This is a genomic window from Bradyrhizobium sp. NC92 (assembly GCF_025200865.1).
Classification (GTDB): Bacteria; Pseudomonadota; Alphaproteobacteria; order Rhizobiales; family Xanthobacteraceae; genus Bradyrhizobium.
Genome location: NZ_CP104171.1, coordinates 6,110,687 through 7,033,432 on the forward strand (window position 1 = coordinate 6,110,687; position 922,746 = coordinate 7,033,432).

General features: G+C 61.9%; 748 protein-coding genes, 2 tRNA genes, 1 other RNA gene, 45 pseudogenes and 1 riboswitch (2 of these 797 only partly in view). Of the genes and pseudogenes, 323 read left to right on the plus strand and 473 right to left on the minus strand.

The genetic code is table 11. The features are described 5' to 3' along the window. The 5 genes in view from N2602_RS28885 to N2602_RS28905 are tightly spaced (at most 9 nt apart) and all read right to left on the minus strand, a layout consistent with a single transcriptional unit that may run on beyond the window. Positions 1–266, minus strand: partial view of an ABC transporter ATP-binding protein gene (locus N2602_RS28885; RefSeq protein WP_260380191.1) — the beginning only. It extends 1,342 nt beyond the left edge of the window; 266 of the gene's 1,608 nt are visible here — the first part of the coding sequence; the start codon lies at positions 264–266; the stop codon falls past the left edge of the window. After that, on the minus strand, positions 263–1,075 hold the full coding sequence (locus N2602_RS28890) for an ABC transporter permease (RefSeq protein ID WP_260380192.1): 813 nt from the start codon (positions 1,073–1,075) through the stop codon (positions 263–265). Before N2602_RS28890 ends, N2602_RS28885 begins: the two co-directional genes overlap by 4 nt. Next, positions 1,072–2,016 carry an ABC transporter permease gene (locus N2602_RS28895; protein WP_260380193.1) on the minus strand — a complete coding sequence of 315 codons (945 nt, stop codon included), beginning with the start codon at positions 2,014–2,016 and terminating at the stop codon, positions 1,072–1,074. The genes N2602_RS28890 and N2602_RS28895 overlap by 4 nt, the downstream gene beginning before the upstream one ends. Positions 2,017–2,025: 9 nt before the next feature. Next, the gene (locus tag N2602_RS28900) at positions 2,026–3,591 is read right to left on the minus strand and encodes an ABC transporter substrate-binding protein (protein ID WP_260380194.1); all 1,566 of its coding nucleotides are present in this window, start codon (positions 3,589–3,591) and stop codon (positions 2,026–2,028) included. Further along, entirely contained in the window at positions 3,591–4,751 is a 1,161-nt protein-coding gene (locus tag N2602_RS28905; RefSeq protein WP_260380195.1) for a C45 family peptidase, read from the minus strand. The genes N2602_RS28900 and N2602_RS28905 overlap by 1 nt, the downstream gene beginning before the upstream one ends. Positions 4,752–4,818: 67 nt before the next feature. Here N2602_RS28905 and N2602_RS28910 point away from each other — a divergent pair, with 67 nt between their 5' ends. After that, positions 4,819–5,766, plus strand: coding sequence for a GntR family transcriptional regulator (locus tag N2602_RS28910; protein WP_260380196.1), 948 nt, complete (start codon positions 4,819–4,821; stop codon positions 5,764–5,766). 17 nt (positions 5,767–5,783) lie between these two features. Beyond that, complete coding sequence (locus N2602_RS28915) at positions 5,784–7,127, plus strand: aspartate aminotransferase family protein (RefSeq protein ID WP_260380197.1); 1,344 nt, start codon at positions 5,784–5,786, stop codon at positions 7,125–7,127. A gap of 31 nt (positions 7,128–7,158) precedes the next feature. Here the strand turns inward: N2602_RS28915 and N2602_RS28920 are convergent. Further along, positions 7,159–7,260, minus strand: a pseudogene (locus N2602_RS28920) (amino acid ABC transporter substrate-binding protein); the annotation flags it as partial. A 25-nt stretch (positions 7,261–7,285) separates the two neighbouring features. Continuing rightward, a complete protein-coding gene (locus N2602_RS28925; protein WP_260380198.1) occupies positions 7,286–8,368 on the minus strand; it encodes a LysR family transcriptional regulator in 1,083 nt (360 codons plus the stop codon). 317 nt (positions 8,369–8,685) lie between these two features. Here N2602_RS28925 and N2602_RS28930 point away from each other — a divergent pair, with 317 nt between their 5' ends. From N2602_RS28930 to N2602_RS28940, 3 genes are all read left to right on the plus strand, one after another. After that, entirely contained in the window at positions 8,686–9,951 is a 1,266-nt protein-coding gene (locus tag N2602_RS28930) for a D-amino acid dehydrogenase (RefSeq protein ID WP_260380199.1), read from the plus strand. A gap of 189 nt (positions 9,952–10,140) precedes the next feature. Continuing rightward, positions 10,141–11,724 carry an amidohydrolase family protein gene (locus N2602_RS28935; RefSeq protein ID WP_260380200.1) on the plus strand — a complete coding sequence of 528 codons (1,584 nt, stop codon included), beginning with the start codon at positions 10,141–10,143 and terminating at the stop codon, positions 11,722–11,724. 36 nt (positions 11,725–11,760) lie between these two features. Beyond that, complete coding sequence (locus N2602_RS28940; RefSeq protein WP_260380201.1) at positions 11,761–11,919, plus strand: hypothetical protein; 159 nt, start codon at positions 11,761–11,763, stop codon at positions 11,917–11,919. A 76-nt stretch (positions 11,920–11,995) separates the two neighbouring features. On the opposite strand, the gene N2602_RS28945 is transcribed toward N2602_RS28940, so the two are convergent. Next, on the minus strand, positions 11,996–13,222 hold the full coding sequence (locus tag N2602_RS28945) for an aminotransferase class III-fold pyridoxal phosphate-dependent enzyme (RefSeq protein WP_172785637.1): 1,227 nt from the start codon (positions 13,220–13,222) through the stop codon (positions 11,996–11,998). A 166-nt stretch (positions 13,223–13,388) separates the two neighbouring features. Between N2602_RS28945 and N2602_RS28950 the strand changes: the two are divergent. Beyond that, positions 13,389–14,093, plus strand: a pseudogene (locus N2602_RS28950) (GntR family transcriptional regulator); the annotation flags it as partial. A 109-nt stretch (positions 14,094–14,202) separates the two neighbouring features. On the opposite strand, the gene N2602_RS28955 reads toward N2602_RS28950, so the two are convergent. The 10 genes from N2602_RS28955 to otnK all read right to left on the minus strand — a co-directional run bounded on the left by N2602_RS28955 (position 14,203) and on the right by otnK (position 25,351). Further along, a complete protein-coding gene (locus N2602_RS28955) occupies positions 14,203–15,879 on the minus strand; it encodes a N,N-dimethylformamidase beta subunit family domain-containing protein (RefSeq protein ID WP_260380202.1) in 1,677 nt (558 codons plus the stop codon). A 71-nt stretch (positions 15,880–15,950) separates the two neighbouring features. Further along, positions 15,951–18,212: a N,N-dimethylformamidase beta subunit family domain-containing protein gene (locus N2602_RS28960; protein ID WP_172785638.1), complete on the minus strand. Its 2,262-nt coding sequence runs from the start codon at positions 18,210–18,212 to the stop codon at positions 15,951–15,953. Continuing rightward, a complete protein-coding gene (locus tag N2602_RS28965) occupies positions 18,202–18,552 on the minus strand; it encodes a hypothetical protein (RefSeq protein ID WP_172785639.1) in 351 nt (116 codons plus the stop codon). The genes N2602_RS28960 and N2602_RS28965 overlap by 11 nt, the downstream gene beginning before the upstream one ends. A 43-nt stretch (positions 18,553–18,595) precedes the next feature. Continuing rightward, positions 18,596–19,645 carry an ABC transporter substrate-binding protein gene (locus N2602_RS28970; RefSeq protein ID WP_373569538.1) on the minus strand — a complete coding sequence of 350 codons (1,050 nt, stop codon included), beginning with the start codon at positions 19,643–19,645 and terminating at the stop codon, positions 18,596–18,598. Between the two features lie 52 nt (positions 19,646–19,697). Further along, complete coding sequence (locus N2602_RS28975; protein WP_172785641.1) at positions 19,698–20,492, minus strand: ABC transporter permease; 795 nt, start codon at positions 20,490–20,492, stop codon at positions 19,698–19,700. Then, positions 20,489–21,367 carry an ABC transporter permease gene (locus N2602_RS28980; protein ID WP_246570736.1) on the minus strand — a complete coding sequence of 293 codons (879 nt, stop codon included), beginning with the start codon at positions 21,365–21,367 and terminating at the stop codon, positions 20,489–20,491. The genes N2602_RS28975 and N2602_RS28980 overlap by 4 nt, the downstream gene beginning before the upstream one ends. After that, complete coding sequence (locus N2602_RS28985) at positions 21,364–22,473, minus strand: ABC transporter ATP-binding protein (protein ID WP_260383726.1); 1,110 nt, start codon at positions 22,471–22,473, stop codon at positions 21,364–21,366. Before N2602_RS28985 ends, N2602_RS28980 begins: the two co-directional genes overlap by 4 nt. 100 nt (positions 22,474–22,573) lie before the next feature. Continuing rightward, the gene (locus N2602_RS28990) at positions 22,574–23,362 is read right to left on the minus strand and encodes a shikimate dehydrogenase (protein ID WP_260380203.1); all 789 of its coding nucleotides are present in this window, start codon (positions 23,360–23,362) and stop codon (positions 22,574–22,576) included. 13 nt (positions 23,363–23,375) lie between these two features. Next, positions 23,376–24,023 (minus strand): class II aldolase/adducin family protein, encoded by a 648-nt coding sequence (locus tag N2602_RS28995; protein ID WP_260380204.1) that lies wholly within the window; start codon positions 24,021–24,023, stop codon positions 23,376–23,378. Continuing rightward, entirely contained in the window at positions 24,020–25,351 is a 1,332-nt protein-coding gene (otnK, locus tag N2602_RS29000) for a 3-oxo-tetronate kinase (RefSeq protein WP_260380205.1), read from the minus strand. The genes N2602_RS28995 and otnK overlap by 4 nt, the downstream gene beginning before the upstream one ends. 604 nt (positions 25,352–25,955) lie before the next feature. On the opposite strand from otnK, the gene N2602_RS29005 reads away from it, so the two are divergent. Beyond that, on the plus strand, positions 25,956–26,726 hold the full coding sequence (locus N2602_RS29005) for a hypothetical protein (RefSeq protein ID WP_260380206.1): 771 nt from the start codon (positions 25,956–25,958) through the stop codon (positions 26,724–26,726). Positions 26,727–26,763: 37 nt separating this feature from the next. Here N2602_RS29005 and N2602_RS29010 read toward each other — a convergent pair whose 3' ends face one another. From N2602_RS29010 to N2602_RS38815, 15 genes are all read right to left on the minus strand, one after another. Next, positions 26,764–27,300, minus strand: a complete 537-nt coding sequence (locus N2602_RS29010) for a tetratricopeptide repeat protein (RefSeq protein WP_260380207.1) — start codon at positions 27,298–27,300, stop codon at positions 26,764–26,766. A gap of 83 nt (positions 27,301–27,383) precedes the next feature. Then, positions 27,384–27,782: a hypothetical protein gene (locus tag N2602_RS29015; protein ID WP_260372265.1), complete on the minus strand. Its 399-nt coding sequence runs from the start codon at positions 27,780–27,782 to the stop codon at positions 27,384–27,386. A gap of 14 nt (positions 27,783–27,796) precedes the next feature. Further along, positions 27,797–29,461, minus strand: a complete 1,665-nt coding sequence (locus N2602_RS29020) for a type II and III secretion system protein family protein (protein ID WP_260380208.1) — start codon at positions 29,459–29,461, stop codon at positions 27,797–27,799. A gap of 433 nt (positions 29,462–29,894) precedes the next feature. Continuing rightward, the gene (locus N2602_RS29025; protein WP_260380209.1) at positions 29,895–30,311 is read right to left on the minus strand and encodes a TadE family protein; all 417 of its coding nucleotides are present in this window, start codon (positions 30,309–30,311) and stop codon (positions 29,895–29,897) included. Further along, positions 30,311–31,648, minus strand: a complete 1,338-nt coding sequence (locus N2602_RS29030; protein ID WP_260380210.1) for a TadG family pilus assembly protein — start codon at positions 31,646–31,648, stop codon at positions 30,311–30,313. The genes N2602_RS29025 and N2602_RS29030 overlap by 1 nt, the downstream gene beginning before the upstream one ends. 9 nt (positions 31,649–31,657) lie before the next feature. Continuing rightward, a complete protein-coding gene (locus N2602_RS29035; RefSeq protein ID WP_104464028.1) occupies positions 31,658–32,089 on the minus strand; it encodes a hypothetical protein in 432 nt (143 codons plus the stop codon). 43 nt (positions 32,090–32,132) lie between these two features. Continuing rightward, positions 32,133–32,780, minus strand: a complete 648-nt coding sequence (locus N2602_RS29040; RefSeq protein ID WP_212255194.1) for an isoprenylcysteine carboxylmethyltransferase family protein — start codon at positions 32,778–32,780, stop codon at positions 32,133–32,135. 2 nt (positions 32,781–32,782) lie between these two features. Next, positions 32,783–33,691 (minus strand): type II secretion system F family protein, encoded by a 909-nt coding sequence (locus N2602_RS29045; protein ID WP_260380211.1) that lies wholly within the window; start codon positions 33,689–33,691, stop codon positions 32,783–32,785. Further along, positions 33,688–34,620 carry a type II secretion system F family protein gene (locus N2602_RS29050; protein WP_172785653.1) on the minus strand — a complete coding sequence of 311 codons (933 nt, stop codon included), beginning with the start codon at positions 34,618–34,620 and terminating at the stop codon, positions 33,688–33,690. Before N2602_RS29050 ends, N2602_RS29045 begins: the two co-directional genes overlap by 4 nt. After that, complete coding sequence (locus N2602_RS29055; RefSeq protein WP_260380212.1) at positions 34,617–36,062, minus strand: CpaF family protein; 1,446 nt, start codon at positions 36,060–36,062, stop codon at positions 34,617–34,619. Before N2602_RS29055 ends, N2602_RS29050 begins: the two co-directional genes overlap by 4 nt. Next, positions 36,059–37,264, minus strand: a complete 1,206-nt coding sequence (locus N2602_RS29060) for a pilus assembly protein CpaE (RefSeq protein WP_260380213.1) — start codon at positions 37,262–37,264, stop codon at positions 36,059–36,061. Before N2602_RS29060 ends, N2602_RS29055 begins: the two co-directional genes overlap by 4 nt. Continuing rightward, entirely contained in the window at positions 37,264–38,229 is a 966-nt protein-coding gene (cpaB, locus tag N2602_RS29065; RefSeq protein WP_260380214.1) for a Flp pilus assembly protein CpaB, read from the minus strand. The genes N2602_RS29060 and cpaB overlap by 1 nt, the downstream gene beginning before the upstream one ends. Before the next feature lies 1 nt (position 38,230). Further along, positions 38,231–38,737 (minus strand): prepilin peptidase, encoded by a 507-nt coding sequence (locus N2602_RS29070; RefSeq protein WP_172785657.1) that lies wholly within the window; start codon positions 38,735–38,737, stop codon positions 38,231–38,233. Between the two features lie 105 nt (positions 38,738–38,842). After that, entirely contained in the window at positions 38,843–39,058 is a 216-nt protein-coding gene (locus tag N2602_RS29075; RefSeq protein ID WP_018318137.1) for a hypothetical protein, read from the minus strand. Between the two features lie 518 nt (positions 39,059–39,576). Then, a complete protein-coding gene (locus N2602_RS38815) occupies positions 39,577–46,332 on the minus strand; it encodes a VCBS domain-containing protein (protein ID WP_311738575.1) in 6,756 nt (2,251 codons plus the stop codon). Positions 46,333–46,423: 91 nt separating this feature from the next. On the opposite strand from N2602_RS38815, the gene N2602_RS29090 reads away from it, so the two are divergent. Both N2602_RS29090 and N2602_RS29095 read left to right on the plus strand, forming a co-directional pair. Then, a complete protein-coding gene (locus tag N2602_RS29090) occupies positions 46,424–46,900 on the plus strand; it encodes a hypothetical protein (protein ID WP_260380215.1) in 477 nt (158 codons plus the stop codon). Between the two features lie 2,390 nt (positions 46,901–49,290). Beyond that, on the plus strand, positions 49,291–54,795 hold the full coding sequence (locus tag N2602_RS29095) for an AAA family ATPase (protein WP_409241848.1): 5,505 nt from the start codon (positions 49,291–49,293) through the stop codon (positions 54,793–54,795). Positions 54,796–54,867: 72 nt separating this feature from the next. On the opposite strand, the gene N2602_RS29100 is transcribed toward N2602_RS29095, so the two are convergent. From N2602_RS29100 to N2602_RS29150, 12 genes are all read right to left on the minus strand, one after another. Beyond that, positions 54,868–56,412 carry an alpha-N-arabinofuranosidase gene (locus tag N2602_RS29100; RefSeq protein ID WP_260380217.1) on the minus strand — a complete coding sequence of 515 codons (1,545 nt, stop codon included), beginning with the start codon at positions 56,410–56,412 and terminating at the stop codon, positions 54,868–54,870. Positions 56,413–56,459: 47 nt separating this feature from the next. Then, a complete protein-coding gene (locus N2602_RS29105; RefSeq protein WP_260380218.1) occupies positions 56,460–57,272 on the minus strand; it encodes an ABC transporter ATP-binding protein in 813 nt (270 codons plus the stop codon). Further along, the gene (locus N2602_RS29110) at positions 57,269–58,285 is read right to left on the minus strand and encodes an ABC transporter ATP-binding protein (RefSeq protein ID WP_260383727.1); all 1,017 of its coding nucleotides are present in this window, start codon (positions 58,283–58,285) and stop codon (positions 57,269–57,271) included. Before N2602_RS29110 ends, N2602_RS29105 begins: the two co-directional genes overlap by 4 nt. A 14-nt stretch (positions 58,286–58,299) precedes the next feature. Further along, positions 58,300–59,163 (minus strand): ABC transporter permease, encoded by an 864-nt coding sequence (locus tag N2602_RS29115; RefSeq protein ID WP_260380219.1) that lies wholly within the window; start codon positions 59,161–59,163, stop codon positions 58,300–58,302. Next, positions 59,163–60,167 carry an ABC transporter permease gene (locus N2602_RS29120; protein ID WP_212255185.1) on the minus strand — a complete coding sequence of 335 codons (1,005 nt, stop codon included), beginning with the start codon at positions 60,165–60,167 and terminating at the stop codon, positions 59,163–59,165. Before N2602_RS29120 ends, N2602_RS29115 begins: the two co-directional genes overlap by 1 nt. Before the next feature lie 65 nt (positions 60,168–60,232). Next, complete coding sequence (locus tag N2602_RS29125) at positions 60,233–62,134, minus strand: ABC transporter substrate-binding protein (RefSeq protein ID WP_409241849.1); 1,902 nt, start codon at positions 62,132–62,134, stop codon at positions 60,233–60,235. Positions 62,135–62,887: 753 nt separating this feature from the next. After that, complete coding sequence (locus N2602_RS38980; protein WP_409241850.1) at positions 62,888–63,751, minus strand: Crp/Fnr family transcriptional regulator; 864 nt, start codon at positions 63,749–63,751, stop codon at positions 62,888–62,890. A gap of 217 nt (positions 63,752–63,968) precedes the next feature. Next, positions 63,969–64,044, minus strand: a tRNA-Lys gene (locus N2602_RS29130). A gap of 166 nt (positions 64,045–64,210) precedes the next feature. Further along, positions 64,211–64,819 (minus strand): Spy/CpxP family protein refolding chaperone, encoded by a 609-nt coding sequence (locus tag N2602_RS29135; protein ID WP_260383729.1) that lies wholly within the window; start codon positions 64,817–64,819, stop codon positions 64,211–64,213. A gap of 195 nt (positions 64,820–65,014) precedes the next feature. Then, positions 65,015–66,019, minus strand: a complete 1,005-nt coding sequence (locus N2602_RS29140; protein WP_260380220.1) for a TRAP transporter substrate-binding protein — start codon at positions 66,017–66,019, stop codon at positions 65,015–65,017. A 196-nt stretch (positions 66,020–66,215) separates the two neighbouring features. Continuing rightward, entirely contained in the window at positions 66,216–67,778 is a 1,563-nt protein-coding gene (locus N2602_RS29145; RefSeq protein WP_212258301.1) for a 2-isopropylmalate synthase, read from the minus strand. A 472-nt stretch (positions 67,779–68,250) separates the two neighbouring features. Then, on the minus strand, positions 68,251–68,520 hold the full coding sequence (locus N2602_RS29150) for a hypothetical protein (protein ID WP_172787527.1): 270 nt from the start codon (positions 68,518–68,520) through the stop codon (positions 68,251–68,253). 180 nt (positions 68,521–68,700) lie between these two features. On the opposite strand from N2602_RS29150, the gene N2602_RS29155 reads away from it, so the two are divergent. The 4 genes from N2602_RS29155 (at position 68,701) to N2602_RS29170 (ending at position 75,467) form a co-directional block, all read left to right on the plus strand. Beyond that, positions 68,701–69,933, plus strand: a complete 1,233-nt coding sequence (locus N2602_RS29155) for an SMP-30/gluconolactonase/LRE family protein (protein ID WP_260380221.1) — start codon at positions 68,701–68,703, stop codon at positions 69,931–69,933. Positions 69,934–70,149: 216 nt separating this feature from the next. Beyond that, positions 70,150–71,334 (plus strand): calcium-binding protein, encoded by a 1,185-nt coding sequence (locus tag N2602_RS29160; RefSeq protein ID WP_260380222.1) that lies wholly within the window; start codon positions 70,150–70,152, stop codon positions 71,332–71,334. 147 nt (positions 71,335–71,481) lie between these two features. Further along, positions 71,482–73,992 (plus strand): excinuclease ABC subunit UvrA, encoded by a 2,511-nt coding sequence (gene uvrA, locus N2602_RS29165; RefSeq protein ID WP_260380223.1) that lies wholly within the window; start codon positions 71,482–71,484, stop codon positions 73,990–73,992. A gap of 164 nt (positions 73,993–74,156) precedes the next feature. Beyond that, entirely contained in the window at positions 74,157–75,467 is a 1,311-nt protein-coding gene (locus N2602_RS29170) for an ABC transporter substrate-binding protein (protein ID WP_172787386.1), read from the plus strand. 192 nt (positions 75,468–75,659) lie between these two features. Here N2602_RS29170 and N2602_RS29175 read toward each other — a convergent pair whose 3' ends face one another. From N2602_RS29175 to N2602_RS29215, 9 genes are all read right to left on the minus strand, one after another. Continuing rightward, a complete protein-coding gene (locus N2602_RS29175) occupies positions 75,660–76,829 on the minus strand; it encodes a Gfo/Idh/MocA family protein (RefSeq protein ID WP_260380224.1) in 1,170 nt (389 codons plus the stop codon). Positions 76,830–76,873: 44 nt separating this feature from the next. Then, the gene (locus tag N2602_RS29180) at positions 76,874–77,188 is read right to left on the minus strand and encodes a septal ring lytic transglycosylase RlpA family protein (RefSeq protein ID WP_172787388.1); all 315 of its coding nucleotides are present in this window, start codon (positions 77,186–77,188) and stop codon (positions 76,874–76,876) included. Between the two features lie 101 nt (positions 77,189–77,289). Continuing rightward, positions 77,290–78,135 (minus strand): CmcJ/NvfI family oxidoreductase, encoded by an 846-nt coding sequence (locus N2602_RS29185; RefSeq protein WP_260380225.1) that lies wholly within the window; start codon positions 78,133–78,135, stop codon positions 77,290–77,292. 374 nt (positions 78,136–78,509) lie between these two features. Next, entirely contained in the window at positions 78,510–79,448 is a 939-nt protein-coding gene (locus N2602_RS29190) for an ABC transporter substrate-binding protein (RefSeq protein ID WP_260380226.1), read from the minus strand. Further along, positions 79,445–80,545: an LLM class flavin-dependent oxidoreductase gene (locus N2602_RS29195; protein WP_260380227.1), complete on the minus strand. Its 1,101-nt coding sequence runs from the start codon at positions 80,543–80,545 to the stop codon at positions 79,445–79,447. The genes N2602_RS29190 and N2602_RS29195 overlap by 4 nt, the downstream gene beginning before the upstream one ends. Before the next feature lie 20 nt (positions 80,546–80,565). Next, entirely contained in the window at positions 80,566–81,738 is a 1,173-nt protein-coding gene (locus tag N2602_RS29200; RefSeq protein WP_260380228.1) for an acyl-CoA dehydrogenase family protein, read from the minus strand. Further along, positions 81,732–82,529: an ABC transporter ATP-binding protein gene (locus tag N2602_RS29205; protein ID WP_260380230.1), complete on the minus strand. Its 798-nt coding sequence runs from the start codon at positions 82,527–82,529 to the stop codon at positions 81,732–81,734. The genes N2602_RS29200 and N2602_RS29205 overlap by 7 nt, the downstream gene beginning before the upstream one ends. Next, the gene (locus N2602_RS29210) at positions 82,523–83,545 is read right to left on the minus strand and encodes an ABC transporter permease (RefSeq protein WP_260380231.1); all 1,023 of its coding nucleotides are present in this window, start codon (positions 83,543–83,545) and stop codon (positions 82,523–82,525) included. The genes N2602_RS29205 and N2602_RS29210 overlap by 7 nt, the downstream gene beginning before the upstream one ends. Continuing rightward, entirely contained in the window at positions 83,523–84,623 is a 1,101-nt protein-coding gene (locus N2602_RS29215) for an ABC transporter substrate-binding protein (protein ID WP_260380232.1), read from the minus strand. Before N2602_RS29215 ends, N2602_RS29210 begins: the two co-directional genes overlap by 23 nt. 475 nt (positions 84,624–85,098) lie before the next feature. Between N2602_RS29215 and N2602_RS29220 the strand changes: the two genes are divergently transcribed. After that, on the plus strand, positions 85,099–86,079 hold the full coding sequence (locus N2602_RS29220) for an ABC transporter substrate-binding protein (protein WP_172787396.1): 981 nt from the start codon (positions 85,099–85,101) through the stop codon (positions 86,077–86,079). Positions 86,080–86,202: 123 nt separating this feature from the next. Here the strand turns inward: N2602_RS29220 and N2602_RS29225 are convergent, their stop codons facing one another. Continuing rightward, a complete protein-coding gene (locus N2602_RS29225; RefSeq protein WP_172787397.1) occupies positions 86,203–86,643 on the minus strand; it encodes a hypothetical protein in 441 nt (146 codons plus the stop codon). A gap of 340 nt (positions 86,644–86,983) precedes the next feature. Here N2602_RS29225 and glgC point away from each other — a divergent pair, with 340 nt between their 5' ends. From glgC to N2602_RS29240, 3 genes are all read left to right on the plus strand, one after another. Continuing rightward, entirely contained in the window at positions 86,984–88,246 is a 1,263-nt protein-coding gene (gene glgC / locus N2602_RS29230; RefSeq protein ID WP_172787398.1) for a glucose-1-phosphate adenylyltransferase, read from the plus strand. Continuing rightward, a complete protein-coding gene (gene glgA, locus N2602_RS29235; RefSeq protein WP_260380233.1) occupies positions 88,243–89,700 on the plus strand; it encodes a glycogen synthase GlgA in 1,458 nt (485 codons plus the stop codon). Before glgC ends, glgA begins: the two co-directional genes overlap by 4 nt. Positions 89,701–89,825: 125 nt before the next feature. After that, on the plus strand, positions 89,826–90,086 hold the full coding sequence (locus N2602_RS29240) for a SemiSWEET transporter (protein ID WP_172787400.1): 261 nt from the start codon (positions 89,826–89,828) through the stop codon (positions 90,084–90,086). A gap of 42 nt (positions 90,087–90,128) precedes the next feature. Here N2602_RS29240 and N2602_RS29245 read toward each other — a convergent pair whose 3' ends face one another. After that, positions 90,129–90,923, minus strand: coding sequence for a class III extradiol ring-cleavage dioxygenase (locus tag N2602_RS29245; protein WP_260380234.1), 795 nt, complete (start codon positions 90,921–90,923; stop codon positions 90,129–90,131). 156 nt (positions 90,924–91,079) lie between these two features. Between N2602_RS29245 and N2602_RS29250 the strand changes: the two genes are divergently transcribed. Then, entirely contained in the window at positions 91,080–91,259 is a 180-nt protein-coding gene (locus N2602_RS29250) for a hypothetical protein (protein WP_172787402.1), read from the plus strand. 7 nt (positions 91,260–91,266) lie between these two features. Here N2602_RS29250 and N2602_RS29255 read toward each other — a convergent pair whose 3' ends face one another. Next, positions 91,267–92,745: a carboxylesterase/lipase family protein gene (locus N2602_RS29255; RefSeq protein ID WP_260380235.1), complete on the minus strand. Its 1,479-nt coding sequence runs from the start codon at positions 92,743–92,745 to the stop codon at positions 91,267–91,269. 74 nt (positions 92,746–92,819) lie between these two features. Next, entirely contained in the window at positions 92,820–96,824 is a 4,005-nt protein-coding gene (locus tag N2602_RS29260) for a CHAT domain-containing protein (protein WP_260380236.1), read from the minus strand. 262 nt (positions 96,825–97,086) lie between these two features. Here N2602_RS29260 and N2602_RS29265 point away from each other — a divergent pair, with 262 nt between their 5' ends. Further along, positions 97,087–97,566, plus strand: coding sequence for an OmpA family protein (locus N2602_RS29265; protein WP_260380237.1), 480 nt, complete (start codon positions 97,087–97,089; stop codon positions 97,564–97,566). Positions 97,567–97,601: 35 nt separating this feature from the next. Here the strand turns inward: N2602_RS29265 and N2602_RS29270 are convergent, their stop codons facing one another. After that, positions 97,602–97,850 (minus strand): hypothetical protein, encoded by a 249-nt coding sequence (locus tag N2602_RS29270; RefSeq protein WP_172787404.1) that lies wholly within the window; start codon positions 97,848–97,850, stop codon positions 97,602–97,604. A gap of 191 nt (positions 97,851–98,041) precedes the next feature. Here N2602_RS29270 and N2602_RS29275 point away from each other — a divergent pair, with 191 nt between their 5' ends. After that, a complete protein-coding gene (locus N2602_RS29275) occupies positions 98,042–100,726 on the plus strand; it encodes an alpha/beta hydrolase fold domain-containing protein (RefSeq protein ID WP_260380238.1) in 2,685 nt (894 codons plus the stop codon). A gap of 88 nt (positions 100,727–100,814) precedes the next feature. On the opposite strand, the gene N2602_RS29280 is transcribed toward N2602_RS29275, so the two are convergent. Further along, complete coding sequence (locus N2602_RS29280; protein ID WP_260380239.1) at positions 100,815–102,203, minus strand: MFS transporter; 1,389 nt, start codon at positions 102,201–102,203, stop codon at positions 100,815–100,817. A 105-nt stretch (positions 102,204–102,308) separates the two neighbouring features. Here N2602_RS29280 and N2602_RS29285 point away from each other — a divergent pair, with 105 nt between their 5' ends. From N2602_RS29285 to N2602_RS29295, 3 genes are all read left to right on the plus strand, one after another. Beyond that, the gene (locus tag N2602_RS29285) at positions 102,309–103,229 is read left to right on the plus strand and encodes a LysR substrate-binding domain-containing protein (RefSeq protein WP_172787407.1); all 921 of its coding nucleotides are present in this window, start codon (positions 102,309–102,311) and stop codon (positions 103,227–103,229) included. A 141-nt stretch (positions 103,230–103,370) separates the two neighbouring features. Continuing rightward, complete coding sequence (locus N2602_RS29290; RefSeq protein ID WP_172787408.1) at positions 103,371–103,643, plus strand: hypothetical protein; 273 nt, start codon at positions 103,371–103,373, stop codon at positions 103,641–103,643. An 84-nt stretch (positions 103,644–103,727) separates the two neighbouring features. After that, positions 103,728–104,033, plus strand: coding sequence for a hypothetical protein (locus N2602_RS29295; RefSeq protein WP_172787409.1), 306 nt, complete (start codon positions 103,728–103,730; stop codon positions 104,031–104,033). Positions 104,034–104,302: 269 nt separating this feature from the next. On the opposite strand, the gene N2602_RS29300 is transcribed toward N2602_RS29295, so the two are convergent. The 18 genes from N2602_RS29300 to N2602_RS29385 form a co-directional block, all read right to left on the minus strand. Beyond that, complete coding sequence (locus tag N2602_RS29300) at positions 104,303–104,458, minus strand: hypothetical protein (protein ID WP_172787410.1); 156 nt, start codon at positions 104,456–104,458, stop codon at positions 104,303–104,305. 100 nt (positions 104,459–104,558) lie between these two features. Then, complete coding sequence (locus tag N2602_RS29305) at positions 104,559–105,071, minus strand: septal ring lytic transglycosylase RlpA family protein (RefSeq protein WP_172787411.1); 513 nt, start codon at positions 105,069–105,071, stop codon at positions 104,559–104,561. Positions 105,072–105,239: 168 nt separating this feature from the next. Continuing rightward, positions 105,240–106,409: a serine hydrolase gene (locus N2602_RS29310; protein WP_260380240.1), complete on the minus strand. Its 1,170-nt coding sequence runs from the start codon at positions 106,407–106,409 to the stop codon at positions 105,240–105,242. A 175-nt stretch (positions 106,410–106,584) separates the two neighbouring features. Further along, positions 106,585–107,835: a DUF1501 domain-containing protein gene (locus N2602_RS29315; RefSeq protein ID WP_260380241.1), complete on the minus strand. Its 1,251-nt coding sequence runs from the start codon at positions 107,833–107,835 to the stop codon at positions 106,585–106,587. A gap of 2 nt (positions 107,836–107,837) precedes the next feature. Further along, a complete protein-coding gene (locus tag N2602_RS29320) occupies positions 107,838–109,292 on the minus strand; it encodes a DUF1800 family protein (RefSeq protein ID WP_260380242.1) in 1,455 nt (484 codons plus the stop codon). 165 nt (positions 109,293–109,457) lie between these two features. Further along, the gene (locus N2602_RS29325; RefSeq protein WP_260380243.1) at positions 109,458–111,977 is read right to left on the minus strand and encodes a M56 family metallopeptidase; all 2,520 of its coding nucleotides are present in this window, start codon (positions 111,975–111,977) and stop codon (positions 109,458–109,460) included. Continuing rightward, positions 111,974–112,366: a BlaI/MecI/CopY family transcriptional regulator gene (locus N2602_RS29330; RefSeq protein WP_212258346.1), complete on the minus strand. Its 393-nt coding sequence runs from the start codon at positions 112,364–112,366 to the stop codon at positions 111,974–111,976. Before N2602_RS29330 ends, N2602_RS29325 begins: the two co-directional genes overlap by 4 nt. Before the next feature lie 305 nt (positions 112,367–112,671). Continuing rightward, on the minus strand, positions 112,672–114,267 hold the full coding sequence (locus tag N2602_RS29335; protein ID WP_260383730.1) for an NAD-dependent malic enzyme: 1,596 nt from the start codon (positions 114,265–114,267) through the stop codon (positions 112,672–112,674). Positions 114,268–114,732: 465 nt separating this feature from the next. Continuing rightward, entirely contained in the window at positions 114,733–117,057 is a 2,325-nt protein-coding gene (locus tag N2602_RS29340) for a mechanosensitive ion channel domain-containing protein (protein WP_260380244.1), read from the minus strand. Between the two features lie 798 nt (positions 117,058–117,855). Beyond that, positions 117,856–118,893 carry a patatin-like phospholipase family protein gene (locus N2602_RS29345; protein WP_172787418.1) on the minus strand — a complete coding sequence of 346 codons (1,038 nt, stop codon included), beginning with the start codon at positions 118,891–118,893 and terminating at the stop codon, positions 117,856–117,858. Then, positions 118,890–119,819: a polyphosphate kinase 2 family protein gene (locus tag N2602_RS29350; RefSeq protein WP_260380245.1), complete on the minus strand. Its 930-nt coding sequence runs from the start codon at positions 119,817–119,819 to the stop codon at positions 118,890–118,892. The genes N2602_RS29345 and N2602_RS29350 overlap by 4 nt, the downstream gene beginning before the upstream one ends. Further along, positions 119,779–120,798: a branched-chain amino acid ABC transporter permease gene (locus tag N2602_RS29355; RefSeq protein ID WP_172787420.1), complete on the minus strand. Its 1,020-nt coding sequence runs from the start codon at positions 120,796–120,798 to the stop codon at positions 119,779–119,781. The genes N2602_RS29350 and N2602_RS29355 overlap by 41 nt, the downstream gene beginning before the upstream one ends. Next, positions 120,795–121,676: a branched-chain amino acid ABC transporter permease gene (locus N2602_RS29360; RefSeq protein ID WP_212258349.1), complete on the minus strand. Its 882-nt coding sequence runs from the start codon at positions 121,674–121,676 to the stop codon at positions 120,795–120,797. The genes N2602_RS29355 and N2602_RS29360 overlap by 4 nt, the downstream gene beginning before the upstream one ends. A 5-nt stretch (positions 121,677–121,681) precedes the next feature. Then, entirely contained in the window at positions 121,682–122,386 is a 705-nt protein-coding gene (locus N2602_RS29365; protein WP_172787421.1) for an ABC transporter ATP-binding protein, read from the minus strand. Between the two features lie 3 nt (positions 122,387–122,389). Then, on the minus strand, positions 122,390–123,157 hold the full coding sequence (locus tag N2602_RS29370) for an ABC transporter ATP-binding protein (protein WP_036037489.1): 768 nt from the start codon (positions 123,155–123,157) through the stop codon (positions 122,390–122,392). A gap of 12 nt (positions 123,158–123,169) precedes the next feature. Continuing rightward, positions 123,170–124,492, minus strand: a complete 1,323-nt coding sequence (locus N2602_RS29375; RefSeq protein WP_172787423.1) for an ABC transporter substrate-binding protein — start codon at positions 124,490–124,492, stop codon at positions 123,170–123,172. A 93-nt stretch (positions 124,493–124,585) separates the two neighbouring features. Next, positions 124,586–125,290 carry an NUDIX hydrolase gene (locus N2602_RS29380; RefSeq protein WP_260380246.1) on the minus strand — a complete coding sequence of 235 codons (705 nt, stop codon included), beginning with the start codon at positions 125,288–125,290 and terminating at the stop codon, positions 124,586–124,588. A gap of 28 nt (positions 125,291–125,318) precedes the next feature. Then, positions 125,319–126,341: an ABC transporter substrate-binding protein gene (locus N2602_RS29385; protein WP_260380247.1), complete on the minus strand. Its 1,023-nt coding sequence runs from the start codon at positions 126,339–126,341 to the stop codon at positions 125,319–125,321. A gap of 137 nt (positions 126,342–126,478) precedes the next feature. Between N2602_RS29385 and N2602_RS29390 the strand changes: the two genes are divergently transcribed. Further along, complete coding sequence (locus tag N2602_RS29390; RefSeq protein WP_172787426.1) at positions 126,479–126,928, plus strand: cupin domain-containing protein; 450 nt, start codon at positions 126,479–126,481, stop codon at positions 126,926–126,928. A 50-nt stretch (positions 126,929–126,978) separates the two neighbouring features. Here the strand turns inward: N2602_RS29390 and N2602_RS29395 are convergent, their stop codons facing one another. Further along, positions 126,979–127,767: an ABC transporter permease gene (locus N2602_RS29395; RefSeq protein ID WP_212258353.1), complete on the minus strand. Its 789-nt coding sequence runs from the start codon at positions 127,765–127,767 to the stop codon at positions 126,979–126,981. Next, the gene (locus tag N2602_RS29400; protein ID WP_260380248.1) at positions 127,767–128,585 is read right to left on the minus strand and encodes an ABC transporter ATP-binding protein; all 819 of its coding nucleotides are present in this window, start codon (positions 128,583–128,585) and stop codon (positions 127,767–127,769) included. The genes N2602_RS29395 and N2602_RS29400 overlap by 1 nt, the downstream gene beginning before the upstream one ends. Before the next feature lie 279 nt (positions 128,586–128,864). On the opposite strand from N2602_RS29400, the gene N2602_RS29405 reads away from it, so the two are divergent. Next, complete coding sequence (locus N2602_RS29405; RefSeq protein ID WP_260380249.1) at positions 128,865–129,647, plus strand: ATP-binding cassette domain-containing protein; 783 nt, start codon at positions 128,865–128,867, stop codon at positions 129,645–129,647. Beyond that, the gene (locus tag N2602_RS29410; protein ID WP_260380250.1) at positions 129,644–131,203 is read left to right on the plus strand and encodes a glycine betaine ABC transporter substrate-binding protein; all 1,560 of its coding nucleotides are present in this window, start codon (positions 129,644–129,646) and stop codon (positions 131,201–131,203) included. Before N2602_RS29405 ends, N2602_RS29410 begins: the two co-directional genes overlap by 4 nt. Positions 131,204–131,208: 5 nt before the next feature. Here the strand turns inward: N2602_RS29410 and N2602_RS29415 are convergent, their stop codons facing one another. The 9 genes from N2602_RS29415 to miaA all read right to left on the minus strand — a co-directional run bounded on the left by N2602_RS29415 (position 131,209) and on the right by miaA (position 141,567). Beyond that, positions 131,209–132,921, minus strand: a complete 1,713-nt coding sequence (locus N2602_RS29415) for a sulfatase-like hydrolase/transferase (RefSeq protein WP_260380251.1) — start codon at positions 132,919–132,921, stop codon at positions 131,209–131,211. 662 nt (positions 132,922–133,583) lie between these two features. Further along, on the minus strand, positions 133,584–134,603 hold the full coding sequence (ilvC, locus tag N2602_RS29420; RefSeq protein ID WP_027577255.1) for a ketol-acid reductoisomerase: 1,020 nt from the start codon (positions 134,601–134,603) through the stop codon (positions 133,584–133,586). Positions 134,604–134,736: 133 nt separating this feature from the next. Next, on the minus strand, positions 134,737–135,339 hold the full coding sequence (locus tag N2602_RS29425; RefSeq protein WP_172787432.1) for a LysE family translocator: 603 nt from the start codon (positions 135,337–135,339) through the stop codon (positions 134,737–134,739). Between the two features lie 7 nt (positions 135,340–135,346). Next, a complete protein-coding gene (locus N2602_RS29430; RefSeq protein WP_260380252.1) occupies positions 135,347–136,222 on the minus strand; it encodes an EamA family transporter in 876 nt (291 codons plus the stop codon). Positions 136,223–136,268: 46 nt separating this feature from the next. Continuing rightward, positions 136,269–136,964: a class I SAM-dependent methyltransferase gene (locus N2602_RS29435; RefSeq protein WP_036006616.1), complete on the minus strand. Its 696-nt coding sequence runs from the start codon at positions 136,962–136,964 to the stop codon at positions 136,269–136,271. Positions 136,965–136,967: 3 nt separating this feature from the next. Then, positions 136,968–137,510, minus strand: a complete 543-nt coding sequence (ilvN, locus tag N2602_RS29440; RefSeq protein ID WP_018640841.1) for an acetolactate synthase small subunit — start codon at positions 137,508–137,510, stop codon at positions 136,968–136,970. A gap of 23 nt (positions 137,511–137,533) precedes the next feature. Next, positions 137,534–138,517 carry a threonine dehydratase gene (locus N2602_RS29445; protein WP_260380253.1) on the minus strand — a complete coding sequence of 328 codons (984 nt, stop codon included), beginning with the start codon at positions 138,515–138,517 and terminating at the stop codon, positions 137,534–137,536. A gap of 4 nt (positions 138,518–138,521) precedes the next feature. Then, a complete protein-coding gene (locus N2602_RS29450) occupies positions 138,522–140,297 on the minus strand; it encodes an acetolactate synthase 3 large subunit (protein WP_172787435.1) in 1,776 nt (591 codons plus the stop codon). Positions 140,298–140,625: 328 nt separating this feature from the next. Next, positions 140,626–141,567 (minus strand): tRNA (adenosine(37)-N6)-dimethylallyltransferase MiaA, encoded by a 942-nt coding sequence (miaA, locus tag N2602_RS29455; protein WP_260380254.1) that lies wholly within the window; start codon positions 141,565–141,567, stop codon positions 140,626–140,628. An 11-nt stretch (positions 141,568–141,578) separates the two neighbouring features. Here miaA and serB point away from each other — a divergent pair, with 11 nt between their 5' ends. Then, positions 141,579–142,484, plus strand: coding sequence for a phosphoserine phosphatase SerB (gene serB, locus N2602_RS29460; protein ID WP_260380255.1), 906 nt, complete (start codon positions 141,579–141,581; stop codon positions 142,482–142,484). A 132-nt stretch (positions 142,485–142,616) separates the two neighbouring features. Here the strand turns inward: serB and N2602_RS29465 are convergent, their stop codons facing one another. The 10 genes from N2602_RS29465 to N2602_RS29510 form a co-directional block, all read right to left on the minus strand. Beyond that, positions 142,617–144,143, minus strand: a complete 1,527-nt coding sequence (locus N2602_RS29465) for a Do family serine endopeptidase (protein WP_260380256.1) — start codon at positions 144,141–144,143, stop codon at positions 142,617–142,619. A 142-nt stretch (positions 144,144–144,285) separates the two neighbouring features. After that, a complete protein-coding gene (locus N2602_RS29470) occupies positions 144,286–144,492 on the minus strand; it encodes a DUF2065 domain-containing protein (RefSeq protein ID WP_172787439.1) in 207 nt (68 codons plus the stop codon). A gap of 71 nt (positions 144,493–144,563) precedes the next feature. After that, positions 144,564–145,460, minus strand: coding sequence for a protease modulator HflC (gene hflC, locus N2602_RS29475; RefSeq protein ID WP_212259142.1), 897 nt, complete (start codon positions 145,458–145,460; stop codon positions 144,564–144,566). Then, a complete protein-coding gene (gene hflK, locus N2602_RS29480; protein WP_172787441.1) occupies positions 145,457–146,587 on the minus strand; it encodes an FtsH protease activity modulator HflK in 1,131 nt (376 codons plus the stop codon). The genes hflC and hflK overlap by 4 nt, the downstream gene beginning before the upstream one ends. A gap of 153 nt (positions 146,588–146,740) precedes the next feature. Continuing rightward, on the minus strand, positions 146,741–147,250 hold the full coding sequence (locus N2602_RS29485) for a dihydrofolate reductase (RefSeq protein ID WP_260380257.1): 510 nt from the start codon (positions 147,248–147,250) through the stop codon (positions 146,741–146,743). Next, positions 147,250–147,735 carry a GNAT family N-acetyltransferase gene (locus N2602_RS29490; protein WP_212259140.1) on the minus strand — a complete coding sequence of 162 codons (486 nt, stop codon included), beginning with the start codon at positions 147,733–147,735 and terminating at the stop codon, positions 147,250–147,252. Before N2602_RS29490 ends, N2602_RS29485 begins: the two co-directional genes overlap by 1 nt. A gap of 5 nt (positions 147,736–147,740) precedes the next feature. After that, a complete protein-coding gene (locus tag N2602_RS29495; protein WP_172787444.1) occupies positions 147,741–148,535 on the minus strand; it encodes a thymidylate synthase in 795 nt (264 codons plus the stop codon). Between the two features lie 174 nt (positions 148,536–148,709). After that, complete coding sequence (locus N2602_RS29500; protein WP_260380258.1) at positions 148,710–149,690, minus strand: tripartite tricarboxylate transporter substrate binding protein BugD; 981 nt, start codon at positions 149,688–149,690, stop codon at positions 148,710–148,712. A 141-nt stretch (positions 149,691–149,831) separates the two neighbouring features. Beyond that, entirely contained in the window at positions 149,832–151,346 is a 1,515-nt protein-coding gene (locus N2602_RS29505) for a tripartite tricarboxylate transporter permease (protein WP_172787446.1), read from the minus strand. A gap of 7 nt (positions 151,347–151,353) precedes the next feature. Then, positions 151,354–152,115 (minus strand): tripartite tricarboxylate transporter TctB family protein, encoded by a 762-nt coding sequence (locus tag N2602_RS29510; RefSeq protein WP_172787447.1) that lies wholly within the window; start codon positions 152,113–152,115, stop codon positions 151,354–151,356. Between the two features lie 542 nt (positions 152,116–152,657). Between N2602_RS29510 and ssrA the strand changes: the two genes are divergently transcribed. The 10 genes from ssrA to N2602_RS29560 all read left to right on the plus strand — a co-directional run bounded on the left by ssrA (position 152,658) and on the right by N2602_RS29560 (position 162,391). Next, positions 152,658–153,024, plus strand: a transfer-messenger RNA (tmRNA) gene (ssrA, locus tag N2602_RS29515). Positions 153,025–153,140: 116 nt separating this feature from the next. Beyond that, positions 153,141–153,659, plus strand: a complete 519-nt coding sequence (locus tag N2602_RS29520; RefSeq protein WP_172787448.1) for an SspB family protein — start codon at positions 153,141–153,143, stop codon at positions 153,657–153,659. A gap of 89 nt (positions 153,660–153,748) precedes the next feature. After that, the gene (gene fumC / locus N2602_RS29525) at positions 153,749–155,182 is read left to right on the plus strand and encodes a class II fumarate hydratase (RefSeq protein ID WP_260383731.1); all 1,434 of its coding nucleotides are present in this window, start codon (positions 153,749–153,751) and stop codon (positions 155,180–155,182) included. A 276-nt stretch (positions 155,183–155,458) separates the two neighbouring features. After that, entirely contained in the window at positions 155,459–155,647 is a 189-nt protein-coding gene (locus N2602_RS29530; RefSeq protein WP_025038042.1) for a DUF4169 family protein, read from the plus strand. Next, complete coding sequence (locus tag N2602_RS29535; RefSeq protein ID WP_025038043.1) at positions 155,644–155,895, plus strand: ribbon-helix-helix domain-containing protein; 252 nt, start codon at positions 155,644–155,646, stop codon at positions 155,893–155,895. Before N2602_RS29530 ends, N2602_RS29535 begins: the two co-directional genes overlap by 4 nt. A gap of 115 nt (positions 155,896–156,010) precedes the next feature. Next, positions 156,011–156,286, plus strand: a complete 276-nt coding sequence (locus N2602_RS29540; RefSeq protein ID WP_212259137.1) for a FeoA family protein — start codon at positions 156,011–156,013, stop codon at positions 156,284–156,286. A 37-nt stretch (positions 156,287–156,323) separates the two neighbouring features. Continuing rightward, on the plus strand, positions 156,324–158,195 hold the full coding sequence (locus N2602_RS29545) for a ferrous iron transporter B (RefSeq protein WP_260380259.1): 1,872 nt from the start codon (positions 156,324–156,326) through the stop codon (positions 158,193–158,195). Between the two features lie 196 nt (positions 158,196–158,391). Then, positions 158,392–158,889, plus strand: a complete 498-nt coding sequence (locus N2602_RS29550; RefSeq protein WP_260383732.1) for a GNAT family N-acetyltransferase — start codon at positions 158,392–158,394, stop codon at positions 158,887–158,889. 284 nt (positions 158,890–159,173) lie between these two features. Further along, positions 159,174–160,688, plus strand: a complete 1,515-nt coding sequence (locus tag N2602_RS29555; protein WP_260380260.1) for an ATPase domain-containing protein — start codon at positions 159,174–159,176, stop codon at positions 160,686–160,688. Further along, positions 160,685–162,391, plus strand: a complete 1,707-nt coding sequence (locus N2602_RS29560) for a response regulator (protein WP_260380261.1) — start codon at positions 160,685–160,687, stop codon at positions 162,389–162,391. The genes N2602_RS29555 and N2602_RS29560 overlap by 4 nt, the downstream gene beginning before the upstream one ends. Before the next feature lie 56 nt (positions 162,392–162,447). Here N2602_RS29560 and N2602_RS29565 read toward each other — a convergent pair whose 3' ends face one another. The 4 genes from N2602_RS29565 to N2602_RS29580 all read right to left on the minus strand — a co-directional run bounded on the left by N2602_RS29565 (position 162,448) and on the right by N2602_RS29580 (position 169,223). Further along, on the minus strand, positions 162,448–162,690 hold the full coding sequence (locus N2602_RS29565; RefSeq protein ID WP_172787455.1) for a hypothetical protein: 243 nt from the start codon (positions 162,688–162,690) through the stop codon (positions 162,448–162,450). A gap of 31 nt (positions 162,691–162,721) precedes the next feature. After that, positions 162,722–163,840 carry a DUF2336 domain-containing protein gene (locus N2602_RS29570; protein WP_172787456.1) on the minus strand — a complete coding sequence of 373 codons (1,119 nt, stop codon included), beginning with the start codon at positions 163,838–163,840 and terminating at the stop codon, positions 162,722–162,724. Between the two features lie 347 nt (positions 163,841–164,187). Then, on the minus strand, positions 164,188–167,862 hold the full coding sequence (locus N2602_RS29575) for an AsmA-like C-terminal region-containing protein (RefSeq protein ID WP_260380262.1): 3,675 nt from the start codon (positions 167,860–167,862) through the stop codon (positions 164,188–164,190). Positions 167,863–167,993: 131 nt separating this feature from the next. Then, positions 167,994–169,223, minus strand: coding sequence for a cytochrome P450 (locus N2602_RS29580; protein ID WP_260380263.1), 1,230 nt, complete (start codon positions 169,221–169,223; stop codon positions 167,994–167,996). A 130-nt stretch (positions 169,224–169,353) separates the two neighbouring features. Here N2602_RS29580 and N2602_RS29585 point away from each other — a divergent pair, with 130 nt between their 5' ends. Continuing rightward, a complete protein-coding gene (locus tag N2602_RS29585; RefSeq protein ID WP_260380264.1) occupies positions 169,354–169,965 on the plus strand; it encodes a TetR/AcrR family transcriptional regulator in 612 nt (203 codons plus the stop codon). Here the strand turns inward: N2602_RS29585 and N2602_RS29590 are convergent. Together N2602_RS29590 and N2602_RS29595 are read right to left on the minus strand one after the other, a co-directional pair. Next, a complete protein-coding gene (locus N2602_RS29590; protein WP_260380265.1) occupies positions 169,962–170,927 on the minus strand; it encodes a helix-turn-helix domain-containing protein in 966 nt (321 codons plus the stop codon). The genes N2602_RS29585 and N2602_RS29590 overlap by 4 nt on opposite strands. A gap of 353 nt (positions 170,928–171,280) precedes the next feature. Beyond that, positions 171,281–171,607, minus strand: a complete 327-nt coding sequence (locus N2602_RS29595) for a hypothetical protein (protein ID WP_175421736.1) — start codon at positions 171,605–171,607, stop codon at positions 171,281–171,283. Between the two features lie 372 nt (positions 171,608–171,979). On the opposite strand from N2602_RS29595, the gene N2602_RS29600 reads away from it, so the two are divergent. From N2602_RS29600 to N2602_RS29610, 3 genes are all read left to right on the plus strand, one after another. Further along, complete coding sequence (locus N2602_RS29600; RefSeq protein WP_260380266.1) at positions 171,980–172,243, plus strand: hypothetical protein; 264 nt, start codon at positions 171,980–171,982, stop codon at positions 172,241–172,243. Further along, positions 172,240–172,536 (plus strand): hypothetical protein, encoded by a 297-nt coding sequence (locus tag N2602_RS29605; RefSeq protein WP_172787462.1) that lies wholly within the window; start codon positions 172,240–172,242, stop codon positions 172,534–172,536. The genes N2602_RS29600 and N2602_RS29605 overlap by 4 nt, the downstream gene beginning before the upstream one ends. Before the next feature lie 78 nt (positions 172,537–172,614). Further along, a complete protein-coding gene (locus N2602_RS29610) occupies positions 172,615–172,893 on the plus strand; it encodes a DUF1488 domain-containing protein (protein ID WP_172787463.1) in 279 nt (92 codons plus the stop codon). A 101-nt stretch (positions 172,894–172,994) separates the two neighbouring features. Here the strand turns inward: N2602_RS29610 and rpsU are convergent, their stop codons facing one another. The 4 genes from rpsU to N2602_RS29630 form a co-directional block, all read right to left on the minus strand. Continuing rightward, positions 172,995–173,270 carry a 30S ribosomal protein S21 gene (gene rpsU / locus N2602_RS29615; RefSeq protein ID WP_025038058.1) on the minus strand — a complete coding sequence of 92 codons (276 nt, stop codon included), beginning with the start codon at positions 173,268–173,270 and terminating at the stop codon, positions 172,995–172,997. 311 nt (positions 173,271–173,581) lie between these two features. Then, on the minus strand, positions 173,582–176,224 hold the full coding sequence (locus N2602_RS29620) for an EAL domain-containing protein (protein ID WP_260380267.1): 2,643 nt from the start codon (positions 176,222–176,224) through the stop codon (positions 173,582–173,584). 159 nt (positions 176,225–176,383) lie between these two features. Beyond that, positions 176,384–177,679, minus strand: coding sequence for an MFS transporter (locus N2602_RS29625; protein WP_260380268.1), 1,296 nt, complete (start codon positions 177,677–177,679; stop codon positions 176,384–176,386). 88 nt (positions 177,680–177,767) lie between these two features. Beyond that, a complete protein-coding gene (locus N2602_RS29630) occupies positions 177,768–180,197 on the minus strand; it encodes an EAL domain-containing protein (protein ID WP_260380269.1) in 2,430 nt (809 codons plus the stop codon). Positions 180,198–180,484: 287 nt separating this feature from the next. Between N2602_RS29630 and N2602_RS29635 the strand changes: the two genes are divergently transcribed. Beyond that, entirely contained in the window at positions 180,485–181,651 is a 1,167-nt protein-coding gene (locus tag N2602_RS29635) for an ABC transporter substrate-binding protein (protein WP_260380270.1), read from the plus strand. 6 nt (positions 181,652–181,657) lie between these two features. Here the strand turns inward: N2602_RS29635 and N2602_RS29640 are convergent, their stop codons facing one another. Genes N2602_RS29640 through N2602_RS29650 form a run of 3 tightly spaced genes read right to left on the minus strand, consistent with a single transcriptional unit; the run spans position 181,658 to position 185,555 of the window. Beyond that, positions 181,658–182,635, minus strand: coding sequence for a hydroxyacid dehydrogenase (locus N2602_RS29640; RefSeq protein WP_260380271.1), 978 nt, complete (start codon positions 182,633–182,635; stop codon positions 181,658–181,660). Positions 182,636–182,647: 12 nt separating this feature from the next. Next, the gene (locus tag N2602_RS29645; protein ID WP_260380272.1) at positions 182,648–184,501 is read right to left on the minus strand and encodes a TRAP transporter large permease subunit; all 1,854 of its coding nucleotides are present in this window, start codon (positions 184,499–184,501) and stop codon (positions 182,648–182,650) included. Positions 184,502–184,523: 22 nt separating this feature from the next. Further along, a complete protein-coding gene (locus N2602_RS29650; RefSeq protein WP_260380273.1) occupies positions 184,524–185,555 on the minus strand; it encodes a TRAP transporter substrate-binding protein in 1,032 nt (343 codons plus the stop codon). Between the two features lie 423 nt (positions 185,556–185,978). Between N2602_RS29650 and N2602_RS29655 the strand changes: the two genes are divergently transcribed. Further along, positions 185,979–187,454 carry a caspase family protein gene (locus N2602_RS29655; RefSeq protein ID WP_260380274.1) on the plus strand — a complete coding sequence of 492 codons (1,476 nt, stop codon included), beginning with the start codon at positions 185,979–185,981 and terminating at the stop codon, positions 187,452–187,454. A gap of 51 nt (positions 187,455–187,505) precedes the next feature. Here N2602_RS29655 and N2602_RS29660 read toward each other — a convergent pair whose 3' ends face one another. From N2602_RS29660 to N2602_RS29670, 3 genes are all read right to left on the minus strand, one after another. Continuing rightward, positions 187,506–187,871: a hypothetical protein gene (locus N2602_RS29660; RefSeq protein ID WP_172787472.1), complete on the minus strand. Its 366-nt coding sequence runs from the start codon at positions 187,869–187,871 to the stop codon at positions 187,506–187,508. A gap of 34 nt (positions 187,872–187,905) precedes the next feature. Further along, positions 187,906–189,198: a Spy/CpxP family protein refolding chaperone gene (locus N2602_RS29665; RefSeq protein ID WP_260380275.1), complete on the minus strand. Its 1,293-nt coding sequence runs from the start codon at positions 189,196–189,198 to the stop codon at positions 187,906–187,908. Positions 189,199–189,297: 99 nt separating this feature from the next. Then, complete coding sequence (locus N2602_RS29670) at positions 189,298–190,722, minus strand: FAD-binding oxidoreductase (RefSeq protein WP_260380276.1); 1,425 nt, start codon at positions 190,720–190,722, stop codon at positions 189,298–189,300. A gap of 87 nt (positions 190,723–190,809) precedes the next feature. Here N2602_RS29670 and N2602_RS29675 point away from each other — a divergent pair, with 87 nt between their 5' ends. Beyond that, positions 190,810–191,316 (plus strand): thioesterase family protein, encoded by a 507-nt coding sequence (locus tag N2602_RS29675; RefSeq protein ID WP_172787475.1) that lies wholly within the window; start codon positions 190,810–190,812, stop codon positions 191,314–191,316. A 16-nt stretch (positions 191,317–191,332) separates the two neighbouring features. Here N2602_RS29675 and N2602_RS29680 read toward each other — a convergent pair whose 3' ends face one another. Beyond that, complete coding sequence (locus N2602_RS29680) at positions 191,333–191,506, minus strand: DUF1328 domain-containing protein (RefSeq protein ID WP_036006471.1); 174 nt, start codon at positions 191,504–191,506, stop codon at positions 191,333–191,335. Positions 191,507–191,743: 237 nt separating this feature from the next. Here N2602_RS29680 and N2602_RS29685 point away from each other — a divergent pair, with 237 nt between their 5' ends. The 9 genes from N2602_RS29685 (at position 191,744) to N2602_RS29725 (ending at position 200,072) form a co-directional block, all read left to right on the plus strand. Then, positions 191,744–194,311, plus strand: a complete 2,568-nt coding sequence (locus N2602_RS29685; protein ID WP_260380277.1) for an ATP-dependent helicase — start codon at positions 191,744–191,746, stop codon at positions 194,309–194,311. Between the two features lie 8 nt (positions 194,312–194,319). Beyond that, positions 194,320–194,607: a type II toxin-antitoxin system HicB family antitoxin gene (locus N2602_RS29690; protein WP_172787477.1), complete on the plus strand. Its 288-nt coding sequence runs from the start codon at positions 194,320–194,322 to the stop codon at positions 194,605–194,607. A gap of 88 nt (positions 194,608–194,695) precedes the next feature. Then, a complete protein-coding gene (locus N2602_RS29695; protein WP_212259119.1) occupies positions 194,696–195,112 on the plus strand; it encodes a hypothetical protein in 417 nt (138 codons plus the stop codon). Next, positions 195,112–195,780 carry an OmpA family protein gene (locus N2602_RS29700; protein ID WP_260380278.1) on the plus strand — a complete coding sequence of 223 codons (669 nt, stop codon included), beginning with the start codon at positions 195,112–195,114 and terminating at the stop codon, positions 195,778–195,780. Before N2602_RS29695 ends, N2602_RS29700 begins: the two co-directional genes overlap by 1 nt. A gap of 171 nt (positions 195,781–195,951) precedes the next feature. Then, on the plus strand, positions 195,952–196,470 hold the full coding sequence (locus tag N2602_RS29705) for a DUF962 domain-containing protein (RefSeq protein ID WP_260380279.1): 519 nt from the start codon (positions 195,952–195,954) through the stop codon (positions 196,468–196,470). Positions 196,471–196,498: 28 nt separating this feature from the next. Next, positions 196,499–197,530 (plus strand): NAD-dependent epimerase/dehydratase family protein, encoded by a 1,032-nt coding sequence (locus N2602_RS29710; protein ID WP_260380280.1) that lies wholly within the window; start codon positions 196,499–196,501, stop codon positions 197,528–197,530. Between the two features lie 28 nt (positions 197,531–197,558). After that, on the plus strand, positions 197,559–198,185 hold the full coding sequence (locus tag N2602_RS29715; RefSeq protein WP_260380281.1) for an isoprenylcysteine carboxylmethyltransferase family protein: 627 nt from the start codon (positions 197,559–197,561) through the stop codon (positions 198,183–198,185). Positions 198,186–198,419: 234 nt separating this feature from the next. After that, complete coding sequence (locus N2602_RS29720) at positions 198,420–198,629, plus strand: hypothetical protein (protein WP_025038081.1); 210 nt, start codon at positions 198,420–198,422, stop codon at positions 198,627–198,629. Positions 198,630–198,767: 138 nt separating this feature from the next. After that, complete coding sequence (locus N2602_RS29725) at positions 198,768–200,072, plus strand: sorbosone dehydrogenase family protein (protein ID WP_260380282.1); 1,305 nt, start codon at positions 198,768–198,770, stop codon at positions 200,070–200,072. A gap of 4 nt (positions 200,073–200,076) precedes the next feature. Here N2602_RS29725 and N2602_RS29730 read toward each other — a convergent pair whose 3' ends face one another. After that, entirely contained in the window at positions 200,077–200,901 is an 825-nt protein-coding gene (locus N2602_RS29730; protein ID WP_260380283.1) for an aspartate dehydrogenase, read from the minus strand. A 47-nt stretch (positions 200,902–200,948) separates the two neighbouring features. Beyond that, on the minus strand, positions 200,949–201,866 hold the full coding sequence (locus tag N2602_RS29735) for a LysR family transcriptional regulator (protein WP_212259114.1): 918 nt from the start codon (positions 201,864–201,866) through the stop codon (positions 200,949–200,951). Positions 201,867–202,011: 145 nt separating this feature from the next. Between N2602_RS29735 and N2602_RS29740 the strand changes: the two genes are divergently transcribed. Beyond that, positions 202,012–203,085: a tartrate dehydrogenase gene (locus N2602_RS29740; RefSeq protein WP_260380284.1), complete on the plus strand. Its 1,074-nt coding sequence runs from the start codon at positions 202,012–202,014 to the stop codon at positions 203,083–203,085. A 42-nt stretch (positions 203,086–203,127) separates the two neighbouring features. Here N2602_RS29740 and N2602_RS29745 read toward each other — a convergent pair whose 3' ends face one another. Next, positions 203,128–204,069: a LysM peptidoglycan-binding domain-containing protein gene (locus N2602_RS29745; protein ID WP_172787486.1), complete on the minus strand. Its 942-nt coding sequence runs from the start codon at positions 204,067–204,069 to the stop codon at positions 203,128–203,130. Between the two features lie 100 nt (positions 204,070–204,169). Beyond that, complete coding sequence (locus N2602_RS29750) at positions 204,170–204,886, minus strand: hypothetical protein (RefSeq protein ID WP_260380285.1); 717 nt, start codon at positions 204,884–204,886, stop codon at positions 204,170–204,172. A gap of 280 nt (positions 204,887–205,166) precedes the next feature. Here N2602_RS29750 and N2602_RS29755 point away from each other — a divergent pair, with 280 nt between their 5' ends. From N2602_RS29755 to N2602_RS29775, 5 genes are all read left to right on the plus strand, one after another. Beyond that, a complete protein-coding gene (locus N2602_RS29755) occupies positions 205,167–206,090 on the plus strand; it encodes an ABC transporter ATP-binding protein (RefSeq protein WP_172787488.1) in 924 nt (307 codons plus the stop codon). Next, complete coding sequence (locus N2602_RS29760) at positions 206,087–206,848, plus strand: ABC transporter permease (protein ID WP_260372074.1); 762 nt, start codon at positions 206,087–206,089, stop codon at positions 206,846–206,848. Before N2602_RS29755 ends, N2602_RS29760 begins: the two co-directional genes overlap by 4 nt. 162 nt (positions 206,849–207,010) lie before the next feature. Further along, positions 207,011–207,817 (plus strand): L,D-transpeptidase, encoded by an 807-nt coding sequence (locus N2602_RS29765; protein ID WP_260380286.1) that lies wholly within the window; start codon positions 207,011–207,013, stop codon positions 207,815–207,817. Between the two features lie 221 nt (positions 207,818–208,038). Beyond that, positions 208,039–208,293, plus strand: a complete 255-nt coding sequence (locus N2602_RS29770) for an acyl carrier protein (protein ID WP_172787491.1) — start codon at positions 208,039–208,041, stop codon at positions 208,291–208,293. Positions 208,294–208,317: 24 nt separating this feature from the next. Next, entirely contained in the window at positions 208,318–210,018 is a 1,701-nt protein-coding gene (locus tag N2602_RS29775) for a fatty acyl-AMP ligase (protein WP_260380287.1), read from the plus strand. Positions 210,019–210,023: 5 nt separating this feature from the next. Here N2602_RS29775 and N2602_RS29780 read toward each other — a convergent pair whose 3' ends face one another. Genes N2602_RS29780 through N2602_RS29790 form a run of 3 tightly spaced genes read right to left on the minus strand, consistent with a single transcriptional unit; the run spans position 210,024 to position 213,398 of the window. After that, complete coding sequence (locus tag N2602_RS29780) at positions 210,024–211,034, minus strand: hypothetical protein (protein ID WP_260380288.1); 1,011 nt, start codon at positions 211,032–211,034, stop codon at positions 210,024–210,026. Continuing rightward, positions 211,009–212,391: an MBOAT family protein gene (locus N2602_RS29785; protein WP_260380289.1), complete on the minus strand. Its 1,383-nt coding sequence runs from the start codon at positions 212,389–212,391 to the stop codon at positions 211,009–211,011. Before N2602_RS29785 ends, N2602_RS29780 begins: the two co-directional genes overlap by 26 nt. A 47-nt stretch (positions 212,392–212,438) precedes the next feature. Continuing rightward, entirely contained in the window at positions 212,439–213,398 is a 960-nt protein-coding gene (locus N2602_RS29790) for a fatty acid desaturase (RefSeq protein WP_260380290.1), read from the minus strand. Positions 213,399–213,619: 221 nt separating this feature from the next. Here N2602_RS29790 and N2602_RS29795 point away from each other — a divergent pair, with 221 nt between their 5' ends. Continuing rightward, positions 213,620–214,555, plus strand: a complete 936-nt coding sequence (locus tag N2602_RS29795) for a glycerophosphodiester phosphodiesterase (RefSeq protein WP_260380291.1) — start codon at positions 213,620–213,622, stop codon at positions 214,553–214,555. A gap of 164 nt (positions 214,556–214,719) precedes the next feature. Here the strand turns inward: N2602_RS29795 and N2602_RS29800 are convergent, their stop codons facing one another. Next, positions 214,720–216,999 (minus strand): fused MFS/spermidine synthase, encoded by a 2,280-nt coding sequence (locus tag N2602_RS29800; protein ID WP_260380292.1) that lies wholly within the window; start codon positions 216,997–216,999, stop codon positions 214,720–214,722. A gap of 217 nt (positions 217,000–217,216) precedes the next feature. Here N2602_RS29800 and N2602_RS29805 point away from each other — a divergent pair, with 217 nt between their 5' ends. Continuing rightward, a complete protein-coding gene (locus tag N2602_RS29805; RefSeq protein WP_260380293.1) occupies positions 217,217–218,827 on the plus strand; it encodes an NAD(P)/FAD-dependent oxidoreductase in 1,611 nt (536 codons plus the stop codon). Positions 218,828–219,110: 283 nt separating this feature from the next. Here the strand turns inward: N2602_RS29805 and N2602_RS29810 are convergent, their stop codons facing one another. Then, positions 219,111–219,266, minus strand: a complete 156-nt coding sequence (locus N2602_RS29810) for a Flp family type IVb pilin (protein ID WP_085968950.1) — start codon at positions 219,264–219,266, stop codon at positions 219,111–219,113. Between the two features lie 163 nt (positions 219,267–219,429). Between N2602_RS29810 and N2602_RS29815 the strand changes: the two genes are divergently transcribed. Next, entirely contained in the window at positions 219,430–220,317 is an 888-nt protein-coding gene (locus N2602_RS29815) for a 50S ribosomal protein L11 methyltransferase (RefSeq protein WP_260380294.1), read from the plus strand. 147 nt (positions 220,318–220,464) lie between these two features. Here the strand turns inward: N2602_RS29815 and N2602_RS29820 are convergent, their stop codons facing one another. Next, positions 220,465–220,644 carry a hypothetical protein gene (locus tag N2602_RS29820; protein ID WP_172787499.1) on the minus strand — a complete coding sequence of 60 codons (180 nt, stop codon included), beginning with the start codon at positions 220,642–220,644 and terminating at the stop codon, positions 220,465–220,467. A gap of 186 nt (positions 220,645–220,830) precedes the next feature. Between N2602_RS29820 and N2602_RS29825 the strand changes: the two genes are divergently transcribed. Both N2602_RS29825 and N2602_RS29830 read left to right on the plus strand, forming a co-directional pair. Further along, positions 220,831–222,660 carry an aminopeptidase P family protein gene (locus N2602_RS29825; protein WP_260380295.1) on the plus strand — a complete coding sequence of 610 codons (1,830 nt, stop codon included), beginning with the start codon at positions 220,831–220,833 and terminating at the stop codon, positions 222,658–222,660. Between the two features lie 294 nt (positions 222,661–222,954). Next, positions 222,955–224,232, plus strand: coding sequence for a multidrug effflux MFS transporter (locus tag N2602_RS29830; protein ID WP_260380296.1), 1,278 nt, complete (start codon positions 222,955–222,957; stop codon positions 224,230–224,232). Between the two features lie 98 nt (positions 224,233–224,330). Here the strand turns inward: N2602_RS29830 and ppdK are convergent, their stop codons facing one another. Next, the gene (gene ppdK, locus N2602_RS29835; protein WP_172787502.1) at positions 224,331–227,258 is read right to left on the minus strand and encodes a pyruvate, phosphate dikinase; all 2,928 of its coding nucleotides are present in this window, start codon (positions 227,256–227,258) and stop codon (positions 224,331–224,333) included. Between the two features lie 96 nt (positions 227,259–227,354). Continuing rightward, a complete protein-coding gene (locus N2602_RS29840; RefSeq protein WP_008562090.1) occupies positions 227,355–227,510 on the minus strand; it encodes a DUF3096 domain-containing protein in 156 nt (51 codons plus the stop codon). Positions 227,511–227,732: 222 nt separating this feature from the next. Here N2602_RS29840 and N2602_RS29845 point away from each other — a divergent pair, with 222 nt between their 5' ends. After that, the gene (locus tag N2602_RS29845) at positions 227,733–228,086 is read left to right on the plus strand and encodes a DUF1236 domain-containing protein (protein ID WP_172787503.1); all 354 of its coding nucleotides are present in this window, start codon (positions 227,733–227,735) and stop codon (positions 228,084–228,086) included. A gap of 247 nt (positions 228,087–228,333) precedes the next feature. Here the strand turns inward: N2602_RS29845 and glyS are convergent, their stop codons facing one another. The 6 genes from glyS to N2602_RS29875 all read right to left on the minus strand — a co-directional run bounded on the left by glyS (position 228,334) and on the right by N2602_RS29875 (position 234,021). Next, positions 228,334–230,442 (minus strand): glycine--tRNA ligase subunit beta, encoded by a 2,109-nt coding sequence (gene glyS, locus N2602_RS29850; RefSeq protein ID WP_260380297.1) that lies wholly within the window; start codon positions 230,440–230,442, stop codon positions 228,334–228,336. Next, a complete protein-coding gene (locus N2602_RS29855) occupies positions 230,442–231,380 on the minus strand; it encodes a glycine--tRNA ligase subunit alpha (protein WP_172787505.1) in 939 nt (312 codons plus the stop codon). Before N2602_RS29855 ends, glyS begins: the two co-directional genes overlap by 1 nt. A gap of 236 nt (positions 231,381–231,616) precedes the next feature. After that, complete coding sequence (locus N2602_RS29860) at positions 231,617–231,808, minus strand: hypothetical protein (protein WP_260380298.1); 192 nt, start codon at positions 231,806–231,808, stop codon at positions 231,617–231,619. Between the two features lie 104 nt (positions 231,809–231,912). After that, entirely contained in the window at positions 231,913–232,821 is a 909-nt protein-coding gene (locus N2602_RS29865) for a S49 family peptidase (RefSeq protein WP_260380299.1), read from the minus strand. A 215-nt stretch (positions 232,822–233,036) separates the two neighbouring features. Beyond that, a complete protein-coding gene (locus N2602_RS29870; RefSeq protein ID WP_260380300.1) occupies positions 233,037–233,801 on the minus strand; it encodes a tRNA1(Val) (adenine(37)-N6)-methyltransferase in 765 nt (254 codons plus the stop codon). Further along, a complete protein-coding gene (locus tag N2602_RS29875; RefSeq protein WP_008562067.1) occupies positions 233,794–234,021 on the minus strand; it encodes a DUF2007 domain-containing protein in 228 nt (75 codons plus the stop codon). The genes N2602_RS29870 and N2602_RS29875 overlap by 8 nt, the downstream gene beginning before the upstream one ends. A gap of 133 nt (positions 234,022–234,154) precedes the next feature. Here N2602_RS29875 and N2602_RS29880 point away from each other — a divergent pair, with 133 nt between their 5' ends. From N2602_RS29880 to N2602_RS29900, 5 genes are all read left to right on the plus strand, one after another. Beyond that, positions 234,155–235,162: a polyprenyl synthetase family protein gene (locus N2602_RS29880; protein ID WP_260380301.1), complete on the plus strand. Its 1,008-nt coding sequence runs from the start codon at positions 234,155–234,157 to the stop codon at positions 235,160–235,162. Between the two features lie 365 nt (positions 235,163–235,527). After that, entirely contained in the window at positions 235,528–236,043 is a 516-nt protein-coding gene (locus N2602_RS29885; protein WP_260380302.1) for a helix-turn-helix domain-containing protein, read from the plus strand. Position 236,044: 1 nt separating this feature from the next. Next, positions 236,045–237,307 carry a beta-ketoacyl-ACP synthase II gene (gene fabF, locus N2602_RS29890; RefSeq protein WP_260380303.1) on the plus strand — a complete coding sequence of 421 codons (1,263 nt, stop codon included), beginning with the start codon at positions 236,045–236,047 and terminating at the stop codon, positions 237,305–237,307. A 44-nt stretch (positions 237,308–237,351) separates the two neighbouring features. Further along, on the plus strand, positions 237,352–237,984 hold the full coding sequence (locus tag N2602_RS29895) for a LysE family translocator (RefSeq protein WP_172787511.1): 633 nt from the start codon (positions 237,352–237,354) through the stop codon (positions 237,982–237,984). After that, positions 237,977–238,855, plus strand: coding sequence for an alpha/beta fold hydrolase (locus N2602_RS29900; RefSeq protein WP_172787512.1), 879 nt, complete (start codon positions 237,977–237,979; stop codon positions 238,853–238,855). The genes N2602_RS29895 and N2602_RS29900 overlap by 8 nt, the downstream gene beginning before the upstream one ends. A gap of 221 nt (positions 238,856–239,076) precedes the next feature. On the opposite strand, the gene N2602_RS29905 is transcribed toward N2602_RS29900, so the two are convergent. The 3 genes from N2602_RS29905 to N2602_RS29915 form a co-directional block, all read right to left on the minus strand. Continuing rightward, the gene (locus N2602_RS29905; RefSeq protein WP_172787513.1) at positions 239,077–239,961 is read right to left on the minus strand and encodes a 4-(cytidine 5'-diphospho)-2-C-methyl-D-erythritol kinase; all 885 of its coding nucleotides are present in this window, start codon (positions 239,959–239,961) and stop codon (positions 239,077–239,079) included. Positions 239,962–240,046: 85 nt separating this feature from the next. Then, positions 240,047–241,843 (minus strand): tetratricopeptide repeat protein, encoded by a 1,797-nt coding sequence (locus N2602_RS29910; RefSeq protein ID WP_212259089.1) that lies wholly within the window; start codon positions 241,841–241,843, stop codon positions 240,047–240,049. A 288-nt stretch (positions 241,844–242,131) separates the two neighbouring features. Continuing rightward, positions 242,132–243,793, minus strand: coding sequence for an electron transfer flavoprotein-ubiquinone oxidoreductase (locus N2602_RS29915; RefSeq protein ID WP_260380304.1), 1,662 nt, complete (start codon positions 243,791–243,793; stop codon positions 242,132–242,134). A gap of 135 nt (positions 243,794–243,928) precedes the next feature. Here N2602_RS29915 and N2602_RS29920 point away from each other — a divergent pair, with 135 nt between their 5' ends. After that, positions 243,929–244,738 (plus strand): uracil-DNA glycosylase family protein, encoded by an 810-nt coding sequence (locus N2602_RS29920; RefSeq protein WP_260380305.1) that lies wholly within the window; start codon positions 243,929–243,931, stop codon positions 244,736–244,738. Positions 244,739–244,861: 123 nt separating this feature from the next. On the opposite strand, the gene N2602_RS29925 is transcribed toward N2602_RS29920, so the two are convergent. From N2602_RS29925 to N2602_RS29935, 3 genes are all read right to left on the minus strand, one after another. Then, positions 244,862–246,370, minus strand: a complete 1,509-nt coding sequence (locus N2602_RS29925) for a glycosyltransferase family 39 protein (protein WP_260380306.1) — start codon at positions 246,368–246,370, stop codon at positions 244,862–244,864. Between the two features lie 158 nt (positions 246,371–246,528). Beyond that, positions 246,529–247,404, minus strand: coding sequence for a ribonuclease HII (locus N2602_RS29930; protein ID WP_260380307.1), 876 nt, complete (start codon positions 247,402–247,404; stop codon positions 246,529–246,531). Between the two features lie 93 nt (positions 247,405–247,497). Further along, positions 247,498–248,661, minus strand: a complete 1,164-nt coding sequence (locus N2602_RS29935) for a PA0069 family radical SAM protein (RefSeq protein WP_260380308.1) — start codon at positions 248,659–248,661, stop codon at positions 247,498–247,500. Between the two features lie 210 nt (positions 248,662–248,871). Between N2602_RS29935 and N2602_RS29940 the strand changes: the two genes are divergently transcribed. Together N2602_RS29940 and N2602_RS29945 are read left to right on the plus strand one after the other, a co-directional pair. Beyond that, positions 248,872–251,286, plus strand: a complete 2,415-nt coding sequence (locus tag N2602_RS29940) for a phosphoketolase (RefSeq protein ID WP_260380309.1) — start codon at positions 248,872–248,874, stop codon at positions 251,284–251,286. Positions 251,287–251,288: 2 nt separating this feature from the next. Next, positions 251,289–252,470, plus strand: coding sequence for an acetate/propionate family kinase (locus tag N2602_RS29945; RefSeq protein ID WP_260380310.1), 1,182 nt, complete (start codon positions 251,289–251,291; stop codon positions 252,468–252,470). A gap of 301 nt (positions 252,471–252,771) precedes the next feature. Here N2602_RS29945 and N2602_RS29950 read toward each other — a convergent pair whose 3' ends face one another. Continuing rightward, entirely contained in the window at positions 252,772–253,611 is an 840-nt protein-coding gene (locus N2602_RS29950; RefSeq protein WP_172787522.1) for an RMD1 family protein, read from the minus strand. Positions 253,612–253,931: 320 nt separating this feature from the next. On the opposite strand from N2602_RS29950, the gene N2602_RS29955 reads away from it, so the two are divergent. Beyond that, positions 253,932–254,507: a glycosyl transferase gene (locus tag N2602_RS29955; protein WP_172787523.1), complete on the plus strand. Its 576-nt coding sequence runs from the start codon at positions 253,932–253,934 to the stop codon at positions 254,505–254,507. A gap of 63 nt (positions 254,508–254,570) precedes the next feature. Beyond that, on the plus strand, positions 254,571–255,530 hold the full coding sequence (locus N2602_RS29960) for a helix-turn-helix domain-containing GNAT family N-acetyltransferase (RefSeq protein ID WP_260380311.1): 960 nt from the start codon (positions 254,571–254,573) through the stop codon (positions 255,528–255,530). A gap of 197 nt (positions 255,531–255,727) precedes the next feature. Here the strand turns inward: N2602_RS29960 and moaB are convergent, their stop codons facing one another. Continuing rightward, on the minus strand, positions 255,728–256,291 hold the full coding sequence (moaB, locus tag N2602_RS29965) for a molybdenum cofactor biosynthesis protein B (RefSeq protein ID WP_260380312.1): 564 nt from the start codon (positions 256,289–256,291) through the stop codon (positions 255,728–255,730). A gap of 152 nt (positions 256,292–256,443) precedes the next feature. Next, positions 256,444–257,382 carry a neutral zinc metallopeptidase gene (locus tag N2602_RS29970; RefSeq protein WP_260380313.1) on the minus strand — a complete coding sequence of 313 codons (939 nt, stop codon included), beginning with the start codon at positions 257,380–257,382 and terminating at the stop codon, positions 256,444–256,446. Between the two features lie 418 nt (positions 257,383–257,800). Between N2602_RS29970 and N2602_RS29975 the strand changes: the two genes are divergently transcribed. The 3 genes from N2602_RS29975 to N2602_RS29985 all read left to right on the plus strand — a co-directional run bounded on the left by N2602_RS29975 (position 257,801) and on the right by N2602_RS29985 (position 260,167). Next, the gene (locus tag N2602_RS29975; RefSeq protein ID WP_260380314.1) at positions 257,801–258,931 is read left to right on the plus strand and encodes a site-specific DNA-methyltransferase; all 1,131 of its coding nucleotides are present in this window, start codon (positions 257,801–257,803) and stop codon (positions 258,929–258,931) included. Positions 258,932–259,033: 102 nt separating this feature from the next. Further along, complete coding sequence (locus N2602_RS29980) at positions 259,034–259,360, plus strand: hypothetical protein (RefSeq protein ID WP_260380315.1); 327 nt, start codon at positions 259,034–259,036, stop codon at positions 259,358–259,360. Between the two features lie 126 nt (positions 259,361–259,486). Then, a complete protein-coding gene (locus N2602_RS29985; RefSeq protein ID WP_260380316.1) occupies positions 259,487–260,167 on the plus strand; it encodes a glutathione S-transferase family protein in 681 nt (226 codons plus the stop codon). A 59-nt stretch (positions 260,168–260,226) separates the two neighbouring features. On the opposite strand, the gene N2602_RS29990 is transcribed toward N2602_RS29985, so the two are convergent. Beyond that, positions 260,227–262,236 carry a methyl-accepting chemotaxis protein gene (locus tag N2602_RS29990; protein WP_260380317.1) on the minus strand — a complete coding sequence of 670 codons (2,010 nt, stop codon included), beginning with the start codon at positions 262,234–262,236 and terminating at the stop codon, positions 260,227–260,229. Between the two features lie 285 nt (positions 262,237–262,521). After that, positions 262,522–262,965, minus strand: a complete 444-nt coding sequence (locus N2602_RS29995) for a nuclear transport factor 2 family protein (RefSeq protein WP_260380318.1) — start codon at positions 262,963–262,965, stop codon at positions 262,522–262,524. A gap of 92 nt (positions 262,966–263,057) precedes the next feature. On the opposite strand from N2602_RS29995, the gene N2602_RS30000 reads away from it, so the two are divergent. Beyond that, the gene (locus tag N2602_RS30000) at positions 263,058–263,981 is read left to right on the plus strand and encodes a LysR family transcriptional regulator (RefSeq protein WP_260380319.1); all 924 of its coding nucleotides are present in this window, start codon (positions 263,058–263,060) and stop codon (positions 263,979–263,981) included. Between the two features lie 111 nt (positions 263,982–264,092). Here N2602_RS30000 and N2602_RS30005 read toward each other — a convergent pair whose 3' ends face one another. Further along, a complete protein-coding gene (locus N2602_RS30005) occupies positions 264,093–264,713 on the minus strand; it encodes a glutathione S-transferase family protein (protein ID WP_260380320.1) in 621 nt (206 codons plus the stop codon). Positions 264,714–264,839: 126 nt separating this feature from the next. On the opposite strand from N2602_RS30005, the gene N2602_RS30010 reads away from it, so the two are divergent. After that, positions 264,840–266,117: a flavin-dependent oxidoreductase gene (locus tag N2602_RS30010; RefSeq protein WP_260380321.1), complete on the plus strand. Its 1,278-nt coding sequence runs from the start codon at positions 264,840–264,842 to the stop codon at positions 266,115–266,117. 205 nt (positions 266,118–266,322) lie between these two features. Here the strand turns inward: N2602_RS30010 and N2602_RS30015 are convergent, their stop codons facing one another. Both N2602_RS30015 and mutY read right to left on the minus strand, forming a co-directional pair. Then, positions 266,323–266,745 carry a PaaI family thioesterase gene (locus N2602_RS30015; RefSeq protein ID WP_260380322.1) on the minus strand — a complete coding sequence of 141 codons (423 nt, stop codon included), beginning with the start codon at positions 266,743–266,745 and terminating at the stop codon, positions 266,323–266,325. 65 nt (positions 266,746–266,810) lie between these two features. Further along, a complete protein-coding gene (mutY, locus tag N2602_RS30020; protein ID WP_260380323.1) occupies positions 266,811–267,911 on the minus strand; it encodes an A/G-specific adenine glycosylase in 1,101 nt (366 codons plus the stop codon). A 174-nt stretch (positions 267,912–268,085) separates the two neighbouring features. On the opposite strand from mutY, the gene N2602_RS30025 reads away from it, so the two are divergent. From N2602_RS30025 to N2602_RS30075, 11 genes are all read left to right on the plus strand, one after another. Continuing rightward, positions 268,086–268,583 carry a DUF721 domain-containing protein gene (locus tag N2602_RS30025; protein ID WP_260380324.1) on the plus strand — a complete coding sequence of 166 codons (498 nt, stop codon included), beginning with the start codon at positions 268,086–268,088 and terminating at the stop codon, positions 268,581–268,583. A 127-nt stretch (positions 268,584–268,710) separates the two neighbouring features. Further along, positions 268,711–269,367, plus strand: a complete 657-nt coding sequence (locus N2602_RS30030) for a DsbA family protein (RefSeq protein ID WP_260380325.1) — start codon at positions 268,711–268,713, stop codon at positions 269,365–269,367. A gap of 217 nt (positions 269,368–269,584) precedes the next feature. Continuing rightward, positions 269,585–273,049 carry a chromosome segregation protein SMC gene (gene smc / locus N2602_RS30035; RefSeq protein WP_260380326.1) on the plus strand — a complete coding sequence of 1,155 codons (3,465 nt, stop codon included), beginning with the start codon at positions 269,585–269,587 and terminating at the stop codon, positions 273,047–273,049. Positions 273,050–273,195: 146 nt separating this feature from the next. Beyond that, positions 273,196–274,176, plus strand: coding sequence for a small ribosomal subunit Rsm22 family protein (locus N2602_RS30040; protein ID WP_260380327.1), 981 nt, complete (start codon positions 273,196–273,198; stop codon positions 274,174–274,176). 138 nt (positions 274,177–274,314) lie between these two features. Next, positions 274,315–274,875 carry a LemA family protein gene (locus tag N2602_RS30045; protein WP_212259065.1) on the plus strand — a complete coding sequence of 187 codons (561 nt, stop codon included), beginning with the start codon at positions 274,315–274,317 and terminating at the stop codon, positions 274,873–274,875. Positions 274,876–274,907: 32 nt separating this feature from the next. Next, positions 274,908–276,122 carry a M48 family metallopeptidase gene (locus tag N2602_RS30050; protein ID WP_260380328.1) on the plus strand — a complete coding sequence of 405 codons (1,215 nt, stop codon included), beginning with the start codon at positions 274,908–274,910 and terminating at the stop codon, positions 276,120–276,122. 208 nt (positions 276,123–276,330) lie between these two features. Continuing rightward, positions 276,331–277,083 carry a hypothetical protein gene (locus tag N2602_RS30055; protein WP_172785921.1) on the plus strand — a complete coding sequence of 251 codons (753 nt, stop codon included), beginning with the start codon at positions 276,331–276,333 and terminating at the stop codon, positions 277,081–277,083. Between the two features lie 62 nt (positions 277,084–277,145). Further along, a complete protein-coding gene (locus N2602_RS30060; protein ID WP_172785966.1) occupies positions 277,146–277,814 on the plus strand; it encodes a hypothetical protein in 669 nt (222 codons plus the stop codon). An 83-nt stretch (positions 277,815–277,897) separates the two neighbouring features. Further along, positions 277,898–278,230: a GIY-YIG nuclease family protein gene (locus N2602_RS30065; RefSeq protein WP_212259063.1), complete on the plus strand. Its 333-nt coding sequence runs from the start codon at positions 277,898–277,900 to the stop codon at positions 278,228–278,230. A gap of 163 nt (positions 278,231–278,393) precedes the next feature. Beyond that, positions 278,394–279,140, plus strand: a complete 747-nt coding sequence (locus N2602_RS30070) for an SDR family oxidoreductase (RefSeq protein WP_260380329.1) — start codon at positions 278,394–278,396, stop codon at positions 279,138–279,140. A 42-nt stretch (positions 279,141–279,182) separates the two neighbouring features. After that, positions 279,183–280,217, plus strand: a complete 1,035-nt coding sequence (locus N2602_RS30075; RefSeq protein WP_260380330.1) for an RNA polymerase subunit sigma-70 — start codon at positions 279,183–279,185, stop codon at positions 280,215–280,217. Between the two features lie 46 nt (positions 280,218–280,263). Here the strand turns inward: N2602_RS30075 and N2602_RS30080 are convergent, their stop codons facing one another. The 6 genes from N2602_RS30080 to petA all read right to left on the minus strand — a co-directional run bounded on the left by N2602_RS30080 (position 280,264) and on the right by petA (position 288,271). Then, on the minus strand, positions 280,264–280,803 hold the full coding sequence (locus tag N2602_RS30080) for an adenine phosphoribosyltransferase (RefSeq protein ID WP_011085277.1): 540 nt from the start codon (positions 280,801–280,803) through the stop codon (positions 280,264–280,266). Positions 280,804–280,950: 147 nt separating this feature from the next. Next, positions 280,951–283,116 carry an anthranilate synthase component I gene (locus N2602_RS30085; RefSeq protein WP_260380331.1) on the minus strand — a complete coding sequence of 722 codons (2,166 nt, stop codon included), beginning with the start codon at positions 283,114–283,116 and terminating at the stop codon, positions 280,951–280,953. A gap of 254 nt (positions 283,117–283,370) precedes the next feature. Further along, entirely contained in the window at positions 283,371–284,573 is a 1,203-nt protein-coding gene (locus N2602_RS30090) for a DMP19 family protein (RefSeq protein WP_260380332.1), read from the minus strand. Positions 284,574–284,688: 115 nt separating this feature from the next. Continuing rightward, the gene (locus tag N2602_RS30095) at positions 284,689–285,363 is read right to left on the minus strand and encodes a dienelactone hydrolase family protein (protein WP_025038157.1); all 675 of its coding nucleotides are present in this window, start codon (positions 285,361–285,363) and stop codon (positions 284,689–284,691) included. Positions 285,364–285,605: 242 nt separating this feature from the next. Next, entirely contained in the window at positions 285,606–287,678 is a 2,073-nt protein-coding gene (fbcH, locus tag N2602_RS30100; protein WP_172785914.1) for a cytochrome b/c1, read from the minus strand. A 62-nt stretch (positions 287,679–287,740) separates the two neighbouring features. Then, positions 287,741–288,271, minus strand: a complete 531-nt coding sequence (gene petA / locus N2602_RS30105; RefSeq protein WP_172785913.1) for a ubiquinol-cytochrome c reductase iron-sulfur subunit — start codon at positions 288,269–288,271, stop codon at positions 287,741–287,743. Positions 288,272–288,550: 279 nt separating this feature from the next. Here petA and N2602_RS30110 point away from each other — a divergent pair, with 279 nt between their 5' ends. The 4 genes from N2602_RS30110 to N2602_RS30125 all read left to right on the plus strand — a co-directional run bounded on the left by N2602_RS30110 (position 288,551) and on the right by N2602_RS30125 (position 291,422). Further along, complete coding sequence (locus tag N2602_RS30110) at positions 288,551–289,009, plus strand: tRNA (cytidine(34)-2'-O)-methyltransferase (protein ID WP_172785912.1); 459 nt, start codon at positions 288,551–288,553, stop codon at positions 289,007–289,009. Between the two features lie 18 nt (positions 289,010–289,027). Beyond that, positions 289,028–289,660, plus strand: a complete 633-nt coding sequence (queE, locus tag N2602_RS30115) for a 7-carboxy-7-deazaguanine synthase (protein ID WP_172785911.1) — start codon at positions 289,028–289,030, stop codon at positions 289,658–289,660. Positions 289,661–289,794: 134 nt separating this feature from the next. After that, on the plus strand, positions 289,795–290,682 hold the full coding sequence (hemF, locus tag N2602_RS30120; protein WP_260380333.1) for an oxygen-dependent coproporphyrinogen oxidase: 888 nt from the start codon (positions 289,795–289,797) through the stop codon (positions 290,680–290,682). After that, positions 290,679–291,422, plus strand: coding sequence for an HAD family hydrolase (locus tag N2602_RS30125; RefSeq protein ID WP_172785965.1), 744 nt, complete (start codon positions 290,679–290,681; stop codon positions 291,420–291,422). The genes hemF and N2602_RS30125 overlap by 4 nt, the downstream gene beginning before the upstream one ends. A gap of 274 nt (positions 291,423–291,696) precedes the next feature. Here the strand turns inward: N2602_RS30125 and N2602_RS30130 are convergent, their stop codons facing one another. The 5 genes and pseudogenes from N2602_RS30130 to N2602_RS30150 all read right to left on the minus strand — a co-directional run bounded on the left by N2602_RS30130 (position 291,697) and on the right by N2602_RS30150 (position 297,359). Continuing rightward, positions 291,697–292,068 (minus strand): hypothetical protein, encoded by a 372-nt coding sequence (locus N2602_RS30130; RefSeq protein WP_260380334.1) that lies wholly within the window; start codon positions 292,066–292,068, stop codon positions 291,697–291,699. Between the two features lie 29 nt (positions 292,069–292,097). Continuing rightward, a pseudogene (locus tag N2602_RS30135) lies at positions 292,098–295,218 on the minus strand (efflux RND transporter permease subunit). A gap of 6 nt (positions 295,219–295,224) precedes the next feature. Then, entirely contained in the window at positions 295,225–295,455 is a 231-nt protein-coding gene (locus tag N2602_RS30140; protein WP_260380335.1) for a hypothetical protein, read from the minus strand. 5 nt (positions 295,456–295,460) lie between these two features. Continuing rightward, on the minus strand, positions 295,461–296,924 hold the full coding sequence (locus N2602_RS30145) for an efflux RND transporter periplasmic adaptor subunit (RefSeq protein ID WP_260380336.1): 1,464 nt from the start codon (positions 296,922–296,924) through the stop codon (positions 295,461–295,463). Between the two features lie 51 nt (positions 296,925–296,975). Beyond that, positions 296,976–297,359: a hypothetical protein gene (locus N2602_RS30150; RefSeq protein WP_260380337.1), complete on the minus strand. Its 384-nt coding sequence runs from the start codon at positions 297,357–297,359 to the stop codon at positions 296,976–296,978. 268 nt (positions 297,360–297,627) lie between these two features. Between N2602_RS30150 and N2602_RS30155 the strand changes: the two genes are divergently transcribed. Further along, on the plus strand, positions 297,628–298,674 hold the full coding sequence (locus N2602_RS30155; RefSeq protein ID WP_172785907.1) for a hypothetical protein: 1,047 nt from the start codon (positions 297,628–297,630) through the stop codon (positions 298,672–298,674). A gap of 113 nt (positions 298,675–298,787) precedes the next feature. Then, positions 298,788–298,991 (plus strand): YodC family protein, encoded by a 204-nt coding sequence (locus tag N2602_RS30160; protein ID WP_172785906.1) that lies wholly within the window; start codon positions 298,788–298,790, stop codon positions 298,989–298,991. A 63-nt stretch (positions 298,992–299,054) separates the two neighbouring features. Here the strand turns inward: N2602_RS30160 and N2602_RS30165 are convergent, their stop codons facing one another. From N2602_RS30165 to N2602_RS30195, 7 genes are all read right to left on the minus strand, one after another. Further along, positions 299,055–299,408 carry a cupin domain-containing protein gene (locus N2602_RS30165; protein WP_025038166.1) on the minus strand — a complete coding sequence of 118 codons (354 nt, stop codon included), beginning with the start codon at positions 299,406–299,408 and terminating at the stop codon, positions 299,055–299,057. 263 nt (positions 299,409–299,671) lie between these two features. Further along, positions 299,672–300,502, minus strand: coding sequence for an outer membrane protein (locus N2602_RS30170; RefSeq protein ID WP_260380338.1), 831 nt, complete (start codon positions 300,500–300,502; stop codon positions 299,672–299,674). 234 nt (positions 300,503–300,736) lie between these two features. After that, positions 300,737–301,507, minus strand: a complete 771-nt coding sequence (locus N2602_RS30175) for a sulfite exporter TauE/SafE family protein (RefSeq protein ID WP_260380339.1) — start codon at positions 301,505–301,507, stop codon at positions 300,737–300,739. Next, a complete protein-coding gene (locus tag N2602_RS30180; protein ID WP_260380340.1) occupies positions 301,504–302,760 on the minus strand; it encodes a CCA tRNA nucleotidyltransferase in 1,257 nt (418 codons plus the stop codon). The genes N2602_RS30175 and N2602_RS30180 overlap by 4 nt, the downstream gene beginning before the upstream one ends. Positions 302,761–302,770: 10 nt before the next feature. Next, complete coding sequence (locus tag N2602_RS30185) at positions 302,771–303,034, minus strand: DUF6111 family protein (RefSeq protein ID WP_172785901.1); 264 nt, start codon at positions 303,032–303,034, stop codon at positions 302,771–302,773. Beyond that, a complete protein-coding gene (locus N2602_RS30190; protein WP_212259048.1) occupies positions 303,031–303,702 on the minus strand; it encodes a CoA pyrophosphatase in 672 nt (223 codons plus the stop codon). Before N2602_RS30190 ends, N2602_RS30185 begins: the two co-directional genes overlap by 4 nt. A gap of 2 nt (positions 303,703–303,704) precedes the next feature. Continuing rightward, positions 303,705–304,316 carry a DUF1285 domain-containing protein gene (locus N2602_RS30195; protein WP_260380341.1) on the minus strand — a complete coding sequence of 204 codons (612 nt, stop codon included), beginning with the start codon at positions 304,314–304,316 and terminating at the stop codon, positions 303,705–303,707. Between the two features lie 280 nt (positions 304,317–304,596). Between N2602_RS30195 and N2602_RS30200 the strand changes: the two genes are divergently transcribed. The 6 genes from N2602_RS30200 (at position 304,597) to N2602_RS30225 (ending at position 314,501) form a co-directional block, all read left to right on the plus strand. Beyond that, complete coding sequence (locus N2602_RS30200) at positions 304,597–305,595, plus strand: MoxR family ATPase (RefSeq protein WP_025038173.1); 999 nt, start codon at positions 304,597–304,599, stop codon at positions 305,593–305,595. Next, positions 305,595–306,539 (plus strand): DUF58 domain-containing protein, encoded by a 945-nt coding sequence (locus tag N2602_RS30205; protein ID WP_172785897.1) that lies wholly within the window; start codon positions 305,595–305,597, stop codon positions 306,537–306,539. Before N2602_RS30200 ends, N2602_RS30205 begins: the two co-directional genes overlap by 1 nt. Continuing rightward, entirely contained in the window at positions 306,536–309,346 is a 2,811-nt protein-coding gene (locus N2602_RS30210; RefSeq protein ID WP_260380342.1) for a DUF4159 domain-containing protein, read from the plus strand. Before N2602_RS30205 ends, N2602_RS30210 begins: the two co-directional genes overlap by 4 nt. A gap of 7 nt (positions 309,347–309,353) precedes the next feature. Beyond that, the gene (locus N2602_RS30215) at positions 309,354–311,417 is read left to right on the plus strand and encodes a hypothetical protein (RefSeq protein WP_260380343.1); all 2,064 of its coding nucleotides are present in this window, start codon (positions 309,354–309,356) and stop codon (positions 311,415–311,417) included. A 143-nt stretch (positions 311,418–311,560) separates the two neighbouring features. Continuing rightward, a complete protein-coding gene (locus N2602_RS30220) occupies positions 311,561–311,977 on the plus strand; it encodes a DUF2946 domain-containing protein (RefSeq protein WP_260380344.1) in 417 nt (138 codons plus the stop codon). Between the two features lie 145 nt (positions 311,978–312,122). Then, positions 312,123–314,501: a TonB-dependent receptor gene (locus tag N2602_RS30225; protein ID WP_260380345.1), complete on the plus strand. Its 2,379-nt coding sequence runs from the start codon at positions 312,123–312,125 to the stop codon at positions 314,499–314,501. A gap of 272 nt (positions 314,502–314,773) precedes the next feature. Here the strand turns inward: N2602_RS30225 and N2602_RS30230 are convergent, their stop codons facing one another. From N2602_RS30230 to N2602_RS30245, 4 genes are all read right to left on the minus strand, one after another. Then, positions 314,774–315,289, minus strand: coding sequence for a GNAT family N-acetyltransferase (locus tag N2602_RS30230; RefSeq protein WP_260380346.1), 516 nt, complete (start codon positions 315,287–315,289; stop codon positions 314,774–314,776). A 97-nt stretch (positions 315,290–315,386) separates the two neighbouring features. Beyond that, a complete protein-coding gene (locus N2602_RS30235) occupies positions 315,387–316,328 on the minus strand; it encodes a glycosyltransferase family 2 protein (RefSeq protein WP_172785891.1) in 942 nt (313 codons plus the stop codon). Continuing rightward, complete coding sequence (locus N2602_RS30240) at positions 316,325–317,476, minus strand: hypothetical protein (RefSeq protein ID WP_260380347.1); 1,152 nt, start codon at positions 317,474–317,476, stop codon at positions 316,325–316,327. Before N2602_RS30240 ends, N2602_RS30235 begins: the two co-directional genes overlap by 4 nt. 48 nt (positions 317,477–317,524) lie before the next feature. Continuing rightward, positions 317,525–318,016, minus strand: a complete 492-nt coding sequence (locus N2602_RS30245; RefSeq protein ID WP_172785889.1) for an NUDIX domain-containing protein — start codon at positions 318,014–318,016, stop codon at positions 317,525–317,527. Positions 318,017–318,108: 92 nt separating this feature from the next. Between N2602_RS30245 and N2602_RS30250 the strand changes: the two genes are divergently transcribed. Beyond that, positions 318,109–318,993 (plus strand): metallophosphoesterase, encoded by an 885-nt coding sequence (locus N2602_RS30250; RefSeq protein ID WP_172785962.1) that lies wholly within the window; start codon positions 318,109–318,111, stop codon positions 318,991–318,993. Between the two features lie 121 nt (positions 318,994–319,114). Here N2602_RS30250 and N2602_RS30255 read toward each other — a convergent pair whose 3' ends face one another. The 3 genes from N2602_RS30255 to N2602_RS30265 all read right to left on the minus strand — a co-directional run bounded on the left by N2602_RS30255 (position 319,115) and on the right by N2602_RS30265 (position 321,794). Beyond that, positions 319,115–319,669 (minus strand): hypothetical protein, encoded by a 555-nt coding sequence (locus tag N2602_RS30255; RefSeq protein ID WP_260380348.1) that lies wholly within the window; start codon positions 319,667–319,669, stop codon positions 319,115–319,117. Between the two features lie 206 nt (positions 319,670–319,875). Beyond that, positions 319,876–320,088 (minus strand): hypothetical protein, encoded by a 213-nt coding sequence (locus tag N2602_RS30260; protein ID WP_024341447.1) that lies wholly within the window; start codon positions 320,086–320,088, stop codon positions 319,876–319,878. A 71-nt stretch (positions 320,089–320,159) separates the two neighbouring features. Beyond that, a complete protein-coding gene (locus N2602_RS30265; protein ID WP_260380349.1) occupies positions 320,160–321,794 on the minus strand; it encodes an isocitrate lyase in 1,635 nt (544 codons plus the stop codon). Between the two features lie 227 nt (positions 321,795–322,021). On the opposite strand from N2602_RS30265, the gene N2602_RS30270 reads away from it, so the two are divergent. Next, positions 322,022–323,467, plus strand: coding sequence for a short-chain fatty acyl-CoA regulator family protein (locus N2602_RS30270; RefSeq protein WP_260380350.1), 1,446 nt, complete (start codon positions 322,022–322,024; stop codon positions 323,465–323,467). A gap of 139 nt (positions 323,468–323,606) precedes the next feature. Here N2602_RS30270 and N2602_RS30275 read toward each other — a convergent pair whose 3' ends face one another. Next, on the minus strand, positions 323,607–323,900 hold the full coding sequence (locus N2602_RS30275) for an antibiotic biosynthesis monooxygenase (RefSeq protein WP_018648871.1): 294 nt from the start codon (positions 323,898–323,900) through the stop codon (positions 323,607–323,609). 232 nt (positions 323,901–324,132) lie between these two features. On the opposite strand from N2602_RS30275, the gene N2602_RS30280 reads away from it, so the two are divergent. Both N2602_RS30280 and N2602_RS30285 read left to right on the plus strand, forming a co-directional pair. Continuing rightward, positions 324,133–324,933 carry a hypothetical protein gene (locus N2602_RS30280; RefSeq protein ID WP_260380351.1) on the plus strand — a complete coding sequence of 267 codons (801 nt, stop codon included), beginning with the start codon at positions 324,133–324,135 and terminating at the stop codon, positions 324,931–324,933. Positions 324,934–325,097: 164 nt separating this feature from the next. After that, complete coding sequence (locus N2602_RS30285; RefSeq protein WP_260380352.1) at positions 325,098–325,448, plus strand: hypothetical protein; 351 nt, start codon at positions 325,098–325,100, stop codon at positions 325,446–325,448. Positions 325,449–325,762: 314 nt separating this feature from the next. Here the strand turns inward: N2602_RS30285 and N2602_RS38820 are convergent, their stop codons facing one another. The 3 genes from N2602_RS38820 to htpX all read right to left on the minus strand — a co-directional run bounded on the left by N2602_RS38820 (position 325,763) and on the right by htpX (position 328,178). After that, a complete protein-coding gene (locus N2602_RS38820; protein ID WP_212259038.1) occupies positions 325,763–326,155 on the minus strand; it encodes a DUF3551 domain-containing protein in 393 nt (130 codons plus the stop codon). A gap of 296 nt (positions 326,156–326,451) precedes the next feature. Continuing rightward, positions 326,452–327,093: a tetratricopeptide repeat protein gene (locus tag N2602_RS30295; protein WP_212259037.1), complete on the minus strand. Its 642-nt coding sequence runs from the start codon at positions 327,091–327,093 to the stop codon at positions 326,452–326,454. A gap of 137 nt (positions 327,094–327,230) precedes the next feature. Continuing rightward, positions 327,231–328,178, minus strand: coding sequence for a zinc metalloprotease HtpX (htpX, locus tag N2602_RS30300; RefSeq protein WP_260380353.1), 948 nt, complete (start codon positions 328,176–328,178; stop codon positions 327,231–327,233). Positions 328,179–328,467: 289 nt separating this feature from the next. On the opposite strand from htpX, the gene N2602_RS30305 reads away from it, so the two are divergent. The 5 genes from N2602_RS30305 to N2602_RS30325 all read left to right on the plus strand — a co-directional run bounded on the left by N2602_RS30305 (position 328,468) and on the right by N2602_RS30325 (position 335,037). Then, entirely contained in the window at positions 328,468–329,814 is a 1,347-nt protein-coding gene (locus N2602_RS30305; protein ID WP_260380354.1) for an HlyD family secretion protein, read from the plus strand. Beyond that, positions 329,811–331,751 (plus strand): glycosyltransferase, encoded by a 1,941-nt coding sequence (locus tag N2602_RS30310; protein WP_260380355.1) that lies wholly within the window; start codon positions 329,811–329,813, stop codon positions 331,749–331,751. Before N2602_RS30305 ends, N2602_RS30310 begins: the two co-directional genes overlap by 4 nt. A gap of 92 nt (positions 331,752–331,843) precedes the next feature. Continuing rightward, entirely contained in the window at positions 331,844–333,145 is a 1,302-nt protein-coding gene (locus N2602_RS30315) for a lytic murein transglycosylase (protein ID WP_260380356.1), read from the plus strand. A gap of 108 nt (positions 333,146–333,253) precedes the next feature. Then, on the plus strand, positions 333,254–333,757 hold the full coding sequence (locus N2602_RS30320; RefSeq protein WP_260380357.1) for a DUF1993 family protein: 504 nt from the start codon (positions 333,254–333,256) through the stop codon (positions 333,755–333,757). A 179-nt stretch (positions 333,758–333,936) separates the two neighbouring features. Further along, entirely contained in the window at positions 333,937–335,037 is a 1,101-nt protein-coding gene (locus tag N2602_RS30325; RefSeq protein ID WP_260380358.1) for an alkene reductase, read from the plus strand. Between the two features lie 109 nt (positions 335,038–335,146). Here N2602_RS30325 and N2602_RS30330 read toward each other — a convergent pair whose 3' ends face one another. The 15 genes from N2602_RS30330 to glpD form a co-directional block, all read right to left on the minus strand. Next, positions 335,147–336,712: an aldehyde dehydrogenase family protein gene (locus N2602_RS30330; RefSeq protein ID WP_260380359.1), complete on the minus strand. Its 1,566-nt coding sequence runs from the start codon at positions 336,710–336,712 to the stop codon at positions 335,147–335,149. Positions 336,713–336,740: 28 nt separating this feature from the next. After that, a complete protein-coding gene (locus N2602_RS30335) occupies positions 336,741–337,898 on the minus strand; it encodes an alpha-hydroxy acid oxidase (RefSeq protein ID WP_260380360.1) in 1,158 nt (385 codons plus the stop codon). Between the two features lie 6 nt (positions 337,899–337,904). After that, positions 337,905–338,795 (minus strand): IclR family transcriptional regulator, encoded by an 891-nt coding sequence (locus N2602_RS30340; protein ID WP_172785873.1) that lies wholly within the window; start codon positions 338,793–338,795, stop codon positions 337,905–337,907. Between the two features lie 12 nt (positions 338,796–338,807). Next, on the minus strand, positions 338,808–339,713 hold the full coding sequence (gene dapA, locus N2602_RS30345) for a 4-hydroxy-tetrahydrodipicolinate synthase (protein WP_260380361.1): 906 nt from the start codon (positions 339,711–339,713) through the stop codon (positions 338,808–338,810). 33 nt (positions 339,714–339,746) lie between these two features. Beyond that, positions 339,747–341,504, minus strand: coding sequence for an ABC transporter permease subunit (locus N2602_RS30350; protein ID WP_172785871.1), 1,758 nt, complete (start codon positions 341,502–341,504; stop codon positions 339,747–339,749). A gap of 11 nt (positions 341,505–341,515) precedes the next feature. Beyond that, positions 341,516–342,604: an ABC transporter ATP-binding protein gene (locus N2602_RS30355; RefSeq protein ID WP_260383733.1), complete on the minus strand. Its 1,089-nt coding sequence runs from the start codon at positions 342,602–342,604 to the stop codon at positions 341,516–341,518. A 35-nt stretch (positions 342,605–342,639) separates the two neighbouring features. Further along, complete coding sequence (locus N2602_RS30360) at positions 342,640–343,725, minus strand: ABC transporter substrate-binding protein (protein WP_260380362.1); 1,086 nt, start codon at positions 343,723–343,725, stop codon at positions 342,640–342,642. A gap of 13 nt (positions 343,726–343,738) precedes the next feature. Continuing rightward, positions 343,739–345,205: an FAD-binding oxidoreductase gene (locus tag N2602_RS30365; protein WP_260380363.1), complete on the minus strand. Its 1,467-nt coding sequence runs from the start codon at positions 345,203–345,205 to the stop codon at positions 343,739–343,741. Between the two features lie 406 nt (positions 345,206–345,611). Beyond that, entirely contained in the window at positions 345,612–347,354 is a 1,743-nt protein-coding gene (locus tag N2602_RS30370; protein WP_260383734.1) for an ABC transporter substrate-binding protein, read from the minus strand. Between the two features lie 129 nt (positions 347,355–347,483). Continuing rightward, the gene (locus N2602_RS30375; RefSeq protein ID WP_172785867.1) at positions 347,484–347,813 is read right to left on the minus strand and encodes a DUF2160 domain-containing protein; all 330 of its coding nucleotides are present in this window, start codon (positions 347,811–347,813) and stop codon (positions 347,484–347,486) included. A 9-nt stretch (positions 347,814–347,822) separates the two neighbouring features. After that, a complete protein-coding gene (locus N2602_RS30380) occupies positions 347,823–348,629 on the minus strand; it encodes a carbohydrate ABC transporter permease (protein ID WP_172785866.1) in 807 nt (268 codons plus the stop codon). Further along, positions 348,629–349,603, minus strand: coding sequence for a carbohydrate ABC transporter permease (locus N2602_RS30385; protein WP_212259022.1), 975 nt, complete (start codon positions 349,601–349,603; stop codon positions 348,629–348,631). The genes N2602_RS30380 and N2602_RS30385 overlap by 1 nt, the downstream gene beginning before the upstream one ends. After that, positions 349,603–350,688, minus strand: coding sequence for an ABC transporter ATP-binding protein (locus N2602_RS30390; RefSeq protein WP_212259021.1), 1,086 nt, complete (start codon positions 350,686–350,688; stop codon positions 349,603–349,605). Before N2602_RS30390 ends, N2602_RS30385 begins: the two co-directional genes overlap by 1 nt. Positions 350,689–350,702: 14 nt before the next feature. Further along, a complete protein-coding gene (locus N2602_RS30395) occupies positions 350,703–351,779 on the minus strand; it encodes an ABC transporter ATP-binding protein (RefSeq protein WP_212259020.1) in 1,077 nt (358 codons plus the stop codon). Further along, on the minus strand, positions 351,776–353,326 hold the full coding sequence (gene glpD / locus N2602_RS30400) for a glycerol-3-phosphate dehydrogenase (RefSeq protein WP_212259019.1): 1,551 nt from the start codon (positions 353,324–353,326) through the stop codon (positions 351,776–351,778). The genes N2602_RS30395 and glpD overlap by 4 nt, the downstream gene beginning before the upstream one ends. Positions 353,327–353,614: 288 nt before the next feature. On the opposite strand from glpD, the gene N2602_RS30405 reads away from it, so the two are divergent. Together N2602_RS30405 and N2602_RS30410 are read left to right on the plus strand one after the other, a co-directional pair. After that, positions 353,615–353,866, plus strand: a complete 252-nt coding sequence (locus N2602_RS30405; RefSeq protein WP_197949300.1) for a type II toxin-antitoxin system prevent-host-death family antitoxin — start codon at positions 353,615–353,617, stop codon at positions 353,864–353,866. Beyond that, entirely contained in the window at positions 353,866–354,282 is a 417-nt protein-coding gene (locus N2602_RS30410) for a type II toxin-antitoxin system VapC family toxin (protein ID WP_260380364.1), read from the plus strand. Before N2602_RS30405 ends, N2602_RS30410 begins: the two co-directional genes overlap by 1 nt. A 3-nt stretch (positions 354,283–354,285) precedes the next feature. On the opposite strand, the gene N2602_RS30415 is transcribed toward N2602_RS30410, so the two are convergent. Continuing rightward, entirely contained in the window at positions 354,286–355,131 is an 846-nt protein-coding gene (locus tag N2602_RS30415; RefSeq protein ID WP_172785859.1) for a DeoR/GlpR family DNA-binding transcription regulator, read from the minus strand. Positions 355,132–355,237: 106 nt separating this feature from the next. Continuing rightward, positions 355,238–355,924 carry an HAD family phosphatase gene (locus N2602_RS30420; protein WP_260380365.1) on the minus strand — a complete coding sequence of 229 codons (687 nt, stop codon included), beginning with the start codon at positions 355,922–355,924 and terminating at the stop codon, positions 355,238–355,240. 154 nt (positions 355,925–356,078) lie between these two features. On the opposite strand from N2602_RS30420, the gene N2602_RS30425 reads away from it, so the two are divergent. Then, positions 356,079–356,531, plus strand: a complete 453-nt coding sequence (locus N2602_RS30425) for a nuclear transport factor 2 family protein (RefSeq protein ID WP_172785960.1) — start codon at positions 356,079–356,081, stop codon at positions 356,529–356,531. A gap of 227 nt (positions 356,532–356,758) precedes the next feature. Here the strand turns inward: N2602_RS30425 and N2602_RS30430 are convergent, their stop codons facing one another. The 10 genes from N2602_RS30430 to N2602_RS30475 all read right to left on the minus strand — a co-directional run bounded on the left by N2602_RS30430 (position 356,759) and on the right by N2602_RS30475 (position 371,040). Further along, positions 356,759–356,950 carry a hypothetical protein gene (locus tag N2602_RS30430; protein WP_036013862.1) on the minus strand — a complete coding sequence of 64 codons (192 nt, stop codon included), beginning with the start codon at positions 356,948–356,950 and terminating at the stop codon, positions 356,759–356,761. A 221-nt stretch (positions 356,951–357,171) separates the two neighbouring features. After that, the gene (locus N2602_RS30435; RefSeq protein WP_027577195.1) at positions 357,172–357,582 is read right to left on the minus strand and encodes an acyl-CoA thioesterase; all 411 of its coding nucleotides are present in this window, start codon (positions 357,580–357,582) and stop codon (positions 357,172–357,174) included. A gap of 21 nt (positions 357,583–357,603) precedes the next feature. Then, the gene (locus tag N2602_RS30440) at positions 357,604–359,700 is read right to left on the minus strand and encodes a 3-hydroxyacyl-CoA dehydrogenase NAD-binding domain-containing protein (protein WP_260380366.1); all 2,097 of its coding nucleotides are present in this window, start codon (positions 359,698–359,700) and stop codon (positions 357,604–357,606) included. A gap of 2 nt (positions 359,701–359,702) precedes the next feature. Further along, positions 359,703–360,986: an acetyl-CoA C-acetyltransferase gene (locus tag N2602_RS30445; RefSeq protein WP_172785856.1), complete on the minus strand. Its 1,284-nt coding sequence runs from the start codon at positions 360,984–360,986 to the stop codon at positions 359,703–359,705. Next, the gene (locus N2602_RS30450; protein WP_172785855.1) at positions 360,986–363,253 is read right to left on the minus strand and encodes an acyl-CoA dehydrogenase; all 2,268 of its coding nucleotides are present in this window, start codon (positions 363,251–363,253) and stop codon (positions 360,986–360,988) included. The genes N2602_RS30445 and N2602_RS30450 overlap by 1 nt, the downstream gene beginning before the upstream one ends. 224 nt (positions 363,254–363,477) lie before the next feature. After that, the gene (locus N2602_RS30455) at positions 363,478–364,101 is read right to left on the minus strand and encodes a flavin reductase family protein (RefSeq protein ID WP_172785854.1); all 624 of its coding nucleotides are present in this window, start codon (positions 364,099–364,101) and stop codon (positions 363,478–363,480) included. Positions 364,102–364,361: 260 nt separating this feature from the next. Continuing rightward, positions 364,362–364,961: a TetR/AcrR family transcriptional regulator gene (locus tag N2602_RS30460; protein WP_212259013.1), complete on the minus strand. Its 600-nt coding sequence runs from the start codon at positions 364,959–364,961 to the stop codon at positions 364,362–364,364. Positions 364,962–364,994: 33 nt separating this feature from the next. Next, positions 364,995–368,132: an efflux RND transporter permease subunit gene (locus N2602_RS30465; protein WP_260380367.1), complete on the minus strand. Its 3,138-nt coding sequence runs from the start codon at positions 368,130–368,132 to the stop codon at positions 364,995–364,997. 220 nt (positions 368,133–368,352) lie between these two features. Further along, positions 368,353–369,459 carry an efflux RND transporter periplasmic adaptor subunit gene (locus N2602_RS30470; protein ID WP_260380368.1) on the minus strand — a complete coding sequence of 369 codons (1,107 nt, stop codon included), beginning with the start codon at positions 369,457–369,459 and terminating at the stop codon, positions 368,353–368,355. Between the two features lie 243 nt (positions 369,460–369,702). Then, the gene (locus tag N2602_RS30475) at positions 369,703–371,040 is read right to left on the minus strand and encodes an MFS transporter (protein ID WP_260380369.1); all 1,338 of its coding nucleotides are present in this window, start codon (positions 371,038–371,040) and stop codon (positions 369,703–369,705) included. Between the two features lie 80 nt (positions 371,041–371,120). Between N2602_RS30475 and N2602_RS30480 the strand changes: the two genes are divergently transcribed. Next, entirely contained in the window at positions 371,121–371,600 is a 480-nt protein-coding gene (locus N2602_RS30480) for a DUF2809 domain-containing protein (protein WP_172785849.1), read from the plus strand. 38 nt (positions 371,601–371,638) lie between these two features. On the opposite strand, the gene N2602_RS30485 is transcribed toward N2602_RS30480, so the two are convergent. The 3 genes from N2602_RS30485 to N2602_RS30495 form a co-directional block, all read right to left on the minus strand. Further along, on the minus strand, positions 371,639–372,799 hold the full coding sequence (locus tag N2602_RS30485) for a winged helix-turn-helix domain-containing protein (RefSeq protein ID WP_260380370.1): 1,161 nt from the start codon (positions 372,797–372,799) through the stop codon (positions 371,639–371,641). A 122-nt stretch (positions 372,800–372,921) separates the two neighbouring features. Continuing rightward, on the minus strand, positions 372,922–373,167 hold the full coding sequence (locus N2602_RS30490) for a hypothetical protein (RefSeq protein ID WP_260383735.1): 246 nt from the start codon (positions 373,165–373,167) through the stop codon (positions 372,922–372,924). A gap of 98 nt (positions 373,168–373,265) precedes the next feature. Continuing rightward, complete coding sequence (locus N2602_RS30495) at positions 373,266–373,502, minus strand: hypothetical protein (RefSeq protein ID WP_260380371.1); 237 nt, start codon at positions 373,500–373,502, stop codon at positions 373,266–373,268. 373 nt (positions 373,503–373,875) lie between these two features. On the opposite strand from N2602_RS30495, the gene N2602_RS30500 reads away from it, so the two are divergent. Beyond that, positions 373,876–374,517: an OmpA family protein gene (locus N2602_RS30500; protein WP_172785846.1), complete on the plus strand. Its 642-nt coding sequence runs from the start codon at positions 373,876–373,878 to the stop codon at positions 374,515–374,517. A gap of 54 nt (positions 374,518–374,571) precedes the next feature. On the opposite strand, the gene N2602_RS30505 is transcribed toward N2602_RS30500, so the two are convergent. Continuing rightward, complete coding sequence (locus tag N2602_RS30505; protein WP_260380372.1) at positions 374,572–375,852, minus strand: phospholipid carrier-dependent glycosyltransferase; 1,281 nt, start codon at positions 375,850–375,852, stop codon at positions 374,572–374,574. A gap of 200 nt (positions 375,853–376,052) precedes the next feature. Here N2602_RS30505 and N2602_RS30510 point away from each other — a divergent pair, with 200 nt between their 5' ends. Beyond that, a complete protein-coding gene (locus N2602_RS30510) occupies positions 376,053–376,754 on the plus strand; it encodes a FecR domain-containing protein (protein WP_212259494.1) in 702 nt (233 codons plus the stop codon). Positions 376,755–376,756: 2 nt separating this feature from the next. Continuing rightward, a complete protein-coding gene (locus N2602_RS30515; RefSeq protein ID WP_212259493.1) occupies positions 376,757–377,887 on the plus strand; it encodes a hypothetical protein in 1,131 nt (376 codons plus the stop codon). A gap of 141 nt (positions 377,888–378,028) precedes the next feature. Here N2602_RS30515 and N2602_RS30520 read toward each other — a convergent pair whose 3' ends face one another. The 3 genes from N2602_RS30520 to N2602_RS30530 form a co-directional block, all read right to left on the minus strand. Further along, positions 378,029–378,517, minus strand: coding sequence for a VOC family protein (locus N2602_RS30520; RefSeq protein WP_212259492.1), 489 nt, complete (start codon positions 378,515–378,517; stop codon positions 378,029–378,031). Between the two features lie 35 nt (positions 378,518–378,552). Beyond that, positions 378,553–378,981: a VOC family protein gene (locus N2602_RS30525; RefSeq protein ID WP_172785841.1), complete on the minus strand. Its 429-nt coding sequence runs from the start codon at positions 378,979–378,981 to the stop codon at positions 378,553–378,555. Positions 378,982–379,107: 126 nt separating this feature from the next. Continuing rightward, a complete protein-coding gene (locus N2602_RS30530; protein WP_260380373.1) occupies positions 379,108–379,626 on the minus strand; it encodes a cupin domain-containing protein in 519 nt (172 codons plus the stop codon). A gap of 128 nt (positions 379,627–379,754) precedes the next feature. Here N2602_RS30530 and N2602_RS30535 point away from each other — a divergent pair, with 128 nt between their 5' ends. Next, complete coding sequence (locus tag N2602_RS30535) at positions 379,755–379,973, plus strand: CsbD family protein (protein WP_172785840.1); 219 nt, start codon at positions 379,755–379,757, stop codon at positions 379,971–379,973. 58 nt (positions 379,974–380,031) lie between these two features. Here the strand turns inward: N2602_RS30535 and N2602_RS30540 are convergent, their stop codons facing one another. The 5 genes from N2602_RS30540 to ggt form a co-directional block, all read right to left on the minus strand. After that, on the minus strand, positions 380,032–380,496 hold the full coding sequence (locus N2602_RS30540) for an FKBP-type peptidyl-prolyl cis-trans isomerase (protein WP_036013901.1): 465 nt from the start codon (positions 380,494–380,496) through the stop codon (positions 380,032–380,034). 61 nt (positions 380,497–380,557) lie between these two features. Next, positions 380,558–382,849 carry a xanthine dehydrogenase family protein molybdopterin-binding subunit gene (locus N2602_RS30545; RefSeq protein ID WP_260380374.1) on the minus strand — a complete coding sequence of 764 codons (2,292 nt, stop codon included), beginning with the start codon at positions 382,847–382,849 and terminating at the stop codon, positions 380,558–380,560. Between the two features lie 2 nt (positions 382,850–382,851). Then, entirely contained in the window at positions 382,852–383,829 is a 978-nt protein-coding gene (locus N2602_RS30550) for a xanthine dehydrogenase family protein subunit M (RefSeq protein ID WP_260380375.1), read from the minus strand. A gap of 43 nt (positions 383,830–383,872) precedes the next feature. Continuing rightward, entirely contained in the window at positions 383,873–384,487 is a 615-nt protein-coding gene (locus N2602_RS30555) for a (2Fe-2S)-binding protein (protein WP_212259489.1), read from the minus strand. Positions 384,488–384,655: 168 nt separating this feature from the next. Beyond that, positions 384,656–386,242 (minus strand): gamma-glutamyltransferase, encoded by a 1,587-nt coding sequence (gene ggt, locus N2602_RS30560; RefSeq protein WP_172785836.1) that lies wholly within the window; start codon positions 386,240–386,242, stop codon positions 384,656–384,658. Positions 386,243–386,438: 196 nt separating this feature from the next. Here ggt and N2602_RS30565 point away from each other — a divergent pair, with 196 nt between their 5' ends. Next, positions 386,439–387,197, plus strand: coding sequence for a rhodanese-related sulfurtransferase (locus N2602_RS30565; protein ID WP_172785835.1), 759 nt, complete (start codon positions 386,439–386,441; stop codon positions 387,195–387,197). Next, positions 387,187–387,405, plus strand: coding sequence for a SlyX family protein (locus N2602_RS30570; protein WP_260380376.1), 219 nt, complete (start codon positions 387,187–387,189; stop codon positions 387,403–387,405). Before N2602_RS30565 ends, N2602_RS30570 begins: the two co-directional genes overlap by 11 nt. A gap of 5 nt (positions 387,406–387,410) precedes the next feature. Here the strand turns inward: N2602_RS30570 and N2602_RS30575 are convergent, their stop codons facing one another. Together N2602_RS30575 and N2602_RS30580 are read right to left on the minus strand one after the other, a co-directional pair. Beyond that, the gene (locus N2602_RS30575; RefSeq protein WP_260380377.1) at positions 387,411–389,312 is read right to left on the minus strand and encodes a diguanylate cyclase; all 1,902 of its coding nucleotides are present in this window, start codon (positions 389,310–389,312) and stop codon (positions 387,411–387,413) included. Positions 389,313–389,488: 176 nt separating this feature from the next. Then, a complete protein-coding gene (locus N2602_RS30580; protein ID WP_172785832.1) occupies positions 389,489–389,704 on the minus strand; it encodes a hypothetical protein in 216 nt (71 codons plus the stop codon). A gap of 106 nt (positions 389,705–389,810) precedes the next feature. On the opposite strand from N2602_RS30580, the gene hemE reads away from it, so the two are divergent. Continuing rightward, the gene (hemE, locus tag N2602_RS30585) at positions 389,811–390,845 is read left to right on the plus strand and encodes a uroporphyrinogen decarboxylase (RefSeq protein WP_260380378.1); all 1,035 of its coding nucleotides are present in this window, start codon (positions 389,811–389,813) and stop codon (positions 390,843–390,845) included. 247 nt (positions 390,846–391,092) lie between these two features. On the opposite strand, the gene hemC is transcribed toward hemE, so the two are convergent. From hemC to N2602_RS30600, 3 genes are all read right to left on the minus strand, one after another. Next, positions 391,093–392,073, minus strand: coding sequence for a hydroxymethylbilane synthase (gene hemC / locus N2602_RS30590; protein WP_260380379.1), 981 nt, complete (start codon positions 392,071–392,073; stop codon positions 391,093–391,095). A gap of 26 nt (positions 392,074–392,099) precedes the next feature. Further along, entirely contained in the window at positions 392,100–393,725 is a 1,626-nt protein-coding gene (locus tag N2602_RS30595) for a GMC family oxidoreductase (RefSeq protein ID WP_260380380.1), read from the minus strand. 248 nt (positions 393,726–393,973) lie between these two features. Continuing rightward, a complete protein-coding gene (locus tag N2602_RS30600) occupies positions 393,974–394,564 on the minus strand; it encodes a TetR/AcrR family transcriptional regulator (RefSeq protein WP_260380381.1) in 591 nt (196 codons plus the stop codon). Positions 394,565–394,851: 287 nt separating this feature from the next. On the opposite strand from N2602_RS30600, the gene N2602_RS30605 reads away from it, so the two are divergent. Further along, on the plus strand, positions 394,852–395,217 hold the full coding sequence (locus N2602_RS30605; protein ID WP_172785825.1) for a nuclear transport factor 2 family protein: 366 nt from the start codon (positions 394,852–394,854) through the stop codon (positions 395,215–395,217). An 11-nt stretch (positions 395,218–395,228) separates the two neighbouring features. Here N2602_RS30605 and N2602_RS30610 read toward each other — a convergent pair whose 3' ends face one another. Next, positions 395,229–396,173, minus strand: coding sequence for a hypothetical protein (locus tag N2602_RS30610; RefSeq protein WP_260380382.1), 945 nt, complete (start codon positions 396,171–396,173; stop codon positions 395,229–395,231). 378 nt (positions 396,174–396,551) lie between these two features. Between N2602_RS30610 and N2602_RS30615 the strand changes: the two genes are divergently transcribed. Continuing rightward, the gene (locus tag N2602_RS30615; protein WP_260380383.1) at positions 396,552–398,513 is read left to right on the plus strand and encodes a bifunctional diguanylate cyclase/phosphodiesterase; all 1,962 of its coding nucleotides are present in this window, start codon (positions 396,552–396,554) and stop codon (positions 398,511–398,513) included. A gap of 225 nt (positions 398,514–398,738) precedes the next feature. Here N2602_RS30615 and N2602_RS30620 read toward each other — a convergent pair whose 3' ends face one another. The 4 genes from N2602_RS30620 to pgm form a co-directional block, all read right to left on the minus strand. Beyond that, positions 398,739–399,719, minus strand: a complete 981-nt coding sequence (locus N2602_RS30620) for a PDR/VanB family oxidoreductase (protein ID WP_172785822.1) — start codon at positions 399,717–399,719, stop codon at positions 398,739–398,741. A gap of 11 nt (positions 399,720–399,730) precedes the next feature. Beyond that, positions 399,731–400,483 carry a GntR family transcriptional regulator gene (locus N2602_RS30625; protein ID WP_172785821.1) on the minus strand — a complete coding sequence of 251 codons (753 nt, stop codon included), beginning with the start codon at positions 400,481–400,483 and terminating at the stop codon, positions 399,731–399,733. Between the two features lie 3 nt (positions 400,484–400,486). Continuing rightward, positions 400,487–401,536, minus strand: coding sequence for an aromatic ring-hydroxylating dioxygenase subunit alpha (locus N2602_RS30630; protein ID WP_260380384.1), 1,050 nt, complete (start codon positions 401,534–401,536; stop codon positions 400,487–400,489). Between the two features lie 190 nt (positions 401,537–401,726). Next, complete coding sequence (gene pgm / locus N2602_RS30635) at positions 401,727–403,373, minus strand: phosphoglucomutase (alpha-D-glucose-1,6-bisphosphate-dependent) (protein ID WP_172785819.1); 1,647 nt, start codon at positions 403,371–403,373, stop codon at positions 401,727–401,729. Positions 403,374–403,534: 161 nt separating this feature from the next. Between pgm and N2602_RS30640 the strand changes: the two genes are divergently transcribed. Both N2602_RS30640 and N2602_RS30645 read left to right on the plus strand, forming a co-directional pair. Further along, a complete protein-coding gene (locus N2602_RS30640) occupies positions 403,535–404,671 on the plus strand; it encodes a S9 family peptidase (RefSeq protein WP_260380385.1) in 1,137 nt (378 codons plus the stop codon). Between the two features lie 50 nt (positions 404,672–404,721). Continuing rightward, entirely contained in the window at positions 404,722–405,486 is a 765-nt protein-coding gene (locus N2602_RS30645; protein WP_260380386.1) for a lytic transglycosylase domain-containing protein, read from the plus strand. A gap of 17 nt (positions 405,487–405,503) precedes the next feature. Here N2602_RS30645 and N2602_RS30650 read toward each other — a convergent pair whose 3' ends face one another. Next, positions 405,504–406,304, minus strand: coding sequence for a response regulator transcription factor (locus N2602_RS30650; RefSeq protein WP_172785816.1), 801 nt, complete (start codon positions 406,302–406,304; stop codon positions 405,504–405,506). A 246-nt stretch (positions 406,305–406,550) separates the two neighbouring features. On the opposite strand from N2602_RS30650, the gene N2602_RS30655 reads away from it, so the two are divergent. After that, a complete protein-coding gene (locus tag N2602_RS30655) occupies positions 406,551–407,399 on the plus strand; it encodes an MBL fold metallo-hydrolase (RefSeq protein WP_260380387.1) in 849 nt (282 codons plus the stop codon). A 24-nt stretch (positions 407,400–407,423) separates the two neighbouring features. Here the strand turns inward: N2602_RS30655 and N2602_RS30660 are convergent, their stop codons facing one another. Next, a complete protein-coding gene (locus tag N2602_RS30660; protein ID WP_212259470.1) occupies positions 407,424–408,311 on the minus strand; it encodes an aldose 1-epimerase family protein in 888 nt (295 codons plus the stop codon). A gap of 180 nt (positions 408,312–408,491) precedes the next feature. On the opposite strand from N2602_RS30660, the gene N2602_RS30665 reads away from it, so the two are divergent. The 7 genes from N2602_RS30665 to N2602_RS30695 all read left to right on the plus strand — a co-directional run bounded on the left by N2602_RS30665 (position 408,492) and on the right by N2602_RS30695 (position 420,834). Next, positions 408,492–409,595, plus strand: coding sequence for a glycosyltransferase family 1 protein (locus N2602_RS30665; protein WP_260380388.1), 1,104 nt, complete (start codon positions 408,492–408,494; stop codon positions 409,593–409,595). A gap of 253 nt (positions 409,596–409,848) precedes the next feature. Beyond that, a complete protein-coding gene (locus tag N2602_RS30670) occupies positions 409,849–410,988 on the plus strand; it encodes a glycosyltransferase (protein ID WP_260380389.1) in 1,140 nt (379 codons plus the stop codon). Positions 410,989–411,091: 103 nt separating this feature from the next. Continuing rightward, positions 411,092–412,417, plus strand: a complete 1,326-nt coding sequence (locus N2602_RS30675; RefSeq protein ID WP_172785811.1) for a cellulase family glycosylhydrolase — start codon at positions 411,092–411,094, stop codon at positions 412,415–412,417. A gap of 30 nt (positions 412,418–412,447) precedes the next feature. Next, positions 412,448–413,713, plus strand: coding sequence for a glycosyltransferase family 4 protein (locus tag N2602_RS30680; protein ID WP_260380390.1), 1,266 nt, complete (start codon positions 412,448–412,450; stop codon positions 413,711–413,713). Then, on the plus strand, positions 413,710–415,101 hold the full coding sequence (locus tag N2602_RS30685; RefSeq protein WP_260380391.1) for a hypothetical protein: 1,392 nt from the start codon (positions 413,710–413,712) through the stop codon (positions 415,099–415,101). The genes N2602_RS30680 and N2602_RS30685 overlap by 4 nt, the downstream gene beginning before the upstream one ends. A gap of 466 nt (positions 415,102–415,567) precedes the next feature. After that, positions 415,568–419,476 (plus strand): RHS repeat protein, encoded by a 3,909-nt coding sequence (locus tag N2602_RS30690; RefSeq protein WP_260380392.1) that lies wholly within the window; start codon positions 415,568–415,570, stop codon positions 419,474–419,476. A 236-nt stretch (positions 419,477–419,712) separates the two neighbouring features. Next, positions 419,713–420,834, plus strand: a complete 1,122-nt coding sequence (locus N2602_RS30695) for an acyltransferase (protein ID WP_172785807.1) — start codon at positions 419,713–419,715, stop codon at positions 420,832–420,834. A 53-nt stretch (positions 420,835–420,887) separates the two neighbouring features. On the opposite strand, the gene N2602_RS30700 is transcribed toward N2602_RS30695, so the two are convergent. Continuing rightward, complete coding sequence (locus N2602_RS30700) at positions 420,888–422,249, minus strand: polysaccharide pyruvyl transferase family protein (RefSeq protein WP_257187478.1); 1,362 nt, start codon at positions 422,247–422,249, stop codon at positions 420,888–420,890. A gap of 19 nt (positions 422,250–422,268) precedes the next feature. After that, positions 422,269–423,723: a lipopolysaccharide biosynthesis protein gene (locus N2602_RS30705; RefSeq protein WP_172785805.1), complete on the minus strand. Its 1,455-nt coding sequence runs from the start codon at positions 423,721–423,723 to the stop codon at positions 422,269–422,271. A gap of 287 nt (positions 423,724–424,010) precedes the next feature. Between N2602_RS30705 and N2602_RS30710 the strand changes: the two genes are divergently transcribed. Beyond that, positions 424,011–425,108 (plus strand): glycosyltransferase family 4 protein, encoded by a 1,098-nt coding sequence (locus N2602_RS30710; protein ID WP_260380393.1) that lies wholly within the window; start codon positions 424,011–424,013, stop codon positions 425,106–425,108. Positions 425,109–425,123: 15 nt separating this feature from the next. Here N2602_RS30710 and N2602_RS30715 read toward each other — a convergent pair whose 3' ends face one another. Genes N2602_RS30715 through N2602_RS30730 form a run of 4 tightly spaced genes read right to left on the minus strand, consistent with a single transcriptional unit; the run spans position 425,124 to position 429,884 of the window. Next, a complete protein-coding gene (locus tag N2602_RS30715) occupies positions 425,124–426,212 on the minus strand; it encodes an acyltransferase (RefSeq protein WP_172785803.1) in 1,089 nt (362 codons plus the stop codon). After that, entirely contained in the window at positions 426,209–427,315 is a 1,107-nt protein-coding gene (locus tag N2602_RS30720; RefSeq protein ID WP_260380394.1) for an acyltransferase, read from the minus strand. Before N2602_RS30720 ends, N2602_RS30715 begins: the two co-directional genes overlap by 4 nt. 9 nt (positions 427,316–427,324) lie before the next feature. After that, a complete protein-coding gene (locus tag N2602_RS30725) occupies positions 427,325–428,665 on the minus strand; it encodes a hypothetical protein (RefSeq protein ID WP_260380395.1) in 1,341 nt (446 codons plus the stop codon). A gap of 7 nt (positions 428,666–428,672) precedes the next feature. After that, entirely contained in the window at positions 428,673–429,884 is a 1,212-nt protein-coding gene (locus N2602_RS30730; RefSeq protein WP_257187480.1) for an acyltransferase, read from the minus strand. Positions 429,885–430,455: 571 nt separating this feature from the next. Between N2602_RS30730 and N2602_RS30735 the strand changes: the two genes are divergently transcribed. From N2602_RS30735 to N2602_RS30745, 3 genes are all read left to right on the plus strand, one after another. Next, entirely contained in the window at positions 430,456–431,046 is a 591-nt protein-coding gene (locus tag N2602_RS30735) for a hypothetical protein (RefSeq protein WP_260380396.1), read from the plus strand. A gap of 31 nt (positions 431,047–431,077) precedes the next feature. Beyond that, entirely contained in the window at positions 431,078–433,279 is a 2,202-nt protein-coding gene (locus N2602_RS30740) for a Wzz/FepE/Etk N-terminal domain-containing protein (RefSeq protein WP_260380397.1), read from the plus strand. Between the two features lie 376 nt (positions 433,280–433,655). Then, positions 433,656–433,943: a hypothetical protein gene (locus tag N2602_RS30745; RefSeq protein WP_172785799.1), complete on the plus strand. Its 288-nt coding sequence runs from the start codon at positions 433,656–433,658 to the stop codon at positions 433,941–433,943. Between the two features lie 41 nt (positions 433,944–433,984). Here N2602_RS30745 and N2602_RS30750 read toward each other — a convergent pair whose 3' ends face one another. After that, a complete protein-coding gene (locus tag N2602_RS30750; RefSeq protein WP_260380398.1) occupies positions 433,985–435,415 on the minus strand; it encodes an undecaprenyl-phosphate glucose phosphotransferase in 1,431 nt (476 codons plus the stop codon). Positions 435,416–436,029: 614 nt separating this feature from the next. Here N2602_RS30750 and N2602_RS30755 point away from each other — a divergent pair. Beyond that, positions 436,030–436,767, plus strand: a complete 738-nt coding sequence (locus N2602_RS30755) for a metallophosphoesterase (protein ID WP_172785953.1) — start codon at positions 436,030–436,032, stop codon at positions 436,765–436,767. A gap of 67 nt (positions 436,768–436,834) precedes the next feature. On the opposite strand, the gene N2602_RS30760 is transcribed toward N2602_RS30755, so the two are convergent. Further along, a complete protein-coding gene (locus N2602_RS30760) occupies positions 436,835–437,113 on the minus strand; it encodes a hypothetical protein (protein ID WP_172785797.1) in 279 nt (92 codons plus the stop codon). A gap of 617 nt (positions 437,114–437,730) precedes the next feature. Here N2602_RS30760 and N2602_RS30765 point away from each other — a divergent pair. The 5 genes from N2602_RS30765 to N2602_RS30785 all read left to right on the plus strand — a co-directional run bounded on the left by N2602_RS30765 (position 437,731) and on the right by N2602_RS30785 (position 441,445). Beyond that, entirely contained in the window at positions 437,731–437,994 is a 264-nt protein-coding gene (locus tag N2602_RS30765) for a hypothetical protein (protein ID WP_260380399.1), read from the plus strand. Between the two features lie 525 nt (positions 437,995–438,519). Then, a complete protein-coding gene (locus N2602_RS30770) occupies positions 438,520–439,053 on the plus strand; it encodes a hypothetical protein (RefSeq protein ID WP_260380400.1) in 534 nt (177 codons plus the stop codon). Continuing rightward, entirely contained in the window at positions 439,034–439,543 is a 510-nt protein-coding gene (locus tag N2602_RS30775) for a DUF5681 domain-containing protein (protein ID WP_260380401.1), read from the plus strand. Before N2602_RS30770 ends, N2602_RS30775 begins: the two co-directional genes overlap by 20 nt. 21 nt (positions 439,544–439,564) lie before the next feature. Continuing rightward, positions 439,565–440,014, plus strand: a complete 450-nt coding sequence (locus N2602_RS30780; protein ID WP_260380402.1) for a hypothetical protein — start codon at positions 439,565–439,567, stop codon at positions 440,012–440,014. A gap of 75 nt (positions 440,015–440,089) precedes the next feature. After that, a complete protein-coding gene (locus N2602_RS30785; RefSeq protein ID WP_260380403.1) occupies positions 440,090–441,445 on the plus strand; it encodes a DNA methyltransferase in 1,356 nt (451 codons plus the stop codon). A gap of 55 nt (positions 441,446–441,500) precedes the next feature. Here N2602_RS30785 and N2602_RS30790 read toward each other — a convergent pair whose 3' ends face one another. Next, positions 441,501–442,490: a restriction endonuclease gene (locus N2602_RS30790; protein ID WP_260380404.1), complete on the minus strand. Its 990-nt coding sequence runs from the start codon at positions 442,488–442,490 to the stop codon at positions 441,501–441,503. A 172-nt stretch (positions 442,491–442,662) separates the two neighbouring features. Between N2602_RS30790 and N2602_RS30795 the strand changes: the two genes are divergently transcribed. From N2602_RS30795 to N2602_RS30815, 5 genes and pseudogenes are all read left to right on the plus strand, one after another. After that, entirely contained in the window at positions 442,663–442,908 is a 246-nt protein-coding gene (locus N2602_RS30795; RefSeq protein WP_260380405.1) for a helix-turn-helix domain-containing protein, read from the plus strand. Positions 442,909–443,196: 288 nt separating this feature from the next. After that, positions 443,197–444,641: pseudogene (locus N2602_RS30800) on the plus strand (IS1182 family transposase). Between the two features lie 358 nt (positions 444,642–444,999). Continuing rightward, positions 445,000–445,260, plus strand: a complete 261-nt coding sequence (locus N2602_RS30805; protein ID WP_260380406.1) for a hypothetical protein — start codon at positions 445,000–445,002, stop codon at positions 445,258–445,260. A gap of 3 nt (positions 445,261–445,263) precedes the next feature. Beyond that, positions 445,264–445,398, plus strand: a complete 135-nt coding sequence (locus N2602_RS30810) for a hypothetical protein (protein ID WP_260380407.1) — start codon at positions 445,264–445,266, stop codon at positions 445,396–445,398. A gap of 205 nt (positions 445,399–445,603) precedes the next feature. Next, positions 445,604–445,840: a hypothetical protein gene (locus tag N2602_RS30815; protein WP_260380408.1), complete on the plus strand. Its 237-nt coding sequence runs from the start codon at positions 445,604–445,606 to the stop codon at positions 445,838–445,840. 225 nt (positions 445,841–446,065) lie between these two features. Here the strand turns inward: N2602_RS30815 and N2602_RS30820 are convergent. Then, positions 446,066–446,655, minus strand: a pseudogene (locus N2602_RS30820) (RNA ligase family protein). 339 nt (positions 446,656–446,994) lie between these two features. Between N2602_RS30820 and N2602_RS30825 the strand changes: the two are divergent. Beyond that, positions 446,995–447,216, plus strand: a complete 222-nt coding sequence (locus N2602_RS30825) for a hypothetical protein (protein WP_260380409.1) — start codon at positions 446,995–446,997, stop codon at positions 447,214–447,216. Positions 447,217–447,484: 268 nt separating this feature from the next. Further along, entirely contained in the window at positions 447,485–447,712 is a 228-nt protein-coding gene (locus N2602_RS30830; protein ID WP_260380410.1) for a hypothetical protein, read from the plus strand. A gap of 448 nt (positions 447,713–448,160) precedes the next feature. Here the strand turns inward: N2602_RS30830 and N2602_RS30835 are convergent, their stop codons facing one another. The 3 genes from N2602_RS30835 to N2602_RS30845 all read right to left on the minus strand — a co-directional run bounded on the left by N2602_RS30835 (position 448,161) and on the right by N2602_RS30845 (position 450,555). Then, the gene (locus N2602_RS30835) at positions 448,161–448,358 is read right to left on the minus strand and encodes a hypothetical protein (protein WP_260380411.1); all 198 of its coding nucleotides are present in this window, start codon (positions 448,356–448,358) and stop codon (positions 448,161–448,163) included. A gap of 319 nt (positions 448,359–448,677) precedes the next feature. Next, the gene (locus tag N2602_RS30840; RefSeq protein WP_260380412.1) at positions 448,678–449,604 is read right to left on the minus strand and encodes a tetratricopeptide repeat protein; all 927 of its coding nucleotides are present in this window, start codon (positions 449,602–449,604) and stop codon (positions 448,678–448,680) included. Positions 449,605–450,156: 552 nt separating this feature from the next. Next, on the minus strand, positions 450,157–450,555 hold the full coding sequence (locus tag N2602_RS30845) for a hypothetical protein (RefSeq protein WP_260380413.1): 399 nt from the start codon (positions 450,553–450,555) through the stop codon (positions 450,157–450,159). A 285-nt stretch (positions 450,556–450,840) separates the two neighbouring features. Between N2602_RS30845 and N2602_RS30850 the strand changes: the two genes are divergently transcribed. Then, entirely contained in the window at positions 450,841–451,497 is a 657-nt protein-coding gene (locus tag N2602_RS30850) for a hypothetical protein (RefSeq protein ID WP_260380414.1), read from the plus strand. A gap of 159 nt (positions 451,498–451,656) precedes the next feature. Here the strand turns inward: N2602_RS30850 and N2602_RS30855 are convergent, their stop codons facing one another. The 4 genes and pseudogenes from N2602_RS30855 to N2602_RS30870 form a co-directional block, all read right to left on the minus strand. Further along, on the minus strand, positions 451,657–452,205 hold the full coding sequence (locus tag N2602_RS30855) for a hypothetical protein (RefSeq protein WP_260380415.1): 549 nt from the start codon (positions 452,203–452,205) through the stop codon (positions 451,657–451,659). A gap of 138 nt (positions 452,206–452,343) precedes the next feature. Then, complete coding sequence (locus N2602_RS30860; protein ID WP_260380416.1) at positions 452,344–452,622, minus strand: hypothetical protein; 279 nt, start codon at positions 452,620–452,622, stop codon at positions 452,344–452,346. A 149-nt stretch (positions 452,623–452,771) separates the two neighbouring features. Then, positions 452,772–453,402: pseudogene (locus tag N2602_RS30865) on the minus strand (tyrosine-type recombinase/integrase). A 182-nt stretch (positions 453,403–453,584) separates the two neighbouring features. Continuing rightward, complete coding sequence (locus tag N2602_RS30870; protein WP_260380417.1) at positions 453,585–455,495, minus strand: recombinase family protein; 1,911 nt, start codon at positions 455,493–455,495, stop codon at positions 453,585–453,587. 754 nt (positions 455,496–456,249) lie between these two features. Between N2602_RS30870 and N2602_RS30875 the strand changes: the two genes are divergently transcribed. From N2602_RS30875 to gmd, 6 genes are all read left to right on the plus strand, one after another. Further along, on the plus strand, positions 456,250–456,480 hold the full coding sequence (locus tag N2602_RS30875; protein WP_260380418.1) for a hypothetical protein: 231 nt from the start codon (positions 456,250–456,252) through the stop codon (positions 456,478–456,480). Between the two features lie 835 nt (positions 456,481–457,315). After that, positions 457,316–458,179, plus strand: coding sequence for a YqaJ viral recombinase family protein (locus N2602_RS30880; RefSeq protein ID WP_260383736.1), 864 nt, complete (start codon positions 457,316–457,318; stop codon positions 458,177–458,179). Continuing rightward, a complete protein-coding gene (locus N2602_RS30885; protein ID WP_260380419.1) occupies positions 458,163–459,338 on the plus strand; it encodes an ERF family protein in 1,176 nt (391 codons plus the stop codon). The genes N2602_RS30880 and N2602_RS30885 overlap by 17 nt, the downstream gene beginning before the upstream one ends. Further along, a complete protein-coding gene (locus N2602_RS30890) occupies positions 459,335–459,694 on the plus strand; it encodes a hypothetical protein (RefSeq protein ID WP_260380420.1) in 360 nt (119 codons plus the stop codon). Before N2602_RS30885 ends, N2602_RS30890 begins: the two co-directional genes overlap by 4 nt. A gap of 474 nt (positions 459,695–460,168) precedes the next feature. Continuing rightward, positions 460,169–460,735, plus strand: a complete 567-nt coding sequence (locus tag N2602_RS30895; RefSeq protein WP_260380421.1) for a transglutaminase-like cysteine peptidase — start codon at positions 460,169–460,171, stop codon at positions 460,733–460,735. A gap of 265 nt (positions 460,736–461,000) precedes the next feature. Then, positions 461,001–462,092, plus strand: a complete 1,092-nt coding sequence (gene gmd / locus N2602_RS30900; protein ID WP_260380422.1) for a GDP-mannose 4,6-dehydratase — start codon at positions 461,001–461,003, stop codon at positions 462,090–462,092. Positions 462,093–462,196: 104 nt separating this feature from the next. Here the strand turns inward: gmd and N2602_RS30905 are convergent, their stop codons facing one another. From N2602_RS30905 to N2602_RS30920, 4 genes are all read right to left on the minus strand, one after another. Next, positions 462,197–463,504, minus strand: coding sequence for a WcaI family glycosyltransferase (locus tag N2602_RS30905; protein ID WP_260380423.1), 1,308 nt, complete (start codon positions 463,502–463,504; stop codon positions 462,197–462,199). 61 nt (positions 463,505–463,565) lie between these two features. After that, positions 463,566–464,540, minus strand: coding sequence for a GDP-L-fucose synthase (locus N2602_RS30910; protein ID WP_260383737.1), 975 nt, complete (start codon positions 464,538–464,540; stop codon positions 463,566–463,568). A gap of 284 nt (positions 464,541–464,824) precedes the next feature. After that, complete coding sequence (locus tag N2602_RS30915; RefSeq protein WP_260380424.1) at positions 464,825–465,094, minus strand: hypothetical protein; 270 nt, start codon at positions 465,092–465,094, stop codon at positions 464,825–464,827. Positions 465,095–465,303: 209 nt separating this feature from the next. Then, entirely contained in the window at positions 465,304–466,293 is a 990-nt protein-coding gene (locus tag N2602_RS30920) for an ABC transporter substrate-binding protein (RefSeq protein WP_260380425.1), read from the minus strand. Positions 466,294–466,684: 391 nt separating this feature from the next. Here N2602_RS30920 and N2602_RS30925 point away from each other — a divergent pair, with 391 nt between their 5' ends. The 7 genes from N2602_RS30925 (at position 466,685) to N2602_RS30955 (ending at position 475,720) form a co-directional block, all read left to right on the plus strand. Then, positions 466,685–468,052: an undecaprenyl-phosphate glucose phosphotransferase gene (locus N2602_RS30925; RefSeq protein WP_260380426.1), complete on the plus strand. Its 1,368-nt coding sequence runs from the start codon at positions 466,685–466,687 to the stop codon at positions 468,050–468,052. Between the two features lie 83 nt (positions 468,053–468,135). Further along, positions 468,136–469,293 carry an AGE family epimerase/isomerase gene (locus N2602_RS30930; RefSeq protein ID WP_260380427.1) on the plus strand — a complete coding sequence of 386 codons (1,158 nt, stop codon included), beginning with the start codon at positions 468,136–468,138 and terminating at the stop codon, positions 469,291–469,293. Positions 469,294–469,300: 7 nt separating this feature from the next. Further along, positions 469,301–470,767, plus strand: a complete 1,467-nt coding sequence (hldE, locus tag N2602_RS30935) for a bifunctional D-glycero-beta-D-manno-heptose-7-phosphate kinase/D-glycero-beta-D-manno-heptose 1-phosphate adenylyltransferase HldE (protein WP_260380428.1) — start codon at positions 469,301–469,303, stop codon at positions 470,765–470,767. Beyond that, a complete protein-coding gene (rfaD, locus tag N2602_RS30940; RefSeq protein ID WP_260380429.1) occupies positions 470,764–471,750 on the plus strand; it encodes an ADP-glyceromanno-heptose 6-epimerase in 987 nt (328 codons plus the stop codon). The genes hldE and rfaD overlap by 4 nt, the downstream gene beginning before the upstream one ends. Further along, a complete protein-coding gene (locus tag N2602_RS30945) occupies positions 471,747–472,787 on the plus strand; it encodes a glycosyltransferase family 9 protein (protein WP_260380430.1) in 1,041 nt (346 codons plus the stop codon). Before rfaD ends, N2602_RS30945 begins: the two co-directional genes overlap by 4 nt. Beyond that, positions 472,787–474,139, plus strand: coding sequence for a lipopolysaccharide biosynthesis protein (locus N2602_RS30950; RefSeq protein ID WP_260380431.1), 1,353 nt, complete (start codon positions 472,787–472,789; stop codon positions 474,137–474,139). The genes N2602_RS30945 and N2602_RS30950 overlap by 1 nt, the downstream gene beginning before the upstream one ends. 222 nt (positions 474,140–474,361) lie before the next feature. Beyond that, complete coding sequence (locus tag N2602_RS30955; protein WP_260380432.1) at positions 474,362–475,720, plus strand: O-antigen polysaccharide polymerase Wzy family protein; 1,359 nt, start codon at positions 474,362–474,364, stop codon at positions 475,718–475,720. A 153-nt stretch (positions 475,721–475,873) separates the two neighbouring features. Here N2602_RS30955 and N2602_RS30960 read toward each other — a convergent pair whose 3' ends face one another. Continuing rightward, the gene (locus N2602_RS30960; RefSeq protein ID WP_260380433.1) at positions 475,874–477,406 is read right to left on the minus strand and encodes an endo-1,3-alpha-glucanase family glycosylhydrolase; all 1,533 of its coding nucleotides are present in this window, start codon (positions 477,404–477,406) and stop codon (positions 475,874–475,876) included. Positions 477,407–477,470: 64 nt separating this feature from the next. On the opposite strand from N2602_RS30960, the gene N2602_RS30965 reads away from it, so the two are divergent. The 4 genes from N2602_RS30965 to N2602_RS30980 all read left to right on the plus strand — a co-directional run bounded on the left by N2602_RS30965 (position 477,471) and on the right by N2602_RS30980 (position 481,114). Further along, entirely contained in the window at positions 477,471–478,643 is a 1,173-nt protein-coding gene (locus tag N2602_RS30965; protein ID WP_260380434.1) for a glycosyltransferase, read from the plus strand. A gap of 92 nt (positions 478,644–478,735) precedes the next feature. Continuing rightward, complete coding sequence (locus tag N2602_RS38985; RefSeq protein ID WP_409241928.1) at positions 478,736–479,299, plus strand: putative colanic acid biosynthesis acetyltransferase; 564 nt, start codon at positions 478,736–478,738, stop codon at positions 479,297–479,299. A 41-nt stretch (positions 479,300–479,340) separates the two neighbouring features. Further along, positions 479,341–480,165, plus strand: coding sequence for an FkbM family methyltransferase (locus tag N2602_RS30975; protein ID WP_260380435.1), 825 nt, complete (start codon positions 479,341–479,343; stop codon positions 480,163–480,165). A gap of 7 nt (positions 480,166–480,172) precedes the next feature. Beyond that, positions 480,173–481,114 carry a glycosyltransferase family 2 protein gene (locus N2602_RS30980; RefSeq protein WP_260380436.1) on the plus strand — a complete coding sequence of 314 codons (942 nt, stop codon included), beginning with the start codon at positions 480,173–480,175 and terminating at the stop codon, positions 481,112–481,114. A gap of 725 nt (positions 481,115–481,839) precedes the next feature. Here the strand turns inward: N2602_RS30980 and N2602_RS30985 are convergent. The 6 genes from N2602_RS30985 to N2602_RS31010 form a co-directional block, all read right to left on the minus strand. Further along, on the minus strand, positions 481,840–482,586 hold the full coding sequence (locus tag N2602_RS30985) for a hypothetical protein (RefSeq protein ID WP_260380437.1): 747 nt from the start codon (positions 482,584–482,586) through the stop codon (positions 481,840–481,842). Between the two features lie 6 nt (positions 482,587–482,592). After that, a complete protein-coding gene (locus tag N2602_RS30990) occupies positions 482,593–484,845 on the minus strand; it encodes a polysaccharide biosynthesis tyrosine autokinase (RefSeq protein WP_260380438.1) in 2,253 nt (750 codons plus the stop codon). Between the two features lie 284 nt (positions 484,846–485,129). After that, positions 485,130–485,753, minus strand: coding sequence for a hypothetical protein (locus N2602_RS30995; protein ID WP_260380439.1), 624 nt, complete (start codon positions 485,751–485,753; stop codon positions 485,130–485,132). A gap of 144 nt (positions 485,754–485,897) precedes the next feature. Continuing rightward, positions 485,898–487,346: an O-antigen ligase gene (locus N2602_RS31000; RefSeq protein ID WP_260380440.1), complete on the minus strand. Its 1,449-nt coding sequence runs from the start codon at positions 487,344–487,346 to the stop codon at positions 485,898–485,900. 82 nt (positions 487,347–487,428) lie between these two features. After that, positions 487,429–488,010: a hypothetical protein gene (locus tag N2602_RS31005; RefSeq protein ID WP_260380441.1), complete on the minus strand. Its 582-nt coding sequence runs from the start codon at positions 488,008–488,010 to the stop codon at positions 487,429–487,431. 140 nt (positions 488,011–488,150) lie between these two features. Beyond that, positions 488,151–489,353, minus strand: a complete 1,203-nt coding sequence (locus N2602_RS31010) for a polysaccharide biosynthesis/export family protein (RefSeq protein ID WP_260380442.1) — start codon at positions 489,351–489,353, stop codon at positions 488,151–488,153. Between the two features lie 280 nt (positions 489,354–489,633). Here N2602_RS31010 and N2602_RS31015 point away from each other — a divergent pair, with 280 nt between their 5' ends. The 3 genes from N2602_RS31015 (at position 489,634) to N2602_RS31025 (ending at position 491,915) form a co-directional block, all read left to right on the plus strand. Then, entirely contained in the window at positions 489,634–490,206 is a 573-nt protein-coding gene (locus tag N2602_RS31015) for a hypothetical protein (protein ID WP_260380443.1), read from the plus strand. Positions 490,207–490,283: 77 nt separating this feature from the next. Continuing rightward, positions 490,284–490,559 (plus strand): hypothetical protein, encoded by a 276-nt coding sequence (locus N2602_RS31020; RefSeq protein ID WP_260380444.1) that lies wholly within the window; start codon positions 490,284–490,286, stop codon positions 490,557–490,559. An 84-nt stretch (positions 490,560–490,643) separates the two neighbouring features. Next, positions 490,644–491,915, plus strand: coding sequence for a hypothetical protein (locus tag N2602_RS31025; RefSeq protein WP_260380445.1), 1,272 nt, complete (start codon positions 490,644–490,646; stop codon positions 491,913–491,915). Between the two features lie 11 nt (positions 491,916–491,926). On the opposite strand, the gene N2602_RS31030 is transcribed toward N2602_RS31025, so the two are convergent. Then, complete coding sequence (locus N2602_RS31030) at positions 491,927–492,553, minus strand: transglutaminase-like cysteine peptidase (RefSeq protein ID WP_260380446.1); 627 nt, start codon at positions 492,551–492,553, stop codon at positions 491,927–491,929. A gap of 193 nt (positions 492,554–492,746) precedes the next feature. Between N2602_RS31030 and N2602_RS31035 the strand changes: the two genes are divergently transcribed. Both N2602_RS31035 and N2602_RS31040 read left to right on the plus strand, forming a co-directional pair. Next, the gene (locus N2602_RS31035; RefSeq protein ID WP_260380447.1) at positions 492,747–493,484 is read left to right on the plus strand and encodes a metallophosphoesterase family protein; all 738 of its coding nucleotides are present in this window, start codon (positions 492,747–492,749) and stop codon (positions 493,482–493,484) included. A gap of 62 nt (positions 493,485–493,546) precedes the next feature. Further along, positions 493,547–494,209 carry a hypothetical protein gene (locus N2602_RS31040; RefSeq protein ID WP_260380448.1) on the plus strand — a complete coding sequence of 221 codons (663 nt, stop codon included), beginning with the start codon at positions 493,547–493,549 and terminating at the stop codon, positions 494,207–494,209. On the opposite strand, the gene N2602_RS31045 is transcribed toward N2602_RS31040, so the two are convergent. Next, entirely contained in the window at positions 494,210–494,650 is a 441-nt protein-coding gene (locus N2602_RS31045; RefSeq protein WP_260380449.1) for a hypothetical protein, read from the minus strand. A 137-nt stretch (positions 494,651–494,787) separates the two neighbouring features. Between N2602_RS31045 and N2602_RS31050 the strand changes: the two genes are divergently transcribed. After that, the gene (locus N2602_RS31050) at positions 494,788–495,180 is read left to right on the plus strand and encodes a hypothetical protein (RefSeq protein WP_260380450.1); all 393 of its coding nucleotides are present in this window, start codon (positions 494,788–494,790) and stop codon (positions 495,178–495,180) included. A gap of 343 nt (positions 495,181–495,523) precedes the next feature. After that, positions 495,524–495,850, plus strand: coding sequence for a hypothetical protein (locus tag N2602_RS31055; RefSeq protein WP_260380451.1), 327 nt, complete (start codon positions 495,524–495,526; stop codon positions 495,848–495,850). A gap of 134 nt (positions 495,851–495,984) precedes the next feature. Here N2602_RS31055 and N2602_RS31060 read toward each other — a convergent pair whose 3' ends face one another. Beyond that, entirely contained in the window at positions 495,985–496,227 is a 243-nt protein-coding gene (locus N2602_RS31060) for a hypothetical protein (RefSeq protein WP_260380452.1), read from the minus strand. Between the two features lie 69 nt (positions 496,228–496,296). Beyond that, positions 496,297–496,539: a hypothetical protein gene (locus N2602_RS31065; protein ID WP_260380453.1), complete on the minus strand. Its 243-nt coding sequence runs from the start codon at positions 496,537–496,539 to the stop codon at positions 496,297–496,299. A 185-nt stretch (positions 496,540–496,724) separates the two neighbouring features. Between N2602_RS31065 and N2602_RS31070 the strand changes: the two genes are divergently transcribed. Further along, positions 496,725–497,933: a hypothetical protein gene (locus tag N2602_RS31070; RefSeq protein WP_260380454.1), complete on the plus strand. Its 1,209-nt coding sequence runs from the start codon at positions 496,725–496,727 to the stop codon at positions 497,931–497,933. A gap of 15 nt (positions 497,934–497,948) precedes the next feature. Here N2602_RS31070 and N2602_RS31075 read toward each other — a convergent pair whose 3' ends face one another. The 3 genes from N2602_RS31075 to N2602_RS31085 all read right to left on the minus strand — a co-directional run bounded on the left by N2602_RS31075 (position 497,949) and on the right by N2602_RS31085 (position 499,065). After that, on the minus strand, positions 497,949–498,227 hold the full coding sequence (locus N2602_RS31075) for a hypothetical protein (RefSeq protein WP_260380455.1): 279 nt from the start codon (positions 498,225–498,227) through the stop codon (positions 497,949–497,951). 89 nt (positions 498,228–498,316) lie between these two features. Further along, positions 498,317–498,733 carry a hypothetical protein gene (locus N2602_RS31080; RefSeq protein WP_260380456.1) on the minus strand — a complete coding sequence of 139 codons (417 nt, stop codon included), beginning with the start codon at positions 498,731–498,733 and terminating at the stop codon, positions 498,317–498,319. 41 nt (positions 498,734–498,774) lie between these two features. Further along, positions 498,775–499,065, minus strand: a complete 291-nt coding sequence (locus N2602_RS31085; protein WP_260380457.1) for a hypothetical protein — start codon at positions 499,063–499,065, stop codon at positions 498,775–498,777. Positions 499,066–499,469: 404 nt separating this feature from the next. Here N2602_RS31085 and N2602_RS31090 point away from each other — a divergent pair, with 404 nt between their 5' ends. The 4 genes from N2602_RS31090 (at position 499,470) to N2602_RS31105 (ending at position 503,160) form a co-directional block, all read left to right on the plus strand. Further along, positions 499,470–499,886, plus strand: coding sequence for a hypothetical protein (locus N2602_RS31090; RefSeq protein WP_260380458.1), 417 nt, complete (start codon positions 499,470–499,472; stop codon positions 499,884–499,886). A 217-nt stretch (positions 499,887–500,103) separates the two neighbouring features. After that, positions 500,104–500,235 (plus strand): hypothetical protein, encoded by a 132-nt coding sequence (locus N2602_RS31095; RefSeq protein ID WP_260383833.1) that lies wholly within the window; start codon positions 500,104–500,106, stop codon positions 500,233–500,235. Between the two features lie 869 nt (positions 500,236–501,104). After that, a complete protein-coding gene (locus tag N2602_RS31100; protein ID WP_260380459.1) occupies positions 501,105–502,697 on the plus strand; it encodes an EAL domain-containing protein in 1,593 nt (530 codons plus the stop codon). 97 nt (positions 502,698–502,794) lie between these two features. Continuing rightward, positions 502,795–503,160: a VanZ family protein gene (locus N2602_RS31105; protein WP_260380460.1), complete on the plus strand. Its 366-nt coding sequence runs from the start codon at positions 502,795–502,797 to the stop codon at positions 503,158–503,160. 45 nt (positions 503,161–503,205) lie between these two features. Here N2602_RS31105 and N2602_RS31110 read toward each other — a convergent pair whose 3' ends face one another. From N2602_RS31110 to N2602_RS31170, 13 genes are all read right to left on the minus strand, one after another. Next, positions 503,206–503,652, minus strand: coding sequence for a CHRD domain-containing protein (locus tag N2602_RS31110; protein ID WP_260380461.1), 447 nt, complete (start codon positions 503,650–503,652; stop codon positions 503,206–503,208). A gap of 135 nt (positions 503,653–503,787) precedes the next feature. After that, the gene (locus N2602_RS31115) at positions 503,788–504,072 is read right to left on the minus strand and encodes a hypothetical protein (protein ID WP_172785732.1); all 285 of its coding nucleotides are present in this window, start codon (positions 504,070–504,072) and stop codon (positions 503,788–503,790) included. 154 nt (positions 504,073–504,226) lie between these two features. Continuing rightward, complete coding sequence (locus N2602_RS31120; protein WP_260380462.1) at positions 504,227–504,670, minus strand: hypothetical protein; 444 nt, start codon at positions 504,668–504,670, stop codon at positions 504,227–504,229. A gap of 152 nt (positions 504,671–504,822) precedes the next feature. Next, entirely contained in the window at positions 504,823–506,550 is a 1,728-nt protein-coding gene (locus tag N2602_RS31125) for a chemotaxis protein (protein WP_260380463.1), read from the minus strand. Positions 506,551–506,555: 5 nt separating this feature from the next. Continuing rightward, positions 506,556–507,647, minus strand: coding sequence for a chemotaxis response regulator protein-glutamate methylesterase (locus N2602_RS31130; protein WP_260380464.1), 1,092 nt, complete (start codon positions 507,645–507,647; stop codon positions 506,556–506,558). A 16-nt stretch (positions 507,648–507,663) separates the two neighbouring features. Further along, on the minus strand, positions 507,664–508,518 hold the full coding sequence (locus N2602_RS31135) for a protein-glutamate O-methyltransferase CheR (RefSeq protein ID WP_260380465.1): 855 nt from the start codon (positions 508,516–508,518) through the stop codon (positions 507,664–507,666). A gap of 134 nt (positions 508,519–508,652) precedes the next feature. After that, on the minus strand, positions 508,653–510,467 hold the full coding sequence (locus N2602_RS31140) for a methyl-accepting chemotaxis protein (protein ID WP_260380466.1): 1,815 nt from the start codon (positions 510,465–510,467) through the stop codon (positions 508,653–508,655). Positions 510,468–510,527: 60 nt separating this feature from the next. Further along, entirely contained in the window at positions 510,528–511,016 is a 489-nt protein-coding gene (locus tag N2602_RS31145) for a chemotaxis protein CheW (RefSeq protein WP_100231558.1), read from the minus strand. 65 nt (positions 511,017–511,081) lie between these two features. Further along, on the minus strand, positions 511,082–512,779 hold the full coding sequence (locus N2602_RS31150) for a methyl-accepting chemotaxis protein (RefSeq protein WP_260380467.1): 1,698 nt from the start codon (positions 512,777–512,779) through the stop codon (positions 511,082–511,084). Between the two features lie 42 nt (positions 512,780–512,821). Further along, positions 512,822–513,283: a chemotaxis protein CheW gene (locus N2602_RS31155; protein WP_260380468.1), complete on the minus strand. Its 462-nt coding sequence runs from the start codon at positions 513,281–513,283 to the stop codon at positions 512,822–512,824. Next, entirely contained in the window at positions 513,283–515,367 is a 2,085-nt protein-coding gene (locus tag N2602_RS31160; RefSeq protein ID WP_260380469.1) for a chemotaxis protein CheA, read from the minus strand. Before N2602_RS31160 ends, N2602_RS31155 begins: the two co-directional genes overlap by 1 nt. Beyond that, on the minus strand, positions 515,364–515,729 hold the full coding sequence (locus N2602_RS31165; protein WP_100231554.1) for a response regulator: 366 nt from the start codon (positions 515,727–515,729) through the stop codon (positions 515,364–515,366). The genes N2602_RS31160 and N2602_RS31165 overlap by 4 nt, the downstream gene beginning before the upstream one ends. Further along, complete coding sequence (locus N2602_RS31170; RefSeq protein ID WP_260380470.1) at positions 515,729–516,052, minus strand: lipid asymmetry maintenance protein MlaB; 324 nt, start codon at positions 516,050–516,052, stop codon at positions 515,729–515,731. The genes N2602_RS31165 and N2602_RS31170 overlap by 1 nt, the downstream gene beginning before the upstream one ends. 243 nt (positions 516,053–516,295) lie before the next feature. Between N2602_RS31170 and N2602_RS31175 the strand changes: the two genes are divergently transcribed. The 3 genes from N2602_RS31175 (at position 516,296) to N2602_RS31185 (ending at position 520,463) form a co-directional block, all read left to right on the plus strand. Then, a complete protein-coding gene (locus N2602_RS31175) occupies positions 516,296–517,435 on the plus strand; it encodes an HD domain-containing phosphohydrolase (RefSeq protein WP_260380471.1) in 1,140 nt (379 codons plus the stop codon). Between the two features lie 188 nt (positions 517,436–517,623). Continuing rightward, the gene (locus N2602_RS31180) at positions 517,624–518,292 is read left to right on the plus strand and encodes a hypothetical protein (RefSeq protein ID WP_172785721.1); all 669 of its coding nucleotides are present in this window, start codon (positions 517,624–517,626) and stop codon (positions 518,290–518,292) included. 20 nt (positions 518,293–518,312) lie between these two features. Further along, positions 518,313–520,463: an adenylate/guanylate cyclase domain-containing protein gene (locus tag N2602_RS31185; protein ID WP_260380472.1), complete on the plus strand. Its 2,151-nt coding sequence runs from the start codon at positions 518,313–518,315 to the stop codon at positions 520,461–520,463. A 183-nt stretch (positions 520,464–520,646) separates the two neighbouring features. Here the strand turns inward: N2602_RS31185 and pobA are convergent, their stop codons facing one another. Then, the gene (gene pobA / locus N2602_RS31190; protein ID WP_212259204.1) at positions 520,647–521,819 is read right to left on the minus strand and encodes a 4-hydroxybenzoate 3-monooxygenase; all 1,173 of its coding nucleotides are present in this window, start codon (positions 521,817–521,819) and stop codon (positions 520,647–520,649) included. Positions 521,820–521,869: 50 nt separating this feature from the next. Here pobA and N2602_RS31195 point away from each other — a divergent pair, with 50 nt between their 5' ends. After that, the gene (locus N2602_RS31195) at positions 521,870–522,775 is read left to right on the plus strand and encodes a helix-turn-helix domain-containing protein (RefSeq protein WP_260380473.1); all 906 of its coding nucleotides are present in this window, start codon (positions 521,870–521,872) and stop codon (positions 522,773–522,775) included. Between the two features lie 309 nt (positions 522,776–523,084). Beyond that, positions 523,085–523,696: an NYN domain-containing protein gene (locus N2602_RS31200; protein ID WP_260380474.1), complete on the plus strand. Its 612-nt coding sequence runs from the start codon at positions 523,085–523,087 to the stop codon at positions 523,694–523,696. A 24-nt stretch (positions 523,697–523,720) separates the two neighbouring features. Here the strand turns inward: N2602_RS31200 and pcaG are convergent, their stop codons facing one another. Then, positions 523,721–524,347, minus strand: coding sequence for a protocatechuate 3,4-dioxygenase subunit alpha (gene pcaG, locus N2602_RS31205; protein WP_260380475.1), 627 nt, complete (start codon positions 524,345–524,347; stop codon positions 523,721–523,723). Between the two features lie 4 nt (positions 524,348–524,351). Beyond that, positions 524,352–525,140 carry a protocatechuate 3,4-dioxygenase subunit beta gene (gene pcaH / locus N2602_RS31210; protein WP_260380476.1) on the minus strand — a complete coding sequence of 263 codons (789 nt, stop codon included), beginning with the start codon at positions 525,138–525,140 and terminating at the stop codon, positions 524,352–524,354. Between the two features lie 92 nt (positions 525,141–525,232). On the opposite strand from pcaH, the gene N2602_RS31215 reads away from it, so the two are divergent. The 4 genes from N2602_RS31215 (at position 525,233) to N2602_RS31230 (ending at position 532,057) form a co-directional block, all read left to right on the plus strand. Then, positions 525,233–526,162 carry a LysR family transcriptional regulator gene (locus N2602_RS31215; protein ID WP_212259208.1) on the plus strand — a complete coding sequence of 310 codons (930 nt, stop codon included), beginning with the start codon at positions 525,233–525,235 and terminating at the stop codon, positions 526,160–526,162. A gap of 99 nt (positions 526,163–526,261) precedes the next feature. After that, complete coding sequence (pncB, locus tag N2602_RS31220) at positions 526,262–527,566, plus strand: nicotinate phosphoribosyltransferase (protein ID WP_172785713.1); 1,305 nt, start codon at positions 526,262–526,264, stop codon at positions 527,564–527,566. Between the two features lie 244 nt (positions 527,567–527,810). Further along, entirely contained in the window at positions 527,811–529,124 is a 1,314-nt protein-coding gene (locus tag N2602_RS31225) for a GGDEF domain-containing protein (RefSeq protein ID WP_260380477.1), read from the plus strand. A gap of 284 nt (positions 529,125–529,408) precedes the next feature. Continuing rightward, on the plus strand, positions 529,409–532,057 hold the full coding sequence (locus N2602_RS31230; RefSeq protein ID WP_260380478.1) for an autotransporter domain-containing protein: 2,649 nt from the start codon (positions 529,409–529,411) through the stop codon (positions 532,055–532,057). Positions 532,058–532,067: 10 nt separating this feature from the next. On the opposite strand, the gene N2602_RS31235 is transcribed toward N2602_RS31230, so the two are convergent. Then, positions 532,068–532,703, minus strand: coding sequence for a TetR/AcrR family transcriptional regulator (locus N2602_RS31235; RefSeq protein ID WP_172785943.1), 636 nt, complete (start codon positions 532,701–532,703; stop codon positions 532,068–532,070). A gap of 51 nt (positions 532,704–532,754) precedes the next feature. On the opposite strand from N2602_RS31235, the gene N2602_RS31240 reads away from it, so the two are divergent. Next, positions 532,755–533,021, plus strand: a complete 267-nt coding sequence (locus N2602_RS31240) for a hypothetical protein (protein WP_260380479.1) — start codon at positions 532,755–532,757, stop codon at positions 533,019–533,021. On the opposite strand, the gene N2602_RS31245 is transcribed toward N2602_RS31240, so the two are convergent. Next, positions 533,014–533,136, minus strand: coding sequence for a hypothetical protein (locus N2602_RS31245; protein WP_260380480.1), 123 nt, complete (start codon positions 533,134–533,136; stop codon positions 533,014–533,016). The two genes, N2602_RS31240 and N2602_RS31245, sit on opposite strands and share 8 nt — an antisense overlap. Before the next feature lie 237 nt (positions 533,137–533,373). On the opposite strand from N2602_RS31245, the gene N2602_RS31250 reads away from it, so the two are divergent. Then, positions 533,374–536,778, plus strand: coding sequence for an acyl-[ACP]--phospholipid O-acyltransferase (locus tag N2602_RS31250; protein ID WP_260380481.1), 3,405 nt, complete (start codon positions 533,374–533,376; stop codon positions 536,776–536,778). 36 nt (positions 536,779–536,814) lie between these two features. On the opposite strand, the gene tcuB is transcribed toward N2602_RS31250, so the two are convergent. Next, complete coding sequence (gene tcuB, locus N2602_RS31255; RefSeq protein ID WP_260380482.1) at positions 536,815–537,915, minus strand: tricarballylate utilization 4Fe-4S protein TcuB; 1,101 nt, start codon at positions 537,913–537,915, stop codon at positions 536,815–536,817. Continuing rightward, on the minus strand, positions 537,902–539,293 hold the full coding sequence (gene tcuA / locus N2602_RS31260) for an FAD-dependent tricarballylate dehydrogenase TcuA (RefSeq protein ID WP_260380483.1): 1,392 nt from the start codon (positions 539,291–539,293) through the stop codon (positions 537,902–537,904). Before tcuA ends, tcuB begins: the two co-directional genes overlap by 14 nt. Before the next feature lie 148 nt (positions 539,294–539,441). Between tcuA and N2602_RS31265 the strand changes: the two genes are divergently transcribed. Next, positions 539,442–540,125 (plus strand): GntR family transcriptional regulator, encoded by a 684-nt coding sequence (locus N2602_RS31265; protein ID WP_260380484.1) that lies wholly within the window; start codon positions 539,442–539,444, stop codon positions 540,123–540,125. Between the two features lie 13 nt (positions 540,126–540,138). Here the strand turns inward: N2602_RS31265 and N2602_RS31270 are convergent, their stop codons facing one another. The 7 genes from N2602_RS31270 to mobB all read right to left on the minus strand — a co-directional run bounded on the left by N2602_RS31270 (position 540,139) and on the right by mobB (position 548,763). After that, complete coding sequence (locus tag N2602_RS31270) at positions 540,139–541,224, minus strand: HupE/UreJ family protein (RefSeq protein ID WP_260380485.1); 1,086 nt, start codon at positions 541,222–541,224, stop codon at positions 540,139–540,141. Between the two features lie 18 nt (positions 541,225–541,242). After that, on the minus strand, positions 541,243–541,716 hold the full coding sequence (gene ybaK, locus N2602_RS31275) for a Cys-tRNA(Pro) deacylase (protein WP_260380486.1): 474 nt from the start codon (positions 541,714–541,716) through the stop codon (positions 541,243–541,245). A 214-nt stretch (positions 541,717–541,930) separates the two neighbouring features. Then, positions 541,931–544,699 carry a formate dehydrogenase subunit alpha gene (fdhF, locus tag N2602_RS31280; RefSeq protein ID WP_260380487.1) on the minus strand — a complete coding sequence of 923 codons (2,769 nt, stop codon included), beginning with the start codon at positions 544,697–544,699 and terminating at the stop codon, positions 541,931–541,933. Then, positions 544,696–546,402: an NADH-ubiquinone oxidoreductase-F iron-sulfur binding region domain-containing protein gene (locus tag N2602_RS31285; protein WP_172785703.1), complete on the minus strand. Its 1,707-nt coding sequence runs from the start codon at positions 546,400–546,402 to the stop codon at positions 544,696–544,698. The genes fdhF and N2602_RS31285 overlap by 4 nt, the downstream gene beginning before the upstream one ends. 286 nt (positions 546,403–546,688) lie before the next feature. Next, positions 546,689–546,922 (minus strand): sulfurtransferase TusA family protein, encoded by a 234-nt coding sequence (locus N2602_RS31290; protein ID WP_036011410.1) that lies wholly within the window; start codon positions 546,920–546,922, stop codon positions 546,689–546,691. Positions 546,923–546,969: 47 nt separating this feature from the next. After that, a complete protein-coding gene (glp, locus tag N2602_RS31295) occupies positions 546,970–548,226 on the minus strand; it encodes a gephyrin-like molybdotransferase Glp (protein WP_260380488.1) in 1,257 nt (418 codons plus the stop codon). 9 nt (positions 548,227–548,235) lie between these two features. Further along, positions 548,236–548,763 carry a molybdopterin-guanine dinucleotide biosynthesis protein B gene (gene mobB, locus N2602_RS31300; protein ID WP_172785701.1) on the minus strand — a complete coding sequence of 176 codons (528 nt, stop codon included), beginning with the start codon at positions 548,761–548,763 and terminating at the stop codon, positions 548,236–548,238. A gap of 209 nt (positions 548,764–548,972) precedes the next feature. Here mobB and fdhD point away from each other — a divergent pair, with 209 nt between their 5' ends. The 3 genes from fdhD (at position 548,973) to N2602_RS31315 (ending at position 550,814) form a co-directional block, all read left to right on the plus strand. Further along, the gene (fdhD, locus tag N2602_RS31305; protein WP_172785700.1) at positions 548,973–549,863 is read left to right on the plus strand and encodes a formate dehydrogenase accessory sulfurtransferase FdhD; all 891 of its coding nucleotides are present in this window, start codon (positions 548,973–548,975) and stop codon (positions 549,861–549,863) included. 1 nt (position 549,864) lies between these two features. Beyond that, the gene (gene mobA, locus N2602_RS31310) at positions 549,865–550,512 is read left to right on the plus strand and encodes a molybdenum cofactor guanylyltransferase MobA (RefSeq protein ID WP_172785942.1); all 648 of its coding nucleotides are present in this window, start codon (positions 549,865–549,867) and stop codon (positions 550,510–550,512) included. Between the two features lie 65 nt (positions 550,513–550,577). Then, on the plus strand, positions 550,578–550,814 hold the full coding sequence (locus N2602_RS31315; RefSeq protein ID WP_172785699.1) for a hypothetical protein: 237 nt from the start codon (positions 550,578–550,580) through the stop codon (positions 550,812–550,814). 13 nt (positions 550,815–550,827) lie between these two features. On the opposite strand, the gene N2602_RS31320 is transcribed toward N2602_RS31315, so the two are convergent. From N2602_RS31320 to N2602_RS31330, 3 genes are read right to left on the minus strand one after another with little or no spacing between them, the layout of a single operon-like run. Beyond that, a complete protein-coding gene (locus N2602_RS31320; protein ID WP_260380489.1) occupies positions 550,828–552,777 on the minus strand; it encodes a molybdopterin biosynthesis protein in 1,950 nt (649 codons plus the stop codon). Positions 552,778–552,790: 13 nt separating this feature from the next. Further along, positions 552,791–553,897 carry a molybdopterin-binding protein gene (locus N2602_RS31325; RefSeq protein WP_260380490.1) on the minus strand — a complete coding sequence of 369 codons (1,107 nt, stop codon included), beginning with the start codon at positions 553,895–553,897 and terminating at the stop codon, positions 552,791–552,793. Positions 553,898–553,950: 53 nt separating this feature from the next. Further along, positions 553,951–554,778 carry a substrate-binding domain-containing protein gene (locus N2602_RS31330; protein ID WP_172785696.1) on the minus strand — a complete coding sequence of 276 codons (828 nt, stop codon included), beginning with the start codon at positions 554,776–554,778 and terminating at the stop codon, positions 553,951–553,953. A gap of 280 nt (positions 554,779–555,058) precedes the next feature. Here N2602_RS31330 and N2602_RS31335 point away from each other — a divergent pair, with 280 nt between their 5' ends. Both N2602_RS31335 and N2602_RS31340 read left to right on the plus strand, forming a co-directional pair. Beyond that, a complete protein-coding gene (locus N2602_RS31335) occupies positions 555,059–555,952 on the plus strand; it encodes a helix-turn-helix transcriptional regulator (RefSeq protein ID WP_260380491.1) in 894 nt (297 codons plus the stop codon). Between the two features lie 103 nt (positions 555,953–556,055). Further along, positions 556,056–557,270, plus strand: a complete 1,215-nt coding sequence (locus tag N2602_RS31340; protein WP_260380492.1) for an ABC transporter substrate-binding protein — start codon at positions 556,056–556,058, stop codon at positions 557,268–557,270. A gap of 116 nt (positions 557,271–557,386) precedes the next feature. On the opposite strand, the gene N2602_RS31345 is transcribed toward N2602_RS31340, so the two are convergent. After that, a complete protein-coding gene (locus N2602_RS31345) occupies positions 557,387–558,349 on the minus strand; it encodes a TAXI family TRAP transporter solute-binding subunit (protein WP_260380493.1) in 963 nt (320 codons plus the stop codon). 107 nt (positions 558,350–558,456) lie between these two features. Between N2602_RS31345 and N2602_RS31350 the strand changes: the two genes are divergently transcribed. Further along, on the plus strand, positions 558,457–559,431 hold the full coding sequence (locus N2602_RS31350) for a tripartite tricarboxylate transporter substrate binding protein (RefSeq protein ID WP_260380494.1): 975 nt from the start codon (positions 558,457–558,459) through the stop codon (positions 559,429–559,431). Positions 559,432–559,769: 338 nt separating this feature from the next. Further along, positions 559,770–559,845: transfer RNA gene (locus N2602_RS31355), tRNA-Ile, on the plus strand. 14 nt (positions 559,846–559,859) lie between these two features. On the opposite strand, the gene N2602_RS31360 is transcribed toward N2602_RS31355, so the two are convergent. From N2602_RS31360 to N2602_RS31370, 3 genes are all read right to left on the minus strand, one after another. After that, complete coding sequence (locus N2602_RS31360) at positions 559,860–561,113, minus strand: site-specific integrase (protein ID WP_260380495.1); 1,254 nt, start codon at positions 561,111–561,113, stop codon at positions 559,860–559,862. A 744-nt stretch (positions 561,114–561,857) separates the two neighbouring features. Further along, positions 561,858–562,028 carry a hypothetical protein gene (locus tag N2602_RS31365; RefSeq protein ID WP_260380496.1) on the minus strand — a complete coding sequence of 57 codons (171 nt, stop codon included), beginning with the start codon at positions 562,026–562,028 and terminating at the stop codon, positions 561,858–561,860. A 2,275-nt stretch (positions 562,029–564,303) separates the two neighbouring features. Then, positions 564,304–564,486, minus strand: coding sequence for a hypothetical protein (locus N2602_RS31370; RefSeq protein ID WP_260380497.1), 183 nt, complete (start codon positions 564,484–564,486; stop codon positions 564,304–564,306). 1,569 nt (positions 564,487–566,055) lie between these two features. Between N2602_RS31370 and N2602_RS38990 the strand changes: the two genes are divergently transcribed. Then, entirely contained in the window at positions 566,056–566,247 is a 192-nt protein-coding gene (locus tag N2602_RS38990) for a septal ring lytic transglycosylase RlpA family protein (RefSeq protein WP_409241851.1), read from the plus strand. A gap of 142 nt (positions 566,248–566,389) precedes the next feature. Then, entirely contained in the window at positions 566,390–566,644 is a 255-nt protein-coding gene (locus tag N2602_RS31375) for a hypothetical protein (RefSeq protein WP_260380498.1), read from the plus strand. Positions 566,645–567,455: 811 nt separating this feature from the next. Here the strand turns inward: N2602_RS31375 and N2602_RS31380 are convergent. From N2602_RS31380 to N2602_RS31395, 4 genes are all read right to left on the minus strand, one after another. After that, entirely contained in the window at positions 567,456–567,641 is a 186-nt protein-coding gene (locus N2602_RS31380) for a hypothetical protein (RefSeq protein ID WP_157285449.1), read from the minus strand. Positions 567,642–568,782: 1,141 nt separating this feature from the next. Further along, entirely contained in the window at positions 568,783–569,268 is a 486-nt protein-coding gene (locus N2602_RS31385; protein ID WP_260380499.1) for an HPP family protein, read from the minus strand. Positions 569,269–570,099: 831 nt separating this feature from the next. Beyond that, positions 570,100–570,306: a cold-shock protein gene (locus N2602_RS31390; RefSeq protein ID WP_260380500.1), complete on the minus strand. Its 207-nt coding sequence runs from the start codon at positions 570,304–570,306 to the stop codon at positions 570,100–570,102. Between the two features lie 1,250 nt (positions 570,307–571,556). Beyond that, a complete protein-coding gene (locus N2602_RS31395; RefSeq protein WP_260380501.1) occupies positions 571,557–571,745 on the minus strand; it encodes a hypothetical protein in 189 nt (62 codons plus the stop codon). Positions 571,746–572,685: 940 nt separating this feature from the next. Between N2602_RS31395 and N2602_RS31400 the strand changes: the two genes are divergently transcribed. The 10 genes from N2602_RS31400 (at position 572,686) to N2602_RS31445 (ending at position 586,879) form a co-directional block, all read left to right on the plus strand. Then, positions 572,686–574,161: an acetyl/propionyl/methylcrotonyl-CoA carboxylase subunit alpha gene (locus tag N2602_RS31400; protein WP_260380502.1), complete on the plus strand. Its 1,476-nt coding sequence runs from the start codon at positions 572,686–572,688 to the stop codon at positions 574,159–574,161. Between the two features lies 1 nt (position 574,162). Beyond that, on the plus strand, positions 574,163–574,666 hold the full coding sequence (locus N2602_RS31405) for a biotin/lipoyl-containing protein (RefSeq protein WP_260380503.1): 504 nt from the start codon (positions 574,163–574,165) through the stop codon (positions 574,664–574,666). 1 nt (position 574,667) lies between these two features. After that, positions 574,668–576,275, plus strand: a complete 1,608-nt coding sequence (locus tag N2602_RS31410) for an acyl-CoA carboxylase subunit beta (protein ID WP_260380504.1) — start codon at positions 574,668–574,670, stop codon at positions 576,273–576,275. 1,882 nt (positions 576,276–578,157) lie between these two features. Further along, entirely contained in the window at positions 578,158–579,171 is a 1,014-nt protein-coding gene (gene trpD, locus N2602_RS31415; RefSeq protein ID WP_260380505.1) for an anthranilate phosphoribosyltransferase, read from the plus strand. A gap of 14 nt (positions 579,172–579,185) precedes the next feature. Next, positions 579,186–580,004, plus strand: a complete 819-nt coding sequence (gene trpC / locus N2602_RS31420) for an indole-3-glycerol phosphate synthase TrpC (RefSeq protein ID WP_260380506.1) — start codon at positions 579,186–579,188, stop codon at positions 580,002–580,004. A 436-nt stretch (positions 580,005–580,440) separates the two neighbouring features. Beyond that, complete coding sequence (locus N2602_RS31425; protein WP_260383739.1) at positions 580,441–580,896, plus strand: flavin reductase family protein; 456 nt, start codon at positions 580,441–580,443, stop codon at positions 580,894–580,896. A 69-nt stretch (positions 580,897–580,965) separates the two neighbouring features. Next, positions 580,966–581,265, plus strand: coding sequence for a hypothetical protein (locus tag N2602_RS31430; protein WP_157285440.1), 300 nt, complete (start codon positions 580,966–580,968; stop codon positions 581,263–581,265). A gap of 292 nt (positions 581,266–581,557) precedes the next feature. Beyond that, positions 581,558–583,093, plus strand: a complete 1,536-nt coding sequence (locus tag N2602_RS31435) for a class I adenylate-forming enzyme family protein (RefSeq protein WP_260383740.1) — start codon at positions 581,558–581,560, stop codon at positions 583,091–583,093. Between the two features lie 1,468 nt (positions 583,094–584,561). Further along, positions 584,562–585,662, plus strand: a complete 1,101-nt coding sequence (hisC, locus tag N2602_RS31440) for a histidinol-phosphate transaminase (RefSeq protein WP_260380507.1) — start codon at positions 584,562–584,564, stop codon at positions 585,660–585,662. A gap of 188 nt (positions 585,663–585,850) precedes the next feature. Beyond that, complete coding sequence (locus N2602_RS31445) at positions 585,851–586,879, plus strand: LLM class flavin-dependent oxidoreductase (protein WP_260380508.1); 1,029 nt, start codon at positions 585,851–585,853, stop codon at positions 586,877–586,879. A gap of 827 nt (positions 586,880–587,706) precedes the next feature. Here N2602_RS31445 and N2602_RS31450 read toward each other — a convergent pair. Continuing rightward, complete coding sequence (locus N2602_RS31450; protein WP_260380509.1) at positions 587,707–588,330, minus strand: biliverdin-producing heme oxygenase; 624 nt, start codon at positions 588,328–588,330, stop codon at positions 587,707–587,709. 539 nt (positions 588,331–588,869) lie between these two features. Here N2602_RS31450 and N2602_RS31455 point away from each other — a divergent pair. Beyond that, positions 588,870–589,064: pseudogene (locus tag N2602_RS31455) on the plus strand (LrgB family protein); the annotation flags it as partial. Between the two features lie 713 nt (positions 589,065–589,777). On the opposite strand, the gene N2602_RS31460 reads toward N2602_RS31455, so the two are convergent. From N2602_RS31460 to N2602_RS39000, 4 genes and pseudogenes are all read right to left on the minus strand, one after another. Continuing rightward, positions 589,778–590,968 carry an MFS transporter gene (locus N2602_RS31460; protein ID WP_260380510.1) on the minus strand — a complete coding sequence of 397 codons (1,191 nt, stop codon included), beginning with the start codon at positions 590,966–590,968 and terminating at the stop codon, positions 589,778–589,780. A gap of 582 nt (positions 590,969–591,550) precedes the next feature. Beyond that, entirely contained in the window at positions 591,551–591,715 is a 165-nt protein-coding gene (locus N2602_RS31465) for a hypothetical protein (RefSeq protein ID WP_260380511.1), read from the minus strand. 472 nt (positions 591,716–592,187) lie between these two features. Then, complete coding sequence (locus N2602_RS38995) at positions 592,188–592,409, minus strand: GNAT family N-acetyltransferase (RefSeq protein WP_369292608.1); 222 nt, start codon at positions 592,407–592,409, stop codon at positions 592,188–592,190. A 49-nt stretch (positions 592,410–592,458) separates the two neighbouring features. Next, a pseudogene (locus N2602_RS39000) lies at positions 592,459–592,581 on the minus strand (CoA transferase); the annotation flags it as partial. Positions 592,582–592,836: 255 nt separating this feature from the next. Here N2602_RS39000 and N2602_RS31470 point away from each other — a divergent pair. Next, positions 592,837–593,928: a LacI family DNA-binding transcriptional regulator gene (locus N2602_RS31470; RefSeq protein WP_260380512.1), complete on the plus strand. Its 1,092-nt coding sequence runs from the start codon at positions 592,837–592,839 to the stop codon at positions 593,926–593,928. Between the two features lie 243 nt (positions 593,929–594,171). Here N2602_RS31470 and N2602_RS31475 read toward each other — a convergent pair whose 3' ends face one another. Both N2602_RS31475 and N2602_RS31480 read right to left on the minus strand, forming a co-directional pair. Next, positions 594,172–596,805 carry a CehA/McbA family metallohydrolase gene (locus N2602_RS31475; protein WP_260380513.1) on the minus strand — a complete coding sequence of 878 codons (2,634 nt, stop codon included), beginning with the start codon at positions 596,803–596,805 and terminating at the stop codon, positions 594,172–594,174. 181 nt (positions 596,806–596,986) lie between these two features. Continuing rightward, positions 596,987–598,312: an MFS transporter gene (locus N2602_RS31480; protein ID WP_260380514.1), complete on the minus strand. Its 1,326-nt coding sequence runs from the start codon at positions 598,310–598,312 to the stop codon at positions 596,987–596,989. A gap of 691 nt (positions 598,313–599,003) precedes the next feature. Here N2602_RS31480 and N2602_RS31485 point away from each other — a divergent pair. Next, positions 599,004–599,786 (plus strand): enoyl-CoA hydratase-related protein, encoded by a 783-nt coding sequence (locus N2602_RS31485; protein ID WP_157285427.1) that lies wholly within the window; start codon positions 599,004–599,006, stop codon positions 599,784–599,786. Positions 599,787–600,851: 1,065 nt separating this feature from the next. On the opposite strand, the pseudogene N2602_RS31490 reads toward N2602_RS31485, so the two are convergent. The 9 genes and pseudogenes from N2602_RS31490 to N2602_RS31530 form a co-directional block, all read right to left on the minus strand. Further along, positions 600,852–601,047: pseudogene (locus tag N2602_RS31490) on the minus strand (GDCCVxC domain-containing (seleno)protein). A gap of 1,474 nt (positions 601,048–602,521) precedes the next feature. Continuing rightward, entirely contained in the window at positions 602,522–603,151 is a 630-nt protein-coding gene (locus tag N2602_RS31495; RefSeq protein WP_260380515.1) for an FMN-binding negative transcriptional regulator, read from the minus strand. Positions 603,152–603,211: 60 nt separating this feature from the next. After that, complete coding sequence (locus N2602_RS31500) at positions 603,212–604,720, minus strand: PLP-dependent aminotransferase family protein (RefSeq protein ID WP_260380516.1); 1,509 nt, start codon at positions 604,718–604,720, stop codon at positions 603,212–603,214. A gap of 671 nt (positions 604,721–605,391) precedes the next feature. Next, entirely contained in the window at positions 605,392–606,642 is a 1,251-nt protein-coding gene (locus N2602_RS31505) for an amidohydrolase family protein (RefSeq protein WP_260380517.1), read from the minus strand. Positions 606,643–606,725: 83 nt separating this feature from the next. Then, entirely contained in the window at positions 606,726–607,421 is a 696-nt protein-coding gene (locus N2602_RS31510; protein ID WP_260380518.1) for an ABC transporter ATP-binding protein, read from the minus strand. Then, positions 607,414–608,148 (minus strand): ABC transporter ATP-binding protein, encoded by a 735-nt coding sequence (locus N2602_RS31515; protein ID WP_260380519.1) that lies wholly within the window; start codon positions 608,146–608,148, stop codon positions 607,414–607,416. The genes N2602_RS31510 and N2602_RS31515 overlap by 8 nt, the downstream gene beginning before the upstream one ends. After that, positions 608,135–609,099 (minus strand): annotated as a pseudogene (locus tag N2602_RS31520) (branched-chain amino acid ABC transporter permease). The gene N2602_RS31515 and the pseudogene N2602_RS31520 overlap by 14 nt, the downstream one beginning before the upstream one ends. A gap of 126 nt (positions 609,100–609,225) precedes the next feature. Then, complete coding sequence (locus N2602_RS31525; RefSeq protein WP_157285420.1) at positions 609,226–610,446, minus strand: substrate-binding protein; 1,221 nt, start codon at positions 610,444–610,446, stop codon at positions 609,226–609,228. Between the two features lie 3 nt (positions 610,447–610,449). Further along, positions 610,450–611,307, minus strand: coding sequence for a branched-chain amino acid ABC transporter permease (locus N2602_RS31530; protein ID WP_260380520.1), 858 nt, complete (start codon positions 611,305–611,307; stop codon positions 610,450–610,452). A 1,100-nt stretch (positions 611,308–612,407) separates the two neighbouring features. Here N2602_RS31530 and N2602_RS31535 point away from each other — a divergent pair. Continuing rightward, positions 612,408–612,626, plus strand: coding sequence for a hypothetical protein (locus tag N2602_RS31535; protein WP_260383741.1), 219 nt, complete (start codon positions 612,408–612,410; stop codon positions 612,624–612,626). Between the two features lie 717 nt (positions 612,627–613,343). Here N2602_RS31535 and N2602_RS31540 read toward each other — a convergent pair. The 4 genes and pseudogenes from N2602_RS31540 to N2602_RS31555 form a co-directional block, all read right to left on the minus strand. Next, positions 613,344–614,618: a methyl-accepting chemotaxis protein gene (locus N2602_RS31540; RefSeq protein ID WP_260380521.1), complete on the minus strand. Its 1,275-nt coding sequence runs from the start codon at positions 614,616–614,618 to the stop codon at positions 613,344–613,346. Positions 614,619–614,812: 194 nt separating this feature from the next. Continuing rightward, positions 614,813–615,166 (minus strand): hypothetical protein, encoded by a 354-nt coding sequence (locus N2602_RS31545; RefSeq protein ID WP_157285417.1) that lies wholly within the window; start codon positions 615,164–615,166, stop codon positions 614,813–614,815. A 282-nt stretch (positions 615,167–615,448) separates the two neighbouring features. After that, positions 615,449–615,820: pseudogene (locus N2602_RS31550) on the minus strand (EAL domain-containing protein); the annotation flags it as partial. A 60-nt stretch (positions 615,821–615,880) separates the two neighbouring features. Continuing rightward, positions 615,881–616,198: pseudogene (locus N2602_RS31555) on the minus strand (cytochrome-c peroxidase); the annotation flags it as partial. A 1,210-nt stretch (positions 616,199–617,408) separates the two neighbouring features. Between N2602_RS31555 and N2602_RS31560 the strand changes: the two are divergent. The 3 genes from N2602_RS31560 (at position 617,409) to N2602_RS39005 (ending at position 619,636) form a co-directional block, all read left to right on the plus strand. Further along, a complete protein-coding gene (locus tag N2602_RS31560) occupies positions 617,409–617,816 on the plus strand; it encodes a hypothetical protein (RefSeq protein WP_260380522.1) in 408 nt (135 codons plus the stop codon). 1,200 nt (positions 617,817–619,016) lie between these two features. After that, positions 619,017–619,337, plus strand: coding sequence for an integration host factor subunit beta (locus tag N2602_RS31565; RefSeq protein ID WP_260383742.1), 321 nt, complete (start codon positions 619,017–619,019; stop codon positions 619,335–619,337). 224 nt (positions 619,338–619,561) lie between these two features. Continuing rightward, positions 619,562–619,636, plus strand: a complete 75-nt coding sequence (locus N2602_RS39005) for a hypothetical protein (protein ID WP_409241929.1) — start codon at positions 619,562–619,564, stop codon at positions 619,634–619,636. Between the two features lie 253 nt (positions 619,637–619,889). Here N2602_RS39005 and N2602_RS31570 read toward each other — a convergent pair. The 4 genes and pseudogenes from N2602_RS31570 to N2602_RS31585 all read right to left on the minus strand — a co-directional run. Continuing rightward, positions 619,890–621,557 (minus strand): annotated as a pseudogene (locus tag N2602_RS31570) (DPP IV N-terminal domain-containing protein); the annotation flags it as partial. 350 nt (positions 621,558–621,907) lie between these two features. Next, complete coding sequence (locus N2602_RS31575) at positions 621,908–622,726, minus strand: inositol monophosphatase (RefSeq protein ID WP_260380523.1); 819 nt, start codon at positions 622,724–622,726, stop codon at positions 621,908–621,910. Between the two features lie 858 nt (positions 622,727–623,584). After that, positions 623,585–624,106: an IS1096 element passenger TnpR family protein gene (locus N2602_RS31580; RefSeq protein WP_260380524.1), complete on the minus strand. Its 522-nt coding sequence runs from the start codon at positions 624,104–624,106 to the stop codon at positions 623,585–623,587. Beyond that, positions 624,042–624,617 (minus strand): tyrosine-type recombinase/integrase, encoded by a 576-nt coding sequence (locus N2602_RS31585; protein ID WP_260383743.1) that lies wholly within the window; start codon positions 624,615–624,617, stop codon positions 624,042–624,044. The genes N2602_RS31580 and N2602_RS31585 overlap by 65 nt, the downstream gene beginning before the upstream one ends. Positions 624,618–624,897: 280 nt before the next feature. On the opposite strand from N2602_RS31585, the pseudogene N2602_RS31590 reads away from it, so the two are divergent. Continuing rightward, positions 624,898–625,665: pseudogene (locus N2602_RS31590) on the plus strand (IS5 family transposase). A gap of 9 nt (positions 625,666–625,674) precedes the next feature. Here the strand turns inward: N2602_RS31590 and N2602_RS31595 are convergent. After that, positions 625,675–627,930, minus strand: a complete 2,256-nt coding sequence (locus tag N2602_RS31595) for a hypothetical protein (protein ID WP_260380525.1) — start codon at positions 627,928–627,930, stop codon at positions 625,675–625,677. A gap of 554 nt (positions 627,931–628,484) precedes the next feature. Between N2602_RS31595 and N2602_RS31605 the strand changes: the two are divergent. Continuing rightward, positions 628,485–629,032: pseudogene (locus N2602_RS31605) on the plus strand (transposase); the annotation flags it as partial. A 503-nt stretch (positions 629,033–629,535) separates the two neighbouring features. Continuing rightward, positions 629,536–631,125: an ISL3 family transposase gene (locus N2602_RS31610; protein ID WP_260380526.1), complete on the plus strand. Its 1,590-nt coding sequence runs from the start codon at positions 629,536–629,538 to the stop codon at positions 631,123–631,125. 222 nt (positions 631,126–631,347) lie between these two features. On the opposite strand, the gene N2602_RS31615 is transcribed toward N2602_RS31610, so the two are convergent. The 5 genes from N2602_RS31615 to N2602_RS31640 all read right to left on the minus strand — a co-directional run bounded on the left by N2602_RS31615 (position 631,348) and on the right by N2602_RS31640 (position 637,922). Beyond that, positions 631,348–632,862, minus strand: a complete 1,515-nt coding sequence (locus tag N2602_RS31615; protein ID WP_260380527.1) for an ISNCY family transposase — start codon at positions 632,860–632,862, stop codon at positions 631,348–631,350. 719 nt (positions 632,863–633,581) lie between these two features. Further along, the gene (locus tag N2602_RS31625; RefSeq protein WP_260380528.1) at positions 633,582–635,348 is read right to left on the minus strand and encodes an FAD-dependent oxidoreductase; all 1,767 of its coding nucleotides are present in this window, start codon (positions 635,346–635,348) and stop codon (positions 633,582–633,584) included. Between the two features lie 43 nt (positions 635,349–635,391). Further along, the gene (locus N2602_RS31630) at positions 635,392–636,222 is read right to left on the minus strand and encodes a phosphoenolpyruvate hydrolase family protein (protein WP_260383744.1); all 831 of its coding nucleotides are present in this window, start codon (positions 636,220–636,222) and stop codon (positions 635,392–635,394) included. Continuing rightward, positions 636,209–637,453, minus strand: coding sequence for a Tm-1-like ATP-binding domain-containing protein (locus N2602_RS31635; protein ID WP_260380529.1), 1,245 nt, complete (start codon positions 637,451–637,453; stop codon positions 636,209–636,211). Before N2602_RS31635 ends, N2602_RS31630 begins: the two co-directional genes overlap by 14 nt. A 34-nt stretch (positions 637,454–637,487) precedes the next feature. Continuing rightward, positions 637,488–637,922, minus strand: a complete 435-nt coding sequence (locus tag N2602_RS31640) for a hypothetical protein (protein WP_260380530.1) — start codon at positions 637,920–637,922, stop codon at positions 637,488–637,490. 305 nt (positions 637,923–638,227) lie between these two features. On the opposite strand from N2602_RS31640, the gene N2602_RS31645 reads away from it, so the two are divergent. Beyond that, complete coding sequence (locus N2602_RS31645; RefSeq protein WP_260380531.1) at positions 638,228–639,175, plus strand: S1/P1 nuclease; 948 nt, start codon at positions 638,228–638,230, stop codon at positions 639,173–639,175. Between the two features lie 499 nt (positions 639,176–639,674). On the opposite strand, the gene N2602_RS39010 is transcribed toward N2602_RS31645, so the two are convergent. The 3 genes and pseudogenes from N2602_RS39010 to N2602_RS31660 form a co-directional block, all read right to left on the minus strand. Next, on the minus strand, positions 639,675–640,418 hold the full coding sequence (locus tag N2602_RS39010; RefSeq protein WP_409241930.1) for a phosphopantetheine-binding protein: 744 nt from the start codon (positions 640,416–640,418) through the stop codon (positions 639,675–639,677). 3 nt (positions 640,419–640,421) lie between these two features. Continuing rightward, positions 640,422–641,644: pseudogene (locus N2602_RS31655) on the minus strand (amino acid adenylation domain-containing protein); the annotation flags it as partial. Continuing rightward, a complete protein-coding gene (locus tag N2602_RS31660) occupies positions 641,541–643,520 on the minus strand; it encodes a formyltransferase family protein (protein WP_260380533.1) in 1,980 nt (659 codons plus the stop codon). The pseudogene N2602_RS31655 and the gene N2602_RS31660, both read right to left, overlap by 104 nt. A gap of 908 nt (positions 643,521–644,428) precedes the next feature. On the opposite strand from N2602_RS31660, the gene N2602_RS31665 reads away from it, so the two are divergent. The 6 genes from N2602_RS31665 (at position 644,429) to N2602_RS31690 (ending at position 648,482) form a co-directional block, all read left to right on the plus strand. Continuing rightward, positions 644,429–644,872 carry a hypothetical protein gene (locus N2602_RS31665; protein ID WP_260380534.1) on the plus strand — a complete coding sequence of 148 codons (444 nt, stop codon included), beginning with the start codon at positions 644,429–644,431 and terminating at the stop codon, positions 644,870–644,872. Continuing rightward, positions 644,865–645,281 (plus strand): hypothetical protein, encoded by a 417-nt coding sequence (locus N2602_RS31670; protein ID WP_260380535.1) that lies wholly within the window; start codon positions 644,865–644,867, stop codon positions 645,279–645,281. Before N2602_RS31665 ends, N2602_RS31670 begins: the two co-directional genes overlap by 8 nt. A gap of 567 nt (positions 645,282–645,848) precedes the next feature. Beyond that, a complete protein-coding gene (locus N2602_RS31675; protein WP_260380536.1) occupies positions 645,849–646,094 on the plus strand; it encodes a hypothetical protein in 246 nt (81 codons plus the stop codon). Beyond that, positions 646,084–646,623: a recombinase family protein gene (locus N2602_RS31680; RefSeq protein WP_260380537.1), complete on the plus strand. Its 540-nt coding sequence runs from the start codon at positions 646,084–646,086 to the stop codon at positions 646,621–646,623. The genes N2602_RS31675 and N2602_RS31680 overlap by 11 nt, the downstream gene beginning before the upstream one ends. Before the next feature lie 177 nt (positions 646,624–646,800). Continuing rightward, the gene (locus N2602_RS31685; RefSeq protein WP_260383746.1) at positions 646,801–647,145 is read left to right on the plus strand and encodes a recombinase family protein; all 345 of its coding nucleotides are present in this window, start codon (positions 646,801–646,803) and stop codon (positions 647,143–647,145) included. Between the two features lie 53 nt (positions 647,146–647,198). Further along, complete coding sequence (locus N2602_RS31690) at positions 647,199–648,482, plus strand: IS701 family transposase (RefSeq protein WP_260380538.1); 1,284 nt, start codon at positions 647,199–647,201, stop codon at positions 648,480–648,482. 848 nt (positions 648,483–649,330) lie between these two features. On the opposite strand, the gene N2602_RS31695 is transcribed toward N2602_RS31690, so the two are convergent. The 5 genes and pseudogenes from N2602_RS31695 to N2602_RS31715 form a co-directional block, all read right to left on the minus strand. Beyond that, positions 649,331–649,636, minus strand: coding sequence for a hypothetical protein (locus N2602_RS31695; protein ID WP_260380539.1), 306 nt, complete (start codon positions 649,634–649,636; stop codon positions 649,331–649,333). 48 nt (positions 649,637–649,684) lie between these two features. Next, positions 649,685–650,191 carry a hypothetical protein gene (locus N2602_RS31700; RefSeq protein ID WP_260380540.1) on the minus strand — a complete coding sequence of 169 codons (507 nt, stop codon included), beginning with the start codon at positions 650,189–650,191 and terminating at the stop codon, positions 649,685–649,687. Between the two features lie 174 nt (positions 650,192–650,365). Continuing rightward, positions 650,366–651,204, minus strand: a pseudogene (locus tag N2602_RS31705) (tyrosinase family protein). 468 nt (positions 651,205–651,672) lie between these two features. Beyond that, complete coding sequence (locus tag N2602_RS31710) at positions 651,673–652,299, minus strand: J domain-containing protein (protein WP_260383747.1); 627 nt, start codon at positions 652,297–652,299, stop codon at positions 651,673–651,675. 2,408 nt (positions 652,300–654,707) lie between these two features. Further along, a pseudogene (locus N2602_RS31715) lies at positions 654,708–655,853 on the minus strand (TlpA disulfide reductase family protein). A 1,053-nt stretch (positions 655,854–656,906) separates the two neighbouring features. On the opposite strand from N2602_RS31715, the gene N2602_RS31720 reads away from it, so the two are divergent. The 6 genes and pseudogenes from N2602_RS31720 (at position 656,907) to tnpB (N2602_RS39020) (ending at position 659,608) form a co-directional block, all read left to right on the plus strand. Beyond that, positions 656,907–657,038, plus strand: coding sequence for an IS66 family transposase (locus N2602_RS31720; protein WP_260380542.1), 132 nt, complete (start codon positions 656,907–656,909; stop codon positions 657,036–657,038). Positions 657,039–657,082: 44 nt separating this feature from the next. Continuing rightward, positions 657,083–657,241, plus strand: a complete 159-nt coding sequence (locus tag N2602_RS31725) for a transposase domain-containing protein (protein WP_260380543.1) — start codon at positions 657,083–657,085, stop codon at positions 657,239–657,241. Positions 657,242–657,491: 250 nt separating this feature from the next. Beyond that, positions 657,492–657,541, plus strand: a pseudogene (locus tag N2602_RS31730) (hypothetical protein); the annotation flags it as partial. Positions 657,542–657,670: 129 nt separating this feature from the next. Then, complete coding sequence (locus N2602_RS31735; protein ID WP_260383834.1) at positions 657,671–657,940, plus strand: hypothetical protein; 270 nt, start codon at positions 657,671–657,673, stop codon at positions 657,938–657,940. Between the two features lie 797 nt (positions 657,941–658,737). Then, positions 658,738–659,238 (plus strand): IS66 family insertion sequence element accessory protein TnpB, encoded by a 501-nt coding sequence (gene tnpB, locus N2602_RS39015; protein WP_409241931.1) that lies wholly within the window; start codon positions 658,738–658,740, stop codon positions 659,236–659,238. Continuing rightward, the gene (gene tnpB / locus N2602_RS39020) at positions 659,144–659,608 is read left to right on the plus strand and encodes an IS66 family insertion sequence element accessory protein TnpB (RefSeq protein ID WP_409241852.1); all 465 of its coding nucleotides are present in this window, start codon (positions 659,144–659,146) and stop codon (positions 659,606–659,608) included. The genes tnpB (N2602_RS39015) and tnpB (N2602_RS39020) overlap by 95 nt, the downstream gene beginning before the upstream one ends. A 278-nt stretch (positions 659,609–659,886) precedes the next feature. On the opposite strand, the gene N2602_RS31745 is transcribed toward tnpB (N2602_RS39020), so the two are convergent. Beyond that, positions 659,887–660,498, minus strand: a complete 612-nt coding sequence (locus N2602_RS31745) for a VirK family protein (protein ID WP_260380545.1) — start codon at positions 660,496–660,498, stop codon at positions 659,887–659,889. A gap of 3 nt (positions 660,499–660,501) precedes the next feature. On the opposite strand from N2602_RS31745, the gene lptD reads away from it, so the two are divergent. From lptD to N2602_RS31760, 3 genes are all read left to right on the plus strand, one after another. Then, the gene (lptD, locus tag N2602_RS31750; RefSeq protein ID WP_260380546.1) at positions 660,502–661,128 is read left to right on the plus strand and encodes an LPS assembly protein LptD; all 627 of its coding nucleotides are present in this window, start codon (positions 660,502–660,504) and stop codon (positions 661,126–661,128) included. A gap of 274 nt (positions 661,129–661,402) precedes the next feature. After that, complete coding sequence (locus N2602_RS31755; protein ID WP_260380547.1) at positions 661,403–661,708, plus strand: transposase; 306 nt, start codon at positions 661,403–661,405, stop codon at positions 661,706–661,708. A gap of 252 nt (positions 661,709–661,960) precedes the next feature. Then, complete coding sequence (locus N2602_RS31760) at positions 661,961–662,158, plus strand: transposase (RefSeq protein ID WP_260383748.1); 198 nt, start codon at positions 661,961–661,963, stop codon at positions 662,156–662,158. 236 nt (positions 662,159–662,394) lie between these two features. Here the strand turns inward: N2602_RS31760 and N2602_RS31765 are convergent, their stop codons facing one another. From N2602_RS31765 to N2602_RS31815, 11 genes and pseudogenes are all read right to left on the minus strand, one after another. Continuing rightward, complete coding sequence (locus N2602_RS31765) at positions 662,395–664,074, minus strand: phosphoenolpyruvate hydrolase family protein (RefSeq protein WP_260380548.1); 1,680 nt, start codon at positions 664,072–664,074, stop codon at positions 662,395–662,397. Positions 664,075–664,204: 130 nt separating this feature from the next. After that, a pseudogene (locus tag N2602_RS31770) lies at positions 664,205–665,318 on the minus strand (ABC transporter ATP-binding protein). Beyond that, positions 665,318–666,145, minus strand: coding sequence for an HAD-IIA family hydrolase (locus N2602_RS31775; protein ID WP_260380549.1), 828 nt, complete (start codon positions 666,143–666,145; stop codon positions 665,318–665,320). Before N2602_RS31775 ends, N2602_RS31770 begins: the two are co-directional and overlap by 1 nt. Beyond that, positions 666,138–666,908 (minus strand): SDR family NAD(P)-dependent oxidoreductase, encoded by a 771-nt coding sequence (locus N2602_RS31780; protein ID WP_260380550.1) that lies wholly within the window; start codon positions 666,906–666,908, stop codon positions 666,138–666,140. Before N2602_RS31780 ends, N2602_RS31775 begins: the two co-directional genes overlap by 8 nt. Then, positions 666,905–667,846, minus strand: coding sequence for a ribokinase (locus N2602_RS31785; RefSeq protein ID WP_260380551.1), 942 nt, complete (start codon positions 667,844–667,846; stop codon positions 666,905–666,907). The genes N2602_RS31780 and N2602_RS31785 overlap by 4 nt, the downstream gene beginning before the upstream one ends. Beyond that, positions 667,843–668,145 carry an ABC transporter permease subunit gene (locus tag N2602_RS31790; protein ID WP_260380552.1) on the minus strand — a complete coding sequence of 101 codons (303 nt, stop codon included), beginning with the start codon at positions 668,143–668,145 and terminating at the stop codon, positions 667,843–667,845. The genes N2602_RS31785 and N2602_RS31790 overlap by 4 nt, the downstream gene beginning before the upstream one ends. Further along, positions 668,091–668,702, minus strand: coding sequence for a carbohydrate ABC transporter permease (locus N2602_RS31795; RefSeq protein WP_260380553.1), 612 nt, complete (start codon positions 668,700–668,702; stop codon positions 668,091–668,093). The genes N2602_RS31790 and N2602_RS31795 overlap by 55 nt, the downstream gene beginning before the upstream one ends. A 9-nt stretch (positions 668,703–668,711) precedes the next feature. Next, entirely contained in the window at positions 668,712–669,548 is an 837-nt protein-coding gene (locus N2602_RS31800) for a carbohydrate ABC transporter permease (protein ID WP_260380554.1), read from the minus strand. A 174-nt stretch (positions 669,549–669,722) separates the two neighbouring features. Next, positions 669,723–670,211: an extracellular solute-binding protein gene (locus N2602_RS31805; protein WP_260380555.1), complete on the minus strand. Its 489-nt coding sequence runs from the start codon at positions 670,209–670,211 to the stop codon at positions 669,723–669,725. A 107-nt stretch (positions 670,212–670,318) separates the two neighbouring features. Further along, on the minus strand, positions 670,319–671,518 hold the full coding sequence (locus N2602_RS31810; RefSeq protein WP_260380556.1) for an IS256 family transposase: 1,200 nt from the start codon (positions 671,516–671,518) through the stop codon (positions 670,319–670,321). A gap of 129 nt (positions 671,519–671,647) precedes the next feature. Beyond that, positions 671,648–672,541, minus strand: coding sequence for an ABC transporter substrate-binding protein (locus N2602_RS31815; protein ID WP_260380557.1), 894 nt, complete (start codon positions 672,539–672,541; stop codon positions 671,648–671,650). A gap of 717 nt (positions 672,542–673,258) precedes the next feature. Here N2602_RS31815 and N2602_RS31820 point away from each other — a divergent pair. Together N2602_RS31820 and N2602_RS31825 are read left to right on the plus strand one after the other, a co-directional pair. Next, on the plus strand, positions 673,259–673,417 hold the full coding sequence (locus N2602_RS31820; RefSeq protein ID WP_260380558.1) for a hypothetical protein: 159 nt from the start codon (positions 673,259–673,261) through the stop codon (positions 673,415–673,417). Continuing rightward, the gene (locus N2602_RS31825; RefSeq protein WP_260380559.1) at positions 673,414–673,866 is read left to right on the plus strand and encodes a helix-turn-helix domain-containing protein; all 453 of its coding nucleotides are present in this window, start codon (positions 673,414–673,416) and stop codon (positions 673,864–673,866) included. The genes N2602_RS31820 and N2602_RS31825 overlap by 4 nt, the downstream gene beginning before the upstream one ends. 908 nt (positions 673,867–674,774) lie before the next feature. Here N2602_RS31825 and panB read toward each other — a convergent pair. The 3 genes from panB to N2602_RS31840 all read right to left on the minus strand — a co-directional run bounded on the left by panB (position 674,775) and on the right by N2602_RS31840 (position 676,755). Then, positions 674,775–675,647, minus strand: coding sequence for a 3-methyl-2-oxobutanoate hydroxymethyltransferase (gene panB, locus N2602_RS31830; protein ID WP_260380560.1), 873 nt, complete (start codon positions 675,645–675,647; stop codon positions 674,775–674,777). Between the two features lie 319 nt (positions 675,648–675,966). After that, a complete protein-coding gene (locus N2602_RS31835; RefSeq protein ID WP_260380561.1) occupies positions 675,967–676,272 on the minus strand; it encodes a hypothetical protein in 306 nt (101 codons plus the stop codon). A gap of 24 nt (positions 676,273–676,296) precedes the next feature. Continuing rightward, the gene (locus N2602_RS31840; protein WP_260380562.1) at positions 676,297–676,755 is read right to left on the minus strand and encodes a methyl-accepting chemotaxis protein; all 459 of its coding nucleotides are present in this window, start codon (positions 676,753–676,755) and stop codon (positions 676,297–676,299) included. A gap of 769 nt (positions 676,756–677,524) precedes the next feature. On the opposite strand from N2602_RS31840, the gene N2602_RS31845 reads away from it, so the two are divergent. After that, positions 677,525–678,288, plus strand: a protein-coding gene (locus tag N2602_RS31845; RefSeq protein ID WP_260380563.1) for an IS5 family transposase whose coding sequence is annotated in 2 segments (ribosomal slippage) — positions 677,525–677,836 and positions 677,839–678,288 — 762 coding nt in all. Because the reading frame shifts where the segments join, the coding sequence is not laid out codon by codon here. A 38-nt stretch (positions 678,289–678,326) separates the two neighbouring features. On the opposite strand, the gene N2602_RS31850 is transcribed toward N2602_RS31845, so the two are convergent. From N2602_RS31850 to bioB, 5 genes are all read right to left on the minus strand, one after another. Next, the gene (locus N2602_RS31850) at positions 678,327–679,589 is read right to left on the minus strand and encodes an adenosylmethionine--8-amino-7-oxononanoate transaminase (protein WP_260380564.1); all 1,263 of its coding nucleotides are present in this window, start codon (positions 679,587–679,589) and stop codon (positions 678,327–678,329) included. Beyond that, on the minus strand, positions 679,589–680,221 hold the full coding sequence (bioD, locus tag N2602_RS31855) for a dethiobiotin synthase (protein WP_260380565.1): 633 nt from the start codon (positions 680,219–680,221) through the stop codon (positions 679,589–679,591). Before bioD ends, N2602_RS31850 begins: the two co-directional genes overlap by 1 nt. Positions 680,222–680,607: 386 nt before the next feature. Next, positions 680,608–681,744, minus strand: coding sequence for an 8-amino-7-oxononanoate synthase (locus tag N2602_RS31860; RefSeq protein ID WP_260380566.1), 1,137 nt, complete (start codon positions 681,742–681,744; stop codon positions 680,608–680,610). 92 nt (positions 681,745–681,836) lie between these two features. After that, positions 681,837–682,190: an aspartate 1-decarboxylase gene (panD, locus tag N2602_RS31865; RefSeq protein WP_260380567.1), complete on the minus strand. Its 354-nt coding sequence runs from the start codon at positions 682,188–682,190 to the stop codon at positions 681,837–681,839. After that, on the minus strand, positions 682,141–683,235 hold the full coding sequence (bioB, locus tag N2602_RS31870; RefSeq protein ID WP_260380568.1) for a biotin synthase BioB: 1,095 nt from the start codon (positions 683,233–683,235) through the stop codon (positions 682,141–682,143). Before bioB ends, panD begins: the two co-directional genes overlap by 50 nt. Positions 683,236–683,348: 113 nt before the next feature. On the opposite strand from bioB, the gene N2602_RS31875 reads away from it, so the two are divergent. The 5 genes from N2602_RS31875 (at position 683,349) to N2602_RS31895 (ending at position 688,017) form a co-directional block, all read left to right on the plus strand. Then, complete coding sequence (locus tag N2602_RS31875; protein WP_260380569.1) at positions 683,349–683,987, plus strand: GntR family transcriptional regulator; 639 nt, start codon at positions 683,349–683,351, stop codon at positions 683,985–683,987. A gap of 96 nt (positions 683,988–684,083) precedes the next feature. Continuing rightward, on the plus strand, positions 684,084–684,404 hold the full coding sequence (locus tag N2602_RS31880; protein WP_260380570.1) for a Dabb family protein: 321 nt from the start codon (positions 684,084–684,086) through the stop codon (positions 684,402–684,404). 128 nt (positions 684,405–684,532) lie between these two features. After that, a complete protein-coding gene (gene pabB, locus N2602_RS31885) occupies positions 684,533–685,927 on the plus strand; it encodes an aminodeoxychorismate synthase component I (protein ID WP_260380571.1) in 1,395 nt (464 codons plus the stop codon). Further along, the gene (locus N2602_RS31890; protein WP_260380572.1) at positions 685,924–686,508 is read left to right on the plus strand and encodes an aminodeoxychorismate/anthranilate synthase component II; all 585 of its coding nucleotides are present in this window, start codon (positions 685,924–685,926) and stop codon (positions 686,506–686,508) included. Before pabB ends, N2602_RS31890 begins: the two co-directional genes overlap by 4 nt. 450 nt (positions 686,509–686,958) lie before the next feature. Next, a complete protein-coding gene (locus N2602_RS31895; RefSeq protein WP_260380573.1) occupies positions 686,959–688,017 on the plus strand; it encodes a pyridoxal-phosphate dependent enzyme in 1,059 nt (352 codons plus the stop codon). A gap of 81 nt (positions 688,018–688,098) precedes the next feature. Here the strand turns inward: N2602_RS31895 and N2602_RS31900 are convergent, their stop codons facing one another. Further along, positions 688,099–688,617, minus strand: coding sequence for a hypothetical protein (locus N2602_RS31900; protein ID WP_260380574.1), 519 nt, complete (start codon positions 688,615–688,617; stop codon positions 688,099–688,101). Between the two features lie 2,319 nt (positions 688,618–690,936). On the opposite strand from N2602_RS31900, the gene N2602_RS31905 reads away from it, so the two are divergent. Then, positions 690,937–691,866, plus strand: a complete 930-nt coding sequence (locus tag N2602_RS31905; protein WP_260380575.1) for a TauD/TfdA family dioxygenase — start codon at positions 690,937–690,939, stop codon at positions 691,864–691,866. 911 nt (positions 691,867–692,777) lie between these two features. On the opposite strand, the gene N2602_RS31910 is transcribed toward N2602_RS31905, so the two are convergent. Genes N2602_RS31910 through N2602_RS31935 form a run of 6 tightly spaced genes read right to left on the minus strand, consistent with a single transcriptional unit; the run spans position 692,778 to position 700,737 of the window. Continuing rightward, entirely contained in the window at positions 692,778–694,115 is a 1,338-nt protein-coding gene (locus tag N2602_RS31910) for a glutamine synthetase family protein (RefSeq protein ID WP_260380576.1), read from the minus strand. Continuing rightward, the gene (locus tag N2602_RS31915) at positions 694,115–695,401 is read right to left on the minus strand and encodes an ATP-grasp domain-containing protein (RefSeq protein WP_260380577.1); all 1,287 of its coding nucleotides are present in this window, start codon (positions 695,399–695,401) and stop codon (positions 694,115–694,117) included. The genes N2602_RS31910 and N2602_RS31915 overlap by 1 nt, the downstream gene beginning before the upstream one ends. Next, a complete protein-coding gene (locus tag N2602_RS31920; protein WP_260380578.1) occupies positions 695,398–696,411 on the minus strand; it encodes a DMT family transporter in 1,014 nt (337 codons plus the stop codon). The genes N2602_RS31915 and N2602_RS31920 overlap by 4 nt, the downstream gene beginning before the upstream one ends. Beyond that, entirely contained in the window at positions 696,408–697,241 is an 834-nt protein-coding gene (locus N2602_RS31925) for a gamma-glutamyl-gamma-aminobutyrate hydrolase family protein (RefSeq protein ID WP_260380579.1), read from the minus strand. Before N2602_RS31925 ends, N2602_RS31920 begins: the two co-directional genes overlap by 4 nt. Continuing rightward, positions 697,238–698,293 (minus strand): dhydrorhizobitoxine desaturase, encoded by a 1,056-nt coding sequence (gene rtxC / locus N2602_RS31930; RefSeq protein ID WP_157286235.1) that lies wholly within the window; start codon positions 698,291–698,293, stop codon positions 697,238–697,240. The genes N2602_RS31925 and rtxC overlap by 4 nt, the downstream gene beginning before the upstream one ends. A gap of 32 nt (positions 698,294–698,325) precedes the next feature. Next, positions 698,326–700,737: a 2-aminoethylphosphonate--pyruvate transaminase gene (locus N2602_RS31935; protein WP_260380580.1), complete on the minus strand. Its 2,412-nt coding sequence runs from the start codon at positions 700,735–700,737 to the stop codon at positions 698,326–698,328. Between the two features lie 1,652 nt (positions 700,738–702,389). Here N2602_RS31935 and N2602_RS39025 point away from each other — a divergent pair. Continuing rightward, positions 702,390–702,644, plus strand: a complete 255-nt coding sequence (locus N2602_RS39025; protein WP_409241932.1) for an LLM class flavin-dependent oxidoreductase — start codon at positions 702,390–702,392, stop codon at positions 702,642–702,644. 75 nt (positions 702,645–702,719) lie between these two features. Here the strand turns inward: N2602_RS39025 and N2602_RS31940 are convergent, their stop codons facing one another. From N2602_RS31940 to N2602_RS31955, 4 genes are all read right to left on the minus strand, one after another. Then, on the minus strand, positions 702,720–702,920 hold the full coding sequence (locus tag N2602_RS31940; RefSeq protein ID WP_260380581.1) for a hypothetical protein: 201 nt from the start codon (positions 702,918–702,920) through the stop codon (positions 702,720–702,722). 1,242 nt (positions 702,921–704,162) lie between these two features. Further along, positions 704,163–705,995: a sulfate adenylyltransferase subunit CysN gene (gene cysN, locus N2602_RS31945; RefSeq protein ID WP_311738673.1), complete on the minus strand. Its 1,833-nt coding sequence runs from the start codon at positions 705,993–705,995 to the stop codon at positions 704,163–704,165. 53 nt (positions 705,996–706,048) lie between these two features. Further along, on the minus strand, positions 706,049–706,948 hold the full coding sequence (cysD, locus tag N2602_RS31950) for a sulfate adenylyltransferase subunit CysD (protein WP_260380583.1): 900 nt from the start codon (positions 706,946–706,948) through the stop codon (positions 706,049–706,051). A 262-nt stretch (positions 706,949–707,210) separates the two neighbouring features. Continuing rightward, a complete protein-coding gene (locus tag N2602_RS31955) occupies positions 707,211–708,482 on the minus strand; it encodes a sulfotransferase (protein ID WP_260380584.1) in 1,272 nt (423 codons plus the stop codon). Positions 708,483–710,079: 1,597 nt separating this feature from the next. Here N2602_RS31955 and groES point away from each other — a divergent pair. Beyond that, positions 710,080–710,394 (plus strand): co-chaperone GroES, encoded by a 315-nt coding sequence (gene groES, locus N2602_RS31960; RefSeq protein ID WP_260380585.1) that lies wholly within the window; start codon positions 710,080–710,082, stop codon positions 710,392–710,394. 85 nt (positions 710,395–710,479) lie between these two features. Next, positions 710,480–712,120, plus strand: coding sequence for a chaperonin GroEL (gene groL, locus N2602_RS31965; RefSeq protein ID WP_260380586.1), 1,641 nt, complete (start codon positions 710,480–710,482; stop codon positions 712,118–712,120). A gap of 1,521 nt (positions 712,121–713,641) precedes the next feature. Here the strand turns inward: groL and N2602_RS31970 are convergent. Next, positions 713,642–715,759 (minus strand): prolyl oligopeptidase family protein, encoded by a 2,118-nt coding sequence (locus tag N2602_RS31970; RefSeq protein ID WP_260380587.1) that lies wholly within the window; start codon positions 715,757–715,759, stop codon positions 713,642–713,644. 1,002 nt (positions 715,760–716,761) lie between these two features. Here N2602_RS31970 and N2602_RS31975 point away from each other — a divergent pair. Further along, positions 716,762–717,499, plus strand: a complete 738-nt coding sequence (locus N2602_RS31975; RefSeq protein ID WP_157286278.1) for a carbonic anhydrase — start codon at positions 716,762–716,764, stop codon at positions 717,497–717,499. 1,631 nt (positions 717,500–719,130) lie between these two features. Here the strand turns inward: N2602_RS31975 and N2602_RS31980 are convergent. Continuing rightward, a complete protein-coding gene (locus N2602_RS31980) occupies positions 719,131–719,778 on the minus strand; it encodes an FkbM family methyltransferase (RefSeq protein WP_260380588.1) in 648 nt (215 codons plus the stop codon). A 1,504-nt stretch (positions 719,779–721,282) separates the two neighbouring features. Next, positions 721,283–721,468, minus strand: coding sequence for a hypothetical protein (locus N2602_RS31985; RefSeq protein ID WP_157286246.1), 186 nt, complete (start codon positions 721,466–721,468; stop codon positions 721,283–721,285). A gap of 1,934 nt (positions 721,469–723,402) precedes the next feature. Between N2602_RS31985 and N2602_RS31995 the strand changes: the two genes are divergently transcribed. After that, complete coding sequence (locus N2602_RS31995; protein ID WP_260380590.1) at positions 723,403–723,570, plus strand: hypothetical protein; 168 nt, start codon at positions 723,403–723,405, stop codon at positions 723,568–723,570. A gap of 333 nt (positions 723,571–723,903) precedes the next feature. On the opposite strand, the gene N2602_RS32000 is transcribed toward N2602_RS31995, so the two are convergent. Further along, on the minus strand, positions 723,904–724,116 hold the full coding sequence (locus N2602_RS32000) for a hypothetical protein (RefSeq protein WP_157286249.1): 213 nt from the start codon (positions 724,114–724,116) through the stop codon (positions 723,904–723,906). A 2,014-nt stretch (positions 724,117–726,130) separates the two neighbouring features. On the opposite strand from N2602_RS32000, the gene N2602_RS39030 reads away from it, so the two are divergent. The 3 genes from N2602_RS39030 (at position 726,131) to N2602_RS32010 (ending at position 726,748) form a co-directional block, all read left to right on the plus strand. Beyond that, a complete protein-coding gene (locus tag N2602_RS39030; protein WP_409241853.1) occupies positions 726,131–726,319 on the plus strand; it encodes a hypothetical protein in 189 nt (62 codons plus the stop codon). 85 nt (positions 726,320–726,404) lie between these two features. Beyond that, on the plus strand, positions 726,405–726,569 hold the full coding sequence (locus N2602_RS39035; RefSeq protein ID WP_409241933.1) for a hypothetical protein: 165 nt from the start codon (positions 726,405–726,407) through the stop codon (positions 726,567–726,569). Then, on the plus strand, positions 726,566–726,748 hold the full coding sequence (locus tag N2602_RS32010) for a hypothetical protein (protein ID WP_260380591.1): 183 nt from the start codon (positions 726,566–726,568) through the stop codon (positions 726,746–726,748). Before N2602_RS39035 ends, N2602_RS32010 begins: the two co-directional genes overlap by 4 nt. A gap of 2,272 nt (positions 726,749–729,020) precedes the next feature. On the opposite strand, the gene N2602_RS32015 is transcribed toward N2602_RS32010, so the two are convergent. Further along, positions 729,021–729,260: an IS110 family transposase gene (locus N2602_RS32015; RefSeq protein ID WP_260380592.1), complete on the minus strand. Its 240-nt coding sequence runs from the start codon at positions 729,258–729,260 to the stop codon at positions 729,021–729,023. Positions 729,261–729,372: 112 nt separating this feature from the next. Next, positions 729,373–729,849 (minus strand): Lrp/AsnC family transcriptional regulator, encoded by a 477-nt coding sequence (locus N2602_RS32020; protein WP_260383749.1) that lies wholly within the window; start codon positions 729,847–729,849, stop codon positions 729,373–729,375. A gap of 372 nt (positions 729,850–730,221) precedes the next feature. Between N2602_RS32020 and N2602_RS32025 the strand changes: the two genes are divergently transcribed. From N2602_RS32025 to N2602_RS32040, 4 genes are all read left to right on the plus strand, one after another. Then, positions 730,222–731,408, plus strand: a protein-coding gene (locus N2602_RS32025) for an IS3 family transposase (RefSeq protein WP_260380593.1) whose coding sequence is annotated in 2 segments (ribosomal slippage) — positions 730,222–730,474 and positions 730,474–731,408 — 1,188 coding nt in all. Because the reading frame shifts where the segments join, the coding sequence is not laid out codon by codon here. A 1,358-nt stretch (positions 731,409–732,766) separates the two neighbouring features. Beyond that, positions 732,767–733,159 carry a hypothetical protein gene (locus N2602_RS32030; protein ID WP_260380594.1) on the plus strand — a complete coding sequence of 131 codons (393 nt, stop codon included), beginning with the start codon at positions 732,767–732,769 and terminating at the stop codon, positions 733,157–733,159. 569 nt (positions 733,160–733,728) lie between these two features. Further along, positions 733,729–735,312, plus strand: coding sequence for a hypothetical protein (locus tag N2602_RS32035; protein ID WP_260380595.1), 1,584 nt, complete (start codon positions 733,729–733,731; stop codon positions 735,310–735,312). Between the two features lie 14 nt (positions 735,313–735,326). Continuing rightward, the gene (locus N2602_RS32040; RefSeq protein WP_260380596.1) at positions 735,327–736,007 is read left to right on the plus strand and encodes an HAD family hydrolase; all 681 of its coding nucleotides are present in this window, start codon (positions 735,327–735,329) and stop codon (positions 736,005–736,007) included. A 264-nt stretch (positions 736,008–736,271) separates the two neighbouring features. Here the strand turns inward: N2602_RS32040 and N2602_RS32045 are convergent, their stop codons facing one another. The 15 genes from N2602_RS32045 to N2602_RS32115 form a co-directional block, all read right to left on the minus strand. Beyond that, entirely contained in the window at positions 736,272–737,606 is a 1,335-nt protein-coding gene (locus N2602_RS32045; protein ID WP_128266813.1) for an IS5 family transposase, read from the minus strand. A 144-nt stretch (positions 737,607–737,750) separates the two neighbouring features. Then, a complete protein-coding gene (locus tag N2602_RS32050; RefSeq protein WP_260380597.1) occupies positions 737,751–737,927 on the minus strand; it encodes a hypothetical protein in 177 nt (58 codons plus the stop codon). 855 nt (positions 737,928–738,782) lie between these two features. Then, complete coding sequence (locus N2602_RS32055; protein ID WP_260380598.1) at positions 738,783–739,622, minus strand: electron transfer flavoprotein subunit beta/FixA family protein; 840 nt, start codon at positions 739,620–739,622, stop codon at positions 738,783–738,785. 623 nt (positions 739,623–740,245) lie between these two features. Further along, complete coding sequence (gene nifA / locus N2602_RS32060) at positions 740,246–742,000, minus strand: nif-specific transcriptional activator NifA (protein WP_409241934.1); 1,755 nt, start codon at positions 741,998–742,000, stop codon at positions 740,246–740,248. A gap of 239 nt (positions 742,001–742,239) precedes the next feature. Next, complete coding sequence (locus N2602_RS32065) at positions 742,240–743,028, minus strand: SDR family NAD(P)-dependent oxidoreductase (RefSeq protein ID WP_409241935.1); 789 nt, start codon at positions 743,026–743,028, stop codon at positions 742,240–742,242. A gap of 995 nt (positions 743,029–744,023) precedes the next feature. Then, entirely contained in the window at positions 744,024–746,354 is a 2,331-nt protein-coding gene (metE, locus tag N2602_RS32070) for a 5-methyltetrahydropteroyltriglutamate--homocysteine S-methyltransferase (RefSeq protein ID WP_260380600.1), read from the minus strand. Positions 746,355–746,456: 102 nt separating this feature from the next. Next, positions 746,457–746,658, minus strand: a riboswitch (cobalamin riboswitch). A 604-nt stretch (positions 746,659–747,262) separates the two neighbouring features. Further along, a complete protein-coding gene (locus tag N2602_RS32075) occupies positions 747,263–748,252 on the minus strand; it encodes a nodulation protein NodZ (protein ID WP_311738678.1) in 990 nt (329 codons plus the stop codon). 256 nt (positions 748,253–748,508) lie between these two features. Further along, complete coding sequence (locus N2602_RS32080; RefSeq protein WP_260383752.1) at positions 748,509–750,581, minus strand: carbamoyltransferase; 2,073 nt, start codon at positions 750,579–750,581, stop codon at positions 748,509–748,511. A gap of 289 nt (positions 750,582–750,870) precedes the next feature. After that, positions 750,871–751,659 (minus strand): ABC transporter permease, encoded by a 789-nt coding sequence (locus N2602_RS32085; RefSeq protein ID WP_157286262.1) that lies wholly within the window; start codon positions 751,657–751,659, stop codon positions 750,871–750,873. 3 nt (positions 751,660–751,662) lie between these two features. Further along, positions 751,663–752,577, minus strand: a complete 915-nt coding sequence (nodI, locus tag N2602_RS32090) for a nodulation factor ABC transporter ATP-binding protein NodI (RefSeq protein WP_260380601.1) — start codon at positions 752,575–752,577, stop codon at positions 751,663–751,665. 7 nt (positions 752,578–752,584) lie between these two features. Continuing rightward, a complete protein-coding gene (gene nodU / locus N2602_RS32095; RefSeq protein ID WP_260380602.1) occupies positions 752,585–754,294 on the minus strand; it encodes a nodulation protein NodU in 1,710 nt (569 codons plus the stop codon). Between the two features lie 27 nt (positions 754,295–754,321). Beyond that, complete coding sequence (gene nodS, locus N2602_RS32100) at positions 754,322–754,933, minus strand: nodulation methyltransferase NodS (RefSeq protein ID WP_260380603.1); 612 nt, start codon at positions 754,931–754,933, stop codon at positions 754,322–754,324. Positions 754,934–754,963: 30 nt separating this feature from the next. Then, entirely contained in the window at positions 754,964–756,322 is a 1,359-nt protein-coding gene (gene nodC / locus N2602_RS32105) for a chitooligosaccharide synthase NodC (protein ID WP_260380604.1), read from the minus strand. 12 nt (positions 756,323–756,334) lie between these two features. After that, on the minus strand, positions 756,335–756,994 hold the full coding sequence (gene nodB, locus N2602_RS32110; RefSeq protein WP_260380605.1) for a chitooligosaccharide deacetylase NodB: 660 nt from the start codon (positions 756,992–756,994) through the stop codon (positions 756,335–756,337). Further along, a complete protein-coding gene (locus N2602_RS32115) occupies positions 756,991–757,623 on the minus strand; it encodes a NodA family N-acyltransferase (protein WP_311738681.1) in 633 nt (210 codons plus the stop codon). Before N2602_RS32115 ends, nodB begins: the two co-directional genes overlap by 4 nt. Before the next feature lie 684 nt (positions 757,624–758,307). On the opposite strand from N2602_RS32115, the gene nodD1 reads away from it, so the two are divergent. The 5 genes from nodD1 (at position 758,308) to N2602_RS32140 (ending at position 764,303) form a co-directional block, all read left to right on the plus strand. Beyond that, on the plus strand, positions 758,308–759,252 hold the full coding sequence (gene nodD1, locus N2602_RS32120; protein ID WP_260380606.1) for a transcriptional regulator NodD1: 945 nt from the start codon (positions 758,308–758,310) through the stop codon (positions 759,250–759,252). 600 nt (positions 759,253–759,852) lie between these two features. Then, positions 759,853–760,866, plus strand: a complete 1,014-nt coding sequence (locus N2602_RS32125; protein WP_260380607.1) for a LysR family transcriptional regulator — start codon at positions 759,853–759,855, stop codon at positions 760,864–760,866. A gap of 469 nt (positions 760,867–761,335) precedes the next feature. Next, positions 761,336–761,545 carry a hypothetical protein gene (locus N2602_RS32130; RefSeq protein ID WP_157286270.1) on the plus strand — a complete coding sequence of 70 codons (210 nt, stop codon included), beginning with the start codon at positions 761,336–761,338 and terminating at the stop codon, positions 761,543–761,545. Positions 761,546–761,665: 120 nt separating this feature from the next. After that, positions 761,666–762,379: a MerR family transcriptional regulator gene (locus N2602_RS32135; RefSeq protein ID WP_260380608.1), complete on the plus strand. Its 714-nt coding sequence runs from the start codon at positions 761,666–761,668 to the stop codon at positions 762,377–762,379. Positions 762,380–763,835: 1,456 nt separating this feature from the next. Further along, positions 763,836–764,303 carry a NolY gene (locus N2602_RS32140; RefSeq protein ID WP_260380609.1) on the plus strand — a complete coding sequence of 156 codons (468 nt, stop codon included), beginning with the start codon at positions 763,836–763,838 and terminating at the stop codon, positions 764,301–764,303. A 6-nt stretch (positions 764,304–764,309) separates the two neighbouring features. On the opposite strand, the pseudogene N2602_RS32145 reads toward N2602_RS32140, so the two are convergent. Continuing rightward, a pseudogene (locus N2602_RS32145) lies at positions 764,310–765,427 on the minus strand (IS630 family transposase). Positions 765,428–765,623: 196 nt separating this feature from the next. Here N2602_RS32145 and N2602_RS32150 point away from each other — a divergent pair. Both N2602_RS32150 and N2602_RS32155 read left to right on the plus strand, forming a co-directional pair. Next, positions 765,624–766,123, plus strand: a pseudogene (locus tag N2602_RS32150) (IS3 family transposase); the annotation flags it as partial. A gap of 35 nt (positions 766,124–766,158) precedes the next feature. Then, positions 766,159–766,401 (plus strand): annotated as a pseudogene (locus N2602_RS32155) (IS5/IS1182 family transposase); the annotation flags it as partial. A 300-nt stretch (positions 766,402–766,701) separates the two neighbouring features. Here N2602_RS32155 and N2602_RS32160 read toward each other — a convergent pair. Next, positions 766,702–767,442 (minus strand): outer membrane protein, encoded by a 741-nt coding sequence (locus N2602_RS32160; protein ID WP_260383754.1) that lies wholly within the window; start codon positions 767,440–767,442, stop codon positions 766,702–766,704. Between the two features lie 903 nt (positions 767,443–768,345). Here N2602_RS32160 and N2602_RS32165 point away from each other — a divergent pair. Continuing rightward, positions 768,346–769,551: an MFS transporter gene (locus N2602_RS32165; RefSeq protein WP_260380610.1), complete on the plus strand. Its 1,206-nt coding sequence runs from the start codon at positions 768,346–768,348 to the stop codon at positions 769,549–769,551. Positions 769,552–769,881: 330 nt separating this feature from the next. Here N2602_RS32165 and N2602_RS32170 read toward each other — a convergent pair whose 3' ends face one another. Both N2602_RS32170 and N2602_RS32175 read right to left on the minus strand, forming a co-directional pair. Next, positions 769,882–770,625: a LuxR family transcriptional regulator gene (locus tag N2602_RS32170; protein WP_260383755.1), complete on the minus strand. Its 744-nt coding sequence runs from the start codon at positions 770,623–770,625 to the stop codon at positions 769,882–769,884. Between the two features lie 851 nt (positions 770,626–771,476). Continuing rightward, positions 771,477–772,325, minus strand: coding sequence for a hypothetical protein (locus N2602_RS32175; RefSeq protein WP_260380611.1), 849 nt, complete (start codon positions 772,323–772,325; stop codon positions 771,477–771,479). Positions 772,326–772,728: 403 nt separating this feature from the next. On the opposite strand from N2602_RS32175, the gene N2602_RS32180 reads away from it, so the two are divergent. From N2602_RS32180 to N2602_RS32190, 3 genes are all read left to right on the plus strand, one after another. Next, positions 772,729–772,854 carry a hypothetical protein gene (locus tag N2602_RS32180; protein ID WP_260380612.1) on the plus strand — a complete coding sequence of 42 codons (126 nt, stop codon included), beginning with the start codon at positions 772,729–772,731 and terminating at the stop codon, positions 772,852–772,854. Positions 772,855–774,291: 1,437 nt separating this feature from the next. Further along, positions 774,292–775,623, plus strand: a complete 1,332-nt coding sequence (hemN, locus tag N2602_RS32185) for an oxygen-independent coproporphyrinogen III oxidase (RefSeq protein ID WP_260380613.1) — start codon at positions 774,292–774,294, stop codon at positions 775,621–775,623. Positions 775,624–777,169: 1,546 nt separating this feature from the next. Beyond that, positions 777,170–778,474, plus strand: a complete 1,305-nt coding sequence (locus N2602_RS32190; protein ID WP_260380614.1) for a carbohydrate porin — start codon at positions 777,170–777,172, stop codon at positions 778,472–778,474. A 710-nt stretch (positions 778,475–779,184) separates the two neighbouring features. Here the strand turns inward: N2602_RS32190 and N2602_RS32195 are convergent. The 3 genes from N2602_RS32195 to nolL form a co-directional block, all read right to left on the minus strand. Beyond that, positions 779,185–780,177, minus strand: coding sequence for a pectinesterase family protein (locus tag N2602_RS32195; protein ID WP_260380615.1), 993 nt, complete (start codon positions 780,175–780,177; stop codon positions 779,185–779,187). 201 nt (positions 780,178–780,378) lie between these two features. Beyond that, positions 780,379–781,674: a glycoside hydrolase family 28 protein gene (locus N2602_RS32200; RefSeq protein WP_260380616.1), complete on the minus strand. Its 1,296-nt coding sequence runs from the start codon at positions 781,672–781,674 to the stop codon at positions 780,379–780,381. A gap of 779 nt (positions 781,675–782,453) precedes the next feature. Next, positions 782,454–783,575, minus strand: a complete 1,122-nt coding sequence (gene nolL, locus N2602_RS32205) for a nodulation factor fucose acetyltransferase NolL (protein WP_260380617.1) — start codon at positions 783,573–783,575, stop codon at positions 782,454–782,456. Between the two features lie 3,206 nt (positions 783,576–786,781). Here nolL and aepX point away from each other — a divergent pair. The 4 genes from aepX (at position 786,782) to N2602_RS32225 (ending at position 790,703) form a co-directional block, all read left to right on the plus strand. Then, complete coding sequence (aepX, locus tag N2602_RS32210) at positions 786,782–787,660, plus strand: phosphoenolpyruvate mutase (RefSeq protein ID WP_409241936.1); 879 nt, start codon at positions 786,782–786,784, stop codon at positions 787,658–787,660. A 295-nt stretch (positions 787,661–787,955) separates the two neighbouring features. Then, complete coding sequence (locus N2602_RS32215; protein ID WP_260380618.1) at positions 787,956–788,759, plus strand: phosphocholine cytidylyltransferase family protein; 804 nt, start codon at positions 787,956–787,958, stop codon at positions 788,757–788,759. Between the two features lie 7 nt (positions 788,760–788,766). Beyond that, positions 788,767–789,372: a CDP-alcohol phosphatidyltransferase family protein gene (locus N2602_RS32220; protein ID WP_260380619.1), complete on the plus strand. Its 606-nt coding sequence runs from the start codon at positions 788,767–788,769 to the stop codon at positions 789,370–789,372. Between the two features lie 221 nt (positions 789,373–789,593). Continuing rightward, positions 789,594–790,703: a histidinol-phosphate transaminase gene (locus N2602_RS32225; protein WP_260380620.1), complete on the plus strand. Its 1,110-nt coding sequence runs from the start codon at positions 789,594–789,596 to the stop codon at positions 790,701–790,703. Between the two features lie 245 nt (positions 790,704–790,948). On the opposite strand, the gene N2602_RS32230 is transcribed toward N2602_RS32225, so the two are convergent. The 5 genes from N2602_RS32230 to N2602_RS32250 form a co-directional block, all read right to left on the minus strand. After that, positions 790,949–791,425: an Lrp/AsnC family transcriptional regulator gene (locus N2602_RS32230; RefSeq protein WP_260383757.1), complete on the minus strand. Its 477-nt coding sequence runs from the start codon at positions 791,423–791,425 to the stop codon at positions 790,949–790,951. Between the two features lie 574 nt (positions 791,426–791,999). After that, the gene (locus tag N2602_RS32235; RefSeq protein WP_260380621.1) at positions 792,000–793,151 is read right to left on the minus strand and encodes a glycoside hydrolase family 88 protein; all 1,152 of its coding nucleotides are present in this window, start codon (positions 793,149–793,151) and stop codon (positions 792,000–792,002) included. Positions 793,152–793,197: 46 nt separating this feature from the next. Then, positions 793,198–794,544: an MFS transporter gene (locus tag N2602_RS32240; protein ID WP_260380622.1), complete on the minus strand. Its 1,347-nt coding sequence runs from the start codon at positions 794,542–794,544 to the stop codon at positions 793,198–793,200. A gap of 290 nt (positions 794,545–794,834) precedes the next feature. Next, a complete protein-coding gene (locus tag N2602_RS32245; protein WP_260380623.1) occupies positions 794,835–795,617 on the minus strand; it encodes an enoyl-CoA hydratase/isomerase family protein in 783 nt (260 codons plus the stop codon). A 13-nt stretch (positions 795,618–795,630) separates the two neighbouring features. Beyond that, complete coding sequence (locus N2602_RS32250; protein ID WP_260380624.1) at positions 795,631–797,166, minus strand: acyl CoA:acetate/3-ketoacid CoA transferase; 1,536 nt, start codon at positions 797,164–797,166, stop codon at positions 795,631–795,633. Positions 797,167–797,526: 360 nt separating this feature from the next. Here N2602_RS32250 and N2602_RS32255 point away from each other — a divergent pair, with 360 nt between their 5' ends. From N2602_RS32255 to N2602_RS32270, 4 genes and pseudogenes are all read left to right on the plus strand, one after another. Next, positions 797,527–798,576, plus strand: coding sequence for a LacI family DNA-binding transcriptional regulator (locus N2602_RS32255; protein WP_157287413.1), 1,050 nt, complete (start codon positions 797,527–797,529; stop codon positions 798,574–798,576). Between the two features lie 345 nt (positions 798,577–798,921). Next, positions 798,922–799,851, plus strand: a complete 930-nt coding sequence (locus N2602_RS32260) for a dihydrodipicolinate synthase family protein (RefSeq protein ID WP_260380625.1) — start codon at positions 798,922–798,924, stop codon at positions 799,849–799,851. Positions 799,852–799,943: 92 nt separating this feature from the next. Next, positions 799,944–801,298: pseudogene (locus N2602_RS32265) on the plus strand (aldehyde dehydrogenase family protein); the annotation flags it as partial. Positions 801,299–801,476: 178 nt separating this feature from the next. After that, positions 801,477–802,496, plus strand: a complete 1,020-nt coding sequence (locus N2602_RS32270; RefSeq protein ID WP_260380626.1) for a LacI family DNA-binding transcriptional regulator — start codon at positions 801,477–801,479, stop codon at positions 802,494–802,496. A 347-nt stretch (positions 802,497–802,843) separates the two neighbouring features. Here the strand turns inward: N2602_RS32270 and N2602_RS32275 are convergent, their stop codons facing one another. The 5 genes and pseudogenes from N2602_RS32275 to N2602_RS32295 all read right to left on the minus strand — a co-directional run bounded on the left by N2602_RS32275 (position 802,844) and on the right by N2602_RS32295 (position 808,820). Then, complete coding sequence (locus tag N2602_RS32275; protein ID WP_260380627.1) at positions 802,844–803,497, minus strand: hypothetical protein; 654 nt, start codon at positions 803,495–803,497, stop codon at positions 802,844–802,846. Then, the gene (locus tag N2602_RS32280; protein WP_260380628.1) at positions 803,494–804,108 is read right to left on the minus strand and encodes a cytochrome c; all 615 of its coding nucleotides are present in this window, start codon (positions 804,106–804,108) and stop codon (positions 803,494–803,496) included. Before N2602_RS32280 ends, N2602_RS32275 begins: the two co-directional genes overlap by 4 nt. Before the next feature lie 63 nt (positions 804,109–804,171). Then, positions 804,172–805,959 (minus strand): PQQ-dependent dehydrogenase, methanol/ethanol family, encoded by a 1,788-nt coding sequence (locus N2602_RS32285; protein ID WP_311738690.1) that lies wholly within the window; start codon positions 805,957–805,959, stop codon positions 804,172–804,174. A gap of 88 nt (positions 805,960–806,047) precedes the next feature. Further along, a pseudogene (locus N2602_RS32290) lies at positions 806,048–808,365 on the minus strand (molybdopterin cofactor-binding domain-containing protein). 2 nt (positions 808,366–808,367) lie between these two features. Further along, positions 808,368–808,820, minus strand: a complete 453-nt coding sequence (locus N2602_RS32295) for a (2Fe-2S)-binding protein (RefSeq protein ID WP_260380629.1) — start codon at positions 808,818–808,820, stop codon at positions 808,368–808,370. A gap of 1,057 nt (positions 808,821–809,877) precedes the next feature. On the opposite strand from N2602_RS32295, the pseudogene N2602_RS32300 reads away from it, so the two are divergent. Further along, positions 809,878–810,901 (plus strand): annotated as a pseudogene (locus tag N2602_RS32300) (IS5 family transposase). Positions 810,902–810,930: 29 nt separating this feature from the next. Further along, positions 810,931–811,223: pseudogene (locus tag N2602_RS32305) on the plus strand (hypothetical protein). Positions 811,224–811,434: 211 nt separating this feature from the next. On the opposite strand, the pseudogene N2602_RS32310 reads toward N2602_RS32305, so the two are convergent. Both N2602_RS32310 and N2602_RS32315 read right to left on the minus strand, forming a co-directional pair. Then, positions 811,435–812,738 (minus strand): annotated as a pseudogene (locus N2602_RS32310) (IS701 family transposase). Between the two features lie 105 nt (positions 812,739–812,843). Next, positions 812,844–813,965 (minus strand): IS630 family transposase, encoded by a 1,122-nt coding sequence (locus tag N2602_RS32315; RefSeq protein ID WP_260383759.1) that lies wholly within the window; start codon positions 813,963–813,965, stop codon positions 812,844–812,846. A gap of 43 nt (positions 813,966–814,008) precedes the next feature. On the opposite strand from N2602_RS32315, the gene N2602_RS32320 reads away from it, so the two are divergent. Further along, complete coding sequence (locus N2602_RS32320) at positions 814,009–814,266, plus strand: LexA family transcriptional regulator (RefSeq protein ID WP_260380631.1); 258 nt, start codon at positions 814,009–814,011, stop codon at positions 814,264–814,266. Positions 814,267–814,305: 39 nt separating this feature from the next. Here the strand turns inward: N2602_RS32320 and N2602_RS32325 are convergent, their stop codons facing one another. Beyond that, the gene (locus tag N2602_RS32325; protein ID WP_260380632.1) at positions 814,306–815,031 is read right to left on the minus strand and encodes an FkbM family methyltransferase; all 726 of its coding nucleotides are present in this window, start codon (positions 815,029–815,031) and stop codon (positions 814,306–814,308) included. A gap of 865 nt (positions 815,032–815,896) precedes the next feature. After that, entirely contained in the window at positions 815,897–817,624 is a 1,728-nt protein-coding gene (locus N2602_RS32330) for an outer membrane beta-barrel protein (RefSeq protein ID WP_260380633.1), read from the minus strand. Between the two features lie 726 nt (positions 817,625–818,350). On the opposite strand from N2602_RS32330, the pseudogene N2602_RS32335 reads away from it, so the two are divergent. Continuing rightward, positions 818,351–819,446: pseudogene (locus N2602_RS32335) on the plus strand (IS3 family transposase); the annotation flags it as partial. A gap of 571 nt (positions 819,447–820,017) precedes the next feature. On the opposite strand, the gene N2602_RS32340 reads toward N2602_RS32335, so the two are convergent. From N2602_RS32340 to N2602_RS32350, 3 genes are all read right to left on the minus strand, one after another. Then, on the minus strand, positions 820,018–820,734 hold the full coding sequence (locus tag N2602_RS32340; RefSeq protein ID WP_260380634.1) for a Fis family transcriptional regulator: 717 nt from the start codon (positions 820,732–820,734) through the stop codon (positions 820,018–820,020). Then, the gene (locus N2602_RS32345) at positions 820,731–823,817 is read right to left on the minus strand and encodes an SAM-dependent methyltransferase (RefSeq protein WP_260380635.1); all 3,087 of its coding nucleotides are present in this window, start codon (positions 823,815–823,817) and stop codon (positions 820,731–820,733) included. The genes N2602_RS32340 and N2602_RS32345 overlap by 4 nt, the downstream gene beginning before the upstream one ends. A gap of 81 nt (positions 823,818–823,898) precedes the next feature. Further along, entirely contained in the window at positions 823,899–824,258 is a 360-nt protein-coding gene (locus N2602_RS32350) for a hypothetical protein (RefSeq protein WP_260380636.1), read from the minus strand. A gap of 239 nt (positions 824,259–824,497) precedes the next feature. On the opposite strand from N2602_RS32350, the gene N2602_RS39040 reads away from it, so the two are divergent. Further along, complete coding sequence (locus tag N2602_RS39040; RefSeq protein ID WP_409241854.1) at positions 824,498–825,085, plus strand: hypothetical protein; 588 nt, start codon at positions 824,498–824,500, stop codon at positions 825,083–825,085. A 75-nt stretch (positions 825,086–825,160) separates the two neighbouring features. On the opposite strand, the gene N2602_RS32360 is transcribed toward N2602_RS39040, so the two are convergent. The 8 genes from N2602_RS32360 to N2602_RS32395 all read right to left on the minus strand — a co-directional run bounded on the left by N2602_RS32360 (position 825,161) and on the right by N2602_RS32395 (position 833,781). Next, positions 825,161–826,669, minus strand: a complete 1,509-nt coding sequence (locus tag N2602_RS32360; protein WP_260380637.1) for an alkaline phosphatase family protein — start codon at positions 826,667–826,669, stop codon at positions 825,161–825,163. An 888-nt stretch (positions 826,670–827,557) separates the two neighbouring features. Then, a complete protein-coding gene (locus N2602_RS32365; RefSeq protein ID WP_260380638.1) occupies positions 827,558–828,967 on the minus strand; it encodes an MATE family efflux transporter in 1,410 nt (469 codons plus the stop codon). A 570-nt stretch (positions 828,968–829,537) separates the two neighbouring features. Further along, positions 829,538–830,128, minus strand: a complete 591-nt coding sequence (locus N2602_RS32370) for a UPF0149 family protein (protein WP_260380639.1) — start codon at positions 830,126–830,128, stop codon at positions 829,538–829,540. A gap of 29 nt (positions 830,129–830,157) precedes the next feature. Further along, positions 830,158–831,717, minus strand: coding sequence for an IS66 family transposase (tnpC, locus tag N2602_RS32375; protein WP_260380640.1), 1,560 nt, complete (start codon positions 831,715–831,717; stop codon positions 830,158–830,160). A 50-nt stretch (positions 831,718–831,767) separates the two neighbouring features. Then, a complete protein-coding gene (gene tnpB / locus N2602_RS32380) occupies positions 831,768–832,121 on the minus strand; it encodes an IS66 family insertion sequence element accessory protein TnpB (RefSeq protein WP_260383760.1) in 354 nt (117 codons plus the stop codon). Then, positions 832,118–832,579: an IS66-like element accessory protein TnpA gene (tnpA, locus tag N2602_RS32385; RefSeq protein WP_260380641.1), complete on the minus strand. Its 462-nt coding sequence runs from the start codon at positions 832,577–832,579 to the stop codon at positions 832,118–832,120. The genes tnpB (N2602_RS32380) and tnpA overlap by 4 nt, the downstream gene beginning before the upstream one ends. Positions 832,580–832,977: 398 nt before the next feature. After that, the gene (locus N2602_RS32390) at positions 832,978–833,112 is read right to left on the minus strand and encodes a hypothetical protein (protein ID WP_260380642.1); all 135 of its coding nucleotides are present in this window, start codon (positions 833,110–833,112) and stop codon (positions 832,978–832,980) included. A gap of 345 nt (positions 833,113–833,457) precedes the next feature. Next, positions 833,458–833,781: a hypothetical protein gene (locus tag N2602_RS32395; RefSeq protein ID WP_260380643.1), complete on the minus strand. Its 324-nt coding sequence runs from the start codon at positions 833,779–833,781 to the stop codon at positions 833,458–833,460. A gap of 151 nt (positions 833,782–833,932) precedes the next feature. Between N2602_RS32395 and N2602_RS32400 the strand changes: the two genes are divergently transcribed. Continuing rightward, a complete protein-coding gene (locus N2602_RS32400) occupies positions 833,933–834,139 on the plus strand; it encodes a cold-shock protein (RefSeq protein ID WP_260380644.1) in 207 nt (68 codons plus the stop codon). 70 nt (positions 834,140–834,209) lie between these two features. On the opposite strand, the gene N2602_RS32405 is transcribed toward N2602_RS32400, so the two are convergent. The 9 genes from N2602_RS32405 to N2602_RS32445 form a co-directional block, all read right to left on the minus strand. Then, positions 834,210–835,553, minus strand: coding sequence for an IS5 family transposase (locus tag N2602_RS32405; RefSeq protein ID WP_260380645.1), 1,344 nt, complete (start codon positions 835,551–835,553; stop codon positions 834,210–834,212). Between the two features lie 705 nt (positions 835,554–836,258). Continuing rightward, positions 836,259–836,651 carry a type II toxin-antitoxin system HicB family antitoxin gene (locus tag N2602_RS32410; RefSeq protein ID WP_260380646.1) on the minus strand — a complete coding sequence of 131 codons (393 nt, stop codon included), beginning with the start codon at positions 836,649–836,651 and terminating at the stop codon, positions 836,259–836,261. A gap of 52 nt (positions 836,652–836,703) precedes the next feature. Continuing rightward, positions 836,704–836,892, minus strand: a complete 189-nt coding sequence (locus N2602_RS32415; RefSeq protein WP_260380647.1) for a type II toxin-antitoxin system HicA family toxin — start codon at positions 836,890–836,892, stop codon at positions 836,704–836,706. A gap of 435 nt (positions 836,893–837,327) precedes the next feature. Beyond that, complete coding sequence (locus tag N2602_RS32420; RefSeq protein WP_260380648.1) at positions 837,328–838,572, minus strand: MFS transporter; 1,245 nt, start codon at positions 838,570–838,572, stop codon at positions 837,328–837,330. Next, entirely contained in the window at positions 838,569–839,804 is a 1,236-nt protein-coding gene (locus N2602_RS32425) for an ATP-grasp domain-containing protein (protein ID WP_260380649.1), read from the minus strand. The genes N2602_RS32420 and N2602_RS32425 overlap by 4 nt, the downstream gene beginning before the upstream one ends. Beyond that, the gene (locus tag N2602_RS32430) at positions 839,734–840,930 is read right to left on the minus strand and encodes a saccharopine dehydrogenase C-terminal domain-containing protein (protein WP_260380650.1); all 1,197 of its coding nucleotides are present in this window, start codon (positions 840,928–840,930) and stop codon (positions 839,734–839,736) included. Before N2602_RS32430 ends, N2602_RS32425 begins: the two co-directional genes overlap by 71 nt. 3 nt (positions 840,931–840,933) lie before the next feature. Then, positions 840,934–842,172 carry an ATP-grasp domain-containing protein gene (locus tag N2602_RS32435; protein WP_260380651.1) on the minus strand — a complete coding sequence of 413 codons (1,239 nt, stop codon included), beginning with the start codon at positions 842,170–842,172 and terminating at the stop codon, positions 840,934–840,936. Continuing rightward, positions 842,169–844,064 (minus strand): class I tRNA ligase family protein, encoded by a 1,896-nt coding sequence (locus N2602_RS32440; RefSeq protein WP_260380652.1) that lies wholly within the window; start codon positions 844,062–844,064, stop codon positions 842,169–842,171. Before N2602_RS32440 ends, N2602_RS32435 begins: the two co-directional genes overlap by 4 nt. Then, entirely contained in the window at positions 844,061–845,323 is a 1,263-nt protein-coding gene (locus N2602_RS32445) for a lysine N(6)-hydroxylase/L-ornithine N(5)-oxygenase family protein (protein WP_260380653.1), read from the minus strand. The genes N2602_RS32440 and N2602_RS32445 overlap by 4 nt, the downstream gene beginning before the upstream one ends. 549 nt (positions 845,324–845,872) lie before the next feature. Between N2602_RS32445 and N2602_RS32450 the strand changes: the two genes are divergently transcribed. The 3 genes from N2602_RS32450 (at position 845,873) to N2602_RS32460 (ending at position 846,732) form a co-directional block, all read left to right on the plus strand. After that, positions 845,873–846,025: a hypothetical protein gene (locus N2602_RS32450; RefSeq protein WP_260380654.1), complete on the plus strand. Its 153-nt coding sequence runs from the start codon at positions 845,873–845,875 to the stop codon at positions 846,023–846,025. A 73-nt stretch (positions 846,026–846,098) separates the two neighbouring features. After that, the gene (locus N2602_RS32455; protein ID WP_260380655.1) at positions 846,099–846,422 is read left to right on the plus strand and encodes a transposase; all 324 of its coding nucleotides are present in this window, start codon (positions 846,099–846,101) and stop codon (positions 846,420–846,422) included. Further along, positions 846,403–846,732 (plus strand): IS3 family transposase, encoded by a 330-nt coding sequence (locus N2602_RS32460; protein ID WP_260380656.1) that lies wholly within the window; start codon positions 846,403–846,405, stop codon positions 846,730–846,732. Before N2602_RS32455 ends, N2602_RS32460 begins: the two co-directional genes overlap by 20 nt. Positions 846,733–846,796: 64 nt before the next feature. Here the strand turns inward: N2602_RS32460 and N2602_RS32465 are convergent, their stop codons facing one another. Next, a complete protein-coding gene (locus tag N2602_RS32465; RefSeq protein WP_260380657.1) occupies positions 846,797–847,960 on the minus strand; it encodes a HAMP domain-containing protein in 1,164 nt (387 codons plus the stop codon). A gap of 858 nt (positions 847,961–848,818) precedes the next feature. Between N2602_RS32465 and N2602_RS32470 the strand changes: the two genes are divergently transcribed. The 4 genes from N2602_RS32470 to N2602_RS32485 all read left to right on the plus strand — a co-directional run bounded on the left by N2602_RS32470 (position 848,819) and on the right by N2602_RS32485 (position 852,015). After that, positions 848,819–849,757, plus strand: a complete 939-nt coding sequence (locus N2602_RS32470; protein WP_260380658.1) for an IS630 family transposase — start codon at positions 848,819–848,821, stop codon at positions 849,755–849,757. A gap of 158 nt (positions 849,758–849,915) precedes the next feature. After that, a complete protein-coding gene (locus N2602_RS32475; protein WP_260380659.1) occupies positions 849,916–850,038 on the plus strand; it encodes a hypothetical protein in 123 nt (40 codons plus the stop codon). A gap of 134 nt (positions 850,039–850,172) precedes the next feature. Next, positions 850,173–850,355, plus strand: a complete 183-nt coding sequence (locus tag N2602_RS32480; protein WP_260380660.1) for a hypothetical protein — start codon at positions 850,173–850,175, stop codon at positions 850,353–850,355. Between the two features lie 55 nt (positions 850,356–850,410). Further along, complete coding sequence (locus N2602_RS32485; RefSeq protein ID WP_260380661.1) at positions 850,411–852,015, plus strand: hypothetical protein; 1,605 nt, start codon at positions 850,411–850,413, stop codon at positions 852,013–852,015. A 98-nt stretch (positions 852,016–852,113) separates the two neighbouring features. On the opposite strand, the gene N2602_RS32490 is transcribed toward N2602_RS32485, so the two are convergent. Genes N2602_RS32490 through N2602_RS32500 form a run of 3 tightly spaced genes read right to left on the minus strand, consistent with a single transcriptional unit; the run spans position 852,114 to position 854,220 of the window. Next, on the minus strand, positions 852,114–853,496 hold the full coding sequence (locus N2602_RS32490; protein WP_260380662.1) for a ThiF family adenylyltransferase: 1,383 nt from the start codon (positions 853,494–853,496) through the stop codon (positions 852,114–852,116). A 29-nt stretch (positions 853,497–853,525) separates the two neighbouring features. Continuing rightward, positions 853,526–853,918: a hypothetical protein gene (locus N2602_RS32495; RefSeq protein ID WP_260380663.1), complete on the minus strand. Its 393-nt coding sequence runs from the start codon at positions 853,916–853,918 to the stop codon at positions 853,526–853,528. Further along, positions 853,915–854,220: a multiubiquitin domain-containing protein gene (locus tag N2602_RS32500; RefSeq protein ID WP_260380664.1), complete on the minus strand. Its 306-nt coding sequence runs from the start codon at positions 854,218–854,220 to the stop codon at positions 853,915–853,917. Before N2602_RS32500 ends, N2602_RS32495 begins: the two co-directional genes overlap by 4 nt. Before the next feature lie 76 nt (positions 854,221–854,296). On the opposite strand from N2602_RS32500, the gene N2602_RS32505 reads away from it, so the two are divergent. The 5 genes from N2602_RS32505 to acpS all read left to right on the plus strand — a co-directional run bounded on the left by N2602_RS32505 (position 854,297) and on the right by acpS (position 857,581). Further along, on the plus strand, positions 854,297–854,668 hold the full coding sequence (locus N2602_RS32505) for a helix-turn-helix domain-containing protein (protein WP_260380665.1): 372 nt from the start codon (positions 854,297–854,299) through the stop codon (positions 854,666–854,668). 197 nt (positions 854,669–854,865) lie between these two features. Continuing rightward, a complete protein-coding gene (locus N2602_RS32510) occupies positions 854,866–855,117 on the plus strand; it encodes a helix-turn-helix domain-containing protein (RefSeq protein ID WP_161533401.1) in 252 nt (83 codons plus the stop codon). Further along, positions 855,117–856,436, plus strand: coding sequence for a type II toxin-antitoxin system HipA family toxin (locus N2602_RS32515; protein WP_260380666.1), 1,320 nt, complete (start codon positions 855,117–855,119; stop codon positions 856,434–856,436). The genes N2602_RS32510 and N2602_RS32515 overlap by 1 nt, the downstream gene beginning before the upstream one ends. A gap of 137 nt (positions 856,437–856,573) precedes the next feature. Then, entirely contained in the window at positions 856,574–856,999 is a 426-nt protein-coding gene (locus tag N2602_RS32520) for a transposase (protein WP_260380667.1), read from the plus strand. 162 nt (positions 857,000–857,161) lie between these two features. Continuing rightward, positions 857,162–857,581: a holo-ACP synthase gene (acpS, locus tag N2602_RS32525; protein WP_260380668.1), complete on the plus strand. Its 420-nt coding sequence runs from the start codon at positions 857,162–857,164 to the stop codon at positions 857,579–857,581. Here acpS and N2602_RS32530 read toward each other — a convergent pair. The 3 genes and pseudogenes from N2602_RS32530 to N2602_RS32545 all read right to left on the minus strand — a co-directional run bounded on the left by N2602_RS32530 (position 857,548) and on the right by N2602_RS32545 (position 859,858). Further along, complete coding sequence (locus N2602_RS32530) at positions 857,548–858,444, minus strand: nucleoside triphosphate pyrophosphohydrolase family protein (RefSeq protein WP_260380669.1); 897 nt, start codon at positions 858,442–858,444, stop codon at positions 857,548–857,550. The two genes, acpS and N2602_RS32530, sit on opposite strands and share 34 nt — an antisense overlap. A gap of 1 nt (position 858,445) precedes the next feature. Further along, positions 858,446–859,463 (minus strand): annotated as a pseudogene (locus N2602_RS32540) (nucleotide kinase domain-containing protein). 101 nt (positions 859,464–859,564) lie between these two features. Continuing rightward, positions 859,565–859,858: a hypothetical protein gene (locus N2602_RS32545; protein ID WP_260380672.1), complete on the minus strand. Its 294-nt coding sequence runs from the start codon at positions 859,856–859,858 to the stop codon at positions 859,565–859,567. A 105-nt stretch (positions 859,859–859,963) separates the two neighbouring features. Between N2602_RS32545 and N2602_RS32550 the strand changes: the two are divergent. Further along, positions 859,964–860,378, plus strand: a pseudogene (locus N2602_RS32550) (DDE-type integrase/transposase/recombinase); the annotation flags it as partial. Between the two features lie 428 nt (positions 860,379–860,806). Here the strand turns inward: N2602_RS32550 and N2602_RS32555 are convergent. The 6 genes from N2602_RS32555 to N2602_RS32580 form a co-directional block, all read right to left on the minus strand. After that, a complete protein-coding gene (locus N2602_RS32555; protein ID WP_260383761.1) occupies positions 860,807–861,643 on the minus strand; it encodes an ABC transporter permease in 837 nt (278 codons plus the stop codon). Between the two features lie 42 nt (positions 861,644–861,685). Continuing rightward, complete coding sequence (locus N2602_RS32560) at positions 861,686–862,618, minus strand: ABC transporter permease (protein ID WP_260380673.1); 933 nt, start codon at positions 862,616–862,618, stop codon at positions 861,686–861,688. After that, the gene (locus N2602_RS32565) at positions 862,618–863,616 is read right to left on the minus strand and encodes an ABC transporter ATP-binding protein (protein ID WP_260380674.1); all 999 of its coding nucleotides are present in this window, start codon (positions 863,614–863,616) and stop codon (positions 862,618–862,620) included. Before N2602_RS32565 ends, N2602_RS32560 begins: the two co-directional genes overlap by 1 nt. Next, positions 863,613–864,599: an ABC transporter ATP-binding protein gene (locus N2602_RS32570; RefSeq protein WP_260380675.1), complete on the minus strand. Its 987-nt coding sequence runs from the start codon at positions 864,597–864,599 to the stop codon at positions 863,613–863,615. The genes N2602_RS32565 and N2602_RS32570 overlap by 4 nt, the downstream gene beginning before the upstream one ends. Before the next feature lie 65 nt (positions 864,600–864,664). Beyond that, positions 864,665–866,254 carry an ABC transporter substrate-binding protein gene (locus N2602_RS32575; RefSeq protein WP_260380676.1) on the minus strand — a complete coding sequence of 530 codons (1,590 nt, stop codon included), beginning with the start codon at positions 866,252–866,254 and terminating at the stop codon, positions 864,665–864,667. Positions 866,255–866,439: 185 nt separating this feature from the next. After that, positions 866,440–866,610 (minus strand): hypothetical protein, encoded by a 171-nt coding sequence (locus N2602_RS32580; protein ID WP_260380677.1) that lies wholly within the window; start codon positions 866,608–866,610, stop codon positions 866,440–866,442. Between the two features lie 31 nt (positions 866,611–866,641). On the opposite strand from N2602_RS32580, the pseudogene N2602_RS32585 reads away from it, so the two are divergent. The 3 genes and pseudogenes from N2602_RS32585 to N2602_RS32595 all read left to right on the plus strand — a co-directional run bounded on the left by N2602_RS32585 (position 866,642) and on the right by N2602_RS32595 (position 869,993). Next, positions 866,642–867,840, plus strand: a pseudogene (locus N2602_RS32585) (pyridoxal phosphate-dependent aminotransferase). A gap of 12 nt (positions 867,841–867,852) precedes the next feature. Continuing rightward, the gene (locus N2602_RS32590; protein ID WP_260380678.1) at positions 867,853–868,725 is read left to right on the plus strand and encodes an isocitrate lyase/phosphoenolpyruvate mutase family protein; all 873 of its coding nucleotides are present in this window, start codon (positions 867,853–867,855) and stop codon (positions 868,723–868,725) included. A 359-nt stretch (positions 868,726–869,084) separates the two neighbouring features. After that, complete coding sequence (locus N2602_RS32595) at positions 869,085–869,993, plus strand: LysR family transcriptional regulator (protein ID WP_260380679.1); 909 nt, start codon at positions 869,085–869,087, stop codon at positions 869,991–869,993. 223 nt (positions 869,994–870,216) lie between these two features. On the opposite strand, the gene N2602_RS32600 is transcribed toward N2602_RS32595, so the two are convergent. The 3 genes from N2602_RS32600 to N2602_RS32610 all read right to left on the minus strand — a co-directional run bounded on the left by N2602_RS32600 (position 870,217) and on the right by N2602_RS32610 (position 871,449). Beyond that, positions 870,217–870,756: a DUF2285 domain-containing protein gene (locus N2602_RS32600; protein ID WP_260380680.1), complete on the minus strand. Its 540-nt coding sequence runs from the start codon at positions 870,754–870,756 to the stop codon at positions 870,217–870,219. Between the two features lie 46 nt (positions 870,757–870,802). Beyond that, entirely contained in the window at positions 870,803–870,997 is a 195-nt protein-coding gene (locus N2602_RS32605) for a transcriptional regulator domain-containing protein (protein ID WP_260380681.1), read from the minus strand. Between the two features lie 173 nt (positions 870,998–871,170). Then, a complete protein-coding gene (locus N2602_RS32610; protein ID WP_260380682.1) occupies positions 871,171–871,449 on the minus strand; it encodes a DUF2285 domain-containing protein in 279 nt (92 codons plus the stop codon). A 434-nt stretch (positions 871,450–871,883) separates the two neighbouring features. Here N2602_RS32610 and N2602_RS32615 point away from each other — a divergent pair, with 434 nt between their 5' ends. Beyond that, complete coding sequence (locus N2602_RS32615; protein WP_260380683.1) at positions 871,884–872,165, plus strand: helix-turn-helix domain-containing protein; 282 nt, start codon at positions 871,884–871,886, stop codon at positions 872,163–872,165. Between the two features lie 41 nt (positions 872,166–872,206). On the opposite strand, the gene N2602_RS32620 is transcribed toward N2602_RS32615, so the two are convergent. Further along, positions 872,207–872,401, minus strand: coding sequence for a hypothetical protein (locus tag N2602_RS32620; RefSeq protein WP_260380684.1), 195 nt, complete (start codon positions 872,399–872,401; stop codon positions 872,207–872,209). A gap of 1,679 nt (positions 872,402–874,080) precedes the next feature. Here N2602_RS32620 and N2602_RS32625 point away from each other — a divergent pair. The 8 genes from N2602_RS32625 to N2602_RS32660 all read left to right on the plus strand — a co-directional run bounded on the left by N2602_RS32625 (position 874,081) and on the right by N2602_RS32660 (position 884,716). Continuing rightward, a complete protein-coding gene (locus tag N2602_RS32625; RefSeq protein ID WP_260380685.1) occupies positions 874,081–875,049 on the plus strand; it encodes an IS481 family transposase in 969 nt (322 codons plus the stop codon). Between the two features lie 2,215 nt (positions 875,050–877,264). Next, a complete protein-coding gene (locus N2602_RS32630; protein WP_260380686.1) occupies positions 877,265–878,788 on the plus strand; it encodes a class I tRNA ligase family protein in 1,524 nt (507 codons plus the stop codon). 1 nt (position 878,789) lies between these two features. Beyond that, entirely contained in the window at positions 878,790–880,007 is a 1,218-nt protein-coding gene (locus N2602_RS32635) for an MFS transporter (RefSeq protein ID WP_260380687.1), read from the plus strand. Between the two features lie 24 nt (positions 880,008–880,031). Then, positions 880,032–881,390: a lysine N(6)-hydroxylase/L-ornithine N(5)-oxygenase family protein gene (locus N2602_RS32640; RefSeq protein WP_260380688.1), complete on the plus strand. Its 1,359-nt coding sequence runs from the start codon at positions 880,032–880,034 to the stop codon at positions 881,388–881,390. An 8-nt stretch (positions 881,391–881,398) separates the two neighbouring features. Further along, the gene (locus N2602_RS32645; RefSeq protein ID WP_260380689.1) at positions 881,399–881,740 is read left to right on the plus strand and encodes a cupin domain-containing protein; all 342 of its coding nucleotides are present in this window, start codon (positions 881,399–881,401) and stop codon (positions 881,738–881,740) included. Then, on the plus strand, positions 881,737–882,825 hold the full coding sequence (locus tag N2602_RS32650; RefSeq protein ID WP_260380690.1) for an FAD-binding oxidoreductase: 1,089 nt from the start codon (positions 881,737–881,739) through the stop codon (positions 882,823–882,825). Before N2602_RS32645 ends, N2602_RS32650 begins: the two co-directional genes overlap by 4 nt. Positions 882,826–882,836: 11 nt before the next feature. Further along, complete coding sequence (alr, locus tag N2602_RS32655; protein ID WP_260380691.1) at positions 882,837–883,988, plus strand: alanine racemase; 1,152 nt, start codon at positions 882,837–882,839, stop codon at positions 883,986–883,988. An 11-nt stretch (positions 883,989–883,999) separates the two neighbouring features. Next, positions 884,000–884,716: a hypothetical protein gene (locus N2602_RS32660; RefSeq protein WP_260380692.1), complete on the plus strand. Its 717-nt coding sequence runs from the start codon at positions 884,000–884,002 to the stop codon at positions 884,714–884,716. Between the two features lie 159 nt (positions 884,717–884,875). Here the strand turns inward: N2602_RS32660 and N2602_RS32665 are convergent. Beyond that, positions 884,876–886,067 (minus strand): annotated as a pseudogene (locus N2602_RS32665) (IS3 family transposase). A gap of 1,388 nt (positions 886,068–887,455) precedes the next feature. Between N2602_RS32665 and N2602_RS32670 the strand changes: the two are divergent. After that, positions 887,456–887,731 carry a hypothetical protein gene (locus tag N2602_RS32670; RefSeq protein ID WP_311738697.1) on the plus strand — a complete coding sequence of 92 codons (276 nt, stop codon included), beginning with the start codon at positions 887,456–887,458 and terminating at the stop codon, positions 887,729–887,731. A gap of 313 nt (positions 887,732–888,044) precedes the next feature. Here the strand turns inward: N2602_RS32670 and N2602_RS32675 are convergent, their stop codons facing one another. Then, positions 888,045–889,421: an aspartate aminotransferase family protein gene (locus N2602_RS32675; RefSeq protein ID WP_260380693.1), complete on the minus strand. Its 1,377-nt coding sequence runs from the start codon at positions 889,419–889,421 to the stop codon at positions 888,045–888,047. 241 nt (positions 889,422–889,662) lie between these two features. On the opposite strand from N2602_RS32675, the gene N2602_RS32680 reads away from it, so the two are divergent. Further along, positions 889,663–890,426 (plus strand): IS5 family transposase gene (locus tag N2602_RS32680; RefSeq protein WP_260380694.1). Its coding sequence is split into 2 segments (ribosomal slippage): positions 889,663–889,974 and positions 889,977–890,426, totalling 762 coding nucleotides; the frame shifts between segments, so codons are not numbered across the junction. A 1,133-nt stretch (positions 890,427–891,559) separates the two neighbouring features. On the opposite strand, the gene N2602_RS32685 is transcribed toward N2602_RS32680, so the two are convergent. The 5 genes and pseudogenes from N2602_RS32685 to N2602_RS32705 form a co-directional block, all read right to left on the minus strand. Continuing rightward, positions 891,560–892,783, minus strand: a complete 1,224-nt coding sequence (locus N2602_RS32685; protein ID WP_311739363.1) for a CoA transferase — start codon at positions 892,781–892,783, stop codon at positions 891,560–891,562. Further along, a pseudogene (locus N2602_RS32690) lies at positions 892,784–893,769 on the minus strand (CoA transferase); the annotation flags it as partial. Positions 893,770–894,208: 439 nt separating this feature from the next. Beyond that, positions 894,209–894,574: an SDR family oxidoreductase gene (locus tag N2602_RS32695; protein WP_253075617.1), complete on the minus strand. Its 366-nt coding sequence runs from the start codon at positions 894,572–894,574 to the stop codon at positions 894,209–894,211. Positions 894,575–894,695: 121 nt separating this feature from the next. Next, positions 894,696–894,995, minus strand: a pseudogene (locus N2602_RS32700) (SDR family NAD(P)-dependent oxidoreductase); the annotation flags it as partial. A gap of 181 nt (positions 894,996–895,176) precedes the next feature. Then, complete coding sequence (locus N2602_RS32705) at positions 895,177–896,460, minus strand: aminotransferase class I/II-fold pyridoxal phosphate-dependent enzyme (RefSeq protein ID WP_260383764.1); 1,284 nt, start codon at positions 896,458–896,460, stop codon at positions 895,177–895,179. A 319-nt stretch (positions 896,461–896,779) separates the two neighbouring features. Here N2602_RS32705 and N2602_RS32710 point away from each other — a divergent pair. Beyond that, positions 896,780–897,370: pseudogene (locus N2602_RS32710) on the plus strand (transposase); the annotation flags it as partial. A gap of 354 nt (positions 897,371–897,724) precedes the next feature. Here the strand turns inward: N2602_RS32710 and N2602_RS32715 are convergent. Together N2602_RS32715 and N2602_RS32720 are read right to left on the minus strand one after the other, a co-directional pair. Then, positions 897,725–897,889 carry a HipA N-terminal domain-containing protein gene (locus tag N2602_RS32715; protein WP_260380695.1) on the minus strand — a complete coding sequence of 55 codons (165 nt, stop codon included), beginning with the start codon at positions 897,887–897,889 and terminating at the stop codon, positions 897,725–897,727. Further along, complete coding sequence (locus tag N2602_RS32720) at positions 897,864–898,082, minus strand: hypothetical protein (protein ID WP_409241855.1); 219 nt, start codon at positions 898,080–898,082, stop codon at positions 897,864–897,866. The genes N2602_RS32715 and N2602_RS32720 overlap by 26 nt, the downstream gene beginning before the upstream one ends. A 307-nt stretch (positions 898,083–898,389) precedes the next feature. On the opposite strand from N2602_RS32720, the gene N2602_RS32725 reads away from it, so the two are divergent. After that, on the plus strand, positions 898,390–898,794 hold the full coding sequence (locus tag N2602_RS32725; protein WP_260380696.1) for a hypothetical protein: 405 nt from the start codon (positions 898,390–898,392) through the stop codon (positions 898,792–898,794). 701 nt (positions 898,795–899,495) lie between these two features. Here N2602_RS32725 and N2602_RS32730 read toward each other — a convergent pair. The 4 genes and pseudogenes from N2602_RS32730 to N2602_RS32745 all read right to left on the minus strand — a co-directional run. Next, positions 899,496–900,035: a hypothetical protein gene (locus N2602_RS32730; RefSeq protein WP_260380697.1), complete on the minus strand. Its 540-nt coding sequence runs from the start codon at positions 900,033–900,035 to the stop codon at positions 899,496–899,498. An 818-nt stretch (positions 900,036–900,853) separates the two neighbouring features. Then, complete coding sequence (locus tag N2602_RS32735; protein WP_260380698.1) at positions 900,854–901,063, minus strand: response regulator transcription factor; 210 nt, start codon at positions 901,061–901,063, stop codon at positions 900,854–900,856. 752 nt (positions 901,064–901,815) lie between these two features. Further along, positions 901,816–902,551 (minus strand): annotated as a pseudogene (gene istB, locus N2602_RS32740) (IS21-like element helper ATPase IstB). A gap of 11 nt (positions 902,552–902,562) precedes the next feature. Further along, a pseudogene (locus N2602_RS32745) lies at positions 902,563–903,344 on the minus strand (Mu transposase domain-containing protein); the annotation flags it as partial. A 47-nt stretch (positions 903,345–903,391) separates the two neighbouring features. On the opposite strand from N2602_RS32745, the gene N2602_RS32750 reads away from it, so the two are divergent. The 3 genes from N2602_RS32750 to N2602_RS32765 all read left to right on the plus strand — a co-directional run bounded on the left by N2602_RS32750 (position 903,392) and on the right by N2602_RS32765 (position 906,630). After that, a complete protein-coding gene (locus N2602_RS32750; RefSeq protein WP_260380699.1) occupies positions 903,392–903,658 on the plus strand; it encodes a Y4bD/Y4pK family protein in 267 nt (88 codons plus the stop codon). A gap of 164 nt (positions 903,659–903,822) precedes the next feature. Next, positions 903,823–904,800 carry a helix-turn-helix domain-containing protein gene (locus tag N2602_RS39045; RefSeq protein WP_409241856.1) on the plus strand — a complete coding sequence of 326 codons (978 nt, stop codon included), beginning with the start codon at positions 903,823–903,825 and terminating at the stop codon, positions 904,798–904,800. A 30-nt stretch (positions 904,801–904,830) separates the two neighbouring features. Beyond that, the gene (locus tag N2602_RS32765; RefSeq protein WP_260380701.1) at positions 904,831–906,630 is read left to right on the plus strand and encodes a recombinase family protein; all 1,800 of its coding nucleotides are present in this window, start codon (positions 904,831–904,833) and stop codon (positions 906,628–906,630) included. Positions 906,631–906,648: 18 nt separating this feature from the next. Here N2602_RS32765 and N2602_RS32770 read toward each other — a convergent pair. After that, positions 906,649–906,894 (minus strand): annotated as a pseudogene (locus N2602_RS32770) (IS21 family transposase); the annotation flags it as partial. Between the two features lie 32 nt (positions 906,895–906,926). On the opposite strand from N2602_RS32770, the pseudogene N2602_RS32775 reads away from it, so the two are divergent. Together N2602_RS32775 and N2602_RS32780 are read left to right on the plus strand one after the other, a co-directional pair. Next, a pseudogene (locus N2602_RS32775) lies at positions 906,927–907,197 on the plus strand (transposase); the annotation flags it as partial. Positions 907,198–907,305: 108 nt separating this feature from the next. Further along, a pseudogene (locus N2602_RS32780) lies at positions 907,306–908,321 on the plus strand (IS110 family transposase). 450 nt (positions 908,322–908,771) lie between these two features. Here N2602_RS32780 and N2602_RS32785 read toward each other — a convergent pair. Beyond that, a complete protein-coding gene (locus N2602_RS32785; RefSeq protein WP_247903908.1) occupies positions 908,772–908,948 on the minus strand; it encodes a transposase in 177 nt (58 codons plus the stop codon). 68 nt (positions 908,949–909,016) lie between these two features. Beyond that, positions 909,017–909,889: pseudogene (locus N2602_RS32790) on the minus strand (IS5 family transposase); the annotation flags it as partial. Positions 909,890–910,042: 153 nt separating this feature from the next. Between N2602_RS32790 and N2602_RS32795 the strand changes: the two are divergent. Further along, positions 910,043–910,799: pseudogene (locus N2602_RS32795) on the plus strand (DUF72 domain-containing protein). A gap of 2 nt (positions 910,800–910,801) precedes the next feature. Here N2602_RS32795 and N2602_RS32800 read toward each other — a convergent pair. The 5 genes and pseudogenes from N2602_RS32800 to N2602_RS32815 all read right to left on the minus strand — a co-directional run bounded on the left by N2602_RS32800 (position 910,802) and on the right by N2602_RS32815 (position 914,659). Next, positions 910,802–911,989, minus strand: coding sequence for a CaiB/BaiF CoA-transferase family protein (locus tag N2602_RS32800; protein WP_260380702.1), 1,188 nt, complete (start codon positions 911,987–911,989; stop codon positions 910,802–910,804). A 67-nt stretch (positions 911,990–912,056) separates the two neighbouring features. Further along, positions 912,057–912,317, minus strand: a pseudogene (locus tag N2602_RS32805) (copper resistance protein); the annotation flags it as partial. 803 nt (positions 912,318–913,120) lie between these two features. Further along, complete coding sequence (locus N2602_RS32810; RefSeq protein WP_260380704.1) at positions 913,121–913,252, minus strand: hypothetical protein; 132 nt, start codon at positions 913,250–913,252, stop codon at positions 913,121–913,123. Between the two features lie 568 nt (positions 913,253–913,820). After that, positions 913,821–913,973: an NAD(P)-binding domain-containing protein gene (locus N2602_RS39050; protein ID WP_409241937.1), complete on the minus strand. Its 153-nt coding sequence runs from the start codon at positions 913,971–913,973 to the stop codon at positions 913,821–913,823. Positions 913,974–914,158: 185 nt separating this feature from the next. After that, entirely contained in the window at positions 914,159–914,659 is a 501-nt protein-coding gene (locus tag N2602_RS32815; RefSeq protein WP_260383835.1) for a hypothetical protein, read from the minus strand. Between the two features lie 227 nt (positions 914,660–914,886). Between N2602_RS32815 and N2602_RS32825 the strand changes: the two genes are divergently transcribed. Then, entirely contained in the window at positions 914,887–915,033 is a 147-nt protein-coding gene (locus N2602_RS32825) for a transposase (RefSeq protein WP_260380705.1), read from the plus strand. Positions 915,034–915,521: 488 nt separating this feature from the next. Here the strand turns inward: N2602_RS32825 and N2602_RS32830 are convergent, their stop codons facing one another. Both N2602_RS32830 and N2602_RS32835 read right to left on the minus strand, forming a co-directional pair. Continuing rightward, the gene (locus N2602_RS32830) at positions 915,522–917,897 is read right to left on the minus strand and encodes a CoA transferase (RefSeq protein ID WP_260380706.1); all 2,376 of its coding nucleotides are present in this window, start codon (positions 917,895–917,897) and stop codon (positions 915,522–915,524) included. Between the two features lie 345 nt (positions 917,898–918,242). Continuing rightward, positions 918,243–919,540: pseudogene (locus tag N2602_RS32835) on the minus strand (aminotransferase class I/II-fold pyridoxal phosphate-dependent enzyme). Positions 919,541–919,985: 445 nt separating this feature from the next. On the opposite strand from N2602_RS32835, the gene N2602_RS32840 reads away from it, so the two are divergent. Then, the gene (locus N2602_RS32840) at positions 919,986–921,221 is read left to right on the plus strand and encodes an acyl-CoA dehydrogenase family protein (protein WP_260380707.1); all 1,236 of its coding nucleotides are present in this window, start codon (positions 919,986–919,988) and stop codon (positions 921,219–921,221) included. A 156-nt stretch (positions 921,222–921,377) separates the two neighbouring features. Beyond that, complete coding sequence (locus N2602_RS32845) at positions 921,378–922,436, plus strand: phosphotransferase family protein (protein ID WP_260380708.1); 1,059 nt, start codon at positions 921,378–921,380, stop codon at positions 922,434–922,436. A gap of 142 nt (positions 922,437–922,578) precedes the next feature. Here the strand turns inward: N2602_RS32845 and N2602_RS32850 are convergent, their stop codons facing one another. Continuing rightward, on the minus strand, positions 922,579–922,746 hold the 3' portion of the coding sequence (locus N2602_RS32850) for a formyltransferase family protein (RefSeq protein WP_260380709.1). It continues 630 nt past the right edge of the window; 168 of the gene's 798 nt are visible here — the last part of the coding sequence; the start codon falls outside the window, past its right edge; it ends in the stop codon at positions 922,579–922,581.

Below are 922,746 nucleotides of genomic sequence, written 5' to 3' on the forward strand. Positions count from 1 at the left end.
ACAACAGGGCCGCGCAGCGTCCGCATCTGGCGCGCAGAGACATTCGCAAGGTCGATGCCGTCGAGCACGATGCGGCCGCCGGCCGTGCGCAGCCCTGGCGGCAACAGGCCGAGCACGGCGCGCGCCGCCGCCGTCTTGCCGCTGCCGGATTCGCCGACGACGGCGAGGAACTCGCCACGCTCGACGGCAAAGGACAAATCCTCGACGATCGCCCCCTTGCTGGCGGAGGCCTCAATGCGCAGATTCTCGACCGACAGCAGCGTCATCCGTGCGCCATCCTGGGGTCGAGGCGATCACGCAGAGAATCGCCAAGCAGGTTGATGCCGAGCAGCGTCAGCGCAATGCAGAGGCCCGGCGCGATCGAGAGCCAGGCCGCGGTCTCCATGAACGGACGGCTCGCTGCAAGCATGTTGCCCCAGGTCGGCGCCGGCGGCGGCACGCCGAGACCGAGGAAGCTCAGCGCGCTCTCGGCGAGCAGCACCCAGCCGAACATGCTGGTCGCGAGCACCGCAACCGGCGCGATCGCGTTCGGCATCACGTGCCGGAACATCGAATAGACTTCAGAATTGCCGATGACGCGCGAGGCCTCGACATATTCCTTCTCGCGGATCGACAGCACGGTGCCGCGCACGACGCGGACCACCGAGGGGATGTAGGCGAGCCCAAGCGCCAGGATCAGCCCGGCCTTGTTGGCGCCGACCACGATCATCACCGCCAGTGCCAGCAATATGCCGGGGAACGCCAGAAGCGCGTCGTTGACCGCCATGATGATGCGATCGACCCAGCCGCGGATGTAACCGGCCGCACAGCCGATCGCCATGCCGGCGGTCACCGCAAGCAGCACCGTGATCAGGGCAATCACGACACTCGCGCCGGCCCCGACCATGATGCGGCTGAGCACGTCGCGGCCGAACTCGTCCGTCCCGAACCAATGCAGTGACGACGGCGCCTGCAGGCGCGCGCGCAGATTGATGCGGAGCGGGTCGAACGGCGTCCAGAATGCAGCCGTGAGCGCCGCACCGAGCAGGAGCGCGATCAAGCTACCGCCGATCGCGGTGTTGGCGCGCATCCTCATGCCACCGTCACCCTCGGATCGAACAGCGGATAGCAGAGATCGACCACCAGATTGACCACGACATAGATCACCGCCGTGAACAGGAGGCAGCCCTGCACCACGGGATAGTCGCGGGCGAAGATGGAATCGACCAGGAGCCGGCCAAGACCGGGCAGCGTGAACACTGTCTCGATCACGGCGATGCCGCCCAGCAAATGTCCGAGCACGAGGCCGATCAGGGTCCAGGTCGGCGCAAACGCATTGGGCAGCACGTGGCGGGCAAGGACGCGCCATTCCGGCACGCCCTTTGCGCGTGCGTGGGTGACATATTCGAGCCTGAGCACCTCGATCGAGGCGGCGCGCGCCATGCGCGTGAGCACGCCGATCTCCACCATGGTCAGCGTCGCAATCGGCAGCACGATGAAGGTCGCCGCCTGCCAGAAATTCTCCGCGAACGGCACATAGCCGATCACCGGCAGCCATTTCAGCTTGAGGCCGAACAGCAGCAGCAGCAGCAGGCCGAGCCAGAAGCTCGGGATCGACAGCAGCAGCGTGGCGCCGCCGACCACGGAGAGATCGAGCAGGCTGTTCTGCTTCCAGGCGGCGAGGAGGCCGGCCGGGACGGCGATGCAGGCAGCAAGCCCGACCGCCACCAGCACGATGACGGCGCTGACCTGGAAGCGATCGAGGATCAGCGGCAGTACCGCAAGGTTGTTGGTGATGGAGTGGCCGAAATCGCCGGACGCAAGCCTGGCGACCCAGTGCATGAACTGGACCGAGATCGGCTGGTCGAGCCCCAGCTCGGCGCGGAGCTGCGCCGCCTGCGCGGGATCGGCGGCATCGCCCAGCATCACCTGAACGGGATCACCGGGAATGAGCCGGACCAGCGCGAAGACCGCGACGGCGACCAGCAGCAGCGTCGGGATCGTCATGGCCAGCCGTCTTGCGAGGTAACTCAACATCCCGACGCCCTATTCGACCGTGACGCCCCAGAAGCGCGGCTGCGGATAGAGCCAGCCGGCATAGTCCTTGATGCCCTTGCGCAGCGCCGTCAGCTCGGCGCCGTTGAACAGGACGATCATCGGCACATCGGCGATGAAGCGCCTGTGCATCTCGTCGAACAGCGCCTGCCGCTTCGCCGCGTCGTCGATCATCATCGACTGGCGCAGCATCTCCTGGCCCTCCGGATTGTCCCAGACCTTGCGCGGCTGCGCGGCCTTCGGCCCGGTCAGCATCTCGAAGCTCAAGGACGGATCGAGCCGCGCCGAATAGACGAAAGCCATCGACTGGTAGTCGCCGCGATTGTAGCGGTCGAGCTGCGCCGCCCAGTCCATCACCTCGAGCTCGATATTGATCCCGACCGTCTGCGCCATCGCCTGCACCAGCACAGAGGAATCGAACACGAAGCTGTAGCGCTTGTTGGTGATCATCTTGATCGGCTGGCCGCGGTAGCCCGCTTCCGCCAGCAGCTTCTTGGCTTCCGCGATATTCTGCGTGTAGCCGTGCGACTGCGCCTCGCTGTAGAACGGGCTGCCGAGCGGCAAAGCGGAATTGTTCGCCCGCGCGGTGCCCATCATCACGGCGTCGACGATCTGGGCGGTATCGATGGAAAGCGCGATGGCGCGGCGGATCCGCACGTCCTTCAGCAGCGGGTCCTTGGTCTGGAACAGGATGCCGGTGAGGCCGAGCGCGGGCGTGATGCTGAGCTGCACGTCGGAGCGCGATTTAAGCTCCTCCAGATCGGGAATCGACAGGCTCATGATGACGTCGAGCGAGCCGCTGAGCAGCCCAGCCTTCGCCGCAGAGCTGTCCGGGATCACGTTGAAGCGCACGCGGTCGACCTTGACGTCCTTGGCGCCGGTGTAGCCGGTGCGCGGCTCGCTGCGCGAGACATATCCGTCGAATTTAACGACATCGACATATTGTCCGCGCTTCCATTCGCCGAGCTTGAACGGGCCGGTGCCGACAGGGGCGATCCATTTGCCATCGGGTCCGACGGAATCGCGGTGGATGATGGCGGTCTGGCCGCAATCGGGCCGCGCCAGCGTCGGGAGGAACAGTGCCGTCGGCTGATCCAGCGTGATGGCGACGGTGAGCGGATCGGGCGCCTCGATCTTCTCGATGCGCGCAATGCCTGTCGCGCTGAACTCGGAGAGGCAGCGCCATTGCGTCGCCGGGTCGAGCCAGCGCTTCAGCGACCAGACCACGTCGTCCGCCGTCACGGAGGCGCCGTTGTGGAACTTGACGCCCTGGCGCAGGCGGAACGTGTAGGTCCTGCCTTCGTTCGAAACGGTCCAGCTGTCGGCCAGCATCGGGCCGATCGCCGTGTCGTCACGGAAAGCGACAAGACCCTCCACCACATGCGCGATCACGCCGTCGGTGTTGGCGTCGCGATTGGTGCCGGGATCGGTGGAGCGGATGTCGGCGTTGAGCCGCGTCCGCAGCAATGTTTCGGCGCCGGCCCTTTCCGGCATGGCCAGCAAGACCAGCGCGGCCAGACCGACCGCCCATGCCGGCGATGGCTGACGCCGCCACATCACGCAGCCCCCGCGGCGGCAGACCGCTCGAACGCGGCCCGCCCGATCTCGTCGATCTCGAGCCGGTACTCGGTGAACTCGCGGTTGAGCGCCGGCAGCGGCGCCGCCTGCATCAATCCGCTCGCCGGCTCCATCAGGATCATCGCCACGGTGGCGCTGAGATTGTTGCTGAGATTGCGGCGCGGCGGGCGGCAGACCGACCAGGGGTAGGCGAACTCGTCGAACAGGGCGTTCTTGACGGTGTCGAAGGTGATGCTGCCGATGTGCGGCTGGAGCAGATCGCGGACGCGAATGTCGCGGTACAGGCTGTCAGGCGTATTGAAGATGCCGGTGTCCTTCAGCTTGCTGAGCGCGACTGGGCTGAGGAAGTTGTTGGCGTGGACCAAAAGGCCATTCTGCGGATGCACCTGGAAGGTCTCGTCGGGCGCGCACTCGAAATCGATCGCCACGCCCTCGCGATGGCTGACGATCATGTTGTTGGCGGCCGACTTCTTCGTGCAATAGACCGCACGCATCGCCAGCGCGAGATGCTCGTTCTCCAGCACCTTGCGGCGGATCAGCGCCAAGGGCACGCCGGCCTGGCGATAGTCGCGGTCGCTTTCCAGATAGTTCGCGGTGATCGCGATGCCGACGGAATTGAAGCCGCAGCGGCCAAGCGCGCCGGCTTCAGTGAAGGTCATGAGGTCAGGCCCGTCGTCGCGCCGCATCTTCAGCACCACCGCCGTCTCCGCGCATTCGCGCTTCCAGTCCCAGTTCTGGGCGTGGATCAGGCGGCCGCTGGCGGCCGCCTGCGGCATCACAACGACGCCGGTGCAGCCATCGGGATCTTCCGGCGTCTTCAGGCGCGCGCGGATCGCAGGGTTTGCAAGCTTGATGATTTCGGTACGGGCGTTGAGCAGGACGACGTCCTCGAACGGAACGTCGGCGCCCTCGGCGATGCCGCGCATCTCCTCGATATAGCTCGGATCAAAACCCTGGATGACCGGCAGATATTCGCGCACCAGCTCGGCAATTCCCTTGGAGTCGAGCGAGAGCTCCTTCAGCTGCGCGAAGTAATGCGTCGTCCCCTTCTTGATGCGGGCCGCCGCCTTCTGCCCGTACTGACGGCCACGCTCGCGCGGAGGACCGGAGATTTCGATCAGCGGAAAGGGTTCGACCATGGGACGCCAAATTCCTTCTTGAAGTTCCTTTTGCTTTCTCATGAAGGCTAATGTATTTTGTGATGACATGAAACAAAAATCTTTGACCGCGAAATCCGCCGTGGAAAAGGCGGCGCCGAGCCGGCTCCAGCGCGAACTATCGGCCGGGATCATGGACCTGATCCGGAGCGAAGGGCTCGCGCCCGGCACGCGCCTAGCCGAAGTCGCGCTTGCCGAGCGCCTGCAGGTCTCGCGCACGCCTGTGCGCGCCGCGCTGAAGCTGCTCGCGCGGCGCAAGCTCGTGCATGCAGGCGCCAGCCGCGGCTATTTCGTCGCTGAGGCCGCCCCCGCCGCGCACAAGACCCCGCCAAAGCCCAGCCCCGACGATACCGACCGGCTGTTCCTCGCCATCGCGCGCGACCGCCGCGCCGGCCGGCTGCCGGAGGACGTTTCCGAGCGCGACCTCATGCAGCGCTATGACGCGACACGGCCGATCGTGCAGCGCGTACTCAGCAAGCTTGCGGAGGTGGCCGCAGTACAGCGCAAGCCGGGCCATGGCTGGCGCTTCCAGCCGACGCTCGCCGATACGCAGGCGCGCGACGAGAGCTATCGCTATCGCCTCCTGATCGAGCCGGCCGGCCTGCTCGAGCCGGGCTTCAAGCTCGATCCGGCCTGGGCCGCCGAGATGCGCCGCCGTCATCAGGAGATGCTGGCGATGCCATGGAGCGACACCGCCAGCATCGCGCTCTACGAGATGAACGCGGCCTTCCACGAAGGCCTCGCCGCCGCATCGGGCAACCGCTATCTGCTGGTCGCGGTTCAACAGCAGAACCGGCTACGGCGCTTCGGCAACTACGACTGGACCTTCGGCCACGAGCGCGTGATCGTGAACTGCCGCGAGCATCTCGCCATCCTCGACCAGCTCGAAGCCGGCCAGAACGAGGCCGCAGCTGCGCTCCTGCGCCGGCATCTCGAAGGCGCAGCAAAGCTCAAGCGCAGCCCGGCCAATTCCAACACGCCATCCAAAGCCTCCTGACCTTTGCAAGAGTTGCCATGAACATGAATGCCTTCTCCTCCAACAGCCCCCTCACCCGCGAGGCCATGGAGCCGTTCTGGCTGCCGATGACGCCGAACCGCCAGTTCAAGTCGAAGCCGCGCATCTTCGTCAGCGCCGAGGGCATGCACTACATCACCGACGACAACAGGCGCATTCTCGACGGCATGGCGGGGCTGTGGTGCGTGAACGCAGGACATGCGCAAAGGCGCATCGTCGAAGCGATCCAGGCGCAAGCCGCGAAGCTCGACTTCGTCTCCTCGTTCCAGATGAGCCATCCGGCCGCCTTCGAGCTCGCCCGCCGCATCGCCGAGATCGCGCCCGCCGGGCTCGACCACGTCTTCTTCACCAATTCCGGCTCGGAATCGGTCGACACCGCGCTGAAGATCGCACGCGGCTATCACCGCGTCCGCGGTGAAGCCAGCCGCATCCGCTTCATCTCGCGCGCAAAAGCCTATCACGGCATGGGTTGGGGCGGCCTGTCGGTCAGCGGCATCGTCCGCCACCGCAGGGATTTCGGCCCACTGCTGCCCGAGGTCGATCACCTCCCGCACACGCATAGTCCCGAGCACGCGGCGTTCTCGCGCGGGCAGCCGCAATGGGGCGCGCATCTCGCTGACGAGCTGTCAAAGCTGCTGCAGGTGCACGATCCCTCGACCGTCGCCGCCGTCATCGTCGAGCCCGTGACTGGCTCCGGCGGCGTGCTGCCGCCACCGGTCGGCTATCTCGAGCGGCTGCGCCAGATCTGCGATCAGCACGGCATTCTCCTGATCTTCGACGAGGTGATCACGGGCTTCGGCCGCCTGGGCGCAGCGTTTGGCGCCAACGCCTTCGGCGTGACGCCCGACCTCATCACCTGCGCCAAGGGCATGACCAATGCCGCCGTGCCGATGGGGGGCGTCGTCGTCAGCGGCAAGGTCTATGACGCGCTGATGCAGGGGCCGGACAACGCGATCGAGCTGTTCCATGGCTACACCTATTCGGCCCATCCGCTGGCCTGCGCGGCCGGTCTTGCCGCGCTCGACGTCTATCAGGATCTCGGCCTGTTCGACCGGGCGCGCCGCCTCGCGCCGGCGTGGGAGAACCACGCGCACGGCTTGCGTAACCTTCCCCATGTGGTCGATATCCGCAACATTGGGCTGCTCGCCGCAATCGATCTGAAACCGCGCGAGGGTGCGCCGGGCGCGCGCGGCAGCGAATGCGCCAATCGCTGCTATGACGACGGCATCCTGATCCGCGGCAGCGGCGATACGCTGCTGATCTCGCCGCCTCTGATCATCCCCGAGGAACAGATCGCCGATATCTTTGCTGCCATTGGCCGCGCATTGAACAGCATCAGCTGACGGCCGCCGTCCTGCATGAGGGCGCGCTACCCATGGCGTAGCCGATCGGCTTCTGGTTGTCGTCGAGATAGGAGAAGGGGATCGAGGAGTCGCGGAAGCCGAGCGTGATTGCGCCGGTCTCCTTGACGTTCTTCTTTTGGTTATTGACTAACGATACTTCAGCGACTCGATCTCGAAGGCCTGACAGGCGATTTGATCCGTCCTTTCGCAACCTGCCCCGCACGCCCGTCTGCGGCATGGGCCGCATTATTCCCGCACAATTCGGACCAAAAGAGATTTAGCGAGCGCTGGCTATTCGTCCGGTCCTTGAACGCGACTAAAGATAGCGGCAACGCCCATTTGTTGCCCCCGATGGCCGCCAATCCCTTGCGGCCATGCGCCGTGGCGGTGCCTTCCGTAAGCCAGGCGACGCCGCGGCCGGCCAGCGCCATCTCGCACAGCACATCGGACATGTCGCTTTCGATCACCCGCTGGCCGGCGATCGGGGCATTCTCCAGGATGAGATCGACCAGGCGCGCGAAATAGACACCGGGCGAATACATCAGCAGCGGCACCGGATGCGACGCCTTGCCCGGCAGCGATATGCCTCCCTTGGCGGCCAGCGCCTCGCTGACATAGGGCCGCAAATATTCGGTGCCGAGGCTCACGCGCTCGTAGCGGTCCGGATCGAGATGGATCGGCTGCTGGGCGTGGTGATAGCAGATCATCAGGTCCGCGTTGCCCGACACCAGCGAGGTGACGAGATCGTGGATGTTGCCGACCACGACCGAACAGCTCATGCGCCGCTCGGCGGACCAGGCCTGCCACCACTGCGGCAGCTGCGCCGTCGCCATGGCAAAGGGCAGTGCGATCCTGATGTGCTCATGCGAGCGCAGCGGCTTGCCGCCAAGCTCGTCGCGGCTGTCGAGCATCTGCCGCAGCAATTCGCCGGCATGCTCGCGAAAGCGCTCGCCTTGCGGCGTCAATTGCGTCGGATAGACGCTGCGATCGATCAGATCGAAGCCGAGCCAGGCCTCCAGCGACTTGATGCGGCGGCTGAACGCCGCCTGCGACGTGTTGCGCCGCTCGGCCGCACGGGTGAAGTTGCCGGTCTCGGCCACCATCAAAAAATCCTGGAGCCAGCGCAGTTCCATCACGCGACCTGTCTTGATGCGGGACGCTGCGGCAGATCCCCCGCGATACCCTGCTCCCGACGGCGCGGGACGGCGCGCGTCGACCGGCATTGCTTGCTGCCACGGCATTGGTTGCCCCATAGCGCGCAACCTAGCGAAGCGGCATATGGCCTGACCAATGCAAGCCTTGCATCAGGGCCTTCCGACGCCGATCCCCGCCCAATTCGCTTCAAATCCCGGCCTTTCATGCGCCGATCCGCATTCGCCCGATAGCGCCCGACTGCTCCCAGCGTGCTACGGCGGGGCCAATCATGCAAGTTTTGCATGATGCAGACATGGCATCGCCGGCGGCGATCAGGCCGCCCTAGATTGGCGGCCGCAACGCCACTCCTCGTCCCGATCGGCGCTCTTGCAGCATCGGGCGACAGCCCAGAATGAGTCCTGCCATGAAAATCTGCGTCCTCGGCGCCGGCGTCATCGGACTGACGACGGCATGGTGCCTCAGCGAGGCCGGACATGACGTGATCATCGTCGACCGCCATGCCGAGACCGGCGCCGACGCCAGCGCCGCCAACGGCGGCCAGCTGTCCTATGCCTTCGTGACCCCGCTGGCATCGCCTGCGACACTGTTGAAGCTGCCCTCGCTGCTGATCGCCAGAGGCTCGCCGATGCGTATTCGCCCCGGCCTCGATCCGCAGCTGATATCCTGGGGCGTGCGCTTCCTGCTCGCCTGCCGCTCGGCCGCCGTGCGCGACACCGTTGCCGCGCAGCTCGCGCTTGCCGCCATCAGCCGGGACGAATTGACACGCCTGTCGCAGACGCTCGATCTCGCGTTTGGATTGCGAACCGCCGGCAAGCTGGTGCTGTTCCGATCGCCCAGCGAATTCGACGCCGCGCGAAGCGCCGTCACCGGCGAGGCCGGCGCTGATCATGCGCAGCAGGTGCTCACGCCAGCCGAGTGCCTCGCACTGGAGCCCGCGCTCAAGCTCGGAGCACGCGAACTCGCCGGCGGCATTTTCACCGCCTCCGAACAGGTCGGCGATTGCGCCGCGTTCTGCGCCGCGCTTGCCGACCGGCTGACGCAGCGAAACAATGTCGAGTGGCTGCTCGACACGCCTGTGACCGGACCGGTCCGGTCCGGCGGCCGTCTCGTTGGCGTGGACACCGCCAAGGGGCGCGTGCAAGCCGACCGCTTCGTTCTCTGCATGGGAGCATCCTCGAGCGCCTTTGCAAGAGCTTGCGGATTCTACCTGCCGATCTACCCGGTCAAGGGCTACAGCATCACGCTGCAGCCCGCGCGCGACGCCAGCGCGCTTCGCCACAGCGTCACCGACTTCGAACGCAAGCTGGTGTTCGCGCCGCTCGCGCGCGACCAAGGCACGGCGATCCGGGTTGCCGGGATCGCCGATCTCGACGGCAAAGATGCAAGCCTCGATCCGGGCCGTCTCGACATCCTGCGCCGCGCGGCTGCGGAAATGCTGGGGATGGCGACTGGCGGCGACGTCGAGCCATGGTGCGGGCTACGCCCCATGACGCCCGATAGCCGGCCGATCATCGGGTGGTCGCCGCTCTCCGGGCTGTTCATCAATTCGGGCCACGGCATGCTCGGCTGGACGCTGGCCTGCGGCAGCGCCCGCCTCACCGCTGACCTGATCGACGGCAAGCCGGCGGCGATCGAAGCTGGCGCGTTTGCGGTGTGGCGCGCGGCGTGAAGGCTCTGTCAGATACGTTTTCCTTTCTCGCCGAGATCCCAGAACAGGTCCGCCATGAGCGCAAGGGTCGGCTGTTGGCGAGGAAGAACTTCTTGAGTGCGCGGCAGACGCTCCTCCAATGCAAATTTTGCATTGGCTGGCCTGGAGAACGCGAACTAGCCTGCTGCGCGCATGACGGAGACTTTTCAGATGAAATGCCTGCCTGCCCTTCTTGCCGCCATTTGCTTTGGTCTCGTCCCGACTGCCGCTGCGTTCGCCGCCGACACCGCCGATCTCCTCATCAGCGGAGGGACGATCTACACCGGCGCCGACGAGGCGCCGTTCGTCGGCGACGTCGCGGTGAGCGGCGACAAGATCGTCTATGTCGGCCCGCATGCCGGCGCGCCGGCAGCAATGGCCAGCATCGACGCACAAGGCATGATCGTCGCGCCCGGGTTCATCGACGTCCACACCCATCCCGAAAGCTATATCCGCTCGGGCGATGCGGCCAAGCGGCTAAATGCGCCATGGCTGACGCAGGGCGTTTCGACCATCTTCATCGGCGTCGACGGCAGGGGTACGCCCAACGTCGCGGCCGATCAGGCCGAGCTCGAGGCGCAAAAGGTCGGCACCAACATCGTCAGCTATGTCGGCTTCGGTGCGGTCCGCGAGGCGGTGCTGGGCCATGATGCCCGCGCGCCTTCGCCTGATGAACTGGAACGCATGAAGGCGCTGGTTGCCAAAGCGATGTGCGAGGGCGCCATCGGCCTTTCCGCCGGGCTGTTCTACGCGCCGCAGAGTTTTGCCAGGACCGAGGAAGTGGTGGCGGTGGCGAAGGAAGCCGCGCGCCGCGGCGGCATCTACGACACCCACCAGCGCGACGAGAGCTCGTATTCCATTGGTCTGATGAACTCCGCGAAGGAGGTGCTCCAGATTGGCCGTGAGGCGGAGATGCCGGTGCATTTTGCGCATCTGAAGGCGCTCGGCGTCGACCTGCAGGGCCAGGTGCCGGAAGTGATCGGCCTGATCGAGGCGGCGCGCGCGGCGGGCCAGAAGGTGACGGCGGATCAATATCCGTGGCTGGCGTCGAGCACGAGCCTCGATGCGGCGCTGGTGCCGCGCTGGGCGGTCGATGGCGGCTATGCGGCGATGATCAAACGTTTCGACGATGCGGCACAGATGGCGAAAATCCGCGGCGAGATGATCGAGAATTTGCGCCGCCGCGGCGGCCCGGACTCGATCCTGCTGACCAGCGTCGATCGGGAATGGACGGGAAAGCGGCTGTCGGAAATGGCCGAGGCGTGGAAGGTCGAGCCGGTCGACGCCGCGGTGCGCATCCTGCGCGCCAACCCGCGCGACTCGATCGCTTCCTTCAACATGATCGACAGCGATGTCGACCTCGTGATGAAGCAGCCATGGGTCGTCACCGGCTCCGACGGCACCGACGGCCATCCCCGGCAATTCGCCACCTTTCCGCGCAAATACGCCGTCTACGTCAGGGAGCGCCAGGTCATCGATTTGAAGACGTTCATCCGTCAGTCCACCGGGCTGTCGGCCGACATCTTCAAGCTCGACCGCCGCGGCTATCTGCGGCCGGACTATTTCGCCGATGTCGTGGTGTTCGACCCGGCCCGCTACGCGCCGAAGGCGGATTATGTGCGCCCGCGCGAGCTAACCGTCGGTGTGCTGACGCTGTTGGTCAACGGCGCGCCGGCGATCCAGGACGGCCAACTGACGACAGCGGCCAGCGGCCGCGCGCTCAAGCGCACGCCGGCGCCGGGGACTTGTCCTTAGAGACCGCCCGAGGGCCTTTCAAATGACGACCTGATTATGAACGTTGTATCAAAGGAGCGCGACCCTCAGAGGTCCCGGTCGCTGCGCTGCCTTACGAATGATGCGCCGCCGCTGGCGCTGAGCGTAGACCGTCGCGTCGATCAGGATCTCGGCATGTGGCACTTCGACCATGCCGCGGCCGCCATCGGCATCTAGCCGATACGGATGATCGTCAGCGATAGCGAGCATTCGTGCAACGCGCGTCCGAGCTCAGCGGCCTGACCACGTGACATCATAGCGCCGCCACCGTTGCAAAGCCGTGCTCTGCGGCCTCGAGCGCGGCGGCGATGTCGGCCTCGGTATGGGCGGCGCAGAGGAACATGTTGTGCTTGGGGTGGAAGTAGACACCCCTTGCAAGCATCGCGCTGCAGAAGGCCGAACCCTTCCGGTAGTCCGGGTCCGCTTCAAACAAAAGGGTCGGCATTTGCACAGGTCCCGATTGACGGATCGAAAGACCGAACTGACGGGAACGCGTGTCGAGGCCATCGCGCAGCGTTTGCCCGAGCTGCGCGAGGCGGGTCGGAACATCGTCCCTGCGCACGATCTTCAATGTCGCGACGGCAGCAGCCATGGCGACGGCGCCGGCCCAGAATGAGCCCGTGACGAAGACCTGGGACGCGGCACGGCGCAGCCAATCGGCTCCGGTCACAGCCGCCAGGGCATGACCGTTGGCGATCGCCTTGCTCCAGGCCGACAAGTCGGGCCGAACACCAAGGCCTTCCCAGCTACCCGCGGCATTCAGGCGGAAGCCGGCGCGAACTTCGTCGATGAGCAGCGCGGCCCCCTTGCTGTCGCAGATGCGACGCGCCGCACGCGCGAACTCTGCGGTGGGAAGTTCCTGGTCGCACCCGAGATCGTGGCGGAACGCCGAAATCAGGATTCCGGCAAGATCATCGCCCGCCGCCCTGGCCGCCGCCTCGAGGCTCTCGACGTCGTTGAACGTGAAATATCCGAGATGGGCGCGATCCTCCGCGGTCACGCCGAGAAGCGACGGCGAGCACCACGGCACGGCACCATGATAGGCGCCCTTGGCGACGAGGATCTTTCGTCGACCCGTTGCAGCCCTTGCGATCGTGACGCACGTCGTCGTCGCATCGGTGCCGTTCTTCTGAAACTGCGTCCAATCGGCATGTCCCACCATATTGACGACAAGCTCGGCCAACTCGACCATGACTTCGGCCGGACCATTGAGGCAGTCGCCGTCGCGCCGCTGACGCTCGGCGGCTTCCTCCACCTCGGGATGGTGATGGCCAAGCAGGTTGGGACCCCAGCTGCACATGAAGTCGACGTAGCGATGACCATCGACATCCCAGAGCACGCCGCCCTCGCCGCGGCTGAAGAACTGCGGATACGTCTCCGGCAACTTGGCCGCGTGGAGATGTCCCCACATCCCGCCCGGCACAACCTTTTCGGCCCGCGCCCGCAGGGCAGCATCCCTTGTCCTGATCATCTCCGGCATGCTCTCTTCTCCAATTTTGATATATCATATATTATGTTGTCGGATACAAGGGAATTGTTGCTTTGCCGGCCCGGACCCGTAGACCTCGTATCAAAGGCTAGGGTGCGGATCCGCCCCCGTATCGGCGGGGATTGCCGAAACAGCCCAGACCTTGCGGGGACCGAGAATGGCTGACGTTGAACAGAGACATGGCGAGGGCGCTGTGGGCCCGGTGGCTCGCGACAGCCTGACAAGCCTGGTCTACAACAATCTGCGCCAGGCGCTGATGGAAGGCCGGTTCTGGCCGGGCCATCGCTTCAAGATTCGCGACCTTGCTGCGACCATGAACGTGTCGGAGACGCCCATTCGCGAAGCCCTGATGCAGCTCGTGCGCGGCCGCGCGCTCGAGATGCAGGCGGGACGCTCGATCATGGTCGCCCACATGACCGCCAAGCAGTATATCGAGCTCAGGACCGTCAGGCTGTTTCTCGAGGGACTTGCCGCCGAGCACGCAACCACGCGCATCTCGGACGCCGATATCGACAGGATGGAGGCCACTCACCGCGAGCTGATCAGCGCGGAGAAAGAGCACAGATGGTCCGACGCGGTTCGCGCCAACTGGCAATTCCACCGCGGTCTCTATGATGGATCGGGGCTTCCCGAAGTACTCGCCATCCTCGACGATATCTGGATGCGGAACGGACCCTTGTTGAATTTCCATTATCCGCACGCCCCCCCAACCTATCCAAACGAACATCAGCACCTGTCCGTTCTCAAGAATCTGCGGCAGCGCCGGCCAGACAAGGTTCGCGAGTCGATCCAGGCGGACATGATGGAGGGCGGCCAGAATCTCGTTCGGTTGCTGGAAAAGCATGGCGGCACGCGCTTCATGACACCCGAGACGGCCATCGACGAAGACGTCGATATTGAAGCGACGAAGACGCGCGCTGCACCACCTGCCAAGGCAGCACGCGCGAAATCCAGGCGTCGCTGAAAGTTGCTCACGCGGAACGGGGCGCAGTGAAACGATCGAGGATGTTGCGGGTGATCCGCTGCGTGTACGGATCGCCGCGCTTCAGCCCCATCACCCATTCGCAGGTCGCGGCTGTCAGCACCTCGCCCTTGCCGCGGGTCATGTGCACCATCATGCCAGAGCCGTATTTGTAGCGGGCCAGACCCTCGGGCGTGACCTCACCGTTGATGCACTCTACCAGACCTTCGTGGTCGCTATTGCGGATGTAATAGCGGAAGCCCTCACCCTGCGGCTCGTCTTCGGCCAGGACGGCCGGCGCCATCGCCAGAATCTGAATGGTCTCGGGCTGCCCCTCGGCCGGGACTGGAAAAGGAAGCCCGTTGCGGAACGTGTAGTCCAGCCCGTCGACCTCGTAGGCAAAGATGTGCTGCTTGTCGCCGAAGATGTCGGCATAGTGCAGCCCTGTGCCGGCAAATGCCCAATGCTCCGGGCGATAGACCGTAAAGCCTCGTTGGCCGTTCGGCGCGAATCCGCCCCAGGACGCGTAGAGGCCGTGCGCACCGTTCACGCCGACCGTCGAGGCGCCGGGCCAACGGACGTTGCGATCTTCCCAGGCAGACGTCATCAGACGCGCGCGGTCCGTGCCGACGATCGGGTCCTTGTGGATGGCTTTGAACTTGTAGCAGACTTGGCGCTTGCCATCGTCCTCGAGCCGGATCTGCCACAGGAAGTTGGCGCCGAAGCGCGCGAGCCGCCCGCCGCCCTCCACATAGCGCTCGATCGCCTCGCGCATCTCCCATGTCCAGTACTCGTCATGGCCGATGATGGTGACGCAAGGATAGGCCTCGAGCAGCTCGGGCCGGTAGTGAAGATCGGTCTGGGTGATCATGTCGAGGGCGTAGCCTTCCTTCTGCGCCCAGAGCACGAAATGCCGATCGAACTGGGCCCAGCCCGCTGCCGCATAATATTGGCCAAAGCCGTTGGAGAACGCCCACTCCTTCATCTGATAGCGTGGCGCGTCGCCCATCTCGGGCGCGGGATTGGCGCAGATGCGCGGTGCGCCGGGCGGCAGCCAGACCACGCCGCGCGTCCATGGCCGCTGCAGCGACAACACCGGCGACGGCTCGTCCCGCTCAGGACCTTCGACGCCGAAATAATGATTGGCACCGCCGAAATCATTGTAGGCGGTCCAGGTGCCCGTCGGCAGGATCATCAGTATCTTCGCGCGCCGCGTTTTCTCGGTCGGGCGCACGACGAAGAAATGATGCTGGATGAAGCGCGCCCCGTTCGCTCGCTCGCACGACGAGACCACGCGATAAAAGCCCGATCGCAGATCCGGCGGCAACGTCCAGCGATGAGCGACGGGCCAGTTGCAGCCGTTGCGATAGGCATCGGACGGCGTAGCCGCGAACACGCCGTCAAGCGCATCGACCTCATGCACCATCTCGGGCTCGAGACCGTCGCGATAGATCTGCAACCGCCAGGCCTTTGCGGTCGCGGAGGAGCGAAAGACGACTTCGTCTCCCGGGTCGTAAGACATCGCATCGGTGTAGGTGTAGACTTCCGCGACGGCGGGATCGCCGCGCGGAGCCTCATACCAGGGCTGGCTGGCCCAGTGCTCGTCCGCATGCATCGGGCGCGCCTTCCGGGGAGCGACGTTGAAGGATCCCAATTCCGGCGGGTGAAACTCAGGCTTGTCCGACATGACAGCCTCCCTGGTTCGATCTGGCGACGAGACGGCAATTTTGCATGTTGGGCCGAAATCGAGGCCGCAGTCTAGGCTTTGGCAGGCATGACGAACGGCCTTGGATCGAGAAAGCGATTCACGACGTTCAACGTGATGGTGCTGATGTTGTTGTCGTAATTGTTGTGACCCAACGACATGCCGTAGGTGATCGATCCCGTCGCAAAGACGGCGCCGCCATGGGCGGTCTCGAAGAACACCATGTCGGCGCGCACCAGCGCATTCTGCGTGCCGTCGAGTCCGTCGACCACGGTGCGAAACTCCTCCGGCGTGGGCAGCGCGCCCGCGCCCAATCCTTCCGACGTCGCGATCCGCAGCGCATGCGGCGGCGTACCGAGCTCGAGATCGTACCGGTCGATCTCGCTGCCGACGGCACCATTGTAGCGAAATCCAAAATCACCGAACTTCTCGTGACGGCCCGTGCCCTCGAAGATGAACGCGACGCGCGCATCGTCGCTTTCGGCGGTGCGCAGATAGTAGCCGCAGGTATCGTTGATCATGGCCGAGAACCCGACGCCGACCAGCTTTTGCGGCGCAAAGCCCGAATGCCGCCACAGCGAGCCCGGCTCGCCGGTGCCGGCAAGATGCACTTCGCCCGGCTCCGATTCCCAGGTGCGCGTTCCGGCCGTGCCGCGGCGAACTTCCAGCGCGGCGGGCGCGGCCGGATGAAAGCCGCAGCGCCAATAGAATGCGTTGCCTCCCATCGAGATATGCCGCCCGCCCGCATTCTGATAAGCCATGATCGCGTTCATCATGTTGAAGCTGTAATATTCGGGATGGGTCGGCGTCATCATGACCCGGTAAGGGGCGAGTGCCCGCGCTCCTTCCCGGTCAAGCTCGACATCCGTGATCAGATCGTAGGCGATCCCCTTCTCCTCGAGCCAGTCGAGGATGTGGGTGTCGTTGATCAAATTGAACCAGTAGCCGCGCGGACGCATGTTGAGGACGGGCCGCAGCCAGGAGCTGTACGCCCGCCCCGAGCCGTCGACATGGCAATCATAGGTCGACTGGCCGATCTCCGGGTTCTCCTGCATGAAGACGTCATCTTGCGGCAACCACAGAACGTGCTCCATTAGCGTTTCGAAGTGAACCTGATAGAGACGCAGCGCGCTGTTGGCATAAGCCAGATATGTCGCAACCGAAGCGACCAGGACGAGATCCGCGCGTCTGGACGCCTTGCCCGGCGTCACGAAGAAGGTGACGTAGCTTTCGCAGTCCCGGTCGGGATTGTCGCCACCTGACGTCAGCCGGAGCGCATAGACGCCGGATCGCCAGTGGGCCGGCACATCGAGCCTGCAAGTGGTCTGCCACTCGCAATCGTAGATGTCGTCGCTGTGGAAATGAATCGCCGCATATTCCTGCAGCGACAGCCGCCAGTCGTGGACGGAGCCAGACCAGTGAAAGCCGGTGACGCCCCTGCGGGGCAACTGGCGGAGGCTGCCATGCAGGCCGTTCGGCGAAAGGTCCTTGATCGACAGCGACGAGATTCCGTTCGAGAAATCCCAGAAGGCGACAAGCCCGGCATCGCTCGCTCCCGTTCGCTGCCGGCCGTCGAATACCCGCAGCGCCTCTGCGTCCAACCGACACGAAAAGACACGCGGAGCTTCGATCTTGCCGTCGAAGTGCGAGGTATATTGGCAATCCCCATTCGCATGATGGGCCGCGATCAGGAACGGCAGGCCGGAATCGAGCGCGGGCGCGTGCGGCAGCGCGAACGATTTCGAATAGGCAGCGGCCGGCCGAACGCCGTCTGCCGGAACGATCAGCGACAAGGAGGCCGATCCCTGCGCAAGGTCAAGCGCGCACGATACGAATGCCCAGACGCGCTGCCGTAGCTTGACGTCGAGGGCAAAACGCGCCGGCGTACCGCTCACCTGGCCCAGCACCAGGACCAGTTGCCCCTCCTCGTCGAGCTGGAGCGCATAGCCGCGCGCCGAACGCTCGCACCAATTTCCCATCAAGGCCTTGGCATTGTCCGCGATCCGCGTCGGGTACACATAGGCTCCGAAACACCAATGCGCGCCGGTCGGGACCAGTACACCGTCGTGGTCAATGACGGCATTGGATCCCGGGCGGATCGGTTGGTCGAGGCAGGCATGCTCACCGTCAATGGGGCTCGTCATTACCTCATATTTGAAGCCCGGGCCGTTGGTGTCGACATCGCCGCAGCGCAGCCTGAGCACCTCGACCTTCACGCTCGGGCGCTTGCTGCTAAGCTGGAATCTGACGGCCTCGCCTGCCGGGACACTGATGCGATCCGGATAGCCGAGATACTCGTTGGTCTTATAGATCACCGGAAATCTCCGCAGGCAGCGTCGTTCCCGTCATCTCTTGCCAGCGCAGCTTGAAGACATGCCACTCCGCTTCAACAAGTGAGGTGAAGACGCGATCATCGACGAAAGGCATCGGATCGCCCCGACGCTTGGGGATGCGCGACAGCCGCCAGGCCTTGCCAGGCTCGAGCACGATCAGAACAAGCCGCCCTTCCGGCTTGCCCCATCGCATCCGCGCCAACAGCTTGCGAAGTTCCGGACTATGCACGCCGAGCGGACTTGCGCGGAACTCCTTGACGAGATCGAGCCTTCCGGGATCGATCACGTAGCGCAGCGCGCCGGGGTCACTGGTGTGATCCATGGTCGGTCCTCACTTACAAGCGCAAAATGGCAGCTAATGCGGTTTAACGTGTCAGCCAGGCCATCCACCGCTCCCGCAGTTCGTTACGATGTTCGCCGATCCAGGCGAAATCGGGCTTGACCAGCTTTTCGTAGTTCTCCGGCGAGGTCGCGTAGAGATTGCGCTCTTCCGGCTTCAACAGCTCGATGGCCGACTTGCTGGCCGTCGCATAGTTGACAGCGCGCATGAACGGCACGTGCGCGTCGGAGCTTGCATAGAAGAAGTCGAGATAGGCCATGGCGGCATTGAGGTCAGGCGCACCCTTGAGAACAGCCATGTAACCGGTGTCGCGAATGGCCTGGTCCCAAGACATCGCAACCGGGACGCCCTCCTTCACAACGGCGAGCGCGCGGCCTGAATAGCTCATGGCCATGACGACCTCGCGGCTGCGCATGATCTGCTGCACCTGGTCGCCTGTCTTCCACCACACCGCGACATTGGGACGGATCTCGTCCAGCTTCTTGTAAGCGCGATTGATGTCCAGCGGGAAAAGCTGCTCCGGCTTGACGCCGTCGGCGAGGAGCGCGGCCACCGGCACCCACCAATCGCTGTCGCCGGTGTCTGGCAGCCCGCGCGGCCCGGGAAACTGCTTGACGTCCCAGAAGTCGGCCCATGTCTTGGGCGCCTTGTTCTTGAACGTTTCGGTATTGTAGGTGATCAGCATGCCGCCGGTCGTGCGAGCAACGCCGTAGGGCTGACAGGCGTCGGAGACGCCGAACTTCTGGACGCTGGGCAGTTTCGCACAGTCGATCTTCTCGAGCATGTCGGTGCGTCCGACCAGGTCGGGACCCGTCGCCGTGACGATGTCGAACTCCACCTTGCCGGTTCGCTGCATCGCCTTGGCGCGCGCCCACTGGTCGGGGACCTCGATCGCGACCGGGACGATTTCGACATTCTTGGCCTTGTTGAAGGGATCGTAGAAATATTTCGCGAGGGTGTTGCCCATCAGGCCACCGGTCGTGGCAATCACCAATTGGTCTTCCAGTTTTTGAGCGGCAGCCGGCAACGCTCCACAAAGAACCAAACCAAGCACGACAGCTGCCGAATTCCACATCCAACCTGTTTTCAGCATCGACGATCTCCTCTCTCTGGTTCTCACTGGCTCGCTATCGGGTGACGCTGCGGGATCGGAGGACATGGGCCCCCAGCAGAATCAAAATGGATAGGACGATCAGCAGTGTTGCGATCGCGGGAATCACCGGCGTCAGGTTCTGCTCGATGTCCTCGAACATTCGGCGCGGCAGCGTCTTCTGGCGCACACCGGACAGAAAGAACGACACCACCGGCTCGTCGAAGGAGATGATGAAGGCAAACAGCGCACTGCTGGCGAGACTCGGCAGGACGAGTGGCAGCGTGACCAGGCGAAAGGCCTGGAAGCGTGTCGCGCCGCAGCTCATGGCGGCCGCCTCCAGATTGGCATCGACCTTTCCCAGGGCGGCGGCCATCGTGAAAACGACGAACGGCAAGGTGAGCACCGTATGCGCCAGCACGAAGCCTGGAACGGTGCCGGAGAGACCGATCGTCTGAAAAAACAGATAGAGGCCGACGGCGAGCGCGATATGCGGCACAATGACCGGCCCGATCAAAAGGATCTGGAAAGCCGTGACCAGCCGGCTGCGGCCGCGGATCATTGCATAGGTCGCGGCTGTGCCGATGACCGACGCGAAAAGAGCGGTCAGCAAGGCGACCTGCACGCTGAGCCAGGTGGCGGCACGCCATTGCCTGCTGTCAAAATATTCCGCGTACCATTTCAGCGTGAAGCCGGACGGCGGAAATGCCAGATAGTCGTTCTGGCTGAACGACATTGGAATGACGATGACGAGAGGCACGATGATGAAGGCCAGCACGGCATAGACATAGGCCCCCAGCGCAAGCGATCCGCGGTCGGTCGGCGGTTTCACGAGGCATTCCCCATCAGCCGGTCGAACCGCAGCGTCTTGCTGAAGACGATCGCCAGCAGCGTCACGAATACGGTCAGTACCCCGACCAGCGCCGCAGCGAAGGGCCAATCGAGCACCTCACGGATCTGCTTCGAAACGAGCGTCGAGATCATCATCTCCTGCGGCGAGCCAAGCAGGGCGGGCGTGATGAAGAAGCCGATCGCCGTGAGAAACACGAGCAGCGAACCGGAGACGACGCCCGGCAGACTCAGGGGAAGGATGACTTCCAGAAAGGTCCGCAGGCGCGTCGCGCCGAGCACGGCGGCCGCACGCCCATAGTCGTTCGGAATGCTGCGCAATGCGCCGTAGATCGGCAGGATCATGAACGGCAAGAGCACGTGGGTCATGGCGATGACGACGGCGCTCTGGGTGTAAAGCAGCTTGAACGGCTGTGACGTCAGTCCGAGAGACATCAACGCCGAATTGATCAGCCCGTTGCGCTGGAACAGGAATGACCAGGCGGCGGTGCGTACCAGGACGCTCGACCAGAGCGGCAGGATGACACAGACCGCGACAAGGGCGGCGACCGTTCCCTTCGCCCGGCTCATGTAATAGGCGACCGGGAAGCCGAGGATCACCGACAAGGCGGTCACCAGCGTTGCGGTCCAGAGCGTGCGCATCAGGACGCGCATGTGAACCGGATTTTCGACGACGCGCGCGTAATTATCCAAGGTCGGATGCGGCTCGAGGATGCTGATCACCAGGAGCTGCAGGATCGGATAGACGAAGACGAAGGCGATGATGGCGAAGAACGGCAGGAGCAGCAGCAACGTCGACAGGCCGCTCAGCCGGCGGCCGTCGGAATGCCAGAAATGCGATCGCCTCGCCTCCGTCATCGCCGCTTTCCCCGGTAGAGCAGCATCGCCTCAGTAGGGATAGTGAAGGTCGCAACGTCACCCGGGGCCAAGGAGCTGAGCTGCGAGGCGCCGGGGATTCGCGCGCGCATCTCGGTGCCGTCAGGCAGACGTCCGATCAGAAGCAGGGCTGCCCCGGCATAGACGGTGTCGCTCAGCGTCACAGTGATGACTTGCCCGGCGGGATTGGCGCCGAGTTGCAGCCGCTCGGGCCTCACGGCCAGCACCGCCGCCTCGCCGGCTGCAACCGGCTCGACGGCCGCCGTGGCCGGCAGGCGCCATATTTCACCCCAGGGCAGCGCCACAGAGATGCCGTCGCCGACGCTTTGGACGGCAACGTCGACGAAATTCATCTCGCCGATGAAGCCGGCGGTGAAGAGATTCGCGGGCCTTTCGTACAGCTGGCGCGCCGGCCCGATCTGCTGGATCTTGCCATCCCTCAGGACGGCGATCCGGTCGGCCATGGTCAGCGCCTCGCTTTGGTCGTGGGTGACGAAGATGACGGTGATGCCAAGCTCGGCGTGCAATCGCTTGATCTCGAGCTGCATGTCTTCGCGCAGATTCTTGTCGAGCGCACTGAGCGGCTCATCCATCAGGAGGACGCGCGGCTGATAGACGATCGCACGCGCGAGCGCCACGCGCTGCTGCTGACCGCCGGAAAGCTCATTCGGACGACGGTGGCCATAGCCTGCCAGACGCACGGTTGCGAGCGCGGCTTCGGCGCGCGCGTGACGTTCGGCCGTCCGGAGACCGCGCATCTTCAAGGGAAAGGCGACATTGTCGAGAATCGACATGTGCGGGAACAGCGTATAGTTCTGGAACACCATTCCCAGATTGCGTCTGTTCGAAGGAACATAGGTCAGGTCTTCGGAATCGACGTGAATGGTGCCGCTGGTCGGGAATTCGAATCCCGCAACGCTCATCAGGATCGTCGTCTTTCCGGAGCCGCTGGGTCCGAGCAGGGCGATGAACTCACCGGCAGCAATATCGATATCGACGCCATCGACGGCGGACACGGCACCGAAGCGCTTCTCCAAGCGACTGATGCGGATCGATGCGCCCGACGCCGATTGCCTGGCCGATGCAATATTCACGAAGCCTCGCTTCCCTTTCGCCTGCCCTCGGGCGGCCCTTGCACCCAATCCAAAGCCGCCCCAGCGACTTCGATATAATATTTGATATATCAGGCTATCGCGCGATGAACCCTGCGACAAGGGCCATCTGCGCGTCGAGCATAGGCTTTCCGCCGACGACCTTTGCGCCCTGCGCAGCCGCCCTTGCAAGAAGCCGGGTCACTGCAGGATTGACGATAATGTCGCTGACGGTGGCGCCGGGACCGACACCTTCGATGTCGAGCGGAAGCGGATCATCCGGCTTCATGCCGAGCGACGTCGTATTGACGATGAGATCGAATGCGCGCGCCTCTGCGCGGCCGGCGCTGACCTTCGTGGCGGGATAATGCGCCGCCACGGCAGCCGCAAGCGCACGAGCTTTCTCCTCATCCCGGTTCAGGATCGTGAGTTCGCGCGCGCCGGCCTCCGCCAGACCGAATGCAGTGGCGCGTCCCGCGCCACCGGCACCGACCTGGAGCACTTTCCGATCGCGCACCGCAACGTCGTGCTGAGCGAGGCTGGCGATGAATCCCCTTGCATCCAGATTGTCGCCAACGAGGCGCCCTTCCGCCGTCCGCTTGACGAAATTGACCGCACCAATCAACCGTGCCGCCTGCGTCATCTCATCCAGATGTTCGATCACGCAGGTCTTGTGCGGGATGGTGACGCCGAAGCCGAAGACGTTGCGCATGAGCCTGATGCTTGCGACGACCTGGCCAAGATCGCCCGGCAGGACATGGATCGGCGACACCGCCAGATCCTCGCCGATCGATCCGAAATAGGCATTCATGACCGCACTCGCCCGCACATGATCGATCGGGTCGGCGAGCACAAACATGATCTTGGTCTTGCCGGTGATCTCCATGGACTAGTCCTTGTCAGGCCGGCAGAGCAGCGCGGCCGTAACTGCCATAGCGTTCGACCACCCGCGCCATTTCGTCGTCGGCAAGGATCGCGGGTGCGCCGGCCTGACAGGCGAGCAGATACTGCCGGGCAAGGGTTTCGAGCTTCACGGTGAGGTCGAAGGCCGCCTGCAGCCCTTTGCCGACGGCAATCATCCCGTGGTTCGCGAGCAGGCAGGCCTTGCGTTGTTTCAGCGCCGCGACGGCGCCGTCGGCGAGAGCCCTGGTGCCGAACGTGGCGTAGGGTGCGCAAGGCACATCGTTGCCACCAAAACTGGCGACCATGTAGTGGAATGCCGGGATTGGCTTTGCGAGGCAGGACAGCGCGACGCAGCAATCGGCATGGGTGTGCACCACCGCGTTCACTTGCGGATAGGCGTTGAGGATCGCCAGATGCATGTGCCATTCACTGGAGGGCAAGCCGTCTCCAACCACCGTTCCGTCGCGCTTCAAACGGACGAGACCGTCGATGGTGGTGTTGCCGCTATTGCCGCCGGTCGGCGTGATGAGAATGTCTTCTCCGATGCGAGTGCTGACATTTCCGCTGCTGCCGTGGTTGAAGCCCTTGGCTTCAAGGCGCGCCACGATATCCAGCACGGATTGCCTCAGTTCGCGTTCGTTCAATTGACTGCCTCCGGATTCAACATTGCTTCGAGCGTCGTCGCGAACAGGTCGACGGGGCCCAACTTGCCGGACTTGAGACAAAGGGCCAACGGATCCTCATCTTCTGTCACCGCGGTGCCGATGCCGGGTCCGCCATAGGGACCGACCCGCAAACGCCGAATGCCGAGCTGCTCGACGATCGCACCAGAGGTCTCGCCACCGGCCACGACGAAGCGCCGTACGCCGACACTGCGAAGAGAGACAGCGAGTCGACCAAGAATGGCCTCGGCGAGCTTCGCCGCGCCTTCACGACCGTATCGCTCCTGAGCCATCTTGACGGCCTCCGGCGTGTCCGAAGTGGCGAAGCCGATAGGACCGTTCCGCAGCCGCGGCCGCGCCCAGTCGAGCGCATCGCCAACCGTCGCCGCCGCATCTTCAGCGTTCAGAAGATCGATGCGAAGCAATGGATGGCTCTTCTCGAATTCAGCAAGTTGCTCCAACGTCCGCTCGGCGCAACTCCCGGCGAGAACCACGCCGCCGCCACCAACCGCGCGCAAACTGGGCGGTCTCCTGGCCGCGGCGATGAGCCCCCGCGCCTTCCAGATGTCCGGGTAGTGCTGCACGATCGTCGCATTGCCTGTCATCAGCTTCCAATCACAGGTGAGCGTGGCAAGCGTATCGAGATCCCGATCGTAGATCGTGTCCGCAATGAAGTAGCGGATACCCCGAGCCGCCGCTTCCGCGATCGCGCGACCGGCCGAGTCCGCGCCGGCGTTGACCTGCGAATGCGCCAGAAGGCCGACCTTGGCCCGCGTCTGACGCTGCAGAACCCGGACCAGATCGGGATCGGTCATCGGCGTCAGCGGATCATTGCGTTTCGGCGAGTCCGAGATCAGCTTGGTGCCGAGAAACAGATGACCGTTGTAGACGGTTCTTCGAAGGGCGGGAGAAGCCGGGCAAAAGGCGGTGTATTCGGCGCCGGTCAGCTGCATCAGCAGGTCGGAGACCGGGCCGATATTTCCCTGGTCGGTGGAATCGAACGTCGCACAATATTTGAAGAAGATTTGCCTCGCGCCCCGCGCAAGCAGCGCCCGTGCCGCCTTCGCCGTCATGCTGACGGCTTCGCTCGCGGGGATCACCCGCGTCTTCTGCGCGACCACGATAGCCGGCACATCGCCGCAGCCGCGAACCAGATCGGGGTCGGTGACAAATCCGCATTCGATGCCGGCAGCGACCAGCATCGCGGCCGTTTCCATGCCGCCGGTCAAATCGTCCGCCACCACCCCGAAGATAAGCTTCGTCATGCGTCCCGCAGATCTCGAGCAGATAGTCTGCGAACCTTGATACATGATATATCAAATATTGGCAAGACTCCCCGAGGTAAAGGTCCCGGAGTGCGGCTGGCAAGATGGCGGAGAGCGATAGTCGAACCGACGTGTCGCGACCACAGATTTCGGACATGTGAGACCGCGCCGGCTCTCGTCCGCCGCCTGTGCACACACCGCCTCTAACGACGAGCACGTGATCGATCTGCTCAATCGGAAGGGGCGAAAATGATGAAACGAAGGAAGATTCGCACGGCAATCTGGCCGCGGGAAAGGTCGCACGAGAGCCGTTTCGGGCTCGGCAGTTCTTCCCGCAATTTATTGAATAAGACCGCTTTCGCGATGGTGGGCGCACCAGGGCTCGAACCTGGGACTCGCTGATTAAGAGGCAGCCTCGGGTTGAGAACAATCAATGAACTTACTGGTCGCAGCATCCGCGTGGTCGGAGCATCCGCGGGGGTGAACCCTGGCATCTAGTTGGCGGCCTATCTCTTGAAGCTACTCTTAGAGCAGCTCACGGGGCGGTTTGGAGCCTTTTCCGTTCCGATTGATCGAGTCCTCGGGTACCCTATTCGAGCTGGGTCGGCGGAACTGCTGAAGTTGATGGATGGCCGCATGGAGAGCGGAGATGAGCCGGCTCGAGAAGCAGATGGATCCCTTCCACCCTGCCGCTCATCTGACAACGGCGGATCGCGTCCCTGAGAATCGAGGGCTTGAGCAAGTCGACACGGCGTCGGTCGTTGATCCGGCCCGAGAGCAAGCCGCCTCGTCGCCCGCGCAGTTTGGGTCGGGCCAGGCGGCGACCGGCGTAACGGGATCTCCCAATTGGATCGACCGAGCACGTAGCATCTGGCGGCGCCATCTCCAGCGCGATCAACTCCCCCGGACGACCGGAGGGTCGATGGGAAACTTCGAGCGGTGGTTGATCGCACTGCTGAGCGTCGGCTTCGTCGTGAGTTGCGTTTGCGCGATCATTGTCATCATGCAGGTCAACGCGCGCAAATTGGAGATCGCAACACTGCAACGTGATATCATCGCGCTCAAGTTACGCGTAGCCAGGCTCGATCAGATCGCAAGCGCCAATGAGATCCGCGAAAAGGCAAGCAGTGGAACACCCAAGCCGCCGTTGGAGACCCAACATGACCAGGCTCCGCTTGTCCTGTCACGTGAAGAGATTCAGCTTATCCGAGACCATATCAAGCCTGCACCAGTTGCGGGCCCCGCGACTGAGACGATAAGGGTCGGCGATCCCGTCGTGGGAGAAACCGTTCCCTTTCCCTCTCCGATCACGGAGAAGGTGCGGAAACTGCTCGGCGCAAGATTTACCATTCGCAATGGCGTTGTTGTCATCGTCCGCAGCGGCAGCCGTCACGCTGATGCTGTGATCGGGCCAAATTGACGAGAACTGGCCGCGATCGCAGTAGCCGATCGCCCTCTTAAGGCTGGTTGTTTGGTGGTCTTTCAATGAACCGCCGGCTGCCATTGAGAAGCTCGAGGTTATTGGCGATAACCGGGTTGCCTGGATCGAGCGAATAAGCCTTCTCAAACTTTCGGCGCGCCGCACTCAGATTGCCGCGCAGCATGTACGAATATCCCTGGTCATTCAGGACTTGCACCGTTTCGCCGCCGAGCCGGATCGCTCGGGCATAGGCCTGATCGGCCAGGTCGAAACGACGCAGCTTGTCGTAGCTCGCCGCAAGTCCAATCCAGGCCGTGACGTCCTTGGGTGATTTCTCGACGGCGTCCTTGAAATAGCGCTGTGAGAGTCCGTAACTGCCGCGATTGTAATGCTCCAGGCCCAGCCGCACGGGCTCGTCCGACGGGTAGTACTTGACGTCGGTCGGCTCCTGCACGGGGTCTCCGCCCGGTGGCTCGACCGGAGCCACGATGGCAGCCTCCCTCAGCGTCTGATCGCACCCCGCAAGGCCGATCCCCAACCAGCAGCAGGTCAGCATGAAGATGATACGCCGCATAAACCCTAGTCCCCCGCGCGGCCCAGCAGACTCACTGCACCGTTCGTCAAAAAATCACCGCTAATTTTACTTACCAAAACCAATTACCTATTCGCCGCGCCACCAACCGGCACTGATACTCCAGCAGTCGATCCGGCCCCCAATCCTTCTATGTTGACGTTCTGGGTTGGGGCAGTCCGCACGCCCATCTGTTTCGTCGCATCGCCAATGTCGGGAAGCTGATCCACTGGCTGTTTCGTGTTGCCATAGCGCGTTACGGCAGCACCCACGCGGCGAGCGTCGTATGCGATCCTGCGATCACCGACGTTGCGCGGCCACGGATGGATTGTATGGGTGACGGCGTTGACTTCCTTGGCGTTGCCGGCACTCATCGTGATGGTGTCCGAACGCTGGAAATAGCGGTCCACCTCGTCATGACCGGCCACCCCGTAACAGCCCCCGAGCAGTAGCGGTGCGAACAGAGCCAGATACCTGATGGTCATCTCCCGCTTCCTTCTCAGTTGAGCGTCTTCACGACCGGCTCGTTCGCAGCGGCCGGCGCAGGAACGGACAGCCTGACCTCAGGCGCGATGATGTGACCGTACGGGCCCTTCACCTCGCCTCCGGAATTGACGTAATCATTGTAGCGTTTGCGAACTTCCATCTGGCCGTTGAGGAAGAAATCAACGTCGTTGGCCGGCAGGCGCGAGTCGAGCGGCGAAGCCAATTGCTGACCGGGCGCCGCCGGCGCTACCAGGCGCGGCGTCACGATGATCACCAGGTCCGTCTCCTCCTGCTGGTACGACTTGCTGCTGAACAAGGTGCCAATCACCGGTACCGAGCCGATCCACGGCAATTGCGAGACATCCTGGCGATTGCGGGTTTGGAGCAGACCGGCGATTGCAAAGCTCTGGCCGTCGCGCAACTCGACCGTCGTTCGCGCGTCGCGGCGGCTCAGCGCAGGAATGGTTGTGCCGGCAATCTGCACCGCATTAATGAAATCGAGCTCGCTAACGGAAGGTTCAACACGCAGGTTGATCACGCCGCGCGATAGGACTGTGGGAACAAAGCCAAGTTCAACACCGAACTTCTTGAATTCGATGGTGACCGTCGGCAAAGCGCCGGCAACCGGCGTTGAGGCAACTGGCACCGGAAATTCACCACCGGCCAGGAATCGCGCTGAGTCGCCTGAAAGGGCGATCAGATTGGGCTCCGCCAGCCGACGAACCAGCCCTTTGGTCTCCAATGCAGAGATCAGCAGGTCCACTGAGCCGCCGTTGCTGGTCCGGATGACGCTGGTCAACAAACTTCCGAACGGTTGAGGAGCTACAACATTCGCGGCGGTGTTCAGGAGCGTTCCTGCCGTTCCGAGCAGCGGAAGACTACCCGTCGGAGAAGCACCAACAGGAGTCCCGCCGGTATTGCCAATGGGATTTTGGACCGTATTAATACCACCGATTGGGCGTCGGCCCGTCGCGCTTGTTGCACCACCGAGCCCGGTATTCCCGACATTGGTCCCGTTGGCATTGGCGACATACAAGTTCATGCCGAGCTCGCGACCGGCGGTGCGGTCCGCTTCGAGAAAGCGCACCTCAAGCATCACCTGCTGCGGTGCAGCGACGCTCATCGCGTTGACGATTGTCCCCCCTTTGCCAACCGTACTGGTGGCGATCGCCATGGCTCGCTCGGCGGTAACGGCATCGGCTGCGGTCCCGCTCAGCACGACCTGTCCCTCGGAAGCCGACACGCGAATACCGTGGCCACCGGTGCTGGTCCGGATGTTCTGCTGTAGATTTCCGGTATCGATCACGACCTCGACGTCGAGGATCCCGATCTGCTTCATCGATGAATCAAATAGTATGACGTTTGTCGTACCGGTCTGCTTGCCCTGCACGTAAATGAGGTGATCGCTGAGCGATTTCACGTCCACAATATCAGGCGAGCCGGCCACGATGGTTGCGAAAGCAGTATCGACCTTGAAGGTGCGTGACTTGTTGACGACGAGCTTGACCCGCTGGACGTCGTTCATTTCGCTGACGAAGACGCCGCCGGAGGACCCCCGCCGGTCTGCAGCCGTCGCGCGGTCAGGGGTCGCAAAGGAGGCGAGCGCCGCACCAAGACCCATCACGCCAAAGGCGAGAAGCCTCCCTGCAGCCCTACCCGAAACGCGATCACCACCCATTCGAGTCCCCCCACTGTAATCCGCGGCCATCCCCGCAAATCTACGTGCTCGATGCCCTCAACAATTCTCCTCCGCGTACCACGTCGCAGAGCTTACGATCTGTCCCACTACAATTCGTTACTACGTGCTTCCAAGATCATCGTCCTTCATGCAGGCAGCTTGCAAGACGAGATACTTACCGCACAGCCGCAAGCAGAAAGAAAACCCTGCAATGTTGCCAGCGCGCATCATTCTCTCTGGTTGTGGGGAACTATCCCGCGGCGCGACCGCTCTGGGCACGCGCTCCGGTCGTCGCTTTGCGATCGAAGGACGGTCGGTCGCACGCTTGGCGATTCGCTTGGCCGGGTAATTCCGCATCCGCGCGTTTGGCCCACATGCCGCGGCCACGAGGCACTGCCGGGGGAAACATGTCAGACTTGCTGCCATATTTGCGCTAGAAGGGAATCTGGTTGGAGGCGCTCGGCGCATTGAGCGCTGTGCCCCATATGGGCATCAGCATCGTAAAGTTTGCCTGGGAAGCTGTAACACTCAGGCTGTTGCTGGTGGCCCCCACGGTCAACGTTGGCGTCAGACCTCCAAAAAACAGGAAGGGGGCCGCGGTCTGCTTGGCGGCGGTGGACAGGGGATCCCCGGTGCAGCCGGCCGGCGACTGCGGCGGGCTTTGAAGCAAGGCAGGCGTATAGCAGCTAATCATGACCGCACGGGCGCCAGCACTCGCGAGCGTCCGCAAGGATTGCATCGTGATGGCATAGCGTCCGAGATCGAAGATCACGAACATCAATGTGAAAAGCGGCACGACCACCATGATAAACTCAAACGGCGCAGTACCGCGATTGTCGAGCTTTCTCATTACTGCACCAAAGCGACAACTTGGGTGTAAATAATCGTGGCCGGAGCACAGCCTTCCGTGCTGAGGTAGCCGCCACCGCTCATGTCGATGGTTTTGGCGATCACTTGTGAACAGGTCGTATTGGTGCTGGAAGTCGTTCCGGCCCAGCTAACGTCGACCTTGGGGAAGTAGATTGCCCCGCCCAGGCTAACCAGACCGCCACCGTTGATGGTGACCTTGTTGCTGGTCTTGCTCGGAGCCTGATCGTCGATCAGGACGCCATCTAGATCGGAGGAGAACGTGTTAGTGGCAGGTGCGGAAAGATCAGCCGTACCCCCGTTGATGGTAAGCTGCGAGTCTCCGAGCAAGACGAGGGTTACGCCTACGCCTTTCAGTTGTCCGCCAGTCATCTTTATATTTGCTTTGTAGAAGAAGTATGTTCCCGGGTCCAAAACGTACTTGTCGCCGTTCTGCACCGTGAAACTGCCGTAAGCTCCAGTCCCGGCGCTATTTGGCGCGCAATGCTTCCAGCCATCCGCCTGAAGGGTGCATGGCATATTTGTATTGCCCGTCCTGCTGTTGAACGATGCGGTGTCCAGTTTGCTGAGCGGATTGCTGGCGTACGTCATGAAATAGTTGTGCGGCACGCTAAGACCGCTGCAGGTGCCTGACGGGGTGCAGCCACTTACACCATAGACCGCCCATCCCGAGCCGGTGAAAGATGGAGTGCTGGCGAGTTGGACACTCGTATCCGACATCAGCGCGCAGCCAGTTCCGTTGTTGCTGAGATTGCCAGCCAGCTTGAGTGCGCCTGAATCAGGTCCAAGCGCGAGGACGCACGCCTTGGTCGGCTGCTGGACCAGTGCAATGGCTTGGGCGGGGATGTTGACGGTGGTCAAACCCAGCACTGCCGCCAAGTACGCCGGTTGTTGCTGGCTGACCCTGGCGCGAACGGCGTTGCCGGTGCCTGCAGGTGGTGTTGTGAACGTGCCCGCACTGTAGTCGCCGATATCGATCTGCACGGCCCGCGAGATTCCGGTCGGTAGGGTTGTCGGACAGTTTCTGCCCGGATAGCCGGTAGCGTCGTTGGGACTCGAGTTGCAAAATCCGTTCTGTGCCGCGAATTCCTTGCCGCGATAATCCACTGATTGCGTGTCGCAGGCCGCACCCGCCATCGTACATGAAAGCCGCAATGCGCCCGAATAGGCGGCCGAGTCGGCCGCGTTCTGCGCATGCTGGCGGGTGACGTACCACGATCCGGCCTCCGCCCCGAGTGCGACCACTCCGATGAGTGGCACGAGAGCGATGACTGTTGCGAATGCGATGGAGCCACGTTGGGAATGGAGTAGACTACGCATGGAAGCCCCCTACTGGAACCGTTCTGAGTAAGGCAGCGTGTAGGTACAAGTGGTGGGACACAGCACCCCTCTCCACACAATTGGAGCCAAGGTGATGGTTGTCGAGAATGTAATGTACTTGGGAGACTCCAGATTGCCTGGCGAACAGGTGGCCCCTGCGTCTCCGCACAAAACCTGAAGATTGCTGATCGCATGACCGGCGACTGTCGTCTGTAGCCCTGTCTTCCAGCTCACCGTGCCGTCAGGGGCGAGCGGATTAGCGTACTGCACATACTGCCCGAAGGAGCGCAATGCGCTCCATGCGGAGATAAATTGGAAGCCTGCAGCAGCCAAGTCGGCGAGCGGCATGAGCAGGAACGCCACCAAAACTGGATAGACGATCAATGTCTCAAACGCGACGGCGCCGCGTTGATCAACGATGAACGACTTCTTGTGGCTCATGAGCCTACCTCGACCGATACCCGGTCGTCGACCGGAACGGCACTCACCAAACATAGGGGATCACCCTCCAGCGCGACGCTTCGTAACTCGAATACTCAGGGCAGTTGCGCCGAAGCAGGTCCTCTTCATAATGAATTCGGCAAATCTGGACGCCGATATGCAGGACGAGCAGGATGGCTGTCAGCAGCGACGGGTTTTTCAGCACCACACCCAACACCGCGATTTCTTCCGCGAGGTAGAGCGGGTGCTTGATCCACCGATACGGACCCGTTTGCACCACGTTACGCGCCTGTGGCACCAGGCTGAATGACCTGCCGAGATGCCTGATGGTGACCAGCATCATGATCATGCCGATCAACACGCAAGCGGTGGATGCGAGGTTTGGGAGCGCCTGGTCGGTCTTGCCGAAGAGCGCGATCGACCATGGCATGTAAGTGCCGACGAACGCCGCTATTCTCGGGCGAAGACCTTCCGCCTGCGCCTTTGCCGGCGGCCGCGTGATGGTCAACAGAGCCAGCAGTACGTAGAAGACCGCAAGGCACACACTCGACAAGAGCGAGGGCCAGGGATCATCGGGCGACGAGCCAATCTTGAAGGCGACGCCAAGTGCCAGCAACATGAACCACATGCCGCCGAACAGCTGCATCGTCCGATCGTAGGAGGAGGTCTTCGACAGGACAACGGTGCTCATGGCTATTTACCGAAGCTGGCAAATGAACGTACGAGATGCAGAATGGGACTTCCTCCCAAAATGACGAACATGGCTGGAAGCAGGAACAGCACCATGGGAATGGTCAGCTTGGCGCCCAGCTTGTGTGCTCTTTCTTCGAGCTTGGTAATTCGTTCCCGCCGCAGGTCGACGGCGATGCTCCGCAGCGCCTGGCCAATCGGCGTCCCGTATTGCAGGCTTTGGGCGAGCATAGTCCCGAAGCGGCGCAGCCCATCCGACGTAGCTCCCAGCTTCTCGAATGCCTCGCTGCGGCTAGGCAGTATCCGCAGATCATCAAGAAGATTCCTCAAGACTCCAGCCATGGAGGGATTGGTCTCGTTCATTTCCTGCGCAACGCGTGCCAGCCCGCTCTCCAGGCCCATTCCCGCTTCGCTGCACACAACCAGCAAATCGATCATATCCGGCGTGCCCAGACGAATGGCCGCATCAAACCGCCGCTTCAGCATCGCCAGTATCAACCGCGGTCCCACGATTCCGACCGCCACGCCCATCAGTGTGAAGACAAGCACGTCCAGCAGCGGCTTCCCCAAGAGCTGAGCGACCCCTCCGGCAATGATCGGGCATAAGAACATGCTGACGGCCTTGACACCGATCCAGGTCGGCAGGGCTCGACGATGATTGAAACCGGCTGATTGAAGAATCGCTCGTAGCTGATCCAGATTTTCCTCAGCATAGAAACGGCGGTACCGCATGCCGAGCGACGAAAACCAACCGGTCATGTCTTGGAAGGGCGCTGACCGTCCAGCAACGCCCAGCACCGCGTTCGAGACCCGCACGTCCAAAGCGCGAATGTGCATTTCGCGGATGATCAACACGCAGCTCGCGGCACCAGCTGCGAATGCGAGGGCCACCAGACCAAGACCGAGCGTCATAGTGCCGTTTCCCGTCTGACCATCCAACTTATCACCAAGGCCCCGACAAGCACCGAGACCACTGCGTAGGCCAGCAGCTTGTTTCCAACGGGATCAGTGAACAACAGGTCGACCGTTTGCGGATTGGCCGCGTATAGCACCCCGCCCCCAAGCAAGGGCGAGATCGTCAGCGCCCGCGAGGAAAAGATCACCTCTCCTGCCAGCGCCTTGGCCCGAGCAGCCAGTGCAACACGTTGCCTCACGGTGTCTCCCAGGTTCTGTAAGGTCTCCGCAAGGCTACCACCCGACTTCAACTGAACTGCAAGGGTCACCGCGAACATCGCATATTCCGCCACCTGCGTTCGCCGATAGACACTTTGGACGGCGTCCTCCGGAGGTCTTCCAAGGTTCACCTCGCTGCATACGATGGCAAACTGCCCAGCTGTTGGTTGCGGCATGTCGCGCGCGAGGGCGCGAAAAGCTTCGTGCACAGGCAGACCCGATCGAACGGTGCTCGTCACGAGCTGGATCGCATCAGGCAGCTGTCGAAAGAGCTGCCTGGCGAAGCGACGTTGCTGCCATCCGAAGAGGCCTCGCACGACGACGATGGCGGCAATTGCCGCCGCGACCGACACGTAAAGAATGGAGAATCCCAGCAGGCGATTGGTGTAAAGGATTGCTGCTGCTGCGATGGCACCGGCAAGCAGCACATAGATTGGATGCCAGGCGTAAGGAATCTCGCGATTGTAATTGGCCACGCGATGGAGCAACAGCGACGAAGACCCCGCCTCCAACCGGCGAATGGATGGTAGGTTGACTGGATGGGAAGCTGGCAGAGCAACCGCCAGCCGGCGATTGATGCGTCGCTCCCGAGCATCGAGCCACAACGAAATGGCTGCCGCGCACATCGCGAGCGCCAGAAAGGACGCGATTACGGACTCCGGCATCATATCTGCCTCATTGCCTCGGCCCACGCTCCATCCAGCCCGTAATAGACAAGACGGCTCTTGAATTTCGGAGTTGCAAGGTTGCACCTATAGGTGCCCGATAGACGACCCTGCTCATCCTCCTCCTTGTATTCGAAGGCTGCGATGTCATTGGTGGTGATCACCTCCCCTTCGAGGCCGATGACCTCACTGATCTGAACGATACGACGTTGCCCGTCCCGCATGCGTTCGACCTGCACAATGAGATCGAGTGCAGCGACGATCTGAGCTCGAATGGCTCGCGACGGTAGATTGACTTGTCCCATCTGCACCATGTTTTCGATGCGGGTCAGGGCGTCCCGGGTACTATTGGCGTGGACCGTGGAGATCGAACCGTCATGGCCGGTGTTCATCGCCTGGAGCATGTCGAAAGCTTCCGCGCTGCGGACTTCGCCGACCACGATTCGGTCGGGACGCATGCGCAGGGCGTTCACCAGCAGATCGCGTTGCGTCACCTGCCCTGTGCCCTCCAGACTGGGAGGCCGGGTCTCCAGGCTGATCACGTGCGGCTGCTGAAGCTGCAACTCTGCCGCATCCTCGATCGTTACGATGCGTTCGCTGTGATCGATGAATTGACTCATCGCGTTCAGGAGCGTCGTCTTGCCGGATCCGGTACCGCCGGAGACCAGAACATTGAGCCGAGACCGGGCGGCGATCTCCAGCAGTTTTCCGATGGCCGCGGTCATTGAGCCATTTTCGATCAATCCAGCAATGTCCAAACGCCGGGTTGGAAACTTCCGGATGGAGATGCACGGACTATGGATCGCCAGCGGCGGGAGAATGATGTTGACGCGGCTGCCATCCAGCAGGCGGCAGTCCACCATCGGGCTGGATTCGTCGACGCGCCGGCCAACCTGCGCGGCAATCTTCTGAGCGACGGAGGCGATATGATCATTGTCGCGGAATCGCACTGCGATCCGTTCCAGCCTGCCGCTTCGTTCCACGTAGACGTTGCTCGGACCGTTCACCATGATATCGTTGATCGATTGATCGAGCAGCAGCGGACGAAGCGGCCCGTACCCCGTCATGTCGTCGGCAATCTCGTCCGCAAGCTGAAGCTGCTCGCGCCCCGACAACTCGAGCCGCTCCTGGTTGGCAATTTGATGGATGATTTCCTCGATCTGCCGCCGAAGAACTTCGCGCGAGACAGTTGCGGCCACCGCTGGCTCGATCTGCTCGATGACCCGTTCACGCAACGAAGCCGGTATCACCGGGTGGTGGATCGGGGGTTCGTCGCGCCTGGGCGCGGATGCGGGCACGTTTGACACGACTGGAGGCGCGCTTGGCGCAGATGCAGCAACGTTGGGCATCGACAGAGGCAAGCCTGCCGCAGGACCAGGCAGCCCGGTCCCCAACGCAGCTGCAAAAACGGACGCCTCTTCCTCACGCCGACCGAACTTTTTCATCGCAGATGTGCTGTGAGCACCCTCCTCCACCAGCTCTTCCGCTCGGCGCCGACACCGCTGATCTCCCGTACAATCGGCGCCAGGTGACGTCGCAACTTCCTGACGTGCTTCAGAGCCGGAATTCCGAGATTGACCGCCTCGGTCATCCCCTTGCCGAGATCGGGAACGACGATGTCCGGCTCTGCGCCCATCGCCTTGACGACTGCCGCCCTGGGAAGTCCACCGGGACGACCGGCCCGGTTGAGCAAGGTAAAGACCCGATCTTTGCCGGCGATGTTGATGACGGCGGTGCGCAGCGCGTGGGCGTTGCGAAGTCCGGTCACCTCGGCTTCGAGCAGCACCATCACGTGACGGGAAAGCGTAATCACCGGATAGATCGATGGCGGGAACGGGACGGGCACATCGACAACGATGTAGTTGAATCGTTGACGGAGCAGACCCAGCACGTGTCGTACGCCGGCTTCCGTGATTTCGAGCTGCGCATCGAGATCCTCGTCGGCCGAGACCAGACAGACCCGCTCGTTGACTTCGATTGCCGCCCGCTCGAGGAACAGCGTGTCCGCCCGCATCGGATTCTCCAGGGCGATGCGCAGCCCCGGCCCGGGACGGACACCCAACATCACGGCGGCTTCGCCGCCCTGCAGATGAAGGTCAAGCAGCGCCACCTTGGCCTTGGTGGTCTCGGCAAGCTGCAGCGCCAGATTGATCGCGATGCTCGTGGCGCCGGCCCCGCCCTGTGCTCCGCAGATCGAGACCACGTGCCCACCACGATCGATCTGGTTGGCCGCCGTATCGCCCAGCAGCTTGGGGCGCAGCTGGTCCAGCACCAAATCGCGCGTGAGCGGCCGCGGCAGATACTCGGCCAGGCCGAGCTCCAGAAGCTCACGGTAGAAGGTGATCTCCCTGTTCTCGCCAATCACAGCTACACGGACATCGGGCGGACAGAGGCCGGCCAGCCTTTCCAGTTCAGTGAAGGGATCATCGATGCCGCTGATGTCTGTTACCAGCGCGAACAGGTCTGTGTCGGATTCCAGCATCCGTATCGCATTGCGGATCGTGCCGCGCCTGATCGACAGATTGGCGCCTTCGAGGCCCTTGCGCAAAGCCGCGGCGCTGATCTCGTCGTTTACGAAACAGACGATGCGGTTACGCGTGACGATCGATGTCGATTCTTCGGGCGGAGCGGCTATGGCAATGTTCATCAACGTTTCTCCGAAAACCTGTTGGCATGAGCTTCGGCCGTTGCGGTCTGGTGCACAACTTCCGAGGCCCCCTCGCAGCTGACGAGAGCGTCCTCGTCTTGCTTTCTGACCGTATATTGCTTGGTCTCGCCGCCCGAATGAATGACGACTGCCGTTCTCTGACGTGCGATCGCGTACTGACGAGCAAGTTCCGGGGACACATCACAGCTTGACATCGCGCCAGTGTCGGCCTTGTCCCATTGATCGACTGCTGCACGCACGGCCAGAGACAGTGTTCCGAGCTGCTTTGCGACGGTGACTTTCTTGACCTGCTCCTGCGCAAGCTCCAGGGACACGGTTTGCGTTTGCTTGCCTGCCATTCCGCCAATTGGTCGTGCACCCTGCACGATCTCCTGGTCGATCGCGATCACTCGAACGTTGCGCAGAACGGTCTCGCTGAGGGCTCGACGTGCGGTGTCGACCTTCTCGAATACCTGGGTCAATACGACATCCACATGATCACCCGGCCTGATCAGGCCGGAGACGCCCGCCTCCTCGTCGACCTTGATGCTGATGGCACGGCTGTCCGGTGCCAGGACGCTGGCCAGGAAGCCTCGATCCCGCGGACGCAGAATGTCCTGCAACGTCACGGGACTGCCTGCTTCAACGAACCTGCGGATCAGAGAACCGGGAAGTCCGGCCTTGGACTCGGGCGTTTCAAGGATCGCGCCCTGAGGAATGCGCTCCGGTGGCACCGATCGCACCGTGAAATCTTCTTCGCGAGCCAAAGTTCCCTTCGGCAAGGAACGCGCCGCGACGAAGTATCCGGCGGTCGTCGCCGGTGCCGGTGCCGGGGCCGTCTCCGTGACTTGCACCGGGGCCGGAGCGGGCGCCTTCGGCAGGTTCATGTTATAGGCAATAAGCCCGAACGCCGTGGTTGCGAGCAGAAGCACCATGATGATCGACAGACGCAGCGCGGATGACATCTCACAATCCTTTGCTCAAAATCGTCCAGATACCCCCGCACGCTATTGCAACTCCGTAGGGCAGCGGGGCGTGTCGCAAATGGCGCCAACGTTCGATCGCGTAGACCCGGCGCGGGAGTGACGATCTGGCGGGTGCCAGTTTGGGATGAGGCAGGTGGCGCATCATCAGATGCACCAGGGCAAGAACGCCGCCGGCCAGCGCAGTTATGGTCAGGAGCTGAATCTGGCCGGTCACTGGAAACCCGATCGCCAGCGCAGTCAGCAATTTGACATCGCCGCCGCCAATCCCTCCGCGCGCGTAGAGGACGAACAGCAGCAGAAAGAGAATCGCGGCCGATATCAGCGACTCGGCAACTTGCATTGGATTGGGCAATTGACTGGCGATCCCGAGCGCCGCCAGCGCCAGACACATTTCGTTTCGGATCAGGCGCGTCGCGACATCGATCGTTGCGACGTAGAGCAACAACAGGATTTCCAGTATCGAGGCGACGTATGAAACCCAGGTCATGAAAATGCATGCCTCAAAGAGGTGGAAGGCACACTAGGAATGCAGGAAAGAACATTCGAGAGGGGGACACATTCCGATGCCCCCCTCTGGTGTCAAATGGCCGTTTCAGCCAGCGATCGCGGTGGCGAAGGCGGTGGTGATAGCGGTGATCCCGGTCGTCAGGGCGGCCCCGATTTGGCCACCAGCTCCACCGCCGAACACGGCACCTACTGCGCCAACGATGCAAACCGCGACGATGATGTATTCGAATGACACCACGCCGTCCTGGTCCGTCCGCAGACGCTTCAACGCTTCCTTGGTCTCGATGAAATGATGCAACATAGGAGGAAACCCTTCTTTCAAGATGAATTTACAGACACCTCGGCAACTTCAGCGGCTGCGGATTTATTTCCGGCCCCGCCAGCGGTAAACTATCCATTAAATATTTATTATCGTCAACATTTAATGTATTAATGTCTGATTTGAATAACCATCGCAAAACGAGCCCGTCAGGACCATCCAGGAATCGACAAAAACGTCGTAATACAAAGACGATAGCTAACCTAACAACCGAATCCTGGGCAGAGCACTGGCTGGAGTCGGCAAAGAATCACCGGATTATTACGGGTGAACATCGCTATAATAAAATTAATCGATGCTGCGCCCGCTCGGCACGCATGAACCAACTTTCACGACGTGCGAAAAGTCGCAACTGGAGCGGGATTCGCTCAAACCCAACGAGATGCCGGCTACTCAGAACCGGCGGGATGCATCAGGGCAGTCGGCAAGGCGTTAGGATATCCAGGCGAACCAGGTACCGACTTTGCAGTCGGCACCGTTAGCCATTTCCCCGCAACGCGTCAGACTAGATCCGCGTGGTAGCTGATAAGCGTTCCCATGTTCTTATCTGCCTCAGCCTGGAAGCTCGCGGGATCGTACTGGCCCAGCAAGCTGATATTGGCGGTATGAACTCCGTCAGTCACCAAAAGGATTCCGCCAGTGCCGGCCTGATTGGCGACATAACTTGTAGTCGTGCCGTCCCCGAATGCGACGTCGAGCAGATCCAGGTGGTCATCTTCGTTGAACCCGGACACGACGCCGCTGAAGTCGAAGGAGTCATGGAGCACGATTGTCCCGGTGGCCGTGGCATCAAGCGCAACATGCGCAGATGAAGCTGCTCCGAATTCGATCGTAGCCACGCCGTCCATCAGGGCGGTGCCGCTGCCGCTTACGGTGCCATTGAGAGTGATGTTGGCGCCATGGGCCCACAGCAGCCCCGAATTGTCCACGTTGCTGTCGATGACCAGACCGCCGCTGCCGCTGGCCGCAATCGTTCCGGAATTGACGATGATGTTGCTACCGGTGTCAATCTCGAGCGCGTTGGTGCCCGTGGCGTTGATTGTACCTTGGTTGACAAGGCGCAATGTCCCCTCGCCAAGCTGTCCGGCTCCCGAAATGGTGTTATCGATGTTGGTCAGCGTGACGTCTGAAACAGCTCCACTGATAGTATTCTCGCTATTGTCGGACAACAGCACCTGACCGCCACCTTCAAGCAGAATGCCGTGCCCGACAAGTTGGAGGTCGGTCTCCGCGCCGGTCGCGTTCAACGAGATCGTGCCCGTATTGTGGATGTTAACGGACAAAGGCAGCATTGCGCCGTTGCCGATCATCATTGTGGCGGCGTTGTCGACTGTGGGCTCAAAGTCGAACACGAAGTCGTCCGCTGCGAGCGAGGCGGCATCGATGCCATTCAAGGTGATCGTTTGACCATCGGCCAGCGTAATGACGGCATCACCGTCATCGTCGGTAGACAGTTGCGTCTGGATGTCGGCGAACGTCTTGAAGCCGGCGTAGCCGATCAGATCGATCTGATCATGCGCAATGTCGAAATTATAGATGACGTCGTGGCCGATCGGCCGAGAGAATACAAGTAGATCGCTGCCACCTGACGCTGTGAGATAGTCATCGCCGGAAATGGCGATGATGGGGGAGCCCGTTGCAAAAGCTTCAACATTGTCGGCGAATGTCTCGATGACAGCCGAGCCGTCCGGCTGCATCCAAGTCACGGTCACGTCGAGGTGCAAAGCTCCGGCGAAACTGATTGGCGATGTCACCATTAGCGAGCTGACGTCGGTCGTCTCGATCGTCCACTTGCCATCGCCGAGCAGCGTCCCACCATTCAGCGTCCAGCCGGCGGGCATGCTGGCGACAGTGACCGTGGCGAGTTGCCCCTCGTTGGCCGGCGAGTTGGTCAGACCCAGATTGATGGGCTGCCCCGATACGCCCGCAGGAGCAAGCGCCGTTCCAAACGCAAAGTCCGCCGCGCTGAAGGTACCGGTTATGCTGGCCAGAGTGGTCAGATTGTCCAAATCTGCAACGAGTATCGCGCCGCCGGCCACGCTCGGATTGGGATCGTAGTAGACCTGCGCGTGGCCCACTGTCGAATTGTGGAATACGAACAGGGCCCCTGTCGTGATATTCGAGTAACCGTTGATCGTTGATTGAACTGTCGCTGTCGTCACGGATGCGTCTGTTTTGATGCCGACTTCGGTGGTGGCGAGATTTATCGCAGCGTTGTTGCCCGTTCTGACGTTTTCAACACTTGTATCGACATCACCAATGACGAAACGCCCGGCGGTTACCGTGAATTCGAGCTTGTCCCCTGAGGTGCTGAAGTCGGTGATGTGGTCACCGGCGTCGGTGACACGGAGATAGGCGAATGTATCGTTTCCACCACCACCAGTCAGCGCATCTGCGCCACCACCACCCACGATCCGATCCGCACCAGTACCTGCGCCACCGTTGATCGTGTCGTTACTGGAACCGCCCTTGAGGGTATCATCACCGCCGTTTCCCGAACTGCCCATGATGACAAACGATCCAGACGTGACTGCGCTGGCGTCTACGACCAGGTCGCCGTTACCAGTGATGCCAGATCCATCGATCGTGAGCGTTCCTCCGTTTTGGAATGTCGAAAGGAACGTCAAGGCGTCAGTGTGATTTCCGTTGTTGCTGTCACTCAGACTTATTGTCTCGAAATTTGTCAGCCCAATGCTTCCAGCACCATCGCCGAAGGTGAATGGCCCCAAACCGCCGCCACTGATTGCGAGAGTGTCCGTACCGCTTCCCCCAGTCAGCATGTCACCGTTGTTTAGCGTTAGGGGAGATTGCGTGCCGGTCACAGTATTGGTGCCCGATGCATAGATGACCGTATCGGTGCCGGTCGTGAGAGCGAAGGGGCTGGGGCTCGTGACCGAAATGGTCACTGTATCGACATCGGTCAATGCACCACCCGCTCCGGTGTGGCCATTGTCGCTCGTTGTCATCGTCAGAGTGCTCGTTCCGGCAAAGTTCGATGTCGGAACGTAGCTGACCGTCGAGGCCAGCGTGGAATTGATCGCGCTGACTGTTCCGGTCAGCGTCACCGTGGACGTTCCGCTGCCGCTGATCCCTGCGGCACCTCCCGAAACGGTCAAGGTGCCGTCGGTTACGTACAACGTGATCGTTTCAGTGGCGCCGTCCGAGTCGGCATCGAAGATGCTAAGTCCAGTGATCGCCTTTGTGGTGTTGACGTTTGTCGTCTGTGCTCCCGGAACCGTATTCACCGGCGCGTCGTTGACCGGGATGACGGTGACTGTCGAGGTCACGATATTGCTGGCGTGGCTGACCGTCTGGCCGTCGTCAACCTGGTAGCTGATGGTGCGGGTCGCGCCCGACGGATTGTCACCGGAGTTCGAATATGTCACGGAGCGCAGAGCCGCCTGGTAGTTCGCCACACTCGACCAACCCGTCAGGGTCAGCACCCCTGTGCTGGCATTATAGCTACCGGTGATGCCGTTCTGATCGGTAAAACCGAGCACATCCTGGCCGAAGGCGAAGTTGCCGGTGATCGAGACCGTCGCGCCGGTCAGATTCGTGCTGTCAACATCCGACACCATCAGCGCGGTATCGATCGCGGTCGCCGCCTGCCCCTCGGTATAGGACAGTGAACCGCCATTGGCATTCAGCACCGGCGCATCGTTGCTGCCGGTGATGGTCACCGTCACCGTGCCGGTGGCGGTGCCGTCCTGGCTGGTAACCGTGAACTGGTCCTGCACTTGCTCGCCGGCGGTGAGCTCATCGTGGGCACCGTTGCCGGTGTAGCTCCAGGCGCCATTGGCATCGACCGCGAAGTCGCCGTAGGTGCCGTGGACGTTGGTCTGCGCCACGACATGGGCTTCACCTGTATCCGGGTCGGTGATGCTGAGCTGGCCGCTCGTGTTGAGCGCAGCTGCGGTGTCGCCCTCGGTGACCGCCTTCGAATCCGAACTCACGGTCGCGTTGTCGTTGGTGCCGGTGATCGTCACCGTGACGATGCCGCTCGCGGTGCCGTCCTGGCTGGTGACCGTGAACTGGTCCTGCACCTGCTGGCCGGCAGTGAGCTCATTGTGGGCACCATTGCCGGTGTAGCTCCAGGCGCCATTGGCACCGATGGAGAAGTCGCCGTAGGTCCCGTGGACGTTGCTCTGCGCCACGACATGGGCCTCGCCCGTATCGGGATCCACAATCGTCAGCTGGCCGGAGACGTTCAATGCGGCAGCAGCGTCGCCTTCCGTGACGGACTTCGAGTCCGACGAGACCGTGGCCGCATCATTGCTGCCGGTGATGGTGACCGTCACCGTGCCGCTCGCGGTGCCGTCCTGGCTGGTGACCGTGAACTGGTCCTGCACCTGCTGGCCGGCAGTGAGCTCATTGTGGGCACCATTGCCGGTGTAGCTCCAGGCGCCATTGGCACCGATGGAGAAGTCGCCGTAGGTCCCGTGGACGTTCGATTGCGCCACGACATGGGCCTCGCCGGTGTCGGGATCCACAATCGTCAGCTGGCCGGAGGCGTTCAATGCGGCAGCAGCGTCGCCCTCGCTGACGGGCTTCGCCTCGGAAGAGACCGTGGCCACATCATTGCTGCCGGTGATGGTCACCGTCACGGTGCCGCTCGCGGTGCCGTCCTGGCTGGCCACCGTGAACTGGTCCTGCACCTCGTCGCCGGCGGTGAGCTCATTGTGGGCACCGTTGCCGGTATAGCTCCAGGCACCATTGGCATCGACGGTGAAGTCGCCGTAGATCCCGTGGACGTTCGATTGCGCCACGACATGGGCCTCGCCCGTATCCGGGTCGGTGATGCTGAGCTGACCGCTGGTGTTGAGCGCCGCCGCCGTATCGCCCTCGGTGACCGCCTTCGAGTCCGAGCTGACGGTCGCGGCGTCGTTGGTCCCGGTGATGGTCACCGTCACCGTGCCGCTCGCGGTGCCGTCCTGGCTGGTGACCGTGAACTGGTCCTGCACCTGCTGGCCGGCGGTGAGCTCATTGTGCGCACCGTTGCCGGTATAGCTCCAGGCGCCATTGGCATCGACCGCGAAGTCGCCGTAGGTGCCGTGGACGTTGCTCTGCGCCACGACATGGGCTTCGCCGGTGTCGGGATCCACAATCGTCAACTGGCCGGAGGCGTTCAATGCGGCGGCAGTGTCACCTTCCGTGACGGACTTCGAGTCCGACGAGACGGTGGCCGCGTCGTTGGCGCCGGTGATGGTCACCGTCACGGTGCCGCTCGCGGTGCCGTCCTGGCTGGCCACCGTGAACTGGTCCTGCACCTCCTCGCCGGCGGTGAGCTCATTGTGGGCACCGTTGCCGGTGTAGCTCCAGGCCCCATTGGCATCGATACTGAAATCGCCGTAGGTGCCGTGGACGTTGCTTTGCGCCACGACGTGGGCTTCGCCCGTATCCGGGTCGGTGATGCTGAGCTGGCCGGAGGTGTTGAGTGCCGCCGCGGTATCGCCCTCGGTGACGGACTTCGAGTCCGAAGAGACCGTGGCAGTGTCGTTGGTGCCGGTGATGGTCACCGTCACCGTGCCGCTCGCGGTGCCGTCCTGGCTGGTGACCGTGAACTGGTCCTGCACTTGCTGGCCGGCGGTGAGCTCATCGTGGGCACCGTTGCCGGTGTAGCTCCAGGCCCCGTTGGCATCGATCGTGAAGTCCCCATAGGTCCCGTGGACGTTGCTCTGCGCCACGACATGGGCTTCGCCCGTATCCGGGTCGGTGATGCTGAGCTGACCGCTGGTGTTGAGCGCCGCCGCCGTATCGCCCTCGGTGACCGCCTTCGAGTCCGAGCTGACGGTCGCGACGTCGTTGGTCCCGGTGATGGTCACCGTCACGGTACCGCTCGCGGTGCCGTCCTGGCTTGTTACCGTGAATTGGTCCTGGACCTGCTGGCCGGCGGTGAGCTCATCGTGGGCACCGTTGCCGGTGTAGCTCCAGCCCCCGTTGGCATCGATCGTGAAGTCCCCATAGGTCCCGTGGACGTTGGTCTGGGCGACGACATGGGCTTCGCCGGTGTCGGGATCCACAATCGTCAGCTGCCCGGAGGTGTTCAGCGCGGACGCAATGTCGGCCTCCGTCACCGCCTTGGAGTCGGAGCTCACGGTCGCGGCGTCGTTGGTCCCGGTGATCGTCACCGTCACGCTGCCGGTCGCGGTGCCGTCCTGGCTGGTGACCGTGAACTGGTCCTGCACCTGCTGGCCGGCGGTGAGCTCGTTATGGGCGCCATTGCCGGTGTAGCTCCAGGCGCCGTTGGCATCGATCGTGAAGTCGCCGTAGGTCCCGGGAACATTGCTCTGCGCTACGACATGGGCCTGCCCCGTGTCGGGATCCACAATCGTCAGCTGGCCGCTCGTGTTAAGTGCGGCGCCGGCATTGCCCTCGGTAATGGACTTCGCCTCGGATGAGATCGTGGCCGCATCGTTGGTGCCGGTGATCGTGACCGTCACCGTCTGGGTAGCTGTCGAGCCCTGGCCGTCCTCGATCGTCACCACGAAGCTCTCGGTGACGGTCTGGCCCGCAGCGAGGTATTGCGCAGCCGCGTTGTTCAAATTGTAGTGCCACTGCACCGCGCCGTTGGCGGCATTGGCCGCCTCGTTGACGGGATCGAGCGAGAAAGTGCCGAGCGAAGTCGTGTTGGAAGAGGCTGCCGCGAACGAGGCCGAATGCGTGTCGCTGAGATCGGCGTCGTTGAAGCTGATAGTGCCGGCCGCGCTCTGCGATTCCGAGAGATCCGGTGTGGCATTCGCGTCTTCTACCACCGAGCCGCTCTGTGGACTTGATGTGGCGAAGACCGAATCGTTTGCGCCGTTGAACTGGAGTGTCACCGTCGCCCAGCTGAGCGTGCCATTGCCCAGCTGGATCGCGTAGGTGAATGTGTCAGTCAGCGTTTGCCCGACCGCCAGCGCCTGAAGCTGAGCGTTGATGTCGGCCTTGTCGTAATGAATGGTGCCGTCCGACTCGATCCAGATGCGGGCACCGAGCGCGCTGCGGTCACGGGTTCCGGCCATGCCCGCGGCGTCACTGCTGTACGCCACATCCTTGACCAGCAGGTCAGCAGGTGCGTAGCTCTTGGTGGACGCGGAGGCGCTCGTGCCGTCGTCCAGCGAAAACAGCGTCTTGGCCGCGCCCCCGAGGTCATTTGCCAGCACGTTTAAGATGAGAATGTTGCTGGCCTCTTCCGTAAACGAGAAAATGTCCGAGTTGGCTTGCGGAGTATTGCCGAACGAAACCGTGCTGCCGCCGCCCGTTGTCTGCGTCGCCATAGCTCAAATCCTCTGGGTGATGCGCCGCCCGCATTCACGGACCGGCAGAAATTGCACAATGGCGCGGGGATGATCGCCCGTTGGCTTGCCTATGCTGTTGAAGAAAAATGCCCAGCTGCTCAGGATGCCTACCGTCCTGCTCAGCGCTTCGAAAATCTGCCAAGAGAACACGTGCCGCTCAACTCTGCTCGAGGCTAGAGTCGCTCCGAGCCCGCGAGCGGATGTCGTGCGCACGGTCGCGCACCTGACAGCCGCAATGTTTGCAAATCGCAAACTTGGCTGGATCGAAGGATCGCAAATTGACGGTGAAGAATTCGAAACTGCCCGAGCCCCGCCGGACATTGCTACAAAATGCGTGCACGTCATTCGCAACCCTCGTCTGCCAATGCCGAGCAGAGAGCGTCGCCGCAAAATCAATTCACGCAAAACCGATAGCGCTCGCTCGGAGGGTGTTACGTCCACCAGCGACAATCGATCAACTGCTGACAAGTTGCGTGAAAAGATCTGGAGCGGTATCCCCCTGCCCATCGTGATCGGTGCTTGGCCGGTCACGCCTTGGCAATATTGATTCTGCAGTATTCGCGGCTTCAGAAGCGACGACCGTGACTAGGAAGCGCCACGATCATTCAACCTCGATTAAATCGAACCTATTTTGAATTAAAGCCACTGTCCATTTATTTATTTATCTCTTGATTTTTTGATTAATACATCAAATTAATGACAATAAGGCTTTTGCGCCCCTCCTTGCGAGGCCGACAGCGGAATTCTACCGGCTTGTCTCCCAGATGCTTTCGGTTCGCGATCTTTGCTTCGCTGCGACGCGTCGCCGACCAGCCAGACCGGGGTGATCACAACGCTTGAACTAACGCGGCGGCGAGACCGGCCGCCCATTCAGGATCGCGCGTTAGCTCCGACGTTCATTCGACGTTGCACTTCGGAACACCGCTACGAGTCGATCGCCTTCCCAAAGCTCAACGTCGTGCTCGTCATGCATTTGCTCGGCTCGGCGCCTCGCCGTCTGCTCGTCAATGCAGTCGAGCTTGGCAGCGCAGATCACTTGCCGGCTGCCGTCCACCACGAACACCTTGTACCGCATGATGCAGTCCGATCCAAAAGGGTGACCATCATCGTACCCGAATGTCCGGTTAAGGCAGTGCCAAACTAAGTGCGACGCAACGGAACCATTGTACGTGTGGCAGTTCGGCTATACCCATGCTTGGAGGCACGGCCATAGCGCAGTGATGACATCGAGAATCTCAAGCGCGCGATGGCCCGTCTAGTCGCGATACCCTCTGAAGTGCCGCCTGACCGCATTCCACGCCCGAAGAGCTGGAAGGACGACGACGACGAAAAGAACTCTGATTGCAACCGGCGTCATCTCGCGCTTCAGGAGTGGTGGGTCGTGATCGTCCGGGCGACCGGCCGTCCTGTTGATCATCACCGGAGATGGAATTCCTGCGCGCCGAGTAGGTGCCGGTCTGCGCGAGGGCAGGACAACTACAACGAACAGAACGTTCACCAGCAGCCAAATTCCTACCATGAGAAGGAAAGTACGCACGAGAACGACCATCGTTGATCTAATCTGCCGAGCTTACTCTGCCTCGTACCCGGCACGCAGCCGGCAACACTGCGTTCGCGGACGGAGCCGCTTCACCGCAGCCGGCACGTTTAGCATCCGCCGATGCCGTTGGGCCCTGAGCGCTTCGCGAGCGTCCACGATCGTTCGCAGCCTAGTTGGGCGCAACACTCGCGTCTGTCCGCTTTCGAACATTCATGGCCCTTCAGGTATGCTACTCCTATGCATCATCGGGCGAGCGCCGGGCAGAGATGGCTCATCAGCCACGACAGCCGTCCTCAGCCCGCAGTCCCTGAACAGGGGCCGGGTCATGGAAAATATCGCAGCACGATGAGCGGCGAATTTGGCGGTCCGCATAGAACCAGTCTCGAGTTCGGCAGTTGCCTCCCGGTGGATCCGAACAAGCAATCTGATTGCTCGGGCCCAGAATAATTTTAAAAGCTAAGCCGGCACACATGAAGGACCTCCGACGACGTTTGGAAAAGGTTCGCGCTGACGCCAGAGAGTTTACGCTGATGAGTCAGCGGGCGACGGACATAGAAAAGCGCGAGCTGTTTAGGCGCTTGGCGGATGAGCTCGCCTTCGAGGCTCTCGAGCTTGAGCTAATCGTGAAGAAGAATGAGCCACCTGATCCGTGTGACAAGCACGACGTCGTGGAGTTTAAGTCACCCTCTCAGCGAAAGCGCGGCTGACGCGGAAGAGGTTAAGCCGCTAGATCGTGCGTACACAATGAATCTTTGCGCCTGGCTCCGCCAGCGATTGCTGCCGCCTTCGCCGCATGGAATGCGCATTGCGGTTCGGAGGGCTATCCGGAAGCGGTGATGGCATTGTGCGCCGCCGGCTTACGCGATCTCAGTCGCGAAGATGTGCTCGCGGTTGGTCAGTACCACGCGCCGTCCGATGGCGACTTGTCCATCTCGCGGATGATCTCACGGGTCACGGCGAAGCCGTCGTGGCCGACCTCCCTCTGAGGCCGCTCATTTGCTGCAGCGCAAATATGATTGCGGTCGACCCATCGCGCTCCGACAAGATCAAGACAGCGCCTGAATTCGCCCGGCTGACGGAACGGCTCGTCCAAGAGGAGCCGCACTGAGATCTTGACGGTTGTCGAATGCGCCTGACTAGCGGTGCTTGGCTTGCCAGGGCAAGTTGACGGACTTGAGCCTAGTGATACTTTTTGGCTGCGGTAGGCGGTAGCCAGTCGGGCCCCGGAATCAAGACGTGACAGATAGGCCCGTAGTTTCAGGAATTGCGCGCTCTTCGGGATCTCCTCGCCAGCACGCGCAAATAGAAATCTGCTGACGACGCCCCACTCTATGAGGCGACTTCAAGGGGAACGCAACGGCTCCTTCGGCTCGAGGGTGCGCGCATGGTTTACGGAGATGATCCTTCCTTCACTTTTGGGCGCAGGTTGGGCCCATGGACTACAGGTCCTCTGTGAAGAGGATGGAATTCTGTTGTGCCGTGCAGTTCGTGAATGCACTGAGGGCGAGCGCAAGACCGTGCTGGCCGTTCTCCCGGCAGCTGAACATCCGAATCCGCAGAGCATTGATCGCCTCACGCATGAATTCGGATTGATGAACGAGCTGGACGGCACGTGGGCAGCGAAGCCGCTAGAACTCCTGCGGGATCATGCCAAGCCCATTCTTCTGCTTGAAGATTTCGGCGGCGACCCACTCACCAGGCTGATGGAGGCGCCCATGGAGATGGGTGACTTCCTTTGTATAGCCGTTCAAATCGCAGCGGCCTTGGGCAGGGTCCACCAGCGCGGCCTCGTGCACAAGGACATCAAGCCGGCCAACATTCTGGTGAATCACACCAGGACAAACGTGCGGCTCACCGGATTCGGTTTTGCGTCGCGCCGACCGCGCGAACGACAATCTCCGGCGGCTCCCGAATCCATCGCCGGTACACTCGCCTATATGGCACCCGAGCAGACCGGGCGCATGAACCGATCAATCGACTCCCGCAGCGACCTGTACTCGCTCGGCGTCACGCTCTATCAGATGCTGACCGGCTCCCTCCCCTTCACGGCGGCCGACCCCATGGAGTTGGTGCATTGCCATATCGCGAGAAAGCCAACACTGCAAAGCGACAGATCGGAACATGTCCCACCTGCAGTGTTGCGGATCGTCATGAAGCTGCTCGCCAAGATGGCGGAGGAGCGTTATCAAACTGCGGCCGGCGCCGAGCGGGACCTGCAGCGCTGTCTTGCGGAGTGGAAGTGCCAGCGCCGCGTCGACGATTTCCCGCTCGGGCAGCACGACGCTCCCGACCGGCTGCTGATCCCCGAGAAGCTGTACGGAAGGTCGAACCAGGTCGAGACATTGCTCGCCTCCTTCGGCCGCGTCGTCGAGAGCGGCGTACCGGAATTGGTGCTGGTCTCGGGATATTCCGGCGTCGGCAAATCCTCGGTCGTCAATGAACTGCACAAGGTGCAGATCCCCTCACGCGGGCTGTTCGCGTCGGGCAAATTCGACCAGCACAAACGCGACGTCCCCTATGCGACACTCGCGCAGGCGTTCCAGAGTCTCATTCGACCCCTGCTTGGTAAGAACGACGCGGAGCTGAGCGGCTGGCACCGCGCGCTTCTGGAGGCGCTCGGTCCCAATGCACAGCTGATGGTCGAGCTGATCCCGGAGCTCGAGCTCATCATCGGCAAACAGCTTCCGCCTCCGGGGCTTCCGCCGCAGCGGGCGCAAGGCCGCTTCCAAGAGGTATTGAAACGGTTCATCGGCGTGTTCGCCCGCGCCGAACATCCGCTAGTGCTGTTTCTCGACGATCTCCAATGGCTCGATGCTGCGACGCTCGAGCTGCTTGAGGACCTTTTGACGCGGTCAGATCTGAAGCACCTGATGTTGATCGCTGCCTATCGGGACAATGAGGTTGATGCCGATCATCCCCTGACGCGCATGCTCCACGGGGTCAAGCTCGCGGGCGGAACGGTCACCCAGATCACGCTTGCGCCGCTTGGCCGCGAGCACATCGGGCAGTTGCTCGCGGACACGATTCGCTGCGAGCCGGAGCAGGGGGCACCGCTCACCCAGATGGTGCTCGAGAAGACCGGAGGCAATCCGTTCTTTGCTATTCAATTCATCTTCTCGCTAGTCGAAGAAGCATTGCTCACCTTCGACCACTCCGCTGCACGCTGGTCTTGGGATCTCGATGGCATTCACGCCAAGCGATATACCGATAACGTCGTGGATCTCATGCTCGGAAAGCTTACTCGCCTTCCGGCTGCGACACAGGCCGCCCTGCAGCAGATGGCCTGCCTCGGCAACACCGCCGAGACGGCAATGCTTTCGATCGTGCTTGGAATTCCGGAGGAGCAGGTCCATGCCGCGCTATGGCCGTCCGTTCGTCAGGAATTGGTCGAGCCGCAGCCAGGCTCCTATCGGTTCCTCCACGACCGATTTCAGGAGGCGGCCTACGCGCTGATCCCCGAGCACAACCGGCCCGCAGTCCATCTGCGGATCGGCCGACTGCTCGCGGCACGGACGCCACCGGAAGCGATCGAGGAAAACGTCTTCGAAATTGTGAGCCAGCTCAATCGCGGAGCTGACTTGATCACCGATCCGGAGGAGCGGGAAAAATCGGCCGAGTTGAACCTTTTGGCCGGCCGGCGCGCGAAGGCCGCAACCGCCTTCGCCATGGCGCTCGCGCACTTCAGCACCGGTGAGGCGATGTTGTCGGAAGACCGTTGGGGGCGGACTTACGCCCTCAGTTTTGCGCTCGCCTTGCAGCGCGCCGAGTGCGAATTCTTGACCGGCGACCACGCCGCTTCGAAGGCGCGCCTTGCCGAACTGGCGGGCCGTGCCACTACCCTCCCCGATTTGGCTGCCGTTACCCGGCTGCAGATGGAACCAAACGACCGTGACGTCGAAATCGGCCTCGCCTATCTCCGCCGCGTCGGCATCGCATGGCCCGAGCAGCCCACATTGCCGGAGGTCGCGCAGGAATATGAGCGGATGTGGCGGCAAATCGGCCCGCGCAAGATCGAGGCGCTGCTGGATTTGCCCCGGATGACCGACCCGGTTGCGCGTGGCACCATGGACGTCCTCACCGTCCTGGTGTCGCCCGCCTGGTTCATCGACGAGAACCTGCGTCGCCTCATCATCGCGCGCATGGCGAATCTGAGCCTGGAATTCGGCAACTCGGATGCGTCGTGCCTGGCCTATATCCTGCTCGGTACCGTGCTTGGGCCTGACTTTCACGATTACGAGGCGGGTTACCAGTTCACGCAGCTCGGCCTTGACCTGGTCGAAAGAAACGGATTGGACCGCTTCAAATCACGCGTCTACCTCGGCTTCGGCAGCTGGACACGGCATGTCCGGACCGGGCGGCCGCTGCTGCGGCGAGCCTTCGACGCGGCGCAGCAGGATGGCGACTTCAACTATGCGAGCTTCAGCCGCCACCACCTCATCACGCACCTTCTCGCCTGTGGCGATCCGCTCTCCGACGTGCAACGGGAAGCGGAGGCCGGAATCGCGTTCGCGCGGAAGATGCGGGTTGACCTTGCGGTAGACAGAATCACTGGGCAGCTGCAGCTGATCCGGGCGCTCCGCGGCCTGACGACTAAATTCGGCAGCTTCGATGATGCTGATTTCAGCGAAGAGCAGTTCGAACGACGTCTGAAGGCTGACCCGCAGCTGGTGCATGCCGGCTACTGGTACTGGGTCCGCAAGCTGCAGGTGCGCGTCCTTGCCGACGATTCGACGGCGGTCGCGGCGGCGGAGAACGCGGAAGAACTGTTGTGGACCTCCAAGGCCCTGTTCGATCGGGCGGAGCTGCACTTTTATGCCGCGCTGGCGCAGGCAGCTCACGGCGAGTCTGCATCCGCAGAGAAGCGAGCGCTACGTCTTGAAGCGCTGGAACCCCACCGCAATCAGCTGCAGCAATGGGCGAGCATTTGCCCGGAGGATTTCGCGGACCGCGCCGCCCTCGTTGAGGCGGAGGTCGCGCGTATCGAGGGGCGCGAGTTCGATGCAATGCGCGCTTACGATCGGGCTATCGGCGCGGCGCGCGCAAGCGGCTTTGTCCATAACGAGGCTATCGCCAACGAGCTCGCCGGACGGTTCTATTTGGCGAGAGGGTTCGAGAAGATCGCTTATACCTATCTGCGCGACGCACATTATGGATATCTCCGTTGGGGCGCCGATGCCAAGGTGAGGCAGCTCGAGCGGCTTTACCCGCAATTGCACGTGATGGAAGACGATCGCACAGTCGCGAAGGCGGGCGGCTCGGTCCAGCAACTGGACGTCACCGCCGTCGTCAAGGCGTCGCAGGCTGTATCAAGTGAGATCGAGCTGCCGAGGCTCATCGAGTCGTTGATGAAGATCGCGCTGCAAAACGCCGGAGCAGATCGCGGCCTGCTGATTTTGCCGCGCCACGACGACTTCCGGATCGAGGCCGAAGCCCAGTCGAGCGCCGATCAGTTCACCGTGTCGATGCGTGAGGCCCTCGTCTCCGGTCCCGATTGTGCGGAGGCGCTGCTGCGATATGTCATTCGCACGCAAAAACCGGCCATCATCGATGACGCATCGCGGCCCGATTCACTCTGCGACGCCGAATATTTGAACAGCCGGCACCCCAGATCGATCCTCTGCCTGCCACTGATCAAGCAGGCCAAGCTAACCGGTTTGCTCTATTTCGAGAATAGCCTGACCACACACGCATTCACGCCGGATCGTGTCGCGGTGCTGGAAATGCTGGCAGCTCAGGCCGCGATTTCGCTCGAGAACACCCTTCTGTACCGCGACCTGCAGGAGCGCGAGGCCCGCATCCGACGACTCGTCGATTCCAGCATCATCGGAATTCTATTCTGGGATGCTACCGGTAAAATCAGCTACGCCAACAAGGCCTTCCTGAGCATGACCGGCTATTCCAAAGAGGAACTGATGTCAGGAGCGGTGAGCTGGAGGGATATGACGCCGCCAGAATACGAAAATGACGATGCCGAGCGAATTGAGCAACTTCGCCGGTCGGGAGAGGTCGCGCCCCGGGAGAAGGAGTACTTTAGAAAGGACGGCAGCCGGGTTCCGGTGCTGGTCGGCTCGGCCGCAGTGGCCGGATCCTCCGATCAGAGCATCTCTTTCGTACTTGATCTGACAGAACGCAGGCGGGCTGAAGCCGAAGCGCGCGAGAGCGAGCGGCGCTATCAGGAAATGCAGCTCGAGCTGGCGCACGCGAACCGAATCGCAACCATAGGACAGCTCACCTCATCGATCGCCCATGAGGTTAGCCAACCCATCAGCGCTGTTGCCATCAGCGCCGGCGCAGCCTTGAACTGGCTGCGCAGGAGCCCCCCTGCTCTCCAACAAGTGCAAGCTTCATTAGAGGCCATCGCCAATGACGCACAACGCGGCGGCGAAGTGATTAGCCAACTTCGTGCCCTCTACAGGAAGGCGCCGCCACGCAAGGAGCTCCTGAATTTCAATGAGGCGGTCGAAGAGGTGATTGTCCTGATCGGTAGCGAGACGTTCAAAGAGGGGATTTCGGTGAAGACGCAGCTCGCGGACCGTTTGCCTCTCATCAAGGGCGATCGAGTGCAGTTGCAGCAGGTTCTGCTCAACCTCTTTGTCAACGCGATCCAGGCCATGGCCACAACGGCCGATGGAGCACGAGATCTGCTCATTACAACCTGCTTGGCCGAACCTGGCTCCGTGCTCGTGAAGGTCGCTGACACCGGGCCAGGACTCGATCCACAAATGCTCGAAGCTGTTTTCGATGAATATTTCACCACCAAACCTCACGGAATGGGGATGGGTCTAGCAATCTGTCGTTCAATCATCAATGCGCACAATGGACACTTATGGGCGAGCGCCAACCAGCCGCGCGGCGTCGTCTTTCAGTTCACGTTGCCGGCAGGTCCGCAGGACGGAGTCTGACGGGGTCCGGGAAGCGAAAGCAGGCCTGCCGGAGGGGAACGGCGACTTTGCGTAGCGCCATTCGAGACTTGTCTATCGACCCGGGGACAAGTGAACGACATTCCAAGATGCCGGCTTCAGCGTTGCGCGCATCCGCGCGCCGTCGATGGTCACGCCCTGCAGCGGCTCCGGCTTCACGCGCTCGGTTGCGTCCCTGGTGTTGCTCGCCTGGAGATCATCGTGGCGTAACTCGAGCGCCTCGCTCACTGCGAGCGGGCCAAAGCTCCGCGCCTCGAGGCTCACCTCCATCTCCTGCATCAGGTCGCGGTTCAGCATGAACAGCGTAAGAGTGCCGCCTCCTGCAACAGCCGCGATCTTGAGATACGGCACGTTCGGCACCGGAAAACTCAGGTCGTGGGCCCCACGGGGATCGTAATAGAAAGAATCGTAGGCATCCGACTCGACCTGAGTACGCAGCACCTTGCCACGTCCAAGACGGCTCATCTGGGCGAACGGAAAGAAAATGGTCTGGCGCCACGCCCCGCCGCCGGTTTCGGTCATGATCGGCGCAATCGCGTTGACGAGCTGCGCAAGGCAGGCCGCTCTCACCCGATCGGCGTGATTGAGCAGCGAGATGCAGGCGCCCCCGAAAGCGAGCGCGTCCTGCATGGTGTAGATTTCCTCCAGGATCGGCGGCGCCACCGGCCACCCTTCCTTGACACGATCGGCCCGATTGCGGCGGGTTCGATACCAGACATTCCATTCGTCGAAGCTCAGCATCATGCGCTTGTGGGAGCGGCGCTTCGCCGCCACGGCGTCCGCGAGCGCGACAACCTCGTCGATGAAGCGATCCATCAAGTCGGGGCTTGCGAGAAACGATGCCGTATCCTGCCTGTAATTGTTCAGATAGGTGTGGAGCGAAATGTACTCGGCGTGATCGAACGTGTGCTCGATCACCGTGTCTTCCCACTGGCCGAATGTCGGCATGTTTCGTCCGGACGAACCGCATGCCGCGAGCTCGATCGTCGGATCCACCCACCGCATCATCTTGGCGGCTTCGCGCGCGATCGCGCCATAGGCCTCGGCGCTCTTGTGTTCCATCTGCCAGGGACCGTCCATTTCGTTGCCCAGGCACCAGAACCTGACATTGTGCGGCTTCTCCCAGCCATGGGCGCGGCGCAGGTCCGACCACGTCGATCCACCCGGATGATTGCAGTATTCAACCAGGTTGCGCGCGGCGTCCCCGCCCCTGGTGCCGAGATTGACCGCCAACATCGGCTCGACCGCAGCAGCCTTGCACCAGTCCATGAACTCATTGGTGCCGAAGCTGTTCGGTTCGGTGCTGAACCAGGCGAGGTCGAGGCGTACCGGGCGCTTCTCCACCGGGCCGACGCCGTCCTCCCAGTTATACCCGGAAACGAAATTGCCGCCGGGATAGCGGATGATTGTCGGACCGAGCTCCTTGACCAGCGCCAGCACATCGCCACGAAAACCGTTCTTATCCGCGGTGGGATGGCCGGGTTCATAGATGCCGCCGTAGACGCAGCGTCCCAGGTGCTCGACGAAGGCGCCGAACAAACGCGGGTCCGTGTGACCGATGGCGTAATCGCGGTCAATCAGAACGTTTGCTTTTCTCATGTTCGCCTCTCAGGTGCCCTGGAGCTTGTGAGGTAGATCATGCCGACTTAAAGGCCGGCTGCGAAGTCAGGCAATAGCGCGGCCTCGCGCAACTGACGGGAATAGGGATGCTGCGGCGCATTCAACACCGCTCTTGCGTCGCCGCTTTCGACGACGCTGCCTTGCTGCATGATGATGATGCGGTCGCTGACGTAATAGGCGGTCGCCAGATCATGAGTGACGTAGATGATGGAGATACCGAGATCATCGCGCAACGTCTTGAACAGGTTGACGATGGATATGCGCAAGGATGCATCGATCATGGAGACCGGCTCGTCGGCCACGATCAGCTTCGGATTGGCGAGCAGCGCGCGGGCGATCGCGACCCGCTGAAGCTGTCCGCCGGAGAGCTCGTGCGGGTACCTTCGGCTTACCTCTTTCAGCGACAATCCGACCTTGTGCAGCGCCTCGTCAACAGCCATCTCGGGCGCGAGCCTACCATCGGCCGCGATGAAGCGGCGGTGCGTCATGAACAAATAGCGATCGATCCGCTTCAGCGGGTTGAAGGATTCGAACGGGTTCTGGAAGATCGGCTGCACCTTGTGCATGAAGGCTAGGCGGTCGGCGGCGGTGCGGATCGTTGCAAGATCGACACCGTCGAACCGCAATTTGCCGCTGGTGGGCGTGTCAATGTTGAGGATCATCCGAGAAAGCGTGGTCTTGCCGCTGCCGGATTCGCCGATGATCGCAAAGATCTCGGGCCGCCCTGCGGCGAGCCGGAAACTGACGTCCTTGACCGCCGCAACGCGTCGCCCCGTCAGCACCCCTCCCCGGATGAAGGTCTTGCTGACCTGGCAAACCTCGAGCAACAGGTCGCTCATGCCCCACCGCTCCGATTGACGGCAAAGCAGGCGACGCGATGCCCAGGCGCGCTTTCCCGCATGGCGGGGACCTCGTGCCTGCAAATCTCCATCGCCAGCGGGCATCGCGGATGGAAGCGGCACCCGGTCGGCGGATCGGCAAGATTTGGCGGAGTGCCGTCCAGTGCCTTCCGCGGGACGTCATCGCCGATGCGCGGCAGGCTGGAAATGAGATGCCTGGCGTAAGGGTGCAGCGGATGGCGGAAGATCTCCAGCGTTGCGGCCTCTTCGATCAAGCGGCCGGCATACATGATGCCGAGACGATCGGTCACATGCGCATGAACGCCGAGATCATGGCTAACCAGCAGGACCGACGAGCCGATCTCGCGACGGATGGCACTGATCAAGGCGAGCACCTCCTTCTGCACCACGACGTCGAGCGCGGTTGTGGGTTCGTCGGCAAGAATGACATCGGGTCGGCAGATGGTGGCGAGTGCAATGGTGGCGCGTTGCCGCATGCCGCCGGACAGCTCATGCGGATAGGCCTCCAACACCGAGGGGTCGAGCTTGAGCCGCGCCAGATGGGCGACCACCTCCTGCTCGAATTGCCGGCGGCTCTCGTCAATATGCGGATATGCGAAGTCGACGAAGGCTGACCGGAGCCGGCGCACCGGGTTCAACACGTTCATCGAACCCTGCATGATGTAGGACAAGTGCCGCCAGCGGATCCGCGCCACCTCGGCCTCGGGCGCGCAGTGCAGTCCGCCATAGCCTGGCAGGAAGGCGAAATCCACGCGGCCGCCGACCACCTCCAGTGGCGGCCTGACCGCGCCTGCGATCGTCTTGACCAGCGTGGTCTTGCCGGAGGAGGATTCGCCTGCGAGCCCGTAGATCTCGCCGCGGCCGACCACGAAGCTGATGCCGTCGACCGCCTTAACGGCCCGCTTAACCCCGTGGCGCTCGGTCCGGAAGTGGGCCTGCAGGTCGTGCACCGACAGGATCGGCTCCGCCTCCTTGGACGGGTCGCCCTGCATTGTTGCGGCCGGAATCACGGCGCGCCTCCCAAGCTGCCGAGACGGCCGCGCGGATCGATGTAGTCGTTCATCGACACCGCCAGCAAAAACAGCCCAATGAAGGTCATGATGACCGCGATCGTCGGAAAGGCGATCCACCACCAGACTCCCGCAACCATCGCGGTATGCTGGTTGGCCCAATAGATCATGCCACCGATCGTCGGCGTGTTGATGTCGGTGAAGCCGAGCACCGCCAGCGTCACCTCTAGCCCGATCGACCATACCATGTTGTTCATGGTCGTCGAGAACACGATTGGCAAGACATAGGGCAAGTGCTCTTGGACTAGGATCTCGCGCGTGCTCATGCCGGAGAACAGGCTGCTCTGGGTGAATTCACGGGCCCGCAGGCTCATCGCCGCCGAGCGGATCAGACGCGCGTCGTAGGCCCAGCCGAGGCAGGCCATGATCAGCGCCAGCAGCAGCCAGGACATGCGGTCGCGCATCACGAAATAGAACAGCACTAGGATCGGCAGCAGCGGGATGACGATGAAGGTGTCGTTCACCGACATCAGCGCCCGATCGATCCAACCGCCCTTGTAGCCGCTGAGCAGCCCGACCATGAGCGCCAACAGACGGCTGATCAATGCCACGGTGCATCCGAACAGCAGGGTATTGCGAAGGGCAAAGGTCAGCTGCCAGAACACGTCCTGGCCGCGCGATGTGGTGCCGAACCAATAGGTCAGCGCCGGCGGCACATCCGGCGGCACCACATAGACGTCCTGCGGCGAATAGGGCGAGAAGCTCGCCAGCAATGACAACAGCAGCACGATGGCGATGAGCGCGGCCCCGATCCGGAATTCGGCGTGGGAACGCAGGAGGTCACGCAGGATTGCAGTCATCAGCTGACCCTCACCCGGGGATCGAGCAGTGGATACAGCAGATCGATCACGAGCACGCCGGTCGAAACGCCGAGGATGGAGACCGTGGTCACGCCGAGCACGAGCCCGTAGTCCCCCGCATAGACGGCATCGACCAGTAGCGAGCCGACGCCTGGATAGCCGAATACCTTTTCGGTGATGACGGCACCGTTGAAGATTCCGCCAAGCGAGATGGCGAGCCCTGTGAGCTGGGGCGGCAGCGCGTTGCGCATCACGTAGGAAGACAGGATGCGCCCAGACCTGACACCCGCCAGCTCGGCATAGAGCACATAATCCTCGGTCACGACGTTGGACACCAGCGCGCGCATCCCGAGGAACCAGCTGCCCACGCCGATCAGGATCAGCGAAAGCGCGGGCAGGATGGCGTGCTGCAGCACGCTGACGACGAAATCGAATGTCAATGTCTGCGGCAGGTTCATCGCCGAACCGCCGGTGATCGGCAGCACCGGCCAGAGGAAGCCGAACCCGATCAGCAGCACGAGCGCCACGATATAATAAGGGATCGGATGCAGCCCCATCGCGACCAGCCCCATCAGCTTCAGCCCGCGGTTTTTCTGGTAGTAGCCGGCAAGTCCGCCGAGCAGGCTTCCGAGCCCCCAGGCGATGATTGTGGAGATCGCGAGCAGCCCGGCGGTCCAGGGTAGCGCACGGCCAATCAACGTTGAGACCGGCGTTGGAAACGCCGAGAGCGAAGGACCGAAATCGGCGCGCAGGATCCGCTTCCAGAACGCCAGATATTGCTGGGCAGGCGAGCCGCCAAGTCCGTAGAGCTCGCGCAGCGAAGTGCGCATCTGCTCGATTGCATCCGGAGCCGTGTTGCCAAAGGAGGTGACCGCCGAGATCGACTGCTCGACGGGATCGATCGGCGTGGCATGGGTAATCACATAAGCGAGGTTGACGCCGATGAAGACCACGAGCACGAACTGCGCCAGCCGTCGGCCAACATACGCAACATATCCGCTCATCGACACCCCCAGAAGGCCGGACCGCGGCGTTCGGACAGACGCGACCCGCCGCCTTCTCATGACTCCTAGCCGGCAGGCTTGAGCTTGACGAGCATATAGCGCGAATTACCCCAGTTCGGCACCGGATTGGTGTAGGGATTTTCCGACGTGGGATATCCCGTCCAATAGGTCTGGTCCATCGCCGTGAAGACGTTGTACGCCATCAGCGGGATGGTCGGCATCTCCTTCACCGCGAGCTTGATGTAGTCCTTGCCGAGCTCGATCGATTTCGGATCGTCAAAGCCCACCATCCGGATGCTCTCGATGATCTTGTCAAGCACGGGGCTGGACCAGCGCTGCCAGTTGCGCAGCGGTTGCGATTTGCCCGGCTCCGCGACGAACTGCGAATGCCAGCTGTCGAGGAAGTAGGACAGGTCGGGGTGGCCGCCCCAGGTCTCGACACTCCAGCCGATGAATGTGTCGAAATCGCCGGCCGCGCGCCGGGTCGGCAGCGTCCCCTGCGCCACATCGATCCGGGCGTCGATGCCCGCCTGTTTCCATAGCTGCACGATCATGCTGCCGGCCCGCGTCATCACCGGGCGTAGGTCGCCTTCGACCATCACGCGAACGGTGAAGGGCTTGCCATCCGGCCTGATCCAGGCGCCGCCGCGCTTGGTGAAACCAGCCCTCTCGAGCAGTTCCTGCGGGGCCTGCGGATCGACCTTCCACCAGCCCATGCCAAAGGCACGGGCGATCTCCGCGGGATCGGATGGTATCTGCTCGCCCATCGAAGGCCGCAGCATTTCGGCGATCTGCTTGCCGATCGTGGGATCGTACGGCTTGATCTTGCGCTTGCCGGTGTCGATCTCGAAACCCTTGAGCCATTCCTCTATCGGCTGATGGTACGTTGCCGGATGGGCGCCGGTTGGCGGCACGCCGATGGCGGATATGGTGGCGGCGCCGCGGTAGGCCGCCATCGACACCGCCTTGATGTCGATCAACAGCGCGAGCGCCCATCGCACGTCGGGGTTCTTGAACAGCTCGTTCTGCGTGTTGAAGATCACCGCCGGGAGCGTCGGATCGGGATGGGCATAAGGAAATCCCTTGAACCATGCCCGTGTCACCTTGCTTTGCTTGGCGAGGGCAAACATGCCCTCGGGCGCGATGTCATGGACCACATCGAGCTCGTGGTTAAGCTGGGCAATGACCCGCTTGTCTGGCGGGCCGGGATCGATATACGCGAGATATTTCGGCCCGGGCTTGCCGTAGCGGGCGAGCGTGGTGCGCTGCCAGTCGTCGCGCAATTGCCAGATGTACCATTTGCCGTCGGGATCGTAGCTGTACAGCACATAGGCGCCGAGCGAAGCCGGCTTGTTGAAATCGAACTTGGCCGGATCATCCGCCTTCTCGAAAACATGCTTGGGCAATATCCATACCGCGCCCCAGCGCACAGTGAAATTGGCATGGAAGCGCGAGTTGGGTTTCTTGAGCTTGAACACCACCGTATACGGGTCTTGCGCCTCAACGGATGCCACGTTACTCGCGAGCACCGCGCTGAAGCGCATTCCCGGATGCTTGATCTGGATCGTCACCGTCGCGACGACATCATCCGCGGTGAACTCAACACCGTCGCTCCAGAAGATGCCCTTGCGGAGCTTCGCCGTCATCTCGGTAAAATCGGCATTGTATTGCGGCTTGTCGGCGGCCAGCGAGTTGTCCCAAACGCCGTCCACACCACTTTCGGGATCGATGTACCAAAGAGTATCGAGGGCGACCTGTTGCAGCCCGTTCGACTGCGATCCGGCGTTGATGGCCCAGATGTTGAACCATCCGGCGTTCTTGACGGTCCCTTCCGGGTTTTCAAGGATGAGCAGTTGCTTCCTAGGGATGTTCTGTAAAGTGCCCTGCGCGTGGCCCGGGGCCGCCGACAGCAATGCCACCATCACGAGAGCGCACGCAAGCAACCGAATTGCACGAAGGCAGCGCATCATCTTCCTCCCGGTGCAGCTTGGTTCGATACTTTTGCGACGAATGCTAAAGGTGGCAAAAACGAGTAACAACAGAAATCTTGCTCGGGGTGAAGGATCGGTTCCCTATGTTACGCGCATACGTCTGGTCAGCACGGCGGGGTCACAGCTCTGGCCCAGCAGCCTACGGCGTAGAGTGCGCAGCGACCTCGCATCGCGGTTTCGCAAGCGCCACGAGGTGCTCTCTGCTCCCGTTGAACGCCGGAGGACACGCGACCGCTGCCCGCGGCGTCGTCCTGCGCGCCCGTCTAAACGACCGGATGTTTTTGCACACCCCTGGGCATCACCGCGGTGCACGATCGAGAACATCTCTCCGGACACTGCACGGGCGAACCGAACTTCGTTGCGTTGAAGAAAGCGTACGGCACACGGTACATCTACGCCGGGCTTGGTACATCGCTGGTCATCGGGCCCGACATAATTCCAACGTCCGGCGCGAGCGATCTCGCGACCTATCGTAGGCTCGCCAGTGGCAAAGACTGATTTCAAGTCAACAGGAGGACTCGGTCATGACGAATGTCCCTCTCGAGTATCAGTACCGGCATGACCAAAGGCTGCCTTGGCCCGCTCGCATCGTCCTGTTCAGGTCACTTGCGCGAAGCAGACCTTTCGGCGCTTTGAGCTAAGGTCGGGCACGGGCCTGAAGCGACGGTCGTCAACCAGGGGACGATGCAAAGCATTCGCCCTTATGTTATTTCTGGCCGACGCAGGGGCCTAAAGTCGGGCAGGCATGCTATCGCTCGCTCCAGCTCTCTTGCGATTGCCTTGTAACGAGTGAGCGCCCGCGCATAGACATCGCGCTTGAGCTGGCTCCTTGCTGCCTGCTGAAGGCGCTCGCACTCGGCCATTTGCACGCGAAGCAGTTCCAGATGGGCCAGCATCTCTTTCATCGACAGGTAATCTATCCCACATCGGCTTCCGTTCAATAGCGAACGACGTTCGATTCATCTGAACGGGGGAATATTGCAGATGCGAACCATTCGGGGAGCTCAGCTCCTCCTCATCCATTCGTTTGATCCTCTGGCGCATCACGCAGTAACACTCACAAACGACGTTCTCGAGCCGCGTTCGATGGACCTCCAACGCGCCGCGCCGCTCCGATATGATGCGGCCGATTGCCCGAAGTTTACGCATGGTTAGAGTCACGGTCGTTCGCCGCACTCCGAGAAGTTGTGCGAGCGCCGCCTGCGTCAATCCAATCTCGCTGCTCGCAACACGGTCATGTATCTCGACAACAATCGAGAACGGCATTCCACCGGGTGCACCGCGTTGCAGGCAGCCACATTCTGAAGCTGCAACAATTGAGTGCGGAGATGGAGGCGCAGAACACGCTATGGCGCCGCTTTGCTCATAGGCTTGTTGCAACCGTGGGACGGGACTCTGGAGCGCAACTCCGGCCACATAGGCCGTTGCTGTGGCTGGCGAGTGCGAAGGACTTAGAATAGAGAGAGCCCCGACCGCTCCTTCCGAGCCCATGAGAGTGGAAGCGACAATGTGTCCGTCCGACATCTCGACCAGGAACGCCAAGACCCCGCTGAGGGGAAAATAGACTTGTTTGAGCTCATCTCCGGTTCGCACGCGTACAGCATCAGATTCGAATCGGGAAGCTCGAGGTGAACCAGAAGCGAAGACCTGAAGCCGGCCGCCGTTCGGAGAGTACGAAATCTAGAAGGCGCCGGTCCGGGGTCGTCCTTGAGAGCGCCGCGCCAGATCCGCGGCGAAGGCGCGGCTAAACGGTGGTGTAAACGGCGCTCATTTTGCCGTTTTGCTTAAACCGCTAAGTGTTTGATTTATATGGTGGGCGCACCAGGGCTCGAACCTGGGACCCGCTGATTAAGAGTCAGCTGCTCTACCAACTGAGCTATGCGCCCGAAAGGCAGTCAAAGCCTTGCGAGGCCGGTCGTTTAGCAAAGCGATCCGGGTCTGGCAAGCGATCGGACGCAAGTTTTCCAAGGTCTCGTCCAGAGGACCGGAAATGCGAAAAGCCGCTGGATTCCAGCGGCTTCGCCAGGGTTCACGGCGCGAGAGCCGGTCCGTTCAGAGCCGGCCCTCCCGGTCCCGGTCGGGACCGCGGTCACGGTCGAAGCGGTCATGGTGGAAGTGGTCCATGCCCCGTTCCATCATGCGGTCCATGCGCTCCATGAAGTGGTGGTGGCGCGGGCCGTCCTCGCCGCCGCCGAACGGGCCGCGGTGCCGGGTCAGCACGGCGAGGCGCCGTTTCTGGCCCTCGTCGAGGGTCTTGTAGAGCGGATCGGCGGCATCGGCGATCTTCTTCAAGGCGGCGGAGTTGGCCCCCATGTCCTCGGCGCGCTGGCGCAGGCGGGCGATCGGATCGTCCGGTCTGTCGGCATCCCTCGACGCGTCTCCGGGTGCGGCATTCATCCGCGCATTGGCACGGTCGATGCGCAGCTTGGCGAACTCCCGCACGGCCGCCTCGACCGGCGGCCACAGCTTCTCCTGTTCGGGGTTGAGCCTCAAGCCGGCATGGACGGCGGCAATCCGCGCATCGACGAAGGCGGCGCGGTCCTCGGGGTTCATGCGGATGTGGCGGACGTGCTCCATCCACGGGCGATGAAATTGGGCATAGACCGCGCCCGAGCCGGCGATGCTGAGCACGGCGATGGCGGCAATGGTGAATTTCTTCATCTTGGCCTCCTCCGGAAGGATGCCCGCGAGGATGAGCGCGAGCAGGCTGTCGCGCAACTTACAACTTGGACAGGAAGCGCGCTCTTGTAGAAATGTACCGCCGTGAATGCCCGTTCAGATGCAAACTAAAACGATTTGCAACAAAAAAGGGCTTCCGTGCGGTGCGCGGAAGCCCTCCCTGGCCGCCGGTGGCGGTCAGTTCGTCGTGCTCTTGGCTTCCTTCACGAACTCGTCGATCAGCGCCTGGCCGACGCGGCCGGCGGCATCCTTGTAGACCGGCTCCATCGCCTTGCGCATCGCCTCGTCCTGCTCGGCCGTGAGCTTGATGATCTCGCTCTTGCCGCTCTTCTTGATCTCGGCCAGCGCGTCGTCGTTCTCCTTCTGCGACTGCGCGTTGCTGAAATCGGTCGCTTCCTTCATCGCCTTCGACAGCTGGCCACGGATGTCGGCCGGGAGATCGTCCCAGAACTTCTTGTTCACGATCACGACGTAGCCGATGTAGCCGTGATTGGTCTCGGTGATGTATTTCTGCACCTCGTGCATCTTCTGGGTATAGATGTTCGACCAGGTGTTCTCCTGGCCGTCGACCACGCCGGTCTGCAGCGCCTGGTACACTTCCGAGAATGCCATCACCTGCGGCAGCGAGCCGAGCGCCTTGAACTGGGCCTGGATCACGCGCGAGGATTGGATGCGGAATTTGACGCCCTGGTAGTCCGCGGGCGTGATCAGCTTCTTGTTCGCGCTCATCTGCTTGAAGCCGTTGTCCCAATAGGCAAGGCCGGTGATGCCCTTGGCATCCAGCAGCTTGAGCAGCTTGGTGCCGAGCGGCCCTTCCGTCACCTTTCGCAGCGTCTTCAGGTCCGGAAGGATGTAGGGCAGATCGAACACCTCGAACTCGCGGATGCCGAGCGGCCCGAACTTGGAGTTGGACGGCGCCAGCATCTGCACGCTGCCGAGCTGCAGCGCCTCGAGCTCTTCCTTGTCCTTGTAGAGCGTCGAGTTCGGATAGACCTCGACCTTGGCCTTGCCGCCGGTGTACTTCTCGGCGAGCTCCTTGAACTTCTCCGCGCCCTTGCCCTTCGGCGTGTCGGTGGCGACGACGTGGCTGAATTTGATGATGATCGGTGATTGGGCCAGTGCCGGCCCGCTCAAGCCAAGTGCCAGAGCCGCGATGGACGCAGCGATTGCCAAGGTGCGCATAGTTTCTCCCTGTTATTTGTTTGGGCCGCCCGGCGGTGCCGGGTAGCCAATCTTATGCCGGCTGCATCAATAGCGGCTCGCCTGCACGCTCGCTATTGGCCCTTAGCAGGGCAGCCATTCATGGTGCACGCCGCGAGCACCGCTGCGCCCCCTCTCCCGCTTGCGGGAGAGGTGCAACAACTCGCAGCTTCGTTCGTCAGCTCGCCGCGGCCGTCGTCACCGTGTCGCGCTGGCGCTTCATGACGATCTTGTTGAGCGCGCCGAGATAGGCCTTGGCCGAAGCCACCAGCGTATCCGGATCCGCCGCGCGCGCCGTCATCGAGCGGCCGTCCTGCGCCAGCCGCACCGACACTTCCGCCTGCGCGTCGGTGCCTTCGGTGACGGCGTGGACCTGGTACAGCTCGAGCTTGGCCTCGTGCGGCACCAGGCGCTTGATGCAGTTGAACACGGCATCGACCGGGCCGTTGCCCTCGGCTTCCTCGATCTTGATCTGGCCGTCGACGTCGAGCTTCATGGTCGCGCGCTGCGGGCCATGGGTGCCGGCGATCACGGTCAGCGAGGTCAGCTTGATGCGGTCGTGCGAGGCCGCCATCTCCTCATCGACCAGCGCCTCGATGTCCTCGTCGTAAATGTCCTTCTTGCGGTCGGCGAGCGCCTTCATCCGCGTGAAAGCATCCTCCAGCTGGTTCGGACCGAGCTTGTAGCCCATCTCCTCCAGCTTGTGCACGAAGGCGTGGCGGCCGGAATGCTTGCCGAGCACCAGCGAGGACTGCTTCAGGCCGACCATCTCGGGTCGCATGATCTCGTAGGTCGAAGCGTCCTTCAGCACGCCGTCCTGGTGAATGCCGCTCTCATGCGCGAAGGCGTTCCGGCCGACGATGGCCTTGTTGTACTGGACCGGAAACGAGGTCGCCGCCGACACCAGCTTCGAGGCGCGGGTCAGCTGCGTCGTGTCGATCTTATTCCAGTAAGGGAATTTGTCGTTGCGCACGTTGATCGCCATCACGATCTCTTCGAGCGCGGCGTTGCCGGCGCGCTCGCCGATGCCGTTGATGGTGCACTCGACCTGGCGCGCGCCGCCGGTGATCCCGGCCAGCGAATTGGCCACCGCCATGCCGAGATCGTTATGGCAGTGCACGGAGAACACCGCCTTGTCCGAGTTCGGCACGCGCTCGATCAGCGTCCTCATGAAGTGGGTGTATTCCTCCGGCACCGTATAGCCGACGGTGTCGGGGATGTTCACCGTGGTGGCGCCGGCCTTGATCACGGCTTCGACGATGCGGCAGAGAAAATCCATCTCGCTGCGGGTGCCGTCCTCGGCCGACCATTCGACGTCGTCGATCTGGTTGCGGGCGCGCGCGACCATGGCGACCGAGGTCTCGATCACCTGCTCCGGGGTCTTGTTCAGCTTCACTCGCATGTGCAGCGGTGAGGTCGCGATCACGGTATGAACGCGGCCGCGTTTTGCAAATTTCACCGCCTCGGCGCAGCGGTCGATGTCGGCGGGATGGGCGCGCGACAGGCCGGCGATGACCGAATTCTTGGAGCGGCGGGCAATCTCGCTGACGGCCTGGAAGTCGCCCTCCGAGGTGATGGGGAAGCCGGCCTCGATGACGTCGACGCCCATATCATCCAGCAGCTCGGCGACCTCGAGCTTCTCCTCGAAGGTCATGGTGGCGCCGGGGCACTGCTCGCCGTCGCGCAGCGTGGTGTCGAAAATGATGACGCGGTCCTTCTCGGACTTGTTCACGGTGGCCATTCCTAGATTTCCTTTTGAGCGTTTGCGCCGTTCTTTCCTTGGCGCTTGAGGTGTCCGGTGATCTCGACCAACCCCTGAGCGCCCAGGCGCATGGCGCCCAGCCGGCCCTCAGGGGCAAGTAAGAAGAAGGCCGCCAATAAGGAGGGTGGGCAGCGACGCGGCCGGGATCGCGGCGGCGGCCTGAGCCACCTCCCCCGAAATCCCCTCGATTTGGCCGCGAATCAGCATTGCCGGACCCGTTTGAGCCTCAAATCCTTGGTCAAAACCGTTGACGGTTGGTTGCCGGGAGGCTCGATGCGCCCGTTTCTAGACGAGAAATGGCCGCAACTGCAACGCCAAAAGATGGTCAACATACGTGACCTAACGGCCGCTGCACGAGGGCGTAGCCCGCATGGAGCGACGCGGAATGCGGGAACACGGTCCTGGATTTCGCTTCCGCTCCATCCAGGCTGCAAGATTTGCGAGGGAGAGCCTAGGCGGTGCCGGTGCGGCGGGCGCGCGCCCTACTCTCCCAGCGGTTCAGCATCTGGCCGAGCTCGCCGGTCGCCACGGGAGCAGCAGTGCCGGCCTTCACGATCTCGTTGGTGTTGGCCGGCGCGTGGGCTGCGAGCCAGTCCGGCTCCGTGTACTCGCGCCAGCGGCGTGCCTCCGCCCGCCTTTTTCGCGAGACGTGGTCCCGCGTGAAATAGCCAGCCGCAAATGCGAACGAGACAAGGACAACCAGGACGACGGCTTGCACAATGAGCTCCAGCTTTATCCCCCTAGCGCCCTGCACTCCAAACGCACTCGAAGGTGACGAAATTGCGACCTGCGATCACTCAGCGGTTTCAAGTCAACCCCTCGCAACCGGACGCGGACCGGACTAACCTCCGCCTCGCTTGGCCGGATCAACCGGCCGGCCGAACATAACCGGGAGGATACGATGACACGCCAGGAGGCTCCTGAGCAGGAGCAGCGTGCGCAGAATGCTGCGCTTTCACGACGAACGCTTGTCGGGGGACTGGCGCTCGGCGCCGCGGCCACGCTGGCGGGCCCCGCGCTGGCCCAGACCGGGCCTGCCGCACCGCCGACGACGATCACGACGCCGCCGCGCGATTTCGGCCCTGGTGGCGCGCCGACGACCTATTTCTGGGACCCCGACATCATCGCGGTCGATCCGTCCTTCAACGACCTCGCCCAGCCCAACACCGCGATCAAGCGTCTCTATACGGGCCTGCTCTGGGCCGAAGGCCCGGCGTGGAGCGCGCAGGGCCGCTATCTCCTATGGAGCGACATTCCCAACAACCGGCAGATGCGCTGGACCGAGGATGACGGCCGTGTCACCGTATTCCGCTCGCCCTCCAACAACTCCAACGGCAACTCCTTCGACTTCCAGGGCCGCCAGCTCTCCTGCGAGCACCTGACGCGGCGGGTGACGCGCTACGAGCATGACGGTACCGCCACGGTGCTCGCCGAGTCCTATCAGGGCAAGAAGCTGAACTCGCCGAACGACATCGCCGCGCATCCCGACGGCAGCTATTGGTTCACCGATCCGCCCTATGGCGGCCAGCTCTACGAAGGCGAGCCCGACGTCGCCGGTGGTCCGAGCAATACGGGCGGCAAGCTCAATCCGCGGATCGGTCAGCCGGCCGGCTTCGTGCCGGGCAAGCGCGAGCTGCCGACCAATTGCTACCGCATCGATCCCTCCGGCCGCATCGACCTCGTCGTCACCGAGGACCAGGTGCCCGACCCGAACGGGCTCTGCTTCTCGCCCGACTACAAGAAGCTCTACGTCGCCTCGACCGGCAAGGGGCCCGGCGACACCGGCGCCGGCGGCAAGGGCGAGATCTTCGTGTTCGACGTCGGCAGCGACAACAAGCTGTCGAACCTGAAGAGGTTCAGCGATTGCGTGATCGACGGCGTGAAATGCGGACCGGACGGTCTGCGCTGCGACGTCAACGGCAATCTCTGGGCCTCCAGCAATGCCGGCCGCGCGGTCGGCTACAGCGGCGTCACGGTGTGGTCGCCGGAGGGCAAGCTGCTTGGCCGCATCCGTCTGCCGGAAGTGTGCGGCAACGTCTGCTTCGGCGGCCCCAAGCGCAACCGCCTGTTCATGGCCGCGAGCCAATCGCTCTACGCCGTGTACACGGCGACGCAAGGCGCCGGGCCGGGCTGAGCGGCCCCCTCCACGAGCGAGCGCGCCGGCGTGAAGCGCCGGCGCGGAGACTTTGCGTTTTGTGACGATACCAAGACGCCGACCGTCGCTTTCCGACCGTCGAGCAAATCTCCGCCATCATAGCAACGAAGATAGGTCGCGCAGCAGAACCGTGGCGCGGCGTGAAAGCATGACGCTATCTCCAGCCGGCCTCGGGCATGAAGTGGGAGTTGCGCAATGCGCCGCATGCCAAACGACACCATCATCGTCAGCGTTGGAAGCCAGGAACTCGTGACCGAGTTCGGAGACCGCGGGCTACCAATCGACGGCCACGGCGGCAACGACATCATGATCGCAACGGTCGATGACGGGCCCAGCAGCCTGCTGTTCGTCGGTGACGAGGCGACTCTGGAGGGCCGATCGCATGGCGGCAACGACCTTCTCGTCGCGACCGTCCAGGGCCGCCTGGACTATACGCAGCTCGACGGGGACGCACAGATCATGTCCGGCCAGGCCCACGGCGGCAACGACGTGCTGCATGTCGAGGCCGCGCGCGCGACCTTTGCGAGCGTCTACCTCTCGGGGGACGCCGAAATCGCCATGACCGGTGAAGCCAGGGGCGGCAATGACCTCGTCACGGCAGAGATGGGCGACAGATCGTATGGTGAGTTCAGCGGCGATGGCGGATCGCTCATGAGCGGGAGCGCCCAAGGCGGCAACGACGTCATCAGCGTGGTCCAGGCCGGCCCCTCCGGTAACGTGTCGATGTCCGGTGATGCCTTGATATCCATGATGGGCGATGCACGCGGCGGCAATGACGTGCTGATCTATACGATCGGGGCCGACGCGCGGTCCGGCGGCGCATCGCTTTTCGGCGATGGCGGCTACATGAGCGACAATGCCCGCGGCGGAGACGACGTCCTGATCGCAAGGGTCGACGGCAACCCCGATTCGACTTCCATCACCCTCGTCGGCGATGGCTCGCTGATGTCCGGCAACGCACAGGGGGGCAGCGATATCCTCTACGGGAGCGACCGCGGCGACCGGTTGTATGGCGATGCAAGCATCTACACCCCCGCCGTGGGCGGCTCGATCGCCGGCGGCCGGGACATCCTCAACGGCGGCGGCGGCAACGATCAGATCTGGGGCGGACCGAACAACGACCTGTTCGTCTTCAACGCGGCTTCAGGCCAGGACGTGATCAACGATTTCGATCAGGGCAACAAGGCTGGAGGCAGCACCGCAGCGGAGCACGACGTCATCGACGTGCACCGTTACGGCTTGGCAGGATGGAGCGCGTTGAAGAGCCTGATCGGCGACGACGGCTCCGGCAACGCCGTGATCCACCTGACGAGCGATGACACGATCACGCTGAACGGAATCCACGCCGCCGATCTCAAGGCCACGGATTTCATCATCTGACGCGCGGTGAGACCGCCGGCCTCGCATCGCTCCCGCCGCGATCCCCGCGGCGGGCCTTCTCTTCGTCCAGACCGCAGGCGCCACTCTGGCATGGGAGGACCTATCCTGCGATCTTGCCGTTACCCCGGTTTGGGTGAGAGGCGCGAGATGGACGATCGACCAAAGCAGACCGAAAACCTGACGCAGGATGACGGGTTCGTCCGGGTCCGGGGTGCGCGCGAGCACAACCTCAGGAATGTCGACGTCCGCATTCCGCGCAACGTCCTCGTCGTGTTCACGGGCGTGTCGGGCTCCGGGAAATCCTCGCTCGCCTTCGGCACGATCTATGCCGAGGCGCAGCGGCGCTACCTGGAATCGGTGTCGCCCTATGCGCGGCGCCTGTTCCACCAGATGCAGATCCCCGAGGTCGACGACATCGAAGGCCTGCCGCCGGCGGTGGCGCTGCAGCAGCAGCGCGGGGCGCCGACGACGCGGTCCTCGGTCGGCAGCGTCAGCACCATCTCGAACCTGCTCCGGATGCTCTATTCCCGCGCCGGCGACTATCCGCGCGGCCAAGCGATGCTCTATGCGGAGGCGTTCTCGCCCAACACGCCGGAGGGCGCCTGCCCGACCTGCCACGGCATCGGCCGGTTGCTCGACGTCACCGAGAAGTCGATGGTGCCCGACGACAGCAAGACGATCCGCGAGCGTGCTGTCGCGGCCTGGCCGAGTGCCTGGCAGGGCCAGAACCTCCGGGACATCCTGACGACGCTGGGCTACGACGTCGACAAGCCCTGGCGCGAATTGCCCAAGAAGGACCGCGACTGGATCCTGTTCACCGAGGAGCAGCCGACCGTTCCTGTCTATGCCGGCTACGATGCCGCCGAGGTCAAGCGGGCGCTACGCCGCAAGGAGGAACCGAGCTATCAGGGCACCTTCACCGGCGCCAAGCGCTACGTGATGCAGACCTACGCCAAGTCCGAGAGCGCGATGATGAAGCGCCGCGTCGCGCAATTCATGATCACGCGGGACTGCCCGACCTGCCACGGCACAAGGCTGAAGCCCGAGGCGCTCAAGGTGAGGTTCGCAGGATTCAACATCGCCGAAATGTCGCACCTGCCGCTCAAGCAGTTGCACGAGGTGATCAAGCCATTTGCGAGAGCTTCGTCGGACAAATCGGAGAAGACCGTTGTTGCCAGGCGCATCTGCGAGGATCTGTCGGCGCGCCTCGCCGTCCTGCTCGATCTCGGCCTCGGCTATCTCGCCTGCGAACGCAGCACGCCGACGCTGTCACCGGGCGAATTGCAGCGGCTGCGTCTGGCGACGCAAGTCCGCTCCAACCTGTTCGGCGTCGTCTATGTGCTCGACGAACCGTCGGCCGGCCTGCATCCCGCCGACACTGAGGCGCTGCGGCGCGCACTGGACCGGCTGAAAGGTGCCGGCAACTCCATCTTCGTGGTCGAGCATGAGATAGAAGTGATCAGGCACGCGGACTGGCTGGTGGATGTCGGCCCGGACGCAGGCGACGGCGGCGGGCTCATTCTCTACAGCGGGCCCCCGGCGGGGCTCGGCGCGATCGCGCAATCGCGGACCGCGCATTATCTCGCGCATCCCCGCAAGAAGCTGCCGACGGTCCGCCGCGAGCCGGAAGGACATCTGAAGCTCAGGGGCGTGACCCGCAACAATCTGCGCGGCCTCGACGTCGACATTCCGCTCGGAATCATCGCCAGCATCACCGGTGTGTCGGGCTCCGGCAAATCCAGCCTGATCAGCCAATTCCTCGTCGAGACCGTCGCCGCGCATCTCGGCCATTCGCTTGCCACCGACGCCGACGACGACAGCTTGGCGCCGACCGTCGAGACGCTGGGCGGCAAGATCGTAGCCGGCCTCGACCACGTCAACCGCCTCGTCGTCGTCGACCAGAAGCCGATCGGCCGCACGCCGCGCTCCAACCTTGCGACCTATACCGGCCTGTTCGATCACGTGCGAAAACTGTTTGCGGCGACGCCGCAGGCAAAGTCGCGCCGCTACGACGCCGGCCGCTTCTCCTTCAACGTCGCCAAGGGCCGCTGTGCGACCTGCGAGGGCGAGGGCTTCGTCTGCGTCGAGTTGTTGTTCCTGCCCAGCGTCTACGCGCCCTGCCCGACCTGCAAGGGTGCGCGCTACAACGACAAGACGCTGGAGGTGAAGATCAACGGCAAATCCATCGCGGACGTGCTGGCGATGCGCGTCGACGAGGCCTTCGAGTTCTTCGAGGGCGATTCCGCGCTGAACCGGTCGCTGTCGGTCGTGCGCGAGGTCGGGCTCGGCTATATCCGCCTCGGCCAGTCCGCGACCGAGCTGTCGGGCGGCGAAGCCCAACGCATCAAGCTCGCGACCGAGCTGATGCGTCCGCAACGCGGCCACACGCTCTATGTCCTGGACGAGCCGACCACCGGCCTTCACCCGCGCGACGTCGAGCGCCTGATCGCGCAGCTCGAACGCATCGTGGACGGCGGCAACAGCGTGATCGTGGTCGAGCATGACATGGACGTCGTGGCGCACAGCGACTGGATCATCGATCTCGGACCTGGCGCCGGTGACGAAGGCGGCCGTGTCGTCGCATCGGGGACGCCCGAGCAGGTCGCCAAGGCCGGCGGGAAGACCGCGCCTTATCTGGCGCGGCGCCTGGCGCAATAGCGCGCGCAGCGATCGTCGGCACGGTCGCCTCGCGGTCATCTCGCAATTGCGTTCTATGCCGCGAGCGGCGGACCTCGACTTTCGCGATGTTGACTTTCCTCCGTCCCGCTCCCCATACTTCGCGACAACAACAAGATCGAACGACGGTTTTGAGGGAGGATAGGATGCCGACTTCACGCAGGCAGCTGCTGAAGACCTCGGCGGCTGCCGCCGCCGCACTCAGCCTCGATTGGACACGCGCCCAGGCACAAGCCGAGAATTTACGCATCGGCCTGATCTACGACCTCACCGGCCCCTTCGCCGCCGGCGGCTCGGTCGCCTCGTCGATCGGGGCGCAGATCGCCATCGATCTCGTCAACGAGAAGGGCGGTGTCGGCGGCAAATACAAGGTTGCTCCGGTCGCCGCGGATTCGCAGAGCAAGCCCGACGTTGCGATCAACGAGGCCGAACGCCTGATCAGCCAGGAGAAGATCGACATCCTCAACGGCGTCTATGCGAGCTCGCATGCGGTGCCGCTCGCGGCCAAGGTCGAGCAGCAGAAGAAGATCCTCTGGATCACGACCGCGGTCTCGACCGCCGTGTTCAAGGACAAGAACCTGCAATACGTGTTTCGCGCGCAGATCCATTCGGATCAATACGGCCAGGCCTTTGCAAGCTTCCTCACCGAGCATGCCAAAGCCAAGCTCGGCATGGACCCGAAGGAGGTCAAGGTCGCGTTGATCCACGAGGACGGCCCCTATGGCGTCGGCGTTGCTTCTGCCGACGAGACTTACGCCAAGGAGGCTGGCATCCAAGTCGTGCTGCGCGAGGGCTATTCGGCCTCCGCGCCCGACCTGTCGGTGCTGGTGACGAAGATCAAGCGTGCCAAGGCCGACGTGATCTCGCATGCGGGCTACAACCCCGACATCACCCTGTTCCTGCGCCAGGCGCGCGAGAGCGGATTGCGCTTCAAGATGCTGTTCGGAGCCGGCGCCGGCTACAGCCAGCTCGACAAGCTGCGTGCCACTTTCGGCGCCGACATCGACAATTTCTGCAACATCGACCCGGTGCCGGCGCAGCTGCTCGATCCCGCCAAGCTCGCGCCCGGAATGGGCGATCTGATCAAGACCATGGTCAGTCGCTACCAGGCCAAGACCGGCGCCACCGACGTACCGCCGCACTGCTCGATGGGCTTCAACCAGACCTGGGTGCTGCTCAACCACGTGCTGCCGGTCGCCAAGGAGAAGTACGGCAGCTTCGAGCCCGAGGCGATCCGGAAAGCGGCGCTCGACGTCGACATCCCCGCCGGCGGCACGATCCAGGGCTATGGCGTGAAATTCTTCCCGCCGGGCACGCCGCTCTCCGGCCAGAACGAACGCTCGACGCCGGTCGTGATGCAGAACGCCGGCGAGCACATTTCCGTGGTGTGGCCGACGAACATTCGTACGCAGGACCCGGTCTTCCCGCTGCCGAAGGGCTCGACCTACGGGGCGTGAGAGCGGCACGAGCGGGGTACACCCTCTCCCCTTGCGGGAGAGGGTGGCTCGCCGCGTAGCGGCGAGACGGGTGAGGGGTTGTCTCCGCGCGTAAACCCTCTCACTTTCGCATTCGCTGAAGCAACCCCTCATCCGGCGCTTCGCGCCACCTTCTCCCACAAGGGGAGAAGGGTTCGCGGCGTGCGTGGTGATTTACAACACCACCCGTCTCCCCTCCTCCGCCGCCCAATATCCCGCGTAGTTCACCTTGATCGTCTCATAGGCCAGCGCGAGATCCGACAGCGGCTGGCGTCCTGTCGCGGCGCACTCCATGAAGTCCTGGATCTCCTGCAAATAGCCGCGCGTCCATTCCTCCTCGAGGCAGACATATTGCCAGCCGGTTTTGCGGTCGACCTTCTCGGTGATGTAGACGCTCGCGAGCTTCTCCTCGCTGGTCTGGTAGCTCATCAGATGATTGTTCGGCGTGATGTTGGCGAACAGGGAGCCGCCGCTCGTATAGGTCTCGATCAGATTGCGCACGCCGCCCATGATCATGTCGCCGGAGAACACGGTGGCCTTGGTGCCGTCGGAGAAGGTAGCGGTGAGCGTACCCCAATCCTCGACGTCGACGGGATTGGCCTTGATGTAGCTGCGTTCCTCCGGCTTCAAGCCGGCGGTGACGTTGCCGACATCGCCGGTGACGCTGGCGACACGGATGCGCTCGCCGCGCGCCTTGGCTTCGACCTGCTTCAGATACAGCACGGCCGAGAGCGGATGGCAGCCCATGCGGATCAGCGAGCCGCCGCCCGTCATCGCCCATTGCGCAACATGCGCGGCGTGCGAGCCGGAATGGCTCTCCTCGCCCTTCATGAACAGGATCTTGTCCTTGGTCGCCTTGATGATCTCGGCGGTCTTGGTCACGGCCGGCGCGTAGATCCAGTCCTCGGCATACATGAAGAGCTTGTCCGTGCGCTCGATCGCGGCGCGCGTCCTGTCCATCTCCTCGATCACGCGCTCATACATCAGCGCCTTCGGCACGTGCTTGCCGATCGGCTGCTGATCGCCTTCGCGGCCGAAATAGCCGGCGAACGGCTTTTCGCAGATGACATGCTTGCCGGCCTGCATGGCGGCGACGATCATCTCGGCATGAAGATTGGGCGGGGTGCAGATATCGACGACATCGAGATCGCGGTCTGCGATCAGCTCGGCGAAGCTGCGGTAAACACGCGGGATATTGTGATGGCGGGCGAACGCGACAACCTTGTCGCCGCGGGCAGCGACCGCCGCGACCTCGACGTCAACGCCATAGACGCGCCGGAACGCATACATGTGCAGCTCCGACACGAAGCCGCAGCCGACGAGTCCCACCCTGATCCTGGCCATAGCGCCCCCTTTGCAATGGGCGGCACTATAGCGCGCCTGGAGGCCTAATCCACCGAGACGCGCACCACGCCGGCGCTCATCATGCCGAGCGCGCGGGCGGCGGGCACCGAGAGATCGACGATGCGGCCGCGGATGAACGGGCCACGATCATTGACGCGGCACTGGATCGTGCGTCCGCTGTAGGACACCCTGAGCACGGTGCCGAACGGGCGCGTGCGGTGGGCGCAGGTCAGCTCGCCGCCTTTGCCGGCTTTTGCGTATCCGTAGTAAGAAGCAAGCCCGCTTTCAGCGTGGGCAACAGAAAAGGCAAAAAGCAAAAAGCTGGCCAGGGCTACCAATAGCGTCGTCTGCGCTTGCACGGCACCCTCCCGGTTCCCTGCCCGGCCCTGCAAACGTCGCTTTGTTCCTCAAAGTTCCAGGAGCATTGCCGGGCGATGCCCGGCAATGCCATCACACTTTGTTACTGCCGGTGGAACACCAGCGTGCGGACCTCGATGCTTTCGCGGGGCGCCGCATCGGCCGGCGTGGTCGGATCGAGGAACGCGGTGTGCGGCCCGAAGCGGGTGCGGCCGTCGGTTGCGGAATCGTAGCACTTCAGCAGCAGCGCCTCGTCCGCCGTCATCTCGGGGAAATAGAACCAGCGGTGGTTCGGATTGTATTTCACCGAGTAGGTCTCGCCGCGGCGGTTGGGATAGATCAGGTCGGAAGCGACGAGGTCTTCCGGCGCCACCGTCGTGCCGTCGGCCATGGCGAGCGGTGAATCGCGCAAGGGGCCGCGGATCGGCCGCCACAGATTGATCACCTGCACGCGGCCCTTCAGCAGTTCCTCGGCCTCGTCGGGCAGATGCTCGCGCACGCGGTTGGCACCGGAGATTGCGGTCTGGTCGACATGGACGCGCGTGGCCGGCTGGCGCGGCCCGCCGTCACGGATATCAGGCGCGCCTTCGACACGCTTGCGCACGGTGTGGTCGAAGATGAAGACGCGGTCGGCCTTCAGCGTCGCGCGCAGGAACGCTTCGACCGCTGGATAGTAAACGCTGCGGATTTCGTCGTCGTTGTAAAAATCCTTCACCTGCGTCGGGTGACGCACCAGCGCAAAGCCCTCGCGGTCCAGCGAGAAATTCTGCGCGATCAGCCGCGCATCGAAGATCGGGACCTGGTGCGGCTCCGGCAGCGAGGTGCTTTTCGGCTCACCCGGCGGCGGATCGAACGCGTAGGTGCGCGGCTTGCCGTCGATTGGTGCGAGATAGTTGAGTTCGGCAGTGACGAAGGGAAGCGATTCGATTTTTGTTTCTTGCAGGCCCATGGCCGGTCTCCCGATGTGGTCGTCGGATTGATTTTTGCGGGAGCGCACCGTGCCGCAAGAGGTGCGGTGCAAATAGCAATGAGAGTGTTGTCGGGCGGAGAGAATGCAGAAGGAATATTTCGAAGAAGGCGATTGCGCTGGAAACCATCGCCTCTCCTCACGAGTCCTTGAGGTGCTCGTGAGAGCGTTTCTCCTTCTCCCGTTGTGGGAGAAGGTGGCGCGAAGCGCCGGATGAGGGGTATCTACCCGTGAACTCGACTGTGAGAGGTGAGCACGCGGAGGGAGACCCCTCACCCGTCTCGCCGCTACGCGGCGAGCCACCCTCTCCCACAAGGGGAGAGGGGAAGAAGCGGCGTTGCCACCGAGAAAAAGGGCTACAACCCCGCCTTCGCAATCGCGTCCGTGAACGAGCGATCGACGATCTCCGCGGCATCGAGCTTCTGCTTGATCAGTCCCCAGCGGAAATAGAGGTCGATCGTCGCCTGCTCGTCGGCGACCACACCGTCATCGATCGGCGCGATGCGGATCTTGGCGCGCGACAGCCAGTTCTGCGGCACGGCGGTCGGGATGTTCATCAGCCTGCCCCAGGTCGCGGCGTAGCTGTCGATGTTGTTCAGCGACCACGCCCGCGCCGCGGTGAGGCGGCGGATGAAGTCGGTCAGCTCCGCGCGCTTGTCGCGGATGGCCTCGGGCCGCGCCACCTGGAAGCTCAGCCCTGGCGTAAGCCCTTCCGACGTGATGATGCGGCGCGACCTGAACAGCACCTCCTCCTGGCTCACATAAGGCTCCCAGGTCGACCACGCATCGACAGAGCCTTGCGTGTAGGCGATCTTGGCGTCCGACGGCGCCAGGAATGCGATCTGCACGTCGCTCGCAGCCCAGCCATTCTTCTCGAGCGCGGCGAGGATCAGCTGATGACCGATCGAGCCGCGGCCCGTCGCGATCTTCTTGCCGCGCAAATCGGCAAAACTCTTGATCGGCGAAGTCTCGGGCACGAGGATCGCAAGCCCCTCGCGCGTCTGCCTGATGGCGGCGATCGCCTTCACCGGCGCGCCGGAGGCGGCGGCAAAGGTGAAGGGCGCATCGCCAACGAGGCCGGTCTCGATCGCGCCGGCGCTGAGCGCTTCCAGGAGCGGCGCGGCCGCGGGAAACTCTTTCCACTCGATCTTGTATGGGACGTCCTTGAGCACGCCGGCCGCTTCCATCACGGCCTGCGCATTGCCCTTCTGGTCCCCGACGCGCAGAGTGGTTTGCGCCGCCGCCAGCTCGAATGAACCGAACAGCAGCGCGCCGGCCAGCATGAGGCGGATCATTCTGCGGCCTCGCCGCGGACCGCCTGGCGCTTGGCAACCAGCTCGCGCGTCAGCGGGATCAGCTCGCGGCCGTAGTCAATGGCGTCGATCAGCGGATCGAAGCCGCGGATCAGGAAATGGCTGATGCCGAGATCGTAATAATCGCCGAAGACCTCCGCGACCTGCTCGGGCGTACCGACCAGCGCGGTGGTGTTGCTGTTGGCGCCGGTGAGTTTTGCGATCTCGGTCCAGAGCCGCTTGTCGATCCGGCTGCCCTGGTCGGCCAGCGCGAGCAGGCGCCGGGCGCCGGCGGTGGCATGGCCGTCGGCGGGCTTGCGATAGCCGGTCTTGTCCTGCAGCGCAGTGGCCCGCGCCAGAATCTCCTCGGCTTTCTCCCAGGCCTGCTTCTCGGTCGGCGCAATGATCGGCCGCACCGACAGGCTGAAGCGCGGCGTCGGCCGCCCCTGCCGCACCGCCGCGTTATGGACGCGCGAGGTCACGTCGCGCACCTGCGCGTAGGATTCGCCCCACAGCGCAAAGGTATCGGCGTGCTTGCCGGCGACGTCGATCGCCGCATCCGAGGCGCCGCCGAAATAGACGCGGATGCCTTCGGGACGATAGGGCTTCACCTGCGAGAACGCGTTCTCGACTTGGTAATATTTGCCCCTGTAGGTGAACGGCTTGTCGCTGGTCCATTCCAGCTTGAGCACGTCGAGGAATTCGGAGGTGCGGGCATAGCGCTCGTCCTTGTCGTCGAGCGTGTTGCCGTCCTGCCGCAGCTCGGTGGCGTTGCCGCCGGTGATGACATGGAGCGCGACGCGACCGCGGGAAAACTGGTCGAGCACTGCGAACTGCCGCGCCAGCAGCGTCGGCGCGGTGAAGCCGGGCCGCTGCGCGATCAGCACGTTGAGGCGCTCAGTGTGGCTCAGCACGTGCTGGGCGACTTGAAGCGCGTCGGGCGACGTCGAATGAAACGCCAGCAGCGCCCGATCAAAGCCGGCATTCTCATGCGCCTTCGCCACCGTCTCGATGTGGGTCGGATTGAGCACCGGCCCTTCCCGGACGATGGTCTCGGACGAATTGTTGTTGCTGATGAAGCCGATGAACTCGATCGACATGATCGTCTCCCTGTTGATTCCTAGAGGCCGAGTGCGAGGCGGCCGAGGCCGATGCGCGTGGAATCGTCCTGCGGCGTGTGCACACGGCCGCACAGCACGTCGCGATAATGCCGCTCCAACGGATTGGCGCGGCTGAGCCCATGGTTGCCGGTGAGCGACAGCGCATCCTCGACCACGGCAACGGCATTGTTGGTCACGGTGAGCTTGATGACGTTGGACTCGCTCGCGGCAAGCTGGACGCCGTCATCGAAATCACGCGCGAACATGTCGATCAGCCGCGCGTTGACCGCGAGCCGCGCCTCGATCGCGCCGAGGATCTCTTGCGCCCGCGGCAGGCTCGCCAGCGGCGCGCCGAGGCTGGCGGGCACGCGCTGCTTCAGAAACGTGATCAGCCAGTCGCGCGCGGCACGCGCAACGCCGTCATAGATCGCGGCGACGAAGACGGTGTGGACGGTCGCTTGCGTGACGTCGAGCGCGCGCCAGTCCGCCGGCTTGCGCACATCGACCTCGCCATCGAGCGGGATCACGACGTCGTCGAAGATGACATCATGGCTGCCGCTGGCGCGCAGGCCGTGATGATCCCAGGTCTCGACGATGCGCGTGCCCGGCAGGCCGGCGGGCACCAGGAACTGGCCGACCCGCGTCTCGGCCTCGTCGGTGCGCGCCCAGACCAGGTACCATTTCAGGATCGGCGATCCCGTCGAATAGATCTTGTGGCCGGAGAGGCGCCAGCCAGTTTCGGTGCGCCGCGCGATCGTCGCCGGCAGGCCGCCACGTGCGGGCGAACCGAGCTCCGGCTCCACGCGCAGCGCGTTGATGAGTGCAAGACCCTCGACGCTCTCGCGCGCGAGCTTGCGCGACAGCCGCGCCGGCCAATTCGGGCTACGCGCCATCACGAGATGATTGATGTAATGCATCGACAGCACCAGCGCGGTCGACGGATCGGCCCTGCCGAGGATGCCGAGCACGCGCGCGGCATACCGCGCGCCGGCACCGGCGCCGCCATGGACCGCCGGCACGGTCAGCGACAGCAAGCCCGCCTCCGACAGCTCGCGAAAATTCTCGAAGGGGAAGCTGCCGGTGCGGTCGTGCTCGGCCGCGCGCGCGGCAAAGCTTGTAGCAAGCGTCGCTGCGCCGGCGATGTAGTCGGGCTCGCTGTGAGCCGTGCGGCCCTTGGCTATGGAGGTCACCATGTGGCGTCCAGCCCCAACAAGCCAAGGATCTGGCGGCGCAGGTCAGCCAGATACGGATCGCCGCGATGGCGCGGATACGGACGATCGACGCGAATGTCGGCCTTCACCCGCGCGGGACGCTCGCTGAACACGATGACGCGGTTGGCGAGCACCAGCGCCTCCTCGGCATCATGCGTCACCAGCAGCGTGGTAAACCCCTTGCGCTGCCAGAGTGAGACGAGCTCGGCCTGCATGGTGATGCGGGTCAGCGAGTCCAGTTTTCCCAGCGGCTCGTCCAGGATCAGGATCTTGGGATCGTTGACCAGCGCCCGCGCCAGCGCGACGCGCTGCGCCATGCCGCCGGAGAGCTGGTGCGGATAGGCGTTGCGGAACGACGAAAGCCCGACGAGGTCGAGCGCGTCATCGACGCGCTGGCGCTGGCTCCTCAAAATGCCCTGGGCCTCGAGGCCCAGGGCGACGTTGTCCCAGACCGACCGCCAGGGAAACAGGGTCGGATCCTGGAACACGACGACGCGTGACGGATGCGGGCTCCTGATGCGCGCCTCGTCCTCCCGCAGCCTTCCTGCCTTCGGCTTGTCGAGCCCAGCGACCAGCCGCAGCAAGGTCGACTTGCCGCAGCCGGATGGGCCGAGCAGCGCGACGAACTCGCCGGGCTCGACCGAAATCGAAACATCGCTGAGCACCGGAAGCTCGGCGCCGTCGATGTCGAAGGCGTGGCTGACCTGCTCGATGTCGAGCGCGGCGCCGGCGGCCGGATGCGCGACCGCTTCGGCAAGAGCTGCGGCTACCATTTGACGGTCCCCTTCTGCCAGACCAGGAGGCGATCGCGGATCGCAAACAGCAGGGTGATCGCGCCGGAGCAGAGCAGCGACATCACGATCAGCGCCGCATACATGTTGGCATAGGCGGCCCAGCCCTGCGCCCATTGCAGGTACCAGCCGAGCCCGGCCTTGACTCCGATCATCTCGGCAACAACGAGCACGGCAAAGGACGCGCCGAGACCCATGAACAGGCCGACGAAGACGTGCGGCAGCGCCGCCGGGATCGCGACCTTCAGCACCAGGAACGACGGCTTAGCCCCGAGCGTGCGCGCGACGTCGTAATAGGCGTTGCTGACGCTCGCGACGCCCGACCAGGTCAGCACCGTCACGGGAAAGCCGGTCGCCAGCGCGATCAAAAACGTCGAGGCACTCCAGCTCGACGGGAAGGTGAAGAAGGCAATCGGCAGCCAGGCGGTCGCCGGCAGCGGGCCGATGAAGCGCAGCACCGGATGCACCCAATAGCCGACCGCGCGCGACCAGCCGATCGAGACGCCGGTCAAAAAGCCGATCGTCGCGCCGATCAGATAGCCGCCGAGCTGCAGCTTCACGGACGCGAACACGCTGTCGAGCAGCTTCGGCAGATCGTCGGTATAGACCTCGATGATCGCCTGCGGCGGCGGGAAGAACGGCAGCGGCAGCCAGGCGAATTTTGCGGTCGCGACCTCCCAGACCGTCAGGAACGCCCCGAGCGCGACCAGCCACGGCGCCCGCTTGTGCAGCGCCTGTCCCGCCGCTCCCAGATAGTCGGCCCCGATGGTGCCGAACAGCGCAATCGCCGCGATGATGAAGGCGGCGATGCCGAGCGAATGCGTGCGCGACCAGTCGGCGACATCCTGCCACCACAGGCAGGACAGCCCGAAGGCGATCCAGGCGATGCTGGCGAGCGCGCCAGTGCCGGATTCGCGGATCCAGCTCGCCAGCAGCGGCGCGCGCGAGGTGCGCGGCGCGCCGGAGGCGAGGCCGTCAGACAGCGAATACGTCGACATAGATGCGCTCCGCGAATTTGGCGGTGTCGGTGCTCTGCTTGAACACCTGCACGCTCTTGAGATCGTCGGCATAGGCCTTGAGCTCGCGCTTCAGGATGTCGCCGACGGGATGATGATGGTGGGTGTGGTAGCGCACCATGCCCTCGATATCGGCCAGCGTCGCCGCCTTGGGCGCATAGGGCTGGAACGATTTCGCCGCGACGGTCGCATTCTGCGCGGTGAACATCGCGGCATCGAGCAGCGCCTGGGTGATGGCGCGTGCGACTTGAGGTTCCTCGCGCACGAGCGAGCCGCGCAGGCCGAGAATGCAGCAGCTCTTCTCGCGGAATTCGCCGTCGAGGTTCGAGGCAACCTCCTTGTACTGCGTGTCCTTGAGCCAGAGATAAGCGAGCGGGTCGGACGACAGGAACGCCTGCACCTCGCCCTTCTCCACCGCGACATTGAGCAGGTTGCCGGGATAAGCGCGCCAGTCGACGTCCTTGACCGGATCGATGCCGAGCTTGGCCAGCTGGATCGAGAAGAAGTTCTTGTCGGGGCCGGCGAGATCGCCGACCGCGACGATCTTGCCCTTGAGGTCGGCGAGCTTCGAGACGCCGGAATCCGCGCGCGACAGCACGCGCATGCAGCCGCCATGGGTGCCGGCGGCGATCTTGACGTCGAACCCCTGCTCCAGCGGCTTCAGCCAGCGCAGCGCCATGCCGAGACCGGCATCGCTCTTGCCCGTCGCGATGGCTTCGAGCAGCTGGTCGGTCGAGCCGGAATAGTTGACGAGCTCGACGTCGAGATTGTGCTTCTGGAAGAAGCCGTGCTCGATCGCGACAGGCACCGGCGCGAGACAGACGGCGCCGGCATTCCACGACAGCTTCAGCTTGCGCGGCGCGCCGGTGAGCGCGGGCGCGTCGGAGGCCGTGCGGCACAGCGGAAACTCGGAGAAGTCGACACCGGGCACGATGGCCCGCGGTGCGAAGGCCTGCGCGCCCAGCGCGCCGAGCGGCGCTGCGAAAGCCGCCGCAAGCCCGGCCTGAAGCAGGTGGCGCCGGTCGAGTGTCGATCCGCTGCGCTCGTTGTCGTTGGTCATCTGCGCCTGGCTCCTGCTGACACGGCTCCGCCGTGTGCGCAACGGGTCGCGTTGCGCATGTTCCGTGCGGAGCTGCGTTGAGAGAAAATTGTTCCGTCGGCGCTTCCCGCGCCGCGTTGATGCGATGCGCAAATCATGCGGCGCGTTCGCTGCATCGTCAATGAAATGGATTTTCGAATGTTGCGCGAAGGGAAGTCATTCTCTCCACCCGCGCATGCGGGAGCGATGAAAGGATTTTCGCGGATGCATCGGCACGCAAGGTAAACCGCGACCCCATCGGCTGCCGCAGCTCTGTGCAGCTTCGGCCGCGCACGCTGCGCATTCTCGAAAGCGACGCTCCGCTGAAACGTCATTGCCTGAAGCACGCACAATACGGTTGGCCATTTCATTGACGGCGTACCGCGCGCTCATAGACTTGAGCGTGTCGCTGCATCGTCCGCTCACGCATCGTGAGCGACGCAACAAGACGGATCCAATGAGCATCAACTCTCACGACCATTCCATCACGCGCCGGCTCGCCACATCGCTGCTCGCCGCTGCCATCATGCTATCGTCAGCTGCCGCATCGCTCGCCGCCGACACCGTCGTGCTGCGCGTCGGCGACCAGAAAGGCGGCAATCGCTCGCTGCTCGAAATCTCCGGCTATGCGAAGGACCTGCCCTACAAGATCGAGTGGTCGGAATTCCCGGCGGCCGCGCCGATCCTCGAAGCGCTCAATGCCGGCGCGCTCGACGTCGGCTACACCGGCGATCTCTCGTTCCTCTCGGTCTATGCCGCCGGCGCGCCGATCAAGGCGATCGGCGGCACGCGCTCGGATGCGAAGACGCAGGCCATTCTGGTGCGCCAGGACTCGCCCATCAGATCGGCGGCCGACCTCAAGGGCAAGCGCCTCGCCGGCACACGCGGCGGCTGGGGCCAGTTCCTGATCGACGCAACGCTGGAGAAGGCAGAGATCAAGCTGGAGGACGCGACCTTCGCGCCGCTCGGCCCGGTCGATGCCAAGATCGCGCTGCTCGCCGGCTCGATCGACGCCTGGGCGGTGTGGGAGCCCTACGTCTCGTTCGCGAGGTTGAAGGACAAGGCCCGCGTCATCGCCGACGGCGAAGGGCTGACGCCGACCATCACCTTCATCGTCGCCTCCGACAACGCCATCGCCACCAAGCGCGCCGCGGTGCAGGACCTGGTGCAGCGGCTGAACAAGGCGCGGCTATGGTCACTCGACCATCTCGGTGACTACGCGAAGAACACGGCCGAACTAACAAAACTGCCGGAGGACGTGCTGCTGTCGGCCTACACCGCGCAGCGCACCAGCCCGATCGTGATCGACGAGAATGTGATCAAGGAGGTACAGGAAGCCTCCGACCGCTCGACGCGTTACGGCATCCTGCCGAAGAAGCTCGACGTCAGCAAAGCCGTCGACCGCAGCTTTACGGCTGCGGCCGCAGGATCGAACTAGGCGGAGGCGGCGGGATGCACCGGCTTCGCCTCGAGCCCGGCCCGTTGCATCTCGCCGCGATCGTGCTCATGCATGCCGCATGCATGAGCCTGATCGTTTGGCTCTCGTTCTAGCCGCGCGGTCTCACCAATATCTGCGATAATAGTGACGGTGATAGACGCGGTACGGCCGGTAGTAGCCATAGCTGTAGTACGGGCGATAGGGCCGATAATATCGCGGATAGACCGGGGCGTAGCCGTAGCCGCCGTAATAAGCGGGGGCATAACCATAGCCGTAGCCCGGATATCCATAGCCGTAGCCGCCGTAATAGGGGCCGCCGTAGCCGTAATAGCCGTAAGGAGACCCCGCGGCGATGGCGCTGCCGATGATCGCACCGGCCGCAAGACCACCAAGACCCCAGCCCCATCCGCCACCACGCCAATGCACCTGCGCGACGTTGTCGCCGGCCGCAGCCTTCATCGCCGCGACATTGGTCGGCATCGGGGCCGCCGTGGCCTGCCCGATCTGGGCCGCCACGACCGCGCCGGCCAGCGAACAGGCAATTGCCGTCTTCCAGATCCTCATCGTCTTACTCCCTGTCTGTCCTTTCGCTTGGAAAAGGATCGCAGCGTCATGATCGGGCATCCTTGCGCCAAGTCAAAGCGTAGAATTTCAAAGCCTGGAGTTTGCGTGCACCGCACAAGACGCTTGCCTCCGTTCTGATCAACCCGGTGCCGGGCGACGTCGTCGCCTGTGACACCCGCACGACGGTGGCTGAGGTCCGATCGCCCGGCAAAGCATTAAGCTTCCCGTGCATTCGCAACCAACAACCACCTTCACGATTTACTATTCGTGCCATTACTATCGGTTCCATGTGCGCGGCCGGGGAGGCTTCTGGCGAGCGCCAGAATTGTGGGAGGATCACATGAGTGCCGCGAGACCCGAGCCGCTTGCCCGTCAAGCGCTGGCATTTGTCTTGGCCGGAGGACGCGGCAGCCGTCTGCTGGAGCTGACCGACCGCCGCGCCAAGCCGGCGGTCTATTTCGGCGGCAAGTCCCGCATCATCGATTTCGCGCTGTCGAACGCGGTGAACTCGGGCATCCGCCGTATCGCGGTGGCGACCCAATACAAGGCGCACAGCCTGATCCGGCACCTTCAGATGGGCTGGAACTTCTTCCGCCCCGAACGAAACGAGAGTTTTGACATCCTCCCCGCCAGCCAGCGCGTCTCCGAGACCATGTGGTATGTCGGCACGGCGGACGCGGTGTACCAGAACATCGACATCATCGAATCCCACGCCTGCCGCTTCATCGTGGTGCTGGCCGGGGACCACATCTATAAAATGGACTACGAGGTGATGCTGCGCCAGCACGTCGAGAGCGGCGCCGACGTTACCGTCGGCTGCCTCGAAATGCCGCGGTCGGAATCCTCCGGCTTCGGCATCATGCACATCGACGAGAACGGCTGGATTCAGGAGTTCCTGGAGAAGCCGAAAGATCCGCCGCCGATGCCGGGCAAGCCCGACGTCTCGCTCGCCAGCATGGGCATCTACGTGTTCGACGCGAAATTCCTGTTCGACCAGCTCAAGCGCGACGCCGAGGACCCGAACTCGAACCACGATTTCGGCAAGGACATCATTCCCTACCTCGTCAAGAACGGCCGCGCGATGGCGCACCAATATTCGACCTCCTGCGTCCGCTCCGGCAGCGACACCCGCGCCTATTGGCGCGACGTCGGCACGGTCGACGCCTATTGGGCCGCCAATATCGACCTCACCGACGTGGTGCCCGAGCTCGACCTGTTCGACCGCGCCTGGCCGATCTGGTCCTATGCGGAGATCACCCCGCCGGCGAAATTCGTCCATGACGAGGAGAGCCGGCGCGGCCAGGCGGTGAGCTCGCTGGTCTCAGGCGGCTGCATCATCTCCGGCGCCTCGCTGCGCCGCTCGCTGCTGTTCACCGGCGTGCGCATCAACTCCTACGCCAATGTCGAGAATGCCGTGATCATGCCTTACGTGAGTGTCGGCCGCGGCGCCCGCTTGAGGAACGTCGTGATCGACCGCGGCGTCGAGATTCCGGAAGGCCTCGTCGTCGGCGAGGATCCCGAGGTCGACGGAAAGCGCTTCCGCACCACCGAGCAGGGCATCTCGCTGATCACCCAGCCGATGATCGACAGGCTCAATACATGACGCCTGTTCGCGTCCTTGCGGTCGCCTCTGAAGTCTACCCCCTCGTCAAGACCGGCGGCCTCGCAGATGTCGCGGGCGCGCTGCCGGTTGCGCTGAAGACGCATGGCGTCGAGATGCGCACCTTGCTGCCGGGCTATCCCGACGTGATGCGCCTTTTGTCCGGCACAGAGGAGCTGCGGCGCTGGCCGGATTATTTCGGCGGCCCCGGACGGCTGCTGGCGGGCTCGCATGCCGGGCTCGATCTGTTCGTCCTCGACGTGCCGCATCTCTATGCACGGCCGGGCAACCCCTATGTTACCACCGATGGCGTCGACTGGGCGGACAACGGCGTGCGCTTCGCTGCGCTGTCGCGCGTGGCGGCCGATGTCGGCCATGGCCTCGTGCCGGCCTTTGTGCCCGACGTCGTGCACGCCCACGATTGGCAGGCGGGGCTCGCGCCGGCCTATCTGCACTACGACAATCGTCCGCGGCCCGGCACCGTGATGACCATTCACAACATGGCCTATCAGGGCAAGTTCGCGCCCGAACTGATCGGATCGATCGGCCTGCCCTGGCACGCCTTCAACGTCAACGAACTGGAATATTTTGGCGGCATCAGCTTTTTGAAGGCCGGCTTGCGCCTTGCTGATCGCATCACCACGGTGTCGCCGACCTACGCGAAGGAAATCCAGAGCGACGAAGGCGGCATGGGGCTCGGCGGGCTGCTTCGTGAACGGTCGGACGTGCTGAGCGGCATTCTCAACGGCATCGACATCGAGGTCTGGAATCCGCAAACCGATCCGCACATCGCCTATCGCTTCGGCGCGGAGGACCTGACATTCCGGGCCGCGAACAAGGCGGTGCTGCAGCAGCAGTTCAACCTCGATTCCTCGGACGAAGCACCGCTGCTCGGCGTCATCAGCCGGCTGTCCTGGCAGAAAGGGCTCGATCTCCTGCTGGAAGCCATCCCGACCATCCTGCGCGAAGGCATGCAGCTCGCGCTGCTCGGCAGCGGCGAGCGCGATCTGCAGGATCGCTATCAGGCCGCGGCCCGCGCCAATCCCGGCCGGATCGGCGTCGTGATCGGCTATGACGAGATCCTGGCGCATCTGATCCAGGCCGGCTCGGACGCGTTGATCGTGCCGTCGCGCTTCGAACCGTGCGGCCTGACCCAGCTCTGTGCGCTGCGCTATGGCGCCGTGCCGATCGTCTCCCGCGTCGGCGGCCTCGAAGACACCATCGTCGATATCGGCGCGGCCGACGCGTTCGGCCGCGATGCCACCGGCTTCAAGTTCGCCCCCGTGACGGCGGATGCCCTCGCCGGCACGCTGCGCAAGGCCAACACCGCCTTTCACGACAAGCTGACCTGGCGCCGCCTGCAACGTAGCGGCCTTGCGACCGACGTCTCCTGGCGCAATCGCGCCGGCGACTATGCCGCGCTGTATCGAAATCTCATGGCGACCCGCGGGGCGTAGCGTTTTCGAGCGAGGCGGGCACCGGTTCGCGTCAAGAAAACGCGTCAGAACAACAATGGGAGCTTCGTTCCGATGAAATCGGAACGAAGCTCCAGGCATGGCCGAATCCATGCTATAGAGCGCGCATGGACCCGCTATTGACCAAGCTGATCGGCTTTGCCGCAGCCACATGCACCACCGTCGCCTACGCGCCACAAGCCATCAAGGTATGGAAGACCCGCTCCACCGGCGACATCTCGCTCGGCATGTTCCTGGTGATGGTGCTGGGCCTCGCGCTCTGGCTGATTTACGGCCTGCTCTCGGGCGATGGCCCCCTGATCGCCTCGAACGCCGTCACCATGCTGCTCGCCGGCGGCATCCTGGTGATGAAGCTAAGATACGGGTGAGGCTTTCTTCGCCTCTCCCCGCTTGCGAGGAGAGGGAGAAGATCATCCAAACACGTACGACGCCATCGCCACATGCGCGACCTCGTCGACGAAGACGCGGCGTCCGACGTCGCTTCCGGCCGCACCGGCCGCCACCATCAGCGGCAGCAGATGGTCCTCGCGCGGATGCGCAAGGCGTGCGCTCGGCGCATTCTCCCAATCGACCAGCATCGCGTTGCGGCGCGCCGCATCGGGGTTGCTGATCGCCTCGTTCAAATAGGCTTCGAAATCATACGAGACGGGCTTGGACTCCGGACGGTTGAAGCCGCGCATGTTGTGATAGGTAAGCCCGCTGCCGACGATCAGGATGCTTTCGTCACGCAAGGATGCGATCGCCTGCCCCACCTTGACGTGCTCGGCCGCGTCATAGCTGGACTTCAGCGACAGCAGCACGATCGGCATGTCGGCGTTCGGATACATCAGCCCGAGCGGAACGAACGTGCCGTGATCAAAACCCTGATCGGGATCTGCGCGGCAATCGAGGCCGGCATGCGTGAGCAGCGCCTTCACTTGCGTAGCGAGCTCGGGCTTGCCCGGCGCGGGATATTTGAGGTGGTAGGTATGCTCGGGGAAACCGTAATAGTCGTAGACCATCGGCGGGTGCGGCGAGGTCGACACCGTGAAGGCGTCGGCCTCCCAGTGACCGGTGATGACCAGCACGGCCTTCGGCCTCTCGGGCAGAAGCTGCGGCAAGTTCGCGAACGCCTCGGCGGTCTTGGCATATTGCACTCGCCTGTCCTCCATGAAAGGCCAGGGGCCGCCGCCATGCGACAGGAACAGGGTCGGAAATCGCGTCATCGGGCTCGTCTCGTTGACAACAGGCGCGTGCTTACGGTCCGCACGATTGGCGGTGAGCATAGGCAAAGCAGCATGGTTAGCAAGTCGTTAACGATTTGCCGCCCAGAATCCCCGGCGGGGCCGAAGCAGTCGGCTTGAAGACAAGTGAGACGTGCGATGAGGAAGTTTGCGCTGGGGGACGTCGTCAACAGTGATAAGGGCCGCCGCGGTGTCGTCCGCGCCGCCTTCAAGTCGCGGGATGGCCTGCAATTCTATGCCGTCGAGAAGGACGGCGCGATAGATTACCTGGAGGAAGACCGGCTCAGCCCGGCGCCGCGCGTCGAGCTCGCGGCTTAAATCCGATTCATCTCCTGCCATTTGCCAGCCGGTCGAGACGCTCCGCGATCGGATCGTCGCCGCTCGCGATGCCACCGTTCGTGACCAACAGCAGGCGATCGCCGCCCGCCGCGTCCCAGCGCGGCAGGACGGGACCATTGAGGTCAGGGCCATTGGGATCGCCGCTTCTGGCGAAATTGATCCAGTAGGCGCGCAAGCGGCTTGCGACCTCGCGGTCGCGTCGCGACAGGATGCCCGCACCGGGCACGCCTTCCGAACCGAAGATGAACTGCAGCTCGCGCCCGTGGCCGAGGTCCGGATTGGCGCGCCGCGCTTCCGGCACATAGGCGAAGCGGTAGCGAAAGGTCGGCGCGCCGCTTGCCGCGTGCAGGCGGGCCAGCAGCCGCGCCGGCTCGGAGAAGACCTTGTCGGTGTAGACTTTTGCCGCGAGATCCGACGGTCTTGCGAGATCTGGATAGAGCTTGCGCAATTCCTCGCTGCTCGTGCCCGGCGGCGCAAGCTCCTCCTTGATCGCGGTCTCGTTCTCCAAGCCGGTCTCGTCCTCATTCGAGCCGATGATCAAGGGAATGCGGCTTTGGCGTCCGGCCGCAAAACCTGCGGCGAGGTCCTCGGTCACGAGACGTCCATCCATCATCGGTGCAAAGCTGCGCGGCGATTTCTCCAGCAATTGCTGTTCGGCAGCCAGCAGGCGCCGCGGCTCGACTGCGCGCAGATCCGTCTTCGACCCAAGCGCGGCCACGAAGAGCCGGCCGATGGCCTCCGCCTCTTCTGCCGAACGCAGCCGCGCGCGGCCTGGCACCGATTGCAGAATGGCCTTGTGGAAGAGATCGCGCGCTGGCGCGGACAGCATCAGCAGCGCGATCGATGTCGCCCCTGCATCGCTACCAAACAGAGTGACGTTGCCCGGATCACCGCCGAAGGCCGCGATGTTGTCGTGCACCCAATGCAGCGCGGCGACCTGGTCCATCAGGCCGAGATTTCCGGAGCCGGCGTCCGACAGCGCGGGATACGCGAGCCAGCCGAGCGCGCCGAGGCGATAATTCACGGTGACGACAATGAGGCCCGCCTGGGCCAGCTTGGCGCCATCGAACAGCGGATCGTTCGCGGTCCCCGTGGCGAACGCGCCGCCATGGATGAACACCATCACCGGCAATGGGCCATCGACCCCGAAAGGACGGAACACGTTCAGCGTCAGGCAATCTTCGCTCGCCGCCGGCAAGGCCAGCTGAAGGCACGGCGGGCCGTAGTCGTAGGCGGTGCGCATCTCCGAGCTTTCGGTCGTCGGCTGCGGCGGTTGCCAGCGCAGCGCCCCGACCGGCGGCGCCGCGTAAGCCAGCCCCCTGAACGAGGCCACCTCGCCCTCCACGGCGCCGAGCATCTGCCCTTCCCGCGTCAGCGCGAATGGAAATTGTCCGACCGACTGGGCGATGGCCGAGCCGAGGAAGAGGAATGCGGAAACTGCAGTGAACGCGAGCAGGGGTCGCATCTTGGAGGATCTCGATGCGTTGACCAATCCGCCGGAAGGTTACGTCCGCATTCCGCCGCAATGCAAGCTTCTCGCTAGCCGCCACCGCCGACCACGACGAGCGGAGCCCAATACGCGGGATACCCGTTCAGCGGATTGCTTCGGTCGTTCATGTAGTCCAGTATTGCCCGTCGAAGAGCCTCCGCGCGATCGAGCGATGGTTCGGCCTGCAGAAGTCCGAACGTATCGGTCATGATCCTGGTTGCAGCGTCTGATGCCAGCGCCCAATGAGAGACGACCATCGCCTTGGCGCCCGCGTAAAAGAACGCCCTGGCCAGTCCGGTCAGAGCCTCGGCGCCGGGACGGTCGCCCGCAATCGTGTTGCAGGCCGAGAGAACGACCAGGTCGGCGTTGAGCTTCAAGGTGCTGACCTCGCTCAGCGTGAGGATGCCGTCGTCTTCCTCACTCGGCGTGTCGGGGATGGTCAACGCCAACGACGGTTCCGCCAGCCCTTTGACGTCTCCAGCAACGAGCCCGTGCGTCGCGAAATATACGATCTGGTAGTCGCTCAGCTGCCTGCGCTTCACGTTGGTTTCCGTGGCATTTCCCTCCACCAGGATGTCTGATTCAGGAACTCCGAGCTTTCGTCCGATGTTCTTGACCTCCTGGCCGGAGTCGAGAAGCGTGGGAAGGGCCTCGCGAAGACGATTGCGATCAATCCCGGCGCCCTGCCAGATGCTGGTATATGCCCTCGTGGCCGTCGCCAGACGTTTGTTGCCACGAGCAGCTTCGGCCAATGTCCGCTTCCGCTCGGCTGGATTGAAGATCGGATCACCAAAGGCGATCATGGCGCGAGGCGCACGGCTGTTTGCGGTAGCCTCGCGCACGGTTTGAAGGTTCGAAACCGCCGGCACGATCTTGATCGCAGCCTTGCGGAGCAGCCAGGCCTGATCGCGATATTGCGCGATATCCTTGAATGGGAGCACGGCGGTTGCGGGTCGTTCGGTAATCAGCAGATGGAACGGCAGCGAGGTGAGAGGACCATCCGGAACGACATCGATGCGCTTCTTTCCCTTCAATACGTCTTCGACGGGACCAACGAGCATCGCATAGAGTTCGTGCGAGCGTTGTAGGTCGAACAGCTGAGGTTTTCCGCCGAGCGCCGAAGCCCTCAAGGCATCCGGGTCCAGACCATTTCGAAACTCCCTGACCGTGTCCGAGATCATCTGGACGTTGTCGGAGAGGCGCCCCCAATTGGCGACATCCTTGCTGATTGCAACGACCAAGCCGTCTTTCTGTCCGGTCATGTAGACGACGACCGCCTCGTCGGGTTGAAGCACGCCTTGAATGTCCTTGACGGTGAGCGGACTCGGCTCGACCAGCGATTTGTACCTGGGCGCCGAGGCATCAACAGTCTTCGTCATCTCCGCAAGTTGAGCCTCGATCTGAGCAATCCTGCCGGTAATGTTGCGGTATCCGATCTTCTCGTTGTGAGGATCACTGTCCGCTGATTGCGATGCCAGGATCTGGCGACGTTCTGCCTCTAGCGCGGTGAGTTGAAGCGCCAGATCCTGTCGCTTCCGGATCAGATCCGAAGCTGCGGCGTCGCCTGTCGCAATACGGGCCGCAGCCTTCTGTATCGCACGAGACGCCGAGGAGCTTCCGGCGCGCTGGATCGACGCCAAGGCTTCGTCGATAAGCGTGTCTCTCTGCGCGGGCTGAGAAGCAGCACGCAAGTACAGAAGCGCTGCGTGGGACTTGAACAGTTGCGCCCGCTTCGCGGGAATGTCCTCCTTGAAGCCGGCATCGATCGACGCGTTGGACTCGTCGAGATTTGCGAGTTCGATGGTAGACCGGACCGCGCGCCGAGAGGCATCGAGGGCATCGTCCAGCCGGCCGAGTTGCGCATAGACCTCCGCCATCCGTTGCAGCGTGGCAGCGGTATCCGGATGAACCTCTCCGACCGAGGCGAGGTTGATCTCCAGCGATTCCCCGAGGGCTTTCGCTGCCTCTTCGTTCCGGTTCAATTTCTGAAGCACACCCGCCATCTTGTATCGCGCCTGAGCGATGTCCGGGTGTCCCTTCGGCTGGGAAGCCGCCCGGATTGCCAACGATCTTTCCAGAAGACGCAGTGCCTCCCTGTTGTCTCCGGACTTTTCGAGAGCCTCGCTCAACTTTTCCAGGCTATACCCAACAAATTCGTTGTTTTCTCCGAGCTCGCGGACCCTGAGGTCGAGATTTTCTCTCAACATGGCAATGGCGTCGGGGATGTCACCGTTGATCAACTTCAGCTCGGCGATATTCTGCCTGATCGGGACAGCCTCGACATCGACGCTTCCGAAGACATGTTGCCGAATCCGGAGAGCTTCCTCGAACAGGGGCTGCGCGTCTTCATATCGTCCTTGCTCCAGATAAGCGTGTCCGAGATTGTTGATGCTCCAGGCCGTCGATGGATGCCCGTGGCCGATCGCCTTTTCGCGAAGATCGATTGCTTTCTTGTAGAATTCCTCCGCCTCGGCATACTTGCCGCGAGCACGAACCGTCATCGCAAGGTCGTGCATCGCGTTGGCAATGAGGTCCTCTTTTTCGTTGCCTTGGAGCCTCATCGCGAGAGTCTTCCGATAGAGGGTCTCCGCTTCCTCGTATCGTCCTACGATACGGTAGAAGCCTGCGAGGCGGCGCATGCTCGACGCGCTCCCCAGGCTATTCGGTCCGGTCACTCGTTCCTTGGCTTCGAGCGCCTGCGTGTAAAGTCGCTCGGCTTCGACGAAATTTCCTCGCTTTCGCTCCAGATATGCAAATCCGTGCAAGACGTCGATCGTATCGGCGTGATCCACGCCCTTGGTCCGCTCCAGGAGCTCCTTCTCTTTTGAATAGATAGCATGCGCTTCCTCGTATTTCTTCAGATCAACGAGGGTACTCGCAAGGTTGTCCAGATCGCCGGGAAGCACACCTTGGCCGATCCCGCGCTCCCCGATTTCGATGACCGCGCGGCGGTAACGTTCGGCGGCCGAATAGTTGCTCAAGTTCGAATGGACGTTGCCGAGGGCTCTCCTGGCAATCTGCCGATATCGTTCGGTGTCCGCATCGGACGAGGGCGCTTCGTCGATCAGGACTGCCTTCTCGTAGTACTTCGCGGCAGCACCGTGGTCGCCGAATCGCTGCAATGTGCCCCCCATTCCGATCAGGGAGAAGCCATAGACGCGGTTTTTCTCGCCGTAGAACAAGCGTGCATCCTCGACGAATTTCTTTCCGACTTCCAGAACCTCGCGATACTTGCGCTCCGCCTCTAGCTTCTGGATGGCCGCGTATCGTGCCTTGAGCGATTGATCTTCGTCGGAAGTGACCTTCTTCAGCAATGCCGTTATTTCGGCCGACGCCGGGCTCGTGTCGGTTGGATCGATGGCGCGCTTCGCAAGGGCCCGCGCCTGATCCACGTCTTTCATGTCGAAGTAGGCCATCCCGAGATTGGCGAGTGTCCATCGCAAGTCGATCCGCTGGATCTCCTTATTCCGTTCGCGAACCTCCAGCGCACGCCGGAAATATGCGACAGACTGCGGATACTTGCCCTGATTGCGCGTCGCCAGACCGAGATTGTGGAGGGTTTGCGCGGTATCGGGATGGTCCTTGCCCAGAGCTTGCTCGCGGAGGGCCAAGGCCCGCACCAGCAGAGACTCGGCTTGGTCATACTTCTTTTGCTGACCATAGACGTTCGAGAGGTTGAACAGCGTCCAGGCGAGGTCGATTTTTTTGCCTTTCGAATCCCGAATTGCGAGCGCGCGCAAGTAGTAAAACTCGGCGCGGTCATATTGGCGCATTCGCTCATGAACCAGGCCCAGATTGTGCAAAGCCGAGGCGTAAGCTTCGTGGTTCTGTCCGAATTTCTGCTTCATCGCAGCTTCGAACTGTTCGCCTTCGCGCAGGGCCGTCTGATAGTCATTGCTTTTCAGGGCTGCGTCGAAACGCTTGTATATGGTGGATGGATCTCCCGTCGCCGCCCGGATGCCGATTGCTTCAACTGCATTCGCCGAGGACAGCAACGGCGGGCAGGGAGAGGTCGCCGCCACGAGCGCATAGATCATCCAAGTTCTGGTTTTCATCGGTGCCCTCGTTGCCCGCGATGTCGAAGTATTCTGTGCGGTTGTACGACGTTCGCAGCTCAATTCAATAACACATCCCCAATCGGCGCCTCCAATGAGGCCAATCGCGACGGCGAATTAACCTTGACGCCTTAACCCGCGCACGTCACTCGCTCGGCTGTTGATACAGGAACGAATAGCCGGCCTGTCTGTGATACGAATCACAGACGGACGCGCTGGTGTAGCTAGAGATTTGTTCGTTGGCTGCGGTGGGGGTGATTTCATGCTGCGTTTTCGGTCGATCTTGCTGGTTCTTCCGACGCTCCTCATGTTCGCCGCTCCTTGCTCGGCGCAAAGCGAGAAGGCCGTGCTCGACGCCCTACTCGCGAAGAAGCTGATGCGATGCCCGGTGGGACATCATTGCAACGATCCGGGTGTCGATCCCAAGCCGGATGTGACCGTCCCATTTGGTGAAGGATCAGCCAGGCTCGATAGAGCCGCTCGGGCAGGCATCGCCCTTTTCGTTGATCGGTACCGGACGAAGCCAGGGCATCGGGTCGTGTTGACGGGATATGCGGACGCTCTTGGCACGCCTGCTGACAACGAGCGGCTTTCTCTGCGTCGGGCGCTCGCAGTTCGGCGGTTTCTGGTTACGAGGTATGGGCTCTCAGCCGGCGGAATTTCCACCCATGCCAGCGGTGTTCGATATGCCGGCAGAGTATCCGCCGAGGATCGTATCGTGACGATGAGTCTCGAGCACTGAAGAGAGCGGCGTTACCGCCCGATCGAGTACGCGACCTAACCGCCTTTGCCAATCAGCTCCGCGAGCGCACGCCTTGCGACGATGCCGAGCTCGCCCAGCGTGGAGTGGCCGGATTGCGCCGCCTCGATCAGGCGCTCGGCGATGAACCTGCGGCTGTCGTGATCGCCGCCATGCGGCAGTTGCCGGCACGTCTGCTCGAGAACGACGTCCATGTTCGCTTTGGTTCGCTCACTCAACTCTGTCATGACGCCCGGGCGGTACGCGTGGCTTGTAAGCGCAAGCATACACAGAAGGATGATGGCTGATTACCCCGGGCTATCACGGCCATTGTGCATCGCGGTGCGTGTGGTGCCGCAACATTCGCGCGGTCACGAAGCCGCCGCAAACGACCACCCTAAGATTGCACTTGCTCTGATGACAAGCTGAGCCTGCGGCGATAGCCTGCCGCCAAAACAAAACCTACGGGAGGAACACCATGCCTGACGCAATGGTCGCCACACGTGCCTCCGATGAGCGCGGAACCGCTCAAAAGGTCGATGTCGCCGTGGTCGGCGCCGGATTTGCCGGCCTCTATCTTCTCCATCGCCTGCGCAAGGCAGGGTTCTCGGCGGTCGGGCTCGACGAGGCCGGCGATGTCGGCGGCACCTGGTATTGGAACCGCTATCCGGGCGCGCGCTGCGACATCCAGACCATCGACTACAGCTATACGTTCGATCCGGAGCTCGAGACCGCCTGGACCTGGTCTGAAAAGTACGCGACCCAGCCCGAGATCCTGCGCTACCTCGGCTTCATCGCCGATCGCTACGATCTGCGCCGCGATATCCGTTTCAAGACCAAGGTCACCGAAGCCAGATGGGACGAAGCGTCGGAGCGCTGGCTCATCACCACTGACCATGGCGCGCCGGTCTCATGCCGCCATTACATCATGGCCACCGGTTGCCTCTCCGCGCCAAAGCCGCCGGAGATCGACGGCGTCAAGGACTTCAAGGGCGAAGTCTATTTCACCGGGCGCTGGCCGCATGACGGCGTCGATCTCACAGGAAAGCGCGTCGCCGTGATCGGCACGGGCTCGTCGGCGATCCAGTCGATCCCGCTGATCGCCGAGCAGGCCGCGCATCTGACCGTTTTCCAGCGCACACCGAATTTCGCATTGCCGGCGCATAACGGCCCGGCGCCCGCGGACCGCATGAGCCTGCTGCAGAGCGACCGCGCGGCCTATCGCGAGCAGGCACGGCAGTCGATGGCCGGCGTGCCCTACCCGCAGCAGACGGTCGTGAGCTGGCAGCTCAGCGATGCCGAGCGTCGCGAGCGGTTCGAACGCGCCTGGGCCGCCGGCGACCTCGTCCACATCCTGACGCAGCTCTGGGCCGACCAGGCCGTCGACCTCGACGGCAACAAGATCGTTCAGGACCTGATCCGCGAGAAGATCCGCGCCGCGGTGAAGGACCCCGAGACCGCCGCGGCACTGATGCCGGACGACCATCCGTTCGGCGCGAAACGCCCCTGCCTCGACACCAACTATTACGCAACCTACAACCGGCCGAACGTCACGCTGGTCAATCTGCGCAAGGAGCCGATCAAGGCGATCACCGCGAGCGGAATCTCCACCAACGGCCGCAGCTTCGACGTCGACGTCATCGTGTTCGCAACCGGCTTCGATGCGATGACCGGCGCGATCCGCGCCGTGCATCCGATCACCGGGCGCGGCGGCAAGTCGCTGTCCGATGTCTGGGCGCAGGGGCCGCAGACCTATCTCGGCCTCACGGTCGAGGGCTTTCCGAACTTCTTCATGATCACCGGCCCCGGCAGCCCATCGGTGCTGTCGAACATGGCGGTGTCGATCGAGCAGCATGCCGACTGGGTAGTCGATCGCCTTGCCGCGCTGCGCGATGCCGGCTTCACCACGATGGAGCCGACCGAGACGGCGCAGGCCGGCTGGAACAGGCACATGGCCGACTGCTCGATGCTGACGCTGCACCGGCTCGCCAACACCTGGTACACGGGCGCCAACGTGCCCGGCAAGGTGCAGGGGCTGATGCCCTACACCGGCGGCGTCGGCCCCTACCGCAGCATCTGCGACGAGGTGGTCAGCCGCGGCATGCTCGGCTTCAAGCTCACCGGCCCCAATGGCGCCGCGCAATGCAATGACGGCGAGGTGGTGCGCCTGCAGCCGGACGTGCGGCTGGTGCTGAACCTGCTCGCATCTCTCAACCTGCCGCCGATCGAGTCGATGGGCGCGGAAGGCGCACGCGCCTTCGTCAACGAGTTCAACAAGGGCCGGCCCGCGGGGCGGCCAATCGGCGAGATCGTCGACGGCACCCTGCCCATTGCCGACGGTGTGTTGCCCTACCGTGTCTACAAGCCCGCAACGCCGGGACCGCATCCGGTCGTGGTCTATTTCCATGGCGGCGGCTGGGTGCTCGGCGACGAGCAATCGGACGAGCCGTTCTGCCGCGACATGGTGCGGCGGACCGGCATGATGTTCGTCAGCGTCGGCTATCGCCACGCACCTGAGCATCGTTTCCCGACCGCCGCCGAAGACGGCTATGCGGCCACGCGCTGGATCGCCGAGCACGCCGCCGAACTCGGCGGCAAGCCGGGCCCGGTTCTGGTTGCCGGCTGGAGCGCCGGCGGCAACATCGCTGCCGTCACCTGCCAGCTCGCGCGCGACCGCGGCGGGCCTGCCATCGCCGGCCAGCTTCTGGTCTGCCCGGTCACCGACTGCAGCTTCGATCGCCCCTCCTACGAGGACAATGGGACCGCCTACTTCCTGACGCGCTCGCTGATGTACTGGTTCTGGGACCTCTATTGCTCACCGGCCGACCGCACCGATCCGCGGGTCTCGCCGCTGCGCGGCAAGGTCGCCGGCCTGCCGCCGGCCCTCGTGGTCACCTGCGAGTTCGATCCGCTGCGGGACGAGGGTGTCGCCTATGCCGAGGCAATGGCGGCCGCCGGCGTCCCGGTCGAGCAGCTCAAGGCACGCGGCCACTTCCACTCGTCCTTTGCGATGGTGGACGTGGTGATCACAAGCGTGTCGGGCCGGGTGCAGATGGCGGAGGCCTTGCGGCGCTTTGCCGGGCTGCCGCCGGAGGTCCGCCGCGGCGAGAGCAGCCAGGAGCATGACAGCCCGGGGCACAGGATCGCGGCGGCCGCGAGCTGAACCGGAAAACGGCGCGGCCGGGAACCGTTTCCCGGCCGGCGTGGCGATTGGTGTGGCCCCGGCAGCCGGCTGTCTCCACCAGATACAGCTACGGCTGCTGGTCAGGCAGCAACATCGATGCGGCGACGAGGCCGCCTGCTGATCCAATCGCCGCAACAAGCCAGGGCCATGCGTAACCGGCAGCCGATGCTTCGTCCGATAGGATCGCACCGAGCATTGCGATGCCGAGCGCAAATCCGGCCTGCCGCATGACCACGGTGACCGCCGAGGCCATGCCGGTTTGGTCCGGAGGCACCAACGCAACGACCGCGCTCGACAGTTGCGGATGCGCGAGGACTGCGCCAATCCCGGCCAACAGCATTCCGGTTGCCGCAGCAGCGAGAACGACTTGCGCGTTCGGGAGCCAGCCGCTCGCGGCCAGGACCAGAATGAGATCGCCCGCCAGCAGCGCCAGCATCGCCGTCGCGAACAGCCGGCGCCAGCCCCAGCGTGTTGCGAGGCGAGCGCCATAGGGCGGCAGCAGAAGCATCGGCAACGTCGCGAAGAGCATTGCGAAGCCAACGGACGGACCTGACCAGCCGAACGCTGCGTTCAGGAACGGCGGCAGATAGACGAGAACCGCCCAGTATCCAACGGAAACAGCAATCAGCAGCGAGGAAATGCCGACCATGACCGGTCGAATGAACACGGCGGGGTCGAAAATCGGCACGGGCCGGCCCCGCTGCTGCATCACGAAGATGGCGAGCAGACACGCGCTCAGCCCGAGGCCCGCTGCAATCCGGGCCGGCATTGCACCTCCCCTCAGCAGGCTCTCGATCGCAAGACCAAGCGCAAACGTGAGAAGCACGACGCCGCTCCAGTCCAGCGGGCGGCCGGCAGGATCACGCGATTCTGCGACCAGCCGCGGAACGGCCAGAAGCGTGAGCAGACAAAGCGGGATATTGGCCAGGAAGATCCAGCGCCATCCGAACCAGGCCGAGACAAGTCCCCCGAGCGCTGGTCCGAGCGCCATGGCGGTGCCCGAGAGCACGCCCATGAATGCAAAGGCGCGGGCGCGCTCGTCAGGCCGGGCATAGGCATTCGCAAGCAGCGCAATGCCTCCCGTGATAACGAACGCCGCGCCGAGGCCTTGAACTGCACGCGCGCCCCACAGCATCGGACCACCCGCCGCGAAGCCGCAAATTATCGATCCGACCAGGAACACGACGTTGCCGCGAAGCAGAGCGCGTCGGCGTCCATACTTGTCGGCCAGCGCGCCCGCGGCGAGCAGCCCGCCGGTAAATGCCAGGCTGTAGGCATCCATCACCCAGGCATAGGCAGTGCCGCCGAAACCGAGTTCGGCGGCCATGGCCGGCATCGCGACAACAACCGCGGTTACGTCGAATTGCGTCAGAAAGGCCGCCATGCCGAGCACCATCGCTGGCAGCAGGTCGTGCCAACGACGTGGGGACTGCATGTCGGGTTCAGGCGTGATCATCGTTGCCCCATCGTGAAAGCGTCTGGTACCGATATGCATGCCGGGGCGAAGCCTGCGCCAATGCAATGCATTCACATCGGCATGAAAATGTTTCATGATGATGCAATGCGTTCATTTCCTCCCTTCGACGGTCTGATTGCGTTCGAGGCAGCCTTGAGACATGCGAGCGTCACGCGCGCCTCCGCGGAGCTCGGGCTCACGCAGAGCGCGGTCAGCCATCGGCTCCGCAAGCTCGAGGACTTCGTCGGGACGCCCCTCCTCGTTCGGCAGCCGAGCGGCTTGTGCGCCACGCCCGCCGGCATTGCCCTCTCGAACGAGTTGGCCGGTTTGCTCGACAGGATGGCGGATTTTCGTGCGCTTTGTCGCGCCGCCGCTCCGCCTCCGGCCTTGAAAGTGGGCGTCGGTGCAGCGCTTGCCGACTATTGGCTCGTGCGCCGCTTGCCCGATTTTGCGCAAGCACATCCCGGCATACCGGTCGAGCTGGCCGTACGTGACGCCGACGCACATGCGAGGTCGACCGATCTTGACGTCGCGGTGGTGTGGCAACCAGCAGCGGGCTTGAGGCCAACGTCGACGCAGCGTTTGCTGGTTCGCGAGCATGTTTACCCCGTCTGCCACCCACGCCTGCTGCCTGGCCAGCAACCGCTGACCGACGTGACGCGCCTCAAATCGTTGCCGCTCCTGCACAAGGGCCGGATCGGCGAAGACCGCGGGGTCGAATGGTCGTGGACCTCCTGGTTCGAACGATTGGGTCTCGGCCGCCCGCCACCCGCCGAGATACGCTTTGCAACGATAGCCACCGCCATAGCCGCGGCCCTCGCCGGCAACGGGATCGTGCTCGCGCGTTCGCTGCTGGTCCAGGACGCACTCAAGGACGGCAGGCTGGTACGGGTGCTTCCGCAATCGTGGGACTTGCCGTCGAGCAAGGCTCAGATCGTGCGCTGGCCCGCGGCAATGGCCAAAGATCCCCGCGTAATGGCGTTTGTCGGCTGGATATTGCAAATTCCGAAGATCACGAGCGCTTGAGCCCTTCCCCGTAGCCGATGAGCCGGGAACCTTTTCCCGGATGCCGCGTTGGGGCTGGTGGCATTGAGATGCAGCGACAGGTGTATGGGCCCCGGCACGCGAGCACGTGTGCTGGGGTCGTCTTTTGCGTGAGGCAGGGCGATGGGGGACGTTGTTGCGGAGTCAAAAGTCGATTTCGGCGCGCTTGCGGCGCTGCATAAATGGCCGTCACTCGGCAACCAGCGCCGACCGGACCGCGAGCCCTACCAGGTGAGCGAGGGGACGCTCGACCAATGCATCTCGGCCTTCATGCAAAAGCCGGCGGCGACCCGGCATCTCTATGAGATCCGCACGGCGCCGCAGCCGCCGCTGGTTACCGCCGTTCTCTCCCCCGAACACGTCATCGAGCTATCACGCTGGCGGGAATTTCTCTGACGGCCTTCACAAGCACGTGCGTAGGAACCTTCTTCCGGTTTTTCCCGTTGTCGGAGATCGGAAGTCAACTCGTGAGCGCCTCACATGCTTGAAGCTGGCGTTGCATCTCCCGTCGTGCCCTATGGCGCGGACCAAACCCTCTTCGTCGTCGTCGACCGTCTCGACATTGCGACTGAAATCCGCATCGAGCGCAGCGATCTCGAAGCCACCATCGGCGAGTTCGTCGCTGGCTGCTTCAACGATCCCGTCAAGGTGATCTCGTTCAACACGCTCGAACACTGGATCAAAGACATCTCGACCGAGGTCGCCGGCGCCATAAAGGCACGCTGCGACATCTATGGCATAGAGCTGCCCGACTATCTCAGCGACTTCGTCGAGAGCCATAGCTGAGGGCGCATCGCACCTCAAACGTTGCACATCGCGCCCAACAAAAAAGCGCCGCTCCCGCGGCGCTTTTCGTGTCGTCACCTCAGTGGTGCCAGAACAATGCCAGCAGCAGAACGATCGGCAGCGGCACGCCAAGCAACCAAAGCAAAGCACCTCGTCCAAAACCCATGATGTCCTCCTCCTTCTTGCATCACCGGAATGACGCCGGGAAAAAGGAGAAGTTCCGCGCCTTCCAGCGAGGGCGGATGCGATCGGAGCATGGAACGCGGGACTTAGTTGCGGCGGTGCTTACCGGCGATGACCTCGATCTCGCGGCGGCGTTCGCCGGCGAAGGTCAGCAGCTTTTCGATCGTCAGCGTATCCGTGATCCGCTTGGCGAGCCGCTCGGCACGCGCAGCCTGATCTTCGAGATGCTGGATCGTGTTCAAGCGCCGCCTCCCCCAAAGCCCCGAATTGTGCGGACAGCCATGGTGCTCGAAAAGCCGCTAACAGCCGGTTAAGCGCGCCGCATCGTTCGCAACGCGTGCCCTATCGCACGACCTCGAGCCTGACATTGGTGATGCCCTTGTCGACCATGCCGAGCGCCTCGGCGGCGGAAGGCGAGATGTCGACCACGCGTCCGCGCACGAAGGGCCCGCGGTCGTTGACCCTGACCGTGACGAAGCGGCCGGAGGAGGTCTCGGTGACGCGCAGCTTGGTGCCGAACGGCAGGGTGGGATGCGCCGCGGTCAATTCGTTCTTGTCGAACTTCTCGCCGCTCGCGGTCTCCGTATCCGAATAGAAGCTCGCGACGCCATGCGAAGCCGTCTGCTTACCCTCGGAGCTGCGCGCCCGGCTGATCGGACGTGGATGCAGCGCCGCCACCCTGTGCGGGCGCTCCACCGCGGCTTGCCGGGTTGTTCCGGCGAGATCGGCTTTCTGACGGCCGACCGGCGATTGCGCGCAGGCGGCGAGCGATGCGGCCCCCAGGACCGCGAGCAATAGCCGGCTCGAGCTAGCCAGCGACATCCGGGCAGTTTCGGCACTTGCAATGCGAGACATGATGCGCCCTCCGAACAACCCCAAGTTTCCGTGGGGAATGAGGGCAGAACCTTGTCGGAACAAAAGCGGCTCTGGGGCCGCGGCCGTTTCGCGCCAGCTGTGACGATTCCACCACAGTGACTGTCCTGAATCGGGACAGAACCCGCCGCCGGAGTCGGCAGCTGCGGCTCAGGCCGGAGGGGGGATCGCGCGCAAGACGTCCCTGAAAACGCCGAACTGCAATCGAAACGCTTGCGGGCTGTAGTCCTGATAGTAGCCCGCCGTTACGGCGACGACGAGATCGAGCTCCGGCACGATGCGGATCGACTGCCCGCCGCGCCCCAGTGCACCGATCCAGTTGATCTTCCGGTCGTTGACGCGCGCTTGGCCGAGCCACCACAGATATCCGTAGGATTGATTGTCCGTCCCCTTGATCTTCTCAGCAGTCGAGGCGTCGATCCAGGCCTTGGAAACGATCCCGCGGCCGTTCCAGCGGCCGCCCGCAAGGACCAGCTGGCCGATCTTTGCCATGTCGCGCGGCCGCAGTCGCAACCCTCCTCCCGCATCGGTGTCTCCACGGTACCGAGCCCACGTCGTGCTGGTGATTCCCAATGGCTCGAACAACGCCTCACGCGCGAATTCATCGAGAGGACGTCCGGTCGCCTTACGGATGATGGCCGACACCAGAGTGAGTGCGCCGGTGTTATAGAAGAATTCCTGCCCCGGCGCGGCGGTCACGGGAAGACCGAGAACGTAACGACACGGATCCCATGCCATATGCATGCGCGACTCGTCATTGTCGTAGTCGCCCGTTGCAGGAGTCGCCTCGATCCACTTCAGGCCCATCGACATGGTCAGCGCGTGCACCAACCGGATACGATCCTTTTCGGGGGACCGCAGGTCGGACAGTTCGGGGAAGAAGCTGAAGATCGGTTCGTCGACGCTGCGGATCAGCCCGCGATCGATCGCGATCCCGACGGCGAGTGACGCAACGCTCTTCGAGACCGACTTCACGTTGTGCAGCGTGTCGGCATCGAAGGCGAGAGTTTCCACACGGCGGCCGTAGATCGGGTCGGGAATTTCGTCGGCTCCCTTGAAGTAGCTCTCGAACGCCAGCTTGCCATTGCGGGCGACCAGCACGGCATGGATGTTGGCATCGCTGGAGACGAGGCGATCCGCCATCCCGCACAGCGCCTCGCGGTTGACGAGACTGTTGTCGTTGACGGAGCCGACCGGCCAGCCGTCGCCCCGCTCGAGCGGACCACCGCAGCCTTCCGGCGGGTTCGCGTAGACCGGCAACGCAGAGAGCGGCGCGAGTGCGGCTCCGCCGAGGAGTGAAATGAATTGACGCCGCCGCATTCGAAGTCTCCCGTCACCCCTGTCGCGGCGCCGAGCAAATTTCGGCGCTGGCGTAGCCCGACTGCGCGCTCTCTCGAAGGATGCGCGCGAATTCACGCCAATAGAGCTGTCGCCAGCTGGTCTTCAGACTGGCAAGAAAATCAAGTTCGCGTTGCGTCAATGTGCACATCGCTCTTTAGGCCACGAGGCCTCCCATCGGTTTGATTTCGGCGCTATCAGGGAAGACCGTCTCGGCGAGCACCTTCTCCTCGACACGCAGATGATCCCTGAGCAGGCCCTTCAGCACGGCACGCAGATCCGTGGTCGGCTTGAGATCGCGATCGTCGAGCAGTTGCGCCGCCTTCAGGCCCGGCCAATCCGCGATCACGCGGCCGCCGGCGAGCCCGCCGCCGATGAGGAAGGCAACCGTGCCCGTGCCATGGTCCGTCCCCTGCGTGCCGTTGATGCGCGCGGTGCGGCCGAACTCGGTGACGACGGCGACCACGGTCTCGTGCCACACCGCGCCCATGTTGCTTTCGATCGCCGCGAACGCGCCGTCGAGCGCGCCGAGCAGATTGTAGAGCTGGCCCGAGGCCGCGCCTTCGGCGATGTGCGTGTCCCAGCCGACGAAGCCCATCGCGCCGACGCGCGGGCCGTCGGGCTTGGCGAGATAGCGCGCGGCGGTGCCGGCGGCCTCCGCGAAGTAGGCGCGCACGCGCGCAATGCCCGGCGGCGCCAGCGTCGGATCGTCCGACATCGGATCGCCCGTACCCCTCGCACCGTCGAGGGAGGCGAGCTTCATGCGCGCCTGCAGCACGGTCGCGAGCTTCGGGTCGGTGTGCTGATAGAGGTCGAGCAGGCGGTTCTGCGTATCCTGGCTCGCCGGCAGGAGTTTTTGCGGCACCCAGGTCATCACTGGCGCGGAGCCGCGCACCACCAGCGGCGTCACCGAGCCGATGCCGAGCGCGCGGCTGCCGCGCGGATCGACCCGACCGCCGGACTCCATCGCCAGCAGCGCACGGTTGAGCCATCCCGAAGCGGTCGCACCGGGCCTGGTGAAGCCGCTCTCCAGCACGTCCTGGCCGTCGAAATGCGAGCGCTCGCGATAGGGCGTCGCGGTGGCGTGGACGATCGCGGCCTTGCCGCTCTTGTAGAGCCGATGCAGGTTCGGCATCGCCGGATTGAGCGCGAAGAAGGAATCGAGCGGCAGCGCCGCCGGCTTGCCGTCGAGCAGCAGCGCGCGATCGCCGCGCAGGGCGACCCAGTCGGGATCGCCGACCGGCGCCACCGCGCCGAGGCCATCGAGCGCGCCGCGCAGGATGACGACGAGCAGGCGCGGATCGCGCCCTTCCGCGCGCGCGATCCGCGGCATCTGGCTCCAGGCGAACAGCGCCCCGGAGCCGGCCAGAAGTTCGCGCCGCGTGGGCAGATGACGATCGAAGCCCATGCTCACCTCCTCTGAAAATCCGCCGACATGAACAGCAGCGCGAGCGCCTGCTGCCGGCTCTCGGCGCGGCCGACCGCCTGCTTCACCTCGGGTGCGATCTCGGATGCAAAGACGTCCTCGATGATGACTTGCGGATCGGCCATGCCGGTGACGCGCTCGGCAAAATTGTTGGCGACGTCGAGCCGCCGGCCGACACCGTCGATCCAGCTCGCCTCGTCGTCCGGATAGCCCTTGGGCGATGATGGACGCCATAGCGGCTCGCCGAGCAGCTGCTGGCCACCGGTGTAGAGGACGGGATCGACGACCGTGATGCCGGCCGCGCGCACCATGCCGACGACCCATTCGCCGGGACGCTTGAGCTTCGACGGCGGTCCACGCCACGCCTCGTCCGACGACACCATCGCGATTGCGACCTGCTTGAGATCGCCCTCGGTGTCGCGAAAGGTCTTGGCCATCTGCTCGACCAGAGCCGGCGGCGGCTCGTCGGCGACGAAGTGCCGCGCCAGCTTGGTCGCGACGTGGGTTGAGGTCGCCGGATGCGCGGCGAGGTCGCGCAACACGGCGCGGCCCTGCTCGGCATCCTCCTGCTCGTAGCGCTTGCCGAGCACGGTCTGGCCGCCTGGCTCGTGCAGCCGCGGATTGAAGGTGAACTCGCCGCCGTGCTGGGGATCGGCGCCCGGCGGCACCAGCGTCCAGCCGGTCATGACGTTGGCGAAGCTGATCACGTCGTCCTGGGTGTATCCGGTGCGCACACCGAGCGTGTGCAGCTCCATGATCTCGCGCGCGATGTTCTCGTTGAGGCCGCGGCTGCGATTGATGCCGGCGATCGAGTTCGCGCCCATCGATTCCAGATTGTCGAGATAGAACAGCATCGCCGGATGGCCTTCGACGGCGAGCAGCAGATCGACGAAACGGCCGAGCGCATTGGCGCGAACCGCCTCGCGCTCATAGGCGCCGGACATGCTCTGGATCTTGTTGGCCGAGACGCAGAAATGGTTGGACCAGAACCACACCAGCCGCTCGGCAAAACCGATCTCGGCGGCGAGCGCGGCTTCGGTGCGCAGCTTGGCTTCCTGCAAGTACATCGGACGTCCGGGATCGGGAACGGCGTCAGCCGCCTGCTTGGCCGCCATCTCGGCGGCGTCCTTGTCCTGCACTTGACCTTGCGCCTGGTCTTCCGACATCGCCGGCGCGGCCGCCGCCATCTGCTGCTTCTTGGCCTGCTGCTGCGCCTGCTTGACCCGCGCCGTCCGGCGGGCGTTGGCGTCGGCCACGGTGCGGAAGGCCTTGGCGCTTGTGGGAAGCCCAGCGGCGGCGGTCAGCGTGAGCGGCCGGTCGAGCTCGGCGATCAACGCGCCGCGCGGGTCCGAGCCCATTGCGGCGATCGATCCCGGCCGCGGCCCCATGCCGAAGCGCTGCAGCGCAAGCACGGTCTCGGCCCTTGCAGGATTGCTCATGGCGGACGCCCATTTTTCTCGAGCCTGCCGACACGCGGCGCGAGGCTACGAATGGTAATGCTACGCATCGTAGCACTCGAGGTGCGCCCGGACAAGCGAAGATTGCGGCATCTCCGTCCGGCTATCGTGAACCGCCCGTCGGATGCGACGGACGGCGTCGCGATCCTAAAAGTTGGGCCCGAGCGCGATCTTGGTGATCACGCCGTTCCTGACGCCGATCCGCCATTCCGCCGAACCATTGGCGAACTGGGCGATATAGATGTCGCTGTCGAGCGCGGTGACGCCGCGGAACGACACCGCACGCAAGGCGCCGAGTCGCGCCAGGATCGCCTGGTCGAACGGCAATTGCTGACGCGTGATGTCGGCTACTTCCGACGTCATACGGTCGTAGTCGGGCTGTCCCCTGCCGAGATCTTCGATGTAACGGCGCAGCATCTCTTCGCCATTGGCGATCGGAACAGCGCGGCGCGCGGCACGCCCCGGCTTTGCGCCGAGGTTCGACGCCTCGACATTGTGGAAGCGCGTCTGCCGGCCCGGCATCAGGATTTCCAGGCACCGTCCCGACTTGTCGGCGATCATCCAGGGATTGTTCACGGTGGTCGTGGCCGCCCAGCTCATGTTGGACCTGACGACGCTCTGGTTCTTGCGATTGCCGTCGGCATCGAGATTGACGACCCGGATGTCCTCGCCGAGCTCATTGTAGACCATGATCCGGATCGGCGAGGTGCCGGCGCGGCCGCGCACGTTCGCCTCTTCCGAGCAAGGCAGGATGCCGCCGAGCTCGTCATTGCCGTCGGCCCGGAAGATGACGTCGCCGGCCTTGCCGTCGGGCTCGAGCAGCACGCGGAATTCAGCCGTGCCGTTCTCGAACTTGGCGCCATAGATATCGTAGCCGCCCGGGCCGACGCCGCGGAAGAAGATCGACTCCACCGCGCCGAGCGCCACGAACGTCGTTTGCATTTCGGCGAGATAGCGGTGGACCTTGGCCGCGAGCGGCGCGCTCATGCGATCATAGTCCGGCGTACCGCGGCGCAAGCCTTCGATGCCGGCCAAGACCATCTCCTTGCTACCGGCCACCGGCACCTGCTCCCTGAATCGGTCGGAGACCTTGGCGAGGCGGCGCGCGAAGTCGGCCTCGACGGCTTGCGCCACCGCCGCATCGACGCGGGTCGCGAGGCGGGCACCGAAAACCGCGTTCTGCACCAGCACGCGCGACACCTTCGCCTGCTCGTCGCGCAGGAAGACGACGAGATGGTCGCCGCGGAACGAGAAGGCGTCGGTGCCCTCGGCGAGCACCTGCGTTGCGCCCTGCCCGGTCTCCTGCAGCCAGAGACGGTCGCCGTCGCGGCGGACGCTGAGCACGCGGTTGGGCGCCAGCCGGTACCAGCCGACATATTGATCGAGCGACGCGATCTCCGCAGCCGGTGCCGGCATCTCCGCGACACGAACCGCGCGAATGTCGCGGCCGTTCATGCGCAACGTCAGCTCAGCCGAGCGACGCTCGGCATCGACGGGGAACGTGATTTCGCCGGACGAGGCCGGGTAGGACGCCGTGCCGTTGCCGCCGACCGAGAGGCGCAATTTCCGCTGTCCGGTCACCTGGCCGTAGAGCTCGTCTCCCTCGCGGAAGATGGCGAACACCGAGGCCGGGCCCATGGCGTAGAAATTGACGAAGGGGCGGTAATGCTGGGCCGGCACCTCGCCGCTATCGGCGATAGCGGGCGCGGGGTCGGGAGTGCGATAGGCGATCATGCCGGTCGACACGATCACCGCCGGCACGATCGCGGCCGCGATCCACAACCGCTTGCGCCAGCCGACCGCCACGGGCATCGCGGCGGCCGCGATGATCCGCTCGACGCGGGCGCGCACGGTCGAAGCCCGCGCCATCGCAAGCTCCACCGGGCGCGGCTTCACGCTGCTGGCAAAATCGAGCAGAATCTCCGCATAGGACAGCCGGTCGTCGATCACCTCGATCGCCTGCGCGTCGCTGATGATCTCGGCGAGCTCGGCAAGGCGCGCGAGCTGCCACCAGGAGAACGGGCTGAACCAGAACACCGCACGATTGAGCGAAGCAAGCAACAGGACGTAGAAATCGCGGTTGGCGACATGCGCGCTTTCATGGGCGAGCACCGCGAGGCGCTTCTTCGCATCCCAGCCTGCAAATTGCGGCGGCACCAGAATGGTCGAGCCGAAGGTGACGGGACCGCCGACGTCGCGGCTGACACGGATGTCGGCATCGATCAGCTGCGCAGCTTTCACCGGCTTCGCCGCACGCATCAGGCGCCAGGTCAGGCCGAGGCCGATGGCCAGCCGCAGCAGCAGCAGGCCGGCGATGCCGGCATAGACGATCGTCGCCACCAGCCACCAGTCGACCAGAACGCCGTTTGCAACCGGCGGCGCCGCGACGGCGCCCGGCGCGATCGGCAGGGTCGGCTGCGACATCTCCAGCATCGCGATGTCGGCCGGCCACGATTCGCCCGGCACCGGCACCGATGCTGGTAGCCGGTCGATGGTGAGCGTCGGCCAATGCATCACGAATGGCATCGCGAGCGAGGCCATCAGCACGACGACCCACGCCGTCATGTGGACGTGCGGATTGCGCACACGGAATAGGGTGAGACCGAACCAGACGACGCCTCCCAGCACAAAGGAGCGCAGCGCCGCCTCCGCCAGAGTTGCGATCATTCTTTCTTCACTCCCCTCGCTTTCTTCGCCTTGGCCACCTGGTCGGCCAGCGATCGCAATTGCTGCTGGTCGAGCATCTTGTTGTCCACCATGCCGACGAGGACCTCCTCGATCGAGCCGTTGCAGAACCAGTCGACGATGCGCTGCACCGCCTTGGCGGCAACGCGCGCGCGGGGTTCGGCGGCGTGGTACACGTAAGTTCGGCCGTCCACCGTGTGGTTGACATAGCCCTTTTCCTCCAGCCGGCGCAGCACCGTGCGCACCGTGGATTCCTTCAGACGCCGCGACAACCGCTCACGCACGATCTCGGCCGTGACAGGACCATCGGCCCAAACCAGTTGCATGACCTCACGCTCGAGGTCGCCGAGTTCAGGCAGGCGATCGTCCATGGTATTTGACCTTGCGGATTGAGGATTCTTGTAACGCTACAGACTGTCGCATATGCAGCCGCGGAGCACAATGGCGATTCCACCTGAGATGGTGGTGATGGGTCAACTAACTGGGAGTCGGGAGTCGGACGGACGGTGCGCTCCCTCTCCCGCTGCGGGAGAGGGTCGGGGTGAGGGTGTCTCCGCAGTGGGACTCCCCAAGAGGATAGAGCCCTCACCCGGCGCAAGTACGCCGACCTCTCCCGCAAGCGGGAGAGGTGACCGAGCCAGTTCGCCAGATCGACTCAATCAAAAGTCATCAGCCCTCAGTACGTCGGCTCGTACATCTGCGACTGAACGAGGGCCTTCACGTCATTGGGCGCAGGTCCGTCCGCGAGCCCGCGCTGGTAGGCCACGTCCGCAACCGCCGCCGCGATGCGGACGGAGACCTCGCGGATGCGCGGCAGTGCCGGATAGAGGCTGCCCTGGGCGAGGTCCTCCTTGCCGACGCAATCGGCGAGCGCATGGGCGGCCGCCATGAACATCTCGTCGGTCACGAGGCGCGAGCCGCTGGCGATGACGCCGAGGCCGACGCCGGGGAAGATGTAGGAATTGTTACCCTGGCGCGGCACGAAGCTGCGGCCATTGAGCTTGACCGGATCGTATGGGCTGCCGCAGGCGAACAGCGCGCGCCCTTCCGTGTAGCGGTAGGCGTCCTCCGCCGAGCACTCCGCCTTCGAGGTCGGGTTGGAGAGCGCGAACACGATCGGCTGCTCGTTGAGCTCGGCCATCGCCTTGAGCACATCGGGCGTGAAGGCGCCGCCGACCGCGGCGACGCCGATAATCGCCGTCGGTTTCAGCGTCTTGATCGCGGTGAGGAAGTCGGCAATCGGCGCCTGGTCCGTGTGCGCATAGCGCAGCTTGTGGCCATGCAGACCTTCCCGCCCCGCAACGACGAGACCGCGGGAATCCACCAGCCAGTTGCGGCGAAGCGCCTCCGCCTCGGAAGCCCCCTCCGCCATCATGGCCGAGACTACGAGATCGGCGATGCCAGTCGCCGCCTCGCCCGCGCCGAGGAACAGGATCTTCTGGTCCTTCAGCTTGCCGCCGGAGACGCGCAAGGCCGAGAACAGGCCGGCGAGCGCCACCGCCGCGGTGCCCTGGATGTCGTCGTTGAAGACGCAGGCCTCGTCGCGATATTTGTGCAGCAGCTTGAACGCCGAATGATTGGCGAAGTCCTCGAACTGGATCAGCACGCCCGGAAACGTCTTGCGCGCGGCTTGCATGAACTCGTCGACGAAGCTGTCATAGGCCTCGCCCGTCAGCCGCCGCTCGCGCAGGCCGAGATAATAGGGATCGTTCAACAACTCTTCGTTGTTGGTGCCGACATCGAGCACGATCGGCAGGCACAGTTCGGGATGCACGCCGGCGCAGGCCGAGTAGAGCGAGAGCTTTCCGACCGGAATGCCCATTCCGTTGGCACCCAGATCGCCAAGTCCCAAAATGCGCTCGCCGTCGGTGACGACGATCAGCCTGGCCGGATAGGGCCAGTTCTTCAGGATCTCCGCGATCTGGCCGCGGTCGCGCGAGGAGATGAACATGCCGCGCGGCCGCTGGAAGATCAGGCCGTATTTCTGGCAGGCAAGCCCGACCGTCGGCGTGTAGATGATCGGCTGAATCTCGTCGATATTGTCGACGACGACGCGGAAGAACAGCGCCTCGTTGCGGTCATGCAGCGCGTTCAGGGCGACGTATTTTTCCAGATCCGTCGGCAGCGTGCGCAGATTGGTGAGCACGCGCTGAGCCTGCGTCTCCATCGTCAGCACGCATGGCGGCAACAGGCCGCGCAGGCCGAGCGTCTCGCGCTCCGCTTCCGTGAAGGCGGTGCCCTTGTTGAGCAGGGGATCGCGCAGCAGCGTCATGCCTTGCTGCGGATTGGACGACGTCGATTTGGCAACGACCCGGGCAGGTCTATTCACGAATTCCCCCAAGGAGTTTCTTATTGAACCGCAGCCATTGTCGGCCAGTGCTCCATTCAGATCAAGGACGGAGAGACCGCGGCGCCGATTGTGATCTCGCACCGCAGCGAGACTTGCGCAAACGACTGGCAGTTGCGCGCGAAAGGGTTAACGCGCAGGCCTCTAACTCCTCATGGTGAGGACGCGCGTCAGCGCCGTCTCGAACCATGGAGGCCCCTATCTCACCCGCGGCCATCCTTCGAGACGCCCGCCGTTGGCGGGCCCTCAAGGATGAGGACGGAGTGCGCGACATCAGGATCAACGGGCACCGACGCCGATCAGCCTCATCCTGAGGAGGCGCCTAGCGCCGTCTCGAAGGACGAGGCGCGCGCTCAGGCCGCCGCCAAGAACTGATATGCGATCGCCTGCTTATCCTGCTGCCCGCCTTGGCATCAGATTGGCGGCGCCATCTCCCGGCGGCGCGATATGCATCAGGATCGTCTGCGTCGCGGATGCGACCTCGATGCCGTTCTGCTGGAAGCGCAGCTTCATGCGACGGTTGAATTCGCGCTGCACCGGCCAGCGGCCGGCCTCGGTGCAGCGGATCTGGCCGACGATCGACACCATCGCGCCGTCGACCTTGTCGATGCCCCACAGCTCGAGGTCGCCGCGGATGAGCGCGCGGAAGTCCGCTTCGCGGCGCATCTCGTCGACGATGTCCTTGAGGATCTGGCCGGCGCGATCGGTGTCTTCCTTGTAGGCGACGTTGACGCTCACCGAGGCATTGCCGGCGCCGCGGCTGGCATTGGTGATGGTCGTGACCGCGCTGAACGGCACGATGTGGACGGCGCCATCACCCGCGCGCAGGCGGATGGTGCGGATCGAGACGTTCTCGACGACGCCCGACAGCCCCGACACGCTGACGGTGTCGCCGACCTGCACCGTATTCTCCAGCAACAGGAACAGGCCGGTGATGAGATCCTGCACCAGCTTCTGCGAGCCGAAGCCGATCGCGATGCCGACGATGCCGGCGCCGGCCAGCAGCGGGGCGACATTGACGCCGATCTCGCTCAACGCGGTGAGGCCGACGACGGTCGCGATCAGGCACAGCAGTGCGGTGCGCAGCATCGGCTGGAAGGTGCGCAGCCGCGCGGCGCGGGCATAGTGCCCGTCCCGCGTCAGCGTATTGATCTGGCGGTCGAGGAGCGCGTTGCTGGCTTCCCAGATGGCCGCTGCGATGAGCACGGCGAGGCCGATGGTCACCACGGCCGAGATCAGCCGGCTGCCGATCTGGCCGCCATAGAACCAGACGATCGCGTCCACGCCCCAGACTTCGAGCACCGCCACGAAGCCGATGAAGGCGATCACGCCGGATACGATCCTGCGCAGCAGCGGCAGATAGCGGTTGGCGCGGATCTCGAGGCCGGGAAAGCGTTGCAGGATCTCCGGCCTGATGCGAAAGCCGCGATCGATCAGGCTCAGCGTCAGCATGATGACGACACGCGTGATCAGCGCCACCGCGATGGTGCCGACGAAATATTGCAGCAGCAGCGAATAGCCGTTGCGGATGTTGAGCGCCCACACCGCCCAGAGCGCGAGGTCGAGCGCGATGGCAAGATAGTGCCAGCCGCCTGCGATGCGGTTGCGCAGACGGGCCGCAATTCCCTGCCGCTCGGCCGGCGCGCGGATGGCATCGGCGACCTGGCGGCGGCATTGCAGGACGATGACGGCGATGAAGAGGTGCACGACCAGCATCACCATGCGCAGCAGCGCGGCGTAGCCGGCGCGGTGCAGGCCGAGCAGCAGCGCCACATTGGCAAAGGCGATGCCGGAGACGCCGACGCCGACGATGCGGCGCGCCCAGATCTCGATATAGGCCGCGGTCTCCGCGCGCACCGGAAACAGCCCGAACGGCCCCGCCAGCGCCCGGACCAGGCAGATCAGCCCGCGCGAGAACGCATAAGCGTTGACGACGGCGAGGATCACGAGACGGACAATCGCGGGCTCGCCGAGCTCCGTTCCGAGCAGCGCGGTGGCGACGGCGACGAAGACGAGCACGGGAAGCAGCTCGAGCACGAAACGCCCGAGCACGAAGGGCAGACGCAGCATGATCTGCCAGACGCGCGCGAGACTGTGGCGTCGCTTGTGCAGCTCCGGCTCGGGCGTGACGTCCGCGACCGATGATGGCGGATCGGCAAGCGGCAGCGCCTGGGCCGGCAGGCGCGCGGTTTGCGGCACGCGCCCCTCCAGGAACGCGACCGGCCGGCGGATCAGGCGGAAGATGACCCATTCGGCCGAGAGGGCGCAGCCCAGCAGCAGCGCCAGCTTCCAGGCGATCTCAATCAGGAGATTGTAAGCCGCGGGATCGTTCGCGGTGCGCATGATCCAGTAGTAGAAGGCCGGAAAGTGCGTGAGCGTCCGTGCCATGCCGGCGATCTCGCTCGATATCTCCTGGATCTCCTCCGACACCGTGAGCAGGAGTTGCGCGCCAAGGCCATCGGCCGCCAGCGGGATCGGCGATTTCGCCTCCGGCGCGGGCTGCTGCGAACCCGATGCGTTGGCGATCACACGGAGCGTATCGATCATCTGCGCGCGCTTCTTGTCGTCCTGGAGCGTGTCCAACGCACGCCTGGCTTCGTCAGGCGATAGCGCGGCGGCACCGCCCGCGGCCGGCGCATCGGCACGGGCGCAGGAGAGAGACGAGATCGCGAGGAAAAGAGCGGCGAGAAGCGCCGGGACAAGCTTTTGCGACACGCAGATTCCCTGGAAAAAATGAATGCGCCCGCGGTGTCGTGGCCGTCACCGCCGAAGCACATCCGTCATGTCGGATCGCAGCTATTCGCCCCCAGCCTGTGTCGGAAGTTGGCCTTTGAGACGACATTCTCTTGGCATTTGCCGCAATGCAGGATCGCGAGCTGACGCCCCGGCGAAACTCCATCGGGCCTGCGCGCACAGACCCTTGTGCAGATCGAACAGGAGGATAAGGAAAGGGGGGATCTCAAAGAGTTGCGGCAGCCTTTACGGCCATCCGACACGATCGACGTGACCAAAATACAGCGCCGGGAAGGTAGGGGCTTTGCCTCACTGATGCAGCCCGCTAAACCTTGTCCCGGCGTGCCGTTCGCGGTTTCCGCCGCTATGCGATAGTCCGAACGAGCTCCATCGCAATTAACGCGGCTGGATTTGCGGAGGTGGTGTCATAGACCTCCCCTTGCTCATGAGGTGGACGTTGCGCGTCGCTGGTTTGCGACCGCGATGATGCTCCTCCTGGGACACAAAACTGTCAAGCAGGATCAATGATCTGACGATCACATTTGACGACCCGAGTTCCGCTGGAAGGTCCGCTGTGCAAATCGCTTCCGCGCCAATTTGAGGAATTTCAGAAGGCAGGGGGAATGGTGGCATCATGCTCCTGTTTTGCCCGACGAGTCAAACCCGCTTCGTAAAATCCGTATTACAAAGCAGCGGCCCCTGCAAGCCATTGATTCTGCTATGGCCGGCTACTGTGCATGGGGTTGTTTTCGCACTTTTTTGCCGATGGCCGGCGGCAGCCTAGAGAAACATGTCCGCCAGATCGACCGTCGAGGCCTTTCCGATCTGGTCGAAGTTTCGTGCCAGCCAGCCTCGCGCCGCCTCGCGGCCCTCGTCGCGCAGGCGGCACAACAGGCTCCATTCGGGGTGGAATTGCGTGGCGGTGCCGAGCTGCGACATCAATTGGTCGTTGCCGATCCAATGCATGTACATGCGGCTGTGCTTGTTGCTGTCGAGCTCGCCGTCGTCGATCAGCCGGGTAGCGAACGCGATCGCGCGCATCTCGCGCATCAAGGACGAATTGAAGCTGATCTCGTTGATGCGGTGGAGGACGTCGGCGGCACTGGCCGGCAGCTCGTCGCGGCGGATTGCCGTCACCTGCACGATGATGACGTCGTGACTGCCCTTGCGGTAGATCAACGGATAGATCGCGGGATTGCCGAGATAGCCGCCGTCCCAGTAATGCTCGCCATCGATCTCGACCGCCTGGAAATAGGGCGGCAGGCAGGCCGACGCGAGCACGGTGTCCGCCGTGAGAAGCGGGCTCTGGAACACCTTGATCTTGCCGGTACGGACGTTGGTGGCGTTGAGAAACAGCTGCGGCGCCTCGGGCGAGGAATTGAGCCGGTCGAAATCGACCACGCGCTGCAGCAGCGCGCGGAGCGGATTGAAATGAAAGGGATTGAGCAGGTTCGGCGGCAGCGTATGCGTCAGCGTGTGGATGAATGCGTGGACCGGATGATATTCCGGCGGCAGCTTCAGGGCCTGGATCCACTGGTTCAGCGGCGACATCAGATCGTACGCCATGTCCATGCGCGACACTTCGTACCAGAACGCGTGCAGGCTCTCCCGCGCGGCCTCCGCGCCTCCATGCGCCATGCCGGAGGCCATCGCCACCGCATTCATCGCGCCGGCACTGGTCGCGCTGATCGCCTCGATCGCGAGCCTGCCGTCCTCGAGCACCTGGTCGAGCACTCCCCAGACGAAGGCGCCGTGCGCGCCGCCGCCCTGGAGCGCGAAGTTGACGTTCTTGCAATTGGTGGTCCCGCTGGCTGTCACTTTGCTCGCTTCTTGCCTCCCGTCCCCTCCTTCTCCAGCGCCTTGCGCACCTGCTTGAACTCTTCCAGCGATGCCTTGTCGGCACGGGGGAAACGCAGGTCGAGCTTTTCCAGCTCGGCATTGATCACCGAGCCGATCACGACGCGAGCGAACCATTTGTGGTCGGCCGGCACGACGTACCAGGGCGCATGCGACGTCGCCGTGTGCCGGACGATGTCCTGGTAGACCGCCTGGTAGCGCGGCCACAGCGCGCGCTCCTTGATGTCGTCCATGGAGAACTTCCACTGCTTGGCCGGATCCTCCAGCCGCTCGAGGAAGCGCTCGCGCTGCTCTTCCTTGGACACGTTGAGGAAGAACTTCAGCACCACGGTGCCGTTGCGGCAGAGATAGCGCTCGAAGGCGGAGATGTCCTCGAACCGCTCCTTCCAGATGTTCTTGGTGACGAGCCTAGGCGGCAGCTTTTCCTTCGCGAGAATCTCTGGATGCACACGCGTCACCAGGCATTCCTCGTAATGCGAGCGGTTGAAGATGCCGATATGGCCGCGCTCGGGCAGCGCGACCGCATGACGCCAGAGGAAGTCGTGGTCGAGCTCCTTGCTGCTCGGCGCCTTGAACGCCGTGACTTCGCAGCCCTGCGGATTGATGCCCTCGAAGATCGCCTTGATCGCAGAGTCCTTGCCGCCGGCGTCCATCGCCTGGAACACGATCAGCAGCGACCAGCGGTCCTGCGCGTAAAGCTTCTCCTGAAACGCGATCAGCCGCTTCTTGTTGGCGTCGAGAATCGCGAGCGCCTTCTCCTTGTCGAGATCACCCTTCTCGTCGGTCTTGTGATCCTTGAGGTGAAACTTGCCCGAGCCATCATAGCGGAACGGCTTGATGTAGCGGTCAAGCTCCTGGGCGAGCGACTTGGACGGCTTTTTGCTCATGAGCGCGGGGCACCTTGCGTTGCAACTTCAGTCGGTCGAGCAAGCTACCAAGGATGCCCTTGGGAAGGAATATGATGAACAGCACGAGCAGCACGCCGTAGACGAGGTTGTCCCAGCCGACCGCCTTGGTGCCGAAACCGATGCGCAGCGTTTCCGCCAGCAGAATGGTGATGATGGCCCCGACGGTCGGGCCGAGCGAGACGAACAGCCCGCCGACGATCGCGGCGAACACCATCTGCAGCGAGACCGCGATGCCGCTGACCGTGTCGGGGGTGATGAACATCTGGTACTGGCAGTAGATCGCGCCCGCCAGCGCCGTCATCAGCGCGCTGAGCAGCGTGATCTTCAGCTTCTCGGCGGTGACGTCGACGCCGGCCGCGGCCGCGGCGTCCTCGTCCTCCGAGATCGCCTCCAGCGCATAGCGCGCCATGCTGCGGTCGACCCAGTGCCAGACCACGATGCCAAACAGCCAGACCGCAAGCGCGATCAAGTACCAGGTGGTCTTGTCGTCGAATTGCAGCGCCAGCAGCTTGTTGCCGGACGCGCGGTTCGGGGTGTAGCCGAGCGAGCCGCCGGTATAGTCGCGCGTCGCGGTGATGACCTGGAGCACGATGCCTGACAGCGCCAGCGTCACCAGCACGAAATAGTGCCCGGTGATGCGAAAGCGGAAGCAGGGATAGCCGACGATCATCGCCAGCGCGCCGGCCGCCGCCATGCTGATGGGAATGCCGATCCAGGGCGACAAACCTGCGTGATTCCACAACAGCGCGGTGACGTAAGCGCCGATCCCCATGAAGCCGCCATGGCCGAGCGAGACGAGGCCGAACCGCCCCATCATCGACCAGGACGTATAGGCGAACGACCAGATCAGGATCAGCACCAGGATGTGCAGATGATAGGGATCGCGATAGACGAAGGGCAGCGCGACCAGCGCCGCCAGTCCGATCCCCCACGCCGCAAGCCGTCCCTGCCCCATCATCGGCGCCTCGCAAGCAGGCCCGCGGGCCGGATGAACATCATGACGATGAAGAACGCGAAGGCGAGCACATAGCCCCATTCGAGGTCGGAGAACAGGCCGCCGAGCGAGATGATCTCGGCGAACACGAAGGCGGCGATGAAGCCGCCGATGAAATTGCCGAGGCCGCCGAGCACGCAGATCAGGAAGGTGATCGGCCCGAAGGACAGGCCGACGAAGGGATGCACGTCATATTGCAGCACCAGGAGGCAAGCGGCGAGGCCGGCGAGCGCGCCGCCGAGCGCCGACGTGATCAGGTAGATCCGCTTGGTGTCGACACCCATCAGCGCCATGATCTGCCGGTCCTGCGAGATGGCGCGGATCGCAGTGCCGGTGAAGGTGCGGGTCATGAACAGATAGACCGCGACCATGCCGACCAGCGCGGCGACGAACGAGAGCAGTCGCGCGTAGCTGAAATTCATGTCGCCGAAGGCGAGCACCGGCAGGCGGATGCCGAGATTGCGGAAGTCGATGCCGAAGGCGACGGTGGCAAAGCTCTGCAGCACGAACAGCACCCCGCCGGTCGCGAGCAGCTGGTTGATCGGAGGTGCGGTCAGAAGCGGCGCGATGACCAGATAGTGCAGCGCCGCGCCGAGCACAGCGACGAGCAGGATGGTGAGCGGGGCAGCAACGAAATAGCTGATGCCGTAATACTGCACCATGAAATACATGCCGTACATGCCGATCATGACGAGCTCGGCGTAGCAGATCCAGGTCACGTCGATGACGCCGAAGATCAGGTTGAGCCCGAGTGCAAGCAGCGCCAGCACGCCGCCGAGCAGGATGCCGTTGATGACGGCCTCCAGCAGGTAGATGTCGAATACGTCCAGGAACGCCTGCATGCCCATCACACCCCGAGATAAGCTTCCTTGACCGTGTCGCTCGCCAGCATCTCGGCCGAGGTGCCGGACGCGCGGATCGTGCCCGCCTCGATCAGATAGGCGCGGTCGACCACCTTCAGCACCTGCTGCACGTTCTGCTCGACGATCAGCACCGTCAGCCCGCTGGCGCGGATCCGCTTCACCAGCTCGAACACCTGCTGCACCACCACCGGCGCCAGCCCCGCCGAGGGTTCGTCGAGCAGCAACAGTTTTGGATTGGACATCATCGCACGGCCGATGGCGCACATCTGCTGCTCGCCGCCGGACATGGTGCCGGCCATCTGGTGACGGCGTTCCTTCAGGCGCGGAAACAGGTCGAACACCACCTCCAGCCGCTCGGCGTAGTGGTCCCGCGCCTCTTTCATGAAGGCACCCATCTTGAGATTGTCGTCGACCGTCAGCTGTGGAAACAGCCGCCGGTTCTCCGGCACATGCGCAATGCCGAGGCTGACGATCTTGTGCGGCGGGGTCGCGACGACGTCGACGCCTTCCATCTTGATCGATCCGCGCGAGGGACGGATCAAGCCGGAGATGACGCGCATCAAGGTGGTCTTGCCGGCGCCGTTGGGGCCGATGACGCCCACGGCTTCGCCGGCCTTCACGTCGAGATCGACGTCGAACAGTGCCTGGAAGGTGCCATAGCCGGCATTGACGCCGCGAAGCTCCAGCATCGCCTAGCCCCCTGCGCGGCGGCGCGCTTCGGCGGCCGCGGCCTGCGTGGTCTCGGCGTCCGTGCCGAGATAGACCTCGATGACGCGCGGATCGCCGGCGACCGCGCTCGGCAGGCCTTCCGAGATCTTCTCGCCGTGATCGAGCACCATGACGCGGTCGACGACGCGCATCAACACGCCCATGATGTGCTCGACCCAGATGATGGTGATGCCGAGCTCGTCGCGGATGTTGCGCAGCATGTCCGCGGCCTGATCCATCTCGGCCTCGTCGAGGCCGCCGAGGCTCTCGTCGGCAAGCAATAGCTTTGGCGCGGTGGCGAGCGCCTTCGCCAGCTCGAGCTTCTTCAACCCCGCTGCGCCGAGCCCATCGACGCTGGCATGGCGGTCGGTCGGCAGGCCGACCATCGCCAGCGAGCGCTCGGCCGCCTCCTCCGCCTTGGCGCGGCTGTGGCGGCCCTGGCCGTAGAAGCCGGCAAGCGCGACGTTCTCGAAAATGCTGAGGCGACGGAACGGCCGCGGGATCTGGAAGGTCCGCCCGATGCCGCTGTTGATGATCCGGTGCGGTGCAAGGCCCGCGATCTCGTGCCCGGCGAACAGGATCGATCCGGAGGTCGGCGCCAGCGTGCCGGAGAGCATGTTGAAGATCGTGCTCTTGCCCGAGCCGTTGGGGCCGATCAGGCCGAGGATCTCGCCCTGGTCGACCCGGAACGACACGTTGTTCACGGCGGTGAAGCCGCCAAACCGCTTCACCAGTCCGCTGACTTCCAACACCGGAGCACTCCGCTACTGGTTGCTGTAGGTGGTGCCCTTCGGTAGCGGCAGCACAGCCTCGCGCTGCGCCTGGCTCTTGGGCCACACCACATAGGACTTGTCGTCGACGTATTGGATCACGACCGGGAACGAGCGCTCGTTCTGGCCGGCCATTGGCGAGCCCTCGCCGTGGAATTTGACGCCGAAGCCGAGCATGGTGCCGCCTTCGGGTATGTCGGTGTCCAGTGCTGCCTTGCGCAGCGAGTCGGGATCGACGCCGCCATATTTCTTGATTGCGCGCGGCAGCACGTCGGTGAGGAACAAGTAGGTATTGGACGCAGCCATGCCGACATGGGCCGAACGGATTGCGACGCCCGGCTTGCGCTTGTCGAACTCCTCGCCAACCGCCTTGATGACCGGCGGCAGCTTCGGATCCATTGTCTTCTGGTTGGCGAGCCAGATCGAGATCGGATCGGTGTTGAAGACGTAGTTGGCATCGGCGCCCAGGCCTTCCTTCAGCTTCTCATAGACCCCGTAGCCGGCGCCATGTCCGACCAGTGCGCCGAACTTCAGCCCCTGCTCGCGGGCTTGCCGGAGCAACAGGGTGATGTCGGGATTGTAGCCGGTATGGAAGACCACATCCGGCTTGGCCCGCTTCAGCTTGGTGACGAGCGCAGACAAATCCGGTGCCGTCGCCGAATAGCCCTCTCTGAGCACGATGTTGAAACCGGCCTTCTTGGCGCCGGCCTCGTTGCCTTTGGCAACGTCGACGCCGTAGGCGCCGTCCTCGTGGATGATGGCGACCCGCAGGTCCTTCGGGTCCTTGCCCAACTTCTCCTTCGCGTTCTGCGCGATGAAGTCCATCGTCATCATGCCGAACTGATCGCCGGAGGCCTGCGGGCGAAACACGTATTTGTAGTTCTTGTTCTCCAGCACCGCCGACGAAATGCAGGTCGTGATCCACATGAACTTCTTCAGCTGCTCGACGCGCGCTGCCACCGGCACGCATTGCGCCGAGGAGAAGAAGCCGAGCAGCATGTCGACCTTTTCCTGCTCGATCAAACGGATCGCTTCGTTGATGGCGACGTCCGGCTTGCTCTGAGCATCGGCATAGATCGCCTCGATCTTGTAGCCTTCGACGTCCTTCGCGCTGTACTGATCCAGCATGATCCTTGCGCCGGTATATTGCAGCTCCGAACCGCCGCCGGCGAGCGGACCCGTCAGATCATAGATGACGCCGATCTTGAGCTTCTTCTCTTGAGCCTTGTCTTGGGCCTCGGCAGACACCGCCAAGCCCGTCGCTGATATCGCGACCAACAGCCCACGTACCAAGCGGGCAGCCATGCGCAGGCGCATCAAAACCTCCCTGGACCATTGTGCATTGCATTCTTGGTGCAATTTCTTCGGCCCATCACATGGGCTGCGCGCGGCGATGTCAAGCCTCGCGCGTTAGCGCGCTGCGCACTGCTGCTCGATGAAGGCCGTGACAAATCGCGGCATGGACGGCCTGAGATCGCTGGTCCCGCGCACGAGATGAATGGCCGACAGCTCCGGCTCGGTCTCGCGCGCAAGGTTGGCTTCGATCCGGGCGCGGGCCACATCGCCCGGCATGTCCAGGTTGATGACCTGCAGCATCGCGATCGTGGGGCCGGTGACCACGCAATGCCAGCCCGGCTCGATCCGATAGTCGGCCGCGGTCAGGCCGGTCTCCTCCCCGAGCTCGCGGACGACGCTGCCGGGAATGTCGAGCGCGCCGTTCCTGACGTCGTCGAGATCAGGCGTTCCCGAGGGGAAATAGATGCGGCCCGCATTGGCGGTGTGGGGCGCCATCTCGCCCATGATGAAGGCGCCGTCGGAGGCGCGCAACGCCCCCATGCCAAAGCCGTTGAACACGGCCTTGTCGGGAAAGCCCCAGTCGCGCCAGGCGAGGAAGCTTGCGAAATCGGTCTCGAAATAGGTCGCCGTCAGATGGCCGTCGTTGAACACGGCGTCGCGCCCGAGCAGGACGCGGCCGTTCCAGATTTTCGGCCGCTCGCGCTGCTTCTCGGCGAAATGCGCCGCGATCTCGGCCCGCCGTTCCTCGGCGAACGGCCACGCGATCGGCCGCACCGCAAGATCAAGCGTCGCGACGCGATGAATGATTGGTGACGTCATGACGCCTGATACCACGCCTTCGCGTCGGCTATTTGGCGCTTCCCGTGGTCTTGGCCTGCTCGACGAATTTGTTGGTGAAGGTCTTGCTGACGTCGATCTTGGCGTTCGCCACCTCGGGCGAGCCGACACTGAACACCGCAAGCACGGCGTCGGCGCCCTTCGGGTCCATCTTGCCGGTCTCGGAATACATCGGGATCGTGTTCTTCAGTGCGGCAAGATAGAGATCCTTGTTCTTGCCGACGGTCTCCTCCGGCATTTTCGCCATGATCTCCTCGGGCGTATGCGAATGGATCCAGGCGAGCGTAGCGACGATCGCATTGGTGAGCGCCTGTGCCTCCTTCTCGTGACTGTTGACCCAGGCCGCGGTCGAATACAGCGCGCCGCCCGGATATTCGCCGCCGAAGGTCTCCAGCGTGTCCTTCTGGGTGCGGGTGTCCGAGAGAATGCGCAGATCCTTGTGGCTGCCCTGCAGCACGGTCACGGACGGATCGAGCATCACCGCCGCGTCGATCTGGCCCTGCTCCATCGCGGCCACCGCAGTGGCGCCGAGGCCAACGCCAATCACGGCGGCACTGGTGGGATCGAGCCCGTTCTTCTTGAGCATGTATTTCAGGAAGAAGTCGGTGGAGGAGCCGGGCGCACTGACGCCGACCTTCTTGCCGGCGAGATCCTTGACCGACTTGATGTCGTTGGTGCGCGAGGGCGCGACCACCAGCACGAGGCCGGGATAGCGGTCATAGACCACGAAGGACTGCAGCTCCTGCTTCTTGGCGGCGAGATTGACACAATGGTCGAAATAGCCGGAGACCACGTCGGCGCTGCCGCCGAGAACGGCTTTCAGCGCGTCCGAACCGCCCTTGAGGTCGACCAGCTCGACATTGACGCCGGCCTTGTCGTATTCGCCGAGCTGCCTGGCCAGCACCGTCGGCAGATAACATAGGCAGGAGCCGCCGCCGACCGCGATGGTGACTTTGCTTTGCGCCGCGGCAAACGAGGTGGTGAGCGTCAGCGCGAGCAGCGCGCCCGCGAGCCTAGCAATCGTGTTCTTCATTGGTTTCCTCCGTTCGGCCGGCGGCACCATAGAGCAGCGAGGCTGGCTTGAGAAGCACTGCCTGAGCGGGCTGGCCATCAGCCCTTCGGCGCAATAGCATGCCCAAACAAGAACAATTCCTGATGGGGAGATCATCCATGAATCGCCTTGCAGCCAGCCTGTCGATCGCCGCCGCCTTTGCCGCCGGATGCGGCGCCACCCACCTGCTCCGGCCGGCGCTCGCCGCCGAGAATATCACCGCGCAGCTCATCCACACCGGCGAGATGGAGGGCGATGCGCTCGGGCCCGCCAACGCGGTCGGCTACCGCTCCAAGATGTTCGCGAGCGCGGATGGCGCCACCGTCTCGATCCAGGTCGGCAACGTGCCCAAGCACCTGCATCCCAACACCAACGAGATCCAGTACATCCTGGACGGCACCGGCACGATCTGGCTTGGCGACAAGGAGGTGACGGTGAAGCCCGGCGACCTCGTCATCATCCCCAAGGGCACGCCGCATGGCGGCACCAAGCCGATCAGCGGCCAAGTCAAGGCGATCGCGATCAAGACGCCGCCGCAAGCTCCTGACGACACCAAGCTGCTGGATTGAACTCTTGCGTTCACCTCTCCCGCTTGCTTGCGGGAGAGGTGAACTCGCGCCTAGCCCCTCCCATCCAACGCGGTCGGCCGCCACACCAGGAGCCGCCGCTCCACCAGCGTGACGCCGAAGTCGATCAGGATGACGAAGGCGGACAGCACGAACATGCCGGCGAACACGCCGGCGACGTCGAACACGCCCTCGGCCTGCTGGATCAGGTATCCGAGCCCGGCCGCCGACCCCAGATATTCGCCGACCACCGCACCGACCACGGCGAAGCCGACCGAGGTGTGCAGCGAGGAGAACATCCACGACAGGGCCGACGGCCAATAGACATGCTGCATCAGCTGCCGCTCACTCATCCCGAGCATGCGTCCGTTGTCGAGCACGGTCCGGCTGACCTCCTTGACGCCCTGATAGACGTTGAAGAACACGATGAAGAACACCAAGGTGACGCCGAGCGCGACCTTGGACCAGATGCCGAGCCCAAGCCACAGCGCGAAGATCGGCGCCAGCACCACGCGCGGCAGTGCGTTGACCATCTTCACATAGGGGTCGAACACCGCGGCGACCAGCGGCTGGCGCGCGAACCAGAAGCCGACCAGGACCCCGCCGAGCGATCCGATCACGAAGGCGAGGATCGATTCCGTAAGCGTGATGCCGAGATGCTTCCAGATCACGCCGGAGGCGAACCATTTCACGATCTGGCTGAACACGTCGAACGGGTTGGAGAAGAAGAACGGCGGCAGCAGGATCTTGCCGAACACGGGCACGGTCGACAGCACCTGCCACAGCACGATGCCGACGACCGCGACCAGGACCTGCAGCGCAAACAGCATCGGGCGCGACATCAGACCGCCTCCGCCGCCTGGGTGGACTGCGCGTAACCCTTCATCACCTCGTCCTTCAGCACGCCCCAGATCTCGCGGTGGAGCGCATGGAATTCCTTGTCGAGGCGCACCTCGAAGATGTCGCGCGGACGGGCCAAGCTGACGCGCCAGTCGCCGATGATGCGCGAGGACGGTCCCGCCGACATGATCACGACGCGGTCGGCGAGCGCGATCGCCTCTTCCAGATCATGGGTGACGAACAGCACCGCCTTGCGGTCGGCATTCCACAGGTCGAGCAGCAGATTGCCCATGACCTGGCGCGTCTGCGCATCGAGCGGTCCGAACGGCTCGTCCATCAAGAGGATCTTCGGATCGCGGATCAGCACCTGCGCCAGAGCCACACGCTTGCGCTGCCCGCCGGAGAGCATGTGCGGATAGCGGTTCGCGAAGGCGCCGAGGCCGACGGAGGTCAGCCATTTCTGCGCCTGCGGCAAGGCTTCAGCGCGCGGCGTGCCTTTGATCTCGAGCCCGATCGCGACATTGTCGAGCGCGGTCTTCCAGGGGAACAGCGCATCAGCCTGGAACAAATAGCCGGCATCCCGATTCAGCCCCGCCAGCGGCTGATCGAAAATCCTGACACGGCCGCCGGCTGGCTTGAGCAGGCCGGCGGCGACGTTCAGCAGCGTCGATTTTCCGCACCCTGTGGGTCCGACGATGGCGACGAACTCGCCCTGTGCCACCGCGAGATGAGCCTTCTCCACTGCCGTGTAGAGCCGCCCGTCTCCCAGGCGGAACGCAACCTTGGTATCTTCCAGCGCCACTGCTGTGGGCGTCGTCATGTGCTTCCTCCGAACTCAGGCCGATGCCTTAGCCGCTCACGCGGCCAAGTTCAATCGAGGCGCCGGGCGTGCTACTCATACCGTACTGCCGCGCTCTTACCCTCCCCTGGAGGGGGAGGGTCGGCTCACATGAGCGCAGCGAAATGTGAGACGGGGTGGGGTGACGGTCTTTCCACAGATGCACTGCCAACGTGGATAGATCACCCCACCCCGCTCGCGCTTCGCGCGATCGACCCTCCCCCTCCAGGGGAGGGTAAGAGAAGAGAGAGCACACCTGCGATGTCTGCCAAGCCGGCGATCAGCTATCAAAAGGTCACCAAGCGCTTCGGGTTCCTCGCAGCCGTGGACGATGTGTCGCTCGACGTCGCCGAGGGCGAGCTTGTGGCGATCGTCGGCGGCTCGGGCTCGGGCAAGACCACGCTGCTGCGGCTGGCCAACCGGCTGATCGAGACCGATAGCGGCACCATCACGGTCGAAGGCGAGGACGTGCGGAGTGTCGATCCGGTCGCGCTGCGGCGCCGGATCGGCTATGTCTTCCAGAGCGGCGGGCTGTTTCCGCATCTGAGCGTCGCCGACAATATCGGCATCACGCCGAAGCTGCTCGGCGAGCCGGCTCCGGCAATCGCAGGGCGCGTCGACGAGCTGCTGGAGCTCGTGCAGCTCGACCGGGCTGCTCACCGCAACCGTCTTCCGGAGGCCCTTTCCGGCGGCGAGCGCCAGCGCGTCGGCGTGGCGCGGGCGCTCGCCGCAAGACCCCGCATCGTGCTGATGGACGAGCCGTTCGGCGCGCTCGATCCCCTCACCCGCGATGCGCTCGGAGAGGACTATCGCGCGCTGCACCGCAAGCTCGGCCTGACCACTGTGATGATCACCCATGACATGACCGAGGCGATCCTGCTCGCCGACCGCATCGCGGTAATGCGCGGCGGACGATTGCTCGCACAGGGTACGGCCGCCGAACTCGCGAGCAGCAGCGTCGATTACGTGCTCGAGCTGTTGCGCACCCCGCGGCGCCAGGTCGAGCGACTGAATGCGTTGCTCCCGATGGGCGGTGCGGCATGAGCCTCTTCGCCGATCCACGCTGGGGCGAGGCGCTGTCGCATCTGCCTGACTACCTCGGCAACCACGTGCGGGTGAGCCTCGCCGCGCTCGCGCTTGGCCTCGCCGTGAGCCTGCCGTTGGCGATCCTGACGCGCAACCGCCCGGCGCCGCGCGGCATCCTGCTCGCGTTCGCCAGCATCGTGCAGACCGTACCCGGGCTGGCGCTGCTCGCACTGTTCTATCCGCTGCTGCTGCTGGCGGCTTCCGTCACGCTTGCCTGGTTCGGCGTATCCTTCTCCGCGTTCGGCTTCCTGCCGGCGATGCTGGCGCTGGCGCTCTATTCGATGCTGCCGGTGCTGCGCAACGGCATCACCGGCCTCAACGGCATCGATCCCGCGCTGATCGAGGCAGCGAAGGGCGTCGGCATGACCGCGCGGCAATCGCTTGTCAACGTCGAGCTGCCGCTCGCGCTGCCGGTGATGATGGCCGGCATCCGCACCGCGGCGGTGTGGGTGATCGGCACCGCGACGCTGTCGACGCCGATCGGGCAGACCAGCCTCGGCAATTATATTTTCGCCGGCCTCCAGACCCAGAACTGGGTGTTCGTGCTGTTCGGCTGCGTGGCTTCCGCCCTGCTCGCGCTTGCGGTCGACCAGCTGCTTGGACTGATCGAGAGCGGTCTGCGCCGCCGCAGCCGTGTGCGCAGCAGCCTCGGCGCGGTCGGAATCGCGGCGCTGGTCGCAGCAACGCTGGTGCCGACGATGGGACGCTCGGCGTCGGGCTATGTGGTCGGCGCCAAAACCTTCGCGGAGCAATATGTGCTGTCGGCGTTGATGAGGGACCGCCTCCAGGCCGCCGGTCTGTCCGGGACGGCGCGCTCCGGGCTCGGCTCCAGCGTGATCTTCGGGGCGCTGAAGGCCGGCGACATCGATCTCTATGTCGATTATTCCGGCACGCTCTGGGCCAACCAGCTGCATCGCACCGACATGAGGCCGCGCGCCGAGCTGGTGGCGGAATTGAAGACGGCGCTCGCCAAGGACAACATCACCCTGCTCGGCGAGCTCGGCTTCGAGAATGCGTATGCGCTGGTGATGCCAAGACGGCGCGCCGAGGCGCTCGGCATCCGAACCATCGCCGACCTCGCCGCACATACGGCGACGCTGTCGATTGCGGGCGACTACGAATTCTTCTCGCGCCCCGAATGGGCCGCCCTGCAGAAGGCCTATGGGCTGCAGTTCCGTGCCCAGCGCCAGATGCAACCGGACTTCATGTATGCGGCCGTCGCCAGTGGCGAGGTCGACGTCATCGCCGGCTACACCAGCGACGGCTTGATCGCCAAATACGAGCTCACAACGCTCGACGATCCCAAGCACGCGATCCCGCCCTACGATGCGATCCTGCTGCTCGCGCCGAAGCGCGCCGGCGACGAACGACTGCAAGCGGCGCTCAAGCCATTGCTCGGCAAGATCGACATCGCCACCATGCGCGAAGCGAACCTGCGCGCCAGCGGCAATGATGCGAATTCATCGCCCGATGCGGTGGCGAAGTGGTTGTGGGAAAAAGTCGGCAAGCGATAGGCCGGCTACAATCCCCGGATCATTCCGGCATCGATCAGCAGCCGGTTCAGCCGCCGCGCCTCGGCGCCATCCTTGCAGCCGTAGAAGATGCCCTTGCAGCGGAGCATGATCTCTTTCTGCTCGGCAAAGGAGGGGTCGAGCGGGATCCCGGCGGCTTCCTGAATGACCAGCGGCAGATAGGGGCCGTCGATCGTGTCCATCACGGCCTGGCTTCCAACCGGCTCGAAATTGACGGCGTCGATCGCATAATAGGTCGCGTACAGGCGCGGATCGTAGGCGTCGAGCTTCTTGCCGATCGCGCCCTCGTCGAGCCCGGGCTCGAGGATGGCAGGCGCAAATTCCGGCTGATGATCGCCATAGCGCACGATCAGGAAGGGCTCGCCGGGAAAGGTCTTCTTCAAACCGGCAACGAACGCCATGTACTGCTCGGCGCTCATCGCCTGCCGGCGCAGATATTCGTCGATGGACGGCACGTTGCCCGGCGCGCTCCAGTTCGGCAGCAGATCGGGACGGAAGCGGGTCTCCCAGGGGAAGTGGTTGGCACCGAGATAGATGAAGGTGAACAGCGGCTTGTTGGGCGGCTGCTGGCCGATCAGCTGCAGCGCCTTGTCGTAGAAGAAGCTGTCGGGCTCGACATCCTTGGCGCCGAGATCCTTGGAATCGAGGAAGCGCTCGATTCCCGTCGTCATCTGGAAGCTGCGCGCGGCCATGAAGCCGCCATGGGCGGGATAGAGCGACAGCGTGTCATAGCCGCAGCGGCGCAGTGCCAGCGGCAGGCCGCGCTCGACCCGGCTCGAGGCGATGCGCGTGACGAAATAGGCGAAGCGGCCGAACGAGCGCGAGGAGAGCCCTGCGAGCACGTTGTATTCGGTGAACCAGCTCGGGCCGCCATTGCTCTCGGCGAGGAACGTGCGCTGCTTGCCGTCCCACGATTTGAAATGGTCGCCATAGCGCGGCGGCACCTTGATGCCCTGGGCGGCGCGGATATCGAAACTCGATTCATCATGGATCATGATGATGTTGGGCCGGCGGCCCGCGGGGTGGCAGGCATCGACCAGCGGCATGTTGAGCCGCTCGTTGGTCGAGGCAGCCGCCTCCATGAAGCCGTACCGCGCAAAGTCGGAGACGGACGTGACGCCCGAGCGGAAGAATTTCGAGAGATAACCGTCGTCGTAATAGCCGCGCCAGGCCTCGTCCGGGTGATAGAGCGAATAGCCGACCAGGGCGGCAAGGCAGGCGAGCTTGCAGGCGAGCGCCGGCAGGCGGCGGATGCGGAACGGATCGAGCCACCACAGCGCGTACATCAGCGGCAGCGTGACGAGACCGGCCAGGATCACCGACCAGCGCAAATTCGGAAAGATCGTGAACAGGAACGCGACGGTGTCGCGGTCGATCATCATCAGGTCGATGAAGTTGACCGTCATCTGCACGACGTCGTGCTTGAGCCGCGACAGCAGCACCAGCACGACGACCATGGTCAGCGACAGCGCGCCCGACAGCGCCGGCCGCCGCAGCAGCACGATCCAGAAGAAGTTGAGGATGCCCCAGGCCAGCGCGAAGGACAGGCGCGAGCCGAAATCGGTCTCGGTCTCGTACATCAGTGCGAGCGCGGCCAGATGCGGCGCCGCAACCGCGAGCAGCCGCCAGATGCCGAGTGCGGCGACGCTCGCCAGCACGGCGGTGGTGGCAGAAGGGCCTGGATTGGGCGCGGACGCCATCGACGACACGCAACTTCTGGTCCGGCGGGGTGATGCCAAGCCTGGCCGGCCCGATAGCGGCCAAGGCCTCCGGAGCAGCCGGAAGCCTGCACCGTGTCATAAAACTGTAACGGAACGGTCAAGGACAGGCAACGCGCGGCGGGGTCCGACCTTCGCTTATTGTTAGTGGGCTGCGACGCATGCCCCAGCGCTTCGCTATTCCGGCGATGAACTGGTCTAGCACCGCTTCGCCTGCGCCATCCTCGGCGCTCGGGACGTCGCGGCTCGGCAAGTGCGGACGACGCCGCGGACCGGCGCGCAGCATCGCGGACGGAGATCTCCGCTCCGTGCTTTTAGTTGCAGCGCAGCATCGATCAGGGCCAGGGCGACGTTCGCCGTGGTGATACCGCCGGCGTGGGCCGCGGGACGGCGGGCGTGCGGCTTGGAGCTCGAACGACCCAGCAATGTCTCGCGCAAGACGAAAAGAGCGAGATCGCTGTTTGCGATCTCGCTCGAATTAGAACGGCAAAGGTTCACGATTTGGCTTGGCGAGCGAAGCTCTTGCGCTCGCGTCCCGGACAAGCGCAGCGAAGCGGAGCGCAGAGCCGGGACGCAGGAGCCGCGCCGGGCCCCGGATCAGCAGCGTATCACCAAGGTGCTGAGCGCGTCCGGAGCACAACGGCTTAGTTCTTGCTCTTGTCGACCAGCGCACCCTTCTTGATCCAGGGCATCATGTCGCGCAGCTTCGCGCCGACTTCCTCGATCGGGTGCGCCGCGAGCTTGGCGCGGGTCGCCTTGAACGAGGTCTGGTTGACCTTGTTCTCGAGCATCCAGTCGCGGGCGAACTTGCCGCCCTGGATGTCGGCCAGAACCTTGCGCATCTCCTTCTTGGTCTCGTCGGTGATGATGCGCGGGCCGGTGACGTATTCGCCGTACTCGGCGGTGTTGGAGATCGAGTAGTTCATGTTGGCGATGCCGCCTTCATAGATCAGGTCGACGATCAGCTTCACTTCGTGCAAGCACTCGAAATAGGCCATCTCCGGCGCGTAGCCGGCTTCGACCAGGGTCTCGTAGCCGCCCTTGATCAGTTCGACCAGGCCGCCGCAGAGCACCACCTGCTCGCCGAACAGGTCGGTCTCGCACTCTTCCTTGAAGGTGGTCTCGATGATGCCGGCGCGGCCGCCGCCGATGGCGGAAGCGTAGGACAGGCCGAGGTCATGGGCATTGCCGGAGACGTCCTTGGCGATCGCGATCAGGCAGGGCACGCCGCCGCCGCGCTGGTACTCCGAGCGCACGGTGTGGCCGGGGCCCTTCGGCGCGATCATCAGCACGTCGAGGTCTGCACGCGGATCGAGCAGGTTGAAGTGGACGTTGAGGCCGTGGGCGAACACGAGGGCGGCGCCCTTCTTCATGTTGTCGTGCAGGTGCTCGCGATAGATGTCGCCCTGGAGCTCGTCCGGGGTCAGCATCATGACAAGGTCGGCCCATTTGGCGGCTTCCGCAACCTCGAGCACCTTGAAGCCGGCAGCTTCCGCCTTCTTGGCCGAGGCCGAACCCTTGCGCAGCGCAATAGCGACTTCCTTGACGCCGGAATCCTTCAGATTGAGCGCATGGGCATGGCCCTGGCTGCCATAGCCGACGATGGCGACCTTCTTGCCCTTGATCAGGTTCAGGTCGGCGTCGCGATCGTAATAAACACGCATAGGTCGTTTCCTCGTTCAGGGCCGAAATCGGCCAATGGTCAGTGTCCGAAGGGTGAAATTTGCGGATTTCGGGGGCTGTCTAGAGCATTTTCAGCCCTGAGGGAAACCCGTTTCTGCATGGAAATCCGCGACATCATGCATCCATGAAAACGGGGTAGAGGGAGGCCAGCAGCAGGATCGCCATCAGGATGTTGAAGGCGCGGACCAGCCGCTCGGAGGTCAGGACCGGCCGCAATGCGGAGCCGAACAGGGCCCAGACTACGGTCGAGACTGTGCCGACGATCAGGCTGATCACAGTCTGAATGGCGATGTTGATCGGGAATTGGGCGATCGCCGCATAGGCGGTGATGGTGCCGATCACGATCACCCAGCCCTTGGCGTTGATCCATTGGAACATCGCCGCGCCCCAGAAGGTCATGGGGCCGCGGCCATTCTCCTCGCCCGGCTTTGCCGGACCGGCCATGGCGATCGCGGCAGCCAGGTAAATCAGGTAGGCGGCGCCTGCATATTTCAGGATGGTCTGGAGGATCGGATAGGCCAGGAACACCGAGCCGAGCCCGAGGCCGACCGCGGCGACCATGAAGGCGAAGCCGAGCACGATGCCGACGATGTGCGGGATGGTGCGCCGGAAGCCGTAGGTCAGGCCGGAGGACAGCAGCATGATGTTGTTCGGCCCGGGCGTGAAGTACATCACGACCATGAAGACGAGGAAGGCATAGAACAGCGAGTAGGTCATCATCACCTCACGCAGTCTTCGGCAGAACTTGCGGGCGCTTCGCCAGCACCATCACGGCGACACCGCCAATCACGGTCAGCATGCCGGCGAGGCGAAGCGGACCGAACCGTTCGCCAAACACGATGCTGGAGGCCGCCGAGCCCACGAACGGCACCAGCAGCGCGAACGGCACGACTTGCGCAGCCGGGTAGTCGCGCAAGAGGCGGCCCCACAGCCAATAGGCGATGCTGGTCGAGATGCCGCCGAGCATCAGCATGCAGAGCGCCGATGCCAGCGACATGTGCGTCAGCGACGTCCAGGTCGATGCCGGCCCATTGGCGATCAGCGCCAGCACAAACAGCGGCACGGCCGAGGCGAGGCAGAGCCAGGCAAACAGGTCGAACATCGGCACGCCGCGCGCGCCACGAAGCAGCAGATTGCCGATTGCGAAGCTGAGCGGCGAGATCATCAGCACCGCGAAGGCACCGACGCTGAAATCGTAACCGACCGTGCCGCAGATCATCAGCAAGCCCGCCGCGGCGATGGCGACGCCGAGCGTCTGCACCGGCGTCGGACGTTCGCCGAATAGGATCGCGGCAAAGCCGATCGTGAACAGCGCCTGGCTCTGCACGACGACGGAGGTGAGGCCCACCGGGACGCCATGGGCGATGCCGTAGGCCTGCGACAGGAACTGGCCGAGGAACAGCGTGAAGCTGATTGCGATCAGCAGCGACCAGGCAATTTTGGGCTTACGGATGAACAGGCACGGCATCGCCGCAATGGTGAAGCGCAACGCCGTCATCAGCTCCGGCGAAAGCTCGTCGAGCGCGATCCGGCTCGCCACGAAGGCAAGCCCCCAGATGATCGCCACCATGACGGCGATGAGGATGTCGGCCGGCTTCATTGTTCTCGGTTCTGCCTTGTCGCGCAGCCCTGTTTATTGTTCTGACCTAGCCTTGCTCGCCGGCTTTCGGTTTCCGCAGCAGATACGTGCCGTGCATCGGCGCGTGGTAGTCGGCCGCGACCAGGGTGAAGCCGACGTCAGTCAGCATCCGCTCCATCACCCAGCCGAAGGTGGAATATTCGTCGCGCATGTGGGTCACCACGCCCTCGCGGGAGAAATCGTGGTTCTTGATCTGGAAGTCGGCCCATTGCTCGACGTCACGCTCGATCGCGTCGGGCATCGATGAGTAAACAATGTCACGAAGATAAAACGTCGCTCCGGGCTTGAGCGCGCGAAAAATCCGCGACATCGCCACCGCCTTCCAGAAATCCGGCAGATGGTGCAGCGTGAACTCGCTGACGATGAGATCGTAGGATTCGGGCCGGTAGGCGAAGCTGAGCAGGCCGGCGGATTGGGTGCGCACCGGTGCCTTGCGGTCGCGGGCATAGATTTCGGCCAGCGCCAGCATTGCCGGCGAAATGTCGATGGCGTCGACGTCGGCGCCCATCAACGCCGCCTCGGTGGCGAGTACGCCGTTGCCGCAGCCGATATCGGCGATGCGCCAGCCACGCTGGACCCCGAGCATCTTCAGCGCGGCGCGCGCCCGCAGATCGGCATCGTCATGGTTGTCGTAGATCGAGGCTACAGCGGGCTCGATCCCCATCCGGTTCCGCTCGTTGTAGTACCAGTCGCGCGCCAGCATGGCTCACATCCCTTCAGGCCCGCGGCCGATCGCGGCAACGCCGGTGCGCGACACCTCGACGAGGCCGAGCGGGCGCATCAGGTCGATATATTGATTGATCTTGTCCGTATTGCCTGTGATCTCGAACACAAAGCTCTCGGTGGTGGCGTCGATCACCCGGGCGCGGAACGCATCCGCCAGCCGGAGCGCCTCGACCCGATGCTCGCCCTGTCCGCGCACTTTCACCATCGCCAGCTCGCGCTCGATCGAGCGCTTGGTCTGGGTCATGTCGACGACCTGATACACCGGGATCATGCGGTCGAGCTGGTTCTTGATCTGCGCGATCACCATCGGCGTGCCCGTGGTGACGATGGTGATCCGAGAGAGGTGCTTCTGAGCCTCGGTCTCCGAGACCGTGAGGCTCTCGATGTTGTAGCCGCGCCCCGAGAACAGGCCGATGACGCGCGCGAGCACGCCCGGCTCGTTCTGCACGAGCACAGCAAGCGTATGCGTCTCGTTGGGATCGTGACGGTCCTCGATGAAATAGGCGGATGCGGGCTGGTTCATTGTCGTCCCCTCTTGTCTCTCCGTCACGCCTTGGCCGATTCTTTGGCTGGCGCGTCCATCCCGACCCAACGGCGGAACAGATCGAAATCGATATTGCCGCCGGACAGCACGAGACCGACGCGCCTGCCCTTCAGCTTGCTCTTTTCCTGCAGCGCCGCCGCCAGCGCGGCTGCGCCGGCGCCTTCGGCGAGATTATGCGTATCGGTCCAGTAGGCACGGATCGCGGCGGCGACCTCGTCGTCGGTGACCTCTACGATGCGCGAGGCGCCCTTGCGGATCAGCGCGAACGCATCCTCGTCGGGGATGCGCGTTGCCATGCCGTCGGCGCGCGTGTTGCTGGTCTCGGTCGTCACGATTTTTCCGGCCGCGAACGACAGCGCATAGGACGGCGCTTCCGTCGACTGTACGCCGACGATCTCGGTCTTCAGGCCGAGCAGGTCGCGCGCCATGATGCAGCCGCAGATGCCGGAGCCCTGCCCGATCGGCACATAGAGGACGTCGAGGTCGGGCACTGCGCGGAATAGTTCGAGAGCGTAGGTCGCAACGCCAAGAACGAGATCCGGGTGGAACGAGGGCACCATGTGGAGCCCGGCGAACTGCGCGCGACGCTCGGCTTCCTCGCGTGCCGCCTGAAAGTCCTCGCCGTGTTCGACGAGTTCGGCACCGAAGGCCTTCATCGCGCGGTTCTTCTCGACCGAGTTGCCGCGCGGCACATAGATCACCGCGGGCACGCCGTGCCGGCTCGCGGCAAAGGCGAGGCTCTGGCCGTGATTGCCGCGCGTCGCCGAGATGATACCCGGCGTGTTCGGCCGCTCGCGCTTCAGCCGTTCGAGATAGACGAGGCCGCCGCGCACCTTGAAGGCGCCGATCGGCGTGTGGTTCTCGTGCTTCACCACGACCTCGGTGCCGAGCCGACCTGCGAGCAACGGCCAGGCATGCGCCGGCGTTGCCGGCACCGCCTGCCCCACGATCGCATGTGCGCGCTCGAGCTCCCTCGGGTCGAACATGGCCTCAGACCAGCGCCTTGCCGCCGGCGAATGCCTTCGCGGTGGCCTCGTCGTTGGCCTGCTCCGGCAGCAGCATCTCGTTATGTGCCTTGCCGGAGGGGATCATCGGGAAGCAGTTTTCGAGTGCCGCGACACGGCAGTCGAACAGCACCGGGCGCTTGACCGAGATCATCTCCTTGATGGCGCCATCGAGATCGGCCGGTTTGTGCACCTGGAGGCCGACGGCGCCGTAGGCCTCCGCCAGCTTGACGAAGTCCGGCAGCGCCTCCGAATAGGAATGCGACAGCCGGTTGCCGTGCAGCAGCTGCTGCCACTGGCGCACCATGCCCATGTACTGGTTGTTCAGAATGAAGATCTTGATCGGCAGCTCGTACTGAACCGCCGTCGACATCTCCTGCATCGTCATCTGCACCGAGGCATCGCCCGCAATGTCGATGACGAGGCTGTCCGGGTGCGCCACCTGAACGCCGACCGCGGCCGGCAGGCCGTAGCCCATCGTGCCGAGACCGCCCGAGGTCATCCAGCGATGTGGCTCCTCGAAGCCGTAGAACTGCGCCGCCCACATCTGATGCTGGCCGACCTCGGTCGTGATGTAGGTATCCTTGCCTCGCGTCGCTTCGAACAGGCTCTGGATCGCGTGCTGCGGCAGGATGACGTCGTTGCTCTTCTTGTAATAGAGCGAGTTACGGGCGCGCCATTGCGCGATCTGCTGCCACCACGACCTGATGTCGGGCTTCTTCGCCTCCGCCTTGAACACCTGGAGGATGTCGCCGAGGACGTTGCCGCAATCGCCGATGATCGGCACGTCGACCCGGATGTTCTTGTTGATCGAGGACGGATCGATGTCGATGTGGATCTTCTTCGAGCCCGGCGAGAACGCATCGACGCGGCCGGTGATGCGATCGTCGAAGCGCGCGCCGACGCACAGCATGACGTCGCAATCATGCATGGTCATGTTAGCCTCGTAGGTGCCGTGCATGCCGAGCATGCCGAGCCAGTTCTTGCCCGACGCCGGATAGGCGCCGAGGCCCATCAGCGTCGAGGTGATCGGAAAACCGGTGACCTCGACCAGCTCGCGCAACAGCTTGGTCGCCTCGGGGCCGGAATTGATCACGCCGCCGCCGCTGTAGATCACGGGACGCTTGGCATTCGCGAGCAGCGAGACCGCTTTACGGATCTGCGTCGCATCGCCCTTCAGGCGCGGCGCGTAGGAGCGGTGCACGTCCGATTTGCGCGGCGGATGATAGGTGCCGGTGGCGAACTGCACGTCCTTGGGGACGTCGACCAGCACCGGGCCCGGACGGCCCGAGGTTGCGACGTAGAAGGCCTCATGCAGCACCTTGGCGAGATCGTTGACGTCGCGCACCAGCCAGTTGTGCTTGGTGCAGGGGCGCGTGATGCCGACGGTGTCACATTCCTGGAACGCATCGTTGCCGATCAGATGCGTCGGCACCTGGCCGGAGATGCAGACCAGCGGGATCGAGTCCATCAGCGCGTCCGTTAGCGGCGTCACCATGTTGGTGGCCCCGGGGCCGGAGGTCACCAGCGCAACGCCCGGCTTGCCGGTCGAGCGCGCATAGCCTTCGGCGGCATGGCCCGCGCCCTGCTCGTGGCGGACCAGGATGTGCTGGACCTCGCTCTGCTGGAAGATCTCGTCGTAGATCGGAAGCACCGCGCCGCCCGGATAGCCGAAAATGTCGGTCACGCCGTGATCGATGAGTGCGCGGACGATCATCGCTGCGCCGGTCATCTGGTTCGGATCGTGGCTCTTGTCGCTCATTGGCTTGCTCCGGATGCGCTGTTGTCAGCGGCTTCGTTCGTGTCGGGTTCGGGAAATAAAAAAGGCCCCGAAGAGGGCCCATGCACACCGCCTGTCATGTGGATGGCAGCTAGCCACCCCCGGCGGTGTGCCTGGGTACGACGGCGATAAGGAGTTTGGTAATAATGTTACGCATGGCGGGCGCTCGGCTTCCCAAAGGTTGCGCGAAACATAGCCGCCAAAGCCTGGATGTCAAGGCAATGCGGCCGTTCCCGCGCGATTTTGGCAGTGTAGCGGTGTTCCCCGGGTTCGGCGAGAGGTAAATTCGGGAACCCGGCACAAAAGCGCGTCAATCGAGGTCCCGCTCCGCGGTCACGATCGCCGCGAGCCATCCCCTCGCCTCCTCCGGCCGGACCCATTCGAAGTCGGGCAGCTGGTGCCGGAACCAGGTGAATTGCCGCTTAGCGTAGTGGCGGGTATCGCCGCGGCCGATGCTGGCGGCCTCCTCCAGGCTGAGCTCGCCGCGCAGATGCCGGATCAAGGACGGCACGCCATGGGCCTTCATGGCCGGCAGCAGCGGATCGAGATGCCTGGCGGCGAGCCGCTCGACCTCCTTGAGCGCGCCGGCGCCCAACATGGCATCGAAACGAGCATCGATGCGGGCACAGAGCTCGTCACGCCCGGGCGCGAGGAAGATCGCACGAAAACTGTCCTTGGGCAGCAGCGGTGGCTGTCCCTCGCAGTGCCAATCGAGCAGCGAACGGCCGGTTGCCTCGATCACCTCGAGCGCGCGGGCGATGCGGGTGCGGTCGCGCAGGTTCAATCGCTCGGCCGCGCGCGGATCGCGGGCTGCGAGTTCCGCGTGCAGCGCCTCGACGCCGTTCCGCTCCAGCCGCGCGCGCACGTCCTCGCGCAGCTCGGCGGGGATCGGCGGCACCACGGAGAGACCTGTGGTCAGTGCCTTGAAATAGAGCCCGGTGCCGCCGATGAAGATCGGCAGACGTCGCTGCGCCCTCGCCTCATGGAGCGCCTTCGCGGCATCGCTTACCCAGGCACCGGCCGAGAAATTCACGGCGGCATCGACGTGGCCATAGAGCCGATGCGGCACGAGCGCCTCGTCCGCCGCGGTCGGCCGCGCCGTGATGATGCGGAGGTCACGATAGACCTGCATGGAATCGGCATTGATGACGACGCCGCCGGCGGCGAGCGCAAGCTCGAGCGCCAGCGCCGACTTGCCGCTGGCGGTCGGGCCTGCGATAAGCACGGCCTTGCTCGAATGCCCCTCGCTCACGAAAACCTCAAATGTCCCTCGTCGCCACGCTGATCTGCAATCCTGACAATCCCGCGCTCGACTCGACCATCGTCGACGGCGCCCGCGCCGTGCTGCCGCAGGCGGCGCCCGCGCACTGGCTGTTCGACGGGGTTGCGGTCGACATCCCCTTCGGCGCCGACAGTAACCTCGCAGGCGACCGCCACGCCATCGAGCAGCGGTTGCGCGAGCTCCGCGGCGACCTGCCCATCGACATCGTCGTGCAGCCTGTTGGCTCCAGGCGCAAGAAGCTTTTTCTCGCCGACATGGATTCCACCATGATCGGCCAGGAATGCATCGACGAGCTCGCCGATTTCGTCGGGGTCAAGGCGCATGTCGCAGGCATCACCGAGCGTGCGATGCGCGGCGAGATCGAGTTCGAGCCGGCGCTGCGCGGGCGCGTCGCGCTGCTCAAGGACCTGCCGGCCACCGCGGTCGACGAGGTGCTGGCCAAGCGCATCACGCTGACGCCGGGCGGCCGCGAGCTGGTCGCGACCATGCGCGCGAACGGCGCCTACACCTGCCTCGTCTCCGGCGGCTTTACTTTGTTCACGCGCGCGGTCGCCGCCAAGATCGGCTTCCAGGAGAACCGCGCCAACGAGCTCGTCGTGCGCGACGGCAAGTTCACCGGCGAAGTGAAGGAACCGATCCTGGGCCGCGCCGCGAAGCTCGCGACGCTGGTCGACCTGATGGAATCGTTCGATCTCGACGACATCGACTCGGTCGTGGTCGGCGACGGCGCCAACGATCTCGCGATGATCCAGGCCGCGGGGCTGGGTGTGGCCTATCACGCCAAGCCCGCCGTGGCGGCGGCTGCGGCGGCGCGGATCGATCACGGCGATCTCACTGCGCTGCTTTATGCGCAGGGGTATCGGCGCGACGAGTTCGTGGAGGGCTAGCCGCCCTTGCTGCACGCTCAGCAGCCGTAGGTGGGCAAACGCGCCCTTGCGCCGTGCCCACCCTTGTTGCCGCGAGGGTAGAAAGATGGTGGGCACGCTTCGCTTTGCCCACCCTACAGGACCGTGCCTTTCCTACTGCACGCTCAGCGCGACAAACCGCAGCTCGCCGTCGCCGTTCGAGACCAGCAGCAGCACCGATTTCTTGCCGTCCTTCTTGAGCTGGTCGACCCGCTTCTGGATGTCGGCGCCGCTCGACACCGCCTCCTGCGCCACCTCGACGATGACGTCGCCGGCGGACAGACGCTTCTCGGCGGCGTCCGAATTGGCGTCGACATTGGTGACGACCACGCCCTTGACGCTCTCCTTGATCTTGTAGCGCGTACGCAGATCCTTGCTCAGCGCTGCGAGATCGAGGCCGAGCGCCTTCTGCGTCACCGGCTTCTCCGGCGCCGGCTCGTCGGTCTTCACCGCCGCCTGCACCTTGTCGGGATCCTGGAGGCGGCCGAGCGTGACCTTCTTGATCTCTTCCTGGCCCTTGCGGATGATGACGACGTCGACCTCCTTGCCGACCGCGGTGTCGGCGACGACGCGGGACAGGTCCTTCGGGTCCTTGACGTCCTTGCCGTCGAACTTGACGACGACGTCGCCGGGCTCGATCCCGGCGGGCTTGGCCGGGCCCTTGTCGTCGACGCCGGCGACCAGCGCACCGCGCGCGGGCTTGATGTTGAGGCTTTCGGCGATCTCGTCGGTGACGCTCTGGATGCGCACGCCGAGCCAGCCGCGGCGCAGCTCGCCGAACTGGCGGAGCTGGTCGACGACGCCCACCACCGTCTTCGACGGCACGGCGAAGCCGATGCCGATGGAGCCGCCGGACGGCGAGATGATCAGCGTGTTGACGCCGATGACGTCGCCGTCGAGGTTGAACAGCGGACCACCGGAATTGCCGCGGTTGATGGAGGCGTCGGTCTGGATGTAGCTGTCGTACGGCCCGGAGGAGATGTCGCGGTTCTTGGCCGAGACGATGCCGGCCGTCACCGTACCACCGAGACTGAAGGGATTGCCGATCGCGACCACCCAGTCGCCGAGGCGCAGCTTGTCGCTATCGCCGAACTTCACCGCGACCAGCGGCTTCGGCGGCTTGATCTTGAGCACGGCGAGATCGGTCTTCTTGTCGACGCCGACCAGCTCGGCCTTGATCTTGGTGCCGTCGTTGAGGATGACGTGGATCTCGTCGGCATCCGCAATGACGTGGTTGTTGGTGACGACGACGCCCGCCGTGTCGATGATGAAGCCGCTTCCGAGCGAGTTGGTCTTGCGCGGCGGGTTGTTGTCGCCGCGCTCGCCGCCCTTGCTGCCGCCGCCGGGACCCCGGCGGTTCTTGAAGAAGTCGTCAAAGAACTCCTCGAACGGCGAGCCTGGCGGCAGTTGCGGCATGGTGTTGCTGCCGCCCCCCTTGGCCTCGACCGTCTGCGAGGTCGAGATGTTGACGACCGCGTCGATCACCTTCTCGGCGACGTCGGCGATGCCATCCGGTCCGCGCGCCTGGGCCGGCGTGCCGAACGCGCTGAAAGCACCGACGGCGAGCGCGGCCAGCCCAATTCGCACACCAAGTCGCACGCGGCGGCGCGAGCGGGACGGGGCAATGGTGGCAGCGGTCATTGTGATCTCCAGACAAAGGGATTCGGCGCCAGACTGCGCTCGAACGGGGGCACGGCGCAAGCGCGGAGCTTCACGGGCCTCAAGAGCCCGATAATAAGGCGAAAACCAGTCTGGCGCCTTCACTTTGGCGTTGGCCGAAGCCCTAAATCGGCCGACGCATAACCCAGATCAGGACCAGTCCGGCCACGGCCGAGGCAATCCCGACCGCCCGCAGGATGTTGTCCGGAGTGGCGATGGCGCTTTTCATGGCTTTGCGCATCCAGTTCGGACTGGCTGCGAACATCAAGCCTTCGAGCACGAACAGGATGCCTAGGCCGATGAGGAAGTCGGCGAACGCAATGGACCTCATCGGAATGGAACCTCCCGTTATGCTGTTCTTGTCTGGACAAAGGGCGGCGAAATCCGCCGCCCTTGTCTAGCTTACGGCTTCGCCGGCGTCTCGGTTGCCGTCTTGCCGGACGGGTTACCGAAGTACCGGAAGAAATCCGAATCCGGCCGCAGCAGGAAGCGGGTGTCGTTCGCACGCAGCCCGTTCTCATAGGCCGTCATCGACCGGTAGAAGGCGAAGAAGTCGGCGTCCTTGCCGTAGGCCTCCGCAAACAGACGGTTGCGCTCGGCATCGCCCGCACCGCGGGTCTGCTCGGCCTGCGAATTGGCCTCGGCGACGATGACGGTCGCCTCGCGGTCGGCCTTGGACTTGATCTCCTGGGCCTTCTGGCCACCCTGTGCCCGGAACTCGGCGGCCTCGCGCTCACGCTCCGTCTTCATGCGCAGATAGACCGCCTGGCTGTTCTGCTCCGGCAGATCGGCGCGGCGGATCCGGACGTCGACGACCTGAATGCCGTAGCCGTCGGCCTCGCGGTCGAGCTGGTCGCGGATGCGCAGCATCAGCTTCTCGCGGTCGTCGCGCACCACGTTGATGAACGTGACCTCGCCGAGCACGCGGCGCAGCGCCGCGTTCAGGAGCGTGGTGAGCTGGATGTTGGCGGCCTGGATCGAGCCGACGCTCTGATAGAAGCGCAGCGCATCCTTGATGCGGTAGCGCGCAAAGGCGTCGACCACGAGCCGCTTCTGGTCGGAGGCGATCGCCTCCTGCGACGGGTTCTCCAGGTCGAGGATCCGCTTGTCGATGTTGATCACCGAATTCCACGGCGCCTTGAAATGAAGGCCCGGCGCGGTGACGACGTCGACCGGCCTGCCGAACTGGAGCACGATCGTCTGCTCGGTCTGCTGCACCGTGAACAGCGACATGTAGGCCACGATCAGGACCAGGAGCAGCCCGATCAGCGTGACGAAACCTGTAACCGGAGACCTCATCGGCTTGCTCCGCTCGACTGCGGACCGGGTGTCCGTTTGGGCGCCAGTTCGGGAAGCGGCAGATAGGGCACGACGCCTTGGCCTGAGGGGCCACCGTCATAGACGAGCTTGTCGGCGCCGCCGAGCACGCGCTCCATCGTCTCCAGATAAATCCGTTCTCGCGTCACATCGGGCGCCTTCTTGTATTCCTCGTAAACCTTCAGGAAGCGCGCGCTCTGGCCCTTGGCCTCGGCAACCGCCTGCTCCTTGTAGCCCTCGGCGTCCTGGAGGATCTTGGCTGCCCGTCCATGCGCCTGCGGCACGACCTGGTTGGCGTAAGTGTGCGCCTCGTTTTGCAGCTGCTCGAGATTGGCACGGGCCGCCTGCACGTCGCGGAAGGCGTCGATCACCTGCGCCGGCGGATCGACCTTCTGCATCTGCACCTGGGTGATGAGAATGCCTGCGCCGTAGCTGTCGAGGGTCTTCTGGATCAGCTCCTGCACACGCTGCTCGATCGTGTTGCGGGCGCCGGTCAGGATGGGCTGGATCTGCGAACGGCCGATCACCTCACGCATCGCGCTCTCGGAGACCGCCTTCACGGTACCTTCGGGATTCTGGATGTTGAAGAGGAATTCGCCGATGCCGTCCGGCTTGATGCGCCAGAGCACGGTGAAGTCGACGTCGACGATGTTCTCGTCGCCGGTCAGCATCAGGCTCTCTTCAGGCACGTCGCGAATGGAGCGGCCGCGCCGCGCCGGATCGTCGATCAGCGTCATGCCGACGGAGATGGTGTTGACGCGCAGCGCCTTGGGCAGCAGCACTGTCTCGATTGGATAGGGCAGATGATAGTTCAGGCCGGGCTGCACGGTGCGGACATGCTTGCCGAAGCGCAGCACGACGCCGAGCTCTTCGGACTGCACGCGGAAGAAGCCCGACAGCAGCCAGAATGCGACGATCAGCAGGATGATCAGCGTGATGCCGATGCCGGAGAAATAGCCGCCCGGCATGATCTGCTGGAGGCGGTCCTGGCCGCGCCGCAGAAGGTCTTCCAGATCCGGCGGCCTCGGCCCGACCGGTTGCGGGCCCGAGCCCCATGGTCCCTTTGGACCCGAGCCCCACGGGCCACCGCCCTGATTCTTCCACGGCATTCGACGCTCTCCTCGGCAGGGTGGAATTGCCCCCGCCCGCTTTGTCCGGTCCGGCTTTATAGGGGACAGGCAAGTCCCTTACAACGCAGCCCTGACCGTCTTCCGAGCTATGCTCGGGCACGAAAAAGTCAATGTAAACATTGACGAAAGCGGTTAATGGCCGCGCCGCCGACGATATGTCACATAGGAGACGTCGGCGCTGTCGTCGGGGCCGGCAGGGTGGCGGATGCGTTCAACCTCGTCCCATTCCGCCTTGTCGATGTCGAAATACGTGTCGCCTTCGGGGCGCGCGTGCACTTCGGTAATTTCGAGACGATCGGCGCGATCCAGCCATTGCCGGAAGATCTCGGCGCCGCCGATCACCGCGATTTCAGTGACCGAACGCCGCAGGGCATCGCCAAGCGCGACCGCACCGGCATCCGCTGGCGACGTCGTGACGATGGCGCCATTGGCGCGATAGGCCGCATCGCGCGTGACCACGATGTTGGTGCGGCCCGGCAGCGGCCGGCGCAGGGTCTCGAAGGTCTTGCGCCCCATGATCACGGGCTTGCCGATGGTCAGCGCCTTGAAGCGCGCCATATCGGACTTCAACCGCCACGGCATGGCATTGCCCGTGCCGATAACGCCGTTCTCCGCGATCGCGACGACGAAGACGATCTCCATCAGGCAGAGCTCCCGGCAAGCTGTGTCAGCGCAGGCCCGGTGACGCGGCACAGCGTCCAGTCGTCCATCATGACCGCGCCGAGCGATTTGTAGAACGCGATCGAGGGTGCGTTCCAGTCGAGCACCGCCCATTGCAGGCGCGACCAGCCGTTGTCGACGCATTCCCTGGCGAGATAGGCCAGCAGCGCCTTGCCGAGACCCTTGCCCCGATGCGACGGCCGCACATAGAGATCTTCGAGATAGATGCCGTGGCGGCCGCTGAAGGTGGAGAAATTGAGAAACCACACCGCGAAGCCGACCGGCTCGCCGTTCCACTCCGCGATCGCGCAATAGAGCTGCGGCCGCTCGCCGAACAGCGCGTCGGCGATGTCGGCCTCGGTCGCCTCGACCTCGTGCGTGAGCTTTTCGTACTCAGCGAGCTCGCGGATGAAGGACAGGACGAGCCCGGCCTCCCCGAGCTGCGCACGGCGGATGGTCGAGGACATCGGTGTCAGACCGCGACTTCCGCCTTGATGTGCGGATGCGGATCGTAGCCGACGAGCTCGAAGTCTTCGTAGCGGAAGGAGAAGATGTCCTTCACATCGGGGTTGATCCGCATCACCGGCAGCGCGCGAGGTGCGCGGCTGAGCTGGAGCCGCGCCTGCTCCAGGTGGTTGGAATAGAGATGGGTGTCGCCGAGCGAGTGCACGAAGTCGCCGGGCTTGAGGCCGGTAACTTGCGCGACCATCATGGTGAGCAGCGCGTAGGATGCGATGTTGAAGGGCACGCCGAGGAAGACGTCCGCCGAACGCTGATAGAGCTGGCACGACAGCTTGCCGTTCGCGACATAGAACTGGAATAGCAGATGGCAAGGCGGCAGCGCCATCTTGTCGACGTCCGCCGGATTCCAGGCGGTCACGATCAGCCGACGCGAATCCGGGGTGCGCTTGATCATGTCGATGACCTTGGCGATCTGGTCGATGCTGCCGCCGTCGGGTGTCGGCCAGGAGCGCCACTGATGGCCGTAGACCGGACCGAGATCGCCATTGGCGTCCGCCCACTCGTCCCAGATCGTGACGCCGTTGTCGCGCAGATATTTGATGTTGGTGTCGCCCTTCAGGAACCAGAGCAGCTCATGCACGATCGCCTTCAGCGGCAGCCGCTTGGTTGTCAGCATCGGGAAGCCGGCCGACAAATTGAAGCGCATCTGATGGCCGAACACCGAGAGCGTGCCGGTGCCGGTCCGGTCGGTCTTCTCGACGCCGTCTGAAAGAATCCGCTCGAGCAGGTCCTGATACTGGTGCATGTTGCGACTGAGCCTTTGGGGAGGCGGCGAACTTAGCGGCCGCCCCCGCGCTGCAACAGCGGCGATTCGCTGTCCCCGTCGATTATACCCGGAAAAGTGAGTGTTCCCGGCACAAACGACAAGGGGGCGAAACTCAGCGTTCCGCCCCTCGCCTAGCGCCTTGATCGCTTTCGCTTAATTTGCCGGCTTGAGCACCGGGCTCCACTTCGTGATCTCGTTCTTGACCAGGGTCGCCAGCGCCTCCGGGGTTCGGTCCTTCGGCGCGGGGATGACGCTGCCGAGTTCGAGCAGGCGCTTCTTCACAGTCTCGTCGTCGAGTGCCTTGACGGCGGCGGCGTTCACACTTGCCACGATCGCAGGCGAGGTTCCCTTGGGCGCGAACATCGCGTTCCAGGCCTGAGCCTGGAATGCCGGCAGGCCGGCTTCCGCCGTGGTCGGCACGTTCGGCAGCGACGGGTTGCGCTCGGCCGTGGCGATCGCATAGGCCTTGATGGTGCCGGCATTGATCTGCGGGACGGCGTTGACGATCTGGTCGCACATGTAGTCGACCTGACCCGCCACCAGCGCATTCATCGCAGGTCCCGTCCCGTTGAAGGGCACGCCGACCGGCTTGATGTCGAGGATCGAGTGCAGAAGCTCGCACGAGACGTGCGAAACCGAGCCGACGCCGGCATGCGCGGCGTTCACCTTCTCGGCATTCGCCTTCACATAGGTGACGAACTCCTTGAGGTCCTTCGGCGGAAAGTCCTTGCGCGCCAGGATCAGGATCGGCGTGCCCGCCAGCAGGGCGATCGGCTCGAAGTCTTTCTCGGGCTGATAGGCCAGCTTCGGATAGAGCGGCACAGAGGCGGCATGCGTGCCCATATGCCCGGTGATCAGCGTATAGCCATCATTGGCCGCACGCGCTGCACGCGTCGTGGCAGTGGTGCCGCCGGCACCCACGACGTTCTCGATGATGATGCTCTGCCCCAGCGTCTGCGCCATGTGCCCGGTGACGATCCGTGAGATCACGTCAGTCGGCCCGCCAGCCGCGAAGGGCACGATCATGGTAATGCTGCGCGTCGGATAGGTCTGCGCCTCAGCCGTTGCGATAAAGGCGCCCAGCGATGCTATCGCTGCTGCACATGCGCCTGCGAGCGCGCGAATGAACGTCATGGCGATCCCCCTTTGGACACAATAAAATGCCGGCCCAAAGGCCGGCATTTCCATTTCACAAAGCCGTAACACAAGTCGATTCGACTTCCGAATGCGGCGTGCCGACGCAGGGCGCGGCGCGGGCGCAGGGCGCGAGCGACCTCAGTTCTCGGACTCGGTGAACACCTCGTCGCGCTTGGCGCGCAACACGGGGAGCACTGTCAGGACAAGCAGGCTCGCCGCGACCGCAAGCAGCACCGCCGACAACGGACGCGTCAGGAACACGCTCCAGTCGCCACGCGAGATCAGCAGCGCCCGGCGCAGGTTCTCCTCCATCAGCGGTCCGAGCACCATGCCGAGCAGCAACGGCGCCGGCTCGAAATCGTGCTTGATCAGCCAATAGCCGACGAGACCGAACACGCCCGCGAGGATGACGTCGACCGGCGCGTTGTTCACCGAATAGATGCCGATCGCGCAGAAGATCACGATCGAGGGGAACATCAGCCGGTACGGCACGCGCAAGAGCCGCACCCAGATTCCGACCAGCGGCAGGTTGATGATGATCAGCATCAGATTGCCGATCCACATCGAGGCGATCATGCCCCAGACGAGATCCGGCTGCTTCTGCATCACCTGCGGACCGGGCACGATGCCATGGATGGTCATGGCACCCACCATCAGCGCCATCACCGCGTTCGGCGGGATGCCGAGCGTGAGCAGCGGAATGAACGAGGTCTGTGCCGCGGCGTTGTTGGCACTCTCCGGTCCCGCCACGCCCTCGATCGCGCCGCGGCCGAACCGGGACGGGGTCTTTGAGAGCTTCTTCTCGAGCGTATAGGCCGCGAAGGACGCGATCACCGCGCCGCCGCCGGGCAGGATACCGAGGATCGAGCCGAGCACGGTGCCGCGCAGGATCGGCGGCGTCGCATCCGCCAGGTCCTTCCTGGTGGGCATCAGGCCGGTGATCTTCTGCTGCACGAGGTCGCGGTTCATCTCGGCGCCGTGGTCGAGATTGCGGATGATCTCGGCGAAGCCGAACACACCCATCGCCACCGTCGCAAAGCCGAGTCCGTCGGCGAGCTCCGGAATGTTGAAGGCCATGCGCGAGGCGCCGGTCTCGATGTCCGAGCCGACCATCGACAGCAAGAGGCCGAACACGATCATCGCAATCGCCTTCAGCACCGAGCCCTTGGCCAGCACGACCGCGAAGATCAGACCGAGCACCATCAGCGAGAAATATTCGGCCGGGCCGAACGCCAGCGCGAGTTTCGTCAGGGGTGCGCCAAGCAGTGCGATCAAGACGGTCGCGACGCAGCCGGCGAAGAACGAGCCGATCGCGGCGATCGCCAGCGCCGGGCCGGCACGGCCTTGCTTCGCCATCTGGTGACCGTCGATGGCGGTCACGACCGATGTCGCCTCACCGGGTATGTTGACCAGGATCGACGTGGTCGAGCCGCCATATTGCGCGCCGTAATAGATGCCGGCGAGCATGATCAGCGCGCCCACCGGCGGCAGTCCGAAGGTGATCGGCAGCAGCATGGCAACGGTCGCGATGGTTCCGATGCCAGGTAGAACGCCGACCAGCGTGCCGACGAGGGCGCCGATCAGGCACATCAGGAGATTGATCGGGGAGAACGCGACGGCGAAGCCGTGAGCGAGGTTGGCAAAGATATCCATCACGCCCTCACTGGATCAGGAAACGCGGAAACATCGGCATCGGCAGCCCGAGCACGTAGGGGAACAGGATTGCACAGCCGAGCGTCAGGCAGGCGCCGACGATGGCCGCTTCCAGCCAGCGCGTCTCGTGCGAGCCCGTCGCCGCGATCATGAAGCTGGCAAAAGCCGTGACCACGAGGCCGAGCGGCCGGATCGCCAGCGCGAAGAACAGGATCGCGGCCATCACGAACAGCGGCCCGCGCCAGGAATAATGGGCAAGCGCCGGTCCCTCCGTGATCAGGCCGGTCAACGCGACGCCGGCAGACAGGGCAACCAGCAGCCCGCCGAACATACGTGGCGCAGTGCCTGCACCGAAGGAGAAGCCACGCATGCCTTGCAAATCACTCGACGCCCACAGCGCGAACAGGGCAAGGGCCATCAGCACGACGCCGCCGACATAGTCTTGCGCCGAACGGATGGTCATGAACACCGTGAGGATCGCCACCGCAAACAGCGGATAGGAATAGATCAGCGCCAGCAGCACCTCGGACGACATCTTCTTGGCGCCGCCGCCGAACGATCCGAAGATGGCACTGGGCGCGCCGGCCAGCAGCGCTGTCGCGTGGCTGGTGACGACCGCCGCCGGACCGCGGCCAGTCCCCCAGCCGAAGATCGTCCCGATCGACCAGATCAATTCGAAAATCTGCGGCGCAATCGCCAGCAGACAAAAGCCGAGCGCCAACCGGGTGTTTCGGGTGGCTGTCGCTGAGTGGCCCATCGTGTCGGCCATGCCTGTCTCCTCCGCGACCCGTAAGTCACGAGCACTGTTGTTCTAAATCGGCTGGAACTGGTTACCCCCGCCCGGATCACTGCCTAGCGATTTTCATCAGACAATGCCAGCAAAACCCAACACGCCACCGGCAAGGCGATGCCAGAGTGGATTGCTGCGCGAGATGGACGCGACCACCGCAACCATCGCGCTCAGAAGCAGTGCAGCAATTGTGCGATCGCAGGATGAGGGCGCTTCGCTGCCTGTCGGTCATCCAGTCATGCACCCACTGTGCGCCCCGGTGCATCAGGTGCCGTCGCCGCGGTCCCGCCCTCGGCGAGCAGCGACATCGGACAGAAGGCGAAGATCAGGGACCAGATCGGGCTTCGGCCGGTCATGCTGCTACTTTCCGCCGCAGGAAATAAGTGACGCCGACACTGACGGGGATCGCGACCAGCAGCCGCCATCAGCAGCCGCCATCAAGAGTCAGACCGCCGCGCAGGAGAGCGGCCCAAGGCGGCCTGAAACCTATCCAAAGGGAACCGCAGGATAGCTCCTCCAACCCTCTGTTTTTCGGGAGCTTTGCCCCCTATATTGGGAGTGCCGGTTCGCCGGCTATGGAAATAAACGGTCGTCGTAATAAACCATTCGGACCCGGGGGCGGTACCCGGCGCCTCCACCAAAGCCCACCATCGGGCGAGCCTGAAGCTGGGCTTTGGCGGGGGCGAAATAGGATCGACGAGGGCGTAAAGGGCGTGCTTTTTCCCGGTATTGTTCCGCCGTTATCGGGCTACTGCAATAGTTGCCAACGACAACTTTGCTCCGGTTGCTCAGGCTGCGTAACGCAGTTTGAAAGACCACTCTAAAGTCCTAGTGGGTTAAGCTCCGCTAGGCGGGGTTCGGAGGCACCTGGCAACAGAAGCCTCCACTTTACTCTTTGCTTTCTTCCCCGGCGGGGACTCCTGCTCACCCGTCAGGCGCGGTACTATTGCGGCTTGGCGAGTCGGATCGGCAGGGTCCGGCTTCGGGGATGCAACAGGACCACCATGGCGACCGATCATATCCGATACGATGTGCTGGCCCGCGACGCGCTGCGCGGCGTGCTGCGGAAGGTGCTGACCGATGCCGCGGCCCATGGCCTGCCGGGCGAGCACCATTTCTTCATCACCTTCGTGTCCAAGGCCGAGGGCGTGAAGCTGTCGCCGCGGCTGCTCGCGCAATATCCGGAGGAGATGACGATCATCCTCCAGCACCAGTTCTGGGACCTGACCGTGCTCGAGGACCGCTTCGAGGTCGGCCTGTCCTTTGGCGGCATTCCGGAGCGGCTGGTGGTGCCGTTCAGTGCGATCAAGAGCTTCCTTGATCCGTCCGTGAAGTTCGGCCTCCAATTCGACACCTCCGACGTCGCCGAGGTCGCGCCGGACAATCTGCCGGCAGCGCCTGCGCCATCGGCCGTATCGGTCCCGGCACCTGCCGCGGAGAAGGCGGAAGCTGCCGATGAGCCAACCCCGCCGAGCCAGGGCGGCGCCGAGGTCGTGCGGCTCGATCGTTTCCGCAAGAAATGATCTAGGTTGGCCGCGACGCCATCGCGCCCGCCCCAACTGCCTATATAGAGAAGCACATGAAGAGGCCGTGCGGCGTTTCGCGCGGCAGAATGGATGTGCTCATGGCCAAAGCTTCCCGCTCGAACACCGCCCGCCCGGCGACCCGCACCGAGACCGATAGTTTCGGTCCCATCGAGGTGCCCGCCGATCGCTATTGGGGGGCGCAGACCGAGCGGTCGCGCCAGAATTTCCGCATCGGCACCGACCGCATGCCGATCTCGCTCGTGCATGCCCTCGGCATGGTCAAGCTCGCCGCCGCGCAGTCCAATCTCGAACTCGGACTGCTCGATCAGCGCCGCGCCAATGCCATCGTCCGCGCCGCGCGCGAGGTGATCGAGGGCAAGCTGGACGATCATTTCCCGCTTGTCGTGTGGCAGACCGGCTCGGGCACGCAGAGCAACATGAACCTCAACGAGGTCATCGCCAACCGCGCCAACGAGCTGCTCGGCGGCGAACTCGGCGCCAAGAAGCCGGTGCATCCCAACGATCACGTCAACATGAGCCAGTCGTCGAACGATTCCTTCCCGACCGCGATGCACATCGCGGCGGCAAGCCGCATCAATGTCGATCTCGTCCCTGCCCTCGCCGAGTTGCTGCGCGTGCTGCGCAAGAAAGAGAAGGAGTTTTCGAAGATCGTGAAGATCGGCCGTACCCATACCCAGGATGCGACGCCGCTGACGCTCGGTCAGGAATTCTCCGGCTATGCAGCGCAGGTCGAAAGCGGCATCGCCCGGCTCAAGGTCGCGGTGAAGGACCTCTATCCGCTGGCGCAGGGCGGCACCGCCGTCGGCACCGGCCTCAACTCGAAGCCGCGCTTTGCAAAACTGTTCGCAAAGCATGTCGCCGGGATCACCAAGCTGCCCTTCACCAGCGCCGCCAACAAATTCGAGGCGCTGGCCTCGAACGACGCCTATGTGCTGGCGCACGGTGCCATCAATTCGGTCGCGACCGGCCTGTTCAAGATCGCCAACGACATCCGACTGCTCGGCTCCGGACCGCGCTCGGGCCTCGGCGAATTGATCCTGCCGGAGAACGAGCCCGGCTCCTCGATCATGCCGGGGAAGGTCAACCCGACCCAGTGCGAGGCGATGACCATGGTGTGCTGCCAGGTGTTCGGCAATCACACCGCGATCACGGTCGCCGGCAGCCAGGGCCATTTCGAGCTCAACGTCTACAAGCCGGTGCTGGCCTACAACATGCTGCACTCGATCCGCCTGATGGCGGATGCCGCGGGCTGCTTCACCGAGCATTGCGTCAGCGGCATCCGCGCCGACGAGAAGCGCATCAAGGAGCTGATGGAGCGCTCGCTGATGCTGGTGACGGCGCTGGCCCCGAAGATCGGCTACGACAACGCCGCCAAGGTGGCCAAGACGGCGCATGCCAACGGCACCACGCTGAAGGAGGAGGCGCTGCGGCTCGGCTTCGTCTCGGCCGAGGAGTTCGACCGCCTGGTGCGCCCCGAGAAGATGACCAGCCCGGGATAAAATTCCGAATTCCGATAGCCATCCGTAATGATACGGACGCTCGGCGCCCAAAAATATGCGGTTTTGGGGGCAGGATTTGATTACCGTCAATGTTGCGGCGGGGCGGCGTGTTACGCAGCCCTGCTGCCCTCGACGGGGCGAAGCATCCTTTGATGGCCCCAAGGGCCGATTGACGAGGACGAGCGAATGGCGATCAAGTCTTTTGGGGCGCAATGCGGCGCCCTGTTTCTGAATGTTCCATCCTGCCTGAAGAGGATCGGATGATGGAGACGCGGCATGGGGAACGTCATCAACCTGAATCGTTTCAGGAAGCGCGTCGAGCGGGAAGCCTCGGCGAAGCAGGCGGACGCCAACCGGGCGAAATTCGGGCGCACGAAGGCGGAACGGTCGTCCGAGGCGAAGCAGGCGGACCAGGCCAAGGAGCACCTGGACCAGCACCGGATCGATCGCGAGGAGCAGCCATGAAGTCGCCGGTCGTGAAACGGTCGATCGTCGTCGCCGGCCACAAGACCAGCGTCAGCCTGGAAGAGGCGTTCTGGAACGGCATGAAAGAGATCTCCGGCCTGCGCAACATGACGTTGTCCGAGCTGGTCGGCGAGATCGACAACAACCGCCAGCAGGGCAATCTGTCGTCGGCGATCCGTCTCTTCGTCCTGGACTACTTCAAGAGCCGCGCCATGGCCGCCCAGCCGGACAAGGTCCCGGCCCAGTAGCCGTCGGGGGCGCCCGCGACGGCGCCCCGGCCGCCGCACTTTAAAATCGCTCTAAGGTGCAGCTTCAGCGGGCGACCGCGCTTGACCTCAATGCCCGGCGTTGAAAATACAGGGCATGACCGACACCACTGATACGCGTTCGCACATGCCGCTGGGTCTGGCCCAGCGCGGCTATACCGGCGTCATCCAGCACCTCGCCGCCAAGCAGGCGGACTCGGCACTTTCGGACGTCGAGCTCGAGAGCCGCCTGATCGAGCTCGGCTTCGTCGAGGGCGCCCGGGTCGAGATCCTGCATGAGGGGCTGGTCGGGCGCGACCCGATCGCGGTACGGGTCGACAGCATCACGATCGCAGTCCGCCGTCGCGAAGCCATGGCCATCATCGTCGCCTGACGCGCGACCGGAATTTTGCCCCCAGGCCCTTGATCCCATGGAAGCACCCCTGCTGCATCTCGCCCTGGTCGGCACGCCCAACAGCGGCAAGACCTCGCTGTTCAACGCGCTGACCGGCAGCCGGCAGAAGGTCGCGAACTATCCCGGCGTCACGGTCGAGCGCAAGGAAGGCTTCTTCGTCACCCCGCTCGGCCGCCAGGTCTCCGTGGTCGACCTGCCCGGCACCTATTCGCTGCGCGGCCGCAGCCCGGACGAAGAGATCACCCGCGACTTCGTGCTCGGCAAGGCCTCCGGCGAGACCCTGCCCGATCTCGTGCTGTGCGTGGCCGATTCCACCAATCTGCGCCTGACCATCCGCCTGCTGCTGGAGCTGAAGCGCACCGGGCGGCCGATGATCCTCGTGCTCAACATGTTCGACATCGCAAGCCGCCGCGGCATCAATGTCGACGTCGAGCGGCTCGTTAAGGAGCTCGGCGTGCCCGTGGTCACCTCGATCGCGGTGCGCAAGGGCGGCACGGCCGACCTGCTCAAGCTGACCGACGAGATCTCGGTCAAGCTTGCCGCCGAGCCGCAGGACAACATCTGGCGCGCGCTCAGCGTCAGCGAATTGCGCGCGACCCAGCGCGAGGCCGACCGCATCATCGCCGACTGCGTCAGCCTGCCTGCTCGCCCCGACACCTGGACCGCACGGATCGACGCCGTCGTGCTGCATCCGGTCGGCGGGCTGATCGTGCTCGCGCTGATCCTGTTCGTGATGTTCCAGGCGGTGTTCGCCTGGGCGCAGCCGGCGATGGAGCTGCTGAAGTCCGGCTTCGACTCGCTCGGGGAGCTGGTGCAGGCCACGCTGCCCGACGGCTTGCTGCAAAGCTTCCTGCAGAACGGCGTGATCTCCGGCGTCGGCAGCGTCATCGTGTTCCTGCCGCAGATCATCCTCATCTTCCTGTTCATCCTGCTCCTGGAAGATTTCGGCTACATGGCGCGCGCGGCGTTCCTGATGGACCGCATCATGGGCGGCGCCGGGCTGCACGGCCGCGCCTTCATTCCGCTCCTGTCGAGCTTTGCCTGCGCCATTCCCGGCATCATGGCGACGCGCGTCATCGACAACAAGCGCGACCGGCTGACCACGATCCTGATCGCGCCGCTGATGACCTGCTCGGCGCGCATTCCGGTCTACACGCTGATCATCTCCGCCTTCATTCCGGCCAAGGACGTCTGGGGCTTCATCAATCTGCAGGGCCTCGTGATGTTCGGCCTCTATGCCGCCGGCATCATCAGCGCGCTCGTCGTCTCGTTCCTGATCAAGTTCTTCATGCTGCGCGACTTTGCGCCGGCGCCCTTCATGTTGGAGCTGCCGGACTACAAGATGCCGCGGTTGAAATCGATCGTGATCGGCATCTACACCCGCGCCAAGATGTTCTTGCAGCGCGCCGGCACCACGATCTTCTCGATGATGGTGCTGATCTGGTTCCTGGCCTCGTTCCCGCAGCCGCCCGCGGGCGCGACCGGGCCGGCCATCGACTTCAGCCTCGCTGCGATGATCGGCAAGGCGCTCGCGCCCCTGCTCGCCCCCGTCGGCTTCAACTGGCAGATCGCGGTTGCCCTGATCCCGGGCATGGCGGCGCGCGAGGTCGCGGTCGCGGCGCTCGGCACCGTCTATGCGATCGAGGGCGGCAAGGAAGCGGCCGAGCAGATCGGCCAGGTGCTGGCGACGAAATGGTCGCTCGCGACCGCGCTGTCGATGCTGGCCTGGTACATCTTCGCCCCGCAATGCGCCTCCACGCTCGCCGTGATCCGGCGCGAGACCGGAAGCTGGGCCTGGATGGGGGTCACCTTCGCCTACATGCTGGTGCTGGCCTATGCGGCGAGCCTCGTGACGTACAACGTCGCGGTCGCGCTGGGCGCGGGCTAGCCGCTTCCAAAGCAAAAGTACGAAAACAACCCCATGCACAGTAGACGGGGGTCGTGAAATCAACGGGTTACGCGCAAGGCAACAAACCACCCGCCTCGTCCGTTGACCCGTCGGGCAAAACAGGGGCATGATGTCATGATCAGCCCGTAGCGATAGCAGCATGAGCGACACGCCACCCAATCGGCGATCTGTCTCCGTGGACCATTTCAGCACCGACCGCCTGACCGCCGAGCGGTTGCGCGAGGATCACCTCGCCGACCTCGTCGCGCTGCATCGCGATGCCGAGGTCTCCCGTTTTCTCGGCGGGGTGCGGACGCCCGAGGTCGCGAGCGCCTATCTTGCGACCAATATGGCCCATTGGGACCAGCACGGCTTCGGGCTCTGGACACTGCGAAGGAAAGACGGGGCCTTTGCCGGACGGGCCGGCATCCGGCACATTCTCGTGGACGATGTCGACGAGATCGAGATCGCCTACGCATTCAAGCGCGAATTCTGGGGCCAGGGATTTGCAAGCGAGATCGCGACCGCGCTGACGGACATCGGACTATTACAGCTTGCGCTGCCCTCCCTCATCGGCATCGTCTATATCGGCAACGCTGCATCCCGCCGTGTGTTGGAGAAATCGAACTATCTGCTCGAGCGAAGCGCGAACCGTCACGGCAACGACGTCGTGATCTACCGCATCCGACGGTGAATTCCAGAACGAGACCGGGTGGAGGTGGATCGCTTGTGTTCATTTTTGAACCGACACGATCCGGTGGTCGTCCCAGTCTCCAGCCGTCGAGGTGGCGAATACGCCAATTCACTTGATGCATCTGAGCGGCAACGAAGCGGCCGCGCTATCGTCCGGGGGAGTTTCGGCGCGGGAACTCAATCCTTGCCTGAGAGTTCCTAAGACGGACCTTTTTAGCCAAACCCGGCTCCTTGCGCACGCTCGGAGCGCATGGAGAGCTTTCGGAACACACGTAAGGGGGGTTCATGACCGTTCAATCCGCGGCTGTTCCAGGCTGCGACCCGAAGGACTCGCCGAGAATTTCGACCGGCAGCGACGGTCTGGATGACATCCTGGGCGGCGGGCTCGATGCCAACCGGATGTACCTTTATGAAGGCCGGCCGGGCACTGGCAAGACCACGATTGCGCTCCAATTCCTTCTCCGCGGCGTGCGGGACGGCGAACGTGTTCTCTACATTTCTCTCTCCGAGACCAAACGCGAGCTCACTGTGGTGGCGCAGCGGCACGGCTGGTCACTGGACGGCGTCGACATCTTCGAGCTGGTGCCGCCGGAAACGACGCTCGATCCCGAGCGCGAGCTGACGGTTTTTCATCCCGCCGAGATGGAGCTGAGCGAGACCACGGGTCTGATCTTCAAGGAGGTCGAACGGATCAATCCCAGCCGCGTGGTGCTCGACAGCCTGTCGGAATTGCGGCTGCTGGCGCAGAACCCGCTCCGCTACAGGCGTCAGGTTCTGGCCCTGAAGCACTTCTTCACCAATCGCAACTGCACGGTCGTGCTGCTCGACGATCTTTCATCGTCTCAGGACGATCTGCAGCTGCATTCGATCGCGCATGGCGTGGTGATGCTCGAGCAGCTGGCCATCGACTACGGTGCCGAGCGGCGGCGGCTTCGCGTGATCAAGATGCGCGGCATCCGTTTTCGCGGCGGCTACCACGATTTCACAATAGAAACAGGAGGCTTGCGGATATTCCCACGTCTGGTCGCGGCCGAGCACCACAAGACGTTTATCGGCGAGTTCACGCCCAGCGGCAACGCCGAACTGGATCAGTTGTTGGGAGGCGGTCTCGAGCGCGGCACCAACGCGCTTCTGATCGGAGCCGCCGGCGTCGGCAAGTCGTCCGTTGCGCTCACCTTTGCGATTTCAGCAGCGGCACGCGGCGAGCACGCCGTGTTCTTCGCCTTCGATGAAGGTCGCGGCACGGTGGAGGCGCGCGCCCGAACGCTCGGCCTCGCCCTCGACGACCATCTCGATGCCGGCCGCATCCGCTTCCAGCAGATCGATCCAGCCGAGCTCTCACCCGGTGAATTCGCGGCCAACGTGCGCAGGAGCGTCGAACGAGACAACGCCCGCATCATCGTCATCGACAGCTTGAACGGCTACCTCAATGCAATGCCGGACGAGCGGTTTCTCATTCTGCAGATGCACGAGCTGCTGAGCTTCCTGGCGCAGCAAGGAGTTCTCACCATCCTGATCCTGGCTCAGCACGGGCTCGTTGGGCCAACAGACACCAACCTCGATATCAGCTATCTCAGCGATGCGGTCCTCATGTTGCGCTATTTCGAGGTCGGCGGAACGGTGCGGCGCGCCTTATCCGTCGTGAAGAAGCGCAGCGGCAACCACGAGCACACGATCCGCGAATTTCGGCTCACCAGCGCCGGTATCAAGCTCGGTCCTCCACTGAGGGATTTCAGCGGCATTTTTTCCGGCACCCCGCATTATAGCGGCCCGGCGATGGCGGAAGGCACGGCTGAATGACTGTCGGGCGAGATCACCACGTTCTCGTCTTCGCCCCGATCGGCCGCGACGGCCCAGCCGCTGCGGAGCTCTTCCGTGGCTCCGGCCTTGAAGCCGTCAACTGCCGCGATCTGGAAGAGCTCGTCACCGAGATGAGCGCCGGCGTGGGCGCCGTTTTCGTCGCCGAGGAAGGTCTGTTCGGGAAGGACACGGCGCCGCTCGCGAAGTGGATCGCGGGCCAACCGCCATGGTCCGACCTTCCTTTTGTCGTCCTCACCAGCCACCGGGAGCAGCCTGCGGTGGTCGCCTGGCGACGCAGCATTGTCGAGCTTCTCCGCAACGTTTCGCTGCTCGAACGCCCGGTTCAGCCGATCACTCTGACCAGCACCATCCAATCCGCACTGCGGGCACGCGGGCGTCAATACGAGATCCGGGCGCTGCTCGAGGCGCGCGAGCAGACCGCGCAGGAGCTCGAAAAGCTGGTGATCGAGCGGACCAAAGCGCTGGAGGAGGCCAACAAGCAGCTTCGCCTCGAAATTGAAGAGCGCGCACGCGTGGAGGAAACGCTGCGCCAAGCCCAGAAGATCGAAGCCATCGGCCAGCTCACCGGCGGCGTGGCGCACGACTTCAACAATCTCCTGATGGTGATTTCCGGCGGCCTCGACATGCTCGAACGCCAGACTGATCCGGTCCGCCGTCGGCGCCTGATGGACGGGATGATCCAGGCGGCGCAGCGCGGGGCGAGCCTGACCAAGCAACTTCTGGCATTCTCCCGGCGGCAGAAGCTCCGACCGGAGCCCGTCGACGTCGCCGCGCAGATCGGCGGCATGCGAGAACTGCTCGATCGCAGCCTGAGGGGTGACGTCCATGTCGAATTCGACTTTCCGGAGCAGCTCTGGCCGGTGGAGGTCGATCCCGGAGAGCTCGAGCTCGTCATTCTCAACCTGGCCGTCAATGCCCGCGACGCCATGCCCAATGGCGGTACCATCATCGTGCGCGGCGAAAATCTACCCGGCCTGAACGATGGGGAGATTTGCGGCGACTATGTTCGCTTGTCCATGGTCGACACCGGTGTCGGCATGCCCGCGGAAATCATGTCGCGGGTTTTCGAGCCGTTCTTCACGACCAAGGACATCGGCAAGGGGTCGGGACTGGGGCTCGCACAGGTCCATGGATTTGCAACGCAGTCGCGGGGCACGGTGCGAATTCGATCGGAGGTCGGCCGCGGCACGAGCATCGAGCTGTATTTGCCGCGATCCTTCGAGACTCCTTCCGGCGAGCGACACCTCATCGACCTCACCCGGGTGCGCCCGAAGAAGAGCAATCAGGGGCAGATCCTGCTGGTGGAGGACGATAACGAGGTTGCCGCGCTGGTCAGCGAGATGCTCGGCCAGCTCGGTTACGACGTCACCCGCGCCTCCAGCGCCGCGGCAGCGCTTGGTGCCCTGGCGGACGGCCGTCCCATCGATCTGATCTTCTCCGACATCATGATGCCGGGCGGCATGAACGGGGTCGAGCTTGCGCGCGAGATCAGGAAGAGACGAAGCGACATACCGATATTGCTGACCAGCGGATACGCCGAAGCCTCGGTCCATGAAGCGGAGACCGCGGGCATTGCAATATTAGCCAAACCCTATCACATCGACGAGCTCGCGGCAGCCTTGTCCGCGGCGAAGTCAAGTCTTCGGCGCGATGCAGGCGCCAAACGATCGAACTCCTGCTGAGAGTGATCCTGGATTTCGCTGCGCTCTGTCCAGGCCACTCGGTGATCTCAGGAGCCTTACCGGAAATACCCCAGCACGAGATCGACGTCCGCGCTGCGGGCCACGGTGCCGTTCAGCTCGGCGTCGATGACGCGGCGGCAGGCGTCGACCGCGGCGTGGTCGCCGAGATCGTTGGCGGCTTCGAGCACGAGCCAGGCGGCGTCCACCGAGGCCTTGTCCGGAGCCGCGCCGCCGAGATCGGCGCTGGCGGCATTGGCCGGATTCTTCTTGCGAACGGCGGTGCCGAATTGAGGCAACATTGCAGATACTCCCCTGTCCTCAGTGGACCTGTCAGTGAACCTGAAGCTCGGGCTGACGGCCCGCATCGGCACCCGCGCCGGTCTTGCGCGACTGATAGAACTTCAGAATGCTGCGCGAGGTCTCGATCTTGAGCCGGCCGTACTCGCGCTCGTTGTCCTGGAGCTCGCGCGCCGTGATCAGATGATCCTTGGCGCCGAGGAACAGCAGCGACATCGTCGTGTCCCAGGAGAAGTCGAGGGCCTTGCACAGCACCAGGATCATCTCGCGGTTGCGGTCCATCAAGGCGCGCTCGATCACGTCGACCGGCAGCGCCGACAGCAGCGACAGGCCGATCTGCACCTCGTCGAAGCGGTGCTGGCGGGCATAGTTCGAGATCGAATCCTGGTTGAGATTGCCCTGACGATACTGCGTCGTGACCACGCGCTTGGCGACGAAATAGCTGCGCGAGGACGGGCCGAACTTGGACTGGAGATCGCCGGTGACCTCGGTCACCGAGCTCTGGATCTGCGACATCATCTCGGGCCGCTCGACCTCGAGGCGGCGGCGGACGTCTTCGGAGGCCTTCGCGATCAGCTGCTGGAAGATGTGGCGCGGCACGTCCTTGCGCAGGCCGAGCTGCTCGGCAAGGATCGAATCGCCCTCGGCGCGGCGGACCATGTGCAGCAGGCCCGAGCCGGAGAAGCGCGCGCCCTCGTTCTTGGCGACCGAGGTCACGACCTCCTGGTTGCCGCGCTTGACCAGCACGTCGGTCACGGCTTCGCCAATCGACTGGCGCTGGGAGATCGCCAGCAGATGCGCCTGGCCCTTGGTCATGGCGCTCTCGACCAGCATCTTCTCGTCGATGCGATTGGAATCGCGCAGCACGGGACCGGCGACCGCGATCTCGTCGTCGAGGGCGAGCTTTTCGATGACGTTGAGCGGGGCGTGATCGCAGGCCGACATCACTTCGGAGAGCTGCGCGCGCGCAGCCACCTCGATCTCGTCGGCGAGCCGGCCGATCACCTCGCCGAACATGCTGATCTCGTCGTCGCTGTAGCGGCCGGTGATCAGGATGTCGGTCGCATGCCACAATGCGCGCGCCCGGCTTTCGTCGGTGCCGCGCGCGATCGCGTCGTCCAGATCCTGCAGAAGCGATTTCGCCCCGTTCATCTCGATAACCCCAGTTCTTGGCAGCCCTTTGGCGAGCCGTCCCGCCGCTCGCGGCGCGACGCCGAATTCCTCTGGGAACCAACGCTAGAGATGAAACGCGAGAATTCAGTAAAACCAGCAAATCAGTTTTGCCGACGAGAATTCGTTCAAATGCGAGGGAATGGGTTAAGAGGCGGGGAAGATGCTGTGCAGGAGGTGCGCTCCCTCTCCCGCTTGAGAGGGTTGGGGAGAGGGTGTTGGGACTTTCCCCTAGAGGAGAAAGCCCTCACCCGCGCCTTCGGCGCGACGTCTCCCGCAAGCGGGAGAGGTGAGCGAGCCCGCGGCCCAATTCGCGCAAACCAATCTGCTCAAGGATTTTGCGGGGTCAGCACCAGCGGCGGCTTCGGCCTGGGCTTGGCGGGCGGCGGGCCCGGGGCCGGCTTTACGTCGATCGGCGGCGGGAGCGGTGCGAGTTGCTGGCTGGCAAGCGGCGGGCTCGGCGCGGCGGGCGCCGCCTGCGGAGCCTTCGGGGTCGGCGCCACCTTGGGCTTTGCCGGCGCGCGGCGCGGATCCTGGCCCGGCAACGGCACATTGGCCGGCGCCTGCTCGGGCGCTATCTCCGGAGACACCAGTGTCGGCAGCGCAGCGGTGGCCGGCGGCGGCTCGCCGCGCTCGATGGCGTCGAGCCGCCGCGTCTCACGATCGATCGTGCGCACAGCAAGCCACGACGACAGCGGCGCGAGGTCGATGGTGCGGCTCAGCCTGTCGGGCGGGCCTGCCGCGAACAGCTGGATCTCCGGCGGAGCGCCGGAGAGCCCGGTCATGATCGGCGTCAGGCTGGCGCGAATGTCGGCCTGATCAGCGGGAATGTCGTAGCCGCCGGAGACGATGGCGCGGGCATTCTTCGCTTCCAGCGGCGTTGCGCCAACCCGCAGGCGGCCGTCGCGGATCGTGAACGGAATCTGCGCCGAGGGCACGGCAATGCGCCCCGCCGACAGCGCGGGCTCGACGAGCTGCCGCAGCCGGTTGTCGTCGTTGACCTGACCGCCGTCGCTGGCGCGGATGGCGATCTCGAACGCACGCGGATTGAGGCCGGCGATCTCCGCGGATTCGAGCGTCACCGTGCCGTTGCCGGCGAGCGCACCGGTGAGGGCCACGACGCTGCGGCCCTGGCTGGTCAGCGCCATCTGCACCGAGGCGCGCCCCTTGGGCAGCGCGAGGTCGCGATAGCGCAGCGCCGACGCATCGACATTGCTGAGCTCGATGCGCGCGTTCAGCGCAAGACCAGCCGCGCCATTGCGCGCGTCGAGGCTTGCTGACATTTCGCCGCCGCCGACGCCGCCCTTGAGCGCATCGAGTGCGAACGACTGGCCGTCGCTCCGGATCACGCCGCCGAAGGGGCGCAGCTCGATGCCGCCGGGCAACGTTCCGCGCAAGGCCTGGAAGGCGATGCGGCCGCGCCAGCCGCTGACCAGTCCGGCGCTGAGCGGGTCGCCGGACTCATGACCGGCCGCGCCGACCGCGACGGCGAGCGCCGGCACCAGATCGAGCGCGTCGAGCCCGACCTCGCCGTCGACGGTCTTGTCCTGATCGAGCGTCACCGCAACATGGCCGCGCAGATGCGAGCCCGCGGCATTGCCGTCGAGATCGCCGAAGGTCAGGCGATTGCCGGAGAGCGTGAGGCGGGAGGACAGGCTGACATTCTGCGCCGACTTGTCGGCCGGTCTGGTCCCGAGCAGCGGCGCCAGATTGGCGTTGCGCACGCGCAGGTTCACGCTCGCCTTCGTGTCGAAAGATTTGGGATCGAACAATTTGGGTTCGAACGATTTGGGCTCGGACGGTTTGGGCTCGGACAATTCGATGCTGCCTTGCGCGTCCGCATCGAGCCCGCCGCCGCTGAGCTTTGCGTTCAATTGCAAGGGACGGCGCCAGGCCCCGCTCAAGCGGCCTTCGAATTGCGTGGCGCCCCCGCCCGGGGCCACGATGCGGTCGAGCCCGAACAGGGCCAACAGGGTGCCGGCCTGCGGCGCCGCGACTTTCGCCTCCAGCGTGAAGTCGCTGTTGCGCAGGCGTTCGAGGTCGATGCCGCCGATGGCGGCCGCCGGGGTCTGCGCGGCCAGGGTCGCCGTGGTCTTGAGCTGCGGTGCGTCGAGGTCGAGCACGACGCGGGCATTGCTGCGATCGGCCTGCTCGGCGTTCTTGTCGAGGCTGAGATCGAGCTTGAGACGGGTCGCGCCGGGCAAAAACGGAAGCGCATCGAGGCGCGCGCGCATCGCGGGCGCGAACGGCTCGATCAGCCCGGTGAGCTCGCGCAGCGAATTGGCCGAGGATTTCAGCGCGAGCTTGCCGGTGGCCTTGGCGCGGTCGAAGCTGCCGCTGGCCTCCGTGGTCACGCCGCCGGCCTGGCCGAAACGCAGCTGCTCCAGCGACAGCGACGCCGGGCTGTAGGCGAGCCTGGCTGCGAACGGCCGCAGCTCCTGGCCGGCCGAGATGGCGCGGCCGATATCGAGCGCGAGCTTTGCCTCCTCCGGCCATTCGCCTTGCGGCCCCGCCAGCGCGCGCACGAAGCTCGCGGCGGCATCGAGGTCGAGCCGATCGGCCCTGAGGTCCGCATCGATCCGCGAGCCCTTGCTTGGGCCGGTTTGCACGAAGGCGATGCGGCCTTCGACGGCGCCGCCGTCGATGTCGGCCTTCAGCCTGTCGATGGCGAGATGATTGGCGGCGATGGTGACGTCGCCGGATAGGCGCAGCGGCCGCGTGCTGCGGCGGTTGATCTCGCTGCGGCCCTGCAACCAGCCCACCAGCGTGTCGGGATCCGAGGACTCGACGCTGAGCCGGCCGCTGAAACTGTCGGCGCCGGGAGCCGCGCCATTGAGCGAGAGCTGCGTCATGCCGGGCGCGCGCAGCTCGAGCCGCCGAAAGGTCCAGGACCTGCCGTCGGTCGCAAGCTCGGCCGCGATGTTCTGGAGCGGACGGCTACCGAGCATGATCTGATCGGCATTGAACTCGATCTGTGCCGGGATCGGCACCTGCGGGATCGCCGCCAGCCCTGCGCGCAGTGCCGGCAGGACGCGCTGCGGATCGGCATCGTCCCTGGCGGTCAGCTTGTCGGCATCGACCTGCCGCGCCGACAGCACCGCGCGCAGCAAGGGCGAGGCGCCAAACCTGATATCGCCGACGCCGCCGAGCTTCAGCGCGGTGTCCTCCGCGCCGAAGCTCGCATCGATCTGCTCGAATTTCGCGCCGGCCGGATCGGCCTTGAGCCTGGTCGCGAGCTTCCAGGGTGTCGGCCCCGCCTCGCCCGCCTTCTTAACCGCGGGCACGGCGAGCGTCAGCGCGCCCTCGAATTTCGGCTGGCGATTGTCGAAGGCGAGCACGCCTTCGAGATCGGCGAGGATGGCGCGCTCGCCGGGATCGATGTTGAGGTGGAGACGGGTCGCGCTGCCGTCGGCGCTGGGGCCGGAGGAGACGCGGAACGGGTAGCGCACGCCGCGCGCGCTGAAGCTGCCGTCGCCCCGCACCGACCCTGCGAGCGAGCGCACGTCGCCGGAGAAGGCGATGTCGTTCAATTCCAGCGTCGAGCGGCTGGCGGCGTCGTGAAGAGCGATGCGGCCGGTGAGGTTCAGCCGCTCGATGGCGAGGGACGCCAGGTTGAAGGTGCCGCTCGCGGTCGACGGCAGATCGACCCGCCCGCGTGCGTCCAGGCCGAGATCGACTGCCATGCCGCCGACCGTGAGCTCGGTGGCGCGCCATTCGCCGCGCATCAGGGAGCCGAGGCTGAACTCGACGTCGAGCTTGTCGGCGCGCAGGCGGCCGAGATCGTTGTTGCCGCCGAAGGTGACGGCGCGCAGCCGCAGCGTCGGCGCCGGCAGCAGCCGTGCGTCGAGCTCGCCCGCCACCCGCACCGGTACGCCGATGATCTTGCCGGCCTCCGCCTCGAACTGGGGCCTGAACTGGTTCCAGTCGATGTAGTAAGGCCCGATCAGCGCGGCCAGCAGCGCAATGATGAAGGCAATCGCCAATCCGAGCAGCGTCGTCTGCACGGGTCTCCCCTCGGCCAAACCGGCCCGGGCCGAAGCTGAGGGCCTCAGGCGCGCCGGAACAGCCCCTTATATAGGGGGAAGTATGGCGAAGTCACAGCGACTGTTGCGCGCGGAGGTTAACGCGCGTGCCCTCACCAGCTCGCCGGCAGCCGCTTCAGCCCGCGCAGCACGAAGGTCGGCCGCCATTCCGGGGTCTCGACATCGTCGATGCGCAAATCCGGCAGCCGCCGGAGCAGCGTGGCAATGGCGATCTCGGCCTCGATGCGCGCCAATTGGGCCCCCAGGCAGAAATGGATGCCGCCGCCGAACGACAGCGGCTTGACGTTTGCCCGGGTGACGTCCAGCCGGTCAGGCCGATCCGGGTAGATCGCGGGATCGCGGTTGGCCGAGCCGAGCAGGCACAGCACGGTCTCACCCTTGGGGATCTTCACGCCGCCGAGGTCCTCGATCTCCTCCAGCGTGACGCGGCCGGTCATCTGCACCGAAGAATCATAGCGCAGGAACTCCTCGATCGCGTTCGTCATCAGCTCCGGCCGCGCTTTCAGGAGCGCAAGCTGATCCGGATTGCGGTGGAGCGCGAGCAGGCCGTTGCCGATCAGGTTGACGGTGGTCTCGTGGCCGGCCACGAACAGCAACATGATATTCGCGATCAATTCCTCGTTGGTGAGCTTGTTGCCGTCCTCCTCGGCCAGCACGAGCTGGGTCGTGAGGTCGTCTCCCGGATTGCGGCGACGCAGTTCGAACAACTGCTGGAAATACATCTGCGCCATCAGGTTGCGTGCGTTGCCCTGCTTGATCTCGTCCGGCGTCATGGGGACAGGATCCAAGATGCGCACGCCATCGCTCGACCCCTTGTGGAACGCCTCGCGGTGCTCTTCCGGGATACCAAGCATATCGCAGATGATCGTGACCGGCAGACGGAACGCGAAATCCGCGATCAGGTCCATCTGACCGCGCTCGATCACGGCATCGATGGCATGATCAACGATCTCCTGGATTCGCGGACGCATGTCCTCCACGCGCCGTGCGGTGAAGGCCTTGACCACGAGCCCGCGCAAACGGGTGTGATCCGGCGGGTCGGCCTGCAGCATCGTGTGGCCCAAATTCCGAAAGACCGGCTCGTCCATGATCCTGTCGCTGTAGCGGCGCCTGGAGCGCTCGACGAAATCCTTGCCGAAGCGCTTGTCACGCAGCACGACACTGACCTCGGCGTGGCGGCTGGCGACGTACTGGCCAAACGGCGTCAGGTGGATCGGATCGAGCGTGCGCAGCCGTTCATAATGCGGATAGGGGTCGCGGATGAAATCCGGCGAGAGCGGGTTGAACAGCGGTCCGCCAGCGGGTTGCACTTGCTCGTTCATGGTGACCTCGGATCGGTTGCCGCATGACACGCATACGCAAGGCTGCCCCATCGCCCGGCGTAACCATCCCTGTAAATTATCAACTCGATACATTGTTGTATCGAGTTGCATTCTGCCCTAAGCTGCGCCGATGTCAAGGGTGAGAACCAGGCCGACCAGAGACGACACGCGCGACAGGCTGTTCGAGGCGGCGGCGCGCGTGTTCGAGGAGGACGGCATCGGCGGCGCCAGCATCGAGGCGATCGCGGCGGCGGCGGGCTTCACCCGCGGCGCGTTCTATTCGAACTTTGCGAGCAAGGACGAATTGATCATCGCCATGCTCGAGGACCATGTCGCGCAGTCGATCCGGCGCAACATGGACATCCTGGCGCAGCACGACAATCTCGACGATTTCATCGCGGCGCTGAAGACGATGGACCGCAGCCGGCAGGATCCGCTCGGCCGCTCGCCCCTGCTCCACATGGAGATGATCCTGTTCGTCGCGCGCGCCGAGAAGCGCCGGCCGGAACTTGCCAAACGCCTGCGCGCGCGGCGCAAGCTGGTCGCCGACATCATCGAAGCGACGCTGAAGAGCGACGGACGCAACCACAATCTGGGTCCGCCCTGGATGGCCGCGATCGTGCTCGCGCTGGAAGACGGCTTTCGCCTGCACCGCCTGATCGATCCCGAGACGACACCGGCCGACAGTTTCCTGCGCGCGCTCACGGATCTCAGGCGCAGGACGGGATTGGCTTCAGTCTAGCGGATGCCTGCAGCGGGCGACGCAGCCGCGCCGCTGTCTCTGGCATCGAGAGCGGTTGCCGCTCGTTCACGGCGCCACGTTCCCGGGCTGATGCCGACGAGCGAAGAGAACACGCGGGTGAAGTGGCTCTGATTGGCGAAGCCGGCCGATACCGCGATCTCCGCCAGCGACAGGTCGCGTACCGTCATCAACTGCTTGGCCGTGTCCACGCGCTGGCGCAGCAGCCATTGGTGCGGCGGCAGGCCGGTGGAGACGCGAAAGGCGCGCGAAAAATGGCTGACGGAGAGATCGAACTCGGCGGCAATCTGCTCCAGCGAGAGCTTGCCGCGGAGATCTGACTCCAGCCTTTCGCAAGCCCGCTTCACCTGCCACGGAGCAAGGCCGCCGCGCACCGGCTCGGCGCGCCGCAACCCGCTATAGGTCGCCACGACATGGGCCGTGAGCGCGAGCATCATGTGGTCGACGAAGAGCTGGTTGGCCTCGTCAGGCCGCCGCAACGCCGCCAGGAGCGACGCGCCGAGATGGCGAATGGTCGGATCGTCGTGGCCGATGCCGGGCTGATAGGCGAGCTCACCGATCGGCCCCGCGCCGCTCTGCCTCGCCATGTCGTCCAACGCCGAACGGGGCAGATGGAAGAACAGGGAATGGAAGGGCTTGTCGATGACGTAACGCGGGTCGCGCTTCAGGTCGTACAGATAAGTGGCGCCGGCGCGGATGTCGTTCTTGATCACGCATCGGCCGCGCTCCCAGCACTCGCAATCGACGAAATCGCGGAGCTTGACGCTGACGAGATAGGCGTCTTCCGCAGGCAACGATTCGGAAAGCCGCGTCACGGGATGGTCGTCCCGGGTTTCGGTGACCGCGAGCTCGGCGCTGCGCAGCGAACGCGTCACCAGCGTCGGCGGCGCATCCTTCAAATGCAGGAATCGTTCGAGCTTCTGCGCGAGGGCGCCGTGTGCCATGGGATCAATCTCGGATGTGAGGAGACTGGGAGCTGAGCGCCGCCGCCAGATCACGCCCAATTATCCGACATCGGCAAGCGACGGTCCAGACTCGCACATGGCAATGGCGGCCGCGCGACTCCCCGCCGCCGTTGTCGTCGCAAGACGTTTTCACGAGAGATCTCAACGGATTCCAATGGCGCTGGCGCGCTGTCGTTCGACGTCTGCCCAGCTCGCCCCCGCCCCATCTCGCGCGCTTGTGACAACGCGCGCAGGCCCATCGAGGCCATCACGACAGCCGGCAACGCTCAGTCGATCACCTGCGCCTGCGCCGCCTTGCGCTGTCTCGCCCCCTGCTCGGCGGCAGCTCCTCCTTACTTCTTCTTCGCAGATCCGAAATCCGGTTGCCAGGCGGCGTCCTTGCGGGACGGGGCCGCGGCAATGACCTTGGCCTTTTCCTTCTTCGGCTTCTTGGCTTCGCGGTTGCCACGTTGCTGGCCCTTTGCCATGTCGCTCTCCCTTGCTGGTTTGAGTTCGTCGAATTCATTGGGCTGCAGGACACGGCCGCGCGGGGTGCAGACCCTGACGTCCATGTAGCCCTCGCGCAGCAGCTTCTCCGCGAGACGCAGCGCGACCGTCGCAGTTCCGCGGCCGAGATTTGAGCTACCGTATTCGTTCGTGCCGCTGACCAGATACGGCACGCGTATTGTCCTAGCCATTGAGGACCGCAGCGGCGCACACGAGAAGCAGAAGAAACAGCGGAACGATCACCGGCGGCACGATCCATTCCGAGATGCGTACACGCGACATCGAACGCTCCTGCGAAGCCTTCGGCGGGAGCACACGTGACCCTCAGTCACCGGTCGATGCCGTTGAGAAGCGCGGTGATGACGGCGACCCTACGCCCGTGCCGAACCAATAGCGAGCGTTAAGTGCGTCGCGGACTGCCGTCGCTCCGTGACATTGATCGCTGGCCGGTGCGCAGACGATAGTGCTGGCTATTGCCGCGGCAAAGGCGCATGCTCGCAAGCAGCCGGCACCGGTTGGGGCTTCACTTGCGAAAGGCAGGCTGCATGACCATCCGCTCGCGGCGAGAGACCGTCATATTCAGGCATCCGTTCCAGATCCGCGGCATCGAGCGCATCTTGCCGGCGGGCGCCTATGAGGTTGTCACGGACGAGGAGACGATCGACGGCTTGACCTTCGCCGCCTATCGCCGGATTGCCACGATGATCACCGTGCCCGCCGAGGGTGCGCGCGGTACCATGGAAAGACTGTCGATCGGCTCCGTCGATCTTGCGAATGCGCAAGCTGCGGACGCGAGCAATGACCAATGACTGACCAGCCTGTCGACCTCGATAAGCACCGTGGCATGGCCGCGCAGAAGGCCACCGACCTGCGCCGCGCGCTAGCCGAGGTGGAGGCCCATGTCAGAGAGCTGCGCGAGCGCGAGGCCGATCTCGAGCACCGCATGATGACCGTGCCGGCCGCATCCTGGCCGGAGGCCGCGGTGAAGGCGCGCCATCTGCTCAACCTCTATGCTGCAAGCCTGCCTGCCGAGGACACGCGCCACCGTGCGCTCGTGTCGGCGCTGTTCGACGATTTCGCAAGGCTGTCCGGGGACGGCTGAGCCGAGCGACGGCTGCCTGCATTCTACGCGCATGCTGGCGCCAACGCGCCAGGAAACCGACGTGCAATGGAGTAAGCCATGACACTGACCAGCGGCCGCTTCATCGGCCATGAATACGACCGGATGATCGTACGGTTCTCGATGCATGACGGCGCCCGGGAGATTCCTTGCGCGATCTCGACCTCGGCGATGGACGATCTCGAGCAGGGCCCGCAAGTCAGGCCCGAGCAACGGGAAGCCCAATTCGCCCGTCTACGGGATCGCATCGAAGCGTGCGCCGCGAGCAAGTATCGCGCCACAGAATTCGAAGGCACCCCGCCGGGCATCGTGCTGCGAGGCATCGATTTCAGGCGATAGGATCTCAGCCACGAGCAAGACAGCGTGCGACGCTTGGTCGGGCTTTTCTACGGCGTCACGGCTGACGCAGCATGGCGTGAAATCCGGAAAGCAGGTCGTCGCTACTCCGGCCTTGCCTTGATCTCCGGCAAGGGCGGCTTGCGCTCGAAAGGTTTCTTCTTCGGTGGCGCGGGCAGCAACCCTTCCCTGATCGCCTGCTTGCGAGCGAGCTTGCGGGCGCGGCGAATGGCCTCGGACTTCTCGCGGGTCTTTCTCTCGGACGGTTTTTCGTAGGACCGTCGCTGCTTCATTTCCCGAAAGACGCCCTCGCGCTGCATCTTCTTCTTGAGAACGCGGAGCGCCTGCTCAACATTGTTGTCTCTGACGAGTACGTGCAATTGATCCTCCTGGCTCGGGCTGCGAATGCGATACGTCCTGCAGGGCAGCCAATTGCGCAGGAGCTTCATTGCGATGTGTGAGGATAGTGGCGCGACATTCGTCGCGGCTTCGGACGAGCCCGATCTGCATGTCACAGCGAGCGGCTTGGTGGTGTCACCTGACCACCGTCGTGCTGCGCTGTCAATCGATAACCCCCTGCTCGCAGATCGACGGACAGACGCAAACCGCCGTGATCGGAACAGAAGAACCACCGCTGGCTCGAGATCGTTGCTCCGTTTCACGGATGTACTGGAACGGTTGCTTTGCCCGCTCAATCCCTGGATTGAGCGGGTTTAGTCCTTGCGGATCCGGTGAACGATGAGCAGCAAGAAGCCGAACGCTTCACTGCAGCTTTGCCCGCCGCCGCCAGGTCCAGCCGCCCCAGCATCGCCCTCGCCTGCTCGGCGCAATGCTCGATCAGCCAGCGTTCGAAGGCGACCGGCGGCAGCGGGGGAGCGTAGAGGAAGCCCTGGACGATGTCGCAGCCGAGCGCGGCCAGCGTGTTGCGCTGCCCCTCGGTCTCGACGCCCTCGGCGACCACGCTCATGCCGAGGCCCTGGCCGACGCGCACGACGGCGGTGGCGATCGCGAGCGCGCCCGCGTCACGCTCGATGTCGCGCATAAAACTGCGGTCGATCTTGAGCTCGCGGATCGGCAGATGCGCGAGTCGGCTGAGGCTGGAATAGCCGGTGCCGAAATCGTCCACCGAGAGGCCGACGCCGAGCTCGCGGATCGCGTTCATCGTCTCCAGCGCTGCGGCGCCGTCCTGCATGAACGTGCCTTCGGTGATCTCCAGCATCAGCGCGTCCGGCGGCAGTTCGTGCTCGGCCAGGATGTCCTTGAGCCGCGCGGCCAGCGTGACGTTGCGGAAATTGATCGGCGACAGGTTGACCGAGACGCAGGGGATGTTGAGCCCGGCGCGGCGCCAGCTCGCCATCTGGCGGCAGGCCTCGCGCACGGACCACAGCCCGATCTGCTCGATCAGCCCGCATTCTTCGGCGAGCGGGATGAACTTTGCCGGCGAGACGTCGCCGAGCACGGCATCGCGCCATCGCGCGAGCGCCTCGACGCCGTGGATCGCGCCGTCGCAGCTGCGGATCTGCGGCTGGTAGCTGAGGCTCAGCGCGCCTTCCGCGACGGCGCGGCGCAGCGCCGCGATCAGCGCCAGCCGCTGCTCGGCGAGCACGCTCATCTCGGCACTGAAGATGCGATGCGTCGAGCGTCCGGCCTGCTTGGCCATGTACATGGCGGCATCCGCCTGCTGCATCAATGTGTCGATGTCGGTGGCGTGATCGGGATAGAGGCTGATGCCGATGCTGGCGGACATCGGCATCAGCTTCGATCCGAGCCGCAGCGGCCGCGCCAGCGCCTCGGAGATGTCAGCCGCGACGCGCTCGGCAGCCTCGGCGTTACGTTGCGGCAGCAGGATGACGAACTCGTCGCCGCCGAGCCGCCCCAGCATGTCGCCGGGGCCGATATGCTCGCGCAGGCGCTGCGCGAGCTGGACCAGGAGCTCGTCGCCGGCGGCGTGACCCAGCGTATCGTTGACGTCCTTGAAATGATCGACGTCGAGGAAGGCCAGCGCGACATGGCTGCCGGTCGGGCAGGCATCGATCGCCGTGGTGATCAGGTGCCGCAGCTGGGCGCGGTTCGGCAGGCCGGTGAGGATGTCGTGATAGGCGAGCCGCGCGATCTCGGCGCGCGCCTCCTTGCGCTCGATCGCGAAGGCGCCGAGATCGACGCAAGCCTCGACGATGCGTCGGTGCCAGTTGCTCGGCGCGCGCGGCTCACGATAGTAGAAGGCGAAGGTGGCGATGACGCGCCCGTCCTTGGCCTTGACCGGGGTCGACCAGCAGGCGCGCAGGCCGATCGCGAGCGGCATCGCCTTGTAGGGCTGCCAGCGCGGGTCGGTGTCGAGATCCTCGGCCAGAACCGGCACGCCATGGAAGGCCGCGCTGCCGCAGGAGCCGACATTGGGACCGATCGCAACGCCGTCCAGCGCGCGGGAATAGTCCTCAGGCAGGCTGGGGCCACCGAGCGGATGAACCAGGCCGGCGGCGTCGATGTGAAGCAGCGAAGAGACGACGTCGGGTGCGATCTCCTCGACGCGGCGGCACAGCCGGTCGGCGATCTCGCCGATCGGTACCTCGTCGGCGAGCGCGCCCATGATGAGCTGCTGAAGCGAGCGCAGCTGCTTGGTCTCGGTGATGTCCTCGAGCAGCGCGAAGATGTGCTTGACCCGGCCCTTGCCGTCGCGAAAGGCATCGATCCGGGCGCAGACCCAGATCTCCTCGCCGTTCCGGTCGTAGACGAGCACCTCGGCCTCGCCGCGAGGCCCGCCGCGCTTCAGGCGCTTGACGAGCCTGGCGACCACCCTGCGATCGGTGTGGCGGCCGGCGATGAGCTCGCCAGCGCGGCGGCCCTCCGCCTCGGCGTTGGTGTAGCCGAACAGCGCCGTGAACGCCGAGTTGACATAGACGATGTTCTGCTCCACGTCGGTGATGATCACCGCCCGGTTGGTCTGGTCCGAGACGGCATTGAGCAGACCGATCCTGACGCGGCGCTCGGCATCGAGAGTGACGTCGCGCGCGAACACGATGTGATGGGTCGTCCCGCCGATCATCGCCGAGGACACCGACACCATCATCCTGATGCGGCTGCCATCGCGACGCACGAGGCTGATCTCGTCGCGGAAATCGGCGGCCGTGCCGATCCAGAGGCAATCGAGGTTGAGGACGGCGGCATCCCGGCCGAGCACCTCGGTGGCGGCAAGCTTCCAGATTCGCTCCGCGGCGGAATTGAAGTGCGTGATGCGATGCGCGTCATCGACGATGACGACGGCATCTTCAGCACGTTCGAGGACTGCGCGCAGCACGTCCGGCATTTCGGTCAGAAGACAATCGGAGGCGGACATCGTCAAACCCGGAAGGCGTCGGGAAGGAGCGGCAATCCGCCGAGGCTAGCGCTCCGATGGTGTCCAAGATGTTTTTTTGCGCTCCGGTCGCGTTGCAGCAAGACGTGACATGCTTAACGCTCGGCGAAAACGCTGCAGATATCTTGATGTGTACGGAACCTATCGGGAATCCGTTTTGAGCTTGTGCAGCCGGCCGGCGACCGCCCGCACCTTCCCAGGCGCCGCCCGCCAGATCGCGAGAGCCGACATTCCACTCACGACCATCGCGACGGCGAAAGCCAGCGTGTAGTCGCCGGCGCGATCGTAGAGCAAGCCGGTCACCCACGGTCCGGCCGCACCGCCCGCCAGCGCCGCGAGCATGATCGTGCCGAAGATGCTGCCCTGATGCCTGCCCTGGAAGATCTCGAACACCACCGCGCCCATGATCGAAGTGAGGCCGTAGCCCAGCGCGCCTTGCGTGAACACCATCAGATAAACCAGCCAGAGTGAAGCTTGATATCTCAGCGCGATCAGCGCGGCGAAGCAGACGACGAAACCCGCACAGCTGATTGCCCACACCCACTCCCGGCCGATGCGGTCGGAGACATGCCCCAGCACGATCTGGCCGGGAATGCCGAGCAGGCTGACCATGCCGAGTGCCCACACCGCAACGCTGGAGCTGAAGCCGACGTCGAGCAGGAATTTGGTCTGGTGCACCTGCACCGCGTACCAGATGTACAGGCCGCAGAAATAGCCGAGCGCGATCCACCAGAACCGCGCGGTCGCGACGGCGCGCTGCAGCGTCCAGTCGGTGTTGACCCAGACGGGATCGACCACGTTGGAGACCGGCCTTGCCGCGCCTGCGGCCGGGGCGGCATCGCCATCCGGCTGGAGCCCGATGTCCTCGGGGCGCTTGTGCAGCAGCAGGTTGATCGGCGCCAGCGCGATCAGGACGAGCAGGCCCATCGCGGTGCAGGCGGTGCGCCAGCCGGTCTGCTCGATCATGTGCTGCACCCATGGCAGCAGCGTCACCGAGCCGATACCGACGCCGGCGAAGGCGATGCCGATGGCGAAGCCGCGCTTGCGGATGAACCAGTTCGGCAGGAACAGCGATTGGCCGGAATAGCCGAGACAGACGCTGCCGGCGCCGACCATGACGCCGATGGTGACATAGAGGTGCCAGGGCGCGCTGGTCAGCGGCGCCAGCAGCAGGCCGCCGCCCATCAGCACGACCCCGAGCTCCATCACCGCGCGCGGGCCGGCGCGATCCATCAGGCGGCCGATCAGCGGGCTGACCGCGCCCGACACCACGAAGCCGAACGAGAAGGCGCCCGCGGTGACGCCGCGCTCCCAGCCGAACTCGGCGATGATGGGTGGAAAGAACAGCGAAAAGGCGGTGCGCGCGTTGACGCCGATCGCCATGGTGACGAAGGTCACGGCGACCACGACCCAGCCGTAGAAGAAAGGAAGCCGCATGTTGTGTGCTTGTTTCATCCCTGGACGGTTCTTCGGACCATCCGGGGATGCCTGGGTCAAGCGCTTTTCGCGCATGCCTCGCGCGCGCTCAGGCGGCGTCGAGCCGTGAGGACTTGACCGGCGCGTCGAACAGGATCCGCTCGATCGGATGCGGCCGGCCGAACAGATAGCCTTGCGCAAAATTGACGCCGAGCGCCTTCAGCCGGTCGAACTCCTCGCGCGTCTCGACGCCTTCGGCGGTGACCGACATGTCCAGTCCGCGCGCCAGCGTCACGATCGAGGAGATGATGGCGGATGAGCGCGGCTGCTGGGTCAGGTTGCGAATGAACGACTTGTCGATCTTGATCTTGTCGAACGGGAACGCGGTCAGGTAGCTGAGCGAGGAATAGCCGGTGCCGAAATCGTCGAGCGCGAGCTCGACGCCGAGCTGCTTCAGCCGCTCCATGAAGGCGTGGTTCTCGCTGCCGCGCTCCAGCAGCACGGATTCCGTGATCTCGATCTCCAGCCGCTGCGGCGGCAGGCCGGAATCGGCGAGCGCCGCGCAGATCATTTCGAACAGCTCGGCTTCCTTGAACTGGATCGGCGACAAATTGACGGCGACCGTGAGATCGGCGGGCCAGCCGGCCGCGTCCGCGCAGGCGCGCCGCAGCACGAATTCGCCGAGCGGCACGATCAGCCCGGTCTCCTCCGCAAGCGCAATGAACTGGTCCGGCGGGATCAGGCCGCGCGTCGGATGCCGCCAGCGCACCAGCGCCTCGAAGCCGCGTCGTTCGCCGCTGAGGGCATCGACGAACGGCTGGTAGTGTACCTCCAGCTGGCAGCGCGCGATGGCGTCGCGCAGATCTCCTTCCAGCGTGTTGCGGGCCTCCAGCTCGGCCGACATCGCTTCATCATAAATCGTGAAGCAGTTGCGGCCGGCCGATTTCGAGCGATAGAGCGCCAGATCCGCTTTCTTCAGGAGCTGCTCCTGATCGCTGCCATGATCCGGCGCGATCGCGATGCCGATGCTGGTGCCGATCTCGACGCGGTGGCCGGGCAGCAGGAACGGCTCGCTCACGAGCTTGGCGATCCGTGCCGCCAGCTCGGTCGAGCAGGCGCGCTGGTCCTCGCCGGCCTCCTGGATGATGGCGAATTCGTCACCGCCGAGCCGCGCCAGCACGTCGTCGGCGCGCAACGCGGATTTCAGCCGCTGCGCCACCTGGCGCAGCAGCGCATCGCCGGCCGCGTGACCGAGAGAATCGTTGACGTTCTTGAAGCGGTCGAGGTCGAGCATCAGGATCGCGAAGGGCAGGCCCCTCACGCTCAACTGTCCGTTCATCTCGTCGAGCCGGGTGAGGAAGAAGGCGCGGTTCGGCAATCCGGTGAGGATGTCGGTCTGGGCAAGCTCGAGCACCCGCCGGTTCGCCAGCGACAGCCGCCGCGAATTGCGGCTGGCGAGCATCAGATAGGTCGACAGCGACAGCGTCAGCAGCATGCCAACGACGAGGACCGCGACCGCGCGGTCGTAAGTCGTCGCCAGCGGACCGCCGGCGGTCGGAACCGCCCGCACCTGCCAATCGGTATCGCCGATCTTGAGACTGCCCGACCAGTGCAGGGTCCGCGCGATGTCCCGCATCGACCGCAACGCCACGGCGGACGACGAATAGTCCGGCAGCATCTGCTCCAGGCTGACGATCTGCGCCGCGAAGGGCGGGAAGACCGTCATGCTGACCGCGGGGCTGGCTCCGGTGGTCACACGAATGGACTGGATCAGCAGCGGCAGATCGAAGATGCCGACCACGAAGCCGGCGAGATTGCGGCGCCGGTCCGCGATCTCCTCGCGCGAGGTGCCCTTGGCATAGACGGGAATGGCGACGAGAACATAAGACAGCCGGTCGCCGTCTCTCGGCCCGAACAGGGGCGTGCGCACGGCGACCACGCGGTCGTTGTCACGCGCACGCTCCAGCATCGACCGGCGCTCCGGAACGGTCATGTAATCCATGCCGTAGACCAGCGAGGTCTTCGGCTCGGTCGAGTAGAACACCGGAATATATTCGTCGCTCTGCGGCGCGGTGAAGAAGGTCTCGCCCTGCAGCGACTTGATTTGATAGCCCGACACGCCGTCCCGGATCGCCGCTGTCTCGTACTCCGTGCGCTCCTTGCGGTTGACGCGCGGCAACCAGGAGATGCGCAGCGCGCCGGGATGACGCTCGAACAGACGGGCGCTGAAGGTCTCGAATTCGCTGCGGGTGACCTCTTCGTTGGTCGATTCGAACAGGGTGCGCAGCGCGAGAAGCCTCGATATGTACTCGTTCATGCCGTTCTGCATGACGATCGCCTGGGTCTCGGCCGCGTTCTCGAACTCGATCCTGTTGACGCGATCTTCCCACCGCGCGACGGCGGCGGCGCCCACGATCGAGAACAGCAGGCCGACGCCGACCGCGACGAGCGCAGGGCGATAGAGCCCGAGCAGCGGCGCGGCTCGCCACCATCCGCCTCTCCGTCTCCGATCCTGATCGTTCTGATCGCGACCGCCCATCTTTAAGCCGCCGTCCCCTCTCCGCGACGAACCGAACCTCTGGTTGAGGTGCCGGCGCCGCTATCGGAACAAGATCGCGGTTAAGAACTGCACAATTTTGGAAATTGGTCGTTCCGCAATGCGGAAACTAGTTAACGAAGTGCGCGAGCGATCCCGGCGTTATGGACATAAGTTACCGGTTTTACCCGGTGTACTACGGCCTTTCTGCGTCGTGCCGCTTAGCAAGCTATTCAGGCTCGCGCGTTACGTTGCGCAAGATTTCTTCCAACGATCCGGCAAAGCCTCCGATGCATCGATTTCGATCAGCGAGCTCCGTCGTCCTGACCGTCGCGCTTCTGGCCGCGACCACGGTTGCGGCGAGGGGTAACGAGGCCGGCATCAGCGAGGATGCGATCCTGTTCGGCCAGGCCGCGGCGCTGGAGGGCCCCTCCTCTGCGCTCGGACAGCGCATGCGGCAAGGCATCGTCGCCGCGTTCACCGAGATCAACGGCAAAGGCGGCGTCCACGGCCGCAAGCTCCAGCTCATCAGCCGCGACGACGGCTACGACCCCGACCGTTCGGTGGCGCAGACGCTGCACCTGATCGACGACGACAAGGTGTTCGCGCTGATCGGCGCGGTGGGCACGCCGACCGCGATGGCGACGATCCCGATCACCAGCGCCAGGAACGTTCCCTTCATCGGCCCGTTCACCGGCGCCGAGTTCTTGCGCGACCTCGAGCTTCCGAACGTCGTCAACATCCGCGCGAGCTACGGCGCGGAGGCGGAGGCCTGGATCAAGCACCTCACCAAGGATCGCAAGTTCACGCGCATCGGCATCTTCTACCAGGACGATTCCTTCGGCCGCGACGGGCTTGTCGGCGTCAAGCGTGCGCTCGCCAAGCGCGGCCTCGAGCTCGCCGCCGAAGGCACGTTCGAGCGCAACACCCGCGCGGTCGTCCAGGCCTGGCGCATGATCAAGCGCGCCGACCCGGAAGCCATCGTCATGGTCGGGACCTACGGACCGTGCGCGGAGTTCATCAAGCTCGCCCACCGCAGCGGCGCCCGTCCAACCTTCGTCAACATCTCCTTCGTCGGCGCCGTTGCGCTCGCGGCGGAACTCGGCCCTGAGGGCGAAGGCGTCATCGTCTCGCAGGTCGTGCCGTTTCCATGGGACCGCTCGCTCAAGCTGGTCGCCGACTATCAGGCGGCGCAGAAGGCGTTCGATCCGACGCTGACGCCTGATTTCGTGTCGCTGGAAGGCTATCTGTCCGGCCGCCTCGCGGCCGCGGCGCTGGAAAAGGCCGGCCCCAATCCGACGCGCGCAAGCCTGCTGCGCGCCATCAACGATACCGGCCGCTTCGACATCAGCGGCAGCCTCTTCACCGTCGGCACACGCATGCTCGACACGCCGCCGAAGGTGTTCCTGACGGTGATCCAGAAGGACGGTACGTTCAAGGCCGTGGACCGGCTTTAGGGCTCTTCACGGCCGCCGCGTCCAGCGATCGGCGTTGACCGCGCCTTGCGGAATTTCTCCCCTCACGATGGCCTCGACCTGCCGCACGGTCTCCAGCGACTGGTATTCGATGGCCTGCGGCGTCAGGCCGCCGACATGCGGCGTGGCGACGACGTTCGGCAGCTTGGCAAGCTCGGGCGTCGGCATCTGATCGGGCGCGCGCCCGACATCCATGGCGGCGCCGGCGATGCGGCCCTCACGCAGCGCGCGTGCCAGGGCGACCTCGTCGACGAGATTGCCGCGCGAGAGATTGATGAAGACGGCGTGCTTCTGCATGCGCGCCAGCGCCGCCTCCCCGATCAGGTTCTCGGTCTGCTCGTTGGCGATGGCGAGGCAGATGACATAGTCCGAGGCTGCGAGGAGCTCGTCGAGACCGACCTGGCGGATCGCGGCATCGCTGACTGTCGCAAAGGGATCGGAGACCAGCACGTCCATGCGCAGCACTTTTGCGATCTCGGCGAGGTAGCGCCCGATGCTGCCGTAGCCGATGATGCCGATCCGACTGCCGGCGAGCTGGCGGCCCATCCGTGCCTCAGCCTTGCGGCCGGCCTGATAATCCGCCGTGGTCCGCGATACGCCGCGGGAGAGGTCGACCATGAAGCCGAGCGCGAGCTCGGCCACGGCCTGCACGAAGCCGGGCCCGGCGCGGGTCACCAGCACGCCGGCTTGCGACGCTGCATCCACGTTGACGTTGCGGATGTCGACAGCGCAGCGGACGAACGCTCGCAGGCGCGGCAATTGCGCAAAGATCTCGCCGCGCCCTTCCGTCATGCGATCGGCAACGATGATGTCGGCGTCCTTCGCGGCGCGCACCAGGCTGGCTGCGTCCAGCGGCTCATCCCCCTGGTGCAGGATCACCTCGGCGGCCGCGCGAAGGCCGTTCAGGCTGCGATCGCCATAGTAATTGCGCCGCATCTCCGGGGTATGCGCGAGCAGGACCTTCACGACAGGACTCCTTCAATAGCCGAATGCCCGCGGCAGCGCGGTCGAGAGCCATGGCACGAAGGCGATGACGAGCAGGCAGAGGAACAAGAGACCAAGATAGCCCATGATCGGCTTCACCGTCTGCTCGATCGGCACGTTGCCGATCAGGCAGGCGCCGTAGAGACCGAGCCCGAGCGGCGGCGCGAACAGGCCGATACCCATTGCGATGACGAGCACGACGCCGAAATGCAGGGGATCGACGCCGAGCTGCACCGCGACCGGCAGCAGCAGCGGCCCGAAGATGATCAGCGCGGCCGCGCCCTCCAGCACCGAGCCCATCACGATCAGGACGGCGATCGCCAAGAGGATGAACAGCCAGACGCCGGAGGTCTTGGAGAGACCCAGCATGAAGTCGCCGACCGCATGCGGCACCTGCTGCAAAGTCAGGGTGAACGCCAATGACTGCGCGGCGGCGACGATGAACAGCACCAACCCCGCACGCGTCGCCGCCTGCACGAAACTGTGCGCGGCGGTCTTGAAGCCGAGCTCGCGGAAGACCACGCTGCCGACGACCAGCGCATAGGCCACCGCGAAGGCCGAGATCTCCGTCGCCGTGGCAAAGCCGCTCTTGAAGCCGAGGAAGATCATGAAGATCAGGCCGAAGGATGCGATCGCGCCGCTCCACAGCCCCGACACCGGCATCTGCGGCTCGACATCCTCGACCTTGTCCGGCCGTTTGCCGAAGATGATGGACACCGCGATCAGCACCAGCGCCATCAGCGCCGACGGCAGCAGCCCTGCGACGAACAGGCCGCCGATCGACAGGTTGGCAACGAAGCCGAGAATGATCAGGTTGATGCAGGGCGGGATCGTCTCCGCCATCACCGCCGAGGCCGCAAGCAGCGCCACCGCGCCGCCCGGGTTCTGCTTGGAGCGCCGCGCAGCCGGGATCAGCACCGAGCCGACCGCGGCGACGTCGGCCATCTTCGAGCCGGAGATACCCGAGAACAGCACCATCGAGGCCACCATCACGACATTGAGGCCGCCGCGCATGCGGCCCACGGCACGCTGCAACAGCTCGATCAGCCGCACCGACATGCCGTTGGCTTCCATCAGATAGCCGACAAGGATGAAGAAGGGGATCGCGAGCAGGACGAAATTGTCGATGCCGCGCGCCATCTGCTGGGCAAAGATCACGCCGGGCAGTGCGCCCTCGACCCAGATGAAGATCAGCGCGGCCAGAGCCAGCGCAAAGCCGATCGGCAATCCGCCGAACAGGGTGGCGAAGAAGCCGATCATCATCAGGGTGCCCGCCGACGGCACCGAGGATGGCGACAGATAATCCCAGGCGAGGTAGAGGCCCGTCACGACGAGGATCGCGATGAGTCCCCTCGCGATATCGGGCAGCGGCCTCGCGCAGAGATGATCGATTGCGAACACCGTCATGAACAGCGCGCCGATCCCCATGGGATAGAAGGTCAGCTCCAGCGGCAGACCGGAGCCGGTGGTCTGGCCGGCGGTGAGCGAGCCCAGCTTGATCGCGTTGTAGGCGACGTAGCCGGAAATCAGCACGATCAGCAGCGCGCTTGCGGCATCGACCAGCGAACGCAGCCGCACCGGCAAGAGATCGCGGAAGAAGGAGACGCCGACATTCTCGCCGCGCGCGAGCGCGCTCGCCGCGCCGAAGAAGGCCGAGCCGACCATCAGGCCGCGCGCGACGTCGTCGGACCATTCGACCGGCGCGTTGAAGAAGAAGCGCAGCAGCACGGAGGCGCAGACGACCACGAGATCGGCGGCGAGCAGGACGGCCGCGATCGCGTCGCTGACGCGAAGCAGCAAGGTGATGCTGCCATGGCGGCCGCCCGAGAGGGGCACGGCGGCTGACATGGCCACGTCAGATTTGGTCATATCAAGCTTGGGTCGCGCGGATGACGTCGATGACGGCCTTGGACTCCGGCCGCGCCTTGATGAAGTTCTCGTGTTGCGGCGCGACGCGCTTCTTGAACGCCTCGCGGTCGCATTCGGCCACGGTCACGCCCTTCTCGGTCAAGGCGGCCAGCGCCTCCTTCTCGACCGCGAGCCCATGGGCCCGGGTGTCGGCCGCGGCCTTCTTGGCGGCCTCGAGGAAACCCTCGCGCAGCTTCGGATCCATGCGGTTGTACGTCATGTCGCTGAAATAGATCGCGAGCGGCGAGAAATTGTGCTGCGTCAGCGCGTAGAATTTCGACGTTTCGAAGAACTTGCTCGCCAGGATCGTCGGCGGGTCATGCTCCAGGCCATCCAGCACGCCGGCCTGCAAGGCCGTGTAGATTTCGCCGAACGCCAGCGGCGTCGCGGCGGCGCCCATCAGGCGCAGGCATTCGGTGATGACGGGATTGGGCAGCGTCCTGATCTTGAGGCCGGCGAGATCCTCCGGCGTCTTCACCGGCTTCTTCGCCAGCACGCTGCGCGAGCCGAAATTATAGGCCCAGGCGATGATGCGGATGTTGCCGCCCTTGAGCAGTGCGTCCTCGATCGGCTTGGCGGCACCGGCCTCGAACGCCTTGGTCTGCTGCGGGAAGCTCGAGAACAGGAAGCCGAGATCGAAGGTGCCGACCAGCGGCACCAGATTGGCCGAGATCGACGAGCCCGACACCATGAGGTCGATGACGCCGAGCTTCACCGAATTGATGACGTCGATCTCCTGACCGAGCTGGTTGTCGGGGAAGAAAGCGACCTCGATCTGCTCGCCGAGGCCGTTGCCCTTCAGGTTCTTGACCAGGTTGTCGTAGTAGACGCGGCCATTGGCGTATTTGGGATCGTTCGGCAGCGAGGAGGAGCATTTCAGCTTCAGCGTCGCAGCTTCGGCGCGGCCGATGATGGCGGGAGAGAGCACAATGCCGGCGGTGACCGCCGCCGATGACTTGATGAACGCGCGACGGTTCACGGGCACGATGGTCATGGTGCGGCTTCTCCCTCGTCTTTTTCTTCGCCACGGTCGTTGCCGCAGCCGTTGCGCGGACTGTATGGCCAAAGCGACGACACAGGCAAGATAGCCGGCTGCGGTCACGGAGCGTCGCGGCGCGCGTACCGCCCGTCACCAGCCAAGCGAAATCGCCGCCATTTCCCGGAGATTTGCCGCGAGGATCGGCCTGCCGCCCGATCTGCGCAAGGAACGCCGTCGCCCATTGCAGCGGATCAATCCAATTGGAGCATGGATCAATGCGCAGTTGACATGGATGATGCCTGACCAATTCCCCGAGCTCCGGCAGACGGACTGCCCCATTTTGCCGCGGCCCATGCGTGATCCAGCGCACAGACGGCCTCGTGGCGCGGGCTTAGAAAAAGTGACATCATCGTGCGCATTGCCGTTGGAGGTGACATCATGCGCCGTCCAGTGTTTTCGAATTTGCTTCTTGCGTCCGGTCTTCTCGCACTCAGTCAGTTGATGACGCCGACGGAAGCGGCCGCCGAAGCGCGGCTCGCTCTGGTGATCGGCCAATCGGCCTATCGCACCGTGCCGGAGCTGCCCAACGCCGCCAACGACGCCAAGGGCATGACGGAGCTGCTCGGCAGTGCCGGCTTCACCGTCACCACGGCGGCCAATCTGGCGCAGACAGAGATGCGCGCGGCGATCTCGGACTTCGCCGGCAAGGTCAGTGCCAGCGGCGCCGACACCGTCGCGCTGGTGTTCTATGCCGGCCACGGCCTGCAGATCGACGGCGAGAACTATCTGGTGCCCGTCGATCTCGACCCCAAGCGCGAGGCCGACATCCCGCTGCAGGGCGTGCGGCTGAACGACCTGCTCAACACGCTCGGCGCGCTGCCGACGCGGGCGCGCATCTTCATGCTCGACGCCTGCCGCAACAACCCGTTCCCCGCGCTCAGCGGCGCCGGCCACGGCCTTGCGATCGTCGACACCAAGGCCGGCGCGCCCGGCTCCTTCATCTCCTACTCGACCTCGCCCGGCGCCGAGGCCGAGGACGGCAACGGCATCGACAGCCCCTACACCACGGCCGCGCTGACCATTGCCAAGCAGCCGAACCTGCCGATCGAGGAAGTGTTCAAGCGCATCCGCGTCGCCGTGGCGCAATCGACCGACGGGCGGCAGATCCCATGGGAAAGCTCCTCGCTGACCACCGACTTCAAGTTCTTCGGCGAGAGCAGCGGCAGCACGCCCGCGCTTCCCGGCGCGAACGCGATGGCGCTCGCCAGCGGCACGCGCAGCGTCGAAGATTGGCGCAAGACGTTGCAGGGCAAGCCGGCCACGGTGGCCTATGAGCTCGTGATCACCGAGGACACCGCGGAGGCGTATCAGGCCTATATCGAGCTGTATGCCCAGGACACCCGCACGCCGCGCCTGCGTACGGTGCTGGAGCGGCGTCGCCAGATGCTGGCGTGGGAGCGTGCCACCGCCATCAACACCCGCGCCTCGTTCGAAGCTTATCTGGCGAACTGGGACAATAGCGATCTCGCGGCAACCGCGCGCCGGCTGCTGCTGCGCGTGCAGAACCGCAATTACGCCGTGCCCGTCGCCGCCGCGGTGACGCCCGTCGCGGTCGCGATGGCGCCGACCTGTCCGTGCTCGACGCCCGCGACCCCGGCAACGCCGGTCAACCCCTCGGTTCCGCCCGTGATCAAGAAGCGCGTCGATGAGACCCCGCCGAAGCGCAAGGTGGTCGAGACGCCACCCAAGCGACGGCCGTCCGAGCAAGTGGTCTACGAGCGCGCGCCGCCGCCGGATCGCGGCCCGCCGCCGGAGGCTGTGATGCAAGGCATCGGCATCGGCGTAGGGATCGGCCTCGGCATGGGAATGGGCGGCCGCGGCGGAGACCACAATGGCGGGTACCGCAGATACTGAGCCGGTCCGGCACAAGCAGCATTCGGCTCGCGCCAATCGCGCGAGCCGAATTTATTGCGACAGCGTCGGGTAGTCCCGGAGCACGGCTTCCCGAATCCAGCCTGCCTGGATCGCGCGCGACAGGATCTGCGCCGTCTTGATGTCCTCAGCCTTCATGCAGAGATCCACGATGCGGCGCACCGCATCGTCCCGCATCAGATCGTCGGAGATCTTCATCGCGATCTCCATCGCGGTGCGGGCCGCGCGTTCATAGCGCTCGCGCGTGCTGGCCGGCGCTGAAGCTCCGGCGGCCTCGGCGATCGTTCGCGCCGCCTGGCAGATGTTGCGGATCCGGTCGGCAGCCTCGATATCGCCGATCGGCCTCCCGACTGGCTCGTCCCAGACGTCTGCCGGCTCTCGCCTCGCGAACCACTTCATTGCCCCACCCGTGGTCTTCAATTGCTCGCGGCGTTCAGGACATGCGGCGCGGGCCGATCGCCTCGAACTGCGCCTTCTGCTCGTCGCTGAGCGTGGCGTAGAAATCATCGAGCGCCGCCCGCACCGACTTGATCCCGTCCAGCATGACGTCGAGGCGCTTGCGAATCGCGGCCATGCGGGCCGGCGGCGTCATCACCTCATTGGGCTCGCAGGCCGCCTTGAGCGATGCGCTGACTTTGGCGCTGGTGTCCTGGAGCACCTGGAGCGCCGCGCGCTGGGTGTCGTTGGGACGAAGTCTGTCCTCGATCGTGGCGCCGGGCCAATCGAACGCGGCGGACGCGCTGCAAGTCTGTACCGCATTGTTCGATGCCGCGGCACGACGCTGATCGTCGGCGAGCGCGTTGAAGCGCGCCTTCTGCTCGTCGTTGAGTGAACCATAGAATGTGTCGAGCGCGGGCTGGACCAGCTCGACGGCCTTCTGCATCGCCTCGACACGCTGCTGCATGGCGGCGAGCCGGCCGGGCGCCGTCGCTGCGGCCTGCGTCGGGCAGGATGTGCGGATCAATGCTGCCGCGTCGACCGAGGCGTTGCCGAGCGCATCGAGAGCCGCGCCCTGCGCATCGGTCGGCTGCACCGTGGCCGCGATCTGATCGATCGGCAGGCCGACGATGGCGCGGCGGTCGCTGCCGCAGAGCTCATCCAGTGGCGCGCTGCGCGCCCGCCGCCGGCCCTGCGGCTGCTGCGGCAGATAGGCCGACAGCCGATCATAACCGTAGGGGCCGAAAATGCCGGCATAGATGTCCGGATAGCCGTAGCCCCAGAAGCCGAGCCCGTCGCCCCAGATCGCGTAATCGTAGAGGTCGTTATAGGCGAACGGCCAGAACAGCGGCCCGACCCAGCCATAGCCGCCACCCGGATGTTGCCACCACCCGCTGCTTGCGCCGCCCCAGCCGGCGAGTGCTGCCGCCGCGGCGATCTGCGCGCGGGCCGCCGGATTGCTGATCAGCCGGCCGTTGCGGAATGCGCTGGCGTTCCAGGCGTTGCGGAAGTTCGCCGGCCGTATCGCGGCATTGCGGATCTGACCGAAGCTCGGGCCGCCGCGTCGGGCACCGGTTGTGAACCGCATCCCGCGATGATGCCCGCCGCCATGCGCGTGGCCGCCGCCGTGCCCACGGAAATGGCCGCCGCCATGATGGCCATGGCCATGCCCGCCGCCATGGCCGTGCCCGCCTCCATGGCCACCGCCATGTCCGCCCTTCGCCAGCGCCGCACCCGCCAGCAGGCAGGCGAAGGCCATTGCGGCAATTCCAACGACCGGTCGCACCATCGCACCCTCCCGCGCACAGCCCTGCCATTGAGGCATCGGAACTTGGCGGGAATTGGAACCGGCAACATTGCCGAAAGTTCCCGGACTGGGGCGCGGGCCTTATGCCTCCGGCACGATCTTGCCGGGGTTGAAGATGTTGAGCGGATCGAGCGCCTTCTTCAGGGCCCGCATCGCATCGAGCGCTTCGGGGCCGAGTTCGGCCTTCAGATATTTCTGCTTGCCCTGGCCGATGCCGTGCTCGCCGGTACAGGTGCCGTCCATCGCCTGCGCACGCTCGACCAGGCGGTGCATGAACTCCTCGCCGCGCGCCATCTCGTCGGCATCGTTGGTGTCGCAGACCAGCGAGCAGTGGAAATTGCCGTCACCGACATGGCCGACGATCGGCGACAGCAAATTGAGGCGCTTGAGGTCTTCCTCGGTCTCGCTGACGCAGTCGGCGAGCCGCGAGATCGGTACGCAGACGTCGGTTGCGACCACGCCGATGCTGTCGCCGGGCCGCAGCGCCTTCACCGACCAATAGGCGTCGTGCCGTGCCTGCCACAGCTTGGTGCGGTCCTCCGGCTTGGTGGTCCAGGAGAAATCGCCGCCGCCGCAGTCCTTTGCGATCTCGCCGAAGGCCTTCGACTGCTCGGCGACCTCGACCTCGCTGCCGTGGAATTCCATCAGCAGCAGCGGCGTCTCGGGCAGAGTCAGCTTGGAATAGGCGTTGCAGGCCTTCACCTGCGCGGCGTTGAGCAGCTCGATGCGCGCCACGGGAATGCCGGTCTGGATCGCCAGGATCACGGCCTGGCAGGCGCCGTGCACGGTCTCGAACGACACCGCGCCGGCCGCGATCGTCTCGGGGATGCCGCGCAGGCGGATGGTCAATTCCGAGATGATGCCGAGCGTGCCTTCGGCGCCGACGAACAGATGCGTCAGGTCATAGCCCGCGGAGGATTTCTTGGCGCGCGTGCCCGTGGTGATGATCTCGCCGTCGCCGCGCACCACTTTCAGCGCCAGCACGCTGTCGCGCATGGTGCCGTAGCGCACCGCATTGGTGCCGGAGGCGCGGGTCGAGGCCATGCCGCCGAGCGAAGCATCCGCGCCCGGATCGATCGGGAAGAACAGGCCCTGGTCGCGCAGATGCTCGTTCAGCGCCTTGCGGGTGACGCCGGGCTGGATCACGCAATCGAGGTCCTCGGCATGCACTGCCAGCACCTTGTTCATGTCGCGCAGGTCGATCGAGATGCCGCCGGCAGGCGCGTTGACCTGGCCCTCCAGCGAGGTGCCGGTGCCGAAGGCAATGACGGGCACGCGGTGTTTCGCGCAGATCCGCACCACGTCCTGGATGTCGGCGGTCTCCTGCGCCATCACCACGCCGTCCGGCGGCTGATTGATGATCCACGTGGTGGTATGGCCGTGCTGCTCGCGCACGGCCTGCGAGGTGATGAGGCGGTTGCCGAAGCGTGCGGCAAGCTGCTCCAGCGCGCTTGCGAGGGCTTTCGGCTCCGGCCGCGGCGGATTATTGGTGATGGTCGTACCCACGGAATTCCTCCCGACGAGAAGAGACCGTGGCAAAGGACATATAACCGGTCAAGTCAAGGGACCGGACGCATAGCTTGGGAAGGACACATGCCGGAGACCGCCGCCACAGCGCCGAACGCAGAGCCGTTTCGCTCCTCGATCATGCAGATCGAGCCGCAATGGATCGACTATAACGGCCATCTCAACATGGCCTATTACAACGTGATGTTCGACCGGGCGATCGACGAGTTCTGGCTCGAACTCGGGATTGGCCCGGTCTACAAGAAAGAGCGCCACGGCTCGACCTTCACCGCCGAGTGCCACGTGCGCTATTTGCGCGAGATCCATCTCGGCGATCCCGTGCAAATCCTGGTGTGGCTGCTGGAGGCCGACGACAAGCGGCTGCACACATTCGAGGAGCTGCGGCACGGCACCGAGGGCTGGCTGTCGGCAACGTCCGAGAACATGTCGCTGCACATGGACATGAAGGCGCGGCGCGTTGCGCCGTTTCCGCCCGACATCCGGCAGCGTATTGCCGGGGTCGCCAAGTCCCACAGCGCCTTGACGCGACCCGAGGGCATCGGCCGGAATGTGGCGATGCCCTCGAAGCGCTAGTGCGCGATCCGCCGCGCTATATCCTGTTGCGGCCGCGCGCCAGGCCGACGACGGCCGAGACCAGGAACAGAACGACTGCGATGAAGAAGATGATCTTGGCGATCTCGATCGAAGCGCCGGCGACGCCGCCGAAGCCCAGGATGCCGGCGATCAGTGCGATAACCAGAAACGTCACAACCCAGCCTAGCATGGTCAAACCCTCGTCTTGATGTTGTCTGCGATCGACGCGGCTGGCCGCGCCACCTGCCCTGACAATCTCGACGCGGGAACGATAGTTCCGGCCCCGGCGGGAGCGAAATTCGCTGGCTCAGCTGGAACAAATCGGCGCGCCGCGCACGTGGAAAACCCTGCCCGGCGCCCCCATATAGGCACCAATCCCTGTTAAGAAGGCTCCCTTCCACCACCCCGCGGTGCCATCGTGGGGCCGATGATTCGCATGACCGAGCCGAGCAAGATCACAGCCGTACCCGACCACCAGCCCGCAGCCGGCGGCATCGCCGCGCGTGCGCGCGCCTCGGTGGGCCCGAAATACCTCGCCGGACTCAATCCGGAGCAGCGCGAGGCGGTGGAGACGCTGGACGGCCCGGTCCTCGTGCTGGCCGGCGCCGGCACCGGCAAGACGCGCGTCCTGACCACGCGCATCGCCCACATCCTGAGCCAGGGCCGCGCCCGCCCGGCCGAGATCCTGTCGGTGACCTTCACCAACAAGGCCGCGCGCGAGATGAAGCACCGGCTCGGCCAGATGCTCGGCCACGCCGTGGAGGGCATGCCGTGGCTCGGCACCTTCCACTCCATCGGCGGCCGCATCCTGCGCGTCCATGCCGAGCTGGCGCAGCTCAAGTCGAACTTCACCGTGCTCGACGTCGACGACCAGGTCCGGCTGCTCAAGCAGCTGCTCCAGGCCGACAACATCGACGAGAAACGCTGGCCGGCACGGATGCTGGCCGGTCTGATCGACGGCTGGAAGAACCGCGGTTTGATGCCCTCGCAGGTCCCGTCGGGCGAGGCCGCGATGTTCGCCAACGGCAAGGGCGGCAAGCTCTATGCGAGCTATCAGGAGCGGCTGAAGATCCTGAACGCGGCCGATTTCGGCGATCTCCTGCTGGAGAACATCCGCATCTTCCGCGAGCACCCGGATATCCTCAGGCAGTACCAGCAACGCTTCAAGTTCATCCTGGTCGACGAGTACCAGGATACGAACGTCGCGCAATATCTGTGGCTGCGGCTCCTGTCGCAGGCGCCTTCTTCCCTCGCCTCTCCCCGCTTGCGGGGAGAGGCCGACGCACGAAGTGCGGCGGGTGAGGGGGACTCTCCAAGCACCGCGCTCGTGGAGACTCCCCCTCACCCCGACCCTCTCCCCGCAAGCGGGGAGAGGGAGAAGACCAAAAACATCTGCTGCGTCGGTGACGACGACCAGTCGATCTACGGCTGGCGCGGCGCCGAGGTCGACAACATCCTGCGCTTCGAGCACGATTTCCCGGGCGCCAAGGTGATCCGCCTCGAGCGCAACTATCGCTCGACGGGTCACATCCTCGCCGCCGCCTCGCATCTGATCGCACACAATGAAGGCCGGCTCGGCAAGACGCTGCGCACTGAGGATCGGGACGGCGAGAAGGTCACCGTCACGGGCTCCTGGGACTCGGAAGAGGAAGCCCGCGGCATCGGCGAGGAGATCGAGCAGCTGCAGCGCCAGGGCGAGAAGCTCAACGAGATCGCCATTCTCGTGCGCGCCTCCTACCAGATGCGCGAATTCGAAGACCGCTTCGTCACGCTCGGCCTGCCCTATCGCGTCATCGGCGGCCCGCGCTTCTATGAGCGCGCGGAGATCCGCGACGCGCTGGCGTACTTGCGCGTCATCAATTCGCCGGCCGACGATCTCGCCTTCGAGCGTATCGTCAATACGCCGAAGCGCGGGCTTGGCGACGCCACCGTGCAGATGCTGCACGACCACGCCCGCAAGCGCCGCATTCCCCTGTTCGAGGCGGCGCGCGCCGTGGTCGAGACCGACGAGCTGAAGCCGAAGGCGCGCGGCTCGCTGCGCGATCTCATCGCGCAGTTCGACCGCTGGCGCGCCCAGCGCGAGGTCACCGCGCACACCGATCTCGCCCAGATCGTGCTCGACGAGAGCGGCTATACCGAGATGTGGCAGAAGGACCGCTCGGCCGACGCCGCGGGCCGGCTGGAGAACCTGAAAGAGCTCGTGCGCTCGATGGAGGAGTTCGAGAACCTGCAAGGGTTCCTGGAGCACATCTCGCTGGTGATGGACCGCGAGGGTGGCGCAGAGGACGACGCGGTGTCGCTGATGACGCTGCATTCGGCCAAGGGCCTCGAATTCGACAACGTGTTCCTGCCGGGCTGGGAGGAAGGCCTGTTCCCGAGCCAGCGCACCCTGGACGAACAGGGCCGCGCCGGCCTGGAAGAAGAGCGCCGGCTCGGCCATGTCGGCCTGACCCGCGCCCGCCGCCGCGCAAAGATCTATTTCGCGACCAATCGCCGGATCCACGGCACCTGGTCGACCACGATCCCGTCGCGCTTCCTCGACGAATTACCGGCGGCCAATGTCGAGATCACGGAATCCAAGGGCGGCTCTGGATGGGGCGGCAGCGGCGGCTACGGCGCCTCTCGCTTCGACGACATGGAGGCGTTCGGGTCCAGCTATTCGACGCCGGGCTGGCAGCGCGCGCAGGCGAACCGGAATCGCGGCGGCGGCCGCACCGGCGGCTTCGAGGAAGACGCCGCAACGTTCTCGTCCTCCTCGTCATCGGGCCCCGATTTCGGCAGCTTCTCCTCGCGCCGCCGCGGACCCCTGACCATCGAGGGCGAGCTGGTCGCCAAATCCACCGGCACAACGTCCGAATTCTCGCTGGAAGACCGCGTCTTCCACCAGAAGTTCGGCTATGGCCGCGTCACCAAGATCGACGGCAACAAGCTCACCATCGCCTTCGACAAGGCCGGCGAGAAGAAGGTCGTGGACAGTTTCGTGCAGCGGGCGTGAGGCCCGGTATGGCTCGGTACGTTGCCATCATCGAGAACGCCGACCCGGACGAGGCCGTCGGCGTATGGTTTCCGGACCTGCCCGGCTGCTTCTCCGGCGGCGACGATGTCGACGAGGCCCTCGAGAATGCGCCCGAGGCGCTCGCATTCTATGCGCAGGAACTGATCGCGGACGGTCGCCAGCTGCCCCCGCCTCGAACGCTGGACGAGCTCAAGGCCGATCCGGAGTTTGCCGAGGACCTGGGGAAACACACGGCCGTCCTGATCGAATGGCCACCCGCCGCGGACGCGGAGTGAGGACTGTTCGCCGCACCAAGCGGACTCTCGACAGTTCTCGCCCGAACGCCCCTTGACCACCGCGAACTTCCCCGTATCAGATAAACCCATGGTCCGGGGCTCCATCACATTGATCGTGCTTGCATTGGGGATGCCGTCGCTTGCGGCGGCGGAGACCATGAGCTTTGGCGATTCGATCGGGAAGCTGGCGGCGAGCTGCGGTGCGGAAATCGTCGCCAATTGCCGCGGTGTCAACCCGGACTCGACCCGCCTGAAGGAGTGCCTGTCGCGCAACCGCGACGTGCTCACGCCGCAATGCGCGAGCGACTATCTCGGCGTGTTCGACGCCATCCAGAAGCGCGTCGCCGCGCGCGTCACGGTGGCGAACGCCTGCCAGCGCGAGATCGTCAAGGTCTGCGGCGGCTCGACCAAGGAGACCAGCAAGTCGGTCCCCTGCCTGGTCTCGACCCCCAAGGGCATCAGCAACAACTGCCTGAAGGCCGTCGACGACGCGGGGTATCGCTGATGCGCGCGAAGGGGCTCGCCACCGCAGGGCTGGGCTTGGCGCTGGGCCTCGCTTTGCTCGCGGGCAGCGCCGGCGCGCAGACGGCGGCGCCGACCCGCGACGACATCGTCGCGAAGCTGAACCATTTCGAAGAGGCCGCCGAGGTCGACCTGCCCGCGCTGAAGCAGCAGGTGATGGAGCGCGCCAAGACCAGGATCAAGAACGATCCGGGCCCGGTGAACCGGCCGCCGATCGCGCCGGAGCTTGCCAAGCTGCCCGCCTTCAATGCGCAGATCCAGTTCGACGCAGACACGCCGATCATCCAGCCGGCGTCCTACCAGACCGTCGGCCGCATTGCGGACGCGCTGGTTCACTCCTCGCTGCTGCCCTACACCTTCCTGATCGTCGGCCACGTCGAATCCAATTCGAAGACGCGCGAGGCCAATGCGATCCTGAGCCAGCGCCGGGCCGATGCGATCCGCGACGTGCTGGTGAACACCTTCAAGATCTCGACCAAGCGGCTGCATCCGATCGGCCTCGGCGAGGAGCAATTCCTCGACCGGGCCAAGCCGACCTCCGCCGTCAACGGCCAGTTGCAGATCCTGACCTATGCCAAGCTGCCGGAGGAGGCGCCGCATCCGGCCGCAGCCCCTGCGCCTGCGGCGAAAAAGCCCGCCAAGAAGCGCTGAGCGAAGGCGGCTCCGCGGTTGACGGAACCCCTTGAAGTGCGGGCTGTTTTGCAGCCTGTCCCGGGCGCGCGCGCACGGTTTTGCGCGACAAAAGTGCCGGTTTGTGCACCGCCCGGTCCAGTGCTATAGCCTCTGTTCGCCCTTCCCGACCCCGTGCTGCATGAGACCGAAATGGGTGGCTTTTTCCAGCGCCAACTTGCCGTGTATGTCGAGTATCATCGCGATCCCCGGAACACGGCGATGCATGTGGTCGGCATCCTGCTGCTGTTCACCGGCGCCGTGCTGCCGCTGACGCTGGTCAAGCTTCCGCTGTTCGGATTCAACGTGAGCCTGGCGGTGGTCCTGGCCGTGCCGGTCTTGATTTACTGGCTGCTGCTCGACGCGGCGCTCGGGCTCGGCATTCTGGCCGTCTCGGTCGTGCTGTTTTCGGTTGCGACGACCATTGCGGCGCAGGTCGGCACCGCGACGATGTGGGCGATTTTCGCGTCCCTGGTGGCGCTCGGCCTCGCCGCGCAGGCCATCGGCCATAAGGTTTTTGAGGGGCGCGAGGCCTCGCTGTTCACTTTTCCCTCGCATCTTTTGCTTGGACCGATGTTCGTCATGGCAAAATTATTCATTGCATTGGGCTTCCGTCGCGACCTTGCCGCGATTCTGGCGCCTCTTCCGGCCAATTCCCTTTCAACCCGATAACGCTCGAAGCAAAACAGCAACCTTCTGCATGGCTCTCGTCCTGGTTACCGGTGGCAGCGGCTTCATCGGACATCACCTCGTAGAAGCGCTCCGCGCCCGTGGGCAGCGGGTCCGCGTTCTCGATGTCCGTGCGCCGACCGCGGCGAACGCGGACGTCGAGCACGTCCTCGGCTCGGTGCTGGACTGCGCCGCGGTCGATGCGGCCATCGCCGGTGTCGATCAGGTCTATCACCTCGCCGGCCTGCCCGGCATGTGGGTCGCCAACAAGCAGGACTTTCACGAGGTCAATTGCCGCGGCACCGAAATCGTGCTCGCAGCGGCGATGAAGCACGGCGTCTCGCGCTTCCTGCACTGCTCGACGGAATCGATCCTGTTCCCCTATTCCGACCTCAAGGGCGTTCCCGCCGAAGAGGCGCTGCAGCCGGCCGAGGCGATGCCCGGCGCCTACACGCGCTCGAAATCGCTCGCCGAGCATCATGCCGCCAAGGCGGCAGAAGCGGGCTTTCCGCTGGTGATCGGCACGCCGACCATGCCGATCGGCGCTGCCGACCATAATCTGACACCGCCGACCGCGATGCTCTGGTACTTCCTGCAGAAGAAGGTGCAGCCGCATCTCAACTTCCTGGTCAACCTGGTCGACGTCCGCGACGTCGCCATGGGCCTCGTGCTGACCATGGAACGCGGCCGCCTCGGGCAGCGCTACATCCTCGGCGGCGACTGCGTCCCGCTCGGCGACATCCTGCGCATGATGTCGGCGATGAGCGGCCGCCGGCAGTTTCCGATCGTCGTACCCGGCAAGATCGCCGAGCTCTCTGCGATCATGCTTGAATCCATCGCCGACCACATCACGCGCCGGCCGCCGAACGGCACCGCCGAGGGCGTGCGGATCGCACTCGCCGCGAGCGATCTTTCGATCGGCAAGGCCCGTAACGAGCTCGGCTATTCGCCGCGTCCGATCGAGCCGGTCTTGCGCGAAACCATCACCCATCTGCTCGCCCGCAACGGCCAGCAGCCCTCCGGCGCCCTCAAGCATCACGCGCTCTCCTCGCGCGCGAGCTGAAGCCGCCGCCCAAACGCAAAGAACCTTCATGTCTTTCGATTTCAGCAAGCTTCTTTCTGTCGCGTGGGGTGGCTGGACCACGACCTGGCCGACCGAACTCCTTGCCCTGATCTGGCTCGCCTTTCTCGCGAGTTGGGTCGGCGCCTCGTTCTGGCAGGGGCGGACCAAGAAGCAGGTCATGACGCTGGAGTCGCAGCGCTATAGTCTGCCGATCCTCGTCGGCGGCATCCTGTACACGCCATTCATTGCGGAGGTCATGGGCTGGAAGCCGCTTTGGGTGCTCGGCAACGCCGGCATTACCATCGCAGCGGTCCTCTCGGTCGCCGGAATTGCTTTCGCATGGTGGGGACGGCTGCATCTCGGCAAGTTCTGGTCCAACACCATCACCCACAAGGAAGACCACCGCGTCATCGACACCGGCCCCTACGGCATCGTCCGTCACCCGATCTACACCGGCCTGATCTTCGGCATGCTGGTGACCGGCGTTGCGATCGGCCTGGTGACGACGATCCTCGGCGCGATCCTGATCTCGCTCGGCATGTGGCAGAAGGGCCGGATGGAAGAAGTGTTCCTCTCGAAGGAGCTCGGCGAAGACGCCTATGGCGCCTATTGCCGCCGCGTTCCAATGATCATTCCGTTCACGTCGCCACGGTAAAGGCGTCACTCTCGTGTCCCCGGACGCGCTGCAGCGTGCAACGCTGCTGCGCAGAGCCGGGACCCAGACGGCTATTCATGCATGGGGCGAGATGGGCCCCGGCTCTGCAGCGCATCGCGAAGACGCGCTGCGCTGCGTCCGGGGCACGAGCACACGATCTTAGTCCCCAAGGAACCAGCCCTCCGCTCGCTCGTTGCCCCTCGACATCTGCCACCGACCGCAGAGCATCGAGCCATGTCGGACGCCTACGATTATTTTCGCGCGCACGCGATCGCCGCCGTCCGCAAGGCGCGGGCGCTGCCGCCCGGGCGGACGAAGCAGAAGCAGCGCACGGTGGCGCGGGTCTATCATCTGCTGTCCAGGGAAGCCGCGCTGGCGCCGAACATCCGTCACCTGGACGATTTTCGCGCGGCACGGCGGCTGGAGCGACAGATCGGTCGTTGATCTCCGGGCCGACGCCGCGACTGTCCCATGCAAATTCGATCGGCTGCCATTCCACGGGAATAGGCCTCTGCGGAGCGCCACACAGGTTGACGTCTGCCCCGTCAGCCAGTTGGATGCGCGCGCAACCGGGGGCCTGTTATGACGTTTTCCAGTATCTTCGCGCAGTTCGTCGCGTTCATCGGCGGCATCGCGCTGCAATGGCGCAAGATGACGGGCACCGAGCCCGCGCCGGCCTGGGGCGAGAAGCCCGCCATTCCCGAGGCGAAGCCGCAAGGCGCGATCCCCACCTTGAAGATGCCGACCGCACGCGGCTGGCACGAGGGCCAGAAGCCGATCGCTGCGCCCGGACTCGAGGTCAACGCGTTCGCGACCGGTCTCGATCATCCGCGCTGGATCGAGGTGCTGCCCAATGGCGACGTGCTGATCGCGGAAGCAACGCAGATCGCGGGCGCCCCGCGCAGCGTTTTCCACTATGCGATGCAGGCGACGATGCGCCGCGCCGCGGCGCTCGGCGACTCCGCCAACCGCATCACGCTGTTGCGCGACAAGGACGGCGACGGCGTTGCGGAACATCGCGGCGCCTTCATGGAGAACCTCAACCAGCCGTTCGGCATGGCGCTGGTCGGTGATACTTTCTACGTCGGCAACACCGACGGCGTGATGGCCTTTCCTTACGTCCCCAACGCCGACCGCATCACCGCAGCAGGCAAGCGGCTCACGACGTTCAAGCCCGCCGGCCACTGGACGCGCAGCCTGCTCGCCAGCCCCGATGGCAAGAAGCTCTATGCCGGCGTCGGCTCGCTCAGCAACATCGCCGAGATGGGCATGGAGGTCGAGCAAGGCCGCGCCGCCGTCTACGAGCTCGATCTCGCTGCCGGCACGCATCGCATTTTCGGCGCCGGCCTGCGCAATCCCGTCGGCCTTGCCTGGGAGCCGACGACGGGCGTGCTCTGGACCGTCGTCAACGAGCGCGACGGCCTCGGCGACGAGACGCCGCCCGACTATCTGACCTCGGTGCGCGACGGAGGCTTCTATGGCTGGCCCTATTGCTACTGGGGCAAGACGGTGGACGACCGCGTGCCGCAGGATCCGGCGATGGTCGCCAAGGCGATTCAACCGGACTACGCGCTCGGCGGCCACACTGCCTCGCTCGGCCTGTGCTGGATGCCCGCAGGCACCCTGCCCGGCTTCGGCGACGGCATGGTGATCGGCCAGCACGGCTCATGGAATCGCAGCAAGCTGTCCGGCTACAAGCTGGTGTTCATCCCGTTCGCGAACGGCAAGCCCTCCGGCCCCGGTCGCGACATCCTGTCGGGCTTCCTGTCCCCGGACGAGAAGGAATCCTACGGCCGCCCGGTCGGGGTCGCGATCGGTCCCGACAAGACGTCGCTGCTGATGGCCGACGACGTCGGCAACGTGATCTGGCGCGTGACGGGGGCGTAGGAGTTCACGTCCCCACACACAACGAGGCGCGCTGCTTGCGCAGCAGCGCGATCACCGACAGCGCCGTGATCAGGCCGGTCTTGGGATTCTCGGACGGGATGTTCTCGATACCCATCGAGAAGCGCGCGGAGTCCGCCTCGACCTCGATGCGGTGAACGTTGCGGCTCACGGTCGGGTCGGCCCAAACCTGGATCTGGGTGCGATCGGGCCCGATGCCCGCGAGCGACAGCGCAACGGCGACGTTGACATTCGCCGGAAAGCCCTTTGCGGCTTCGCGCGCGCTGCCCTCGAACAATTTCAGCGGTTCGCGCAGATTGTCGATGTCGATGTTGTTCTGAACGATGAACGGCGCACCCTTCAAGCCGTCGATCGGCTTGCGCGTCACCATCTTCACCGAATGAATAGTGCCGATTGCGGCGGCGTTGACGGCATCGAGGCCGATCAGCGCGCCGGTCGGCACCAGAATGCGGCCGCCATTGGCGCGGGCAAGATCGACGAGATCGAAATTATCGAGCAAGCCGCCGACGCTGACCACGACAGCGGCCCTGCCGCGCTTCACTGCCGGCTCGACGATCGCACGCAGCTGGCTGCTCGGCGCGCATTCGACCACGATGTCGGCGGCTTCGCCGAGCTGGTCGAGCGGCAGGATTGTCGGTGGGCGACGCAAGCTGTCGATGAAGGCTTGATGCTTGGCGGGATCCCGCACCGCCACGGCGGTGAGCGACAGGCCCTCGATGCCCTGATCGAGCGCGGTTGCAATCTTGGTGCCGATCGAGCCCAGCCCTGCAATGGCCACCCGCAATTCGCCCGAAGCCTTCTGATCCGTCATCACCATCCCTCTGTCTTGGCCTCTGTTTTGGCCGATGTCATAGCCGCTCACGCCTCCCGCGCATAGCTGCGCAGGCGGGCTTCCAGAACCGCCAGCATGGCATCGCGGGCCGGATCGCGCGAGCCGCGCAGCCAGGCGGCGGCAAGCGGCAGGCGGCCGACCGGCCCGCTCTGCCTCGGTCGAAGCGGCACGAAGCGCACACCGGTCACCGCCATCCGAGCGGTCCAGCGCGGCACGATTGCGACCCCGAGCTTCGTTGCCACGAGGTTGATGATGGTCTGCTTCTCGTCGGCGACCTGCACGATGCGCGGCGTCAGGCCGGCCTGCTCGAACAGCTTGACCGTGAGGTCGTGACTGTGCGGCCGCGAGCGGCGATCCGGCACCAGCATCGCCTCCTCGGCGATATCCGTCAGCGTGATCGCTTTGCGCCCCGCCAGCGCGTGCCGGCGCGGGAACGCAACGATCGCGCTCTCCTGGAGCAGGTCGCGGAATTCAAGCCGCTTGTCCGGCCGGTCAGGCGGACGCACGAAGGCGAGATCGAGCGCACCGGTCAAGATCTTCGGCAGCAGCCGGACAGTCTTGTCTTCGAGGAGCTGCACCGCGATGTCGGGATGCCTGGCGCGGAAATCGCGCAGAAGCGGCGGCAACAATCCGGCCGCGGCGCTGTCGATGGCACCGACCCGCAGCCGCCGCGCGGTCCCCGCGCGCGAGCGATTGCGGAGGTTGCTCTCGACCGCCTCGACCTTGGCGAGGATGGCGCGGGCATCGCGCAGCAGCGTCGTGCCGTCCTCGGTGAGCGACACCGCGCGCGTCGTCCGCGCAAACAGCCGCGTTCCCAGATCCTCCTCCAGCAGCCTGATCTGCCGGCCAAGCGCAGAAGGCAGCATCTGGAGCTGCTGTGCCGCGCGGCCGAAATGCAGCTGCTCGGCCGTCGCCACGAAGCATCGAAGCTGATGCAATTCCATTTGCCGGTCCTCTCGTCTCAGCGAGGATTATATCATTTTTTTGTATAAACCAGCACCGATTGAGTTTGCCCTGCACTCCCGTCTAGATTCGCCGGCGACGCCGACCGCCGAATATGTCGGCACGATCTCTCCCGCGGAGCTTTCCATGCGCACCCATTCGATCGCAGCCATTCCCGCCGACGGCATCGGCCCCGAGGTGATCTCGGCCGGTGTCCGCGTGCTGGAGGCCCTGGCCAAGCGCAGCGGCGACCTCTCCTTCAACGTCAAGACGTTCGACTGGGGCTCGGATTATTACAAGAAGCACGGCGTGATGATGCCGGCGGACGGTCTCGGCGAGCTGAAGAAGTTCGACGCGATCTATTTCGGCGCGGTCGGCGCCCCCGACGTGCCCGACCACATCACGCTATGGGGCCTACGCCTGCCGATCTGCCAGGGGTTTGATCAATACGCCAATGTGCGGCCGACCAAGATCCTGCCGGGCGTCGCCTCGCCGCTGCGCAATGTCGGCGTCGGCGATCTCGACTGGGTGATCGTGCGCGAGAACTCGGAAGGCGAATATGCCGGCATGGGCGGGCGCGCCCACAAGGGCCTGCCGGAAGAGGTTGGCACCGAGGTCGCGGTGTTCACCCGCGTCGGCGTCACCCGCATCATGCGCTATGCATTCCAGCTCGCGCAGTCGCGCCCGCGCAAATTCCTGACCGTCGTAACCAAGTCGAACGCACAGCGCCACGGCATGGTGATGTGGGACGAGATCGCGGCCGAGGTCGCCGGCGAATTCCCTGATGTGACCTGGGACAAGATGCTGGTCGACGCCATGACGGTGCGGATGACGCTGCATCCGAAGAGCCTCGATACCATCGTCGCGACCAACCTCCACGCCGACATCCTCTCCGATCTCGCCGGCGCGCTGGCGGGAAGCCTCGGCGTCGCGCCGACCGGCAACATCGATCCGCAGCGCCGCTTCCCCTCGATGTTCGAGCCGATTCACGGCTCGGCCTTCGATATCACCGGTAAGGGCATCGCCAACCCGGTCGCGACGTTCTGGACCGGCGCGCAGATGCTCGAGCATCTCGGCGAGAAGGAGGCCGCCTCGAGGCTGATGGCCGCCGTCGAGCGCGTCTGCGCCGCGGGCGTGCTGACGCCGGATGTCGGGGGCAAGGCAACGACGAAGGAGGTCACGGACGCCGTGATCGAAGCGATCCACGGATCGAATGTGTAGTCTTCGTCCTCTCTCCGCTTCCGGGCAGAGGCGAAGAACGTGCTATCTCCGCCCCGCCGGTGCCGCCGGCGGCGTGGCCATCGCGGCGGCCGGCTCTGGCGGTGTCAGATGGCGGGGGACGATGATGGTCTGGCCCGGCGTCAGCTGCGCGTTCTCGGGCAACGAGTTGCTCTGCGCCAGCGTCCACAGCGGCACGCGGTTGGCTGCGGCGATGCTCTCCATGGTGTCGCCGCGGCGCACCGGCACCCGCACGCCGCTGTCCCACAATTCGACCAGCGTATCCGCCGGCACCAGATAGCGCAGCGGCACGGCATCGGCCTGCGTCTGCGGCGGAATGCGCGGCAGCTGCGTCACCATCCCGACGATCTGACGATGGATGTCGTCGGACTTCTCGATGTTGATGTGGCTGACGCGCGCGTTTTCCTTGAGGTCATAGCTGGCGTAATGGCCGCGAAAGCCGGGGACAGCCACGACGTCGCCGCCGCCGAGCACGCTGTCGGACAGGAAGATGTTGATGAAGCGCTCGACGTTGAGGGGAACATCGCCGGTCGCGTGCGCGGGATCGATGGCAATGACGAGGCTGATCGGGATGTTCTCCTTGGCCGCCATCTCGGAGATGACGATCGAGCACAGCCCGCCCATGGAATGGCCGATCAGCACGATCGGCGCCGCCTTCTCCCTGTAGCTGGCGATGGCGCGGTTGCCGATCAGCCGGCACAGGGTGAATTCGTAGACGTCGGCCGAGAAGCCGGCCTGCGTCAGCTTCTCGCCGAGCCGATCCATGCCGGTCGAGAAGATCGGGCCCATGGCGCCGCGAAACAGATAGACCTTCGGCGGCGGCAACGGCTCGAACGGCGGGGGCGGCGGCGCGGCGGGGACCGCCGCAATGGTCTTGGACTTGGGCGGAGAAGCCGCGGCCGGGCCCGTGCCGAGGGCGAGCAGCACAATTGCTGCCAGCACGATCAGGCGCCTTGGATCAACCATCCGTTCAGAAGTCCTACCACCGGAGGCGGCGCCTCCCCTTGCGGTACTTCTTGACCGCGGAATTGGCAGATTTTGCGGCGCCGAAGCGTAGCGTTCCGGTCTAGTTCCTCGCCGGAGCCGCCGCCGCCGCCCGCGCGGGCCGCGGTGTGCCGGGCTCCGCAACGGGGGCAGCCGGGGCGCGCGAGCGCATGATTGCGGCGTCGATCTCGGCGATGACGCGGCGCTGGATCGCCTCGTTCTTGTCGATCGAGATGTGGCCGACGCCGGTGCCGCGGACATCGACATTGTCGAGCTTGCCGCGAAGGCCGGCCGCGGCCCGCACCGGCTCGCCAGGGCCGTCACCGATATAGATGTTGATGTAGCGCTCCGCGCCGGTCGAGAGCTTGGTCTTGAACACGGAATCGAGGCCGATCGCGAGCTTCACGGGCACGCCGAGCTGGTTGAGCTTGGCAATCATGTCGGGCAGCGCGGTCGCACCGGAGGAATGGCCGACCAGGATGATGGTCTTGAGCCGCCCGGCCTTGTAGGCAGCCGCCGCTTCATCGGCGAGCGAGGACCAGGACACGAAATTGGCGACGGTCACCGGGACGCCCTGCGCCTGGAGGCGGGCACCGATCGTGTCGAGGCCGAGCGAAAAGATGTTGAGCACGCCGCGGAGCAGATAGACATGCGTGGTCGCCGCCGCGGCCTGGCTCGGCGCCGCTTTGGCGGTGGTCGGGCTGATGGCAACAGCTGACAGCAGGAGCAGGCCCATCGCCCAGGCACGGAGGGCGGACAGCTGGCTGGCGCCGGCGGTGTGACGGCCGTTCGGTCTCATCGATCTTTTCCCCGGAGACAATACGCTTCGCGATTGGCCGGAATCGTAGCCACGGCGCGCTCGCAGACGCAACAAAGAGCCGCGTGAGCGCCAATCTTAGCAGCAAGCCGTGGCCATAGCGCAACACTTGCCTGGAACATGCCTCTTAAGCGCCTGTTTTGAGACCATTTTTCTCCGGGGAATTGCGGAGGGACAACAGCGTTCCTATTTCAGGGCTCCGCCGACCTGCCTGGATGGTCCGGCCCCTCCCCAGCCTTTGCTCCTCAGCCTTACGGCCATCATGTCTTCCATCATCTCCGTCGCCAATCTGTCGAAGACCTATGGGTCCGGCTTCAAGGCGCTCAAGAACGTCAATCTCGACATCAAGCGCGGCGAAATTTTTGCGCTGCTCGGCCCCAATGGCGCCGGCAAGACCACGCTGATCTCGATCATCTGCGGCATCGCCAATCCGAGCGAGGGCCGTGTCCTCGTCGGCGGCGAGGACATCCAGACCTCCTACCGCAAGGCCCGCTCGCTGATCGGCCTCGTGCCGCAGGAATTGCACACCGACGCCTTCGAGAGCGTGTGGGCGACCGTGAGCTTCTCACGCGGCCTGTTCGGCAAGCCGAAGAACCCCGACCACATCGAGAAGGTGCTGAAGGCCCTCTCGCTGTGGGACAAGAAGGACAACAAGATCATCACGCTCTCGGGCGGCATGAAGCGCCGCGTGATGATCGCCAAGGCCTTGTCGCACGAGCCGCAGATCCTGTTCCTGGACGAGCCGACCGCCGGCGTCGATGTCGAGCTGCGCAAGGGCATGTGGGAGGTGGTGCGCGGACTTCAGCAGTCCGGCGTCACCATCATCCTCACCACGCATTACATCGAGGAAGCCGAGGAGATGGCCGACCGCATCGGCGTCATCAACAAGGGCGAGATCGTGCTGGTCGAGGACAAGACGACCTTGATGCAGAAGCTCGGCAAGAAGCGGCTGACGCTGCATTTGCAGAACAAGGTGACGTCGTTGCCGGATAGTCTCGCGCATTACGAGCTCGAGCTCTGCGATGAAGGCGCGACGCTGGTGTACGATTACGACACAAAGGGCGAGCGCACCGGCATCACCAGCCTGCTCGGCGACCTCCGCACCGCCGGCATCCGCTTCAACGACCTCGACACGACGCAATCGTCGCTCGAGGACATCTTCGTCGACCTCGTGAGGACGTCATGAACCACCGCGCCATCCGCGCCATCTATCTGTTCGAAATGGCGCGCACCTGGCGAACGCTGCTGCAAAGCATCGTCTCGCCGGTGGTCTCGACCTCGCTCTATTTCGTGGTGTTCGGCGCCGCGATCGGCTCGCGCATCAGCCAGGTCGAGGGCGTCAGCTACGGCACCTTCATCGTCCCGGGCCTGATCATGCTCTCGGTGCTGACGCAGAGCATCGCCAACGCCTCGTTCGGCATCTACTTCCCGAAATTCACCGGCACGATCTACGAGATCCTGTCGGCACCGATCTCCTATTTCGAGATCGTGCTCGGCTATGTCGGCGCCGCTGCGACCAAGTCGATCATCCTCGGCCTGATCATCCTGGCGACCGCCGGACTGTTCGTGCCGCTGCACATCCATCATCCGATCTGGATGCTGGCCTTCCTGGTGCTGACGGCGGTGACGTTCAGCCTGTTCGGCTTCATCATCGGCATCTGGGCCGACGGCTTCGAGAAGCTGCAGATGATCCCGATGCTGGTGGTGACGCCGCTGACCTTCCTCGGCGGCAGCTTCTATTCCATCGACATGCTGCCGCCCGCCTGGCGCACGGTCGCGCTGCTCAACCCGGTCGTCTACCTGATCTCGGGCTTCCGCTGGAGCTTCTACGAGATCGCCGACGTCAGCGTGTCCGTCAGCATCGGCATGACGCTGGCCTTCCTGGTGATCTGCCTGGTCGTGATCTGGTGGATTTTCCGAACTGGATACCGGCTCAAGAACTGACCGCGCGGTGCTCGCGAAAATGTCAGCGCCGCCAGCCGGCGCGGCACAAAGCGGCCTTGCTTACGCCTGGCGCCACGTTAACGATGGACAGGCAGGCCGCTGGAACCAACGCCGCGCTGCAGGCATAATGCACGCCGGGGGACGGAGAGCCGCGGCGCCAGCATGAACAGGCCGGAGGCCAGAAGTCAGATGCGTTCGTTTTTAATTGCTTTTACATCCCTGATGCTTTTGAGCGTAGGCACCGCGCAGGCCAAGGTCGAGATCACCGTCGACAAGGACAATCAGCAGATGACCGTCGCGGTCGACGGGGTCGCGCGCTACCGCTGGCCGGTGTCGACCGGCATCCCCTCGCGCGAGACGCCGAATGGCGCCTTCCGCGCCTTCCGGATGGAAGAGGACCACTATTCCAAGGAATTCGACGACGCGCCGATGCCGCACGCGATCTTCTTCACCAAGGTCGGGCACGCCATCCACGGCACGGACTCGGTCGGCCGGCTCGGCTCGCCGGCATCCCATGGCTGCGTGCGCCTGTCGCGCCAGAACGCCTCGACGCTCTATGCGCTGGTGCAGCAGCAGGGCGTGCTCAACACCACGGTGACGCTGACGGGCTCGGCACAGGTGGCGCTGGCGCGCAATCCGCGCGGCCGCAATGCCAATGCGGTGGCCCGCGCCCCGCAGCCTGCTGAAGAGCAATACGCCACCACAGGCGCCCCGGTGAACCTGATGCCGCCGGCGCAGCCCGAGCGGCGCTACATGCCGCAGGACGACAACTACATCTACCCGGCCGACGGCAGCGACACCGGCGCGCGCTATCCGGCGCCGCGCCCGATCACCCGCCCCTATGGCACGCAGGCCTATCAACAGCTGCCGCAACCAACATACGACCAGGGCTACGGCCAGCAGGGCTACTATCATCAGCCGCAGGCCCGGCAATATTATCAGCCGCGCAGCTATTATTATCAGAACTGACGCAGCCTGAACGCGACGCCGGGCGCTGCAGCGAATCAAATCGTGCTGACGCGCCGGCGCCGCGGTGGACCGGACAACTCCAGGCCGGCCTGGGCAGGAATCGAGCAGCTCCCCGACGCAGGAAGGCAACAGTCCCCAACCTTCAACGCAGCGGCGCCCCGGCCAAATTGACAAGCTTGGGGTCGCCCGTATTGTCGTTCCCATTGTTTCTGGGAAATGACATGACACGCGAGCAGATTTCGGATTTCTGCGTTACCGCGCTGGCCAATATCCTGCGCATCTCCAGGGATCGGGTCGACACCGGCACCAAATTCAACCGCCTCGGTCTCGATTCGGCGATGCTGGTCTACCTGATGATGGAGCTCGAGGAGAAGCTCGACATCGAACTGTCGACCGACGACTTTTACGACCATCCGACCGTTGAGGCCTTGTCCCGGTTTCTTGCCGACAAGCGCGCGATCCGACCGGCCGCCTGACACGGCCTGAACCGGCGCAATCCGATGGACACTCCCCGCTCGCTCGTGGCGCTCCTGGCCCGGCGCGCGGCGGAGCAGGCCAATGACCGCGCCTATGTCTTCGTCTCCGACCGCGGGACTGAAGAAGCTGCCCTTACCTTCCGCCAGTTGCGCGATTGCGCAAGTGCGCTCGCGGCGCGCCTGACCGCGGTCGCGCGCCCTGGCGACCGCGCCATCCTGGTATTTCCACCCGGTCTCGAATTTCTGGTGGCGTTCTTCGGCTGCCTGATGGCCGGCATCATCGCCGTGCCGATGATGATGCCGCGGCGAAACGGTGCGCGCGATGCCAGCGCCGCAATTCTCGCCAACTGCACGCCAGCGGTGGCGCTGACCAGTTCAGCCCTCTCGCTTCGCGGCGATCTGCAAACGCGCTTCGCACACGAGAACATCCGATGGATCGAGGTCGATCTCGGTCCGGCGACCCTGGCACCGGTCGCGCTGGCGGAACCGGCGGCGGACGACATCGCCTTCCTGCAATACACCTCCGGCTCGACCTCCGAGCCGAAGGGGGTGATGGTCAGCCACGCCAATCTGCTCGCAAATCTCGAGATGATCCGGATCGCGCTCGGCAACACCAGGCGATCGACCTACGTCAATTGGGTGCCGCTCTACCACGATATGGGGCTGATCCTGAACGCGCTGCAGACGCTCTATGTCGGGGCGACCTGCGTGCTGATGGCGCCGAACGCGTTCATGCAGCGGCCGCTCGGATGGCTGCGCGCGATCTCGCACTATCGCGCGGAAGTGGCGTGCAGCCCCAATTTCGGCTTCGACCTCTGCGTCAGCCGCTACCGCGCCGACCAGATGGACGGCATCGACCTGTCCCCGCTGAGGATCGCCCTGAACGGCGCCGAGCCGGTGCGCGCAGAAACCATCGAGCGGTTCGCCGCGACCTTCGCGCCGCACGGCTTCGATCCGCGCGCGATGTATCCGGCCTACGGCATGGCGGAAGCGACGCTGCTCATTTCAGGGGGAACGCGCGGCGGCGGTCATCTGACGCGTCGCGTCAGTCCCGCGGCGCTTCAGGCGCATAGAGCAGAGACGGCCTCGGAAGCTGACGATGCGCAGATCGTGGTCGGCTGCGGGCGCGCGCTCGAGGGTGAGCAGATCGCCATCGTCGATCCCGGAAAATGCACACGCCTGCCCCCCGACTGCGTCGGAGAGATCTGGGTCAGCGGCGCCAACATCGCCCGCGCCTATTGGCGCAACGATGACGCGACGAACGAGCTGCTCAACGCGGAGATCGCCGGCGAGCACGGCGCATGGCTGCGCACCGGCGATCTCGGCTTCCTCGATGCAAGCGGCGAGCTGTTCGTCAGCGGCCGGATCAAGGACCTCATCATCATCCGCGGCATCAACCATTATCCGCAGGACATCGAGCGCACGGTGCAGTCGCTGGACGAGGGCTTGCGCGCAAACTGCGGCGCAGCATTCTCGGTGCCGGACGAGGGCGGTGAAGAAACGCTCGTCATCGTGCAGGAGGTGGAGCGCACGGCTCGTCACAAGATCGACAGGGACGAGATCAAGGACCGGATCCGAGAGGCCATTGCCGACTGTCACGAATTATCCGCGCGCCACATTGCGCTGATCCGGCCCGGTGCCCTGCCGAAAACCACCAGCGGAAAGATCCAGCGCAGGCTGGCGCGCAAGCTCTGGCTCGATGCGGCCTTCGACGAAATCGGCTGACCTGCTCAGAAATCGATTCTCGCTTTCTCGCCGTCGCGCAGGCTCGCGACAATCCCCTGCTCGATCTTGCGCGCCAGCACCAGGCGGTAGTGGATATAGTCCACGAAACTGGCGCGATCGCGCGTGAGCTCGTTGTCGACGCGATAGCTGACGAAGTTGCTGCGCGGCCGCCCGGCCACGACCTGTGCGAGCGCGGCATCGCAGGCGTTGCGCTCCAGCTCAGCTTGCGTGCCGGGCTTTGCCACGGTGGCAGCGAAGGTCGGCGGCACGATGATGACGACGGGCACGTCGACCGGCAATTTGCGGACGACGTCCTTGAGGGCCGCGATCTCGGGGAACACCGCTCGCGCCTCCGCAGAGGCCACGGGCGCGGGGTCTCTCGGAGCATTGGTCTCCTTGAATTGGCCGGGCGGCCAGATGTCCTCGTAGCTGACAAAGCCGTCACGGTTCATGCGCGGTCGCAGGCCGAGCCCGATGCCGATGCGTTGGAAGACCTGCTCGATCGCCTGCCAGGAAATCAGCCGCACCGCATAGGTGACCACGCTTGCGTCATAGAGCCAGTAGGGGAACGGAACGCCCTCCTCCTTCGGCCGGGCATGCACACACCAGCCGGGATCGGCGGCGATGACCAGCGCGCCAACCTTTCGGTGATTGCGCAGGAAGAAATCCAGCACGGCGAGCTGCTCGCGTGGGCTCGCACCGGTCATGTAGAGCTGGACGAAGCGGAACTCGCTCGCGCGGGACAATTCCGCCGGCTGGATCAATTGCCCGGTCGAATTGCCGAGGATGACGGAGTCGAAGCTCGCATCGCGTGCGCGGCTCGCTGCCGTGATTTGCGTCAGACGATTGTCAACCCCCTCGATGCCCAGCAGGCCGAGCTTGCCGCTGTCATAGGGATCGACCGCGACCATCAGTGCGACCACCAACAAAGCGGCGCCCGAGAGCGTGCCGAGGCACGCCAGCAGGCTCCGTCCCCAGCCGGGATCGGTCTCAGAACTTGAAGTAGACGAATTCATGCAGATCCCGACCACCCATGTGGAGTAGCAATGCGAACAATCCGATGCCGAGCAGACCGGCGAGCCACGGTTTGGGACGGCGCGTGAGCATCGCGACGATGTCCTGGCTCGCCGGCAGCAGGAAAGCGAACAGCGGCGCTGCGATCAGCGGCCATAGATGCTTGCCGCGCTCGAGCGGCAGCGGTGAGATCAGTCCCGAAAAGACATGCCAGGCCGCCTCCAACGATCCGGCGCGAAAGATCACGCCGGTCGCCAGCACGAACAAGACGGTGAGCGCCCAGCCGAGCCATGACGGAAACTCCGGCCCATACCGGCGCCACAGCGCGCAAGCCACCAGCGCGAAGCCATGCAGCACGCCCCACAGCACGAAGGTCCAGCTCGCGCCGTGCCAGAGGCCGCACAGCGCCATCGTGATCATCATCGCGCCGAAGAACTGGACCGGCAAGAAGCGGCGCGGCAACAGGCGCAGATTGACCAGGGGATAGAAGACATAATCGCGCAGGAACAACATCAGCGTGATGTGCCAGCGCTGCCAGAAATCCTGGATATTGGTCGAGCGCAACGGCGCATTGAAATTGTAGGGCAGCTGCACGCCGAACAAGAGGCCGAGGCCGATCGCGATGTCCGAATAGCCGGAGAAATCGAACAGGATCTGGAACGAAAAGCAGAAGGCGAGCCAGGCATCGCCGCTCCGCAGCGGTCCGCTTGCCGCCTGCGCATAGATGGGATCGAGCAGATGCGCGAGGCCGTCGGCGATGACGACCTTTTCGAACAAGCCGAACGCGATGAAGCACATGGCGATGCAGAATTGCCGCTGCCAGCCCGGCACGTAGACCTGCCGGCCGAACTGATGCATCACCTCCGACCAGCGCGCCAGCGGGCCCGCGATCGCCTGCGGAAAGAAGGCGATGTAGAGCGCGTAACGGTCGAGCGCATAGAGCGGCGCCTTGCCGCGCTTCAGATCGACCAGATACATGATGTGGTGAAAAGTGAAGAAGGAGATGCCGAGCGGCAGCCCGATGTCGAGTGCCGGAAACTTCGTATCCAGCACGAATGCAAGATTGGCGAGCAGGAAATTGGCGTATTTGAACAGCGTTAGAACCGCGAGATCGAGCACCATCACCAGCGTCAGCACCGCCGGCCATTTCACCCGTCCGTAGGCCACCGAAGCGAGCCAGTTGATCGTGATGGAGGCGATCAGGAGCAGGATGAACGATGGGCTGCCCCAGGCATAGAAGGCGAGCGACAGCGCGACCTGCACGCCGATCCGCAGATGCGGATAAGGGTCTGCCAGGCGGTAGATCAGCAAGGCCGCAGGCAGGAAGACCAGGAGAAAGGGATAGTCGTTGAAGAGCATCGGATCAAAGCTGCGCCATCACCGGCCCTCGCGCCGGCCGGTGATGCTCAGCCCGCCTCCAGATCGGGGGCGGCATCGCCCGGCTGCCGCAGCATGCGCCGAGCGATCTTTTCCTCGCTCGGCACCTTGACGTCCCAGGCGAGCCCGAGCGCTTCCAGCGCGCGGATGAAGATGAAGCCGGGATCGAACTCGAACCAGCGCAGGCCGAAGGCCGCCGAATACGGGAAGGCGTGATGGTTGTTGTGCCAGCCCTCGCCCCAGGCGAGCCAGGCCATCATGCCGAGATTGCGGCTGTTGTCGTCGCGGGTGACGAAGGGCTGTGCGCCGAAGCTGTGCATGACCGAGTTGATGGCAGACATGGTCTGCTCGACCACGAACATCCGCACCACGCCGCCCCAGAGAAAGCCGGTCAGCGCACCCCACAGGCTCATCGTCGCCAAGCCGCCGATCAACGCGGGCAGCAGCAGGCCGAGGCCGACCCAGCTGTAGTAATGGCTGTTGACCGCAACCAGCCTGCGGTCCGCCATCAGGTCCGGCACGTAGTGGGCGACGTTGGGATAATCATGCGCGATCATCCAGGTCAGGTGCGCGTGCAGGAAGCCGCGCAGGCGGCCGAGCAGACCGTCACCATGCAGTCGCGGCGAGTGCAGGTCGCCGTCATGATCGGACAGCTCGTGATGCCGCCGGTGCATCGCGGCCCAGGACAGCATGGGGCCGCGGCCGGCCATCGAGCCCATGACGATCAGGATCGCGCTCATCGTCGTGGAGGTCGCGAAGGCGCGGTGCGTGAACAGGCGGTGATAGCCGACGGTGAGGCCGAGACCCGTGATCAGCCAGAAGCCGAACAACAGTCCGAGCTCCATCGCGCCGATCGGGCGGACAATCAACAGGCCCAGCGCAACCAGCGTGCCGATGAACGGCAGCACATCGAAAATGATGAAATGCCGCCGCTGCATCCTGTGGAAGTGCCGGCTGCGGATGATGCGGTGATCGCGTTTCTGTTGCACGGTCGGGCTTCCAGGTCGGCTCATATGACTACATACAAGCCTGGCGGGCGCAACCCAAGCCGCGGCACCCAGGGTTTCAACAGCCGCGAAAGCCCATAGAATAGGCGAGCGACGCAAAATGCGTTCAAATCCGGTCCTTTCCGCTTGCCCCTCGAGGCCCCATGCCGTCACCTGTTGCAACCATTCTGACTGTGATCTCGATTGTGATGGCGGGACAGGCCATGGGATCCGATCTGGCCTTCGACCTCGAGGCGCATCGCGGCGGGCGGGCGCTGTTGCCGGAAAACACCCTGCCCGCCTTTGCTCATTCGCTGACGATGGGCGTGGACACGCTGGAGCTCGACGTCGGCGTCACCGCGGACGGCGAAGTGATCGTCTCGCATGAGCGCGGGCTCAATCCCGATCTCGCACGGCGGCCCGATGGGGCCTACATCGCTCCGCCCGGTACCCCTTTCGTCAAGCTGCGGCTCGACGAGGTCAGGACCTATGACGTCGGCCAGATCCGCCCCGAGAGTGCCTACTCACGCCAATTCCCCGACCAGCGTGCGCTGCCGGGGACGCGCATTCCCAGCTTGCGCGAGCTGTTCGCGCTGGTGCGCAAGTCCGGCAACACGCAGGTGCGCTTCAACATCGAGACCAAGATCGATCCGAACCATCCGGATGAAACGCTGGATCCGCAGGCCTTCGTCGCGAAGCTGCTCGGGGTAATCGAGACCGAAGGATTCTCCGACCGCGTCATGATCCAGTCGTTCGACTGGCGGACCCTGCTTCTCGTGCAGCAGCAGGCGCCAAAGATCCCGACCGTGTACCTGACGCTCCAGCGCGGCTCGGCCCCGACGGTGGCCCTCGACAAGGCGACGAGCTGGACGGCGGGGTTCAGCCCGGCCGATCACGCCGGCTCGCTGCCGCGGACGATCAAGGCCGCCGGCGGCGCGATCAGGTCGCCCAATTTCGGCGACGTGACCGCGGCGCTGGTTTCCGAGGCCCATGCACAGGGACTTCGCGTCGTGGTCTGGACGGTGAACAAGCGTGAAGACATGGCGCGGATGATCGAGATCGGCGTCGACGGCATCATCTCGGACAGGCCGGACCTGCTGCGGCAAGTCGCCGGCGAGAAGGGGATCGCGCTGCCGGCGGGGACGCCGGTGGCGCCGTAATCAATCTCGTGTCCCGGACGCGGCGCGGCATGCAATGATGCGACGCAGAGCCCGGACCCAGAATTGTGGGCCCCGGCCCTGCAGCGCACCGCACCGGACGTTGCTTCGCATCGCCGGGGAAGCGCTGCGCTGCGTCCGGGGCACCAGACCATTCGTGGCGCCCCCTACTCCCCGTCCTTCCAACGCCGATACAGCGCGCCCAGGATGTTGGAATAATCGTCGGTCCAGACCCGCGCCCTGTCGTCGGCCTCGGTCAGCTCCCATTGCTTGGAGGATGCGAGCCTGCCAACATCGGCCTCCTCGCGCGCGGAGATGACGACGTCGGTGGAGAAGATGTAGTCACCATCGCGGCCTGAATCCTCGTTGAAGACCCAGCTCTTGAGATCGTTGGCGTCCGCAATGCCGACCACGACGGTCTCGAGATCCAGATGCCGGTTGGAGACGTGCATCACCACGGCACCGTGCGGTGCGAGCTTGTCCTTGTAGATCTTCATCGCCTCTTCGGTCGCAAGATGGATCGGGATCGCATCGGACGAATAGGCATCGACGATGATGAGATCATAGGCGCCATCGGGCTCCCTGGCGAAGGTGAGGCGCGCATCGCCGATGACGGGCTTCATGTCCGGCATGCAGCTCGATATGTAGCGGAAATTCCTGGGGTCACGCGCCGCGTCGACCATGGACTGGTCGATCTCGAAAAAGGTCCAGTTCTCCCCCGGCTCGGCGGCGCAGGCGAGCGTGCCGGAGCCGACGCCGATCGCGGCGACCTTCAGCGGCGCGCCCTTGCGCTCGCGGATCGCGCTGACGGCCTGACCGATGCCGCCGTCCTTGTGATAATAGGTGATCGGCTCGGGCCTGCCGGCGACCGGCGTGCCGTCGTTGTTGCGGAAGCGCTCGGCGCCATGAATGGTGGTGCCGTGCATCAGCACGTGGAAATAGCCGCCCGGCGTCACCACGATCTTGTGCACGCCGAAGAAGCTGCGCACGGTCGTGACGCGGCCCTCGTCTGCGGGATAAACGCGGATCAACGCCAGCGCCAGCGCGACGGTGGCAAAGATCTTCCAGCGCCCGGCATTGAGGATCAACGCGAGCAGCGCGGCGAGCACGCCGACGGCGCCGGCGACCCAGACGCGATGATCCTCGAACCAGGTCGAGAGGCCGCCCGTCGTGTATGACGGCACGATGAGCGCCAGTGCGAGCGCGGCGAGCGCCAGCCAGTACCATCTGACGACGCCGGCCAGCCGCTCGTTCGCGGACGGACGGCACAGCGCGGCAAGCGCGATCAGGATCGGATATTCGGCGATCCACGAGAAGGTGAAGGGCGCAACGAGCCCCGCGAACAAGCCACCGACCATGCCGCCGAACGACAGCGCAACATAGAAGCCGGTGAGATATCTGGCGGCAGGCCGCGTCCGCGCCAGCTCGCCGTGGCAGGCCATGGCAATGACGAAGAAGCAGAGTTGATGCCCGCCGAGCGTCAGCAGCAGGTTCTGCTCGCCGCCGAAAGCCAACAGGACGACGACGCCAGCGATCGCGACGGGCTGGAGCATCAGCATCCATTTGTGCGGCAGCAGCGGCCGCGACTGGAACACGACGACCCAGGTCAGCAGGTACAGAGACAGCGGCAGCACCCACAAAAGCGGCGCCGCCGCCACGTCGGTCGAGATATGCGCGGTGACGGCGATGAGCAGGCCCGAGGGCACGGCGGCGAGGAAGATCCAGCGCAGCCGCGTCGAGAGGCCTGGCGCGGGTGCATTCACGTCCTCTGCCCGCGCGTCGGCCACGGCCAGCTTCGGCGAACGCAACAACAGCACGCCGCAGGCGCCGATGAGGAGGATCAGCAGGCCATAGCCACCGGTCCAGAACCGGTTCTGCATCTGCAGCGTGAACATCGGCTCCAGCAGGAACGGATAGGACAACAGTGCAAGGAAGCTGCCGATATTGGAGGAGGCGTAGAGGAAATAGGGATCATGGCCCGCCGGATGGCCGGTGCGGACGAACCAGGCCTGCAGCAGCGGATTGTTGGCGGCGAGCGCGAAGAACGGCAGCCCGATCGAGACCGCGAACAGGCCGAGCAGCCAGATCGCGTAGCCCGAAGCCGGCGGCTCGCCATAGGCGGAGGCGATGCCGAGCGGCAGCGTGGCGAAGGCGGCGAGCAGCAGCACCAGATGCACCGCCACGGGGACGATCCGGTTCCGTGCCTGCATCAACAGATGCGCATAGGCATAACCGGCCAGCAGCAGCGACTGGAAGAATACCATGGCGACCGACCACACCGCCGGCGAGCCGCCGAGCCGCGGCAGCACCATCTTGGTGAACAGCGGCTGCACCGAGAACAGCAGCAGCGCGCTGACGAAGATCGCAGCGGTGTAGACCGTCAGCAGCAGCCGGTTGCGCGACGACGACGGCTGCTCCGTGGCGGCGGGTTGCACGATCGAATCCATGAATGCTCCGGCTCACACCCGGCGGGCGCCGGACCGCGCGCAATGGAGCACAAGGCGCCTGAACGGGCAATAAAGTGTGGCGTGATGTTGCAGCAAGGAATGCTTGATATAGAGATGTCATTCCGGGGCGCCTCGGAGAGGCGAACCGGGATCTCGAGATTCCGGGTCTGGTCCTTCGGACCATCCCGGAATGACAGTGGAACAACTTGAATCCCTCATGACGGAAACCGACGTCGTCATCATCGGCGCAGGCCATAACGGCCTCACCTGCGCGGCCTATCTCGCGATGGCGGGTCTGCGCGTGCGCGTGGTCGAGCGGCGCAAAGTGGTCGGCGGTGCGGCGGTGACGGAGGAGTTTCACCCCGGCTTTCGCAATTCGGTCGCGGCCTACACCGTGAGCCTGCTCAACCCGCAGGTGATCCGTGATCTCAGGCTCGCCGAGCAAGGCCTGCGCATCGTCGAGCGGCGTGCGCAGAATTTTCTGCCCGCGCCGGATGGCAGCTATCTCCTCACCGGCGAGGGGCGGACGAAAGCTTCGGTGGCGCGGCTCAGCGCGCATGATGCGGAAGCCCTCGACGGCTTCACGCGCGAGCTGGAAGACATCGCCGACGTGCTCAGGCGGTTCGTGCTGCGCGCGCCGCCGAACCTGCTCGACGGCTTCGGCACAAATGCGATCCGCGAGGCCGTGAACGCTTTACAGAGCGCCAACATTCTGCGCGGCCTGACGCTGGAACAAAGCCGCAGCCTGCTCGATCTGTTCACGCGCTCGGCCGGCGAGATGCTGGACGAACGTTTCGAGCACGATCTGGTCAAGGCGCTGTTCGGCTTCGACGCCATCGTCGGCAACTATGCCAGCCCCTACGCCGCCGGCTCGGCCTATGTGATGCTTCATCACGCGTTCGGCGAGGTGAACGGCAAGAAGGGCGTCTGGGGCCACGCCATCGGCGGCATGGGCGCGATCACGCGGGCCATGGCACGCGCGGCACGCGACCGTGGCGTCGTGATCGACACGGATGCCGGCGTCCGCGAGGTCATCGTCGAGCGCGACCGCGCCGTCGGCGTCGTGCTGGAGAACGGCTCTGCGATCCGCGCGAAATATGTCGCGGCCAACGTCAATCCAAAGCTGCTCTACACGCGCCTGATCGCGGCCGAGGCTCTTCCGGCGGACTTCCTCGCCCGCATCCGGCACTGGAAGAACGGCTCCGGCACGTTCCGCATGAACGTGGCGCTGGACCGCCTGCCCTCCTTCACGGCGCTATCGGGCGAGGGCGATCACCTCACCTCCGGCATCATCCTGGCGCCGAGTCTCGGCTATATGGATCGCGCCTGGCTCGACGCGCGCGCCCATGGCTGGAGCCGCGAGCCCGTGGTGGAGATGCTGATCCCCTCAACGCTCGACGACACGCTGGCCCCGGCCGGCAAGCATGTCGCGAGCCTGTTCTGCCAGCATGTCGCACCAAGGCTTCCCGATGGCAGGTCCTGGGACGACCATCGCGAAGAGGTCGCCGATCTCATGATCGCGACGGTGGACAAATATGCCCCGGGTTTTGCGGCGAGCGTGCTCGGCCGCCAGATCCTGTCTCCGCTCGATCTCGAGCGGCAATTCGGGCTGCTCGGCGGCGACATCTTCCACGGTGCGCTGACGCTGAACCAGCTGTTCTCGGCGCGGCCGATGCTGGGCCACGCCGATTATCGCGGGCCGCTGAGAGGCCTCTACCATTGCGGCTCCGGCGCCCACCCCGGCGGCGGCGTCACCGGCGCCCCCGGCCATAACGCGGCGCAGGCGATCCTGCGGGATCACCGCTCGCTGTTCGGAAGCCGTGGATAGGCCTGTGGATGGGTTGTGGACAGGCTGTCGAAAGGTCTGTGACCGGCCAGAGGATGTCCGGCGAGACGGTCGGGAGCGAGCCTGGGAAAGCCGGTGGAAAATCGGCGGGGCAATCGCGGAAAGAGTGGCGGACAGGGCCCTGACAAGCAGGCGGATAAGCTGTGCAGCCCTTCGAAGACCGCGAGCCCCAAAAGACCTCGCCCACCAGGGGAAACCCCTAGCGGGCGGTGATCAGGAATAGCCTTTGAAGAAAATAGCCCCCGCTTTGAAATGGCGGCGGAAATTACTTCAAGGAGGTGCTAATCGAAGTGAACTTCTCGTTCATGGTGGTGCCCAGCCCGTTCACCACGGTAATGATCGCCAGGGCGATGCCCGCGGCGATCAGGCCGTATTCGATCGCGGTTGCACCGGACTCGTCCGACCAGAACTTTTGAATCATGCGCTTCAAGACTCGCCTCCGTTTCAATTCCAAGCTGTGTTGGTTCGATTCCACATCCGGGAATGTACGGGGAACCCACTTCAGGCGGGTTAACCTGCGAACCGCAACTTGTCCGGAAAGTCACCCGCAAAAGTTCCAAAAATTGAACTCAACGGAACCCTGAATGCAGCCTTCCCCCACCCATCGCGCCAGTTTTTCGATCGGCAGCGAAGCCGACGCCAAGCGCGTCGTCGATGTGCTCACCGAGGTGTTTTTCGACGGCGATGCGGCGGTCGCCGCCTTCGAACGGCCCGACGGACAATGGGACGTGACGCTGCATTTCGCCGATGAGCCGGATCAGGCATGGCTAGCCGAACTCGTTGCAACTTCAGCAGGAAATGAGATTGCGGCGACGCTCGTCTTCGACACGGTCGAAGCCAAGGACTGGGTCAAGGCCAGCCTTGAAGATCTCGTCCCGGTGCCGGCCGGGCGCTTCGTGGTGCACGGCAGCCACGATCGCGACCGTGTGGCGCCGAACAAGCTCGCCATCGAGATCGAGGCGGCGCTCGCCTTCGGCACCGGTCACCATGGCACGACGCGCGGCTGTTTACTTCTGCTTGACCATCTCCTGAAGAGTTCCCGCCCGAGGAACCTGCTCGACCTCGGCACCGGCACGGGCGTGCTGGCGATCGCGGCCGCGAAGGCGCTGCATCGCGCGGTGCTGGCCTCCGACATCGATCCGCCCTCGGTGCGGGTGGCGGCTGAGAACGCCACGCTGAACGAAGTTGGCAACCATGTGCGGGTGATCCGCGCCACCGGCTTTGCCGCGCCGGATTTTGCGCGTGCGGGGCCGTTCGACCTAGTGCTCGCCAATATCCTTGCCAATCCGTTGCGGCAATTGGCGAGCCCGATGGTGCGGCACCTTGCGCCTGGCGCCCGCGTCATCCTCTCCGGCCTCTTGACGCACCAGGCGCCCGCCGTGATCGCCGCCTACCGCGCGCGCGGCCTCGTGCCGGTGCGACACCTCAGGATCGAGGGATGGAGCAGTCTGTTGTTGCGGAAGCTCTTGTAGGGCGGGCAAAGCGACTTGCCCGCCGTAGCTCGAAGAGCGAAGGCGGAAGCGTGCCCACCATTCTTTCTACAATCGCGTCATTTTACAATCGCGGAATGACGGTGGGCACGGCGCTCTGCGCCTTTGCCCACCCTACAAAATCTCGCGCTACTCCGCCGGCTTCTCGTCGCGGCGTGACGCGCGCTGCCCCTGCAAGGCACGCCTCGCGCGGCGCTCGGCGAAACGGTCGATCATCTGGCTGATGAGGCCGCGCGGCTTCTTCGGTGTCGGAGTTGTCGGGGCGCGGCGCGCCGGCGGCGAAATCTTCTCAAAGGTGAACGCTGGCATCGTGTGTCCCCTCGCCGTTGAGATGAACCACCTGCTCGAATTTCCCTGTCATCCGGACGAAGCGCAACTGCCGCATCCTTTACTCCACTCAACTCGAATGGAACTATTCAAGCACAGTCCATGCCAGATGCGCCGCAAATGCGTCTACATTGCGGACTGATCCCCATGATCCTAAAGTGATCCACCATGTTCGAAGCGCACTTCCAGACATTCGAGGAGCCGGAGGCCGGCATCGCGTTGGCGGCACGGCTGGCCGCACTTCGCGAAGAGCTTGCCCGTCGCAAGCTGACCGGCTTCGTCGTGCCACGTGCCGATCAGCAGCAGAACGAGTATGTGCCGCCATCGGAAGAGCGGCTCGCCTGGTTGACCGGCTTCACGGGCTCGGCGGGGCTAGCCGTGGTTCTGTCGCATGAGGCTGCACTGTTCGTCGACGGCCGCTACACGCTGCAGGCCGCCAAGCAGGTCGACGCCAAGGCGTGGGTGGTGGAATCGCTGATCGACCCGCCGCCGGAGAGCTGGGTGGCGGCGCATCTGAAAGCCGGCGACCGCCTCGGATTTGATCCGTGGCTGCACACATTTTCGGCAGCCGAACGACTGTCCGCGGCCTGCGCCAAGGCCGGCGCCGAGCTGGTCGCCGTCGACAGCAACCCGATCGACGCAGTCTGGCAGGACCGGCCGCAGCCGCCGCTCGCCCCCGTCGCGGTGCACAGCCTCCAGCATGCCGGTGTCCCTGAAGCGGAGAAGCTGGCGCAGATCAGGGCCGAGATCGCCAAGCTCGGCACCGATGCGCTGGTGCTGTCGGACAGCCACGCAGTGGCCTGGACCTTCAACATCCGCGGCGCCGACGTCGCCCATACCCCGCTGCCGCTGTCCTACGCCTTGGTGCCGAAAGAGGGCCGTCCCACCATCTTCATCGACCACCGCAAGCTCTCCAACCTCACACGCGACCATCTCGAGCAGTCCGCCGACGTGCGCGAACCGGACGCCATGGCGCCGACGCTGATGGCGCTGGCCAAGAGTGGTGGATCGATCGCGCTCGACAACGCCACCGCCGCCGACGCACTCAGCCGGCTGATCACGGGCGCCGGCGGCAAGCCGGTGCGCGGCAGCGATCCGGTTGCACTGCTCAAGGCGGTCAAGAACGCGACCGAGATCAAGGGCACCAAGACGGCTCATTTGCGCGACGCTGTGGCGCTGGCGCGCTTCCTCGCATGGATCGATCGCGAGGCGCCAAGCGGCAAGCTCACCGAGATCGACGCGGTCGAGGCGCTGGAAACCTTCCGCCGCGACACCGGCGCGCTCAAGGACGTCTCGTTTCCCACCATCTCCGGCACCGGCCCGAACGGCGCCATCGTGCATTACCGCGTCACCCGCAAGAGCAACCGGCGGATCGCGTCCGGCGATCTCCTGCTGATCGATTCCGGCGCACAATATGAAGACGGCACTACCGACGTCACGCGCACCATGGCGGTGGGCGAGCCGATGGATGAGATGCGCGACCGCTTCACCCGCGTGCTGCGCGGTCACATCGCGATCGCGCGCGCCGTCTTTCCGGACGGCACCACGGGCGCGCAACTCGACACGCTGGCGCGGCAATATCTCTGGGCCGCCGGGCTCGATTTCGAGCACGGCACCGGCCACGGCGTCGGCAGCTATCTCTCGGTGCACGAAGGACCGGCGCGAATTTCGAAGCTCGGCACCACGCCGCTGAAGCGCGGCATGATCCTGTCCAACGAGCCCGGCTACTACAAGACCGACGGCTTCGGCATCCGTATCGAAAACCTCGAGCTGGTCGTCGCCGCCGAGGTCAAGGGCGCCGAGAAGCCGATGAACGCGTTCGAGACGCTGACCCTGGCGCCGATCGACCGCCGCCTGATCGATGTCGCGATGCTGAGCCGCGACGAGCTCGATTGGCTGAACGCCTATCATGCCCGCGTGAGGGACGACGTGCGGCCGGCGCTGGACGAGGCGACGAAGGCCTGGCTCGATCAGGCCACGGCGGAGCTGAAGGCGTAGTGCGCATAGCGCCACGCGGATTGTGCAAGGCTGTTACGACACGATAGGTGTCATGCCCGCGAAGGCGGGCATCCAGTACGCCGCAGCCCCTCGATGAATCATTACCGTCTCTGGAATACTGGATTCCCCGCCTTCGCGGGGAATGACACCGAACTTTCAGCGAAGCGCCCAAACGATCGCCATCGTGCCCTCATCATAACCGTCCCGAAATCCGAATAGCCGCATTCCGAATCGCCGATATCGGTCTTGCGTGGGCACGCTACAGTTGATTCGAATTCGGACGACGGACGACATATGCACGGCATGATCAGCAGGCCGCCGGACGCGGCGACGAAAAACATCGCGACTTCGCGCCTGGTGTTGCTGCTGCTGGTCGTGATGACCGGGGTCGCGCCGATCTCGCTCTACATCCTGGTTCCGGCACTGCCGGTGCTGGCGACGAATTTCGGCAGCGACATCTCGATCGCGCAGATGACGGTGTCGCTCTACATGGTCGGCATCGCGCTGTCGCAGCTGATCATGGGGCCGCTGTCGGACCGGTTCGGGCGGCGGCCGGTGCTGCTGGGAGGGCTGGCGCTGATGGTGGTTGCCAGCATCGGCTGCATTTTTGCAGAGACCCTGCCGCAATTGATCGCCGCACGCTTCTTCCAGGCGCTCGGCGGCGCATCCGGCATGGTGATTAGCCGAGCCATCATCCGCGACATCTACGAGCGCGACCGCGTCGCCTCGATGATCAGCCTCGTGGTCGCGGCGCTGATGATCGGGCAGATGGTCTCGCCGCTCACCGGCGGCCTGATCGAGACCGCGTTCGGCTGGCGCGCGATCTTCTACGCCATCACCATCGCCGCCATCGTCGTTGCCGTCGGTATCGCCTTCGCGCTGCCCGAGACCCGCCGCAGCCGCAGCGCCGGCAGCGGCTTCCGCGGCGATATCGGCACGCTGATCCGGAGCCGCGCCTTCGTCGGCTATGTGATGTGCCAGGTGCTCGCGTCCCAGATCATCTTCACCTTCGCCGGCGGCGGGCCCTACATCGTGGTGACGCAGATGGGCCGCAGCAGCGCCGAATACGGCGCCTGGTTCGCGACGACGGGCTTTGCGTTTCTGGTCGGCAATCTGCTCTGCGTGCGTTTTGCGCCGCGCCATTCGTTGGAGAAGCTGATCTGGTTCGGGCTCGCCCTGCAGCTCTGCGGCAGTTTTGCGAACCTGCTCTGGAGCTTCGTCGGCTGGAACGAGGCGCCCGCCTGGCTGTTCGGCACCCAGATGATCGTGATGGCCGGCAACGCCTTCGTGATGGCGAATTCCGCCGCCGGCGCCATCAGCATCCGTCCCGAAGCAGCCGGCACCGCCTCGGGCGCGATGGGCTTCCTGCAGCAAGGCATTGGCGCGCTGATGTCGCAGTTCGGCGCCTATCTCGGCGGCCACTCCGCAACGACGCTGCCGCTGACATCAGCGGTTCTCGCGATCTCCCTGCTCTGCGCCGGCGTGATGATGTTCGTCGTGCCCCGCCGCGAGATAGTGCCGAGCGAGGCGCTGATCGAGCAGGCCGAGGAGGACGAGACGGGGATGATGTGAGGGGCGCTGCGCGCGCCGCACCCGTCTTTGCGAGGAGTCTGAAACGAAAGAGGCGGGGCTGGGCCCCGCCTCTCTCAAACTCATATCTGCGCTTTGGCTTACGCCTGGCTCGCGATCGCCTTGCCGAGCGCGGCCTGCGCCGCTGCAAGCCGCGCGATCGGCACGCGGTAGGGCGAGCAGGAGACGTAGTCGAGACCGATATGGTGGCAGAAGGCGACGGAGGCGGGATCGCCGCCGTGCTCGCCGCAGATGCCGACCTTGAGCGAGGCGCGGGTCTTGCGGCCGCGGGCGACGCCGATCTTGACCAGCTCGCCGACGCCTTCCTGATCCAGCGAGATGAAGGGATCGACCGAGAGGATGCCCTTCGCGACGTAGGGACCGAGGAAGCTCGCCGCGTCGTCGCGGCTGATGCCGTAGGTCGTCTGCGTCAGGTCGTTGGTGCCGAACGAGAAGAACTCGGCCGACTGCGCGATCTCGCCCGCGAGCAGGCAGGCGCGCGGCAGCTCGATCATCGTGCCGACCTGATAGGACAGCTTGGTGTTGGTCTCGCGCATCACGGCCTGTGCGGTGGCATCGATCCGCGCCTTGACCAGATCGAGCTCGGTCTTGGTCGCGATCAGCGGCACCATCACCTCCAGGCCGACGGCCTTGCCGGTGCGCTTCTGCGCCTCGACCGCCGCCTCGAAGATCGCGCGGGCCTGCATCTCGGCGATCTCGGGATAGGCGATCGCGATGCGGCAGCCGCGGAAGCCGAGCATCGGGTTGAACTCCGAGAGCTCGCGGGCACGGTCGGCGAGGCGCCGCGGGTCGGTGTTCATGGCGCGCGCCACTTCCTCGACCTCGGCATGGGTGTGCGGCAGGAACTCGTGCAGCGGCGGGTCGAGCAGACGGATCGTGACGGGCAGGCCCTTCATGATCTCGAACAGCTCGACGAAGTCGGCGCGCTGCATCGGCAGCAGTTTTGCGAGCGCGGCGCGGCGCGACTGCTCGTCCTCGGAGAGGATCATCTCGCGTACCGTGCGGATGCGCGTCTCCTCGAAGAACATGTGCTCGGTGCGGCAGAGGCCGATGCCTTCGGCGCCGAACTTGATCGCGGTGCGGGCGTCGTCAGGCGTGTCGCCGTTGACGCGGACGCCGATCTTGCGGACCTGGTCGGCCCAGTTCATCAGCGTGCCAAACTCGCCGGAGAGCTCCGGCTCGATCATCGGCATGCGGCCGGCGAGCACCTGGCCGAGCGAGCCGTCGATGGTGATGACGTCGCCGGTCTTGAAGGTGCGCGAGCCGATGCTCATGGTACCGCGGCCATAATCGACGCGGATGGTGCCGCAGCCGGAGACGCAGGGCTTGCCCATGCCGCGCGCGACCACCGCCGCGTGCGAGGTCATGCCGCCGCGGGTGGTCAAAATGCCTTCGGCGGCGTGCATGCCGTGGATGTCTTCCGGGCTGGTCTCGATGCGGACCAGGATCACCTTGCGTCCGTCACCCTGGAGCTTGGCCGCCTCGTCCGAGGAGAACACGATCTCGCCGGAGGCCGCGCCCGGCGAAGCCGGCAGGCCGGTAGCGATCACGTCGCGCTTGGCGTTGGGATCGATGGTCGGATGCAGCAGCTGATCGAGCGAGGCCGGATCGATCCGCGTCACCGCTTCCTTCTTCGAGATCAGTCCCTCATTGGCGAGCTCGACCGCGATGCGCAGCGCCGCCTTGGCGGTGCGCTTGCCGCCGCGGGTCTGGAGCATCCAGAGCTTGCCCTGCTCGACCGTGAACTCCATGTCCTGCATGTCGCGGTAGTGCTTCTCGAGCAGCGTGTAGATCCGCGTCAGCTCCTTGAACGCTTCCGGCATCGCCGCTTCCATCGACGCCTTGTCGGAGCCGGACTCCTTGCGCGCCTCCTCGGTGATGTCCTGCGGTGTGCGGATGCCCGCCACCACGTCCTCGCCCTGCGCGTTGATCAGGAACTCGCCGTAGAGCTTGCTCTCGCCGGTCGAGGGGTTGCGGGTGAAGGCAACGCCGGTGGCCGAGGTTTCGCCCATGTTGCCGAACACCATGGCCTGCACGTTGACCGCGGTGCCCCAGGATTCCGGAATGTCGTGCAGCTTGCGGTAGGTCACCGCGCGCGCGTTCATCCAGGATGAGAACACCGCGCCGATCGCGCCCCAGAGCTGGTCGTGCGGATCCTGTGGGAATTCCTTGCCGGTCTCGCGTGCGACCGCATCCTTGTATTTGCCGACCAGCTCGACCCAGTCCTCGGCGGAGAGATCGGTGTCGAGCGTGTAACCCTGGCTGTCCTTGAAGGTGTCGAGGATTTCCTCGAAGTGATGATGCTCGAAGCCGAGCACCACGTCGGAATACATCGTGATGAAGCGGCGATAGCTGTCATAGGCGAAGCGGCGGTCGCCCGACAGCTCGGCCAGCGCTTCCACGGTCTGGTCGTTGAGGCCGAGATTGAGCACGGTGTCCATCATGCCCGGCATCGAGGCGCGCGCGCCGGAGCGCACCGAGACGAGCAGCGGGTTCTTGGTGTCGCCGAACACCTTGCCGGTCAACTTGCCGACATACTCCAGCGCCTTCTCAACCTGCGGCTTCAGCTCCTTCGGGTAGGTCTTGTCGTGATCGTAGAAATAGGTGCAGACCGAGGTCGGGATGGTGAAGCCGGGAGGCACCGGCAGGCCGAGATTGGCCATCTCGGCGAGGTTGGCGCCCTTGCCGCCGAGCAGGTCGCGCATCTCCGAGCGGCCCTCGGCCTTGCCGTCACCGAACGTGAACACCCATTTGCCGGCCTTGGCCGCTGCCGGCGCCGCCTTGGGAGGCGCAGCCTTCTTCGGCGCGGGCTTCGCGGCGACCTTCGGCGGAGCGGCCTTGGTGACCGCCTTCACCGCAGGCTTTGCGGTGGGCTTGGCAGCGGCTTTGGCGACCGGCTTCGGCGCGCTCTTGGCCAGCGCCTTGCGGGCTGGCGGCGCTGCCTTCGCGGCGGCGGAGGGCTTTGATTTCGCTGGGATTTTCTTGGGCTTCGAGGCGGCTTTGGCCATAGCTTGCACACAACCTTCGAGAGGAATGGGAAATCGCGGGCCTTACACCACTTTGGGCGGGCCCGCGCAAGACGGACAGTTCCGAAAAGTGAACGCCTAGAAGCGGAGCCACTTCAGGAGCCCGAGCCCGATCGCGCCGTTGACGATGAGGAAGATCGCGACGATGAGGTTGAGAAGCCGCGGCATGATCAGGATGAGCACGCCCGCAATCAACGACAGGATCGGCGAAATGTGGGCGACGGTGATGTGCATGAACTATCTTTCTGTGAGGTGAGGCGAATCGCGCGGATCATAACCGGCTGGGTTCCGGGAGTAGAGATGCGCAAGGGCTGCTGCGAGTTCCGGCCTCACGAAAACTGCCCGAAATTGCCGCGAATGCGGCAGGCCTTTTCCCGGAACATTGGCGGCGGGCAACGCATTGGCAACCGGTCGCGCCGCTGGCGCGTCCGAAGAATCACGTCGAAGGAGTTGTCCATGCGGAACAGGATTCTTGCTCTCGCAGCGCTCGCGGCCGCGACAAGTGCGCCCCTTGCCGCGCAGGCGCAAAGCGATGTCACGATCGGACGCGCGCCCGCCGTGGTCGACAGCGCGCCGACGATTGCGGTCGAACAGCGGCCGGCCTTCCGCGAATATGTCGTCGAGCAACGTGTGCCGGCCTTTCGCATTCCGGATCGCGTGGTGGTCGGCACCACCTTACCCGAGGCAGGCGTCACTTATTATGACGTGCCGCAACGTTTCGGCGCCACGACCTATCGCTACACCGTCGTGAACGGCGAAACCGTGCTGGTCGAGCCGCGCTCGCGCCGCATCGTCGAGGTGCTGGACTAATAACGCTGCCGCTCCGTTCGATGTCCGGCGCGTCACATCAGGCTGGCGCGAGCAGTGTTAGATCGGACATCAGGCCCCGCCCGGTCCTCCCCCCGCCGGGCGGGGCTTTTTTGTTCTGTCATTCCGGGGCGCGCCACTTGGCGCGAGCCCGGAATCCATTTGTCAGCATAATGCGCGGCACGGTGGATTCCGGGCTCGCGCTCCGCGCGCCCCGGAATGACAGCGGTGTTTGCGGCGCGGCCGCGTCTCAATCCTGGATCTTCGAGAAATCCGCCACCGCACGCGTGGCGCTGCGGATCTCGTTGAGGAGCTTCAGGCGGTTCTCGCGCACCTTCGGATCGTCATCGTTGACGCGCACCTTGTCGAAGAAGGCATCCACCGGCGGACGCAGCTTTGCCATCGCGCTCATCGCGCTCACATAGTCATCCCGAAATACAGCATCACGCGCTTGAGGTGCTATTTCGTCGATCGCCGCGGCCAGATCTCTTTCTTCGCTCAACGCATAGAGATTTGGATCGGGATCATCGTAATAGATTTTTCCGTCCTTCTTCTCTTCGATACGCAAGATATTCTCAGCGCGTTTCGTCCCAGCGAGGAGATTCTTGCCATCGCTCGTTTCGAGAAATTTTCCTAAGGCCTCGACACGACGAACGACAGACAGAAGCCCAACCTCTCGTCCGCCCAGGTCGAGAACAGCAGCGACCAAATCGTGCCGGGCCCCGTCTTCGCGCAACTGAACGGTTAAACGATCCTCGAAGAACACTCGGAATGAATCGCCAATGTCCGAGATTTCGACAGCGGAGAGACTCGGACGTATTTCCCTAATGTGCTTTTCAAGGAAATGACGCGGATAGAAATCAAATCCACGATCGAGAGCAATTCTAATCACGCCAAGTGCAGCTCGGCGCAAAGCGTACGGGTCTTTGCTTCCCGTGGGCTTTTCATCAATCGCCCAGAAACCCACCAAGGTATCAACCTTGTCCGCCAGTGCGACGGCAACGCTCACCGGATCGCTCGGCACCCGGTCAGTCGGTCCTTGTGGCTTGTAGTGCTCTTCGCATGCAGTGGCGACCGAAGCATCCTCGTCTTGAGCCAAGGCATAATACTTGCCCATAAGACCTTGCAATTCCGGGAACTCGCCGACGACTTCTGTCAGCAGGTCCGCTTTGGCCAGATGCGCGGCGCGCTTCGCTTTCACAGCGTCCGCCCCCACCAACGTCGCCATGTACTCAGCTAGCCGCTCTATGCGACCGATGCGCGCGGCCTGCGTGCCCAGTTTCGCATGGAACACGATCTGCTCGAACTTCGGCAGCCGGTCCTCGAGCTTGGTCTTGAGGTCCGTCTCATAGAAGAACTTCGCATCACTCAACCGCGCGCGGATGACGCGCTCGTTGCCGGCGATGATGGTCGCGCCACCGTCAGTCGCCTCGATATTGGCGACCAGGATGAACTTGCTGGCGAGCTTGCCCGTCTTGGGGTCGCGCACCACGAAGCACTTCTGGTTGTTGCGGATGGTGGCGCGGATGACTTCGTCGGGGGTCTTCAAGAATTCCGGTTCGAACGAGCCCATCAGCACGACCGGCCATTCGACGAGGCCCGCGACCTCGTCGAGCAGGTTCTGGTCCTCGACCAGCTCAAAACCTTGCGCGAAGGCAAGCTGCTTGGCGTCGGTGAGGATGGCGTCCTTGCGGCGCTCGGGATCGAGCACGACCTTGGCGGCAAGCAGCTTTGCTTCATAATCCTCGAAACGGCGCACCTGAATTGGCGCCGGCGCGAGGAAGCGGTGGCCGTAGGTGGTCTGGCCGCTCTCGACGCCGTCGACCTCGAACTTCACGACATCGGGCTCTTCGGTCTCGAGGCCGAAGGTCGCGGTGATCGCGTGCAGCGGACGCACCCAGTTCAGCGAGCCGGGTTTGCCCGAGCGCGCGCCCCAGCGCATCGATTTCGGCCAGGGAAAGGTGCGGATGATGACGGGCAGGATTTCCGCGAGCACGTCGATCGCGTCGCGGCCGGGCTTCTCGATCAAGCCGATGTAGAAATCACCCTTGGGGTCGCGCTGGATTTTTGCTTCCTCCAGCGACTTTAATCCCGTCGCTTTGAGGAAGCCCTGCACGGCTGCCTCGGGCGCGCCGACTTTGGGGCCGCGCCGCTCGGTCTTCAGATCAGGCTGGCGCGCAGGGATGCCGTGCACGGTGAGCGCAAGGCGCCGCGGCGTCGCAAACGCCTTCGCGCCCTCGTAGACCAGGCCTTCGGCAACCAGCTTGTCGGTGACCATGCGGCGGAGATCGTCGGCCGCCTTTCCTTGCATGCGCGCGGGGATTTCTTCCGAGAACAGCTCAAGCAAAAGTTCGGGCATCAGGCCGCTCCGCCCGCTTCAGTGTGGATCCAGGCCTCGCCGCAAGCCTTGGCCAGCTCGCGGACGCGCAGAATGTAGCTCTGCCGCTCGGTCACCGAGATCACGCCGCGGGCGTCGAGCAGGTTGAAGACGTGGCTCGCCTTGATGCACTGGTCGTAGGCCGGCAGCGCCATCAGATGCTGCTTCTTGTTGCCGCCGTCGCGCCAGCCGGCATCGAGATATTTCCGGCAGGCCGCCTCGGCCATTTTGAACTGCTCGAACAGCATCGCGGTGTCGGCGTATTCAAAGTTGTGCCGGGAATATTCCTGCTCGGCCTGCAGGAACACGTCGCCATAGGTGACCTTGGCATCGCCCTCGCGGCCGTTGAAGTTGAGGTCGTAGACGCGGTCGACGCCCTGCACATACATCGCGAGGCGCTCGAGCCCGTAGGTGAGCTCGCCCGCGACCGGCGCGCATTCGAAGCCCGCGACCTGCTGAAAGTAAGTGAACTGGCTGACTTCCATGCCGTCGCACCAGCACTCCCAACCGAGGCCCCAGGCGCCCAAGGTCGGGCTCTCCCAATCGTCCTCGACGAAGCGGATGTCGTGCACGGCGGAATCGATGCCGATCGCGGCGAGCGACTTCAGGTACAACTCCTGAAGGTTCGGCGGCGACGGCTTCATGATCACCTGGAACTGGTAATAGTGCTGCATCCGGTTCGGATTCTCGCCATAGCGGCCGTCCTTGGGCCGGCGCGAGGGCTGCACATAGGCGGCGTTCCAGGGCTTTGGCCCGAGCGCGCGCAGCGTGGTCGCCGGATGGAAGGTGCCCGCGCCCATTTCCATGTCGTAGGGCTGCAGGATCACGCAGCCCTGCTCGGCCCAGAACCGCTGGAGCGCGAGGATGAAGCCCTGGAACGAGCGTTCCGGGCGCATATGGGCGGGCAATGAGGCGTCCATCGTCAGATCGGGCTCTCGCGGGGGGTTTTGAATCGCGCGGGACCGTATCGACGGCGGGGATGGGAATCAAGGCGAAGGGGGGCCTTCTTACCTCTCCCGCTTGCGGGAGAGGTCGGCGCGAAGCGCCGGGAGAGGGTTCTGTCCTCTGGGGGGTTCTCGCCTGTGGAGAGAGCCCCCTCCCCAGCCCTCCCCCGCAAGCGGGAGAGGGAGCGCACCTGTGCGTGGGGAGAAAGCGCCTAGCCCGGCCGGTAAGCTCCGGTTACGGGGTCACGCTTCAGCGTCTGGATATCCCCCATGCGGGGGGCTTCAGCGACGCGCGACAGGCGCATCTCCTCCAGTTCCTGGTTGATCCGGACAGCGGTCTTGTAGGCCCAGCGGACCACGGCAAGCCCGCCCAGGACGCCCGCGAAAGCGACGAACGGCGGCATCGGTCGATCCTCGTCTCATGCTCAGCCCCCACACGCATTGTTGCGCAGATGGACCTGCGCCGCAATTGGTGCCGTCCGGGCGAAATGGCGCGGGAGCGCGAGCCCTAGAACCCGAATTTCGCCCAAATCGCCCGCGTTTCGACCGCCGAGATCAGCTCGTCCGGCAGGCCGGATATTGATTCCAGGGCCGAAAGCTGCCCCGCGCCGGGCGATTTCCGGCCCAAAAAGCCGGAGAGCAGCCCGGTCGGCTGCGCGATCACGGGGGTGAGAACCTTCTCGCCGTAGCGGGCACGAAGAGTTGAGCGGAGATCGCCGATGCTGTCGGCGAGCCCTAGCGCGATCGCGCTTTCGCCCGCCCAGTATTCGCCCGTGAACAGCGTGTCGTCGGCTCCCTTCAGCCGGGCGCCGCGGCTCTCCTTGACCAGCGAGATGAAGATCTGGTGGATCTCGCGCTGGATCGCCTTCAGTCGCATGACGTCATCGGGGTTTTCCGGAAGGAACGGGTCGAGCATCGCCTTGTGCTCGCCTGACGTGTAGAGGCGCCGCTCGATGCCGAGCCGCCTGATCGCCTCCTGAAAGCCGAAACTGCCGCCGACCACGCCGATCGAGCCGAGGATCGACGAGGGATCGCAGATGATCTCGTCGCCGGCGCAGGCGATCATGTAGCCGCCGGAGGCCGCGACGTCCTCGACGAACACGAGCACCGGCAGCTTCTTCTCCGCGGCAAGCTGCTTGATGCGCAAGAAGATCTGGCGCGACTGCACCGGCGAGCCGCCGGGCGAGTTGATCACCAGCGCCACCGCCTTGGCGTGACGATAGGAAAACGCGCGCTCGAGCACCCGCGCGACGCCGGCAAGCGTCAGGCCCGGACGCAGCGGCGTCACCGCACCGATTACACCCGACAGCCGCACCACCGGCACGACCGCCGTGCCGGGACGAAAGCGCGCCGGCAGATATTGCATGAGCTTGTCGGCCAGGCCGGAACTCTCACGATCGTTCAATTGTTCGTCCATGGCCTTACCTCTGATTAACCATTTCTTATCACGCGAGTGTCATTGAAAGTGCCTGGAACGTGTTTTGCAGAATCCCCGTTGGGAAGCTGCAATAGGCAGCGGAGGAAACGCCATGAAGATCTATCTGCTGTTGCTGCTGATCGGTGCGCTTTTCACGGCGATTCGCTTTACGTCCCCGCAAGAGCAGCAGACGGAATCGCTGCCGCAGTAAGCCGTCACGGCTCCGCCAGCGGCAACGCCGCCCTCCCCTCCAGAATATCCCGCACCTCTTTTTTAGGCACGTTTGACTCCTCGTTAAGCATGAGCCCGGGCAGCAATCGCGTCGGTGCCCGGCCGCCTTTGACTGCGCGCACCAGCACGCGGATCGCGGGCTTTCCCGCTTCGCCATGAACCGGTAGAATCGCAAGGCTGCCGAAGCCGCGTGACAGCGCTGCCATGACGTCGCCGAGTCCGTCCGCGCGCCAGATCAGAGTCAGCACGCCGCTCGATCGGAGAATACGCCGGGCTGCATGCACCCACGCATGCAGCGTCTCCTCTGTCGCCACATGCGCAATGTGGCGCGCCTGATCCGGTGAGCCGCGATGGCGTGCGGGGTCGTTGAAGGGCGGGTTCATCAGCACGGCGTCGGCGCTGTCGGGCAGAAGTCCGTTCGCTGCAAACGCCTGCGCATCGGCGGTGACGTCGAGCACGATGACCTCGGCGGCGATCGCGTTCGCCGCGGCGTTGGCCCGCGCGAGCTCCGCCAGTTCCGGATCGATCTCGACCAGGCTGAGCCTGATCCCCGCGACGCGCCGCGCAAGCGCAAGCCCCGCCGTGCCGATGCCGGCGCCAAAGTCGACCACGCGGTCCCCCGCCTTAGCGTCAATCGCCGCTGCGAGCAGGACGGCGTCGTGCCCGGCGCGATGGCCCGACCGCTTCTGCATCAAGCGCAACTGCCCGCCGAGAAAGGCGTCCTCGGTAATATCCGCGGCCTCAATCATCGCCGCGCAATTCGTGGCTGAGGCCGGCCTCGGTGAGGAGCGCCCTGGCCTCCTCGGCGTCGTCCTCATGAACCAGGATCCGCCGCGGCAATATGCCGAGGGAGCCTTCGATGATGCTCATGTTCTGGTCGAGCACCAGATGGTGGATGTTGGCGCCGTCGAGCAGCGCGCCGATCGCCGACACCAGCACCATATCGTTGGTCCGAACCAGTTCACGCAAAACGCAGATCTCCTGCCTGAAAGTGGCTAACGCGGGAAATGTCAATGGTTCCGCGGGCCTTGCCGCATTCGCCGCCAGTTTCTATTGTATTTCCATCAGAATAGCCCTTCCGGGGCAAATATTGGAGACCGGCGTGGCCGTCATCGTACCTTTCGAAACTCCCGGCGCGTCGAGCGAAGAGCTGGTTGCCCTTGTCGCCCCCGATATGGAGCGCGTCAATGCCACGATCCTGTCGCGGACTGGCTCCGACGTAACCATGATCCCGGAAGTGGCCAACCACCTGATCTCCTCCGGGGGAAAACGCCTGCGGCCGATGCTGACGCTCGCCATGGCCAACCTCGCCGGCTACAACGGCGATGGCCATATCAAGTTAGCTGCCTCCGTCGAGTTCATGCATACCGCGACGCTCCTGCACGACGACGTCGTCGACGAGAGCGAGATGCGCCGCGGCAAGCTGTCGGCGCGCATGCTTTGGGGCAATGAGGCGAGCGTGCTGGTCGGCGACTTCCTGCTGGGCCAGGCCTTCCGCATGATGGTCGAGGTCGGCTCGCTACGTGCGCTCGACATCCTCTCCGCGGCCGCCGCCACCATCGCCGAGGGCGAGGTTATGCAGCTCGCGGCTGCCAAGAACACCGCGACCACCGAGGACGAATATCTCGCCGTGATCCGCGGCAAGACGGCCGAATTGTTCGCCGCCGCCTGCGAGGTCGGCCCGGTCATCGCCAACCGTCCGAAGGCGGAGCAGACCGCGTGCCGCTCGGTCGGCATGAATCTCGGCATCGCCTTCCAGCTCGTCGACGACGTGCTCGACTATGGCGGCAAGAGCGCCAAGCTCGGCAAGAACACCGGCGACGATTTCCGCGAAGGCAAGATCACGCTGCCCGTCGTGCTCGCCTTCCGCCGCGGCAACGACACCGAGCGCGCCTTCTGGATCCGGGCGCTGGAGCGCGGCGAGATCGGCGATTCCGATCTCGATCACGCCCTCGGCCTGATGAACAAGCACCGCGCGCTCGAGGATACGCTGAGCCGCGCCCAGCACTACGGCGCCATGGCCGTGGATGCGCTGGCGCTGTTCCCGCCCTCGCCGATGAAGAGCGCGCTGGAGCAGGTCGTGGCGTTTTGCTTGGCACGGTCGCATTAGGCCTGACGCCCTTCGTGGCCTCAGCTACGCTCCGGCACCTCAGGGTGACGGTGACGGATGAGTGCGCGCTGCTTCCACAGCGTCATTGCGAGCGCAGCGAAGCAATCCAGAATCCCGCCGCGGAGACGACCTGGATTGCTTCGCTGCGCTCGCAATGACGAGGTCTGGCGCCACCGGCACCGCTCGCTCTCATGTCCCGGACGCGCTGCAGCGTGAAACGCTGCTGCGCAGAGCCAAGGGGCGCTGCGCTGCGTCCGGGGCACGCGAGCGTCTGTTCAGCAAACTGCGCTTTATTCTCATTCGCTCCACATGCGTCGCCCACCAGTTACTTGCATTTTGCAAGTGACTGCCCTACCTTCCCCGCCATGCAGCCCAAATCCCCTTCCATGCTGGAATGCCCGGTCGGCCGCGCGGTGGAGACGGTCGGCGAATGGTGGAGCATCCTGATTCTGCGCGATGCGTTTCAGGGTGCGACGAAGTTCGACGAGTTCTCGCAAAGCCTCGGCATTGCGCCGAACATCCTGTCGCGGCGGCTTGCGCATCTGACCGAAAGCGGCATGTTCGTGCGTCGCCGCTATCAGGAGCGCCCGCCGCGCTACGAATATGTGCTGACGGACAGGGCGCGGGATTTCTTCCCCGTGATCGCTACGCTGCTGGCCTGGGGCAACAAGCATCTCGCGCCGAAGGGCGCATCCATTCTGCTGGCGAACCGGGGCGACGTCCGCCCGTTCGAGCCGGTCGTGGTCGATGCCGTCGACAAGCGCCCGATCACGCTCGCCAATGCGGTCGTCGTCGCGGGTCCCCGCGCCAGTCGCGGCATGCGCGCGCGGCTCGCTTCGCTCAAAGCCATGAACCCGGCCGTCGCGCCGGCCGGAGACTGACATGCGTCGTATCGTCGTGACGGGAATCGGCGCGGTGTCGCCGCTCGGCTGCGGTGTCGAACTGGCCTGGCGCCGGCTGCTCGCCGGCCAAAGCGGATTGCGCCCGTTGCCGGAATGGGCAAAGGCGCTGCCGGCGCGCATCGCAGGTCTCGTGCCCGACAAGGCCGATGATGCCGAAGGCGGTTTTGATCCGGCGCACGCCGCCGCGCCCAAGGATCAGCGCAAGATGGACCGCTTCATCCTGTTTGCGCTGCTCGCCACGGCGGAAGCCGTCGCGCAGTCCAAATGGACGCCGCAGGATGCAGGCGCGCTGGAACGCACCGCGACGATCATCGCATCCGGCGTCGGCGGCTTTCCGGCCATGGCGGAGGCGGTGCGCATCACCGAGCAGCGCGGCGCGCGCCGGCTGTCGCCGTTCACGATCCCTTCGTTCCTCGCCAATCTCGCCGCCGGCCACGTTTCGATCAAATACGGCTACAAGGGCGCGCTGGGCACGCCCGTCACGGCCTGCGCCGCCGGCGTGCAGGCGATCGGCGATGCCGCGCGCATGATCCGATCAGGCGAAGCAGACGTTGCGATCTGCGGCGGCGCGGAGGCCTGCATCGACATCGTCAGCCTCGGCGGCTTTGCGGCGGCGCGTGCACTGTCGAGCGGCTTCAACGACGAGCCCGCGCGCGCCTCGCGTCCGTTCGATCGCAACCGCGACGGTTTCGTCATGGGCGAAGGCGCCGGCATCCTGGTGATCGAGGCGCTGGAGCATGCGCAGGCCCGCGGCGCCACCCCGATCGCCGAGATCGTCGGCTACGGCACGACCGCGGACGCCTATCACATGACGTCGGGGCCGCCGGATGGCGACGGTGCGCGCCGCGCCATGGAGATCGCACTCCGGCAGGCCAAGCTTGCGCCTGCCGATGTGCAGCACCTCAACGCGCATGCGACCTCGACACCGGCCGGCGACGAGAGCGAGCTTGGCGCGATCGGCGCGCTGTTCGGCCGCAACCGCGGCATTGCCGTGAGCGCGACCAAGTCGGCAACGGGTCACCTGCTCGGCGCCGCCGGCGGGCTGGAAGCGATCTTCACCGTGCTCGCGCTGCGCGACCAGATCGCGCCGCCCACGCTCAATCTCGAAAACCCCGATGCGGGCGCTGACGGCATCGACATCGTCGCAGGTAGCGCGCGGCCGATGCCGATGCGGCATGCCATCTCCAACGGCTTCGGCTTCGGCGGGGTGAATGCCAGCGTGATCTTCCGCCGGATGGGCTGAACGAGAGGTATTGCAATCGCCGCCCGCTCCGCTACGAAAACGGGATGATCGAAACGAATTTTGGGCTGTTCCTGGCCGCAGCTCTCCTCATTGCCGCAATTCCAGGCCCCGGCATTTTTTACGTCGCGGCACGAACCTTGTCGGAGGGGCGTGCCAGCGGCTTTGCCTCGACCGCGGGCACGGCGCTGGGCGGATTGGTCCATGTGGTCGCGGGCAGCCTCGGCATCTCCGCCATCCTCCTGGCCAGCGCGGAGCTGTTTGCTGCCGTGAAATTCGTCGGCGCGCTCTATCTGGTCTGGCTCGGCATCAAGACGTTTCGCAGCGCCGGCAGCAACCTGTCGCTTGGGAGCGAGCCCATCGGTGACAAGCGCGCGTTCCGCGACGGCGTGCTGGTCGAGGCGCTCAATCCGAAGACTGCCGCGTTCTTCCTCGCCTTCATTCCGCAGTTTCTCGATCCCGCTGGATCGAACCCGACGCTGCAATTCATCCTGCTGGGTGCGATCTCGGTGGCGTTGAACACGCTCGCCGATGTCGTGGTAGTGCTGATGGCCTCGGCGACGCGCGCGCAGCTGATCGGACGGCCGCTTCTGATGCGGCGCCTCACGCAAGGCTCCGGCGTTTTCATCGCGAGCCTCGGCCTCTCGCTCGCCCTGGCGCGGCGGCCGGCAAATGGCTAGCGCCCCGCAAGACTGCTTCTATGAATCGCACGGCCTGCGGCTGCATTACGCCGACTGGGGCAACGAGGGCGCACCGGTCGCCATCCTGGTCCACGGCGGTCGCGATCATTGCCGCAGCTGGGATCACATCGCGCGCTCGCTGCAACCGCATTTTCGTGTCGTCGCGCCCGATCTGCGTGGTCATGGCGATTCCGACTGGACGAAAGGCGGCAGCTACGCGCTGACAGAATATGTCTACGATCTCGCGCAGCTGGTTCGCAGCATCGCAGCGCCTCAGGTCACTCTGATCGGCCATTCGATGGGCGGCATGGTGAGCCTGATCTTTTCGGGCGCATTCCCCGAACGGGTCACCAAGCTCGTCGTCCTCGACGGCGTGACCATGTTGCCGGATGCAGCAAAGCCGCCGGTCCATGAGCGCATCGGCAAATGGGTCGGCCAGCTCGACAGACTGCACGACCGCACACCGCGCCGCTATGCGACGCTCGAAGACGCCGCCGCGCAGATGATGCTGCATAACAGGCGCCTCGCCCGCGACCTCGCGCTGGATCTCGCCATGCATGGCGCGCGGCAGAACGAGGACGGCAGCTATAGCTGGAAGTTCGATCCCTACCAGCGCGCCGCTGCGCCGCACCGGCTCTGGCCCGACGATCACATCGAGCTATGGTCGCGCATTACGTGCCCGACATTGCTGCTCAATGCCGGCGAAAGCTTTCTGGCGGGCGCCAGAGCGGCGGGCCTGGAGCGCTATTTCCAGAACGCGCGCGTTAAGACCATCGCCGGGGCGGGACACTGGCTGCAGCACGACAAGCCGCAAGAGGTGTTGGGCGAGATTCGGCGGTTTCTGGGATTGGCTGAGGAAAGCGGCGACTAGCTCGCTGCCGTAGGGTAGGCAAAGGCGCAACGGCGCCGTGCCCACCACGCATCCAGATTGCGCGAATGGATTGGTGGGCACGCTGCGCTTTGCCCACCCTACGGCAGTGTGCACGCATCACGCAGCTACATCCACGTCATTGCGAGCGTAGCGAAGCAATCCAGGCTGCCACCGCGGAGGGATTCTGGATTGCTTCGCTGCGCTCGCAATGACGGATAGAGCTAGCTCAACGTGCCCGCATGCACCCACCAGCCGGGGTGATCGCGGCGGATCTTTTCAGCGGCGGCATGCGCCTCGGCAGGCGCGCCGTAGATCGCAAAGCACGTCGCCCCGGAGCCGGACATGCGGGCGAGCTTGACGCTGGCGGAGGAGCGCAAGGCTTCCAGCACCTCGCCGATCACAGGCTCGATGCGCAGCGCAGGCGCCTCGAGGTCGTTGCCGACGGTGTCGAGAACCTCGACCCAATCGGAAATCGAGCCGCCCTCCTCCGGCCAGGCCGGCGCGCGGATGACGTCGGTGACGCCAACGCGGAGTTCGCCGTTGCGCAGGCCCAGCGCCTGGAACACGTCCTTGGTGGCAACCGGCACGCGCGGATTGACCATGACGCAGGGCATGCTCGGCAGCGCGAGCGGCAGCAGCTGCTCGCCGACGCCGGTCATGTCGCAGGCGCGCGAGAGCAGGCACACCGGCACGTCGGCGCCGGTCGCGAGCGCGACCTTCTGAATGCGGGGATCGTCGAGCGACAGATCGTTGAGACGCGCCAGGAGCCGCAGCGCGGCCGCGGCATCCGCCGAGCCGCCGCCGATGCCGGCCGCAACGGGGAGCACCTTGTCGAGCGCGAAGGCGCCCAGCTTCAGCCCAGGGACGGCTTCGGCCAGCAGCTTGGCCGCCTTGAGCACCAAATTGTCGGCGGTATCGCCGCAGGCGGCAGCCAGCGGCCCCGTCGTGGTCAGCTTCAGCTCGTCGCCCGGCTCCAGCATCAGCCGGTCGGCGCAGTCGGCGAACGCGACCACGCTTTCGAGATCATGATAGCCATCGGCACGACGGCCGACGACGCGAAGGCTCAAATTGACCTTCGCCCGCCCCTCTTCAATCAACGCCGACATTGGCGATCAGCCCCCAAAGACTCACTTGTCTGCGCATGATCTTATCGGAAAACCGCTACACACTTTTCCGGATCATGCGCGTAGCTTAACCGCCCTTGCCGTCGTCCTTCTTCTTCTCGGCCTGCGCCGCAGAAGAGTTCGAATTGTCGTCGGGAAGGCCACCAGCGATCTTGGCCTCGATCTTCGGCAGCTCTTCCGGCTCGGGCTTGAGATCGCGCGCATGCGACCACTGGAATTTGGCCTCCAGCGTGCGGCCGACGCGCCAATAGGCATCGCCGAGATGGTCGTTGATGGTGGGATCCTCGGGCTTGAGATCGATCGCGCGCTCGAGGTTCTTCACCGCCTCCTCGTAATTGCCGATGCGGTAATAGGCCCAGCCGAGGGAGTCGACGATGTAGCCGTCGTCGGGACGCTGCTCGACGGCACGCTTGATCATCTTCATGCCTTCGTCGAGATTCACGCCCTGGTCGATCCAGGAATAACCGAGATAGTTGAGGACGTGCGGCTGGTCGGGCTGCAGCTCCAGCGCCTTCTTCATGTCGGCCTCGGCCTTGGCCCATTGCTTGGAGCGCTCCTCGCATATGCCGCGATAATAGTACCAGACGCTGTTGGCCTTGTCGTTGCCGGCCGGCAGCACGTCGATGCCTTTCGAATAGGTCGCGCCGCACTCGCCAAAGCGCTTGCGGCCGCGCTCGATATTGCCGAGCGCCATGATGGCTTCGAGGTCCTTAGCATCCTCCGTCGTGACGCCCTTGAGGATCTTGATCGCGTCGTCGGTGCGGTCGGCGGAATCGAGATCGATGGCGAGCTGGATCTGCGCGTTGCGCTTGAGCGGCGAGTTCGCGGGCACGCGCTCATAGACCTTGATGGCCATCTGCGGCCGCTTCACCGATTCATAGAGATCGGCGAGCGAGAGCAGCGCCAGCGGATGGCTCGGCTGCAGGTAGAGCGAGAGCTGGAGATAGACCAGCGCCAGATCCTCGCCGCCGCGGCGGGTCAGCGTCGCGCCGATGCCGTAGAGGGCTTCGGCAGCGCCAGCCTGCGCGGAATCGACCAGCGGCGGCATCTTCTTGCCGGCCTTGGTGTCGCGCAGACCTTCCTGGATCAGCGGATGGCGTGCGAGCTTCTTGTCGAAAGCCTGATAGACATTGGTGGCCGCGGCGGAATCCTTGTTGCGCGACAGCCAGCGCGCATAGGCCTCGGTGACGCGCAGCATGGAATCGTCGAGCTTGTAGGCGCGCTCGAAGCGGGTGCCGGCGTCCTTCTCCTTGCCGGAGAGCTCCAGGATCATGCCGGTGTGAAGGTCCTTGAACAGCGGGTACCATTCCGGACCTGCCAGCTTGTCGATGGTGGCGACACCGCCCTTGGCATCGCCCGCACCATAGGCGGCCCAGCCCGATAGCAGCGTGGCGACGAGATCGGTGATGGGACCGCGGATCGACTGGTTGATGTTGGTCTGCGCGGCCGCGTACTTCTTCACCTTGAGATCATGCACGCCGACGACGAGGCGCGCGACGCGATTGGTCTTGTCGATGGTGAGGATGCGCTCGGCGAGCTTGACCGCCTCGTCGATGTCGCCGTCGGCGACCGACGAGATGAAGGCACGGTCGAGCAGCTCGTTGTTCTTGGGATCGGTGCGGAGCGCCGAACGGTAGAATGCTGCGGCCGATGCCGCGTCGCGCTCGACGCTGGCGTGGCGGGCGGCGAGATAGCTGCCGGCGCCGGTGAGCGACTTCAGATCGTTTCGCGTCGGGAATTGCGCCGCCGTGTTCTCCGGATGATCCGGCGTCTGCGCCAGGACTGCGCCGGGGACCGTCGCGATCGCAGTGCCCATGAGGGCGATGGCGGCAGCAGTCCAGCGGTTGAAACGATTTGAAAACATCAGGGCTCGCCTTGAGTTGGTGGTGCCTGGGTTTGCAGCAGACGGCTGTATCGCAAGCGAACGCAGCCGGTGACATCCGGGCCCGGAACCGTCAGGCCGACAATGCCGCTTTTGGCGCTTCGCCGCAAGGATTCGGACCGGCCGCTCCCCTCCGCACGCCCCCAAATCGGCCAAGTTCGATCAGGAGCAGCCCCAAGACGCCGCCACTATGGCCTTATCGTGGCCGCGGCGGCTCGCCGCAGCCTCGTCCTCACGGTAACGTGCGCCAGGCACCCTTGCGATGCGCCCTCACATCGCCTCGTAGTTCGGGCCGCCACCACCTTCCGGGGGAACCCAGGTGATGTTGCCGTTGGGGTCCTTCACGTCGCAGGTCTTGCAGTGGACGCAGTTCTGGGCGTTGATCTGGAAGCGCGGACCGGAGCCCTCCTCGATCCATTCATAGACGCCAGCCGGGCAATAGCGATTCGAGGGACCGGCGTAGACGTCGTGCTCGGAGGTCTTCTGAAGGTTCATGTCGGTGACCTTCAGATGGATCGGCTGATCCTCCTCGTGATTGGTGTTGGACAGGAACACCGAGGACAGCTTGTCGAACGTGATCTTGCCGTCGGGCTTCGGGTAGGTCCTGGGCGCGTAGCTCTTGGCCGGATCGAGCGTGGCGCGGTCGGGCTTGACGTGCGACTGCGTGCCAAACAGCGAGGCGCCGAACAGCGTATTGCACCACATGTCGAAGCCGCCCAGCGCGACGCCGAGCACGGTGCCGAATTTCGACCACAATGGCTTGACGTTGCGGACCACGAACAGGTCCTTGCCGACCGATGAGGAGCGCCAGGCGTTCTCGTATTCGACGAGCTCGTCATTGGCGCGGTCGGCGGCGAGCGCGGCCGCAACATGTTCGGCAGCCAGCATGCCGGTGCCCATCGCATTGTGCACGCCCTTGATGCGCGGCACGTTGACGAAGCCGGCCGCGCAGCCGATCAGCGCGCCGCCGGGGAAGCTCAGCTTCGGCACCGACTGATAGCCGCCCTCGGTAATCGCACGCGCGCCGTAGGCGAGCCGCTTGGCGCCTTCGAACGTGCCGCGGATCGAGGGATGGGTCTTGAAGCGCTGGAATTCGTCGAACGGCGATAGATAGGGATCGTCGTAGTTCAGATGCACGACGAAGCCGACCGCGACGAGATTGTCGTCGTAGTGATAAAGGAACGAGCCGCCACCGGTCTTGAGGTCAAGCGGCCAGCCGAATGAATGCTGGATCAAGCCCTTCTGGTGCTTGGCGGGATCGATCTGCCAGACCTCCTTGAGGCCGATGCCGAACTTCGGCGGCTCGCTCTTGGCGTCGAGGGCGAATTTGTTGATGAGCTGCTTGGTCAGGCTGCCTCGGGCGCCTTCGGCGAACAGCGTGTACTTGCCGAGCAATTCCATGCCGCGGGTGAAGGAATCCTTCGGCTTGCCGTCGCGGCCGATGCCCATGTCGCCGGTGGCGATGCCCTTGACCTTGCCCTCCTCGTCGTAGAGCACTTCGGCCGCCGCAAAGCCCGGATAGATCTCGACGCCGAGCGCCTCGGCCTTGCGCGCCAGCCAGCGGCAGACATTGCCGAGCGAGCCGATGTAGCAGTGATGATTGTGCATCAGCGGCGGCATGATGAAGGCCGGCAGCTTGATCGCGCCGCCGCCGGTCATCCAGTAGAAGCGGTCGTCCTTGACCTGCGTCTTCAGCGGGCAGTCGGCATCCTCGCGCCAGTCCGGGATCAGCTTGTCGAGGCCCGCGGGATCAATCACAGCGCCCGAGAGGATGTGCGCACCAACCTCGGAGCCCTTCTCCACCACGACCACATTGACATCAGCATTGAGCTGCTTCAGCCGGATCGCGGCCGCCAGACCCGACGGGCCGGCGCCGACGATGACGACGTCGAATTCCATGGATTCGCGCGGGGGAAGTTCTTCGGTGCTCATCTGATCTCAGCCCTTGAGACGGTCCTCGGTCGTTTGCGCCCCCTTGTTTCCGATTTTTCCGGGTAGGACAACCTCGGAATCGCGTTCCGCCGGGATGCAAGGCCGCTCAAGGTGATATAAAAGTCAGACTTTCCCATGATCCCCGAACCCGCACCCACCGTCCGAGAGCTGCTCGCCTTCTATCTGGAGGCCGGTGTCGACTGCGCGCTTGCGGAGGAGCCGATAGACCGCCTGGCGGAAATCGATACGCCGCCACCCAGTCCGCGCGCGGCCCCGCAAGCCGAGGCGCCGCGCCCGGTCGCTGCGCCCGCGGTCATGCGCGGGGAAGCTGCGCCTGCACCGGAGGTCGCCATCGCCTCGGCACGCGAGGCCGCCCGCACCGCGCCGACCCTGGAGGCGCTGCGCGAGCTGATGCAGAGTTTCGAGGGCTGCGCGTTGAAGCACACGGCGACGCGGCTGGTGTTCGCCGACGGCAACCCGCAGGCGCGCATCATGTTCGTCGGCGAGGCGCCCGGCCGCGACGAGGACATCGAGGGACTGCCCTTCGTCGGGCGCAGCGGCAAGCTGCTCGATCTGATGATCGGAGCCATCGGCCTCAACCGCACCACCGCCTACATCGCCAACGTCATTCCCTGGCGGCCGCCCGGCAACCGCACGCCGACGCCGCAGGAGACGCAAATCTGCCTGCCCTTCATCCAGCGCCAGATCGAGTTGGTGAACCCCGACGTGCTGGTGACGCTCGGCAATCCCTCGACGCAGACGTTGCTGGGAACGCGCGAAGGCATCATGCGGACGCGCGGGCGCTGGTTCGACTACGACACCGGCCAGCGGGTGATCCGCGCGCTGCCGACGTTCCACCCGGCCTATCTCTTGCGCTCGCCGGCCTACAAGCGGCTGGCCTGGCAGGACCTGCGATCGATCGCGAAGGCACTGGCGGGGGCGTGAGGGGCCGGTCCCTTCCGTCATTGCGAGGAGCGAAGCGACGAAGCAATCCAGAATCCCTCTGCGGAAAGATTCTGGATTGCTTCGCTACGCTCGCAATGACGACGGAGAGAGCATACGCGGGCGTCACGTCCCCTTCGGCCGCACGATGGCCCAGCCGATGCGCAGGAGCTGCTGGCGGCCGGTCACCAGCCATTCGAAGGCGCGCGGCACTTCCGGCACGATGCCGGGGAAGCGCTTGAGGATCTCCGGCGGCGGGGTGCCGGCGGTGTCGGAGGCGCGCCAGACCACGACGCCGCCGGTCTCGCTGAACTTGGTCGGGTTCATCCACGGCGTACGCGCGGGGTCGGCGTCGATGAACAGATGCGGCCGGCCGGAATGCAGCGCGATCAGGCTGGCGAGCTGGGTCTCGCCGGCGACGGCCCGCAGGCGATGGTTGGTGCGGCGGGCGAAGCTCTCGTCGAAGAAATCAGAGATCGCGCGCGCCGGCATCGAGGTCGCAATTTCGTTGGCGCCCGTCCAGGGCAGGAACAGGATGGCGAGCACGACGCCGGCGGCGGGCGCGGCGACGGCGGCGGCCCAGACCATACGCAGCATCCGCGCGCGACGCATCGCGATGAGATCGCCGGCCGCGACGACCACGGCAAGCCCCGACATGATCAGCACGACGCCGGGGCCGCCGACCACGGACTCGAGCCCCAGCAGGCCGGAGATCAGCACCGCACCGAGCGGCAGAGCGAACGCGAAGAAATAGACGAAGTTGCGCGCGAGCGGCTCGACCGGCGGGCGGTAGATGATCGGCGGCTCCTCGCCCGTGCCGGCGACCACCCCGGTGTTGAGAAAGGTCAGCGCCGGAATCGCGGCCGCCCCGATCACCAGCCCGCCGAACAGCCAGGCCGCATGCAGCGCGCGGACGTTGAGCTCGGCGAGTTGCGGCAAGGCCGGCAGCGTCAGCGTCTCGGCGCGCATCAGCCAGACCGCATAGGGCAGCGCCAGCACGGCGACCACGATCAGCGCGAACAGCGGATCGAGCCCGCGCAGCGTCCGGCGACCGCCGGCGGTCGAGACCGCGAAGACGACGATCAGCAGCAGCAGGAAGATCGCGGCGGGCGTCGTCAGCAGCAGGAGGCCGGCTTCGATCGACCAGGCGAACCAGGCATTGCCGCGGCGCTGGCCGATGATCTGCCAGGAGTGCAGCAGCAAGAGCGCCCAGAGCGGCCGCGCCAGGATCAGCGGGCCGAAGTCCAGCGCCGAGGAGGAGAACGCCAGCACCGTCATGGTCAGGAGCACGGCGAGCACCGCCTGCTGCGAGCCGACCACGGCGCGGGAGAGATGATAGAGCGCGATGAATGTCGCGATCTCGCAGAGCTCGGCGAGTACGTAAACACCGAACATGTGGCCGCCGGCGGCGCGATAGGCGATGTCGGCGAGCCAGATTGGCAGCGGCGGGCCGAGATCAGTGCCGACCTGGTATTCCCTGCCGAAGGCCAAGAGGGCCGCGAGGGTGCCGGGCGGGCTGCGGTAGAACACCAGCGCCACGAACAGCCACATGGCGGCCTGCAGCAGCACGGCGATCCACACGATCAGCCGCGGCCGGGCGCGAATGAGCTCGATGACCAGGGAGGTAAACCGCATACAACGTCCGAAGGTGCAGCCAACCCGTCCAGCCGGCCCTATTCGCTCACCTCTGTTTTGATAAAGGGCGTCACGGGTTGTGGCAACCGCCGCGGATCGTCATGCCCGGGCTTGTCCCGCCTGCGCGGCCATGACGCGCGGATGCCGTCGGAGATCAGCTAGAGATTTACGGAGGCGTCGATCTCGACGCTCGCCTCGACGTGCACCTCGACCTCGGTCACCGAGAACAGGTCCTGCACCGGCTCGACGGTCCAGGGCATGTGCTTGGCGCGGGCGGCGGCAACGGGGGCGAAGAAGCTGCGGTGGTGGATGGAGGGGCCGAGGCGATCGAGCGCGTCGAGATGCTCGGGGACGGCGTAGCCCTTGTGCTGCTCGAAGCCGTAGCCGGGGCAGTCCTGCGCCAGCGCGCACATCAGCCGGTCACGGGTGACCTTGGCGACGATGGACGCCGCGGCGATCGACAGCACGATACCGTCGCCGCCGATCACCGCCTCGCAATCGCATGCAGTATCGAGCCGGTCGCGGCCGTCGACGAAGACGTGCCTGGGCGCCTCGGGCAGGGCCACCACGGCACGCTTCAGCGCCCACAGCGAGGCGCGCAGGATGTTGTCGCGGTCGATTCGCCCCCGCGACGCGACGGCGACCGAGACCTGCGCGGTGGCGCAGATCTTGTCGAACAGCTTTTCGCGCTCCTCGGCGGTCAGGCGCTTGGAATCGTCGATGCCGCGCGGAATGCGGTCGGGGTCGAGAATCACCGCGGCGGCCACCACCGGACCTGCCAGCGGGCCGCGGCCGGCCTCGTCGCAGCCCGCGACCGGCCAGACGCCGCGCTTGATCAGCGCGCGCTCGCGGCGGAAGCTGGGGGGAGCGACGGCGATGATGCCTTTCTTGCCGGCGGCGGCAACCTTCGCAGCATTGGCCGCAGACGTCTTGGCCACAGGCGCTTTCGCCGCCTTGTCAGGCGCAACCTTGGTCGCGGCCTGCTTCTTTGGCGCGTCTTTGGCTGGGGTTTTGGCGGACTTGTCCCGAATCATGGCCGGGATCGTGCGCCAGGGGGCTTCGCCAGCGCAACCGGGAACCCAGGATATTCCCGTTATTCAGGCCGGCCGCCCTACGCCCACCGCCAATCAGAACAGGCTGAGCTGATCGCCGTTCCGCTTCGGCCGCGCAAAGTGGTCCGTCGTCAGCTTGGAGCGCCGCTTGTTGAGGCCGAGCCTGTCGCAGGCGATCTCGAAGCGGCGGCCGATGGTCCAGGCCATCGGTCCCGTGCCCTTCATCCGTTCGCCCCATTTGGCGTCGTAGTCGCGTCCGCCCCGCATGTCGCGGATCAGGGTGAAGACGTGGCGATAGCGGTCCGGATAGTTCGCCATCAGCCATTCGCGGAAGAGATCGCGCACCTCCAGCGGCAGCCGCAGCAGCACATAGGCGGCTTCCTTGACTCCGGCATGGGCGGCGGCATCGAGGATGCGCTCGATCTCGGAATCGTTCAGTGCGGGAATCACCGGCGCGACCATCACCGTGGTGGGGATGCCGGCCTCCGAGAGCTGCTTGAGCGCCTCCAGCCGCTTCGGCGGAGTCGAGGCCCGCGGCTCCATGGTGCGCGCCAGCTTCGGATCGAGCGAGGTGACCGAGATCGCGACCTTGGCGAGGTTGCGCTTGGCCATCCGCTGGAGAATGTCGATGTCGCGGAGCACCAGCGCCGACTTGGTGACGATGCCGACGGGATGCCCGGCGCCCTCCAGCACTTCCAGAATGCCGCGCATGATTTTGCGCTCGCGCTCGATCGGCTGGTAGGGATCGGTGTTGGTGCCGATCGCGATCATCCGCGGCTCGTAGCCGGGGGCCGCAAGCTCTTTCTCGAGCAGCAAAGGCGCATCGGGCTTGGCGAACAGCTTCGACTCGAAGTCGAGCCCGGGCGACAGGCCGAGATAGGCGTGGGTCGGCCGCGCGAAGCAATAGACGCAGCCGTGCTCGCAGCCGCGATACGGATTGATCGATCGGTCGAAGCCGATGTCGGGGGAATCGTTACGGGTGATCACCTTGCGCGAGGTGTCGATGGCGACCGTGGTCTTGAACGGCGGCAGCTCGTCCAGGCTCTGCCAACCGTCATCGAAGGCGACGCGCGCCTCGGCCTCGAAGCGGCCGCTGGCGTTGGATTGTGCGCCCCGCCCTCGCCTTCGCGCGCGGTCGATGGCGACGCCGAGTTCAGGGAAATCCGAAGGCGCACCCGCCGGCTCGGAGGGCGCCGTGACCGGCGGGTGCTTGAGAGCATGAGAGGATGCTGGACTCATGCAGCCAAGATAGCACGACACAGGAACAAATCAAGAACACAAACAAAAATCGTGAAAACAACCCCATGCACAGTAGAGCTGCCCAAACTTCGCGCGTCCGCCTTTGACCTCACGCAACACGGCCGTCACGGCCATCCCGTTTCATGCCCGACGGATCGATCACCGCGGAACCGGGTTGGTGACGATCGCGAAGTGAAGGTCGGCAGGAACATGACAATCCAACAAAAAACGGCCGAAGCGAGCAGCGACCTCGATCTGCTCGATCGCTATTGGCGCGCCGCCAACTACCTCTCGGTCGGGCAAATCTACCTGCTCGACAATCCGCTGCTGCGCGAGCCGCTGCGGCCCGAGCACATCAAGCCGCGTCTGCTCGGACATTGGGGCACGACGCCGGGCCTGAACTTCATCTATGCCCATCTCAACCGCGTCATCCGCGCGCTCGATGTCAGCGTGATCTATGTCTGCGGTCCCGGCCATGGCGGCCCGGGCATGGTCGCCAACACCTATCTCGAAGGCAGCTACAGCGAGATCTATCCTGGCATCGCGCGCGATGCGGACGGATTGCGCAAGCTGTTCAGACAGTTCTCCTTCCCCGGCGGCATCCCGAGCCACGCCGCGCCGGAAACGCCGGGCTCCATCCACGAAGGGGGCGAGCTCGGCTACGCGCTTGTGCACGCCTATGGCGCGGCATTCGACAACCCGGACTTGATCGTCGCCTGCGTGGTCGGCGACGGCGAGGCCGAAACCGGGCCGCTCGCTGCGTCCTGGCACTCCAACAAGTTCCTGAACCCCGCCCATGACGGCGCAGTGCTGCCGATCCTGCATCTCAACGGCTACAAGATCGCCAACCCCACCGTGCTCGGACGCATGCAAGACGCGGAGATCCGCGACCTCTTCCGCGGGTTCGGCCACGAGCCGCTGTTCGTCAGCGGCGACGATCCGAAATTGATGCACCGGGCCATGGCCGATGCGCTGGACGTCGCATTCGCCAGCATCCGCTCGATCCAGCGACATGCCCGCGACGGCCGCACGCGCGTCGAGCGGCCGCGCTGGCCGATGATCGTGCTGCGCAGCCCGAAGGGCTGGACCGGCCCGAAGGAGGTCGACGGCAAGAAGGTCGAGGGTTTTTGGCGCGCCCATCAGGTGCCGGTCGCAGGCTGCCGCGAGAACCCGGCGCATCTCAAGGTGCTCGAAGACTGGATGCGCAGCTACGAGCCGGAAAAACTGTTCGACGAAGGCGGCACGCTCATTGCCGAGCTAAAGGCGCTCGCGCCGGAAGGCACCAGGCGGATGGGCGCCAATCCACATGCCAATGGCGGCGTGTTGAAGAAGGAGCTGAAGCTGCCGGACTTCCGCAGCTTCGCGATCGAGGTGCCGCAACCCGGCGAGGTCGTGGCGGAAGCGACGCGCGAGCTCGGCAAATTCCTGCGCGACGTCGTTCGCCTCAACGCCCAGCATCGAAACTTCCGCATCATGGGCCCGGACGAGACGGCATCGAACCGGCTCGACGCCGTGTTCGAAGCCACCGAACGCGTCTGGATGGAGCCGACCGAGCCTTACGACGTGCACCTCGCGCAGGACGGCCGCGTGATGGAGGTGCTGAGCGAGCATCTCTGCCAGGGCTGGCTGGAGGGCTACCTGCTCACGGGACGGCACGGCTTCTTCTCCTGCTACGAGGCCTTCATCCACATCGTGGATTCCATGTTCAGCCAGCATGCCAAATGGCTGAAGGTGACGCGGGAGCTGCCGTGGCGGCGTCCGATCGCCTCGCTCAATTATCTTCTGACCTCGCATGTCTGGCGCCAGGACCATAACGGCTTCAGCCATCAGGACCCCGGTTTCGTCGATCTCGTCGCCAACAAGAAGGCGGACATCGTCCGCATCTACTTTCCGCCGGACGCCAATACGCTGTTGTGGATCGCCGATCATGCCTTGCGCACCTACAACCGCATCAACGTGATCGTCGCCGGCAAGCAGCCGGCGCCGCAATGGCTCTCGATGCAGGACGCCGCGACGCATTGCGCTGCCGGCATCGGCATCTGGACCTGGGCGGGAACGGAGGACGGAAAGGGCGAGCCCGACGTGGTGATGGCCTGCGCCGGCGACGTGCCGACGCTGGAGACGCTCGCCGCCGTCGACCTGTTGCGCAAGGCGCTGCCGGATTTGAGAATCCGCGTCGTCAACGTCGTCGACCTCATGACGCTGCAGCCGCGCGAGCAGCATCCGCACGGCCTGTCCGATCGCGACTTCGACAGCCTGTTCACGCGCGACAAGCCTGTGATCTTTGCCTATCACGGCTATCCCTATCTCATTCACCGGCTGACCTATAACCGCACCAACCATGCCGGCATGCATGTGCGCGGCTTTGCCGAGGAGGGCACCACGACGACGCCCTTCGACATGGTCGTGCTCAACGAGCTCGACCGCTACCATCTCGCGATCGAGGCCATCGAACGCGTGCCGGGACTGGCGACGAAGGCCGCGCAGGTGAAGCAGCAATTCCGCGACAGGCTGATCGAACATTCCCGTTATGTCCGCGAGCATGGCGAGGACATGCCTGAGATCCGCGACTGGGTCTGGCAAAACAGCGCCGGCGGCAACACGCCGACCGAGGCCGGCGACTAGCGATGACGGACGCGGTCCTCGTTCTCAACTCGGGATCGTCGAGCATCAAGTTCGGCCTGTTCGATGTCGCGGTGGCCGAGCCTGCCCTGCTCTGCAAGGGCCTGCTGGACGAGCACGAAGCCAAACCCCGGTTGGTGGTGAAGGGCCCCACGGGCGAAGACCTGTTCGAGACGAGGAAGGAGACGCCGGAGGCAGCCGGCGGCCATCTGTTCGCCGACGTGCTCGCCTTCATCGAGGACCGGTTCGGTGGACGCAGCCTGCGGGCCGTCGGCCATCGCATCGTTCACGGCGGGCCGGATCATTCAGGCCCGGTGGTCCTGACCGACGACATCATAGCGAAGCTGGAGGCCTTGACGCCGCTCGCGCCGCTGCACCAGCCGCGCTGCCTCGCGCCGGTGCGCACGCTCGCGGCGATCCGGCCCCGGCTGACGCAGATCGCGTGTTTCGACACCGCCTTCCACCACGGCCTCGCACCGCCGGCGAGCCGCTTCGCCATTCCCCGGCAATTCGAGGCGCGTGGGGTCCGGCGCTACGGCTTTCACGGCCTCTCGTTCGAATATGTCGCGGGACGCCTGGCCGAGATCGCGCCGGAGTTCGTCGCAAAACGCGCCGTCATCGCACATCTCGGCAATGGCGCCAGCCTCTGCGCCTTGCGCGATGGCCGCAGCATCGACACCACGATGGGGCTCACGCCGCTCGACGGCCTCGTGATGGGCACGCGTTGCGGTGCGATCGATCCGGGCGTGCTGCTCTATCTGCAACAGCACGAGAACATGCCGGTCGCAGAGGTCCAGCACCTGCTCTATCACGAGTCCGGGCTCATCGGCGTCTCCGGCATCTCTGCGGACATGCGCACGCTGCTGGCAAGCCACGAGGCTGCGGCGCATGAGGCCGTCGATCTCTTCACCTTCCGTGCCGCGCAACAGGTCGCGATGATGGCGACCACGCTCGACGGCCTGGACTGCCTGATCTTCACCGGCGGCATCGGCGAGCATGCAAAGGAGATCCGCAGCGCGATCGGTGAGCGGCTTGGGTGGTTCGGCATACGAATCGACGCAGCGGCGAACGAAACAGCATGCGAGCAGATCAGTGGCGCCGATAGTACTGTCGACGTATTCGTCATTCCGACGAACGAGGAACTAATGATCGCTCGGCATTGCGCAGCGGTGCTGCGAGCGATGTGAGCTCCAGCCGAAAAGGGAGTGTCGTAGGGTGGGCAAAGCGAAGCGTGCCCACGGACCGGTGGTGGGCACGGCGCAAGCGCGCCTTTGCCCACCCTACGATTCTGCGGTGCTGCAGACGATGATCGCTCATCCGGCTAGCGGATGATATCCGCCAAGCCGTCATTGCGAGCGAAGCGAAGCAATCCAGACTGGTTCTGCGGCGGGATTCTGGATTGCTTCGCTTCGCTCGCAATGACGAAGAATGCGGCGGCCGCGCAGATCAATCGTACTGTCCTACCATGCCTGCAATAGATTCCCGCTCTCAGTGCGTCCCCGACCAAATCTGAAAACACCCGATCGCGACCTCGATCACGATCAACACCACGACGGCAATCTCCAGGCGCAGCGAGCGCTGGGTATCGATGATGTCGGTCAATGCGTTGGCGGTCTCCGACACCGCGGCGAGCTTGCGCTCGAGCGTGTCGAGGCGCTCCTTCAATTCGTACTCGTCCTCGAGACGGGAATAGAGCCGGTCGAGCTCGGGTTTCTCCCAGAGCACGTCGGGCTTCTCCGCCACCGCGACGCGGCCGGCGACGCGCTGCTGCACCAGCAGCGCGTTGCCGATCAATTGCAGAATGCCCTTGCGCCGGCGCGGCGTGCGGCCGTGCTCGGCGAGCTCCCGTGCAAACGGCTCGATGACGTCGAACACGGCGGCGACGCGGCGCTCGTCGCGTGCCAGCGACGTGCTCTTGGCAAGCGCATCCGCGACCAGCAGCAGCCGGTCGTCGGAGAATTTGGCGAGGCAGATCGGCCCGCCCGGCTGGATCGTCTCGGCGGCTTCCTCGTTGCAGAGCTGCGCCTGCGCGATCTCCTCCTCGTACGGGCTGAGCTCTCCGGTCACGCGGGATTTCAGGTTATCGACGAGGACCTTCTCCTCCGACGGCAACAGCCCGATCAGCACGACGACGCCGTAGCGAAAGATCACGGCAAGGCCGGCATGGACGCGGAAGGCGGCCGGCGTCGAGGACACCAGCGTGCCGATCTCGAGGCTAGATGCATTGATGCGCTCGCCCAGCATCAGCGCCCGGATCCGCAAGGTCGGCGCGGCCTCCTGCTTCGGCGACGTCGGCGCCGCGTTAACGGCGAGTTGATCGGCGTTCATACAAGGTCTCTCCCGGCACCGAGATCACGCATTTCGTTCGACCTTCCCCCAAGCTGCCGCCTCGTCCGAGGAAACCGACGGCCCGCGCGGCGAATGCCGCCGTGAAGCTCCGGGTTAATACCGTCAGGATCAGCTCGTGCCGAAACATTCGGCAATATTGCCAGCCCGCGCCGGACACATTTGACTGCTAGAACTGGCCGCAGTTTACCATCGCACGCCGAAGCGCCGTCCGAAAGTTGCACTCGGCAGCGCGACGGGTCTATGACAACATCATTGCAAAACTACGCTTCTCCCGAAGTGCAGACACCGAAGTCTCAATCATGCTGAGCGTCATCATTCCGACCGAAGGCGTCGAGCAGACGGCGGTCGCAACCCTCGCCGCGCTGGTCCCCGGCGCGGCCGCCGGCGTGATCCGGGAAGTGCTTCTGGTCGACGGCACGCGTAACGGCGTCATCGAGCGCGTTGCCGACGTCGCAGGCTGCCGTTTCATCGGCTTCGAGGGTCATTCGCAAGGCGCTGCGCTCGCCGCCGGCGCGCTCCAGGCCCGGTCGCCATGGCTGATGTTCCTGCCTGCCGGTGCCGTGCTGGAAACCGGCTGGATCGAGGAGACCACCCAGTTCATCCAGGCCGTCGCCACCAGTGGCCGGGATCGTGCGGCGGTGTTCCGCTATGCGCGCTCGCCTTACGGAAATACCGCGTTGCGCGACGTCCTCTGGGCCGTGGCGCGAAAGCTCGTCGGTCCGCTGGGCGATCAGGGACTTTTGATTGCGCGTGATCATTACGACCGGATCGGCGGCTACCCGCCCCACGCCCGTCATTCCGAGGCGCGGCTGCTCCGGCGGCTTGGCCGGTCGTCCCGGACCATGCTGCGCAGCCGGATCGTCATGGTCGGCTGAAGCGCCGAGATACTTGCCAACGTCAAATAATTAATTGACAATGGCAAATATCGAGGTGATCCCATGCTATCGAAAGCTTCGCCGTCAAGCGCCGTGGCCGAACAGGTCACGGGCGACCATGTCGCGGCGGTCCGCGCCTTCAACCGCTTCTACACCCGCAAGCTCGGTGTGCTCGACCAGCACCTCGGCAAGAGCCCGTTCTCGCTCAGCGAGGCGCGGGTGCTCTACGAACTCGCCCATCGCGACGACCTTGCGGCAAAAGAGATCGGCAGCGAGCTCGGTCTCGATCCCGGCTATCTCAGCCGCATCGTCCAGAGCTTCGACGAAAAGGGGCTGATCACGCGAAAGCCCCTGCCCGCGGACCGCAGGCAACACCAGCTCAGCCTCACCGCCAAGGGCCGGCAGGCCTTCGCCAAGCTGAACCTGAGCTCGCAAAACGAGGTCGCCGCGATGCTGGCTCAGCTCTCGCCCGGCGATGCCACGCGGCTCACACAGGCCATGGCGACCATTGAGGCCGTGCTGGAGCAACGCCGAAGCCAGCCCGCGTCCTTCATGCTGCGCAGCCATCGCGTCGGCGACATGGGCTGGGTCGTCTCCCGCCAGGCTGCCGCCTACGCCGCGGACTACAACTGGGACATCAGCTACGAGGCGCTGGTCGCCGAGATCTGCGCGCAGTTCATCAGGAATTACGACGCCGCGCGCGAGCACTGCTGGATCGCGGAGGTCGGCGGCGAGCCGGTCGGCTCGGTGTTCCTGGTCAAGGCCACGGACGAGATCGCAAAGCTCCGCCTGTTGCAGGTGGAGAAGAAAGCACGGGGCCTCGGTGTCGGCCGCGCACTGGTCGAGCAATGCATCCAGGGCGCCCGCGAACGCGGCTACAGCAAGATGACGCTGTGGACGCAGAGCATCCTCGTTGCCGCACGCGGGATCTACAAGAGTACGGGATTCAAGCTGGTCGCGACCGAGCCGCATCGCAGCTTTGGTGCCGACCTGGTCGGAGAGACGTGGGAGCTGAATCTCTGATCTCGGTGCGGGCGCGATGCGCATTGCTGCGCCCTCTCCCTTGCGGGAGAGGGCATCTCCGGTGGCGGACACACACTCGCTTGGGTGAGGGGTATGTCTCCGCGAGCATCAGTGCAAGCGGATAGATACCCCTCATCCGGCGCTTCGCGCCACCTTCTCCCGCAAGGGGAGAAGGGAATAAGCATCATCGTCCGCAATCACACCGTCGCGCCCTGCGCCTTCGGCCTGCGCAGATGCTCGTCCAGCCGCGGCATGATCTCGACGAAGTTGCAGGGGCGCGTGCGGTAGTCGAGCTGGGCTGCCAGGATGCCGTCCCAGCCGTCGCGGCAGGCGCCGGGCGAGCCCGGCAGGCAGAAGATGTAGGTCGCGCCCGCCACACCTGCGGTGGCGCGGCTCTGGATCGTCGAGGTCCCGATCTTGGCGTGGCTCAGCAGGTGGAACGCGATCGAGAAACCGTCCATCCGCTTCTCGAACAGCGGCTCGATCGCCTCCGGCGTGACGTCGCGTCCGGTGAAGCCGGTGCCGCCGGTCGTGATGACGACGTCGATGCCGCTATCGGCAATCCAGCGGCGGATCACGGCGCGGATCGCCTCGACATCGTCGGTAACGATCTCGCGCGCGGCGAGATGATGGCCCGCGGCGGTGAGACGGTCGGCGAGGGTCTGGCCCGACTTGTCATCCGCCAGCGCGCGCGTGTCGGACACCGTGAGCACCGCGATGTTGAGCGGCATGAATTGTTTGGATTCGTCGATGGAGGCCATGTTGCGTCTTTCGTGTCCCGGACGCGATGCAGCGCGTCAGCGGTGCGTCGCAGAGCCGGGACCCATTTCGGAGGCTTGGGAGACCGGCAATGTGGGCCCCGGCTCTGCAGCGCATCACTTCGTGCTGCGCAGCGTCCGGGGCAAGTCCTCGCCTACAACCCTCCGGCGCCGAACGTGTTGCAGGCCTGGACCGTGCCCTGCTGGTAGCCGGTCATGAACCATTGCTTGCGTTGCGCCGCCGAGCCGTGGGTGAAGGAGTCGGGCACGACGCGGCCGGTGGCCTGGCGCTGCAGCGTGTCGTCGCCGATCGCGCTCGCCGTGCTCAGCGCGGCCTCGATGTCGCCGGGCTCGAGGAAGTTCGGACGCTTCTTCGCCTCGCGGTTGACCCAGACGCCGGACAGGCAGTCGGCCTGCAACTCCACCTTGACCTGGAGCGCATTGGCCTCGGCCTTCGAGCCGACCTGCTGCTGCAGCCGCGTCACGCGCGGAATGATGCCGAGCAGGTTCTGGATGTGATGGCCGGCTTCATGCGCGATGATGTAGGCCGTGGTGAAATTGCACGCCGACTTGCCGGAGCAGCCGCGGAAGCGCGTCTCGACCTCGCGGAAGAAGCCGGTGTCGAGGAAGATGGTCCGGTCGGGCGGACAATAGAACGGCCCCATCGCCGACTGCGCCATGCCGCAGCGCCCGCCATTGGTGGCGTTGCGGAACAGCACGATCTTCGGACCGGTATAGGTCTGGCCGCTGGCCTGGAAGATCTCGGTCCAGCGATCGTCGATCTCGCCGAGGATGCCGGAGATCATGCTGCCCATCTCGTCGGTCGGCGCGCCGCGCTTGCCGGAGGAGGCCTGGCGATCGGTCTGGTAGCTCGGCGCATGGCCGCCGCCGGTGAGGATCTCGGCGCCGCCGATCAGGATGCGGGGATCGATGCCGAAGGCGTAGCCGACCAGGCCGAGGATGATGATGGTGCCGATGCCGAGCCCGCCGCCGCCCATCGGCAGGCCGAACCCGCCTCCCCCGCCGCCAAAGCCGCCACCTTCGTCGCGACGATCCTCGATGTCGTCGCTGCGGCGGAAGTCATCGTAGCGCATGGCGGCCTTTCCTCTGGGGTCCCTGATTTAGGTTTCGACGGCGCACGGAAACGCGAAAGCTCAACGCGCCACATACGTAAAATTTCCGTTGCTTTTATCAATATCGTGGCCGGCAAAAATTGCCTAGTGCGACAGCCTGTCGACGCCAGCAAATTTTTCCGAGGGCCGAGCAGTTTTTTCCGAGAGAAATTTACGGCCTTTTTGCCGCCACGATCGATCCCGCGAGCCGCGCGAGCGCGAAATACACTGTAAAACAAGGCGAACGCACACGACAACTCCTGCACGAAGGATGATGCGAGGACTGCTCACGAAAGCGGTGGGTTAAGTCGATTTTTACTTTGCCCCTTCAATGTAACGGTCAGTCGGTTGTTTGGTCCCGCGTCGCCGACAGCGTCGCCTGAGTCAGAGTTCTTGAGTCATGGTAGAGTCGCGTCGCGGGGCGTCTGCAAGGGCGCCCCGCACAAATTTTGAGTCCCCTTCGCATCGCATCATCCTCGGCGATTGCGTCGCCGAGATGTCGAAGCTCGAGGCAGCCAGTGTCGATCTGGTGTTTGCCGACCCCCCCTACAATCTGCAGCTCAAGGGCGATCTCAAGCGCCCCGACGAATCCCATGTCGATGCCGTCAACGACGACTGGGACAAGTTCGATTCATTCTCCGCCTATGACGACTTCACCCGCGCCTGGCTGCTCGCCGCACGCCGCGCCATGAAGCCGTCGGCAACGATCTGGGTGATCGGCTCCTATCACAACATCTTCCGCGTCGGCGCCATCATGCAGGACCTCGGCTTCTGGCTGCTGAACGACATCGTCTGGCGCAAGACCAACCCGATGCCGAATTTCCGCGGCCGCCGCTTCACCAACGCGCACGAAACCATGATCTGGGCCGCGCGTGACGAGAAGGCCAAGGGCTACACGTTCAATTACGAGGCGTTGAAGGCCGCCAACGAGGACGTGCAGGCGCGGTCCGACTGGCTGATTCCGCTCTGCACCGGCGACGAGCGCCTCAAGGGCGCCGACGGCAAGAAAGTGCATCCGACGCAGAAGCCGGAGGGCCTGCTGGCGCGCGTGCTGCTGTCCTCGTCCAAGCCCGGCGATCTCGTGATCGATCCCTTCAACGGCACCGGCACCACCGGTGCGGTCGCCAAGCGACTCGGCCGCTCCTATATCGGCTTCGAGCGCGACAAGACCTACGCCAAGGCCGCCGAGGCGCGGATCGCCAAGGTCGAGCCGCTGCCGGAAGAGAGCCTTGCCCCATTCATGACCGCGCGCGAGGCACCGCGCGTTGCGTTCTCCGAGTTGATCGAGCGCGGCATGATCATGCCCGGCACCAAGCTGTTCGACGCCAAGAAGAAGCTAGGAGCGCTGGTGCGCGCCGACGGCGCCATCATGCTCGGCGACAAGGTCGGCTCGATCCACCGCATCGGCGCGGTCGCGCAAGGCGCGCAGGCCTGCAACGGCTGGACCTTCTGGCACGTCGAGACCAAGAAGGGCCTCAAGCTGATCGACGAGCTCCGCGCCGAGATCCGCGCCGGCATGGCGGCGGAGTAGTTTTCCGCCGTCGCGCGCCCGGAATGACGGAGTGTTGATCAAGGACGTGCTCATTCGGGACTAGGATCACCCTGTCCAAACGTTCTGACGGGCCGGCTCGCCATGCGACGACAGTCCGAGACATTGCTGCTGGTGCCGCTGCTGCCGATCTTCCTGATCGGCATGTTTCCCATGTTCCTGATCGCGCTTCTCGGGTTTTTCGGCCTGGCGCTGTTCGGCGTGCTCGTGATCTGCGTCGGGCTCGCCAGCAGCAACGAGGCCCACGATACTTTCAACCAAGACGTCATCGTTCACGGCTATTCGCGCGGTTCGGAGCGCGCGGCGCGGGCCTCCGACATGCATCTCGCCGCCCGGCTCGGCCTGCGGCTGGAGGCCGTGGGCGCGGCCATGGTCATCGCGGCGGCAATCGGCCTCTGTTACGCCGCCTGATCTGCGTACCGCGCAGACACCGCCCGGCAAACTCGCCGGTTGCTCTCTCCGACGAGGTTCAGGCAAGACAGGCTCGCCCAACGACGCCGCGTCCGCGCGCGCCCATAGACACCGGGGAGATGCTTGATGCTCAAGTTCTATTTCAATGGATCACCGAACCCGACCAAGGTCGCGCTCTATCTCGAAGAATCCGGCCTGCCTTTCGAGCCGGTGAAGATCGACACCCGCAAGGGCGAGCAGTTCACGCCGGAATTCCTCAAGATCAATCCGAACGGCAAGGTGCCGGCGATCGACGATGGCGGCACCATCGTGTTCGATTCGAACGCCATCCTGCTCTATCTCGCCGAGAAGACCGGCAAATTCCTCCCCTCCAACCGCGCCGAATTGCTGTCGTGGCTGATGTTCATCGCGAGCGGCGTCGGGCCCTTTTCCGGTCAGGCCGTGCACTTCAAGCATTTTGCACCGAAGGACCAGAACCACGACTACGCCCACAACCGCTATCAGTACGAGACCGACCGCCACTACAAGGTTCTCGACAGCCACCTCGAAGGCCGCCGCTACATGGTCGGCGACAGCTATTCGATCGTCGACATGGCGCTGTGGGGCTGGGCGCGGATGGTGCCGTTCAAGCTCGGCGACGACGCCTTTGCGCGATACCCGAACGTGAAGCGGCTGTTCGACGAGATCTCGGCGCGCCCGGCGGCGGCGCGCGCCATCGCCCTGAAGGACAAGTTCACGTTCAAGGCCGAGATGGACGACGAAGCGCGCGCCAACATGTTCAGGCACATGACGACCAAGGTGGCCTGATCGCGCCGCGCCGCTCTCGAGGCCACGCGCATGCGCCGTGGCCTTTTGCGTTCGAGACGTCAGGCGGCGTGGACCGAGCTCAGGAACTTGGCGACTTCCTGCTTCAGCCGGTTGCTGTCGGCCGAGAGCGAACGCGCCGCCGACAGCACCTGCGAGGAGGCCGAGCCGGTCTCGGAGGCGCCGCGCTGCACGTCGCCGATGTTGGACGAGACGAGCTGCGTGCCCTGGGCCGCCTGCTGGACGTTGCGGGAGATCTCCTGCGTCGCCGCGCCCTGCTGCTCCACGGCCGCGGCGACCGTCGACGAGATCTCCGACAGCCGCTCGATGGTGCCGCTGATCTCCCTGATCGAGCCGACCGACTCCTCGGTCGCGGCCTGGATGCCGGAGACCTGCTGGGCGATCTCGCCGGTGGCCTTGGCCGTCTGCTCGGCGAGCGCCTTGACCTCGGTCGCGACCACCGCAAAGCCGCGACCTGCTTCGCCCGCACGCGCCGCCTCGATCGTGGCGTTCAGTGCCAAGAGGTTGGTCTGGCCGGCGATGGTGCTGATCAGCTCGACGACGTCACCGATCCGCGCGGCGGCCTTGGAGAGGGCGCCGACGCGCTCGTTGGTCCGGCTCGCCTGACCGACAGCCTCGGTGGCGATGCGGGCGGATTCCTGCACCTGGCGGGCGATCTCGGAGACCGAGGAGGAAAGCTCCTCGGTCGCCGAGGCGACCGCCTGCACATTGGCCGAGGCCTCCTGCGAGGCGCTGGCGACCTCCGTCGAGAGGTCCTGGGCCCGCGCGGCGGTCGTCGTCAACGTGCCCGCGGAGGCTTCGAGCTCGCTCGATGCCGACGACACCGTGTTGACGATCTCGCCGACCGCCTGCTCGAACTGATCGGCGAGCCTGGCCATGTCTTCCTTGCGGCTCTCGGCCTGCCGCGCCTCGAGCGCAGCCTGCTCGGCGCGCATGCGCTCGGTCTCGATCATGTTGTCCTTGAACACCTGGATCGCCTTGGCCATGTCGCCGATCTCGTCGGCCTTGCCGCGGCCGGGAATCTCGACCTCGAGATTGCCGCCGGCAAGCCGCCCCATCGCCTGCGTCATCGAGGTCAGCGGACCGACGATGCTGCGTGCGATCAGGACGGCGACGATGCCGCCGAACAGGATGGCGAGGATGCCTGCGATCTCCTGAACCGTCGTCGTTCCCGCAAGCACGGCTTCGGCATTGTTCCGCGAGTCCCGATAGTCCTTCTTCAAGGTCGTTTCCGCGGTCTTGAGCTTGCCGATGCTGTCGACGATGAGGGGCGCGAGGTTCTTGTGGTAGATCTCGTCGGCCTGAAGCATCGCCGCCGACGTCGCCTCGAACGCCGACTTGTAGAGCCCGAGCGAAGTCTTCACCGGCGCGAGCGCAGCTCGCAGCTCCGCCGCCTGCGGGCTCTTTTCGAGCGCCGCGAGCCGTTGCGCGGCCCTGTCGACGCTCGCCCTGAAGGTCGCAGGTCCCTGGGTATCGCGCAGCGCCAGAAAACGCCAGTTTGCGATCCGCACGAGCAGGATGCGGGATTCGAGATCGGCGACGAGGGAAGCGGTATCTTCATCGACGGCGGCGCGCGCCACGTCGACGAGCTTGCCCGTCTTCGTGGCCAGCTCCTCCCCGCTCGGCAGCAGCGTCGCCTTGCCCGTTCTCGTCTCGTTGACGGCGTCGCCGAGATTGTCACGCAGGCGTCGCATTTTGGCGATGTCGTCGATCAGGCCGTTGTAGAGCGCGCGCCGCTCCTCCGACAGCGTCCCCTGCGCGCCGACCCGCAGCAGCTCGGTTGCCGCGGTCTCCCGCTCCTGGGCCTCCTTCATTGCGGATTCGTTGGCGTCGTAGACGTAGCGCAAATTGGCCCGCTGAATCGCCTGCAGATGGGCCGATATTTCCAGCACCCGCGCCGTGCTGTCCGAGAGGGCGGATTGTCTTGCGACCTGATCCTGCACGTCCCGCAAATTCCAGACGGCAACCACCGCCATCACGAGACCGACCGCCACCAGGGCCATGAAGCCTGCGTACAGGCGTCCCCTGATCCGCAAACGAAATTTCGGCATTCCCACTGTCCACCCAGATGCATGTGAATTCGAGGGACCGAACAACTCCGGCGATTGTCACGGCCACTCCGACAGCCGCACGCCGCGCCACTGGCGGCCTACGCTGCACCGCGACACAATGGAGGACACTTCTTAATTGAACCTTCAAATTCCTCGCGCGCGCGGTCTCGGCCCGCAGCAAATCTGCTGATTTTGTCGGCAGCTATGCAAAGCCGCATGCGAATGCGCCGGGCCATGCAGAGCGATGCATGGCCCAGCCGGCAGACCAGATCGTGCTCAAGCCGTTCAGCTCGCTGCCCTCGCGGGAGCTTGCGGAAACGGGCCGAGCGCCTTCTCGGTCAGGACCGAGTCGCAGTACTCGCGGATCTCCTTGATCTTGCCGTCCTCCAGGCGAAACACCAAGCAATAGTCGTTGTCGTATCGCACACCCTCGGGCGTGACGTTGTCGCCCTTGGCTTCCACGACGACGATGTCGCCATCGGCGATGAAGCGATGCGCGACCGTGCGCGTGCGGTCGCGCAGGCGCGTGCGGACATAGCCGTGCAGATCTTTGAGGATCGCCTCCTTGCCGGCAAAGGTGCGCGACCAGGAATATTGCCCGGTCACGACCCATTTGGCGTCGTCGGCGAGACTTGCGGTGAACAGGGCGCGGTCGCGCGCGGCGGGATCGGGATTGGCGGCCGCGGCAAAGATATCCTGCAGCAGTTTCTTGTTGGCGCTCGCGTTCATGGCGGCATTCTCCTCGTGGTGACAACGCGGAGATCATCGCCGGGCCGACGGCATTCTTCAAATCGATATGAAATATGATATCTATTCACCTCATGAATTTGCATTCGCTCGACCTCAACCTCTTGAGCGCGCTCGACGCATTGCTGCGCGAGGCCAATGTCAGCCGCGCGGCCATGAGGATCGGCCTGTCCCAGCCGGCGACGAGCCACGCATTGCAGCGCCTGCGCGACATCTTCGGTGATCCGCTGCTGGTGCGCACGGGCGCACGAATGGAGCTGACGCCCCGGGCCCAGGCCCTGCGCGCACCGCTGGCGCAGGCGCTCGACCAGGTGCGCGGATTGTTCGTGCCTGATGACTTCGATGCCGCGCGCAGCGAGCGGCAATTCCGTCTGATGATGCCGGATCTCGCGGTCGAGCTGTTGATGCCGCCGTTGATGGCGAAAGTCACGCGCCTTGCCCCCAACGTCCGCATCGACGTGGTGCCGTGGCGGGGACCGGCAATTTTCCACGCCGAGTTCGCCCGCACCATCGACCTCGTGATCTCGATCGGCAATGCCTTCAAGGGCTTTCACCGGCAATTGCTCTATACCGACAGCGATGCGCTTGCGGTCCGGCGCGGCCACCCCCTGGCCGCGAAGCTGAAGCGGCGCGAGACCTTCCTCGCCGCGCGCCATGTCGGCGTCATCATCCGCGGCCAACAGGAGGACCTGATCGACACTTGGCTGCGAGCCAAGGGCATCGAGCGGCACGTTTCGCTGGTGGTGTCAGGCTATCTCGAAGCCTTGCACGTCGCCGCGCGCACCGATCTCGTCGCCTTCGTGCCGCGCCGGCTGATCGCCGCGCTGTCGCAGCAGCTCGGCGTCGTCGCGGTGACGCCGCCGCTCGATCCCGGGATCGACGAGCAGTTCATGTTCCACCCGACGCGCGCGCAGATGGACCCCGGCTCGATCTGGCTGCGGCGGCTGATGCTGGAGACGGGACGGGAGCTGGAGCAAGCCAGGCGGAAGCTCCCGTAGGGTGGGCAAAGCGGAGCGTGCCCACCACTTCTGTTGCAATCTTGGAAAGATGGTGGGCACGGCGCTCTGCGCCTTTGCCCACCCTACAAGAGCTACGACAGCCGCGCGTTCCTACGCCTTCTGCGCCGCCATCACCTTGCTCACCGCGGGGCGGTCGGACATGCGCTTGAAGTGATCGGCGATCCTCGGCGTCGCATTGATGTCGACGCTGTCGCCTTCGAGCCAGGTCGAGAGCGTGTAGAGATAGGGATCGCAGACCGTGTATTGATCGCCCATCACCCAGGGGCCTCGAAACATCTTCTGCTCGATCAGCTTGAAGCAGGCGGCCATGGTCTTCGGCACCATCGCCTTCATGTCGGCGAACGAGCTCTCCTCCGTCGCCCAGCGCGCGCCGCGCATCTTGTGGGCGTGGTTGATGTGAACGGTCGAGCAGAGATAGGAGTTGAACGACTGCACCTGCGCGAAGTCGAAGGGATCGTCGAGCGGCGCGAGCTTCGCCTTGGGGAAGGTTTGCGCGAGATAGGCCAGCATGGCCGGCGTCTCGGTCAGCACGCCGCGGTCGGTGACCAGCGCCGGCACCCGGCCCTTCGGGTTGATGGCGAGATAGTCCGGGCTGTTCTGCTGGTTGTCCTTGAAGCTCAGCCGTTCGGCGGTGTAGTCGGCGCCGGCCTCTTCCAGGGTGATGTAGGTGGCGAGCGCGCAGGTGCCGGTGGCGTAGTAGAGCTTGAGCATGTCGGACCTCATGGGGAAAACCAGAGGTTAACGGTCCACCGCCGCGCCGTCCATAGGCGGCCTGTTCGCAGTTGCCCACGGCCGCCCGGCTGTGCGAAGACGCCGTCAATCGGAGGGGGACTTGTCATGACCGTACTCATCGCCGGTGGCGGCATCGGCGGGCTCACGCTTGCGCTCAGCCTGCATCAAATCGGCGTTCCCGTGAAAGTGTTCGAGAGCGTCGCGGAACTGAAGCCGCTCGGCGTCGGCATCAATGTGCTGCCGCATGCGGTGCGCGAGCTGATCGAGCTCGGCCTGCTGGACAAGCTGGACGCCAGCGGCGTGCGGACGCGCGAGCTCGCCTATTTCTCCAAGCACGGCAAGCCGATCTGGAGCGAGCCGCGCGGCCTCGAGGCCGGTTACAAATGGCCGCAATTCTCGATCCATCGCGGCACGCTCCAGCAGATCCTGCTCGACACCGCAGTCGAGCGGCTCGGCCGTGACAACATTCTCACCAGCCATCATCTGACCGGCTGGAGCGAGACGGCGGGCGGCGTGCGCGCCGACTTCGTCGACAGGGCGACCGGCAAGGCCGCCGGCACTTACGAAGGCGCAATCCTGATCGCCGCCGATGGCTTCCATTCCGCCGCGCGCGAAAAGCTCTATCCGAACGAAGGCCCGCCGATCTGGAACGGCCGCATCCTCTGGCGCGGCGTCACGCCGGCAAAGGCCTTCCTGACGGGCCGCACCATGATCATGGCCGGCCACGAAATCCTGAAATTCGTCTGCTATCCGATCTCGAAAGAACCGGATGCGGCGGGCAACCACCTCATCAACTGGGTCGCCGAGCGGCACATGCCGCCGACCTATCAGTGGCGGCGCGAGGACTACAACCGCACCGCGCGGCTGGAAGAGTTCCTGCCCTGGTTCGAAAGCTGGACGTTCGACTGGCTCGACGTGCCCGCCCTGATCAGGAACTGCCCGCACGCCTATGAATATCCGCTGGTGGACCGCGATCCGGTGTCGCAATGGACCTTCGGCAAGGTCACGCTGATGGGCGATGCCGCGCATCCGATGTACCCGATCGGCTCGAACGGCGCCTCGCAGGCGATCCTCGACGCGCGCGTCATCACCCGCGAAATCCTGGCGCATGGCCCGACGCAGGCGGCACTGCTCGCCTATGAAGCCGAGCGGCGTCCCGCGACGACCGACCTCGTCCTGCTCAACCGCAAGAACGGCCCCGAGCAGGTGATGCAGCTGGTCGAGGAGCGTGCGCCTGATGGCTACAACGTGGTCACCGACGTCTTGTCGCAGCAGGAGCTGGAGGACATCGCCGCCAACTACAAGCGCGTCGCGGGCTTCCAGGTCGAGGCGCTGAATGCGAAGCCGCCGATCGTGAGCAAAGACGCACGCCTGAAGGCATGATACTCCAAAGAGCGAGATGCACGTTGATGCGCCCTCTCCCCTTGCGGGAGAGGGCCGCGGCGCTGGTCAACGCAGACTCACTCGGGTGAGGGGTTGTTTCCGCGAGTCCAACTCGCATTTGAATTCGCTGAGAGATACCCCTCATCCGGCGCTTCGCGCCACCTTCTCCCGCAAGGGGAGAAGGGAAGAGGCTCCCGCGGAGAATCTATTTACCGACCATCCTCGCCGCCTCCAGCAGGCGCTCGCTGGCGCTGGCCGTCGCCAGCACGGTGCCGTCCTCTGCCATCAGCTTGGCTTCGACGAAGGCGATGGTCTTGCCGAGCTGCGTCACCCTGGCTTCGCCGATGATCGGGCCGGGCTTTGCGGGGCTGAGAAAATTCACGGTCATGCTGATGGTGGTGGTGTAGAGCCGGCCCTCGCTCATCACCAGCACCGCCGGACCCATGGTGTCGTCGAGCATGGCCGAGAGCATGCCGCCCTGGATGAAGCCCGCGGGGTTGCAGAATTCCGGCTTGCCCTCGAAGGCGAGCTTGATCCAGCCCTCCTCGGGACGCGCATCGAGCAGGCGCCAGCCGAGCAGCTCGGCACATGGGGGCCTACGGAAGTTATCGAGCGCGGTCTTGACCATGCGAGATCTCCTTTGCCCCCTGTTAGCGCAAGGCTGCTGACAGCCTGCTGTCAGCAGGATGGATCCTAGAGACCCAAACCATGCGCGATGACCTTGCGCATCACGTTCGGCAGCGCTTCGCCCGCTAACGTTGCGATCGGCACCCAGCGCATGCCCTCAGGGGCGCGGGTGCGGGCTTCCGCCTTCGCGGTGTAGACCACCAACTCGAGCGGGAAATGCGTGAAGACATGGGTGACGACGCCCACCTTGCGCTGCCAGCGTGACAATCCCTTCAGCTCCGGCGCCTGCTGCTTCGCCATCGCATCGTCCTGGCCGGCGAGCCAGTCCGAGCCCGGCACCTCCGTCATGCCGCCGAGCAGGCCCTTTTCGGGCCGCGAGCGGACGAGCAGCTCGTCGCCGCGCGTGACCACGAAAGCGGCGCCGCGCCTGAGCGTCCCGCTCTTCTTCGGCGCCTTGCGTGGGAACGTCTCCTGGGTGCCTTGCGCGCGCGCCGTGCAGTCCTCGTTCAACGGACACAGCGAGCAGGCCGGCTTCTTCGGCGTGCAGATCGAGGCGCCGAGATCCATCAGCGCCTGTGCACTGTCGCCGGCGCGAGCATCCGCCAGCAGCGTCGCGGCGAGTTGCTGGATGAGCGGCTTGGCTTGCGGCAGCTCCTCCTCGACGGCGAACAGACGCGACACCACCCGCTCGATATTGCCGTCGACCGGCATGGTGCGGCGGTCGAACGCGATTGCCGCGATTGCCGCCGCCGTATAGGGCCCGATCCCCGGCAGCGCGCGCAGCCCCTCCTCGGTATCCGGAAACACGCCGCCATGCTCGCGCGTCACGGCGATCGCGCAGGCATGGAGGTTGCGTGCGCGCGAATAATAGCCGAGCCCGGCCCACATCCGCAGCACGTCGTCCTGCGAGGCGCGTCCCAGCGCGGTGACGTCTGGCCAGCGCGCGACGAACTTTTCGAAATAGGGGCCGACCGCCTTCACCGTGGTCTGCTGGAGCATGATCTCGGACAGCCACACGCGGTAGGGATCGGACGCCTCGCCCGGCGCGGCGCGCCAGGGCAGACGGCGGCGGTGACGGTCGTACCATTGCAGGAGCGCGAGCGGGCGCGATGAGGTCTCCGGCTGAGAAGGTTCCGACTTCGGCTTGCGTACGGATCTGGGGCTCATTCCTCACTGTAACGGCAATGCACTGGCCTCTCCACGTCATGCCCGCGCTGGTCGCGGGCATCCACGTCTTTCTTCGCAGCAAGAACGTGGATGGCCGGGACAAGCCAGGACAAGCCCGGCCATGACGGGCCTCGGGGGGTCTGTGGCCCGACGTCCAAAGTGCTATAAGGCCCCATGTCCAAATCCGGTCCCATCTTCAAGCCCGGCCCCATCAGCGCAAAACCGCTCGGGATCCTGCTCGACGACGTCTTCGCCGAGGCCTATGCCAAGCAGGGCTTTGCGGCGCGCGAGCTGGTGACGCGGTGGGCGCAGATTGCAGGTCCCGAGATCGCGGCCCATGCCGAGCCGCTCAAGATGCAATGGCCGCGGCCGGTGGAGGGGCAGCCGCAGGAGCCGGCAACGCTGGTGCTGCGGGTCGAGGGGCCGATGGCGCTGGAAATCCAGCACTCGGCCGACGTGATCCTGGAGCGGGTCAACCGCTTCTTCGGCTGGAGCGCGGTCGGCAAGCTCGCCTTCCGCCAGGCGCCGCTGTCGCGGCCGCAGGCCCGGAAGCGGCCCGGCCCGCCGGACCCCAAGGCCGTCGCCAAGGTGGCGGAGACCCTGACCGACATCGAAGATGAAGAACTGAAGACGGCGCTGGCTCGCCTCGGGGCCGCCATCAAGCGAAATTGAGCCTCATTCCGCGGCCAAACTGGACCTGTCCGCAGCGCCCGCCATTGCCTCAAACGACGTTTCAAGCTAGCGACAGGCCGTCCGAGCCGGAACCTCGGGCGAACCTTGCCAATCCCGGGAGCCGACCTTGATCATCACCCGCCGCGCCTTCACCACGATGCTGTCGCTGACCGGGCTTGCCGCGTTCGCCGGGCTCTCGCCGCTGCGGTTCATCTCGGACGCGATGGCGCAGTCGGCCGCTGATGTGGCCAAGCCGGTGTCGCTGCCCGACATGGCGCTCGGCCCGAAGGACGCCGCAGTCACCATTACCGAATACGCCTCGATGACTTGCCCTCACTGCGCCGCCTTCAACGAGCAGGTGTTCCCGAAGATCAAGACGGAATACATCGACACCGGCAAGGTGCGTTACATCTTCCGCGAGTTCCCGCTCGACATCAAAGCCGCCGCCGGCTCGATGCTGTCGCGCTGCATCGCCAAGGACGACGCGCCGAAATACTTCGCGGTCACCGACATGCTGTTTCGCCAGCAGAACGACTGGGTGACGAAGAACACCACCGAGACCTTGACGCGGATCGGCAAGCAGGCCGGCCTTACCCAGCAGCAGGTCGAAGCCTGTCTGAAGGATCAGGCGCTGCTCGACAAGATCGCCGCCGACCAGAAATACGCCAGCGACGTGCTCAAGGTGGACTCGACGCCGACCTTCTTCATCAACGGCGAGAAGATCAAGGGCGAAGCCTCGTTCGAGGAGTTCGCCAAGAAGATCAACCCGCTTCTGAAGAGCTGATTCGCTCGTCAAGATCCTGATTCGCATCTCGAAAGCCGTATCTTTCCCGGCATAAATCCCTTGGGAAAAGCGGCTTTCGCCGGTTGCCCTCGCGGCGCACCGCGGCCATTGTCCAGCCGCATGAGGCGCCTCGCGCGACTCGCCCGGATAGCGACATTGCCTTCCATGGTATTGTCCCGGCAGGGGGATTCGCGCCTGCCAACAGAGATGCGTGCTTATGAAAATCACCCGCCTGCGACTTCACGGCTTCAAGTCCTTCGTTGAGCCCACGGACTTCGTCATCGAGCCCGGCCTGACCGGCGTGGTCGGCCCCAACGGCTGCGGCAAGTCCAATCTCGTCGAAGCGCTGCGCTGGGCGATGGGCGAGACCTCCTACAAGTCGCTGCGCGCCGCCGACATGGACGCGGTGATCTTCGCCGGCTCCGGCAACCGTCCGGCGCGCAACCACGCCGAAGTGACGATGACGATCGACAATGCCGATCGCACCGCGCCGGCGGCGATGAACGACAGCCAGATCCTGGAAATCTCCCGTCGCATCGAGCGCGAGGCCGGCTCGGTCTACCGCATCAACGGCCGCGACGTGCGCGCCCGCGACGTGCAGATTCTGTTTGCGGACGCCGCCACCGGCGCGCGCTCGCCCGCCCTCGTCCACCAGGGCAAGATCGGCGAGATCATCCAGGCCAAGCCCGAGCAGCGCCGCCGTGTGCTGGAAGACGCCGCCGGCGTCGCCGGCCTGCATGCCCGCCGTCACGAGGCCGAGCTGCGGCTGAAGGCCGCCGAAACCAACCTCACTCGCGTCGAGGATGTGATCGGCCAGCTCTCCGGCCAGATGGAAGGCCTGAAGAAGCAGGCCCGCCAGGCCGTGCGCTATCGCGAGGTCGCGGCCAAGGTCCGCAAGGCCGAGGCCACGCTGTTCCATCTGCGCTGGATCGGCGCCCATGCGGACGTCAACGAATCCGGCCAGACCCACGACCTCGCCGTGCGCGAGATGGCCGAGCGCACCCAGCACCAGGCCGAGGCCGCCCGCATCCAGGCGATCCGCGCCGCCGAAATGCCGGCGCTGCGCGAGGCCGAAGCGCGCGCCGCCGCCGGCCTGCAGCGCCTGACCAATGCCCGCGAGCAGCTCGACCGTGAGGAAGAGCGCGCCAAGGAGCGCGTCGCCGAGCTCGAGCGCCGCCTCGCCCAGTTCGAGGGCGACATTTCCCGTGCTCAGCAACAAACCATGGACGCCGACGTCGCGCTGCAGCGGCTCGACGCGGAAGATGCGGAGCTGAAGGAAGAGATCAAGTCGCGCGTCGAGAAACGCTCCGGCGTCGACGAGCGCGTCGCCGAAGCCGAGGCGGTGCTGACCGAGACCGAGCAGCGCTTCGCCGAGCTCACCACCGCGCTCGCCGACCTCACTGCCAAGCGCAACCAGCTCGAAGCCAACGTCCGCACCCACCGCGACAAGCTCGCCCGTCTCGACCAGGAGATCGCCAACGTCACCGCGGAAGAGCAGAAGCTTGCCGCCGAGACCGGCGGCTTCGGCGATCTCGACGAGCTGACCGCGACGGTCGAGACCGCGGAGCAGACGCTGGCCGCGTCCGAAGCTGCGGCGCAGGCGAGCGAAGCTGCGCATGTCGCGGCACGCCAGACGCTGGAATCATCGCGCTCGCCGCTGCTCGAAGCGGACAAGCGCGTGCAGCGGCTCGAGACCGAGGCGCGCACGATCTCCAAGATCGTCAACGGCGAGACCAAGAATCTGTGGCCGCCGATCATCGACGGCATCACCGTCGACAAGGGCTTTGAAAAAGCGATCGGCGCTGCGCTCGGCGACGATCTCGATGCGCCGATCGACCCGTCGGCGCCGATGCGCTGGACCAATGTCGGACACACCGAGGGCGATCCGGAGCTGCCCGAAGGCGCCGTTCCGCTCTCCAACCATGTGCAGGCGCCGGCCGAGCTGGCGCGCCGCCTGGCGCAGATCGGCGTCGTCCCGCGCGAGCGCGGTGCCGAGCTGGTGTCGCAGCTCAAGACCGGCCAGCGGCTGGTCTCGCCCGAGGGCGACGTCTGGCGCTGGGACGGCTTCGTCGCCGCCGCGCATGCGCCGACCGGCGCGGCACGGCGCCTTGCCGAGCGCGCCCGCCTCGTCGACATCGAGAACGAGCTGGAGCAGGCCCGCATCGACGCGCAGATCAAGCGCCAGGCGCTGGAGAACGCCGAGTCCGAGCTGCAGATGGCAGCCAGCACCGAAGGCGCCAGCCGCGAAGCCTGGCGCGCCGCGCAGCGCGAGCTGAACGTCGCGCGCGAGCGCCGTGCCAATGCCGAACGCGAGATCAGCCGCCATGCCGCGCGCAAGGCGACGCTGTCGGAAGCGCACAGCCGTCTCGCCGCCGACCGCGCCGAAGCCGAGGCCGCATACGAATATGCCGAGGCCGGCATCGGCGAGCTGCCGTCGAGCGAAGACACCGAGACCCAGCTCGCCGCGGTCCGCAGCGACATCGAAGGCCGCCGCCGCATGGCCGCCCAGGTTCGCGCCGAGGCGCAGGCGCTGGCACGCGAAGCCGAGCTCGCCGACCGCCGCGTGCAGGCGATCCTCGCCGAACGCACCGAGTGGCAGAACCGCAAGGAGAGCGCGGCCTCCCACATCGACACCATCCAGGCCCGTATCGCCGAGCTCACCATCGAGCGCAGCGAGCTCGAGAACGCCCCCGCCGTGTTCGCCGAGAAGCGCAGCGCGCTGATCACCGAGATCGAATACGCCGAGAACGACCGCCGCATGGCCGCCGACGCGCTCGCCACCGCGGAAACCGCAATGGCCGAGACCGACCGTGTCGCCAAGCTGACGCTGGAGGCCTTGTCGAGTGCCCGCGAGGCCACCGCCCGCGCCGAGGAGCGCATGGAAGGCGCCCGCCGCCGGCTGGAGGACATCGAGCGCGAGATCCGCGACATGCTCGAGGTCGAGCCGCAGGCCGTCGCCGGCCTTGCCGAGATCGAGCCCGGCGCCGAGCTGCCGCCGCTGCACGAGATCGAGGAAGACCTCGAAAAGATGCGCCGCGACCGCGAGCGGCTCGGTGCCGTCAACCTGCGCGCCGAGGAAGAGCTGCGCGAGGTCGAGACCCAGCACACCGGCCTCGTCACCGAGCGCGACGACCTGGTCGAAGCCATCAAGCGGCTGCGCCAGGGCATCCAGAGCCTCAACAAGGAAGCCCGCGAGCGGCTCCTGACCTCGTTCGACGTCGTCAACAACCACTTCAAGCGCCTGTTCGTCGAGCTGTTCGGCGGCGGCGAGGCCGCGCTGCACTTGATCGAGAGCGACGACCCGCTGGAAGCCGGCCTCGAAATCATCGCCAAGCCGCCGGGCAAGAAGCCGCAGACGCTGTCGCTGCTGTCGGGCGGCGAGCAGGCGCTGACCGCGATGGCGCTGATCTTCGCGGTGTTCTTGACCAACCCTTCGCCGATCTGCGTGCTGGACGAAGTCGACGCGCCGCTCGACGACCACAACGTCGAACGCTACTGCAACCTGCTGCACGAGATGACCGGCTCGACCGACACCCGCTTCATCATCATCACGCACAACCCGATCACGATGGCGCGGATGAATCGCCTGTTCGGCGTCACCATGGCCGAGCGCGGCGTCTCGCAGTTGGTGTCGGTGAGCCTCGCCGAGGCCGTGGACATTCTCGACCAGAACGTGGCGTGAGCTTACGCTCGCGCCACACCCATTGACGTCATCATCCGCCTTGTGCGCAAATTGCGCACTGGAGCGGACTGATCCAGTACGCCTTCTCGGTTGACGGCACTGTCTCGGAGTACTGGATGCCCCGCCTGCGCTGGGCATGACCGCGGATGATGATCGCCCCCACCCTCCCCGTTGAACTGAAGGCCGCCCTTGACACCAAGCTCCAGGGCTTCTCCCGCACCGACGCGGCACAGCGCTCGCAAAAAATCTCGACCGCCTATCGCGCCGGCGGCGGCTCCGGCACGATCAAGTCCGAAGCCGATGCGCTCGCTTATGCGCTGGCGCGCATGCCTGCGACCTACGCGGCGGTGGCGGCCAGCCTCAATGCGCTCACTGAGATCGCGCCTGATCTCGCCCCCGAGACATTGCTCGACGTCGGCGCCGGCCCGGGCACCGCCAGCTGGGCGGCCGCGGAAGCCTTTCCGTCGCTGCAGGATTTCACGCTGCTCGACGCCAATGCCACGCTGAGCCGGCTCGCGCTCGAACTCGCACGCGACAGCACGCGCCTCGCGGACTGCCGCTATCTGCCCGGCGATGCCAGCGGCAATCTCGCTGAAGTCTCGCAAGCCGATCTCGTCATCGCCAGCTACGTCATCAATGAGCTCGGCGAGGCCGAACAGCGCAAGCTCGCGGAAGCGATGTGGGCCAAAGCGCGCCACGCGCTGGTGGTGATCGAGCCCGGCACGCCGGCCGGCTATGCGCGCATCCTTGCGCTGCGCCAGCAGTTGATCGCGGCTGGCGCCTTCGTCGCCGCGCCATGCCCGCACGAAAGGCCCTGCCCGCTCATCGCCCCCGACTGGTGCCATTTCAGCCAGCGCCTGCCGCGGTCGCAGGCGCACCGCCAGATCAAGGGCGCCGAGGTGCCGTTCGAGGACGAGCGCTTCATCTACGTCGCACTGACCCGCACCCCGCCCGCGAGCCGCGCCGCGCGCGTGCTGGCGCCGCCGGACATCGGCAAGGCCGAGATAATGGCCAAGCTCTGCACGGAGGAAGGTGTCGCACCAACGAAAGTGCCGCGGCGCGACAAGGCGGCCTATGCAAGTGCTAGGCGTTGGCGCTGGGGCGACGCCGTCCTGTCCGAAAGTTAACCCCGTTTGCCGCTTTTCCCTTGAACTCGGGTGGCTCCCCACTCGACCAAGTCCTACCTCCCGTCTGCGCCGGGCTCTCGCTTCGCGTCAATTTGGTCTACCCTAGCGCCCGCCTTCTTCCCTCTTCAGGAGTTCTTCATGTCGACCGGCTGGATCGTTCTCGGCGTCATCGTCGTCCTCGTGCTGTTCGCCTTCAGCGCCTACAACCGCCTGGTGGCGCTGAGCCAGCGCGTCGGCCAGGCCTTTGCCGACATAGACGTGCAGCTCAAGCAGCGCCACGACCTGGTCCCAAACCTGGTCGAGACCGTGAAGGGCTATGCCTCGCATGAGCGCGGCACGCTCGACGACGTCATCAAGGCGCGCAACTCGGCGATGTCGGCGCAGGGCCCGGCGCAGGTGTCCGCGGCCGAAACCCAGCTCTCCGGTGCGCTCGGCCGGCTGATCGCGCTGTCGGAGGCCTATCCGGACCTCAAGGCCAACGCCAATTTCCAGCAGCTCGCATCCGAGCTCTCCGATCTCGAGAACAAGATCGCAGCCAGCCGCCGCTTCTTCAACAACGCGGTCCAGGAATACAACACCGGCATCCAGCAGATGCCCGCAGCTCTGTTCGCCGGCATGTTCGGCTTTACCAGGAAGGACTTCTTCGATCTCGGCGCCAGCCGCACCGAGGTCGAGGCGGCGCCGCAGGTGAAGTTCTGATTTGAGCCGATAGGCCGGCAGGGCATCGCGTCATGGCCGCGTATGGTCTCTACACGCACATCGCCTCGAACAAGTTTCGTTCGATGCTGCTGCTCGCCGGTCTCTTCGCGCTGGTCTACGTGCTGGTCTATGCCGGCGCGCTGGTGGCCGAGGTCGTCATCAACGGCAACGGCACGGTCGCCTATTATCTGACCCGGGCATTCTCCGACCTGCTGAAGGCCGCGCCCTTCGCGACCGTTGCGGCGATCGCCTGGGTCGCGATCGCCTATTTCTTCCACCAGTCGATGATCGACGCCGTGACCGGCGGCCACGCCGTCACCCGGCAGGAGGAGCCGCGGCTCTATAATCTGCTGGAAAACCTCTGCATCTCGCGCGGCATCACCATGCCGAAGCTGAAGATCATGGAGAGCCCGGCGCTGAACGCGTTCGCCACCGGTCTCAATCCGCGGCAATATTCCATCACGGTGACCACGGGTCTCCTCGATGCGCTCAACGACAAGGAGATCGAAGCGGTGCTGGGCCACGAGCTGACCCACATCAAGAACGGCGACGTGCAGCTCATGGTGGTCGCCGTCATCATCGCCGGCGTGGTCGGCTTCTTCGGCGAATTGTTCTTCCGTCTGTTCACGAATCTGAACTGGAGCTCCGGCTCCGGCGGCTCCTGGTCCTCGGGCTCCTCCTCGTCCTCGCGGTCGTCCTCGTCCTCGAGCGACAGCAAGAGCTCCGGGGGCGGTGCGATCATCGTCATCATCATCGCCATCGTGCTGATCGTGCTGGCCTGGCTGCTGTCGCAGGTGGTGAAGCTCGCGCTGTCGCGGTCACGCGAATATCTCGCCGACGCCGGCTCGGTCGAGCTGACCAAAGATCCGGATGCCATGATCTCGGCGCTGCGCAAGATCGAGAATCGCGGCGAGCTGCCAGGCGCGACCTCGGCGGTGATGGAGCTCTGCGTCGACAATCCGCGCGAGGGCTTTGCCGATCTGTTCGCGACCCACCCTTCCGTGCAGTCCCGGGTCGACGCCCTGGTCAAGTTCGCCGGCGGCCATGACCCCGGTCCGCTGCCGGACCCCACCGAAGAGACGGAACAGCCCGAGACCGAACCGGCCGAGGCGCAGGACGGTCCGCCGCCGCTCTCGCACGGGCCGTGGGGCGATGGCGCCGCTCCCGCCAATCCGCCGCCCGTTCCCGCGCCCAGCCCCTCTGGAGCCCCGGCAGCCAATCCGATGGGACCGTGGGGCCGTCACTGATGACGTGATTTGCCGCTTCATGCGGCAGGTTTCCCGGCAATCGGGAATATCCTCGGGAATTGCCGTGACTGGAACGCAAGGAATTGAATTCTCCCTTGTTTCTGCCATGTTCGCGCCCAACAGCAGACTCGGGACGTCTTTTCGGACATCGATTTGGGGCCCGGCCGATTGCGACCTCGCGATCGGGGGCGCGCGTTAGGGGACAGCAATGGCAAAGCCGGCAGTGGTTGTGGTGGGCGCGGACAAGGGCGGGGTCGGCAAGACCACGGTATCGCGCACCCTGCTCGATTATTTCTCGGCCAACAACGTGCCGACGCGGGCGTTCGACACGGAGTCGCCGCGCGGAACCCTGAGGCGCTTCCACCCCGACATCACCGAGATCGTCGACATGACGACGACGGCCGACCAGATGAAGATCTTCGACACGCTCAACGCTGTCAGCCCTTCGGTCACCGTCATCGACGTCCGCGCCGGCCTGCTCTCGCCGGCGCTGGCTTCGCTGCGCGACATCGGCTTCCTCGACGCCGCCAAGGCGGGCCAGATCACCTTCGCCGTGTTCCACATCCTCGGACCCTCGATCGCCTCGCTGGAGGAAATCGCGGAGACCGCGGGCTTCATGTCCGGCGCGAAATATTTCCTGGTGAAGAACTTCATCAACGACACCCAGTTCTTCCAATGGGACCAGGCAACCTACAATTCCTACTTCCACCGCATCAAGGACGCGACCGAGCTGACCATCCCCAAGCTCAACGAAATGGCCTATGAGCAGGTCGAGGTGTCTTCCGTGCCGTTCCTGAAATTCGTCGCCAACAAGGGCATCAACGACGAGGCCGCGAACTATTCGTTCGTGCTGCGCGGCTATGTCCGGCACTGGCTAGCCAACGTCTGGAGCGAGTTCGACCGCATCCGCCTGACCGACATCGTTGGTTCGAAATCCGTCACCCGCAACAGCGAAAAATAGTTGCGGACCCCGGGCGGATACGGCTGGATTGGGCGGTGAGTTGGCCCAGATAATAGCTGTCGATGCCCGCAACGCCCGTCTACATCATCTGCTCGCCTCGCCCGCAGGTCGGCAAGACCTTGCTGGCGCGGCTGCTGACAGAATTCCTGCTGCTCAAGAACGGCAACGTCGCGGCCTTCGACGTCAATCTGAAGGAGCCGTCGCTGCTCGATTACCTGCCGAAGGTGACCGAGACCGCCGACGTGATCGACACTTACGGCAAGATGCAGCTGATGGACCGCGTCATCGTCGATGACGGTGTTGCCAAGGTCATCGACCTCGGCTTCCACGCCTTCGACGAGTTCTTCAAGATGACCGACGAGATCGGCCTGTTGAAGGAGGCGGCGCGCCGGCATGTGGCACCACAGATCCTGTTCGTCGCCGACACCGACCGTGTCTCGGCCCGCGCCCACGAGACGTTGCGCGGGCAGATCCCGCGGATGAACCTGGTCACGGTGGACAACGAATATGTCGTTCGCGGCGAGCTGCCGCCGGCGATGGGAGGTGGCCGGCTGTTCCGCCTGCCGGCGCTGCCGGGTTTCCTGAAGACGTATATCGACCGGCTGAATTTCTCCTTCACCGGCTATCTGCGGCAGGAGAAGGACTCTTCCACCGAGCTGCATCAGTGGATCCGGCGCAACTACCTCGCCTTCCGCGAGCTCGAGCTCAGCCTGATCCTGCAACGGTCCTGATTTATTTTACCCGGGCAATATTGACCGACGGCCCGGCGGCTTGTATGACCTCGCGTGACACCCTTCCTCGCGAGACCAAGCCCATGAGCATCGACCGAAAGGCCGCGATTGCCGCCTACAAGGAGCGCAAGACCGCCGTCGGCATCTACGTCGTCCGCTGCGTGGCGACAGGCGAAGCCTGGGTCGGGCAGGCGTTTGATCTCGAGAAGGTCGCCAACCGGATCTGGTTCACGCTGCGCCAGGGCGGGCATCCCTGCCGCGCCCTTCAAGCGGCGTGGAACGCGCATGGCGCCACTGGCCTGACATTCGCCGAGTGCGAGCGGCTGGACGAGGAGGAAACGAGCTACATCCGCGATGCGCTCCTGAAGGACCGCATGCTGCATTGGCGGTCGGACCTCAACGCCGAAGCGATCTAGTCGGCCACGTTCACTACCAGCCGCGCACCCTATCGGCGCTTTTCGCGGGCCGTGTCGATCGCCTGACATTTTCTTTGGCGCACCGATGATTTTGGCCCGCCTGCGCTGTCCTGATCCATAGGCGCGCCGGGATGATCCCGGTGGCCCGGACAGGGGGTAATCCATGGGATCGTTGCAAGGTAAAAATGTCGTCGTCGTAGGAGGCAGCCGCGGCGTCGGCCGCGCAATCGCGGAAGCCGCCCTCGGCGAGGGAGCGACCGTCCTCGCCGTCGCCCGCGAAGCAGCAGCCCTGACTCAATTGGCGAACGAGACGCCGAGGTTGAGAACCCTTGCGGCCGACGCGACGCAGGATACAGCGCCGGGTCAGGTTTTCGCTGCGCTGGCGCCGGACGTCCTGGTGATCTGCGCGGGCTCACTTGCCCCCAGCGCGCCGATACAGGACCTGACCTGGGAGGCCTTCTCCGCCAACTGGGAAACCGACGTCAAGGCGTCGTTCCTCTTTTGCAAGGCGGCGCTGCGAGGTCCGCTCAAGCCGGGAACACGGATCGTCCAGATTTCCAGTGGCGCGGCCTTCAGCGGCGGACCGCCATTTGCCGGCGGTTATGCGGGAGCAAAGCGCGCGCAGATCTTCCTGGCCGGTCATTGCCAGAAGGAGTCGGATCGGCTCGGACTGGGCCTGCGCTTCATGGACCTGGCCCCCATGCGTATCATGCCCGGCACCCGCGTGGGCAAGGGCGGCGTCGACGGCTATGCCGCCTATCTGGGCATCCAGCCCGCGGACGTTCTCGCGGGCATGACCGACATGCAAACGCCGGCCGATGTGGGAAGGGCGGTGGTTGCCCTCGCCACCGGTAAATCGGAAGGCAGTTCCTTCATGGTGAGCGGGAGCGGACTTGCGCCGGCGGCCTGAGGCACACAGAATGCAGGTTAAATTCAGCACTGCAGGCCCGACATGACAGGCTCTCCTGGCCCTTTCGAGCCATTGGGCCAGCCAGGCCAGCCGTTCCTCGATCGACTGGCTTTCGAGCATTTCACGGCGGCCCACCGTCGCGAGATCAAGCTCCACTGCTACCGCATGATGGGCTCGCTGCACGAGGCGGACGACCTCGTACAGGAGACCTTTCTGCGGGCGTGGCGCGCGCGGTCGGAGTTCGACGGGCGAGGCTCGGTTCGCGGCTGGTTCTACACGATCGCCACCAACAGCTGCCTCAACGCCCTCAAGGCGAGGACCAGGGCGCATCGCTTTCTCCAGCAGCCCGGACGGCCTCCCTCGCAGGGGCCGGCCACCGGCGGGCCCGCAGCCGAGCTTGCCTGGCTGGACCCTTACCCGGATGCGGAGCTTCCCGCCGTCGCCGACGACACGCCCGGTCCGGAAGCACGGTACGAGACCCGCGAAGCCGTGCAGCTCGCCTTCGTCGCGGCCATCCAGGATCTGCCGCCCAGGCAGCGGGCCGCGCTGCTGCTTTCCGACGTCCTGGGATGGTCGGCTGTCGAAACGGCGCGATTGTTGGGCGGCTCGACGGCCTCGATCAACAGCGCATTGCAGCGGGCTCGCGCAACCCTCGCGGCGCGATATCCCGAGGGACGTCCCCGCCGTCGATCGCAGACCAGCCGAGAGGAGGGACTGCTGCTCGAGCGCTACATGCAGACCTGGCAGGCCGCCAATCTCGACGGCTTCATAGAACTCTTGCGGGAGGACGCCACCTTTAGCATGCCGCCATGGCGGGAGTGGTATCAGGGGCGCGCGGCCATTCGGGCTTTCTTCGAGACCATCTGGACCAGGTTTGCCGGCTTCCGAGCGGTCGCCATCGGCGCCAACTGCCAGCCGGCTGTCGGTGTCTACGCGCGCACCCATCAAGATCCGGCATGGCGCGCCCATTCGCTGCATGTCATCGAGCCTGCGGACGGCGGGATCGCCTCGCTGACGGTCTATCTGGGGCCGCTCGGGCCCGAGCTGTTTCCGGCCTTCGGCTTGCCGCCGCCCTAGCCAGGTCTGCGCTTGCCGCAGGCTCTCGCCGTAGCGGCGAGCACGCTCAATGCCCCTCGAACGTCATCAGCGTGCGCACCGGGACGTCCATCGCACGCAGCTTGGCGGCGCCGCCGAGCTCGGGCAGGTCGATGATGAAGCAGGCGGCGACGACGTTGGCGCCGATCTGGCGCAGCAGCTTCACCGCGCCTTCCGCGGTGCCGCCGGTGGCGATGAGGTCGTCGACCAGGATGACGCGCTCGCCGGGCTGAATCGCGTCGACATGCATCTCCATCTCGTCGATGCCGTATTCGAGCGAGTAGGCGATGCGCACCGTGGTATGCGGCAGCTTGCCCTTCTTGCGGATCGGCACGAAGCCGGCCGAGAGCTGGTGCGCCACCGCGCCGCCGATGATGAAGCCGCGCGCCTCCATGCCGGCGACCTTGTCGATCTTGTTGCCGGCCCAGGGATTGACGAGCTCGTCCACGGCGCGGCGGAACGCGCGCGCATCCGCGAGCAGGGTGGTGATGTCGCGGAACATGATCCCGGGCTTGGGATAGTCCGGGATGGTGCGGACGCTCGCCTTCAGATCGTGGTCAAAGGTCATGGTTATCTCACTCTGGCTTTTCCACCGTCATTGCGAGCGAAGCGAAGCAATCCAGATCTTCTCCGCGGCAAGAGCCTGGATTGCTTCGTCGCCAGCGCAAAATTGCTTCGCAATTTTGTCGCGGGCTCCTCGCAATGACGGTCATACTCAATTCGCCCCAGCATCCAGCCGGAACGCGTTTTCGACGATACGTAACCCCACCTCGCCGCCGAGCGACATCAGCGATTCCGGGTGGAATTGCACGCCGGCGACCGGCAGGGTCTTGTGCTCAAGCGCCATGGCGACGCCGTCCTCGGTGCTGGCGGTGACGCTCAGGACCTCCGGCATGCTGTCGCGCTCGACGAAGAGCGAGTGATAGCGGCCAATGACGATCTCGTTCGGCAGGTTGCGCATCAGCCGGCCGCCGCGCACCTGCACCCGTGAGGGCCGGCCATGGGCGGGATGGGTGAGCTGGCCGAGCTCGCCGCCGAAATATTCGCCGATCGCCTGGACGCCGAGGCAGACGCCGAACACCGGCAGCTTCTTCTCCAGCGCCGCGTCGATTGTTGTCTTGATCCCGAAATCCTCAGGGCGCCCGGGGCCGGGCGACAGCACCAGCAAATCCCACCTCTTCCGCTTGAGCATGTCGAGCGCATGCACATAGCGGACCACGGTGACGCTGGCGCCGACCTGACGGAAATAATCGGCGAGCATATGCACGAAGCTGTCGTCGTGGTCGATCAGCAGCACCTGCTTGCCCGAGCCGGTGGCATCGGGCGCAAAGGTCGAGAGCGGCTTCGGCGGATCGCCGCGCAGCGCCTGGAACAGGGCGGCAGCCTTGACCTGGCATTCGCGATCTTCCGCGGCGGGATCGGAATCGAACAGGCAAGTGGCACCGACGCGCACTTCGGCCAGGCCATCCTTCATGCGGATGGTGCGGATGGTGAGGCCGGTGTTGATGCTGCCGTCGAAATTCACCGCGCCGATCGCACCGGCATACCAGCGCCGCGGCGAGCGCTCGTGGTCCTCGACGAACTGCATCGCCCACAGCTTTGGCGCACCCGTGACGGTGACCGCCCAGGCATGGGTGAGGAAGGCATCGAGCGCGTCGAAGCCGGGGCGCAGCATGCCCTCGACGTGGTCGACGGTGTGGAACAGTTTTGAGTACGTCTCGATCTGCCGGCGCGCCAGCACCTTGATGGTGCCGGGCACACAGACGCGCGCCTTGTCGTTGCGGTCGACGTCGGTGCACATGTTGAGCTCGAACTCGTCCTTCTCCGAGTTCAGTAGCTGGCGGATCTGCTCGGCATCGCCGATCGCATCAAGGCCGCGCGCAATCGTGCCCGAGATCGGGCAGGTCTCGACGCGGCGGCCGTCCGAGCGCACGAACATTTCGGGCGACGCCGAGACGAGGAATTCGCCCTCGCCGAGATTCATCAGCGCGCCATAGGGCGACGGGTTGATGACGCAGAGGCGCTGGAACACTTCGGCCGGCGAGCGGTCGCAGGGCTCGGCGAAGAGCTGGCCGGGCACGGCCTCGAACAGATCGCCACGGGCAAAGGCCGCGCGCGCGGTCTCGACGGTGGCCTGATATTCGCCGGGCGCGTGATCGGCAAAGCCCTGGCGCGGCGTCTTGAGGTACGGGCTGTCGGCGGTCTCGCGCGGCAGGCCTTCGGTCGATTTGCCCTTCCAGGCGAAATCGTAAGTGAGCACCACGCCGCGGCCGGTGGCGCGGTCATAGGCCAGCAGGCGATCGGGCACGTACAGCACGATGTCGCGCTGGTCTTGCTCGCGCGGACGCTTCTGCACGAGGTCCTCGATCTGGAAGACGAGGTCGTAGGCGAAGGCGCCGAACAGGCCGAGCAGGCCATCATCATTGGCGGAGAAGGCGGCGACGAGGTCGCGCACCAGCGACATCACGCTGGCCCGCCGCGTGCGCTGGTCTTCCTCGACCGGGGCATCGCCGCGGATGATGTGGCCGGCAAGGCGCGTCGCCGTCTTCTCGGAGATCACCACGCAGGGCTCGCGCAGCACGTCGCCGAGGAAGGCGATGAGCACCTCTCCGCGCGCGTTCAGCGCTTCCAGCTTGAAATTGACGCCGACTGTCTCGAGCTTGAGCGGCGGATCGGAGAAGCCGAGGTCGAAGCTCTCGTAGCGGCCGGGCACGGTCGTGCCCGAGGACAGCACCACGCCGCGGCGGCGGTCGAGCAGGCTGATGAGGTCGTCGAGCCTGCTGGCGCCGCCGGTAAATTGCTCCGCCACGCGCGTGATCGCAAGCCCCGCGCGGGTCGCGTACTCACTTCTGGCCGGGAGGGCAAAGACTGTCCTGTTCATGTCGTCCTCTTACGAAACTTGCCGAGGGAACGCCACACAGGACAAACGATCGGGCCGCCGCACTGCGTGGCGACCTCTAGCGATTTTGAGAAATGAAATCGCACCGGCCACCTCGTTAGGAGGTGCGCCACCAAAGACGGGCTGGGCGGAAGGCGGTGCTCATGGGCGGATACTCACCATGGCGCGAGGGCGGCGTCAAGGGTGGCTGGGGCGGCTTCAATCGCCAAAATGGCGACGGCCAGGTCTCAGCCGCTTCAAGCCCGCATCTGCAGGCTGTCGCGCCCTATGGCCGCGTCCGAAGCATGACGCTCGATCTCGGCTCGCGTTACCGTGAGCAGAAGTTCACCGTCGGGTTCGACGACATTGCTACGGTCAGCCAAGGTTTCAACCATAACACCTGTCTTTCCTGTGACCGCACACCATGTGGCATGATCGTCGCTCACGCGTAGCGCCGTGATCATCGCGGCCGGATCCAGATCCAACTTTCGCAACAGCAGGTCGATGGCCTCGGCCGCCAGATTTTGCTCGGCAACTCTCAAGAAATTCCGGATCGTGTCAGCGCCTACCGTCGACAACCGCGCGCCCACCAGTGTGGGCGGAAAGCTCTTCAATACTTCATGCATGTCCGACGGCTTCGGGCTCTGGCTGCCTGGGCCGAATTCGTAAAGTTCTCCACCCGCCTCCTCGTAAACGCACAGGCGCGAACCCTTGTCAGTCTTGACGCCAATGGCAATGCCCTGCGCCCCTTCAGCATCCATATTGCTTCCCGCGAACGCCTGAACCTTGAGCTCCGGGTCAGGCCTCACCGCCCCGCACGCGGCGGCGATCGTGAGCTGCAGGCGGTCGGTGATCTGAGAGCTGATGTGGCGAACGCTCAGCCAGATCCGACGTTGCGACAGATGTGGGTTAAGTTGCGCAAGCCGTTCGATTTCGGAGGCGTACTGTTCCTGCGCGACAGCATGCAATTCGGGCCAGCTTGCGATCCATCGGGCTGCAAGTTGTTTCATTGGTTGCTGTCGTTCTGCTTCATAGAAGCGACGATCAAGCGCATCGAGCGCCGAGGCCCGGTTCTCGAAGCCGTTCTGCTGCGCGCTCTCTTGGGGATTATCCCCTACCCAGGCGATCATTTCCTGCAATATACGATGTTGCGCGCTCGCTCCCATCGCCTCGAGTCCGGCGAGCGCATCGCCAGACGTCGTGGGAAGCATCGAAACGCCCGTGTTACCGATGAACTGGCTGTGACCGCCGTTGTTGACCTGAGCGAGATAGTAGTCTGCGTGATAGGCCTGCATGGCCACAGCGGGCAGTTCACGTCCGGAGTACACGCCGACGCGTTGCATTTGGTTGACGTAGTCGACCACCGCGTGGGTTAGATATTCGGCCTTCTCAGGGTCCTCGGGCGCCTCCAGCCGCTCGCGAGGCAAAACAACCGTCGTCAACCGACCATCCACAATCATCACCCCCTCCACAGTCGCGTAGCGAAGGGCTACACGGCTGCAGCCTATGATTGCAGCGAGCTGTTATCAATAGCGATGCAACACGTGCGCAGATCGACCCGCACCACTGCTGCTGCTACCCCAGATGCTTCCGGAAAAACTCCGTCGCCCGGCCCCAGGCGAGCTCGGCGGCTTCGCGGTCGTGCACGGCCTGGCGCTGCTCGTTGACGAAGGCGTGCTCGGCGTCATAGCGGAACAGCTCCAGCGACTTGCCGGCCGCCTTCATGGCCTTCTCGAAACCATTGACCAGCTCCGGCGTGCACCAATCGTCCTTGTTGGCGAAATGGGCCTGGAGCGGGATCTTGACGTCGGCGGGCTTGGCGGCCTGCTCGGGCGGGATGCCGTAGAACACGACGCCGGCCGCGAGCTCCGGGATCTTGGTCGCGCCGATGATGGTGACGGCGCCGCCGAGGCAGAAGCCGGTCAGCCCGACCTTGGCGCCGTTGCGCGACAGATATTGCGCGGCACCGCGGACGGTCTGCGTAGTGGCGTCCATGAAGTCGAGCGAGTTCATCTCCTTGTTGGCGCTGTCCGTATCGTGATACGGCACCACCTTGCCCTTGTAGAGATCGGGCGCCAGCGCGTCGAAACCGGCCAGCGCGAAGCGGTCGCACAGCCCCTTGATCTGGTCGGACAGGCCCCACCATTCCTGGATCACGACCACGCCCGGCGCATTGCCGCGCGCGGCGTTGGCGAGATAGCCCGAGGCGTCCTTGCCGTCCGGGCGCTTGAAGGTGATGCTGGTTCCCATGGTGTCCTCCGGTGAGTTTCTGGGGGATCGGTTGGCGGTATTTTGGCGGGTGCGGGGGTGTGACGCAATCCACACTCTCGTCATTCCGGGGCGCGCGATAGCGCGAGCCCGGAATCCATTGGGCCGCGGAGCTGGTGGATGAATGGATTCCGGGTTCGATGCTACGCATCGCCCCGGAATGACGGCTCAACAAAAAAGCCCCCTTGCGGGGGCTTCTTCATTCTCGTTTCGCGCCAAGCCGGTCAGTGCGAGTCGGCCCAGACCTTCTTCTTGGTGAAGTACATCAGGCCCGCGAAGATGATCAGGAACACGAAGACCTGGAAGCCGAGGCGCTTGCGCGCTTCCATGTGCGGCTCCGCCGTCCACATCAGGAAGGTGGTGACGTCCTTGGCGTACTGCGCGACCGTAGTCGGCGCGCCGTCGTCAAAGGTCACCTGGCCGTCGCTGAGCGGCTTCGGCATCTTGATGGCGTGGCCGGGGAAGTACTTGTTGTAGTACGAGCCCTCCGGGATGGTGACGCCCTCCGGCACCTTCTCCTCATAGCCCTGGAGCACCGCGGCGACATAGTCGGGCCCCTGCTCCTGGTACTGGGTGAAGACGTCGAAGATGAACCAGGGGAAGCCGCGCTTGTAGGAGCGCGCCTTGGTAATCAGGGACAGGTCGGGCGGCGCCGCGCCGCCGTTCGCCGCACGCGCGGCCTGCTCGTTCGGGAACGGCGAGGGGAAATAGTCCGCCGGCCGGCCCGGCCGCTCGAACATGTCGCCGGCATCGTTCGGACCGTCCTTGACCTTATACTCGGAGGCGAAGGCCGCCGCCTGCGCCACGGAATAGCTGGGCCCGCCGGGCTCGGCGAGGTTGCGGAAGGCGATGTAGGACAGGCCGTGGCAGCTGGCGCAGACCTCCTTGTAGACCTTCAGGCCGCGCTGCAGCGCGCCGCGATCGAACTTACCGAAAGGGCCCGAGAACGACCATTTGTTGCCGGGGGGCGTGTCGCTGCCTTCGGACGCCTTCGCGCTGTCGATCGAGCCCGCGAACAGCGAACCGGCGAGCGCCAGCACGATCGCGGTCGAGACCATCGGCGTCGACCGGCTGCCGGTCTTGGCCAGCACGGCATCCGAGATCGAGTTCGGCACCGGCCGCGGCTTCTCGATGCGCGAGAGCAGCGGCAGCACGATCAGGAAGTAGGCGAAGTAGCAGACCGTCAGGACGCGGCCGGCGACCACGTAGATGCCCTCCGGCGGCTGCGCACCGAGATAGCCGAGCAGAATGCAGACCACGACGAAGATCCAGAAGAACTGCTTGGCGAGCGGACGGTACTTCGACGACTTCGTCTTGGCGGCATCGAGCCAGGGCAGGAAGCACAGGATGATGATCGCTCCGAACATCGCGATGACGCCCGCGAGCTTGTTCGGAATCGAGCGCAGGATCGCGTAGAACGGCAGGTAATACCATTCCGGCACGATGTGCGGCGGCGTCACGCCCGGGTTCGCCGGAATGTAGTTGTCGGCGTCGCCGAGATAGTTCGGCATGTAGAAGATGAACCAGGCGTACAGCAGCATGAAGCAGGTGACGCCGAACATGTCCTTGATGGTGGCATGCGGCGTGAACGGCACCGTGTCCTTTTCCGTCTTCGGCTCGACGCCATCAGGGTTGTTCTGGCCGGCCACGTGCAGCGCCCAGACGTGCAGCACGACGACGCCCGCGATCACGAACGGCAAGAGATAGTGCAGCGAGAAGAAGCGGTTCAGCGTCGGGTTGCCGACCGCATAGCCGCCCCACAGCAGCGTCACGATGCTCTCGCCGACATAGGGAATGGCGGAGAACAGGTTGGTGATGACGGTGGCGCCCCAGAAGCTCATCTGGCCCCACGGCAGCACGTAGCCCATGAAGCCGGTCGCCATCATCAGGAGGTAGATGATGACGCCGAGGATCCACAGCACCTCGCGCGGCTCCTTGTACGACCCGTAGTACAGGCCGCGGAACATGTGGACGTAGACGGCGACGAAGAACATCGAGGCGCCGACCGCGTGCATGTTGCGCAGCAGCCAGCCGTAGTTCACGTCACGGACGATCAGCTCGACCGACTTGAAGGCGAGATCGGCGTTCGGCGTGTAGTGCATCGCCAGGATCACGCCGGTCAGGATCTGCATCCCGAGCATGAAGGAGAGGATGGCGCCGAAGGTCCACCAATAGTTCAGGTTGCGCGGGGTGGGATAGGCGACGAAGGAGGAGTGGATGAGACCAAAGATCGGCAGACGCCGCTCGATCCATTGCAGGGCCGGATTGCTCGGCTGGTAGTCGGATGGTCCGCTCATGATGCGATCCTGAGGAAATAGTACGACGAGACGGCGCGAAGCTTCGGACGAAGATCCGAAGCTCAGCCGATCTGGATTTTGGTGTCGGAAACGAACTGGTACGGCGGCACCGGCAGGTTCGAGGGCGCAGGCCCCTGGCGGATGCGGCCGGACGAATCGTACTGCGAACCATGGCAGGGGCAGAAGAACCCGTCGTAGCTGCCTTCATGAGCGATCGGGATACAGCCGAGATGGGTGCAGATGCCGATCACGACCAGCCACTGCTCGTGACCAGACTTGACGCGGGCCTCGTCGGACTGCGGATCGGGCAGGCTCGCCACGTTGACGGCGCGCGCTTCGTCGATCTGCTTCTTGGTACGGTGGCTGATGTAGATCGGCTTGCCGCGCCAGAACACCTTGATGTCCTGGCCTTCCGCGATCGGGCTGAGATCGACCTCGATCGGCGCGCCGGCGGCGATGGTCGAGGCATCCGGATTCATTTGGGAGATGAAGGGCCAGAGCGCGGCCGCGCCCCCTACTGCTGCAGCTGCCCCCGTTGCAACGAATAAGAAATCACGGCGTGTCGGATGGTCCGCCGAAGACGCTGTCGTCACGATTCCAACCCTTTCTTCTTGTGCTACCGGTGGAACCGCTCCGAGGGGCGCCCAAGAGGTCCCCGGAAAGGCTGCCGGCGCCCGCGGCCCCCCGCGGCGGCAGAACTTGGCTTGTTCACCTCTAAACGGGTGAAACAGCAGTCCAGAATCGTTCTATTGGCACCCTTGCCGGGCGAGCGCAAGCCCGCTAACGGCGTGGGAGCGTGCAATGCACGAATTCCCGGGCGGGCGATGTTTTATTGAGACATTTTGCGCCCGCAAGCCAACTCGCCGCCGCCCATGCAGATCGCGCTTTTCCAGCCTGACATCCCCCAGAACACCGGCACGATTCTTCGCCTCTGTGCCTGCTTGGGGCTGGATGCCCATATCATCGAACCCGCGGGCTTCCCCGTGTCCGACCGTCTGTTCCGCCGGGCGGGAATGGACTACCTCGACCATGTCAGGCTGACCCGCCACGTCTCCTGGGCGACATTCGAGGACTGGCGCGCAGGCCAGGGCCAGCGGCTGCTGCTGTTCACCACCAAGGCTGCCACCGATTACCGCGATTTTCATTACCAGAGCTCGGACATCCTGCTATTCGGGCGCGAGAGCGCCGGCGTCACCGACGCGGTCGTCGAGGCCGCCGATGCGCGCCTGGTGATCCCGATCAACGCGGGGCTGCGGTCGCTCAATGTGGCCATGAGCGTGGCCATGGCCGCCGGCGAGGCGCTGCGGCAAACCCGGAACCCGCAAGTTTGAGAGATTGAGGAGAGAGGCTTGAGTTACGCGGTCAAGGAAATCTTCCTGACCCTGCAAGGCGAAGGCGCCCATGCCGGGCGCGCGTCGGTGTTCTGCCGCTTTGCCGGCTGCAACCTCTGGAGCGGCCGCGAGGCCGACCGCAGCGAGGCAACTTGCAAGTTCTGCGACACCGATTTCGTCGGCACCGACGGCACGCTCGGCGGGCGCTACGGCTCGGCCGCGGAACTCGCCGATACCATCGCCGCGCAATGGACAGCGGCTGCCGCCAACCGCTACGTGGTGCTGACCGGCGGCGAGCCGCTGCTCCAGGTCGACGCTGCGCTGATCGACGCGCTGCACGCAAGAGGCTTCGAGATCGGCGTCGAGACCAACGGCACGATCGCAGCCCCTGATGGGCTCGACTGGATCTGTGTCAGCCCCAAGGGCGGCAGCGAGCTGGTGCTGCGGCGCGGCCACGAGCTGAAGCTGGTCTATCCGCAGGCGCTGGCGATGCCCGAAGCATTCGAGGATCTCGCCTTCGAACGCTTCTCGCTGCAGCCGATGGACGGGCCCGAAGTCATCGAGAACACCGCGCGCGCGATCGACTATTGCCTGCACCATCCGCAATGGCGGCTCAGCGTGCAGACGCACAAATCGCTCGGCATCAGATAGGAAATGATTTGGTAGGGTGGGCAAAGCGGAGCGTGCCCACGATTCAAGATGACGGTAAGAGACGTGGGCACGGCGCAAGGGCGCCTTTGCCCACCCTACGGCACACTCCACGTGGTAAGCGACCGGGAATGCAGATGGACGACACGACGATCGAAGACCGCAAGGCCCGCGCCCGCGCCTGGTTCGAAGCCCTGCGCGACGACATCTGCGCGAGCTTCGAGCGGCTCGAGGACGACGCGCCGCAAAGCCTCTATCCGGGCGAGCCCGGCCGCTTCAAGCGCACGCCCTGGCAGCGCACCGACCACTCTGGCGCGGCCGGCGGCGGCGGCGTGATGTCGATGATGCACGGCCGGCTGTTCGAGAAGGTCGGCGTGCATTGCTCGACGGTGCACGGCGAGTTCGCACCCGAATTTCGGGCTCAGATCCCCGGCGCTGCGGAGGATCCAAAATTCTGGGCTTCCGGCATCTCGCTGATCGCGCATATGCGCAATCCGAACGTCCCCGCCGTGCACATGAACACGCGCTTCGTCGTCACCACGAAGGCCTGGTTCGGCGGCGGCGCCGACCTGACGCCGGTGCTGGAGCGAAGGCGGACGCAGGACGATGCCGACAGCATCGCCTTCCATGCGGCGATGAGAGAGGCCTGCAACCAGCCGAGCGGCGTTGCCGACTACGACAAATACAAGACGTGGTGCGACGAGTATTTCTACCTGCCGCACCGGAAAGAGGCGCGCGGCATCGGCGGCATCTTCTACGACTGGCACGACAGCGGCGACTGGGACGCCGACCTCGCCTTCACCCAGGACGTCGGCCGCGCCTTCCTGAAGATCTATCCCGAGATCGTGCGGCGCAATTTCGCGAGCGCCTGGACGGCTGCGGACCGCGAGGAGCAACTGATCCGCCGCGGCCGCTATGTCGAGTTCAACCTGCTCTACGACCGCGGCACCATCTTCGGACTGAAGACCGGCGGCAATGTGGACTCGATCCTGTCGTCGCTGCCGCCGGAGGTGAAGTGGCCATGAACGCCGTGCTGCCGCCGCTGCCGCGCGCGATGCTGATCGACATGGACGACACCATCCTGTCGGCCTATGGCCGGCCCGAGATCGCCTGGAACACGATCACGGCCGAATTCGCCGAAGAACTCGCCCCGCTGCCGCCGCCGATGGTCGCAACCGCGGTGCTGGCCTTCGCGCGAAACTTCTGGGCCAATGCGGAAGCAGCGTGGCGGATGAAGCTCGCCGAGGCGCGGCACCTGACGGTGAAGGGCGGCTTCGCCGCGCTCGCGGCCGCAGGCCACCGCGCCCTGCCCGACGACCTCGCCATTCGCCTCGCCGACCGCTTCACCGCCTACCGCGAGGAGGAGATGTTCGTCTTTCCCGGCGCGCATGAGGCGATCGACCGGTTCAAGGCGCTCGGCATCAAGCTCGCGCTGGTCACCAACGGCGCCGCCGACATGCAGCGCGCCAAGGTCGAGCGCTTCGAACTGGCGCATCGCTTCGACCACATCCAGATCGAAGGCGAGCACGGCTTCGGCAAGCCCGAGGAGCGCGCCTATCTGCACGCGATGCAGGCGCTCGGCGTCACCGCCGGAGATACCTGGATGATCGGCGACAATCTGGAATGGGAAGTCGTGACGCCGCAACGCCTCGGCATCTATGCGATCTGGATGGACGTGCATGGCGAGGGCCTGCCGGAGGGCTCGACGGTCAAGCCCGACCGCATCATCCGCTCGCTCGGTGAGCTGCTGCCCGACCGGGCATGATCGAGGGCCCAAACGAAAACTGCGAAAACGACCCCATGCACAGTAGCCGGCTGCTGCAAAATCAAGGGCTTACGGATTTTACGAAATCTGTTTGATCCGTCGGGCAAAACAGGGGTATTATGTCATCGTCGCTATCTCTGCGGCGGTGTGCCTGCAGGCGGCCTTCCGGGCCGCTCACGGTTGTGCGGGCGGAAGCGGAGGCGCCGCTCTGCCTCTCGATGGGCATAGACGACGATCCGTTCCGCCGCCGCCCGGCTCGTCCAAAACGTGCCAATCATTGCGCAGCGTATCTCGCGGTCAGCGAATGACCGTGCAAGCTGCCGGAGAACACCACGATCGCCTTCGGCGACAACTCGGCCTGCAGCTTTCCCGTCATCATGTTGGGATTGGCCGGCGCAAGCGAAACGGTGACCGTCTTGCCGCCATCCTGAATCGTTGCGCGTCCGCGCATATCCTTCGTCGAAAGCGGCGATCCATCGTCGTCGCCGACGTAAAAGACGATGTCCGTCCCCTTGCTGACGAATTCGATCGGATGCCCTTGCGATTTGACCACGGGGCCGCCGTTGCTGCCCTTGGTCTGCGCCGCGGCAACATCCAGCGTCGCGATCATCACAGCGGTCATGGCGAGGCCAATATATGTGCTCATGCAGGCTCCTCTTTGGTTTTCCGCGCGCATCAATAGGCTTCCGCGGGAGTGAACGTTGCGGCGTGTCCGGCCACCAGCCGCTGCAGCGGCTGCTGGCCGAACATCAGAAACAGAATCGGGGTCACGATTGTGTCGAGGACCGTGGCGCTGAGCAGGCCGCCGAAGATCGTCACGGCCACGGGGTGCAGGATTTCCCGGCCCGGCTCGTCCGCGCCGATCAAGAGCGGCGTGAGCGCCAATCCGGCGCAAAGCGCCGTCATCAGAACCGGACTGAGGCGCTCCATGCTGCCTCGAATGACCAGCCCGGCCCCGAAACGCTCGCCTTCGTGGATGGCAAGATTGACGTAGTGCGAGATCTTCAAGATGCCGTTGCGCGCCGAGATGCCGGCCAGGGTGATGAAGCCGATCATCGAGGCCACCGACAAGGGCTGCCCGGAGATCTCTAGCGCGGCGACGCTGCCGATCAGGGCGAGCGGAATACCGCCCATGATGATCAGCGCCAGTGCGATCGACCGGTAGCGGCTGTAGAGGACGACGAAGATCATCGCCATCGACGCCAGCGACAGAATGCCGATGCGCCAGGACGCCTCCTGCTGGGCCTGGAACGCGCCTTCGAGGCTGGTCGTGTAGCCTTGCGGGAAATCGAGTTCGCGAACCGACCTCTGAATGTCGGCAGCGATATCGGCGATGTCGCGGCGTCCGTCCCCGTTGCCGTAGACGACGATCCTGCGCTGGGTCCCCTCACGCTGAATCTGGTTCGGCCCGTCTGTCTCGACGATGTCGGCCAAAGCGCTCAGCGGGACGAACTCCGAGCCGGTCGGGATGAGCAAATTGTGCAGTCCCGTTGTCGAACGGTCTTGCTCCGACAGGCGCATCACGACATCGAAACGGCGATTGCCGTCGACGATCTGGGAGACCTTCCGGCCATTGGACAGCGCGTCGAGTGCCTGGGTGACCGCAGCCGGCGTCAGGCCGTGAAGAGCGGCGCGGGCATGATCGATTTGAACCCGCACTTGCGGGATCAGCACCTGCTTCTCGACCTGGAGATCGACCAGACCCGGGATCGTCGACAGACGCTGGCGCACCGTTTCGGACAGCCGCCGCAACATCTCGATGTCCTGCCCGAAGATCTTGAGCACGATCTGGGCACGAATACCCGACTGGAGATGATCGAGGCGATGGCTGATCGGCTGTCCGATGGCCACCGACGCCGGCAGCGCGGACAGCACTTCCCGGATGCTCGCATAGATGTCCGCCTTCAGGCGCTTGGACGGTGTGAGATCGACATCGATCTCGCTGTAGTGCACGCCTTCGGCGTGCTCATCGAGCTCGGCGCGGCCGGTGCGGCGCCCGACCGATTTCACCTCGGGCACCTTTGCGAGCAACTGTTCCGCCAATAGGCCAAGACGGTTCGATTCCGCGAGCGAAATGCCTGGATTGTACTGCAGCGACAGGACCAGCGTCCCCTCGTTGAAGGGAGGAAGAAAGCTGCGCGGCATCTGGCTCGCCGCATAGCCCGCCACCGCGACCGCAGCGGCGACGAAGACCAGCACCAGGCCCTTCCGCTCGAAGGCCCAGCCGAGCACCCGCCGATTGGCCTGCTTCAGCTTCGTGACGACAAAGCTCTCGCGGTCACCTGAATGAGCTCGTCCCGAAAGCAGATTGTAGGACAGCACCGGCGTCACCGTGATCGAGGTCAAGAGCGAAGCAAGGATCGAGACCACATAGGCCACGCCAAGCGGCGTGAACAGCCGCCCTTCGATTCCCGGAAGGGCGAACAGCGGCACGAAGACGAGAACGATGATCATCGTTGCATAGACGATACTGGAACGAACCTCCTGGCTCGCGCCGGAGATCACGTCGAGGACAGGACGCGGCGTGCCCGACGCAGCGTTCTCGCGCAAGCGCCGCAGGATGTTTTCGACGTCCACCACGGCATCGTCGACCAGCTCGCCGATCGCGATGGCGAGGCCGCCCAGCGTCATGGTGTTGATCGTGAGGCCGAAGGCGCGAAACACCAGGACCGTCACCAGGATCGATATTGGAATGGCGGTCAGCGAGACGAACGCGGCGCGACCGTTCATCAGGAAGACGAACAGGACCATTGCTACGACGATTGCGGCCTCGGCCAGGACGCGCTCGACATTGCCGATCGACGTCTCGATGAAGGTGGCCTGCCGGAACTGCACGTTGGTGACGTTGATCCCGCCGCGCATGGTGCGTTGCAGGTCCTTCAGCGTGGACTCGACATTGCGCGTCAACGCCACAGTATCCGCAGCCGGCTGCTTCATGACGCTGACGATGACGGCGGGCTTGCCGTCATATCCGGCGTCACCGCGCTTGGTCCGCGCGGCAAAATCAACCGAGGCAACCTGCTTCAGCAGGATCGGCTGCTCTCCGCGGGTGACGACGACGGTGTTGCGGAGGTCCTCGATACGCCTGGTGAGACCGACATTGCGGATCAGATATTCGCGGCCATGCTGGTCGACGAAGCCGCCGCCGCTATTGGTGCCGAACCTTGCGACCGCCTGCTCGATCTGATCGTGGGTGACCCCGAGCGCCTGCATGGTGGCGACGTTCGGCGTCACGCGGTATTGGCGGACCTCGCCGCCGATGGGTATCACCTGGGCGACGCCGGGAATGGCGAGGAGTTGCGGCCGGACGACGAAGTCAGCGATCTCGCGCACATCCATGGGTGAAGCCGTGCCATCGCTCGTCAGCGCGATCAGCATGATCTCGCCCATGATCGAGGTCACCGGGCCCATCTGGGGATTGGCCGAAGCCGGCAATTGCTCGCGGATCAGCGCCAGCCGCTCCGAGACGAATTGCCGGGCGCGGTAGATTTCGACGCCCCAGTCGAACTCGACATAGACGACCGACAGACCAACGCCCGAGACCGAGCGCACGCGGATGACGCCGGGGCATGCCGTTCATCGACGTCTCGATCGGGAACGTCACCAGCTGCTCGACTTCCTGAGGTGCCAATCCCTCTGCCTCGGTCAAGATGTTGACGGTCGGACGGTTGATGTCCGGCAGGACGTCGACCGAAACGCTCGGCAGGACGACCAGGCCGTAGCCGACCAGGACGGCGGCGACCGCCAGCACGAACAGGCGATTGCGCAAGCTTGTCTGGACGATGAGCTTGAACATGTCGGGCTACCGGATCTGGTTGACGAGGTCGGTGCCGCGAACGACGATGTGTTCGCCTTCGTTGACACCGGCGGCCACGATGACGCGGGCTGCGTCCACCGGCACCACGCGAACCGGCCGGGGCTCGAAGCGCTCGGGCCCGGTGTGCAGCCAGACGATATTCTCGCCGTTGCCGCTTCGAACGACGGCATTGCGCGGCACGATCAGGCCGGACGCGGGCGCTCCGGTCTGGACCATCACATTCAACGGCTGACCGATGTTGAGACCTGCTGGTGGCTCCGGAATGGCGAACTGAACCACGGACGCATGCTGGCGCAGCGCCCGGCTCTTCCGACGAAGCTCAGCGCGATCTGCTGCCCATTTGCGGCCATTGCCGTTGCGGCTTCGGGCTGCTTCAAGCCTATTTCGTCATAGGCGAGTGCCTCGACCCAAAGGCTGCGAGGGTCTGCGATCTGAAACAGGACGTCTTGCGGCTGTATGACCTGGCCCGGCGCGACCCTGGATGACGTGATGATGCCGTCGGTCGATGCCCGCAGCTCCTCGAACCCGGTGCGGGAATTGCGAACGGCTTCGCGGCGTGCCCGCAGGCCCTCTAATTCGCTTTCGAGGTCATTTACCTGGCCTTGCGGCACCGCGCCGCGTTCGGCCAGCGGCCGGAGACGCCGCAGCTTGTTCTCCGTGATTGCCATCAGCTGCTCGATTTCGCCGATCTTCTCGAGGATCGTCGTGCGATCGGCGATTGGCAGATGCGGCTCGATCCGAATGAGCAGATCGCCCTTGCGGACGGTTTGCCCGATGCGAGGGATGCCGTCATCGCCCGGAACCACGCGGCCCCCGTAGATGCTCTGCACGATGCTGCTGCGGTTGGGGTCGGCCATGACGCGGCCGATCAGGGTGACGGCGGGATGAATCGTCTGCGGCTCGGCTGCAGCGGTCCGTACCTCGAGCAGACGCTGCGTCGGCTTGGCCGCGAAGACGGTGCCGTCTTGCAGGCGCCGCGGGGCATCGCTCAATGCGGGAGCATCCGGCGGATTTGGTTGCGTTGCATTCGTCCGGCCCTCGCCGAACATGATGGCCGCGAGAATGACGAAGACCCCTGCCATCACGGCGGACATGGAGGCGGCCATGCCGCGGCCACGCCGCTTCCAATAGGCGAAGAGAAGGCCGAACCCCAAGGCGACGAGCATGGAGGCCGCGATGGCCGCTCGGTTCGAGAGCAGCCAGCCGTGCTCGTGCTTCTGCGCCGCGGGCCGAACCTCTGCACGCGGCGTGAACGAGTCGACCAGCAGATCATTTCCCCTGCCGGCGCTGATCGAGAAGATCACCTCGACCGATCCGGGCGGTATGCCGTTCGGAATCGGGGCGGTGTAAACGCCATCCTCCCGGCTTGATGCGTCGATCGGGTCGGAATCGCCGATCGTGACTTGCAAGGCGGCGTCCGAAACCGGCTCGTTCGTCACTGCATCATCAACGAAGATCGACAGCTTGCCGTCTTTCAGGATGCCGACGACTTCGTAGAGCTCGGAGCGCGCGGCAATTCTTGGATATGCCGAGGACACGACCGGCGTCTTCTCGGCGTCGCCGTGATCGTGCCCTTCATGGGCAAAGGCCCCCGAGACACCCAAGAACAGGCTTGCCAACCAGACAGCGCCGGCCAGCCCAAGACTTGTGAGCCGCCCTTTCGGGCAGCGCTGATTCATGAACATCGAAAGATCCTTCAGACATGCGAAAAGGCGGCGGCCGAAACGCCGCCGGGACTACGCGATGCTGAAGGTACTTGGTGGCCGGACGAGTCCCTCGGGGCGCACCCCGACAATGGCCCGCGCGAGCGGCAGGTCCATGGCGCCGAGCGCTTCGAAGGCGCTGGGCAGGTGAACGACCTGCGCTGAGGCGATCGAGGTGCCAAACATGTCCCAGGCCACGCCTGGAGCGCCGTCGTCGTCGTGATCCGGCCCGTCATGGACGTGGCCTTCGGCGTCGTCACCGGCGTGGGAATGCACGTGGCCTGCCAGCTGATCGTGGAAATGCAGGGAACCGCTGAGCATGACGGACGGCATCGGCATGTCGCCGACAGCCGCCTTCACCTGCGAGACCGAAATCAGGGAGACCTGAAGCACGAACGCAGATATCGCCACGAACATGGCCGTTCTGGCGAGTTGACGAAGATGGTGGAGGACACCGTGCAGCACGTCGAAAAACTAGGTCATGCCGACCGCGAATTCAAGGCGACGTTCCGCGCGGACGCATCGCGTGGGAGGTGGTCCAGACACCCTCCTCGCTCGCTCGACGAGCTGCCGACGCCCGACATCCGGCAGCCCGCCTGCCTCACTTGAAGTGAAATGCTTCACAAGCCGCAATCCGGGATTGCGGTAGCCTCGTGCCACGGGGCGTGGTGAGTTGGAGGCGACAATGAAGCAGGACCTTCCGGACCAAGCAGCGCGCACGCAGGCCGCAAGCGAGCCGGGCTTTTGGCAGAGAATTCAATCCTGGGACAGCCGCCTCTCGGTCACCAAGGGACTGACGGCCGTGACCCTGCTGACCGGCTTCCTGGGCGGATATTTCCAGTATCTGAATTCCTATGAGCAGAAGGTCGGCGAGCAGGCCAAGGCGGACATGCAGAAGGCGACAGACACCTTCCTCGAGATCTCCAATGCCTTCGCCGACGTGCAGATCCAGCAGGAGACCATGCTGCGCGAGCAGTTCGGCTCGCTGAAGGCGCAGGCAACCCCCGCTTTCATCCCGGTGGACTCCAAGACATTCGACTCGTTCTCGGACTATTGGAAGGCGCGCACGTCGCTGCGGCGGAACGGCGCCATCTTCGCGCGCAAGGCGGAGATCTACATCGACTGGCCCAGCGATCTCGGGCGCGATCCGGCCGCGGAGCACACGCTGGACCAGGATCCCCTGACGGCAACGCTGCTCACCAAGTATAATTTCGATTGCGATTCAGAAGCCAATCTCCCCCAGTTCAGAGGCGCGATCTACAATGGCGCCGATCCCGGACGCCCCAGCGACGAATTGTGCAACGACCCGACGGCCAATGGGCTGAAGTCCTATGTCAACCTCTGTGCCAGGCGGGCGGATGGCGAGATCGATGCGTTGCAGAAGGTCGTGACCATCAACTGGTGGAGCGCCAAGCACCACGTCCTGGTGATGCACCATTGCTTCGAGGTGCTCCGCGGCGGGCCGAATGCGTTGCAAGCTCCGGCCTCCGGCAACGACGGCCCCAATGATCGCAAGCTCGATAAGCCGCGCGACAGCAACGAGCACAGGCTGCAGCTTCAGGCCCGCCGGCTGGACGCGTTCATGACGCTGACCATGGCGCAGCTGGACCGCATCAGGGTGCGATACCGTCCCACCGGCTTCTTCTGCCATGTTCCTTTCGCGCGCGATGCCATCGGCTATTTCAGCAACCAGTGCCTGCCGAACCAGCCGGCTACGAGCGAGCGCAGCTGAGGCGTACCGCGAGGACACCGGCGGATACTTTTCGGCACCGGCAGCCGGCGTGATCGGCCTGTCATGACGGCCTGTTAGCGTCGGCCCTGTCGATCAACCCGAAAGGACAATCCATGGATCTGAAGGCCGGCGATGTCGTGATGCTGAAATCCGGCGGTCAGCCGCTGACCGTCGCGGAGGTGAAGGACAACGAGGTGCTGTGCCTGTGGATGGGCATGGAAGGCGACCTGTTCCGCGAGACGCTGCCGCTCGCCGTGCTCGTGCAGGTGGAAGAGGACGACGAGGACGACGAAGACGAAGATGATGACGAGGAGTAGGCACTTCTCGGACCGCATTCTCGTGAGAGCCGCGCTCTTGCCCTGACGACGGGCGCGGGTTGATCAGACGAGGATACGAGGCGCCGCCGTGGCTTTGTCTCCCGAATTCGGTGTCCCCGTCGGTTCGATCAAGAGGATGTGCACTTCCCCATGCGCCACCGGCCGGTGCTCAACGCCCTTCGGCACGACAAAGACCTCCCCGGGGTTGAGGGTGACCGTGCGATCCCGCAGCTCGATGTCGAGCGTCCCACTAAGCACGAGAAAGAAGTCGTCCGTGTCCTCGTGCTTGTGCCAATGAAATGGCCCCTCGAGCTTGGCCACCATGATGTCGTTGTCGTTATAGGTCGCGACGGTGCGCGGGGAGAAGCGATCGGTGAACGTTGCGAGCTTCTCGGCGAGATTTGCGGGGGCTTTCATCGCGTTTCCTCAGGTGACGACTTCCAGCCCGAATATGGTGACGGGCTGCCCTCCTGGAAGGGATAGCACGACCCTGTTTGGGAACACGAGACTGCGACGTGGCGGAATGTGGTTCTACGCGACCCGCGCGTAGAATGGGAGAGCTCTTACGAAACTCATCAGGGATGCTGCTCGCCGCACCGGCGGTGCGTGAATGATGACCAGGATCGAGGCGATGGGTTTCGCAAGGGCGAAACCCATCCTCCGAGCTGATGTCGGCCGGATCAGAACCGATAGTTGATGCCGGCCTTGGCTGTATGAAGCTCAACCTCGGTGTCCGTGAAGGACGCCCCGGGGAACGCAAGAGCATTGCCGTTCGACTTTCCGAGATTGATGTAGATGTACTCGGCCTTGAGCGTCCAGCGCGGGTCGAAAGCCCATTCAAGGCCGCCACCCGCGGAGAAACCCACCTGGACCTCCGACGAGGACGCGCTTCGCGTCAGGGCCGGGAAGAAGCCGTTGAAATTCGCAATATTCGGCGTGGCGAGATTGGAGGTGAAGATGCTGTTCTTGACGTGGCCCCAGGCGAAGCCACCGGTACCGTAGATCAAGAGATTGTTCGCCGCGAATCCGAGACGTCCGCGGACCGTGCCGAAGACATCGATTTCCTGCCTGAGATTGAATACGCCGGTGAAGGCGCCATTGTCGCCGCCGATCGTTCCAGTGACGCTGAAGGGGCGGCTCGCCGTCTCCTTGATGGCTGCGCCGCTGACATCCGCCTCCAGACCGTACACAAACGTGCCGGACTGCCAGTTGTAGCCGATTTGGCCGCCGCCGAATCCACCCTTGGGACTCACATCCAGGGAGAACGGCCCAGTGCCACCGGTGACGACATAGCCGGGGACCGTCCCGGTTGCGAGCGCGCCCGGATCGAAGGTCGCGGTCGGATCGCTCCAGCCATAACCGCCATGCACGCCGGCATAAAAACCGGTCCAGCTGAATGCGACCGGCGCGGGCGGCGCCTTGGTGTAAGCCCTGCCGAGATCGGCCGCGACGGCGCCCTGGGACAGACACAGAGCCGAGACCAGAAGGGCAGCAGAGACGATGGACTTCATAACTTCCCTCAACGTTGTGCGCGTGACAAGGCGGCGCCTTGCCGCGTGAGCACTCGTCAAACCGCCGATGACCGGCCGTCCGCTTGAGCCGAGTTATAGAGGTGATCTTGCATTGCGGCTGTAGCATCGGGAACACAGCGTAGCGCGCGAAGTTCGCCTGACGCGACGCAGCTGAGATTGTCGCGTCGTCAATTGCTCCTTAGACGCCAAGAACGCCATTTCAGCCGGCGTCGTCTAGGCCATGAGCTGCCTCGCCGCCGCCGCGATCATCACCAGTCCCCCGGTGATCACGGCGGCATCGAGGATCGCGGTGTGAATATGCACCGGCATCCGTTCGACGAAGGCCTTTGCGAGGAACGCGCCGGGCACGGCCATGCCGCCGATCAGCAGCGCCAAGGCGAGCACTTGCGCGGTGACGGCGCCGGCGAGGCCGAACACCGAGATCTTGATGAGGCCGGTGCCGAGCGAGATCATCGCATCGGTCGCGATCACGGCGGCGCCTTCGAGCCCTGCGGCCATCAACAGCGAGAGCAGGATCACGCCGGAGCCCGAGGTGCCGCCGACCAGGACGCCGTAGCCGACCGAGCCGGCGGCAAGGCCGGCGTCGCCGATCTTCACTGCGCGGCGGCGGAGCACGCGGCGCAGCGGCACGCTCAGGATCAGCATGGTGCCGATCACGAGCGCGGCGCCGGCATTGGTGAGGCGGGTGTAGCCATAGGCGCCGAGTGCGGTGGTCAGCGCGGCGCAGGCCAGCACGATCAGCACGCGGCGGCGGTCGGCATAGCGGACATAGGCAAGCGCGCGGCTCGCATTGGTCAGCATCGCGGAGATCGCGATGATCGGCACGACGGGCTCGGCACCGACCATCGGCACCAGCACCAAGGGCATCAGCGCGCCGGTGCCGTAGCCGGCGAGACCGCCGATGATCGAAGCAAACAACGCCATCGCTGCGACCAGCAGAAGCTGCAGAAGCGAGATATCGGCGAAGCCTGAGACGATGGTCAATCTTTCTGGTCGCGCGTGACGCGGGCGACAGCTTGATCGGCGATGGCAGCGAGTGCGGCTTGCTCTAATGGGAAATCCGCCGCGAGCCAAGCGTCCTCGGCGAGCGTCAACACATGTCCGAGCGCGGGTCCTTCGGCGAGACCGCGCGCAATGAAGTCGGCGGCCTTCAGCGGAAATTTCGGCGCAGTCCAGCGCTGCGGCAACTCGGCGAGCGCGCGCCAGCGCGGCGACTGCACGTCAGCGGCAGCGCGGGCCCAGCCCAGCAATACGCGATCGTGATAGCGCTCGGGCCCGAGCCGGTACAGCAAGCGCCGTGCCTTGGCTTCGTCCTTGGTGGCGAAGCGCCACCAGCGGTGCCCCATCGAATCCAGCGCCTTGGCCTCGGCATTGGAGAGCCGCAGGCGCAAGGCGAGGCGCTTGGCGTCTTCGGTGACGGCGACCGAGAGCGCGGCGAGGCGCCGCGTGCTGCTGGGGCTGAGGCCGAGCTCGCGCTCGATCGCGATCATCGCCTCCAGGGGGCCCGTATAGACGACGCCGCCGATCAGCGTTTGCAGCAATCCGCCCTCGGCCATGGCGAGCGCCGCCGCGGAGGCGCCGCCGGCCAGCAGCAGCTTGAGCATCTCCATGCGCACCCGCTCGGCCGACAGGTTCGCCAGGCCCGCGCGTCCCCGGATGCAGGCGAGATAGCCGTCGCGGTCGGGCTCGCCGGCGCCGAAGGCGGCGTGGATGCGGAAGAAGCGCAGAATGCGCAGATAATCCTCGGCGATGCGCTGGTCGGGATCGCCGATGAAGCGCACGCGCCGCGCTTTGGCGTCGTTGATGCCACCGACATAATCGTAGACGACGCCGCGCGCATCGACCGACAGGCCGTTCATGGTGAAGTCGCGCCGCTCGGCATCCTTCGCCCAGTCGCGGCCGAACGCGACCTTGGCCTTGCGGCCGAAGGTCTCGGTGTCCTCGCGCAGCGTCGTGACTTCATAGGGGTGGGCGTCGATCACCAGCGTGACGGTGCCGTGGTCGATGCCGGTCGGCACGCTCTTGATGCCGGCAGCCTTGGCACGCCGTAGCACTTCGTCCGGCAGCGCCGTGGTCGCGATGTCGATGTCGCCAGGCGCAAGACCGAGCAGCGCGTTGCGCACGGCGCCGCCGACCACCCGCGCCTCCTCGCCATCGGTGCCGAGCAGCGCCAGGACGCGCGCGGTCCCGCCTGCGGTCAGCCAGGGCGCATCGGCGAGTAAAGGCTCCGCGCTCATGGGCCGGCCCTTATTTTTCCACGCCCGGCACGAGCTTGCCGTTCTCGATATGGGCGGGGACGTAGGTCGAATCCGGCGGCGCGCCGGAGAAATGCGCAAGCCCGATCAGGCCGGCGATGACCAGCACGATCGCCGCCAGCGCAAGGCGCGCGACGATCGCGACCGGCCAGGACGAACGCGCGAACAGGCCGGAGCGCGTGGCGGCGAGGAACAGCGCATAGACGGCAAACGGGATGAGGAAGATTCCGATCTCGGTCAGAACCGTCCGGATCATGATGAATAGATCCGCTCATACAGCACACGCAGCATTCCGGCCGTCGCACCCCAGATGTAGCGTTCCGCGAACGGCATCGCGTAATAGGACCGCGGCGTGCCGCGGAATTCCTTGCTGTGCACCTGGTGGTTCACCGGATTCATCAGGAAGGATAGCGGCACCTCGAACGCATCATCAACCTCGGAATGGTTGATGCTGAGCGAAAAGCCCGGTCTGACCTTCGCGACCGTCGGCAGGATGCGGAAGCCGAAGGCGGTGCCGTAGAGATCGAGATAGCCGAGCGGCTCGACGAAGTCGCGTGACAGCCCGACCTCCTCTTCGGCCTCGCGCAGCGCCGCATCCAGGGGCGAGGCATCGGTGGCGTCGATCTTGCCGCCGGGAAAGGCGATCTGGCCGGCATGGTCGTTGAGATGCGCCGAGCGCTGCGTCAGCAGGATAGTGGGCTCGGGATGGTCGACCACCGCGATCAGGACCGCTGCCGGGCGCACCGGCTGCTCGCGCGCGATGATCTCGAGCATCTTGTCGGTGCCGGGATCGCCCGAGGCAGGGATGATGTTGGGATCATAGAGGCCGGGCGGCACGTCGAAGCCGAGCCTCGCCCGGGAGCGGGCGAAGAAATCCGCAGCGCCAAGCGCGACGGGCTCGTTCGTCAGGATAAGGTTGTTCAAGTTCAAAGCGCCGCCCTCACCTGCTCTGCGTCGGCCATGGCGAAGAATTCGCCGGCCGACTCGACACCGAACATCGGCTGGCCATCGACCATCCGCTCCTCGCCCATGTCAACCAGATCGTAATAGAGCGCGCGCGTGACCTTGGCCCAGAGGTCGGCGCGAACATGCAAGTAGGGCGTCAGTCCGCCGTCCGCCGCCTGCTCGAAGCGCAGCCTGTGCGCGGCATCGCAGGTGACCCAGTCGTCGACATTGGTGCGGAAGCGCAGCACGCGATGGCTGTCCTCGCCGTCCTTCTGCATCTCGACCGCCATGAATGGCGCATCATCGACGCGGATGCCGACCTTCTCCACCGGCGTGACCAGGAAATGCTTGTCGCCCTCGCGCTTGAGAATGGTCGAGAACAGGCGGACGAGGGCGTGACGTCCGATTGGCGTCCCCAGATAGAACCAAGTACCATCGGAGGCGATTCGGATGTCGAGATCGCCGCAAAACGGCGGATTCCACAGATGCACCGGAGGGAGGCCCTTTTTGGCGCCTTCGGCATTGGCAGCGCTTTTGGCGGCGGCAGTCAGCCCTTCAAGACCGCGATCGGCGCTCTGCCCTTGGTTCGCCATGGTTTGCCCTGACTTTGTCATTTGGCACGATTGGTGCAGGTCTACGTTGTCGATTGGCGCTCGGTTCCACCCGGATTAGTCCGGTGTGGAGGTCGCCACTTCGTGATGCCGTACATACCCCGAAGCCGATAAGGTGGGGATAGGTTAATTCAACGAATACATGGCCTTCCTGCAAGTCTAGCATGGGGCCCATGATCTGGCGTGATGATCTGGCGTGATGACCTGACGCGACAGGCTCACGATGCAAGCAAGCCGCGCGGCAGGCTGAAGGAGCAAGCGAATGGCGGAGAGTGTCGAGAAACTCGAGGACGGGATCGTCCGTTCGGCCGAGCAGGTGTCGAGCCAGGTTCGCGCGGCCAAGGACGCGATCGCCTCCGTCATCTTCGGTCAGGATCGCGTGATCGAGAACACGCTGGTCACCATCCTCTCCGGTGGCCATGCGCTCCTGATCGGCGTGCCGGGCCTTGCCAAGACCAAGCTGGTGGAGACGCTCGGCGTCACGCTCGGTCTCGACGCCAAGCGCATCCAGTTCACGCCCGATCTGATGCCCTCGGACATTCTCGGCGCCGAAGTGCTGGACGAGAGCACTGCGGGAAGGCGCGCCTTCCGCTTCATTGCCGGTCCCGTGTTCGCGCAGCTCCTGATGGCCGACGAGATCAACCGCGCGAGCCCGCGCACGCAATCGGCGCTGCTGCAGGCGATGCAGGAGCAGCACATCACCGTCGCCGGTGCGCGCCATGATCTGCCGAAACCTTTCCACGTGCTCGCGACGCAAAACCCGCTGGAGCAGGAAGGCACCTATCCGCTGCCCGAGGCGCAGCTCGACCGCTTCCTGATGGAGATCGACGTCGACTATCCCGACCGCGATGCCGAGCGCCGCATCCTGTTCGAGACCACGGGCGCGGAAGAGACGCTGGCCAAGGGCGCGATGACGCCCGATGCGCTGATCACCGCGCAGCGCCTGATCCGGCGCCTGCCGGTCGGCGATTCCGTGGTGGAGGCGATCCTGTCGCTGGTGCGCTCGGCCCGCCCGGGTCCGGACGCCGGCGAAGCCGGCAAGTTCATTGCCTGGGGTCCCGGCCCGCGCGCCAGCCAATCGCTGATGCTGGCGGTGCGCGCGCGTGCGCTGATCGACGGGCGCCTCGCGCCCTCGATCGACGACGTGCTCGACCTTGCCGAGCCCGTGCTGAAGCACCGCATGGCGCTGACGTTCCAGGCGCGCGCCGAAGGCCGCACGATTCCGGACGTGATCCGGCAATTGAAGACACGGATCGGTTGATGGCAGCAGAGAACGGGCGGGCAGCGAAGGAGATACTGGCGATCCGACGTGCCGATGGCGAAAGCCGCACGCTCGCCGCTTCGTTGCCACGCCTGGTGCTCGAGGCCCGCCGCATCGCCGCCAACGTCATCCACGGCCTGCATGGACGGCGCCGCGCCGGCTCCGGCGAAAATTTCTGGCAGTACCGCCGCTTCGTCTCGGGCGAACCGGCACAGAACGTCGACTGGCGCCGCTCGGCGCGCGACGACCATCTCTACGTGCGCGAATTGGAATGGGAAGCCTCGCACACGGTCTGGATCTGGCCGGACCGCTCGCCCTCGATGGCGTTCGCCTCCAAGACCGCGCGCGAGTCCAAGCTCGAGCGGACGCTGATCGTCGCCTTCGCGCTGGCCGAGTTGCTCGTCGCCGGCGGCGAGCGCGTCGGCATTCCCGGACTGATGGCACCGACCGCCAGCCGCAGCGTCATCGACAAGATGGCGCAGGCGATGCTGCATGACGATGCCGACCGCCTCAGCCTGCCGCCGTCCTTCGTTCCGGCCGCGCTGGCCGAGATCATCGTGCTGTCGGATTTCTGGTCGCCGATCTCCGAGATCAGGACGACGCTCGCCGGCCTCTCCGGCTCGGGCGCCCACGGCACGATGGTGCAGGTGGTCGATCCCGCCGAGGAATCGTTTCCCTATTCCGGCCGCGTCGAGTTCGTCGAGCCGGAAGGTTTTGGCGTGATCACCGCCGGCCGCGCCGAGAGCTGGGCGCAGGACTACACCGCGCGTCTCGCGCTGCACCGCGACCAGATCCGCGCCGAGACGGGCAAGCTCGACTGGCTGTTCACGACGCACGCCACCGACCGCTCCGCCGCCGAGCTCTTGCTGTTCCTGCATGCCGGCATGCAGGTGAGCAAGTCGGGCGCACGCACCACGACGATCAAGGCGGGGCCGGCCGCATGATGGGATTGCCGCTCGCCTTCACGCAACCGCTGCTCCTGATCGGGCTCGTCAGCCTGCCCGTGCTGTGGTGGCTGCTGCGCGTGATGCCGCCGCGGCCGCGCCGCATCGAGTTTCCACCGACGCGGCTGTTGTTCGACATCACGCCGCGGGAAGAGACGCCCTCGCGGACGCCGTGGTGGCTGACCGCGCTCCGCCTGCTCGCCGCCGCGCTGGTGATCTTCGCCGCCGCCGGCCCGATCTGGAATCCGCAAACGGGTCTCGCCGGCAGCAAGGCGCCGCTGATGATCATGTTCGACGACGGCTGGAGCGCCGCATCGCACTGGGACGTCAGGATCAGGACCGCCGACGAGCTGATCGCCAATGCCGACAATGACGGCCGTGGCATCGCGCTGGTGCCGCTCTCGGAGCCGAACCGCGACATCACCCTGATGCCGGCAGGGGCGGCGCGCGTCGCGCTGCGGCAGCTCGCGCCAAAGCCCTATTCGATCGACCGCGTCGAGACGCTGGCCGCGGTCGACCGTTTCCTCAAGGTCACCGGCGACTGCGAGATCGCCTGGCTCTCCGACGGCGTCGACACCGGCCGCGGCGAGGACTTCGTGGCCGGCCTCGGCAAGACCATCGGCGACCGCAGCCTGACCGTGTTCGAAGGCGGCGCCTCCTCGCCGCTGGCCCTGGTCGCCGCGGAGAACGCCGCGGCGAAGATGACGGTGAAGGTGCTGCGCACCGATGGCGGGATTGCGGTCGGCACGGTGCGCGCGCTGGACCAGAAGGCATCCCCGATCGGCGAAGCGCGCTATTCGTTCGGTCCGCAGGACAAGGAAACCGAAGCGGCGTTCGACCTGCCGGTCGAGCTGCGCAACGACATCACGCGGCTCGAGATCTCCGGCGAGCGCTCGGCCGGCGCGGTGCAGCTGCTCGACAAGCGCTGGCGCCGCCGCGCCATCGGCATCGTCTCGGGCGCGACCAGCGAGACCGCGCAGCCGCTGCTGGCGCCGACCTTCTATCTCACCCGCGCGCTGGCGCCGTTCGCCGACGTCAGACTCGCCGACAAGGGCTCGCCGCAGCAGGGCATCACGCAGTTTCTGGACCAGAAGCTGCCGATGATCATCCTCGCCGATGTCGGCACCATCGCCCCCGAGCTGCGCGAACGCCTCAATGCCTGGGTCGACCAGGGCGGCGTGCTGGTGCGGTTCGCTGGGCCCCGGCTGGCACAGGCGGAGGACGACCTCGTGCCGGTCAAGCTGCGCAAGGGCGGCCGCACGCTCGGCGGCAGCCTGACCTGGGAGAAGCCGCAGCATCTCGCCTCTTTCGCGGGCGACGGCCCGTTTGCCGGCGTCGCGGTCCCCAAGGACGTCACCGTGAGCCGCCAGGTGCTGGCCGAGCCCGACGCCGTGCTCGCCACCAAGAGCTGGGCCTCGCTGGAAGACGGTACGCCGCTCGTCACCGGCGAGCATCGCGGCAAGGGCCTCGTCAGCCTGTTCCACGTCAGCGCCGACATGCGCTGGTCGGATCTGCCGATGTCGGGCACCTTCGTCGAAATGCTGCGGCGGGTCGTCGACATGTCCGGCTATACGGCGAAGCCCGGCGCCGGCGTTGCCAGCGAAGCGACCACTGAGACGGTGGCGCCGCTGCACATCCTCGACGGATTTGGCGCGTTCGGTCCGCCGCCCGCGACTGCCAAGCCGCTGCCTGCGGACTATCGCGACCGCGCCACATCAGATCATCCGCCCGGCTTCTACGGTCCGGCAGAAGGACCGCTCGCCGTGAACACGCTTGCCAGCGCCGACCGCATCGCCGCACTGAACACCGCGAGCCTGCGCGCCCGGCACGCCACCTACACCAATGCCGAGCCGCGCGATTTGCGCGGCTGGCTGCTGTCGACGGCGCTCGCGCTGTTCCTGATCGACGCCATCATCGTCGCGGTGCTCGGCGGCGGGATTGCCGCGCTGCTGCGCCGTCGCGCTGCGCCCGCGACGATCGTGCTCGCCCTGCTCGCGGGATTCGCGGCGCTCTCGCCGGCGCCGTCGCGCGCCGACGGCGTGACGGACGAGTTCGCGATGAAGTCGGTGTCGCAGACCCGCCTCGCCTATGTCGTGACAGGGAATGCCGACGTCGATTCCATCGTCAAGGCCGGGATGAACGGGCTGACGCTGTTCCTGGCCCAGCGCACTGCGCTCGAGGCCGGCGATCCCGTCGGCGTCGATCCCGCGCGCGACGAGCTCGCCTTCTTCCCGCTGATCTACTGGCCGATCGTGCCGGGCGCGCCGAAGCCGCCACAGGACGCCATCAACAGGATCGACGCCTACATGAAGCAGGGCGGCACCGTGCTGTTCGACACCCGCGACGCGATCGAGGCGCCGCCCGGCGCGAACGGCGCGGCGCAGACGCCGGCCATGCAGACGCTGCGCGAGATCCTGTCCTCGCTCGATGTGCCCGAGCTCGAGCCGGTGCCGCGCGAGCACGTGCTGACCAAGACCTTCTACCTGCTGCGCGACTTCCCGGGCCGCTTCACGGCCGGCCAGACCTGGGTCGAGACGTTGCCGCGCGAAGAGGACGATGAGAGCGCGCAGCGGCCGGCGCGCGGCGGCGACGGCGTCTCGCCGATCATCATCACCTCGAACGACCTGGCCGGCGCCTGGGCGGTGCGGCCCGACGGACAGGCCATGCTGCCGGTGACCGGCGGCGACCCCCGCCAGCGCGAATTCGCCTACCGCGCCGGCGCCAACATCGTGATGTACACGCTGACCGGCAACTACAAGGCCGACCAGGTGCACGCGCCGGCGCTGATCGAACGGCTGGGGCAATAGGATCGACATGAATTACGGCATCGCGTTCACACCGCTTGTTCCCTCGATCGTGCTGTGGCTCGCGCTCGCCGCGATCGTCGTCATTGCGCTTGTGCTGCTGCTGGCGCGCGCGCGCGGCGCTGCGGTGCGCGTGGCCGCGCTGGCGCTGTTCCTGCTGGCGCTCGCCAATCCCTCCTTCACGCGCGAGGACCGTGATCCGCTCACCTCGGTCGCCGCCATCGTCGTCGACAAGAGCCCGAGCCAGAACTTCGGCAACCGCACTCGCGAAGCTGCGCAAGCGCAGGAGGCGCTGGTCGACAGCCTGAAGAAGATCAAGGGCCTCGAGGTCCGCGTCGTCGACGCCGGACAGGCCGACGGCGAGACCGACGGCACGAAACTGTTCGGGGCACTGGCCTCGGCCTTGGCGGACGTCCCGGTCGACCGCGTCGCCGGCGCGTTCCTGATCACCGACGGCCGCGTCCACGATATTCCGGCGAACGCCACCGCGCTCGGCTTCCAGGCGCCGGTGCACGCGCTGGTCACCGGCCAGAAGGACGAGCGCGACCGCCGCATCGCGATCACCGCCGCACCGCGCTTCGGCATCGTCGGGCAGACCCAGACCATCTCCTACCGCCTCGATGACCAGGGTGTCACCGGCGAGCGTGCCAGGGTCACGGTCCGCCGCGACGGCGAGGTCATCAACGAGCGCACGCTGTCGAGCGGCCAGGCCGCGAGCGTCGACGTCGACATCAAGCATGCCGGGCCGAACATCGTCGAGATCGAGGCTTCGCCGCTCGAGCGCGAATTGACGCCGGTCAACAACCGCGCCGTGGTGGCCATCGACGGCGTGCGCGACAAGCTGCGCGTGCTCCTAGTCTCGGGCGAGCCGCATTCGGGCGAGCGCACCTGGCGCAATCTGCTCAAGTCCGACGCCAGTGTCGACCTCGTCCATTTCACCATTCTGCGCCCGCCGGAGAAGCAGGACGGCACGCCGATCAACGAATTGTCGCTGATCGCGTTTCCGACCCGCGAGCTGTTCCAGCAGAAGATCAACGAATTCCAGCTGATCATCTTCGACCGCTACGCCCGCCAGGGCGTGCTGCCGATCCCTTATTTCGAGAACATGGCGCGTTACGTTCGCGCAGGCGGCGCTGTGCTGGTCTCGGCCGGCCCCGACTATGCCTCGAACAGCAGCATCTGGCGCACGCCGCTGGATTCGGTGCTGCCGGCCGAGCCCGTCGGCGTCACCGAGAAGCCGTTCTATGCGCATCTGTCCGACATCGGCAAACGTCATCCCGTCACGCGCGGGCTGGAAGGCTCCGCCAGCGAGCCGCCGCGCTGGAGCCGGTTCTTCCGCACCGTCGACACCCGCAACGCGGTCAACCCGCCCGTCATGACCGGCGTCGACGGCAAGCCGCTGCTGTTCCTGTCGCGCTTCGGCGAGGGCCGCGTCGCGCTCCTGCTGTCCGACCACATCTGGCTGTGGGCGCGCGGCTATGAGGGCGGCGGCCCGCATCTCGACCTGCTCCGGCGGATGTCGCACTGGCTGATGAAGCAGCCTGATCTCGACGAAGAAGCGCTGCGCCTCCAGGTGCAGGGCAAGGACCTCGTCGTGGTGCGTCAGACCATGGCGGACAGCGTCCAGCCTGTCAGCGTGACCTCGCCGTCGGGCGTGTCGCAGGATCTGACGCTCTCGCCCGGCGATCCCGGCGAGTGGCGCGCCAGCCTGCCGGCCAACGAGCTCGGCCTGTGGCAGGCCACCGACGGCACGCTGAAGGCGCTGATCAATGTCGGCCCGACCAATCCGAAGGAGTTTTCGGAAGTGACCTCCACGGTCGATACGTTGAAGCCGCTGACACAGGCGACGGGCGGCGATGCCGTGCGGGTGGCCGCCGGCTCGAGCGTCGAGCTGCCGCGCATCCTGCCGGTGCGCTCGGTCGGCATGTTCCACGGCGACGGCTGGATGGGCGTGCGGATGCGCGATGCCAGCGTGGTCAAGGGCGTCGGCGTGCTGCCGATCTTCTCCGGCCTGATCGGTCTTCTGCTGCTGCTCGGCGCATTCGCGGCGACCTGGGTCCGCGAGGGGCGCTAGTTGCCCGAACGACACATCGGCTGGGCGGCCTGCATGCGCCGATCCCGCCTGCCGTTGACATCCGCTGACCGATCGGGCGATGTTATACTATAACATCGCGGCGTCCTGGGATTGACGCCCCGGTGTGGGGGTGGCGTTTCCAGATGAAGTGGTTCCGGTCGAATAGCAGGCACGGCGCCCGGCTCGCGTTGTTCGCGATGCTGGTGCAGCTCGCGCTGACGTTCGGCCACAGCCATTGGTTCGCGCAGGCCGCGCCCCTTGCTCAATCGTCCGCCCAGCAGACCGACAGCGCCAAGGACAGCACCAAGGGCGTTGCTGCGATCGATCGCGCCGCGGTGCAGACGCAGTCGCCGGCCGGCCCTGACCGCGAGCATTCGGGCGAAGATAATTGTGCCATCTGCGCCATCATCGCGATGGCGGGCACAATCGTGTCGGCGACGCCGCCCGTGCTGTTGCTGCCGCAGGCGATCGAGCTGCTCCAGCGCACCCTCGACGCCGAGTTCGCTCATCTGACATCGGCCGGCACGGCGTTCCAGCCGCGCGCCCCTCCTGTTTCCTGATCTCCAACGCTTGATCACGCCCAGCCTCGCCGCGCATCGGCAAGTGCCTGGGAGAAGTTGAAGTCGAATTCCGTCGCATAGCGACGGCAGGCCGCCTCCGATCAGCAGAGCATCATCCGGACGGCGCCTGAGTGGAATCAGGACCATGTCATTTCAATTGCGACGCGCGCAGCGCCTTGGCGGAGCAAGCCTGCTCCTGCTCGGCGCCGCCGCTACAGCTGCGTTCGCCCAAGACTCGGCGCAACAGCCGGCACAGGACAAATCGTCGACCGAGATCCCCGCCGTCACCGTGACGGCGCCGAGCCCGATCGTGCGTCGAGCGGTGCCGTCGCGCAACGCAGGCCGCGGCACGCGGACCGCGCGGGTGCGCAGCCGCGAGCAGACGGCGGAAGCGGCGCCGGCAGCGCCCGTGCCCGCCGCGCCTCAGCAGGGCGTGCTGCCGATCGTGACAAACCAGTTCGCCACCGTCACCGTGGTGCCGAACGAGGAGATCCGCCGCGAGGGCGGCGGTCAGCTCGGCGATCTCCTGTTCTCCAAGCCCGGGATCACCGGATCGAGCTTCGCGCCCGGCGCCTCCAGCCGGCCGATCATCAGGGGTCTCGACGTCAACCGCGTCGGCATCGTCGAGAACGGCACCAATGGCGGCGGCGCCTCCGACCTCGGCGAGGATCATTTCGTCCCGATCGATCCGCTCGCGACCAACCAGGTCGAGGTGGTGCGCGGGCCGGCGGCGCTGCGCTACGGCTCGACCTCGATCGGCGGCGTGGTCAGCGCCACCAACAACCGGATTCCGGATGCGCTGCCCTCCTGCGCGCCGTCGTTCCAGGCCTACGGCCTGCCGACCAAGGCCCCGCTCGCGAACGCTGCGACGTCGCCCTGCGTCACCTCGGAGACGCGCACCGCGTTCTCTTCGGTCGACCGCGGCATCGAGAGCGGCGTGCTGCTCGACGCCGGCGGTGGCAATTTTGCCTTCCATGCCGACGCCTATGGCCGCACCACCTCGGACTATTACATCCCGAGCTATCCCTATCTGACCGACCAGTCGCGCCCCGTGAACGGCCGCCAGCCGAATTCGGCGACGCGCTCGGACGGCGCATCGATCGGCGGCTCCTACTTCTTCCAGGGCGGCTATATCGGCGCATCGATCACGCAGAACGATTCGCTCTACCACATCCCCGGCATCGACGGCGCCGACCACAAGACGCGGATCGACGCTCACCAGACCAAGATCAACGTCAAGGGCGAGTACCGCCCCGACGCGGCCGCGATCGATACGATCCGGTTCTGGGCCGGCGCGACCGACTACCGGCACAACGAGATTGGCCTTGCCGATCCCGCCGACCTCAACAGCGACGGCATCCGGCAGACTTTCACCAACAAGGAGCAGGAGATCCGCACCGAGGTGCAGCTGATGCCGTTCAACGCGCGCTTCGCCGAAGTGACGACGGCGCTGGGCTTCCAGGTCGGGCACCAGGAATTGAGCGCGCCGAGCCCCGACAATCCCGGCACGCTGTTCAACGGGCTGTGGGATCCCAACACCAACACGCGCGTCGCGGCTTACGCCTTCAACGAGTTCAAGTTCTCGGAAGCGACGCGGGCGCAGATCGCCGGCCGGATCGAGCATGTCGAGCTGCACGGCACGACGCCGAACTTCCCGGCGGATTACCTGCCCGACGGCACGCCGCAGGCGGCGATCGCGCGCAACCCGTCCTTCACGCCGAAGAGCGGCAGCATCGGGCTGTTGCAGGATCTGCCGGGCGGCATGGTCGGCAGCATCACCGCGCAATATGTCGAGCGCGCGCCGAAGGCAGCCGAGCTGTTCTCCCGCGGTGGCCATGATGCGACCGCGACTTTCGACATCGGCAATCCGAACCTCACGATCGAGACCGCGAAATCCGTCGAGCTCGGCGTGCGCAAGGCGACGGGGCCGTTCCGGTTCGAGGCGACGGTCTACTACACGCATTTCGACAATTTCATCTATCGCCGCCTCACCGGCGTGAGCTGCGACGACGATTTTGCGTCCTGCGGCACGCCGGGGGCCGAGCTGAACCAGGCGGTCTACTCGCAACGCAATGCGAACTTCCGCGGCGGCGAATTCCAGTCGCAGCTGGATATCGGCGCGTTCCAGGGCGGCATCTGGGGCATCGAGAACCAGCTCGACGTGGTCCGCGCCACCTTCTCCGACGGCACCAACGTGCCGCGGATTCCGCCGGTGCGCATGGGCGGCGGCGTGTTCTGGCGCGACGACAATTGGCTGATGCGCGTCAACCTGTTGCACGCCTTCGCGCAGAACAACGTCGCCGTGATCGCGGAGACGCCGACGGCGGGCTACAATCTCTTGAAGGCCGAGGTCAGCTACAAGACCAAGCTCGACCGCAACTGGTTCGGTGCGCGCGAGATGATGGCCGGCATCGTCGGCAACAATCTCCTCAACGAGAACATTCGCAACCATGTGTCCTACACCAAGGACGAGGTCCTGATGCCGGGCATTGGCGTGCGGGCGTTCGCGAATTTCAAGTTCTAGGTGACGACAAACACCGTCATTGCGAGGAGCCCTTGCGACGAAGCAATTCAGACTGCCACCGCAGAAAGATTCTGGATTGCTTCGCGGGGCCTGTCATCGGGCCGCGCTTCGCGCGGACCCGGTGGCTCGCAATGACGGAGTGTGAGGCGCGGCTGCTGCACTCCCAATGCTCAGCGTCGTAGCCCAGAAGGAGCGCAGCGTAATCCGGGGTCTCGCGTCGCGGGGAGACCTTCCCGGATTGCGCTGCGCTTTATCCGGGCTACGCGCCACTCCTACTTCCGCGCCTTGCTCCAATCGGGGCCGACCGCGCCCGACACGCCCTCGAAGGCGCCGTCGACGAGCTCGAACACCAGGATGCGGGCGGCATCGACGGGACCCGGCATGGTGACGCGGCCCTTCGGTACCGGCTTGAAGCCGACGCGGCTGTAATAGGGCTCGTCGCCGACCAGCAGCACCAGGCGGTGACCTTTCGCCTTGGCGTCCTTCACCGCGCGGTCCATCAACTGACGGCCGATGCCTCGGTCGCGGAACGGCGGCTCGACGGTGAGCGGCCCGAGCAGCAGCGCCGGCGTGTCGCCGATCAGGATCGGCAATTGCCTGACGGAGCCGACCAGGAGCGTGCCGATGCGGGCGGTAAAGGACAGATCGAGCAGATGGTCGACGTGCTCGCGGATCCGATAGGCGCTCAGCACGAAGCGGCCGGGGCCGAAGGTGCGTTCGTGCAGCCGCTCGATGGCCTGGGCGTCGCCGGCGGCTTCGGGAAGGATGGTCAGTGAGAGATCGTTCATGTCAATTCGCGGAGTAGCACTTGCGCCTGCGGAGGTCCATGGGCGCCATCGGTGCCGGGCCTCGCCTCTCCCCAGCGGAGCGAGCTGCAGGCCCGGCTCAGCCTGCGTCCCGGTTCGACGCCGGCTGGGACAAATAGGCCAGCATCTTCATCTCCCGCCGGCCTCGCGTCACCGTGTCGAGCACGAGCCCGGACGATGCCGCCAGCAGGGCCATGATCATCAGGCCCATCGACAGCACCGCGGTGGGCAGGCGCGGCACGAGCCCGGTTTCGATGAAGGTGATCACGATCGGGATCGCGAGGATGATCGAGGCCAGCGCCAGCAGGATTCCGATCACCGTGAAGAAGCGCAACGGCCGTTCGGAACGGTAGAGCTTCAGCATGGTGCCGAGGATGCGAAAGCCGTCGCGCCAGGTGTTGAGCTTGGAGAACGAGCCTTCGGGGCGCGCATAATAGGGCGTCTCGACCTCGGCGACCGGCAGCGACAATTCCAGCGCATAGACCGCAAGCTCGGTCTCGATCTCGAAACCGTCGGAGAGGACGGGGAAGGATTTGACGAAGCGGCGCGAGAACACCCGGTAGCCGGACAGGATGTCCTTGAAAGCGTGGCCGAAGGTCGAGGACAAAAAGCCGGTCAGCATGCGGTTGCCGGTGCGATGGCCGAGCCGATAGGCGGCCTGGACCTGATCGACGCGAAGTCCGACCACCATGTCGAGATGATCGTCGAGCAGCCTGTCGATCATGCGCGGCGCGCTCGGCGCATCGTAGGTCGCATCGCCGTCGACCAGCACATAGACGTCGGCCTCGACGTCCGCGAACATGCGGCGCACGACGTGGCCCTTGCCCTGCCGGCGCTCGCTGCGCACGATCGCGCCGGCTTCGCGCGCGACCTCGGCGGTCCGGTCGCGCGAATTGTTGTCGTAGACGTAGATCTGCGCCGAGGGCAGCGCCTTGCGGAAATCGGCCACGACGGTGGCGACCGCGGCCTCCTCGTTGTAGCAGGGCACCAGCACGGCGATGCGAAGCTGCGCTGAGGTCATCGCGACGGCACTCCGAGGCTTGTCGGCTCGCGCCCGAGCGGCGTGGCCTGCCGTGCCTGCTCCGGCTGCATCAGCCAGGCGAACGCGACGCTCCACAGCGAGAGCATCGCAATCGGCACGATGTAGTAGGGCGTGAAGATCGGATGGCTCAGGAAGAAGCCGAGATTGACGACGAGATTGCCGGCGGCGACGAGCGCCACCTGCCGCACGCTGCCCTCTCCCACCCGCAACAGAAAGGCCGTGGTGCCGATCGCCAGCACGATCAGCACGAATTGCATGTCGCGCAGATAATGGCCGAGCACGGCAAGGTCGAAGGCCGGCGCGACCACGTCGGCGCTGCCATAGGTCGTGGCCAGCGGGCTGCCGGCATTGATGGCCTGCGCAACCAGGGTCGGGGCCATGCCGACGAGGACAGCGACGCCGAAGCCGAGCCCCTGCGCGAAGCGTGACAGCGTCCGCGTCCGCAGGAACGCAAGGGCCAGATAGATGGCATAGCCGGCCGCGAGCAGCGCATTCGGCAATCTGAAATTGACGGAGGCACCGATCAGGAGGCCGACCAGCGCAATCAGCAGCACTCTGCGTTTCTCCCTGGTCAGCCACAACGCGGTCAGGAATCCCGCGACCGCGCAGAGCGCCATGGTCGGCGCGATCGAATAGCTCGCCTTGGCCGGGTTGATCATGAGATAGACGGCAAGCGCGCCGAACAGGCCGGCGCCGACGATGGCAGGCAGCGTGCGTGCCATGGCAATGCCCGTCAGCGCAAGGCCGCAGACGATCAGGCTCGCGGCGATGTACAGCGGCACCACCTGGTTGCCTTCCGGAAACAGCGCCAGCAGGAAGCCGGTGCCCGGCGGATATTGCATCACGACCTTGCCGCTCGGCATCGGGTTGTGGCACGGCCAGCGCAGCGGGTCCTGCCATTCGGCGAACGCGATCTGCTTCAGCTTGCCTTCGAAATACTGGTCGTAGTCCAGGTGGGCATTGGTGTTGAGCCCACCGATGCCGAGGCGCTGGAACAGATGCGCCTGGCGGAGATAGCAGATGTCGTCATAGACCCCGCGCGCCTCGCTCCAGCGTGACATCGTGACGATGTTGCTGGCGAGGATCGCAAGACAGATCAGGCCGAAGGCGAGCTTGGCAATTTTCATCCGGTCTTCCGTGGCGCGCGTCAAGCGGGTTACTAGCACAGGCCGCCCTCAGCGCCACGTCGCAATCAACGGCTTGCCACCGAGCACCTCGGCGATCCGCAGCCGCGTGCCGGGCGTGGTGCCCTCGGGCAACGCGGCATTGTCGAAGAACCCGCATTCGACGATCTCGCGGTTTGGCTCAGGGACGCGATCCTGCCTGAACTGCCTGACCACGTAGACCGCGACGTGGTCGCGGCGGGAGACGTGGCTGTTGAGGAAGACGCCGTGCAGGATCGCCTCGCCGGTCAGATCGATGTCGCCCTCCTCCTTGAGCTCGCGCCGCAGCGCCTCTTCCATGGTCTCGCCGAAATCGACGCCGCCGCCAGGCAAATACCAGCCGCTGACGTAGCTGTGCCTGACCAGGAAGACGCGATTGTCGGCATCCAGCACCACGGCGCGCACGCCCAGCGTCATGCCGCGGACGAGCAGGAAATAGACGTGGAAGACCCGCCGCAGCAGCGGCTCGGCTTTCCGTCGGGCTCGGTTCAGACGTTCTCCCATCAGGCTTCCTCGACGCCCCTGTTCGGGCCCTGCTTGCGCGACGCGCGCGACCTTGCCATTACAGCGGAGCAATAGCGAGGCATTCGCGCGCCATGACTCCCTTCACGCTCGCCCATCTGTCCGATCCGCATCTGGCGCCTATGCCGAAGCCGCGGCTGATCGAGCTCGCGGGCAAGCGCGCGCTCGGCTATGTCAACTGGACCCGCAACCGCCACAAGTACCAGCGCCGCGAGGTGCTCGATGCGCTCGTTGCCGACATGAAGGCGCAGGCGCCCGACCACATCGCAGTGACGGGCGATCTCGTCAACCTGGCGCTGGAGGCTGAGTTCGCACCGGCGCTGGCCTGGCTCGAAAGCGTCGGCCCGCCCGACCGCGTGACCGCGATTCCCGGCAATCACGACGCCTATGTCAGCGCGACGCGGCATCGCTTCGGCGAGACGTTCCTGCACTACATCGCCGCGGACACACCCGGCGGTGCAGCCTTCCCCGCGGTGCGCCGGCGCGGGCCGCTGGCGTTGATCAGCCTGTCCACGGCGGTGCCGACCCTGCCGCTGATGGCGACCGGCACGCTCGGGCGCGATCAGCTCGCTGCGCTTGCGGAGGTGCTCGAGCGGCTCGCGGCGGAAGACGTCTTCCGCGTGCTACTGGTGCATCATCCGCTGAAATCCAGCGCGCGGGCGAAGCGGATGACCGACGCGCCGGAGCTGCTGGCGCTGTTGAAGCGCCACGGCGTCGAGCTGGTCCTGCACGGGCACGATCACATTCATTCGACGATGTGGTTCGAGGGTCCGAACGGCAACATTCCCGCGCTCGGCGTGCCCTCGGCCTCCGCGCTCGCGCACGGACGCTATCCCGCGGCGGCGTATAATCTGTTCACGATAGAGAAGGACAATGCCGGCTGGCGCTGCGAGCAGACGGTGCGAAGCCTCGGGGCTGGATTTCAGATCGGGCAGATCAAGCATGTGCGGTTGATTTGAGGTCTCGGTCATTCCGGGGCGCGCGAAGCGCGAGCCCGGAATCCATTCATCGCCATGCGCTGCTGCCCGATGGATTCCGGGCTCATGCTGCGCATGCCCCGGAATGACGGCGGAGAGAGCCTCACCAGTTCCGCAAGACCGCGAGCACTGCGAGCCCGAACAACGCGGCAGCGCCGAGCACGAAGCCGAACACGAACGGCCAGAGGCGCGAGCGGCGCGGCGGCGCGGCGGCCGGGGCCTGCGGTTCGGGCGCGATCACCATCGCACGCTCGCGCTCGATCATGCGGCGCGCGACATAGTCGATGACGGCCTCGACGATCATTGCGGTGTCGTGCGATTCGGCGAGCACGATGCGGCCGAAGCGGGTGTCCTGGACGAATCGGTACATCCGCTTGTCGCGGCCCATCACGATGTGGGCGACGACGTCGATCCAGAGCCGCGGCGTATCGCCCTGGCTGATGCCGCGGTCGAACAGGTCGATCTGATCGGGCACCTGCGCGAACAGGGGATCGAGCGCGTCGTTGAGGATCTCGAGCCGCGCCACCTCGGCGTCGCGCAAATCGACGACGACGCCGGTCCGGTCGGCCGCCTCAATCCGCGCGCGCAGCAACGCATCGCGCAGCCGCACCGGGCGCGGCTGGCCGGGATGGGTCCCGCTGGTCTCGGGCTCTGACATTGTCGGCCTCGTCCTCGACTTATCCCGATTAACCTATCAGCAACCAAACCCTCCGCAAAGGCCCACAATTCCAGAGACTTACGGCGCCCACAGCCGTTTCGCCTGTGCCAAAAGCAGACGATCCCACCCAGGCTTGAGGCCTGGATGGGACCATCCGTCCTTGGACGTCTTCTTGTTTCAGATTGTTTCAGCTCGGCAGCTGCCGATCAGGCTGCCGGGGCGCGCTGCGGCTCTTCAACGATCGAGAAGCGGACGCCGGCCTTGTGGCGGCTCTCTTCCGATACCTCGCGCCAGCAGTCCTCGGCTTCCTTGCGGGTCTTGAACGGACCTTTGACCTGGGCCGAGCCTTCGACGAGCTTGTGGAAGTTCATCGAGCCGAACTCGCCGCCGATCACCCAGAAATTGCTGCCTTTGGTCATTGTCAGTCTCCTGTTGAGGTGCGTGACCGGCCTGGACTCCAACCTGGCTTCCAGACCGGTCCGATCCGCCGTTAGCCGAACTGGTTCATCGTGTTGTGGGCGCCGCCCGCCTTCAGGGCAGCTTCGCCCGCGAAGTACTCCTTGTGGTCGTCACCGATGTCGGAGCCGGCCATGTTCTGGTGCTTCACGCAGGCGATGCCCTGACGGATCTCGGCGCGCTGGACGTTCTTGACGTAGCCGAGCATGCCCTGCTCGCCGAAATACTCGCGGGCGAGATTGTCGGTCGAGAGCGCCGCCGTGTGATAGGTCGGCAACGTGATCAGGTGGTGGAAGATGCCGGCGCGCTTGGCCGAATCCGCCTGGAAGGTGCGGATGCGCTCGTCGGCTTCCTTCGCCAGCGGCGTGTCGTCGTACTCCGCCTTCATCAGCTCGGCACGGTTGTACTTGCTGACGTCCTGGCCCGCTTCCTTCATCGCGTCGTAGACCTGCCAACGGAAGTTGAGCGTCCAGTTGAACGACGGCGAGTTGTTATAGGCGAGCTTGGCGTTCGGCACGACCTTGCGGATGCGGTCGACCATGCTGGCGATCTGCTCGATATGCGGCTTCTCGGTCTCGATCCAGAGCAGGTCGGCGCCGTTCTGCAGCGAGGTGATGCAATCGAGCACGCAGCGGTCTGCACCGGTGCCGGGACGGAACTGGTAGAGGTTGGAGGGCAGCCGCTTCGGGCGCATCAACTTGCCGTTGCGGTTGATGATGACGTCGCCGTTCTTGGCGTTCTCCGCGGTGATTTCCTCGCAATCGAGGAAGCTGTTGTACTGGTCGCCGATGTCGCCGGGCTTGTGGCTGACCGCGATCTGCTGCGTCAGGCCGGCGCCGAGCGAGTCGGTGCGGGTCACGACGATGCCGTCTTCGACGCCGAGCTCGAGGAAGGCGTGGCGGCAGGCGCGGATCTTCGCCAGGAAGACGTCATGCGGCACGGTGACCTTGCCGTCCTGGTGGCCGCACTGCTTCTCGTCGGAGACCTGGTTCTCGATCTGCAGCGCGCAGGCACCCGCCTCGATCATCTTCTTGGCAAGCAGATAGGTCGCCTCGGCGTTGCCGAAGCCGGCATCGATGTCGGCGATGACGGGGACGACGTGGGTCTGGAAGTTGTCGATCTTCTCGATCAGCTCCTTCTCGCGGGCCTTGTCGCCTTCCTTGCGCGCCTTGTCGAGCAGACGGAAGATGTCGTTGAGCTCGCGCGAATCGGCCTGACGCAGGAAGGTGTAGAGCTCCTCGATCAGCGCCGGCACCGAGGTCTTCTCGTGCATCGACTGATCGGGCAGCGGACCGAACTCGGAGCGCAGCGCCGCGATCATCCAGCCCGAGAGATACAGATAGGTGCGGTCGGTCTTGCCGCCGAAGTGCTTCTTGACCGAGATCAGCTTCTGCTGGGCGATGAAGCCGTGCCAGCACCCAAGCGACTGCGTGTACTTGGTCGGATCGTTGTCATAGGCCGCCATGTCGGCCCGCATCAGCGCCGCGGTGTAGCGGGCGATGTCGAGGCCGGTCTTGAAACGGTTCTGCAGGCGCATGCGTGCGACCGCCTCGGCGGACACCCCGTTCCAGGTCGGCTTGGTCTCGAGGAGCGCCTGGGCCGCCTTGATCTCGTCCTGATACGAGGCCGGGCGCTGGAGCGCGTTGATGCCGCGGGGCTGGTAATTCATGTGCCTATCCTTTCGCTGACGACCGATGGCTGGCCATCGACATTCTTGACAATGCATTGCGAGATGCGTGTCAGGAGCTAAACGCGAAAAGACAAAGTTCGTACAGATGGCTTGTTTTTTATTGGTGATGTCATGTAACATCTGAACGTGTAATAGATGTTATTTTGTAAAACTTGTAAAAGTTTAGGTCAGCGGTCCTGACCTTTGATGAGCCTGGAGATTGAGACATGCCCGCCGAGTCCGGCAAGAAACTCTTCGTCGGCCCGCGCTTCCGGCGGATCCGGCAGCAATTGGGGCTGTCGCAGACCCAGATCGCCGAGGGGCTCGGGATCTCGCCGAGCTATATCAACCTGATCGAGCGGAACCAGCGCCCCGTCACGGCGCAGATCCTGCTGCGGCTGGCCGAGACCTACGACCTCGACTTGCGCGACCTCGCCACCGCCGACGAAGACCGCTTCTTCGCCGAGCTGAATGAGATCTTCTCCGATCCCTTGTTCCGGCAGATCGACGTGCCCAAGCAGGAGCTGCGCGACCTCGCCGAGCTCTGCCCGGGCGTCACCCATGCGCTGCAGCGGCTCTACGCGGCCTATACCGAGGCGCGCCAGGGCGAGACGCTGGCGGCGGCGCAGATGGCCGACCGCGACGTCGGCACGCGCTTTGAAGCCAATCCGGTCGAGCGCGTGCGCGAGCTGATCGAGGCCAACCGCAACTATTTTCCGGAGCTGGAGCAGGCCGCGGAAAATCTGCGCGACGAGCTGAACGTGCCCGCCGAGGGGCTGTATGCGGCGCTGGTCGCGCGCTTGCGTGAGAAGCACTCGATCCAGACCCGCATCATGCCGGTCGACGTGATGCGCGAGACGCTCCGCCGCTTCGACCGCCACCGCCGGCAGCTGCTGATCTCGGAGCTGGTCGATCCGCCCGGCCGCGCATTCCAGCTCGCCTTCCAGCTGGGCTTGGGGGAATGCGCGCAGGCCCTGGAGACCATCATCGGCCGTGCCGGCCCGCTGGACGATGCGCCCCGCCGGCTGTTCCGCATCACCCTCGGCAATTATTTCGCGGCCGCCGTGATGATGCCCTACCCGGCGTTCCTCGCGGCCGCCGAAGCGCTGAACTACGACATCCACGTGCTGGCACAGCGCTTCAATTCCGGCTTCGAGCAGGTCTGCCACCGCCTCACCACGCTGCAGCGGCCGAACGCGCGCGGCATTCCGTTCTTCCTCTTGCGCGTCGACAATGCCGGCAACGTCTCCAAGCGTTTCTCCTCCGGCACGTTCCCGTTCTCGAAATTCGGCGGCACATGTCCGCTCTGGAACGTGCACTCGACCTTCGACACGCCGGATCGCCTGCTCAAGCAGGTGATCGAGCTGCCCGACGGCACGCGCTATTTCTCGATCGCGCAGATGGTGCGCCGCCCCGTCGCGCCGCATCCGCTGCCGCAGCCGCGCTTCGCCATCGGCCTCGGCTGCGAGATCCGCCACGCCGCGCGCCTGACCTACGCCACCGGCATGGACCTGGAGAAGGCCGAGGGCACCCCGATCGGCGTCAACTGCCGCCTCTGCGAGCGTGAGAACTGCGCCCAGCGCGCCGAGCCGCCGATCACGCGCACGTTGATTCTGGACGAGACGACGCGGCGGGTGTCGAGCTTTGCGTTCTCGAATGCGCGGGAGTTGTGAGGGGGCGCAGCTGCCTCCTCGTCATTGCGAGCGAAGCGAAGCAATCCAGACTGTCTCCGCCGTGACAGCCTGGATTGCTTCGTCGCCTGCGCAAAATTGCTTCGCAATTTTGTCGCGGGCTCCTCGCAATGACGCGAAGTCACGCCAGCGTATGCACGATCACCGGCCCCGCCACGGCGCGCGCGTCGCCGGCGAGCAGCGGGCCGAGATCCTTCTCGATCCAGGCGATGGCGCGCTTGTTCGCCTCCTCGGCCTGCTCGAACTTGTCGAAGATCGAGATCGCGGTGACCGTGTCGTCGCCGGCATAGACGACGTAATAGGCGCGGAAACCCTCGACGTCGCTGATGATGGGAACGGCGCCGTCCTTGATGCGGCGCGTCAGCTCTTCCGCACTCCCGCTTTTCGCCTTGGCCTGACGGATGGCGGCATACATGGCATCCTCCCCTTCCGGCTGTCTGGACTTCCGGGCCTGTTGCCCGGATGCGGATGTTACGCCGAACTGTGCCGCCGATCCACGCTTGGTTAATCCTCTCCTAATCCATCTCCGCGATCTGCAACCAACGGTTAAGCACGCCTCAACATCGGCGCCTTAGTCTCGCCGCACTCACTTTTCGCAAACAAGGGCGGCCTAATCTGCCGGGCGAAGTGACATCAGGGGGTTCATCATGCGCATTGCGTTGCTGCTGACCGCAACCATCGTCGGCGCGCTGTTCGCCAATCCGTCCCGTGCCGGGTCGCTCGATGCCGACGCGGCGCAGTCGCTGCCGCCGGGCTTCCAGAGCTATCGCGGCTACATGTTCGACCTGTCGGAGAATTCCGACCGCAAGGACGTCGACAAGCTCACGGACAATCTGAAGCAGCAGATCGACGCCGTCGAAGCGGCCGGCCTGTCGCCCCGCGTGCTGCGCTTCTTCCGCACCGTGCCGATCATCGCGAGCGAGCTCGCCTGCCTCGATGAAGGCGCCGCAACCGCCTGCTACGGCCGCGTCGCCCCCAACGTCGAGCGCCGCGTGCCGCGGACGCTGACGGTGTGGGATCCTGCCAAGCAGCGCTGGACCAATCCGAATGCCGTCGACCTCGCGGTCGATTCCGGGCTCGGCGTGATCATGCTGCGGCCCGACATGATGCGCTACGAGAAGGAGGCCGTGCTGCTGCACGAGCTGCTGCATGCCTATCACGCGCGGCTGCTGCCCGACGGCTACGCCAACAAGGGCGTGATCGCCTATTACGCCCTGGCCAAGTCCAAGGATCTCCTGCCCAAGGAATCCTATGCGATGAAGAATCCCATGGAATTCTTTGCGGTGACCGCCAGCATCTTCCTGGCCGGCAAAAGCGAATTCCACGATCCGAAGTCGCGCGAGGCGCTCAAGGAGAAGATGCCGGACTATTACAAATACCTGGTCGGCGTGTTCGGTTTCGACCCCGAGCCGGCAGCCTCGAACGGCCCGGTCGCCTCGCTCAAGTGAGCGGAAGGCGCCAAGCCAAGCCAAAGAGCCGCGCGAACAGCGCGGCTTTTTTGTTTCGCACGCCGGAAGCTGCGGATGACGCACCGCCGGGAATTGCCAAGGCGGGGTCCGATCTGCATAGTCCCGCCCGCATCGATAGCGTTTTTCGAAGGGGATGAGAGAACATGGCGGACGCCGACCTGGATGTCGTGATCCGGCAACTGGCCAGACAGCTGCATACGGGCCTGATGACCCGTGCCAAGGAGCGGCGGGATCGCTTCAACAGCCTTGCGGCCAAGGCCAAGGGCAAGGAGACCGGCGAGCGCTTCAAGATGATGGCTAAGGCCACCATGGAGCAGGCCAATGCGGCCGCCAAGCGCCTGCAGATGTCCGCCGACAACGTCGCCGACAGCTACGCGCGATCGATGCGCCTGGCCGCCAGCACGCCTGTTACTGTGAAGGCGGAGAAGAAGGCAAAGGACGAGAAGCCGGCGAAGAAGGCCGCAAAGAAAGCGAAAGCGAAAAAGAAGACGTAGTCGTTGTCGTTGCGCCTCCCCGATCGCCGCCGCGGGATTGGCGATCTGGAGGCTCGCCGGCCTGTCGCCTTTTCAGCTCCGGCTTGATCGGATCGCCGCGTTGCGCGTTTGCGACACGCTCCCGCGTGCCCGCCGCCGCAATCGGTCGGTCGCGATCTCCAACGATTCCTCCCGCCCTAACGCGCGATGCGATTAGGATGAATCGTCATCGCGCTTTAGGCTATTGATTGAGCATGATCTTTTCGGAAAACCGCTGCACACTTTTCCGGATCATGCTTTAGCATGTGCTGCTCGAACACAGTCGAGCGACATCCTCACATGTATCGCCTCAAGCTATCGAGAAATCGCTGTTTCTCACCAGGCGCGTAGCCTTGGGACGCTCCATAATAGGGTTCATTGAACTGGTTATAGGGTGCAGCCCGGTACTGGATCGGCGGCCTCGGTGGCGCGTAGGTCTGGCGATGATGACGCCGAGAGTTCCCTCTGGCTGCCGCACCGGCGTAATACGGATTGAGGACGCACATCTGACCGTTTGCCGATGCCCTGCATTGGTCCATCGTCGTGAAGCTGCATCGGTAGTAAGGGGTCATTCCGCGAGAAACCACGTTCAAGCAAACGGGAAAAGCCGGGTCATATCTTTGAGCCCGAGCGTCTCCCGCTGTCAGGGCGATACCCACGGTCAAAATCGTCAAAGCCCATTTGCACATTGGAAGCTCCTCCAAGCGCGTACGACACGGATGCACTCTGGCCCCGGACAGTAGAGATCCAACTCATATTAGCCTAGTTGGTTCATGCGCGCAGCGGGCAGCCGACAGACGTGCTCTCGCATCTCTCACCTGTCGCGCCGCTATACGGCAAGCCACCTGTCCTACAGACGCATCGTAGGGTGGGCAAAGCGAAGCGTGCCCACGCATCTGTTGTCGTATTGAAACAATCGTGGGCACGGCGCGAAGTGCGCCTTCGCCCACCCTACTACGATTCCGGGGTCGCGGAGAGACTCCCCTCACCTTCGCGGCGCGGCAACCTGTGTCGGCTCGGCGCTGGCGAGTTCCGCGAGCTTGGCGCGCGCGGCCTCTCGCGCGTGAGCGTCCTTGCCGGCGGGCAGCGCCAGCGCGGCCTCGAAATCGGCGCGAGCGTCGTCGGCCTGGCCGCGGGCGAGGAACGCAAGGCCGCGATCGAGACGGGCCTGCGCATCGGAGGGATCGAGGCGGACGGCCGTGCTGTAGCTCAGGATGGCGCGGTCGAGATCGCCGGTGGCGGCAAGCGCGAGACCGCGCTGGTGATAGGGTGCGGCGAGCTTGGGATCATGCGCGATCGCCTCGTCGTAATCGGCAATGGCAAGCTCGAGGTCGCCGTTCTGCCGGCGCGCCAGCGCCCGGTCGCGATAGAGCGAAGCGCGGTTGGGATTGAGGTGGATGGCTTGGTCGAAATCGGCGATCGCCCGCCTGAAGTCGCCGTGACGCAGCGCGATCCGCCCGCGCCCCGCATAGGCGAAAGCGATCAGCGAGCCGCGCAACGGCGAGAAGCCGATCACGGCCGAGCAGATGTCGGGATCGTCCTCGTCGCCGCAATTGACGACCATGTGCGTGGACAAGCCGACGAGCACGCAAAGGACGATCAGCAATGGTACGGCAAATCTGGTCATCTTCGACGGTGGCCGGCAGCAGGCCGGCCACGCATCCCCTTTCGAAGGAATGGTCACCTCGAAGGTGTTAACACCGGTCGGGGACGCCCCTGTGTGCGCCAGATCACAAAGCCAGCCGCAAATCCTTGCCGGTTCCGTCAGCCCCAAGGACCACGTGAAGATCCGCGTGAAGAGGAGCGGCCCCAGGGACCGCGCGGCGGATAGTTCTCGTTGGCGCCGACCGACGGCGCCGCACGCGCGCCGAGCTCGGCCGCGAGTTGCTGGAGCGCGGCGACGCGGTTCTGCGTCGAGGGGTGGGTGGCGAACAGATTGTCCACGCCATGACCCGACAGCGGATTGATGATGAACATGTGCGCGGTCGCAGGGTTTCGCTCAGCCTCGACGTTCGGCACCTGGTGCGCGGCACCCTCGATCTTCACCAGCGCGGAGGCCAGCCACATGGGCTGTCCGACGATGCGCGCGCCGAGATTGTCGGCGGCATATTCGCGGGTACGGCTGATCGCCATCTGCACCAGCATGGCGCCGAGCGGAGCGAGGATCATCAACAGGATCGAGCCGATGATGCCCGGACCGTTGTTGTTGTCGCGGTGGCCGCCGAAAAACATGCCGAACTGGGCGAGCATCGAGATCGCGCCGGCAATGGTCGCGGTAATAGTCATCAGCAGCGTGTCGTGATGCTTGATGTGCGCGAGCTCGTGCGCGATCACGCCGGCGAGCTCCTCGCGGCTGAGCTGGTTGATCAGACCGGTGGTGACGGCGACCGCGGCGTTTTCCGGATTACGGCCGGTTGCGAACGCGTTGGGCTGGACCTCATCCATTACGAACACGCGCGGCATCGGCAGGCCGGCACGGCTGGCAAGCTCGGCGACGAGGCCGACCAGCTCCGGCGCGGTCGAACGATCGACCTCATGAGCGCCGTACATCGACAGCACCATGCGGTCGGAGTTCCAGTAGGTGAAGAGATTGGTTGCGGCGGCAATGACGAGCGCGATCATGGCGCCCGAGGCGCCGCCGATCAGATAGCCGACGCCCATGAACAGGGCGGTCAGGCCTGCGAGCAGCATTGCGGTACGAAGATAGTTCATGGCCGTCTCTCCTGGAGCGGCCGCGGGCGCGAGCCTCTGGCCGGCTCCCCCGAAGTATGAATGCCGCCGACGACCGCAAGGTTCGTGCGTCGCCGGGCCGCAGATCCATTGCAGGTGCGGCCAGCCTTTCCACTCCCGCTAAACCTTGACGGGGATTTGTGCAAAAACACACGTGGAGACTTAGCAACCTGGAAAGCGCGGGGTTGGCTTAATCCGCGGTAACCGGGCACGTCGCACGGTTTTGTGCATTGACCGGTTCCGTTGGCATCTCGTCAGCAAGGTGACCGTCATGATGGACCGCTCACGCGCCGCTTCCGTCGACCCTACATCCACTCCCTCCCCTAACGAGAGCAAGACTGACGCGAAGGGCTTGCAGGAGGCACTGCACGAGCAGCTGTTCGCCCACGACGAAGCCGGCCACCAATCCGATGGGCAGACTGCGCCGGAACCAGAACGCCGCCGGCTGTATCTGCGGCGCGGGGCCAAGATTGCCATCGGGCTCGCCATCATCGCCGTGTTCGGCTGGCTGCCGCTGCGCGCGATCTGGGAGCATTCGAGCGTCGAGGCGGTGCTGAATTCCCGCCTCGTCACCTTGCGCACGCCGATCGGCGGCCGTGTGGCGGCTGCTCAGCGCTTCAGCGACCAGGCCAAGCTCGAAGCCGGAACCGTGGTTCTGCGCGTCGTGAACTCGCGCAGCGATCGGACCCGGCTCGACGATCTCCGGCGGCAGAAAGCGCGCCTTGAAAACGAGCGGCCGAGCCTTGCCGCCAAGCTTGCCTCGGCGAAGGCCGCACAAAAGGATCTTGCGCGGCAGGCCACCCAATTCCGCGAGGGGCGCGTGCTCCAGCTCGAGGCGCGCATTGCGGAGATCCAGACCTCGATCGAGGCGGCGGCCGCGCGGCGGGACGAGGCCAGCGCCGCTGTCGAGCGCGCCTCCTCGCTGGCGAAATCCGGCAATGTCTCGACGGTCGAGCTGGCGCGCCTGACGCGCGAGCTTTCGGTCTCGCAACAGACCGAGCTCGGCGCGCGCAAGCGGCTGGACGCGGCCAAGGTCGAGCTTGCCGCGGCACAGAACGGCTCCTTCCTCGGCGACAGCTACAACGACCGGCCAAGCTCGGTGCAGCGCGAGGAAGAGATGCGCCAGCGCGCCGGCGACCTCGAGGCCGATCTTGCACGCACCGACACTGAGATCGCCTGGCTCGCCAACGAGATCATCGTGGAAGAGGTCCGCTTCGCCGATCTGTCCGAAGCCAACATCACGACACCCGTCGCAGGACCGGTCTGGGAGATGATGACCTCGCCGGGCGAGGACGTGCAGGCCGGTCAGCCCCTGCTCAAAGTGCTCGACTGCAGCGGCGCCGTCATCACCGCCAATGTCACCGAGAACGTCTACAACCGCTTGCAGCTCGGCGATCGCGCCACCTTCGAGCCGAATGATGGCGGCGAGCCGATCTCCGGCAGCGTGGTCAATCTGACCGGCGCCGCCGGCGCGCCCGCCAATCTCGCGATCAATCCGGATGCGCTGAGCAAGGAGCCCTATCGCGTGACCGTGGCATCACGCGATGCCGCCGCCCGCGCCTGCACCGTCGGACGCACTGGCCGCGTCGTGTTCGCCCGGCACGAGACCACGCCGTGACGACGGCGCTGACGCCCGGCATGATTGCGCTCGGCGCGTTCATGGCGATCGTGCCGCTGCTCAGGCGCGACAGCACGATGGCGCGCTCGTTCCTGGCCGTCGTATCGGTGGCGTTGCTGCTGCGCTATCTTCATTGGCGTGTCACGTCGACGCTCCCGCCACCGCATCTGACTGTCGACGCCGTGATCGGTTACCCTTTCATGCTGCTGGAGGCGGCCTCGCTGGTCGCGGTCGCGCTATCGCTGTTGTTCCTGAGCCGGACGCGCGACCGCACCGGCGCGGCGAGGATCGACGACCGCGCCACCGACCCGCGCGCACCATTGATCGATGTCTTCATCTGCACCTACAACGAGGAACGATCGATCCTCGAGCGCACGATCATCGGCGCGACCGGTATGGACTACGGCAACTATCGCGTCTGGGTGCTCGACGACGGAAGACGGCCCTGGCTGCGGCGCCTGTCGGGCGAGCTCGGATGCCATTATCTGACGCGGCCGGACAACCGGCACGCCAAGGCGGGCAATATCAACCACGCACTCAAGCATGTCGGCGCGCTGCCGGAGCGGCCGGAGTTCGTCGCCATTCTCGATGCGGACTTCGTGCCGCGGCCGGACTTCCTGGCGCGCACCATCTCGCTCATGGACGATGCGTCGGTCGGGGTGGTGCAGACGCCGCAGCACTTCATCAATCCCGACCCGATCCAGACCAATCTTGCCGCGACTGACGTCTGGCCCGACGAGCAACGATTCTTCTTTGACATCCTCATGCCGGCGAAGGATGCGTGGAGCGTCGCGTTTTGCTGCGGCACCTCATCCCTCATTCGCTACGCCGGGCTGGTGCAGATCGGCGGATTTCCGACCGACTCGGTGACCGAAGACTACCTCGTCACCCTGCGCCTGAAGGAATGCGGCCTCAACACGATCTATCTCAACGAGCGCCTGACGATCGGGCTCGCGCCCGAAGGCCTGAAGGAATACATCACCCAGCGCGCGCGCTGGTGCCTCGGCTTGATGCAGATCGTACGCGGCCGCAGCGGACCGCTCTCGCGGAAGTCGAAGCTTGCCTTCATCGACCGGCTCTCGCTGGTCGACGCCTTCATGAGCTGGGCCGCGGTCTACACCTCGAAGGTGGCCGGCCTTGTGGTGCCCTGGCTGTTCCTGCTGTTCGGCATCAAGGCTGTCCGGGCCGACCTGGCCGAGCTATTGCGCATCTTTCTGCCGTTCTATGTCTGGAACAGTCTCACCATGGCCTGGCTGTCGCATGGCCGTTCGCTCGCCATGATGACGGATGTCTCGCAGCTCATCGCGGCGCCCGCCGTGCTCAAGGCGGTTGCGACCGGCCTGTTGAAGCCGAAGGGACACAAGTTCAAGGTCACCGCGAAAGGCGGCGACCGCGACAGGCGCTTCGTCGAATGGCCGTTGCTGCGTCTCTATGGCACCGCCCTCCTCATCACGCTTGCGGCCATCGCTTACGCCTTCATCCTGCACCTGCACGGCGAGAACATCGCCTATGGCGGATTGGCGCTGGCCTGGAGCCTCTACAACGCGCTCATTCTCACCGTGGTCTGCTTCGTCTGCATCGAGCAGCCGCGCAAGCGCAAGGCGGAGCGGTTCAATCGCAATGAACCGGTCCTTTTGCGCCAGGATGGCAGGTCCCATCTCGCGCGGCTCGCCGACATCTCCATCACCGGGGCCCGCCTGATCGATCCCGATCCGCCGAGGCCCGGCAGCACGATCGAATGCCGGATCTATGGCCGCGCGATCGCGGCGATGGTAGTGCGGCGGACGACGGACGGATTCGCGGTGCGGTTCGAGGAGGGCCTGGACACGCGCGTGCACGCGATCAGGGCGTTTTATGCCGGCGAATATGTGCGCGCCTATCAGGGCGTCAAAGCGCTCCCGGTCGGCAAGGCGCTGCTGATGCGGCTGTTTGGATAGGCATGATCTTCTCGGAAAACCGCTTCGCACTTTTCCGGATCATGCTTTAGACTTCGGGCGAATCCACGCCTGCCCTCCCCGCCGGAACCCCCATGCTCCAGACCCGATTTGCGATCGCGGCCGTCGCGCTCCTCGCATGCTCCGCCACCGCCTCTGCCCAGTTCGCGCCGCCGCCCGCAAGACCCGCGGCGCCCAAGCCCAGTGCGCCGTCGCCGCGCGCGGCCTCCTGCCATAACGGCGCGAGCTTCGATCGCTTCCTCGCCGACGTGAAGCAGCAGGCCATCGCCGCCGGCGTGTCGCAGCGGACGATCGCGGACACATCGCCCTATCTCGTCTACGACCAGGGCATCGTCAACCGCGACCGCGGCCAGCGCGTGTTCGGCCAGCTCTTCACCGAATTCGCCGGCCGGATGGCCGCGCCCTATCGCATGCAGAACGGGCAGCAGCACATCAAGCAATACGCCGCGGCGTTCGCACGCGCGGAGAAGGAATATGGCGTGCCGCCCGCCGTGATCGCCGCGTTCTGGGGCCTCGAGAGCGATTTCGGCGCCAACATGGGCAACCTGCCGACGCTGAAATCGCTGGTGTCGCTGGCCTATGATTGCCGCCGCTCGGAGATGTTCGTGAATGAGACCATCGCGGCGCTGAAGATCATCGACCGCGGCGATCTGCATCCCGAGGAGATGATCGGCTCCTGGGCCGGCGAGCTCGGCCAGACCCAATTCCTGCCGGTGCACTACGTCAACTACGCCGTCGACTATGACGGCGACGGACGCCGCGACCTGTTGCGCTCGCCAGCCGACGTGATCGGCTCGACCGCGAACTACATCGCAAACGGACTGAAATGGCGGCGCGGCGAGCCGTGGCTGGAGGAGATCAAGGTGCCGCCGAACCTGCCGTGGGAGAAGACCGATCTTACCGTGCGCGAGCCGCGCTCGACATGGGCGCAACTGGGCGTCACTTATTCCGACGGCCGCCCCTTGCCGAACGACAATCTGGCAGCGTCCGTGCTGCTGCCGATGGGACGCTTCGGGCCGGCCTTCATGGCCTATCCGAATTTCGCCGCCTACACCGAGTGGAACAACTCGCTGATCTATTCGACCACCGCGGGCTATCTCGCCTCGCGCATCGCCGGAGCGGCGCCGATGCGCAAGCCGGCGGCGCCGGTCGCGCAACTGCCATTCAACGAGCTCAAGGAATTGCAGCAGCTGCTGGTGCGCGCCGGCTTCAACGTCGGCAAGGTCGACGGTGTGCTGGGACAGCAGAGCCGCGCCGCGGTGAAAGCGATGCAGGTCAAATACGGCCTGCCAGCGGATTCCTGGCCGACCGCCGAGCTGCTCGCGCGCATGCGCGGCGGCACGGTGCAGGCCCAGCCACAGGCGACGGTGCGGTAGAATTTTCGCACCGCACAAGCCGTTTCCACGATTGTATTATTCCATGAGGCTCCCATGTGAGTGGCTCAGGTTTCCTCCTGAGTTTTCCCTCATTGAAGAGAGCATCACATGTCCTTCTACGACGCCGTCGTTCCCGCCTATTTGCAAATGCTGAACAGCGTGACCGGGCTGCTCACCAAGGCTGAGGCGCATTGCGCGGCCAGGAAGATCGATCCCAGCGTCCTGCTCGGCTCGCGCCTCTTCCCGGACATGCTGCCGCTGTCGCGGCAGATCCAGCTGGTCAGCGACTATCCGACCAGAGGCTGCGCGCGGCTGACGCAAAGCGAGGTCCCCTCGACGCCCGACACCGAAACGAGCTTTGCGGAGTTGAAGCAGCGGCTGGCGAAGACGATCGACTACGTCAAATCCTTCAAGCCTGAGCAGTTTGAGGGCGCCGAAGCCAGGGACGTCACCTTTCCGGTCGGCCCCGGCAAGACCATCACCATGACGGGACAGCAATTCCTGAGCTCGTTCTCGCTGCCGAACCTCTATTTCCACGCCGCGACAGCCCACGGCATCTTGCGTCATAACGGCGTCGAGATCGGCAAGCGCGATTTCATGGGCGCGAACTGATTTGTGAAATCGCACGGCCGCGACAGCGGAAATCCGCTGTCGCCGCCGAAATTGCACATGAATTATGCTACGCGCGCCCTGCCGCGTAGCTCGCCTGCACTTTCCGTATGGCTCATCCCTTGCGCCTGATGTCGCGATGCACAAGTGTTCGAGACCTCTCACCGCCTGGAAGCATTCCCATGAGCCGTTCGACCAAATTGTTTGAGACCTACAAGCTCGGCCCGATCACGCTGGCCAACCGCCTCGTCATGGCGCCGCTGACGCGTAATCGCGCCGTACCCGGCAGCTTCGTGCCCGGTCCGCTCGCCGCCGATTATTACGCCCAGCGCGCGTCCGCGGGCCTCCTGATCACCGAGGCGAGCCAGGTCTCGCAACAAGGTCAGGGCTACCAGGACACACCCGGCATCTATAGCAAGGAGCAGGTCGCTGGCTGGCGCAAGGTCACCGACAAAGTGCATGAACGCGGCGGCAAGATCTTCATCCAGCTCTGGCATGTCGGCCGCATCTCGCATGTCGATCTCCAGGCGAATGGCGCAGCTCCGGTGGCACCGAGCGCGATCCGCGCCAAGGGCAAGACCTTCGTCAACGGCGGCTTCGCCGACGTCTCCGAGCCGCGCGCGCTCGAGCTCTCCGAAATCCCTGCAATCATCGACGACTTCAAGCGCGCCACGAAGAATGCGCTGGAAGCCGGCTTCGACGGGGTCGAGATCCACGGCGCCAACGGCTATCTGCTCGAGCAGTTCGCCAAGGACGGCACCAACAAGCGCCTAGACGCCTATGGCGGCTCGATCGAGAACCGCGCGAAGCTGATGCTGGAGGTCTCCAAGGCGGTCGTCGCCGAGGCCGGCGCCGATCGTACCGGCATCCGCATCTCGCCGGTGACGCCGGCCAACGACATCTCGGATTCCAACCCGCAGGCCCTGTACGATCACATCGTCGACGGCCTCAGCGCGCTGAAGCTGGTCTATCTTCATGTGGTCGAAGGCGCCACCGGCGGGCCGCGCGACGTCGCGCCGTTCGACTATGCGTCGTTGCGCAAGCGCTTCAGTGGTGCCTACGTCGCCAACAATGGCTACGATTTCGAGCTCGCAAACAAGGTGCTGGCCGCCAACGCCGCCGACCTGATCGCCTTCGGCAAGCCGTTCATCTCCAACCCCGACCTGGTCGAGCGGCTGAAGCAGGGGGCGACGCTGAACGACTGGGACAAGAATACTTTCTACGGCGGCGGCGCCAAGGGGTATACGGATTACCCGACGCTGGCGGCCGAGCCGGCGGAGTAGGCCCACGCAATCACTGTCATGCCCCGCGAACGCGGGGCATGACAGTACGCGCCGGCCTCGCATAGCCGCAGGGCGATGCGTATGCGCGCCAGACGCACTTTTGGACCGGTCATACCACGTCGAACTTGACGCCTTGAGCCAGCGGGAGCGTGCGGCCGTAATTGATGGTGTTGGTCGCTCGCCGCATATAGGTTTTCCACGCGTCGGATCCGGACTCGCGTCCGCCGCCGGTCTCCTTCTCGCCGCCGAAGGCGCCTCCGATCTCCGCGCCGGATGGGCCGATATTGACGTTGGCAATGCCGCAATCAGAGCCACGCGCCGACAAGAATGTTTCCGCTTCGCGCAGATCATTGGTGAAGATGGACGACGACAGCCCCTGCGGAACGGCGTTGTGCAACTCGAGCACGGCGTCGAAATCGCGATATTTCATCACGTAGAGGATCGGCGCGAAGGTCTCGTGCACAACCGGTCCGGTCTGCGCCGCGATCTCGACCAGCGCCGGGCGGACATAGTAAGCGTCGGCGGCCCCTTCGATGGCAATGCGTTCGCCACCTTGGACCTGACCTCCGGCAGCGCTCGCAGCCTCGAGCGCACGCTGCATCGCGTGATAGGCCGCGCCGTCGATCAGCGGACCAACCAGGTTACCGCCTTCCAGCGGAGAGCCGACGGTGACGGACGCATAGGCCCGCTTCAGGCGCGGCACAAAGCTGTCGTAGATGCTCTCGTGGACGAACAGGCGACGCAACGTCGTGCAACGCTGTCCCGCCGTTCCCATCGCGGCAAAGGCAACGCCACGCAGCGTGAGGTCGAGGTCGGCCGTCGGCGCGACGATCGCCGCATTGTTGCCGCCGAGCTCGAGCAACGCCCGGGCGAACCGGCTGGCGAGCCGCGGACCGACCGCGCGTCCCATTGCTGTAGACCCGGTTGCCGAGACCAGAGGCACCTTCGCATGGTCGACGAGCGCCTCGCCGATCTCACGGCCGCCGAACAGCACCACCGCGAGCCCCTGCGGCGCATCCCCGCCAGCCTCGTTGAAGCGTTTGACCGCACGCTCAAAAAGGGCGTGGGTCGCAAGCGCAGTCAGCGGTGTTTTCTCGGACGGCTTCCAGACGAGGCTGTTGCCGCACACCAGCGCCAGGGCTGCGTTCCAGGCCCACACAGCGACCGGAAAATTGAACGCAGAGATGATGCCGGTGACGCCAAGCGGATGCCAGCTTTCCATCATGCGATGCTCGCCGCGCTCGGTTGCGATCGTCAGTCCGTAGAGCTGCCGCGACAGGCCGACCGCGAAATCGCAGATGTCGATCATCTCCTGAACCTCGCCAAGGCCTTCGGAGACGATCTTGCCGACCTCGATCGACACCAGTCGGCCCAAAGCCTCCTTGCGGGCGCGAAGCTCCTCGCCGAACAGCCGCACGAGCTCCCCTCGCTTGGGTGGCGGCACCAGTCGCCAGCCGAGGTACGCCGCGTGCGCCTGTTCGATCACGCCGGCAGCTTCGGCTGCGCCGATCTCCATGACGCGGCCAATGATCCCGCCCGTGATCGGCGTACGAACGACGATGGCGCCCTCCGTATAGTCGGAGCGCTTGACGCCGAGCTCGGCGAGAAGCCTGTCGACTTCGCCGGCAAGATCGACATTGGCGGTATGCGTCTGCGGTGCTGATTTGACGGACATGGCGGTTTTCCAAATGTTGCAGTTGAACTTAGTTCCGTAGCTCACTCGCGCGCCCATTCCGCAAGGCCGGAACGCAATGCGCTCCCAGGAAAGCCATGGCGGTATCCATCTCGCGCAGGACCATGCGCAGGATGGCTTCGGCGCCCGCCTCTCCCCCGGATGCAAGCCCCCACAGCGGCAAGCGGCCGAGAAGCACAGCTTCCGCGCCCAGCGCCAGATACTTCAGGACGTCGGTGCCGCGCCGGACGCCGCTGTCGGCCAGAATCGTCAGACGCCCCTTCACGGCGCCGACAATCGCCGGAATGCAGTCCGCAGGAGCCGGCAGACAGTCGAGATTGCGGCCGCCATGGACCGAAACCACGACGCCGTCGGCGCCGATCTCGACTGCCCTTTCGGCGTCCTCCACCGCAAGCACGCCCTTGATGGTGAGCTTGCCCGGCCAGATCTCGCGCAGCCAGCACATGTCATCCCAGCTCAGCCGCGGCTCGATCCGGACCGACTCGGCAATGTCAGCGCGGGTGATGGCGGTGCGGAACGCTTCCGGATAATGGCCGTAGGTCGGCATGCCCTCGCTCACCAAATAGCGCGCCAGAACCCCGAACAGCCAACTCGGATGCAGTGACACGTCGAGCATGCTGCGCAGCCGCGGTTTGAAAGGAATACCGAAACCGTTGCGTTCATTATACTCCCGCTTCGGCGAGACCGGCGTATCGACCGTGACGAGCAGGTTGTCGCAGCCGCAGGCGCTCGCCCGCTCCAGGAGGCGCGCGGTCAGGGCGCGATCGCGCCAGACATAGAGCTGGAACCAGAGCAGCGCATCCGGCGCGCCGCGCCGGATCGTCTCCACGGTTGTCACCGATTGCGTCGAGATGCAGACGGGAATGCCGACGCGCGAGGCCGCGCGGGCAAGCTTCGTCTCCCCATCATGCGAAACAAGTCCGGCGAGCGCAGTTGGCGCGACGACGAGGGGCCCGGCGAGCCTTCGGCCGAACAACACCGTGTCGAGATCGCGCCGGTCGCGCCCCGTCAGTACCGCGGGCAGCAGGGTAATGGCGTCAAGCGAGGCCCGCAGGCGCGTCAATGCCGTTTCGTCCTCCGAGCCGCGATCAATGTACTCGAACAAGCCGCGCGGGAGGAACCGTCGCGCTCGGCGGCGATAGTCGCTGGAATTGAGGAGCATCGGCATCGGCGTTCAGGCCGCGTAGCGCTTGAACTTGGACTTCGAGATCGAGGTTGCGGCAACGTGAACATGCTGAACGAGTTCGGCTTCGACACGCTCCGTGGTCCATCGCGTCGTGGGGACGGAGATGTTGACCGCGGCGATGGCCCGTCCGTGCTCGTCGATGATCGGCGCCGCAACGGAAATATCGCCCATGACGCTTTGGTTGATCTGGATCGAATAGCCGCGCTTGGCGGCGAGGTGCACCTGCTTCATGAGCTTATCCGGATCCGTAATCGTGTAAGGCGTGAGTGGCTCAAGCCGCGTACGCTTCAAGAGCTCCTGTTGCTCTGCCTCAGGAAGAGCCGCCAGGATGGCTATGCCGGAAGCCGTGAAATAGGCCGGAAGCCGGCTTCCGATCACGAAGTCGATATGGATGAGGTGCTGGCCGGGAAAGCGCGCCACGAACACGACCTCGTGGCCGTCCAGTTCATGCAGGTTACAGGTCTCGCCAAGATTGCGGCTGATCTCGAGAAGATAGGGCGAGGCCTTGTCGATGAGCTCGTTGGCCTTGAGATAGCTGTGGGAGAACTGCAGCACCTTCGACGTCAGCCCGTAGTTGCGCGTGCCCTCAACCCGCTTGAGATAGCCGAGCGATTCCAGCGTGTAGACCAGGCGCTGCGTAGCGCTGCGATCGAGATTGGCGGCCCGCGCGATATCGGCAAGTGTCATGAAGCGCCGTGGCCCATCGAAGGCATGCAGAACCTGGAACGCCTTCTCGGTCGAGCCGACGAACAGAGACGAGCGCGGCTCGTCCGCCTTGTCAGTCGCCTTCGCCGCGGACTTTGCGCTTGTCTTGTCGCCTACCTTGGCGGCCTTTGCCTTCGCAGGCCGGCCGCCGCTCACGCGGCTGCTACGCGCCATGCTGCCATCCTCTCATGCGATGCCCTCCGAGATCGCCAGCTGCCGGCCGAGCTCGGCACGCAAGGCGGCGACCAGGGCTGGCGCCGGCTGCACCAGCGGCGCCAGCATCCGCGGTGCTTCGACGCCGACCATGTCCATCACGGCCTTCATCGGTCCCGGATTGGTCTCGGCGAACGCCATGTTCATCAGTGGAATCAGGCGGCGATGCAGGCTCAGGGCCTCCGCCGTCTTGCCTGCAGTCGCCGTCTCGAAGATCTGACGCCAGGCGCGCGGCAACAGGCACGCGGTCACGATGATGCCGCCCCTGGCGCCCGCGGCGAGATGCAGCGGAAAGAGGCTGTCTTCGCCGCTCAGCACCGCAAAGCTCTCGTCGACGCCGGCCACGACCTGAAGGAAATGATACATGTCGAGATTGCAGGCCTTCATGCCGATGATGTTGGGATGCCTGGAGAGCTCATGCAGGATCTTGGGCTCGATCGCGATCCGGGTGCGATAGGGAATCTCGTAGATCAGGATCGGCACCGGCGAGGCATCGGCATAGCGCAGGAAATAGTCGCGAACGCCCGCCTGAGTCGGGTTGGTATAATATGGCGTAAGAACCAGCAGGCCGTCCACGCCCTCGGCTGCGAATTCACGGCCCGCCTGCAAGGCATCGTGGAAGCCGGTGTCGAGCACGCCTGCGATGACGGGTCCCTTGCCGGCCATCGCCTTCGCCGACAGACCGGCCATCTTGATCCGCTCGGATCTAGCCAGCGCACCGTATTCGCCTGTGCCGCCGAGCGGCACCACGCCGTCGATACCCTGCTTGTTGAGCCAGGTGAACATGGAAGAGACCGCGGCGGCTTCGATGGTGTCGTCGGCCTTGACCGGGGTCGGAATGGCCGGGAACAGGCCGCGGAGACGATTGGCAGTGAGCATGACTTGAGAACCTCTGGTTGGACGGTGGCGCCTCTATCTCGCGGCGGCGCGCCGGCGCAGGCGTTCGGCCACGAAGATGAGAAGCCCCATGAAAACGAACAGACAGGTCGAGACGGCGGCGATCGAGGGCGAGACCTGAAGCGTCACCTCGTCCCAGAACTGCTTGGGCAACGTCGCGTTGAGGCCGCCGGTGGCAAACAGCGCGATGGTCAGCTCGTCGAACGAGGTCGCAAACGCAAACAGGAAAGACGACATCATCCCGGCGCCGAGGATCGGGAAGGTGACGAAACGCAGCGTCGCGACCGGGCGCGCCCCGAGGCTCTGCGCAGCCTGATCCAGCCGCGTGTCATAATTGCGCAGCACGGCCATCATGGTCATGACCACGTAAGGCACGGCGACGACGGTGTGGCCGAGAATGAGGCCGACGGCGCTGCCGACGAGACCCATGCGCGCGAACACGTAGAACAGGCCGACTGCGATGATCATGCGCGGCACCACGATCGGCGACAGGATGAAGGCGAGCCACGCCGCCTTGCCGCGGATATCGCTGCGCACCAGCAGGAACGCGGCCGGCGTGCCGATCAGCATGGCGAGCAGACCGGTGCCGATGCCAACCAGCAGCGAGCGCAGCATGGCCTGGGTCCAGACCGGCGAATTCAGCACCGTCTCGTACCAATGCAGGGTAAAGCCCTGCGGCGGCCAATTCAGACCGCCGGTGCCGAATGACAGCGGGATCATCAGTATCGTCGGGGCGCTGATGATGAGCAGCATGGTCCAGACGAAAGCCTGCAAGCCCATGCCGGCCTGATCGGGATTGCGGTCGCGACGGCGTGACGGCCATAGCAGAACGATACGGTCGGAAATCGCGCCGAGCAGCGTCAGCAGCGCATCGCCTGTCCGCACGACTGGGCCCGACAGACGCGACGGCTTCGCATTGCTCGGTGCCGATGCGCCCGTCATGGTCGACAGGCCGAGCAGCCGGTCATAGGCGGCAAAGACGATGAGGACGACGACCAGCAGCAGCACCGAGATCGCACCGGCGAAGCCCCAGTTCATGGTCTGCTGGACCTGGTCGATGATGAGCTGGGTGATCATGGTCTCGCGGCGTCCGCCGAGCAGCGCCGGCACGATGAAGAAGCCGATCGCCGTGACGAACACCATGATTCCGGCAGCGGCAACGCCGGGCAACGACAGCGGAAAATAGATCTTCCAGAACGCCATGCCCGGTCGCGCTCCGAGCGTGGCGGCAGCGCGCGGCAGGGTGCGGTCGATGTTCTCCATCACCGAGAGCATGGTCAGCACGGCGAGCGGCAGCAGCGCATTGACCATACCGACCAGGACGCTGCCGAAATTGTAGAGCAGGCTCGCGGGGCTCGAGATGATGCCGAGCGAGAGCAGGAGCTTGTTGATGACGCCGTTGCGGCCGAGCAGCACGATCCAGGCGAAGGCGCGAACGAGAAAGCTGGTCCAGAACGACAGCAGCACCCAGAACAGCAGCGTCGCCTTACGCTCCTTGCCGACGACCGAGATCAGATAGGCGATCGGATAGCCGGTGACGACGCAGACCAGCGTGGTCGCCAGCGATATCTTGAGCGTGATCAGGAGAACGTCGAGATAGACGGACGAAGCAAAGAGCTGGCGATATTGCGCAAGCGTGAAGCCATTGTCGCCGTAGACGCTGAGCAGCAGCAGCTGGCCGACGGGATAGACCAGAAACAACACGAGCAGCAGCACCAGCGGCGCGCCCATTGCGGCCCGCGTCCAGGCCAGCCTCTGCGATATCGCGCGCATGCCAGCCAAGCTCAGCCCCCCTTCCCGTCATGGATGGCGACGGCATCCGCCGCATGCCATCCGAGCGACAGGCGCTGGCCGATCTCGTAAGGCGCCGCTCCGCTGCGGGTCGGATGGGCAGCAACGAGCTGGGGCAGGTCCGCGGTCTCCGGTGCGATGTAGAGCCGCGTCAGGCTGCCGCTGATCATCACGTCCGTAAGCCGGCCGGACAGCTGGCCGCCCTCGCCGACCACGAGGTTCTGCGGGCGCACCATGACCTTGACCGGCTCGCCGGCGACGAACCGGGAGCCATTGCCGACCGCGCGCGAGGCCGCAAGCTGCTCGGTGAGGACGATGTCCAGTCCCTCGCCGTCGACGCCGCGCACGGTGGCGCTGAGCAGGTTGGACTCGCCGAGGAAGTCGGCGACGAACACCGAGCGCGGCCGGAAGTAGAGATCCTGCGGCGTGCCGAGCTGCTCGATCGCGCCTGCGTTCATCAGGCAGATGCGATCCGACATGGTCATCGCCTCTTCCTGGTCGTGGGTAACGTAGACGATCGTGGTGCCGAGCTCGCGATGGATGCGCTTGATCTCGAGCTGCATCTGGTCGCGCAGCTTCTTGTCGAGTGCCCCCAGCGGCTCGTCCATCAGAATGATGGCGGGGCGATAGACGATGCAGCGCGCCAGCGCGATGCGCTGCTGCTGACCGCCGGACAATTCGCGCGGATAACGCTTTGCGACGTGCGGCAGGCGCACCGTCTCCAGCGCCTCGGCGGTACGCCGGCGCGCCTCCGCATCAGAGACTTTCCGCATCTTGAGGGGAAAGGCGATGTTGTCCTCGATCGTCATGTGAGGAAACAGCGCGTAGTTCTGGAACACGACACCGATGTCGCGCGCATAGGCCGGGCTGCGCGTGACGTCGGTGTCGTCGATCAGAATCTGCCCTTCGTCGGGATGGGCGAGTCCGGCGATCAGGCTGAGCAGCGTAGTCTTGCCCGATCCCGAGGGGCCGAGCAGGGTGAGGAATTCGCCCTTTGCGACGTCGAGGCTGGTCGGCGCCAGCGCAACGAAGTCGCCATAGCGCTTGCACAGCGCGTGAATGCGCAGGCTCGAGGAGACCATGAGCCGCTCCGATCCGCTGGCGCCTACCTTGCCGATCAAGCCAGGATCCAGCTGTTGAAGCGCTCGATGACGGCGGCCTGGTTGTCGAGCCAGTATTTGGCGTTGATCTTCAGCCCGGCCTTGATGTTGTCGGGGTAGGTCGGGCAGTTCTTCGCGACTTCGGGCTTGACGTAGTTGAAGGCCTCCGGCTGCGTGAGACCGGCCGGGAAATATTCGACGAGCGCCGCCTGGCGCTTCGGATCAGAAGCGAACTTGATGAACTCGCGGCAGGCATCGGCGTTCGGCGTGCCTGATAGGATCGACCAATTGTCGCCGCCCCAGATGCCCTGATTCCAGACGATCTCGACCGGCGCGCCGGCTGCTTGGGCTGCCTGGGGACGCGACACCCAGGTCGGCAGCAGATCAATCTCGCCCGAGGTCAGCATCTGCTCGACCTGCGCGCCGCTGGTCCACCACACGGCGACCTGCGACTTGATCTTGTCGAGCGAGGCAAAGGCCTTGTCGAGATCGCAGGGGTAGACCTGCGCGGTCGGCACGCCCGCACCCATCAGCGCCTGCTCGATCGTGTCGAACGGATGCTTGCGCACGGCGCGGCGGCCCGGAAACTCCGCCACGTTCCAGAAATCAGCCCAGGACTGCGGTGCTTTGCGTCCTTTGAATGCGTCCGTGCGGTAGGCCAGCACGGTGGTGTAGACGTTGGTGGCAACACCGTAGGGCGAAGCAAATTCGGCCGGGATCGACTTGACGACCGGCTCGGATTCGAGACCGTGCTTCTCCAGATATTGCTTGCCGCCGGTGGTCAGTATCTCGATCGCGGGCCAGGAGATCTTGGCCATGTCCCAGCTGTAGTTCTTGGTATCGACCATGGTCTTGATCTGCGCGACCGGCTCTGCATTGGCCTGCACGCCGACGACCTCGATGCCGGTCGCTGCGGTGAACGGACGATAGAACACCGCGCCATAGGCCTTGGTGTAGATGCCGCCGTCGTCGCGCACGACGATGCGCTTGCCCGCGGCGCGGGACGGCGACCAGACGGACGGCGCGGCCAGCGCGACAGCGCCGGCTCCCGCGCCAAGCAGCAGACGACGGCGGGAAGTAATGAGCTTCGATGCGTTGGTCATGTCAGTCCCCTCTCTACGATGTTGCGGTGGTCGGCGAAATTGGGGCCGCCTCAGGCGCCCATGACGGCGGCAGAACGCGGCCGGGATTGAACAGACCCGACGGATCGAACGCCTGTTTCACCGCCCGCATAAGAGCGAGCTCGACCGGCGGCTTGTAGCGGCTCATCTCGCCGGTCAGCGTGCGCCCGACGCCGTGCTCGGCGCTGAAGGTGCCGCGCAAGGAGCTGGCGACATCGTTCATGGCGCGGCGGATCTTCTGCGCAGTCACGTCGCGGTCCGGCAGCGCGTCCCATTCGGCGAAGCTGAAGAAGGGGATGAGATGGATGTTGCCATCGCCCATGTGGCCGACAATGATGAACGGCAGGTCCGGTACGATCGCGCGCACAGCCGCCATGGCCTGGTCGATGAAGGCAGGCACGGTGGAGACCGGCACGGCGGTATCCGAGGTCAGGCCGACGCCGGCCTTCTTGTTGGCTTCCGACACGCTGTGACGCAACAGCCACATCGCCTTGCGCTGCGCCTCGCTGGACGCGACGACGCCGTCGCTGACGAGGCCCGCTTCAAGCGCCTGCTCGAGCACCGCCTGCATCGTCGCCGCGAGCGCGGCTGCATCGCCGGTGTCGGAGAGTTCAACGAGCACGTGCCAGGTGTCGATCTCTGCGACCGGGCAGCGCCGGCCCGGTACCTGCTCCAGCACGAGCTGGATCTGTTTGGCATTCATCAGCTCGAAGGCGGAGAGCCGCGAGTTGCAGGCCGCCTGGAACAGCCCGAGCACGTCGAGCGCCTGATGCGGACTGTCGACAGTGAGCCAGGCGACGGCTTCCGCCGTCGGCAGCGGATGCAGCTTCAGCACCGCACCGGTGATGATGCCGAGCGTGCCTTCCGAACCGATAAACAGATGCTTGAGGTCGTAGCCGGTGTTATTCTTGCGCAGCGCGTAGAGGCCGTCCCAGATCGAGCCGTCCGGCAGCACGACTTCGAGCCCGAGCACATTGTCGCGCGTATTGCCATAGCGGAGCACGCCGGTGCCGCCGGCATTGGTGCCGATATTACCGCCAATCTGGCACGAGCCTTCAGCGCCGAGGCTGACCGGATAAAGCCGGCCGGCGGCAACCGCGCTCTCCTGGATGGTCGCAAGCACGCAGCCGGCATCGACCACCATGGTATTGTTGACGGGATCGAGCGAGCGGATCCGGCGCATGCGCGTCAGGGCAACGATCACAGGCGGCTTGCCCTGCCCCGACGGCGTCGCGCCGCCGCACAGGCTGGTGTTGCCGCCCTGCGGCAGCACCGGCGTGTCATGGGCGACACAGAGACGGACGATCGCCGCGACCTGCTCCGTCGTCGAAGGCAGGACCGCGCAGAGCGCCGGCGCGTGAAACCGGCCGCGCCAATCTTCGGTCAGACCCGCGAGATCCTCCTCGCGCGTCAGCACGGCCGTGTCGCCCAGCAACTGCCTGAACGCCTCGATCAATGCCATCCACCCGCCTCCGGAACGGGCCAATGCTGGCCCAAACGGCTTTCGCGAGTAATCGATATACGATTACTTCAATCGCATTATGCTGATCATGAATTCGATGTGATGGGGAGTCAAGCGGAGGCGCGGTCGACTACGCCGTCTCCCCGCGTCGTCCTGGCGAAAGCCACGGCCCATTTCCCCGGTGGCCGTTGTCTTGGCCCGACGTGGCCACCGTTGTTCGCCATAACAAAGTTCGGTGGTTACGGGTCCTGGCCTTCGCCAGGACCACACCGTGGTTGTGGTGGGCGCCTTCCTCAACAAACGCGTCGTTGCGAGCTGCGCTTGCAATGACGGGTGTGGAAGCAACACACCACCAAAACAAAAAGGCCGGGATTGCTCCCGGCCTTTCGTGGTTATGAGACGTCGCTTACTGCAGCGATGCGCGCTTGGGCGGAGTGGCGGGCCACGACTTGATCAGGGTGTCGTAGTCCACCGTCTCGCCCTTCGGCTTCTCGTTGGCGAGCTTGCGCTGCGGCGCGATGGTGCCGTCCTTCTGGGCCTTGGCGAACCAGAATTCGGCCGACTCCTTCTTGTGCAGCTTCGGACCGCAGGCGCCCTGCACGCCGGACTTCTCCAGGCGCTCCAGCACGGAGTCCTGGGCCGCCGCGAGAGCGTCCATCGCCTGCTGCGGCGTCTTCGCACCGGACGACGCATCGCCGATGTTCTGCCACCACAGCTGCGCGAGCTTCGGATAGTCGGGCACGTTGTTGCCGGTGGGGGTCCACTGCACACGCGCGGGCGAGCGGTAGAACTCGATCAGGCCGCCGAGCTTCGGCGCACGCTCGGTGAACGACTTGTCCCAGATGTCGGATTCACGGATGAAGGTGAGACCGACATGGCTCTTCTTCAAGCTCACCGACTTGGAAACGATGAACTGGAGATAGAGCCAGGCTGCCTTGCGGCGATCCGGCGGGGTCGACTTCAGCAGCGTGGCGGAGCCGGCGTCCTGGTAGCCGAGCTTCATGCCTTCCTTCCAGTAGGAGCCGTGCGGCGACGGAGCCATACGCCATTTCGGCGTACCGTCCGCATTCACCACCGGCAGACCCGGCTTCACCATGTCGGCGGTGAAGGCGGTGTACCAGAACATCTGCTGGGCGATGTTACCCTGCGACGGCACGGGGCCCGACTCGGAGAAGGTCATGCCCTGCGCCTGCGGCGGCGCATACTTCTTCATCCACTCGAGATACTTCGTGATCGAGTAGACTGCGGCCGGACCATTGGTGTCGCCGCCACGCTCCACCGAAGAGCCGACCGGGCGGCAGCCCTCCATGCGGATGCCCCATTCGTCGACCGGCAGACCGTTCGGAATGCCCTTGTCACCGTTGCCGGCCATCGACAGCCAGGCGTCGGTGAAGCGCCATCCGAGCGATGGGTCCTTCTTGCCATAGTCCATATGGCCGTAGACCTTGACGCCGTTGATCTCCTTGATGTCGTTGGTGAAGAACTCGGCGATGTCCTCATAGGCCGACCAGTTCACGGGCACGCCGAGCTCGTAGCCATACTTGGCCTTGAACTTGGCCTTGTAGTCGGCATTGGTGAACCAGTCGTAGCGGAACCAGTAGAGGTTCGCGAACTGCTGGTCGGGCAGCTGGTAGAGCTTGCCGTCCGGCCCGGTGCCGAACGACTTGCCGATGAAGTCGTTGACGTCGAGCATGGGGTTGGTGACGTCCTTGCCCTCGCCGGTCATATAGTCCGACAGCGCAATGGTCTGGCCGTAGCGGAAATGCGTGCCGATCAGGTCGGAGTCGTTGATCCAGCCGTCATAGACGTTCTTGCCCGACTGCATCTGGGTCTGCAGCTTCTCGACGACGTCACCTTCCTGGATGAGATCGTGCTTGAGCTTGATGCCGGTGAGCTCGGAGAATGCCTTGGCGAGCGTCTGCGCCTCGTATTCATGAGTCGTGATCGTCTCGGAGACGACGTTGATCTCCATGCCCTTGAACGGTTCGGCCGCCTTGGCGAACCACTCCAGCTCCTTCTTCTGGTCCTCCTTCGACAGCGTCGAAGGCGTGAATTCCGCGATCCACTTCTGGATCACGGCGTCGTCGGCGGCGCGAACCGGCGCCGAGACGGCGAGCGACACTGCGATGATCGCAGCGGCGCTGGACATGGTCAGAAAGCTATTCTTGGTCAATGGACCTTTCCTTCTCCTAAACTGTCGCATGTTTTCCTCCGTTGCAGCGACAAACTTTTATACAGGCCCGGGTTGGTCCCGGATCTGGCCGTCCCTTCGCAAGCTTCAGACCGTGCGGAAAATGAGCGCGGCCGTGACCAGCGAAATTCCTGATGCGAGCCACAGGCTCGAGATCTCAAACCCCTCCTCGCCGACCGGCAGCGTGGCGATCGCGTCGGTGCCGACGAGGCCGATCCACGCGAGGTGGATGACGGCGGCCGCGATCAGCGAGATGAACAGGCGGTCGCCGCGCGTGGTCGGGATGCGCAGCACGCCGACACGCTCGGCCTCGGGATAGACCGCGGCGAGCCAGGTCATCACCGCCAGCGTGCACGCGAGCGCGGCAAAGAAGATCGCGGTCGGCAGCGTCCAGGCCATCCATGCGATGGATTCCATTGATGCCTCCTACACGCGGCCGAGCGCGAAGCCGCGCGCGATGTAGTTGCGGACGAACCAGATCACCAGCGCGCCCGGAATGATGGTGAGCACGCCGGCGGCGGCGAGCAGGCCCCAATCCATGCCGGCGGCCGAGACCGTGCGCGTCATGATCGCGGCAATGGGCTTTGCGTGCACCGAGGTCAGCGTGCGCGCCAGCAGCAGCTCGACCCAGGAGAACATGAAGCAGAAGAAGGCGGCGACGCCGATGCCGCTCGCAATCAGCGGCACCAGGATCTTGATGAAGAAGCGCGGGAAGGAATAGCCGTCGAGGAAGGCGGTCTCGTCGATCTCGCGCGGCACGCCGGAGACGAAGCCTTCGAGGATCCACACCGCCAGCGGAACGTTGAAGATGCAGTGCGCGAGCGCGACCGCCCAGGGGGTGTCGAACAGCCCGATCGCCGAATAGAGATTGAAGAACGGCAGCGCATAGACCGCGGCCGGCGCCATGCGGTTCGACAGCAGCCAGAAGAACAGGTGCTTGTCGCCGAGGAAACGGTAGCGCGAGAAGGCGTAAGCCGCCGGCAGCGCCACGGCGATCGAGATGACGGTGTTGAGGACGACGTATTCGAGCGAATTGATGTAGCCCGAATACCAGCTCTCGTCGGTGAAGATGCGCTTGTAATGCTGCAGCGTCGGGGTGTGCGGCCACAGCGTCATCGTCGAGACGATCTCGCTGTTGGTCTTGAAGCTCATGTTGACGAGCCAGTAGATCGGCAGCAGCAGGAAGACCAGGAACAGCCCCATGATGAGGCGGCGGCCGGGGATCGAATGCATCAGGCCACTCCTTCCCTAGGCTTGAGGGCGGGCACGGGCTTGAGCGCGGCCGAAGGTTTGGGCTCCACCGCCGGCTCGCTTTCCGCCTGGACTTTGCGTTCCACACCGGCGTTGGTCATGACGGTGTAGAAGATCCAGCAGACGATCAGGATGATGAGGTTGTAGACCAGCGACAGCGCGGCGGCCTTGCCGAGATCGAACTGGCCGAGTGCGATTTTGACCAGCTCGATCGAGACGAAGGTGGTGGAATTGCCGGGCCCGCCGCCGGTGACGACGAACGGCTCGGTGTAAATCATGAAGCTGTCCATGAAGCGCAGCAGCACCGCGATCAACAGCACGCGGTTCATCTTCGGCAGCTGGATCGCCTTGAACACGGCCCAGCGCGAGGCGCCGTCGATCTGCGCGGCCTGGTAATAGGCTTCGGGGATCGACTTCAGGCCGGCGTAGCAGAGCAGCGCGACCAGGCTGGTCCAGTGCCAGACGTCCATCACGATGACGGTGACCCAGGCATCGACGTCGTTGGAGACGTAATTGTAGTCGAAGCCCATGGCGTTGAGAACGTAGCCGAGCAGGCCGATGTCGGGACGCCCGAAGATCTGCCAGATGGTGCCGACCACGTTCCAGGGGATCAGCAGCGGCAGCGCGAGGATGACGAGGCAGGCCGCGACGGTCCAGCCCTCGCGCGGCATCGACAACGCGACGACGATGCCGAGCGGCACCTCGATGGCGAGGATGACGAGCGAGAAGAACAGGTTGCGGCCGAGCGAGGCGAGGAAGCGGCCGCCGAGATCGGTGGAGGGATCGAGCAGCTCCTTGAACCAGCCGACGCCGTTCCAGAAGAACTGGTTGTTGCCGAAGGTGTCCTGCATCGAATAGTTCACCACCGTCATCAGCGGCAGCACCGCCGAGAAGGCGACGACCAGGAACACCGGCAGCACCAGGAACCAGGCTTTTTGGTTGACGGTCTTGTCCATCAGGCGGCTCCCTCCACCAGAAGGCTGTCGGCATAGACGTGGACGTGCGACGGATCGAATCTCAGCCCGGCGGTGCCGTCCGCGCTGGTGAAGCTGCTGGGGGCACGCGCCGCGAGCTTGGCGTCGCCGACGCGCACGCGCGCGAAGCGGATGCGGCCGAGATCGTCGATGCGCTCGATCCTGGCGGTGAGCAGGCCGGGCGCGGGCGCGACCACCTCGACGAATTCGGGACGGACGCCGATCTCGATCTTCGCTCCCGCAGGCAGGTTGTCATAGCTGCGGTTCAGCGCGATGACGTGACCGCCAATGCGCGCCTCGCGCCCCCTCACCTCCGCCGGCAGGATGTTCATGCCGGGCGAGCCGATGAAATAGCCGACGAAGGTGTGCGCCGGCTTGTCGAACAGCTCGGCCGGCGTGCCGCTCTGCACCACGCGGCCGTCATGCATGACGACCACGGTGTCGGCGAAGGTCAACGCCTCGGTCTGGTCGTGGGTGACGTAGATCATCGTGAGGTCGAGTTCGCGATGCAGCGCCTTCAGCTTGGAGCGGAGCTGCCATTTCAGCTCGGGATCGATCACCGTCAGCGGTTCGTCGAACAGCACGGCGGCAACGTCGTTGCGCACGAGACCCCGGCCGAGCGAGATCTTTTGCTTGGCGTCGGCGGTCAGGCGCGTGGCCTTGCGGTTCAAATAAGGCTCGAGGTCGAGCAGGCGGCCGATCTCGGCGACGCGCCTGTCAATGTCGGCCTTCGGCACGCCGCGGTTCTTCAGCGGGAACGCCAGGTTCTGTCCGACCGTCATGGTGTCGTAGATCACCGGAAACTGGAACACCTGGGCGATGTTGCGCTTCTGGGTTGACAGCGGTGTGATGTCCTTGCCGTCGAACAGGATTTTCCCCCGCGACGGCGTGATGATGCCGGAGATGACGTTGAGCAGCGTGGTCTTGCCGCAGCCGGAAGGGCCCAGCAGCGCATAAGCGCCGCCCTGCCGCCAGGTCATGGTGACAGGCTTGAGCGCAAAGCTTTCCTGCGGTGCATCGTTGCCGCCGTAGGAATGGGCGAGATCGACGAGGTCAATGCGGGCCATGGCGCATCTCCCCGTTAAGAGCCCGGTGCCGCGACCAAGCGGTCGGCGGCATCGAAGACGAAGACATCATTGGGATCGAGCACGGCATCGAGCATCTGGCCGGGCTCGAACTCATGCACGCCGTGCAGCACCGCAACCCAGTTCGATCCGTCGCGGGTCAAATGCACGAAGCTCTCCGAACCGGTGATCTCGGTCACCGTGACAGTGGCGTGGAAGGCGTGACGGTCGGCCTCGCCATTGGCAAGCCCGAGCTGATGGGCGCGGAAGCCGACGCGATAGAAGCCGTCGGGAAGTCCCGCATAAAGTCCGGACGCCGGTGCAGCGCTGCCGCCGGCATATTGAACCATGCCATCCCCCTTCTCGAGGCCCACCAGGTTGAGCGGCGGATCGGAGAACACCTGGGCGACACGCAGAGTCCGCGGGCGGCGATAGACGTTCGACGTCTCGCCCATCTGCAGTGCCTGGCCCTCCCACATGCACACCGTGTTGCCGCCGAGCAGCAGCGCCTCGGTCGGCTCGGTGGTGGCATAGACGAAGATCGCGCCCGAGGCCTCGAAGATGCGCGGCAGCTCGGCCCGCAGCTCCTCGCGCAGCTTGTAGTCGAGATTGGCGAGCGGCTCGTCGAGCAGCACGAGATCGGCGCCCTTGACCAGCGCGCGCGCGATCGCGGTGCGCTGCTGCTGACCGCCGGAGAGCTGGAGCGGCGTGCGCTTCAGGAACGGCTCGAGCCGCAGCAGCTTTGCCGCCTCCGCCACGCGCGCCTCGATTTCGTCGCGCGGCTTGCCCTGCACGCGCAGGGGCGAGGCGATGTTCTCGTAGACCGTCAGCGAGGGGTAGTTGATGAACTGCTGATAGACCATGGCGACCGAGCGCTGGCGCACGTCGGCGCCGGTGACGTCCTTTCCGTTGACGAACACCTTGCCCGTGGTCGGCTTGTCGAGGCCGGCGAGCAACCGCATGATCGAGGTCTTGCCCGACAGCGTCGGCCCGAGCAGCACGTTGAGCGTGCCGCTCTCGAGCGTCAGCGAGACGTCGCGGATGTGCGGCACGCCCTCGACGGTCCGGGTCACGTGATCGAGTGTCACGGTCATGAGCGTCCTCCCGCTTCCAGCAGGGGACTTTGCGCCACCGCGTGGCTCCTGATCCAGTCGTCGAGGGCCGCGATCTCGTCGGCAGATAGTCGCAGGCCGAGCTTGGAACGGCGCCAGACCACGTCCTCGGCGGTGACGGCCCATTCGTTGGCCATGAGATAGCGGACCTCGCGCTCGGTCAGCGTGGCGCCGAAGGCTTGGCCGAGATCCGCAGCCGATTTGGCATCGCCGAGCAGCTTGATGGCGCGGGTGCCATAGGCGCGCGCCAGGCGCCGCGCATGCGCATGACTGAGGAAGGGGTAGCCGCGCTGCAGCTCGGCGATCAGGCCGTCGATGTCGGAGACGTTCATGTCGCCGCCGGGCAGCGGCCATTTGCCGGTCCAGCCCTCGCGCGCCTTCGCGCTGCGCAGATAGGGCGCAAGGCGCTCCAGCGCCTCCTCGGCGAGCCTGCGATAGGTCGTGATCTTGCCGCCATAGATCGACAGCAGCGGCACGCCGCCGGGCGTGTCGAGCTCGAACACGTAGTCGCGCGTGGCGGCCTTGGCCTCGCTGGCGCCGTCGTCATAAAGCGGACGCACGCCGGAATAGGTCCAGACCACGTCGGCGGGCGCGACCGGCTTGGCCAGATATTCGCTCGCCGCCTTGCAGAGATATTCGATCTCCTCAGTCGTCGCCTTCACCTTGGCGGGATCGCCGTCATAGTCGCGGTCGGTGGTGCCGATCAACGTGAAGTCGTCCTGGTACGGGATCACGAAGATGATGCGGCCGTCGGCGTTCTGGAACATGTAGGCGCGGTCGTGGTCGTAGAGCTTCTTCACGACGATGTGCGAGCCCTGCACCAGGCGCACCTTGGCCTTCGCATTCACGCCGGCGCCGCGGCCGAGCACGTCCTCGACCCAGGGGCCGCCGGCATTGATCAGCGCCTTGGCCCGGATCTGCGAGCGCGCGCCAGTCAGCGTGTCGACCATGCTGACGGTCCAGAGGCCGTCCGACTGGCGAATCTCGGTGGCGCGGGTACGGGTGCGGATCTCGGCCCCCTTGTCGGCGGCATCGCGCGCATTGAGCACGACGAGGCGGGCGTCGTCGACGAAGCAGTCCGAATATTCGAAGGCGCGGCTGTAGCGATTCGGGATCAGTGGCTTACCGACCTCATCGCGCTTGAGATCGACCGAGCGGGTCGCCGGCAGCAGGTGACGGCCGCCGATGTGATCATAGAGAAAGAGGCCAAGGCGCAGCAGCCAGGCCGGGCGCAGGCCGGCGTGATGCGGCAAAACGAAACGCAGGGGTCGGATGATGTGGGGCGCGATGCCCCAGAGGATCTCGCGCTCGATCAGCGCCTCCCGGACCAGCCGGAACTCGTAATATTCGAGATAGCGCAGGCCACCGTGCACGAGCTTGGTCGACCAGGACGATGTCCCGCTCGCCAGATCGTTCATTTCGCACAGGAAAACCGTGTTACCGCGGCCCACCGCGTCGCGCGCGATGCCGCAGCCGTTAACACCGCCTCCAATGATGGCGAGATCGAAAATACGCTCCAACAGACGCATCCCCCGGCGACCGCCCGTTCGTCGAGCGGCTACTTTCGCTTTTGATTAGATCACACCGGAAAACGAAAGCAAGATGAAAGAGAGGCGAAAGGAAGCGAAAGCGGAACTTTTTGGTGGGCAATGAGGCAGCGAAATCGGCAGGTGGACGGACAGATTTTGGCGCAAGTAGCTCGACCGAACGGCATCCAGGCACGGGCCAGTGGGCCGGCACGTCTTTGCACTTGTATGTAGCAACATTCCTACATAGCTTCCCAAGCGGAGCATGGCCACGGCTTGGAGGCTCAGACGATGGTGACCACCCTGACCAGCCGAGAATTCAATCAAGACACCAGCGGCGCCAAGAAAGCGGCATCGCAAGGACCCGTTTTCATTACGGACCGCGGCCGTCCAGCCCATGTCCTGCTGACCATCGAGGACTACTTGCGCCTGACCGGCGGACACATGAGCCTTGCGGAAGCTCTGGCGCAGACGAACGCGGATTTTGATTTCGATCCGCCTCGCGTGGACGAGGGCATCTTCAGGGCTGCTGATCTCGACTGATGTTCCTGCTGGACACCAATGTCATTTCCGAATTGAGGCGACCGGACAAGGCCGATCGGCACGTCGTTGCCTGGGCAGGCGCAATTCCGGCAGCAAACTTCTTCATCTCAGTCATTTCGATTCTCGAGATCGAACTTGGCGCACGCCTGATCGAACGCAGGGACGCAGCGCAAGGTGCCATCTTGCGCAGCTGGATCAACAGCCAGATTCTGGCTCGCTTCGAGGGTCGGATCCTGCCTATCGATACGGCTGTCGCGCGGCGTTGCGCACAACTTCACGTTCCCAACCCGCGCGCCGAACGCGACGCGCTCATTGCTGCAACCGCGCTAGTTCATGGTTTGACGGTTGTTACGCGCAATGTAGAGGATTTCAAACCGACGGGCGTTGCGCTGCTCAACCCGTCGGACGACGCTTAGCCGCTATCTCAGCCGCACCACCGGCGCGGCTTCCGGTGCGGCGTCCTGGCCGTCGGTCGGCGCATCGTCGATATCCGCGCCCTTCGGCATCGCCTCGACCACCTCGATGCCCTTGCTGTGGCAGATGGTGGCGAGGCGCTCGGGCAGCTCCTGGTCGGTGACGAAGGTCTGGATCTGGGTGATGTGGGCGATGCGCACCGGCGCGCTGCGGCGAAGTTTTGTGGAATCGGCGACCAACATGACGCTGCGGGCATTGGCGATGATGGCCTGCGCCACCTGCACCTCGCGATAGTCGAAGTCGAGTAGCGCGCCCTCTTCGTCAATCGCGGACGCGCCGATGATGGCGTAGTCGACCTTGAACTGGCCGATCAGCTGCGTCGCGGTCGAGCCGACCACGGCGCCGTCGGCGCGCCGCACCGTGCCGCCGGCGACCACCACCTCGATGCGCGGATGGCGGTAGAGCAGCATGGCGACGTTGAGGTTGTTGGTGATGACGAGCAGGTCCTCATGCGAGGTCAGCGCGCTCGCGACCTCCTCCGTCGTGGTGCCGATGTTGATGAACAGCGAGCAGCCGTTCGGGATCAGCGAGGCGGCGGCCGCCCCAATCGCCTTCTTCTCGTCGGCGGCGACGAAGCGGCGCGCCTCATAGGCCAGATTTTCGACGCCCGAGGCGATGATGGCGCCGCCATGGATACGGGTCAGCGATCTGCGCTCACAGAGATCGTTGAGATCCTTGCGGATGGTCTGCGCCGACACCTCGAAGCGGCGCGCGAGCTCCTCGACCATGACTCGGCCGGAGGCGCGCGCGATGTTGAGGATTTCGGCTTGGCGATGGGTCAGTCCGGTCACGGCAAAGGCCTCACATCAGGATGATGCATGGTGCGGCGGTTCGCGCCTGCGGTCAATGCGGATGCCGATCACGGTTAACGGATGGAGGTTCTCACGACGCCATTTCCTACCACGCCATGACGCTTGCAAGACGTGCGATCAGGTCCGGATCGTCGAACGCGCTGGCGGAGGCGACCGCGCCTGCTCCAATCAGGTCAGCATGGCTGAGGCTGGTGCGAATGCCGACAGTCGGAATGCCGGCGGCGGTCGCGGACTGCACGCCGGTGCGGGAGTCCTCGAATGCGATCGAGCTTTCCGGCCTCGCGCCGACGAAACGCAGCCCTTCCTGGTACGGTAGCGGATGCGGCTTGCCATGCGGCAGCTCGGCGCCGATCACGAGTGCCCTGAAACGATGCGTGATGCCAAGGCCGGAGAGCAGCAGCTCGGCGTTGAGACGCGGCGCGTTGGTCACGGCGACCATGGGAATGCCGGCGTCATCGGCGCGGTCGAGCAGCGCCATCAGGCCCGGCAGCGGTGCGATCTGCCCGGCCACCAAGGTGCGGAAGACCTCCTCCTTCTCTTCGAGGATCAGGGCGCGCCGCTCCGGCGCCTCGTGGGGCAGAAAGCGATCGCCGATCGCGACATTGGCGAAGCCCTGCAGCTCGCGGGAGAAACGTGCGTGATCGAAGACGTGTCCGTGCGGGCCGAGCACCTGGTTGAAAGCCTTCAAGTGCAACGGGTCGGTGTCGGCGAGCGTGCCGTCGATGTCGAACAACAACGCCCGGCCCGTTCCATCGTGTTTGGTCTCGATCATTTCCGTACTTTCCCAAATGCGCGACGCATCGATGCGGAAGGCGTATCAATACGGCCTCGATCGCGCAATGACGCATCCACATGACCAGCAGGTGACGCTCGACAAAGCCGCGCGCGACTGCAACACTGGCCACAAGATCAAAAAGGAGGAAACGATGACGATCAACCGACGCGATCTGGCTCTCTCGACTCTCGCCGTCTCCGCGCTTGCGTTCGCGACGCCGGCGCTCGCCGCTTCGGCAGACGAGGAAGCCGTGGCGAAGAGGGTCGATGCCTTCCGCCTCGCCCAGATCGCGGCCGATCCCAAGGCGCTCGGCGCGCTGTGCGCGGAGGAGCTGAGCTACAGCCATTCCAGCGGCAAGGTCGAGGACAAGGCGACATTCATCGCCAACGCGACCGACGGCAAGTCCAAGTTTCTGTCAATCGAATACAAGGATCCCACCATCAAGGTCGTCGGCCCCGCAGCGATCGTGCGTTTCCACTGGCTGGGCGAGCAGGAGATGGCGGCCGATGGGAAAAAAGTATCGACCAACCTTCACATCCTGATGAACTGGCAGAAGCAGGGCGACGAGTGGAAGCTGTTGTCGCGGGCGGCGACGAAGTTGTGATGACGTTCTTGCCCTCTCCCCTTGTGGGAGAGGGTGGCTCGCCGCGCAGCGGCGAGACGGGTGAGGGGTCTCTCTCCGCGAGCCACCCTTCACATGTGAGCTTGCTGAAGCAACCCCTCATCCGGCGCTTTGCGCCACCTTCTCCCACAAGGGGAGAAGGGGCAGCGGTGCGCTCGGCAAAAAATTCCGACCACGCCTCGCGCGTCGAAATCACCGGCGGTAGGTGCTTACGCCGCCTCCTTCACATCGCCGTTCACCAGCCTGCGCGCGGCGCGCTCGGCTTCGCGGGCGTTGCGGAAGAGCTGGCCTTCGAGACGGTTGAAGCGGTGCGACGAGGCGAAGAAGCAGTAGCCTCCAGAAGAACGAACGACGATACCTGCGGTCTGCGAATCGACTTCGATGATGTAGCTGTCCGGCATAGTCCGTGGATTCCTCAGTGCGGGCAAACAACGGTGCTCCTGCCCAAAGGTTCCCTAGGCATTTGAGGCCGTTTCCACCCCGAATCGACACGCAATTGAGTACGCCGGGACCTCATCCGTTTTATGACTGGTTCTTGGCGAAGCCGCGACGAGGTGACTTGCTCGTGCCGCGTTTTGCGGCGCTGCAAAGCTCGCAAGATGAGGCAGAGCGCCGCGCGCGATTACGTCGCGATCGGCGGATCGTTTCGCTGGATCGCCTGCGGACGGCCGTGGTCGTCGATCGAGACGTAGGTGAAATGACCGTCGGTGACGAGGAACGGATGCAGCTCCTTGCGCCGCAATGCCCAGGCCTCGAGATGCACGGTCAGCGAGGTGCGCCCAACGCGCACGAGATTGGCATAGACCGAGACGAGATCGCCGACATAGACCGCTTTGCGAAAATTCATCGCCTCGATCGCGACCGTCACGGTGCGCGACCGCGCAACCTTCGAGGCGAACACGCCGCCGCCGACGTCCATCTGACTGAGCAGCCAGCCGCCGAAGATGTCGCCGTTGGCATTGGTGTCGGCCGGCATCGCCAGCGTGCGGATGCAGAGATCGCCGCTCGGCCCGGTCGTGGCTTGCTCGTTCATGCCCCTCTCACGCGAGATTGCTCACTTGAAATTGTCCCAGCCCGGATCGGGCGCGAAACGCGCGCCGAATCGTTCAGCCAGCGCGCGAAGAGTGGATACAATGTTTTCGACGCCACGCGTGCGCGCATAGTTCAGCGGACCGCCGCGGAACGGTGCATAACCGGTGCCGAAGATCATGGCGCCGTCGACTGCATCGGCATCGTCGACGATGCCTTCGCGAAGGGCCGCGACGCAGACGTTGGACATCGGCAGCACCAGGCGGTCGATCATCTGGTCAGTGACGCGCGGACCGGTCTGCGGCAACGGCGTCTTCTCCGCCTTGCCGTCCTTCCAGGTGTAAAAACCCTTGCCGGTCTTGCGGCCGAGCTCGCCCTTGGTGACCTTCTCGCGGAGCCAGGCCGGCGTCGGCGGCAGGAGATCGCCGAACTTGGTGCGCAGCATGTCGCCGACGTCGAGGCAGATATCGAGCCCGACCTGATCGGCCAGCTCGATCGGTCCCATCGGCATGCCGAACTGCTCGGCCGCAGCGTCGATCATGCGTTGGTCCGTCTTCTCGTCCAGCATCACCATCGCTTCCAGCATGTAGGGCGTCAACGCGCGGTTGACGAGGAAGCCGGGCGAGCTCTTCACGGCGAGCGGCAGGCGGTCGATGGCGCCGACGAAGGCGAGCGCCTCTTTAAGTACTTGTGTATCGTTGCCGTCATGGCTCACGACCTCGACCAGCTGCAGCCGCGACACCGGGTTGAAGAAATGCAGGCCGACCAGCCGCTCCGGCCGCGCCAGCGTCGTACGCAGGTCCTGGAGCGGAATGCTCGACGTGTTGGTCGCGAGGATCGCGCCGGGCTTCATCTGCGGCTCGAGCCCGGCATAGACCTTCTGCTTCAGCTCCAGCTTCTCCGGCACCGCCTCGATGATGAGATCGGCGTTGCGGACGCCCTCGCCGTCCATGTCGGGGATCAGGCGATCAAGCGCGTCGCGCACGTCGGTGGGCTTGCGGATGATCTTGCCGTAGAGGTCGGCCGCGCGTTTGACTGCGCCCGCGATCGGCTCCGGCTTCATGTCGGCGAGCGAGACGCGGAAGCCCTGCCCCGCACACCAGGCCGCGATGTCGCCGCCCATGGCGCCGGCGCCGATGACGTGGACCTGCTTCACCGTGCTAGCGGAGCCTGCCGCCTTCTTCATCTGCTCGCGCAGGAAGAAGACGCGGATCAGGTTCTGCGCGGTCGGCGTAACCATCAGCTTGGCGAACGAGGCCTGCTCGGCCTTCAGCATCGCGGACTTGCTGCCGCCGTGGGTCTCCCAGAGATCGATCAGCGCATAGGGCGCGGGATAATGCTCGCGCGATGCAGCCTTCGCGGCCTCCGCGCGCATGCGCTTGGCCAGCAGGCCGCGCACCGGCCCGAGATTGGCGGCGCGCGTCAGCAGACCGGGCTTGGCCCGCTTCAGACGGCCGAACAGCGCATCCTTCACCGCGCCCTGGACGTGGCGCTCCTGCGTCACGGTGTCGACGAGGCCGAGCGCCTTGGCGCGGCGCGCGTCGATGGTGCGGCCGGTCAGCATCAGCGCCATCGACTGGGTCGGATTGACCAGCGCGGTGAACCGGGCGGTGCCGCCGAGACCAGGATGCAGGCCGAGCATCACCTCCGGGAAGCCGAAACGCGCCCCCTCGATGGCGATGCGCGCCTGGCAGGCCAGCGCCACCTCGAGCCCGCCGCCGAGGCAGAAGCCGTGAATGACCGCGACCGTCGGCAGCTTTAGCGCTTCCAGATGGTCGACCACCGCGTGCGCGGCGCGGATGCGCGTCTCGACCATGTCGGGATCGGACGCGCCGCGGAATTCGTTGACATCCGCGCCGGCAATGAAGCCCGACGGCTTTGCCGAGCGAATGACGAGACCGGCGGGGCGCTCGGTCTCGATCGCCGCGAGCACGGCGTCGAACTCCTCCATCACGTCGGACGAGAGCGTGTTGGCGTTGCCGTCAGCGCGGTCGAACAGCAGCCAGGCGACACCATCCGAATGGCGCGTCAGCTTGAAGTGCTTGTAGGGACCATCCGGTGCGGGCCGCGGCCCGATCTCCAGCACGCGGCCGCCGAGCGCGGTCATGATCTTGGAATCCATGGTCACACCGCCTCGATCAGCATGGCGCCACCGAGCCCGCCGCCGATGCATTCGGTGGCAATTCCGCGCCGCGTGCCGAGCCGCTTCATCGCATTGACGAGATGCAGCACGATGCGATTGCCGGAGGTGCCGACGGGATGGCCGAGCGAAATCGCGCCGCCGTCGACGTTCAGCCTCTCGCGGTCGATCTCGCCGGCGGCACCATCGAGCCGCAATATTTCGCGGCAGAACTTGTCGTCGTTCCAGGCGGCGAGACACCCGAGCACTTGCGTTGCGAAGGCCTCGTTCAGCTCCCAGGTCTCGACGTCCTTGATGGTGAGGTCGTTGCGCTGGAGCAGCGGCGTCACCGACATCACCGGGCCGAGCCCCATGATGCTGGGATCGAGCGCGGCCCAATGGCTGTCGACGATGACGGCTTTCGGCGTCAGCTTGTGCTTTGCCACGGCGGCGTCGGAGGCGAGGATCACCCAGGACGCACCGTCGGTGATCTGGGAGGAATTGCCGGCCGTGACCTGGCCCCACGGCCGCTCGAATACCGGCCGGAGCTTGGCGAGCGTCTCGGCCGTCGAGTCCGGGCGCACGCCGTCGTCGTGGTCGAAGAACTTGCCGTCGCGGGAGAACGCAGTCTCGACCTCGCCCTTCAGATAACCCGCGCTTTGCGCATGCGCGAGCCGGCGATGGCTTTCGGCGGCATAGGCATCCGACTGCGCGCGGGTGATGCCGAAGAGATGGCCGACGACCTCGGCGGTCTGACCCATGTTCAGCTCGGTGACGGGATCAGTCAGGCCGCGCTCGAGGCCGATGATCGGCTTGAGATCGCGCGGCCTCAGCTTGAACGCTGAGGCAACCTTCGCGGCAACGCCCTTGGCAGTGGCAAGACCGGCGAACCAGCGCACGCCGGAATTCGGCCAGACCAGCGGCGCGTGGCTCAAGGCCTCGGTGCCTCCAGCCAAAATCATGTCGGCATGGCCTTCGCGGATATAGCGATAGGCGGTGTCGATCGACTGCATGCCCGAGCCGCAATTGATCTGCACGGTGAAGGCGACCATGTCCTCGCCCATGCCGAGCCGGAGCGCGGCGACGCGGGCCGGGTTCATCTCGTCAGCGATCACGTTGACGCAGCCGAGGATGACCTGGTCGAAGCTATCGGGCGAGAACGGCTGGCGCGCCAGCAGCGGCCGGCCGCACTGCACGGCGAGATCGACCGGCGTGAACGGCCCGGGCCCAGAACGCGCCTTCAGGAACGGCGTCCGGCTGCCGTCGACGATGAATACCGGTCGTGCCATCAGCTCGCCGCCCTCTGCTCACCGAGTTCCTGGAAGAACTGATGCACATTGACGGTTTTCTTGTAAATCGGCGACAGCGCCTCCGGCGCAAAATCGTCGACCTCTATCACTTTTGTGACGGCTTCATGAGCTGCAGCAAGCTGCTCGCCCTCAGCCTGGGTGACCACGCCCTTGCTGACGGCCTCCTTCCAGTCGCGGATATGCGCAGCACGCATGCGCCTGGCGATCGCATCTGTCGCCGCGACCAGCTTAAACGCGCGCTCCAGCCGGGCAAAGCCGCCGTCGTCGTCGACATGAGCGAGATCCGGGGTGAGGCGCTCGCGTGCCGCGGACGGGTCCAGCACGATGGCAGCGCATTGGTGCACGACGCGATCGGACGGGCCGAGCACGCGGGCGCCGAACGGCTGGACCACGAGCTTGAGGAGGCCGGCGACGAAGCGGTTCGGCAAATTGGCCAGGATTTCGGCAAGCCGGTTCTCGATGGTTTTGAGCCCGGTCGCCATGCACCATTCCAGCGCCGCGAAATCCTCCTTCTGCCGCCCCTCGTCCTGCCAGCGCTTCAGCGCGGCCGAGAGCAGGTAGAGCTCGGACAGGATGTCGCCGAAGCGGGCCGACAGCATCTCCTTGCGCTTGAGCGCGCCGCCGAGCGTCAGCAGCGCCATGTCGGCGCAGAACGCAAACGCCGCGGAGTAGCGCGAGAGCTGGCGGTAGAAAGGCGCGGCGTCGCCCGCATCCGGCGCCGGCGCGAAGGCGCCAAAGGTCCAGCTCCGGCCGAAGGCGCGGAACAGGGTCCGGAAGCTGTGGGCGACATGCTTCCAGAACGTCTTGTCGAACGCGCTGAGGCCGCGCTCGCGATCGGTATCGGCGAGCGCATTCATCTCGTCGAGCAGGTAAGGATGGGCACGGATCGCTCCTTGCCCGAACACGATGAGATTGCGGGTCAGGATATTGGCGCCTTCGACCGTGATGCCGACCGGAACGGCCCGATGCAAATTGCCGAGATAGTTTTGCGGACCGTCGATCACGGCCTTGCCGCCATGGATGTCCATGGCGTCATCGACCGCGCTGCGCATCCGCTCGGTCGCATGCAACTTCATGATGCCGGAGATGACGGCGGGATGGACGCCGGCATTGAGCGCCGCGCAGGTCAGCCGGCGCGCCGCATCGAGCTGATAGGCTGTGGCGACGATGCGCGCGAGCGGCTCCTCGACGCCTTCGAACTTGGAGATGGAAATGCCGAACTGCTCGCGGATGCGGGCATAGGCGCCGGTGGTGCGCGCCGCATAGGCGGCGCCGGCCGCCGACAGTGACGGCAGCGAGATGCCGCGGCCGGCGGCGAGCGCGGTCATCAGCATCTTCCAGCCCTGCCCCAGGCGCTCCTTCCCGCCGATGACATAGTCGAGCGGAATGAAGACGTCGCGACCCCAGTTCGGGCCGTTCTGAAAGACCTGCATCGAGGGCAGGTGGCGCTGCCCGATCTCGACGCCGGGCAAGTTCGTCGGGATCAGCGCCACGGTGATGCCGAGCTCTTCCTGGCTCCCGACGAGATGATCGGGATCATAGGCCTTGAAGGCAAGGCCGAGCAGCGTCGCGACCGGACCGAGCGTGATGTAGCGCTTGTGCCAGTTGAGGCGGAGGCCGACGACCTCGCGCCCCTCGAATTCGCCCTTGCAGATGATGCCGCTGTCGACCATCGAGGCGGCATCGGAGCCGGCTTCCGGGCTGGTGAGTCCGAAGCAGGGAATCTCGCGTCCGTCGGCGAGCCGCGGCAGCCAGCGCTGCTGCTGCTCGTGCGTGCCGAAGCGCATCAGGAGCTCGCCGGGGCCGAGCGAGTTCGGCACCATCACGGTGACCGCGGCCGCGATCGAGCGGGTCGAGATCTTGCGTACGACTTCCGAATGCGCGTAGGGCGAGAAGCCGAGGCCGCCGAACTCCTTCGGAATGATCATGCCGAAGAACTTTTCGCGCTTGACGAAGTGCCAGACGTCCTGCGGCAGGTCGCGCGTTTCCCAAAAAATCTTCCACTCGTCGAGCATGGCGCAGAGCTCGTCGACGGGGCCACTCAGGAACGCCCGTTCCTCGTCCGTCAGCCTCGCCTGCGGGACCTTCAGCAGCTTCGACCAATCAGGGTCGCCGGTGAAGAGATCGGCATCCCACCAGACGTCACCCGCCTCCAGCGCCTCGCGCTCGGTGCCGGACATCGCCGGCAGCACGCCGCGCGCCCAGGAGAAGATCGGCTTTGTGATGGTGTCGCGGCGGAAGCTCATGGCGGACCTCATGCATCGGCGCGGTGACAGGTCATTTTAGCGGAAAGTGGCCGGGGTGCGTGAACACTTCGCGGGCAAAAACAAGCGAATTGACGCGGCCGGGCGGCCGCCCAGGCGATAACGGCCGGGGCGTGGGGACAGTTCCGGGAGGGAATTGGGAGCAATGTCTCTCAGCGTCATTCCGGGGCGCGCCTCTTGGCGCGAGCCCGGAATGACGGAGTGACCTAATCCGGCCGGACCATCTCGAACATGTTTTCCGGCTTGATCTCGAAGTAATCGCCGCGCCGGCCGGCGCGGACGATGGGGCGGGCGGCGGCGGTCTGGTAGACGCCGTCCTTGATCAAGGCCTTGTCGATGTGAACGGCGACGACTTCGCCGAGCGTCAGCCAGGCGTCGGCCTCCTTGCCGTCGGCGCCCTTGAGGCGGACGATGTCTGACACCTTGCACTCGAAGGCGACGGGGCTCTCAGCTACCCGCGGCACATTGACGACCTTGCCGGGCACGGCCGTGAGCCCCGCGACCTCGAACTCGTCGACCTCCGGCGCCAGATGCGCCGCGGTCGCGTTCATGTGCTTGGCGAGATCCATCGTGGTGAGATTCCAGACGAACTCGCGGGTCTGCTCCATGTTCGCCACCGTGTCCTTCCAGTTGGTGGAGGAGAAGCCGATGATCGGCGGCACGTAGCAGAACGCGTTGAAGAAGCTGTAGGGCGCGAGGTTGACGTGGCCCCTGGCGTCGCGCGAGGAGATCCAGCCGATCGGCCGCGGCGCGATGATGGCGTTGAAGGGATCGTGCTTGAGGCCGTGGCCCTTGGAGGGCTCGTAGAAGTACAGGTCTTTGTCGGTCACGCGCTGTTTCCTTCCCGTCATTGCGAGCGCAGCGAAGCAATCCAGAATCCCTCCGCGGAGACTAGTCTGGATTGCTTCGTGGAGCCTGTCATCGGGCCGCGCTTCGCGCGGACCCGATGGCTTGCAATGACGGAGTTTGGGCCGCGCTTCGCGCGGACCCGATGGCTTGCAATGACGGAGTTTGTGGGTCCGTCCCGGCCCGCCTCCGGCGGTCATGCCGGGGCGATCAGTCTGCTTATAGGAGCAAACGCCCCCGCCCGTCAGTGGCGTGGCGACAGACCCGCGATGACGAAATCGATCATCTGGTCGATGGTCGGGCCCGGCTTGGTGGCGCACTGGGCGATCATCTGGGGATGGAAGAAGCGAATCATCGCGGTGCAGGCGCACAGCGAGGCCAGTTGCAGGTCGGGCGCCTCGAACTCGCCGGAGGCGACGCCTTGCGCGATCATCTGGCCGATGACGCCGGCGATGCACTCCATATGGGCGACGCAGACGTCCCAGTCCTCCTCCATCGCGATCGCGACCATCTCGTGCAGCTTGTTGTCGCCGACATAGCGCTCGGTGTTCATGCGATTGATGGTGGTGAGCAGCTCGCGGAAGCGCTCCTTGACCGGACCGGGCTTTGCCACGATCCGCTGCGCCTCCAGCTCGACCTCGCCCATCAGGCCCCGCGCCACCGCCTGATGGATCGCCTTCTTCGATTCGAAGAAGCGATACACGTTGGCGGGGCTCATCCTGAGCTCCTTGGCGATGTCGCCGACCGTCGTCTTCTGGTAGCCGATCTGGCGGAACAGCCGCTCGGCCACCTCGAGGATGCGATCCCGGGTGTCGACTTCGATATGTTCCGAAACAAGGGCCATCAGTCAGGACTCGTTGGTCAGCAGTCTTCTCATCTATTCAGCCGCTTCGGCAAGCGGAATTGCGTGCGGGTCATCGCTCCCATGCTGCGGCGCGGCAGGCTGCTCGGGCGTTCCGGCCTCATCCAGGCTCTTGCGGAACCACAGGGCGTAGAGGCCCGGCAGGTACAGGAGCGTCAGGAAGGTCGCGACGAACAGGCCGCCCATGATGGTGATCGCCATCGGGCCCCAGAAGGCCGAGCGCGACAGCGGTATCATGGCGAGAATGGCGGCGAGCGCCGTCAGCACCACCGGTCGGGCACGACGGACGGTCGCCTCAACGATCGCCTCGCGCCGGGTCAGGCCGTGGCTGACGTCGGTCTCGATCTGGTCGACCAGGATGACCGCGTTGCGCATGATCATGCCGGCGAGCGCGATCAGGCCGAGCAGCGCCACGAAGCCGAACGGGGCGTTGGCGACGTTGAGGCCGAGCGAGGCACCGACGATGCCGAGCGGCGCGGTCAGGAACACCAGGATCAGGCGTGAGAAGCTCTGCAGCTGGATCATCAGCAGCGTCAGCATCACCATGACCATCACCGGGAAGAGGATGAAGATCGAGGCGTTGCCCTTGGCGGATTCCTCGAACGCGCCGCCCGGCTCGATCCGGTAGGCCGGCTCGAGGTGGTCCTTGATCGCCTTCAGCTTCGGCGTGATCTGGTTGGTGACGTCGGGCGCCTGCACGCCATCGACGACGTCGGAGCGCACGGTGATCGCCATGTCGCGGTTGCGCCGCCACATGATCGGCTCCTCGTGGGCATATTCGATTCGAGCGATCTGCTGCAGCGGCACGGCAACGCCATTGCGCGAGGTGATGGTGAGATCGCCGACGCCGCCGAGATCGAGACGCTCGGACGGGATCGCACGGGCGACCACGCCGACCTTCTCGATGCCGTCGCGCACGGTGGTGACCTGCGAGCCCGAGATCAGCATCGCCAGCGCCTGCGAGACGTCCTGCGGGGTCAGGCCCATGGCGCGGGCGCGGTCCTGGTCGACGACGAGCTTCAGGTAAGGCGACTGCTCGTTCCAGTCGAGCTGGACGTCCTTGACGCTCTTGTTCTCCCGCATGACGTCGCGGACCTGGTAGGCGATCTCGCGGACCTTGTTGGCATCCGGGCCGATCACGCGGAACTGGACGGGGAAGCCGACCGGCGGGCCGAAATTGAAGCGGTCGACGCGCACGCGCGCCTCGGTCAGGAAGCCCTCGGCAGCCGCGGTCTCAATCTTGGCCTTGATGCGCTCGCGCGCTTCGACGCCCTTGGCGACGATGACGATCTCGGCAAAGGCCTCGTTCGGAAGCTGCGGGTTGAGGCCGAGCCAGAAGCGCGGCGAGCCCTGGCCGACATAGGCGGTATAGGTCTCGATGTCCTTGTCGTCCTTGAGCAGCGTCTCGGCCTTCTTCACCGCCTTCTCGGTGACGTTGAAGGCGGTCCCCTCGGGCAGGCGCAGCTGCAGGAACAGCTCGGGCCGCTCCGACAACGGGAAGAACTGCTGCTGGACATGGCCAAAGCCCACGATCGAGGCGACGAAGACGCCGACGGTCGCGACCACCACGGTGATGCGGTGGTTGACGCACCATTGCACGATGGCGCGCAGGCCCCGATACATGCGGGTCTCGTAGACCGCATGCGGATCATGGTTGTGGTGGGCCCTCATTTCGGGCAGCAGCTTGACGCCGATATAGGGCGTGAAGATCACCGCCACGAACCAGGAGGCGACCAGCGCGATCGCCACGATCCAGAAGATGCTGCCGGCATATTCGCCGACCGCGGAATTGGCAAAGCCGATGGGGAGGAAGCCAGCGGCCGTGACCAGCGTCCCCGTGAGCATCGGAAACGCAGTAGATTCCCAGGCAAAGGACGCCGCGCGCATGCGGTCCCAGCCCTGCTCCATCTTCACCACCATCATCTCGACCGCGATGATGGCGTCGTCGACGAGCAGGCCGAGCGCGATGATCAGCGCGCCGAGCGTGATGCGGTGCAGGTCGAGCGACATCGTGTTCATGACGACGAAGACGATGCCGAGCACCAAGGGCACCGACAGCGCGACCACGATGCCGGTGCGCCAGCCGAGCGCCAGGAACGAGACGAACAGGACGATGACGAGCGCTTCCATGAAGGAATGCACGAACTCGCCGACGGCGTGCTCGACCACCTTGGGCTGGTCGGCGATCAGCCTGACGTCGACGCCCTGCGGCACCGCCTTCATGAAGTCGGCCGTCGCCTTCTCGACCTGCTTGCCGAGCTCGAGGATGTTGGCGCCCTTGGCGGTGACGACGCCGATGCCGATGGCGGGCTTGCCTTCCTGGCGCACGACGAAGCTCGGCGGATCGACATAGCCGTGGGTGACGGTGGCGATATCGCCGAGACGGAACACGCGGCCGTTGCTCTCGACCGGCGTTTCGGCGACGGCCTTGGCACCGTCGAGCGCGCCGGTGACGCGCAGCGGCACGCGCTGCGAGGAGGTCTCGACCGTGCCGGCCGGGGTCACGTTGTTCTGCTTGGCGAGCGAATCGAACAGGGCCTGCGGCGTGATGCCGAGCGTGGCGAGCTTGGCATGGCTGAATTCGACGAAGATGCGCTCATCCTGGTTGCCGTAGACGTCGACCTTGGTGACGCCGGGCACCTTGAGCAGGCGCTGGCGAAAGCCTTCGGAGACCTTCTTGAGCTGGGCATAGTCGGCGCCGTCGCCGGTCATCATGTAGAGGATAGAATCGACATCGGAGAACTCGTCGTTGACGACGGGCCCGAGGATGCCGGAGGGCAGCTGGCCCTGCACGTCGACCAGCTTCTTGCGCAGCAGATAGAAGAGGTAGGGCACGTCCTTCGGCGGCGTCGAATCGCGGAAGGTGACCTGGAGCGCGGTGAAGGCGGGCTTGGAATAGGTCTGCACCTTCTCGAAATACGGCAGCTCCTGGATCTTCTTCTCGATGGGATCGGCGACCTGGGTCTGCATTTCCTGCGCGGTCGCGCCGGGCCAGATCACGGAGACGTTGACCACCTTCACCGTGAAGAACGGGTCCTCGGCACGCCCGAGCTTCTCGTAGGAGAAGAAGCCGGCGACGCCGAGCACGAGCATCAGGAAGAGCACCAGCGTCGGATGGCTGACGGCCCAGGCCGAAAGGTTGAAGCGCTTCATCGCACTCTCCGAAAGACGATCCAGTTGCAAACAACGACAGCCGCTTTGCTCAAACCGTCGTCGCGAGGCAGCGAAGCAATCCAGGGGGCTGGGCAGGTTCTGGATCGCTTCGCCGCTTCAGCCTTTGCTTAGGGACAACGGCCGAAACTCACCTCACACGACGAACTCATTGCTCTTGCCGCTCCGGGGCGACCGCAGGGCGAACCCAGAGCGGTAAGAACTAGAAACTCAGCGACGACACGATCCGTACCCTCTGGCCCGGATCGAGCTTCTGCACGCCGAGGGCGACGATCTTGGCGCCCTCCTCCACACCGCCGGTGATGACGACGTCCTTGCTCTCGTAGGACTTCACCGTGACCGGCTTGAGCGTGACGCCACCGTTGTCGTCGACGACGTAGAAGGACGGCTTGCCGCCCTCGTTGAACAGCGCCGACAGCGGCAGCCGCGCGACCCGCTCGGTCGCGGCATCCGACAGCGTCAGCGTCGCGGTCATGCCGAGCGCGACCTTGTCGTCGGCCTCGGGCAGCGAGAACTTTGCCAGATAGGTGCGCGTGGCGGGATCCGCCGCCGGCGCGATCTCGCGCAGCTTGGCCGTGTATTTCTTGTTCGGCTCAGACCAAAGAGTGACGCTGGCGACGCCCGACTTGGCACGTCCAACCAGCGTTTCAGGGATCGCGACGACCGCTTCCTTCTCGGCAAAGCGGGCGACACGGATCGAAGCCTGGCCCGCGGCGACCACCTGGCCGGGCTCGATCAGCGTTGCGGTGACGACGCCGCGGGCGTCGGCAACGAGCGTCGCGTAGGAAAGGGAATTCTTGGTCAACTCGACCGAGCGCTCGGCCCGGTTCAAGCGCGCACGGGCTTCATCGGCGGCGGCGCGGCTCTGGTCGAGCTGCGCGTCGGTGGTCCAGCCCTTGGCCTTGAGGTCCTTGGCGCGCTGCTCGGCGGCGGCGGCCTGGGCCAGCACGCCGGTTGCGGCGCCCTGCTCGGCAACGGCCTGCTCGGCCTGGAGCTTCAAATCGACCTCGTCGAGGGTGGCGAGCGGCTGGCCGACTTCGACCGTCTGGCCGACTTCGACGAGGCGCTTGGCGACTTTGCCGGCGACCCGGAAGCCGAGATCGCTCTCGATCCTGGGGCGGATGGTGCCGACGAAGCTGCGCTCCGGCGTCTCGGCATCGTAATGGGCGGTTGCCACCAGAACCGGCCGCGGCGGCTCGGCCTTTTCGGCAACGGTGTCATTGCACCCTGCCAGCGAAACGGCCATCAGGGCGAGCGAGGCTCCTGCCAAAAGCTTGGAATAGCTCGACAAAACCGACCGGACGAACATCGAAGGACACTCCTGCATCTCGATTGAGAGGAATGTCGACTGTTCACTGATAAAAGTCAATAATCGTCAGTCATCAGGAATGCGTGATCTTAAGGGGTGGTGGAGTATTGAGTGGATGGGCGACAGCGGTGCTATCGTAGGGTGGGCAAAGCGGAGCGTGCCCACCAATCAGGTCAGCGTAGGGGAAGACGGTGGGCACGGCGCGCAAAGGACGCGCCGTTGCCCACCCTGCAAGACCCTGCACTATCGCCCGTGGTCGGCGAATTCGTGCTTGCTGTCGTGGCCGCCGACGAACACCAGGATGCCCGCGAGCAGCGGCAGCACGGCGAGCACCAGGAGACCGGTCGAGGTCTGCCCCGTCGCCTCCTTGACCCAGCCAATCAGGTACGGCCCACCGAATCCGGCGAGATTGCCGATCGAGTTGATTAGCGCGATGGCGCCGGCGGCCGCCGTGCCGGAGAGCCAGGCGGTCGGCAGCGTCCAGAACACGCCGAAGCAGCAGAACACGCCGATCGCGGCGACCGTCAGCACCACCATGGTCAGCGTGGGATCGGTGAGATAGGAGGAAATGCCGAGCGCAATCGCCGTGAGCAGCAGCGGCGCGCCGACATGCATGACGCGCTCGCGGCTCGCATCCGAATGCCGCGCCCACAGGATCATGGCGATGGTGCCGAACAGATACGGGATCGCGGTGACGAATCCGGTCTGGGCGTTGGTGAGGCCGAACGCCTTGACGATCTGCGGCAGCCAGAACTGCATGCCGTAGAGCGCGCCGACGAAGCCGAAATAGATCAGGCTGAGCGCGATTACCTTCGGTGAAGACAGCGCCTCGCCGAGCGAGAAATGCTTCACCGCCTGCTTGGCCGCAATCTCCGAATCGAGCTTCGCCTTGAGCCACGCCTTCTGCTCGGCCGAGAGCCAGTCCGCCTTCTCCGGCTTGTCGGTGAGGTAGAACCAGGTGACGATGCCGAGCAGCACCGACGGGATGCCCTCGATGATGAACAGCCATTGCCAGCCCTTCAACCCCATGAGGCCGTCGAGCCCGAGCAGCAAGCCCGAGATCGGTGCGCCGATCACGGTCGAGACCGGCACCGCAATGGCGAAGGCCGCAAGAAAGCGGGCGCGATATTCGGCCGGATACCAATAGGTGAGATAGAGGATGATGCCCGGGAAGAAGCCGGCTTCGGCCACGCCGAGCAGGAAGCGCAGCACATAGAAGCTGGTGACGCCGCTGACCATTGCCATCAGCGCCGAGATGATGCCCCAGGTCACCATGATCCGGGCGATCCAGCGGCTGGCGCCGAATTTCTCCAGCGCCAGATTGCTCGGCACCTCGAAGATGAAATAGCCGATGAAGAAGATGCCGGCGCCCCAGGAGAAGATCAGCGGCGTGAACTTCAGGTCCGCATTCATGGTCAGCGCGGCAAAGCCGAGATTGACGCGGTCGAGATAGGAGAAGAAGTAGGCCAGCACCAGGAAGGGAATCAGGCGCCAGGAAATGGCGCGGATGGTCGCGGTTTCGATGTCGCTCTTGGCGCTCTTGGCACGGCCGACAGAACCGGCATAGGTGGTCTGGCTCATGGCTTCCCCCGGGTTGTTGCTTTTCTAGGGCTCAACAGGCGGTTTTGAGCATCGCGGGCAAAGAGTCAATGGAGCGAGCAATGCGCGGAGCGCAGCCGGATCAACCCGTGGCGCCGATGCGGATCTCGCTGATCCGCGCCGGCCTCGCACTCGCGGTGATCGTCTGCGGGCTGTCCTTGCGCTGGTATGGATTCCCGCTCGGGTTTCCAGCCTTCGTGGTCAAGTATGGCGGCTCGCTGTTATGGGCCACGATGGTGTTTCTGCTGGTCGGAGCCGTGCTGCCGAGACTCACGCAGACGCAGATTGCGGCGATCGCGGCTGTGATCGCCGTCGTCGTCGAATTCTCCCGGCTGGTGCACACGCCATGGCTCGATGCGTTCCGGCTGACCACGGCCGGCGCGCTGCTATTGGGGCGCATCTTTTCGCTGTGGAATCTCGTGGCCTACGTGATCGGGATTGCGCTCGGCGTTTGGATCGATCGAGTTGCCAAGATGCACACCCTCGTAGGGTGGGCAAAGCGCAGCGTGCCCACCACAAGCAGATGGTGGGCACGGCGCTAACGCGCCTTTGCCCACCCTACGAGACGGATGCCAAGCCCTCACTCCGCCAGTTGAAACCGCTCGAAGCGATCGAGCTCGTCCTCGATCACGCGCTTCAGCTCCTTGCGGCCCGCCGTCTTCCTGCCCTGCCCGACCCAGGTCCATTTCTGCATCAAGAGCTTCTTGTTCTGCCGGTCGGTCTTGAGATCGAGCGCGGCGACGATCTCGTCGCCGACCAGCACGGGCAGCGCGAAATAGCCGAGCTTGCGCTTGGCCTTCGGCACATAGGCCTCGAACAGATGGTTGTAGCCGAAGATGAGGTTGGTACGCTTGCGCTGTATGATCAGGGGATCGAACGGCGAAAGGATGTGGACGAGATCGGGCGATACCTCATGCGGCTCGAGCGCTGCGGGCGAGGCCCAGTGCTCCTGCTTGCCGGCGCCCTCGATCGCGACAGGCACGAGCTCGCCGCGGCGGACGCGCGAGGCGATCAGGCGCGCGACCGGCTTCTTGCTCGGCGCATCGAGATGGCAGACCGAATCGAGGCTGACCACGCCCTGCGAGCGCAGCGCGCGATCGAGCAGATAGGCCGTGATCTCGCTTGCCGGCGCCGGCTTTGGCAGCCTGTCCCACCCGAAATGACGCGTCGTCAGCTCATAGGTCTTGAGCATGCCCTGGCGCTCGCTGATGGTGACGGCGCCGGTATAGAAGGCGAGCTGCAGCGCCCGCTTCGACGGCTTGCGGCTCTGCCACAGATGCTCCTTCTCGACGAGCACGTCGTCGTCGATGTCACGGATCGTCAGCGGCCCGGTGCGCAGCAGCCGCATCACCTTGCGCGTGTCGGCCGGCTTCACCGCGGCGAACCATTTGTGCCCCTCGCGGCGGTGCTGGCGCATCGCCGGCAGGAAGAAGCGGAAGTCGTTCGCCGGCACGTAGGAGAGCGCGTGCGTCCAGTACTCGAACACGGTCTTGTCGATGCTCTGGGCATGGCGCAGATCGGCGCGGTGGTAGGACGGGATCCGGCTGAACAGGATGTGGTGATGGCAGCGCTCGATGACGTTGATGGTGTCGATCTGCACATAGCCGAGATGGGCGACAGCGGCCGCGGCGGCCTGTGCGCCTTCGCCGAACGGGGCGCGCTGATCCAGCCGCTGGGCATGCAGCCAGATCTGCCGGGCCTGTGTCGTGGTGAGCGGGAGTGGTTTGGGCGCGCGAGACATTGCGAGGAGGAATGTAGCGAGATTCGCGCCGGGAGAAAGAACCTGAGCAGAATCGAAAAAGAAAAAGCCGCGCTGCCATCTGCTGCCAGCGCGGCCAGAACGTGCAAGTTCGGCAGGAAACCTTACTTCATCGCCATCGATTTTTCGGCGCTCATGTAGTGCTTGCAGGCGGCGCTCATGTTGCCTTTGCTCATCTCGGAATTGGCCGAGGCCATCGACTTCCTCGCTGCCATCTTGCCCGGCGTGTCTTCGCCGCCCAGCCCGCCAACGAGCTTTGCCATGTTCGCACTGGTGCATGCCATCTTGGCGGCGGATGCGGGAGACAGAGCAAGTGCAACGAACGTTGCCGCGAGCAACAGGGTCTTCATCAATTTCTCCTCCGGAAACGAAGCCGGCTACATGCCGGCCAACGCAGCATCCATCTTTCCCGGACAAACGGCTCGCAGAGAAGATATTTTCGTTGCGCCTAACGTGCGGCTTTTGGGCGCTCCCCGACGCTGCCGGTCGCCACATCGGGTTCACACGACGCCCTGCCGCGCCCCTCCGACTGGCACCGATAGACACTGCCGGTGAGACGATCGACCAGCCAGATGTTCTCCTCGGTCGGCCCTTCCAGGCCGACATAGCGGGAGGTCAGCCCCGTGATCAGTGTCGACAGCAGGATCGCCACCGCGATCATCGCCGCGCCGATATAGATGGGCATTGTGCTCGGGGTCACTGTCCGGTCCGGCGGGCCGCTGCGATGGAACTGATAGTCGCGCTGATAGTCACTTGGCCTCGGCACAGGACGGAACTCGCCTCCCTTCGCATCAAATTGTCGAATGATTGAAGCGTGCTAGGCGGGCATCTGGTCGAATTCTTGTTCGCGGGCGGGCGGTGCGGCGACGCCTTTGCGACGTTCGGGTTTCCCGGAACCCGCGACTGCCGGCCCGAAAGCAGACTGCGAACGATCGAACCGGACCAGAGTGCCCTCGGCTCGTCGTTTCGAATGTGACCAAGATCACATCGACGCCGTTGAACCTGCCCTAGGCTCGCAGCATCAAATCGCCATCAGGCGTAACAGCGAGGATACGACAATGACCCGTTTTGATAAATTCTTTGGACTGAAGGCGATAACCCTCTCCGCAGCCCTGTCGATGACGGCGGGCCTTGCGCTGGCCGGCGACAACAACTTCTCCGCCGACCAGATCGTCGATGCGCTGAAGCCGAAGCCGGCGACGCGCGGCCTGTCCGTTGGCCCCCAGGCCGACACGACCGTGCAGGCCAAGGAAGCGACCTTCCTGAACACCGTGCGGAACCGCTCGACCCGGTCGCTCTCGACGGGCGAGCGCGAGCAGATCGCCGAGCTCGCTGCGACCAAGCCGAAGATCGATCTGGAGATCCAGTTCGACTACAACTCGGCCGACATCGCCAAGACGTCGGTGGCCTCGGTCCAGGCGCTTGGCAAGGCGCTGTCCGATCCGGCGCTGAAGGGCTCGACCTTCGTCGTCGCCGGCCACACCGACGCGACGGGTGGCGAAGCATACAATCAAGGTCTCTCCGAACGGCGCGCCGACACCATCAAGAAGTACCTGATGCAGAATTACGGCCTCAACGGCAACGATCTCGTCACCGTCGGCTACGGCGAGACCAAGCTGAAGGATGCAGCCAACGGCGCCGACCCGATCAACCGCCGGGTCCAGGTCGTGAACATGGACACCAAGACCGCGGCGAAGTAACTCTCCGCCCCTGGGTGAAACACGCCGCCTGCCGCAGCCCGGCAGGCGGCGAAATCATATCCAGCTTTGGAACAGCATCAGCCGGTTGAAGCTCCCCATCGAGGTGCCGACGAAGGCTGCGGAAATCGGCAGCATCACCGCAAAGCCGGCCGCGGCGATGCCGACATAGACCCACAGCAGCCAGCGCGGCAGCCCATCGCGGCGCATTGCATAGACCAGCGCCAGCGACGCCGCTGTCGCGGCCGGCAGATAGTAGTAGATGAAGCCCAGCGTGCGCGGCAGCAACGCCCAGGCGAGCCAGGGGCCGAAGTAGAATGCCGCGATCAGGAATGCCTCCCAACGCCGCGCCACGATGAAGTCGCGCAGCACGATGGCGAGTGCGAGCAGTGCCGGCCACAGCACGAGGGGATTGCCGAGGAAGACGATCGCAGCGACATGGTCCTCCGCCGTCTTGTCGAACAGGAACCAGACCGGGCGCGCGAGCAGCGGCCAGGACGGCCATGCGCTCATATAGGTGTGGCCGGCGATGGCCGTCGTGGTGTTGTCGGCAAAGATCCGCCGCTGCGCCTCGATCAAGTCCGGCAGTGACAATCCGTAGAGCGGAACGAAGGCGGCAAGATAAGTCATGCCCGGCAGGACGGCGAAGCAGAGCGCGACATGATGCAGCTTCAGGCCGGGCCAAAGCTCCGGCCGATACCAGTCGTCCGGCTTTGCATCGGCGAACAGCGTGTGCCAGCCCTGCATCAGGCGGATCACGGCAACGGCGACGATGCAGACGCCGAGCGGGAACAGGCCGCTCCATTTACACGCGGCCGCAAGGCCGAACAGGCTGCCCGCCACCGCGAACAGCGCTTGCGGCCGCTCCCTGCGAAACCCATGCATGAAGGCGGCGGTCGCGAGCAGGCCGAAGCCGAGCGCGAAGATGTCCAGCATCGCGATGCGCGCCTGCACGTAGAGCATCTGGTTGAAGGCCGCGATCAGCGCGGCGGCGATCGCCGGCGACTGCCCTGCGAACAGCGCGAGTCCGCACAGATAGATCGCGACGATCGCGAGCGCGCCGAACAAGGTCGCGGGATAACGCCAGCCGAGCGCGCTGTCGCCGAAGGTTGCGATCGATGCCGCGATCAGCTCCTTGGCCAGCGGCGGATGCATCGGATTGAGCATCGGCTGCGACATCGCAGGCGCCAGCATCTGGCGCGCCGCCGGCACGTAATGCACCTCGTCGAAGACGAATTTTTCCGGCGTGGTCACGCCGATCAGCAGCGCCAGATGCGCGATCAGGAAGATCGCGACAGCGATCACTGCGCTCCGCGACACCGCCGGAACCGCAGGCAATTCGAGCGTCTTTTGTGGGGCTGTCTTGCGTGGCAAATTGGCTGCACCGCGGAGAAAAAGAAACTGCTCCTCGTCATTGAACGCATTCTGCCGCAACTGTCACTAAGCATGACGCACGTCCTGCGCCGCTTGTGATAATTCCGCCACATCAGAAGCGTGCGCGATCCGGTACGATCAGGGACACATCGATCGGTTGCGAAATGAATTTGCGTTTTTGGCTATTACCCACACTGCTCACGGCCGCAATCTGCGCGGCGTCCGGCGCCAAGGCGCAGACGCGCGTCGGCGAGGCCGTCGTGATTCAGAACGAAGTGGTGCGCGTCGCCGCGACCACGACGCCGATCAATGTCGGCGACAGCATGCTGCGCGACGAGACCGTGCGGACCGGCGCCGACAGCGCGGCGCGTTTCGTGATGGCCGACAGCACCAACCTGTCGCTTGGCCCGAGCGCAACGCTGAAGCTCGACCGCACCGTCTTCAACGACGAGCACAGCTATCGTGACGTCGCGATCCGCATGACCACCGGCGCCTTCCGCTTCGTCACCGGACGCTCCGACAAGGCCGCCTACAAGATCACGACGCCGCTCGCCACCATCGGCGTGCGCGGCACCACGCTCGACATTCTCTCGCAGCGCGGGCGCTCCGTCGTCGTGCTTCAGGACGGCGCGGCCAGCGTCTGCACGAAGAGCGGCCAGTGCGTGCAACTCACGCAGCCCGGCGACACCGCCATCATCACCTCGACCGGCGGCAAGGTGAGCATCACCAAGACCAACACGCCGCCCTGGACCTTCGCCGCCAATTGCGCCGCGAGCGCCGGGTTATGCGCGGTCAACCAGTACGCCGGCGCCTCGCCGACCATCACGCCCGCCGTCCAGGACGACGGCATGCTGTGCGGGCGGTGACGATGGCGCCCCCCGGCTTCGGACGAATCATCCTGTCGGGCGCGTTGATCGCGGCGGCCGTTCTTGCCTTCGCGACGCTCAACGCGCGTCCGGCTACAGCCCAAGCGTCGTGCCAGTCCGAGTGTACCCAGCCGACGCCAACGCCTACATATTCTCCCTCACCTTCGCCCTCCCCGTCGCCGAGCCCCTATCCGTCGCCCACGCCCAGCCCGTATCCGTCGCCGAGCCCGACACCGACCGGCGCGGATTCCAGCAGCAATTCGATCGGCGGTCTCGCCAATCAGCGCTTCAACCAGATGATCACCAACCGGGTGCTCGGCACGGTGCTGCTCGGTGTCAACGAGCAGGTCAATTGCAGCGACTGCATCAGCGCGTTCGGCTCCGCCGGCTCGTTCTCGGCCGGCATCCACGGCCGCAAGGAGCTGACCAACAATCTGTCGCTGCTCGCCGGCATCGCCTACACGCATTACAACGAGGGCGGCTACAAGATCACGAGCGCACCGATCGGCGCCTTCGCGCTGCGCTATGACTTCACCGACTGGGGCTCGTCGCGCCCGTTCTTCGACGTCGGCGCGATCCTGACGCCGTGGGAGAAGGCGCGCTACACGCGCAGCTACGACACCAGTCTCGGCCCGGTGAGCGTGACGAGCTCGACCAACGCGTCCAACTACGCCGTTTACGGCCGCGCCGGCTGGATGAGCCGCCTCTCGCCGCGCGACGAGGTCGCGGCCTCGATCGAGGTCTGGCAGCTCTGGCAACGCGTCTCCAGCTATAGCGACGGCGCGGTGGCATTCAATCCGTTCGACGCCCGCATCGCTGATGGGACCGACCGCACCAGCCTCGTCAAGATCGGCGGCCAGTGGACGCATCTGTTCGGCAGCAACATCGAGACCAACATCAATGGCGGCTGGGTGCAGTCCTTTGCGAGCCACAGCGGCATCGTCGCCACCGTGACCGGCCAGGGCACGGTGGTGCCGACCATCGGCAACCAGGGCTGGTTCGAATATGGCGGCCGGCTCGGCTTCCGCGTGCAGAAGGGCTGGATCGTGGACCTCTTCGCCAACGGTACGCTCGGCCCGCAGCCGGTCGGCAACACGATCCATGGCGGCGTGGGGCTGAGGATTAATTATTAGCGGCGAGGTCTCACCTCACACCGGCTGTCATGCCCCGGCTTGACCGGGGCATCCAGTACGCCGCGGCCTCTCCGTCTCGGAGTACTGGATCGCCCGGTCAAGCCGGGCGATGACACCGATCGAATGGCGAGAGAATCAGGCTCACGCCGCCGACTTGCCTTCGAACGCGCGCCGCAACACCTCGACGTCCAGCTTCACCATCTTCATCATCGCCTGCATTGCGCGCGCGGCTGCGGCCTTGTCGGGGCTCGACAGGAACTCGAACATCACCTTCGGCACAACCTGCCAGGCCACGCCCCAGCGATCCCTCAGCCAGCCGCACTGCTCCGCCTTGCCGCCATGGGCGAGGAACGCGTTCCAGACGCTGTCGACCTGGGCCTGGTCGTCGCAATGGATCATCAGCGAGATCGCATGGGTGTATTCCATCTTCATGCCGCCATTGAGCGCGACCAGCGGCTGCCCGGCCACCGTGAACTCGACGACGAGCACGGAGCCTTCCTTGCCGGACGGGCCATCCGCAACGTTGCGCTGAACGTGCGTGATCGCCGAATTCGGGACCAGCGAGACGTAGAATTTTGCAGCGTCCTCGGCATCGCCGTTGAACCACATGCAGGGCACGAGCTTGGACATGATGAATGCTCCTCGTGAGGTCTATGGGTGTCTGCTCAGGCGTTCGCCAAGTCGGGCTGCAGAGGGGCGGCCGCAAGATCCATCCAGTTCACGCCCCACATGTGCCCGTCCGGATCCTCGAAGCTGCGGCCGTACATGAAGCTGTATTCGTCCTTCGGGCCGGGATCGGCCACCCCGCCCGCCGCCTCCGCCTTGCCGACGATCTCGTCGACCTCGTTGCGGCTGTCCGCGGACAGGCAAAACAGCACCTGGTTCGAGGTCCTGGCGTCCGCGATCGGCTTCGGCGTGAACTGGCGGAATTTGTCGTGGGTCAGCAGCATGGCGAAGATGGTCTCGGAAAAGACCATGCAGCTCGCGGTGTCGTCGCTGAATTGCGGGTTCTTGACCGCGCCGACGGCCTCGTAGAAGGCGGTCGCGCGCTTGAGGTCGGTCACCGGCAGGTTGACGAAGATCATCTTGGGCATCGGAAGCTCCTTGGCGGGGTTCTGCCCAAGGACGGACGGCCAGGCCGCTATCCGACACCGCTTCCGACAATTTTTTTGACCCCGATCCGCGGGGTCTGTCGCACCGCCCCCGCCCCCTGAAGGGTCTTACTTCTTCTCGTTGGGATCGCGGTGCACCGGGTCGATCCATAGCACGGTCTCGGGCTTCTCGACCGGCTCGATGTCGAGGTTGATCGCCACCGCCTCGCCGTCGCTGCGCACCAGCACGCATTCCAGCACCTCGTCCGGGCTGGCATTGATCTCCTGATGCGGCACGTAAGGCGGGACGAAGATGAAATCGCCGGGGCCGGCCTCCGCGGTGAACTGCAGGCTCTCGCCCCAACGCATGCGCGCCTTGCCCTTCACGACGTAGATGACGCTTTCGAGATGGCCGTGGTGATGCGCGCCGGTCTTGGCGTCCGGCCTGATGCTGACGGTGCCCGCCCACAATTTCTGGGCGCCGACGCGGGCGAAATTGATCGCGGCTGCACGGTCCATGCCCGCTGTCGACGGCACATTGGTATCGAGCTGATTGCCGGGAATGACGCGAACGCCGTCATGTTTCCAGCGGTCATCATGATGATGACCATGGTCATGGTGGGAATGCGAATGGTCATGGCCGGTCATGGGACTTGCTTTCTGTTGGTTCCGTGCGCGGCAAACTAACCCAAAGCCGCAGCCGCAAGCCATACCAAAATCGGAACCCTCGTAGCCGCCCAGCGTTGTCATTCCAAGCAACTCGAAAGGAGATCTTCATGGGCAGCACGACCGACAAGATCAAGGGCGCCGCCAACGAGGCGATCGGCAAGGCCAAGCAGGGCGTCGGTGAAGCCACCGGATCCGATCGCATGAAGGGCGAGGGCGTCGTGCAGGAAGTGAAGGGCAAGGGCCAGCAGGCCATGGGCGATGCCAAGGACGCCGCAAAGGATGCGATGGATCGCGCCGCCGCTGCGGCTCGCCGCGCCGCGGAGTGACGCGCGTAAGATTGAAAATGAAAAGACCGGCCGCAAGGCCGGTCTTTTTGTTGTGCCGTCACTTCACCGCGAGCAATTCCACGTCGAACATCAGCGTCGCGTTCGGCGGGATCACGCCGCCGGCACCGCGGGCACCATAGCCGAGCTGCGGCGGGATGATCAGCGTGCGCTTGCCGCCGACCTTCATCGAGGCGACGCCCTCGTCCCAGCCGGCGATGACGCGGCCCTTGCCGATCGGAAACTCGAACGGCTCCTTGCGGTCGACCGACGAGTCGAATTTCTTGCCCTTCTGGCCGTTCTCATAGAGCCAGCCGGTGTAGTGCATCACGCAGATCTGGCCGGGCTGCGGCGAGGCACCGGTGCCGACGGTGGAGTCGATGATCTGCAAGCCTGAAGCTGTGGTCATGGTCTTTCCTGCGGTCTGGGCCGAGGCCGTGGTGGAAACGAAATGCGACACGCTGGCGATCACGGTGATCGCGAGTGCCGACATCAGGGCGAGGAGCGCGCGCTGGAAACGCTGCATTAAACACCTTCCGTTTGAGGCGGGAGGTGTCTAACCCAAGGCGGTCGCCGTTTCCACCCCTTTAGACCTCGATATTTTCCAGCCGCACCGGCAGCTTGCGGATGCGCTGGCCGGTGGCGTGATAAACCGCGTTGCAGATCGCCGCATTGGTGCCGACATTGGCGAGCTCGCCGAGGCCCTTTGCGCCCACCGGATTGATGTGATCGTCCTGCTCGGACAGCATGATCACCTCGACGCCGGGCACATCGGCATTCACGGGCACGAGGTAATCGGCAAGATTGTCGTTGACGTAGCGCGCATTGCGCTCGTCGATCTCGGTGGCCTCCAGCAGCGCCGAGGACATGCCCCAGATCAGGCCACCCATGAGCTGGCTGCGTGCGGTGCGCGGATTCATGATCCTGCCTGCCGCGAACGCGCCGACCAAGCGGGGGCAGCGGATCTCGTGCGTGAAGCGATTGACGCGGACCTCGACGAATTCGGCGCCGAAGGCGTAGGCGATCTTGTCCTTCATTTGGTGGCCGCCGACCAGCCGTACCTGCCCATTGTGCATGGCGCGGAAGGAGTCCATCGGCGCGCCTTCCGGCTTCCACTCGCCATATTCTTCGACCACGCCGACGCCGAGCGCATCGAACGCCTTCTCGATATCGAGCGGACGATCGCCCTTGGCCGCCTGGGTCGACGGTGCCGGGCTGATGCCGACGGTCTCCTTGGCCTTGTCGGCGAGGCTGTCGCTCGGCATCACCGCCTTGAACAGGCGCTGTCGGATCTGATCGCACACCATCATCACGGCCGAGCAGGTGCTGGCGGTCGAGTTGGAGCCGCCGGCAACCGGCGCGGGCGGCAAGTCGCTGTCGCCCATGAAGACCGCGACCTTCTCCAGTGGCACGCCGAGCCGCTCGGCCGCAGTCTGGGCGATGACGGTGTAGGCGCCGGTGCCGATCTCGTGGCCGGCGATCTCGACGCGAGTGCGGCCGTCGCGCTGCAGTCGCACGCGTGCGGCGGACGGCGCCATCGCCGTCGGATAGCAGGTGGCAGCGCAGCCGTAGCCGATCAACCAGTCGCCATCGGACATCGATTTCGGTTGCGGCGATCGCTGCGACCAGCCGAACGCCCTGGCGGCTTCGTCGAAGCACGCCATGAGCGATCGCGACGTGTAGGGTTTGCCGTCAATGGGATCCCTGGTGGCGTCGTTGATACGGCGAAGCTCGACCGGATCCATGTTCAGTTTGACGGCGAGCTCGTCCAGCGCGCTCTCCAGCGCGAACAGATACGGTAGCTCCGGTGGCGACCGCATGAAGCCGGGCGTGTTGCGATCGGCGCGCACGATCGAGACCAGGCTGTCCACGTTCGGACAGGCATAGAGCCGAGTCGTGGTCTTGGTGCCGCCGACGCAATAGGCATCGGGGCGCGAGGAGACTTCAGCCCCCTCATGCCTCAAAGCGACCAGCTTGCCGTCCCGGCTGGCACCAAGCTTGATCTCATGCCGCGTCTCGGCGCGGTAGGTCGCGATGGTAAAGCCCTGGTCGCGGGTCGGGACCAGCTTGATGGGGCGGTTCAGGCGCTTGGCAATGGCGGCGATGATGGCGGTCCGCGGTGTCATCGAGCCCCGCGAACCAAATCCGCCGCCGACATAGGGATTGACCACGCGCACCTTGTCGGCGTCGATGCCGAGCTGCTCGGCCACGCCGTTCTTCAAGCCATAGACATACTGGCTGCCCTCGTAGATGACGAGATGGTCGCCCATCCAGGCGCAGCTGGTCGTGAACAGCTCCATCGGATTGTGATGCTGGGTCGGCGTCTCGTAGGAGGCGATGAGCTTGACCTCGGCCGCATCGAACGCCGTGGCGAAATCACCGATCTTCGGGTCTTCCTTGAACTGCGAGTTTTGTCCTTTCGCGGCGGCTGTCGTCGTCCCCGGCGAATCGAAGGTCGCGCTGGGTGCAGCAGCCGTGTAGCTGACCTTGACGCGGTTGGCCGCCTCGCGCGCGGCCTCGTAACTCTCCGCGACCACCACGGCTATGATCTGGCCGTCATGGGCGATCTCGGCCGATTTCAGCGGCTGGATCGTGGTGCCGGCATAGCCGCCATTGCTGAACAGCTTCGAGTCCTTCAGCTTCGGGGCGTTCTCGTGCGTGACGATGTCGATCACGCCGCGGACGCGCTTGGCATCGTCAAACTCGAAGCGGTCGATGCGGCCCTTGGCGATGGCACTGGTGACCAGGAACGCGTAGGCCGGATTGTCCAGCGGCATATCGGAGGCATAGGTCGCCCGCCCCGTGACCTTTGCGGCCGCATCATAGCGCGGCACGGGCTGCCCCATATTCGTCTTGGGCCCGGGAGCTGCAGCGGTCATGATCAGATCTCCATCGTTACGGCCTGCTGGAGCGCGCGTGCCACCACACGCTTGCCGAGCGCGATCTTGAAGCCGTTGTGCCGGCGGCCGCGGGCATCAGCAAAGGCGGCCTCGGCGACGCGCTGTGCCAGCGCTTCGTCGAACTTCTGTCCCTTCAACAGCGCCTCGGCCTCACGCGCGCGCCAGGGCACGGTGGCGACGCCGCCAAGCGCGACGCGCGCGTCCCGAATCGTGCCATCCCGGACGTCGAGCGCTATCGCAGCTGATGACAGTGCGAATTCGAAGGATTGCCGGTCGCGCGTCTTGAGATACACCGAGCGCGGCCAGCGGCCGGAAATCGAGAATGCCGAGATCAGCTCGCCGGGCTGAAGCGCAGTCTCGATATCAGGCGTGCTGCCCGGCGCCTTGTGAAGCTGCGCGAACGGCATGCTGCGCGTACCGGCCTTGCCGGTGATCTCGACCATCGCATCGAGCGCGATCAGCGCCTGCGCGAAATCGCCGGGATAGGTCGCGACGCAATGTTCGGAGACGCCGAGCACCGCATGCATGCGGTTGATACCATCCATTGCGGCACAGCCGGAGCCGGGATTGCGCTTGTTGCAGTTCTCATAAGAGACATCGCGAAAGTAGTTGCAGCGCGTCCGCTGCATCACGTTGCCGCCGAGCGTTGCCATGTTGCGCAGCTGGGCGCTGGCGGCGAGCTTCAGCGAATCCGCGATCACCGGATAGCTGCGCTGGATCTCGGCATGCGCGGCGACGTCGGACATCCTTGCCAGCGCGCCGAGGCGCAAGCCATCATCGCCTGGCGCGATCGCCGACCAGGCGTTGGCCAGCGGATTGATGTCGACGATCGCAGTGGGCCGCATCACGTCGAGCTTCATCAGATCGATCAGCGTGGTGCCGCCGGCAAGCGGCTGCGCCGACGCCTTCGTCAGTGGATCGTTGGCGGCCGCGGCGGCGCCGAGCGCTCGCACGGCCATGTCGGGGTCTGATGCTCTCTGGTACGAAAACGGTCGCATGCGCCTAGCCTTTCATGATCTCGGGCGCGGCCTGCTTCACGGCGGCGACGATGTTGGGATAGGCGGCGCAGCGGCAGATGTTGCCGCTCATGTATTCGCGGATGTCGGCCTCGCTGCCGGCATGGCCCTCCTTCACGCACGCGATCGCCGACATGATCTGACCGGGCGTGCAATAGCCGCACTGGAACGCATCATGGTCGATGAAGGCCTGCTGCATCGGGTGCAAGCGGTCGTCGGTGGCGAGGCCTTCGATGGTCGTGATCTCCTGCCCTTCGGCGGCCAGGGCCAGCGTCAGGCACGACACCACGCGGCGATCGTCGATCAGCACCGTGCAGGCGCCGCACTGGCCGTGGTCGCAGCCCTTCTTGCTGCCGGTGAGCTTGAGATGTTCGCGTAAGGCATCGAGCACCGTGGCGCGCGCATCGATGCTCAGGCGCTTGTCCGTGCCGTTGACGCGCAGTGTGACCTCGACGGGAAGCGACGGATCCTGCGCCGCTGGCGCCCGCGCGTCCTCGGGCGCCGCGCGCGCCGTCATCGGAATCAGCGCGCTGCCAGCCGCGCCGGCCATGAAGGCGCGTCGGTCGAATCCGGATGATCTGGAACCTGGTTTGTCGGGCATGGCAGGCCTCCGCCGCTGATCTGCTAAAGCAGCGCACGCCTGCACCGCTCATCGCCCCTTAACCGGAAGCAATGAGTGCAGTTCCGAATGAGAGAAGGGCGGCGCAGCAAATGCCGCGCCGCCCTTCGTCAACTTTTCCTGATCTCGCGTGGGGAACTGCGCGGCCGATCAATAACCCAGCGCGCAGCCGTCCTTGCGGGGATCGGAGCCGCCGGTGAGCGTGCCCTTGTCCCAATCGATCCAGATCGCCTGGGCGCCGCCGAGCGGGCCGACCACGCTGGTGGTCTTGTGGCCGAGCTTCTTCAGGCCCTCGACGATGGCGGCCGGCACGCTGTCCTCGAGCTGGTACTGGCCCTCGTAGTGCAGACCGCGCGGCATGTCGATCGCCTCCTGCACGTCGCAGCCGTAGTCGAGGATGTTGGTCAGGAGGTGAGTCTGGCCCGTCGGCTGGTACTGGCCGCCCATGACCGCGAACGACATCGTGGAACGGCCGCCCTTGGTGAGCAGGCCCGGCATGATCGTGTGCAGCGGGCGCTTGCCGCCTTCGATGCAGTTGGGATGGCCCGGCTGGATGCGGAAGCCGCCGGCGCGATTCTGGAACAAGACACCGGTCTTGTTCGAGACGATCGCCGAGCCGAAGGAATGCGCAACCGAGTTGATGAACGAGCAGACGTTGCGGTCCTTGTCTACGACCGTGATGTAGATGGTCGAGGGATTCATCGGCGGCGCGACGTTCGGCAGGTCGAGCATGCCGTCCATGCGGATCTTGCTGATGTACTCGTCGGCAAAGCCCTTCTCGAGCATCTCGGCGACGTTGATCTTCATGTGCGCAGGCGAGGCAACATGCATCTCGCGGTTCATGTAGGCGATGCGTGCCGCTTCCGCCTCGAGATGGAAGCGCTCGACGCTCACTGGCGCATACTTGGTCAGATCGAAGCGCGACAGGATGTTGAGCATCAAGAGCGCGGTGACGCCCGGGCCGTTCGGCGGGCACTGCCAGACGTCGTAGCCCTTGTACATGGTGCCGATCGGCGTGGTCACTTCGGTCGTGTGCACGGCGAAATCGTCGAGCGTGTGCAGGCCACCGATGCCCCTGAGGGTCTCGACCATGTCCTCCGCGATCTCGCCCTTGTAGAAGGCGTCGCGGCCGTTCTTGGCGATCGCGCGCAGCGTCTTGCCGAGCTCGGCCTGGCGGATGACGTCGCCTGCGACCGGCGGCTGGCCGCCCGGCAACAAATAGCGCACGGTGTTGGTGCCATTCTTCAGCTTCTCGAACTGGTTCTTCCAGTCGAAGGCGATGCGGGGCGCGACGACATAACCTTCCTCGGCCGCCTTGATCGCAGGCTGCAGCAGCCGGTCGAAACCGAACTTGCCGTGATCGCGCAGCACGGTGGCAAAGGCGTCGATCACGCCGGGGATCGAGACCGCATGCGCCGAGGTGAGCGGCACGGAGTTGATCTTGCGCTCGAGATACCAGTCGGCATTCGCCGCCTTCGGCGCGCGGCCGGAGCCGTTATAGGCGACGATCTTGCCCTCGCCCCGCGGCTGGATCAGCGCAAAGCAATCCCCGCCGATGCCGGTCGATTGCGGCTCGATCACGCCGAGCAGGGCCGAGCCGGCGACCGCCGCGTCCACCGCGGTGCCGCCCTCGCGCAGCACCTCGATCGCGGCGAGCGAGGCCTGCGGATGCGAGGTCGCCACCATCGCGTTGGTGGCGTGAACCGTGGACCTGCCGGGGAAATGGAAGTTTCTCATCGAATGTCTTGCTCTCTTGGCCGTCGGCGCGATGGGCGCGCCATCTCGAAAACCGCGTCTACATGACACATTCCCGCCCGGCGGGGCAATGCTGGCATACCAGGAAAATGGCAGCCATCCGCTGGGCGTATAGACCTTTTTCCGGCTTTCGCGATGCGGGTTTTCCGGGCGCCGTCGGCCTGCTAAACGAGCGGCCATGAATACGGCTTACAAGGTCTGCGCCTTCTATCAATTCGTCGCCCTCCCGGATTACCGCGAGCTGCGCGAGCCGCTGCGCGCCTGCTGCGCCGGCCTTGGGCTGAAGGGCAGCGTGTTGCTGGCGCAGGAGGGCATCAACGGCACGATCGCCGGTGCGCCGGAGGCGATCGACGCCTTCGCTCATGAGCTCGCACACGGCGACATGTTCGGCGGCAGGCTCGTCAATCTCGAATTGAAGTTTTCCGCTGCTGAGGCGATGCCGTTCGGACGGTTGAAGGTGCGGCTGAAGAGGGAGATCGTCACGCTGGGCGATGCGGCCGCCGATCCGACCCGCCAGGTCGGCACCTATGTCGACGCGCGCGAATGGAACGCGCTGATCGCGGCACCCGATACCCTAGTGCTCGACACCCGCAACGCCTTCGAGGTCGCGATGGGGACGTTCGAGGGCGCGGTCGATCCCGGCATCAAGAGCTTCGGCCAGTTCAAGGACTTTGCCGCCGAGCGGCTCGATCCGACACGGCACCGCAGGATCGCGATGTTCTGCACCGGCGGCATTCGCTGCGAGAAGGCGAGCGCGCATCTGCTCGCGCGGGGCTTTGCCGAGGTCTATCACCTCAGGGGCGGCATTCTGAGATATCTGGAAGAGGTGCCGGAGGCGGAGAGCCGCTGGCGCGGCGAATGCTTCGTGTTCGACGAGCGCGTGGCGATCGGCCACGGTTTGCGCGAGCGAAACAAGGACGTAACGCGTGACGAATGAGATCAAGACGCTGAGCGAGCGCATCGACAGGCTGGAGACGCGCCTCGCCTATCAGGACGACACGATCGAGACGTTGAACCAGACCATCACCGCGCAGTGGAAGCAGATCGACAGGCTGACGCGACAGATCGCGGAGCTCAATGCTCGGCTGCAGGAGGCCGAGGCAAATGCGCCAGGGCCGGCCAACGAGCCTCCGCCGCATTATTGAGCGGGTTACTGGCCGGACGCCTTGGGCAGCAGGTCCATGACCTCGCCGGACGTCACCAGGCGGTTGCGGCCTGCGGCCTTGGCGGCATAGAGCGCCCGGTCGGCAGCTTCGACCAGCGCAGCGACTCCCGCGGTTCGTTCGAACGCCGGCCGGCAGGCTGCGCCGCCGAGCGAGGCAGTGACGCATCCAGCCACGAGGTTGCTGCCATGAGCGAGGCCGGCCTCGTGAATGGCGCTGCGGATCCGTTCGCCGACCGCGGCGCAGCCGGCGGCGTCGATGTTCGGCAGCAGCATGGCGAATTCCTCACCGCCATAACGCGCGGCCAGATCGCCGACGCGCTGCGCTTCGGTCGCGATGATCTTTGCGATCAGGCGCAGGCACGCATCGCCCGCGGGATGGCCGTATTCGTCGTTGTAGGCCTTGAAGTGGTCTACGTCGATCATCAGCAAGGCAAGGCTGGAGCGGTCGCGATAGGCACGCGCCCATTCCTCCTTCAGACGCTCGTCGAAGCGGCGGCGATTGGCAAGGCCGGTGAGGCTGTCCTCGATCGCCAGCGTCTCGAGTCTGGTTTCCAGCTTCTTGTGCTCGGTGATGTCGCGGGAGATCGCGACTACACCGTCGACGCGGCCATCGTCCTTGCGCGTCACCCGCATGGTCGATTCCAGCCAGATCTCGCCGTTCTGCCGGTGCGAGTTGCGGTAGGTGAGACGCGCCTCCTCCTTCTCGCCGCGCTTCATGGCGTCGACGATCGCCTGGACCTCCGGCAGATCCTCCGGATTGACACCCGCGAGGGCCGGCGAACCGATCAGCTGGTTTGGACGCCAGCCGACGACGCGGACCGACGAGGGCGAGACATAGCGCAGCCGCTCATCGAGGCCGATGCGGGTCACCATGTCGCTGGAGCCTTCGGCCAGCAGGCGGAAATGCGCCTCCGTCTCGGCCAGCGCGACGGCCATGCGCTGGCCGCGCTGCAACTGCCGCACCAGCACGCCGCCGATCACCGCGATCAGCATCACCAGAGCGAGCACGTAGAGCATGCGGGAGATTGCCGCCGCCCGCCAGGGCCCGAGCAACTCGTCCTTGTCGACGGTGGCGAGCAGGAGGAGCGGGAAGCGGCTGCTGCGATTGAAAAAGCTGACGCGTTCGGCGCCGTCCAGCGGCGACGTGAAATGATAGGCGCCGCTCGGCCGTTGCAGGCTCGGCTCGCGGAACAGCGGCTTGTCGGCGACGCTACGCCCGACGAATGTCCCGTTGCTGGGATTGCGCGCGACGATCAGGCCGTCGCCATGCGCCAGTGACACGGAGCTGTTGCGGCCGATCTCGAACTGCTCGTAGAAATGCGACAGATATTTCGAGCTGATGGTCGCGAGCACCACGCCGCCGAAGCTGCCGTCCTGCTTGTTGAAGCGGCGTGACAGGGTGACGACCCATTCGCCGTCCAGCAGGCTCTTCACGGGACGGCCGACATGGGCCTCGCGCTTCGGCGAAAGCTGGTGATATCGGAAGAAAGCATCGTCGCTGAAGGTGGCGCCGGTCGTACCGGGCGAGGTCAGCCAGTTGCCCTGATCGTCGATGATGGCGAGGCTGTGAATGCGCGCGATCGCCTTCTTGCGCGCGTCCAGCAAGGTGCGCAGCTTCGCGATCGTGGCCGGCGCTGTGCCGTCCATCTCCAACCGGCTGACCACGCCGACGACGCCGGAATCCAAGAGATCGAGGCTGTCCTCGGCATGCTGGGTCAGCGAACGCGCAACGTTCGCCATCTCCGTCTCGGCGCCCTTGAGCACCGCATCGCGTGCCGCCCATTCACGCCAACCGCTGACGCCGAGGATGGTCGCGCAGGTCAGCGCGACGAAAGCCGCCGCGCGCAGCGGCAGGCGGCTCCATCCGGCTCGTTGGGTAGCACTCATGCGGCAGGGTCCTCCGATCGTTCGGAAACCTCTGCTGCTTCTGTTATTTAATCCTGAAATCCCTACCGGAATACGCGGCGGTTTCCGCCGTTTCCAGTAGTCTTACGGACTCGGCGATCGACGCATCGCTAACAAGACATTAGCAGGCCTATCGGAATCCGGCGCCCCCGACGCCGCTAGCTGAAGATGGCCTTAACCTTGGCCCAGAGCGAAGGATGCTCGGCATCGGCATCGGCCTTCGAGGGCGTCGGCTGCGCGGCGCTCACGGGATCGGAAGCTGGGAACGTGTCCCTCAGCCCGTTGTCGAGCTTGGACTGCCGATCGGCAGCGAGCGCCTCGCGCAGGTCTTCGGCGTGCTTGTCGTGCGGCGCGGGATTGAATGTCTCAGCCATGATCTCCTCCATTGGCTGGTCAACGCGGCCCGATCGTCCAGGTTCCCCTGTTCCGCTGAGGGCCGCGGCGGTGTATCAGGAGGCACAACCCGCTTCAGGACCATTCGTGCCCCAGTCTTCGACGAAACCCTTCATCGACGTTCTCTCCGGCCAGCGCCAGTCCGTCCCGCCGATGTGGATGATGCGCCAGGCCGGGCGCTACCTGCCGGAATATCGCGAAGTGCGCGCCAAGGCGGGCGGCTTCCTCGATCTTTGCTTCAACCCTGAGCTCGCCGCCGAGGTGACGCTGCAGCCGATCCGAAGGTTCGGCTTCGACGCGGCGATCATCTTCTCGGACATTCTGGTGATCCCCTATGCGCTCGGACGTGAGGTGCGGTTCGAGGTCGGCGAAGGCCCGCGGCTCGAGCCGCTGGACGATCCGGCCAAGGTGGCGACGCTGGCCCCGCGCGCAGATTTCGGCAAGCTCGAGCCGGTGTTCGAGGCGCTGAAGATCGTGCGCGGCGCGCTCGATCCCAGGACCGCGCTGATCGGCTTCTGCGGCGCGCCCTGGACGGTGGCGACCTACATGGTCGCGGGCCACGGCACACCGGACCAGGCGCCGGCCCGGATGATGGCCTACCGGCATCCGGAAGCTTTCTCAGAGATCATCGACGTGCTGGTCGAGAATTCGGTTCAGTATCTGCTGGCACAGCTCGCCGCCGGCGCCGATGCGTTGCAGATCTTCGACACCTGGGCCGGCGTGCTGCCGCCGACCGAGTTCGCGCGCTGGTCGGTCGAGCCGACGCGGCGCATCGTGGAGGGTGTGCGCGCGAAAGTGCCGGACGCGAAGATCATCGGCTTCCCGCGCGGCGCCGGCGCGCTGCTGCCGGCCTATGTCGAGGCGACCGGCGTCGATGCGGTCAGCATCGACTGGACCGCGGAGCCGGCCTTCATCCGCGAGCGGGTGCAGAGCAAGGTCGCGGTGCAGGGCAATCTCGATCCTCTGGTGCTGATCACGGGCGGCGCCGCGCTCGACCGCGCGGCCGACAATGTGCTGGCCAATTTTGCTGCCGGGCGGCTGATCTTCAACCTCGGCCACGGCATCCAGCCGGAAACGCCGATCGCCCATGTCGAGCAGATGATCAGGCGCGTGCGGGGTTGAAAACAAAAACCGCGAAAACAACCCCATGCACAGTAGCCAAGTCATTGAAAACCTTGAACTGGCATGACTCGCTTGTGCGTTTTGACACGTCGGGCAAAACAGGCGCAGAGCTGGAGCGGGTTAGACGACGGCTCCTCACCACACCCGTCATTGCGAGCGCAGCGAAGCAATCCAGAATCTTTCCGCGGCTAGCACTCTGGATTGCTTCGCTGCGCTCGCAATGATGACGGCGATGGCGAAAAGCGTGTCAGCGCGGCCGGCTGCGCTCGATGATCTCCGCTGCACCCTTCGCCAGCAGGTCCAGTCCCACCGCACGACCGAGCTCGCGCGGGCGGTTGGCGGGGCCGGTGCACGAGGCTTCGATGATGGTGTTACCGGAGAGATCGAGCACCGAGGCGATGAGCGACATCTGATCGCCTGTGATGGTCGAGAAGCCCGCCACCGGCGAATTGCAGTGGCCGTTGAGCACCCACAGCACCTCGCGCTCGGCGTCGGCGGAAGCATGCGCAGAGGCGTCGTCGATCGACGACAGGACCTGTCGCGTTTGCCAGTCCTGCGCGGCGCATTCGACCGCGACGATGCCCTGCCCTGCCGCCGGCAGCATCTCCACCGCGGTGAATTCGTAGGCGATGCGATGCGCCAGCCCGACGCGATCCAGGCCCGAGCGCGCCATGATCAGCGCGTCGGCCGGCCCGACTGCCCCGCCATCCGGAAGGCGCTGCTTCTCGCCATTGTCGAGTTTCCGCACCCTTGTGTCGGCGGCCCCACGGAAATGGATCACGTCCACCTGCGGGAACAACCGCCGCGCATAGGCGGCGCGACGGACGGCGTTGGTGCCAATCTTGAAGCCTTTGCCGCGGGACTGGCGTAGCGCTTCCAACGTCACGCCGTGGCGCAGCACCAGCGCGTCGCTCGGCGGATCGCGCGACAGCGTGGCACCGATGACAAGGCCGGGCGTGTCCTCGTTGCCGGGCATGTCCTTCAGCGAATGCATCGCTGCCTGGAGCTCACCCGACAGCACCGCGGCGCGGATCTGAGCCACGAAGGCCCCGCCCTTGCCGCCATGCGGCAACAGCTTGCTGGTCTGGTCGAGATCTCCCGTGGTGTCGAACTTGACGATCTCGACGTCGAGACCGGGCACGGCGGCGGTCAGGCGGCGCGCAATCTCTTCCGTCTGTGCCAGCGCCATGGCGCTCTTGCGTGTGCCGATCTTGAATCGCGTAGCCAAGTCCAAACCCTCTCAAGCAGCGAAGTTTATCGCGCATCCTCCAATATCATGTCGGAGGCCTTTTCGGCGATCATGATGATCGGCGCATTGGTGTTCCCCGACACCAGATCCGGCATGATCGAGCCGTCGACGACACGCAAGGCTTCGAGTCCCCTCACCTTCAGCCGCTGATCGACCACGGCGAGCGCATCGTTGCCCATACGACAGGTCGAGGTCGGATGATAGATGGTGCTGCCCCGGTCGCGGCAATAGTCCAGGATCTCGGCGTCCGTGGATACCTTCGCCCCGGGATCGTACTCGTCCACCACGAACGGCTTCAGCGCCGGTGCGTTCAACATCTTGCGCAGGATCTTGATGCCTTCGACATTGGTGGTGCGGTCGGTCTCGGTGGACATGTAGTTGATGCGGATCTCCGGCGGCACGGTCGGGTCTGCGCTCTTGATGCGCAAGGTGCCGCGGCTCTCGGGCCGGAGCTGGCACACCGACGCCGTGAATCCGGAGAAGGCGTGCAGCTTCTCGCCCATCTTGTCGGTCGAGAACGGCAGGAAGTGCACCTGGATGTCGGGCGAGGCGAGGCGCGGACTGGTCTTGAAGAATGCGCCCGCCGTGCCGGCTGCGATCGTCAGCCAGCCCTTCCGAAACAGCGCGTAGCGCGCGCCGGCCATGGTGCGGCGAAGCGGATGATTGATGGTGTCGTTGAGCGTGATCTTCTGCGAGCAGCGCATCACGATGCGGACCTGCATGTGATCCTGCAGATCGTGACCGACGCCCGGTGCGTCCAGCACCACATCGATGCCGTGCCGGCGCAGGAGATCGCCGGGGCCGACGCCGGAGACCTGGAGCAGCTGCGGCGAATTGTAGGCGCCGCTCGACAGCACCACCTCCTTGCGCGCGCGGGCGCGGCGCAAGGAGGCGCCTTGCCGGTATTCGACGCCGACCGCCCGGCGCCCTTCGAACAGGATGCGCTGAGCGTGTGCGGAGGTCTCGATTTTGAGGTTGCTGCGCGCCCTCGCGGGACCGAGATAGGCGACCGAAGTCGAGGCGCGGCGGCCGTTGCGCGTCGTGGTCTGGAACAGGCCGACGCCTTCCTGCGTCGCGCCGTTGAAGTCAGGATTGTAGGGCAGGCCGGTCTGGACTGCGGCATCGATGAAGGCTTTTGACAACGGATCGGTCACGATCATGTTGGACACCGGCAGCGGCCCGCCCGTGCCGTGATAATGATCGGCGCCCCGCGACTGGTTCTCGGCCTTCTTGAAATAGGGCAGCACGTCGTCATAGCCCCAGCCGGTGTTGCCGAGCTGGCGCCAGCGGTCGTAATCCTCGTGCTGGCCGCGGACATAGAGCAGGCCATTGATCGAGCTCGATCCGCCCAGCGTTTTTCCGCGCGGCTGGAATATCTGACGACCCTTCAGCTCGGGCTCCGGCTCGGTCTGGTACATCCAGTTGACGCTCTTCTCCTTGAACAGCTTGCCGTAGCCGAGCGGGACGTGGATCCAGATGTTGGAATCCTTCGGGCCGGCCTCGAGCAGCAGCACGCTGTGCTTGCCGTTCGCCGAAAGCCTGTTGGCGAGCACGCAGCCGGCGGAGCCGGCGCCGACGATGATGTAGTCGAATTCGGGATCGGTGTGTGCGAGGGAGGAAGTTGCGTTCATGCGCTACTGTTCTTCTTGTTGGCGTGGGCGTTTCCGACTTCACCTCTCCCCGGCGGGGAGAGGTCGGATTGCGCGCGGCGATGCGCAGCATCGTCCGTAGCAATCCGGGTGAGGGGCCGCAACGGAAAGTGAGACCGTAACCCCTCACCCGGATCGCATCTTCGATGCGATCCGACCTCTCCCTACGGGAGAGGTGAAGCGAACTCGGAGTCGACACCACCCACATAGCTGGCTCCGCGTTAAGGCGATCATGCCTTGACGCGCAGCGCTTCCACCAGCGACTTGAACGCACGGGCATATTCCGCGCCCGCCTTTGCGGTATCGGCGCGTCCGGCGCAGGCGACCGCGGCCTCCGTGACCGCCCCGAGCAGCAGCCGCGCGAGCGGCTCGACAGGCTGCCGTGCGATGAGGCCGGCCTCCATCGCGGCGGAGAGCGTGCGCGGGATCTTGCCGCCAAAGTGCTGCGCATCGATCTCGCGCCAGCGTTCCCAGCCAAGCACCGCCGGGCCATCGCGCAGGATGATCTGGCCGGTCGGCCCCTTGGCGGTCGCTGCGAAGTAGTGCTGGGTGCCGGCGACCATGGCGGCGAGCACGTCCTTCTCGGCGCGTGCCGTGCGGTCGATCTCGGCAACGAGGTCGCGCGAGACCTGATCGAACACGGCCTCGAACACCGATTCCTTGGTCTTGAAGTGATGATAGACCGCGCCCTTGGCGACCGAAGCGCCTTCGGCAATGTCGTCCATGGTGGTGGCGGCAAAGCCGTGCGTCCCAAACAGGCGCCGCGCCGCCGTCAGGATCGCCTCCGATGTCGCCGCCCGCCGTTCCGCCTGTTTGGCCATGCGTCCTCATCTGGAGCCGCGGGTTTGCTCGACCTCTCCCGCTTGCGGGAGAGGTCGGCGCGAAGCGCCGGGTGAGGGCTCTCTCCTCTTGGGGGTTCTTCATTGCGGAGGCACCCCCACCCCAGCCCTCCCCCGCAAGCGGGAGAGGGGGCCGACCTTCTTCGCGGACGCACCTCAATTTGATCAAGTGAAGCTCTAATCGAATTTGCCGCGGGCGGCCAGTTGACTTTTCGACTATCGGTCGGTATTTACCGACCATCAGTCGGTTTTAGCCTTGAGGTGACAACATGCCGAGCCGAGAGATCGTCGAAGCCTTTGCAAAGCGGCTGGAGGATGGCGACTTCGTCGGCGCGATCCTCGACTACTACACCCCCGACGCATCAACCTATGAGAACCTCGCCGCGCCCGTGGTCGGACGCGACAAGCTCGCGGACAAGGAGCGCGGCGTGCTGGCGGCGTTCAAGGAGGTCACTGCCGTGCGCCTCGGCCCGAGCCTGATCGATGGCGACATTGTCGCCAGTCGCTGGAAATTCTCCTTCACCAACGCCGAGGGCGTGACACGGACGCTGGAGGAGATCGCGTGGCAGACCTGGCGAGGCAATGAGATCATCGAGGAGCGCTTCTTCTACGATCCGAAGCAACTCGGACGCTGATCAGGATTTCCCTATCGGTACAGCATGACCACGGCAATGCCGACGAGAGGCGCAAGAAACTGAACGGCCTGCCATGCAGAGCCGGTGATGGACCACCGTCCATAGACGATGGTGCCGCCGGGCTGCGATGGCGGTCCGGCCCGATCCCTGAAGGCTTTCCATCGCGCCTCGGCGGGCCCGAGAAAATCATCGGGCTTGACTGTCATGTCGGCGCTATTGAGCACGACCTGAATCATCTCGCCTTTCGACTGGAACATGGCCTCGGCCCCGGGCGGCGAGAAGAAGCTGCGCTTCGGGGCGATATGCTGCTCATAGAAGTTCTGACCGACCGTGACGGCAGCAGCATACGGACTGACAAACGGCACCCCCGAGATGCCAGGGACCTCGAGGTGGCCCACCCCACGCACCTCCTGCCAGGGGATGAACAAACCCTTGAGCCAGGGTCTGTGAAAGCGGATGCCCGCGGCAGACATGGAGACGACTGCCCGATCCGCATAGAAGTGCCGGTAGGACGAGAACGCGATCCATCCCAATCCCAAATAGAGCAACATCCAGCCGAAAACGTTCAGCGATGGGTTCACGAGATGGCTCCAATAGAGACTGCGCATCGCGCCGACATAGCTGGAGCCGCCGCCCGACCCGCCGACTATCAAGCTGATCCCACCGATGAGGGCGGAGACGACGATCAGGACAAGGACGCCGATCAACAATTCCAGAAGCAATGGCAGGCCGGACCGTCCGATCAGGGCCGTCAGTGCATAGCCTGCGAACGCCAGACCCAGCAGAGCCAAATAGATCGTGGCCAAAACCGCTCCATTCTGGCCGCGGCTCTCGGCGTGAAGCCCGATCGCAAGGCCGGCGACGCAAGCCCACATGGCCCATGGGACCCGGTCCATCCGCCATTTGTCCATCGTGTATTCGACCGTCGCCGACACCTCGGCTGAAGGCTCGCTCATGGACAGCCCTCGGGATTTCGAATGCATCCGGTGCCGACGCGGCGCACGGCGGCCTGTCGGTCCGCGAAACGTATCACGCGATCGAGGGGGGCGTCTCGATTTGGCCGGGTGCGGCAAAAAGCCGATCGAGGAGCCGCTCTCCGGGAGCCGCTCAGGCCTTGACGCGAGAAGGCAGACTGCCGCCACCGAACACGTCGTATTGTCACTGGCGTGACGCATAGCGCCGCATTTGTATCGATTTGTTATCGATATTCCGTGACGAACACGCAGAAGTGGTTACGGCGCCTCCCGCAGCCGTGGATAATTCATAGTTCGTCAAAGGTTTGCGGCAAAGTCTCCGAACCGGCTGGACGAAAGGCCCTGCTGCTAGGCTCTGGGATGCGGACTCAAACGACCAACTATGTCGCTCGGCTGTTCGCCGGCGATCTGTCGGCCTTTGGCGGTCCCGCAGCCGACGAGGCCGTCGCCGGGCAAATCCGCGCCGAGCAGATGTCGCTGGTGCTCGGCTATTCGGTCGGCATCATGCTGGCCAATGCCTGCAACGCCATCGTGCTCGCGATCGCGCTGTGGCCGTCGCCGGACAGGATCCCTGCGCTGATCTGGGCGGCTTCCGTCGCCGGCGCCGCGATCGCGTTCGGCCTGCAATCGCACGCGGCGCGCCGCATCACCAAGCCGCAATTCGTCTCGCGTCGCGCGATGCACCGGCTGGTGCGCAACGCCTTCATCCTCGGCGCCGCCTGGGGCATCGTCCCGGTCGCCTTCTTCGCCGGCGCTTCGACCGGCGGCCAGCTCGTCATTACCTGCCTGTGCGCGGGCATGCTGGCCGGCGGGGCACTCGCCTTCGCCACCATCCCGATCGCGGCGATCGCCTTCACGGCGCCGATCTTCCTCGGTATCGCCATCTGCCTCGGCCGGAACGGCGATCTCGCCTTTCTCCTGATCGCCTTTCTCGTCGTGGTCTACGGCAGCGTCCTGCTGCGCAGCGTGTTCGTCAATTCGTTCTCGTTCGCCCGGCGCGTGATGCGGCAGATCGAGGCCGAGCGCACGGTGCGGCTGGATCCCCTGACCCATCTGCCCAACCGCGTCGCCTTCAATGAAACGCTCGACGCCGCGCTCAAGCGGCTGGCGCTATCGGGTGAGGAATTCGCGGTGCTCCTGCTCGATCTCGACCGCTTCAAGGAGGTCAACGACCAGTTCGGCCATCCTGCCGGCGACGAATTCCTGGTCCAGGTGGCAAACCGCCTGCAACGCTGCACGCGCGCCGCCGAGCACGTCGCGCGCATCGGCGGCGACGAGTTCGCGCTGGTGATGGCCAACCTGACGCGGCCGGAGGATGCGCTCGAGATCGCCGAACGCTTCGTCGCGGCCTTCGCCGAACCGTTCCAGATCGAGGGCCGTCAGATCGTCGGCGCAACCAGCGTCGGCATCGTGCTGGCGCCGCGCGACGGCAACACGCCGCTCGATCTCATGAAGAATGCCGATGCCGCGCTCTACCGCGCCAAGAAGGCCGGGCCGGGCACGGTCTGCTTCTTCGAGCAAGCCGATGACAGGTCGTCCCGCGAACGCAAGGCGCTGCAATCGGACCTCACAGGCGCGATCGCGCGCGACGAGCTGTTCCTGGTGTTCCAGCCGTTCCTGGATCTCGGCAGCAACCGCATCACCGGCTTCGAGGCACTGCTGCGCTGGCAGCATCCCACGCGCGGGCTGGTGCCGCCGACCGAGTTCATCGCCATCGCGGAGGAGACCGGGCTGATCCACGAGATCGGCGAATGGGTCATCCGCCGCGCCTGCGCGACGGTTGCGGAGTGGCCCGAAGAGATCAGGGTCGCCGTGAATTTCTCGGCCGCGCAGTTTCACAACACGGCCATCCTCCAGACCATCGTGGAGGCGCTCGCCGAGACCAGGATCGCCCCGCATCGGCTCGAGATCGAGATCACGGAATCGATGCTGCTGTCGAAATACGGCTCGGCCGCGACGGTCCTGAACGCGCTGCTGGAGCTCGGCGTCACCGTGGCGCTGGACGATTTCGGCACCGGCTTCTCCTCGCTGACCTACCTGCGCAAGCTGCCGTTCAGCCGCATCAAGATCGACCAGTCCTTCATCCGCGACATGCTGGTGCAGCCGGACTGCGCGGCGATCGTGAAGTCGGTGATTTCGCTCGCGCGCGATTTGCAGATCGGCGTGGTGGCGGAGGGCGTCGAGACCGCCGACCAGCTCGAATATCTCCGGCAAATCAGTTGCGACGAGGTGCAGGGCTATCTGATCAGCCGGCCGGTGGCGGCGGACGGGGTGATGGCGCTGCTGGAGACGAAGAAGTATCGGGCGAATTTCGCGGCGTAGGAAAAATTGTGCCTCGGTCCGGCGACTCGGGAGGTACGCTCCCTCCCCCGCTTGCGGGGGAGGGCTGGGGAGAGGGCTGTCTCCATGGCGGGACTCCCCCAGAGGAGAGAGCCCTCACCCGCGCCTTCGGCGCGACCTCTCCCGCAAGCGGGAGAGGTGGAGCACGCGGCGTCGTCCATTCCTCCTAAGTCCATTCCTCCTAAGAGAGTCCCGCTCCGGCCTCGGTCAAACCGCATCCGCCCGGAGCAGCGTGTCCACCGTGATCGTGCCGCGCGCGCGGGAGACACAGGCGCAGATCTTCTGGTTGGTTTGCTTCTGGTGGTCGCTGAAGAAGACGTCGCGATGGTCGATCTCGCCGTCGACCTCGACCACGTCGATGGCGCAGAGGCCGCATTCGCCGCGCTTGCAATCATACATCACGTCGTGGCCGCTGGCATTGAGCACGTCGAGCATCGAGCGCTCGCGTGGGATTTCGAGCTCGACACCGGAGTCCTTCAGGCGCACGCGGAACGTTTCGGTCGGCAGCGTGCCGCTGGAGCCGAAGGTCTCGTAGCGGAGATCGGGGAGCGGATGGCCGGCGCCGATCCAGGCATGGCGCGCGGCGTCCAGCATGCGCATCGGGCCGCAGAACAGGGCCAGCGCGCCTTGCGGAAGTGAAGCAAACAGCGGGTCGAGATCGAGCCGGTGCCCTTCGTCGCTGGCATGAACCACGAGACGATCGCCGAGCATCGCGGCGAGATCGTCGAGATAGGCGGCCTCGTTGCGCGAGCGCACGGCATAATGCAGGGTCACGTCCGCACCGCGCCGGGCCAGCGCCTGCGCGGCGCCGAGGATCGGGGTGATGCCGATGCCGCCGGCAATCAGGCAATAAGTGTTGCGGGTCCAATCGACCGCGAGCAGCGAGGCCGGCTGGGTGATATCGAGCCGTGCGCCCGGTTGCAAGGACCACATGTAGCGCGAGCCGCCGCGGGAATCCTCAGCACGGCGCACTGCGATCTTCAAGCCCTGCGACGAGGCCTCACCGACCAGCGAATAGGACCGCGTTTCCGGCAGGCCGTCGATGGTGACGCTGACATTGATGTGGCTGCCGACCGGATAGGCCGTGGCCTCGAACTGATCCGGCTTGATCAGGAATTCGCGGACGTTCGGGGTGAGATCGCGGGTGGCGACGAGCGTCGCGGGGGTCCAGGTTTCGATGAAGCGCATAGTGGCTGCCCTCAATCGGTTGCGGTCTTGATCAGCGCGAGCGCCGGCAAGAGGTCGAGATGGGTCCGGTTGCGCAGCGCGAGCCGCAGGTTTCGCACCGCGAGCCGCGCATGCTCGCGCATGACGGCCTCGGCGCGGGCGCCTTCACGGTTCTCGATGGCGTCGATCACGACGCGATGGTGCTCCTGGGCGATGATCAGGATCTGCTGCGCCTCCGGCAGTGCCGATTGCGCCATCACGAAGCCGCTCGGCGAGGCAAACGGCAGCGCCGAGGCGCGGTCGATCTGCCGGATCAGCGGCGGGCTGCGCGACAGTTCCGTGAGCTGGGCATGGAAGCGCGCATTCAGCGTGACGTAGGACGAGAAAGCATCGACCGAGATCGGCACCTGCCGCAGCAGCTCGTCGATTGCAGCGAGGCACTCCTTCAGCGGCTCGAGCTCGCGCGCGGCGACGCCGCGCTCGGCGGCAAAGCGCGCCGCCAGGCCTTCCAGCGTGCCGCGCAGCTCGATGGAATCGGAGATGTCGCGCTCGGAAAACGCCTTCACCATGAAGCCGCCGGAGGGGATGGCCTCGAGCAGGCCCTCCTCCTCCAGCCGCACCAGCGCCATGCGCACCGGCGTGCGCGAAGCGCCGGTCGTCTCCACCGCCTGAAGCTCGGAGATGCGCTCGCCCGGACGCAAGGCGCCCGACAGGATCTGGTCGCGCAACGCGAGCTGCGCCTTCACGGTCTGCGAGATGGAGCGGTCGACCTCACGCTCGGCCATGTTCTACTCCGCGGCCTGAAGGTGCTTTGGGGCGTTTTCCTTCGTCACCATCTTGTCGATCAGCTTGCGCGACCACATCGCGCCGGCATCGATGTTGAGGTTGTAGAAGATGCGATCGGGGTTCTCGTCCATCGCGCGCTGCTGCGCTTCCAGGATCAGCTCGTCCTCGCGGAAGATGCCGGAGACGCCCTCGCGGATCTCGGTGGTGAGGCGCTGCTCACCGAGGCGGTAATTGCGGACGAAGGACCAGAAATAATGGCAGGTCTTCTCGGTCTCAGGCGTGATGGTGTTGAGCACGAAGCCGTTGACGCCCTGCGAGCGGTCGCCTTCCGGCGCACCGGTGCCTGTCGGCGCGACGCCGACGTCGATCGCGATGGTGCACGGCGCCTCGAAGCGGATGATCTGCCACCGGTCGACGAGGCCGGGCTTGCCGAGCTGCTTGGCCCAGAACGGCGGCGGCTCGATGCCGCGCATCCAGCGCGTCACCGTGACCGTCTTCTCGCCATGGGTGACGTCGAACGGCGCCTCGGCCACCGCATCATTGCCGATGGAGGAGCCGTGCACGAAGGTCTCGTGGGTGAGGTCCATGAGATTGTCGAGCACGAGGCGGTAGTCGCAATTGACGTGGATGGTCTTGCCGTCGCCGGCCCAGGCGGGATCGTGATTCCAGTGCATGTCCGGCACCAGCGCGGGATCGGCCAGCGCGGGATCGCCCATCCAGAGCCAGATGTAGCGGTGACGCTCGACCACGGGATAGGCGCGCACGCAGGCCGACGGGTTGATGGTCTCCTGCGAGGGCATGAAGGTGCAGCGGCCCTGCGCGTTGTATTTCAGGCCGTGATAGCCGCAGACGACGGTGTCGCCTTCCAGCCGGCCCTTGGACAGCGGCACGAGGCGATGCCAACAGGCATCCTCCAGCGCGGCCACCGAGCCGTCGGCCTTGCGATACATCACGACATGCTTGCCGCAGATCGTCCGCGGCAACAGCGCCGCCTTGACGTCGGCGTCCCACGCAGCAGCGTACCAGGCGTTCATGGGGAAGGGTTTTGTCATTGTCTCGCTCCCACAGCTTATGAATACGTTATGTATACAATAGCGGAGGGAGAGAATTGTTCAAGGCTGAAATTTCCCTACTATGATACCATTACTCCTTTTAATGTATACATATGTTCCGCATGGCATGCGGCTCCCTTACCCTCCCCTGGAGTGGGAAGGTAGGAAAGCGGCGGCCTCTCGGAACAGCTTACGCGGCGAACACCTTCGCGAGGCCCGCCTGGGCTTCCTCCTGAATCCGTTTCAGGTGCTCGGGGCTGCGGAAGCTTTCGGCGTAGATCTTGTAGACGTCCTCGGTGCCGGACGGCCGCGCGGCGAACCAGCCGAAATCGGTTTCGACCTTGATGCCGCCGAAGGGCTGGCCGTTGCCGGGCGCCTTGCTCAGCGTCGCGCGAACGGGATCGCCGGCGAGATTCTTGAGGCCGAGCTGCTCCGGCGTGACGGATTTCAGGATGTTCTTTTGCGGCCCGGTGGCGGCGACATCGATGCGCGCGTAGTGCGGCATGCCGAACTCGGCGGTGAGCTCATTGAAGATCTGGCTGGGATCGCGGCCGGTCCTGGCCATGATCTCGGCAGCGAGCAGGCCGAGGATGACGCCGTCCTTGTCGGTGGTCCACACCGCGCCGTCGCGGCGCAGGAACGAGGCCCCTGCACTCTCCTCGCCGCCGAAGCCGAAGCCGCCGGTAACGAGGCCGTCGACGAACCATTTGAAGCCGACCGGCGTCTCCACCAGCTTGCGGCCGAGCTTCTTGGCGACGCGGTCGATGATCGAGCTCGACACCACGGTCTTGCCGATCGCGGCGTCCTTGCCCCAGTCCGGACGGTGCGCGAACAGGTAGGAGATCGCGGTCGCCAGGTAATGGTTCGGATTCATCAGCCCGCCGGTGCGCGTGACGATGCCGTGGCGGTCGGCGTCGGTGTCGTTGGCAAAGGCGACGTCGAAGCGGTCGCGCATGCCGATCAGGCTCGCCATCGCGTAAGGCGAGGAGCAGTCCATGCGGATCTTGCCGTCCCAGTCCACCGTCATGAAGCGGAAGGTCGGGTCGATCGCCTCGTTCACGATCGTGGCGTTGAGGCCATAGCGCTCGATGATCGGATGCCAGTAATGCACGGCGGCGCCGCCGAGCGGATCGATGCCGATTTTGACGCCGGCGGATTTGACGAGGTCGAGATCGACGACATTGCCGAGATCGGCGACGTAAGGCGTGACGAAGTCGTAGGCGTGGACATTCGCGGCCTTGCGCGCCTTGGCATAGTCGATGCGCTTCACGTCCTCGAGGTCGCCTGCAAGATAGGCGTTGGCGAGCTTCTCGACGACGCCCGTCACGTCCGTATCGGCAGGCCCGCCATGGGGCGGATTGTATTTGTAGCCGCCATCCTCGGGCGGATTGTGCGAGGGTGTGATGACGACGCCGTCGGCGAGGCCGCTGCTGCGGCCCTTGTTGTAGGTGAGGATCGCATGCGAGATGACCGGCGTCGGCGTGTAGCCGCCGTCCTTGTCGATCATGACCTCGACGCCGTTGGCGGCGAACACCTCGACGGCGCTGACCAGCGCCGGCTCGGCCAGCGCATGGGTGTCGATGCCGATGAAGAGCGGGCCGGTCAGGCCCTTCTCCTTCCGGTAATCGCAAATCGCCTGCGTGGTCGCGAGGATGTGGCCTTCGTTGAAGGTGTTCTTGAACGAGGTGCCGCGATGGCCCGACGTGCCGAACGCCACGCGCTGCGCCGGATCCGATGCATCCGGTCTGTTGGCGAAATAGGCCGTCACCAGCCGCGGAATATTGGTGAGCACGTCCGGCGAGGCCTGCTTGCCCGCCGCGGGATCGACTTCTGCCACTGAAATATCCTCGTCCTGTCGTGAGTGCGGGACACCATAGCATCGGCCCGGCCCCCGCCAAGGGCACAACACGCGCGAGGGGGAAGGCGTTCCTTGGGGGTAGCGAAGGTGGTGCAGCGGGTTCGTGCTATGCTCGGCACCACCACCCGTCGAATCGTCTCATGATCCCTTCGCGCAAGCTGCTCGTGTTGATCGCCGGCCTCATCCTGGCCGGCGCACCGGCGCGCGCCGCGGAGTTCTACACCGAGGACCTTCGCATCCCGATGGCGGAGGCCGGACCGCAGGGGCTCGAGGCCTTCCTGGTCCGACCTGCGGGGACGAAGCGCTATCCCTTGGCGCTGCTCAGCCACGGCTCGCCGCGCAAGTTCGAGGACCGAGCGGCGATGTCGGCGCATAAATATTACGGCATTGCGCTGGAATACGCCCGGCGCGGCTTTGCGGCGCTGATCGTGATGCGGCGCGGCTACGGCACCTCGCCCGGCGGGCACGTCGACAGCGTCGGCGGTTGCGCAAAGGCGGCGTACCTGCCGGCGGCCGCCGTCGCAGTTGCCGATCTGCGCGCCGCGATCGATGCGATGGCGCACCGGCCCGACGTCACGATTTCGGGCATGATCGCGGCCGGCCATTCCGCCGGCGGCCTTGCCACGGTGGCGCTGAGCGCGCAGGCCCCGCCCGGTCTCGTCGCCGCGATCAACTTCGCCGGCGGCCGCGGCTCGCGCGACGACGACGATGTCTGCAACGAGGAGGGGCTGGTGCAGACCTTCGCCACCTTCGGCAAGAGCTCGCGCGTGCCGATGCTTTGGGTCTATGCGAGCAACGATGCCTATTTCGGTCCCGATCTCGCGCGCCGCCTCCATGACGGGTTTCGCGCCGGTGGCGGCAATGCGAGGTTCGTGGCGGCGCCGGCTTACGGCGACGACGGCCATTATCTCTATTCGGTCGCGGGCCGGCCGCAATGGACACCGTATCTCGACGCCTTCCTGCGCGAGCGCGGGCTCGGCCATGAACTCCTGAGCCTGCCCGATCCGCTGCCGCCACCGCCCCAGCTCAGCGAGGCCGCGCGGGCCGAGTTCGCGCGCTATCTCGCCAGCCTGCTGCCGCACAAGGCCTTTGCGGTGTCGCCGAACGGCGGCTACGGCTGGCGCACCGGCCGTGCGACGACTGAAGAGGCCCGGCGCGACTCGCTGGCGGCCTGCATGAAATGGTCGCCCAGTTGCACGCTCTATGCGGTCGATGACCAGCTGGCCGAGCCATCGCAGGCCAGACCCACCGACCAGAGCGCCCGCGCGCGGCAGTGACAGACGCGCCAGAGGCCGGTTTGTTAACTCCGGAGCTCTATGACAAGCCCATGCTGTGGGATCGGGCACGCTTCAATCTCGGCGCGACGTGGAGGCATATCGCGGTCGTCCTGCTCGTGTCGGCTCCGATCGGCGCGCTCGCGGGCGACGGGGGGACCGAGCTCGGCGCCGGCGAAACGCCGTCGTCGCGAGCGATGATCCGAAAGATCATCGAGCGGGAAACCAAAAGCACCAATCTGCCGGCCGATATCGCCGAGGCGGTCGTCTTCGTCGAAAGCGGCTACAACCCCGCAATCATCGGTGGCGCGGGCGAAATCGGCCTGATGCAGGTGCGCCCCGAGACGGCGGCGATGCTGGGCTTCCGCGGCAGCAACGCGGAGCTGGCCGAACCCGACGTCAACATCCATTACGGGGTGCTTTATCTCAGCCAGGCCTGGCGTCTTTCGGGCGGGGACCTCTGCCGCGCCCTGATGAAATACCGGGCGGGTCATGGCGAAGAGGGGATGACCGCGCGGTCGCAGGTCTATTGCAACCGGGCCCGCAACCGGCTTGTCGCGATGAGCGCGATGCCGAGAGGTCCCGAAGCTGCGGCTGCTCCGGATCCGGCGCCTGCAGTTGCCGTTGCGGCCGCGGCTGCGGCGCCCGCAAAAGCGGCGAGCCGCCCGAAGATGCCGGTGCAGCCCAAAGCCGTCTATGCCAGCTATCGTCAAGGCACTGCAGCCGCCAGCCGCGCCTATTGGGCCGCTCACGAGGCGAGGGTCAGCCAGATCAAGGCGCGCATCGAAGCACGTTGGAAGCGCGTTGCATCGCGCTGACGGCGATGCCCTATGCTCTAGAGCCGCTCGCTGAGCGCGAGCTTATAGCCAACGCCGGTGACGGTCGCGATCACGGGCGTGCCGCTGCCGACCAGCTTGCGGCGCAGTCGCGCCACCAGCGCATCGACCGTGCGGATGTCGACGTCGGCCTGGCGGTTGCTGACGACCTCGATCAGATAGTCGCGGCTGAGCGGCCTGCCGTCGGCGCCGACGAGCGCCGCGAGCAGGTCGAATTCGGCGCGCGTCAGCGCCACCGGCTTGCCGTCGTTGCCGAGCAGTTCGCGCCGGGTCAGGTCGATGATCCAGTCGCCGAAGGCGATCGAATTGTGGTTGCGCGCCGCCTTGCGGTCGATCGAGCGCCGCCGCAGCACGCTGCGCGCACGCGCGAGCAGATCGCGCAGGTTGATCGGCTTGGTGACGTAATGGTCGCCGGCGACCTCGAGGCCGAGAATGCGGTCGACGTCGGTGTCGCGCCGCGTCACGAAGATGATGCCCACGTTGCCGGCGGCCTGGATCTCCTTGGCGAGCTCGAAGCCGTCGCCGTCGGGCAGTTGCACGTCGAGGAAGACGAGATCAGTGCGCGCGCGCAGCGCCTGACGGCACTCCGTGCAGGAGCCGGCGCCGACCACATCGAAATTGTTGTCGCTGAAATAGTCGACCAGCATGGTCCGTGTCACCGGATCGTCCTCGACGACGATCAGCCGCTCGCGGCCGACCGGACGCGATTCCTGACGTGCGGAAACCGTCACGGTCCTGGATGATCCGACCTGCGAATTCAAGTCGCTGCGCGTCGCGCTGTCATGTGAACGGACATTCACAGCCTGTTCGAGCCCCCGAAATTGCCTGCCGCAATACTAGGCGCGTTGTGACGCGCAAACAATATTGGTCATGGTCTCAACGTATTTAGTATGAATTGGCCCACAATTCTCATTCCGCGCACCATCGCGCCGGCAGCCTCCCGATCTCTGAAAATCAGATTACACTTCGGGTAGCCCGCTGCGGCTTGCTCCGCCCGTGAGCTCACATCTACTGTGCGTCCAAAAGCCTGCACTCGGAGGTGGCCCATGGAGGTCATACTGCTCGGCACCGGCGGCCCACGTCCAGACCCGCGTCGCATGGCGACGACCACGCTGATCAGGCTTGGCGAGGAGAACATCCTGTTCGACGCCGGCCGTGGCGTCATGGTGCAGCTTCACAAGGCGGGCGTGCCGCTCGGCGCTATCAACACGGTCTTCCTCACCCATCACCATTTCGACCACATCGGCGATCTCTACGACGTGATGTTGAATTCGTGGATGCACGGGCGCAAGGACGAGCTGCGCATCTATGGACCGCCGGACACCGAGCGGCTCGTCAACACGCTGGTCACGCAGGTCTACGACAAGGACATCGCCTGGCGCGACCAGGGCGAGCCGACCTTCGGCGGCTGGAAGCCTGTCGCCGCAACGGACATCATTCCAGGCCCCGTGCTCGACACCGGTCGCTGGAAGATCAGCGCCGAACTGGTCTCGCATGGCGACGGCCTCGACATGTCGCCGGCCTTGCTGGCGCGCTGGATGTGTCTCGGCTATCGCTTCGAGGCCGAGGGCAAGGTCATTGCGATTTCGGGCGACACGGTCCCTTGCCCCGGGCTGGAGCGCCTGGCCGAAGGCGCCGACCTGCTGGTCCAGGTCTGCTTTCTCGCAACGCCCGAGATCAACAACGAGCACTTCCGCCGGCTTGCGAAACACACGCTCGCCTGCGGCGACACCGTCGGGAAGATCGCGGCCAAAGCCGGCGTCAAGAAGCTCGCGCTGACCCATCACCGTCCGCGCACCGACGACGCCATGCTGACCGCATTGCTCGATGACGTCAGGCGGGACTATGCAGGACCGGTCGTGCTCGGCGAGGATCTCACGCGCATCGAGGTCTAGGCATCGTCGATCAGCTCGCCGGCCTCAGGACGATCCGACCTCGATGCGGAACGATAATTGCTCTTCCGCGCCGGCCGCGATGTGCATCAGTCCCGGCTTGTCGGTGAAGTCGCCCTGGAAGCCGGCGGGACTTGCATAGCCGCGCCAGGGCTCGATGCAGAGGAACGGCGCGCCTGACGGTTTCGACCAGACGCCGAGCTCGCGAAATCCGCGCCAAGACATTTTCAGCCAAGGTCCGGTTGATGCACCGCCCGTCGCGGCATAGCGGACCGAATGGCTCTCGATGCGGTCGAAGATGACGGCGTCGTCGACGAACAGGGAATCCGACAAGGGAAGCGACGTGCCCTTGACCGGGCTCGGCTCCGCCACGGGGCGCAGCAATCCAGCTTCCAGACGGCGGATCGGAGACGATTCGGCGCTCGCGAAGGTCAGTGCATAGCTCTCCTTGGCCGCGCCGGGCTGCAGCGGCCAATTGAAGGCGGGATGACCGCCGATCGACGCCGGCAACGTCTCCTTGCCGGTATTGGCGATCGTGAGCGTCAGATCGAGGCCGGACTCATCGATCGCATAGGCCGCCGTGAGCCGGAACGGGAATGGATAGAGCGCGCGCGTCGTCTCGTTGTCCTCGAGCACAAGAGTACAGCGGCTCTCGCCGCGTTCCGCCCACACGAAGCGGCTGTCGCGGGCAAAGCCGTGCTGCGTCATCCGATACGTCTTGCCCTGGTGCCGCAATTCGTCGTTGGCAAGGCGCCCGACGATCGGAAACAGCAGCGGCGCGTGACGCGGCCATTCCGGCCCCGCCTGCCAAAGGAATTCGGTGCCGCCGCCCTTCAGCGAGCAGAGCTCGGCGCCGTGCGCCTTGACGGTCGCGGTAAGCGAGCCGCTGCGAAAGGAGTGGGTGTCGTCGGTCATTGCCGACCTCTACACCCCGCCCTGGCACGCAGCAAGGCGACGCCGGCCATGCAGGCGGCGCCTCCGAGCCATGCCGGGCTGCGTCATATTTCTGTACCTAACGATTGCTCACGTGCGGCTTCTCCACCGCGAGCTCCCCGCGAACCCGGCCGGGACTCCATGAACCATCGTGGTAGTCAATTGAAATTCTTCATCAACGGCCGCTTTCTGTCGCAAAAGCTCACGGGCGTGCAGCGCTATGCCGCCGAAATGGTCAAGGCGATCGACGGGCTGCTCGCGTCGGAGCAGATTCCGGCCGTGCTGCGCAACGCAGACTGGCAATTGTTGAAGCCTGCGGATGCAAGCGAGGAACTTCATCTCGACCGGATCAAGATTCGCGCCGTCGGCCGGTTGCATGGGCACGCGTGGGATCAAGTCGATCTCGCCCGCGCCGCCGCCGGAGGCCGCTTGATCAGCCTGGCCAATTCCGGGCCCGTCTTCCATCGCGACCACATTGTCGTGATTCACGACGCCCAGGTCTTTCGCAGGCCCGACTTTTTCAATTGGCGCTATCTGACCGTCCATCGCACGATGGGTCGGATGCTCGCCCGGCACGCAAGCATCGCAACGGTATCGGGATTTTCACGCAAGGAGCTTGCGGATGTGCTGAATCTCTCGGCATCGCGCATTCCGATCTTCCCCAACAGTGCCGAACACTTTGCGGCCACGAAGCCCGATCCCGGCATTCTGGCCCGACTTGGCGTCCGGCCGCAGAAGTTCTTCCTGTTCGTGGGCTCGAAAACCAAGAACAAGAATCTGTCCGTCGCGATCCGTGCCATCCAGCTGCTCGACCGGGCTGACGTTCCCCTGGTCATCGTCGGCGGCGACAACAGCAAGGTCTTTCAGGATCATTCCGGCGAAGGGGTTTCCGGCCTGCTGCTGGCCGGCCGCCTGACCGACAGCGAGATTGCCGCACTTTATGCGCACGCATCGGCCTTCGTGTTTCCGTCGCTCTACGAGGGATTCGGTGTCCCGCCACTCGAAGCCATGATCTTCGGCTGCCCGGTGATCGCCTCGACGGCCGACGCCGTCGTGGAGACGTGCGGCGACGCGGCTGCGTATTTTGGCGCCACGGATGCCGAAGCACTGAAGCAGCTCATGCTCGAAAGACTGGCAATCGGCGCGATCTCTGAGCAGGAACGCAGGCGACAACAGGATCGTCTTGCATTCTATTCGTGGAAGAAATCGGCGAAGGCGTTGCTCGATCACCTCGCGGCGCCGGCGAACGTCGCCAGCGCTGCGTGAAACGCGGCGCGGTTCGCCTATCGCGCGCAATGGTTTTTGCACAAACGATTTGCAACTCGCGTCTCTCAGCACGGTTCCATGAAACTTCTTCTTCGTTCTTGCGGCGATCGCAAGCACGAGCGCCTTGGCGCAACATGACCACATCCCTGCCCCAATATCGCTACGTATTCGAGGAACTGTGTTTCGCACTAGCGAACACAGAACAGGGATCCAGATGTCCGGCTCTCCAACGCGGCCCTATGCAAGGCAAACGATGAAAGTGCTGCACATCGCCGAAACGATCCGTGGCGGGATCGCGAGCTATCTGAACGAGTTGCATCCTCAGCAGCAGGCCAGCTTCGGTGCCGAGAACGTGCATTATGTCGTGCCGTCGGATCATCGAGACGACCTCGGCGCGGTCGATGACAACCAGATTACGACATTCGAGCGATCCGGCCGCAGCGTCGCCGGCCTATTCCAGATGTTGCGTGCAAGCATGCAAGCGCTGGATGCCTTCAGACCGGACGTGGTGCACCTGCATTCGTCCTTTGCAGGGCTCGTGCTCCGGCCCGCGCTGGCAGCCCGCTCGGGCGGACCGCGCGTCGTCTATTGTCCGCACGGCTGGGCATTTTCGCGCGAGACCGGCCGCTTCAGTCACGTGCTGACCAAGGCGGCGGAGAACCTGCTGGCGCGCACGTCGGACCGAATCATCTGCATCTCCGGCGACGAGCATAGCGAGGCGTTGCGCGCGGGAATTCCTGCCGACCGCCTCACCCTGGTCCACAACGGCATCTCGAAGAGCCGCACGCCGCAGCCCGTCTCGGCCGACTGGACCTCCAAGAAGGTCAAGGTGCTGTTCATCGGACGCCTGGATCGGCAGAAGGGCTTCGATCTCCTGATCGAAGCGGCGCGCGCGCTCGAGGACGTCCTCGACATCCGCATGATCGGCGCCTCCGTCGTCAACAAGTATGAAGGCCCGGCGGTGCCGCCCAACGTGTCCCTGCTGGGCTGGCTGGACCGGCCGACCATCGAGACCCAGCTCGAGGCAGCCGATCTCGTCGTGATTCCGTCACGATGGGAAGCCTTCGGCCTCGTCGCCCTGGAAGCGATGCGCGCGGCCAAGCCGGTCCTGGCATTCCGCAGCGGCGCCTTGCCCGAAATCGTCGTCGACGGCGTCACCGGCGTGCTTTGCGAACCCGTCGCGGTGCAGCCGCTCGTCGACGGCTTCCGGCGAGCACTCGATCTCGACCTCAAGGTGCTGGGACAGCGCGGCTACGACCGCTTCAAGCAGCTCTATGACGTCGAGAAGACGCATGCACAATTGCAGCAGGTCTATGCCGAGCTGCTTCGGGACGACCAGACGCCCGTCGAAGCGAAGGCGGGGCTGCAGTCGGACCTCTCCAAGAATTTCTGATGATCAACATGCACGCTTGCCCTAGCAGATGCGGGAGATCGCGATGGCGATGCTCTCGAATAGTGTCACTGCCCCTGCATCGCGCGTGAGCATGATCTAGACCATGACACGCCCACGCACGTTGCTTCGCGACAATGTCCTTCGCCTCGCGGGCCTCATCTCGGTCATTGTTCTGTCGGTCCCCGCCTGCGCTCAACCGCTCGACGCCCGATTCCTGCTCGGTGTCGGCACCCATCAGGGGTTGGGCGGGCCGGTGAGCGCGCGGGGATACGTGCCTGCGGAGAACATCGCCCAGATCAAGCAACTCGGCCTCAATGCCTTCCGCGACGATTTCCCCTGGTCCGATTTCGAAACGGCGGGACGCCGGATGGGCTTCACGCCCAGGCTGGGCCGGCTCGAGGCGCAGGTCAGATCCGGCATTGCGCGTCCGATGCTGATCCTCGCCTTCGGCCATCATCTCGTTCCGAATTCCTCGCCGCCGACGACCGATGAGGCGCGGCAGCGGTTCGCCGACTATGCGGCAGCGGCGGCGCAATCCGTCGTGGCGCAGCATCCCCTGTTCGAGCTCTGGAACGAGTGGAATCTGGCGGCAAAGAAAGATGCCGCATTCTCGCCGGAAAATTATCTGGCGCTGGCGCAAGTCGCGCGACCTGCGGTCAAGCGCGCGGCGCCGAATGCGCCATTCCTGGTCGGCGCCCTCGGTGACGATCTGGGCTGGGCGTGGACGGAGAAGATGCTGCGGACCGGCATTCTGCAGTATGCCGACGGCGCTTCGATCCATCTCTATAATTTCTGCATGGGCCCGAGCAAACGGACCTCGGCCGAGATCATCGAGCGGCTCACGGCGTTTCACCGCCTCGTCGGCCAGGCGAGCGGAAACCCCGACTTCCCGGTCTATGTCACCGAGACCGGATGGACCACGGCCAGCAACAAATGCGGCGTCAGCGAGCAGGCCCAGGCCGACAATAGTGCGCAGCTCATCCTGTGGGCGTCGACCGCGGCGCGCTGGCTCAAAGGCATCTGGCTCTACGAGCTCAAGGACAGCGGACAGAATCCATCGGAGCTGGAGCACAATTTCGGGCTCTACCGTTTCGACAATTCGCCGAAACCCGTCGCCTGCGCGGTCCAGGGCGCCTGGGCCTTCATCCGCTCCAGCCTGAGCGCCGAGAAGCGCGAGCTCGCCAGCGGCGTCGTGTCGATCAACGCAACGACGACGTCCGGCGCCAGAGTTGCGGTCTGGTCCGAGGCTCCCGACCGGCGTTACGAGGTCCGGCTTAAGGGCGATCAGGAAGGCGCAACGTTTGCGCTGCCGTGCGACTCGGCCGCAAGACCTGCGTCCGGAGCCTGGATTCCGGTTTCGAGCACGCCGGTTCTCATTGCAGCAAGCAACGGTGCCATGCCCTCCCTGGAGATAAGACCGGCGCGGTAAGCGCGATTTTGCAAGACATGAGGTTACGCCATGAAAGTTCTTTTGACGTCCACGCTTTATCCGACGCCTCAGGCCCCGAAGATCGTCGGCGGTGCAGAGATCTTCGCGCGGCGCTTCGCCGAGGGCCTGGCGCAGCGCGGAGACGAGGTCGAGGTGATCCGGGCCGCGTCCTCCCATGGGCAGGAGCGCGAAAGCTGCAACGGCATCAACGTCTATTCCGCGCCGGTCCAGAACATCTATCGGCCCTTCACCGAGCAGAAGAACACCGTCTTGCGCAGCATCTGGCATGCGGTCGACGACTGGCAGATTGAGGCGCCGGTGATCGCGGAACGCATCCGGGCCTTCAAGCCGGACGTGCTGCACTCCAACAATTTGTCGGGTCTCACCACCGCGATCTGGCGCGTCGCCGCCCAGCTCGGCGTGCCGGTGCTGCATACGCTTCACGACTATTATCTAACCTGCCCGCGCTGCTCTCGCTTCGACAAGGGACGCTCCTGCGAGCACACCTGCACGAGCTGCGGGATCCTGACCTTTCATCGCAAGCGGGCGACGCATTGGCTGAGCGCCGTGGTCGGCGTGAGCGAGCGCGTGCTGTCGATCCATACCGATATGGGCATGTTCGCGGAGACACCGATCCGCACCGTGATCCGCAACGCCTCGACCGAGCCGCCGCGCGAGCCCTATCCTCGCCCGGTCTGCACCTCGGAAGTGACGTTCGGGTTCATCGGCCGCCTCACCGAGGAGAAGGGCATCGACAACCTGATGCATGCCCTTGCCATGCTGCCGCCCGAGCGCATCCGGATGATGATCGCCGGCCGGGTCAGCGAGGAGGAGCAACGCCGCCTCAGGGCGCTCGCGCCGCATGCGCGCATCGAGTTCATGGGCTTCGTGGCGCCGGACGATTTCTACCAGCAGGTCGACGTGGTGGTCGCGCCATCCATCTGGCACGACCCCGGTCCACTCGTCGTGGCAGATGCCAAGGCGGCCGGCAGGCCGCTGCTCGGAACGCGCTTTGGCGGCATGCCCGAGGTCATCGAGCACGGCGTGACGGGCTGGCTGACCGACGCCGATCCGCAATCCCTGGCCGACAGCATGCTGGCAGTCGCGTCTGATCCGCACAAGATCGACGAGATCAGCCGGCGCCTGATCGCGGATACCAACAAATGGATATTTGCCGACGTGCTGTCATCCTACAAGACTCTGTATGAGCAATTGCGCGAGCAGCGGATGTCGCGCATGCGCTCGGCAACCAAAGCGCCGCGGGCCGTCGGCAAGGAACGCCTCATTCCGAGATGACACGCCTCTTCGCGATGGCGGGCTACCTCTATCAGAGTGCCGCGGCGATCATCCTGATCTTCGCGATCAGTCACCTGTTGCCCGCCGCCGACTACACCAATTTCTCGCTGGCACTGGCCTCGAGCCAATTGCTCTGCGTCCTGATGTTCGAGTGGCTGCAGCTCGCCGGATTGCGTTTTCTGGCAGCAGCCGGGGAGGACGAGGCGGCGCGGCTGAGGTGGTCGCTCTTCGCCGCAGGCCTGTCGAGCGCGGCCGCGCTCGTCGTGGTCGGCAGCTGCGCATCGCTGGCCAGCGTGCTCCCGGCCGGGATCATCGCGCTGGGCCTCGGCATCTCCGTGCTTCAGGGCCTGACCGACCTCTATTTCCTGTCGGTCCGTCTGTCCGACCGGCTGGGCATCGCCTCCTCTCTTCTGGCGTTTCGCGCCACCGCTCTCCTGACCGGGGCCGCCGCGGGAGCCGCGAATTGGGGAACGGCCGAAGCGGCGCTGCTCGGCGTCGGCGCGGGCCACGCGCTCGGCCTGCTCACCGGGCTGCTGACCTATCGCACACCCCTGGAGCGCGTTCCGCTGCGGAGGGTGCTGGCCGACTGGAAGGATTTCTCCCGCTACGGCATGCTGGCGGCGGGTGCGTCCGTCATCCATCTGTCGGTGCCGGTGCTGCTCCGCTTCATCATCATCGGCCGGCTGGGCGCGACGGGAGCCGGCGCCGGATTTTCGATCGCGCTCGACCTGCTGCAACGCCCGTTCTGGGTCCTCAATGCAGCGATCCACACCGTGAGCTATCCCGATGTGGTGAAGGACTTCGAACGCGGAACCGTCATGAAGTCGGTTCAATCGGCGCGGCGGATGTTCGAATTCATGGTCTGCACGACACTCGTGCTGCTCGGCGGCCTGGTCGGCTTCATTCCGGATGCAGCCCGTATCCTGGTTCCGCGGGAGAGCCTTGATGGCTTCCTGACGACGGCACCTGTTGTCGCCGTCTTCTATTTCCTGCACACGCATCTCCAGGCGACCGTCGCGGTCGTTCCGCACCTGGAGAAGCGCGCGACGAGGCTCGTGGTCGTTGCGGCCGGCCAGCTCGCCATCGTCGCCGCCCTCGCGCTGGCCGCGACATGGGCCGGCCTGTCGCCGCGACAGGCAGTGGGCTGCGCTTGCCTCGCCACGCTCGCGACGATCCTGGTCGCGCTCGGCCCGACGCTGCGGTTCGAGGCATTCCCGCGCTGGTCCCTGGTCGTGCAGGCGCTGGCAGCCGCGGTCCTGATCGGATCGCTCGGCGCGATGCCGACCGAGCCGGCGGCCTGGCTCGCGGGCAAGATCATGATCGCCGCGATCGCAACGGCGATCGTCGGATGGCGCGGCGACTTTCTGATGCTGGCCCGCCGCGGTTAATCGGCGGCACGCATCGCTTCTTGCCGGACCTTGCGGATGGTCAAGCCGATGCTTGAGCCGAGCCGATCCAGTTCCCTCGCGAGACCGTCAGCCTTTCCCCAGAAGCCGAGGCACCAATACCCGGGAAAATACGGACACAACCAGTGCGTTAAAAAGCATCAACTTACCCGCCCATGAAGGCGGCATGGCTGCCGGCTCGCTGTGCAATCCTACGATCTCGGATCTTATGCGCATATATTCAGCAACGCAGATCATGAAAATCTTGAAAGCGCCTTCGTGACGCCACGCTGCACGGGCATCGCATCAAGCATTCTGCTGCGACTCGAGTCGATCTGTTCCTACGCAAGGAACCGCGTTTCACTCGCGATTTGTAGCTTCCATTTTTATCTGAAATTCACACTCGACAGAGAAGGTTGAACGCAAATCCCTGCGAGCAATTTCGTTCGCGCTGAAATTCGAGTGGGCAATGTCCGATCAAACAATCCTGTCTGCCAGCGGCTTCATCAACTCCATCGGCGTCAACACGCATGCCGGGTTCGGGTGGACCGGCTACAACAACCTCGCGCTGATGGTCGATGACCTCAAATATCTCGGCGTCACCCATCTCCGCGACGCGATGGGAACCAGCCCGGCTGCGCAACCGGTGGTCGAGGGCCTCGCCGCCGCCGGTTACAAGTTCGATTTCCTGGTTTCGTCCGCTTTGCCGCAGACGGGCACGGTCGGGCTGCAGAACTACATCGCCTCGCTGCAGAAATTCGCATCGAGCCATGCGGGCAGCATCAGCGCCATCGAGGGGCTCAACGAGGCCAATCACCAGCCCTTCAGCTACAATGGCAGCTCCAGCCTTTCGGCCGCGGCCCAGTTCCAGAGCGCGCTCTATCAGGCCGTCAATTCCAACGCCACGCTCGCCAGCATCCCCGTCTACAATCTGTCATTGGCCTACAACGATCCACAGGGCTACAAGCAGCTCGGCGACATGTCGGGCTCGGTCGACTATGCCAACGCCCACGCCTATGTCAGCACCAGCCTGACCACCGACAGCTCCATCGCGGCAACGCTCAGCGCCGTCATGACCGCGGCACCGGGAAAACCCGTCGTCATCACCGAGACCGGCTATACCACGCAGGCCAACACCCAATATCTCGGCGTCAACGAGACGGTGCAGGCCAAATCGATCCTGAACACGCTGGTCGATGCCTACAAGGCCGGCGTCAGCGCGACTTATCTCTACGAGCTGTTCGACCGCGACTCCTCGGCCGCCAACACCAACCCGGAAGCGAACTTCGGACTGTTCAATTCCGACGGCACGCCCAAGCTCGCCGCGACGGCGATTCACAATCTGACGACCATTCTGGCCGACGACGGCAAAGGCGGCCTGCAGCCGACTGACCCACTGAACTACACCCTGAGCAACATGCCGGCCACCGGCAACAGCATGGTGCTCGGCAAGAGCAACGGCGCCTACGAGCTCGTCGTCTGGGCCGAGCCGAAGCTCTGGAACGACGCCACCGATACCGAGCTGTCCAATGCAGCCCAGACGGTCACGGTGAACCTCGGCGCCGTCCATCATACCGTGAAGGTGTACGACACGCTGACGGGAACCACCGCGATCGCCAGCTATACCGACGTCAGCTCTATCACGATCCCGGTCAGCGATCACCCGCTGATCATCGAGATCGACGCGCCTGCGACCACGCCGACGCCGCCGGACACGCGGACCAGCGTCACCGGCACGGCGGCCGAGATCGTCCCGCAACTGTCCGACCTCAGCAAGTCGACGGCGCTGCAGACCATCACACTGACCGACTCACACGTCCTGCCGGTCGCCTCGAAGGCGACCATGGACTACATCATCTCCCATTACAGCAGCGCCCTCTCCAAGATCCAGGGCGGGTACTCGTTCTCGGTGACGAATACGGCCGCGACCTGGAGCAGCACGAAGACCTACAACGCCAGCGGAACGCTTGTGTCGAAGGCGGACACCGGCCTGAATTCGAACGGGCAGCCGACCTCGACCACCGTCGCCTACACCGACGGCTCCAAGGACCTGATCAGCTACACCTCGGGCGTGCAGACGAAATTCGTCCACATCGCCACCGACGGGACCCGGACCACCGACACCTACAACACGGCCGGCACGCTGCTGAGCGAAGTCGTGCAGAAGTCCGGCGGCTATTACTCCACCACGCTCTACACGAACGGCGTGAAGACCGCCGCCTACGTCAAGAATGCCGACGGCTCGCAGGACAACTACACCTACGGCATCACCGGCAAGAGCTTCACCACGCAGGTGCAGCACCTCGATGCCTCCGGAAAGGTCACCTCGGTGACCCGCAGCCACGCCGACGGCACGCTGGACTCGACCCAGGTCTACAACAGCGACGGCAGCAGCGTGATCACCACCTACAGCGCCACCGGCGTCAAGTTGGTGCAGACCACCTATCATTCCGATCACAGCAAGGACGTCTGGACCTACAACATCAAGGGCCAGAACTACACGACCGAGCACGACGTCTATAGCTCGACCGGCTTCCTCACCAACCTGACGCGCTTGCACAGCGACGGCAGCCTCGCCTTCAAGCTGGTTCAGACGCCCGACGGCACCAAGACGACCGACTGGTACAATGCCGCCGGCACCCTCACCAGCGAGGTGGTGCAGAAAGCCGACGGCAGCATGTCGACCACGGTCTACAGCAACGGCGTCAAGACCAACACTTACGTCAAGAACGCCGACGGCAGCCAGGACAATTACGCCTTCGGCATCACCGGCCAGAGCTACACCACGCTGATCCAGCACGTCGATCCCACGGGCAAGATCACGGAAGTGACCCGCAAGCATGCCGACGGCACGCTCGACTATACGCAGGTCATCAACGCCGACGGCAGCAGCATCGTCACCAATTACGATGCGGCGGGAACGCGTATCAAGGAAGCCGATCTCCACGCCGACGGCAGCAAGGACGTCTTCCTCTTCAACATCAAAGGCCAGAGCTACACGACCGAGCACGACATCTACGATGCGAGCGGTTTCCTCACCACGCTGATCCGCAAGCACGCGGACGGCAGCATGGCGTTCAAGCTGGTGCAGAGCAGCGACGGGACCAAGACGACGGACTGGTACGACGCAAACGGCGTGCTCACCAGCGAGGTGCTGGAGAAGCCCAGCGGCTACAGCTCGACCACGGTCTATACCAACGGCGTGAAGACCGCGGCCTACATCACCAACGCCGACATGAGCCACGACAATTACAGCTACAACATCACCGGCCAGACCTATACGACGCAGTATCAGCACCTCGATCCGGCCGGCCGGACGACGGAGGTGATCCGCTGGCATGCCGACAACTCGCTCGATTACACCCAGGTGGTGAACAGCGACGGCAGCAGCGTCGTCACCAACTACGATGCATCAGGCGTCAAGAAGACCGAGACCGACTATCACGCCGACGGATCCAAGGACGTGTTCCAGTTCAACGTCGTCGGCCAGAACTACACCAACGAGCACGACACCTACGATACGACCGGCTTCCTCACCAACATCGTGCGCACCCACGCCGACAACAGCCTGGCCTTCAAGCTGGTGCAGAGCGCGGACGGCACCAAGACCTCGGACTGGTACGATGCCAACGGCGTCATCACCAGCGAGGTGACGACCAAGAGCGACGGTTACAATTCCACGACGGTCTACACCGCCGGCGTGAAGACCGCCGCCTACATCAAGAATGCCGACGGCACATCGGACAACTGGAACTACAACGTCACCGGGCAGTCCTACACCACCCAGCATCAGCACCTCGACGCCTCGGGCAAGCTGGTCGAGCTCACCCGGACCCACGCCGACGGCACGCTGGACTATACCCAGGTCATCCACAACGACGGCAGCAAGCTGACGGACATCTACAACAGTGCCGGCGTCAAGACCCAGGAGATCGCCAACAATGCCGACGGCACGAAGGACGTGTTCCTGTTCAACTTCAACGGACAGACCGGAACGACGCAGCACGAGAACTACAACAGCGCCAGCGCATTGCAGTTCTTCGATCAGACCAAGACCGACGGCACCCACAACGTCACGGCGGTCGCTGCCGGCGTGACGATCCAGGGCGGGGCCGGCAACGACGTGTTCTCGGCCGCGCCGAGCTCGACCACGATCGCCTACGATCACGGCCAGGACCAGGTTCTGAACTTCCAGGCCGGCGACGGCACGAGCCACGACGTGATCCAGATCTCGAAGCTCCTGGCCGCAGACTACAGCCACTTGCAGATGACGCAGTCCGGCACGAACGCGGTCATCACGTTCTCGGCCAACGACACGATCCTGCTGAAGAACGTCTATGTCTCGAACCTGACGAGCCACGATTTCCTGTTCGTCTGAGCTGGGCGCCATTTGCCCAAGCGGGCATCGACATCGCAGGGGCCGGGACCATGTTCCGGCCCCCTGTTCGTTTGCAGGGCGCCTGCCTCAATGATGAGCAGAGAGCTGGCAGCCATCCGCTATTGGATGGGCCGCATGAATTCGGACGGATGGCCGCGACGGCGCCGCGCCCTGCGAACTTGCGTCACAATTCGTCTCTAGAAGACAGACGACCCGCGCAAGGACTCCGAGGCCCGATGGAAGCCAGTGAAGCAAGACGTTTCGTCGTCCTCGACTTTTATCGCTTCGTTGCCGCCCTCGGCGTCTTCATCTTTCATCTCAAGATGATCGACCCGGGCATCTCGCCGGCCTGGAACGGGTCCTTCGGCCTGTTCGTGGACATGTTCTTCATCCTGTCCGGCTTCGTGATCTCCTACTCCTACCCGTCCGACGCGCGTGGTGTCAGGGCCTATTCCCGGTTCATGATCCGGCGCATCGCGCGGATCTATCCGCTGCACCTGTTGAGCCTGCTCGTCTTCGTGGTGCTGATCGGCGTCGGCCTCGAGCGCACGGCGCGATCAACCCCGCTGGACTTCCTCTACAACCTGCTGCTGCTCCAGGCCTGGGGCGTCACCAACCATCTCAGCTTCAACTCGCCGTCATGGTCGATCAGCGCGGAATTCTTCTGCTATCTGATCTTTCCGCTCCTGATGCTGCTGGCGCGCAAGGTCCAGCCGGTCATGCTCGGCGTCATCGTGGCGGCGCTCTATCTGGTCCTTGCCCACGGCCATCTGCCGATCTGGCAGGAGCGATCGCAGATGTACGGCGCCAATTTCGACTACGGCATGCTGCGCGCCTTGCCGAGCTTCCTCAACGGCATCCTGCTCGCCATCCTGTTCCGAATGTCAGGGCCCTACCGGCACAAGCCGGTCGTGTTCGCCGGCATCGCAATGTTCGGGCTCTCCGTGCTCGTGCTCAACGTCTTCGCCAAGCCGGATCTGGCCATTCTGCTGTTCTCCTGTGCCATCCTGCTCACCGCGGTTGGCGAAAGCGCCTTCAAGGAATTTCCCGGCGCGCGGCTGCTCGGACGGCTCGGCAACACCTCATACGCGATCTACATGCTGCACGACGCCATCCTTATTGCCGTGTTCAAGCCGCTATGGACCTGGCTCGAGCTGCGCCCGGACCAGTTCGGCCTGTTCGCCCTGGCATGCTGCGTAGTCCTCACCGTCATCGCGGACCGTACCTACGCCTATTTCGAAAATCCTGCCCGGCGCCTGATCAATCGCTGGGCCGACATCGGCGTCGCGTCGCCGCGCGCGACTCAGGCAGCCGAACCGGCGCTGCGCTTCGACAATACCGAGCGGGCGGTCAACTGACGCCTAAAGCGCGATGACGATTGATCCTAATCGCATCGCGCTTTAGGAGGCGTTCAGGCCACCTTGCCGTCGGCCTTCGCTGCCATCCGGATCGCGCTATCGCCGAGTAACGGTGCGATATTGGCACGCGACAGCTCCATGACATCAGGCAGCGCCTGGCGGACCTGGTCGCCGGCGGCCTCGTAGGCACCGATGAAGTGCTCCACAAACTGCTCGAAGCTGTCGCCGTTGAGGAACTGGGCCGGCGAGAGCAGCAGCTGCTCGCTGATGCCGAAATGCGCGAACAGGCCCTGGAACTTGTCCTGGTAGGTGATCGCGGCGACAGGCGTTCCCTGTCCGAGCGCCGCAATGGCGAGGTGCATGCGGCCGGTGATCACGCCGTCGACCAGCCCGACGACGGCCTTGATCTCGCCCGCCGACAGCGTCTGTTCGACATGGTGCACGTGCTCGCCGAGCGTGGGCTTGAGCCGGTCGGCCAGCGGCCGCAGGCAATTGTCGTCGGCGATCTCGGGGCGGTAGTCATGTGCAAGCAGCACCCAGCTTACATTGTGCTGCCGCGACAGCCGCTCCATGGCGCTCGCCGCGAGCTCAATCATCTTCCGCAGCTTGGCCGGCTCCGGCTTCTTGAACAGCATCGGGTGGATGTTGAAGACGAAGACCTTGCGACCCTGCGCGCGCTGTCGCGCGATCGTGGCCGCGATTGCCTTGACTGCGGCGGTGTCCGCTCGCGGCGTCAGCATGAACGCCGCGTCCGCCACGAGCCGGGCGCGCTTCCGGGCGAAGTCGTCGAAACGCCGGAGCGATATCGCATCGCGCAGATTGAGGACCACACCCGGATCGATCAGCCGGAACACCTCGCGCAGCGCCTTCGCGGGGCGGGAATTGAAGCTGAAGCCGAGCACGCTGACCTTGGCGCCGAACGCCGCCATCAGGTCGGCGACGAGCAGCATGCGCGCGGCATCCACCGGAGAATAATAGCCGTCGAGCACGTCGGCGCCCAGGATGACGCCGAAATCGGGACGGATGATCGAGAGCTCCTGCGCGACCGTCTCATAGGAAAACGGCTGCTTCCAGAGCTCGAGCGGCTTGAAGCCCATGACGCGGACGTCGGCGCTGGCCGCCGCGGTGGCGGTGACGATGTAGATCTCGAGATCCGGATAGGCCCGCTTCATCTCTCCGGCGGCCGCCTCGATCATGGCCTCGTCGCCGCGCGACTGATGAATGCTCCAGGGATCGGAGGGCAGCACCAGCAGACGGCGCGGATTGTTGCGCGGTGCGGCGTTGATGCCGACATCCTTCCGGGCGATCTGCCATCTGCGCAATTCGAGGAGATCGACCGCGAAGGGCGTGTTCTTCGCGCTGTTGAGCCAGCCTCGAAGCTGCCTGCGCACGGGTACGGGGATCAATTGCTTCACGTGGTCCTCCTCGTCTTCCTCAGGCGGTCGCACCGCGCTTCACGACGAAATCGATCAGGGAGAAGAGCTGCTTCCGCCAGAACAGCAGAATGCTCATCAGATAGGTCGCGCCGAAACATGACGACAGCAACCCCATCCGCAAATACGGGTTGATGTCCGGCGTCGCCGCGCGGCACAGCACGACCGCGCCATAGGCGAGGACGATGGCGCACAGGCAGCCCGCAATCGGACGCAGGAACTGGCTCCAGCTCAGGCCCAAGAGCCGGAGCGCCAGCGCGAAAGTCACGGGGGTCACCACGAGCTGCGCGAAGGCGAAGATCGTCGCCAGCTGGCCGATGTCGCGCGAGGGCAGCAGGAACATCGCAGGCACGACCGTGCAGAACTTGATGATGTTCAGCGCAAAGACGTAGTTCGGCTTGCCCAGCGCGCCGAAATAGGCGCTGTTGACGAACTGCACCGTCTGGATCGCGCCGACCAGCATCAGCGGCCGCATCACCGCTTCACTGCCGCTCCACTTCGCGCCGAACAGCAGCAGGGACACTTCCGGCGCGATCGCCGCAAGCAGCACGAAGATGGGCGATCCGACCAGCGCGCCGAGACTGACGCTGCGCAGGTAGGCCCCGGCAATCCGGTCGCGCTCATGCGCGATCTTGGACAGCGCGCTGAGCGCGACGTCCATGACCGCCTGGGTGAGCAGCTGCATCAGGATGATGTAGACCCGCGCACCGACCGTGTAGATGCCGAGGGCGGCGACGCCATAGAGCGACAGGATGATCATGTCGATGGTGCGAACGATGGCGAAATCCAGCAGCCGGTTCAGCACGACATGGACGCTATAGCCGGAGAGCTCGCGGAAGCTTCTGGCATCGTAGCCGCGCATCGGCAGCCAACGCGGCTGGCTCCAGAGCCACAGGCCGCTGACCGCGCTCTGAACCACCACCTGGATCACCAGGCTGAGCGCACCGAACCCGGCATAGGCGCAGGCAATTCCCACGACGCCGGAGATGGCGGTCGCCACCATGGTCCTGACCGCGAGCACGCGAAAATCCATCTGGCGCTTGTAGAGCGCCTCCTGGAACAGGGTCGCGGTGCCGATCGGAAGCGAGAGACTCGCGGCGGTGAGCAGCGGCGCGAGCCCCTTCACGTCGAACCAGCGCTCGATATCCGTCGCCAGGACAGCAATCAGAACCGCAAGGATCGTCGACGCTGCAAATGAGCAGAAGAAGGGCAGCGTCACATCGGCAGGTTCGAGCGTTCGCCGCTGGATCAACGCATCACCGAAGCCGAATTCGGCGACCGAGCTCAAGAGCAGCAGGATGAAGGCGACGAGCGCGGCAACGCCGAAATCCGCGGGATTGAGCAGCCGGGCCAGCACCAGGAACAGCACGAAGGACAGCGCCCGGCCGCCCCAATTCTGGGCAAGCGACCAGAACAAGGCAATTACGACCTGATGCTGTTTGCCCGTGACGTTCATCAACAATTCGACCCAATTCCGACAGATCCAACCACAATCGTAAGCTAGACGCGTGGCATGCGATGCTGCCGCGACGTCACCATCTCCGATCACGGCGGAGCACTGAATGCTCGCGACAATACGACGGAGTGATGGCAATCAGATGAGTGCCGTCACGATTCCGATTTAGAGTGGAAGTGAGTTCAAATCGTGGACTACACTCCGATCAACTTTGCGAGTGATGCAAAATGGATGCCTTGATGAACCCGCCCGCCCAGCGTTCTCTCCGCAGCTCCAGGCGCTTGCGTGTGGCCATCTACGCACCGCATTTTGCGGAATATTCCTACCGTCTCGCGTCGGGATTGGCCCGCCATTGCGACGTCCGGCTGGTGCTCAACCGCAAAGACGCCAATCAGCAATGGGAACTGGCCGATATCGCCGTGACGGCTCCGTTCGAGACGAGAATTCGTGACTTGAGCCTGCGGCGCGGCGGCGCGATCGGCATCCCGGCCTCGTTCCTGGACATAATTTCGTTTCGCCCCGACGTGATTCATTGTCACGAAGTTCCGGAGATCTACACGTCCAAGCTGATCCAGTTTCTCCGTCCGCTCGGCATTCCCTTGGTGTTGACCGTTCACGATGCGATCCCGCATTCGGAAGGCGGCTCCGGTACGTCGCCGCGCGAAGATGCATGGCGGGGTCGCATGCGCGCGGCAGCATCGGTCGTCACCACGCATGGCGAGAGCTGCATCGCCGATTTTCGCAGCGCCTCGCCCGACTTCAAGGGCGAAATCGTCTCCAGCATGCACGGCGTGCTCATGGTCCCGCCGGCCGGAGGTGCGGTCACCGCGCCTGAGGCTGCACGCATCCTGTTTTTTGGGCGGATGTGGGCCTACAAAGGTCTCGACGTCTTCATCGATGCGATCGACATGTTGGCCAAGCGCGGTGTGGCTCATGAAGCGATCGTCGCCGGCCGCGGCCCCGAGATGACACGGCTCGGCGCGCGAATGGAGGCGATGCCGACGGTCAAGACCATCAACGCCTATATCTCGCCCGCGGATACCGGCCGACTGTTTCAATCCGCCACCGTGGTTGCCCTGCCCTATAAGGACGCATCGCAGAGCGGCGTGCTTGCATCGGCCTATGGCAATTCCCGGCCAGTCGTTGCCAGCGCCACCGGCGGCATTCCCGACGTCGTGACGGATGGCGTCAACGGGCTGCTGGTTCCGCCCGGCGATGCCCCGGCTTTGGCCGACGCACTCGAACGCGTGCTGACCTCCAAGCCGCTGGCCGCGACGTTAACCGAAGGCGCACGGCAGACCGCGGCCGGCCTTCTCAATTGGGATCGCATCGCCGAGCAGCTCCTTGGATCGTATCACCGGCTCGCCGGTCGCACCGTGAGTTGAGCGCGAGCGGCGCCCTCAAACCGATTGCTCGATCTGCGGCCGGAAGAACATGCCGCGGATCGCGCCGTCCAGCAATCGCCTCAGCCTGACCTCGATCAGCTCATAACTGATCGCGCTTGCGACCAACGACATCACCAGCCCAAGCCCGATGAAGCCGGCCCACAGCAGCCAGCGGTCGACGCCGACGGCGACCAGCTTCAGGCCGATCACCTGCAGGGGGAAGAGCACGAAGGGGTGCACGAGATAGAGGCTGTAGCTGATCTTGCCGACATATTGCAGCGCCGGTGCGCTCAGAGCTTTGCCGAGGCCGGAGTCCGGAGCAAGCACCATGCCGAACAGCAGAAATCCGGGAATGAGCCCGACGAAGGGGTGAAACAACACCAGGCTCGCATATAGCGCAGCTCCGCAAGCAAGGCCGGCGACCAAGCCGGCCCGCCCCGGAATCGAGATGCGAAATCCAGTGGCGCTGAACAGCATGCCGATGCAGAAGAAGGCGGTGATCGGCCAGTGCATCAGGCAGGCGATGCCAAGCAGCAGCAAAGGCGCCGCCAGCAATCTGCCACCGGTGCGCCAGACCGAGAACGTCAGCGCAAACCAGATGTAGAACGCCCACTCATAGGTCAATGTCCAGGCGTTCTGCTGGGCGATCGGCAGGCCGAGCGCGTCCTGCACGAAGAAGAGATTGGCCGCGAAGATCGCGAGATAGTTGCTCAGGTCGATGCCGCGGAAGAACTTGTACGCCACGATCGGACCGATCGCGAACAGCGCAAGATGCAGCACGACGAACACCGGCATGATGCGCAGGACGCGATCGAAGAAGAACCGCGACAACGACCCGTGCCGCACCAGGCTCGCCGGGATCAGGAAGCCGCTGATCATGAAGAACAGCTCGACGCCGTGCCCGCCGACATTGATCACCGATTGCAGCCAAGCCCAGAGCGGCGGCAGGAAGCCGGGATCGGGGATGTCGTACATGCCGCCCTTCGGCATGTCGTAGAAATGGTCCATCAGCACACTCAGCGCGGCGATGCCGCGCAAGCCCTGGACCGACGGAACGAACGACCCGTCATAGGCGGCGCCCGGCTGGTGCGGTGTCTTGATCACTCCGCGGCACCCTGGGTGCTGAGGGCGGGCTCGAGAACGACCGGCTTCCGTCGCGCCGAGCGGAACCTCTGCCCGAAGGAAATGCAGGGCTTTTCGACGAAGGCGTAGGTCATCCAGCTGACCAGGATCGACAACGCCAGGATCACGCCCATGAAGATCGACCATCCGAGCGGCCCGTCGCCGAACCAAACGAGGCGATGGACGGCGACGATCACGAACGGCGACATCAGGTAGACCGAATAGCTGATGACGCCGACGAACGCCATCGGACGCCACGCCATTCGCTCGCCGAACACGGCAAAGGCGATGAAGACCACCGCCGCGCAGACATAGGCCGATCCGATCGAATAGCTGTAGAAGAAATTCTCGTGGTACACGCCTCCGAAACGCCGGTCGGACAGGGTGGCGGCGAAGACCGCATACAGCAGGGTGCAGACGGCCACATGGGTCCATCGCAGCTTGCCACCAATGACGGTGTCACGGATGATCTTGCCGAGGAACATCGCCGACAGGTTCAACCCGACCTCCATCACCGACGAGACGGCCCTGTTCTCGACCAGGAGCGCAGCGGTGGTTCCGACCAGCGCGGCTGCGATGACGATCGTCACCGCCGTGAAGCGCTGGTTCAGCAGCCCCATCGCAAAGAGGATCGTGCATCCGACGTAGAACAAGAGCTCGATCGCCAGCGTCCAGTAGAACACCCAGAGGTTCGGGACGTTCACGAACGTCTGCAACATCGTCACGTTGGCGGCAATCTGCCCCAGCGGATAGACTTTCGAGTCGAAGAGCTGCATCGTCACGAGCCCGACGACGAGCGATGTCCAGTAGGCCGGATAGAGCCGGAAGAAGCGGCTGATGGTAAAATCCCGGACGGGCGTGGCGCTGTCCGGGAAGCTGAACGGAATGACGAAGCCGCTGACGAAGAAGAACAAGACGACGCCGAACCGGCCGAAGTTCATGTAATAGCCGAACACGTCGTGGATGGGCCAGTAATAGGCGCCCGTCGGGTGCTTCTCGACGATCACCTCGAATACGTGCTGGACCAGGACCGACAACACGGCAATACCGCGCAGCGTGTCGATGAATGCGAGCCGTCTATGCATCGTTCGTTCTCACCTGCTTCCGCTCGCCGCCGGTAGATCCGGGCGGAAGCCATCCAGTGGCGGCACCACCGGTGGCCGCATGACGATTGGCACGGCGTCGGCCCCACGTGCAGAGGTCGCACGCCGCGAGAACACTTCGCTGAAGCTCAGCGCGATGATCAGAAGGCCGGAGGCGGGGCCGTAGTTCAAGACCGTGATCGTGAACAGGTTGACGATGAAGAGCAGCGTCAGCTTGTACACGTCAGTCGCACCGAATGTTGCCCGGAACACCATCACCATGAATGCGACGAAGGGAAGACCGAACATTAGGTACGTCCCGATGTAGAAATTGTCGACCGGCACCCAAAACGGCGCGAGCGGCGAGAACAGCTGCTGCGGATAGTTGAAGCATCCCGCGCCGCAGCCGGTCACCAGGCCGACCGGCATGAGCTGGCTCAGGTAGATGAACGGCTTCTGCCAACTGTTGTTGATGCGATCGAGGATGCTGAACAAGGTCGAATGCGGCACGGCGGCGGTGCCGGACGCGACCACGATCATGAAGAACGGCACGAAGATCGAGGCGAAAGACCATTGCGCGATGGACCGGATGGCGGGGAAGCGTGACTTTTCCGGCAGCATCCGCACGAACACCAGCAAGAGCAAATAGAGCACCAGGACGATCATGGTCGTCTTGCTCGTGGTCAGCTTGATGGCATAGATCGCGATGGAGCCGAACAGGAGGCACCACGTCGTGCTCTTGCGAATGGAGGTGATCGCGAACGACACCAGGATAAAGAAGGCGGCCATGGTATTGTCGGCCGCAAAGCCCATCAGGCGCTGGTCGTCGCCGCCATAGGCCCACCAAAGCCGGCCGGCTTCGCGGACGGCGCCGAAGGATTCGTATTTGTAGCCGACCCAAGGCATCAGGTAGAATTTCGTCAGGAAGACGCCGATCACGGACAGGTAGAACGTCACGGCGATCACCGAAAGCAGCTTGCGGTATGAGCCGAGGCTCGAATCGCAGAAACAAAATCCGACGAAGACCGGCAACATCATCTTGAAGGACGAGATCGCTGCGTTCGTCGTCCCCAGCATGAAATAGCCGAGCACGAGCGACAGCATGATCTGCACGAGCACCAGCAGGGCCAGGGTGCTACGATTACGCAGGATGCAATGGATGAAGAACTGGGCCAGACACAGAAGCGCAACGGCGTCGGGCAGATACCACAGCGGATTCAAGTGGTAGATGCTGGTGTAGTAGCGGATGACGCCGCCGAAGGCGTCGCGGATCAGATAGACGCCGAGCGCGATCGCCTCGATATTGAGGCTGATCAGCGTCATTTTCGGCCGGTTCAGCGCGAGGATGGTCATGTCCGGCTCAGTTGGTCGGCCGCGCCGATGGCGCCGGAGAAGCGGAGAAATCGGTCCGGCTGCCCAGAGCGTTCCGCATCCACCTGCCGCCGGGAATCTCGACGTAGCGATAAGTGAAGTGCGAAACCACGAGCACGGCGGCTAGCGAGACCACGAGATTCAGCGTGGCCGGCAGGCCTGCCCAGACCGAATCGAGAGCGGCGATCCGCCCGGCCCCGAGCGCCCGCACGAAATACTCGGACAGCAGCACCACGAGCGCGTGCACCATGTAGATCGAATAGGAGCGGCGTCCGAGCCAGACCAGCGGCCCCGCCACCAGCATCCGCGGAACGAGAATCGCATCGGGAAAGGCGAGCAGGCTGCCGAGGAAGATCGCAAACGTCACCGGCGCGAGGAAGGTCGCAGCGGGATTCGTTTCCGCCAAGCTCACCAGGACAACGCTGGCGATCATGGCGGCGAGCTGCACCAGGCCCTGGACGGCCGGGCCCGGCTTGGCCGGCAGGCGATCGACGATCCGCACCGTCAACACGCCCAGAAAGAAGCTCACGAAGCAGCGCAGAATGCCGAAATCGGTCTGAAGCCCGAGGCTTCTCTTATCGAGCACGAAGATGATGACGACGAGGCTAGCCACCGCGACCAGGCCGCAGAGAACGTAGAACCACAGCAGGGAGCGCATGCGCTGGGCAAACAGGACGATCAGGCCAAACACCAGATATGTGTAGAACTCGACGCTGATGCTCCAGCTCGGCGCATTCCAGCTGAGATAGTCGATGAAGCCCATCGAGTGCAGCAGAAAGACGTTGAGCACGAACGAATAGGCGTTGTTCACCTCGAAGGCCGCCGGCGCGGCCACGACGACGCCTGCCATGACCAGGCTGATGCGCAGGAGGCGAAACAACAGATTGGCAACCAGCATGACGATATGCAGCGGATAGACCCGCGCCAGGCGCCGCACCATGAATTCGCGTAGCGAGAAGCGTCCGAAGTCGCTCTCGACGTAGCTGAGCGACATGACGATCCCGCTGAGAACAAAGAACAAGTCGACCAGCAGCCAAGCGCTTCGGAAGAACGAGCAATTGATCCACGCATTGTGCGGAAACGCAGCGAGGAATGTCGGCATCAGCAGGAGATGGTGAATCACCACCGACGTCGCGGCGATCCCCCGAATGCTGTCGAGCGGCAGGACATGTGCCTTCTCACGATGAACCAACTCCGTCACATCAACATTCCATAGCTGTTGCACCGCAGCAGTGTGTATCAGGTCTCGCGCATGTTCAATCGCCGCGATCCCACGACTCGCAAGCGATGCATGACGACCGACGATACTTTCAATGCTCGCAGATCATTCGGACATGCGAGCGCCAACTTCACGCCACTTTTTGTTTGAGACGCCGCGTGCTTCGGGCGCAAATTTCATCAGCCGTGATGATTGCGAGTATTTGCGTGGAAAGTGTGCGCGAAATTCGGCGCTGATGCGATGAAGAGCGGCGCGTATGAGATTGATCCGTCTGAGCATGGATGCGGCAACGAAAAATTTTTTATGCGAGGGAACAATAGTCGCGCGCTTCGACTTGTGTCGGTCTTGCGACGTGGCGGCCTGCGAGTGCCTGATATGTTTTCAAGTTGCAACATTCGTGAGCGAGATATGCCGATCTCGCAGGCATTGTAAATCGTGCTTTTGCAACCGGCGCAAATTCGAGCAACGTTGTGCGCATGGACGTTCGCGCTCCAGCTTTTGCGCCGCACAAAAAGATGACACAGTTACCTGCCAAGTTTCGCCTGTTCTCCAATTGCAACAGAAGCAAGGAACACGGATGGGCCGCGGACTAACACGTCGTCATGCACAACCGCGATGGCTACCGACTGTCTTGATAGGTTCTGCGCTGATCGTCTCGAGCGCCGATGCTTGCCGCGCTCAGTGCGTCGAATTTTCGGACCGCGCCTCGCAACTGGAACTCGACACCTTCGTGAAGTCGCCCTCCTCGCTTCTGGAGCGACTGCGCAATGACAAGGAAAAGTTGCGGTACCGGCTCGCGACGCTGATTGCGACCAATCCGTCTTTGCTGCCGTCGGTGCAGACGCTTATTTCGGCATCGGCTTCGAGCGATCGTTCGGCCATCGGCGCCGCGTTGCGGATCGCCGAAGGGCGGTGCACGACGACGAAGCCGGATGCCGCGCGCAAGATCAGGGATTTCGCGCAGCGGATCGGCGATCTCAACGTGCAGTCCGGTTATGCCGCCGCGGGTGAAGACAATTCCGGCGTCCAGGCGCAATCGCAGATCAAAGGCCCGGCCCAACCGCCCCGAGGCGGCGGCCTGCTCGACGGCGAGTGGAAGACCAAGCTGGCCAATCCATTCAAGCCCGTCCCCCTTCCGAATTGATCGATGATCACCAAAGGCAGCGAATTAGCACATGTACCAGCCTAGAGAACATTTCCAGTCGGGACACCGATTCGGCATCGAATTCGGCGGGGCAGTCCTCAGCTTCGAGCGTGTGGCCGATGTGCTCCGCCGCCAGTGGCCGATCATCGCGGCGTGTGTCGGAGCTTCGCTGGCCCTGGTAATGCTGTATCTGGTCACGGCGCAACCCATGTATACGGCGAACGCCCGCATCATGATGGACACGCGCCAGGCGCAGGTGCTGGACAAGGACAGCAACGCCAGCAGCGCCCTGATCGACACCGGTTATGTCGACAGCCAGGTCGAAGTCATCAACTCGGACGATCTGATCCTGTCCGTCGTCCGTCGCCTGAAGCTGACGGAGGATCCGGAGTTCAACGGCTCCAATCCGGGCCTTCTCTCCCTGATCATGGGCAAGATCACCTCGCTGTTCGGCTCCGGCGAGCCGGCGTCACAGGAGCGAATCGAACATGCCATGGTCGAGCAGGTTCAGAAGAACCTGCGGACGGAGCGCGTGCTGACGACCTATGTTCTATCGCTGAACTATCGCGCGCGGAGCCCGGACAAGGCCGCCAAGATCGCCAACGCCATCGCCAATGCCTACCTGGTCGGCGCTCTCGAGGCCAAATATCAATCCACCAAGCGGGCCACCGAATGGCTTCAGCAGCGCAGCATCGAGCTGAGCGAGCAGGCGTCGGCCAGCGATCGCGCCGTGCAGACCTTCAAGGCCGAGCACAACATCGTCGGAACCAGCCGCGGCCTGATGTCCGAGCAGCAATTGTCGGACCTCAACACCCAGCTGGTTCAAGCGCGGGCGTCGACGGCCGAAGCCAAGGCCCGGCTCGACCGGATCACCGCGATTTCGGACCAGGACGTCGCACAATCGACGGTGACCGATGCTCTCAACAATTCGGTCATCACCCGCTTGCGCGCCCAATATCTCGACCTCCAGGCCCAATATGCCGACTGGTCCAGGCGCTACGGCAAGGGCCATCTTGCGGCGGTGAACCTGGCCAACAAGATGGAGGAGCTGCGCAAGAACATCGCCGATGAGCTGCATCGGATCGGCGACGCCTATCGCAGCGACTATGAGATCGCAAAGAGCCGCGAGGCCTCGCTCGAGAAGAACGTGAAGGAGCTCGTCGCCCAGGCCGGCGATACCGGCCAGGCCGCAGTCAAGCTGCGCGATCTCGAAAGCGCCGCCGACACTTATCGCAATCTCTACAACAATTTCCTCGAGAAGCTGCAGAGCGCGACGCAGAATCAGAGCTTCCCGCTGAGCGAATCGCGCCTCATCAGCACCGCCACCAACCCCGATCGCAAGAGCTCGCCGCGCACGGTCCTCGCGCTGGTGGGGGGCCTCGTCGGCGGCCTCTGTCTCGGCTTCGGCGTCGCCTTTGCACGCGAGCTGCTGAGCGACGTGCTGCGAACCCCCGGCGAGGTCGAGGACGAGCTCGGCGTGAAGTGCCTCGGCGTCCTGCCCGATATCGGTCCGGCCACGAAGACCGGCGCATCCGATGTGTCTCGCTACGTCGTCGACCATCCGTTCTCGCGGTTCGCCGAGACGCTGCGCAATATCAAGGTGTCGATCGATGTCGCGCGCCTGACCCGCGAGATCAAGGTGATCGGCATCGTCTCTTCCCTTCCCAAGGAAGGAAAGACGACCGTCGCCGCGAATTTCGCGCAATTGATCGCGCTCACGGGCCATCGCACGGTTCTGATCGACGGCGACCTGCACACGCGCTCGCTGACGCGGGAGCTCGCGCCCAACGCCAAGAGCGGGCTCGTGGAGGCACTCAACGACCCCGCGAGCCTCGGCTACCACGTGCAGCGGAGCAAGGAGACGGGACTGGATTTCCTCCCCTCCGTCGTGGCGTCCCGCATGGTGAATTCCGCCGACGTCATCGGCTCGAAGGCGATGGCCGAGCTGCTCAAGGTGCTGAGGGAGCACTACGAGTATATCGTGATCGATCTCGCCCCGGTGATGCCGGTGGCGGACTCCAAGGCCGTCAGCCTCCTGATCGACGCCATGGTCTACGTCATCGAATGGGGGCAGACGACGCGAAGCGCGCTACAGGAGTCGGTTTCCGGGTCGGAGGTCCTGCAGAAGAAGCTGCTCGGCGCCGTGCTCAACCGCGCCAATCCGAAGATGCTCAAGCGCATCGAGGCCTACAAGGGCAAGCACCACAACAGCTATTACGTCGAGCACGCCTAGAGCGAGGTCCAGCCGAACTGAGCGATCTTAAGGCCCGCAGCCATCTGGCAGCGGGCCTTATTCGTGCTTGGCGGTCGCTTGAATGGCATCGCGTGCGCCCTCGCACACGGACCGGAGATGCGGCAAGCGCGCCGGACCTGCGCGCGAGTCCGTATTCGTCCGGAATCCACAACTTGCAGTTATTGCTCTAGCCAAAAGCAAGGATTGACGGGTACGGTGGTCGCCGGAACAATGCGCCGAGGGACAATCATCCGTCGATAAGACGAGACAATCCGAGCTTGATGCCTGAAAATGCCGAAACTTTAGGCATCTTTCTTTCTCGGTTCCCCGAGGCTAATCTCGGCTCATACTCGCAGTTCTTTTCCGGTAGGCTCGGATGCTGATCGTCCTGACGATTTTGACTATTTGGGTTCTGCTCAACATTCTATTCGTGTTGATCGTGGTCCCTCCACGCAAGCCGCTCCGCCAACCCATGGCGACGACGCTCTCACCCGCGCCCATCGACCCGAGCCGGCGCCAGATCGAGCAGGACGAGCCTTTCTCGATCCGCCACGTCATCGTCTCCGTCGCGATGGGCGCCTTCTTCGTGCTCGTGCCGCCGCTGCTCGCCCTGCGCGATGCGATCATGCGGCTCCTCGGCAAGCCCCCGCAGAATAAAACCTGAGGCCCCCGGGGCCGGAGGCAGGCCATTCAGAGATTGAGCGACTAATAGGCTTCCTGGAACATCACTGCGGACGCTGTGCGGGCCATGATCTTCAGGTCGAGCCAGATGCTCCAGTTGCTGACGTACCAGACGTCGTACTCGACCCGCTTTTCCATCAGATCGATCGTGGGCGTTTCGCCCCTGAATCCGTTCACCTGAGCCCAGCCGGTCAGGCCCGGCTTCATGTGATGGCGGTAGACATACTTGCTGATGAGCTCGTCGTAGTAATTGTCATGGGCGAGCGCGTGCGGACGCGGTCCCACCAGCGACATGTCCCCCCGCAGCACGTTCCAGAGCTGCGGCAGCTCGTCAATGCTGGTCATGCGCAGGAAGCGGCCGATCTTGGTGACGCGAGCATCCTTCTTGGTCGCCTGGGTTACCGTCTCGCCATTCTCGGAGACCGTCATGGTGCGGAACTTCCAGATCTCGAATGGCTTGCCGTTGAAGCCGCGGCGCGACTGCCGGAATATGACGGTTCCCGGCGAATCCAGCTTGATCAGCACGGCCACGGTCAGCAGCAGCGGCGTCAGCAGCACGAGCGCGAACAGAGCGACGCCGACATCGAGACAGCGCTTTTGCAGCCGTTCGAGAATGGTGAGCGGCGGCCGCTGGATCTCGACCGCGACGGTGCCGCTGACCGGCAAAAAGGGACGGGTCACCAGGTCGGCAACCGAATCGTCCGGCAGCAGGCGAATGGGCTGCGGGACGGCGCGCAAATATGGCCCGAGCTTGCGCAGCATCGGCAATTCGTTCCAGTCGATCGCGAGCAGATATTCGTCGACATCGGCCGCGCGCGACTGACGGATGACGTCGCGAATCTGCCGCTCCCATTGGCCATCATCCCGGTCATCTCCCAGCACGAAATGGCGCATGACGTCGAAGCCGTTCCTGCGCAAATCCTTGAAGCGGCTCGAGGTGAAGTCGAGCGGCTTCAGGCTGAGCAGGATCACCTTGCGATCGACCAGGCGGCTTCTCGCAAAGCTCGTGCCGAACACGGCCTGCCAGACGAAGCGCAGGCTGATCAAGCCGAGCCCGCCGATCACGGCGAAGACGATCACGGTGCCGCGCGACAGATTGTCCGTCGACTTCAGCAGGAAGGCCGCAACAGCAAGGATCGTGAGCGACGTCAGCCAGATAAACGCCGCCATTCGAAGCTGCCAAAGCAGATTGAGCAGGCGGTGCGTGGAATAGACGTCCCGGAAATAGGCGATTCCGACGAACACCACGCCGACGAACAATCCGGCTCCCACCGATGCACCGTCAGGGGGCGACGCGACCGCCACACCATACAGCGAAGCCCCCGCTGCGTAACTCAGCAGAATCAACAGAAAGTCAGCAGCGATGACGACGATCTGAAAGGGCCTCTGAAGCGCACTGCCGCGCGCAGATGACAGCGCATGCGCGCTTTCAGAACCATAAGTTGCAACAGCCATTCGAACCTCTGCGTATCGAGAGAGTGCCTGACGCTCATCGTGATGCTGAAGACTCGTCAATCCCCCGCACCGAAAGTGTTGTTCGATCGCAGCGACATTGTGGCGCTGCACGCGAAACTTTTGCGGCGCACGAACGATGCGTCGCGTTGAGATGCGTCGCGAAATTCGACGCGCTGAAAATGTCGTCACAGTGCTGACATATGAGCGAACGGACTGCCCTATTTTGAATCAAGTTCCGCATTGGACGCGACGCAATCGTTGCACGAACCGCTCTTCGCTCAACTTTGAGGCGCTGCTTTGCTGCCGCCGAACGCAACATCGGATCACTTGCGAGAATTTCCAGGGATTTCTATCTGCGGGTGTATGCGAGAATCTGCCACGAGTCATGCAGACTTGCCGCACGCTTCGAGGCAGCGATGCAATTCCTACGGAGCCCTCTCGTTCCTGACACCATCAAAAACAACTCGGCAAAAAATGCCGTGCCCTTCTTTTGGCGTGATCGGGACGGACAACAGGTTGCGCCCCCATGGAACTCGCCTTGTTCGCGTTGGATGGACGCTCTCCGGTGCCGGCGACTTGGGGATGTTTTTCCGACCACCCGATCGATGAGCGCCATGAAATCTTTCGCGCGATCCCAGCCGTCGCTTCCCAAACCGCAATTGCCGGACGGCGTCCGCATCTATGCGATCTCGGATATTCACGGCTGCGCGCATTTGCTCGAGCCCATGCTGCGGGTGATCGACGCCGACGTTGCGCGCAGCCAGCCGCGCTATGCTATCGAAGTCTTCATGGGCGATTACATCGATCGCGGCCCGGATACGCGTTCCACCCTCGACATCCTGGTCGAGCGGAGTCGCCGGGGAAATGCGGTCTTCCTCAAGGGCAACCACGAGGCCTTTCTGGTGAGGGTGTTCGAAGACCCTTCACTGTTCGAGGACTGGATTGCCTTCGGCGGCACCCAGACATTGATGTCCTACGGGCTTGCTCCGCCCGATCTCAAGCGCGACGAGCCGGCATCGATCCTGCGTGACTTGATTCGCGCGATGCCGACCGAGCATCTGGAATTTCTGGACAATCTGCGGTTGAGCTTCAGTTGCGGAGACTTCTTTTTCGTCCACGCCGGCGTACGTCCGGGCGTCCCGTTGGCCGAGCAGACCGAGCGCGATCTGCTCTGGATTCGCGAGGAATTCCTGCGGAGCGAGGAGCAGTTCGGCAAATATATCGTCCACGGTCATACGCCGGTCCGCAGCGCCGAATTGCTGGCCAACCGCGCCAATATCGACACCGGCGCCTATGCGACCGGCAACCTCACCCTGATGAGCATCCAGGGAAGCCGCATGCTCGCGGTGTGATGAGTTTCAGCCTCCTGCCCCCCGACGCGCGAGAGGGTCTCAAGGATGGAATGGACGCTCGCGGTTTCTAGTTGAGCAGCGGCGACTGCGCCGGCCGCACACGCGTCTGGGCCATCCAGTCATTCCAGGCGCGTTCGTGCTTGACGTAGAGCTCCACCCAGCGTTCGCCATGCCTGGCCTCGCGGACGCGCGCCGCCTCGCCGAGCATGCCGGCACCGGCACGAGTGTCCGGCTTGTCCAGCGCCTCGAACTCGATCGTTTCCGATATCGTGAGACCAACGAGCACGCGCTGTCCGGCGCCGTCCACGATATAGCGTCGCGGCGCATCGTTCTTGGGCTCACTCATGTCTTCATGTCCCATCGGTTCGGTGTGACGCTGGATGCAGCCGTGGCATGGGACGATGCCTAGAAGGCTCGCCGGGCATGGCCGAACGTAGAGGTCGGAGCGGGCCGCGACGCCCGGCGCGAGGCGCCGCTGGATGAGTTCACAGCTCTTCGTTCGACGCGCCACGCGCGCAACGCGTATCCGAAAATGAGGCCAGCGCCGAAAATGAAAGCCGAGACAAACGTAGAAGTCATGGGAGCGTCCTGGATCGTGCGCCTCCTATGAAGAGTGAGCAGTGTGTCGACATCATGGTTCAAGAGGATTCACGGGCGCCGAAAAAATGTTCAAGGTTCGGCCTGCTTTGCATGCATGCCGCGCGCGTGCCAAAGCGGCCGACCTCTGCCCGATCTCGTCTCGGCCGGTGGTGATCATCGAACACTCTATATATGGCGACCACAATCTTGGAGACGTTCTCGTAGCGATGCACCCAGGCCCGTCGCGGTCGAGCCGACGCGCGCCGGCGAGACCATGCGCCCCTGCAACTGGAAATTCGGCGTCAGCCGGTGAGCCCATACCCTTGCAACCATCCGGAACCCGTCGCATTATTGCACATCGCATTTCATGAGGGATTCAATCCAATGAACTTCCGCGCCGTTGTTTCGTCCATTGCCCTGTCTGCTCTCGGCCTCACCCTGGCGACATCCGTCACCTCAGCCGCCGAGCTCGCGCTTGCCCGGTCACACCGGGCTGCCGCCGTCCAAGGCGGACTTGTGTTCTGGGACGACGTCTACCCGCCCGCGATCTATGGCCCGCAGCTGCGCTCCGTGGAGGAGGTCGCGGCCATGAAGGCGCAGGCGCGGCCGGTGTCGCAGCGCTGGTGGGGGTATTGGTACGTGCGCTGACGCGTCGAACCGTTTAGCCAACAGACCGCCGCGTGCACTTCCGAACCGCCGCACGTCTTGTCCTGAGACCAGGGGTGGCGGTTTTCGTTTTAGCGGTGCAACGCCGATGGGCTGAGGGGGCTCGCCAGCGGGAAATAACAGGGCAAATGCTCAAATACAGTCGGCCAACCGCTGGCCCCAGGCGCTGAACGACTTGAAATACTTGATCGATCCAGCCGATTTCCCGCGCAGAATCTCGCGGGAATTCGTTTTTCAATCGCGGCAAATCGACCTGCGCTCAGGGAAGAACGGCACGACGTGAACCCTCACGGCTGCAGCGCTTGATTATGTTTGACGATCGCGCAATTCGCTCCTAAATACAGGGTAGCGGCCTGCTCAAAAGCTGGCCGTCATGCCCCAGAAACCCCGGCAGACATAACAGAATGCGTAACGTGGCAATCAACCGCGTCACGGCATGCTTTTGCCCTGGGCGCTTCAACTCAGGACGGAGGTCATGATCCGCGGCGCTGACGCTGGAGCAAAATCGTGCCTGTCAGGTGCAAGGCCGAGCAAGGCCTCAAATCGACGAGCTACAAGGTGGGGTACAAAAAGCCCCCTCTAGAGACGCGTTTTGGTGCAGAGCGCCAGCCCGCGCGGAACAGACGGCGAGCCGCAGCGCATGTCGCGCCGGATCTTGCCGCTTTGCTCGATGAACCCTTGCAGGTCAAAAGCCGGGGCAGGAAGGTCAAGATGCACCTTCATGAGGCCACCCTGCACGGCCTCTTCAAGCGCGTCCTCAAGGGCGAGATCGGGGCTATCAAGCAATTTCTGCAGTACTGCCGCGGCGCAGGCCTGCTCGAGCGGTCTGCCCTTGCATCCTCCGGCCTTGTTATCGAAGCGCCCCAGGACGTACCGCTGGAGCTCGCAGGGCTTCTGATCCGCGAGGTCGGGCCCCCGCCATGGAACGAGGAAGTCTACCAAGACTATCGAGCCGTCTATGACGAGGAATGCGCAAAGATCGCAACGCTCAAACAGGAAGCTCTCAAGAGGGCAAGGTCCGATGGCAAAGAAGTCTTTTGACGGCGCGTCAGCACACGGCCGAGCGCCGCCACCCGCCGACAAGCGCTTTGTCAAGGGCGTATCCGGCAATCCGCGGGGCCGGCCGCGCGGCGCGGTAAGCTTGGACGCCATGACCCGCAAATTCGCGCTGCGCCGAGACGGCATCTTAATCGGTGGCAAGAAGCAACGGCTTTCGCGGCTGGAAATCGCCTTGCAAGTCCTAAGAGCGCAGGCCGCGGACGGAAAGCCTACGGCCATCCGCCTTGTCGATGAGCTCCGGGCGCATGTTTCGGCCGAACGACCGGAGCAACCAGGACGCGGCCTGCTGCTGGTGCCCGCCCCGCTGGAGCTAGAGGACTATATCGCCCAAGAGCAGGCGCGCAGCAAAGATGCTCCGATGCCCAGCGCTGCGATCGATCTCCGGGCGGAAGAGTTTCTTAAAGCCCTCAATGGCGAGGCCAGCGAATACGGAGCTGCCCTTCTTGCGTTTCACCGCAAGTACAACCCCTAGCCCCAAGCCCGGCAATCGATCATGGACGAGCCAAACGAACCGACGCTCTATGACCTCTTCGACGAGACCACCTTCCGATATTGGGAATTGCAGCTGCAGCAGGGCCGCGAGCCCACTCCCGAGCAACTCGCCCGGTTGATGGAGGTAAACCCCGACCATCCGGTCCCTCCTTGGTTGCAGCCGATCCTCATCAAGGCTCTGCGGGGCGAACTGAAGGGCAGGCTCGGCCGCCCACCGCGCAATGCAGACCAGCAAACGCGCCTTTGGCTGGCCAAGGCTGACTATCACTGGAGGCTTCAAGAGCTGCGACAAGCCGAAACTGCGGAACGCGCGCAAGCCTCCCCGACCAGGGCGGCGAAGGGACGCCTCCACACACCGGCGCATGAGCGAGTCGCCGGCGACGTCATCCAGCGCTGGGGCCTCTCGATCGGCGTAAGGGCTTTCCTCAACGAAATCGGTTCACGAAAATAGCGCCGATTTATTCTGAATGAACCCGGCTCAGCGCGCCGATAGGTCCTCCTTGTTCAACCCAACAAGGAGCTTCACATGGAAGACCGATCGCAACGACACCAACTCGCCATCGTCTACAAGGACACCGGAATCCTCAATCCCCGCGCCAACAACCCGCGCACCCACTCGAAAAAGCAAATCGAGCAGATCGCCAAAGCCATCCGGCAATTCGGCTTCACGAACCCGGTTCTGATCGATGAGGGCAACGGTGTCATCGCGGGCCACGGCCGCCTCGCCGCGGCGAAGCTGATCGGTATGGGCCAAGTCCCGACGCTCCGGCTTGCCGACATGAGCGAGGCAGAAATCCGCGCCTATGTCATCGCGGACAACAAGCTCGCCGAGAACGCCGGCTGGGACAAGCGCCTGTTGGGGCTCGAGCTGCAATATCTCTCGGAGATCGACATCGATCTCGACATCACGATTACAGGCTTTGAGATTCCCGAGATCGACTTGCTAATCGAGGCGGTAGGAGAAGACACGAGGACAAGCACCGATGCAGCTGATCAGCTGACCGAGCCCGCCTCCGGTCACGCCACCAGCCAGGTCGGAGACGTCTGGTGCATCGGTCAGCATCGCCTGATCTGCGGAGATTCGATCAAGGAGGAAACCTATCGTCGCTTGCTCGATGGCACGAAAGCCCAGATGGTGTTCTCCGATCCACCCTACAACGTGCCGATCGCAGGGCATGTGTCCGGCAACGGCGAGGTCGTACACCCGGAGTTCGCCATGGCCTCCGGCGAAATGTCGGATGCCGAATTCACCGGCTTTCTTGCCTCGGTGTTTCGCCATCTCGCGTGCCATTCCGTCAACGGCGCGATCCACTTCCAGTGCATTGATTGGCGGCATGTCCAACACATGCTGGCGGCCGCCGACAGTGTTTACAGCGAGCTGAAAAACCTCTGCGTTTGGGCCAAGAACAATGCAGGCATGGGCTCGTTCTACCGGTCGCAGCACGAACTCGTCTGCGTGTTCAAATCGGGCACGGCGCCGCATATCAACAACATCGATCTTGGTCGGTTCGGGCGCAACCGGACCAACGTCTGGAATTATGATGGCGTCAGCTCGTTCGGCGCGGGTCGCGCGGACCTGCAGTTGCATCCGACGGTCAAGCCCGTCGCTCTGGTCGAGGACGCAATCCGCGACTGCTCACGCCGCAAGGGCCTCATCCTCGATCCCTTTCTCGGCTCGGGCACAACGCTGATCGCGGCAGAGCGCACCGGCCGCATCGGCTACGGTATCGAAATCGATCCGCGCTACTGCGACGTTACGCTGCGGCGGCTTCAGGCCGTCTGCGGTCTAGGTGCGGTCCTGGAGGCCACCGGCGAGGCCTTCGAGGCGGTTGCGGCGCGGCGTCAACGCGAACAGCCTTGCGTCAGCGAGGCGGCCGAATAGCCGCCATGCGCTTGGCCGGTCCCCGCGCGGGGCCGGCCTGGCTGCTGCATCTAAACTAGAGAACGCGCTCGGCCACCCAGCCGAACAGGCCGGCTTCGACCGCCGCACTGGCGATCTTGTCCGCCGACCAGATGTGCACGTTGGCCATCGTCGCGCCCATCCGGATCGGCCGATTGGCGGAGTGATAGATGAAGAAAAAGGCACCGGCCCCCGCCTCCCTCTCAAACCGCTCGAGATAATCCTCAAACACCGCCTGCGTTGCGTGCGATTTGACCTGCACCCAGGCGGTATCGCCCGTCAGCGGTTGCCGCGCGATAAAATCGACGTCCGGTTGGGCTCCGCCAAGCGCGGTTTGGCGCCTATAGCCGCTGTGAGCAAAAATCAGATCGACCAAGGTCTCGAAATCCCGCCAATCCAACCGGCGGACCAGATCGGCAGCGGTCGTCGTCAGCTCTGCAAACAACTGATTGGCCTTGAGACGGAGCGGCTCATCCTCACCGCGAATTCGCCGCAGCAAATATCCGGCCTCTCGCACTTCACAGATGGTTCGCCGATAGCTAGCGATACTGCTTAAGGCCGAGCTGAAGCTGCGTTCCGTCAGCAGCCTGCCTGTGAGGCCGGTGTTGCGCCAAGCGGTCCGGACCGGGCGAAATCTTGGGGGCGCATCCGCATCGTCCTGGTCGCCTTCCAGAACCCCATCTTGTGCGAAGGTCCACCAGACATACCCATTGGCGATGGTGAACCACAGCGTCTCGGGCCCGAGCCTATAAAAATCCTTCAATTCGCGCTCGTCGTCTTTCAGGGCTCGCTCTTTCCGGCCCATTGCAATCAACTGCCGACGGACCTCGTCCCAATCGCCCCTGGCGCAGGCGTCGTGGCCGACCCCGCGGAAGTCGAGGGGAACGATGCCCCGCTTGAGGGCTTCAGCTGCCCATTTGCGGCCTGGACCAAGTTTGATGTAGCGCACCGCCCTCACCTTGAGCGGCGAAGCTCTCGCGACCTCTTCGTTCGATCCCGTCTGATTTGCCAATCCTGCTTTATTCATTCCGGACACCATCGGCTCACGCGAGCAATTGTTGCGGACTTCGCTCTGTCCGCGCCGGAAGTCGAGCGTGACCTAAGACGGATAACAGAACAGAGTTAATATTATCCTCTTTTGGGATAATCCCATTCCAGGATCAAATTATCTGCCGCCGAATCGCAAGCCCCGGCGGTGAATGGAAAAGTCCCTCAAATCCGCCGAATATGCCCGCCTGATCGCGCTCCTTGTTGCAACGCGCCATAAGGCTGGCATCCGCCAGCAGGCGCTCGCCAAGAAGCTGCGCAAGCCGCAATCCTTTGTCGCCAAATACGAGGGCGGCGAGCGGCGGTTGGATGTCGTTGAGTTCATCGCCATCGCGGAGGCACTTGAGGTCGATCCGCTGAAACTGTTACGGCGGTTTGTGCGGGAGAAGACGAACTAGCTGTCAAAAGCGGTCCGTAAGCCCCCCACTACCTGACTTATGATATCGGTTGGAGAGAAAGCGGACGTCCGCGTCGCACGGGCCGCGCATTATGAGGTTTTCGATTCACGCGGTGCGTGGGTCTCCAGATGGTCCATCAGCGAAGCGGAAGCTCATCTCGTTGAGGTCCGCTCAGTGGAGCATGGCGGACTAGATTTGCTCACGTTGAGTTATTCGCATTTTGACCCTGGCTGTGTGAAAAGCCGCGAGTCGGTTACGATTCCTCCGTTTCCTAATGGGGGGATACGGATGGGACGCTTCGTTGAAGGCGCGGACAGATCCCAGCTGACGCTCTTGCCGGAATGTCTGGAGGATTGGGTAGACGAGGGCAACGCGGTCCATGTGATCGACGTGTTTGTCGAGGCGCTCGACCTGCATGGAATGGGATTTGAGCGTGTGATCGCCAAGGAGACGGGCCGGCCTTCCTATCATCCGGCAGTCCTTCTGAAGCTTTACATCTACGGTTATCTCAATCGGGTGCAATCCAGTCGCCGCCTGGAACGTGAGGCGTGCCGCAATATCGAGGTGATGTGGCTGATCGGCCGCCTGGCTCCCGATCATAAGACGATCGCCGATTTCCGGAAGGACAATGGTGCGGCGCTTCGGAAGGTTTGTGCGAAGTTCGTTGCGCTATGCCGGCAAATGGGCCTGTTGCAGACCCCAAGCGTCGCAATCGATGGCAGCAAGTTCAAGGCAGTGAACAACCGCGATCGCAACTTCACACATGCCAAGATGGCGAGGCGGATGGCGCAGATCGAGGAAAGCGTCGGGCGATATCTGCGTCAACTGGATAGCGCCGATCGGCAGGAGCCATCGGAAGCGATCAGCATCAAGACAACGAGGATTAAGGAAAAGATCGCTCGACTGAAGCAGGAGATGGGCCGCCTGGAAGTGCTCGATGCGCAGATGCGCAAGACGCCGGATCAACAGATATCGCTGACCGATCCGGATGCCCGTTCGATGGCCACCAGTGGACGCGGATCGGGTGTCGTCGGCTACAATGTCCAGGTCGCGGTGGACACCGAACACCATCTGATTGTTACGCATGAGGTATAAACGTCGGCAATGACCGTGGGCAGCTTGCTCGGATGTCGAAGCAAGCCAAAGAAGTGCTCGAAGTGGACAAACTCGAGGCGGTCGCCGACCGTGGCTACTTCGACGGAGAGGAGATATTGGCCTGCAAAGAGGCTGGCGTTGCAGTCACGCTGCCCAAGCCCATGACGTCGAACGCCAAGGCGGAGGGTCGGTTCGGCAAACAGGACTTCGCCTATCTACCTGACGAGGACGTCTACCGCTGCCCGTCCGGCCAGGTGCTGCCCTATCGCTATACCAACATCGAGCATGGAATGACGCTGCGCCGTTACTGGTCGACAGCAGCGTGCCAAGGCTGCGCAATCAAGAGCCAATGTACGCCGTCCAAGGAGCGCCGCATCACACGCTGGGAGCATGAGCATGTGGTCGAGGAGGTCCAGAGAAGGCTCGATTCCGACCCCGACGCCATGCGGAGGCGGCGCGAGACGGTCGAGCATCCCTTCGGCACGATCAAGGCCCGTATGGGGGCGACCCACTTCCTGATGAAGCGCCTACGGAACGTCGCCGCCGAAATGGCGCTGCATGTTCTCGCCTATAACCTCACACGGGTGATGAACATCGTCGGCAAACCGCGCCTGATTGCAGCCATCCGCGCCGCCTGAAGCCCGGAAAGTGCGTCCAAAAGCGCAATACCGCGTCGCGATACCTACTTTGGCCGGTCATTGGACGATCCGACGCGAGAACATCGGCCGCCTGCAATGATTGGCGACCCACGGCCGCGTGCCGACCATCCGTTTGCACACAGCCAAGACCCAAAGCGGGCCTGCTGGCCTTCTTCATCTGCGCCTCGGTCATGTTTTGCTGCCACGCAGCGAGGTGCACCGGCTGTTTCCGAATTGGCCTAGTTTGATTTGGGGAGTGGCCAAATTTTACTTTCATCACAGACCGGAACGAGGCTTATATCTGTGATGAGAACGCCAGATAGCGCTCCCGCCTTCCTCTCATGGAAAGGAGCGCGCCATGATCAAACGGCGTCGTTTCAAACAATCCATCAGCCTTGCAGATCGTCTGACAGAGAACGTCGACCAGATGCGCAGGGAACTTGACGCGCTGCCGCCAGGACCAGAGCGCGACAATATGCTTCGGCGCATCAGGCAGAATGAAACTGCCTCGCAGATCGAAAAGTGGCTGGGATCGCCCGGTCTTCAGCCGCCAACCGAGCTAGCAGGGTTGGGCCGACCGACGCTCAAGGCTCCAGGCTCAAGATCGCCAGATCGTTAGATCATGGCGAAGCCCGATAAGTCAAAGCAGGTTGAGAAACCGAAGCCCATCCGGTTGGAGGAAGCGCGGCGCGTGATTGAGGAGTACGCCGCCGACTTGCGGGAGATTATCCGCAGGCTGCGGGGCAGCCTGCATTGAGGCCGCCTCAGTTGGCGCCTCTTTCATTCAGCATACGCTGACTTCCGCATCTGGCCCATCTGCGAAGTTGCGCCGCATCTGCCGGAGGTCCGCTCACCCTTCCTCAACGGACGTCCCGCGGTAGCATAGGGTGTTGGGCTCCGTCGCTTTTTGGCACTCTCAACGGATTGACTGCCAACCCGCTGAGGAACAGGCTATTTACGTCATGATCCGCCACCTGCCTTCAATGTTAACGCGAGAAGAACGTCTTAAGCGGAGCAAGGAAGCCGCGTTCGCGCTTCTGGACGCCGGTCGTATGCGTGAAGCGGTTTCGTCGATCATGACGGATATTCTCGATGGCCCAAGCAGCGCATTGCCTCATGAAGTCCATGCGTTCGGCATCTGTGCTGCCGCGGCTGGCGACACAAACGCGGTGCGAGAATACATCGAAGGCTTTATCTGATATCTCTCAGCTCTATGTCCGCCTTTGGCCCATCGCGTCGGTTGGCGCAGTGCGGCGGCAGGTCTGGAGCCGGGAGTAGAGCCGAAGTCATCGCCTCCGGTGCAGATCGGCCGTTGAGGTCAGCTGTGACTGCACTCGGGCGAGTTTACCGACGCTTTAGGGCGGATGGGCTGGCGATGCTGATCTTCCAGCAGCGCGGAAGCAAGCGCGAGCAAGCTCTGCTCCTCATAGCTCGCGCTCCATCGCTGGATGCTTGCGGTTCTTCACTTTGATCCAATAGCGACAGCGACCGCCCTCATAAGGACGATCCCGGCGCTTGGACACTAGTCCCTCAAGGCCCATGTTGCAGGCCGCCCGAAACAGATCATCAGGCCCAAACTCACCGCGTTCGAAGGGATTGACGAAGACACCTTCGGGACGCCGCGCCAACAGGCGCTCCAAGCTCGCCTTCCGCACCGATAAGGGGAGCATGCGCAGGTCGTCACCGCCTTCGGCGAGAATATCGAAGGCACAGAACTGCATTTCATGATCGTGCAGCGCGAGTGCAACGCGTTGAAATCCGAAACGCCATCGACGCCGAGCACGACCGCTTCGCCGTCCAGCACGAATTGCTTCTGCCGGACCTTCAGCGCAGCCTCGGCGATCCATGGATAGCGGCTGGTCCAATTATAACCGCCGCGCGTGATCAGGCGCACGCGGTCGCGGTCGCGCTCCAGGCGCAGGCGGTAGCCATCGTATTTCACTTCATGGAGCCAATCGGGGCCGTTCGGGACCGTAGTGCCCTTGGTCGGCAGGCAAAAGTCAAATGAACGCATGCGGGAAAAATAGGCATTCTCGGCCGTTTTGGCAGGTCGGCAGACCCGTAGATGGGCATCTACGGGAAAATTTGTAGCGTCGGAGCGGTAGTTACCCGGACTCCCCCTGCACACCGATACCTTTAAGTAGATAGCGCCGGGGCTGGCATTTCATCCCGAACAAGATTGTAACCGGCAAGGGGTCGCTGTGAGGCGGCCCCTTTCGGTTTTGGGTGACTCGCGCAGATTGAGCTTTCAGCAGCCGCACTTACGGACCGCTCCGAACTCCGGCAATTTCGCACTGCACAATTAGTTCCCGTGGTAAGGTCCTCCTTTGAGGCCACGGGCTCCGAGGGTGAGATGGCGATCTATTTGCATTTGCAAACCCACGGCATGGCACCGAAAGAGGTTGCCTGTATTACCAAAGCATACGAGCAAACGTTGCATGCCCTCTGCGTCAAGGATCGCGACGACCCGCTAACGGAAATGGTTGCGAAAACGATCATCAAAATCGCGCAGACCGGCATCAAGGACGCTTCGAAGATTTCCACTCTGGCAATCAAGGAACTCGAAAGACGCTAAGGTGTGCTTCGCGTCTCGTTGGAACCGAAACATTCTGGCGCATCCGTAGTTTGGTTTTTGGCTCGGGGCTTCGCATCTACGCGAGGCGCGCATGACCCATTTGCCGGCAGGCGACGCAGTTCTCACTGTCGCCATCATGGGCACCACTTTCCTAGTCGAAGTTGCTTTTTTCGCCTGGATCGGGCTGTTCTGAATGGTTGTCGCCCATACCATCCGAAACGCCGTTCGATCCGCTGCTTGCTCGAATTGCTCAGTTGCGGAGCGAGTCATGGACGACGAAGAGGACCAACACGACCTTCAAGATCAGATCATGCGCTACCGCATGATGGAGCGCGATGTCACCGATCCGCTCGCACTGGCCCTCATAAGACATCGTTGCAAAATTAGAGGCGACACTGCGAGTGCCCAGCGAGCAGCGCGGGTCGTCATCTCTGACGGCTACTTCTTAACCAGTATTCCCATCGTTCGCGCCATTCGCCTCACCGAGCCAGCGTGACGGCCCAATTCGGCGGCGATCTTCGATGCGGCAACTCCTTGCCGAGCCAACCTGATTAATCGTCGGACCTCCTGTTCGGCCCATTGCTTTGGCTTCGGTGTTTTCATGTGTGTGGCGCTCAACGGCGCCAGTTAACCAGTCAGCCCAGCGGTCAGCACTTGGGAAATTTACGGGTGGGTTCCTGCCGGTAACCGCCATGGGCCTGGCCCCCATCAACGCGCCGGGCTCTAGTGGTTTGGGGGTCGGATCGCGGCCGGACTGCGGGGGCGTGGTGGATACGCCCGTTGTTAGCAGTATAGCAGATGCCGGTCTTCGTTTACGTCACCGGCCGCTTTGACCCTGTTCCGACTATTCGGGAAGCACGCCGCGCAACCCACGCCGAACGAGCCGGACTCCACGTGACCATTCGCGTTGATCTACGCGGCGCGTTCCTTGTCTGACTGTTCCTCTACGGCGGCCGCGGTTTCTTCCAACCCTTTTTGTAATTGCCTGCGAACCTTTCAATACTATCGGCCCACATCCTCAGCATTGAGACCTGAAAGCGCATGATTGGGGTCAAGGCATTCATGCCGATTGCTGTCGCTGCGGCGATGCGTCTTTGTGGTTCGCGCGCGAACCGATCTGAGTTAGCGGATTTGTCTGCCATGCTGCTCGTTCCTTCTTCTAGTGTTACTTGCCTGAAGCTAAGTGTCGGGTTGTGCACTGCGTGACTCTAAACGCTCGGCCAAAATTTTATCTACCGCGAGTCTCGCAGATCGGTCGTCGTGCAATTCGTCGAGTTTTTTCAAGTAAGCGACCGCCGCTATTTGCAAGAGATCGAAATCAGTTCACCGACCTGGAGCTGACCAGATTTGCTCAACCTGAGTTCTTCCAATTTGACCCGAAGCGGACCTGATGCTTTCAGTTTCCGAGGCCACTCGAGCAGCCATCCGAGGCAATAGTTGTAGATCAGCGTCCTTTGATCCCTACTTCGCGCGGAGCCTCTGCAGCCGCTTCTCGGCAAGTTCGTCGCCTGGATGTAGTGTTAAGACGGTCTCGTAGTCGCGATACGCACGATCAAGCTCACCTGCCCGTTCGTAAGCTAGGCCTCGGTACCTGAGGGCTGTAGTCGAATTGGGGTCGAGTTCGACAGCTTTATCCAAGCTTTCGATCGCGGCCTTCTCATTCTTCAATTTGACATGAGCAGCTCCGACGCCCACGCGAAGTTGAAAGGTATCGCTTAGCGTGAGATGTCCGAGTGCCAACGCCTTGTCGTAATCTTCCAGCGCGGTTTGCGGTCGGCCCGAACGATTGTAGGCCTCGGCTCTACCAAGCATGAATAGACCTGATGTCGGCTCAAGCTTTATCGCTTCGTCAAACCGTTGGATCGCTTCGTCGAATTTGCCCTGCTCCATAAGCGCCAGTCCCTGACCGTTGGGGAAAGCCCCGTTATCCGGGAACAGCTTTGCCGCGGCGGTGTAGTCGGCCAGCGCAAGCTCGAAGTGACCTCGGTGGTGATAGAAGAAGCCGCGGTTCCGATAAGCGCGCGGGTCGGCAGAGCCGACCATTTCGACGGCCGCGGTAAGGTCGGCTTCGGCTTGATCCCATCTTTTCGCCAGCTGAGCGGTTACACCCCTCATCCGCAGCAGCTCCGCCCGGTCCTTGAGACTGAATTGCTGTTCGAGCCCTTTGGAGTAGATTTGAATGGCTCGGTCAAAGTCCAGCTTGCTTACGGCAACGGCAGCAGCCGTCTGGTAAGTCTCGGCGTCAGACGCAATTGCCGCAGAACAGAAGGGCCAGAGCACGGACAGGAAAGCAATCCCGCGCAGGACCCGCCTTAACTCTAAGCCCACTTTCATTTGCTTTTCCGGGCTGAAAAACGCTTTTGCCGATGGTAACTCAATCGGCAGCAAGGCCCATGGAACACTGCAACGTTAACGCTTGTTTTGGTTAAACGATCGTCAAGCGAGTAGAGGCTATTCGCCGTTGCGAAGCCAGATTAGCGAGGCCTTCGCATGCATTTGTTGGCCCGAAGGCGAAGATCGCGATAGCGTGCGGCAAGACGGTAGTTGAGGCCAGACCGGACGTGGCGGCGATGCGACCAACTCGACGTGAATGACCCGAAGCGGACGCTGGCCGGCGCCCTTCATCCAGGTTGATCTCGCGCGTTGCAGCCTAAGAAGTCAATCTCGGTCTCTTGCTGGACGGCGCTGCCGAAAGTGAGCCCGAGTGTATTCGAACGCCAAGTAGGCGATGAACACCACTATGATCCAGAACCACAAGTCCTGCGCTCTGGCCCTCAGGCCAGCAGCCGTCGCGTAGATCAATAGCCAAAATGCGCCCCACGCATCTATGTCTAGTAGAAGAATGGGCATGGTGTCGGTCTCTTTGTTCTCGATCCTTAGACCATAGGCCACATTTTTTATGCACGAGCCTCTCTCAGAAGCGTCGCGAAGCTCGCTGTGTCAGTTGGACTGTTCGCGGCGCACGGCAACAAACCAGTAAGTGCAGCCAGCAACGAAGCCGGCGAACACGTATGTCCACATCGTGGTGTCAGGCCACGGAGTAATCAGGCGTTGACCGAGCCAGCCGACGCCAGCACCGCTCACTGCGAATACAGCGATCGATCGGAGATGTAGGACGCTGGTTATCAAAACGACAGCAGCCGCTGGAGCAGCCGTTATCATCAGGATGAAGGTCAAATGTACAAATGCGACAAAAATACCCACTGCCAAGGTGGCGGGGGTAAGTCCACTGGGATGCCTAACTTGATTAATCAGTCCAGCGAGAAAAAGAGTCACTGCCGCGGCGAAACAACTCGCCAGCCACCCTTTCAAAGCCGACGCAAGACGTTGCTCGTTCATGGGTTTAAGTCAATCGAACCGAGCAAGGACGGGAACATGCTGTGCCTTTCCAGACAACGAGGCAAACCTATCGCGAGTGGCGCTGCAATCTATACTTGTCTTCGTGGATATGCTCGCTCTGACCATTCCTATGGTTGCCTCCGGGTTGACACTTCCAGAAGGTCCGGTTTTGGCCCAACCGGAAGTTAATAGAGCGCAACCAGGTGCTGCTTGGGGTATTGGTACCCGCAACGGTTTCTTTCCAAATCGGTTTCTAAACTACAAGCGGCGCCTTGGGGAACTTGCATGTCAGCACTCGCTGCAATTTTAGGTGTTTGGTTTGTCGTGTTCGGAGTTCTCGTGGCTCCCAGCCGTTGGGCAGGCACCTGGATCGCGGGACAAACCAAAAGCTCGATTATCGGATATCTTTTCTGCATCGTGTGCGCACAATTGATTGTTGTCTGTTCGGCCGTCATCCTCGTATTCGCGAATTTCTCGTTTCTTCCCCATTTCAACTCGGGCTCTTCGCAGATCGGGTTCGCCTATCTGATTGTCTTTGTGCCGGCCCTCTTTGCTCTAGTACTCGGGTTTCGTCGCGCAAGGTCGCGGGGCGTTGAACCGAAGCAAACTACCTTGCCGGTTCATGAAGCTCCGCAACAATCGAATGGCGCGCTGAGGTTGATAAGATCAACGCTCCCTGTCCCGATTTTGTACGCGCTCGTCGGCGTCACAGTATTTGGTCTCTTGGACGCGATAACAGGGCGGTTCTTTGGCCAATTTATTTCCGATCGTCCAGTAGCAGTCGTTCTGTCGGCGTTGGCAGGCGCAGCAATTGGTTATTTGCTTGGGTGGCATATAGTCAGGCACGAATGGGCTTCCGCCCAATACGACGCCTTACGAGATAAACGCGGCCCTCCGCAAGCGAGCGCAAAATGGTCCCTCCTCGCAGGGATGAGCGCGTAATCTCCAACGTCGCCTTTTTGGCCCGTGGCCGACCTCAGCCCTGAGCGCGGCGATGTCCGCTCCCGAGAGAGTACCTGACCAGGGCGTGCTTTCTTCCGAGGGTAGCCTTTGACCCACAGCGGACCTTGGTCAGCCTGTCCGGGTCTCCGCTGCCATAACTCAGGAGGGCCATCCGGATTGCTTAATGCGCATCTCAGTCGCCCACTCCGTCAGGCACTGCTCGGCATACCGCAGGCCTTTATTGACCCGCTCCAAGCGGTCCCATCCAGCATCGCTCTCGGGGCCTAACGCAATGGCTTCAACGATGTATTGCCCGGCCGTCAGGAGACCCTTGCTTACCTCGTCGAGAGCGGAGATGCAGTCACGTTGCCGAGTTTGAGCTTCCTCGGAGCCGGGCTTCACCTTCTTTGCGATGGCCAGTTGAGCCGCTGCTCGAAGGGTCAATCGGCCATGCAGGCTGCACAACTGTCGCATGTGCTCTGGCGCGCTGTGCAGGTCGAAGCGGTTGAATAGTTCCAATATCTGGGCATTCCAGGAGACGAGTTCAGCAAGCGCTTTCGCCACGGCACGGGCACCGGTCTCGGTTAGCGCGTAGGCGCTTGTTACGCCTGGTATGGACGCCGGGTCCGCCGTGATCGCTCTCGTCCAACCTGCATGCTCCATCTGCGACCACAGCGCATCGTTGGCGCTGCCTACTGACGTTATCATCGTGCCTCCGGGACAAGCCGCAGCGCCTTCATTGACGGACAGATCGCCCGCCGAAAGGGTCGCCAGCCAGAGGCGAAGCTGAAGGCCGTCAAATGCTGCGGAGCTGGGAGGGTTGCTCAAGTCGGCCCTATTGGTTGCCTAAACGGGGTAGCGCCATTTCAACGCGCGCCGCAAGAAAAGCAAAGCCACGATGATCACAAAGGCGGCGAACCAAAGGAAAGCTGGAACTGGCGATTGACCGTGAATGTGGGCGATGTACAGCACCAGCGCTAGAAGGATGGCAACCAGCGCGTTCGACACCCAGTACAACGGTGAGCGCAAAATTCCTGTTGCTGCGAGTTCAGCAGTATGTTCGTGCGCTCGTGCTACGCGCCACCAACAATAGCCGAAGAACGCAAGGGCAATGATCCAATCCATCCCCAGGCTGTTCCCATATAATTTTGTAAATAGTGTTGTTCAAACGGCTCAAATTAGCTGCATCAGACCAGCTTGCACGCCAGACTTCGCCCATTGGCCCGGAGCGGTCTGTGAGGGCAGCGCAGAGCGCGTCTGCTCTGCCCCCGAAGTCAGACGTCGACTTGTTCTGCAATCGCGAGGGCGTCGTCGACCTCGATGCCGATATCGAACGGTGCTCTCGATCTTAGTATGTCCCAGAAGCAGCTGCACGGCTCGTAAGTTGCCGGTTCGGCGATAAATCAAGGTCGCCTTGGTCCGGCGAAGGGAATGCGTCCCGAACAGATGCGGGTCCAATCCGATGTCGGCGAGCCAGCGGGAGAGGAGGCGGGCATACTGGCGGGTCGTCATATGTCCACTCAGCCGCCGGCAACTGAATAGGTATTCTCCTGACTTCTTACCGGTAACCCGCAGGTAATCATCGATTGCCTGCCGGGTCGATTCCGTCAGTTCAAACTTGACTGGCCGGCCGGTCTTCTGCTGTCGGATGGTCGCGCGGTCGGCCGAATATCCACCCGGCGCGAGGTCATCAACTTTCAAGGAAACGACGTCGCAGCCGCGCAGCTTGCTATCAATGGCGACGTTGAACAGTGCTAGATCGCGCATTTGGCCTTCGACCTGGAGCTTGGTTCGGATTGACCAGACGTGCTTCGGACGAAGCGGCGGCTTTGCGCCGACGATCTTCCCCTTGTTCCAAGGAAGGTGCTTCGAGACGGTGTGGACGGTGTTTGGGGTAACGGTCATGTTGACCTCCTCAGCTAGTGAGGCGGGTCATTGTCGGCCCGGAGCGCTTCCAATTCCACGTCCGCTTGCAGACGATTGGAGACGTACTTGGCTCCAATTATAGCTATGACAGGACCGACTTTGACCCTTAGCTGATATCGCAGGTCGGCAGATGTCCGCGTTGTAAGGTTGTGCCTACCTTGTCACGCGGAGGCTCGCTGAACGCTTGCCTTCGCAGGCAAGCCGAAGCGTGCAGGTTTTCCCCGTAGGCGAACCAAGCCGATAAGTTCATATGCCGCTTTCAGCGAACCAAAGTGGCGGACTACGGTCCCCCAGGACGGCAAGTCCCCATCCGCGTCAATCAGCCGTGCTGACACGCGACCCTTCTCTTTCGCAAGCCGCTTCAGCCCGGCGAGGATGTCATCCGAGCGATGCCATAGGCGGCTCCGCTGTCTTTCATGGCGCGGCCGGCGACCAATAATCTTCTTGCCTTCCTTCTTTCGCTGCAAGGCGGCCTTCATGATGCTGGAGGCCGTCCGAGGTGGCAGGTTCGCAAGGGCCCTCGCTTCGTCGAGCGAGCCGAACCGTTTGGCGTAGTAATAGGCGCTTGGGGTTACACCGTTCTGGTCGAGTAGATTGGCCGACATGTAGCCGTTCTGCTCCTCAAGCTGGCGCAGGGCTCCAAGTAGTTCTGGCTCGGTCCAGTGAACGCCATGGTAATAGTCGTCACACCCTCTCGCTTTGCGGCGCTTCCACATGAGCTGCTGGCGCTGGCTATGCGTTAGGGCCGGTAGGCCCGCTTGCCGCATGGCCTCTGGGATGGACCCGAAGTACCGTCGGATAAGGACACTCGAAGGCAGTTCGCTTGACCTGTCAATGAGCAGCGTAGAGATCTGCCCGTGCTCACTATGGAGTTTCCGCAGGCCCGCCAGAATATCCTTCTTGCTCCAATGGAGCGAGTTTATACCGAATGGCGACATAGGCGGCGGCGTATACCCTATTGCGTCATATGCGCCATGAAGCGACCCGAAGTAGCTCATGATGGTTTCGGGCGCCGGCACTTTCTTGCTTTCATTGATTGAGGAGTATGAAAGGTAGCCCTCCCTCGCGAGCAACGCTTTCAAAGACTTCATGATGGTGTTTCGGTTCCAATGCCGGTTCGCACGTTGTCGAAGCAGCTCCTGGGCCTTCCGAAAGACCTTAACAGGAATGATCGGGTCAAACGCCGAATAGCGCGTCCATGTTTGCTCAGGATTTTTGATGGCCGGTCCCTGCAAAGTCTGGGTCGTCAAGTTGTACGTCATCCGGCCGATGCAGAGCTCGTTTGACAGGACGTGCCGGATGGTGACCCGCTTCAAGGGACCATCATCGTAGCCCTTGATCCGCTCATTGGCGAAGCACCGGGCAATGTCGGCAATTGTCATCCGCTGACGCACGTACATGCGGAAGATGCGTTTGATCACCGCAAGCTCTTCCGGCGGTCCTGGAACGACGATGACTTTGTCTGTCGAAAGCGCCTTGCGTTCCCGGCGTTTAAGGACTTGTTTCGGATTGCGTCCAGCGTCAACAAGGAGGCGGCGGAAGCCATAGATCAGCGATCCGCCCTGGCGGAAACCTAGCTGCGCCTGCTGGCGCTTCGCGCGCGACATTCTCGCAGCCAGTTCGCGGCTGTATTCCCCCGCCATCACTCGCTTCAAATGCTTGACGATGGTGGTGATGGGGGCAACGTCTTCGCCGAAGGGCTCACCGCAGTAAACGACGCGCACTCCAGCCTGCCGGCAGAGGAATTCATAGTGGGCCGCCTGGTCCGGGTTCTGAAACCTTCCCCACCGACTCACATCGTAGACCAGGACGGCGTCGAATTTGCGCTGGGCCGCGAGGGCATCGCTCAGGAGCTGCTTGAGTGCGTCCCTTCCTTTCAGAGACAGGCCGCTTTTGCCGGCGTCGATGTACGTCGCAACGATTTGGTATGCGTTCTGCCGGGCGTACTCGGCGATGGCATTCGTCTGGTTCTCGGTTGAGTAGCGTTGGTTGTCGGACGACATCCGCAGATATTGCGCCGCGCGCGTCGTGGCGCCAGACCAAACCTTGCTAGTCGCGAGATCATACTGCATCGCCAGCCAGCTCGTTGGGCGAATCAGCCGCTGTCCGAGGCTAGGTAGGGGTCCGTCTTCCGTCCAGCTAAAACAGCAACAAAAGAACGCGCCGACTGCACGAATGGGTTAATTGGCTGAAGCGGCCGAATGAGGTTTTCAGCTTAATCCGAATTTGCGATTAGGGGCCTTCTGGGATGTCGCTCTTATGCGCCAACAACTGGCCCCCGTTGCGAATCGCGTCGGGCCTCAATGTCAGCTTCCTGGAGATGAGCCGATCATAGTCAAGCAGGATGGACAGCTTTTTGGCCCATCCGGTCAGTTTGGCCGATGCAGCGGTTTGTCTGGAGTTGGGAGCAAAGCCGACCTGAGGGTTGAGCGCCCGGACTTCTCAGTTTGACCCTTAGCTGAATAAGGCTGATCCGATTTGGATGTCTGCTGTTGGCAGTAGACCGGACGCAGGGACGCACTTCACCGGGCCGCGGCTTTTTTTGACCCTCAGCGAAATTCTTGTTCAGTAGGGGTTGTCGGAGGGCCGCCGTAACGGTCCCAATTGTCACGGTTCTCCCTGTCAGGCTTCACTCTTAGTCCTTGTCTAAACGAAAAACCGATAAGCCCGACAAGGACGAGTAGGCAGATGGTCGCGAGGATCCAGTCAGACATATTCCAGCCCCTCTGATAAGTCCGTCTCACAAGATTACTCTGAAAGAGCTGGACTTCGGCACCGAACGGAGCGTGCTTCGGTAGTTCATTCTCTCAACGGAGTCGACCGCCCATGGAAGCAGACATCATCGAACCCGCCATCAAGGCTTGCCTTGCGGAGATCCATGCCAAGCTGAAGGCGGCTGAACAGATCGCCAGGGCGGCACGGGCCTGTGCAGGAGTAGGTGGCGTGGCTGAAGCGATCCGGGTGTCTATGGATATCGAGCAGTTGATATACGAAGCCGGACGGCTTCATGATGCCGCTACGTTGCTAGCTCGAATGACGCACGATGTGAAAGATTGAGACCTCCACTCGCGCGAGGCAACAGCAAGGGTTTGACGAGACTCTCTAAGCGCGTACTTATCCAGCGTGCTCGGAATCAGCCTTGCTTTAGCCAGTGCTTCAGGAAACGCCGCTGCGCGGCCCGGGCTGGCCTCTCATAGCGCTCCAACCGAGCAAGACGCTTCGCGAGTTTCGGGCTCGGGCATTCCAACAACGCGGCAAGTAATTGGTGGCGGGCTTGCCGGATGCGACCCAGTCGCAGATTGGAACAGACAAGATCATCCACGGCAACTGAGCTCTGTTGCTGCTCAAATCCTGCCGTGGTCGTGCGGCCTAGTGTGTCGGAGCTGGCACCCTCCTCCATACTCGGACGCGAGAGCCCGTGTTGACGGGCATTGCGGCTCGACTTTGCCTTTCCGACCTCCGTCTTGGGCCCAGTGCTTCGCTTGGCGTTCTGACGGTTCGCTTCGATCTTCCGCTCTGAGGTCATTCACTGCGCTCTGACTTTCAGGCCCGCACGATTCCTCCATCCGGCACAGCATGCAACTGTCGCCGCCCTGTGCGGCGGATCAGAATGTCCGCGGAGTTGTCGCCACACAACTGCTCATCCCGCAGGCTCGTATGATTGGCTTCGATTTGACACTTTGTGAGAGCGAGGCATGCTGGGCGGGCGATCGCGGAAAATCCGGCGATAAGAGCAACAAGATTGCTGCAGAAAGGACTGGCATTCTCCTGCAATTGGAGCGTTACTGAGTCGGCCGGAGGCGCCATGGCGGCGCCGGTATCTCACCTCGCGGATGCGGGGCTTCAGGCAGTGCGGCGAGGACCGCCGCTGATCTTGAAGTGGGAGATACCGGTGCGTAGCGTACAGAGTGATGGCCAAATCGAGCCACAGCATTCAATCATCAGGTTCAATCCAAACGACCGCCGCCATTTCATCGGCGGCTCAGACGCCCGCATCATCATGGGGGATGACCAGGAGAGCCTGGTCCGGCTTTGGCGTGAAAAGCGGGGCGAAGTGGAGCCTGAAGATCTCTCTGACAATTTGATCGTTCAGCTCGGCACCGTGACGGAGGTCCTGAACCGAGCCTGGTATCAGCGGGCAAGCGGCCATACCGTCAAAGACATCCAGAAGCGTGTTCGGCACCCCATGCACAAATGGATGGCGGCGACGCTGGACGGGACTGTCGAACAGACCGGCGCGGTGTTCGAGGCCAAATTCATGCTGCCCTGGGCCTTCACAGAAGAAGCCGCCGCCGAGAAGCACATGGCTCAGCTGCAACACAACATGTGGGTTACCGCATCCCGAAGCGCCGTTCTATCGATCATCACCGGCGGCGGCAAATGGGTCGAGATCAGGATCCACGCCGACCCGCTCTATCAACATCTGCTGCTCACCGCCGAAAAGAAGTTCTGGCGCTGCGTTCAAAGCGGCGAGCCGCCCGTCCTCTTCAATATCGAAACACCCCGCCCGAGACTCGAGACGGTGAAGGTCGTCGATATGTCGACCTCCAACCAATGGGCTGAACTGGCGGCGACCTACCTGCGGACGCGAGAGGCCCACGGTGAGCACGAGACGGCCAAGGCGGATCTGAAAAAGCTCATGCCGGAGGATGCAAAGGAGGCGACCGGCCACGGTATCAAAGCCAAGCGTTCGAAGTCGGGCGCGATCAGCTTCGAGGCTCAACTGGCGGAAGGCTCCCATGCATCAGTCCAGTGAACGCATCGGGACCATCGCGGCCGCCCTTGCCCGGGCCCAGGCCGAACTGACGAATCCCGAGAAGGCCCTGACCGCCGTCATCCGGTCACACTTCCCGCGGGAGGAAAACCGGACCTTCCGCTACGCCTCTCTCGCGAGCGGGCTGGACATCGTCCGCAAGACGCTGAGCCAGCAGGAGATTGCTACCATCCAGACCACCCGGATCGAGCAGCCGACCGGTCAAATTCACCTCACCACCCTGCTCGCCCACGCTTCAGGGGAATGGATCTCTTCGGACCTTCCCGTTTGCTCATCCAAGGATGTCGAAGCGCCGCATCGGATGGGAGCGGCACTCACCTATGCTCGCCGCTATGCGCTGTTCGCTTTGGTGGGAATCGCCGGAGAGGACGATTTGGACGCGCCCGACGTCGTGACAGGGCCACCGGCTGCCACCGAGCCTCAGACCACGTCGGGGCCGAAGGAAAAGCCCCCGAAGGGCGTCCTGAACCGCCCTCCTGTGTTATCTCCTGAACGCTCCGCCGAACTCCTGGACCGGCTCCTAGGCGAGCTTGCTCTCCCGGAGGACAGCGAAGGGCTGCTCGCCTGGGCCAAGATCAGCCTTCCCTTGAAGAACACTCTCCTGGAGGCGGACGCCCGCGTTCTCGAGGCCGCCTACCAGAAGAGGTTCGAGGAAGCCGCCCTTCCCGACATCAATTTAGCAGAGCAACGGCCAATATCAGCGGTCGGACAGTCTCTAACTGAGGATTATCCTTTCGAGCCGACCAGCGACGTTCACGTACCTGCCAACTCCGGAGAGCAGGTCGGCCTCGCCTTCCCAAAAGAGCCGCCTCGGAAACGAAGCAAGGATCACCTCGCCTTCATCCGCAGCCAGGGATGTCTGGTCTGCCACAAGACCCCCGCTGACGCGCATCACCTGAAGTTTGCTCAACCGCGGACCCTGGGGCGGAAAGTCAGCGACGAGTTCACCGTGCCGCTTTGCCGATCCCATCACCAATCTCTGCACCGGCACGGAAACGAAAGAGCCTGGTGGACCAATCTGCAAATTTCACCGCTGCCGATCGCAAAAGAGCTTTGGGATGCCAGCCCCGTCCATCTGACCAACGGAGCAAACATCGATGCGCCGACGTCACGTTCGCAATCGGAGGTGCGAGGTCAATGAATGGGCCTGTCAGCCTGCCTCCACCGCAGCCGCCGATCGTCTTGCCGTCTGAGTTCGAGGCGCTGTGTCCTCCGCCTCAACTTCTGCCCGGAGAAAACATCGACCACTATCATGCGGTCCAGGCCGCAATCTTCCGCGACATCGATCCTCAGTCTGCCATCGAGTGGCTGCTGGCTATCGACATCGCAGAACTCTCCTGGGAGATGCAACGTTATCGGGTTCTGCGACATAGACTGCTGAGCACCTATCGCCACAAGGCGGTCGAGATGACGCTTCGTCGGATCGATGTGGCCGGCATTGCCCCAGACTTCCAGGATGTAGCCGAAATCTACACCATCCATAACGCCCTGGATTAGCAGCTAGACGCTTCTGCTGCGCTCGATATCGAAGCCCGTCTTGGATCGTACGGCTTCGATCAACACGCCATCAGTATGGAGGTCTACGTACAGGCGCGCGAGATCCTCTCGCTGTTTGAGTCACTCCTGAACGGAGCACAGCTTCGACGGCTATTGTTGCTCAAGGAGGTTCACAACCTTCGGCGCTCGAATATGGCAGATCTTGCCCATGGTGCTAGCCTTAGAGGTCAGCCAAGGGGCGCCAGGCTTCCTCGAAGAGGTCTCGCTGATGAAGCCTTGCATGGAGGCTAGCGTCATGTGGACGGCGGCCTTCCAAGGACGGGATGATGGAGCCGCAGCAGGCGACCTCCATGTCGATCGAGCGCGCGCCCCTTGCTCCACAATTGGGCAAAAAGTGCCTCAAAATTGTCATAGCGCTTCCACCGCATCGCAATATACTTCGTCTAGCAATCAGAAATGTCAGGCGAACTTTCGATGATCAGGCATGCGGTCCGCATGCTGGCCATAATGTATTGCGTTTGCGGCCAGCCCGCTTATTCAAGCTACGAATCTCAAGCGGTGACGCCGCCGCTGTCGTTCTCGCAATTCTGCATTCAATATCCCGAGGATTGCCAGCGCCACGACGATCGCAGGATCCGAGACTTCCGCTCCTCAATTCAACGCTGGCGAGAACTCGCCCAGATCAATTCAACGGTCAATTTCGGCATAACGCCGAAAGATCCGCCCGCAAGTCGGCGCGACGCGGAGTGGCAGATATTCCCCTACGAAGGCAATTGCGGCGACTACGCCGTCACCAAGCGCCATCTGCTGTTGCGTTCCGGCTGGCCCAGTTCGGCACTCCTTCTCGCAGAGGTCGTCATCCGAGCAACCGGAGAGCACCACCTCGTGCTGCTCGTGCGCGAGGGAAGAGCGGTTCTCGTGCTCGACAATCTAAGCCCGGTCGTCACGCCGCTGGTCGACGCGTTGGATCGGTTCACTATCGTGCGGGCGGAGTCGGGCACGGATCCACAACGGTGGACGCGGGAATTTGTAGTCTTCTAAGTAGCCTTCTGGCGACAACCGGCTCATGCCTGAAAAGCCGTCGTCAGATCCGATCCGCTTTTTTTTGCGCGGCTCGGACGCTTGGTAGTCCGGCCACGCCAAGGGCGGGACGGACACCACTGAAGCCCGCTACATCTCTGTTGGGAGATCGTTGGCCTTACCGCCTGAGCCAAACGCCGTTAATCTAAGCTTGATTTTCGCTCCGTTTCACCCTCCCTAACCAAGTCAATTTCGTGTAAGCACAAATTTCCATTTTGGGATTGATATGACAAAGAAACGAGCACTAATTACCGGCGTCACCGGCCAGGACGGCGCCTATTTGGCCGAACTTCTTCTGCAGAAGGGATACGAGGTCCACGGCATCAAGCGCCGAACCTCCCTCTTCAATACGGACCGCATTGATCATCTCTATCTCGATCCGCACGAGCCCGATCCGCCCTTCCGGCTTCACTACGGCGATCTCACGGATTCTTCGAGCCTGATTCGGATTGTTGGCCAAGTGCAGCCAGACGAAATCTACAATCTCGCGGCCCAGAGCCACGTTGCCGTTTCATTCGAGGAACCGGAATACACCGCGAATTCCGACGCTCTCGGCACTTTGCGCATCCTCGAGGCCATGCGCATTACCGGCTTGGAAAAAAAGGCGCGCTTCTATCAAGCGTCAACATCGGAGCTGTATGGTTTGGTCCAGGAGATCCCCCAAAGGGAGACCACGCCTTTCTATCCGCGCTCACCGTACGCGGTCGCCAAGCTGTATGCCTACTGGATCACGGTCAATTACCGCGAAGCCTATGGGATGTATGCGTGTAACGGCATCCTCTTCAACCACGAATCTCCCGTCCGCGGCGAGACCTTCGTGACCCGGAAGATCACGCGTGCCTTGGCGCGCATCCATTTGGGCCTGCAGGAGCGGCTTTATCTCGGCAATCTGGACGCCCTGCGCGATTGGGGACACGCGCGTGACTACGTCGAAATGCAATGGCTGATGCTGCAGCAGGACAAGCCGGAGGATTTTGTGATTGCTACGGGCGTGCAGCATTCGGTCCGAGATTTTGTCAATGTCGCTGCCAACGAAGTCGGCATGACGGTTCGCTGGGAAGGAAGCGGCGTCGAAGAAAAGGGATATGACGCCAAGACTGGCAAGTGTGTCGTCTCCGTCGACCCCCGCTATTTCCGCCCCACCGAGGTCGCAACTCTTCTTGGTGACCCGTCAAAGGCCAAGCAGAAACTCGGCTGGGAGCCCAAGACGTCGTTCGAAAGCCTGGTTCGAGAGATGATGAAGGAAGATCTCGAAGCCGCAAAGCGCGACGAACTCATCAAGCAGCACGGGTTTAGATATTACCCGCGGCACGAGTAGTTCTCGTAGATCGGCCAGCAAGGCGACCGAACAAGCGAATGAGCGCCCATCGCGGCGCTCGTTTCTTTGGACGACATCACCACGTCCAACCGCGATCGAATGTCTCAGGGCGACCGAACGGCATCCTCCACCGGAAGCCCAATATCATTGGCAGGGCCCGTCGGGCCGACAGTCGTCTGCCCTTTCGCATTGCCCTGCCCTGTCATGGCCTCCGACCACCGGCGCACGATTGTGCGTCGATCCCAGCGATCAAGGGCTCGCCTTCTTCCTTCTTCGCCGTAATGCTCACGCAGGGCTGGCGCTTCACTAAGCTGGCAAATTGCTACCTCGAGAGCCGAAGAATCTCCTGGTGGAATCACGAGGCCTGCACCCGTGACTTCCGCCGCAAGACCGGTACCTTCTTCAGCCATCGCAATGACGGGCCGAGCGGATGCGAAGATTGCGCCGAGTTTCGAGGGCAACACCAGATCGGCGGCTTCGGCCTTCTGGGGAATCAGGTGGAAATCGGCCGTGGCCATCAACTGATTGAAGCTGTCATTGGGCTGAAGCCCGAGAAAATGGATATTGCGATGTCCGGCGGCGAGCTGTTCGAGCCTGCCTTTATGAGGTCCCTCGCCTGCGAGAATGAAGCGGATATGCGGATGGCTCTGTTCAAGCCCGATCGCTGCCTCGATCACGAGTTCAAGGCCTTGCTTGTTGGACATCGTTCCTGAGTAGAGTGCAACGAGGTCGTCCTCGCCCAGCTTCAGCTCCTGACGGTATTTGGTCATTCGAGACCCCGGGCAGATCGCGGTGGTGTCAATCCAGTTTCTCACCTCGGCGGTTTTGTCGGGCCTCAGACCCTTGATCATCAACCGCTCAATCATCGCTTGAGATATGGTTGAGATGTTATCGAACGATTTGAGGATCGCCGCTTCGACTCGAAGCATCCACTTTCGCAGAGAGGGATTGCGCAGCAGACCAAGATCGAACGCCGCGTCCACCTCGAAATCCTGCACGTGAAGCCATGATTTGGCTCCGACGCGACGAGCGACAAAGGAGACCAAGGCGGCGGACATCAACGATGGCGCGACAGCGATCATCACGTCGGGCCGCCAGGATAGCGCCTCAAAAAGAATCGGCGCCGCGCTCGTGAACGCGAATGAAGCGTGATGGACCAGCCGTCTAACGCCAGAGGGATGTCCGGGCACATAAATCGGCGTACGCGTCACTCGAACTCCGTCGATATCGCTCGGTCTGAAGTACGACGACTTGAATGCCGGAGGAATCTTCCAGGCGGGGTAATAAGGAGGCGCCGTAATCACTCTGACTTCATGACCTTCGGCTACCAGACTTTCGCAGAGCTCGGCGTTATATTTCGCCACGCCGATCAGATCGGGGGCATAATTGATGCCGACCAAGAGAACACGCATAAAGCCCCGCCCCAATTCAAACTTCAGAATAAAAAACTCTCAAGCACTCTAACTAGCCTACTCAGCGCGCTGCGCCGACTTCCAGATGACGCCCGTAACCTTCGAGATAATCTGCGTAGGCCGCCGCCAAGCCGGCCCGCAGGGCAACTTTCGGCTGCCAACCAAGCGCTCGGATTCTCGAGCTATCCAGCAACTTGCGTGGCGTTCCGTCAGGCTTGGACGTATCGAACGCGAGCTGGCCGCGGTAGCCCACGACCTCGGCTACTGTGGTCGCGAATTCGGCAATCGACAACTCGTCGCCACTGCCAACATTGATCGGCAGGTCACTCGAATAATTCTTCAAAAGGAAAATGCAGGCATCCGCAAAATCATCGACATTGAGGAACTCGCGGAGCGGCGTGCCGGTGCCCCACACCGAGACGCTGGGTGCATTGGCGAGCTTGGCTTCGTGGAAGCGCCGGATCAACGCGGCCGGAACGTGACTATGATCCGGATGATAATTGTCGCCGCGGCCATAGAGATTGGTCGGCATCACCGAGATGAAATCATCGCCATATTGCCGACGATACGCCTGGCACATCTTGAGGCCGGCAATCTTGGCGATTGCGTACCACTCGTTGGTGGGCTCAAGCGGCCCCGTTAGCAGTTCGCTTTCGGCCATCGGCTGCTTGGCGTGCTTTGGATAGATGCAGGACGAGCCGAGGAACAGCAGGCGCTGCACACCGACCATATGACTCGCGCGGATCACGCTCAATTCCAGCGCAAGATTGTCGCAGAGAAAGTCGACCGGGAAATTGTTGTTGGCTGCGATACCGCCGACCTTAGCCGCGGCGTGCACCACAACTTCGGGACGGTTGGCCTCGAGCCATCGCAGCGTGGGCTCTTCCTTCGTGAGGTCCAGCTCGCGCCGGTCGGCGGTTAGTATGGTGCAGTTCTCTGACGCAAGCCTACGGACGACAGCCGATCCCACCATGCCGCGGTGACCCGCGACAAACACACGTTTGCCCGAGAGATCGTAGATTGAAGCCCCTGTCATCGTATCCTCTATCAGCGTTCGGTTCGCCGGAGCATCGCTCCCGCGAGATCCGGCTACCGCCGCATTATGCAATTACGCTGCCGATGCAGCCCCGCCAGACAGGTAACACAATCTTCACCATGCGACAGCCTGTCCTGGCCGGACAAGATATTCATGGTGAACCTGCGCTGCGCGCACAAAAGATCAGCACACAATGAAACAAAAACGAGCAAGGCAGCCGCATCGGTCGTGCAGCTGCCTTGAAAGATCGTCGAAAACGGCAGCCGCCGCCGGTTAGCTCAACTTCAGTACGCCCGGCGCAAGACAGGACCGACAGGCGCGCAAACCCGGTCCATGTACCAGCCATAGGGCGTCTCGACCCGCACCAGCGGGCAACGGCGCCACGGCACATATCGATAGGGATAGGGCTGCGCCCAGAACGTCACAGGCGTCGCCTGGCTTTCACCCGTGAGCAGGGCCGGTGCGGGCATCTGCATTGCGGCACTCGCTCCGCTCGCCGCGCAGAAGGTAACAGTAACGGCCAAAAGGCCTGCTCGCATCAACGTCTTAAACATCCCAAATAGCTCCTCGCTCCTGGCGGATTTGATCCCCGACAGCGCTCGTCAGATCCCAGCCGACCGACGTCGCCGGTTCGCAAGGCCACTCCGCGACCAGCCCAAATAATGAACCGAACTTTACCAAGGCCACCGGCGCAAATGCAACTGATGCCGGGCCGTCGGAGGGCTTTTGGGATGATATGGCGCCCGAGTGTGGCTTCTTGGTCCTATTTTTCCTCGCTCCAGGCGCCCGGGGCAGCGAGGTCGGGTGAACGGCGGTACACATCCCGAAGGAACTGGTAGTTGACCGTCCGAGCCAGCGGCACATCTTCCTCGCCGAGCTTGGCAAAGAGGAGGATATCCCGAAGCGTCCGCCACCGGCTTTCGTCGTAGTCGCCGATACGGCCGCCCGTCGGCAGCACGAGGGGACGCTGCTGTTGTAGCTCAAATTTCAACCGCTCGGAATTAAGCTTGGCCGGGTCGGCGCCGGCGAGAACGGGCACGCTCCGTGCATAGTCCGAGTAGGCAAATTGCCACCCTCGGATGACGCCCTGAAGGACGTCGGCGATCACGGACGGCTGGTCATGGATGAGACCATTGCTCGCGAAATAGACGAGGCCTGGGACATGAATCCCGTAGTCCTGCGGCTTGATCACGTTCAGCTTCACGAAAGTCGGACTGGAGGGATCGGGCTGCTCATCGATGGCGGCAATGATTGCATCCACCTCTCCGGAACGGAGCGCATCGAAGCTGTCGCGGTCCGGGACCTTGGTAATTTGGCTGCGGGGCAGCCCGAGCTGTGCCATCATGGCATCAAAGACGACGTCTCCCTCACTCGCTCTGCGATACCCGACCCGCTTTCCGACCAGGTCAATCGGCCGCCGCAAGCCCGAGCTTTCGAGCGTGAAGATCGCGACGGAGGTATCGAGGAAGCTTGCCGCGAAGGCGGTGACGGGGACCCCGCGCCAGCTCGCCAGCAGGAACTTCTGGCCGCCCGTCACGCCGATGGCATGTTGGCGTGCAATCGTCTGGACGAAGTCGGGTTCGGGCTGCGCAGCCAACTCTACGCGGGAGGAGAAATACCCCTGCCTCGATGCAGCGAGCTCGCCGCCGAACCGCGCGCCAAATGGCCCATCCAGGAGGAGCTTGATTGCGACGGCCGTGGAGGTCGTCGGAGCTCGTACGGGGGCTGCATCGGGGCGAAGAAGGAGAAGCACGGTTCCGACCAAAGCCACAACAGCAAGGCCAATGGCGAGGTAGCGCTTCCCGCTCGGCCGGGTCCGCCGCCGGGACTGGGTTCGAGGCAACGAGATCTTCCTAACGAGTTGTGAAAATAACATATCAGTCGAGGCGAGATGGGCTACAATGCAGCTTGTGGGGTAAGGTTAATTTTTCCTTCGCCTTGTTTTAACAGCGATTTTGACCGATAGCACGGCGCGTTCGGGCAATGAATTTTGCGTCAATGGGTTTTGCAGGATGACAATTCTTTCCACAAGGCCGGTGCCCGTCACTGATTCTACGACGAAAATTGGCGTGGTCGAGGCAGCGCCGAATGCAGCCGGAGGGTATGCGCCGAGCTGGCTACGACCTGTGGTTATCGAACGGCTGATGGCCGTGGTCGATGCGGTGCTGATCGTGGCCAGCGGGATTGGCTGCGCGGCCGGCTATCACATCGTCACCGCGGGCACGCTTGGGAAAGCGGATGTCTATGCGGCGGCCAGCGTGCTGGTTGCGATCAATTTCGTCCTGCTGACGGTGGTGCAGCACGGCTACCGTCTGAAGAACATCACGAACTTAGCCCGCACGTTCCGGATGACGCTGACGACGTGGACCGGCCTGTTCGGGGCGCTGCTGGCGATCGCCTTCACGATGAAGGTCAGCGAGGGGTTCTCGCGCGGCACCATGATCTCATTCTATCTGATCGGCCTTGCCGTCCTGCTCACCTGGAAGATCGCGGCGGCGCGCTGGACCGCGCATGCCTTGCGCGCCGGCGCCTTCGCCAACGGCCGCGCGATCATGATCGCCGAGTTCGGTCTCGCCACCTCGTCCAACGCGGTAGACGACCTCGGCCAGCACGGCTACCGCCTGATGCGGGTGATGGAGATCCCGGCAAAGGAGCTCGCATCGCCGCTGCTGCTGTCTTCGCTGGCGCCGCGCTTCGAGGAGCTGATCGCCTTCGCGCGCGACAACCGCATCGAGCACGTCTTCCTGCTGATGAACTGGAGCCGGCAGCACGCGATCGACAGCATTCTGGACGCGCTGAAGATCCTCCCCATCCCCGTGCATCTGGTGCCGGACCCCAACGCCGCGCGGTTCCTGCGCTATCCATTGGTGAGCACCGGCAACACGTTCACCGCCGAGCTGCGCCGCGCGCCGCTGTCCTGGAAGGAGCGCGCGCTCAAGCGAACGCTCGACCTCGTCGGCGCGAGCCTTGCGCTGCTGGTGTTCGCGCCGGTAATGCTGGTGACCGCGATCCTGATCAAGCTGAGCTCGAAGGGCCCAGTGTTCTTCCGCCAGACCCGCCACGGCTTCGGCGGGCGCGCGTTCAAGATCTTCAAATTCCGCACCATGCGCGTGCTCGACGACGGCCCGACCATCGTGCAGGCGCAGAAGAACGACCCGCGCGTCACGGGAATCGGCAAGTGGCTGCGCAAGACCTCGATCGACGAGCTGCCGCAGCTCTTCAACGTGCTCAAGGGCGACATGTCGCTGGTCGGCCCCCGCCCGCACGCGGCCGCCCACAACACCGAATATGAGCAGATCATCGGCAACTACGCCTTCCGCCACCACGTAAAGCCCGGCATCACCGGCTGGGCCCAGGTTAATGGTTATCGCGGAGAAACCCGCACACTCGACCTGATGCAGAAGCGCGTGGAGCACGACTTGTGGTACATCAATAACTGGAGCTTGTGGTTGGACCTGACGATTCTCTTCAAGACAACCCTGGTAAGTTTCGGCCAGCGCACGGCCTACTGAAAAATTAAAGAGGAGCTCGTTACGACGGTTTGCCGTGAAAATCGGCCGACTGGCTTGCGCGCCATTGCAGCATGTGTAGCAGTTTGATCAAACAGGCCGATAAGGCGCGGGATTGGGTGGTTAATTGCGCCGCTCCGTTCTGGTACAGCTATGGAATTGATTGGAAGCAGGGCGGCTTCTACGACGCGCTCGATCTCGACAGCTTCACAAACAGCGCCAACCGAAAGCGCCTTCGGACCGCCACCCGTCAAATCTACGCATTCTCCGAAGCTAGCCGAATGGGATTCCATGAAGGCAAAGCCGCTGTCGAGCACGGCTTGGAATTCTTGTACAGCAAAGCCCGGAACGTCTCTGGCGGCTATCTCTCTCACTTTGACTTGAACTGCGACCCGTTATCTAAAGATCAAGACACATACGATCTGGCGTTTGTACTATTTAGCCTGGCTCACTCGTATCGTTTGCTAAGACAAGAGCGCGAACGCGAAGAAGGCCTCCACATCCTTCAATATCTCAACACTGAGTTCCGCCATCCGATTGCCGGGTTTCTAGAAGGGTCACCGCACCGCGGACCCCGGCGGCAAAATCCACACATGCACCTGCTCGAGGCGAGTCTGGCCTGGCTTCCCTTCGACGAGACAGGCGGCTTCCGGCGTCTGGCTGACGAACTGGTCTCCGTTTTTGAGCAACACTTCCTGTGTGAGAGATCCGGCGCGATTTGCGAATTCTTCGACGAATCGCTGCTGCGCCAGCCCGAGATACCGGAAGTCGTAGAGCCGGGTCATCTGCTCGAATGGATATGGCTTCTTACGCAGTACTTCCGGGCTGCAGGAAATTCTAAGCCTTATCTTGCCCAGATCTATAAATTCGCCCACGCCTTTGGAAAGAACTCTCAGACCGGACTGCTATTCGGAGAACTGGATATCCGGGGGAATCCGCTTGGATCAACGGTGAGGTTGTGGCCTCACACCGAGTGGGTCCGTGCAGAAGTGTCCGCTCTGGAGGCCGGATTGTGCAAGGACACGATGCAGTTCGAACAGGCTACGAATGCGCTGTGGCGCTTTTTGGACGCCGCCCCCGTTCCCGGTCTTTGGCTGGAGCGGCATGACAAGTCGCGCGACCAGTTTCTATTCGAACCTGCACCCGCCACCTCTCTCTATCACATCGTTGGGGCATTTTCTGCGCTAGCCGCAGCCAGGCAGCCCAGCGACCGGACTACCACGCCGTCCCTCAAAGAAATTTAGGCATGCAATGTCGACAGTAGACAGATTCTCCACCGTAAAAGTGCTGTGCATTGGCGACGTGATGCTCGACCGCTTCATTGGCGGCGACATCAAGCGAATTTCTCCCGAACGGCCTGTTCCGGTGATCTCGATCAGGAAGGCCGAGAAGATCCCCGGCGGCGCGGCCAACGTCGCGCGCAACATAAGCTCCCTCAGTGGCTCCTGTACGCTCGTCGGCTTGATCGGCGACGATGAGGCCGGCCGGGCCCTCGTGAACGAGCTCGAGCGCGACGCGGGCATCTCGGTTCAGTTCGTGGCATCCGTCGATCGGCCGACTACAGAGAAAGTCCGCTACGTATCGCAGGGACAACACGTCATTCGCGCGGACATCGAGTGCGCCGAAAATCTGTCACCGGATTTGGAGCGGGAACTGCTCGAACTCATCTCCCGCATACTGCCGAGCCATGACGTGGTCGTGCTCTCGGATTACGCAAAAGGCGTGCTGACAGACGCCGTCATCCGGCGCACAATTCAGCTTGCGCAAGAGGCGAAGGTTTCCGTTCTGGTCGATCCGAAATCGCAGCACCTCGAGCGATACTCGGGCGCGACCGTCATCACCCCGAATTCAAAGGAATTGCTCGCCGCGACGGGCATCGACCCTGGAACTGACAACGACTCTGCCGTTCAAGCCTGCCACTCTGTCCTGAACAATACGACTATCGAGAGCATTCTTGTCACCCGCGCCGAAAGAGGCATGACCCTTCTCTCCCGAAAGAGGGATGCGGTCCACATTGCTGCCACCGCGCGCGAGGTTGCTGACGTCGTTGGAGCTGGCGATACAGCAATTGCCACGCTGTCTTTGGCTGTTGGCGCAGGCGCTGACCTGGAAGAAGCAGCAGCGCTTGCCAACTGTGCTGCTGGAGTGGTGGTGGGCAAGCACGGCACGGCTACGGTCACGAGAAGCGAGCTCCTTGACGCGTTTGCCTCCGCTCAGAAATTCTCCGACGACGAGACGTCTCAGCGGCTCTTCCCTCTCGACGACGTCAAATCGCGTATTGCACTCTGGAAGAAAGATGGTCTTAGGGTTGGATTCACCAACGGATGTTTCGACATTCTACATGTCGGACATCTCAAGCTCCTGAATTTCGCGAGATCCAATTGCGATCGTCTTGTCGTCGCTGTGAACAGCGACGATTCGGTTAGACGCCTAAAAGGACCCACTCGCCCAATCAACGACGAGGCTGACCGGTCTGTCCTGCTTGCCTCGCTGAAGATGGTGGATGCGGTCGTAATATTTGATGAGGATACGCCCCTCCAGATCATCGAATCGATCTGCCCTGACGTACTGGTCAAAGGGGCGGATTACCAGATCGACCAAATTGTCGGCGCATCATTTGTACTTGCCCATGGCGGGGCGGTTCTGCGAAGCGAGTTCGTGCCGGGACGCAGCACCTCGAATGTTATCGCGCAGATTTCCAACACGAGTTCGCGATGATTGTCGTCACTGGGGCTGCCGGATTCATCGGCTCGAATATCGTCGCCGACCTCGAGCGGCTGGGAAAGGGGCCGATCGCAGTCTGCGATTGGTTTGGCAGTGGGGAGAAATGGCTAAATCTGGCCAAGAGATCGATTGCCGCATTTGTCGCGCCGGAACGCCTGATCGATTTTCTGAATGCCAACGCGTCTGCAATTAGCGCCGTGATCCATATGGGCGCGATCTCGGCGACAACCGAGAAGGATGTGGATCGACTGGTCGAACTCAATATTAACTTCAGCGTCAGCCTCTGGGATTGGTGCGCTGCGGCGCGCGTGCCATTCCTTTACGCATCATCGGCTGCGACATATGGTGGTCGTGAAGCTGATTTTTCTGACCAGGACGACGCCGAATCTCTCAGCCAACTGCGCCCTCTTAACGGGTATGGTTGGAGTAAGAAGGCGGTTGATCAGATCTTTGCGGCGCGCGTTGCAGAAGGCCGGCCAACACCACCGCAATGGATCGGGTTCAAGTTCTTCAACGTTTACGGCCCCAACGAATATCACAAGGATGATATGCGCAGCGTCATCTCGAAACTCTTCGACACGATCCAGGCCGGCGAGGGAATCAAGCTATTCAAGTCTCATCGCCCTGATATTCGCGATGGTGAACAGTTGCGCGATTTCGTATATGTGAAGGACTGCTCCAAAATTGCCTGTTGGGCTCTCGAGAACCCAACTGTGAGCGGCATCTTCAATCTCGGCACCGGCAAGGCACGGTCATTTCTCGATCTGGCAATGCTGGTGCGCAGTCGCCTCAAACAGCATGTCCCGATCGAGTTCATCGACATGCCAGAAGCGATTCGAGCAAAATACCAGTATTTTACCCAGGCAGACACGACCAAGATTAAACTTGCCGGGATGAATTTCGAGTTCACGAGCCTGGAGGATGGGATCGCGGACTATCTCGATCACTACTTGCTAAGGGACGATCGATATCGATGACATCGAGAGAGAAGATCCTGGTGTATCGGCTGGGCAGCCTTGGAGATACTATCGTCGCCCTACCCTGCTTTCACAAGATCGCGGAGGCATTTCCGGATGCGGACCGCATCCTACTCACCAACATCCCTGTTTCGACCAAAGCCGCTCCGCTGCAGGCCGTTCTCGGCGACAACGGATTGATCCATCGCTATATCTCCTATCCTACTGGAACGAGGTCGCTCGCAGAGCTCTGGAAACTGTCGCAGACCATTCGAGCAATGGGCGTCGATACGCTGGTCTATCTTATGCCCGCCCGTGGCCGTACTAAAATCGTGCGGGACAGATATTTCTTCCGATTGAGCGGCGTAGGTAGGATTATCGGCCTTCCAACGACGCCGGACCTCCAGGCCAATCGGATCGATCCCAAAACCGGCGCTGAAGAGCGCGAATGCGAGCGGTTGGCCCGAACGCTGTTCGAACTCGGGCCGATTGATCTCGCGTCAGCAGCCTCCTGGGATCTCCTGTTGACCGCGCAGGAGAGGCAAAAGGGCGAAGAGATCGTCGCCGGCATTAAAGCTTCTCCAATCGCGCTCAATATGGGCGGCAAGGCCGCCGAAAAAGACTGGGGTATTGAGCGTTGGCTGGAGCTCCTGAAGCGGCTGTCAGCTTCGTTCGGAGATCATCCCTTACTGATCGTAGGTGCGGCGGAAGACTCCGAGCGCGCGCAGCAGGTGGGCCAGGCTTGGCCCGGTACCGTCATCGACGCGTGCGGCCGACTATCTCCACGAGAGAGCGCTGCGGCCTTACGCTCGGCGAAACTCTTCATCGGACACGATTCCGGCCCTCTGCATCTTGCCGCCGCGATCGGCGTATCTTGCGTAGGCTTGTTCGGTAACTTCAACAAGCCGATGAAATGGCATCCATACGGGGCTGGCCATCGCATCATTCATGACATGGCGGGGATGGCGGCGATTTCCATCAACGAGGTGCTTGACGCTGCGTTATCGCTGCTTTCGCAGAGTGAGTCCGAACCAGCGTCTTCTACTATCGCCCGATAATGTCCTCGAGCCCAACCACCACGTCACGCAAAAGCAGTGGCGAACCGGCTGCGGCGCAGTCATCGTTCAGGCGACTGGCCTCCACCTTTGGAGCTCAGATCTACAACCAGTCTGTTACGGTCGGCATCCAGCTCGCGCTTGTGCCTGTACTGCTGCACTATTGGGGCACAGAGCATTATGGCGTTTGGCTCTTGTTGTCTGCAATCCCGACTTACCTAACCTTCGCCGACTTCGGCTTCACGATGGCCGCCAAGAACGTTATGACGATTAAGGTCGCCGGCGGAGACCGATCGGGAGCCCTGGTCACCTACCAGAGCATCTTCATGCTACTCAACCTGGTCGTAGCGGCCATCCTTGTGGTCCTGGTTTTGGGACTTCCCATCGTGCGAATCGGCACAGTCTTCTCGCTTGGCTCCGTCAGCGAAGCCGCAGCCAAGACCGTTCTCTTCCTGCTAGCGGCCAATGTCCTGCTCACTCAGTACCTGCTTCTATTGGCAAGCGGCCTGAGGTGCATCGGAAAGCCCACGGAAGAAGTGGTGTGGGCAGCATCGGCCCGGCTGATGGAGGGAGCCGTCACAGCAGTGACTGCGGCGCTTGGCGGAGACATCGTGGCTGCCGCACTCGCGATCGTGGTCAATCGCCTCGCGTTTAATCTCGCCGCCTGGGCTAGGTTGAGGTTACTGGAGAAATGGCTGGCTCTGGGTCGGCAACATGCATCATTGGGTGAGGCCAGAAGGCTGTTTCATCCGTCGCTCAGCTTCATGCTGGTTTCGATTGGACAGGCTCTGACCATTCAAGGGCCGGTTCTGATCCTTGGCGCGATCGGATCTCCTGTGCAGGTCGTGATTTTTTCAACCGCGCGAACGTTGGCGCGGCTGGGAACATCAGCCCTCAATATGATCAACTTTGCGCTCGCACCAGAGTATTCACGTCTCTTCGGCTTGGGGCATCTTCAGCACTTTGCAAAACTTACTCGATATCACCTGTGGGCAACCACTGGGCTGAGCTTTTCATACGTAGTGGCTGTAGGCCTTGCAGGACAAGGCATAATAGAAATCTGGACAACCGGGAAGGTTTCCGTTGATCGGACGTTCCTTATGATATTGCTTCTCTCCGTGGCCGCCGAGATGATCTGGAGTTCGGAGTTGTTGCCAGCAGCATCGATCAACCGGCATGTCGCTGCATCCCATGTTTTCTGCCTCCTAAGTGTTATTGGCATCCTCCTTTCCTACATCAGCGGCCAGTACTTCGGTGGCATGGCTGCTGTTGCACTTCCAATTATGGGAATTCACTGTTTGATGGCAGCGTATGCAGGATTTAAACTCTGGCATCATTCCAGATCGCTAATTTGAGGATGAGGCAAGGACGGTTTATATGAGAGATTACCGCTCGATTATTGCGGATCCTGAAATGCTTTACTTCAGCGGGAGAAGATTCCCGGGCGCGTTAGAGGAATATCGAATAGTCAGCGGCTAGCGACACATCTGCGCGCGCTCATCTGCGCGCTTCCGGAGACGATTCATCTGATGACGACTAGACCCCTTCCCGTCGCTAGCCTTGATCAAAATCTCGGAATGATAGCACTCGCCTATGCGGGGCTTGCGGCCTTGGCTTGGCTAGTCCAAGCTGGGGCGTCTTTCGATAAACCAATTTTGGTCCCGATCGTCACTGCGGCCTTCGCCGTCCATGCGCTCGCAAGGAGACGCGACTATTCCGATCCAGTAATTTTCTTTGTCCTTGTTATGGCGATTTATAGCTTGCTTCCGTTAGTCGCGGAGACAGGAGGAACCCGCGTAACGCTTGGCTTCGTTCTTCGTGACGCATTTGGCATCTACAATTGGGCTAACTTGTCCACCCTTGTTGCCGCCGCTGTGTGCTTTCTGTGCATCAAAGGGCAAGAAAGATCTGGGACTTCGCAATCTGACCGCGCCCTCTCCATCGTTGCAGTAACTGGTGCAACCGCAAGCCTCTTACTGAGCGCCACCTATGTAGCGCGCAACGGCATTGTTTTGGGTGGTGATGTTTCATACGCTCAAGGCTTCGAGGTTCGCCTTCAGGCCGGAACAGGTTTCCTTCTACTCTCAATTCCGCTGGCGATCGCTGCATATGCCGCGGCATTGATAATGAAGCGAAGGAAGATCCTGTTGATTTGCTTCTCGATCCTGTCGATTTTGGTAATCGCAATTGCTCTTGGACAGCGAAAATACTTTCTCCAGGTATTTCTATTTGCCGCCGGTGCAGTTTGGCGCCCCAGACGCGCCGCTTGGCTTTATGTTTCGCTCGCGGGGATTGCGGTTCTATTCGTAGTATTTTCATTTCTTGGCTATCTTCGTATCCAACAGCTACCTATCTCTTCCTTCCTCGTACCTGACGAATGGGAGCGCTTCTTCCTGAGATTTGATCAATATTTGGGAAATGAGACTGTGGCTCTCTACTCAACGTCAGCTGCTGCTACAACCACAGCAATTACGCCGTTGCCATATCTCGGAGACTACTCGCTGGCCTGGCAACTGCTGATACCTCAATTCTTGTTCAAATCAGATTTTATACCTCTGAACGCCAGATTTGGTTACGTCTACAATCCCGCAGAAGCTGTCAAAGGCGCGGGTTGGGGGTTCTCATTCATTGGAGAAGCATACCTTGTTGGCGGTTACTTCGGCATTACGTTCGTAATTCTGTTCCAGTTAATGATCTTTCGGCTCATCTATCTTCTTGGAAATCGCTCCAAACATACAGGGATGTGGGGAGTCGTCTCACTTTGCTCGCTTTATTTTGCTCTGTGGACACAAAGGAATGCTTTTGCATATTTGTTACGAGAATTTACGATTTTGCTTGTGGTTGTTGTTCTCCTCTTCCTGTTTGCCTCATTGCTCGTGTCAGATTCCAGACGCACGCGAGGAGCCCAGCTCGCCAGATCTCGGGCCGAGGAGTAGGTATAAAGCCTTTCGGCGCACGGCATGTGTCGCCCAGAGCGGCCCCCTAACGATTGTGACTGGGAAAGGGGAGATGACAAGGTTAGTCATCTCGTGAAATGCACCTTTGCATTGATGAACAATAGAGTTCGCCTCTCTCCTTGCTAGCATCGTCTATCGGAGGGCGATCTCGTCCGCTATAATCGTAAGATCCTGCCACTCTCCATAGTCGAGGAATGGGGTCTTACTTTGCAAATCTCCAATTAGGCGATTGTCTCGAAACAATTGGACCTTTGGCGCCGCAGACTCAAATGCATCGGTCACAGTGATGCGCCTTAGCCAGGAAGCCGTCGGATACTTTGCTTGCGCGGCGAAGCCCTTTCCCTCTATTAGACTAGAATGGACTATCCACTCATGAACTCCCGCGGGCACCCATCGCTCCCACGTCTGAGTGCCTAGAATGATACGCACGGATGCGGGCTCCCGAAGAAACGTAACGACATCCAGATAGTCTACCGTCGGACTAGCGTGGCGCCAGACGGCGTTTATTGCCTTAGCTTTGGGATTTTTCAGTTTTGCGTTCGCTAGTTGCTTTGGCCGCAGCAACACGACGCGTTCCTCTTGAATTGCAGGCTGCCGACCCGATCGAAGCCAAGAGGAAAAATAAGTCGTGAGGTAAAGCCACACCCTCCCGGCGGTGTTGGTCGGAACGATGGCCGTATCCTCGCTAAAATCATTCCACGTCTGTATGTTGACGAAGGCCGGTCTGTTCTTAATGGCCTCAAGCCAGCCATCAATGTATCTGGCTGCTCCGAAGCTGTTGCCGTACTCCATCGGAAGCTGACCTGCTCTACGCTGGTAGAAGGCAGGCGACACCGGAAAGGCTACTTCCTTGTTCAGAGCAGATCCGACCCTGAAGACAACAGGCGAATGCAAGGCGGACCAATCATCCTGGGGGGTCCAGACATCAATAGCATTTGACTTCAGGATAAGGGGTGAACGAACAGCTTTCTCGAACTGGTAGGGGACGTAAAACATTGTGTAAGTTTCATCCAAACCGCCCCAGGGTTCGAGGAAATCGCTGATCTGCTTAATCGGCGCAGAGAGCGGATCGTGGACTTTCGCCGCAATACCAGAATCGAACGCGAAGATAAACATTGGCTTTCCGTCCCGCACGAGGAAAGCTCCCGGATGCGCATCCATGAAGTGCTTTATGGTCTTGCCGAACGTCTCGAAATCATCTGCCCAGGGATTAGCCCAAAACTCCGGGATTATCTTGGTCGAAGAGCGCGTTGCAACGTCTGCCACCATATCGAGCCCACGGGCGAATTGGCTTATAGGCAGCATACGCGGCCCCAATAATAGGCCAATGGCGTCTACGCCTGCCTCCTTCATCAGTTCGAACTCTCTCGCCAATGCGACCTCTCCATCGGAGGCAACTTGGGCAAGATCCGCCGAATACCAGGAGCTTTCACGCCCCATCGGCGGCCAGTCCTTTAGATTATCTCCTAGCTTCGGGTTCCTGACTCGCTCATCAGTCGGTTGGTAGGCGCCTAAAACATAGCAGTGCATATAGTGAGCAAAAACCAAGGGCTTTTTGACCTGCTCCTGCGAACGAGCTTTCAGATCCCCGCCAACGAGCAGACTAACAACCGCAAAGGTCAGTAGACTCGGTATCCTCAAGATCTTTACCTTAATGAAGTTCACAGCTTATGAATTCCCCGAAAATGAGAGAATATGGCGATCTCACCTACAGACGAGTGGACAAGAATTGAACATCCTTCACATTATTTCAAGCGCTGACCTTCGAACTGGAGGACCGATCCAAGGCATCGTCGCCACCAATCCACTTCTGATCGAGCGCGGCCACCGCCGAGTCCTTGTCACACTCGATTCCTTATCCGACGCCTGGATCGCCGATTTTCCCGTACCTCTAGTTCCGCTAGGCGTATCTCACAAGAAGAGCTGGCGCTGGCTGCCCTGGGTACGCTACCGCTATTCCCCCCATCTTCTTCCTTGGCTGCGAAACAACGTCAGCAAATTCGATGCAGTCGTCGTAAACGGCCTTTGGAATTACTCTAGTTTCGCCGCTAGATTGGCATTGCGTAGGTCGGCCACGCCTTATTTCGTATATACACACGGAATGCTCGATCCGTGGTTTCGAAAGGCGTATCCTCTCAAGCATATAGCAAAGCAGCTGTCTTGGTGGTTAAGCGAAGGACCGCTACTGTCCGGCGCGCATCGGGTCATTTTTACAACCGATGAGGAGCGCGTGCTGGCCCGAAACGCATTCTGGCCTTATCGTGTTAAAGACACGGTCGTCGGATACGGAACCACTTTTCAATCTGGGGATATCGCGCGCCAGAAACGGCTCTTCCGAGCTTATATTCCCGCCCTAGGCGATCGGCCTTTCATTTTATTCCTAAGTCGTGTCCATCCAAAGAAGGGCTGCGATCTGCTCGTTCAAGCCTTCGGTGAAGTGGCGGACAAATTCCCCGAGCTCGATCTCGTCATAGCTGGCCCGGACCAAGTCGACTGGATCCCGAAACTTCAAGCACAGGCTGAAGCCGCGGGTATTGCCAACCGAATTCACTGGCCGGGAATGCTCAGCGGGGATCTCAAATGGGGCGCATTCCACGCATGCGAGGCGTTCATCTTGCCTTCACACCAAGAGAACTTTGGTATCGTCGTAGCCGAGGCGCTTGCCTGCAGTAGACCGGTGCTGATCTCAAACAAGGTCAATATCTGGCGCGAGGTGTCCAGTAATGGCGCGGGCTGGGTGGCGCACGATGACCTGAGTGGGACGCTCGAGCTCTTGAATAAGTTCTGCACAATGACTCACACTGAGAAGGCCAACATGCAAGATGCCGCGCGAGCCACCTTTCTCATGCATTTCGACATGAACAAGAATATTGATCAGTTTATCCAGCTCCTCAAGACATAAGCCGCGCTAACCCAACAGACGAGAACGGATGTCTTTCGAATGAGATGAGTGCCTTGATCAGAAAATCAGACGCAATCCGTATAGGTCTAGAGATGACATGTCGAGAAAAGCCGCCGGCGGGTCCCAAATACGGCGGCGCAACCTATCCACTCAGTCATAGGCTGGAGCGCGCGGCATGGAATTTGATTTGGTCTGCATTTGGGATCTGGACACCAGCGCCCCTGCACCGGTGGCGTAGATTTCTGCTGTGCGCATTCGGAGCCCAGCTTGCTCGCAACGCATACGTCTATCCAGGCGTCAAGGTCTGGTACCCAAAGAATCTGCAAATGGGTGAATATGCGTGCCTTGGACCAGGAGTGATTTGTTATTGCATGGATTTGATTTCGATTGAGCCTTTCGCACTAGTCTCTCAGAGAGCTCACCTTTGCGCCGGAACTCACGACGTTGACGATCCGGACTTCCGACTCGTTACCAAGCCCATCCATATCGGCAGAAATGCCTGGGTGGCCGCTGAGGCTTTTGTGGGGCCAGGCGTCACTGTCCCCCGAAATGCCGTACTGGGTGCTAGAGCGGTGGCTATGAAAGACTTGGAGGAAGGAAAAATCTACGCTGGGAATCCAGCGCGCCTTCTAAGAAGTCGGTCCGTTACTAACTGACCTGAATTCTCTTCTTTATTTCATTTGCGGTGATGACTCCAATGAACTGGCGACAGAAGCTTTTGCAGTGGCGGGCTAGCCCCTTAGGCGAAAAATTGATCGGATTGGCCGACTTCGACATACGTTGGCGGATACAGAACGTGAATTTTCCAGTGTATCTCCAGGCCTCGAAGAATTTGTCAGAAATTCTGACAGGGTCTGGGAAGGAAACTGCGGAACGCGCGCTATTCAGATCCATCGCATCTCGATCAGAGATGAGAGAGTTTTGGGATGTAGGCGCAAACATAGGACAGTATACGTGGGAATTTCTTTCGTCCGGTCCTGAAAAGAGAGCAATACTTTTTGAACCAGACGATCGAAATGTGAAAACGATTCGTCGTACTATCTCCAAAGCATCTCTCGATAGTTGCAAAATCGAGAAGAAGGCGGTCTCGGACCGGGTCGGAACGATCGAATTCAAGCGCGATACTATCACCGGCAAGCAAGGAACGATTGTAACCAACGCAAATATCGAACGTGTGATGGGCCGTCCGGCTCACTCAATTCAGATAACCTGCACAACCATTGATCATGTTTCACGGCAAACAAATCGGTCTCCCGATCTGATTAAGATCGATGTCGAAGGGGCCGAGCAAGCTGTGATCGATGGTGGGACCGACGTCTTCAGTAAGGACAGACCGCTTGTTTTCATTGAGGTTCTAGCTAGCAATTTCCCAGAGATAGAAAGCAAGTTTCAGGCGTGGGGGTATCGCCTGTTCGACGCCATCCTGAGGAGACCGGCCAACGCTCATTCGTTCAACCTCGTTGCAATCAGCCCCGATCGTCACCCTCGATTGTTCAGCGAACTCTTCACCTCAGCCGATTAGAGACAAAATGCTGCTCGCCGTAATCATTCTCACCTATAACGAGGAACGTCATCTCGATCGTGCATTAAAAAGCATCGCGGACGTAGCCAGCGAGATCATTATCGTCGACTCGTTCTCAACCGACGGAACAGTCGAAATTGCAAGACGCTACAACGCCGTCGTGCTGCAAAACCGCTTCATCAATCAGGCGAAGCAATTTCAATGGGCGCTCGACAACGCGCCGATTAGGTCTGATTGGGTGATGCGGCTCGATGCCGACGAATATATCGAACCAGATCTTACCGCCGAATTACTTACCCAACTGCCTATTTTACCATTGGGAGTAACGGGAATAAATCTAAGACGAAAGCTCGTATTCATGGGGCGCACTATAAAATATGGTGGACGCGGCATCCTTGTAATGACTAGAATCTGGCGATACGGCTACGGTCGCATCGAAGATCGTTGGATGGACGAGCACATCTTTGTAAGCAGCGGCCGGACCGTGACATTTTCTGGTGGCTTCGCGGATCATAACCTAAACGACCTCTCGCACTTTATCGAGAAGCACAATAAATACGCTACGCGTGAAGCGGTTGAGCTACTGAATCAAACTCTACATTTCATGCGGGGAACGCCGGCACTTTCCAGTAGCAGCAGCTCACGACAGGCCGCCATTAAGCGCTTCCTCAAGCAAAACATCTACAACAGAATCCCATTTCAACTTAGCGCTTTCGCATACTTCTTTTATCGATACGTGCTGCGCCTCGGGTTTCTCGACGGAAAAGAAGGGCTAATTTACAACGTGCTGCAAGGATTCTGGTATCGCTTCCTTGTGGGGGCCAAGCTAGAGGAACTAAAGCGGGCCGTCAGCGACCTAGGTAGTCCGAATTCCATCGCTAAAGAACTGACTGAGCGAACTGGGTTCCAGATGGAAGCGACCTGCAAAGCGAATGCGGGGCGTGACTGAGTACTCAATGATCACGCGCTGTGCAACGGCCCCGCGTTTACATTGATTGATGGATCATCGAGCATTAGAGCCTACTAAGCTCCCAGCTTAGCCCAAACGATCTAGGCGGAGAAGATCCAACCTTCATTGGAAACTTCAGAAAGCAGCGTTTGCGAAAGACAACTTCAGCCGGGCTTGGACGTGGTGACTTCGCCGACAACTTCTGCACCATGCGCTAAGCGTTCTAACCAAAACGTCTGCTGTAGTCTCAGTGCGGGATACTTCTTTCGTGCATTGGCAATAACGCCAAAAAAGCTCGTTCCAGCAGAAGCGCTACAACTTCTGAGAGATTGAATATCGAAACGTGGTAATTTTTGTCATAGTACCAAGAATGGTATCGATGCGCTTGTAACCCTGAACGTCTAAGGCATGGCATCGTTCGGAATTGAAGTAACACACCTTAACTTTGATTAATCGGGGACAATTGTTCTTTATGCTGACTACGTGGTCAACCACGTCCCGATTAGCTGCGTGGGCTCGCGAAGCTGCTTCAATGTCCAAGCATGGTCTCCCCAAGGCATCACGAATAGTCGGTCCCGTTGAGGGATCCGCAGGGCCTTGCATCGTGATCGTAGACCTCGTGGGCACACTGCTGGACTGGGCTGCTGCAGGACATAACGGCCCAGCGCCAGCCAACAATAATGCGCACGTAAGATGCCCCAAAAGCAAATAGTTGGTATTCTTGATCATCGCCATAATCTTTCGTCCGACTCCACGCCGGGTACGGCGATCTTGACCCCTTCCCGCCACAGCTTCCGCGCAATGACCTCTCGCGATATTAACTCTGCTTTCGAAAGGCTCGCGAGAAGACGGTCACGTTGAGCCCAACCGACCCCCATCAGGTTTACAGCGGCGGCATCAGTCAAATCGCTGTCGACCATATTAGCAAACTCAAAGACCGCCTTTTCCTGCACGGCTTCGCTTAGGCTCGGAAATACCGCGAGGGCAAGCCTGTTGCGTCGAAGCGCAACCCACCCCTCCAGCGGACCTGTAGCGTAAGATTGGGTTAGAAAGGTGAGACTCTTAGGATCGAAACCTCCGCGAGTATTCTCGAGCGAATAGAGCATTAACCAGAGGTAACTGGTAGATGGATTTAGAAATAGCGAGATTCGCAAACTCTCCTGAGCATGTTGCGCCTCACGATCAGTGGCATCCGAGTCGCCGAGCGCCAAGGCCTCTTCGAATCTTCGAACCCGGATTATTGCTTCGGCCTCCGCTAAGGGCGCCTGCAACAGCGCGGGCCCGAATTGGGGCTGAGTGCGCAGCAGCGCATCGCCTAGCTTTCCCAACTTGTAGCGATCATCGGTGACGATACGAAGAGCCATTTCGAGAATTGGCGCGCCCGCTCGGAATGAGGGGAGGGCGACAAATGCCCAGAGCGCGGCGGCGAGGCCAAGCGATCCAAAGAGCACGCGTGGCCATGATTGCCGCATAAACCACTACTCTACATATCCATAACGGGCATAGTATTTCTGGTAATAGTAGCGCCCATGATAGGACTCGTAGCGCGCGAGCGCCTTTGTATCGGCCTTGTTCAGGACGACGCCAAGCAGTTTGTCCTGGATCTCCGGTGCATTCCGCAGATTGTGCTTCACGACGTCTGTCTTGGTTTTGCCCCACTCGACCACAAAAACATAGGAGTCGACGAAGGGCGAGGTGACGCGCACGTCCACCACAGGGGCCATCGGCGGCATGTCCAGTACCACGTAGTCGTATTTCGAACGCAGCAAGCTTACCACGGCATGCATAGCCTTGGAGGCGAGGATCTCGTTTGTGTGCAGGAGCTTCGAAGTGGTCCCGGCCGGCAGCACCGCGAGGCCGGTCTGCGGATCCACGCTGACGGCATCTTCAAGCTGCACCTTCTGCGCGACCACGTCGACCAGCCCGATCTTCGCGTCGGGCCTCAGTGAACGCGACAACGATGGGTTGCGCAGGTCGGCATCGACCAGGATCACCTTGGCTCCTGAATGCGCCATGAGCTGAGCAAGATTGGTGGAGAGCGTGCTCTTGCCCTCGTTCGGCAGCGTCGACGTCACTGCTAGCACGCGGTTCTCACGTACAATGGAGTTGAGGTCGACCGCAACTTTCAGTGAGCGCACGGCCTCAGCAAAGCGAGAGAGTGGATTGTCGACTACATAGCGCAGGAGGTTCGCTTGCGGGTCGCTCTTCGACTTCGCTAATCTGCCGGCAAGGCCAACGGGCATGGCATCCCCGAGCGCCGGAAGGATCGCAATGCAGTTAGCGCCTAGCTGCGCCTCCACCTGGGATGTGGTTCGGAATACCTTGTCGGTGAACTCGCGCGCCAGAGCCACGCCAAAGCTGAGCATCAGCCCGCCGAGTAAGCTTGCCGCCAGGATAATCAACGTCTTCGGAGAGCTCTTCTTAAGCGGCGTGGTCGCGGCACTAATCACACGCGCCTCAGTGATCGGAAACGACTGCTGCTGCACGCTTTCCATATAGCGCTGCAGGAAGTTGTCGTACATCGCCTGGTAGGATTGTGCGTTACTCTCGAGCTCGCGCAGCTGCACCTGTGCCTGATTGGTGAGCTGCGATTCCGAAACGACGTTGGCGAGGCTTGACTTGATCGCCTCCTCTCGCGTCATCGCGATGTCGTAATCGCTCTTGTAGGATTCCTGGATCCGTTTCAGCTCGTCGATGATGTTCTTCTTGATCTCAGCCATCTGCCGGCGGAGGTTGACCGCGGCGAGGTGATCCGAGCCGTACTTCATCGCCCAGATCGATTCCTTGGAGGCCATATCGACATACTGGCCGCGCAGCTTGACGATGGTATCGTTCTTCAGCGCGTCCGCGACGCTGGCATCGGGAATTTCCTGCTTGAGGATGTCGTTGATGCGGTCCATCCGCGCTTTGGCTTCGGCGGTCGCCGCATGGGCCATCACGAGTTGGCTGTTCACTTCTGCGAGCTGTTGCTCGTTCATCAGCCGGCCGCCGGTATCGACGATGTTGTTTGCGGTCTTGAAATCCACTACGGCCTTCTGCGCGGCAGAGGCCTGCGTGCGTAACTCCCTGATGCGGTCCTGCAGCCAAACGCTAGCACGGCGAGTGGCCTGGTACTTGGCTTCTAGGGAGTCAACGATGTATGCGTCGGCGATTGCGTTGGCGATCTTCGCGGCCTTGGCCGGATCCTTCGAGGTGAAGCCGATCTCCATCACATAGGTGAGGCCGAGGCGCTTGATGGTGCGGCTCTTTTCGAAACGCTCCAGGGCCTTGCGCGTCTGCTCGAATTCGGAAGCCGCATGGCCATCCGAAAACAACCCGCTGACGGCGCCGACCAGCGTGCCAACCAGGCCGCCGCCGGTGCCTGTAAACTCCGGATCTTCGATCAGGTGCAGGTCGCGGATCACGGCGAGGCTGATATTCTCAGACTTCAAGATCTCGACCTGGGTTTCCACCGTCGCGGAATCGACCGCGATGTCGCCGAGCACTGATTGCTGCTGGAACAGTTGCACCTTGCGGGTGTCGATCACCATCGACGCAGTCGAGGTGAACAGCGGCGCGGCGGTGAAGAGATAGAGCAGCGCCAGGATCACGCAGGCCGAGACGATCGCGACGATGGTCGGGAACTGGCGCCTGATGATGTCGAGATAGGAGGTCAGCGTCTGCGACGGAGAGACGTCGGCCTCGGCGAAATCACGGTTGATCTCCGAGGTCGGCTTGTTCACCTGCAACATTGATCGGTTCCTGAAATCAGTCCGTGAAAGTTTGTTGTTTGGGAGTATCGATCCGGCAATGGCCCTGCGGCTTCAACGCCGCGTGTCCGCCCCGGGGCCTCGATTAAGCTAGCACAACAAACGCTGAAGTTGAATGTGATTGATGCAGCGCAATGCGGCTTTCCCGCAGGCAATTCGTGTGAAGCTTAACGGGCCGAAACGTGAAAGCGGCGCCCGATGGCGCCGCTTTCCTTGAGTCGTGAATGAAGGCACGCCGAAGGTTTGTCACCCCCGTGCGACTACGGTTACCGCGTGCTGATGCGGTTCGCAGCGTTTGTCGTGCCGGACACGCCATTCGAGGCGCCGGGACTGAACTGCGTCGCATAATGCAGACCGCCGAAGGTCGGCGCGCCGTTGTTTGCGCCGCCGGTGTTGCCGCCACCATTGACGGGGCCGCCCGCGCCGGAGCTGCCACCACCGCCGCCGCCGCCGGTCGCGGCGATTGCGACGTCGCCGGTCGCGGCCTGATAGGCGGCGATCACGTCGGCGTTGCCAGTGTTGGCGATCGCGCCCTGGATCTCATTGGCGAAGGCCTGGTCCGACTGCGCGGCCATGCGGGCGACCTGGGCGAGGCCGCCGACGATCGCGCGCATCTGGTCCTTGGTGGTCGCGGGATCCTTGAGGAGCGCGATCAGGCCCGGGAGCGTGGTCGGATCGGAGGCGCCGAGGTCGCGCACGCGCGAGATCAGCTGCGGGCCGCCGGTCGGATATTGCTGCAACAGGCTGTTGGGCGCGGCCTTGAAGTCGGAAATGACGGTGGCCGGCAGCTGGCGCTGCGGCGGGTAAACGGCGGCGCTGGCGGCCGAGGTGATCGTCGCGGCGAGGGCCGCGGCGGCAGCCATGCGAAGCGCAATCCTGATAACGCTCATAAATAGACCTCCAAAAATCAGCTGCCCCCGATATGCGTCCTCGGCCCCGGGCAAATGGCTGTGCTAGTTGCAGGAACCTAGCCGAAGAGAAAAGAGCTGTCCACTTATTCTAAAGACTTCGTAAACGGCACAACTGCTTCAAATCTAGACAGTTTTGTGAAGCTGCGGCTGCGCGCGCGGGGCGGCCTCGGCGGTTGCGCGGCGGCCCTCGCCTCGCCGGCTGGTAGTGTCCGCCTCGGCGATCTGGCGGCGCTCCTTGGTGCGGAAGGATTGCGCCAAGCCCGCGCCGAAAAGCGCAAAGAATGGAATGCTGTAGCCGGGCACCTGCAGCGTAAAGTCCAGGCACGAATGCAGCAGCGACAGCGTGGCGGTCGCCGCGGCCGCCAGCGGAATGATGGCATCGCGCCGGCGTCCGAACACGCCCCTTGCCAGTACCAGCAGCATGATGGCCCAGCCGAGCGCCACCAGCAGCGCCATGGGAATGCCCACCTCGGAGGCAAGCTCCAGCGGCGTCGAATGCGCGGCGTCCCAGATTCCGCGAATCGAGATGTTGGGACTGCGGTAGGGCGGGAAGGCCCATTGGAAGGTGCCCATGCCGGTGCCGAACCAGGGATTGTCGCCGATGATCCGAAGCGTCGATTTCCAGGCCTCGATGCGGCCCTCATCGACCAGGCCCTGGCTGTCGAAGCGGCTGGAGACGCGGCCGCCCAGGAGCTGCAGCAGGCCGAGCGCAACGGCGGCGCCCGAGCCGAGCGAGATCCAGATGCCGGTGCGCGGCGGCAGGTCTTTTCGCAGGAACAGCGTGAACGCGACGATCATCGCCAGCAGGGACAGGCCGACGCCGGCGCGCGAGCCCGTCATGAACATCGCCATCAGACAGATCAGCAGGCAGCCGAGCTGCGGCAGGATTTCCTTTGGCGGGATCGCGCGCAGATCGAGCGACAGGCGTCGCCATTCGATGTGGCGCTCCGGCAGACGGCGGCGGACGTCCTCCAGCATCAAGAGCATCCAGATCACCGCACAGGAGCCGAAATAGGCCGCCGCCGTGTTGCGGTTGATGAAGGTGCCGGTAACGCTGCCGAGATAGGCCGTCTTGTCCCGCCACAGGATCATGGTGGGCTCGATCAGGAACGAAAGCACGCCGTAGAGGGCATAGAGCGCGCCCGAGATCGCGATCACCCACAGCAGGCGGCGTGCGCGCTCGCGATCGGCCCCGACCGTGATGCCAAGGATGATGGCGAGGATGTTGGCGAGAGGCGCGCCAAGCGCGAAGAACGCCTCGTTCTTGACGATGGATGCGGACGGGGCAATTGGCACCCCCAACAGATCCGACGCCTGCTTCCAGATCGGCTGAAACGGCGCCACCCAGGGATGATCGGAGAGCTGCTCATGCAGCACGAAGGCATAAGCGGCAACGATCGCGCCGATGCCGGCGAGCAGCCACAGATGCGGTCGGCGCAGATCGCGCGTCGGCGCGAAGATCACCGCGATCCCGAGACAGAGGCACCAGAACGCGATCGACAGATCATTGGTCGAGCCGAACGGAAACGGCGCGCCGGCCACCACGAAGAACAGGATAAAGACCGCGGGCAAGCTCCACGACCAGCGAATCCTGGACCAGTCTATGTCGGGAGGCCAAAGGCGCATCGTGGTGTCTTGCGAGCTTTGCTTTAGCTTAGAAGAAGCAATCCATCGGATAGATCTTCAGGTCGACGTTGAGGCGGCTGTGCCTACTCTGGGCCCGGAACGCGTAGAATAGCCCAAAGCTATCGTTCCCCTGATCGAGTTTTATTCCGGGGGTTAATTCGTCGGGCGGGACCAGGACACCGATGTGCCGGTTGATCGCGGAAATCTCGATCCGGCCCTCCCCCTCGGCAAAATGCCCGCCGAGCTGGGTCACGGTGACCTTGGGCAGGCCGCGGCGCTGATGGCAGACCTCCTCTTCCCAGAGCTTCGTCTGCTGCACCAGCGGCTTTCCCGGGCCATCGGGCACGACGATGTCGGGAAAGGACGGGCGCAGCATGCCGAAGAACTTGCTCTCCTTGGAGTTCGCCGAGAGGCGGACGGTGAAGGACAGCTCGCCTCTGGCGCCCTTGAGGCGGGACAGGACGGGAGCATCAGGCTCGGCGGAAACCATCACGTCGATGCGGTGGCGGACGCCCATCTCCGCGGCCGCGCCGAGCGCCGGCCCGATCGGTGCGATCCCGAAGGCGAGCGGCACGAGAGCCAAAAGACGGCGAAACGTTCGAAAGCGCATGAAGCCCCTTGCAAGACCGCGGGGTGACCGATGACAGCTCCCGGGCTCGTCGCCACAGCAGAACCGCCTCGATTGCTAAACGAAAATGGCACCGGGACAAGGCCCCGGTGCCATCGCGTTTGGTCGATCAAGTCGGCGTCTTACGGCGCCAGCTTGATGTTGTTGCGGAAGATCAGCGCATCGTTGGCGAGGTTCACCGCGTCTCCGCCGGTCGCCATGATCACACGCAGGTAGTTCAGGAACTTGGCAACTTCGACGTTGCGCGAGTTCGAAACGTAGATGATGTCGCCGTTCTTCATCATGACCTTGGTCGCAAGGAAGAAGCCGCCCGGATCGCGGAAGTTGACGTTGAAGATGACCGGGATCGTCTCCGAGGTGTACTTGCTCACGTCGATGCCGAGCTGGGCCGCAACCTCGCGCGGCTCGCGGCGATAGAGGTACACGGACGCGGGATCGGCCTGGCCGTCCAGGAGACCACCGGCCTTGCCGACGGCTTCGCCGAGGTTGATGCGCCAGGCATCGAAGTTGAACTCGCCGCTCTGGCCGCTGGCGCCGAACGCCAGGAACTTCTGCTGTTCGCGATAGACGTAGATGCTGTCGTCGGGACGCACATAGACGTTGTTCTCGGGCGCCATCACGAGGTTTTCGAACGGCACGGTCGCCCGCCGTCCGCCACGCTCCAGCATGACCCAGGTCTCGAAGCCCTGGCCCTTGATGCCGCCGGCGCGGGTGATCGCATCGAGCACGCGATCCTTCGCACCCGCTGCGCTCGCCGGGTAACGCGCCGGCGAATTGACTTCGCCGAGCACGCTGATCAGCTGGGTGCGCTGCGAGGACATCGCCACGACCGCCTGCGGCTCGATGGCGCGGTTGCCGATCCTCTCGACGATCGCGCGCTGGATTTGGACCGCCGTCAGGCCCGCCGCCTTGATCTGACCGGCATAGGGCACGGTGATGAAGCCGTCATTGTCGACCGACTGATCCGGGATCGTCACATAGTTACCCGGACGGACGCCGGCTTCCGCCGGGATGAACAGACCGCCTGCGGCGGCTTCGAAGATGGTGACGCTGACGACGTCGCCAATGCCGAACACGATGCTGGCGGGCGGGCGGCGGTCGGTGAACACACCGGCGAGGCCCTTGGGCTCATGGGTGTGCAGGATCTTCACGGTTGCCGGATTGAGCGGCACCAGCTCGTACGCCGGCGCGTTTTCAGTCTGGATCTTGTTGTTGACGTCGTCCGTCAGCGGACCCGAGCCGGGATTGGTCGAGCAGGCTCCGAGCGCCAACGCGGCGGCCAGAAATGCTGGCTTGAAAAGATATGACTTGGCAAATGAATGCATGAATCGCGCGCCCCAGGAGACCCCAATTAGCCCTTGATTGGTACGGCCTAGGGGGTGGTGCGACAAGGGTTCCCGGTAGTTAACGGAGCGATCAGTCGGCTACTGTTGCGTGCGGGCCACTGTTTGGGGCTCGGTTTAAGTCTTTGTGACTATTTGTTGTATTTCGTGTGCCCGATCGGTGAGCAAACCGCCCGACTCAAGGGCTCGATGTGTCGGGCGCAAGACTTCTTGACCTCGCGGCCGTCTGCTAAGTCTGGGTTGTTAAGGATAGGAACTCCCCGTGTCTGGCCTCTTTCTGATCCCGCTGTTGGCGAGCTCCCTCCTTGGCGCGGCCGATCGCGCATGGGGCCCCGCCGTCCCCTGCCCTGGCAGCGCGGGGGCGTTGTGTCGCGGCGCGGCCGTCGTGGAGGTGGCCGCTCCTGCGTCCACGTCCGTTTGGAAATTCAGCCGGACCCAGGGGGCCAAGGACGGCGAGAGCTTCGCCGCGATCACGAAGACCGCGGATACCACCCAGTCGGACCCGGACTTCGCCGGCCTGATCGTCCGCTGCGCTCCGAAGGGCAAGATCGACGTGCTCGTGGCCTTGATCCGGCCCTTCCCGCCCCGCAGCCACCCCAAGGTGACCATTGCGGCGAGCAGCGGCGGCACTTTGAGCTTCGAAGGCAGCATGGCCGCGGCGGGCGCTGCCGTGCTGTTGCCCGACGAGGTCTCGGCGTTTGCCGCCGGCAAGTGGCAGACCACGGCCTCTCTGTCCGTGGTGGTCAGGGAAGGCGACAGCGAGATCAAGGGTCTGGTGGCACTGAACGGCTTGCGCGAAGCCTACAATTCGCTGCTGGCAAATTGCGGCCAATAGGCCGAATTTAGCCATACAACTTAAGGGTCTTTTTAGGGTGGGGAACCTAGGGTCCGAAGCACGGGGGAGTGTTTCGGATGACTGCCTTTTTGATTTTCAGCTTTCTCACGGGTGCCGTGCTGGGCCAACGCTTTCGCGTGTTCGTGCTCCTGCCGGTCACATTGGCGCTGGTGCTCACCATGCTGCCGGTCAGCATGATGACCAGCCTTGGCGTCCTTGAAGGCCTGAAGGCTGCGGTGTTCGCCGCCATTGCCCTCCAGGGCGGTTACCTCTTCGGTTCGGGGGCGCGCTTTGCCCTTGCCGCCGCACGCGCGACGCGCGTCTTCGGTCGACCGGTCAGGGCGAACCGCTGATCGTGACGCAGGCCTCTGTTTGAAAACGCACCGCTCGCTTGTATGGTGACCTGACCGTTTCAGGATTCGCTTCGAGCGCGCCGTTTGTCCCTCGCTTATTTTGCCCTCATCGTCTCCGTCGTTTCCGCTTCCGCTCTCGAAATCGCCGGCGCCACATTGGGGGCGCAGCTCGGGACGATGGCCGCTGCGCTAAGTCTGCTGGCCGCCGCCTTCAGCGCACGAAAGGCTGACTACGAGCACTATGTCCGTGCCACCTCCTGGGGCCGTTGGATCCTGATCGCGATTCCGCTGTGCATCGCGGCCCAGCTGATCCCACTTCCGCTGCGCCTTGCGCATCCGATCTGGGCCAGCGCCCACGAGGGTCTCGGCGGCCTCTCGTTCGGGCCGATCACCGCCGATCTCGGCTTGACCCTGAACGCATTGATGCTGGCGCTGGCAGCGATCGCGCTGCTGGGCGTGACGGTTGTGGTCGTCCGCGATCGGAGCCGCGCCGAGCTGGTCCTGTTTGTCCTCAGTGGCGTCACCGCCGTCGCGGCCTTGACGCTGGATTTGCATCGGCTCTCGCCGGCACTTGCGGGCACCGCAACGTCCGAGCTGGCGACAAGTTTGGCCGGCTTCGGCCTGATCCTGAATCTTGCGGTCATGCAGCTTGCCGCGGAGCGGGCCGAAACGCGTCATTCGCTGCTTCGCTCGGTCGTGCTTGGCCTGTTGGGTCTTGCGGGAGCCTTGATCAGTGCAGCCGCGATCTTTGCCTTTGCCGGGACCAACAATGCGATCGCGGCAGGCTTCGGCGTTGTGTTGATCCTGCTGATCCTCGTCATCCGCCGGCTTGATCTGTCGCCATTGGCGGCTGGTGCGTTGGCCGCGGCTGCGCTGATCGGGGCGGCCATTGTCCTGACCTTCCTGTTCGAGCAGAGCTCCGGGCCGATCCTCATGCGGCTTGTCCCCGACATGGGCGCGGAAACGCGCGCGGCGCTGGAGCGGATGCTGGCGGATACACGCTGGTTCGGCGCGGGCGCAGGGTCCTTTTCGGCCCTCGGCAGGATCTATCAGAGCGATGCCGGTGCGGCCTTGACGGCACCGTCGACGGCGACAGCGATCTTCGCCGGCATGGGAGCGATTGGTCTTGCCGTCGCGGTGCTCTCAGGCCTGATCGCTCTGGTGCGGCTGTTCTTCGGCGCTTTGCAGCGCGGACGCGACTCGTTCTTCCCCGCGGCAGCCGCGGCTTGTGTTCTGTTTGCGCTGGTTCAGAGCTTCGCAGGTCCCGGATTGCTGCACCCGGCAGCAATCCTCTGTCTTTCGATGATCGTGGGCCTCGGCCTATCGCAGAGCGTCAGCCAAGCCGGATCACGATAGAAGCCCGATCATCAGACCGCGCGATCGCCGAGCGAGGCCCAATAGTTCGGATTCTTGGGCGACTGAATGCGGACCCAGCGATAGGGCTTCTTCGACCACGGCACGATGTGGCCGGAGAGATTGTCCAGCACGAGGTCGCCGGAGAAAGTCCTCACCACCACCACGAGATGATGCTCGCCCCAGGTGGTGACGACCTCGCTGAGCAGCACCGAGCGCGCCGGAAAGCCCTTGGCGATCAGTTCGTGGCGTTTTGTCACAGCGTAGTCGTTGCAGTCGCCGCTTGCCGGATGCAGCAGCCACTTCTCGCCGCGCAGCCCTTCCAGATTGGCCTCAGGACGGATCGCGGTATTGACCCGCTGGTTGACCTCTTGCATGTGCGCCAGCCGCTCGGCCGTGAGCTTCAGCCGGCCGCCCCGGAACACGATCTGCTGCGGCCGCGGCCTGCACTCGTCCTTGTACTTCAGGCAAAAGAGAGTGAACGCCATCGGCGGCAGCGTCGGCTGGTCGAACTTGATGTACTGGATAGCCCCGCGCAGCCCCAAGGGTGCCCCGACAAAGGCGGCTTCCGCGTTCCGCTGCACCCCCGTAGCAACGACGATGGCGGCGACGGCCGCCAGGAACTTTACAACTTTGCGCATGTCGCGCTCCCCGTTCTTGTTGGGGAGACGCTACGCGAGACCTCTTGAAATACGGCTCAAAGGTCGCGCGATGCTTTAATCAAAATGCAGGCGCGTTGATCAGGGAGAATTAAGAATACCGATGTGTGACTTGTTCTGCTAAGAGCGGTCACGACGTTCCGCTCGTGACGCTGGATGCGATTCGACCGACCTGATGGGCCTTTCCTCACGCTTTCGCAAGAAGACCAAGCCGCGGCTTCCCGACGGCGTTCGCGTCTATGCCATCGGCGACGTGCACGGCCGCGCCGATCTGCTTCAATCGCTGTTAACCGTCATCGACGCCGATCTGTCCCGCTCCGCCCCCGAGCGCGCCATTCAGGTCTTTCTCGGCGACTATGTCGACCGCGGCCCGGACTCGCGCGCCGTGCTTGATCTGTTGATCGAACGCTCGAAATCGCACGAGACGGTTTGCCTGAAGGGCAACCACGAGGTGTTCCTGCTCGAGGTACTCAAGGACCCCGCCCGCCTGCAGGAGTGGCGGCACTATGGCGGTCTCCTGACGCTGGTCTCCTACGGCATCACACCGACCATGAATCCGTCTGCGGAGCAACAGGTCGAATTGATCGAAGGATTGAAGCGCGTGATCCCGCCCGAGCACCTCGCCTTCCTGCAGCAATTGCCCTCGTCCTTTACCTGCGGCGACTTCTTCTTCGTCCATGCCGGCATCAAGCCGGGCATCGCGCTCGAGCGCCAGAAGGACGAGGACCTGCTCTGGATCCGTGAAGAATTCCTCGCCTCCGAGGAGCGCTTCGGCAAATACATCGTTCACGGCCATACGCCGGTCAGCGCGCCCGATATCCGCCCGAACCGCATCAATATCGACACCGGCGCCTATGCGACCGGCAACTTGACGCTGCTGACGATCCAGGGCGATAGTCTGATGGCAATATAGGGTCCTCGCGTTCCTTTCAATTCTATGTTCGCTCCGCCCTCACAGGCCTCGTCGATTTCACCATGATCCGCATGATCCTGCTTCGCGTCGTCGGCGTTTGCGCCGCGGTCCTCTTGGCGCTTCATGCGGCCATGGCGTTCTACAGCGATTTCGTCCGGCCGGATTTTCGCGCCAGCGATTTGTTCTCGGGCGAGATTCCCCCTGAGAAGGCCAAGCTGGCGGCCGGCGGCGTTCTGGCATCGGTTTCGCTGGATGGCGAGCTGCTCGCGAATTACGCGGCGGCCAAGGCCGCTGACGTTCTTCATCGTCCTTCATCCGACGCGCCCGGCAGGGTCAGCGAGAACAAGGCGGCCCAGGCCGCCGTCGTCACGGCCTTGAAGATCTCGCCGATCAGGCCGGCGCTCTGGCTCACGCTGGGCACGCTGCAGGCCCAGGCCGGCGAGCCGGTCACACCCGCGGTGAAGATGTCCTACCTGACCGGATCGGTGCCGATCGACGTCGCCTTCGCGCGCGTCCGCACCGTGACCTCGAGCGCCGCCGCAGCCGACGAGGAGATCAGGCTGCTGGCGCAATCCGACATCCGCGCCGCGCTGGCCAATCGCTCCCGCTACGAGCCGCTGCTGATCGCGGCCTATGTGCAGGCAATTCCGCAAGGCAAGTCGCTGCTGCTGGAGACCACGAAAGTCAGCGATCCCAAATTCAACGAGATCTTGCGGCGGTACTGACTAGCGCACCGATTTCGGGCTGACCGGCACGAAATCCTGATCGCGGCGCGGCTGGTCGGGTCTTCCCTGGTAGACGAACATGCCCTTCTTGGTCTTGACGATGTCGCCTGGCTGCAGGCTGTCGTCGTGAAGCAGGCGTTCGGTCGCGACGAGGTCCGGATCTTCCGGAATCGGCTTGTAGAGCTCCGGATGCTCGCGCCGCTCCCGCGCAACCTCTTTGGCACGGCGCCGCGCCTCCTCGATGCGCTGCCGCCATTCGTCGCGCGAGACTTCCGGCTCGCTCGGCGGAAGATAGTCGCGGAGCGCGGGCTCGGGGTCGCTCTGAGCAAGACACACGGACGGATTGATGAGACCAAGACCGAGCGCGCCGGCAAGGGTCAGGACTGCGCCAGCCCGTGCCGTCAGCCGGCGTCCGTCATCTGGCAATTGATCGGTTCGCATATCGACAAATCCAAAAGCACATAAGAACGACGATCGGCCGGAAACATTCGGCGCGAGCTTTCAGTCTATCTCTTTGCCAATTGCAAGGAAGCGAATTCGCGGGCAAGATTTCCGCTTTAGCCTTGGGGATTTTGACCGTGGCCCGTATCATTGCTTTGCTGATGTTGATGATCTGCGTCAGTGCGCAACCGGCGCGAGCCGGCCAGATCGAATATCCGCAAGTCATCCATACCCAGTACGAGGCGGTCGATCAGAAGGCCGGCGGCCACTTCGTGCTGTGGTCCGAGCGGGAAAAGATCTTCTACGGCCTCGACCAGAAGCTTTTCCCCGGAGCCCGTTACGTCGACATCACACAGGTAACGCCCAGCGTCGGCTCGATCACGCTGACCTATGTCGAGGTCCGAACGGTAGGCAGCACCACTTCGGACTATCTCTATCTGGCTGGAAACGTCCGCTTTCGGGTCAGCGGAATGACGCTCAAGTCCAGCAACTTCCCCGCCGGCGGCGGAATGACACCGAGCGGGCCGTGATCGAACACGGGAATTTGAGACCCAGGGGCCCCGCCCTGAATCAAAAAGCGAAAAACAACCCCATGCACAGTAGCCGGCCCCAGCCAAATCAAAGGCTTACGTGTTTTCCGAAATTCGATTTGATCCGTCGGGCAAAACAGGGCTAGGATGGCATGATCTGGCGAGAGGCTGACCGATGATGGACCCATCTGCAATCAGCATCGGATGAGCGCCTCGAGCACGAGCGCTCGGTTCTAAGCTCTCGTTAGGCCATCGCTGCTAGATTTGGCATTCGCTGACGGAGTTGCCGAGCATGCGTGCAAGACCCGTATTGCTGTCGAGTGTTGCCGTTGCGGCGTCCGCCTTGGCTGGATCCGTAGCGCACGCCAGCCCGCTCTGCATCAAGGAGCGGACCCCGTTCGCGTTGGCGCACGACACCGTGAAATGGACAATGACGATAGCGCCTGGCGCCGACTGCATCCAGGGCCTGCGCTGGTCGTACATGCAGATCTTCAACGTCTCGGTCGTGAGCGGACCCTCACGGGGACAATTGGCGGTGGTCGGGTCCGGCTTCCGTTATTCGGCCGAGAACCAGACGCGCGGCACCGACAAGTTCACGTTGCTGATCTCGGGCAAGAACCGGCACGACGCAGGGACGTCGACCCTGGAGGTCGAGGTCAACCCGCAATAGCGCGAGAATGCCGCCGAACGGTGGACGGCACGGCTAAAGCGCGATGAGATCTGGATGAATCGTCATCGCGCTTTAGGTTGTTGTTTGCGCATGATCTTTCCGGAAAACCGCTTCGCACTTTTCCGGATCATGCTCTAGCGATGGCTGGACGTGCTGCCTCGGGTCCTGTTGCCGTAATACGGCCGGGCACGTCCGCTGCCGGTCGTGACGGGCGGCTCGATCCGGCTCGGGATGTTCCGCGTCGCGTTGGGGGGCGCGGGCTGCGACGGATTGACGATGATCACGTTGCGATTGGGCGTCGAGGCGTCGTTGACGCCCTGGGCCCAGGCCGCGGCGGGTACAAGCAACGCGATTGCGATCAGAACAGGTCGTTTCATACGATATCTCCCGAGCAAGAACGTCAGGGAGGCGATCACCGTTCCTTCACGGTTCGTTGGGCGGCCGCCTCAGCGGGGAACGGCGACCAGCTTGCCGTCGCGCCAGACGCCTTGGGCCGACTTTCCGGCCGGAAGTCCCGTCACATGCCGGACTGCCGTCGGCCGCGAGGCAGCCTGATTGGTCTGCGTCTTCTTCGTCGGCGTCGTGATGATGCTGGAGCTCGTGGTGTTGGCCTGATCCTTGGTCCCTTGCGCGAGCGCAGGCGAAGCCAGGAACGTCAGAACCGAGAGGACTGCCAGTACACCGCGCATGGTCGAACACCAGAATGAGGAGCTGCGCGAAATGTCACAGGTTTTCTCCCAAAAGCAAGCATCTTCGACAGACACGAGCGGCCTCCGCGGCCGCCGTCATCGGCGCGCAAGCCGCTCCGCCCAGCGGCGTCTCCGGCGGAAAAACCTAGCGAAACAGCACTATCCGGGCTAGTTGATCGGTCTTGATGACCGAGACCGGCGACACCAACGCCTCGAAGGCGCAAGAGATCAAGGCCGGACTGGTCCGCCTGTTGTCGGAGCGGATCCGCGAAATCTCCGACGATCCCAGACAGATGCGGGATGTCGTCTACGAGCTGGCGCGCGTCAAGCTTCTGGAACAATTCACCCACGCCGATGCGCGGGAAGCGCGGGAGCTCCAGAAAGTCCTCGAACGCGCCATCCGGGAGGTCGAACGGTCCTTTGAGCGAAACGGCGCCGCCTCGGCGGAGAAGGCTGCCGCGGCAGGCGTGGCGACTTCCGCGCCGGTAAAGTCCGCTGGACCTCCGCCCATTCCGACGCCGGCCACCTCGCCTGCCCCAGCAAGTCCGCCAGTTGTCGAGACACCCGGTCGTCCCACACTGCCGCCAAGTTCGCTCGACCGTCCCAAGCGGCGCGGAGCCTTCAATTCCCCGGTTCGATTGCTCGCCATCCTGCTGCTGATCGCCGTGGCCGGCAGCGCGATCGTCTATTGGCCACGGCTGAAGACCCAGCTGAGCGCATTGTCGCAGGTCGCACGGCTCTCCGAGCGCGCGCCGAACAGTCCCGAGCCGCAACCGAGCGCGGCCCCGCCCCCCGCGGGGGGCGAGACCCCGGAACGGATGTTGGAGAGCTCCAAGGAGCCGGCACCGGCGGCGCACCCCTCGATGCCCTTGCCGACGACGTTCGGCGTCTACGCCCTGAGCGAGGGCCAGCTCCATGAACTCAAGCCCGTACCCGGAAAAATCCCGGACCGGCGCGTCGCGATCTCGGCCGCCATCAACACGCCGAGCGTGACCACAGTGCCGGACGGTGATGTCAAATTCATCGTGTTCAGGCCCGACGGGGGTGTCGAGGCCGGCGGGACCGAAGTTCGGGTGATCGCAAAGGTCTCCCGCGCCATGGGCGTCGATGCCACCGGCAAGGCCGCAATGGTCAGCGCCGGCGATTCCTGGGTCATCCGCAGCATGTCCTACCCTTACAAGGTAGGTCCGATCGACGACCAGTCGAGAATGCTGTTGCTGCAGCCTGAGCAGGACGGCTTCACGCTCGCACCGGGCCGCTACATCGTCGTGGTCAAGGGCATGGGCTACGACTTCACGGTGGCGGGAACGATCACCGATCCCAACCAATGCGTCGAGCGCATCAACGCGATCAACGGCGCGTTCTATTCGCCCTGCCCGCCGCCGCGACGCTAGCCGACTTTCTATTCGTTATTTTGACGGCTTGCTGTCCTTGGGCGCCTCCGCCGGCATGTCGTCGACCTTGCCGTTGTTGGCGACGCATTTCTGGAAGTATTCGCGCTGGTCCTTGGCCGTACCCTTGGTGCTCCCCGCTGCGGGGTTGCCGATTTGTCTCGGCGGAAAGGCCTTGGCCACCGCCGCGTCGCACGCCCGCGCCACTTCGACGGTGATGGCCGAGGCCGTCACCGGCACCGCCACGGTCAATGCGCATGCCAGCCCAACCAATGTCCGCAGATTCTTGACCGACACTTCGTCGCTCCTTCAGTCCTTGAATGCTTGCCGGACCATAGCAAAAAGGAACGAGGCGCCAAACCGCAAAGCGCGGCAATATCCCAACACTAGCTGTTGAGCTGCGGCGACTTGAAATCCGGAAAGCGCGTGAGCATTGCAGTCTTGACGAACTTCAGGTGGGCAATGCTGCTCGCCAATTCCTTGAGCCGGCGCTGACCGTTCGAGATGTCGGCCGCGAACAGGTCCTGATGGTAATTATCGAGCGCCTCGCGCTCCAGATATTCATCGGTGCCGTTTCCGAAGGTCACGGAGGCGCGCGCAAGGGCATCGTCGACACGCCGGTTGAGCCCGGCCTGCTCCCTCTCCGCCTCCTGCAAGGCCGTTTCGATCGCCGCCAAAACGGCTCCGATCCGCACGCGGTCGGTCTCCGCATCGCGCTCGACGGAGCGGGCTTTAAAGGTCTTGTCCTCGCGGCGGGTGCCGAGAAGATTGTGTGCGCGCGCTCTCAGGAACAGCTGAAACATCCGGGCCATCCCACATACGAGATCCAGACGGGTACCATCGGTCAGACGTAGTTAACAAATCCTGAATCCGGCGCCCGTCCGGCCTGGCTTTGTGCAATCCACGCCCGCCAAGCTCGTTCGTGCTTGGAATAGAGCTCGAGCCAGCGGACTTCGCCGTTCGCAGCGGCTCCTGCCCGTGCACCGACCTCGGACGCGAATTGCCCTGTCTCGTCCGATGCAAGATCCAGTGCCTCGAATTCCGCCGTCTCCCCCGCAGACAGGCCGATCAGCACACGATGCCCTTGGGCGTCGACGAAATATCTGCGCGGCGCGTTGTGCCTTTGGTCAGTCATGCGCAGGGCCTTCGTTCATGATCCAAGGCCCCGGACGATCCTTCAGCCGCCGCTCAAAGCTACGAACAAACGCGATCAAAACGAGGACGCAAGTCGCGCCCAGCAACGCAATCAAATACACCATTCACGCCCACCTGTGCGAGCCGCGAAAAATATGGAGGCGGCTAAGTCTCGCCATCAATTGCTACGTTCTAGTTTGCCTTTCCCAGGCTCTCAAGAGCCGCACCACGTTAACCTAACTGCGCATGGTTTATCCGACCCGGTTGCACGGCAGGATCAGCATGGGCTCACATTGCGTCCACGGCCGTGCCACTACGATGGATGCTCGCTCTGCTTGGCGTTCATCGCTGCCGGCGTGTAGGGCGCATAGAGACGAAATCGTGCCGATCGCTTGCGCGAGCGCCATGCCCGTACGCCATAGCCGCAGCCAAAGCCAGCTGCAAAAATCGAAATCAAAACCAGAATTGCAAGCATATGAAATAGTCCCACGTTTGCCGGAACGTACCTCCCGCGCTCATTCTCGTCTTTTCGTTGCGTCGACTTCAAGATCGGCCGCGCTGAAACTTTTGTCAGACGCAGATGAAGTTTGTGCAACCTGGTGCTTGAAGATTGGTCGGCATGCGGTGCAATCCTGTTCTTTTTGCCAGAATTCGATCCGTCGACGCCATGAACCTTCGTTCAATGCGCTTCAAAATGTTACCGGCGGGAGCGGCTCGATCATCGCCGCAACGTCGTTGCGCCACGTCTCGGATTCGCCGGCGAAAACGGATTCATGGGCGAAACACCGTGGTCATACGGAGCGCAGCACGCCGATTTCCTAGCGGTAAGGTTGAGGGGTTAGCTTAATCCGCGTTGTTTGTTGCGAAGTCTCACCGATCGCTTATCCATCTCGCACCGGGCTCCCCCAAGCTCGGCCCCACCCAAGCAAAGCCGTCGAGCGCACATGGGTCCGCTTGGCGGCTTTGTCGTTGTGTTGACGAGAGGATCATTTCGGTTATGGCGCGCAGGCCCTGGTCGTTCAAGGAAGATCGCCGGCTCATGGAGCTGGCCAAGTCTTCTGCCTCGCTGGAGCAAGCAGCGAAAGCTCTCGGGCGCTCGCCTGATGCGATCAAGCGCATGGCGTTGCGGCTTGGTCTTTCCTTGAAGTCGAAGACGGCCAAGAAGAGCTGATCGTAGAATTGCAACGGCGCTCGCCTTGGCTTCATCGCGGCCGCTGCAATGAGCGAGCAACGATGTCGCCGATGAGCGAGTGGGCCGTCACGGGGCCGAAGCATAGGAGCGGCTTCGCAGACGCCAGCGCCGAGCCCTCTTCAGAGAACGCCCCCGGCGAAGACGTTTGAATTCTTGCCGCAGTGCGGCAAAGGTGGCGCCTCCGGGCGGGGAACTAATTCAACCTTCGGATGTTGGCCTCCGGTCTTATAGCGAGGTCTGGCAGTGCTCCACTTTGCCATTTCCGCAATCTTGGTCTGGCTGGCGATCAACATCGCCTTCGTGGTGCTCCGGCTGCGGGCCACCCGCGATTCCGCGGCGCCCCACATCAGCCGCCCTTGGGTCGTTCCCGTCCGCCATCGCCTCGGACAGTAAGGGTCGATGGGGCGGGTCGCCTGCGGTGACCTGCCCCCGCCGCCGCGACCTAATTTTGCGTCTTCTTCTGAGATCCCATCCCGGGACTGGTTCCGTAGCTGGGCGTCCCCGTTCCCTTGAAGGCTCCGCCCATCGGGTCCGATCCGGAATTCGTGCCCGTACCGCTGCGCGTCGCGGACGTCGGCTGCGTGCCCGATGGCGTGTCCTTGGTCCCCTGTGCGGAGGCAACGGAACTCCCAATCGTCAACGCCAGGAGGAAACTTAACGTCCTGATCATGCTGCTCAACTTTCCTTGCTTGGTTCTAGCCCCGAGCCGCCGGACCGTTGGCCAGGGCATCGCTCGGGCGGGCCTTTCCGGGCCGATCTGCCGGTTAAACCCTATCTTAGCCCCCGCTGGCTAGGATCAATTTCCAAGCCTGCTCGAGTTTACCCCAGCCCGATTTCGCCTGAACCGGATGAGATTGCTGCGACCAAGTCTGCCGTTTGCGGCGCTCGTGCTTGCGAGCACGGCGGCGTTCGCCCTGGCAGGCCATTTCGCCGCGAAGGCCGTCATCGGTCACCAACAGGGCCATCAGCTCAACGAGTTGACCGAGGTCGTTCTGCGCCGATCCGAGCTTGCGGTCGATTTTGCCGCGGGCAGCCTGGACGAGCTCGCGCGACGCAATTTCGCCAGCTGCGAGCCGGCGGCGCTGCAAGCCATCCGCCTGCACGTATACCAGCGCTCGGCGATCAAGGACGTCCGCCTGGTCAAGCCGGACGGCTCGGTGATCTGCTCGGCCTATTCCGAGACGCTCGAATTCGACAAGGGATGGGTGGACCGCCGCGACATGCTGCCTTCGCGCGACAAGACGCTTTCGCTGTTCCGCGTCGAGCAGTTCGGCGGCGACGCCTTGGGTGTGCTCAGGGACGTCGATGGCAGCTCCGCTCTGGTCGCCATTGTCGGCATCAATGCCAGCCTGTTCGATATCATGCCGGCCGAGCTGCGCGCGCACAGCCAGGTGATCCTCGCCTTGAGCAATGGCGAGAAGCTCGGCGAATTCCAGACCGACGCCGGCAAGTCTCTGCCGGCGCCGATCAGCTTCGAGCGGACGTCCGCTCGGCTGCCGCTTCATGCCACGATCCAGCTCGAGCACGCGGTGCTGTCGAGCTGGAATAACGAGGCCTATTGGCCCACGCTCGCAGTGGCCCTCGGACTTGGCGCGATCTTCGGCATCCTGCTGGCACGCAGCCGTCGCATGGAGGGACCAGTCGCCGATCTCGACCGGGCGCTGACGGCCGGCGAATTCAAGCCATATTACCAACCCATCTTCGACCTCCGGACCGGTCGGATCAAGGGTTGCGAGATTCTGGTTCGCTGGCTGCGCCGCGATGGCTCGGTCGTCCCGCCGATGAATTTCATTCCGCTCGCCGAATCCAGCGGACGCATCCAGGCGATGACCTGGCAGATCCTGGGATCGGCGCTCACCGAGCTCAGGCCATTGCTCAGGGCCGACAAGAATTTCAAGCTGTCGCTGAACGTCGTGCCCAAGCACCTCCTGAGTGCGGGCTTCGTCGAAACGCTGCGGCGCACGGTTCTGACGGCACGCATCTCCGCGCGCCAGATCGTGGTCGAGATCACCGAGCGCGACGAATTGGACGATCTTGCGCGCGCCGCTTCGGTCGTGGCCGAGCTGCGCGACCGCGGCTTCCGCGTCGCCATCGACGACGTCGGCGTCGGCCATAGCGGACTGTCGCGGCTGAAGGGCCTCGGCGCCGACACGATCAAGATCGACAAGTTCTTCGTGGACACGATCACGGTGGACGCATCGACGACCACGATCGTGGAAATGCTGGTGGCGCTCGCGAAAGACCTCAATATGAGCGTGGTCGCGGAAGGCATCGAGACCGAGGAGCAGCTGCGCGCATTGCTCGCCTCCGGCGTCGAGGAAGGCCAAGGCTATCTGGTTGCGCCGCCCCTGCCCGCCGCAAAATTCAATGAGCTCCTCGAGTCGCGCCGGGTTGCGCAGTCGGGCGCGGCGACATCCGGTACGACGGCTTTGGTGGCCTGATTGCCGGCGCTCATAGCCGCCGAGGCCTTAACGATACTTTCTAACGATATTTTCCGCTTTCAAACCGGAGCGGCGAGCAAGCTTGTATGTTGGGGCCATGCGCAGGAGCCACCTCATAACAGCCGCGAGCATCTGTCTGGCGCTGATCGTCTATGCCACGCTGGCGAAGCTGTCGGGACGGCCTGCGCTGCTAGGGCACCACGAGGCCTATTGGGTCGTCGTGATCGAGCGCTTCAGCGCCTATGGCCTGCTCGGCTTCCTGCTGTCGTTCCTGCTGCCGGGACGGTTCAGCCTGGCATGCTCGCTCGTCATCGCGGTCGCCATGGGGCTGGAGCTGATGCAAGCGTTCATGCCCGACCGCGATCCAGGCTTTCTCGACGTGCTGCAGAAGGCGGCAGGAGGCACCGTGGGCGTCATGCTCGCACAGATGATCCTGGCGTTCCTGCCCAGACCACCGTCCTGAAGCGGCGAGCCTTTGCCTCCGCGCAATGACCGGGCGCCACGCTCCTCACTTCATCATCTGACCGCGCAACTCACCGCCTGGGTTCGCGGCGGTGTGAATGTTCGCGTACCATTTTCCGCCCAACAGATCTGCCGCCTGCGCGTCGGTGAGGGTGGCGCTGCCTTGGATCGGGCTTTGCGCCGTCTTGAACGGCAGGGCGATGCCGGCATTCTTCCCGGCCTGGCCGGGGCCGTGAAAATGCGCTCCCATCGCCGGTCCCGTCAGCCCGGTAAAGGTGACGACGTAGGTCAGGACCTTCGTTTCAGTGTCGTAGCTCGCCTCCGCCTTGCCCGATCCGGTCGAGCTGTTCGGCGGCACCTCGTTGCTTCCCTTGAGTTCCGCTTGCAGCTTCACGACCTCCGCACCGGCCGTTCCGCCCGTCGCGCTGACGCCTCCGACCAGCGCCAGCGCTCCCAACAGCGCCACGGACCGTCGACACACGGCTTTGCTCATGCACTTCCTCCTGCCGATTCTGCTCGTCCCGCGATGAAAACACCGAGGACTGCCGGACATTCCACCACAGAGCTTATGCTGATTCGGGACAACGCTTGCGGGAATTAGACCTTCACAAGCGCATCACGCGTCGGCTCAAGCCGCCCCGCGCCTCGTGTGACGCCCCGAGGGAACCAGGAGCTCGGCCATCTGGCGGTGGGTGTCGTGCAGCGCTTCAATGGCGCAGTCGAGATCGAAATCCGCCTCGCGAACCGACGCGAAGAACTTGGCCGTCAGTGCCAGATCGAGCTTGACGCGCGTTGCGCCGTCGCGGCTCTTGCGACGATCGAGCGACAGATGGATGGCGCGGTTCCGGGCTTCCGTTGCACCGCAGCCGCAAAGCGCGCCGAGCTCGTCATATGTCATCCAGATTTGAGGCATGTTCTTCCACCACACTCGATCGATCGCGGACTGGATAGCTCTCGCTTCTAAAGGCAGAGTTGCTGCAGCGCGAATTCGGGACAACAACGTCAATGCGATGCTAACCGGGCGGCGGGCGCGAATGGAATTGCGCGGAATTGTTGCCGATCCGGTTTTACTTCGGCGAACCCGTCGTGAACCGATGCCGCGGCCGTGAACGGCTGTCGAGCCTCTTGGGCAGCTTGTCGGCCTTGAGCTTGACGACCGCGCCCCGGGCGTCGGGAGCCGGCGCCTCTTCCTGGCTGTAGATCAGCGTCACTTCGAAGCTCACGCCGGGCGCTTCGCGGGCCGTTCCCGAGCAGGTCGCCATCGCACCACTATAGACGCCGGAGAGCTCGACCTCGACCTCGTCGAGCCCGAACACGGTCGGCGGCCCGTCCGCATGTCGCCGCGTGGTCAGGACGGCCGTGAAATGCCGGTCGTCCTCGAACTGATAGGAGCCGCCATAGTTGAAGAAGCTGTCGCTGCCCGAGATTCGTCCCTGGGCCAGATGCACGATACCCGTGCCTTGCGCGTGCGCGGTTCTGAACCACGCCGCGTATTTGCCCTCTTTCAGCATGGAAACATCCACCCGTGATTTCCACGCGTATTTGCAACGAAGCTCGAGCCGCGACAATGACCGACACGGCGAGCATTCCGCCACGGTTAATGCCCTGCAAAACCAATCCGTCAATTGCTGCAGGGCGCCGCGAGGCGGTGCCCGCGGCACCGTCAAAACAATTCGATGCCGTCGTCGGCAGCCTCGACAGCCTCGGCCCGGCATGCGGTGGCAACCGAGGTCAGCCCGAGCGTCTGCAGGAATTGGCGGTGGACGTCCCGCTCGCGCTCCATCGTGTAGCGCGCGAACAGCGCATCGAGCATCGCTTCGTCCTGCGCTTGCGGCCGCGGCTTCTGGCCGCCCGCGCTCGCGGTCTCGAGCCGCGCAGCGACCGCGGGCAACGCCGCGGAACCTTCGCCGAGCGTGCTCATCAGGCCTTGCGCCGAATTCATCAGCCGCTCGAATTCCGCACCTTCATCGACGAGCCGGCTCATCAGCTTGCCGAGCCGTTCATTGCCGGCCTCGACCTCGCGCAGCGCCTGGAGAATCTGCGGCTCGAGCTGGGTGAGCCGGGTGGGATCGCCCTGCACGCGGAGCTGCTTCAGCTCCCTCGCCGAGCGCTCGATGCCGTCGAGCACGGGCCTCAAACGTCCCGCGCCCAGCGAGACCTGGTCGGCGGTGGCCTTCAGCTCGTTGGCGATGACGACGAAGGCGCTGCCGCGGCTGCCGAGATGGCTGGCCTTGAGACCCGCATTCATGCCGATCAGCGTGATGTCGACGGTCGCCTCGGCGAGCCCGGCGATCGCCTGGCGAAATTTGGTGAGCGTGTCCTCGACGATCGCGAGCGCCTCGTCGACCGAGCGGCCGGCGCTTTCGCAAGTCACGATCAGCGTCGAGGCGTGCGCCAGCGTCTGCTTGATGCGCGCCAGGAACGATGACGAGCTGCCATCCTCGCCGCCGAACAACGTGCGGCCGTGGCCGACGACACTGCCCGCGTCGTGCAGGATGGCGGTCAGCGCGCGAACGATCTGGCCGATGTCGCCGCCGAACTCGCGTTGGGCATCCCTGAGCTGGGCCGCCTGCAATTGACAGATCGTGCGCGCGCCGTCCTCGCTCGCGACAGGTTCGGGAACGAGGCTCGGGGCGGGCCCCGAAGCGAAGCTGAGGCCGTGAGCGACATGCTCGAGGCGCTGGCGCGTGCTGTCGCCGGCCTGCAAGGAGATGATCGCGCTGCCGACCGCCTCGGCGATCTTCCTGGTGCTGGCGCTCGCGAGATCGGCGAGATGGCTGCTGTTGCTGCGCTGATCGCGCAATCCGGCATAGGCGGAGCCGAGCTCGGCGCTCTCCGCCGCCAGTTGATTGCGGTAGCGGCCCTCGAACTCCTTCTGCCGGCCGGATGCGGTGGCGACCGCCTCGGACAGCCGCTGCTGATCGCGCGCGCAGCCCTCGATCGCGCCCTGCACCGCCTTGCCGAGATCGTAGGCCTCCTGCGTGAAGGCGAGGAAGCCCTCGCGATCGCCGTCGAGCGAGGCCGCCTCGATCCGCGCGCTGCGGGCGATGATGGTGATCATCTGGATGTGCTTGAACAGCGGCTTGAGCAGAGCAGACGCCTCCGCCGTGCTCTTGCCGATGGTCTCGAGCAGGGCGGTCTCGGCCGGCAGCGCCTGCGCCAGCTCGCTGAGCCGCGCAGCGATCTCCTGCAGCGCCGTCGCGGCGCCCTCGATCTCTGCGCCGGAGAGCTCGGCGGAAAGCGCCGCGAGACCCTGGTTCAGCTCCTTGAAGATGAGATGGCCGCGTCCGAGCTCGTGGCCGACGCGCGCGAACACGTCCTCGATGCGCGAGGAGACGCCCTCGATCCCTGCGATCGCCTCGGTGAGCGTATTGGCCGGAATGAGCGACATTGCCGTCAGCCTGCCACCGCGGGATGTCCGGCCTGGTACCAGAGCATGATCTCGCGCGGGATCTGGTGCAGCGAAACGATCTTCTCGACACCGCCATGGGCGATGGCTTCCTTGGGCATGCCGAATACCACGGAGCTGTCTTCATCCTGCGCGCGCGTCGCGGCGCCGAGCTTCTTCATCTCCAGCATGCCGCGCGCGCCGTCATCGCCCATGCCGGTCATGATGACGCCGAGGGCGTTGGCGCCGGCATGCTGGGCGGCAGAGCGGAATAGCACGTCGACGGAAGGGCGATGCCGCGACACCGGCGGGCCGTCCTTGATCGCGATCTGGTAGCGCAGGCCGATGCGCTGCAGCAGCATGTGCCGCGCGCCGGGTGCGATATAGGCCCAGCCCGGCAGCACCGGCTCACCGTCCTCGGCCTCCTTGACCCTGATCTGGCAGATGCCGTCGAGACGCCTGGCAAAGGCGGCGGTAAAGCCCGCGGGCATGTGCTGGACGATGAGAAGCGGCGGGCAATGCGGCGGCAGCATCTCGAGGACGTCGTTGAGCGCTTCGGTGCCGCCGGTCGAGGCGCCGATGCACACGATGCGTTCCGTGGTCGGCCGCACCCTGCCCTGCACCGGCGGCGGGATGATGGCATCGGCGGTCAGCTTCTTCTCGATGGCACGGCGCTCCGCCCGCGGACGCACCCGCGCGCGCGCGGCCGACTTCACGGCCTCGCGCAGCCGCGTCGAGCATTCGAGCAGCGCCTGCCGCGTGTCGATCTTCGGCTTCGGCACGATGTCGACGGCACCGGCCTCGAACGCCTCGAACATCACGTTCGAGCCTTCTTCCGTCAGCGAGGAGCAGATGATCACCGGGATCGGATGCTGCGCCATGATCTTGCGCAGGAAGGTCAGGCCGTCCATGCGCGGCATTTCGAGATCGAGGATGATGACGTCGGGCAGCTCCTTCTCGAGCCGTCTGGCTGCAACGAAGGGGTCGGACGCCGTCGCCATCACCTCGATCTCGGGATCTTCGGACAGGATCGTCAGCAGGATTTGGCGCACCGACGCCGAATCGTCCACGATCAGCACGCGAACTTTCTCCCTCGGCATTGTGGTTGCGCTCCGCCTAGACCTGGAAGATGGTTGGCTGAACCTGCTTCAGCCCGGGCACCGCACTGTGAATCATCGACTCCGAATGCCCGACCAGCAGATAGCCGCCCGGACGCAGATGGCTGCACAATTGCTCCACCACCTTGCGCTGGGTCTCGCGCTCGAAATAGATCAGGACGTTGCGGCAGAAGATGATGTCGACGTCACGATCGACGGGATAGGACTTGTCCATGAGGTTCATCCTCATGAAGTGCGTCACGCGCCGCAGCTCGGGTATGATCCGCACTTCGCCGCGCGATTTGTCGCGCGAGGACGAGAAATAGCGTTTCACGAACGGCTCCGGCACCGGCGCGAGCACGTCGCGGGTGTAGATCGCGGTCCTGGCGAGGCGTAGCACCGCGGTCGAGATGTCGGTGCCGAGGATACGGTACTGGAAGCGCGAGCCGTTCCGCGCCATGTCGTCCAGCACCATCGCGGTGGTGTAGGCCTCCATGCCGGTGGAGCTCGCCGAGCTCCAGATCTTCAGGTTGGCATCCTTGCGTCCATGCGATCTGAGCAAAGCGGGGACCGCGACGTCCCTCATGAAAGTGAAGTGCTGCGGCTCGCGGAAGAAGTCGGTCTTGTTGGTCGTCACCACATCGATGAGATGGGTCAACTCGGTCTCGAAATGATCCACCTCGAACAGGTTCTCGACATATTCGTTGAGGCCGGAGAAGTTCAGCGCACGCACGCGCTTGTGCAGCCGCCCCTCCAGCATCAGCCGCTTGCCCTGCGGCAACTTGATGCCGACCTGGCTCTCGATCAATTCGGCGATGGTCCGGAAATGGCGGTCGGACAGATGCACGGCCGTATCCTGCAGGGCGGGCATCATGGCCACACGCTCCGGTCCAGGATGACCGCCTGCACTGAATGTCGGGCCGTACGGGCCATCTTGAATCCTACACGTCTACGCAATGACTGAAGATGGATCGGCCCCCAATTGGGAGGCCGATCCCACAAAGACAATCAGCGCTGGAACTCGGCGTCCCGGTCGTCTTCGCCGTCGTTCATGTCGAAAGCAAAGCCGCCGCCGCCGGCGACCTTCAGCGCGCGGGCCGGCTTGGCCTGCGGCTTCTTGGCCGGACGCTCGGCCGCCGCCATGGTGGCTGCCATGGTGGCTGACTTGGCGCGCAGCTGGTTGACCGCGCGGTCGATCGGCGCGGCCGCCTGGCTCTTTGCGCCCTGCTCGATGCGGAAATAGGCGATGGTCGACTGCAGCTGCTCGGCCTGCGAGGCGAGCTCCTCCGAGGTCGAGGACACCTGCTCGGATGCGCTGGCGTTCTGCTGGCCGACCTTGTCGAGCTGCTGGATCGCCTGGTTGATCTGGGCCGAACCGACGTCCTGCTCGCGGCAGGCCGCGGTGATCTCCTCGACCAGCTCGGCCGTCTTCTTGATGTCGGGAACGAGCTTCGCCAGCATCGCGCCGGCCTCCTGCGCGACCTTCACCGTATCGGCCGAGAGCGTGCCGATCTCGGCCGCAGCCGCCTGGCTGCGTTCGGCGAGCTTGCGCACTTCGGAGGCGACCACTGCAAAGCCCTTGCCGTGCTCGCCGGCACGCGCGGCTTCGACCGCCGCGTTGAGCGCGAGCAGGTCGGTCTGGCGTGCGATCTCCTGCACGATCGTGATCTTCTCGGCGATGGTCTGCATCGCGTTGACCGCGCGGCCCACGGCGGCGCCGGAGGCTTCCGCGTCCTTGGCGGACTGCGCGGCGATCTTCTCGGTCTGGTTGGCGTTGTCCGCGTTCTGCTTCACGTTGGAGGCCATCTCCTCCATCGAGGAGGAGGCCTCCTCGGCGGACGAGGCCTGCTCGGTCGCACCCTGCGACAGCTGCTCGGCGCTGGCGGAGAGCTCCTGGCTGCCGGCGGAGACGTTCTGCGCCGCGGTCAAGGCTTCCGACACGATCTGCCGGAGCTTCTCGACCATGCGCTCGAGCGCGAGACCCAGCGTGTCCTTGTCCGACAGCGGCTTGGCTTCGACCATGAGATTGCCTTGTGCGATCTCGTTGGCGACCGCCGCCGTGGCATTCAGGTTCACCGTCATCGCATTCAGCGCCTTGATGAGGTCGCCGATCTCGTCATTGCTGGAGGACTCGATCTTGCGGCTGAGATCGCCGATCGCAACTGCATCAGCAAGCCCGACGGCCTGCCCCAGTGAGCGGCTGATATTGAGCGCGATCCAGGTCGCGGCAACGGCAGCGATCACGAGCGAGGCGAGAACCAGGCTCATCAGTATGATCTCCGCGCGGGAGCCGTCCTGTCTGGCCTGCTCGGCCTGGTCAGCCATGTTCTTCTTGACGTTCAGGATGTAGGCGTTGGCCGCGTCCAGCGCGTCCGCGACAACCTTGCGGCCGTCATGCATCGAACGATCCATCGCCTTGGCCTTGTCGGTCCTGGCCAGCTTGACCGTCTCGTCCTGATAGGCGTTCATCTTGGAATACGCAGCAGAGAAGCCGTCGATCAGCTTCTTGCCGTTTTCCGAGGCCGCGGCGTGGATTTCCTCCCTGAGCTTCAGCAGCTGCTCACGGGTCTTGGCGAGGTCCGCGACGAACTGGTCATATTCGGCGTCCGAAGCCAGGATGGAGTTCTTCTCGGCGCGAAGCTGAAAGAGGATACCCTCCTTGAGCCCGGAGGCCTTCTCCATGCGGCCCGCGCGGCTCACCAGACTTTCGGTGGTGCCGACCATGTCGGCCAGCTTCATGTAACCGACCGCGCCGGCGATGATGGATAACAGGATGACGACGCCGAACGCGCTGGCAAGTTTGGCTTTGACGGTGAATCTCATGTCAGTCTCGTTGGTTCGAATTGGGGTGCTTACGCTTGACCACGCTTCACTCTCGCAAACTCAGGCGGCGCGAGGCGCATCCGCACCGGCGTCGCGCCCTTCCGGAATCTTGTCGTTCGCCATCAGCTTGGCGAGGTCGAAGATGACGACGAACTTCTCGCCCTTGCGGCCGATGCCGGCGGCATAATCGGATTGCCATTTGCCGCCGACCTCGGGGATGGGCTCGATCGCCTGCTCGTCGATGTCGGTGACCTCGAATACGCAATCGGCGACGAAGCCGACGCCGACCAGGCGGTCCTTCATCGGCACGTCGAGGATGATGATGCGGGTGGCTTCGGTGGCCGGCACGCTCGGCAGGCCGAGCTTGGTCCGGAGGTCGACGATCGGATAGCCGCTGCCGCGCACGTCGATCATGCCGAGCAGGAAGTTCGGGGCGTGCGGAAGCCGCGAGATCGGCCGCATGTCGAGGATCTCACGGACATTGCGGATGCTGATGCCGAACGTCTCGCCGGCGAGCCCGAGCGTCAGATATTGCGAGGTTGCGGCCATGATGCAGTCCAGGGATCCGATGGTTGCAAATGAATGCGGCCCGGCATGAGAGCCGGACCGGCTGATCAGCGTTGGAACTCGGCGTCGCGCTCGTCCTCGCCGTCATGCATGTCGAAGGCGAAGCCACCGCCACCGGCGACCTTCATCGCACGGGCCGGCTTGCGAACGGGGGCCGGCTTCCTGGTGCCGCGATCCGTCGCCGCCATGTGCGCGGCTTTGGCCCGCAGCTGGCTGACGGCGCGGTCGATCGGCGCGAGCGAAGCAGCTTCCTCCCGCCCGGCATGCTCGATGCGGAAGAACGCGATGGTGGACTGGAGCTGCTCGGCTTGCGAAGCGAGCTCCTCGGAGGTCGAGGATACCTGCTCGGAGGCGCTGGCGTTCTGCTGACCGACCTTGTCGAGCTGCTGGATCGCCTGATTGATCTGGGCCGAGCCGACGTCCTGCTCGCGGCAGGCCGCGGTGATCTCCTGCACCAGCTCCGCGGTCTTCTTGATGTCGGGCACGAGCTTGGACAGCATTTGTCCCGCCTCCTGCGCGACCTTCACGCTCTCGCTCGACAGCGTGCCGATCTCGGCGGCCGCGGCCTGGCTGCGCTCGGCAAGCTTGCGCACCTCGGAGGCGACGACGGCAAAGCCCTTGCCGTGCTCGCCGGCGCGCGCGGCCTCGACCGCGGCGTTGAGCGCGAGCAAATCGGTCTGCCGCGCAATCTCCTGCACGATCGTGATCTTTTCCGCGATCGTCTGCATGGCCTCGACCGCGCGGCTCACCGCAGCGCCGCTGGCTTCCGCGTCCTTCGCCGACTGACCCGCAATCTTCTCGGTCTGGTTGGCATTGTCGGCGTTTTGCTTGACGTTGGACGCCATCTCCTCCATCGAGGACGACGCCTCTTCCGCCGAGGAGGCCTGCTCGGTCGCTCCCTGCGACAGCTGCTCGGCGCTTGCCGAGAGCTCCTGGCTGCCGGCGGAGACGTTCTGCGCCGCTGTGAGCGCCTCGGAGACGATCTGCCGAAGCTTCTCGACCATGAGATTGAGCGATTTGACGAGATCTCCGATTTCGTCGTTGCTGCCGGTGTTGATGGTCTGGCTCAGATCTCCCGCCGCGACCGCGCCGGCGAGATCAACCGCGCGGCCAAGCCCGCGGGCGATGCTGACGGAGATCCAGACTGCCGCGATGATGCCGATCGCGAGCGAGCCGAGAACGAATGCGATCAGCATGAACTGCGCTCTGCTGCTCTCCTCGCGGGCATGGGCCGTCTGCTCGTCCATCGCCGTCTTCACGTAAGCGATATAGGCCTCGGCAGCCTCCATCGATTCCCCAACGGCGCTGCGGACGGACGTCATCGACAGCTCCGTCGCCTTGACCTTGTCGGTCTTCGCGACCTTGAGCGTGTCGTCTTCCACCACGTTCATGCGGGCGTAGGCGGTGCCGAACCGTTCCAGAAGCTTCTTTCCTTCCGGCGTCGCCACCGCGTAAATCTCGTCCTTCGTCTTGAGGACACCACTGCGCAGCTTGGCGATCTCCGCGAGGAACCTCTCGGATTCCGACTCGGGCACAAGGATCGCGTTCTTTTCCGCGCGGACCTGGAACAGGATGCCTTTTTCAAGGTCGGCGGCATGCGCTATTCGTGAAGCACGCGAGACCAGCCCCTCTGCGGCGACGATCATGTCGTTGAGCTTCACGTACGCAACGCCGCCTGCGGCCATGGACAGCACCAGGACGACGCCAAACGCGCTTGCAAGCTTAGCCTTGACCGTAAATCGCATGTGCAGCCCCTCAGCCCCTCAATCTTGCGATTGGATTTGCTTTCAATTCAGAATGCGTTCCATGTTCGGAACGATGACGAACTCTTCACGCCACTTCGCGATGAAGCGGATGAATTCCGGCTTCCAGTGCATGCCGACGCGCGGCGTCTGCTGCACGTCGGTCTGCGAGATCTCCGTGACCTCGTAGACCTTGTCGGCGGTGACGCCGACCAGAACCGGCTCTCCGTCCAGCTCGAGCTCGATGACGACGATGCGCGTGTCGGCCGAGTTGTCGAGCTGCGGCATGCCGAAGCGAATGCGCAGGTCGGCGAGCGGAATGACGTTGCCGCGCACGTTGATCACGCTGGGAACGAAGGCGCGCGCGCCGGCCACCCTGGTCACGGGGACGGGATCGATGATCTCGCGCACGAGACCGGCGTCGAGTGCAAACTTCTCCTCACCGAGGCCGATCATCACGACCTGCATCGCGCCGGACTGATGCTCGCCCGCCAAACCGTCGTTCATCACGCCGCCTCGCTGATATGCTGCTTCTCGACCTTCGACTGCGCCATTGCGACGAGCTGCGCGACGTCGAGGATCAACGCGGCCGTGCCGTCACCCAGAATCGTCGCGCCGGAGAAGATGGTGACGTCGGAGTGCAGCTTGGACAGCGACTTGATCACGGTCTGGTGGTTGCCGATGATCTGGTCGGCGACGAGGCCGACGCGGGTCTCGCCGGTCGAGATGATGATCGTCTTCTGATGCCGGTCCGGCGCGCCGGAGGCGGCCATCAGCTCGCGCAGGCGCAGGAAGGGCACGAGATTGCCGCGCACGTTGAGGAAGTTGCGGCCGCGCGAACGCTCGTCCTCGGCCGTCAGCTCGACGCATTCCTCGACCGCCGACAGCGGAATGATGTAACGGCCTTCGCCGACGCGGATCAGGAGGCCCTCGATGATCGCGAGCGTGAGCGGCAGGCGCAGCGTCACAATGGTGCCCTGGCCCGGGCGGGTCGACAGGTCGATCGAGCCGCGCATGTTCTCGATGGTGCGCTTGACCACGTCCATGCCGACGCCGCGACCCGACAGCGCCGAGATGGTCTGCGCGGTCGAGAAGCCCGGGTGGAACAGGAATTGGTGAATCTCGTGGTCGCTGAGCACGGCACCGGCTGCGATCAGCCCCTGCTCTTCCGCCTTCGCGCGGATGCGCGCGGTGTTGAGACCACCGCCATTGTCCTTCACGGTGACCAGCACCTGGGCGCCGGAATGCACGGCGGCGAGCTCGATCCGGCCCTGCTCGGTCTTGCCAGTGGCGGCGCGTGTGGCGGTGTCCTCGACGCCGTGGTCGATGGCGTTGCGGATCAGATGCACCAGCGGATCGGCCAGGGCCTCGATCATGGTCTTGTCGAGCTCGGTATCCTCGCCCGAGGTGACGAATTCGACCGGCTTTGACAGATCCCGCGACAGATCGTGCACGAGGCGGCGGAAGCGGCCGAACAAGGAGCCGATCGGCACCATGCGCGCACCCATCGTGGTGTCGCGCAGGGACGAGGCAAGGCGCTCGATCTCCTCGGCGATCATCTTGATCGAGAGGTCGGAGCCGGAGGCGGCGAGCTGGGTCAGCCGCGCCTGGGCGATGACGAGCTCGCCAACGCGGTCCATCAGCTCGTCGAGGCGTTCGGCCTGGACGCGAACGGTGGCGATGCTACGCTCTTGCTTGGCGTCCTCGCGGCGGGCGGGTGCCGTCTCGCGCTTGACGTCCGACTTGACGTCCGGCTTGGCCTCGAACTCGGGCTCGGCCCTTGCGGCGGGCAACTCGGCGATGGCCTCCACCACAGGCGCAGCCATTTCGGCCATCGCCGGCTCTTCGTCGAGCAGCTGGAACAGCGGGGCCGGCGCGGGCGCTTCGACATGCTCCAGAGGCGAGAGCGTCAGCTTCATCTCGTCCTGGACGAACATGAAGACGTCGTCGATCGCATCCTTGTCGCAGGCCGCGTGCAGCTTGACGTCCCACTTCAGATAGCAGTCTTCCGGATCCATCTCGTCGAGGAACGGGATGCCGTCGGTGACGGGCACGACAAAGCAGGGGCCGAGCTTGCAGAGATCTTCCAACAGGTCGAGCGGATTCGAGCCGTTGCGCAGGATGTGGGATTCGAACTCCAGATAGAGGTGCCAGCCGGCCTGCTTGCTCTCGGCAGGCGCCAGCGGAGGGGCCCCGACCTCAAGGGCGACGGGCATGTCGGCCGCGACGAAGCGCTTGAGGTCGTCGAGGATGGCTTCGCCGATGATGTCGTCGGTCGACTGAGGATCCTCGATCAATGCGCGGATGTAGTCCTTGGCGGCGAGCGCGACCGAGATCAGCTCCTGCGTCGGCTTGATCTCGCCCTTGCGGACGCGGTCGAAGGCGGTCTCGAATTCGTGGGTGAAGGAGGCGACCTTGTCGAAGCCGAACATGGCGCCCGACCCCTTGATCGTGTGCAGGGCGCGGAAGGCGGAATCGACCAGCTCGCGGTCGTCTGGACGCTGGCCGAGATCGAGCAAGGCGCCTTCAAGAACTTCGAAGAGCTCGCTGGCTTCCTGACGAAAGACCTCGGTCGGGTCCATTGCGCTCATGTGCGCACCAGCTTGCCGACCACGGCGAGCAATTGTTCAGGCTTGAAAGGCTTGGTGATCCAGCCGGTGGCGCCGGCGCTCTTGGCTTCCTGCTTCACCGTGTCGTTGGATTCGGTGGTCAGGAACACGATGGGCATGCCGACCGCACTCGGCAGCTTGCGCAATGCGCGGATCAGCTCCAGCCCGTTCATGACGGGCATGTTGAGGTCGGTGATGACGAGGTCGAGCTTGCCGGCCTGCGCCTTGGCGAGCCCTTGCGCGCCGTCGCCGGCCTCGATCACGTTGTGACCGGCCGGCTCGAGCACGACCTTGATCATTTGCCGAATGCTGGGAGAATCATCGACGGTCAAAATCGTGGCCATCAGGTGCCATCTTTCTTTTGCGGTAAATGCTGATCGATCATCGCCTCGCTGGCGAAGCCGGCGCGGCGAAGGGTGTTGCGCAAAGATTGTGAAAAGGAGGTCAGGACGACCGGACGGCCCTGGGCCTCGCCGGTCTTGGCGGTCGACAGCAGAAGCTGGATCGAGGTCACGTCGGCCTTGTCGACGCTGGAACAGTCGATCTCGAGCCGCTCCTGGCGGCCGAATGCCTCGCGAATGAGATCATAGACATTGCGGATGGCCGCAATGCTGCAATCGGCGGGCAACCGCAGCGACCACTTCGGCTCGGTGGGGTTGAGCGACATCGCAGCATCCGCCTTTGCTAAAATTCCACTACTCGTTTGACGCGAATCCGGTGAGCAAACTCCTAACGCGGGCATCCGTACAACTACGGGTCACATTCTTCCGGAATTCGCGCAACCGCATGCAGACGTGCACAACCTGGCCGCATTGTGGGCTGGACACGCACATCCGCGTCGAATTTGCTTCGTGTTAAATCCGCTTCAGTAATGGCTCGGGTTCGTGCCTTTGCCAGCGAACAGAGCCCGATGCTCACCCAAGCGCTCCTGGTTGACGACAGCCGCTCCGTCCTCAACTTCCTGAAACGCCACATCGAGGCTGAAGGTCTGGTCGAGGCCACCACCTTCCTCGATCCTGTGGAGGCGCTGGCCTGCGCCCAGGAGCGCGCCTTCGATCTGGTGCTGGTCGACTACGAGATGCCGCACATGGACGGCATCAGCTTCATCCGCACCTTCCGCAGGCTTCCCGGCCGCGCCGACATCCCGATCGCGATGATCACCTCGCGTCAGACCGATGACGTGAAGATGGAAGCGCTGCAGGCCGGTGCAACCGATTTCCTGCCCAAGCAGCCGCAGAGCGTCGAGATGACGGTGCGTCTGCGGAATTTGGTTCAGCTTGGTGCAGCCGTACGCAAGCTGAACGACCGCGCCGCGCATCTGGCCAGCGAAGTCGCGATCGCGACACGAAAGCTCGGTGACCGCGAGGAGGAGATCATCCTGCGGCTCGCGCTCGCGGTCGAATACCGCGACAACGACACCGGCGAGCACACGCTGCGGGTCGCCCGCTACAGCCGCATCATCGCCGAGCAGCTCGGCCTGCCGGCCCGGCTCTGCCGCGACATCTATCTCGCCGCCCCCCTGCACGACGTCGGCAAGGTCGCCATTCCCGACAAGATCCTGCTCAAGCCGGGCAGGCTCACCGAGGCGGAGATGGCGGTGATCCGGACGCATGCGACGATCGGCGAGCGCATCCTGGCCGATTCCAGCTGCGAGCTGATCCGGCTCGGCGCACAAATTGCTGCAGGCCATCACGAGCGCTGGGACGGCGCCGGCTATCCGAGCGGCCTGAAGGCGGATGAAATCCCGATTGCCGCGCGCGTAGTGGCGGTCGCCGACGTCTTCGACGCCCTGACGACGCGGCGGCCGTATAAGGAACCGATGCCGCTCGACGTCGCGCGCGGCTACCTGGTCGAGAACGCAGGGCGCCAGTTCGATCCGGCCTGCGTGACGGCTTTCCTGTCGCGCTGGGACGAGGTGGTCGAGATCGCCGGCGCTCCGCGAACGATTCCTTTGCCGAGCGCCGAGGCCCTTCTCGCTCCCAGTCAGGAGAGTGCGGCGGAAATCTCTTCAGACGAGGACACCCCGACCGAGGCCGTCCCGACCGCCTGAGCCGATCAATCCGCCAACATCTTGCCGCGGCTTGACATTGTTTCTCCGGTCGCCGGCTTGAACCTGTTCCTGCTAAAGTGGCACCAAGACCTATGAGTGATTCTGGTCACACTTGCCCCGGCGCCGTGCTGCTAGGCATCGAACCAGGACGGGGCACCAGAGCATCGTCGAATTGGATGAGAATTCCCATGAAAAGCCTGATCGGCGCCTGTGTCGGCGCATTCTGCCTTGCGGCCCCCGCTTTGGCGGAGACTCCCGCTGCGATCGTCGAGGACATCCAGGGCAAGGTCGACGGCATCGCGTTCATGGACTACGTGGCGCCGGGCAAGATCATCAAGCTCGGGCCCAAGGCGAGCATCACGCTCAGCTACCTGAAGTCCTGCCAGCGCGAGACCATCAGCGAGGGTGTCGTCCTGGTCGGCGCCGAGCAGAGCACCGTGCAGCTGGGCGAGGTCAAGCGGGAAAAGGTGCCGTGCGATACCAATGCGGCAAAACTGTCGGAGCGCGAAGCGAACCAGAGCGCCGCGACGACCTTCCGCACCATGCGCTCGGACGCCAAGGGCGGGCCGGCCAAGCTGCCGACGCTTTACGGCGTCTCGCCACTGGTGCAAGCCAAAGCCGGCGGCACGCTGGTGATCGAGCGCACCGACGGCAAGGAGCCCACGATCAGCGTGCCGCTCAAGGGCGACGCCATGGTCGGCGGCAAGTTCTATGATTTCGCCAAAGCCGGGAAGACACTGACCCCGGGGGGGAGCTACCTCGCCATTCTCGGTGCCAAGCGCTACACCTTCCAGATCGACGCCAGCGCCACCTCCTCGCCGACCCCGATCATCGGCCGCCTGCTGCGGCTCGAATAGGCGGACCCGGCGACGGGGCGATGCGGCGGATCGGGGGACGGGACATCGTTGCGGCGATTCTGATCGCGCTCCTCGCGGGCGCGATCTTCACGTCGCCACCGCTGCAGACGCTGCAAGGCCTCTCGCTCGACATCCTCACCGCGCTGCGCGGCAAGCTCATTGGCGAGCGCCGCGATCCCGCGACATCGCCGGTTGTCGTCGTGGCCATCGACGGCGAAACCTACGAGACCCCGCCGTTCAAGGGTTCGCCGACGCAGACCTGGACGCGCGAGATCGGCCGGGTGCTCGGCAGCATCAGCGACGGCGGCGCCAAGGTGATCGGCTTCGACGTCATCTTCAAGAACTCGATCGAGCAGTCCGAGATTCCCTTTGGCGACACATCGTTTGGCAGCCGTGTGAGGGGATTTGACCGGGACTATCTGATCGCGCTGCGGCAGATCTCGGACAATGGCAAGCTGGTGCTCGGCGAGATCCTGAGCAACGACCATCCAGAACCGCCCTACCGTGCGCAGCAGCTGGCGGTGCGAAACAACGTCCGTGCGCTCAATGTCCACACCGATACGGACGATGTCATCCGGCGGATGCCGCTCACCTTCGACATCGACGGCAAGCCGGTGCCCGCAATGGCGGTCGAGCTCGCCGCCCGCGCGCTCGGCGCCAAGCTCGAGATTGCGCCATCCGGTGCGGCCGAGCTATCCGGCTACGCGATCCCGAGCGCCGTGCCGAACACGCTGACGCTCAACTTCCGCGGCCTCAGCCGCGACGTACCGACCTTCTCCTTTGCCGACCTGCGCGCCTGCGTCGAAAAAGGCGACCGCGATTTCTTCCGGCGCGCCTTCGAGGGCAAGGTCGTTCTGCTCGGGACCGTCCTCAACTTCGAGGATCGCAAGCTCACCTCGATGCGCCTGTCCGGCGGCCATGACGGCACACCGTCGGCACGATGTGCCCTGCCCGCGCCCGCCAGCACCGCGCAAAAGGCCCGCAGCGACGTCGCCGGTGTGTTCGTGCACGCCGCTGCGGTCCGAAACCTGATCGAGCGCGATGCCGTGACCGAGCTCGGCTTCCCCGCGCGGACCCTTCTCACGATCGCATTCGCGGCCATCATCGCCTGCGCGGCCGGCGTGCTCGCACCGAGTGGCGCGCTGATCGCCTGGCTCGGCCTCACGATCGTCTACCTGGTCGTTGCCGTCGGCGCATTCGTCCATGCCTTGGCGCTGCCGCTGACCGAACCGGCGCTCGCCAGCCTTGCCGCGCTCGCGATCATGATCGGCTATCGCTTCGTGCTGGCCGACCGCGACGAGCGCTTCCTGCGCAAGAGCTTTGCCCTTTACCTCGCGCCCGAGGTGATCGAGACCATGGTCGCCTCCGGCAAGATGCCGGCGCTCGGCGGCGAGACTCGCAACGTCACGATGTTCTTCTCCGACCTCAGCGGATTCTCGTCGATCGCCGAGACGATGACGCCGGGCGAGCTGGTGACGCTGATGAACGAATATCTGTCCGCCATGACCGACATCATCGAAGGCCATGGCGGTTACGTCGACAAATATATCGGGGATTCCATCGTCGCCATGTTCGGCGCACCGGCCGACGATCCCGCCCACGCGCGCAACGCGGTGCGTGCCGCGCTGAAGTGCCACGACAAGCTCGCCGAGCTCAATGCCGGCCATCCCGCCTTCGCCGGTCACGGCCTGTCGCACCGCATCGGGCTCAACAGCGGCGAAGCCGTGGTCGGCAATATCGGCTCGCGGCGCCGCTTCAACTACACCGTGATGAGCGACACCGTGAACGTCGCCTCCCGGCTCGAGGGCGCCAACAAATATTACGGCACCGCGATCATGGCCTCCGAAACCACGATGGCGCAGACCGGCGATAGCTTCGCCTGGCGCGAGCTCGATGCGATCAGGGTGCAGGGCCGCGGCGAGGCGATCAGGGTGTTCGAGCCGCTGGCGGAAACCGGCGCGCAAAGCGCCGAGCAGGCGAAGGTGGCCGCAGCATATGCGGAAGGGCTGGCGTGCTGGCGGGGACGCGAGTTTGCGAAGGCGGCCGATGCGTTCGAGGGCGTCGCGAAGATCGATCCTGCGTCAGCTCGGTTCGCCAAGCGCGCGAAAGTGCTGACGGAGACTCCGCCGCCGCCGGACTGGACACCGGTCAATACGCTGGAAGGAAAGTAGCGTGGCCCCTTACCCTCCCCTGGAGGGGGAGGGTCGGCTCACATTTAGCGCAGCGAAATGTGAGACGGGGTGGGGTGACAGTCTCTCCACCGAGGCAGTGCCCGTGTGGAGAGATCACCCCACCCCGCTCGCGCTTCGCGCGATCGACCCTCCCCCTCCAGGGGAGGGTGAAGAGAGGCCGCGTTAAAACGGCAGCCCCGTATAGTTCTCCGCGAGCAGCCGCTGCGCCGTTTCGGACGAGAGCAGATAGTCGAGCTCGGTCTGCTGCAGCCGATCCTCGTATTCGATGCGGTCGGGGAAGCGGTGCAGCATCATCGTCATCCACCAGGAGAAGCGTTGTGCCTTCCAGATCCGCGCGAGCGCCTTGGCGGAATAGCCCTTGAGACCGGCATCGTCGCCGCTCTGATAATGCGCGAGCAGCGCGTGATAGAGATAATAGATGTCGGACGCGGCGCTGTTCAGCCCGCGCGCGCCGGTCGGAGGCACGATGTGCGCGGCATCGCCGGCGAGGAACAGGCGGCCATAGCTCATCGGCTCGGCGACGAAGCTGCGCAAGGGTGCGATGCTCTTCTCGATCGACGGGCCGGTGATCAGGCGGCCGGCAACCTCGTCCGGCAGGCGGCGTTTCAGCTCGGCCCAGAACGCATCGTCGCTCCAGTCCTCCACCTTGTCCGTCAGTGGCACCTGGATGTAATAGCGGCTCAGCACCTGCGAGCGCAGCGAGCATAGCGCAAAGCCGCGCTCGTGCTTCACGTAGATCAGCTCGGGCGATACCGGCTTCGTGCGCGACAGCACCCCGAGCCAGCCGAACGGATAGACCTTCTCATATTCGCGCAGCACGTCCTTCGGGATCGACTTGCGGCTGACGCCATGGAAACCGTCGGCGCCGACGACGTAGTCGCAATCGACGCGTATCGTCTGCCCGTTCGAGCGATACGTCACGTAGGGCCGATCCGACGTCAGATCATGCGGCGTGACGTCCTCGGCATTGTGCACGACCTTGCCGCCGACCCGGTCGCGCGCCTCGTAGAGGTCGCGCGTCAGCTCGGTCTGGCCGTAGACCAGCACCGAATTGCCGCCGGAATGCTTGTGCAAGTCGATATGGGACAGCACGCCGTCATGGGCGATCTCGAAGCCGTTGTGGATCTCGCCCTCGCGGTCCATCCGCTCGCCGCACTGCGCCTCGCGCATCAGCTTCGCAAAGCCGTGCTCGAGCACGCCGGCGCGGATCCGGGCCAGCACGTGGTCGCGGCTGTATTTCTCCAGCAGGATGGTGTCGATGCCCTTGAGGTGCAGCAGCTGGGACAGCAGCAGCCCGGACGGCCCACCGCCGATGATACAGACCTGAACTTTCATTTTTGCGTCCTCCCGTCGGCATTTTTTTGCATATTCTACGCCGCAGACCGATGGAGGGTTTCGCCTTTGTCTTGTACTATTCGAACATGAGAAGCGCGGTCCCCGCCCCGGCGATCCGGGTCTACAATCTGTTCGGCGAGTCCGGCGATCTGCCTGACGTCGTGCATTGCGAGACGATCGCGTCGCGTTCGGTGCTGCACGACTGGACGCTAGCCGTGCACCGCCATGCCCGCTTGCACCAGGTGCTGCTGATCGAGCGCGGTGGCGGCGAGGCGACGCTCGACGGGCGCGTGGTGCCGCTGAGGCCGATGCAGATCGTCAACGTGCCGGTCGGCCACGTCCACGGCTTCCGCTTCGAGCCCGATACGCAAGGGTGGGTGTTGACCATCGCCGCGGAGATTCTCGATGAAGCGCTGCTCGCCGCCGAGGGCCTGCGCGGGGCGCTGTCGCGGTCGGCGGTGGTGCGCGGCACGCCGCAGATCCGCGCCACGATGAAGCAGATCTTCGCCGAGCACGCCGCGCGCGACTTCGGCCGTGCGCATGTGCTCCGCGCCCTGTCGTCGGCCATGATCGGGCTGGTGGCGCGCGCGCTCACGGGCGAGAGCGGCGGCAACGGCACCGCGGAAAGCGGGTTGTTCCGCCGCTTCGAGGCGCTGCTGGAGCAGCATCATCTGGAGCGCTGGAGCGTCGCCGACTATGCCGGGGCGCTGTCGGTGACGCCGACGCATCTCAACCGGATCACGCGGGCGGCGACCGGGGACACCGCCTCGCATCTGATCCTCAACCGCCTGATCCGCGAGGCGCGGCGCAACCTCGTCTACACCAACCTGCCGGTCTCGACGATCGCCTACGCCCTCGGCTTCGACGACCCCGCCTATTTCAGCCGGGTCTACGCCGCCGCCACGGGCGTATCGCCACGCGCGTTTCGCGCGCGGCTCCATGGCGGCGAAGGCTGACGCGCCGCGGAACCGCGATATCTCTCGTTGCCACTACCTTCGTATATAGCGCCCCATCCTTTGGATAGAGGCGCTTTACCTCCGTACAATTGAGCGGGGCATGCCCAGGCCCTAGCGTGACGGCATTCGGCGCCCTGGCGCTGGTGGCATGCAACCTCCCTACCCTCGGCGCAAGGCGGCCAACCCTGTCCGGTCGTCTGCGCCGCTTTTTCGGCAAACCAACGGCGCGTTGAGGTATTTTCCTGCCGACACGCCGCGCCATTTCGGCTGGACGGTCGGCTTTCGCGCCGAACCCGGGAGTTGTGGATAATGTCTTCGCTTGGGAAGAGCGCGCTCTTCATCGACGGCTCCAATTTCCATGCCACCGCCAAGGCGCTCGGCTTCGAGATCGATTACAGACGCCTGCTCTGTGAATTTCAAAGCCGAGCTACGCTGTTACGCGCCTTCTACTACACGACCATCATCGAGGATCAGGAATATTCGTCGATCCGCCCCTTGATCGATTGGCTCGACTACAACGGGTTCACCGTCGTCACCAAGCTCACCAAGGAATTCGTCGACCCCGCTACCGGCCGCCGCAAGGTGAAGGGCAGCATGGATGTCGACCTTGCCGTGAGCGCGATGGAGCTCGCCCAGCACGTCGATCAGATCGTGTTGTGCTCGGGCGATGGGGACTTCCGTTCGCTGGTCGAGGCCTTGCAACGCCGCGGTGTCCGCGTGACCGTCGTCTCCACACTCTCCACTCAGCCGCCCATGGTCGCCGACGACCTGCGCCGGCAGGCGGACGCCTTCATTGATTTGGTGGAGCTGAAACCAAAAGTTGGGCGCGATCCACCCGATCGGCTGGGATCGCGCGAGATGCGGCAGCCGCCGCAATTCCTCGCGCGCGGAACGATCAAGCGCGACGACCGGGTGGAATGATCGGAGGACGGCCGCCCCGGCGCCTCACACGTCGAAGAACACCGTCTCCTCCGGCCCCTGCAAATTGATCGTGAAGGCGTACACGATTTTGCCGGCGCGCTCGCTGCGGGTTGCGATCAATGTCTTGCGGCGCATCGGCTGCTCGATCAGGTTGAGCACGGGATCGGCGGCGTTGGCCGCCTCTTCGTCCGAGAAATAGAGCCGGGTGTTGAGGCCGATGTTGATGCCGCGCGCGACGATCCAGACGTTGACGTGCGGCGCGCATTTGCGTCCCGTCCTGTCGGTGATCGCGCCCGGCTTGATGGTCTCGAAGGTGACGAGGCCGCTGTCGAAGTCGGAGCCGGCGCGGCCCCAGCCACGAAACTCGTCGTCCAGCGCGCCGGCCGAGCGATCGGCCGGATGGTTGTAGCGGCCGGCCGCATTGGCCTGCCAGATCTCCAGCAGCACGTCGCGCAGCGGCGTGCCGGCGCCGTCGAGCACCTTGCCCTCCAGCGTGATGCGTTCGCCCTTGGTATTCGGCGTCACCAGCACGTTGGAGAAGTTCTTCTCGAAGATGTCGAAGCCGGCCATGGCCGGGATCAGGCCGATATGGACGTAGGGCCCGGCGGTCTGCGAGGCGGTTTCCTTGAGGTAGTTGAGCGGCTGCGGCATGGGCTTAGTTCCCCGCGGTGCGATTTTCGAAATAGGTGGAGCGCTGGCCGCGCAGCACGATGTCGAAGCGGTAGGCGAGCGAGTCGAACGGCGTCGAGGCGTTGAGATCGAGCGGCGCGACGAGGCGATCGAGCGCGTCCTTGTCCGGAATCGTCGTCAGGATCGGGCAGACCGGGATCAGCGGGTCACCTTCGAAATACATCTGCGTGATCAGCCGCTGCGCAAAGCCCGAGCCGAACACCGAGAAGTGGATATGGGCGGGGCGCCAGCTGTTGACGTAGTTGCGCCAGGGATAGGGGCCCGGCTTCACGGTGCGGAAATAATAGTACCCGGTGTCGTCGGTGAGCGCACGGCCGCAGCCGCCGAAATTCGGATCGATCGGCGCCAGATAGGTGTCCTTCTTGTGCCGGTAGCGGCCGCCCGCATTGGCCTGCCAGAACTCGACCAGCGTGTTCGGAATGCCGCGGCCGGTCTCGTCCAGCACGCGACCGTGGACGATGATGCGCTCGCCGACGGGATCGCCGTCCTTGGCGCAATTGCGGATCAAATCGTTGTCGAGCGGGCCGAGATCATTGTGCCCGAACACCGGCCCTGACATCTCCGAGATCGAGTTCTCAAGGGACAGCAGCGACTGGCGCGGCGAGCGCAGTACCGAGGACTTGTAGCCTGGCGCATGTGCCGGCGGATGGATCGCGCGGTCGCGCTGGAAGAAGCCGCCGTCGCCGAGCGGCGGCGTGAACGGCTCGGGACGGTTGAGGCGGGGATCCCGCAAGGCTGGCGCCTGGGCATTCATCGGCGTTGTCTCTCCCTGGGAGCCCGGGGTCGGGCCCGGCTTATCGGGAGAGCATGAGCCACCCTATGCTCAAGATAAATAGATGAATTATAATGAATTACATGAAGGAAATCGATCATTTGGCCCTCGATGGCCACGCCCTCGAACTGTTCCTGGCCGTGCTGGAGGAGGGATCGGTCACGGCGGCGGCGACGCGGCTCGGCCTGACGCAATCGGCCGTCAGCCACGCCCTGAACAAGCTGCGGCGGATCGCCGGCGATCCGCTGTTCGCCAAGTCAGGCCGCGGCATCGTCGCAACGGCTCATGCCCAGGCGCTGGCCGGCAAGGCACGCGCGCTGATCGACGAGATGCGCAGCTTTGCCGGCGGCGTCAGCTTCGCGCCGGAGGAGGCTCAGCTGTCGCTGACGATCGCCGCCAACGACTTCCAGCGCGACCTGCTGCTGCCGCGGTTCTTCGATCACGTCGCCGCACAAGTGAAGAGCCTGAACCTGCGCGTGATCCCCTCGCAATCGCCTTCGCCGGCGATGCTGCGCGAGAACCGCTGCGACCTCCTGATCACACCACTGCCGCCATCGGGCGTCGACATCGTGCAGAAGCGGCTGCTGAGGGATCACTATGTCTGCTACTACGATGCCAAGGCACGTGCCGCGCCGGCCAGCCGCAATGCCTATCTCGCGGCGCGTCACATCACCGTGGTCTACACGGACAATGAGCGGCTCGACTTCGACCGCCGGCTCGCAGCGAACGGGCTTCACCGCGACATCGCGATCTCGGTGCCGAGCTTCTCCGGCGTGCCGTCCTTCCTGCGCGGCTCGCAGATGCTGGCGAGCATGCCGAGCCTGCTCGCGTCCGGCGTGATGCGCGGCTTTGCGCAAACGCCGATCCCGCTGGCGTCCCGCACGAAGACCCTGGCCGAGCTGCCGATGTTCATGGTCTGGCACCAGCGCTACCAGAAGGACCCGGCCCATCGCTGGGTCAGGAGCCAGCTCGAGGCCGTCGCGACGACGGCCGCCAAGCTCTGATCTCCGGTTCTCAAGCCCTGATATCAGGTGCCGCGCTACGCAAGACTGCTCGTCCCAAACCCACTGGTTGCGCAGGGGGAGCCGCGCTAAAATCCCCCCATGACAGTGACTGACATTGCGAGCCGGACCTACAATCACAGCTGGCGGCTGGATCCCATCATCCGCAGCCTGCTTGATACCGACTTCTACAAACTATTGATGTTGCAGATGATTCGGGAGGATTACCCGGATCAGCAGGTGACCTTCTCGGTCATCAACCGCTCGCGCCATGTGCGGCTTGCCGAGATCATCGACGAGGGCGAGCTGCGCGCCCAGCTCGACCATGCCCGCACCATCCGCTTCACCAAGAAAGAGCTGATCTGGCTGGCCGGCAACACCTTCTACGGCAAGACCCATATGTTTTCGGCGGATTTCATCCGCTGGCTGGCGGAATTCCGCCTGCCCGAGTACGAGCTGCGCAAGGTCGAGGGCCAATACGAGCTGCATTTCCATGGCCCCTGGACCCACACCACGATGTGGGAGATTCCGGCACTTGCGATCCTCAACGAGCTGCGTTCGCGTGCGGCCATGAAGGGCCGCGGCCGCTTCGAGCTCGACGTGCTCTACGCCCGCGCCAAGGCCAAGCTGTGGACCAAGGTCGAACGGCTGCGCCAGCTCGAGGGCCTGCGGCTCTCCGACTTCGGCACGCGCCGCCGTCACGGCTTCCTCTGGCAGCGCTGGTGCGTCGAGGCGGTGAAGGAAGGCCTCGGCCCCTCCTTCATCGGCACGTCCAATGTGCTGCTCGCGATGGACAACGATCTCGAAGCCATCGGCACCAACGCGCACGAGCTGCCGATGGTGGCAGCCGCGCTCGCCAGGGACGACGAGGAATTGCGCTGGGCGCCCTACCGCATTCTCGACCAATGGCGTCAGACTTACGGCGGCAACCTCCTGATCGCGCTGCCCGACGCCTTCGGCAGCAAGGCGTTCCTGCGCGATGCGCCGGAATGGGTGGCCGATTGGACCGGTTTTCGCCCCGACAGCGCGCCGCCGATCCAGGCCGGCGAGGAGATCATCGCCTGGTGGGAAAAGAAGGGCCGCAACCCCAAGGACAAGCTGCTCGTCTTTTCCGACGCGATGGATGTCGGCTCGATCGAGGACACCTATCGCCACTTCGCAGGGCGCGTGCGGCTCTCCTTCGGCTGGGGCACCAACCTCACCAACGACTTCGTCGGCTGCACGCCGGACGGCTCGATCAGCCTCGACCCGATCTCGCTGGTCTGCAAGGTCTCGTCGGTCGACGGCCGTCCGGCTGTCAAGCTCTCCGACAATCCGGAGAAGGCGACCGGCCTGCCCTCGGAGATCGCGCGTTACCTGCGCGTGTTCGGCGACGCCGGTCGCGTGCGCAAGCCGGTGCTGGTGTAGCGCCTCGCCAAATTCTCTCCATCGGGTAAATCGCGCATGACGAATGCGCGGCATCGTTCGTCGATACCGCGCCAGTTGTCCGTTCGCCGGCATTTGAAGCGATTTGCGGACGCCTGCTTCACAACGGCTTCACCCTGGTACGGAGTCCTCCGCGCCTTTCAGGTCGAGTTAAGCAACCATCTCGTCTACTTTGCGTTGCAGGCGCAACGCCCTCTGGGGCGCGTCGATCGACTTGGGGACTAGTGTGTTTCGCAGAACAGCGGCGTCGGCGGAGGGCGGCAACTTCCTTCACGTCATCAAGCTCGTCTTGCCTTTCGTGATGGTCGTCCTGCTGCAGGCGGCGATCGCCGGATTCAGCCTCGAGGTGATGTCGTCGGTCCGCGCCTATGTCGCCGGCGAAGCACTCTGGTCACGCTCGCAGAAGAACGCCGTCTATTTCCTCAATCTCTATCTGCATTCGGGCGAACCGAGCCAGTTCGCGCAATATCAGGCTTCACTCGCCGTTCCCATCGGCGACGAGTTCGCGCGCTGGGCGCTCGAGCGCGATCCGGTCGACGTCGAGGCCGCGCGCATCGGCTTTCTGCAAGGCGGCAACCATCCCGACGATGTCCCGGGTTTGATCTGGCTGTTTCGCTATTTCAACCGCGTCAGCTTCCTCCAGGACGCGATCAGGGAATGGGCCGCCACCGACCCCATGCTGCTGGAGCTCAGCGTGTTCGGCGAGGTCATCCGATCCGAGCTGGAGAAAGGTCCCATTCAGGACGACGGCCGCCTGCAATTCCTGTCGTCGCGGCTGTCAGAGCTCAATGCCCAGTTCACGGTGCATGCCAAGCGGTTCTCCACCGTCCTCGGCGAAGGCTCCCGCGCGATCAAGCTGATGCTGACGGGCATAAATGTCCTCACCGCCGCGACGCTGATCCTGCTGCTGATCTGGCATACGCGGCGGCTGGTGCTGCAACGGCAGTCATTCGAAGACGCCTTGCATGCCGAGAAGGAGCGCCTGGCCTGGCAGGCATCGCACGATTGGCTGACCGGCCTTTGCAACCGCCGCGCCTTCGAGGCGCGCCTGCAAAGCGAGCTGGACAATGCCGCAGCGGGTGCGCTCGCCCTCATCCTGATCGACCTCGACCCGTTCAAGAGCGTCAACGACAGCTGCGGCCATCTCGCCGGCGACCGCCTGCTCTGCCAGGTCTCGCGCCTGCTACAACAGGACCGGCATGCGCATGATCTGGTGGCCCGGCTCGGCGGTGACGAATTCGGCCTGATCCTGCCGCGATGCTCCCCCTTCGATGCCGTCGACATCGCCGAGCGCCTGCGCCGGTCGCTGGAGCTGTTCGATTTCACCTGGGACGACCGCGGCTTTGCCGTGACCGCCAGCATCGGGGTCGCCTGCATCGCCGACGGCAACATCACGCTCGAGGATGCGATGCGGCGCGCGGATGCCGCCTGCTACCGCGCCAAGGAAAAGGGACGCAACCGCGTTCAGGTCGAGAGCGGAAAACCGGACGTCGTCGTAATCGCGCACCGGCCGCGCGAGGTCATCGCTGCAAAGGGCTGATTGCCGCCTAGCCCCCAAATTCATCTCCAGCGCCATCGCAATCAGGTTGAGGTGCCTCAGGCCCACCGAAGGCGCCCCGATCCATCCGGCGCGCCCCACAATGCGGTGACGCAGCACAGTTGTGACGCCGCGGCCACATCGATCTGAAAAAGCAGCGCCCTTCGCATTCTGACACGTCGCATTGCGCCCCTGTCCACGATGGCCGGGGCCTCACTCGCTAAGCATGGGTGCGCCCGATGCTGCGGGTACGAATCCGCCCGGACCGCGCCGAGAGGAGCTTGGAAGTGCCTTGGAATGATTTGATCGCCCCGCGCAATATCGTTCGTGCAACGACGCGCCGGCGGCGCGCGCTTCTCTTGAGCACCACGATCGGTGCCCTGGGCAGCTCGCTGCCGGGGTTCATCACGCCGGCACAAGCGGTGTGTGTGATGACCGGGAGCGGCACGCTAACGACGCTTCAATCGGGCGATTCAGTTACCTGCGTCGGGAACAACACCCAGATCAAAACAGCAGCCGTGGTCACCGGCGTCACCGTCAACATCGGGGACGGCACCACCGCGACCACGGTGAGCGACCCCACCTTTGCGAGCATATTTCTTCAATTCGCATCCAACAGCGCAGTCAGGGTCTTCGGCAACGCGTCGGTCACATCCAGCAGCAATGACGGCATCGACGTGAGCGGTGGAGGCAACAACACCATAACGATCGATGCCGGGGCGGTGGTTGCATCGACACCCCTTGGCTCGGCGAGCATCGGCCTCGCCAATTCGAGCAACAACGTCGTCGAGATCGCCGGCGCGGTGGGAAGCGGCGCCCTCGGAGCTATCGGAATCAGCATCGGCGCTGGAGCGGCGAACAACCAGGTGAACATCTTGTCGAGCGGCCTCGTGCAGTCCGGCAATGTCGCTGCCATCGATCTCAACAGCGCAGCTGACGGCAACGTCATCAACAATGCGGGAACGATCTCGAGTGTCGGCACCGCAATTTCGGGCTCGAACAGTCAAGACACCATCGTCAATTCGGGCGCGATCAGCAGCAGTGGGGTCAGCACCGCCGTCGACCTCAAGAATGGCAACGACGTCTTCGAGCTGCGCGCGGGATCGAACATCACGGGCTGGGTCGTGGGTGGGAACGGAATGGACACGTTGCGCCTGGGCGGGACCGCCAACGCGGCATTCGACCTCGGCACATTCGGCGCGGCCGGCCAGTTCAAGGACTTCGAGCTGCTGGAAAAAACCGGCAATTCGACCTGGACGCTGACGGGCATCACGATGGACGCGGCCGCCCTGGTCGTCCAGGCCGGCACCCTCATCGTCAACGGCACGATGGCCAACTTCGGGACGGTCGTGACCGGCGGCACGCTCGGTGGCAGCGGCATGATCGGATCGCTCACCGTGGTGTCGGGCGGTACGGTCGCGCCCGGCAATCTCGGTCAACTCGTCGTCAACAGCAATGCGGCGTTCCAGTCAGGGTCGACGTACGCGATCTCGGTCAACGCGGCCGGACAATCTGACAAGATTACCGCTATGAGCGCGACGCTGACCGGCGGCACCGTCGCCGTCACCACACTTGCAGGCGCCTACAATCCCTCGACACAGTATACCATCCTCAGCACGACGGCTGGCCTCACCGGCAGCTTCGCGGGCGTGACCGTCAGCGGATACAATCCGCAGCTGTTCGCGTCCTCCCTCAGCTATGACGGATTCAACGTTTTCCTGACGCTCAACTACAACAACGCCGCGTTCCTCTCCATCGCACAGACGCAAAACCAGAAGGAAGTGGCCGGCGCGCTGAGCGCATTCGGCCCCAATCTGCCCTTCCTCTCGTCTTTCGCAGGGCAAAGCGACGCCCAGCTCCGCTACAATCTCGATCAGCTCTCAGGCGAAGCTGCCACCGGCGCGCAGCAGGGCGCGTTCCAGTTCACCAGCCAGTTCCTCGGCCTCATGCTCGATCCGTTCGTGAGCGGACGCGGTACCACGAGCGCCAGCGACACTGCGCTCGGCTTCAGCCCCGAGCGCGCCGCGCTGCCGGAGGATATTGCCCTCGCCTACAACAAGGTTCTGGGCGCCCCGCCGAAGGCGCCGACCTTTGCCGAGCGCTGGACCGCCTGGGGCGCGGCGTTCGGCGGCACCAATCGCACCAGCGGCGACCCGGTCGTGATCGGCAGCCACGACCTCAGCGCCCGCGCCGGCGGCGTAGCTGCCGGCGCCGACTATCATGTCAGCCGCGACGCGGTCGTCGGCTTCGCGCTCTCCGGCGGCGGCACCAAGTGGGATCTGGCGCAGGCGATCGGCGGTGGCAAGAGCGATGCGGTCCAGGCCGGCGTGTACACCGCGGTCCGCAACGGACCCGCCTATTTCGCCGCCTCTCTCGCCGTGGCCAATCATTGGATGTCGACGGATCGCCTGGCCCCGTTCGGCAACCAGCTCACCGCAAAGTTCGATGCTCAGACCGTCGGCGGCCGCATCGAGAGCGGCTATCGCTTCGCCACGCCGATCGGCGGCTTCACGCCCTACGCGGCTGCGCAGGCGCAGGCATTTCGCACGCCGACCTATACCGAGACTGATCCGGCCGGCAGCGGATTTGGCCTGACCTATCAGGGACGCACGGCCTCCCACACGAGGAGTGAGCTCGGCGCACGCTTCGACCGGGCGACGCTGGTCTCGCCGAGTGCGGTCCTGACGCTACGGGCTCGCGCCGCGTGGGCCCATGATTGGGTGAGCGATCCGACGCTCGTCGCCGCGTTCCAGGCCCTGCCCGGCGCCAGCTTCATCGTAAATGGCGCGACGCCGGCGAAAGACGCTGCCCTCGCATCCGCCGGTGCCGAGCTGAAATTTTCGAACGGTGTTGCCCTGTCGGCCAAGTTCGACGGCGAGCTCGCGGCTCACAGCACCACTTATTCCGGCACCGCGAGCCTGCGCTACACCTGGTAGCGGCGGCGCCTCATCGAGACAGCCCTGCACCGACCGGCAGAATGCCGAGACCTCTGAGATGGGTGTCGACGAACTGTTCGATCTGCTGGCGCAGCATCTGCGACGGCACGGCCACCATGCGCTCCTCGAGGCCGAGCGAGATGATGCCATGCACGGCGGAAAACAGCGTGCGCGACAGCAGCGCGATCTTCACGTCATCCGCATCCGGCAATAGCCGCACCAAGGGCGGATGCATCAGCGCGAACGCATCCATCACCATCTGGAGGATATCGTCCGGATAGGGGCGATCGTCCTCCATCCGATGCTCGAACAGGGAGCGCAGCAGATTGGCGTGCGCGGCGAAGAAGTCGAGATAGGTCTCGGCGAGCCCATAGAGCTGGCGAACCGGACCCTCGGCAGGAACAGCCCGGAGCCGGGCTGTGAGCGCCTGAACCGTTTCCCGGTTCACCGTCAGGATGACCCCATCGAAGTCGCCGAACTCGTTATAGATGCTGCCAACCGAGCAGCCGGCCGCCTCCGCCACGTCCCGAACCTTCAATGATCTCAGCCCCTTAGCTGAGATAATGCCGCGCGCAATCTCGACGATTTGCAGCCGGCGCCGAAATTTTTTCTGGTCGCGCCGCGATTCTTCTTGAACGTTGTTCATTTTCAAGCTACTCATGTGAACATTGTTCAATCTAACCTGGAGACCTGGAAAATGCAAACCCTTGCTGTCGATCTCGTCACCACCTTCGCCGATGACGCCGCCGCCCTCGCAACCGGGCTCGGCCGCGCCCTGCTGCGGTTCGCCATGGCGCCGATCAATCGCATCGCCACGGCTTGCGACGTTGCGGGCGTGCTCGCCGAGCGCCGGGCGACCTTCCGGATGGGGCGGGCGAGCCGCGCCCGTGCGCGCCAGGAGCGGCGCCGGTTCAGCCTGCTCGGCCGCCTCTCGCCGTTTCGCCACCTCGCCCATCTCACTTGAGGCGCGCGCGGGTCGGTTCGAATGCAAGCGCCGGCTGCAAGGATGCACTCACCATGTCTGGACCTGCGCGGCCGATCCGGCGGATTTCAGCGATGCGGTTCAGCTTTTCCTTCATCGCCCGGCGCCATATCCGGGCGAGTGAGGCTGCTCCCGCCCGGGTCCGCCGCGACCTCGACCAGATATTTGCGAACCTAACGAGACCAATTGAAGACCAACAGGATCGGAGGAACCGAGGGGACAGAGCAGGCCAGCAACTTCGTTGCCGCGCAATCGTTCGCCCCATGCGCTTCCGGTCGTGACGTTTCACAGACAACGCACAGTCTCAGGCTGCCTTTTTGGAACAGGACTAGTCATGATCAGGGAATTGATGTCGTCACGCCGCTTCGCGCCGTTGTTCTGGGCGCAATTCTTCTCGGCGCTCAATGACAACGTGCTCAAGAACGCACTCGTCATCATTCTGCTGTACAGCGCGGCGACCGGCCATGGCGATGCGCTGGTGACGGTCGCAGGTGCCGTCTTCATCTTCCCCTACTTCATCCTGTCCGGGCTCGGCGGCCAGCTCGCCGACAAATACGTCAAATCCGTCGTCGCAAGGCGGCTCAAATTCGCCGAGATTTTTGCCGCGGCCTTCGCCGCTGCCGGCTTCTTCCTGCATTCGGTGCCGCTCTTGTTCGCCGCGCTCGCGCTGTTCGGCACCATCGCCGCTTTGTTCGGCCCGGTGAAGTACGCGATGCTGCCGGACCAGCTGGAGCTCGGCGAGCTCGCGACCGGCAACGCGCTGGTCGAAGGCGCGACCTTCATGGCGATCCTGCTCGGCACCGTCGCCGGCGGCCAGTTCGTGGCCGGCTCCGCGCATATGGGCTGGGTCGCATCGGCCGTGGTCGTGCTGGCCGTGCTGTCCTGGGCGTTCGCGTCCCGCATTCCGCAGACGACGCCCTCCGCGCCTGAGCTGCCCGTCGATGCCAATCCCTGGACCTCAACGGTGAGCCTGCTCAAGACATTGCATGCCGATCATCGGCTGTGGGACGGCACCGTGATCGTCTCCTGGTTCTGGCTGGTCGGCGCCATCGTGCTGTCGCTGCTGCCGGCGCTGATCAAGGAGGTCGTCGGCGGCACCGAGGGCGTGGTGACGCTGTGCCTTGCCGTCTTCGCGATCGGCATCGCCATCGGCTCGCTGTTTGCCGCCAGCCTCAGCCATGTTCGCCCGAACCTGGCGCTGGTGCCGATCGGCGCCATCATCATGGGCTTTGCCGGCCTCGATCTCGCCTGGGCGATCGGCGTCACCGCCAAGGGGCAGGACATCACCGCGCTCGGCTTCGCCACCTCGTTCGCCGGCTTGCGCATGCTGGCCGACTTCGTCGCCTTCGCGTTCGGCGGCGGCCTGTTCGTCGTTCCGTCCTTTGCCGCGGTCCAGGCCTGGTCCGAACCTTCCGAGCGCGCCCGCATCATCGCCGCCGGCAACGTGCTGCAGGCCGCCTTCATGGTGGTCGGCTCGCTGTTCGTCGCGCTGCTGCAGGCGGCCGGTCTCCATGTCGGCTGGATCTTCTTCGGCCTCGGCGTCGCCAGCTTCGGCGCGGTGTGGTTCGTGCTGACCAAGTGGGGCAAGGAAGGTGTGCGCGATGCCGGCGGGCTGCTGTTCCGCGCCCTGTTCCGTACCGAGGTGCGGGGGCTCGAAAACCTGCCGCCTCCGGGAACGCGCATGCTGATCGCCCCCAACCATGTCAGCCTGATCGACGGCCCGCTGCTGCACGCCGTGCTGCCGATCGACGCGAGCTTTGCGGTCGACACCGGCATCGCCAAGGCTTGGTGGGCCAAGCCGTTCCTGCGCGTCGTCAAGCACTACACCATGGACCCGACCAAGCCGCTGGCTGCGCGCGACCTGATCAAGCTCGTCGCCGCGGGCGAGCCTGTCGTGATCTTCCCGGAAGGACGGATCACCGTCTCCGGCTCGCTGATGAAGGTGTATGACGGCACCGCGATGATCGCGGACAAGGCCGACGCCGTGGTCGTACCCGTCCGCATCGAAGGCGCGCAGCGCTCCTATCTCAGCTATCTCAACTCGAGCCAGATCAAGCGGTCGTGGTTTCCGCGCGTGACGGTCACCATCCTGCCGCCGGTCAAGCTTCCGGTCGACGAAGCGCTCAAGGGCAAGGCACGCCGCAACGCGGCCGGCGCCGCGCTGCAGGACGTCATGATCGACGCTCTCGTCAAGAACGCCATGCTCGATCACACGCTGTTCGAGGCACTCGGACACGCCTATCGCGACCGCGATACCGGCAAGGTCATCATCGAGGACGCGCTCGGCACCAAGCTGACCTACCGCAAGCTGATCCTCGGCGCGCAGGTGCTGAGCCGGAAGCTGGAGAGCGGCACCGCCGTCGGCGAGAATGTCGGCGTGCTGCTGCCGAACTCCGCGGGCGTCGCCGTCGTCTTCATGGCGCTGCAGAACAGCGGCCGGGTGCCGGCGATGCTCAACTTCTCGGCCGGTCCGGTCAACGTGCTCGCCGCCATGAAAGCCGCGCAGGTCAAGACCGTGCTGACCTCGAAGGCCTTCATCGAGAAGGGCAAGCTCGACAAGCTGATGGCCGCGATCTCCGCGGAGGCGCGTGTAGTCTATCTCGAGGACGTCCGTGCCTCGATCGGCACCGTCGACAAGGTCAAGGGCCTGCTCGCCGGCACCACGCCGCGCGTACCCCGCCAGGCCAACGATCCCGCCGTCGTGCTGTTCACCTCGGGTTCGGAAGGAACGCCGAAGGGCGTGGTATTGTCCCACCGCAACATCCTCGCCAACGCTGCGCAGGCGCTGGCCCGGGTCGATGCCAATGCCAACGACAAGGTGTTCAACGTGCTGCCGGTGTTCCACTCGTTCGGGCTGACCGGCGGAATGATGATGCCGCTGCTGGCGGGCATTCCGATCTACATGTATCCGTCGCCGCTGCACTACCGGATCGTGCCCGAGCTGATCTACCAGACCGGCGCGACGATCCTGTTCGGCACGGACACGTTCCTCACCGGCTATGCCCGCTCGGCGCATGCTTACGACTTCCGCACCCTGCGCCTCGTGATCGCCGGCGCCGAAGCGGTCAAGGACCGCACGCGGCAGGTGTTCATGGAGCGCTACGGCATCCGCATCCTCGAAGGCTACGGCGTCACCGAGACGGCGCCGGTGCTGGCGATGAATACGCCGATGGCCAACCGCCCCGGCACGGTTGGGCGCCTGTCACCGCTGATGGAAAGCCGCCTCGATCCGGTCCCCGGCATCGAGGAAGGCGGACGCCTCTCGGTGCGCGGCCCGAACGTGATGCTCGGCTATCTCAGGGCCGAAAATCCCGGCGTGCTCGAAGTGCTCCCCGACGGCTGGCACGACACCGGCGACATCGTTTCGATCGACTCGGCCGGGTTCATCACCATCAAGGGCCGCGCCAAGCGCTTTGCCAAGATCGCGGGCGAAATGGTGTCGCTGTCGGCGGTCGAGGCCATCGCGGCGGCGTTGTGGCCGCAAGCCGGCTCGGTCGCGGTCTCGATTCCCGACCAGCGCAAGGGCGAGCGCATCGTGCTGCTGACCACGGAGAAGAACGCCGAGCGCAGCGCGATGCAGATCCAGGCCAAGGCGATTGGCGCCTCTGAGCTCACCGTGCCCGCAACGATCATGGTGGTCGACAAGGTGCCGCTGCTCGGCACCGGCAAGACCGATTACGTCACGGCGACGGCAATGGCCCGCGAGCAGGCATCAGCGCCAGAGCGCGACGTGGCGTAAGAGGTTCACCGGGCTCCGAGACGAGCGGCGCGCGGGTCACGCCGCCGTCCGCCGCTCCTGCGCGTAACGCACCAGCGCGGCAAAGCGATAGATGCCGTGCACGAACTTGCCGTAGGGCATGGTGATGAACAATGCGAACACGGCGCCGAGATGCAGCGCGAGCAGCGGTCCCATCGCGGCGGTCTCGCGCAGCACCAGCAGCAGCATTCCGGTGAGGCCGGTCAGGAACAGCATGGCGATGAAGGCGACATCCATGCCGTAGCTGAACTCGTCGAGCAGCGCGGGATCGCGCCGCATCTTGGCGGCGAACAGGCCGATCGGCCCGACGATCAGGCCGATGCCGCCGAGCGTGCCGAGCACCACGGGCAGGTCCCACCACGGATACGGCGCCTCGCGGCCGAGGAGATAGTGATAAAGCGTCGCAACAGACGTCGCTGCGAAGCAAAGGATGAAGCCGTAGAAGGTCAGGTGGTGATAGAGCTTGCGCCGGTCGGTGGGCTTGTCGTCCTCATTGTAGCAACCGACGCCGCCACCATGAAGATAGCGCAGCTCGCCGGCATCGCGGATTGCCTGAAAGATCAAGCCGCCATCGGCACGGTCGCCGATGGGCGCGCCGATGTCGCGCCAGAAGGCGCGCACGCTCATGACAAGGGCGAGGATCGCGTAAAGGAATGCGGAGCCAAACAGCGCAGCCATCGCGTTGTGCGGCATCAGCTTGTAGAAGGCGCCGGGCCCGGTGTGCACGCCGAACAACACGCCGCGGTCATTCAAGGCGGCGAAGCCGAGAATGAACGCCGCCATGCTGAGCGCAGTGGTGATGCTGATGACGAGGCCGTTCCGCGCGAATGTGCTGGATAGCGCACGCGGCCAGGCATAGGCCGCATAGGACTCCGCGCGCGCGACCGCCAGCGTCTCGGGAACGTTGACGTTGAACTCGTGCGGCGGCGAGAACTGGCAGTCGACGTAGCAGGCGCAGCAGGCATGGCAGAGATTGGCGAGATAGTTGAGATCGCCGTCGGAGAAGGCGCGGCGCATCTCCATCGCCGGAAACACCGCGCACAGGCCCTCGCAATAGCGGCAGGAATTACAGACCGTCATCAGACGGTCGGCTTCGTCCAAAATCCTAGTTCCGTGCATGTTTCGCCGCTTCCCGTCCTGCGATTCGCCCGAACACGCTGCCGATGGTCATGCCCATGCCGGCCGCATAGCCCTTGCCGAGCACGTTGCCCGCCATGATCTCGCCGGCCGCGAACATGTTGGCGGACGGCTTGCCGCCCTTCATCAGCATGCGCGCCTCCTTGTTCACGCGCGTGCCGAGATAGGTGAAGGTGATGCCGGGCCGCACCGGATAGGCGAGAAAAGGCGGCGTCTCGATCCGGCGCGCCCAATGTGTTTTCGGCGGCGTGATGCCCTCCGTCACGCAATCGTCCAGAATGGTGTGGTCGAAGGTCCCGGGCCGCACCGCGGCGTTGAATTCGGTGATGGTCCTTTCCAGCGCGGCCGGATCGAGCTCGAGCTTGCCGGCGAGCTCGGTGATGGTATGCCCGGCGATCGGCGGGAACAGCGTCGGCATGAAGCTGGTCACGACGGTCGAGTCGAAAATGATATAGGCGATCTGGTCGGGCTGCGCCGCGACCAGCCGGCCCCAGATCGCGTAACGCTTCGGCCAGATGTCCTCGCCCTCGTCGTAGAAGCGCTGGGCGTGCTTGTTGACGACGATGCCGAACACGACGGAGTCGTGGCGCGTGATGATGCCGCCGTCGAATTTCGGCGCGCGGGCATCGATCGCGACCGCATGGCACTGGGTGGGATCGCCGACCTCCTGCACGCCCTTGTCGAGCAGCATCTTCAGGATCGAGCCGCGGTTATAGGGCGTGCCGCGGATCAAAAAATTGTCGGCGGCCTCACCCCAATATTGCTTCAGCCATTCGATGTTGGCCTCGAACCCGCCGGCAGCTGCGACCAGCGAGGTGGCGCGGATCTCGGTCTCGCCCTTGATCGGCCGCTTGAGGCGCGCGGCGAGGAACATGCCGTCCTCGATCACGAGGTCGGTGACCTCGGCGTCGTATTCGACGGCGACGCCGAGCCGCTCCGCGGTCAGATACAGCGCGTTCAGCATCGCCCGGCCACCGCCGAGGAAGAAGGAGTTGGTGCGGCCGAGGCTCAGCGTACCGCCGAGGGAAGGCTGCCAGCGCACGCCCTGCTCCACGATCCAGTTCAGGATGTCCTTGGATTCGCGGATCATATGGCGCGCCAGCACCTCGTCGGTTTGCCCGCCGGTGACGCGCAGCAGGTCCTCCCAAAACTCCTCCTCGGTGTAGGGGCCGGTCAGGATTTCGGTCGCCGCGTCATGGGCGCAGCGCATGTTGCGGGTGTGGCGGGTGTTGCCGCCGCGGTAGAACTTGGGCGCGCCTTCGAGCACCAGCACGGACGCTCCGCCGCGCTGCGCGCTGATCGCGGCGCACAGGGCCGCATTGCCGCCGCCGATCACCAGCACGTCGTATTTGCTGCTCATCCCATCTGCCCGATGCGGCGAAGTTGGAGACATTCTGCCAGCCGGCGGTCTCGATCGCGCCGATCCGCCATTGCGTACCTTTGTATACAAAGATATACATAAGTCGCGCAAGCGGCATCTGCATGGGCAGAAGACGCATCGAGGGACAATGGCCAGACGCCCGGCAAATTCAGGTGGGACGATCGCGCGCGGAGGCGGCGTTGCGCTCGGCGAAGCCGTGTTCCGCTCGCTGTGCGAGGCGCTCCAGGCCGGCAGCTACCGCGCCGGCGACCGCCTGCGCGAGGAAGAGGTCGCCCAGCGGCTGAAGGTCAGCCGCACGCCGGTGAGGGAGGCGCTGGGCCGGCTCGCCGCACGCGGCTTCGTCGCGCCTGCCGGCGGCCGCGGGCTGATCGTCCGCAATCTCGACATCTCCGAGGTGCTCGAGCTCTACGCCATGCGCGAGATCATGGAGGGCGCCGCCGCGCGCCTCGCCGCCGAGCACGCCTCACCGCCGGAGATCGACGCGCTCCGCGATATCGAGCAGGCCTTTGTCGAGGCATCCGCGGCCGATGCCGCCGAGATGGCGCGGCTCAACCGCGCCTTCCACGAGGCCATCTGCCGCGCGGCGCGGAACCGCTATCTCGACAACGCCTCGCGGGAATTGCAGGATTGGATCGCCCTGCTCGGCCCGACCACTTTCACGGTGGCGGGACGCCCGACGACCAGCCACGGCGAGCATCGGAAGATCATCGATGCGATTGCCGCCCGCAGCGGCGACAAGGCCGAGCAGCTCGCGCGTGCACACATCCGCGAAGCTCTCCGCTGCCGGTTGAAATTGCTGCAGAAGCAGTAAGTCGTCTGCCCGATCACGCCTCGAACACGCGCGTCAGCAGCCAATAGCCGCCGAGCACACCGATCATTGCGGACGTGACATAAACCAGCCTTGCCGCTCGTGCCGGCTGCTCCCGGCCGGCCGCAGTCACGCGGTCCAACACGCCAAGTACCGGCAGCAGCAGCGCGACGATCGCGATCTGCCCGATCTCGACGCCGACATTGAAGGCGGCCAGCGCCGGAACGATCGCATCAGGGGGCAAGCCGATCTCGCGAAGCGCGCCGGCGAAGCCGAAGCCGTGGATCAAGCCGAACAGAAAAGCCACACGCCAGCGCCTGTCGATGTCGCGCGAAAAGAAGTTCTCGACCGCGACGAACACGATCGAGGCCGCAATCGCGGGCTCAACGATGCGGCTCGGGATGACCAGGACGTTCAGGGCCGCCAGCGACAACGTCAGGGAGTGAGCGATGGTGAAGGCGGTCACGATCTTGACGACCGGCAAGAGCCGGCGTGCCCACAAGACGATCGCGACCAGGAATGCGACGTGATCGTAACCGAGGAAGATGTGCTCGACGCCGGTGATGAGATAACGCTGCATCGTAGAGGACAGCGACGGCGGCGCCGTCGAGAGGGTCACCGTCGTGTTGTGGGCGTCGAGCAAGGCCTGCGTCTCGGACCGGCCCTGCGCGATCAGCACCACCTGCCGCGCGGCCCTGTCTTTCTCCGTCAGCACCGTGGAGCGATAGACAATGTCGCCGGTCACGTTCGCGCAGGCAAAGCTGTTGCGATAGACGATGCCGTCACCGTCCGCCAGGATCGCTGCATTTCCGGCGGAGCAGGCCCTGGCACCTCCTGTAACAGCCAGATGCGTGCCCATATAGGCGAGGATCGCGGGCTTGGCCGCTTCGACGGCGGCGGGATCGACCGCATCCCGCCTCGCATCATAAATCTTCGTGCCGATCAGGCGATCGACGTCGCTGCCCTTCAATCCGAGCTCGGCGCTCACCGTGCGATCGGGACTCAGCGCCACCCGTGCCGTGACGAGGTTGACCTCATGTGCCTCCGCCGGAAGCGCGAGGCCGAGCAGCACCGCGAGCCACGCCAGGAGCGGCCGCCTCATGATCCCGCTCCATCGCGCTCACGCCAGCACATCCGCCACGGCCGCCTTCAGAACATCCCGCACATCGGTGGGCTTCAGCCGGACCTGCAAGCCGCGCTGGCCGCCATTGAGATAGACCAGGTCATGGGCGAGCGCGCTCTGCTCGATCACGGTGCGCACAGGCTTGCGCTGCCCGAACGGGCTGATGCCGCCGACCTTGTAGCCGGTGACACGCTCGGCCTCGGGCGGCTTCATCATCTGGGCCGACTTGCCGCTCGCCGCCGCCGCCAGCTTCTTCATCGAGACCTCCTGGTCGGACGGCACGACCACGCAGACCGGCTTGCCGTCGACCAGCGCCATCAGCGTCTTCAGGACGCGCGCAGGGTCCTCGCCAAGCGCGGCCGCCGCCTGGAGCCCGATACTCTCGGCGTCGGAATCATAGTCATAGGTGTGAACGGTGAAGGCAACACCGGCGGCTGCGAGTGCGCGTGTGGCGGGGGTGACTTTGGACATGGACGGTATTTACCACCGTCATTGCGAGGAGCGAAGCGACGTGGGAAAGTCGGCACCACACATTCCCTGTCATCGCCCGGCTTGACCGGGCGATCCAGTACTCCGAGACTTTGCGATTGAATCGATGGGCCGCGGCGTACTGGATGCCCCGGTCAAGCCGGGGCATGACACCGGTTTGTGTGGCAAGCCTCGTGGGCGATGACGAGGCTTCTCCCTACTCCGCCGCGTCCCGCATCTCGGCGCGCTCGGCCCGCGCTGCGCAGAACTTGAACTCCGGGATCTTGCCGAACGGGTCCAGTGCCGGGTTGGTGAGCAGGTTCGCAGCCGCTTCGGCGTAGCAGAACGGCATGAACACCATGTTCTCCGGCACGTCGCGGTCGGAGCGGACCTTGACTTCGACGGCGCCGCGGCGGGTCTCCAGGCGAATGAAATCGCCGGGCACCAGCTTCTTCTTGCGCATGTCCTTGGGTGACATGAACGCGACCGCCTCCGGCTCGATCTGGTCGAGCACCTGGGCGCGGCGGGTCATCGAGCCGGTGTGCCAGTGCTCCAGCACGCGGCCGGTCGAGAGCACCATCGGATATTCGTCGTCGGGAATCTCGTCCGGCGGGACGACCTTGGCCGGCACGATCTTGCCGCGGCCGCTCGCGGTCGGGAAGCCCGTGGTGAAGATGATCTCGTTGCCGGGCTTGTTCGGATCGTCGACGGGATAAGTGACCGCGCCCTCACGCACCAGCCGCTCCCAGGTGATGTTCTTCAGCGACGGCATCAGCTCTGCCATCTCGGTGAAGACGTCGCCGGGACCGGCATAATTCCACGGCAGGCCCATGCGCTTGCCGATCTCCTGGATGATCCAGAGATCCTGACGCGCATCGCCGGGCGGCTTGATCACCTGACGCGCCAGCTGCACGCGGCGATCGGTGTTGGTGAAGGAGCCGTCCTTTTCGGCGAAGGCCGAGGCCGGCAGGATCACGTCGGCATGGAACGCAGTCTCGGTGACGAAGAGATCCTGCACCACGAGATGATCGAGCATCGCCAGCGCATGGCGCGCATGCTGCAGGTCGGGATCGGACATCGCGGGGTTTTCGCCCTCGATATACATGCCCTTGATCTCGCCGGCGTGGATCGCGTTCATGATCTCGACCACGGTCAGGCCGCGGACGGGATCGAGATCCTGCTGCCAGAGCTTTTCGAAGCTGCCGCGCAAATCATCGCGGCCCACCGGCTGATAGTCCGGCAGGAACATCGGGATCAGGCCGGCATCGGAGGCGCCTTGCACGTTGTTCTGGCCGCGCAGCGGATGGAGGCCGGTACCGGGACGGCCGACCTGGCCCGTGATCAGGGCGAGCGCAATCAGGCAGCGCGCATTGTCGGTACCGTGGACATGCTGGCTGATGCCCATGCCCCAGAAGATGATCGAGGATTTTGCCCGCGCATAGGTGCGCGCTACTTCGCGCAGGGTTTGCGCCGGGATGCCGCAGATCGGCTCCATCTTCTCCGGCGTGAACTCCTTGATCTTCTCCTTGAGGTCCTCGAAACCCTCGGTGTAGCCGGCGATGTACTGGTCGTCGGTCAGGCCTTCGGTGATGATCGTGTTGATCATCGCGTTCAGCATGGCGACGTCGGAGCCCGGCTTGAACTGCAGATGCCTGGTCGCATGACGCGACAGCGACTGCCGGCGCGGATCCATCACGAACAGCTTGGCGCCGTTCTGCTTGACCGCGTTCTTGATGAAGGTCGCGGCGACCGGGTGGTTGACGGTCGGGTTGGCGCCGATCACGACGATGACCTCGGCATCCATCGCAGCGGAGAACGGTGCCGACACCGCGCCCGAGCTCAGGCCTTCGAACAGCGCCGCCACCGAGGAGGCATGGCACAGACGGGTGCAGTGATCGACGTTGTTGGAGCCAAAGCCGGTGCGCACAAGCTTCTGGAACAGATAGGCCTCTTCGTTCGAGCCCTTGGCCGAACCGAAGCCGGCCAGCGCCTTCACGCCCTTCTCGTCGCGGATCTTGACGAGACCCTTGGCGGCGATGTCGAGCGCTTCCTCCCAACTCGCTTCGCGGAAATGCGTGAACGGATTGGCCGGATCGACCTGGTCGTTGGCGTCCTTCTTCGCGTTCGGCAGCCGCACCAGCGGCTTCGTCAGGCGATGCGGATGGTGGATGTAGTCGAAGCCGAAGCGGCCCTTCACGCAAAGACGATTGTGGTTGGCGGGGCCGTCGCGGCCTTCCGCATAGATCACCTTCTCGTCCTTGACCTCGTAGGTGACCTGGCAGCCGACGCCGCAGAACGGGCAGAGCGAATCCACCTTCTTGTCGGCATAGGTGACGCGCGTCTGGTTTTCGTCGAGCATCACGGCCGGCATCAAGGCGCCGGTCGGACAGGCCTGCACGCATTCGCCGCAGGCAACGCAGGTGGACTCGCCCATGGGGTCGTCGAAGTCGAACACGATCTTGGCGCCGGCATTGCGATAGGCCATGCCGATGACGTCGTTGACCTGGACCTCGCGGCAGGCGCGCACGCAGAGGCCGCACTGGATGCAGGCATCGAGATTGACGCGCATCGCCGGATGGCTGGCGTCGGTTGCCCAGCGCTCGGCGGCGGGAAAGCGGCTCTCGGTGACGCCAGTGGTCTCGGCCCAGTGCCAGAACTTCGAATCCGGATCGTGCGACGTCTCACGCGCCGGCTGATCGGCAACGAGCAGCTCCATCACCATTTTTTGCGCCGACACCGCACGCGCGGATTCCGTCTTCACCTTCATGCCGACCGACGGCGTGCGCTTGCAGGACGCGGCGAGCACGCGCTCGCCCTCGATCTCGACCATGCAGGCGCGGCAATTGCCGTCGGGGCGATAGTCGGGCGCCGGCGAATAACAGAGATGCGGAATGTCGCGGCCCTGGCGTTTTGCGACCTGCCAGATCGTCTCGCCGGGTTTGGCCTCGACCTGCTTGCCGTCGAGCTCGAACGTAATCTTCGTCATTCCGCCGCTTCCTTGAACTCGTCAGGGAAATATTTGATCACGGAGGACAGCGGATTCGATGCCGCCTGTCCGAGCCCGCAGATCGAGGCATCGCGCATCGCCTGGCTCAATTCTTCCAGCAAGGCACGGTTCCAGACCGGCCTTTGCATCAGCAGCGCCGCCTTCTGGGTACCGACGCGGCACGGCGTGCACTGGCCGCAGCTCTCGTCCTCGAAGAACTTCATCAGGTTCAATGCGGCAGCGCGCACGCTGTCCTTGTGCGACAGGATCACGATCGCAGCCGAGCCGATGAAGCAGCCGTATTTCTCCAGCGTGCCGAAATCGAGCGGGATGTCGTCCATCGATGCCGGCAAGATGCCGCCGGACGCACCGCCCGGCAGATACGCGTAGAATCGATGGCCGTCGGCCATGCCGCCGCAATATTCCTCGATCAGCTCGCGCACGGTGATACCCGCGGGCGCGAGCTTCATGCCGGGATTTTTGACGCGTCCCGAAACCGAGAAGCTGCGCAGGCCCTGACGCTCGTGGCGGCCATGGCCCTTCCACCAGTCGGCGCCCTTCTCGACGATGTCGCGCACCCACCACAGCGTCTCGATGTTGTTGATCAGCGTCGGCAGACCGAACAGGCCGACCTGGAACGGGTAAGGCGGCTTGTGCCTGGGCAGGCCACGCTTGCCCTCGATGCTCTCCAGCAGCGAGGATTCCTCGCCGCAGATGTAAGCGCCGGCGCCGCGCCGCAGGTGCAGCGTCGGGCCGCCAGGCGGGAGCTTTGCGATCTCGCGCTGGAGGATCTCGCGCGAGGCCGGATATTCGTCGCGCAGATAGATATAGACGTCGCTCGCCTGCACCACATGCGCGCCGATCAGCATGCCCTCGATGAAGCGATGCGGATCGGTTTCGAGGTAATAGCGGTCCTTGAACGTGCCGGGCTCGCCCTCGTCGCCGTTGATCGCCATCAGCCGCGGCCCGGGCTCCCCGAGCACCGCGCGCCATTTGCGTCCGGTGGGGAAGCCGGCGCCGCCGAGCCCGCGCAGCGAAGCGTCGTCGAGCGACTTCAGCAAATCGTCCTTCGACAGTTCGCCGGAGCGCAGGCGATTGAGCAGCTTGTAGCCGCCATCGGCGACATAGGCATCGTACTCGGTATATGTGGGCAGATGCGCGTGCGTGTCGCCGGCCTTGGCTGCCGCCATGACGTTGGCGACGGTGGCGTGGTCGACGAAATTGTGTCCGACCTCGGCGGCCGGCGCTGTGTCGCAGCGGCCGACGCAGGGCGCGCGCACGACGCGGATGCCGGGACCTGACGCGCTCTGCAGATCCTCGAGCAGCTTCTCGCCGCCAAGCATCGCGCAGGTGAGCGAATCGCAGACGCGGATCGTCAACGGGGGAATGTCGGGCTCACCTTCCTTCACCACGTCGAAATGCGCGTAGAAGGTCGCGGTCTCGAACACCTCGGCGAAGGCGAGCTTCATCTCGTCGGCGAGCGCGGCCAGATGCGCCGCCGAGATCTGGCGGTACTTGTCCTGGATCAAGTGCAGATATTCGATCAGGAGATCGCGCCGCCGCGGCCTGTCGCCGAGCAACAGCTCGATCTCGTGCGCGGCCGTGGGATCGACCTGCCGCCCCTTGGGGGTCGCCTTGGCGCGTCGGCGTCCCTCACCGGGATGCTCGAAGGAGCGGACCTTGTGCACGTCCTCGTGGCTCATCGATTCGTCTCGATCTCTTCTTTTAGAACGGCTCCACTTTTAGCCCCTGGCATGCCAGATGCCAAGCGAATTGTGATGTTCGCGGAAGCGTTTAAGCGAAACTCAGGGTAGACGTGACTGCCCAGACACGGCCTGCGTTTCGTCCCAACGGGCCATTGATGGAGCGAAGCCCGAATTGGTCGGGAGATCAATAAAGGTGTCCCGTGCTGCGATAGCGAAGTCCTATCGAATGCCCGGTCCGAGGCTACGGCGGGAGCACAAAGGCCGCCGCCGTGAACATCGCCTTCTACGGGGCGTCACTCTTTTCGACCAGGAACACGATGCGCGCCTCGTTGCGCTCGGTGATCTCGACCTTGTCGCCGGTCTCGCGGATCAGATTGGGGATATCGATCACCGAGAGCGGATCGGTGCAGTGAACTTCGAGCTGGTCGCCTGCCTTGAGCGGCTTGAGCGCCTTGCGCGTCTTGAGCGCCGGCAGCGGGCATTTCAGCCCGGTGAGATCGAGTGTCGTCCTGGTCATGGCCGCACCATGGCGGCGTGGAACGGCTGCGTCAACGCGGGGAGGCCTCAGATCAGGCTGGCGTAGGGCAGGAAGCCGACATCCTGCTCCGGCTCGACATTCGTGATGTCCTCGCCGAGCTCGACGAGGCCGTCGGTCTCGACCAGCGAGGACAAGAGCCCGGCCCCTTCGCGCGGGAACTTGATCGCCTCGAGCCCGCCGTCCTGCGCGCGCCGCAACGAGGCGCGCACATATTCACGCCGCCCGGCCTTCTTCTTGTAGGTAAACGCAGCACGCACCGGAATCGGCAACAGCGGCTCCGGCAGCCCACCCGCCAGCGCCAGCACCGTCGGCCGCACCACATGGACGAAGGTGACAAAGCTCGCGACGGGATTGCCGGGCAGTCCGATCAGCGGTGTGCCGGCGACGATCCCCATCGCCACGGGACGGCCCGGCTTGATCGCCATCCGCCACAGCACCAGTGAGCCGATGCTCTCCACAGCCGCCTTGACGTGATCCTCCTCCCCGGTCGAGACGCCGCCGGTGGTGAGGATCAGGTCATGGTCGCCTGCAACCCGCTTCAGGCCGCTCGCCAGTGACGTTCGCTCGTCGCGCAGAATGCCGAGATCGCTGACCTCGCAGCCGAGCCGCCGCAGCATCGCCATCAGCATGAAGCGGTTGGAATCGAACAATTGCGAAGCGGCGCGCGGCTCGCCGGGTGAAGCCAGTTCGTCGCCGGTCGAGAACACGGCAACACGGATGCGCCTGACGACGTCGAGCCTCGTCAGGCCGAACGCGGCGGCAAGCGCGACATGCTGCGGCCGCAGGCGCTGGCCGGCGCGGAGCGCGACGTGTCCTTGGGGAATGTCCTCGCCTGCGGGTCGCACATTGGCGCCGGGCTTCAGCCCCGGCGGCAACACGATCTTCCCGGACTCATCGATGCGGACGTCCTCCTGCATGAAGACGGTCTCCGCGTCCGGCGGCATCGGCGCGCCGGTGAAGATGCGCGCGGTGTGGCCGGGCTTGATCGGCGCCTGCGCAAGGCCGCCGGCCTGAATGCGACCGTCGAGCGGGAACGCCTGTTCCGCCCTTGCCGGAAGGTCCGCGTTGCGCACCGCGTAGCCGTCGACGGCGGAGTTGGTGAAGGGCGGCAGCGGCAGAGGCGCGGCCACATCGCCCGCGAGCACGCGTCCGTCCGCGTCGGCGAGCCCAACCGTCTCGAGATCGACGATCGCACTGACGCGCGTCGTGATGAGGCCAACGGCTTCGTCGACCGACATCATCGGGCCACCGAAGGCAAAGCAATCGTCCGACAGTTGCGCCATGGTGCCTCGTCAGCGTATCGCGGCGCTTCTTGCCACCGCTTCCTCGACCGGCATCGCCGCCCGTAGCATCAATGCCGCGGCGCCTTCGATATCGTCGAGATGGACAGTCGGCAGCCGCGTGTCAATCGCGACGTCCGTCGCGATCCCGGCAATCCCGGGATCGTCCGGAAACAGCAGCGGCTTGCCGTTGGCGGCACGATGCACCTCGATCTTGCGATGCGGCTCACGCTTGAATCCCTCGACCACGACGAGATCGACCGCGGAGAGTTTCTCGAGCAGCTCCGGCAGCCGCGGCTCCGCCGCCCCGCGCAGCTCATGCATCAGCGCCCAGCGTTTCGACGAAGCAACCAGCACCTCCGCCGCACCGGCCTCGCGATGGCGCCAGGAATCCTTGCCGGGCACGTCGACGTCGAACTGGTGATGCGCATGCTTGATCACGGAGACGCGCAGGCCTTGCGCGTTGAAATGCGGAATCAGCCGCGTCAACAGCGTGGTCTTGCCCGCACCGCTCCATCCTGCAAGGCCGATGACTTTCATTCCAGCTCCGTGTCCGCGAACGACCCAGGTCCCTTCTGGAACCGCGGCCCCCTCCGTGTCATTGCGAGCGCAGCGAAGCAATCCAGACTGCCGCCGCGGAAGGATTCTGGATTGCTTCGCTCCGCTCGCAATGACGAGCGGAGGCATTTTGCCCATTCCCGGCCATGCTTATATCGGCTTGACCCGAATGTCATGCTAACCTCGCCGCCATGATGAAGATCGACAAAGCCCCGGTGCCCCTGATCGTCCCCAATCCGGACGATCCACGCCTGACCCAGAGCGTGACCGGCACCGACCAGACCGGCGCCAGGGTCGAGATCAAGGTGCCGATGGAGCGGCCGCTGACGCTCTATTTGAACGCCCAGGAGATCGTCACCATGATGACGATCGGCGACTACCCCGAATATCTGGCGCTCGGCTACCTGCTGAACCAGAACATGCTGAAATATAATGACGTGGTCACCGAGGTCGAGTACGACGACGACCTCCAGGTGGTCGTCGTGCGCACCTCACACCACACCAATTTCGAGGCCAAGCTGAAGAAGCGCACGCAGACGTCCGGCTGCGCGCAGGGCACCGCCTTCGGCGACCTCCTGGAGGCGGTCGAGAGCGTCGCGCTGCCCAAGGCGGAGCTGCGCACCTCCTGGCTCTACCAGATGACGCAGACCATCAACACCATGCCCTCGCTTTACCTGGAGGCCGGCGCGATCCACGGCTGCGTGCTGTGCAAGGAGGGCACGCCGCTCTGCTACACCGAGGATGTCGGCCGCCACAACGCCGTCGACAAGATCGCGGGCTGGATGTACCGCCACGGCGTCGACGCTTCCGACAAGATCCTCTACACCACCGGGCGCCTCACCTCGGAGATGGTGATCAAGACCGTGCGCATGGGCATTCCGATCCTGGTGTCGCGCTCCGGCTTCACCGCCTGGGGTGTCGATCTCGCAAGACAGGTCGGCCTGACGCTGGTCGGACGCACCCGCGGCAAGCGCTTCATCGTGCTCGCAGGCGAAGAGCGCATCGTCTACGACCAGAACCTCACTTATGTCGAAGAGGAATCGGCCAAGCACAAGCGCAAGGGTGAAGGCGGTGACGACTGACATGTCCGCGGCGCGTGTTCCGCCGACCCTTGGCGTGCTGCTCGCCGGCGGGCTGGCGCGGCGCATGGGCGGCGGCGACAAGCCGATGCGCACCATCGGTGGCCGCACCATTCTGGAACGCGTGATCGCGCGTCTCTCGCCCCAGTGCAGCGAGCTGATCCTCAACGCCAACGGCGATCCCGCCCGCTTTGCCGCGTTCGGCTTGCAGGTCGTCGCCGACGACGTGCCCGGCTTCCCCGGCCCCCTCGCCGGCATCCTCGCGGCGCTCGACTGGACCGCGGCGAACCGGCCGGAGATCGAATGGGTGCTCAGCGCCGCCGGCGACTGCCCGTTCCTGCCTCGCGACCTCGTGGCGCGCCTGCATGAGGCGCGCGCGCATGAGAACGCACAGCTCGCGGTCGCTGCATCAGATGAGCAGTCGCATCCGGTGATCGGCCTGTGGCGTGTCGCCTTGCGTGAGGAGCTGCGCCACGCCCTCGTGGTCGAAGACCTCCGCAAGATCGACCGCTGGACCGCGCGCTATCCGCTCGCGACAGTGACCTGGCCGACCGAGCCGGTCGACCCGTTCTTCAATGCGAACACGGTCGAGGACATTGCCGAGGCCGAGCGGCTGGCGACGCTGGATGACCATCCTAAGCCGCTGCGTTGAGCTGCCGTGAACCCGACCGAGCTGGGGAACGACCAATGATCGGTACGTTGTCCCCGGGATGAACCATGGCCGACTCTCTCCTTGATGTCGTCTTCGATGTCGTCGATCTTGCGCTCGATGTTTCGGATGTGATCGATCGCACGAAGCAGCTGAGCAAGCCTGACACCGTCGAGGTTCCGCCCGATCCGAAGCCGTTGCCGGCCGCCGCGCAGCGTGCGCTGGCCGAGGCCGAGGAACGGAAGCGCAGGCGCGAGCAATCCGATCAGGCCGCCAGCGCCACCGACCAGGCGTCGCAACCGTAGCCCTCGCTGATATCTACGCAGGCCGGAAACCCGCGCGCTCAAGTGCGGCGCGCGCTGCGCTCGAGCCGAGCGCATCGAGAAAGGCCCGCACGGCCGGCCGATCCTTGCGCGCGGTCACCAGCGCGAAATCGTAATGCTCTTCGGCCAGCGGAATGAAACCGAGGCCGCCGGCGTGGGCGACCGGCGCAATGGTCATGCCCCAGTCGGCGCGGTGCTGCGCCACGGCCGCCGCAACCGCATTGTGCGAACGCGGCTGGTTCCAATAGCCTTCCGGCCGGACGCCGCCGAGCAGCCGGTCGATCAGGATGCGCGTGCCGGCGCCCTGGTTGCGGTTGACCATGATGCAGGTGGGGTCGGCGAGCGCAGCCGCAACAGCCTCCTTTGCGCTCAGGCCTTCGAAACGTTTGTCGCCCTTGCGGAAGACAATGCCCTGCATCCGCCGCCAGCCGGCGACGAGCTCGAGTCCTTCGACGAGATAGGGCGTGTTGTAGGTCTCGCTGCGATCGTCGAACAGATGGATCGGCGCGAGATCGCATTCGCCGCGCTTGGCCGCCGCCAATCCTCCAAGGCTGCCGACCGCGATTGAGCGCACGGTCAGGCTGGCATGCGCGAGCTGTGCGGTGACGAGATCGAGGCCGGTGCAATGGCTGCCGACGATGACGAGATCCGGCACGCGCACATGCGGCGTGAACAGCGTCACCTCGGTTTCGGTGCCGGCCGGCATCTGGTTGGCAAGTGCGTCGATGCGCAGAAAGCCGTCCGCCTGCGCAAAGGACGTGATCGCACCAGACCCCTTGCCGGAGGGATAGGCGATGAGACCCGCCCTGCCCTGGACCAGCGAAACCATGACGAATTCGGTGCGGCCGAGCTCGGAGGCGATGCGCACCGGCACGGTCACGTTCACCTTGGCATCGGAACGCGGCGGCAGTCCGGCCATCCTGCGCAGCACCGGCACGATCATGTCGTGGAAGGTGAACATCGCCGAGGTTGGAAAGCCCGGCAGGATCACGACAGGTTTGCCGTCGCACACCGCAAGGCACAGCGGCTTGCCGGGCTTGAGCGCAACGCCGTGGGCGATGATGCCGGGTGCGCCGAGCCGGCCGATGATGCGATGAGAGAGGTCGCCCGCGCCTTTCGACGTGCCGCCCGACAGCACCAGCATGTCGGCATCCGCAAGCGCGTCGCGCATGGCGGCTTCGAGCTTGGCTTCGTCGTCCGGAATGGCGCCTAGGAAGACAGCCTCACCACCGTTTTCGTCGATCGCGGCCGCGACGATGGCGCCGTTGGTATCGTAGATCTCGGCGGGCCCGAGCACCTGGCCGGGCTGAACCAGCTCGTCCCCGGTGGAGATGACGGCAACCCGCGGTCTGTGCACGACACTCACCTCGGCGACACCGCAAGCCGCCAGCATGCCGATCTCGCGCGAGCCGATGATGGTGCCGGCGCGCAGCAAAGCCTCGCCGCGCGCGATGTCGGATCCGGCATACGAGACGAATAGCCCCGGCGAGACGGCGCGACGGACATCGATCGCATCCTGGCCGGCCGGCTGGGTGTGCTCGACCATGACCACGGCATCGGCGCCGCGCGGCAACGGACCTCCGGTGGCGATCGCCGTTGCGGTTCCGGCCGCCACCTGCAGTATCGGCGCGGTCCCGCAATGAATGGTCTCGCCATTCAGCGCGAGGCGCACCGGCGCGCCCTCGCCGGCCGCCGCAAGGTCGGCGGAGCGCACGGCGAAGCCGTCGACATTGGAGCGGTCGAACGGCGGCACGTCGATCGGCGCCGTGACATCTTCGGCGAGGGCCGCGCCCAGCGCAGCTGCGAGCTTGCGCGTTTCGGTTTGAAGCGCACGCGGGAACAAGGCCGCCTCGAAGCGGCTCAAGGCCTCCTCACGCGACAGGATCTTGAGGAACTGCTCCTGCTCGAGCGCGCTGCGGTCTGGTGATTTCGGGATCATCGTCATACCAGAACTCATATCACGCCGGCATCAGATCGGCATCGATCGGCGTACCTGCCGCAAATCCTTCGTCGCTGGCGGAAATCAGCAGCCATGCGTCCGCACGGGCGACCGCCTGGAGCGGCCATTCGCCTACGGCAAGCGGCATCCAGGCACGATGTTCCTCGGCCAGCAAAGCGATCTCCGTCAGGCCGACGCTGGAGGCGATTTTTCGCGCAAGCGGCAGCGACACTTTTCGGCGCGGCCGATGCGCCGACAAACGCTCGACGAGCGGCAGCACGAGTGCAAGCCAGACTGCAAGCGCATGATCGGGTGAGCCGGGCAAGGCAATGACGGGAACCCGTCCCAGCCGTCCGACCGCCGCCGTGCGTCCCGGCTGCAGCGCAAGGCCGTGCGCCATCACCTCGCCGCGCCGGGCGAGGGCCGCGATGGCAGCGTCCTGGCGGCCGACGCCGCTACCGCCGATGGTCAGCAGAACGTCGCAAGACGACGCATCGAGCGCATCGGCGATCGACGCTTCATCGCGCGCACGCGCTTGACGCGCTTCCACATCCAGTCCCGCCGTGTGCGCGATCCCGGCAATCATCTGCGCCGCGACTGTTCCACCCGGCACATTGACGATGCGCAGCCGTGGCCGCCTCACGGCGAGTTTCTCCACGCCCGACACGCGCGCGAGCAGCAGGTCCGCCGCACCGACGGGATGGCCTGCAGCCCCCACGGCCATGCGCGCGGCAATGTCGCTGCCGGCGCGCCTGACACCCTGCCCCGGCGCCCCCTCTGCGAGCACCTGGGCAAGCGGCCCCGACATCTCCACGGCGTCGGCATCGAGCACGCAGTCGCATCCCGCCGGCATCGTGTCACCGGCCTCGACCCATGCAGGGGCCGTTGTCAGCGGCACGGGCGAATAAGCGGACGCGCCGACGAGATCGTTGGCCGATAGCGCCCAACCGTCTACGGCCGCAATGTCGCGCGAAGGATGGGCGGCGAGCAGCGGATCGCCAGCCGCGATGCAGCCGATCGCCTCCGCCAGCGGCACCTCCACCGGCGCAACGGGATCAACGCCCCGCAACAGCGCGGCGAGCGCGGTGTCGAGCGGCGTGAGCGAGGGCGGCAGGCGCTGGGTCATGCGCCATGAGGACCATGCATCGTCCGGTTTGGCAACCGCCGGCGATGCCGGCTTCAGCCGCCCGACCTGTCCGAATTGGGGAAAAACAGTTGCTGCGCGTCGACCTTGTAGCCGGCGATCGCCGTCTGCCCCTCGGGCGACGTCAGCCAGTCGACGAAAGTCTGCGCGAGGTCCTTCTTCACGTTCGGGAACTTCGCAGGGTTCACCAGCATCACGCCATATTGGTTGAGCAGCCGCCGGTCGCCTTCGACGACGATGTCGAGATCGCCGCGATCCCTGAAGGCGATCCAGCTGCCGCGATCCGCCAGCTCGTAAGCATTGGCGGCGCGCGCGGCCTCGAGCGCCGCGGCCATGCCGGGCCCGGCCTCGCGATACCAGGCGCCCTTGGCGCCGGCGATATCGATGCCGGCCACGATCCAAAGCGCGAGCTCCGCGGCGTGGGTGCCCGAGCGATCGCCGCGCGTCACGAACGGCGCGCCCTTGGCTTCGATCGCCTTCAGCGCCGTCGCGATGTCCTTGCCCTTCACGCCCGCGGGATCGCTCTTCGGCCCGATCAGCACATAGTCGCTGTACATCACGTCGTAGCGCTTCACGCCAAAGCCGTCGGCAACGAACTTCTCCTCCTGTGGCCGCGCGTGCATCAGCACGACGTCGACCTCGCCCCGCCGCGCACCATCGAGCACCTCGTCGGCGCGCCGCGCGATCACGGTGACGTCAATGCCGGTCCTGTCGCGGAAGATCGGCAGCAGATAGTCGAGCAGCCCGGACTCCTGCGTCGCCGTCGTCGAAGCGAGGACGATTCTGCGCTCCTCCGCGGATGACGCCGCAATGCCTGCGGCAAGGCCGCAGAGGAGCACAAGTGCAACGGACAGGCGGCCCATGATCGGGTTCCCTCAGGTTTGACGCGATCATGATGATGATCGATTGCGCCGCACTCGTGACGCGTTTTTGCGTTGCCAGTCGGGAAATTTCGGCAATTTCGTCGAGACATAGCGCGCGAACGATCGTTTGGGATCGTTCACCAAAGCGAAAATCGCGCGTGCGGATGTGTTGCAAAGCAGCGAGATGATCGGGCATGGTTCCCGCGACAAAAATCTGAAATGCAGAATTCCACCTGCGTCGGACGTCAAAAAGAAGCAAGAATTTGCATAGGAATGCAGGATGGAATTCCTGACCACCAGCGAAGCCGCCGACTACCTTCGGCTCGGCGAACGCAAGCTCTACGAACTCGTCACCACCGGTGCGATCCCCTGCAGCAAGGTGACGGGGAAATGGCTCTTCCCACGGCACGAGCTCGATCTCTGGGTCCTGTCGGGCCTGGCGCGTCCGGCCGGCATGTTGATCGCCGAGCCGCCGCCGGTCGTCGGCGGCAGCCAGGACGAGCTCTTGGATTGGAGCCTGCGCGAATCCGGCTCCGGGCTCGGATCGATGAGCGAGGGCAGCGCGCGCGGGCTCGAGCGCTTGCAGCGCAACGAGGTGATGGCCGCGGCTGTGCACTTCCACGCCCTGGATGCCTCCGACAATCTCGCCGGCGATGCCAGTATGGAAGCGCTGCGGACCACGCCGGACCTGCATGATGCGGTGCTGGTCGCGTTCGTCCGCCGCGAAGAAGGCCTCGTGCTGCCACACGGCAATCCGCAGCACCTGCACAGCCTGACCGACGTGCTCGCAGCCGGCGCCCGGATGGCCACGCGGCAACAGGGCACGGGCGCGCAGATGCTGCTCGACGTGCTGCTGAAGCGTGCGGGCGCCTCGATGCGGGACCTGCGCCGCATCGAGACACCGGCTTTGACCGGCCCGGATCTTGCCGAGCTGGTTCGCGCCGGCCAGGCCGATTGCGGCATCGCGACGCGCGCCGCGGCGCGCTCGGCCGGCCTCGATTTCGTGCCGCTGATCTGGGAGAATTTCGATCTTGCGATGCGGCAGCGCAGCTATTTCCGCCCCGCCATGCAGGCCCTGCTCCGCTTCATGAACGAGCGGCGGCTGCGCCAGCGCGCGGAAGAGCTGACCGGTTACGATCCCTCGCCCGCAGGACTGATCCGCTTCGCAGCCTGACATTGACGCCTGCCCCCTATTAGTTGCAAAAGAAACCAATTCAGCCGGGCCATACCCGGAACAAGCAACACCGGCCAACGCGCCGGATCAGGGGAGGAGAAACGTGTATCCAACGAGATTTGGACTGCCCGTCGCGGCCGCACTTGCGGCAGCGCTGCTGCCGAGCGCGGCCAGGGCGCAGGTTTCCGACGACGTCGTCAAGATCGGCGTTCTCACCGACATGAACGGCCCGGCCTCGGCGCCGACCGGCCAGGGCTCGGTGACCGCCGCCCAGATGGCGATCGACGATTTCGGCGGCAAGGTGCTCGGCAAGCCGATCAGCATCGTGATCGGTGACCACCAGCTCAAGGCCGACATCGGCGGCACGATCGCGCGGCGCTGGTACGACGTCGACCAGGTCGATCTGATCGTAGACGTGCCCGTCTCCGCGGTTGGCCTCGCGGTGCAGAACGTCGCCAACGAGAAGAAGCGGCTGTTCATCACCCACTCCACCGGGACCGCGGATTTCCACGGCAAGTTCTGCTCGCCTTACGCCATCCAATGGGTGTTCGACACCCGCGCGCTCGCGGTCGGCACTGCGGACGCCGTGGTCAAGCGCGGCGGCGACAGCTGGTTCTTCATCACCGACGATTATGCCTTCGGCCATTCGCTGGAGCGCGACGCTTCCGCCGTCGTCACCGCCAATGGCGGCAAGGTGCTGGGCTCGGTGCGGCCGCCATTGGCAACGCCCGATCTCTCCTCCTTCGTGCTGCAGGCGCAGGCCTCCAAGGCCAAGATCATCGGCATTGCCGCCGGTCCCCCCAACAACATGAACGAGATCAAGACCGGCGCCGAGTTCGGCGTGTTCAAGGGCGGCCAGCAGATGGCGGCGCTGCTGGCGCTGATCACCGACATCCACGGCCTCGGCCTGCAGGCGGCGCAAGGCCTGCTGCTGACCACCTCGTTCTACTGGGACATGGACGACAAGACGCGCGAATGGTCGAAGCGCTATTTCTCCAAGATGAACAGGATGCCGACGATGTGGCAGGCCGGCGTCTATTCCAGCGTGATGCACTATCTCAACGCCATCAAGGAGACCGGCACCGACGATCCGCTGAAAGTGGCCGCCAAGATGCGCGAGAAGCCGATCGAGGATTTCTTCGCCCGCAACGGCAAGCTTCGCGAGGACAATCTGATGGTGCACGATCTCTGGCTGGTGCAGGTGAAGACGCCGGAGGAGAGCAAATATCCGTGGGACTATTACAAGATCCTCACGACCATCTCCGGCGACAAGGCATTTGGTCCGCCGGACCCGGCGTGTGCGATGGTGAAGAAATGATGATCGCTTAAAGCGATCGTCATCCCGGGGCGGTGCGGAGCACCGAACCCGGGATCTCGAGATTCCGGGTTCGCGTCTTCGACGCGCCCCGGAATGACGGTCGCCTCAAGCGACCGTCACTTCACCACCCCGACCTCGCGAAAATACTTCATCACGCCAGGATGGATCAGCTCTGCCTTCGGCGCGGCCGCGACCGTGTTTGCAGCCGTGGTCTCGCAGGCCTGCGCGAGCTTCTTGCAGAACGTCGTCTCCACGCCGTGCAGCGTCTTGGCGAGGCGATAGGCGATGTCGTCAGGCAGATCCTCGCGCGTGAGGATGAAACTCCAGGAGCCGAGCGAGGCGATCGGCTCGGTCTGCTTCGGATAGGAGCCCGCCGGCACCGTCAGCGGCTTCAGGAACGCATGCTTGGCGCGGATGCGCGCGATCTCGTCCGCTACTGGCGCGATGAAGCGCGCGCCCGATGCGCTCGCGGCGACCGCGGCAAAGCCGGGCCAGCCGATGCCGGCGCCCCAGAGCGCAGCGACGCGGCCGTCCTCGACCATCGCGGGGCCGTCGCCGGCGCGGTCGAGATAGATCGCCTTGAAGTCCTCATCCTGCTTCAGCCCGAGACCATCGAGCACATAGCGCGCCAGGATCGGCAGGCCGGAGCCCTTGGCGCCGAACGCGACGGGCTGACCGACGAGATCGCGAATCGTCGTGTAGGGGCTGTCGGCGCGCACCACGAACATGCCGGGGTTGGAATAGATCGCGGTGAGGATCTTCAGGCGCACAGGCGCGCGGCCGATGCCGGCGAAGGCTTCATAGGCCGGCTCGCCCGCGACCAGCGCGAGATCGAGCTCGCCCTTCTCCAGAAGCGGTATGTTCTCGTTGCTGCCCTTGGTGTTGCGCGGCGCGATGGTGAGATGCGGATCGGCCGCGTTCATCACCTCCGCGAAGGCGTTGCCATAGAGCGGGAAGCCGCCGCCGGGCGTCGCCGTACCCAAGCTGATCGTCGTGGTCGGAATGGCCGTGCCTCCGGTCTGGGCGGCGGCGGGGCTGGCGAGCAGCGCCGCACCGAGAATGATCATCGCGAATCTCATGGTCGCTCCTGGCGGACCTGCGTCAACACCGACTTGCGGCGATGTAGGCAGCGACCTGATTCTGTGAAAGCATGCCGCGCAAAGACAATAGAACAATGGGAGATGTCATGTTGCGAATTTTGCGTAAGGGTGTTTTCTGCCTCGCAGTCCTCTTGGGTCTTTTCAGCGCCACCCCTCCCGCAGCCGCCGGCTATCCCGACCGTCCCGTGCACTGGCTGATCGGCTTTGCCGCCGGCGGCCCGGTCGACATCGTGGCGCGGATCATGGCGCAATGGCTGTCGGACCGGCTCGGCCAGCAATTCATCGTCGAGAACCGCACCGGCTCCGGCGGCAACATCGCCGCCGCCGCCGCGATCAACTCGCCGCCGGACGGCTACACGCTGCTGTTCGTCGCGCCCAACAACGCGATCTCGACCTCGCTCTACAAGAAGCTGCCGTTCGACTTTTTGCGCGACACCGTGCCGGTGGCCAGCATCATGCAGCTCACCAACATGCTGGTCGTCTCCAACGCGTTTCCGCCGAAGTCGGTTCAGGAGTTCATCGACTATTGCAAGGCCAATCCCGGCAAGATCTCCTATGCTTCCTCCGGCAACGGCACCTCGGTGCACATGTCGGCCGAGCTGTTCAAGGTGATGACGAAGTGCGACATGGTGCACGTGCCCTATCGCGGCTCGGCCATCGCCTTCCCCGACATCATCTCCAACAAGGTGCAGCTGATCTTCGACAACCTACCCTCCGCCATGGAGCAGGTGAAGGGCGGCAACGTCCGCGCGCTAGGGGTGACCTCGCCGCAGCGCTGGCCGAGCGTGCCCGACGTGCCCGCGATCGCCGAGACCGTGCCGGGCTTCGAATCGGTCGGCTTCTACGGCATCTCCGCGCCGAAGGGCACGCCGAGCGAGGTGATCGAGATCCTCAACAAGGCCGTCGGCGAAGCATTGAAGGACCCGAAGCTGGTGGCGCGCCTCACCGAAGTCGGCGGCCTGCCCAAGCCGATGGCGCCCGCCGAGTTCGGCAAGCTGGTCGCGGGCGAGACCGAGAAGTGGCGCAAGGTGGTCGAGTTCGCCGGGGTCTCGGTGGACTAGGCGGCGGCCCCGCCGCCGAGCTCGCCCGCACCACGTTTAAGGGGGCCGAAAGGCCCTCTCAAACAAAATTGCGAAAACAACCCCATGCACAGTAGACCAGGCCAGTGATTTCAATGGGTTACAGCCCGCATCGAAAAAACCTTCGAAACGGCGGTTTGCTTCGTCGGGCAAAACAGAGTTATACAGGCATCATCGCAAATTTCGGTTATTCGGAAATGATCCATGATGCCGTGCCGGCGTTCCCATCCACCAGAGCCAGCATTGCACCCCCGCCTCCATCCCTGTAAACGAACCGCGCACCGTTGCCGGCCGCGCTTAGCCGCGGTCGCCTCGCGGCGGGGCCTGTAGCTCAATGGTTAGAGCCGGCCGCTCATAACGGTCTGGTTGCAGGTTCGAGTCCTGCCGGGCCCACCAATAAAATCAAAGACTTACGAGGAGTCGTTTCGCTTCATCGGGATCACCGCACCAGAAACCGCACCAGAAACGTGCTCCTTTCGTTCGCCGGCTGGTCCCCGCTTGGCTATTTTCTCAACCGCATCGGACAAATAGTCGGGATGGTGATGGCCGTACGTGTTGAGTAGCACCTCGAGCGACATTCCGAGATAACCTGCGGCCTGCCAAGGATCCGCACCTCTCTGCATGAGCCAAGTCGCTGCGGTGTGCCGCAAAGTGTGAGGTGAGATTCCTGGACCAATTCCGGCAAGCCTAACGGCAGTCCTGAATGCCGTTTTTACCGAGTTCACAGGCTTTGAGTTGTACTCGACAAAGTGCTTTGCCTCTGGATCAATCCGATGCCAGCGCCGCAGGTGAGCAAGCAAGCGCACCGGGATCGGCACAGTCGGCTGTCGCTTGTTGGTTTTCGCGGCGCCCTGCTTCAGACGGTAATAGCGACCTCGCTCCAGATCCACGTATGAGCGACCAAGCGCTGGGATAGGAGATGCAGCTGCGATAGCCCCCGCACGGGTGCCGCTGTAAATTCCCAATAAGATGAAGCGAGCAAGATGTCGGAGTGGGCGTTTGCTCGTTGGGACCTTTATATCAATCAACGGCTGACGCGAGCCCTTCTGCATTTCGCGATAGCGCCAGCAGGTCCAGATCAGTTTGGCCGCATCGCTGCGCGTCAACCACTTGTCTCTCGGCTCCCCCTTCTCAGGCAGAGAGACCTTCACGATTTCCCGATGATACCCTTCGTCTGCATGGTGACCGATGGCGGCACGGAGATCTTCAAGGTCTCGGCGAGCACCGCCCCTTTGGCGACGTTTTTTGGTGTAGGAGCGACATGCTTCACCATTGACCTCGCCAAGCATTTTTGCGCCCCACCAATCATTCAATCGTTCGATTCGCTTCTTGAGCTTACGGACGTCGGGGATGGTATCTTCGTTTTCGAAGTGGACATTGAAGCGACTGCGAAGCTTGTCTAGTTGCGCATCCAAATAAATCGAGAGGACATCTGCAATTGCGATATCGTCTATGTGCCGAACTCGTCGCTTCGGGGTGTGCTTGGAGGTTATGTAGTCCCTTAGTCTTTCTTCTGCGACCGCAATCTCATCTGGAGCGCAGCCTGTGCTGACATCCCGTCCGTTGTCTCTGATGATCCATGTTGCTTGGTGAGTGACCTTTCCGTTTTTATCGCGGCGGGTGGCCTTGAGCTGGAGTCTGGCGCCCTTGCTTCTTCGCGGCATAGCTCTCGCATCCGTTCGATATACGCCAGCGTTGTAAATTCCTTGCCGGCAATCTTCTCGATGATCAACCGGCTACGATCACGCTCACGGCGCAATCCCGCGACAGTCATTCCTCCTAGAGGAAACGCTCTCTTCACGGCATCAGCAAGGCGAAGAGGTGTATCAGGTGTAATTTCAGGTTGCGCTCGATCTGGCATCGACGCTTTTCAGCTGTGGTGGAGCTCATACGAGCAGACCAATCATCATTTGCAGAGACTTACATTCGCATAAAGTATCCACTCTCCTGCATCGCATGATTGGGCACGTCCTCGCTCAAACGATCAGGAAAGCGTAGAACAGAGAATGGATCGGTCCCTGTGAAGGGGACTTGGGCGCCAGGGCTTCTGTACAAGGGAGTGCTCCCATTCACTTGTGGCTTTGGTCACCACAATCATCCCGCGGCAGGACGAACAAATTTCGACAACCGATGACTGAAATTCCACTCTTGGCCCGCCCCCTCGATCTGACTCAAGCCTCTTGCCGGCCAAAAAGCGTCTGACTGGCATTCCCTCTGCCGTGGTCCCCTTCCTGGCGATCTGCCGACGAGGCCATTGCCTCGGTTCATATGTAGACCGCGCCGCACTGACTAGATCGGTGAGAATCGCGCATGCCCGTTTATGCCTCCGCAAAACAGGTCCCTCAAATTCGAACTAGGCCGCTAAAGGTCGGAACAGATCAGCGCCGGAGCTGCCTGCTGAAGCGGCCTTACTGCCCCAGCTCTCCGAGGATTCGGTCACGGTCTGCGATGTGCTGCATATGAGATTCGTAGAAGTTATCGAGCAGCTTTTGGGCCTGGGTCGTATCATAGCCATTGCGGACAAAATTCGCGACCCTCTGCTCTTGCTCTGCAATGTGCCGGGTTACTTCGGTCGACATGCCGCTCGGCTTCGCCTGAATGACGAAGCTGCATTGACCGATCCATGTGCTTTCCTTTTTTCGGTAGGCGGCAGCGCGATGGGTGGCCGCCAGGGCCTACGGGAAGAGCCTCGGCCGTTGATGCGCTCGTATGGCATTCTCCGAAGAACTACGGGCACGGGGGCGGCCGGAGGGTTTATTGCATCGCCTAAGGGTAATGGCTCTTGAGCCCTGTGCCCCAAGAACGTATCCGGCGGCTTATGGGTTTTGAGACCCTTCACTGATTCCGCAATGTCGTTGCGAGCTTCTTCGACGGCTTTCTTGTCGCACAGTTCATGCGGGCGGAAAAAATGAAAACTCCCGAAGGCGGCGTGGTCGCCTCCACGAGAGAGTTGGTGGACGTGCCTACACTAAAAAGTAAATTGGATCAGCAGAGCAGGCCAGGTGCCCAATGGTGCGTAAGAACATCCCGCGAAACCGAAACACAGGCTCGCCACCGTGAACTGGCGGGCCGCCCGTTAGTGCCTCACCTGGAGCTGCTCCAATCCCTCCTCGATCACTCGGAGATCATCAAGTAAAGCATCCCGAGAGTCAGTTGGATTAATGCCTGATGTGGACCGTAGCTGCTCGAGCAAGTGGCGCCGAAGGTCTCGCATATTTTCCAAGGCTTGCCGGTTCTTCAGACGAACATAAGCCGAAACGATCGATTCAATGCTTGTTGCCAATGGGTAGGTCCAAATACAAAATTCTAAAGTAGGTTGCATCGTAGCCCATTGGAGAAAACCCGCAACCCGACGTCATTACAGAATTCGGTGACATCAGGCCCAAGGTGTCCTTTGGGACGGGGCCGCGGGGGACATACGCGGCCTTGTCCTTTGGGAGAAGGCCGGCCCAGCGCCCCCCGGCGGTGCCTTCCCCGAGGCTGGACTCGCGGCCGGAGAAAAGGTGCCCCTCGCCTGGCAGCCGCTCCAGGACAATTCAGGCCTGATCTGACAGCTGGAGTGGCTGGGCCGTCGGCCTTCCACAATGGAATTCAGTACCCGCCTCGGAACCACGCCTTTCGCCTGACCCAAGTCGGCACGGCTCACTGTGGGGCTCCACGCCATGTCATTGACTTCGCTCACGAACACTGGAGTATGATTGGTCCGGATGGCTTACGTCGGCGATATTCAAGGCGCGCTCCACGTCCGTTTTCAGAGCTATTTTCTGAGCGAGCGTCACCCTGGGCCAAGCCCCCAGCAGGACGAAGCACCACCCGATTCCGCGCCGCCCATACTCTTCGATCTCGTTGACGTTAGCGGACGTTCCCTGCCGGATGCGGTACCGCTTCCCGGTATCGCATCCTAGGACGTCGAAGTACCCCTTCGTATCAAACTCGAACCTTTGCTGGGGCGAAAGCCAAGTACGCAGATCTCGTAGCGCACGCGCCTGAATCGTTCTATCGTCCTTAGCTGCCTGATACAGCCTACCAGCCGCCACGCTTCGAATGGGCCACCGGCCGACGTGACCAATCTTTCTCTTCACTTGGTGATCACCCGCCGACCAGCCGAGGGACGAACAACGTCTCTTCGGCGGTCGGATCGAAAGAGGTGATCCTGGAAGTGCCTGCTGTCGCCGCTGTGATCCATCACGATTTGCGTCGCCATGATGAGGCTCCCGATTGCGTCTAAAAGGAATGTGGAAGCCCAGAGCTCGTTCCTAACTTCGCAAAGACGCCCGTGAGACTTTCCATCGCGCGGCATCATCGGCCCGGGACGGCGTATCCGCCTGATAGGATGTGGCTTCTAGTCATTGCTCAAGTGGATATCTGCGATCGCGGCGGCGTGGCGGAGTAGTTCTGGGCTGAAAGCGAACGACAGGCTACTGTTTTCTCGTCCCGCAGGCCTCGTCACCGGCAACATCATCCGAAGCGCCCAGTTGCTGCAGGCAACGGAATCGTGCCGATCAATTCTGGAACGGGGCTCTTGCACTTGTCCCGGCTGCTTCTATTCGTGTGTCTTGCTTAGCGAAACGGCAAGTGCAGAAGGTCGCTCTGCGCTATAGCTGATTTCATTCCCTGCAATGGCGTTAATCTGTTATTTGAAGCGCACGCCGGAGCCGGAGTAATTTCGAGGATCGTAAGATGGGTGGGGCCGGCCTCCCCTAACCCGCAGAACATTCTGTCCGTCGGTCGTGGTCTCGTCACCTGGTCCGTGCCCTAGGAAGGAAGCATGGCTGCAGCGTTCGACTGTCCAACCCCGGGGTTTCATGCGGCGGTCGTTTGAGTTAGATCTAGGGCATGGCGCCAACTAAGGCCTTACTCGGCGGCGTCCTGCACGGTTCGAATTTGCTCGGCGCGCTTGGCTAGTTCATCGTAACTCTGGGCAGCCTTGCGCAATGTTTCTCGGATCTGACTATGCTCGGCGTTGTCCGCCTTCGTGCGAAACTCTTCAGCGCGCATTTGCCAATATCTGGGCGTGTGCATCCGCTCGATACCCATGGCCGCTCCCCGATTGAATCGTTCACGCAATTAATGGACCTTCAGTCCAAGTGTTCCCTGCTAATTTCTATTCGGGGTGGGGTCAATCGTCCCAGGTGAGCTTCTGGCAATCGGCGCACTTGTAAATGCTAACAGGTTATCGGAGTGAGCTTTCCACTCGGCTCAGTCGACCGCTAGTGACCGCAGGTGCGGAATTGATGGTGTGCGGGCTGCGGGAGCGGGGAAAAGCGGAGCACAAGCCGTTAGCTTTCTCAACAATTAACCTAAGCTAGCTCACCGGCCGAAAGTTTCTTTGGAAGTTCATCTATTTTCACATCTGCTCCGCAACCCCTGCTCCCGAATGACATTGATCAACATGTGCTTAGGCGCAAGGCTATGCAGTCCATAGCCGGAGCGGCCCCAGCCCTGGGTCCTTGATCCAGGCCTGGGGTCGTTCTTTCTGCGCGCTCGGGCTTAAGGCACGCCGCTAGAGAGTGAGGTCGATCAGTTCGATCCATACATCTGCCGAAGAACACGTGATCTCCATGAAAGCGGGACCTATGTACTTATGTGCGGCTGCTGGAAGGAAAAGACTTGCCCCGGGCGTAGACCACACCGGCCCAGGCTTTAAGGTTTTCGGATCGAAAACGAGCTGGGACCGAGTGGTCTGCCGCTGTCTGCTCGGCAAACGCCGCTCCCGTGCAAAAAACATCCCTTGCGCCTTCAACTTTGTGAATCGGACGCAAAACGAAGACCCCAGCCGGGGGTACTGCGGCCTCGTTGGCAACATGTCTTGCGAAAGTATGGGCACGCAAGACTGAATCTTAAACTGGCTGCGGAGACGCTCGTTCCTAAGAATAAAGGACGCCCCGCCGGTCAGCCCTTCTTACGGCTGCTGCCCAGCCGGTTTCTTCAAGGCCAATCGGCGCGTCTTCTTCGCTTCGTACTGCACCTCATAGTCCTGTCCACCCGCCACGCGGGCACGAGCGGCGTGGCATTTAAGGCCGCCTCCGTTCTCGTCGCCCAGGCTGAGCTCCGGAACGTTCTGAGGGCGCGCGCTCGGGGAGTAATGGCGAACTCCATCATCCTCATTCCCCCGCATGCTTAAGCCGCTGCGGCTCGCGCGCGTCTAACGGCTTTCTGGCCGAGCGCCGAGATGGCGTATATAACCCAGGCGGCAGCCAACCGGCATGTTCGTTACGATTGGCGCAGAAGATGGTTGAAGGTGGTTGGCTGGTAACGCACGGGCAGCGCTATGAGTCCACGGAGCAGGGTCTGAACGCCGCAGAATGATCTAACAGCGCAAAGGCCTTACCGCTTGGACCGGGCTTCACGCGACTTCTGCTGTCGGGCAAACGTTCAACGACAGATGGTCCATCATCCCAAAGGCTCACGCGAGCCCGCTCCTGAAGGACTCGATGAGACAAAAAGGATGAGCCGCAAGCCCAAGCTCCGAACGGATAAGGCCCTTGAGTGATCGCAGGCACTCCGTATTTCAATAGAGTCTTTTCCGGAAAGGCCTCATAGTATTCGCATCCCAAACGCAAGACAGCGAGCGGTCCATCGTTTGATCGGAATCTGCTGACCGAGGTGCACCGCCATCTGCCGTTCGGGACGAAAATCCGCGTCGTTGATCTTGACAGGAATAAGTCGGTGGTGGTTCGTATCACCGACCGCGGACCATGGGTCCATGGCCGCCTCCTCGATATCCCGCTAGCCGCCGCGGGCAGCTTGCGGATTATGGATCGCGGCGTGGCTCAGGTTCGTGCCGAGGTGCTATAGTGCACGTCCGTCGCCCTGCGAATCATAAGCAATCACCGACCGCGGACACACCGAATCTACCGTGCCTCTCAAGTATCCTGACGCGATCGCGGCCGTCGTATCGGCCCTTAGGCACGTACATGGAGACGGAGTCGCGCGAACCATGCTCGTGGAGGGTATGAGCCTTGCCACGCTGATGGACACGATGTTCTCCGCGCCGATAGCGCATCGCGATGCCGTTCGATACATCGCGACCGCGTTAGATGACCTCGCCGTTACACCGGAACTCGGTCCGATCTGGCACCTTCGCTACCTGTATGATGACCAGCCGGGGTCATTGCGCGTCGTCGATATGGAGGTAGCAACTCCGGCGGGTACGTTGTCCAGCCACGACGTTTGGCTTCGGCTGCCCGTCTAACGACTCAGCAAGAACTAAGAGCACGCCATTCAGGCGGACAAATCGTGCTGAATGTGTCGCGACAACAATCCGCATCCTAACGCCTGTGAGCTCATGAACCTTTCCAGCCGGAGTATTAGTGACAATGCAGAAGCATATCTCAATTGGCGCTTGTTGACATGAGGCATCGCTCGAACCGCCTCTTAGCACGCCCGCGAACGAAAACGATCGCCAGCGGCCAATAGATCCCTTTCCGGACGGCTGATGGTCGTCTTCCGCGGTGAGAAGCTCCTTCAAGAGGTTATCTCGAGCTAAAGAACAAAGACCCCAAGTAACATCAACGCGAAGAACGACACTTGACCGGCCAAGGGCAATTTTATCTTTTCGCTGCCGCCTAGACGGGCACTGTCGGGACTGATTAAGGCCAGAAGACAAAGCGCGGCTGTACCAAGGAATGTCAGCCCGATGCGCGTGAGTTGAGCGGCGGTGTCATTTGTTGCCTTGCCGAAGAGATCTGCGCGATATACACAACGTTCGATGTGTTCGCGTTTATTGACATTCCCAAGGCGTATTTACCCGTCGTTGACCGGACCCGCATCACGTTCCGCGTCCAGGACCTGACGAACAAGCTCAACGCGCCCTGGCTACACCAACAACGTCAACCGGGTGCCGCGTGGAGTTACGAGGCGCCAGCTTCATTCAAGCGGTAGGACACCGCGCGTCTTGGGACCGCTCGCCGCTAACGAGGCGATCTACTAAGCTGACGCCGCCGAAGTTATATGCACAAGAGGAAGGCCACGCAGCCTACTTGCTGCGCAACTCCTCAGCTTTGTTAGCGCTGATGACCCAGGCCGATGCCCAATACGAGTGCCTTTTGACGAAGTGAGCCGGCAGTTCGCTTCATCTCCTTCGATATTCTCGAAACCGGTGTCCGATCCTTTGAATGCTTCTTGAGAACCCGCAGATCAGCGGGCGTCCACTCGCGTCGCGTTGGTTTCTTTTTGGTAGGACGTTTCAACTTGTTAGCTCCTTACTCCTCGTTAGGCGGCGCTGTTAGCACAGCTAGCGGAATTTTCAACCAACGAGTATGTCATAGCGATCCATGTCTACAATTCGTGTAACCTGCAGATGCGAGCAAAGTTTCAGACTTGAGCGCGCGAATTAGTAGCTCTGTACGGCGACCGTGGTTCCATTCCGCGTCTCGGAAAGATTGCTCTCAGTGTATCCCAACGGAATTTGACACACGAAAGGCGCGGATCCCATCCCAGAGCCGCGGCTCCAGCTCGACGAAGGCTTTCATGAACGCCGTGCCGCGTGGGCGCGATCTACCGCATTCCATAGGGTTGGTTGAGATGTTGCGCCGTGGACATCGGCGCTTTGCGACAGATGACGCGTCGCTTTCGCTCGAGAATGGGCCAACTTTCGAAGCTGCGCATCGGGCGCGAAGGAACTGCGGAAGGCGATAGCGAACAGTGCACGCCGACAAGCGCTATTTCAACGAAGCGATCTACTGCATGAGCCGCAATGGTTTTATCGTTGATCAGGCCTTCGCGTCGCATAGCGCTTGCGCGTCTTATCTCCGCATCCAGCTCCGGTAGTGCAACGGTCCAGGAGGAGCACGCGGTAATTCTCAAACCGATGCGCGCCAAGCATGAGATGATTTGTGCGACGCGGCTTGACGATCACGTGCTGGCGCATGGCAAGCAGTTCCGGACGTGGTGCTGGAATCGAAGCGGCCAAATAGGAACGTAGAATGTGAAGAGATTATGCTCGTTTGCGCGCCCTTTAGTCCTATGGCAGATGGAGCAGCACTCCCTCGCGCCAAGAAGAGAGCGTCAGTAGCCTGACGTTGGCGCCAGCGGCGACGGAGTGTTCGCTAATGCGCAGTGCTGCCAGCCACCAAGGCGGGGCTTCCGCTCGCGCTCATCTCAGATGATTGCGATCTAGAACTCGGTCACCTCCGCCAAGCCGGTATCACGCCGCTGCGACCTCCCGTGCACACGCAAGTCGGGCGTCGGGTATAACTTTGGACGGCCGAAGCTGTGCTTGTACACCCCAAATCACTAGCGAAGCTGGTGCTAAGAAACTGCGACTTGGACGCCATCTTTCTGGCCTTGAGCTTATAGAGGAGAGCTAAGTGAATACCTTAACTTGAATTGCTAATTGAAACCGGGTGAAGGTGAGCTAGCCCCGAGTTCAGATGCCTTTGACCGGGACTGCGCTGCTTGCGCGCAATCCTGGACGGCGTGCAAGACATCTTCCCGGGAAATAATGCCGGCGAGCCGCTGATCCGCCTCGAGCACCGGCACGCTCCTGAGATCATGGCTGACCATCAGCTCAAGTACCCGCGTGAGCTTGGTGTCCGGGGCAACATAGATGAATTCTGAGGTCATTACATCGGCTACCGTACGCTGCATCAGATCGGGGTATCTCGGAACGATGCGCGCGGCCGAGAAGACAAAGCAGGATAGGTAGTCGAACTTTGAGACTATGCCGAGCACCCGCCCGTCATCCGTGGCTGGATAAGCGTTGAAGTCTTCCTTCTTGAAGAGCTCACCGAGCTCGCGCATCGTCGTGTCGCGCCTGACCGTCCTCGGCTGACGTGTCATGTAATCGGCAACTATTTGCTCGAGGAGTTTGTACAAGGCCTACGCCCTCGCTTTCGTTTAGCCTACATTCTAGCATACTTTGCGGCAGACCATATTGACCTATGTCAACACCCCATGGTGCAACGAGCAACACTTTCCATATGAGATGAGCCGATGCGTCACGCAACGAATGGCCTTCTTCGCAGGTTGGCAATGTCTATAAGTGCCAACCGCTGACGCGGCCCACCCAATCGATCTTTTGCGCCAGCGCAGTTTTCGGCCGCCGCTGCGCGCCTCATGGTGGGCGGCACCGCAGCGCCCCCAACGGCCGAACCGCAGCTGGTGGTGTCCGGGCGATACGCCGCGCTCATTTGTGCTCCTTTTCCCACGAACCCTACTGGCAGGCTGGTGGGTTTCTAAAACTGTTCTTCGCCGCGGACGCGATAATCGCGAAAGCGGGCGTGGTCAGCGCGTGTACCAACCACCCAATCGCGCCGTCGAATTGGGGAGGCACGAGCCTCCCCCAATGTGACGACAGCGCGCCAGTGAGTGTAACTTCCTTGCCCGAGAACCACCTCGCTTAGCGAGCGATCGTCTGCGAACGGGAGCAGTTGTTCGAGCTTGCAATGGGAGTTACGCGTCCCAAGCTTAGCTCGCTGGCGTCATGCTTGCACGGGCGCTGCTTCTTCGCGCCGATCGTGATCAGGCTCGGTTTTCCGGCGCCCGGCTCAGAGGGATTGTCTGCAAGTCGTCGGCGCCAATCACGATCCCGCTCGCTGCCTATTATGCGGATCGCTTTTCATATCCTCGCTGCGACTTGCTACCGTAGCGCAGGCGCAATCCCTACCCATGCCGCGCGTCACCATCGAGGCCGCACGAAAGCAGAGCTTAATCAGTGCGCAAGTTCTCGGCTGATGTTTTGCCATGGCGGCCGGTCACTGGTTCGTAGCTGATCTTGCGCCCTTCTGGCAGCTCGGTCAGTCCTGCTTTCTTCAACGCAGAGATGTGCACGAACACGTCAGGACCGCCTTCGTCTGGTTTGATGAATCCATAGCCTTTGGTCGCATTGAACCACTTCACAGTTCCCATCGCCACTTCAGTCGCTCCTCAAAAAAACGCCTTAGTGAACATGATCGTTCGCTCGGCGTGACGGCGAGCCGATGGCTAAACACCGACGCACACTTCGTATAGCTACGTTCGCTCCATCGCAACGGAAAACCTAATTGGATCGGGATCGGGATCTGGATCATAGGTACCTTTTTCCCTCCGTTGTACGGATCGTCTCTGATTCAAGCCGCCGGTGTTCGGAAACCGACGGCGGCGATAACGGTCCGTCGATAGTGCGGTCGAGATTCTCTTTTTCGTCTTCAAAGTAGTGCCAACGCCTCACCGAAGCCGAACCGATCGTCGCGAGGCATGCAACATCGATGCGGCAATCACCGCACCCTTTTATGTGAAAGGTCGAGAAACTTGTCCTGCTTTTCGGACCGAAGTCATATTCCCCAGCCGCAGCAATTGTGCGGCTCACATCACGCAACAAGCTCGCTCACGTGAGCGACCGCTGTGTTGTGTAAACCGGAGCATTATTCAGACGGGGTCTCGGCTGGGATTTCGTCATGGCTGGCGGACAGTATTGCAAGCCCTGTGTCTCACTCGCAATGCAAAGAGAGACGTGAATGACGCAACACAAGACCTTGCCTTGATGGCGACGGCCCTGTTCGCGTGTAGAGTCCCGAAGCATCGCAGTCGCGGACCGCTTCAGATGTTTCGATGTTTGCGGCCATCATGCTTGGCGGCACTGGTCTTCGTCTGTCTTCGCTCGTCTGCCGGGGCTCTATCATGATGGAAAAGGCGCCGCAAGCGGCCTGGCTTTGGATACGTTTGCCGCACTTACCAGTCGTACTGAGTGCGTTCCCGGGCCGCAGATCGCTACGACTTGCCCTACCCGGTCCAAGCGCAGACCAACGCGTCGCTATGCCAGGTTCGCCGGCTGTTGGGCAATCCGACATAAGCTTGGCTCAGGCCCAGTCCAGCGCGACAGGGTGGCTAGCCAATAATGAGGGTACGCGCGGCGCTGGCAGCACGGATCGGGCCTCTTCCGTGCACGAACGCTCGTCATGCCGGCGGACGCGTTACCACCAGCAAGTGATCATTAGCACATTGCTATACCACCCATAACGCTATGGCCGCACGAGCCCCCTAGCTCATCTGAACACTTTAGATCGCCGAGCTGCCATCGCGCCGTAGGCCGGCGCGGACATGGACGTCCTCGCCAGACCAGCAAGTCTATGCGTGCAGCTCGCTTGCGACTTTTCTCGAAGGCGATGAAGCGCCAGAACTAGCGATCAACACTCTGGCTCATTATCACTCGCCTGCCGCCCCTCCGCTAATCGGGCCAGCTTCTCGTATTCCTCGGCGATCTTGATGAGCCTTTCTCTGGATCTTTCGCTATCAAGGGACGCCGCTTTCGTCCGCGTCGCTTCCGCACGGCGCCGCCAGTGTTTGGCATCGCAGAATGCTTTCTTTTCTTTCATGCAAACGAACATGCATTCGATATATCAAGAAAATGCGACACGTGGCCTACGTAGGATCCCGTAGGTCGCGCTTCACAATGCAGCCCCATTTGTCATCGTCTGTCGATCACTTCCAAAGATGGCTTGGTATTCGGTAAAGCCGCGTAGCAAGGGGTCAAGCGCGGCGAACAAGCTTTTCGGATCGCCGGTTCGCTTGACGAACCGCTTGGACATCTCAGCGGCAATCAAGATGAGCCTGTCTGCCCGTCTTTCAGACAATCGTTCGTGAAATGTGCGAGTCGCGACATAAAGCTTGAATCGCACGTGGCGTCAGATTGTAGGGTTCTAACCAGGTGACGGCCGTGCCTGGCCATTCAACCGCTTCCGGCTAAGAGAATTGGTATGTCTCACAATCTTGCGCTCCCATTGCGCCCCGGTGCACCCTTCTCGTTTCATGCCCCGGCGGCTGGCGAGTCTCGTCAAATGCCTCAGCTAGTGGACTTCGCCAGTAGCAATCGCCGAGGTACTTCTCGGCGCGCCTATCAGATTTCTCACTTTAACGACCAGGAGCTTGCGCATGTAGCGCATCAGCAATGGCGAGAAGAGACATCTTTCAGCAATCATCGTGCTGCCTGCCGAGGACGCCCATCACCAAGCGAACAAGACACAGAACAGGAGCGCGCGTACTTGGTCTCAGTCTTTCATCAGGTGGTCAGACGTAGCGGCCTGTCATCAATGGCCACCAGTGGTTGGAGTGAGCTGCGCAACACGACGTCTTGCAGATAGAACGGCTCGAAGTCGATCAGCTGGAGACCTCCGAGTCTCTCGGCCCCGTCAGCTCCGAGGAAGTTCAACACTCCCAAGTGAGTGCTCCCCAAGCTGACCTCCGTCGCGTCTGACGATAGCCCCCCAGGGCTTGCGAGCTAATCGTGGGCTTGGTTTTTGACGAACGATCTGGAAAATGAAGCAGTTGCCCTTTGATACAGTTTTGATCGCCAATAGGGGCGAGATTGCTGTACGTATCATCAAGACCTTACGCAAGCTCGGCCTTCGCTCTGCTATCGTATACCACGAGGTCGATGCGGGCACTCTCGCCGTCTCCATGGCCGACATCGCTATCGCCATTAGCGGGCGTACGCCCATTGCGGCTTATCTCGATATCGCCCAGATCATCGCTGCTACCCACAAAGCGCGTGCCGGCGCTCTTCATCCTGGTTACGGCTTTTTATCGGAGAATCTAGAGTTCGCCCGCGAGGTGATGAAGGCCGGCATCACGTTCGTGGGTCCAGCTCCCGAAAGCATAGCACTGATGGGCGATAAGATTCGGGCTCGCAACTTCGTCCAGCGGAACGGATTTCCGGTCGTACCTAGCGCAGTTGAAGAGGACGATCCGGGAACATTCTTAAGCCGAGCTCGAGCAGTTGGCGCGCCTTTGCTCGTCAAACCCTCAGCGGGGGGTGGTGGCAAGGGCATGCGGATTGTACGCGATCTTGATTCGCTGGAGGACGCGATTGCACAAGCTCGCAGTGAGGCTCAACGGTACTTCGGAGACGGTCGGCTCTACGTCGAACGATACGTCGAACGCCCCCGGCATCTTGAAGTTCAGGTGCTTGGCGATACGTTTGGACACGTGGTGCATCTTTTCGAGCGCGAGTGCTCAGTCCAGCGACGATTCCAAAAGATTATCGAGGAGACGCCGTCGCCGGCGCTGTCCTCCGAGATGCGACAACGGCTGTGCAACGCTGCGGTCGGAATCGCGCGTGCCGCCGATTATCGTAATGCTGGCACTGTCGAATTCATTTTCGACGGAGTAGACTTCTATTTTCTCGAGATGAACACGCGCTTACAGGTTGAGCATGCAGTGACCGAGATGATCACCGGCATCGATCTTGTTGCCGAACAGATCTATGCCGCCGCTGGTTTCCGCCTCGGATTTGCGCAATCCGACATCGTGCAAAATGGGCATGCGATCGAAGTCCGGCTGTGTGCAGAAGCGCCGGAACGCGGGTACGCCCCCACAACCGGCAGGATACTTATGCTCGAGTACCCAGAAGGCGATGGCGTGCGGATCGACAATGGCATCTTGGAAGGTCAGCGAATTACGACAGCGTTCGATCCCTTGCTTGCGAAGATTATCGTACATTCGCCCACCCGCATCGAAGCTGCGCAGAAGGCGTGTCGCGCCATACGGGAACTGGTACTTCTTGGCTGTGAAACAAACGCGAGCTTCCTGGCGCGCATGCTAGCGGACGACGGATTTTTGCGCGGGCAAGTTCATACGGAATACCTGGACGAAAACCCTTCGCTTGCCGAGGGCGACTCCGGATCCGCACTCCCAGCTTTCTTGGCGGCAGCCGCTCTGCTGACAAGACCGGTCCGTGACTCGGCAGATGCCGTGCCCGAGCTTCACGCAGCGCTAGGCAGCTGGAGAAATTGAGGTGAAACACTGCTTTGAGATCGATGGCATCGGTTATCAGTTATGGCTGGTACGCTGCAAGGATGGATATCGCCTTCGATTGGATAATGGGGTGATTGCCTTACTGAGTTTCTCCCACCAAGGGGAGGGTCGCGGTACTCTCACCATCGCGGGCGAACGCGAGCCAGTCAGGTTCGTCGTCGATGGTGAGACAATCCATTTGCATATGCGCGGACTGACGCGCAGTTTGCGCTATCGTGATCCGATGCGAGCTCTCGCTTCGGCAAGCCGAGAAGCCAATCATCTGATGGCTCGCGCGCCAATTCCAGGGATCGTGGTTTCGATCACCATTTCGCCTGGGCAATCCGTGTCCGCCGGCACGCCCTTGATGACCATCGAGAGCATGAAGTTGGAAACCACTATACGCGCTCCAAGGGATGGCGTTGTCAGCCGCATTCACTTCAAAGAAGGTGAAAGCTTCGAGCGTGACGCTTTGCTGGTTAGCCTTTTAGAGGAAGGAATCTAGAATGCAGCGGATTGCCTCTCTGGTAGACCCAAGATCGGAAGGGTTTCGGCTCAACGAACTTCACAATAAGCGGCTTGCAACCGAATTGAAGGCACTCCAGCATGCCATCCGCTTCGACCGGCCGGCGCGAGAAATCGAGCGGCTGCAGCAGCAGAACAAGATGTTTGTTCGTGATCGGATCGAGGCCTTGCTCGATCCTGATACGCCGTTCCTGGAGCTTTCGACATTAGCTGGCAACAGGGCGTACGACGGTGAGGTGCCGGGTGCGGCCCAAGTCGTCGGTCTAGGAATCGTTGCCGGTCGCGAGATCATCGTTCATGCGGATGATCCCAGTGTGAAAGGCGGGGCTTGGTATCCGCACTCGGTCAAGAAGATCGTGCGAGCTTTGGACATTGCGATCGAGAATCGCCTGCCCGTGGTTCATTTATGTGACTGCGCCGGCGGCTTCCTACCGATGCAAGCGGAGTTCTTTGCAGACAAGTATCATGCCGGACGAATCTTTCGGAACCAGTCGATACTCTCGAAGATGGGAGTGCCGCAGGTCGCGATCGCAATGGGTCATTGCACCGCAGGAGGCGCCTACGTTCCGGCACTCAGTGACTACAACATTATCGTCGAGGGCAAGGGAGCGATTTTTCTCGGCGGCCCTCCGGTCGTCAAGGCTGCCACTGGCGCGGTGGTTTCCGCCGAAGAGCTTGGCGGCGGTCGCGTGCACACCAGCGTGTCGGGGACGTGCGACTATCTCGCAACGTCCGAGGCACATGCGATTGCGATCGCTCGGGAAATCGTCGCTCGTTTCGATCAGCCCGCGAAGACCCTTATCAATCGAACCGCTCCGGAGCCTCCCGCCTACGACGCATCAGAACTTTACGGCATCCTTCCAAGGGATCCACGCGTGCAACTAGACATGCGAGAGGTCATCGCTCGTCTGGTCGACGGCAGTCGATTCCATGAGTACCAGGGGTGCTATGGCGAAACTCTGGTGTGTGGCTTTGCACAGCTCCATGGCTATCAAATCGGTGTCCTGGCGAACAATGGTGTGCTCCTGAGCGAAAGCGCACTGAAAGGTGCACATTTCATTCAGCTGTGCGACAAAAACCGAACACCCCTTGTCTTCCTGCAGAATATCACCGGCTTCATGGTTGGCCGAGATTACGAAAGGCGCGGCATAACCAAGGATGGCGCTAAGTTGATAATGGCCGTCGCTGGAGCCTCTGTGCCCAAATTCACGCTCGTTTGTAACAGCTCCCACGGAGCCGGTACCTACGCTATGGCAGGACGGGCTTTCGATCCACGCTTTTTGTTTTCATGGCCGCAGTCTCAGATCTCAGCAATGGGCGCCGAACAAGCGGTGGGCGTGCTCACACATGTCAAGGCAAAACAATTGGCGCGCCATGGTAGACGCCTTTCGGACGAGGAGCTGGCCGGCATTCGCCAGCCCATTGTGGAAGAGTATCGAGAGCGCTCGAACGCCTACTATGCGACCTCCGAGATATGGGACGACGGAATTCTTGATCCGGTAGACACCAGGACAGCTCTTGCTATCGTTCTGAGCGCCTCACTCAATGCGCCGATCGAGCCACCCCATTACGGCGTCTTCAGAATGTAGCGGTGGGTACCAGAGATCAAGATCAGATGAAGGAAAAGCCACGGTGTTCCTCCGTTACATCAGAGCCGGCGTGCCATTCCCGTTCCTAAACGCGCTCATCGAAAGCACCGCGCTTATCGGCACTCCCGAATGAGGACCTCGCATCGTGGAAAGTTCGAAACACCGTCGGGTATAATCCGCAACACTTGGATCGCGAGGCACCGTTACGGAGCCAAGCATCGCCTTGCGCTCGGCTCAGACAGGAGCGAACACTCCCTTGAATTTCTCAGTGACGAACCGCGGCCTGAGCCGGCTTTGCGCGGCCCACTTTGACATCGAGCGGAGCCTACGGGAGGATAGCAGATCCGTTTGATGACAATAATTCAACCGAACGTCGATCGACGTTTCTTAGAGCCGGTCCTCCTTGGGGACTCCCTCCTACTTGCCTTGATCGCGCTGGTTACTCACGCATCAAATTGGGAGACACGGCTTTCTCCGTCCGTTGGATTCCTACCGCGCTCGTCTCGATCGTGTTGTTCGTTCCTGGAGCTGCAAGGTGGGTTGTGCAATCTCTGCGCTTTCGCGGACGTAGAGCAGCTAAGCAGTCGTCCAGCTGACTGCCATATCTTGCGAAGTTCAGCCGTCATGGAATCGAACTATGCTGTGCCCGAAATGCCACGCAGATAAATGGTGCCAGAGCGCCTTGCACGATCCCTGGACTGGCCGGCCGGTGATCGCCTGTAGTGCTTGCGGCGAGTATGCCGATTACGACTGCGCGTCGCGCAACAAAGCGCTTGCGCTCATCGCCGGCGTGCTATCGGTTGACCTGAGTGAAGAGCACCAGGGCAGCCCACGAGTGGTTGCAGGCAAGATCTTGGATGCTCTCGAGAAGGCCGGCCTGACAATCGCTCGCACGGAGACAATCTTGACACGTCTTTGGCGCAGTTAGGTCCCCTGCCCCATCAGGCAGCGTGCTGCCCCGATGGACGCTGGCCTGCAGCCGTCGCGCATGGTGGCTCTTGCCATGTCCAGACCAGGATCGTCATTAGGCGCGCCGCGCTGCGGTACGAGTGAAAATGACGCGATGGCGGGATGTCGCGGCTCGGCACGGCTAACTCGCGTCATCTCAAAGGCAGCGCCAATGCCGACACCGTCGAATTTGCTAGCCTGGTTTGGCGAACCAAACGATTGCACCGGCACTCCAAGTTGAAACCAGGGTTCACCTCCGCAAGACGGCCTAGCGCTTCTCGTTCTCAACCTGACGCAAAGCCCAACCTTTGTGCGCTCTGGCGCTATTCTCGGAAAGATCGCCATCGTACGACGATATTCCGGTACAGCCGATAGCCGCTTCGTCCGCGACGCATAATTCTTCTACTTGCCCGTGGTTGGCGTCGGCAGCTGCATTGTTGGTTTGCGAATGTGAACGATCCTCCGACAGAATAGACCGCTGAACGGCATCGCAGGACTTGAACCGTACGTTGCGTCAGGTCGTAGCCTGAGGGTGATCGTGACACTAACCTCAAACCAGAGCGCCGACAGTGCCAGCGCCATTGCGCGCATAAGAGCCGCATAGAGGAAGAACCGTTGGGCATCGAACTAATAGCCTTGACACCGACAGACCGCGAGCACCGGCGCACTCTCATGAGCCAGACACCGGGCGGTACGCCGCGCAACACACCGGAACGGACGCAGCCGAAAGCGTCACCTTGCCTGCGGGTTCGACGAGCTGCATCAAGAACGCAAAGAAACGCCGCGAACAGATATCGCAGCGTGACTTTCCGAGCGCATGTTCGGCTTTAGCCGATGAGATCAAGAGCTGACAACTCTCTGCGTGCACCCGACTGCCCAGATCACCCATCAACTTTCGCGACCAGCAGCAACCAAGGTACGGCTCGCAATCACCATGGATTCACTCAAGTCTATCATTGGGAAAGTCGCCACCGGCGCAGGCCTGACCCGCGAAGAAGCAGCGTCAGCGTTCGAGATAATCATGTCCGGCGAGGCCACGCCTTCACAAATCGGCGGTCTGCTGATGGCGCTCCGGGTGCGGGGCGAAACCGTAGAGGAGATCACCGGAGCGGTTTCGGCCATGCGCAGCAAAATGCTGCGGGTGAGCGCGCCCGCTCAGGCGATCGACATTGTCGGGACGGGAGGAGATAGTTCCGGTTCGGTGAACGTGTCGACCTGTGCCGCTTTCATTGTCGCAGGCGCCGGCATACCGGTTGCAAAACATTGCAATGGAGCAGCCTCCTCGCGCTCAGGCGCTGCCGATGTCCTCGCATCGCTCGGCGTAAAGCTCGATCTCGATCCTGACCACGTTGGTCGCTGTGTGCGCGAAGCTGGTATTGGATTTATGTATGCGCCCGTCCATCATCCCGTGATGAAGCACGTCCGCTCGACACGGGTGGAGCTTGCGACCCGCACCATCTTCAATATGGTGGGCCCGCTGGCCAATCCGGCAGGGATCACGCGGCAGCTGGTTGGAGTTTTTTCGCCCCGCTGGGTGCAGCCTTTCGCGCAAGTGCTGAAGGCTCTTGGCGCTGAGTCGGCGTGGGTGGTGCATGGTTCGGACGGGCTCGACGAGATCACTCTTACCGGCTCGACTTTTGTCGCCGCACTTGACGAGGGCTGTATCCGCACATTCCAAGTGACGCCCGAGGAAGCAGGCCTCACCCGCTGTAGCGAAGAAGATCTAAGGGGCGGCGATGCTGAGGCCAGTGCAGTCGCGCTACAAGGCGTGCTGGACGGCAAACTGAGTCCGTATCGCGACATCGCGACTTTCAACGCGGCCGCGGCGCTGGTCATCGCCGGCCACGCCAAGACTCTAAAGGAGGGCGTCGCCATTGGACAGCAATCGATCGATACGGGCGCTGCAGCGGCACGACTGAAACGTCTGATTGAAGTGTCAAACGCATGACAGCGGGATAGCCAATGTCTGACTTTCTACGCAGGATCGAGACCTATAAGCGCGAAGAGATTGTCTACGCCAAGCAAGCGGTGCCGCTATCGGAGATCGAGGCGCTCGCACGGCGTGCTCCGGCGCCACGCGGATTTGTCAGCGCGGTTCGCGGCAAGCATATTGCGGGCGAGTACGCACTTATCGCCGAGATAAAGAGGGCTTCCCCCTCCAGAGGCCTCATTCGCTCCGACTTCGACCCGTCCTTGCTGGCGACGGCCTTTGAGGCCGGTGGAGCGGCCTGCCTCTCAGTCCTGACGGATGGGAAGTCCTTTCAGGGACATCTCGATTTCATGATGGCAGCGCGAGCTGCAACAAGTCTGCCGATACTGCGCAAGGACTTCATTTTCGATACCTATCAGGTCGTCGAGGCGCGCGCCTATGGATCTGATTGCATCCTGATCATCATGGCGGCTCTCGACGACGGCGCTGCCCGCGAGATCGAAGCCGCCGCACACACATATGGTATGGACGTCCTGATTGAGGTCCATGGTCGAGAGGAGCTAGACCGCGCGCTAACACTTCGTTCGCCACTGATTGGCATCAACAATCGGAACTTGCGTACTTTCGTTACGACGCTAGCGACCACCGAAAGGCTGGCGCCGCTGGTTCCTGGAGACCGTCTAACTGTCTCCGAAAGCGGCATCTTTGCGAATGCTGATCTACACAGGCTCTCACGGGCTGGCGTCTCAACCTTTCTCGTCGGCGAGAGTCTGATGCGGCAGTCCGATGTCACGGCAGCAACCCTTGCGCTGCTATCGCGCCAGCTTGCCGTTAACCCCGGAACGCATTGATGGCGCGCAGACTGTTTCGCTACGGCTTCATCATCTCCGGCTTCCGTTCGGCAATGAGTTGCCGGCTGTCGCGACGCTCCCTGGCCGATATGCATCGTCCAACCCACCTCGTCACAGATCACCCAATGATGAATCACACTGATTGCATGGTTCACACCATTAACCGGCAACCTCGGCTAGCAACGGTGGTGCCTGCGCCAATAGCGGGTTCTTTGGAGCCGGGTTACGGTCGTAGACTCGCCGTACCGATAGCAGCTGGCGCGCGGCTGTCGAGGGCGAACCGGGCTGGGTTTGAGACCCCTAGCGCGCCGATGCAGTCTCCCGCAGCGCAGTTGAAGAGGATGAAGAACGACTTCATAGGCGCGCCATGACTTGGCACTTGCCTTCGCCTCTAGGCGATATTCAGTCCGTCGACGCGAACGAATTTCGCCAAGCCATGCGGAATCTAGCGAGCGGTGTAGCCATTGTGGCTTCGGGTACAGGACCCGACCGACGAGGGCTAACGGTCAGTTCCATCACCTCGCTCAGTCTGGAGCCTCCCTGTTTACTGGTCTGTATTGGTACGAGTTCCGAGACTTACACTGCCATACTCGCCAACGGCGGCTTTGGCGTCAGCCTTCTTGCCAGTGATCAGCAAGACCTTGCACTGCGTTTCGCCGGCCGAGTCGGTGCCAAAGGCGTTCATCGTTTTGAGGAAGCCCCTTGGGATGAAGGCCTGTTGGGCATACCGGTCCTGTCAAGCGCAATCTGCGTGCTCGAATGCGTTTTGCATCACCATCAAATGGTTGGCACGCACGGAATCTTTGTTGGGCGCATCGTCGCGGCGCGAACGAGACAGGGCCAGCCGCTGGTAAACTTCAGGGGCGCGCTCCGAACGTTGACCGAGGGCTGAGTACTACTTCGGCCGCACAGAACCACTCCCATCAATGACGGCTCGGCCGATCTTCCCACACACATCGCAATGATCATCGAATACTTACCTGAACGTGGCCTACACCTGCGAGATGCCTTCGATCTCGATAAGCTTAAGCTCGTGTTCAAGGCCGAAGCCACTGTTGGATCGCCTTCCTTAAGAGGGATTGTGATCGTGGACCGGGATAATGCACTGGTGCCTATTGATCTGATTCCTGTTTTGCCGGGCCGGCCGGACGACAAATCCTGGGAAACGGCCTACCGAAAGATGATCGCATCGGCCGCAGCGCTAAACTGGATCGATGCCGACGCAAACGCAATTCGCGTGCACATCGAGAGGACATTCTGATCATGGACAACAATTTCCGTAGCGAGGCAGCCTATCCGGTAGACGTCGTCCCTCCGGTTGCCGGAGGCATTCTGTCGCGAGCGGTCATTGGGGAGCAACGAGAGCGGCCTAGTGGCGGTACAAACGGGATCTTGGATGGGCTCGCCGCACGGGCCTGGCGATCGCCCGGAAGCCGCTCGTCAATCGAGCAATGAGAGCGCAATCGAGTCCCTCGAAGCACGATCGGAATCTCACATTCTGAGCGCGTCGGAACGAAGACGATGTCAACGCCAAAAAGAGCGAGCGACTGATGATTAATCTTAGCACACTGATCGAGCGCAACGCGGCGTTTGAAGGCGACAAAGCGGCAATCCATTTCGAGGGGACGACTTTGAGCTATGTCGCTTTCCTCCGTCGTATCGAACAGGCCGCGCGCGCTTTGAAAACCCGACTCGGCGTCGAGAGAGGGGACCGCATTGCGATCCTCAGCTTGAACCGGCCCGATTATCTGGTTCTGCTGTATGCTTGCGCGCGACTCGGCGCAATTCTCGTGCCATTGAACTGGCGGCTTGCGATCGCGGAGCAGCTCTTCATCCTGTCCGATGCTGGTATCAAAGTCCTCGTGCTAGAACAGGCCTTCCAGGGAATTCTGCCGCCGGTGGCGGAGCAGTTGCCCTTTGCGGCCATTATCGGACTCGACTTTGATCCCGTCGGCGGAAGCAAGTGGTGTGAGCTGCTCGAGGAAGCGCGCGGTGATGATTCCAACGCGTATGTCGATCTGTCCTGTCCACTCCTGATCGTCTATACGTCGGGGACCACAGGACGACCCAAGGGCGCTGTGCTGCGCCAGGAAGCGTTGTTTTGGAATGGCGTCATGAGTCGGCACATGCATGAGCTCAGCCCGACCGACCATATCCTATCCGTGTTGCCATTGTTTCACGTCGGCGGCCTCAACATTCTGACCACGCCCGCCTTGCATTACGGCGCGACAGTTACGCTCCACAGCCGGTTTACGCCAGAAGCAACCCTTGCAGCGTTTGAGCGCGATCGGCCCACGTTAACCGTACTGGTGCCAGCTACGATCCAAGCTCTGGCCGATCATCCCCGATGGCCGAGGGTCGACGTATGCTCCCTGAAGGCCATCTCCACGGGTTCAACCATGGTGCCGCGGCACGTTATCGGACAATTGGCCGAACGCGGGATAACCGTGCTGCAGGTTTATGGCTCCACGGAAACCAGTCCTATTGCTCTCTATACAAGGCTACGCGGCGATCTCACGCGCGATGGCTCGACCGGACGAGCCGGCGTATGCTGCGAAGCGGTAATCACGAATGATGCCGGCGATAAGCTACCGCCCGGCACTGCGGGCGAGATCGCGGTACGCGGGCCCAATCTCTTCTGCGAATATTGGAACAACCAACACGCAACCCGCGAGGTTTTGCGCAACGGCTGGTATTATACTGGCGACATCGGACGAAGCGACGCGGATGGATATTTTTGGGTGCTCGATCGCAAGAAGAATATGATCATTTCCGGCGGAGAAAACATTTACCCGGCGGAGGTGGAGCGTGTGCTTACGGAGCATCCGGATGTCGCGGAATGCGCCGTTGTCGGCCGGCCCGATCCTCGTTGGGACGAAGTGCCGGTCGCCTACGTGGTCAAGCAGCCTGGAGCTCGGATTGAGGCGGACGTGCTGATCGAATATGTGAGAACGCAGCTCGCACGCTTCAAGGCGCCACGCGAGATCATCTTTACTGACGAGTTGCCCCGAACGGAGTTGGGCAAAATCCAGCATTTCAAGTTGAAGGACCTCGATGCCCGTTCGGGCAATCACACCGAGGCAAATTGATTGTCTAGGATTGGGCGCCACCGGTCAGTATCTACCTGGCGGGCCCGATCGGCCGCGACTCAAACCGTTATGACCCCGCGTCTGGCGTAGTGGGACACAAGATCGCGATATTCGGTTCGGATCTGATTTGGCCGATGACCGGCTCGACAGTGGAACGCCCTGGAAGCTCGCCTTTGATCTGTGGTCGCCACCCGCCGTTTCTGTCCTGAGATCAACACCCTGAGCTTTTAATCGGGCGGGACGTAGCCGCGATGGCCTTTGTCGCGGACCGCGCGCTCGATGGTATTTGATCAGCACCTCCATCTGGAGGATGACGGTTGCAAGTGGTGTCACCGTCAAAGCTATTGCACGGCTTCGCTTTCACATTGGCTACGAACTGCCCGTCCTGACATGCGCCGATGGCGACCCAGAACTTGACGCCGAACTCGTACAATCGCTGTGCTCTGCTCCTTCTGACGCAGCCCACCTCCGGCTCGTGCAACGACTAGACCTTTGGTCTAGTGGGGTTCTGCTCAAGAACGCTTCGCGCTCGCGGCAGCCTCGCTCGAACGCTTTCGACCCTGTGGAGGCTAGTAAATCAGCGCTAGGGGCTTGAATCGCACGTGGCGTCACATTGTACGGTCTAAGACAACGAGGCGGTGGCGCAAGACCGGACGAACTCCGGCTAAGCCGCGGCTTGGGTCGCAGAGGCGCCACTTCGGCACTTCTCGACAAGAGGTGTCGGGGGAGCGGATGAGTCGTCGACCACCAGGATAATCGGCCACAAACTGCTCGGGCGCAAAGGATCGAGGAATGTACCGGACAGCGAGACGATGATCGATATGGCTCCAGTCTCTGGACGAGAGACTTCGCCAGAGAAGCCATGCGGATCCGCTCGTCCGCGGCTGATACTCATTGATTCTGCCAGTAACAGGCTCCGCCTGCTCGTAACAAGCTGCCTTAGTCAAGCATCATTGTGCCGGACTGCTGGTACCGCGGCAGGAACGAGAAGGTTGACTGCGAGCTCTGCGCAACATCTGGAGCAACAAATGTCAGCTTTTCGCAAGTACCCATTCAGCTGACTGCCCTGTTCAGAGCAACGCATGGTCATCGCAGACAGCCGACGAGGATCAGCATTGCTTCCAGCTAGTCAACTGAAGAGCGCGTCACTCGTTGAAGAACTCGACCTCAGGATCCTTTCAGGAACCTGTCTGATGCGGGAACACATCGGTACGCTCAATCCTTGCCGAGCTCAAGACAACGGACAGCGAACGTGTCTCGATAGTCCAGATCAATTGAGAGTGTCGCCTCTGCTTACAACATTGGAGATAACTCGCCCGCCCAGGTGAATTCAGCCGACCTTTGCCGGCCCTGACCCGATGCGCGGCCCCAACTGAGGCTGCTTAGTTCAAACACTCCAGCCCCCAGCTAGCCGCGCTTGCGGCGCCTCTCGCGCAAACACCTCTACCGATGGAAACGGGAAACAATCATGACGGACGCAAAATTACGAGATCTGTTGTCGTCGCTTACTCCGATGGCTCGCGAATTGGACGCTCTCCCGGCTGGCCGGCCAGCCCCGGATGATAGTTACGTGAAGCTAAATACGAATGAGAATCCATTTCCGTTGCCAAGCATCGTGATGCGAAGTGCAATTGCAGCCCTAGAGCGGCACTACCTGTATCCTGAGAATGACAATGTCAGCCTGAGGGAAGCAGCGGCCGCTGCCTATGGCATGTCCGCAGATCACGTCATGGCTGGTAATGGATCATCTGAACTTCTTAGCCTAGTTTATAGAGCTTTTCTTGCTCCGGGTGACAGCATCGCAATGATCTCGCCAGGGTTTTCGTTCAACCGCAAGCTTGCCATGTTGCAAGGGGCACAGTTTCTTGAAGTCCGCTGCAACGAACTTGGCCGCCTGCCGATCGATGACTTGCTGTTCGGCCCTGCTAAACATGCCAAGTTCATTCTGTTAGCTAATCCGAACAATCCAACGGGCGCCTTCGTGCCGGTCGCTGAGATCGAGCGCCTCCTAGCGCAATGTAACCGATTAGTCGTGCTGGACGAGGCCTATGTCGATTTCGCACCTGAGAACGGACTGCATCTGGTGAATTGTTACTCGAATGTTCTGGTGTTGCGTACGTTCTCCAAGAGCTACGCAGCTGCGGGCATTCGCGTTGGCTTCGCGTTCGGCCATCCCGAGCTGATCGGGAGGCTTCGGAACATCCAGAATGTGTTCAACATGAATGTGGTTGGTCATGCCGTCGGCATGAGCATCCTTCAGCATCGTCACGATTATGACGACAACCATAGCCACATCAAGCATGAACGGCAGCGAGTTTCGGGCGCGCTCTCCGACTTCGGGTTCTCTGTAATGCCCTCGCACGCGAATTTTCTGCTCGCCCGTGTGCCTTCGGGTCAGGACGGCAGATGGTGGCAGAGCGCTTTGGAAAGTCAGAAAGTCCTTGTCGCCTCCTTTCCGGATGACGGCCTGGAAGATTGCATTCGCGTTAGCATCGGCACGAGAGAGCAGATGGACGCTTTTCTTACAGCCGTCGGCACGGTTCGTCGGGGAGCAGACCGCTCTTCTTGATGACAGACCACTCATCCGAGCGTCTGGCACGTGCGACGGACGATTTTGGGGCGTGCTTCGCTCTGGATCCATAGAGTTATCGCCGCAGGCGATGAATACCGGCCTGCATCATAAGCAACGCATTCCGTTTAGGGCCGCTACGGCGTTTGACAGTCAGCGGACCTCAACTTCTCGCTGGAGATAATCGAGTGACTAACATCCTTTCTTCAAATCTAACTTGCGGCATCTTCGATCATTTTGATGAGGATGGGCGCAATATCGCCGAACAATACGCGGACCGTCTGGTCTTGGCCGAGGCCTACGATCGGCTCGGTTTCTACGCGTATCAACTGGCGGAGCATCACTGTACACCACATGGACGAAGCCCCTCGCCGAACTTGTTTCTGTCCAGCGTCATACAGCGCACCCGGCGGCTTCGTATCGGTCAATTGGTCATGCTGCTTAACCTCTATCACCCCTTGCGTGCGTTCGAGGAGATCTGCATGTTGGATCACTTGAGTAATGGCAGACTTGAAGTGGGTATTGGTCGTGGCTCCCTCCCGATGGAGCTGACTTATTTCGGGGTGGATGCGGAAGTGGCTTCTAGTCGTTACGAAGAAGCTTCCCAAATCCTTGTTAATGCGATGAATGGCGGCCTTCTAAACTATCGGGGGCAGCATTTTGTTCTCGACGGTGTTCCTTTGACCCTTTCGCCTCACCAGCGTCCGCACCCCCCGACATGGGTCGCCACAAATCGGCCAGAGTCAGCCAGTTGGGCGGCGGCCAATGGCGCAAACCTTGCGTGTGTGGGGCCGTCCTCTGTTGTTCGCAAAGTCACCGACGTGTTTCGCGCCCATGGAAACACCAAGCGTCCCGCCGACGGTAGGGACCTGTTTATTGCTTTGCTCCGCATGATCGTGATTGGACGTTCTGAGGCAGAGGCGCATTCGCTCGCCGCACCTGCTTACGAACGCTGGCTCAGCAGCTTTAAGTACCTTTACGAGTTGAATAACATATCACTGCCGGCCAACCTTCCCCCGACCTTCGAGGCCGCAATCGAAAGTGAACTGTGCGTCGTAGGAACACGCGCTTCTGTACGGCAGACCGTTCTTAATCATCTGGAGGAGGCCGGCGCGAACTATCTTCTTTGTCAGCCCGCATTTGGAAATCTATCAGTCGATGCAGCCGTTAATACCGCAGCTGCGATCCATTCTGAATTCATCGCGCCAGACCGGTGACTGGTTTCGATGTCCACTCAACTGGAACCTTTGGTGTGGGATACTTGACGAAATCCAGGTGCTACTTACCGAGAGCGCTCCATGCATTCGCCAAGTCGTTCAGTCGGACCGGTAACGACAGATCGGTGAGATGTTTGTGGATCATGCGATCCGCGTGAGGTCAGCGCGAGACCAACACGTAAAGATCCCGTATATTCTCGCGCCGGACCAAAATGATTGACCCATCCTGCGCCTGCATGCTGGCAATTCGGGGCCGACCGGATTATCGTGGGGCCTGCGGCGCGTTGAAGACGAGGCCGATATTTGAGCGTATCACCTGATATCGGCCTCTTCGTCATCCGCATGTAGTGGAGTTCACGCACTACTTCGAACGCCCACTCTCAGCAAGTGGACGCCGCGACCAGGATCGATCTCGCTGAGCTCGACGATAACTCCGCCGAGAAAAGCGCTCGCTCCATGTCTTGCTTAGTCGATCCTCCGTTTTCCTTGATCACGTCGCATTTGCGATACGCCTGAGGGCTGGATGAGGCCGGTGTCTTGTGTACAGTCGCACAATCCTCTTCCTCTCCGTTCACCGGCCGTGTGAAGCCCATGCTCTCATAGAATGCGACGAGCCTCTCGGCGACGGCCGAAAGAAGAGATACCTCGACCACCGCCCCGGCGCTCGCGCTTCGCGGTCCGGGGCAGCCAGAAGCCGCCTCTCAGGTTGAGCCGAGCGATAACGTGGATCAACCCGAGACTCCTGCAGGATGGGCCTGAAGCCGCGACAGCGGTGACTTGGGAGAGGCTTATGCTGATCAATTCGGCTGCCTGCAGCAAAGCTCCTGTCAAATTTCCGCCGCCGGTCGGTGCAGGTCGGACACCAGTTCCTGCACATGGGAGAAAGCGGCTCGCGCCCCGGCGACGGCGCGTTCGTCCTCGGAAACAGACAGGTCCACGGCGTCTAGCGCCCTCGTGAACGCCCTCCAATGCGCAGCGCGCCCCTCTGGGGCTGCCGCCAGATGACGCGCTCCGAAGGACTCCGACAGCCCAAGACTTCCGGCCGCTTTGAGTAGAGATGCGGCGCCGAGATTCGAGCCTTCCGCGACATAGAGCCAACCGATCGCCGTCGGCAGGTCGATTTCGGCGCTTTCGCAGCCGAGTTCGAACGTATCGCGAGGGCTTGCCGCCGCGATGCCAAGGTCGCAGAGGTCCTGCTCGATCAGGCCGAGGCGCCGGCGCGAGGAGAGACCGGGCAACCATCGGCCGAGCTCGTGAGAGACATACAGACCATCGATGGCCCGGTGGAATTCACGTTGCACGGTCACGAAGCGACCATACCGTTCGCGGTTCGCAAATGGGTTCTGTGCCGTGATCTGTTTGTCGATGCTGTCATGCTGACTGCTCGTTGCGGCTTTCAGGCGTCTTGCCCGGCTGGCATCGAGAGGCTTTTCGACATCGATCGTACTCATTGTAGCTAGTTCTCCGTGAAGGCTGGACTGATCCGAAACGAGAGTGGCTTGACGAGGTATGAGATCGCAGTGTGCTCGCCGATCTGGACACTGCAGGATCAGGACGGCGTACGAGATATTCCCTTCACAATTTCTGCCATATGCTTCTCTGCCGCGAATGATCTAGTCGCGTGCAAACTCGATCGCGGATCTTGGCAAAAACCTGTCGGAGCGCGCCTTAGCGCACAGAATACCGCGGGTTGGAGGGTCGGTGCTCAATCCTTCAGCTAATCTGTGTACCCGAGACCAAGACTAACGTACATTAGCCAACACTTGCCATGTGCCATGCCCTCGATCAAATCACTAGGTCCGGTAGTTGACCAGCGCGGAAGCTTAGCAAGCAGCTAGAGAACTAGCATTACGACTGCCCGGCGGTGACTTCAGTTATTCGCGAATGTCAGTTTCTGGAACGCGGCTGTCGCCCTCTTTCGCTCAGTTGGATCGCGAGCCAGCTAGGCCAATTTGCGAAGCATCATTAAAGTGCAACTCAGCGGAAAGAGATGATAAACCGAAGCGGCATCAGTGACTATCGGGCGCGGGGCTTTCCGGCGGGCGTAGTGGCACACGGTATCGGTACAGCGCGCGCATTCCAGGTTGATGAGATTGCCGGCGTGTGTTCGAGCCTCGGCATGGGTATGAATGCACTTGTGACCTCGTCTCTGGTGCCATTCGCGGTCACAGCGCTGCCCCAATAGTGCAGCTGTCACACCATCATTTGGCCCGAAGAGGTCGGTTGAATTGAAGTTATCAGGACGATCAACATGGCGATTTGGACGGCTGATTGAGCATCATTCAGTGGGAAAGGCGCTGCACACCCCCGGCTTGCTGAATTCATCGCGCCAGACCGATGACTGGTTTCGATGTCCACTCAACTGAACCTTTAGCGTGGGATGCTCGATTCAATCCAGACGCTAAACCAATAGAAAAGCGCAGCATGCATTCGCAAACCCGTTCAGCGGGATGGTCGCGACAGATCGGATGTTTGTGGATCACACGAGCCGATTGAGACCAACGCGTAAGGATCCCAAATTTGCTCGCGCTGCCGCCAAAAATGATTGACCCAGCCTGCGCCTGCATGCTGGCCATTCAGGGCCCGACCGGCGGGTCTGCGGCGGGTTCAAGAGGAGGCCCGTTATTTGAAGCGTATGCTCCTGGTATCCGGGCCTCTTCCTCATCCGAGTGTTTTCACGGACTACTTCGAACGCCTACTCTCAGCAATCGCCAAAGTGGCGTCGGCGGCCAGCCGTCTTAAGACATCCGACACAGCCGGCATTGTTCGATTCCAGCGCGACGTGATCGCCGACTGTTGGGCGCCTCTTTGAGCGGCTGTCTGCGTTCCGGAACTCTTCTGGTTTAGCAAACGGCAAATCTCGCGCGCTGACACGCGTCCGCCACTCGTCTATCCTGTTCATTCCCCACTCGCAGCTTTCGCCAGTTCTGCATCGCGCACGAAGGCAACAGCAAGCCCGATGCCGACAAGGCCAATCAGGATGGACGCCGGGGCCAGGAATTTGACCCCACTGATCTCGACGATAACTCCGCCGAGAAAAGCGCCGATAGCGATGCCTGCGAAGGTTGCCGAGCTATTCATCGCCAGAACCAGCTTCGACCTATCCGCGGCTACGCCGAGGAGCCGGTGCTGGATGGGGACGAGATACATGTAGCTTACGTTGCCCCAGAGGAAGGCGATGACCAGGGTGAGGAAACCATGTTGTCCGAAAGCAACAAGGCCTACCAACAGGAGTAGTTGTGCCCCGACCGCCGCGATAAGGACCATGTAGGGCCCGAAACGATCGGTCAGAAAGCCACAAGCTGCGTTTCCGGTCACGGCTCCGAATCCATAAGCAAGAAGCGCGGCCGAGAGTAGCGGGACCCTGGCAAGCAGAGAACCGGAGATGAAGACGCTGACGTAGGAATAGACGACGAATTCGGAGATGACGACGAACAGTGTCACGGAAAGGACACCATAGATGATCTTGGGGAACTCTTTCGAGGTAAGACCTTTTCCGTGCTCGGGCGCGTTAGCAGGGATTGCAGACATCATGGCGGTGAAGATCAGCAATGCGAGAAGCCCCGCGATGACGACGAAGACGAAGGCATAGCGCCAGCCGATCGCATCTGCGATCCAGCTGGTGGCCGGAACGCCAGCAACCTGTGAAACGGTCATGCCGCCGAAGATGAGGGACAACGCGATGCCCTTGCGGGCGGGCGGCAGGAGCTCGGTAGCCAGCGCGGTAGCCGCCGGGGTGAACATTGCCGCGCCGTAGGCCGAAAGGACCCGACCTGCCGCAAGGATTATGAAATTCGGCGCGATCGCGCAGACCAGATTGCCGACGACGAAAATCGAAACGGACAGGGTCTGGACATTGCGGCGGCTCATGGTCTTGAACATCCAGGCATTCAGCGGCGCGAAAACGGCGTAGCAGATTGCGTAGATCGAGATGATCCAGCCCGCCGCACCCGTTGAAATCGTGAGGTCACGAGAGATCACATCAAGCGCGCCAATGATGACAAAAGTGTCCAGGCCGATGGCGAAGGCACCAATGGTCAAAGCGACAAGGACGAGTTTCGTTCTTGCATCGGGAGGGGATGAGGTCATGACGGTCCTCTTCAGGTTCTTGTGATTTTTCAGGGCAGCGCGTCATGCAACTCAGGATAGGGACTGCGGATGATCGTACCGGAATAGCGGGGACGCGGGCCATATAGCAGCCAGGTCGTCACCACCTCGCCAATCTCCTGTATGCCTCGATCTCGTCGGGATGTTCGAGCGCCGATCTGCTGTAAGCAACGCCGGCATCATACACGCCTTCAAGGAGTTTTTTCTCAACAACCGGCTTTGTCGTTTCTAAAATCAGCTGATTCCAAGCATATCGTGTCGATATACCCCATTGTTGGTTCAGGAAGAACCCAGCGTCCGAGGCTCTTTTACGTCCTTGCGTTTGAGAACCGCGATGCTCTGCGTGGGCAGTATGAAGGGTCGACAACCTGCAGACGATCGCGATATTGCTCCGTCACGAGGTGGACATTCAGGTGCGCGCTACATTGGAGGACATAGCTGTCTCGGCGATCCGCAGCCTCAGCCGCTCCAGCCACGAGATCGTCTACCAGTACGATGTCTCATGCCTCGAAGTTGCATGATGGCGACAGCTTCTCGCTGGGCCGAGCGTGTAGATGCGGACCATCAGGAGATGGCCTTTCGCTCGTGTATGATCATGGCTTCGAGCTCGCAGGCTTCTCCTATGATCAGCGCATAGAGATTTTCAATAAAATCCCTGCGCAGCCCGCGTTCGGTCCCGATCTTGGCGCAACGAACCTTTACCTCTGCAATACGAGACGGTTGCATCATCGCGATTCCGCGTTCCGTTTTGTAGCGTGCAACTTCAGCTCAGACGGAGAGTCTCTGGCTGAGAATCTCCACCAGCTGCTTGTCCAGCTTGTTGATGTGGTTGCGAAATAGAAGAAGGCCCTCATCAGGGCTGGAGACGTCAGTCATGCATGACTCCTGCCATCGAGGGATGTGTTCTGCGGTACGCCGAGCGCGGCATATCTTCTGGCAAGATCGGTGATCTCGGGCTCTCGCGGATGAGGTCCACTCGTAGCGCCTTAAGATAGCCGGGATCATGAAGACTCATTAGAAGCGGCACCACGTTGTTTGTGACTTTGGTGAGCTAAAATGGACACCGGGCGAGCTCTCTAATCCGCTCCGTATCTTGCTTAGTCGATCCTCCGTTTCCGTTGAAAGCTTGATCGTCCCAGTCACACTTGCGAAAAGGCCCGGAGGGCTGGATGGGCCGGTGCCGTGTGTACACATAGCCAGGTCACACAATTCTCCGTCGTCTCCGTTCACCGGCCGGTGCGAAGCCCATGCTCTCATAGAATGCGACGAGCCTTTCGGCATCGGACCGGCCTGCCGAAGGAAGAGACACCTCGATCATCCACCCCCGCGCCCGCGCTTCGCGCTCCAGGGCAGCCAGAAGCCGCCTCCCATTTTGAGCCGAGCGATAGCGTGGATCCACCCCAAAACTCCTGCAGGATGCCATATTGGCCTGAAGCCCTGACAGCGGTGACCTGGGAGACGACAGCTCCCGTTGAACCGTCAGGCGGTTCGACGGCAATCACATCCGCACCCAGATCTGCGAGAAACTGCGCGCCGACAGGGCCTATCAGGAAGTGATTGAAGCTCAGCACGCGAATGCCGCTTAGATCGACCATGCTCTGTAGCCTTCAACTTTCCTGAGGTGACGGTATTCTGTCATTGCATCTCTGAAATCCATTTCATAAACAGACATTGTGAGCGGCGGAGTCAAGCGGCCTAAGAAGCGCCTACAACCGACGTGCCGGCGGATCGGACCAGCATTTGCGCACCGGAAAATGTCACCTGTCCGCACGCTGGGCTTGAGAAGTGTGGTAATCGGGTGGTTTATAGCGATCAGAGATCATGCCCTCTTTCGACTGATCGATGCCCAGATGAACAAGAAGCCAATAATCGAGCCCAAGGCCCGCCAACAAGCGCGTGTGAAAATTGAGGACGTCGCGCGCAAGGCAAATGTCTCGCCGGCGACAGTGTCGCGCGTCCTCAATCATCCTGAAATCGTCCGGCCGGAGTTACGCGACAAGGTGATGCGGCATATTGCCGACTTATCTTATACCCGCGACAGCGCTGCGAGGGCCTTAAAATCCGGGCGCATGCGTACGATCGGCGTGATCGTTCCGACGCTGGCGCTCGGTATTTTTGCCGAAGGCGTCGAAGCACTGCAGAACCGCCTTAGCGAAAGCGGCTACACTCTGTTCATCGCGAATTCCCAATATGACCAGCGTCGCGAATTGCAGGAGCTGCAGAGTCTCATCGAGCGCGGCATCGACGGCATTGTGCTGGTCGGCGGCTCCCATGGACGCGAGCTGAGGGCGCTGATCGAACAAGCCGCTGTCCCCGTGATCACAACCTACGTTTGCAAGGCAGCTGGCGGCATTCCCGCGATCGGCATCGACAATGAAGGCGCCACCCGCGACATGACCGAATATCTCCTGGGGCTTGGGCACGTCCGTTTCGGAGTGATCGCCAATGTCAATTCTCCCTCCAACGACCGATCCCGTGCCAGGCTGGAGGGTATTCAGCGAGCACTTGCGAAAGTCGAAATCCCGCTCAAACCGACCCAGATCATCCGGACAGATTACTCGCTCGTCCAGGGGCGTAACGCGCTTCGTCAACTGCTCACTGACCATCCCGATACCACAGCGGTGGTGTGCACGACCGATACGCTCGCCATCGGTGCAATGGCGGAAGCCCGTAAAATGGGATCAATCGTCCCGGCGGCCCTTTCCATCACAGGATTTGACGATGTTGAGCTCGCAGCCCAGATGGACCCACCGCTCACGACAATTAGCGTTCCCGCGGCTGAAATCGGCCGGGGCGCAGCCGATTACCTCATCAATGCCATTGCGGGGACCCCGGTCCCCAGAAGTGTTCTGCTGCCGTATCGATTGGTCATGCGGTCATCGACAGCGCCGCCAAAGTCGGGCGAACGCCCCGCAAGGCGGCCGCGAACTCGCGGTCAGTGATCCTGCCGTCGGCGCGCCGGCAGCTGCTTGTGAAATCGCTTCTTCAGGGGTCATTCATTGACGTTCGCCGGGCGATCCGATGCTCGAACGGAAAGTATGGACTCAAGCTCCGCCCCGCACCTGCGCGCTTTGCTTACAAGGATGCCTTCGCCGGGACCTGCTATGGCCGGGTGCGCCGCAGAGCCGCAGGCTCAAGGTAGGCCGAAAGGGACCAGCAGGTGATTGTTCCAAAGCCTTCGTCATTTAATGCTCGCGTTTTACGTGAACGGAGTGAACCGGCGTATGTTCATGGCTGGCGCCGAGCTCGTGGAGCCGGTGATGCAGGCGATGATGTGCAAGCTCAAGAGCAGCCCGTAGCCGCGAGTGCCGCGCTTCATCGGTCCTGGGAGCCAGCGTATCCATATAGGCTATCGATCCCTCGATCTGTGCGAGGACCGACACTGCGTCCGCGGTGGCAAAGATCGGTTGGTCACCGACTTGGACATACACCGCGCTGGTGTGGGCTGCGATGTCCGCCTCGCGCCCGGCGACACTGCCTCGAACGCGTATTGCGATCCAACAGGACTCCGTGAGACACAACGCGATGTGGCCCCTGCACGACAAGTCGTCGCATCGAACTTCATCGACCACGGTGCCGTTGCGGATCAGCTCCACTCTTGTCGGGCGGGCGCTGACCGATTCGATGCGCCAGCCGACGTTGACGGTCCCGCCTGAAGGAGGAAGCGCGATCTTGCTCCCGGGACGACGTCCTTCCACTGTCATGTCCACGAGCGGTCCGACCGTGATGAACGTGTCGCCGCTGCGTACGGCATCCATCCAGTTGCGATACGTGAAATCGCGCGCGCCCAGCTGCACATAGGTTCGCGATCCTCCGAGGAGCGCGGCCGCGTCCATCTTATCGGACCCGGCGACCAGAGGCAGGTGATAACCGATGTTGAGGTAACGGTACCAGTCGGCCAGGCCAAATGCGCTGATCTGCGCCGTCCGCGGGTTGAACGACATCATTTCGATGGCATCGACCAAGCCGAGCACGATGTCGGCCGCCCGCTCCGCCTGCGGGTTGGGGGCATGCGGCATCACGACCAGTCCCCCCTGTTCCCGGCAACGCTGCGCCCACTCGGCCATGGTGGCTTCCAGGGGATCGCCTATAGCCGCTTCGTTGGATCCGGCGCAGGACAGCGGATGGATGATCTCGCCCTCGTAGCCGAGAAGCGATATGTGTCCGAGCACCTGCATCCGATTCTCGGTACCGACGCGGACCAGGAACTCTCCATCGCCGCCGAAATCCTTCGCGCCGAGCGTCGTGCGCCCATCGAAATCGGCGACGTTGGTGAACAACTCGCCCCATTGCGCCGCGAGCAGGTTGACCACGTTAACGCCCTCCGCCTTGCCCTCCAGCAAGGCTGTCTGCGGGCTCAGGAAGTGGACGTGCGTATCGGAACTGACCCAGCCCTGTTCGCGCCAGCGCAGCACCCTGTCCAGCTCGAAGGTGAGTTCGTCCGTGCTCGCGCTGACTTCGACGATGAGGCGCAGGGGCCGCACCTCGAAGCCCCTGCTGATCTCCACGAACACGGGCCCGATCGGCAGGTCCGCCACGCAGCTGCCATCCACATAGGCGTATTGGTTCAGCCCGTTCGCAAACTCGCCGGCGAAGTCTTCGAACCTGCCGGTATTGACCTTGCGGTGGTGACCCTTGGGCGGCAGATATTCCCCATCCGCACCATGAATGTGCAGGCGTGCGGCGACACGCACGCCATTGCCCTTCTCTACGATGCGAATCCCGACCGGCCTTGTCGCCGGCGCGATGGGCACCACCTCCAGCGAGCTGTCTGATGCGTTCCCGGCCGTCAGCGACCGAAGGTCGGCAACGTGCAAGCGGCCGTCCTCGGCCTGGAAGTACAGCCGTCCGTCGGGATGCGCGGAGTACTCGATGATGACCTCGTCCTCGGAACGCACGGGCTGCACGTTGTGCTCGTCACCGAGCCAGTCCGCTCTCGCATAGTCGAGCACCGCGCGGGCGGAGATCACCGTGCCGAGATCGATGCCGATCTGTTCGCCCCGATGATCGACGTCGAGCTCGCCAAGCTTGTTCAGATGCACTCCGGGCGGCAGCCGCATCTTCAGCTTGCGACGACCCTGGAGGCGCAGCGGATGCTCGGTGAGCCTTGTCGTGGTCACGGCCAAGACAAGCGAAACTTCCTGCTCGGCGTGCAGGCTTAGCGCGGTGAGCTCCTTCTGCGGATGCGGATTGGGGAGCGCATAAAGCCACACGTTTTCGCCTTGTCGATCCATCCGCCCCGATTCGGTACGGGTTTCGCCATGGAAGAAGCTCTTGCCCGGCGCTCTGCCGAGCGTGAAATCTTCCCCGGTGCTTGCGTGCACGATGGGCCCGCGCAACGGCAGCGCCGCAAACGCACTCGCGCTCCAGGAGATATGGTTCTGCTGGATCGCGAACCGCCGCAGCACCGGCACGTTGGCCTCGCTGCCGTCGGCGTAGCGGAGCACGTATGTCGCCACCCGATCGGCGAGCGAATTGCCTTCCACGGGCAGCGTCGCCGGCCCGACCTCCCCGAACCCTTGAGGGCTCGCAGGCCGATGGTCCCCCACCATTTGCACAAAGAGCACGTAACTGGCCAAAGCGCGTGGCAGCGCGACCACGACAGGAGCCTCTCCAGGCCGCAAAGCGAGCACATCCGACCCGGCGTCGTTGCCGAACAAAAATGGTATGCCGCGATGCGTCTGCGGCCCCCGCAGGGAATCGATCCAGCCGGTATCGCCTGGGCGGCTTTCGAACCCTTCGTCGAGCTCGAGGCGACTGGCGTTGAAATATCGCTGCAAGTCGACGGGTGTGAAGTGCGGCGATAATGGCGTTTTCATTCGATGGACTCCAATTCATGGACGTCATCGCCCATAAGCGGCCCGGGCTGCGATGAAGAACTGCTCACGTGCTCGGTGCTCGCGAAGACGCTCGCTCCGACCCCATGCTCCTTGCGACATGTTGTGCGTCTACTAATGAAAGCTCTGCGGGTGCCTTTGGTGGCGCAAGTGGCAAAGGCGTTCAGTCGCCAATGTAGACGCGGCCACGCCTCTTGGCGAAGTGGTAGACCGCTACGCTCAAGAGAGCTATCAACGATCCATAGACAGGAAACATCCAGGCCATGTGCTCGCGCTGCAACCACACAAGCAGATACGGCGAGGTCCCGCCAAACAATGAGACGCCGAGCGCATAGCCAAGAGCTACGCCGGTGGTGCGCACGGCACGCGGCATCAGGGTGGTAGCGATGAAGTTATACAGGGCCATGTTGAAACCTACGATGGCGCCGCCGAACACCGTGACAAGGAAGAACGTCGAGATACTCTTTTGCGAATACAGCAATGTCAAAAAGAAGCACGGGATGAGCAGTAGGCGCATTAGCGTGAATGCGCGCGAGGGGCGCACCTTGTCCGCGAAGGCGCCGACAAGGGGGGCGGCAAGCATCCAGCTCAAACCCATGAGCGTCATAATCCCGTATACCCAGGTGCTGTCCTCCTTGAATACGGTGTTAGCCATGTTGGGCAGGCCCGTATTCCATGCGTAATTTGCGATTTGCACCGAGCCGATCACCAGGATAACGGCGAGCAGCGAGAGCCGCACGCTCCAGAGCGTCTTCCACACACCGATGGTCGTTTCTTGAATGCGCGATAATTCATCTTGGCGATGCATAGCCCGATGGATCAAGGTCTCCGGCAGGCTTGTGCGCAAATAGATGACTAGCAGGCCGAGCACGCCACCGACAGCGAAGGGTAAACGCCAGGCCCACTCGCGCATCGCTTCTGGAGCCACCAAGGCACTCACTAAAAAGGCGACCAGGCTGGATCCAAGGTAGCCTAGCTGAATGCACGTACCACCGATAAAACCCAGATAAAGGCCTTCCTTTCCCGGCGGGGCCAGTTCAATCGCGATGGCGTTTGCCACACCCGCCTCGGCTCCAGTGGCAAGCCCCTGAATGAGTCGCATGATAAGCAACGCCACGGCTGCCGTGAGACCGATGTCCTTGTAAGTCGGCAAGATCGAGATTAGCAGCGAGCATACGGCCATCGCGGTCACCGAGATAATCATCACCCGTTTGTGGCTAATGCGATCCGCGACCGGACCCAGCAAAGCCGCCCCCACTGGCCGCGAACAGAAACCCGCCCCGTACACCGCCAGCCCTGCGAGCAACGAGGTTGAGGGATCGTCCGAAGGGAAAAAGTGTGGCGAGAGAAAAGCCGCCATCACGCCGTATACACCCCAGTCGTACCACTCAAGGGCTACGCCTCCTCCGAGGCCAACAGTCATCCTTTTGAACGCAACCTGATTCTCAAGCTGAACGGATAGCGCACTGGGTTGAGCAATAATGTTCATGTGTCCTCGGGCTCGGTCAATGGCGTTAACGATGTGGCGGGTCGAGCAAGAGCGAGCAATCGCTCGTTGGCTCTACTGCGCAAAGTGGTGCAGTGCCTATGGTATCCATCGAGTTGAGCGGGCGGCTCGCAGCGATGGAGACGCAGGCGTCACGAGGCACCCAGCAATGCCGCCCACAGGCTTGCTTGGTGGGCGATTAAGTCGCGCGACCCCACGGCCGGCTTTTGGGCGACCTTAGTCAAGTGATAATGAGCAGCGCTTCCGATTTGCGCGGCTGCTCAAGAGCAGACGCCACAGAACGCATTGCGCATAAAACGCATCCGAGCCTGTGTCCCATTTCCTTCCTCCAGTTGATAAAGCGCGCTTCTGGGAAAGCTGTTGTTCTGTTGGTAGACCCCGCGCCGCCAAGAGATCCCTCAACAGCTGCACGCCCGGCGGCTGCTGGCAAGCCGCCGCCGCCCGCACATTTCTGAAATCGATTTCATGACCGTAGGCACATCGGATTAAGGAGTCAAGCCGCGAAACGAAGCGGTTTGGATTATCTCAGCAGTAAAAGCTTTGCCTTCGGGTGCTCAAGGCAAAGCGCGCAGCAGCTGATATAAATGAAATGAGCTGATATAAGGCACTATTGTAAAGAAATCGATTTCAGTCTAATCGCAGGCTTTCTCATTTCTTTCAGGAGACCCCCTCAATGACGGAGAAGTCCGATCTCATCCACTCGACCACTCCTAAGGCCCATGTGCGCGTTGCGAGGTTGAACAGGGCGCCGAAACGAAACGCCTTGAGCAACGATCTGATCGCGGAGCTTGCAGCGACCTTGCGGCGTGCCGCGGCCGATCAGGATGTTCGTTGCGTCGTCCTTTGCGGGAACGAAGCGTTTTTCTCTGCTGGGGCCGACATCAAGGAGATGCAGCAGCGCGGGTTTGAGGCAATCGACAATCCCGCGCGACGTTCGGCGTGGCGGGACATCGCCAATTTCCCAAAGCCTCTTATCGCCGCGGTTGAGGGAATTTGCTTTGGTGGCGGTCACGAACTGGCCTTGCTTGCTGACATCGCCATTGCAGGCGAAGGAGCGCGGTTTGCACAGCCTGAGATCAGCATTGGGATTTTGCCAGGCGACGGCGCAACTCAGCGTCTAACGCGAGCGGCAGGGAAATCTATGGCCATGCTGATGATACTGACTGGCCAACCCATTTCTGCCCGTGCTGCGATGCAGGCCGGCCTCGTCGCTGAAGTTGTTGAAACCGGCATGGCACAGGCGCGAGCGCTCGAAATCGCCGAAATGATCGCCCAGAAGCCGCCCCGTTCGATCGAGCTCGCCAAGGCAGCCGTTCTCGCCGCCTTTCAGACCACTTTGGATGCTGGGCTCGAATTCGAGCGGCAGGCAATTCGGTGCGCATTCAGCACGGCTGACCAGCAGGAAGGAATGAACGCCTTCTTCGAGAAACGATTGCCGAACTATCGCGGATATTAACCAACAATTTTCTGAGGCTTCAGCTTTGTTGGACGCTTTTGTCGGACGATGTTGCTCGCCCGGCAAAGATTGTATCAGCTGCACGCGAAGCCGCTTTATGAACGAAGCGCCGATTGCGGTCATCCGCGCTGTGAATGCAATTGATCGCGCTTTGAAACGCGATCGTTGACCGCCGCAACGGGCTTGCCATGTCCATTTCGTACATCCGCTTCGTTATCTTCGGCGATTGCGTGCAACGGTCACCGGACAGGAGCGTGCGAGCCAAATCGCGCTCTGCCTGAAAGCCGCGCCCTTGTTCCTGCTTAATGAGGGAGAGGCGATCCTTATCGCGACCCGCAAATCAAGACAATCAAGGAACGCTAGGCGCAGGTGTGCGACGAAGCTGCGCTCAGCGACGTCGACCGTAGTTTCCTGTGCCGTCGGCCAGTTGTTCAATCCCTATGAGTTCATCGGCGCGCCCGAAGCTATCACGCGCATCGTCGGCAACTGAGCGGCCCGCGTAATTGGCCACGTCGTGACAATGCCGTGCTTTATCCGCAAACTCGGCTCGTCGGACCGAGCCCTGTCTGCCGGAAACATTTAGTCATAGGCTAGGCGATAATCCCGGGATTCGATCGGACGCGCTTGAGACCCTCCTCGGAGATCGGCAGCTCGAAAGCGGCCGGAAGATAGCAAAGCGGCCGTGAGCGCTTTTTCCGTGAACGTTGATCGCACGCTCTTAGGTGCTGGACGGCCTCGGCCAGCAATATCCCGGCGCGAACTTGCCTCCAACCGCGCTTCTACCGCCCGCGTTGAATTGAAGGCACCGAGTTCGGCGTCGCTTTCCGGGTCAAGTGGCTGTTCGGCTGTTTCCGCGCGCCCGCGAGGGCGAGGTCACATCGGTGCAGACACTCAGCCAACTTGGAGGTCGGAAAGCGGTGGAGAGTTACCTTGTTGTTTACGCCACGGAGCAACGCCTTCTCGCCAAGCGGGACGGCGACGTCGCCGCACATATCGGCGCGCGGCGAGATGATCGGCACATCGCGGCGCGGGCGCAGTTTCCCCGCGCTAGCGGCCGCAGCAGCTTCAGCTGTCACCTTCCTGTATGGGTGGGCACGGTACCGAGCCGTAGGAGCAAAAAACGCAGCAGTCCCGGGGCTTAGATTTTAGCCGTGCACCGCATCCGCTGCAGTCATAGAAAAACTGGCATGCATCGGTCGGCATCGTCTCCGTGAATTTGATGGCCGCAATTTGGGCAGGTCAATGTGGATTGCAGGATCATGCTTCCTGAATAGACAGAGTTTCCCGGTAGCGGCAAGGTGCGGTCACCCCTTGAGAGCTGTTTCGGCTTCAGAAGGAGCGGCGTAACGTGGAGCGTCCCGACCTCATGCGGACTTACCTCGGGTCCATCTGTTTCGATGCAATCTCGGCAATAGTGAGGGCATTTAGGGGAGCGGACGCCCCGATCTCGATGACCCTCCTTGCAACAATCTCACAGACGGGATCGTTACGATCCACCAAGTCCAACTTGCGCAATGTGAGATTGAACGCGAGTTGGATGACGTGCCGCTGCTCAGGCGTCAAGCTGTCTGGGAGAAGGCGATTGATCGGCATGTTGCTGCCCCACGTGCGAGAAGGGCGGGAGCGCAACGAGCGGTCTCATCACCGGTAAATGCCAAGGGCCGTTCGGTGTTGATGACAGACTGCAGGATTTGTGCATGTGCCGTTGTATCATTTGATAGAGCAAAGACAATTGTTCGCTTTGCTCGTCCACTCCCTTCAAGGAAGCGTAAACAAGTTAGCCGGAAAATCCGCTGAGGGGCAACAGCGCCCGTCTGACTGACGCTGGGCAACTTCCGGTCTCCCGATCAGCAACCGGACTTCGCCATCAGGCCAAAAGGCGACGTTCAGTTGTCCTGACACTCGTCTCATGGAGCCGGCGGCGTGCCGCCCCAAACAACGGGCATCTCCTTGCCCGCATCGTATTGTTCGCTCGCAATCTGCTTGATTGTGGCCCGATGCTTCATACACGTGGCTATAGTGTCGTTTGGTCGATTCCTTCCGCAACGGCACGGTCACGCAATGCCGACCGTTCGACCTTGCAAACCATGCGATCGCTTCCATCAAATGTCGACCGCTGCCTGGAACTCGCCGGATGGATCAGGGGAAAGGGATATCCCTCAATCACCCTCGCCCGAAGAACTTTGTGGTCCTTCATTGTCGGGTGGTGGCAACCTGCGCTTTAGGTCCGCCTCCAGCTCCCGCTCAATCTCATCCATGACGCGCTTATTCGTCTCGGACGGCTTCTCTGGAATTGGGTCGGGCGGTGACTTGGTCATGGCGCTGTAATTGCCAAGAGGCGAGGCGTTCCTAGTCCTCCAAACCAAATGGCCGCATTCGCATTTACAGATACGAAGATGATCCTTCTTTTTCGGGTGCCATACCTTGTCTAGGAGCGTGAGTGGCCTCTTGCGCTTTGGGCAACGGAGCAGGGATCTGGAGGGCTCGTCTGGCGGCATCGGCACGTCTCATTTCTTCAGAAGACGCAGAAGGCCCGCTACTGTTCCACATCGATAAGATCACCCGGACGCTGAGGTGAGTTGCGTTGCCGCCGATGAGGATGGGAAGTCTCCTCAGGGTCGAAGACTGCCCTCGGCAGCGCAGATACTGCTGTTCGGCTCGCCTCCTGAAAGCGGATGTCCCGGTCCTTTGAGCGATGGGCAGCCAAGGGCCGGCTCCGATGAACGAGCAAATGCTCAAGTAGGAAGCGGAATGAGAGGGGCCACCTCGCGATCTTGAGCATTCTCGCTCGCAGCAAGCCCCGAAATTACACCGACGCGGTCCGCCTCCGGCCTATTTTGGCTCATCTTACGCTTGCCTTCAAATCGGGAGACCGGGATTCGCAGCCCCACGATGCCGCGCAACTGGGATGTGATGAAGTCTGCCGGAGCATCCGAGACCGCCCACGGTTTGGCCCGCACCCCCTCATGCTTGTTCGTCAGACGCGTCACTACCTCGAGCAGCCGCTCCGGTTCCTGAAAGAACTCCATCGGGCCGTAAGCATGCACGGCGACGTAATTCCATGTCGGGACGACCTTCCCGGTGTCCTGCTTGGTGGCGTACCAAGACGGCGTCACGTAGGCTTCAGGGCCGTTGAAAATGGCGAGAGCCTCACCAATCGGCAGGAGACGCCACTGCGGGTTACCCTTCGCGAGGTGTCCATACAGCACGCCGCACTCGCCCTCCGTCTCATCGAGGAAAAGCGGAAGAGGAGTGGCAATCGGGCCATCAGCGGTGGCGGTGACCAAATTAGCTAGACGTGCGTTCCGGATAGTCGTCCGGATACTCTCAACGTCGTCGTCCTTAAAGGCTGGGGGGATGTACATCGCATGTCTCCGTTCTCGGAGCGGAGATACCGGCTATATGGCCTGTATGAAACAGCCACTTCACGACGATTTTGCTGGTCCAGTTGATCGGGCGAACGCTCCTACCACCGCCTCCAGTATTTTGCAGCCGCGGTCAATCTGCCGAAGGTCGAGCGCCGAGTACCCCATAACAAGGCCAACAGCTGCCCTTCGAATATGGCGGCCCCGACGGCGACGGTCGTACAGCGCCGAAACCGGATAGATCCCGAGCCCCTGTGTTCGGGCCGATCGGATCAAAGCCTCCTCAGCGCTTGTCGGGATATCGTCAAACCATACGACGAGGTGAAGACCGGCGGCCGCACCCTCTATCCGGACGCGGTCTCCGAACCGGCGGGCAATCGCGTCAAGCAGCGCTTGGCGCCTCTCGGCGTTGCGTCTGCGGGCGCGCCGGACGTATCTGTCATAGGCGCCGCTCTCAAGCATCGACGCGAGCGCCTCCTGCTCGGCCAGCGGCGTGTGTCGGTCCATAATCTGTTTGGCAGCAGCGAATGCGGGCCGAAGCGTAGCCGGCACGACAAGGTATCCAACGCGGAGCGTGGGCGAGAGGGTCTTCGAAATCGTTCCGAGGTAAATGACGTTGTGACCGCCCTCGAGCGCATGAAGTGGAGGCACTGGCTTGGTATCGTACCGGTACTCGCTGTCGTAGTCGTCTTCGATCACGGACGAATTTCGTTGCTTAGCCCAAGTAAGAAGTTGGTGTCGTCGCGCAATCGGCAGCACGCCGCCGAGCGGATATTGGTGCGAGGGGGTCACGTAGGCGAGACGAGCGTCGATACCAGCAAGCCGCTCCGTTTCGAGTCCATCGCCATCGACGGACACGGGGACAGCGATAGCTCCCGTCGCCGCAAACGTATGCCGCGCCATCAGGTAGCCGGGATCTTCCATGACGAAGCGGTCGTCCCGGTCGAGCAACAGCCGAGCGCAGAGATCGAGCCCCTGTTGAGATCCGTTCACGATCACGATCTGATCGATTTCAGCCTGTACACTTCTTGAGCGCCATAGATAACCTTGCAACGCTGTTCGCAGCCGTAGGGACCCACAGGGATCGTCGTACGCCAGGCGTTCGGGCCGCTTCGTGACGGCAGAAACAATCGCCTTTCTCCAGGCGAGCACGGGGAAGTCCGCCGGTGATATGTCGCCATATCTGAAGTTTGCCACAAGATCACGAGCCGGCGCGTCCCAGCGTGGAGGATCGCTGCGAAGCCGCTCTCCAAATTTCGACAGCGGCATGGCACGCGTTGGAGGACGAGCCACGACGCGCGACGGGTTTTTGCTATCGACAACAGCGCGTGCCACGCGTGGTCGAGCGCCTTGGCGGATTTCGATGAAGCCTTCGGCAGAAAGTTGCTCAAAGGCGACCGTAACGGTTGATCGCGACACACCTAGTTCGCCAGCCAAAGCCCGAGACGATGGGAGCAAACCGTCGGCGCCATAAGTGCGCGCCAAGATTTGGCTGCGCAACACTTCGTAGATGCGCCGCGCCCCCACTCGCTCTTGGTCGCGCACCGAAACGATTTTGATCTGGCCCATCAAATACCCCGATATGGAAGATTTTTGGAGACCAGTTTGCCTCGTAGAGAAAGGAATGCCAAGTGGCGCGGTGACATCGCTCAAACGCGCGCGTCGGTCCATCACTAGGACCGCTATGGTCAAACTGCGACGTGCCGAGATGTCGCCGTGTCGTCCGCTCCTCGTCCAATAGCCGACGGCGGTTCTCGCGGGCCCCGAGAGCGGACCTGCGCCATCATCCGGTCACCTTGGAAGCAGCGCATGTCATAGGAGGTGCCGTTATGCGAACAAGCGGCTGTCGTTGACCTGATCAGCGCTTGCGCCGCGCCCGCGCTCGGGCTTCGTAGCCCGCTTTCACCTTGGAAAACCCAAACCGGCGTATTCGATTTTGGTGACGGCGTCCTGCAGGACCTTCCCGCCCCAGCGCTCAAGCAACTCGCCTGCCCCGTAATCTCTACAAACGGCCGAGGTTGAGCCAGAGTGCCCCAAGAGCGCCTCGTGGACTTCCACGTGCAGGCAACCCTTTACAGTCTCAGCCAGTCGGATTCTCCCCACGCCCCCTTTTGACGCCGCAGCCGCGTCAGAAACGATGACAATTCGGTACGACCGTTTTTGTCCCACCATCCCGTAACTGTTTGGGCTCGCGGGAACCTAAAGTCCCCGCCATACTAGCGTCGACACTGCACTCTTATTCAAGACAGCCCAAAAAACTCGCTCGCATTCTTGCAAAGGATTCTTACCGCCAAGCGCTCGGCGTCTCGGAATCGGAAATAGCCGCCCGCGATTTTCTCGGACAGAACCTCACCAACGAGTTGGCGTGCGTTCTGAATCGCGGCGAACGTCTCCTCAACGTGCAGACAATCTCCTCCGAGCATCAATCGCGAGTCATCCGGCATCACTTCAATGGCCTCGTGCAACGCGAGCTTGAAATGAGATGGGCTCAAGAGAAACGACCAGCACAAATCTAGCCAGACATTTCGGAACGCAAACGCCATTCCCAATAAATCCCGGCTCCAGGGATACGCCAAATGCATCAGCAGAAAGCGGGTCCGAGGATGACGCTCAATCAATCCGGCGATCCGAAGGGGATGTGAGCCGCTTATGATCGCGGTTCCGAGGTGCGTTTGAACCGGCAGGTCCGCCTCGCCCGCGAGTTGACAAAACAAGTCGACAACAAAGTCGCTGAACGCCTTGCGAGCCGCTGGGGATGGAGACATCTGTCCCCAGGCCTGCCGAGCCAGCTCCTCGTTCGGCTCGTCAAAGCTTAGGTTCCGATCATAGGCCAGCGCGTTCTTGAGCGCAATTTGATTGCGCCGGGCGCAACCGGTCACGAGCTCGCGGATCGCCGCGCAATAATCATCGAAGGTTTTTACCTGCATGCCGAGCCGTCGGAGCAACGCATGTCCGGAGTTTCCATTGTGATCGTGGGATTCCGGATGCCAGCCGAAGGCAAATGCGTTGATGCGGAGAACTGCGTCGTAGTTCTCGCCAAGGGCCGGGCGTGGGTTGAGCAATGGATCGAGAAAAGGGTCCGTTACGATCCTCTTGATGGCGGCACGCTCAATGACTTGGCCTGGCCATTTCGCATCCTTGTGGCGCAAGCGTACTGAAGCGTCTACAGCCTCCCAGTTTTCACGGGTAATTTCGTCAACGCCGTAAAGGTCAGCTATTCCACCAACGAGATTCCGCACGAATGCGTTCGAGCCGCTGTTCTCCAAAAATGGCGCAAGAGCCTCCCAACTGGTCGGCTCAGCTGCAGCAGATATCATACTGCTATCGGCCTTGGGTTCGGATGGCAGGACATTGCTTGTCCAAGCCGCATAGCTCTGTTGAAATAGCTTCAGGAGGTTTACGTCGCGGCTGAGTGCGATCTCTGGCATGTGATGTTCATGCACATCGATGACTTCGCACGCATGAACAAACTGACTGATCGATTCAGGCATCGCCCCCTCCCACACCTTCTTTGTAAAAAAATCGATGAAGCTACTTTTCCGTCCGCCAGATGACCGCCCTGGCGCTGATGCTCCTAAGGTGCCAGATAGGTCAAAAGCCGCGGATCAGCCCGCAACTCCCGCGAAGGGCCCGACAGCGCGAGCCGGCCGCGGTCGAGCACATGAGTGTGGTCCGCTACGCGCATTGCGAGATCGAGATGCTGCTCGACGATAATGACTGCTATGTCCCTGGCAAGCTCGCTCAAGCGCTCGGTGATCTCCTCGATAACGCCGATCCAGACACCCTCGGTCGGCTCATCCAGCAACAGGAGCTTTGGTTTTCCCAGCATCGCACGCGCAATCGCCAGCATCTTGCGCTCGCCGCCTGAGAGCGTTCCGGCCGGCTGATCCAGGCGTTGGCCGAGCTTCGGAAACATGCCTATTACCCGATCCATAGCCGATGCATCCCGGTGGAAAAGCGATCCGACCGCGAGATTGTCGCGAACCGAGAGGCGCGCGAACACCGAATGCTCCTGCGGCACGTAGCCGATGCCGGCGCGCACCCGCTCCTCAGTCCGGCGGCGCTTGATGGCTCGGCCGTCGAATTGCACCTCGCCCTTCCAAATCGGCAGTTCGCCAATGATGGTCTTCAGCAGCGTGCTCTTTCCAGCACCGTTGCGGCCGAGGACAGCCACACCGCCGCGCGGGGGGATAGCGATACTGACGCCAAACAGGACTTGGCTGCGCCCATAGCCCGCGTCGAGATGCTTGATGTCGAGCAATTCAGGCACGGCGCAGATAAATCTCCTGGACGTGGGCGTTGGCCTGGATCTGCGGAACCGTACCTGAGGCCAGGATCCTGCCCTGATCGAGCACCGTCAGCCGGTCGCAGATGTCGCGGATGAAATCCAGGTCGTGCTCGACGATGATGAGCGAGCAATGCTGTTTGATGGGCTGAAGCAGTTCGCCGGTGACGCGTCGCTCCTCGAGACTCATGCCGCCGGTCGGCTCGTCCAAGAGCAGAAGGCGTGGACGGCCTGCGAGCGCCATTGCGATCTCCAGCCATTGCTGCTGCCCATGCGACAACGCGGCCGCAGCATCAAAGGCGCTATCGGCGAGCCGGAATTGGGCAAGCATCGTCATGACCTGCTCGTGCTGCCGTCCTCGGGTGCGCGAGAACACCAGGTCGAGCAGCGAGGATTGGGCCTGTAGCGCTAGCAGGATGTTGTCGTACAGCGTGAGCGTCGGCAGTACGGAGGTGATCTGAAATTTCAGGCTCATGCCCGCCCGTGCACGCTCTGTCGGTGTGAAAGTGGTAATGTCAGCGTCGGCGAAACTAACCTTCCCTTGCGTCGGCACTTCCGCACCGGCCAGGCACTTCATCAACGTGCTCTTACCGGATCCGTTCGGCCCGATGAGGCCATGAAATTCCTTTTCGTCAACCGTGAGCGCGGCATTGTCCAGCGCAGTCAGCTTGCCGAAGACCTTGGATATTCCGACGGCTTCAAGAAGCGGCATCACGTATCTCTTTCGGGCTCGGGCGGAAGGTACCGACACGCTCCCGCTCACCGAGCACCAGGCTGATCAGACCGAGCGGGCGGACCAGGATGACGAGCAGTAGCAAGAGGCCGAGGATGATCGGCCAGATGTCGCGATAATTGTCGGAGAGCCAGAAACTGAGACCTTCGACGATTGCGGTGCCGATCACCGCACCAATCAATGTCCCGGAGCCGCCGAACAGGACATAGAGAACGACTTGGGTTGACATCACGACGCCCAGGATGGTGGTCCAGACGAAGCCCTCATGGAACGCATAAAGACTTCCGGCGATGCCCGCGATCGCCCCACCTATCGCGAAAATGATCGCCTTAAGGTGCTGCACTTTGTAGCCGAAAAACGCGATGCGCTGTTCGTTCTCCCGCAATCCCGCCAGCGCAAGCCCGAACTGCGAGCGCAACAAAAAGCGCGATAACAGGTAAACGAGAATCAGAATGGCGAGGGCCAAGTAATAGAAAACCGGCCCCTCGTTCAGCGCGTAAGACCCGATGCTCATCGACTGAATCGAAGGGATTCCATTCTGACCGCCGAGGTAATAAGAGCCGCGCGCCAGCCGGTCGGCTGCGTAAGCTCCGGTCATAGTGCCGAGCGAGACGAAAACGACACTTGATGCGTGACGGCCGAGCAGCAGGAAGCCGGCCAGCACAGCAACGCAGCGACGAAGCCGATTAGAGCACCAAGGGGAACTACGGCAAAGATCGACGCAACGTTGAAGTCCCGTGAAAGTAGTGCCACGCCGTAGCCGGCCATGCCGAAGAACAGCGACTGACCTAAGCTCAAGATCCCGGCATAACCCCAGACCAAGTCGAAGGATAGTGCGAACAGGCACAAAATGAGCACCCTTGTCGCATAGACGGTCATGTAGTCCTGCAGCGTTAGTGGCGCGAGGGCGGCGATGATCAGCACCGCCATTTCGATAATTGGAAGTGCCCTTCGCGGTTCAGCACTTACAGGTGCACCGATAATGGGAGTTTGGGACGTTTCGATCACGCTTGGCGCTGCATGTATTCCGGTGCTGGTTGACGATAACTGCGACATTCAGCACTCCTTCGGGGCCACCAGGCCGGCGCTACGCGCTACGATTTCGTATTGGCCGCCCTTAGCCACGCCAATGTACATGTTCATCTTGCAGTGGCGCGTCCCGGGCACCATCTCCGCCGGCCCGCCCGGCCCCTCCTCGATCTTGGCGTGATCAAGGGCGGCAGCTACCGCGTCGCGGTCGATCGTGCCGGCTTCCTTGACTGCGGCTTCCCACAGCTTGAGTCCTCGATAAGTGCCTGTGGCGGCGCTTCCTGCCGAGAACCGGAACTTGGCAGGAAACTGCCTGTCGTAAGCCGCCTGGATTTTGGCGCTCACCGGATCCTCGGCTGTCAACGCCTTGTAGTAGTCAAGGCTGCTTGCGAGACCTTCAATCTCATGGGCCTGGTTCATTTCGAGTGTGTTCTCGTCATAGTAGACGCAACCCAGACGCCCGCCGTTCTTGGAGAAGCCCGCTTCGTAGAGCTGCTTGAAGAACGGGCTGACGCCTGGGGGGACAATGGTGTTGAACACCACGTCCACCTTGTTGGAGATGATGCGGCTCACTGTGGAGGAGAAATCGATCTGATCGAGCGGATAGTACTCCTCGAAGATCACCTCCCCGCCGCTGCTCTCGATCACCTTGCGCGCATAGGCATTGATCGTTTGCGGCCAGATGTAGTTGGAGCTCGGCAGCGCGAAACGTTTGCCGCCATGCTTGATCAACCAGGGAATGAACTGGTCGCAATTTTGAGCTGGTACGGGCCCGGTGCAGAACAGATATGGCATGCACTCTTTACCCTCGTAGCCCTCCGGATAGATGTAGAGCGTCTTGCCACGAGAGATGATGACGTCCTTGATGGCATTGCGCATCGAGCTCGAAATGCCTCCGAGCACCAGGTCAACCTTGTCTCGCTGGATCAGCTTGCGGACATTGCCGACTGCGACGGACTCGTTGGAGGCCGTGTCCTCGATCAGGAGCTCGATCGGGCGTCCTAGTAAACCGCCTTTGTCGTTGATCTCCTTGACGATCATGCGAGCAACATTAGCGTCCGTGTTGCCCGCAAACCCGAGTGAACCGGTAAGATCGGTTGCGATCCCAAGCCTGATCGGGCCTTCTGTGGCGTTGGCCCAGTCCGGGCGGATCACCCAGCTGCCAGGGCCAATTGCAATCGCCGCGGAGGCGAAGGCGGCATTGCGAAGAAAACGGCGGCGGCTGAGTTGTTGGCTGGCATTTATCATCGGTCAGACCCCTCTTCTCGAAACAAGGCCTTGCGGCCGAAACTTGATGAAAATGATGGCAAGCACGAAGACCAGAACGTCGGCTATCACCGGCGACATCAGCCAAGGCAGCGCGGCACTGAACGTGCCGATTACGCTGGCGCCGGCGACAGGGCCGGCAAAGGATCCGATCCCACCCACCATCACCGCCACGAAGCCTTGAATAAGGAAGCGGATGCCCAGATCAGCGAACAGCGAAAAAACCGGTACGATCAGCGCGCCGGCGAGACCCGCGAGTGCCGCACCAAAGGCAAAAGTGACGCTGTAGATCATACTGGTGGAGATGCCTGAGGCACGCGCCAGCGACGGGTTCTCCAGCGAGGCGCGGATCCGCAGGCCGAACGAGGTGTAGGCGATCAGCGCATAGCTGGCGGCTATCACGAGCAGGGTGATGACGACGATAACGCACCGCCAGGCAGCAAAATGCAGCGCGCCGATGGTAATGGAGCCGCCGATCGGCTCGGGCACCGAAAGATAGAGGCCGCCGGTCAGGCCGCGCACTGCCTCGCGAATGATCAGTCCGAGCGCGTAGGTGCCCAGCATGGCGACGATCGGCGCGGCATAAAACCGGCGCACCACGACCATTTCCAGCATGAGCCCGAGCGCGCCGACCGCAATCGGCGCGACCATCATGCCTAGCGCGACCGGAAACCCAATGCTATGTACCAGATAGGTGATGTAGGCACCAAGCAGGACAAACTCGCCCTGCGCGAAGTTGAAGATGCCCATCATGCTGGCGATAATCCCAAGTCCGAGCACGACCAGCACCACAATGGCACCGAAGCTCAAGATCTCGAATACGGCGATAAACAGCGTATCCATGTCGCCACGTCACATCCTAGGGACTTGCGAGCGCGTCTTCTTCCAGTCGCCAGACCACTTGAAAGCGTGAGCTGCGGTTCGCATGCAAAGGTCTACTGACACGAGGGCGCTCCTGAGGGTCTCATCCGGCAGCGGGAAGCGAGGCGATGGTGCGCTTCTGATGGCCGCCAATCGATGCTCCATTCAGGATATCCAGCGCGAGTTCGCCTAGGAGGAGCGCAACGCAATCTGAGTAATTTTGGGTAGATTGGCGTGGTAACCGGCATCGCGCCTTCGGTAGCGGAGCTCTCGACGGCGGGCGCTATCGTCGTCGGAGCGGACGGAGATATCTCGTCTGCTCTGTTTGAATATTTGAATTTGGGTCAATCGATCGTGCGCGGCCAATTCGGTGCCTGCGTCCGCAATCGTCTGCCGGTCTCACCTGCGATCCACGACGATGGACATGGACACCCAGTCTACGCTGACGATGTGGCGGCGCTCGCATCCGGACCATGGCGAACGACAGCTTCAGCGCCTCCCCGAATGCTATGAACTTGTCGCCGGCATCTCGGCGCCGCCGCAGAATAAGATAGAGGTCCTTTCCGCCTTGCGCTCTGTGCAAAGCTGCGCTTGTTCGTTGAAAGAACTTGGCTCATCGCGATCAAGAACCATGGCGGCCATTCCGAACAAAACTATGAACTCGTATCTAATTGAAATAACTACATAACTTCTCACCAGGATCGACACCCTGCCTCCTCCCAAAGGGTGGACTGAGCCAAATCGGCGTCCAGCTTCCTTGACCCTCTCGTCGCGATGCCGGTGATCGTGACGGCGACCGAAGAGCACGGCGCCCTGGATGCCGGATGGGACGAGGCTAAGGCGCTGCTGTGGCCTCTCCCGGTGGCGCGCTCAAGATCGCCGCGACCGGCGAAGACCCCGCACAGGCGAGGTGAACCAGCGAGTTCTGTGCGGTGTAACTGCACACATGTCGGGCGGAACACGTGGACAGCCGCTGGCTCGACGATCTTGAATCCCTGCCCTGGCGAAGAGCGGCAGAAAGAATCTCGATGGTGATATTCAAGAAAAACCGCCCGGCGATGTGGACGCAGCGCGGATAGGCGATTAGCGTCCTGCAGGAAGCCGGTACCATTCGCGAATGCGAGGAGCACGGCTGGATGCCGGACCGCGCCGACCCGCATGTAGGCGAACGCGCCCTCGACATCGCACGTCGGAATCCGCTGCCCGGTGTCTCCGCTGATGAAGCCGTCACCGAGATCCGCGACATGCAGGATTCGATCGGCGATACCTGCCCGGAGTGCCCACAGGAGAAAGTCGGGTAGCAGGTGAATTCGGAAGTCCGAGCTACGTCGGCCTCGGTGTCAGTTTCTCACCATCTTCTCTCCGGATGGGCGCCGGCCCGGACCGGAAGCCTGAGATGCATGCTGCAGACGACGCCAGTCGGCTCGGAGAGGACCTCGGTGCCACCGCCCCGATCTGGCTTAAGCAACCTTCCTTGGGCATCTGAAGCGCAATCAACCTCGAAGTTTCGGCACTGCGGGCTGCTTGTGCAAAGCCGACGCTTGTCGGCGGCTCGCGGCTCGGGAGTCGCCGCGGACAGGCAGAGATCGCGCGCGCTGCGGCAGGACAAACATCTCCGCAGCATCTTCGAGGTCTGGGTGCAAAATGGCCGCAGACGAACCGCCTGCGGCCCACCGGAAAAAACATGAAAAGCGATGAAATAGGCGAGCCCCGGTGCTGCAGGACAAAATAGCTGTCCGCGCCACATTTTTTGAGTCCGTGAATCTACTGGTTTGGGCCTTGAGAGCGGGTCGAAGCCCGCATACTGCAGGCTCAGCTCCGCTTCCAACCAAGCCGGATCGAGCTCGGTGGCCCCGACGGCAGCTGCGCACGACACGTGGGCGCCCACGCCTCCGCCGACGAGGAGCGGCAGACAGGGCCGCGGCGCGGACGGTGTCGTCAAGCCGGGCAGAGATTGCTCCGATGGTGTCTCGGGTCCTCGCCCGGCGGGATTCGTCATCGGTCAACACGCCGGACGCTCACGCCGCCTGCAGAGAACCCAGAAAACGCACGACCTCGGACCTCAACTGGTCGGATTGGGATGACAGCCCATTTGCAGCCTCGAGCAGCCGTGTTGTTGCGCGGTTGTTTTCCTCAGACGCACGATTGACGCTAACGATGCTCGTGTTGACGTCCTTGGTGCGGTCGTTGGGCTGCTGCAGGTTGCCCGCAATTTCCCGCGTCGCTGCACCCTGCTGATCGACCGCGACTGCGATCTCGCCGGAGATCTTGTCGATCTCGGCGATAGTACCACCGATCGCCCCGATGGCGTCGACCGCGTCGCCCGTGGCTGTCTGGATGTTCTGAATCTGCGAGGCGATTTCCTCGGTCGCCTTGGCAGTCTGATTGGCCAGTGCCTTGACCTCGCTGGCGACGACCGCAAATCCCCGGCCGTGCTCGCCGGCTCGTGCGGCCTCAATGGTCGCATTCAAGGCCAACAGATTGGTCTGACCGGCAATATTCTGAATCAGGGTGACCACTTCGCCGATCTTCTGCGCACCCGTTGAAAGGCCTTCCACGACGGCATTGGTGCGCCGTGCTTCCGCAGCCGCTTTGCCGGAGATTCGCGCGGCGTGCGCCACCCGTTCGGCGATGTTGTTGATCGAGGCTGTAAGCTGTTCAGTAGCGGACGAAACTGTTTCCACGTTCATGGACGCCTGCGTCGATGCGGCGGCAGCGGCCGCGGCCTGCCGCGCCGTTTCCGCGTTGCCGTCATTCATCGACGCGGAAAGACCCTGCATCTGGTTGGCCGCCACGGCAACGGCCTCGACGACATCGCGGATCTTGCGCTCAAATCCGACGGAGAGTTCTCGCCGTTTTGCATCCCGCTCCAGCTTGGTCCGTTCGACCTCGATGCGGTCGGCATTAGCCCGCGCTTCGGCGGCGCTCGCGACTTTGGCCTTCGCAGTTTTCTGTGCCGCCGTTTCGAACAATTGCGACAGCGTATGTGCGAGCCAGATCAATATGCCGGCTTCGATAAGAAGGATTGTGGCGTGGAGAACAACGCGGCCGAGGTCAGCACCGCCAGGATACACGGCCGCCGGCAAAATGTAGTTTAGCGTCAGATGATGCAGCGCGACCGCCACTGTGCCGGCGACTATCGGCCGGAAATCGCAATAGGCCACCAGGGTTGCAAGCGCTGCAAAGAAGTACATGTGCATGTCGACTTGCCAATGATGACCTGCGAACTGGAAGACAAGCATTGACGCGCCGGCCATCAAGGCCACGGCCAAGACCAAGTTGCGATACGCCACGACAGCGTCGCCGTCAGGGCCATGGCGACCATGAAGGAGCAAGGAATAAGCCAATTGCCACCGAGCGTCGTACCAACGATCGCAGAAATCGGCGCATGCACCCAGAGTACGGCGAGCAAGATCCTGGTCGTGGACTGCCGCAAGCGTGCCAATTCATTGCCTTCGAACGTCATTCTCTATCCTCAACCCATTTGTCAAATCGTCCGCTTCAAATCATCTGCCCTGAGGCAGGCGGCGACCGCCTGCGGGTCGAGCATCAGCCAGGCGCCGGCTTGGCGCAGCCGCGTCAATCCATCGTGGTCGTCGGGCCGCACCACCAAGAGAACGGATATGGCGGTCGTCCGGACAATGGCGGCATTGGCGGATGCCACGGCCAGGAAGACTTGCTCGGTGCCCCACCATGGCGGGAAGGCCACTGCCACTACCTCGGCACCCGGGCGCACCTGCAGCGACAGTGCCACGATGACGATCCAACTCGCAATCAGCAGCGCCGCCGCATTCAGCCACGACGGCACCTGCGTTTTGCGATTGATCTGACCGGATCCCATTTCATGATGATAAGGCGGCGAGCCTAACTGAGGGTAGACCTTCAGGTTGACGGATCGCGCCGATGCTCGCCCAGTGACAGGTAAGTCCGCTTACCGACCCGGCGGGGGACGTGGTCAGCAGTGGCGCTCTATTTTCTCTTGCCTGCGTTCGGCAGGCCCACTTTCGGCAACGTGGGTGCCCCTCCTCGAGGTTGCTGGCTCTGCGTTCTGTACGCCGACCATGCGTAATGGCTGAGGGGACGGATCGTCCTGATCCCTTATCTGCTGCGCGGATCCAGCGCTCTAACTGGCGATCACATTGCGCCAGCGATCTTTCTTAACGCCTTTGCTCAATGCCAGGATCGTAGACGCGACTTGAGTAGCAGGCACCGGACGGCTGATCAGGTACCCTTGGGCCTCATCGCAGCCTTCCGCCCTCATTTGGTTCAACTGCTCCATCGTCTCGACTCCCTCCGCTGTCGTGGTCATGCCGAGGCTTTTTCCGAGGTCAATGATGGACCTGACGATCAGCTTCGATCCAGTCATCGCCGTCGCATCGCGGACGAACGACCGGTCAATCTTGAGCTTATCAAACGGAAAGCCGCGGAGATAACTGAGGGAGGAATAGCCGGTCCCAAAATCGTCCAAGGCGATTCGGAGACCGAGCGCCTTCAGCTTGGTGCGTTGAAACGTTGCCAACGCCGCTTCGATCCGGGGCCGGGTGATAGCATCATCTCCGAACGCGCGAGTGAACGCCTCGCCATAGGCAGGGATAGCCGAGAGGCGCGCTATCAGGTCCGCTTCGGTGAGATTCATGTTCATCGGATTCGTGATCGGACCAAAGGCAACCGATTCAATATCGGCGAACTTCCCGTCCCACCCCAACGGCTCAATGAAGGCCATATCGATCAGGCTCGGCGCACGAAGCGGAAGGCCTTTCGGATCCTCGCCGATGGCGTGCGCGAGGCCATCTCCCCAGGAAAGTGACGGGTTATGACACGTCGCACAGGAGCGCGTTTTCGAGCGCGAGAGCAGCGGATCGAAAAACAGCATTTCTCCCAGAGCAGCTTTCGCGTCCGAATAGGGGTTGCTGCTCGGAAATGGAATCGCTTCGCTCCGACGATAGGTGGCGCGGACGGCCGCGAGTTCATCCGGCTGCTCTCCCGTGGTCAGAGCAAAAGACAGGCCCACCGGCAAGAATGCCACCAGACATGCAAGCCGACCCAAAGCCTCATCGGACCCATCGATTGAGATGCTCGCTTATCACTATAACTAATCTTAATGCGCCGGCGCGCGCGATTGGCGCTCCGACCGAAACCGGCGGCGAGATTAGCAAGCAGGGCACGGAGCCGTTACGCGGGACAAGCGACGGCTCCGGCATTCTCTTGTAAACGTTCTTACTTAATGATGCCCTAATTCAGGTCGCGTACTTGCTTTGACATTTCTGCACTAACAGAGGCTTGAGGCGTGGCCGCCTGCGGGCATTCGGCCGAAATCAAAGTGGAGAGCTCGACGGTCCGATTTGCCGAGCTTGTTCGCGCCAAATACCCAGCGGTGCCTGTCCTTATCGGCTGCGGGAACCAAAACGAAGCAGTCGCCGCCAGCAAGTTCGGCAGGTTCATCCCAAAGCAGGTATCGCGGCATTGCGCGGCTGATCGCAGCATCGATGCAATGAGGGCATCCGCTGTCGAAGCCGACCGTCCTGATGGTAGATTGCGACATACTGGTGCGCCAGCCGCTTGCCGAACACTCGCGCGGGTGCGGCTATCGCGTGCTGGCAGCGATCCATGCAGACGAGTTCCGTCAAGGGTCCGGCCGAGGCGGGCAGATCGATGTGGCCTCATCAAGGCTAGGGCGCGCCGAGCGACGGAGGCGGGCTGGATCAGGTCTGGACACCCCGCCATTAAGGTCCTACTGGGAGGAAGCATCGCCAACGTTCTGCAGCTCGCTGGCGATCTTTGCAACGAAGGGCTAGAGGAACAAGTTGTCCTATGCATCCGTGTTTGATGACATCCGGCGCCTTCTCACAGCTCGCGAGCAGGAATCGTCCTGATAGTGGCCTCCACACAGAAGATTCCGAGAGGGACGAACAGTGCGGCTGGGTGATTCTGACGCCCGCGAGCTCCTTTCTCGCCCAATCCTCGCGAATGTCATCTCATCTTCAAGCCGATTGAGCAGAAAGACAGCGGATGCAAGCGCCTCTACGCCGATTATCTCCGTAGCTGGCATGCTAACATCGGGTTGCTATTTATCCGGGGCCAGCATGTCATCGCAGGAACTTTCTACGCCGTCGGCTGCTGCAGCTGATCGAGATCTGATCTTCGTCGTCATTCAGAAGCATCGCGAACTGTCCGCCTACTACGATGCCGCCGCGTCGGTATCGGCGAAACTTGAGAAAGTCTGCGAATTTGAAGCCGCCGACGAAATCAGCGGCCAACGGAACTTGGCTCTCACGGAGCATGCAAATGTGCTCATCCGATCGGCGCCAACCACGATCGGGGGCGTTATCGCTCTCACCCGATACGTCGCCAGCCTGCGGGAGTGGGAGCTGCCTGATGATGATGCGTGGTATCAGGTCTTCTTACGAGGACTGGCGGACGCGATCGATGAAATCGCTATGGCGCAGCCGCATGGGCACCCACGCGGACCATATGTTTCGGCTCGGCCATGACACTGGTTTTCATAGTGCGGGGAATCGTTTTCTGGGGTGCCATCGCTTGGCTTCTCTATGTCCTTTGGAAATTGCCGTTCTGAAATTCGACGGTTCGTCAAAATTAAGCTGCCAGCTATCGGCAAGATGAACGCCACGTCGGCAAGCGTCGACCGGCCTAGCGAGTTCCGGGATATGGTGTGCATCCGGCCGATGCGCCCTTTGGCAGCGCGGATGATCTCGTCGATGCGAAGGCCGCTTTTAAGGCCAGCTCGGAGGGGGCATCTGCAAACCGAGACAGCCGCAAACCTTCGCATGATCAATATCCGGCGAAGTGGATGACCGGTGGGCAAGGGGCGGCCGATCGACGATCAGCTTGAGCTCGGCGGCCGAGGCCTCGTGACGCTGGCAAGTATATCGGAGCCATGTGCGGCGAAGGATCAGAAGGCGCTCCGCTGACAGTGCCGCCGAAGCCCCCGATCAGTTACGGAGGGCATCGCCCCCACCAACGCTCCTTCGAATTAGGATGATCCGCTCGCTCAATCTTGGCCGGCGACCCACGGCCCGATCAGCCACCGTGCCACGTTAAGAGCGCGGGGATAGTCGTCACCGACACAGGCCAGAAAACGCCGGATCGCCTCGTCCCCAAAGTGGTGGCAATCGGGGCTGTCACAGGCGCGCTCAGATGAGACGCCCCGAAAACCGCCCTCTTCGGCGACAACGCTAGCTGCGTTACGATTCGATACGTCGATTGACGTAGGGTTGAGACATCGCTCAATCGACCTTCCTGTCTGATTGTCGATTACTCTGGATCCATCGATATGATCAACAACAGTGCCGATCGTCGCCGGCGATGTGGCATGCTGGCTTCGCACGTCAGATATCAGACTGTCCGTTCTCATTCCCAACAGCACCAGCTCTCGATCGTGAATGTTTGGCAAGATTGGCGACAATAGATGAAACGGCCGCCAAGTTTTTGAGGATCAACGCAAAACCACAACCACAAGCGAGCAAAAAGGAGCACAGTTCTAGCAGAGTCGTTGCAGGCACTTGTTAGATCCAGATACCAGCGCTACCTTGGTGATGCCAAATTTCAAATGCTTCGTCATTTCAGCCGACTTGCGTTCGGCAGTTTCTGGTCGTTCGACCCAGCTGCGGCTTGACATGCGCCGGCGCTTTCGAGGAAATGATCGTTCATCAATGCTGTGGATGGTAGCGTCAATGATTAGGTCCGAACTCGTGGAGCGTATCGCCGGCCGACATCCGCACCTTTACCAGCGTGACGTCGAGAAAATTGTAGGCGCAATTCTCGGCGAGATCGTTGCTGCGCTCGAGCGCGGAGATCGGGTCGAGCTTCGCGGCTTCGGAATCTTTTCTACCAAGCAACGGCGGGCTCGCATGACCAGAAATCCGCGAACAGGCGAGCTCGTGCGAGTTGACGAGAAGCGCTTCCCGCACTTTAAGGCCAGCAAGGAGATGCACGGCCGGTTGAACGCGACGCGAGACCGAAAGTCGGCAAGTTTGCCGTCCGAAGCAGCCTAGGACCATGCGCATCAGCTGGCGCTGAACGCAAATTAGCTCTGCCTGGCGCCACATACAACTACCCGTTGGCGCATGTCGGCCAACATTCTTACCTTCTTGGCAGCACGATCGCGGTGCCTTTCAATGGCATGGGCTAAGCTCGATCAACACAGGTACCTCCGGCGGAAGACTAACGACGCTGGTGCAGCGAACACGGTTGACGGAGGAACATTTCGGCGAATCGGTTGATTACGAACCACTACCAGCTTGGGCATATCGTCCCACAAGCGCGGACCGCAATTACGTCATTGTTTTCATGATTTCTTCCCTTCAGGGTGCAATCAAATACCCCGACTCCAAGGCCGGGGCTAAGTCATGAAACGAGGCAACACACATGCGCCGGCGCGGAGGCCATCAGCGAAGCGGCGCCCGAAAGCCATGCGCTACGCGCCGACTTGATACGACCGCAGCGCTCCAATATCAGAGATCACTGAGAAGCTTTTGCTTCGCCGGCTTTCAAGGGCAACACTCCTGATATCTGAGGGGGCCGCGAAATGTTGGCTCTTCACGTCATCATGATCCTGAATCGCTTATCCGCAACTCGGTCCCTTCGGCATTCCAGTTAGGCGGTATCTGCCCTAGAATGTTGCGAACGAAAAAGTCTAAGAGCTTGAGCTGGCAATAATTGCCAGGTGCTCCGTGGTCTGCGCCAGGCACGACAAGCATATCGAAGTACTTTCTCGCCCTGATGAGCCGATCCGCAAGCTGGAATGTAGAGGACGGATCGACATTGCGGTCCATTTCGCTGACAATAAGCATCAGCTTGCCCTGCAGCCTGTGGGCGTTGTCGACGGCAGAAGATTGCGCATATTCGATGCCGACCGGCCACCCCATCCACTGTTCGTTCCACCAGATTTTGTCAATCCGGTTGTCGTAGCAGCCGTTGGTGGCGACCGCTACCTTGTAGAAAGAGCAACCCGTTCACAGCGTTCTGCCCGCCGGCAGATCCGCCAAAAATCCAGACGTTCGAGATATCATACCACGAATAGGTCGCGCTCGCCGCCTTGTGCCACAGGATTCGGTCCGGAAGGCCGGCGTCTTTCAAATTCTTCCAGGCGACATCGTGGAACGCGCGCGAGCGGTGGTTCGTACCCATACCGTCGATTTGAACGACGATAAATCCTAGCTGGGCGAGCGGCTGGACCGAGGCCGAGAAGGACTTGGGAACGAACGAACCGGTCGGGCCGGCATAGATGTGCTCCACGACCGGATAACTCCTGTTTCGATCGAAATTGGCCGGCAGGTGAATGATCCCCATATCTCGGTCTCTCCGTCCCGCCCGTTTGCGTGGAAGCTGAGTGGCGGCTGCCAACCAGCGGCCACGAGTTCGGAGATATCCGCGCTCTCGACCTGAGATATCTCCCCATCGTTACTGGTCCGGTGCAGCACCAAACGCGGCGGAATATCGAGGCGTGACCACCGGTCGACAAAGTACCGGCCATCGGGTGAGAACTCGATGTGATGATTGGTCGTCTCGGGCGTGAGCGTGGTCAGTTCTGTCCAGTCAAAGTCGATGCGGTAGGCGTGAACGAAGTAAGGATCCTCCCCGGCGTTCATCCCGCTCGCGCCGAACCAGATCTGACGCTTGACTGGATCGACGGGATAGACCGAGCGGACCACCCAATCTCCTCTGGTGATCTGATTTTTGAGTTCGCCGGTCCGACCATCGAAAAGATAGAGATGCTCATATCCGTCGCGCTCGGAAGCCCAAATGATCTCCAGTCCGTCCTCAACGTCGTAGCGGAATTTTTTTCCCTGTATGCTCCCCACAAGACAATGGTAGTCAATGAAAGTCTTGCTGCGCTCATCGATCAGAGAGCGCACTTTGCCCGTGGCAGCTTCCACCTCGACAATACGATAGAGCTGATGGCCTCGCCGATTGTACTCGAAAGTGAAACCGCGATTGGCCTCCCACCACTGGATCGGTGAGAGATAGTAGGGACTTGGGAAAGAGGCATTGTCGATCGCGATCTCACGCTGGCTGATAATGCCAAACAGCACCGGCTGGGGTAGCGCCAAAGGATCACCCGGCCTCGGATACGTCATGGTCCAATGTCTCGGTTGAAGCTGGTTCGTCGGTGATGACTCGACAAAATGGACCTCCCGTTTGTGACCTGGACGGCTTCGGTAGCCCGCGAGGTGACGCGAGTCTGGAGACCATGTCAGCGTCGAGAGAGCATAGCAGCTTCGTCAGACTTCATGCCGAAGCCTGACTTCCACAGCACACGATGTCCTGATGCTTGAGAGTCGTCTGATGGAATTTGTCGTCTGCGGCGCGGCTGTTGTTCTCGTCATCCGGTCGAATCCAAACAGCGAAGCTGAATTGTGAGCGTTGGTACAAAGGTTTGCAGAGCGGTCGCGGAGGCGCAAGCGAGATTGAGTTGGCAACTGCTGGATTGCCCGGAACGTACTAACCCGACTTAGTCGTCAAATTGCAGGCGAGCCCGCCAGGAATAAGCTTTGGGTCACAAGGCAACAATTCGAAGCTGGGGCAGCAGGTCCGCTTCCCCTCCTTACCCAGACATACCGGATTACGCGAAAGCGCCCTGACCTTCCGCGAACAACATACGATGAGCGGCTGTCCAGGCTTCGCGGTTAGGCGCGCACATCAAGCCGCCGTCCAGATCTCCGACACGATACGGATCGCCATTCAGGTGTGCACCGTAGCCGCCTGCCTCTTGGTGCAGCAAAAACCCCGCGAGATGATCCCAGGGAGCTAGCTTGTTGTACACGAGGAGATCGCAGTTACCCGCAGCGGCCATCCGGTATTCATGAGGGCAACACCGCATCCAAAAGGATAAGCCGAGCTTCGTCGAGTTGCGTAGGAACATCGAACGCATGGGCTCCGGCATGAAGTTTGCGCCGGCGACCGCGCGCATTTCGCAGGGGTCAACCACCGCCGATACGCCCAGCGTCTGCTTTGTGCCGTCCGGCCCCGCGACCCAAGCCCCTTCGCCCCGGGCGGCGAACGCAGTGCTCGCGCAGACCGGGTCATGGATCGCGCTGAAGATCGTCTGGCCTCTAGCGACGCAGGCGATCATCGTGCCGAAGAGAGGCACGCCGGAGACGAAGTTCTTGGTGCCGTCGATGGGGTCAACGACGAAGACCACCTCCTCGGTGCCGACTCTCCCGAGAAGCCTCGGGTCTCTGGCTGTCGCTTCTTCTCCGATGACGATACGGTAGGAAACGATTGCGAAAGACGTTCGGTGATCAGCCTCTCCGAGGCCTCGTCCGCTTCGCTGACCACATCGAAGGCCGCCGTCTTCTGCGATACGGCGTTGCGGATCAGGCCGCAAAACCGCGGCATCACCTCGGACTTGGCGACCTCGTCGAAGAGTGCGCCAATGCATTCGACTAGATTGTGCGAATTCAACAACTCACAGCAGCTCCTGTCGGCATCGATCCGGCCATCTTTCAGTTGCTTTGTCAACGAACATCGCGGTTTGTGCAGGCGCAATTCCAATGGCATCGCGCCGAATGTGGAAGTTATCGTTGCACGGCGCCTCTTAAGAGCGCTACACAAAAGCAGATCGCCGGACCGAAAAAACAACAAAAATCGACGCGAAGATCCTGTCCGACGCGACAACAACGCCTGTAGCCTTCCCCGGATATCACCATCGCGGCTTGAGCGATAGTCGCTCCGCGAGCGACAGGCGGGGCTAATTGACACCCTATGCCAAATGCCCTCACGCGGGCACGGACGTTAGCAATTCGTCGGGCTGTTCGTCATGAACGACGGTTTCACGAGCTAGAACAGGCCGAAGCTCGTGTTCAGGCAAGAAGGTCAGAAAGACGCTCCCCATGGCGGTCGATAATAACGGTGATACATAGCCAACACGAACCGACAAGGGCGATTGAAGTTGTCCGTCCAGCTTCTGAACAATTGTCGGACCCATGTCCCCCCAGACCGACAGACAAATCGCCAGGGGGACCTCGGCTTGAAGCTCTTCCAGGGCGACGCGGGCGACCTCGATGACGTCAAGTTGGCGCAGAGCCGCGAATCCGAGCTGAACGGCATAAGGTCCAAGTCCGTACCGCGATGTGATGGGATCCTGGGCTGCCACACCGAGCCGGCAAAAAGCCACATGTAGAGATGCGCACACTCCGGTTCAAATCGGTAGTTCGTTCGGCGACAAAGGATACTTGCTCCCGAGGTTAGAGGTTCGTGCCGTATCGTTCACCGTAAGCGTAGCTCTGCGGCCCTACGCCTATTTTAAGCGCGTGGTGCGTCGGCGCGGCTTCCATACGTCGGATAAGGCGTTGACTGCGGCCTCAAGCGCCTTCCTATCGACGACGTTGGGATCGAATCGCTCCGGGCCCCAGAGGCGCATGTGTTCGTGCTCGGGATGGGCGGGGTCGCTGATGGCATCGAGGTACTCGACATAGCCTGGCGCACCGCCGACGTCTTCCGGAGGGCAACGACCGGCGGCCTCGAGCAAGAGGGGAAGTCCCTCCGACGTGGTGTTCTCAAACCATTTTTCGAGCTTGATCACATGGTCCCAGCTGTCGCCGAAGCCATAGAGACAGTGGATCGTCTCGGCGCCGGTCTCGCGAACGATATCGCAAAGCCGCGCTCTGCTGGCATCCATGGGCTGGTGGCCGTAGGTATCGCGCACGCGGGCATGGCCGAGGTAAGTGGAGAGAGCTGGGAGTTGCTGCTCGACGTCATTGCCTTCGCGATACCAGTCGAGCAGCGTCCGGATGGCGAAGCGATGACGGAAGTCGTGCACGCGTGGCCGTACGATCACCTGGGCGCCGCAGCCCGATCTCTCTGGACAATCGCCAGAAGGCGCGATGAACGTACTGGTGCAGCAAGCGGCCTACCTGTTCGGCAACGAAGAAGGTCGAGCCGCAGCGTGATCCGAGCAGCGCATCGCGCCGGTCGGCGTAGTCGCGCAGCGCGCTTCTCGTGGTCGGATGCAATGGCACGAGCCGCGACTTGCCGAACTTGGTCAGCCGGACCTTCAGCACGCCGGCGCCGAGGTCGACGTCATCACGCTCCAGGCCCATCGCCTCGGATATACGCATGCCCGTCACCGCGATCAGCCCGAACAAAGCATGGTAGGTCCATCGGCGCAGCCCGTCCGCTGGTGGCAGAGCCAGCGCCGCCGTCAGCAACGCATCGATCTCCGCGTCGCTGTAGACATAGGGCTTGGCGCGCTTCCATCCGGGCAGCATGCCGACGGGCGGCACCTCCGTTCTCGGATCGAAGTTGGCGACATGGCTCGCGAACCCGCGCACGTCGCTCAATCGCAGCGCCCAGGACAATCGCTCTAGCCGACAACTTAATCAATTCGCGGCGGCATTGAATCACGCGCATCTAGATAGGCTCACCGCTCCCTCTCACAGCATGATGTCGCGGCCAGGTGTTGACCACGGACAGACGCATGAGCTCGGCGGCGTGACGTTCAATCGAGAGGCTTGACATCATCGGGCCCATTACAGAAGGTCGTGTACTCAAATTCGACTAGCGGATCAGAGCGGACCATGATTCAAGCTACCGAACATCGGGGCTGGGATCATGCGATACGACCTGACAGATTTCGAGTGGAGTGTTATCGAACCCCTTCTCCCGAAGGACCGCCGAGGTCGCAAGCCAGGCAACAACCGCCGCGTTCTCAACGGCATCTTTTGGGTTCTGCGCGCAGGAGCGCCGTGGCGCGATCTGCCGGAGCGATACGGGCCTTATACGACCGCTTACAATCGCTTCAACCGCTGGCGCAAAGCCGGCATCTGGGACCGGCTGATGGATGCGGTCGTCAAGGCACACGATGGCAAGGTGCAGATGATCGACAGTTCGATCGTGCGGGTCCATCAGCATGCCTCCGGGGTGAAAAAAAGAGTGGAGATCGTTGTGTGGGCCGAAGCCGAGGCGACCTTACCACCAAAATCCACGCGCGCGTCGAGGCGAAAGGCCGCCCGGTCCGCCTCATGATCACCCCCGGCGAGGCCCACGACGTGACGTGCGCCGAGGCCCTGCTCGACGGCCTCGATGCGCGCGCCGTCGTCATCGCCGACAAAGGCTACGACGCCGATCGTGTTCGTGCCCATATCCGCGATCAAGGGTGCGATCCCCAACATTCCCGACAAATTCAACCGGAAGAAGAGGTTCCGGTGGAAGAAGGCCATCTATCGCGAGCGCAATCACGTTGAGCGCTTCTTCAACAAACTGAAGCAGTTTCGACGCATCGCCACCCGCTACGACAAGCTCGGCGCGACGTTCTTCGCTTTCGTTCAACTCGCTTCCGTGCGAATTTGGCTTCGATCAATTGAGTCCACCCTAGGCTAGTGTATCGATTCAGCTGCGCGCCCCGCGCTCCGTTCCGGCAAAAGGATACCCTGGATAGCCGCTAAAAGCGGAACCTAACAGGGACTTGCAGAACGCAGGCGTGAGCTTGCCGCGATGGATCACGACGTCTTCGTGACCCTTTGCAGCTCGAGCGTTCTGCCAGAGGCGATTGTAGCCGCGCTGTTCGTTGGATTTCACGTGGCAAGCGGCGAACTCGGCGTCATCCAATGTCGTTAACTGCCACGCATAGACCGGCCGCTTCGTATGGATGTGCACCCACATCGGATTCACCGTACCATTGCGCAGTGGCCTAGGCTGCAGCTTGATCTCGAACAGCGTTCCTGGCTCACCCTTCAACGCGCGCGGTGACTCCAATGGATCCAACTCCTCGGCCGCCTGCAACCGTTCGAGGTACTTCTGCGAGGGAAACGCATAGGTCTTCATGCAATCGATCTCGATTGAAGCCTTTCGCGCCTTCAAAGCATGTGCCTGCCCCTGAACCTCCGACAACATCGCCTTGAGGCGGACTATTTTGTCGTGCACTTCGGGCACTTGCATAGGCGTGAGTAGGCCGCGTCGGCGAGGTTCGTCCAGCGCGGCTACACAGGCGTCGATCTCCGCAGATTGGCTCTGCAGCCGCTCAACCACGGTGTCCACGACGTGGTCGGCATCTTCGGGCTTCATGTGACGCGCTTGCGAAATGGCTCTTTGCTCACGGCGCAGATCGAATTGCAAGAGTTCGTCCAATCGCGCGAGCAGGCGCGTCAGTGTCTCCTTCGATGGCGGAGCCTGCCATATCGCCAAGTGTTCCCTCGCCGACGAAGACATCCTCGTATGCGCCTCCTCCGCGCTCGCGAGTTTCTTCGTGCCCAGATCCGAGAGCACAATAACCTTGGTGGTTCGCGCCGTGTCGGCTTCACGCCTAGCGAGCTGCGGCTCGTGCTGCCCGGCTGCCGAACTCCCCACACCTCCGGCCTGCCTGCGCTTGCCCTTCCCTTTCCTGCGCGCTGGACTGCCTTCGGCCGCCGGGTCGTTGCCGGCAGCGTCGGCCGGTAACGCAAGGCCTGCCTCCGTTGGCGGTGCAATGATGGCTGGTGTCTTCGGCTGCACTGCTAGGAGGCGCATGACCTCATGGGCAGTGACCCACGCTCCTTCCACGATCTGATCCAACAGATCCAACGGAAGCTCGGGACTTGCTCCCCTATGCCTTAGCTCGGCAACCATGTTCGGCAGTGCCGACGCAAATTCCGATAGCCGCTCCATGACCCCTTCCAGAACGGCGCAGTGCTCTGCGTCGAGGGCTTGTCCTTTGCTGTGCAGAACAGCGTCGCCCGTTGAGAGGAATGCCGGAACAACATCGCCCATGAAGGTTCCGAGTAGACGTGTCCGACCGTTCTCACCCAAGAGGATTTGCCTGACGGCCGGGTCGAGCGTGCTCGCGTGCGACTCAATCATGACCCGCGCGAGAAGGACTTGCGATTGCAGATGCACGCACCTCGTATTCAGTGCCCAGCCGGTATGCAGCCGCAGTGTCGCCTGTTCGGCCTGTCGCATTTCGGCCGTTGCACTTGACAAGTTGGCAGTGGCTGCGCAGACGGACTGCATCCGTTCAGAGCGCAATGCCTTCTTTTCCCACCACTCCGTGCAGGCCAAATAGTGTTTCGCCGCACTGGAAACCGCTCGGATCAGTTGGTCGGGCGGAGCATTGGATTGGCGCATCCGCTCGAGTATCTTTCCCGCATTCTCCCTACGCTGCTCCAAGGCGTAGATAGTGGGTGCGGCCAGCGCGTTGCATTCGTCCCCCGCATACAGAGTCCGGTCACGAACTCGGCGGGCCTGATCTTCGGACAAAATGCTGCGCGCCACATTTGGAGACAGGCTCGCGTAGTACTCCAGAACTGCTGCGCCTACTTTGACGACCTTATCGATCAGCTCTTGCGCCTCAGACGAGCTCTGAGCGCGCATGGCAGCACTGTGACAAGCATCAAGTTCCTCAAGCAGGTCGTCCATATTTTGCTTCGCTGCGTTGATCCCGTCACCGCTAGAGGAAATGGGGACAGCCACACCCGAACCTGAGGGCACGCTCGCGAGCGTCGCCATTCTTTCTTCAGGCGCTAAGCACATCCGCTCCAAGACGGAGTTGAAAACTCGGTGGCCTTCCGCAGGGACAAAATTTGGCTCCGAATGCGGACTGCTCGATCCCGACGTGCTGTCGGCTCCTGCAGCCCCAACGTGCGGTTCGCCAGATCGGCCAATGCCCGTCATGTTCCATCCCCCATACGGTCAGCAATGCGCAGCGTCCCTGGATAGGCCGCCTGGCTGACGGTTGGCTGACGAAGGATGCTCTCCGGATGCACAATCCCGCCGTCCGAGTTCCAATTTCATGGAAGCTGTTGTGGTGCTGAGGTAGCAATATGGGATGGCCCATAAGGTGCGGGATGGTCGATTGTAGCGCCTGTCCGCATTCCGTTGCCTCGCCTTGACCAGTATGGAAATGTGCGCTGCCAGAAACAGCCCTGCCAAAGTCATTCCCGAATACCGAAAGCCGTCAGCATGGCGAACCGCAGGGTCGATTTTCAGACTTTCGGCAGCAGCAAAGCTCTTACTAACTGGGAGGAGATGCTATTGTTCGACCAAAGAGTTTCGGATCAACAATGCGTAGATCTGGCTCGATGTGGAACGTTCCGTCAAGACAACCTCTGCGTCGCGCCGATCAGCACCAGGATGCACTGCTTTTCGTCTTCAAGGCGTGCTTGGAGATGGATGCCATCGGCCCAGATGTAGATGTAGCGCTTCGCCGACAGATCGCGCTTCTGCCACGCGGCGTGCTCGTCGGCGACTTCTCGGAGGCGCCGGCGGCGCTGCTCGGCAAGGATGCTGCCGGGTTGTCGGCATCCGCCATCGGCCGGCTGAAGGACGGTTGGATCGCCGGAAGGCCGCAAGGAACTGGTCGGCTTCACCGATGGCGCCGCGCGAGAGCGCGCACGATTGGCGCAATCTGCTGCTCGACCTGAAGCGGCGCGGGCTCGACCTGGTCCCGCAGCTCGCCATCGCCGACGGCGCGCTCGGGTTCTGGAAGGCCGCTGGTGAGGTCTGGCCGAAAACGCGCGAGCAGCGCTGCTGGGTGCACAAGACCGCCAACGTGCTCGGAAAACTACCGAAGAGCCAGCACCCGAAAGCCAAACGCGCGTTGCAGGAGATCTGGATGGCCGAAACCAAGGCCACAGCCGAGCTGGCGTTCGACGCCTTCATCGAGAGCTACACGCCCAAATACGAGAAGGCGGCCGACTGCCTGAGCAAGGATCGGGACGCGCTACTGGTCGTAGCTGATTTGCCGAATGCAAAGCAGTGGCGCAGGAGTTCCACCAGAGCGAGAAAATCGCTCGGTGCCGGTGGTCGGCGTCCCGCCGCCGATATGCACGTCGCTCACCGGCAGAGCGCACCTCTGTCGGGATTCGTGTTTTTTGCCGCTGGGCCCGGACTTAGCGCCGCCTCCGGATGAGGCTGTTCGCAGCGATAATCGGGGAATTCTAAAAACAGGCGTGCTCGTTCCTCCCTGTGCGGTATCAGTAAACGTGATGGTACAAGGTGACGTGAGCACCGGCTATTCAAGTGCGGTATCATGACAACTCTTGATAACGCTCGGCGCCGACTCATGGCAGCGAATGGGCGCGACGCACTCCTGTTTCAGCACCACGCATACGGCACTGCCAACTAATGATGAAGCGAGACAATGAGGCAAATGAAGCGTGCAGGAGTATAGCGCGACAATCAGGGGTTCTTCCGCACATTTGGTGCAGGGTGCAGGATTCACGGACAGTGCGAATAAGGGCATAAGGCCGGAATCGCAGTCGACGCCCGTGATTCGCCTTGCTCCAAGCCTTCCGCTCACTGGTTTCCTCCGAGCTTTCGATTGTCGAGATCCTTCCCCAGACCGACAGGGTGGTGCTCGTGGCTCGGCCGAAGTCAGCGGTCTCGCTCTGTCCCTATTGCGGCTGCCAGACGGGTCGCGTCCACAGCCATTACGTGCGACGCTTAGCCGATCTGCCCTGGCAGGGTCGGGTTGTCGAGATCCGGCTTCACGCGCGACGGTTTCGATGCGCGAATCTGCAATGCCCGCGTCGGATATTCACCGAGCGGCTACCGGCAACGGTGCGGCCGAAAGCAAGACGCACAACCCGCCTCGGCGAGAGCCAACTGGCGATCGGCTTTGCGGTCGGCGGAGAGCCCGGCTCGCGCCTGGCGCGCAAACTGGCCATGCCGGTCAGCGGCGACACCTTGCTCCGAATGATTCACTCGGCCCCGTTGCCGGATTTCGTTGCTCCGACCGTCGTCGGAATCGACGATTGGGCTTGGCGTCGTGGCCAGCGATATGGAACGATCATCTGCGATCTGGAGCGCAATTGCGTGCTTGATCTGCTTCCCGATCGTAACGCTGACAGTGTTGCGAGCTGGCTGAAGCGCTGGCCGGGGATCAAGGTCGTCGCCCGCGATCGTGCGGGACTCTATGCTGAGGGCGCACGCTGCGGCGCGCCCGACGCGGTGCAGGTGGCGGACCGATGGCACCTGTTCAACAGCTTGGGTGAGGCCCTGCGCCACGCGGTCGGCCGCCATCGTCACAACGTAGCCGCCGCCGTGCAAATCATGGCGTCCGCGCAACGAGCGAAGACCAGCGCTTCCGTGCCGCCGCCCGGCCTTGCACAGTTGCGGGCGGATCGAAAGGCTGCGCGATGCGAACGCTGGGATGAAATCTGCCGCCTGCGCGAGCAAGGTTGCCCGACATCCAGGATCGCCCAACTGCTCGGCGTCGACAGGCGCACTGTTCAGCGCTGGCTGGCCGCTGGCGGCGAACCGGAGCATTCGCGTCCTCACAGACCTTCACATCTTCTCGCGCCCTTCGAGGCATGGCTCGAAGCGCGGTGGGCCTCCGGCTGCCACGTGGGCCAGCAGCTCTGGCGGGAGCTTCGGCAACAGGGTTATACTGGAAGTCGTGTGACCGTCGCGCGATGGGCCGCTGACAGGCGTGCACATGCAGACGCGGGAGGAACAGCACAACCACATCTGACCTGGAAAGCTCCCACGCGTCGTCGCTGTGCTTGGTATTTGAGCCAGGATCCGGATCAGATCGACGCTGAAGCCAGGCTATTCCTCGGCCATCTGTTTGCGCAAGCTCCGGAACTCGCCACGGCGGCTGATCTGGCGAAGCGGTTTGTTTCCCTTCTCAGTGGTAGCGACATCGCCGGGCTCGATGAATGGATCGCACAAGCAGGCAACAGCGAGCTCAAGAGCTTCGCCAACGGCATCGCGCGCGACATCGATGCAGTCCGAGCGGCAATAACTACCTCCTGGACGACCAGTCCGGTCGAAGGCCAGATCAGCAGGATCAAAGCCATCAAACGACAAATGTATGGCCGGGCAAGCTACCCGCTATTGCGTCGACGCGTCCTCCTAGCTGCTTGAGAACGATCGGGCAACCAATCCAACCATCGATCGCTCATGCTGCACCAAATGTGCGGAAGAACCCAATCAGGATGAGAGCGCGTATTGCCTCACCTATCGATGCTCCCGAGTGTGATCGGTTGCCTCATTTATTTTGCTCCCGGCTTGAGTTGAGGAGGAGGCCGGGTGCGGAGATGGCCGGGGTTTCGGAGCGCCCGGCCTCCTTCGCTGGCGCCTGCCACATCATTGGGTTGTTGTGACCTCATGCCCCAGCAGCGTTTCCTCCGTAGGAACGAACAACAACGCGTTCGCTTTCTCGCTGCGCCAGGATTTAAGCCGACGTTGAAGCGTTCGAAGAAGCTTGTTCGGATAGGCTCCAGGATATTCCGCCTGCAACCGGGAGAGCAGTTCGCTACCAGTCCGCCAAGGCTCGGCTTCAAACCATTTTCGCAAATCTACCGTTGCCCGGATGAGCGGGTCGGGACGACGCCGGCCTCTTTTCGCTTTCACGATTGGCCGATCCGTCGGTCGCAACGCTCCGTCCTTCCAGGCGGTTCGTAGGCTTGCCAGGAAGAGATCGATCGATGGCGATGCCGCAGCAGGATTGGCGATTGGCTGGGTATCCGCGAGCGCCGCGAGGCGTTCCTGCGCGCCGCGGATGTCGCGCAACAACGCGACCGGGTCGAGAGCGGCATAGATTTCTTGGAGATGGTGGCGAACCGCGTCGGGCGTGCGGGCGTCGGCGGCCAAGCGCTGGTGTGGCGTTGCCGGCGCGCTGTATGTCTTGCGCACACGAGCACCGTCGCGCTGCTTGGTCATCAATTTGAACGAGGGTTGGAAGAAGTTCACGAACAGCCGCGCCGCTCGATAGAGTTCAGCCAGCAGCTTGGCCGCTTCCAGGCCCTCGAACCGACGATAGCCGACCATCCTGCGCACGACGGCGCCGTTCTTCTGCTCGACGAACGCCTGGTCGTTCTTCCGGTAGGGCCGGCAGCGCGTGAAGACGATGTTGGCCGCATCGCAGTAGGCTTTCAGCGTATCATTCATGAACACCGTATCATTGTCCGTATCGAGGCCGATCAGCGCAAAGGGCAATTGTTTGCGCAATTCCGTCAACACCGTGCTCAACAGAGTTTGTTCGCGCACGATCAGAGGAGCGCACTCCGTCCAGCCGGTAGCAATGTCGGTGAGCACGAGGGTCTGGATGAAGCTGCCGCGCGCCGATGGACCGCTATGCGCTACAAGGTCAGCCTCGACGAACCCCGGCGCCGGATCGTTCCAATCTGCCGACGTTCGTATTGGAATACTGCGACGCAACGAGTGCGTCGCGTGCCGTCGGCGCTTGCGACCTAATCCTTCTCGGACCCGCGCCAATGCGCGGTCGATCGTCGCAGCGCTCATTGCCAAAAGTTTGTCGCGGATCTCGGGGGCAAGGCCGAGGTGGCCGTGCCGTTCCATCGCCTCAATCAGCGCAGGCATTAACGCCTTCAGCCGCTTCCCGCAGATCCGGTCTGATGCCTCCCAAAGGAGCACGAGCGCGTTGTGTTCTGCCTCATTATAGACCCGGCGTCGCGCCCGCCGGCGTGGGCCTGGGTCTTCCTGACCTCGAAGAAGCCGCATCGCATGCTTGCGATGGAATCCGGTGATGTCGACGAACTCATCCAATATCCGCGACTTCTTCGCGCGATCCGACGTCCGATAGCGCGCGCTTGCCGCCGCCGTCAGTTCCTTCCGCGTCGCCATGCTTAGCCGCCCCACCTTCGCCCCCGCTCGTTCCCGATCCAAGGGAGCAATTTACGTGAGGCAACGGCTTAGCATCCGGTAATAATTAAGGTGAGGCAATGCGGTGTCTCACCCTGATCGCCGCCGCGCAATGCGGTCGATCTCGGCGGTCATACCGGCTTGCGTCTCGGCGATCTGCTTCGCCTGCCTTGGTCACGCGTCGCCGACGAGACAAGCGGATGCGCTTTCAATTTCACTTGGCCTTCTTGCCTCTTAGACACAGATGGCGCACCTTCACGCGAACCACCCATTGAGCGCATCGGCTCCGAGGCCGTTAAGCTGGGTCCGCCGCCGAGATGCTGATCGACGCTCCGGACAAAGCCCAATATCCAACCTGCGCCCGTTCCCCCATCCCTGTGTAGCCACCATCGGATTTGCCCAGCAACGAGTGCCTACAGCCGGACTGGCCGATGATTATGGGGACCAGCCGTGAGCGGGATCGTCATCGGCGTTTTTCGGCGGCTTGCCAACGAAGAGACTGTCCATACGCCCCATTCGCGAAGTTTCGCGCCTGCACTATAGCCCTGCTTGCCGAGGAGTTCACGGGGCGCAAGGCCGCAATCAGGATCGCGTTACAAATGACGCGTATCTCGGCAATCAAGACGCTGGTTAGCGTCGACTTCTCGTTCCAACTGGCTTATCTGCGCCCGAACAGAGATCGCGCGATCGTGCCGCCAGGCCCCTGAATTTGACCATTAAGCTCCAGAAGCTGCAGCCCTTTGTCCCTGACGAGCCGAAGCCAGGATGCTATTGACAACGCGATATGCGAATACGATGGCAGGGCCAATTGTGATGCCTGCTCTGGGATAGACCCCACGCATTGGCGAGGTCATGTCATTGCCACAGGCATAAAGACCTGCGATTGGGCTGCCATTTCGGTCCAAGACTTTGCCGTCAGTATCGGTTGCCAGCCCAGTCGCCGTACCTAGCGTTGCCGGGACGATCGCCAGCGCGACGAAAGGGCCCTTTCTGATTGGTCCAAGATTTGGATTTTTCGTTCCCACGGCCGTATCGCCCAGCGTGCGATTGAAAGCCGATTCGCCACGATTGAAAAGCGGATCGCGCCCCTCGGCAGCGTGCGCGTTATGTTCCTCTATGGTCTTTTGTAGCTCAGCGGGATCAAGTCTCAACTGGCCCGCAAGCTCTGGAATGGTTTTCGCCACCTTGATGTAATCCAGGCGTGCATATTTGCCGATGCTCAAGGTCCAGGGCCAGGGGAGCAAATGTCCCATGCCTCTTAACCGGACGAATTCGCTGTCGCAAATGAAGTAGAATCGCTTGTCTGCCGGATATCCACCGTTGAACATTGCCAGGCAGATGTCATGGTACGAATTGGATTCGTTGACAAAACGCCTGGCATTTGGCCCCACCGCGATGACGCCGGGACGACCGCGGTCGAGCCAGCCGTACGGGACAGTGTGCGAGGCGCTGCCGCTCTTCAGAATTGACACGGGCGTCCAGAAGCCGGCAGAGGCCACATCATTGTCAATTGCAGCTCCGATCCTGGTCGCCATGCTGATGCCATCGCCCGTGACATCGGAATGGACCAGAGTGTCGTGATGCTGGTGACGGCCGCTTAGCTCGGCTCTCAAGCGGGCGTTACGAGCAAAGCCGCCCGTAGCCAAGATGACCGCATGCGAGGCGCGCACGCGAATGTCGGAATCGATCAGCTTGACGACTGCTCCCGTGACGCGTCCTTCTTCATTGATGAGATCTATGACGGAAGAGGCCGGCCATATGTCGACGCCATACTTGCGCAGGCTCACGAGCAGCCGCGCGATCAACGCGTTGCCTCCGCTGAGTTCGGTGCCACGCCTGTAAGCTAAGCGATCCCGCCCGTAACGGCTGAGACGACGCAAGACATGCTTGAGCGAAGCAAGAGATTGGAAAGGGTTCAAGAAGCTTTTCACCTCGCCAGAGGAGATCATCATCCCCCCGAGCACAACACGAATAGGATCACCGATAAGATCGAAGTCGGTGCCTAGAAGCCGTCCATCATAAGGTGCAGGGCTGAGCGCCCGACCTCTATCGACGCCGCCGATCTGGCTCGAGTGATAATCAGGCGCAGACGCAAACGTAAACTCGACCTCTGTCCCGTTCTCAAGTGCTGAGAGCGCAGTTGGACCATCTTCAAGATAGGCCTCAACAAGGTCTCGTCGATAATGGGTGCCAAGTTCATGTTGCAGGTAAGTCCGGGCTTTCACAAGCGAGTCGTCGATTTGGGCGGACCGCGCCTGGGGCGAACACGGAACCCAGATCATGCCGTTCGACAGCGCCGTGGTGCCGCCAAGTCGCGGAGATTTCTCACACACCGTAACCCGCAGTCCGAGCTTCGACGCATATAGCGCCGCTGATAGTCCGGCCGCGCCGCTACCGACCACAAGAAACATCGGTCTCCCAATCATGGTCCGGACTTCTTCCTCGGGGCAATGCAATTGTCTTCTCATCGCCTGATTGATCAATCGGCTTGTCCATTCCATCCTCGCTGTAGATTTGCGATGAACGTCAGTGATTTTGCGGAAGCGGGACAGCTTTGAATTCCTCTGCCGCCCGCTTCACTGCGCGTTCGATGGGGACTCTTTCCATGGAGGAAGCGCCAACAAAGCCCACACACTGCGTCGACCGGTAAACCTCGGCCGTATCCTGCGGCTCCGCGATCGCGCCGCCATGGCAAAGCAGGATGACGTCGGACCGGACGGTTCGCGCCGCCGTATTGATGGCATTGATGCGCCTGATCGCCTCTTGAATTGACTGTCCTTCCTCATGGCCAGCCAGGCCGCCGCGGGTTGCGCCGACATGTGGTACGATGCAATCGGCACCTGCACCTGCCATGGCTTTGGCATCTTCGGCGCTTGCGACATAGGCAAGCGAGAAGATGTTCTTCTTGCGGGCAGTCGCAATCATCTCGACTTCGCGTTCGAAGCCCAGCCCGACGCGGCCACGGCGATCACGCCATTTTTCACCCATGGTGGAGATGGTGGGATAGTTGATGAGGCCGGAGAAGCCGGCTGCCCAGAACTTGTCGAGAAGCGCATCAAGGTCGAGCCGGAGAGGATCCCACGCCTCGACCCCGCCTATGACCGGCACAGAAGAGACGACATTGCGGATTTCCGCTGCAAGATTGAGCGTGCGTGCATTGGAATCGCCAATCCGGCTCGTCGGAAGCCCCATGAGGCGCGACAGCCCGGTGCTGTAGACCACCAGCATGTCGGCACCTCCGAGGACGGCACATTTGGCAACCAGGCCGCAACTGCTCCCGGCGGCAAGGACTGCCTTTCGTGCCGCGACCTGGCTTGCGATCTTGGACAGAATTTCGCCCCGCTCAAACATTCGCATCACGATCGGTCTCCGTGCCCAGCTGTTTAAGGATCCAGGTCGCTGCAGCCGCGGCAAACTCGGGATCGTTGATGTGGCAGTTCAGTTCGCGGACGGCGATCGCCGGCTCGAGACTGTCCTTGAGCGCATCGAGCCAAGCCTTGTCGGCCTCGGGATTGCGAAAAATGCCGCCCTCCCTGTCGTAATCGGAAACGCCCTTCGCAGGCCAAAGGACGACTGCAGGCCCCTTCGCGCGCGACAGCCGCTCCGCTGTGAGCCGGCCGATGCGCGCGTTCTCGGAAGGCGTCGTACGCATGAGCGTTGTGTAGGGTGTATGGGAGTAGAACTGGCGACCGCGAAATTGATCAGGGACGCTCGAGGGCGGCCCAAAATTCACCATGTCGACTGCACCAGGTGCGATCACTTGCGGGATCAATCGGTCTGACGCTGCTTTGAGCCGATCCGGCCCGGCGCCAGCTGTCCCCCCAAAGAGTTCGTCGGCGAGCTCTGTTGTGGTCAGATCAATGACTGCATCGAATTCGCCGGCCGCGATCAGCTGCTCCATTTTGCGGCCGCCCGCGCCGTTGGCGGGAAAGACAATCGCATCTACCCCGGACTCGGCAAGGTGCGCCACGCACTGATGTGCAGCGGGCGTCGTCACACCGAAGGCTGTGATCGCAATGATCTTCCTTTTGCGCACAGCTTGAGCCGGCCTATAGTGCATGGCCGCAACCGCCCGCCCTGCATTCTCCAGCACCCTTTCGGTAAAAGCGTTGATCCCGAAGAGATCGACGAGCGTTGGATAGAGGATGATGTCGTTATGAATCGCCAATTCGGCGAGTAGCGCAGGCCTTGCGCTGCTGACCAGCAGCTTGGGAAAGCCATAAGGCAAATCGGATACAACCGTGCCGAAAGCCGCACTCCCTTTCCCACCCGCAACGCCAACGATCGCGCTGGTCGCACGTGATCGTACGAGATCACGAACCCGTGTGCGCGCTGTCGCCGCTATCTCCTTCAAGAGCTCGGCGGGTGAGGCGACGCGAGCGCTGCTGCCGGCGGTTCCGCCGGCCGTCCTCGATGTGCCGACGTCGATCAGGACGGTCTGGCGGCCGGATCTCGCAATGATATCGGCGAGATAGGACGCTTCGCAGCCCTTGGTATCGAGCGTCGCTACAATCGCGACCGCGTCCTCAAGCTCGGGCGGATCACCATCGCGGACCGGCCCGTTGTCGCCCATGCAACGGTGAGACACGATCTTTCTCCCGACTTTCCTAATAGCGGGCGGTCTAGACCGAGCTGAAGCCGCGCATAAGATCGGTGAAAGGTGCAGGTGGGTAAGATTGGGTACCGCTAGAACTTTGGGTGCCGTCTGCGGATTTCTTCCGGAAGGCACCATGCTCCCCATGCTGATTTGACCGCGCTGGTCCGATCCGCGCTGACGCGCGCGAACTCAGCCGAAAACAAGAAAACTCGCAGATGGTCCAGGCCGCAGCACCGACCGTCTCGTCCTCGTCCTCAAAGCCGATGCCGAAGCGCGTGACCGCTGACTGCATGGCGCAGCCAATGGTGCGACGGCAAACGCAGGAAAGCTCGGCGCTTAAGATAACGATGTCGTCGACGTGACCAGCATGTTGTTCCTGCTCATGAACATCGGCAAAGGAGGACCGCCTTATCTGGATCTTTCGTGGGGGCTCGCACTTCGCCCTGTTTTTCGGCTTCAACGCGCCGGCCTCTTTCCTTTGCCCGACACGCAGCGGGATCTGGGCACTTTAAAAGCTGCGGCGTGCCCTTGACGGGCAAGTGCATAACTCTCCATCAGCAAGACGCCCAGCGGCGTCGACTGCGGTTCTGGCAGAGCCTCCGTGTTGCCTCTCCAGCCAAATATTGTGGACCAATTCACACAACCGAAGGCAGAATCGCGGATAGTATGCCTTCAAGCAGAGGCGACGTGTCATCAGCATTTCTTCCGAATCGTAGATGACGAGGAACAGATTCGGACCGTGGCCCGTACTCAAAGGAGATGAGCATGCGCTCCCTTGTCCATATCCCGGCACTCGCCCTGGCGTTGGCATCAATGGCTACGGAGGCATCCGCCTGGTGGGACGCCGGCCACATGCAAATCGCCTATGTCGCATACAAGAAGCTCGAAGGCCCGGTGAAGGACAAAGTCGACGCGCTCCTCAAGCTCAACAAGGATTATGCCAAGTGGACGGCAGGCGCGCCAGACGAGCGCACAGCAAAGCTCTACGCATTCGTGCACGCCGCAACATGGGCGGATGACATCAAAACAAAGGAATATAACTATACGCGCGACAAGGTCGACAGTCCGACTGCGGGACAGAACATCGGCTACACCGATCACAATCAGCACGCATACTGGCACTACAAGGATACGAATTTCTCGCCAGACGGCACACCGCTTCCACAGCCTAATCCCGTCGATCTCGTTACCCAGCTCAAGTTGATGATCGCGGCACTTCCGCCATCATCCGGCGCAACCGACGACGTCCGTTCGTACGATCTCGCCTGGACGTTGCATCTGGTCGGGGATGCGCACCAGCCACTTCATGCGATCGGCCGCTACACGCGACAAATCCCGAGCGGAGATGCAGGCGGTAACGCCGAGCAGGTGATTCCGGCCAACGGTGACACCATGGCGCTTCATGCCTACTGGGACAGCCTTTTCGGCGGGTATGTCTCTCCCTACGGTGCGGTCTTCGACGCCGACGATAAGGATGGCCTTGCGCATATCTCCGTCAACGAGGCTTCCGCGCAAATCTCCGATCCCCAGGCATGGATTGACGAGAGCGCGGAACTCGCCAAGCAATATGCCTATGCCGCCCCGGTGAGCCTGGGACCCAACCCGGTGCTCCTCACGCGCGACTACGAGACCAACGCTCGCAACATCGCACGAAGCCAGGCGGCGCTGGGAGCTGCGCGACTGGCGCGTCTCCTCAATGTTGCCCTGAAATAGCGGCCTTGGGGGCAACACGTGCGACACAGCCGCTCCGCCAGCGTCGGCGTACTTTATTTTCTCGGCGATGGCCGGACAAGAGCGGGAAGAGTGAGCCGAGCCGAACGCTCAGCGGCCGCTCACTGGGTGCGGAAGTCGTCTGGGACACAACCGTAAAGTGCCGATCGCACCCGACAATCGGCAACTTATCTAACCTGCCCCGCGATAAGCACGCCGCAAGCAAGCGGATCACGATCTGGGTGTCGGTGATGTCGACGACTTCCTTGCGCGTCCTGCCGTCATCGTACCGCAATTCGAACCTCACTTTCGATGCAGATGGGACAAAGGGCTCAGGCATAAGGCTTGTCCACCCCTCCCCAAAATCCAGAATGATCGGTCCGTCCGCCCTGAATCGGGCGTCAAGCAGCACGCCATCACATGACCAGATACCCAGGGTGTGAGCGAACGTCTCCATGACGCCACCGTGACAGATCCGCCGGAAGACGGGTTCGTCGGCGGCTCAACGTGCGGCTCCAGTCTCTCCGATCGAACCTGGTGGGCAAGGATCGCCGCAGCCGCGCGGACCGCCCCACAAAGTCCCAGGTCGATCCCGCACGAGTATACCACGGTCCACGGATGCGGCTGATCGAGCCATGTGGTCCCGCTCGGCGCCGGCTCGAAGCGGCCACCGGCCGCGTGCGCAGCGCCTCATGGCGCGCCAACACACGGTCCAGGCTACGCTGCCAGGCGCTGCGGTCGAGCCCACCCTTGAGCCGCCACCCAAGCGGAATGTGATGTTCGTGCTGCTCTGATCCAGCTGCGCCAAAAACCACAGCCGCTGCTGCGCAAACGACAGCACAAGCGGCGCGTCACGCGACACCGGCGCAATGGCTGGCAGGTCTTGCGCGCCGGAGCGGCTCAACTCATCCATGATATTCGCGGCCAGATCGGCCAGCACCGGTTTGGCAAACAGCGTGGTCAGCGGCAGTGTGAAGGCAATGGCCTGCCAGACTCGGCTCAACAGTTGCACCGCCAGCAGCGAGTGCCCGCCGAGCGCAAAGAAGTGGTCGTGGCGTCCGACCCGCTCAACACCCAGAAGCTCGGCCCAGATCTGTGCCAGCGTGGTCTCGATCTCGCCTTGCGGCTCCTCATAGGCGGCGCGCGCATACGCCTCATCGTCCGGCGCAGCCAGCGCCTTGCGGTCCAGCTTGCCGTTCACCGTCAGCGGCAGCGCCGCCAGCCGCACGAACGCCGATGGCACCATGTACGCCGGCAGGTGCGCACTTAGGTGCGCGCGCAAGGCGCCGGCAAGCTCGCTTCCCTCCAGCCCGTTCGAAGCTGCTTCCGGCGCGCACACCACATAGCCGACAAGACGCTGCTCGCCGCCGGGGCCCTCGTGCGCCACCACCACCGCCTCGCGCACGAACGGGTGCTCGCAAAGCCGCGCCGCGATCTCGCCCGGCTCGATCCGGAAGCCGCGGATCTTCACCTGTTCGTCGTTGCGGCCCAAAAACTCCAGATTGCCGTCCGGCAGGTAGCGTGCCAGGTCGCCGGTCCGGTACAGCCGGTCGCCCTCGACAAAGGGACTGGCGATGAACCGCTCCGCTGTCAGCTCAGGGCGGTTCAGATAGCCGCGCGCCACCCCCGCCCCGCCGACGTAGAGCTCCCCCACCGCGCCAAACGGCACCGGTGCCCCATGACCGTCCAGCAGATAGACCACCGAATTCCGGATTGGTCGTCCCAGTGGCACCCGCTGCTGGCCGTCGAAGCCAGCAGGCACCAGGTAGCAGAGACTGAAGGTGGTGTTCTCATCGGGCCGTAGCCATTTGAGATTCGCAGCGTCGGATGTCGCGTCTGACATGCTCTGATGGAACTGGCTGAGACCTCTTCGCCCCCGACCAGCAGTTGCTGCAGCCCACTGGTGCTCCGCCCCTCCCCGACATAGACGTCGAACAACCGCGCAGTCATCCAAGCGATAGTGATGCCTTGGTCTTGGATGATCCGGGCCAGCGTTGCCGTCGAGAGATAGCGTTCAGGATAGAGCACAACACTGGCGCCGTTCGCCAAGGCTCCCCAGACTTCGAACGTGGTCGCATCGAATGTCCGCGAGGAAGCGCTGAGAAAAACGTCCTGCGGCGAGATCTCGACGAAATCGTTCTCCGCCACCAGACGCACCACTCCGCGATGCTCGACCATGACCCCCTTGGGGGTGCCTGTTGATCCGGAGGTGTAGATCACATAGGCGAGATGGCGCGAGGTGAGGCCAAGCGCGCGCGGGTCCGGATCCGACGCCGGCAGGTTTGCCCACGCCGGCATGGCCGCCTCCAGATCCACCACGCTCACATCGACCAGCGCATCGGCGCCCAGCGCGGATCGGCCGGCCGCATCAGCCAGCAGGAGCCGCGGCGCCGCATCGTCGAGAACCTGCCGCAGCCGCGCCGGTGGATAGGCCGGGTCCAGCGGCAGGTACGCCGCGCCCGCCTTGAGGATCGCTAAAAGCCCGACCCACCATCGCCACGTTGCGCGCAACGCAGATCGCCAGCGGCTGGTCCGGGCTGACCCCGAGCCCGATCAGATGATGCGCCAGGCGGTTGGCCCGCGCATTCAGCTCGCCATAGCTTAGCCGCTCCTCCTCATGGACCACCGCCACCGCGTCCGGCGCACGGCGAACCTGTGCCTCGAACAGCTCGTGGATGCACACGTCCGACGGATAGGCCGATGCCGTCCGGTTCAGGTCCTCCAGCAGATACGCGCGCTCAGCGGATGACAAGAGTTCAATCCGCCCCACCGGCTGCCGCGGATCTTCCTTCACAGCACATAGCAAATTTTGCAAATGCTGGGTCATACGGTCGATATGCTTGGGCTCCAAGCGACTTGCATCAAAGTGCCATCGAAAGCTGCCCTCTAGAGCGCAAACCTCAAATGTTAACGCCTCACCGGGCAGGGCTGCCTCAGAAGTCGAGCTCGAAGCTAGGTCACCAGTCGCAGACTCGCCACTTACAGTAAGCATAACGCCAACGGGCCAGGGCCGGCGCAATCGTAACGCGTCCATACCGAGCAACGTTGGGCAGCGCGCGATAAGATCTCGCGCGAAGCTATCCTGCTCCTTCAGCTGAGCGAATTCGGCCGCCACCACCGTGCGCGCCTCTGCAAACTCATTCTCGAGATCGATGGTAATTGCCATCGGCACGACAGAAGCGACAAGCACCTCGAGCGCTTTCAAGCCCGCTCGCGATCCACTTGGCGCGGGAGTCCATCCCAATTGAAGCTCTAACTCTCCCGTGATGCGGGCTAGGTAGATCAGCCAAGCCGTTAGCAAGAATTCCGTGCGATGACTGGGAGACAGCTCAGCCAAAGCACCTGGAATTCGCCATGAACTCAACTGCCATTGAGGTGCAGCCAAAGCTACTGAAGACGACAAAAAGGAAAGCTGGGATGTTTTGAACTGTTCAAGCCGCCGTCGCCAAAAACTCTCACGAGGCGCCAACATTTCATGCGCAACCGCTATGCTCCGCGCCTCGTCATCGCTCAGAATCGGGAGGCGGTCGCCTACATCGGAATCAGAACGCCTCGCGAGTGCCCGCGCATCCAGAGCCCTACCATCCAAGCTGCTAAGCCAAATATCAACATCCTCTGTCTCTGTCGCCACACGCCAGTGGCTGGGGTAGATCTCAACTAAAGCCCCCGCAGCAAAACCCGAGCGCCGAGCCGTCACCTCCAAGCGCCTGACGACGACAACGTCATCGCCTACGAGAGCCTTGGACAACCCCAATGGATTGGTATGATACGGGCCAAAGTCTAAGGCGCGCGTCATCGCTTCCAGATCTTGTGCGGATCGATCCCATCGCAGACAGCCCGCAGCATCTGGGCGTCGACTTTTCGGAAAAAAGCTTCGGTCCGCTAGCGCTTGCGGACGAGCACTAAGCTCTCCATTTGTTAAGCCAGTTAGAAGCTCGCGGAAGCCATCGATAGCAGCCTCATAACATTTGAGATTCAGCGTCAGCGCAGTATCGGTCGCCACAATCAACACTCGGCGTTGGACGACCAGCTCACCAGTACCAACACCGTGATCGATACGATGCCACGTGATGCCATGTTCGGTCTCACGGGCAAGAAGCGCCCAAGACGTCGCATGAGTTCCGGCATATCGCGGCAACGGACCGTCGTGGTAATTGAAAGCGCCTCTACGCGCTTTCCCAAACACATCTGCTGGCAATATGAACGGATTGGCAACGGAAAATATCCACTCGACTGGCTCGGCGTTGAGCAGCGCAGATAGCTCTTCAATGCTCGTCACACACAAGATATCGGCGAGAGCGGCCCAATCGCGGAATATGGCGTCGGCACACAGCGCCGCCCGGATCACGTGGCCCGTCTCCATCGCTAGCTGAGCACATCTAACAGCTAGCGTACCACCACCAACAAAGATGCAAGAGCCAACTGGTGTAGCAAGTTTCATCTGAACTCTTAGACAGGGGTTACGATGAAGGCCGTAACGGATCACCCCGCATTTCAAGCAATCGCCATACCAATGACGTACTGTGAGCGCTTCCTGAAGAAATAACGCGCGCCTCGCTCGGAGTGCCGCCGTCGGACTTGGGACATCGATGTCCTGAACCAGACACAGCTCAGCACAACAATACGGATGTTATTGGCGACGATCACGGCATGGGCGTCCGTAAAGTCGTCGAAAGATCTGCAACAGCCGCCGTCATCACCGCGCGTACAGCAGACTCTCCTTGGCGCTCACGTTAAGTAGCGGACGCGCCCATGACCTTCTGCGAGCCATTCTGAAGAAAACAATTCGCTTCTCGCCGGGCTGCCAGAATGTTGCCGTCATACCGTCCGGCTTGGGACATTAACGCCTTGAACCGAACAGAGCTCAACACAACAGCACGCGCCGTCAACAGCGACGACCACTCAAGATCGGGCGCCCGCGCCTTGCCCGAATTGCCTTTTGCGAGAAAAAATGCTCGCCGCTGCTCTCTCCAGGTGGTCTGCTCGTCGAGTGAGGGAGGGTCCTGCGGCAGGGATTCCGCTCGATGTTGCAAAGTTCGCCACGCATCGCGTTTTCGCAGATTGGCCCGGAGCTCGGCACTAAGTAGCGTTTTCGCTTAATGCCCGCTAACGTCTGTGGCACGGCCCTTGCTCGTGAGGCGACGAATGCGACGAAGAACGGGTCCACGGCGAATGTCGCAACCACAACTGACTCCTGATCTCTCACATCGGCGCATGCTGTTGACCCTTGGGTGCAGCGGCTTGGATGTGACTTGCGTGATCGAGGCACTCAGTCGAGACTTTGTCATTTTGATTCGTAATGTCTCACCGAGCGAGTCGGACGGCCTCGTACATCATATTGCCGGTGAACTGGGATTGCAAAAAAAGCTAGAGCTGGAGGCCGGCTTTTCCGATTTTCTTGGTCATCGACGGCGGATCAACAAATACTTCATGAGCGTTAATTCCCGAGATGATTATCAGTTTGTCACCCCGCATTCCGAAGGAGATAGAATATCTAATATGCAATTGTCGTGCTTTTATTGTTTCGAGAATAGTAAAGACGGAGGAGAAACAATCCTATTGAACATCGACGACACAAGTGAGGCATGGGGACTTTTACGAGAAAAAACGACAAAAATATTACCTGGATCAAAGCCATTGTCTCGGGGCATGATCACTCGTGCAAAAGCACTTTATCGTCTGAGCTCGCCGGATGACTGACCAAATAGTAGCCGAGGTGAAATCCGAGATCCCGGGCCTTTTGCTGGCGATTGTTATGGCAAGGCCGAAAAGAAGCTTTTCCCTTCTCCTAGGGCGCGATGTGAATGTCCTTTGGGATAACATTGGTAGTGTTGACCAAAGCTGTCTTCACTTTTTCGTTCGGATGTTGCAGGAGCGCGAACTTCTCAAGGTCCCGCCGAACGGTTTTGAGTTGCACCAACTGGACCCCGTTAATGCAGGACGGAGCTGGTGTTCAGGCGCCGATTACGAAAAACTTTTTTGTGACGAGATTATTCTCAAGCTAAAGCCAGGGGACCTTGTTATTCTGAACAACCTAACTTGGGCGCATGCGGTGAACAATTGGACGTCGGCACCGGGCACTCGAAAGATAGCCGTGGCATTGGCCTAGCGTAGTCCCCACTTTTCCTGAAAGTTGAGTCTTGCTGACCTGCCCCTGAATTTTCATCCAGCGGCAGTTAGAGTCTCGGGGTTTTGTGAAACGCTCCCCAAAACTAGGCCAGCCAGAGCTCGAATTTTCCGGGTTCGGCTCATGCCGGCGGGGGCGCCGATGAGCCATTCAACAGCGATATCGGCGCCTTGTTGCCAATCGCGCTGTGTGGGCGGACTTCGTTGTACAACAAGGCTCAAGAACGCCCACAGGATCGTTCTTCGCGAGGCCCTGGTTTGGTCGCCGAGTTTGCGTTCATGGAAGGGTCGAGAAGGCTAATGATGTCGCTTTCCGCTGCTCTCTTGATGGATCGAAAATAGATCGTTGCCTGGAAGTTCCAGCGTGGATGTTCGACCGGACGGCATGCCCTGACGCTGAGCCTTTGACAGCTCAGCCGTTTGTCAGCATTGACGCACTTGCTGCGCTCTCTGCGCTTCTCGATCTGGCGTTGAAGGATCGAACGCCATCAGCTGCCCTGCTTTCTGGCGCATCTAGCAGCCTCTCACGACCAAAATGGGGGAGAGACTCATGTCACGGCAGACGGCAGTGCCAGCGAGCGGATACCGACACAATCGACAACCGCGGCAGCAGCAGATGGATCTGTTCGGGAGTGGCCGGTCGAACGGCGCCATCGGCGCGCCCACATGGGTGGATCTGCCCGCAGAAGCGCGGGCAGCGCTCACGAGCCTGATCACGCAGTTGATCCCCGACCATGCAGCGATGACAGCGATGACAGCGACGCCGCCCGCGAAGGAGGTCGATCATGATCTCTGACAAGATCAGGCCTCATCATCTGGAGAAGGCGATTCTGTACGCGCATCAGTCTTCGGCCCATCAGGTGTTGCACAATAGCGAGAGCAGCGCGCTGCAATACGCCATGCGAGACCGGCTGATGGCCCTCGGGTGGTCAGAGTTTGAAGTGATCGATGATGATCTCGGTCGTTCAGCCGCCGGCGGCATACAACGTGCCGGATTCAAGCGAGTGGTGGCGGAGGTCTGCCTCGGCAAGGTTGGTGCGGTTTGCGCCCGCGAAGTCTCGCGCTTCGCCCGCAACCGCCGGGCTTGGCAGCAACTCATCGAGATGTGCCGCGTGGTCGATACCGTTCTGGTCGATCAAGAGACCATCTATGCGCCAAGGCACGGCAACGACCGCCTGCTGCTCGGGCTCAAGGGTAGCCTCAACGAGTACGAGCTGGATCTGTTGCGCCAGCGCTCGCTCTCGGCCCGATACGAGAAGGCGCGCCGGGGCGAGTTGATTGTGACAGCGCCGGTTGGCTTCGTAAAAGGCCGGCGACCATTATGAGAAAGACCCGGATCGGCGCGTCCAGGAAGCAATCAACCTGGTGTTCGACGAGGTCGAGGAACTGGGCAGCGCGCGACAGGCGCTCTGCTGGCTCCACGAGTACAATCGATTTGCCGGTGCAGACCAACCGCCGACACGGCCTGACGGCAACCAAACTACTCCGCCATCCACCGGATCATTGAGAACCCGGTCTACGACGGCGCCTATGCCTATGGTAAGACAGCTGTGGCGGCGGGATACAGCACCGCGGGCGTGAGCGTGAAGATCCGCCGGAAGGCGCGGAACGAATGGCTGACGCTGAAGCCCAACACTCACGAAGGGTATGTGAGCTGGGAGAAGTTCGAGGCGATTCGCACCATGATCAGCAGCAATGTTCCCACCGGTCGGCATCACGGCGCGCCCAAGCATGGTGACGCGCTGCTGGCCGGTCTGATCTGGTGCAAGCGCTGCGGCCGCAAGCTCACACTCCGGTACTCCGGCATGGCACTATTACTACTGAGTCAGCCGGTCGCAGCCTGTTGAGACAGAGAATCAAATAATTGAAGAGATTCGTTCTTTGGCGCTAGGAGAGCCAGATGGATCTCGATCGGAGTGGAGCTAGCGAAACTAGGTTTGCGGAATATTTGGCGGGGCTTGGGAGCGTGATCGGTCACGCGGAGCGGACGAGACCGCTGCGCGACTATTGCACCGGGCTGATGTTGCCGGGTGAGCGCAAGAGCGTTGAACCGATGGCGGCACGGACGGCTCCGTCGCGCACGGCGGCCCAGCACCAGTCGCTGCTGCATTTTGTCGCCAACGCAGACTGGTCGGACGAAGATGTGCTGGCCAAGGTGCGAGAGCTGGTGTTGCCTGCGATCGAGAAGAGCGGACCGATCGAGGCCTGGATCATCGACGACACCTCGTTCCCCAAAAAAGGCAAGCATTCGGTCGGCGTGCATCACCAATATTGCGGGCAACTCGGCAAGCAGGCCAATTGCCAGGTGGCGGTGTCGCTGTCGATCGCCAACCGGTCTGCCAGCCTGCCGGTGGCCTATCGGCTGTATCTGTCGCAGGAGTGGGCCAAGGACCGCGTGCGACGGAAGAAGGTGGGCATTCCAAAGGAGATCAAGTTCAAGACCAAGTCGCAGATCGCGCTGGAGCAGATCCGAAGGGCCTGCGAGGCCGGCCTGCCGCGCGGCGTCGGACTGATGGACGCAGCCTATGGCAGGGACTCGCAGCTGCGCGCGGGCATGACGGAACTGGGGGTGACCTACGTGGTCGGCATCGTGCCGACCATCTTGATGTGGGCGCCAGGTAGCGGCCCGCGGCGGATGGACAAGCCAATGAACAACACGGGCCGCCGCGACGAGCCTGATCTGGTCTCGGCTAAGAAGGTGGCACTCGCTCTGCCCAAGCAGGCCTGGCGCACAGTGACGTGGCGCGAAGGCTCGGCTGCGAAGTTGTCCTCGCGCTTCGCGCGTGTGCGCGTCCGGGTCGGATACAACAAGCTGATCCCAGAGACATCGTCGCCCGAGTGGTTGTTGATCGAATGGCCGGAGGGCGAAGCAGAGCCCACCAGATACTGGCTGTCGACGTTGCCCGAGACCATCGACATCCAGCAACTCGTCGACATGGCCAAGCTGCGCTGGCGCATCGAGCGCGACTATCAGGAACTGAAGCAGGAGGTCGGGCTCGGTCACTACGAGGGACGCGGCTGGCGCGGCTTCCATCATCACGCAACAATGTGCATCGCAGCCTACGGGTTCCTGATCGCCGAGCAGGCGACGATTCCCCCCTCAGGATCTCGTTGCGCCGCGCCAGTCCCGGTCCCTCGCTTACCCGACGATTATCGACCCCGAGGCTCCGCCCATGCGGCCTGAACGCCATGTCCCGAAATCCATCGCTACCATGCGCAATAGATTGACCTGCGGCCTCATCAAATACTTGCCGCGATGCCCGTGCTGTGGCTCCCCGACAGCTTCAAATGGACGTCGATGCCCATGACGCAGTAGTACTATATCACGCTACAGCTGCAGCCGCGCCTGGATGGACAATGGCGGGGCCCACTGCATCGCCTTCGGCGGATTGCGTGTCGATGATGCCCGCCGTGGCGGAAGAGTTCGTCACGAGCCTGCAGATAGCCCTGATCGCGTTGGCCGGTCGCGGCTTCTATCTGCTGCCGTCGCACGTGCATTTGAACATCTCGATCTCCGGGAAGCGGCCTCGCGTCAAGATCAACGAGAGCGGAATGGGCGACGGTACCGTGACAGTCGAGCTTGGAATTCGCGGAGAATTGCCCGGAGCGCACCTGCGTCGTTGGTCGTTTGAAACTCTCGCGTCGATCGCCGGAGCACTCAATTTGCTCTCGGTCGTCCCGATCGAGCGTTGGAATCCATGGCGAAGGAAACCTTCCTCGACGTCGCCGGCAAAATCCACGTCGCACTCCCTTAGCGCGAACTCCATCGAACGTGGGTCAGCCCATACTCAAAATATCTCTCGTAAAGTTGGCCGCACGCCAATTGCGCAAGCGGCCTTCCAATCGCACAACATGCCTCGTAATGCGGCTTACTGGATTTCCGCATGTCCGATCTCGAGTTGTGCGCCCTCTCCTGTTCCACGCGCCTTGTCAGGAACGACCTCGATTTTCAGCTTCACCGGATCAGCGGCCAGTTCCTTCGGAAGCGGAAAGCTGAACACTCTCGGCCGTGACGTCGCGGCCTTGAAAACCCTATCCGGAAACACACCGAGAGGTCCCGATCTCCTGCTCCGTCCCGTCAACCTTCTGCACCTTCACGACCCCGAGGACGGTGCCCTCCTGCGCGGGCTGGTAGCCGGTGACGTGAACCACGACGCGGGGCGGCGGCTTGTCCGCCGCAACAGCATCCGCCTGCGGCTTGGCCGCCGCCGCCGTCACGATCGCAGGTTTGCCGACGGTCGCGATCAATGGGTCACCCTCCGCGGGAAGCGCTGCGGTCACGGCAAAGATCGCGAGCGCACTTCCCGCACCAATGATCAAACTACGACGAACGTCCATGGCCCCGGTCCATCAGCTTTCGCGTCGCCAGCAATGCCTGATGTGGGATCACGCCGAGACGAAAGCAACTTCCACGCTGGCCGGCTCGGCGCTGCCGTCCGCGTTGCCGCCCGCCCGCAGCGCTGCCGGCTGGATCTGCACCCGCAACTTGCCGGGGGGTGTCGCCGAGGGGCCGTAGACCCGCGAAATCGCCGCGGTGAGATCGACGCCGATGGAGGGCTTTTTCGGCTCGCCTCCGCCGTGGGCGTGGCCGCCGTGCGCGCCGAAGAAGCCGAACGATCCGACATAATGCCGGTCGGTGGTCGGCGTGCTCGCTGTCAGATAATCGCAGTTCAGGAACGCGCGATATTCGATGTTGGTGTTCTTGCCGACATCAAAGTCGCGCAAGAAAGCAAAACAGCGCGGTCCATTGAGATAGTGCTGGCGAGCGCTGGCGAGGCTCAAAGTCTCGAAGCCGCTCGGCAGCGATGGGCGAGCGGCCACGGGCGCAAGCGCCGCGGCATCAACATCGACCGGGATCTCCAGATATTTCGCGACCGCGGCCGGCTGCGTCACCGAAGCCGAATATGATGCTATACCGGCAGGCCTGGCGGCACCCTTCGGCGTGGCCCAAAGGCGGTAAATTTGTTGGATCGTAGAGCAAGCTCGGTCGACACGCCCGTGAGAGCTGCTACCGTCGCGATGGGCGTCTCGACGTAGGTGTAACCAAGGGGCTCTGGCATCAGCAGATCAGACACCTGCGGCGAAGAAGTTGTTCTGGAATGTCATGCCGCTCCACAGTGGATCGGGAGAACCCGCGCCCCCGCCCTGCCTCCATAGCCACCAGAAGCGGTCGATATTGCAGTGGTGCATCATGAAGATCGGGTCGCGCGATGAACCGACCCCAGCCATGATGCCGCCGACAAAATTGTGAACGTTGTTATGCGGGGTACCCTCGAGCGTTCCCTGGATGCCACAGAACTCGCAAACGACCCATGACTGGTCGACATTATACTGTCCGTCCGGGCGACTGGTACCAAAAGTCACGAACGGCGACTCCCGGAGAATCTGGTTGATGACCCCCTGTCTTACGATGCTGTCCGGCAGGGCGTCGGCCGGAGTCGCATCGCGCTCCTGTTCAAACAGGGAACTTGGCTGGCCGTTGAACGTCTTGTCCGTGAACGCCTGCGGCATCTGCCGATCGAGGGTCCAGTCCCAGTAAGGTAAAGCGAAGTCGTTGTTGCCGGTGAGTTGGCGTACCGCGCGCTGGTAATGAGAAGGTAGGCGCGATGCCAGGGCAGGAAATACCAATTGCCGTGCGGACACAGACCCCAGCCTTCATCATTGCCATGAATCGCAGCAAAGCTGGCCCAACTGATATCGCCGTTGGCGGCCTTCAAGAGGCGGACGCCGTCGCGCCACGTATGTAGGATCGGATCGTTGAGGGCCATGCCGTGAAGCGAGCGCCGCAATTTTGGCGCAGCAGGCGCGCCTTCCGCCCATGCTTCCATACCCGTAATGTTGGCCGCGATGACACCCGCACCGATCACGGCACCTTGCAGCAACACATCCCTGCGTGAAGTAGTCATGGCACCTCTCCCTGCAAATGCATCCAAAATTATATTGCCACACCAAAAGCTACCCAAGAATGCACCACAAATTCACGCCGCTCACAAATAGAAATCTTCGATTCGTGCTCACTCTGATGATTTTCTGCGCAGCATTGGCATTTCGTGACGAAACTCATCTCAAGGTCGTGAAGCCAAGAGGCGCGGACCATCCCGGCGCAATCTCGATAGGAGCTTGCCATGGGGCGGGCCTTCCGTTCATCTCAAAGGCACGCTTAGCGTCCAAACTTCCTCTACCGGCTCGAACCATCAGCCCGTAAGACAATCGCGCGGCGCTCTGCATGCCGATGACGCTCGCAAGACCCACAAAAGGTGCCGGAAATCGCACCTCTACGTCCTCCGTTTGTCAGATCCATTTCACCTCCCTGCTGAAGTGCGTCTTCATTGGAACGCTGTCGACAAAGGACACAACACTCTGACTCAATAGGACTAAAGATCGCGCAGCACCGTCTTCAAGTAATTGTATGCCTTGATGATCTCGATCAGGCGATCTTCGGTGGAGCGGTCACCGCCATTGGCGTCGGGATGATGCTGCTTAACCAACGCCCTGTACTTGGTCTTGAGGTCGCCGAGCGTGGCGTTGTGGTCGAGGCCCATGATCTGGAGCGCCTTGCGCTCGGCATTCATGACCTTGCGCGTCTCGGCCTTGGACTGTGAGTCCGAGTCGTAGTTGGCAGGGCCATCTCTCTCCGACAACATACTCGACGGATCGAAGGGACCGTCGATCTCCGCTTCCGCGACCTTCTTGACGCCGCCAATTGCTCCGATCTTCCACGTCGGAAGGTGGCCGGTCAGCGCATCCTTCTGATAGCGCGCAATAGCTTCGGCATTCATGCCAGAGAAAAAATTGTAATTCTGGTTGTACTCGCGCACGTGAACCAGGCAGAAATGCCAATACTTGCCCGGATTTTCGCGGCCCTTCGGCGCGCGATAAATACCCTTGTTCTGGCAGCCGATCTTTTCGCAGGCGACCACAGTCTCGCGCGGCATGGCTTGCTGCTTGGCTCGCGGCTTGATGCGGATTGAGTCGAAGAACTTAGACGAATCGATCGGAATGCCTGATGGTCGAACTCCGCAAGGAACTATCAGCACCCCGTCGTCGAGCGCGGCGCGGTGAACTTGATTGCTGCATTCCGATCGAAATGCTCTACCTTCTTCGCTCGATGAACATTCTTTTAGTCGTGGCTCTATTTTCAACGTCTTCCTCAGCTCTTTAGCAACATGGGCGCCTTTGTCGCCTATCAACGCTAGCAATTGATTTGCATGGCAAGAACATGTCACATAATTGCTTATGAATGCCGCGCCTGCCAAAGCGATCGCTTCAAGGGTTCGGCGTGCAAGATCAATCGCAACATTTTTGATCAACCGCCTCCTTCGTCGCTTGCCACGCGGCAATTAGGATGAAGCGCGCGTTGGTTCACCAAAAGTGTTACGTCGCAACTTCCCTGTCATGTCCGGGACGGAGCCACCCGATTAGCTCGACGGCGGTTAGCAAGAAAGATCAGCATCCGCGCGAACCGACAAATAACATCAGCCTCGCTAAGCGTTATCGAGCAGGCGGCAGGCTCGAGAAGGGATGGAGTACCGTTCGAGCTTTGCGAATGGCACGCCAAGCATGCGATCGAGCCCTTTTCAGTGAACAGATCATCGGAATTGGCCCGACCGCTGCGGCGTGCGGACCTTCCATTGGTGACGGAATGATTGTGCTATCGGACGCATCTGGCCGGCTTTGCTGCAGGCGGCTCGTCACGATGATCTCGTTTCTTGGTCCCAGCCCTCGAACCGCACGGCAGATTGAAGCCTTTAGTCGATGTGCGGGTGTTGATTTGGAGGTGAGCGCGGGCAACGATCGCATCCTTCTTCAAGGTCGACGTTGAGGGCGCCGAGCCCCATCTCTTTCGCGGTGCCGAGCACATTCTTGACCGAAACAATGCATTGCTGCTTGAATGCTAGTGTCGCCGTCGTATTTGCGGATGGGCAGATATGATGGGAAGTTCATATCCAACAGGAAGTTGCGACCGATCTCGATGTTAACAAGGCAACGCACCAGCGCCGAGATGATGATTAGTTGCTGCTGCAGCAATTTTCTCTTCTCAAAGGCAATAAGCCGTGCAGGAAAGTCGCCCGCTGATGCATCGGCCGCGGTAATCCCGCGTCAAGAAGCGCGTAGAATCGGCGACCACAATGTGGATGTCCGCCTGCCAAGCGACATCCTTCACTTCGTCGTTCTCTCTCCGAGATGACGCTGTCCATCACTTCGGGGAGCTCGATATGCTCGCGGAGCTGCTTCAGCTGGCTCAGGCAGATTCAAACGGCGGCGGCGCGCCCGGTGCCCATGAAGCCGCCCCAACTGGTCTGCTTCGATCTTTCAGCCGGCTTCGAAGAAACCATCAACGATCACAGGAATGTCCTTCTGCCGCTGCTCGGCGTCCTTGATCCTGTTCTAATTCCGTTGGCAAATACAAGAGAAACGATGAGCCTTTGCATCTCCTCGACTTCTCGATCGTGACTCGCCTCACCTTGCACCTCTCGCAGACTGTCGTGGTGATCGGAAGCGAACTCATGGATGTTTTGGTACCGCTCAACCTCTTCTGCCCGACAAGAGCGCAGCTTGTTTCCAAACATCATATATTACTGGCAGAACCTCTCGCTTGAGCTGATGGTCGGCCAATGGCGGCCGCCGGTGCACCGCTTGCTCGACGGATTTCGCTTTGATCGACATCAATGGCCGAGTCCAAGAAACTGCTCGTTAGATGCATACTTCGCCTTTTGAACGAAAGTAGTGGCCCGCGAAGAGCCGCGATCGAGGCAAAGATTATAGGTAATTGAAAGCCCGGCTAAGCGCTTACAAATCAACGGCATGGACAAGAACCCAATGCGCTGGCCCGACGGGAGCTTCTCGATTCAGGGCGCGGCGGCTGAGCTTGGAGTGACCCGGATCGAGCTCTCAGACATCAATTACTCATCATCGCAACCGGGTACGACGCACCGAGTGATCGAAGAACGAGGCACCATGAAGTCATCGGCTCTCCCATAGCTTCTTGCCATGTATCCATGGGACTTGGCTGGCTACGATGGTGGAGGCATGGCCATGGCGGTCCTCGAGCATTTTCAGTAGATCTCGCCGCTCGGCGGCGGTGAGCGCCGACAATCCACAATCGTCCAGTCACGTTGATCCTAGCGTGACCCGACGACTGCGGACCCAAACCGCTCACCGCCGCACAGCGCCGAGATCTCCTCGAGATCGTCGATGATCGGTATTCTTCCGTTGAGGCCGCCGCCCTCCGGCTTACGCCCACGCTTGCGCCGCGCCTGCCGAACCAAGCTTGTATGATCCTCTGCCATCTGACGCTGTCGCGCTAAGCCTAAAAATAGCACTGCATCGTCGAGTACGGCGAGAACTCGTTCGGCAAAGCCCGCCTTCGCAAATCTGAAGGAATTACAGCCGGATCGAAATCACTCACTCATTTTTCGGTCCGGCTCTCAGGAGGTTGCTTTGTTTGCGGAGCCGAACAAAACTCTCCGTAACAAGCTTTCTCACCCTTGTAGTTGGCCAAAGCCTGGACCAACCTAGGTACGTAGTCCTGTTTCCTTTCTTCCTGCATAGGATGCGGATCCTCCACTGATTTCAGTGCCAGCTCAATCAACTCGATCGCGCGTTCCTTGTTGCCGCTCTCGTAGTAATACTGAGCGACCGCCTCACATGCCCGGAACTTGTAGTAGTCGCCTGGCGGGGGTTTTAGGGCCAGAATTTGTTCGGACAGCTCCCTACCCATCGCAAAACGCTCGGCACGCGGGAGATGGGACATGTCAATCGCCGGATCGAAGAGTTCGCTTATAGCTACGGTCATCCACTCCTGGGATTTTTGGTCGATCGCGTCGCGAACCAATTGGCGCATGGCAGGCAGGCCTGTCCGCATGTCGCGCATTTTGTGAAGCAACAGATTGACATGAAGCTGACGGAAGTCCATTCGATTGGGCATCAAGCCAAGGCCCTCTTCAACGGCCGAGAACGCGGTTTTCCAATCTTCGGCCTCCATCGCCGGCCGAAGTTTCGCGTAGATTGGCCCGATCACGGCTATTTCGCGGGCAATGCGTTGGCCTGCGTCGATCCGGTCCGCATCGGCAGCTTCGGCTTGATCGCTAGTTCGCTAGATGCCGTCGAGAACTTTCGGCAAGACGCCGTCGAGTTGTCTCGGGTGTCCGATAAAGGCGATCCGGCCGTCACGGTCGACCACGAAGGAGGTGGGAATTCCGCAAGAAAAACTGGGCTCCATCCAGAGCTTGTTCATTTCGCCTGAGTAGTCGAACGCGATCCGATAGTTCAGCTTCGGAAACTTTTCGGTCAACCACGCGTCCAAATTGGTTCGGGCCTCTTTCGCGGTTGGAGCTTCTTCGCTCGCTGCGACTCCGACGACCTCAAGCCCCCTGTCTCTGTATTGCTCTTGCAGCTGCACCAGATGGGGCATCGCCTCCACACATGGCCCGCACCAAGTTGCCCAAAATTCGACAATGTACATCTTCCCGGATTGAAAGCTCTTCAGGGGTTGGCCACGCGGCCAGCTCTGCACTTTGATAGGAGGGGCCAGGGATTCCATGCGCAGCACCATGTTGCTCTCCAAAGCTATTGCTAAAGGTTGCTCGACACTCTCGGACTCGTTCTGCTCTCGCTGAAGGCGGCAAATGCTTCGGGATCAGTGCCCGCGCAACCAGTGCCTTGATCATGCAGTAGTGGTAGTAGCTGTCAGGAGATCCTGGGGCTCTGCGCCATGACAGCGCCTGCCAGTTCCTCCTTAGATGGATCTTGAGGAACGTTCCGCAGTAGCCTGGATGCAAAGTTAAACCCGTCTTACCGGAAGCGTTGACGCCAACAGCATTACCCGCTGCATTTTTCGCCGGCTCTGTGGGGGACGCGGTCACCGCCACATTGTTGTTCGCCGCTCCCGCATTTCCGAGCATAATCGGCATAAGAGTTGCGTTGATCAGGATAAATCGGGCAAGTCTCATCGTGCAACTCTGGGGCGAAGTCGCCGGACCGTTTTGGCCGCGCGGCTCTTGTTGCTCATACCAGCAATCTGCGTGCCACTCTCGGAGTCTGATGCCGTCTTGGTACAGGACAATAAATTCCGCGTAGACCTCGGCCTGCCAATCTGAAATGGCGGGCCGCCTTATTACGTTCCCCACATTGGCCGTCTTGGAGGTGACACGGACGACAAGAGAAGATCGAGCCTTAGCATAATGCCGGTCCCGTCCTCTAACCGTCTGCCGCATTTCGACAGAGGCGCGGCTCGCCGAAGGAGCGTCCGAGGATTGCAAGCCACCAGTCCTAGCCATGGGAAGCACTCTCGCAACAGCCCTTCGAAGGGATTGAACTCGCATGTAGCGTCAAGTTGTACATACCAGGGGAAGAACCTGTCCGCGAAAGCATCGCCAAAGTGGCAAAGCCATTTCTTGCGACTGTATTATGTTCCGCTTTTGCTTAGTTGGGATGAGCGGGTTACCCTTGCTAACACAATCGGACGCTACAATTGCAGCGCTAGTAGCCGCTGCTCGAGAGTTGGTATGTGATCGAATGAACACGACATTGTCGGTTTTCGATACATCTGTCGGCGCGGATGGGCTCTTGAACGAAGCCGTGCTTATGACCTCGAGCGGCTCGACGCTTGCTGAGGAAGTCCGCTACGCACTCAATCATTGGGCCGGGACTGACGCACTTACTCAATGACGGGCGTCTCGAGCTCGACCCCAATCCGGTTGAAAACGCGATTCGGCCGATCTGCATGATCAGAAAATAAGCGCGCTCTTCGCCGGTCACGAGGTCGGAGCCGAAAACTGCGCTTTGCTCGCATCCATCGTGCCGGCCTGCAAGCTCAACGACGTCAACCCGGTCACCTACATCGCCGAAACACTCGAAGCGATCATCGCCGGCCATTCACCAAGAAAAATTGACGACCTCATGCCATGGCGATTCCGCAAAAGGTCAAGCCGGCATCAATAGGGTTGCGGCTAACTTTCAATTACGCACATTTGACATCAGTTGTGAACGCCGCGCCGCGGGGGAAATCTCGAATCGGAAGACTCTGTGATTCGTTGTTGAGCACCTGATTCGCAAGCGTGGGGTGCTCGATGGGCTTGGTGAAGGACGCGCGGAGGCGCGTGCTCAGCGATTGACGACCAGTATTTAGACGTGGGCTGATCAGGAAGCTGCGGGATGCGAGTTTAAGGATGAGCGGCTTGGCCGCCGGTTCTGCAAACTGCTCGCACACATCGGGAGCGATATGAGACAAAGCATCCCGCTGGTTGTCAGGACTGCGCCAACACGAAGGCCGCCTATCGCTTCTTCTCCAACGAACGGGTCAACGAGAAGGGATCGAGCTTCGTTCTCCATGACACGACGGAATTCAGTTTTAAGTGCGAGAAGCCGGATTTGACTGGCTTTACGCGCAAGACGGCAGGGCGCACACAGTGCGGCATCCTGATGCATTCGAGCCTCGCCATGACGACCGAGGGGCTTCCGCTCGGACTGGCGGCAATCAAGTTTTGGACACGCAAGAAGTTCAAGGGGGACGACGGCGCCGAAGCGGAAGATCAATCCGACGCGTGTTCCGATCGAGAAGGAGAGTATCCGCTGGCTGAAGATTTTACGGCAATCGACCGACCTTCTCGCTGCCCCTGGACGATGCGTTCATATTGCTGATCGCGAGAGCGACATCTATGAGCTGTTTTGCCTGGCCGAGGAGGTTGGAACACATTTCTTGGTGCGAACCTGTGTTGATCGGCTTGCCGGCGACGCCTTTGTCGTCCTTGACCTTGATCCGATGTAGGCCTTTGACCGTAACCTCGTCCATTTCGTCGGCAATTGTATGACGCCGCCTTGGAGCTTCGACTCAATCGTTTTTCGCCGCTTCGGCGTTGTCCGCTCTTGAGCATGGATCACGGTCAGAGTGAGTGCGGGATATTTCTTCTGCTTGCCGACCGGCCGGCACAATTCGAAGCTTGCGGAAACGAATTTGGAGAAGTGCTTCATCCGGATCGCGTCTTCTGGATAACGATGCTCAATCACTCCTCGCCGAATGCCCTACCGCAGACGGCGCTGAGATTCCCCAACTTAGTGCTTCTTGATCATTTGGTGAAAGACTGGGGTGGATCGCCGTCGACGAAGCACGCTCTCGCACTATGTCGTCAAGATCGCGCCGCTCGGAGGATATTTGGCCCGAGCAAGCGATCCGCCTCCAGGAAATACCGTTAGCTGGCGCGGACTATCACGGCTGACTGATATCGAACTGGGAGCCGCGATCGAGGCAAAGATTGTGGTAATTGAGTCAGCCAATACCCTCGCTCCGGGGTTGGATAAGATGTGCGAAGAAGCCTCCGGCTTGAACGGAGGTTTGAGATGGGATTGTACGGCAAAAAAAGACGCGCGTTTGGACAGCTCATCAGTTGGATCTGAAGCAGTCAGCCGGCTTGAAGTGCTTGAGGGGCCGTCCGGGCGTCGTGTGCGTTCAGTGGTCGAGTGGGCTCGGATCCTCGGCGAAAGTCTGCTGCCCGGAGCTCAGACGCGGAGGCAGCGCGCAAGCACGGAGCGACGCGCTGGCAAATTTACCGTTGGCGACGACGCTTCCGACAGCGCGGCGAATTATCGTCGCGCGAGGCTCCGCAGCCGCCGTTCGCAACACTGGTCGTGGACGGGCCGTTAGAGGAGCGTCACGTTCCGGCAGTCAAGCTCGAGATTGCGATTGGCGACGTCGTCGTGCGAACGGATGCGGCGAAAACGGATGCGGCGATAGATGGGGAGCAGCTATCTCGATTGATCCGCGCGGTGCGGGCGACGACATTGTCCCCGGCTCCGAACTGAAGATTTATATCGCGACGCGACCCGTCGACTTCCGCTGTGGGCACGATGGGCTTGCTGCGAAGGTGCAGGAGATGCTTGGTCTCGATCCGTTCAGCGGTACGGCCTTCGTGTTCCCGGTCGAAACGGGCGGACCGGATTAAGATTCTGGTGTGGGATCGAACGGACCTGGTGCGGGTGCAGAAACGCCTCGAGGCTTGCAAGTTCGTGTGGCCAAAGCTTGCGGACGGAGTGGTGCGGATATCGCCGGCAATGTTCACCGCGCTGTTTGAGGGCCTGGATTGGCGGTTGGTCCGCCCGGAGGAAGCGCGGCGCCCACAGATCGCTGGATCAGTGCGGCAAAATGACTCTGTGCCGAGTTGCGCATGGCACCGTCAGCGCAGCAACGATGAACGTCTCCTCTCGGCGTGTCGCCGGGGATTCTCGGGAACGCCGTGCGCCTTGGTACAGCGCCCCCTACGGTCCGGCACTTGTCTTTCTTCGAGAGCCAACGACGGCGCTCCAGCTTCGTGATCACTTCCGGCCAACGCGCTGTCACGTCAGACTTAAGCATGGGTCAAGTATAGATCCCTTCGAAGAGATCCCGAAACTCGCGTATCCCCATGTGCTGCGAGAAGTTTAAGGAAACGACGCTTAACTAAACACCTCACGGGCTTAGTAAAGGTGGTCGACCTGCTCGCAGGGCGACATCCGGCCAAGCTCCGCGTACAGGTTTCATGCCGAGGCTCCTCACGCCATAATTCAGTGGCGCAATGATTACCCAACTTTCTTCAACCGGCGAGACCAACTGGTTACCACATGAACTTCGCGCCCTCGGGAAGCTCGCAGACAAACTCGCCTTGATTCACGACATCGACTGTGCCGACCACAAGTTTAGATGCGCGCACGGTGAGTTTGCCCTCGCGGCTGAGGTTGTGCCGAATGTATTCCGTCACCGCGCGCCCCGAACTATCGAGGGTTTGATGTGTATTGGCGAAGCTGATGCCATTCTGGGGGGTCACCCGGAAAGCACTGATGGCCAACCCACCCTGCGTCGCCGGCCCTGGCTTTCCACCATCGGCGACTGTACAGCGACTCAGATCCATCACAACTCTCACGTTCTTTCCCGCCTGGAGGGCGTTCAGCACCTCGATGTATTTCGGCGAGGGCTCATCTGCCTTGACGAGCGTGCTCACGCTTACGGCCGCAATCAAGGACACAGCGATCGACAGGCGCGTGTTTCTAAACGTCCTGTAAAGTTCTACCTCTGATCGCTCAGCCACAAAGTTAGGCACCAGGCGACTCTCTCGATGCCGCGCTGTAAACCACTTGCCGTTCTTTTGCGCGCTGGCTCGTGACTGTTCCGTTTCCACCTCGTCCACGCACCATTTTTCGATGGGCGAAACACTGCTTTGAATGCACATGCGATGACCGTTCTGTCTGCGACTTTGCGCGGCGTTGTCCGTCTATGGTCCTCGATAGTGGACCTAGCTGACGGCAAGCTGACACACACCTCGTCGCAAGTGGGAACTTGGCTTGGTTTGCGACCCACGAGTGACGGTTCACATGAGCGTAAGCAGGTGCCGGTCGTCTATCCCGTGATCGATTATTCGGACGTGCTCAACTATCCGGCGTTCGGCGGCGGATTCAGCTTTAAGACCAATTTCGTGAAGCTGTCGCGTGACGCGGCGGTGTTCGATCCGATCACGACGCTCGCCAATACCAACAGCCTGTGCCACGACGGCATCAGCCCGATCCGCGCGGACGCCATCGCAATGCCTGCTGCGGGGCTTCATCGACGCCTCATTGCCGAAGCGCAGTGGCGCAAGTCCTTTACTGATCCAATCGGCCAGATCTGGACGCCGCTCGCAAGTCTTCGGGCCGACGCGATCAATTCCTCGAGCTCCAACCAGCTGGGCGTGTCGAACTACCCTTCCGTCGGCGACACCCAGGCGTTCCGCCTGATGCCGCCGTACGCCCGCCGTTCGCTTATCCCGTGGGCGTCCACGAGATGCGCGACAGCTTTCCGGCTTGCCGGCGGGCCTCACCATTAAAGGGAAGGTTCGCCCCGTCCTCCTCCCTCATCATACGGGAGGTCAGACTAATAGAGGAGAGCATCATGGCCCATCGCAGTTTGCCTCGCTCTGGGCTATCTATGGAATCGACATCGGTAAGAAACCTATTCTACGTCGTTGGGCCTGAGCTGCGACGGCACACCTGTTCAGAAGGTTCGCTTTCGAGGAGAAACGCTTTTCAGTTCTTTACTCGCGCAGAGCCAAGCGTAGTCGGCATGGAATCCTGCGCTGGTACACAGGGCTCGCCCGGAAGATGCAGGCACTTGGTCATAAGGTGCGCTTGATCCCCGCGAAATTCGTCAACCCTTACGTGAAATCAACCAAGAACGATATCATCGACGCCGAGGCGATCGCAGAGGCCGCGACGCGGCCGACAATGCGTTTCGTCGCCGTTAAGGAAGCCGATCAGGTCGATCTCCAAGCGCTGCACCGAATCCGTGATCAGATGATGGGCTCGAGGACGCCTGATCAATCAGATGCGGGCTTTCTGCCGCGAGTACGGCGTATCTCTGCGTCAGGGTGCTGGGAATATCCAGAATCGAGTTGCCGCACGCTTTGAAGGACGAAGGGAACGACTTATCACCAATGCGTGCGGCGTCTGGTCGGCGATCTCTATGACGATCTGTGCCGCCTCGAAGAACGGATCCGCCAAGTCACGGGAGATCGAAGCAGTCCCTAACCGAGAGAGCATCGCACGCCGGCTGATGACAATTGGTGGCATCGGCGCATGAGGTGCGACTGCTGTGCTTGCCGCGGTCGGTGATGGGCTGCAGTTTCGCAAGGCCCGCGCCCGGCTGCCTGGCTGCGGTTGGTGCCCAGACAATACTCAACCGACGGGAAACAGACGTTGCTTGGCATCAGCAAACGCCGCAATCGCTATTTGAGAAAGCTTCTCGTGCATGGCGCGCGATCCTGCTTCCGGCATCTGGACCGAACCGCGATCGCCTTGCAAGCTGGCTCGACGCGCGCCAAGCTCGGATGCATCCGAACAAGGCCCTCGTTGCTCTAGCCGCCAAGATGGCTCGCACGCGTGAGTGGTCTTGAACAAGCCGGGAGCACTCTACGAACGCAGGGATCCTGCTTTCAGCTGATGCTTCTGGCTCGATTGCAAGGCTCGGGAACAGTGATGACGAAACAGTGGATCAACATGCCGTAAGCCCTGTGCAAAAAGCGGTCTTCGTGCCAAATTTGGCTCTCCAGTTGTAGATGCTGGCGTCATCGCTGTGCTTCCGGCACCGCGGCAGCCTACTCCAATATCCGCAGCTTCTTGATCTTGTTGTAGAGGGTTTTTCTTGAAAGCCCCAGAGAGCGGGCGGTCTTTCCGCGGTGAAGCCTGTTTCGTTTCAAGCCCTCGATGATCCACTCGCGTTCTGAGAATGGAGCTGTCGGCTTGGTGGGTGGCGACGTGTTCAACAACGGCCTTAGGACCTCAGACGTGATGTGGGTGTCTGACAGTGTCACGAGCTGATTGACGATCTGGCGCAATTCCCTCAGGTTGCCAGGCCAATGATGGCCGGCGAGCGCCAGGAATGCAGAATTTTCCATTCCGAGCATTTGCGCGTTTGAATCTCCTTTCGCCTCCGCCGTGAAATGCTGAATGAGCTGCGGAAGATCCTCCAGGCGGTCCGGCAAAGCGGGCATCTCGATGTCTAGCCCAGCAAACAAGGCGAGAAGCCGGGGACAGATGACGCTTTGAAGACCTGCTCCGCGGGCAACGGTCGCGGTTGCAATGATCCGAGCAGTTGATCGCAAAACCGATAGGCCGTTTAGAAGTGTGAAAGTGCCAGTCTCGAGATAATCGGCGAGACGCTCCTGCGCGTCCCGCGAAAGCTGATCGACATGCAGCAGCAAGACGGCAGTATTACTCGACGTTTCCAGGAGCGACAGTTGGCGCTTCGTGTTCTCATCGCGCTCGGCGCCGAACAGCGCACCCACGGTAGCGATTGCGGGACCCGGACGACAGTGAAATAGCGCCGCCTTCACGTGCTTCCGGTCGCTGAAAGCATGAACAAGGCTCGCTATCCGGCGCTTCCCTGATCCCGCCTCGCCCCAAACCAGCACAGGATGGGAGCTGGCGCCCAGACGTCTTGCGGACTCCAGGGTACGCTTCATGACTGAGGACTGCGCGATCACACCGTGTCTAAATCCACTCAACTGAAGCTGGCGCTCCAAGAGGTCTACCTTCTCGCGCAACAAGTGAATAGCTTTGAACCCCGACGTCACTTCCAGGACCGACATTTCTAGTGGGACGCGGTCGAGCGAAGAGCCGCCGATAAAACCCTGGACACCCGTGTCGCGGCAGATTCCCAAGAGTTCGTCGGGTTTGGTTACCGGCCCGCCCCCAAGCAGGCAGACCACGTTTTTGTTGAAAGATTGTGCGACGCGCGCAACTGCGCTGGTGCGCGCGGCGAGCTCCGCAAGACTCATCGATGGGTCAGATCCGTCTTCGATGCTCCGGTTAAGATTGAAGTTGATACAGATGCCCTCAGTGCCCGCTTCGACCATGCGCTTTGCCTCGGATCTGGTGCGGGTATAGGCGATCGTCATTAGTCCGCGTTTTGCCGCCTTCACCAGGAGCTCGATTTCCCGCTCGTAGCCAAGGCCGCACTTCTCAAGCAGTGACCTCCTGTAGTCATCGATGTGGATAACGGATGGGAAGTTGGTGACCCCGGAAAAGCCCCAGCTAATGATGCGCTCGAGCCACCGGTCGATGTCGAGTTGCGGATCGAAAGTACAAATCCCAACAAACACCGGCAATTTCGTGCTGGTCAGGATCTCGGTCCGGCCGAAGCCGGCCACGAATTCGTTGCAGTTTCGGATCGGAAGAATTGAGGCCGGTGACGATCCGCCCATCGCTCGAAACCGACCGGCATTAAGTGCGAGCACGAAATCTGCGCCCGCGCGTTCGGCCGCTCTCGCGGTCATGCCCGATCCGATTCCCGCTCCCAGCACAAAGGAACGGGAGTTCCGGAAGAACTGCCTGATGCCGTCGCCCCTTACCTGGTCCGTCCGCGTGTGCATACCGGTCCCGCCTCCTGCACGGCAGGTCCGAAAATTAGCTCCAATTTGCGGGCGCGTGCAACCTTCGCAGCGACTTTCCATTGGTCATAAAGAGGTGGCAGTCGGCGGGCGAGGCTGCAAGACGAACCTTGCCGACCCCCTCGGGCGATCCGGCCTTCGGCGCCTTTGCAACCACTGATTCGTTTCTGGCGTTGCCGTAGATGTATGTGATGCTGCCGAGATGCTCGACAAAATCGACGTCGACTTCAATCACGATCTCCTTCCTCTCCGCCGAGGAGGGGGAGAAATCATCGGGCCGAATTCCGAGCGTGATCGACTCGCCGACGAGCAGTTGATCCGGCTGAACGGGCACGCAGACCGTTGTCCCCGCTTCCAATTTGATGTCCAGGCCAGCCTCGTGTGCCGCCTCAATGTGGCCGTTCAGAAAGTTCATCTTGGGTGAGCCAATGAATCCCGCCACAAACCGGGATGACGGATTGTGGTAGAGATCATGCGGGCTTCCCACTTGCTCGATATTGCCGTCCTTCAGCACGACGATCTTGTCGGCCATCGTCATGGCCTCGACCTGGTCGTGCGTCACATAGATCATGGTATTGCCAAGCTGCTTGTGCAGCTTGGCAATCTGGACCCGCATCTGCACTCGCAATTCCGTATCAAGGTTTGACAGGGGCTCATCGAAAAGGAACACCTTAGGCTCGCGCACAATCGCGCGTCCGATCGCCACGCACTGGCGCTGTCCCCCTGAGAGTTGTCGAGGTTTACGATCCAACAGATGATTGATCTGCAACAGCGAGGCCGTCTCAGCGACCCTGGAGATTAATCTCGGCCCTCGCGGCCCTGGCCATGCGCAGGGGAAAGGCGAGATTTTCTCGCACCGTCATGTGCGGATAGAGAGCGTAGCTCTGAAAAACCATGCCGAGGTTACGATCGGCCGCGTCAACATCGTTCACGACTTCGTTATCGATCAAGAGCCGACCGCCGCTGATGCGCTCCAACCCTCCGATCATTCGTAACAGCGTCGACTTGCCCGAGCCCGATGGCCCGACGAAGACGACGAATTCGCCATGATCGATGGTCAGGTCGATATTCCGCAGGATCTGGATCGTCCCGTAGGATTTATTCACGCCTTCCAGGCGAAGATTAGCCATCACCCTCTCCTCCGTCGCGAGCTGCCAAGCAACGCGGGCGCCACCTCGATCTCAGCCAGACTGGACACGACGAATTCGGGTGGCATCAGTGATGGATCGTCTCCAGGTGGCACGCCGGTGGTCACCAGCGCGGTCGGTAGCCCCGCACGCTTGCCGGCCTGAATGTCCGTCGAGATCTGGTCGCCAATCATCAATGTGGCATTGCGATCGGTGCCTAGACGCGCAAGTGCCGTCTCGATCATGTGCGGCTCCGGCTTACCAACGATCAGGGGCTCGACTTTCGAGGCAGCAGCCACGGCCGTGATCGCTGCGCCTGCACCCGGCTCGAAACCGCCCGCGGTCGGCAACAGGAGATCAGGGTTGGTACCGACGAACACCGCTCCGTTCAGGATCGCTTCGACTGCAATGCGCATCTTTTCATGCGTGATCTGGCGGTCTAGCCCCATGACCACGGCATCAGGCTTCTGATCGGTCACTTCGAACCCCACGTCGACGACAGCCTTCACCAGGGATGGGGCGCCGATCACAAATACACGCCCAAAATCAGGATATTTCGTGCGGAGGAGTTCGGCGGCAGTAATAGCGCTCGTAACAACGTCAGTTGGCGCTATGGCAAGGCCTACCGCCGCGAGTTTGCGGACGATGTCCTCTGGCGTGTGCGTTGAATTGTTTGTCACGAAGCAGAACGGCAACGCCGACGCCTGCCATTGCTTAAATACCTGGACAGCATCGACGATCGCAGCACTCCCGCGATAGACCACGCCATCCAGATCCGAAATGATCCCTTCGATTTGCGGCCATTTGATGTGAGGGTCCGCGTCAGCCATTCATCAGCATCCCGCCATTCACGTGAACGATCTGCCCGGTCATGTAGGAAGCTGCAGGGCTTGCGAGAAAGACCGCAAGACCCGCGATATCCTCCGGCACCCCGACCCGTCCCAAGGGGATCCGGCCGCTATGGCGAGCTTCAGTCTCCTCACGCGGGCGTCCATGCATCGGCGTATCGATGATTCCGGGCGCGATTGCGTTCACATTGATGTTGAGGGGCGCGCATTCATAGGCAAGCAGCTTGGTCACGTCGTGAACGATTGCCTTAGACAAGCAATAGTCGGCGCCGCCAGCCTGGTAGTTGAAGACTGCCCCCTGTGCGGACAGCGAGGAGCCGACGTTGACGATCCGCCCCCCCTTGGCTTGCATGAAACGCTCGATCGCCAGTTTCGAGCATCGCAAAACGGCTATCGAGTTGATCTGGATCGTGCGCTCAATCTTTGCGGTGCTGCCGTTCAAGAGCGGCTGGGCAGATTTGATGCCGGCATTGTTGACCAGCACGTCGAGCCGGCCGAAGTTCTTGCCAATCTCATCGAGAACCCTGGTGACATCTTCCTCGCGCGCCACATCCATTGCCATGGGCACGACGCCGTTGCCATAGGGCAAGCTTGCCAACGTGTTCCTGAGGTTTGCCAGGTTGCTGTCGGTGGCAAGGACGTTCGCCCCTCCTGCCCGAAATGCATTCACAATGGCAGACCCGATGCCGCCTCCGGCTCCCGTCACGAGCACCGTTCTATCTGATACTGAGAACTGTTCAGTCATTCCAACTCCAAGATCGTTTGGGATTTCAGAAACTCGTCAACTGCCTCCGCGTTAGGCATGGAGCTTTGGGCGCCGCGCCGCGTCACACAAAGCGAGGCTACGGCTAGCGCCCTTCTCACTGCTTGCCTTAGAGGCAGCCGCTGGGCCAATGATACGGCGAACGCTCCATTGAAGGCATCTCCCGCGGCGGTCGTATCGATCACCTTGACAGGGAAGGCCCGCAGCGAAAATGAGGTTTCCGTATCGGCATAGTATACTCCCTGTGCACCAAGGGTGATCAGCGTGGCACTTGGTCCGAGATCAACAAGCCTCATGGCAGCGTGCGCGGCACTGTCGAAATCGTACACCTCGATTCCCGTCAGCTCGAAAGCTTCCGTCTGATTCGGCGTCACGAAATCGACATTTCGCCAAGCCGCCGACGAAAGCCCCGGCCGCACCGGCGCCGGATTGAAGATGAGCTCAAAACCCTTCTCGGGCTTCATCTCGAAGAGCCGATTGAGCGCTCCGATCGGCATACCCATTTCCGCAACGACGATGGTATCGGGCTCTATGCACTGCGCCGCGCTCTCGATCATATCTGGCGTCACGTTCAGATTTGCGGCAGGGTCGATCACAATCATGTTGGAGCCGTCGTCACCGACCATAACCATGGCCGACCCCGAAATCTCGCCGGCACAGATATCAATCGCATCCGCGCAAACGCCGGCTTCACACAGCGACCGCAACAGGGTGTGACCGGCCTCATCGGCGCCAAGCCGCGTGTAGAAGTGAGGCTTGAGCCCGAGCCGGGCGGCGGCAACGGCCTGATTGGCACCTTTTCCTCCAGGGTTGCGGGTCAACGTGCCCATCAGGCTTTCACCTGGGGTTGGCAGTCGATCGACAGCGAAGCAGAGATCGAGATTTGTCGTTCCAAAGAACATTAATGGCCTGACACTCATTTTACCGCACCGAAGGTAAGGCCACGTTCGAGATGACGCTGGCCGATAACGATCAGAATGACGGGAATGACCATTGTCACGACCAGGCCCGCGGCCATGACAGGGTAGAATTGTACGCCTGGGTTGAGCAGTTTAAGAAGGGCCACAGTCACCGGCGCCTTGGTCGAGCTGAGCATAAGACCGAGAGGGAAGTTGTGCCAGGCAAGCAGAAAGATGAGCAACGAGGCACCGATCAAGCCGGGCTTTACGAGCGGCAGCACGATGTGCAACATGACCCGAAAGGGTTTGGCGCCATCCATCGCCGCCGCCTCCTCGATATCCTTTGGATGTCTTCTATGTAGGAGCGGCTCAGCCAAACAATCATCGGCAGCGTGATGACCTGGTAGACCCAGATCATGCCGAGATAGGTGTCATACAGTCCGATCGTCTGGAGCACGCTGAAGAGTGGGATGACGACCAGCAGCACCGGCGCAAAGCGGAATCCAAGAATGAAGAAGGCGATGTCTTCCTTGCAGGGTAGATCCCGCCTCGCCAGAACGTATCCCGCAGGAACCCCCACCGCTAAGGAGACGGCAACGGAGCCGAGCGCTATTACGACACTGTTCGTGATTGGGGTAAGGAAGTCGACTTTTATGGTGCCGTAGCTTGTCGCACCCGCCTGCGCCACATCAAACAAGACACGGAAGTTGTCCAATGTCGGCGAGAACACGAAGCTTGGTGGCCAAGCCATGACCTCCGCCTGCTGCTTGAGCGACATCATCACGATCCAGACAAGAGGAAATGCCAGGATCAATGCGCATATACCGACGAGGACGTTTAGGACCAGATTGGCGGCGGCTGAACGTTTGAAGCGCATGTGTTCCTCTCAGCTGACGCGCTGCCGAACGAAGCGCCACAGCTTGACAGCGGCGAATGTCCCGACCAGCACGACCATCCAATTGGCCACCATAATGGCAGCCCCACGCCCGAAGGCGAGATTCTGGAATGCAGTGATGTAGGCGCGCACTGAGAGCACGGCGGTACTGTTGCCGGGTCCTCCTTGCGTTGTGCCGAAGATGATGTCGAATTGATTAAGGGATTCGATCAACCGAAACACTGAGGCGATCAGGATGTAGGGAGCGACGAGCGGCAGCTCGATGTGCAGAAAGGTTGCCCATCCCTTCGCTCCATTGACGCGCGCCGCCTCCCTCACTTCATCATTTATACCCTGCAGTCCGGCAAAAATGATCAGCGCGAAGAACGGCGTGTAAGTCCAGACATCGATCAAGACGAGCGAGAACATTGCGGTCGCAGGGTCTGAGATCCAAGCAAAACGAGTGATGCCGGCCAGCGACAGCAAATAGTTCATGATCCCGCCCTGTGGGTCCATCATCGTCGTCCACATCAGCGCGACGCTCATCGGAGGCAGGACGAGCGGCAGGAGAATGATGGGGCGCATCAGACGCGCAAGAAAGACGTCCGTGGCGAAGAGCTTAGCAAGTGCAAGACCAAACGCGGCTTGCACAACCACTGCCGATCCGGCGTAAACAATGGTGGCGCGGACGCTATTCCAAAAATCTGGCGTATTGACCAGAGTTACATAGTTGTCGAGGCCAATGAAGCGGACCAGCGGCCGCCCAAGTTTGAGATCAGTGAAAGACACCATAGAAGAACAAGAAAAGAAACCCGAGCAGTATGGTGATAGCTGGAGCGATCGCAGCAATGCTCCACCAGTCGAGACGCGGCTCCTCAAGGCCAGTCGCCATCTGATGTTTTGCCGAGGCGAGTTGACTGGTCGAAGGCTGCAGTCTGGCAATCCCGTCGGATCCGCGGAGGTCCATCGCATTTTCTCTAGAGGGCGAGAGGCGGCATTGGCACTGCCGCCCCTGCTTGTGCTTTACATTGAAGAACGGATCTCTGATGCGAGGTCGGCGAGGGTCGCCTTCACATCGGCTCCGTTGACCATCTTCTGCATGGCAACCGCCCAAGCATTCATTGCTTCAGCAAAGCCGACCCGGGGCGTAAAGGCTAATGCAGCCCTCTCCTGCACAGCTTTGAACGTGTCCACGAAGTTGTTGAATTCAGGCTTAGCCGCGTATTCGAGCCAGGCCTTGTCAGTCCAGGTGGAGGCGCGCGGAGAGTTGACAAGCTTGCTGGAAATGGCGCCGGTCAGCTCGACCTGCTTTGACGTTGCCCATTGGATGAACAGCCAGGCTGCACCTTTCTTCTGCGAAGCGGCGTTCAACGCGAGCGACCAGATCCAGATGTTGGATTCAAAATTATTGCTGTTCGGAGCACGCAAGGGCGGGGCGAAGGCGATCTTCCCCGAGGCCGGCTTGCCGGCTACGTCGTTCCAAAAACCGAACATGTTGGAATCGATTGCCATCGCTATTCGTCCTGAGTTGATGCCATCGACCACTTGATACGATCGTGTCCCGCGGCGTGGTGTAGCTGAGTGCGGATCACCGCGTTCGCCGGCATGGGCCGGATCGATCAGCTGGCGATTGCCGGGAAGCTGACGGCGGGATCATCGCCCAACGGGGCGATCGTTTCCAGTGTCATGTAGCGACCGCGCTGAACCGCCCACTCGTCGTTCTGTTCGAGCAGAATGGCGCCGATTAGGCGGGTGATGGCGTCCTCATTCGGGAAGATGCCGACCACTTCGGTCCGTCGCTTGATCTCACCATTGACCCGTTCGAGCGGATTGGTCGAGTGCAGCTTGGCGCGGTGCGCGGCCGGGAAGCTCATATAGGCGAGCACGTCGGTCTCGGCCTCGTCGAGGAAGCCGGCGAGCTTCGGCAGTTTGGGGCGTAGCTGGTCGGCGATGCGCCGCCACTGCGACCGCGCCGCCTCCGCGTCGTCCTGGGCGAAGGCGGTGGCGATGAAGGCGGAGACCACGCGCCGGCCGCTCTTGCCGGCATGCGCCAGCGCGTTGCGCATGAAGTGGACGCGGCAGCGTTGCCAGGAGGCGCTGAGCACCTTGCTGACTGTGGTCTTGATCCCCTCATGGGCATCGGAGACGACGAGCTTGACACCGCGCAGGCCGCGCCGCGCCAGCTTGCGCAGGAACGCGGTCCAGAACGTCTCGGCTTCGGACGGACCGATGTCCATGCCGAGCACCTCGCGCCGGCCGTCGCTGTTGACCCCGACCGCGATGATCACCGCGACCGAGACGATGCGCCCGTTCTGGCGCACCTTCACGTAGGTGGCGTCGATCCACAGATAGGGCCAATCGCCCTCGATCGGGCGATTGAGGAACGCCTTCACCTTGTCGTCGATCTCGCCGCACAGCCGCGAGACCTGGCTCTTGGAGATGCCGCTCATGCCCATCGCCTGCACCAGATCGTCGACCGAGCGGGTCGAGACGCCCTGCACGTAGGCTTCCTGAACCACGGCGGTGAGCGCCTTCTCGGCCATCCGCCGCGGCTCCAGGAAGCCCGGGAAGTAGGAGCCTTTGCGCAGCTTGGGAATGCGCAGCTCGACCGTGCCGGCCCGCGTCTCCCAGCTCCGATCGCGGTAGCCGTTGCGCTGGACCTGCCGCTCCTGGCTCTTCTCGCCATACCCGGCCCCGGTCAGGCCTTCGACCTCCAGCTCCATCAGCCGGTGGGCGGCAAAGCCGATCATCTCGCGCAACAGATCGGCGTCGGGGGTCTTCTCTACGAGCGCGCGCAGGTTCATCATGTCGTCGGTCATCGGTGGTTCCTCGAATCAGGTTGGCTGTCGCAATCCAAACCTTACCGACGAATCATCGGTGACCACCCGCAAAGCCGCTCGCTCGCTACGGCGCTATGTGGGAGCGCGCGTCGCGAGCGGCTTTGCTAATCAGCTACACCACTCCTTGGGACACGACCCTTGATACCAGTTGTCGTTGGCAAAAGACGGTGCCGCACATTTCCTGATCATGTCCACATAGTCATTGTGGAACGCGATCGACTCTGGTGAGTCCAGACCTGTCTCGAGCTTGCCATTCTTGACGAGGAAATCGTGCACTCCATAGGATTTGGCAATTGAGATCGCGGCGGTGTGGATGCTGCTCCAAAAGCGCACGCCGCGAACACCCAAAGGTGTAATCGCGCGGTCCGAAGCCTTCAGCTTCTCGCATGTCGCGGACATCTCCGGCGGGGTTGTCGGAACCTTGAGGCCGAACTTGTCAAGGATGTCCTTACGATAGAACAGTTGGATGTTCTCAAAGCCATGCGGGATCGCCCACACTTGCCCGCTTCCGGGCTCGATTTGTCCCTCCTTAACTCTCCAGGTCAGCGCATCCCGCAGGGCAGGGAAGAAGTCCTTGTAATCATAGCTGGCGGTGGTGAGTTTGGGATCGTTCAGATAACCATCGAGCGGCTCAAGCAACTTGCCCGGCGCGAGATCCCAAGCGGGTTGAATCCCGGTGCCCACGACGTCCCAGCTTGGTGACTTTGTGCTGAGTTGGATCGTCAGCTTATTCCAATAGGCGTCGTCTGGATAAAGCTCCGGCGTTACCTTGATGCCCGTGAGCTTCTCGAACTCAGGCAATTGGGCCGCGACGGCGTCGGCATACGGATGGATGTCGTAGGCCCAGACGATCGACGCACCTTCGAACTGCCGCCAGTTGACGTCGTCGGCCTTGGCTTGAGCAAACGTTATGGCCAACCCGGCCAAAAGCGTGGAGCATATGAGCGCTTTTCCGGCAAAATTGGCCGAATGGCCGCGACCAGCGGCGAGCTTCCTTGACATGATTCCCTCCGATGGGCTCTTTGGCCCGTAAACCACGCGCCCCTCCTCTTCCGAAAGGCCGCAGTGGCAGGAAGGCTAGCCCTCATTCTTACGTCGTAACCGGCTTTTCGAACCAGGGTTGGGTAAGATTGGGTAACGTCGAAGAACGATGATTCAGGAGAGGAACTGCGGGCCGTCAGAAAGCTCCGCTGGCCGGCGGGTATACTGAACTCGGAAGCATGGGAGCCAGCGCCTGCAAAACGGCAGGCCGCTGATCAGCTTGCCGCGCAAGCATAACACTGGTCGACTGACGCATCTATGATGGCTCCCACTCGACCGCTATGGCAATCCGCCGGTCCTTCCCATGAAGCAGCCCCGCGCTTGATGAACGAATCGAACGGGACATTTTGGGCCATATCCGTGCCTTATCGAAAGATGTGACCGTGCTGGCGATCACTGTCGAAGAGGTATTATTTCTGCAAGCGTCCTTGTGGTTGATCTGACCGGCTGCAGCTTGTCAGTGACATAGAATGGATCGGCAGCAATCCACGCGCGGCGCCGCCTCCCGGCCCTCTAAGAACCGGCAGCACGACGGAGGTTGGCTTTCCTTCTAGATTTCTCCAGCCCAAATTTCGTCATGACGAAATAAAGCTGGCAGTCACATGGTAGGATGCGCAACCTTTTCACTCCGACCGAAGCCCGCACCGCTGTGGCTGAGATGACGCATGGGAGAGCGACATGAATGGTCGCGGCGATACGAAGGATTCGAAGGACACCCCGGCGATCGAAGCCGACGATGCGGTCGACCAGCGCCTCGGCGAGACTGTGCGGCTACTCAGCGCGCCGGCCTCTCGATCCAGGACGTCGCCAACAAGACTGGCCTGTCCACCGGCATGATCAGCCAACTCGAACGCGCACGCGTCATGCCGTCGATCCGCACGCTACGCCTGCTCAGCATCGTGCTCGATGTGCCCATCTCCTATTTTTTCGAGAGCAGCGATCCCGCTGATGGGCAGCGCTACATCGTGCGCAAGAATAACCGGCGGCTGCTGCGGCTCACCGCCAGCGGCGTGGTCAAGGAAGCGCTCACGCCCGACGGCAAGGGCCAGCTCGAGCTCTACCAGCTCACGCTCAACCCCGGCGCCTCCTCCGGCACCGACTTCCTGCAACACACCGGCGAGAAGGCCGGCTATATTCTCTCGGGCAGCCTGCGGCTGTGGCTCGACAATCAAGCCCATCTGCTGGAGGCCGGCGACAGCTTTCGCTTTCCAAGCATCGTGTCGCACATGTTCGACAACCCGACACAGCAGGCGGCGCGCGTGATCTGGGTGACGACGCTGCAGTAGCTTCGCGTCAATCGCTCCAAACAGCGACATTGATCGGCAGCTTGAGTGGAGATGTTCGAAATCCAGCTGATGAGTTTCCCGATCTCCTGGATTGCGAGAGAGGCTGCTTGGCCGAGTGGATACAGCGGCCTGATCTCGCCTTTAGCCGTTCGCAATCGCACGGAGCCAGTTATGGTCGGCCTCCTGCCGCTCTTTGAAACGAACCACGCATTTCTTGGAGCATAGGGCCGTTCGCCAGTGATAATAGCGGATGAGGCCAAATCCCCGACCGCACATTGCGCAGCACTGCACTGAGCAGTGCTGGGAACTATAGGGTCTGTCGTTCATTCTCGCCTCCCGTCGGCGTTACCTAGATGCCCCCTCCCCCTGCATTTCCTCCACCGCATCACCGGACTGCGGTTCGACGTGCCCGTCTCGCGACGGACAGTTGCCGCAAGCGTCCGAATCCGATGCGTCCTCCTTGGCGAAAACCGCACGTTCAATCGGTGGCTCGCCGTGACTGCTGACCCTAGCGATACTTCAATCTTAATTCATGCAATGAACAGCCCGTTAACTGTGAAATTCCGCGACTTGGCCCGCATTCTGGACGCAAATCAACACATTGGGCCGGCAGGAGGGCGTATGGCTGCGTTGCCTTGTGTGGTGAGTGCCGCCTCGCTTAAAGCGAACGATGTCCTTTCCGCCTGCAGTTGCTGTCATCCGGGCTGTGAGCCGGGTGAGATGTAGATCTTACGGCAATTTGGCGAGACCGCGGCACCTTCTGCTCTTCAGAGAAGCGTGCGGAGCAGATCAAATGCCGCTCTGGGCGCACCTCCTATGCATTCGATGAGACAGGGCAGAATGGGCGAGCTTGCGATCGGCCAGGCGAACGGATGGTTACGGTCTTTGACCTTGGCGATCCCGTTATATTAGGTCGGGTTGGAAGGCGTCCAATTTGCGATTGTATCGCCCAGATCCTCGGGAAGCCGATATGACTCTTCGGATGCCGGGAAGGCACCGTTGCGAACATCCGCGGCCCAGCGAGACAGCGCCTCCTTTAACACGTGGAAGCCATTCGCATAGGCGCGAACGAATTTGGGGCGGCGGCCTTCAGTTAGGCCCAGCACATCGTGGAGAACGAGTACCTGGCCTGAACAATCAGGACCTGCTCCGATTCCAATTGTCGGAATCGTCAGGAATTCGGTCGCTCTGGCAGCGAGTTCGGCCGGAATTCCTTCCAAGACCAGAGCAAAGCATCCGGCCTCCTGCAGACGCTGGGCGTCGTCGAGTAGGCGCAAAGCGTCATCGGCTGTCCGCCCCTGAACCTTGAAACCACCCATGACATTGACACTTTGAGGGGTTAGGCCGAGATGGCCCATCACAGGAATCTCGCAATCGACCAAGGCGCGCACCATTTCTGCACGCTTGGCCCCGCCCTCCAATTTGACGGCATCTGCTCCACGCTGCAGGAAGCCACCAGCGTTGCGTATCGCCTCCTCTCGACTGACATGAAAGCTAAGATAGGGCATATCGGCCACGAGCAAGGCACGAGGCCTTGTGCGCGCAACCGCCTCAAGATGATGGTTCATCATCGCCACGCTGACCGATAGCGTGTTTTCGAATCCGAGACAGACATTGCCGACGCTGTCGCCAACTAGGATGATGTCTGCGACGCGGTCGGCAATGCGTGCCGTGACGGCGTCGTAAGCGGTGGTCATTACGGAACGTCGGCCCTCTCTTTTCCACCGGAGCAAGGTTGGAGTCGTAATGCGTTCAATGGGCGTCTCCGAATTTTGACTCATCTCAGATCCCGATCGGCTGGCCCGCTACCCTCGTCCATCGCTTCCTAAAGAAGGCGACAGGAAACTGTCAATGCTGACAACAAAGAAACTTGCGCATCTTCGTGACGCAGTGGGTACACACGGGTTGGAGCACGTCGCAGCTTCCAACACCGATCAATCCTTGCAACCGATCCTCGCAAATACCAACGGAGCGATTTGAGCGAGCTCAACCTTAAGCTCCCAAATGGCAACGTTGACGCGGCCCGATACGATCGCTGACGGTATCAGCGGGTCTTTTGGTGAGCTTTGGGCCGTCGCCAAAAGCCCATCGGCGGCCATTTTAGGCATTCTGCCGCTCATCAGAATTGAACCGAACGGATCCGTAGTCCACGATGATCCACTTGCTCATAGTGACCGCGCGACCCAACTCGTTCTGTGTTGCCACCCGGGCTGATTCGAGTTTCATTTCAGCAACGGCCAAGTTATTAAATGCGCCAACCAGGGTCGTGTTCGGCAGCCGATACCACACATTGTTGGAGGCAAGAATCCAACAACTCCAGCCGTACGCTATGGCCCGCTTCAAAAATACGGAGTGCGGATCAGGACTGGTCTCCTTCAAATCGTACGACGCAACATAGTTAGGCATTCTAGATCCCCGACGAGCACACCTTCAAATGAGCACGACCTGACCGGCTAACATTCTCGACCTCGACTTTTGAACGATGCTGGTTGGGTGATGCGCATCCGCAGCCGTGAGCGCGGCGAGGATGAGTTCGAGTGCCAGCTGCCCGAGCGCCGAATGTCTGGTGCATGATGCGCATCTTGAGCAAGGCTTGATTGCCGCGGCCCCGCGCAACAGCACCCAGCGATAGAATCTGTAAGATCCTATCAATATCAATTGCTGATTCTGACGGTAGAGCTGAGCGACTGTTCGGCCGCTGCCTGCAATTTCGGAGCTCGTCTTCGCAGTCCGCTTTGCCGGCAGCTTCACTTCGCGCGCAACCAGGTCAAATTGGCGACCATCATTGCCCGCGTGAGCAGCTTCGACGCTTGCAGTGAGCGCCAGTAGACTGGCTTTACTGGTAAAGCGATTCGCAATCGTTGAGGCTTGCATCACATTCCAGTGCATGCGCGAACATGGTCGGTGCGATTTGACCAGCGCGCTGAAGAACTGAGCTCTCGCTTGCCACCTAGTGATGATTAGCTGCAAGAATTGAACTAGGCCGCCGCCCAATTGAGCGGAGATGCGGCTTGGTAGTGCGCTGGAGCACAACACGTGGGAGCACCACGGGCTAACAGCACGATATTAGGAACGGGATCCGCGATGCGCCTGGCAGCGCCGTCCTAAGCGGTGCCAGTGCCCCTTTTCCGTCCTGCGCTGCAAGCTCTTGCATGTTAGTTCCGTCCAATGACCAACTTGGCGAACCAGAAGCCCAAGGGTATCACCGTTTCTTGCCGTAAACTTGCTAGACAGGATAAACGACGCACAAGTTCGGCGAATGTCGGTCGAACCGCGCAGGATTCATCCCACCAGGTGAACATGACACTTTAGGCGAGTAGCTGGCACACCGCGCCCGGCCACCGCCTTGCGTCCACGTTGCAGCCAGGCATGGTCGCGGGGGGGCCGACGCGCTGGCCACTTTTGCGATCTTGGGAGTGGCGATGCTGCGCAAGCATCATGAGGATTGGGATGCCCTTTTCACGGCAAATCCGCGACGCAATGAATGTCCAAAGGCGGTGCGTGGTAACTGCAGCACCCGCTTTGATCATGTGCACTAAAGTAGATTTGCATAGTGCCGTCGCGACTGTTTGTCTGGTCAACTAGGTTGTGTACTCAAATTCGACTAGCGGATCAGAGCGGACCATGATTCAAGCTACCGAACATCGGGGCTGGGATCATGCGATACGACCTGACGGATTTCGAGTGGAGTGTTATCGAACCCCTTCTCCCGAAGGACCGTCGAGGTCGCAAGCCGGGCAACAACCGGCGCGTTCTCAACGGTATCTTTTGGGTGCTGCGCGCAGGAGCGCCGTGGCGCGATCTGCCGGAGCGATACGGGCCTTATACGACCGCTTACAATCGCTTCAACCGCTGGCGCAAAACCGGCATCTGGGACCGGCTGATGGATGCGGTCGTCAAGGCACACGACGGCAAGGTACAGATGATCGACAGTTCGATCGTGCGCGTCCATCAGCATGCCTCCGGGGTGAAAAAAAGAGTGGAGATCGTTGTGTGGGCCGAAGCCGAGGCGGCCTCACCACCAAAATCCACGCGCGCGTCGCCGCGAAAGGCCGCCCGGTCCGCCTCATGATCACCCCCGGCGAGGCCCACGACGTGACGTGCGCCGAAGCCCTGCTCGACGGACTCGATGCGCGCGCCATTGTCATCGCCGACAAAGGCTACGATGCCGATCGTGTTCGTGCCCACATCCGTGATCAAGGCGCGATCCCCAACATTCCGAACAAATCCAACCGGAAGAAGAGGTTCCGGTGGAAGAAGGCCATCTATCGCGAGCGCAACCACGTTGAGCGCTTCTTCAATAAGCTAAAGCAGTTTCGGCGCATCGCCACCCGTTACGACAAGCTCGGCGCGACGTTCTTCGCTTTCGTTCAACTCGCTTCCGTGCGAATTTGGCTTCGATCAATTGAGTCCACACCCTAGAATCAGGGCTTCGGGCCCCGGCTCACGGTTGAAGAGCTTCAGGCCAGCACATCGGCGGCTTCCCTGATGCCAGCGTAAATTTCATCAAGATCCGCCGCGGTGACGCAATAGGGCGGCATCACGTAAATCGTATTGCCGAGCGGCCGCAGCAGCAGATTTCGCTCTCTAAAGAAAGCTTGGAGCTTCGGAGCGATCTCGGCGAGATAACCCGCATCGCTCGTTATCAGATCGAGTGCGGCAATCGTGCCCAGGCGTCGGATGTTTCTAAAGCGGGCGTCTGCGCGGAATGGCTCAATTGCCTGCTCTTGCATGATGGCGACCGACGCCACGCGCTGACGAACTTCAGGCTCTTGCCAGAGGTCCAGATTGGCCTTCGCGGCGGCGCAGGCCACCGGGTTCGCAGTATATGAACTCGAATGGAAGAACGTGCGCGTGCGATCCTTCGAATAATGAGCATCGAAAATATCGGCGCGGCAGAGTGTCACTGCGAGTGGAAGCGCCCCTCCGGTAATTCCCTTGGAATAGCAGACGATGTCGGGCGTGACATTGGCCTGCTCGCAGGCGAATAATGTTCCAGTCCGGCCCCAGCCCGTCATGACTTCGTCCGCAATGAATAGGACGTCCGAGGCTTCGCAGATCCGCTTCATCTCCCTCAGCACCCAGGCTGGGTACATCAGCATTCCGCCTGCCCCCGATATCAGCGGCTCCACGATAAAGGCGGCCGGAATTTCGTTTCGACAAGCGGATTCTAGCGCATCGAGGGTCGCCTGCTCACGATCTTTCGCTGGGAACGGGATTGATCTAACGTCGAATAGCAGGGGTCCATATGACGCATTGAACACGCCTCGGGCACCAACCGACATCGCCCCAACCGTATCGCCGTGGTAGGAATGCTGCATTACGATAATGCGGATTCTCTGTTCGCCGATATTGTGCCAATAGCCGAGGGCCATCTTTAAGGCCACCTCGACACTGGTCGACCCGCTGTCAGAGAAAAAGACGTAGTCAAGACCTTGGGGCGCAAGCTTCAAGAGGAGCGCAGCAACCTCCTCAGCGGGATCGTGGGTATGGCCGGCAAAGACCACTTGGTTGAGCTTGCTTGCCTGATCTTGAATGGCGCGCACAATGTGCGGATGGCAATGACCGTGTGTCACCACCCACCAGGATGAAATTGCATCTACGATACGGCAGCCATCTGCGGTGTAGAGGTAGGCACCATCAGCACGCACCACCTTTGTCATCTCATGTTGAAGCGCATGTTGGGTGAACGGATGCCAGATTGGCGACATCGACTTGGGCATTACAGATTGAAATCGTCAGGGCGGAATGAAGCCTTGAACGCCGGCTGCAGCGTGTCGGAGGTAAGGGAAGAAAGCCAAGGCAAACGCCCCAACCAACGTACCCGCCCAATCTCGCGAATTGCAGTCTGAGCTTCAGCATTTCTTTCGCCGATAAAGGCAATCCCAAGAATGCGAATCTCCCGCTTTCGCAGCGCCTCTATTGCCAGCAGCGAGTGGTTGATAGTGCCAAGCGCTGTACGCGCGCAAAGAACGACTGGAAGCCGCCATCGCTCAAAGACATCGATGTAGAGCGTATCACCCCTGAGCGGCACCATCGGCCCGCCGGCGCCCTCGATCACGAGCGGCCGATCCGCGGTCTCCGGCACATTGAGCGAGTCCGGGTCGATGCGAACTCCGTCAACTTCCGCAGAATGATGGGGCGAAGCAGGCGTTGCGAGGCGGTAACGCTCCGGCACGATGCGATCTGCCGACAGGCCGCCCAGTCGTGCGACGATCTCGGTATCGGTCTCCCCTTCGAGGCCGGCCTGAATCGGCTTCCAATAGCTGGCGCCCAGGAGATCGGCGAGCCCCGCGCAAAACACGGTTTTCCCGACACCAGTATCCGTACCGGTCACCACGATCCGCTGACTCATCAAGCTACTCCCCTCGTCTTCTCAGCGCGCGCATCGAGCATTGAACGCTATGCCCTCGCCTGAAGATTTCATGTTTCGCGTTCTTTATTGCCTGGACCGTAAGCCTAACGTGCCCAAAATTGAGCCGCTTGTTGCCGAATTTCGGCACTCGATGAGGCCAATACAAAGGTTTTCATGCCATCAAGCCTCAGATCTGTGCGTTTGCACGAGCAAACCTGGAGAGCTGATATGAGGCTTGCAACGATGAAGGCTCGACATTGCCAAGCCGCGCGACGAGCTTGATGCCGATCTCTCCTTTGAGACCAGAATGAAGGGTTTCCGATAGCTCGCAGGCGCTCGGTCACCCTTTCGAAAACGGCCGTAAGCGGCCAACACGATTTGCCGGTTCATGGAGCCTGACTTGCTGTCTCCTCGACAAGAGCATCGAGCATTGCAAGCACATCCTCCTCGGCGACGTTGAGCGTCAGTGAAATGCGAAGACGAGCTGTGCCAGCCGGCACGGTTGGTGGACGGATGCCGCGGATGTCGAAACCGCGAGCCTGCAGTGCAGAGGCAATCTGCATTGCACGCGTATTGTCGCCAACGATATAAGGCACGATCTGCGAGCTCGAGGGATTTTGCCAGCCGCGGATACGCATCTGCCGATGTGTAAACGTGACAAGGTTGGCCAGACGCTGCTGACGCTCGGGCTCCTGCTGCAGGATTAGCACTGCTTCCCGCACGGCGAGGGCCATCAAGGGTGAGGGGGCGGTGGCGAAGATGAAGGGGCGGCAGCGATTGACCATGAAGTCGCGCAGCACAGCTGGCGCAGTGACCAGCGCCCCGGCGGCACCGAGCGCCTTGCCGCACGTATGAACGACCAGAAGATTCTCGCGCCCCTCATAAGGCGCGGTAAGCCCCCGCCCCTGCTCGCCGTAGACGCCTGTGGCATGCGCCTCGTCCACGATGAGAAATGCATCGTAGCGGTCTGCGATCCCGACCAGGCTTTCAAGCGGCGCGAAATCGCCATCCATACTGTAAAGACTTTCGACCACGACCCAGACGCGGCCCATTCCGCCCCTGGCCCGCCAGTCACGGATTATGTTTTCGACCGACTGGGGATCATTATGGGCACTCACTCGAAACTCGGCCCGACCGGCACGCGCACCTTCATGAATGCTTGCGTGCACCAGAAAATCCAGAACAAGCAAATCGCCCCGCTGCGGCAGCGTTGTCAGGATAGCGAAATTTGCGACATAACCGCCGCCAAAAAAGAGTGCCGTCTCTGCTTTAAAGAACCTGGCAGCTTCTGCTTCGAGATGTTCATGTTCTTCACAATTGCCCCGCAGAAGCCGCGACCCACCGGCTCCGATGGGTGTACCAGCTTCGAGCCCCGCCAAAAGAGCCTTTTTCATCCGCGGCGCGCTTGCGAGGGCGAGGTAATCGTTCGACGCAAAATCGGCGCCTCTGCGTGGCTTCAAGCCGCGCAGGCGGCCGTCTTCTTTCAGGTCATGCAAAGCGGTCACATAGGCATGAAGGTTCATGAGGGATCGGACTCATCGCTCACCATGGCATGCCCAAAGAGGTGCCAGGCGATTTTAAGGGTTACAAGAACGAAACGGGATAATGGTAGCTTTCAGCCCGGCAAGATGCGATTTTCTCGGTCAACCAGCACAATCCGTGGCTTGAACGTTTTTGCTTCCTCCTCATCAAAGGAGGCATATGCAACTATGGTCACTTTGTCGCCGGGCAACGCGAGCCGCGCCGCCGCGCCGTTCAAGCTTATGATACCAGAACCTCGGGGCGCCTCGACGACATAGGTTGCGAAGCGCGCTCCGGTTTCGATGTTGTAAATCTCGATACGTTCGTTGATCACAATGCCTGCAGCGTCGAGCAGTGCACGATCGATCGAAACTGCGCCTTCATAGTGCAAATCGGCTTCAGTCACCGAGGCCCGATGGATTCTGCCCTTCATCAAGGTAATCTGCATTCTTACCTACACTGCCGTTTTGCGGAGAACGTGCAGGGTTGCCTGATTCACTCAGGCAAAGCCCAGATGCAACGCCAAGCCGGTTCAACAAATTCATGTCTCGGTCACGCTGCGGATTGTTCGTGGTCAACAGCACATCGCCAATGAAGATCGAATTCGCACCGGCCAAAAAGCAAAGCGCCTGGAGTTCATCAGTCATGTACTGCCTTCCTGCGGACAACCGCACCACGCTCCGCGGCATCATGATCCGGGCGGCAGCCACCAGGCGCACCATCGCGATCGGATCGGGACGCTCTGCAGTCTCATTCACCGGAACGCCCTGAACCTCGTTCCACACGTTTATCGGTACGCTCTCCGGATGTTTCGGCAAGTTGGCGAGCAGAACAAGCATCGCAAGGCGGTCCTCCACGTGCTCGCCCATGCCCAGAATGCCGCCGCAGCAGATCTTGATGCCCGCATCGCGAACATATGCGAGTGTGTCGATACGGTCCTGCAAGGTGCGGGTGGTGATGATCTTGCCGTAGAACTCCGGCGAGGTATCGATGTTGTGATTGTAGAAATCGAGCCCTGCGTCGGCGAGCCGTGCAGCCTGCTTCGGCGTCAGCATGCCAAGTGTGACGCAGGTTTCCAGGCCAAGTCCCTTGACCGCGCTGACCATGTCGCAGACCTGATCGAGATCGCGATCTTTAGGGCTGCGCCAAGCCGCGGCCATGCAGAATCGGGTGGCGCCGGCGTCCCTGGCGCGCCGCGCTGCCGCGACGACGTCGGCGCGATCGATGAGGCGCGTGGCTTTCAGGCCGGTGTCGTAATGCGCGCTCTGCGAGCAATAGCCACAATCTTCAGGACAACCGCCGGTCTTGATGCTGAGCAGGCTCGCGGTTTCAATGTGGTTTGGATCGAAGTTGAGGCGATGAACGCTCTGCGCCTGAAACATCAGATCGGCAAACGGCAGATTATAGAGCGCCGCGGCATCGGCGCGCTTCCAATCATTGCGAACCGGCGCGCTGTTACCGCTGTCGCTCCGTTCTCTCAAGACATCAACCATAAGCTCGCTCGGTCAAATCATAGATAGTTTGGAAAATTATCTATGACTATTGCTCTGGATTGATGCTAACTGAGGTCGCCCACGAGTGCACTCGTTTTTCTGATAGATAATCTATGATGACTGATGGCGAGAACTTGACGACAGTTGGCCGCATCGCCGAGTCGATCGGCGAACGCATTATCACCGGCGCCCTGCAGCCGGATGCTCCACTCCGCCAGGATCATGTCGCGCGAGAATTCCATTCAAGTCACGTCCCGGTGCGCGAGGCATTTCGGCAACTCGAGGCTCAACATCTTGTCGTTGCTGCACCTCGTCGTGGCGTTCGAGTTGCCCCGCTCGATATCAATTCGGTCAAAGAGATCGCCGAGATGCGTGCCGCGCTAGAAGTGGTCGCGTTACGCAATGCAGCTCCAAGGCTCACATCGGCCCATTTGGCGCGGATCGAGCTCGCTATAATTGAAGGAGACAATGCCGAGACGCTCCAGGATTTCGAAACGGCGAACCGCGCTTTTCACCACGCGCTCGTGGCGCCCTGTGCCATGCCGCGACTGCTGGCCAGCCTTGGCGGCTTGCAGCTTGCAAATTCTAGGCTGGTGTTCGCGATGGCGCGCAGGGCTGGGTGGCGACCGCGGCCCAATCAGGATCACCGCCTGATTCTGCAAGCACTGCGCGCGCGCAACATCGATCAAGCCTGCAACCTGCTTGCGCGCCACATTCAAACGATCGAGCGCCTTGCCCTGCCTGCGTCCTGACCAAGGATGGCCCATTGGTACGTGGCGTGCCGCATTGCAGCGGGCTGTGTTCCAAGATATCAGGCAACCAACTTCATTTCACCGGTATGGTTAGCCATGATTCGTCACATCGTCTTGTTCACTGCCAAGAACAAAGCCCACATTGATCAAATGATTGAGGGCCTCTCGGTCCTCACGGCAATTCCGCATGCGCGCCGGCTGGAGGTCGCCCGCAACCGCAAGAGCGACCAGCTCGGCAACGACGTCGACGTTGTCGTCTATGGCGAGTTCGACAGCGAGACGGAGCTCACAGCCTACAAGGAGCACGCTCTTTACCAGGAATCGATCAAGCGAGTGCGACCGCTCCGAGAACTGCGGTTCGCGGCCGACTACAATGTGCCGATTGGACGGTCTATCTCCATGTCGGAAACGGGCTAGTCACTCAGCGCACCTGGCGCATTAGCCTGACAATCCATCTTACGAGTGCGGCTTCAGAAGCAGACCGCTCTCGCTGGGGCAAAATCCCAAGGTCCTTGCACTCCTACCGGCCGGAGACCGATAGCCAGATGCAGGTTCGTGAGCTGCCATGGATCGATCCTGTCACAGCGATGCGTCGTCTGGCGCATCGCCCCCACCTCACATTTCTCGACAGCGCCGCAAAGCATGGGTCACTGGGGCGCTATTCCTACCTGGCTTGCGACCCCTTCAGCACCTATATGGTCGCGGACGGACAGGCGAGTTGCGACGAAACAGCGATGAAGGGCGATCCATGGGAAATGCTCCGCACGCTTCTCGCGAAGTATTCCCAGGAGCATCGCCCTGATCTTCCGCCCTTCCAGGGTGGTGCCGCTGGCTTCATTGCCTATGATCTGAACCGGACGTTGGAGCGATTGCCAAGGCCGGAATTTCCCGGTCAGCGCCTCCCCCAATCCATCCTGCATTTCTATGACGTGATCCTCGCCCACGATCATCGTAACGACAGATGCTGGATCGTTTCTACGGGATGGCCGGAGCAGGATCCCGTATCCCGGAGTGCTCGTGCCGGCCGTCGCGCTGATGAGTTTGTCTCTCATCTTGCCGGCCCGACACCGCTGTGGGACGGCTCCGCCGGCACATCGGGAGGATGGCGCTCGAACTTCAGCCGAGAGGAATACATTGCCGCAGCACAGCGCGTCATCGACTTGATCCTTGCTGGAGACATCTTCCAAGCCAACATTGCGCAACGCTTCAGCGCCCGGCTGCCGACTTCATTCGATCCGCTGGCCTTCTACTGCCGCCTGCGGTCATTGAACCCCGCCCCCTTTGCAGCCCTCCTGCGTTACGGCAAGTTGACTATTGCATCGAGCTCGCCAGAACGATTCCTGAAGCTTGAGGGGCGACAGGTCGAAACGCGCCCGATCAAAGGTACGATCGCCCGCTCCGCTAATCCCAGGAAAGACCGGCGCCGTGCTGAAATCCTTGTTGCGTCTGAAAAGGATCGGGCGGAGAACACCATGATCGTGGACCTTCTGCGTAACGATCTGTCTCGAGTGTGCACTGCGCATTCGGTGGAGGTCCCAGCGCTCTGCGAACTCGAATCCTATGCCTCGGTGCACCACCTCGTCTCGGCTGTTTCGGGTGAACTTGCAGCAGACCAGGACGCCGTTAGGCTATTGCGGGCTTGCTTTCCCGGTGGCTCCATTACCGGAGCGCCGAAGGTACGAGCCATGGAAATTATCTCGGAAATCGAGCGTGTGGCGCGCGAAGTCTATTGCGGGGCCATCGGCTTTATCGGCTTTGACGGTCATATGGACACGAACATCGCGATCCGCACCGTAACGATCAGTGACGACTTGGCCGTGTTTCATGCCGGAGGCGGTGTGACGGCGATGTCGGACCCAGAGGCAGAATACGAGGAGACACTCGCCAAGGCACAGCGGATATTTGATGCATTCCGGGTCGAAACATCCGGTGCGCCATGATTGCGATCATCGACAATTACGATTCCTTCGTCTTCAACATCGCGCGGTATTTCAAGACGCTTGGTGCATCAACCGAGGTCGTTCGGAATGATGTGGTCAGCATCAGTGATCTTGTTGCGCTCAAGCCGCGGGCAATCGTCATCTCCCCCGGTCCCTGCACGCCAAGTGAGGCCGGAATATCTAACGCCGTCATACGTGAGCTTACGGGGCACGTCCCAATTCTCGGCATCTGCCTCGGACACCAGTGCATTGGGAGCGTTTTCGGCGGACGTGTCGTGCGCGCACGTCGTCCCATGCATGGGCGTGCCTCGCATATAACACATGACGGCCGAGGGCTTTTCACGGGACTGCCATCCCCACTTTGCGTCGGCCGCTACCATTCTCTTGTCGTTGAGTTCAGCGAGGTTTGCTCGCAGCATGTCATAGTGACAGCGCGTTCGGAAGATGGCGAGGTCATGGCCCTTGCACATCGTTCTGAACCGACTTATGGCCTGCAGTTTCATCCGGAATCAATACTTACCCATCGAGGACACGTGCTGCTCACTAACTTCTTGCGGCTCGCACAGACTTCCTGCCTATGAGATACGAAGATCATTGCCAGATCCGGTAACTAAATGTGGGAGCGGATCGTGAGCGTGAAAGCCGGCTTTTCATCAATGATCTACAGAGAGGTTCTGGTCTGATGGATCCTCAGCCTTCGAGGCTCCGAGCGACAAGGCTATTGGGCGCTCAAGTTCCGAACGGCCGGAATGTCGTGGAAGACATCTCGTGCGAACGCCCTCTAGACTGTCTGCCCAGCAAGACGGTTGCAGGAACAAGTCTCACTTCGCCGGTCTCATACCAAGCGGCTTTCCTTACGGGGGAGGCTGCGCAGCAACGCCGAATGAGCCATCGAGGCGATCTGATGTCTTCCGCCGCAGCGAGACCGGAGGGTGGTGTTTCACGCATAGCTAGTTCATAATCGGCGGAAACAATTGCTGTGCAGCACGCTTGCCGCAGCAAAGCGTCCCTTTTGCGGGCAAGATCAGCGCGTGAACAGTACTGCTTCCGTTCCTGTCGATGCAATTGCGGCCGAGCTACGCGGCCTCGATCCCGCATACTCAACCACGCCACTCTTGAACCTTCCGGCGCTGGCGAACCGGCTCGGAGTGGCGCAGGTGCTCGCGAAGGACGAGGGCCGCCGCACGCTCGGTAGCTTCAAGTCGCTTGGTGGCACCTATGCCGGGTTGCGCGCGCTCGCCCGAGCCTCGCGTATGCAGGTGGCCGACCTTCTCGGGGCGCGACCCAAGGGGCAGCCGACCCTGATCTGCGCCAGTGACGGTAATCACGGGCTCGCGGTAGCTGCCGCCGCGCGCTTTGCCGGGGCGACCGCCCGCGTGTTCCTGCACGAGGGCGTGCCGAACGCGCGCGCGCGCCGCATCGAGCATCAGGGTGCCGAGATCGTGTGGGTGCCCGGCACCTACGACGATGCAGTCGATGCGGCCGCAGCGGCGGCCTGTCAAGGCGCAGGCATTCTTGTCGCCGACACGACCGACGATCCGAGCGACCCCATCGTTTGCGATGTCATGGCGGGATACGGCGTCGCGGCGGCCGAAATCCGCAATGAGGTGGATTTCGCCGGCCATGGGCGTCCGACGCACGCCTTCATACAAGCTGGTGTGGGCGGGCTCGCCGCCGCCATCGCCGAGGGCCTCTCCGGCTGGCTGGCACCTCCGGGACATATCGTAACGGTCGAGCCCGAAAGCGCGGCGTGTGTTGCGCCCGCACTCGCGGCCGGCCGGCCGATTCGGGTGAAGGGCGATCTGCGAACGTCCGCGGAGATGCTCTCCTGCGGCCGCGCGAGCGCGCCGGCCGTTGCGGTGCTCAGGCGGCACGGCGCTCGGGCCATCACCGTGTCCGAGGCGGAATTGGTGGATGCTGTTCGCCTGCTCTCCGCCCATGACCTGGCCACCACCCCATCCGCTGCAGCAGGCTTGGCGGGGGCCATGACTGCTTTGGCAATCCCGAGCTACACAAGCAATCTTGGACTCGACGGGCGGAGCCGCATTCTCGTCCTCCTCACTGAACGCGCCCTGGACGGCCTAATGTGATCACCGCGATCTTCCCTCCTGGCTCGACATGGATTTTCTCAACGAGCCATGTCCAGCAGGCCGGAGGGCTTCATCATTGGATTACCGGCGGTCCGCCTCCGGCTCGGCGGCTAGCGGCGCGCCCCCGACGGAAACCGGCCCTTCTGGTTTAGACGGGCGACTGGCTCTCGTTATCGCCTTCGAAGCGGTATGGGCTGCTGGCGGACGAGGATCTGCAGGAGGAGGCGGAGCAGTCGGTGGGCTCTGCAGAGCCTCAATTCTTAAAGTCAGGACTGCGATTTGATCCAACATCCGCTGCAAATCGGCTTGCTGCGCACTGATGTTGCGATTGAGCGCCGCAAGCTCTTCGCTCGCCTCCTGTTGCCGCAACTGAATCTCCGAAAGGATTGCTTTGTCTTCAGATGACAAGGCCGGCATTGAGACGATTTCAGGTGTTCCCGACGCCTCCAGGAATTTGTCAATATGAGGCCAGTAACGGGCTCCGCCAACGCATAGGCCCGTGAGGATGGCGACAAGTCCAAAAACCCATGGAAGGCGTCTTGATGACTTGCGCAAGACGGCAGGCAGCTCCGAGCCGTTCGCTTGATCAATCACATCCATGATCCCTTGCCCTGCACCTCAACCTGCAATGGCTCTCGTTGACGCGATAGTCGACGACGGTCAAGACCTTCAGTGAGCCGTCCGCGCGAAACGAAAATTGGTCATGCACAACGATATCGGGAAGATCACGCCGCTTCCGCGTCGACGTATCCAGCCTTTCAACCAACCGATGTTTTCCCGCGCCAACCCACCACTCAGCGCAGTAACGCTGCACAAGCAAGCGCGATACGAATGCGAAACAATCTAAGTTCACTCGCGGTGGAGGGGCGTTCCTCCGCGCTGGCGGCGATCTACGAGGCGGACCGTTGAAAGATGAACAAGCACACTCGCAGAAGGCGGGCTCAGCTAAGTAACGCCCGATCAACTCTGCGCCCGAATGGATGACTTCGGGCATGATGAGCTAATCGATTGAGGGACGACGAAGGGCGGTCAACAAGAACGGGCGTTATCTCGAAGAGATCAACGGCGACGCCTTTGACTAGGATCATCGGCCTGGATTCACGATCGCCTATGCCGAAATTCACCACTGCATGGGGCTGTCATCTCGAGCTTGACATCGCATCACACCACGTCTCACCGCCAGAACGACATTATACGCGCGGGGCAGCGCAAGGATGGCGACTGATCGTGTACGCCCGGCATAATCCACTGACGGGAGGAGGAACAGAGATGACTAAAACACTTAGACGGATGCGCTGCACGATTGCTGCTGCCTTCTAGGCAAGAGCGCCTTTTTTAAGCGTGAGCAACCGGCAGTTCGCAGTTTTACCAGGAAACACCGGGGATATTGAGATATTGAGTTCTTAGGGCTAAGTAGGACGTTGCAGGCCGAGTAGCCTGCATCAAAGCGGCGGTCCGCCAAAGCTTAGAGAAAACGGATCAGCCTGTCAGCCGCCTCATAATAGCGATGGAGCCTTCGAAGGAAGTGTTCGGAAATGCGTGGACTCCTGATTCTCTTTGTCGCGTTTACGATTATGTTGGCAGCACGCGGCCGGCACCAGGATGACTTTGTGCCGCGGCCGACCGCGTCTATGCCACCAATCAACGTGCCCTAGCCTTTTCGCGCCACGAATTCGATAGATACGTTGATCGAGTTGCTCCTGATGCAATAAGGGCATCGAGATATTCAGGCGAGGAGAGCTGGACTACAATCTTCTGGACGGTCGCAATTGAATTTGGCACGTGCCGTTCAGCCGCATTGCCCGATCCCCTCGGTCTATAATTCTTCGAGAATAGTAGCTTCCTTGACGACTTGAGTGGCAGCTGTTGCTGTGAGAAAATTCGTTCTCTCGCTCAACGACCAGAACATCGCAAGCCGCGATGCGCAGTATTGAGTATGATGGCGCACCCTACCCACCCCGGTGGCCAGGGCCGACCTCGGATTGGGTTCATGTCGTCGTGCTCAATTGGCGCTGTGCTACCGCTGATCGGAGGAGGAGACGGCGCGTCGATGATTCTCTGGCAGATCGGCCCCCACCCGACCCGTCCTCACTCGCAGTAGACACGTGAGCTGAAGGTCAACTTCTCACCTCTACCACAACCTGCCACGCGCAGCGGGACGTCCCAAACCTTGACCGCGAAGCGGTTCGATTTGCGGGTAACGTCTGAATACCACGCGTGCTTCTGACAGCCTCTTGTCAGGAATTACCGCGCATCCAGATCTTGTCCATGTCCTGACAGCTTACAAGGGTCATGTCGCTTTCGAAACAATAGGCATAAAGGGCCGCCACTCTTCAAGCCTGGTCAGGATATTGTGCGCTCCCGGCTCTCTCCAGTACAATGTGCGACGTAAAGGACGACTGAGCTTTGAGAACGATCGCAATGGCTATTTCGTCGAGCTAACGAGCGATCCTGTGATCGCCTCGCGCCGGACACACCGATCCTTTGCGCTACTGCTCCAATGAAGCCTGCCAGAGTGCCGCCCTCGGCAACTGGCACGGAGATTGCTCGACATTCGTTCGTTAACGAGAGTCCTCCTATGAACACAATGCGACGCCCGCATCAGCACACATCAAGTGCTCCAGACGACTTCGAAGGATCGCAATCGCATTACAATCACCGGGGCCTTTCGGCGAAGCAATAACCGTCGGGTATCTGATGACACTCCTCGAATCGATCAATACAGTCCTTCAGAAGAGGACAGGCGTCTTCAAGCGACATCCCATCGAAGATGGCACCGGATAAGCCACAATCCATGCGCAGCCGATTTGGCTCTCGCAACAAAATGCCCATTTTCGAGTGATGCGCATTGTAACTCCCCTTCTTCGTGAGTCGCGGAGGTGGATCGGCAAGGAACCGCATAAATTTGGAGGATGCCACATGAGCGAAACTGCTTTGGTCGACGATGGCATTCCGGATAACGCCGTCGTCAAACGCGCAGCTCGCATCGGCGCTGAAATCAGAAATATCAGACTCTCAGGCGATTTGTCGGACCAGGCTATCGCTGCAATCAATCGATTGCTGCTTCAGCATAAGGTGATCTTTTTCCGTGATCATTTTCATCTCGATGACGCCGAGCAGGAACGCTTTGCCGCACGCTTGGGACACCTTGTACCGCATCCGACGCTCGCTACGACCAGGGGAACGACGTCGATTCTGGAGCTCGATTCTTCCCGCGGCGGTGGCCGGGCCGACGTGTGGCACGCTGATGGGACGTTTCTGGATGCTTATCCCAAGATTCTGGTGCTGCGGGCTGTTATAATCCCACAATTCGGCGGGGATACGATCTGGTCAAACACCGCAGCCGCTTATCTCGACTTGCCGCCGCCGCTGCAACGGCTTGCAGAACAGCTCCGGGCCGTCCATAGCAACGCCTTCGATTACGCTGGAATCGCCCGCGTACGTGCAGTCGATAAGAAGCATTTTGATGAGGTCTTTACGAGAACGATCTTTGAGACCGAGCATCCAGTCGTGCGAGTCCATCCCGAAACCGGCGAGCGTGCACTGATGCTCGGCTGTTTGGTGCAGCGCTTCATTGATATTCCGAAATTTGATGGCCAGAAGCTGTTCGATTTATTTCAATCGCATATCATTGCGCCCGAAAACACCATCCGCTGGAGCTGGAAGGAAGGTGATGTTGCGATCTGGGACAACCGCGCAACACATCATTATGCCGTAAATGATTACGGCGATCAGCATCGTATTGTTCGGCGCGCCACCATCCATGGGGACATACCCGTCGGTGTCGACGGGCGCTGCAGTGTAAAGCGTCTGGAAGTCGAAAAGCAGCTGCCCATTAGAGTTGCCTAGCGAGCCACTTTCAGCGTCTCGGTCGAACGGCCCCACCGATTCGTTTGTCAAGCCTGAGTTGTCCGCGCTGGTTCCTACTTCAGATCCGGAGGTGCCCTTCGGTGAATTGGGCCTACATCACATGCACAGAAATTCGTAGGCAGCTTAGTGAGCTCGATGTAGAACTCTTAAGCCAGATCTTTCGCCGGCTGAGCAGATCACCCGCGACCTTGCCCCACGGATTTAATCCCACGTTGAAGTTCGCTCTGGCCCAAGGTAGAAAATGAGCCTCGTTTTTTTTGCTCATGGCACGTGATCACCTCGCTGGGCGGCCGGCAACACCTGCAGGTTTCGGCACGTCGACCATCGAACTCGCAAATCGATGGAAGTTTGGCTCCGCCATTCGCCTGCGGCCTATTCTGTGCAGACCGTGGTATGGTATCATTGCGCGGGTGGTGAAACCGGCGTCGACAACTATTTCCTTGATCCCATTCCGCTCCCGAACACGACGCCACAACATACAAGGCAACATTCCAGGCGGCGCGAAGCGGCGAACTCTTCCTCTACGTGAACGTCGCGGTGATCGGTCTGCCATGGGTCTACGACAGCTTCTATTAGAACAATGGGGGCAAGGCCAAAGTGGCGGTCCGACTTCTGTGAGTCATCCAGACGCAGGCAATTGCGACGACATTCGCGCGCAGCCGACGCTTCTATGAGCAAATGTGCTGCTCAAGACCGATGGTGATGCATGTGTCTCTCGCGCGCCGGGCACTATCCGCACAAATGGCCTAGCAAGGAGCGCTGGGACATTCCGATGGTCGCGATGCCGCCTGATTGCGCGACCCGATTCAAGCACGTCCGCCAGCCTCACTCGCGTCCTCACATGATACAGCAACGTGAACCGCAATTCGAACGGTCGCCCCCACTGGCGCCTAAATAGCCTCGAAGTACCGCTCGCGTTCACAGTCGGAGACTCGATGTTGAACAGCTTCCCACTCCCATCGCCGGGAACGCGAGAACGCTTTAACAAACCTGCCGCCGAACACGTCGATCGCCTTTGGAGATTGCGCAAACCGGAAAGTGGCCTCAGCTAAGTTTTGGGGAAGCCGTTCGAAAGCAGGATCTCTTTCGTCACTTGCATCACCAACAATTGGAGTTGCTAACACAGCTTTCTCTTCAATGCCCAGAATTCCGGAGCCGATGGCACATGCGAGCGCGAGATAGGGGTTTACATCTGCGCCACTCAATCTGTACTCAAGGCGGTGTGCAGACTTGTTTCCCGGAATGACCCGCACCGCACACGAGCGATTGTCAACTCCCCAGCTCGGACAAGTTGGAGCCCAATAGCCGGGCAGCAGCCTCTTATAGCTGTTCACGTTGGGCGCGGCGAGAACACAAAAGTCGTTCATGTATTTCAGCTGGCCGCCAACGAATTGGTTCATAATTCCTGAGATGTTGCGGCTCGCCTCGCTGTCGTAAAATGCGTTCTGACCATTTGCCGACATTGAAATGTGGATATGTCCCGACTGTCCCGGCCAATTCTCCGAAACCTTGGCCATAAACGTTGCCATCAGACCCCGGGTCTGAGCCCAGGATTTCACCATCGACTTGAATAAGACTGCCCGATCCGCAGCCTCGAGGGCATCACAATGACGAAGCGACGCCTCAATCACGCCAGGGCCGGTTTCAAAGTGAAGCCCGGCGAGCGGTAGTCTCGCATTGTCACAAAATGCTAGAAGCGCTTCGAACAGCTCATTGCTGGCGAGGGTGCGCGCCACTGAATAGCCGAAGGGGCCCCGCGTTAGAGGAACCCATTGATCATAGGGCTTCTTATGAATTGTTTCTGTACTCTCATTGAACAACATAAACTCAAACTCGAATCCAGCAGTGCAACTGTATCCGTGGTCAGCAGCTCTCCGCAGTACTTTCCGCAAAACACCACGGGGGCAGATGCTCTCATGCGCACCTGCAAACTCGGCGAGGCAAAGATGACGGTCAGGAGAAGTAGGTACGGGGCGCGCCGTGGCTGACAGAACACGCAGATCGGCGTCTCCAAATACTGATGGCAGCTCTTGCCCGAAATGGACTGGTATCACTCGGTCGGAACAATCCCAGGCGAGCACGGCTTCGGAGAACTTGATGATCGCGTCTTCGGCCGAGACATCGTCAGATAATACGTGCTTGCCCCGAAGAATACCATCGAAGTCGCATACCCCAATCAAGGCCTTACGCGATCCATTCGCGCGAGCCGGCCGAATTTCGCTCGCCATTAAGCCCGCCCCTGCGCCTTTAACTCGAATACCTGGTCCATACGCATTGCTCGCAACTTGCGATGGTCGTCATCAAGCTCAGTCAAGTTGTTGTTCACAAGATAAACGATTCCCGGAGTCGACGCTAAGTCGGTCGTCGGGACCAGGTTCTGACCTATCGGAACAAATGCTATCGCATCGGCGAAGCTCGGCAGCTTGCGAATTGCTTCGAGTCCGGGATAGCCGCTGACTACACCGTGCATATCGGAGATGAGCGAGACGCAAAGTGCGTGAGCCTGCCGCCTGTAAGGCCCGCGTCCTCTCATATACTCGGTGAAGCCGACGGAATCTGCGTAGCGCCACGCCGTCAGTGTTATATGATTGTGACCCAACGCCATGGTCCTGGCTTTTGCAGACATCGTCCCTTGAAGCCTCGCTCCACAGTCCACTAGAACCGGCCCCTTGCGATCGACGATAATCTCGGCATGAGCAGGTCCGTTGACGATTTCAAGCGCCTTTAACGCTTGCACCAAGTAGTCGGACAGCTCTTGAACAACTGGTTCCTTGCCTCCCAGTAACTGCTCGACCGAACAGACCGATCCCGCGCCTTTGACGGGAACAGTGTCGTAAGTCCACACCTCCGTGACGAACGTTTCCCCGTCGACCGAGATAGCGTTCACGGTGTATTGTTGACCGTTTATCTTCTCTTGGCCGAGAGCAAAACGATTCATCGCTCCGAGGCAATTCGTCTTGCCGACAATAGCGTTCACAGCTCTGCGAACATCTGCATCGGTCGAGCAAAAGAACACGTCCTCGGTACCTGCGCTGTTCAACGGCTTTACAACGATTTCGTCGAAGCCCTGTTGACGCATCCAGCTTGTGACTTCATCCGCATTATCGGACACAACTTGTCCGATCGATCGCACTCCTGCACACGTCAAAGCGTCAGACATGCGTGACTTGTCACGTCTTGCGGCTGACAACGCGGTGCCATTCGAAGGAAGCCCAAGCAGTTCGGATAACGAATCGGCAAGTTCAACGCCAGACTCGCATCCGGCTATGATGAATTCCAATTCTCTCGCTCGGAGAGCCTCCAGGTGAAACTGCACGACCTCCTCGTCACTCATGCGCTCGCCCGGCCGAAGGACTTCATCGTAGATGTCGGCGTTGAAGTGCGACTGAAAGATCGGTGGAATCCGCGCACTCGACATCGCGTGCACAGTTTTAATTCCGTAACGCTTGAACTCTTCCGGCAGGTATCGGCCTGTGGAGTATGCGTCGACTATGACACAACGACGTTCCTTCATGCGGATCTCCGATACTGGAAGTAGAGGTTACCTACGGCGATAGCCGTAATGAGAACATTTCCCAACAGCGTATATAAGGACGGCACGATGCGAGAATCGAAATACTGAAACAGAAACGTGATGATAGGGGCCGTGGACAAGACCATGTTGACCGTGAATGGTTCTACGCGGCGAATGCCCTCCTGCACCAAGATCAAGGGAACAATGATCGTCGAGAGTGCAATCATTAGGATGGCAAGCCAATGCTGTGAGACCTCGTGTAAGACAGAGGAATGATCGCTCAATACCAGCAGCAAGAGAATTGCTCCGTAAAAGCGATGAGCCAGTACTTGTCGGCCAGATAACCCGCGATCAAACAGCAGTTTCACGAGGATATTGGTCAGCGAAAGCGACAGCCCAGCTACAATTGCCAGGAAAATACCAAGGGATGATCGTGGCCCCCATTCGATTCCCGCGTTGCCGCTGGCAGCGATCCACACCATATAACTGCCGACAGCTGCGATCAGAACGCTCGCGATGATATCCGATTTCGGGGGACGCCCCTGTCTCCTGATCAGTGCGTTCAACCATGCTGTCGCAGTGGGTCCTAGTGCGACCATGAACGTGACCACGATAGCAGGTTCGGCATATTTCAGTCCGACAAACAAGCCGACCCAACTTACCGCGGTAACACAATTAAGGGACACAAAGGCCGGAACCGATGATTTCCCGACTTTCACTCCAACGCCTTCGCGCTGAGCCAAGACGTTGAACGTCATACTTACGATACCAAAGGATAGCAGGAGAGTGATCCACACGTTTGATTGCTGGAAATACGCTGCTGCATAGACGTCACCTGCGGCGCTAACGAGAACATAGAGAGCAACGAAGAGCACTCCGGCCGCGAATTTTGCGCTCGGCTTGTGCAAAGGCTGCAAAACTGATCGAGACCAGAAGCGTGTTTTTGACGACGTTTCAAAAGGATCTCCTTCTTTCGATCTTAAAGCACCGCGTTTCGATCGAAGCTTCACAAAACACCCCTTTCACTTTCCAAGCGGTACGTGACGCACGCCGCTCCAAATGCGTTGAAAAGCTGCTTGCTCAGGGGATCAGTTTCGACGTGCCATTCAGGGTGCCACTGCACGCCAATCTGCAGCGTCGGCGCGCCTGTTACCGAGGCCGCCTCGATCAGACCGTCGGACGCCCAGGCTTCCGGTTTTAGCTCTGCCGCAAGCCTTTCTATCCCTTGATTATGCAAGGAATTGACCTGTGCTTCGACCGCGCCCGCGATAGGACGGAGAACGCCGTCCGGACATAATTTCACGCTGTGCGCTGTATCGTACTGGCGATCCCTCGGCAAACCGGCCTTCTCTGCATGCATGTGTCCGCTTTCCTGCCTCCATTCGGACAAGGACTGGTGAAGTGTGCCGCCAAAATAGACGTTAAGCTCCTGAAGCCCGCGGCAAATGCCTAGGATCGGCATCCCAAGGGCAACTGCCTTCTTAATGGCTGCCGCCGACAGCCTGTCACGAGGGCGATCCCTCACGCCGGCTCGAACATCGTGCTGACTTGCTAGCTTCGGTCTTCCCGAAGCGCACGAACTGAACATGGCAGCATCGATATGCGATTCATCCCCCGTCAAAATCAGACCGTCGAGCCTGCCCATGATCGCCAGATCGTTATCCAGTTCAGCATCCTCAGCATCGATCGTCGGCAATATCACGCAAGCCACGTCCGCATAGCGAACGAGGGCTTGAACGTATTTGCGCCGCAACCAGTCGCGGTGCACGCCATCTGTCACAAGACGGTTTGAGGTCACGCCCACCACGGCGCGGACCGCGTCTGCCCGCTGCGGTATCAAGCCAACTTCTCCCTCGCATCGGAACTGGCCAGAGACTGCTCATACAGCCGCCGATTTCGCTCAATCAACTGGGCAATTACGCTAGGTTGACCTTGAGGTCCCTTGACGAAGAGCCCTCCCCACGTTGCGGCAACACTTGCGTATTGAGGATCCTGCATCCGAATTTTCTGCGCTTTGTGCAAGAGCCAGAAAGGAATGCCGGGCGAGAGGTGATGCTCGAGGTGGTATTCGTCGAGATTCTGGCCGAAAACGGCTCGCTCGATAAAGCTGCCCTTCCTATTCCGAGTCAGGTAGACGTTCTTTGTCTCGGTCTCGCACATAGGTGAGTGCTCGGCGAGCTCGATGAACCAGCCGAGAACCTGAAATGTGGTGAGATAGGGCACGATCCAGAACAGGACGACGATGTGGAGCACGCCAAGAAGATATGACCCACCGAGTATGACTATCCAAAAGAGATAGAAGCCATACTTGTCGATAAGGACACCCGACCGGCTCTGGTCCTCGACACCGACCGAAAACCGATTGGTCCAAAGATACTTCAGATACGCAACTGTCGCGCCACCCAATATCGGCTTCCAGATTATGTTGAAAGCGTACTGCTTAGGAGGCTGAACGTCGTAAACGCCGCTGGCCAAGAAGAACTTCAAGTCGGGATCCCTCTCCGGATCGCCGAGATATGGGTGATGCAGGTATACGTGCGAAATCCGGTATGCCCAATGGCGCTGGAACAAGGGATATGACGCGAACAAAATGCCCAGGACATAGTTCCAGGTCGTATTCTTTGCGAGAGTGCGGTGCGCGGCATCGTGAGCGATTGTCGTCAATCCACGCTGGAAGGCTCCAATCAACAGAACTGCGAGGGGATAGAGCCACCACGAGACATGGACCGTCGCCAGGACGCAAGCTGCGATCACAGCGTAGTCCTTCACGATGTAAGCAGCCCCCGTTATGTTATCAGGTCTGAGCGCGGAGAGCTGCTGGTTGATCTCGCGTTCAAACTGAACCGCCTCAAAACGTGACGACCTCAATTTCCAAGCATCTGCCTGTTTCATGAGAACCCCTTCCTGGATCGACTTTCAGGTTGTCAGATTGCGGATAGCGCCTTTTCCAAGTCCTTGATGATGTCGGTAACATCTTCAATGCCGACGCAAAGCCGGATGGAGCCGCCGAATATGCCGGCCGCCTCGCGCTTTTGCCGTGGGACGGTGGTGTGGGTCGTAGAGACAGGATGGGTTACCAGCGTGCGGGCATCTCCCACGTTCGAGACGTGATACATCAAGCCGACGTTCTGGATGAACTTGCGGCCGGCTTGCTCGTTCTCCACCTCGAGCATGACCATCGCCCCATGCCCGTACCCGGTATTGAGTGTCTGATCGATGATTTCTCGGTCGGCTCCTTCAAAGAGGCTCGGGTAGAAGACCCGGCGCACTTTTGGGTGCTTGCTCAGGAACTCGGCGACAATCCTGGCGTTCTCGCAGTGCTCCTTCATACGGAGATATAGCGTTTCCAGTCCTTGAATGAGCTGGAAGCTTGCAAAAGGCGAAATGGCCGCGCCAGTATCGCGCAACCAAGTCATCCGCGCCTTGAGAAGAAACTCGCTCTTTCCGAGATCATCGACCTCCGCCAACGCGTTGCGCCAGATGATTCCACCGTGCGCATCGTCTGGGCCGTTGAACAGTGGGAAGCGCGACTTTCCCCGATAATCGAACTCACAATTGTCGACGATCAGTCCGCCGAGCGTCGTCCCATGACCGCAAATGTATTTTGTGGCAGAGTACGTCGTAATCGCGGCGTCGAGAGCTGACGGCTGGCACACCAGGGGAGTTGTCGTGTTGTCTACGACCAACGGGACGCCATGCCTTCTGCCGATCTCCGCCAGCTGCTGAACAGGAAGCGGAACCAGGCAGGGATTCGAGATCACCTCCCCAAACAGACATATCGTTCGGTCATCGATGGCCTGTTCGAACGTCTCGGGGTTTCGAGGATCTGCCGTCCTGACGCTGATACCGAGACGCTTCAAGGTGTTGTGAAGCAGATTCCACGTATTGCCATATAGATACGGAGAAGCGACGACGTTATCTCCCACCTCGCCGCTTGATAAGTTGACGATTGCGAGAAACGTCGCCGCTTGACCTGATGCAACGGCCAGCGAGTCGCGTCCCATGTCGACCGCGGCATACCTCTTTTCCAGTGCGCGGGTCGTCGGATTGATGATTCGAGTATAGGTGAAACCATCAGCCTTTACGTTGTAGACGTCAGCAATATGGCTCAGATCACCGTCGAGCTCATAGGCCGTATTTTGATAGATCGGAACTGCTACAGCTTTCGTCACCGGATCACGACGGTATCCTGCGTGCAAAGCAGCAGTTGCGGTCGAATATGAATGCTGCGCGATGCTCGCCATTGGTTGCGAAATCTGTGCACTGCTGTCACGTGTCTCCTGGGCCGAGACTTGTCCCGCAGACGGAGTCCGACCGGACCGGAAGTATGTGCGAAACGCACAACCCAACTGCTCGATCCAATCGTATCGAATCTCGCCAATACAGCCGACCCGGAAACTGCGCGTGGGAAGATGCAGCTTCGAGTAGACGTAAAGGTTATGGGCCGCCAGGTGGCGATATAATCCATCAAACCCGACCTGGTCGGAGATGCCAGCTGGAGCGGTGAACGCCACGCAAATAGGCGACTGCAGGTGCGCCGCAAGCAGCGGGGGCACCACTCCTTCCAGCTCCTTTATGATGCCGTCCCTTATCTTCTCATACCTGCGGCGCCTGGCATCAATGCCTTCGATGCTCAGGATCTCCAATGCCTTTGTAACTGCCTGAACAATGTGTGTTGGAGGGGTTGATCGCCATTCACCCGTGCGCTCAAGCGAGCGCCATTGATCTCTCACGTCGAGAACAAACGATCTTGGCTCTTGGATTGCATTCTCAAGGAGCTCGCGAGAGGCAATGACGAAAGCCAATCCCGGTGGACCTTCGATACACTTGTTGCTCGACGTAACCAAGACGTCTGGTCCGCCACGACTTAAGTCGATGTTGACGCCGCCGAAAGAACTCATCGCGTCAACGATGGTCCTCACGCCACGTCGCCTCGCCACCTCTATGATCGGCTCGAGCGGATTCACAATTCCCGTGGTTGTCTCGCAATGGACAACGCATAAGTGCGTGATGCCTGACTCTCGGCTCAAACGCTCGGCGATTTCCTCAGGGTCCAAAGGCTCGGTGGCTCGCTTGATAAGCTTAACCGCCTCGACGCCCCACAGCCGCAGAATCTTGAGAATGCGCTCGCCATAAATACCGTTTATGCAAACGAGCGGCCGATCGGCCTGGGTGAGAAATGTAGAGAGAGCGGCTTCCATTCCAAAAGAGCCGCCTCCCTGGATAGGAACGACCGAATAGCCTTCCGCGTTGCCCGACACATTCAGCATCAGTCGCCTCATGCGCGCGGTCACTTCCTTGAACTCGCTATCGCGCGATGCAAGGTCGAGCTGCATCTCGGCTTTCACTGCCGACGATAACGACATTGGTCCAGGCGTCAGCAAAGAACGTTCTCTCGTCACACCATCCCCTTCTATGTTGTGTCCATTACAATTCTGCAGAGTCAAACCATGTCATTCGCCGGACGAAGGCCAATCGCCAGTGAACGGCGCGCTGGCCCTCCACGACAATTCAAACCTGTCTGCGTAAAGCCGGCACCGATATCATTGTAGATCCCCTGGGGATTGGGCCGCACCGCGTTGCCGAGTGCAAGTCACGGTAACGCAGCAGCCTCCTTTTGGCATTGCCATCGAGGGCCGCCACTCGCGTCGCTGATAAGACAGTTATCCAATCTGCGTACGTGTGACGGGCGCCTTACAATCCGACGGTGAGCCCGGTGCATCTGTCGGACGCGCATTGATATTGACCCAAACATAGCGAGCTTCACGATCGTCGCTGATGACCGAAGTCGTCGTGCATGAGCCTAGAATTTTGGACATTCGCATTCTTTGTCCCTCGTTAAAGGCCGTGCCCGCGCCCGTCACCGCCTGTTTCACTACCCTACAACTTGACGTAGGGTTCGATTCAACCCTCTCAGATAGCTGACCGTGTGAAATTTTTCGGACAAAGCCATGTCGCATGGAATCCGAGGAGCCACCGAATGTGCACGATCTCACAATGACTCCCATGAAGCTCCGAAGGTAAGACGCGCCCAAAGCGTAAGGCGGGCAAGTGACCGTTGGGACCTCTGAAGGAGAGAGCTTGTGGCGTATGCAATGGTGACAGGCCAGCCGAACGGGCCACTTGTGCTGAGCCAGCATGAGCGGATGTACTTCGAGAGGCAAGTTCGTCTCATCCTCATCATCATTGCTTCGGTTGCTACCTGAGCGGTGCGGCGCGGTCCCGCGGTGAGAGAAAGGCATTGCAAGCAACTCCGTTGCTAGCGGACCTGCCCTCGATGAACACACCCTCGACAAATGGCGCTACCGATTAACGATTGTTGTGATGGCCTGCTTGGCGAGGTCGGCCCTGGCCGCCCTCGCACCATCGACGACCATCAAGCTGCCGCGGCGAGCCAACGAACGTTGCGCGACGACGCCATCAACGCGAAACACTGGTCGATCCCATCGAACATGCAAAGCGATGTGCGGCACGTGCCGTGCTTACTCTCGCCTCGCGCTTCGTGATCGGCAACTGCTACAGGCGCTACCGGTAGTGGAGTTACTGAAGTGCTTGATAAAAGACCGAATCTCAGGGTTCTGAACGTCCGGATGTCCGTATCATCATGGGTAGCCACGACACCCGCGAAAACACCTAGGATCTAAGCGCGGATCGCCTGCTCATGGCGCTGCACCGGAGAGACCGCTGCATTTTTCGGGCCCTTACGTCTTAGGCGGGCGCCATTCTGCATAGTTGGCGCGTCCTCTGGCTCACCATGCTCGATCGCGTCGCCCCAGATGCGTCACCGAAGCTCGCATTGACGGACACGGAGATTGCATTGCTCGACGCGGCGCGAGCATCTGTTCTGTGTGAGACACCAATCTCTCGAGCAGAGATGTCACAAACTGCGATGTGATCTCAGGAGGCCGTCTTGATTGGGGAACCGGTGAATCCGCTTCTCTGATGGAGATGCACTGCTTTGGCCGAGCAGACGGCCAATATGATGTTGATGCAGCCGTATCCAGAATATAACGGGCGTTTTTTTTTCAAAATGCCGGCCTGTAATGTCGTGCCCAAGTCAGTCCAGAAGCCGCATCCCCCGATTTGGATGGCGTGTTCGCGACGCGAGAACATTTTGCACGCAGCGCGTCACGGGTTGGGCGCGCTTGTCTTCTGCTTTGTCGAGGCGTCGCAAGCAAACGTATGGTGCGATGAGTACTACGAGATCATCAAGTCCCAAAACTGCGTCCCCATTGGGCGCTAACGCCAACATCGCGATTTCGGAAACGGCATGATAGTACAGACGCCGAAGAAGCCATGCGCCGTGGACCCGGTGGCTTCAGGTCGCCGAAATAGTCCAATCCCAAAACGCATTGATTGGCGGAGTTAGCGGATCGGCTTCGCGCAATGTCCCGTGCGCCGACATATTGATGCTTACGCTTGACCCAGCGGAGCCGCCGCAATCCGCCAGCCACTGCCGAAGATCGGCGGAAAACATCGTCGCGCCGAAGTCCACGTCATTCGCGCCGACCGGGTCCATCGGGACGTTGCCTCCGCTAATCGTCAAAATGACTGGGGTTAAAACATTCGTCGATTTCGAGGCGAGCCCGAACGATAGAAACGTCCTTAGCGCGCAATTCGATATCTCCACCGTCGCCCTAATCCGGCGGGGCGTCGATACGTTCAGTCAATTCGACATGATCACGTCTCACTTTTTTGCGCAGCCTAGGCATTCCTCCGAACGCGCGGGGCTGTCTCTCTGCCCGGCATGTTAAGGCAGTGATATCCCCATGGTGCCACCGTGAGTCAAGGCTCCCACAATACCCCGCGCGTTCGAATGCGATCTAGCTGATTGCCGAACGGTCGCTCTCTTCGGAGATCAGCGCTTGTGACACAAACGAACGCCACTCATCGTCCTCAAGGTCGATACACGCGTGCTTGCCACCCCGCCCGCAAACGGTCAACCTAACGGCACCGTTCGGGAGACGCGACGCACGGACGTGTGGGGCTGGGAAGTCGGCGTATTTCTGCGTCAACTCAGCGATGATTTTCATGGGCGCGCCTCTCGAATTGGTGGCCGGCGCAGTCCTTGCCCCGGCCGAGGTGTGAAGATCTTCCAGAATATCCGCGCTGGGTGACACCGTCGGGCTGCGGAGACTCCCGGTATCCGCGTTGTCGCGTATGCTCTCGTGAGGTTGGCGACGATCCAGTCGACCACTGATGCGGCTGCGCCGAGTTGCCACATCATCGTGTCCACTTCACGCCCACCAGTCCGCAGCCCAGACCTGGCTTGCGTGAAACGGTCCTGCAACAGGGCCCCAAGCGGGCCTATGTGGCGAACGCGATTCACGTGGCGTTTCAGAGCTCGAGCTCAGAGCATACAATAACAACAGGACTCATGAGTCTGCGCGCATGCGGCAACGGACCGCACCTCTGAGCCGTTCCGCTCTCGGTTGGCTCGCTTGCGGCACTTGATGGTCGCATCCGGCGCCCGTTCGATGTGGCCTATTGCGCGTGGCACATCAACCCGGCGTTGCCTTTCCTTCCGGAAGCGGCTTTGGATCGGGCTCACCTCGCGCAATCGAACAGAGGCGTGACAATTCAGTGCGAGACGGTTTCGCCGACCAAGCCCGCATCGGCACTGTTGGCGGCGCGTCGCACCCCCAGCCATCATGTTGGCGCCCTGTATCGATCCTCAAGGTTTTAGTGCGGTCTTCTCCGCTAAGCGTCTGCTGATCGCCTTTCACTGGAGCGCAGCACATAAGGCATAGGAGAGGGCTCCCTAGCGATCGCCAATGACAGCGCGGGCCACCAAGAGATTGACCACCGCATCGGCTAGCTGCTCGGCCGTTTGTCCCAAAGTCGTGAGATGCATTTCCGGCCTTAACGGCCTTTCGTATGGCGCATCGATGCCGGTGAAGCTCTTGATCTCGCCAGACTTCACCTTGGAATATAGACCCTTGGGATCCCGCCGCGCGCATTCTTCGAGCGGCGTGTCGACAAACACTTCGATGAACTCCTCCTCATCAAACAGATTGCGTATCATGTCGCGTTCAGCCCTGTAGGGCGCGATGAACGAGCAAATTACGATCAACCCGCTGTCTGCCATCAACTTGGCGACTTCCCCGACACGCCGAATATTCTCAGCGCGGTCGGCCTGGGTGAAGCCAAGATCCCGATTCAATCCGTGCCGGAGGTTGTCTCCATCCAGAATCATGGTGTGGCAAGACATTGCAAAGAGCTTTTGATCGACGATGTTTGCAATGGTTGATTTGCCCGCGCCGGACAGCCCGGTGAACCAAATGACGCAAGGCTTCTGGTTCTTGAGTGCGGCACGCGCTGCTTTATCTACCGACAGCGGTTGCAAAGCGATGTTGGTCGCCCGCTGCACCGCAAAGGCGATCATGCCGGCTCCAACCGTGCGATTCGTATGGGGATCGATGACGATAAATGATCCCGTCTTCCGATTGCTATCGAAAGGATCGAACGCCACGGTCACTGACGTCGCCACTTTGCAAAACCCGATCTCGTTTAGACGAAGCGTCCGTGCTGCCAGGTGCTCACGTGTGTTGACGTCGATCCGGTGCTCGATTGCGGTGATGCTGCCGGTTTTGGTCTGTGACCCAACGCGCAGGATGTAATTGCGTCCAGGGACGAGCGGGTCCTTGTCCATCCAGATGAGATAGGCGGCGAACTGGTTAGCGACCTTGGGAGGCTCGCTCGGGCGCGCCAGAAGATCGCCGCGGCTGATGTCGATTTCGTCTTCCAGGGTGATGGTAACGGCATCGCCGGCCTCAGCGCGGGGAAGATCGCCCTTCTGGGTCACGATCCGCTTAATTCGGGTAGTTTGACCGGACGCTGCGGCAACGATCTCGTCGCCTGCCGAGATGCTCCCGGAAACCACCGAGCCGGCATAACCGCGGAAATCTTGATTGGGCCGGTTCACCCACTGGACCGGAAAACGGAAGGCAGTAGCCGCGTTGGGCTGGATATCGACGCTGTCCAAATGGTCGAGCAGGCAGGGACCAATATACCAATTGGTATGATCTGAACGGCTGACAAGATTGTCGCCGTAGCGGGCGGAGATCGGGATCGGAACGATAGAGGTGAAGCCAAGACCGACAGCAAAAGTCGAATAGTCGTCAACGATCCGATCAAAACTCTTCTGCTCGTAGTTGACAAGATCGATCTTGTTCACTGCTAGCACGACATGACGAATTCCGAGCAGGGAACAGATGAAAGAGTGGCGCTTGGTCTGGACCAGTACGCCCTTTCGAGCATCGATCAAGATGATGGCGAGCTCGGCATTCGAGGCGCCGGTTGCCATGTTGCGGGTGTACTGCTCGTGGCCGGGAGTGTCGGCCACAATGAACGAGCGACGCTGGGTGCTAAAGAATCGGTAGGCCACATCGATTGTGATGCCCTGTTCCCGTTCGGCTTCAAGGCCATCGACGAGCAGCGCGAAATCAATGTCGCTGCCGGTAGTGCCGTGCCTAGCGCTGTCCCGTTCCAGCGCCGTGAGCTGATCTTCGCAGATCATCTTGCTGTCATGCAGCAGCCGGCCGATCAGTGTCGACTTGCCGTCATCCACCGAACCGCAGGTGATGAATCGCATCTGGTCCTTTGTTCCGGCCCCAACCAGACACTTGGTCGTCTCTATGAAAGTCATTAAAAGTAACCTTCCCGCTTTTTTTTCTCCATCGAAGCGGCTTCATCGGTATCAATTAAGCGTCCTTGGCGCTCAGATACTCTCGCATTCCGCATTTCTTCTACGACTTCCTGGATCGTGGTCGCGTTGGAATCGATGGCTCCGCTCAGGGGATAACATCCCAGAGTGCGGAATCGGACCATCCTCATCTCTGGTGTTTCATTGGGCTTAAGCGGAAATCGTCCGTCGTCCACCATGATCGTTGCGCCGCTTCGCCGTACGACTGGCCTCTGTTTTGCAAAGTAGAGAGGCACAACCGGGATCTGCTCGAGCATGACGTATTCCCAGATGTCGAGCTCGGTCCAGTTCGACATTGCGAACACACGCATGGTTTCGCCCTGACGAATTCGGGTGTTGAAAAGATTCCAAAGCTCCGGCCGCTGGTTGCGGGGATCCCAGACATGCCCGGCCGAACGAAAGGAGAATATCCGCTCTTTCGCGCGACTCTTTTCCTCGTCACGTCGTGCTCCACCGAAGGCCGCATCGAACTGATGGAAATCGAGCGCCTGCTTCAGGGCGTCTGTTTTCATCACTTGAGTGTGAAGTGCTGACCCCGAGTCGATCGGGTTGATGCCGCGTTCGACGCCTTCGTTATTCACGTGCACGATCACCTCGACGCCAAGCCGCTTGGCTGTCTGATCCCGGAAAGTGATCATCTCGCGGAACTTCCAGGTTGTGTCCACGTGCAGCAATGGGAAGGGCAACTTCGCGGGATAGAAGGCCTTGATTGCAATGTGCAGCATGACGCTCGAGTCTTTTCCGATCGAATAGAGCATGACCGGCTTACTGAACTCGGCGACTACTTCTCGCATGATTTCGATGGATTCAGCTTCGAGGCGGCGAAGATGTATTGGCAGCATAAGTTCTTTCCGATGAAAGGCTCTCTATTGATTAAGGTGCCGCTTTGATTCGACCGATTCCCAGGCGGCTGAATAGCGCTTCCATCGGCTCAAACGTCGCGGCGCGAACAGCAATGACAGTCCAGCACTCATGTGCCACTCGATCTACTGGTCGGCAATTAGCATGAGACCAGCGCGCTCGAAAGCTTCTGCTGCCCTAATTTCTGTTCAATAGCAGGCTAAGAAGTACAGTCATAGCAGGGCTTTTGCTCTGGCGTGCAAGTCATGGCACGCCATTGTTGAGAGCCACCTCAAGCCGAGCGATCTCGCCTCGGAGCGTCTCGATAACGGCATCGCGATCACGCCTAGCGTCTAGCTGCACGGCACGATCAGCCTCCGAGGCCAACAGCGCTTGGCTCAACAGAGCTGCCGTCGAATTTTCCAGTTGCACACCGTCCTCAGTTTCGGACCCGGACATATGTTGTGTGGCATTCTTCGGGAGCTCGGAGCTGCGGTAAGAACTCTCAATAGGCTCGCGGACACTATGGGTTGGTGCCCCAGCGCTGGAGGAATCCAGGTGCGTTGCACTGCCGTCGGAGCAGCGCAAATTCCACCAAATTTCAAAGATCCGACGATAAAGTTCGGTTACCTCTTTCCCTTTATCCACAACTCCAGCTTGCTGTGCCTGTCGTAGTTCTTGCTCATATCCGAGCTCCACCAACAGATCTGCGCCGATTAGATCGGTTACTGTTTGCATCTCTTCGATGCTCAGTTGGTTTTGCCAGGCGTGGACAGAGCGGTCATCGACCGCCTGTCTATCCAGGATCTTTCGATCTCCGAAGCTACTTGACTGAAGATAGTCGGTTTGCTCAGTCGTGGTTGGCGCGGAGATTGTTGGATCAAGGCCAAGGCCCGCGATCACGCGGCGGACTTCCGCTTCCGGCCGCGCGACAAGGCGCTCGTACTGCACTAGCTGCGTCTGCGGTCGAGCCCGGTGCGCTGCAAGCTTAGGAAGCCCTAGGACCAGATCAGCGAGTGCAGATGCAATGCTGTCGGGTACACGGATCAGAAGATCGGCGAGCGACGATATGCTGATGGAAGAGGAGGGTTCTGCGTGGAGGGGGATGCCCCACGTCGACTTCAAGGAAGCGGCAATAGCATAGGGATTGCGCATCAGAAGGATGTGTGGCGTCTTTGGATAGAGAGTTTCCAGAAACTCAAGTACCATCCAATAGCGCGGCGTCTTGTCTATGAGGATACGCTTGCCCGCCGCTGCCAAGTACTGGCCATACGCCGCGTCGGCAAAAGCGCGGCTGACGATCGTACGATCTATACGAGCCAAGAATTCAGAGGTCGCGGTCTTGATCATTGATGCGACTGCCGGGTGACGGTGGTCTACCCTGCCAAATTCGTTTAGTGCCAGCATTAGCCAGGGCTCGGGGGGAGCTGTGATGTCCGGATGCTGCTGCAGCAGGTGGGCAAGGAGTGTCGTCCCGGAGCGTGGAAGGCCAAGGAGAAAGCATACTGCGGGCGAATCATTAGTATCGTCGACCATGAGTCCTCCCTAAGCGTGCACAAGCTGAGCGGCCATCGCCGCAGTCATCGCTCGAACAAAGTAACGGCGGCCCTGCGGTTCTATAAGGATTGAACCCGGGCGCGGCATGGTCATGTGAGAAGGAAATCGCCTGCAACTCATCGTCTGAAACCCATCGAATTCGATCCATACGGCAGGATCCGGCGCTTTGACATCTCCAATTGGCACCCCGCGGCTCCTAGCAGAAGTGAGACAAAGTCGAGGGTGATCTCAATCGTACGAAGATAAACAGCTGATTTGGAAAGGGTTGAAAAGACTATACTGAGGTTTATCGCCAGATGAGACGCTTATCGCGTCTAGGGCGCAGCTCTTTGTGCCCTTTGGTCCCTCGCACAGTGGAGAGCCAAGAGCTTCATACTCGTGCCTGATGCCAAATACCCATTCTAGCCCGACGGTAGGGTCTTGTCTCCGTGCCATGAACCGGACGCGCTCACTTAAGTCTGCGCATACCCGGCCGGCGAACGGTCGCATGGCTATGCGCGGAGCTCGTTCGCACCACTCTGTAGCTACTACGGCGAAGCGCAGTTTACTTCAAGCGCTGCGCCGAAGCTGGCACGAGAAGGAGGGAGTGGTCTGCAATGCCGAGCAGGAGCACCGAAAGAACATTGCCGCGCTATGATGCACTGATGCAGCTGGAAAGGCGGAGGGCGATCTTGGCCTAACATCTGGCTTTCTCGTAGCTCTCACCTACAGTGCTCAGACGTGCACTCGCTCAACTTAGCAAGATCGGACACCCCTGTCGCATTCTTGCGGCACCGTCTGGCCGCGGCCTGGCAGAACACCGCCCGTGATGCAAAAGTCCGACCATCTCTCCGTCAAGCACGACCTCCAAGCTGCCGCTGCGATCTAGGCGCGGCTGATCGAGATCAAAGTCCAAGAAGGTTTTTTCAGCTGATTTATTCTAACGCCGAACCCGCACTGGCGGCTCGACAACTCAAGGCGGAGCCGCTGTCCGCGTGTATACGCCATCCGGCGCGATTGGCATAAGGACGGGCTCTTGTGAGAGGAACATACGCCCGTTCGTGTCGCCCTGAGACAGCTTCGCGTGCGCCAGGCCGTCGATTTGCTCCAAAGTCAATTCCGCCGCAATGCCGGCAGAGGCACTCTGGCGTAAACCGGGCAGATCGGGCGCGAGGGCTAGCGGACCATCGATCCAAGCAGGCAATCCCGATCTCGGCGCAGGATTCCAAGACCGCGTGATCTTTCGAATTCAGCTGACGGTTTCATTTGAAGCTACTCCAGATCGGCAGCCCTTTACCGTTTTGTCCTAAGATCATGGCTTGCAAGACCGGGTTGAAGGGAATCGAACTGTAAAGCGATATTGGGTAGAGAGACAAAGCTCACTCAGAATAGCGTCGGGTGCTCGGCGGCAAGCTCGCGAGGTTAATTGCCCGAAGCGGATTCAGAGCTCGGCGGTGAGTGAGGATTTTCCTCCTACAAACACTTGTTCCCCAACAAATCAGTCCTATTTCAGGTGCGCCTGCGTTGGCACTCACTGGCCTCGATTGCTAGCAATCGAGAAATCCTCAACTTGCGTAACTGCTTAGGAGAGATCTGCATGGAATTCCGTCCGCTTCACGACCGCGTCGTAGTCAAGCGCATCGACGCAGAAGAAAAGACCGCTGGCGGCATTATCATTCCGGACACGGCGAAGGAAAAGCCCTCCCAGGGCGAAGTCATCGCCGTCGGCCCCGGGGGCCGCGACGAGTCCGGCAAGTTGGTTCCGATCGATGTCCAGGTCGGCGACCGCATCCTGTTCGGGAAGTGGTCAGGCACTGAGGTCAAGATCGACGGCCAGGAGCTGTTGATTATGAAGGAAAGCGACATCTTGGGCGTTCTCACGGATCCGTTCGCCAAGAAGAAGGCCGCCTAAATTACCGCTCGCAGGACTCATCCTGAGGAGCGCATGCCGCGCGCCGCCAAGGATGAGACCAAGTGAAACACTCAGGAAAACCCACATGTCAGCCAAAGAAGTTAAGTTCGGCGTAGACGCCCGCGACCGCATGCTGCGCGGGGTCGACATCCTCGCCAATGCCGTGAAGGTCACACTCGGTCCGAAGGGCCGCAACGTCGTGCTCGACAAGTCGTTCGGCGCTCCCCGCATCACCAAGGACGGCGTCACCGTCGCCAAGGAGATCGAGCTCGACGACAAGTTCGAGAACATGGGCGCGCAGATGGTGCGCGAAGTCGCCTCCAAGTCCGCTGACGCGGCCGGCGACGGCACCACCACCGCGACCGTGCTTGCCGCTGCGATTGTTCGCGAGGGTGCAAAGTCGGTCGCCGCCGGCATGAACCCGATGGACCTTAAGCGCGGTATCGACCTTGCGATCGAAGCCGTCGTGGCCGACCTCGAGAAGAACTCGAAGAAGGTCACCTCGAACGACGAGATCGCCCAGGTCGCCACTATCTCGGCCAACGGCGATGCCGAGATCGGCAAGTTCCTTTCCGACGCCATGAAGAGGGTCGGCAACGAGGGCGTCATCACCGTCGAGGAAGCCAAGTCGCTCGAGACCGAGCTCGACGTGGTCGAGGGCATGCAGTTCGACCGCGGCTACATCTCGCCCTACTTCGTCACCAACGCCGACAAGATGCGCGTTGAGATGGACGACGCCTACATCCTCATCAACGAGAAGAAGCTCTCCTCGCTGAACGAGCTGCTGCCGCTGCTCGAGGCCGTGGTGCAGACCGGCAAGCCGCTGGTCATCGTCGCCGAGGACGTCGAGGGCGAAGCGCTCGCGACGCTCGTCGTGAACCGTCTGCGCGGCGGCCTGAAGGTTGCGGCCGTCAAGGCTCCGGGCTTCGGCGATCGCCGCAAGGCCATGCTGCAGGACATCGCGATCCTGACCGGCGGCCAGGCGATCTCGGAAGATCTCGGCATCAAGCTCGAGAACGTCACGCTCAACATGCTCGGTCGCGCCAAGAAGGTGATGATCGACAAGGAGAACACCACGATCGTCAACGGCGCCGGCAAGAAGGCCGACATCGAGGCGCGCGTGGCCCAGATCAAGGCGCAGATCGAGGAGACCACCTCGGACTACGACCGTGAGAAGCTCCAGGAGCGTCTTGCCAAGCTCGCGGGCGGCGTCGCGGTGATCCGCGTCGGCGGCGCGACCGAGGTCGAGGTGAAGGAGCGCAAGGATCGCGTTGATGACGCGATGCATGCGACCCGCGCGGCTGTCGAGGAAGGCATCGTCCCGGGCGGCGGCGTCGCCCTGCTCCGTGCCTCCGAGCAGCTCAAGGGCCTGCGCACCAAGAACGACGACCAGAAGACCGGCGTCGAGATCGTGCGCAAGGCGCTGTCGGCCCCCGCTCGCCAGATCGCCATCAACGCCGGTGAAGACGGTTCGGTGATCGTCGGCAAGATCCTGGAGAAGGAGCAATACGCGCACGGTTTCGACTCGCAAACCGGCGAGTATGGCAACTTGGTTTCAAAGGGCATCATCGATCCGACCAAGGTGGTGCGCACCGCGATCCAGAACGCAGCCTCTGTTGCCGCGCTCTTGATCACCACGGAAGCCATGGTTGCCGAGCTGCCGAAGAAGAATGGGGCCGTGCCCGCTATGCCGCCGGGAGGCGGCATGGGCGGCATGGACTTCTGACCACTCTCGCTGAAAATGCGACCCCGGCAGCGAAATGCCGGGGTCGTCTTTTGGCGTAGAACTCTTTCCACATTGCGATTCTGGTGCGCTAGTCTAGTGCTCGCCGGATATAGCGATCAGCAGTTGCGAGAGCCATACAGACCCTTCGCTTAGGATTTCGCCGTCTGCGCGAAAATGACATCCGTCAAGTCAGGGCAGGCGGGAGGAACGGATAATCAATTGCATAGAACGGCAGACCTGGAAGCCGAAGGCACGGCATTTTGATGCGACTATCCCTTCAAGGCCGGTCCTCCTCTGTGGCGTTGGCGACCTCGGATCAGTTCAACCGTCCTGGAATATGCCGGGCTTGCAGTCGTGCAACAAGCCGCACCGCAGGTGACGCGAGTCTCTCTGGAATGATTACGAACACAGCATGTCCTCAGGCACGATGAGAACTGGCGAAGCGGAAATGCCGCTCGTCCATCTATCCCCTCTGAGCGATCGGCACCGGAGTACGGAGCCGGCTAACCGCACTTAAACGAGCTAGCTACAGGTTGGGCGCTAAGAGCGAACCGAACCGGCCATCGTCCGCCAACTCAAGGAGCGTCCTCTGCACCGGCGCTTACTGACCGACCTAAACGGATGACGCCGCACGAGGTAGTGGTTTCCAGGAAAACTGGAGCACGGTCGACAATCAGAAGCAAAGAGCTTAATCCAGTCGGAAGCGCTTTCGCCCGAGCGCTACGAGTTCCCGGTCGGTCGAAGGATTGCTTGTCTCGACTTGGATGGTGAGGTCCAGCCTGTTCGCTCTCAGAAAGTGCATTAGCTGAGTGTGCTCGGTCTCCGGCCCGATGATCAGCAGATCGGTGCACCTACTCAGGACCCCACCTATCCTGACGAGAAACGTTGAATCATTATTCCCACCGGAAGCTCCAATCGTACACGATTTATGCGCGCGCACGGTCGTGGCGCTGACGCCCGTTAGCCCTATGAAGAATATCTTGGCAATGACTCGGTCGATCCACACCACCGCGTGCGAATGAATCTGTTCTGCCATTTTTTAACCCCTGAATGAGAGCGCAAGCCGCTCACGCAATTGCCTGTGGCTGATGATGCCGAACACAGCGTCGATGGACTCGCGGCAGATCGCGTTTACCCTGAGCATCTTGCTGCTCGGAAAGCACAAGCTTCATGCTGCAGGCTGCGTCTTCATCACTGAAGGTTTGTGGACTGCGCTCCGTTGTCCAAAAATCATCCGAATGATCCTTCGCACGGAGGAGAGCTCTTTGCTGAGAGGTCTCGCGGAGCTTGGGAGTAACTGGATAGAGTCATAGAGCGCAAGTAGCTCGATGGGATCGCTATTATAAGCGGGACAATCAAATCGCGATAATCTGCCCTTTCGTGAACCTCGCTCGCTTCAACCGCCCGCCTTCTTTGAGGGTACAAACAGGCCCGCTCCGTGAGCTCTCCATTCAAACGCGCTGATGCCGACAGGCCACCAACTGCGCTGGCGGCCTCAACGAACTCCCTCGCTGACATTACTCAATCCACAAGCCGCCTGGATGCATAGGTGTATTCGAGTGCCAGCCGGCGCGCGTGTTCCTTGAGATTGGCAGCCGCGCTGTGTCCACCCTCGAAGTTCTCAAAGTAAAAATAAGGCTGGCCGAGGGCAGCAAGCCTAGCGGCTGCCTTGCGGCCGTGCGCCGGGTGCACGCGATCATCCTTTGTGGAGGTGAGAATGAAAGGCATCGGGTAGGTCTTGCCGGGGACCAGCTTCTGATAGGGCGAGTAGGCCTCGAGCCATCCGCGCTGCTCCGTAACGGCGGGATCACCATATTCACCGATGTAGGCGGCGCCCGCGGCCAACTTTGCGAAGCGAAGCATGTCGAGCAGCGGCACCTGCATGATTGCCGCATTGAAAAGGTCGGGTCGCTGCGTAATTGCGGTGCCTACTAGCAGACCTCCCTGGCTGCCGCCGACCACGCCCAATCGACGCGGAGAGGTGATCTTCCGGCGAATCAGGTCCTCCGCGACGGCGATGAAATCGTCCCACGTCCGCTGCTTTGTGGCCCCCTGGGCAGCCTCGTGCCATCGCGGCCCAAACTCGCCGCCGCCGCGCAGGTTTGCCAGAACATATGCATTGCCCTGCTCAAGCCAGAGCCGCCCTATCGCTCCGTCATACAATGGCAGGAGCGGCTCTTGAAACCCGCCATATCCAGTAAGAAGGGTTGGGATCGGCTCCCCGAGCCTTGCGTTCTTCGGACGCACCAGAGAGTAGGGAATCTTTGTCCCATCGAGCGAAGTTGCCTCGAACTGCTCCACAACGTGGTTGGATGCGTTGAACTGAGGAGATGTCGTCGTCACCATTTTGAGACGTTTGGTCGCCGCGTCGAAGTGCCAGCGGGAAGTCGGCACGAGATAGCTGGAGACCGTGAACAGCACCTCGTCCGTTTCAGGGCGAACGGCTGACAGGCTGACGTTCATGTTGACAGGGAACGGGATCGGCGTAGCCCGCCAGTCACCCTGGTCGTAGCTGTAGATGAAAGCCTTGCTCTGACCATTGTCAAGGATCGTCAGGATTAAAGCGTTCTTGGTGACCACGAGCCCGCTGAGCGCATGCCGAGCCTCGGGCTGGAAGACCACCGAGGGCGTCGCGCGAAGCGGATCCTGCTTCCATTCGGCCAGGTCATATGAGAGGATCGAACCCGCAACAAAGTGGGTGCTTTCGGACAGCGCCCAGTCTTCGTCGAGCGTCACTAGCAAGCGGTTACTGGCGATGCCAACGATGTCCGCCATTTTTGGCAGGTTAACCTTGATCGGTCCTTTGGGCCCGAGAAGCACATACTCCCGCTCGAAGGCGCTGATGGCGCGTATGGCGCCGATCGCATGAATCCTGCCTTCGCTGTCCCGCAGCACGAAGGTCGCCGTCATCGCATCGTTCGGCTCCCCGCGGAAGACCTCCCGCGCTTGAACCAGCGGCTGAGCGCGCTTGAGCTCCTTCACGACGAAGGGATAGCCCGCCGGCGTCATGGTCCCTTCGCCCCAATCTCGCGCGATGAGTATCGTGTCGCGGTCGACCCAGCTGACGTCCTGCTTTCCCTCCGGAAGATCGAATCCGGTTGGTACGAAGGCCTTGGCATGCCGATCGTACTCGCGAATGAACACAGCGTCCTTCCCGCCGTCAGAGAGCTCGACGAGGCACAGGCGCTCTTCGGGCGGCAGGCAGCTACCGCCCTTCAAGACCCAGTTCTTCTTCTCCGTGGCCGCCAGGTCGTCAATACTAAGAATACTCTCCCAGACCGGCTCCGAGCTGCCATAGCCGTCAGTGGTACGACGCCAGATGCCGCGCACGCGGCTCTCGTCTTGCCATAACTTGCCGAGACCCTGCCGCTCCGACGAAACATACGGGATCCGGTCCTCGGCTTGGAGGATGCTCAGCGCCTCCTCATAGAAGCGATGATAACGGGGATCTGATTGGAGCACTCCGAGCGTCTTATCGTTCTCGGCGCGTGCCCAAGCGAGTGCGCGCGGTCCATCGATCTCCTCGAGCCAAAGGAAGGGATCCTCTACCGCCGCCGCATGGGCCGGTTTCTGGGGTAATGCCGCAGAGGACAAAAGCGCCATTGAAAGCAACGCGGTGGCGAGGAGTGAGTGTTTCATAGAAGTTATCCTGAACTGCTTGGGCCGCCCGGCTCGCGCAGTTTGGAGCTGGCCAGAGCGAACGGACGATGCGCATTGGGTCGCGACAACGAATATGCGCCGGACTGTGACCGGACCAACGAAGCAAGCGGCGTGCCGCCGGAAATTCCGAGGTCCCCCGGTGGCTCAGTGCTCGCCCGTCGGCACCTGACATTGCGGCGTTAGCTTCGGCAGCATTGTCATGAGTTCTACGCTTCTGTCGCACTTTGCAAAGTTCGCCTCGCTCTGTTTGACAATAACGCTAGTGATTGCGCTAAATGGACTGGCGGCTTGCTTTAGTGGCAAACGGCTCGTATTCAGAAACGGCAGTCATCCATACAGTTTGCAGCATTTTGTGAGAAAGCCCACACTCCGCGGCTCGATGATCACTCTTTGCAATCTCACGGATGTTTTCTCGCTCCCGAATCAGGCCAACGTGCTTTAGCTGTTCATCAGGAGTGGCCCTATTGGTGCGTTCGCTATTCACTGACCTCCGCGACGGGGTGCCTAGACCAGATTGGTCTTGGCCGCAGAGCACCGATTACCGCAACGGCAGTCGTGATCTCGTTTTCGCCAACCGAATTCGGCGGAATACATGCTGTGCTATCCAACTTTGTTCCGCACTCAGCAGGAACGGCGCTGCACAATAGGCCGCACAATACTGCATTGGAGAGAGGCTGCCGATGTCCTGACATGCGGGCAAGAGTCGCACGGGAAGAAATTGCTTGAACCTCACGCTGCGTCAGGACGTAGTCTGATAATCGTTATGAAGGTCGCGACGACTCTCTAAATTCTGCTCGCGGCCATCTCGGACAGGCTCACAAGTGTGCAACGAAGAGCAGCTATAGATGTAAGGGCGAGCGCATCGGTCACTTGCCTGTGCAACTCGGTTGGTTGCAGCTCAATTTGGTCAGGCGCGGGTTCTGCAGCGAAGCGAGGCCGAAATCACGCAACGCACTGGAGAAGCGCGCTCAGAGGAAATACATGTGTGAAGAGTGCATCCCGATCCTGCCTCGTCCGACGGTGCCATCCCGCCGTTCTCTAATGCTATTCGCTGCTTCGGCGGCCGGCATGCTGCTTGGCGGCAGGATCGCGAGCGCGATCGAGCCAACAGCGCCGCCCAAACCAGATAACCTGCTCTCGCCAAAGGCTTCGCTTGAGCGACTAATGGAAGGCAATGCGCGCTATGTTCAGGGCATATCGCGAGGCAGCGACTTCAGGCACGAACGCAGCGCTCTGGTCGGCGGGCAAAATCCGTATGCGGCAGTCTTAACATGCGCCGATTCACGAATCGTCCCTGAGTATGTTTTCAATAGCGGACTTGGCGATCTGTTCGTTTGCCGTGTCGCTGGTAATTTCGCCAACGATGAGATTATCGCCAGCATGGAATATGCGGTGGCCGTGCTAAATACCCCCCTAATCCTGGTACTCGGCCATGATCGCTGCGGTGCTGTCGGTGCCACGATCAAATCCTTGAAGGACGACACTACACTGCCAGGGCACATTCCATCCCTTGTTGCCGCACTTGCGCCCGCGGTGAAGGCTTCTTCTCAGGAGAGCGGGGATGCACTCGCCAATGCGATCCGGCAAAATGTGGCTGAGAACGTCTATAAGCTCATTTCGGCGACCCCGCTTCTGAAGTCGGCAGTCGAGCAGAACAGACTGAAGGTCGTCGGGGGTCTTTATCGGCTCGACACCGGCAGGGTCGATCTGCTGAGCTGACGGTCATCCGAGCGCTTCTTCGAGCGGCCGCAGGTGAGCAAGATAGTAAACCCACTGAGATCCATCCATAGCGCCCATTGGCCTCAACCTGACAAACTCGCTTCAGGCCAGGTTGCAAGCGGACTGGCCGCCTCCCGGAGCATGCAGGCCAGCGAGCCGCGCGTGAAGTGCCAACTCCCGCAGTGCTGAAGACCGACACAGCATGGCAAGCTCCCGAACATCTGCATCGGTGCCGGACGGGCGCTGGATCAGATCAGCAGGGCGCTGCATGTATCGAGCACGGCGCGGTCGTTCTGGTGATGTGGCATCCAGATGAGCAGCGCTCGACAGGCTCATCATGACTATTCTTCAATCAGGGATCTTGGCGGCAAGTCGCCTGGATCGCTCGGACCAGTGGCTGCCGCTCTTGGGCAAATGGCCATGTCTGGCTTGAGATCGTCGAAGTTCTCTATACCTTTGGCTCAGCTAACGAGGAGGTCCTATAGAGTGACCTGAAGGTTCGTGTCGGCTAAGCTGACCACGCGAGCTTTAGAGACGACCGGCCCATCGTGAGATCGCATAGAAGATGATGCGCAATTGCCTGAATCGCTTACAGGGGGCAAGCCTCATCAGTAGACAGATTGAATTGTAAGTTACGAACGGTCTCGGCTGGCTGAGCGCCAGGAGTTTAGAGAATTTGTGCGACCGCTCGCGAAAGGCATTGAATCGCACGTAGCGTCATATTGTACGATCTTGGAATGAGGCCGAGATCTCTGGCAAACCAACGCAGGCTACCCCTTAGCATCTGGGGTGACGGCATACTTGTCTGTGGCATTCTCATGTCTTTGGCGTCATGGCCTTCGAGTGGCGTCCGCGTACCGCCATCCCGCTTCCGCATGGCCCACTCTACCAGCGGCGAGCGAATGCTGACCGAGTCATCCGCGTGTCGCGGGCTGCTCGACAGCGTAGGCTGATCTCATCCTCAGCAGAGACGGAGGCGATACCAGATTTAGATCGGATGTCGATTTCGTATTAGAATTTGCGGCAACTCCTAGCCGCAAATAAGCCGTTGGCAACTCTCCCTTTGCCGACGATTGGTGCGATGCGTAACAGCATCGCTCCGTTCCAGTCTGACTTAGCCCGGCTTCAGAGAATGAGGCCGGGCCTTTTTTTCCCTGGCGGGAAGATACTTCCTTGTCGACGCGGCAACTGCCGCGACCATCTCGCCCCGGACCAAGCCGATGCGATGTCCCATCCGGCGGCAGATGAACAACAACCATGGCCCTGGTCGGGCTTACAGCGGCCCGTCACGGAAGGTCCTTTCGTTGGCTTACGCGCGCCGACGAGGACTTGCGGACGGTTAAATGGACGCAGCTGAGCTGATCCGCTATTGCGAGCTGGCTTGTACCACGCAGCCTTTCGCACTCAGCAGTGAACCGCCAGGGCGCGCAATCGAACCTCTGGCGGAGCGGTTTACCCACGCGGCGACCGGCACCATCACCTTGACTGGAGCGGGTCATCATTCCGCGCAACGTGAGCTAGCACGATGCAGCCGCCATCAGGGACGGCAGCCTCAAGCAAATTTCAGCCCTTCTGTCACACCTCGAGACATAGCGGCCACTTCCGCACCAGTGCAGATGAAGGGATCTGCCTCAAAAACGCGTATTCTTGAGCAAGACATCGCCTTCCGCTGCGCGCGGGTAGTGAGTCGACACTTCGAAGAATGGTAATAGATCGAGGATGGCTCGCAAGGACAACTGCCCTTCGTAGAGCTCCTGGTCGCTATATTCCGTGTAGATGAAGCGCGTGTTGCTCAAGGTCTCTATCCCTCCAGCAATGACATCAGATTCGGCTCCCTGCACATCCATCCAGATCAAATCAATGTTGCTCAGACCCGCTTCGCTGCACCAGTCGTCCAGGCGTCGGGTTTCAACTGAGATGGGACGGTCGAAGCGGACCCAATCATATTCGGTAAGATGATTTTTCGGACGGCGGATTGAGCCAGAGAGGTCCCATTCTTTTGCATCTCCTTCTCCATTGCTTGGATGGAAATCGACCCTCCCGTTTCGATCGCTGATCGCGATCTCGAACAGACTCACCTTGTCAAGATCCGGACCCATGTTCTTCTTGAAGCGAGCGCTCGCTCGGGGATCCGGCTCAAAGCAGTATAGTTGGGCGTGTGGACACAGTTTGAGAAACTGTTTCGTATCCGTTCCATCGTTGCAACCGATGTCCAGGATAACCGGATTTTGCTTCTGAAGCAGCGAAAGTATGTGCAGATGTTCGTCGACTTTTTCCATTGGCGCGCAGATCCACTAAAGCTTCCCTCTTCTAGAGCGAAATCACACGACATACGTACCGCCGCAACGCATATCAACGTATATAGTTTACATCACTGGATATGATGCAAGCCGGCGTGACAGCCCAGGACGACCGGATGGACAAGTCGTAAGCAACTCGAAGAAGGAGCTGATGCTTACCGGCGACACGTATCGTCCAAGTTCAATGATGCCCCTGAATCCCTGACTGGCCCACTCTCATAATTTGAGCGACGGGGCCGATTTTAAACTCAGATCGACGACCTCTGGGATCTACGCCATCAGTCTTCGAGACACTAAGGTCGCGTCGGATGCGCGTAGGCGATTTATGTATCGTGCTAACAAGTCATTGCCAGCACCGGATCCTCACGCCCGACGGCCGCAGGAAAGGTTGGCCGACATCGTTCAGCGCCAGCGTCTGTGCCGCGCCCGAGGACTGGATCGAGGTGATGTCTGGGATCACCTCCATTTTGAAGGACGCGGGCCGACGCGCGATCCCCCACGTCGACGAGCGATATGTAACACGCTCCCGAACGGGTCACCTGAGGCCGGCGCCGCTATTGGGCCGACCGCGGAGCCTTACCAAGCGGACCGCGTGAACGACATCGGCCGTAGCCGCTCGCGATTGGTGAAGGCGGGCATCACGAAATGCCGCTCGCCACCAAAGATGATATCGACGTCGCCAAGTACCTTCCGGCTGCCTCAATACCGAGAGGTCAGCCAGTGCACCCTTGCTCTGGGCGAAACAGCCCATCATGACTGCCTGCCGGCGCAAATGCTGGCGCAAGATTCGATGTGATCCAATCCTACGGAAGAAGCAACTTGCCCCGACGGAGCGGCCACTCAAAACCTGCAGCGCCGGCTCCGTCGGGGTCGCGCGCGAAGGTGAGGCCAGCCCAGCCGTGGCCACCGGAATGCCAATATTGCCAGTTTGGCTCTTGGCGTAAGGCGAGACGTGCCGATTGATCGGCGACATCGCAATCGACGTCCGTCTTTGCCTTCCATCAAGGGCGCTTGCTTCGCCTATGGAACTATCGAAGGTGTAAGCGGAGCAGAACCCCCTCCTCGATTATCCATGCAGCCCATCACGATATCGCTTGCATCTGTGCAAGCAAGGTAGCTGCCTCGGAAGGTCCCAGCCCAACGATGCCCACGAAGCCCGGTGGCGGCATCGGAATATCCCGCTTGATGGGCTTCCAGAGATGCAGGCAGTACCGGCTGTTATTCACGTATTGCGAATGGGGCGGATGCAGCTGCATCACACATTCCTCTTCGTCCCAAAACAGGTCCTTGACGAAGCACATCTCTTCCCAGTTTGGACAACGCCGTGGTGTCGAGACGGAGACATGCTCCCAGCCTGGGCGGACGAGTGCGGTGATGTTGAGCTGACAGCCACAGGGCCCTTGCACAAGAAATTGGCCGCAAGGACCTGATCCAGGAGCGCTGGCAAGTCGGCCCGATCGTATGCGGCCCGCCTCAAGCTTTTCTATGATCTGCGATCGCACGCTGTCTCCTTTGCTCCGCGCATATCGTTGAAATCCACATAGATGACGTTGTTCTGCATCTCATCAATTGGCGCCAGCTCGCTCCTGAGCCCCAAGCTCAAGCACCATGGCTCGGCATACTGATGCATCTTCACCCATCGGTTAAGCAAGCGGTAGACGTCGAGCATCTACTGCACTCCACTGAGTTCTGTTGAACTCTGATGCCTCCTCTCCACATCTCGACCAAGCCGTCTCATTGTCATAACAACTCAGTGCTTGCCCTGCTCCTCTACACCGCCTGCCTTCAGGCGCCAGTGGCTGCACGACAAGGTGAGCTTGATCGGACTTCTTGCTATTCAATGAGCGTAGGCGGCCCGCCCATCTCGCCCACCGTTCAGGCTGACACAGAGAGACGCTGGACTATGTCGCTGCTCATATCCCATCCCGGTGCATTGAGACCTGGCAAGTAATCCGGAGTGGCGAACAGCCTATCTAGCCCCCTCACCCGGGTTTGGTCGCAAACGCGATGATATCCCGATCGATCGTGCCTCCCGATGTACTACTTAGGCATTCGTATCCTCGCTGCCCGCCGAGCCTGAAACAGTGGCAATAAGTCATCTGTGTGGCGCCACGGACCAATTCTACGCCTAGCAGCCGACTAGGGCTGCCATCGTCTGGGTAGCCAATTAGCGGTTCATTGATAATTTGGACTGCCTTGACGCCGAGGCTCTCCATGCGATCCAGGGTCAGACTCATCTTGACACTTCTCGCCTCACCGACGACTTGCGACCCGATGTGACTCATGAGTCGCTCTGGAAATGCAACCGCTCCAGCTGTATCATCGATAACTTTAAAAGGACCAATGTACCGCAAGACACGGTGCAGGATTTACGCCAATAGCGAAACGGTGGGATCTCGGCACCGCGCTTGCAATGTGACAGAAGCGCAGGTGGCGCATTCACAGGGACAAGTGTTTCGGCGCGACTGATCGCTCTGCCCGCTGCCCGGTCGGGTCTAACTTGCCGTTGATGCGCGCGTACGGCCTCAGACATTTAACTTGCATGACATGCTCAAGCCGAGCGCGGCTACATTTTTGAAGGGCAACATCGCAACTGGCCCGATTATCGCAAGAGAGTGACCAACTGGTCGGGTGGACCGCTTTGTAGAGTTCGTGTCGGCTTATCTTGCAGCGATCGTCGATGCCGCGCCCAAACGTCACTTAGACCGATCTTCGGGGCGACAATGACGCCTCTGCGTCCCCACAACACATCCAGTCCATTTCGATTTCTCGCATCACGCTTCCAACTACAGGTGAACGACTGGCGATGACCCTTCAATTTCACCGAGCCATCGAGCATCTGGAAGTATGGAGCGCAACGGAGGATGGTTTCTCATTTGTGATCACCTATGAGACCCCGACCGGTCCCGGCTTTCACGGACGTTCCGGCTATGTGGCGTCTTGGCGACCACTTGGCGATTGCCGTGGCGCCATAAAAGTCGGTGGTTCGCCCTTCCGAACGTTCGCCACGGCTGAGGGGGCTTGCAACAGAATGCTCGAATATCTGACGGAGAAGAACTGATGTGAGGCTGAACGTCCACTGCGCCGCAGACCGCGGGTGCACCGTGCTACGGCAGCCTTGGCCAAGACAGTCCTGCCAGCCCTGGCCATGGAGAATACCTTCCTTAGTTGTCTCACCAGCCGACTTCTCGCCCAGCCGCCCAAAAAAAGGTTCAAGTTCATTCACTGTGCGCGCGTACGCACACGCAAACAGAGACTCTCAGCTGCAAAACAATCGTCGCGTTGATCGAGCAACTCCGAGAATAGCGCCAGCGAATGAGGACACGCCAGCTCGTGCAGGCATGCTTCTGATGAGAGGAACGCGTTGTCGTGTCGGTGAGGTCGAAGACGTCAATGTTGCGAAACCGACAATGCCCTCGCTAAACCACTCCCTGATGTGGCTCGGAAATCGCCTCAGCTCATATGATTCAGCGCTGCGACCTTTTTTTCGCATGGCATGCAGATTGCTGAGGATGACAGTCGCCCGCGATGCGACGTGGCTTTCGCTGAAAGCCGCTCTGAGGCAAATCTCCCGGTAGCTCTAGATCAGTGTAGGAAGAACGCGTGCCCATCAGACAGCCGATGCTCGAACGCAACACTGCCTATCGCAGCTCGCATATTAATGCTTCGCAACCGCGGAGGGTCTGGAACTACGGGCTGATTGCTGCGCTTCTTTTCAATGCGCTGCTCTGGGCTGGGATATGGTGGGCGGTCGGCACGCTCTTTTACTGAAATGCACTCGTCAAGGCATGCATCCCGGCAGCCGCGAACTGCCAAAGCGCCCCGCCGCCTCAAGGCCCGACAGGTAGTCGACGATACCGCCTTTGGCGCATGCTGCGGCTTCAGGACTGGCTTTAGGCCTCTTAGTAGACCGCGCGTACGTAGCTTGCAGACAGTCGAATTGAGCGCGGCATGGCTCACCATCCAGCGTCCGGCCGGAGAGCCCGAGGGCGCTACGCAGCTAGCGGCGGAAGTCAGATACTCGGTCGATGCGGTCTTCAGCCAGGGAATAGACCTCCTGCCCTTGGCGACCCGTTCGAGGTTCTGTCGAGAAGCTGCGGAGCACTAGAACTGCCGGCTGGGGGCTGACTCGCGATCGTTCATGCACGCCCGCCATTCTTGGGCGCGCCGCGCCAGGTTGTCATACTCGTGGCGATGTTGAACAGCCGCCGCGCCAGCTTTTCCGTCAGCCAAAGATGCCCATTCGCGTTGCTTCCGCATGGCCTCTCCAGTGATCGGGATCGCAGAGATTTCTTTCGGATTCATCGCGCTGAACATGCAATCCGTATGCTGCAAAAATGCGACGTTGGTGCTCCGCACATTTGCTTAATCCGATTTGCCCGACTCTGTCCAATATGTCCTTCTGCAAACACTCTCCCCCGTCCCGAGTCACCAACATTCTATCCCAGCGTCCTGATCAAACACAGACGCTACGTGCACTTCACGACGCTCCCGATTAGATCACGTTTTTTTTCAGACACTAACTCGCAAACACCGCGCCCGCCCCGCAGTCCTACAAAGCCCGTAGTCGATCGCCGTTCTGTCAAAAGTGAGGCGATTCATCCGGCACACTCCGCTTACGGTTCGCGCCAGAACGCACTCAAATGTACAAGTTCAGACAAATTCACACATCGGATTTCGAAAGGTCTTGAATCGCACGTAGCGTTAGATTGTAAGATCCCCGCAATCGGTGCCTCACCCACACTCTAGATCGCCCTGAGAGCTAATGAGAACTGCGCATGCCTCGCCCTCTACACTCACCCCGCAGGGGTCGCTGGGCAACGCACTGTACCGAAATGCCGCTCGTCTGACATATCTGGTCGGGGCCCGGCGAACACGCGAGATCTCGTCCAATGACCTCCGCATCTCTTCGGCGCGTTCAAAAAGCAGTTTGGCATCTTACTCTCAACACTTAATCGCGCTTTTCTTCCCACAGAAGTCTCAGCAGACTGCTTCGGCGCAAACTCGCGGGATGACGATCTCGTCTGCTGGCTGTAATCGTGGTCTCATGAAGCCCTCGGTTCGCACGTACGAGACAAGCGCTTCCCTCCGCCATTAACGCCTTGAATGTTCCAACCCGTCTCTCTGCATAACAGGCTGGATCGCGCCTGGCGCACGATCACCGATACCGAACACGTACTCTTGAGGAGGACATCGTGGCTCTCACACAAACAATGCACTGGTATTTGCCGCCCAAAACTATCTGGTATGCAATCCTCTTTGTTGTTAGCGTTGGAACTGTATCTTTACGCTCCGAACTGGCTGCCGCGGGAGATCAGACCCCGACCGACGCGGAGAAGGACGCTTGCATACAGGACGTGTTTCGCCTGTGTAGCAACCACATCCCGGATGCCACTGCGATCACCGCGTGTCTCAGAGCCAAGCAGGCAAGCCTGAGTCATCAATGTCGCTACGTCATCTCCGCTCGCGACAGCGCCAGAGCAAAGCCAGATTTGAAGTGAGGTATGGCCAAGCATGAGGCACGTTCACTCGGCTCCCATACTGCGGCGTCCCACAAAACTCATCGACTGTCGATGACAAGATTCAGGCGTCCAGTGGCCTGCGGACGTGCGGACGATCATCGTCCGCATGTCGATTCCGACTATCATCGCAGTCACTGGAGACTCCACCTGTAGGGGGCTGTTGATGCAAGCACCGGTTACTAAGTTATCTACCTACCTGCGCCTGAACGCCAATCGAGGAGCGCCCCCTTCAAATGAAGGCTGGGTCACATCGACCATCGATAACTTCTACCAGAGGCCATGCAACCCGTCACGCCCCTCACAGTGAAGGATTCAGCGCCGTGCGGCGTGCAACAGAAGAAGACACGGTCAATTAGGGGACACTGCGCGCATGCGTTGCAGTCCAAATCGCCTGAATTAATCTCATGGAGATCTTGAATCTTGCGTAGCGTCAGGTTGTAGGATCGCCAAGCGAAGCTGAGCCGCGCAGACCTCGACGACGAACAGGAGGTCCGACCGGAGCGGATAGCGGCGCTGCATGGGCCTACTATGGAAATCGCGATCCTTTCCAAGTGCCCGGGTTTTTGAACGCAGAAAGGAGACTCCAAAGTGATGCCGATCTTATGGTGCTCGACTGAGAGCACCGCATTTAGCCGACGCCATCCCGCAACCGTCGAGTTCGGATCGAGCCGACGGGAGCACAGCCTTTAGGTAGGCTATCAGCAGAGAACAAGCGTGGAGTCGGCAGGAAGATGAGGTGGACCGGCGGGTTGAGGCCGCGCTCGCAAGCGCAACCGGGCAACTGGACTACGACAAAGCGGCGCAGAACAATGAACGCCCTCCAATCGATCATTAGCAAAGTTGCCACCCGCGCCCCGCTGACGCTCGAGGAACCCGCGACAGCCCTCGACACCATGGTGTCGGTCCAAGCGCCCTCCTCGCAGATCGGGGGATTATTGGTGGCGATGCGCGTGCGTGGCGAAACCGTCGAAGAAGTGGTCGGGCTGGTTGCGCGATGAGGAGCACAAATGGTCCGAGTGAGTGCGCCACCCGATCGCGTTTGACATCGTTGACACAGGCGGAGATCTGTGGGGCTCGCTCAACGTGTCAACACGCGCCTCCTTCATCGTAGCTGGGACTGGCGTGACCGTGGCCAAACCAAGGTACCCGCGCGGTTTCCTCAGGACCAGCGCCGCCGAGACGATCGGAAGCGATGGCCGAAGCTTAGGTTCTCAGCGTAATGCGAGCGCGTCAAGGAATAAGCCATGACAACGTCACGAATGGAAGAAGCACTCGCCTCTGTGGCAAAGATAGAACACATTATTCGGAAATTTCGGGAGATGATCGATATAGACAGCTCAATCCCTCCAGATTTGCGGGATGCGCTGCACGCAACGCTTGATAAGCATCTTCTCGCTGCAAAACGGCGGGCTCTGAGCCATTTATGATGGGGTGGACGCCTGCCGACGGCACCGATGCGTCAGTGGAGGCTTAGAGCACCACTTGAAGGAAAGCGGCCATCTCAAATGTTATCTCAGCCAAAGCACGTTCTTCACGCTCGCGGGTGGACCGAGGCGGTAACGTTGTTCGGGACGCGGATCAGCCGAGGTTAGGTCTTGGAGCTGTTCGCAGCTCAGTCGAGTTGCACCGTCGCGTTGGAGGCATGAGGCGAGGCTCATAGGCTCGCCAACTTACTAACTCCTTTGGACAACGAGCTTCGGCTGATCGCGCCGGCCTACGTAAATCCGTTCTGAAGCGACAGAAGAACGATGCGTCCACGCTGAGGCGATTTGCGAACCCGCTCAGCGGCCGAGCATGCATTCGTGGCCGCGAAGAACGAATGGCAACCCTGTTCTAGCGCGAAGAGCATCAGTCAATCTCGTTTGAACTGCGATCTGCCGCACCTCATGACGAGAGCTGCGACTGCACGCGCTACCGCAAGCCTCCATCCCCACCCAGGCATGGTGGCAGCTTCTCGAAGAGGCGCAGAACTTCGCTGCGCCGCCGCTTCCGAACTGGGTTCGCCCTCGGCATTCGCTCCGCGAACCTGGAAAACGTGCTTGGCCAGTTCGAGCCCGAGGGTGATAACGTACCTCACGGAACGGCCCCTCCTTTGTGGCGTTCGAACACGACCACGTTCTAGCACTTTGATGCGAGTGGGCCGTTACACCACAACAAGTTTTCTGGCTTGTGAGATTGAACAGTGGGGTTCCCAAGGAATGATGGCGGCCGGTACTCTCCAAAGAAGTCACAAATCAAAGCCAAAGAAGAACTGTGATCTTGCAGGCGCCGAGGCGCTTTCCGCCGCTCCCTCGGGCAGTTCAGTTCTTCCACACAACGCTGGACTGGATCATCTGAACTGTGTGATGCAGAGAGTCGCGCCCTGACGCCGAAACGTCTAACGGCCGAACAACCTTCAATCAAGATGAGGGCATTGTCTCCATGAGAAGAGAAGGTCTACTGAACGCCGCACCGATAGCGTCAAAGATCAAAAGCCGGATAGAGTGGGAGCCGAGGAACGGCTGATGCCAAGAACTCTCCAGGAGCAACTCGACCAAGTTGAGCGCGACATCCAGCTGTACATGGAGTTTAATAAGGCAGAGAAAGATCGGTTCGATCGCGAGTCTTACGTGTGGACCGCCGCGGATCGCATCGAGTGGCAGGAGATACAATCCGATAACGCTGAACGACTCCGAGATCTTGGCGAAGAGCGTGACGCATTGCGCAGTCATCTTCGTATAAGTGACTTCTGTTGAAAGCCCTTAAGGGTCTTCCCACCGTTGACGAGCATGCCCATGCGTGTGCGCAAGGTGCCCACGCGCTCGCTGTCGGCCCCGAATAGATGCGGTTACGAGGCCCTGATCTCGACCGGCTGACGAGCGTCATGGCGCTTTTGTCGTGGACGAGCCGCGCAACATCTACCGCCCCGGAGACATGGCAGGGCCGATTTCGTCTTTGAAACGTCGGATACCGATCAACTCAAAGGCAACCGCAGTGAGGAGACTAACGCTGTTTCAGTGTGCTCGACCGCGGCTGAGGAGACCAGTTGCTCAATTGACTCACGTCTGGCTCGCGCAGACTTGATGAGCACTACAAATTGAGGCCATACTGACGGTCGTGCGTATCGATGTCCCTCACCAGCGAGTGCGATGATATCAGGATTACGGCCACAGGCTAAGCGCGCAAGATCGAGGCTAGTGCGGGCCATGATCGTTCCACCTCACTCACTGCTACTTCTGCAGGCAACTTGTCGGCTGTCGCGAGCGCGATCGGCGAAGGAAATGGTCGATGAAGCCGAAGGCGCAACTTCACTCGCGCAGCGCCAAGCGTGGATACGCGCGCACCGAGGCGTGGCGATTCCGATGTCATCACGTATGTGGAACGGCGGCCGACGCAAGAGCTTTTCAGTCGATTTTCGTACGTGGAACGAGCAGTCATATGTCCGGCCGTTGCGCGCGGCACATATGGCCGCTGGCCTCGATGAGATCCGCGGAACGAGAAGCTAACTCAAGTTTGCGCGGTTGAGCGCAAAAGGGAGCAGCAGCTTCGTTCGTTTCGCGATTTCCGTCAGTGGGTTCATCGCCTGTTGTTGCACATTGCCCTCTGCCGGCTTGCGCCGGTCAGATCGCTGTGCCGATCACTGCGTCACCGTTGTAGTCGCTAATCGGTCGGGACGACTTTCCGCCCTTGCTCACAAGCGCCCAGATGATACACGCCGTCTTATTGGTCTGCGTGACGGCGGCAATCTTGGCGGGGTGTCTGGCGAGAAGTCGCTTCAGCCGCGCCCCCGAGCGTTCGTTTCGGGCAACCCGCAAGACGGCTGTCACCCCGACAACGACCAGAGCGGACTTCCGGATTTCCCATCGATGTTCGTCCGAGCCGCTCTTTGCTTCCGCTTGAATGAGACCGCGGCGTCAATTCCAACCAGGCGGTGAAGTGGCGAGCCGAGTCGAAGCACATTTAGCACTTTGATGCGGTTGGAGCGCGCCGTTCCACCACATCAAGTTTTTCAATTCCTGCTCATTCCAACCAGGCCGCATCGACAGACTATCAACAGTCTGAGCGCGATTTGTCACCAGCAGGCCAGAAATCCTATCGGTAAAGTGAACCCGGCTTTGACTCGATCTAGGACGACTATAGTCTCAAGCCTCTTAATATCTGGGTTTTCACTTATCAAGCGACGGGTGAAGTGCTCGTATTCTTCCATATTGTTCGCAGTCACTAGTAGGATGAAATCGGCTTGGCCGGTGACGTAAAATCCGCTCATCACCTCGTTCATCTTGCGGATGCCCCGCTTAAAACGATCAATGATGTCGGCGCGATCGCGTTCAAAGAAGATGAAGACAAGCATAGTCACGTTTCGGCCGATTGCTTTTGGCGAGATGATTGAGACATCTGACTCTATCACGCCTTGCCTGCGTAGGCGCTTAAGTCGGCGCTGAACTCCGGATGCAGATAAGCCCACCTTCGCGCCGAGTTCTTCACTGCTCAGGCGATTGTTCCGCTGCAGGAGATCAAGTATACGAGCATCAATTTTATCAATTTCCATGGCAGCATTGCGGCCCGTGGAGTGCGGCTGCCTGATGCAAGCGTGCGACATGCTTCCGTCAAGCGATCCCGTCATCTTTAAACCTCCTCCCTAGCACCTCTAACGGATCTACGTCTTCAGCTGACGAGCGCCCTTTCGAGTTGGAAGTCTCAATACGGATAATGGTCGGCTCAGGGACTCGAGGGAACTGACGAGGATTGACCTCGCCGGTCACCTCGATTAATCCCGCCTCGTGAACTTGCTTCGTGGGATGTCGCACCGCCTCAGACTTGAAAAGACCACCACCCGACGTCGAGCGCTTGGGGGAAGTGACCTGCCACTGCGTATTTCCTCCAGAAGGAGTTAGAGTCCGGCCCGAAGAAGGACGGACAGATGAAGCGAGCAAGGTTCACGGAAGAGCAGATTATCGCGCTGTTGAAGGAGCATGAGGCCGGGGCGAAGACAGCCGACCTGGCTCGCAAGCACGGTGTTTCCGAGGCGACGATCTACAATTGGAAGGCCAGATTCGGCGGCATGGACGTTTCCGAGGCGAAGCGGCTGAGGGCCCTGGAGGAGGAGAACGCGAAGCTGAAGAAGCTTCTGGCCGAGCAGGTGCTCGACGCGGCCGCCCTTCGCGAGCTGCTTTCAAAAAAATGGTAGGGCCCGCCGCCAAGCGCGCTGCGGTCGCGCATCTGCAGGCCGTCATGAGCCTGTCGGAACGGCGGGCCTGCTCGATCATCGGGGCGGATCGGAAGATGATCCGCTATCGCTCCAGCCGCCCGCCGGACGCAGTTCTGCGTGGCCGATTGCGCGATCTCGCCAGCGAGCGGCGACGTTTTGGCTACCGCCGGCTGTTCGTCCTGCTGCGGCGGGAGGGCGAGCCATCGGGGATCAACCGGATCTACCGGCTTTATCGCGAGGAAGGGCTCACCGTCCGCAAGCGGCGGGCTCGCCGCAAGGCCGTGGGGACCCGTGCCCCGATCCTGGTCGAGGCGAGGCCGAACGCGCGCTGGTCGCTGGACTTCGTCCACGACCAGTTCGCCAATGGCCGACGCTTTCGCATCATCAACATCGTCGACGACGTCACCAAGGAATGCCTGGGCGCGATTCCGGAGACGTCGATCTCGGGTCGGCGCGTGGCCCGCGAACTGACGACAATCGTCGAGCGACGCGGCAAGCCAGGAATGATCGTGTCCGACCATGGCACCGAGTTCACCTGCAACGCCATGCTCTCTTGGTGCAAGGACGCAGCCATCGATTGGCACTTCATCGCACCGGGAAAGCCGATGCAGAACGGCTTCGCCGAGAGTTTCAATGGCCGGATGCGCGACGAGTTGCTCAACGAGACCCTGTTCTTTGATCTCGATGACGCCCGCGCCAAGATCGCCAATTGGGTCGCCGACTACAATCTCCAGCGTCCTCACTCGTCGCTGAACTACCTCACCCCGGCAGCCTACGCCGCCCACCTCACCGCAACGGACGATCGGCTGCGCAACCCCGACCAGCTCCGCCGATCGTCCGTTGCTCCACCCGCGCCACTTGGCGTACAAAACCCCGAGACTCTAACTGCCGCTGGATGAAAATTCAGGGGCAGGTCACGACCAGGAAAGATAGTAGGACTCAAGACCGGCCTCTGCATTGCTCCGGCAGCAACTGACTTGGCGAACCGATCATCGGCTTCGAGCCACCCTGCGGAGGAGCTTACTTTGGTCTCGTTTGCAGGCCGGTGCAAAGACATCGTTGTTGTTGTGAGCATCCACCAGAAGCTGAGGACTATGTTGGTTCAGCTCATTGCCTTAGCCCCACTTTTTCATTCTTTTCCTGCGCAGAGTTAGTGGAACGAATCGAGCTGTCCTGCTTCCACTTTGGGCGAGGCCCCGCTCTCAATCTTCAGTATTCCAGATCGGTGTCATCGGTTGCCGGCTCCTGAGTTCAGCATCTGGGTAATCCTCGGCAAATGGACGTTGCAAGACCGCACCCATCTTGCACAGCTTCATGTCAGATTCGGCGACCCACTTCTTCAATACCGAGACGTTCGCGAGCTAAACGGTATGATCCAAGAACAGATGCTGAGCGCTGCTTCGGCAACTATCGAGAATCAGAGACTGCCAGTTGCCAAAGCACGCTTCTGAGCGAGGCCTGCTCTTGTTCGGCTGAGAGAGGACACGGTGCCTCTATCGCAGAGATGTTCAATTGCTTCCCGTGTTAATTGAGCTCTTCCAGAATCCCATCTCTGTTTGCGCGAAGCTTCTGTGGTGGCAAACGCACTTCAGCTAGCTCGCCACCTTGTGCCAAGAGGTGACTGACAGACTGATAGGCGCTCCCGCCGCCCCGTCTCGTTGCGATCAGGTGTCACGCGATTGCAATTTCTGGCCCTTTTCTCGGGGCGAGCACGATGCTGCGGTTGACGAGGCGCCCGCCAGAAGCAACATCGCTCGACGATTGAGTCATCCTCCCGCTGCGTTTCCGCTTGAACGCCCCCTTCCGAACGCTCACCACAAGCACCTCCGTGCCCAGACCGGTGAAAAACTGCACGTCATGAAGCTCAGGACCCGAATGCCCTTCGGAAGTTCAGGCTTCGCCTCACAGCAGCTATGGCATTGCCTTACTTGCACTTGAAATCGATTTCAGATTATGCGTTGTCCTAGCCAAAGTCAAGCATGCTGCAGACTGGGAATGACAATGCCTGGTCGTGCGGGTGGGTAAAATCGGGTAGACGCGGTGAAGGCCACATTTTACGGTAAGCTGGCCACTCAGCTATCGGCTAAACCCGAAGGCGCGTTCCTGGAAATCTACGCGCCATCTTTGCGCAGCCTTCCGGCGGGCTCCATGCTCGTGATGGCAACCTTGCCTGTCGTCGATTGGAACGACTGCCTTTTGCAAAGCTTGCGCACTATTGATAAGACCACATCCGCACAAGTCTACGCAGCGATGCGTGATGATCGATCCGTTCGCGTGCTGGCAAGATTTTGTCGACGCCCTGAAAGTTGCCGGCATAACCGGCGTCATAAACTTCCCACCAGCGTCAATCATCGAATTATCGAATGCTGGAGAGCCGCATGAGGCCGGGCAGGAGCTCGAGCTTAGTCGTATGGAATGGTTCGGAAGCTCGGGCTTCAGGACAATGTTCGCGGCTACTTGCACTTGTGAGACGGCAACCGTGGAGAGTCGGCTGGGGTCCTCTCTCGACGGCATTCTTTATTTACCGCCAGAAGCCCTGACCGTGCCGGTCGGCTCCGACATGGAGTTGGTGCACATCAGTCACCGCCACGGATCGTCGGCGCCGAAGCTGGCGCTCGCGGAACGGATGGTTCTGAAGCGGCCGATGTAAAGCGAGTGAGTTCAAGCGATTCGAGTAGTTGCACTTTTTGGTACAAGCTTTGTAGAGAGCCTCAGAGGCAGTGCAGTCCTTCTGCAGTCAATTTCATTTTCAGCTTTTCCATTCCACTTGCGTTCCCACAACAGAATGTGAAGATTTGGCTTCGCGCTCAGCAGTCGCCTCTGGATTCCGCGTGAAGATGATCCTCGAGGCTGTTCTTCGCGTTCTGGCTCGCACTGGCCACACACGGCACACCAGTGATATTGGTTCCAGCCTGGACGACAGAGCTTAACCGTCACCCCATGCCCGTCGGAGCGAAGATACTGCGACCACACACCGTCTCGCTTGTTCAGTCTCCAGATCGGCGGTTCCTTAGTCGACTGACGAAGCCTCACGCGCCATAAAGGGACCTTGGTACGCGCCTTGCTTGCCAAAGGTGCAAGACCATGTGCTTCGCGCCAGCCGAGCGGGCTACTTCCGCGCGGTGTTCGGTTCCAGACATGAATGTCTGCAACCGAACAGGAATGAAAAACAACAAGCCCCGATGGCCGCATCCATACTCATAGTCAAGGAGACATAGCATGTCCGGTGTTGCAGGCGCATTTGTGTTGCCTTCAAGCCGCTCACAGAAGACCGTTTATGATCAGCTCAAGCACATGGTGCCGAAGCTTGAAAACCGAGGACAGGCCGGGTTTGGCGTTGCCGCGTTTATGCATGAAGGAGGCTTTCAATATACGAAATCATGTCGGCCACCTCGCAAACTGGCAGGGATTGATCATGATGAGCAGGATGCGCGCTTCAGATCGAATGCAGCAATTGCACACGTTCGCACCCCATCTTTCAGAGGCAAGAGTTACGCTGACTTGGAGCCGCTTGACAATCACAAGGCCGGCTTCCGTCATTTGGCGGTTTGTTTGAACGGGGCTTTAGTCAACGCTGATGAATTAAGCGGAGAACTGCGCGCCGAAGGTCATCTGTTTAGCAGCAAGTCGGATGCGGAGATCTTGCTCAGGCTCATCGAACGCATTTGTCAGAGGGATTACTGGCAGCACGCTCGGCCCGTTGACTACGAGAAGGCCTTTCAAGAAATCGACGGCCTCATTGACGGAGCTGTCAGCGCACTCTTGCTGGATGGCCTGGGAAATCTGACCGCCTTCCGCAATCGCAGTGGCTTGCGGCCTTTGGAATTCATGCAAACCGAGGACGGCTTTCTACTTTTTGCCTCGGAAAACAGCGCGTTTTCCGGACTAAAAGGCCAAGTTGGCGAAATCCAGCCAAGTCACATCAAGCTTGTCAACGGCAGAACGGGTGTTTGCCTTGATAGCTTTGTGGGCCGTGCTCGACATAATCCCAAGCTTTGCGCCTACGAAACGCTTTACTTGGCCAACGCGAGAACGTTGGTACGCGGACAATCTAATCTGACAACCCGTCGCAATATAGGCATGACCTTGGGTCGCGTTCTCTGGCCCCGATTAACAGTCGAAACAAGCTCCGCTCCCATAATCATCGCTTCCATGCCGCGCACCGGTGGACCATATGCCGACGGTTTATTTTCAAGCCTGCTCAAACAGCAACCTGCCCTGGTCGAACGAGACGAAGTCATCGCGGTAAGTCGCTCTCAGCGGACGCTTATCGGCGCACGTGGCCAGCGCAAATCGCTCATCTCGCAAAAGTACCGCCTCAACGGCAAAGACGTTACAGATAGAATCATCATCGTAGCCGATGAAGCCCTCATTCGTGGCGACACAAGCCGGGCAGTCACGGAAATGCTACTTGGCGCCGGGGCCAAGGCTGTGCATTGGGCAATCGGTTCGCCGCCTATCGTTGCGCCGAATTACTACGGAATGGGTATAGAGACGATAGATGAGCTAGCGTTCTGGAACATATGGAAAACTCTACCATCCGAAGCGAGGCAGGAAAGCCTGCGCTTCCATAAGATCGCGCCGCAAACGCTCGAGGTAATCCAACACAAAATCGCTCTATCGATCAACGCTGCTACTGTCACGTATCTGCCCTTTCAAGCTCTCCTTTCATTACTGCCCCAGGGCCATGATGGAATCGATCTTTCTGCGTTTACGTTCGAGATGCCGACTCCTGCTGGGCAAAAACGCGCAAATGAAAACTTGAACAGATTGATTGCTGATCACCTCTACGAAAACGTCTAGTGAATGAGACCACGATGAAACCTGCTCTTGTGTTCGATTGGAATGGTACCATCATCGACGATGCCGACGCCTTGCTGCAAACCACGAACATCATACTCGGCCGCCTCGGCCGCGCTGCTATCGATATGCAGACTTTTCGAGACAGATTCGACGTTCCACTTTCCGTTTTCTACCGCAATCTAGGAATGTCGGATAGTGAGATCGAGACGGTTGATAGCGATAGCAGTGCCATCTTTCATGACACCTATGAGCCGCTGGCGGACAAGGCCCCTTTACGCAACGGCGCGCGATGCATTCTGGAAACAGCACGTCAACAGGAGATTTCCAGCATTATCGTCAGTAATCATATAGTCGATCCCCTTCGCACCCAATTACGAAGACATGGCATAGACGATTGTGTCGCGGAGGTTCTGGCGTTTGAAAGCCGTGCTACTCAATTTAAGAGCATGAGCAAAGGGGAGCGGCTTCGTCGATATATGCAGGCATACAATCTGAACCCCGGCTCAACTTTCATCATCGGGGACATGCCTGTCGAAACGGACATTGCACGCGATCTTGGCTTGATCAGCATAGCCATTACGGGCGGATGCGTATCCGAGTCGCGTTTGCAAGCGGCGCAACCAGATTATCTCATTGAGGACCACCATACGCTACTGACCATTCTGCAGGACCGCGGTCTTTTTGAAACCTCATAATGAGGCACGTCATGACACCCCTATCAACTGCAACAGCAGCGACCGCAGGACAACGAATTGGCCTAATCGGCGCAGGACGCATGAGTACCAGCATAGGAATCAGCCTTTTGCGTGACGGCGCCGAGCTGCCCGCCCCGTAACACGAAGCACTGAACAAGCAGAACAAGGGCATCTCAACGCCATCGTTGAATCTGATGAGAACACCTTTCCTGCCGCCGCTCGTGTTCTTAGTCGTTCGTGAAGAACTGGTCGCCGGCGCCCGGCTCAAGCGGTGTTTCGAGCCGGGACGGTCTCGAAGAAGGCTCGGATGATGACACGCAAGAGCTCTGCGAGCCATCGCAGCAGCAGGCCGAAGTTATAGCCGGCAGCGGCGAGAACAGCGTTGATGCGGTCGCCGAGGCGTCCCTTGAGATAATTTCTGTCCATGCGGTGCTCGGCCTTGACGTGACCGATGACGGGCTCGACAGCCGCGCGACGCTTCATCTCGCGACGGATGGAAGCTGTGACGCGGCGGACCTGACCCGAGATCCAGACCCTGAACCGATGCGGGTGGTTGTGACCGCGATATCCTTTGTCGACGTGGATACCGCGAGCCTCCACCCCGGTGAGCTTCTCCATGTCGGCGATTACGGGACCGAGCGTGTGCCCATCGAAGGGATTGCCATGCAGCGCCTTGGCATGGAGCACGAACTGGCCGCCCTTCGGAGACGTCACAGGGGTGGCGATGCTGACCTTACAGCCGAACTCGTAGGGCGCGCGAGCTTTACCCTTGCCGATGCACTCAACCTCCGGAGCATGTAACGCATAGACCTTCGGACCGCGCTGATGCTGATCCTGGCTGCGCACTTGCTGCGCTAAACCGAGCAACGGGCCGAAGCGAGCTTCCAGTACCGTATCGCCATCAATCTTGCGGCGGATGTCGCGGATGATCCGGCCAAGCCGTGTCCGCAGGAACTTGAGCTGCCGCCGGGCGCGTTTGAACTGGTGGGCGTGGGTATAGCGGCCGGTCATGATGGCGGCGCGCTTGGCCAAGCGCAGATAACTCTGGCGTAGCGGCACACGGTTGCGCTTGGCGAGCCCGACCAGCTTGATGATTGCTCGATGCAGCAGCCGCGCGTCAGTCGGATGTGCAACCGCCTTGGGCTGTACCGTGGTATCGACCACCACGCGCTCCAGGTCCTTCGGGCCGAGGGCGCCTGTCTTGTGCGCCACCGACAGACTTTCTTGGATTAGCGCAACGAGCTGCTCCTCGCCGAGCCGCTGCCGCCAGCGCGTCATCGACGATCGATCGAACGGCAGGCGGTGGCGGAAGCTCAGCTCGCCGCAAAAGTATTGGTAATAGGGGTTCTCGATCCAGCGAGCGCACAGCACCTCATCTGACAGGTTGTGCATGTGCTTCAAAATGAACAGGCCGGCGACTAGCCGCGTCGGCAAGCCCGGCTGTCCCGACCCTGCTTGGCACACCGAACTGAAGCGCTCATTCAGGATGTTCCAGTCGATCAGCGCTGCCAACCGCACCAGCGGATGACCCATGTCGATGATCTGATCAAGCGCCGGAAGCAACAGGTCTTTCTGGCGATCATCCCGCGGCTTGCTCATCGCAATCCCCAATGTCGACGACGCCGTCAGAGAATCACGAATCAACCAAAAGCAAAACCAAAAACGCAAGAAAGCGAGGTCCAATACCCCGCTTTCCTGCAAAATCGAATACTACATCAAGACCAATTCTGCTTATTTCTCAGGTCATTTCGCATTCTTCACGGACGATTTCTTACCGCATTTTGCGAGAATATTGTCCACGTGGGTGATACTGGACAAGGCCATAAGCTCACGCTTGTCTACAATAGCATGACGATGGGCATAGCGGCGGTAGCTGCCGGAGCTTGCCAATTTGCCGAGGCCATCGATGTTGACTTGCAACTTTGCGCTCTTTGGTCAGTCGCGGCGCAACCAACAGCGAGATATTTCTGAATTTCAGGCCTTCTTGTTAGGCGAAAAGCCGGATCCTTTGGCCTATCGATTACAAATGCCAGGAAGGATATCGAGTGCGGCGTGCGATTGGCAAACGAGACCAGGTTGCAGGTACCACTGCCGCCGCGAAACCAACGCTTCCGTTGCCGAAGGCAAAGGTGAATTGACCTTGCCTTATCTCGCGCTTTCCGACGGACATGGATCATAGCGCAATGTCCGAGAGGCGTCCTAAGAGATAACTGTGCGTTCCTGCCTTCCAGCGGCCTGCGAAGTGGGGATGGCGGAGCCATCCCCTTCTTTGTCTGCATCTCCGGAGCTCGGCGCTCGCGCCATAAAGATTGCACATGCAACTTCATCGGACCTGCGGCCAGGGTGCAGCGGTGTCGGAAGATAGAGTAGCGTTCACGTAGGGCGCCGGGATTGTCTCCGTGAGTGCGAACTCCAAATTGACCTGCGACTTGAGAACCCATGGTTCGGAGGACTCCCACAATGGATCACAGCACATACCGCCACGGGAATGCATCTGGACTTGAGACCGACGCTGATCGTCCCGCGCGGATCTTGTGTACCACGGGCTTGGACAGTGCGCCTTCCCTCGCTTTGACTGTCAACCTGACGCCTTCTTACCGGCGAGGGTCGATGTACATCGTACAGCCCCCCACTTCCATTTCGCTGCGCACCGGTCGATCAAGGCCTGAGTACTTTTACCTTTGACTGCTCTGGCACCGATGTTTTGGGCTATGGCTGACTTCGTCGTGAAATGCGGGTGCTCTGGCCGCCTGATTCATCGCAAAACGCTCTAGACTACTCGCGGGCCAGTGCGGCGAGGTCCGCTTCGAGGTTGGGCTGGTGCTCAAAAATCGCGTCGATCAGGGCTTGTGCCGGCTGCTCGGGAGCCTCCACCAGCGCCGCTTTCCCAGCCCGCGCCGAGGGAGCGAACACCCGCTTGACAACTGTCGGCGAGCCCTTGAGACCGCACTTGGAGAGGTCCTCGACGCCGGCGTCCTGCGCGCTCCATTTCAAGATCGGCGCGCGGGCGGCTCGCAGCGCATCCGCCATCCCGCCGCGGCGAATCTGGTTGGTTGCCTCGAGCATGGTAATGAGACACGGCAGTTTCGTAAGCAGAACCTGGACACCGCCTTCCGCTCGCCGTTCCGCTTCAAGTGTGCGCGCGATCAGATCCAGCGTTCTGATCTTTGCGACGTAGGTCAGCTGCAGCATACCAAGCCGCCTCGCAATGCCGGGCCCGACCTGAGCTGTGTCACCGTCGATGGTTTGCTTACCGGTAAAGATGAGGTCCGGCGGCCCATATTCCTTGGCGATTTTTCGGATCGCGGCTGCCAACGCGTAAGTTGTTGCCAGAGTATCGGAGCCCGCGAAGCAGCGGTCGGTGAGCAGAACGGCTCGGTCGGCTCCAAAGGTCAGCGCTTTACGTAATGAATCTTCGGCCGACATTGGCCCCATTGTAAGCACGGTTATTTCGCCGTCACACTTGTCGCGTAGCTCCAGCGCTGCCTCGAGCGCAAAGAGATCGTACGGATTGATGATCGTCGGTACGCCCTGACGCATGATGGTGTTGGTCACGGGGTGCACGCGAATCTGTGCTGAGTCAGGAACCTGCTTGATGCAGACGACAATGTGCATGTACTTCTCCATGTTTTGCAACAGTTGGGAAAGCGATCAGCAAGTGTCGTACCATAGCGCCAGTGTCGAAAGACCTCCGACCGGTACAAGAGTTTTTACGACGCTGGTGGTGGTATCCTGACGTTTGGCCGGCGATAGATCTCCGACATTCGTCGTGGATGCAACAGCAGCCCGCTTGATTTGTCGTTGATCTGGACCTGAGGGCGGGAGGGTATGGACTACTTGCGCTTTGCTTGAATCGACCGGCTGCGGATCCCTTTCTCTGCAGCGGCGATAGCAACGTCCACGGCCTTGCTACGGCCAGTTCGCATTGGCCTACTTCTCCTGCGGCATCAGTTCTGTGATTGAGGGCTGTGGGTTAAGGGATGTGCCCTTGTCGTTCCTAATGACAGTGGAGCCATCGTGCTACCATTGATGTAAACTCGCTTCAGGGGCGGCGAAGCGCCAATGTTTGACATCTGTTCGCGTGTTGCACGATTTTGCCGTTCCGATGCTCGGCGACGTGCTCGGCTTGGCCGGCCATAGACATAGCTCGAGGCGCAGCCGCGATCGGGAACGGATGACATGCCGTTGCCGGTAACATCGCGTTGGCGTCGTGCTAAACGATGACCTGCCATCGTGCTTTAGAAGCGCTTGATTTCGATCCCGTATCTCCTCAGCGCGTACCCGATCTGACGCGGCGTCAATCCAAGCAGACGCGCTGCCTTTGCCTGTACCCAGCCGGACCTTTCCATTGCCGCAATGACGCGCTCGCGATCGGCAATCCTGCGACTCCCTACGAGAGCTGCGCTGGCAGGCGCGAGCGGAGCGATCTCGCTGCCGACGGGCGGGGCCAGAGCAACAGCTTCAGTCGCCTCACTGAAAGGCTTAACAGGCACCGGTACATCCAGCTCCCGCACAAGTGTTGTCTCGCGCGGCATGCTCTTCCACAGCTTCGCGGAAAGGCATTGACCTTGGTAGCACGCAAAATCACCTTTGGTGATGGACGGTCCGGGCGCCAGAGTCGCAGTTCGTTCGACACAGTTTTCAAGCTCGCGCACGTTGCCGGGGAAGCCGCAATTCACAAGCACCTCCATCGCACTCGGATCGAAGGTCAACGTACGGCTATTCTCGCTGTTGAACTTTCGAAGAAACTCAGCAGCGAGAAGCGCAATATCATCACGCCTTTCGCGCAAGGGCGGAAGCAGCAACGGAACCACGCTAATGCGGTAGTACAGGTCGGCGCGGAACTCATTTCGTGCCACAGCCTCCTCAAGGTTCTTGTTCGTCGCGGCAACTACACGAACGTCGACCTTGATTGTCTGGTTGCTACCCACGCGCTCGAACTCCTGCTCTTGCAAGACGCGCAGCAACTTGGCCTGAAACGCGGGCGATATTTCCCCGATTTCATCGAGAAAGAGAGTTCCTTGGTCAGCCAGTTCGAAGCGCCCCTTACGCGAGCTGAACGCACCGGTGAAGGCACCCTTCTCATGACCGAACAATTCCGATTCCAACACCGTCTCGGAAAGCGCAGCGCAATTTAGTTTTACGAATGGCCGCTTTGCGCGTGGCGACAGCTCATGAATGGCTTTTGCAACCAGCTCCTTGCCCGTGCCGGATTCGCCGCGCAGCAACACTGCGCTGTTCGATCTGGAGACCACCGCGATCTTCTCTAACAAGGCCCGCAGTGGCGGGCTATCGCCAATGATGCCCGGGATGCGGACTTTCTTGCGCTCCCTCGCATGCTGCTTACGCTCGACTAAATACCTTTCCTGCCTGTCCTTCTCAGCCATCGGCCGATCGCGGTCACAGGTGAACAGGCGGCGCAGCTTAACTGTCTGTCCTACCAGATTGGCGATTATGGTAAGAAGCCGCGCGTCATGATCGAGTCGAACACTCGAGGTGTGGTCCGCGATGCGGTCAATAGTTAGCGCGCCTGCGACCTTCGCATCAATGTGAATGGGAACGCCGATGAACGATACCACGACCTCATTCGACGCACCGAGCATATCTATGTCGGCGGCAGTAAAGGCTGGCTCAATCGTCACGTTTTCGGCAACGAGCGGCCCGTCCGTCGCCACGATGTGGTCGATTGCTTTTAGCGGCAGACGCATTCGGTAACGCTCGTCACTTCCCTCGCTCCAGCCAGAGCCTACGGTCATGTTCGGCATTCCATCATCGTCGAAGAGCGAGACGATGCCCTGCCGCATCTGCACAAACGATTGCAGACAATCGACGACGTTGGCCAACGTGACCTCTAGCCGGCACGGAGACGTGAGTACCTTCGTAATCTCAAGGATGCTTGTCAGCGCGCTCTCGAGCGACGGCTCTATGCTCACCTCACGGTCCGCCTCAGATTGCGAGTCAGGTCTTTCGCCTGCGGGCACAATATGCAGCATGAGGAGGTCTCCCTTGTCATGATCGCCCTCCCTGGCGGCTTGTTCGGCTTTACGAGATTGGTGTTGCATGTCTTCTCGCTCTAAGCGCCAAATTGAGGAGATGACATAGAAGGATAACAGGTCTTCATGGCACAACGGCGCCTACGGTACTTTTTTGCTCTTGCGGCGTTACCGCGCCTAACCTGAATGAGAACACGCGCTCGACTGATTACCTCAGCCGCGGATGTCAGATACGACAACTACAAATGTTGCCCCCCGTTGATCGGAACCTCAGTGCCCGTGACATAACTTGCGGCGTCCGAGCACAGGAAGAAGAGGACCTTCGCGACCTCTTCGGCCGTGCCAAACCGGCGCAACGGAATACTCGGCAGGAGACGCGCTTCCGTTTCTGGTGACAACATGTCCGTTTTGATTTCTCCCGGCGCGATTGCGTTCACGCGGATTCCATGCGGTGCGTAATCATGTGCCATTTCACGTGTAAGAGATGCGAGCGCTGCCTTCGAAGTCGCATAGGCGCTGCCAGCAAACGGGTGCACCCTCGAGCCTGCGATTGAGGTCACGTTGACAACCGATCCTGACGCGGCTCTTAGCTCGTCAAAGAATCCCTGCGCTAGCAGGATGGGAGCCACCATGTTGAGGTGGAACACCTTCATCCAGGTCTCGAGTGACGTCGTCAACGAGGTCAACCGAGCGCCATTCTGCCCTTTTGGCGAGACGCCGGCATTGTTGATCAATGCGTGCAAGGGAGCACCTGCGAGGCGCTTCTTCACCTCGGCAATTGCCCGCGGCAGCATTCGGTGGTTACTAAGATCGACTTGGATATGGTCGTCGGGCCCTGAGTTCCATGGGCATCGCTTCTCATTAAACGGTTGGCGCGCGCAAGATATGATGCGCCAGCCAGCTTCCGAAAACAGCTTTGCGGTGGCGTGACCGATTCCACGCGTCGCCCCAGTCAGCAATAGTGTCTTCCGCTCTGTCGGCTGGAAACCGGCGTCAAAGCCCAAAAGCCTGCAGTCCACGTCCGTCACGGGGTGGCCATTTAGTAGATCAAGATTCAACCGCGCCTCCTATTTTATCGCCTCGCCGGAGACTCCGCTGCAGGATTTGGGCCACACCGATGCAGCGGAACAGCTCTAGGGGATAGCGATCCAGCGGCGGGTTCGGGGACAGCTTGACCGTTTCCAAACATTGCGAGTGCGCTTTCTGACAACAACGCATATTCACGACAAGGCCAACATCGCCTTTCAGTGCGAGTGAACGCAATGTCATCCAGCGCATGTGGTCGGGCTTCCTGTTCAGGGATCATACTTTCCGCGACGGCGACTAGAGTGTTGCAGACACCGGACGTGCGCGAAGACGATGTACCAGCCACACCATGATCCCGGTCGAATCGGCCCCTGGCTCAATTGCATGAATTAGCCGATCCACAGCGAAGCGCCTCGTTGGCACAGCAAGAATACCTACTCAGGAGCCGCCGGGAAGATCTTAGCCGCGCGCTCTTACGATCGCAAATCAGACGTAACCTGCCTGGTACGTCCGGTTCGTCTGCGACTTGCGTTTGACATCGCGTGCACTCTGCCTGGCCGGTCGAGCAAAAGCACTTGGCGCATTGTGCATAGTGACGCAGTCAAGCACGTCCTTACTGCGGCGATCCCATGGCGCGGCCACGGCTCGCCCCGTTTTCCGGCGGCGGCGTAAGCGGCGTTCCTCGCTGGCACAAGGTCGGCGGCATCATTGTCAGTAATGCACAATCACGATCAAGGATTTGCGTCGCGTGTTCCTCAACAGCAGCACCGGCGTGGACATTCCCATCGCAGAGCTCGCGCGTCTAGTGTGCCACGGCTTTGTGGCGCGAGACCAGCCTCGACGCGCCACCCGCCGGCACGCCGCGCTAGCAGCTCAATATCCGGCCCGCGGCAATATCCCGTTCACGTAAAGGCTCACTAACTTTCAAGCGGTATATGATTGCGAGACGCAGCGGCGTTACTCTTGAACGGAGGTTAACGTTGACCGGTCTCAGCGATCAAGTTGCCGCTCGTAGCTCCCGGGCAGCTGCAACCATATTGACCAACGCCGGCCGCACCTCCTCCCACTTTCGGGTTTTCAGGCCGCAATCGGGATTGATCCAAAGTTGGGAGTCAGAGAGGTGTTGGCGCGCCAGCGTCAGGAGGTTTTTCATCTCGGCCGTTTCAGGAACGCGCGGCGAATGGATGTCATAGACGCCCGGCCCGATCTGATTTGGGTACTTATAACTTCGGAAGGCGTCTAGCAGTTCCATCTTCGACCGCGACGTCTCAATCGAAATGACGTCGGCATCCATCGCTGAGATAGCCTCGATGATGTCGTTGAACTCGGAATAGCACATATGAGTATGGATCTGCGTTTCGTCCGCAACGACTGAGGAGCAAATGCGAAAGCCGTCTATGGCCCAATCGAGATAGCTTTTCCACTGTGATTTGCGTAGCGGCAATCCCTCACGCAACGCGGCCTCGTCTATCTGGATCATTTTTGCTCCAGCGTTCTGAAGGTCGACCACCTCGTCCCGGATCGCGAGCGCGATCTGTAGGCAAGCCTCGCTTCGCGAGATATCATCACGAACAAACGACCAGTTCAGAATGGTCACCGGCCCGGTCAACATTGCCTTCACCGGCTTCTCGGTCAGCGACTGCGCATAGCGCCACCAGTCGACCGTCATCGGCTTCGGACGGGAGACGTCCCCAAACAGAATCGGTGGGCGGACGTAACGCGAGCCATAGGACTGGACCCAACCGTGCTTTGTGAAGACGAAGCCCGACAGCTTCTCACCGAAATACTGCACCATGTCATTGCGCTCGAACTCGCCATGCACGAGCACGTCGAGCCCTATGTCGTCCTGCCATCTGACCGCACGCGCCGTTTCCGCTTTGAGGAAATCCTCGTATTGCGCGGCAGTCAACGTTCCCTGCGCGTGGGACGCACGGGCACGGCGAATGTCTGCGGTCTGCGGGAATGATCCAATCGTCGTCGTTGGGAATGTTGGCAAGGCGAACCGAGCGCGCTGAAGCTCGGCACGGCGCGCGTACGGACTTTGACGGCGACGCATTGTTTGGTCAATCGTAGTCATGCGCCGGGTGACGTTGGCGTTGTGAATCTTGGACGACTTCTCGCGCGCTAAGGCCGCCCTCTTGGAGGCCGCAAGGAGGCGCGATACGCGGGCATGCTTGCCGGCGAGCGCACTTGCCACGGTCGTCAGCTCCTTGATCTTCTGGACCGAGAACGCCAGCCAGCTCTTTACATCAAAATCGAGATCGCTTTCGAGCTCGACGTCGACCGGGACATGAAGCAGCGAGCACGAAGGGGCGATCTGGACGCGGTTATGACCGAGCTTTGCTATAGTTGGCGCCAACTTGTTGAACAAGTCCGACAGATTGGATCGCCAGACATTGCGTCCGTCAATGACCCCAAGTGAGAGAACGAGATCGCTGCGAGCTATGGCGGCGATTGCGCTCAACTGATCTGACGCCCGCACCAGGTCGACGTGAAGCCCGGCAACCGGCAAGGCCAAGGCAGTATCGAGGTTGTCGCCGAGGCTCCCAAAGTAGGTAGCCAGCATGATTTTGAGGCCGGGCACCGCATTTGCGAAATGGGCATAGGCCCGCCCCAACGCGCCGCGGGATACCTCGTCGAGGTCGAGGACCAGGCAGGGTTCGTCGAGCTGAACCCATTCCGCACCTCGCGCGGCTAGTTCGCGAAGGACATCGACGTAGACCGGTAGAAGCTGATCGAGCAGCAACAGTGGATTGAATCCCGGATCTGCACTCTTGCCGAGCTTCAGGAAGGTGACCGGGCCAACCAGCACACAGCGCGTCTGGTATCCAAGGCTCTTTGCTTCCTCATATTCCTCAATCGGCTTACGAGAGGAAAGCTTGAATGTTTGGTCCTTGCGAAATTCCGGCACCATGTAATGGTAGTTGGTGTCGAACCACTTTGTCATTTCCTGCGCTGCCGGGCCCTGTTGATGATGGCCGTGCCGGCGATCCGCATCTTGATCCTCTCCTGCACCGCGCGCCATGGCGAAGTAGGTCTTGAGTGACACTGGACCTGCGACCCAACCGTAACCGTCAGGAATCGCGCCGACCATCACACTGGTATCAAGCACATGGTCATACAGCGAGAAGTCGTTCGAAGGAATGATGGTCGCGCCGAGCGATTTCTGCCGCGCCCAGTTGGCGAGGCGAAGTCCAGCCGCAGCCTCGAAAAGCTGTGCTTCGCTTGACTTACCGGCCCAGTAGCTCTCGAGCGCGAATTTGAGTTCCCGGCGCGGACCGATGCGTGGCATACCTAGCGTGGCAACGGAAAGTGAACTGTTAGACATCGCTTCAACCCCATGGTTTGGGGCAAGGCGATGGTGGATGCGCACAGGTAAAGGCCGCCGCGGCGGCGACTTCTTGACGCACCACCGGGACACCCCGCCCGTGGACGAAAACGTTGTCGGGGCAGGTCTCCTGGCTCGCGGGTCATGGCTGCTGTCCGGCCTTCCCGAAGCCAACCGGCTTCAGTGACACTATTGGACAGCGGCTCGCCGCTTACAGTTGCGGGGGCAGCGCCGGCATCACACCGGCTTCCCTCTTAGCTCCGGATCAAGCGGGACCCAGAGAACCTCGAACGAAAATGAACTACCTGCAAAACCACCGTTCCGTCAACCGTTGAATATCACCGCCTCATCCTCGCCGATTTGGCACACGCCAATGAGAGGCATCCCAATCCGAGGCATGCGCCGCATGGCCGGGCCTTTCGTGACCTGCGCACGGGTGGATCGTAGATATTCAGTCGACCGTTTGTGCACGTGCAGGATCTTCACTCGGCTGTCTCCAATACGATTTGCGAGCGACTGCCCGAGGCGACCGCCAGAGCATGATCCAAAGTGCGGTCTTGGCCGAAACAGCGAGCGCGCAGGCGGAGGCGTCTGGTCTTCGACTTCCGAATCTTGATCAAGTCGGCACGTTCGTGGAGCGGCTTGCCCGAAGCTGTGTAGGACCTCTCGAATGAGTTGACCAATTCAGGCGCAATAATCATCGATCACGTAATCGCCGCGCCGCACCACGTTCTCCAAAACTTAGCGCCACCTCGATCGCGCACGGCGTCAGGCGCTTTGTCCACTCTTGTATCGCCTCAAGGACCGATTCACATCATCGACATCTACCTTCGCCATCAGATTGGCATCTGAATGGATGCTGGAATACCGATCGCCATAACGTCTAGCAGATGATGATCCGCTGACTTTCATGAGGCCGTCAGCCGTTCCGGCGATCCTTCAATAAGGATCAATCGCGTCGGATCCTTCAAATCGAACTCCATAACGCGGGGCGCAAAGAGGCGAGCATAGCGCGTGAAGGCGCTCGTCGGTGGAAACCGAATGACCGTATCGCACCGCCCGAGGAGATACATCTCAATCAGGGCAGAGAACCCGCCTTCGGCGCCAAGTTCTGCACTATGTAAAGGTCCAGCATGAGGTGCCTGGAAATGCTTGGGTATAGTGAAGAGATCGGGGAATATTCCAGATAGCTTGTCGACCATCAGCGTGCTGTCCGTGCACAAGAACAGCTTCACCGGGCTTGGATGCGGTAACGCTTTCGCCTTATGGATGGCAGTACATACCTGCCGAAAGGCGAGTTCCGGATCCGCCCAATAGGGCTTATGTCCCATGATATCTTCGCCGTTGCCGTGACGAACATGAACTCCGATTATGCTGTGTCCCTCAAAGTGCTCTTGGTAAATGGCATTAATTCGAGCCCGAATTTCCGGTTGGGGTTTGATCGTCCGAAATATCTGCCGTTCGGCATCCTCATCGCAGCGCCACATTAAGCAGGCGTCACACACCACAGTGTTAGCATCGACATCTTCCGGACTTTGGAAAAGTTGGTCCAGCTCGTCACGCTCCTGGAAGATCTGTTCATCTGGGCGATAAACGCAATCTATCGGTGCCCTATTCCACCAAGATGGGAAGAACGGCCCTGGAAATGACATTTGATTGATCCGGTCATCGCAAATGACCCGCACCCCGTCGATGGCTTGAACTGGCTCGAAGAACACTGGAAAGGCGTTGGTGAATGGCTGATCGAGATAACATGAGCCACGCCAATCGATTGCCAACGTCCGCCCGGTCCGCTTTGCGTAACGCCAAGCTGATGCCAACGACCATAGGCAATCCCCGAATCCGGTCCGCCGTCGCGCAACCACGAACCGATCATTCATCGAGTCACTGACAAGCATTTCGCGTTGCCTCGTTTCCACACATTGGTTGGGCAGGAGAACTTACTGACAGGCGGCCGATGTAAGGTGCCGCCCGACGGCAAACTGATAACTCGGAGGCTCGCGGTGATAGTGCTCCTAGCACCGCTCGCCTGGACTCATGAAGGCTGGACATTCAGGTCGGATGAGACGTTGCCAACCACGCACTTGGTTTCGGTACGGCTGGCATTCCGCTCATCGCGCCGTCTCATCCTCTGCTGCGTCCGCATGCGTAAAGCTAGACGACGCCTATAGTGACGTGCTCCGGTTCTGCTTCGGCGTGCCCTGCACCGCTACCAATGGCGCGAGTAGCGCGAGGCAGCTGTAGCCGAACGCAACGCTGCTCCCACAATCCCAACAATTCCTTCACAAGAGCTTCGCGTTTGGACCGATCTGGAGTAATGGTATCAAGAAGCGATCCAAGGACCGCCTCCCCGTCGATCCGCACCAGGAGATCGAACAAATCATGTGAGATACGCACACTGTTACGGTTCGAGTGTCCCCTGCGGATCTCGCATACGGTCTCCTGGCGATCTTCTGCAGTAAAAGCGCGGACTCGATGAAGGGATACATAAGCGGGCAATGAAATGGCGAGCGCAGTCCAGTCGTCTAGCCCTGTTGTCCTCTTTTTGATGAGGAACGGCCCAATCACGAGTCCATCTAAATCGGTCGTCAAGAACGTGGTAATCGCGTCAGACACGGAATCCACAATCGGCTCGGCATTGTTGTTAAATGATGTATTGAGCAGCACCGGAATTCCCGTCCGCTCTTTGAACGCACTAATAACGTCCCAGTAGAGCGGGTTTGTTTTGCGCGATACTGTCTGCAGCCGAGCAGTACCATCGACGTGCGTGATGGCGCCGAGCACGCTACGTTTGGGGTCGCGCACGCGGACCACGAAATTCATGAATGGGAATTCGCGCTTGCCATCCGGGAGCTCGAAAAATTCGTTCGCATCCTCCTCAAGCACTGATGGCGCGAACGGCCGATAGCCCTCGCGCTTTTTGACCATTGCGTTGATCCGGTCCTTGTTTGAAGCCGGTCGAGGATCAGCAAGAATGCTGCGATTGCCTAGCGCACGTGGCCCGAACTCAGAACGACCCTGGACCCAGCCGATCACGGCGCCATCAGCCATCCAACCGGCTGCACTTGCTGCTATGTCATCATGACGCTCAACGTCGAGGTGCCCCGCCCATGCACTCAGCTCGCGTTCTACGGCTCGCTCGCTTCCGATATCGGGACCCCAATAGACATCCTGAAGTCGCTCACGGGGGGCCGACATGCCCAAATCGCTGGAGACCATCAGGGCCGCGCCTAATGCGCAACCAGCGTCATGCGCAGCGGGTTGGACGAATATGTCTTCGAACAGTCCTGAGTAGAGCAGCTTACCATTCACGGTGCAGTTGTGGGCGACCCCTCCAGCCAGGCACAATCGCTTCATGCCGGTGCTCTTCCGATAGTGCTGCAGGATGTGAAACATGATCCGCTCTAGGGCTTCCTGCAAAGAAGCGCTCACGTCTCGATGCTGCTGCGTGAACGGCATTCCCTTTCTTCGAACCTGGATGTTGCGGAGCAACGTCGGTCCGATTCGATCTAGGTGAACACGATAGCCACCATTGTCCAAGAGTTCGTAGAACTGTCCGAAGAGCTCGCGATAGGGCGCCGGATCTCCGTAGGGAGCAAGTCCCATAACTTTATACTCGTCGAACAAACCGTACCCGAGATATCGGATAGCCTCGAGATAAAATAGTCCTAGGGAGTTATTCTCCGGAAAACTCGCGAGTTCCTTGATTTCGGTGCCCGACCCTACCGCCAATACGCCGGAGAGAAAATCGCCACCGCCATCGACCGCAAAAATCAGGCTTTGCTCAAATCCCGACATCGCAAATGCGCTCGCTGCGTGTGCGTGATGGTGGTGCACGAACGAGAGCCGCGCCTCTTCGACCTCAGTGCCGAACTCTTGCGCCAGCAACTTCCTCAGCAACAGTTTGGCATCCAGTGGAATGGAGACATCTGGCTGAGACACAAGCAGCCGCTCCAGCATGGTATTGCAATAGGCCTCGGTAGCGTAGAACGCGATACGATCGATATCGTGGAGCTGCACTCCGGCAGTTGCAAGGCAGTACCGGATCGCGCTGCTTGGGAACTTGTTGGAGTGCTTGATCCGATTGAGGCGCTCCTCTTCAACGGCTGCCACGACCCGCCCGTCTCGGACAAGCACCGCAGCGCCGTCGTGCAGAAACGTCTTAGGCAGATCGAGTGGATTTTCATGGATTTTATCCAGCCCGCCGCTCAATCCTAAACACAGCATTTCGTTCTCCATTTGGTCATGACAGGACGACCCAAGCGCCTTCAAAGGCCGTACTTTCGCTCTTGCATATTCAACTCAGATTATTCGAGGTCCGTCTGGATCAATGACATCCGATCAGCCAAAGCGGTGTTGGCATTTGAACGCCGTAGTGCAGATTGGGCCGCGGCTCCGTGACTGACGTCGTCCGCCTGAACACCGTGCGAAGCGATCATCGGATGCCCTGTCGTGTCGAGCCGTCACCATCGGGGATTGCATGATTTGTCTCCGCTTCGTTCTGCGCAATGCTGCGTCAGCGCATCAGACGTCGACGAAACAGTGCCGTCGATACGAAAAACGGCAATACCGTGTAAATGCAGAGCGCACCGATATGTACGCCGATGTCGGGCGTCGCGCGACCGAGCATCATTGGACGGATGAGCTCGACCGCATGAGCCAGCGGCAACAAGGCCGCCAAATGCTGAAATGAGCTCGGCATTTGGCTCACCGGAAAGACTGCGCCGCACAGAAACACCATAGGCGTAATGACAAGCATTTGGTAAAAGACGAAATAGTCATACGTGGGCGCAAGAGATATGACGACCATTGCCAGACTTGCGAAAGCGAGCCCGGTCAGGGCAATGGTTGGCATCGCACAGAGAATGGACGTCCACGGCGCATACCCCAGTACGGCGGCGACAACGCCAATCGCGGTCCCGGCCAAAACGGCTTTGCTGGCTGCCCAGGCCAATTCACCTAGGATGATGTCTCCAAGCGTGAGCTGTGTGGACAGGATGGCTTCCCAGGTGCGCTTTGTCTCCATCCGGGCAAAGGCCGCGTACATGGTTTCAAAGGTCGCAGCCGTCATGGCGCCTGTCGCGACCATGCCGGCCGCCAGAAACGAGATGTATGAAGTACCGTCAACGCGCCCGACGATCATCCCGAGACCGAACCCGAGGCCAAACATATTGGTTATCGGATCAGCGAGATTGCCGAGAATCGATGCAAGCGCGACTTTGCGCCATGCCAGACAATTGCGAAGCCACACCGCGACCCAGTTGTACGCGTTGGCGGGCATGGCCGCTGCATAACCCTCACCCATCGCTCATTTCTCCATTTCGCGCCCGGTCAGTCGCAAAAAGACGTCTTCGAGATTTGGAGGGCGCTGCATAAGGCGAAGGCCGACGCGCCCGCGCAATTGCGCGAGGACTTGCTCCGGTTCGGCCGCATAACAAAATACCGTCTCGCCGCTTATTTCCAGGTGCCGCGCAAAGGGTCTGATCAATGCGCACAGCTCCTGTGGATTGCCCCCGTAAATCTCGATCACGCTACAGCCGATCTGCTCTTCGATCAGCACGTGAGGCTTGCCTTCGGCGATCTTGATCCCATTCTCAAGCACGCACAGCCGGTCGCATAACCGCTCCGCCTCTTCCATGAAGTGTGTGGTCAAAAGAATCGTTTTTCCGCGCGCCAGCAGCGATCGCAGGCGCTCCCAAATCAAGTGGCGCGCGTGCGGATCGAGGCCGGTGGTCGGCTCGTCCATGACCAGGAGATCGGGGTCGTTGATCAGAGCACGCGCCAGAGTCAGCCGCCGCTTCATGCCACCCGACAGTTCGGAGACGCGGGTGCCCGCCTTGCTCTCGAGGCGAGCGAAATCAAGCAGTGAAGGGATCAGGCTCTCGATCTTGCGCGCGCCCATTCCGAAGTAGCGGCCGAATACCAGGAGGTTTTCTCGGACGGTAAACTCGAGTTCAAGATTGTCGAACTGCGGGACCACACCGAGGCGCTTACGTGCCCAGCGAGCTCGACTCGGCACAGGCTCACCGAGTACCCTTATATCTCCTGCGTCAGGCGACATCATGCCAAGGATCATACGCGCGGTTGTGCTCTTGCCAGCGCCGTTCGGCCCCAGCAATCCGAAGCACTCTCCGCGAGCGACGGTGAACGACAGCTCGTTCACCACGAGCTTGTCGCCAAATGACTTTTTTATGCCGGCAAGATCGATTGCTGCGGTGGACATGTTTCTGTTAGGCCGGAAGAAGTTGTTCGGCCGACGATGGCTCACTTACGGCCGTTTTGGTCCACAGCAGGCCATCGCACCATACATGGTCAACACGCCCCCAATGGCACGCTGCTGCGGCATCCGGGAAGAACCCGCGTCCGTGGTGGTTGGCACTTGTGTTGCAAAGCAGTGGAATTCCCGTGATCCGCTCATATTCGACCAGGAGCTCGGCGACCTTGTGTTGAGACGTTCTGGGGATTGTCTGCAATCGCGCAGATCCATCCAGATGGACAATAGCTGGTATCTTGTCCCGCCATTCCTCCCGTGTCTGGTGATCGAACAGCATGTAAGGATCGGGCGTTCCAGGGCTGAAAATGGCCGGCGCCCGATCTTCCAAGCATATCGGTGCCACGGGTCGAAAGTGTTCGCGGCGTTTGATATCGTTGAGATGATCCTTCATTGCTGGCGAAGTCGCGGCTGCAAGAATACTCCTGCCACCCAAGGCCCGTGGACCGAGCTCAGCCCGCCCGGCCAGAAAGATGACGGGCTTGTTGCTGGCTAAAATCGCAGCAAGTTCGCGCATACTGCATGGCTCGGACCACCATTCTTTTGGGATCTCGCTATCTTGCAGGGCGGGTCCACTGTAGACGGACCACTCAAGCGGTACGAATCCTCTCTGCGCCGCCATAGCAGAGCAAGCGGCACCAATCGCGGATCCGCTGTCATTCGGAAATGGCGGTACCCATACATCGTCGAACAAACCAGTGGCACGTAGTGCACTGTTCCATTTGATATTCAGGCCGCAACCACCGGCTACACATAGGTTGCGCGCTCCGGGAAGTGAGGAGTGCTGCAGCAGCACCAATGCGATTTCCTTGACAAGGAGTCGCTCGAGAAACACATGAAACGATGCAAGTACATCTTCGGGCCGCTTGGTGTCCAGTCGCATCGCGCACGCATCGAAGAAGTCATGCATGGCTCGAAGCGAGGATTCCGCATTGCAGATTTCCGCACGGTAACGACGAGCCTCCTCCGTATCTGCTGCAAAGCGCCTTTCATAGAGCTCCTGAAACACTGCCACGATGTTTTCATCAACAGATCCGAGCGCGATGTAGGCCATCAGCTTGCCGGCCACGCCGAGGTCCCAACTGGTTCGCTTAGCCTGCCTGTAAGGCCCAAAATGGTGCCCGGCGGCTGCATAAGCGTGCCCGACCATTGGAAACAGGCATTCGACGAACCGCGCGCCATGGCGTTCAACATAGTAAAGTCTTGGAAAGATCGAGCCGTCCCATACGAGGCAGAACGCGGGTTGCCCGGCATGGGCAAAGGGGCTCGTGCAATATGCTGATGCGACATGTCCCGTGACGTGCGGATAGCTGCGATACGAGTACGCCTTACCCGCGAGAATCAGGCCGAAGCCCTCGACCGCATCGAGAAGACCCTCGGCACGTCGTTCGACATACGGTCCGCCTTTGAGAGCGATAGGTACCATCCCGCTGAGAACCTGGAAGGATGACTCGACCTCCCCGTCCCACCCATCAATAACGAACTGATCAATATCCTGGGGACCAAGACCATGCTCCGCCAAGGCGGCAACGATGGCATCGAGATTGTCAATGGCCTGGTACCGCGGATTATTGCCGCGCTTCTCCTGCTCGGTGCAGAGGACAAGCTGCCCGTCATCGACAACAGCGATCGATCCGTCATGGGTTAGCTTGATGCCGCAGATGCGCATACTCTCTCCTTGCCTATGAGCAGTGATTCAATTGCCTGACGATTTAATCGGATTCCGGAAGAGGACGAGGAGGCACTCCTCGTCACCCCGCTCCGCCCGGAATTGCACGCGCTCGACCTCAATCAACTCTTCCTTGAAGATGTCGATGGCTGTCTCAGCACCAGCAGGGTGTCCCCAGCGCCTGCATGTCTCATCACGCGCCGATCCGAAAACCAGGCACCCGTCTGGCGCTAGCATATCAATGAGGTTCCGGATCGCAGCACGCAGTTCAGCTATGTCGCCGAGGTAGTAAAGAACCTCCGCCACCACGATTAGATCGAACGGCTCCGCGGTCCAAAACCGTTGAATGTCCGCGACGATCCAGGTGATGTGCGCCTTCCTCTTAATCCGCTCGCGGGCTCGATTAATCGCCTGCCGCATGACGTCGATCACCAAGAGGCGCTGGCAATGGGGCGCAAGCCTTTCCGTGAACATACCGGCCGCGCATCCCACTTCGAGCGCATTCCTGATGCTCTCTTTGGACAACGACATCTGGAGCATCTTGGTGTAACGCTCCTGTTCGAACGGGTTACTGTCGAGCCGCCAAGGGTCGTCGGCAACCAATTCACGCTCTAATATCTTGTACTTCTTGTCCGGCATCGCTGGCGCCACCTGTATGTAACGTATCCGCTACTCACCGCCGCATACGTGGTCGGTCGCAGCCAGCCTTCCAGCACTACACGAAAGATCTGTCCGGCGAACTGCCCGAGATAATTGCGCACCTTCTGCGGCGCTTCGCCGACCGCTTGGGTTCTGGACAGCCGCCTGTTTCTCATCCACGGCCGGTACGTTGGCGACCTTGCGCGACAACCAATCGCTATTGCTCAACGTACACAGCGCATACGCCTTCACGGGAAGTAAAAGAGCTATGTTGATTGGTGTGTGCAACGAAAAGCCGAAGAATCGCAATTGGCGAGCACGAAACGCGGCCACACCGCAACGAACCATGGTCATTGATGCGATCGTTACGATTGTCCACCACGGCACGGTGCCCGTCACGGCGAGCTGTGCAACAGCCATTATGGACGACAAGGCGAGAAGCAACGGACCGATATTCTGTCCGACTACGTCGAGGGTGAGATAGCTATCAAGGTCTCGCAGCAGGCGCAGGCCGAGGAACGTGTCACGGAAGGTGCTGCGCGCCCAACGCAGTTGTTGACGCAGGTAAGGTCCTAGCTTGTCTGGGACCACTGTCGCCGCAACGGCATCCGGGATGTACTCGGTTCGAAACCCTGCCTTCAGCATGAGGATCGTAAGATGACGATCCTCGCCGAAGTCACTCGGCTTGCCGCGAAAGAACTGCGATTCGTATTGATCTAGCAACAACACGAGCGCGGACCTGCGATACATAGCACAAGGGCCGCAGCAGCACATGACGGCGCCAAAGCGAGCCTGTGCCGCGCGCTCTTCGTTGCATGCCAACCAGTATTCCATATCGATCAATCTGGTCAGCCAAGTGTCTCTTCGGTTGCTGGCAGTCAGCTGCCCCATTGCCGCTCCGACTTCCGGACTTTGCATCTTCAGCGCGAGCTTTGTTACCACGTCTGTCGCGAGCATCGTGTCGGAGTCGACGTTGAGCACCAAATCTCCGGTTGAACGTCGTATCGCGCTTATCTGCGCCTTGCGCTTCCCAACGTTGCTTTCGAGTAGAATGAAGCTGAACCTGGCGTCGGTTGCGAAGATGCTGTGAACGGGTTCTAAAAGAGCGCGATTTGCCGAACCATCATCGATCACAAAAACGCGCAATTCTCCGGTGTAGTCCTGGGCAGAAATGGATTGTAGACAGGCCGCGAGCGTCTGCGGATCCTCATTGAAACACGGCACGATAACATCGACGCTCGGCAGAGCGGCAGAAGTGTGCGTCAGGTCACCTGAGGGCGCCGGCGCATTTGGCGGCGTAGCATAGAGCGCCTGCAAGCTCTTGTAGACAGTCGAGAGCAGCGCATAACATGAGACAGCGACAGTGCTGGTGGTGGCGAGCAAATCCATTGGGTCCAGTGTTCAGTGAAGTTGAGGAAGGGAGGAGATTGCGAAACCACGCTCTTGCAGTGCGGGAATCAGCTGTGAAAGCGCCGTGAGCGTCTGGTCGCGCAGACCAGCGTGAGTGCACTGTCTCTGCTCGCTGGGAGGACATCCGTCGTGCAAGAGCACGATCGCACCCGGTCGGATGGAGGCCAGCACCGCGTTCACAATCGCATCGACGCCAGGGCGCGACCAATCTCGTGGATCCACCGACCAGTGCACCATGCCAAGTCCGGCCATCGCTGCTGTCGCAAGCACTTCTTCAGTCCACCTTCCGTAAGGTGCTCGCACGTGCCGCAGCGAGGCTTGCGGGCAGGCCGCACGAATGACGTCGCTGGCTCCCAGTATTTCACTTTGCACCTCGGCCAGTTTGCAACTGGACAGGTCCGGATGTGTCATCGTGTGATTGGCGACCTCATGCCCATCTGCGATCATTCGCCGTATGAGTTCCGGCTGTTGCGCTGCGTAGGCGCCAATGACGAAAAAGGTGGCCTGGATCCTACGTTCTGCCAGCAGGTCCAGGATATCTGGTGTACAAAGTGGATTTGGGCCGTCGTCAAACGTCAAATAGACGCAGCGACTTCCGTCGGCGTCAGCGTACTCGCTACGCACCGAGCGCAGGTTATCGGAATGCTTCACAGCTCTGGCCCGTTCCGATCGATAACCGTACCGGTCGGCCACTCGCCTATTGAGCGCACAATGGGCAGCACCAAAACCAGAGCATCGTCGCTGCGGGTCGTCGGCAAATTCAGATACACATCTGGATGGGTTGATCGGACGCGTATGCCGGAAAGGAGTCTCGCGAGCCCCTGCCGGCCAAGCATTCTTGTGATATGTTTCTCCAGTGCGGGCCGCACTGTACCAAAGCCGAACGGAACACCAAGCTCATGCAGAACCGGGTACATAACGCGCATTGAATGGGTTATCCCGAGCCCCTCAAGATCGGGGCGTACTGCGTACAATCCCAATTCGCCTACGAGCAGATCGACTTCGCCGACCTTGATGAACCGGCGTAGTAGGCCGATATGAGCGGCTATACCGCGAGCATCATAACCTATCACCCGGACCTCGGGCCTCGCACCGGCCCAACTGCGATTATTCTCGAAGGGCTGCGCATTGAAGGCACCGGTTGGCCCGTAGCTCTTCCGGAAGAACTCGGAGAGCTCGACATGGTCGGCGAGGCACAGCTCACTTTCCCAGCGCACCCTCCACTGAACCTGCGGACGCATCGAGAGACCTTCTGCAGTTGTGGATACGGCAATGTTCATGGCAAGCCACCAACCTTTAGATGATTGAGGGGCTTGGCCTCGCGAGACACCCGCTTGCTCAATGGCTGCTCACTGGCCGAGATGGGATTCTCAACGCGACCAGACGCGTATGGCGGGAGTCCGTCACTCTCGCCCAACGCGCAGCGATTGACGGTGGCAATCACATCAAAGGCGCGAAACACCTGCACCGGGTCTACTAGCGTCTCTTGCATTCTCGACTTGCCTTTTAACGCGATGGGCCCGCGCGACGCCTCTAACAAGCCGCCGCAAGATCTGGCACCAGCAATCCGCATCTGCCGTTTCGTCGTGAAGCTAAGGGAAGATCGAGCAATGCCTCAATTGTACGCGGGTAAATCCCCGATATTGAAAGGAATCGAAGACCCATACAAAGGTATATCGCTCGCAAGGCCCAACAAATCCGATTGAGCACCCGCAACTCCAGGCCGGCGTGCTGCAGCTCGTTTAGAGCAGAACGACACCGTGTCGCGATGCGGCTCGACTGACGCTCCGGCCGAACACCGCCACCGCACGTCCGCTGCATTCCGGAGCCAACGCAACGAATGAGAGCCATGGTGATATGCCTGTTTCAGTTTTCCAAACTGAAGTTTGCTATCCAATATTGCATAGTCAGGTAAAATCGATTGTTTCGATAGAACACATCCACATGATGGATTGACCCAAGCTATGCGGTTCAAGGGCCTTGATCTAAATCTTCTTGTTGCGCTCGATGCTTTGATGACCGAACGCAATCTCACGGCGGCGGCACGCAAAATACACTTGAGCCAGCCGGCCATGAGTGCCGCCGTTGCCCGGCTACGCACCTATTTCGGCGATGAACTATTTACGATGAGGGGCCGCGAACTTGTCCCCACTCCTCGAGCCGAAGGGCTAGCGGCCCCAATTCGTGAGGCTCTGCTGCACATTCAACTCTCTATTATATCGCGGGACGCTTTCGACCCGGCTGAATCGAGCCGCCGCTTCCGGATCATCCTCTCCGATTTCATGACGATCGTGTTCTTTCGACGAATCATAGACCGTGTCGCGCGGGAGGCTCCCGCCGTGCGCTTCGAGTTGCTACCCTTCTCTGATGAGCACGATGAGCTTCTCAGGCGCGGCGAAGTCGACTTTCTTGTCTTTCCGGAGTTGTTCATGTCGAGCGCGCACCCCAAGGCGACGCTGTTCGAGGAGACGCTTGTATGCGTAGGCTGCCGGACAAACAAGCAGCTATCACGCCAGCTTACTGTCGAGAAATACATGTCAATGGGACATGTCGCAGCCAAGTTCGGACGAGCACTGAGGCCTAACATTGAAGAATGGTTCTTGCTTGAACACGGCCTGAAGAGACGTATCGAGGTCGTTGTGCAGGGCTTTGGTATGATTCCGCCTGTCCTAGTTGACACTGTTCGCATCGGGACTATGCCGTTAAGATTGGCTAAGCATTTCGAGAAGCAAATGCTCCTGAAGATCGTCGAACCACCGCTCCCGCTTCCGTCTTTCACCGAAGCCGTCCAATGGCCTGCTGCCAAGAATACCGATCCGGCAAGTATTTGGATGCGACGGATCATATTGCAGGAGGCCGCCAACATGGCTTCTGCGCATGAGGCAGCCCGACATCGTAGGCATTGCTAGCTAACTCACGAACATAACATGACACCCTCAATGCCTTACATTCGCAGGCAGTTCTTCTAGCGCACACATGCTCTAAGGGCTGCAAGGCACTTCAAGCATCGATGGCACTTCGTTGCGGATAATGCCACGGGCGGGCCGCAGCGCTGGCGGCCTCGACCGATTTGGCACGGCATTCGGCGCGGAGGACTCACCAAGTGTGGCCTCTCGCAGTTGAGACAGTCGCCAAGAGCCCCCGCGGAATAATTCGCTTGAACCTCACACTGCGTCAGGTTGTAGGCTCGCATTCAGTGGGCCACGAGTATCGTACGCGGTCATGGACAACGCCTCGCGGATTTGCGCCTTGATGGCGCAACACCCGGAGCTGCGCTGCTGCGAGTCTAAAAGATCGATGTGATGCTGCGAGCGATTGCGGGATCAGCATATTGGTCCGCTCCGCACCGCCGGCGAGTTCCACGCTGCGATCGTCCGCTTGCAGCGATCAAGCATCCGGGCGCCTCTACAGCGTCAGCACTCGAAGGGAATCAGCCGAGGTGGAGGATAGATACCATCATAGATGCCGCGGGTGTTTAGAACCACCCAAGCGCCTTCAGTGGGATAAGCATGCGCTTCAAGGGCCTTGATCTGAATCTTCTGGTCGTACTCGATTCATTGATGACCGCGCGCAACCTGACCGCCGCAGCTCGCAGCATCAACCTCAGTCAGCCGGCCATGAGCGCCGCCGTCGCCCGGCTGCGCGCCTATTTCGGCGATGAGCTGTTTACGATGAGAGGTCGAACACTTGTCCCGACACCGCGTGCTGAAAGCCTCGCCTCTCCTGTTCGCAAGGCGTTGCTCGACATACAACTCTCCATTATTGCGCGCGACAAGTTTAATCCAGCCGAATCTTGTCGTCGCTTCCGAATCAGCCTTTCCGATTGCGTCACCCTGATCTTTTTCCGACAGATCGTAGATCGTGTAGCGCGAGACGCTCCAGCAGTCAGCTTCGAATTGCTACCGCTTAGGGAAGACCACGATGAGCTTCTCCGGCGAGGTGAAATTGATTTTCTGATCATGCCGGAACCATTCATGTCGAGTGCTCATCCGAGGGCGGCACTTTTTGGTGAAAGGCTTGTATGTGCAGGCTGCCGCACGAACAAGCGCCTGCCGCATCGGCTGACATTCGAGGAATATATGTCGCTTGGACAGGTTGCAGTCAGGTGGAATCTTGCACACAACCCCTCGATTGAAGAACAGTTCTTGCTCCAACATGGGCTCAAGCGGCGCATCGATATTGTCGTGCAGAGTTTTTGCATGATCCCGCCCATGCTATCAGGCACTGACCGCATCGGAGTAATGCCGTTAAGGTTGGTTAAGCATTTCGAGAAAGTGACCCCGCTGCGTATTGTTGACCTGCCATTGTCACTTCCGGCCTTTACCGAAGCCGTCCAATGGCCCGCCTTTCACAACGCCGATCCAGCAAGCATATGGATGCGAGAGATACTATTGCAGGAGTCCTCCCGCATGGGCTCTTGGGGTGAAGAAAGGCAGACAGTCAAATCCCTTTTATCATCCAATCTTCGCAGTGATCCGCTCTGCATCAAAGCATCGCAATTAGCCGAGCCGCGTTCGTCATAACGGCAACGTTGCCACACCCGTCTCTGCGCCTAAGTAAAGCAACTCACGTCAGTCCCAGCTTGGATTTACTGTCTCAAGCAATCCGGTACCGGACTCGCGATGGTTTGCAGCCTTTTTGGATCGCTCGTGACACTATTGTGCCGGCGATCGCAAATTGCTATCGAGCTCAGCCGCGCGGGAATGGCATCAAGTCGCCATTAGAGCTGCGGAAGGTATAGAAGACAAACTGCGACTTTCATACGCGCTCGAACTCTGCAGTGCGCGCGCACCGCTGACTAAGCGCGGAGAACGGTTACGCGTAACTTCGAGCCAGACTCGCCCGCGACGGTGTTGCACAACGGCATCACTAGATGCGCATGCACTTCATTGTCGGTGTGCGCCGCCAGTCCGCCTTCTTTTGGACCCAGCGCAGCCAAACACCTTGGCCACGTGCGCTCGCTAGCACAATGAGACTCGAGGGAGCTGAACGTTGCAACGAAAGCATCGCATCTTCGAATCAGAGGAGCTTTCGACCTTGGGAAGGATTTTTGACCGAGCAATCACGGCCTTGCCTGTAACAATGCGTACTCCAGAAAACCGAACGGCAATCGCGCAGCTTGTGCTGCAGCTCGGAGTTGCAGGCGAAGCCGAGCTGGCTTCCCTATTAATTCTGATGGACGCCATCTCTTCCGCCGTTTGATAAAGTGCCACTCAGGATAAGCCCCTCGCGTGCGCCGAAGTTGTAATATGGTTCAGCTAGACCATTGAAATGGCTTGAATCTCACGTGGCGTTAGGTTGTAGGCTTTGAAATAGAAAATCATGACCAAAGCTACACCACGAAGGCGTCGATGGCGCATAGGCGAACTTGCAGGGGCTACCGGAGTAACGGTACGCACTCTGCATCACTATGAGCACACGGGGCTACTTGCCGCGTCGGAGCGCACCGACGGCGGTCACCGGATGTACGACCGTGAAAGCATTCAACGAGTGCATCAAATCCGGGCCCTCCGTGAGCTCGGCTTTTCACTTCAGGAGATCCGGAGGGCGATGGACGGTCGCACCTCTCTCACCGACCTATTGCGCAAGCACCTGCAGCGGATTGAGGTTCAAGTCGCCCGCGCCACTCAGTTGCGAGATCGTTTGCGCAATATGACGACTGACGGTGACGTACGAGTGAGCGTTGACCAGCTACCCGCCGCGCTTGATGCGATGTCGAAGGTTGAGAAACGCCCTCAGCCTCGTCCATGCACATGCGCTCTAGCGGCGGACCGGGAGGAGCGGTGGCGGCGAATCCGCAACGACTTGCGCCATTGTATGGACCGGAACGAGCATCCGTGCAGCGACCGCACAAAGGCCGTGGCGCTTGAGGCACGCACGCTGATCAGCGAGATCGCCGGAAATGATTTGACCGGCTCAACCATCTTGAAGGTCCTGGCACGGTTGAGCGATCCTCGCAGTCTGGCCGGGTGGGATCCGCACCTCATGCAGTATCTCGACAGCGCTCTTGTTGCCCTGGGGGATCAGCCGCATTAACACAGACCCGCAGGGCCGCTCCGCACCTCGGCGGTCTGTTCCGAATGCACTTCTTGGCGTCGCTGACCATCGGCGGTTTTCTTTCAACTCGAATGGCTTGGTCACTCATGGCTGCTACCCGCAGTGACCACGTCGACCTTTGGCTCTCGACAAATGATCAATAGCGCCCGTCAACTCAACGTCATATCCGCCGACATTGATCGCTAGCAATCGACCTGAGTCGGTAGGTTGGGCGGCTGTCGACGGCGCAAACCTCCCGTGCTTCGGCCCTCATCTGCAGTACAAGAAATACGGATGTCTTCTGCACTCATCTAGTCGGCTGCACTCGCGTTGAAGATCTGCGGATCGTTCCTGGTGGTGATCGAGCGGTCTCACCAGCAGGCCTATGCTAGCGGAAATCGCTTGTCGCGAGCGGAGACTCAACAACATTCAGGTACCTTCACGCACTCAATGCCATTCTGACAAGCTTTACCTGCCACTGTCATTCGAGATGCTGCACTCGAGAGTGAACTGTGCGTCGTCAACTTCGGTGCGATCGCTTCTACCTAACTAGATTCAGGAGGCTGGTGCCAACTACCTGCTTTGGCAGCTTGCTAGAGACTTCCGTCTACGGCAACTACCATTCAAATCCAAAATGGTGCGACAGTGCTGCCCCTTGGATGTCGCGCCCGTGCGATCAGGCGTTCGGCAGCGCCTCTCAGCGTGGCCCAGGACAGTACCCCTAGCCTGAAAATCGCAGGTACGCCTCGACAGCACGTCAGCCTTTGGCATCACTGCTGAGCGGCTCCACATCATTCAGCGGCAGCGGGACCTCGACCTCCATCGTCAACAAAGCGGCTTCGGCAAGGCGCTGATCCACCAAGCTCTTCGTGCGGTTCAGGTCGCGGCGGCAGCACGATGGTCGAACAGATTCTTATATTGCCAAGTGGTAGCGCCCAACACGGCCTATCGGCAGCCTGGATGGTTACCATAAAAACAATCGATTTTACCGGATCTGCCTCAATGCTCATATTCAATTGCCGGATTGGAAGCAGCGATCAGAAGGGTCGTATGGCAATGGATTTCTCTCTTTGCACCGCTTGTTGCACGAAAATAGACGAACTCATCGTTCGGATGCAGCGTCGTGCCCCATGCTAGTCGGCTGGCACGCTCCAAGCCCGTCAATGACAATCGACGCCTGGTACGTAAGCAAGGAGTACTGCCCCTCGCTACGCGTCGCCGGTGGACACTATGGCATTTGGGTTGACAAATCAGCACGCCAGAGAGCGGCTCTGGCCGCGCGACTTGGTTGCAAACCGCGATAGCGGCGGCACCGCCGTGTGGCGTGGATGGCCAGCGCTTCCCGTTACAGCCTCGTGTCTTCAAGCAGCTGCAATTTGGCTGGGGCAAGTACCCGTGAACGGGGTGACAACACGTCGTCCCTACATAATGTTATATTATCGAGAGAGAACGCGCTGTGGACTTTGAACATTGGAATTCGGGTGTGCCGTACCCTAAACATGGAATCAAGCAACAGGTCGAGGCTGTTGCAGGCCTGATCTGCGAACAGGAAAAGCCGCTCGACGCGATTCAATTGCCCAGCAAAATCACGAGCACCTTGATATCAGAGCAATTGAAGAGTGACCTAAGCGGCGCGAGAGCCGGGACTGCAGCCGGAGAACGGCAGACCACCCGACCTCCAGACATGGAAACTGGTGTTTTCTATCCTGAGGACCTTCAGTTTTTGGGCCGACTTTTTGATCAAGCAGTTGCGGCCCTGCCATCAGCTATGCAGACACCTGACAACCGGACTACAATCGCGAAGCTTATTCTGACGCGTGCGGTGACCGCTAATGGCCGACCAGAGGCCTTCCATGCAGTCAGCGATGCGCTATACCTGTGCGAATTGATCAGGCAGGGCGCTAATCCATGCTGCGGCGTATAATCGGTACTAGTGTCCTGAACCAGAAGTTCGCAACATCGGATCTTGCTTTGCCGGGGCATTGTAACGACAGAAGCGCTCGATGGAAGCAAGGATGTCATCGGCGGATTTGGTCCATCGGAACGGCTTGGGATCGGTGTTGTGTCGCTCGATGAACGAGGCGATATCGGCCGTGAGGGCGGCTACGCTGCGATAGACGCCGCGCCTGATCTTCTTATCGGTGAGGAGCGCAAAGAAGCGCTCGACCTGATTGAGCCATGACGAACTGGTCGGGGTCAGGTGCACATGCCATCGCGGCCTTTTAGCCAGCCATCGCCGGATCAGCAGGGTCTTGTGCGTGGCGTAGTTGTCCATGACGAGATGGACGTCGAGCCCGTGCGGCACGGCAGCCTCGATCTCGTCGAGGAACTTGCGGAATTCGGCGGCACGGTGGCGTCCGTAACACTTGCCGATGACCCGTCCGGTCGCAATGTCGAGGGCCGCAAACAGCGAGGTGGTGCCATGCCTTTTGTAGTCATGGCTCCTTCGGGCCGGCTGGCCGGGACGCATCGGCAACATCGGCTGGCTGCGGTCCAAAGCTTGTATTTGAGACTTTTCGTCCACGCACAGAACGATGGCGTGTTGCGGCGGCGAGACGTAAAGGCCGACAATGTCGCGGACCTTGGCCACAAAGTTCGGATCGGTCGAGAGCTTGAACGTCTCCATCCGATGCGGCTGGAGCCCGAAGGCCCGCCAGATGCGTTGCACCGTCGACACCGACAGGCCGCTGGCCTTCTGCCATGCCGCGGGAGCTCCAATGGGTGGCGTTCTCGGGGCAATTCTCCAGCGTTCGCACGATCACGGCTTCGATCCGGGCATCGTCAACCGTGCGCGGAGCCCCGGAACGCGGCTCATCGTGAAGCCCGGCCACGCGCTGCTCCATAAACCGACGCCGCCACTTGCCTACGGTCTGCCGGTCCAGCCCCAGCTCGGCCGCCACGTCCGTGTTCTGACCACCCTCCGCACAGGTCAGCACGATCCGGGCTCTCAGAGCCAGCGCCTGAGCCGTCTTCCGCGGTCGTCAGCGACGCTAGTTCGGCCCGCTCATCATCGCTCAGTATCAGGGGGGCAAGTTGCCGGACCGCCATTGGAGACTCCGTCGCTGTTTGCCTCCATCCTTGGCACAGCGACACGAACCTAATGCGAATCTGTGATTGCGAACTTGTGACTCGGGACACTAGCTGGCAAGTTCCACAGAACGCTCCAATGATCTAAGGCCGGCAAACTAGATCATTTTTGGATAGCTTTCCGCACCGAGTCCCGGCTATGGATGGGCGAAGGACGATGAAGGCCTCAAAACGCCCAGAATGGCTTATTCTCAAGCAGGACCATGATTGGGATCGCGGTGGCGGACATTGCTTCAAAGCCGGGATCATCCAGGCGATCTACGTCAATTGGAAGAAGAAGTGTGACGGGCTGTTGCCGACCGATATGCGGCGACTGAAGCAGCTCGAGGACGAGAACGTCAAGCTGAAGAAGCTGGCGGATCTGTCGCTCGACAAGGAGATGCTGCAGGACGTGATCCACCGAAGGCTGTGAAGCCTGGCCGCAGGCGCAAGCTGGTCGACGAAGTCCATAGCGAGTGGCAGGTCTCGATCCGCAGGACCTACGCAGCACTCAAGTTTGCCTGATCGACTACGATTACAAATTGCGTCGCTCAGGCCAAGCTGCCGGTCGAACATCGGATCAAGGAGATCTGTCGTGCCCGCGTTGGCTACGGCTATCGCCGTGTCCACGTTCTGCTCCGCCGCCAGGGGTGGCGCCACGGCCAGAACCAGACGCGAGTTGGCCGTGGAATTGACGCAACAAAACGCTGACGCGCGGCGTCTTCGGTGTCATCAAGCGCGAACTGCGCCGTCGCTCCGCCATCCGCCCATCATTGGACACCTGAAGTCCGACGGTCACCTCGGCCGCTACTACCTCAAAGGCCGCTCAGGCGAACGGAGCCAACTTCATTCTCTCAGCCGTGGGCCACAACTTCCGCCGCGTCCTCGCCTGGCTCAGAGAACTCTTGGGCCTTTTCCTGGGATTGTTATGGCGAGCGATCGCAACTCCAGCCTAGCTCAATCCGGCTTCTTCACAGTCGACTGACTACTCTCACGTGGCGGCGCCCCGCTACCCAATCGCTCGTACCAGCTGACCAACTTCCGGTAGACACGCAGTGCGCCCGCCAAGATCAATTGGTATAAGACGTACTTTGAATGGCCTTAACCGCATTTGTATGCACAGTGGTCGACCGCGGCCGTATGAAGAACTGGTCTTTGCAAATGGCACGTTGTGTGACGTTGCGCCCGACTGATTTGCGCGGGAAGGAGCCCCGGCCAGGGCCGGGGCTCTCGATTGCCCTTTGAAGGGAAGATCGTTATTTGAGAACTAGGGGCCAGCCGAACTTGTAATTGAGCCGCGCGGTCAGGAGGTCAAAATCCTGACGGACGCGATCGTTCCCGAAAGCGCCACCTCCGGCGGAGGTGAAGTTCACATTGCTGGTCGGCATGAATACATGGTCGTACTCAAGCCCAGCTGACCAGTTCGGCGTCAAATTGACCTCGAATCCGGCACCAACCACACCGCCCCAACGCGTCGTGTCCGCGCTCCCAAGCTGCGTGCCCGCGGAAACAGAGTTGACCTGATAGCTGCTGCCCACGATCGCGGTGCCACCTTTGGCGTAAAGCAGTACGTTGCTGATCGCATACCCGATCTGGCCAGTGATTAGGCCGAACGCGTCGATCTTTGTCTGGTTCACGTTGGTTGGAAAAGCGCTGCTGACATTGGAGCCGTTGAAATCGGCCCAATTGCCCTGGCCTTCGACGCCAAGCACCGTCTGGCCGATCTGCCAACGGTAGCCGATCTGCCCGCCCAGCGTGCCGCCGCTTGCGTCGTGAGAGCCCTCAGGGGTCGTGCCCGCGAAATCCCACGAGGAATGAGCCGAACCCCAGCCCCCGTTGACGCCAGCATAGAAGCCGCCCCAGTCGTAGAGCGCGACCGCGATCGGCTGAGGAGGCGCCTTGGTGTAGACGGGCTGTGCAGCGAGATCCACCGCGAATGCAGGCGCCGCAGCGGTGAGTGCGACGATGCCCGCAGTCATAAGCAACAAGTTTTTCATTTCGAGCTTCATTTCCTTGAGTGGCCCCCGATCGTGCGCCGTCATAGCAGCGCGAACGCGAATTGCTGTAACTGCTGCGCAACATTTACTTCGAAAGAATTGGCTTGAATCTGACGCTGCGTAAAGTTGTACACTTTGATTGTCAGCAACAGCTCGCGCATTGAGGCCTAAGAGTGCTCGCGCGCGTCAGCGCCGCAACAGAGTAGGTGGCTCCAGATCAAGGCTCGCTTCAAAAGAAGGTCACTTTTGCATCCCGTCGCCGATCCGAGTCAAGGAACATGAAGCGGAGGACTGAATGCATTGAATGTGTGCGCAACGAGATGCCACTACAAGCTGTCAAGCGAACAATCGCGCGATCATACTCGCGCTGATTGCAATTGGTCTGCGGAGCGGGACGCATCTGTCGGGTTTCTACCGCTGCGAGACTGCCGGTGGGCTGAAGGAGCCCCGACCTTGGTCGGGGCTTTTCCTTTGGAGTTCTCTCCCCGAATCACAGGTCGTTTTGCCTAAGCGCCGCCTTCCAAGTCGCGCAACAGACATGAGCCGCTGCCCAAGCGCCGACGCCCCGTCCGCACCCGTCAAGGCTGACGAACCCGAATGTCGGATTAAAGATAACGATGTCCCCAAACTGACGCGCCCGCGCAAAAGAGGCGACAAGGACGATCGTTTTTCAAACGGCACGCTGCTTGCTCCATTCGCACCGTCGCCCATAGATGGCAGCATCACGGCGCCTGGCCAAACCCGATGAGCGCAGTGGAGTGTTTGATGCGATCAGCGCCGTCGGCCTGGCCGCTTCATAGTTTGTGGTAATTCGCCCGCGGTTGCTGCGTTGGACCGATCCGCTACTTATTCACTCCATGCTTTTGAGAACACGCGAAAATGCTCCTTAAAAGGAAGAGGCTGATGGCAATTCGCTACATGCCACATATCGGGATGGTTGCGTTGGCCAGTCAGCAGTATCTGGCGATCGCGTTGATCTACTCGGCTGTTCCGGTGATCCTTCGAGCGAACGGCGCCAGCTTGCAACTGGTTGGGTTGTATAGCACGGCATTCTTTGCCTTCACTGTTAACTTTCTTTGGGCGCCCATCGTGGATCGATGGAGCCTCAATCGTCTGGGGCTAAGGCGATCATGGATCCTGCTGACTCAAGTCGCCACGACCACTGTGCTGGCAGTGATGGCTTTCTTGAATCCGAAGACCGATTTCGTGCAGCTTTTTCTTGTTTCTCTCGCCCTTGCGAGCGTGGCCGCAACACAGCGGATCGCAACACTGGGCTACATTGCCGAAGCCCTCGATCCCGGCGAGCGTCCGCTCGGGGCCACGCTGCTGGGCTGGGGTCGGGTCATCGGCCACGTGATCGGCGGCGCGGTCTGCCTCCAGCTGATCGAGAGTGTCGGTTGGCGTCCGACTTTGCTGGGATTAGCGTTGCTGCTGGCCGTCTTCGCCGGATGGGTGTTCGCGATCCCCGAACCGCTCCTTTTCAAGAACCAATCGCGCTCACCGCAGCGCCAGTCCATCTTCCTGCGCAACAATGGTCTATTGACAACGGCCGCATTGATAGCGCCCGGCGTTGCCGGGATCGCGCTGGCGTTCGCAATGGTGCAGTTGCGGCTCGTTGATCTCGGCTTCGCCGCGGCAGACATTGGATGGATCGGAGCGATCTCGAACGTCTTAACGTATACTATCATTGCGCCGCTGACCACCGCGATCCTCGCACGAACGGCGCCGAATCACGGCGTGATCTGGAGCTGTGCAGTGATGGCCATCGGTTTCGGAGCATTTGCGATTATTGATCGCTATGCCAGCGTTCGCGTGAGCGCTGTCGCGAGCGTTGGGATCGTGTTCGCGGCCCTCGCAGTCCAGCACGTTACATTCACGAACTGGTTTCTCGCACTCGCCCGGCCAGGCAAGGCTGGAACAGATGTCACCTTCCTCACTTCGGTGATGTCGGCGTTCGCACTGATGGGCTTCGCGGCGAGCGGGTTTATCACGGCGAGATTTGGCTACAGAGTCACGCTGATCCTGCCAGGCCTCGGCTATGCTCTCTCAGGGTTGCTCGCTGCAGGATTCATCCGCGCCGCCAATCCGACGCCGCCACGCGTGACGTAAGACTGATGATCGAGCCAGTCTTCCTCAGTCACAGCATCGTGGTCAACAGGACTCATACTTGAGGCAACTACGGAAGGACCCAGCAATTGAGGCCCGACGCGCGACCGTGGACAGCCATTGGCGAGCGCACCTTTCTCTTCCCCTTTCGGAGTGGCCTGGTGAGCAAAGGGAGACCCGTGTTGCAGCAAGCGCAATTGGCTGCAGTCACATGGTCGATTGAGATTCCTCGATGACCTGGGAGAACGATTGCCCCTAGGATCAACTTTTGTATTCAACAGCTTCCAGCCGCCAATTGACTTCGACACGATCATCAGATGCCAACAAGATGCCTCACGCTACATGGAAGTCAAAGATAAGATTGAGGCGGATCGCCAGAATGGCGGCTTGGACCCGGCTGGTCGCACCCAGCTTGCGCATCGCGTTCTTGAGGTGAAAGTTCACCGTATTCTCGCTAATTTGCAATATCTTTCCGATCTCCCATGAAGATTTGCCCGCTGCCACCCACCGGAGACAATCTTGTTCGCGCTCCGATAGCGCAACTCTTTCAATGCAGTTATCTTCCGCTGGACGTGTGATCTCCACACAAGCGGTGTGAAAATGCCAGGCTAGTGCGTTGAGATGGCCTTTAGATTGTTGAGGATCGGCATCGTCGAACCGAGAGGCAAACGATAAGACAGATATTCGACCCAATGGCCCAAACAATGGCACGCTCATGCCGTGCTTGAGACCGGCCTCTCTGGCCTCATTCAGGACGCGCCTTTCGTCAGGCTGTAGTTGATATTGCTCTCCGAGCTGATCCCACAGAAATGCTCGCGCAACCATTGGTGTCCGTCGGACTACCGGATCAATCTTGTGGTACTCGCGTTCAAAATAGCGTTCGCACCAGTCAGGCGGCCACTTTACGGCCACCGCCGGCGGTGGATACTCCGGGAGGCGAAGTGGCTCCGCGAAATTGAGTGCTCCGTAAGAGACTTCGCTGAAGCCTTCGTGGCTTGCACAGCTCACAAGAAGCTCGAAAACCGATCTGAGGGATTGCGTTCGCGTCGCGCATTCGGTGAAACTGAAAAGATCCATTTGAGGCGCCTCAGCGGGCTGGCCCAAAAGGTCGTTATTGCCCCTTTCGATTGAGTTTGCATCAGGCGGAGGCAAGTTCCACTCCATCGGCGAGCCGCTTCGTGATGCCGAGCTCAACAGCGCGGTGCCACCGTCGATGTTCGGTTTGCCGGCGAGCATGAAAAGAGCCGGGTCACGATCTGCGCGATCCTACGAATCTGTATCCTCAGCCTGCAACTGGTCTTCACCGCGTCGGCAGCGGCGAGAGCGCGGTCGATGAGCAGCCCGAGATGGCCTTCGCGCAAGTCTCGCGCCATGCATGAACGATGCGTGGCGTCTACGTGCTTCAGTCGGGTATCTCCAACGCGAACACCTCTTGAGCGTTGAGGCTGATCGACCCTCGTGGCGGAGGAGGATGGTCGTCAGGGGACCCCCCCGATTTGCTCGCAGTTGGGGGATTTTCTTGGTGCGGCGGGTACTTTGCATGCGCAGCTCCGGAAGGGAAAACCTGCGGATCAGCACAGCAATTGTCGTACCAGTTCCATTCGTTCTCAAAATCGGGTTAAACGACAATGAGTTGAGAGATTTGAGATATATCCTGCGGGTGCGTGAGTTGAAGACTCGCGACATCAGGAGGAAAGCCGACAGTGCCATTGGGGTGGGCTGTTCGCCCTAACTGCTTGAGTGGCTCCTTCTATTTGATGATCCGTGTACCTTGTTTGCAAGTGATCACTGAACCAGCCATTGTGGCGTGTCGCGTGAAACGCCGACCCGTCTGTGAGCCGACTCCAATCTGACCGCTCAGCACATCAAATAAGGCACGGATCTACGATGCACGAAAGCTCGATTGTCCACTTGCTCGCGGAGGCGTGTCAATTCGTCGCTGCGGCTGTCAGCGGCTTAGCGACGTTTCTCAGGACAGTGGCGCGGCAGTTGTCGAACATCTTCTTCGTATAACTGCCGCCGAAGTAATCCATTACGAAAGTGCCGGTATAATCCGGATCATCGCCCACGCTGCTGATTACGCTATCGAGAATTGCGCCGACGTCGGGGATGCGCTCGCAGTAACGGGCACGAATAACATTGACGGCGTTCATCGAGTGAACGGCCTCGTCGGCAACCACCTCTCTCAGCCATCGAAGGAAATTGCTCCCAAGTCCGGCGTAGAAGTCTCTATCCGCAGCATAGGCGCGACAAGTGCACATCTCGTCAAATGCGATCATAACGAGCAGAGAGAATTCGTCCTTTAAGTATTCATTGATGGCAGAGAAATCGTGCGCTCGAGCTTCCAATCTGTCTCGAAGATCCCTTTCGGATTCACCAGCGACAAGCTCCATGATCTGGATGAAACTCTCGGTATGACGCTCTTCATCCGCGGCCCAGGCTCTGAAGAACGCCTCAGCTTCGCTGCTGGCGATTAGATGTCGGTTCGACAATTCTTGCCTTAAATGCCTCGCGTCGTATTCGGTATACAACTCTGGCCAGAGCTTCTTCCGGCGTGCGCGCACAGTCGCTGGTCCGGCCGTGAACATCGCAGGTTTCAGCTCATCGAAGAAGTCTCTTGGATTCCAGTTCCGTCGAATCGGCCCAATCACCTGACGATCCTCCTTTGAGCGGCGTGCCAGATGGACGCTCACAAAGCATTCTTGCTCAACACCAAGTATGCTGTCGCCCCCCTGTTCTGGTGGCAATTTCAGGAAGCCACTTGAACTCGCGTTCATCAACAGAGGCTCTTCGTGGCGTCGTCAAAGGTTTTTTTGCAGCGTGGGTGTCGGGTAGAGTGCGGCGTCCCTTTCTGCTCTGCACCTCGCCTCACAAAGATGGCCGGTCCATCGAGTCTCGAGTTCCGGAACGGAAAGGTGATCCGGAAATTCAGGGACGTGAACGGCCCCTCCACGGTCGGCTGTATGTTCCGGTCGGCACCTTCGAGGCTGCACTGTGCTTTAAGATACGAGTGCTCGAAGTCGGTCGGCAGAGACTTTCGACAGTTGGCTCCGGAAGCGGGAGGAATGCAAATGCCATTGCTCGACTGCATGGCAACACCGTGATTATCTCGCTTGGCGGTCGAGACAAGCGGAAGCAAGGACATCAGAACCGCCAACCGTATGACCGAGGAGGCTTCATATGCCTCTTAAGGCAACCAAGTTCTACGTCCAGAACGACCTGAAGGCGCGGGATCAGCGGGCGGCCTATCTAGAAGCGGCACTTGCAAGCGAGGATCCTTCGTTGCTGCCGCGGTCGGAGATGTGACCTAATCTCTGAGAGCTTCGGACTCTCCGACGAGACTGGACTGAGCTGCGAAGCGACCCCAAGACCTTTTGCGTGGGCGGCACGCCAACGCCAGGATACTTTGAACAAGTCGACCGACGTTCTGGGCTACAAGCTCACCCACGGGCCAACGGAGGGAGTGGGTCAGCGCGCTGCCGCGACGGCAAAGGAGCTGGAGTAGCGGAAAAGCCGCTCCTCACGTCCCAGAGATCGCGTCCGGCGTCACGATGGCGCGACTATTGGCCGGTAGCCTTCGCGGCAACAAGCTGCCTTCCAAGCCCAATTTATCGACTTCAATATCAATATCGTAACCGCCCAATCGACTCTTAACCGCGGACCTCGCTTGTCTGGAGCCATTTTCCTTGGCTGGTCTTAGCGATCGATCGCACAGGTGTCTTTGTCAGCATCCCTCGTACCGGCACGCCTTCATGCCTAGGCTGCCAAAGATAATCAGTCCTAGATTGCCGCTCTGCGATCGCCTTTCATGGATTATCCAAGGTACGTTCGTCTATTTGCTTGGAAGAACGAGCCAACCAAGGCGCGACCGTTTCGTTGCAAGAAGAAGCCGTCAAGACGCAAGCACACCCGAGCTCTGTGCAAGATGTGCAGCTTGATCACCGGCTGGCGTCACATGAGAGTGTCCCAAGTGACAATCATTGTTTGAATGTCCATGATCTGACATCCGACCAAGGCGCCCCGACGCACTCGACCGGGGGGTTAAAAAGTGCGCCGGGTCCACCCCAACATCATCAGTACATCCGTGATGACGCTCTCGAGAATGAAACAAGTAGCGTGGCGGAATTGAGGCTCATCACTTCATCGGACTATCACGTACTTCACGCGCAGCACCAAGGAGGCTTGAATCGCACGTTGCGTCAGGTTGTATGATGCGCTTGACCCTTCATGGCGCAGCCAGATGCGGCGGAGGCTACGAGGCATTTGCATCCGCGATGCCGAACAGCGATGACCCCGTTGTGGATATCAATCATTCCCGCAACTTCCTGAGCGTTCTTCGCTTTCGTCGATTGAGCTTGTTTTACTGGCCGCCAACCTATGGGCCACGTGGTCCTTTAGCTCTCATACGTTGACCACGTGCTCTCGTTCCTCGCGCAGCGCTTCAGGCTTCAGAAAGAAGTGCGTGCATCCTTCTCCGTCAGTTTTCGCGGGTAGCGCTGTCGAGCTTCTTCTGTCGGCGACGCGGCTACCAATCCGTGAGACAGCTTTCGTGATTGCCAGTCGGACAACGAAGACTAGGCTCGTGCGCCCGCCACTACTTCAATAGTCATTCGCTCTCTCCCGTCCGATTGCGCTCATGCTGCCGAAGGAATTCAGGGCTGAAGCCGGTCGATTGACATAGCGCAAAGATGCTGGCGAGCGCCGCGACTAAGATGAGTCTTACAGCAGCATGGGACTGTAACGTTGCAGACTACACTCCTGAAAAAGTATTGCGATGGCCGGCTGCCTTGGTACACCATATATCCAACTGTACCTGAATTCTCGGAGACAGTCGGCGCGAACACTTGTGAAAAATGGCTGAGCCGGCTGCCGGACGAGTCCGTTTCGCTCTATCTTCACATTCCGTTCTGCCGATCGATCTGCTGGTATTGCGGCTTCACTACAGCGCTCACCCGGCGCGACGCCCCTATTCTCGGTTACTTGGATGTGCTGCGCAAGGAGATTGACTTAGTTGCAAAAAAGACGCCGCAAGCAATGCCTGTGAGCGACGTACACTTCGGCGGCGGCACGCCGACCCTTATCGAGCCAGCGCAGTTCCTGGCCCTGATGACACACTTGCGCCGCTGCTTCGCGTTCCAAAAAGCGGCAACGCTCGCTATCGAGATCGACCCACGCACGTTCACGATCCGAATGGCCGAAGCCTTAGGAGCAGCCGGATTCAATCGCGCGAGCATCGGAGTGCAAAGCTTCGATCCAGTTGTTCAAAGATCGATCAATCGGACCCAGACTGAGGCGCAGACGACCAGGGCTGTTGAAACCCTTCGCCAGCATGGAATAAGCCGCATCAACTTCGACCTCATCTTCGGCCTTCCGAACCAGACGGTGCAGTCCTGCGTTCAGAGCGCTATGACCGCGGTGGCCATGCGCCCCAACAGGCTTGCGGTTTTCGGCTACTCGCACGTTCCTTCGTATATGAAGCGTCAGCGCATGCTTGATGAGATGGCGCTGCCGGACGATGCTGCTCGCGCTGAACAGGCTTCGGCTATGGCCGATACTCTGGTCGCCGCAGGCTACCTGCAAATCGGGCTCGACCACTTCGCCTTGCCGGACGACGAGCTCGCGCTGGCGCAGAAAGCTGGTCGCTTGCGGCGCAATTCCTTGGGTTACTCGGCTGACACCTGCAGAACCGTGATCGGTCTTGGCACATCGGCCATCGGGCGTCTCAGTGACGGTTACGTCCAGAACGAACTCGCAACGAGCGTTTACAGCGACCATATCAGCGCCGGCCGTCTGCCGACCTCGAAGGGTTATTGTCTCAGCAACGAAGACCGCCTGCGAGCGGCAATAATTGAGCGCCTGATGTGCTATTTGGAGGTAGATGTTTCGGCAATTTGCACTGCCTACGGATTTGATCCAGTTCCTTTTCTTAGTTCCGCTGGACGCTTGCCGATGCTCGCCGAAGACGGAATAGTGGACATCCACCACGGAACAATCCGCGTAAAGCGAGAGCATCGTTTTGTATTGCGCGCTGTTGCTGCCGCGTTCGACGCTTATCTTGACCGCTCACCGTATTAGCACAGCCGAGCGTGAACGGCGAATTCAGAAAGCCGCTCACAGTTGCAGCGACCTCGATCAACTCTTTCCGCTGGGCTTTGGCCTCCGTCGAACGCGGCAGCCCGACATGAGCCGCTCCCCTGCGCTCGTCAGCGTGCCTGGTTTCCTTGAGGCTGAGGCTCTATGGCAGCAAATTGGCGAGAGTTTCCGCGGACGCTTTGCCCCTTCTACCGACCGAGCGTCACGTCCGGGCCGAGCGCCACCTCTACAGTTTTCAGAGTATTTGATAGAGGGTCCGGCTTGCGAAACCGATGCACAGCTTAAGCCGCAGCTGTCTGCCTCTAGCACTTTGAGGCGTCGCGAACGCTATTAAATTTGTCGTCCTGAGATCATTGGGTTGCCCGGGCGGAGATGCAACCGCCGAGGAGCTGGGCAGCAGCAGCAACGCGCACCGCGATTGTATCGGGTGATCGAAATGTCACCAACATTCCTCTGACCCGGTGGAGCCTGCCAATAGCTCGATCTCCGCAGATAGCTGTCGCGAGCCAGTCAACTATCTACCTTGGCGATTGGTGGCGGCGACTGACAAATGGCAGGATCCCAAACAAACGTTGCGCGGACCGTACGTCGAGGAGTCAACATGCAGTATAGATCGTGCCGCACCAGCGGATCTCATGGATTTGCCAACTCCGCACTTAGCGCTATCAAATCCGCTCGAAGTGCGATCTCGACTTGCTCATGGAAGGCCATGGCTTTTGTTCTGGCACGATCGCCAGACATCCAATTGTCGGATGTTGCGGGCCTTAAATGTCGCTGGTTTCGGGCTTGGTCTCCAACCACGAAATCGCCGCAGACGCCTAACGCAGAGCAAGATACGTGGCGATGGTATTTTTTTGAAGGTCACCAGCCTCTCGAACAGGTGCCCTTCTTTTGGGAAGGTTACCACCTTCTCGAACCAGTGCCCTTCTCCGGCCAGGATGCTCGGCATAGCCGAAATCATCGCTCGAATGGCGGAAGGGAATGGGATCCATCGCGGCGTATTGGTAGCGAAGATAGCGAGGAGCGCCCGCCGCCATCATCTTGAGGAAACGAGGACCGCAAAGAAAAGAACGGCACGCAAGTCGCCGACGCGTTTAGGTGGGCTCGACCGATGCCCAGCAAGCTAAGTGCCTCGCGGGGATCACTCATTTCGCTCAAACGGCGCGCCACCCCCTCACACACGCCGAAACGGCAGATTGGCTCTAGACCAATCAGGCTGGAGCACAATCCAGAGGTCAGCGCTACAGATGCGGAGTTCACTATGCGGGAGTGCACTGCTGTAGCGATGTCGGTTCGATCACAACCGACTGCGGCCCTCGTTTTGAGCTTTCGTCAACGTTCGATGAGACGAGAGCTTCCAATCGCACTCTTCCTCGCGAAGCTGTTCATCGCGGATTCGGCGTCGGCACAAACTCTCGACGCGCCTAAGGGAAACGATATCCCAAATGAGCTTACCAGAGGGAGGATTCATCAAGGAGTCGCTTCGCGAGCAACGCGCTTCAACGATAGCTCAACGATTTCTAGCACTATGACTCTAGCAAAGCGCGACACGCCGAATGAGGTTGCTAGGAAGAGAACTCAAAAAAAGGCGGCCCCCTTCGCAAAGTTCGAAACTCTTCGTGAAAAAGGCATGTCGCTCATTATACCTGGCCCTGTCGATACGATAGATCAAGACAAAGGCGGCGTTAGATCGGCCTTGGCAGAGGTTGGGATTGGTTATGTGGGAGGAACAGTAAATAGCCTCATAAACAATCAATTGCCAAATGCGGGCAGAACCAGAGTCGCTAATCAACTCTATATGGGACAGAATCCGACATTTGGGACCGTGAATTTCATGATCGTGACATACGATTTGAGCCGCTTTGGAGTGCCCGATGGTCAGATCATCGTGGGAGCCGAGCAGCAATACTGGTCTTGGGAAGCCGGCGGGCCAGACAGGCTAGGAATCAACATCCTTGCCTACTACCAGACGCTTTTCGGCGGTAAGCTCGAACTCAAAATGGGTTATCTTAGAAATCAGAATGAGTTCGCGGGGACTGTGGTCGGCGGCAGTGCAGCAGCAAGCGTTTTGGGACCCTCATCAAACATCTTGTATCAGGCAGGTATGAGCAACAATGCTGCGCCCACGCCAGCGCTTAACCTAAAGTACAATTTTGATGATCACCTGTATAATCGGGTCTCGATCCAGCGCTCGCTCAGTCCAGACGGTCAGTATGCGCAGATCACCGAGAACCCGATCGGCCTAAATTGGGATACGACTAACGCACGCATCCTTTGGCTCGATGAGGCCGGCTACAAGAACAAAGCTGGTCCGGGCACACCCGAGTCCTGGCTGCGAGCCGGCATCGGCTTCAACACGAGCAGCTTTACGAACTTGGCTTATCCGAATCATCCGCGAGCTAATGAGAACAGCGTCTACTACGTTGCTGCCGACAGGCAACTCTGGCAGTCTGACTTTAAGGGCTCGGCATCTCGTGGGGTCTATGCCGGCTTCTCTGTGATGTACGCGCCGCCTGACTTGAACAGAATCAGTCAGTATTACGAGCTTCGTCTTTATGCGAAAGGGTTGTTCGATAGCCGGCCCAGTGACCAAATCGCTATCGTTGCCACTAACGCAGTCTGGAGTCACTTTGCGGTAGACGCTGACTTGGTGAAGGGACATCTCGCGCACCACGATACTACAGCGATCTCGGGAACCTACACCGCGCATCTGGCACCTGGGGTTTATGCAAGCCTTGGACTAACATACATCAACAAGCCAACAAGCCTCATACACACGCGGGAGACAGACCATGCTTTGAATTTACTGGTGTCTACGTCCATATTTTTCTAAGCCCTACGGGCCGACCTGATTTGATATACTCGTCGCTGCGGATGTGAGCGCAGGTTGACCTGGCCAGTGCAGAGAGGGCGAAGACCTAAATCAATTCGCGATATCTAAACTTCATGTCGTGATGTGCGGGAACATAGCCGCTCGCCATGCTTGCGCCGATCGTGGCCGTTACAAACCGGGTAGCATGGGGTATCCGGCGGCTAGGCGGATCTTCCGCATGCGGGACAAGAAGATGACGGCGCTGTGTAGAACCTGCTGGGTGAGCTACCGCGCGCAACCCGGAAGCTGCCGCATCTAATGGCAGTGCATAGCGTGGAGGGTACGAGCGAAGAGCGCCTTTGCGGACCCCACGTCGAAGGCCGTATTCTCGTCCACGGATAAAGTGTCCCGCAGTCAGAACGCTGCCGCCTCCTCGTATTGGTCTAGGCGACAGCGGGTTGTCGCGTTTGCGGGTCGCGCACACCACGTCCAGCGCTGCGGTCGAATGTCGACAGACATGCGCGTGATCTGCAAACTTGCCGCTCGCGGACCAAGTGCTGGATCTTTTTTCATCGTTGCCAAGCAGAGCTCGATTCCAGCAGTTCACATTTGCGCCGAGATGTAACAGATTGGGCCCGATCAAAGCCGGCACGATCATCTACCTTGCAGCCATTCTCATAAAGAACAGCGCATTTGATGGCACAATCTTCGTTTCACGAATGCTCTCCTTCTTAGTTTTGATGTTTATGCGGCAGCCAGCTCGTGTCTCCGAAGAACATTTTCAGTGACCACTGCCTGGTCTCACTGTCGGACAGTTGATGGGAGTAAGGTTCGCGCCGCGCGGAATCGGCTCCCCGGCCGGTGGATTTGTGCTCAGCATAGTAGGCTGTCCTCAGCGTGTCGGTCTTGCCCGGAGTCCATTCGCGCCACCCTTCCGCGATCACCGGCGCTTCCATCTTGGATGACAAGAAAACTACTGCAGCGAAGGATCGCCAAGCACGGCCAAGAGCAATTTCGCCTATTCCAGGATCGGCAGTCAAAGTGCAATGATCGAACACAAAGGCGCTGTCCTCGTCCGGCGCTGCTTTTCCTTGTGCTGTATACACAACCGTTTGATGAACGATGCCATGCAACTCACATTTCCGGAAATAGGCTTTGGCATTGCCAAATATGAAATCGACATGTCCCTCAATGTAGCAGTCCGCGAAGTATTGTCGCGACAAGCGGCCGTTCGGCCCCTTATTGGCGAACAGTGTGTCCTGTGCGCCAAGGAGGCGGACTCGAGTGAGAACGTCCCTGTCTCCGGTAATGGACAGTGCTACAGCCTGCGAAGGCGGATGAGCGGGATCTAGCGAGTAATCGTTTTGAATCGTTAGATTGTCGAGCCAGAAATCGTCTCCGGACGCTTCCAACGTCGCGGAACGAGATGTTCCCCCCACATAGATCGCGCCGTCGCCATAGACGACGACCGTATCATCCGGCCTCTTGCCGGTGCCCTTGATATGAACACCAGGTTTGACGATCCTGACTTTCTCGCGATAGATGCCCGGCGCAATCAGAATATCGCCGCCTTGCGCGGGTAGTGCATCTATGGCTGCCTGTACGGAGTGATAGGCCATATCGTTGGATTGTGAGACCAATAAGGGTTGAGCGAGTGTTTTCGGAAGACCGAAACACGCAGCCATTACGGCAGCTGAAAACACGTAAGCTTTCATCGTGGTCATATTTTCATCAAAGCAGTTTCGACGTGATGGAACGCGCAGCTGATTACGGGGACTCGTCGTGATCTGCAGCGACCAAGCGTGCAACCCCGTCGACCTGCTGCGCAGCAGTTTCAGTTTCAGTGCGGCCGAGTTCGGGCTTCTATGCGCATGGTTCCGGAAGTTTCGAGATAGTGCTCGGTACCACTGTGTTTTAACTGCTCTCTACCGGGTGGGGAATGCTTTTGCACACCTCTCCCGTCCGCCGGGCAAAGGAGCCTCGGCTCGACCATGCGGTAGCGGCGGCGACACGCCGGACGGTCCTACCGTCACATTTGCATTCTCAATGTACCAGGTCGCGGAATCGGCAAATCGCACATCGTCCAGAGTAATCTCGAGAGCATGCGACCGGTCGAGCCCGCGCATCAGCAGCATCCCCGTGTTGCCGCGGACATGACGCAGAACGATTTGGCGATAGAGTGGAACGCGATCACCCCGCGCGCGGGAATCGTATTTTGTGTCAAAGATGATCGGCCATCGGTTATTGCGCAGACAAACATCCTCATAGGTCACCCGCTCCACCAGACCGCCTCGGCTGACATCGCTCTTGATGCGCAGGCCTGAAGTGGTGCCGTCCAGGGTAAGGCCGCGGACGAGGATGTCGCTGACACCGGAGTTCACCTCGCTGCCAATCGATAGCCCATGTCCCCAGCCAAAATAGTTATCGATAATGGAGATATGGCGGGTAGAACCATTGTCGCCCGCCTTCATCGCGACATTGTCGTCTCCAGTCCGGATCACGCAGTGGGCGATGGTGACGTCCTGGCTAGCCCCCGGATCAATTCCATCTGTGTTGCGGGCGTCGGCTGGTGCATCGATGGTGAGGCCCCAAAAGGTGGCTCCCTGGACCTGGTTCATCGCCACATGGAAATTTGGGGCATTGCGCAAGGTCACACCGTACAGGGTAACGTCCTGCGCATGGTCGATCTGGATCAAACGCGGTGCGTTCTGATTGCCTCCCTCAGCCTGTGCGCGGCGTGCCAGCTGCCACCAAGATTGGTCGCTGCCGGCCATAGGCGCGCCGCCCTGGCCATCGATAGTGCCCGCGCCATAGATGCCGCCGCCCCGCGTTTTGAAAAAGCTAATGAACGGCCGGCAACCGTCGCCTTTGCCAGCGATACGACCACAATGCCCCGAACCCTTGTCATAAGCCGTTGGTTCAGCGATCGCGATTAGCGTGGCACCGCGTCCGATCCATAAAGTCACGCCTGATTTCATCTCGAGTGGCCCCGACAGGAACTCGCCACGTGTCAAATAGACCGCTTCGCCGACGGGGCAATGGTCGATGGCATCTTGTAGGTTGGCCGTATCGTTCTTCCCGGACGCCACCGGGCGATCGCAGACAGTACGAGGCGCAACGGGTTCGGCGACAATGCGGCGGTCTTGCGCTTGGGCGGCCGGACAAAGCGCCACGGAGCCAATTATGGACAACAGTGTCCAATCGCGAAAACGCCCTATCATCGACTATCTCGTGCCTACTGCGCGCATCTTTGACGCTACTTTGTATCGAGCTGAAAGTTGGCCAGATCGGCCGTCGCCTACTGGCTTGCGCAAGATGACATTTATAAGACCGCAAAGCCGTTGGCGTTGCGAACGAAATCTCGACAGCCCCGTAAAACTCTGTGCCCCGTCTGGACGTTCAACGCCGATCCGGACACCCCCTGTCCGCATTCTCCGACTCAAACTTTAATAGCGCGATCGATGCCAAAGCGCCGAAACTGACAGAGAACCGCAATCAATAAGGCCTACAGTAACGCTGGGGCCGCCCACCAATAATTAGGACCCTGCAACGAGAGGGCTGGCATCACCGAATGAGTTGCTGCTGCTCAGCGGTGTTGGGCTGTGCCGGCTTGGCGCCCGAAGGACCACATAAAACGCAGCGCTTTAAGCGCGATGGAGCACTTTCGTGATCTGGCCGGCTCGTGGGCCATCTCCATGAGCAGCCATAAGATTACCGAAGCGGCCCCTCATGTGGGTGGCTCAGCACGAGGATGCGATGAAATGACCGCCAGAAGTGACGCCTCCCGTTAGGAATCGACAGATGTCGGTGAATGATCAGTTCGCTAGCCTCGCACCAGCAAGTGCCGGCCAAGTACAGGTGGGCAAGTTTCGATGGAAGCTCTTTCGCGAGACAGGAATGGAATGTCTAATCGGCGATGATAGCGTTTGCTCCACCCCGCGTGCGGCTTCGCATAGAGACTTGTTCATTTGCAATGACGAGGCTTAGAGGGCTCAGTTGGTTAGTGATTAAGCTTTGAGCAACGCGAGCGAGGCGGCGCCCCGAGAACAATCCAGGACACCCATCCAAGGTCCTGCACAATCCGCCGAATTGTCGTGGCGATCACAACAATCCCCATTCCGAGCATGCCGGCGACGGCGACTCTGATCGACAAATCCCATGGCTCTCCTAACGGGATCAAATCCATAAGACGAAAAACGGCTCCCTGGATCAGATAAAGAAGCAGCGTGCCCTGGCCAAGCTCAACGGCAACAAAGCGAGCCACTCGATTTGGACAGCCAAAGCTCCAGAACTGCAGCACTAATTCCATCACGATTGCAGAAGCCGCTGCAGAGCCGAGAAACATGAGCAATACTTGCTTAGCGGACGCTGTATCGTGAATTAGAACAAGATTGTTGTAGACATAAGTCTCTTTGCCCCAGCTAAGATAGCACGCGCAAGTAATTGCAGCGAGTGACAACTTCAAGAGAAGTTTGTGACGTGAGATTATGTGCGTCCGCCATTCGCTCGATTGAGCGAACAAGAATCCCAGGCAGAAGAACGGATAAGTGTATCTTAGCAAAGGCACTATCGAAAATGTCACGGGCACCAGTGCAACCACGATTGCTGAAATGCATATGACCCACATCGATGAGCGACCGCAAGCCGCCAGAAGAAGCCTGATAGCAAGGAAGGAAGCAAATGTTGCCCATATGAACCAATATGAGCCGGTGAGATCCATGGCAAAGTCCGACAGCCCGCCAGTTACGCTGTTCAAAGGCGAGGCTCCGGCCAACTTGAACGCGGCCAACTTAGTAGCCTCCATCAACGTGCACCAAAATAGCGTTGGCAACAATAATTGCATCGCACGCTCGCTGACGCTGCGCGCGAGCGATTTTCGCAGGAGAGCTTTCGACGATAGATATCCGCTTATCGCCATAAAGAGCGGCATATGAAACATGTAGATCGACTTGAAATAGGGCGAATACCAATAGCCGTTATGTCCGTAGATGACGTACTGTGTTAGATGTCCGCTAATCACCAAGATGATGAGCATGCCCTTGGCAAAATCGAACCTCAGGTCTCGGCTGTCTGCTTCGGCTGACTGCGAGCGCTGCCTGGATCGTGCGGCGTAACAGAACATAAAGCCTCAACATGCGGTTGTGCGCCTGCGCTTGTCGGCGGACTGTCCGGTTCTTGCGCAAGGTGATTGGGCGATCTTAGTACGGGCAAAAATGCGCAAGTGCTAGCTACGTCGAGGTTCTTCGTCAATACAGGACGGTTTGCTTCTCGGTCCGATCACTTATCCGGCTTCGAACCGCCCTGGGTCTGTCAGAGGCTCGGTCCTGCGAGAATGGAGCCATGACAAGCAAGACCACAAACAAGTTTTCACCGGAGGTCAGGTCCGAGCACGACTGGAAGACCGACGCCGACAGCGCGGCCTCAGGCGACGTTCCGACGGACCTGGTCGAGACTCTGAAGACCTCGAGGGGAGAACTGAGAGCTTCGAGCACTGGTGCGCGGAGTAGCGACTGTCGCGCCCGCGAAAGCCCTTGAGCCATTCACCGCGGGAGTTCATTGTATCAGTTAACAAGTCGAGTGTCCGTCTAACTGGCTTTCTGCGGCTGATTCCTAGCGGCTCAAAATCTCTTTGGCAGAAGACCTGCCGGAGCTTCAGCTATGCCAACGTATAGCTATCCACGGAACGGCTCCCCTGGTATTCTTTTTCTGGTCGACGATAACCAGGACAGGCGAGGAGCAGCTTTGGGACTTCCGTTAATGGCATGGACCGGCTGTTGCTTCCCCGCGAGCATCGTTTCCGAAGCCTCACTCCCACAGCATCTTGGCGATCCTGAGAGCCGCCAGGACAAGATATTGCGAGGATTGCGCGGCTCATGCTGGCCTCTACGAAGACTGGATATTTCCCAATCAGCGGATCGAAGGCGCTGACGGCGAGATCGTTCAGTCGGCGAGAAGGAAGCTAACTGCTTTCAGCCATGGGCGTTCCCGGCTCGGTCGGCTGATCTAAATGCGATTGTGGCCGCGATCAGGGCCAACGAGGCGCTGTCTTGTGGCCCAAATCGTTGCTCGCCAACCTGATGCGGCCCAAAGATCCGTGCGTTCCCTACGCCGCACGGCCCCAGCGAGTCAATCAAACCGGCCACACATATCAGGGACGAGGGAGCCGCGAATCTCGCTATCCGAGTTGGGACTGCACTGCGACTTCCAGAACACAAAAGCGTAGATCGCAGACAAAGCTTGTCAACGCGGTTAGCACGGCTGAGGCCCCCCCAGCGCCTGGCCGGAGGATAACTGTTCTCGAGAATACTACAAATCAAAGAAGGAGTTCGCTTGAACTTGATTCCTCACTCCTCTCGCTGGACCAAACGAGAGGACGACCTGCTGCGCCAGCTTGTTGATGCAGGCGCGTCTGTGAAATTAATTTGCGAAACGCTCAACAGGTCCGAGCCAGAGCTTCGCAGGCGCGGCTACTACATTGGCCTACCGAGGAAATGGTTTAAGCAGGACCGGCCTCAAATCTGAACGGCGCGATCAGAGGGGCTCCTGCCTGGCGGAGAGCATGATTGACATCCGACTTTGGGCAGAAGATGAAGCGGGCGAGCACTTCGGAACCACACACCGGATTTCAAGAGGAAGGTGGCGCTGGCCGCCGCCAACGGTAATCGCACGTTAGCTTTAGCGGGCGGAGACTCCGGCGTTCACCTTCAGATCTAAGCGTGAACGGCGCAAGTCGACGACGGCGCTGCCAGCGTTCAGCCCAAGCAGGAAGTCGGATCGCCGAGCGCACCATGAAGTCGCTGCACGTCCGAGATCGGCACGTTCAGCAACAGGCACAAGGAGGGCGTCCCTTAACGCGTGCATATTCAGCGAAAAGCGGGTAACAGCCAGCGCACGCACCGCTCGTCAGCCTGTCGTGCAGTGACAGGCGGGTGACGTTCATCCAATCGGGCGTTTACCGCGACCTTGTACGATCACTGGCACCAAAGCAGCGCCTTGCCGAATGCTGCAGCTCCGCTAATTTGCACAAGACGAACAAGACGCCATCCTGGACGCGTCGACCAGAGCCCTTCTGGATATGGTCGTCATCCGCCTTCACGCAGCCGACGGAGACGATCAATGGAGTTCGCCCCGTCGCGGCTTTCGGCCGCCCGCCTTCGACGGACTGTTCTCGGAAGATCGGCAACTCTAACTTTCTCATGGTGGCTTCATACTGAGCAACAGCCGATCATTGGGTGAGCGTGGATCATAGATTGCCTCCTCAGCGATGATCATTTTACGGGTAAACGTCGCGAATCCAGCAAGTGCGCACATCAATGCCGTTGCGGGCAAGACGCATGCCTTGAGCGATACCGGCTCCAATTCGTTCTGGACGAATTGCGTCAGTGGCTTCTCGGAGCTGTCATCCGGCCTCGCATCCAAGTGTCGAGTAACAACCAGTTCTGGTAGGTACTCCGCAGGCTGCTTCGAAGATACACTTCAACACCACGCTCGCTATCTCACTGTGGCGGGAGTGGGCTGGTCAGTTTTGCAATCAGGGCAGTAAGGCTGGCCTGTGAAATTGGCGGCGCGTGACCGCCAGCGCCTCACGTCGCCCCTTAGCGGGCGTCTCGTTGCCGCCAATTTCAGTTCATGGGTTAAGATCGCCTCAGCTCGGCTCGCAGAGCTGGCGATTTTGAAGGGTGCGCGCGAGCTTACCACCCAGAGGAGCAAACCATGATGCATGACGCTGCCGTTTGATCGGCCAAATCCGTCGACGCGTCGAGGGACATCAAGTACCATCTTTCGACTCAGTAGTTGCCTTGTGGTGGGTGCTGACATTCATGCGGACCATTGCGGTCGTCATATGTCGCGAGTCTGTATGGAGACCGAGAGCATATCAGCAGCCACAACAATAGTTTGCTGAAGAGCTCGCTTCTAGCTCGACAGCGAGACAGCGCTCATGTCGGCATGCCATCGTCGCGCAGCGCGCAGCGGAATGCATATCGATTATGCATGTGCTCTATCGCCGCATCCACCGTCGGTGCGCTATCGAGTTGAGCCCTCCCAACGAGGCTCGAGCGCAGCGAACTTTCCTGAGGCACTCCGGGACGGAGTATGTCCAAGGCCAACTCAACTACCAACCCTCGCAATTGATCTAGACGAAGCAGCATGTCACGTATCGACCGATGAAATCGTCCGTCGACACAAGGCGGTCCGTCATTCCAAGGAATCGGCATGCAAGATCAATCCTCAGGCGTCCTCGCCGACGCCATTCATCAATCCACCCGGTCCTCTCTTGCTGAGATCTTGCGTGCTGAAATCTGCAACAGCAGAGAGCTATCGTTTCTCATGGAAGCGCATGATGGTCTCTCTGCCGCGATCGCTAAACGCGCACGCTTCACAGGCCTCTGGGCATCGGGCCTGTCTATTGCCTGCTCCCTGGGTTATCGCGATGCCAACGAAGCGTCATGGAGCCAACTCGTAGACGTGGTCGAGCGGATCGTGGACTCTAGCGAATTACCAGTACTCGTTGACGGAGATAGCGGCTTCGGTAACTTCAACAATGCGCGTCTGGTGACCCGCAAGCTCCGTCAGCGTGGAGCTGCTGGGGTCGCGATCGAGGACAGTTGTTTTCCAAAGCTGAACTCGTTTGTTGGGGATCGGCATCCCCTCGCCGATATCGACGAGTTCTCTGGCCGCCTTCGGGCAGTGAAGGATACCGCCGCGGAAGACTTGGTGCTCGTGGCAAGGACCGAGGCGTTGATCGCCGGTCATGGGATGGACGAAGCACTTTCGCGCGCTCACGCCTATGCCGACGCGGGAGCAGACGCGATCATTATTCATTCGCGAAGGAGCACCGCGGACGAAATCCTTTCGTTCACTCACGCTTGGCAGAACAGATTGCCAATCGTGATCGTTCCGACGAAATACTACCGAACACCGATCTCTATATACCGTGAAGCTCGCGTCTCCACGGTCATTTGGGCCAACCACACAATGCGAGCGGCAATGGCGGCAATGCGTGAAGTCTGCCGTCGCATTATGGCTGAGGAAAGCACCGCGAGCATTGAACCGAATATTGCCACTCTCGAGGAAGTCTTCGAACTGTTCGAATACGACGAACTCGCACGTGCGGAAGCGGAATACTGCGGTCCAATGCTGAACCTCGCCAACAGGGCCTCGTCGAAACAGGATCATGATTCTTTTTCGAGGACTTTACGTCCCTGACTTCCTTCTAATTGGCAAGGTCCTACTGCGATCTCAAATGTCTGTCATTGCCTGACATGTCCTCAGATGACGTAGCAAGCCTCACTCAACCGGAATGCGGATTTGGCATCTCAGGCAGCTTGAGGCGCCGGATCCGTGGTCTCCCTTTCTTGGAAGGACCGGCGCGGGACCGTTTGCCTGCTCTCGGGCTTCAGGCCAATGGCTGTAGCGAACCTGAAGTCGCTTCAGCCAGCGTAGGCCGCGGCGAAAAAGCTGGTCGGTTTTTCACCTTAGCGGCACGATGAAAAGGAACTAAATGGTGACCGTTGCTCCCAAGAACGCCGTCATTCTCGCCGCTGGCTGCGGCTCTCGCCTGCGTCCTCTGACGGATCTGCGACCGAAGCCGCTGGTCGAGGTCAACGGCACTTCGATTCTTCATAACGCTCTGCGAAATCTGGAAGCTGTCGGCGTGGAAGAGGTCACGATCGTCGTGGGTTACCGCAAAGACGCCATTCAATATGCCTGCGGCAGCCGATTCGGCCAAATCAACATCAAATATGTCGAGTCGACCGTCTTTGAGCGCACCGGTAGCGCCTATTCCTTGTGGCTGGCGCGTGACGCTCTTCTCTGCGGAGACTGCTTCCTGCTCGAAGGCGACGTCTTTTTCGAAGAGGATGCGCTACGCTACTTGATAGGCTGCGGCGGGACCGACGTGGCTGCAGTCGTTCCCTTCGATGATTCAATGGAAGGATCAGCTGTTCTGCTGTCGCAGAACGGGTTCATCACAGGCTTTCGATTGAAGCAAACCGCATCAGATCTGGTTGCGAATGGTCCAAGGCTTTTCAAGACGATGAACCTGCTGCGTCTTTCAGCGCCGACGCTCAAGGCTACGATCGTTCCCACGCTGGACGATATCATCTCCGCCGGAGCCAGGCAGACCTATACCGAAGAATTTTTTGGGTATCTGATAGCAAAACGAGATCTGCGTCTCTCAGCGGCGCGATGCGATGGTCTCAGCTGGTACGAAATTGACAATGCTGAGGATCTGCAAATTGCCGAACGCATTTTCAGGGGCCGAACGAACGCGTACGCGCCGCGACGTGATTTGCAGACGAGGTGAGAGTCCAATGCTAAAATACCTATGGGATCCAGCGAACGCCATAACTATTACAGGGCTACTCTTTTCCTCCGCCAGTCTGTTTCTTGCGCTATCGGAGCGGCTCGAGCTATCTGTGGCGGTAGCGCTTTGGGCTGTTCTAGCGGACCATCTCGACGGGTTTGTAGCAGGTCGCACGACAGATCGCGATCCAAATGTTGCAAAGATGGGAGCGAGCCTCGACGGGTTTGCGGATATCGTCTATGGAGCCGTTCTGCCTGCGGTAATTGTGGTACAGGTCAGCCAAGGCTCACTTCTCGCCCTTGCGACCGCAACCACGCTATTGCTGGCTGGAGCATTGAGGCTTAGCTACTTTGCGAACTTCGGCAGGTCGCGCGATGGACGGTTCTTGGGCCTGCCCTTGTCGTACGACGTGCCGCTCCTGGCGCTTCTATTTCTTCTTAGGCCTCTTATTCCTGCTGAAGCGTTTTCCGACGTCGTGAACATCGGCTTCTTGCTGCTCGCTTTGGCGCATGTCGCGCCTGTTCGTGTGCCACCACTCAGCGCATCAATGTATACGGCAATAAGCATCTTCGCCGTCGCATCATCGGTGGCTTTAGCTAGTCGCTCCTTTTGAGCGTGGATAGAAGTATGATTCAGCGACTGCCCTTCTCCGTGTTGCCAACTTCAGTACCATGCAAGTCATAGATGAGTGGAATCTGCCGACTGCAGTGTGTACCAGACTTGTTGTCGGGCACATTTCCGCACGAATGGGCACTGCTCGATGCTTGACGCCGAGAGCTCGCGATCCTTTTCGGAATCTGCCTTGCCCCTGAGACGTTTCAGTTCAGCACAGTCATGAACAGCCCAGCACAAGTCGACGTACCCCTCAAACCTGATGGCGTCCCTGATCTCGTCAACCGATTCCCGGGCGGCTATTGGAAATATGACATCACGGACTTCGTCCTTCTGGTGAATCCTTATTTTCCGCCGCACGGGTTCCTTGAGGAACTTCGGGAGGCTTTGCCGAGGCTTATTACCTGCTATCCCTCTCCTAATGAGCAGATGGTCCAACTTCTTGCGGATGCGGTGAAGACTCCGGCGGATAACCTTGTCGCTTGCAACGGCGTGGCTGAACTGATTCCTATCCTCCTTGGTCGAATGGGTATGAGGATTGCTGTCCCGGTCCCAACCTTCAATCCCTATGAGACGACCGCCCTGCCCGGGCGGTTATCACGCTTTTTCCTGCCATCGCCAGATTTTGAACTCGATGTGCAACGCTATGCAGCATTTGCGCGCACAAATGGTGTCGACGCGGCCATCGTGATATCGCCGAATAATCCCACTTCGCGGATGGTTCCCTATCCCGATTTGCTATATCTGGCTTCCGCGCTTCGAGCTCAACAGCAGCTCCTGTTGATCGATGAGTCATTCATTGAATTTAGTGAGGTCGGACGAAGTGCGAGCCTGGAAAACCATTTGCTCGAATTTCCTAATGTGATCGTTCTCAAGAGCCTGGGAAAGATCTACGGGACATGCGGTTTGAGGATCGGGTATGCGGCATCCGCAAATGAACAGATGATAAAGGAAATGAGAGCGGCGCTCCCCACATGGAATGTCAATACGTTTGGCGAGTTTTTTCTGAGCAAGCTCCCTGACCTCGCGCACGCGGCACAGCAGAGTTGGATGAGGGTAGGCAGCGACAGAGACAAACTATACGCAGACCTGCGCAGCATCGACGGAATGAGAGTTCTAAAGCCTGACGCGAACTTTGTGTTCTGCGAACTGCCGCCCTACTGGCCGGATGGGGACGTGATCGCCTCAAGGCTTTTAAACGACAGACGCATATTGATCAGGCACAATGGCGGCAAGACGCTCCAAAATGGCAGACGGTTCTTGCGCATCGCATGTCGCACTGAAGCAGACAATAAGCTCTTGGTGGAAGCACTGAAAGCAGTCGCTGATTAGAGCAACTCTTTTGGCACTGATCAATTGTGGAGCGGCCTTTGAGGTCCGCGGGGGCCTGGCGGGTTAGAACCCGGCTTTAACGTTGAGGAGCAGGCGTCGAGCATATGCAGGAAAAACGGCCTCATTCGAATCAGTCCGCAAGGACTCCTGACAAGCGTCCGCCATCATTGTTAAACCGCTGCCAGAGCGCGAAAGAAATGTTGCATCATGCAAGGTCACGTCCGTCACGGGCACTATAAGATAGGTTACCAGCATGCCAGACGTCCCATTGGTAAGGTAAAGCCCGATTTGATGCGATCCAAGACGACGGCAGTCTCAAGGCGCCTTATATCTGGATTCTCGCTTATCAAGCGCCGGGTGAACTGCTCGTATTCCTCCATATTGTTTGCAGTTACTACAAGGATGAAATCGGCTTGGCCGGTAACGTAGAAGCCGCTCATGACCTCAGGCATCTTGCGGACACCCCGCTTAAAGCGGTCGGTGATGTCTGCGCGATCGTGCTCAAAGAAAATGGCTACTAGCATAGTCACATTCCGGCCGACCGCCTTCGGCGAAATGATCGAAACGTCAGACTCTATGACGCCTTCCTTCCGTAGCCGCTTCAGTCTGCGCTGAACTCCGGATGCAGATAAGCCCACCCTCGCGCCGAGTTCTTCACTGCTCAGACGGTTATTGCGTTGAACCAGATCGAGAAGACGAGCATCGATTTTGTCAATTTCCATTGCGGCTTTGTGAACCATGGAGTGCAACCGTCTAGTCCACGCGTAGGACCGTTTCGTTGTGCGACTCTGGCAATTCAAACCTCCTCCCGAGCACCTCTAGAGGTCTACGTCCTCAGGTCACAATGTGCGCACTGACGGTTCGGCGACATCTAGCGAGCCGGCTCGAACCGCGTGTTCATGCCCCGGCCGGCTTGAGTCGAGTGGCCTGTCATCGTTTAAATCGGCCGCTGAAGCTCCTTTCCCACGACCGGTGTTTGTGAGCCCGATTAATTGGAAAGTCGGTTTACCGCACCTCTCTTGATCACGGCACTCGCGATCTCGGTGGACAGAGACGCTCCAGCCACCGCATAGACACTGACAAAGAAGACTTGCGGCAACGTTGTAATTCTATCCAAAGGCGAAAGGGCATGCCGCTTCCTTGCATCGGTTCGAGGCTCGCCAGGCCAGCGAACCAAGGCCGCAAAACAATTTGAGCTCGACAAGGCATTTACCGGCGTCAGAATTGAGTTCTTCGCTTGGGCTGGTCGTGGTCTGCCACATCCTCACCCGCTTTTTACGTAGTCAGCCCGTCCTACTAGATCCGGCCCATAGGAACGAGACCGGTAAGGATTCCGAGAGACTCAAACAGGAAGTAGCTACCAAATATTAGTTCTGCGTCTGGCGCCGCGTCGATATCGCGTGCGAAGGCATTTCGGGTGAAGCATCCGCCAGTGAGCATTCCAAGCGGGCGCTGGTCGGCGGGGCCGATTGGCGTCAGATATCGCGACGCCAACTCAGCCACGGTACGTTCCGCGAAGTCCTGGTACTTGGCACCATCAACCGGCCCGAGTGCGGACGCAAGTCGCAAGGATGCTGCCGCTGCGATAGCGGTCGCCGCAGTATCCCTGCTGGTAGCTGGAATCGCCGGGTCATCGAAGTCCCAGTACGCAACGAGGTCCGCGGGAACGTGGTGGATCCACCAGTCTAGTACGCGCACGGCATATTGGCGCCACAAAGCCTGCTTTGGACGAACCATGGCAGCGTGAGCCGTATAGAGCATCGCCCATCCCTGCGCTCGTCCCCAAGTGCTAACATCACTATATCCCTTATGCGTATGCGTTCTCAGCACCTTCCCTGTTTGCGGGTCTAGCGTTGAGGATTGGATCACTGAATTATCTGGGCGCACATGGATCTCCAATACCTTCCGCATATGTGCGTTGGCCACCTCTTCCATCCGCGAGTCATTCAGTTGGTCCGCGGCCCAGTAAAGCAGGCCGGTGGCCTGAAGGGAGTCGATGCTGCTTTCGGCGATACCCACCGCGCTGGCCTCCTCAGCATCCTGGCCTAGCGGGATCAAGCCCAGTTTCGGGTCGAACATCTGCTCCAGAGACCTAGCTACCCTGAGCGCGGCATCACGGGCCGTTTCATCACCAAAAAGGATACTTCCAAGCGCCGCACCGTGGTAGAAGCCGAAGCCCTTGAAGGCCGTCCGGCGCTCGGCGCGAGGCAGCATCCTGGCCAGCGCAGCATGCGCGTCAGATATCGGGAAGCGTAGCGGATCGGCCAAATGGGCGAGCCAAAGTTGGCCGACGAACGCTCCGCCGGTCCAATCACCATCGGACGTGAACGTCCATTTTCCATCCCCGCTTCGGGCCCAATGCGGCAGGCCCGATGTGGAAGCATCCCGCGTTTGCGCTATGCGCACCAACATCCGCTCGCATGCGGATAAGAAATCGCTTCTCGACATAGTTTCTCCCAAGAAAGCTCTCGCGCTCCGCGGAGCAGCTAACACATCACTCGCCGATGTAGACGTGGCCTCGCTTTTTCGCGACGTGATAGATAGCAACGCTCAGCAGTGCGACCACCGATCCGTAGACGGGAAACATCCAGGCCATCTGCGCATGCTGCAACCACACCAGCAAATAGGGTGATGTTCCGCCAAACAGCGACACCCCGAGCGCATACCCGACAGCGATACCGGTCGTACGCACCGCACGTGGCATCAGCGTCGTTGCGATGAAGTTGTAGAGCGCCATGTTGAAGCCGACGATTGCGCCGCCAAACACCATCACGAAGAAGAACGTGGAAATGCTCTTCTCGGAGTAGGCCAACGTGAGGAAGAAGCACGCGACGAGCAGCAGCCGCAGCAGCGTGAATGCGCGTGAGGGTCTGATCTTGTCTGCAAAGGCGCCCACCAAGGGCGCTGTGACGATCCAGATCAGGCCCATGAGAGTCGTGATCCCGTACACCCAGGTGCTGTTCTCCTTGAACACCCCGTTGGCAAGGTTTGGCAAACCTGCATTCCAGGCATAGTTCGCGATCTGCACCGCTCCGACGACCAGGATGATAGCGAGCAGCGAAAGCCGTACGCTCCAGAGCGTCTTCCACACGTCGCCTGTGGTCTCCTGAGTTCGCGACAGTTCATCGCGATGCATGGCGTGCTTGATCAAGGTCTCCGGCAGTTTGCTCCGCAAATAGATGATCAGCAAGCCGAGTGCTCCGCCGAAGGCAAAGGGCAGCCGCCAAGCCCATCCGTGCATTGTTTCGGGAGCTACAGAGGCACTCACGAGAAAGGCGACCAAGCTGGATGCGAAGACGCCGAGCTGGATAAATGTGCCGCTGATCAGACCAAGATACTGTCCCTCTTTGCCCGGCGGGGCAAGTTCGATCGCAATCGAGTTCGCAACGCCCGCTTCAGCGCCGGTGGCGAGGCCTTGGATGAGCCGAACGAGCAGCAATATCACCGCCGCTGCCACACCAAGCTCGCTATAGCCAGGCAGGACGGAAATGAGCAGCGAGCATAAGGCCATTGCGGTGATGGAGATCATCATCACCCGCTTATGGCTGACGCGGTCGGCAATAGGACCGAGTACCGCTGCTCCCACAGGTCGCGCGAAGAAGCCGGCGCCGTATACGGCAAGTGCGGCGAGCAGCGAGGTCGTAGGATCACTGGAAGGAAAAAAGAGTGGCGACAGAAAAGACGCCATCATTCCATAGACAGTCCAGTCGTACCACTCCAGGGCTACGCCACCGCCCAGGGCAATGGTCATGCTCCGAGTAGCAACCTGTTTTTCACGTGACGCACCCGGCGCCACGGCTTGCTGCGCGGCTGAAGCGATGGGCTCAACGATACTGGTCATTCATTCCCTCCATTTTTTATTATGAAAACGTTTACATTTCGGCACAAGCAGCACCGTGAAGTGCTGCCGCGAAGACGAGTGCTGAGTCATGGGCGATCTGAGTATTGCCCGTGCGTCAGCCTCTGGAGAATGGCGGCGGCCCATTCGACGAAGGCAACCATGCCCTCCTTTTGATCATCGGTGGTGAACACAGGTCGGATTGCGAGCCGCTCGATAGCCAAGCCTCCCGACAGCAAAGTTTCGTAACAGGCGCTTCGACGGAGATGAGAAACTCGGGAACGTGGTTCAAATCATTCCTTGCGAACAACCTCGGCGCCGGCGGTCTTCTTCGGGAGAAAGCGTTGCAGATTCGTTCGTGCGGTCTCATGGAGGATGTCCTGAGCGAAGTAGCGATTGGCCAAGTCATCCATCACTTCTGCTCTCGCGGTCACCGATGTTGAAAAGAATTGTTTCGTGGTCCGCACCGCGTGAGCCGGCATTGCCGCCAGGTTTTTGGCGTAGCGAAGCGCCACCTCGCGAGCAGTTTCCGTTGGAAGCGACAGGATGTCAGCCAGCCCCAACCTGTGAGCCTCCACGCCGTCGATCGCGGTCGGGCTCCAGCTCAAGGAGCGAGCTGCAAACGGTCCAACGCGTGCAGCTAGAGTATCCAGCCCGAAGCCGGGCAACCAGCCTAGTGAAACCTCCGGCAAATGCCAGCGCGTTACTGGAGCTGTTACGATAACGTCGCACGAGGCTGCGAGCATGAAGCCGCCGCCCAAGGCAAACCCATCAACAGCGCAGACGACAGGCTTTCTGACAAGAGCGAGAGAGCGTACAAACGCGCCTAGTCGGCGATTGAGGTCAAAGGTGTCGTTGATGTCGCCGGCCGAAAAATCCTTTAGGTCTGCACCGGCTGAGAAACCGGGGCCGTTTCCGGCGAGCATTATCACATTGACGTCTTTATCGTTGGCCGCCCTATCTACCGTTTCATGCAGATCTTTGAGGATATGTTCACCCAGAGCGTTGCGCCGCTCTGGCCTATTCATTGCGAGAATCTCGACCTTGTCCACGTAATCTCTTGTAACGAACTTCACGTCGGCCTCTCCTCTACGCTGGTGCGCGACCGTGGAATCGGGCCGCCAAATTCATTGGCTCATCCTTGAAAATCCTTGCATCCATTAGCTTTAGTTGCGGCGACACGGCTATCTCGAATTCAATGTTCGGCAGCACATGCTTTTCGACCGATATGCCAGGCGCGACTTCGGTTAGCATCAGGCCGCTGGGCGTAAGCTTGAACACGGCTCGCTCGGTAATGAATACGACCTCTTGCTGTCGCTCTTTCGCAAACGCGCCACTGAACGTGATCTGGTAGACGTCCTTCACCCATTTTCTGACCTTTCCCTCATCCGCAATAACGAGAGAACCGCTCTCCGGGAACGCCTTCAATCCCAACGCTGTGAGGGTACCGGAGAACACGACTTTTCGAGCGCCCTGACTGATGTTTATGAACCCGCCAGGACCTATGATCTTGTCGCCGAAGCGGCTCACATTGACGTTGCCGTGCCGATCAACCTCCGCAGAAGACAGGAATGCGATGTCGAGCCCGCCGCCGTCATAAAAATCGAACTGATCCGGTTGCGGCGCTATCATGTCGTAGTTCGTGCCAGCTCCGGCATCCTGTCCGGGTGCAGGGATGCCGCCGATCACCCCCTGCTCTGCCGTCAGTGTGACTGAGCGGTAAATGTCTTCTTCGGCGGCGATGACCGCAATCCCGTTCGAGATACCATAGCCGATGTTGACGGTCGCTCCGGGGGTCAATTCAAGCGCCGCCCGGCGCGCGATTACCTTTCTCAGGTCGAACGGCAGAGCGGCGATTTTGCCGTCCGGCACGCGCATTTTTCCCGCATAGGCCGGACTATACTCCGTCGCATAAGTCTGTCGCTGCTTGGGATCGACGACAAGGTAGTCGACCAGGACACCAGGGATTCTTACTTCTCGTTGATTTAGCGTATTGGAGGCGGCGACCCGCTTGACCTGCACAATGACTATTCCACCCGACCGCCGCGTTGCAGCTGCGATCGACATGCTTTCCCCGACATATGCCTCGTCCTCGAGTGAGATATTTCCCTTCTCGTCAGCAATACTGCCCCTCAGGATCGCGACTTGGATCGGGAAAGTCTTATAGAGCAGGTGCTCTTCTCCCTCGATATCGACGACAGCAACCATGTCCTCTTTGCTGCACTCGCTCTGCCTGCAGCCGCCGATGCGGGGATCGGCGAATGTCCGGAGCCCAACTTTCGTGATCACACCGGGGCGCCCAGCCGCGTTTTCACGAGCAAGCTGCGCCAGGACTCCCTGGGGAAGAGTGTATGCTTCAATTTCGTTGGCTAGCGCCCGGCGTCCAAGCGCTGGGCAATTGTTCAAACCGCTCGCCACAACCCGGCGAACCAGCCCGGGGGCCGCCAATTTGTTGAACCCGGTCGTGGCCCAATCACCGATAGCCACCGTACCAACCAGCATCAAGTTCTTAGGCGAACCCTGCTCGGAATGAATGTCACGGAGCGCATCGATGATTAGCTCCGGGATAGCAACCCCAGCTGAACCGCCGAAATAAACGCAATCGCCATCGGAGATCAGTGACACGGCTTGCCTAGCCGTAACAATTGGCACCTCGCCCGTCCGCCTGTTCTTCGCTTGCATACCTTCTCCAATACCGAGCGCAGGCCCATTACGTCTGACCGCCCAAGCTTTGCCTCGCACACAACGCCGGATGCCGAACACACCCGCCCTGGCCGAGCTCAATTTATGAAAAGGTTTACATCAGCGACTTTCGTTGCGCAAGAAGAATATTGATCCAATGACGAACATGGCCTGTTTGGCCCAACTAACCGGCCTTTTTGCTCATTATTTCAGTTCACTCGGTCGCCGTATTATGGTAACGATTTCATACAATGATGTGACGCGCAGCGTTCAAGGGCTCGCGGCGAGGAAGAAATAGGCTCAATGGCTGTGGAAAAAATCGCTCGTGTGGAGCAAAGGCAATCACCGACCGTGGTGGAGATAGCGAAGCGGGCCGGCTGTTCTATCGCCACAGTTTCCCGAGTGTTGAATCGACCCGAAACCGTCGCGATCGGTTTGAGAGAGCGCATTCTGCGGATCGTTGATGAGCTCGGCTACGTTCCCAACGGATCAGCACGCGCGCTGCGATCCTCGCGCTCCCGGCTAATCGGCTTGATAGTTCCGACACTAGACAGTGCGATTTTCACTCGAATGCTGGAAGGCCTGGAGAGCCGTCTAGCGCCCGCGGGTGCGTCGCTCGTCTACTCTGCAACGGGTTACGATCTCGACCGAGAAATTCGCGTTGTGCGCAATCTCATTGAAAAAGGCGTGGATGGCATTGTTCTCGTGGGCACTTGTCATCGAAAGGAAACCCTCAAGCTGCTGCGCGAACATAAGGTAAGATTTGCCGTCACCTATGCCCTCTCGGAAGATGCTTCGATTCCCAGCATGGGTTTTGACAATCGCAGTGGCGGGGCTCTGGCAGCAAACTACCTTGCAGACCTCGGTCACAAGAATCTTGCAGTCATAGCTGGTGTAACGCGCGAGAACGATCGTGCATCCGGTCGTCTTGAGGGCTTCCTCGCGATGGCTGAACGTCGTGGGATAGACCGCTCCAGCATTATCGTTGTGGAATCGCCGTACGAATTCAGCCGCGGCCGAGCCGCAGCTAAGATCATTCTCAATCAAAATAGAGATGTATCGGCGATATTTTGCGGCAGCGACGTGCTTGCTGTCGGAGCTTTGCGCGGCTGCAGGGATGCTGGGCTTCGCGTACCTCAAGACATATCGATGATTGGTTTTGATAATCTCGATATCGCCGAATACCTCACGCCCGGCCTTACGACAGTAGACGTTCCGGCTCGAGTGATGGGCGAACAGGCAGCAAATTACTTTTTGGCAGACCAAAATTCGCTGGACATACATTCCAGAGTGGAGCTCGAAACGCGCTTGATCGTCCGAGAATCAACTGCGCCCGCGCGAGGTCGGCAATGACAAAAGACGCATGCGCATGTTGTCTGGTCGGCAGAAACGGATACTACGTGCCATTAAACCCACAGCTCGAAGGACAGTCGTTCGTGGCGCTTCGCAAGCTCCTTATCGGCGTTCGCACCACCCGCGGCCAATTGCGGCCGGACAGCACGGCTGACACCGGTATTCGCCCAAATATAACCCCCTATCGCCCACAGTAATGCGTGGTGGATTGCTCAGGGCCAATGCTTGACGCCATTTTTCACATACTGCTCAAGAGCCATAGGAACATTCACGATCCCGGATCGATGGGCCCTACACCAGCTGCTCGTCCCAATGCTCCTCATTCGCAAAGAGAGATCTTGACTCATGGAATCCCCAAAAAAGGAGCTCTATCAGGGGCTGTTTCCCGTCGCACCAACGCCATTCACGGACTCTGCCGATCTTGATGTTGAGGGACAACGGCGCGTTTTGGAATGCATGATCGATCAGAAGGTCGACGGAATCTGTATCCTGGCCAACTATTCCGAGCAGTTCCTGTTGTCAGACGAGGAACGCAGATTGCTAGTTGACCTCTGTCTATCACATGTGGCCGGCCGCAAGCCGGTCATGGTGACCTGTAGCCATTTTAGCACTCGTATCGCGGTGGAGCGCGCGCGCTATGCAGCCGAAAGAGGCGCAAGCATTCTCATGCTGATGCCACCTTACCACGGCTCAGGACTCGGGGCTGACGAAGCCCACATGATCGAGCATTTCGCTCGCGTTGCTGATGCGACTAGAATCCCGATCATGGTTCAGGATGCCCCGCTCAGCGGCGTAACGCTTTCTGTACCTTTTCTCGTGCGGCTAGCACGAGAGGTGCCGCTCGTTAATTATTTCAAGATCGAAGTCCCTTTTGCTGCAGCGAAGCTGCGAGACTTAATTGACGCTGGAGACGCCGCCGTAGCTGCTCCATTTGACGGAGAAGAAGCCATTACCATGATGGCAGATCTCGAAGCTGGCGCTACCGGGACGATGTCGAGCGCGCTCTGTCCCGATTTGTTGCGGCCAGTGATCGATAGTCATAAGGCGGGTCGGAGCGCGGACGCGGCTGCAGCTTATGCAAAGGTGCTGCCGTTAATTAACTACGAGAACCGTCAATGTGGCCTTCGGGCGGCCAAGAGCGTGATGAAGGAAGGGAACGTCATCAGATGTGACGCTGTGCGGCATCCCTTGGCTCAAATTCATCCCAAAACGAAAGCCGGGCTGATTGAGCTTGCACGCGGGGTCAACCCGTTGGCCCTCTGCTGGGGACGCTGAGTCGCTCTGCTGAAGTCACTTACTCTGTGACATCATCTGCAAGGCGGACGCTTATGCACATACACTCTTGAATCCGAGTTTAAAGCTTATCGATGACAAAGAACTATATTGCCGACGAGTGGCTTGCTGCGGCCGAGGCCCGTCCGAACATCAACCCGTCGAACACCAACGACGTTGTAGGCGAGTATGCCCTCGCCTCAGCCACCGAGACCGAGCCCGCAATTGCCGCCGCTTCTGATGCTTTTCCCGCTTGGTCGCACTCCACCATTCAGGCTCGGCACGACATCCTAAAGGCGGTTGGCGATGAGATCCGAGCTCGCAAGGACGAGCTCGGCCGGTTGCTCTCCCGTGAGGAGGGAAAGACGTTGCCGGAAGGCATCGGCGAGGTCACGCGCGCCGCACAAATTTTCCAGTTCTTCTCCGACGAGTGCCTCTGGGTGGCGGGCGAGAAGCTGTCAACGGTACGGCCGTCTGAGGATGTGGAGTTCCCCCGCGAGCCGGTCGGAGTCATCGGTCTCATCACCCCGTGGAACTTTCCGATCGCAATTCCAGCCTGGAAGATCGCGCCGGCGCTTGCCTACGGCAACACCGTTGTGCTCAAGCCTGCCGAGCTCGTGCCGGGTTCGGCTCATGCGCTTGCCGAGATCATCGTGCGCGCCGGAGTGCCGGCAGGTGTATTCAACCTAGTCATGGGCCGGGGCGCGATCGTCGGCGAGAAGATGCTGAGCAGCTCGAAGGTTTCCGCCATCTCCTTTACGGGCTCAGTGCCGACGGGGCGCAAGATCGCCCAGAGCTGCATCACTTCGGAACCGATGAAGAAGCTTCAGCTGGAAATGGGCGGCAAAAACCCTATGGTGGTCCTTGATGATGCCGATCTGAAGCTGGCGGTTGGATGTGCGGTGAACAGCGCCTTCTTCTCCACTGGCCAGCGCTGCACGGCTTCGTCTCGGCTGATTGTGACAGAAGGCATTCACGACCAGTTCGTGGCCGCCATGCAGGAGCGAATGCGGGGGCTTGTCATTGACGATGCCTTGAAAGCCGGCACGGATATCGGGCCGGTCGTGCACCAAAGCCAACTCGACCAGGATCTGACGTATATCAGCATTGGCCAGGCAGAAGGCGCCAAGCTTGTTGCCGGGGGCAAGCTCCTGAAGCGCGAGGCGCCCGGATTCTATCTAGCGCCTGCGCTACTCACGGAAGTGAGCAACCAGATGCGTGTGGCGCGCGAGGAGATTTTCGGGCCTGTTGCCACCGTGATCCGGGCCAAGGACTACGACGAGGCGCTTGAACTCGCTAACGACACGCCGTTCGGTCTGTCGTCGGGGATCTGCACCACGAGCTTAAAATACGCCAGTCACTTCAAGCGCAACGCAGAGGCCGGCATGGTGATGGTCAATATACCGACGGCCGGCGTGGACTATCAGTGCCATTCGGCGGCCGCAAAGCCTCAAGTTATGGATCCCGCGAGCAAGGCCGCTATGCGCAGGAATTCTATACAACGGTGAAGACCGCCTACACTTTCGACGGCAACGATCCGTAGACCCACAAGGACACCTGAAGGAGTAAGCACGTTAAGCGGCACGTTCCCATTCCGAGTTGACCAGAGTCAGGCCAGAGGCAGGCATTTGAATAGTCCAACGATCAGAGACATTGCGCGAGAAGCGAATGTCGGGACTGCAACCGTCGAGCGGGTTCTCAACGACCGCGGCGGCGTCAGGACCGAGCTAGCTGAAAGAGTCATCAAGGCCGCAAAGAAACTAAAATATGGCGATCGGCGATTGAGGCCTCACAGCGGCATCATTCGGATCGAGGTGCTTCTGGTTCAGCCGCAGGCCGAGATGTTTTATGCGGATCTCAACGCTACCTTCCAGAGAATTTCCGCCTCGCTGGACCCAACAATTTTGGTGCACCGAACGTTTGTTCGCGAGGATGATATCGCCGCCATTGCCCAACATATTGCAAAGCCCCCAATTCGCCGAGCCGGTCTCATCGTTCTGGCTCCAGACCATCCGAAAATTACAGAGAGCATCCGCCAAGTCCGCGTGTCGGGCGTGGAAGTTGTGCAGTTGCTGACGGGAAGCGCCGGGGAGGATGTGCCCTATATCGGTATTGACAATTATGCGGCGGGAAGGACTGCCGCCTACTATATGAGTCACATGCTACAAGGGCGTAGCGGCACCTTCCTCGCCATGTGCCACAGCGGAGCCTACCGGGCACACAGGGAGCGAATACGCGGCTTCTCCGACTATCTGACCCAGTACACGGATGACGGTCACCATTTCCGCCTTGTCATTTTTGGACACGACGACAATTTTCTCTCGGCAGAAAGGCTCACGCAAGCGTTGCGGGAGGACAATCGCGTTATCGGACTATATACTGTTGGCGCCGGGAGAGAGGGAATTGCGGCGGCTTTGAATGCGCATCCTGCCAAGGTATTCTGGATTGGCCACGCTCTCAGTCAGGGCACCGCAAAATGTCTCCGGTCCGGTTTGATGGATATCTGCATCGATGGTGCGCCAGAGACCCAGGCGCGCCGCTCGCTAGATACGGTGCTTCGCCGTCTCGGGCTAATCGATGTCGATGTGAGCAGTGCTCCTGTTGAGTTTGTCACCATCACCGCACAAAATCTATCGATCAGCATCTGATCGTTTCGACGACGTGCTCCGCGCGCAAGAGGAAAGGAAGTCGTGCGGCCCGAAGGCTGGCTCGTCGTACACCCCGGCCCGGAGGACAAAAAGAGGCCGCTGCTGGTCTGGCCAACAGCGGCTAGGTGCAGAGAGGAAGCAGACGAGGCCGGTCTGCCAGCGGATCGTTGCGATCGGACGCGATACGCTCCCGCGTCGACGCCTCATAAGCGACCGGTTATTGGCTTACGCATAGCCATGCTGGCTCACGACCTCGATGCCGCTGATCACTCCATCGCAAAGTCTTGTCTGACGGACGTGCCGCAGATCGCCCGATACGTTTAACCTCGTCCCTTCGAATCCTTGGGTCATGGGTCTATCGTCTGTTCGATGATGAATCGGGTGACATTGACAAAGTCTGACAGAGGCTGCCCGGCACGGCGGTAGACTTCCCGATCTAAAACCAGGTGACGACGGCCTGCCCGCTTCTCGCAGTGCTCCTTGATAAGCAAACCGCCCACCGGAGCTTCTCCTTCGAGAGGCTCCGCCTCTCGGCAACTCCACCCGGCCTCCCCATATCGAGCTCTCACTATGAGTGCCAACAAGTATGCTTTCTTACGCCAGAAGGGACGTGCGTTCGGATCCGTGTCGATCCGAATACCTTGCAAGGCACCCCTACTGTCCACCATTCCCGTCAGCAGCACGGGATGACCACCGAGCTTCGTACCCTGATATTTATCGCTCAGCGCCGCCAGTTTATTGAGGTCGTCATTGAAGCGAAACGAGAGATTGTGCAGACCCATTTGATCAGCGGGACACGCTTGGAAGTCTTTCCAGCCAGCCAGCTTGGCCCCTTCTTTGTCGGCGCATGTAAGGTTAATATACTCTTCGGGGGGAATGCTGGCGACCGACATCCCAAGACTGAGGTCGCGCAAGTCGGCCGCCTCGTCCGCTTTGGCGTCGCTGTGGGCCAATGACAGAAGCAACAGTGGCAGCAGCCAGATGGATGATGTGCGGGTCATCGCTTCTTTTCCGTCTCGACCGCCTGCGAGTTGATCGAGATGTTCTTGTAGACTTCGCAGGCCCTCGAGCTATCTCCGTAGAAGTCAGTGCAGTCTTGATAGCTTGTCGGCCCCTTGCCCTTGATATGCTTCAGGACATAGTCAACGACCTTCTCGATCTCCATCGGCCGGAGAAACGTAGCTGCATCCGGAGGCAGATCCTTGCCGATATCGTCAGCCGAGATGCCCGAATAGCAACGGTAGTCCTTGTAGGCGTCACGATCAAAATGCGGCATTCCCGTTCCTGGCCGCCCACAATGGACGACCTCGACGATTTCATCGCGGGTGAGCTGTGTTGTTCGCAACGAGAGCGCTGCGCCACCATAACCGCCGCCTCCATCGCCGTGCCATTTGTGGCAGCCGACGCAGTTTGCCTTTTCATAGATGCGCTGCCCTTCATCGAGCGCACGGTGCACTCCGTTGATAATGGGCCCCGGTACGGGTGTGCCACCTTCGCCCAGCGCCAATTCTGGTAGCGCGAGAAACGCCCAGCCACCTGCCATCAGGCCAATTGCGCCAAGGCGCAGCGCGCCATTAGCCCTTTGATTCACGCGCACAACTGTCAATTCCATTCGTTCCTCGAACTATCGACGAAGTAGGGCGCGCTGGGACGCCCCACTTCGCCACGGGGCGGATCACAATGCGAAAACGTACAGGGTGGAGCCTGGGGCGACCTTCTCCAAGCCCTTGGTGGAATCGAGGTTCCACTTGTCCCAGGCGCCGCCCAGCCCCACGAGAATCGCGATGTATTGTTTGCCGTCGACCGAGAACGTCATGGGGGGCGCGTTGACGCCGCCGCCCGTGTTGAACTCCCACAGCTTGTTGAGAGTCTTGGCATCGAGAGCGTAGAGCTCTCCGGAGGGATGGCCGGCGAATATCAGCTCGGGTGTTGCAAGAAGCCCGCCCAGCATTGGATACTTGGTCTCATATTTGCCCGTGACATTACCTGTTGTCGCGTCGATAGCGGTCACGCTTCCTGTTATGGGCATCTTCACCACTGGACCACCTCCTGTGAAAAATTCACGAGCTTTCCAATCGCCAGGCTTGGTCTCCTTGTTATCTAACTCGTCACAGCTCTCGATGACCGGGATATACCAGGTCTTCAAGTCCGGATGGTATGCGGTCGGCGGCCAGTTCTTGCCGCCGTTGTGTCCGGGACAAATGGTGACGTGCGTGTTTTTCCGGTTCAGCGTCGCCTGAGGATCGTAGGTCTGCACGCCTTTGCTGGGATCATACTCAATCGGCTTTCCCGTTTCAGGGTTGATGCCCTTGGTCCAGGTGACCTTCTTCACGAACGGGGTGGCCCAAAGGAAAGAGCCGTCGGTGCGGTCGAGTGCATAAGCGAAGCCATTTCGGTCCGCTTCAAGTACGACCTGGCGCGTCTTTCCCTTGAACGGGAGGTCGACGAGAACTCTCTCCGCAACACTATCATAATCGAATGGATCATTTGGTGTGTGCTGAAAGTGCCATCTGACCTTGCCAGTGTCTGGATCCAACGCAAGGGTACTATTGGTATAAAGGTTATCGCCTTGACGGTATTCGGAGTCGAAATCCGGCCCGGGATTTCCGACGCCCCAGTAGATCAAGTGAGCTTGCGCATCATACGACCCGGTTACCCAAGTCGATCCCCCACCCGTCTTCCACGCCTCATGACCATCCTTCCAGGTTTCGTTCCCCGGTTCACCCTTTGCTGGAATCGTATAGGTACGCCACACCTCCTTTTGAGACTTTAGGTCGGTGGCAGCAATCCAACCTCGGATACCGTACTCGGCACCTGCTACACCGGTGATGGCCATGTTCTTGACGACCAAAGGGGCGCCAGTGATCACCTCGCCCTTGTCGGGATCGGCCACTTTACGCTCCCAGGCGACTTTGCCATCGTCCTTATTCGTTGCAACCAAGCGCCCATCAAGGGTATGGGAGATCACAAAATTGTCCCATAGCGCAGCGCCTCGATTGTTGACGCCGCAACAAGCAATCGCCCCAGCCCAGTCATGGTCGGTCTTCGGGTCCATTTTCCAGACCAGATTTCCGTTTCCGCCGTGCAGATCGATCTTGTAGACAGATCCCCATCCGTCGGTGACATACATGAATCCGTTCTCGACAATCGGAGTTCCTTCGAGACCGCCATGACTCCAAATGCCGCCACCTTCGATGCCACCCAGTGCCATTGTCCAGGCAACGCGCAGCCCCTTGACGGTATTGCGATTGATTTGGCTCAGCGGTGAGTAACGCTGTGCCGTATAGTCGCGGTGGTGATGTAGCCAGTTGCTCGTTTCCTGGGCCGCATTGAGAAGGCGCTTTTCGGTCGTCTCGTCGGCAGCCGCCGCCGTACTGCCGAGGCCTCCTCCCATCAGGCCAATCCCCACGATCGTGCTGACGATCTCCCATACTCCAGCGCGCGCGCTGCTATCCTTGGACATCCCTTCACTCCTCTAGTGGCCAACAATTCCTGATGACTGTGCTCGAGCTCAATCGCCGCTCTGCACAATAGATAGTGACGTATAGTCGCTAGACGCGGATCTGATCGCCTGCCGGAAGCGAACGAATGCGTTTGCCCGTCGCGGCGAAGATCGCGTTGCAGAGCGCCGGCAGAAACGGCGGCACTCCCGGCTCCCCGACCCGCCCAGGGGAACGTCAGAACCATTCGGAACGATATGAACACGTACATTTATCCGTGCATTGTCGATGCGTGCGACCGGATAGCTATCGAAATTGCTCTGCTCGGCACGCCCGTTGGCGAAGGAGATCTCGCCGAAATTGCTCAGCCCCATGACTGCTGCACCCTCGATCTGGGACCGGATCCGCTCGGGGTTGACGGCAAAACCGCAGTCGATCGCGGTCTCCACGCGTGGGATGATAAGCTTTCCTCGGCCATCCACGCTAACTTCGACAACGGTCGCCACGTACGAGAGGAAGCTGCGGTGCACCGCAATTCCAAGCCCGCTCCCCTGAGGGAGCGGGCTTCCCCAGTTCGCACGCGAAGCCGCCAAGTTCACAACGTTCGCGAGACGTCCCGTATCGATGGGGTAGTTGGAATACGGATCGCCATAATTCCAAAGCGGATCCGTCACCCCGAGTTTCTCCAGCTCAAGCCTTCGTGGGGGTCCGATGATGTCGAGGAGGAAGTCTTTGAGATCTTTCCTCAGGGCTCGCGCGATCTCTGCAATGAAAGATTGCACGGCAAACGCATGAGGTATGTTGTTGACCGACCGAAACCAACCGATCCGGGTCAGTGCTGCCGCTTCACCGGTCTCGACACGCACGTTCGGGATGTCCAACGCGACATCTGCAAGCCCTAACCCGAGTTCAACAGCCTGCTCGCGCTTTGGACCAGGCTTGAAATTCGCAAACAAGGTTGGCGCGACAGAACGATGCCGCCACGCAATCACTTTTCCCGATGAGTCAACGCCTGCGTCCAGACGCGAATAGGTGACAGTATGATAGAAGCTATGATGGAGGTCGTCCTCTCGCGTCCAGGCCACCTTGACCGGCGCGCCATCGAGTGCCTTCGAGAGCAGTACGGCTTCCTGCGCGAAGTCTGATTGGCACTTCCTGCCAAAGCCACCGCCAAGAAGAGTGACATTCACCTTGACCCTTTCAATCGGAAGATCGAGCAGCTTGGCGAGTGCTTCGCGCGCGCCAAACGGAGATTGCAACGGTGCCCAGACTTCGCACTCACCATTGCGAATGATCGCTCTCGCCACCAGCGGTTCCATCGATGCTTGAGCCAAGTGTGGCACGTGATATTCGGTCGACAGAATTTTTGACGCTGCGGCGAACGCCCGGTCGAAATCTCCTTGATTGTGCTCGACGCGCCCCGGTCTGTTCGCAACTTCCGCCACCTGCAGTCTATATGCGGCGGAATCATAGCCGCTATTTTCGCCGGCTTCCCAATCGAGCTTCAGGGCCCCTCGACCCTTTATGGCCGCCCACGTGTTGGTGGCCACCACAGCGATCTCACCAAGAGGTGAGAATGCGGCGGGCGACTCCCAACTGACCTTAAGCTCAAGCACCTTTTCAACGCCTGGAATTTTGAGCGCATCGGTTGCATCGAAGGACTTCATCCTCCCACCGACAACGGGAGGGCGAGCAATCACGGCGTACTTCATGCCGGGCAACCGAACATCATATCCATACTGTGCCCTGCCGACAGTGATGTCGAACAAGTCATAGATTTGAACGTTACCGTGCCCGATATACCGGAAAGCGTCGTCGGATTTGAACTTCAGGGAGTCCACTGGCGGGGTCGCCAAGTCCATCGCGGCGTTTGCGAGTTCGCCGTAACCAAGCTTGCGGCCGGTCTGTCGATGTATCACCTCGTGATTTGTGGCTTGAACCTCTGACAAGGAAACTCCCCATCTTTCCGCCGCTGCATGCTCGAGCATCTGACGCATCGCCGCGCCAACCTGTCTCATCGGCTGGAAGAAGTGACGCGTGCTACGAGACCCGTCGGTGTCTTGATTGCCATAGCGCGGCTCGTCGGCAAGCGCCTGGACTGTACGAACCCTCGACCAGCCAGCTTCTAATTCGTCTGCCACCACCATCGGTAGTGACGTTCGAACTCCCGTACCCATCTCGGAACGATGGGCAGTAATCGATACAATTCCCGCCGAATCGATCGAGACGAAGACATGCGGGTCGGTGACAACCCCATGCGGCATCTGGGCGGCGCCGGTTTCGTAAGCGAGACCCGGCTCAAGGCTCGAAATCTCAACGGCGAGAGCAAAGGCAGCCGATCCAGCCGCCGAGCGAAGAAATTGACGGCGGCTAACGTTCTCGATTTTGACGCAAGGAGCGGATGAGGTTCGCAGCGCATTCATGGTCATCGCTAGACCCCTCTCGAGGCTGCGCGCACCGCAGACAGGATGCGCTGGTAGCGACCACAGCGGCAGATATTTCCCGCCATTGCATCGCTGATTTGCTGATCGGAAGGATTCTTGATCTCAGCGAGGAGTGCGGCCGCCTGCATGATCTGTCCTGCCTGGCAATAGCCGCATTGCGGGACGCGCTCCTCTCGCCATGCCCTCTGAACGGGGTGATTGCCCTCGGCATCCAATCCTTCGATTGTGGTAACCGGTTTCGTAACGTCACCGACGGCCGTGATGCATGACCGGACTGCGACGCCATCCACGCGCACCGTGCAGGCGCCGCACTGAGCAATTCCGCAACCGTATTTGGTGCCGGTGAGCCCGATCAGATCGCGAAGCACCCATAGCAGCGGCGTATCCGAGGGCGCGTCGACAGTGTATGATCTCGTGTTTATCGTAAGCTCAACACTCATCGCTAGACCTCCTCCAGATCTTGCTGTTGGTGGTTTGCAAGCCCAGCAAGCGACATTGTGGGCGACAGGTCACGGCAAGCGCACAGCGCCTCCCCAGCTCCAAGACCTGCCGTCTCGCAGCTATTCGCAGCAGTCAATTGGGTGAATAGGGAGCAAGGCTCCTCGCTGGAACATCGATCTGCCCCGCACGGCATTCCGCGTCTGTCGCTGCCCTCCCCATTCCTTGTTTGAGTCGTCTCGCCTCTTCCGAAGATCGAAAGCGCCAGCTTTGGTGATACAGAAGCAGCGGCTTACAATCGCGTTCCGCGCTGATCAAAATCCATCAAAGCAATTGAAGGGGCCGGCGGACAAAGACATCAGACGCGGGGGAGGCGCTTGGCGCGGTGGTCTTTAAGCGGGTGAGGACGTCGGTAAGGCAAGCGTGCGGATCGGCATCATTGATCCCGGGTGGTGGGGACCAAGGCGCGAAGCCCGGCAACCTCCTTCATCGGAACCAGTAAACCTCGGTCGTGGAGACGATTGCTATCGGCCGGATCTTGCGCTCAGCAGGGTTGCACGACAAGAACCGCCCGTCTTCGGAGTCGCTGGTCAGACCGCCTCATCGGATTAGGCGATAGACAATTTCTTTGCTGACCTTAACGCTGGCCGAAGATCTTTGCAGATTGTCGGCGTCGCGAAGCTTTCTTGACAGCATGAGCGGACGACTGCGTTCGTTGCGCATGCGTAGCCGCTCCTGTGGCGCTAGCCTATCTCGCGCTCGATGGCACACAGCTGATCGATGCCTTTGACCGTGCCGATCGCATCGGCGCATTGGCGAGGGCGATCAAGACCGAGATCGAAGCGTCATACTGCGCATGCGCCACTCCCGCAAATTTTCGCGCAACTGTGCTGCGAATTTTCCCAGCCGCAGATTCGTAGATGATCTACGCTGCGATGGAAGTTTCAGAGTGTTGGTGACAGCCGCTTGAGCTAGGCGGCTACTCTAGCTCGATAAAGACGCTCGCCGCCGACCGGCGACCATGATTCATTGGAATCAGACGCGATTCGAAGATGATGCGTGCGCGGCGGCGACAATCGAACAGGGAGCTGTTAGCTACGTCGATCTGGAGGCGCGGGCGCGGCGTGATCATCCGCTGCGACCGATCCGGACGATCGTGAACGAGGCGCTGGCGGTGCTGGAGCGCCAGTTTGCCGCGCTCTATTCGCCGATTGGGCGGCCGTTTGATCCCACCTGAGAAGCTGCTGCGGGCACTGCTGTTGCGGACGTTTCATTCCATCCGGTCGGCGCGGCTTCTCGTGGTGCGGTTGGGATATGACCTGTTGTTTCGCTGGTTCGCGGAATTGGCATCGACGACACCCGCGTCCGACCATTCGGTGTTCTCGAAGAACCGCGACCGGCTGCTGGAGGGCGACATCGCGGCGAAGTTCTTGGCGGCGGTGCGGGCACTGCCAAGGTGAAGAAATTTCTGTCGAGCGATCACTTCTCGGTCGATGGCACGCTGATCGAGACCCGGGCCTCGATGAAGGTCGTCAAGCCCAAGGACGGCTCGGGGGGAGCCGCCGGCGCAAGGCGGCGGGCACAATGGAGGCGGACTTCCACGGCAGAAACGCTCCAACGACACCCATGCTTCGACTACCGATCCTGATGCCATGCGAAGACGAAGCTGTGCTTCATCGGTCACGGGCTGATGGAGAACCGCCACAGCCTGCTGGTCGTGCCTGCCTGACGGAGGCCGATGGTCCTGCCAAACGAATTGGCCGCGCTGCACATGGTCGAGCCCTATGCCGGCCGGCCAACAGCGATCACACTTGGCGTCGACAAGGCTATGACGCAGAAGATTTGTCAACGAGATGCGCTCGATGAATGTGACGCCACATGTTGCGCAGAACGCGAGCCGCCGCAGCGCTACGATTGACCGGCGAACGACCCGGCACGGCCGGCTATGCCGTCAGCCATCCCATCCGCAAGCACATCTAGGTGGCATTTTGGCTGGATCAAAACGATCGCCGGGCACGAGAGGACCAGGTGCCGTGGTCGTGAGCGCGTCGGATGGGCCTTTACCGCCTACAATCTGGTGTGATTGCCCAAACTGATCGCGGAGACCGGCTGATGGCCAAGGTGCTCGGGTTCGCCAGGGCCTTTGTCGGCCGCTGGCGCATCCTTGTGATGGACAACAGGGACACCGACTTCCTCGATCTTGTCGACGAGGCGCATCTCAGGGTCAGAGGCAAGTCCGATGGCGAAAGCGCCTTTGGGACCCTGAAGGGCTTTCTCGCAATCCGCGACGGTGCGAAAGACGGTTCGGCCTGTGGGGGGTCCCATGGGAAAAGCACGACGAGAATGCCCCCGCCTGCATTCGCGGATGGGCTATGATCGTCACTGCCGGTCGGCTCACCGGCTAGCTCTACATCCACAGGAGTGGCCACGATTCAGCCTTCGTTTGCGAATGCGGCTGAGTTCTTCAACAGCCTGCTAGGCTTACTGCGTCACAAATTTCGATAGCCACTTTGACTTGAGATTGCCCTGATGCAACAAGGGCATCGAGATAGTGTGACGACGAGAGCCGCGCTCAATCTTCGTCGGACGGTCGCAATCGAATTCGGAACGTGCCGTTCAGGCCGCAATGGCGGATCCCCTCGGCCGATAGCTTTCGGGAATGGCAATTTCCTTGAAGAGCTTGGTGGAGGCTGTTTCTGAGGGGGGAATCGTCTCTCGCTCGGAGACCAGGAACCCGTAGGCGGCAATGCACAATGTTGCGTGGTGGTGGAAGCCACGCCAGCTTCGCCCCTCGAAGTGACCAAGGCCAACCTCCTGTTTGAGTTCGTGGTAGTCGCGCTCGATGCGCCAGCGCAGCTTGGCAATATCGACGAGCTGACGAAATCCAATGTTGGCCGCAAGCGTTGAAAACCAATATTTGCTTGGTGCTGCTTCGCCCTCTGCCCACTCGATCAGAAGCCATTCCTCGGGCCGGCTTTCGGCGAGCCAGTAATCTCGATGCGCCGGACGGACGCGCACACGGGCAAAACGCGAACACAACGGTTCTGCCGTACCCTCACGCCACGTGATCTTGTGCCAAGCATGCGCTGGCAGACCGATCGCAAGCTTCTTGACCGAAATCGGTCGGTGTTTGCTATCACGCCGTAGCAGTTTTGGAGGTCGTCCGTTCCCCGACCATTTCTTCGGTGGCCGCGGTCCAGTTCCGGGCGCCCATACCGAGGTTTGTGGCAAGATGCCGGCCACATAGCTCAGGCCCAATTCGGTAATACTCTCACGCAGAGCGGTGTCGGTGCCGTAGCCGGCGTCCATCAGGACCACGCCGCGCGGCAAGCCCTCCGCACAGGCCCAGCGCAAATGATCAAGTGCAATTGCCGGCTTGGTCTTGAAGGTGATCTCCTGGGGGACTCCGGCTTTGCGCCGACGTGTACGGTCCGTCACCCACTCCTTTGGGAGATAGAGCCGATAGGCCACCGGCAAGCTCGCATGATGGTTCGCAAGCGAAAGAGATACGCCACCTGACAATTGTCTTGCTTGCCCAACTGGCCGCAATATTGCCGCGCAACGCCGACCGAATGCCGCCCCTTCTTGGGAAAGCCCGTATCATCAATGATCCACGCTTCGATCCGCCCGCAGCGTTCGATGCCCGGCAGCACTAACTCACGGACCTTGGCCAACACCTGCTGATCCGACCAGTCACCTTGACCGACAAAATGCAACAACGACTGATGTTGCGCCGCTGTCCGCTCAGGAGCCGTGATCGCCGCCATCGGCTCGACGCTCTTGCGATCGCAAGGCATCATCAGACCGGTGCAATAATCGCGAAGCGGTTTGGCTCGGCCCACGTGCCCGATCACGCTCGCAAGGCCCTCAACATATGCCGAAAACCGCGACGCTACGTCCCGCGATTTTGTCAGACCCATATCAGCCTCCCCACGCTGAAAAGTGAGTCTTCTCAAATATATGATTCCTGTCGACAAAGGCCGCGACACTCTGACTCAGTAAGAACTAGTTGCTCGGCACAGTGATTATGACTCGTTGGAAGTGTCGGGATAGGCGCGGCCCATTTTGGCACGCGCCTTGTCGGTAGTGAACATCCATCTGATGCGGGAGCGTGCGGCATTCCGCTGGCGTTCCCAGGCGGCGATTTCGCGGCGCAGCCGCTTGGGGTCGTCGATCCTGCGGTCCAAGCACTGCCCCCGCAGGATGCCGATCTCGATCTCGACCATGTTGAGCCAGCTTGCGTGCTTGGGGGTGTAGTGGAACTCGATCCGTCGCAAGATCCGCCTGGCTTCGGCGGGCGGGAATGCCTGATACAGGGCGCCGGCGGAGTGGGTCGATAAATTGTCCTGAACGACCCGGATGATTTCGGCATCGGGATAATGGATGTCGACGAGATCGCGCATGCATTGGGCATAGTCTTTTGCGGTTCGCCGCTCGGTGACTTTGACCTTGCGCCAGGGACGATGCACGTCGAGCAGGACGAAGAGATTGACTGTCCCATTGCGACGATACTCGTAATCGTAACGTTCGAGCTGGCCCGGCTTGGCCGGGATGGGCTGACGGACCTCGCCGATGAGCTGCACTGGGCTTTCGTCGAAGCACACCACCGGTCGCTTGGCATCGGGCGCTTCGGCATAGAGGTCGAGCACGTCCTCCATGCGGGCGACGTATTCGCCGTCGACCTGCGGAATGCACCACATGTCCTTGCGCCAGGGCTTGAGGTCGTTTTCGGCCAGGCGACGCCGAACCGTCTCGTGCGACAGGCTCTTGTGCTCGGTGAGCTTGACCATCGCTCCCGCCAAAAGCTTGAGCGTCCAGCGGGCACGGCCCTTCGGTGGGTTGGCGCAGGCCGTCGCCACCAGCAAGGCTTCTTCCTTGCCCGTGAGCTTGCGCTCCGCCCCGGGACGCGGCTCCTCGGTCAACGCCCGCTCCAGATTGCCTTCCACGAAGCGTCGCTTGGTCCGGTACACGGTGGAGCCGCTCACGCCGACGCTCCTTGCGATCTCCTCGTCGCTCGTCCCGGCATCGGCGGCCAGCAAAATTTGCGCGCGCTTGAGCTTGCGGGGCGCATGCTTGCCACCGCTGAGCAGCGCCTTGAGTTCCGTGCGCTCGATTTGGCTGAGCTCGACCCGATAGCGTACATTCATGGCGTGCCTCCTCGTTCGAGGCACGTACAAACAACTGAATCGGATGGCCGGCGTGAGTCCTTCGGCAAAACCCTTCACGCCCAAACAGGGGCAGTATTTGGCCTTCATCCACCTCTATACGCGGCTGCACCGAAGGCCCCCGGCCGAAACCGACATGCAGGAATATTTTCGCGTCACTCCGCCTTCGGTTCACCAGATGGTGCTGACGCTGGAACGCGCCGGCCTCATCAGGCGGCAGCCAAGGACGCCTCGCAGCATCGAGGTCCTCGTTGATCCAAAACTCCTGCCAGAGCTAATCTGACCGCCAGACGCAACCTGTCAAAATCACTGTGCAGAGCCACTAGGTCACTCGCTCGAAGATAACGTTGTTATCAGTGATTGCAGCAAGACGATATGATCTGCATTCCATCAAACTGATAATTCGATCTCTGTTACCCTTCAAGAAATGCTCACTCGGCTCGCACTGAATAATGCTCGGCTTGATGCGCTCGTAGTCAATGGCCTTGACGAGATCGTGATCAAGTCCTTCACAATCGATCGACAAGAAATCGATTCTGTTGGCATAGGCATTCAATAGCTCATTGATTCCAAGAGCGCTTACCTCGATACGTTCTCGGATGCCTCCCAAACCGTCGAAATCCCCGAAACTCACAATATGCGCTTCATCTACTGAGGAAAGCTCATGCGCGTTTCCGATGATAAGCGTGGCAGACGGCTTCGGCGCCGGCAAGACAATTGATGGCACGAGAATGTCTTTCGGCCGCGCAGTCCTGATCAGTGCACCAAGTTCAGGATTGGGTTCGACCAAAACACCTCGCGCGCCTCTTTGGTACAAAAGATACGTGCTCGAGGTAGAAATGGGGTGATTAGCGCCGATCTCGACATAGAACACACTGTCCCAGGTTCTTTGGCTTTTGCAGAGCCTTGCAGCCAAGATCCCTTCAACAATCACGTCTTCTCCGCCTTGTGCGTAGCTAAGTGGGGCGAAGTGCTTGATCCGAGAGTTCGGAAGCTTCAGCCTGTCAATCTCGCGGTTTATGCACTGATTTTCAAACTCGGACAACATCGGATGGCTCACCCCTGCAGCATTATGTGTGATCTTAGGGCAAGGCCGCCCAGGACCGGTTTGCCTAGCACGGCTCTCACTGATCATCGTAGCAATCGGTGTGCCACGCGTAGATATGATGCTCGCCTGCTTAAGTGCGTGCTCGACCGAATGTCTCATCGAATGGCAACCGCTACACTTTGTTCAGTTCGCGACATGCACGCCATCAATCTAACGTCCGCGGTCGGATAAGCAATTTAACAGGCCGATGTCGTACGCAATGACGATGTCACATGAAAGAGCCCGTGGCTTGTACTTCAAACACTGAACATGCAGCTAAGCCCATCTACTAACGCATCTATCACTTGAAGCGTTTTCCGGACATCGGCTGCTCTTACCTTTCGTTCGCACGGCGGCTTCCACCACACCGCCGGCAAAATGCAGCATGCTCTGAGTAACACAACCTGTGTTAGCGAGGCTATCGGATCATACAACGCATCACGGCGCCGCGACCGAACTTGGAATGGCGTATCCGACCTAAACAGCTTCAACGACTCACACGCGCATCTGGCCTCCTATCCGTTTCATGGCGATAACGTATCGCAAGTACACGCAAGTCTGCCCCAGTTTGTTGCATTACAAACTGCGGCAGCAACCAAACAGCTGATTCCGGCGCCATCTACATCAGCGCCGATGGAAATAGCCGAGCAGGGCGCTCGCACTAATTCAAACAAGACTCGCGCAATCGTAAATTGCCCGCGCAGATACCATGCGGACCGAAGGATCTAAGATGCCGCTGTAGGCAGCCATAGCAATTACCAGATCTTCGCACGCTCGACGTTGGATTCTAGATCAACGTCGAGCGGACGAAGCTGGAGCGCGCAGTTCAGTCAAACTTGTAGGAGGCCTGGAAGAACGTGCCCCATCGCTCCATCCGGTAGTTTGAAGAAAAAGGCCCTTCTGTTACAGGATAGGAGTTCTTCGCTTTGGCTTCGGTCTGGAACAGCTCACTTGGGTCTGGAGTCCACATTGCCCAATAGCGGCCGCCGATGCCAACGCTAACGTTCTTAGTGATAGAGTAGGATAGGGCTGCCTCGAGCTGCACACCACCGCCACCACTCCCGCGTTGATCGGCGAAGGTCGTGTGACCGCGCAGCAGATGGTTGTCTCGCCCGCGAAAATCTGTCCATGGCAAGTAAGCAACGTCAGCGCTAATACGCCAGCGATCAAGCAAGGTGGTCTCTGCGCTGATGCCGACGCGCAGCGCATTCCAATCAGTGTCTTGGCTGCCGATTATCCTTCTATCGCCCGCCGCAAGGCAACGTCCATCGTTGGAGGAGGCCATCTGCACACATCCGATCGAGTCGGACTTCTGGCCGTAGTAGCTCCAGCCCATGAACCCGCCAACCTTGTAAGTGCTGCCGCGCAGGAAATCGTAACCGGCATCGGTGGTGTAATACGTGAACCTTCCATTGGCCTGCCCGGATAGTGTGTTGCGATAAGTGAGCGAGTGATAAGGAGGCGCAGACATGCCCCAATCTTCATCGTTCATATTTCCATTGTTGAAGCGTCCGAACCCGATATTGCCCTTCAGGAAGATTCCCCAGGGGCTATCCAGCCGTTCGAACAACTCACCGGAAAACCCATCCAGCCCATGATAGGTGAGCCTTGATATAATGTCGGTACTCCCGGCGTCCCATTGAAACCTCCCTCGGCTTAACCACACTCGTGTGCCGCCTTCCAGCGACCAGCCGTCGGCAAGGCCACTGCGCGAGGCACTGACGGTCGGCTTCGTTGTGTATAGCGACCGATCTGACCATCCTGGCGTCGCTGGATGTGCGTCAAAATGGTAGTTCAGTCCGAGCTTTCCGATGTGATAGCTGCTCGATAGGCCGGCGGTGTTGGCGGGGACGGTTTCGAACGGCGGACCTTGTAGGGTCGGAGGAGTCGCAACACTTGGTCCGTTGAATCTCAGGTAATCGTACTCAAGGCTCACGGACCATGCGTTCGTGAGTGCTTGCTCGAGGCCTAAGCCGACTGTGCCACCGACACGACCATAGTCGAAATGGGTGGAATTCTGTGTCGCCAAAAATGGGTAAGCGCGCCTAACGAGTTCGCCGTTGCTGGCGATAGTGCCGCTATTGTGCTGCCAGGCCAAGCCCCCCTTGAGATAAACAAGTGTTTTGCCATGCGGGCCGAACGCATACCCAACGCGACCTGTCCCGGTAGCAAACACGTTTGAACCGGCGCTGCAATTCGCGCTGATGACAGAGCTGGACGCTGCAAGACAGGTGTTTGTACCGTCTGAGACAGCGCGACTAGCATTCAGTTCAACGCCGAAAACCCAGCGCTCGCTCTGCCAGTTATAGCCGATCTGAGCTCCGGCCAGGAACACAGGGGTGTTGACAACGTCCCCATAGAGTGACTGGCCATTGGGGTCGCTGAATGATGTTCGCCCGTAGCCCCCGCCGACGTGCCCGCCGATATATCCTCCGGTCCAGCTCCACACGGCGGGCGGGACCTTTACCCACTGCTTAAGGTCGGCCGAATTGACGGCACTGCCTGTAACGAGCGCAGCTGTTATGACGCCGCAGAAAAGAAGTTGGGATCGCATTTCACCTCACGAACACAGACGCGCGCCACGTTGCAACGAGAACCAAATGGCGGACGTTGTTGGCGCCTCTTCCAGAGCGGTTGTGGTTTGCAGGATCTAGGCCAGCGGACGCAATGCGCATTCGCTGCGGTTTTCGACCTCGATGTTGTCATCGCAACAAGATCGGTGGTTTCTGAAACAGGCCCAGCGTCTGAGGTCGGACACGAAACGCATGCTGCACGCCGGCTCCGGCCGATCGGATAGGTGGTGAATGCTCCCGCGAAGAGTGCTTTCTCTTGCTCCACGCTCCTCGGCCGGACGGCTCGTCGGTCCCTGACGACAACGGGGAAGCCGATGAGGACGTCCACATCGCTGGCGACGAGCTCGGAGACGGCGACGCAAGGGCGCTCAGGAAGACCGCGGAGTACCCTGCTGGTTCGGGGCTCCGACGCGCAAGCCTTTTCGGAGTTGTAGATGTGCGGTGAGCGGTGACCGGGTTCTTCCTCGGTCAAGGCTTTGATGATCTCTTGTGTTCGTCGGCCGTTTCTTCACACCCACGTCGTCTTCAACGTGTTGATTTCGACTGTCGACGACTTGCGCAACGACGCTAGCGCAGGCTCGCACGATCATAAGAGAGGTCGCGACGGTCTCCGCGACAGGTGCCGGAGGCCTTTGAAATGGACCCCGGTTTTGGGACCAGAGGCTAAGTTGGAAAAGAGCCGCTCCGTTTGATAGACGGAGGGCATGATGACAAAGAAGACACGACGGAAGATCGACGCGGCGTTGAAGGCGAAGATTGCGCTGGAAGCGGTGCGGGAGCAGGCGACGTTGCCGATCTGGCCCTGCGCTATGAGGTTCACCCGAACCAGATCTATGCCTGGAAGAAGCAGCTGCTGGAACAAGCGGCCCGGGCTTTTGACGCGGGTGTCGAGCGCGAGAGCGAGGAAGCGCGCGAACGCGAGATCGAGAAGCTGCACGCCAAGAACTGACAGTCGAGCGCGATTTTTTAGCGCGGAGGTCCGGAAGATGAGCACGCCGGACCGTCGAGGAATGCTCGATCGCGCCGACCAGGCGCTGTCGATCCGCCGGCAATGCATGTTGCTTGGTTCGCCCGTTCTGGGGTCTACCGGCCGCCACGGCCGGCCAACGACAACGACCTTGCCCTGATGCAGCGGATCGGCGAGCTGTTCACCACCTGGCCATTCCTGGGCTCGCGGCGAATGACCGCGATGCTGAAGGCTGAGGGGCTTCAGGTCAATCGCAAGCGCGTGCAGCGGTTGATGCGCAAGATGGGCATCGCGGCGCTGGGACAGAAGCCGAACACGACAAAGCCGGCGCCGGGCCACAAGATCTATCCCTATCTGCTGCGCAACATAACGATCGACCGGCCGAACCAAGTGTGGGCGGCCGACATCACGTATCTGCCCATCGGCCGCGGCTTTCTCTATCTCGCCGCCATCATCGACTGGGCGAGCCGTGCGGTTCTGGCGTGGCGGTTGTCGAATACGATGGACGTCTCGTTCTGCGCGGCGGCTCTGGAAGAGGCGCTGGCGAAGTACGGCACGCCGGAGATTTTCAACACCGACCAGGGAGCCGACCAGGGAGCCAGTTCACCAGCGTGGCCTTCACCGGCGCGCTGGCGGCCGCAAAGATCAAGATCTCCATTGGCCGCGGTCGTTGGATAGACAACGTCTTCATCGAGCGGCTGTGGCGGTCTCTCAAGCATGAGGACATCTATCTCAAGGGCTATGCCGACGGCCGCGAGGCCAAGGCAGGGATCGCGAGCTGGATCACCTTCTACAACGACCGTCGCCTTCATCAGTCCCTCGGCTATCGCACGCCGATGGCGGTCTGGCGCGAACGGATGCAGGCCGCGAAGGCTGTGGACATGGTGGACAACGCTGACGCGTTGACCACATGCCCACAGCAACAGCAGCAGACAGAATCTCTGGCTGCGTGATAGAAAGGAATCAGGAGCGATCAGTTTCCAACTAACAAGCCGGTTCAACCGGTCCCGCTCCGCGGCTCCATTTCACTTGGCGACGAACCCATCGCGACCGGCTCGCATGAGGAACGGCAGGATGTAGGCCGGTTTGATATCGAACCACTCACCACGCACGCGGGCTGCGTCGAAGTGTTTCTTCAGTTCTCCTTCAGGCTGGAAGTCTTCAGGTGCATCGATCCGGCCGAGGCCGCAACCTAAGGGGATTTCCAGTCTGAAGATTGCGTGTGCGCGCCTCGATATTCCTCGCTACGCCGATCTTGATCGGGGAGCATCCATTTTCATCTTCGCCAAGGAAATACACCGGCACGTCGCGCTCCTTTGTGTCTTCCCGCCTCGCCGGTTGGCCACGAACTCTCGGCCCCAGGTGCTCCAGCTCCTGGGCAGCGGAGTTCTGCGACAACACAAGTGCCTATGCCTCGGCTCCGTTTCTTGGCTTCCGAGTGGTGGTCGGATAGCCAAAGGGAAGAAAAAAATGCGAGACACGGATCGTGCCGTGTGTGGGCGCCAGACTGGCGTTGCGCTCATGCTCGGTATCGAAGTCTGCTCCTTGGAACAGAATGGACGGCCGGGCATAGGGCTGCCCATCTGGCGTTTGGCACAAACGCAAATTGGTGGCGAGAGTGATGTCCTCAAGCGCCTTCCTGATGAGCGGCACCACATCATCCTCGGGGTCGAGTAGAACGCCCACCATTGCAGCTACAGCCTGCTTGCGGCTGTAGATCCCCGTCACAAACCGCCCTAGCCCCTGATCGCGCAGATAGTGGTCACGGTGTTTCTTCTGTTTACCGAGGCGCTTGAATTCGAAGACGAGCTTCATGGCTTGAACGTCGTTGTTCCAACCATAAACGATATCGGTGCGCCGCTCTTCGACTATGGCGCCGGTTGCCGGGTCGATGTCACCAATGATGTCCTCTGCAGCCCACATGCCGAGCAGTCCCCGTTCCCGAGCGACATGGTTTTCGACGTAGATCTTGAGCCGTTTAGTAAGACCATCTTCCTTGGTCTTGGGATTGAAGTCCGGCCGAGGTCGAGCCGCCAGTTTAGACCATCCTTCGCGCAGGGCCTCGACAGCCTCTGTCGCTGGCTGGATCGGAAAAGCCTTAAGCCAATCAACAGGTGCCGTCACGCTGCCACCATCTTGGGGGACTGGACGCTGCGCACGATGTGCTCAGCGTCCCGCAGCGCTTGGCGAACCGTCCAACTTCTCTGCGTGAGTGGTCGTACGAGATAGAACGTGTTGTCGATCCAAAGGTGAACGTCTGGCACGAGGGAGAGGAAGTCGCCGGACGCGATAACGCGAAGACCCGCCTCTCGCAATTGTGCGAGTGTTTCTAGGACTAACTCATCGCTCACTGAAGTGCTCACCTCTGGCCAATCTGTAGATTGTGGGGAATAGGTAACACGCACGATGCCGGAGGACCCAGAGCGGGCCGGATCACTCGCGACAACGCTCACACGGAAGCGGCCGCGACCACGTGTCTTCGTTCGCCAGGAAGTCAGGGATTCCGCAAGCGCTCTGGCGTATATGCCAAAATCTTTGGCATCGGCTCGATGCTGCGCAGGAGTATAGAGACTTTTAAAGCTTCGTGGGCGAATCGAGGGCATGAGGATCTCGACGGTTTCGCGAACGAGCGTCCGCTCCTCAGCGGTGAGACCGAAATACTCAAAAATTGCGTTGTCGAGTTCACCCCGCAATTCAGTGTATCGATGACCCTGTTCCAGTTCGGGTAACGCAGTGAGAGCGGCCATGTGCATTTGAACGGTTTCCAGTACCGACGCGGCGGCTGTGGCATCTGGAGCATCTTCAGGCGCGAAAAAGGGGAAAGCCTCAACTTCAGTGAGATGCACGCCGTTACGCTCGCAGAGCATCTTCCAACCGCGCATCATCAAGAAGTAGCGCGCGAGCGTCGAGCGCAAATAGACCGCGGCAAACTGCAGGAGTGCGGCATCCTCTTTCCTGCCTGCGATCACGCCGATGCTGTGAGTGAAACTCGCTGGTCCGTCATAGTAGACCGCGCGAATATTTTGCTCACCCTTGGAGAAACCGTCTGGGAACAACACGCGCGGGCCGTGGAACACCGAGAGTATCGCGTCGTTCAACCCGACAACAGAATCCTGCGTGTTCGGCCATCTGGAGAGCAAGTCCGGATGAAGCACTGGGGAGCCAGCGCTCAAGGCGGCAATCGGCACGAAGGGCTTGTCCCGCAATTCACCTGGATCGACGGCCTCGCGGCTCTTGTCGTTGAGATGAATGCCTTTGCGATAGACCCAGCGTCGGAACTCTCGTGGTCCTCGCCAGAAATCAGCAAAGGTGCCTAACAGGGTTAGCCGAGTCCAAATTGCAAGGTCGCTGGCATCCCCCCACATCATCGTGACTAGCAGTTGCGGATCGTCGGCGACCGAACGCGTTTGCAGCGCGTGTCGATCGGCAGACTGCATAGTCAGCCGACCGAGCGCCAAGCTAAGATCGGCCTTCGGCACGAGATATTCGAAAGTCTCGTCAAACGGGACGCGCGCTGATTCCTCGGTGCGATACTCGCCGAGAAAGACGTGGCATGTGTTTTCGGCAGTCGGAAAGAGTAGTCCCTGCAAGTCACCAAAGTTGATCAAGCGTTTCGGGCGATAGGCGCTGAGAGCGTGCGAAACAAACGGCGCGCTTGAGGCTCCAAGGAACTGTCCAATTGGCAAGATCAGGCACACTCGACCGGCATCTGACAGGAATTCGCGTGCCCGCAGCGCGTAGGCGCCAGCAATCTGGCGGCGAACGTACGGTGCGCCAGCTCTGTCGGCCCAGTCGTCAGCCGAGGTGCGGTCCTCCCCTTCCGGCTCAGCCCACGGCGGATTCGAGAGAATCAACGAGAAGCTGCGACCATAGAAGCTGTGCGAGTCTTTGAAAAAGTCGGCGTTCTCATGTCCATGAACAAGGTTGCTCCCGTTGAGTGAGGGGAGTTTCGTCCCGTCGCGCTCCTGGGCCGCAAGAATATCAGCAGGATCCAATCCTTCGAGTAGCGACAGATAAAGGCTGAACGCCGTGACGCGACATGCCATAAAGTTTATGTCGCCACCGAAAATACTACGTTTCAGAAGTTTGCTACGTTCGGCGAACCCGAGCTGTCGTCCTTCCGTCGCTTCCGACAAAGCGATGAGTCGGCGATAAGCTGTCGTGAGTAGAATGCCCGAGCCACATGCGCCATCGAAAATAGTTTCGGTAAGAGGGTCGGAGGCAGCCGCGAGTGCTTGGTCAACCGCCAGCATAGCGAGGTTACGGGGCGTGTAGTAGGCGCCTTCCTTCGCCTGCTGTTCGGGTGTTAGGAATTTCTCGTATAGGCCCGATAGTAGTTCGACCGGGATGTACCTGAAGTCGTAGTTCCAGAAATCTCCTTGTCCGGTCTGCATATCGGTCCGACGAAGGAACTGGTTGAGAAGACTAAACCCTTCATCGGAGAGCGCGGTCCACGGATCGTGTCGATCATCGCCGAGAAAATCGCCATTGAAGTCGCGTCTCAAGCTGTCGATCAGCGCTTGGACTCCATCGCGATCGTGTTGTGCGACTAACCCATGCAGCTCCGCGACAGCTCGGCGCTCGCGATACGTCGCTCCGACGATTTCCCGGTGCTCGAGGTAGCAAACGAAGAGCACCTGTCCCATCAGCAATTCAGCAAGCCGCCTGCGCATGCTGTCTGGCGCGATTCCAGCGAATCCACTTTCGGTCAGCGTCGCCACCGTCGCCGACAGATTTGCGAGTAGCTTCCGATCAACGCGCGCCTTCACGTCGAACCACTTCGGTAACCTGCGGGAGAGATTGGCCGTCGCGACGTCAATGGCTGAGAATGGGCCATCCGGGCGCGCTTCATCTAGACGCAGGCGCTCGCCAGCTTGGTTGAGTTTTCGAGCAGGTAGCGCGAGCGCCTCCTCCCCTTTCAGCTCGATCACGACTGTCGCTAGGTTCTGATTCCAGATGCGTTTGCGCGCATCATTCAGAGCGCCTGGCTGAAGCGGCTTGTCGTCGTCGCCAACGAAGACGACGGTGGGAACGCCTTCGACATCGAAAACCGCCTGGGCCCGGATAGCGCCATCGGGCCTGAGAAGCGCGTTGATTTCAAGAGCGTAGGGATGGGTCGCACGCACTCTCGCGCCGCGGACATGCAACACCGCCGACTCTGCCGAGTAGCCGAGCTTGTCGAGCCAGTTTTGGATGTTTGCAGTCACGATGCTATGCCTCCGGATGAGAACATAACAGGAACAAACGGATTTGTGAAGTCCGGCAGGCACCGATACGCCGATGCCTGATCATGCCGACTGCCTCCGGCTTGCCGCAGCCGATCGTTGACGCTGCGGGGCGCGCGCTTGGCTGCGCATCGTCGGCAATGAAAACAGGTCAAACTGTTCGGCCGCCGCCGCGGCGGCGGGAAGGGCAAAGCCGTCTCGTATGACAGCGAGATGCGGATCGAGATGAACTATAAGAGCGTCCACGTCGGAAGCCGGGGCGTCTTCATCCAGGAAGAACCACTTCCCCTTCGGGAACAGCGCCAAGCGCCTCCCCCAAAGCCTTATGAATGAGGTGGACCGCAGATCCTTGCGCAAATCGGCGAAGCTCGCCTTATGCGCCTGAAGTTCGACAGCGAATTGGTCGCGGAGCAGCACCGCCAATCTTAGAACCAGAATGGTTCGCCATGTGAACTTCGCCGGAGATCCCTTTTGCTTTGGGCGAACGTCCGCTGGAATTAAGGCACGACGACTCGTCCACTCGCGAAGTTTTTCCGTCGAGAGGCCCGTGAGCTGTGAAGCAACCGGAGTGGCAACTAACCGCACGACCATCTCCTCCCAAATCGGGTACGATACCCGACCTTCTAAAAAACGGGTATCATACCCGACCTCTCGGGTAAAGTGTGCTGCACGCAAGCTCTCGGTGGGAATTATGTGGCCAAACGCTCTTTCTCGACGACATCTTCCTCGACGGCATCAGCCTCCTCTGCCTCCCGCAGAAAGAGAGCGAGCGCCGATTTCCTAAAGACGCGGTCGAGCGCGTAGGCGGTCTGTTTGAACTTCTTGCCCTCAAGCAGAGCCTCAATGTCGCCGGCGATCGTGTCGGCCGCCATGATGAGCGCTGTATCGAGCGTGTGGATGTGTTGCTCGATACCGACCCTTTCGCATGGCCGTCCAGTGCGCAAGGCGCGCGATCGGGTTGGTCGAGTGAAGCCCGCAAGCTTGACCAACTTTGGGCGGAGCTGGTCGGCGACCTTGCGCCATTGCGCCTTGGCTGCCTCCGCAACGTCCTGGGCGAACGCAGTGCCGATGAAGCCGGCGACGACGCCGCCCGCGCGCTTCTTGTTCGCTTGAGGCTCGCGACCAGCACGACAGCCGTGCCGAGGACAGCCGTCCTACCGTCCTCTTCGAACGCGGTCATGACTTCTTTTGGCAGCAATCAAATCCTTCCAGCAGGAGCTGAAATCCGCAGCCGCTCGTCTCAACGATGAACTCCAACAGATAGCAGCAAAAGGAAAACCCTGCGGAGTTATTCCCCTGATAAGGCCTGCGGATCGACGCTCAATTTATGTGAGGTTGTTGGGACGCCCCACCACGTCAGCAGAGTCAAGATAGACCGCCTCACCAACCTGCACACGACGAAGGTGCTGCCGGTATGCGCCGCTGCTGGTCTCGTAGACCATCTCGATCGTGCGAGGTAGGTCCCCTTTATGATTGATAAGGACCTCTGCGAGGGCGCGACCAGTCATGGTTGCCGGCCGCGAGATACCTAGAAGAGCGAGCACTGTCGGCGCAAAATCGCAAATGCCTGAGGGGAGGGATGAGGTGAAGCTACCTTTGACGAGGGGGCCCGCCAAGATGCCGAGCGACGACATCTCCTTGGCATGCAACCCGCCGTGTACTCCGAAGCCGACTGGCCCATCCGCACTCCAACTGCGACCGATAAGACCAAAAGGATCAAGGCCGCCATCGGATCGAAACGAGAACAGGATATCTGCCGATCGGGCATGGTCGGCGAACACGAGATGACGCGCAAAGCTGCCGGGAGCAATGCCATCGACCGCACCGCCCGCGGTGAACACTGGACCGCACCAGGGCCTTTCGATCATTGCCCCGACGGCGCGGCGGATAACGTTCTGCGAGGGCTCGGCGAGGTAAATTGCTCCGACCTGCCCAGGTATGACGATGGCGTCGATCCCGGCCGCCGGTTCCGCGCCGCAGCGCAGCGCCGCAGCCTCAAGCGTCTCCAAGAGATCGGCCCGCTCATACACCGTTACGTGCCCATGATCGGAGGCTGCGATCAGGTGCACGCCCTGACCCACGCCTTCAGCTTCCCACCAATCCAGCACGCGGCCAAACTGCCGATCGACAAAGCTGATCGCTTCCAGAGTTTTTGGCGCGCCGGTTCCACAATCGTGGGAGGAACTATCGGGTTCGCCGAACGAGAGGATTGCGACGTCGGGCCGAATTTGAGGCCAGATGACGTCGAGGAACGCTGAAGTCAGAAAGGCTTGAGAGGCAAGATCCGGGGTACCGGGGGGCGGCGGCGCAGGCGTCGGCCCGAGCAGGCTCTCCACCTGTCTGAGCATCTCGGCCGAGGTCGCGATGCAAGGGAAATGGCCCGAGAGCGTCACCTGGCCGGACTTTCGGGCCTTATGGTTCAGCAGACGGGTTGCCCCCGCTGAGTTGGATGCCAGGACTGACAATGTCTTGCCGTTCGCCGCGAGGATCTCGCCAAGTGACGGCACACCGAGTAGATGGCCCTCGCTCGCGGCATCTAAGTCCTCGATCAGACGCGCATTACTTGTGTCGACCAAGCGCGGAGCCGGAAGGTGCCGGTCGAGATACTGATTGCCAACAATGCCGTGGCGATCCGGCGTTGCGCCCGTGATGAGGCTCGTGAGCGCTATTCGTGTTTCGCTGGGATAAACGGTGCGCTGCCGGGCCAGCACGGCACCGCGGCGCTGAAGCCTAATCAGATTCGGCGTCAGCGATGGTTTGACGAGATCCGGCCGAAGCCCGTCAAATAGCACGATGAGAACCCTATATCGGTCCGGTCGGTTGAACATGATCATAAGCTTTCGTCTAGCTGGGACCTAGCGGATCGGACGGAGTTTGGCTGACCGACGCAGCCCAAGGCCATTGTGTTGGGGGCGGACGCCGATCGCTTGCGCGAGGATGATGCCCGTATGGAGCTCCCAGTCATGCTGACCAACGCCTGGCCCGCGTGCCGATCGGCACCGTGCCGAGATCAATGGCGTACGAGCGCCAGCAGCTCTCCTCAGTCGTAGACTGGGCCGGGTGAGATTGGGCAGCGACTGCAGCGCTAGCGACTTCTGAGCGAGGACGTCAGGTGAGACATCCAGCAAGCCAAGGGCAGCCTTGCCTCGCAAATAAAAATAACAAATGCTTCGTCCAATCGAGCCTGCTCCGCGCACTGGCCGATCCGGATCTGGTCGACATTGCGGTTGAGCCCGGCGTCGTGGCTGCTGCTGCCGCGGATCGTGTGGCAGCTTGATTCCGGCGATTGCGATATATCGCGGGTGCTTGGCACGATTTCCGCGGCTGCGGAGCTCGCAGTCAACGGCCGGTGTGTGGAAAGTTAGGCCCTGATTGAGAGTCATCGCGTCAGCGCGTTTTGCATGTGGCTACCTGTCACAGCAACGCTTTCGAAGGGAGGACCCGTTGAGCCATTCGGCCGGGGGTGACAAGTTGGAAAGCTCACGAACTGCGAAGGACGCCTTGAGGATTCCTACTAGCTCCCGAACGAGCTAACCACTTCGGTTATCCGCTTTTTGAAATGGAATTATCGAATAATGCGATGCTAGGCATCTCTTTACGCTTGCAGTCGAATCAGGAGCAACGTCCAATTTTTGGGCAATCTCAAAATTTCGACCCGCTCGTATCGGCCAGTGCAAGTAACCTGGCATTCGTCGCCGTTTGGCATCAGCGCTACGCCCGGGTCAGTGAGCGCGGCTTGTCAAGTTGCGGAACCGCAGGACGAGAAGCGCCGCATAGATTGTCGTTCCGGTCGACAAGCCGATCCATATACCAGGGGCGCCAAGACAGAACTTCAAACCGAGCCAATAGCTGAGGGAAAAGCCGATCAGCCACCAACCAATGATCGCAAACAGAAGCGGCATTCGCGAGTCCTTCAGTCCGCGCAGGCCGCCTGCCGCAATGCACTGGACAGCGTCAGTGATAAACAGCGTTGCGCCGACCACGAGGAGCTCTGCAGCAAGGCTAATCGTTGCCGCCGAACCGGCCGATCTGCCCAGAAACAGCTCGACGATTTCAAAACGCGCGGCGATCAGTGCGAGCGTTAACGATGCAGCTATGACAATACCGATCAGCATCGCTGCCAGATATGCCTGCTTGGCGCCTGCAATGTCGTTGCGGCCGGCCGCATAGCCAACGCGCACGGCTGCGGCCGTGCCAACGCCCACATAAATCATGAACAGGATCGCGGCGATCTGTACAGCGATCTGATGAGCGGCCAGTGCACTGGTGCTGATCAAGCCCGCCAGAATCGATGTGGCCCAAAATAGTCCCGACTCGATCCATGAAGCCATTGATATCGGCACTCCGATTGCGATGAGCTGTCGCATTGTGCGCCAATCGAAACGCCAGAGATGTGCAAGTACATGGTAGTCACGGAACGGACGACGCCGTGCAGCGAACCACAAGCCGGCTAAAAACATGCTGCAGTTCACCAGCGTGGTGGCAAGACCTGCCCCCAGCAGCTCCAGCCGAGGCAGTCCAAGCTTTCCGTAGGCCAGCATATAAACCAGCAAAGCATTCAGGGGAGTCGCTGATAGCGTAATCCACAAGACCGGCTGTGGCCGATTGACCGCGCCCATGAAACTGCGGATGGCCAAGAACGAAAGTGCCGGCGCCGCGCAGAATCCTAATCCGAAGAGGTATTGCTGGGCGAGCCGCGCAACATCTGGGGCTTGGCCCAACGCAAGCAGTATTTGCTCTGCTCGCAGCGCCACAGCAATGATTGGGAAAGACAGGATCATGGCCGCCCATAGTCCCATGCGCAGCGCACCCCGTACTGCGGCTAGATTATTTGCCCCAAACGCCCGCGCCGCCATGGGCGCGATGGCACTGAGTAGCCCCGCGCCGAAGGCGAAGCTAATGAGATAAAACCGGCCTGCCAGCGCGGCCGCAGCAAGCGCCTCGGCGCTGATCCGACCGATCAAGGCAAGATCAGTCGACATCATCGCGATCTGCCCAACCTGCGTCAGCACCATTGGCCACGCGAGTTTCGCGATTTCGCCAAGCTCGACAGCGAGACGATGCATGGCCGCCCGTCTCGTCACTTCTGGGCGCAAATTAGATGCCGGCTTTGTCTCGGTTTTTTTGTCCATGTCATCATGCTGCCGCTTGCCTAGGCGAGCGAAGCACTGCCTCTTTCTCGAAAGCCTCCAATCCTGACGTGAACTCGTGGTCAGTCCGCGATACTGGCTCAACTGCAGCCTCGTGCGGCCGCAAGTTCATAGGCCCAGAATGGAACACGGCTGGCGCTAGGCTTCGACCAGCGCGGCCACGATTGTCGCATGCGATAAGTAGAGGAGAGCTTGCAGATGCCGTCTCAAACTGATCAGCCGATTACCACTCGCGCAATGGTGTCGGCGCGCATTAGAGTCGAGCTAGGTCGATCAAGGCGAATTCATGCGGAGGCCCCTGAGTTGATGCCAAAGGTTGGAGGACCCGAACTCGGACCTGATCAACCCGATGAACTGAAGGCTCATCATCTCCTAGCCATTCCTGCATGCCTGAGGAATCGAAACCCCTTCAAGGCTCGTGCCAACTGCGACAGCTGGATGCTCGCTTTCATCCCAAACCGACTTGTCGGCGGATCGACAGCATGTCGCAAATAAGACGATCGGCATCGCACGTTCAGCTGTAACCGGCATGAGCTCCCACGTCTGCGGTGATCAGCGGGCGCGTGGGTAGCGGATCGGCATCCAATATTGGCGCATGGCCTCGACGACCGCAGGAATATCGGCGTGGGCGTTACGCAGAAAGTCGGCGGTCTCGCGGCCGTTTCGGGGTGGTCCAAGCATCGGCCGCCCCTGATCGTCGCGACAGTGCAACAGAATGGGCAGTAGCAGGCCGTGATTGACATTGCTGGTGTCCAGCAACGGTGCCCACGCCGACAGCCTGAGCCGCATCGCGGCATGGAAGCCGTCGCACCAGGGACGCGGATCGACGTCGCCATTGATTTTGCGCCGGTGCATCGGGGCGAACTGGGCAGGCGCGGTCGAAAGGATCTCGCTGATCTCGTTATGACGCAGCGCGACGGCGGAGATCGCAGCAAACTCCGGGGTGCCGCCGTGGTTGAAAGCATCGGCATCGATGGCGAGCAGCGGGCAGATCCAGTCGAGCGGGCTCATCGACACCGGTCCGGCCACGATCGCGGCGACATAGCCGTCGAGCATGGGGAGGCTGGTGGCGGTAGGATGCTGATCGATGCGAGCCTGGAGCCATCGCTCGAGCTCTTCAAGTGGCATCGCGGCGGCCGCCATTGACGACGCTGCTTTATGGCGACGTGGGCTCATGCTGCAGCCTGTGCGGTGCGCTGACGGGCCGCCTTCCAGTTCCAGGCGAGCAGCTCGTGGAGCTGATGGCTCTTGGTTCGCCCGGAGACGATGCTTTCCAGCACGCCGGCCAGGTAGGCCTGCGGATCGAGATCGTGGAGTTTTGCGGTGTTCACGATCGACGCCAGGATCGCCCAGCTCTCGGCGCCGTCTTCGCTGCCGCTGAACAATGAGTTGCGTCTTCCCATGGCAATCGGGCGCATGGAACGCTCGACCGTATTGCTGTCGACCTCGACGCGGCCGTCGCTGAGAAACAGCGTCAACCCGTCCCAGTGATTGAGCGCATAGTTGATCGCCTCCGCCAGCTTCGACTGCGAGAAGAGCTGGTCGACCATCTCGGTCAGCCGCGCCCTGAGCGCCTCCATCAACGGAGCGGTCCTGGTGCGGCGGGTGGCAAGCCGCTGCTCGGCACTGCTGCCGCGGATCTCCGCCTCGATCGCATAGACCGCCTGCAGGCGTTCGATCACCTCACGCGCGAATGGCGACTGCATCGTCTTGTAGACCTCGACGAATTTGCGTCGGGCATGGGCGAGACAAAAAGCCAGCTGGATCGCGCCGCCATGACCGCGGGCAAGCGCCTTGTAGGCAGCATAACCATCCACCTGCAGAATGCCGGAAAAGCCCTTCAGCTGTCCGGCGATCTCCTCCGTGCCGCGGCCGTCAGCGAACACGTAGGCCACCGCCGGCGGCGAGGGGCCGCTCCAGGGCCGGTCATCCATGGCATGAGCCCAGAACTGACAGATGCGGGGGCGATGTCGTCCGGGATCCAGCACCGGCATTGGCGTCTCATCGCAGAACACGCGCGGCGAGGCCTGGATCGTGCGCAGCTGAAGCTCATAGAGGCTCCTGAGCCACCAGGCCGCACGCTTCACCCAGCCGGCCAGCGTCGCCCGGTCGAGATGGACACCCTGGCCGGCCAGAATTTGCACCTGTCGGTACAGTGGCAGATACCAGGCGAACTTCGAGACCACCACGTGGCTCACGAGGGCGGTCGAGGCCATGCCGCTCTCGATCAGGCGCGGCAGCACCTTCGCTTGGACCACGCCATCGGTGCAGCTGCGGCAGCCATATTTGGGACGGATCGTGCGCAGCACCCGCAGGATCGCCGGGATGATGTCCAGCACCTCGCTGACGTCCTCGCCGATCTTGTGGAGCTGACCCTGGCAGCACGGGCAGGCCGTCGCCTCCGGCTCCAGCACCTGCTCGCAGCGCGGCAGGTGCTTTGGGAGTGCGCCGATGTTGCGGCGCGCCTTCCTGCGCACGTTGCCGGGCGGCTTCGCCGCAGGCGTATCGTCGTTGGCCTGCACAGGCAACGTGGCGTCGGTCTCGAGATCGCCCAGCTCAAGCGCGAGTTGCTCGTCCACGAGCACCGCAAGTCGCTCCGAGCGCTTCCCGAAGATCATCTCTTTGAGCGTCTGCATCGCCACACGCAGCTTCTCGTTCTCGGCGTCAAGCGCGAGCACCATCTCGGTCAGAGCTGACGGATCAGTCGGGAGAGCATCGGGGCGAATCGCCATGACCAGACGATACATCCGCGCGCCACAGGCTCCAGCGAAATCTCCACCTCTCAGCCGACAACGGCCGGCTGCTTCACAGTCTTGGGTGAGACACGCGTCCACTCAAGCCCGTCGAGCAGCATCGCGAGCTGTGTCGCACTCAGATGCACCACGCCGTCGCGGATCGGCGGCCAGGTGAAGCGTCCCTCGTGCAACCACTTCGTCACCAGCACCATGCCGCTGCCGTCCCACGCCAGAAGCTTCACTCTGTCCATGCGCTTGCTGCGGAACACGAAGACGTCACCGCAATACGGGTTCGCACGCAGCGCTTTGCTCACCAATGCCGACAGCGTGTGCACTGACTTGCGGAAATCGATCGGCTGTGTCGCTAACACCACTTTGAGGTCGGACCGTAACGCAATCACCGGCAACCCCGGAGCGCCGCCAGCACCGTCGATAGCGCCGCCAACTCTACGCCCGGCTCGACGCGGATGCGCGCTCCGCTCACTTCGATCTCGATTACCCCGCAGACCTTGGTCGAGTGAGCGGCGATCTCCAAAGCCTTCGTCTGTGCCGGCGAAGCACGCTCGGACTCACCAGATGTCTCGCCACCGCTTCCGGCGCCAATTTGAATCGGCACGAAGTTCGGCGCCTTGCCGGCCACCGCCGCCGCAACTTGGCGTCGCCACACCGTGAGCAGCCCGCGGGAAACGTCATTGCGCCGCGCCACCTCGGAGATGTTCGCACCCGACTCAAAGCTCTCCGCCACGACCCGGGCCTTCTCCTCGCCCGTCCACCGTCGACGTCGGCGCTCCCCAGTGATCACCTCGACGCGACGATAGGAGTCACCTTCCTGCCTGGCATCAAGCATGGCATTTGCCATCGCTCCACCTCCACCGATCAGCTCATGCCAAGCTGTATTGCAGGCAAGCCGAAGGATGGCGAGGTGGAAGCCTCATGCCGGTTACGTTCAGCCTGAGTGGGCGCAATGCGACCACACAGTGAGTTGTGATTTCCATCGGTTATGAAGACCTGCCGGGATGATCATCACGAGCTCTGAATGTTTGCGCTTGCTCGACTGGATCACAGATATCGATATGCAGTCATATCGATGAGCTGCGCGGCCTCGCTGACGGCCCATCGAAGGCTAGCAGGCGACGGGTCTTGTCAGGGGCGAACCAGACCTTCCCTGTCGTCAATCGCATCGTATGGTTGGAAGCTGTTGAACGGCATGAGCCATCGGTGCTGCTGGCCAAAGCCAGCGGCTCCAATGCGCGCTGTTCACGCTGAATTGGTGGTGCCCCTGTCCGGGTCTATGCCAAGCAGTTGCTTGAAATCGACCATCTTGCCATTGGCTTCGAGCTTCTTTTTCTGGGCGGGTCCAGTAGCGCTTGCTGCAATGGCGGCATGCTCCATCGCGCCACGACGATCTCGCGCCGGTCAGCGATGCCATGCGCCAGCTTGCGGGTGGACTGCCGAGGCCACGAGAACATATCGCGAACGAAAGAGTCGGGTCCCGGATCGGCAGTCTCGCGAGGCGAGCCCAGCTCGGCTCCGACAAGCAGCACGATTCCGAGCGGAACGCTCGAAAGCTGCACATGAAATGTGGTACTCTGGCCCGTTGGTTAGCCTACCCGGCAAAGTTTTTTCCGTTGAAAATCGATGATGTGCGCTACGTGCGTCGGGTAGCGGCGGCATTGTCTTGCTTACATTGAGTCGTTACGTGCCCACATGAGCTTTCAGCTGTCCATCCTCAAGATACTAGCCGGGCAGCCCGGCGGCCGAGCCAGTCTTGAACTCGTCAAACAGCACTTGGCGATCTTTTACAGCAGCGGGCCCGAGTGGCCGGCGCGCATGAAGCGCATTGCGAGCCGCGAGCCGAACCTCGATATCTTCGGGCAAAGGCTGATCGCGCGAGAGGAAGGATGTTGGATCATCACTGCGCAGGGACGAAAGATCCTCGAGAGGCTCGAGGTCCTTGACGCCACTGAGAAGCTCGATCAGTTCGTTGCGGAAGGCCAGCCCGAGACACAGGCCCAAGAGCCGGCGGGCGATGAGCGACCGCCTCTGCCGGCTGCGCCGCAAGGACTGATCGCCCGCAGGAGCCGTCCTCGACGGAAGCGATTGTGGACGCGTGAGGGACGCTCAGCGTGAGATGCAACTATCGTGCGGAAAGTCCTTGTGATCGGTCAGCTCTTCCATAGATTCTCAGAAATTCAATTTTGGAGATTATGCAGTGGCTATGGGAATTGTGAAGTGGTTCAACGCGACAAAGGGATACGGTTTCATCAGGCCGGAAGATGGGGGAGCTGACGTCTTCGTTCACATCAGCGCGGTCGAGAAGGCCGGCTACACTAATCTGGCGGAAGGTGCTCGAGTCAGCTACGAGCTGGTGGCTGATCGTTCGGGCAAGATGAGCGCCGAAGATCTGCGCATCGGCTGATCGACTCGCCTTAAGACAAACCGCCGGATCGTTCGGTGTCCTGATTAGTCGTCCGTGAAGAACTCTGGCTTCAGGCTGGAACGGCCTGAAGCGCGGCGGTGAGAGCGGAGAGGATTTGGCGCAGCAACAGGCTGAGCCAACGGATGAGGCGGCGGAAGTTGTAGCCGGCGGCGGCAAGGACGGCGTTGGCCGCGTCTCCCTGGCGGAACCAGAGATAGTTGCGACCCATTCGGTGTTCGGCCTTGAGATGGCCGATGACGGGCTCGACGGCGGCCCTGCGGCGCAATTCGCGCTTGATCTTGGGCGTCACGCCTCGCTTCTGGCCGGAGATGAAGACTCTGAACTTGTGATCGGGTGGCGCATTGTGGCCCCGGTATCCCTTGTCGGCGAGGATGCGCGCGATGGTGTTGCCGACGAGCACCTCCATGTCCGGGATCACGGTGGCCAGCGTATGACCGTCATAGGGATTGCCGGGCAGCGCCTTCACATGGGTGACGAACTGGCCGCCCTTGGCGTGGCCGATCGTCGTGGCGACGGAGACTTTGACGCCGAACTCGTAAGGCCGATGGGCCTTGCCTTTGCCGATGCACTCGACCTCCGGCGCGTGCAGGGAATAGACCTTCGGCCCGCGCTGATGCTGCTTCTGCTCGCGCACGCGCCGCGCCAGCGCGAGCAGCTTTGCGAACGCCGCTTCGAGCCCGCCGTCACCATCGATCTTGCGGCTGATGTCACGGATGACGCGGCCGAGATAGGTCCGTAGCGTCTTGAGCTTCCGGTTGGCGCGCTTGAACTGCTTGGCGTGGGCATAGCGCTGATGCTGGATCAGAGCGAACTTGCCCACCCGCGCATAGGACTGGCGCAAAGCCACCCCGTGACGCTGCGCCAGCCGCACCAGCTTCTCGCGCGCCCGGTTCAGAAGCTTCGCATCGGTGGGGAACGTCACGTTCTTGGGCTGCACTGTGGTGTCGACGATCACCCGCGACAGCTCGGACGGCTTGATCGCCTTGGTTCTGATGGCAACCGACAGGCTCTCCTGGATCAGCGAAGCCAGCCGTTCCTCGCCCATCCGGTTGCGCCAGCGCGTCAGCGATGAGCGATCGAACACCAGCCGGTGCTGGAAGAACTCCTCGCCGCAGAAGTATTGGTAGTAGGGGTTCTCGACCCATCGCTCGCACAGCACCTCGTCGGAGAGGTCGTAGGTGTGCTTAAGGATCGCCAGTCCCGCCATCAAGCGCGTCGGCAGCGGCGGCCGGCCGGGATCATCCGTGTAAACCTCGCCGAACCGCTCTTCCAGGAACCTCCAATCCACCGTCCGCCCCAGCGCTACCAGCGGATGCTTCATGTCGATGATCTCATCAAGCCGAGAGCGGAAAAGATCCTGCTCTCCCGATTCGCTCCGCTCCCGTGGTCGCATCTCGCCCCCTCGCAAAAGCAGTCCGAGGCGAGTGAATCACAAATCAAGTTTGCAAGGAATCCCGCTTCAAAGGCCCGTTTTCCCGCAAATTCAGCTACCGCAAAATTCCGTTTCCGGATTCCCAATCAACGGCTTGGGAATTCTTCACGGACGACTGATTAGCTCCTTGCTTTCGCGAGAAGCATCGATAGCGCCTCAGCACGTTCCTTTGTGCCGCTGAGGCCGCTTCTTGTCCGACACTCGATCAGCGCTGTCGTCCGCTCCGAGCATCGTCCGACATTGCAGCAACGGACGCAACAAACCTGTCGCTGCGTTAACGCGCGAATACTCGATTAGCTCGTCAATCCATTGGCCGAGCAACGATCGATCTTAGTATATAGGCAATAAGTGTCGCGAAAGCGACGGCAGATCAGCCGTAAAGTCCGATGAGGAACCGGATAGCGAGGAACGCGCCGCTGACGACGACCGCCGTTGCCGCGATCGCGAAAAGAACTCTCCAGCCCTCATCCATGGCTCTCAAAGCCCGCATAGCTCCTGCAGCTGCGCCTCCTCAGTATAGCCGGCCGCGCAATTGAGTGAGGGTAGAGCGGATCCTCGCCCGTGCGGCCATGTCGTTCGATCGAACGGAACGCGGCGATGGCGGTAAGCCGAGCAAGGCGCCACGCGCCCAGCAAAAGAGGCCGCTAACATCAACGTTAACGCTCTTTAGGCTGCCAACGCCTTCTTCGCTGCCTGAGCAAGGAAGCCAGAACGCGTGAAGCCTTGCTGCTCCGCGTGTCGGTCAATCTCGCTCAGAACGTCCGCGGGCAGGGTGATGTTCACGCGCACGCTCTTTACCTCTTCGGCTGGGGCCGGGATCAAGACGGCAACGCCATCCTTGTTATCTGCATTGGCCATGATCTGCTCGAGAGACGAAGGCTCTGGAACGGCTTCACCATCCTCAGCCAATCCTCGAAGATGAAGGGCCAAAGCTTCCGCCGCCATCTCGCGAGCTTCGTCCAAAGTGCTTCCTGCGCTGATGACGCCAGGAAGATCAGGAAACGAGACGCCGTAGTCGCTATCTGCGTCCTTGTGAATTAGGACGATGTAGTATCGCATGATGCTCTCCAGTGAGCCCCAGTGGCTCTCGCGGACGCTATCCAGCGCCCGCTTATCTCAGCTTCAGTACGGACTGCTTTTCGATGCTCCGGACCGTTCCAATCGGAATGTCCTTCTTAGGGTGAGGGACCGTCACGCGCCCCGGTTTGATCGGATGCTTGAACTGAACGTGGCTGCCTTTCTGGGCCACCTGCGTCCAACCGTCGGCTTTTAGGGCTGCAATGATGTCCGTCGACTTCATTGGTGTATAAATACACACTTTATGTTGATTGTCAACACACTAATCCACACGCGCGGCGTCTGCCGGCATGGTCTCGACGCAAACTATCAGGCCTAGACCGATCGCCAAGGGCGAAGCGGCCTGGGCTTAAAGCGCTACGTGCTGCGGTCGCTATCTGCGCAAAAGATCAAGGCGCCGCTCTGACCAAACAATTTAGCCATAGGTGTAGGAGGCCACCGGCGGGCATACCGGAGACTTCCTTGGAGGTAAACGTCAATGCATAGAGCCTTCCTCGTATCTCCTTTTGCTGCCGTTTGGCTGAGACTCACTCGCGCTGAGCGCGGAGCAGCAGTGTCAGCGTGTTCTGGTCTTTTAACGTGTAGGTCGCTGGGGCCGCCGCGCAGCAGGACCATGTGCTTGTCGAGCCGATCGTTGAAGTCCAGAAAAAAGCGTTCTCTAGGATCGCTCGACGTCAATGCCATCCTGCGTGGCCTTCCGGCCACCAATATCCAGCATCTTGCTGCGAAAACGGTACAGCCACATCGCACCCAGACCATACAGGGCGGCAATTCCCGCGAAAGCGAACGTGTTGTGAAGCTCCGCGCTGCCGAGCACAGCGCCAACAAAGTTGCCGAGTGCTTCTCCGAGACCCATGCCGATGGCATTGATGCCCAGCAAGGCGAGGTGATCCCTTCCCGGGGTATTCTGGACAAGCAACACCGACAACGACGGCAGGGCGACAATCTCCACGACCGTCAACAATGCGACGGCGAGGTAGAGCGTGAACAGGTTCACGAACCCTGATAGCAGCGCGAAACACGCCAGGTTCAGGACCGCCGACAAGATCAGCGACCCGACGTCGTCGACATGCGCGCGCTCGAGCGCCTTCATCAGCGGCATCGATGCCCCTACCACCAAGGCGGCATTGAGGCTGGCAATCGTCCAAACGGCTTCCGGGCCGGCCAATAAACGGCCTAGCACGATCGGCGCAAACGAAAAGATCTGTGCCAGGGCGAACCACGTGAAGGCAGTCGCCACGAATACCAAGCGAAGGTCGGACCGCGTTGCGCTGTGCAGCAGCGATTTCCACCAGTTGCCGCCGCGGTCCAGTACTGGCAGCTCGTTCCCCAAAAAGGCATGGCAGACCAACCCACCCGACAACATCACCAAGCCGGTGACGAGGAAGGGGGCGTTCGGCGCCATTTGCACGTACAGCAGGCTCGAGAGCAACGGTCCCAGCGTGGCAGCGATATTCGTGCCCACGGCGAGCTTCACTAGCATCAAACGGAGAGATTGATCCTCGCGCAGCCGGACCGTAATTACGCGCAGCAGCAAGCTGCACGACCCGTAAGCGGTGCCGACCATAAACAGTCCGAGCGAGGTCCCGACAAACGCGGCGCTCTCGGCCACGATGATATAGCCCGCCCCCATCACGAGATAGGTTGTCGTCAGGGCATAACGCGTGGGAATGCGGTCCAGTAGTGGAGCGAATAAGGCGCGCGACGCTCGGCCGGAAGCGGACAGGAGCAGCAACAGAGTACCGACCTGAGCCGCCGAGAGCGATCGGTCGAGGAGATAGAGGCCGAGCACAGAGAGCGGCGCAAAGTAGCCGTAATTATTGAGAAAATTCTGAGCGAACACGTTCCAGAACATACGCTGCGCGGGCTTCAGTTGGAGCATGGTGCGCGGGCTGTTCATCATTGAACGGTGATGGCGACCGCCATGATCATGCGCTCGAGCCGGTCCTTAACTTCGGTGGCGCTCGCCCCGATGGCAAGCACATGACCAACGCGGTCGAACGAGTGGCGGACGGGCTTCACGGTGTCACCGACTTTGATCAACATCGCGGCACCGGCATAGCCAGGCATTTCGGGCAGACGATCATATCCGGTGATTTCCGTCACCCTGCCGGCGGGCGGGACGAAGTATCGGATGCCGGCGGCTCCGCAGCGGGCCGCGGGAAGCATCACCACGCCGGCATCAGCGCACAGCATCTGGGCAAACACACTGCCGTAATAGGCGATCCCGGTCACGTGCTGTGTCAGGTGCGTAATGTAGTCGCCTCCGGGTCGGGAGTGAATTTCCCCCATGACGATCTCGCCGGCATCGCAAGCCCAGAACTCCGCATGAAACATGCCGAAAGTCAGACCGACGGCATGCACGGCGCTCTGCACGACCGTGATCGCGCGCTCACGCAAAGCAGGCGGAAGATCGGCCGGCGCGACATGGCCGCACTCGACGAAATTGCCACCGCCGATCACGAATTTTTGCGTCAAGCTCAAGACCCTCGGCAAGCCACGGACACACAAGCCTTCCGCGCTGAACTCCCGGCCCTCGACGAACGACTCGAGCAAGAAGGGCCGCTCGCTTGCCGGCCTGAGCTGCGCAAGCGCGGTGGCAAGAGCCGTCGCGCTATCCACCAGGAAGACGTTCTCGCTGCCATAACCGATCATCGGCTTAAGGATGAGTTTGCGATGCCGGCGCGAGAGCTCTGCAAACGCCTGATCGATTGCCTCGCCTGATCGGCACAGCCTGGCTTCCGGCTGAGCAAATCCGGCCGCCCGCAAGGTGTCTCGGCAGACAAACTTGTTGGTGGTGCACTCATGCGCACGCTCGCTGGGGCCCTTGAATCCAAAGCGGCGAACGAGCGCGGCGATCGCCAGCTGCGCTTTTTCTTTGAAGCTGAATGCTCCGGCAAGAAGCTCGCGTCGGGGATATTTGCCAACCCACTTGAGACAGGCGCTCACATCCTCGAAGTCGAGGGGATGGACCTCATCGGCGAGATCATGCAATTGAACGGCCTGCGCGAGACGATTGGGCGTGTCCGTCAACACCACCCGCAAGCCTTGCGCCCGCGCCTGATCATAGAGGTGACGGGACTGAATCTCGCTCGCTCCCCCCAAGACCAGCAGTGCCTTCTTCCGCATCGTCATCGTATCTGTCCATTGTTATCTCGACACCTCGACGCGCGAGCCAGTCGAGCATGACGGGCGCTATCTGCGGGGTGATAATGGTCTCCGGATAATGAAATCCGCCAACGGCTTTTCCGGCGCCCGTCAGCCAGTTGACCAGGAACACCACGGGCAAGCAGGTGGCCAGAGCCATCGAGCGCACGTCGACGCGGTCGGTGAAGGTAAGCCGCAAACCCTGCACAGACCGCCGCCCGTGCAGACTTCCGGCGAGCTCGATTGCCAGAAGCGTCTTTGTCTGTTCGTTCTCCGCCAAGCCGAAGGTGCGATGGGTGGCCCGCTCGAAAAGCTGCTTTGGGGTGAGGCCCGTATTTTCGTCCACGGCATCCTCGGCCAACACGCCGAGTTGATCGATCAAGGCGACCAGTTCGACATATCTGGTCCAACGCAATGTGCGTTGGTCGGCATCGACACCCGGCCGCGACAATTTCGGATGCTCCGAGAGCCGCGGCTGCATCCCGTCATGCCAGTGCTCGAGCACCCCGATGCCTGGCCAAGCGAGTTGTTGAACATCGGAAAATCGCGGAACGACGCAAAGGGCGCCATCGCGGATGCAATAGGCGTCGCGCTTGGCGAGGGGGAGGTGCGAAGTGCCGAAGAGTCTTTTGTAGCCGAGAGGATTGGCCGGGCGTGGCACTACGATCCCACCGCAGCAGATACGAAGGGACTGCACCTCCTCAGTGGATTCCAGCAGATAGCCCGCCAGGATCTCCGTCAGCCCCGGCTCCAGCCCGCAGGGCAGAACCGTCGCAAGACTCGGAGCTTGGATCAGCGCTTGCTGCACGCGTGGCACGTCCTCGGCAGCAGGCCGGCTGATACTCACCAGCAAACCACGTGTAGCGCGGCTCGCTAGGCTCTCGATCACATCCAGCGTGACCGGCCAACTGGCGGCACAGATCACGACGGGTGCGAGTTCTGCCTGCTGCGGCTGGTCGGTGCACAGGATCTCACATTTGCATGCCTCGCGCGCAGCCGTGAGCGCGCTCATATCGCGGTCGATGAGGCGGACCGTCCAGTGCGGAAAGGCGTCGCGCAGCAGCGCCGCCATTCCCCTGCCCATCGCACCAGCGCCTATGACGTCCGTCTGCATGTTTCACTCGAGGGCGAAGACTGGGGTGATCGTCTCCGATACCCAATCGAGGTGCTTCGTGAGCAGTGCTTGGCTCGGCGCGGTGCTGATCACCGCGATCAGACGTTGAAGACGGAAATCGCTCGGCGGAAGCACAATGTGTGTACCGATCGATGTTTCGACGATCGCCTGCTCGACCCAAGGGTGATCGAGAACCGCCTCGAGGCCGCGATAGCCGAGCAGCCGCCCTTCCTGTTTGGCCAAGACGTAATGGATCCCGGCCACCCGCTGCGGCGCGGGCGGAGGCTGAGGTGCCGTGCCCACCGCAATGCGAGCAAGGTTTTCGTAGAAGTCATAGTGCAACGCAAGCGGGACCAGATGCGACGCGATGTAATCGCCTCCCGGCCGGGCAGCAACCTCAATGAGCGCGAACTGCGAGCCGTCGTACTTACCTTCGAGGTGGAAGGATGCATTGTCCAGGCACAGCGCCAGCACGTAGTCTTTGGTCTTTGCTTCAATCATGCTGCGCATCTCACCATCGAGGTCGGCAGGGAAAATATGCCGCACCTCCAGGCAATAGGGATCCGAGGTGAGCTTGTGCGTGATCCCGACGACGGTGACTTCACCGCCGCAAACGTACCCTTCCACACTCACCTCCTGCCCGCCGATATAACGCTCCGCCAGGAACGTCAGCGTTTCCCGGCGCAAAGTCGGGTCATACGACGGATTGCCGATCTTCTTGCGAGTGGAATGAAAGACATTCAGGTCGGCAGGCTCGCGAATGAGGTAGATTCCGGTGCTGCCCGAGGCGTTCACCGGTTTCACGATGACCGGAAGTCCCGCCACACTGATGAACTCTTCCAGATCGCTATCATTCTGCAAAAGGCGGTGCGTGAGGCCGGAAACGGACTGAGTTCGCTCGCGCAGTATCGATTTGTCCCGCACCGCGGACACGGATGCGTGAGGCAACCCGGGCAGCCGCAATTTCGCGGCAACGATGGCGCAGGCTTCCACAGCAGTTTCCGTAAAGCAGACCACACCGGCAATTTTGATACACTTTCTGATCTCCTCGACGGCGCTCTCGAGCGAGACAAGGCTTGCGGGATTACATTGGCGCCACTCGTCGACGTAGCAGGCAAGTTCCGGTGGCAGCGGCTGACCAAGCACAGCGACGCGGTATCCGAGCCGATGTGCCGCTTCGAATGCACGAATGCTTTCTCGTATGAGTCGGCGATAATTGATATAGAGGAGAAACTCCGTCATACAGTCCAGCCTCTGGTGTCGAAGGATCGCCCCGCCGGAACCCATTGCAAGGCGTGGTTCAGATATGGCACTTCTCGAATGCCAAGGCGCGCCAGGAGTGCGGTGCAGAGCCCGGGCATCACCGGCCAGGCAAGCGTCGCCCACAGCCGCAGGCCTGCAACGCTGAGGGCGCAGGCGGCGCGCTCGATGCCCGGGTGATAGCGCGCGCCAAGCGCTTCTGTTGCGAATCCATCAAGGTCGTGAAGCAAGCGGTCGATTAGCTCCGCGATCCGCCGCGGGTCGAATCCTTCGACCGAGAATAGCCGCCGGCCCTCTTGCTGACGCTCGCAAAGGTGTTGATAGAATGCGCGATGCAGGCGTTCCCAAGTGCCGGCCTCCGGGAGCGTTCCGCCGCGACGCGTTTCGACCGACTGGCTGATGTGATGAATGACGGATGCCAGCAGGCCGCGGCGCCGTTCGATCCAGTCAAAGGCCTCGAGAAAGCTAAAGCTCGTCGAGGCAACCGATGGACGGGTATGGCAGACATATAGGCGCAGCCAGTCGGCCGGAATTCCCTGGCGGGTGAGATCGTCGGCGTATATGACATGGCCGCGCGAGGTGGAGAGCTTACGGCCGTCAAGCTGGTAGAATTCGTTGCCAAAAAAACCCACGATGCGAAATCTGCTCGCGTCGTAAAGGTGGAGCAGGATTGGGAAGGTGATGCAGCGCAGATACGCGTTGTCGGAGCCAAAAAAGAGCACGAGCTCGACCTCGTCCGCGCCGAGCTCCGCATGGGAGGCAAGCATATCCTGTGCCGTCAAGAAGCGGGGGGCGAGCTCGACGGCCGAATAGAGGTTCTGGCCCTCTTGCCCGTGCAGCGGGAGAGCAAGTCCGTCAGATGAACAGATTCCGAGCGGAATGTCCGGCAACTTGCGCTGCAACACCCGGGCGACGAAATCCGGCATTTTGCCGACGTAGGCCCCCGACATCAGGTATCGCTCAAGCACTGCGCGATGCGGCTCCAGCGGCACGAACATGCGCTTCAGCGGCCGCCACGCTGCCGGCCGGTTGCAATGATTGCAGACCGGATCCATCAGCTCTTCATCCGGCACGAACAGCGCGCAGTTCTCGCATTCCGAGCTGATCACTTCGCCACAGTGCGGACAGGAGCCGCGCACGTGGGCTTCGAACAAGTATCCGTGCCCGTGCTCACAATACGGAACGCGGGCAGTTTTCTCGATGAGATGGTCGCCGGCCTCCAGCGTGGCTAAGAACTCGCGAGCGACCCGTTCGAAACGCGGCAATTCGTCGAGCGTCGCGAACACATCGAAGTCCACCCCCAGCAGACGGTAGTTAGCGAGAAAATCATCCGAGTAGGCGCGCGAGGTTTCTTGGTAGCTCCGCCCTTCGCGCGCAGCGGTGATCGCCACATGCGTCTGAAAACCCAATGTCCCACAAAGCTGGTAACAGTCGAGCCCAAGTGTCCTTTGCGCTCGCGTAAACATGTCGGCAGCGACCACCGGCCCCGCCAGATGCCCAAGATGCATCCGCCCGTTCGGCGTTGTAAAGCTCGGCAGAACGAGGCGCGTGCGCGGCGCCTTGGTGGGGGCTTTGACGCTTTCGTCAACGGTCTGCCGATCTTCCCACCAAGCATTTCCCACGACCAGGAGTTCCGCCCCATCGTTCTTGATAAGATGGGTAGTGAACGGAGACATCAGCAGCATGTCTCCGGGGCCGAGCTGTGTGGTAGAGAGCGACCCGTCGCCATAGGTGAGCGAGCCGGTGCCGGAGAACACGAACAACATCTCGCTGTCGGCGTGGCAATCCAAGCGCGTGGACTCGCCACTCTCGACGGCAAATTTAGAGGCCCTAAAATGGCGTGCCACGATGTTATCGCGCAGCTTTCTTATCATTCCTCCTCCAGTTCAGCCAGACGCGACAACATCGATGGATCCATGTCCACCGGATAGAACTCCTTTCCCATGATGCTGTTGACGATCGTTGCGTTGCGATAGGCGACGAGAGACAGATTCGCGTTCTGCAAACCATGCTGGATGCGGGTTCTGTTCTGGAAGTAGATCTTGCCTGGCAGGGCTATCCGGCTCTCCAGTGAATAGTCCGATCTGATCCTGGGCAAACTATCCTCAATGCAGGCGAGCTGCATGATGCGGTCGAAGAGTGGCGGCGTGTGGGGGACAAAACCGGTGGCCAAGATCACACAGTCGACCGGCGCCCTGCGTGTTGCTGCGGTCTCGGTGCACTTGAGCGTAACTTCAAAGCCCGCTCCATTCTGCCGCAAACCTTCGAGGCAAGCACTGACGATCAACCGGACGCCGTCGTTCTCACTGTCGACGAAGCGACGTTCATAGATTTTGTCGAAGAGTTGATTTGTGAGATCCAGCGATACGCCGTCGCTGCTCAGCCTCTTGACCTGCACCCATTCGCGCCGACGTGAGAGCGGCTGAGCTTGAAAGTGGCGGAAATAGGCAGGCGTATAATACTCGTTGGTGAATGCGCAGTCGTCCCTCGGTTCAAGGTTGTCGCGCGGCGTAACCCAAAGTATCTGCTTCAGGGGTGGGCCTGCGAGCAGCTGTTCCATCACCTCGCTGCCGCTTTGCCCCCCGCCGACGAGCAAGACTCGTTCTCCTGCGGCCGGTGGCGCCCTATTGAGATAGTCTGCCACGTGATAGACGCGTTCGCCCAACAAGGGACGCACGCAATCCGGCACGTTGGGGCAGATTCCGAGCCCAAGTACGACATGTCGGGCCTGATATTCCGCCTCAGTGGTCGTGACGCGGAAATGTGATATTTCGGGCCGCACATCGAGTGCCTTTTGCCCAAATCTAAGATACGGAAGCTGATCTGCGACCCAGGCGAAATATTGACAAAACTCCTTGCGAGAGACTGCACCGGACCGTCGATTGACGAACGCGTGGAGCCGCCCACTTCGGTGCAAAAAGTTGAGAAATGAAAACGTACTGGTTGGATCTACGAGCGACACACAGTCTTTGACATGTGACACTTGTAACTTAGCGTTCGAAAATGCCATTCCGGCGTGCCAGGCAAAACTCGGCTTATCGTCAATGAATAGGCACCGTAGCCCGGTCGGCTTCATGAGAGCGGCAAGGCTGAGATTAAACGGACCAATTCCGATACCAATTACGTCATACATGCGACGAAGCTCCCATGTGCCGGTCCTCTTCACGGCCAACTAGAAATGGTGCGGGCTGTGCGTTAAATGCATGAGTCGAACTAGCAGACAAACGTAATCGCTCGTGCCGCGTTGAGAGAGTAGAAGAAGCGGCCCCGGCGCAGATGCGCTGGGTACACGCGTTGGGTCCGCCCCTACATCATCGGTTGCTTCGTGATGCTCCTTGCATGAAGCAAGCGGCGTGCCGAACCGAAATCGCGGCGCTTCTGCAAGCGCTTGATACAACTATCGGCGAGACGCTTGAATCGAACGCCGCGTCACGTGCACGAATTGTCTCAAGGCTGACGATCGGGGCTGCGTCATATCCGACAAGGTCGGTGTGAGTTCGGTGGCCTGCACAGCCCGGCAATCGTTGGCTCCGGGAAATCGCGCGGCGCGGGCGCGGTACCGGCGCTTGATCTGCCTCACCTACTCAGTGAGGCTTCTGCATTCCCTTTTTGGACCTCGCAGCTCACGTTCCCTGAGCGCCGTCGCCAGCTCCCGCTTCTTCCCGCGCGATAAACTCTGCAATTGGGCATCAAGTTCGTCGTCTGTCATACCCGCGAAGTCGCCCGGCTTGCCGACCTCCTTGCGGTTAATGAACATGCCCAATTCTTTGCCGAGCAGCTCGACCGCGCGGTTCCCGACGTTTCCCTGGTACTGGTATTCGCCCTGCTCTTCTGAAGTGGACCCCGAATTTTGGACCGGCGGCTTAGGTGGTGCGGATGCCGGTCCGTTTTGATAAACGGATTGGCCCATGAAGACGAGACGGAAAATCGATGCGGGGCTGAAGGCAAAGATCGCCTTGGAGGTGCTGCGAGAACAATCAACGGTGACAGATCTGGCGCAGCGCTACCAGGTGCATGTGAACCAGATTTATGCGTGGAAGAAGCAGCTTCAGGATCAAGCGGTTCGGGCGTTCGACGCGGGCGCTGGTCGGGATGGAGAGGCGGCCCACGAACTGGAGCTCGAGAAGCTCCACGCCAAGATCGGACAATTGACCGTCGAGGGAGATTTCTTAGCCAGGAAGTCCGGAAGACGAGCGCGCCGATCGCCGAGGATTGCTTCAGCGCGATCATGAGAGTCTATCAATCCGCCGGCAATGCCAACTGCTGAGCGTTGCGCGATCGAGCGTGTATCGGCCGCCGCGGCCGGCCAATGACAACGACCTTGAGCTGATGCGACGGTTCGACCAGCTGTTCACGGCCTGGCCGTTCCTGGGCTCGCAGCGGATTACGGCGATGCTCAATGGCGAAGGCTGTCGCATCAATCACAAGCGCGTGCAGCGGTTGATGGGCAAGATGGGCATCGCGGCGCTGGGACCAAAGCCCAGAACCACAAAGCCGGCGCCGGGACACAAATTTCCAGTTCGACAGAAATCTGATCCTTGAGTACCCGTCGAGCTTATCCGCCAGTGACTACGCCGGCTTCGCGTACATGAGCCGCAGGGTGAAGCTAGAGTTCGGAGCGCGTGGCGATCCCTGGCCAACTGAAAAGCGGCAAAGACTCTTCGACCGCGCCGGCCATCTCGCCGAGCTCGTCCTTGCGGCCCAAGCCCGGCAGCACGACGTCGAAATTGCCCGACGCCAGCTCCCGCATCGCCTTGCACATCGCGATCATGGGACGCGAGATGCCGGTACCAAGCACGAAGGCGAGGATAACACCAAGCAACGTGCCGCCGGCGGCCAGCATCAGGATGAACTGCTTGGTCTGGCCGATGGTACCTTCCGACTCCGTCTCCAGCCGCTGCTGCTCGGAGACGAGGTCCGCCCTCATCGCGGTCGCGCCCTGCATGATGGCGCCGGCCGAGCCGGTCATCTCGGTGACGAGCTCGTCGACCAGCTTGGCATTGGCAATCAGCTTTTCCAGCGCCTCGCGATAGGCCACGAGCACCGAGTTGGCATCCTTGAGGACGGTGACAATCTTGTCTTCCTTCGAGTAGATCGCGCTCAGGGACTCCTCGACGAGCTTCAGCCACACCAGCGCGTTGTTGGCGGTCGTCTGGTCGGAATTGAGGACAAAGTTGCTGGCCGCCGCGTTGGCAGTCTGGAAATGGGTATCGACCTGCTTGGTACCGAATTCGATCGACAGCGCTTCGGCGGCGGAGGCGTTGTTGTGGATGTAGTCCAGCTTGTATTTCAGGAGGTTGGCGTTGCGCGAGAGCTGGTTTTGCACGATCCGCGCGCTATCGCGCTTGGCCTCGAGGATCTTGGCGAAGGTCGCGGAGAAGTTGGCGAACTCCCTGGCGAGCTTGTTGAGGCTCTCCAGCCGCGCCTGCTTCTTGGCGCTTTTGACCGCGTCATCGATGGCGTCCTTCAGGCTGGACTCGGCCTCCAGCGCCGCCTTGGCGTCATCCTCCTTGCCGGTGACGACGAAGTAACGGGCCGCGGCGCGGTAGGCGAGCAGCTCTCGATCGATGTTGCGGGCGAGATCGGCTTCCGAGACGCTCTCGCGATAGGATGCGACACCGGTCGAGACGCGCTCAAAGCCGAGAAAGGCGAACGCCATGGTGACGGCGGAGACGAGCAGCACCGCGCCAAAGCCGATAATGATCTTTGCGCGGAATCTAAAAACAAGAATACCATCAGTTTCTGGTTTCGATACATCGCGTCGCGACATCCCATCCCCCTCAACGTTCTTCCGACAGTCACGTGGCGGAAGCGCTCCTTCGAACTCGATTAGCTAAGTGAGATTCGTCAAGGCGCAGTAAATTCATCTATTGGGCACGATGGCTCGTTGGTCCTAAACCGCCCGCAAACTCGTTTTTGTTTGTACGAAACGCACAATGTAAGGCTATTTTGACGACGCGCGGAGTGTGTCTTTGGTCTCGCGGGCGCGGCAACATCGATCAATCGCGCGACATCGAATCTAACCGACTCCGGCAAATGTCCCGTTGTCCGTGAAGGCCATCGCTTCCGCGGCACACTTCCTCACATTGTTATGCCCCGGTCATCTAGTGCATCAAGAGCCAGGCTGTGGCACCGAGCACAAATATGACGATGAACGCAGTGATGATCATTCCTCATCTGCCTCACCACGGGTCGGGCACACTTCGGTAACCGCGACAGTTCGATTGAGCCTCTGTGGCCCCAAAAGGGCGGGCCGCACAATCGTAGTCGAGAGGTAGCCATGGGTGTCGATGTCAATCTGGAGCCATCGATCGTCGCTCGCCGGCTCCCCTCCCGACCAACTCCGAAGGCGAAGGTCACACGTTCGAAGCGTGTCAAGTGAAGACGAACATGCCGTCAACGCCGCCGTCGTCGCGCCTACGAATAGGCCAGACGCAATTTCCTCATCTGAGAGGTCTTGAGTCACGAAGAAGCTTTTTCGGAAAACGCTCGAATGCTTCCCACGTCTGAAGTGAGGGAGCCCGCTCACTCTTTCTAGAGCAAAATCTGACCGATTTGAATCGGAAGGGATTCCCATGGAGGTCAAATTCTGATTCACCCTGTGTGCTGGACAAGGAGGCCGGCACACATGGTCAAACCTTTGTCGGAGGATTTGCGGATCCGGGCGGTTGAGGGCGGAATGTCGCGTCGCGCGGCGGCGGAGCGGTTCGGTATCTCGGTTGCGAGCGCAGTGCGGTTTGTCCGGGAATGGCGCGAGAACGGGACGACAAAACCCAAACGGCAGGGCGGCGACCAGCGCTCGCAGCGCATCGAAGAGTACCATGATGCGATCATAAGCGCGATCGAAGCCAAGCCGGACATGACACTGGTTGAGATTTCCGAGATGCTCAAATCGGAGTTTGGAGCCTCGTTTGCGCCGAGTTCGATTTGGCGCTTCCTCGACCGTCACGGCATAACCTTCAAAAAAAGCGCGCACGCAGCAGAGCAGGATAGGCCTGATGTTGCGGCGGCGCGCCAAGCCTGGCGCGAACTCGCGCCGCAGCTTGATCCTGACAAGCTGGTCTTCATCGACGAGACCGGCGCGTCGACCAAAATGGCCCGGCTCTTTACGGCCGCTCAAACGTGGCCAACGTTGCCGCGCCGCGGTCCCCCACGGTCATTGGCTGACCACGACCTTTACTGCTGCTTACGCTGCACTGCCCTGACTGTGCCGATGACGCTCGACGGACCAATGAACGCCGTCGCTTTCCTCGCCTATGTCGAACAGGTGTTGGCACCTACGCTCAATCCCGAAGATGTCGTCGTGATGGACAACCTGCCGGCACACAAAGGTGCTGCCGTCCGGGCCGCAATCGAAGTCCGCGGCGCCAGCCTTCTGCTCCTGCCGCCCTATTCGCCCGATTTTAATCCCATCGAGAACGCCTTTGCCAAATTCAAATCGAGCCTGCGCAAAGCCGCAGCCAGGACTGTCGACACCCTCGAAGCCGCAATCGCCGACGCCTATAGAGCATTCACCCCTGCCGAATGCGCCAACTACTTGAAGGCCGCAGGATACAGTTCAATCTGATCGGAATCTGCTCTAACCGCCGAAATTCGCTTCCAGCGCCTACGGTCCCAAGTGCTTAATGTTCAGAACTCTTTCAGTCCTGAATTGCTGCTGCGCCGCCCACGACCAGACGCATCTCGAATCCCAAGCGTTTCGATGGCGTGCAGCGCAGAAGCGCCATGGCCCGCCTCTTGGTCGGCGCCGGCGTACTGCGGCTCGAGACCATGCAGATCGAGACGGAACGAACGAAGAACTTACCGTTCGTCCGCACCGGCGATGATATCGAAAGGGCCGGCCGCTGACCTGTGTCAATTGACGGTGAGGCGTTGTGCGCCTTAAATGAGGCAACGATTCGTTGCATTCGCTCGAGCTGTATGCTCAATAGTGGTGGCTCGCAAGTCTGGATCTTTCAACCGCAAAGCCTAACAGCCCGCACATGCCCGATAAGCCGCAGAGCATGCCTTCAAGTCTTCTCTTCACATCCGAGTCCGTTGAGTTCAGCGCCGAAGCGCTCGGGATTACGCTCAAGACGGATGAAAAGACACTGATCGAAATTGATGAAATTCAGGAAGAGGCAGTCCGTGCCGCGCAGGCAAGCAAGAAGTTCGCCCTGCGATAGAGCCTCGTCGGTTTGCGTCTTTTCATGAAGTTTGCACTGATCCAATCGATTTCCAATGAACGTCGACTATCTCGTCGGGCAGCTCAAGAGCGAGAGTGACTGGAAGACGCTGGCTGGGTGTCTTGGCGGAAATCATCGCGTCGTCGCCAGCATCATTCGGCACTTGATGGTCATCGGTGCCAAGTCGTATCTGATCGAATCCCGTTACATCGATCGCGACTATTCGTCCGACTACCGGCGCTTCTACGCGCAGACATTCAAGACCTACGATCGGCACTGCAAGCGTGTGCATTTTTTTGCCGAAGATCTTGAGCCGATCGGCACCAACAAGAATTGGGTCGAGCGAGCCGTGGCTCTCCAGAAAACCAGCAAGCGCAGCTATCTTGGTTTTTGCGTGGTGCGGCCGTTGCCCAACGCGCCGATCGGACGGACCGCCCTGCGTGGCGATGGCCCGGCTGGTCCCGATCTTGAATCCGTGGTGACATGCCGAGCCAGCGTTCGCGCCAACCTGCTCGGCGCAGAGCTTGACGTGGTGGGGGCCTGCTTCATGCAGCAGGACTCACGTGTCGGTGCTTGTGCCCAGGTCGCGATCTGGACCGGCGCGCGCCACATGCATCACAGGCACAGATACGATTGGCTCTCGGTTGCAGATATCACGCGCCTAGCCGTGCCGACGACGGCTGAGGAAGCAACCTCGCTTCCGGCAGGATCCGACTTTCTGACCTCCGAGCGCATGATCCGAGCGATCCACGACATGGGCTTTCAGCCGCTTTGCGTCGAAGGTGCCAATGTCGGCGCTGCCATCCTGCCGTACGTGGAATCGGGATTGCCGGTCATCCTCGGTCTTCAGGACAAGAAATCTCCCGGATCGCTCGGGCATGCCGTTACGGTCATTGGCCGTGTGTTCGGCAAACGGAATACCTCCAGCAACCAGCTTGCCGATTATTTTCCGGCCTACATCGTGCACGACGATCAGGCTGGGCCCTACATGCTGCTTCCCAAAGACGCGAAAACGGCGACCGCGTATAATTTCGACCCTCATCAACTGGTCCGCCATCGCCTGCATGGCACGGTCCAGGTCGATCTCAACCTGGCGGACCACGCCGTTTTCGCCGTCGTGCTCATGCCGCTGCGGGCATTCTCGACGGCCGGCGCCGCCGAACGCACCGCGTGGGGTCGGCTCGACGCCACCTTGCGCAACATGAAGGACATCCGTCGCAAGCTCGCAAAGCAAGGGGTCGAGGTGAACGACCGGCTTCTCAACGAGCTCATCTCGGCGCACAAAAACAACGGCATCGTCATGCGCACCTACCTGACCTCCGCGTCGGGCTACCGTACTCACATCGCTCAGTCCTCTGCATCGGGCGGACTAAAAGATTTGCTGATGCGCCTGCACCTGCCTCACTTCACTTGGATCACCGAAATCTCGACCGTCGATTCGTACAACCAGGCTTCGCCCGGGTTACGGCGCATGTATGGACACAGCATTCTGGACGCGACGTCGACAGGCAAGGACGCCGCAGGCCTTCTCTCCCTACACTTGCCAGGCATGCTCATCGTCCGCGATGTCAATGAGGATGATCCCGGCAAAGACGAGAAGGTCTTTGCCATTAGGGATGACGGCCTCTACGAATGTCGTGAGAAGCGCTTCATGCACTAAAGCGCAATGAGATTAGGATCCAATCATCATTACGCTTTAGCTTCTTGTTTGAGCATGATCTTTTCGGAAAACCGCTGCACACTTTTCCGGATCATATTCTAGCGCGGGCGCACCGGCAGCTGGAAATGATCACCCCGGCCCAAGCGACCGTGATCGATGCCCGAGCACTCCAAACACTCCGGATCCCGACGCGGAACGTCGTAGCTTGCGCGGTTCTTGCGCGAATTCCAACGGAACCACGCCGTCTCCGCGTCGTCATTCTTTAGTCCGGTCATATGGAACAGGAAGTCGTCGGCGGCATGCGCGCAGGCGATCGCATTCATGGTCACGACGCTTGGCGCCGCCACCCCCGGATCGTCCAGATAGGCATAGCCTTTCTTGACCGTGTCCGGCACGGCTTCGTCCTGAATGCGAGCCGGGTTGATGAGGCCGTTGCACCACAAGCAACCGTGCCCCGGGCGCACGCTGCGCGCGACGCAGAACACATCGCCGACTTCGCCGGCTTGGCTGACCGGAATTTTTGCGCCGACCTGCACGCCGGGAATGCCGTACTGGTTGACGACGGCGTTGAACAACAGCCGCGCACTCATCGTGTCCGCCGCCAGGAAGAGGTAGTCGCAATCGGTAAACCGCGTTGCCACGTCGGCGTCGAGAAAGTCGCGCGGCAAGGCAATCACCTTCGCGTTCGGATTCGCGCGCTTAATGTTGCGCGCCGCCATATGAACCTTGTACTGGCGCAACATCTCGCGGATGCGCCCCGGCAGCCATGCGGGCGGCGATGCGTCCGAGCGCCAAGCGGCGATCAGGCGCGGCAGGTTCGTCATCTCGGCCTTGTCAGGATCAGCGAGAACGAATTCACCCACGCCAAGCCGGCCAAGCAACTCTGCCAGAATCGATCCTGCGCCGCCCAGGCCGATGATGCCCACGCGCGTGCGTGCCAGGATGGCTTGCCCACGGTCGCCGAACAGCCGACTTTGACGGTCATAGTCCGGAATGCGTCTCGCCACTGCGGGCGGTTGCGGAAACAACTCAAGGCGCTTACCGCCGATGACAGCGGCACTTGCGAGCGGCGCTCTGCGCCCGCCGGGCAGCCAGAGATCGCCCGCTACGGCGGCGCCAGCGAACACGAGCGCGCCGACAGGCATGCCGCGCGCGATATCGATCAACGCGGGATAGCCGCGTTCATGCGAGGCCATGTCGTCTGACGAGAAGGCGACGGCGGTCGTGCCACCATGATTATGTATCGCAAGATACGCGAGCTTGAGGTCGCGGGCGCGCAAGATGCGGCTTTGGATGAACTGGGCCTTAAGCATCCGGTAGCCGTATTTCCCCGGCACATAGTCGACGCCGTCGACGGCCAGATGCAGCTCGCGCGCGACGAGGCGCAGGCCACGGTCGGACTGACAAATTCCGGCCAGAATGATCGCGCCGTGCTCGTCGTGATCGCCAGGGAACAGGTGCCGCATCAGGGTCTGGTACATGCCTTCGGGCAGACTCAGACGCCAAGGACCTATGGATGGGTGCGAAGCCATTGCATCACTTTCAGGAGTTTGAGCGCCGCGGTGTCGGTCGCCGGGTTGAGCTTGTTTGAGCGGCGTGAGATCTGCATCGCGGGCTTGCCGCGATGAGAGGCGAGCCCAAGACCTTCGCCAAGGGGGCGCCCATCGGCGCGCTTCAACTCGGCGCAGGTGAAATGCGGGTACACATCCGCATACGGATATTGAAAGGTGATTTGAAAGCCGACCCAGATCGTGGGCTGGATATAGGGTGAGCCGAGCGACACGTCGCGCACCATGACGTATGCGCCGCCCGAACCATCCGGTTCGGCATCGACCTGGCACTCGGGGAAGGATGAGCGGATTTCCGCAATGGCCTTCTCAATGGCGGGCGTAATTGCGGTCATGAGTTGTCATCGTTCGGAATGGCCAGGAAGCGATCGCCGCCGTGCACGGTGATCTTCTGATCGTCGCCGATCAGCTCGGTCTTGCCGCCGCCGCGCTCGATGCTCAGCACGAAGTCGAGCTGGATCGGGACGTGCTGCGCAATCGCCGCCTGTTTGATACTCAGGCCGGTCTGCTTCTTGTCCTCGACCGTGACCGGTTTTTCGTTGACGAAAAGACTGACCGGCTTGTCGGGGCCACCGCCATGACCTCCGCCCTGACCGGGATTGCCGCCCGGGTGGTCCTTTTCCTCGTTGCTCGCCATGGTGATCTCCTTGCGAAAGTGAAATTGAATTGCTAGTGTGAAATCAATATTGCGATCTAGGAGGAGAATTGCAAGAGTGAAATCGAAAAATTCTGACCCTGCCCCGTTCGACGTCGCCGCTCTTCATGCCGCGCTCGATTCAGAACGGATCGCCCGGCGATTGACTTGGAAGGATGTTTCCGGGGAATCCGGTGTAAGTGCCTCAACACTAACGCGTTTGTCCCAGGGAAGGCGCCCTGACGTCGACAGCTTGGCTGCTTTGACGCAATGGCTCGGCCTGCCGGCTGACCGCTTTATGGGGCAGCGGAAAGTCGCTTTCGGTGCGGCCAGCCCCTTAACCCAGATCTCGTCCATTCTGCGTGAAGATCCCAATCTCAACGAGGACGCCGCTGCGGCCTTGGATGAGCTGATCAAGGCGACGTACGCCCGCCTGCGATCGCAGAAATGACGTGACCGATTGGAACCGCCCTGCTCTCGAAGGGATATTCGGCTTTATTTTTTCATTGATTTCAGTTCCTTAACAGAGGGACAGGTTTGAAATCGCAGGCTCACGCGATTGTGTTAATATACGCAAAGCCGTATAATTTCAAAATATTCGCGATCGCGTATATTGACGCTATATACGCATTCGCGTATCGTGACCTGATGGACACGATTGCCCGCACCCCGCAACAAGTTGGCGCCGGGATTAGGCGCTACCGGCGGCAGAAGAAGCTCACCCAGGGTGACCTCGGCGAGAAGATGCATGCGCGCCAAGCGACGGTATCGAAGCTGGAGGCCGGTGAACCTGCAACCCAGCTGCGCATCTTGATGGATGCGCTGGCCGCGCTCGATCTCGAGCTGGTCATCCGGCCGCGCACCAAATTGACGGCTGAAGCGATTGAGGATCTGTTCTGATGGCGCGTCGCCCTGCCCACGCGCCGCTCAACGTCTACCTCAACGCACGACTGGTCGGGCGGCTGCGGCGCGAGAGCAGCGGCGCAATCGATTTCCAGTACGACAAGCAGTGGCTCGCGTGGGAAAATGCGATCCCTGTTTCGGTGTCGCTGCCTCTGCGGGAGGATCGCTATATCGGCGATCCTGTCGTCGCTGTCTTTGACAATCTTCTGCCCGACAATAACGACATCCGCCGGCGCGTCGCCGAACGCGCGCATGCTGACGGCGCGGACGCTTACAGTCTGCTCTCCGCCATCGGCCGCGATTGCGTTGGCGCGCTGCAATTCCTTCCCGGCGGTGCCGCCGCCGGCGCCGCCGGCGCGATTGATGGCCGCGCCGCTAGCGATCAGGAGATCGCCGCCATTCTCGGCAATCTTGCCAGCAATCCGCTCGGCATCGGCCCCGACCAGGACTTCCGCATTTCTCTCGCAGGCGCGCAGGAAAAGACAGCGTTGCTTTACTGGAAGGACAAGTGGCACGTTCCTCACGGCACGACCGCAACTACGCACATCATCAAGCCGCAGATCGGAAAGTTGCCGAATGGAATCGACCTGACCAGCAGCGTTGAAAATGAGCATCTGTGCCTTGAGCTGGTTGCCGCACTCGGCTTGCCTGTCGCTAAATCAAGCATCGTCGATTTCGCGGGGGGCCGCGTGCTCGCAGTTGAGCGGTTTGATCGCACCTGGACGCGCGACGGCCGCCTGTTGCGGCTGCCGCAGGAAGACTGCTGCCAGGCGCTGTCCGTTCCCCCCGCGCGCAAGTATGAATCCGACGGCGGACCCGGCATCCGCAAGATCTCGGATTTTCTCAAGGGCAGCGACACGCCTGAGGACGACCAGGCTATTTTCTTCAAGGCGCAGATCGTGTTCTGGCTGCTTGCCGCCACCGATGGCCACGCGAAGAATTTCAGCATTCATTTGGCGCCAGGCGGACGTTTTCATCTTGCCCCGCTTTACGACATCATTTCGACCCAACCGAGCTTGGACGCTGGACAGATCAGCCAAAACCAAATGAAGCTGGCCATGGCGATCGGCAGCAACCGGCATTACGTCGTCCACACGGTTCTCGGCCGACATTTCGTGCAAACTGCAAAAGACTGCGGTCTACCCGACAAAACAGTCAAAGTCGTCATCCAGCAGCTCGGCGACACAGCCGCAAAAAGCATAGATCAGGTGCTGAATGCGCTTCCAAAAGATTTTCCGGAGAAGATGGCCAAATCGATTGCTGATGGCGCGAAGCGCCGCCTGAATTCGTTGGCCATACTCAAGAGTAGTGAATGATGCTCAGCCTGGCGGCGCGGCCCGTAAGGGGGCAGGTTTTTATGTCTAGAGCAAAATCTGACCGATTTGAATCGGAAGGGATTCCCATGGAGGTCAAATTCTGATTCACCCTGTGTGCTGGACAAGGAGGCCGGCACATGGTCAAACCTTTGTCGGAGGATTTGCGGATGCGGGCGGTTGAGGGTGGAATGTCGCGTCGCGCGGCGGCGGAGCGGTTCGGTATCTCGGTTGCGAGCGCAGTGCGGTTTGTCCGGGAATGGCGCGAGAACGGGACGACAAAACCCAAACGGCAGGGCGGCGACCAGCGCTCGCAGCGCATCGAAGAGTACCATGATGCGATCATAAGCGCGATCGAAGCCAAGCCGGACATGACACTGGTTGAGATTTCCGAGATGCTCAAATCGGAGTTTGGAGCCTCGTTCGCGCCGAGTTCGATTTGGCGCTTCCTCGACCGTCACGGCATAACCTTCAAAAAAAAGCGCAGTGACGAGTACCGCTTCAGCCCCAACAGCCCCGCAAAGGACCGGCCGCGCTTCTGCGGCGCAAAGTCGATAAAGTCCTGAAATGTCTTTCCATCGAGAAGGACGAACTCGCGATTGAGGTCCGCCAGGATCGCATTTCCGTCTGCACCTGCAGTCGCCGTCCCTCCGCCTGCCGGTTCAGGACGACGACTAGCGTACAACTCCGGATTGTCCGAGACATCCAAGGACCATAGGATCGTGCGCATGGTGGTGCTGGGACATGGGGTCGATCTCGTGGAGGTCGAATCAATCCGTCGCTGGATCGAAGATCCGCGGGATCCTCTCGTCTCACGCTGCTTCAACCCCGAGGAGGTCGTGGAGATCGGCGCAGGGGCGGACCGGATTGAGCGTTTCGCCGGCAGGTTCGCCGCCAAGGAGGCCGTCCTCAAGGCGCTCGGAACCGGATACGGCGCTGGTATTTCCTTCAAGGACGTCGTGGTGCGGCGGGACGCGGGACGTCCGCCGAAGGTTGTCCTTAAAGGGGGAGCGGCGCTGGCCGCGGCCGCGATGGGCGTAATTGAGTGGAAACTCAGCATCAGTCACGCCGGCGGCATGGCTATCTCCAGCGCGATCGCACTCGGCGTTCCGGTTCAATCTGCGCGGCGGGACGAGGGACCCAGATAATCCACTCGGTGGTCATCGAGATCGACGGAGATGCGGCCGCCGCCCTCGGCAAGCACCGCGCGCCAAACCGCGAAGCCCTGAAGGATGGCCTGCTCCCACTCGCCCGTCGTGCGCAGCTTCACCTCCAGGTGCGAGGTCATGTCCTTGATCGTGCGCAGCAGCTGAAAGTCCAGGCGACCCACGCCCTCGAGCATCCGGTGCCGGCGGGCGTAGTCGAACGCGAGGGCGGCGACGCCCTCTTCGATCACAGCGGCGCGGCCGCCATCCTCCACCTCGTCGAGCAGTGGCCTGCTTTTCCGCTTGCGCCGGATCAGCGACCGCGTGACCGGCGACCAGCCGAGAACCGCGGCATACGCAAAATGGAAGACGTCATGGAAACTATAGCCGTCGGCATCGTAGGCGTTGTCGGTGAGCTCGCTGCCGAACGGCTCGCCGTCAATGAGGACGCGCACCCGCCGGCCGACACCACCTTCGCAGTCGACCAGTTCGACCTCGAACCGGCGCGGCAGGCGTTCATTCTCCGGAAGATCGGCGTCGAAGCTGTCCGACGTCACGTCGGCGGAAAGGAAGCGGCCACGCGTCTTGTGGAGATTGGCGGCGGCGAACTCGTTGAGGTCGAGACCGAACTTGCTGGCGACGTTCGCGACATACCACATGAGATCGCCGAGCTCCTCGGAAACGTGCTCCTTGGAAAGCCGATGCGCCTCGCCGTCCCGCAGGTGCTTCTTGTATTCGCTCAGCAACTGGCCAGTCTCTCCGGCGAGACCCAGCATCGGCACGATCAGCGACGTCATGTCGTCACGTTCCTTTGCCGGCACGCGATCAGTGGCCAAAGCCTGCTGCTGGTAAGTCTTGAAGTCCATCCTATGCTCCTGTCGTGGCCGGTCGCGCGAAGGGCGGCGCGCCCGATTCGATCTTCAGGTTCAGTTTCCATTTCCGCGGGTAGAACGGTTTGATAGGTGTCAAATTCGCCTGGAATTTCTGCTTGATGCGGGTCCGCCCGGTCTTACCCGACACGTGCGGATGGACCACGCGGGCGTACTTGTCGACTTCGCAGAACAGGTTCTGGCAATCGATCAACTGGAGACGACGCCCCCCAAAGGCTTTGGAACTCGAGACCGTAGCGGTCGAACTCCCGCTCTTGGATGTCAGCCATCAGACGGATTAATTCAGGTTCGTTCAGTCCCCCGGGGTCGCGGAAACATTTGCGCAAGCCGTCCCGCGCGCCCGGTCCCGGAACGACGAACTCCATCTCGCTAAAGTCCGTGATCTCGCTGTAGTTGATGTCGAGGATGAACTGGTAGGCCAGGAAGTCTCCGATCGTCGGATAGGAACGCAACTTCTCGAAACCATCCTGCATCGAGCGAGCCTGCGCGAGACGATCCGGAAGGCGATCGGCCATCATCCGCTCCAGCATCAACAGATTGTTCTGGTGCTTGGCGGAACGCCCATAGGCGGCCGCGCCTGGCGGCATGATGTAGGCCGCCGAATAGATCTGCTTGCCCGCGGCTTTCGCGCCGTCGAGCACGGCGTTAAAGTGTTCGAAGCGGTAGTCCTCGAAGGTGATCTGACCCAATGCGTGCTCGAGCATTTCCCAGGTTTCGATCTTGTTGAACAGCTTGAACAGAAGGATCCTGAAGAAGACCTCGGCGTGGGTCTTCGGCAGGTCCTCGCGATAGATCACCCGCCTGATCAGATACTGGCTAACGCGATCGGACGCGCGATACGCATTCGTGAACTTGTAGGTCCCGATCACGCGGTCGCGCGTCCACGGCGGCGCTTCCGCGCGCGCTCTGCGGAAGAAGACAGCTTGCCGCTCCGCCGCGAAACGCCAATAGCTTTCGTAGACCTCTGATATCGTCGCCGGCGCCAGATGGCTCATGACAGTCGGGGACGCGGGCCGCCGATCGTCCGACGTCCCGCCCGCATCTGTCCTTCTCGTTGCGCCGCGCGTCCTAGCCGATCGGTTACGCGAAGACTCCTTCAAACCGAAACTCCCCCCGCGAGCCCGACCGGCTCGCCGATTCCTGGGACGATCGACGGCGCGACGGCGGCGCGCAAGGCGGCGATCATCGGCTCCAAGGAGGCGTCCTTCTTCCTGACGCCGTCGAGCTTGGCGACGCCGACGGTCACGTTGAGTCTGACGAGAGGAAGCTGCATCTCGTGCGCCATGAAGGCGCCGAGACGTGCCAGTCCGAGATAGTTGCCGTACGCCTTATCGAACACGTACTGGGTAGCGTAGAAGGCGTTGGCGACGAGCCCCTCGTTCGTAGGCACGAACGAAACGTGCTGCAGACACGGAAACACCAGTCGCGCCTGCCTCGTGTGATCGCGGGCCGGATCGAAAATCGAAACCTATAGCATGGTGTCGCGAACGCCCTCCTCTTCCCGTATCTCCTGCGCCATATGGTGATCGACCGGCCAAATCAAGTGTGGGCGGCCGATATCACCTATGTGTCGATTGGCCAGGGCTTTCGATCTCTGGTGGCGATCATTGATTGGGCGAGCCGTGCGGTGCTGGCCCGGCGCCTGTCGATCGTTCTGTGTGTCTGCGCTTGAAGAGGCCTTGGCGCGCTTCGGCCGGCCTGAGATCTTCAATATCGACCAGGGCAGCCAGTTCACCAGCGCCGCCTTCACCGGCACGCTGGCCACCACCGATGTCAGGATCTCGATGGACGGTCGCGACCGCTGGATGGACAACGTGTTCATCGAGCGGCTGTGGCGCTCGCTCAAATACAAGGACATCTATCTCAAGGGTTATTCGGATGGCCATGAGGCCAAAGCCGGAATCGCCCGATAGATCGAGTTTTACAGTTTCCAGCGCCCCCATCAGGCGCTGGAAAACCGCGCGCCGATGGCGGTCTGGCGGGCCGGTGTCAGCGGCGCATTCGGCGAAGAGGCTGTGGATATGAAGCCTCCCGCAAGCGAGAAGCTTGGACAACGCTGCGGGTTGCCCACATCCCCACAGCCACAACAGCAGCAAGCAAGAGTAGCGTAAAGTATTGGGAAGAACGAGCGGCAGCAGCGCCACTTAAGAACCGGATCCGGTGGTCCTCAGCATAGGGTCCACTTCATGGCTCTTCTCTTGCCCTGCCATTGCAAGAACAGATCACCTTGAGACATGAAAGGTCCGACCAAGGCATGAACTTGTCTGCTATGTTGCCGAAAGAGTACGATCGTCTCCCTGCGAGCGATGAGATATCTTCGATCTCGCTTTTCAAAGTCTCACGATAAGGTTCTGTCGATCCGGTCGCGCAGCCAGTCGCCAACCAGCGAAATCGACAAAGTCGTAAGCGAGATGACCAGCGAAGGCAGAACAAGGATCCAGGGAGCACGGGTCAGATAGTCACAACCATAGCCGACCATATTGCCAAGGGAAGTCAGCGGCGGCTGCACTCCGAGTCCAAGGAAGCTAAGGCCGCTCTCGAGCAGAATGATGTCCGGAAAGGCGAGGGTCATGGTGACGATCAAGGTCGAAGCAATGTTCGGCATGATGTGGCGCAGGTAGAGACGCCATGGACTTGCGCCAAGCTGGCATACGGCGATCACGTAGGCTTGCTCATTGGCACTCATCGCAAGCGCGCGGGTGACGCGGGCGTATCGCTCCCATCCGTGGAGACCGATGAGCCCCACGAAAAGGAGCAAGGAATTGCCGAAGAAGGCAAGCACCGCGAGCGCCAAAACCAGAAAGGGCATGCTTGCCTGAAAATCGACACAGCCGAGAATGAGCTGCTCTACCCAGCCGCGGAAGTGAGCAGCCAAAAAGCCAAGCGTGATGCCAAGGATGGCGCCGATCAAGGTCGCCGCGAAAGCAATAAGGAGGCTGATGCGAATGGATATGACCAGCCGTGCCAGTACGTCCCGGCCGAGCTCATCTGAACCGAAGGGATGTGCGATGGTTCCGCCAAGGCCAAGAGGTGCAGCGAGGCGATGATGAAGGTCAAGGGCTGCATAATCATGAGGAGCGAGGTGATCTGCAAATATCGCGACGAGAAGCATGAGAAGCAGCCAGGCGACTGCTATTCCGATCGCGCGGTCGCGCCACCACCACACCTTTCGCATCTTTGAAGACGGCAGAGAATGGTCTGCGGAAATGCTCGACACTTATCGCCTCCCAGAGCGCAACTGGCGCAAGCGTGGATCGAGCATGCCGTAGAGCAGATCGATCGTGAGATTGGTCGTGATCATAGCGGCGGCCACGACGAGCAGGATGCACTGAACGACAGCCAAATCGCGACTCGCAACTGACACGACCAGCAGACTGCCAATGCCTGGCCACGAATATACACTCTCCACGAGCACCGTTCCCGCGATGAGATTGCCGACCATGAAGCCGACGATGGTCAGCACTGCTATCGCGGCGTTTGGCAGAGCGTGACCGGTCACGACGCTGGCCCAAGGCACGCCCTTGGCGCTGGCCGCACGAATATAGGGCTGTCCAAGCACCTCGAGCATGGCGCTGCGGCTGAATCGCGCCAGAACGGCCGCGCCGCCCAGACCGAGCGTGATGACGGGCAGCACCACATGGTGCCAAGTGCCCGCGCCGCCCGAGGGGAACCAGGGGAGCTCGACGGCGAAAGCGAGTATGAACAGGAGGCCGAGCACGAAAGAGGGCACGGTGAAGCCCACGACAGCGACCATCATCACCAATCGATCCGCCAGACTATCCCGCTTGAGGGCCGCGTAGATGCCGGCCGGAATGCCGATCATCAGGTTGAGGATCAGCGCCGGCGCAGTCAGCATCAAGGTGACCGGAATGCGCTCGGCAACGACGGTAATCGCGGCACGCCCGTCACGCATCGACTGGCCGAGATCTCCATGAACGACCGCAAAGAGGTATTTGACGTACTGCACCCAGAGTGGTGCATCGAGCCCCCAGGCCTTTCGGAAGGCCTCGACTGCTTCTGCCGGGGTTTCCGGCGACAACAACGCTAGGGCCGGATCGCCAGAGGCGCGCAGCACCACGAATGCGAATGTGACCACAACTCCGATGGTCAGGAACGCGCGTGCGAAGCGGACCAGAATGAAGCGAGCCATCATGTCTCCTTGTCGAGTTCGGCACCATGGTCGCCGATCAGATGGCAGGCGACGCGCCGCCCGTCAGGCGCGGATCTGAGCTCTGGGGCGAACCGCGCGCAAAGCGGAAGAGCGACCGGACAGCGAGGATGAAATGCACAGCCGCCCGGTCGCGCAGCCGGATTGGGCGGATCTCCTTCAAGGATGGTGCGAGAGCGATGTCGGCCGGGCCTTGGCACCGCGGAAATGAGCGCCCGCGAATAAGGATGCAAGGGATCCAGAAGAACTGCCTCAGACGATCCTTCCTCGACGATACTGCCGAGATACATTACAGCAATCCGATTGCTGATCAGCCGGACCACTCGCAGGTCATGGCTGATGAAAATCATCGCCATGCGTCGTCGCTCCTGCAGGTCGCGCAGAAGATTGATCACTTGCGCCTGGATCGAGACGTCGAGTGCTGATACTGGCTCGTCGCAGACAATGAGATCCGGATCTGTGGCCAGCGCACGAGCCAGGACGGCACGCTGGCGCTGGCCGCCTGAAAGCTCGTGCGGATAGCGCCCGACGTGGTCGGTCCTGAGCCCCACATCGGTAAGAAGCGCATTGACCCGCCCGTCTCGTTCCGACTTGCTGCCAAGCCCGTGAATTTCGAGCGGCTCGGCTATTTGCGCGCCGATCGTCAGGCGGGCATCGAGAGCGGCTAGCGGATCCTGGAACACCATTTGGATTCGCATCCTGAGCCGACGCCATCGACGATCGCCGATAGCGGGCAAAGCTTCGCCGCCGAAGGTCACCTTGCCGGCATCCGGCCGGTCCAGGCCGATCAGGAGCCGGCCCGCGGTCGACTTACCGCAGCCGGATTCGCCAACCAGTCCGAGGGTCTCGCCGGGAGCCAGCTGCAGGGAGAGCCCATTGACCGCCTGGACTATCGCTGGAGGTTGGAAAAGACCCTGTGGCAATCGATAAGCTCGGACAAGCCCGTCTGCCTGGAGGATCGGCGGAGCAGTCCTGCTCATGCAGCCACGACCTCGCCCGCGCGCGCTTCGCTCGTGACATGCAAGCAGGCAGCCCTGTGTCTGATGTCGCCATCCAGCGAGGCGAGCTCAATTGCCCATTCATGACAGCGTCCGATCCGCCGATTGCATCGAGGGGCGAAAGGACAGCCTGGCGGAAACGCGGCTGCGTTTGGCACGATACCGGGAATGGCTAAGAGGCGTTGCCGCGGCCCATCCAGACTTGGAAGAGCCGCAAGAAGACCTCTCGTATATGGGTGGGCAGGTTGGTCGAAGAGGCGGTCGGCGGGCACTTCTTCGACGGTGTGCCCCCCGTAAAGGACCATGACACGTTCGCAGATCTCGCTGACGACACCGAGATCATGCGAGATCAGGACCAGCGCCATGCCTGTCTCGCGCTGGATTTGCCGCAGCAGCTCAAGGATCTGCGCTTGAATTGTGACATCCAGGGCGGTAGTAGGCTCATCAGCGATCAAGATGTCGGGCTGTCCTGCAAGCGCCATGGCGATCATGACGCGCTGGCTCTGTCCACCGGAGAATTCGTGGGGATAGGCGCCAAGCCGGCGCGCTGCATCGGGGATGCCGACTTGGTCGAGCAGCCGTCGCGCTTCGGCCCGGGCCGCGCGGTGGTCCATGTCACGATGGAGCCTCAAGGCCTCGACGATCTGATCGCCCACCCTGTGCACGGGATTAAGCGCGCTCGCCGGGTCCTGGAAGATCATGGCGATCTGCCCGCCCCGTACCTTGTCCAGGCGAGAGGCTGGTGCATGGAGCAGCTCCTCTCCGGCCAGGCGTACGCTGCCCGTTACTTTAGCGCGCTGCGTCAACAGTCCAAGCGCGGCAAGCCATGTCACCGATTTGCCGCAACCGCTTTCTCCGACCATGCCCAGCGACTCGCCGCGTGCGAGCGTGAGATTGATTCCGCGCAGCGTCGGCACAGCGTCGAACGCAACACGCAAACCTTCGATCTGAAGAAGCGCTTCCATGCGAGGCCCCTGCTCGTCCCTCATCATAGAGGCCGCATCCGCTTTAAGCCGATTCAAGGTATGCATCATCGCGATTCTGTCCGGATCAGAGCTCTGTTGAATGGGCCGAAATTGAGATCGAGCGTCAGTCCCGGCAGCCATGGCACATCGCGGCGCTTGCCATAGAACTGGCCTGAGACGTGCAGGATCACGCAAGGGGGATCGACCTCGTTGATGATCTCGAGCATGCGGCGGATGATCGGCCGGCGCTGTTCGTTCTGCACGGTGTCCAGGAGCTTGGCGCCGAGCGCGAAATATTCCTCGTTCCTCCAGACTCCGATCGACCTTGGCAGAGTGCCGCTCGGACCGAATTCACGCCAGGGGTGGCCGAGATGATCCAGAAACAGCGCCGTATTCGACGTATCGAAGATCGCACGCACCGGCTGGCGCTGAACTTGCGCGAAGTTTTCCATCATCTGGATTTTGACGTTCAGGCCAACCGCGCGCCACATCTCGATCATCGTTTGCGCGCCAGAGACTTGATTGGGGTAGTAATTGTTGAGCAGACGATAGGTGATCTGCTCTCCCTTGTAGCCAGCATCAGCCAGCAACTCCTTGGCCTTGCCGGGATCATAGGCAAGCGAAGGGAATTCGCGGATGTAGCCGTCGCCGTAGCTCGGCAGCTGGTAGCCGTTCGGAATCGGGACCCGGTTCTCCCACAAGCTTTGCACGATCAGCTTGCGATCGAGCGCAAGGCTCATCGCACGGCGAACACGCGCATCCTTCAGAACGGGATCAGTCTGATCGAGGGCGAGCGAGCGGATATTCTGCACGGCACCACCCACGACCTCGAGATCAGCACGCTTCTGGATGGTCGCGAACTGGTCCGGCGGAATGTCAGTGGCGACGTCGAGCTCGCCGGCGAGCAGGCCGTTCACGCGCGCGGAAAGCTCGGGAATGATGCGGTATTCGATGCCATCGAATGGCGGCCGCCCGCCCCAATACGCATCATGGGCGCTCAATGAGACACGAATATCGAGCTTGTGATCGACGAGCTTGTAGGGACCGCTTCCGACAGGGGCAGTGGTCCAGCGCTGCCACGAGCCCGCTGCCAGGAACGCGCGCTGGCTCACGATCTCAGATCCCCATGCGGCCAGACGCTGCTCGATGAGCGCGTCGCTACCCTTTGCATGCACAATGACGGTGTAAGGATCGACGATTTCGACCTTCTCGAGCCGATCAAGCGACTGAAGCGCCTCGGACATTCCGCTGCGTCCAGGTCCCAGAAGATGGTCAGGACCAAGGCTGAAGGCAACATCTTCAGCCGTCAAAGGCGTCCCATCGTGGAAAACGACGTCCTTGCGCAAGAACAGCCGCAGCGACTGCGCGTTGATCCGCTCCCAACGCTCCGCCAAGCCCGGCCGTAGCGTCATGTCTTGGGCATGGTCTACTCTGATCAGCGTATCAAAAAGCTGCGGCATGACCCGACGAATGGCAGTATCGGTCGCGATAACTGGATCAAAGGATCGCGGAAATCCGGACATGCCGACTTTGAGGCGGCGACGCGGCAATGTCTTAGGCTCAGCCTCCACAGCGCCGGCGCCTGTGCTGGCCAGCACGCTTGCGGCAAGGCTACCTGCGATGGCTTGCCGCCGCGTCAGATCGATACGGGTCATCACCGCCTCCGCTTCCACGTCTATTGATGTGAATGCCAGCCCGCGAATTGCTCGACCGGCACAAGCTCTTGATCTCCGAAATCGAGCGCTTGTGTTGCTCAATTTCGCGATTGTGCGCGACCTTAGAAGCCTGAAACTGCTACGCCAGAATGACACACATCGAATAAATCGATATGTGCTTGCAACTATGCGATGATCGGCAGGCCGGTGATGAGGAGGAGCTGCACAAACGACTCATGCGAGCGCCCAACAGAGCCGCACGAAGAAGCGATACGGTTATCGTAATCTTCGATGATTATATCCAAAGCCGCGATCACCTGGCTCGTCTGGTCGTTCGGGTTCGGATAGATGCCCAATCGCTCATTCGAACGCGTAGGATATTGTGTCTTGTCTCTCATTTCAGAACGGCTCAAGGTCGTCCATCCCTCTCAAACCAAGGTCATGACGGCTCGCGCCGCCGAGCTGCGAGATCAGGGAACCGATGTGATCACGCTCAGCCAAGGCGAGCCGGATTTCGACAAGCCGTCCGTCATCTGTGAAGCAGGCATCCGGGCCATCCGTGCGGGGCAGACGAAGTACACGGCGGTCGCCGGAATCATGCAATTGCGGGCAGCAATTGGCGAGAGCCTCCGTCGCGAACAGGGCCTCAACTACGGTATCGACCAGATCACGGTGGGCTGTGGCGCCAAGCAGGTTGTGTTCAACGCTCTATTTGCCAGCCTCGATCCGGGCGATGAGGTTGTGATCCCGACGCCATGCTGGTCTCCTATCCCGACATGGTGGCGCTTGCAGGCGGCAAGCCGGTGCTCGTCGCCTGCAGTGAACGCGATGGCTTCAAGCTGCGCCCCGAGGCACTGGACCAGGCGATCACGCCGCGCACCAAATGGTTGATGTTGAATTCGCCATGCAATCCGACCGGTGCGGTCTACAGCCGAAGTGATTTGCTCGCGCTCGCGGCGGTACTGCGTAAGCATGCCCAGGTGCATGTGCTATCCGACGACATCTATGAAAAACTCACCTATGACGCCGACTTTGCGACAATGGCCGCGGCCGCGCCGGACCTGTGCGAGCGTACCTTAACGGTCAACGGGGTGTCCAAGGCAGACGCGATGACCGGCTGGCGCGTCGGCTACGCGGCCGGGCCTTTGGCGCTGATCAGGGCCATGAACCTCATCCAGGGCCAGACCTCTTCGCACACCAGCTCGGTTTCTCAATATGCCGCGCTGGAGGCGCTGTCAGGAAGACGGGACCATATCACAGAGTTCGCGCGCGCGTTTATGCAGCGACGCGATCTTGTTGTCGCTAAGCTGAACCACGCCAAGGGGCTTGCTTGCCGTGTGCCGGACGGTGCCTTTTATGTTTTCCCCTCCTGCGCGGGGATCATTGGCAAGCGCACGCCAGAGGGCAAGATGATCGAGACCGACAGTGATTTTGCCATGTATCTGCTCGACGCCTTCGCCGTGGCTGTCGTGCCTGGCAGCGGCTTCATGGCTTCGCCCTATATCCGCATCTCCTATGCTTCCTCGCTCCAGGACCTCACGCGCGCCTGCGACCGGATCATCGCCGCCTGCGCGAGCCTGTCCTAAAAGGATTTTCCGATGTCCTCTGCCAAACGCCTTCGTGCCCGCATGGCCGAGACTGGCCTTGTCCACGTCATGGCCGCCCACAGCCCATTCTCAGCGATGTTCGCTGAAGAAGCCGGATTCGACGGAGTGTGGGCGTCCGGCTTCGAGCTGTCTGCGCTTTATGGGCTGCCGGATATGAGCCTGATCTCAATGACACAGCATCTCGACATGCTGCGGGCGATCGCCGGACGCACGAGGCTTCCGATCGTCGCAGACATCGATACAGGCTATGGCAATGCGATTAACGTCATTCACGCTATCACGGAATATGAGCGGGCTGGCGCCGGTGCCGTTGTCATCGAGGACAAGACTTTTCCAAAAGTAACGAGCCTTGCTGCCGAGGGCCGCCAGGAGCTGTTGCGCATTGAAGAATTCCAAGGGAAGATCGAGGCTGCCATCATGGCAAGATCAGATCCGGATTTCCTCGTCATCGCCCGCACGGAAGCCTTGATCGCCGGCCTCGGCGAAGTGGAGGCCCTGCATCGGGCACACGCTTATGTAGAGGCTGGCGCTGACATGATCCTGATCCATTCGAAAAGCCAGACTCCTTGCGAGATCGAAAGCTTTGCGCGCGCCTGGACCGGAACGCTGCCGCTGGTCATCGTGCCGAACGCCTACCCTGACCTCGATGCCACACGGGTCAGAATGCTCGGCAACATCCGCATGATGATTTATGGCAATTACGGCATTCGTGCTGCTGCAACCGCCATGCAGGAGACCTTCCGCCGGATCATCGCTGATGGTGGCGTCCAGAATGTCCACAAGGATATTCTGCCGGTGGATGAGATCTTCAGAATCCAGAAAATGGAAGAGGTCAAGGCGGCTGAAGCTCGCTTCCTTCGCTGAACGCTGAACTGATACCTGCCGGCGAGATTTTGAGATGGCACTCAGCAGCGAGCTCTGATCCGAGCGCAATCGTGAAAGCTGTTAAGACGTCTCGGGCCTGTCAGCTCGACGGCCGTCGGTGTCGACCTGCGACATCAGCGGTCGCCCCCTTCCCGGCACCTGGAGATTACCTCTTAGAAGGCCGTCGACAGCAATCGAAGTGCCGAACCAGTTTGCTCGAATCCTCGAGAAGGCAGATTTTGAGCGCGAGATGCATTTATAAGCGGCAATCCGGCTATAAACATCGAATAATGTGATGGAGCTTCTGGCGATGGCCCGCGTGACAATCAGCGGAGGCCCAGAAGCTACCGGAGCAGAAAATGGCTGCCGAACACAATGAAGTGCCCCTCAATGCTATCCGGGTCTTTGTGACCATTGCGCGCGAGGGGAGCGTCACGCGTGCGGCGAGCACATTGGGAACGACACAGAGCTCGGTCAGCCGCTATTTGGCTGTGTTACAGGACTACTTTGGCACTGATCTTGTTCAACGCCGAGGCCGACGCAGCGAATTGACAGAATTCGGAAGGCTCTTTGCGAACGCCGTGGCCGAGCCGCTTGATACAGTGTGTTTCACCGCGAAGAGAATGCGGCGGAGGAACCGAACGGACGCCAACCGAATCGTAGTCCACACCTCTCTTTCCACCTTCGCCTACTCCTTCCTCATACCCAATCTCCAGGCGTTCTCCGCCGAGATGGGGGGCGTCGTCGTCGACGTGATCAGCTCATTGTCTCCACCGAGATCCTCCGACAATTTCGACATCCTGCTTACGCGTGATCTTTGTGTCGCTGAACCGGCCGACGATTGGGCGATCTACAATGAGATGCTCGTATGCGTAGGCGCTCCAAATCACGTCATGGGAAAAACGCTCTCCACTGCCCGCTCAATGCCGATTCTGAATGTCACATCGAGGCCCGACATACTGCCCACCTGGCTCAGAGCCATGAACCTGACCGCGAAGGACATCAAGTCGGGGGCGCGATACGATCATAATTACCTGGCTTTGCCGGCTGTCATCAGCGGGAAATGCCTGCTGGTGGCGCCCGAAATCATTGTCAGCGATCTCGTGCGTAAAGGGGCTCTCCATGTCATACCGGGATCGCGTACTTCAAGCGGCATGCAATATCGGGCCTATGCGGTGGACCGCAGTGACAACCCAGAAGTCGCTCGCGCCTTTTGCCGATGGGTCGCGCGGCTCTGTAAGAAGGCCGCGATTCCGGAGGCTGCCTAATCGCGTGTTTGCGTGATAGCAGACGTTTGATCGATCTTTGGAATCTTAGCGCGTCTACTTGCACATGCAGACTGTTCCGATCGCGGCGAGCCCATCTTGAGCGAGCAACGCGGCCAGCCTGCGAAGTGAAGACGTTAAGCGCGTCCTGCCAAAACCCTCTTTTCGCGTTAATCGGCCGGGTACCATGGTTTTGTAAGATGCGGGCTAGCCGATCAGCCAAAGCTTAGGACGGATCGCCCTCGCCTTTACGCTTGCGACGGAGCAAGGCGCGATAGCCGCCTCGCACCAGATGCAGCCCGGTCTTGACCAGGCGGATGGTCCGGCTGCGCAGATCGTGCGTTTTCCAGGTGCGATCGGGAATGCGATGCTTGCCGAACAAGCCTTGTGCGATTTCGCGATAGCTGTGTCCTTCCAAAGACCCATCGACTGCACGCAAGGAGAGGATGAGCCGACGACGAGTCAAGATTGGCAGCGTCAGAGGCGGTGGTCCGATGGGGTGCCGTTCGAGGGCCAGCCAAAAACGATGTGCTGCCCGCAAACGAAGCTCGAAACTGCCGTCGAACGGCAGGTCGACGGCAAGCGATGAGCCGCTCGGTGGAAGTTCTGTTAGCCACAGGCGATGCTTCGCTCCTCCGAGCGCCACGATGGCATGCCATCCATCCGGCGCATAACGAAGCTCGCTACCCGCCAGTTTGCTGAAATCCAGATCGTACCACGCTGCCGGGCGGACAGAAGCGCGCAAGGGCAGCACGGTCGCGAGCACTTCGGGCGCCCAGAAGATGGCTTGTTGGTCGAACGTCTTTTGCGGATCAGCTGCGAAAACACAGTCCCCACTGCTGCCGGAAATGGTCCGCCATCGCGCCGGATCGTTCGCTCATGGCGAGGGCCATATAGTCCCGTTGGTACTCGCCATTGCGGCGCAGCCACTCCCAGGCTATGTCCGCAGCTTCTGCTTTGTTGGCTTCGGGATAGGCCTTCTCTGATCTCCAGTCTGCACCCGGCATCGCACCACTTTCCCCGTATGTTGATAACGCACACGCAGGGAATTGCAGCCCGACGAATGTGACTATTTCTGGTTGCGCGAATGCAGATAGTCGCGATTGATGCAGTTTGCGCGATATGACGATCTAGTTTTGCGATCGGTCATCACCAGAAGGGACGTCCGTTTCGAACGCACTTATTGCTCACTCTTGGGCCAACCGCGCTGCAGGAGGTGCCGAAAGCCCTGGCGCACCGCCCACTTGGCACGAGCGAGATGGCTTTCAAAGGTACGGCGGGAGCGATCCGGCTCGAGGGTGGGATCAATACCAAGCACAATGCGCGCAACTTCCCGCCAATCAGCGTTATCGGCCTCGGCATCCAGCAGACGCATATACGTGACGGCATGTTGCTCGTCATATGGCGTGAGCTGCGGCGCATTAGGCGCGAAATCTGCGACCTTGGGATCGGACGGCACGGCCTGAAAGTCCTAACAGATTGAGAAGCCTCGATTTTAGGGACGGTAGCCGTATTCAGGACCGTTTCGTAGAGAGCCGATTGTCGCGGCCTTCAGGAGCATTCTTGCCAAAGTCAATGAATACCTAACAGCGCTGCTGCCGTCGTTCCCTTGAATTCGTTCGCTCCGACCATCGTCCGAATGCATTTGATCGCAGTCCGTTCCGCTCGATCAGCAGAACTGTCGTCCAGCCTTTCGAATCAAGAGGCCGAAATGGGGACGCAGCTCGTCGTAGCTCATCAGCGCAGGCAGATTCGGCGCGCCATCTGAATCCAGTACCGCTCCTTCATTCGCATCACGCGCGAACTCTGCTCATCTGCATGTTGGGCGAACGTACCTCAATAGTATGGTTATAGCCAGTGGTTTGATGGCCGTCGGAATGGCTGCTTTGGCGCATGAAAGCTCGTGCGCTTGTCGCCTGGAATGTGCGCCGGATCCGCGTAGATCGCGGTGTTTCGCAAGAGCGATTGGCGTACGATGCCAGGATCGACCGCTCCTACATGGGCGGCATCGAGCAGCAATCGGAGAACCCGACAATCGATCTGCTCGACCGTATCGCGGCAACGCTTGGGGTTCATTTGTCTGAATTCTTTCTTCAGCCGCCCAAAGGGACGACGGCTCCCAAGCCGTTGCGTAAGGGTCGTAAGCCCTTACCCCCACGCAGTAGAAAGAAATAACACTCCTCAGGCACGCGCTTTGTACTTGCTGCCCAAGCCGCTCACATCAATTTCGCAACTGCCGCAAACTCACCGGGGCGGACAATTGACCCACCGATATCACCGCTTGAGGAGTTCAGGTTGTCCTTGTGTATCCTGATGAGCTCCACCAGGTTCTCGCTGCCGTAGTCGGTGAACGCCATGATGTCGTGGTCACCGAGGACCGAAGACCAGATGAGGCCGTCCTCGGGGTCCATTCTAAAATCGACGTCTGGCAGCCAGTCCTCGTCTTCGCAGAGACCTGCTCCGGTTGAGATCGATGGTCGGCTAGCATGTCGCTGCCGCCCTCCCGGTACCCCCAATACCAGTGATAGAATGTGGCACGTGGGATACCAACCCTGCCCCGCCTGGCCAGACATGCGATTGCTCCACCAGCTAGATGATTCGGTTTTCCTCGGGCGCAGGAGATCTCATGCCTCGTTCTCCCCATCCCCGTTCACGTTTTTGAGCGACCGCTTTTCCGAAAAGTCGGCCACCATTTCTTTCAGCGCCGTCGTCTCACGACGCAGATCCTTCACCGCGCCAGAAGTTGCCACACGCGCCGTATCGCCGCCAGGCGATGTCTATCGGTCCCGAGGAAGTCCTTGGACCCGCCATGTACATTGAGGCGGCAATACCTGGGCTGGCTGAGCTCTAAAGATATTCTCGTCGCCCTGCAGTCCTTCCTGGACGATGGCGTCTTCTCTTCGGAGGGATATTCCGGCATGTTCTGGCGCCGAATGTCCTTTGGTACTCGTTCTGGTGGCACTTGCCCGGTCCGGATTTCTGTTTCATCGATGCTTCTGGTGAAATCCCTCATCGGCCACACCGTCAATTTGTCTCAGACGCTGTGACGGCGAGCCCTGATGAACCAGAGCATCCCTTCTCGAAAAGACTGATCAGTCCTCAATTCCTGGCGCCGTACAATCCGGGTCGGCCATACAGAAAATGAGGTCGCAGAACCCTTCCAGGGGCATCTCATCGCATTGAGGGTAGTGTGTATTGGCTACCCGCGCCTTGGTGTCGACCGGTTGCGCGGCAACGTCAAGGGACGAAAGTGGGTACCGCCGCTGCAAGCGCCACGACGCTCGCAGTTACAAAAGCCAATTTTTTCATTCGAGAGCCGCTCCCTTAGATTGGCCCCAGCCGCCCTCAACGTGTCTTATGTGCGCCCCCACGAGTTGTAAAATGCATACTTTTGATGGTATGCATATACAGCATGGATGAATATCGCGCGGAGCACCCCGGCGGCTGGCTACAGCCATCCTGCAACCGGGGTGGAGCGAGATGATCTCGCCGAGTGCGCCAGGCGCATGGGCCTGGAGAGAAGCTGTTCTTCGGCTTCGCGGGCACAAGGTGCCGGTGTTCGAGGCCCGGGACCGGCCCGCAGCGGCTGGCCCATGTCTTCGTCGCCTGCTGGAGCTTCCCACCGCACGTTTGCCGCGGCGCGCTGGTCGCAAGCGGTGGCTGACTGGATTGCGATGCACGTTAATGCTTGGCGGGCGATCGGCGGCGGGCCGACGGCGATCGGAGGCTCGGAGATCCGGCGTGATCGCCAGTTGTCGCTATGAGCTCGCCCACTTAACCAGGAGCTGGCCAAGATTACGCCACCCTTATCCTGCCTATGCGTCCGCACAAGGTGGAAGTGGCGGTGCAAATCATCTCTTGGTTTTACCGGCAGACTGCGGAATTTGACAGACTCAATGCGGCGATCGCCGACCTCAATGCCAAGATGATGCGCAAGCTCGCCGTGAGCCGTAACGAGCCGTTCGCTCACAGATCGCCACGTCAGGCTTAAAACCCTGCGGCTAGATGTGAGCTTTCAGGAGGTTGTCCATCCGGTCCGGAACGAGGAAGCTGAAGTTGTCGAAGCTTTAGCCACTCCCCGGAGGACCGAATGGACACCCATAAGAATGCGCCTTTGACGCCGAAAGGTCGAGAGGCGATGGTGCGCAGCGTGGTTGAGGGTGGGCTCACGAAGGGGGCAGCCGCGCTCCAGTTCAACGTCACAGCGAGGACGGTCGCCAAATGGGTGAAGCGCTTCCGGGAGGAAGGTGTTGATGGGTTGCGTGATCGCTCATCACGGCCCCGTTCATCGCCGAGCCAAACCCTGCCTGCCACCTGCACAGCAGTCGAGGCGTTGCGCCGGCAGCGTTATGTTGGCAAGCAGATCGCGGCCGAGCTTGGCATCTCTCCGGCGACCGTCAGTCGCATCCTGCGGCGGAAGGGATTGAACCGGTTGCGCAATTTGGAACCGGCCGAGCCGGTACGGCGCTATGAGCGTGAACATCCCGGCGAACTGATCCACCTCGACATCAAAAAGCTAGGCAAGTTCAACCAGGTGGGCCATCGCATCACCGGCGATCGAACAGGTCAGAGCAACCTGCGCGCTCGCGGCGAAGGTCCCGGCTGGGAATACGTCCACGTCTGCATCGACGATGCTTCCCGGATTGCCTTCAGCAAGGTCATGAAGAGCGAGCGACAGGGCTGTGCCGTCGCCTTCCTCGAGGCCGCGGTTGCCTACTACGCGAGCCTGGGCGTCAAGGTCGAGCGGGTGATGACCGACAACGGCTCTTGCTACAAATCCTTTGCTTTCCGCAAAGCCTGCAAGCGCCTCGGCCTCAAGCACCTCCGCACCAAGCCGTATACGCCCAAGACCAACGGCAAGGCCGAGCGCTTCATCCAAACCAGCTTGCGCGAATGGGCCTACGCACGCGCTTACAACACCTCAAAAGAACGAGCCGCCGAGCTGCCGAGATGGCTCCACCGCTACAATTGGCACCGGCCTCATGGCAGTATCGGCTCGATGCCACCTATCAGCAGACTCGCTCTAACCAGGAACAACCTCTTGAGGCTCCACAGCTAGAGCATTATCACAACCATCCGAAGACGATTCGCAGCTTCTCGTTATCTGAGCAGCACCGCCGCGACGAGTCTCGATCACCTCAAGCGGTTCGAGGTGAGTACTGCGCTTACGGCTCTCCGAGGCATATCAACCGAGCTAATCCCTGCAGTTCGAGAAGCCGAGGTCGATGATCCAAACGATCTCGCGAATAGATATCGAGAGCTGGCTTGCCGGACGTCGTGGCCCGGCTAAAGGCGACCGTCCTGAAGTCTAGAGAAGAACCTCACTCATTCAAGGGAGCAACTTCCTCGTTCAGCGCAGCTTCAGGTTATAGTTCGTATGGTGAAAGCCAATCGTCGCTACGCCAGGGGCGGCCAGTTCCCATTTGCGGAGCCCACCAGGTCCCCACGTCCGTCCGTAAAGGCGACTTCGACGGCTTGATGAAGAATGAGATGCATCCCGCATTGTCCTTGTAGAGCCACGGATACTGACGCGGGAGGGCGAGGACTGCAACAGCTCCCTGTCACCTTGGGCCTGACGTAAGCAGACATGTTCTTTACGCGCCCGCCGGGGCAGGCTCCAGGAAGTCCACTTCGCTGCCGAGCAGCCCGTAGCGCGCCACCGGCTGGAACCAAGAGTGGAATAAGTAGCGCCGAAGTGGCAATATGACGATGTGAACAGTTCTCTCTCCAGGAGAGCTGGGTGCCGTCACCCTGAAGGTAAAAGGTCGAGTACCCTCTTGCGTCCGTCTCAACGCCACCGTTCGCTACAATCGATGGTGTGGTCGCCGCGGTGACTTTGCAGGTGCCCTTGCTGATCTCATAATCCCTATACTGCCTGACAAGGGCTGCCGGATCGGGATTGGTCCAGACATAGTATCGCTCAAGACGAGCGACCTTGTAGCCGTGGCAAAGCAAATATTGGAGGTCTCAAACGAGACCAGCGCGCCTGCATCCGGGGTGCTGGCGGTTCTTCGTCGGCTTGCAAAAAAGGCCAGCTTGATCCACGGCTGTGAACACAAGGCGGTTGCCCACTGTGAGTCCTAGATAAGCGATGGCAACGACCGGAAGCGCTGGACACATGTAATGGCGCCATCCCGAACGCAATCCCTCAGGATGAGGTCACGTCTATTGGACGCTGAGCTTCGAGCAATATTGAGTGCGCGAAGCGTTGGCGCGACGGCTCTGCGCCAAAGCGCTGTCATTCTGTCATCAATTGCATGAGCGACGCGCTTGCCGCTGATGATCAAACCTCCCATGCTGCCGGCCAGCAATAGGCACGTCGCGGCATATTGAGCATAGGCGCCTAATGACTGAGACACCCACGATGGCAGAAAACAGCTCAGCGCTCGAACAACGTCGAATACATTAAAGCGCATTTGCACTTTCCCCAAACGTATCGCGCCTGCCGGTTAAAGGCGACGACACCATGTGGCTGCGAAGCGGCCTATTGAGTTCATTTGTTCTTGAGAGGAGGAACAGCCAAGATGTCTCGTGCTGCTTATTGCGCGAGCACTAGACTGTACCTGTTAACACTCTGCCTTCGCAGGCGCGTGGAGGTGGAAACGGAGCCGCTGGACGATTGGCTCAGACCGCTGATCAGCAACGCAATCCTGGCTCTGACGACGGAACACTCAGCCATCTTGGCTACAAATAGAATTCAAAAACACAATCCCTCCAGTCGTAAGGAGCCATCGCAATGCCGGTCGGCGACTGCAACATCCTCTCAAATTCCCTGTCAAACGCTCTTAGCAGCCGCTGGGCGGGTAGAACAAGCCTGGTAGGCGATCTCAGGACGCCGACAGCCTTTGAAGATGCACCATGCAGTTGACCGACTCTTGGCGATGGGTGCCTTTCAGTTCTGAAGGCGCCCCATAAGGGAGGGAAAGCCGCCGCCCCGACTGCACCTTCATCACCAGATACGCTCCGATCAACTACCAACCCTGGTAATTGATCTCAAAGCGAACGCTGGTCCATTTACGCCGTTAGCCGTCTGCTACGAAGAAACGATTTGCATCGAGCATCTGACGTATGATGGTGACGGCTGTCACGCCGCTGACACGCGTCAACATGTCTTCGTGGAGTCATTTGTGGGATGAATGAACATGAGCAGAAGCCCACCTATCTCACGGATAGATGTAGCCAATCCGCATCCTGCTGATGTATATATTTCCCCCGTCAACTTGACAGCGAATGGCAGAGCACATCTTGGGCACGCCGCTGGACCATTTCTCAGAATGGATGTTTTACAGAGACACCTGAAGCGGGCAGGGCATCATGTCCGTTCTGGGCTCACGACCGATGGTTTCGAGAACCATGTTCTGGTCCGAGCGGCTCGTGAGAACATTGACCCGTCGGACATGGCACATGGCTTCCATGTCAAGATTCTTGACGATCTCGCCTCGGTCGGGATCGTTTTCGATCATTTCGACGATCCAGCGCATGGCAGCAATCTGCAGCGATTTGCGGATGTCAGCAACGCCCTGATGGATGCTTTATATGCAGCTGGCTCCCTACATTTCCGCGCAGTGCGCTTGCCAATGGACGATGCGGGTTCTGCTGCCACACCAAAAGAAGAGCGATTTTGCATTGGCGGCTGGTTTGGTGCAATTTGTCCTCTCTGCGGGGCATCTGCGGGTAGCTTCTTCTGCGAACAATGCGGCCATCATTTCGAACCTGATGAAGCACTGAAACCAGTATCGAGGCGAGGGCGGATCGTAGAATGGACGGACAACATTTCCGCCTATCTTTCGATTTCGGGAACAGACCGACTTCTACGGACGTGGCACGACGCGGCCGTCGAATCCAGCTTTCTGGAGATAGGAAAGCGGTATGTCGCACGCAAAGGGCAGCAAATCCGGGTGACTGTACCGGGATTGCACGGGCTGGCTTGGAATTCGCGGCATTTCGAGACTCGGCAGATATTGTTTAGCTACTCCTCTCTGCTCTACGCGCATTCTCTTTATTGCGGCGACAAAGATACGGCGGGCTGCGGGAAGCCAAGCCCGTTTTCTCGCGATTCCGATGCGTTCCTCATTAGCGCTACCGGCATCGATAACACGGTTCCGATGCTTGTCGGCGTTGCCGGATGCGCATTGGGCCAGAACTCGTTTCGCCCATTTGATCGGATCTTCTTTAATCACTTCCTTCGGCTGAACGGATCGAAGTTCTCCACTAGTCGGGGACACGTGATCTGGGTGGGTGCAATCGCTCGAAGTCCAAATCTTTCCATCGATATTCTTAGAGTGTACCTGTCCGAAATTTGCCCGGAAGACACCGAGACCAATTTAGTGCCAGGACAGTTGGTCGACCGCTACAATGCACTTCTGGACAAGATAACTGCAGCCATCGATCGTTGCACCGCGTGCATAAACGAAATGCCGGCACTCACGCAGTGCTGCGTCGATGACACGATGATGACCACGTTGGATCGGCTCTACGGCAAACAATGTGCCGCCCTTTCGCTAGATAACTTGCGAGTATCGCGAGCTTCGAAGTCGGTTCTCGAATGGGTCGATTATCTCGATGCCACGCCGGACCTTCAGACCGCTTATACATGGTTGATGGGGTTCAGCATACTGGCTTGGCCACTGATGCCCAGAATAGCAGAAGCCTTGTGGCACTGGCTCGGTCATGCGGGGCATCCCCTTGCCGCATGCGCTTCGACGCCCTCCTCCCAGCGAAGCGGACCAGTACCAAAGATCGGGGGGCGCAGGTTGGCGACTGTAGAATTGAGCAAAGCCCTCCAGGAAAGGTCGTAGCATGACACCCTCCCCGGAAACCGCCCTCGTGGAGAAACTGCCCAGCGCAGTCTCATTGGAGGTGTCACTCCCCTTCATGCTTGGCAGTGCCAGCTTGGCCGCTTCCTATGGCTCGAGCTTCTTCCTCGTTGAAGCTTTGCGGTCCATTGGACAAAACGCCACGACCGCCGGGGCCGTTATTTCAACGGGTACGATCGCGACAATCCTGAGTTCCCTTGTAGCTGGCCGCATCGCGGATTTACTAGGCTTGATGCGAACCATCACCTTTGCCGCGGCGATGATCGCAGCAGCGATGATATGTTTCGCATCCGCATCGATTTCGCCGCTATTCGCCTACATCGGCGGACTTCTTCTCGGCATTGGATGGTCTGTATTCTATATCCTGGCGCCGCTTCAGGTCATGTGTCACGTGCAAGCTGAAGCCCGTATCAAGTATCTCACCTTACTTTCAGGATCTCAAATGCTGGGCATCGGGCTCGCTGCCCCCCTCGCCCGAACCGCTGCGGAGGCCATTGGATCCTACATTGCAGTTTACGCTCTATTTGCCGTTGCATGTATCCTTGGTACGATGCTTTTGGACTTCGCTGGGAGGGCACTGGCGCAAGCTCCTCAGATCAAAATGCCTGCTGTACGACTGACGTTTAAAGGCGTGGTAAGAGCCTTCAAGTCGAACGCGCGATATCCGATCATCATGATCGGCATTGGCGCCTGCGTTTTCGCCGGTCTCTCCACGTTTCAATCGCTCTACGCCACATCGCGAGCACAGTCTCCCGATACGTTCTTTATAGTCTTCACCGTGACAGCCGTCTTCTTCCGGTTCGCGGTTGCCCCGATAATTGGAAGATTTCGCCTTGAACGCGTAGCCGCACTTCTCCTTGCATGCACTGTTGCAGGGCTATTCATTCTCTTCTTCAATGTCGATAGTACGGCCATTTACATTCTCGGGGCGGCCTTCTTCGCGCTGGGATACGGCCTCAGCTATTCGACGCTAAATAGTATGATCGTCCACATTACAGACATTGATGAGACAGCTTTCGCCATTTCGTCTCAGGTATTCACGCTCTCCTACTTCATAGGCCTGTTCGGCTTTCCATACATCGCCGGGCAAGTTGTGAAAGCCAGCAATTTCGATTGTCTTCTGATCGGCATGATGATGCTTATCGCAGCGAATGGCGTCCTTCTTGCAGTTCATATGTTCTCAACCAACCGGAAGCATTGAGTGGCTCCTCGCAGGGATCATGCGATGCTGAAGCACAGCGACAGTTATGGCGTCATCGCAATCGGTGCAGGGCCGGCAAATCTAAGCTTGGCAGCGCTCTCGGCCCCGATTCGGGAACTTTCTCTGCACATCCTCGAAAAATCAGAGGCGGTTAGCTGGCATCCCGGTCTGCTCATAGAAGGCGCCGCTATGCAAACCAGCCCGCTAAAGGATCTGGTCACACCGGCTGACCCGACGAGCGCATACAGCTTCCTCGCCTACTTGCATGAAAAGCGGCGGCTCTATCAAGCAATCGTCCGTGGGCTGGAGCATGTTAGCAGGAGCGAATTTGGCGATTATTTGCGATGGGCAGCGGAAAAGCTGGGCAACGTTCAATTCGGCGAACAGGTTGTTGCAGTCGAATTGCGTGGCAAGTCCTTCAATATCATTACCAGCCGACGCGAGTATCAAACGCATACGGCCGTCATTGGCGTCGGTAGAGTGCCCTCTATTCCTGATTGGGGCAGGAATGCACCGCCGAACGAGGTGTTTCACTCAAGCACCTTTCTCACTCAACGTCGCGAATTTACGAGCAAGCGCGTTGTGATGGTAGGTGGCGGCCAAAGCGGCGCCGAACTCTTTCTTCATCTCCTGAGTGGCGCATGCGGCGCGCTGGGATCCCTGACTTGGGTGACGCGCCGCGCAAACATATTTGCGCGCGAGGATAGTCCTTTCGTCAATGAATGGTTCTTTCCGCAATATGGTGGCTATTTCTTTGAGCAAGGCGGCTCTACTCGTGCGCGGCTTCTCGAACAACAGTCGTTGGCGAGCGATGGCGTCAACTGTTCGACGCTTCGCGCCATCTACAACGCACTTTACGATCGCGAGTTTCATCGAGGTTCCTACCCGACTCACGTACAAATACGCGTCGACACCACCGCAGACAAGTTGAGCGGCGCGTCTCCCTTTCTTCTGGGCTTGCGTCAACAGATGACAGGCATTTGTTCAGAACATGTTGCTGATATTGTCGTCTTAGCCACAGGCTATCGCACCGAAATCCCCTCGTTCCTGGAGCCAATCGCAAACCGCCTCACGGTTGTGAGTGCGCTTGGTGGCTCTCAAGAGATCCTGGTTGAGAAGGACTATTCAGCTCGTTTCGATGGCCCCGAAAACTGTCGTTTGTACGTACAGAATGGCGCGCGCTTTCAACATGGCATCGCTGATACAAATCTCAGTTTGACTCCTTGGCGCGCTTCGACGGTCCTCAATTCTATCATCGGCCGCATAGCTTACGATTGCGGGCCTGCACGGGGCGTCGTCGACTGGTATAGCTCGGACTTCGAGGACTCCCATTCATCGGCGAGCAAGCAGCCAGCGTGCCGCGATCCAGCCCATGTCGATTGAGAGTCCCTATGAAGAATGCACAGCTGATTGCCTTAGGTGACATCACAGTCTACAGCCCTGGCGTACTGATGCAGACTGTCACACGAATAGGTGATCCCCAGACCACTTGTCCCGTCGACCTCATTGAATTCTGGCTGGATCCGTTCGCCGCCTCGACACCCCATTCCCATCCTGCCACGGAGATCTGGCGCATCACGAGCGGCTACGGCCAGGTCATAACCGACGATGGCGCTTTGCCAATCAAGGCAGGCGACCTCGTGTTTCTGCGACCAGATCGAACCCATCATTTGGAAAATCTCGCCAACGAGATTCTAAGCGCTCTGTCTATCTCCTGGATGGCAACTCGATGACGAACGAGACCTACGACCTCGCGATCATTGGCGCCGGCGTCATGGGCCTCAGCGCCGCCTTCATCGCAGCGAGCAATCGCCCGCGGGACAGACTCGTCATCTTCGAACGAGATGTCGTTGGGGCAGGCGCCAGTCGGTTTGCGCCCGGCATCCAAATCAACATCTGTCGTAACGAGAGGGAAAGACAGCTCATCAATCATAGTTCGAAATTCTGGCAAGGGATCTATCCCCATGGGCTTTGGCCCGTCGGTCGCGACTGTGATGTGTTTTGGCTGACACGTAATCCCAAAGCGCTCGCGCGTCTGAGTAGCGTGGGCGGCACGACCCCATCAACCTCTTCCGCACTGAAGCAGAGGCTTTCCTCTCTGCCGCATTTCTTTGTTCCCAGCGATACCGCCGTGGAACTGGATCGGGGTTCTTACAGTCCAGTAGATCGCATTGTTCAGGATTTGGCCCAAAGGCTCAAGGCAGCCGGGGTCTCTCTGTACGAACGGACATCTATTAAAGGGATACGGCAGGGACCAAGCAATATTCTTCTTCAAACCTTGGATAATAGAGAATATCTGGCGAGACGGGCCGTCCTGGCAATTGGTCCATGGCTACCCGATTCACCGTTGGTTGCGCATCTCACAGACACACCGCGAATGCGCGTCAAGAAGGTCGTCGCGCTTCATCTCGCGGCACGCCCTACCCCCAAATGTCCAATGATCGGCTTGTTCGATGATTACGCTTTCCTCATTCCCATGATTGAGGAAGGATACTGGCTGTTCAGCTTTACCTCGCAGGAATGGGATGTGAGGGCGGACTGCGATGAGCTGCATGTCAGCTCGGATGATCTTGCGCGTGCAACCGCGATCTTGGCCAAGTGGTTCTCGTGCGACGTGCCCGCGGTGGCATCAGCACGTGTGTTCTGCGATTGCTACTCCGACGATGGCGTCCCGTTCTCCCGCCCAGCCAATACTGTCGCTGGTCTGCAAATTATTAGCGGTGGTGCAGGCAATGGGTTTCGTTTTGGGCCCGGATGTGCGGAAGAGGCAATAAGGTCCCTGTATTCCCCGTATCCCGGTGTCGTCACCACGACATGATGTGAAGGCTTATGCCTGATACGATCAATATCGAAGCAAACCTCCCTCATGATCTTGCAGACATCGGTTATAGCGAGACCTCGAGATCGACCATGATTGTTGATCTGAGCGCCATTCGATCCAATTATCGGAAACTTCAGGCGCTTGCGCCCCGCAGCAGTTGCGGCGCAGTTGTCAAGGCAGACGCCTACGGTCTCGGCGCGCGACGTATAGCGCCGTTCCTTGCTGACCTTGGCTGCACGCATTTCTTCGTAGCCGATGTCGAGGAAGGCATTGCCATACGCTCTGTGCTACCATCATCTGCCAAGATCTACGTGCTTCACGGCGTGATGCCAGGTATGGAGCCGGCTGCCGAGCAGCATGATTTGTTGCCCATCCTGAACAGCAGGCAACAGTTGGATGCATGGCTGCGGCATTGCCGACGTCGCAATCGAGCGTTGCCGGCGGGTATCCATGTTGATACTGGCCTGTCTCGGCTGGGTTTTCCCATGGATGAGTTGCAGGCACTCGCCGAGAAAGAAACGGGGTTGTCCGAACTAACCACAGCGCTATTCATGAGTCAGCTTGCTTGCGCAGAGTGGAAAAATGAGGTCAGTCGTCAACAATTACGTCGTTTTCGCAAACTGACCCATTTGTTTCCGAAAGCTATTCTTTCTCTTTCGAACTCGGCAGGACTATTCGCCGGACGCCAATTCCATTTCGACCTCATAAGACTTGGGGGAGGAATTTTTGGCTTTTCCGCATCCGATCACCCCTGCTTCAAGCCGTCGCAAGTCGTCAGTCTGCGAACGCTGATCGTTCAATGCCGTGAACTGACGCATGGGGAAGCTATCGGATACCATATGTCGTACAAGGTGAAGACACGGATGCGTGTCGCCACCGCATCTATCGGTTATGCGGGTGGATTTCCGCGTATTCTTGGCAATCGGGGGCATGTCTTCATACGTGGTACTCGTGTGGCAATCGTCGGCTTCGTGTCCATGGACCTTATGACCATCGACGTAACGGAGCTGCCAACAAGCTGGACTCTGCCCGGCAGCTTGGTGGATCTGATCTGCCCAGAGCAAACTGTGGAGGCTTTGGCTTCAGCGGCGAATATGCTGAGCGATGAACTGACCACCGGGATTGGACCCCGGTGCCGCAGGCTTTATGTTCAGTGTTGACGAGATGACCGATGACCTCCTCCGCCCCTCAATTCAAGCAATTCAATCGATCAATCTATCTGGCCGCCGAAGGCATGCGCCTCATGCGTCCGAAGTACTTCACGCCTGAAGTACGCTATTTCCATGAGCGGGAAAGACTCATTCTTGACGATCTCCTTCGCTCGACCCCGTACGATTTGATCATCGAGGTTGGCTGTAGTTCCTACCGCCTCATCGGCGTCAAAAATGACGTCACTGATTACCTTGGCATCGACATAAACCCACCTCGCGCACGACGGTCAGAACATGGGGACGGAGCAGTTATCCGCTGCGATGCAAACAAATTCTTCAGAAGGAAGCGGCTGATCAATGAGATCATGAGGCGATACGACGGAAGGATACTTTGTATACTGCCATTCAATTTTCTTGGTACGATGGATGCCCCCCTGGAGTTTCTTGCACTGGTCTGCCAATCGCCCTTTGATCTCGTCTTGTCGCTGTTTTCAACCAGCGAGAGGGCAACCGTAGCACGTCTGAAGTACTATCATCTTTGTGGCATCGAGGTTCAGAGTGTGGCGCGTACCGATGACTATGTTCGCTTAGACTGCTCCAACGGCTTCCAGGCGTTCGCTTTGGATCCGATTTTTCTCAGAAATCGCATATCCGCTTATGGCCTCCGCCTGAACAATGCAGAGCATCATGACATCTGCAACTTCCTCCATTTTTCAAAAGCTCTGAAGGATATATAGGATGAGAGGCGCTGCTCGCGCAAAAGCACGTCTAACTGGCCTCAACACACTGGACCTTCGGCTTCTGAGTACGGATTTAACAGGAGATCAAACGAGGTGTGGGATGACTTAACACCACTGACTGCCATACTCTGAAGGCTTTGACCTTGCCCCCAAGTTTTATCCATTCCTGAGTTCGCCCCGGTCGTTGGATTTGCCCATTTGGGCGGTGGTTGTGACGGGAGCTGGCGCGGAGCCCTCAGCATAGCGCAGCGCCAGATCCCGTCTCGCGGGTTGCAGGTGATGGCGAACTCGGACAGCGTCCTCCATCCGAGCCGTGAGTGTGGTCGTGTGTCGTTGTAATCCGCGCGCCAGCATCCGAGCGCGACGCGGGCCTGGGCCAGCGAGGTGAACAACGTCTCGTTCAACAATTCATCCCGCAGCCGACCGTTGAAGCTCTCGATGAAGGCGTTCTGCATGGGCTTGCCTGGCGCGATGTAGTGCCAAGCGACGCGGCTCTGATCGGCCCACGTCAGAATGGCGTTGCTGGTGAGTTCGGTGCCGTTGTCGCTAATCACCGTCTTGGGCTTGCCGCGCTCGGTGATCAGGCGGTCCAGTTCCCGCGCCATCCGGGCGCCCGAGAGCGAGGTATCGGCCACTAGCGCCAGACACTCGCGGGTGCAATCGTCAACCACGGTCAGAATGCGGAAGCGACGGCCGTCGGTGAGCTGATCCGACACGAAGTCGAGCGACCAACGATCGTTGGGGGCCATCGGCGCCATCATCGGTGCCCTGGTCCCAATTGCCCGCTTGCGGCCACCACGGCGGCGTACCGCGAGCCTCTCTTCCCGGTAGAGCCGGAAGAGCTTCTTGTGGTTGACCAGATAACCCTCCCGCTTGAGCAGCACGTGCAGGCGTCGGTAACCGAAACGGCGACGTTCCTGGGCGATCGCCCTCATGCGCTGGCGAAGGCCGGCATCATCTGCGCGAGTCGCCTTGTATCTCATCGTCATGCGGCAGCAGCCGATGGCTTTACACGCCCGCCGTTCGCTCATTCCGTAGACGTCCACGAGATGGGCGACAGCTTTCCGCTTGGAAGCGGGGATCACCATTTCTTTCCCAGGAGATCTTTCAAGGCCGCATTGTCCAGCATGGCGTCGGCCAAGAGACGCTTCAGTCGGGTGTTCTCGTCCTCCAGGGTCTTCAGCCGCTTGGCCTCCGACACCTCCATCCCGCCGAATTTTGCCTTCCATTTGTAGATGCTGGCGTCACTGACGCCATGCCTGCGGCACAGATCGGCGACCGAAACGCCAGCTTCGTGCTCCTTAAAAATCCCGATGATCTGCTCTTCCGTAAAGCGACTGCGCTTCATGCTCGGTCCTTATGTGGGCCAGAGCGAACTTCAAACTGGATTAAGCCCGTGGGGCAAGGTCAGCGGTCCAACGCGCCCGCTACATGACACTGGAAACCATCGCGCCATTGAGCGATGATCCCATCGTCGGGCTACCCGCCGTGGCAGGCTGATGCCTTCCGACCCGCCGGAGCATCGGCGGTGACATACCGTCAGCTACACCACGCCACGGGGCACGATCCGCATCGATCTGAGTTTAACGTGGCGCGGGTTGCAGAGTGATGGGCTTGCCAGACTGCAGAGAATGCTTTTCTCTGAGCGTTCCGCTCAAGATCATCAGCGACTTGGCTCCCGCCTCGGCCTACTCATTGTGGCGCTCCGGCCTGAATTCGCAAGGCGCCAAGCCAACCCCACCGTCTTCTAGTTCTTGGACTGGCTTTAGCGTCTTAAGCAGGGGCGGCGAACTCAGCAGACCCGACAGTGCAAACACCCATCGATAGCTTTGGAGGAGAAGTGAACGCAAAGGAGGTCTCGCCGGACAATCTCTCGCTATGAACCCCTGCGGCTAACAGTACGCACCAAGCGGGCCTACGAAACACCTTGGCGCGCCGCTGAACACGTAAGCTTTAGCTGATTTCTTTACCGTCTTCGGCGAGGCGAGCACGCGGTCCGGAGAGTCTTGCGCACATTTCCAAGGTTCTCCTTATGCATTCTCCAGCTTTCAATCCTAGTTCGCTCATTTTCTGAAACTGTTGGTGAAGAGAAGCAAAGACGTCTGATGCGTAGGTACCGTCTATTCATTTCCAGCGAGACCGAAAGCGACCTGCCTTCCCTAGAATTGGTAGCGTGACCCGCCCGGTGTTCGCTGTAGACTTGGCCTTCGGGACGAATGGTTCGCGACTAGCGCGTCGCAATTGGTTGCCGCGATCTGCAACGATCATGCGAGATGACGGTGACAGTTCTCTAAACGTGGTACGGATCCCGCCATTTCTGAAGCCTCCAAGAACGGAGCTGCAGATGCCAAGCCCCACAGATGATCCACTTATTTCACCAACACCCACAGATTCCACGTACGGTGCCTCGCCGGAGCGGTGCAGTTCGCGCTTGGAAGCAGCAAGCGAGCTAGGCCGACAATCCCGACCTCAACAACCAGTTTTGTGCTTGGCACCACTGCGGCGGCGAACGTTCAGTGTCGTGCTCGCCGGCGCACCTTGTGAGTACAAGAAAAGTGCAGCAGATCTAAACAGACAAAGACCCATGGCGCCGTGCTGCTCCAAGCTAACGGACAACTCAAAGGCGGCACACTAGTAAGCCTCCCCGGCTATTTCTCGCATTCGAAAATGGCGAGCTGTCTCACCAACAGAACACGCAGCGGCCGATCCGCTCATGACGAGCCGATTGGTTGCCAGATGATGACGCTGCAAACTCATGGGTCAATTGTGATGAAGCTTGTTGAATATCCTTCCGGAAGCTACACTGGATCGAGGGTCTTTGTTGGCAAGAATCGTTTCGGAAACTGGGTCGTCCGCGAACAGAACGGCATTTTTGGCGGCGTGTTTGCGAGCCGGAAGCAAGCGCTCAAATACGCACTCGGCGAGAATGGCCAACATCCAGAAGCTATCCTTGAGGTATCTCGCGAGATCGAACTCGATATTCCCCACGATCCGCAGAGGCGCGTGGTCTAATCGATCGGCTAATTGAGAATGGTTGTTGGCTTTGCTGCAGCCCGCGTAAGCAGACCGCCACGCCCTTATATGAGGATGCAGATTGGCTGTAGTGCGATCACGAGCCGTGAAACAAGGCTTCGAGCTCGCGCCTAGAGGACGGGAACCAAGTCGCATCTTCGTTGGCTGCTGTCGCCGCCCGGGGTCACGCATGGCTATAGCCCGGAGGGAGCCTGAATACGTTCTTTGAGCCTCGCCAAGCAAGTTACGGCGAACATCGACCCTGGCCAAAGATCATTTAACGGCATGTTGCCGAAAAGCACTGCCGTGTCGTTCACTTGCGTGCCTCTATCGCGCCCAATATGTCTTGACGGCTCTCGAGAAAGCCTGCGAACACGTCGACGATCAACTCAGCTTCGGCACGCGTCATCGGTGACGAAATCGATGCGGCAGCACCATACGGCAGGATGATGCCGTTCTCCGCAAAGAAGCGTGTGAGCTCCTTCATTAGAGTTGCTCCGGCAGGCGTGGGATAGATCTCGCGATAGTCGCTCGGGGTTTCTGCACTCGGATGAATGCGGAAGAGTGAGGCGGCACCGGTGACACAGAGCGGAGCGCCCAGGTTCGAGATGGCCCGGCCGATCCCGTCCCGGACAATGTCCCCAAGGATCTCCAGATGTGCAAAAGCCGCATGATCGAGATGACGCATCGCAGTCAGCCCCGCTGTCATGGATAGAGGATTGGCAGAGAACGTACCGCCTTGCGGAAGCAGTGGCCGACCCACTGCGGCATCGAATACTTTCATTACGTCCTCGCGGCCGCCGATCGCTCCAATCGGCAAACCTCCGCCGATGATCTTGCCCATCGCAATGACGTCCGGAACAAGGCCGTAACGTGCGGAAGCACCCTGAAAGCTCTGCCTAAGATTGAGGACCTCATCAGCGATCACAAGAATCCCGTTCTTGCAGGCAGATTCCTGCACCGCGGCCATGAATTCAGGCTTCGGCGCAACGAGTCCCCCGCGGCTCGGCATCGGATCCAGAATGACGGCGGCAAGATCGTGCGCATTTGATGATATCAAGCGGCGTGCGCCTTCAACATCATTGAAGCGCAGCACAACCACCTCATTGAGCACGCTTGCAGGCATACCGCGATAGAAGAGCGTCGAGTTGGGCTGGTTGGCGTCACCCCAATCGTCCGGTGTCGCCGCTTGACTGACCTCGACCCAGTCATAGGCGCCATGATAGGCGACCTCGAGCTTGGCAATCTTCGAACGTCCAGTGAAGGCCCGCGCAGCTTTGATCGCAAATAGCACGGCCTCGGTTCCGGTATTAACAAAGCGAATACGGTCAGTTCTCGGAATGCGCTCGCAAAGTAATTCAGCGAGCTCGATCTCGCTCTCCGTCGGATTTGCGAAGCAGCTGCCGCGCTGGAGTTGACGGGTCAATGCTTCCACAACGGGGCCGAAGGCATGTCCATGGATCAACGTCGTGAAGTTGCAATTGAGATCGAGAAACCGGCGGCCGTCGACATCGAACAGATAGCTGCCCATCCCACGCTCAATGTAGAGCGGAGTTGGATCTCGCTCAATCGTTACCCGCGAGGTGCCGTCCGGGAAAACCCTTTGCGCCCGGGCAAAGCTTTCGGTGGACCGCCTGCCAGCGCGCAAGACTTCTGCCGCCGTATTGGAATCTGCGTTATCTTGGTTCACAACATCCTCATCGCCTTCTTGAGGTTGTCCCGAGCAGGCCGACAACAGCCATCGCAATCCAAGAAAATTCGGGCCCTGCTGTTCGGCTTCCGCGGAGTGCCGGAGGGTCTCTTGAGTGACATCGAGCCAATTTGCTCATCGGAGTGGCCGGAACATCACTTGAACTAGGTTGTGTACTCAAATTCGAGTAGCGGATCAGAGCGGACCATGATTCAAGCTACCGAACATCGGGGCTGGGATCATGCGATACGACCTGACGGATTTCGAGTGGAGTGTTATCGAACCCCTTCTCCCGAAGGACCGTGGAGGTCGCAAGCCAGGCAACAACCGCCGCGTTCTCAAGGGCATCTTTTGGGTGCTGCGCGCAGGAGCGCCGTGGCGCGATCTGCCGGCGCGATACGGGCCTTATACGACCGCTTACAATCGCTTCAACCGCTGGCGCAAAGCCGGCATCCGGGACCGGCTGATGGATGCGGTCGTCAAGGCACATGATGGCAAGGTGCAGATGATCGACAGTTCGATCGTGCGGGTCCATCAGCATGCATCCGGGGTGAAAAAAAGAGTGGAGATCGTTGTGTGGGCCGAAGCCGAGGCGGCCTCACCACCAAAATCCACGCGCGCGTCGACGCGAAAGGCCGCCCGGTCCGCCTCATGATCACCCCCGGCGAGGCCCACGACGTGACGTGCGCCGAAGCCCTGTTCGACGGACTCGATGCGCGCGCCATTGTCATCGCCGACAAAGGTTACGATGTCGATCGTGTTCGTGCCCACATCCGTGATCAAGGCGCGACCCCCAACATTCCGAACAAATCCAACCGGAAGAAGAGGTTCCGGTGGAAGAAGGCCATCTACCGCGAGCGCAACCACGTTGAGCGCTTCTTCAATAAGCTAAAGCAGTTTCGACGCATCGCCACCCGTTACGACAAGCTCGGCGCGACGTTCTTCGCTTTCGTTCAACTCGCTTCGGTGCGAATTTGGCTTCGATCAATTGAGTCCACACCCTAGATTAGCAGCCTTTCGTGCCGGCCCGCCGCCGCCTTCGGCAATTTCTTCTTGATATTTGTTCGGTACTCGCTTGTATCCTCGCGGGCTTACAGTAACGAGCTTGCTTGCAGGCGTCTGGCCCATGCGCCGCAAAGACCGATTGGTGTGGGAGATGGCATAACTAACGGCCGCGTATGGCGATTCTGCTGATACCTTCCGATTAGCTGCATCACAGCGGACGGCGAGTGGCTAGCTGACCGTATTCATTCATGTAAGATCGCGATACTACCTACTCTGGTTATAATCGGGCCTTTAGTGGGAAACGTCTCGTTAGCATCGGTTTGAAGATGGCGCCAAACAAAAGATCCGCCCTACTCGTTGCACCCGGGCGGACAATTAGGACACGCGACAGTATCTTTTCTCTTCGCGCCGCAAAAGTTTACCCCCGAGCAGGATCTACTCATCACGCCGATGGCTTCTTAGGGGGTCCAAATTGATTTGCGGGGAAGTATATGGATCGCGAGCCTGAGCTGCGCTACTGGGCGGGACGAAGAACATATCCGTCTAGCCTTGTCGGCATTCGGAAGAGGCTTGTGCCCGGCCTATCCGGAACACGTACAAGCAGGCATATTCGCTTCGAGGATCAGAAGCAGTCTGCATCGGAAGTCCCCGCACGGCTTTGGACGACGGCTACAGGCGCTGACGCTTTGTGTCGCTGCACCGCACACAGCTCAGGGCACGGCTCGGATTGCTGAAGTGCGCACCGCGGTTGGTGCCGTCAAGCGATCACGGCCATATTGGTGCAAGGATAGCCGATGATCAGTCTTGTTCGCGCCCATCGCTCCATGCAATCGAGCCTTGTTGCGCCTTTACCCCTGCGGCGGAACAGTGAACGCTGCCACTAAGACTCTCAAAGCGGGTTGGCCGGACTGAAAGAGGAGCGTTCGGCAACCTGGGTGGTCGTGTTAACCTATGAGATTGGCGAGACCTTCTTTGTTCTTGTGAGCTCGTCTTCGGAAAGCATCACCGTGCCGATGATACCGTCTCTCCCCAAGTGCGCGATCTCTGTGTCCGAAAGCCCAAGAAGTTCTGATAGAATCTCTCTGTGATGTTGTCCAAGTGTTGGTGCCGCTGTGCGGCTTGCATTGGGCCTTTCACCCTTCCCCAATGGGTATGGACGGCTGCGGATGCCGGCCAATGAAAGCGCGTTCGGCGTCTTGCAGATAGCCGCGCGATTTGAGATGCCTATCACCGAGCAGATCAATTGGCAGGCGGGCGACGCAGGCCGCTATCCTTGCGGCCTGCAACTCGGACATCGCCTGGTCCGCATCGCGGGTGATCGTCCAGGCTGCGATCGCTTGTTCGATCAAATCCTCGCTATCACGGCGAGCTTCAGCGGTTTTCAGCGAAACGTCTTTGGCCCAGTCTGGCCGCCCAATGAGCCTGGCAAGCCTCTGCCACATCTCGTGATCGGTCGCGGCTACTATGACCCAATTGTCCTCACCGGCACACCGGAAGCAGCCATGCGGCACGAATTGCGGATGTCGATTGCCCTGTTTTACCGGTGGCGCACTGTCGATCGAATGGAGCGTGATCCATGGAGCTGCAAACGGCAGCATGCATTCGATCTGCGCAAGATCAATGAACTGCCCTCGCCCGGTGTTACGAGCGTGGATCAGCGCAACCAGAACTGCAGCGCAGCCGTTCAAGCCACCTACGGCATTTCCAAAGGCAATGTGACTCATCACGGGAGGCCCGCCGGCCTTGCTGATCAGACTCGGCAACCCTGAGCCCTGCTCGAGAGTCGAACCATAGGCCCGGCAAGCGCGGCTGGTGCTGTTCGTGCCAAAGGCTGACATCGACATCATGACAAGTCGCGGATTGAGCGTTCTAAGCACGTCGTACCCCAGCCGGAGTTTGGGCAGCTCATCGACCGAATAGTTGTCGACGACAATATCAGCTCCCGTAGCAAGCCGCTTTGCAAGAGTGAGGCCCTGCTGTCGCGTCAGGTCAAGGGTGATGCCGCGCTTGTTCCGGTTTGCCATGCAGAAGCGCGCCCTCTTTTCATACATCCGGTCCTCGATATAAGCAGGCCGTCGGTCAACGCCACGCCACCAGTCCGGATACTGGATGGCCTCTATCTTGATGACGTCCGCACCAAGGTCAGCCAGTGTGCGCGTACATAAGGGCCCCGCCCAGCCCATCGAGAAGTCGACGACGCGAATTCCCTCCAATGGTGGCCCGCATGCGTCGATGAGGTCGGACGATGACGACATGGTGCCGGTGAGCCGCCTTCCCATATGCGCTACGCTCTGCTGCTTCCCTGGGGCCGGAACTTTGCCGCCCCGGCGCGGCGGTGTCAGTGTCAGCCCCTGCATCGAGCCGGCCGTCTGGCCCTCGTCTTCGCCAAGCAGGACAGGCACGATTGCGCCGCGCTCTCTCTTCTCCGCGTCCTGCAACAGATCGGGCATTTCGGGCACCGGTACGATCGGGATCTTGCGTTTCAGTCCTTCCGCAAACCACTCGCGCGCGGTGCGCGTTTTCAGCCTCGGAATGAACTGCCGTTCAATCCGCTGCATGTGTTGCAGACGATCGGCCCGCATGAAGAGGGACCGATCGTCACGCAGTTTGGAGAGCCCCAGCATATCGCAGAACCCGCGCCATTGCGCCGGAGTGATTGTCGTAACGCCGAGCCAGTTCCTTTTGTTTTGTAGATGCCGATCGGAAAGTTCGGCCAGAAGCGGTTGATGCCAGTTCGCCGCATCACATCCCCGTGCTCATACGCCTCGAACATCTGGTACTCGCTGAGGGCGAGGCTCGATTCGAAAACGCTGAGCGACCACGACCATCGTCTTCCACTGCGCCTTATTCCCAGAACCGTCGAAGCAGCCGCCGCGATGAAGCCCCACAGACCAGCTAAGATACCAGTCTGGAAATCCGGTGCGTGCAATCGCGGCCCCTCGGACGGTCCAGCCAGCTTGATGAGGACGGCGAGCGCGCGTATCGTCGAATCGGTTGCGGCGAATCCTGCATAGGGCCCCTCGCGGCCAAACCAGCTTGCTTCAAGGTGAATCAACCCGGGGCGCTTCTGCCGGATCGCGGCGATATCAATGGAAGGGCACTCTGCGGGATCAATATCGCGGCCATCAATCAGAATATTGCAATCTTCGATCAGCTCCGTCAGCTGCGCAACCGCGTCTGGGTCAGTGACATCGATAATAAGGCTCGACTTGTTGAAGTTCAGGAATGCAAACCACGGGCTCTGGCCAGAAGGCGTGAGTGGCGCGCTAGCGCGGAGTGGATCTCCACCTGGCGGCTCGATCTTCTGAACATCGGTCCGAAGTCGGCAAACAACCGCGCGCAATAGCTGGTTGCCGCCGAGCTACCGATCTCGACGACGCGCAGATGCGAAAATACTTCCATCTGGGGCTCCATTTTCCCTCGAGCTGATACTGCGCAATGTCACTTGCTCGCGAAGCTAGCTTGCAGACGCGGCGAGCGTGGCGCGGTTTACCAGGCCATCGTCGAAGGGGCCCGACTGCGATCTGGTGCATACAACCCCTGATGCAACCCTGGCATCTTTCGGAAGCGATGACTTGGTTGCTAACCATTGCGATAAAGACGCATGAAAGCCGACACGAGAGGACCCCGCCTCCGATCGACTTATCCGCTCCCGTCGATCAATCTTCTCCATGCACCCCGCGCAACTAAATGCCGTTTGCGCCGCAAGACAGTTGAGGACACGGTGAAGGCGGGCAAACCCAGCATTTTACTATCAACGATCAAATGCGATATGCATCGGCTTACGCGGCGAACTCGCCGCCTGTCATATCGATGGTTGCGCCGGTGATAAAGCCCGCCATGGGCGAGGCCAAAAAGCTTACGACATGCGCCACCTCCTCAGCAGTTCCAAAACGGCCGACCGGAATCCTGCTGAGAGCCGCGCGGTTCACCGCGGCCTCGGGTGGTCCGGTCAGATCGCTGAGAATCCGTCCAGGAGCGATACAGTTGACCGTGGTACCATATGGCGCGAGATCCCGCGCAGCAGCGCGGGTTAATCCGACCAGTCCCGCCTTCGAAGCGGCATAATGTGGCCCAGCGATCATGGGCATGGCGCGCCCCGCAAGTGACCCGACATTGATGATGCGGCCATAGCCTTTCGCAATCATTGCGGGCGCCAGGAGCCGTAGGAGAATGAAGGGGTCGCTGAGATTGACGTCGATACCCGCGCCATTCATCGAGGGACGTCTGCGAAAGCCAAGGTGCATTTTGGTCCACGCGCTTGGGGGAGATGCCAGCATTGTTTACCAAACTCGTTATTTCGCCCCAACGCTCTTGGATGCGGCCAACAAATCCATGCACATCATCGTGTCGAGTTACGTCAATGCTCTCGGCATAGAGCCGCTCTTCCGCGCAGCCGAGAAGATTGAGCGCCCGCTCCACATGATCTGCTTTTGTCGCAACAAAGGCGACGCGATAGCCATCGACCAAGAACCGGCGTACGATCTCCAGTCCAATCCCGCGCGCTCCTCCAGTCACAAGCGCAACGCGCCCGTCGCTTTGCTCGCCGAGTTCTCCTGGCTTCGGCATGTTTAGACAATCGCAACCGGCGTTACGAGCGAGTAACGCCCTGTTGAGAACAATGGCCCGAACAATCCGCAGATGTCTAGGACGTCGAATAATGGATTGAGATTTGACAAGCCTTTATCATCCTTCTTGATATAAGGTGACAGCAACCGTATCGGGTAGCTCGATGAATTCGTCGTCTGAATTATTGCATCACCTCAAGGGTATGGCTTTCCGTCGTTTGAGCCACAGCTTCCAAGATGCAGTCGCACAATCGCGCTATATCTTTGTCTTCGTGATCGGCCGTAATGCACACTCTGATCCCTGCCTTTCCCTGCGGGACCGTCGGAAAGAATGTCACCGAAGTGTAGAAGCCGGAATCAAGGAGTAACTTGGCGATTGCAATGGCCTTGGTTTCCGATCCTATTGCAATCATCCTGATGGGGAATAGCTCTCCTTGCTGGCCGGTTTCAACATGACGATCGAATTCCTTGATACGCTGGGCTAACCGCCGCTGACGATCGCCAAGTTCTGCCGAATGGTGGATTTTGCAGGATCCGAGCGCCGCGCCAACCGCGGCCAAGTTGGGGGGTACGGAAAACGCATAGGGAATGCAGTACCTTCGAAAGAGAGCTTCTTGATCAGCCGTTCCGAGCATCACCATGCCGCCCGATGCCCCAAAACCCTTGGCCAGTGAGGCTACTATGATCGTGCGGTCCCCCAGGACTTCCGGAAACTGAGATCGAGCAAATCCTTCCCCCTGGCGTCCGACGATCGATATGCCGTGCGCATCGTCGATATAAAGAAAGAGCCCGTACCGTTCCTGGAGTTGGCGCAGCTCCTTGAGCGGCGCATCCCCTCCCATGGAGTAAACACCATCGCATACATAGACAACGGCTGAATGGCTGCGGCACAAGCGTTCCAGAGCGTCAAGGTCGTTGTGCGCAATTGTTTCCACGCCCGTTTCATCAGCAACCACAGGCTTGTGATAGGCCAGCGATAAGTGCGCAAGGCGGTCGAACACCACAAGCGGCTTTCTTCCACCGGTCAATTCGCCCGATGCAAGGAGTGGCATCGCACCTAGATTCGCGAGCATGACAGTGGAAAAGGCGATCACGCGTGCGGAGAACATCTCCGACAGGATTGTTTCAAGTTCTGCCAGAAGATCGAAATTGAGCCGCGTTCGTGCGCAGGACCAATGCAACGACCGATGCGCCTCGATCGCGTCGATCGCGGCAGCGACAATGACGGGATGATTGTCCAAGCCCAGATATGAACATCGCACGAAATCAATTATTTCCGGTCGCTCCTCAAGTGAACCCGAGCCCAGAGCGAAAGCACGCCCCGTCGTCGAACGTCCATGGATGCCCATTAGACCAGCCTCGTGGGCTGCATCGAAATAGCGACGGCTCTTATTGATCATGTAACTGGTGTTCCGGAAATGTCCGGCCGGCCGACCATCCTCAGAGAGCGAGCTCCGCTGTGGCATTTGATACTCCGTTGCATGCGGTTGGAGGGGACGGCTGAGTAGCGCGGTCGGCACTTGGGCGACCGCTTGTACTGGATTTTGGCGCAGCTCAACTGCCTTCTTTCTCAAAAGCGACTTAACCATTGGCGAGTTTGCTTGGGCAGCCACCAAGTCCGATAGGCTAGAGCGGACACGTAATTGCCGCGCTTTCCATTGCGACACAAATCGCTCGTAGGCAATCAACATCTCGTAGTCGCGCAACGCCTTACTGTGGTAGGCATAGGCTGGACCACGCCGGCTACCCTTCTGCCATTATAGCGATGGTTGGACATGAGGCTAGGCGAAGACAGCTGACCATGCTCGCAAGCATTGGAATTTCCGAGGCTACGATCTACAATTGGAAGGCCATTTTGACGGTATGGAGGTCTCCGAGGCCAAACGACACTGAAGGCCTTGGAAGAGGTTAACGCGAAGCTGAAGAAGCTCGGGGTGAGCAGATGCTCGATGCGGCCGCGCTTCGCGAGCTACTTTCAAAAAATGGTAGGCCCGCCGCTAAGCGCGCTGCCGTCACGCATCTGCAGGCCGTCAAGAGCCTGTCGGAACGGCGGCCCTGCTCGATCGTGAGCGCGAATCGGAAGATGATCCGCCATTTTTCCAGCCGCCCTCCTGAGGCAGAGCTGGGAGCCGGCTGCGAGATTTCGCCAACGAGCGCAGGCATTTCGGCTAACGCCGGCTGTTCGTCCTGCTGCGGCGGGAGACCGCCGTCTGGGATCAACCGGATCTACCGGCTTTATCGCGAGGAAGAGTGGCCGTCCGGATCTGCTCGGCGCAAGGCGTGGGGACCCGGGCCCCGATCTTGGTGGAGGTCAGATTCAGCGCGCGACTTGCTCACGGCCAGTTCGCTAACGGCCGGCGCTTCCACGTCGTCTCTTGAACAAGCCAGGAGCACTCTACGAACGCAGGAATCCTGCTTTCACCTGACGCTTCTGGCTCGATTGCAAGGCTCGGGAACAGTAATGACGAAACAATGGATCAACATGTCGTAAGCTCGGCCGGCGTGTGATGTCCTCTCGGTTAGCGACTGCTTCGATCTCCCTTGTCACTTGGCGGATCCGTTCTTCGAGGCGGCAGAGATCGTTGTAGTGATCGCCGACCAGACGCCGCATCATTGGTGATAAGTCGTTCCCTTCATCTTTCAAAGCGTGCGGCAACTCGAGCTTGAATATTCCAGCACCCTGATGCAAAGCTACGCCGTACTCGAGGCAGAAAGCCCGCATCTGACTGATCAGGCGCGTCCGTGCGACGCCCGCGAGAGCGGCATGGTGAGCGACACAGGGAAGGCGCCAGTCAGCCCTCGCCAGGATTCGGCATAGGTGAAGGCTGACGCTTCGTGGGCGGCCGTGATCCAGCCGACCTCTCGCGTCTCAAAGTAGGCCGGAAGACGGTTCATGTGGCTCCTCCTCGTCGCTGTCGGGAATGTCCGGTGTCTCGGAAGTGTTCGCGCGGCGGGCTTGGGCCTTCTTGAGAACATCCTCGATGCGCAGCCCGAGCACGTTTGCCACGTGCAGACTGCGCCCGAGCTGACGGGTGCTTTTTCCGGCCTCAAGGTCGACGATGAAGCGCTTTCCTGTCCCGCTCACCATGGCCAGCTGGTCCTGCCGGAGGCCCTGCCGTTTGCGTTCTTGCTGGATGAGGCGACCGAATGCTGCAGCAAACTCGGCCGCTTGGCGCGCGACACCGGTCTCGCCACGAGCCTCGTTTCCGCCCTAGGGGGGAGTGCCCTTGGAAGTGTGTTCATAGCTCTCTCGCCTAAAGTTACCGATCGGGAACATTCCGCCAAGTCGATGGAAGGAGGATCAAAGTTACCGAACGGGAATATTTCCCCTTAAGTGAGGCTTAACGGCCCGAAAAGTTACCGATCGGGAATTTTTCTCCAATGAACGGGGTTCATTGAAGAAGGAGCTCGACGACGGAAGGCTGGAAATCCCCGCGAACTCTCTGCAGTCGCGAGGGACAGACAATTCCCGCGGTCACAACACGCTCCTAGCCCATGCGATGCCATCACCCCAAGGTGACAAGAACATAAGCGCCGCCTTGGAAGTGCTTCTGGGGTACCGCGACCCGGCGATCCTGGCCACGAGCACCCGGGGCAATCATCTTCCATCTGCGGAAAACAAGGTCATGAGGCTGCTGCTGCTGCCAGTCAGCGCCCCAGAAAGGCAGTCGCTGCCTCTGTCACAAATCCTCTCCGATTGCGGGGGCGTTCGGCGCTCGTGGCAAAAAATTGATGAACTCGAGCAAGCTGTTTCCAGCAACAAAAGCCTCATCAGCGGGCTTGGCATAATCCTTGATTAGAAGGCGAGCCGCGCTCCAGGCGCAGCATCCGCAGGCGGACGCCGCGTGAAGCGAACATCTCCAACAGCTCCGCAGTACCCAGAGTTTGCGTGAGCAGCTCACTGGCGCAGCTGACCAAATCTGATCAACCCCTGCTCTAGCTAGCGAAAATTACGCGCGCGGCTTCCTCCGACAATCATTCCCCGCCATCAACAAGCGCGGTCGATTTGATCTCTGCTGCGCGAGAAGATAAGAACTTTACCTAAGATAGGTGCCGCGCCCTCCAAGCCGCGGCGAAATCGACGCACTCCAGCGGGTCCGCTTCTCCTGCAACGACTCCGGGCGCTCCGACGCCGACTGCGGAGCAAGTCAATGATTTTGCGGCATCGGTGATCACTTGCGCGCCGACTTCGGTTGGCGAGGGATTGGCCCAGCCCGGCACTCGAGCCCGGCGCGCACGTCAAGCTGGAGCCCTGGTTAAGCGGGGCCGCTCCCTTTAATCAGCGCGGGCCTTTTTGAGCGAGACAGGAGGTGCAGCCCGTCTTGCGTATTGCCGAGCCGAGCGCATCACGAAACACATAGTCGGCCGGGATCTGGCCCGTGTTCTGCTAACGGATTCATGCTCACGAGGTGTGCGCGACGTACACTTCCCGGCGTGTTCACGGACGAGGTTTGTAGATAGCACATGAACTTGATCGTATCGCTCCCATTCTGATCACAGACTACTCGCATAAGCTCCAACCTGTGCAATCAGAACTGATAGGAGAACTCCGTTGCCGTTTGAGCGATTCCTCCAGCTTGAGGAATATTTGCCGCCCAGGCAAGGCCAGAGCCGATTGGCGGCCAATAGCCGAAACTTTGGAGTCGCATGCTGGTTTCGAATTTGCGATGTGAGTAGCACGACAAATCGACATTCGCTTTCCGATCGCGAGCCGGAGAACGGCAGGATCGCAGTCACTTGAATGAAAATCGAGGACCTGAATCACCATGACGCTTTGCTCAGATGACAGCTCACACTCATGTGAAACAACCCGTATTGGAGCGATTGTTTTGTCGGCAGAAATTGGGCCGGCAACTGGGTTGCTCACGAAACACGCGGCGCGTTTGGCGGCCTTTTTATCGACCGCGCTGAAGCTCTGAAATACGCTCTCTTGAAGAACGGAGGCGCTCCAGAGAACTTCATCGAAGTGGCGCGTGAGATCGAGTTCGAAATTCCCAGGCCATGAACTGCAGAACACAAAGGATTGACTGCCCTTCTGCATTCGCCGACCCGTCGGAGCGGGGCACTCGCAAACGATGTTCTTCGCACTGCAACCTTCAAGGTAAGCATCTTTAGCCGTCCTACCTCGTTTCGTGCGACAGCCTAAGCCAGGAGAAGAACGCACCATCGACTATCCATCTGGCACGCGTTTCATTACGGAATCATAGCGCACAATTCAACGACCCGGTCGGTTTCATCTGCATCGATCATTTGAGCTGGAAGGCGTCGCGGGCCTAAGGCCATCTCCTGCGCACAGAGACTCAGAAACGCCCGGAGCGGCGCGTCCGCCGCAAACATGTTCGAGCTTATCTATCCGCTATATTATCGGAAGTACGCAACCTTTTGCATTTAAGCCAGCCACGCTTGGTGAGAATCGCCCGCGCTTGGATCAGCGCAGACGCTGGAATATGGCGCAAGTTCCACGAACAGCACGCTTTTGGAAATGGATTCGCGGAAGTCCCAGCCGTCTAGACCGGCTTTCCGACGACGACGACTTCAGTAGCGGAGCTGCCACGATCAACTCTCCTCAAATTTGTGCACACGCATATGACCGCTGGCGTCCGCAGCAGGGAGGACGGACCGATCACAACGTTAACCTAGGCAGCCGAATGGCCGTCGAGCTTTCAAGAGCGTTATGCCCCGGATCTAACCTCGCCTAGTGGTCCACAGCGCGCCGTGACGATCGGCGATGAAAATTGTAGCGCCGTCCATAGCTCGACAGCTGAAGTGCGTAATCCGCCTCGCATTCCGCCGGAGCAACCGACAGTTACCCCTTACATTCGCTAGATCTACAGCGGCAACGCCAAAGCGGCCGTTACTTTAGATAAGACCTAAACGCCGCGCCTTGACGACGCACTGCGTCCTGCTCATCGTTTCCAACTTTCTCATCGCATTCTTGACATGGAAGTTGACGGTGTTCTCGCTCACGTTCAGGATGACTCCGATTGCCCATGATGACTTTCCCTGCTCGATCCATCGCAAACACTGTTTTTCCCGTTCCGACAGCACAACCTCTTGCACATCCGCCATGATTTTCTCCTGGCCTCGACAGAACAGGAGAGCCATCAGCAAATGCGATGCCACTCAGTCGCGCCAGCAAACACGGGGAAGTAGGATGACTTCCTCGACGATTGCCTCAACATTCGCGCGAGGCCGCCATTCCATTGCAGCCCTTGTCGACGGGCTTGCGACATATGTCGCAAACATAACATCAGCACTGCGAGAATCGCGGCTGTCGATATTGTGTCCAAATCTACGTGAGCCGGATATCGCCCTTTCACTAAACACTCCTCCTTCCAAGGAGTGGGGAATTCTCCTGGGCCGTAGGACCAGGCTCGCGAACCCAGGTCATCCATTTGCAACCAAGGCCCTTCTTTCCACCCTTTTGGGGAGTCCCATTCAATCGAAAGCGAAAGCTTTGCCTTCGGCGCCGCCCCCCCGCAATTATGCAAATCTGCGCGTCTCAAAAAACTACCAATGCTGGCCATGATCGGCGTTTCGCCAAAAAGACATGAACTGTGACGTTGGCGCCAATCGAGGATCGGTTTCCAGAATTTAGGTGCGGATTCCGACGAAGTCGCCCGGGTGTACCGATTTGAAGTCGCCCGGGGGCGAGGCGTTCTGGCCGGTTGGTTCTCTGGCATCGGTCCAGCCGCGTGGTCAATCTGGAATCGGGGCTTGAATCTGTTTTTCTTCTGCTGCGGTTGCTGTGGGCATGTGAGCAACGCCTTGGCGTTGTCCAAGCGAAGCGGCATGTCCACAGCGCCAGGGGCTCAGGCCTTTCAGGCGGATTGCCGGGTTCGACGCAAGCTTTCGCCAGAGAGATCGAGCCGATAGGCGTTGTGGACGAGGTGATCGAGGATGGCGTCGGCGTAGGTGGGGTCGCCGATGAGCGCGTGCCACTGGTCGACCGGGAGTTGGCTGGTGACGAGGGTGGAGCGGCGGCCGTAGCGATCCTCCAGGATCTCCAAGAGGTCGTGGCGGGAGCCGGCATCGAGCGGGGCCAGGCCCCAGTCGTCGAGGATGAGCAGATCGACGCGGCCGAGCGCGCGCAGCAGGCGCGGATGGCGGCCGTCGCCGCGGGCGAGCGCCAGGTCATCGAACAGACGCGGGACGCGCCGGTAAAGGACAGAGCGATTGTCGCGGCAGGCCTTGTGGCCGAGCGCCGAAGGCAATCCAGCTCTTGCCGACGCCGGCCGGACCGCAGATCAGCAGGTTGGCGTGGTCTTCGATCCAGCGGCCCTCGACGATGCTGGCGAAGAGCGCGCGATCGAGACCGCGCGGGGTGCGGTAGTCGACATCCTCGACACAAGCCTGCTGGCGCAGCTTGGCGTGACGCAGGCGGGGGGCGAGCCGCTTGTCGTGACCCAGCGAGACTTCGCGTTCGAGCAGCAGCGCGAGCCATTCGGCGTGACCGAGGCTCGCGGCCTCGCCGGTGGCCTCGATGTCGACAAAGGCTTTGGCCATGCCGTGCAGGCCGAGCGCGTTGAGCCGGTCGAAGGTCGGATGGGTGAGCAAGGGATCACCTCCTAATTGTAGTAGCGCGGTCCGCGGATGTTGGAGTGCAGGATCGGCAGGTCGTCTGCGGAACGCTGGGGAGCAGGACGCCGATCGAGATTGTTGGCGAGGATCGATCTGACCGAGCCATAGGTGCGCGCGCCGATGTCGATCGCCCGCGCGGCTGCCGCGTCCAGGCGCTCGCGTCCGTAGGACGCGGCGAGCCTGAGGATGCCGAGACAGGCGCGGAACCCCTGCTCGGGGTGCGAGCGCTCGTCGAGAATGAGGTCGCACGATGCGCTGTTCGCCGGGCCGATCGCGGCGGCGTCCTGACGGATGCGCACGATGGTCCAGCCGGCATAGCGGCGATGGCTGGAAGCCATATGCTCCGGCACGGTGGTGTGCTTGTGATTGCCACTCATGCGCTGATGCGCGGCAATCCGCTCGCCCTTGTGGAAGATCTCGACGGTGCGGCGGTGAACCGCACCTCGACCTCGGCACGCGCGAAGCGATGTGGAACGCTGTAGTAGTGCTTCTCCACCTCGACGTGGTAGTCGAGGCTGACGCGGCGGATACGCCACTCGGCTCGCACGTAGGGGCTCGCCGGCAACGGCTTGAGCGCCGGCCGGTCGACCTCCTCGAGTAGCCGGCGGCGCGTCACGCCGAGCCGCCGGATCGGTCGCTCCTCGTTGAGCCTGGTGAGCAACTCGCCGATCGCCGCGTTGACCTCGGCGAGGCTGTAGAAGACACGGTGGCGCAGCCGGCCGAGCAGCCAGCGCTCGACGATGAGGACAGCCTGCTCGACCTTGGCCTTGGCAAAAGTTGTCGACTGCAGGTCATGCGGGTACGACCCAGCAAACGGTGCGGATCACGCATCCCTTCCATCCGCTGTGCGGTCGCAAGTTCCAGCTGATCTGTCGGCGCCGTCATTGGGGCGAAGACCGGGTGGTCTATGAGGGCCAGAACGGTCGACTTTGCACGATCGCGAGCGCCTGGACCGATATCGATCCACCCGATGAGTTCCGGCTGATCGCTGCGGGTAGAGCAGCCTTTTGCGTGATTGACCTGTTGGCACTTTGTGACGCGCTGGACCGGCTCGCGGAGAGCATGGGCGCCGGCGATGCGTAAATATAAATACGCCGCATATGTAAAGATAATAACGCCATGCCGCGGACGCGGAGTGGCGTGCTTCTGCTTTATAATCCGTGCAATATCTTCATATTGCGTCGATACGTCCATTGACACTCAACATATAGAGGCGTATTTATATTTACGTCAGATTGAGGCCGAGCATGGCCAGGGCGAAGAAGCGGGATCCGAAGAGCGAGGCGCTGGCGCAAGACGGCGTCCTCAATCCAAATCCAGAAGCCGTCCGCGACCCCTCGTTCGTCAGCAACCCATTCTGCGATGCGAAGGACCTGGTGCAGGTGCGCTACGAGATGGTGCGACGTCACCAGGTGGACGGCGTTGCGATCAGCGAGGCCGCCGAGACATTCGGCGTGACGCGCCCGACCTTCTACAAGGCGCAGAGCGCCCTACAGACCGCCGGGCTTGCCGGCCTGTTGCCGAGCCGGCGAGGCCCCAAAGGCGGCCACAAGGTCTCCGCCGAGGTCGTTGCGTTCGTCGCCGCTCTCAAAGCTGCAAGACCCGAACTGACGACGTCGCACTGCCTCGATGCGATCGAGGCGCGGTTCGGCATCAAGGTGCACCGACGCAGCCTGGAGCGGGCGCTGGCGCGCAAAAAAAACGACTCAACCCAGCTTGATCGTTGCGCCTGCGGACGCAGCGGACAGCTACGAGAAGCTACGCGCCGCCGCATTGCGCGCCGAGTTCACGGCCTGCCCGGGTCTCACCATTCTTCGTCGACGGGGATTGGCAGCGTGGATCCGAGCACGCGGGCAGGAGGCCGATACCGAGGCGGCCTGCCACGACCATCGGCTCGCGCACTCGGCCCCAGACAATCCGTCGCCCGCAACAAGCGACGTCACGCGCCTCATCGCCGGCATCCTCGTCGCCATCGCAATGGAGCCCTCCCATGCCTGAGCTCAAAGTCACTGCCGACCATCTCAAGCGCGACGCATACCTCTATGTCCGCCAATCGACCCTTCGCCAGGTCGCCGAGCACGGCGAGAGCACCGAGCGCCAATATGGGTTGCGGGATCGAGCAGTTGTGGCCGGCTGGCCGGTCGAGCGCGTTCACGTCATCGATCGCGATCTCGGCAAGTCCGGCTCAAGTACGACAGCGCGCGACGGCTTCCAGCAATTGGTGAGCGAGGTGGCGCTCGGCAAGGCGTATTGTCATGGGGCTAGAGGTCTCGCGCCTTGCGCGCAACTCGGCCGACTGGCACCGGCTCATCGAGCTTTGCGCATTGACGGCGACGCTCATCCTTGACGAAGACGGTATCTACGATCCAGCCAGCTTCAACGATCGCCTCTTGCTCGGCCTCAAAGGTACGATGAGCGAGGCCGAGCTGCACATCCTCAAAGCACGCATGCGTGGTGGTCAGCTCAACAAGGCCCGTCGCGGCGAGCTCGAGATGTGCCCTCCGGTCGGGCTGGTTTACCGGAACGATCGGACGATCGGCCTCGATCCCGACCTCCAGGTGCAGAACGCGATCCGTCTCCTGTTCGATACCTTCGAGCAGACCGGAAGTGCGATGCAAACAGTCCGCTTCTTCCGGGAGCAAGGTTTGCTGTTCCCGCGCCGACTCCGGACAGGACCGAACAAGGGTGATCTCCTGTGGGCGGCGCCGCACCATGCGCGCGTTCTGCAGGTGCTCCACAATCCGCGCTACGCCGGCGCTTTTGCGTATGGCCGAACGCGTATACGGCACCGGCCCGATGGTGGCACCAGTGTCGTCAAGGTTGCCAGGGCCGATTGGCAGTTCGTTATGCCGGGGATGCACCAGGGCTACATCGACTGGGAACGCTTCGAGGCCAACCAGCGGCGGCTCGCCGACAACGCTCGTGCCTTCGGTGGCGAGCGGCGGTCGGGACCGCCGCGCGAGGGACCGGCGCTTCTCCAAGGTCGCGTGGTCTGTGGCCTGTGTGGCGAACGCATGGGTGTACGCTACAGCCAGGAGCACGGCAGCACCGTCCCCACCTATCTGTGCCAGGCGAACGCGGTACGCCGCGCGGGATGGACCTGCCAAACAGTTCCCGGGAAGATCGTCGATGCGGGGATCGCCGACCTGATGATCGAGCTGATGACGCCGATGACGCTGGCCGTCACCCTCGAGATGCAGCGCGAGCTTGAGGCGCGCGCCGCAGAGACCGATGCAGCGCGTCGCCAGCATGTCGAGCGGATGCGCTATGAAGCCGAGCTTGCGCGTCGACGCTACATGAAGGTCGATCCCGACCACCGACTCGTCGCCGATTCACTCGAGGCCGAATGGAACGACAAGCTGCGCCGCCATGCCGATGCCGCCGAAGACTACAAGCGCCGAAGCAAACAGCAGGCTGCGGCACTCAGCGCAGAAGCCCAACGACGCATCCTTGACCTCGCCGAGCAGCTTCCGCGGATCTGGCAAGATCCGCGAGTTGACTCCCGCGAGCGCAAGCGCATCGTGCGTCTGCTCATCGACGACGTAACCTTAATCAAGTCGCAAACCATCACGGCCCATGTGCGCCTGTCCGGCGGCGCCACGCGTACCTTGGTGCTCGACCGGCCGCTACCCATCGCCCAGATCCGCAAGTTCAAACCTGAACTCGTCGCTGAGGTTGATCGTCTTCTTGACCATCATTGCGATCGCGAAGTCGCCGAGATTCTCAATAATCACGGATGGCGTACATGGGAGGCAAAGGCGTTCAATCTGAAGAAGGTTGCCTTCATTCGCGGCGCCTACAAACTTGCGAGCCGATATGAGCGGCTGCGTCGGCGTGGTATGCTCACGACGCGCGAGATCGCCACCAAGTTCTGCGTCTCCGAGACAGCCGTACACACGTGGGGTCGCCAGGGGCTCATCTCAAAATGCTATACCGACAGCCTGAACCGTGGCCTGTGGGAGATCCCGCCTGGCATGACGATCCGCAAGGGCTGCGGTGGGCGCGGCGCGCGCCCGGCGCAACTCACCGCCATCACCGCGCCATCAAAGGAATGAGGTGCAGTATGAAGCGCTCGCCTTGTCGCGCGGCTTGCGTGGTCGCGCCGGCAAGACGGCCGTGCCGTAATGCGCCGCCATCTCCGCATAGGTGCGATTGATCTGCGGGTCGTAGAGGCTCGCCTTGATGACCGCGACCTTGGTATTGTCAGGCACCAAGAGCGCCGGCACGCCGTCGATCGCCGCCAACGTGCCGACGTGGGCGCTGATCCAGTCAGCAAGCCCCTGCATCCACGTCGCCTGCGCATAGGTGAAGTTCGAGGCGGCGCCGAGGGAGCGGGGCCGTCTTCCCCATCAACGGCCGGCTGCGGGATGAATTGCTGAACGAGACGTTGTTCACCTCGCTGGCCCAGGCCCGCGTCGCGCTCGGATGCTGGCGCGCGGATTACAACGACACACGACCACACTCACGGCTCGGATGGAGGACGCCGTCCGAGGTCGCCATCACCTGCAACCCGATGACGGGATCTGGCGCTGCGCTATGCTGAGGGCTCCGCGCCAGCTCCCGTCGCTACCACCGCCCAAATGGGCAAATCCAACGACCGGGGCAAACTCAGGAATGGATAACACTTGATGTGGTGGAACGGCCCGCTCCAAACAGCATCAAAGTGCTAGAACGTGGTCGTTGCTCGAACGCCACAAAGGAGGGACCGTTCCGTGAAATAGGTTAGCACCATCGGGTTAGATTTGGCCAAGCACGTTTTCCAGGTTCACGGCGCGGATGCGGAGGGCTCGCCCGTGTTCAACAGGAAATTGCGGCGCAGCGAGGTTCTGCGCTTCTTCGAGAAACTGCCACCATGCCTGGTGGGGATGGAAGCCTGCGGTAGCGCCCACTATTGGGCGTGCGAGATCGCAGCTCTCGGTCATGAGGTGCGGCTCATTCCGCCGGCTTATGTCAAACCCTTCGTCAAGCGTGGTAAGACGGATGTGGCGGACGCAGAGGCCATCAGCGAAGCGGTGACCCGCAAGACCATGCGCTTCGTCCCGATCAAGACGGCCGAGCAACAGGCTGCCGCGATGGTGCTGAAGACCCGCGCCCTTCTGGTGCGGCAGCGAACGCAGGCGGCCAACGCGTTGCGCGCGCATCTGGCCGAATTGGGCATCGTCGCCACCGCTGGCCTGGCAAAGGTTGAGGTGCTGGTCGCAATCGTACGGGATGAGACAGATGCTCGCCTGCCCGCAGCAGCGAGCTTCGCGCTGAGGGCTATTGCCGACGAGATTGAAGCTTCAGCCGACCAGATCGAGAGGCTCGAGCGCGCAATAGTCCTGGAGACCAAGCACGACGAGGACATGCGTCGATTGACCACGATCCCCGGCGTCGGCGCCATCACGGCGGCGACCATCAAGGCGCGGATCCCGGCGGGTTCAAGTCGGCTCGCCACTTTGCCGCCTGGCTGGGATTGACGCCGCGGCCTTATTCCAGCGGAGGCAAAGAGCGACTGGGAGGAATATCGAAGATGGGAAATCCGGAACTCCGCTCTCTGCTCGTGGTCGGGGCGACGGCCGTCTTGCGGGTTGTCCGAACCGACGCTCGGGCGCGGCCGTTGCTGAAGGCGCTTCTCGCCAGACGGCCCTTCAAGGTTGCAGCGGTCGCGCAGGCCAACAAGACGGCGCGGATCATCTGGGCGCTTCTGAACAAGGGCGGGACTTACCGACGTCCCGACCCGCTGACTGCCGCGGCCGCCGTCTGATGGACGCAGTGACCGCCAAAGCGATCTGACCGGCGCAGGCCGGCAGAGGGCAAGGTGCAACAACAGGCGATGAACCCTTGGGACGAAATCCCGAAACGAGTGAAGCTACTGCCCCCAATGCGCTCAAGCGCGAAACTTGATTTGGCTCCTCGTTCCGCGGATCTCATCGAGGCCAGCGGCCATATTGTGCCGCGCGCAAAGGCCGGACATATGACCGCACCGTCCCAATGTGTGAAATCGACTGAAAAAGCTTTTGCCACGCGGGCCGTTCCACATATGGGGGCAAGGTCACACTCTCTCCCCAACCCTCTCCCGCTTGCGAGAGCTTTGCACAATGCGTTGTGCGGGAGTGAGGTTCGATTTCGGGCTTTTTTCGAACGACCGCGGACCTCGCGCGCGAAGTGCGCAGATCCGCTTTCGCGCCGGACCGATGGTGTTGGGCTGCGGCGGTCATGCCGCAGCTCCCGCAGGAGACAGCACCGCCCATCGTTTGAGGTTCATGGCAAGGCAGATCAGGCGCAGATGGGTCTGGTTGCGCGCCAAGCCCAGATAACGGGCGCGCGCCCAGCGGTAGCTGCCCTTGAGGCGCGCGAAGACCTGCTCGACCGGTGCGCGGCGCTTTCCCACAGCATCGTTGAAGCGCTTCTGCGCTCGGTCAGCGGATGATGCTTGTTCGGCCGGAACATCAGCCGCGGCTCGATTCCCCGCGCCGCGAGCCCGCTGCGGCGCTCGTGCTTATCATAGGCTTGGTCGGCATAGACCGCCTTCTCATCACCACAGACCAACTCGTCAGCCGGCACCCTGTCGTTGACCGATGCCTCGGTCAGCTTGCTGCGGCGGATGATCGCCGAGCCCTGGTCGATGCCGACATGGGCTTTGTAGCCGAAGTATCGTTTGCCACCCTTCTTGGTCCAGCGCGCATCCGGATCGCGCTTGCTGTTGACCAGCTTGCTCGGCGCCCGACCGTCCGGGCCGGGCGGCCGCAGGTCCTCTGGAGGCTTCGGCGGCTTCACGGCCGCAGGAATCAGACGCGCGTCGATCAATGTGCCCCGCCGTACCACCAACCCTTGCGCGTCGATCTGATGCAGGATCTCGGCGAACAGCCTCTCGTCCAGGCCGGCCCGCTGCAACGCCTCGCGGAAGCGCCAGATCGTTGCGTGGTCAGGTATCTCGTCGCCCAGCACAAAGCCGCAGAAACCGCGGAACGAGGCGCGATCATCCAGCGCCTCTTCAAGCCCCGGATCGGACAGTCCGTACCATTGCTGCAGCAGCAGCGCCTTGAACATCACCAGCGGCGGATAGGCCGGCGCGCCACGCTCGGGTTCCGGCAGACTGCGCAGCACGCTCTCCACAGCCGCCCAGTCGACCAGTTCGCCAATCCGCTTCAGCACCGCGCTACCTTTTCCCCGCCGCGACACCAGCGCATCCGCGAAGCTCGGTTGCCCAACCTGTCGATATGCCATCCGAATCCGCCCTCCACGGCAGGCCCAGAGAATCGCAAATTCCTCTTTTGTGCAAAGCTCTCGCTTGCAGGAGAGGGAGCGCACTTCCGCCGTAGCAACGATCATGCCTGATTTGCTAGGGCCGTCACGAGATTTCGCGCGGCAGCTTCCAATCCAGCCGCGGCGCGAATGTCGGGTCCACGCGCTCGACGTGATAGCCGTCGGCCAAGAGGTGGCCGCCCTCCTCCTCGGCGACCGCCATGTTTGACGTGGCATCCGTTGCCATTAGCCGGAGGGAACGTCCATGGGGCCGATACGCGCGTTCTGATCGGAACTTCGGGCTGGCACTACGCCTCCTGGCGCGGCCCGTTCTTCCCCGAGGGCGTGACGCTGAAGCAGCAGCTTCGCTACTATGCCGGGCAGTTCGACACCACGGAGCTGAACGGAGTGTTCTACCGCACGCCGACGCCGGAGGCGGTGACGGGATGGCGCGAGCAGACCGGGCGCGATTTCGTGTTCGCCTGGAAGGCGTCCAAATTCATCACGCACTGGAAGCGCCTGTCGGACCGCTCCGTCAATAGCCTGGAGCTGCTCGAGGACCGCATCTCCAGGCTCGGCGGCAAGGCAGGCCCGATCCTGTTCCAGCTGCCGCCGCAATTCGAGGGCGAATGCGGACCGGCTCGCCTCGTTCTTCAAGCTATTGTCGCGAAAGCGGCGTTACAGTTTCGAATTCCGTCATCCGAACTGGTATCAGCCGCGCATCCTGCGCATGCTGGCCGAGGAGAACATCTCGCTGTGCCTGTCCGATCATCACGATGCACCTAGCCCGTGGAAGCGTACGGCGGATTTCGTCTATGTGCGCGGCCACGGGCCGGGCGGGCGCTATCACGGCCACTACAGCAAGGCCGCGCTGGCGCAATGGGCCAAGCGCATCAAGTCGTGGAAGCGGCAGGGCTGCGACGTCTACGTCTATTTCGACAACGACCAGAAGAGCGCGGCCCCGGCCGATGCCAAGGCGTTGAAGCAGCTGTTGTGACGCTAGATGACACCGCTCTGCCGAAGCGCCGCGATCTCCTCCGTACCATAGCCGAGTTCGGCGAGGACGCGATCGGTGTGTTCGCCGAGCGTCGGCGGACGGCTTGCGATCTCGCCCGGCGTTTCCGACAGCCGCACCGCGGCGCGGGCGACCGGCGCCTGTTTCGGCAGGCCGGGATAGTCGACGTCCTGCATGAAGCCGGCGGCGCGGATGTGCGGATGATCCAGCGCCTGCTGCGGTGACAGCACGGGGCCGGTCGGGATCATGGCCTGGCCCAGCGTGTCGACGGCCTCCTGCGTGGTGCGCTCGGCGCACCAGCGCGCCATCCGCTCGCTGATGAGCGGACCGTTGTTGCCGCGGCTGATGTCGTCGGCAAAGCGCGGATCGTTCAGCCACAAATCCTCCTCGCCCATCAGCCGCGCCCAGCGCTTGAACAGCGGATGTCCCGTGACCTGGCACAGCACCCAGCCGTCCCTCGTGCGGTAGATGTCGGCGGGAGCCGCGGTCTGGCCGAGATTGCCCGTCGGCACGCGGTTGACGTCGATGACGGCCTGCTCGATCAGCGTGGCATTGGTGAAGGACAGCGCCGTTGCGAGCAGCGCGCCCTCGACGATCTGCCCGCGCCCGGATTTGCCGCGCTCGATCAGCGCGGCGAGCGTGCCGAAGGCGCAGTGCAGCGCGGTGCCGAAATCGACCCAAGCCACCGCGGCCCGATACGGCGGATCGCCGCTGCCTGTCATGTACACCGAGCCCGACATCACCTGGCCGACGCCATCGAAGCCGACGCGGTCGGACCAGGGTCCCGGCCCGCCGAACGCGGTGGCCGTGGTCAGGATGATGTCCGGCTTGATCGCCTTCAGCGATTTGTAGTCGAGCTTCATCGCGCGCAGGGTCTGCGGCGGCAGATTGGCGACGACGACGTCCGCGGTCGCGATCAGGCGGCGCATCACCTCCTGGCCTTCGGCCTTCATCGGATCGAGCGTGATGCACTTCTTGTTGCGATTGACCTGGAGGAACAGCGCGCCCTCGCCGCCTTCCCCCACCGGCGCGACGAAACGATCCTCGCTGCCGTCGCGCTTCTCGATGCGGATGACCTCGGCCCCGAACTCGGCTAGCAATGTCGCGCAATAGGGCCCGGCGATATAGCGCCCGAAATCGAGCACGCGCACGCCCTCCAAGACTCCTGCCATCGGCTTCTTCCCCAGTGTTTTGCTCAGATTACAGGGAATGGTTGCCGCGGCAAGATGGGGCCGGCGCTCAGGCCTCGCGGTAGTCCAGCAGGACGAGCCCGACCAGGATGAAGGCGACCGGCCAGATCCACGCCGCGATGTTGCGGACGCGGCCGTCGAGCCGCAATTCGAGCCAGCGCGCCCAGCCCGCGGCGATCCCGCACAGCGCAAGCGGCGTGTGGCTCATCTCGATCAGGAGCTGGTCCTTGATGTTGGCGATGGCATGGGAATGCGTGAGCAGGAGCGCGCCGCCGAGCGCGGTCGTTAGGGGAAACACCAGCGCGCATCTCGATATGCTCTCGCACACGTTCTAGGCCGTCGAAGTCTCCGAAGCACTCGATATGCGCCTCATTCGAAGAAGACAACTCATAAGCGTTTTCGATGAAGAGGGTGGCAGACGCGGGTGAAGTTGGAAGGACAACGGACGGCACGAGAACGTCTCTTGGATGCACTGTCTGGATCAGCGCTCCCAATTCAGAATTGGGTTCGACTAGGACACCTTGCGCTCCTCTTTGATACATAAGATCGGTATTCGAGGTCGAGATGGGCTGATTAGCGCCGATCTCGACATAGAACACGCTCTCCCAAGATCTTTGGCTCTTGGAGAGTCTTGCAGCCAACATTCCTTCTAAAGTAACGTCTTCTCCGGCTTGTGCGTAGCTAACTGCGGCGAAGTGCTCGATCCGAAAGTTGGGAGGATTGAGCCTTTCGACTTCCCGGTTTATGCACTCATTCTCAAGCTCGGATAACATGAACATGCCCTCCACATGTAGCCGTTAAAGATAGCTCTCGCATGGTGGTCTTCCCCGGCGCAACTGGCGATGCTGGTAGTTGACGATTCTTGAGGGAGCCGCCTGCCTTTATCAAAGCTCTTGTGGCGGAACAGCCGTCCATAGAACCATGCCTCATCCTCATTCACTCCTGTTACTTATTTAGCTAGGTCATTGGCCGCTTTCATGGGCCAACGTAAAGGTGAGCCACAGCTCATGCCCGGCGGGTGTCACTAATTTTGAGGCAAACGATACCAACCAGATTGTAAGCCGAAACAGCTGACTCGCCCTCGATCTTGGGTCTATTTGAGCGAGCGGTCGCCTACTGCGCCAGTGCTGCGGCGGCAGCCGTCTTCGCAAGCTCGACGAAGATGTGACGCAGTACCGCACCAGTGACAACGCGTTCGATAGCGCGGAACTCGTCTCTTACCGCGACCGCGAGAAGATTAGCCACCCACCGGGCTCGTTGTTTCAGCCGGCGGTCCAAGGCCAACTTCGAAAATCATCCTGAAACGGGACAGATGGAGTTAATGTGAGCTCACCTTCCCCTGCAGCAACTGAGACATTTAATTTGTGCGCGGCGGTAGCCAGGACGGGCACTGGCACTAAGCTCTCGCCTGCGAGACGCACAGGGGCACTCAATATCCTTTGCGGAATTCGCGATTGAGATTGCCCAAACTTCAGGTTTCTCGTTCAACAAGAAGGCCACGAAGGTTTGAAATATTCCGCTGTTAGTGGAACCCCGACTCACCAAAGAGCAGAGCGTTATGAGATCGACGTCAACACCGGAAGCAAACTGGCAGACCTCCACGGCCACCGCCGCTATCCCACAGTCATGCTGTTGTAAATAAGCTTGAGCTTGTGACCTTGTCCGACCTCCCCGGCGTGAAGAACGGTCTCGCAGAATGCGGCAGAATGCCCTCAGCCGAGCGGAAAAGCTTTTCAGTCGATCCGACGATTGCATTGAGAAAGCCTAGCCTCTGCGTGTTCGGGGCTCCGCGTTACTGGAGCATCGACAAAGCTTAGGCGGCGTTTTGAGCCTGCTCAGCCAGTGCGACCGTCGAAGCAGGATAAGACGTGGAGCAGTCAATTATCAGACCTCCTGGGCGCATATAGACGAACAACCCATCTTGGCAAACTGCCTCAACCTCGCGGCTGGAAGGCAGCGATAACACGTGGGCACCTGCACCAGTCAAACGATCCGCACCGAACCGACTTTTTACTTTGATATGCAGGTCGATTTCTTGACTCAACAGGCTGATGCCAATACCGGTTCCATGCGTCCAGCACCGATAAGGCCTACTCTTTGCCTCGGTGTCTTAGGAGCGACGTTCTGTGGTGATTCCTTGCCAATCATGCTTTACGCATTCCGAAAAACACCGCGCCTTTGCAAGATTGGTAGCAGCTCATGATGGCTGTTAATTGTGAAGTCAGGACGCGCCGCGCGCAAGCGCAACGCCGAAACGACTCCGCCCATAATGGATATGCTTAAGAGTCCCCGCTTGCGCGCGATATGCGTTCCGGCCGGAATATGGCAATGATAAAAGGAGGTTGACGCCCACTTTAAGTTGTTTTGCTGCATGTGTAGACGAAGCCGCTCTTCTTTGCTTATGGATTTGTATTGTGGTGCGGCTTTCAAACGCGAGCACATCGTTGATGCAGTTATCGACTCCAATTCGCTTTGATTGGAAACGTTGAGGCTCACGATGATTGACGATGCCCCTTCTAGGCGCGCCAGCTCGTTGATTGGCACGCCTTCTGGATGGCTGGGCAGATGGGTCGCTCTGCTCTGTGAGAGGTGTTCCGTTACAATCTCAGGCGCTTTTTGCCGGTTGCGGTATGACGGCTCTAGCAGCGCCATCGCTGGAGCTCAGAGGTCTCCACGGCGGAGCCAGACCTGGCACGGACTGGCGCCCGCCATACGACGTGGCCTGCCAAACATGAAGATCCGGGCCTACCTGACAGCCCCCGCCATCAACCTCAAGCGGCTGGCAGCAACTCTCCTTGTGCTTATTCTGCCTTGGATTGTCCCTCATAGTGCGTTTGCGGCTTCAAATCGCGCTATGGCGCGGGTTTTGACGCGAGGACATGACGGGGCTGGTTGTGCACCGCGCGAAATCCAACGCCCCCTATGCGCACTTCCTGCGCAAGGCCCTCGACTATGTCGCCCGGAAGGTCGATGACGATTGCCTACTCGAGTTCAGATTGATGTACGACCGGCGCGACCTCTCGTAGGTACGGCGCGATCTTGCCGTCTGGTTCCCAAATGGGGTGGCAAATACCGCGAGCTCACCGGCTGGGAGAAAGGAACATCGAGGAAACACTCACCTACTTCCGCCTGCCACTGGCGCACCGCAAGCACATGAAGTCAACCAACATGGGATCTTCCCCAATGCCGAGAGCCGCTTGCGGCTGTGCGCATCTTGAACGTCGAGCGTGCCTCCTTCTTGTGTTCCTTCAGTACGCCAAGCGGCCTGACGATGCTCAGGCCCACCAAGGGGATGCACCGCCCTCCGCCGCCGTGGCTCCCTCAGCGCTACGCTTTTGGCAAGCGTGCGACGGCGGCTCCGAGCGGATGGCTCGACCGGACCCCGTGATCAATTTTGCTGAACTTGACGCACAGAACTTTCAAATTCTGGCCCGAGTTCACGGCAGCACATTTTATGATGAGCAGGGTGCTCCGCCGTCTCTCTGATGTGTTGGGCAACTCGTAAGATCGATTGTCATGTCCCCTGCGCTACTTTATCGACCTGCCCTTCGGAGAGCATCGCCGTCCCGATGATCCTTTCTCTCCGCAATTCAGCAATGTTCGCTTCGGAGAGACCGAGTAAGTCTGACAGGATCTCTCCGTTGTGCTGTCCCAGCGTCGGTGCCGGCGTACGGATCGCATAAGGACGGCCTCCACCTTCGCGAATCGGCATCGACGGCTGCGGCTGCAAGCCGATGAAAGCGCGGTGGATATTTTGGAAAAACGCGCGCGACCTAAGATGCCGATCCTTCAGCAGGTCAACTGGTAGCCGCGCCACGCCGGCAGCAATCTTGACGGATTGCAACGCAAACATCGCTTCGTCCGCATCGCGGGTGAGCGTCCAGGCTGCGATACTTGTCTCAATGACGTTCTGAACAGCCCGGCGACCTTCTGCAGATTTCAGCGACGCATCAGTGGCCCAGTCTGACCGGCCAATAAGAAGTGCGAGCCTCCGCCACATATCGTCATTTGTCGCGGCTATCATGATCCAGTTGTCCACACCCGCACACCGGAAGCACCCGTGCGGCACAAACTGAGGATGTCGGTTGCCGTATCTTATCGGCGGGAGACCGGCGATCGACTGAATCGTGATCCATGGCGCAGCGAACGGCATCATACATTCGATTTGCGCCAAATCGATGAACTGCCCCTGGCCACTCGTGCGGGCGTGAATCAACGCGAGCAGAACCGCGGCGCAGCCGTTGAGCCCACCGACCGGGTCCCCGAAGGCGGTATGGCTCATAGTGGGTGCCCCTCCGGGATTGCCGACTACACTTGGTAATCCCGACCCCTGCTCGAGAGTCGATCCGTAAGCCCGGCAATCGCGATAGACGCTGTTCGAACCAAAGGCTGACATCGACATCATCACGAGGCGCGGATTGAGCACCTTAAGCACGTCATAACCAAGTCCGAACTTTCGCAGGACATCAATAGAAAAATTGTCAACGACAATATCAGCTCGCGCAACCAACTGCTTTGCGAGAGCGAGGCCTTGCGGGCGCGTTAGGTCGAGTGTGATACCGCTCTTGTTGCGATTCATGATGCAGAAGCGCACCGCCTTTTCGTACATTTGACCGCGGACGTAAGCGGCCCGGCTGTCAAGGCCGCGCCACCAGTCTGGATGCTGGATGGCCTCGATCTTAATAACATCTGCACCAAGATCGGCGAGCGTGCGCGTACACAATGGGCCCGCCCAGCCCATCGTGAAATCAATTACAACAACCCCAGCCAACGGGTGCCGGTTGGGAGCGACGCAGCCAGGCGAACCCTCCACTGCGAAGGGAGAATTTGTTCGGCTGGTTGCGAGCTCCTGCTGCTCACCGGGAGCCGGAACCTTTCCGCCTCGACGGGGATTCGTCAAGGTCAGCCGCTGCACCGAACCCACCGTCATGCCCTCTTCTTCGCCAATCAACACAGGCACAATCGCGCCACGCGCGCTTTTCTCGGGGTCGAGTAGCAGATCCGATATTTCGGGTACAGGTACGATCGGAATCTTCCGTTGCAGTCCCTCTACGAACCACTCCTGCGCCGTCCGAGCTTTAAGCTTTGGCAGAAACTGTCTTTCGATTTGGTCTATGTATGGCAAGCGATCTGCGCTGAGCGCCAGACCTGGATCGTCACGTAACTCCGATAGACCGAGCATATCGCAGAATGAGCGCCATTGCGCCGGCGTTAACGTTGTAACTCCGAGCCATCCCTTTTTGGTTTCGTAGATGCCTGCCGGAAACATTGGCCAGAAGCGATTAATGCCGAGCCGACGTGTCATTTCGCCCCGAGCATCGGCTTCGAACATATGATTCTCGCTGAGAGCGAGGTTCGCTTCGAAAATGCTGACCGACCACGACCGGCCTGCCCCTCCCTGCGTCCGCGCAAAAATCGAAGATGCCAGGGCGATGAAGGCCCAAAGGCCTGCAAGAATGCCCGCCTGGAAATCCGGAGCGGACAACGGCGGACCCTCAATCGGTCCGACCAGCTTGATGAGCCCGGCCAGAGCACGTACCGTCGAATCAGTTGCCGCGAATCCTGCGTAGGGTCCCCCGCTGCCGAACCAGCTCGCTTCGATGCAGATCAAGCTCGGGCGACGCTGCCGGATCGTCGCAACATCAATGGACCGACAATCTGCGGGATCGACATCGCGGCCATCAATCAGAATGTCGCAGTTTTCGATTAATGCCGTTAACTTCATCATCGCGTGTTTGTCGTCCGGGTCGATGATGACGCTTGACTTATTGAAGTTCAGGAACGCAAACCACGCGCTTTGGCCCCTCGGTGTCAGTGGCGCGCTGCGGCGAAGTGGGTCGCCTAGGGGTGGCTCGACTTTCTGAACATCGGCGCCAAAATCGGCGAGCAATCGTGCGCAATAACTTGTCGTAGCCGAGCTTCCGATCTCAACGACTCGCAGCCCTGACAGTATTCCCATCGTGATTCCAGTTCCAACCATGCTGCGACCACGAATCATCGCCTGTTACGCGTTCGGACATTATCGATGCGCGAAGGATGACGCAGCTTACAAGTAGCGACACGTGGGTGGTTTGCGCTGCGTCCGGGGACAAGCTCTGAGTCGTTCATCTGCGCCCGACAATGACCGCGGCCTGGAAAGTAATCACCTGCCTCGAAGAGACCGATCGGGAAGGCAGCGGCCTTCATCTTGTGCATAGAGCGGGCACGACGATTTCGCGCGAGCGTCACCATTTTCTCACGGAACGGGCTGGACCGTATGAAGGCCCACAGTCATGTCATTGATTCTTTCCAAGACGCAATCGCATAACCGCTCTAGATCGCGAGCCTCATGATCGGCCGTAATACACACTCGTACCCCCGCTCTTCCTTGCGCAACGGTTGGGAAGAACGTCACCGACGTATAGAGCCCGGCATCTAGAAGCTCTCTTGCGATTGCAATGGCCTTGGCTTCTGATCCGGTGGCGATCATTCTGATCGGAAGTGAATTGCCTTGCTCCGCAGTTACCACCCTACGATCAAAGAGTTTTATGCGTTGCGCCAACCGCCTCTGCCGCTGACCGAGTTCTTCCGAGCGGTGAATCTTGCAGGAGCCAAGCGCCGCTCCAACTGCCGCTAGGTTGGGAGGCACCGAGAACGAGTAGGGGACGGAATACCGTCGAAACAAAGTCTCCTGGTCGGAAGTCCCGAGCATCAACAGGCCGCCTGATGCGCGGACCCCTTGCCTAGTGAGGCGGCTATGATCGTTCGGTCACCGAGGCCGGACGGAAACTGGGAGCGAGCAAATCCTTCGCCGTGCCGTCCAAATAGCGATGTGCCATGTGCATCGTCCATGTAAAGAAAGAGCCCATAGCGTTCCTGAAGTTGACGCAGTTCCTTGATCGGCGAATGGCCTCCCATGGAGTACACTCCATCGCATACACAGGCCACCACCGGCTGTTGGCGACACAGGCGTTCGAGAGCGTCGATGTCGTTGTGCGCAACCGTTTCGACCCGTGCTTCATCGGCAACCACGGGCTTGTGATAGGCAAGCGAGACGTGCGCAAAGCGGTCGAATACTACGACCGGTTTCCGTCCGCCCGTTAGTTGACCAGATGCAAGGAGGGGCATTGCGCCCAAATTGGCGAGCATAACGGTGGAATAGGTAAGCACGCGCGCGCAGAACATATCTGACAGAGTTGCTTCAAGTTCCGCCAGGAGGTCGAAATTGAGCCGCGTTCGCGCGCAGGACCAATGTAATGATCGATGCGCCCTTATCGCCTCGATCGCACCCGCGATGACTACGGGATGGTTGTCGAGGCCCAAGTAGGAGCACCGCACGAAATCAAGTACCAGTGGTCGGCTGTCAAGCGGGCCGCAACCCAAAGCAAAAGCCCATCCGATAGTTGAGCGTCCATAGATACCCATGAGGCCAGCCGTGTGCGCGGCATCGAAAAAGCTCCTGCTCCCCTCGATCACGTACGCGGTGTTACAAAAATGTCCGGTCCGCCCACCACCACTAGAGAGCACATTTTGCTGCTGCATTGCATTCTCCATTCCATCTGCGAACCAGTCACCCTCGATAGGCGCGGCGCAATGTGAGGTCTAACGAAATCAGCCGAACTTAAGATCCAGCGCGAGGCATTGCGGACAGCTCTCTCCTCTGCTCTGGCTACCAAACACTACCGACGTCACTTGTGCAGCTACTAAGTCAGATGGGTTGGCTAGATCGAAGCGCCGCGCGATGTATAGGTGACCAGAAGTGATCGCGCACTGGCCAAAGGTCGGTGTAGCGGATGTCTTCGCCACGGTGTCCAAGTGACGGTCTGTAGTGCCCTTACTATGCTCGCTTGAACGACAAAAGCGATTTGGTATCTCAGCCGGGGTCGTGGGCGTTCTTTAGTGTATGTCCATTTGGCAACTCTTGGTGAGTATAGATTTGTCGGCTAGGGAAAGAATGGAGAACAACACCGCGGGCCGAATTCTCGTTCAGGAGGCTCTTATGGATTTCACTATCTCGCCCAGGCAGAAGGAATGGCTCGACCGCGTGCGGTCCTTCATGGCCAAGCACGTGCGCCCGGCGGTGCCGATCTACGATCAGCAGGACAAGAGCGGCGACCGCTGGAAGGTGATCCCGGTCCTCGAGGACCTCAAGAAGAAGGCGAAGGCCGAAGGCCTCTGGAACATGTTCATGCCGCCGAGCGAGCATGAGGACGACGAATTCCGCGGCGCGGGACTGACCAATCTCGAATACGCGCTGTTGTCGGAAGAGATGGGCCGCATCACCTGGGCCTCGGAAGTGTTCAACTGTTCCGCGCCCGACACCGGCAACATGGAAGTGTTCATCCGCTACGGCACCAAGGAGCAGAAGCGGAAATGGCTGCGTCCGCTGATGGACGGTGAGATCCGCTCCGCCTTCCTGATGACGGAACCTGCGGTCTCCTCGTCGGACGCCACCAACATCGAGACCCGCATCGAGCGCGACGGCGACCATTACGTCATCAACGGTCGCAAATGGTGGTCCTCCGGCGTCGGCGATCCCCGCTGCAAGATCGCGATCCTGATGGGCAAGACCGATTTCAAGGCGGCCAAGCACCAGCAGCAGTCGCAGATCCTGGTTCCGCTCGACACCCCTGGCATCAAGGTCGAGAAGATGCTGCCGGTGTTCGGCTTCGACGACGCGCCGCACGGCCATGCCCAGGTGCTGCTCGAGAACGTGCGCGTGCCGAAGGAGAACATCCTGCTCGGCGAAGGCCGCGGCTTCGAGATCGCGCAGGGCCGGCTAGGTCCGGGCCGTATCCATCACTGCATGCGCACCATCGGCAAGGCCGAGGAGGCACTGGAGAAGATGGTGAAGCGGCTCGCCTCGCGCACCGCGTTCGGCAAGAGGATCGTCGAGCACAGCGTGTGGGAGCAGCGCATCGGCGAGGCGCGTACCAACATCGAGATGACGCGTCTTCTGTGCCTCAAGGCGGCCGACATGATGGACAAGGTCGGCAACAAGACCGCGCAGGCCGAGATTGCCATGATCAAGGTTGCCGCGCCCAACATGGCGCTGAAGATCATCGACGAGGCGATCCAGGCCTTTGGTGGTGCGGGCGTGTCGGACGAAGCGGGCCTTGCCAAGGACTACGCCCACATCCGCACGCTCCGTCTCGCCGACGGTCCGGACGAGGTGCACAACCGCGCCATTGCCAGGCTCGAGCTTCGGAAGTATGCAAACTCTTCCACGCACTAAAACAGGGGGAGGTCTGCGTGCTCCCCGTACTGTCATTCCGGGGCGATGCCTAAGCATCGAGCTACGGTGCGCAGTTGCGCACCTGAGGATCTCGAGATTCCGGGTTCGCGCTTTGCGCGCCCGGGATGGCGGAAAAAGAGAAGAGGGAGCGTCATCGTGGCCGACGGCGTCAGAAAGGACGAAGAATTCTCGGGCACAAAGCCGGTCGAGGAGCGCCATCGTTTCGACGAGATACGCCTGGAAGCCTGGATGCGCGAGCACGTCGAAGGCTATGAGGGCCCGCTGGTCGTTCTGCAGTTCAAGGGCGGCCAGTCCAATCCGACCTATCGGCTGAACACGCCGAACCGCTCCTACGTGATGCGCCGCAAGCCGTTCGGCAAGCTGCTGCCCTCCGCGCACGCGGTCGACCGCGAGTATCGCGTCATTGTGGCCCTTGGAAAACAGGGTTTCCCGGTCGCGCGCGCCTATGCGCTGTGCCAGGACGACAGCGTCATCGGCGCGGCCTTCTACATCATGTCGATGGAGGAGGGCCGCGTGTTCTGGGATCCGACGCTGCCGAGCCAGGATGGCGATGCGCGCCGAAAGATCTTCACCAGCAAGATCGAGACGCTGGCCAAGCTCCATATGTTCGATCCCAACGCCCTCGGCCTCGGCGATTTCGGCAAGCCCGGCAACTACTTTGCCCGGCAGATCGACCGCTGGACCAAGCAGTACCGGGCGTCCGAGACCCAGCACATTCCGGAGTTCGAGAAGGTCGCCGAATGGCTGCCAAAGACGGTGCCGGAGCAGGCGCGCGTCTCGATCGTCCACGGCGACTATCGCCTCGACAACATGATTTTCCACCCGACGGAACCGCGCGTGAAGGCGGTGCTCGATTGGGAGCTGTCGACGCTCGGCGATCCCATGGCCGACTTCACCTATCTCTTGATGCAGTGGATCATGCCGGGCCTGGAGGGGACCGACCTCAAGGCGCTCAACATCCCGCCCCTGGAAAAGGCCGCGCAGATCTATTGCAACGTCACCCAGATGAGTGTGCCCGATCTCAACTGGTATTTCGCCTACAATTTGTTCCGTCTCGCCGGCATCACCCAGGGCATCGCCGGCCGCGTCCGCGACGGCACCGCCGCCAATGCCAGGGCGCCGGAGTCAGCCAAGCGCGCCGTACCGCTGTCAAAGGCCTCATGGGAATACGCGCAGAAGGCCGGCGCGGCATAGAGGACGCTGCCTAACAATGCCACTGTCGCTTGTCCGCAAAGCGCAAGCTATGCACAATTGAGGCGAGATCGTCCTATGTTGGCGAAGCGTCGTGGTAAGAGGGCGAGCCCAGAAACACGAGAGCTTCTCGTCGCGTTCGAACCTAAGCCTCGGAATCGCTACCGGAATGAATGCCCAACCCTCCATTTGCCTGAACCCGTTCAACGAGCCACTTGGGTGGCGTGATGCGTGGAGGAAGAAACAGGGCACGGTAAAGCTGGTTGAGTTGTTCGGCGCTGCGAGGAATGTCCGCCGAATCCAAGAGCTCGGA

Excerpts from the sequence above, each read along its gene's own strand:
- N2602_RS30485 (WP_260380370.1), bottom strand. The coding sequence starts at position 372,799 with ATGTCTCGCGCGCCCAAACCACTCCCGCTCACCACGACACAGGCCCGG.
- N2602_RS30410 (WP_260380364.1), top strand. The coding sequence starts at position 353,866 with ATGTTCCTGCTGGACACCAATGTCATTTCCGAATTGAGGCGACCGGAC.
- N2602_RS30070 (WP_260380329.1), top strand. The coding sequence starts at position 278,394 with ATGGGATCGTTGCAAGGTAAAAATGTCGTCGTCGTAGGAGGCAGCCGC.
- N2602_RS30425 (WP_172785960.1), top strand. The coding sequence starts at position 356,079 with ATGACGATCAACCGACGCGATCTGGCTCTCTCGACTCTCGCCGTCTCC.
- N2602_RS31240 (WP_260380479.1), top strand. The coding sequence starts at position 532,755 with ATGCAAACCCTTGCTGTCGATCTCGTCACCACCTTCGCCGATGACGCC.
- N2602_RS30615 (WP_260380383.1), top strand. The coding sequence starts at position 396,552 with ATGCGGACTCAAACGACCAACTATGTCGCTCGGCTGTTCGCCGGCGAT.
- N2602_RS30895 (WP_260380421.1), top strand. The coding sequence starts at position 460,169 with ATGATCAGGCATGCGGTCCGCATGCTGGCCATAATGTATTGCGTTTGC.
- ppdK (WP_172787502.1), bottom strand. The coding sequence starts at position 227,258 with ATGGCCAAAGCCGCCTCGAAGCCCAAGAAAATCCCAGCGAAATCAAAG.
- N2602_RS32840 (WP_260380707.1), top strand. The coding sequence starts at position 919,986 with ATGGATTTCACTATCTCGCCCAGGCAGAAGGAATGGCTCGACCGCGTG.
- N2602_RS31335 (WP_260380491.1), top strand. The coding sequence starts at position 555,059 with ATGGAATTCCTGACCACCAGCGAAGCCGCCGACTACCTTCGGCTCGGC.
- tcuA (WP_260380483.1), bottom strand. The coding sequence starts at position 539,293 with ATGAGCAGCAAATACGACGTGCTGGTGATCGGCGGCGGCAATGCGGCC.
- N2602_RS30910 (WP_260383737.1), bottom strand. The coding sequence starts at position 464,540 with ATGACAGGGGCTTCAATCTACGATCTCTCGGGCAAACGTGTGTTTGTC.
- N2602_RS29800 (WP_260380292.1), bottom strand. The coding sequence starts at position 216,999 with ATGGATTCGATCGTGCAACCCGCCGCCACGGAGCAGCCGTCGTCGTCG.
- N2602_RS29585 (WP_260380264.1), top strand. The coding sequence starts at position 169,354 with ATGTCAAGGGTGAGAACCAGGCCGACCAGAGACGACACGCGCGACAGG.
- N2602_RS31460 (WP_260380510.1), bottom strand. The coding sequence starts at position 590,968 with ATGACCTCATCCCCTCCCGATGCAAGAACGAAACTCGTCCTTGTCGCT.
- N2602_RS30150 (WP_260380337.1), bottom strand. The coding sequence starts at position 297,359 with ATGTTCGTGGCGATATCTGCGTTCGTGCTTCAGGTCTCCCTGATTTCG.
- N2602_RS32085 (WP_157286262.1), bottom strand. The coding sequence starts at position 751,659 with ATGGGTGAGGGTTATGCAGCGGCCATGCCCGCCAACGCGTACAACTGG.
- N2602_RS31790 (WP_260380552.1), bottom strand. The coding sequence starts at position 668,145 with ATGGATGGCGCCAAACCCTTTCGGGTCATGTTGCACATCGTGCTGCCG.
- N2602_RS32420 (WP_260380648.1), bottom strand. The coding sequence starts at position 838,572 with ATGATGAACAGCCCGCGCACCATGCTCCAACTGAAGCCCGCGCAGCGT.
- N2602_RS39045 (WP_409241856.1), top strand. The coding sequence starts at position 903,823 with ATGGCCAGGGCGAAGAAGCGGGATCCGAAGAGCGAGGCGCTGGCGCAA.
- fumC (WP_260383731.1), top strand. The coding sequence starts at position 153,749 with ATGGATGTGCTCATGGCCAAAGCTTCCCGCTCGAACACCGCCCGCCCG.
- N2602_RS30435 (WP_027577195.1), bottom strand. The coding sequence starts at position 357,582 with ATGAACGAGCAAGCCACGACCGGGCCGAGCGGCGATCTCTGCATCCGC.
- N2602_RS32530 (WP_260380669.1), bottom strand. The coding sequence starts at position 858,444 with ATGGACTTCAAGACTTACCAGCAGCAGGCTTTGGCCACTGATCGCGTG.
- N2602_RS32325 (WP_260380632.1), bottom strand. The coding sequence starts at position 815,031 with ATGTTGTCCGAGTTTGAAAATCAGTGCATAAACCGCGAGATTGACAGG.
- N2602_RS32410 (WP_260380646.1), bottom strand. The coding sequence starts at position 836,651 with ATGCGATACTACATCGTCCTAATTCACAAGGACGCAGATAGCGACTAC.
- N2602_RS30670 (WP_260380389.1), top strand. The coding sequence starts at position 409,849 with ATGAAAGTGCTGCACATCGCCGAAACGATCCGTGGCGGGATCGCGAGC.
- N2602_RS29190 (WP_260380226.1), bottom strand. The coding sequence starts at position 79,448 with ATGATCCGCCTCATGCTGGCCGGCGCGCTGCTGTTCGGTTCATTCGAG.
- N2602_RS29425 (WP_172787432.1), bottom strand. The coding sequence starts at position 135,339 with ATGACCTACTCGCTGTTCTATGCCTTCCTCGTCTTCATGGTCGTGATG.
- N2602_RS30885 (WP_260380419.1), top strand. The coding sequence starts at position 458,163 with ATGCATCAGTCCAGTGAACGCATCGGGACCATCGCGGCCGCCCTTGCC.
- N2602_RS32330 (WP_260380633.1), bottom strand. The coding sequence starts at position 817,624 with ATGCGATCCCAACTTCTTTTCTGCGGCGTCATAACAGCTGCGCTCGTT.
- N2602_RS32685 (WP_311739363.1), bottom strand. The coding sequence starts at position 892,783 with ATGCAGGGGCTGACACTGACACCGCCGCGCCGGGGCGGCAAAGTTCCG.
- N2602_RS32430 (WP_260380650.1), bottom strand. The coding sequence starts at position 840,930 with ATGCAGACGGACGTCATAGGCGCTGGTGCGATGGGCAGGGGAATGGCG.
- N2602_RS32440 (WP_260380652.1), bottom strand. The coding sequence starts at position 844,064 with ATGATAAGAAAGCTGCGCGATAACATCGTGGCACGCCATTTTAGGGCC.
- N2602_RS30160 (WP_172785906.1), top strand. The coding sequence starts at position 298,788 with ATGGATCTGAAGGCCGGCGATGTCGTGATGCTGAAATCCGGCGGTCAG.
- N2602_RS31285 (WP_172785703.1), bottom strand. The coding sequence starts at position 546,402 with ATGAGCCACGAGGACGTGCACAAGGTCCGCTCCTTCGAGCATCCCGGT.
- N2602_RS32455 (WP_260380655.1), top strand. The coding sequence starts at position 846,099 with ATGAAGACGAGACGGAAAATCGATGCGGGGCTGAAGGCAAAGATCGCC.
- gmd (WP_260380422.1), top strand. The coding sequence starts at position 461,001 with ATGACAAAGAAACGAGCACTAATTACCGGCGTCACCGGCCAGGACGGC.
- N2602_RS29730 (WP_260380283.1), bottom strand. The coding sequence starts at position 200,901 with ATGACGGATCAGAAGGCTTCGGGCGAATTGCGGGTGGCCATTGCAGGG.
- N2602_RS30595 (WP_260380380.1), bottom strand. The coding sequence starts at position 393,725 with ATGAACGCAACTTCCTCCCTCGCACACACCGATCCCGAATTCGACTAC.
- glp (WP_260380488.1), bottom strand. The coding sequence starts at position 548,226 with ATGGCGCAACTGTCGGACGATTGCTTTGCCTTCGGTGGCCCGATGATG.
- N2602_RS30140 (WP_260380335.1), bottom strand. The coding sequence starts at position 295,455 with ATGGTCCAGACCGGAGCGCCCGCGTCCGGCCTGATCGTGCCGCGCAAT.
- N2602_RS32825 (WP_260380705.1), top strand. The coding sequence starts at position 914,887 with ATGACGGGGCTGGTTGTGCACCGCGCGAAATCCAACGCCCCCTATGCG.
- N2602_RS29215 (WP_260380232.1), bottom strand. The coding sequence starts at position 84,623 with ATGACCAACGACAACGAGCGCAGCGGATCGACACTCGACCGGCGCCAC.
- N2602_RS31905 (WP_260380575.1), top strand. The coding sequence starts at position 690,937 with ATGAGCGAAACTGCTTTGGTCGACGATGGCATTCCGGATAACGCCGTC.
- N2602_RS30390 (WP_212259021.1), bottom strand. The coding sequence starts at position 350,688 with ATGGCCCGCATTGACCTCGTCGATCTCGCCCATTCCTACGGCGGCAAC.
- N2602_RS31330 (WP_172785696.1), bottom strand. The coding sequence starts at position 554,778 with ATGGGCCGCCTGTCCGTTGCACTTGTGCTCCTCTGCGGCCTTGCCGCA.
- nodD1 (WP_260380606.1), top strand. The coding sequence starts at position 758,308 with ATGCGGTTCAAGGGCCTTGATCTAAATCTTCTTGTTGCGCTCGATGCT.
- N2602_RS30545 (WP_260380374.1), bottom strand. The coding sequence starts at position 382,849 with ATGACCGCTGCAGCTCCCGGGCCCAAGACGAATATGGGGCAGCCCGTG.
- N2602_RS29405 (WP_260380249.1), top strand. The coding sequence starts at position 128,865 with ATGTCTGCCAAGCCGGCGATCAGCTATCAAAAGGTCACCAAGCGCTTC.
- N2602_RS30080 (WP_011085277.1), bottom strand. The coding sequence starts at position 280,803 with ATGACCTTTGACCACGATCTGAAGGCGAGCGTCCGCACCATCCCGGAC.
- N2602_RS31955 (WP_260380584.1), bottom strand. The coding sequence starts at position 708,482 with ATGGTCGACGATACTAATGATTCGCCCGCAGTATGCTTTCTCCTTGGC.
- N2602_RS30320 (WP_260380357.1), top strand. The coding sequence starts at position 333,254 with ATGTCCTTCTACGACGCCGTCGTTCCCGCCTATTTGCAAATGCTGAAC.
- N2602_RS30405 (WP_197949300.1), top strand. The coding sequence starts at position 353,615 with ATGGTGACCACCCTGACCAGCCGAGAATTCAATCAAGACACCAGCGGC.
- rfaD (WP_260380429.1), top strand. The coding sequence starts at position 470,764 with ATGATTGTCGTCACTGGGGCTGCCGGATTCATCGGCTCGAATATCGTC.
- N2602_RS32445 (WP_260380653.1), bottom strand. The coding sequence starts at position 845,323 with ATGTATGACGTAATTGGTATCGGAATTGGTCCGTTTAATCTCAGCCTT.
- N2602_RS29335 (WP_260383730.1), bottom strand. The coding sequence starts at position 114,267 with ATGACGCTGCTGCGCGATCCCCTGCTCAACAAGGGCACCGCCTTCACG.
- N2602_RS32055 (WP_260380598.1), bottom strand. The coding sequence starts at position 739,622 with ATGCACATTGTCGTCTGCATCAAGCAGGTTCCTGACTCAGCACAGATT.
- N2602_RS32220 (WP_260380619.1), top strand. The coding sequence starts at position 788,767 with ATGCTAAAATACCTATGGGATCCAGCGAACGCCATAACTATTACAGGG.
- N2602_RS28955 (WP_260380202.1), bottom strand. The coding sequence starts at position 15,879 with ATGTCGGACAAGCCTGAGTTTCACCCGCCGGAATTGGGATCCTTCAAC.
- N2602_RS29280 (WP_260380239.1), bottom strand. The coding sequence starts at position 102,203 with ATGATCACGCCTGAACCCGACATGCAGTCCCCACGTCGTTGGCACGAC.
- N2602_RS30470 (WP_260380368.1), bottom strand. The coding sequence starts at position 369,459 with ATGTTCGTCCGGTCGGTTTTGTCGAGCTATTCCAAGCTTTTGGCAGGA.
- N2602_RS32705 (WP_260383764.1), bottom strand. The coding sequence starts at position 896,460 with ATGCCACAGCGGAGCTCGCTCTCTGAGGATGGTCGGCCGGCCGGACAT.
- N2602_RS30440 (WP_260380366.1), bottom strand. The coding sequence starts at position 359,700 with ATGGATTCCAAGATCATGACCGCGCTCGGCGGCCGCGTGCTGGAGATC.
- N2602_RS32555 (WP_260383761.1), bottom strand. The coding sequence starts at position 861,643 with ATGCGAAAGGTGTGGTGGTGGCGCGACCGCGCGATCGGAATAGCAGTC.
- ilvN (WP_018640841.1), bottom strand. The coding sequence starts at position 137,510 with ATGAACCAGCCCGCATCCGCCTATTTCATCGAGGACCGTCACGATCCC.
- N2602_RS29200 (WP_260380228.1), bottom strand. The coding sequence starts at position 81,738 with ATGGTGACCTCCATAGCCAAGGGCCGCACGGCTCACAGCGAGCCCGAC.
- N2602_RS30755 (WP_172785953.1), top strand. The coding sequence starts at position 436,030 with ATGAAATCTTTCGCGCGATCCCAGCCGTCGCTTCCCAAACCGCAATTG.
- N2602_RS32650 (WP_260380690.1), top strand. The coding sequence starts at position 881,737 with ATGACGAACGAGACCTACGACCTCGCGATCATTGGCGCCGGCGTCATG.
- N2602_RS30640 (WP_260380385.1), top strand. The coding sequence starts at position 403,535 with ATGATCCCTTCGCGCAAGCTGCTCGTGTTGATCGCCGGCCTCATCCTG.
- N2602_RS29580 (WP_260380263.1), bottom strand. The coding sequence starts at position 169,223 with ATGAACGAGCAAGTGCAACCCGCTGGCGGACCGCTGTTCAACCCGCTC.
- fdhF (WP_260380487.1), bottom strand. The coding sequence starts at position 544,699 with ATGACGAAGATTACGTTCGAGCTCGACGGCAAGCAGGTCGAGGCCAAA.
- nodU (WP_260380602.1), bottom strand. The coding sequence starts at position 754,294 with ATGCGCATCTGCGGCATCAAGCTAACCCATGACGGATCGATCGCTGTT.
- N2602_RS29170 (WP_172787386.1), top strand. The coding sequence starts at position 74,157 with ATGCCGACTTCACGCAGGCAGCTGCTGAAGACCTCGGCGGCTGCCGCC.
- N2602_RS29415 (WP_260380251.1), bottom strand. The coding sequence starts at position 132,921 with ATGGCGTCCGCGCCCAATCCAGGCCCTTCTGCCACCACCGCCGTGCTG.
- glpD (WP_212259019.1), bottom strand. The coding sequence starts at position 353,326 with ATGCGTCTGTTGGAGCGTATTTTCGATCTCGCCATCATTGGAGGCGGT.
- N2602_RS31040 (WP_260380448.1), top strand. The coding sequence starts at position 493,547 with ATGATCCGCATGATCCTGCTTCGCGTCGTCGGCGTTTGCGCCGCGGTC.
- N2602_RS29995 (WP_260380318.1), bottom strand. The coding sequence starts at position 262,965 with ATGAACGCGAGCGCCAACAAGAAACTGCTGCAGGATATCTTTGCCGCG.
- groL (WP_260380586.1), top strand. The coding sequence starts at position 710,480 with ATGTCAGCCAAAGAAGTTAAGTTCGGCGTAGACGCCCGCGACCGCATG.
- N2602_RS31085 (WP_260380457.1), bottom strand. The coding sequence starts at position 499,065 with ATGACTGACCAAAGGCACAACGCGCCGCGCAGATATTTCGTCGACGCC.
- N2602_RS29360 (WP_212258349.1), bottom strand. The coding sequence starts at position 121,676 with ATGCAGGCGTTCCTGGACGTATTCGACATCTACCTGCTGGAGGCCGTC.
- N2602_RS32075 (WP_311738678.1), bottom strand. The coding sequence starts at position 748,252 with ATGCTTGTCAGTGACTCGATGAATGATCGGTTCGTGGTTGCGCGACGG.
- N2602_RS32200 (WP_260380616.1), bottom strand. The coding sequence starts at position 781,674 with ATGATAGGGCGTTTTCGCGATTGGACACTGTTGTCCATAATTGGCTCC.
- N2602_RS31880 (WP_260380570.1), top strand. The coding sequence starts at position 684,084 with ATGATTCGTCACATCGTCTTGTTCACTGCCAAGAACAAAGCCCACATT.
- N2602_RS30045 (WP_212259065.1), top strand. The coding sequence starts at position 274,315 with ATGTCGACCGGCTGGATCGTTCTCGGCGTCATCGTCGTCCTCGTGCTG.
- N2602_RS29945 (WP_260380310.1), top strand. The coding sequence starts at position 251,289 with ATGACGGACGCGGTCCTCGTTCTCAACTCGGGATCGTCGAGCATCAAG.
- N2602_RS29655 (WP_260380274.1), top strand. The coding sequence starts at position 185,979 with ATGCGCCGTCCAGTGTTTTCGAATTTGCTTCTTGCGTCCGGTCTTCTC.
- N2602_RS32575 (WP_260380676.1), bottom strand. The coding sequence starts at position 866,254 with ATGACCCGTATCGATCTGACGCGGCGGCAAGCCATCGCAGGTAGCCTT.
- N2602_RS30520 (WP_212259492.1), bottom strand. The coding sequence starts at position 378,517 with ATGTCCAAGCTCGTGCCCTGCATGTGGTTCAACGGCGATGCCGAGGAC.
- N2602_RS32360 (WP_260380637.1), bottom strand. The coding sequence starts at position 826,669 with ATGATCATGTTCAACCGACCGGACCGATATAGGGTTCTCATCGTGCTA.
- N2602_RS29900 (WP_172787512.1), top strand. The coding sequence starts at position 237,977 with ATGGCTAGCGCCCCGCAAGACTGCTTCTATGAATCGCACGGCCTGCGG.
- N2602_RS29410 (WP_260380250.1), top strand. The coding sequence starts at position 129,644 with ATGAGCCTCTTCGCCGATCCACGCTGGGGCGAGGCGCTGTCGCATCTG.
- N2602_RS31180 (WP_172785721.1), top strand. The coding sequence starts at position 517,624 with ATGAAAAGCCTGATCGGCGCCTGTGTCGGCGCATTCTGCCTTGCGGCC.
- N2602_RS31185 (WP_260380472.1), top strand. The coding sequence starts at position 518,313 with ATGCGGCGGATCGGGGGACGGGACATCGTTGCGGCGATTCTGATCGCG.
- N2602_RS29090 (WP_260380215.1), top strand. The coding sequence starts at position 46,424 with ATGCTGTTGAAGAAAAATGCCCAGCTGCTCAGGATGCCTACCGTCCTG.
- N2602_RS31315 (WP_172785699.1), top strand. The coding sequence starts at position 550,578 with ATGGCCGACTCTCTCCTTGATGTCGTCTTCGATGTCGTCGATCTTGCG.
- N2602_RS29240 (WP_172787400.1), top strand. The coding sequence starts at position 89,826 with ATGGACCCGCTATTGACCAAGCTGATCGGCTTTGCCGCAGCCACATGC.
- N2602_RS28935 (WP_260380200.1), top strand. The coding sequence starts at position 10,141 with ATGAAATGCCTGCCTGCCCTTCTTGCCGCCATTTGCTTTGGTCTCGTC.
- N2602_RS32620 (WP_260380684.1), bottom strand. The coding sequence starts at position 872,401 with ATGGACCCCGAGGACGGCCTCATCTGGTCTTCGGTCCTCGGTGACCAC.
- N2602_RS30180 (WP_260380340.1), bottom strand. The coding sequence starts at position 302,760 with ATGAGCGCGGAGCCTTTACTCGCCGATGCGCCCTGGCTGACCGCAGGC.
- N2602_RS31675 (WP_260380536.1), top strand. The coding sequence starts at position 645,849 with ATGTCACGGCAGACGGCAGTGCCAGCGAGCGGATACCGACACAATCGA.
- N2602_RS31115 (WP_172785732.1), bottom strand. The coding sequence starts at position 504,072 with ATGCCTCAAATCTGGATGACATATGACGAGCTCGGCGCGCTTTGCGGC.
- N2602_RS29780 (WP_260380288.1), bottom strand. The coding sequence starts at position 211,034 with ATGAATTCGTCTACTTCAAGTTCTGAGACCGATCCCGGCTGGGGACGG.
- N2602_RS31265 (WP_260380484.1), top strand. The coding sequence starts at position 539,442 with ATGGCCAGACGCCCGGCAAATTCAGGTGGGACGATCGCGCGCGGAGGC.
- N2602_RS30315 (WP_260380356.1), top strand. The coding sequence starts at position 331,844 with ATGCTCCAGACCCGATTTGCGATCGCGGCCGTCGCGCTCCTCGCATGC.
- N2602_RS29005 (WP_260380206.1), top strand. The coding sequence starts at position 25,956 with ATGAGCCGGCTCGAGAAGCAGATGGATCCCTTCCACCCTGCCGCTCAT.
- N2602_RS30630 (WP_260380384.1), bottom strand. The coding sequence starts at position 401,536 with ATGACAAAACCCTTCCCCATGAACGCCTGGTACGCTGCTGCGTGGGAC.
- N2602_RS29260 (WP_260380236.1), bottom strand. The coding sequence starts at position 96,824 with ATGAAAACCAGAACTTGGATGATCTATGCGCTCGTGGCGGCGACCTCT.
- N2602_RS32320 (WP_260380631.1), top strand. The coding sequence starts at position 814,009 with ATGGCCGGCGTGAGTCCTTCGGCAAAACCCTTCACGCCCAAACAGGGG.
- N2602_RS29390 (WP_172787426.1), top strand. The coding sequence starts at position 126,479 with ATGAATCGCCTTGCAGCCAGCCTGTCGATCGCCGCCGCCTTTGCCGCC.
- N2602_RS29100 (WP_260380217.1), bottom strand. The coding sequence starts at position 56,412 with ATGAGAAAAGCAAACGTTCTGATTGACCGCGATTACGCCATCGGTCAC.
- N2602_RS30525 (WP_172785841.1), bottom strand. The coding sequence starts at position 378,981 with ATGCCCAAGATGATCTTCGTCAACCTGCCGGTGACCGACCTCAAGCGC.
- N2602_RS29010 (WP_260380207.1), bottom strand. The coding sequence starts at position 27,300 with ATGCGGCGTATCATCTTCATGCTGACCTGCTGCTGGTTGGGGATCGGC.
- fbcH (WP_172785914.1), bottom strand. The coding sequence starts at position 287,678 with ATGAGCGGACCATCCGACTACCAGCCGAGCAATCCGGCCCTGCAATGG.
- N2602_RS32660 (WP_260380692.1), top strand. The coding sequence starts at position 884,000 with ATGACCTCCTCCGCCCCTCAATTCAAGCAATTCAATCGATCAATCTAT.
- N2602_RS32295 (WP_260380629.1), bottom strand. The coding sequence starts at position 808,820 with ATGAGTGTTGAGCTTACGATAAACACGAGATCATACACTGTCGACGCG.
- N2602_RS29155 (WP_260380221.1), top strand. The coding sequence starts at position 68,701 with ATGACACGCCAGGAGGCTCCTGAGCAGGAGCAGCGTGCGCAGAATGCT.
- N2602_RS31030 (WP_260380446.1), bottom strand. The coding sequence starts at position 492,553 with ATGCGCAAAGTTGTAAAGTTCCTGGCGGCCGTCGCCGCCATCGTCGTT.
- metE (WP_260380600.1), bottom strand. The coding sequence starts at position 746,354 with ATGTCTAACAGTTCACTTTCCGTTGCCACGCTAGGTATGCCACGCATC.
- N2602_RS30090 (WP_260380332.1), bottom strand. The coding sequence starts at position 284,573 with ATGATTGTGGATGGTCGGTTGACGACGGTTGTTTTGCCTCGCGAGCGG.
- N2602_RS31130 (WP_260380464.1), bottom strand. The coding sequence starts at position 507,647 with ATGCCGAGGGAGAAAGTTCGCGTGCTGATCGTGGACGATTCGGCGTCG.
- N2602_RS31195 (WP_260380473.1), top strand. The coding sequence starts at position 521,870 with ATGGAGGGTTTCGCCTTTGTCTTGTACTATTCGAACATGAGAAGCGCG.
- N2602_RS32225 (WP_260380620.1), top strand. The coding sequence starts at position 789,594 with ATGAACAGCCCAGCACAAGTCGACGTACCCCTCAAACCTGATGGCGTC.
- trpD (WP_260380505.1), top strand. The coding sequence starts at position 578,158 with ATGGATTCACTCAAGTCTATCATTGGGAAAGTCGCCACCGGCGCAGGC.
- N2602_RS30950 (WP_260380431.1), top strand. The coding sequence starts at position 472,787 with ATGTCCTCGAGCCCAACCACCACGTCACGCAAAAGCAGTGGCGAACCG.
- alr (WP_260380691.1), top strand. The coding sequence starts at position 882,837 with ATGCCTGATACGATCAATATCGAAGCAAACCTCCCTCATGATCTTGCA.
- N2602_RS29195 (WP_260380227.1), bottom strand. The coding sequence starts at position 80,545 with ATGTCGATCGAGTTCATCGGCTTCATCAGCAACAACAATTCGTCCGAG.
- N2602_RS31785 (WP_260380551.1), bottom strand. The coding sequence starts at position 667,846 with ATGAGTGTCAGGCCATTAATGTTCTTTGGAACGACAAATCTCGATCTC.
- N2602_RS31470 (WP_260380512.1), top strand. The coding sequence starts at position 592,837 with ATGAACAAGAAGCCAATAATCGAGCCCAAGGCCCGCCAACAAGCGCGT.
- N2602_RS30110 (WP_172785912.1), top strand. The coding sequence starts at position 288,551 with ATGCAGATCGCGCTTTTCCAGCCTGACATCCCCCAGAACACCGGCACG.
- uvrA (WP_260380223.1), top strand. The coding sequence starts at position 71,482 with ATGGACGATCGACCAAAGCAGACCGAAAACCTGACGCAGGATGACGGG.
- N2602_RS29915 (WP_260380304.1), bottom strand. The coding sequence starts at position 243,793 with ATGAGCACCGAAGAACTTCCCCCGCGCGAATCCATGGAATTCGACGTC.
- nodC (WP_260380604.1), bottom strand. The coding sequence starts at position 756,322 with ATGGATTTGCTCGCCACCACCAGCACTGTCGCTGTCTCATGTTATGCG.
- cpaB (WP_260380214.1), bottom strand. The coding sequence starts at position 38,229 with ATGTCATCCGCGCTGCGTCTGTCGATCATCATGGTGCTTCTGCTCGCA.
- N2602_RS29465 (WP_260380256.1), bottom strand. The coding sequence starts at position 144,143 with ATGACCGCTGCCACCATTGCCCCGTCCCGCTCGCGCCGCCGCGTGCGA.
- N2602_RS30125 (WP_172785965.1), top strand. The coding sequence starts at position 290,679 with ATGAACGCCGTGCTGCCGCCGCTGCCGCGCGCGATGCTGATCGACATG.
- N2602_RS29140 (WP_260380220.1), bottom strand. The coding sequence starts at position 66,019 with ATGCGCACCTTGGCAATCGCTGCGTCCATCGCGGCTCTGGCACTTGGC.
- N2602_RS28980 (WP_246570736.1), bottom strand. The coding sequence starts at position 21,367 with ATGACGGAGGCGAGGCGATCGCATTTCTGGCATTCCGACGGCCGCCGG.
- N2602_RS30340 (WP_172785873.1), bottom strand. The coding sequence starts at position 338,795 with ATGGCGCGTAGCAGCCGCGTGAGCGGCGGCCGGCCTGCGAAGGCAAAG.
- N2602_RS30330 (WP_260380359.1), bottom strand. The coding sequence starts at position 336,712 with ATGTCCGTCAAATCAGCACCGCAGACGCATACCGCCAATGTCGATCTT.
- N2602_RS31985 (WP_157286246.1), bottom strand. The coding sequence starts at position 721,468 with ATGCTCGACGTCTACCGCTTGCTTAACCGATGGGTGAAGATGCATCAG.
- pabB (WP_260380571.1), top strand. The coding sequence starts at position 684,533 with ATGCAGGTTCGTGAGCTGCCATGGATCGATCCTGTCACAGCGATGCGT.
- N2602_RS30980 (WP_260380436.1), top strand. The coding sequence starts at position 480,173 with ATGCTGCTCGCCGTAATCATTCTCACCTATAACGAGGAACGTCATCTC.
- N2602_RS30875 (WP_260380418.1), top strand. The coding sequence starts at position 456,250 with ATGGAAGCAGACATCATCGAACCCGCCATCAAGGCTTGCCTTGCGGAG.
- N2602_RS31695 (WP_260380539.1), bottom strand. The coding sequence starts at position 649,636 with ATGGACGTTCGTCGTAGTTTGATCATTGGTGCGGGAAGTGCGCTCGCG.
- N2602_RS31360 (WP_260380495.1), bottom strand. The coding sequence starts at position 561,113 with ATGCCGCGAAGAAGCAAGGGCGCCAGACTCCAGCTCAAGGCCACCCGC.
- N2602_RS31065 (WP_260380453.1), bottom strand. The coding sequence starts at position 496,539 with ATGCGCGGTGTACTGGCAGTCCTCTCGGTTCTGACGTTCCTGGCTTCG.
- nolL (WP_260380617.1), bottom strand. The coding sequence starts at position 783,575 with ATGTTCTGTTACGCCGCACGATCCAGGCAGCGCTCGCAGTCAGCCGAA.
- N2602_RS32475 (WP_260380659.1), top strand. The coding sequence starts at position 849,916 with ATGGCCCGCCTCTTGGTCGGCGCCGGCGTACTGCGGCTCGAGACCATG.
- N2602_RS29495 (WP_172787444.1), bottom strand. The coding sequence starts at position 148,535 with ATGCACCAGTATCAGGACCTGCTCGAGCGGATTCTTTCAGACGGCGTC.
- N2602_RS32240 (WP_260380622.1), bottom strand. The coding sequence starts at position 794,544 with ATGACCAGTATCGTTGAGCCCATCGCTTCAGCCGCGCAGCAAGCCGTG.
- nifA (WP_409241934.1), bottom strand. The coding sequence starts at position 742,000 with ATGCTGCATATTGTGCCCGCAGGCGAAAGACCTGACTCGCAATCTGAG.
- N2602_RS32010 (WP_260380591.1), top strand. The coding sequence starts at position 726,566 with ATGACAACGTCACGAATGGAAGAAGCACTCGCCTCTGTGGCAAAGATA.
- glyS (WP_260380297.1), bottom strand. The coding sequence starts at position 230,442 with ATGCCCGAACTTTTGCTTGAGCTGTTCTCGGAAGAAATCCCCGCGCGC.
- N2602_RS29555 (WP_260380260.1), top strand. The coding sequence starts at position 159,174 with ATGACCGTTCAATCCGCGGCTGTTCCAGGCTGCGACCCGAAGGACTCG.
- N2602_RS29735 (WP_212259114.1), bottom strand. The coding sequence starts at position 201,866 with ATGGAATTGCATCAGCTTCGATGCTTCGTGGCGACGGCCGAGCAGCTG.
- N2602_RS30010 (WP_260380321.1), top strand. The coding sequence starts at position 264,840 with ATGACCGTACTCATCGCCGGTGGCGGCATCGGCGGGCTCACGCTTGCG.
- N2602_RS32435 (WP_260380651.1), bottom strand. The coding sequence starts at position 842,172 with ATGACGGAGTTTCTCCTCTATATCAATTATCGCCGACTCATACGAGAA.
- N2602_RS29115 (WP_260380219.1), bottom strand. The coding sequence starts at position 59,163 with ATGACTGCAATCCTGCGTGACCTCCTGCGTTCCCACGCCGAATTCCGG.
- N2602_RS30855 (WP_260380415.1), bottom strand. The coding sequence starts at position 452,205 with ATGATAACGTCAGTAGGCAGCGCCAACGATGCGCTGTGGTCGCAGATG.
- N2602_RS30285 (WP_260380352.1), top strand. The coding sequence starts at position 325,098 with ATGGCGGACGCCGACCTGGATGTCGTGATCCGGCAACTGGCCAGACAG.
- ybaK (WP_260380486.1), bottom strand. The coding sequence starts at position 541,716 with ATGTCCAAAGTCACCCCCGCCACACGCGCACTCGCAGCCGCCGGTGTT.
- N2602_RS31935 (WP_260380580.1), bottom strand. The coding sequence starts at position 700,737 with ATGCAGCTCGACCTTGCATCGCGCGATAGCGAGTTCAAGGAAGTGACC.
- N2602_RS32260 (WP_260380625.1), top strand. The coding sequence starts at position 798,922 with ATGGAATCCCCAAAAAAGGAGCTCTATCAGGGGCTGTTTCCCGTCGCA.
- N2602_RS29355 (WP_172787420.1), bottom strand. The coding sequence starts at position 120,798 with ATGATGGGGCAGGGACGGCTTGCGGCGTGGGGGATCGGACTGGCGGCG.
- N2602_RS30540 (WP_036013901.1), bottom strand. The coding sequence starts at position 380,496 with ATGCAGCGTTTCCAGCGCGCGCTCCTCGCCCTGATGTCGGCACTCGCG.
- N2602_RS30605 (WP_172785825.1), top strand. The coding sequence starts at position 394,852 with ATGCCGAGCCGAGAGATCGTCGAAGCCTTTGCAAAGCGGCTGGAGGAT.
- N2602_RS30530 (WP_260380373.1), bottom strand. The coding sequence starts at position 379,626 with ATGACCGGCCATGACCATTCGCATTCCCACCATGACCATGGTCATCAT.
- N2602_RS30690 (WP_260380392.1), top strand. The coding sequence starts at position 415,568 with ATGTCCGATCAAACAATCCTGTCTGCCAGCGGCTTCATCAACTCCATC.
- N2602_RS30610 (WP_260380382.1), bottom strand. The coding sequence starts at position 396,173 with ATGAGCGAGCCTTCAGCCGAGGTGTCGGCGACGGTCGAATACACGATG.
- N2602_RS28890 (WP_260380192.1), bottom strand. The coding sequence starts at position 1,075 with ATGAGGATGCGCGCCAACACCGCGATCGGCGGTAGCTTGATCGCGCTC.
- N2602_RS30465 (WP_260380367.1), bottom strand. The coding sequence starts at position 368,132 with ATGAAGCGCTTCAACCTTTCGGCCTGGGCCGTCAGCCATCCGACGCTG.
- N2602_RS30550 (WP_260380375.1), bottom strand. The coding sequence starts at position 383,829 with ATGGCCGTGCGAGCGCTCGGCGCCGCCGCGGCCGCCAACGATCCACTG.
- N2602_RS31940 (WP_260380581.1), bottom strand. The coding sequence starts at position 702,920 with ATGGACCCGGTCGGCGCGAATGACGTGGACTTCGGCGCGACGATGTTT.
- N2602_RS29805 (WP_260380293.1), top strand. The coding sequence starts at position 217,217 with ATGACGGAAACCGACGTCGTCATCATCGGCGCAGGCCATAACGGCCTC.
- N2602_RS30535 (WP_172785840.1), top strand. The coding sequence starts at position 379,755 with ATGGGCAGCACGACCGACAAGATCAAGGGCGCCGCCAACGAGGCGATC.
- N2602_RS30085 (WP_260380331.1), bottom strand. The coding sequence starts at position 283,116 with ATGAACAGGACAGTCTTTGCCCTCCCGGCCAGAAGTGAGTACGCGACC.
- N2602_RS32695 (WP_253075617.1), bottom strand. The coding sequence starts at position 894,574 with ATGATTGCGAAAGGCTATGGCCGCATCATCAATGTCGGGTCACTTGCG.
- N2602_RS29060 (WP_260380213.1), bottom strand. The coding sequence starts at position 37,264 with ATGAACATTGCCATAGCCGCTCCGCCCGAAGAATCGACATCGATCGTC.
- N2602_RS30450 (WP_172785855.1), bottom strand. The coding sequence starts at position 363,253 with ATGAGCTTCCGCCGCGACACCATCACAAAGCCGATCTTCTCCTGGGCG.
- N2602_RS31425 (WP_260383739.1), top strand. The coding sequence starts at position 580,441 with ATGCGGAATCTAGCGAGCGGTGTAGCCATTGTGGCTTCGGGTACAGGA.
- N2602_RS30245 (WP_172785889.1), bottom strand. The coding sequence starts at position 318,016 with ATGGGAGAACGTCTGAACCGAGCCCGACGGAAAGCCGAGCCGCTGCTG.
- N2602_RS32030 (WP_260380594.1), top strand. The coding sequence starts at position 732,767 with ATGATCGATCCGTTCGCGTGCTGGCAAGATTTTGTCGACGCCCTGAAA.
- N2602_RS29025 (WP_260380209.1), bottom strand. The coding sequence starts at position 30,311 with ATGAGAAAGCTCGACAATCGCGGTACTGCGCCGTTTGAGTTTATCATG.
- N2602_RS29810 (WP_085968950.1), bottom strand. The coding sequence starts at position 219,266 with ATGATTCAAAAGTTCTGGTCGGACGAGTCCGGTGCAACCGCGATCGAA.
- N2602_RS32635 (WP_260380687.1), top strand. The coding sequence starts at position 878,790 with ATGACACCCTCCCCGGAAACCGCCCTCGTGGAGAAACTGCCCAGCGCA.
- N2602_RS32800 (WP_260380702.1), bottom strand. The coding sequence starts at position 911,989 with ATGGCAGGAGTCTTGGAGGGCGTGCGCGTGCTCGATTTCGGGCGCTAT.
- N2602_RS30025 (WP_260380324.1), top strand. The coding sequence starts at position 268,086 with ATGTCCAAATCCGGTCCCATCTTCAAGCCCGGCCCCATCAGCGCAAAA.
- N2602_RS31020 (WP_260380444.1), top strand. The coding sequence starts at position 490,284 with ATGACTGCCTTTTTGATTTTCAGCTTTCTCACGGGTGCCGTGCTGGGC.
- N2602_RS30260 (WP_024341447.1), bottom strand. The coding sequence starts at position 320,088 with ATGACCAAAGGCAGCAATTTCTGGGTGATCGGCGGCGAGTTCGGCTCG.
- N2602_RS29625 (WP_260380268.1), bottom strand. The coding sequence starts at position 177,679 with ATGCGGCTTCCTTTCTTCTACGGCTGGGTCGTGGTCGCCGTGACCTTC.
- N2602_RS32275 (WP_260380627.1), bottom strand. The coding sequence starts at position 803,497 with ATGACCCGCACATCATCCATCTGGCTGCTGCCACTGTTGCTTCTGTCA.
- N2602_RS29825 (WP_260380295.1), top strand. The coding sequence starts at position 220,831 with ATGTTCGAAGCGCACTTCCAGACATTCGAGGAGCCGGAGGCCGGCATC.
- N2602_RS29055 (WP_260380212.1), bottom strand. The coding sequence starts at position 36,062 with ATGAAAAAGTTCGGTCGGCGTGAGGAAGAGGCGTCCGTTTTTGCAGCT.
- N2602_RS29740 (WP_260380284.1), top strand. The coding sequence starts at position 202,012 with ATGCGCACCCATTCGATCGCAGCCATTCCCGCCGACGGCATCGGCCCC.
- N2602_RS29860 (WP_260380298.1), bottom strand. The coding sequence starts at position 231,808 with ATGCCGCCGTTCGTCGCTTTCGCGGGCGTCCTGGGCGGGCTTGCCGTG.
- N2602_RS30075 (WP_260380330.1), top strand. The coding sequence starts at position 279,183 with ATGACAGGCTCTCCTGGCCCTTTCGAGCCATTGGGCCAGCCAGGCCAG.
- N2602_RS30945 (WP_260380430.1), top strand. The coding sequence starts at position 471,747 with ATGACATCGAGAGAGAAGATCCTGGTGTATCGGCTGGGCAGCCTTGGA.
- N2602_RS29635 (WP_260380270.1), top strand. The coding sequence starts at position 180,485 with ATGCATCGATTTCGATCAGCGAGCTCCGTCGTCCTGACCGTCGCGCTT.
- N2602_RS31595 (WP_260380525.1), bottom strand. The coding sequence starts at position 627,930 with ATGACGGGCATTGGCCGATCTGGCGAACCGCACGTTGGGGCTGCAGGA.
- N2602_RS30675 (WP_172785811.1), top strand. The coding sequence starts at position 411,092 with ATGACACGCCCACGCACGTTGCTTCGCGACAATGTCCTTCGCCTCGCG.
- N2602_RS39025 (WP_409241932.1), top strand. The coding sequence starts at position 702,390 with ATGCAGCCGTATCCAGAATATAACGGGCGTTTTTTTTTCAAAATGCCG.
- N2602_RS29530 (WP_025038042.1), top strand. The coding sequence starts at position 155,459 with ATGGGGAACGTCATCAACCTGAATCGTTTCAGGAAGCGCGTCGAGCGG.
- N2602_RS29185 (WP_260380225.1), bottom strand. The coding sequence starts at position 78,135 with ATGGGCCTGCAAGAAACAAAAATCGAATCGCTTCCCTTCGTCACTGCC.
- N2602_RS30645 (WP_260380386.1), top strand. The coding sequence starts at position 404,722 with ATGCTGTGGGATCGGGCACGCTTCAATCTCGGCGCGACGTGGAGGCAT.
- N2602_RS29430 (WP_260380252.1), bottom strand. The coding sequence starts at position 136,222 with ATGAAGCCGGCCGACATCCTCATCGCCGTCATGGTGGCGATCATCTGG.
- N2602_RS32815 (WP_260383835.1), bottom strand. The coding sequence starts at position 914,659 with ATGGCGCTGCTAGAGCCGTCATACCGCAACCGGCAAAAAGCGCCTGAG.
- N2602_RS29725 (WP_260380282.1), top strand. The coding sequence starts at position 198,768 with ATGACGTTTTCCAGTATCTTCGCGCAGTTCGTCGCGTTCATCGGCGGC.
- rtxC (WP_157286235.1), bottom strand. The coding sequence starts at position 698,293 with ATGAAACAGGCAGATGCTTGGAAATTGAGGTCGTCACGTTTTGAGGCG.
- N2602_RS32190 (WP_260380614.1), top strand. The coding sequence starts at position 777,170 with ATGACTCTAGCAAAGCGCGACACGCCGAATGAGGTTGCTAGGAAGAGA.
- N2602_RS31680 (WP_260380537.1), top strand. The coding sequence starts at position 646,084 with ATGATCTCTGACAAGATCAGGCCTCATCATCTGGAGAAGGCGATTCTG.
- serB (WP_260380255.1), top strand. The coding sequence starts at position 141,579 with ATGTCCCTCGTCGCCACGCTGATCTGCAATCCTGACAATCCCGCGCTC.
- trpC (WP_260380506.1), top strand. The coding sequence starts at position 579,186 with ATGTCTGACTTTCTACGCAGGATCGAGACCTATAAGCGCGAAGAGATT.
- N2602_RS29645 (WP_260380272.1), bottom strand. The coding sequence starts at position 184,501 with ATGTCAGCCGCCGTGCCCCTCTCGGGCGGCCGCCATGGCAGCATCACC.
- N2602_RS28900 (WP_260380194.1), bottom strand. The coding sequence starts at position 3,591 with ATGTGGCGGCGTCAGCCATCGCCGGCATGGGCGGTCGGTCTGGCCGCG.
- N2602_RS30915 (WP_260380424.1), bottom strand. The coding sequence starts at position 465,094 with ATGTTTAAGACGTTGATGCGAGCAGGCCTTTTGGCCGTTACTGTTACC.
- N2602_RS31805 (WP_260380555.1), bottom strand. The coding sequence starts at position 670,211 with ATGGCAATCGATTCCAACATGTTCGGTTTTTGGAACGACGTAGCCGGC.
- N2602_RS30685 (WP_260380391.1), top strand. The coding sequence starts at position 413,710 with ATGACACGCCTCTTCGCGATGGCGGGCTACCTCTATCAGAGTGCCGCG.
- N2602_RS30740 (WP_260380397.1), top strand. The coding sequence starts at position 431,078 with ATGTACCAGCCTAGAGAACATTTCCAGTCGGGACACCGATTCGGCATC.
- mobA (WP_172785942.1), top strand. The coding sequence starts at position 549,865 with ATGTCCGCGGCGCGTGTTCCGCCGACCCTTGGCGTGCTGCTCGCCGGC.
- N2602_RS31835 (WP_260380561.1), bottom strand. The coding sequence starts at position 676,272 with ATGCCTAACTATGTTGCGTCGTACGATTTGAAGGAGACCAGTCCTGAT.
- N2602_RS32670 (WP_311738697.1), top strand. The coding sequence starts at position 887,456 with ATGATGACGCTGCAAACTCATGGGTCAATTGTGATGAAGCTTGTTGAA.
- N2602_RS29540 (WP_212259137.1), top strand. The coding sequence starts at position 156,011 with ATGACCGACACCACTGATACGCGTTCGCACATGCCGCTGGGTCTGGCC.
- N2602_RS32645 (WP_260380689.1), top strand. The coding sequence starts at position 881,399 with ATGAAGAATGCACAGCTGATTGCCTTAGGTGACATCACAGTCTACAGC.
- N2602_RS29120 (WP_212255185.1), bottom strand. The coding sequence starts at position 60,167 with ATGAGCGGATATGTTGCGTATGTTGGCCGACGGCTGGCGCAGTTCGTG.
- glgA (WP_260380233.1), top strand. The coding sequence starts at position 88,243 with ATGACGCCTGTTCGCGTCCTTGCGGTCGCCTCTGAAGTCTACCCCCTC.
- N2602_RS32765 (WP_260380701.1), top strand. The coding sequence starts at position 904,831 with ATGGGGCTAGAGGTCTCGCGCCTTGCGCGCAACTCGGCCGACTGGCAC.
- N2602_RS30420 (WP_260380365.1), bottom strand. The coding sequence starts at position 355,924 with ATGATCGAGACCAAACACGATGGAACGGGCCGGGCGTTGTTGTTCGAC.
- N2602_RS29175 (WP_260380224.1), bottom strand. The coding sequence starts at position 76,829 with ATGGCCAGGATCAGGGTGGGACTCGTCGGCTGCGGCTTCGTGTCGGAG.
- N2602_RS30000 (WP_260380319.1), top strand. The coding sequence starts at position 263,058 with ATGAATTTGCATTCGCTCGACCTCAACCTCTTGAGCGCGCTCGACGCA.
- N2602_RS31915 (WP_260380577.1), bottom strand. The coding sequence starts at position 695,401 with ATGAAGGAACGTCGTTGTGTCATAGTCGACGCATACTCCACAGGCCGA.
- N2602_RS29700 (WP_260380278.1), top strand. The coding sequence starts at position 195,112 with ATGCGCGCGAAGGGGCTCGCCACCGCAGGGCTGGGCTTGGCGCTGGGC.
- N2602_RS31120 (WP_260380462.1), bottom strand. The coding sequence starts at position 504,670 with ATGCTGAAAGAGGGCAAATACGCGGCGTGGTTCAGAACCGCGCACGCG.
- N2602_RS29970 (WP_260380313.1), bottom strand. The coding sequence starts at position 257,382 with ATGCGCTACGATGACTTCCGCCGCAGCGACGACATCGAGGATCGTCGC.
- N2602_RS29865 (WP_260380299.1), bottom strand. The coding sequence starts at position 232,821 with ATGGACGAACAATTGAACGATCGTGAGAGTTCCGGCCTGGCCGACAAG.
- N2602_RS29490 (WP_212259140.1), bottom strand. The coding sequence starts at position 147,735 with ATGTCCTCGACCATCCGCCGTGCGCAGCTCGGGGAGGCCGGGCTCGTC.
- N2602_RS31290 (WP_036011410.1), bottom strand. The coding sequence starts at position 546,922 with ATGACCAGGACGACACTCGATCTCACCGGGCTGAAATGCCCGCTGCCG.
- N2602_RS29980 (WP_260380315.1), top strand. The coding sequence starts at position 259,034 with ATGCGACGACAGTCCGAGACATTGCTGCTGGTGCCGCTGCTGCCGATC.
- N2602_RS29375 (WP_172787423.1), bottom strand. The coding sequence starts at position 124,492 with ATGCGCCTGCGCATGGCTGCCCGCTTGGTACGTGGGCTGTTGGTCGCG.
- N2602_RS29785 (WP_260380289.1), bottom strand. The coding sequence starts at position 212,391 with ATGCTCTTCAACGACTATCCCTTTCTCCTGGTCTTCCTGCCTGCGGCC.
- smc (WP_260380326.1), top strand. The coding sequence starts at position 269,585 with ATGAAAATCACCCGCCTGCGACTTCACGGCTTCAAGTCCTTCGTTGAG.
- N2602_RS29630 (WP_260380269.1), bottom strand. The coding sequence starts at position 180,197 with ATGGGCGGTCGCGATCAGAACGATCAGGATCGGAGACGGAGAGGCGGA.
- N2602_RS30720 (WP_260380394.1), bottom strand. The coding sequence starts at position 427,315 with ATGCATAGACGGCTCGCATTCATCGACACGCTGCGCGGTATTGCCGTG.
- N2602_RS32500 (WP_260380664.1), bottom strand. The coding sequence starts at position 854,220 with ATGGCGAGCAACGAGGAAAAGGACCACCCGGGCGGCAATCCCGGTCAG.
- N2602_RS30060 (WP_172785966.1), top strand. The coding sequence starts at position 277,146 with ATGCCCGCAACGCCCGTCTACATCATCTGCTCGCCTCGCCCGCAGGTC.
- N2602_RS30845 (WP_260380413.1), bottom strand. The coding sequence starts at position 450,555 with ATGAACGAGCAACGTCTTGCGTCGGCTTTGAAAGGGTGGCTGGCGAGT.
- N2602_RS29590 (WP_260380265.1), bottom strand. The coding sequence starts at position 170,927 with ATGGCACACGGCGCCCTCGCGCAGAAGCTCGAACGATTCCTGCATTTG.
- N2602_RS31150 (WP_260380467.1), bottom strand. The coding sequence starts at position 512,779 with ATGCGATTTACGGTCAAGGCTAAGCTTGCAAGCGCGTTTGGCGTCGTC.
- N2602_RS30350 (WP_172785871.1), bottom strand. The coding sequence starts at position 341,504 with ATGCGCGCGATATCGCAGAGGCTGGCCTGGACGCGGGCCGCAATGGGC.
- N2602_RS32520 (WP_260380667.1), top strand. The coding sequence starts at position 856,574 with ATGGTCAAACCTTTGTCGGAGGATTTGCGGATGCGGGCGGTTGAGGGT.
- N2602_RS31565 (WP_260383742.1), top strand. The coding sequence starts at position 619,017 with ATGATTAGGTCCGAACTCGTGGAGCGTATCGCCGGCCGACATCCGCAC.
- N2602_RS28905 (WP_260380195.1), bottom strand. The coding sequence starts at position 4,751 with ATGGTCGAACCCTTTCCGCTGATCGAAATCTCCGGTCCTCCGCGCGAG.
- N2602_RS32495 (WP_260380663.1), bottom strand. The coding sequence starts at position 853,918 with ATGACCGCAATTACGCCCGCCATTGAGAAGGCCATTGCGGAAATCCGC.
- N2602_RS32365 (WP_260380638.1), bottom strand. The coding sequence starts at position 828,967 with ATGGACAAAAAAACCGAGACAAAGCCGGCATCTAATTTGCGCCCAGAA.
- N2602_RS31170 (WP_260380470.1), bottom strand. The coding sequence starts at position 516,052 with ATGTCGCTCAACCCCACCGAGCCGAAGTGGTCGCTGCGGTTGCCCGCC.
- N2602_RS31365 (WP_260380496.1), bottom strand. The coding sequence starts at position 562,028 with ATGTCGACCGAAGTAACCCGGCACATTGCAGAGCAAGAGCAGAGGGTC.
- N2602_RS32040 (WP_260380596.1), top strand. The coding sequence starts at position 735,327 with ATGAAACCTGCTCTTGTGTTCGATTGGAATGGTACCATCATCGACGAT.
- N2602_RS31890 (WP_260380572.1), top strand. The coding sequence starts at position 685,924 with ATGATTGCGATCATCGACAATTACGATTCCTTCGTCTTCAACATCGCG.
- N2602_RS31475 (WP_260380513.1), bottom strand. The coding sequence starts at position 596,805 with ATGAAAACGCCATTATCGCCGCACTTCACACCCGTCGACTTGCAGCGA.
- N2602_RS29075 (WP_018318137.1), bottom strand. The coding sequence starts at position 39,058 with ATGTTGCATCATTTCATCGAGACCAAGGAAGCGTTGAAGCGTCTGCGG.
- N2602_RS30305 (WP_260380354.1), top strand. The coding sequence starts at position 328,468 with ATGATGGACCGCTCACGCGCCGCTTCCGTCGACCCTACATCCACTCCC.
- N2602_RS29975 (WP_260380314.1), top strand. The coding sequence starts at position 257,801 with ATGGTAGAGTCGCGTCGCGGGGCGTCTGCAAGGGCGCCCCGCACAAAT.
- N2602_RS30925 (WP_260380426.1), top strand. The coding sequence starts at position 466,685 with ATGGCCGTGGTCGATGCGGTGCTGATCGTGGCCAGCGGGATTGGCTGC.
- N2602_RS29295 (WP_172787409.1), top strand. The coding sequence starts at position 103,728 with ATGCTTGAAGCTGGCGTTGCATCTCCCGTCGTGCCCTATGGCGCGGAC.
- N2602_RS30745 (WP_172785799.1), top strand. The coding sequence starts at position 433,656 with ATGCTGATCGTCCTGACGATTTTGACTATTTGGGTTCTGCTCAACATT.
- N2602_RS32490 (WP_260380662.1), bottom strand. The coding sequence starts at position 853,496 with ATGTACCAGACCCTGATGCGGCACCTGTTCCCTGGCGATCACGACGAG.
- N2602_RS31810 (WP_260380556.1), bottom strand. The coding sequence starts at position 671,518 with ATGACCGACGACATGATGAACCTGCGCGCGCTCGTAGAGAAGACCCCC.
- bioD (WP_260380565.1), bottom strand. The coding sequence starts at position 680,221 with ATGAGTCAGCGGATCGTGGTGACCGGTACGGATACTGGTGTCGGGAAA.
- N2602_RS29685 (WP_260380277.1), top strand. The coding sequence starts at position 191,744 with ATGATTCGCATGACCGAGCCGAGCAAGATCACAGCCGTACCCGACCAC.
- N2602_RS29380 (WP_260380246.1), bottom strand. The coding sequence starts at position 125,290 with ATGACGTCACCAATCATTCATCGCGTCGCGACGCTTGATCTTGCGGTG.
- N2602_RS30200 (WP_025038173.1), top strand. The coding sequence starts at position 304,597 with ATGGCGGAGAGTGTCGAGAAACTCGAGGACGGGATCGTCCGTTCGGCC.
- N2602_RS28910 (WP_260380196.1), top strand. The coding sequence starts at position 4,819 with ATGAAACAAAAATCTTTGACCGCGAAATCCGCCGTGGAAAAGGCGGCG.
- N2602_RS31485 (WP_157285427.1), top strand. The coding sequence starts at position 599,004 with ATGACGGAGAAGTCCGATCTCATCCACTCGACCACTCCTAAGGCCCAT.
- N2602_RS31575 (WP_260380523.1), bottom strand. The coding sequence starts at position 622,726 with ATGCATTGGCGCACTCTTCGACGAGGTCGCCAAGTCCGAGGTGATGCC.
- tcuB (WP_260380482.1), bottom strand. The coding sequence starts at position 537,915 with ATGCACGGAACTAGGATTTTGGACGAAGCCGACCGTCTGATGACGGTC.
- hemF (WP_260380333.1), top strand. The coding sequence starts at position 289,795 with ATGGACGACACGACGATCGAAGACCGCAAGGCCCGCGCCCGCGCCTGG.
- N2602_RS30765 (WP_260380399.1), top strand. The coding sequence starts at position 437,731 with ATGAACTTCCGCGCCGTTGTTTCGTCCATTGCCCTGTCTGCTCTCGGC.
- N2602_RS31670 (WP_260380535.1), top strand. The coding sequence starts at position 644,865 with ATGACTGACCAAATAGTAGCCGAGGTGAAATCCGAGATCCCGGGCCTT.
- N2602_RS29925 (WP_260380306.1), bottom strand. The coding sequence starts at position 246,370 with ATGCGGTTTACCTCCCTGGTCATCGAGCTCATTCGCGCCCGGCCGCGG.
- N2602_RS30230 (WP_260380346.1), bottom strand. The coding sequence starts at position 315,289 with ATGAACGATCTCTCACTGACCATCCTTCCCGAAGCCGCCGGCGACGCC.
- N2602_RS32235 (WP_260380621.1), bottom strand. The coding sequence starts at position 793,151 with ATGTCGAGAAGCGATTTCTTATCCGCATGCGAGCGGATGTTGGTGCGC.
- N2602_RS32115 (WP_311738681.1), bottom strand. The coding sequence starts at position 757,623 with ATGAACATTGCCGTATCCACAACTGCAGAAGGTCTCTCGATGCGTCCG.
- N2602_RS32175 (WP_260380611.1), bottom strand. The coding sequence starts at position 772,325 with ATGAACGCGAGTTCAAGTGGCTTCCTGAAATTGCCACCAGAACAGGGG.
- N2602_RS31530 (WP_260380520.1), bottom strand. The coding sequence starts at position 611,307 with ATGGATACGCTGTTTATCGCCGTATTCGAGATCTTGAGCTTCGGTGCC.
- N2602_RS31155 (WP_260380468.1), bottom strand. The coding sequence starts at position 513,283 with ATGAACGACGGTTTGGCGGGCGAGCATCAGTCCGGCGCGATGCAGGTC.
- N2602_RS29680 (WP_036006471.1), bottom strand. The coding sequence starts at position 191,506 with ATGCTAGGCTGGGTTGTGACGTTTCTGGTTATCGCACTGATCGCCGGC.
- N2602_RS31375 (WP_260380498.1), top strand. The coding sequence starts at position 566,390 with ATGCTCGTGGAGGGTATGAGCCTTGCCACGCTGATGGACACGATGTTC.
- N2602_RS31525 (WP_157285420.1), bottom strand. The coding sequence starts at position 610,446 with ATGATAAATGCCAGCCAACAACTCAGCCGCCGCCGTTTTCTTCGCAAT.
- N2602_RS29750 (WP_260380285.1), bottom strand. The coding sequence starts at position 204,886 with ATGAGACCGAACGGCCGTCACACCGCCGGCGCCAGCCAGCTGTCCGCC.
- N2602_RS30050 (WP_260380328.1), top strand. The coding sequence starts at position 274,908 with ATGGCCGCGTATGGTCTCTACACGCACATCGCCTCGAACAAGTTTCGT.
- N2602_RS30365 (WP_260380363.1), bottom strand. The coding sequence starts at position 345,205 with ATGGCATTGATCGAGGCGTTCAGGCAGTTGCTGGGCGACACGGCCGTG.
- N2602_RS29745 (WP_172787486.1), bottom strand. The coding sequence starts at position 204,069 with ATGGTTGATCCAAGGCGCCTGATCGTGCTGGCAGCAATTGTGCTGCTC.
- N2602_RS31825 (WP_260380559.1), top strand. The coding sequence starts at position 673,414 with ATGATCAGCCAACTCGAACGCGCACGCGTCATGCCGTCGATCCGCACG.
- N2602_RS29315 (WP_260380241.1), bottom strand. The coding sequence starts at position 107,835 with ATGGGCTTCGATCGTCATCTGCCCACGCGGCGCGAACTTCTGGCCGGC.
- N2602_RS31545 (WP_157285417.1), bottom strand. The coding sequence starts at position 615,166 with ATGGGATCCGGTCAGATCAATCGCAAAACGCAGGTGCCGTCGTGGCTG.
- N2602_RS30155 (WP_172785907.1), top strand. The coding sequence starts at position 297,628 with ATGAAGCAGGACCTTCCGGACCAAGCAGCGCGCACGCAGGCCGCAAGC.
- N2602_RS29885 (WP_260380302.1), top strand. The coding sequence starts at position 235,528 with ATGCAGCCCAAATCCCCTTCCATGCTGGAATGCCCGGTCGGCCGCGCG.
- N2602_RS31450 (WP_260380509.1), bottom strand. The coding sequence starts at position 588,330 with ATGAGTACGATCGATGTCGAAAAGCCTCTCGATGCCAGCCGGGCAAGA.
- N2602_RS29225 (WP_172787397.1), bottom strand. The coding sequence starts at position 86,643 with ATGAGGATCTGGAAGACGGCAATTGCCTGTTCGCTGGCCGGCGCGGTC.
- N2602_RS32230 (WP_260383757.1), bottom strand. The coding sequence starts at position 791,425 with ATGGAAATTGACAAAATCGATGCTCGTCTTCTCGATCTGGTTCAACGC.
- moaB (WP_260380312.1), bottom strand. The coding sequence starts at position 256,291 with ATGGCCTCCATCGACGAATCCAAACAATTCATGCCGCTCAACATCGCG.
- tnpB (WP_409241852.1), top strand. The coding sequence starts at position 659,144 with ATGGGCTTGCTGCGAAGGTGCAGGAGATGCTTGGTCTCGATCCGTTCA.
- N2602_RS29710 (WP_260380280.1), top strand. The coding sequence starts at position 196,499 with ATGGCTCTCGTCCTGGTTACCGGTGGCAGCGGCTTCATCGGACATCAC.
- N2602_RS30015 (WP_260380322.1), bottom strand. The coding sequence starts at position 266,745 with ATGGTCAAGACCGCGCTCGATAACTTCCGTAGGCCCCCATGTGCCGAG.
- N2602_RS30805 (WP_260380406.1), top strand. The coding sequence starts at position 445,000 with ATGATCAAACGGCGTCGTTTCAAACAATCCATCAGCCTTGCAGATCGT.
- N2602_RS31060 (WP_260380452.1), bottom strand. The coding sequence starts at position 496,227 with ATGAAACGACCTGTTCTGATCGCAATCGCGTTGCTTGTACCCGCCGCG.
- N2602_RS32510 (WP_161533401.1), top strand. The coding sequence starts at position 854,866 with ATGGACACGATTGCCCGCACCCCGCAACAAGTTGGCGCCGGGATTAGG.
- N2602_RS31560 (WP_260380522.1), top strand. The coding sequence starts at position 617,409 with ATGTCATCGCAGGAACTTTCTACGCCGTCGGCTGCTGCAGCTGATCGA.
- N2602_RS31100 (WP_260380459.1), top strand. The coding sequence starts at position 501,105 with ATGAGATTGCTGCGACCAAGTCTGCCGTTTGCGGCGCTCGTGCTTGCG.
- N2602_RS30250 (WP_172785962.1), top strand. The coding sequence starts at position 318,109 with ATGACTCCCTTCACGCTCGCCCATCTGTCCGATCCGCATCTGGCGCCT.
- N2602_RS29110 (WP_260383727.1), bottom strand. The coding sequence starts at position 58,285 with ATGCAGGGCGACCCGTCCAAGGAGGCGGAGCCGATCCTGTCGGTGCAC.
- N2602_RS30825 (WP_260380409.1), top strand. The coding sequence starts at position 446,995 with ATGGCGATCTATTTGCATTTGCAAACCCACGGCATGGCACCGAAAGAG.
- N2602_RS32045 (WP_128266813.1), bottom strand. The coding sequence starts at position 737,606 with ATGAGCAAGCCGCGGGATGATCGCCAGAAAGACCTGTTGCTTCCGGCG.
- N2602_RS30165 (WP_025038166.1), bottom strand. The coding sequence starts at position 299,408 with ATGAAAGCCCCCGCAAATCTCGCCGAGAAGCTCGCAACGTTCACCGAT.
- N2602_RS30995 (WP_260380439.1), bottom strand. The coding sequence starts at position 485,753 with ATGAGCGTTATCAGGATTGCGCTTCGCATGGCTGCCGCCGCGGCCCTC.
- N2602_RS29720 (WP_025038081.1), top strand. The coding sequence starts at position 198,420 with ATGTCGGACGCCTACGATTATTTTCGCGCGCACGCGATCGCCGCCGTC.
- N2602_RS32135 (WP_260380608.1), top strand. The coding sequence starts at position 761,666 with ATGACCAAAGCTACACCACGAAGGCGTCGATGGCGCATAGGCGAACTT.
- N2602_RS29960 (WP_260380311.1), top strand. The coding sequence starts at position 254,571 with ATGCTATCGAAAGCTTCGCCGTCAAGCGCCGTGGCCGAACAGGTCACG.
- N2602_RS31975 (WP_157286278.1), top strand. The coding sequence starts at position 716,762 with ATGTGTGAAGAGTGCATCCCGATCCTGCCTCGTCCGACGGTGCCATCC.
- N2602_RS29385 (WP_260380247.1), bottom strand. The coding sequence starts at position 126,341 with ATGAAGAACACGATTGCTAGGCTCGCGGGCGCGCTGCTCGCGCTGACG.
- N2602_RS29435 (WP_036006616.1), bottom strand. The coding sequence starts at position 136,964 with ATGCTGGCGCGCGACTGGTACTACAACGAGCGGAACCGGATGGGGATC.
- N2602_RS31765 (WP_260380548.1), bottom strand. The coding sequence starts at position 664,074 with ATGACCGCGAGAGCGGCCGAACGCGCGGGCGCAGATTTCGTGCTCGCA.
- N2602_RS30580 (WP_172785832.1), bottom strand. The coding sequence starts at position 389,704 with ATGGCTGAGACATTCAATCCCGCGCCGCACGACAAGCACGCCGAAGAC.
- hflK (WP_172787441.1), bottom strand. The coding sequence starts at position 146,587 with ATGCCGTGGAAGAATCAGGGCGGTGGCCCGTGGGGCTCGGGTCCAAAG.
- N2602_RS32630 (WP_260380686.1), top strand. The coding sequence starts at position 877,265 with ATGGATGTTTTACAGAGACACCTGAAGCGGGCAGGGCATCATGTCCGT.
- N2602_RS29095 (WP_409241848.1), top strand. The coding sequence starts at position 49,291 with ATGATCCTTCCTTCACTTTTGGGCGCAGGTTGGGCCCATGGACTACAG.
- N2602_RS32160 (WP_260383754.1), bottom strand. The coding sequence starts at position 767,442 with ATGAAAAACTTGTTGCTTATGACTGCGGGCATCGTCGCACTCACCGCT.
- N2602_RS31345 (WP_260380493.1), bottom strand. The coding sequence starts at position 558,349 with ATGAGATTCGCGATGATCATTCTCGGTGCGGCGCTGCTCGCCAGCCCC.
- N2602_RS31175 (WP_260380471.1), top strand. The coding sequence starts at position 516,296 with ATGCTCACCCAAGCGCTCCTGGTTGACGACAGCCGCTCCGTCCTCAAC.
- hldE (WP_260380428.1), top strand. The coding sequence starts at position 469,301 with ATGTCGACAGTAGACAGATTCTCCACCGTAAAAGTGCTGTGCATTGGC.
- N2602_RS29105 (WP_260380218.1), bottom strand. The coding sequence starts at position 57,272 with ATGAGCGACCTGTTGCTCGAGGTTTGCCAGGTCAGCAAGACCTTCATC.
- N2602_RS30990 (WP_260380438.1), bottom strand. The coding sequence starts at position 484,845 with ATGTTGCAGGTGAACAAGCCGACCTCGGAGATCAACCGTGATTTCGCC.
- fabF (WP_260380303.1), top strand. The coding sequence starts at position 236,045 with ATGCGTCGTATCGTCGTGACGGGAATCGGCGCGGTGTCGCCGCTCGGC.
- N2602_RS29470 (WP_172787439.1), bottom strand. The coding sequence starts at position 144,492 with ATGAGGTCCATTGCGTTCGCCGACTTCCTCATCGGCCTAGGCATCCTG.
- N2602_RS29400 (WP_260380248.1), bottom strand. The coding sequence starts at position 128,585 with ATGACGACGCCCACAGCAGTGGCGCTGGAAGATACCAAGGTTGCGTTC.
- N2602_RS29310 (WP_260380240.1), bottom strand. The coding sequence starts at position 106,409 with ATGCGGCGGCGTCAATTCATTTCACTCCTCGGCGGAGCCGCACTCGCG.
- N2602_RS31645 (WP_260380531.1), top strand. The coding sequence starts at position 638,228 with ATGCGCTCCCTTGTCCATATCCCGGCACTCGCCCTGGCGTTGGCATCA.
- N2602_RS32255 (WP_157287413.1), top strand. The coding sequence starts at position 797,527 with ATGGCTGTGGAAAAAATCGCTCGTGTGGAGCAAAGGCAATCACCGACC.
- N2602_RS32735 (WP_260380698.1), bottom strand. The coding sequence starts at position 901,063 with ATGGCGGATGTGCAAGAGGTTGTGCTGTCGGAACGGGAAAAACAGTGT.
- N2602_RS29990 (WP_260380317.1), bottom strand. The coding sequence starts at position 262,236 with ATGCCGAAATTTCGTTTGCGGATCAGGGGACGCCTGTACGCAGGCTTC.
- N2602_RS28895 (WP_260380193.1), bottom strand. The coding sequence starts at position 2,016 with ATGTTGAGTTACCTCGCAAGACGGCTGGCCATGACGATCCCGACGCTG.
- dapA (WP_260380361.1), bottom strand. The coding sequence starts at position 339,713 with ATGCTCACTGCCAATCGTCTCCGCGGCCTGTTCCCGGCCATTCCGACC.
- N2602_RS31095 (WP_260383833.1), top strand. The coding sequence starts at position 500,104 with ATGGAGCTGGCCAAGTCTTCTGCCTCGCTGGAGCAAGCAGCGAAAGCT.
- N2602_RS29350 (WP_260380245.1), bottom strand. The coding sequence starts at position 119,819 with ATGAGCAAAAAGCCGTCCAAGTCGCTCGCCCAGGAGCTTGACCGCTAC.
- N2602_RS31145 (WP_100231558.1), bottom strand. The coding sequence starts at position 511,016 with ATGGCCGCAACCTCGCAATATCTGACGCTCGGGCTCGCCGGCGAGACG.
- N2602_RS30265 (WP_260380349.1), bottom strand. The coding sequence starts at position 321,794 with ATGAATTACCAGCCCCGCGGCATCAACGCGCTCCAGCGCCCGGCCTCG.
- N2602_RS32565 (WP_260380674.1), bottom strand. The coding sequence starts at position 863,616 with ATGAGCAGGACTGCTCCGCCGATCCTCCAGGCAGACGGGCTTGTCCGA.
- N2602_RS29020 (WP_260380208.1), bottom strand. The coding sequence starts at position 29,461 with ATGGGTGGTGATCGCGTTTCGGGTAGGGCTGCAGGGAGGCTTCTCGCC.
- N2602_RS29220 (WP_172787396.1), top strand. The coding sequence starts at position 85,099 with ATGAGCATCAACTCTCACGACCATTCCATCACGCGCCGGCTCGCCACA.
- N2602_RS30810 (WP_260380407.1), top strand. The coding sequence starts at position 445,264 with ATGGCGAAGCCCGATAAGTCAAAGCAGGTTGAGAAACCGAAGCCCATC.
- N2602_RS31125 (WP_260380463.1), bottom strand. The coding sequence starts at position 506,550 with ATGTCGCTCATTCCGGCCAATACGCTCACCGAGGCGATCGCAGGGATC.
- N2602_RS32480 (WP_260380660.1), top strand. The coding sequence starts at position 850,173 with ATGCCCGATAAGCCGCAGAGCATGCCTTCAAGTCTTCTCTTCACATCC.
- N2602_RS32215 (WP_260380618.1), top strand. The coding sequence starts at position 787,956 with ATGGTGACCGTTGCTCCCAAGAACGCCGTCATTCTCGCCGCTGGCTGC.
- N2602_RS30860 (WP_260380416.1), bottom strand. The coding sequence starts at position 452,622 with ATGGATTGGATCATTGCCCTTGCGTTCTTCGGCTATTGTTGGTGGCGC.
- pobA (WP_212259204.1), bottom strand. The coding sequence starts at position 521,819 with ATGAAAGTTCAGGTCTGTATCATCGGCGGTGGGCCGTCCGGGCTGCTG.
- N2602_RS31325 (WP_260380490.1), bottom strand. The coding sequence starts at position 553,897 with ATGACCCAGCGCCTGCCGCCCTCGCTCACGCCGCTCGACACCGCGCTC.
- N2602_RS29660 (WP_172787472.1), bottom strand. The coding sequence starts at position 187,871 with ATGAAGTGGTTCGCGAGGCGAGAGCCGGCAGACGTCTGGGACGAGCCA.
- N2602_RS32280 (WP_260380628.1), bottom strand. The coding sequence starts at position 804,108 with ATGGAATTGACAGTTGTGCGCGTGAATCAAAGGGCTAATGGCGCGCTG.
- N2602_RS31755 (WP_260380547.1), top strand. The coding sequence starts at position 661,403 with ATGCAGGCACTTGGTCATAAGGTGCGCTTGATCCCCGCGAAATTCGTC.
- N2602_RS28965 (WP_172785639.1), bottom strand. The coding sequence starts at position 18,552 with ATGGATCACACCAGTGACCCCGGCGCGCTGCGCTACGTGATCGATCCC.
- N2602_RS30220 (WP_260380344.1), top strand. The coding sequence starts at position 311,561 with ATGAAGTGGTTCCGGTCGAATAGCAGGCACGGCGCCCGGCTCGCGTTG.
- N2602_RS30095 (WP_025038157.1), bottom strand. The coding sequence starts at position 285,363 with ATGGGAACCAGCATCACCTTCAAGCGCCCGGACGGCAAGGACGCCTCG.
- cysD (WP_260380583.1), bottom strand. The coding sequence starts at position 706,948 with ATGCTGCCAATACATCTTCGCCGCCTCGAAGCTGAATCCATCGAAATC.
- N2602_RS30815 (WP_260380408.1), top strand. The coding sequence starts at position 445,604 with ATGATCCGCCACCTGCCTTCAATGTTAACGCGAGAAGAACGTCTTAAG.
- N2602_RS28940 (WP_260380201.1), top strand. The coding sequence starts at position 11,761 with ATGAACGTTGTATCAAAGGAGCGCGACCCTCAGAGGTCCCGGTCGCTG.
- N2602_RS30215 (WP_260380343.1), top strand. The coding sequence starts at position 309,354 with ATGAATTACGGCATCGCGTTCACACCGCTTGTTCCCTCGATCGTGCTG.
- N2602_RS29320 (WP_260380242.1), bottom strand. The coding sequence starts at position 109,292 with ATGAGCAATCCTGCAAGGGCCGAGACCGTGCTTGCGCTGCAGCGCTTC.
- N2602_RS29895 (WP_172787511.1), top strand. The coding sequence starts at position 237,352 with ATGATCGAAACGAATTTTGGGCTGTTCCTGGCCGCAGCTCTCCTCATT.
- N2602_RS29620 (WP_260380267.1), bottom strand. The coding sequence starts at position 176,224 with ATGTCCGCCTCCGATTGTCTTCTGACCGAAATGCCGGACGTGCTGCGC.
- N2602_RS29935 (WP_260380308.1), bottom strand. The coding sequence starts at position 248,661 with ATGAGTCCAGCATCCTCTCATGCTCTCAAGCACCCGCCGGTCACGGCG.
- N2602_RS30195 (WP_260380341.1), bottom strand. The coding sequence starts at position 304,316 with ATGGCGAACCAAGGGCAGAGCGCCGATCGCGGTCTTGAAGGGCTGACT.
- otnK (WP_260380205.1), bottom strand. The coding sequence starts at position 25,351 with ATGTATCAAGGTTCGCAGACTATCTGCTCGAGATCTGCGGGACGCATG.
- N2602_RS29610 (WP_172787463.1), top strand. The coding sequence starts at position 172,615 with ATGACACTGACCAGCGGCCGCTTCATCGGCCATGAATACGACCGGATG.
- N2602_RS32425 (WP_260380649.1), bottom strand. The coding sequence starts at position 839,804 with ATGACGATGCGGAAGAAGGCACTGCTGGTCTTGGGGGGAGCGAGCGAG.
- N2602_RS31350 (WP_260380494.1), top strand. The coding sequence starts at position 558,457 with ATGTTGCGAATTTTGCGTAAGGGTGTTTTCTGCCTCGCAGTCCTCTTG.
- tnpA (WP_260380641.1), bottom strand. The coding sequence starts at position 832,579 with ATGGCAAATGCCATGCTTGATGCCAGGCAGGAAGGTGACTCCTATCGT.
- N2602_RS32370 (WP_260380639.1), bottom strand. The coding sequence starts at position 830,128 with ATGGCGGCCGCCGCGATGCCACTTGAAGAGCTCGAGCGATGGCTCCAG.
- N2602_RS30445 (WP_172785856.1), bottom strand. The coding sequence starts at position 360,986 with ATGGCACGACCGGTATTCATCGTCGACGGCAGCCGGACGCCGTTCCTG.
- N2602_RS31045 (WP_260380449.1), bottom strand. The coding sequence starts at position 494,650 with ATGCGAACCGATCAATTGCCAGATGACGGACGCCGGCTGACGGCACGG.
- N2602_RS31235 (WP_172785943.1), bottom strand. The coding sequence starts at position 532,703 with ATGAACAACGTTCAAGAAGAATCGCGGCGCGACCAGAAAAAATTTCGG.
- N2602_RS29485 (WP_260380257.1), bottom strand. The coding sequence starts at position 147,250 with ATGGAGATCGTCTTCGTCGTCGCGATCGCGGAGAACGGCGTTATCGGC.
- N2602_RS29765 (WP_260380286.1), top strand. The coding sequence starts at position 207,011 with ATGAACAGGCCGGAGGCCAGAAGTCAGATGCGTTCGTTTTTAATTGCT.
- N2602_RS31320 (WP_260380489.1), bottom strand. The coding sequence starts at position 552,777 with ATGACGATGATCCCGAAATCACCAGACCGCAGCGCGCTCGAGCAGGAG.
- N2602_RS32590 (WP_260380678.1), top strand. The coding sequence starts at position 867,853 with ATGTCCTCTGCCAAACGCCTTCGTGCCCGCATGGCCGAGACTGGCCTT.
- N2602_RS30170 (WP_260380338.1), bottom strand. The coding sequence starts at position 300,502 with ATGAAGTCCATCGTCTCTGCTGCCCTTCTGGTCTCGGCTCTGTGTCTG.
- N2602_RS32640 (WP_260380688.1), top strand. The coding sequence starts at position 880,032 with ATGCTGAAGCACAGCGACAGTTATGGCGTCATCGCAATCGGTGCAGGG.
- N2602_RS32170 (WP_260383755.1), bottom strand. The coding sequence starts at position 770,625 with ATGGATCTTTTCAGTTTCACCGAATGCGCGACGCGAACGCAATCCCTC.
- N2602_RS29940 (WP_260380309.1), top strand. The coding sequence starts at position 248,872 with ATGACAATCCAACAAAAAACGGCCGAAGCGAGCAGCGACCTCGATCTG.
- N2602_RS29775 (WP_260380287.1), top strand. The coding sequence starts at position 208,318 with ATGGACACTCCCCGCTCGCTCGTGGCGCTCCTGGCCCGGCGCGCGGCG.
- N2602_RS30575 (WP_260380377.1), bottom strand. The coding sequence starts at position 389,312 with ATGAGTGCTACCCAACGAGCCGGATGGAGCCGCCTGCCGCTGCGCGCG.
- N2602_RS32415 (WP_260380647.1), bottom strand. The coding sequence starts at position 836,892 with ATGAAGTCGACGGACATCATTGCAGCCCTAAAAGCCGACGGTTGGACG.
- N2602_RS31110 (WP_260380461.1), bottom strand. The coding sequence starts at position 503,652 with ATGAGCAAAGCCGTGTGTCGACGGTCCGTGGCGCTGTTGGGAGCGCTG.
- N2602_RS29365 (WP_172787421.1), bottom strand. The coding sequence starts at position 122,386 with ATGCTGGAGCTTCGCGGCGTCAATGCCGGCTATGGCACCTTCCAGGCA.
- N2602_RS29560 (WP_260380261.1), top strand. The coding sequence starts at position 160,685 with ATGACTGTCGGGCGAGATCACCACGTTCTCGTCTTCGCCCCGATCGGC.
- N2602_RS32180 (WP_260380612.1), top strand. The coding sequence starts at position 772,729 with ATGCCTCTTAAGGCAACCAAGTTCTACGTCCAGAACGACCTGAAGGCG.
- N2602_RS31370 (WP_260380497.1), bottom strand. The coding sequence starts at position 564,486 with ATGGGTATCGAGCGGATGCACACGCCCAGATATTGGCAAATGCGCGCT.
- N2602_RS30680 (WP_260380390.1), top strand. The coding sequence starts at position 412,448 with ATGAAAGTTCTTTTGACGTCCACGCTTTATCCGACGCCTCAGGCCCCG.
- N2602_RS30370 (WP_260383734.1), bottom strand. The coding sequence starts at position 347,354 with ATGTCCAGCGCCGCTGCGATCATCGCAGTGTCGCTCGCCGTCTCGGCG.
- N2602_RS29565 (WP_172787455.1), bottom strand. The coding sequence starts at position 162,690 with ATGTTGCCTCAATTCGGCACCGCCGTTCGCAAGAAGAATCCGGCCAAT.
- N2602_RS30490 (WP_260383735.1), bottom strand. The coding sequence starts at position 373,167 with ATGAAGACCCTGTTGCTCGCGGCAACGTTCGTTGCACTTGCTCTGTCT.
- N2602_RS31395 (WP_260380501.1), bottom strand. The coding sequence starts at position 571,745 with ATGAAAGAAAAGAAAGCATTCTGCGATGCCAAACACTGGCGGCGCCGT.
- N2602_RS30565 (WP_172785835.1), top strand. The coding sequence starts at position 386,439 with ATGAATACGGCTTACAAGGTCTGCGCCTTCTATCAATTCGTCGCCCTC.
- N2602_RS30005 (WP_260380320.1), bottom strand. The coding sequence starts at position 264,713 with ATGCTCAAGCTCTACTACGCCACCGGCACCTGCGCGCTCGCCACCTAC.
- N2602_RS30750 (WP_260380398.1), bottom strand. The coding sequence starts at position 435,415 with ATGGCTGTTGCAACTTATGGTTCTGAAAGCGCGCATGCGCTGTCATCT.
- N2602_RS29160 (WP_260380222.1), top strand. The coding sequence starts at position 70,150 with ATGCGCCGCATGCCAAACGACACCATCATCGTCAGCGTTGGAAGCCAG.
- N2602_RS31105 (WP_260380460.1), top strand. The coding sequence starts at position 502,795 with ATGCGCAGGAGCCACCTCATAACAGCCGCGAGCATCTGTCTGGCGCTG.
- N2602_RS29270 (WP_172787404.1), bottom strand. The coding sequence starts at position 97,850 with ATGCTTGCGCTTACAAGCCACGCGTACCGCCCGGGCGTCATGACAGAG.
- N2602_RS31775 (WP_260380549.1), bottom strand. The coding sequence starts at position 666,145 with ATGGCTGACGCGGACCCTCACATCAAATGGCCGCAAATCGAAGGGATC.
- N2602_RS32615 (WP_260380683.1), top strand. The coding sequence starts at position 871,884 with ATGAAAGCTCGTGCGCTTGTCGCCTGGAATGTGCGCCGGATCCGCGTA.
- N2602_RS29070 (WP_172785657.1), bottom strand. The coding sequence starts at position 38,737 with ATGACCTGGGTTTCATACGTCGCCTCGATACTGGAAATCCTGTTGTTG.
- N2602_RS29690 (WP_172787477.1), top strand. The coding sequence starts at position 194,320 with ATGGCTCGGTACGTTGCCATCATCGAGAACGCCGACCCGGACGAGGCC.
- N2602_RS31690 (WP_260380538.1), top strand. The coding sequence starts at position 647,199 with ATGGATCTCGATCGGAGTGGAGCTAGCGAAACTAGGTTTGCGGAATAT.
- N2602_RS32015 (WP_260380592.1), bottom strand. The coding sequence starts at position 729,260 with ATGTGCTTCGACTCGGCTCGCCACTTCACCGCCTGGTTGGAATTGACG.
- cysN (WP_311738673.1), bottom strand. The coding sequence starts at position 705,995 with ATGCGATTCATCACCTGCGGTTCGGTGGATGACGGCAAGTCGACACTG.
- N2602_RS30600 (WP_260380381.1), bottom strand. The coding sequence starts at position 394,564 with ATGGCCAAACAGGCGGAACGGCGGGCGGCGACATCGGAGGCGATCCTG.
- N2602_RS29910 (WP_212259089.1), bottom strand. The coding sequence starts at position 241,843 with ATGTTTTCAAATCGTTTCAACCGCTGGACTGCTGCCGCCATCGCCCTC.
- N2602_RS31910 (WP_260380576.1), bottom strand. The coding sequence starts at position 694,115 with ATGGCGAGCGAAATTCGGCCGGCTCGCGCGAATGGATCGCGTAAGGCC.
- N2602_RS32285 (WP_311738690.1), bottom strand. The coding sequence starts at position 805,959 with ATGTCCAAGGATAGCAGCGCGCGCGCTGGAGTATGGGAGATCGTCAGC.
- N2602_RS32315 (WP_260383759.1), bottom strand. The coding sequence starts at position 813,965 with ATGAATGTACGCTATCGGGTCGAGCTCAGCCAAATCGAGCGCACGGAA.
- tnpC (WP_260380640.1), bottom strand. The coding sequence starts at position 831,717 with ATGGCGATTCGCCCCGATGCTCTCCCGACTGATCCGTCAGCTCTGACC.
- N2602_RS31820 (WP_260380558.1), top strand. The coding sequence starts at position 673,259 with ATGAATGGTCGCGGCGATACGAAGGATTCGAAGGACACCCCGGCGATC.
- N2602_RS29605 (WP_172787462.1), top strand. The coding sequence starts at position 172,240 with ATGACTGACCAGCCTGTCGACCTCGATAAGCACCGTGGCATGGCCGCG.
- N2602_RS29125 (WP_409241849.1), bottom strand. The coding sequence starts at position 62,134 with ATGCGCTGCCTTCGTGCAATTCGGTTGCTTGCGTGCGCTCTCGTGATG.
- N2602_RS30385 (WP_212259022.1), bottom strand. The coding sequence starts at position 349,603 with ATGGACAAGACCGTCAACCAAAAAGCCTGGTTCCTGGTGCTGCCGGTG.
- N2602_RS29715 (WP_260380281.1), top strand. The coding sequence starts at position 197,559 with ATGTCTTTCGATTTCAGCAAGCTTCTTTCTGTCGCGTGGGGTGGCTGG.
- N2602_RS30055 (WP_172785921.1), top strand. The coding sequence starts at position 276,331 with ATGGCAAAGCCGGCAGTGGTTGTGGTGGGCGCGGACAAGGGCGGGGTC.
- N2602_RS30760 (WP_172785797.1), bottom strand. The coding sequence starts at position 437,113 with ATGAGTGAGCCCAAGAACGATGCGCCGCGACGCTATATCGTGGACGGC.
- N2602_RS30335 (WP_260380360.1), bottom strand. The coding sequence starts at position 337,898 with ATGCCGATGCTCCTCAATTCCAGCGACTATCGCCGCCGAGCGCGACGG.
- N2602_RS30235 (WP_172785891.1), bottom strand. The coding sequence starts at position 316,328 with ATGACCTCAGCGCAGCTTCGCATCGCCGTGCTGGTGCCCTGCTACAAC.
- N2602_RS29450 (WP_172787435.1), bottom strand. The coding sequence starts at position 140,297 with ATGAGCGACAAGAGCCACGATCCGAACCAGATGACCGGCGCAGCGATG.
- N2602_RS30655 (WP_260380387.1), top strand. The coding sequence starts at position 406,551 with ATGGAGGTCATACTGCTCGGCACCGGCGGCCCACGTCCAGACCCGCGT.
- N2602_RS29650 (WP_260380273.1), bottom strand. The coding sequence starts at position 185,555 with ATGACCATCGTGCCCGTGAACCGTCGCGCGTTCATCAAGTCATCGGCG.
- N2602_RS29840 (WP_008562090.1), bottom strand. The coding sequence starts at position 227,510 with ATGCACATCACCGTCGCCCACATTTCGCCGATCCTGTCGTTGATTGCG.
- N2602_RS32195 (WP_260380615.1), bottom strand. The coding sequence starts at position 780,177 with ATGACCACGATGAAAGCTTACGTGTTTTCAGCTGCCGTAATGGCTGCG.
- pcaH (WP_260380476.1), bottom strand. The coding sequence starts at position 525,140 with ATGAATGCCCAGGCGCCAGCCTTGCGGGATCCCCGCCTCAACCGTCCC.
- N2602_RS31035 (WP_260380447.1), top strand. The coding sequence starts at position 492,747 with ATGGGCCTTTCCTCACGCTTTCGCAAGAAGACCAAGCCGCGGCTTCCC.
- N2602_RS30515 (WP_212259493.1), top strand. The coding sequence starts at position 376,757 with ATGGCGCCCCCCGGCTTCGGACGAATCATCCTGTCGGGCGCGTTGATC.
- N2602_RS29770 (WP_172787491.1), top strand. The coding sequence starts at position 208,039 with ATGACACGCGAGCAGATTTCGGATTTCTGCGTTACCGCGCTGGCCAAT.
- N2602_RS32165 (WP_260380610.1), top strand. The coding sequence starts at position 768,346 with ATGGCAATTCGCTACATGCCACATATCGGGATGGTTGCGTTGGCCAGT.
- N2602_RS30500 (WP_172785846.1), top strand. The coding sequence starts at position 373,876 with ATGACCCGTTTTGATAAATTCTTTGGACTGAAGGCGATAACCCTCTCC.
- N2602_RS30130 (WP_260380334.1), bottom strand. The coding sequence starts at position 292,068 with ATGAGCACATATATTGGCCTCGCCATGACCGCTGTGATGATCGCGACG.
- N2602_RS30270 (WP_260380350.1), top strand. The coding sequence starts at position 322,022 with ATGCCCGCCGAGTCCGGCAAGAAACTCTTCGTCGGCCCGCGCTTCCGG.
- N2602_RS29265 (WP_260380237.1), top strand. The coding sequence starts at position 97,087 with ATGCTGCGTTTTCGGTCGATCTTGCTGGTTCTTCCGACGCTCCTCATG.
- N2602_RS29870 (WP_260380300.1), bottom strand. The coding sequence starts at position 233,801 with ATGATTGAGGCCGCGGATATTACCGAGGACGCCTTTCTCGGCGGGCAG.
- N2602_RS31160 (WP_260380469.1), bottom strand. The coding sequence starts at position 515,367 with ATGAGCGCAATGGACCCGACCGAGGTCTTTCGTCAGGAAGCCAGCGAG.
- nodI (WP_260380601.1), bottom strand. The coding sequence starts at position 752,577 with ATGTCCACCGCAGCAATCGATCTTGCCGGCATAAAAAAGTCATTTGGC.
- N2602_RS29325 (WP_260380243.1), bottom strand. The coding sequence starts at position 111,977 with ATGATCGCAACTCTGGCGGAGGCGGCGCTGCGCTCCTTTGTGCTGGGA.
- N2602_RS38995 (WP_369292608.1), bottom strand. The coding sequence starts at position 592,409 with ATGGCATCCTGCAGGAGTTTTGGGGTGGATCCACGCTATCGCTCGGCT.
- N2602_RS32515 (WP_260380666.1), top strand. The coding sequence starts at position 855,117 with ATGGCGCGTCGCCCTGCCCACGCGCCGCTCAACGTCTACCTCAACGCA.
- N2602_RS31900 (WP_260380574.1), bottom strand. The coding sequence starts at position 688,617 with ATGGATGTGATTGATCAAGCGAACGGCTCGGAGCTGCCTGCCGTCTTG.
- N2602_RS32405 (WP_260380645.1), bottom strand. The coding sequence starts at position 835,553 with ATGCGACCACGGGAGCGGAGCGAATCGGGAGAGCAGGATCTTTTCCGC.
- N2602_RS29210 (WP_260380231.1), bottom strand. The coding sequence starts at position 83,545 with ATGTCGACGTATTCGCTGTCTGACGGCCTCGCCTCCGGCGCGCCGCGC.
- N2602_RS30850 (WP_260380414.1), top strand. The coding sequence starts at position 450,841 with ATGTCAGCACTCGCTGCAATTTTAGGTGTTTGGTTTGTCGTGTTCGGA.
- N2602_RS29855 (WP_172787505.1), bottom strand. The coding sequence starts at position 231,380 with ATGGACGCCTCATTGCCCGCCCATATGCGCCCGGAACGCTCGTTCCAG.
- N2602_RS31500 (WP_260380516.1), bottom strand. The coding sequence starts at position 604,720 with ATGGGCCAGATCAAAATCGTTTCGGTGCGCGACCAAGAGCGAGTGGGG.
- N2602_RS31495 (WP_260380515.1), bottom strand. The coding sequence starts at position 603,151 with ATGTACATCCCCCCAGCCTTTAAGGACGACGACGTTGAGAGTATCCGG.
- N2602_RS30210 (WP_260380342.1), top strand. The coding sequence starts at position 306,536 with ATGATGGGATTGCCGCTCGCCTTCACGCAACCGCTGCTCCTGATCGGG.
- N2602_RS32470 (WP_260380658.1), top strand. The coding sequence starts at position 848,819 with ATGGTCAAACCTTTGTCGGAGGATTTGCGGATCCGGGCGGTTGAGGGC.
- N2602_RS30790 (WP_260380404.1), bottom strand. The coding sequence starts at position 442,490 with ATGAATAAAGCAGGATTGGCAAATCAGACGGGATCGAACGAAGAGGTC.
- N2602_RS28990 (WP_260380203.1), bottom strand. The coding sequence starts at position 23,362 with ATGGAGATCACCGGCAAGACCAAGATCATGTTTGTGCTCGCCGACCCG.
- N2602_RS32720 (WP_409241855.1), bottom strand. The coding sequence starts at position 898,082 with ATGGTGAGCGGGACAGGAAAGCGCTTCATCGTCGACCTTGAGGCCGGA.
- N2602_RS30395 (WP_212259020.1), bottom strand. The coding sequence starts at position 351,779 with ATGACCGTGACACTCGATCACGTGACCCGGACCGTCGAGGGCGTGCCG.
- N2602_RS30480 (WP_172785849.1), top strand. The coding sequence starts at position 371,121 with ATGCGCGGAGCGCAGCCGGATCAACCCGTGGCGCCGATGCGGATCTCG.
- N2602_RS39010 (WP_409241930.1), bottom strand. The coding sequence starts at position 640,418 with ATGGTGCCATCGGCGTTCGTGCGGCTGGCGGCGCTGCCGCTGACGGTG.
- N2602_RS29545 (WP_260380259.1), top strand. The coding sequence starts at position 156,324 with ATGGAAGCACCCCTGCTGCATCTCGCCCTGGTCGGCACGCCCAACAGC.
- N2602_RS30240 (WP_260380347.1), bottom strand. The coding sequence starts at position 317,476 with ATGAAAATTGCCAAGCTCGCCTTCGGCCTGATCTGTCTTGCGATCCTC.
- N2602_RS28915 (WP_260380197.1), top strand. The coding sequence starts at position 5,784 with ATGAACATGAATGCCTTCTCCTCCAACAGCCCCCTCACCCGCGAGGCC.
- N2602_RS31140 (WP_260380466.1), bottom strand. The coding sequence starts at position 510,467 with ATGAGATTCACCGTCAAAGCCAAACTTGCCAGCGCGTTCGGCGTCGTC.
- N2602_RS30325 (WP_260380358.1), top strand. The coding sequence starts at position 333,937 with ATGAGCCGTTCGACCAAATTGTTTGAGACCTACAAGCTCGGCCCGATC.
- N2602_RS29035 (WP_104464028.1), bottom strand. The coding sequence starts at position 32,089 with ATGAGCCACAAGAAGTCGTTCATCGTTGATCAACGCGGCGCCGTCGCG.
- N2602_RS31850 (WP_260380564.1), bottom strand. The coding sequence starts at position 679,589 with ATGCCCAAGTCGATGTCGCCAATCTGGCATCCGTTCACCCAACATGCG.
- fdhD (WP_172785700.1), top strand. The coding sequence starts at position 548,973 with ATGATGAAGATCGACAAAGCCCCGGTGCCCCTGATCGTCCCCAATCCG.
- N2602_RS30780 (WP_260380402.1), top strand. The coding sequence starts at position 439,565 with ATGGACGAGCCAAACGAACCGACGCTCTATGACCTCTTCGACGAGACC.
- N2602_RS29950 (WP_172787522.1), bottom strand. The coding sequence starts at position 253,611 with ATGAACGCCGATCAACTCGCCGTTAACGCGGCGCCGACGTCGCCGAAG.
- N2602_RS30795 (WP_260380405.1), top strand. The coding sequence starts at position 442,663 with ATGGAAAAGTCCCTCAAATCCGCCGAATATGCCCGCCTGATCGCGCTC.
- N2602_RS30905 (WP_260380423.1), bottom strand. The coding sequence starts at position 463,504 with ATGCGTGTTCTCTTGGTCGGCATCAATTATGCCCCCGATCTGATCGGC.
- N2602_RS29135 (WP_260383729.1), bottom strand. The coding sequence starts at position 64,819 with ATGAAGAAATTCACCATTGCCGCCATCGCCGTGCTCAGCATCGCCGGC.
- N2602_RS30660 (WP_212259470.1), bottom strand. The coding sequence starts at position 408,311 with ATGACCGACGACACCCACTCCTTTCGCAGCGGCTCGCTTACCGCGACC.
- N2602_RS31980 (WP_260380588.1), bottom strand. The coding sequence starts at position 719,778 with ATGGAAAAAGTCGACGAACATCTGCACATACTTTCGCTGCTTCAGAAG.
- N2602_RS29830 (WP_260380296.1), top strand. The coding sequence starts at position 222,955 with ATGCACGGCATGATCAGCAGGCCGCCGGACGCGGCGACGAAAAACATC.
- N2602_RS30360 (WP_260380362.1), bottom strand. The coding sequence starts at position 343,725 with ATGACCAACGCATCGAAGCTCATTACTTCCCGCCGTCGTCTGCTGCTT.
- N2602_RS29520 (WP_172787448.1), top strand. The coding sequence starts at position 153,141 with ATGGCGACCGATCATATCCGATACGATGTGCTGGCCCGCGACGCGCTG.
- N2602_RS30775 (WP_260380401.1), top strand. The coding sequence starts at position 439,034 with ATGGCAAAGAAGTCTTTTGACGGCGCGTCAGCACACGGCCGAGCGCCG.
- N2602_RS29505 (WP_172787446.1), bottom strand. The coding sequence starts at position 151,346 with ATGGATATCTTTGCCAACCTCGCTCACGGCTTCGCCGTCGCGTTCTCC.
- N2602_RS30695 (WP_172785807.1), top strand. The coding sequence starts at position 419,713 with ATGGAAGCCAGTGAAGCAAGACGTTTCGTCGTCCTCGACTTTTATCGC.
- N2602_RS29600 (WP_260380266.1), top strand. The coding sequence starts at position 171,980 with ATGACCATCCGCTCGCGGCGAGAGACCGTCATATTCAGGCATCCGTTC.
- N2602_RS31970 (WP_260380587.1), bottom strand. The coding sequence starts at position 715,759 with ATGAAACACTCACTCCTCGCCACCGCGTTGCTTTCAATGGCGCTTTTG.
- N2602_RS30475 (WP_260380369.1), bottom strand. The coding sequence starts at position 371,040 with ATGAGCCAGACCACCTATGCCGGTTCTGTCGGCCGTGCCAAGAGCGCC.
- N2602_RS30625 (WP_172785821.1), bottom strand. The coding sequence starts at position 400,483 with ATGGCCGAGCGTGAGGTCGACCGCTCCATCTCGCAGACCGTGAAGGCG.
- N2602_RS31815 (WP_260380557.1), bottom strand. The coding sequence starts at position 672,541 with ATGTCAAGGAAGCTCGCCGCTGGTCGCGGCCATTCGGCCAATTTTGCC.
- N2602_RS28930 (WP_260380199.1), top strand. The coding sequence starts at position 8,686 with ATGAAAATCTGCGTCCTCGGCGCCGGCGTCATCGGACTGACGACGGCA.
- N2602_RS29815 (WP_260380294.1), top strand. The coding sequence starts at position 219,430 with ATGCAGCCTTCCCCCACCCATCGCGCCAGTTTTTCGATCGGCAGCGAA.
- N2602_RS29755 (WP_172787488.1), top strand. The coding sequence starts at position 205,167 with ATGTCTTCCATCATCTCCGTCGCCAATCTGTCGAAGACCTATGGGTCC.
- N2602_RS31465 (WP_260380511.1), bottom strand. The coding sequence starts at position 591,715 with ATGATGCAACCGTCTCGTATTGCAGAGGTAAAGGTTCGTTGCGCCAAG.
- N2602_RS32080 (WP_260383752.1), bottom strand. The coding sequence starts at position 750,581 with ATGCTGTGTTTAGGATTGAGCGGCGGGCTGGATAAAATCCATGAAAAT.
- hflC (WP_212259142.1), bottom strand. The coding sequence starts at position 145,460 with ATGAGGTCTCCGGTTACAGGTTTCGTCACGCTGATCGGGCTGCTCCTG.
- N2602_RS29245 (WP_260380234.1), bottom strand. The coding sequence starts at position 90,923 with ATGACGCGATTTCCGACCCTGTTCCTGTCGCATGGCGGCGGCCCCTGG.
- N2602_RS29510 (WP_172787447.1), bottom strand. The coding sequence starts at position 152,115 with ATGGCCGACACGATGGGCCACTCAGCGACAGCCACCCGAAACACCCGG.
- bioB (WP_260380568.1), bottom strand. The coding sequence starts at position 683,235 with ATGGTTGATGTCTTGAGAGAACGGAGCGACAGCGGTAACAGCGCGCCG.
- N2602_RS29535 (WP_025038043.1), top strand. The coding sequence starts at position 155,644 with ATGAAGTCGCCGGTCGTGAAACGGTCGATCGTCGTCGCCGGCCACAAG.
- N2602_RS38815 (WP_311738575.1), bottom strand. The coding sequence starts at position 46,332 with ATGGCGACGCAGACAACGGGCGGCGGCAGCACGGTTTCGTTCGGCAAT.
- N2602_RS31745 (WP_260380545.1), bottom strand. The coding sequence starts at position 660,498 with ATGTGCATTCAAAGCAGTGTTTCGCCCATCGAAAAATGGTGCGTGGAC.
- N2602_RS32035 (WP_260380595.1), top strand. The coding sequence starts at position 733,729 with ATGTCCGGTGTTGCAGGCGCATTTGTGTTGCCTTCAAGCCGCTCACAG.
- N2602_RS29395 (WP_212258353.1), bottom strand. The coding sequence starts at position 127,767 with ATGTCGCGCCCGATGCTGTTTGCGCTGCAGGTCCTGGTCGCGGTCGTC.
- N2602_RS30380 (WP_172785866.1), bottom strand. The coding sequence starts at position 348,629 with ATGCATTCGATCCCCGGCCGCCGCCTCATCATGGGGCTGTTCCTGGTC.
- ggt (WP_172785836.1), bottom strand. The coding sequence starts at position 386,242 with ATGAGAAACTTCCATTTCCCCGGCAGGTCCACGGTTCACGCCACCAAC.
- N2602_RS30460 (WP_212259013.1), bottom strand. The coding sequence starts at position 364,961 with ATGGCCCTTGTTTCGGAACATATCGAAGTCGACACCCGGGATCGCATC.
- N2602_RS29795 (WP_260380291.1), top strand. The coding sequence starts at position 213,620 with ATGGGATCCGATCTGGCCTTCGACCTCGAGGCGCATCGCGGCGGGCGG.
- N2602_RS29250 (WP_172787402.1), top strand. The coding sequence starts at position 91,080 with ATGAGGAAGTTTGCGCTGGGGGACGTCGTCAACAGTGATAAGGGCCGC.
- N2602_RS31780 (WP_260380550.1), bottom strand. The coding sequence starts at position 666,908 with ATGACTGAACAGTTCTCAGTATCAGATAGAACGGTGCTCGTGACGGGA.
- N2602_RS32000 (WP_157286249.1), bottom strand. The coding sequence starts at position 724,116 with ATGTTCAGCGCGATGAATCCGAAAGAAATCTCTGCGATCCCGATCACT.
- N2602_RS30725 (WP_260380395.1), bottom strand. The coding sequence starts at position 428,665 with ATGACCATCCTCGCGCTGAACCGGCCGAAAATGACGCTGATCAGCCTC.
- N2602_RS30375 (WP_172785867.1), bottom strand. The coding sequence starts at position 347,813 with ATGGAATCCATCGCATGGATGGCCTGGACGCTGCCGACCGCGATCTTC.
- N2602_RS32730 (WP_260380697.1), bottom strand. The coding sequence starts at position 900,035 with ATGCAGAAGGGCAGTCAATCCTTTGTGTTCTGCAGTTCATGGCCTGGG.
- N2602_RS32465 (WP_260380657.1), bottom strand. The coding sequence starts at position 847,960 with ATGTCGCGACGCGATGTATCGAAACCAGAAACTGATGGTATTCTTGTT.
- aepX (WP_409241936.1), top strand. The coding sequence starts at position 786,782 with ATGGAAGCGCATGATGGTCTCTCTGCCGCGATCGCTAAACGCGCACGC.
- N2602_RS31090 (WP_260380458.1), top strand. The coding sequence starts at position 499,470 with ATGCCCGTACGCCATAGCCGCAGCCAAAGCCAGCTGCAAAAATCGAAA.
- N2602_RS29045 (WP_260380211.1), bottom strand. The coding sequence starts at position 33,691 with ATGACGCTCGGTCTTGGTCTGGTGGCCCTCGCATTCGCAGCTGGTGCC.
- N2602_RS32625 (WP_260380685.1), top strand. The coding sequence starts at position 874,081 with ATGGACACCCATAAGAATGCGCCTTTGACGCCGAAAGGTCGAGAGGCG.
- N2602_RS30430 (WP_036013862.1), bottom strand. The coding sequence starts at position 356,950 with ATGCCGGACAGCTACATCATCGAAGTCGATTCGCAGACCGCAGGTATC.
- N2602_RS30985 (WP_260380437.1), bottom strand. The coding sequence starts at position 482,586 with ATGCGGCAATCATGGCCACGCGTGCTCTTTGGATCGCTTGGCCTCGCC.
- N2602_RS30510 (WP_212259494.1), top strand. The coding sequence starts at position 376,053 with ATGAATTTGCGTTTTTGGCTATTACCCACACTGCTCACGGCCGCAATC.
- N2602_RS30890 (WP_260380420.1), top strand. The coding sequence starts at position 459,335 with ATGAATGGGCCTGTCAGCCTGCCTCCACCGCAGCCGCCGATCGTCTTG.
- N2602_RS29920 (WP_260380305.1), top strand. The coding sequence starts at position 243,929 with ATGATCCCCGAACCCGCACCCACCGTCCGAGAGCTGCTCGCCTTCTAT.
- N2602_RS31860 (WP_260380566.1), bottom strand. The coding sequence starts at position 681,744 with ATGAACCTTCATGCCTATGTGACCGCTTTGCATGACCTGAAAGAAGAC.
- N2602_RS31165 (WP_100231554.1), bottom strand. The coding sequence starts at position 515,729 with ATGGCCACGATTTTGACCGTCGATGATTCTCCCAGCATTCGGCAAATG.
- N2602_RS29845 (WP_172787503.1), top strand. The coding sequence starts at position 227,733 with ATGCGGAACAGGATTCTTGCTCTCGCAGCGCTCGCGGCCGCGACAAGT.
- acpS (WP_260380668.1), top strand. The coding sequence starts at position 857,162 with ATGGTGGTGCTGGGACATGGGGTCGATCTCGTGGAGGTCGAATCAATC.
- hisC (WP_260380507.1), top strand. The coding sequence starts at position 584,562 with ATGACGGACGCAAAATTACGAGATCTGTTGTCGTCGCTTACTCCGATG.
- N2602_RS29015 (WP_260372265.1), bottom strand. The coding sequence starts at position 27,782 with ATGACCATCAGGTATCTGGCTCTGTTCGCACCGCTACTGCTCGGGGGC.
- N2602_RS30225 (WP_260380345.1), top strand. The coding sequence starts at position 312,123 with ATGTCATTTCAATTGCGACGCGCGCAGCGCCTTGGCGGAGCAAGCCTG.
- N2602_RS30280 (WP_260380351.1), top strand. The coding sequence starts at position 324,133 with ATGCGCATTGCGTTGCTGCTGACCGCAACCATCGTCGGCGCGCTGTTC.
- N2602_RS29255 (WP_260380235.1), bottom strand. The coding sequence starts at position 92,745 with ATGCGACCCCTGCTCGCGTTCACTGCAGTTTCCGCATTCCTCTTCCTC.
- N2602_RS32125 (WP_260380607.1), top strand. The coding sequence starts at position 759,853 with ATGCGCTTCAAGGGCCTTGATCTGAATCTTCTGGTCGTACTCGATTCA.
- N2602_RS31400 (WP_260380502.1), top strand. The coding sequence starts at position 572,686 with ATGAAGCAGTTGCCCTTTGATACAGTTTTGATCGCCAATAGGGGCGAG.
- N2602_RS30040 (WP_260380327.1), top strand. The coding sequence starts at position 273,196 with ATGATGATCGCCCCCACCCTCCCCGTTGAACTGAAGGCCGCCCTTGAC.
- N2602_RS31515 (WP_260380519.1), bottom strand. The coding sequence starts at position 608,148 with ATGCCGCTTCTTGAAGCCGTCGGAATATCCAAGGTCTTCGGCAAGCTG.
- N2602_RS29905 (WP_172787513.1), bottom strand. The coding sequence starts at position 239,961 with ATGTCGGCGTTGATTGAAGAGGGGCGGGCGAAGGTCAATTTGAGCCTT.
- htpX (WP_260380353.1), bottom strand. The coding sequence starts at position 328,178 with ATGAACTATCTTCGTACCGCAATGCTGCTCGCAGGCCTGACCGCCCTG.
- N2602_RS29290 (WP_172787408.1), top strand. The coding sequence starts at position 103,371 with ATGGGGGACGTTGTTGCGGAGTCAAAAGTCGATTTCGGCGCGCTTGCG.
- N2602_RS30355 (WP_260383733.1), bottom strand. The coding sequence starts at position 342,604 with ATGGTCTCCTCGAGCCTGCGCATTCACGCGCTGTGCAAGCGCTATGGC.
- N2602_RS31245 (WP_260380480.1), bottom strand. The coding sequence starts at position 533,136 with ATGAAGGAAAAGCTGAACCGCATCGCTGAAATCCGCCGGATCGGCCGC.
- N2602_RS30975 (WP_260380435.1), top strand. The coding sequence starts at position 479,341 with ATGAACTGGCGACAGAAGCTTTTGCAGTGGCGGGCTAGCCCCTTAGGC.
- N2602_RS30785 (WP_260380403.1), top strand. The coding sequence starts at position 440,090 with ATGGAAGACCGATCGCAACGACACCAACTCGCCATCGTCTACAAGGAC.
- N2602_RS30255 (WP_260380348.1), bottom strand. The coding sequence starts at position 319,669 with ATGTCAGAGCCCGAGACCAGCGGGACCCATCCCGGCCAGCCGCGCCCG.
- N2602_RS30830 (WP_260380410.1), top strand. The coding sequence starts at position 447,485 with ATGGACGACGAAGAGGACCAACACGACCTTCAAGATCAGATCATGCGC.
- N2602_RS29695 (WP_212259119.1), top strand. The coding sequence starts at position 194,696 with ATGGTCCGGGGCTCCATCACATTGATCGTGCTTGCATTGGGGATGCCG.
- N2602_RS31250 (WP_260380481.1), top strand. The coding sequence starts at position 533,374 with ATGATCAGGGAATTGATGTCGTCACGCCGCTTCGCGCCGTTGTTCTGG.
- N2602_RS29985 (WP_260380316.1), top strand. The coding sequence starts at position 259,487 with ATGCTCAAGTTCTATTTCAATGGATCACCGAACCCGACCAAGGTCGCG.
- N2602_RS30620 (WP_172785822.1), bottom strand. The coding sequence starts at position 399,719 with ATGCGCTTCATCGAAACCTGGACCCCCGCGACGCTCGTCGCCACCCGC.
- glgC (WP_172787398.1), top strand. The coding sequence starts at position 86,984 with ATGAGTGCCGCGAGACCCGAGCCGCTTGCCCGTCAAGCGCTGGCATTT.
- N2602_RS32715 (WP_260380695.1), bottom strand. The coding sequence starts at position 897,889 with ATGAACCGTCTTCCGGCCTACTTTGAGACGCGAGAGGTCGGCTGGATC.
- N2602_RS31630 (WP_260383744.1), bottom strand. The coding sequence starts at position 636,222 with ATGCGAATGTTTGAGCGGGGCGAAATTCTGTCCAAGATCGCAAGCCAG.
- N2602_RS29665 (WP_260380275.1), bottom strand. The coding sequence starts at position 189,198 with ATGGTGCGACCGGTCGTTGGAATTGCCGCAATGGCCTTCGCCTGCCTG.
- N2602_RS29040 (WP_212255194.1), bottom strand. The coding sequence starts at position 32,780 with ATGAGCACCGTTGTCCTGTCGAAGACCTCCTCCTACGATCGGACGATG.
- N2602_RS31875 (WP_260380569.1), top strand. The coding sequence starts at position 683,349 with ATGATGACTGATGGCGAGAACTTGACGACAGTTGGCCGCATCGCCGAG.
- mutY (WP_260380323.1), bottom strand. The coding sequence starts at position 267,911 with ATGAGCCCCAGATCCGTACGCAAGCCGAAGTCGGAACCTTCTCAGCCG.
- N2602_RS32485 (WP_260380661.1), top strand. The coding sequence starts at position 850,411 with ATGAACGTCGACTATCTCGTCGGGCAGCTCAAGAGCGAGAGTGACTGG.
- N2602_RS31840 (WP_260380562.1), bottom strand. The coding sequence starts at position 676,755 with ATGCACTGGAATGTGATGCAAGCCTCAACGATTGCGAATCGCTTTACC.
- N2602_RS31215 (WP_212259208.1), top strand. The coding sequence starts at position 525,233 with ATGAATTACATGAAGGAAATCGATCATTTGGCCCTCGATGGCCACGCC.
- N2602_RS29275 (WP_260380238.1), top strand. The coding sequence starts at position 98,042 with ATGCCTGACGCAATGGTCGCCACACGTGCCTCCGATGAGCGCGGAACC.
- N2602_RS28970 (WP_373569538.1), bottom strand. The coding sequence starts at position 19,645 with ATGTGGAATTCGGCAGCTGTCGTGCTTGGTTTGGTTCTTTGTGGAGCG.
- N2602_RS32605 (WP_260380681.1), bottom strand. The coding sequence starts at position 870,997 with ATGCCGGGTGCAGACTGGAGATCAGAGAAGGCCTATCCCGAAGCCAAC.
- N2602_RS38985 (WP_409241928.1), top strand. The coding sequence starts at position 478,736 with ATGACATGTCGAGAAAAGCCGCCGGCGGGTCCCAAATACGGCGGCGCA.
- N2602_RS30275 (WP_018648871.1), bottom strand. The coding sequence starts at position 323,900 with ATGTATGCCGCCATCCGTCAGGCCAAGGCGAAAAGCGGGAGTGCGGAA.
- N2602_RS29820 (WP_172787499.1), bottom strand. The coding sequence starts at position 220,644 with ATGCCAGCGTTCACCTTTGAGAAGATTTCGCCGCCGGCGCGCCGCGCC.
- N2602_RS29030 (WP_260380210.1), bottom strand. The coding sequence starts at position 31,648 with ATGCGTAGTCTACTCCATTCCCAACGTGGCTCCATCGCATTCGCAACA.
- N2602_RS30705 (WP_172785805.1), bottom strand. The coding sequence starts at position 423,723 with ATGAACGTCACGGGCAAACAGCATCAGGTCGTAATTGCCTTGTTCTGG.
- N2602_RS30555 (WP_212259489.1), bottom strand. The coding sequence starts at position 384,487 with ATGCCCGACAAACCAGGTTCCAGATCATCCGGATTCGACCGACGCGCC.
- N2602_RS31410 (WP_260380504.1), top strand. The coding sequence starts at position 574,668 with ATGCAGCGGATTGCCTCTCTGGTAGACCCAAGATCGGAAGGGTTTCGG.
- N2602_RS32020 (WP_260383749.1), bottom strand. The coding sequence starts at position 729,849 with ATGGAAATTGATAAAATTGATGCTCGTATACTTGATCTCCTGCAGCGG.
- N2602_RS30145 (WP_260380336.1), bottom strand. The coding sequence starts at position 296,924 with ATGTTCATGAATCAGCGCTGCCCGAAAGGGCGGCTCACAAGTCTTGGG.
- N2602_RS29500 (WP_260380258.1), bottom strand. The coding sequence starts at position 149,690 with ATGACGTTCATTCGCGCGCTCGCAGGCGCATGTGCAGCAGCGATAGCA.
- N2602_RS31270 (WP_260380485.1), bottom strand. The coding sequence starts at position 541,224 with ATGAGGCGGCCGCTCCTGGCGTGGCTCGCGGTGCTGCTCGGCCTCGCG.
- N2602_RS29955 (WP_172787523.1), top strand. The coding sequence starts at position 253,932 with ATGCTGAGCGTCATCATTCCGACCGAAGGCGTCGAGCAGACGGCGGTC.
- nodS (WP_260380603.1), bottom strand. The coding sequence starts at position 754,933 with ATGCCGGACAAGAAGTACAAGATATTAGAGCGTGAATTGGTTGCCGAC.
- N2602_RS29445 (WP_260380253.1), bottom strand. The coding sequence starts at position 138,517 with ATGTTCGACCCGAGGGAGCTCGAGCGCGCACATGCGATCGTGGGGCAG.
- N2602_RS29330 (WP_212258346.1), bottom strand. The coding sequence starts at position 112,366 with ATGGACGATCGCCTGCCTGAACTCGGCGACCTCGAGCGTGAGGTCATG.
- N2602_RS31505 (WP_260380517.1), bottom strand. The coding sequence starts at position 606,642 with ATGCCTGAATCGATCAGTCAGTTTGTTCATGCGTGCGAAGTCATCGAT.
- pncB (WP_172785713.1), top strand. The coding sequence starts at position 526,262 with ATGACAGTGACTGACATTGCGAGCCGGACCTACAATCACAGCTGGCGG.
- N2602_RS29760 (WP_260372074.1), top strand. The coding sequence starts at position 206,087 with ATGAACCACCGCGCCATCCGCGCCATCTATCTGTTCGAAATGGCGCGC.
- N2602_RS29145 (WP_212258301.1), bottom strand. The coding sequence starts at position 67,778 with ATGGCCACCGTGAACAAGTCCGAGAAGGACCGCGTCATCATTTTCGAC.
- lptD (WP_260380546.1), top strand. The coding sequence starts at position 660,502 with ATGACCGTTCTGTCTGCGACTTTGCGCGGCGTTGTCCGTCTATGGTCC.
- N2602_RS28925 (WP_260380198.1), bottom strand. The coding sequence starts at position 8,368 with ATGCCGTGGCAGCAAGCAATGCCGGTCGACGCGCGCCGTCCCGCGCCG.
- N2602_RS31200 (WP_260380474.1), top strand. The coding sequence starts at position 523,085 with ATGTCTTCGCTTGGGAAGAGCGCGCTCTTCATCGACGGCTCCAATTTC.
- N2602_RS31430 (WP_157285440.1), top strand. The coding sequence starts at position 580,966 with ATGATCATCGAATACTTACCTGAACGTGGCCTACACCTGCGAGATGCC.
- N2602_RS29675 (WP_172787475.1), top strand. The coding sequence starts at position 190,810 with ATGCCGGAGACCGCCGCCACAGCGCCGAACGCAGAGCCGTTTCGCTCC.
- N2602_RS30835 (WP_260380411.1), bottom strand. The coding sequence starts at position 448,358 with ATGGCAGACAAATCCGCTAACTCAGATCGGTTCGCGCGCGAACCACAA.
- N2602_RS32595 (WP_260380679.1), top strand. The coding sequence starts at position 869,085 with ATGGCTGCCGAACACAATGAAGTGCCCCTCAATGCTATCCGGGTCTTT.
- N2602_RS31480 (WP_260380514.1), bottom strand. The coding sequence starts at position 598,312 with ATGAACATTATTGCTCAACCCAGTGCGCTATCCGTTCAGCTTGAGAAT.
- N2602_RS29930 (WP_260380307.1), bottom strand. The coding sequence starts at position 247,404 with ATGATTCGGGACAAGTCCGCCAAAACCCCAGCCAAAGACGCGCCAAAG.
- N2602_RS31005 (WP_260380441.1), bottom strand. The coding sequence starts at position 488,010 with ATGCGCTTTCGAACGTTTCGCCGTCTTTTGGCTCTCGTGCCGCTCGCC.
- panD (WP_260380567.1), bottom strand. The coding sequence starts at position 682,190 with ATGCAGATTACCTTGATGAAGGGCAGAATCCATCGGGCCTCGGTGACT.
- N2602_RS31135 (WP_260380465.1), bottom strand. The coding sequence starts at position 508,518 with ATGATGCCCGCCCTGCAGGATACGGCCGTGCATCTGTCCGACCGCCAT.
- N2602_RS30205 (WP_172785897.1), top strand. The coding sequence starts at position 305,595 with ATGGCAGCAGAGAACGGGCGGGCAGCGAAGGAGATACTGGCGATCCGA.
- N2602_RS32570 (WP_260380675.1), bottom strand. The coding sequence starts at position 864,599 with ATGGAAGCGCTTCTTCAGATCGAAGGTTTGCGTGTTGCGTTCGACGCT.
- N2602_RS29705 (WP_260380279.1), top strand. The coding sequence starts at position 195,952 with ATGGGTGGCTTTTTCCAGCGCCAACTTGCCGTGTATGTCGAGTATCAT.
- N2602_RS31070 (WP_260380454.1), top strand. The coding sequence starts at position 496,725 with ATGACCGAGACCGGCGACACCAACGCCTCGAAGGCGCAAGAGATCAAG.
- N2602_RS31080 (WP_260380456.1), bottom strand. The coding sequence starts at position 498,733 with ATGTTTCAGCTGTTCCTGAGAGCGCGCGCACACAATCTTCTCGGCACC.
- N2602_RS29050 (WP_172785653.1), bottom strand. The coding sequence starts at position 34,620 with ATGATGCCGGAGTCCGTAATCGCGTCCTTTCTGGCGCTCGCGATGTGC.
- N2602_RS32390 (WP_260380642.1), bottom strand. The coding sequence starts at position 833,112 with ATGGAGCATGCCGCCATTGCAGCAAGCGCTACTGGACCCGCCCAGAAA.
- N2602_RS30955 (WP_260380432.1), top strand. The coding sequence starts at position 474,362 with ATGATAGCACTCGCCTATGCGGGGCTTGCGGCCTTGGCTTGGCTAGTC.
- N2602_RS31795 (WP_260380553.1), bottom strand. The coding sequence starts at position 668,702 with ATGCGCTTCAAACGTTCAGCCGCCGCCAATCTGGTCCTAAACGTCCTC.
- N2602_RS30065 (WP_212259063.1), top strand. The coding sequence starts at position 277,898 with ATGAGCATCGACCGAAAGGCCGCGATTGCCGCCTACAAGGAGCGCAAG.
- pcaG (WP_260380475.1), bottom strand. The coding sequence starts at position 524,347 with ATGCCGCAGCCGCTCAACTACCTCAAGGAAACCGCCTCGCAGACCGCC.
- N2602_RS29285 (WP_172787407.1), top strand. The coding sequence starts at position 102,309 with ATGCGTTCATTTCCTCCCTTCGACGGTCTGATTGCGTTCGAGGCAGCC.
- N2602_RS38820 (WP_212259038.1), bottom strand. The coding sequence starts at position 326,155 with ATGTGCAAATGGGCTTTGACGATTTTGACCGTGGGTATCGCCCTGACA.
- N2602_RS39030 (WP_409241853.1), top strand. The coding sequence starts at position 726,131 with ATGAACGCCCTCCAATCGATCATTAGCAAAGTTGCCACCCGCGCCCCG.
- mobB (WP_172785701.1), bottom strand. The coding sequence starts at position 548,763 with ATGAAAGTCATCGGCCTTGCAGGATGGAGCGGTGCGGGCAAGACCACG.
- groES (WP_260380585.1), top strand. The coding sequence starts at position 710,080 with ATGGAATTCCGTCCGCTTCACGACCGCGTCGTAGTCAAGCGCATCGAC.
- N2602_RS29205 (WP_260380230.1), bottom strand. The coding sequence starts at position 82,529 with ATGGTAGCCGCAGCTCTTGCCGAAGCGGTCGCGCATCCGGCCGCCGGC.
- N2602_RS32560 (WP_260380673.1), bottom strand. The coding sequence starts at position 862,618 with ATGGCTCGCTTCATTCTGGTCCGCTTCGCACGCGCGTTCCTGACCATC.
- N2602_RS31010 (WP_260380442.1), bottom strand. The coding sequence starts at position 489,353 with ATGCATTCATTTGCCAAGTCATATCTTTTCAAGCCAGCATTTCTGGCC.
- N2602_RS29305 (WP_172787411.1), bottom strand. The coding sequence starts at position 105,071 with ATGTCTCGCATTGCAAGTGCCGAAACTGCCCGGATGTCGCTGGCTAGC.
- panB (WP_260380560.1), bottom strand. The coding sequence starts at position 675,647 with ATGAGTCAAAATTCGGAGACGCCCATTGAACGCATTACGACTCCAACC.
- ilvC (WP_027577255.1), bottom strand. The coding sequence starts at position 134,603 with ATGCGTGTTTATTACGATCGCGACGCCGACCTGAACCTGATCAAGGGC.
- N2602_RS30495 (WP_260380371.1), bottom strand. The coding sequence starts at position 373,502 with ATGCCCATCTATATCGGCGCGGCGATGATCGCGGTGGCGATCCTGCTG.
- N2602_RS30295 (WP_212259037.1), bottom strand. The coding sequence starts at position 327,093 with ATGACCAGATTTGCCGTACCATTGCTGATCGTCCTTTGCGTGCTCGTC.
- N2602_RS30185 (WP_172785901.1), bottom strand. The coding sequence starts at position 303,034 with ATGATCCGGACGGTTCTGACCGAGATCGGAATCTTCCTCATCCCGTTT.
- N2602_RS30870 (WP_260380417.1), bottom strand. The coding sequence starts at position 455,495 with ATGCAGTATGATCTCGCGACTAGCAAGGTTTGGTCTGGCGCCACGACG.
- N2602_RS29570 (WP_172787456.1), bottom strand. The coding sequence starts at position 163,840 with ATGAACGGGGCGAAATCGCTTCTGCAGGATCTGGACGACGCGATCGCG.
- N2602_RS28945 (WP_172785637.1), bottom strand. The coding sequence starts at position 13,222 with ATGCCGGAGATGATCAGGACAAGGGATGCTGCCCTGCGGGCGCGGGCC.